Origin of the sequence: Ancylobacter moscoviensis (genome assembly GCF_007559435.1) — a bacterium.
Lineage (GTDB): Bacteria > Pseudomonadota > Alphaproteobacteria > Rhizobiales > Xanthobacteraceae > Ancylobacter > Ancylobacter moscoviensis.
In genome coordinates, this window is sequence record NZ_VMBP01000001.1 from 568,411 (window position 1) to 1,324,115 (window position 755,705).

The following is a 755,705-nucleotide window of genomic DNA, read 5'->3' on the forward strand; positions in this document are numbered from 1 at the left end:
GGACGGCGCCTCCGACACCCGGACATTGCGGGGGATGATGGTCTCGTAGACCTTCTCGCCCATGAACTGGCGCACATCCTCCACCACCTGGCTGGAGAGATTGTTGCGCGCGTCGAACATGGTCAGCACGACGCCGTGGATGGTAAGATCGGGATTGAGCGTCGAACGCACCTGCTCGACCGTCTTCAGAAGCTGGGACAAGCCTTCCAGCGCGAAGAACTCGCACTGCAGCGGCACCAGAATGGCGTTCGCCGCCGCCATGGCGTTGACCGTGATCAGGTTCAGCGAGGGCGGGCAGTCGATCAGCACATAGGTGTAGTCGATATCGTTCCGCTGGCGAATCGACATCCCCGACGGGGCGTTCAGCCGCCGGATAGCGTCGCGCAGTCGATAGGCGCGGTCGCGTTGCCCGGCCAACTCCAGCTCGACGCCGGAAAGGTCCATGGTGGAAGGCGCGATGTGCAGTCGCGGCACCGCCGTCTCGAGGATAGCGTCGCGGAACTCGACCTCGCCGGTCAGCACGTCATAGGTCGAGACGCGGCGGCTGCGCCGGTCGATGCCGAGCCCGGTCGAGGCGTTGCCCTGCGGATCGAGGTCGACGATCAGCACGGTCTCACCGATCGCCGCCAGCGCGGTGCCGAGATTGATCGCCGTCGTGGTCTTGCCGACGCCGCCCTTCTGGTTGGCGAGAGCGAGTACGCGCGGCATCGGGCGCGGCGCGTTCGGTGCGAGCGGAACCTCATCCGTCATGATGTCGATCCTGCTAAACGGGCGCGGAGCCCGGTGACGTCGATACCAGCGGCTCGGCCGCCCGGACGATCAGGACATGGCCTCCACGATCGGTCAGGCTGCCCTTGATCTGAGCCTTGAGTTTCCAAGATTTAGAGGCTTGGGTCAATTCGTTATCAACATCTTGTCCCTTGAGGAACAGTCCCGTTGCCCCCTGCGCAAGGAACGGCACCGCCAGCTCCAGCAATTTCGGCAATGGCGCAAGCGCGCGGGCGGAGACGATCTCCACGCCGGTGGCGATCTTCGGCGCCACCTGTTCGATACGAGCCGGCAGCACCGTCACCGGCAGTTCCGCGATGCGCGCCGCCTCGCGCAGGAAAGCCGCCTTGCGGCTGTCGCTCTCCACGAGGGTCACGTCCGCCTCCCGCCGCTCGGCCAGCGCCGCCGCGACCACGAGACCGGGAAAGCCCCCGCCGGAGCCGAGGTCGACCCAGCGGGTCGCCTCCCCCGCCAGCGGCACGAGCTGGAGCGAATCCGCGATATGGCGTGTCCAGACCTGCGGCAGCGTCGCCGGCGCGACGAGATTGATCGTCCGCTGCCATTTCTCCAGCAGCGCGACGATGGCATCGAGCCGCTGCTCTGTTTCACGTGAAACAGGCGTGAGTTGCAGCGCGCGGGCGCGGTCGGACGAATCGCTTTCGGTCATGAGCGCAGTATAGCGGCTCGGAACCTACCGCGCGCGGCGCGCATGCGCCGCCAGCAATGCCAGGGCGGCCGGGGTCATGCCATCGATGCGGCTCGCCTGGCCAATGGTACGGGGGCGAATCGATTCCAGCTTGGCCTTGATCTCGTTGGAGATTCCGGCAAGGCCGCGATAGTCCACCTCGGAAAGCTCGGCCGCCTCGTCCCGGCGGAAGGACGCGATGTCCGCCTCCTGCCGATGCAGGTAAACGGCATATTTCGCGTCGATCTCCACCTGCTCGCCGATGCGCGCCTCCTCCACCGACGCCTCCGGCCAGATCCGACAGATGTCGGCCCAGCCGACATGCGGATAGGACAGGAGATCGAAGGCGCTGCGGCGCTGGCCGTCCCGGTTCAGCGTCAGCCCATGCCGGTCGCCTTCCGCCGGCGTCAGCGACACCGAGCGGCTCCATTCGCGCACCCGCTCCAGCGCCTCCCGCTTCGCGGCGAAACGCGCGCGACGCTCCGTGCCGACGAGGCCGAGTGCCTCACCGCGATCGGTGAGCCGCTGGTCGGCATTGTCGGCCCGCAGCGACAGGCGGTACTCGGCACGCGAGGTGAACATGCGGTAGGGCTCGCTTACGCCGCGCGTCACCAGGTCGTCGATCATCACGCCGATATAGGCTTCCGCCCGGTCGAAGGTCACGCCCTCCATGCCGCCCGCCCGGCGGGCCGCATTGAGCCCGGCGACCAATCCCTGCGCCGCCGCCTCCTCATAGCCGGTGGTGCCGTTGATCTGCCCGGCCAGGAAAAGCCCCTTCGCCTTGCGGGTCTCCAGCGTCGGCTGCAGTTCGCGCGGATCGACGTGGTCATATTCGATGGCGTAGCCGGGCCGCAGCATCGCCACCCGCTCAAGGCCGGGAATGGTCGCGAGCAGAGCGAGCTGCGCGTCCTCCGGCAGCGAGGTGGAAATGCCGTTGGGGTAGACGGTCGGATCGTCCAGTCCCTCCGGCTCGAGGAAGATCTGGTGCCCTTCCCGCTCGCCGAAGCGGACGATCTTGTCCTCGATGGACGGGCAATAGCGCGGACCGACGCTACGGATGTTCCCGGAATACATCGCCGAGCGCTCGATGTTCGCCCGGATCACCGCATGGGTTTCCGGCGTGGTGCGGGTGATGCCGCACTGGACTTGCCGGTTGGTGATCGCCTCGGTCAGGGTCGAGAAGGGTTCCGGCGGCGTGTCCCCGTCCTGCATCTCCAGCCCCGCCCAGTCGATGGTCCGCCCGTCGAGGCGCGGCGGCGTGCCGGTCTTCAGTCGCCCGAGCGTCAGGCCGATGGCGGCGAGCGAACCCGACAGGCCGCGCGCCGGCTGTTCACCCATCCGCCCGGCCGGCATCTGCCGGTCGCCAATATGGATCAGCCCGTTGAGAAAGGTGCCGGTGGTGATGACGACGGCGCCGGCTGCGACCACCCGGCCATCCGCCAGGACCAGCCCCTGGACGCGGCCATCCGTCATCAGGAGACGATCCGCCTCCCCTTCCACGACCGAAAGGTTCGGCTGCGAATCGATCGCCCGCTGCATGGCGGCGGCATAGAGCTTGCGGTCGGCCTGCGCGCGCGGGCCGCGCACGGCCGGCCCCTTGCGGCGGTTGAGCACGCGGAACTGGATGCCGCCCTGGTCCGCCACCCGGCCCATCAGCCCGTCCAGCGCATCGATCTCGCGCACGAGGTGCCCCTTGCCCAGACCGCCTATGGCCGGGTTGCAGGACATGGCACCGATGGTGGCGAAGGCGTGCGTGACCAGCGCGGTGCGCGCGCTGAGCCGCGCGGCCGCCGCCGCCGCTTCCGTGCCCGCATGTCCGCCGCCGACAATGACGACGTCGAAGGAAAGATCGTGTTCGTTCATGGCTGCCCGATCCGCACCATATGGGCGCGCGTCCATTCGCCTGTTTCAAGCCCGCGAAAGATGGCGGCGTCAAGCCAAACGAACGAGGGCAAATATCGGGATTGGTGAACGGCGCTGATTCACGTGAAACATTTCGTTTACGAATCGGACCAGCATGCGCCGGTGTTTCACGTGAATCCCCGTCTCGACGGCCTCACTTACCGATGCAGAATTCGCGGAACACCACGTCGAGCAGATCCTCGACGCCGATGGCCCCGGTCATCCGCCCGAGCGCGCGTCCGGCGAGGCGCAGCTCCTCGGCCATTAACTCATCGTCGAGATGATCCCACCGGTCGAGAGCGAAGCCGAGCCGGCCCGCCGCTTCCGCCGCGCTGGCGCGGTGACGCTCGCGGATCAGTGCCGGGTGCTCGCTGCCGCGTGCGCGCTCGGCGACGAAAGCCCCGACCGCCTCGGTCAGCGCATCGAGGCCGGTGCCGAACTTCGCCGATACCGAAAAGCTCTGCCCGGCCCAGCCGGACCCCATCGGCGCGGCGGCGCTCGGCGCGTCGAGCTTGTTGGCGACCAGCCACAGCTCCGCGCCTTCCGCCTCGATCTCCGGTCGCTCCACCGGCGGCGGTCCACCCGCCGCATCGTGCACCCACAGGACGAGGTCCGCCTCGGCGATCCGGGCACGGGCACGGCGGATGCCCTCGGCTTCCACCTTGCCCTCCGCCATGCGCAGCCCGGCCGTGTCGACGAGCGTCACCTTGTGTCCGCCGAGATCGAGCGCGACCTCCAGCACGTCACGGGTGGTGCCGGGCTCATCGGAGACGATGGCGACGTCACGTGCGGCGAGTGCGTTGAGCAGCGACGACTTGCCGGCATTAGGCACCCCGGCGATGGCGACCAACGCGCCCTCGCGCACCATCGCCCCACGACGGTCGGCAAGCGCCGCTTGCAGCTCCGCGAGCAGCGCCGTCACTTCCGGCCGGGCGAGCGCACGTGCCTCCGCCGGTACGTCGTCCTCCTCGGCGAAATCGATGCCTGCCTCGATCAGCGCCATCGCCCGGATGAGCCGCCGCCGCCACTCCTCCACCCGCTGGCCGAGATGGCCAAAGGCATGGGCGAAGGCGAGCCGGCGCTGCCCCTCCGTCTCGGCGGCGATGAGATCGGCGAGGCCTTCGGCCTGCGTCAGGTCCATCCGCCCGTTGAGGAAGGCGCGGCGGGTGAACTCGCCGGGTTCGGCGGGGCGCAGGCCCGGCAGGGCGAACAGTGCCGCCAGCACGGCCGTGACAACGGCGCGGCCGCCATGGATCTGCAACTCTGCCATGTCCTCGCCGGTGGCGCTGCGCGGGCCGGGAAACCAGAGCACCAGCCCCTCGTCCAGCAACTCGCCATCCCCCGGATTGCGCAACCTGGCCAGCGCCGCCCGGCGCGGCTCGGGCAGACGGCCCGCCAGCGCCCGCACGGCCGGCCCCGCCGCCGGCCCGGAAATGCGGATGACCGCGACCGCGCCGCCGCTTCCCGAGGAGACCGCCGCGATGGTGCCGCCGCCCGACGTCACCGTGCCAATTCCGCTTCCCTCCTGCACACTCACCCGCTACGCCCTATCTCTTGAGACGGCCCCGAAAAACCACGCCTCGCGCCGCTCCAACAGCACCGCCCACAGCAAGACCCTGTCATAAGCCGGAGAGACGCCTTGCCCAACCACCTCGCCGACGCCGCCAGCCCTTATCTGCTCCAGCACAAGGACAATCCCGTCGACTGGTGGCAGTGGCAGCCCGAGGCGTTCGCGGAGGCGCGCCGCACCGGCCGGCCCGTCCTGCTCTCCGTCGGCTACGCCGCCTGCCACTGGTGCCACGTCATGGCGCATGAGAGCTTCGAGGACGAAGCCACGGCCGCGGTGATGAACGAGCTGTTCGTCAACATCAAGGTCGATCGCGAGGAGCGACCCGAGGTCGACCAGATCTACATGTCGGCGCTCCAGCAGCTCGGCGTGCAGGGCGGCTGGCCGATGACCATGTTCCTCGATGCCGAGGGTGCTCCCTTCTGGGGCGGCACCTACTTCCCCAGGGAAGCGAAATACGGCCAGCCCGCCTTCGTGGACGTGCTGCGGACGATGGCCAATGCCTATGCCTCCGGCGATCCGCGCATCGCGCAGAACCGTACCGCCCTGCTGGAGCGGCTGCGCCAGAAGGCGCGTCCCGCCGGCCAGGTGGTGATCGGCCCCGCCGAGCTCGACGAAGCGGCGGGCCGCATTCTCGGCATCATGGATCCCGAGCATGGCGGGCTGCAGGGCTCGCCGAAATTCCCCAACACGCCCTTCCTCGATCTGCTCTGGCGCGCCTGGGAACGCACCGGCCGGCAGCGCTTCCGCGACGCCGCGCTGCACGCGCTCGACGGCATGAGCGAAGGCGGCATCTACGACCATATCGGCGGCGGCTATGCCCGCTACTCCGTCGACGACCACTGGCTGGTGCCGCATTTCGAGAAGATGCTCTACGACAATGCGCAGATCCTGGAGTTGCTCGGCCTCGCCTATTCCGAGACGCTCGCCGACCTCTTCCGCGCCCGCGCCGAGGAAACGGTCGGCTGGCTCCGGCGCGAGATGATGACCGAAGGCGGCGCCTTCGCCGCCAGCCTCGATGCCGATTCCGAAGGCCATGAGGGCCGCTATTACGTCTGGACGCTCAAGCAGGTGCTCGACGCGCTCGGCGCGGAAGATGCCGAGTTCTTCGCCCGCCACTACGACATCGCGCCCTTCGGCAATTGGGAGGGCGTTTCGATCCCGAATCGATTGAAGGAGGTCGACCGCTCCGGTGGCGACGAGGCCCGGCTCGCTTTGCTGCGCGACAAGCTGCTGGCGGTGCGTACGACGCGCGTGCCGCCCGGACGCGACGACAAGGTACTGGCAGACTGGAACGGGCTGATGATCGCCGCCCTCGCCGGCACCGCACCCCGCTTCGGTCGCCCGGAATGGATCGAGCTGGCCGCCGGTGCCTTCCATTTCATCGCCGAATCGATGGTGAAGGACGGGCGTCTCGGCCATAGCTGGCGGGAGGGACGGCTGGTCTTTCCCGGCCTCTCCTCCGATTATGCGGCAATGATCGGTGCCGCCCTCGCCCTGCATCAGGCGACCGGAGACGCCGCCTATCTCGACCGCGCCGTCGCCTGGCAGGCCGAACTCGAGGCCCATCACGCCGCCGAGGATGGCGGCTATTACCTCACCGCGGACGATGCCGAAGGGCTGATCCTGCGCCCCGACGCCACCGCCGACGATGCCGTCACCAATCCGAACGCGCTGATCGCCCGCAATCTCGTGCGCCTAGCGACGCTGACCGGCGAGGAACGCTACCGCGAGCGCGCCGACCGGCTGTTCGCCGGCCTGCTGCCGCGTGCCGCCCCCCATCTCTACAGCCATGCCGGCCTGCTCAACGCCCTCGACAGCCGGTTGCGCGCACCGGAGATCGTCGTTGTCGGCCAAGGCGAGACGGCCGTGTCCCTGCTCGACACCGCCCGCCGGTTGCCGCGCGCCGATCTTGTCATCCAGCACGTCACCGACGACGCCGCACTTCCGGCCGGGCATCCCGCGCGGGAAAAGATGGAGGCGATCGACGGCGATGCCGCCTTCGTCTGCGCCGGCTCCGTCTGTTCGCTGCCGGTTACGGAAGCCAATCGGCTGGCCGAAGCCGTGCGGTCGGCGGGTCCATCAATCGGCTGAGAGGAGTGCGACCGGACCTCGCCCCTCCTCCGGGGGTAAATCGGCGATCTGGGGACAGGGCTGTGGATAAGTTGTGGGCATTTTTCGCCGGATGCCCGCGATTCCTCAGAAATCGCTGCTGACGGTCATTCAGCCTTTTCCGATGGATGGATCGGACAGACGGTCAAATCGCCGTCCTGAGTCATTTCTGAAGGCTATCGTTTCGCCTACGAAACAGCCTCATTCATTGCAATGAGGCATCTAGTAGTAGTTCGCCTTGCGAAAATGCCGCCTCTACCGGGCGCGGCCTATTCCTTCCGGCCGAAACGGATATTCGCGAACATCAGCGGGACCACCAGCATCAGCGCCCCGGCAAGGTCGGCCTGGAAGATGTAGGCAAGGCCCAGTTCCTCCCGCACCGCCGGTCCGATCACCGGGTCGGCGAAGTCGGCGACGAGGCCAGAGATGAACAGCGCGGCCGGGAGCCAGACGGTGAGCGGCAGCCACCAGCGCCGGCAGGCCATGACCCAGCTCAGCGCGGCAATGCCGATCACGAAGATCCACAATTCGGCGGAAGGGGGTTCACGCTCGGCGATGCCGGCAGCCGCCGGCATCGTGGAAAGCAGAGCCACGGGAGCCCCGAGCACGGGGGTGACAACGAAGAGCCGGAAGAAACGTCCCGCCTTCATGCCGCCTCCCGTCGCGATGGCTCAGGTGTTCATGGAATCGAAGAAGTCGCCGTTCGTCTTCGTCTGGCGCAGCTTGTCGACCAGGAATTCGATGGCATCGACCGTGCCCATCGGATTCAGGATGCGCCGGAGCACATACATCTTCTTCAGAACATCGGCCGGCACAAGCAGTTCTTCCTTGCGGGTGCCCGAACGGGTGATGTCGATCGCCGGGAAGACGCGCTTGTCGGAAACCTTGCGGTCGAGGATGACCTCGGAGTTACCGGTGCCCTTGAACTCTTCGAAGATCACTTCGTCCATGCGCGAGCCGGTCTCGATGAGCGCGGTCGCGATGATCGTCAGCGAGCCGCCTTCCTCGATGTTGCGCGCCGCGCCGAAGAAGCGCTTGGGACGCTGCAGCGCATTGGCGTCGACACCGCCGGTCAGCACCTTGCCCGAGGACGGCACAACGGTGTTGTAGGCGCGGCCGAGGCGGGTGATCGAATCGAGCAGGATGACGACGTCGCGCTTGTGCTCGACGAGGCGCTTGGCCTTCTCGATCACCATCTCGGCGACCTGCACGTGGCGCTGGGCCGGCTCGTCGAAGGTGGAGGAAACCACCTCGCCCTTCACCGAGCGCTGCATGTCGGTGACTTCCTCCGGCCGCTCGTCGATGAGCAGCACGATGAGGTAGCACTCGGGATGGTTGGTGGTGATGGACTGCGCGATGTTCTGCAGCAGCACCGTCTTGCCGGTGCGCGGCGGCGCCACGATCAGGCCGCGCTGGCCCTTGCCGATCGGCGCCACGATGTCGATGACGCGAGCGGAAAAATCCTTGCGCGTCGGGTCTTCGATTTCCAGCTTCAGCCGCTCGTCGGGATAGAGCGGGGTCAGGTTGTCGAAGTTGATCTTGTGCCGGATCTTGTCCGGATCCTCGAAATTGATCGTGTTGACCTTGAGGAGGGCGAAGTAGCGCTCGCCGTCCTTCGGCGAGCGGATCTGTCCTTCGACCGTGTCTCCGGTCCGCAGCCCGAAGCGGCGGATCTGGCTGGGCGAGACATAGATGTCGTCGGGCCCGGGCAGATAATTGGCATCCGGCGAGCGCAGGAAGCCGAAGCCGTCGGAGAGGATCTCGACCACGCCCTCGCCGATGATGTCGGTCTCGCGGGCCGCGAGCTGCTTGAGAATGGCGAACATCAGCTCCTGCTTGCGCAGCGTGCTGGCGTTCTCGACCTCAAGTTCCTCGGCGAACACCAGAAGTTCGGCGGGATTCTTGGACTTGAGGTCCTGGAGCTTCATTTCCCCCATGGGAAAAGGCCTCGATATCGATATTGGAGAGACCCGGCCAAGCGATAGAACCCGCCGGGACTGCAAAAGGGTGGGAAACGCTGGTCTGCGGACCTGGCCGAGAAGATCGGCCTCTTGTCCGAACACACCGGGCGGCATCGGGGAAGATGCCCGCCAAAGCGGAGCGTCAGCCAGCTTCGTGGAAGTAGCGGCAACATAGGCAAAGCCACGATTCGGCGCAAGCCTGCCGCACGAAGCTTTGACGCGATCAAAACGGCTTTACGATGACGAGGATCACGATGCCGATCATCAGCAGCGTCGGAACCTCGTTGATGAAGCGATAGAAACGCGGCGGACGGGTGTTCCGGTCCTCGGCGAAATCGCGCACCCGCTCGGCCAGAAAGCCGTGGAAACCGCTCATGCCGAGCACCAGCGCGAATTTGGCGAGGAACCAGCCGGAAAAATACCAGCCGCCGTCCCAGGCGAGATAGAGCCCGGCGAGCCACGCCACCCCCATGGCGGGGTTCATGATCGCCTTCAGCAGGCGCCGCTCCATCACCTTGAAGGTCTCGGACTGCGGCGAGCCGGCGGGCGCGTCGCAATGATAGACCATCAGCCGCGGCAGATAGAGCAGGCCCGCCATCCACGAGATGACGGCGATGACGTGCAGCGCCTTGATCCACTCATAGAGCATGGCGAGCCGCCTTCCTCAGCTCCCCCGCACCCGCGCGATCATGCGTTCCACATGGGCGATGGGCGTCTCCGGCCGGATGCCGTGACCGAGATTGAAGATATGCGCCGCGCCGTGGAAATCCTCCATCAGCGCATCGATGGCACCGTCGAGCGCCTTGCCGCCGGCGATCAGCGCCAGCGGATCGAGATTGCCCTGCAACGCGCATTTGCCACCGAGCGCATAGCGGGTGGCGCGGCGGTCCGCCGTCCAGTCCAGCCCGACGCCATTCACCCCCGTCGCCTGCACCAGCTCGGTGAGGCCCGAGAGCGTCGCACCCTTGGGAAAGGCGATGATCCGCGCGCCCGGCACTTCGGCCCGCACCGCCGCCACGATCCGCCGGATCGGATCGATGGTCCAGCGGCGGAAAGCCTCCGGATCGAGCACGCCCGCCCAGCTGTCGAAGATCTGCACCGCATCGGCACCGGCCCGGAACTGACCGATCAGATAGCGCGCGGAGGTCTCGACCAGCCGGTCGATCAGCGCCGCGAAGAAGGGGGGATCGATGAACGAGACCAGCCGCGCCGGCGCCTGGTCGGGCGTGCCGCGTCCGGCGACCATATAGGTCGCCACCGTCCACGGGGCCCCGCAGAAGCCGAGCAGCGCCATCTCGCGCGGCAGCTCGGCGCGGATACGGGCGACCGCCTCGAACACCCGGTCGATCTTGCCGGGGTCGAGTTCCTCGCGCAGCGCGGCGAGCTCAGCCGCGTTGGTCACAGGCACGAGGCGCGGTCCCTCGCCGGCCTCGAAGGTGAGCGAACAGCCCAAAGCATGCGGCACGACGAGAATGTCGGAGAACAGGATCGCCGCGTCGAAGCCGAAGCGGCGGATCGGCTGGAGCGTCACCTCGACGGCATGATCGGGCGTGTAGCAGAGGGAGAGGAAGTCGCCCGCCTTCTCGCGCACCGCCCGGTATTCCGGGAGGTAGCGTCCCGCCTGGCGCATCATCCAGATCGGCGTGCGCTTCGGCACATGGCCGTCGAGCGCCTGCAGCATGATGGGCAGGCCCATCCCGTTGTCCCCCGGCTCTTTCATACTTCTTTAATCTCTTTTGAAGGAGAGTCGTCTTTGTTTAGGTGAGGGCATTAGACGGGTTCCTCGCCCATCACAACCGACCCCCAGCTTGATCGCTGCGGGACGGCGCGTGCGCGTTCCGAAATCGCTTCGGTGTCAGGAAGTTAGGGCAGGCGCGGCGGATTATCCACGCAGTTCGCCAAAGGCCCGGCGATTTCACGCACAGGCCCATGCCCTGTGGAGGAAACGGGTCGCTTTCCCCAGCCCGGACTTGCTAACGTCGCTGGGGCATGGCTTGTTCCATCCTCATGCACAGCCCTGTGGATGACCGGCGTGACTGATGCCGCCCGCCCGTCGGAAAGCTATTACCACCTTCATCTCGTGTCGGATTCGACCGGCGAGACGCTGATCAGCGTCGGCCGTGCCGCGGCGGCGCAGTACAATGTGAAGCCGATCGAGCACATCTATCCGCTGGTGCGCACACACAAGCAGCTCGACAAGGTCATCCAGGCCATCGACGAATATCCCGGCATCGTGCTGTACACGCTGACCGAGCCGGAGCTGCGCAACCGCCTGAAGACCTATTGCCAGGAAAACGGCGTGCCGGTCCTTTCCGTGCTGGCGCCGGTGGTGCGGCTGTTCCAGGCTTATCTCGGCGGCGTGCCAGAGCCGCGCGTCGGCGGCCAGCATCAGCTCGACGGCGATTATTTCCGCCGTATCGACGCGATGAACTTCACCGTCATGCACGATGACGGCCAGCATGTGGACGGGCTGGAGGGAGCGGATGTCGTGCTGCTCGGCATTTCCCGCTCGTCCAAGACGCCGACCAGCATCTATCTCGCCAATCGCGGCATCAAGACCGGCAACATCCCGCTGGTGCCCGGGTTGCCGGTGCCGCCCGGTCTGTCGGAGCTGAAGCGTCCGCTGATCGTCGGCTTGCTGGCGAGCGCCGAGCGCGTGGTGGAGATCCGCCGCAACCGGCTTCTCGGGCTCAACGCGGCGCAGTCGGTGGATGCTTATACGGACCGCCAGTCGGTGGCGGAGGAGATCGCCTTTTCCCGCCGTCTCTGCGCCAAGAATGGCTGGCCGATGATCGACGTCACGCGTCGGTCCATCGAGGAGACGGCGGCCGCCATCATCGGTCTGTTGCAGGAACACCGGCGCAAGCTTTCCGAGAGTTCAGGTGCCTGATTCGTCGCGACAGAACGGCCTTTGGCGAGGTTCCGAGCCGCTCGTCCTCGCTTCGAAGAGCGTCGCCCGCCGGGCTTTGCTCGAAGCGGCACGTCTGCCTTTCGAGGCGGTCGGGGTCGATGTGGACGAGCGCACGCTGGAATCGGAGGCGGCGGGCAGGGGCCTTGGCCCGGCGCAGATCGCCAGCGTGCTGGCCCGTGCCAAGGCGCTGGCCGGCAGCGCGGCGCATCCGGGCCGTCTGGTCATCGGCGCCGACCAGACGCTGGCGCTCGGGGATGAAGCCTTCCACAAGCCAGCCGACATGGCGGCGGCGCGGATGCAGATCGCCCGCCTTGCCGGGCGGACCCATGCCCTGCACTCGGCGATCGCCGTCACCCATGATGGCACGGTGTTGTTCGAGACGGTCGAATCCGCCCATCTCGCCATGCGGCCGCTCGACGGGGCATCGCTCGACGCCTATCTCGCGGCGGCCGGGCCGGCGGTGCTCTCCAGCGTCGGCGGCTATCAGCTCGAAGGGCTGGGCATCCATCTGTTCGAACGTGTGGAAGGCGATCACTCGGTGATACTGGGAATGCCGCTGCTGCCGCTTCTCGCCTTTCTGCGCCGTCAGGGAGTCCTGTTGTGACCCGCCATGCTGCCGTTATCGGCCACCCGGTCGCCCATTCCCGCTCGCCGCTGATCCATGGCTACTGGCTGAAGCAGCACGGGATCGACGGCGATTACGGGCTGCGCGACGTGCCGCCGGAGCGGATCGAGGCCTTTCTCGCCGATTTCGCCGGCAGCGGCCTCGTCGGAGCCAATGTCACCGTCCCGCACAAGGAAGCCGCCTTCCGGGCGGCCGTGGAGCGCGATCCGGTGGCGGAGGCGCTCGGCGCGGTCAACACGCTTTGGCTCGAGGATGGCCGGCTCTGCGGCGCCAATACCGACGTTCACGGCTTCCTCGCCAATCTCGACGCGGCTGAGCCGGAATGGGCGCGTGCGTTGGGGGAGGCGGTGGTGCTGGGGGCCGGCGGGGCTTCCCGCGCGGTCGTCTACGGACTTCTCAGTCGCGGCATCGACCGGGTCGTGGTGGCGAACCGCACACGCGCCCGCGCCGAGGCATTGCGCGATCAGTTCGGGCCGCGCGTGCTGCCGGTGGACTGGCGTGACCTTGCCAGCCGTCTCGATGGTTGCCGCCTTCTGGTCAACACCACCTCGCTCGGCATGAAGGGCCAGCCGCCGCTCGACATCGACCTGTCCGCGCTGTCGCCGGACGCGCTGGTGACGGACATCGTCTATGTGCCGCTGGAAACGCCCCTGTTGAAGGTGGCGAAGGCGCGGGGTCTTGCCACGGTCGACGGGCTCGGCATGCTGCTGCATCAGGCGGTGCCCGGCTTCGAGCGCTGGTTCGGCGTGCGCCCGGAGGTCACGCCGGAACTGCGGGCGCTCGCCATCGCTGATCTTGCCGCCAAGGGCCAGCTGACGTGACCGGATCCACGCCCTTTCGCCTCGGCCTCACCGGCTCGATCGGCATGGGCAAGTCGACCACCGCCGGCATCTTCCGGGAATTCGGCGTGCCAGTGCACGATGCGGATGCCGCCGTGCACGCGCTCTATGGCGCCGAGGGCGTCGTGCCGGTCGAGGCGGCCTTTCCCGGCGTCACGGTCGCCGGGCGGATCGACCGGGCCTTGCTCGGCGCGCGGGTGCTCGACGACGATACGGCGATGAAGAGGCTGGAATCCATCGTCCACCCGCTGGTGCGCGCCCGCGAGGCGGCCTTTCTCACGCAGGCGGCCGCGATGGGCGAGCCGGTGGCCGTGCTCGATATCCCCCTGCTGTTCGAAAGCGGCGCGCAGGGCCGGGTCGATGCGGTGGTCGTCGTCACCGCGCCGGAATCTGTGCAGCGCGCGCGGGTTCTCGCCCGTCCGGGCATGACGGAGGAGAAATTCGCGGCGATTCTCTCCCGGCAGCTTCCCGATTCGGAGAAGCGGCGCCGCGCCGATTATGTGATCGACACCGGCCACGGACTGGATCATGCCCGCGCTGCGGTCGCGGCCCTGCTGGCGGGGCTGCGCGAACGCCTCGCCGGAGCCGATGGCGCCGGGACGAATGCGCAAGGAGACGACGATGCGTGAGATCGTGCTCGATACCGAGACCACCGGCCTCAACCCGCTCACCGGCGACCGGCTGGTGGAGATCGGCTGCGTGGAGATTCTCAACCGCATCCCGACCGGGCAGGTCTACCACGTCTACCTCAATCCCGAGCGCGACATGCCGGTGGAGGCGTTCAACGTCCACGGCCTGTCGGCGGAGTTTCTGTCCGACAAGCCGCTCTTCACCCAGGTGGTGGACGACTTCCTCGCCTTCATCGGCAATGACCCGCTAATCATCCACAACGCGGCCTTCGATATCGGCTTCATCAATGCCGAGCTTGGCAAGGCCGGCCGGGCCGCCATCACCTTCGACCGGGTGGTGGACACGCTGAGCCTCGCCCGGCGGCGGCATCCCGGTGCGTCGAATCGTCTCGACGACCTGATGGCGCGCTACGGCATCGACGGCTCGCGCCGCACCAAGCACGGGGCGCTGCTCGATTCCGAGCTTCTGGCGGAAGTCTATGCCGAGCTGTGCGGGGGCAAGCAGACCACGCTCAGCCTCGCCGTCGCGGAGGTTGCCGGCAGCCTGGGCGACCGCCAGTCGTCAGCGCCGCTCCAGCGGCCGCGCCCTCTCGCTCCGCGCGTCCACCCCGAGGAAACCGCCGCGCACGAGGCGTTCGTCGCCACGCTCGGCGACGCCGCGATCTGGAAAGAATATACGGCCGAAAGCTGAGCTTCCGGCCGCGCGGGTCGTCGACAGGCCGGTGTGGCGTCAGGAAGCCAACACGTTGTTCGGCTGCTGCTGCGCCATGCGCTGGCGATAGAGCGTCACGAAGTCCACCGGATCGATCATCAGCGGCGGGAAGCCGCCGTTGCGCACGGTGTCGGCGACGATCTGGCGCGCGAACGGGAACAGCATGCGCGGGCATTCGATCAGGATGAACGGGTGGATCGTCTCCTGCGCCACGTTCTGGGCGCGGAAGATGCCGGCATAGACCAGCTCCAGCGCGAACAGGGTCTTGCCGCCGAGCTCGGCCTTGGCCTCGACCTTCAGCTCGACCTCGTATTCGCCGCCCTCGCGCACGGGGCGCGCGTTGACGTTGATCTGGATGCCGATCTGCGGCTGGCCCTTCACGACCAGCGATTCCGGCGCGCCCGGATTCTCGAAGGACAGGTCCTTGGTGTACTGGGTCAGCACCTGCAGCGTCGGCATCGAGGCGGCGTTTTCGGTTTCGGCCATTAGAATCTCCGTGGGGTCCGCCGGACAGGCCCCCGCAGGGCGCCGGCGCATGGTGCCGCTGGGTCGGTTCGTCCGCCGCAGACGGTCTTCGCAATGGGCCGGTGTCGCTAACACGGTTGCTCGCACGTCACAAGCAGTACCGCCCTGTGCGGGCCTTCCGGTCCCGGAGGGAGGGAGCGTTCAGCCATGGCATGGCGCAGGCCGGCGGCTTGTTCTACTCTTCGGTGACGACGATCCGGCGCGCGCCGTTCCGCCCGAAGTGATGACCCTGGGGCATGGATGGGGTGGCGAAATCGCCCAGACGTCGTAAATAGGTCTGAAGGACGTCCGGCCCGTCGCCGCTTGGAACGGATCGCAGGCGCCCCAGATTCAGAAATCACCCCAGCGCCGGAAAGGTGGGTCCGGCGACGGTACAACAACGGCGAACTGCGACGTGTTCGATATTTATACGATCATCTTCCTGGCCCTCGCCGTGTTCATCTTCATACGGCTGCGCAGCGTGCTGGGACAGCGTACGGGGCGGGAGCGGCCGCCTTACGATCCCTATTCGCGCCGCGACGCCGCCAAGGCACCGGCCGGTCCGTCCGACAAGGTGGTGAACTTCCCCGGCACCGCCGAGAAGCCGCCCGTGCCGGAAACCGTCGATGCGACCGAGGCCGAGACCGAGGAACCGGCGCCCGCGCGCTGGGCCGGCGTCGCCGAAGTCGGCTCGGCCGTGGCCAACGGCCTCGACGCCATCGCCGCGCAGGAGCGCGGCTTCGACGTCCAGCACTTCCTCACCGGCGCGCGCTCCGCCTATGAGATGATCGTCGTCGCCTTCGCCAATGGCGACCGCGCGACGCTGAAGGAGCTGCTGGCGCGCGACGTGTTCGACGGCTTCTCCGCCGCCATCGCCGAGCGCGAGCAGCGCGGCGAGACGATGCAGACGCAGTTCGTCGGCATCAACAAGGTCGAGATCATCGAGGCCGGCGCCAAGGGGCGCACCGCGCAGATCACGCTGCGCTTCCTCTCGCAGCTCATCTCCGTCACCCGCGACAAGAACGGCGCGGTGATCGACGGCGATCCCGAGCAGGTGGCTGATGTCACCGATGTCTGGACCTTCTCCCGCGAGCTCGGCACCCGCGACCCGAACTGGAAGCTGGTCGCCACCGAAGCGGCTTCGTGAGAAGATGACGGGGTGCGTGTCCATCTCGTCATCCTCGCCGCGTCCGGCTTTCTGACCGGCGCCCTGCCGCCCGTTCTGCCGGGGACCGTCGGCGTGCGGCCTGTCCTCGCCGCGTCTTCCACGCCGGAACCGCTCTTTCCGCAGGCGGCGCTGGAGCCCATCGGCTTCGACGCGCTGCCCGGCTGGGCGGGCGATGACCATGCAAGCGCTTTCGCCACCTTCCGCAAGAGCTGCGCCCGCATCGCTTCCAAGCCGGACGCTGTCACCCCCGCCCGGTCGGTCTTCACCGCCCTGCGCAAGGTCTGCGCACAGGCGGCGCGCCTGCCCGGAAAGGTGAACGACAAGGGTGCCAAAGCCTTCTTCGAGAAGGAATTCCGCCCCTTCCGCATCAGTCCCGTCGACCAGCCCGACGGTTTCCTCACCGGCTATTACGAGCCGGAGGTGGAAGGCTCGCTCACCCCTTCGGCCGAATTCGCCACCCCGCTCTATCGCCGCCCGCCGGATCTCGTCATCGAGGCGCCACCCAAGGACGGCCCGCCCGCCAACAAGGGCAAGGCGTTCCGCCGCGTGGACGGCCAGCTTGTGCCCTATCACGACCGTGCCGCCATCGAGGACGGCGCGCTGAAAGGGCAGGGACTGGAGGTCGCCTGGATCCGTGATCCGGCGGATGCCTTCTTCGCCCATATCCAGGGCTCGGTGCGGGTTCGGCTGCCGGATGGCCACGTGCTGCGCCTGAACTATGACGGCCATAACGGCCAGGCCTATACGCCGGTCGGGCGCATCCTCATCGACCGCGGGCTGGTGGCGCGCGAGAAGATGTCGATGGACGCGATCCGCGCCTATATCGCCGCCCATCCCGAGGAGGGGCGCGAACTGATGCGGCAGAACCGCTCCTATGTCTTCTTCCGCGTCGCCCACGAGCTGAAGGGCGACGACGGCGCGGTGGGCGCGCAGGGGCAGCCGCTGGCCGCCGGCCGTTCCATCGCGGTCGACAAGAACATCCATGTCTACGGCACGCCCTTCTACATCGACGCGGCGCTGCCGACCGGCAGGTACGGCGCCGTCGAGCCTTTCGAGCGGCTGATGATCGCGCAGGATACCGGGTCGGCCATCGTCGGGCCGGCGCGCGCCGACATCTTCTTCGGCGCCGGCAAGGAGCCCGGTGCGGTGGCCGGCCGCATCCAGCATCCCGGCCGCTTCGTCATCCTGCTGCCGCGCGCGCTCGATCCGGCGCGGCGCCGCGTGCCGTTGCCGCCCGCCCGGCCGCCGGTTCCCGCCGTCGCGGAAACGCCGTGATGACCGGCGACGGAACCGGGCGCCCGCGGCGCCGGCGTCCCCTCCAGCCGGAGGAGAAGGCGCTGTGGGAGCATGTGACGCGCTCCATCCAGCCCATGCGCCCGCTCGCCCGGACGGCGCCCGTCGAAACGCCGCTGGAGGATGCTCCCGCTGCGGAGACGGCGAACCGCAAGGCGGTGAAACCCGCCCGCGCGGGTTTTCTCCCACCGCCCCCGCCCCCCAAGCCGCCCGGCCCGCCGCCGCTGGCGCCGCTGGAACCGAAGCAGCGCCGCCGCCTGTCGCGCGGGGCGGAGGTCGATGCGCGGCTCGACCTGCACGGCATGACCCAGGCGGCGGCCCACGGCCGGCTGATTGCCTTCCTGCGCGGGGCGCAGGGCTCCGGTCATTCGCTGGTGCTCGTCATCACCGGCAAGGGCGACGGGGCGCCGTTCCTCGCCGGCGAGGGCGGGCGTGGCGTGCTGCGCCGGCTGGTGCCGCAATGGCTCGCCGCGCCGGAGCTGCGTGCCGTGGTGGTCGGTTTCGAGACCGCCGCGCGCGGGCATGGCGGGGAGGGCGCGCTCTATGTGCGGGTGCGGCGCGTGCGCGGAGGCCTGCCATGACGCCCTTCGGCCGCCGCATGCGCGAGATGCGCGCCGAGCGCGGCGTGACGCTGTCGCAGATGGCCGAGCAGATCGGCGTCTCCGCCGCCTATCTCTCGGCGCTGGAGCACGGCAAGCGCGGCCAGCCGACCTTCATGATGCTCCAGCGCATCATGGCCTATTTCAACGTCATCTGGGACGAGGCGGAAGCGCTGCGCGCGCTCGCGGAGATGTCCGATCCGCGCGTCGTGGTCGACACCTCCGGCCTCGCGCCGGAGGCGACGGAGCTGGCGAACCTGCTGGCCCGCGAGATCGCCACCCTGCCGCCGGAAGCGGTGGCGGAGCTGCTCGGCCGGCTCAAGATCCTCAGCCGGCCCGGGTGAGCCGGCCCCGGTTTCACGTGAAACCGGGGAACTCGTTTCGTATCCGATTCAAAGGATGTAGCGGCTCAGATCGGTATTGCCGGCGAGGTCCGCGACACGCTCGCGCACATAGGCCCCGTCCACCACAATCGTGTCGCCGGCGCGGTCCGGCGCGGTGAAGGACAGTTCGTCCAGCACCCGCTCGATCACCGTCTGCAGGCGCCGCGCCCCGATGTTCTCGACGCTGGCGTTCACCTGCACGGCGACGTCGGCGATCGCTTCCACCGCGTCCTCGGTGATGGTGAGCGTGACGCCTTCCGTGCCCATCAGCGCCACCGACTGCTTCACCAGGCTCGCCTCGGTCTCGGTGAGGATGCGCTTGAAGTCCTCGCGGCTCAGCGCCTCCAGCTCGACGCGGATCGGCAGGCGGCCCTGCAATTCGGGCAGCAGGTCCGAGGGCTTGGAGACGTGGAAGGCGCCGGAGGCGATGAACAGGATGTGGTCGGTCTTCACCGGCCCGTGCTTGGTCGAGACCGTCGTGCCCTCGATCAGCGGCAGCAGGTCGCGCTGCACGCCCTCGCGCGAGACGTCGGCTCCGCCCCGGCGCTCGGAGCCGGCGATCTTGTCGATCTCGTCGAGGAAGACGATACCGTTCTCCTCCACCGCGCGGATCGCGTCCTGCACGATGGCGTCCTGGTCGATCAGCTTGTCGGCTTCTTCCGACAGGAGAAGCGGGTGAGCATCGCGCACCGTCACCCGGCGCGGCTTGGTGCGCCCGCCAAAGGCCTTGCCGAACATGTCGCCAAGGGAGATCGCGCCCATCTGGGCTCCCGGCATGCCGGGAATCTCGAACATCGGCATGCCCTGATTGCCGGCGGAGACCTCGACCTCGATCTCCTTGTCGTCCATCAGCCCATCGCGCAGCTTCTTGCGGAAGCTCTCGCGGGTGCCGGGCGAGGCGGTGGTGCCGACCAGCGCGTCGAGCACCCGTTCCTCGGCGGCGAGATGCGCCTTGGCCTCCACGCCCTTGCGCTTGGCCTCGCGCACGAGGCCGATGCCGACCTCGACGAGATCGCGCACGATCTGCTCGACGTCGCGCCCGACATAGCCGACCTCGGTGAACTTGGTGGCTTCCACCTTCAGGAAGGGGGCCCCGGCGAGCTTGGCGAGGCGGCGGGAGATCTCGGTCTTGCCGACGCCGGTCGGGCCGATCATCAGGATGTTCTTCGGCAGCACCTCCTCGCGCAGCTGGCCCTCCAGCTGCTGGCGCCGCCAGCGGTTGCGCAGGGCGATGGCCACCGCGCGCTTGGCGTTGTGCTGGCCGACGATGTAGCGGTCGAGCTCGGAGACGATTTCGCGGGGCGAGAAGCTGGTCATCGGGCGTCTTTCGAAAGGAACGGAAAGGCAGAGGGCGCGCGCGCCTCTCAGCCGATGGTTTCGACCACCACGTTCTGGTTGGTGTAGATGCAGATGTCGGCCGCGATGCCGAGGCTCTTGCGCACGATCGCCTCGGCGTCCTGCCCGCTGTCGGCCAGCGCGCGGGCGGCCGCCAGCGCGTAGCCGCCGCCTGAGCCGATGGCCGCGATGCCATTCTCCGGCTCCAGCACGTCGCCGGTGCCGGTGAGCACGAGCGTGATGTTCTTGTCGGCGACGATCATCATCGCTTCCAGCCGGCGCAGATAGCGGTCGGTGCGCCAGTCCTTGGCGAGCTCCACGGCGGCGCGCTGAAGCTGGCCCGGATACTGCTCCAGCTTGGCCTCCAGCCGCTCGAACAGGGTGAAGGCGTCGGCGGTGGCGCCGGCGAAGCCGCCGATCACGTCGCCCTTGCCCAGCCGCCGCACCTTGCGGGCGTTGGACTTCATCACCGTGTTGCCGAGCGTCACCTGCCCGTCGCCGCCGATGGCGACGCGCCCGCCGGAGCGGACGGAGACGATGGTGGTGCCGTAGATCGTGTCGGGGGAATGGGTCATGCAGGGCTCTGCTGTGGAAGGCTCCGAGAGCCCTTACTTAAGGCCTCGAAGCGTCAGCGCAACTCGGCGGCAGCTTGGTCCTGCAGCTCCGTGCCCGTCGCAGGCTCCGCCAGCTTCAGCCCCGGCAGGATGCCGGCGAGCACGATGACGCCGCCGACGATGAGGAAGACATCGGCCGGCAGGAAGACCAGAAGGCCGGTGAGCAGTCCCGCCAGGAATACCGAGAGCGCCACTCCGGCATTGGCGATGCCCAGCGCCCAGCCGCGCTCGGTCTCGTCCACCGCCGAGGAGACGGCGGCGAGCAGGGTGATGAAGGCGAGGATGTTGCTGGCGGTCGACAGGAAGGCCACCGCCACCTGTCCCCAGGCCGGCAGCGGCAGGCCGCTGACGATCAGGAAGGCGCCGCACAGGGCGAGGCCGAGGAGCGCGGTCGGCTTGTCGCTGCCGAGCCACGCCCGCACATACCGGAAGCCGATGGCCGAGGAGAAGGCGCAGCCGAGCCCCATCACCATGGAGAACAGGCCGAGATCGGCGGTGGTGAAGCCGTAGGAACGCTGCATCTCGATGAGGATGAAGGTGTAGTAGATCAGGAAGCCGAACTGGAACAGGAAGAAGGACGCCGCCGGCACGATGATCGCCGGCCGGTCACTGACGCGGGCCAGCAGCCGGAAGGGCTGCTTCCAGTCGAGGCTGAAGGCGCGGCGCGCCTCGTCGCTGGCGAAATGGGCGGAGCGCAGCAGCACGAGGGTGAGCAGGCACAGCGCCAGCGCGAGGCCGAGCGGCAGGCGGAAATCCCAGTGGCCGAGCACCCCGCCGATGGCCGGGCCCGCCACCATGCCGAGCGTATTGACCAGCACGACCTGCGCCATGGCGGCGCTGCGCCGGTCCTCGGGCGCCGCGTCGACGACCGAGGCCTGCGCGATCGGCGCGGTTCCCGCCATCAGCCCGGAGGACAGCCGGCCGAGGAAGAATAGCCAGAGATGGCCCACTTCCAGCGCCAGCCACATCAGCCCGTAGCTCGCCGCCAGCCCCGCCATGCAGATCATCAGCGTGCGCCGCCGCCCCACCGCGTCGGAGAGGTCGCCGAGCAGCGAGGCGCCGAAGAACATGCCGATCGGGAACAGCGAGAAGGCCAGCGAGAGCAGCGTGTCGCGCGTCGAAGGCGCGTAGCCAGCGACGATCGTCCCGTTCTCGAACAGGGCGACGATCAGCGGATACATCAGCCCGAAGGAGAAGATGTCGATGAAGACGGCGAGGAACAGTGGGGCGCGGGCACGCAGCGTGGCGAGGTCCATCGGGCACTCCGGGGCGATGACCGGGACGGGTGGCGGGAATGGGCGGGATGGCGGCCATGATGACGGCGTTTCGCCAGCCGCGCCAGCCTCTTGTCGGGCACGGCGCGGCGCGTATGGCATCGCAACACTATAGCTGCTAAGACGCCGGCTCTCCGGGAGCCCCATCATGCGCACCGCCAGCATCGCCCGCGCCACCAAGGAAACGCAGATCCGCCTCTCCGTCGATCTCGACGGCACGGGAAAGGCGACGATCGCGACCGGGGTTGGCTTCTTCGACCACATGCTGGACCTGCTGGCGCGCCATTCGCGCATCGACATGGAGATCGAGGCCAAGGGCGACCTGCACATCGACTTCCACCACACGGTGGAGGATGTCGGCATCGCGCTCGGCCAGGCGGTGAAGGCGGCGCTCGGCGACATGCGCGGCGTCACCCGCTACGCCAGCCTGCACCTGCCGATGGACGAGACGCTGACCCGCGTCGCGCTCGACATTTCCGGCCGGCCCTTCCTCGTCTTCCGCACCGAGTTCCCGGCGCCGAAGATCGGCGAGTTCGATACCGAGCTGGTGCGCGAGTTCTTCCAGGCCTTCGCCGTCAATGCCGGCCTGACGCTGCACGTCGAGACTCTGTACGGCGTGAACGCGCACCATATAGCGGAGAGCTGCTTCAAGGGCCTCGCCCGCGCCCTGCGTGCGGCGGTGGCCATCGATCCGGCGGCGGCGGGCGAGATCCCCTCCACCAAGGGCAGCCTCGGTGGCTGATCTCAGTGGTTGAGAGCGAACGGCTGAGGAACATGGCGGTCTGGACAGTCTTCGAGCCCGAGGCGGCGGACGAGGCGCGCGCGACCCATCACTGGGCGGAGGGCCTGGTCTTCGTGCCCGAGCGCATCTCGTGGAGCGCGCTCCTGCTGGCGCCGCTGGTGCTGCTGCGCCACCGGCTGTGGCTGGCGCTCGTCGTCTATCTGCTCGTGCAGGGCGCGCTGCTCGTCGCCATGCGCCTGCTCGGCCTCGATAGCAATGCCGGCATCCTGCTTCTGGTGGCGAATGTCGCGGTGGCGGTGATGCTGCCGGGCCTGCGCCATGCCCGCCTCGCCGCGCGCGGCTTCGAGGAGGCCGGCACCGTCGTGGCGCCGAAGCTGGAAGCCGCCGAGCAGCGCTATCTCGACGCCCGCCTCGGCGGCGCGTCGCTCGTCCCGCTCGCCCGGCCGCGCCTCGACGCGCCGGCCGGCGAATGGGGCGCGTCTTCCGTTCCCCCGCCGGCCCGCCCGGTGGAATCCGCCGTGCTCGGCCTGTTTCCGGAGGCCCGTCGATGATGCCGCCCGCGCCCGTCGCCCTGATCGACTACGGTTCCGGCAACCTGCATTCGGCGGGCAAGGCGCTGGAGCGCGCCGCCCGCGAGAGCGGCACCGACCGTACCGTGGTGGTCACCGCCGATCCCGACATCGTGCGCCGTGCCGACCGCATCGTGCTGCCGGGCGTCGGCGCCTATGCCGATTGCCGCCGCGGGCTCGATGCCGTGCCCGGCATGGTGGAGGCGCTCACCGAGGCGGTGATCACGGGCGGACGCCCGTTCCTCGGCATCTGCGTCGGCCTGCAGCTCATGGCCTCGCGCGGTCTGGAGCACGGCGTCACCGAGGGGCTGGGCTGGATCGAGGGCGACGTCACCCGGATCGTGCCGGGCGACCCCTCCCTGAAGATTCCGCACATGGGGTGGAATTCGCTCACCGTCGCCCGTCCGCATCCGCTTCTGGAAGGCATTCCGACGGGCGAGGGCGGGCTCGATGCCTATTTCGTCCATTCCTATCACCTGAGCGCCGCGCATCCGGGCGAGGTGATCGCGACGAGCGAGTATGGCGGCAAGATCACCGCCATGGTCGGCCGCGACAACATCGCCGGCACGCAGTTCCATCCCGAGAAGAGCCAGCGCCTCGGCCTCGCTCTCCTCGCCAATTTCCTCAAGTGGACGCCGTGATCCTTTTTCCCGCCATCGATCTCAAGGAAGGCAAGTGCGTGCGCCTGCAGCAGGGCGACATGGCGCGCGCCACCGTCTTCAATCATGACCCCGCCCAGCAGGCCGCGCAGTTCGAAAGCCAGGGCTTCCGCTACCTGCACATCGTCGATCTCGACGGCGCCTTCGCCGGCAAGCCGGTCAACGCCCATGCGGTCGAGCGCATTCTGGAAGCCGTCGGCATGCCGGTGCAGCTCGGCGGCGGCATCCGCGATCTCGCGGGCGTCGAGGCGTGGCTGGCGAAGGGCATTACCCGCGTCATCCTCGGCACGGCGGCGGTGCGCGACCCGGCCTTCGTGAAGGAGGCGGCTCGCCGCTTCCCCGGCCGCGTGGCGGTGGGCATCGACGCGCGCGACGGCCGCGTCGCGGTGGAGGGCTGGGCGGAGACCTCGGACCTTGAGGCCGCCGAGCTCGCCCGCCGTTTCGAGGATGCCGGCGTCGCCGCCATCATCTACACCGACATCGCCCGCGACGGCCTGCTGAAGGGTCTCAACCTCGACGCCACCATTGCGCTGGCCGACGCCGTCTCCATCCCGGTCATCGCCTCGGGCGGGCTCGCCTCGCTCGACGACGTGCGAGCTCTGCTGGAGCCGCGCGCCGCCAAGCTCGAAGGCGCCATCACCGGCCGTGCCCTCTATGATGGGCGGCTCGACCCGCATGCCGCGCTGGCGCTGGTGGCGGGTTTGCCGGCATGAGTGAGGATTCCATGCTCAAGGTCCGCGTCATCCCCTGCCTCGACGTAAAGGACGGCCGCGTCGTCAAGGGCGTGAAGTTCGTCGACCTGCGCGATGCCGGCGATCCCGTCGAGGCGGCGAAGGCCTATGACGCGGCGGGTGCCGACGAGCTGTGCTTCCTCGACATCACCGCCAGCGTCGAGGCCCGCAGCACGCTCATCGACGTGGTCAGCCGCACCGCCGAGCAGTGCTTCATGCCGCTCACGGTCGGCGGCGGCGTGCGCACGGTGGAGGACATCCGCGCCTTGCTGAACGCCGGCGCCGACAAGGTGTCGATCAACACGGCGGCGGTGAACCGGCGTGAATTCGTACGCGAGGCGGCGGAAAAGTTCGGCGAGCAGTGCATCGTCGTCGCCATCGACGCCAAGAAGGTCTCCGCCGAGGGTGAGCCCGACCGCTGGGAGATCTTCACCCATGGCGGGCGCAACCGTACCGGCATCGATGCCATCGAATACGCGAGGGAAGTCGTCGCGCTCGGCGCCGGCGAGATCCTGCTCACCTCCATGGACCGCGACGGCACCGGGGAGGGCTTCGACCTCAAGCTCACCCGCGCCATCTCCGATGCCGTGACCGTGCCGGTGATCGCCTCGGGCGGCGTCGGCACGCTCGACCATCTGGTGGACGGCATCCGGGCCGGCGGCGCGTCGGCGGTGCTGGCCGCCTCCATCTTCCATTTCGGCACCTTCACCATCGGCGCCGCCAAGCAGCGCCTCGCCGAGGCCGGGCTTCCCGTCCGCTTCGGCGGCGGTGATTTCTAGAAGGAGGCCACCATGGCCGAGGACACGGCGCGCGTCACTCTCGACGACCTTGCCGCCATCGTCGCCCGCCGCGCCTCCGGCGAGGGCGAGGCTTCCTATACGCGCACCCTCATCGCCAGGGGCGTCGCCAAATGCGCCCAGAAGCTGGGCGAGGAAGCGGTCGAGACGGCGCTGGCCGCCGTCGGGACCGATACGAAAGCCGTCGTATCGGAGACCGCCGATCTTCTCTACCATCTCGTCGTGCTGCTTCAGGCGCGCGGCGTTCCCCTGGAAGACGTCTATGCGGAACTGGGCCGCCGGACGAACCGGTCCGGCCTCGAGGAGAAGGCTTCCCGCCCGAAGGGCTGAGGAAGTGAGGATCGCGGCGGCCGGTAACCTGCGGCCTCGCGGTGTTCCTTGTCGTCACCTTGTGGTATACGGTCGACCAACGCTTGGCGTCTTCAATGTCCAGGCGAGCCGGGAAACGCTGCCATGGATCTGAAGCTCGACGATGCGGGGCTGTCACCCTTCCGCAATTTCAGCCGTGCCGAATGGGCGGCGCTGCGCGCGGACACGCCCCAGCCCCTGCAACCGGAGGAGATCCAGCGTCTCCAGGGCCTGAACGACCGCCTGTCGCTGCCCGAGATCGAGGAAATCTACCTGCCGCTGTCGCGCCTGCTGTCGATCTATGTCGGCGCGACGCAGAAGCTGTTCCGGCAGATGCAGAAATTCCTCGGTCCCGAGCAGAACGGCAAGATGCCCTACATCATCGGCGTCGCCGGCTCGGTGGCGGTGGGCAAGTCCACCACCTCGCGCGTGCTGGAGGCGCTGCTGGCGCGCTGGCCGAACACGCCCAAGGTGGCGCTGGTGACGACGGACGGTTTCCTGCTGCCCAACGCCGTGCTGGAGCAGGAGGGGCTGATGGGGCGCAAGGGCTTCCCGGAAAGCTACGACCTGCCGGCGCTGCTGCATTTCCTCACCGACATCAAGGCCGGACGGCGGCCGGTGCGCGCGCCGATCTACAGCCACTTCAACTACGACGTGACGCCCAATGCCTCGGTGGAGGTCGACCAGCCGGACATCCTCATCGTCGAGGGGCTGAACGTTCTGCAGACCAGCCGTCCGCCAAAGGACGGCAAGGGCATCCCCTTCGTCTCCGACTTCTTCGACTTCAAGATCTATATCGACGCCGACGAGACGATCCTGGAGCGCTGGTACGTGGAGCGCTTCATGCGCCTGCGCGAGACGGCGTTCCGTGACCCCAAGGCCTATTTCCACCGCTATGCCAGCCTGTCCGGGACGGAGGCCGACGCCACCGCCCGCTCCATCTGGCGGTCCATCAACCTCGTGAACCTGCGCGAGAATATCCTGCCCACCCGCCAGCGCGCCGATCTCATCCTGCGCAAGGGCGGCGACCATGAGGTCGAGGCGGTCGCGCTGCGCAAGCTCTAGGCGCCGCCAATGGCCCCGTCCCCGGTGGAGATCGTGCCCGGCTGCTTCTACTGGCCCGGCTGGTTCGACCGCGGCGAGCAGGAGGCGCTGGCCGAGGATCTGCGGCAGGTACTGGCGCAGGCGCCGCTGTTCACGCCGCGCATGCCGAGGACCGGCAAGCCCTTCTCGGTGCGCATGTCGAATTGCGGGCCGCTGGGCTGGGTGTCGGACGAGACCGGCTACCGCTACCAGCCGACCCATCCCGAGACCGGGGCGCCCTGGCCGCCCATGCCCGCGCGCCTGCTGGCGGCATGGCGGGCGCTGGCCGGCTCGCCATGGGCGCCGGAGGCCTGCCTGATCAACTGGTACGCGCCGGGCGCGCGCATGGGTCTGCATCAGGACCGCGACGAGGAGGAGTTCGGCGCCCCGGTGCTGTCGCTCTCGCTGGGCGACACGGCGCTGTTCCGCGTCGGCGGCACGTCGCGCAAGGATCCCACGCGCTCCATCCGCCTCGCCTCCGGCGACGCGCTGCTGCTGTCGGGCCCGGCGCGGCTGGCCTTTCACGGCATCGACCGCATCCTGCCGGATACGTCGACCTTGCTGAAGCAGCCCGGCCGCATCAATCTGACGTTACGACGGGTGCATCGTGGCGAGGCGTGCGAAATTCCGCCTTGTTGAGCCCGCAGAAACGGCGAAGTTCGAGCTATCGATTCTGAAGGATTGCGCATGCGCCTTGTTGTCCCCATTGCCGCCGCCGCTTTTTCCCTTCTGGCCTGCTGCCTCCCTGCCGCCGCGGCCAACGCGCAGGCCGTCTTTCCCAATCAGGGATCGATCGGTCTCGTGCCGCCGGAGGGCATGAGCGAGATACCCGGCGTGCCGGGCTTCCAGGATCGCGCGGCCAAGGCCTCGATCCTCGTGCTGGAAATGCCGAAGCGGGCTTTCGCCGAGATCACCAGCGACGTCGCCGCGAAGGAGCTGCAGAAGCAGGGCGTGACGGTGGAGGAACGCCGTGACGTGGAGCTTCCCGACGGCATCAAGGCGGTGCTGCTCAAGGGCTACCAGGCGGTCGGCAGCGAGGCGCTGAAGAAGTGGATTCTCATCGCCGGGGGCAAGGAGCAGACCGGCATGGTGACGGTCCAGTTTCCCGAGCCGACATCGGCCCGCTACAGCGACGAAACGATCGAATCGTCGCTGCGCTCGGTCGTGTTCCGCGCGCCGCCAAGCACCGAGGAGCTGCTGGCACGCCTGCCCTTCACCCTCGGCGACCTCTCCGGCTATCGCGTGCTGAAGGTGCTCGGCAACAGCGCCGTGCTGCTGACCAAGGATGACGGCAAGAAGGCGGACGGCAAGGCCGGTGACGGCGAGCCCGACATGGCCGGCAACGCGTTCTTCATCGTCGCCGCAGGTCCGGGCGACATCCGCGAGGAGGAGCGCGAGAGCGTCGCCAAGCGGGCCATCTCCAGCGTGCCGGGCGTGAAGGAGCTGCGCGTCGAGCGCGGCGGCCCACTGCGCATTGGCGGCCAGGCCGGCTTCGAGCTGGTCGGCAAGGGCCTCGACATGAAGACCGACAAGCCGCTGAAGGTCGCCCAGTGGCTGCGCTTCGGCCGCACCAGCTATCTGCGCATGGTCGGCGTCGCGCCCGAGGAGAATTTCGACGCCGATTTCACCGCCATGCGCGGCCTGCGCGACAGCATCGAGATGCGCTGAGGCTCCTCCGCTTCGCAAACGAAAAGGCCGGGCGGTTTCCCGCCCGGCGCTTGTCGTCACGATCTGGGATGGCGCCGATCAGCCCTCGGCGGCGGGGGTCTCGACCGGCGCGGCCTTGGGGCCGCCCTTGGAGACGCCGACCAGTGCCGGGCGCAGCACGCGCTCGCCGATCTTATAGCCGGGCTGGATGACCTGCACGACCGTGCCGGAAGGCACCTCGGCGTTCGGCACCTCGAACATCGCCTGGTGCAGGTTCGGATCGAACTTGGCGCCCTCCGCCTCGATGCGGGCGACGCCGTGCTTGCCCAGCGTCTGCGTCAGCGCGCGCGAGGTCAGCTCGATGCCGTCGAGCAGCGTCTTCAGCGTGCCCTCGGCCTTTTCGCGCGCCTCGGCGTCGATGACCCCGAGCGCCCGCTCGAAATCGTCGGCGACCGTGAGCACGTCGCGGGCGAAGCCGGTGATGCCGTAGACCTTGGCATCGGCGACCTCGCGCTCGGCGCGACGGCGCACATTGTCGGCCTCGGCGAAGGCGCGCAGGAACTTGTCCTTGAGCGTGGCGACCTCGGCCTCCAGCCGCTCCTTCTCGGCGGCGAGCTGGCTGGCGAGGTCTTCGGGCGCTGCCGTAGTCTCCGCCGTTTCGGGAGTCGGCGCCGCCACGTCGGGCCGGTCAGCGTCGGGCTGGTCAGCCGGGTTGCGGTTGTCGTCGCTCATAAGCACCTCGTCGGGAGAATGGATTTGCCGGCGGAGCGTCGTTCCGCGGACGCCCGCCATATCGGGTCGGGGACAGGAAAAATCAAGCCGCGTCAATTCCCGGGCCGGCCAGCACGCGGCTGACGACACGGGCGGTGAAGTCGACCATCGGCACGATCCGGGCATAGTTCAGCCGCGTCGGCCCGATGACCCCGAGCACGCCGACCACCCGCCCCTGCCCGTCGCGATAGGGCGCGACGATGGTGGACGAGCCGGACAGCGAGAACAGCTTGTTCTCCGAGCCGATGAAGATGCGCAGCCCCTGCGCGCCCTCGGCGCGGCCCAGCAGGTCGACCACCTCCTGCTTGGCTTCGAGGTCGTCGAACAGCAGCCGCACCCGCTCCAGATCCTCGATCGCCCGGAGGTCGTGGAGCAGCCGCGTCTGGCCGCGCACGATGAGTCGCCGCTCCGCCGTGTCGCCGCCGGACCAGCTTGCGAGGCCGGTCTCCACCACCCGCGCGGTCAGCTCGTCGAGCTCGGCGCGGCGGGCAGTGAGTGTGCGCTCCACCTCGCCGCGCAGCTCGGCCAGCGTGCGCCCGCGCGTCAGCGAGGCGAGAAAGTTCGTCGCCTCCACCAGCGCCGAGACCGGCAGGCCGACCGGCAGCGGCACGAGGCGGTTCTCCACCTCCCCGTCCTCGGAGACGAGGATCAGCAGCGCCCGCGTCGCGTCGAGCGGCACGAATTCGATGTGCTTGAGCCGTACATCCGTCTTGCCGGTGGTGACGACGCCGGCGCCGCGCGACAGGCCGGAAAGCAGGTTCGAGGCTTCCGCCAGCACGCCATCCACGGTCTGGGCGCGGGCGGCGGCGCGCACCTGCGTCTCGATGGAGTTGCGCTCATCCTCGGAGACGTCGCCGATCTCCAGCAGCGCGTCGACGAAGAAGCGCAGTCCGCGCTCGGTCGGCAGCCGGCCGGCGCTGGTGTGAGGAGCGTAGATCAGCCCGGCCGCCTCGAGGTCCGCCATCACGTTGCGCACGGAGGCGGGCGAGAGCGTCATCGGGATGAGGCGGGAGATGTTGCGCGAGCCCGCCGGCTCGCCCGTGGCGAGATAGGTCTCGACGATCTGGCGGAAAATCTCGCGCGAGCGTTCGTCGAGCCGGGCGAGCTGCGGCGCGGCAGCGGACAGCAGAGGTTCGATGGGCATTGCGAGCCTGTGGTTCCGGTCGGTCGATCCCGTTGGTCGTGTCCTATTATCTCGGTAATCGGGCGGTGGGTTCAAGCGCTCTGGTCCGGCGCCGTCCCCGGTCATTGCACCGGCGCGGCCGCGCCCTTACAAGGGCCGGCCAGAGGGGTCCCGCCGACCCGCGTTTCAGGAGACCGCCCGCATGCGCCCTTCCCGCCGCCTTCCCGACGAGATGCGCTCCGTCAGCTTCGAGCGCGGCGTGCTGCGTCATGCCGAGGGCTCCTGCCTGGTGAAGTTCGGCGAAACCCATGTGCTGGTGGCTGCGACGCTGGAAGAGCGCCTGCCGCCGTGGCTCAAGGGCCAGGGCCGCGGCTGGGTGACGGCGGAATACGGCATGCTGCCGCGCGCCACCCATGAGCGCACCCGCCGTGAGGTGACGACCGGCAAGCCGTCCGGCCGCACCCAGGAGATCCAGCGCCTCATCGGCCGCTCGCTGCGCGCGGTGGTGGACCTCGAAAAGCTCGGCGAGCGTCAGATCACCGTCGATTGCGACGTCATCCAGGCTGATGGCGGCACCCGCACCGCCTCCGTCACCGGCGCGTGGATCGCGCTGCATGACTGCCTGAGCTGGATGAAGTCGCGCGGCATGATCCCAGCCGTTCCGCTGCGCGACCATCTGGCCGCCGTTTCCTGCGGCATCATCGACGGCGAGCCGCGCCTCGATCTCGACTACGCCGAGGATTCGGAGGCGCATACGGACGTGAATTTCGTGATGACCGGCTCCGGCGGCTTCGTCGAGGTGCAGGGAACCGCGGAGAAGACGCCCTTCACCGAGGACGAGTTCAACGCCATGCTGGGCCTCGCCCGCAAGGGCATCACCAAGCTGGTCGATCTGCAGAAGCTGGCCGTATCATGAGCAGCGAGCCGCATCGGCGCCTCGAAGGACGCATCGTCATCGCCACGCATAATCCGGGCAAGCTGGAGGAAATGCGAGGCCTGCTGGCGCCCTACGGAGTCGATGCCGTCTCGGCCGGCGAGCTCGGCCTGCCCGAGCCCGATGAGACCGGCCTCACCTTCGCCGAGAACGCCCGCATCAAGGCGGTCGCCGCCGCCAGGGCGTCCGGCCTGCCGGCCTTCGCCGATGATTCCGGCCTGTGCGTGGACGCGCTCGGCGGCGCGCCGGGGCTCTACACCGCCCGCTGGGCGGGGCCGGAGAAGGACTTCATGGCGGCGATGACCCGCGTGGAAGAGGAGCTGCGCGAAGCCGGGGCGGAGCTGCCGGACCTGCGCCGCGCCTATTTCATTTCCGCTCTCTGCCTCGCCTGGCCCGACGGCCATGTGGAGGATTTCGAAGGCGTGGTGAACGGCACGCTGGTGTGGCCGCCGCGCGGGCCGGCCGGCTTCGGCTACGACCCGATGTTCCAGCCGGACGGCCAGCCTGAAGACAATCCGCGCACCTTCGGCGAGATGACGGGCGCCGAGAAGCACGGCCTGCCGCCGCTCGGCCGGGGCCTCTCGCACCGCGCCCGCGCCTTCATCGCGCTGGCGCAGGCCGCCTTCGGGGCGACGTTTGACTGAGGTGGCGCCGCGCCCGGCGCCGCCGCCGGTCGATCCCGGCTTCGGCGTCTATGTGCACTGGCCCTTCTGCAAGGCCAAGTGCCCCTATTGCGACTTCAACTCCCATGTCCGCCATTCCCCGCCCGACCAGGCGCGCTTCGTCGCCGCCTTCCGGGCCGAGATCGCCCATACGCGCCAGCGCATCGGCCAGCGGCGCACCCAGAGCGTGTTCTTCGGCGGCGGCACTCCCTCGCTGATGGATCCGGCCACGGTCGGGGCGATCCTCGAGGCCATCGACACCGCCTGGCCGCTCGACGCGCGTGCGGAGGTGACGCTGGAGGCGAACCCGACCAGCGTGGAGGCCGGGCGTTTCCGAGGCTACCGCGCGGCGGGGGTCAACCGCGTCTCGCTGGGGGTTCAGGCGCTGGACGACGCCGCACTGAAGGCGCTCGGGCGCATGCACACGGCACAGGAAGCGCTGGGCGCGGTGGCGGTGGCGCGCGCCGCCTTCGAACGTGTGTCCTTCGACCTCATCTATGCCCGCCCCGACCAGAAGCCGGAGGACTGGGCGGCCGAGCTGAAGCGCGCCATCGACGAGGGCTGCGAGCACCTCTCGCTCTACCAGCTCACCATCGAGGACGGCACGCCCTTCGCCGCGCTGCACCGGGCCGGCCGGCTCATCGTGCCCGACGGCGATGCCGCCCGCGCCCTGTGGGACGTGACGCAGGAGACCACGCTGGCCGCCGGCCTTCCCGCCTACGAGATCTCGAACCACGCCCGGCCGGGGGCGGAAAGCCGCCACAACCTGCTCTACTGGCGCTACGGCGAATATGCCGGCGTCGGCCCCGGCGCCCATGGCCGGCTCGACACGCCCGAGGGCCGGGTCGCCACCTCCACCGAGCGCGGTCCGGAGGAATGGGTGGCGCGGGTCGAGCAGGCGGGCCACGGCGTCATCGTCGACGAGCGGCTCTCGCGCGCCGAACAGGCCGACGAATATCTGCTGATGGGGCTGCGGCTGACGGAGGGTATCGACCGCGCGCGCTTCGCGCGGCTGGCCGGTCGCGACCTCGATGCTACGCATTTTGCTACCCTCCTGGCGGAAGGCCTGATCGAGGAACTGCCCGGCGAGCGCCTGCGCGCGACGGCCATCGGCCTGCCCGTGCTCGACGCCATCGTCGCCGATCTGGCGGCGTAGCGGCGCCGGCCGCCTTCAGGTCGCCTGCGCGAAGCTGCGCGGGGCCGGGCTGACGATCCGCGTCGAACCAGCGGCAATCTGCATCACCGCCAGGCCGCGCTGGTTGGTACCGTCGGCCCGGAAGCGGAAGATCCCGTCGACGCCGCTGAAGCCCGACGGATTCTGGATCGCCGCGTCCGTGATGCCGTTCTCGCCATAGCTGTTGACCAGCGCCGCCATCAGCGACACCGCATCATGGGCGAGGGCGGCGGTGCGCACGGGCTCGCGACCGTAGCGCGCGCGGTAGCGCCAGGCAAACGCGCGGAAACCGGCCGGATCGGGCGCGGCGAAGATGCCGCCATTGAGCGAGGGCGCGGCGAAGAGCTTCGGATCGTCCCACAGGCCGGTGCCGATGAGCTGCTTGCCGGTCAGGTTCACCCCCGCCGCCGCCAGCGCCTGGAGCACCTGAGGCACCGCGTCGGCGGCATCCGGCAGGAACACCGCGTCGGCCTGCACGGCGGAACCGGCAACGCGCCGCGCGGCTTCCGCGTACTGGCCGGGCGCGTAGCGCTCCAGCCCGACGATGCGCCCGCCGACGACCGGCACGGTCTCGCGGAAGGCGGCCTCGACCACCGAGCCGTAGGCGTTGTCCGGCACCAGCCCGACGAAGGAGCGCCGCCCGATGGAGGCGGCGTAGCGGACGCCGCGCTCGACGTCGGTCTGCGGCAGGAAGCTGAGCAGGTAGACGCCCTGCGTGGCGACATTGGTGTCGGTGGAGAAGCCGACCAGCGGCACGCCGCGCTGCCGGGCGACCTGCCCGGCGGCGGCGACGGAATGGGCGAAGAGCGGGCCGATGATGGCGCGCGCGCCCTCGTCCAGCGCCTGCTGGGCGGCCGTCTGCGCGCCCGGGCCGGTGCCGCCGTCATCCTTGACGATCAGCCGCAGCCGGGCGCCGGCGAATTCCGACAGCGCCAGATCCGCCGCGTTCTGCAACGCCTGCGCCACCGTCGCGGCGTTGCCGCTGGCACCGAGCGGCAGGATCAGGCCGATGGGCGTGCCGGTGCCGGGCGCGGTATTGCCGCCGGGCGGCAGGGCCGGGGCGGGAAGCGAGGATTGCGGTGGCGCGACATCAGGGCCCGAGGAGCAGGCGGCGAGCGCCGCCGCGCCGGCCATCACCAGGAAGCCGCGCCGGGTGGCGTTGCGCGCCCGCACGCCCGCTAGCCGTCGTTCTTCGTCGATCGGCCGGGGGAAGTCGTCTTCGCTCATCGTGCTGTATCGCTCATCGCGCCCGGCGTTCGGAGAAAATCGCACGCCCGCCAGCACGACGGGCACCATCGTCCTTTGTAGGACAGAGGGCCTCGCCCTGTCACCGTGCGGGGCGGTCACGATGGATGAATGGCCGACATATCCACGTGTTCACGGAAAGTGTTGGCCGTCGGAAGGCGGGCCTTGTCCCGCACACGGCGCATGACGCGGGAGATGGCGGTCTCTACAATGCCGTCATCATGAATGCCTCCCCTGAGTCTTCCCGCCCCCGCCTCTTCCGCATCGCCGGCCACAGCCTCCCCGCCGCGCGGCCCGAGAGCGGGCTCCACATCGTCGCCACGCCCATCGGCAATCTGGGTGACGTTACGTTGCGGGCGCTGGAAACGCTGGCGGGAGCGGATGTCATCGCCTGCGAGGATACCCGTATCACCCGGCGCCTGCTGGATCGTTACGGTATCGAAACGCCGCTCGTCGCCTATCACGATCACAATGCCGAGCAGACGCGCCCGCGCCTTCTCGCCCGGCTGGCGGAGGGGGCCGTGGTGGCGCAGGTCTCGGACGCCGGCACGCCGCTGGTGTCCGATCCCGGCTACAAGCTGGTCGAGGCGGCATTGGAAGCCGGGTACCGGGTGATTCCTGTCCCCGGCGCGTCGGCGAGCCTTGCCGCGCTGGTGGCGGCGGGGTTGCCGACCGACCGTTTCTTCTTCGAGGGTTTCCTGCCGGCAAAGAGCGGCGCACGGCGCACGCGCATCAGCGAATTGAAGACCTTACCCTCGACGCTGGTCGTCTATGAGAGCGGCCCGCGCCTGCCCGAAAGCCTCGCCGATCTGGCGTCCGGCCTCGGCGCCCGGCCGGCGGCGGTGTGCCGCGAGCTCACCAAGACCTTCGAGGAGGTGCGGCGCGGCCCGCTCGATGCCCTCGCCGCTCACTATGCCGAGGCCGGGCCGCCCAAGGGGGAGATCGTGCTCGTCATCGGACCGCCGCTGGCGGCCGAGTCGAGCGCGGCGGATCTCGATGCCGCGCTGCGCACGGCACTCGCCAGCCTGTCGGTGAAGGACGCGGCGGCAGCGGTGGCGACCGCGACCGGCCTGCCGCGCCGCGCCGTCTATGCCCGCGCGCTCGCCCTGCAGGCCGGCGATGAGTGACACCGGCGAGAAGCGCCGCGCGGCCTTCACGCGCGGGCTCGATGCCGAAGCGGCGGCGGCGGCGCTGTTCGAGGCCGAGGGCTTCACCATTCTGGCGCGCCGCGTGCGCACCCCGCGTGGCGAGATCGACCTCATTGCGCGCCGCGACGGATTGCTGGTGTTCATCGAGGTGAAGGCGCGCACCAGCCTCTATTCCGCCGCCGAATCGATCCTGCCGCGCCAGCGCCGGCGCATCGCCGGAGCGGCGGAGATCTTCCTCGCCCGCAATCCCGAATTCGCCGGGCTCGACATGCGGCTCGACGTGGTGCTGGTCACGCCCAATGCGGCGCCGGTGCACCTGCCCGGCGCCTTCGAGGCGGAATAGCCCGGAACGGCCTCACGTCGACACCGCTCGGTAGCGTCCGGTGCGCGAAGGCGCTACATCAGGCGCAACGCCTCCGGCGCCTCTGTCGCCGGCTTGCATTCCCCGACAGGCATCCCGCCGATACGGAATTTCCCATGAGCCTCAACGTCGCCGTCCAGATGGACCCGATCGACCGCATCAACATTGCGGGCGATTCCACCTTCGCGCTGCTGCTGGAAGCGCAGGCGCGCGGGCACGCGCTCTCCTATTACACCACCGACCGCCTCGCCATGCGCGACGGCGAGCTGTTCGGCACCGTGCAGCCGCTGGAGGTGCGCGACGTGCGGGGCGACCATTTCACGCTCGGCGAGCCTCGCCGCGTGCGGCTCGACAGCTTCGACGTCATCCTGATGCGTCAGGATCCGCCTTTCGACATGCAGTATGTGACGGCCACGCATCTGCTCGAACGGATCCACCCGAAGACGCTGGTGGTGAACGATCCCGCCCATGTGCGCAACGCGCCGGAAAAGATCTTCGTCACCGAGTTCCCGGACCTGATGCCGCCGACGCTGATCACCCGTGACCTCGAGGAGATCAAGGCGTTCCGCGACGAGTTCGGCGACATCGTGGTCAAGCCGCTCTACGGCAATGGCGGCGCGGCGGTTTTCCGGCTGACGCGGGAGGACCTGAACTTCGGTTCGCTCTACGACCTCTTCGCCACCACCTTCCGCGAGCCCTGGGTGGTGCAGCGCTTCCTGCCGGAGGTGAAGCACGGCGACAAGCGCATCATCCTGGTCGATGGCGAGTTCGCCGGGGCGGTCAACCGGGTGCCGAGCGAGGGCGACCTGCGCTCCAACATGGTGCGCGGCGGCGCGGCGAAGGAGACCGATCTGACGGCGCGCGAGCGCGAGATCTGCGAACGGCTCGGCCCCTCGCTGCGCGAAAAGGGTCTGCTCTTCACCGGCATCGACGTGATCGACGGCAACCTGACCGAGATCAACGTCACCTCGCCCACCGGCATCCGCGCCATCCGCCGCCTCGGCGGCCCGGACATCGCGGCGCTGATCTGGGATGTGATCGAGAAGAAGCGTCGCGGCTGAAGGCTCGTTCCGGCTTCAAAACGAAAACGGCACCGCCTCGTCCCCGAAGCGGTGCCGTTACTTTCGTCGGCGTGCTCGCCGCACGGCTCAGTGGAGGCTGAGCGTCACCAGCTCGTTCTGCGCCGCGCTCGCCAGGGCCGCCTCGCGGCTGTCGGTGAGCATGATCGGCGTGCCGTCGGCGGCATGGAGAGTGAAGAGCGTCAGCCCCGGCGCGAGGTGCGCCTGCGGGAAGAGCCCGGCAGCATCCTCGGACCGGATGGTGCGCACATAGGCGATATGCCCGCCGCCCAGATTGGCGAAGGCTTCCGGCGAGAGCGCACCGGCCAGGGCGGAACCCGCCGCGCCGGGATCGAGGTGAAATTCGTTGGTCATGGTCCGCGACTCCTTTCGTAGCTGTCGAGACCGGCTTCGGGCTCCCTCATTCGTCCGTCGCAATAGCGATACGCCGGACGATGCGTTCCGGTTCCGGCCGGACCAGGTCGACCGAGAGAAGTCCGTTCTTCAGATCGGCACCCAGAACCCGCATGCCATCGGCCAGCACGAAGGTGCGCTGGAACTGGCGTGCGGCGATGCCACGGTGAAGATAGACCCGCTCGGGCTCCTCGGCCTGGCGGCCGCGGATGACGAGCTCCTTTTCCTCCACCGTCACCTCGAGCTGCTCGCGGGTGAAACCGGCGACAGCCAGGGTGATGCGGAGCCTTTCCGGCTGGTCCGGAGGCACCACCCGCTCCACATTGTAGGGCGGATAGCCATCCGAACCTTTCATGACGCGGTCGAGCGCTCGCTCGACCTCGTCAAAGCCGAGCAGGAAGGGGCTCGACAGCGAGGGAATGCGCGACATGCTCCCAAAGTCCTCGTCTAGAAGCGACTTTGCGTGTGTGGGACCCCAAGAGAGGCATCCCGTTCCGCTGGGATATGGGCAAGCGGCAGGGGCGACGCAAGACATCGCCGCGCGGGGCCGCTGAAAAAGGCGCGCGCGACGGAACGGCCGGCGAGATTCGGCAGCGTGGTGGGAAAGGGCTCAGGCGGCGTGGCGTTCGCCGTTCACCCCGAAATGGTCGAGATAGCGCGGGTTGATGCGCTCGACCGGCAGCACGATCAGCACGTCGGTGGTGCCGAACTGGCGGTCGACCACCGCGCCGCGGCCGATCTGCGCGCCGAGCCGCAGATAGCCCTTGATCAACGGCGGCAGCTCGTTGAGCGCGGCCTTGGCGTCCAGTCCCTCGACCGGCAGCCGGTCCATCGCCGCGGCGTGGCGCGGCAGCGCGTCGGCCGACCACTCCGGGTCGACCGGGGCGAAATGGTGCAGGAAGGCGAGCGGGCGCGCGAGGCTATCGGGATCGGTGCCTTCCAGGCTGGCGCAGCCGAACATCACGTCGATGCCGTGCCGGCGCACATAGGCCCAGATGCCGTGCCAGAGCAGCTCCACCGTGCGCTTGTTGCGGTAGGAGGAAAGGACGCAGGAGCGGCCGAGCTCCAGGAAGCGCCGGTGCGGGTGGCGTGCCAGCAGCGGCGCGATGTCGAATTCGCCGGCCGTGTAGAAGCCGCCATGGCGGGCGGCGATCTCCTGCCGCAGCAGGCGATAGGTGCCGACGACGCGCGGCACGCGCTTGCCGCGCACCATGCGGCAGGAATCATGGTCGAGCACGAGGAGATGGTCGCAGAAGCCGTCGAAGGCGTCGAAGTCGCGCCGGGCAAGGCGCATGGCGGCGGCCGGGACGGCCGACATCTCCTCGTAGAACACCTCGTAGCGCAGGCGCTGGGCGCGCCGCACATCCGCCGCCGTCACCGCGAGGCGCACCTCCAGCGGCCCGATCCGCCCGAGCGTCTGCGGCCCCCGATCGCTCCGGCTCTCGCGGTGGCGCAGGCCGGAATAGGAACGCAGCGCCGGCATGAAGCGGGAGGGCGCAAATGCGGTGGGCAGGAAAGGGAGCGGCCCGGACTCCGAGGCGCGAGACCCCGGGGTCAGCGATTTGAGCAGGGCGGGAGCGAGGAAACGGGGCTTGAGCAGGGCGCGCAAGGCGGGATGGCCACCGGCAGGGCGTGCCTCGACATTCGCGTCGGCCAGCATCTCGGTCATGGAAAGGCCCCCAAACCTTTGATCCACTATAGCGGCTTCGGATTGGAATCACATCTGTAGGACGCCTATGTGACAGTGCGTCCCGGCCGGGTCTTGCCGGAAAGCAGCGCCTCGACGCGGGAGCACCGGCCGCCCATCAGCCGTAGAGCGAGGGGTGCTTTCGGGGAAAACGTCGGCTCGTGCGGTGGCTTTGCGGCGTCCCCGTCGATCCCGTTTCAAGGCCCGTCTCGGCCATTCCATGTCCGTGGGAAAGCGCGCCGCTGTCCCGGTGGCGCACCCCCCGAGAAGTATCCACCGTCAGGCGGCCGCGGCAGCCCGGTCGGCGGCGGCGCGGTAGGCCAGGGCCTCGGCGAGATGCGTGCGGCCGACCGATTCGGCGCCGGCGAGATCGGCCAGCGTGCGCGCCACCCTCAGCACCCGGTGATAGCCGCGGGCGGAGAGCCGCATGAGCCGCGCGGCGTCGGCGAGCAGCGCCGTGCCGGCTTCGTCCGGCGCGGCGATCGCTTCCAGGATCGGGCCGCTCGCCTCGGCATTGGTGAAGAGGTCCGCCCGGCCCAGCGCCAGATAGCGTTCGCGTTGCAGGCGTCGCGCTTCGGCGACGCGGGCGGCGACCTTCGCGCTCGGCTCGGCAGGCCCCGGCCGCACGAGGTCGATCGCCGCGACGGCCGGCACGTCGAGATGCAGGTCGATCCGGTCGAGGAACGGCCCGGAGAGGCGGGCCTGGTACTCGCTGGCGCAGCGCGGCCCGCGCCGGCAGGTGTGGCCGGGTTCGCCGGCCCGGCCACAGCGGCAGGGATTCATCGCCGCGACGAGCTGGAAACGGGCGGGATAGGCGATGCGGTGATTGGCGCGGGCGATCACCGCATCGCCGGTTTCCAGCGGCTGCCGGAGCGAATCCAGCACCGCCGGCTGGAATTCCGGCAGCTCGTCGAGGAAGAGCACGCCGTTATGGGCGAGCGACACCTCGCCGGGCCGGGCCCGCATGCCGCCGCCGACCATCGCCGCCATACTGGCCGAATGATGCGGGGCGCGGAAGGGGCGCCGGCTGGTGAGCGCCCCGCCCTGCAGCGTGCCGGCGACCGAGGCGATCATCGACACGTCCAGCAGCTCCGCCGGCGAGAGCGGCGGCAGCAGCGACGGCAGGCGCTGCGCCAGCATTGACTTGCCGGCGCCCGGAGGCCCGCAGAGCAGAAGATTGTGCCGGCCGGCGGCGGCGATCTCCAGCGCCCGCTTGGCGACCTCCTGTCCCTTCACCTCGGCGAGATCGGGCAGCGTTCCGCCACCATGCTCGAGCCGGGGCTCCGGCCGGCCGAGCATCTGCCGTCCAGCGAAGTGATTGACGATCTGGATCAGCGAGAGCGGCGCGAGAACCGCCATGTCCGGGCTCGCCCAGGCGGCTTCCGGGCCGCAAGCGGCGGGGCAGATGAGCCCGTGGCCGCGCGCATTGGCGCCCATGGCCGCCGGCAGCACCCCGGCGACCGGGGCCAGCCGCCCGTCGAGCGCGAGTTCGCCCACCACGGTGAAACCGTCCAGCGCGTCGGAGGGCAGCGCCCCGATGGCGGCCATCAGGCCGAGCGCGATGGGCAGGTCGTAATGGCTGCCTTCCTTCGGCAGGTCGGCGGGCGCGAGATTGACGGTGATGCGCTTGGCGGGCAGCGCGAGCCCAGAGGCGATGAGCGCGGCGCGGACCCGCTCCTTGGCCTCGGTGACGGCCTTGTCGGCCAGGCCGACCAGATTGAAGGCCGGCAGCCCGGGGCTTACCTGCACCTGAACGTCAACGGGGCGCGCCTCGACGCCCTCGAACGCCACCGTCGCCACGCGCTGGACCATGCCGCGCCCCCGTTTCGCCCCGGCGAGATCCGCTTCCGCCACGAGGAACGTAGCGGACTACCGCCATACGTCAAGAACATTTGAAGAACAAATTCGGGGCATGCCGCAGCGGCAGCCTCATTTCCACATGTGCGACTCAGCGGCTCATTGACGATAGAAGAATTCTATCAAGGCACGGAACACCTGAATTGATTTCGGTTTCGCCGCGTATGATCCTTTCCTTTGGAAAATTCTAAAAGAAGGCCCGGGAGAAAATGCCGCATTACGAACCCTGGAGCGACGAGCGCGCCCGCGCGGTGATCGAGGAGTTCTCTCACCTCGAAGGCCCGCTCATGCCGATGCTCCATGCGGTGCAGGAAACCTTCGGCCATGTGCCGGACGCGGTCGTGCCGATGCTGGCCGAGATGCTGAACATCTCCCGCGCCGAAGTGCATGGCGTCGTGACCTTCTATCATGATTTCCGCCACGAGCCGGCCGGCCACCACGTGCTGAAGCTGTGCCGCGCCGAGGCGTGCCAGGCGGCGGGCGGCGATGCGCTGGCCGATCACGCCGAGCACCGGCTGGGCTGCAAGCTCGGCGAGACGACGGCCGATGGCCGCGTCACCGTGGAGCCGATCTACTGCCTCGGCCTGTGCGCGACCGCGCCGTCCGCCATGCTGGACGGCAAGATCGTGGCCCGGCTCAACGAGCGTCGCCTCGACGCGCTGATCGCGGAGGCGCAGTCGTGACCATTCGTATCTACGTTCCCAAGGACGCCTGTGCCATCGCCTGCGGTGCTGATGAGGTGGTGGAGGCCATCGAGGCCGCCGCCCGCAAGCGCCAGCAGCCGGTCGAGATCGTGCGCAACGGCTCGCGCGGCATGCTGTGGCTGGAGCCGCTGGTGGAGGTCGTGACCGCCGAGGGGCGGATCGGCTACGGCCCGGTCGAGGCCGGGGATGTCGAGGGTTTGTTCGAGGCCGGTTTCCTCACCGGCGGCGCGCACGGCCTGCGCATCGGCAAGCCGGAGGAGCATCCCTTCCTCGCCAAGCAGACGCGCCTCACCTTCGCGCGCTGCGGCATCATCGATCCGGCCTCCTATACCGATTACCGCGCCCATGGCGGCTATCGCGGGCTGGAGCGCGCGCTGCAGCTCGGCCCGGCGGAGATCATCGAGGAAGTCAAGAAGTCCGGCCTGCGCGGCCGCGGCGGCGCCGGCTTCCCGACCGCCATCAAGTGGAAGACGGTGGCCGACGCCAAGGCGGAACGGAAGTACATCGTCTGCAATGCCGACGAGGGCGATAGCGGCACCTTCGCCGATCGCATGATCATGGAAGGCGACCCCTTCGAGCTGATCGAGGGCATGACCATCGCCGGCATCGCGGTGGGCGCCACCAAGGGCTTCGTCTACACCCGCTCGGAATATCCCCACGCCATCTGGGCGATGGAGAAGGCGATCGAGGTGGCGCGGGCGCACGGCATGCTCGGCGTCAACATCGCCGGCTCGCAGTACAGCTTCGACATGGAAGTGCGCATGGGCGCGGGCGCCTATGTGTGCGGCGAGGAGACGGCGCTGCTCGATAGTCTCGAGGGCAAGCGCGGCACGGTGCGCGCCAAGCCGCCGCTGCCGGCCCACAAGGGCCTGTTCCAGAAGCCGACCGTCATCAACAACGTGCTCTCGCTGACCGCCGTGCCGCATATCCTGGCCGATGGCGGCGAGTTCTACGCCAATTTCGGCATGGGGCGCTCGCGCGGCACCATGCCGATCCAGATCGCCGGCAATGTGAAGTTCGGCGGCCTGTTCGAGACCGCCTTCGGCATCACGCTCGGCGAGCTGATCAACGACATCGGCGGCGGCACCGCCTCGGGCCGTCCGGTCAAGGCGGCGCAGGTGGGCGGCCCGCTCGGCGCCTATGTGCCGACCTGGCAGTTCGACCTGCCCTTCGACTACGAGTCCTTCGCGGCGAAGGACGCGCTGATCGGCCATGGCGGCATCGTGGTGTTCGACGAGAGCGCCGACATGGCCAAGATGGCGCGTTTCGCCATGGAGTTCTGCTCGGTCGAGAGCTGCGGCAAGTGCACGCCCTGCCGCATCGGCTCGACGCGCGGCGTCGAATTGATGGACCGGATCATGGCCGGCGAGCGCCGCGAGGCCAATCTCGCGACGCTGACCGACCTTTGCCAGACCATGAAGCTTGGATCGCTCTGCGCCCTTGGCGGGTTTACCCCCTATCCGGTGCTGAGCGCGATGAACCATTTCCCCGAGGATTTCGGTGCCCCGCCGCACCGCCTCGAAGCCGCTGAATGAGGAGGACGCTACGCATGTCCCTCGTCCATGAGATCGACTACGGAACGCCCGCCCCGAAGACCGACGCGCTGGTGACGCTCACCATTGACGGCATGGAAGTGACGGTGCCCGAGGGTACCTCCATCATGCGCGCGGCGATGGAGATGGGGACGCAGATCCCCAAGCTCTGCGCCACCGACAGCCTGGAGGCGTTCGGTTCCTGCCGCCTCTGCCTGATCGAGATCGAGGGCCGCAACGGCACGCCCGCCTCCTGCACCACGCCGGTGGCGCCGGGCATCAAGGTCCACACCCAGACCCCGCGCCTGGCGCAGCTGCGCAAGGGCGTGATGGAGCTCTACATCTCCGACCACCCGCTGGACTGCCTGACCTGCGCGGCGAACGGCGACTGCGAGCTGCAGGACATGGCCGGCGCGGTCGGCCTGCGCGAGGTGCGCTACGGCATGGAGGGCGCGAACCATTTCGCCCCCACCTCCGAGTTCGTGTTGCCGAAGGACGAGTCGAACCCCTATTTCACTTATGACCCGGCCAAGTGCATCGTCTGCAATCGCTGCGTGCGCGCCTGCGAGGAAGTGCAGGGCACCTTCGCTCTGACGATTTCCGGCCGCGGCTTCGATTCCCGCGTGTCGCCCGGCCAGTCGGAAGCCTTCCTGACCTCCGAATGCGTCTCCTGCGGCGCCTGCGTGCAGGCCTGCCCGACGGCGACGCTGTCCGAGAAGCGCCTCATCGAGATCGGCACGCCCGAGCACTCGGTGGTCACCACCTGCGCCTATTGCGGCGTCGGCTGCACCTTCAAGGCGGAGATGCGCGGCCAGGAAGTGGTGCGCATGGTGCCGTGGAAGGACGGCAAGGCCAATCGCGGCCATAGCTGCGTGAAGGGCCGCTTCGCCTGGGGTTACGCCACCCATCAGGACCGCATCACCAAGCCGATGATCCGCGCCAAGGTCACCGACCCGTGGCGGGAGGTGTCGTGGGAGGAGGCGATCGCCCACACCGCTTCCGAGCTGAAGCGCATCCAGGATGCCTATGGCCGCAAGGCGGTGGGCGGCATCACCTCCTCGCGCTGCACCAACGAGGAAGCCTATCTCGTCCAGAAGATCATCCGCGCCGGCTTCGGCACCAACAATGTCGACACCTGCGCGCGCGTCTGCCACTCGCCGACCGGCTACGGCCTGAACCAGGCCTTCGGCACCTCGGCCGGCACGCAGGACTTCGACTCGGTCGAGGATTCCGACGTCATCCTCGTCATCGGCGCCAACCCGACCGACGGGCACCCGGTGTTCGGCTCGCGCATGAAGAAGCGGCTGCGCCAGGGTGCCAGGCTGATCGTCATCGATCCCCGCCGCATCGACCTCGTGCGTTCGCCTCATATCAAGGCGGACTTCCACCTGCCGCTGCAGCCGGGCACCAACGTCGCCGTCGTCACCGCGCTGGCGCATGTCGTCGTCACCGAGGGTCTGGTGAACGAGGACTATGTCCGCCAGTTCTGCGACTGGGACGAGTTCCAGGACTGGGCGGAGTTCGTGGCCGACAAGCGCCACTCGCCCGAGGAAGTCGAGAAGCTCTCCGGCGTGCCGGCCGAGCTGATCCGCGGCGCTGCCCGGCTCTATGCCACCGGCGGCAACGCGGCCATCTATTACGGCCTCGGCGTCACCGAGCACAGCCAAGGCTCCACCACCGTCATGGCCATCGCCAACCTCGCCATGGCGACCGGCAATATCGGCCGTCGCGGCGTCGGTGTGAACCCGCTGCGCGGCCAGAACAACGTGCAGGGCTCCTGCGACATGGGCTCGTTCCCGCACGAGCTGCCGGGCTACCGCCACATCTCCGACGACGCCACCCGCGCGACGTTCGAGGCCATGTGGGGTCGCCCGCTCGATCCCGAGCCCGGCCTGCGCATCCCGAACATGCTGGACGCGGCCGTCGACGGCACCTTCAAGGCGATCTACATCCAGGGCGAGGACATCCTCCAGTCCGACCCGGACACCAAGCATGTCGCCTCGGGTCTCGCGGCGATGGAGCTGGTCATCGTGCAGGACCTGTTCCTGAACGAGACCGCCAACTACGCCCATGTCTTCCTGCCGGGCTGCACCTTCCTCGAGAAGGACGGCACCTTCACCAATGCCGAGCGCCGCATCCAGCTCGTGCGCAAGGTGATGGCGCCGAAGAACGGCTATGGCGACTGGGAAGTCACCCAGATGCTGGCGCAGGCCATCGGCCTCGACTGGAACTACACCCACCCCTCGCAGATCATGGACGAGATCGCCGCGCTGACCCCGACCTTCGCCGGCGTGTCGTTCAAGAAGCTCGACGAGATGGGCTCGGTGCAGTGGCCGTGCAACGACGCCAACCCCGAGGGCATGCCGATCATGCACATCGGCGGCTTCGCGCGCGGCAAGGGTAAGTTCGTCGTCACCGAATACGTGCCGACCGACGAGCGCTCCGGCGCCCGCTTCCCGCTGCTGCTCACCACCGGCCGCATCCTCAGCCACTACAATGTCGGTGCGCAGACCCGCCGCACCGAGAACGTGGCCTGGCATCCGGAGGACGTGCTGGAGATCCACCCGCACGACGCCGAGCAGCGCGGCGTGCGGGACGGCGACTGGGTGCGCATCGACAGCCGGGCGGGCTCCACGACGCTGCGCGCGGAGATCACCGACCGCGTGGCGCCGGGCGTCGTCTACACCACCTTCCACCACCCGGGCACGCAGGCGAACGTCGTGACCACCGACTTCTCCGACTGGGCGACCAACTGCCCGGAGTTCAAGGTCACGGCGGTGCAGATCGCCCGCTCGAACGGCCCGTCCGAGTGGCAGGAGGACTATGACGACTTCGCCCGCCAGAGCCGTCGCATCGCCGTCGCGGCGGAGTGAGCGGAGGGCCCGATGATCCCGCCGGTCGTCCGTGTCGCGCGCCTTGCCGTCGTTTCTTCGGGAGCGAAGGCGGGCGAGCGGGCGATCCCCGAGGAGACGCCCGTCGCCATCGTCCATAACGGCTCCACCTATGCCGTGATGATGGCGACCCCTAGCGACCTCGAGGATTTCGGCTACGGCTTCAGCCTCACCGAGGGCGTCATTGGCGATCTCGCCGATGTCGAATCCATCGAGACGCTGGAGTTCGAGGAAGGCGTCGAGATCCGCCTCTGGCTCAACCAAGAGCGTGCCGGCGAGCAGGTGGCGCGCCGCCGCCAGATCGCAGGGCCCACGGGCTGCGGCCTGTGCGGGGTGGAAAGCCTGGAACTTGCCGTCAAGCCGGCGCGGGCCGTGGGCGAGGGGCGGAGCTTCACGGCGGCGGACATCTCCCGCGCGGTGGCGTCGCTGCCGCCCGCCCAACTGCTCAACCATGAAACCCGCGCGGTGCACGCCGCCGCCTTCTGGGAGCCGGAGGCCGGGCTGGTGGCGGTGCGCGAGGATGTCGGGCGCCACAACGCGCTCGACAAGCTGGTCGGCCATCTCGTCCGGCAAGGCCGCGCGGCGGCATCGGGCATCGTGCTGCTGACCAGCCGCGTGTCGATCGAGATGGTGCAGAAGACCGCCATGCTCGGCGCGCAGGTGCTGGTCGCGGTTTCCGCGCCGACCGCTCTCGCCGTCCGCACGGCAGAGGCCGCCGGCATCACGCTGGTGGCCATCGCCCGTGACGACGGCTTCGAAGTGTTTACCCACCCCCATCGCATCGTGCTTGGCGGGGCAGAACAGGAGCGTATCGCCCATGTCGGCTAATACGATGGAGCGCCTTGTCTACATGGCGAACCAGATCGGCAAGTTCTTCGAGCCGCAGGGCCACGAGAAGTCCGTGAAGGGCGTCGCCAAGCACATCAAGGATTTCTGGGATCCGCGCATGCGCGCGCGCATGGAAGATCACATCGCGGCGGGCGGCGAGGGCCTGACGCCGGCGGTGTTCGAGGCGCTGAAGACCCTGCCGCCCGTGAGCCGCGATACCATTCCGGCTCCGCACCCGACCCTGAACCCGCCGGGGCCGACCGCTCACCATCACTGAGCGTCCCCCTTTCTGACTGCCGCAAAGCCGGCGCGTGGCAAGCGCGCCGGCTTTGTCGTGTCCGGCAGGCGCCGCGGCGAGCCGGCCATCTGCCGCTAGGTCATGTGCGTCATCGCCTTTCCCCGACGGGAAAATTCTTCCGAAATGCCCGGCTCCGGCGTGATTCGTCGCGAATCGACCACGCTTCCGCCATGCGTGAGCGGCATCCGATCCTGTAGCTTGAGGTCGGGCGGTACCAGCCGAGGTCGGGGACAGATGCAGAGCGACGGACACGCATTGCTGCTCGGGGCGCTGGTCTTCCTCGCCACGGCCGTCGTCGCCGTGCCCATCGCGCGGCGGCTCGGTCTGTCGCCGATCGTCGGCTACATCCTCGCAGGGGTGGCCATCGGACCTTCCGGCATCGGCATCTTCCACGATCCCGAGCGCATCATCACCGTGGCCGAGATCGGCGTGGTGCTGCTGCTCTTCATCATCGGTCTGGAGCTCCAGTTCTCCCGCCTGCTGGCGCTGCGCCGCGCCATCTTCGGCCTCGGCACGGCGCAACTCATCTTCAGCGGCGCCGCCATCGCCGTGCTGACGCATTATGCCGGCAACGGCTTCGACTGGCGCGCCTCGCTGGTGGCGGGCCTTGCGCTGGCGCTCTCGGCCACCTCCATCGCGCTGCAGCTGCTGGAGGAGAAGCGCGGGCTCTCCCAGCCTTACGGCCAGCGGGCCTTCGGCGTGCTGCTGTTCCAGGACATGGCGGTGGTGCCGCTGCTTGCCTTCCTGCCGCTGCTCGCCCGAGGCACCCATGAGGAGAGCACCTTCGCCGAATCGGCGCTGCATGTCGCCATCATCGTCGGCGCGCTCATCCTGATCATCGCCATCGGGCGCTACATGCTCACGCCCTTCTTCCGCATCCTCGCGCGCTCGGGCGCGCGCGAGGTGATGACGGCCGCCGCCCTGCTCGTCGTGCTGGGGGCGGGCACGCTGATGGCGGCGACGGGCATGTCGATGGCGCTCGGCGCCTTCCTCGCCGGCGTCATGCTGTCGGAATCGAACTTCCGCCATGAGCTGGAAGCCAATATTGACGCCTTTCGCGGCCTGCTGATCGCGCTGTTCTTCATGGGCGTCGGCATGTCCATGAATCTCGGCGTGGTGCTCGCCAACGCGCCGCTGCTGATCGCCGGCACGCTGCTGGTGACGGTGGTGAAGGCGGTTTCCGTGTGGGCGGTGTTCCGTGTCTCCGACGGCACGCGGGCGGACGCCGTGCGCTCCGCTTCGGTGCTTACCCCGGCCGGCGAGTTCTCCTTCGTGCTCTTTCCGCTCGCCCTCGGGCTGGGACTGATCAATGCCCGCCAGAGCGATATGCTGGCGGCCTGCGCGGCCATGACCATGCTCCTCGGCCCGCCGGTGGCGCTGATTGGCGAACGCCTCGCCCGCCGGCTGGAGCGACGCCCCGCCGATCCGCCCAAGGAGGATTTCTCCGATGCCCATGGCTCGGTGCTGGTGGTCGGTTTCGGCCGCTTCGGCCAGATCGCTTCGCAGTGCCTGCTGGCGCAGGGGCTGGAAGTCACCATCATCGACAACGATGTCGAGATGATCCAGAGCGCCGGCCGCTTCGGCTTCCGCATCTATTACGGCGACGGCACGCGGCTCGACGTGCTGCGCGCCGCCGGCGCGGAGCGGGCGCAGGTCGTCGCCATCTGTGTCGACCGGCGCGACACCGCCGACCGCATCGTGGCGATCATGCAGGCCAACATGCCCGGCGTGCGCCTGCATGTGCGCGCCTATGACCGCAACCATTCGGTGGCGCTGCGGACGCAAGGCGTCGACTACGAGATCCGCGAGACCTTCGAATCCGCGCTCAGCTTCGGCGAGGCGACGCTACGCGCCAACGGCATCGACGCCGCGACTGCGCAGGCGACGGTGACGGATGTGCGCCAGCGCGATCTCGAGCGGCTCAGCCGCCAGCTCGCCGAGGGCGAGGATCGCGGGCCGATCCCGATCGAGCCGGAGCCGCTGGTGCCGCCGGAGCGCAGCGCCCGTCCGCTCAATCCCGAGGCGGAGGACGTGCTCAAGCACGAGACCGAGTTCTCGTCCTGAGTATGTAGCGGGTAATTCGCCGGCAAATTATCCGGCGCGGGGAAGCACGAACTGCTCGATCGCGTGGGCGACGCCGTTCTCGTCATTGCTCACTGAGACGAAGTCGGCTTGCTCCTTCACCTCCGCCGCGGCGTTGCCCATGGCGATGCGCAGGCCGGCGACGGCGAACATCGGCAGGTCGTTGGCCATGTCGCCGATGACCGCCACCTCGTCCATCGGCACGCCGAAATGCCGGGCGAAGGCGCGCGCCGCATAGCCCTTGTCGGTGCCGGGGGGCGTGAGGTCGAGATATTTGGCCTGCGAACGCCGCGCCGTCGCGCCCGCGCCGACCAGCGCCTGCAGCTCCGGCTCGCTTTCCGCCAGCATGTCGAAATCGGTCGAGGAGAAGACCAGCTTGCCGGCGCGGGCGATGTGGTCGCCGAACTCCGCCACCACGGTGGGCTGGAACGCCACGGTGCGGATCTCGCTGGCGACATAGGCGTTGCCGGGGTCGGTGATGAACCATTCGTCGTCGGCGAACACCCAGACATAGGCGCCGCGCGGCGCCATCATCTCGATGCCCTTGCGGGCGGCTTCCGCCGCCACGAAGTGCTGCTCCACCGGCGTGAAGTCGCCACGCTGGATGGAGCCGCCGTTGAAGCCGCCGAACAGGTCGAGCTTCAACGCCTCGACCAGGATCCTCATGCCGCGCGGCGGGCGGGCGGAGACGGCGGCGAAGGCGACGCCGGCCTCGCGCAGGCGCCGCACGGCTTCGACCGTGGTAGGAGTGACCTGCTTTTCCTTGTTCACCAGCGTGCCGTCGACGTCCGACACCATGAGCCGGATGCGGCCCGAGGGCGTGTGCTTCGCGGCGGGCGAGGCGTCGGTTGCGGTCATCGGCGTTCCCTTTCGAGCGGCAGCCACTGGAAGCCATCCTGCGCCAGCATCACGTCGGCCATGGCCGGGCCGTTGGAGCCGGCGGAATAGAACTGCACCTCGTCCTCGCCTCCCGACACCGCCTCGATGATCGGCTCGACGGCCTCCCATCCGGCCTCGATGGTATCGGCGCGCTGGAACAGCGTCGGGTCGCCGCACAGGCAGTCATAGATCAGCGTCTCATAGCCGGTGCTTGGGGCCGCCTTGAAGTAGTCGGCGTATTTGAAGTCCATCTCCACCTCGGAGAGCTTGACCTTGCGGCCCGGCACCTTGGCGGCGAAGCGCAGCGAGACCCCCTCGTCGGGCTGGACGTGGATCACCATCAGATTGGGCTTGAGCGCGGTGGGCAGGTGGCGGAACAGCACGCCCGGCGCCCGCTTGAACTGGATGGCGATCTCGGTGCGCCGCACCGCCAGCGCCTTGCCGGTGCGGACATAGAAGGGCACGCCGTTCCAGCGCCACGAGTCGACGAAGCACTTGAGCGCCACATAGGTCTCGGTGCGGCTTTCGGGATCGACGTCCTTCTCCGCCCGATAGTCCCGCACCGCCTGTCCGTTGACGAAGCCGGCGCGGTACTGGCCGCGCACCGCCGCGCCGATGGCATCGTTCGGGCGCATATGGCGGATCGCCTCGATCACCTTGGTCTTTTCGGTGCGTACGGCGTCGGCGTCGAAGGAGTTCGGCGGCTCCATCGCGGTCATGGCGAGGAGCTGGAACATGTGGTTCGGCACCATGTCGCGCAGCGCGCCGGTGGCGTCGTAGAAGCGCCCGCGCTGCTCCACCGTCACCGTCTCGGCGGCGGTGATCTGCACGTGGTCGATATATTCCTTGCTCCAGATCGGCTCGAAGATGCCGTTGCCGAAGCGCAGCGCCATCATGTTCTGGACCGTTTCCTTGCCGAGGAAATGGTCGATCCGGTAGATCTGCCGCTCGTCGGCGACGGCGAGCAGGCGCCGGTTCAGCGCCCGCGCCGAGGGAAGATCGGTGCCGAAGGGCTTCTCCACCACGACATGGCGGAAGGTCTCCGGCTCCTCCTTCAGCAGGCCGGCGGCACCGAGCTGTTCGGAGATGGTGGCAAAGAAGCGCGGCGCGACGGCGAGGTAGAAGACGGCGTTGCCGGTCTGCTGCCGGCGCCGCTCCAGCCGCTCGCGGATGCGCCCGTAGGTAGCGGGATCCTCGAAGTCGCCGGCGACATAGCCGATGCGGCTGATGAGCCACTTCCAAGTCTCGCCCTCGGTGTCGAGATGACCCGGCAGGTTCGCCACCTCGTCGGTGAGATAGGCGCGGTAGTCCTCCTCGCTCTGCTCCACGCGGTCGACGCCGACGATGGCGAAGTCGTCGACCAGCACGCCCTCATTGGCGAGGTTGTAGAGCGAGGGGAGCAGCAGGCGCTTGGTGAGGTCGCCGGAGGCGCCGAAGATGAAGAAGGTCGAGGCCGGCGCCGGCGCCGTGTCCGGCGCCAGCACCTTCTGGCCGAGAACGACGGTCTCGCTTCCCATGAACGCGCCCGCCGCTCACTTGCCGTTCTTGAATTCGGTATGGCCGCCGAACTGGAAGCGCATGGCGGAAAGCAGCTTCTCGCTGAAGGTGTGGTCCTGGCGCGAGCGGAAGCGGGTATAGAGCGCCGCCGAGAGCACCTCGGCCGATACCGCCTCCTCGATCGCCGCCATCACCGTCCAGCGGCCCTCGCCGGAATCGGCGACCTCGCCGGGATAGTCGCCGAGCGTCTCGTCCTTGGCGAGCGCGATCGAGGTGAGGTCCAGCAGCCAGGAGGAGACGACGCTGCCGCGCCGCCACACCTCGGCGATGTCCGCCATGTCGAGCGTGAAGCGCTCGTTCGCCGGCAGCGCCTCGGACTTCTTGTTCTTGAGGATGTCGAAGCCTTCCGCGTAGGCCTGCATCAGGCCGTACTCGATGCCGTTATGGACCATCTTCACGAAATGGCCCGAGCCAGCCGGCCCGCAATGCATGTAGCCCTGCTCGACCCGCAGATCGCGCCCCTCGCGGCTGGGGGTGAGCGGAATGTCGCCGCGTCCGGGAGCGAGAGCGGCGAAGATCGGGTCGAGCCGGTCGACCGCTTCCTTCACGCCGCCGATCATCATGCAGTAGCCGCGCTCCAGGCCCCAGACGCCGCCGGAGGTGCCGACGTCGATGTAATGGATGCCCTTGGGCTCCAGCTCGGCGGCGCGGCGGATGTCATCCTTGTAGAAGCTGTTGCCGCCGTCGATGATCGCGTCGCCCGGCGACAGAAGTCCGGCGAGCGTGGCGATGGTGCCCTCGGTCGGTCCGCCGGCGGGCAGCATCACCCAGACGGCGCGGGGGGCGTCGAGCTTGGCGACAAGGTCGGCCAGGTCGCCCGCAGGGCGGCTGCCCTCGGCGCCCAGCTCCTTCACGGCGGCTTCGTTGCGGTCCCAGACCACGCAGTCGTGGCCAGCTTTGGTGAGCCGGCGCGCGATGTTTCCGCCCATACGGCCGAGGCCGACGATTCCAAGCTGCATTGATTCTCCTCCCGAGCGCGCGCCAGCCGCCTGCGGAGATGCCGCATCTCCGCGCCGGCGCCGTCACATCCACGTCGAACGTTTAGCGCAAGCCTATGCCGGGCATACGACAATTGGAAAGGGGCGGACGCGCATGACGAGCCGATCGTCTGTTCCGCGAGTGCCGGCGGGCACGGTCTCGATCGGCTGGCGGCGGTTCGACGCCGCGGAAGGTCACGCGAATATGAGACCGCGCCGCGAGGGCGGCGAATCGGCAGGTGCGTCGACCATCGGGGGGAGATTTGGTGGAGCCAGGCGGAATCGAACCGCCGACCTCTTGAATGCCATTCAAGCGCTCTCCCAACTGAGCTATGGCCCCACCGGGGGCGCCGGATGCGCGGGGCGCCGGAGCGCCTCGCCTTGGGTTTTCACCCGGCTGTCGCTCCGGTGCGAGCCGGAGCGGAACGGTCGTAAAGCACATGGCGGAGCGGACTGCAAGCCTCGACTTCACGTCGGGTGCGCCGTCCCCAGCGCTTTTTCAGCTTTCCTCGTCGTCCTCGAGGCCGTCGCCGATCAGATCGGACACGTCGTCGTCGCCATCCTCATCTTCTTCAAGGAAAGCGTCCTCGTCGTCGTCGTCGCTGGCGACGTCCTCGTCGATCTCCAGATCGTCGTCGACGGCGGCCGACTTGGCGTTGCCGGCGGTGGCCTCCTCGTCGGCATCCTCCAGCGAGACCAGTTCGACCTCGGTGTTCTCCTCGACCTCGGGGTCGGCCTCGACGGCGCGCGGCGCCTCGGCGCGGCCGCGCGTGACAGGAGCGGTGATCGGCACGATCTGCCCGGTATAGGGCGAGATCACCGGATCCTTGTTCAGGTCGTAGAACTTCCGCCCGGTGACGGGGCAGATGCGCTTGGTGCCTAATTCAGGTTTCACCACGGTTTCAAACCTCGGGTGGTGATGGAAAGGGTGCTCCCATTGAACTGCTCGCGATGCGGAGTCAAGCCGCATCTTGAAGGCCCGTGGCGGCGATAACGCCCTCGTGCTACGACGGGCGCCCGTCGCGGGCGCGGGAGCCCGGCTCTCCCGCCGGCGCGCGATAACCGTTCCGCAGGATCCGCGCGGCCGCGGTCCCAAAGACAAGGCTTGAGTGATGAGCAGCACCGGACATGACGCCAATCCCGTTCCCGCCCTCGCCCGCCGTTCCGCGGCGCTGAAGGGCCGGGTGCGCGTGCCGGGCGACAAGTCGGTTTCCCATCGCTCGCTCATCTTCGGCGCGCTCACCGTCGGCGAGACCCGCATTTCCGGCCTGCTGGAAGGCGAGGACGTGCTCAACACCGCCAAGGCCTGCGCCGCGCTCGGCGCCACGGTGGAGCGGCTCGGCGAGGGCGAATGGCGCGTCGAGGGCGTCGGCGTCGGCGGGCTGCGCCAGCCGGAAGGCGTGCTCGACTTCGGCAATGCCGGCACCGGCTCGCGGCTGATGATGGGCGTGGTGGCGGGCAACCCGATCACCGCTACCTTCGACGGCGACGCCAGCCTGCGCCGGCGGCCGATGCGCCGCATCCTCGATCCGCTGGAGAAGATGGGCGTGCAGGTGGTGGACGCCGCCGAGGGCGGGCGCCTGCCGCTGACGCTGAAGGGCCCGAAGGACCTGGTGCCGATCACCTATGAGAGTCCGGTCGCCTCGGCGCAGATCAAGTCCGCCGTGCTGCTCGCCGGCCTCGGCGCGCCGGGCGAAACGACGGTGATCGAGAAGGAGGCGAGCCGCGACCATACCGAGCGGATGCTGACCCATTTCGGCGCGCAGGTGACGGTGGAGCCCTATGGCGCGCATGGCCGCAAGGTCACGCTGAAGGGCCGGCCGGAGCTCAAGCCGGCTCCGATCCGTGTGCCGGCCGACCCGTCCTCCGCCGCTTTCCCGCTGGTGGCGGCGCTGATCGTGCCGGGCTCGGACGTGGTCATCGAAGGGGTGATGACCAACCCGCTGCGGACCGGATTGTTCATCACGCTCAAGGAGATGGGCGCCGACATCGTCTTCGAGAACGAGCGCGTCGAGGGCGGCGAGAGCGTCGCCGACATCCGTGTGCGGGCCTCTACGCTGAAGGGCGTGGATGTGCCGGCCGAGCGCGCGCCGTCGATGATCGACGAATATCCGGTGCTTGCCGTTGCCGCCTCTTTTGCCGTCGGCAAGACGCGCATGAACGGTCTTTCCGAATTGCGGGTCAAGGAATCCGATCGCCTGGCCGCCGTCGCCGATGGCCTCTCGGCCGCCGGCGTCAGCTATTCGATCGAGGGCGACGACCTGATCGTCGAGGGCACCGGCTCCGTTCCCGGCGGCGGCGCGGTGGCCACGCATATGGACCACCGCATCGCCATGAGCTTCCTGGTGATGGGCCTCGCCGCCGACAACCCCTTGAAAGTGGACGATATTTCCTTCATCGCCACCAGCTTTCCGAGCTTCCTGCCGCAGATGCGCGGGCTCGGCGCGGTGATCGAGGACGAGGCCGTGGCGGCATGATCATCGCGATCGACGGGCCGGCCGCCTCGGGCAAGGGCACCATCGCGCGCCGGCTCGCCGCGCATTACGGCCTGCCGCATCTCGACACCGGCCTGCTCTACCGGGCAGTCGGTGCCAAGGCCTTGGAAAACAACGTCGATTTCGACGACACGGCGGCGCTGGCGGGGATCGCGGCGGCGCTCGACCTCGCCGCGCTCGACGCCGAGGCGCTGAAGGCCGGCCCGGTGGGGGAAGCGGCCTCGAAGGTGGCGGCGGTGCCGGAGGTGCGCGCCAAGCTGTTGAAGCTGCAGCAGGATTTCGCCCACCAGCCGGGCGGCGCGGTGCTCGACGGGCGCGATATCGGCACCGTCATCGCCCCCGATGCCGAGGTGAAGCTCTTCGTCACCGCCACGCCGGAAGCCCGCGCCGAGCGGCGCTTCAACGAGCTGCTGAAGCGCGGCGAAGAGGTGACGCCGGCCGCCGTGCTGGAGGATATCCGCCGGCGCGACGCGCGCGATTCCGGCCGCTCCAGCGCCCCGCTGGTGCAGGCGCCGGACGCGCAAGTGCTTGATAATACAGGGCTCGACGTCGAGGGAAGCTGGCAGGCGGCACTGGCGCTGGCCGAGCGGGCCCGCGCCGCGGCGGGGCTGTGAGGGCGAACGCGGCAGCGGGGCGGCAGGTGGCGATGGCGGCAGGTAGCAAGAGTAGCGGGACGGGTAGCAAAATCCGTAGCAAAGAGGGTAGCAAGCGGCGTGAAAAGAGTAGCATCCGCCCTGCTACCGGTAGCACCCGTAGCGGGGGTAGCACCCCCGGCGATGTGACCGGCGGCGCGGCCGGCGAGGGGCCGGATTCGCGCCTCGCGCGCGGCATGGTGCGGCTCTCGCAGATCACCGGCCGCTCCGGCGAGGAGGTGATGGCCGCGCTCGGCGAGGTCGCCCCGGATTTCGCCCGCTACATCTTCGAGTTCGGCTATGGCGACGTCTATTCCCGCCCGGGGCTCGATCTGCGCACCCGCATGCTCGCCACCGTGGCCGGCCTCGTGGCGCTGGGCCATGCCGAGCGCGAGCTGACCGTGCATATCGGCTCGGCGCTGAATGTCGGGGCGACGCGGGAGGAGGTGGTGGAGGTCATCATGCAGATGGCGCTCTATGCCGGCTTCCCGGCGGCGCTCGACGCGCTGCTGATCGCCAAGAAGGTGTTCGCCGCGCGCGATGCGGCCCCGCCCGCCGCTCCGCCCCCCGCCGCCCCGCCCGCGCCATGACGCGGCGGCTGCTGGTCATCGGCATCGGCGCGGGGGCGCCGGGCCATCTCACGCTGCAGGCGATCGAGGCGATCAACCGCGCCGAGGTGTTCTTTGTCTTCGACAAGGGCGAGGCGTCGTCCGAGCTGGTGGAGGCGCGCGAGGCGATCCTCGCCGCGCACCGGCGCGCGCCCTGGCGGCTGGCCTGGACGCAGAGCCCCAAGCGCCGGGCCGAGGCGCGCGTGCACCTCGACGGCCGGGACGCCGCCGCGCCCGGTCCGGCGGCGGAATACCGCGCCGGCGTCGCGCACTGGCACGCGGAACGCGCCGCCCGCCTCGCCGCGCGGATCGAGGCGGAGCTGCCCGAGAACGGGGTGGGCGCGATGCTCGTGTGGGGCGATCCCGCGCTCTACGATTCCACCCTGCGCATCCTCGCCGGCGTGCGCGCCGTGCTGGCGCTGGACGTGGAGGTGATCCCCGGCCTTTCCGCCGTGCAGGCGCTGACCAGTGCGCACGGGCTGGTGCTGAACGAGGTGGGGGAGAAGGTGACCTTCACCACCGGGCGGCGCGTGCTGAAGGATTTTTCGCACGAGGGCACCCTGGTCGTCATGCTCGATGACGGCACGGGGCTGGAGGCGCTGATCGCCCGCGAAGCGGAGGAAACCGCCGCCGGCGCCCCGCCGCTCGCCATCTGGTGGGGCGCCTATCTCGGCATGAAGGACGAGCTTCTGATGTCGGGCCCGCTCGCGGAAGTGGGGCCGGAAATCCTGCGCCGCCGCGCCGAAGCCCGTGAGAAGCGCGGGTGGATCATGGATGTGTGGCTGGTGAGGGGGGCTTTGGCGCCGGCTGTCACGGGCGCATAATCGCCCGGCGCGTTGGCCGACCTCGAAGAGGGAATCATGCCCGACCTCGCATTGCCGGCTTTATCTGTTCAGGCTTCCGGTCGCGCCGGACCGGAACCCACCTCCACCCATCCCGAAGAAATGAAAGCCGTCTACGACGTGCGGGTCGGGAAATGGGTGACGCTGCAGGGCAGCGCGCGGATCACGCCGGCGGGGGCGGTGTGCACGGGAATCGCCGTTGCGGCGATCCTGCTCGCCACCGCCGCGCTGGTGCGTGCGGCGCGGCGCTGAGTTCCCTCACCCCTCCCCCGCAAAGGCCAGAAACGCCTCGACCTTCGCCGGGGTGTGGCGGCGGGTGCGGTGGTAGGCGTAGAGCGGGAAGCGCTCGTCGGACCAGTCGGGCAGGACCTGCACGAGGCGGCCGCTTTCCAGCCAGGGCGCCAGGCCGAGCGCGAAGCTCTGGAACAGGCCCTGCCCGGCCTCGCAGGCGGCGAGCGCCGTCGAGGGATCGTCCGTCACCAGCCGGCCGCGCACCTCCACCTGCACGATCTCGGTCCCGCGATGGAACTCCCAGGCGAAGGGTCGGCCTGATTGCGGATCGCGGAATAGCAACGCCTCGTGGCGGGCCACCTCGTCCGGCGTGCGCGGGGCGCCGTGGCGGGCGAGATAGGACGGCGCGGCGCAGGTGACGATGCGCGTCTCCAGGATCTTGCGCACCGCCAGCTTGCCCGGCGCCGGCGGGCCGAAGCGCAGGGCGAGATCGACGCCGCCGGCCATCATCTCCTCGCGGTGATTGCTCGCCATCAGCTCGACGAACAGCTCGGGATGGCGTGCGGTGAGCTCCGGCAGGCGCGGGGCCAGCACCACGCGGGCGAACCACGGATCGGCGCTCAGCCGCAGCCGCCCGCGCACCGCCGCCCGCGCGCCGGCCACCTCCTCCGCCGCCTCCTCGATGCCGGCGAGCAGCGGCGCCACCTCGGCATGGAAGCGCCGGCCCTCCTCGGTGAGGGTGACGGCGCGCGGCGTGCGGTGGAAGAGCCGCGCGCCGACCTGCCGCTCCAGCCGCGCGATCGCCCGGCTGACGCCCGAGGGGGTGAGGCGCACGCTCTCGGCGGCGCGGTTGAAGGTGCCGCTCTCCACCACCGCCATCATCACGCCGATGCCGGAGAGAAGCCGCGCGTCGAAGGCCATGATGACTCCTGATCATTTTTATCAGGATAAGGATGCGCTGGAAGCATCATACCGGCAAGACCAGCATGGGCCATCGCAACACCGGCGCGACGCCGGGGGGGCTCCGCAAGGAGCGCCTCACGAGGAGCGCCGCAGGAGAGAGAGCCATGACCGAGCATCCGACGACCGATCATCTCACGACCAGTATTTCGACGACCGGAAATCCCGGGGCGGGCACGCCCGCGACCCAACTCCTCGCGCCGCAGCCTCTTGCGCCCGCGGCCCCCGCCCTCACCCTTGCCGGCGCCCGCATCGTGGTGCTGGGCGGCAGCTCCGGCATCGGCCTGAAGGTGGCCGAGGGCGCGGCGGCGGAGGGGGCGCGCGTCGTCGTCGTCTCCTCCAACGGCGCCCGGGTGCGCGCGGCGGTGGAGACGCTGCCGGCGGGCAGCGAGGGCCGCACGGCCGACCTTTCCGAGGAGGCGGCGGTGGCCGGCCTGTTCGCCGGGCTCGGCGCCTTCGACCATCTCGTCTACACCGCCGGCGAGGCGCTTTCGCTCAGCCCGCTGGACGGGCTCGACATCGCGCAAGCCCGGCGCTTCTTCGGCCTGCGCTACTGGGGGGCGCTGACGGCGGCCAAGCATGCGCGGGCGCATCTGTGGCCGGGCGGGTCGATTGTCTTCACCTCCGGCACGGCGAGCGCGCGGCCGAAGGCCGGCTGGGCGGTGCCCGCCAGCATCTGCGGCGCCATGGAGGGGCTGACGCGGGCGCTGGCCTTCGAGCTGGCGCCGCGGCGGGTGCGGGTCAACGCCGTCGCGCCGGGGGTGGTGCGCACGCCGCTGTGGCGGGGCATGTCGCCGCAAGAGCAGGAGGCGCTGTTCGCCGGCGAGGCGGCGCGGCTGCCGGTCGGGCGGGTGGCGGGGCCGGAGGAGATCGCGCTCGGCTATCTCTACCTGATGCGCCAGCCCTATGTGACCGGCCAGACGCTGACCGTCGACGGCGGCGAGGCGCTCGCCTGAGCCGGACGGCCGCCCCGGCGACATCGCCGCCCGCAATATCGTTGCCCGCCCTATTCCGCCGCCAGCGTGATGACGTTGGAGGGGGAGCCGTGGGCGGCGCGGTTGTGCCGGCAGAAGGCGATGAACTCCTCCGCCGGCAGCGCCCGCGCGAACAGCCAGCCCTGCGCGAACTCCACCTTGTGGCGGCGCAGATAGGCGGCCTGGGCGTGGGTCTCCACCCCCTCGGCGACGATGCGCAGCTTCAGCGCCCGCGCCATGGCGATGATGTGGTCGGTGACGTGCCGGGTCGGCGCCTCGGTGCCGATGACGTCGATGAAGGACTTGTCGATCTTCAGCGCGTCGACCGGCAGGCGCTCGAGATATTTCAGGCCGGAATAGCCGGTGCCGAAATCGTCGATCGCCGTCATGTGGCCGCGCCGGTGCAGCTCGGCGAGGGTGGCGCGGGCGCGCTCGATGTCGACGAAGCTGCGCTCGGTCGCCTCCAGCCAGATCTGCTGCGGCTCGATGCCGGTGCCGGCGAGCCGGCGCTCCAGCACCGGCAGGATGCGCCCGGAATTGAGGTCGGCGGCGCACAGGTTGATGGCGATGTGCATGAGCCGGTCGCGGCGCAGCAGGTCGCCGAGATCGGCGACGATGCCCTCGATCACCCGGTCGGTGAGGGGATGGATGAGGCCGGTGTCCTCCGCCAGCGGGATGAACAGGTCGGGCCGGATGATCTGCCCGTCCGGCCGCCGCCAGCGCACCAGCGCCTCGGCGCCGACGCAGCGGCCGGTGGCGAGCTCGACGATCGGCTGGTAATGGGCGATGAACTCGCGGTTGCGCACCGCCTGCGCCAGTTCCCCGCGCGGCGACAGCCGCCGGCGCGACAGCCAGACGGCGAGCCCCGCCACCAGGGCGGCGAGAAACAGCGCGATCGGCGCCAGCGCGTATTTCGCCGCGTCGAGATGGTCGAGGAAGCTCTGGCGCGGCCGGGTGGCGACGACGCTCCAGCCATTCGCCTCGCGCCGCACGACGAGGTGGTCCTCGTCGGCCGGGGCGGCCGCCGGGCGCAGATAGGCCGGCGCCGTCTGTACCGGCGTGCCGCCGGGCGCGAAGATCTCGATCCGGGTCTGCGGATGGCCGAGCGGGGCGGCGAAGCGGGTCTGGTCGACCATCGCGGTGTGGCCGCGCAGGCCGAGCACCATCATCAGCCGGCGCGGGTTGAAGTCGGAGGAGAAGTTCACCCCGAGCCGGATGCCGCCCGGCATCGACACCTCCGCCGGCGGGTGCGTGAAGGGTGTTTCGGCGAGGCCCCAGACGTTGCACTGCACGGTGCCGCCGCCGACATAGCTGAGATTGTCGGTGGCGAGCGAATTGACCGTGAGGTCGCGCAGGCGCCGGATGTGGCGCGGCGAGCAGGGCTCGAAATCGGTGGAGGCGATGGACTGGAGCGTGCGCTCGGCGTCGGCGTAGATATCCAGCGTGTTGCCGAGGACCCGATCGGCGGTGCGCCCGAGGCGCTCCTCGTCGGCCGCCGTCGCCATCCGCCACGACAGGACGAGCGTCGCCGCGAGCGGCACGGCGGTGCCGATCACGGCCAGAAGCGCGGCGATGCCTATGACACGCCAGTGACGCACGCAGGGGGTCTCCCTTCGCGGCGTACCGTTCCCGGCGGGCCCGGCAACGCCTTGGACGAGTCGCGGGACGGCGCCCGAGACGCCCTCCCGTCGGCCTAACGCACGTTGATGGGAAACGTTACCACAACTGTGGGAGGAACACTCCCCCCGATACCGGCGGGGCGCACACGCGTGCGCGCCTGTCTCCGAGCGCTGCCCCGAGCGCTGCCCCGAGCCTTGCCATCCTTGAGTTCCTGGGTTATGGCAACGCCGTCCGGGCGCCCTATATGATGGGCGGACGACGGGTGGGCCGGCGATGCGGGATGCGCGTCGCCGCGAGCGTGGAGGCAAGCCCGCCCTCGCCGTGCATCGGCGCCGGTGCCGCAGGGTTACGCCGCAGGCCTCTCAGAGGCCGCGTGCCGGCGTTCCACAAGCGGCCCGACGACACCGTGGCGTATCGTCCGTTCCGCCTTGCAGAACAAGGCGCTGGCGGGAAGGGCGGCCGGTGCCGGATTCCAGATGATTTTCGACCGTTCCGGCGCGATGGCCCGGTTCGGATCATGTACCGCGTTTCCCCGGTCCCGCCGCGTCGAGGCACTGCCCCGCCGCGCGGAGCCGGGTTTCACGTTCCCGACGTCGCGGCCAATGCGCCGGGCTTCGCGAGAGGTTGCACCGGGAAGAGCCAGGTCCCGGTGCCCGCGACGGATGGAACGATCCCCAACCCCGTGCCGGCGCATTGGCGACCAGGAGCATAAATGTCCGCTACTCAATCCCTCAGCGCCGCGCGTGACGATTTCGCCGCGATGCTCGAAGAGAGCTTCAATCAGGCCGAGCCCGCCGAGGGCACGGTGGTCAAGGGCACGGTCGTCGCGATCGAGAAGGACCTCGCGATCATCGACATCGGCCTGAAGACCGAGGGCCGCGTGGCCCTGCGCGAATTCGCCGGTCCCGGCCGCGACCAGACCATCACGGTCGGCGACGAGGTCGAGGTCTATCTCGAGCGCGTCGAGAATGCGCTCGGCGAAGCCGTCCTGTCGCGCGACAAGGCCCGCCGCGAAGAGAGCTGGGTCCGCCTCGAGAAGGCGTTCAACGCCCAGGAGAAGGTCACCGGCGTGATCTTCAACCAGGTGAAGGGCGGCTTCACCGTCGACCTCGACGGCGCCGTGGCCTTCCTGCCGCGCAGCCAGGTCGACATCCGCCCGATCCGCGACGTCGCCCCGCTGATGCACAACCCGCAGCCGTTCCAGATCCTCAAGATGGACCGTCGCCGCGGCAACATCGTGGTCTCGCGCCGCACGGTTCTCGAAGAGACCCGCGCCGAGCAGCGTCACGAGCTGGTGCAGAACCTCGAAGAGGGTCAGGTCATCGACGGCGTGGTCAAGAACATCACCGACTACGGTGCGTTCGTCGACCTCGGCGGCATTGACGGCCTGCTGCACGTCACCGACATCGCCTGGCGCCGCGTGAACCACCCGACCGAGGTGCTGAACATCGGCCAGACGGTCAAGGTGAAGATCATCAAGATCAACCACGAGACCCACCGCATCTCGCTCGGCATGAAGCAGCTGCTCGGCGATCCGTGGGAGGGCATCGAGGCCAAGTACCCGGTCAACGCCCGCTTCAAGGGCCGCGTGACCAACATCACCGACTACGGCGCGTTCGTCGAGCTGGAGCCGGGGATCGAGGGCCTGATCCACGTCTCCGAGATGAGCTGGACCAAGAAGAACGTCCACCCCGGCAAGATCGTCGCCACTTCGCAGGAAGTGGAAGTCGCGATCCTCGAGGTGGATCCGGTCAAGCGCCGCATCTCGCTGGGCCTCAAGCAGACCCTGCAGAACCCGTGGGAAGCCTTCGCCGAGAAGTATCCGGCCGGCTCGACCGTCGAGGGCGAGGTCAAGAACAAGACCGAGTTCGGTCTGTTCCTGGGTCTCGACGGCGACGTCGACGGCATGGTCCACCTCTCGGACCTCGACTGGAACCGTCCGGGCGAGCAGGTCATCGACGAGTTCAAGAAGGGCGACGTGATCAAGGCGGTCGTTCTCGACGTGGACGTCGAGAAGGAGCGCATCTCGCTCGGCGTGAAGCAGCTCGGCGGCGACCCCTTCCAGGATTCGGGCGAGCTCAAGAAGGGCTCGATCGTGACCTGCGAAGTGATCGACGTGAAGGAAGGCGGCGTCGACGTGAAGATCGCCGGCACCGACATGACCACCTTCGTCAAGCGCTCGGAACTGGCCCGCGACCGCGGCGACCAGCGCCCGGACCGCTTCGCGGTCGGCGAGAAGTTCGACGCCCGCGTCACCCTGTTCGACCGCAAGGCGCGCAAGGTGCAGGTCTCGATCAAGGCGCTCGAGATCGCCGAGGAGAAGGAAGCCGTGGCGCAGTTCGGCTCGCAGGATTCGGGCGCTTCGCTCGGCGACATCCTCGGCGCCGCCCTGAAGAAGGCTTCCGAGAAGGCCGAGTGAGGGTTTCCACCCTCACCGCCTGACCGGTGAACAAGACGACGGCCGGCGTGGCGACACGCCGGCCGTTTTTGTTTCGCCCATCGTCTCCGACCTCTCGGATCTTGCCTCCGGCGAGCCCAAGGGCAGGGCCCGCGCAGCCGAAGGCTGATCCAGGATGACGAGGTAGGGGACGAGCGACGGGAAAGAAGCCAGACGCCGTCATCCCCGGGCCGGGCCCGGGGATCCACGCCTCCGCTGCTGGCGGCGATCCTCGCCGATTTCGGCGACCGCGTGCTGCCGATGGATGCGGCGGTGGCGCTGCGGCTCACGCAGCTTGCGGAGGCGGCGCGCCCGCAGGTGGTCGAGCTGGCCGACCTGATCATCGCCGCGACCGCCTCGGTCCATGGGCTCACGGTGCTGACGCGCAACATCCGCCCTTTCACGCCGACCGGCGTCGATGCGCGTGACCCGCCGGCCACGCTGCCGGACGACGTTGGTCCCTGAGCCGCGCCCTGTTTGAAGCCGTCATGCGGCTCCGGTAGCATCACGCCTCCCGCCCCGCCCCCAGGAGGCTTTCCATGCTCCCCATCCCTGCCCTCGACCGCCGGCGCCTTCGGGCCTTCGGGGAGTGATGAGCATGCCGGGCACGTTCGGCCGTTTCATCGTGCGTCTCGTGCTGCTCAGCCGCTGGGCGATGGTGCCGTTGTTCATCGGCCTTGCGCTCGGGCTCGTGTTGCTCGTCGTCGCCTTCGCCATGCGGCTGTGGAGCTTCGCCCTCCAGCTCACCGCGATGAGCGAGACGGCGGTGATCATGGAGCTGCTGACGCTGCTCGACCTCGTGCTGGTCGGCGGGCTGATGGTGATCGTGATCCAGTCCGGCTACGAGAATTTCGTCGAGCGGATCGACCGGCGGCAGGCGCCGGAATCGCCGGCCTGGATGACGCGGATCAGCTTCGCCGGGCTGAAGCTCAAGCTGTTCGCCTCGCTGATGGCGATCTCCGCCATCACCCTGCTCAAGGCGCTGATGCGGCTGGAGACTGATGTGAGCGAGACGCAGGTGCGCTGGCTGATGGCGGCGAGCGTGCTGTTCCTCGCCGCCTATGCGGTGCTCGCCTTCACCGACCGCTTCGCCCGCACCGGCGAGGACGATTAGAGCGTTTCAGGGTTTAGCGGAAACGCTCGAAATCTCCGAGCTGGCGTCTTTTCTTCACGCGAGCCGGTGCCCGCTTCGCTCGAAAATACTCTAGCCCTCCCGCGGCGCGACCACCCGCGCGGGATTGCCGACGACGGTGGCGCCGGCGGGGACGTCGCGCGTCACCACCGCGCCGGCGCCGACCAGCGCGTCGTCGCCGATGGTCACGCCCGGCAGGATGATCGCCTTGCCGCCGATCCAGACATTGCGGCCGATATGGACGGGCCGGCCATATTCCAGGCCCGAGCGGCGGACCTCCGGGTCGCGCGGGTGGTCGGCGGTGTAGATGTGCACGCCGGGGCCGATCTCGGTGCCGTCGCCGATGGTGACGCGCGCCACGTCGAGCACCACGCAGTCGAAATTCAGGAAGACGCCGCTGCCGAGGTGGATGTTGAAGCCGTAGTCGCAGTGGAAGGGCGGGCGGATGCCGGTGCGCTCGCCCGCTGAGCCCAGCCCCTCGCGCACCAGCACCCGGCGCTCGTCGCGCGAGAGGGTGAGCGAGGCGTTGAAGCGGGCGAGCCAGGCGAAATTGGCGGCCTGCGCGGCCTGGATCTCCGGGTCGCCGGGCCGGTAAAGCTCGCCGGCCAGCATCTTCTGCATCTCGGTGCGGGAGGAGGAAGGGGTGTCGGGCAAGGCAGGCCTCGTCGAGGATGTCGCGGGGGCATTCTGCATCGGTCAAGCCGGATGGACCAAGCCGGATGGGTCAAGCCGGGCGGCGGCGCAAAACACGTTGGGTTTCGGGCTTGATAGGTGCGGCGGGTCTCCGGCTCTCGTCATCCGGGACGGCCGAAGACGGATCCGGGATGACGGCTTGAGACAGAGGAACGTCAGGCCGGGCTTGGCCCGGCCATCGACGCCCTGGCGAGGGGCGAGGGGAAGTCCTGGATGCCCGGCGCAGGGCCGGGCCTGACGGCGCTCATGCGGGATGCGCCGGCTCGTCCCGCCGTCGCGACCTCAGCCCAGCTCGGCCCAGCCCTTCAGCTCGCGGCGGATCACCGTCTCCAGCACCGCCATGCCGTCCGGCGTGTCGTTCAGGCATTCGATGAAGTGGAACTTCTCGCCGCCATTGTGGTGGAAGATCTCGGCGTTCTCGCCGCCGATCTCCTCCAGCGTCTCCAGGCAGTCGGCGACGAAGCCGGGGGTGATGACGGCGAGCCGCTTCACGCCGGATTTCGCCAGCGCCTCCACCGTCTTGTCGGTGTAGGGCTGCAGCCATTCCGCCTTGCCGAAGCGCGACTGGAAGGTGAGCCTGAGCTTCTCCTCCGGCCAGCCCAGCTTTTCGCGCAGCAGGCGCACGGTCTTGTAGCAGTAGCAGTGATAGGGGTCGCCCTTCTCGAAATATTCCTTCGGAATGCCGTGGAAGGAGGCGAGCATCAGTTCCGGCTCCCAGTCGAGCTTGCCGAGTTCCGAGGTAATGGAATTGGCGAGCGCCTCGATATAGGCGGGCTCGTCCGGCCAGTGCGGGGCGACGCGCAGCACCGGCTGCCAGCGCATCTTCTTCAGTGCGTCGAAGGCGGCGTCGCACACCGTGGCGGAGGTGGCGGCAGCGTATTGCGGATAGAGCGGCACCAGAAGGATACGCTCGCAGCCCTGTGCCTGCAGCGCCTCGATGCGCGAGGCGACGGACGGGTTGCCGTAGCGCATCGCCCAGTCGAAGACGAGGCGCCCGTCGAGCGGGCCGAGGCTGGCCGAGAGCTTTTCCGACTGCGCGCGGGTGATGGTGCGCAGCGGCCCCTCGTTCCGCTCCTTGTTCCAGATGGTCGCGTAGTCCTTGCCCTTGGCCTGCGGCCGGCGGGAGAGGATGACGACATTGAGCAGGAACCACCACAGCGCGCGGTTGACCTCGATCACCCGGCGGTCGGAGAGGAATTCCTTGAGGTAGCGCCGCATCGACCAGTAGTCGGTGCCGTCCGGCGTGCCGAGATTGACGATGAGCACGCCGATCTTGCCGAAGGCGACGGGCGGATGGCCGGCCGGCAGGCCGCCATCGGGGCCGGGGGTGAGCGCCACGGACGCCTCGTTGACCACAACGGTCTTGTTCATCGGCATACCTCGCCTGACGGAAACCCAACACGCAGCGCGAGCTTATAGGCGGAAGGAGGTGGGTTTCCAACGGTCCCGGCAATTACGCTTTGGGGCCACATCCCGTTAGGAGCAGTGGAACGCGTTACGAAATATTTCGGATCTAGCCCTATTCGGTCTATCTAGGGCGCGGGCGGATGTTTCCTGGAAGGGGACCGTCGGCGAGGAACGGCGCGCCAGCATAGCACGTGAGCCGTTTTGGAACTGACCATTGCGTCTGTGGTATCAGGATGCGACAGGAATCGGTCAGATCTGGTCTGCGGCTCTCAGAATTGTGCACTGTTGGCAGTGGCACGACGTTTGTGGCAGCGAGGACTGGTCTGATATGGCGAAAAAAAGCAGTTTGTCTGGCACATGAAGATATTCAAGAAGGTTGGATCTCGGCGGCACCGGGGTGGAAGCGAGCAGGTTGTCGAGATTGGGCGCCGAATTTTCGACGCGGGCTGGTACGCAAAACAAAACCCGCATCGGATCGAGGGTGATCCGTTCAAGCATTATTTGAAGTTCGGCGATCGCGAAGGGCTCGATCCTTCTCCCTTTTTTTAACCACGTGGTATCGCGAGCAGAATCCCGATGTTGCCGGCGCTGCCGTTAACGCGCTGATCCATTACATCGAGTCGGGTGCCTCAGAGGGGCGCCAGCCGCACCCGCTCTTCGATACGCAGTTCTACGAAGCGCGTTACGTGGATGTGCGCGTCTCGCGGGTAAATCCGCTGCAGCACTACATCGAGAATGGCGCCGCCGAACTGCGCTGGCCGAATGCGCGCTTCGATCCCGAATTCTACATCAAGCAGAATCCCGAGGCGCGCGGCAATCCGCTGCTCCATTATATCGAACAGGGGAGCCGCTACGATCTGCCGACCATACGCGATGATTTCCGCAAGGCCGGGCATCGCGATGCGATTGGGGCGATCGTCGCGCGCACACTGCCGAACGATATCAATCCCAGCGTTCGCATCCCTTTCAGCGGCCGTCATGACATCGCCTTCGATAAGGTTGCTGTCATCGCGCATGTTTTCTATCCGGATGTTCTCGATGGAATGCTGGGCTACATCTCCAATATTCCGCAACCGATGGGGCTGTTCGTTTCAACGGACACTGCGGAGAAGCGCGAACTGATTCTGGAGACTATCGCGAAATTCGACCTGTTCGACGAAGTCGATGTTCGGATCCTACCTAACCGTGGTCGCGACATTGCTCCGAAGTTGATCGGTTTCCGGGATGTCTATGAGCGCTATCCTGCCTTCCTGCATTTGCATTCCAAGAAATCCCCCCATGCTGGCGATGTCTATGCAGGGTGGCGCGATCACCTGCTCGAGGGGCTGATCGGGACCCGCGAAATTGCGCTGTCTAATCTATCGTTGCTTTCCGAAACGCATGTCGGAGCGGTTTATCGGGAGCATGCCAACTTCATCAAGCCGGTCATCAACTGGGGTTACGATTTCGACCTCGCGAAAGATCTGCTGAAACGCGTTGGCGTCCGGCTAGATGCGGCTCACATCCTCGAATTCCCGTCCGGGTCGATGTTCTGGGCACGCTCGGAAGCGATACGTCCACTGCTCGATCTCGGGCTGGACTGGGACGACTTTCCCCCTGAAGAGGGACAGATAGACGGCACTTCGGCTCACGCCATCGAGCGTTGCATGCTCTATTTCGTTGAGGCTGCGGGTTTCCAGTGGCGCCGGACGACGCTTGCAGCGACGGGCAAGCCGGTAGCCGCACGGCGTTTCCGCTCGCTATTGTCGTCGAACGATGATCTGGTGCCGCTTGCCCAGACATCGATACCTGAAACACTGCGCCTGATGGCGGTGAAGACGGAGAGCAAAGCCCGACGCTTGAATCTTCTCGTTCCGACCCTGCGGCCAGAGCATATTTTCGGTGGAATATCGACGGCGTTGAAAGTCTTCCTCGAGCTTGGTGCGGCCGGCGACGTCGATCTACGCATTCTGGTGACAGAGACGTCCGTCGAGGGCGAACTGCCGATATCCCTACGGGCCTTTGACGTGCAGAAGCTTGGCATGGAAACCGGCGGGCACCAGGTCGTTGTGGACTGCTCGGACCGCCTTTACGCTGAACTGGAATTGAGTGAACAGGACGTCTTCGTAGCAACGGCGTGGTGGACAGCGGCGAACGCGTTTCGCCTACTCGAAAAGCAAAAAGAATTCTTCGAATCCGCTCGCAAAGTCATCTATCTTATTCAAGACTACGAATCGAATTTCTACGGCTGGTCGGGTCGTTTCGCACTCGCGGAAGCCACATATCAATATGGCTATGACACGGTGGCGGTCTTCAATTCGGAAGAGCTCGCCAATTTCTTTTCGCAACGATACAGCTTTTCATCGAGCTACATGCTTCCCTATTCACCGAACGAGAAAATTGCGGCGGCCCTGGCACCAGTGCCGCGCGAGCCTATCATCCTCTTCTATTCACGCCCGTCTGCGACGCGCAATTGCTTTGAGATAGGTCTTGATGGTATCGCGCTCTGGGCCCGCCGTAACCCGACCATTGCGGCAGACTGGAAGCTTTATTGCATCGGCGAGAGATTTCCGGAGCAATTGCTGCCTCGGCTGCCGGAGGCCCTGATCACCGGCAAGATGCCGCTGGAAGAGTATGCCGGTCTGCTCAGCCGGGCCTCGGTCGGAGTATCGCTGATGCTCTCACCACATCCGAGCTATCCCCCGCTAGAAATGGCCTTCGCCGGGGTACGGACGATCACCAACGGCTACGAGTGCAAGGACCTGACGCAGCGTAGCAGCCTGATCTCGAGCCTTGACGTGGTGACCGCTGAACATTTGGCGGATGAGCTCGAACGCGTGGTCGGAAAGGCCCTGTCCGATCTGAACAAGGTCACGGCGATCCGCACGCCCATCGCCGATCTTTCATCGAGCGCACCGCGTTACGCAGCGCGTGATGTGCTGGAGGCCGCTTTTTCATGAGAGGCTGCCGAGGCGCGCCGCCGCGCCTCACCGCACCAGGATGTTGCGGAACTGCCAGGGATCGCTCGTGTCGATGTCCTCGGGGAACAGGCCGGGGCGGCCGTCGAGGGGGGTCCAGTCGGTGTAGTAGCCCTTCACCTTGCCGAGATAGGGCTTCTGGATCGCCAGGCAGCGGCGGTAGTCCATCTCGTCGGTCTCGACGATGCCCGCCTCCGGGTTCTCCAGCGCCCACACCATGCCCGCGAGCACGGCGGAGGTGACCTGAAGGCCGGTCGCGTTCTGGTAGGGCGCGAGCTTGCGGGTTTCCTCGATGGTGAGCTGCGAGCCGTACCAGTAGGCGTTCTTCTCGTGGCCGAAGAGCAGCACGCCCAGCTCGTCGCGCCCGTCGACCACCTCGTGCTCGTCGAGGATGGCCCAGTCGCCGGAGAACTTGCCCTCATTGCCGAAGGTCTCGTGCCAGGACAGCAGCGCGTCGTTGCAGGGGTGGTAGGCGTAGTGGCAGGTCGGGCGGTAGGCGACCTGCGCGCCGTTGCGCACCGTGTAGTAGTCGGCGATCGAGATCGACTCGTTGTGGGTGACAAGGAAGCCGTGCTGCGGCCCGAGGCTCGGGCACCAGGTGCGCACCTTCGTCGCCGCGCCGGCCTGCATCAGGTAGATCGCCGCGCCGGAACCGAAATTATGGGTGTGGCCGTTGGCGGGCATCCACTTCTCATGGGTACCCCAGCCGAGCTCGGCCGGCTGGAGGCCTTCGGAGACGAAGCCCTCGACCGACCAGGTGTTGACGAATTTGCCGAAGGGGCGCGGGTCGCGGGCGCGCTGGGTGTCGCGCTCGGCGATGTGGATGCCCTTGACGCCGACGCGGCTCATCAGCGCCGCCCAGTCCTCGCGGCTGGCGGGCTCGTCGAAGGCGAGGCCGATGTCGCGGGCGAGGTCGACCAGCGCCTGCTTCACGAACCAGGACACCATGCCGGGATTGGCGCCGCAGGTGGAGACGGCGGTCGGCCCGCCGGGATTGCGGCGCTTGGCCTCCAGCAGCGTCTCGCGCAGCGCGTAGTTGGAGCGGCTGGCCGCCGTGGCGTCCTTGTCGAAATAGAAGCCGAGCCAGGGCTCGATCACCGTGTCGATGTAGAGCGCACCGCATTCGCGGGCGAGCGTCATGATGTCGACCGAGCCGGTGTCCACCGACAGGTTCACGACGAAGCCGCGGCCGCCGGTGGTGAGCAGCGGGGTGAGCACCTCGCGGTAGTTTTCCCGGGTGATTGCCAGCTGCAGGAAGCGGATGCCGCGCTCATCGAGCAGGGCGCGGTTGTCGTCCACCGGATCGATGACGGTCAGGCGATCCTTGTCGAAATCGAGATGCCGCTCCAGCAGGGGCAGGGTACCGCGCCCGATCGACCCGAAGCCGATCATCACAATGGGACCGTCGATTTTTCCGTAGACCGGCCAAACTGACATTCTCGGGGGGACTCCTTTGGTTCCGAGGGACAGGAAAGTGCGGGGGCACCATGGGATGCCGCAGCGTGCCGCGTCAATGGTGACGGGCACGTGACGGGGCGTGGGCGGGTTGCAGGGGTAATGCGGGTGGGGAAGGCGGGTCGGCCGGCTATGGCTCCGAATGCCGACGCTCCCGCGGAAGCGACGTCATGGCCGGGCTTGTCCCGGCCATCCACGCCTTCCTTTCACCCGCAAAGTCGTGGATGCCCGGCCCAAGGCCGGGCATGACGGTCTGCGAACGGGACGCGCCCGTCCGGGATGACGACAAGAGGAACGCAGCCCTACGCGTCGCTCGCCAGCACGTGGTTGCGCACCAGCGGGTAGACCTGGCCCTTCCAGCGGCGGCCCGAGAACACGCCGTAATGGCCGACGCCGGCCTGCAGGTGGTGGCGGCGCAGATGCGGGCGCAGCGAGGAGCAGATGTCCTGCGCGGCGACGGTCTGGCCCACGGCGCAGATGTCGTCGCGCTCGCCCTCCACGGTGAGCAGCGCGGTGCGGCGGATGGCGCGGAAATCGATCCTTTCGCCGCGATAGGTGAGCACGCCGCGCGGCAGCTCGTGCTCCTGGAACACCTTGGCGATGGTCTCCAGATAGAACTCGGCGGCGAGGTCGAGCACGGCGAAATACTCGTCGTAGAAGGTCTTGGCGGTGTGCGCCTTCTCGTGCTCGCCCATGGCGAGGTTCTCGAACAGCTCGACATGCGCCTTCACGTGGCGGTCGAGGTTCATCGCCATGAAGGCGCCGACCTGCACGAAGCCGGGATAGACCCGGCGGCCCGCACCGGCAAAGCCCGGCGGCACGGTGGCGATGAGGTTCTTCTCGAACCAGTCGAGCGGCTTGGAGGTGGCGAGCTCGTTGACCTTGGTCGGGTTGATGCGGGTGTCGACCGGCCCGGCCATCAGCGTCATGGAGCGCGGCTGGGCCGGGTCGTCCTGCTGGGCCATCACCGCCGCCGCGGCGAGCACCTGCACGCAGGGCTGGCAGACGGCGAGCAGGTGCCCGCCCTCGCCCATCGCCTGCGTGAAGCGGATGACGTGCTCGACATAGTCGTCGAAGCCGAAGCCGCCGGCGGCGAGCGGCACGTCGCGCGCATTGTGCCAGTCGGTGACGTAGACGTCGTTCTCCGGCAGCAGGGTCTTCACCGTGTCCTGCAGCAGCGTGGCGAAATGGCCGGACAGCGGGGCGACGACGAGGATGCGCGGCTGCGGCTGGTCGATGTCCTTGGCGAAATGCAGCAGCGAGCCGAAGGGCAGCGCCAGCGCCACCTCCTCGCGCACCTCGACCTCGCGGTTGCCGACCGTGACGCGCTCGATGCCGAAGGCGGGGCGGTGGTGGCTGAGGCCGGCGCGCTCGATCATCTCGAAGGCGGCGGAGAGATTGCGCAGCACGGCGCTGTCGCCGAAGCCGCCCATGGCGGTGCTGAGGACCCGCCGGGAGAGGCGCGCCGCCACGCGGACGGGATCGAACAGATCGGTCTGGGCCTGATAGGCGGCGTAGATCATCGGCGGCGGGTCTTGTGGCAGGAGGTGGGGCGGCCGGTGAGGCAGCGGGTGATGCGGTTCGCGCGGCGCGGGCCGGGCGGGAGGATTAAGGGCCCGCCCCGGGGAGAGGACAGGTTAGCGGGCGCGGGCGGTGCGGGCGATACGACGAAGGACGCGCCGCGGGGCGCATCTAGGGTGGAATCGTAAGGGGTGAACGGCGCGCTTGCCAAGAGCGGGGCTTTCAGGCGGTTCCGCCGCGCCGCTTCCGGGCGGCTTCGCCCGGTCCGCCGGGGCGTCCCGGCGGGCGCCGGATCGGGAATGGCACGAATAGTGTTTGCCCTGCGGCAACCGATCATCATCGCCCACCCGACACAGGACGCACGCCCATGGCCGCCGCCCCGACCTCCAAATCCCGCTCCGCGCCCCGCGCCAAGCCCGGATCGCGAGCGAAGACCGGGGCCGAGGGACCCGCTGCCAAAGAGCCGGTTGCCAAGGCGCCCGTCACCAAGGCAGGCGTTGCCAAAGCAGGCGTTGCCAAGGCAGGTGTCGTCAAGAAATCGGCCGTCCCGTCGAAAACCGCCACGGCAACACCCTCCGCGCCCGCCCCGGCGAAGGCGGGAAAGCCGTCCGCGCCGAAGGGCGCGAAACCGGCGGACAAGCCGAAGACCGGACCGGCGGCCGCTGTGGCGACGGCCACGCTGACGATCAGTAGCAAGAACTATTCCTCATGGTCGCTGCGCGGCTTCCTGCTGTGCCGGCTGGCCGGGCTCGACATCGCCGAGGCGCGGGTCTCGGCCGAGGATCCCTCGATCCGCGCCGAGCTGCTGCTGCAATCCTCCTCCTTCCTCGTGCCGCGTCTCGACCATGACGGCCTGCGCATCTGGGACACGCTGGCCATCGGCGAGTACCTGCATGAATTGAAGCCAGAGGCCAGGCTTCTGCCCACGGATCGCGCAGCGCGGGCGCATTGCCGCTCCATCGCCGGCGAGATGCATTCGGGCTTCGCCAATCTGCGCTCGGCGCTGCCGATGAACATCAAGGCGCGCCATCCCGGCTTCAAGGTGTGGACCGGCGCGCAGGGCGACATACTGCGCATCGTCACCATCTGGACCGGCTGCCTGAAGGCCTATGGCGGGCCGTATCTGTTCGGCGCGGCGCCGACGCTGGCGGACGCGATGTACGCGCCGGTGTGCTCGCGCTTCACCACCTATGACGTGCCGCTCGACCCGGCGAGCCGGGCCTATTGCAGGACCATCCTGGCGCTGCCGGCGATGAAGGAATGGACCGCCGCCGCGCTGGCCGAGCCGGACGAGCTGGAGGAGCTCGACGTCGAGTTCTGAGGAGGAGGCGGTTCCCCGAGACGTGGATGGCCGGGACAGGCCCGGCCATGACGTCGTTTGGGCGGTGGCGGTTGTGACGGGAATACCGTCATGCCCGGCCTTGGGCCGGGCATCCATGACTTTGTTCGGAACCGGGAAACGATCTAGCGCAGTATTTCCTCATAGAGATCGCGCCATTCGGCATTGCCCGCGTGAATGAGCCGTACTTTCCAGGCACGGGGCCAGTGCTTGATGTTCTTCTCGCGCTGGATGGCGGCGGTAATGTCGTCATGGCGTTCGAAATAGACGAGGGATTTCAGCCCGTGCCGCCGGGTGAAGCCGTCGACATTGCCCTCCCGATGCTCCCAGACGCGGCGGGGAAGATCGGAAGTCACGCCGACATAAAGGGTGCCGTTCGGCCGGTTGGTCAGGATGTAGACGAAGCCACCCTTCATGTCGCCAGCATGGCAATCGTAGATGGCCGGGACAAGCCCGGCCATGACGTCGTTCAGATGGGGGAGGTACGCATTCGCCGGTGCTAGTGCGCCTCGTCCCAATTCGAAGCCGCGCGGGCGTCGACCTTCAGCGGCACCTCGAGAGCGACGGCCGGGAACGGCGCCAGCTCCATCACCTCGCGCACCACCGGGATGGTGGCGCCGACCTCGTCGTCCGGGACCTCGAAGATCAGCTCGTCATGCACCTGCAGCAGCATGCGGGCGGAGAGCCCCGCCTTCTCCAGCGCCGGTTCCATGCGCGCCATGGCGCGGCGGATGATGTCCGCCGCCGAGCCCTGCAGGCGGGCGTTGATCGCCGCGCGCTCGTTGAAGGCGCGGATGGAGGGGTTCTTGGCGGATATGTCGGGGTAGTGGCAGCGCCGGCCGAACAGCGTCTCCACATAGCCGTGCTCGCGCGCGAAGTTGCGGGTCTCGTCCATATAGGCGCGGATGCCGGGGAAGCGCTCGAAATAGCGCTTGATGTAGGCGCCGGCCTCCTCTCGCGGGATGGAGAGCTGGTTGGCGAGCCCGAAGGCCGAGATGCCGTAGATGATGCCGAAATTGATCGCCTTGGCGCGCCGGCGCACCTCGCCGGGCATGCCCTCGATCGGCACGCCGAACATCTCGGACGCCGTCATCGCGTGGATGTCGAGCCCGTCCTGGAAGGCCTGCCGCAGCGAGGGGGTGTCGGCGATCTCGGCGAGCAGGCGCAGCTCGATCTGCGAATAGTCGGCTGAGATCAGCTTGTGGCCCGGCGCGGCGATGAAGGCCTGGCGGATCTTGCGGCCTTCCTCGGTGCGCACCGGGATGTTCTGCAGGTTCGGCTCGGAGGAGGAGAGCCGGCCCGTCGTGGTGGCGGCGAGCGCGAAGGAGGTGTGCACGCGCCCGGTCTCGGGGTGCACATAGCCCGGCAGCGCGTCGGTATAGGTGGATTTGAGCTTCTGCAGCTGGCGCCAGTCGAGGATGCGGCGCGGCAGCTCATGGCCCTGCTCGGCCAGTTCCTCCAGCACGTCGGCGCCGGTGGACCAGGCGCCGGTCGGGGTCTTGCGGCCGCCGGGGATCTGCATCTTGCCGAACAGGATGTCGCCGAGCTGCTTGGGCGAGCCGGGGTTGAAGGTCTCCCCCGCCATCTCGGAGATCTCGGCCTCCAGCCGGCCCATCCCTTGAGCGAACTCGCCGGACAGGCGCGAGAGCATCTGCCGGTCGATCGTGATGCCGCGCGCTTCCATCCGCGCGAGCACGGTGACGAGCGGGCGCTCCAGCGTCTCGTAGACCGTGGCCTTGCCCTCGGCGGCGAGGCGGGGCTTGAGCACCTGCCACAGGCGCAGCGTGACGTCGGCGTCCTCGGCAGCGTAGTCGCTCGCCTTGTCGATGGGCGCGCGGTCGAAGCGGATCTGTCCCTTGCCCTTGCCGCAGATCTCCTCGTACTTGATCGGCGTGTGGCCGAGCCAGCGCATGGAGAGCGGGTCCATGCCATGCGGCGAGGCGCCGGCGTCGAGCACATAGGAGACCAGCATCGTGTCGTCATAGGCGACGAGCTCGATGCCGAGGCGCTTCAGGATCAGCCAGTCATATTTGAGGTTCTGGCCGATCTTGAGCACGCCGGGGTGCTCCATCAGCGGCTTGATGGCGGCGATGGCGTCGTCGAGCGGGATCTGGTTCGGCAGCAGGCCTTCGCTGAACAGGCCCTCGTCGCCGCCCTTGTGGGCGAGCGGGACGTAGCAGGCCTCGTTCGGCGCGGTGGCCAGCGAGAAGCCGACGATCTCCGCCTGCATCGGGTCGAGGCCGGTGGTCTCGGTGTCGACCGCGATGAGCCCGAGCTCGAAGGCGCGGGCGACCCATTCGCGGAGCCGCTCCAGCGTGGTGACGGTCTCGTATTTCGAGCGGTCGACCGGCGTGGTCGCCGCCTCCTTGATGCGGGCGGCGGAAAGCGCCTGCGGCGTGAAGCCTTCGCCGAGGGCCGCGGCCGCCTCGGTCGGGATGGCCGGTTCCTTCGTCTCCGGGTCGAGCCCGGCGGCGAGCAGCGCGGTCTCCGCCCCGCCCGCGCGGAGGCCAGGGTCGGGCTCGATGGCGCCGGCGTCGATCTCGTAGGCCTCGGCGACGCGGCGGGTCAGCGTGGTGAACTCCATCGCCTTGAGGAAGGCGATGAGGCGCTTGCCCTCCGGCTCGACCACGGCGATGTCGTCGAGCGGCACGTCGAGCGGCACGTCGCGCTTGAGCGTCACCAGCTCGCGCGACAGCCGGGCCTGATCGGCGAACTCGATGAGGTTCTCGCGCCGCTTGGTCTGCTTGATCTCGCCGGCGCGGGCGAGCAGCGTGTCGAGGTCGCCATATTCGGCGAGCAGCTGGGCGGCGGTCTTGATGCCGATGCCCGGCACGCCCGGCACGTTGTCGACCGAATCGCCGGCGAGCGACTGCACGTCGACCACCTTCTCGGGGCCGACGCCGAACTTCTCGACCACCTCCCCGGCGCCGATGGCGCGGTCCTTCATCGGGTCGTACATGCGCACGCGCGCATCGACGAGCTGCATCAGGTCCTTGTCGGAGGAGATGATGGTGACGAGCGCGCCCTTGGCCTTGGCGAGTTCGGCATAGGTCGCCATCAGGTCGTCGGCCTCGTACTTGTCCTGCTCGACGCAGGCGAGGTCGAAGGCGCGGGTGGCCTCGCGGATGAGCGGGAACTGCGGGCGCAGGTCCTCCGGCAGGTCCGGGCGCTGGGCCTTGTAGAGCGGGTAGATGTCCTTGCGGAAGGTCTGCTCGGACTTGTCGAACACGACCGCCAGATGCGTCGGCTTCGGCTCGAAGCCCTGCGCCCGCACCAGCTTCCACAGCATGTTGCAGAACCCCGCCACGGCGCCGACCGGGAGCTTGTCCGAGGTGCGGGTCAGCGGCGGCAGCGCGTGATAGGCGCGGAAGATATAGGCGGAACCGTCGATCAGGACGACGTGGTCGCCGGCTTCGACGGGATCCTGGCGGGGGTCTTGCTCGGGCATTCGGGGCTCCGTTGGGAGCGGGCAAGCCCACCCCAATTCTCGATTGCCTGAGCTGTGCTCAGGCGGGCGCACGATGCCCGAAGCCCACCGGCCGGGCAACCATCCCGGCCCTCTTCCGAGCACCGTCATGCCCGGCCTTGTCCCGGGCATCCACGACTTCATGCCCGGAGCGACGGAAGTCGTGGATGGCCGGGCCAAGCCCGGCCATGACCGTGTTCGTGGGTGGCCCAGGCGCGGCGAGGATGACGCCGCGCCTTCCCGGCGCTACAGAGCGCGCAGGAAGTGAACCATGCCCCGCTACAAGCTCACCATCGAATATGACGGCACGCCCTTCGTCGGCTGGCAGATCCAGGCCGAGGGAGCGAGCGTGCAGGGCGTGCTGGCCGAGGCGGTGAAGCGCTTCGCCGGCGAGGCGGCGGCGGTGCACGGGGCCGGGCGCACCGATGCCGGCGTGCACGCCACGGGGCAGGTCGCGCATGTCGAGCTCACACGCGACTGGCGGCCGGACACGGTGCGCGACGCCATGAACGCGCATCTGCGCCCGCATCCCGTCGCGGTGCTGGCCGCCGAGCGTGCGGCGGACGATTTCCACGCCCGCTTTTCGGCCGTCGGCCGGCGCTATGTCTACCGCATCATCGCCCGCCGGCCGGACCTCGCGCTGGAGCGCGACCGGGCGTGGCGGGTGCTGCGCCCGCTCGACGCGCAAGCGATGGCGCAGGGCGCTGCGCGCCTCGTCGGCCGGCACGACTTCACCACCTTCCGGGCGGTGGGCTGCCAGGCCGCCTCGCCGGTGAAGACGCTCGACCGGCTGGAGGTGGAGACGGTGCCCGTCGAGGGGCCGGGCATGGAGGTGCGGGTGCACGCGGCGGCGCGCTCCTTCCTGCACCATCAGGTGCGCTCCATGGTCGGCACGCTGGTGAAGGTCGGCGAGGGTGCCTGGACGCCGGACGACGTCACCGCCGCTTTGGAGGCGAAGGACCGCACGCGCTGCGGCCCGATGGCGCCGGCGGCGGGGCTCTATCTGGCGGAAGTGACGTATTGAGGCGCGCCGGCCTGAGGTCGGCGCCGCGCCTCAGAGCTTCGGCAGGGCTTCCATGAAGCGCACCGGCGCGCCCTGCGCGGGCGTGAGCAACTCGCCTTCCCACATGACGCGGGCGCCGCGCAGCAGCGTGCCGACCGGCCAGCCCGTCACCTCGACGCCGTCATAGGGGGTCCAGCCGGGCTTGGAGGCGATCCAGCCGTTGCGGATGGTCTCGCGGCGCTTGAGGTCGACGACGGTGAAGTCCGCGTCGTAGCCGACGGCGATCCGGCCCTTGGTGGCGATGTTGAAGATGCGGGCCGGACCGGCGCTCGACAGGTCAACAAAGCGCTCCAGCGTCAGGCGGCCGGCATTCACATGGTCGAGCATGGTGGGCACCAGCGTCTGCACGCCGGTCATGCCCGAGGGGCTCGCCGGATAGGGCTTGGCCTTCTCCTCCAGCGTGTGCGGGGCATGGTCGGAGCCGAGCACGTCGACGACACCCTCCGCGAGGCCGTGCCAGAGCGCGGCGCGGTGGCGCGCCTCGCGCACCGGCGGGTTCATCTGCACCAGTGAGCCGAGCCTGGCGTACCAGCTCGCATCCATGGTGAGGTGGTGCGGCGTGACCTCGACGGTGGCGACGTCCTTGTGGGCGCGCAGGAACTCGATCTCCTCCTGCGAGGTGACGTGCAGCACGTGCACGCGCTTGCCCTCCTCGCGGGCGAGGTTGACGAGGCGGGTGGTGGCGGTGAGCGCCGCGATCTCGTCGCGCCAGACCGGATGCGAGGAGGCGTCGCCCTCCACGCGCAGATGCTTGCGCTCGTCGAGGCGCGGCTCGTGCTCGCAATGGAAGGCGGCGCGGCGGCGGATCACCTTGAGGATGGCGCGCACGCCGGGATCGTCGGCCACCAGCAGCGAGCCGGTGGAGGAGCCGATGAACACCTTGATGCCGGCGGCGCCGGGCAGCATCTCCAGCTCCGGCAGATCCTTCACATTGTCATGGGTGCCGCCGACGAAGAAGGCGAAGTCGCAGTGCATGCGGCCGGTGGCGCGGGCGATCTTGTCTTCCAGCGCGCTCGCCGAGGTGGTGAGCGGGTTGGTGTTCGGCATCTCGAACACGGCGGTGACGCCGCCCATGACCGCCGCGCGGGACCCCGATTCGAGGTCCTCCTTGTGCTCCATGCCGGGCTCGCGGAAATGCACCTGGGTGTCGATGACGCCGGGCAGGAGGTGCAGGCCGGTGCAGTCCACCGTCTCGTCGGCCCGGTCGGGCGAGAAGGAGCCGATGCCGGCGATGCGGCCGGCGCGGATGCCGACGTCGCGCGCGCCGATGCCGTCCTGGTTCACCACCGTGCCGCCCTTGAGCAGGAGATCGAAGGTCTCGGTCATGATGATGTCCTCGCCGGTGATGGAACGCGGGTGGTGAGCGCGCGCACGCTCTTACGCCATATCCCGCGCCAGCGGAACGCCCGTGGCGCCGGGGCCGGGCGTTCGTCGGGCGCGGGTCAGGTGAGCCCCGGGAACAGGGCGCGCAGGCTCGCCACCAGCATTTCCATGGCGATCGCCGCCAGCACCATGCCCATCAGCCGCTTGGTGACGGTCATCACCGTGGGCGAGAGCACCCGGCCGATGAAGGGGCCGGCGATCAGCGTCGTGCCGAGCAAGGCGAGGAAGGCGAGGATGCCGATGGCCAGCGCGGCGTAGTCGCCGGTGTGCTGCGCGGTGTCGGCATAGACGATGAGGGCGGAGATGGTGCCCGGCCCCATCAGGATGGGGATGCCGAGCGGATAGAAGGCGACGTTGCTGGCGCTGGCGAAGGTCGCCTTCTCCGCCCCCGAGCCACCATGGGTGGCGCTGTCCTCGCCGTGCAGCATGGACAGGGCGATGAGCAGCACGATGAGCCCGCCGGCGAGGCGGAAATGGTTCACGTCGAGGCCGAAGAAGCCGAGGATCGCCTGCCCCGCCACCGCCGAGACGAAGCAGCCCACCGCCACCGTGGCGAGCACGAGGATGGCGGTGCGGCGCTGCTCGCCCTCGCTCATGCCGGAGGTGAGCGACAGGAAGATCGGCAGGTTGGCGATCGGGTTCATGATCGCGAACAGGGCGGCGAAGACCTTGGCGGCGAAGGCGAAATCCATCGGTGCTGCTCTCTCCCTCCGGCAGGGCGGGCCGTGCCTTTGTCCAGTCGGGCGTGGCGGATGCCGGTCCTTGTAGCAGGAACCGCGCACCTGCGTCCGCCCTCGTCATGCCTTCGAGGACGCGGGACGGCGGTGCCGGAGGGCGCGCCGGCGCATGCCCGCTCCGCCCGCCGCGCTCTTGTGCGGGCCGCGCGGGCGTGGCAATCCGCCTGCATGCAAGCCGATGTCCAGATCCCCTCCGTCCCGCCCATCGTCGCGTCCTTCGCCGATCTCGCGCCGCGCTACGACCTCGTGCTGTGCGATGTCTGGGGCGTGCTGCACAACGGCGTCGTCGGCTCGCAGCCGGCCGCCGACGCGCTGAAGCGGGCGCGGGACGCCGGCACGACGGTGATCCTCGTCTCCAACGCGCCGCGCCCGGCCGAAGGGGTGGCGCGCATCCTCGACGGCTTCCGCATCCCGCGCGACGCCTATGACGCCATCGTCACCTCCGGCATGGTGACCAACGCGCTGCTCGGAGCCCGGCCGGGCGTGAAGATGTGGCATCTCGGCCCGGAGCGCGACCTCGGCATCTATGACGGGCTCGACCTCACCCAGACCTCCTTCGAGGCGGCGGAGCTGATCGTCTGCACCGGCCTGTTCGACGACACGGTGGAGACGCCGGAGGACTACGCGGCGACGCTGAAGGCGGCGCGGGGGCGCAACCTGCCCTTCATCTGCGCCAATCCCGACATCGTGGTGGAGCGCGGCGGCGACCTGATCTGGTGCGCTGGGGCGATCGCCGAGGCCTATGCGGAGCTCGGCGGCGACGTGGTGTTCTGCGGCAAGCCGCACCGGCCGATCTACGAGACCGCCTTCGCCACCGCCTCGAAGCTGCGCGGCGAGCCGGTCGACCCAGCCCGCGCCATCGCCATCGGCGACGCGCTGCGCACCGACCTCGCCGGGGCGCTGGGCTTCGGCATCGACTGCCTGTTCGTCGCCGCCGGCATCCATGCCGGGGAGCTGGGCCTCGAGAACGGCTCGCAGGTCGACCCCGGGGCGCTGGCGCGCCTGCTGGCCGACGGCCCCGGCCGGCCGGCGGCGGTGACCACCCGCCTCGTCTGGTGAGGGGCTTCCGGCGGACCCTTCCCGACGTGCTCTTTCTCGGCGTGCTTGCGGGAAACCCCGATTGACGGCGGCGCGGGCCGGCGCCACTTATCGCGCGTGCCGCGCCGCCGGCATGCCGACCCCTCCGCCGTGCCCTTTCCGCGTCCGGTGACATGACCCACGCTGCCGCTTCCCCGCACCCCTTCATCGTCCTGCGCGACGGGCAGGTCCTGCCCCCCGGCCTTGCCGCGCCCGTCGTCGCCATCGGCAATTTCGACGGCGTGCATCGCGGCCATCGCGCGGTGATCGGCACCGCCGTGGACCAGGCGCGCTCGCTCGGGCGGCCGGCGCTGGCGGTGACCTTCGAGCCGCATCCGCGCGCCTTCTTCCGGCCGGAGGAGCCGATCTTCCGGCTGACCCCCGAGCCGATGAAGCTGAAGCGCCTCGCCGAGACCGGCCTCGACGGCGCGGTGGTGCTGACCTTCGACGCCGGGCTCGCCGCCAAGGACGCGGAGAGCTTCGTCGCCGACATACTGGTCGGCCGGCTCGGCGTCTCCATGGTGGTGGCGGGCTACGACTTCCATTTCGGCAAGGGGCGCGGCGGCTCGCCGATCTTCCTGCGCGAGGCGGGGCGGCGGCACGGCTTCGCCGTCGAGATCGTCGCGCCGCTGCTCGACGAGGGGGCGCAGGTTTCCTCCAGCGTCATCCGCGCCGCGCTGGCGCAGGGCCGCGTCGAGCAGGCCGCCCACATGCTCGGCGCGCCGTGGGAGGTGGAGGCCGAGGTGATCCACGGCGACAAGCGCGGGCGCGAGCTCGGCTATCCCACCGCCAACATGCGGCTCGACCCGGCGGTGACGCTGGCCCACGGCATCTACGCGGTGACGGTGGAGATCGACGGCGTGCGCCACAAGGGCGTGGCGAGCTTCGGCCGCCGCCCGACCTTCGACGACGGCGCGCCGCGGCTGGAGACCTTCATCTTCGATTTCAGGGGCGACCTCTACGGGCGGGTGCTGCCCGTCGCCTTCCACGCCTATCTGCGCCCCGAGCTGAAGTTCGACAGCATCGACGCGCTGATCGCGCAGATGAACGAGGACAGCGCGCGGGCGCGGGCGGCGCTGGACTGAGCGCCGCGCCAGCTCCCTGAGCCGACGCATTTTTCTTTACGCCGGCGGCCGCCTCGCTCGAAAGCGCGCTAGAGCTCCGCGCTGCCCGGCAGCTCCGCCGCCAGCGCGTCGAGCGCGAGGCGCACCTTCACCGGCAGATGCGGGCTCGCCGGCCACAGCGCGTGGGTGGAGAAGACGAGGCGCGGCAGGTCCGCCAGCAGCGGCACCAGCGTGCCGGCATGCACGCGGTCGCGGATGAGCCAGCAGGGCAGCCAGGCGAGCCCGTGGCCGGCCTCGGCCGCCTCCGCGATGGATTCGAGATCGTCGAAGCGCAGCCGGCTCGGCGGCGTCGCCTCCACCGGCCCGCCGGGCAGCGGGAAGGTCCACGCCTTCACCCGCCCGTCCCGCGCATAGGTGATGGCGTGATGGCGGGACAGGTCCGCCAGCCCCGCCGGCGCGCCGTGGACGGCGAGATAGGCGGGCGCCGCGCACACCGTCATGCGCTGCAGGCCGACCGTGCGGGTCATCAGCCCGCTCCCGTCGCCGATGGCGCCGTTGCGGATGGCGAGGTCGTAGCCGTCGTCCACCACGTCCACCAGCCGGTCCGACAGGGCCATGTCGATCTCCAGCCGCGGGTGGCGGGCGGCGAGCCGCGCCAGCACCGGGGCGACGCAGCGCCGGCCGAACAGCAGCGGCATGGCGACCCGCAGCCGGCCGACGGCCTCGCGCCGGCCGGATTCCAGCGTCGAGCGGCCGGCGCGCAGCTCGTCCAGCGCCCGCACGCAGCGCTCGTAATAGACCTGCCCGTCGGCGGTGAGGCTCTGGCGGCGGGTGGAGCGGTGGAACAGGCGGACGGCGAGGCGCGATTCCAGCCGCGCCACCGTCTTGGCGACCGCCGAGCGCGTCAGCCCCATGCGCTCGGCGGCGGCGGAGAAGCTGCCCGTCTCCACCGAGGCCACGAAAACGTCGATGCCGGCGAGAACGTCGCTCATGTCGATTGATGCTCAAAATTCGCCAATGATGGGAAAACCTATCGCAACCGGAGCCTTATGCTCAACGATAACGTCCGTCCGACATCGATTTTGGTCAAGGAGCGAATGATGACGGACAGGATGCGACGCTGGCAGATCGACGATTACGGCCGGGCGGCGCTGGCGCTGAAGGAGGTGCCGGTGCCGCGCCCCGGCGCCGGCGAGGTGCTGGTGAAGGTGGAGGCGGTCTCGCTCAACTATCGCGACACGCTGGTGATCGCGAACGGCCTCGGCGCGCCGCTCGACTTCCCCTTCACGCCGGGCTCGGACCTCGCCGGCACGGTGGTGGCGGCGGGCGAGGGCAGCCGCCGTTTCGCCGAGGGCGAGCGGGTGATCTCCACCTTCTTCCCCGGCTGGATCGACGGGCTGCCCAGGGGGGATTCCGCGACCCTGCCCTATCAGGCACTCGGCGGCGCTTATCCCGGCATGCTGGCGGATTATGTCGCGCTGCCGGAGGAATGGCTGGTGCGCGCGCCGCGGACGCTGGCGCCCGAGGAGGCCAGCACCCTGCCCTGCGCGGGCCTCACCGCCTGGTTCGGCCTCGTCGAGCGCGGGGGCCTGAAGGCGGGCGAGACGGTGCTGGTGGAAGGGACGGGCGGCGTCGCCCTGTTCGGCCTCGCCATCGCCCGGGCGCATGGCGCCCGCACGATCGTCGTCTCCGGCAGCGCCGGCAAGCTGGAGCGGGCGAAGGCGCTCGGCGCCGACATCGGCATCGACCGCACGGCCGGCGACTGGGTGGAGGCGGTGCGCGCGGCGACCGGGGGCTATGGCGCCGACCATGTCCTGGCGCTCGCCGGCGGGCCGGCGCTCGGCCGGGCGGTGGAGGTGGCGGCGATCGGCGGGCGCATCGCCCAGATCGGCATCATCGAGGGATTCGATGCCGCCCTGCCGCTCGGCCCGCTCATGCTCAAGCAGCTCACCCTCAACGGCATCGGCGTCGGCCATCGCCGGGCGCTCGAGGATCTGGTGCGGGCGGTGGACACGGCCGGGCTGAAGCCGGTGATCGACGCCCGCTACCGGCTGGAGGAGCTGCCGGCGGCGCTCGACCATCTCGAACGCGGCGCCTTCGGCAAGATCGTGGTCACGCCGGGCTGAGGGCCGGAGCCCGCGAACGGCCTTCGCGCCCTTGCACCGCCCCGGCGCTGCGCTTAAACCGTGCGGCGAGTGTAAGGAGCGCGTGATGACGAGCCGCAACAGCGATGGTCGCAGCGAGAACGAGGCCGCCGGCGAGAGCGCGGCCCGCGATTATTCGTCGACCCTGTTCCTGCCGCAGACGGATTTCCCGATGCGCGCCGGCCTGCCCCAGCGCGAGCCGGAGCTGCTGGCGCGCTGGGAGCGCATCGACCTCTACGGCCAGCAGCGCAAGGAAGGCGAGGGGCGCCCGCGCTTCGTGCTGCATGACGGCCCGCCCTACGCCAACGGCAACATCCATATCGGCCACGCGCTGAACAAGATCCTGAAAGACGTGGTGGTGCGCTCGCAGGGCGCGCTCGGCCACGATTCGAACTACGTGCCGGGCTGGGACTGCCACGGCCTGCCGATCGAGTGGAAGATCGAGGAGCAGTACCGCGCCAAGGGCAAGAACAAGGACGAGGTGCCGGTCGTCGAGTTCCGCCAGGAATGCCGTGCCTTCGCCGAGGGGTGGATCGACGTCCAGCGCGCCGAGTTCAAGCGGCTCGGCGTCGAGGGCGACTGGTCTCACCCCTATGTGACCATGAGCTACGACGCGGAAGCGCAGATCGCCCGCGAGATCGTGAAGTTCGCCGGCAACGGCCTGCTCTATCGCGGCTCCAAGCCGGTGATGTGGTCGGTGGTGGAGCGCACCGCGCTCGCCGAGGCGGAGGTCGAGTACCACGATCACACCTCGACCACGATCTATGTGAAGTTCCCGGTCACCGGCTATCGCGAGAGCGACGCCACCGCCGGCGGCCTGCCCAAGGGGCTGAAGCCGGCGAGCGAGGCGGACGACATCCACCTGTTCCCCTCCTATGAGGGCGCCAGCGTGGTGATCTGGACGACCACGCCCTGGACCATCCCCGGCAACCGCGCCGTCGCCTTCTCCAAGGACGTCACCTATGCCGTCTACGAGGTGACGGAGGCGCCGGCCGACAACTGGGCCAAGGTCGGCGAGCATTTCATCCTCGCCGACAAGCTCGCCGGGGAGGTGTTCAAGGCCGCCCGCGTCACCGGCTGGGAACGCCGCAAGGAGGTGGACCCGACCCATCTCGTCTGCGCCCACCCGCTGGCCGGCGTCGAGGGCACGAAGGGCTATTTCGACTTCCCCGTGCCGGTGGTGGCGGGGGACTTCGTCACCGACGAGACCGGCACCGGCTTCGTGCACATCGCCCCCGGCCACGGCGCCGACGACTTCAACCTCTACATCGCCGAGAGGCTCGGCGAGGTGCCGCATACCGTTGGCCCGGACGGGCGCTATTACGACCACGTGCCGCTGTTCGCCGGCCATCGGGTGATGGACGACAAGGGCAAGGACGGCGACGCCAACGACGCGGTGATCAAGGCGCTGGCGGCCGCCGACAAGCTGATCGCGCGCGGCCGGCTGAAGCACCAGTACCCGCATTCCTGGCGCTCCAAGGCGCCGGTGATCTTCCGCAACACGCCGCAATGGTTCATCGCGATGGACAAGGACATCGCGGCGGCGGACGGCTCCTCGACGAAGGGCGACACGCTGCGGGCGCGCGCGCTCGGCGGCATCGCCGGCGTCGACTGGGTGCCGGCCTCCGGCGAGAACCGCATCACCGGCATGATCGAGAACCGCCCGGACTGGGTGGTCTCGCGCCAGCGCGCCTGGGGCGTGCCGATCGCCGTCTTCGTGAAGGACAGGGGCGACGGCACGGTCGAGATCCTGCGCGACGAACAGGTCAACAGGCGCATCGCCGACGCCTTCGCGGCGGAAGGGGCCGACGCCTGGTACAAGGAAGGCGCCGCCCGGCGCTTCCTCGGCAACGATTACGACGCCAATGAGTGGACCAAGGTCGACGACATCCTCGACGTCTGGTTCGACAGCGGCTCCACCCATGCCTTCACGCTGGAAGTGCGCGCGGACCTGAAGGTGAACCGCGCCTTCACCGGCGGGCCGGACCGGGTGATGTACCTCGAAGGCTCGGACCAGCATCGCGGCTGGTTCCATTCCTCCCTGCTGGAGAGCTGCGGCACGCGCGGGCGCCCGCCCTACGACGTGGTGCTGACCCATGGCTTCGTGCTCGACGAGCAGGGCCGCAAGATGTCGAAGTCGGTCGGCAACGTGGTCGCCCCGCAGGAGGTGATCAAGTCGTCGGGCGCCGACATATTGCGCCTGTGGGTGTGCGCTTCCGACTATTCCGACGACCTGCGCATCGGGCCGGAGATCCTCAAGACCACGGTCGAGACCTACCGCAAGCTGCGCAACACGCTGCGCTGGCTGCTGGGCTCGCTGCACCACTACCGCGAGGCCGAGCGCATCGCCTATGCCGACATGCCGGCGCTGGAGCGCATGGTGCTGCACCGCCTCGTCGAGCTCGACGCGACGGTGCGCGAGGCCTATGCGGCCTTCGACTTCAAGCGCGTCAACGCGGCGCTGACCGCCTTCATGACCAGCGAGCTGTCGGCGTTCTATTTCGATGTGCGCAAGGACGCGCTGTACTGCGACCCGATCTCCTCGGTGACGCGCCGGGCCTGCCTGACCGTGCTGGACGAGGTGTTCAACCGGCTGGTGGTCTGGCTGGCGCCGATCCTGCCCTTCACGGCGGAAGAGACCTGGCTGTCGCGCTTCCCCTCCGAGACCGGCTCGGTGCATCTCGTCACCTTCCCCGAGACGCCGGCCAAGTGGCGCGACGACACGCTCGCCGATGAATGGCGCAAGATCCGCCTCGTGCGGCGCGTGGTGCTGGGGGCGCTGGAAGTGGAGCGCGCGGCCAAGCGCATCGGCTCCAGCCTGGAGGCGGCGCCGGTGATCCATGTCACCGACCCCAACCTGTTCGCGGCGGTGAGCGCGGTCGACCTCGCGGAGGTGTGCATCACCTCCGACGCGCATCTGGTGCCGGACGAGGGGCCATCGGGCGCCTTCCGCCTGCCGGACGTGCCTGGCGTCGCGGTGGTGGCGGCGAAGGCGGTGGGCGAGAAATGCGCCCGTTCGTGGAAGATCTCGCCGCTGGTGGGCACCGATCCCGAGTTCCCGGACGTGACGCCGCGCGACGCCATGGCGCTGCGCGAGCTGGCCGCCGCGCGGCGGGCGGCGGAATGATGCGGCGCGGGTGAAAGCGCGACGATGAAGCTCCGCCTCGCCGGTCCGCTGACGCTCTATGGCGGCCTGTTCGCCCTCGCCGCACTGGCGATCGACCAGGGAACCAAGCTCGCCGTGCTCCACGGCGTCGATTTCGGCGAGACCGGCAAGGTCACCCTCACGCCGTTCCTCGACATCGTCTACGCCTGGAACACCGGCATCAGCTACGGGCTGTTCGCGCAGGGCGTGGACGGCTGGTGGCTGCTGGGCGGGCTGAAGATCGTCGCGGCGGTGGTGTTCTGGTTCTGGCTGGCGCGGGTCGACCGCCGGCTGGAGGCGGCCGCGCTCGGGCTGCTGATCGGCGGCGCGCTCGGCAACGCCATCGACCGCGTGGCCTATGGCGCGGTGTTCGACTTCGTGTCGCTACACGCCTTCGGCTATTACTGGTATGTGTTCAACCTGTCCGACGTGGCCATTGTTGCCGGTGTCGGGCTGCTTTTGTATGATTCATTTTTCGGGGACGCCGCAAAATAGCCGCCCTGGAATGACATCGGAGCTTCCGCACGCTTGAGCGGGGCCCGTCGGCGCGGCCTTCACGCCGCCCACGGACGATCCGCAGGAGACGACCGGATGATGAGACGACACCTTGCGACCCGCACCCGGCTGCTGGCCGGAACCGCGCTGTTCGGTGCCCTTCTGGCCGGGGCGCCGGCCTACGCCCAGGAAGACTCGGACCTTAACCTGACCGGCAAGCTCCTCACCGCGATCGGCCTCGTGGCGCCGCCGCCGCCGGATATCGACTATCGCGAGCGCGCGCCGCTGGTGGTGCCGCCGTCCGGCGACGCGCTGCCGCCGCCGCGCGATGCCGGCGCCATGGCGCAGAACCCGGCCTGGCCCAAGGACCATGACACGGTGGCGCGGCAGAAGGCCATCGCCGCCGAGCCGGTGATGCGCGACGAGACCGACACCGCCCACCGCGCGCTTTCGCCCTCGCAGCTCGAGCGCGGCGCCAAGATCGGCGGGGCGAGCGGCAGCGGCTTCGCCAACCGCCGCAAGAACGACGACAACCGGCTCTCGCTCAACCAACTCGAATTCTTCGGCTGGACGAAGAAGGAAGAGAAGATGGAGTTCGAGGGCGAGCCGGACCGCGAGCTGCTGACCCAGCCGCCGGTGGGCTACCAGACGCCCGCGCCGGGCGCCGCCTATGGCGTGGTCGCCGACCGGCCGGAAGAGAAGCAGTGGAGCCTGCCGAGCTGGTTCGACCGCACGCAGTCGAACAAATAGGTCCCGGCGGAACATTCGGGTTCCGGCAGAGACCCCTGCCGCACTTCTGCCGCGTCTCACTTCGCGGTGATCGGGCGTCGCCACGCTTCGCATGAGCGGCGCCCCGTCGCTACATTGCGCCTGCGATCCCCGCCCCGCGCCGCCCTTCCCGGCGGCACGCCAGATGGCGCCTTCCGGGACGGACGCCGAAACGGATGCCGCTGTGACTGGAAGAATCATGCCCGCACTCATGCTGATCGCCGGCGCTGCCGCCGGCGCCGCCGGACTTGCCGCCGCCGCGCCCCGCGCCGAGGCGGCGGAGGTTTCCGAGTTCACCCTCGACAACGGCATGCAGGTGGTGGTGGTGCCCGATCACCGGGCGCCGGTGGTCACCCACATGGTGTGGTACCGGGTCGGCTCGGCCGACGAGCAGCCCGGCAAGTCCGGCATCGCCCATTTCCTCGAGCACCTGATGTTCAAGGGCACGGCCACGCACCCCGCCGGCGAGTTCTCGCAGGTGGTGTCCAAGCTCGGCGGCCAGGAGAACGCCTTCACCTCGCAGGACTACACCGCCTATTTCCAGCGTGTCGCCAAGCAGCATCTGGGCACGGTGATGGGCTTCGAGGCCGACCGCATGACCGGCCTCGTGCTGACCGACGAGGTGGTGCTGCCCGAGCGCGACGTGGTGCTGGAAGAGCGCCGCATGCGCACCGACAACGACCCCAGCGCGCAGCTCTCCGAAGCCGCGCAGGCGGCGATGTATGTGAACCACCCCTACGGCCACCCGATCATCGGCTGGGAAGACGAGATCAAGCAGCTCAACCGCGAGGACGCGCTCGCCTTCTACCAGCGCTTCTATACGCCGAACAACGCGATCCTCGTGGTTGCCGGCGACGTGGAGCCGGACGAGGTGAAGAAGCTCGCCGAGGAGACCTACGGCAAGGTGAAGCCGCGCGCCGAGATCGCCGAGCGCGAGCGCCCGCGCGAGCCGGCGTCGCGCGCCGAGCGCCGCCTCGTGCTGGCGGACGGCCGGGTCGGCCAGCCGGCGCTGTCGCGCAATTATCTCGTGCCGGCCTTCCGCAACGACAAGCAGGAAAGCGTGGCGCTCGACGTGCTCTCGCAGGTGCTTGGCGGCGCGACCGGGCGTCTCTACCGCTCGCTGGTGGTGGAGAAGGGCCTCGCCGCCAGCGCGGGCGCCTGGTACCAGTCGACGGCGCTCGACGACACGCGCTTCGGCATCGCCGTCACCCCGCGCCCGGAGGTGACGATGGAGGTGCTGGAGAAGGCGCTCGACGAGACCCTCGCCGCGCTCGCCAAGGACGGCCCCGATGCCGGCGAGCTGGAACGCGCCAAGACCCGGCTCGTCGCCGATGCGGTCTACGCGCAGGACAACCAGGCGACACTGGCGCGCATCTACGGTGCCGCGCTTGCCACCGGCTCGACCGCCGAGGACGTGAAGGACTGGCCCGATCAGGTCAAGCGCGTCACCGCCGAGGAGGTGCGCGACGCCGCCCGCCGCTGGCTGGTGCCGGCGCGCGCGGTGACCAGCCAGCTCCTGCCGGCCGGTCCGGCTTCGGGCCCGACGCCGGCCGCGGTCGCTCCGCCCGCCGAAAGCGGCCATGCCCGCCCGGAGGACCGTTCGTGAGCGGCCCGTCGGCCGGCCGGGCGCCGCGCGGCGGACGCCCCGGCCTTCTCCGCTCCTTCCTTTCCCTCGCCGCCGCGGCCACGATCATGACCCTCGCTCTCGCGCCCACTTCCCCCGCCCAGTCCGAGACCACGCGCATCCAGCGGGTCATCAGCCCCGGCGGCATCGAGGCCTGGCTGGTGCACGACACGACGCTGCCGCTGGTGGCGGTGGAGGTCGCCTTCCTCGGCGGCGCCGCGCAGGATCCCGCCGACAAGCCCGGCGTCGCCAATCTCGCCGCCTCGCTGCTCGACGAGGGCGCCGGCGACCTCGATTCCCGCGCCTTCCAGGACCGGATGGCGGAAAAGGCGATCGAACTGCGCTTCGACGCCTCGCGCGACATGACGGGCGGCTCGCTGCGCACGTTGTCGGAGAATGTCGACGAGGCGTTCGAGCTGATGCGGCTGGCGGTGACCGCGCCGCGCTTCGACGACGAGGCGGTGGAGCGCATCCGCCAGGGCCAGCTCGCCATGCTGCGCCGGCGGCTGAACGATCCCTCGACGCTGGCGAGCCTCGGCTGGTCGGCCCGCGCCTTCCCCAACCATCCCTATGGCCGCCCGGTCTCCGGCACGCTGGAGAGCGTGCCCGCCATCGGCCGCGACGAGCTGAAGGACTATGTCCGCCGCACCGTGGCGCGCGACAACCTGAAGATCGCGGTGGTCGGCGACATCACGCCGGAGAAGCTGGGCCCGGCGCTCGACCACATGTTCGGCGCGCTGCCCGCCAAGGCCGAGCTGACCCCGGTGCCGGACGCGGTGCCGCAGGGGCTCGGCACCGAGGTGGTGAAGGAACTCGACGTGCCGCAGACCTCCATCGTCTTCGGCGGCATCGGGCTGAAGCGCGACGATCCGGACTTCATCCCGGCCTTCGTGCTCAACCACATGCTCGGCGGCTCGGCCTTCTCCTCGCGCCTGTTCAAGGAAGTGCGCGAGAAGCGCGGCCTCGCCTATTCCGTCTACAGCCATCTCGCCCCGCTCGACCACGCGGCGCTGATCCTCGGCGGCACGGCGACCAAGAACGACCGCGCCGGCGAGTCGATCGAGCTGATCCGCTCGGAATACCGCAAGCTGCTGACCGACGGGCCGACCGAGGCCGAGCTGGAGGACGCCAAGAGCTACCTGATCGGCTCCTTCGCGCTGCGCTTCGACAGCTCCGCCAAGGTCGCCTCCCAGCTCCTGCAGATCCAGATCGACGATCTCGGCATCGACTATATCGACAAGCGCAACGAGCTGGTCGGGGCGGTGACGCTGGACGACATCAAGCGCGTGGCCGCGCGGCTGAACGAGAACCCGGCGCTGCTGTTCAGCCTTGTGGGCAAGCCGGCGGGCCTCGTCCCGAACAAGGGGGGCTGAGACCCGCCTTGCGCCCGTTGTGCGGCTCCCGCCTTGCGCAGGACCGCCGTCACGGGCCATTCTCTGCCGCCCGTCGCCTGCTATAAGGGCGGCGGGACGTGACAGTTCGAAAGATCGGCCGCCGGCGCCTTGGGGAAATGACGCGCCGCGGCCCATCCAGCCGGTGCGGCGGGGAGTATGCGTATGGGTATCAGGGACGAGCGGAACGGAACCGACGGGGAAGCCGGGCGGCGCGCCGAGAGGCGGGGCGGGCCGGGCAGAACCCTCCTTCTCCTTCCCGCGCTCGCCCTGCTGCTTGCGGGCTGTGCCGGCAACGGCGTTGGCGGCGGCGACGGCAATGAGGGCCCGATGGGCTCGGGCAATTCCGGCGGCCAGGGCCTGTTCGGCTCGACCATGCAGACCACGACGGTGGCGCGGAGCCCGTCCGGCGGGAACACAAGCGGCGCCGGCACGGCGGCGGTGACGCCGGGCGATGCCGATGCGTCCGAGTTCACCTGCCCGCCGGTGCAGGTGCGCGGCGGCGCGGCGGCCTGGCAGGTGACCGACCCGCAGGACGGAGCGGTACGCTACCAGGCGACGCTCGGCCAGTTCTCCCGCGAATGCCGCTTCACCGCGCCCGACATGACCATGCGCGTGGGCATCCAGGGCCGCGTCCTGCTCGGTGCGAAGGGCGGACCGGGCAAGGTCAACGTGCCGATCCGCGTCGCCATCGTGGAGGAGGGCCCGACGCCCAAGTCGGTGTGGACCCAGTTCTATTCGGTGCCGGTCGAGATCGGTCCGGGCGTGCTGCAGGTCGATTTCAGCCTCGTGGCCGATCCGAGCTTCCCGCGGCCGACGCCGGCGCTGTCCGAGCGCTACGTCGTCTATGTCGGCTTCGATCCGCAGGGCGCCAACGAGAAGCCGCAGCGCCAGCGCCCGCCGGCGCAGGCCCGCCCGCGCACCCAGTCTCAGCCGCAGGCCCAGCAGCAGCCCCGCCAGCCGACGCGCCAGACGCAGACGGCACCCGCCGCCGCTCCGGTGCAGACGACGGCCCCGGCTGTGCAGGCCGCGCCCGCCGCTCCGGTGCGGACCGTGGCGCCGGCTCCGGCGTCGAACGATGGTGACACGCAGTGGATCGGCGCCCCGGCGCCCTCCACCGGCACCTTCTCGCAGTAAGGATCTGGAAGAAGCGGGACGAGGCGTCTCACGCCTCGTCGGACGGCTTCTCGATCACGGCGCCGGGATGGATCCGGCCGGCGGCCGGCCGCTCGCCATGGCCGATGTCCGAATGGCCCTTGCGGATGCGGCGGACCACCATCCAGATCAGCAGCGCCACGAAGGGCACCGCAATGGCGGTGACGATGCCGACGTCGTAGTGCAGGCCGATGGCCTCGGCCCGCGCGTGCAGCCCCTCCAGCGTGTAGTGCAGCAGGCTGATCACGTAATAGGAGATGGCGGCGACCGACAGGCCCTCGACCGTCTGCTGCAGGCGCAGCTGCATGCGCGCACGGGCGTTCATCGAGCGCAGGAGGTCGCGGTTCTGCTGCTCCAGCTCGACGTCGACGCGCGTGCGCAACAGGTTGGCGGCGCTGGTGAGCTTGACCGACAGATTGGCCTGGCGCTGCTCGATGGCCTGGCAGGTGCGCATCGCCGGCTGCAGGCGGCGGGTGAGGAACTGCTGCCAGGTCGGATAGCCCGAGATCTGCCGCTCGCCGATGGTGGTGAGGCGCAGGTCGACGATTTCCTGATAGGCGCGGGTGGCGCCGAAGCGGAACAGCGAGGCGGCGGCGTCGGCTTCGAGCTGCGCGGCCAGCGAGGTCAGCGCGTCGAGCAGCTTGTTGTTGGCGGCCAACCCCTCGCTGCGGCGCATCTCCTCGGTGAGCGCGCCGAGCTCGTTCTCGATATGGGCGACGGTCGGCGCGAGGCGCTGGGCCTCCGGCAGGCCGAGCAGGGCGAGGGTGCGGTAGGTCTCGACCTCCAGCACGCGCTGGACGAGCGCGCCGGCGGCGTCCGCCGTCATCCCGCGGTCGCGCACGAGGATGCGCACGAAGCCGGAGGGGTCCGGCTGGAAGTCGGTGGCGATCTCGGCGAAGCCGTCCTCGACGTCCGAGCGGGCGAGGCTGGTGCGGTCGAACAGCCGGTCGAGCGGCAGCGCGTCGGCGGTGTCGGTGACGAGGTGCAGGTCGACGGCGACCAGCAGCGGGCCGGGCTGCGGCAGCTGGGTGAGCACGTCGGCGAGGCTGGCGGCGGAGGGCTGGAACGGCAGGCCGCCCTCGATCACGTCCTCCGCCGGCAGTTCCCAGGTGTAGGTGGTGAATTCGGCGTGGCGCTCCCAGCGCAGCACGGCGCCACCGAAGGCGACGCGATGCTGCTTGGCGTCGCGCGACGGCTCGGGCTGGCCGCGCGCCAAGCACAGGGCGGCGAAAGCGGCGCGGTCGGCGAGCGCCTGGGCACGGTCCACGAGGAAGGCGACGTGGAGGATGCGGGCCGGCGTGGAAATCGCCACGAAGGGGCGGGCATGCAGTTCCGCCAGCACCGGCGCGCGTAGCGGGTGATCGTAGAAGGCCTTGCCGGCCGGGGCCGTCTGTCTTGCCGTCACGGGGTCGCTCCCCTCATGGCCGCCCGGAAAGACCGGGGCGGCGGAACCGCGCGCCGCCCAGTGGGTTGCACGCTGGTGGAGCGCTGGCAAGAGGCATCTGGACGCGGGTGCAGCGCACACCAAGGACGCGGCGGTGGGCCTTCTCCCGCCAGCTTCCGCGGCGTGAGTGTTGCGGATTGGCATCAGCCTTTTGGCAAAGAGGAGACGGGGCGGGCTCCGCCATAAGACGGCCCAGAAACCATTTGCAAGGGCCGGGGGGCCAGCGCATGAAGTTCGTAGTTGTTTCGGGATTTGTGACAATGAGATTCTCGCGAGCCTGGGCCTTTTGCCTCGCCATTGCCGCCATCCTCGCCGTTTCCCTTTCCGTTCCGGCCGAAGCGCAGTCGCGCCAGCAGCAACAGCCGCAGCTGCGCGTCTATCTCCTGCGCGGTCTCGCCAACATCTTCTCGCTGGGCATGGACGACCTTGCCGCCAAGCTCAACGCGCGCGGCATCCGCGCGAGCGTGCACCCCTATGGCGACTGGCAGGCGCTCGCCAGCCAGGCGGTCGCGCAGGCGGGCACCGGCAAGCGCCGCGCGCCGGTGATCATCATCGGCCATTCGCTGGGCGCCGACGCCGCCGTCTACATGGGCAACAAGGTGAGCGGGGCCGGCGTGCCGGTTCCGCTGGTCGTGACCTTCGATCCCGTCAACCCGAACACCGCCTCGGCCCGCATCGGCAAGGTGGTGAACTATTATCAGGCCGGCGGCTCCGGCAAGCCGGTGTCCGGCCCGCGGGTCGAGAACATCGACCTCACCAATTCCGGCTCGCTCAGCCATTTCAACATCGACAAGGCGGCCGACCTGCACCAGCGCGTCATCGCGATGATCCAGCGTCCGCAGCGCCCGGTGGCGCGCCGCAAGCCGAAGCCGGCGGCGACGCAGAACGTGGCGGCGCCCGCTCCGGCGGCGAGCCCGGTTTCGGCGCCGGCCGCCACCCCGGCGGCGACGCCGGCCAGCGTGCCCGCCACGCCGGCTTCCGGCTCGTCGACCTCCAGCTCGACCGCGGGAGCCGAGACGGCGGCCGCGGCCAGCGCCACGTCGGCCGGTACCGGCACCTCCAACTGACGCCTTTTCCGGCCGTCGCGGCCGGGACGAAAAAACGGCGCGGCGCCGCATCGGCCCGCGCCGTCGTCATTTCTGGCGTCGCTCGCGAGGGGGCAGCCCTCGCTTGGCGGTGCCGTCAGGCCGGGACCACGGAGAAGACGACGAAGGTGTGCAGCTCGCCATCCTCGTCGCGCAGCGAGACATATTCGCCGGGCGCGAAGGCGTGGTCGCCGAAGCGATAGCCGGTCTCGTCGTCGTCGCTGGCGTTCTGCTCGTAGTCGAACACCCAGCTCGCACCCGAGACGCCGCCGGCGCGGCGCACCAGATAGCCACTCTCCGGCGTGTCATTGCCCCAGAAGCGGGTGACGGTGCAGGCCTCGCGCACGTCCTTCCAGGCCTCGGCGTCGATATGGCCGCTCGCGTCCAGCGGCGCGACGAATTCGTAGCCGTGGCGGGCACTGCCGTCCGGGAAGTCCTTCGAGCGGGCCAGATGCAGGCGGATGCGCTGAAGCTCCCGCGTCTCGGCCCTGGTATCGGTGGCGGCGGCGTCGGTCATGCGCGTCTCCTTATCTGTTGCTTGGGCCGGGACCTGCGTCCGGTCGGCCATCTGCGAAAGCCCTACGACCTAGAGGTGCGCGCTTCCTTGATCCGGCGCAAGGGGCGGCGGATGACCCGCGCGAAGCGCTGCGGGCGAAACGGGAATTCGCCCTTGGTCTAGTTTTTTTACCATAGGAAGGTTAGACGCTTTTCCCTAGAATAGGTCGAAACCAGAAACGTCGCCGTTCAAGGGAGAAGCGCCATGTCGGGCCTCGTCATGCCGGAGCCGAAGGCCGATGTCCTGGCCCGCCGCTCGCAGATCATCGCCGACCTGCGCGCCATCGTGCCGGGTGAGGGCGTGATCGACACCGAGACCGAGATGCGCCCCTTCGAGAGCGACGGGGTGACGGCCTATCGCCAGCTTCCCCTCGCCGTGGTGCTGCCCTCGACCACCGAGCAGGTGTCGAAGGTTCTCGCCTACGCGCATGCGAACGGCATTCCCGTGGTGCCGCGCGGGGCGGGCACCTCGCTGTCGGGCGGCGCCCTGCCGCTCGCCGACGGCATCCTGCTCGGCATGGGCAAGTTCAACCGCATTCTCGACATCGACTTCGCCAACCGCAGCGTGGTCGCCCAGCCGGGCGTGACCAATCTCGGCATCACCACGGCGGTGGCGCATGAGGGCTTCTATTACGCGCCCGACCCCTCCTCGCAGATCGCCTGCACCATCGGCGGCAATGTCGGCGAGAACTCCGGCGGCGTGCACTGCCTGAAATACGGCCTGACCACCAACAACGTGCTCGGCGTCGAAATGGTGCTGATCACCGGCGAGATCATCCGCGTCGGCGGCAAGCATCTCGATTCCGGCGGGCTCGACCTGCTCGGCCTCATCGTCGGCTCGGAAGGGCTGCTGGGCGTCGTCACCGAAGTCACCGTGCGCATCCTCAAGAAGCCGGAGACGGCGCGCGCCGTGCTGCTCGGCTTCCCGTCCTCCGAGGCGGCGGGGGCGTGCGTGGCCGCCATCATCGCCGCCGGCATCATCCCCGGCGGCATGGAGATGATGGACCGGATGATGGTCCACGCCGCCGAGGCCTTCCTCGGCGCCGGCTATCCGCTGGATGTCGAGGCGCTCCTGATCGTCGAGCTGGACGGGCCGGAGGCGGAGGTGAACCACCTCATCGACCGCGTCGCCGAGATCGGCAACGGGCTCGGCTGCATGACGCTGCGCGCCTCCACCAGCGAGGAGGAGCGCGTCGCCTTCTGGGCCGGGCGCAAGGCCGCCTTCCCGGCGGTGGGCCGCATTTCGCCGGACTATCTGTGCATGGACGGCACCATTCCGCGCAAGGCGCTGCCGGAGGTGCTGAACCGCATGGAGCAGATGTCGGAGAAATACGGCCTGCGCTGCGGCAACGTCTTCCACGCCGGCGACGGCAACCTGCACCCGCTGATCTGCTACGACGCCAACAAGCCGGGCGAGCTGGAGAAGGCGGAAGCCTTCGGCGCCGACATCCTGCTGCTCTGCGTCGAGGTGGGCGGGGTGCTGACCGGCGAGCACGGCGTCGGCGTCGAGAAGCGCGACCTGATGCCCTCGATGTTCGACGAGACCGATCTCGCGCACCAGCAGCGGCTGAAATGCGCCTTCGATCCGGACGCGCTGCTCAACCCCGGCAAGGTGTTCCCGGTGCTGCACCGCTGCGCCGAACTGGGGCGCATGCACGTCTCCGGCGGCAAGCTGCCCTTCCCGGACATTCCGCGGTTCTGAGGCGAGGTTTCGAGCGTCTGCCCATGGCCACCCTCCTCGTCCGAAACGCCACGGTGCTCGTCACCATGGACGGCGCGCGCCGCGAGATCGCGGGCGGCGGGCTGTTCGCGCGCGACGGCGTGATCGAGGCGGTCGGGCCGGGCGACAGCCTGCCGGCCAGCGCCGACCGGGTGATGGACCTTGCCGGCCATGTGGTGCTGCCGGGCCTGGTCAACGCCCACCATCATCTCGACCAGACGCTGACGCGCAACCTGCCGGCGGCGCAGAACGTCAACCTGTTCCGCTGGCTGAAGGCGCATTACCGGCTCTGGGCGGCGCGCACGCCGGAGGCCTCGCGCACCGCCACGCTCGTCGGCCTCGCCGAACTCGCCCTGTCCGGCTGCACCACCTGCTTCGACCACGCCTATGTCTTTCGCAACGGCTGCCGGGTCGACGACCAGATCGGCGCGGCGCGCGAGATCGGCCTGCGCTTCATGGTCTCGCGCGGGTCGATGTCGCTGGGCGAGAGCAAGGGCGGGCTGCCGCCGGACGACTGCGTGGAGGACGAGGACGACATCCTCGCCGACAGCGAGCGGGTCATCAGCGCCTATCACGACGCCGCGCCGGGGGCGATGACGCGGATCGCGCTGGCGCCCTGCTCGCCCTTCTCGGTGACGCCGGAGCTGATGCGCGAGAGCGCCGCGCTGGCGCGGGCGAAGGGGGTGCGCCTGCATACCCATCTCGCCGAGACCGTCGACGAGGAGCGCTACACGCTGGAGCGCTTCGGCCGGCGGCCCGTCGCCTATATGGAGGAGCTGGGCTGGCTGGGCGAGGATGTGTGGTTCGCCCACGCGGTGCATGTGAACGCCCATGAGATCGGCTGCTTCGCCGATGCCGGGGTCGGCGTGTGCCACTGCCCCTCCTCCAATATGCGGCTCGCCTCCGGCATCGCGCCGGTGAAGGCCTATCGGCGCGCCGGCGTGAAGGTCGGGCTCGGCGTGGACGGCTCGGCCTCCAATGACGGCAACAACCTGCTGGGCGAGGCGCGGCAGGCCATGCTGCTGGCGCGGCTGCAGATCGCGCTGCGCCCGCCGGAAGGGCCGGACACCACGCTCTCCACGTCCGACCCCGCGCGCGACCATGAATGGATGAGCGCCCGCGAGGCGCTGGAACTGGCGACGCTGGGCGGGGCGGCGGTGCTGGGGCGCTCCGACATCGGCTCGCTGGAGCCGGGCAAATGCGCCGACTTCTTCGCCCTGCGGCTCGACGACGTCGCCTTTGCCGGCGGCCTCGCCGATCCCGTCGCCGCCGCGCTGTTCTGCACGCCGGGCCGCGCCGCCTTCACCGTGGTGCACGGGCGCCCGGTGGTGGAGCACGGCGACATCGTCACCATCGATCTGCCGGCGGTCGTCGCCGAGCACAACAAGCATGCCGCGCGGCTCGCCGCGCTCTCGGGAGGTGCCTGAAATGAGCGAGAGGCTGTGTCCGCGCGACGAGGCCGATGTGGTCGAGGCCGTGCGCTGGGCCGTTTCCAACGAGCGCACGCTGGATGTGGCGGGCTCCGGCTCCAAGGCGGCGCTCGGCCGGCACATCCAGACCGACGTCACGCTGGAGCTGAAGGGCCTCTCGGGCGTCACGCTCTACGAGCCGGAGGAACTGGTGCTGAGCGCCCGCGCCGGCACGCCGGTGGCGCAGATCGAGGCGCTGGTCGCCGACGCCAAGCAGATGATGGCCTTCGAGCCGATGGATTTCGGCCCGCTGCTGGGCCTGCCGGCGGGCGGCGGCACGCTGGGCGGGCTGATGGCCTGCAACCTCGCCGGCCCCCGCCGGCCGAGCGCCGGCGCGGCGCGCGACCATGCGCTGGGCATCCGGGCCGTCTCCGGCCGGGGCGAGGCGTTCAAGGCGGGCGGGCGCGTGGTGAAGAACGTCACCGGCTACGACCTGCCGCGCGGCCTTGCCGGCTCCTACGGCACCTTCGCCGCCTTCACCGAATTGACCATCAAGGTGCTGCCGCGCCCCGAGACGGTGGAGACGCTGCTGGTGCTCGGCCTCGATGACGCCGCCGCGGCGAGCGTGATGAGCGGGGCGGTCGGCTCCTATTACGACGTCTCCGGCGCCGCCCATGTGCCGGCCGACGTCGCCGCGCGCATTCCCGTGGTGGCGGGCGCGGGGCGCAGCGTCACGGCGCTGCGGCTGGAGGGCGTGAAGCCCTCGATCCTGCACCGGCGCGGCAAGCTGGAAGAGATGCTGCGCGCGCGCGGCGCCCTGTCCTTCCTCGACGCGGACGGCTCGCACGCCTTCTGGCGCGCCATGCGCGACGTCCTGCCCTTCGCGCTCGCCGAGGGCGGCAATGTCGATACGGCGAAGGCGGTGTGGCGCGTCTCGGTGGCGCCCATGGCCGGCGCGTCCATCGGCGCGGCGCTGCGCGAGGCGGGGGCGATGAGCTTCTACGACTGGACCGGCGGCCTGGTCTGGATCGAGATGGCCGATGCCGAGCCGCATACGCGGCGCGTGCGCGAGGCGGTGGCGCAGGCGGGCGGCGGCCACGCGACGCTGATCCGTGCCTCCGCCCCGGTCCGCGCGGCCGAGGAGGTGTTCCAGCCGCTCGACGCCATCACCGGCGCGCTGGTGAAGCGGATGAAGAGCGGTTTCGATCCCGGGCGGGTGCTGAGCCCCGGGCGCATGTACGCGGGAGTATAGGCGATGCAGACGAATTTCTCCCTGGCGCAGCTCGCCGACCCGCAGACCGCCCGCTCCGAACAGGTGCTGCGCGCGTGCGTGCATTGCGGCTTCTGCACCGCCACCTGTCCGACCTATGTGCTGCTGGGCGACGAGCTCGACAGCCCGCGCGGGCGCATCTACCTGATCAAGGACATGCTGGAGAACGACCGGCCGGCCACCGCCGAGGTGGCCAAGCATGTTGACCGCTGCCTCTCCTGCCTCTCCTGCATGAGCACCTGCCCCTCGGGCGTGCACTACATGCACCTGATCGACCATGCGCGCGATCACGTCGAGAAGACCTATCACCGCCCGCTGATGGACAAGCTGACCCGCGCGCTGCTGGCGCGGGTGCTGCCGAGCCGGCGGCTGTTCCGCCTCGCCATCAGCGGCGCGATGCTCGCCCGCCCCTTCGCCGGCCTGTTCGACGCCGTGCCGGGGCTGAAGCCGATCGCCGCCATGCTGCGCCTCGCGCCCGCCCGCCCGGCGTCGCGCTCGGCCAGCGAGGATGTGCGCCGCTTCGCGCCGCAGGGCGTCCGCCGCGCCCGCGTCGCCCTGCTCGACGGCTGCGCCCAGCCGGTGCTGCGGCCGGAGATCGACGAGGCGGCGATCCGGCTGATGACCCGCATGGGGGTGGAGATCGTGCGCCCCGCGGGCGGGGGCTGCTGCGGCTCGCTCACCCACCACATGGGCAAGGAGGACCTCGCGCTGGCCAATGCCCGCGCCAATGTCGACGCCTGGTGGCGCGAGATCGAGGGCGAAGGGCTGGACGCCATCATCGTCACCACCTCCGGCTGCGGCACGACGATCAAGGATTACGGCCACATGCTGCGCACCGACCCGGCCTATGCCGAGCGGGCGGCGAAGGTGTCGGCGCTGGCCAAGGACGTCAGCGAATTCCTCTCCGAGCACGAGCTGCCCACGCCGGTGATCCCGGCGGGCATCCGCGTCGCCTATCACTCGGCCTGCTCGCTCCAGCACGGCCAGAAGGTGCGCGTGGCGCCGAAGGCGCTGCTCGCCAAGGCCGGCTTCACCGTGCTGGAGCCGGCGGAAGGGCACCTGTGCTGCGGCTCGGCCGGCACCTACAACATCCTGCAGCCGGAGATCGCCGCGAAGCTGCGCGAGCGCAAGGTCGCCAATATCGAGCGGACGCTGCCGCAGATCGTCGCCGCCGGCAATATCGGCTGCATGACGCAGATCGGCGGCGGCACCGCCCTGCCGGTGGTGCACACGGTGGAGCTGCTGGACTGGGCGACCGGCGGGCCGCGGCCGGCGCAGATCGACGCGCTGCGGATCGCCGCCTGACGCGGCAACCGGACCGAAAGGCCGACTGACGGGCAGGGCGGGCGCGGCTATCATTGCCGCGCCGCGCCTCCTCGCGGGGCCTCGCCCAGGGATCTGCCTCATGTCGCGTCCGCGCCTTCTCGTCCTGTCGCTCGGCGGCACCATCACCATGACCGCCTCCGCCGCCGGCGGCATCACCCCGACGCTGGGCGCGGCCGATCTGGTGGCGGCGGTGCCGGGGCTGGAGGCGGTGGCCGAGATCGAGGCGCGCTCGCCGCTGAAGGTCGGCAGCGTCTCGCTGACGCCCGAGAACATCGCCGAGGTGGCGCAGGACATCCGCACCGCCTTCGACGCGGGCTTCGACGGGGCCGTGGTCATACAGGGCACCGATACGATCGAGGAGACCGCCTTCATCCTCGACCTGCTGGTGCGCGACGAGCGCCCGGTGGTGGTGACCGGCGCCATGCGCGGGGCGCAGCAGCCGGGCGCCGACGGGCCGGCGAACCTTCTCTCCGCCGCCCTCGTCGCCGCCAACGACGCCGCGCGGGGGCTGGGCACGCTCGTGGTGCTGAACGACGAGATCCATGCGGCGCGCTTCGCGCGCAAGGCGCATACCGCGCTTGCCTCCGCCTTCATCTCCGATACGGGCGGCCCGCTGGGGCTGGTGGCGGAAGGGCAGGCGCGGATCCTCGCCCGCGTGGCGCCTTCCCCCATGCCGGCCCTCGCTGCCGCGCCGGGCGGGCTGCCGGCGGTTGCACTGATCAAGATCGCCATGGGCGATGACGGACGGCTGCTGCGGGCGGTGCCCGATCTCGGCTTCGCCGGCCTTGTCATCGAGGGCGCGGGGGCGGGGCATGTGCCCGGCGCCATCGCCGGGGCGGTCGGCGAGGTCGCGGCGCGGCTGCCGGTGCTGCTGGCGAGCCGCACGCTGGCCGGGCCGGCGTTCGAGCGTACCTACGGCTATCCTGGCTCGGAGATCGACCTGATCGGGCGCGGCGTCATCCCGGCGGGGCTGCTGAACGGCCTGAAGGCGCGGCTGCTGCTCGCCTTCGCGCTGCGTGCGGGATGGGAGCCGGAGACGATCCGCGCCGCCATCGCCGCCTATGGCTGAGCCCGCGCGGCTCAGGAACTGCCGATGAAGATGCCGGTGGCGAGCACCAGGATGCCGCCCAGCACCACCTGCACGATGGCCGAGGTGAACGGCGTCTCCATGTAGTGGGTGCGGATATAGGCAATGGCGGCGAGCTCGAAGGCGACCACCACGCCGGCGACCGCCGTGGCGGTCCAGAAATCCGGGATCAGATAGGGCAGGGTGTGGCCGAGGCCGCCCAGCGTGGTCATCACGCCGCAGGCGATGCCGCGCGGCCACGGGCTGCCGCGGCCGGTGATCGCGCCGTCGTCCGACAGGCCCTCGGTGAGGCCCATGGAGATGCCCGCCCCGATCGAGGCGGCGAGGCCGACCAGGAAGGCGGCCCAGCTGTCCTGCGTGGCGAAGGCAGCGGCGAAGATCGGCGCCAGCGTCGAGATCGAGCCGTCGATGAGGCCGGCGAGGCCGGGCTGGACGATCTGCAGCACGAAGATGCGGTGGGCGGTGGCTTCCTCCGATTCCTTCTCGCCGCTGGTCTCGATCCGCCCGCCGAGCTCCTGCGCCAGCGTCTCGTGCGCGCTTTCCGCCTCGGCGAGGTCGGCGAGCAGCCGGCGCGTATCGGCGTCGCGGGCGCGCTCGGCGGCCTTCACGTAGAACTGCTGCGCCTCGTACTCCATCATCTCCGCCTGCCGGCGCACCGCGTCGATGCGCAGCGTTTCCAGCAGCCAGAGCGGGTTGCGCTTGAGGAAGCCCTTCACGTCCTGCCGGGTGATGTAGGGCAGCTCGCCACCAAACTTGCGGCGGTAGAGCTCGTGCAGCGCGTGGCGGTGGCCGTGCTCCTCCTCCGCCATGCGCTCGAACATCGCCGCCGTCGCGGGGTAGTCGGCCTTCAGCCGCGCGGCGTATTGGAGGTAGATGCGCGCATCCTCCTCCTCGTTGGAGATGGCGAGGCCGAGAATCTCGGCCTCGGTGAGGTCGTCGAAGCGCTTCATCGAGGATGTCCGGAATTCAGATTAGAACTAATCTAATCTGATGCCCCGAAGCTGTCGATCCGCTGACAGTCACGGCCGCCATGCGTGCGGCGAATGGCGCGGCGTCGCCCGGCGCAAATGAAACGGGGCGCCCGAAGGCGCCCCGTCGACAATCCTGGGAGGATGCGGCCGATCACTCGGCGGCGCCGGCCTCGGGCTCGTCGCCCTTGCCCTTGGCCTCGAGGTCCTCGCCGGTCTCCTGGTCGACGACCTTCATCGACAGGCGGGTCTTGCCGCGCTCGTCGAAGCCGAGCAGCTTCACCTTCACCTTGTCGCCTTCCTTGACGACGTCGGAGGGCTTGGCCACGCGCTCCTTGGCGAGCTGCGAGACGTGCACGAGGCCGTCCTTGGCGCCGAAGAAGTTCACGAAGGCGCCGAAGTCCACGACCTTGACAACCGTGCCCTCGTAGATGTGGCCGACTTCCGGCTCGGAAGCGATGGACTTGATCCAGTTCAGCGCCGCCTTGATCGACTCGCCCGAGGCGGAGGCGACCTTCACGGTGCCGTCGTCCTCGATGTTGATCTTGGCGCCGGTCTTCTCGACGATCTCGCGGATCACCTTGCCGCCCGAACCGATCACTTCGCGGATCTTGTCGACCGGGATCTGGATCACCTCGATGCGCGGGGCGTGCTCGCCGAGCTCGCTGCGGGCGCCGGTGAGCGCCTTGGCCATCTCGCCGAGAATGTGCGCGCGGCCATCCTTCGCCTGGCCGAGGGCGACCTTCATGATCTCCTCGGTGATGCCGGCGATCTTGATGTCCATCTGCAGGGCGGTGACGCCCTTGTCGGTGCCGGCGACCTTGAAGTCCATGTCGCCGAGGTGGTCCTCGTCGCCGAGGATGTCGGAGAGCACGGCGAACTTCTCACCCTCGAGGATGAGGCCCATGGCGATGCCGGCCACCGGGCGGCGCATCGGCACGCCGGCGTCCATCAAAGCGAGCGAGGTGCCGCAGACGGTCGCCATGGAGGAGGAGCCGTTCGACTCCAGGATCTCCGAGACGGCGCGCAGCGTGTAGGGGAACTCGTGCGCGGGCGGCAGGATCGGGCGGATGGCGCGCCAGGCGAGCTTGCCGTGGCCGATCTCGCGACGGCCGGGGGAGCCCATGCGGCCGGTCTCGCCGACCGAGAAGGGAGGGAAGTTGTAGTGCAGCAGGAAGCGCTCCTTGTAGGTGCCTTCCAGGCTGTCGATGAACTGCTCGTCCTCGCCGGTGCCGAGGGTGGCGACCACGAGGGCCTGCGTCTCGCCGCGGGTGAACAGCGCCGAGCCGTGGGCGCGCGGCAGCACGCCGACCTCGGAGACGATCGGACGGACGGTCTTGGTGTCGCGGCCGTCGATGCGCACGCCGTCGTCGAGGATGGTCCAGCGGACGATCTTGGCTTCGAGCTCCTTGAGCACCTCGCTCAGGGTCTGGCCCTCGGGAACCGCCTGGCCTTCCGCCGCCAGGGCGGCGTAGTGCGCCTTGGCCTTGGCCTTGGCGGCGTCGACCGCGGCGTAGCGGTCCTGCTTGCGGGCGATCTTGTAGGCGGCGCGCAGGTCGGCCTCGATCAGGCCGCGCAGCTCGGCCTCAAGCGCCGAATGGTCGGGAGCGGCGAACTCGCGCGGCTCCTTGGCGGCCTTCTCCGCGAGGCGGATGATGGCGTCGATCACCGGCTGGAAGTGGCGGTGGCCGAACATGACCGCGCCGAGCATCACTTCCTCGGACAGTTCCTTGGCCTCGGACTCGACCATCAGCACGGCGTCGGCGGTGCCGGCGACCACGAGGTCGAGCGCCGATTCCTTCACTTCGTCGACGGTCGGGTTCAGCACGTACTCATTGTCGATGAAGCCGACGCGGGCGCCGCCGATCGGGCCCATGAAGGGCACGCCGGAGAGCGTGAGGGCGGCGGAGGCGGCGACCATGGAGACGACGTCGGGATCGTTCTCGAGGTCGTGCGACAGCACGGTGATGACGACCTGGGTGTCGTTCTTGTAGCCCTCGGCGAAGAGCGGGCGGATCGGGCGGTCGATCAGGCGGGAGACCAGCGTCTCCTTCTCGCTCGGACGGCCCTCGCGCTTGAAGTAGCCGCCGGGGATGCGGCCGGCCGCGTAGGCCTTTTCCTGGTAGTTGACGGTGAGCGGGAAGAAGTCCTGCCCGGGCTTCGGCGCCTTGGCGGAAACGGCGGTGGCGAGCACGGTGGTGTCGCCATAGGTCGCGAGCACGGCGCCGTCGGCCTGACGCGCCATGCGGCCGGTCTCGAGGACGAGCGTGCGCCCGCCCCAATCGAGTTCCTCGCGGTGAATATCGAACATGTCTGTCTCTGGCTTTCCGAAGCGGGAGCCATGGGCAAGACGGCGAGAGGCTCGGATGCGTCCCATCGGGACGGATGTTCAAGCCTCCGGCGATCCTGCCATGGCGCGCCGCTTCTCATCGGTCGCGGCGAGCCCCATGCCCGCCGCCTTGCGGATGTCGGCACCGCGGACCATCCGCCGGCGCCGTCTTTCAAAGAGCGCGAGGCCCGCACGGTCGCCGTGCGAGCCTCGCGGGATGCGTCAGCGGCGGATGCCCAGCCGCTCGATCAGGGACTTGTAGCGCCCTTCCTCGGTCTTCTTGAGATAGTCGAGGAGGCCGCGGCGCTGGGACACCAGCTTGAGAAGGCCGCGACGGGAATGGTTGTCCTTGCCGTGGCTCTTGAAATGCTGGGTGAGGTTCACGATGCGCTCGGTGAGGATCGCGACCTGCACTTCCGCCGAACCGGTGTCGCCCGGCTTGGTGGCGTATTCCTTGATGAGCACCTGCTTGCGCTCGGCAGTGATCGACATCGGTAAGTCCTTTCGTCATGACGTCGGTGGATGGCGGCGCGTCCGGGTCGGGCCTGTCGAGGCCGTCGGGAGAGCGCTTCGCCGGTTCCGCAGTTCGGCCGGGCCGGGATGTCGTCCAGCGCGGTCAAATAGCTGCGGGTCGCGCGGACACAGGTCCGCAACGCGGCCGCAACATACACGAAAACGCCAGTCTGGCTAGCGGCACGTGCGCGGGCCCGGCCGGGGCGCGGGGGCGGAAGAGCCGTCGGCGGCCGGGACGTGCTCGGCCCTGACGGCTTCTCCCGGCCCGAGGCGACCGGCGGCCAACTCACTTGCCCGAATGGAAGATCCGCTTCGGGTGGATTTCACCGGCCTCCGCCTCGCCGAGCGCGACCAGCCGGCCGCCGGCGGTGATGGCGACGGGGCCTTCCAGGATCGGCGCGTCGCGGCCGCGCAGGATGATCGGCTGGCCATGGGCGAGGCGGGAGGCCTCGGCCGGCGAGACGCGCAGCGCGGGCAGGCTGTCGAGCCCGATCTCGACCGGGCGCAGCGCCTGCATGGGAGCGGCGTCGTCCATCGCCTCGGACATCTCGCGCAGCCGCGCCAGCGGGATCAGCTCCTCCTCGGCGAAGGTGCCGACGCGGGTCCGGCGCAGGGCCGAGATATGCCCGCGGGTGCCGAGCGCGCGGCCGAAATCGCGAGCCAGCGAGCGCACATAGGTGCCCTTGCCGCACTCGGCCTCGAAGACCGCGTGGTCGGCGTCGGGCTGCTCGATCAGCTCCAGCGAATGGATGACGACGGTGCGGGCGGCGAGCTGCACCTCCACGCCGTCGCGGGCGAGGTCATAGGCGCGCTCGCCGTTGATCTTGAGCGCCGAGAAGGCGGGCGGGACCTGCTCGATCTCGCCGCGGAAATCCTCCAGTACGGCGAGGATCGCCTCGCGCGCCGGGCGCAGCTCGGAGGTGACGACCGCCTGCCCCTCGCTGTCGTCGGTGTCGGTCTCGATGCCCCAGCGCACGGTGAAGCGGTAGACCTTGCGCCCGTCCATGACGAAGGGGACGGTCTTGGTGGCCTCGCCCAGTGCGATCGGCAGGCAGCCGGAGGCGAGCGGGTCGAGCGTGCCGGCATGGCCGGCCTTCTTGGCCGAGAACAGCCATTTGACCGCGCCGACCGCCTGGGTCGAGGTCATGCCGACCGGCTTGTCGAGCAGCACCCAGCCGTCAATGTCGCGCTTGGGGCGGCGCTTCTTCGGCGCCTCGGCGGCGGGGACCGCATCGGATGGCGCGGCGTCGGTCTGCGCGGCGTGGAATTGCGTGGCGAGCGGGGCGTTCATTCCTCGTCCTCTTGCCTGTCGTTGTCGTCCTGTCCGTCGAGATCGCGCTGCACCTGCGGCGAGCGCAGCAGCGCGTCGATGCGCGCGCCTTCCTCGAAGGAGGTGTCGATGCGGAAGCGCAGCTCGGGGACGAACTTCAGCTCGACCCGGCGGCCGATCTCGCCGCGCAGCGGCTTGGCGTTGGTCGCCAGCGCGTCGATGGCCGCCTTCGGGTCCTTGCCGCCGAGCGGCATGACGTAGCAGGTGGCGATCTTCAGGTCGGGGCTCATGCGCACTTCGGGGACGGTGATGATCACCCGCGAGAGCGCCGGATCGGGCAGGTCGCCCCGCGCGAGAATCTCGGCGAGGGCGTGGCGCACCAGTTCGCCCACGCGCAACTGGCGCTGGCTCGGGCCGGAACCCGAGCTCGCTTTGTTCTTCATGATGCACAAACCTTCAGGGCCTCCGCCCGCGAACCGCAGGCGGGGAAGCCGGCTTCGACCGGAGCGCGCGGGCTTGGACCGCTCGCCCCCGTGGATGTTCTGCGCCGAGGGCGCGGCCGCTCCCCGCGTGCGGGAAGCGGCGAAGGGAGGCTGTCATCAGAGCGTGCGCTGCACGACCTCGACGCGGTAGCACTCGATGACGTCGCCGGCGCGCATGTCCTGGTAGTTCTCGAAGGACATGCCGCATTCCTGGCCGGCCTGCACCACGTTGACCGCATCCTTGAAGCGGTTGAGCGTGGCGAGCTTGCCCTCGTGGATCACGACGTTGTCGCGGATCAGGCGGACATGCTGGCCGCGCTCGACGGTGCCGTCGGTGACGAGGCAGCCGGCCACCTTGCCCACCTTGGAGACCGCGAAGATCTCCTTGATGAGAGCGTTGCCGAGCATGGTCTCGCGGTTGACCGGGGCGAGCAGGCCGCCCATCGCCGCCTTCACGTCGTCCACGAGGTCGTAGATGATGTTGTAGTAGCGGATTTCGATGCCGGCACGCTCGGCCGCGTCGCGCGCTTCCTTGTTGGCGCGCACGTTGAACGCGATGATCGCCGCGCCGGCCGTCTCGGCCAGCGTCACGTCGCTCTCGTTCACGCCGCCCGCGCCGGAGTGGATGATGCGGGCCTGCACCTCGTCGGTGCCGAGCTTCTCCAGCGAGGAGATGATCGCCTCGACCGAGCCGGACACGTCGCCCTTGATGATGAGCGGGAATTCCTTCCGGCCGGCCGTCTTGGCCTGGCTCATCATCTGTTCCAGCGAACCGCGGACGGTGGCGGAGCGGGCCGCCGCCTTCTCGCGCTTCTGGCGCTGGCGGTAGTCGGTGATCTCGCGGGCGCGGGCTTCGCTCTCGACCACGGCGAGGCGGTCGCCCGCCTCGGGGGTGCCGTTGAAGCCGAGCACCTCGACCGGGAAGGACGGCCCGGCGGCGGCGACGTTGGCGCCCTTGTCGTCGATCAGCGCGCGCACGCGGCCGAGCTCGGCGCCGGCCACCACGATGTCGCCGACCCGCAGCGTGCCGCGCTGCACGAGCACGGTGGCGACGGGACCGCGGCCGCGGTCGAGCTTGGCCTCGATGACGGTGCCTTCCGCGTCGCGGTTGGGGTTCGCCTTGAGGTCGAGCACTTCCGCCTGCAGGCTGATCGCCTCCAGCAGCTTGTCGAGATTGGTCTGGGCCTTGGCCGAGACCTCGACTTCGAGCGTGTCGCCGCCGAGGCTTTCGACCTGCACCTCGTGCTGGAGCAGCTCGGTGCGCACGCGCTCGGGCTTGGCGTCGGGCTTGTCGATCTTGTTGATCGCCACGATGAGCGGCACCTTGGCCGCGCGGGCGTGATTGATGGCCTCGACCGTCTGCGGCATCACGCCGTCATCGGCCGCCACCACCAGCACCACGATGTCCGTCACCTTGGCGCCGCGGGCGCGCATCGCCGTGAAGGCGGCGTGGCCGGGCGTGTCGATGAAGGTGATCTTGCCGCCGAGCGGCGAGGTCACCTGATAGGCGCCGATGTGCTGGGTGATGCCGCCGGCTTCGCCGGAGACCACGTTGGCCTTGCGGATGGCGTCGAGCAGCGAGGTCTTGCCGTGGTCGACATGGCCCATGATGGTCACGACCGGCGGACGCGGCTCCAGATCCTCGGCGGTGTCGACCGTATCGAACAGGCCTTCCTCGACGTCGGATTCGGCGACGCGGCGCACGGTGTGGCCGAGTTCCTCGGCGATGAGCTGGGCGGTGTCGGCGTCGATCACGTCGGTGATCTTCACCATCTGGCCCTGCTTCATCAGCAGGCGAATGACGTCCACCGCGCGCTCGGCCATGCGGTTGGCGAGCTCCTGGATGGAGATCGTCTCCGGGACCGTGACCTCGCGGGCGATCTTTTCCTTCGCCTCCACCTGACGGTGGCCGCTCATGCGCTGGGTGCGGCGACGGAACGAGGCGACCGAACGCTGGCGCTCGTCTTCGCTGGACTGGGCGGTGACGACGGTCAGGCGGCCGCGGCTCTTCTCGGCGCCGGCCGGCGTACGGGTCGGCTTGGGCGGCGTCACGGGGCGCGCGGGCGCGCCGCCGGGACCGCGGCGGACGGGACGACGATCGTCGTCCTCGCCGTCCATGGTCTGGGTGCGCGGGGTGGCAACACGCGGCGCGCCGACTTCCGGACGCGGCGCGGCGGCCGGGTTGGAGGGCTGGGCGGCGCGGGGCGCGGGAGCGCTCGCGGAGGGAGCGGCGGCCGGGGCCGGGGCATCCTCGCCGAAGCGCTTGCGCGCCTCCTGCTCGGACTTGCGCTTGGCCTCCTCCTCGAAGGCGCGGCGGGCCTCTTCCTCGCGCTTGCGGGCCTCGGCGGCCTCGCGCTCGACCTTCTCGCGCGCCTCGCGCTCGGCGCGGCGGCGGGCCTCTTCCTCGGCGATGCGGCGTTCCTCGACCTCACGGATGCGGGCATCCTGCAGGGCGGCGGCGCGGGCGCGCGCCTCCTCCTCGGTCAGGGTGCGCAGCACCACGCCGCCGGGACGGTTGCCCTGCGGGGCCGGGCGCGGACCGGAGGTGTTGGCGCCCGGCGCGGGCTGCGTGCGCAGCGGCGGGCGGCCGGAGGGCTGGGTCTGTGCGGGGCGCGGCGCCTGCTGGCCGGCCGGAGCGGATGCCGGCGGCGAGGCGGGCGCGGCGGCCGGCGCATCGGGCTTCTCGCCCGGGCCGAGCACACGGCGCTTCACCTTCTCCACCACGACGGACTTGGACCGTCCGTGGCTGAAGCTCTGGCGGACGACGCCCTGCTCGACAGGTCGCTTGAGCGTGAGGGTGGTCTTGCCGCCCTGTCCAACGCCCATCGTCTTCTCGCCGGGGTTCTTCGTATCGGTCATTCGGTATCCGTTCCTGTACCTCCCCGCCTCATCGCGGGAAGGTGCCACTTCCGTCCGCCAGCCTGCTTATTCCGCACGCCAGCCTTCGAGCTTTTTCATACGCGCGAGGAACCCCGCGCTCGTCGGATGCGCGAGCAGCGCAGCATGTACCACATTTGCCCGCCCAAGCGCCAAGTCCAATTGCACGCCGAACAGACCATCGACGCGGGCGATCTCGCGACCGGCCGCCTCGCCGATGCGCCGCGCCAGCGCGTCGAGCTTGGCCACCCCGTCCGGAGCGGCGTCGCCCGCATGCACGAGCACGGCAACCTTCCCGCCCTGCAACGCCTCGATGACCTTGGCGTTGCCGGCCACGACCTGCCCCGCCTTGTTGGCCAGGGCGAGCGCGCCGAGCGCATCCTTCTCCAGGAGCTGCCCGACCAGCTCGGGCAGCGCCGGATCGGCGCGGCCCTTGCCGCGGAACGCGCGCCCGAAGGCCTTCTTCTTCAGCGCCTCGGCAAGCACCGAGCGCTTCGCGGTCACCCAGGCGCCCCGTCCGGGGAGCCGGGCATGGAGGTCCGGCACCACGCTGCCGTCCGGCGCCACCACGAAACGCAGCAGCTCGTCGACCGGCTTCACCGTCCGGCTGGCGATGCACTGCCGCGCGACCGCGTGGCGGGCATCGGGAAGCCCCGCATCGGTGAGCCCGGCGTCGGTCTCGTCGGCCCCATCGGCGCCGGCGGGCGCCGCCGCGGTGAGTGCCGTCTCGTCCTGCACCGGTCCCAGCTCCTCGTCACCTCTCCGCTTGCGAGGCCAGGGCCGTTCAGCCCTGCGCCTCGTCGGCGGGAGTCTCTTCCGCCTCGGCCTCGGCGGGGCCGGCGAGTTCTTCCTCGCTGATCCAGCCGGCCTTCACGCGGGCCTGCATGATCAGCGCCTCGGCGTCCTCGCGGGACACGTCGAAACCGTCCAGCGCGCCGGAGACGCGGATGACCTCGCCGTCCTTGCGCTCGGTCCAGCCGGTGAGGTCGTCGGTCGCGCAGCCGGCGAGGTCCTCGACCGTCTTGATGTCGTGCTCGCCGAACGCCACCAGCATGGGCGAGGTGACGCCCGGCACGTCGCGCAGCGCGTCCTCGACGCCGAGCTCCTTGCGGCGGGCGTCGAGATCGGCCTCGACCTGGGCCAGATGCGCCAGAGCGCGGTTCTGCAGCTCCTGCGCCGTGTCCTCGTCGAAGCCCTCGATGCTCGCGAGCTCGTTGAGCGGCACATAGGCGATTTCCTCGACCGAGGCGAAGCCTTCGGAGGCGAGGAGCTGGCCCATCATCTCGTCGAGGTCGAGAGCCTCGGCGAACATCTTGGTGCGTTCGGCGAATTCCTTCTGCCGCCGCTCGCTTTCCTCGGCCTCGGTCATGATATCGATGTCCCAGCCGGTGAGCTGGGAGGCGAGGCGCACGTTCTGGCCGCGGCGGCCGATCGCCAGGCTTAGTTGGGCATCCGGCACCACGACTTCAATACGCTCGCGATCCTCGTCGAGCACGACCTTGACGACTTCCGCCGGGGCCAGCGCGTTGACGATGAAGGTGGCGACGTCCTGCGACCACGGAATGATGTCGATCTTCTCGCCCTGCAGCTCGTTCACCACGGCCTGCACGCGCGAGCCGCGCATGCCGACGCAGGCGCCGACCGGGTCGACCGAGGAATCGCGCGAGGTCACGGCGATCTTGGCGCGCGAGCCGGGGTCGCGGGCGACCGCCTTGATCTCGACGATGCCGTCATAGATTTCCGGCACTTCCTGCGCGAACAGCTTCGCCATGAACTGGGGATGGGTGCGCGAGAGGAAGATCTGCGGGCCGCGCTGCTCGCGGCGCACGTCATAGACATAGGCGCGGATGCGGTCGCCGGTCTTGAAGACCTCGCGCGGCAGCAGCTCGTCGCGGCGCAGCGAGGCTTCGCCGCGGCCGAGGTCGACGACCACGTTGCCGTATTCCACGCGCTTGACCGCGCCGTTGACGATCTCGCCGATGCGGTCCTTGTACTCCTCGTACTGACGGTCGCGCTCGGCCTCGCGCACCTTCTGCACGATGACCTGCTTGGCGGACTGGGCGGCGATGCGGCCGAAATCAAAGGGCGGCAGCGTGTCGGCGATGGAATCGCCGACCTGCGCGGCCGGGTTCAGCCGGCGGGCGCCGACGAGGTCGATCTCGACGGCCGGGTTCTCGACCTGGTCCACCACCAGTAGGTGGCGGGCGAGGCGCAGCTCGCCGGTGCGCGGGTTGATCTCGGCATGGATGTCGGTCTCGGCGCCGTAGCGCGAGCGCGCCGCCTTGGCGATCGCATCTTCCATGGCGGCGATGACAATGCTCCGGTCGATCGATTTCTCGCGCGCGACCGCATCGGCGATCTGCAGCAGTTCGAGCCGGTTTGCGCTGACGACAGCCATCAGAGCGTCTCCTTAAAACGTGGATTTACGTTTGGCGTTGGACTTCTTGACCGGCTTGGCGGCGCCCTTCGGCTTGCCCCGGATCGGCATCTTCTTGGGCGGCACGCGGCGGACGGCGCCGCCTTCTTCCGCGCCGCCGGCCTCGTCTTCGTCAAAGGCGACGTCGCCGAGATCGGCGGTATCGATGTCGTCCTCGTCGATCCCCGCGCCCTCGCGCAGAGCCTTGTCGCGGCGCAGGGCCTCGCGGATCAGCGCGTCGGTCATCACGAGGCGGGCCTCGCCGATATCGGCGATGGGCAGGGCGACGGTGTCGGGTGTCTCGGCCGGTGCGTCGGGCAGGCGGACGAGAGCTTCCTCGGCCCGCGTGCCGACGAGGATGCCGCGAAAGCGCTTGCGCCCGTCCACCGGCACGGCCATCTCGACCTTCACGTCATGGCCGGCCCAGCGCTCGAAATCGGTGACGCGCACCAGCGGCCGGTCGATGCCGGGCGACGACATTTCGAGATTGTAGGCGCCGGAGATCGGGTCCTCGACGTCGAGCACCGGCGAGATGGCGCGGCTCGCCGCCTCGCATTCGTCGATGCCGAAGGTGCCGTCGGGGCGCTCGGCCATGATCTGCAGGGTCGGCGGGCTGCCGCCGGCGATCTTCACCCGCACGAGGCGGAAGCCGAGGCCGCCCAGCACCGGGCCAACGATGGCGGCGACGCGGGCGGCCGGGCCCGCCTCGGTCACGAGGCGCGGCTCGTCGAGGCGGCCCGTCTCGAGCTCCGACTTGGGCAGATCGTTCGTTTCGCTGGCGTGGGCTTCGTGTTCGCTCATCGTCCTCGCCGGACCGTCACGCGGTCCGCAATGCAAAAAGAGCGGGCTCCGGCGGCGGAACCCACTCTCAACCGACCAGAAGTCGTTTGTGAGATCGTTGAATGCGCCGCTTATACAGCCAAACCGCCTTCCGGTGCAAGCGAGGGCGCGGGAGGCCCCTCCCGGCGCCCGGTCCGGGCCATTCGTTCGCGGCGGCTTGCTTGCAGGCGGGTCGGCGCCGTCGCATAAGCGCGTCATGTCCGCCGCCCCGCCCAACGCCTCGCCCGCGCACCTGTTCCCGACGCTTGCGCTCGCCGAGCGGGCGCCCGCCAAGGTGAACCTGACCCTGCGCGTGCTCGGCCGGCGGGCGGACGGCTATCACGAATTGTCGAGCCTTGTCGCCTTCGCCGGCACCGGCGACCGGCTCGCGCTGCTGCCGGGGAACGATCTCGCGCTTCACCTCGACGGGCCGGGCGCCGGGGCGCTGGCCGCCGACCCCGACAATCTGGTGCTGCGCGCGGCGCGGGCGCTGGCGGAATGGGTGCCGGGGCTGCGGCTCGGCCGTTTCACCCTTCTCAAGCGGCTGCCGGTGGCGGCGGGGATCGGCGGCGGCTCGGCGGACGCGGCCGCCGCGCTGCGGCTGCTGGCGCGGGCGAACGGGATCGCGGCCGACGATCCGCGCCTGGCCGGGGCGGCGCTCGCCACCGGCTCGGATGTGCCGGCCTGCCTCTATGGGCGCTCCTGCCTGATGGAAGGACGCGGTGAGAGCCTGACGCCGGTCGCCCTGCCGCGCTTCGGCGCGGTGCTGGTCAATCCGGGCGTGCCGGTGTCGACCGCCGATATCTTCCGGGCGCTGGCCATTCCGCCGGGAACCCGCCATGGCGTCACTTCGCCCTTTCCCGCCGGCGCGCCGCGCGGCGCGCTCCTGGACTGGCTGCGCGCCGAGCCGAACGACCTCGAAGCCCCGGCCCGGACCCTCGTTCCGGTGCTCGACGAGGTGGAGGCGGCGCTGCGGGCGACCCCGGGCGCGGAACTCGTGCGTATGTCCGGCTCGGGCGCGACCATGTTCGCGCTCTACGAAAATTGCCGCGTCGCCGCCGGCGCCGCGCGCATCGTCGCTGGCGCCCATCCTGCATGGTGGGTGAAGTCTACCGTGCTGGGATAGGGAGCGAGATGAGCACTGCCTTTTTCTTCGCCGTCGCGGCGTTCTTCGAGATCGCCGGATGCTTCGCCTTCTGGGCGGTGGTGCGCAACGGCGCGAGCGCGCTGTGGCTGGCGCCGGGGGCTCTCAGCCTCGTTGCCTTCGGGGCGGTGCTGACGCAGGTGGACGCGGCCGCGGCGGGGCGAGCCTTCGCCGCCTATGGCGGCGTCTACGTCGCCGCCTCGCTGGTATGGCTGTGGGCGGTGGAGGGCTTTCGTCCCGACCGCTGGGACCTGATGGGCGGGGTGGTGTGCCTTGCCGGCGCGGCCATCGTGGTGTTCGGGCCGCGCGGCTGAGGCGCGCCGGCGCAAAGCCTCACCGCACGCGCGAAATGCAGAAGTCCACCACGTCGATCAGCGCCGCCCTGGCCGGGCCGGCGGGGAAGCCGGCGATGGCCTGCTTGGCGGCCTCGCCATAGGCGCGGGCGCGTTCCACCGTCTCGGCCAGCGCGCCGTGCCGGTCGAGCAGGGCCATGGCGCGCTCGAGGTCGCCCTCGCCGATCGCACCATCCTCGAGGCAGCGGCGCCAGAAGGCCCGCTCCTCCTCGTCGCCGCGCCGGACCGCCAGCACGATGGGCAGGGTGATCTTCCCCTCGCGGAAATCATCGCCGACATTCTTGCCCAGCGCCGCTTTCGAGCCGCCATAGTCGAGCGCGTCGTCGACGAGCTGGAAGGCGATGCCGAGATTCATGCCATAGGCGCGGCAGGCGGCCTGCTCGGCCTCCGGCCGGCCGGCGAGCACCGGCCCGACCTCGCAGGCGGCGGCGAACAGCTCGGCGGTCTTGCCGCGGATGACCGCGAGATAGGCGTCCTCGTCGGTGGCGATGTTCTTGGCGGCGGCGAGCTGGGCGACCTCGCCCTCGGCGATCACCACGGCGGCGGTCGACAGGATGTCCAGCGCCCGCATGTTGCCGACCTCGATCATCATGCGGAACGCCTGGCCGAGCAGGAAGTCGCCGACCAGCACGCTGGCCTCGTTGCCCCACAGCATGCGGGCGGCGAGCTTGCCCCGGCGCATCTCGCTGTCGTCGACGACGTCGTCGTGCAGCAGCGTCGCCGTGTGCATGAACTCGACCGAGGCGGCGAGCTTCACCGCGCCGTCGCCTTCATAGGCGGTGAGCGCGGCGGTGGCGAGGGTGAGCATGGGCCGCAGCCGCTTGCCGCCGGAGGAGATGAGATGCTGCGCGACCTCCGGAATCATCGTCACGTCGGAGCCCGTGCGCGACAGGATCAGCGCGTTGACGCGCTCCATGTCGGCGCGGACGAGCGTGACGATGCCCTCGATGGAGGGCTCGGCGGCGACATCGGCGGCGGGATCGAAAGGCAAAGCAACGGCCACGAGATACGTTCCGGTTGACGAAGCGCGAGCACCATATTGAGCCCCCGGCGGCGACGGCAAGTGCCGAGGCGCATGCCGGGCCCCGACCGGGGGCGCCTCCCGCAATAGCGCAATCGCGGCGTGGGGGAAACGCACCGGAGCGTGCCGGACCTGCGCTTTTGTGCCGATCGTGCCATCATGACCCCATGCGCGAACTCCTCCGCACCAATGACGTCGTGTTGATCTCCGCCGTCGAGGCCCTGCTCGACAGCGCCGGGATCGACCATCTTGTGCTCGACCAGCACATGAGCGTGCTGGAAGGCTCGATCGGCCTGCTGCCGCGCCGGCTGCTGGTCGAGGACGCTCTGTTCGTGCGCGCCCGCGCCCTGCTGAACGAGGCGGGCTTCGGCGCCGCGCTCGTCACCGAATGAGGAGCGCGGGCGTGGAGACGCACGAGGTGCCGGTCTCCGAAGGCGCGGCGGTCGATATTCCTCCCGATGAGGCGCTGACCGACGACGCCTTCCTCGGCGGCCGGCTGTGCCTGCTGCAGCCGCCGCGCGGCCACCGCGCCGGGCACGACGCCATGCTGCTGGCGGCGAGCGCCCCCGCCGACGCCCGCCGCGCCGTCGATCTCGGCGCCGGGGTGGGGGCGGCCGGCCTCGCCTTCGCCGTGCGGGCGGACAAGGCCGAGGTGACGCTGGTCGAGATCGATCCGCCGACCGCCGCCCTGGCCGCGCGCAACGCGGCGCGCCAGCAGCCGGACATCGCGGTGCGGGTGAAGGTGGTGGTGGCCGACATCGCCCGTCTGGGGCGCCCGTCCGGTCCCGAGCGGCCGGCGGCGGGAAGCGCCGACCTGGTGCTGATGAACCCGCCCTTCAACGATCCCGCCCGCCATCGTGCCTCGCCGCATGCCGGGCGGGCGCTGGCGCACAGCGTGGCCGATGCCGATGCCGAGACGTGGCTGCGCGCCGCCGAGCGGCTGCTGGAGGCGGGCGGGCGGCTGGCGCTGATCCACCGGCCGGAAGCCATCGAGGCATTGCTGGCAGCCATGAAGGGGCGTTTCGGTGCCGTGACGATCCGCCCGGTGCATCCGTTGCCGGACGCTCCGGCGAACCGCGTGCTGATCGGCGCCGTCAAGGGGCGGCGCACCCCGCCGGCGCTGCTGCCGGGCCTCGTGCTGTCCGACGGCGCCGGCCGCCCGAGCGAGACGGCCGAGCGCCTGCTGCGGCGTGGCGAGGCGATCTGACGCCGGGGTGATCGCCTTCAGCGCGGGATGCGCTTGAGTGGCCCCGTACCGCACCCTATTTTCAGCCCATGGCAAACTCATCCTTCCTCGCCGGTCTCCGCCGCCGCTTCGATCCCGTCCTGCCCGCCGCCCTGCGTGGGGATACGCCGGTCGTGCCGGTGGTGCGGCTCGTCGGCGCCATCGGCATGTCCACGCCGTTCCGCCCCGGCATCACCTTCGCCAACACCGCCAAGGCGCTGGAGCGCGCTTTCGCGGTGAAGGGCGCCAGGGCGGTGGCGCTGGTGATCAACTCGCCCGGCGGCGCGCCGGCGCAGTCGCACCTCGTCTACAAGCGTATCCGCGCGCTGGCGGAGGAGAAGAAGCTTCCGGTCATCGCCTTCGTGGAGGATGTCGCGGCCTCGGGCGGCTACATGCTTGCCTGCGCCGCCGACGAGATCGTCGCCGACGTCTTCTCGATCGTCGGCTCCATCGGCGTGGTGAGCGCCGGCTTCGGCTTTCCCCGCGCGCTGGAGAAGCTCGGCATCGACCGGCGCGTCTACACCGCCGGCGAGCGCAAGGTGATGCTCGACCCGTTCCAGCCGGAGAAGCCGGAGGATGTGGAGCGGCTGAAGGCGCTGCAGCAGGAGATCCATGCCGCCTTCGCCTCGCTGGTGAAGGAGCGGCGCGGCGACGTGCTGGATGCGGACGAGACGGCGCTGTTCTCCGGCGAATTCTGGTCGGCGCCGCAGGCGCAGGGCCTCGGCCTCGTCGATTCGATCGGCGACCTGCGCGCCTTCCTGCGCGCCCGGTACGGCGACAAGGTGCTGACCCCGCTGATCGAGACCCGGCCCGGCCTGTTCGGCCGCCGCTCGCCCGGGGTGATGGGGATCGGCGGCGACGCGGGAGCCGGGCTTGGTTCCGGCATCGGCGCGGGCGCGGCGGAAACCCTCATTTCCGCCGCAGAGGAACGCGCATTATGGAGCCGCTTCGGGCTCTGAGCGCCCGTTCCGCGAGGCTTCCAACACCCGAGACCATTCGGACACCCGACATGCCGCCCGTCTTCGTGCTTGCCCTCGGCGCCCTCGGCGCCGCCGCCCTGGTGAGGATACTGGCCCGCGAGTCCCGCCGCGTGAACGCTGAGCTCGACGCGCAGCGCCGCGTCGAGGAGGCGACGCAGGGCGACCGCCGCGGCACGCTGCGCCGCGATCCGGCGTCCGGCGAGTACCGGCCGAGCGATTCCTGAACGGGACGCCCGTTCCACACGGCGTCGCGGCTCGAACCGTTCCAAGCTGACGGTCGGGCCCATCATTACCGCGAATTCACTTTGTGCACCGCAGGTCCGGCCTTATCCCCTTGAAGGGGAAGGCTGATGGGACACGACGATGCTGCAGAGGGCGGATAGCGACTGGACGATGGAAGGCAAGGCGGGTTCCCCGGCACGTCGTCGGCGCTGGCCGCTCGTGCTCGCCGTCGCGCTGCTCGCCGCGGGCGCCGCCTACTACACCTATGGCGGGAACACGCAGGAGGCGGCGCCGGTCCTCCAGACCGCCCGGGTCGAGACCGGCGACATCGAGACCAGCGTCACCGCCATCGCCAAGATGCAGCCCAAGACCTATGTCGATGTCGGCACGCAGGTCTCCGGCCAGCTGCGCACCATCCGCCCCGATGTCGGCGACGTCGTGAAGAAGGACGACCTGCTCGCCGAGATCGATCCCACCGTCTACCAGACCCGCGTCGCCGGCGACCGCGCCAGCCTCGACAATCTGCGCGCCCAGCTTGCGCAGGCCGAGGCGCAGCTCACCCTCGACAGGCTGCGCAACGAGCGGGCCCAGCAGCTCCTGAAGAACCAGTCCGGCAGCAAGGATGCCGCCGACGCGGCGGAGGCGACCGAGCGCATCAGCGAGGCCAAGATCGACGCGCTGAAGGCGCAGATCGCCCAGACGCAGGCAACGCTGGAGGGCGACCTCGCCAATCTCGGCTACACCAAGATCTACGCGCCGATCGACGGCACGGTGGTGTCGATCACCGCCCGCGAGGGCGGCACGCTGAACGCCAACCAGTCGGCGCCCATCGTGCTGCGCATCGCCGACCTGCAGACCATGACCGTCACCGCGCAGGTGGCGGAGGGCGACATTCCGAAGATCACGGTGGGCACGCCGGCCTATTTCTCCACCCTCGGCCTGCCGGACCGGCGCTGGCGCGGGCAGGTGCGGCAGATCGAGCCGACGCCGACCATCGTCAACGACGTGGTGCTCTACAACGTGCTGATCGACGTGCCGAACGAGGACCTGACGCTGATGACCGACATGACGGCGCAGGTCTTCTTCCGCCTCGGCGAAGCCAAGGGCGTGCCGCTGGTGCCGACGCCGGCGGTGCGCACCGCGCGCGACGGCACACAAAGTGTGCGCGTGGTCACCGACAAGGGGCCGCAGGACCGGGTCATCAAGACCGGCCTGTCGAACCGCAGCGTGACGCAGGTGATCGAGGGACTTCAGCCCGGCGACACCGTCATCATCGGTTCGGGTGCGCCGGCCGCCGGGCCGCGTCCCGGCACGGACCGGCCCCGCATGCCCCCGCGCCTCGGCTGAGGCGGGCCGATGAGCGAGGTCGCCCCGCGCATCGACGAGGCCGTCCCGGCTGCGGCGCATGCCGCCCCCGGCGCCGGCACGCGCCCGATCATCGAACTCGTCGATGTCAGCCGCATCTACCCCAACGGCGAGACCGTGGTGCGCGCGCTGGACCGGGTGTCGCTCGCCATACATCCCGGCGAGTTCGTCGCCATCATGGGCCAGTCGGGCTCGGGCAAGTCGACGCTGATGAACATCGTCGGCTGCCTCGACCGCGCCTCCTCCGGCACCTACCGGGTGGACGGAGTGGACGTCGCCGATCTCGACGCCGACGCGCTGGCCGAGCTGCGCTGCTCGACCTTCGGCTTCGTGTTCCAGCGCTACAACCTGCTGCCGAGTCTCACCGCCGCCGAGAATGTCGAGATTCCCGCCATCTATGCCGGCACCCCGAAGGAGGAGCGGGTCGAGCGCGCCCATCTCCTGCTCGCCCAGCTCGGGCTCGGGGAGCGCAGCGAGCATCGCCCCAGCCAGCTTTCCGGCGGCCAGCAGCAGCGCGTCTCGATCTCGCGCGCGCTGATGAACGCCGCGCCGGTGATCCTCGCCGACGAGCCGACCGGCGCGCTCGACACGCGCTCGGGCGAGGACGTCCTGGCGCTGCTCTCCGAGCTGAACGCCGAGGGGCACACGGTCATCCTGATCACCCACGATCCGGACGTGGCGGCGCATGCCCGGCGCATCGTGCGCTTCCAGGACGGGCGCATCGTCGCCGACGAGCGGCACGAGAGCGAGCCCGCCCGCGCGCCGATGCCGGCCTCCGGCCCCGCCCGGCGCGGCGGGCTGGCGCGCTTCCTGCCCGATCTGGCGGAGGCGGTGCGCATGGCCTTCGCCTCGATGCACGCCAACATCTTCCGCACCGCGCTGACGCTGCTCGGCATCGTCATCGGCGTCGCCTCGGTCATCACCATGCTGGCGGTGGGCGACGGCGGCAAGCAGAGCGTGCTGGAGCGCATCTCGCAGATCGGCACCAACCTCCTGATCGTGCGGCCCGGCGCCGCCGGCATCCGCTCCTCCGGCGACAACGCCACGCTGCTGCCGGAGGACGCCGACGCGCTCGCCGCCATACCGGGCGTGAGCGCCATCGCGCCGGAACGCTCCGGCCGCTACACGATGCGCTACGGTTCGGAGGACTATTTCACCTCGGTCAGCGGCACGACGCCGGACTATCTCGCCGCCCGTGACTGGCAGATCGCGCGGGGCGTGATGTTCACCAACGCCGATGTGCGGGCCTATGCGCCGGTGGTGGTGCTGGGCCAGACCGTGGCGCGCAACCTGTTCGGCGAGGACGACCCGATCGGCCGGCACGTGCTGGTGAAGAACGTGCCCTACGAGGTGATCGGCGTGCTCTCGCCGCGCGGCGCCAACGCCTTCGGGCAGGATCAGGACGACATGGCGCTGGTGCCGCTGTCGACGGGCTTCGTGCGGGTGTTCGGGCGGCAGTTCCTCAATTCCATCACCGTGAAGGTGGCGGATGCCGGCGACATCCCGAAGGTCGAGAGCGCCATCACCCGCATCATTGCCGAGCGGCACCAGGCCGAGGACTTCCAGGTGCGCAACACCGCGCAGTTCCTGGAGACGGCGATGGAGACGCAGAACACGCTCACGCTGGTTCTGGGCTGCGTCGCCGCCATCTCGCTGCTGGTGGCCGGCATCGGGGTGATGAACATCATGCTGGTGAGCGTGACCGAGCGCACGCGCGAGATCGGCATCCGCATGGCGACCGGCGCGCGCATGAGCAACATCATGCTGCAGTTCAACACCGAGGCGCTGGTGGTGTGCTCGGTCGGCGGGGCGGTCGGCGTCGGACTGGGCCTCGCCGCGGCGCTGGGGCTGGAGGCGATGGGCGTCACCATCGTGCTGTCGCTGATGCCGCCGCTGGTGGCCTTCGGCTGCGCCTTCCTCACCGGCCTCGTCTTCGGCTACTTGCCGGCGCGCAAGGCGGCGGGGCTCGATCCGGTGGTGGCACTGGCCTACGAATAGGCCTCCGCCGCCGCGTGCCACTTTGGCCCCGTTGTCCCCGGGGGCAAGCCCGGCCATGGCGACTCGCGGCAGGCAGCCCCTTGCCCCTCGCGGCCCGAACGTTTAGGCGGAACGCCGGGATGGCGGCCGGTTGGGAATGCCGCATGACGAGGGTTGGCGCATGAACGTACTTCTGCTCGGCTCGGGTGGCCGCGAGCACGCGCTCGCCTGGAAGCTGGCGCAGAGCCCGCTGATGGGCGCCTTCTTCGCGCTGCCGGGCAATCCGGGCATCGCCGAATACGCCAACTGCTTCGGCAGCATCCCGCTGGAGGACCACGACGCCATCGTCGCCATCTGCCAGGCCGAAAAGATCGACCTCGTGGTCGTCGGCCCCGAGGCGCCGCTGGTGGACGGCATCGCCGACCGGCTGATCGCCGAGGGCATCGCGGTCTTCGGCCCGCGCCGGGTGGCGGCGCAGCTCGAGGGCTCCAAGCTCTTCACCAAGGAGCTGTGCAAGGCCCACGACATCCCCACCGCCGCCTTCGGCCGCTTCACCGAGGCGGACGCCGCCCGCGCCTTCGTGCAGCGGCACGGCGCGCCCATCGTGCTCAAGGCGGACGGGCTGATGGCCGGCAAGGGCGTCATCGTGGCGATGACGCTGGAGGAGGCGCTCGCCGGCATCGACGAGGTGTTCGCCATGGGCGGGGCGGGGACGGAGATCCTGATCGAGGAATTCCTCGAAGGCGAGGAGGTCTCGTTCTTCTGCCTCGTCGACGGCGAGACGGTGCTGCCCTTCGGCTCCGCGCAGGACCACAAGCGCGCCTTCGACGGCGACCAGGGCCCGAACACCGGCGGCATGGGCGCCTATTCGCCCGCCCCGGTCTTCACCGCCGAGATGGAGCGGCGCACCCTGCACGAGATCGTCAAGCCGACCGCGCGGGCGCTCGCCGACGCGGCCAGCCCCTATCGCGGCGTGTTGTTCGCCGGGCTGATGATCACCGCTGAGGGGCCCAAGCTGATCGAGTACAACGTCCGTTTCGGCGATCCCGAGTGCCAGGTGCTGATGATGCGCATGGAGGGCGACCTGCTGCCGCTGCTGCATGCCGTCGCCACCGGGCAGCTGGAAGACCAGCCGGTGCCGCTGAAGCCCGACGCCGCCATCTCCGTCGTGATGGCGACGAAGGGCTATCCCGGCGCCTACGAGAAGGGCTCGCGCATCGGCGGGCTGGAGGCGGCCGAGACCATTCCCGGCGTGAAGGTGTTCCATGCCGGCACCAGCCGGGCGGGCGACGCCATCGTCGCCGCCGGTGGGCGCGTGCTCAACGTCACGGCGGTGGGCGGCAATGTCGCCGAGGCGCGCGAGCGCGCCTATGACGCCATCGCCCGCATCGACTGGCCGGAGGGCTTCTGCCGCCGCGACATCGCCTGGCGGGCTCTGGGCGAGTAGCCGCAGGGCCTTCCCGGAGGTCTCTCAGTACCGATTTATCCGGCTTTTTCGTGCGCCGCGCACTGGCGGTGGCAGCGTCGTACGCCCATTATCAAACAAATGCCGTGCTGATGCGGCATCGGGCGAAGCCATGGACGATTCCACCACAGGACGGCGGCGCGGCGCGCCTGCGCCGCACGATGACGCCCCGCCGCCCACCGTGGCCGCGCCGCCGGAACCGGCGCCGCATGTCGCGCATCATCCCAGCCTCGCCGTCGCGCTGGGCTCGGGGGGCGCGCGCGGCCTGTCGCACATCCTCGTGCTGGAAGCGCTGGACGATCTCGGCCTGCGGCCGACCGCCATGGCGGGGGCCTCCATCGGCGCGATGTTCGCGGCGGTCTATGCGGCGGGCATGCCGGCGCGCGACATCCGCCATCTCGTCACCCACACGCTGCGCAATCGCGGCGAGGTGATGCGCCGCCTGCTGGCCGCCCGCGTCGGGCGCATCAAGGACCTTTTCGGCGGGCTGGGAAACCCGGTGCTGGTCGACGCCGAGCGGCTGATCGAGGGTTTCCTGCCGGAGGCGGTGCCGCAGACCTTCGAGGAACTGTCGATCCCGCTGCAGGTGGTGGCGACCGATTACTGGGAGCGCTGCGAGCGGACCTTCGAGCGCGGGCCGATCCGCCCGGCGGTGGCGGCCTCGCTCGCCATACCCGGGCTGATCCGCGCCGTGCAGCATGGCGGGCACACGCTGGTCGATGGCGGCGCGGTGAACCCGCTGCCCTTCGACCTGCTGCGGACCCGGGCCGATATCGTCATCGCGGTCGACATCACCGGCGGCCATGGCGGCGAGGCGCGCGGTGTCCCGGCGCCCTTCGACGCCATGTTCGCGACGTTGCAGATCATGGCGAGCTCGATCGTCGGCGAGAAGCTGAAGGCGGGCGCGCCGGACATATTGATCCGGCCGAACGTGAATGATTTCCGGGTGCTCGACTTCTTCCGCGCCGCCGCCATCCTGAAGGCGGCCGAGCCGGTGAAGGACGAGGTGAAGCGCCGGCTGGAGGTCGTGCTCGGCTGAATCCTGTCCGCTAGAGCCGTCCCGGCCAGCGGCGCTCGGCGAAGAACTCGCGGAGCAGCTCGGCCGATTCGCGCTCGCCGAGACCGCCATAGGTCTCCGGCTTGTGGTGGCAGGTCGGCTGGGCGAAGAAGCGCACGCCGCTCTCGATCGCGCCGCCCTTGGGGTCGGACGCGCCGTAATAGACCCGCCGGAGCCGGGCGAAGGAGATGGCGCCGGCGCACATGGTGCAGGGCTCCAGCGTGACGTAGAGGTCGCATTCGGCCAGCCGGTCGTTGCCGAGCACCGAGGCGGCGGCGCGGATCACCATCATTTCCGCATGGGCGGTGGGATCGGCGAGCTCGCGCATGCGGTTGCCCTCGGCGGCGAGCGCGGTGCCGTTCCGCACCAGCACCGCGCCGACCGGCACCTCGCCGCGCCCCCCGGCCTTGGCCGCTTCCGCCAGCGCCAGCAGCATGAAGTCGGTGCGCGCCCGCGCGGCCCCGGAACCGGCTCCATCGCCCGAATTGTTCGTCGTCAAAGCCCTACTCGCCAAAAGCTCGCTTCATCCCGCAGGACATGCTAGAGCCGGATCCGATCAGGTTGAAACAACCTGACCGGTAAATCCGTCTCCATCTCCATGATAACGAGACCGTTTTGCCGATCAGATCGCACATGCAATCTGATCGGAACGGGCTCTCGTACCGCCGCCTCGAGACCAGATCGAATCCCCATGCCGAAAAACCCGCCGCCCCGCAAGGACCACAACCGCGTTCCGCGCGCCCCCCGCACCCTGGCGCCGGCCGAGCCGCGCGAGGCCGAGCGCGTCGCCAAGGTCATCGCCCGCGCCGGGCTCGGCTCGCGCCGCGAGATCGAGGAATGGATCCTCGCCGGCCGCGTGGCGGTCAATGGCGAGATCCTGGAAAGCCCCGCCCGCACCGTGACGGGCGAGGACAAGATCACCGTGGATGGCGCGCCGCTGCCCGACAAGGAGCGCACGCGGCTGTTCCTCTACCACAAGCCCAAGGGCGTGGTGACGACCAATTACGACCCCGAGGGACGGCCGACGCTGTTCGAGATCCTGCCCGGCGGCCTGCCGCGCCTGGTCTCCGTCGGCCGGCTCGACCTCAACACCGAGGGGCTGATCCTGCTCACCAATGACGGTGGCCTCTCGCGCGTGCTGGAGCTGCCGGAAACCGGTTGGCTGCGTCGCTACCGGGTGCGCGCCAAGGGCGACATCACCCAGGACAAGCTCGACGCGCTGATCGCCGGCGTGACGGTGGACGGCGTGCATTACGGGCCGATCGAGGCGAAGCTCGACCGCGTGCAGGGCGCCAATTCCTGGCTGACGCTGGCGCTGCGCGAGGGCAAGAACCGCGAGGTGCGCAACGTCCTCGGCTCGCTCGGGCTCGACGTGAACCGGCTGATCCGCCTCTCCTACGGCCCGTTCCAGCTCGGCGAGCTGCCGCAGGGCGAGGTGGAGGAAGTGCGCACCCGCGTGCTGGCCGACCAGCTCGGCGAGGCGCTGGCCGCTGCCGCCGGAGCCGATTTCGAAGGCCCGCTCTTCAACCATGGCGAGGACGAGGCGCCCCGGCGCGCCGCCAAGGCCCGTTATGCCGCGGCGGAAGGCGCCGAGGACCGCCACCGCCGCCGGCCGATCGACGCCGAGCCGGGCGAGGGCCGGGAAGTGACGGCCGGCATCGTCGCCGACCGCAAGGGCCGCAAGGTGCTGGTGCAACGCGTGCGCTCGACCGAGACCGAGCCGGAGGAGGAGCGCCCGGCGCGCCGTCCGCGTCGTGACGACGAGCGCCCGCGCCGCGCCGAGGAGCGGGGCGGCGAGCGCACCTTCCGTCGCCGGCCCGAGCGCCCCTTCGGGGACGAGGGCGGGCGCGAGGAGCGTGGCCATGAGGAGCGTCCCTATGAGGAGCGTTCCCGACCGGCCCGCGCCGCGACCAGCCGGGACCGCAAGGTCGGCGGCCCGCGCCCCGCGCGCCCGCGCGGCGAGCGCGACGGCGATGCGGGCGAGCGTCCGTTCCGCAGCCGCAGCGAGCGCCCGACCTATCCGCGCGAGGAGCGCGAGGGCGGCGGCGAGCGCCCCTTCCGGGTACGCGACGACCGGGCGGAGCGTCCCGAGCGTCCTTTCCGCGAGCGTCCGCGCCGCGAGGAAGGAGAGGGCGATTTCCGTCCCCGCGCCGAGCGTCCCTTCCGCGAACGGGGCCCGCGTCCCGAGGGCGATCGCGCCCCGCGGCGCGAGCGGCCCGAGGGCGGGCGCACCTTCCGCGGTGAGGGCAGTGACCGGCCCTATAGCGGCCGGGTGAAGTCCGAGCAGTCGCGTTTCCGCTCCCCGCGTTCCGACGAGGGCGGGCGCGAGGAGCGTGGCCCGCGCCGTGAACGCCCCGAGGGCGAGCGCAATTTCCGCCCGCGTCGCGAGGGCGAGGAGCGACCCTTCCGCGCCCGTCCCGACCGGGCGGAGCGTCCGGAGCGTCCGTTCGGCGAGCGACCGCGCCGCGAGCGGGCGGATGGCGATTTTCGTCCCCGCGTCGAGCGTGCCGAGCGTCCGTTCCGCGAGCGGGGTCCGCGTCCGGAAGGCGATCGCGGCCCACGTCGCGAGCGTCCCGAGGGCGACCGTCCCTTCCGTTCGCGCGAGGATCGCCCGCGCGAGGACCGTCCGCGTGAGGACCGTCCGCGTGAGGATCGTCCGCGTGAGGATCGCGCGCCGCGTGGCGAGCGGCCGGAAGGCGGACGGCGTTTCGATCGGCCCGAAGGCCGGTCGTTCGGTCAGAAGTCCTTCGGTAGCGAGGCGGGCGAGCGGCCGCGTCGTCCCGGCGGGCCGGGCAAGAGCTTCGACAACAAGAGTTTCGGCAACAAGAGCTTTGGCGACCGGCCGGGCGGCGAGCGCCCCGCGCGCGGGAGCAAGCCCGGCGGATTCAAGTCCGGCGGCAAGTTCGGCGACAAGCCGGGCGGTCGTCCGGGTGGCCGGCCGACCGGCGGAAAGCCGGGGAGCAAGCCCGGCGGGCGTCCGCCTCGCGCTCCGCGCGGCTGAGGACGCCTGAGCGATGCGCATCGTCGGCGGGCGCTTCAAGGGGCGGGCGCTGCGCGGCCCGTCCTCCAACGCCACGCGGCCGACCTCCGACCGGCTGCGCGAGGCGTTGTTCAACGTGCTCGCCCATGCCTATGACGACGCGGCGGACGGCGCGCGGGTGCTCGATCTGTTCGCCGGCACCGGCGCGCTGGGGCTGGAGGCGCTCTCGCGCGGGGCGACGTTCGCGGTCTTCGTGGACGAGGCGCCGGAGCCGCGCGGCCTGATCCGCGCCAATGTCGAGACGCTGGGTGTGGGCGGCATCACCCGCATCTTCCGCCGCGACGCGACGAAGCTCGGCGCGGCGCTGGCGAGCGATGCGTTCGACCTCGTCTTCTGCGACCCGCCCTATGGCCGCGGCCTCGCCGAAAAGGCGCTCGCCAGCGCGCGCGAGGGCAACTGGCTGGCGCCGGGAGCTCTGGTCATCGTCGAGGAGGCGACCGAGGCGGCCTTCCAGCCGCCGGACGGCTTCGAGGAACTGGAGCGCCGGCGCTACGACGGGAGCGAGGCGATTTTCCTACGGGCGCCGTGACCTCCGCCCCGGACAGGCCGCGCCTGTGCCGGGCGGGGATGCCTCACCCGACCTCCTCGACCGCCGCGAGGATGCGCTCGATGTCTTCCGGGCGGGAGAGGCGGTGATCGCCATCCTTCACCAGGGTGAGCACCACATCGTCCTCGGCGAGGCAGGTGACGAGGCGCAACGCGTGCTGCCACGGCACATCGGGATCCGCGACGCCCTGCAGGATGCGCACCCGGCAGCCCACCGCGAAGGGCGCGCCGAGCACGAGGTTGCTGCGCCCGTCCTCGATCAGCGCGCGGGTGATCGGCTGGCCGGGGCCGTATTGCGAGGGGCGCACCCATTTGCCGGCGTGCAGGATGGTGGCGCGCACGTCGTCCGGCATCGCCTTCCACATCAGCTCTTCGGTGAAGTCCGGTGCCGGGGCGATCAGCACCAGCGCGGCGAGCCGGCCGGCTTCGCCGCGCGCCGCCAGCGCCCGGGCGAGGAGCAGCGCGATCCAGCCGCCCATGGAGGAGCCGACGATGATCTGCGGGCCGCTGGTCTCGCGGTCGAAGACCGCCAGCGCGTCCTCGGCCCAGCGCGAGATGGTTCCCTCCTCGAAGTCGCCTTCCGATTCGCCATGACCGGAATAGTCGAAGCGCACGACCTGCCGACCGGTGCGCGCCCCCCATTCGGCGAGCGCTTCCGCCTTGGTGCCGCGCATGTCGGAGAGAAAGCCGCCGCACCAGACCACGCCGGGCTTCCCGGCGGTCGATATCCCCGGCGTCACCCGCACCGCGATCCGGCGTGCATCGGTGCCGACGGGGATGAAGCGTGGGGCGGTCTCGGGGGTCTCGGTCATGCTGGGCGGGTCCTCGTCATCGCTCGCGCGCCTTGCGATTCGGGCCCGGCGCGCCATCTTGGCTTACAGGCAGGTGCCACGCGCGAACAGCGCGAAAGGGATGCTGCCGGCGGAACGAATGCGGCCCATCGGGCGATTGCATCGTTTCCGTGTCGTCACGCCGTTGACTTCTGACGGGTTTGTCACGATCTTCTGCGACCGTTTTTACGCGCGCGCAAGACGAGCCGGCCGGCACCCTTACGAGTCGCGGTGAAACGCATTTTCTGAAATGGCAGAGGAGAGAACCGCCATTCGCCGCCCCATGAGACCCGTCGCGCCGGAGAAGGAAGGCCCGCGCGTCAACGAAGACATCCGCATCCGCGAGGTGCAGCTCATCGACCAGGATGGGCAGAATCTCGGTGTCGTGCCCACGCGCGATGCCATTCTGCGCGCGCAGGAAGCGGGCCTCGATCTCGTCGAGATCGCCCCCAATTCCGTGCCGCCGGTCTGCAAGATCCTCGATTATGGCCGCTTCAAGTACCAGAACCAGAAGAAGGCCAACGAGGCGCGCAAGAAGCAGCACATCGTCGAGATCAAGGAAATCAAGCTGCGGCCCGGCATCGACACGCACGATTACGACGTGAAGATGAAGTCGATCCATCGCTTCTTCCAGGAAGGCGACAAGGTGAAGATCACCCTGCGCTTCCGTGGCCGCGAGATGGCGCATCAGGAGCTCGGCTACAAGCTTCTGAACAAGGTCAAGGAAGAGCTGGCGCCCGTGGCCAAGGTCGAGGCCGAGCCCTCGCTCGAAGGCCGCCAGATGATCATGGTGCTGGCACCGCGCTGAGCGGCGGCCGCGCCTCTTCCGGCGCCACAGTTTGCGCGTTATCCCGGACGGCCCTCAGGGCCGGTCCGGGATCGCTCTTTTTCCAGCGAATCCGCATGCGGTCTCCACTCCCCGGCGGGACGACGGCGCGCGCCGGCTAGTCCGGCAGGCTGCCGTTCTCGGCCAACACGGCTCCCGCGAGATAGAGTGAGCCGGCGATGAGCACGCGCGGCGCCGGGCCGACCGGATAGGCGGCGAGCCCGTCCAGCGCGGCGGTGACGCTCGGCGCCGTCGAGGCGTCCATGCCGTGGGCACGCGCGGCGGCGGCCACGGCTTCCGGCGGCTGCGCCTTGTGCTCGCCGGGAATCGGCACGGCGATCAGCTCGCGCGCCAGCCCGGCGAAGGGCGCGAGGAAGGCGCCCGAATCCTTCGTCCCGAGCATGCCGACGATCAGCACCAGCGGCCGCGGCACGCGGTCCTCGATGTCCGCCAGTGCGGCGGCGAGCGCCTGGCCGCCGGCGGCGTTGTGGCCGCCGTCGAGCCAGATGTCGACGCCCTCCGGCGCGTGCTGGGTGAGCGGCCCCGGGCCGAGCCGCTGCAGGCGTGCCGGCCACTGGGCCGAGCGCATGCCCTCTTCGTAGGCGGCGGTCGGGATGCCGAGATCGGCGATGCGCAGCGCTTCCACCGCGAGGCCGGCATTGCCGATCTGGTGCGGGCCGACGAGGCGCGGGCGCGGCAGGTCCAGAAGTCCGGCCTCGTCCTCAACGACCAGTCGCCCGCCTTCCTCATGCGCCTGATACTGCTCGCCCATGATGGACAGCGGCACGCCAAGCCGGGCCGCCTGCCGCTCGATGACGGCGAGCGCCTCGCGAGGCTGGTGGCCGAGCACGGCCGCCACGCCGCGCTTCAGGATGCCCGCCTTCTCCGCCGCGATGGCGGCGACGGTCTCGCCGAGGAAGTCCACATGGTCGATGGAGACCGGCGTGATGACCGAGACGAGAGGCTTCTCGACGACGTTGGTGGCGTCGAGCCGGCCGCCGAGGCCGACCTCCAGGAGCAGCACGTCGGCGGGAACCTCGGAGAACAGCAGCAGCGCCGCCGCGGTGGTGATCTCGAAGAAGGTGATGGGCTCGCCGCCGTTCGCGGTCTCGGCACGCGCCAGCGCCTCGGTGAGGCGGGCGTCGTCGACAATGGTGCCGGCGAGCCGGATGCGTTCGTTGAAGCGCACGAGATGCGGCGAGGTGTAGACGTGCACCCGCTTGCCGGCGGCTTCCAGCACGGCGCGCATGAAGGCGACGGTGGAGCCCTTGCCGTTGGTGCCGGCGACATGGATCACCGGCGGCAGCCGGCGCTCGGGATGGCCGAGCCGCTCCAGAAGCCGCCACATGCGGTCCAGCGACAGGTCGATCAGCTTCGGGTGGAGGGCGAGCAGGCGGTCGAAGATGTCCTCGACCGGCCGCCGGCGCCCTTCCTCAGGGTCGGGACCGGCAGCGGGCAGGGAAGGCATGGGAGACCTCAGGCGCTCGCGGGCGCAGGTGGCGGCAGCGCGGCGGCGTCGCCCGCCGTGGCCGCGTCGGTGGAGGCCCTGACGGCTTCCGTCGCCGCCGGGGCACGCATCAGCAGGCGGCACAGCCGGCCAAGCGTGGCGCGCATGTCATGGCGGTGCACGACGAGGTCGATCATGCCGTGGTCGCGCAGATATTCGGCGCGCTGGAAGCCTTCGGGCAGCTTCTCACGGATGGTCTGCTCGATGACGCGCGGCCCGGCGAAGCCGATCAGCGCGCCCGGCTCGGCGATCTGGATGTCGCCCAGCATGGCGTAGGAGGCGGTGACGCCGCCGGTGGTCGGGTTGGTCAGCACCACGATGTAGGGCAGGCGCGCTTCGCGCAGTTCCTGGATGGCACAGGTGGTGCGCGGCATCTGCATGAGCGAGAGGATGCCTTCCTGCATGCGTGCACCGCCCGACGAGGCGAACATGATGAAGGGGGTGCCGCGCGAGGCGGCGGTCTCGAGGCCGGTGACGATGGCCTCGCCGGCCGCCATGCCGAGCGAGCCGCCCATGAAGCCGAAATCCTGCACCGCGACAGTGACGGGGAGGTTCTCCAGCTTGCCGAAGCCGACCTTCAGCGCGTCCTGGGCGCCCGTCTTGGCACGGGCGTCCTTGAGGCGGTCGACATAGCGCTTCTCGTCACGGAACTTCAGCGGGTCGGCCGGCACCTGCGGCAGGGCGACGTCGTACCACTTGCCACCGTCGAAGATCGAGCGCAGGCGCGCCGTCGGATCCATGCGCATGTGGTAGCCGGAGCCGGGAATGACGAAGAGGTTCGCCTCCAGGTCCTTGTGGAACACCATCTGCCCGGTCTCGGGGCACTTCACCCAGAGATTTTCCGGCACTTCCCGGCGGTTCAGGAACGAGCTGAGCTTCGGGCGGACGACGTTCGAGATCCAGTTCAACGGCTTGGCTCCAGAAAGCTTGGCTCCAGACGGCGATGGCGGCTGGCCACGCGCCGGCCATCATCTAATGCGCGAGCGGGGCGATGAAAAGGCAGGAGCGCGATTCGTCGCGCTCCGCGCTGACCGCGCCGTGCCGCTATTCCGCCGCCTGACGGCGGACGCCGCGCACCGCTTCGGAAAGCTGGCTGACGAGGCGGGTGACGGCGGGGACCGTCGCCGGTGTCGCCCGGTCCTCGGCATCGAGGGTGGCGCGCAGCGCGTCGATCAGCGCGGAGCCGACCACGACGCCGTCCGCGCCGGCGGCGATGGCGGCGGCCTGCTCGGGCGTCTTCACGCCGAAGCCGACCGCGACCGGCAGCGCGGTGTGGCGCTTGATGCGCGACACCGCCTGTCCGACGAGGTTCGGATCGGGCGTCGCCGAGCCGGTGATGCCGGTGATGGAGACGTAGTAGACGAAGCCCGCCGTGTTCGCGAGCACCGCCGGCAGGCGCTTGTCGTCGGTGGTCGGCGTGGCGAGGCGGATGAAGTCGAGCCCGGCCAGCAGGGCCGGCAGGCACAGCTCGTTGTCCTCTTCGGGCGGCAGGTCGACGACGATGAGGCCGTCGACGCCGGCGCTCTTCGCGTCGACGAGGAAGCGGTCCACCCCGTAGATGTAGATCGGGTTGTAGTAGCCCATCAGGACGATCGGCGTGGCGGCATCGCCCTGGCGGAAGGCGCGGACCATGTCCAGCGTCTTCCTCAGCGTCTGGCCGGCCTTGAGCGCGCGCAGCCCCGCGGCCTGGATCGCCGGGCCGTCGGCCATCGGGTCGGTGAAGGGCACGCCGAGCTCGATCACGTCGGCGCCCGCGGCCGGCAGGGCCTTCAGCAGCGCCAGCGAGGTCTCGAAATCGGGATCGCCGGCGGTGATGAAGGTCACCAGCGCCGCGCGCCCCTCGGTGGCGCAGGCGGCGAAGCGGGTTTCGATGCGGGTGCTCATATGCGGGTCCCCAGAATCTCGGCCACCTGCGGAATGTCCTTGTCGCCGCGGCCGGACAGGTTGACCACCATCAGGTGATCCTGCGGGAAGGTCGGCGCGAGCTCGGCGACCTTAGCCAGCGCGTGGGCCGGCTCCAGCGCCGGGATGATGCCTTCGAGCTTCGCCACCAGCTGGAAGGCTTCGAGCGCTTCCGCGTCGGTGGCGGAGATGTAGGTGGCGCGGCCGATGTCGTGCAGCCACGAATGCTCCGGCCCGATGCCGGGATAGTCGAGCCCGGCGGAGATGGAGTGCGCCTCGGCGATCTGGCCGTCATCGTCCATCAGGAGATAGGTCCGGTTGCCGTGCAGCACGCCCGGCCGGCCGCCGGTGAGCGAGGCGGCATGCTCGCCGGTCGGTATGCCGTGGCCGGCGGCCTCGACGCCGTAGATCTTCACGCTGGGATCGTCGAGGAAGGGATGGAACAGGCCCATGGCGTTGGAGCCACCGCCGATGCAGGCGACGAGGCTGTCCGGCAGGCGGCCCTCCGCCTCCAGCATCTGCGTGCGGGTCTCGACGCCGATCACGCTCTGGAAGTCGCGGACCATGGCCGGGTAGGGGTGCGGGCCGGCGACCGTGCCGATGCAGTAGAAGGTGTCGTGCACGTTGGTCACCCAGTCGCGCAGCGCCTCGTTCATGGCGTCCTTGAGCGTCCTGGCGCCGGACTGCACCGGCACCACGGTGGCGCCGAGCATCTTCATGCGGAACACGTTGGGCGCCTGGCGGGCGACGTCGACGGCGCCCATGTAGACGACGCATTCCAGCCCGTAGCGCGCGCACAGCGTGGCGGTGGCGACGCCGTGCTGGCCGGCGCCGGTCTCGGCGATGATCCGCTTCTTGCCCATGCGGCGGGCGAGCAGGATCTGGCCGAGCACGTTGTTCACCTTGTGCGAGCCGGTGTGGTTCAGCTCCTCGCGCTTGAAATAGATCTTCGCGCCCAGCTTTTCGCCATTCTTGCCGGGCCCCGCGCCCTCGCGCAGGTGCTCCGTCAGCCGCTCGGCGAAATAGAGCGGGCTCGGCCGGCCGACATAGTGCTTCAGGCCGGCGTCCATTTCCGCCTTGTAGGCCGGGTCGGCCTTGGCCTCGTTATAGGCCGCCTCCAGATCGAGGATCAGCGGCATGAGCGTTTCGGCAACGAAACGACCGCCGAATATGCCGAAATGCCCGTTCTCGTCGGGGCCGGTGCGGAAGGAATTGGGAGCGTTCACGAGGGGCTCGTCTCTCTGGCGGATGATGTGTGCGCCGGCTTGTCGCCGGTCGGATGCTCGGACTCCGTCGCATCGGCCGCCCGCGCGGCACGCAGGAAGGCGGCGATGCGCGCGGGGTCCTTGATGCCGGGGGCGCGCTCGACCCCGGAGGATACGTCGATGCCGGGCGGGCGGACCCGCCGCACGGCCTCGCCGACATTGTCGGGATCGAGGCCGCCTGACAGCATGAAGGGGCGCGTCAGGTCAAGGCCGGCGAGGAGGTTCCAGTCGAAGGGCACGCCGTTGCCACCGGGCAGGAGCGCGCCTTTCGGCGGCTTGGCGTCGAGCAGCAGCCGGTCGGCGACGTCGGCATAGGCGGAGAGTCGGGCGAGGTCGGCGGCGGTGGCGATGCCGATGGCCTTCATCACTGGCAGGCCGAACCGCGCGCGGACGGCGGCGACGCGCTCCGGGCTTTCCTTGCCGTGCAGCTGGAGCATGTCGGGACGAGCGGCGTCGACGATGGCGGCGAGCGTGGCGTCATCCGCGTCGACGGTCAAAGCGACGATCCCTGCGCGCCCGCGCGCGCGCGCCGCGAGCGCGGGCGCGGTGGCGAGATCGACATGGCGCGGGCTGGGGGCGAAGAACACCATGCCCACCATGTCGGCCCCCGCGCCGAGCGCCGCATCCAGCGTCTCGGGGGTGCTGAGCCCGCAGATTTTGATCTCAAGCGACAAGGCCGTCTCCTCGAACAGAGCCAACTAGCACGGAACGGTCCGCAGAGGCGAGTAGCGGCGCTGCGGGGCCGCGGGCCGGGCGGGCCCCGCGGCGGCGATCCGTGCGGCCCGGTAGGCGCTATCCCGTCACCTATTCGTGGAATGCGTGCGGCAACGGATGAATTTACCCCTTCCGTGACGACATTTCGCATGCTACTCACATTCATCTGTGAAATTATAGATTTCACGTCAGATTTGCGAATATGGCATGGCGGCGCCGACAGGCGCGCCGTGCCGCCACCCTGGAGAGTGTTTCATGCGCTTCTCGCGCCGCCTTTTCCTCGCCGCCGCCCTGGCGCCGTTCCTCGTCTCGGCCGCCGTGCCCGGCGCGCGCGCCGAGGAGCCGAACCAGATCCTCAACGCGTCCTACGACATCGCCCGCGAACTGTTCGAGGCGGTGAACAAGACGTTCGAGCCGGCCGAGAAGGCCAAGACCGGCAAGGAGATCAAGGTCAACCAGAGCCACGCCGGCACGTCCAAGCAGGCGCGCTCGATCGTCGAGGGCCTCGAGGCCGACGTCGTGACCTTCAACCAGATCACCGACATCCAGTTCCTGGTCGACAAGGGCTTCGTCGCCAAGGACTGGCAGACCCGGCTGCCCAACGCCTCCTCGCCCTGGTACTCGTTCCCGGCCTTCCTCGTGCGCGAGGGCAACCCGAAGAACGTGAAGAACTGGGACGATCTCGTCCGCGATGACGTGAAGCTGGTCTTCCCGAACCCGAAGACCTCCGGCAATGCCCGCTACACCTACCTCGCCGCCTATGCCTTCGCGCTGGAGAAGTTCAACGGCGATGCGGCCAAGGCCGACGCCTTCGCCAAGAAGCTGCTCTCCAACGTCGTGGTGTTCGACACCGGCGGGCGCGGCGCCACCACCTCCTTCGTGGAGCGCGAGCAGGGCGACGTGCTGATCACCTTCGAGGCCGAGGTCATCAGCGTGAAGGACGCCTACAAGGACAAGAAATTCGAGGTCGTGGTGCCGCCGGTGAGCCTGCTCGCCGAGTTCCCCGTCGCGGTGGTCGACAAGGTGGTCGACAAGCGCGGCTCGCGCCAGATCGCCACCGACTACCTGACCTTCCTCTATTCGCCGGAAGGCCAGAAGGTCGCGGCCGAGGCCAACAACCGCGTCGTCGATCCCAAGGTCTCCGAGGAGTTCAAGGCCAAGTTCGCCCCCGTCCGCCTCGTGAAGGTCGAGGACGTGTTCGGCGGCTGGGCCAACGCCCAGAAGACCCACTTCGCCTCGGGCGGCAAGCTGGACGAACTGTTCGTCGCGCCGTGAGGCCGACGGTAGCCATCATCCCGGCCGCTCCTCTGGATCGACGTCATGCCCGGCCTTGGGCCGGGCATGCATGACTTCACCGCGCAAAGACGTGGATGGCCGGGCCAAGCCCGGCCATGACGGTCGGAACAGGCGAACCGTCGTCCGCTCTGGACATATCGGACATATTGCGCCATGGCCGGGTACCCCCGGCCATTTGCCTTTGCAGGAGCCGTCCGTTGAACCGAGTCATACCGGGCTTTCCCCTCTCGCTCGGCATCACCCTGTTCTATCTCAGCCTGATCGTGCTGCTGCCGCTCGGCGCCCTCATGTGGCAGGCGGTGGACGTCGGCTGGGAGCGCTATCTCGCCATCATGAGCGGGGCGCGCACGCTGGCCGCCTTCCGCGTCACGCTGTCGACCGCCGCGCTCGCCACCCTGTTCAACGCCGTCTACGGACTGGCGCTGGCCTGGGTGCTGGTGCGCTACGAGTTTCCCGGCAAGCGGCTGCTGGACGCGCTGGTGGACGTGCCCTTCGCCCTGCCCACCGCCGTGGCCGGCCTCGCGCTGTCGGCGCTGTTCGTGAAGAACGGCTGGTTCGGCGCCCCGCTCGCCGCCATCGGCATCGATGTCGCCTACACGCCGCTCGGCATCGCCATCGCCATGGCCTTCACCTCCATCCCCTTCGTCGTGCGCACGGTGCAGCCGGTGCTGGAGGACCTTGCCACCGATGTGGAGGAGGCCGCGGCGACGCTCGGCGCCTCGGACCTGCGCATCTTCGCGCGCATCATCTTCCCGGCGATCTTCCCGGCCTTCCTGACCGGCGCGGCGATCGGCTTCGCGCGCTCGCTGGGCGAGTTCGGTGCCATCATCTTCATCGCCGGCAACCTGCCGCTGAAGACCGAGGTGGTCTCGCTGCTGACCTTCATCCGCATCGAGGAATATGACTACCCCGCCGCCGCCGCCATCGCGGCGACGCTGCTGGCGCTGGCCTTCACCATGCTGTTCATCGTCAACATGATCCAGCTCTGGCAGCAGCGGCGCATCGGGACGGGGGATTGAGCATGGCGCGCGAACCGCTTCTCCCGCCGAAAGCCCACCCGGCCCGGCGCATCCGCGTCGGCGACGGGCCGCTGGCCCGCACGCTGCTGATCGGCGGCGTGCTGCTGGTGACGCTGCTGGTGCTGGTGGCGCCGCTGGTGGCGATCTTCACCGAGGCGTTCCGGCAGGGCGCGGCGGCCTACGCTGCCGCCTTCGCCGCGCCGGACACGCGCTACGCCATCGGCCTGACCGTCTTCACCGCGCTGATCGTGGTGCCGATCAACATCGCCTTCGGCATCGCCGCAGCCTGGTGCATCGCCAAGTTCCGCTTCCCCGGCCGCAACCTGCTGGTAGCGCTGGTGGAGCTGCCCTTCTCCATCTCGCCGATCATCGCCGGCGTCGCCTATCTCTTCGTCTACGGCGCGCAGGGCCTGCTCGGGCCGTGGCTGGCCGAGCACGACATCAAGATCATGTTCGCGGTGCCGGCGATCATTCTGGCGAGCCTGTTCGTCACCGCACCCTTCGTGGCGCGCGAACTGATCCCGCTGATGATCGCGCAGGGCTCGGAGGAGGAGGAGGCGGCGGTGACGCTGGGGGCCGGCGGCTGGCGCATCCTGCGCCTCGTCACCCTGCCGAATGTGCGCTTCGCCCTGCTCTACGGCGCGGCGTTGTGCAATGCGCGGGTGATGGGCGAGTTCGGTGCGGTGTCGGTGGTCTCCGGCAACATACGCGGCCAGACCAACACGCTGCCGCTGCAGATCGAGCTGCTCTACCAGGACAACAACGCCGTCGCCGCCTTCGCGGTGGCGACCATCCTGACCGGCGTGGCGCTGGTCACCCTGATCGCCAAGGCGATCATCGAGCGGCTGGATGCGGCGCGGGTGAAGACGCAGGGCCGCCCGGGGCATTGAGAAGAATCGCAAGAGCGCGATCGCTCTGCTTCCTCTCCCCAACGGGAAGAGGAATGGTTCGAGGTCACGCGCTCCTCAGCGCCTTCCACACCAGCTCGGCGGCGGCGAGGTCCTCGATGGCGGTGCCCACCGACTTGAAGAGGGTGATCTCCGCGTCCGAGTCGCGGCCCTTCGCCGTGCCGGCGGCGAGCTCGAACAGGTCGCCCTGAATGCCCTCCGGCGCCAACACGCCGCTGGCGAGTGGCACGACGATGTCGCCCGCCTCCTTGCCGGCGCCGGCGCGCGTGTCGACATAGACCCGCGCCCGGCGGATCGCCTCGTCGTCCGCCTCGCGCATGGAGGGGGTGAAGCCGCCGACGAGGTCGACGTGCTGGCCGGGCGCGAGATAGCGGCCCTCGACCAGCGGCTGCGGCGAGAGCGTGGCGGAAGAGACGATGTCGGCGCCGGCGATGGCGTTTCCACGGTCCGCCTCGGCGCGGGCGTCGAAGCCTTCCGCGCGCAGCGTCTCGGCCAGCGCCTCGGCCTTGGCGAGGGTGCGGTTCCAGACGGTGATCTCGCGGATCGGCCGCACGCTGGCATGGGCACGCGCGAGATAGGGCGCCAGCGCCCCGGCGCCGATGATGGCGAGGCGGCTGGCATCCGCGCGCGCCAGATAGCGCGCCGCGAGAGCGGAGGCGCAGGCGGTGCGCCAGACGGTGAGGGCGCGGCCGTCCATCACCGCGAGCGGCTCGCCCGTGGCGCCGGAATTCAGGATGTAGAGGCCGGTGACGCTCTCGATGCCGCGCGCGCCGTTGCCGGGGAACACCGTGACCAGCTTGGTGCCGAGCACATCGTCCTCGGTGCCGTCGGCGGTCCAGGCGGGCATGAGCAGCAGCGTCGCCTCTCCATCCGGCCGGGGAAGCGCGTGGTGATGGCGCACCGGCACCGTGATGCGCCGGCGGAACGCCGCTTCCAGCGCGTCGATCAGGGCGGGAAAGGTGAGCAGACCGGCGATCTCGCCGGCCGAGACAAAACGCAGGTCGCTCATGTCAGGCGGCGCGCTGGTCGGAAAGGGCCGGCCGCGCAGTGGGCGCGGTCGCGGCGGCGCGCAGGGCTTCCGCCTCGGCATGGGCGTGACGCGCCTCGCGCGCGGAGTGGCGGGCGAGGCGACGGTAGCGTCCCTGGCCGAACCACATGGCCACGCCGCCGAGCACCACGCCGAGGATCATCGCGCCGGAGACCACGAGGAACAGCGGCGCGTCGAGTGCCCAGCCCGCCGCTCCGGCGAACGGGTCCAGCACCAGTTCCACCGGATGGCGATTAGCCACGGCGAGCATGACGAGGCCCACCGAAACCGGCAGGACGATGAGGATCAGCAGCAGGCGACGCAGCAGCACGATCAATCCCTCGAGCGGCTCATTCCAGATCGACGCCGTCGTTCAGGCGCTCTCGCATTTCCTTGCCCGTCTTGAAATAGGGCACGGCCTTGCCGTCGACCGCCACATGCGCCCCGGTGCGCGGATTGCGGCCGGTGCGGGCTGGACGCGACTTGACCGAGAAGGCGCCGAAGCCGCGCAGTTCCACCCGGTCGCCACGCCCCAGCGCCGCGACGATCTCATCGAGAATCGCATTCACGATGTTCTCGACATCGCGCTGATAAAGATGCGGATTGGCTTCCGCAATCCGCTGTACCAGTTCAGACTTGATCATCGACGCCCCGCCCCCCTTTTCGTTCGGCTCGTCGGAAACTGCAAAAAGGTCATATTTTGGAAGCCCTTGGCCCCGCTAGCCTCCGCGAGGGTGCCAGAGGGCCAGAAGACCGTCAAGGCGGGCCTGCGTCGCGGCCTCGCCGGCGGCGCCGATCACGAGCCTTGCCAGATCATCGAGCCCGATCAAGGACATGATCCGGATCGACAGGCCGTGCAGCCAGCCGAATTCGTCGCCCGCACGCCCGGTATGCCAATCGCGCACGGGCAGATCTTTCGACACGTCGCGCTCGCGGGCCAGCCAGTCGCGGGCGGTGCGCTCGTCGCCGATCTCGTCGACGAGGCGCAACGGCAGCGCCTGATGGCCGGTGAAGACGCGCCCATCCGAGGCCTCCGCGAGCTTGTCGCCGGTGATCAGGCGCCGCTCGGAGACGAGGCCCTTGAACCAGTCATAGCTGTCCGCGACCAGCGAGCGCACCGCGGCGCGGGCGTCCTCGGTAGGCGGGTCGAACATGTTCGGCGCGGCCTTGAGCGGGCTCGACTTGATCTCCTCATAGGAGATGCCGACCGTCTTCATCAGCTCGGCGAAGTTGGGGAACTGGAAGATCACGCCGATCGAGCCGACCAGCGCGTTGCGCGGCGCGATGATGTGGTCGGCGCCGAGCGCGGCGATATAGGCGCCCGAGGCCGCCATGCCGTCGACCACGGCGACGATGGGCTTCTTCTCGGCGAGGCGGCGCAGCCCGTCATAGAGGGCGGCCGAGCCGACCACCGTGCCACCGGGGCTGTCGATTGAGAGGATCACCGCCCGCGCGCCGGAGCGCCCGATGGATTCGAGCAGCTCCAGCCGCTCGCGCTCGTTGCGGATGATGCCGCCGATGGTGACGCGCGCCACGTGCGGCGAGGAGCGCGGCAGCAGCGCGCCGTCGCTCCACCAGGCGAAGGCGGCGGGCCCACCCACGAGCACGACCAGCAGGGCGAGGACGCGCCAGAAGGCGAGCTTGCGCCGCAGCCGGCGGCGCGCAAGCACCTCGTCGACGTCCAGAGCGCTGGCGGCCATTCCGATCTCCCGTTTCGCAACAAGGGGTAGCCGCCGGGGGCGACAGGCGCAAGGGAGGCGAGGTTGTGGGCGGGAATGGAAGGGGTGGCGTGGCTAGCCGTCGTGTCTTTCCAGGAAGTCCTCGACCGACAGGGCGCGGAAGTCCTCCAGCGCGGCCCGCAGGCGCGCATGGTCCCAGTCCCACCAGCCGAGCGCCCGCAGGCGTTCGCCGATGGCAGGCGCGAAGCGCGGCCTTATCGGGCGCGCCGGCACCCCGGCGACGATCGTGTAGGCCGGCACGTCCTTCGTCACCACGGCGCCGGCCGCCACCACCGCCCCGTCGCCGATGCTCCGGCCGGGCAGCACGATGGCGCCGTGGCCGATCCACACGTCGTGGCCGATGGTGACGCCATGCGAGCGGCGCCAGGCGAAGAACGACGTCTCGTCCTGCGCGTCGTCGAAATAGGCGGAGGCGCGGTAGGTGAAGTGCGACTGGCTGGCGCGCTCCATCGGGTGGTTGCCCGGGTTGATGCGGGTCATCGCGGCGATGGAGGTGAACTTGCCGATGCGCGCATAGGCGATGTCGGAATCGTTGACCACGTAGGAATAGTCGCCGAGCTCGACCTCATGGAGCTTCGTGCGCGCCCCGACCTCGGTGTAGCGCCCGAGCGTCGCCTCTGTCACCTCGGCGGTGGGATCGACGGTCGGGGTGGGGCCGAGCCTCGTCATCGCTCAGCTCCCGAAGGGGAAGCGGGCGACGAGCCGGAACGGCCCGGCCTCCTGCCGGTAGAGCGCGATCTCGCGCACGATGAGCGGGCCGTCGGCGCCGCTCATGGCGAAATGCTCGGCGAGCTCGGCTTCGGCGAGCGTGCGCTCGTCATCGTCGAGCGAGCCCGTGAGCGTCATGTGGAAGCGGAAGTCTTCCAGCACATAGGGATAGCCCCAGCGCGCCAGATAGTCCTGCTGGCGCGGCGTGAGCGGCGCGCGCAGGCGCTTCTCCCGCTCGGTCTCGCTCATCGGCGCGCGGAAATCGTCGAAGGCGGCGACCGCGCCGGCCGCCAGCCGGTCCAGCGCCGCGCTCGGTACGGCGAGGCGCAGGGCGAGGAAACGGCCGATGGTGTTGAGCGTCACCCCGGCGCAGGCGAATCCCGCCCGGTCCTTGGCGAAGCGGGCACACACCGCGCGCAGCTCCGTCTCGGTGCGGCCGGCGGCGAGGCGGAAGGGGGCCTTCAGCGTGCCGTGGAAGCCATAGCGGCGCGGCTCGGCGGTGATCTCGTGCCAGCGCGTGGCGTCGAAGCGCTTGAGTTCGGGAAGCGGGGGAGCCTCGCCCGTCTCCGCGTCATAGCCGAGGACGGCGGAGCCGAAACGCCAGAGCGGGCTCTGCGCGGGCGGCGCGAAATAGATCGCGTAGCGGGGCTCGGCCGGCTTCGTGGCCGCCGCAGTGGCGGTGCCCGGGGACATGGCGGCGGACATCAGAAGACGCGCCGGCCGGCGAGGAGCACCTCGCCCACCACCGGCGTGTCCTCGGCGAGGCGGAAGGAGACGAGGTCGGCGCGCAGCCCCTCGGCCAGCCGGCCGCGATCGTCGAGGCCGGCGAGCCGGGCCGGGGCGGCAGTGACCAGGGCGAGCGCCGCGGGGATGGAGAGGCCCGCCGTGCGGGTCAGGGCGAGGGCGGCCTGCAGCAGGCTCGCCGGCACATAGTCCGAGGCGAGCGCGTCGAGCAGCCCTTCTGCCGCGAGGTCCCGCATGGACACGCCGCCCGAATGCGAGCCGCCGCGCACCACGTTGGGGGCGCCGCCGATGGTGGCGAGGTTCGATTGCCGCGCCGCGCGGGCGGCTTCGAGGGTGGTGGGGAACTCGGAGATGGTGCAGCCGGCCTCCACCGCCTCGCGCACATGGTCGGGCGTCGTGTCGTCATGGCTCGCCAGCACGATGCCGGAGGAGGAGAACAGCGCGACCATCTTGTCGTAATTGCCGGCCACGGCGCCCCTGGCGCGTTCGATGCGGTCGGCGACCTCGGCGTCGATGTCCGCCCCGCCCTTGCCGATGCCGGTGAGATAGACCTTCAGGTGCTCGACATTGCGCCACTGGCGTGTGCCGGGGGTGTGGTCCATCAGCGAGGCGAGGGCGAGGTTCGGGCGGCCCAGCGCCGCGTCCACCAGTTCCGGCAGGGTCCGGTCGGTCAGCTCGCAGCGCAGGTGGATACGGTGGTCGACGCGGAACAGGCCGCGCGTCGTGCCTTCTTCCACCGCGTCGAGCATCACCTCGTAGAGCGCGCGGCGATCCGCCTTGGCCTGGTCGAAGCCGCCGGCGCAGATGGCGTCGTAGACGGTGGTGACGCCCGAGGCGGCCATCTGCCCGTCATGCGCCAGCGCGGCGGCGCGCGCGTCCGGCCAGATGACCTTGGGACGCGGGATGAAATGACCTTCCAGCGCGTCGGTGTGCAGGTCGATCAGGCCGGGCGCGAGATAGGCGCCCTCGCAATCGACCGCGCCAGGAACGTGCGAGCGCCCCTCGTCGATGGCGCGGATCCGGCCGCTCTCGTGAACGAGCGTGCCGTCGATCACGCGGTCTTCGAGGATGAGCCGGGCATTGGTGAGAATCGCTTCCATGGCCGCGCGTCTCGCATGTTGATGTGACCTTTCCGTGAAGGTCCTCCGTGACGTTCGGGCCCCTGCGTCACACGCGGCGCCGATCTGCCGTCACACGCCGCGTGCACCGCCGTCCGAGCGCGGGTCGTGTGCGCCTTCCAGCCCCGCGCGGCCCGGATGCAGGATCACCGCGCCCGCATGGCCCATCATGTCGGAGAACGGTTCGGCGAGGATCTCGACATCGTGGCCAGCGCCGGCGAGCTGTTCGGCGAGGCCGCCGTCGAAGGCGCCTTCCACGCGCAGGTTCACCGTGTCCGAGCCCCAGGTGCGCCCCAGCACCCAGCGCGGCCGGGCAATCGCCTCGCCGAGCGGCACGCCGAACATGGCGTAGCGGCTCATCACCGCCGCGTTGGTCTGCGGCTGGCCCTCGCCGCCCATGGTGCCGAAGGCGATGAAGCGCCCGTCGGGCAGCAGCGCCATGCCGGGGTTGAGCGTGTGGAACGGGCGGCGGCCGGGTTGCAGCGGGTTCCTGGCGCGCGGGTCGAGCGAGAAAGAGGTGCCGCGATTCTGCATCAGCACGCCCGTCGACGGCAGCACCAGCCCCGAGCCGAACTCCCAGTAGATCGACTGGATGTAGGAGACGCAGACGCCGCTTTTGTCGGCCGCGCCGAGCCAGACCGTGTCGCCGCGCGCCGCCTTGTGCGGCCAGGGCAGGGCGCGGCGCGGATCGATGGCCGCGGCCTCGCGGGCGAGGGCGGCCGGGGTGAGGAAGGCGGTGGGATCGTGGGTGAGGTGGTCGAAATCCGTGACCACGCGGTCGCGCACCAGAAAGGCGCGCTTGGTCGCCTCGATCAGCCCGTGAATGTGGGCGAAGCCTTCCGGCTGGGCCACGCCGAGCCGGTCGAAGAGGGAGAGGATCATCAGCGTCGCCAGGCCCTGGGTGGGCGGCGGCGAGGACCACAGCTCCATATTGGCGAGCTTCACCCGCAGGGGATCGCGCGTCACCGCGCGGTAGGATTCGAGATCGGCGCGCGTCACCGGGCTGCCGGCCCGCTCCAGGTCGGTGGCGATCTCGCGGCCGACATCGCCGCGATAGAAATCCTCGAGGCCGGCGCCGGACAGATGCTCCAGCGTATCGGCGAGGCGCTCGTTGCGCTTCACCGTGCCGACAGCCGGCGCCGTGCCGTCGGGTTCCAGGAAGATGTCCCGGAAGCCGGGCACGTCCGCCAGCTCCGCGCGCTTCTCCACGGTCAGGCGATGCTGCGAGCCGGACACCGGGACGCCCGCCCTGGCATGGCCGATGGCGGGCTCCAGCAGCCGGCGGACCGGCATCCTGCCGCCGAAGGCACGGGCGGCCTCGTGCGCCAGCATCCAGCCGCCGACCTGTCCCGGCAGGGTGAGCGCGGCGAGCGGGCCGCGCGCGGGGATCGCGTCGAAGCCCCGGTCGCGGTAGAAGGGAACGGTCGCCTTCGCGCCGGCGAAGCCCGCCGCCTCGATGTAGCTGACGCGCCCGGCCGGGTCGCGGATGAGCCAGAAGCCGTCGCCGCCCATATGCGTCATGTGCGGGTAGACCACGGCGATGGCCGCCGCCGCCGCGAGCGCCGCCTCGACCGCGTTGCCGCCTTCCTCCAGCACGGCGCGCCCGGCTTCGGTCGCCAGCCAATGGGGGGTTGCGACCATGCCGGAGCCGGCACGCGCGCTCTCATGAACGAAACCGTGAACCACCGTCGAACTCCGCCTGACGCCGGGCAACTTGACCCGCGCGGCCGGGCATAGCAGTTTGCGCCCCGCCAAATAAGACGGAAGAAAGAGATGACCACGGGCCGACGCATTCGCTGGGACCATGTCAGCACGGTGGTGAGCGCCGCCATCCTGCTGGGCGCCGAGCTCATTGGCGCCGGCCTCGCCGCCGGCTGGGCCATCGCCGCCCTGTTCGACGCGAACTGGGTGTGGGAGCTGATCTTCGAGGGCGCCTTCGGCCTGCTCGCCGTCTACGGCATCTATCGCTTCGTGGTGAAGGCGAAGTCGGTCGAGCCTTTCGTCGAGGGCTGAGCGCGCCGAATCGGCGCCGCCGCCGGCGCTTTCGTTGCCGTCATCATGGCCGGGTTCGCCCGGCCATTTTCACGTGGCGGGTGGATCACCCGAATTTCAACGCCGGCGCCGCTCCGGCGGGCCGTGGCCATGCAAACCGAAGCGCGGCAAGGCCCGTTAGTCGGCTTGACTTTCGCAGGCCGGAAATGCCGCATTTTCGCGCCCGCCGATTTTGCGGGCGCATACGAAAAATCCCGCAAAAGCCGCTTGCATATGACGGCGGAAATCCATACATCGCGTCTCGCCCAATTTCGCACGTGCCTGTGGTCGCGTGCCGATCGGCGGAAGTCCGGACAAGAGGCCGGAAAATCGCCAAGAAGATCGGTAGCCGGAGGCGAAACCGGCGCACTCCGCTCTCAGCGGGGAACGTGACTTGAAGCAACGACGTAGCGGGCTTTTTTGGTCTCGGTCGGCCCTCCAAAGGTCGGCGACACTGAAGAGGCACTACTTCTTGCCGGGCGTGCGGTAGGGGTCACCCTCACCAAGCGAAGGCATCGAACGGACGCGGCGCTCTCCACATGCGCTCGGCGAACGATTTCGTGCCACGGCTCCATTCCATCCGGCCAATCGGCAACAACCGTGCGGTCGGCGAACGGATGCGCATTCTCGCCACGGGCGCGGCACACTGCTGCCGCGGGCGGGTGTTCGCATCTCCATGGGTCGAAGCTTTCGGGTCGATGGGGGATATGCCATGACCGACCGTATCCGCGAATTCCTGCGCAACCGACGTGAGGATGGTCCCTGCGTCGTGGTCGATCTCGACGTCGTGCGCGCCAATTATGCCGCCTTTGCCCGGGCGCTGCCGGACACCCGCGTCTTCTACGCGGTGAAGGCCAACCCGGACGCGGCGATCCTCAATGCGCTGGCCGAGATGGGCTCGTGCTTCGATTGCGCCTCGGTCGCCGAGATCATGATGGTGCTCGCCACCGGCGCGGGCGCCGAGCGCATCTCCTTCGGCAACACCATCAAGAAGGAGCGCGATGTGGCGCGCGCCTTCGAGCTGGGCGTGCGCCTGTTCGCCGTCGACAGCGCGGAAGAGGTCGAGAAGATCGCTCGCGTCGCCGCCGGCGCGAAGGTGTTCTGCCGCATCCTGTGCGACGGCGCAGGCGCCGAATGGCCGCTCTCGCGCAAGTTCGGCTGCGAGCCGGAGATGGCGGTCGACGTGCTCGATCACGCGTATCGGCTGGGTCTGGAGCCGTACGGCGTCTCCTTCCACGTCGGCTCGCAGCAGAAGAATGTCGAGGCCTGGGATTCGGCGCTGGCTTCCGCGTCGGCGATCTTCCACGCCTGCGCGGAGCGCGGCTTCACCCTGTCGCTGGTCAATCTGGGCGGCGGCTTCCCGGCCAAGTACCTGCAGGACGTGCCGGCCGCCGAGGCCTATGGCGAGGCGATCTTCCGCGCCCTGTCCCGTCACTTCGGCAATGCCATCCCGCAGACCATCATCGAGCCGGGTCGCGGCATGGTTGGCGCGGCCGGCCTGATCGAGGCCGAGGTCGTGCTGATCTCGAAGAAGTCCGAGGACGATCCGGTGCGCTGGGTCTATCTCGACATCGGCAAGTTCGGCGGTCTCGCCGAAACGATGGACGAGGCGATCCGCTACCCCATCCGCACGCCGCGCGATGGCGACGCGGTGGAGCCCTGCGTGCTGGCCGGCCCGACCTGCGATTCGGCCGACGTGCTCTACGAGAAGACCCCGGTGCTGCTGCCGGTGTCGCTCGCCATCGGCGACAAGGTGCTCATCGAAGCGACCGGCGCCTACACCACCACCTATTCGGCGGTGGCGTTCAACGGTTTCGACCCGCTCCGGTCCTACGTGATCTGAGCGGGCCGGCCCGGCTTTCGCCCGTCAGACTGAACCGACGTTCCCTGTTCCTCTTTTTCCCGGCCGCGCCGGGTTTTTGAGGCTGCCAATGCTCGCCACCACCGCCCCCGTCATCTCGCTCGAGACCGACGCCGACATCGCCCAGCGCGAGGCTCTGCTCGACCTCGCCTTCGGCCGCGCCGCGCGCCTCGCCAAGACGTCCGAACGTCTGCGCGAAGGCCGCCGGCCGGCCGACGGGCTCGCCTTCGCCGCGCACGGCCCGGACGGGCGCGTGGTCGCAACCCTGCGCCTGTGGCACGTCGCGGCCGGTCCCGGCCGCCCGGCGCTGCTGCTCGGGCCGCTGGCGGTCCACCCCTGGTTCCGCGATCGCGGGCTCGGCGGCGCGATGATGACGACGGCGATCTGCGAGGCGACCCGGCTCGGCCACGGCGCCATCCTGCTCGTCGGCGACGCGCCCTACTATGCCCGCTTTGGTTTTGACACCGCGCTGACCGGGGGGCTGTGGCTGCCCGGCTCCTTCGACCGCAGCCGCTTCCTCGGGCTGGAGCTGGTCCCCGGCGCCCTCAAGGGCGCGCGCGGCCTCGTCAGCCCGACCGGCGCGCTGGTCGACCTGCCGAGCCTCGGCGAACTGGTGGCGCAGGCGGAGCCGGAGATGAAGCGCTCGGCGTGAGCGCTTCGTCCGATCATCTGTTCCGTTGAAACGACGTCATGGCCGGGCTTGTCCCGGCCATCCATGTCTTTGGCGGTCGTTGAAGGCGTGGATCCCCGGGTCGAGCCCGGGGATGACGTTGCTAAGTGTGCGGCCGCCTCAGCCCACGCTCAATTCCACGGGAATATTCCCGCGCGTCGCCTTGGAGTAGGGGCACATCTGGTGTGCCGCCTCCAGCACCTCCTTGGTCTCCTGCGCGGTGAGCGCCGGCGCCTTGAGCGAGATCTTCGCGGCGAGGCTGTAGCCGCTGTCGCCCTTGACCAGCGACACCGCGATGGTGACGGCGGCGCCGGTGACGTCGATCTTCTTCTGATGGGCGACCGCCTCGACGGCGGAACCGAAGCACGCCGCATAGCCGGTGGCGAACAGATGCTCGGGCGTCGTCTTGCCGGGGTCGAGCACGCCGTTCTTCGGCATGCCGAGATCGACGGAAACCGAGCCGTCGCTGGTCTGCGAATGGCCGTTGCGGCCGCCGATCGCGGTGGCGGTGCCGGTGAAGAGGACGGTATCGGTCATGATGTTCTCCTGGGAAGAAACGGGGCGCTCCTAACATGGTGCGACGGCCGTGGCGGGCAACCGGCGAAGCGGCCCGCCGTTGCGCAAGCGCATGCCGTTCTTCATGTTCCCGTTTCGTTTCTTTTCCCTTGCCCCGGATCGCCGCAGGGCTTACCTCTCGCTTCGACCTGCCCGGTGCTGCCGGGCCTTCTCCCGTTCAGGAGCGCGCCCATGCCGATCGCGATCCTTGAGGAACGCGCCGTCGTCCGCATCGCCGGTGCCGACGCGGCGCATTTCCTCGACAACCTGCTCACCTCCCGCACGCCCGCGCTGGGCGCGGCGCGCTACGCCGCGCTGCTCTCGCCGCAGGGCAAGATCGTTGCCGACATGATCGTGCTGGCGACCGAAGGCGGCTTCCGCCTGGACACGCCGCGCGCCGTCGTCGCCGATCTCCTCAAGCGGCTGCAGCTCTACCGGCTACGGGCGAAGGTGGAGATCGGCGTGCTCGACGACCTCACCGTCGCGGTGGCCTGGGGCGGGGCGAGCCCGCTGGTCGACACGCTCGCCTATGACGATCCGCGCCTGCCGGCGCTGGGCCGGCGCTTCCTGCTGCCGGCGGCCGAGGCGGCGCAGATCAACATGGTGCCGGAAGCGCAATGGCACGCCCATCGCATCGCCATTGGCGTGCCGGAAGGCGGGCAGGATTTCCTCTATGGCGATGCCTTCCCGCACGAGGCGGACATGGACCAGCTCGGCGGCATCGATTTCGACAAGGGCTGCTATGTCGGCCAGGAGATCGTCAGCCGCATGCAGCATCGTGGTACGGCGCGCACGCGTATCATCCCCTTCGCCTTGTGCGGTCCCGCGCCGGCGGAAGGCACGCCGGTCACCGCCGGCGGCAAGAGCATCGGCCGCATCGGTTCCGGCGTGAACGGGCGCGCTCTGGCGCTCGTCCGTCTCGACCGGCTGGAGGACGCGCGCGCCGGCGGACATGTGGTCGAGGCGGAGGGTGCCGCCCTGGTGCCGGAGCGCCCCGACTGGATGCGCTTCCCCATTCCCGGCACGGAGAGCGTGGCGTGAGGGAGAAGCGGGCGCGATGAAGGTGCACGAGCACGCCGACGGCATCACGCGCTGCGCGTGGTGCGGCACCGACCCGCTCTACGTCGCCTATCACGACACCGAGTGGGGCGTGCCCGAATATGACGACCGTGCACTGTTCGAGAAGCTCATCCTCGATGGCTTCCAGGCCGGGCTCGCCTGGATCACCATCCTGCGCAAGCGCGAGGGATTCCGTGCCGCCTTCGACGGCTTCCGGCCGGAGATCGTCGCTCGTTACGGATCCGAAAAGATCGAGGCGCTGATGCAGGACGCCGGCATCGTGCGCAACCGCGCCAAGATCGAATCGACCGTGCGGTCGGCGCAGGTCTGGCTCGACATCATGGAGCGCGGGCCCGGCTTCTCGAAGCTGCTCTGGGACATCAACGGCCGGGTGCTGGACAATCGCCGCCGGCCGGGCGAGGCCGCTCCCGTTACCTCGCCGGTGGCGGTGGCGATGTCGAAAGAGCTGAAGGCGCGCGGCTTCAACTTCGTCGGGCCGACCATCGTCTACGCGTTCATGCAGGCCGTGGGCATGGTGGACGACCATGCCGTCACCTGCCACCGCCATGGCAAGAGGTCATGAGGGCCGCGTCATGAGCTTTGGAGCCCGGCCGGAGCGCGCCTGGCAGCGCATGCTGTCCGGGCGGCGGCTCGACCTCATCAACCCTTCGCCGCTCGACGTCGAGATCGAGGACATCGCCCATGGCCTCGCGCGCGTGGCGCGCTGGAACGGCCAGACCGAGGGGGTGCACATCTTCTCCGTCGCCCAGCATTCCGTGCTGGTGGAGCTGATCGGCCGCCGGCAGGCCGCCGCGCGCGGCGTCGACCTGGACCATCGCTGGCGGCTCGCCTTGCTGCTGCACGACGCGCCGGAATATGTGGTCGGCGACATGATCAGCCCGTTCAAGGCGGTGATCGGCGGCGACTACAAGGCGGTGGAGACGCGGCTGCTGGCGGCGGTGAGCCTGCGCTTCGGCCTGCCGGCCAATTGGCCGGCGAGCCTCGTCAAGCTGGTCAAGGCGGCCGATCGCGCCAGCGCCTTCCTGGAGGCGACGCGCCTCGCCGGTTTCGAACTTGCCGAGGCGAAGCGCTTCTTCGGCGCGCCATTCCCGCTCGACATGGCGGCGGAGCGTGAATATCTCACCCCCTGGAGCGCCGCCGAGGCGAAGGCGCGGTTCCTCGCCCGCTTCCGGGAGCTGGCCGTCGAACCGACGCCGGCCCCCGTCGCGGCGTCTGCCGCCGGAGAAACGCCATGATCCATGTCTGTCCGCTTTCCCGTCTCTCGGAGACCGTCGAGCGCACCGGGGCGGCCCATGTGCTGAGCGTGATCAACCTTGGCACGCCGGTCGAGCTGCCGGCGCGCGTGGTGCGCGACAATCATCTCTTCGTCGGTTTCAACGACATCGTCGCCCCGCAGGAGGGGCTGATCCACCCGGCGGCCGAGCATGTGGAGGCGATCCTCGGCTTTGCCCGCCGCTGGCCGCGCTCGGCGCCGCTGGTGGTGCACTGCTTCGCCGGAATCAGCCGGTCGACTGCCTCGGCCTACATCGCCGCCTGCGCGCTCAACCCGGGGCGGGACGAGGGCGAGATCGCCCGGGCGCTGCGCGCCGCCTCGCCCATCGCCACGCCGAATGCCTTGCTGGTGGCACTGGCCGACGAGGCGCTCGGCCGGCAGGGGCGTATGAGCGCCGCCGTCGCCGCCATCGGTCGCGGCTGCGAGGCGATGGAGAACGAGCCCTTCGAGCTCGTGCTGGAATAGAAGCGGATAACGCCGCCGGCTTGCGCCGGGCGCCCGCCGGGCCGCCATCGCTTTCCTTAGAGGGGAGAATGCATCCCGGATGGCCGGCAGCCATCCGGGAGAAAAACCTTCGTCGCGCCGGGCCTCAGGCCACCGGGGTGGCACGGGCCGGCAGCACGACCACGCGGGTGCCCACGGGGGCACGGCGGTAGAGGTCGATGATGTCCTGGTTGATGAAGCGCACGCAGCCGGACGACACCTGCGTACCGATGGTCCACGGCTCAGTGGTGCCGTGCAGGCGGTAGAGCGTGTCCTGCCCGTTCTTGTAGAGATAGAGCGCGCGCGGCCCCAGAGGGTTGGTTTCGCCGCCGGCCATGCCGCCGGCATAGGGGCCGTAGCGCTCCGGCTCGCGGGCAATCATGTTCGGGGTCGGCGTCCAGCGCGGCCAGGACGCCTTGCGGCCGATGACGCCCTCGCCGCGGAAGTTGAAGCCCTCTTCCTTGCCGACGCCGACGCCGTAGCGCAGAGCCCGACCGTTCGCCATCACCAGATAGGCGAAGCGCTCGTTCGGATCGACCACGATGGTGCCCGGCTGGTAGCGGGTCTGGTACGCCACCTCCTGCCGCAGGAAGCGCGGATCGATCTTGCTGACGTCGACCGCCGGCACCGGGAACGGCTCGTCGGTGATGGCACCGTACATGCTCAGATATTGCGGATCGATCGCCGCCGGGAGGATGCGGGTGTTCTGGGTCGAGGAGCAGCCGGCGAGGGCGACGGGAGCGGCGAGCAGGAAGAGGCGACGATTGAGGGGCATGGAGCGTACGCACTGGTGAGAAGGGACAGTGACCCTCCCCTATAGGATTTCCGCGACGAATTTGGGTTCGCACGGCTTCACGGAGACGTTAGCCGGCATATTCGCTCCCGGATGTTGCAGATTCGCCTCACTCGCGGGCCACCCCGGCTTCCGGCCGGCACGGTGCCGCAGCGGCACGGTTGACGGCTGGTGCTTCTTCCATCAGTTTTCCTGATACTCATCCTGAAAATAATTCGTTTCTCCCCGCCGGGTTGGGGCGGCTAATTTCACCTCCCGCTCCCGGTAATTCGACGCAGTTCGCGAGGCTCCATGACCGCCGCCAACGATACGCCCCGCCCCAGCCTCGCGGCGCGCGCTCCTTTGCTGGTCGTGCTGTGCGGCTGCATGATCGCCATGCTCAGCTTCGGGCCGCGCGCCTCCTCCGGCATCTTCCTGCTGCCGATGACCAGCGAGTTCGGCTGGGGGCGCGACACGTTCGGTCTCGCCATCGCCATCCAGAACCTGCTCTGGGGCGTGGGCACGCCCTTCGCCGGAGCGATCGCCGACCGCTTCGGCGTGACACGGGTGCTGTGGGCCGGGGCGGTGCTCTATGCCGCCGGGCTGATGCTCATGGCCTATTCCGCGACGCCGGGCCTGCTGCACCTGTCGGCCGGCGTGATGGTCGGCTTCGGCCTGTCGGGCTGCTCGTTCAACATCGTGCTCGCCGCCTTCGGCAAGATGCTGCCGGAGCGCTGGCGGCCGCTTTCCTTCGGCGCCGGCACGGCGGCTGGTTCCTTCGGCCAGTTCCTGTTCCCGCCGCTGGCCGCCGGGCTGAACACCACCATCGGCTGGCAGGAGACGCTCCTCGTCTTCGGCTTCGCCATGCTGCTGATCATGCCGTTTTCGATCGCGCTCGCCAGCGCGCCTCCTGCGCCGAAGACGCAGGAGCGCCAGCAGTCGATCGGCGAGGCGCTCAGCGAGGCCTTGCGTCACCGCAGCTACGTGTTGCTGGTGCTGGGCTTCTTCACCTGCGGCTTCCAGCTCGCCTTCGTCACCACGCATCTGCCGGCCTATCTGATCGACCGCGGGCTTTCCATCCAGGTCGGCGGTTGGACGCTGGCGGCGATCGGCCTCGCCAACATGGTCGGCTCGCTGGGCTCGGGCTGGCTGTCCAGCCGCATGCCGCGACGTTACCTGCTGGCGGCGATCTACTTCGCGCGCGGCATCGCCATCGCCGTCTTCGTGCTGCTGCCGGCCTCGCCGGTCACCGCACTGGGCTTCGGCGTGGTGCTCGGCCTGCTGTGGCTCTCCACCGTGCCGCCGACCTCCGGGCTGGTGATGCTGATGTTCGGCACGCGCTACCTCGCCATGCTGTACGGCTTCGCCTTCTTCAGCCACCAGGTCGGCGGCTTCCTCGGCGTGTGGCTCGGCGGCCTGTTCTACGAGCAGATGGGCTCCTACGATTTCGTCTGGTGGCTGTCGGTGGCACTCAGCTTCGCTTCCGCCGTGATCAATCTGCCGATCGTGGAGCGGCCCGTCGCGCGCGAGCCTCAGCCGGCGGGCGCGTGACGCCGCCGCGGCGTTTGCACGACATTAACCATCGTCCTTCACCATAGGTGGCGTAGTGCCGGAAGCGTTGCCCCGGCGCCACAGTATGCGCCTCGTGTGTCCCGGCGAGAGGGGCTGATTCGCTGCGTTGCCTTGACAAGGCAGGGCTTTCGCAGCGCATCGTAGCCCCATCCCGAGCGATGGAACCTTCCATGCGTAACCGTTCCTCCCTTCTGGCCGCGTTTCTCGTCGCCCCCGTCCTGGCGCCGGCGCTGGCGTCGGCCGATACGCTGACGCCGCAGCAGGCGCAGCGTTTCGTGATGGGACGCACCTTCTCCTACACCTGCTACGAAGGTACGGCGGGCGCCGGCCGCATCATGCCGGACGGCTCGGTCGCCGGCACGATCCAGATGCGCGGCAAGGGTAATGCCCGCTATGTCACCCTGCCGGCCGGCACCATCCAGGTCCGCAACGAGTCGGTCTGCGCCAAGCTGAAGGGCATGGCGTTCCAGCCCTGCTTCGAGCTGGAGAAGACCAGCGCGGTCAGCTTCCGCGGGAATCTCGCCGGTGCGAACCGCCTGTGGTGCGAGTTCAAGCGCGGGGGCAGCGGGCGCACCCGCCTTGCCGAGCGGGCTTCCGGCAAGCGCACCGCCGGCCGCGCGCCGACCGCCGAGGTGGAGCGCAAGACCGCCGAGGCCGAAGCGCCGCGCTAAAAGCCGGGCCTTCCCGGCTTTCACCGACGCGACATGCAAAAGGCGGGTCCCTCACGGGAGCCCGCCTTTCTCATCGATCGAAGGACCGAGATCCTTGCGCGGCGGTGGTCAGCCGCCGCCGCCCGGCTTCTGGGGATCCTGCGTCTTGTCCACTGCCGCCTTCTGCGGCTCGGCGGCGGCCGGCGCCACTTCGGTCTTCTTCACTTCGTCCTTCTGCGCCTTGACGCGCTCCGCCTCGTCGAGACCGACGGCGATCTTGCGCTCGATGTCGGCGAGTTCGTCCGGCTCCGGCTTGAGATCGCGCGCGTGGTTCCACTTGAAGCGGGCTTCGAGCTTGCGGCCGACTTTCCAGTAGGCGTCGCCGAGGTGGTCGTTGATTACCGCCTCGTTCGGCTTGAGCTCCACCGCGCGCTCCAGCTCGCGTACCGCCTCGTCGTAATGGCCGGTGCGGTAATAGGCCCAGCCGAGGCTGTCGATGAAGAAGCCGTCGTCGGGACGCAACGCCACCGCCTTGCGGATCATCTCGGTGCCCTGGTCCAGGTTCACGCCCTGGTCGATCCAGCTGTAGCCGAGATAGTTCAGCACGTGCGGCTGGTCGGGCTTCAGCTCCAGCGCCTTCTTGAGATCGGCTTCCGACTTCTCCCACTGCTTGGTGCGCTCGAAGGCGGTGCCGCGGAAGTAGTAGAGCATCCAGTTATTGCCGGTCGGCGCCTGCAGCTGGTCGATGGCCTTGGTGTAGACCTCGGCCGCCTCGGGAAATTTCTCGTTCGAGCGCAGCACGTCGCCGAGCGCCATCAGCGCCCGCATGTCCTTGGGATTGGCCGCCACCACCTTGTCCAGGGCGGTGCGCGCGTCGTCGAACTTGCCGGCGGCGTCGAGATTGAGGGCGCGCTGCACCTCGGCATTGACCTTGAAGGGCGAGCTGGCCGGTACCTGCTGGTAGAGCGCGATGGCGTCCTCGTGCCGCTTCATCGATTCGAAGAGGTCGGCGAGGGTGATGTCGATCAGCGGATGCGACGGATCGAGCCAGCGGCCGAGCTGGAGATAGACGAGGGCGAGGTCCTCGCCGCCCTGACGGCCCAGCGCTGAGCCGAGACCGTACAGCACCTCCGCGGCGCCGGCGGCCGGCGTGGTGATGAGCGCCGGCAGGGTGCGTCCCGCCTCGAGCTGCTCCAGCGAGCGGGCGACCAGCGGGTCGTTCGGCACCAGCTTGTCGAAGGCCTCGTAGGTCTCGATGGCGAGCTTCTTGTTGCCGTTGCGCGAGGCCCAGCGGCCATAGGCGTCGACCACGCGCAGGGTGCGCGGATCGACCTTCAGCGCGGCCTCGAGACGCTGGCCGGCTTCCTTCTTGACGCCGGCGGCGTCGAGGATCAGGCCGGCATGCAGGTCCTTGAAGGCGGCATACCATTCCGGGCCCTGCAGCGCGTCGATGGCGGCGACGCCGGCGCGGGCATTGCCGGAGCCGAACTGGCTCCACGCGCCCAGCAGCGTCGAGTTGAGCTCGGCGATGGCGCCCTGGCCGGCGCGGCGCAGATTGCTGCGGGCGGTAACGTACTGCTTGGTCTTGATCGCGCGCACGCCCAGCACGAGACGCGCCAGCGTGTGCTCGGGGTCGATGCGGACGATGCGCTGGGCGAGGTCGACGGCCTCGTCGATCGAGCCTTCGGCGAGCTGGGTGAGGAAGGCGCGTTCCAGCAACTCGCCATTGCGCGGGAAGATGCGCACGAGCTCACGATAATAGGCGGAGGCGGCGGCCGTATCGCGCTCGGAAATGGCCAGGCGGGCGGCGAGATAATTGCCGGCCGGGGCCGAACGGGCGATGAAATCCGCCGGGGGCGCATCCGCGAGCGCCGGCGAGCCGGCGCCGAGCGACGTGGCGCCCAGAGCGGCAAGCGCGGCGAGGATGGCCGCTCCCGGCCGCAGCGACAAACGTCGGAACGTCAAGTGTGAACCTCCTGCGGCAAGCCGCACAGCGTCATGCGCGCGGCTGCGGCCCCTCTTTGGCAGATTGGTCCTTTTTAGCCGCGCCTGCAATAACGAGAGGCTAATGCGGACCGGGCCCCGCAGGGCCCGGAATCACATTTTCAGACCCGTCGGCCAAGAATAAGGCCGACAAGCGCGGCGCCGGCCGCAATCGCCAGCACGGTGGAGACATCGGGCTCAGCCTTGCCGGACGGGGCCGGCCCGGGCGCCGCGGCGCCGGGTGCGGCGGCGGGCGAAGCCGGCGGCGGCGCGGCCGAGAGTCCCAGTCCCGCGCCATAGGAAGGACGCGCCGGCGGCCGGCGCGTGCGCAGCAGCGCGACGAGCACGAAGATCAGTCCCACGATCAGCATGAAGCCGGCGACGATGAGGGCGGCGGTGGCCGGATCATAGCGTTCGGCCAGCAGGACGAAGCCCGCGACCAGGAAGGCGAAGAACGCGGCGACGAGCAGGACGCCGCCGATCACGAAGAGGGCCGCCGTGATGGCGGTCCGGCGCACGGCGACCCGCGCGGCTTGGCGCACTTCCGCGCCGGCGATGGCCAGCAGGAGGCGGAGCATCAACGGCTCCGCGACAGCAGGCCGAAGAGGAAGCCGACGCCCAGAGCGGTGAGCACCGCGCCATAGGGGTTGCGCTCGATGACGGCGCCGACATCGCCGGTGATCGCCTGCGCCCGCTCCTTGGCATCCTCATAGGCGGTGAGGCCCTCATCGACCAATCCGGCGGCGGCGGCCTCGGCGCGGGCCTTGCCGGCGCGCACGCGGCTGGCGACGGCATCGGCGGCGGCCTCGCCCTCGGTCCGGGCGATGGCCGCGAGCGTCTCGGTGAGCTTCGCGACGTCGGACCTCAGCGTGGCGAGGTCGGCGGACAGCTTGGCGAAGTCTTCCTGCGCGTTCGGTTGGGCCATGACGGTCTCCTGAATGCCGGTCGTGATGATTACGAGCGTCAACGCGGACGCCGTTACCCGGTTCCGCATCATCCTAGGCGGTAATCAGAGGCGCCGGAACTCGTAATATCCCGGGCGCCGCCCCTCGCGCAGCGCTTTCGCCTCGTAACGGGTGCCCGGCCAGCCTTCCCACGGCAGGCGCCAGTCGTCGGCGCGCGCCGCCGTCCACTCGAAGCGCGGATCGGCGAGGAAATGGCGCAGCGTCCAGCCGGCATAGTGCTCGATGTCGGTGGCGAAGCGGAAATGCCCGCCGGGCCGCAGCAGCCGGGCGATGCGGTCGATGTTGTCGGCCCGCACGAAGCGCCGCTTCCAGTGGCGGCGCTTGGGCCACGGATCGGGATAGAGCAGGTCGATCCGGTCCAGCGAGGCGTCCGGCAGCCGGTCGAGCAGCGGCACCACGTCGTCGCCGTGCAGGCGCACATTGGCGAGGCCGAGCTCGGCGACGGCGGTGGTCGCCTTGGCGATGCCGTTCAGGAACGCCTCGGCGCCGATATAGCCGATATCGGGATGACGCCGGGCTTCCGAGACGAGGTGTTCGCCGCCGCCGAAGCCGATCTCCAGCCGCACCACCCGCACGTCGTGCGGGAACAGCGCGGCGAGTGGCCGCCCGGCGACATGTTCGGGATCGATGGCGAGCTGGGGCAGGTCCTGCGCCAGATGGGCGGCCTGCGCCGTGCGCAGCTTCTTGCCCTTGCGGCGGCCGTAGAAGGCAGCCTCGCGCGGGCCGGGCGCCGGCGTCTCGCCTCCGGGGGCATCCTTGTCGGTGGTCATGCGGCTACTCGAAAAGCGAACGGGGCGGACCGATGTCCGCCCCGCTTAATGCTGCCGGCGCGGGCGCGCAACGCCCCGTGCGCAACGGCGAGGAATCAGCCGACCGCCGCCTTGATGGCGTCGGCGAGGTCGGTGCGCTCCCAGGAGAAGCCGCCATCGGCTTCCGGCGCGCGGCCGAAATGGCCGTAGGCCGAGGTGCGCGCATAGATCGGCTTGTTGAGGCCGAGATGCTCGCGGATGCCGCGCGGACGCAGGTTCATCACCTCGCGCAGCGCCTTCTCCAGCTTGGCTTCCTCGACCTGCCCGGTGCCGTGCAGATCGACATAGATCGCCAGCGGGTCGGACACGCCGATGGCATAGGCGAGCTGAATGGTGGCCCGGTCGGCGAGGCCGGCGGCGACCACGTTCTTGGCGAGGTAGCGCGCGGCATAGGCAGCCGAGCGGTCGACCTTGGTCGGATCCTTGCCGGAGAAGGCACCGCCGCCATGCGGGGCCGCGCCGCCATAGGTGTCGACGATGATCTTGCGCCCGGTGAGGCCGCAATCGCCATCCGGGCCGCCGATGACGAACTTGCCGGTCGGGTTGACGTGCCAGATGGTGGAAGGCGTGACCCAGCCTTCCGGCAGCGCCTTGCGGATATAGGGCTCGACGATGTTGCGCACGTCGTGTGACGACAGGTCGGCATCGAGGTGCTGCGTGGACAGCACGATCTGCGTCACCTCGACCGGTTTGCCACTGTCGTAGCGCACCGTCACCTGGCTCTTGGCGTCCGGGCCGAGCACGGTGCTCTCGCCGGAGTGGCGGGCGTCGGCCAGCAGCTTGAGGATCTTGTGCGCGTAGTAGATCGGCGCGGGCATCAGCTCGGGCGTCTCGCGGCAGGCATAGCCGAACATGATGCCCTGGTCGCCGGCGCCTTCATCCTTGTTGCCCGCCGAATCGACGCCCTGGGCGATGTCGGCCGACTGAGCGTGCAGCAGCACCTCGATGTCGGCATTCTCCCAGTGGAAGCCTTCCTGCTCGTAGCCGATGTCCTTGATCGCGAGCCGGGCGATATGGGTGATGAAGTCCTTGGTGATCTGCGCTGGGCCGCGCGTCTCACCGGCGATCACCACGCGGTTGGTGGTAGCCAGCGTCTCGGCGGCGACACGCAGGTGGCTGGGATCCCAGCCGAATTCCGGGCCATATTTGAAGAAGGCGTCGACGATCTCGTCGGAGATACGGTCGCAGACCTTGTCCGGATGGCCTTCGGAAACGGATTCGCTGGTGAACAGATAGGCTTGGCGGGACACGCGTCGGCTCCTCGATATCTCGGCCGGCGCACAGGACGGCGTCCGGCGCCGCATCTTTCGCAAGCGCGGTCGGGCGGGTCAAGGATAGAACAGCGGAATCGTTCGGAAAAAAGAACGCCCCCGGCGGGGCCGTGCCTTGCGTGCCGCCACGGAACCGGCCGCGGAAGGCGGCCTTCATCTCGTTGAGCCGAAAGGACTTCCGTCCTAGTTCGCCGGAGCCTCCTCCGCGAGCGCCTCGACGAGATCGACGATGCGGCGGCGGACCTTGCTGTCGGAGATCTTCAGAAAGGCGCGGGTGAGCGCCAGCCCTTCGGTGGTGGCCAGGAAATCCGAGACATAGGCGGGGGAGGCATCTTCCGCGAAACCGGTGGCGGTACCGCTCACATTGGGAGCGCCCTCGAAGAAGAACGCCACCGGAACCCCGAGCACGTTGGAAATATTCTGGAGCCGACTGGCGCCGATGCGGTTCGTGCCCTTCTCGTATTTCTGGATCTGTTGAAAAGTAATGCCGAGGTTTTCGCCCAGTTTCTCCTGACTCATGCCAATCATCATACGCCGCATGCGCACCCGGCTACCCACATGCTTATCGATTGGATTAGGAGATTTCTTGGTCATCGGCTTCCCCGACTGCAAACAAAAAAATACCTCCCTCCCCCGATCTGGCGGAGAGAAGCAATGCCCAGGCCCGGGCGCCAGTCTAGGCAAAGCTGATTGGACCGTCGATCAATCTAGGCTTGTATATCTCGCTGGCGCAGCATGAGCACCAGCAATAGGCCGGTTAGCAGCGAGATGAGCGGTATCCAACTGCTATAAGTAGCATAAATTGTCGCGGGAAGGGCTTGGGGAAGGCCCCCGTCGAGGACGCCGCGTACACCCAGAGGTAGTAATCCGGTGATTCGCCCGACCGGGTCGACGATGGCGGAAATGCCATTGTTCGTAACCCGGATCAGCGGAAGACCTTGCTCGATTGCCCGGAGCTGAGCCTGTTCGAAATGCTGGTAGGGGCCGGGGGTAATGCCGAACCAGGCGTCGTTCGAGGCGTTGAGCAGGAAGCCCGGCCGCTGCCCCGGCGCGGCCGCCGGCGGCATCACCTCGTCGGGAAAGATCGCCTCGTAGCAGATGAGCGGAACCGACGCCGGCAGGCCGGGAATGGCCAGCAGTTCGCGCTCGCGCGCCGCCGCGAAGCCGCCGCGCACCCGGGTCAGCTGCTGCAGGCCGATCGATTCGAGCGTTTCCTGAAACGGCAGATATTCGCCGAAAGGAACGAGATGCATCTTGTCGGCGTGGGCGAGCACGGCGCCATTGGTATCGATCACCCGCAAGCTGTTGAACACGTCCGGGCGCTCGCGGCCCGGCACCGGCTCGAAGCGCGCGGCGCCGGTGACGAGCGTGGTACCCTCGGGCAGCATCGCCGCGATGCGCTCGACCGCCTCGGGCTCGCGCTCGAGAAAGAAGGGAAAGGCCGATTCCGGCCAGAAAAGGTGCGTCACGCCCTGAAGTCCGCCGGCGCTCTCGCTGGTGGAGACATAGAGGTCCATCACCGTGCGGCGGGCGTCGTAGCGGAATTTCTGGTCCTGCGGCAGGTCTGGCTGCATGAGCCGCAGCCGGACGTCCGGCACGGTATCCACCTCGGTGGTGGCAAGGCGCCATTGGCCGCCGGCCCAGACGAGGCCGAGCACCGCGACCGACAGGGCCAGCGGCGCATAGCGGTCACGGGGAGAGGCCTGCGGGCGGAAGCGGGCGTCGAACAGGGCTGCGGGGCTCGCCAGGGCGGCAAGGGCGAGAAGGCAAAGCCCCATCATCCCAACGGCGGAGGCGGCTTGGGCGAAGCGTAGATCGGTAGCAAGCGCGTAGCCGAAATTGTTCCAGGGGAAGCCGGTGAGCAGAATCCCGCGCAGCCACTCGGCGGCGGTGAGGGCCACCGCGAAGGCGAGGACGCGCCCCGGCCCCGGCATCCAGAGGAGACGGGCGAGCGCGCAGCCGAGCCCCGTATAGAGCGCAAGATAAGCCGGCAGGCCGATTACCGCGAACGGCATCAGCCACAGGAAGGCGTCGGCCTGCACGAGAAACGCCTCGCCGATCCACCACAGGCCGGCGACGAAATAGCCGAGGCCGAACAGCCAGCCGGCGAGAAAGGCGGCGCGCAGGGCGCGTCCCAGCGGCTGATCGACCGTAGCATCGATCAGGAAGACGAGTAGCGGAAGGGTGAGCGCGAGGACCGGCCACAGCCCGAAGGGTGGCATGGCGAGCGCCGAGCCCGCCCCGGCCAGCAGCGCGACGAGGGCGCGCCACCGGGCCGGCACGGCGCGCAGCCGCTCCAGCGTCATGGACCCGCCTCCCGCCGAGGCATCGGGCGGGCAGCCCTCAGGCGGCATCGGAGCTCCGCGTGCTGGCGGGCCGGGCGCCGTTCTGCGGCTGCTCGGCCGGCGGCGGCAGGCTGCCGCGCGCGGGAGGCTCCGCCGCGTCGCGCTCGTCGGCGTCCTTCCCGGAGCCGGCCGCGTCGCGCCCGCCGGTCGAGATGCGCAGCCGCTTCACGCGGCGCGGATCGGCATCGAGCACCTCGATCTCGAAATTGTCGGGGCCGAGCACGATCTCGCCGCGCACCGGCACGCGGCCGGCGAGGGTGACCAGCAGGCCGCCGAGCGTGTCGACTTCCTCCGCCTCCTCGCCGAGGGCGAAGGCCGGATCGATCATCTCGGCGACGTCCTCGAGGCTGGCGCGGGCATCGGCGATGAAGCTGCCGTCCGGCTGGCGGATGATGGCCGGGGTCTCGTCCTCGTCGTGCTCGTCCTCGATGTCGCCGACGATCTCCTCGACCAGATCCTCCATCGAGACGATGCCGTCCGTGCCGCCATATTCGTCGACCACCAGGGCGAGGTGGATGCGGCTCGCCTGCATGCTCGCCAGCAGCTCGATGGAGGGCATCGAGGGCGGCACGAACAGGAGGCGGCGGATCAGCTTGGCGGCGCTGAGCGGGGTGCCGAGATCGATGGCCTTGAGATTGAAGGCCGGCAGCGACTTGCCGCCCTGTCCGCCGGTGGCGGGGGCGCTCTCCGCCGGCGTCCCGGCGCCGCCATCCGCGCCGCGCGTCCCGCCAGGACCGGCGGCCCGCGCGGCGCCGGGGCGCGGGGTCATGGCGCGCTGGGTGAGATAGGTGACGAGATCGCGGATGTGGACCATGCCGACGGGATCGTCGAGCGTGTCGTCATAGACGACGAGGCGCGAATGGCCGGCATCGGCGAAGACGGTGAGCAGCTCGCCGAGCGAAATGTCCTTCTGCACGGCGATGATGTCCGCGCGGGGGACCATCAGGTCGCCGATGCGCAGCTCGCGCAGTTCGAGGATGCTCTTGAGCATCGTCCGCTCGGTGGCGGTCAGGTCGGTTCCGGCCTCGACGCTGCTGGAGGACAGCACCTCGGCGAGGTCGCTGCGCAGGGAGCCGGAAGAGCGCCAGCCGCCGAGCAGGTGGCGCAGACGGTCGAGTATGCCGGCGCGGGGCTCCGAGGAGCGGGCGTCGGCCGTGCTTCGCTGCCCGGCGCTCGCCGGGCTGCTACTCGACGAGCTGCTACTCGAGGAGTTGCTACTTGGGCCCTCGCTGCTCGACTTGGGGGAGGAGGGGCTGGAAACGGGGTCGGACATTGATCTCAGTCGGGTTGATGAACGGGTTCGGTTTCGGAATAGGGGTCTGGCACGCCCAGACCGGCAAGGACGCGACGCTCCATCGCCTCCATCTCCTCGGCCTCATCCGCGACCTCGTGGTCGTAGCCGAGCAGATGCAGGGTACCATGGACGGCGAGATGCGCGAGATGGTCGGCGAAGGATTTGCCCTCCGCCTCGGCCTCGCGCCGGAGCGTCTCGAAGGCGATGGCGATGTCCCCGAGATGGGGATCGCCGCCGGCGCGCGCCATCTCCGGGGTCGGAAAGGACAGCACGTTGGTCGCGGTGTCCTTGCCGCGCCAGTCGCGGTTCAGCGTGCGGATGCTCGCGTCGTCGGTGAGCTTCACCGCGATCTCGGCGCCGTCGACGTCGAGCTCGTACTCGCTCGACGCGCCCTCGACGGCGGCGGCGACCGCCCGGGCGACGAGGTCGGCCGCGCCGGGGAGGACCGACCAGGCGTCGGTCTCGACCAGCACGTCGACCTCGATGGGACTGCCGTCGCTCATCGCGGCGGCGCCCCGGGCTCGCCGGAACGGGCGGAGGCCGCCTTCGCGTCATAGGCGGCGACGATGCGGCCGACCAGCTCGTGGCGCACCACGTCGGCGGCGTGGAAGTGGCAGACCTCGACGCCCTCGACATTGCCGAGGAGCGAGACGGCCTCGGCAAGGCCCGACGTCTGGCCGGGCGGCAGGTCGATCTGGCTCGGGTCGCCGGTGATGATCATGTGCGAGTTCTCGCCCAGGCGGGTGAGGAACATCTTCATCTGCATCGAGGTGGTGTTCTGCGCCTCGTCGAGGATGACGCAGGCGTTGGCCAGCGTGCGCCCGCGCATGAAGGCGAGCGGCGCGATCTCGATCTCGCCGGAGGTCATGGCCCGTTCCACAAAGCTGCGGTCCATCAGGTCGTGCAGCGCGTCGTAGATGGGGCGCAGATAGGGATCGACCTTCTCCTTCATGTCGCCGGGCAGGAAGCCGAGGCGCTCGCCCGCTTCCACCGCCGGGCGGGAGAGGATGAGCCGGTCCACCACGCGCCGCTCCAGCAGGTGCACGGCATAGGCGACTGCCAGCCAGGTCTTGCCGGTGCCGGCGGGTCCGACGCCGAACACCAGCGTCTGGCGCTTCAAGGCGCGGATATAGGCGTCCTGCGCGGCGGTGCGGGCGCGCACCGGGCGGCGGCGGAGCTGGATCTCGTCGAAGCTCTGCTTCTTGGTCGCCGGATCGAACTCGAACAGGAAGCCCTGCGCGGCGGCCTCGCGTAGCACGCCCTCGACATCGCCCGGAATGAGCTCGCCGCCCTTCTTCAGCCGGGCGTAGAGCGTCTCCAGCACATGGCGCGCCTGCTCGCAGGCCTCGCGCGGGCCTTCCAGCGTGACATGGTTGCCGCGCTGCTCGGCCACGATCTCGAGCCGGCGCTCGATCAAGGCGAGGTTCTGGCCGTAATGGCCGAAGAGCAGGCTGGCGAGGCGGTTGTCGTCGAAGGCGAGCACGATCTGGCTCGTCGCGTCCTCGGGCGACTCGATCCAGCGGGGGGATGTCTGCGTCGATCCGGCGGGCGTGCCCGCACGGGCGGCAACCAAGGCACGTTCCGTATCCGATCCAGATCGACGCACGCTCACGCCTCCAGCTTCTCGCTCTGCCCGATGAAACGCGTTTCCCCGATCGGGCGCCCGGCGAAGAACTCGCCGCCGAGTATGTCACCCGAAAGACTCTTGGTGCTGACCTCGCGAACCTCAACCCGCGCGAGTGTGCCGATCGCCTCGCGCGGCGCCTCGACGACCACCGACTGCAGATAGGGCGAACGACCGATGAGCTGGCCCGGGAAGCGTCCGGGCTTTTCAAGAAGGATGTCGAAACGCCGGCCGCGGCAGGCTTCGTCGAACGCCGCCTTCTGCCGGTCGAGCAGGGCCTGGAGCGCGTAGATGCGCGCGGACTTCACATCCTCGGGAAGCTGCCCCTCCATGCCGGCGGCCGGCGTGCCGGGGCGCGGCGAGTACTTGAACGAGAAGGCCGAGGCGAAGCCGACTCGTCCGACGAGATCCATGGTGTCGGCGAAGTCCTCGTCGCTCTCCCCGGGGAAGCCGACGATGAAGTCGGAGGAGAAGGCGATGTCGGGACGCGCCTCGCGCACGCGGGCGACGATCTCGAAGAACAGCTCGCGGTCGTGCTTGCGGTTCATCGCCGCGAGGATGCGGTTCGAGCCGGACTGCACCGGCAGGTGCAGATAGGGCATGAGCGCGGGCATGTCGCGATGGGCGGCGATCAGCTCCTCGTCCATGTCGCGCGGGTGGCTGGTGGTGTAGCGCACGCGGGCGATGCCGGGCACGTCGGCGACCCGGCGCACCAGCTCGGCGAGGTTGGCCGGGCGGCCGGCGGCATCGAGGCCGTGATAGGCGTTGACGTTCTGGCCGATCAGCGTGATCTCGCGCACCCCGCCGTCGGCGAGGCGGATCACCTCGTCGAGGATCTTGGCCAGCGGGCGCGACACCTCGGCGCCGCGCGTATAGGGCACGACGCAGAAGGTGCAGAACTTGTCGCAGCCTTCCTGCACGGTGACGAAGGCGGTGGGGCCGCGCTTGCCGATCGCCTCGCGCGTCGGCGGGGCGAGGAAGTCGAACTTGTCCTCGACCGGGAACTCGGTCTCCACCAGCTTGGCGCGCGCCCCGGCCTTGCCGCTGCGCCGGGCCTCGGCTTCGGCGAGGAGTTCGGGCAGCTTGTGGTAGCTCTGCGGGCCGACCACGAGATCGACCGCGCGGGCGCGCTTGATGATCTCCGCGCCTTCCGCCTGCGCCACGCAGCCGGCGACCGCCACCATCTGCTGGCGACCGGCCTCCTCCTGCGCCTTGCGCAGCCGGCCGAGCTCCGAATAGACCTTCTCGGCGGCCTTCTCGCGGATGTGGCAGGTGTTGAGGATGACGAGATCGGCGTCGTCCGGGCTGTCGGTCTCGACATAGCCCTCCCTGGCCAGCGTGTCCGTCATGCGCTGGGCGTCATAGACGTTCATCTGGCAGCCGAAGGAGCGGACGTAAAGCTTGCGCTGTTCACTCATTGCGTGTCGATCGACCCGTGCCGTCCGGCGCTGAGGCGCGGAACGGCGCATTCCGTTGGAAACCCGAAGGTGCGGCGGGCACACCCTCGCCGGGCGTCCTCGTCAATCGCCGCTCGCTCCCAGCTCGATATCGCGCAGGTCGAGATCGTGTACGTCTCCACGGATGACACCCAGACCCCTTGTGTAGCGGGATTCCCGGAAAAAGGGAATGCGCCGGCAAGGGCCGGGACCGCATGAAGGCGTGATCTTCCGCCGGAATTTCGAGGGGGTCGCCTCAGGCGGAACGGCCGGTCAGCGCGCCCGCCAGCATGACGCGCGTCGCGCGCTCGGCCCGCAGCGTCGCCGCCTTGCGGTCGCCGGCCGGCAGCGGCTCGCCGAAATGCAGCTCGACGTCGACCGCGCCGCGCCGGAGCACCTCCATCAGATGGGGAGCGAGATCCATGTCGCCGTACCAGGCGAGCCTCGGCCGGCGGGCCCGCCCGAGCGAGACGCCGCCTTGCCCGATATAGGCGATGGCGAGCGGCTGGATGGTGGCGCCGGCGCCTTCCGCCCCCATCCCCTGCCGGGCGGCGCCGATCAGCGCCGAGCGGAAGGGCAGCACGCGGTTGCCGTCGCTCGACGTGCCCTCGGCGAACAGCACCACCGGGTCGCCGCCGCCCATGCGCTCCGCCATCTCGCCGGCGACCCTGGCCGTCGCGCTGCGCGCGGAGCGGTCGACGAAGACGGTGCGCTGGAGCTTCGCCAGCAGGCCGATGCCGGGCCAGCCGGCGACCTCGCTCTTGGCCACGAAGCACAGCGGCAGGCGCGAGCCGAGCACCGGGATGTCCAGCCAGGACACATGGTTGGAGACGATGAGCAGCGGCCGCGCCGGGGAGGGTACGCCGACCACCCTCACCCGCACGCCGACGAGCGCCAGCACGATGCGGTGGTAGAGCACGGGAAGGCTGCGCCGGGTCGGCAGCTTCAGCACCACCGAGAGCCACTGGAGGGGAATCCCGACGAGCGTGACCAGCAGGACCGGCACGATCACCAGCCACGCCCGCACGGTTCAGTCCTTCTGGGATTTCGGCTTGTCGAGCGGCACGCCGTAGAGCTCCAGCCGGTGGCCGACCAGCCGGTAGCCGAGCTTGCGGGCGATCTCTTCCTGCAGCTGCTCGATCTCCTCGGAGCGGAACTCCACCACCAGGCCGGTGCGCAGGTCGATGAGGTGGTCGTGGTGCTCGTCCGGCACCGGCTCGTAGCGGGAGCGGCCGTCGCGGAAATCGTGGCGCTCGATGATGCCGGCGTCCTCGAACAGCTTCACCGTGCGGTAGACGGTGGAGATGGAGATGCGGTCGTCCACCGCCGAGGCGCGCCGGTGGAGCTCCTCGACGTCGGGATGATCCTGCGCGTCGGCGATGATGCGGGCGATCACGCGCCGCTGGTCGGTCATGCGCAGGCCCAGCGTGACGCAGGCTTCCTCGATCGCGGTGAGCTTGTCGTTCATCCCTAGGCCCGTCTCGACTCTTCCACGCCTTATGGCGCAGCGGCCCGTGCGAGGGCAATGGTTTCCGTCAGGCGATATCCCGACGCATGGTCAGCGCGGCGACCGGCTCGCCGGCCGCGCCGCGATAATAACCCGCGCGGCGCCCGATTTCACGAAAGCCGGTACGGGCATAGAGGCGCAGCGCCGGAGCGTTGCCCTCCTCCACCTCCAGGAACACGATCTGGAAGCCTTCCGCCGCCAGCGTGCCGAAGGCCGCCTCCACCAGACGGCGGGCGATGCCTTCGCCGCGCCGTCCGGGCTCGACGGCGACGGACAGGATCTCGATCTCCGGCGAGACGCCGCTGAGCAGGATGAAGCCGACCGGCGCGCCGCAGGGACCATTCGTTCCCACCAGCGCGCGGCTCAGCCGGTTGGCGAGCAGCCGCTCGAACTCGGCGGCGTCCCAGCCGATGCGGAAGCTCTGGCCGTGCAGGTGGGCGAGCGCCTCCGCGTCCGCCGGCCGGGCCGGGCGCAGCGCGACCTCGCGCGGCCCGAAGGCGCGGCGGCCGAGCCGGGTCAGCAGGCCGGTCATCGCCGGGCGATCCGGGCGGCGGTCTGCGGCTTGGCGTCGGCCTCGCGCAGATAGAGCGGGCGGGGTTCGGAGCGGGCGGGATCGGCGACGCTGGCGAGGCGGGCGAGCCAGACGGGATCGGGCGTCGAGGTGCCGAACACCGCCACCGGCGGGAGGGCGCCGGAAGGCCAGGCCTCGGCGATGAGCTGGGCGCCGGAACCGACGAGGCGCACCGGCCCGTTGGCGACCGAGCGCACGGCATCCTTCACCGCCATGGCGCGCGGGCTGACCAGCACGCGGCCCGAGGGGCCGATCACCTGCAGATAGACATTGCCGTGGCGGGCATCGATGGCGGCGGCCACCGGGACGTTGTCGTCCTCCGCCAGCAGGGGGGCGGCGAGCACGGCGAGGGTGGGAAGGCCGATCACCGGCTTGCCGGTGGCGAGGCCGAAGCCGCGCGCCGCCGCGATGCCCACGCGCAGCCCGGTGAAGCTGCCCGGGCCGACGGTGACGGCGAAGGCGTCGAGATCGGCGATCTCCAGCCCGGCCTCGTCGAGCACCTTCTCGACGATCGGGATCAGCGCCTCGGCATGGCCGCGGGCCATGGGTTCGCGCACGACGGCGCGCGTCGTGTCGGTATCGGTGTCGTGAAGCGCCGCCGAACAGGCCTCAAGCGCAGTGTCGATGGCGAGAATCAGCATGGTACGCCCCGGTCCGCGCGCTCACCATGCGCATGCGCGCGGTAGAAGGAAAGAGCACGGCCGGGCGGCGCCGCGAAGCCGACCGGCCGGTTCGACGATCAGAGCCGCAGAATCGGCCGGCAATCAGACCGGGCGCACTTCCACCACATCGGGCACGAAATGGCGCAGCAGGTTCTCGATGCCGTTCTTCAGCGTCGCGGTGGAGGACGGGCAGCCCGAGCAGGAGCCCTTCATGGCGAGGAAGACCACGCCGTCCTTGTAGCCGCGGAAGGTGATGTCGCCGCCGTCATTGGCCACGGCCGGGCGCACGCGCGTGTCGATCAGCTCGCGGATCGTGTCGACCACGCCGGCATCCTTCTCCTCGAAGAAGGCGTCGTCGGCGGTGTGCTCATGGTCTTCCGGCAGGATCGGCTGGCCGGAGACGAAATGCTCCATGATGGCGCCGAGGATGGCGGGCTTGAGATGCGCCCACTCGCCCTTTTCCTTGGTGACGGTCACGAAGTCCGAGCCGAAGAACACGCCGGTGACGCCGGGCACCTCGAAGAGGCGGACGGCGAGCGGCGAGCGCGCGGCCTCGCCGGCGTCTCGTGCCTCGAAGGTGCCATGGCCGAGCACGGTGCGGCCGGGCAGGAACTTGAGGGTGGCGGGGTTCGGGGTGGCTTCGGTCTGGATGAACATGGGTCTCTCCTTGCCAACCGGGTTCAAGGCCACGGCGACGGGGGAATTTAGAATTTAGATAGTCTCTCGCGCGCCTGAGGGGAAGGGTGGTTCATGAGGCCGCCAGCCCCTGTCACGCCGTCATGGCCGGGCAAGCCCGGGGATCCACGTCTTCTCCTTCCGCCAGGCCGGCTCCCAAGTCGGTTTGCAAGTCGTGGATGGCCGGGTCGAGCCCGGCCATGACGAGCCTCTGAACGGGAGGGTTCGGAAAGGAATCGGCTCCTCACGCCAACCGGTGCCCGCTTCGCTCGAAAATGCTCTAGAGCCAGTCCAGCGCCGGGCCCACCGGGACGATCCGGTTCGGGTTGAGCGCCTTGATCGAATAATAGCCGCGCTTGATGTGGTTGACGTTCACCGTCCCGCGCACGCCCGGCAGGGCGAGGAAACGGACGAGATAGGCGGACAGGGCGGGATAGTCGGCGAGGCGGCGTAGATTGCACTTGAAGAGGCCGTTATAGGCCGCGTCGAAGCGCACCAGCGTGACGAAGAGCCGGATGTCGGCCTCCGTCACCGCCTCGCCCAGCAGGAACGGACCGCCGGCGGCAAGCCGCGCCTCCAGCTCGTCCAGCATGCCGAAGACATCCGCGAAGGCTTCCTCATAGGCGAGCTGGGTGGTGGCGAAGCCGGCGCGGTAGACGCCGTTGTTGAGCCGCGGATAGATCGCCGCGTTCAGCGCGTCGATCGCCTCGCGCAGGGCTTCCGGGTAGAGATCGACGGCGTTCCGGGCGAGGGCGCCGAAGCCCGCGTTGAACATGCGCAATATGTCGGCGGACTCGTTGTTGACGATGGTGCCGCGCTCCCTGTCCCACAGCACCGGCACGGTGGCGCGGCCGGTGAAGTGGGGTTCGGCGCGGGTGTAGATCTCGTGCAGGTAGGTGGCGCCGTTCAGCGTGTCGCGGTTCGCGCCGGGATAGTCGCCGAAGCGCCAGCCCTCGTCGGACAGGGCGGGTTCGACGACCGAGACGGAGATCGCCTCCTCGAGCCCCTTGAGCTTGCGGGCGATGAGCGTGCGCGAGGCCCATGGGCAGATCAGCGCGACATAGAGGTGGTAGCGCCCGGCCTCGGCCCTGAAGCCGCCTTCGCCGGTCGGGCCGGGGGAGCCGTCGACCGTCACCCAGCTGCGGAAGCTGGAGACCTGCCGCACGAAGCCGCCCTTGGCGTCGGTGGCCTGCACCGGCTGCCAGTTCTCGACCCACTTGCCGTCCACGAGCATGCGTCTCTCCTCAGGCCAGCGCGTCGATCTCGGTATCCGAGAGCGAGCCGGGCACGATGGTCACGGGGATGGACAGGCCCGCCCAGGTGCCCTTGGCCAGCGAGCTGATGAGCGGCCCCGGCCCCTCATTGCCGGTGCCGGCGGCAAGCACCAGGATGGCGATGTCCTCGTCCGCCTCGATCAGCTTCAGGATCTCGTCGGCGATGGTGCCTTCGCGGATGAGGCGCTCGGGCTCGATGCCGGCGATGCCCTTGGCGCGGGAGGCGAGCAGGTCCTGCCGCGCCTGCGCCTTGTCCGTCGCCTCGGCGCGCATCAGCTCGGCGACGCCGAGCCACTGGCTCTGCACGTCGGCGAGTTCCAGCACGCTCAGCATGACCACGTCGCCACCCGTGCGGGCGGCGCGGCGCGCGGCGTAGTAGAGCGCGCGGTCGCATTCCGGCGTGTCGTCGGCCACGACGAGGAACTTGCGGCGGTGGCCGGGTTCATGGCTCTGGCGCCTGCGCGGCATGATGGCTCCCGGAATCGCAGCATGACCTGCCTTCTAGCATAGCCGCGCCGCGACGGCCGGCTGCGCCCGCCTTCTTCCCTACCGATATCACGAATGCGGGAAGCCTTTTTCACGAAAGAAATTCGAATTAATTTACTCCTGATCGGCCAAGCTTCCCCTGTTCCGCGCCTGACCGGCATGGACCGACCGGCATGGAGCAGGAGGAGTTCGAGAGGATCGCGACAGCGAATGGCGGCGGGCGTTCTCCCGGCTTCCAAGCCCGGGCAGGAGCGCGCCGCCGGGAGGAAGCCATGGTTCAGTCGATTTCCGAACCGTCGAGCCCTATCCAGGACGTCTTCGCGCATGAGGTGGTGCGCTCCGGGCTCGACCGCGTGCTGCGTACCATACGCCGCTATCTCGGCATGGACGTCGCCTTCATTTCGCATTTCCGCATCCATGACCGGGTGTTCGAGCATGTCGACGCCGACGGCCCGGCGCCGATCGCGCCCCGGCAGACACTCTCGCTGGAGGAGGGGTACTGCCTGAAGGTGGTATGCGGCGAGCTGCCGGAATGCATTCCCGACACCGCCGAGGTGCCGGCGGCGATGTGCATCCCCGCCACCACCGCCATTCCCATCGGCGCGCATCTGAGCGTGCCGATCCGGCTGGAAAACGGCGAGGTCTACGGCACGCTATGCTGCTTCAGCTATATGAGCGACCGCAGCCTCGGCGAGCGCGAGATGCAGATGATGCGTGCTTTCGCCGAGGTTCTGGCCGGGCGCATCGACGAGGCGGCGGCGGCCGAGAAGCTCAAGCAGCGCGAATCCTCCCGGCTGCGCCTCGCCATGGCGGCGGGCACGCCGCGCATGGTGTTCCAGCCGATCCATGTGCTCTCCGACCGCAGCGTCGCCGGTGTCGAGTGCCTCGCCCGCTTCGACCTGGAGCCCAGGCGCGGGCCGGACAAGTGGTTCGAGGCGGCGAGGCAGGTCGGCATGGGCGAGGAGCTGGAACTGCGTGCCATCCTCAACGCGCTGCCGGCGCTGGGACGGCTGGAGCCCCCCGCGTTTGTCGGCCTCAACACCTCGCCCGAGCTGATCCTGTCGGGGCGGCTCTCCCCGGCGCTGGAGGGGCTGGATCTGTCGCGCGTCGTGCTGGAGATCACCGAGCACGCTACCGTCGCCGACTATGGCGCGCTCGCGCAGGCGCTCGGGCCGATGCGCGAGCAGGGGCTGCGGCTGGCCGTGGACGATGCCGGCGCCGGCTTCGCCAGCATGCGCCACATCCTCAATCTGCAGCCCAACATCATCAAGCTCGACATGAGCCTCACGCGCGACATCGACACGGACGGCGCCCGTCGTGCGCTGGCCAAGGGGCTGATCTCCTTCGCCCATGAGATCGGGTCGTCGATCACCGCCGAGGGCGTGGAGACGGAAGGCGAGTTCGAGATGCTGCGCCGGCTCGGCGTCGACCGGGGGCAGGGCTATTGCCTCAGCCGCCCGATGCCGATCGAGGAGGTGCTGCGCGCGGCGGTCGCCTGAGCGGGGTCAGCGCACGAAGCCGACGATGTCCTTGACGTGGCTCATGGTGGCGTCCGCCAGCACGCGGGCGCGGGCGGCGCCGTCGCGCAGGATGTCGTCGATATGGCCGGGCTCGGCCACCAGGCGCTTCATCTCGCCGCCGATCGGCCCGAGCTTCGCCACCGCGAGGTCGACCAGCGCCGCCTTGAAGGTGGAGAACTGGCCGCCGCCGAACTCGGCGAGCACCTTGTCCTTCGACACCTCGCCCAGCGCCGCATAGATGCCGACGAGGTTCTCCGCCTCCGGCCGGCCCTTCAGCCCCTCGGCCTCGGAGGGCAGCGGCTCGGGGTCGGTCTTGGCCTTGCGGATCTTCGAGGCGACGGTGTCGGCGTCGTCGGTGAGGTTGATGCGCGAAAGGTCCGAGGGATCGGACTTCGACATCTTCTTGGCGCCGTCGCGCAGGCTCATCACCCGCGCCGCCGGGCCGCCGATCAGCGGCTCGGGCAGCGGGAAGAAGACCTCGCCCAGGCCCTTGGCGGCGATGGACGGGCCGAAGTCGTTGTTGAACTTCTGCGCGATGTCGCGGGTCAGCTCCAGATGCTGCTTCTGGTCCTCGCCTACCGGCACGTGGGTGGCGCGGTAGAGCAGGATGTCGGCCGCCATCAGGCTGGGATAGGCGTAGAGGCCGACCGAGGCGTTCTCGCGGTCCTTGCCGGCCTTCTCCTTGAACTGGGTCATGCGGTTGAGCCAGCCGAGGCGGGCGACGCAGTTGAACACCCAGGCGAGCTCCGCATGGCCGGAGACCTGGCTCTGGTTGAAGACGATGTGGCGCTTGGGGTCGATGCCGGCGGCGATGAAGGCGGCGGTGACCTCGCGGATCTGCTTCTTCAGCTCGACCGGATCCTGCCAGACGGTGATGGCGTGCATGTCGACGACGCAATAGAGGCAGTCATAGCTGTCCTGCAGCGCCACGAAGCGCTGGATCGCGCCGAGATAATTGCCGAGATGCAGGTTTCCGGTCGGCTGGACGCCGGAGAACACGAGCTGCTTGAAATCCATGTCGGGACGTTCCTGATCTGCGCCCTGTCGTCTGCGTCTTCCGCGGGCCCGGCACGCATGTGTCGTGCGCGCCTCGCGCGGGTGGCGCTATGGCACGCATGCCGGTGAGGGGCAAGCCCATGTGGGGGCCACGTGAAGCCGAGCCCACGCGCGTGGCGCTCCGTGCTATTTGCGCCACCCCGCGCGCAGGGCGGCGGTCTCGATGCCGCCGAGCGCCCGCGCCGCGCCGGCATAGACGCCGACGCCGAGCGCGACCAGCCCGCCGAGCGCGGCCGCCGCGCTCATCCCGCCGGAGGCCAGCGCGCTCTCGGCGGCGTGGCCCGCCAGCGCGACGGCGAGGGCCATGGCGAACGCGGCGAGGACCAGCCCGCGCAGGCGCCGGCGGCTGGACGCCGGGACGGGGATCAGCCCGCGCCGGCCGAGCCCGACGCCGAGCCCGGCGAGCGCGACGAGGCTGGAGGCGAGCACGCCGAGCGCCGGCCCCGCCATGCCCAGCGGGCCGACAGCGAGGAAGCCGACGACGGCGCCGACCGGCAGCGCCGCCAGGCTGGCGAGGGCAACGAGGCGGGAGAGCCCGCTGGCGAAGGCGACGGTGACGAGGATCTTCTCCAGCGCCTGTACCGGCAAGGTGAGGGCGAGCAGCGCCAGCGCGGCGGCGGTGAGCTCGCTCGCCTGCGGATCGAAGGCGCCGCGCTGGAACAGCACGACGACGATGGGGTGGGCCAGCACGGCGAGGCCCAGCGCCGCCGGCAGCGAGAGCGCCAGCGCCGCCTCCATGCCGTTCGCGCCGATCGTCCCCCGCTCGCGGGAGGCCAGCGCCGGCAGGAGCACCGCGCCGGCGCTGGCGCCGACGAGGCCGAGGGGCAGCTCGACGAGGCGGGTGGCGTAGAACAGCGCCGCCACGCCGCCGGCGATGCTTGAGGCGGCGGCGGCGGCGATGAGGAAGCGCAGCTGCGGCAGCGCGGCGGCGAGCAGCGGCGCGGCGGCGCCCGCGAGCATCGGCAGCGCCGCCTTCAGCTCGGCGCGCGTCACCGCGAGGCGGAAGAAGCCGCGCGGCACGGCGAGGAGGTTCAGCAGGAACTGCGTCAGCGCCCCCGCCACCGCGCCCGCCGCCAGCCAGGCGAGCGCCACCTCCACGCTCATGCCGTGCGCGCCGGAGAGATAGAGCAGCGCCAGCAGCACGAGCACCGCGACATTGGCGGCGGCCGGGGCGAAGGCCGGGCGGGCGAAGCGCCCCGCCGCGTTGGCGAAGGCGGCGAGCACCCCGGCGAGCAGGGCGAGCGGGATCGCGGCGATGGCGAGCCGGCCGGCAAGCACCGCGCCCCGCGCCCGCTCGCCGTCATCGGCGAAGCCGGGCGCCAGCAGCGCGACCACCTGCGGCATCAGCAGATAGAGCAGGGCGGCGAGCCCCAGCGCGGCCAGCGCGAAGACGAGCAGCGCCGCGCCGGCGAGCCGGGCACGGGCGGCGGGGTCGGGCTCGCCCGCCAGCCGCGGCAGCAGGGCGGCGTTGAGCGCGCCCTCGCCGAGCAGGCGCCGGGCGATCTGCGGCAGAGCGAGGCCGGCGACCGAGGCGTCCGCCACCACCCCGGTGCCGAACAGTGCCGCGACGCCGGCATCACGCGCGAAGCCGAGCACCCGCGAGGCGAGGGTGAGGAGCGCGACGGTGGAGGCGTGGCGGATGAGGGCCATCGGCTAGCAATAGTCAGACGGCAGGAGAAGGGAAAGCCGCCACGCGGCGGCGCGCGCAAGCGTTGCGGGGGAGCCCCCCGTCTGCTACCGCGAAACCGCCCGCCTCTTGTGAACGAACCATCCAGGGAAAGTCCGTCCATGACCGACCAGCAGCTCGACGTGATCGGCTTCGGCAACGCCATCGTCGACGTCCTCGCCCGTGCCGAGCCCGCCTTCCTCGACCGGCACGGCATGCGCAAGGGCGGCATGACCCTGATCGACGAGGAGCGCGCCGAGACGGTCTACGGCGCGATGGGGCCGGGCGTGGAAATCTCCGGCGGCTCGGCCGCCAACACCGTGGTTGGCGTCGCCGCGCTTGGTGGCCGCGCCGGCTTCGTCGGCAAGGTGCGCGACGACGAGCTCGGCGGCATCTTCGCCCATGACATCCGCGCCGCCGGCGTCGCCTATGCGACCCCCGCCGCTACCACCGGCCCGACCACGGCGCGCTGCCTCATCCTGGTGACGCCGGACGGCGAGCGCACCATGAACACCTATCTCGGCGCGGCGCAGGACCTCTCCCCCGCCGATGTGGACGAGAACCTCGTCGCTTCCGCCGCCGTCACCTATCTCGAAGGCTATCTGTGGGATCCGCCGGCGGCGAAGGATGCCTTCCTCAAGGCGGCCGGCATCGCCCACCGGGCGGGGCGCACCGTGTCGCTGACCCTCTCGGACGCCTTCTGCGTCGGGCGCTACCGGAGCGAGTTCCTCACCCTGATGCGCGAGGGCACGGTCGATCTCGTCTTCGCCAACGAGGCGGAGCTGATGTCGCTCTACGAGACCGATTTCGACGCCGCGCTCGCGCGGCTGCGCGGCGACGTGAAGCGCGCGGTCGTCACCCGCAGCGAGAAGGGCGCGCTGGCGGTGACGGCGGACGAGACCGCCGCGGTCCCGGCCTTCCCCGTGGCGAAGGTGGTGGACACGACCGGCGCGGGCGACCTGTTCGCCGCCGGCTACCTGCACGGCTTCGCCAAAGGCTTTCCGGCCGAGGATTGCCTGAAGCTCGGCGCGCTGTGCGCCTCCGAGATCATCGGCCATATCGGCGCCCGGCCCGAGCGCAAGCTGAAGGAGTTCGCGCAGGAGAACGGGCTCCGGGTCTGAGCCGCGCCGCGCGGATAAAAGAACAGGCCGGCGAGGGGGCGCCGGCCTGCGGAAGTTGAGCGGCGGACCTTTGGAACCTGCCGCTCCGGTTGGGCGGCGAGATCAGATGTCCTCGCCGCTGTCGAACCAGCCGCCGCCGCCGAAGAAGCCGCCATCATCGGCGGCGGAGATGTCTTCCGCGCCGGTGTCCTGCGTGCCGTCATCCTGCGCGCCGGTGTCGGGCTCGGCTGCGGCGGGCTCGGCCGGCGCTTCCGCCGCCTTGGCCTCGCTGCCGCCGAACATGCCGGCGATGGCGTTGCCGAGCAGCACGCCGCCCGCCACGCCCATCGCGGTCTGCGCCGCGCCGGCCAAGAAACCGCCGCCGCCGCCGAAGCCGCCCGGGCGCCCGAAGGCGCCGGGCTGCACGCCGGGAGCTGCCTGACCGGGGCCGCCGGCCGGCGCTCCCGACCGCCACGCCGGCGGCGCGTCGGCGGGAATGCCGGGATTGCCGCCATAAGGCGCGGCGGGGCGGCCCACCGACGGCACCGGGCTGCGCCGGGCCGGCGGCTGCTGGCCGGAGCCGAACAGGCTGCCGAACAGGCCGCCGCCGGAGGCGGGGCGGGCCTCCTGCGCCTGTTGCGCCTGCGCTTCCAGCTCCTGGATGCGGGCCTGCGCCTGCTGCAGTGCGTAGTCCTGCATCACGATGGTCTGCGCCATCAGATAGGGCGCGCCGGGCTGCTGGGCGATGCGCTGGGCGATGAAGCCCTCGGCTTCCGCGTCGCGCGGGCCGGTCTGGCGCTCGACCTCGCCGAGCTTGGCGAACAGGCCATCAATGGCCTGACGGTCCTGATCGTTCATGTCGGTCTCCTCCGTTCAACCGTTCCGGCCGCCTACTCCCGCTCGCCGGTGAAGTTGAGCAGCAGCTGGAAGATGTTGACGAAATTCAGATAGAGCGAGAACGCGCCGAAGACGGCGAGCTTCTGCTGCGATTCGGCGTCGAAATTGTCGGCGTACTGCTCCTTGATCGACTGGGTGTCCCACGCGGTCAGGCCGACGAAGACCAGGATGCCGACCACGGACACGATGAACTGCAGCATGGTCGAGCCGAGGAAGATGTTGACCAGGCTGGCGATCACCACGCCGATCAGGCCCATGATGAGGAAGGAGCCGAACTGCGAGAGGTCGCGCTTCGTCGTGTAGCCATAGAGGCTGGTGGCGCCGAACATCGCCGCCGCGATGAAGAAGGTGCGGGCGATCGAGGTGCCGGTGAAGACGAGGAAGATGGAGGCCATGGAAAGCCCCATCACGCCGCAGAAGGCCCAGAACATGGTCTGCGCGGTGCTGCCCGACATCGACTGGATGCGGAACGAGAAGAACAGCACGAAGGCGAGCGGCGCCAGCATCACCACCCACTTCAGCGGGGTGGAGAAGATCGGCACGTAGAGCGCCGGCGTGGTGCCGACGACGAAGGCGACGACGCCCGTCAGGACGAGGCCGAGCGCCATGTAGTTGTAGACGCGCAGCATGTGCCGGCGCAGGCCCTCGTCGAAGACGGCCTGGTCGACGGGCGCGGTGCGCGACCACTGGAAGCCGGGATTCGGCATGCTCATGTCAGTCTCCTGTGAGAAGCAAGTGGGTCAGTAGAGCGAGCGGACAAGCCGTGCGGCCGCCCGGTCGAGATCGCGCGTGCCGGCCTGCGGGCCGCTGCGGGCGACGAGGGCGTAGGCCACCTCGCCCACCTGCCAGTAGGCGGCGGTAAGATCGTCCTTCGGCACGGTGGTGGCGGGCACGACATCGAAGCCGCCCGGCCGCACCGCGAAGAGCGACACCGTGCCGAGGTCCCCGGTGCGCACCGCCATCTCGACGCTGGGGCCGAAGGCGGAGGGGAAGACCTGCACGTCCTCCACCTTCCAGTCGTCCGGCAGCGCCGGCATGACGATGGCGGTGGCGGCGCGGATCTCGGCGGGGTCGTAATGGCTGGCGCCGGGCTGCGAGGGCATGGCGGCGCGCACCAGGGCCGTCTGGTGGGCGCGCAGCGCGTCCTCGACATAGGCCGGCGGCAGGCCGGAGGCGACGACGCGGCTGACGCCGAGATGGCCGAACTGGGCGTTGGCGAACCAGCCGGCGCCGACGAGCAGCGCCACCATGGCGGCGGCGCGCAGCCCGCGGAACCAGCGCTCGCGCGACAGCGCGCCCTCCAGCCGCCGGGCGGCTTCCGCCGTGGCCAGCCGGGCGCTTCCCGCCGAGGCGCGGCGGGGCGGCTCGGCGAGGGCGAGGCGCAGCTCGTCGCGGATGCGCAGATCCGCCATCACCCGCGACGCGGCCGCCGGATGGGCGCTGAGATGGGCCTCGACGTCGATGCGCCGCGCGACCGCGAGCTGGTCGTCGACATAGGCCTGCAGGTCGTCGTCGGAGACGGGGTCAACGGGTCGGGTCATCCGCACCTCCAACAATGCGCAAACGGGTGGGAGCCGCCGCTTCCGCGCCATCCTCGATAGCACGCAGCGTGGCGCGGGCGCGCGACAGGCGCGACATCAGCGTGCCCTGCGGGATGCCCAGCGTGGCTGCGGCCTCGGCATAGCCGAGCCCCTCGATGGCCACGAGGTGCAGCGCCGCGCGCTGTTCCTCCGGCAGGGCCATGAAGGCGTCGCGCACCTGGGCGAGGCGCAGGTGATGCTCCTGCGCGGGCGCGCTGACGGTTTCGGCGAGCGCCTGGCTTTCCGCCTCGCGCCGCGCCTCGGCGGTGCGCGAGCGGCGGCGGTCGACGAAGACGTTGTGCAGCACCGAGAGCAGCCAGCCGCGCAGGCCCTTGCCGCCAGCGCCGCGTTCCGTCTCGAAGCTGCCCCGCCGCTCATAGGCGCGCACCAGCGCGTCATGGACGAGGTCCTCGGCGTCGGTGTCGTCCCGCGTCAGCGCGCGCGCGTAGCGGCGCATGACGGGGAGCTGCCCCATCACATCGAACCTCGACGCCCTGCCGGACTGGCCGCTGGCCTGATCGCGCCTCATGACCCGTATACGGAGCCGCCCGGCTTCCTATTCCCGCCGCCGCGAAAAAATCCGCGAGGCACGGTCGGCGGAACAGGAGGCGGGCCCGTCCGTTCTCCCTTTCATCATCAGCTTACCGATGGTGCAGGAGCTTTTCGGCCGGGCCATGACGATATTTCGCGATCCCACGATCGGTCGCCATCACCCGCCGGGCCTCTGCCCGACGATGCCTGCAACAGCCGGCCGTGCGGGGAGCGGCTTCGTCGGCGGCTGCGCCCGTCGCGCCGCCTTTGACGTGGCAGGTACGGCATCCTCCATCGTCCGGAACGGCCGGTGCCGGCCGGAGAAGGGGGAGATCCCGTCCGGCACCGGCCGACGCGCGCCTTACTCGGCGGCGTGCGGGTTCACCCGCGCCTCCGCCAGCCTGGGCAGCTTGGCGTCGGCGCTCATCTCTTCATCGAGGTTCTTCAGCGGCCGAACGGATGGAAAACCGGCGGGGGCGGCGAACGTTCCCGAAACACATTCATGCCCTTCGCTGCGGGTACGGCTTCACGTGCCTGCCGCTCACATTGACGGCTGTATGGGCGCGCTCGGCGGCAGGTCGATCGGCGTCGGAGCCGGCTCGTCCTGAGGCTCGTCGACGTCCGGCGTGATGCTCGGGTCGGGATCCGGCGGCGTGACCGGATCGTCGATCTCCGGGATGCGGCGATCGGGCGGCGGCTCGCGGGGCGGCGGCTGCTGAGGTTCGCGGCCGGCTGCCACGCTGTCGCCTGCCACGCCGTTGCCTGCAACGCTGCCGCCCGGCCGGGGCGGCGGTGGTGCGGGCGGCGGATCGCTCACGTCAGGAGGCACCGGATCGCGCACGCCCGGCACGTCGGGATCGCGGATGGGCGGCTGCACCGGATCGCGGATCGGCGCGGGATCGGGCACCGGATTGACGTCGGGCGCCGGATTGACGTCGGGTATGGGAGGCACGCCGGGCGCGGGTGCGTCGGGCCTCTCGGGGGTCGACGGGTGCGGGGTCATGGAAAGCTCCTCCCGTTCGGGCGGCATCGGAATCAACGTCCCCTCCTCCGGTGGGTTCCGACCCCGACTTCAGACGGCCCCTTGCCCGACGGAGCGGGGCGCTATAAGCGGCTGCAGGGCACGGGCGAATGGAACGGTTTCCCGCATGCAGGACGGTTCGCACAGCATCGTTTCAAACGGCGTTCTGACATCCCTCGCGGCACAGGCGGCGGAGCTGACGCAATGGCGCCGCGTGCTGCACGCCATGCCCGAGACCGCCTTCGAGGAGCGCCGCACCTCGGCCTTCGTGGCGGAAAAGCTGGAGAGCTTCGGTCTTGCCGTGCACCGTGGCCTCGCCGGCACCGGCTTGGTGGCGACGCTGAAGGGGCGCGGGGGCGAGGGGCCCGCCATCGGGCTGCGCGCCGACATGGACGCGCTCGACATCCACGAGGCGACCAACCTTCCCTGGCGCTCGGATACGCCCGGCAAGATGCACGCCTGCGGGCATGACGGGCACATGACCATGCTGCTCGGCGCCGCGCGGCACCTCAGCCGGAACCCCGATTTCGCCGGCACCGTGCATTTCATCTTCCAGCCCGCCGAGGAGAACGAGGGCGGGGGCAAGGTGATGGTGGAGCGGGGGCTGTTCGACCTGTTCCCGATGCAGGCGGTCTATGGCCTGCACAATTGGCCCAACGCGCCCTTCGGCACCTTCCTCGGTCGGCCGGGGCCGATGTTCGCGGCCTTCGACATCTTCGAGGTGAAGGTGATCGGGCGCGGCGCGCATGCCGCCATGCCCCAGCGCGGCATCGACCCGGTGCTCGCGGCCTCGCTGATCGTCGCCCAGCTCCAGTCCGTCGTCGCCCGCTCGGTGAGCCCGCAGGAGGCGGCGGTGGTCACCGTCACCCAGATCCATGGCGGCGACACCTGGAACGTGATCCCGGACGAGGTGGTGCTGCGCGGCACGGCGCGCACCTTCACCGCGCAGGTGCGCGACCTCGTGGAGGAGCGCTTCCGCGCCATCGTCGAGGGCGTCTGCGCGGCGCAGGGCGCGCGGGCCGAGATCCGCTACGAGCGGCGCTACCCGGCGCTGGTCAACCACGGTGCGGAATTCGACGCGGCGCTGGCGGCGGCGCGCGCCACGGCCGGCGACCGGGTGATCGCCGATTTCGAGCCGATCATGGCGGCGGAGGACTTCGCCTATATGCTGGAGGCGGTGCCGGGCGCCTATCTCTGCCTCGCCAGCGGTCCCGGCCCGAACCTGCACAACGCCCAGTACGACTTCAACGACGAGCTGCTGCCCGTCGGCGCCAGCTACTGGGTCAATCTGGTCCATTCCCTGCTGCCGGTGGCCGATCCGGCGCCCTGAACCCAAGAGTCCCATAAAGTGACTGCCGCCGCTCCCGCTGCTCCGCTGCCGCCGCCGGGCGGACGCAGCCTGTTCATCACCGGGCTCGGCGTCGGGCAGGTGTGCTCCTGGGGCACGCTCTATTACAGCTTCCCGCAGATCGCGCAGGCGATGAGCGTCGATCTCGGCTGGTCGAAGGCCGAGCTCTACGGCGCCGCCACGCTGGGACTCGCGCTGGCGGGGCTCGTCGCCTATCCGGTCGGCGCGGCCATCGACCGCGGGCACGGCCGGGCGATCATGGCCGGCGGCTCGCTGCTGGCGGGGCTGCTCTTCCTGCTGTGGGCGCAGGTCGATGGCAAGGCGCTGTTCTATCTCGCGGTGGCCGGCATCGGCGCCATGCAGGCGGCGACGCTCTACGATCCCGCCTTCGCCGTCATCGCCCGCCGCGCCGGCCCCCTGCACGCCCGCGCCGGCATCACCGCGCTGACGCTGTGGGGCGGCTTCGCCTCGACCGTGTTCATCCCGCTGATCCAGCTCCTGCTCGACACGGTCGGCTGGCGCCACACGCTCATCGTGCTCGGCGCGATCAACATCCTGGTCTGCGCGAGCGTGAACGTCCTCACCATCGATGCCTCCCGCGATGCCGTCGCGCCGCGTAGCGCAGGCCGTGCCATGACGCCCGGCCGCTCGGTCATCGCGGGCGTGATCCGCCAGCCGGTGTTCTGGGCCCTCGCGATCGCCTTCACCGCCTATGCGGCGATGTTCTCCGGCTTCACCTTCCACGCCTATCCGCTGCTGGTGGAGCGCGGCTTCGACACCGCGACCGTGGTGAGCGCGCTGGCGCTGATCGGGCCGGCGCAGGTGGCCGGACGGATCGCCGTCTCGGTGCTGGCGCCGCGCGCGCCGGTGCGCGTGGTCGGCTCGGTCATCGTCGCGGTGTTCCCGCTCGCCTTCCTGGCGCTGGAGCTGATGCCGCCGGCCTTCGTCTTTGTGGCGCTGTTCGGGCTCGCCTTCGGCTCGGTCAACGGCATCATGACCATCGTGCGCGGGCTGGTCGTGCCGGAGCTGCTGACCCGCCGGGCCTATGGCGCGGTGAACGGCGCGCTGGCGATGCCGGCGACGGTCTCGCGCGCCCTGGCGCCGGCCGGCATGGCGGCGCTGTGGACGGCGGCCGGCTCCTACGACGCCGTGCTCATGGCGGTGATCGCCGTCGCCCTCGTGATGGCCGTCGGCTTCTGGGCGGCCGCCCTGATGGCGAAGCCCTTCGAGGAAGCGGTCGAGGAATAGGGCTCAGAAGCCCGCCAGCTCGGCGGCGCCGTCATAGATCAGCTTGAGCGAGAGCAGGAACAGGGCCGCCACGATCAGCCGGTAGAACAGCGTTTCCGGCAGGCGCCGCGTCAGCCATACGCCGGCGAAGGTCGCGGCGATCGCCACCGGCAGCAGCAGGGCGGTGATCTTCAGATTGGCGGGGTTGAGCTGGCCGAGCGCCCAGTAGGGCACCAGCTTGATCGCGTTGATGGCGGCGAAGGCGATGGTGGTGGTGCCGGCATAGACCATCTTCGGCAGCTTCTGCGGCACCACATACATCTGGTAGGGCGGCGCGCCGGCATGGCTGACGAAGCTGGTGAAGCCCGACACCGCGCCCCAGAAGACGCCGCGCGGCACGTCCGCCGGACGCGCGGCCCGGCGCGCGCCGCCGAGCCAGTGCAGGGCGCAGAACAGCAGGCCGATGCCGCCGACGATCAGCATCACCATCGCGTCGGTGACGATGGAGGCGGTGGCCCAGCCGATGCCGATGCCGAGCGCGGCGGCGGGGATGAGGATGGCGAGGTTGCGCCCGGAGAATTCGCGCCGGTAGGCCCAGACCCCGAACATGTCGCTGACCACATAGACCGGCAGCAGCAGGCCGGCGGCCATCACCGGCGACATGAACAGCGCCATGGTCGGCACGGCGAGGCTGCCGATCATCGGCACGCCGCCCTTGCTCATGCCGACGAAGAACGCCGCCATGCCGGCGGCGAGCGCGAAGCCGAGGTCGGGAGCGATCATGGAAGGGGCACGCGGAAGGTCGGGCGAGGAGGGCGGGCGCCCTCCTCTGTCGGGCCGCTTCTATCAGGCCGCCTGCGCGCCTTCCAGCCGCTTGGCGACGAGCCCGCGCAGGGTGCGCAGATCCTTGACGAAGAGGCGGATGCCTTCGGAGAGCTTCTCCGTCGCCATCTGGTCCTCGTTGAGGGCGAAGCGGAACGCCTTCTCGTCGAGGTCGAGCTTCGCCGGGGCGCCGGCGGTGTTCGCCGGGTCGAGCTTGCGCTCCAGCGCGCCCTCGTCGGCGGCGAGCTGGTCGAGCAGCGCCGGGCCGATGGTGAGCCGGTCGCAGCCCGCCAGCGCCTCGATCTCGCCGGTGTTGCGGAAGGAGGCGCCCATGACGACGGTGCTGATGCCGTGCTTCTTGTAGTAGGCGTAGATCTGCCGCACCGAGAGCACGCCGGGGTCGGTCTCGGCGGTGAACGGGCCTTCGCCCGCCTTCACGTGCCAGTCGAGGATGCGGCCGACGAAGGGCGAGATCAGGAAGGCGCCGGCATCCGCCGCCGCCGCCGCCTGCGCCAGCGAGAATAGCAGGGTAAGGTTGCAGTCGATGCCTTCCTTCTGCAGCACCTCGGCGGCGCGGATGCCCTCCCAGGTCGAGGCGACCTTGATGAGGATGCGCTCGCGTCCGACGCCGCGCGCCTCATAGGCCTCGATGAAGGAGCGGGCCTTGTGCAGCGTCGCCGCCGTGTCGAAGGACAGGTCGGCGTCGACCTCGGTGGAGACCCGGCCCGGCACGATGTGCGAGAGCTCGGCACCGAAGTTCAGCGCCAGCCGGTCGCAGGTGGCGGCGACCACCGCCTCGCGCGCGCCGCCCTGCCGGCGGCCCCAGTCGATCGCCTCGTCGACGAGCGCCGCATAGGCGGGCATCTCGGCCGCCTTGAGCAGCAGCGTCGGGTTGGTGGTGCAGTCCTGCGGCTTGAGACGACGCACCGTCTCGATGTCGCCGGTGTCGGCGACGACGACGGTCATGGCACGCAGTTGGTCGAGCTTGGAGGGCATGGTGCTGTCTCTCTTCTCGCGGCGGCGGACCTTCAGGAGGTCCCCGCCGCGGTGCGGATCGATGGTCGGCCCCGTTGGATCACATTTGGACCGCGTTCTTCAAGGGTGCCACGCCTCATGACGGGCATGTGACGCCGGCGGGCAATGACGCTTGTCGGCTTCCGCGGCCGGGCGTACATCTTGCGTTCGGCATGCGGTACGCAAGCGTCGAGACCTCCGATGGACGATATTCACTACCGCGAATACAAGATCCTGCTGCGTCCGGAACGGTTCTTCGATCCGCACCAGTTCGAGGTCTACTGGCACAAGCTGTGCCTGATCGCGCCCGAGTTCAAGGTCGCCGCCACCACCAACAAGGACGGCTTCAAGCGGCAGGTCCGCGAGGTGCTGTTCTACGACACGCCGGATTACGCGCTCTACCGCAACGCCTTCATCCTGCGGAAGCGCACCTTCTACACCGATGGCTGGCCGGACCACGAGCACGAGCTGACGCTGAAGTTCCGCCACCCGGAGCTCAACGCCGCCGCCGAGGTCGACGTCACCCCGCGCCTGAGCGGGCGGGCCGACATCAAGTTCAAGGAAGAACTGCTGCCGCTGAAGGACAGCCTCGGCGGCATGCGCTCGCTCTACTCGCATAATTGCGTGCTGATGACGCCCGGCCTCGTGCTCGACGAGGGGCTGGGGCGCATCACCCAGGTGTTCCCCGAACTCGCCGACCACTGCCCGGCCGACAAGGCGTCGACGATCTCGCTGGTCAACAACCTGCCCGTCGAAGAGGTGCAGGTGAATGTCGGCTCGTTCGATTTCGGCCACGGCCTCATCGCCAAGGCGACCATCTCGGTCTGGCGCGACCGCACGACCGAGACCTCGATCATCGGCGAATTCGCCTTCCAGGCGAAGTTCGATCGCTACGACGATCTCCACATCAAGGCCCGCGCCCGTTCGGAAGAGTTCTTCAAGGCGGCGCAGACCCGCGCGCCGGAATGGGTGAAGCTCGGCGCCACCAAGACGGCGCTGGTCTATAATTTCGGCAAGCAGCTCGTGGCCAGCCACGAAGGCTGAGCCGCCTCTCGCGGATTCCTCTGGCGTCATTCTCGGACCGGCCTTCCCATGAGCACCCCAGCGCCGCCCGGTCCGGGTCCCGCCGCTTCCGGCACCTCGACGGCCTCCTATGCGGTCCCCCGCGATGTGCTGCTGTGGGAAATCTTCCTCACTTTCCTGTTCATCGGCGCGGTGAGCTTCGGCGGCGGCGTGGTGGCCTATCTGCGCGCCGAGCTGGTGCTGAAGAAGCGCTGGCTCGACGAGGAGCATTTCCTCTCGGCCCTCGGCATCGCGCAGGCGCTGCCCGGGCTCAACGCCACCAATATGAGCATCATCGTCGGCGACCGGCTGCGCGGGGTGGCCGGCGCGATCATCGCCTTCCTCGGCATGACCCTGCCGGGCGGCACCATGGTGCTGGTGCTCGGCGTGCTCTACGCCTCCAACGCGCACAACCCCTATGTCAACGCGACGCTGATCGGCGTCGGCGCGGCGGCGGTGGGCATGCTCTCGGCGGTGACGCTGCAGATCGGCCGCAAGCAGCTCGGCAGCCTGATCGACATCACGATCATCGCGGTGACGGTGCTGATGGTGAGCGTCCTGCACATCTCGCTGCTCTGGGTGCTGCTCACCGTGGGACCGGCCGCCGTGCTGATCTATCGGCCCCGCAGGCAGGACGGCGCCACCGGCCCGGAGCCGTCGGCATGAACGAGAACCTGTCCGTCCTCGGGGTCTTCGCGCTGCTCTCGGTGCTGGCGGTCGGCGGCGGCGCGGCCGTGCTGCCGGAGACCAAGGCACTGGTGGTGGAGAGCCACCACTGGCTGACCGACGACCAGTTCCGCGACATTTACGGCCTCGGGCAGGTGGTGCCGGGTCCGAACATGCTGATGGTGATCGTCATCGGCTATCACGTGACCGGCTATATCGGGGCGCTGCTCGCCTTTCTCGGCTTCTTCGTGCCGGCGGGCCTCATCTCGTGGGGCGCCTCGCGTGTGTGGGACCATTTCGAGGGCTCGCCCTGGCGGCGTTCGCTGCAGCGGGGCATGGCGCCCATGGTGGTGGGCCTGATGGCGGCGGGCACCATCTCCATCGCCCGCACGGCGATCGACGGCGCGCTGACCATCGCCATCGCCATCGCGGTGTTCGCCGGCGTCTATTTCGTGAAGCGGGTCAATCCGGCGCTGCTGGTGCTCGGCGGCGGGCTCGTGGGGCTCGCTTTCCTGAGCTGAGCGGCCGGTATTGCGCTGGCGCAGGAAGGGACCCGTGCTATCCTTCCCACGTTCGGTCACAACATCAGGGAGTGCGCCATGCGCAGCCTATCCGTGACGTTCGTTTCCTCCCGCCTTCGCAACATGATGCTCGGCGCCGTCCTGGCGCTGGGAACGATGCTCGCTACCGGTTCCGGCGGCACGGCGCAGGCCGGCGTCGCCATGCCGGCGCTGGGTTCGCCGGCGCTTTCCCTCCAGCAGGACGTGCCCCCGCTCGCGGAGAACGTGCGCTGGGTCTGCGGACCATGGCGCTGCGTCTGGCGCCCGAACTGGCGCTACTGGTACGTGCCGCCCTACGCCCGCGCCTGGGGGCCGCCCGTGCGACCCACATGCTACTGGAGCCGGCCCTGGGGCGGCGGCTGGGTCCATGTCTGCCCGTGAATCGGCTATTCCCGGGGCTGCGTGGCTTCGCGCCGCATGACCGGCGCCGCATGAGCGGTGTGCCGGTCTCATGGTGGAGAGGGCGCCCGACGGCGCCCTTTTCATGTCCGATCCGTTCCTAACCCACGGTCTCGCATGTCGTCTGCCGCTGCTTCCTCGTCCCGGTTCCGGCCGGTCCTCTTCGCCACCTTCGCGACGATGGTCGCCGGATTCGTCGACGCGGTCGGCTATGCCCATCTCGGCGGGCTGTTCCTGTCCTTCATGAGCGGCAACAGCACGCGCCTCGGCATCCAGATCGCCGGCGGCGAATGGCACCTCGTGCTGCTGACGACCGGCGTGATCGCGGGTTTCGTCCTCGGCGCCGTCGTCGGCACGCTGGTGGCCGATGCCGCCGGCGAATGGAAGCTCGTCGCCGTGCTCGGCACGGAGGTCGCGCTGTTCGCCTTCGCGGTGGGCCTGACCGGAGCCGATGCGGGGCGGCTGTCGCTGCTGCCGGTGGCGGTGGCGATGGGCATGCAGAACAGCGTGCACCAGATCATCGCCGGCGCCGATATCGGCAAGAGCTTCGTCACCGGCGCGCTGTTCTCCTGCGGGCAGGCGCTGGCACGCAGCCTCGGCGGCCGGGCGCGCCCTTCCGAAGTCCTCGCCTATGCCGGCTCCTGGGCGTCCTTCGTCGCGGGGGCGTGCATCGGTGCGCTGTTGCTGACGGCGGCGGGCCTGATTCCGGCGATGGCCGGCGCGTGCCTGCTGCTGGCCGGGCTGACGGCGACCGCCTTCCTCTTCCACGGCCATCTCGGCCCGGCGATCGCCCGGCAGGGCGGGGACTGATTCCCGCCACGCCGGATCTCGTTTGAGTTTCAGGCGCTTACTTGAGATTCAGGAGGGCGCGGGCCTTGGCGACCTGCGCCTTGCAGGCGGCCTCGTCGCCATTGGCGTCGGCCTGACGGGCGAGGTCGAGCGTCTGCTGAACCACTTCCGGTCGGGTTCCGTCGCCGAGCGCGGCTTCGCTCTGCGCGATCGATTCCGGGGTCGGTTCGTGGCTGAGCAGGGCGCCGGCACTCTCCGGCGCGCTCGGCCCGGCGGCGGCGAGGGCGTCGAGGAGCTTGTCGAGCGCGGCCTGCGTCTGTGTCACCGTCTCGGCGCAGGGGCCGGCGAGGGCGGCCGGCATGGCGCCGAAAAGCAGCGCGGCGGCGAGGGGCAGCATAAACGGCTTCATCGAACGGACTCTCGAAATGTGGATGGCGGATTGGCGCCATCTCCCGCGTAGGACCAATCTAGCACCTGCCGCGCCGCATGGGAGTAAGGGCTTGGCCGAATGGCACGGGCAATCCGGTGGGATCTCCCGGGATCAGTCCCGGGCGATCAGCTCGCGCTCGCCCCGATGCACGGTGAGGCCCCCGAGCGAGCTTCCTGCGGCACGGCGGCGATAGACGCTCGGCCGGCGGTGCTTCAGCGGCCCCCGGCGCGGGCGGCGCGCCTTGATCTCGGCCACGGTGAGGCGTCCGATCCGGGCATAGGCCGGCCGGCGCGTGCCGTCGGCCTCGGTGACCAGCATCGGCAGGCCGAGCGTCTCGCTCCAGCCGCGCCATTCCGCCACCACGTCGTCGATATGCGGCGCGCTGTAGAGCGTGACCGACAGGGCGGGGTCGGCATGCACCAGCACGATGGCGACGCCCTCGTCGTCGCCTTCCGGATCGAGCAGGGCCACCGCCAGCCCCTCGTAATCGGCGAGCGGCCGGTCGAGCTTCATCGGCACGCCGGCGACCCGTCGGCGCAGCACCACCCGGTCGAGGCCGAGCTCGATCAGGCGCACGCCCCTGTCGGCGCCCGGATCGAGCGACTGGAACACGAGCGGCCACGCCTCCGGCGCCGCGGGGCGCTCCAGCGCGACATAGGGACAGGTCGCCACCGGAGGCCAGGCCTCCGCCATCTGTGCTTTCGCCATCTGTTGACGCATCTCGCAACTCCCCGCCGATTTTCTGGCTCTGCGGCCTCGGTCGTGAAGGCACCTTAGTCGCCGGGTCTCCCGTATCGGCTTAAGGGACATGGTTGATCGTTTCTTGGCGGCCGGGAATGGCTCCTATGCTTGATGAAAGCTTGTTGGAAACGGTTGGAATGCCGATATCCCGTTTGCAATCATTCCCCCTCGCGCCTAATCCCCGATGATGGACGACACGCCGACCGCACACGCGCTCACCCCCGGCCCCGATCCTCTTGCCGACCCCGCCATCGCGGCGCGGCATCTGGCGGATGCGGTCGTGGCCGCCGGGGCGGTGGCGGTGGCGATGTTCCGCACCGGCGTGAAGTCCTGGTCCAAGCACAATGATTCCCCGGTCACCGAGGCCGATCTCGCGGTCGACGTGATGCTGCGCGAGCGGCTGAGCCTCATCGGCCCGGAATATGGCTGGCTTTCCGAGGAGACGGTGGACGAGCCCACCCGCCTGTCGCGCCGGCGGGTGTGGATCGTCGATCCCATCGACGGTACCCGCGCCTACATGGCCGGGCGCCCCGACTGGTGCGTCGAGGCCGCTCTGGTGGAGGACGGCCGGCCCATCGCCGGCGCGCTGTTCGCCCCGGTGACGGAGGAACTGTTCGTCGCCGTGCGCGGCGGCGGCGCGACGCGCAACGGCCGCCCGATCCGCGTGTCCGAGATGCCGGAAATGGCCGGCGCGGTCGTCGACGGCCCCGCGCCCTGGCTCAACCATATCGACAGCCGCGGGACGCTGCGCCGGGTCGATCGCATCCGCTCGCTGGCGCTGCGCCTCGCCCGCGTGGCGACCGGAGAGCTGGATGCGGCACTGGCGTCGCCCAACGGAAACGACTGGGACCTTGCCGCAGCGGACCTTTTAGTGCACGAAGCAGGCGGACGGCTGACCACGCTCGACGGCCGCCCGCTCACCTACAACGCGCCGGTGCCGCGGCATGGAGCGCTGGTTTCCGCCGGCAGCCTGCTGTACCCGACCCTCATGGTCGCGGCGCGCTGACGGAGCACCCGAGCGCAGGACGCAAGCGGCATGACCGAGACCCATTCCAGCCCCCAGCTTCTGCACCTCGTCTTCGGCGGCGAGCTGGAGGATATCAATGGCCTGACCTTCAAGGATCTGGGCGCGCTCGACATCGTCGGCATCTACCCGAACTATGCCAGCGCCCACGCCGCCTGGAAGGCGAAGGCGCAGCAGACCGTGGACAACGCGCATATGCGCTATTTCGTCGTGCACCTGCATCGCCTGCTGGACCCGGAAGCCAGCACCAAAACCAGCTGACCTCCGGCCTTTTCGCATGTGGCGTAGACTGCGCACCTCACCGACGGTTCGCACCGTGCTCGGACGCGGCATGGCGTCCTATCTGCGTTTCGTCTGGCGCACGCAGCGCGTGGTGATGGAACCGGCCAATCTCTACGAGCTGGCCGACGCGCAGCTGCCGATGATCCTGACCTTCTGGCACGGGCAGCACTTCCTCACGCCGTTCCTGGTCAAGCCGTACCACCGCGCGCGGGTGATGATCTCGCGCAGCGCCGATGCCGACGTGAACGCCATCGCCGCCGAGGCGCTCGGCATCGGCACGGTGCGCGGCTCCGGCGCGCAGGGCCGTGACTTCCGCACCAAGGGCGGTTTCAACGCCACGCTCGAGATGATCCGCCATCTCGGCGAGGGCACGAATGTCGCGATGACGGCCGACGTGCCGAAGATCTCGCGGGTCGCCGGCCTCGGCGTCGTCACCATCGCCAAGCATTCCGGCCGCCCGATCTATCCGGTGGCGATCGCCACCTCCCGCCGCGTGCTCGCCCGCAGCTGGGACCGCGCGGCGATCCACCTGCCCTTCGGCCGCGCCGCGGTTGTGGCCGGCGACGGCGTGCGGGTCGCGGCCGATGCCGGGCCGGAAGAGCTGGAAGCGGCGCGCCACGAGGTGCAGCGCCAGCTCGAGGTGGCGACCGCGCGGGCCGAAGAGCTGGTCGGCCGTCCGCCATCCGCCCGCGCCGCGGCCGCTTCCGCAGCGGCAGGAGCGATGCCGTCGGCCGAACGGCGCAACGGCTAAGGCGGGCGATGGCCAAGGCGCGCACCACCTTCCTCATCCGCCTCTATCGCGCGGCGACCTGGCTGGCGACGCCCTTCATCGGGCTGCTGCTGGCGCGCCGGGTGAAGCGCGGCAAGGAAGATCCCGCCCGGTTGCGTGAGCGCTATGGCCGGGCGAGCGCGGCCCGCCCGCGCGGCCCGCTGGTCTGGCTGCACGGCGCCAGCGTCGGCGAGATGATCGCGGTTCTGCCGCTGGTCGACCGGTTGCGCGCGCGGGGATTTCAGGTGCTGTTCACCTCCGGCACGCTGACCTCGGCGCGGCTCGCCCGCACGCGCCTGCCGCCGGACGTGCCGCACCAGTTCGTGCCGCTCGATTCGCCGCTGTTCCTGCGCCGCTTCCTCAGGCACTGGCGGCCGGACCTCGTGCTGCTGGTGGAATCCGAGCTCTGGCCGAACCTCATCGTCGAGGTGAATGCGCGCGGCACGCCGCTGGTGCTGGTCAATGCGCGCATGTCGCCCAAATCCTTCGCGAGCTGGCAGCGCATCGGCGGCAGCGTCGCCGCGCTGCTGTCGCGGGTGGACCTGTGCCTCGCCCAGGGGCCGGACGATGGCGAGCGGCTGAAGCAGCTCGGCGCGCCGCGCGTCGCCGTCACCGGCAACCTGAAGTTCGACGCACCGCCGCCGCCGGTGGACCTCGCCGCCTTCGACGCGCTGCGCACCGCTTCCGCCGGGCGCGAAGTGTTCGTCGCCGCCTCGACCCATCCGGGCGAGGAGGAGATCATCATCGAGGCGCACCAGCGGCTCGCCAAGGAACTGCCGGACCTCCTCACCATCATCGCGCCGCGCCATCCCGAACGCGGCCGCGCGGTGGTGGAGCTGGCGACGGAGGCGAGCTGCCCGGCGGTGCTGCGCAGCGACGGCTACCTCCCGGACAGGGGCACCAGCCTCTACATCGCCGACACGATCGGCGAGCTCGGCCTGTTCTACCGGCTCGGCCCGGTCGCGCTGCTCGGCGGCTCGCTGGTGCGCAAGGGCGGGCAGAATCCGATCGAGCCGATCAAGCTCGACACCGCCATCCTGCATGGCCCGCACGTCACCAATTTCAGCGAGATCTATTCCCGCCTCGACGCGGAGGGGGGCGCGCTGGCGGTGACGGATGCGCGCTCGCTGGCCGCCAATGCCTTCATGCTCCTTGCCGACACCGCCTCCCGCCAGCGCATGATCGCGGCCGGGCAGGCGACGATCGAGAGTTTCGGTGGCGCGCTCGACCGTACCCTTGCGGCCATCGATCCCTATCTTGTGCAGATAAGGCTCGAGAGGCACTGACCGCGATGGAAGCGCCGGATTTCTGGTGGCGACGGGAGCGCAGCACGATGGCGAAGCTGCTGTCGCCGCTGGGTGCGCTGATCGGCGCGGCCACGCTGGCGCGCATGCGCCGGCCTGGCACCGAGGTCGGGCTGCCGGTCATCTGCGTCGGCAATCCCACGGTCGGCGGCGCCGGCAAGACGCCGACGGTGATCGAGATCGCCCGCCGGCTCACCATGCGCGGGCTCAAGCCGGCCGTGCTCTCGCGCGGCTATGGCGGGCGGCTCAAGGGGCCGATCCGGGTCGATCCGCTGCTGCACAGCGCCGACGATGTGGGCGACGAGCCGCTGCTGCACGCCCGCGCCGTGCCGACCTTCGTCGCCCGCGACCGGCAGGCGGGGGCGCAGGCGGCCGCGCAGGCCGGCGCCGACGTCCTGATCATGGATGACGGCTTCCAGAGCCCCGGCCTCGCCAAGGCGCTGTCCATCCTCGTGGTCGATGCCGGGGTCGGCGTCGGCAACGGCCTGTGCCTGCCGGCCGGGCCGCTGCGCGCGCCGCTGGCGCCGCAGCTCGAACAGGCGCAGGCGCTTCTGGTCATCGGCGAGGGTGCGCCGGGCGAGCGCGTGGCGCGCGACGGCTACGCCGCCGGCACCGTGGTGCTGCGCGGCCGCCTCGCCCCGGAGGCGCAGGCGGTGGCGCGGTTGTTCGGCAAGCGGGTGCTGGCCTATGCCGGCATCGGCCGGCCGGCGAAATTCTTCGAGACGCTGCGCGCGCTCGGCGTGCTGCCGGCGATGACGCGCGCCTTCCCGGACCATCACGTCTACACGGCGGCGGAGGTGGAGGAACTGCGGGCGCTGGCGGAGGAGAACGACCTCCTGCTCGTCACCACCGAGAAGGATGCGATGCGGCTCGCCGGCAGCGAGATCGGCCAGCATCTGCTCGACGTATCGGACGTGCTGCCGGTGCGCATGGCGCTGGAGCCGCAGAGCGCCAAGGCGCTGGAGCGCATGCTCGCCGGGCTTGGCGGCTGAGGCTCAGCGCGGGCGGACGCGCTCCGGGTGGAGCCGCGCCAGCACCGCCTGCGGGGTCGCATAGGCTTCCTGGAGATCGACATTCCAGTAGCGCAACTCGTCGAGCGGAATCGGCTCGCCGGTCACCGCGCAGCGCACGAAGGTGCCCGGACGCACGACGCGGAAGTCGCCGTCGAGATAGCGGACCTCGGCTTCACCCGAGGCGGAGAAACGTTCGAAGCGGTTCATGGTCCCGCTCATCCTGCTTGATCGGTTGGTTGGACAATAAAGACCCGTACCCGCTCCCGGCAAGCCCGCACAAGGGCGATAGGAACGGCGGCGCGGTCAGTTGCCGAATAAGGTGGGTTGGGCATCCTCGTCCGGCAAGGGAGAGGAGCCCCGCGAGGAACCGCGCGCCCTTGGGGGCTTGCGGCCTGCGCGCGGCGGCGAGGAGGGGGCGTCGGGGCCGCTGCCTGTCGTCAGCACGGCGACGCGGCCGTCGCGGAATTCGATCTCCAGCGCGTCGCCGGCACCGAGGCCCGCCGCTTCGTGCACGGGTTCGCCGTCGGCGTTGCGCACCAGCGCGTAGCCGCGCGCGAGCACGCCCTTATAGGAGAGGGCCTGCATGAGCTGCTCGACGGAGCGCAGCCGGCGCCGTCGTTCGTCCTGCGCCCGGCGCAGGCACGGGGCGAGGCGGGCGTGCAAGCCGTTCACCCGCTCGCGGGCACGGTCGATCCGTTCGCGATGGGCGCTGGCATTGGCCCGCAGCGCGCTGGAGAGCCGCCCGGCGAACAGCTCGTAGCGCTCGCGCCGACGCTCCACCAGCACGGTGAGGCGCTGCGGCGCGAGGCGACCCTCGGCGCGGGTGAGCGCCAGCCGGTGCGCCGCCGCATTGGCCTTCAGCGCGCGCGGCAGGCGCTGGCCGGCGATGTCGACCTGCTGGCGGGGCACCGCGAGCAGCGTGTCGGCGCTCGGCAGCAGGCGCGCCAGCGACCTGAGGTCGACGGTGCGTCGGTCGAGACCGCGCGCGAAGCTGGCCCGCAGCCGGGCGTGCAGCCCCGCCACCTCGGCGATCAGATCGGCGCGGACCGGCACCGCCATCTCGGCGGCGGCGGTGGGGGTGGGCGCGCGCACATCGGCGGCGAAGTCGATCAGCGTCACGTCGGTCTCGTGGCCGACGGCGGAGATGAGCGGGATCCCGCTTTCCGCCGCGGCCCGCACGACGCTTTCCTCGGAGAAGCCGAGCAGGTCTTCCAGCGAGCCGCCGCCGCGCGCGACGATCAGCACGTCCGGGCGCGGGATCGGCCCGCCGGGCGGGAGGTCGTTGAAGCCGCGTATGGCCGCGGTGACCTCCGCCCCGCAGGTGTCGCCCTGCACGCGCACCGGCCAGACCAGCACGTGGCGCGGGAAACGGTCGGACAGGCGGTGGAGGATGTCGCGGATCACCGCGCCGGTGGGCGAGGTGACGACGCCGATGACGCGCGGCAGGAAGGGCGGGCGGCGCTTGCGCTCGCCCGCGAACAGGCCCTCGGCGGCGAGCCGGCGCTTCCTCTCCTCCAGCATCGCCATGATCGCGCCGGCGCCGGCGAACTCGAGCTGCTCGATGACGATCTGGTAGGAGGACTTGCCGGGAAAGGTGGTGATGCGCCCGATGGCGACCACTTCCAGCCCTTCCTCGGGCCGCACCTTCAGCCGCGAGAACACGCCCTTCCACACCACGGCGTCGAGGCGGGCATTCTGGTCCTTCAGGCTGAAATAGGCATGGCCCGACGAGTGCGGGCCGCGATAGCCGGAAATCTCGCCGCGTACCCTGACATGGCCGAAGGCATCCTCCACCGTGCGCTTCAGCGCGCCGGAGAGTTCCGAGACGGTCCAGTCGGGGGCGTTGGAAGTCGGCGATTCGCCGCTCAGGTCGCTCATGCGCGATACTTAGTCGGTTTTGGCGAGGGCGGGAACCGAGGGACGGGCCCCTGACACGCCACCTTGATCGAATGCCTTGCGCAGCCTAGGTTGCGCCGCCTTTCCCAAGCCAACCGCCGGCCATTTCCGATGATCGATCCCGCCCTGCCGCCCCATATGCGCCCCGACAAGTCGTTCCAGGGGCTCATCCTCGCGCTCCATGCCTTCTGGGCGGACAAGGGCTGCGTCGTGCTCCAGCCCTACGACATGGAGGTCGGCGCCGGCACCTTCCATCCGGCGACCACGCTGCGGGCTCTCGGGCCGCTGTCGTGGAAGGCGGCCTATGTGCAGCCCTCGCGCCGCCCGAAGGACGGGCGCTACGGCGAGAACCCGAACCGGCTGCAGCACTACTACCAGTATCAGGTGATCCTGAAGCCCTCGCCGGCCAACCTGCAGGATCTCTATCTCGCCTCGCTGGAGGCCATCGGCATCGATCTGCGCCTCCACGACGTGCGCTTCGTCGAGGACGACTGGGAGAGCCCGACGCTCGGCGCCTGGGGGCTGGGCTGGGAGTGCTGGTGCGACGGCATGGAAGTCTCGCAGTTCACCTATTTCCAGCAGGTGGCCGGCTTCGAATGCGCGCCGGTCTCCGGCGAGCTGACCTATGGCCTCGAGCGCCTCGCCATGTATGTGCAGGGGGTCGAGAACGTCTACGACCTCAACTTCAACGGCCGCGACGGGGCCGAGAAGGTCACCTATGGCGACGTGTTTCTGCAGGCCGAGCAGGAATATTCCCGGCACAATTTCGAGCACGCGGACACGCAGATGCTGTTCGATCAGTTCCGCATGGCCGAGAGCGCCGCGGCGAAGTACCTCGAAGCCGGCTGGAGCGACGACCGCAAGCGCCACCTGATGGCGCAGCCCGCCTATGACCAGTGCATCAAGGCGAGCCACGTCTTCAACCTGCTCGACGCGCGCGGCGTGATCTCCGTCACCGAGCGCCAGAGCTACATCCTGCGTGTGCGCGAGCTTGCCAAGGCCTGCGGCGCGGCGTGGCTCGCCACGGCCGCCGGAGGCACCCCGGCGACCTGAGCGCCGGCCGCCTGAGCGCGGCGCCCTCCCTTCGCGTGGTGCCGCATGCTAGAGCGGCCCCGCACCCGATGATCCCCGAACCAATCGACGTGGCCATGCCCGATCTTCTGCTCGAACTGTTCTGCGAAGAAATTCCCGCCCGCATGCAGGCCGGGGCCGCGGAGAATCTGAGGAAGCTCGTCACCGACGCGCTGGTCGATCGGGGGCTCGTCTATGAGGGCGCCAAGGCCTTCGTCACCCCGCGCCGGCTGGCGCTGGCGGTACATGGCCTGCCGGCCCACCAGCCGGACACCCACGAGGAGCGCAAGGGGCCGCGCGTCGGCGCGCCGGAGGCGGCGATCCAGGGCTTCCTCAAGGCGGCGGGCCTCGATACCATCGAGCAGGCGACCATCGAGAGCGACCCGAAGAAGGGCGAATTCTACGTCGCGCGCATCCACAAGCACGGCCGCACCACGCCGGAGGTGATCGCCGAGATCGTCCCGGAGATCATCCGCGCTTTCCCCTGGCCGAAGTCGATGCGCTGGGGCTCCGGCACGCTGCGCTGGGTCCGCCCGCTGCAATCCATCCTCTGCACCTTCGGGCCGGAGACCGAGGAGCCGGAGGTGGTCCGCTTCGAGGTCGACGGGCTGAAATCCGGCGACACCACGCGCGGTCACCGCTTCCTCTCGTCGGGCGAGATCCGGGTGCGCCGGCTGGACGACTGGATGACCAAGCTGGAAGCGGCCTTCGTCGTCGCCGACCGCGACCGCCGCAAGGACATCATCCTCGCCGACGCCAAGGACCTCGCCCTCGCGCAGGGGCTGGAGCTGGTCGAGGACGAGGGGCTGCTCGACGAGATCGCCGGTCTCGTGGAATGGCCGGTGGTGCTGATGGGCTCGTTCGACGCGGGCTTTCTCGATGTGCCGGACGAGGTGATCCGCGCCACCATCCGCATCAACCAGAAATGCTTCGTGCTGAAGGACCCGAAGACCGGGCGCCTCGCCAACCGCTTCATCCTCGTCTCGAACCTCAAGGCGAGCGACGGCGGCAAGGCCATCGTCGCCGGCAATGAGCGCGTCATCCGCGCGCGCCTGTCGGACGCCAAGTTCTTCTGGGACACCGACCGCAGGACCAACGCCACCGTGCCGCTGGCCGAGCGCCTCGCGAAGTTCGGCAACGTCACCTTCCACGAGAAGCTCGGCTCGCAGTTCGAGCGCATCGAACGCATCGCCGCGCTGGCCAAGGCGCTGGCGCCGCTCGTGGGTGCCTCTCCCGGGCTGGCCGAGCAGGCGGCGCTCTACGCCAAGAGCGACCTGCGCACGGAAGTCGTCGGCGAGTTCCCCGAGGTGCAGGGCCTGATGGGCAAGTACTACGCCCGCCTCGAGGGGCTGCCGGAGGAGATCGCCCTCGCGGCCGAGGAACACTACAAGCCGCAGGGTCCGGGTGACCGCGTGCCCGCCGCGCCGGTCTCCGTCGCCGTGGCGCTGGCCGACAAGCTCGACACGCTCACCGGCTTCTGGTCCATCGACGAGAAGCCGACCGGCTCGAAGGACCCCTACGCGCTGCGCCGGGCGGCGCTGGGCGTGGTGCGCATCGTGCTCGACAACGGTCTCCGGCTGAAGCTGTCGGAATTCGTCGAGCCCGACCTCCTCGCCTTCTTCGCCGACCGCCTCAAGGTGCATCTGCGCGAGCAGGGCGCCCGCCACGACCTCGTGGACGCGGTGTTCGCGCTTCCCGACCAGGACGACCTCCTGCTGGTCGTGAAGCGGGTCGAGGCGCTCGGGCGCTTCCTCAGCTCGGATGACGGCCGCAACCTGCTCGCCGGCGCCAAGCGCGCGGCGAACATCCTGCGCATCGAGGAGAAGAAGGACGGCGTCTCCTATGATGGCGGCGTTGATCTGGTGCTGCTGCACGAGCCGGAGGAACGCGCTCTCGCCGAGGCGATCGCCGCGCTCGGCCCGAAGATCGAGACGGCGCTGGCGGCGGAGGATTTCGAGGGCGCGATGGCGCTGATGGCGGGCCTGCGCGCGCCGGTCGACGCCTTCTTCGAGAAGGTGACGGTGAACGCCGAGGACAAGGCGCTGCGCGCCAACCGGCTGCGCCTGCTCGCCGATATCCGCACGGCGACCCGCACCATCGCGGACTTCGACCGCATCGAGGGCTGAGCCCTTTCCGTCCCGGCTGTGGCGGCGGTACCATGAAGCTGTGCGGCGGATCGGCGCGGGAACCATTCCCCGGCCGGTCTGCTTAGGGCACTGCCGCTTCGTGGAGTGACAAGATGGACATGAACATCATCGCGATCCAGCCGGTCGTCGCGCTGATCGCCGGCATCCTCATCCTGGTGATGCCGCGCCTGCTCAACTACATCGTCGCGATCTACCTGATCTTCATCGGCGTCATGGGCCTGCTCGGCCGCGGCGGCATGCCGATGTAGCGGGCCCCGGTCGCCACAGGCAGGCGGATGCCCGGGACGCGCCCGGGCATCGTCTCGGCAGCAGGAGGACTATGCGTCGGTGGAGCCGCGCAGCGCATCGACGCTCCACGGGCCGGGGCCGGAAAAGGTGAGGTAGAAGAAGACGAAGCAGTACAGCGCCGCCAGCTCGCCGCCATTGAGGATCGGGAAGAAGCTCTGCGGTGCGTGGACCAGGAAATAGGCCACTGCCGTCATGCCGGACAGGATGAAGGCGGTCGCGCGGGAGAACAGCCCGATCAGCAGCAGCAGGCCGCCGACCAGCTCGATGATGCCGGCGATCCCCGGCGGGGTGGTCAGGTCCACGCCGGTCATCTGCGTGGCCGGGAAGCCGAGGATCTTCGTCGTGCCGTGCTGGAGCACCAGCAGGGCGGCGGCGATGCGCAGAAGGCTCAAGGCGTGGGGCGCCAGTCGGTTCAGTGTGCCAATCATGGAAAGTCCCTGGGCTGTAAGTGGGTTGCCGGCGGCAGGAGCCTGCCTGAACCGCCCGGCGGCGGCAATCGGCCGCCTTCCCCTACTATCGGTGCAGGGCACAAAGTTTATGATGCACTGCGAATGATGGATTGAAGGAAAGACCTCAAGACGCTAGATCATCTTCCGGGAAAAGGCGCGGAGTAAATGTCGTAATCCGGCCCAACCCTTTGTCGGTGCGTAATATTCAGCCATGGCTGAATTTCCATCACGGCGATGAGGCCGTCCCGGCTTCATCCCCAACGGGGCTTCCGAAATGACGAAATGGGTCTACACCTTCGGCGACGGCACTGCGGAAGGTGCGGCGGACATGCGCAACCTTCTCGGCGGCAAGGGCGCGAACCTCGCTGAAATGTCCAATCTCGGGCTCCCGGTCCCGCCGGGCTTTACCATCTCCACCGAGGTTTGCACCTATTACTATTCCCATGGCAATGCCTACCCGGATGAGTTGAAGGCGCAGGTCGACGCTGCGCTTCGCCATGTCGGCGCGCTCGCCGGCCGTACCTTCGGCGACCCCGCCAACCCGCTGCTCGTCTCGGTGCGTTCCGGCGCCCGGGCCTCGATGCCGGGCATGATGGACACCGTGCTCAATCTCGGCCTGAACGACGTCACCGTCGAGGCGCTCGCCGCGTCCTCCGGCGACGCCCGCTTCGCCTATGACAGCTATCGCCGCTTCATCCAGATGTACTCGAACGTGGTGCTGGACTTCCCGCATCATCACTTCGAGGAGGTGCTGGACGGCTACAAGGCCGACCACGGCCTCAACCTCGACACCGATCTCTCCGCCGACGACTGGAAGGAGATCGTCAAACGCTACAAGGCGCTGGTCGAGCACGAGCTCGGCCGCCCCTTCCCGCAGGACCCGCACGACCAGCTCTGGGGCGCCATCGGCGCGGTGTTCGGCTCGTGGATGAACCAGCGCGCCATCGTCTATCGCCGGCTGCACACGATCCCCGAGAGCTGGGGCACGGCGGTGAACGTGCAGGCCATGGTGTTCGGCAATATGGGCGAGACCTCCGCCACCGGCGTCGCCTTCACCCGCAACCCGTCCACCGGCGAGAACGCGCTCTATGGCGAGTTCCTGATCAACGCCCAGGGCGAGGACGTGGTGGCGGGTATCCGCACGCCGCAGAACATCACCGAGGCCGCGCGCATCGAGGCCGGCTCCGACAAGCCGTCCATGGAAAAGGCGCTGCCGGAGGTGTTCACGGAGTTCCAGCGCACCGCGAACGTGCTGGAAGCGCATTACCGCGACATGCAGGACCTCGAATTCACCGTCGAGCGCGGCAAGCTGTGGATGCTGCAGACCCGCTCGGGCAAGCGCACCGCCAAGGCCTCGCTGCGCATCGCGGTGGAGCTCGCCAATGACGGCGTGATCACCCGCGAGGAGGCGATCGCCCGCGTCGACCCGGCGGCGCTCGACCAGCTCCTGCACCCGATGCTCGACCCCAAGGCCGAGAAGAAGGTGATCGGCACCGGGCTTCCGGCCTCGCCCGGCGCGGCGTCCGGCGAGATCGTGTTCTCGGCCGACGACGCCGAGCTGCTGAAGTCGCAGGGCCGCAAGGTCATCCTCGTGCGCATTGAGACCTCGCCGGAGGACATCCACGGCATGCATGCCGCGCAGGGCATCCTCACCACGCGCGGCGGCATGACCTCGCACGCGGCGGTGGTCGCGCGCGGCATGGGCAAGCCCTGCGTCTGCGGCGCCGGCACGATCCGCGTCGATTATGCGGCGGGCACGCTGACCTCGGGCGGGGTGACGCTGAAGAAGGGCGACATCCTCACCATCGACGGCGCCACCGGGCAGGTGATCGCCGGCGCGGTGCCGACCCTCCAGCCGGAACTGTCGGGCGAGTTCGCCACGCTGATGGGCTGGGCGGACGGCGTGCGCCGCCTCAAGGTGCGCGCCAATGCGGAGACTCCGCTCGATGCCCGCACCGCCAAGAACTTCGGCGCCGAGGGCATCGGTCTGTCGCGCACCGAGCACATGTTCTTCGACGGCGACCGCATCCGTTCCGTGCGCGAAATGATCCTCGCGGACGACGAGAAGGGCCGCCGCGCGGCGCTGGCCAAGCTGCTCGCCGCCCAGCGCGCGGACTTCCAGGAGCTGTTCGAGATCATGGACGGCCTGCCCGTCACGATCCGCCTGCTTGATCCGCCGCTGCACGAATTCCTGCCGCACACCGACGCGGAGATCGCGGAAGTGGCCGAGGGCCTTGGCGTCAGCGCCGCCAAGCTCGCGGCGCGCAAGCGCGAGTTCGACGAGTTCAACCCGATGCTCGGCTTCCGCGGCTGCCGTCTCGCCATCGCCTTCCCGGAGATCGCCGAGATGCAGGCGCGCGCCATCTTCGAGGCGGCCGTCGCCGCCGAGAAGACCACCGGCAAGCCGGTGGTGCCGGAGGTGATGGTGCCGCTGATCACCGGCAAGAAGGAGTTCGACCTCATCAAGGCCGACATCGACGCGGTGGCGAAGAAGGTCGAGGCCGAGACCGGCGCCAAGCTGAACTATCAGGTCGGCACCATGATCGAGCTGCCGCGCGCGGCGCTGAAGGCCGGCGAGATCGCCGAGACGGCGGAGTTCTTCTCCTACGGCACCAACGATCTCACCCAGACGACCTACGGCATCTCGCGCGACGACGCCGGCACCTTCCTCGGCACCTACATCGCCAAGGGCATCTTCGAGGTGGATCCGTTCGTCTCGATCGACACCGATGGCGTCGGCGAGCTGGTGAAGATCGCCACTGAGCGTGGCCGGGCGGTGCGCCCGAAGCTCAAGCTCGGCATCTGCGGCGAGCATGGCGGCGACCCGGCTTCCGTCGCCTTCTGCGAGGAAGTGGGCCTCGACTACGTGTCCTGCTCGCCCTTCCGCGTGCCGATCGCCCGCCTCGCGGCGGCGCAGGCCGCGCTCAGGACGCAGGTGGCAAGCCAAGCGTGAATAAATGGGGCGGCCATAGGCCGCCCCATTCGCTTTAGAGGTCAGGCGTACTGGATCAAAATCCAGTAAACTGCCTTCCCCTTATAGGGAGGGAAGATATTGCCCTTGGCGATGGGAGCCGTCGTCGTCTCCCAAAGGTCATCAACCTTCCAGACACCGCTGGCAGGGCACTTCTCTCCGGTCTTGTGCTTAAGCATAGGTCACCTGTGAATCACTGTTGACTTCACGGTCGGACCTTGACGTTCGAATCGTGCCGGACCCATAGTCCGATTGTCCATTGGCGAACGCCGCCCACGATCCGACCAGGATGATGTGGGCTCGGACGCGGGGCCGTTCGGAGGTACCAGCTCCGGACGGCCCTTTTTCGTCCTAGGGCGAGCTAATTCGAGTCGTTCATCCACGTCAAGGCGTAGTCAAACGAAGCATCCCCCCATACTACTACTTGTAGGCTGTGGATATCGTGGATAACGGGGATTAGCTGATCTTCTCGCTATACTGTTGCCTGTCCCTCGTTGCGACCTCCAGCGCCTTGCGTGGGGTCGTCTCGTTGGAAGGACGGGCCGACTACGACACTTACCGCTTCCTTGTGCTCTCATAGACCTCGGCGCGCTCGCGCCTGCCGACAGCGACGACGACCACGGTGATGCGTTCATCCTCGACGCGGTAGATGAGGCGATAGCCCGCCGAGCGTAGCTTGATTTTGTAATGGTCCTTGAGCCCGCGCAGGGCGTCCGCCTCGACACGCGGATGCGTCAGCCGCTCGGCCAGCTTCTTCTTGAACTGCTCGCGCAGCGTGGCGCCGAGCTTGTCCCATTCCTTGCGGGCGGAGGGCAGGAACTCCAGCCCGTAGGTCATAGCTCTTCAAGGCGGACCGGCACGCCCTTCTCGCCGGCGCGGGTCTTGGCGATCTCGACGAGCGCCTGGTCGTCGAGCGCGTCGATGATCGCCTCATAGGTCTCGGCCGGCACCATATAGGCCATGACCCGGTTGTGATTGAGGATCGCGACCGCGCTTCCGCGCGCACCGTCGACGATGGCGGTCGGGTTTTTCTTCAGGTCGGAGACGCTGACGGCCATCTCGGCCTCGATGCGCTGCATGGCTCGGCTCATGGCATGTCCAATATTCAGTACTATTTTCCGTACTGAATATAGCTCATTCCGGTGCGGGTGCCAGCGTCTCTACCCGCCCCGCGCCGCCGCCTTCAGCCGGTACAGCGCGTCGAGCGCCTCGCGCGGGGTCATCTCGTCGGGATCGAGGCCGTTCAGCGCGCTTTTCACCGCCTCCGCCGCCGGGTCGGCCTTGGCGGCGGGTTCCGGTGGTGGGGCGCGGTTGAGGGCGGCGAAGAGCGGCAAATCGTCGAGGATGCGCTGGGCGGGCGCCGCGCGGTCGGCGCTTTCCAGCTCGGTCAGCACGGCGCGGGCGCGCTCCACCACTGCCGGCGGCAGGCCGGCGAGCTTGGCGACCTGGATGCCGTAGGAACGGTCCGCCGCCCCCGGCACCACCTCGTGCAGGAAGATCACCTCGCCTTCCCACTCCTTCACCTTCACCGTCGCGTTGACGAGGCGGCCGAGGCGCTGGGAGAGGGCGGTCAGCTCGTGGAAATGGGTGGCGAACAGGCCGCGGCAGCGGTTCACCTCGTGCAGGTGCTCGAGGCTCGCCCAGGCGATGGAGAGGCCGTCGAAGGTCGCGGTGCCGCGTCCGATCTCGTCGAGGATGACGAGCGAGCGCTCCGTCGCCTGGTTGAGGATGGCGGCGGTCTCGACCATCTCGACCATGAAGGTCGAGCGGCCGCGCGCGAGGTCGTCCGCTGCGCCCACCCGCGAGAAGAGGCGGTCGACGACACCGATCCGGGCGGCCCGCGCCGGCACGAAGGCGCCGGCCTGGGCGAGGATGGCGATCAGCGCGTTCTGGCGCAGGAAGGTCGACTTGCCCGCCATGTTGGGGCCGGTGACCAGCCAGATGCGCCCCGACTTCGCATTTTCCGGCGGGGACAATTCGCAGTCATTGGCCACGAAGGGTCCGCCGTCGCGTCGCAGCGCCTGCTCGACCACGGGGTGGCGCCCGCCCTCGATGAGGAAGTCGAGCCCGTCATGCACGTCCGGGCGCACATGCGCTTCGTCCACGGCGAGCTTGGCGAGACCGGCGGTGACGTCGATCACGGCGAGCGCCTCGGCGCAGGCGCGGATGGCTTCCGAATGAGTGAGCACGGCGGCGGCGAGCTCGTCGAAGATGCGCTGCTCCAGGGCGAGCGCGCGCTCGCCGGCGCTGGCGATCTTGGCTTCCAGCTCGGCGAGCTCCGTGGAGGTGAAGCGCATCGCGCCCGCCATGGTCTGCCGGTGCACGAAGACGACATCGAAGGGCGGCTCGCGCAGCCGGTCGGCGTTCTGCTGGCTGACTTCGACGTAATAGCCGAGCACGGCATTGTGCCGGATCTTCAGCGCGCGGACGCCGGTCTCCTCGACATAGCGTCGCTCCAGCGCCGCGACCACGCGCCGGCTCTCGTCGCGCATGGCGCGCGTCGCGTCGAGCTCGTCGGAATAGCCGGGCCGGGTGAAGCCGCCGTCGCGGCGGTTGAGCGGCAATTCGTCGTCCAGCGCGGCGGCGAGCGTGGCTGCCAAGGTCGGGTCGACACCGCCGAGCACCTCCGCCGCCTGCGCCAGTTCCTCGGGCGCGGGCGAGGCGGCGATGAGGGCGGCGATCGCGGCGCCCTCGGTCAGGCCGCGGCCGATGGCGGCGAGGTCGCGCGGGCCGGAACGGCCGAGCGCGACGCGCGAGAGGGCGCGGGCGAGGTCCGGCGCACCGGCGAGGCGCTCGCGCAGCTGCGCGCGTAGCGCCGTCTCGTCGACGAGGTGCTCCACCGCGTCGAGCCGTCCGGCGATGCGGGCGGCGTCCGTCAGCGGCTCGGCGAGGCGCCGGGCGAGCAGGCGCGCGCCGGCCGAGGTGACGGTGCGGTCGACCGAGGCGCACAGGCTCCCTGCCCGGTCGCCGGTGGTGGTGCGCAGGATTTCGAGGTTCGCCCGCGTCGCCGGGTCGATCACCATCGCATCGGCGGAGGATTCGCGCTGCGGCCGGCTCAAAGGCGGGCGGGCGCCGAGCTGGGTGCGCTCGATATAGGCGACGACGCCGGCAGCGGCGGTCAGCTCGGCGCGCGAGAAGGTGCCGAAGGAATCGAGCGTTGCTACCTGGAAGAAGCCGGCGATGCGTCGCTCGGCGGTCGAACCGTCGAAGCTCTCCTTCGGCAGCGGCGTCACGGCCGGCAGGGCGCGCCAGAGTGGCCGGAAGGCCGGCTCGTCATAGATCGCGTCGGCGACCAGCAACTCGGCCGGCTCGATGCGGGCGAGGTCGGCGGCGAGCCGCGCTGCATCCGTCTCGGCCACGCGGAAGGAACCGGTCGAGATATCGGCGAAGGCGAGGGCATAGACGTAACCGTCCTCGCCTTCCCCGCCCCGCACGCGGGCGAGGCTGGCCAGCACGTTCTCGCGCCGCGCGTCGAGCAGGGCGTCCTCGGTCAGCGTGCCGGGGGTGACGAGGCGGATGACGTCGCGCTTCACCACGCTCTTGGGGCCGCGCTTCTTGGCCTCGGCGGGATCCTCGACCTGCTCGCAGACCGCCACGCGGTGGCCCGCCGCGATGAGCTTGTTGAGATATTCCTCGGCGCGCTCCACCGGCACGCCGCACATCGGGATGTCCTCGCCCTGATGCTTGCCGCGCTTGGTGAGCACGATGCCGAGCGTACGGGACGCCGCCTCGGCGTCGTCGAAGAACAGCTCGTAGAAATCGCCCATCCGGTAGAACAGCAGGCTGCCGGGATTGGCGGTCTTGATCTCGATGTATTGCGCCATCATCGGGGTGACGCGCTCGGCGTCGCCGGCCGCCTTGGCTGCGGCGCGCGCGATGGTGGCCTCGCCGGGCTCGGTCTTGTTCACTGACGCATCCATGTGGGCGACGCTGGCAAGGCGGCGGCTGGGTTTCAAGCGTTGAGGCCGGTTATCCCCTCACTGTTTTGCCATGGCGCCGTTCTTTGCCGCCCGGACGGGCCATCCAGAGGGAAAGCGTCAAAGCTCGATACCGCGCAGCGCCTCGGGATCCATCAGCCCCATCAGCCGGCCGGCGGCGGCGCGGGCGAAGCGCAGGGTGAGTGCCTTGCGGGTGGCGCCCGGCATGGGATGATGGGGCGCCTCGCGGATCAGCCCGGCGCCGAACGGGTCGGCGACGATGATGCCGGTGTCCTCGGGCAGGATGTCGAGCGGGAAATCCGGGCCGACGGCGAAGAACAGCCGGTCGCAATGGAGCCGGTAATCGGTCCACTTGTGGTCGGTGCGGAAATCGATCACCGACGACTTGATCTCCACCACCCACACCTCGCCGCGCAGGTCGATGGCGGCGATGTCGGCGCGCCGCCCGGAGGCGAGCGAGAATTCCGGCACGCCGACCAGCCCGCGTGCTGCCAGATAGCGCATCGCCCCGCGCTGGATGGCGCGTGCGGTCTCCGACTGGCGGCCGTCGGGGGGCAGGACGAGGGCGGGTTCGCTCATGCGCGTACTCTATCCGTTCTCCTCACGGAGAGGGAAGTGGCATCGCGAAAAGCGAGGGCGACGAGGTTATCCGCGGCGGGGGTCGGCGGGAGCGGACTCGATGGCCGGCGCGTCCTCGCCCCGCGAGAACGGCGGCAGCTCGGCGCCCGCGAGCCGGGGCGCGGGGGCGGGCGGAGGCGTGCCGGCATTGAGTCGCCGCACCACGGCGAAGGCGCTGAACAGCGCGGCCACGCCGAAGGCGACGGAGCCGAGCGCCTGCCCGGCGATGACCCCTTCCGCGCCGTAGAAGCGTCCGCCGAGCCAGACGAAGGGAATGGTGCCCAGCGTCGCCCGTCCCCAGTTGAACAGGGTGGAGAGCAGCGGCGCGCCGAGATTGTTGAAGGCGGCGTTGGCGACGAACAGCGCGCCGAAGAACACATAGCTGCCCGCCGCGTAGAGGCAGAAGAATTCCACCAGCCCGACGCCCTCCGGCGACAGGCCGAAGACACTGGCGATCGGCCCGCGCGCCAGCGCTATGACCAGCCAGACCAGCAGCACATAGGCCAGCGTCAGCTTGAGGCTGTCACGGATCGCCTGCCTCACCCGGTCGTAGCGCAGCGCGCCGACATTCTGGCCGATCACCGGGCCGATGGCGCCGGTGAGCGCGAAGAGCGGCCCGAAGGCGACCGGGATCAGCCGGCCGATCACCGCCCAGGCGGCCACCGCCGCGTCGCCATGCGGGGCGAGGGCATAGGTGACGTAGGCGTTGCCGACCGGGGTGGCGATGTTGGTGAGGATCGCCGGAACGGCGATGGCCGAGAGCGGCCCGAGATCCTGCAGGAGGCTGGCAAGGCTCGGCCGCTCGGCGAGGCGGTGGACCCGCACCACGGCATGCAGGCCGTAGGCGGCCATGACCACGCGCGCCAGCACCGAGGCGATGGCCGCGCCTTCCACGCCGAGGCCGAGCACCAGGATCAGCAACGGATCGAGCGCGGCGGTGGCGAGGCCGCCCGACAGCGTCACCCACATGGAGCGGCGCGCGTCGCCGATGCCGCGTAGCGTGCCGGAGGCGGCCATGCCGATGCCGAGCAACGGGGTCGAGGGCAGCACGATGAGCAGGAAGTCGCGCGCCATCTCCAGCGTGCGTCCGCTGGCCCCGAGCAGCGCCAGCATGGGCGTGAGCACGGGCAGCATCACCGCCGCCATCACCGCCGTCGCCAGCGCCATGTAGATGAAGGAGGAGGTGGAGAGCCGCCGGCCGGCCTCCATCCGCGCGCTGCCGACCGCCCGCGAGACCAGCGCCGAGCCCGCGATCATCACCCCGATGCCGACCGAGGTGGTGAAGAACATCACCGTGCCGGCATAGCCGATGGCGGCCGCCAACTCCTCCTCGCCGAGGAGCGAGATGTAGAAGAGGTTGAGCAGGTCGACGACGAACACCGCCACCAGGCCGACCGAGCCGGCCGCCGTCATCACCGCGACGTGGCGCAGCGTGGAGCCTTCGACGAAGCGGGCCTCGATGGGGCGGGCGGAAGCGGAACGCGGGTTCATGCGGGAGCATATGGCACGTCGGCGTGCGCCCGGACAGGAGGTGCGGCGCAAGTCGGCCCTTGCACCGCTGCCCGCCATGGCGCGGACATGACCAGGAGATAGGGCGATGCGGCGATTGAGAAGCGTCATCGAAATCGGCTAGAAGGGCTCGCCCCAACCGGCCGCTACCGCGGCCCCGTCCGGTTTCCTGCCCGCGCGAACGGATCTGCCATGTCCGCTGAGATTATCGACGATCACACCAAGGCTCGCGTGCTGGTGCAGGCGCTGCCGCACATGCAGCGCTACGACGATGCCGTCATCGTGGTGAAGTATGGCGGTCATGCCATGGGCGACGAGCAGGTGGCGCGCGATTTCGCGCAGGATATCGTCCTGCTCGAGCAATCCGGCGTGAACCCGGTGGTGGTGCATGGCGGCGGTCCGCAGATCGGCGCCATGCTGGCCAAGCTCGGCATCAAGTCCGAATTCGCCGCCGGCCTGCGCATCACCGACAAGGCCACCGTCGAGATCGTTGAGATGGTGCTGGCGGGCTCGATCAACAAATCGCTCGTCGGCTTCATCAACGAGGCCGGCGGCAAGGCGCTCGGCCTGTCCGGCAAGGACGGCAACATGGTCGTCGCCTCCAAGGTGACGCGCAGCGTCCGCGACCCGGATTCCAACATCGAGCAGGTGATCGATCTCGGCTTCGTCGGCGAGCCGGAGAAGGTGGACACGACCGTGCTCGACCAGATCCTCGGCCGCGAGCTGATCCCGGTGCTGGCGCCGGTCGCCACCGGCGAGGGCGGCGGCACGTTCAACGTCAACGCCGACACCTTCGCCGGCGCCATCGCCGGCGCGCTCGGCGCCAAGCGCCTGTTGCTGCTCACCGACGTGCCGGGCGTGCTCGACCGCGACAAGCAGCTCATCAAGGAGCTGACCATCGCGCAGGCGCGGGCGCTGATCGCGGACGGCACCATCTCCGGCGGCATGATCCCGAAGGTGGAGACCTGCATCTACGCGCTGGAGCAGGGTGTGGAGGGCGTCGTCATCCTCGACGGCAAGGTTCCGCATGCCGTGCTGCTGGAGCTGCTGACCGACCACGGCGCCGGCACGCTGATCCGGCCCTGAGGCGCACCATGTCCGACGGAAACCGCGTGATCGAGCCCGCTCCGGTCGATTTCTCGCATGTCGACACCTGGGTCTTCGATCTCGACAACACGCTCTATCCGCCGGGCCTCGATCTGTGGCGGCAGATCGACATGCGCATGCGCAGCTACATCGCCGACTATCTCGGCCTGTCGCTCGACGACGCCTTCGCGCTGCAGAAGGACTATTACCGTCGCTACGGCACCTCGCTGCGCGGGCTGATGATCGAGCACGGCATGGACCCGGACCCGTTCCTCGCCAATGCCCATGCCATCGACCTGACCTCGCTCGATCCGGCGCCGGAGCTGGGCGCGGCGCTGGGCGCGCTGCCCGGCCGCAAGCTGGTCTACACCAATGGCTCGCGCGGTCATGCCGAGCAGGTGCTGGCCAAGCTCGGCATCTCCGACCGCTTCGCCGACGTGCACGACATCGTGGCGGCGGAGTTCCATCCCAAGCCGCAGGAGACCGCCTATCGCGGCTTCCTCGCCCGGCACGACGTCGATCCCGGCCGCGCGGCGATGTTCGAGGACCTCGCGCGCAACCTCGAAGTCCCCCGCCAGCTCGGCATGCGCACCGTGCTGGTGGTGCCGCCGGGCCTCGCCGTGAGCCCGGCCGACCGCGAGGCGTGGGAGCACGAGGGTCGCGACGGCGATCATATCGACGTGGTGACGGACGACCTCACCGGCTTCCTGAACAGTCTCAGGGTCGGTTCCTAGGTTCGACGTCATGCCCGGGCTTGTCCCGGGCATCCACGCCTTGTTCTCTCCGATGAAGACATGGATGGCCGGGACAAGCCCGGCCATGACGGTGCATGGGCGCGACGCGTTCAACAACGCCGTTGACAGAAGCCGCCCGCAACCGGACAAGACGCGCCGGACAGCGGGAGAGTGACATGTCGAGCCAGCTTCAGAGCACCATCGAGAACGCCTTCGAGAACCGTGCCGAGGTCAATTTCGAGACCGGCGGCGAGATTCGCCATGCGGTGAACGAGGCCCTCGCGCTGCTCGATGCCGGCAAGGCCCGCGTCGCCGAGCCGGATGCGTCCGGCAACTGGGTCGTCAACCAGTGGCTCAAGAAGGCGGTGCTGCTGTCCTTCCGTCTCAACGACATGACCGCCATTCCCGGCGCGCCGGGGGGTGCCCACTGGTGGGACAAGGTGCCTTCCAAGTTCGAGGGCTGGGGTGATGCCGAGTTCCGCGCCGCCGGTTTCCGCGCCGTGCCGGGCGCGATCGTGCGCCGCTCGGCCTATGTCGCGCCGAATGTCGTGCTGATGCCCTCCTTCGTCAATCTCGGTGCCCGCGTCGATTCCGGCAGCATGGTCGACACCTGGGCGACGGTCGGCTCCTGCGCGCAGATCGGCAAGAACGTTCACCTGTCGGGCGGCGTCGGCATCGGCGGCGTGCTGGAGCCGCTGCAGGCCGGCCCGGTGATCATCGAGGACGACTGCTTCATCGGCGCCCGTTCCGAGGTCGTCGAGGGCGTCATCGTCCGCAAGGGCTCGGTGCTTTCCATGGGCGTGTTCATCTCCGCCACGACCAAGATCGTCGACCGCGCGACCGGCGAGGTGTTCGTCGGCGAGGTCCCGGCCTATTCAGTGGTGGTGCCCGGCGCGCTGCCCGGCAAGCCGCTGCCGAACGGGCAGCCCGGTCCCTCGCTCTACTGCGCGGTGATCGTGAAGCGCGTGGACGAGCAGACCCGCTCCAAGACCTCGATCAACGATCTGCTCAGGGACTGATCCGATGATGGCGGCGAAGGCGGACCCGGTCGATATTCTCAGGACGCTGATCCGCTGTCCTTCGGTCACGCCGGAGGAGGGCGGGGCGCTGGCCTGTCTGGAAGCCCTGCTCGGCGCCGCCGGCTTCGTCGTCCATCGGGTGAAGCTCACCGGCCCCGACACGCCGGACGTGGAGAACCTCTACGCCCGTTTCGGCACCAAGGGGCCGAACCTGTGCTTCGCCGGCCATACCGACGTGGTGCCGCCGGGCGATCTGACCCATTGGCGCTTTCCACCCTTCGAGGGCGCCATTCATGGCGGGTTGATCTATGGCCGCGGCGCGGTGGACATGAAGGGCGGCGTCGCCGCCTTCATCGCCGCCGGCCTCGACTTCGCCAATGCCCACGGCAAGGCCGGCGACGGCGCCCTGCCGGGCTCGATCTCCTTCCTCATCACCGGCGACGAGGAAGGTCCCGCCATCAACGGCACGGAGAAGCTGCTGCGCTGGCTCGCCGACCGCGACGAGCGCATCGACCATTGCGTGCTGGGCGAGCCATCGAGCCGCGCCGTGCTTGGCGACATGGTGAAGATCGGCCGTCGCGGCTCGCTTTCCGGCACCCTGACGGTGCATGGCAAGCAGGGCCACGTCGGCTATCCGCATCTCGCCGAGAACCCGATCTCCGGCATGGTGAAGCTGCTGGCGGCGCTCACCGCCGAGCCGCTGGATTCCGGCACCGCGCATTTCCAGGCGTCGAATCTGGAGGTCGTCTCGGTCGACGTCGGCAATCCGGCCTTCAACGTCATTCCGGCCGAGGCGCGGGCCCGCTTCAACATCCGCTTCAACGATCTGTGGACGCCGGCCACGCTCTCGGCGGAGATCGAGCGGCGCCTGAACGCGGCGGCGGGCAACGGCGTGCGTTTCAGCCTCGCCTTCGAGGCGCGTTCCTCCGACAGCTTTCTCACCGCGCCCGGCGAGTTCGTCGATCTGGTGACGCAGTCCATCACCGCGACCACCGGTCGAACGCCCGAGCTGTCCACCACCGGCGGCACCTCCGACGCCCGCTTCATCAAGGATTACTGCCCGGTGGTCGAATTCGGCCTCGTCGGCACCACCATGCATGCGGTGGACGAATCGACGCCCGTCGACGAGGTCGAGGCGCTCACCCGCGTCTATGCCGGCATCATCGAGCGCTATTTCGCCGCCTTCGGCCGCTGAGCTACTTGCTCCGCAGCGCCGGCGCGAGGGGATCCACGCGGGCCGAGCCCGAGATGCCGGTCGCATAGGCGTCGCTCTGGACGCCACCGGTGATCTTCACGCAGGTGGACGTGCCGGCGACGCGGGCGAAGCCCGGGCCATGGCTGGCGCAGATCGGGTCCGGCCTGGCGTCGGCACTCGCGCCCGGAGCCGGCGTGCCGGTCTGCGCACGGGCCGGGAGGCCGGCGGCCAGTGCGGTCGCGAGCGTGGCGGCAAGGGTCGCCCCAAGGAGCGCCTGCCGCCTGCCGGTGCGCGACATCGTCTTCCGCATCCTTGCCTCCCGCGTTCCGCATCGCTCGCCGATGCCGGAAAAATCTCCGTTCCGATTGCGGCCCCAATCGGGCGCTGTCAACGGGCGGTGCGGACGAAATCCGTTAGGATGGCGCCGATTCGTCCCCGCCCTTCTTCGGAGGCACGCCCATGTCGCACGCCATGTCGCACGCCGCATCGACGGTGGTCCGGCCGGTTCTCGCGGCGAGCACCGCCGTCTTCCGCGACGGACAGGTACTGCTGGCGCGCCGTGGCCAGAAGCCTTCACCCGGCTTGTGGAGCCTGCCGGGCGGCCGGGTGGAGCCGGGGGAGACGCTCGCCGCCGCCGCCGCGCGCGAGGTGATGGAGGAGGTCGGCGTCTCCTGCGAGATCCTCGGCGTCGCCGGAGCGCTGGACGTCATCCAGCACGATCCGGCCGGGGCGCTGGCGGCGCATTTCGTGGTGGTCGGCCACGCGGCACGCTGGGTGTCCGGCGAGCCGGCAACCGGCCCGGAGGCCGCGGAGGTCGGCTGGTTCGATCCGCAGATGCTGCCGGACGCCACGACGCCCGGTCTTCAGGGCATCGTCGATGCGGCATGGCTCGTCGCGCTTGCCGCCGAGGGGCCGGAGGCGTTGTGACCGGGGCCTTGACGCCCGCGCCCACGCGGCGCACCACAGCGGCCATGACGCCTGCGATCACGACACCCGCCGCCATGAGGCCCCCCGTCATCCGTAAACGGGTGTCCGTCCTCGTGCTGATGCTCGGCCTCGTCATGGGCGGGCCGCTGCCGGGCCTGGTGGCGCCGGCGGCCGCGCAGACGACGCAAGGCGGCGCGCCGCCCTATGAGGGGGATCTCCTGCGCCTCGCCGAGATCCTCGGCGCGCTGCATTATCTTCGTCCCCTGTGCGGTGCGGCGGAAGCCACGCGCTGGCGCGACGAGATGCAGGGGCTGGTCGACGTGGAAGCGCCCTCCGGCGACCGGCGCGGCCAGCTCATCGCCGCCTTCAACAATGGCTATGAGAGTTACCGGCAGGTCTACCGGAGCTGTACGCCTTCCGCCGAACTGGCGAGCCAGCGTTATCTGGAGACCGGCGCCAAGCTTTCGCGGGACATCGCGGCGCGCTACGGCAGCAACTGAGCGGGCGGCTTTGCTGCCACAGTCCTTTATGATTGTGCCGCCCTGTCGCATTTTTGCCGCGGCATATTAACCGTCCTTCAATTCTTGGGGGGAACGGCCCGCGCAACGTGCTAGGGTGCCTTCGGAGCGTGTCGCTCGCACGCGGAGGATCCGTCTTGTCCCAGCTTCCGGAAACGCACGACATCGATGGCAAGGCCGATCAGGCCCATGAGGATGAGCGCCACGCGGCGCTTGCCTATCTCGATGAGGCGTGGAACGAGGCGGTCTATGACGGCCTCGACGAGGACTGCCTCGCGCAGGCGGCGCTGTTCACCGCCATTCGCTCGATGGTCGCCACCTATGGCGAGGAAGCCGCCGCGAGCTTCGCCGAGCGCCTCGCCGGGCGCATCAGGGCTGGTGAATACACGGTGCCGTTCAACCGGCAGTGAGGCCCTCGCGATAGGGCGTCAGCCCCGCTCCAGCGCGAAGCTGTCGAGCCCGCCGATATCGGTTTCGATCCGGCTCCAGCCGCATCTCGCATGATAGGTCGCGTTCGTCGCGTCCGCGCCGGGATCGTTTGCGATCAGCCCTAACGACAAAAAGCGCAGCGACCTCCGTCACTGCGCCTTGCGTCATGTCGATGGCCCCGCGCCGTTGCGCGGACGGGCCCGAAGGCCCGAACCGGCCTCAGCGGCCAGCCGGCTTCGGCTTGGACGGCAGAAGACCCTCGCGCTGGGCGCGCTTGCGAGCCAGCTTGCGGGCGCGACGGATGGCCTCGGCCTCCTCGCGGGCGCGCTTCTCGGACGGCTTCTCGTAGTGACCGCGCAGCTTCATCTCGCGGAAAATGCCTTCGCGCTGCATCTTCTTCTTCAGCGCCTTCAGAGCCTGATCGACGTTGTTGTCCCGAACGAGAACCTGCACGTGTCTTCCTCTTCGTGCTTCGCTTTCGCGTATACGTTGAATTCCGGCGATCGGCGCGGGCGTCTCACGAGGCTCGCGGGGCGGCGGGCAGCCGATCAAGGTGTGCGCACATAGCAGGACTCCTCCGGCTTGTCCACAGCCCGCCGCGATTCACCCGTCCCCGAGGAAGCCCGGTTGCTGGCCCTGCTATCGCTTCCGGCTTCGCCGGGTTCCCTACTGCCCGCCGGTCAGGCGCCGTGGATGGCGATGACCTCGGCCACGGCAGCCTTGGTGCGGAAGGACAGCGCCTGCTGGTATTCCGGCGAATGGTAGCAGGCGAGGGCGGTCGCATAGTCCTTGAAGGCGACGAGCACGTTGCGCGAGCGCGCGGTGCCGTGCACCGCCTCGTGCTGTCCGCCGCGCACCAGGAACCAGCCCTGATACTTCTCGATAGCGGCGGCATCGGCCGCCACATAGGACTTGTAGGTCTCGAGGTCGTGCACGTCGATGCGCATCACCCAATAGGCCGTGCCGGGGCCTTCGGCCGGGCCGGAGATGACGCTCGCGGCCGGCTGGGCGCCCTCATAACCCTCGATCACCAGATGTTCGCCTTCCGAGGAGGCGACGCGGTGGGTGTAGGCTGCCCGATATTCCGGCGAATTGTAGCAGGCGAGAGCGGTGGCGTAGTCCTTGAACTCGACCACGACGTTGCGCGAGCGCGCCACGCCTTCCAGATCGGCGAACTCACCGCCGCGCACGAGGAAGCGCCCGCCAAAGGACGCGATCGCCGGCTCGGCGCCTTGCAGATACGGCTTGTAGCCGTCGGCATCGGTCACATCGAGACGGCTGATCCAGTAGCCCTTGGCCATTGTGCTTCTCTCCTTGCGGTGTTCGGGAAAAGGCAGGTTCAGGCGACCGCGCGGGCGATCTCGGCCTGGACCGCCCGGGCACTCGCGCCGGGGTCGGGCGAGGCGACGATCGGCCGGCCGACCACCAGATAGTCGGCCCCGGCGCGGATCGCGGCGAAGGGCGTGGCGACGCGCTTCTGGTCGCCGGTGGCGGCGCCGTCGGGCCGTACGCCGGGGGTGACGATCACGCCCTTGGCCCCCAGCGCGGTGCGCACGGAGGCGGCGTCCGTCGGTGCGCAGACGATGCCGTCGACGCCGATCTCGCGCGCCTGCGCGACGCGGGAGGCAACGGTGGCGGCGACGCCGCCCGCATAGCCGGCCTCGGCGAGGTCGGCCTCGTCATAGGAGGTCAGCACGGTGACGGCGAGGATGCGCAGCGGGCTGGCGCCCTTGCCTTCCATGGCCGCGCGCATGGTCTGCGGATAGGCGTGCACGGTGGCGAAGCTGGCGCCGAGCGCCGCGAGGCTGGCGACGCCGCGCGCCACCGTGTTGCCGATGTCGTGCAGCTTGAAGTCGATGAACACCTTCTTGCCGTCGGCGACCAGCTCGCGCGCGAGGCCGAGGCCGCCGGCAAAACCCAGCTCATAGCCGATCTTGTAGAAGGTCGCCGCGTCGCCGATGCGGGCGATGATGCTTTCCGCCGTGCTGACCGACGGCAGGTCGAGGGCAATGATGAGCCGGTCTCGCGGATCGGGAAAGGTCGCGCTCATGGCAGATGTCTCCGCGGCTCAGGCGCGCAGACCCGCCCGCAGCGCCGCCTGCTCGATAAGCGTTGACATCACCGCGCGCAACCTTTCCTGCGCGCGGGCGTCCTTCAGATCGCCGCTTTCGGCGAAGGCGCCCGCCGCGCCGGCGACCATCACCTGCTCCGCCAGCACGAGGCAGCCGAGGCCGAGCGCCAGCGTCTGGCGCAGCATCATCGAGGCGCGATAGCCGCCGAGGCCGCCCGGAGAGGAGGAGCCGATGGCGTAGACGGGCCCCTTGAAGGCGTCGCCTTCGCCGCCCTGCACGCGGCTTGCCCAATCGATGGCGTTCTTGAGCAGCGGCGGCAGGCCGGCATTGTATTCGGGGGTCGCGATGAACACGCCATCGGCCTGCGCGAGCTGGTCGCGCAACTGCTTCGCCGCCGCCGGCACACCCTGCGCGGCTTCCAGGTCGCCGTCATAGATCGGCATCGGATAGTCGGCGAGGGAAAGCAGGACCGGCTCGCATTCCATCAGCGCCAGTTCCTTCGCCGCGAGGGCGGCAAGGCTGGCCGAGAAGGAACCGGTGCGGATCGAACCGGCAAAGACGACGATACGCGGAGCGCGCATGGGAGTTCCTTCCGACGGCGTTGGGAGGCGATGGCCGGGCGGGCCGCGTCAGCCGGCGGCGGCGCTCAGCTCGCGGGCCGGTGCGTGAGCCTCGTGTGCACGATAGACCCAAACCCGCGCCGGCGGGAGGTTGGCCCACACGCGCGGGCTCACATGCGCCTCGAAGCGCGCCGGCGTCAGCGGCACGGGCGAGACCACGGCATAGGTGAACTGGATGAAGGGCGCGCGCGGCCGCATCAGCCCGAAGGCCTGCTCGAGCAGGTCGAAACGCTCCGGCGCCGGCCGGGTGAACAGCGGCAGGCTGGAGACCACCGCCACGGCCGGCTTGTCGAGGCCGCCGTCCAGCGTGCTCGTCATGTCGTAGGCATCGCCGCGAATGACGGTCACGCCGGGGAAGCGCATGCGCAGCAGCGAGCAGAATTCGGGATTGTATTCGATCAACGTCAGGCGCTCGGGCGCCACGCCCCGCTTGATGAGCGCCGCCGTCACCGGCCCGGTGCCCGGACCGAGCTCGATCACCGGACCGTCCTCGCGCGGGTCGACATAGTTCGCCATGGTGCGGGCGAGGGCCCGGCCCGACGGCGAGACGGCCCCGGTTCGAAGCGGATTCTGCAGCCAGGACTGGAGGAAGCGAACCTCGTCGGGACGCTTTTTCGACGTCGAACAGGCGGAGCGATGCAGCATGCGACTTCTATTCCGGTGAGCAGTTGCGGGGCCGCGGTCGGACACAGGCAGGCGTGACGGTAATGAGTCGATGGCAACACTAGAGAGCTTGGCGCTCCGTGTTAAGGCCCCCGGATGACGCAGTGATTACGTTCGCACGGGCTTAATCGGCGTCGCCGGCAAAAAAGTCCTTCACCTTGGCAAAGAAGCCACTCGATTCGGGGTGCGTGTCCTTCGAGCATTCGGTGTCGAATTCGGCCAGCAATTCACGCTGACGTCGCGTCAGGTTCTGCGGCGTCTCGACGACGACCTGCACATACATGTCGCCGCGGTTGCGGGTACGCAGAACCGGCATTCCCTTACCGCTGAGGCGGAAGCGCTTGCCCGACTGCGTGCCTTCCGGAATCTTCACCTTGGTGGTCTCGCCGTCGATGGTCGGCACCTCGCAGGCGCCGCCGAGCGCGGCGGTGACCATCGAGATCGGCGCGCGGCAGAACAGGTCCGCCCCGTCGCGCTGGAAGAAGTCGTGCGGCGCGATGGACAGGAAGATGTAGAGGTCGCCCGGCGGCCCGCCGCGCACGCCGGCCTCGCCCTCATTGCCGAGGCGGATGCGCGTGCCGTCCTCGACGCCGGCCGGGATGGCGACCTGAAGCGTGCGCTCCTTGGTGGTGCGTCCCGCGCCCGCGCAGGCCGGGCAGGGATCCTCGATCACCTGGCCGCGTCCCTGGCAGGAGGGGCAGGTGCGCTCCAGAGTGAAGAAGCCCTGCGCCTGGCGGATGCGCCCGCTCCCCGAGCAGGTGCGGCAGGTGGTCGGCTGGGTGCCGGGCTTGGCGCCGGTGCCCGAGCAGGTCTCGCAGGTGATGGAGGTGGGCAGGCGGATGGTGGCGTCCTTGCCGGAGAACGCCTCCTCCAGCGTGATTTCCATGTTGTAGCGCAGGTCCGCCCCGCGCTCGCGGCCGCCACTGCGGCCACCGCCGCGCCGTCCGCCGCCGCCGGCCATGCCGAACAGGTCGTCGAAGATGTCGGAGAAGGTCGAGGCGAAGTCCGCGCCGAAGCCGGGCCCGCCCGGTCCGCCGCCCATGCCGCCGTCGAAGGCCGCGTGGCCGAAGCGGTCATAGGCGGCCCGCTTCTGCGGGTCCTTCAGGCAGTCATAGGCCTCGCTGATTTCCTTGAAGCGGACCTCGGCCTCGTCATTGCCGGGGTTCTTGTCCGGATGCCACTTCATGGCGAGCTTGCGGTACGAACTCTTCAGTTCGCCGTCATTGCAGGTCCGGGTGACTTCGAGGATTTCGTAATAGTCGCGTTTGGACATGGGTCGATATGCCGTCGCTTCCTTTGCCGCCGCGATCTGCCGCCACCGGCAGGCGGGCGGCGGCACGGGTCAGAACCGGCACGCAGGAAAGCTGCCGGAAAACGCACCCGCCCTGTTCGCACCGGCGGGAGCTTCCGTCGCGCCTTGGCGCGAAACACACGGCAGATCGCGCTGCCGTACAGAAATCCGCCCCCGGAACGGATTCCGGGGGCGGGATTGTCGCGGACCGGTCAGGCCGACTTCTTCTTGTCGTCGTCGACCTCGGTGAACTCGGCGTCCACCACGTCGTCCTTCGGCGCGGCACCGGCGTCGCCCTCGCCGCCCTGCTGGGAGGCGTACATCGCCTCGCCGAGCTTGAGGGAGGCCTGCGCCAGAGCGTTGGTCTTGGCGGCGATCGCCTCGGCGTCGTCACCCTCGATGGCGGTCTTGAGCTCGGCGAGAGCGGTCTCGATCGCGCCCTTCTCGGCCGCGCCGACCTTGTCGCCATGCTCGGCGAGCGCCTTCTCGGTCGAATGCACCAGCGCCTCGGCGTGGTTCTTCGCCTCGACGACGGCCCGGCGCTTCTTGTCTTCCTCGGCGTGCGCCTCGGCGTCCTTCACCATCTTGTCGATGTCGCTGTCGGAGAGGCCACCGGAAGCCTGGATGCGGATCTGCTGCTCCTTGCCGGTGCCCTTGTCCTTGGCCGACACGTTGACGAGGCCGTTGGCGTCGATGTCGAAGGCGACCTCGATCTGCGGCACGCCGCGCGGCGCCGGGGGAATGCCGACGAGATCGAACTGGCCGAGGATCTTGTTGTCCGCGGCCATCTCGCGCTCGCCCTGGAAGACGCGGATCGTCACCGCGGTCTGGCCGTCCTCGGCGGTCGAGAAGGTCTGGCTCTTCTTCGTCGGGATGGTGGTGTTGCGGTCGATCAGGCGCGTGAACACGCCGCCCAGCGTCTCGATGCCGAGCGAGAGCGGGGTCACGTCGAGCAGCAGCACGTCCTTGACGTCGCCCTGGAGCACGCCCGCCTGGATCGCGGCGCCGATGGCGACCACCTCATCCGGGTTGACGCCCTTGTGGGGCTCCTTGCCGAAGAACTGCTTCACCACTTCCTGGACCTTGGGCATGCGGGTCATGCCGCCGACGAGGACGACCTCGTCGATCTGCCCGGCCGAGAGGCCCGCATCCTTGAGCGCCTTCTTGCAGGGCTCGACGGTGCGCTGGATCAGGTCGTCCACCAGCGCCTCGAACTTGGCGCGGGTGAGCTTCATGGTGAGGTGCTTCGGGCCCGAGGCATCCGCCGTGATGAAGGGCAGGTTGATCTCGGTCTGCGTCGCGGAGGACAGCTCGATCTTGGCCTTCTCGGCGGCCTCCTTCAGCCGCTGGAGGGCGAGCTTGTCGTTGCGCAGGTCGATGCCCTGCTCCTTCTTGAACTCGTCGGCGAGATAGCTGACGAGCCGCATGTCGAAGTCTTCGCCGCCGAGGAAGGTGTCGCCATTGGTGGACTTCACCTCGAACACGCCGTCGCCGATCTCCAGCACCGACACGTCGAAGGTGCCGCCGCCGAGGTCGTAGACCGCGATGGTGCCGGCCGACTTCTTGTCGAGGCCGTAGGCGAGCGCGGCCGCGGTCGGCTCGTTGATGATGCGCAGCACTTCGAGGCCGGCGATGCGGCCGGCATCCTTGGTGGCCTGGCGCTGGGCGTCGTTGAAGTAGGCGGGGACGGTGATGACGGCCTGCGTCACCTTCGAGCCCAGATACGACTCCGCGGTCTCCTTCATCTTCTGCAGCGTGAAGGCGGAGATCTGCGAGGGCGAATATTTCTTGCCGTCCGCCTCGACCCAGGCATCGCCATTGTCGGCGCGCACGATCTGGTAGGGGACAAGCTTCTTGTCCTTCTCGACCATCGGGTCGTCATAGCGGCGGCCGATGAGGCGCTTCACCGCGAAGAAGGTGCGCTCGGGATTGGTGACCGCCTGGCGCTTGGCCGGCTGGCCGACGAGGCGTTCGCCATCCTCGGTGAAGGCGACGATGGAGGGCGTGGTGCGCGCGCCTTCCGCGTTCTCGATCACCTTGGGGCTGCTGCCTTCCATGACGGCGACGCAGCTATTGGTCGTACCGAGGTCGATGCCGATGACTTTAGACATATTGTTTCTCCTTCCGGCAGGCCGGCCGGACCTTCTCGAAGCGTCCACCGAGAAATGATGGGGTCTTGCCCCGCCATTCCCCCGAACCGGCCCCCAAACAATAGGGTACGGCGCTCAGCGCACCGTTCGAGGCCGATATAGGGGGCTGCCGTTTCCGCCGCAAGAAGGTGCACGCGCCTAAAAGCGGCGTCGCGCGCGGCGCGGCTCTTACGAAGCGTCCGTGACGCCTGCCCGGGGTGTCAGGCGGCGGTTGCCAGACCCGGCTGGAAACGGGTGGCCAGCGCCTGCAGAACCGGGATCTGGTCCTTCAGCTCGCGCCAGTGGGCCTGGTTGAGTTCCAGAATGGCGACGGCGCCGGGTTCGGGCCGCACGGCCTGGATGACCGCGTCCCAGTCGATCGAGCCCCAGCCAATCGGCAGGTGCAGGTCGCCCTCGCCAAAGGCGACCGCCTCGGCCGGATGGTAGATCCAGATGTCGCCGGGGCGGCCCTCATTCGGGCGGCCGAAGGAATCGTGCAGGTGGAAATGCGCCACATGCGGCGCCAGCGCCGCCATTTCGGCGATGGGGTCGAGCCGTGCATCCGTACAGCGAATGTAGGCGTGGCTGACGTCGAGCGTCGCCTTCACCGAGGGATGGTCGATCGCCGCGAGCTCGCCGGCGAGCTTGGACGGGGTGGCCGTCTCGCGGGCATGGATGAAGCGGAAGATGTTCTCGACGCACAGCGTCACGCCGAGCGAGGCGGCGTGGTCCCCGGCGCGGGCGAGGGCGTCGCGCTGGCGCGAATAGGCGACCTCGATGTCGTCTTCCGGATGGCGGACAAAACCGGTGTGCACCACCAGGTGGCGGGCGCCGATGGCCGCGGCGATCTCGATGTTCGCCGCCAGCACCTTCTCGTGGCGCGGCAGGCGGTCCGGCAGGTCCATCAGGTTGATAGCGAGCGCGCCGTGCGCGGTGTAGCCGAGCTCCCGGCCGGCGAGGGCGCGCTGGAGGTCCTTGAGCCGCGTGTCGAGGACCCGTCCCTCGACGATGAGGTGCCACGCATAGATCGGCAGCTCCACCACATCGACACCCAGCGCCTCCGCCTCGTCGAGCCCGATACCGACATCGTCGAATTCGGGGCTGCCTTCCTTGATCGAGTAGCCGGAGGCGCGGACGGCGGGTGCGGGGATGTGAAGCTGCATCGTGCGTATCTTCCCTTGGGTAAGAGGGGCGGGAGGACAGAAGCGCCCGCGAAGCACCGGGCCGCTTCTTAGGCCGGTTTTATGGCACACGCGTTACAGTTCGACCGAATCTCCAATAGAAACGGGCGGTTAGCAGGTATGCTCCGGCGGCGTGCCGGTCACATTCGCGGCGTGATCCAGCCGGCGACGGCGCCGACCGAATCGCGCACGATGCCGATGCGCCCGACCCCCGGCACCTCGAAGACGGGCCGCAGAACGGTGCCGCCAGCGCTCTCCACCGCGCCCACCCGGGCATCGACGTCGTCGACCGCGATGTAGGAGAACCAGTGGTCGGGGATGCCGTCGAATTCCGGCCCTGCGAGCACGAAGATGCCTCCCACGCGCGTATCGCCCATCTTGATGATGCAGTACGCGCTGCCGTCCTCGATCGGCATCGGCTCGTAGCTCCAGCCCAGCGTGGTCGCGTAGAACGCCTTGGCCGCCTCGATATTCCGGGTATTGAGTTCGTTCCAGACGAAGATCCCGTGGGCCGGCTGATTGTCCATGGCGCGTCCCCTCGTTAACGAGTTGGTTACGATAGCGCGAAATTCCGCCCGCATGGCGGTGCCTGGCGGCTGCGTCACCTGCCATGTTCACGCCGCTATGGCTTGCGATGTGGCGTGAACCCTTCTAGACCGATCTTCAGGCGCCGCCGGGCGGCGCGCCGCAAACTCTCCCGGACAATGCAGCTCTATCACCATCCCTTCTGCGCCCATTCGCGCCTCGTCCGTCTCGCCCTCGGCGAGATGGGGATCGAGCCCGAGCTGATCGAGGAACGGGTCTGGGAACGCCGACCCGACTTCCTGATGCTCGATCCCGCCGGCGCCACCCCGGTGCTGGTCGACGATGACGGTCTCGTCGTTCCGGGGGCCGACACGATCACCGAATATCTCGACGAGATGGCTGGCGCGGCGCTGGGCGACCGGCGGCTGCTTCCGGTGGACAGCGCGGCGCGGGTCGAGGTCCGCCGGCTTGCCGCCTGGTTCAACCACAAGTTCTTCGCCGAGGTCTCCGAGCCGCTGGTCCGCGAGAAGGTCTACAAGCGCTACATGCCGCGCGAGCTCGGCGGCGGGCCGCCGGACATGGCGACCATCCGCGCCGCGCGCGCCAATATCCGCTATCATCTGCAGTATATCGGCTGGTTGCTGAAGGCGCGGAACTGGCTCGCCGGCGACCGCATGTCCTATGCGGACCTCGCCGCGGCGGCGCATATTTCCAGCGTCGACTATCTGGGCGACGTGCCGTGGGAAGAGGATGAGGGAGCGAAGATCTGGTACGCGCGCATCAAGTCGCGTCCGGCCTTCCGGCCGCTGCTCGCGCTGACGATGGCGGGCATGCCGCCGGCGCCGTGCTACGCGGATCTCGATTTCTGACGCCTCGATCTCCGTCCCCGGAGGCCGCCAAGGCTCTGCTTTTCGCGCTTGCCCGCGACGAAGGCTTCGACGCGATGGGCATTGCGCGTGCCGATGCCATCCCCCATGCCGGTCCGCGCCTTCGTCAATGGATCGCCGACGGCGCCCATGGCGACATGGACTGGATGCCCGAGACCGCCGAACGCCGCGCCGCGCCGGACGGGCTGTGGCCGGAGGTCGCCTCCATCCTCATGCTCGGGCTCAATTACGGACCCGATGAGGATCCACGGGCGGTGCTCGCCCAGCGCACGCGCGGCGCCATCTCGGTCTATGCGCGCGGCGACGATTATCACGAGCTGATCAAGGGTAAGCTCAAGCGCATCGCCTCGCGCTTCGTGCCGCGCGCGGGCGGGCCGGAGCGCGTGCAGGTCAAGGTGTTCGTCGATACCGCGCCGCTGATGGAGAAGCCGCTGGCGGCGGCGGCGGGGCTCGGCTGGCAGGGCAAGCACACCAATCTCGTCTCGCGCGAGAAGGGAGCGTGGCTCTTCCTCGGCGCCATCGCCACCGATCTCGCCTTGCCGCCGGACGCACCCGAAAGCGACCATTGCGGTTCCTGCCGCGCCTGCCTCGACGCCTGTCCGACCGACGCCTTCCCGGCTCCCTACCGGATCGACGCCCGGCGCTGCGTTTCCTACCTCACCATCGAGCATCGCGGGCCGATCCCGCATGAATTGCGGCCGCTGATCGGCAATCGCATCTATGGCTGCGACGATTGCCTCGCCGCCTGCCCGTGGAACAAGTTCGCGGCGCTCGGCCACGAGGCCCGGCTCGCGGCGCGCGACGAGAATCGCGCCCCCGCGCTCGCCGATCTCGCTCGGCTCGACGACGCGGCCTTCCGCGCGCGCTTCACCAAGAGCCCGATCAAGCGCACGGGGCGCCCGCGCTTCCTGCGCAACGTGCTGATCGCCATCGGCAATTCGGGAGATGCCGCGCTGGCGCCGGAGGCCGAGCGGCTGCTGGCGGACGCGCATCCGCTGGTGCGCGGCGCGGCCGTGTGGGCGCTGTCGCGGCTGCTGGCGCCGGCCGCCTTCGCACGGTTGCGCGCCGCCCATGACGGCGAGACCGATCCGGATGTGAGGGAGGAATGGCTGCACGCCATTCCGGTGTCGTGAGGGCGTAACGGTGAAGACGCTGCTCTGTCTTGGCTACGGTTATTGCGCCCGGCGCTTCGTCGCCTTGCACGGGGCCGCCTTCGGGCGCCGCATCGGCACCAGCCGCGACGGGTCGCCCTGCACCGGTATGGAGATGGTCCGGTTCGAGGGCATGCCCTCGCCGGCGCTGATCGACGCCGTGCGATCGGCTGACATCGTGCTTGCCTCCGCGGCGCCGGGCGACGACGGCGACCCGTTTCTCGGTCCGCTCGGAGCCGCGCTGGAGCAGTCCGGGCGCAAGGGCGCGCTGGTCTATCTCTCGACCATCGGGGTTTATGGCGATTCCGGTGGGGCCTGGATCGACGAGGAGGCGCCGCTGCGGGCGACCGCACCGCGGGCGCGCCGGCGCATCGATGCCGAGGCGCAATGGCGTGCCACCGGGCGCGCGGCCGGACGACCGGCAGCTATCCTGCGGTTGGGCGGCATTTACGGGCCGGGGCGCAACGCGCTGCTCGACGTCGCCGCCGGTACGGCCCGCTGCATCGAACGCGACGGGCAGATGTTCAATCGCATCCATGTCGACGACATCGCCGCCACGATCCTCGCCGCCGCGGCGCAGGGTTTCGATGGTGTTGTGAATGTCGTCGACGACGAGCCCTCGGCATCCTGCGCGCCGGTGCGTTTTGCGGCCGAACTGCTGGGGGCGCCGGCTCCCGAGGCCGAACCGTTCGAGAGGGCGGCGACCCACATGTCGGCGATGGCGCAGTCGTTCTGGGCGGATAATCGCCGGGTGCGCAATGCCCGCCTGCACGCGCTCATCGGCGGCGTGCTGCTCTACCCGACCTATCGGGAGGGATTGGCGGCGCTTTTCGGCGCGGCTTCCGCGGAAACGGCTGGGCGCTGAGCATCCGGGAGCTCTGCCGGCAGGGTGGCCTCCACGACATCCGTGCTGCGCCGCCGGCGGGCGAAAGCGCTGAGGAACGAATCGACCGCGTGGTTGACGACCCGCTCGATGCTCGCCGCATCCGGCTGGGTCTCGTCGCCGAAGATCATCGGCATGACCAGCATGGCGTGACAGCCGATCATGAACTGCCAGGCGGCCAGCTCGACGTCGTTGATGGCCAGTTCGCCCCGCGCATCCTTGATGCTGAGCCATTCCGTCAGCCGGCTGACCCCGGCCTCCTGGCCGGCCTGCACATAGGCGCGGCCGATCTCCGGCAGTTTCTCGGCGACGCCGATGACCATGCGGACGGTGCGGATATGGCCGGGTTCGAGCATCGCCCGGATGTAGGAATGCCCCGTCGCGGTGAGCGCCTCGCGCACGTCGGCATCCGGATCGAGGTCGAAGCAGGCTTCCGCCGTTCTCTTGCACTCCTCGGTCACCAGCGCGGCGAACAGCTCCTCCTTCGAGGCGAAATAGACGTAGAGCGTGCCCTTGGAGACGCCAGCCACGCGGGCGATCTCGCCCATGCTGGCGCCGTCGAAGCCGCTGGAGAGAAAGACCTCGCGGGCGCCCCGCAGAATCTGCCACCGCTTTTCCTTGACGTGGCCGGAAGACGCCAGGGGGAGCGGTTCCGGCCGCGCGCACCAATTGCCCGGAGCGCGCGGCGCCGGCTGCTGGCGAGCAACGTTCGGAAACGAAGACATGCTGGGATCCCAAGTCCGTGTGGAAGCTAGTGATTTCAGATTGTGTCTACAGTCTGGATCATGCGGTCCGCTCTGGCAATGGCACCCTCCGCCGGAGCTGTCGGAAAATTTTGACCGAACCGTTCGGTTTTTATTGATTGGTTCCATGGAAATCGATATTCATCCAACTCCACCGACCGCCCGAGTTCGAAGGAACCCGCAAGCCTTTGAACAGCCATCGGCAGTTGGTAGAGGGAGGAGGGTTAATCCGCCCCCCAATCCTCCTCCCTCGTCTTTCCTTTCCGATTGCACGTCGAATTCGGTGCATCCGGGCCGGTCGCGGCCGGCGGCCGGGAGTCTGCGCTTGGCGTTCCCGCCTCGCCAGAGTATTGCTGCGGTGCCGGAGCCTCCGGCGGTCCCAGCGCGAACCCGGCCATGCCACCTTCCATCGCGTCACTTCTGTCCGTGACTTGTCGCCCCGCGGCACATCTCGCCTTTGACCGGAACCCGGATGGTTCCATCTGCCGGGCTGTCGCCGTCCTTCGCGGGTGCGGCGGGACGCATCATGGCTGAGCATCGCGTCGCCGGCCGCCGCGCCGTGCCCTTTGCCGCCGAGATCGCCGCGCTCGGCGTCGTCTTCGGCGATATCGGCACCAGCCCTCTCTACGCCTTCAAGCAGGGCCTGCTCGCCGTCGGCGGGCTCGGCGTGACCGACACGGACGTGCTGGGGCTGCTCTCGCTCATCACCTGGGCGATCATTCTCTCCGTTACCCTCAAATACGTCATGCTGGTGCTGCGGGCCGACAATGATGGCGAAGGCGGTATTCTCGCGCTCGTCACCCTGCTCGATCTGCACCGCTCGGCCACGCGCCGCCGCCTCTTCCTGCTGGTGGCGGGCCTCGTCGGCGCGGCCATGCTGATCGGCGACGGCGTGCTCACCCCGGCGATCTCCGTGCTGTCCGCGATCGAGGGCCTGGAGGTGATCGCGCCGGCGCTCGACCACTGGATCGTGGCGGTCACGGTGCTGGTCATCCTGGTCGTCTTCATTTCCCAGCGCGCCGGCACGGATCGCATCGGGGCGCTCTACGGGCCGGTGATGCTGGTCTGGTTCATCTCGCTCGGCGCGCTCGGCGTGCACGGCATCGTGCAGGCACCGGAGGTGCTGGCGGCGCTCGATCCACGCCACGGCCTGTTCCTGCTGGTCGATCATCCGCTGCTGGCCGGCGCCATACTGGGCGCGGCCTTCCTTGCCATCACCGGCGGCGAGGCCCTCTATGCCGACCTCGGGCATTTCGGCCGCCCGGTCATCACCCGCGCCTGGCTCTTCGTGGCCATGCCGGCGCTGCTGCTGAACTATTACGGCCAGGGCGCGAATGTGCTGGTCCACCGGGAATCGGTGCGCAATCCGTTCTACGACCTGTCGCCGGACGCCTTCGAGGTGCCGCTGCTGATCCTCGCCACCTGCGCCACGGTCATCGCCTCGCAGGCCATCATCACAGGCGTGTTCTCGCTGGCCAAGCAGGCCATCGAGCTCGGCTACCTGCCGCCGATGCGCATCCGCTACACCAGCGAGCGCAACGAGCAGCATATCTATGTCGGCCGGTTGAACTGGATCATGATGGTCGCCTGCGCGGCGATCGTGGTTTCCTTCGGCTCCTCCGACCGCCTTGCCTCGGCCTACGGTATCGCCGTGGCGATGGCGATGGTGGCGACCACCATCCTGTTCGTCGCCTATGTGCGGCGCAGCTGGAACTGGCCGTTGCCGGCGCTGATCGGGCTTGCCGGCGGCCTCGCGGTCATCGACCTCTCCTTCGCCACCGCCAATCTCACCAAGCTGCACGACGGCGGCTGGCTGCCGGTGGCCATCGCCAGCATGGTGCTGGTGGTGATGGTGTCGTGGCGGCGCGGGCTCGAGGGGCTGGGCATCCAGCAGCGCCGCTTCACCGAGCCGCTGGAGGATTTCGTCGCCCGAGGCCGCCCGCCGAACTGCGCCATCAGCCCGCGCACCGCGATCTTCCTGTCGCGCGGCGGTGCCGTCACGCCGGTGGCCCTGGGCCGCCTGTCCGAACTCCTGAACATCCAGTTCGACAAGGCCGTGATCGTCTCGGTGTGGATCGCCTCGCGTCCGCGCGTGGCGGTGGACGAGCGGGTACGCGTGCTGCCGCTCGATGCCACCCATATCCGCGTCGACGTGCGCTTCGGCTACATGCAGCAGATCGACGTGCCCGCGGTGCTCGGCCCGGCGCTCTACGCCCAGGGCGTCGATCCCGACGAGGCGGTCTATGTAATCGGCCATGAGCGTGTGATGCCACCCGACGACATACGCGGCGTGCGCGACGTGCTCGCCCATGTCTTCGCCTTCCTCGCGCGCAACGCCGAACGCTCGGTCGACCGCTTCGGCCTGCCGCGTCCGCGCACCATCGAGATCGGCTATCCGGTAAGGCTGTAGACGCCCGGCTCATCACGCCCGCGCGAGCGTGCTGGAACGGCCTTGCCCTCGCCTCTATCTGGCGGAACAAGCCGGGCGTCGCCGTCCGCATGCCGGTGCCGCACGAGCGAGGTGCGGCAATGCGCCGATCATGGCCGGAATGTGTTCCGAAAGCCGTTCGGGTCTGCTAGGGCTGCACGGACGGGTGCGACAGGAGGACGGGTGTGCGATGAGTGGACTGAAGCTGCTTCCCGGCTGGCTGCGCGAGCGCATCGGCTGGCACACGCTCGGTCTCATCGCCAGCCTCGTCATCATCGGCGTCGCGGTCACCGTCCTCTACGAGATGCTGCGCAACATCCGGCCCGCCGAGGTTCTGGATGCGCTGACCGATACGGACCCGTGGCGCATCGCGCTTGCCGCGCTGTTCGTCGCCGGCGCCTATTTCACCCTCACTTTCTATGACTGGTTCGCGCTGCGGACCATCGGCAAGCCGCATGTGCCCTATCGGGTGGCGGCGCTGGCCTCCTTCACCTCCTATTCCATCGGCCACAATATCGGCTTCTCCGCCTTCACCGGCGGCACGGTGCGCTACCGGATCTATTCGGCGCACGGGCTGGGCGCGGTGGATGTCGCCAAGCTCTGCTTCATCACCGGCCTCACCTTCTGGCTCGGCAACATCGCCATTCTGGGCCTCGGCATCTCGGTCGAGCCTTGGGCGGCGAGCGCGGTCGACCAGCTGCCGCCCTGGGTGAACCGGCTGATCGGCCTCGCGCTGCTGGCCAGTCTCGCGGCCTATGTCGTGTGGGTGGGCATCAAGCCGCGCCGGATCGGGGTCGGCGAGGGGCACTGGACCGTCACGCTGCCGGGCTCGAAGCTGACGCTGCTGCAGATCGTCATCGGCATCATCGACCTGTCCTTCTGCGCGGCGGCGATGTACGTGCTGATGCCCGAGCAGCCCTTCATCGATCCGATCGCGCTCGGCGTGGTGTTCATCTCCGCGACGCTGCTCGGCTTTGCCAGCCACGCGCCGGGCGGGCTCGGCGTGTTCGATGCCGCCATGCTCGTGGCGTTGCCGCAGTTCGAGACCGAACCGCTGCTGGGTGCCCTGCTGCTCCTGCGCCTGCTCTATTACGTGACGCCCTTTGCGCTGGCGCTGATCATCATGGGCGCGCGGGAACTCCTGCTCAGCCGCCGCCGCCTTGCCGCCCGGAAGGGCATCTCTCCCGAGCCGCTCGCGGCCCTTCCGGTGATCGAGCCGGAGCCGGCGGAGGCCGACGTGCCGGCTGAGGATACCGAGCGCCGCCGCGCTGCCGGCTAACGGAGGCTAGCGTCCGAGGCTGGGCAGCAGGCTCTTCATCCCGGGCGGCAGCTTTGTGGTGCGCACGCCCTTGGGCAGCTCGAAACGCCCGGGATCCTGCGGCACGCGCTCCAGTTCGGTGACTTCGAAGAGCACGACCTTCTTGCCCTCCATGGTCGTCTCGTTCCGCAACACGATGCCGTCGGCGGTGATGCAGCTGTCCACCGGGGCCTTCAGCGCCTTGCTTTCGATACGCCAGAGATCGCACGTCTCGCCGGCGACCTGGTCGGTGCCGGTCCGCGTGCCGTTGCGGGCCTCGCTGGAGAAGGGGTGGCCGGGTGGCAGCGCCATCTCGATGGCAACGCCCTCCATGCCGGGCAGGTTGACCATCACCAGCATGCTGCTGGTGTCGAGATTGACCAGGCTGGTCATGAGGCCGGGTACGTTGGCGTTGGAAATGTCGAGGCGCAGGCGCCTGCCGTGGTGGGCCACCTGCATTTCCACGCCCTGCGGCGCCTTCGCCTTCGCCCGGTAGTCCGTAGCCGGCAGCGGCAGAGGCTCCGCACCGGCAACGCCGATATCAATCGACATCCCGACGCCGAGCATCCACGCGGCAACGTTCAAGCTGCGCATTCTTCTTGCCCACCTTATCAGGCCGGAACCGCGATCCGCATCGCGCCCCGGCCTCCGCGTTCAGGCGGACGGTCGTTCGAGGAACTCACGCCCGTCGAGCACGATGGCCGGATCGGGAACGCCGACCAGCCTGTCGTCTCTGCCCTCATACGGAATTTGGGCGAGTATTTGACGTATGACACCGAGTCGCGCCCTCATTTTGTCGTTGGCGCGGACGACGGACCAAGGGACCGGCGCGTGCGTGGCGCCGATCATCGCGTCGCGCGCGGCCGAAATGGCATCCCAGCGGGCCGGCGCGGCCAGGTCGACCGGTGACAGCTTCCAGCGCTTGAGCGGGTCGATGTGGCGCTCGTACAGGCGCTTGAGCTGCATTTCGCGGCCGATGTCGAGCCAGATCTTGAACAGCCGGATGCCGTCGTCGATCAGCATCTTCTCGAAGGTGGGCACCTGCTCCAGGAAATGCGCGGTTTCCTGTGGCGTGCAGAAGCCCATCACCGGCTCGATGACGGCCCGGTTGTACCAGGACCGGTCGAAGATCGCGATCTCGCCACGCGGCGGCAGGTGCGCCACATAACGTTGGAAGTACCACTGCCCGGCTTCGACGCTGCTCGGCTTGTCGAGCGCCACGATGCGTACGAAACGCGGATTGAGATGCTGGGTGAAGCGGAGGATCGTGCCGCCCTTGCCGGCGGCATCGCGCCCTTCGAACACGATCGCCACCCGCTCGTGGGTCGATTTCACCCATTCCTGCAGCTTGAGCAGCTCGATCTGCAGTCCGTGCAGTTCCTTCTCGTAGACCTTGCGCTTGGGCCGGTCGCTATAGGGATAGCCGCCGCTGCGATAGGCGCGGGCGGCAATGAGAGGGGAAAGCTCCGGAGCATCCACGGCGAAGGAGGCGATGGCCTTCGCCAGCTGTTCCTCGGTGCGGCCCGCCTTTGCCGAGATGGGTTTGCCGGGCGCAGGCTTGACGGCGGCCTGCCCGGCTCTGTCCACCTTTGCGGAACGGGATTTCTTTTCCGATTTCGCGCCGGACGTGGTGTCCGATTTGGCGGCTGATTTCGCGACGGCCTTCGCGACCGCCTTCGCTTGGGATTTCGTTGCCGCCTTGGCCGGCTTCTTCGTCATATGGAAGCCTCTCAACTGTAACATAAGGAAAGACGTGCCGCCTTTCCTCGATTCGCGTGCCCAAGCCCGGAACCCATTTCCGGGCCTTTTGCACGCGGCGCGGAGGCAGCATATCCAATGAAACGCTTCGCGGGAAACGTTCGGCAGGAAACGTTGGCCATGGCCCTGGGTGATGCAAGCCGTCTGGCGGAGGATACGTTGCGCGAGCGCCTCGTCGGCGCGCGCTGGATTCTCGGCGCCGCCGCGTTGGGCCTTGGGGGCGCGGCGTGGGCCGACGCGATCGAGCCGGGCACGGCCTTCGTGATCGGCGCGCTCATTGCCGGCGCCGCGGTACTTCCGGCGCGCAGGCGTCCCGTCGCCGCCGCCCTTGCGCGCTTTGCCGGCGAGCCGAAGGCGCCCCCGCGCGCCGACGAGCGGCTGCCCGCGCTCGTGCGCGCCTTGCCGGAGGCTGCCCTGCTGCTCGACGCGCGCGGTACGGTCGTTGCCGCCAATGCCGCTGCGGTCGGGCTGCTGGCCAGCGTGCGGGTGGGCGATCCGGTCTCCTTCGCCGTGCGCGTGCCGGAGGTGTTGGAGGCGATCCGCGCCGCCACCGCCGACGGCGTCGCCCGCCGGATCGAGTTTGCGGAGCGCGTGCCGATCGACCGCCTGCTGCGCGCCGACATCGTGCCGATCCGGCCGGGGCTGCTGCGCGACGGCGCCCCTACCGAGGCGGTGCTGCTCGGCTTCATCGACCTGACGCCGCAGAGGCGCGTCGAGCAGATGCGGGTGGACTTCATCGCCAATGCCAGCCACGAGCTGCGCACCCCGCTTGCCTCGCTCTCCGGCTTCATCGAGACCTTGCAGGGCCCGGCGCGCAACGATGCCAATGCCCGCGAGCGCTTCCTGAAGATCATGGGAGAGCAGGCGCGGCGCATGTCGCGCCTTATCGACGACCTGCTCTCATTGTCGCGGATCGAGCTCAACGCCCATTTGCGGCCGGAGACGGAGGTCGATCTCGTCTCCGTCATCAGTCATGTGCGCGACGCGCTCGGCCCCATTGGGCGTGAACGCGATGTCGAGGTCGCCTTCGATCATCCGCCGGCCCCGGTCAATGTGCGCGGCGACCGGGACGAGTTGATCCGCGTCTTCGAGAATCTGGTGGAGAACGCGCTGAAATATGGCGGTGCGGGCGGACGGGTGGAGGTCGGCATCGTGCGCGAGGGGCCGGATGTCGTCGTCTCCGTGCGGGACTACGGCCCGGGCATCGCCCCCGAGCATGTGCCGCGTCTGACGGAACGCTTCTATCGCGTCGACACCGCCCATTCGCGCGAGCAGGGTGGCACGGGTCTCGGTCTTGCCATCGTCAAGCACATCGTGGCCCGCCATCGTGGTAAGCTCGGCATCGAGAGTGTGCCGGGCGAAGGTTCGACATTCTCGGTAAGACTTTCCGCCGCCTCGTCGGCAGGTCAAAAACAGATGACAGATCAATAGCTTGATCTGTCATCAAGGCGTCATCGCCGGGTCATAGAACCTTGGTGCCCGGGCGTTAAGAGTCCCGTGTGAACCCTTCGCCCGCCGGCCAATCGCGCATCCGGGTGCGTCTTCCGCGATGCAGCCGGTCTCCCGACCTAAGGAGAAGACCCTTGAAATTCACCCGTATTCTCGGCGCTGCGGCGCTGTCGTTCGGCGCCGTCTTTTCGGGCGCCGCCTTCGCGGCCGACATCAATGGCGCTGGCGCCTCCTTCCCGGCCCCGGTCTATCAGGCCTGGGCTGCCGCTTATAAGGAGAAGACCGGTACCGGCCTGAACTATCAGTCCATCGGTTCCGGCGGCGGTCAGAACCAGATCGTCAACCGCACGGTCGATTTCGGCGCCTCCGACGCGCCGATGAAGGACGACAAGCTCGAGGCCGCCACGCTGCTGCAGTTCCCGACCGTGATCGGTTCGGTGGTCGCCATCGTCAACCTCGACGGCATCGAAGGCCTGGTGCTCGACGGCGCGGTGCTCGCCGACATCTACCAGGGCAAGATCACCAAGTGGAACGACGCGAAGATCGAGGCGCTGAACAAGGGCAAGAAGCTGCCCGACCTCGCCATCGTCCCGGTCTACCGTTCGGACAGCTCCGGCACTTCCTTCGTGTTCACCTCCTACCTCGCCGCCACGAGCGAGGACTGGAAGTCCAATGTCGGCGCCGCCACCTCGGTGCAGTGGCCGACCGGCGCGGGCGCCAAGGGCAATGAAGGCATTGCCGGCACCGTGAAGAACACCAAGGGCGCCATCGGCTACGTCGAGTTCATCTACGCCGCGGCCAACAAGCTCGCCACCACCGACCTCGTGAACAAGGCCGGCAAGGTCGTGAAGCCCGAGACCAAGGCTTTCGTCGAGGCCGCGGCCGCCGCCGACTGGAAGGGCGCGAAGAACTTCGCCGCCTCGATGATCAACACCCCCGGTGAAGGCGCCTGGCCGATCACCTCCGCGACCTACATCCTGCTGCCGAAGAACCCGACCAATGCCGCCCAGTCGGCCGAGGCCATCAAGTTCTTCGACTGGGCCTTCGGCGCGGAAGGCGACGCCATCGCCGAGAAGCTGCACTACATCGCGCTGCCGGACTCGGTCGTCGAGGAAGTCCGCAAGGCCTGGGCGAGCGAAGTGAAGGCCGACGGCAAGGCCGTCTGGACCAACTGATCGCCGACGGAAAAAGGGAGGGGCGGCTGCCGACACGGCCGCCCCTTCTCGTCCGAACGTCCGACGAGTAGTCTGGCGCCCGCGCCAGCGACGCCCGCGATCCCATATGTGCCCTGCCGCCCCGGCGGCCGCTTGCGCGGCCCGGGAGCTGCCTGAAGGACCCTTTAGATGGACGCCACTCTCAGCGGAACGCAGGCGGCACGGAGCCTCGCAACCGCTCACAAGCCGACCGGCCGCGTCAGCGATCCCATTTTCGTCGGGCTCCTGTGGGGCTGCGGCATCTTCGTGCTGCTGCTGCTCGGCCTGATCATCGCCATGCTCTTCGAGGGCGGACTGCCGGCCCTGCGCGAGTTCGGCATCAGCTTCCTCTGGTCCACCGCCTGGAACCCGGTCACCGAGCGCTTCGGCGCCGGCGTCATGGTGTTCGGCACCCTGTTCAGCGCCATCATCGCCGTGATCGTGGCGCTGCCGCTGTCCTTCGGCATCGCCTTCTTCCTGACCGAGATCGCGCCCGGCCCCTTCCGCCGCCCGGTCGGCGTCGCGATCCAGCTCCTCGCCGCCGTTCCCTCCATCATCTACGGCATGTGGGGCTTCTTCATCGTCGTGCCGCTGATCGCCACCTATGTGCAGCCGCCGCTGATCGAATGGCTTGGGCCGATCCCGCTGATCGGCGCGCTGTTCCAGGGCCCGCCGCTGGGCGCCGGCATGCTCACCGCCGGCCTGATCCTCGCGCTGATGATCCTGCCCTTCATCACTGCGATGTTCGTCGAGGTGCTGGAATCGGTGCCGCCCATGCTGAAGGAATCCGCTTACGGCGTCGGCGCGACCACCTATGAGGTCTACCGCAACGTCTCGGTTCCCTACGGGCGTACCGCCATGGTCGGTGCCATCATGCTGGGCCTCGGCCGCGCGCTGGGCGAGACCATGGCCGTGACCTTCGTCATCGGCAACGCCACGCGCATGTCGGCCTCGCTCTTCGCGCCGGGCGCTACCATCGCCTCGACCATCGCCAACGAGTTCCCCGAAGCCTCGATCGGCTCGCTGAAGCTCCAGGCGCTGCTGCAGCTCGGCTTCATCCTGTTCGTGATTTCCTTCATCGTGCTGGCGCTGTCGCGTCTGCTCGTCCGGTCCCGGCTCAAGGGCTGAGCGGAGGTTTTTGAAAAATGGCATCGCTCGCCCGTCGCCGCGCCACCGACTACGCCGTCAAGGCCATCTCCACCGGCTTTGCCGCGCTCTCGCTGGTGTTTCTCGCCTGGATCCTCTGGACGCTGCTCTCGCGCGGCCTTCCCGCGCTCGGCCCGCACGTCTTCACCAAGATCACCGCGCCGCCCGGCGCGGGGGGCGGTCTTCTCAACGCCATCGTCGGCTCGCTGATCCAGATCGGCGTGGCGCTCGTGATCGGCACGCCGATCGGCCTGATGTGCGGCACCTTCCTCTCTGAGAACGGACGCGGCACGCATGTCGGCAATGCGGTGCGCTTCGTCAATGACGTGCTGCTTTCCGCGCCGTCCATCCTCATCGGCCTGTTCGTCTACCAGCTCCTCGTCGTCCCCTTCGGCGGCTTCTCGGGCTGGGCGGGTTCGATCGCGCTGGCCATCCTCGTCATCCCGGTGGTGGTGCGCACCACCGAGGACATGCTGAACCTCGTTCCGATCGGCCTGCGCGAGGCGGCCTTCGCGCTCGGCGCGCCGCAGTGGAAGGTCGTCACCTTCGTGACCTGGCGCGCGGCCCGCGCCGGCATCGTCACCGGCATCCTGCTGGCGCTCGCCCGCGCCGCCGGCGAGACAGCGCCGCTGCTCTTCACCTCGCTCGGCAACAATGGCTGGTCGATCAGCCTCAACGCGCCGATGGCGAGCCTGCCGATCGCCATCTACCAGTACGCCGCCAGTCCCTTCGAGGACTGGGTCGCCCTCGCCTGGGCGGGCGCCCTCATCATCACCGTCGGGGTTCTGACCCTGAACATCCTTTCCCGCCTCGTCCTGGCGAAGATGAAGTGAGACGGACCATGAACTTCGCACCTGAAACGTCGATCGACATCGCCTCCGCCGTGAACCGCGCCACCGCGCCGTCGGCGGAGCCCAAGCTCAAGGTCGAGAAGCTGAATTTCTACTACGGCGACAACCACGCGCTGAAGAACATCAACTTCGACATTCCCGAGAAGCGCGTCACCGCGATGATCGGTCCCTCGGGCTGCGGCAAATCCACACTGCTGCGCATCTTCAACCGCATGTACCAGCTCTATCCGGGGCAGCGCGCGGAAGGAAAGATCCTGCTCGACGGCGCCGATCTGCTCGGCAAGCAGCTGGATTCCACCGTGGTGCGCTCGCGCATCGGCATGGTGTTCCAGAAGCCGACGCCGTTCCCGATGTCGATCTACGACAACATCGCCTTCGGCGTGAAGCTGCACGAGAGCCTCGGCAAGGCGGCGATGGACGAGCGCGTCGAATGGTGCCTGCGCAAGGCGGCGATCTGGGAGGAGACCAAGGACCGTCTCCACACCTCGGCGCTCGGCATGTCCGGTGGCCAGCAGCAGCGCCTGTGCATCGCTCGCACCATCGCGGTGCGCCCGGAAGTGATCCTGCTCGATGAGCCGACCTCGGCGCTCGACCCGATCTCGACCTCGAAGATCGAGGACCTGATCGACGAGCTGAAGCAGGAATTCACCATCGTCATCGTGACGCACAACATGCAGCAGGCGGCGCGCTGCGCCGACATCACCTCGTTCTTCTATCTCGGCGAGCTGATCGAAGTCGGCCCGTCCAACGAGATCTTCACCAATCCGCGCGAGGCCCGGACCCGCGACTACATCACCGGCCGCTTCGGCTGAGCCGGCGACGAGAGAGGCTGATCCCATGACCGAACATATCGTCTCGTCGTTCGACACCGACCTCAAGGAAATCGGCCGCAGCGTGGTCGAGATGGGCGGACAGGCCGAGCGCCTGGTCGCCGATTCCGTGGAAGCGCTGGTCAAGCGTGACACCGAACTCGCCCAGAAGGTGATCGTGCTCGACGGCCCGGTCGACCTGTTGCAGCGGGAGATCGAGGAGAAGGCGGTTCTCACCATCGCCCGTCGCCAGCCGCTGGCCAGCGACCTGCGCGAGATCGTCGCCGCCATGCGCATCGCCAACGATCTGGAGCGGATCGGCGATCTCGCCAAGAACACCGCCAAGCGCGTCCTGGCGCTCACCGGCGAGTTCCACCCGCAGAAGCTGGTGCGCGGCGTCGAGCACATGTCCAACATCGTGCTCGAGCAGCTCAAGGTGGTGCTGGATTCCTATGCCAGCCGCGACGACGCGAAGGCGCTGGAAGTCTGGCAGCGCGATGGCGAGGTCGACATCCTCTACACCTCGCTGTTCCGGGAGCTTCTCACCTACATGATGGAAGACCCGCGCAACATCTCGCTGTGCACGCACCTGCTGTTCTGCGCCAAGAACATCGAGCGGATCGGCGACCACGCGACCAACATCGCCGAGACCGTGCACTACCTCGCCACCGGTCAGCTCCTTACCGAGGAACGCCCGAAGCAGGACACCAGCAGCCTGACCAGCGTGGCGTTCCCGGCCTGAGGCCATCGGCGCCCTGCGAACGATCGGGAACGCGACCATGCCGACCAATATTCTGATCGTGGAGGATGAGGAGCCCCTCACCCTCCTCCTGCGCTACAACCTCGAATCCGAGGGCTACTCGGTGGAGAGCGTCGGCCGTGGCGACGAGGCGGAGACCCGGCTGCGCGAGAGCGTGCCGGATCTCCTGATCCTCGACTGGATGCTGCCCGGCCTTTCCGGCATCGAGCTGTGCCGGCGCCTGCGCGCGCGCTCGGAGACCGAGCGCATGCCCATCCTCATGCTCACCGCCCGCGGCGAGGAGACCGAGCGCGTGCGCGGCCTCGCCACTGGCGCGGACGATTATGTGGTGAAGCCCTTCTCGGTGCCCGAGCTGGTGGCGCGCGTGCGTGCTCTGCTGCGGCGGGCAAAGCCAGAGCACATCTCGACGTTGCTGCGCGCCGGCGACATCGAGCTCGACCGCGAGACGAAACGTGTCCACAGGGCAGGACGCGAGCTGCATCTCGGTCCGACCGAGTTCCGTCTGCTGGAATTCCTCATGCAGTCGCCGGGACGGGTCTACTCGCGCGAGCAATTGCTCGACGGCGTCTGGGGGCAGGACGTCTATATCGACGAGCGCACGGTGGACGTGCATGTCGGGCGCCTGCGCAAGGCGCTGAACCGCCCGCGCCAGCCCGATCCGATCCGCACCGTGCGCGGCTCCGGCTATTCCTTCAACGAGATGTTTGCCCGCGCGCATTGAGGTGCGGGCCGCGCCCCTTCTCAGGCGGCGGATGTGCGCCGGAACTGCTGTTCGATCTCCAGCAGCCGCTGCTTGCGCCACAGCCCGCCGCCATAGCCGGTCAGCGAGCCGTCGGCCCCGATCACGCGGTGGCAGGGTATGATGAGCGCCAGCTGGTTTGCGCCATTGGCCCGCGCGACGGCGCGGATGGCCGCGGGCTGCCCGATCCGGCGCGCGATCTCGGAGTAGCTCACCGTCACGCCGGGAGGGATCCGTCGCAGCTCGCTCCAGACCGCCTTGGTGAAGGCGCTTCCGTCGAGCGCGAGAGCGGTACGGAACTCGGCGGAGGTTCCGGCGAAGAAGGCATCCAGCTCGGCGCGGATCTGCTCCGTCGGCGCATAGGTTCCTATGCCGAGGTCGCCCTTGGCGCGCTGGCGCAGCCGGCCGATCTCGGTGGAGAGTGCCTTGCGCTCGACGAACTCCAGAAGATGCAGATGCGAGGCGCTGGAGATCGCGATCATGTCGCCGAGCGGCGTGCGGATCCAGTCGGCCAGCAGCGTTCCTCGGCCGGAAATCTCGGCCGGCGCGCACCCCATCAGCCGGGCGAAGGCGGCGCGGAAGGCGCTGGGGGATTCAAAGCCGGCTTGCTGCTGGGCCTCGATCACCCTGCCGCCCTCCGCCAGCGTCTCGAATCCCTCGCGCAGGCGCCGGTGTCGCGCCATTTCGAGGAAGGTCATGCCGAACTGCCGTTTGAAGGCACGGCGGACCGTCGACAGATCGAAGCCCATCCGCTCCAGATGCCCCTCGCTCCAGCGTCGCTCCGGCCGCGCGTCGAGGGCATCGAGCAGGGTGCCGATCATCGGATCGGCGGAGGCGGCGGGCTGCAGCGGATGGCAGCGCTTGCAGGGGCGGAAGCCGGCCTCGATGCACTCGCCGATCGTCGAGACGAAGGTGCAGTTCTCGGGGCGCGGCTTGCGCGCCGGACAGGTCATCCGGCAGAAAATGCCGGTGGTGGCCACGCACACATAGGCCCGCCCGTCATACCCTTCGTCACGGTCGAGAAGGGCGCGGTAGAGCGTGGCAGGATCGGGCAGGTCGAACAGCATGGCCCAGACCTAGCACGGCCATCAGATCACGCCGCCGCAAATCGGGCGTTTATTCTCGCCGTGCGTCCCGACGGCTGTCTCAACCCTGCCGATTGTGGCCTCTCCTCGGCCAGTTGTGCGTGAGCACGAAGTCGGCGATGCGCGGGGCGATCTCGGCGCGGAAGCGCGAGCCGTTGAATACACCGTAATGGCCGACGGTGGGCTGGAGATAGTGCACCCTCATGTCGTCGGGCAGGTTCGTGCAGAGTCGCTGGGCGGCCTGCGTCTGCCCGACGCCGGAAATGTCGTCGTTCTCGCCCTCGACGGTGAGCAGCGCCACGTTGCGGATCTTCGAGAGATCGACCCTCTCGCCGCGATGGGTCAGCGTGCCGCGCGGCAGGGCGTGGTCGATGAACACCGACTGCAACGTCTGGAGGTAGTACTCCGCCGGCAAATCCATGACGGAGAGATACTCGTCGTAGAATTCGCGGTGCTTGGCGGCGGAGTCGCCGTCGCCTTTCACCAGGTGGCCGAACATCTCGGCATGCGCCTGGAGATGACGCTCAAGGTTCATCGACACGAAGCCATGCAGTTGCAGGAAGCCGGGGTAGACCTGCCGCATCACGCCGGGGTGGGGCCATGGAACGGTAGTGATGACGTTGCGGCGGAACCAGTCGATGCCGCGATCCTTGGCGAAATGGTTCACCGCCGTGGGGCTTTCGCGGGTGTCGATGGGGCCGCCCATCAGCACCATGGAGGCCGGCACGTTCGGGTCTTCCATGGCTTCCATGCGCGCCACGGCAGCGAGCACGGGCACAGCCGGCTGACACACCGCAAGCGCATGCACGCCGCCGCCGAGATGGCGGAACATCTCGATCACGTAGTCGATGTAATCGTCGAGATCGAAGCGGCCGGCGGCGGACGGCACGTCGCGCGCGTCCTCCCAGTCGGTGATGTAGATGTCATGGGTTGGCAGCAGCGTTTGTACCGTGCCGCGCAGTAGCGTCGCGTAGTGGCCAGAGAGTGGCGCGACGATCAGCATACGGGGCTGCGGGCGGCGCGGTTGCTGGGGAAAGTCGCGCTTGAAGTGCAGTAGCCGACAGAAGGGGCGCTCCCACACGGTCTCGACCTCGACCGGCACATGGGTAGCGCCGACGACCGTCTCGGTGATGCCCCAGTCCGGCTTGCCGTAGCGCCGCGTCGCGCGCTCGAACAGTTCGCACGCCGCCGACATCGACTTTCCGAAGCCGGTATGGGCGAGCGGGTTGGCCGGGTTGCGATAGTAGAGCCGCCCCGCATCCGCCATGACCCGCAACGGGTCGAGGGCGGCGTGGCCCATCTCGAACATCCAGTAGAGCGGCTTGGACAACGCCGACGTCGTCTCGATCGTCGCCGCCGGCGTCTGTGCCGCTTCCGCCGCGTCCGGGACATCTCCGAATACGCCGATCGCCATGGCATGCCTCCTTCGCAGGGCCCGTCTCCGGTCGATTTTCTCGGGACGGCTTTCTTGTGCGTTGCAACATAAATAGGCTCTTTGACGGCAACGTCAACGAAGCCGCCGCTCTCGCCCTCTGGCGGCATCTGCGGCTATAGAGGTCGCTCGGGCGCCGGCAGGGCGTCGCGGACGGGGCAAATCCATGTCGCTCTCGCTCGACCATCCGATCGGCGAACGCTTTTTCGGGCTGCGGCTCGACACGCTGATCCGCTTGCGCTGGCTTGCTATTTCCGGCCAGACCCTCGCCATCGTCTTCGTGGAATGGGTGCTCGGCTTCTCGCTGCCCATCGGCGCCTGCCTTGCCGTGGTGGCGCTCTCCGCCTGGCTGAATCTCGCCCTGCGCCTGCGCAATCCCGGTGCGCGGCGGCTGTCGGACGCCGAGGCGGCATGGCTGCTGGCCTATGACATTCTCCAGCTCGCCGCGCTTCTGTTCCTCACCGGCGGCCTCGCCAACCCCTTCGCGCTGCTCTTCCTTGCGCCCGTGCTGATTTCGGCGACCGCGCTGTCGCCGCGCACCACCGTGCTGCTCGGCGTGCTCGCGGCGGTCTGCGCCGCGCTGGTGGGGCTGTGGCAGATGCCGCTGCCCTGGGCCGGCAGCGGGCACCTCGTCGGTGCCGCGCCGCTGCTGCCGCCGCTCTATCTCGTCGCCAACTGGCTGGCGCTGGCCATCGCCATCGCCTTCATGGGCGTGCATGCCTGGCGGGTGGCGGAAGAAACGCGCGAACTTTCCGAGGCGCTGGCCGCCACCGAGCTGGTGCTGGCGCGCGAGCAGCACCTCTCGGCGCTGGACGGCCTCGCCGCCGCGGCGGCCCATGAGCTCGGCACGCCCCTTGCCACCATCACCGTGGTGGCGAAGGAACTCGCGCGCTCGCTGCCGCCCGACAATCCGGTGAGCGACGACGTCCGTCTGGTGAGCGAACAGGCCGAGCGCTGCCGGGCCATCCTGCGCACGCTCACCAGCCTCGGCGCCGGCGACGCGCCCTTCGACCGCATGCCGATCTCGCACATCCTGGAGGATGTCGTCGCCCCGCACCGGAACTTCGGCATTACCATCGCGGTGACGCTGCCGGCGCGGGCGGCGGAAGGAAGCGACGAGCCGATCATCGCCCGCAATCCCGGCCTGCTCTACGGCCTCGGCAACATCGTCGAGAACGCGGTCGATTTCGCCGAGAGCCGGGTGAACATCGTCGCCAACTGGACCGGCGAAGACGTGACCATCACCATCACGGATGACGGCCCCGGCTTCCCGCCCGAGCTGATCGACAGCATCGGCGCTCCCTATGTGACGAGCCGCGGCCGCCATCGCTGGCGGCGCGATGTCGAACCGGAGAGCGAGGAAGGGCAGCAGGGGCTCGGTCTGGGCGTGTTCATCGCCAAGACGCTGCTGGAACGGTCCGGCGCCGAGCTGGCCTTCGTCAACCGCCCGCCGCCCGCTCACGGGGCGTCGGTGAGCGTGCGCTGGCTGCGGCGGCTGATCGACATCTCCGGCGAGCGCGACGTCGTGGAAGAGGACACCACGAAGGCGTGATGACGCCGCCCTGTGACAATTTTGCTCTCGCGGCCTCACGCGTATAAACTTGCCGAAAAGTCGAATAAGCGGGCGCGTCGTCCGGGAGTGGCACTGGCTGCGATCGACCGGCGACCGGCATCTGGGAAGGCTCGAAATGCTCGATATCACCTCGGACCCGCAGGACCGCACGCTCCTGATCGTCGATGACGACCGGCCTTTCCTGCAGCGCCTCGCCCGCGCCATGGAAACACGTGGTTTCACCGTGACCACGGCGGAGACGGTTGCCGACGGGCTCGCCAGCGTGGAGGGCAGCGCGCCCGCCTTCGCGGTGGTCGACATGCGGCTCGGCGACGGCAACGGCCTCGATGTCATCTCGGCGCTGAAGCGCCGCCGCCCCGAGGCGCGCGGCATCATCCTCACCGGCTACGGCAATATCGCCACGGCGGTGAACGCGGTGAAGATGGGGGCGGTCGATTATCTGGCGAAGCCCGCCGATGCCGACGACATCTGCGCCGCCCTGAACGCGCAGGGCGACTACAAGCCCCAGCTTCCGGAAAACCCGATGTCGGCCGACCGGGTGCGCTGGGAGCATATCCAGCGCGTCTACGAGCTGTGCGGGCGCAACGTGTCGGAAACCGCCCGCCGCCTGTCCATGCATCGCCGCACGCTCCAGCGTATCCTCGCCAAGCGCGCGCCGCGCTGAGGGAGCCGCGCGCCTGTCAGTGGAGGCGCCGCAACCTGCGGAGCGGAATAGGGAAAAGTCCGGTAGGCGGGAGAGCATCGCGCCTTTAGGTTGGAGCCTCACGCAACGTCAGACGAGCGCCCCGGACCGATGACCGTCGATGCCGTTTCGCAAAACGTTCCGCCCGCCACCGTCACCGACCCCGCCGATCCCGCCGCCCGTTCCGACTGGCACGCCCTGCCTCACGAGGAGGTGGCGGGCCGGCTCGGTGTCACCGCCACCGGCCTGAGCGCCGGCGAGGCGCAGCTCCGCCTGGAGCGGCACGGGCCCAATGCGTTGCCCGAGACGCCCGGCCGGCATCCGCTCCTGCGCTTCCTCGCGCAGTTCAACAGCGCGCTGATTTATTTCCTGCTGGCCGGCGCGACCGCCGCCCTCATCCTCGGCCATGGCGTCGATGCGGGCGTGATCATCGCCGTCGTGCTCATCAACGCCCTTGTCGGCTTCGTGCAGGAAGGCAAGGCCGAACAGGCGCTGCGCGCCATACGCAACATGATCTCGCCGCACGCCAATGTGCTGCGCGACAGCCGGCGCATCAGCGTGGAGGCACGCGATCTGGTGCCGGGGGACATCGTGCTGCTGGAGGCCGGCGACCGCGTGCCTGCGGATACGCGGCTCATCCGCGCGCGCGGCATGCTGATCGACGAGGCCATTCTCACTGGCGAGTCGGTGGCGGCGGCCAAGCGCGAGGAGCCCGCCCCGGCGGAGGCGGCGCTCGGCGACCGTCATTCCATGGCGTTCTCGGGCACCACGGTGGCGGCCGGGCAGGGGGCGGGGATCGTCGTTTCCACCGGACCGCACACCCAGATCGGCCGCATCGGCCGGCTCATCGCCGAAGTGGAGCCGCTGGCCACCCCGTTGCTGCGCCAGGTCGATGCCTTCGCCCGCCGCTTCACCTGGACGGCGATCATCGGCGCGCTCGTGCTGTTCCTGTTCGCCGTGGCGGCGCGCGACTATGGCTGGACCGACGCCTTGATGGCCGTGGTGGCGCTGGCCGTCGGCGTGGTGCCGGAAGGACTGCCGGCGGTCATCACCATCACGCTGGCCATCGGCGTGCGGCGCATGGCGCGGCGCAACGCCGTCATCCGCCGGCTGCCGGCGGTGGAAACGCTCGGCGCGACCTCGGTCATCTGCTCGGACAAGACCGGCACGCTGACCCGCAACGAGATGACGGCCCGCCGGCTGATCGTCGCCATGCCCACCGGCCCGGCCGCGATCGAGGTGTCGGGCACCGGATACTCGCCCGAGGGCGAGCTGAGCTGGCCGCAGCCCGGCACGCCGTCCGAAACGGCGCAGGACCTGCTGCGCTGCGGGCTGCTGTGCAACGACGCGCATCTCCACAACGAAGCCGGCGTGTGGCGGGTCGAGGGCGACCCGATGGAAGGGGCGCTGGTGTCGCTCGCGGTCAAGGCGGGGCTGAGCCCGGCGCTGGAGCGCGGCGCCTGGGCGCGGCGGGACGAGATCCCCTTCGACGCGGCCTATCGCTTCATGGCGAGCCTGCATCAGGGGCCGCAGGGAGAAGCGGTCATCTTCGTGAAGGGCGCGCCGGAAGAGGTGCTCGCCCTTTGCCCGGCCCCCGGCGAGGGCTGGAACGACGCCATCGCGCAGGCGGCGGCCGAGGGCGAGCGGGTGCTCGGCTTCGCCATGAAGCGGCTCGCGGAGGCGCCGGCGCGGCTCGGCTTCGACGATGTGCGGGAAGGTTTCGTCTTTCTCGGCCTCGTCGGCTTCATCGATCCGCCGCGCCCCGAGGCGGTGGCGGCCATCGCCGAGTGCCGCACCGCCGGCATCGGCGTGAAGATGATCACCGGCGACCACGGCGCCACCGCCGGCGCCATTGCCCGCCAGCTCGGCCTCGCCGAGGAGCCGGTCGTCGTCACCGGCGCCGAGGTCGACGCGGCCTCCGACGAGGACCTCGTCGGCATCGCCGCCCGCACCTCGGTGTTCGCCCGCACCAGCCCGGAGAACAAGCTGCGCATCGTGCGGGCGCTGCAGTCCACCGGCGCGGTGGTGGCGATGACCGGCGACGGGGTGAACGACGCGCCCTCGCTCAAGCAGGCCGATGTCGGCATCGCCATGGGCCGCAAGGGCACGGAGGCGGCCAAGCAGGCCGCCGAGGTGGTGCTGCTCGACGACAATTTCGCCTCCATCGTCGCGGCGGTGAAGGAGGGGCGCACCGTCTACGACAACATCCGCAAGATGATCGCCTGGACGCTGCCGACCAATGGCGGCGAGGTGCTGGCCGTCATCGCCGCCATCATCGTCGGCAGCATCATGCCGATGTCGCCGGCCCAGATCCTCTGGATCAACCTCATCCTCACCGTCACCCTCGGCCTCGCGCTGGCCTTCGAGCCGACCGAGCCGGGCATCATGGACCGCCCGCCGCGCGCGGCCGGGGCGGCGCTGCTGTCCCGCTTCATGCTGTGGCGGGTGATCTTCGTCTCCGTGCTGTTCATGCTGGCGGCCTTCGCCATGTTCGCGCTGTCCATGGGGCGCGGGCAGGGGGTGGAGATGGCGCGCACCATCGTGGTCAACACCATCGTGGTGATGGAGATCTTCTACCTGTTCAACGTGCGCTTCCTGCACATGAGTTCCATCACCTGGCGGGGCGCGCTGGGCACCCCGGCGGTGCTGCTGGCGCTGGCGGCGGTGGTCGCGGGGCAGTTCGCCTTCACCTACCTGCCGGTGATGCAGGAGATCTTCGACACCCGCCCCGTCGCCTTCCTCGACGGCGTGATGATCGTCGGCGTCGGCGTGCTGCTGATGATCGTGCTGGAGGTGGAGAAGGCGCTGCTCCGGCGCCTCGGCGTGTTTTCCGCCGAGGAGATGTGAGGGGGCGTCCGGGCGTGATAAAGCGCGTGTCGGGCCAAGGAGAAACGTGACATGCCTGACACCGCGATGCTGCAGCGCCTGCGCGATACGCTCGGCGAGGCGGGGGTGCTGACCGATCCGGAGCGGCTGGCGCCCTATCTCGTCGACCATCGCGATCTGGTGCGGGGCAAGGCGCCGGCGGTGCTGCGGCCGTCCTCCGTCGCGCAGGTGCAGGCGATCATGCGCCTTGCCGCCGAATACCGGGTCGGCATCGTGCCGCAGGCCGGCAACACCAGCTACTGCGCGGGCGCCACGCCGGACGCCTCCGGCGGGCAGTTCGTGCTGAGCCTCGAGCGGCTGGACAAGGTGCGCGCGGTCGATCCGCTCGATGCCGCCATCTCGGTCGATTCCGGCGTCATCCTCCAGCGTGCGCAGGAAGCGGCGGCGGCCGCGGGCCTGTATCTGCCGCTCAGCCTCGGTTCGGAGGGCTCCTGCCGGATCGGCGGCGTCATCGGCACCAATGCCGGCGGGCTCTCGGTGCTGCGCTACGGGATGACGCGCGACCTCGTCCTCGGGCTGGAGGTCGTGCTGGCGGACGGCACGCTGGTTTCCGACATGAAGAAGCTGCGCAAGAACAACACCGGTTACGACATCCGGCAGAACTTCATCGGCGCGGAAGGCACGCTCGGGGTCGTCACCGGGGCCGTGCTCAAGCTCATTCCCGTCCCGCACCGGCGGGCCACCGCCTGGGTGGAGCTGACGGCCGGGGCGCCGCTGCCCGAGATGCTGGCGCTGGTGCGGCGCGAGAGCAGCGATCTCGTCTCTTCCTTCGAGTTCATCACGGCGCGCTCGCTGGCGCTGGTCTCCGGCGCCGACGGCCGGCTGAAGAGCGGCAGCGGCGGCGTCATCCTCGTCGAGCTCTCCTCCTCCTCGCAGCACCTGCCGATCGAGGAACTGCTGGAAGGCGTGATGGGCGAGGTGGTGGAGGCGGGCTGGGCGGAGGACGTCATCATCGCCCAGACCGAAGCGCAGCGCGCCGATATGTGGCGCATCCGCGAGACCATTCCCGAGGGCGAGAAGCACTTCGGCGGTTCGGTGAAGCACGACATCTCGGTGCCGCTTGGCCGCACGGTGGACTTCCTCGCCGCCGGCGGCGCGGCGGTCGCCGCCTATGACCCGGCGCTCGAGCTGTCGGTCTACGGCCATGTCGGCGACGGCAATTTGCACTACAACGTGCTCGTTCCGCCGGGCGAGGACCGGCTCGCCTTCACCGACCGGATCGGCCGCGAACTGGCGCCGGCGCTCTACGACATCGCCATCGGCATGGGCGGCACCTTCAGCGCCGAGCACGGGGTCGGCCGCCTGAAGCGCGGCCTGCTCCAGCACTATGCCGATCCCGGCCGCTACCGGGTGCTGCGCGGCATCAAGGGCCTGTTCGATCCGCATGGCGTGATGAACCCCGGCGCCATGGTCGACCCGGCCGAGGGCCTGATCGCCGACTGAGCCGGGCCCTCGCCCGGTTTCGCCAAGCGATTGGCGGGACTGCCTATTTCATGGGCGTGGCGGCCAGAATTTGGAGTTGCGGGGCCGGCGGGGGCGGACGATCCTGCCGCAACACCAGATGGCGCGTGGCCGGCACTCCTTCCCCGCTTCCTCTGCCCGGATGCGAGGTTCCCCCATGAGCGAATTCGATACGGTCATCCGCGGCGGCACTGTCGTCACCGCTGCCGACACGGTGCGCGCCGATGTCGGCATCCGCGACGGGCGCATCGTGGCGGTGGCGCAGACGCTGACCGGCGGAAGCAGGCAGATCGACGCTTCCGGTCTGCTGGTCATGCCGGGCGGCATCGACAGCCATGTCCATCTCGCCCAGCCGTCCGGCGAGGCCGTGATGGCCGACGGGTTCGAGAGCGGGACGCGCTCGGCCATCGCCGGGGGCAACACCACCGTCATCCCTTTCGCCCTGCAGCCGCGCGGTGCGAGCCTGCGCCAGAGCGTGATGGACTATCATCGCGAGGCCGAGGGGCGGGCCTATTGCGACTATGGCTTCCATCTCATCATCTCCGACCCCACCGCCAGCGTGCTGGGGCAGGAGCTGCCGGCGCTGGTGGAGGATGGCTACACCTCCTTCAAGGTCTTCATGACCTATGACGACCTGGTGCTGAACGACCGCGAGCTGCTCGAGGTGTTCGACTGCGCGCGCGGCTGCGGCGCGCTCGTCATGGTTCACTGCGAAGGCTACGACGCCATCCGCTTCATGACCGAGAAGCTGGAGCGCGCCGGCAGGACGGCGCCTTTCTTTCACGGCGCGTCGCGGCCGCAATCGGTGGAGCGCGAGGCGACGCACCGGGCCATCAGCCATGCGGAGCTGACCGACGTGCCGATCATGATCGTGCACGTCTCCGGCCGCGAGCCGATGGAGCAGATCCGCTGGGCACAGCACAAGGGCCTGCGCGTCTATGGCGAAACCTGCCCGCAATATGTGGCGCTCACCGAGGAGGACATGAAGGGCCTCAACATGGATGAGAGCGGCGGAAAATATGTCTGCTCGCCGCCGCCACGGGGCCCGGCGGACTGGGAGGCGATCTGGGAAGGCATTCGCACCGGGGTGTTCCAGACCTTCTCCTCCGACCATTGCCCGTTCCGCTACGCGAGCGAGACGGGCAAGCTGAACCCGAAGGGGCGGACCTCCTTCCGCTGGGTGCCGAACGGGATCCCCGGCGTGGAGACGCGGCTGCCCATCCTGTTCTCCAAGGGGGTCGTCGAAGGGCGCATCACGCTCAACCAGTTCGTGGCGCTGACATCCACGAACCATGCGAGGATGTACGGGCTCTATCCGCGCAAGGGCTCGGTGGCGCCCGGCTTCGACGCCGATCTGGTGCTGTGGGACCCGAACCGGCGCGAGACGATCCGCCAGAGCCTGCTGCATCACGGCGCCGACTACACGCCCTATGAGGGGCTGGCCGTGACCGGCTGGCCGGTGATGACGCTGCTGCGCGGCAAGGTGGTGGCGGAAGAAGGCAGGATTCTCGGCGCGCCCGGCGATGGCGGCTTCCTCAGGCGCGAGCGTTCGCCCTACGCCCTGCCGGCGGGAGCCGCCGCGCCCCGCCCGCTGAATGGGGCGATGCCGGCTGGAGCTTGAGAACCGCAATGATCCGAGCGAAGGGGGAGGGCGCCCCGGAAGTCCCGCCATTGCCGGTTTCCACGCCGCTTTTCCGCCCTTACGGCGATGTCGTCCGCCTCGGTGACGCCGCGCCGAGGCCGGTCAATGCGGGCACGGCACGGCGGCATGACGTCGCCGATTTCGGCTCGGACGAGCGGCGGGGCAGCCGGCTGATCGTCTCGGTCTTCGAGGCCGAACCGCAGCGCCTGCCGCGCGCGGTCCGCCTGCTGGAGCGCCATCCCTGTTCCCGGCAGGCCATCATCCCTCTGGGAGAGGCGGCCTTCGCCTTTCTCGCCGCCCTTTCAGGTTTGGACGAGCGGCCGGACATGGCGACGCTGCAGGCGTTCCACTGCCCGCCGGGCAGTGGCGTCATCTACGGCCGGGGCGTCTGGCACAGCCCGATCATCGGCCTGCATCGCACCGGGCTCTTCCTCGTCCAGTCCTGGCAGGACGGCACGGCGACGGATTGCGAGGAGGTCGCCATTCCCGCCCACATCGTCACCGTCGTGTGAGATGGAGTTCCGATGCGGCCTCGCAGGTCACTGTGCTGCGGTCACTGCGCGGCGGTGGCGAGCGTGTCGAGATGCTCGATGCGGGCCGCGAGCGCCGGGCTGAGGCCGCTGGTGGCCTTGGCCGGCGGCCGGCTGAAGGTGCCGGCGGCGGCCTTGCGCGGGGCCAGCGTCACCAGCGCCTCCGCCATCTTCACCGCGGCGACGATCGGATCGACCAGCGGCACGGGAACCTGCGCGCGCAGGCGCGGCGCCAGCCCCGCCAGCGGCGCGCCGCCGAGGATGACGACATCCGCGCCATCCAGCTCGACGGCCTCGCGGGCCAGCTCCGCGATGGCCTGTTCCTTCTCGGCCTGCACATTCTCGATAGCCGAGAAGGCGAGGCTGCGGGCCCGGATGCCGGCGCAGCGCGCGCCGAGCCGATAGGTGTCCACCGTGTCGAGATACCAGTTGGCCATCGTCGTGGTGAAGGTGACGATGCCGAATTTCTGGCCGAGGGTGCAGGCGGTCAGCATCGCCGCCTCGGCCATGCCGATTACCGGCAGGTCGAACAGCTCGCGCGCCGGCAGCAGGCCGGGATCGCCGAAGGCGGCGAGGATCGCGGCATCATAGTCCCGGTGATGATCGGCCAGCATTTCCAGCGTGATCGCGCCGCCGAGCTGCGCTTCCGCCCGCGAGGCGATGTAGGGCACGCCGCGCGGGGCCGTCAGCCCGACCAGCTCCGTGCCGTCCGCGACAGCGGGACGTGCGGCGGCGAGCAGCATCTGCGTCACCGCCTCGGTGGTATTGGGATTGAGCACCAGAATGCGCAAGATGGCCCCCTCAGGCGGCGTCGCCGGCGACGGCGCTTGCGGCGAGCAGCGCCAGAACACCCGTTCCCGTATGCATGACATGGGCGGCGAGAAGCCGCCCGGCGGTTTCCGGTTCGCGCGCTTCCAGCGCGGCGAGGATGTCCCTGTGCTCCTGGATGGATTCCACCCAGCGCGCGTGCCGGCCCAGCGCGAAATAGCGCGCGCGCTCGGCGCGGGCGAACAGCCAGCGGTGCATCTCCACCAGCGTGGCGTTGCGGGCGCCGGCGAGGATGGCGCTGTGAATGGCCTGGTTGACCGCGAAATAGGCGGCGAGGTCGCCCTCGCCGTAGTAGCGCTCCATGGTCTCCTGCATCTGCCGCAGGGATGAGAGCTCCGTCGCCGTCAGCCGGAGGGCGGCGTATTCGGCGGCGATCCGCTCGACATTGCCCAGTGCTTCGAACAGATCGGTGACGTGGCTCGCATCCATGGGCGCGACGCGGGCGCTGCGGTTGGGGCGCAGTTCCACCAGTCCCTGCGCGGCGAGCATCTTGACCGCCTCGCGCAGCGGCGTGCGGGAAATGCCGAGAACCTCGCAAAGCTCGGCTTCTACTATCGGGGCGCCGCCTGGAAGCTTGCCGGTGACGATCATGCTGCGCAATTGACGCGCGGCGCGCTCGTGCAGGCCGGCGCGCGGAAGGCGTTCCGTGCCGGCGGCGTCCGCGGGCCGGGGCTTGCGCGGGCGCCCTCTTTTTCTCGGGATGTCCGACTGTTCCGTCACCGCTCGATCCTACCATGCCCGCCGGCTGCGGATAGCGGCTCAGGCGCTGCAATTATAATCACATTATGCCTTTATCATAGCCTATTAGAGTAAATTGTATTCAACATACAAAAAATTGTTGCGTGGCCTTCGGGGGCGGCTTTTACTTCCCTCCCGCGAACCGCTGGAAGGTTTTGAAAGAGGGTGCTCGTGTCGGGGCGCTTCGGGATTTGTCTTGCCGGGGCGCTGTCGGATGAATGGGGAGCCGGCATTTCCGGTCGTGCCGTCGGTCGTGTCGGGTGACGGTGCAGATCAAGTAGGCCGGTGGTCATTGGCATATTTTTTAGTCAAACGGCAGAATTCGTGACGTTTATTTGCGCTTTCTAGGCCGTATTTGCCGAGTATAGTTGCGGCTGTTTTCGCCGCACCGTTGGTGTAGCGCAGGGCGAAAATGCTCTTTCGGGTTGGCGTGCCCATCATCGTGATCCCGTCCGCGGATCCCGCTGTTGCGGCACCAGGCCGTGACGGCTGATCCGGCGGTTCGACAACGATCGGGCCGGCAGGATGGGGTCGTATCGGTTCTCAAGATCCGGAGGGGATCATGTGTGATCGTGACGGCACCTTCTTTCGTAATTTCTCGCGCCGCAGCTTCCTGAAATCGTCCGTGGCCGGCGCTGCGGCGACCATCGCGCTGCCGGCATCGCTCGCCGGCCTTCTGGCGCCGAGCGCGGCGCGCGCCGCCAACACCACCATCAAGGCGACGCACGGCTCCGGCTTCTGCAACATGGGCATCTTCCTCGCCAAGGAGCGGGAACTGACCAAGGCGGACGGCGTCGACCTGGAATTCGTGGTCACCCCGTCCAACACCGAGATCACCACCATGTTCGGCGCCGGGCTCGTCGATATGTCGATGATCCCCTATTCGAACTTCCTGACGCTCTACGATGCCGGCGCGCCGGTGAAGATCGTCGCCGGCGGCGGCGTCGAGGGCTGCATCATCGTCGCCAAGGAAGGCATCACCTCAGCGGCGGATCTGAAGGGCAAGACCTTCGGTACCTTCCAGGCCGATACGCTGGAAGTTCTTCCCTATGATTACCTGAAGAAGGCCGGGCTTTCCTTCAAGGACGTCGAGATCAAGTATCTCGACACCTCCCCGGAGCTGGCCCAGGCCTTCATGGCGGGCGCCATCGACGCGATCTGCCACATCGAGCCCTACGCCTCGCAATGCGTGCTCGGCCGCAAGGGGGCGACGGTCCTCTCCAACGGCACGGACGTCTACGGCAAGGGCTATTCGGACTGCGTGCTGGCCGTGCGCACGCCGCTGCTCGAGAGCAACCCGGCGGCGGTGAAGGCGGTCATCAAGGCGCTGTTCGTCGCCCAGTCGCAGGCCGAGGCGGACAAGGGCGCCGCGCTCAAGGACACGGTCGGCAAGTACTACAAGACCAGCATGGAGGCGGCCATCGACGCGTCCAGCAAGCAGCCGATCGTCGTCGACCAGCGCAGCCAGACGCAGTTCATCATCGACCGCGGCAATTCCATGAAGGAGCTCGGCTACGTCAAGAAGCTGCCCGACCAGGGCGCCTTCGACTGGAGCCTGATGGAGGCCGTGATCGCCGAGAACAAGGCGCTCTATGACGGGCTGAAGCTCAAGTCCGTCTGACGCATCGCCGCCGCCCGACCGTGCCGTGCGCGGCCGGGCGGCCGTCTGCCTGCAACCTCGGAAGGACGCCATGACGATGAGCGCAGATGCCGGCCGCACCGGCCTCGGCGAGGCCGCGCCCGCCCGCGGGGGAGCGCCGCTCGATCCGCCCGGATTCTCGCTGTCGCCGGCCTGGCGCCGGCGCCTTTCCACCCTCGTCTGGGGCGTGGTCTCGGTCGGCCTGTTCGCCGGCATCTGGGAGGGGCTGTGGGCGCTCGGCTATGCCGATCCGCTGCTGCTGCCGCCCCCGCATCTCTTCCTCGCCGACATTCCCGGCACGCTGCAGTTCTTCGACCGTTCCAACCGCGTCGGCTCGGTGGCGACGGGAGGCGGGGTGGGGGCGCTGCTCATCACCATGGCCTGGACGACGATGCGGGTGGTCGTCGGTCTGGCGCTCGGCTTCGCCTGCGGCGTCGCGGTGGGCGCGACGATCCACTACGTGAAGTTCCTGCGCAACCTGCTGCTGCCGACCATCCTGCTGCTGGCGCCGATCTCGCCGGTGGCCTGGCTGCCGGTGGCGATCTTCGTCTTCGGCATCGGCGACGTGCCGGCGATCTTCCTCGTCTTCATCACGGTGTTCTTCGCCATCGTGCTCTCGACCGGCGCGCAGATCGAAAGCGTGCCGAAGAACTACATCCATGTCGCCCGCATCATGGGGGCGAGCCAGCGCCAGACCTTCTGGAAGGTCATCCTCCCGGCGATCCTGCCGAGCCTGTTCATGACGCTGCGGCTGAACCTGTTCGCGGCCTGGATGGTGGTGCTGATCGCCGAGACGGTCGGCGTCGGCACGGGCCTCGGCCAGATCACCTCCATGGCGCGCTCGACCTTCAACGCCAAGCTGGTCTTCTTCACCATGGCGATCATCGGCCTGCTCGGCTTCCTCTCGGACTTCGCGCTGCGCCAGGTCCAGCGCCGGATGCTCTGGTGGATCGCCCCGAACCAGGGAGGCGCGCGATGACCCGCCCCGCCGTTTCGATCCAGTCGGTCTCCAAGCGCTGGACGCCGGAAGGCCGCGCGCCCGTGCAGGCCCTGAGCGACCTCACCTTCGACGTCGCGCCGGGCGAGTTCATCGTCCTGCTCGGCCCTTCGGGCTGCGGCAAGTCCACCCTGCTCTACATGATCGCGGGGCTGGAGGAGGTCTCCGGCGGACGCATCGCCTGCGACGGCGAGCCCGTCACCGAGCCTTCCGCCGAACGGGGCCTCATCTTTCAGGAAGCCTCGCTCTTTCCGTGGCTGACCATCGCCGACAACGTCGCCTTCGGGCTTTCCGTTCAGCATGTCCAGCCGGTCCGCCGGCGGGAGATCGCGGTGGAGATGCTCAAGCGCGTCGGCCTGGGCGACATGCTGGACAAGAAGCCCGACGAGCTTTCCGGCGGCATGCGCCAGCGCGCCGCCTGCGCCCGGGCGCTGGCCATGCGGCCGAAGGTGCTGATGATGGACGAGCCCTTCGCGGCGCTCGACGTGCAGACGCGGGCGCGCATGCAGGACTTTCTGCTGCAGATCTGGCGCGACAGCGGGGCCTCGATCCTGCTCGTCACCCATTCGATCGACGAGGCGATCTCGCTGGCCGACCGCGTGGTGGTGTTCACCGCCCGTCCCGGCCGGGTGAAGACCATCGTGCCGATCGACCTGCCGCGCCCGCGGGAAAGCCGCGATCCGCGCTACCACGCCTATCGCGACATGTTCGCCGAGCTGCTCGCGGACGAGGTGGACCGCGCCTTCGCCGAACAGGAAGCGGTGTAGCCCGCCATGAACCGCGTGCTCACCGTCGCTGCCGTGCCCATCGGGCCGGCCGGCCGCGATCCCGCGCCGCAATGGCGGGAGGCGGAGGCCGGCATCGCCGCCGCCGCCCGTGCCGGCGCGATGCTTGCCGTTCTGCCCGAGCTGTTCGCCCATCCCTATGTAGCCGGCGAAGCACCGGAGGCATGGGCCGATCTGGCGGAAGCGGAGGACGGGCCCACGGTCTCGCGGATGCGCGATGTCGCGACGACGCACGGCATCGCCGTGCTGTTCGGGCTGGCGCTCCGCCATGACGAGGGGCTGCCCTGCAACGCGGCGCTGCTTGCCCATGCGGACGGGCGGATCGAACGGGCCGCCGTCAAGGTCCACCTGCCGCCCGCGGGCATGGGCGAGCGTTTCGGCGAGGCGGATCACTTCGCGCCCGGTCCGCCGGAGATCGGCTCGGTAGCGATCGGCGCGCTGCGGGTGGCGGCGCTCGTCTGCTACGACCGCCGCTTTCCCGAATGCTGGCGCGCTGCCGCCGCCTCGGGCGCCGATCTGGTCGCGGTTCTCGTGGGTGGGCCGGCGCCGGGCGACCCGGAGGGGCTTTTCGCCGCCGAGCTTCGGGCGAGCGCCCGCGCCAACGCCGTCTATGCGTTGGCGGCGTCGCGCTACGGCACCGAGACGGTCTCCGGCCGCCCGGTGAACCATGACGGCGAGACCCTCGCCTTCGGCCCGGACGGGGATTTCATCGCCGGCCTGCCGCAAGGCGACGCCCGGCCCCTCCTTCTCTCCATCGACCCGGAGCGCATCGCCCGCGCCCGGCAGACCAATGCCACGGCACGGCGCCTGCGCCTGCCCTTACAGTCCAAGGAAGCATCATGGCTGAACTGATCGTCCAGGCCCGCTGGGTCGTCACCGGCATCAAGGATCGCTCTACGCCGATCGTCATCGAGGACGGCGCGGTGCTGTCGCGTGACGGCGTGATCGTCGCGACGGGCGCGCTGGAGGAGATGCAGAAGCTCGCCCCGACGGCCGAGACCCGCAAGTACCCCGACCATGCCATGCTGCCGGGCTTCGTCAACAGCCATCACCATGTCGGCATGACGCCCCTCCAGCTCGGCTCGCCCGACCATGCGCTGGAGCTGTGGTTCGCCAGCCGCCTGCCGGCGCGGCGACTCGACCTGACGCTCGACACGCTCTACTCCGCCTTCGAGATGATCGCTTCCGGCATCACCACGGTGCAGCACATCCATGGCTGGATGCCGGGCGGCTATGAGGCGATCCACGGCGCGGCGAGCAAGGTGCTGGGCGCCTATCGCGCGCTCGGCATGCGCGCCTCCTACTGCTACGCGGTGCGCGAGCAGAACCGCCTCGTCTACGAGGCCGACGAGGATTTCTGCGCCCGGCTGCCGGCGGAGCTCGGCGAGAAGCTCGCCCGGCACCTGAAGGCGCAGGCCATGCCCTTCGACGATTTCCTCAAGCTGTTCGACCAGCTCACGGCCGAGAACGCCGGCCAGAGCCTCACCCGCATCCAGCTGGCGCCGGCGAACCTGCACTGGTGCACGGATGAGGGGCTTCAGGCGCTCGACGCCAAGGCGAAGGCCGCCGGCGTGCCGATGCACATGCATCTGCTGGAGACGATCTACCAGAAGGAATATGCCCGCCGCCGCACCGGCAAGACGGCGCTGCGCCATCTCCACGATCTCGGGGTGCTCGGCCCGCACATGACGCTCGGCCACGGCGTGTGGCTGAACGAGGAGGATATCGATATCGTCGCCGACACCGGCACCTGCATCTGCCACAACTGCTCCTCCAACTTCCGCCTGCGCTCGGGCCTCGCCCCGCTCAACAGGTGGGAGGCGAAGGGCATCAATGTCGGCATGGGGCTCGACGAGGCGGGCATCAACGACGACCGCGACATGCTCTCCGAGCTGCGCCTCGCGCTGCGCGTACATCGCGTGCCGGGCATGGAGGACGCGGACGTGCCGACCTGCCCGCAGGTGGTGAAGATGGCGACCGAGGCGGGCGCCATGACCACCGCCTTCGGCGCCTCCATCGGCCGGCTTGACGAGGGGCGGTTCTTCGACGCGGCGCTGATCAACTGGACCAAGGCGACCTATCCCTTCCAGGATCCTGATATCCCGATGCTCGACGCGCTGGTGCAGCGCGCCAAGACCGGGGCGGTCGACGCCGTCTTCATCAATGGCGAGGTCGTCTACGAGGACGGGCGCTTCACCAAGGTGGATCGCGACGCGGTGCTGGCGGAGATCGCCGATACGCTCGCCACGCCGCGCAGCGCCGACGAAGTTGCCCGTCGGGAACTCGGCCTCGCCGTGTTCCCCCATGTGAAGAAGTTCTACGAGGGCTATCTGCCCGAGGCCGAACCGACCCCCTTCTACGCGAATTCGGCCAGGATTTAACCTTCGAAGAGCCGGCGCGGGCGTGGTCCTGCGCCGGCCTCATCCGCATCGCTCAGAGGGCGAACGGCCCGCCCCAAGGACGCAGCGCCGACGGGTCGCGTCCTGCGAGGGCAAGGCACTTCCATAGCGTCACCGCGATGGAATCGAGCACGGGAACGCCCAGTTCGCGTTCCAGCACCGGGGCGATGGCCGCGCCCTTCACATTGGTGCAGACGATCGCCACGGCCTCGCAGCCCTCCTCGGCCACCTGCCGCGCCATCGCGCTGACCGTTTCCTCACCGACCTCCGCGAAGGAGAAATTGTCCTGCAGGCCGAGATGGCGCTCGGTCGCGCAATCGAAGCCGGCCGCCTGCCAGTTGGCGCGGATGCGCTGCTGCACGTCCGCCAGATAGGGTGTGACGAGGCCGATGCGGCGGAAGCCGTGCGTCTCGAACAGCTCCCGGAAGGCGAGCACGGCGGTGCAGGCGGGAATGCCGGTGCGTTCCGTGATGGCGGCGCACAGGGCCTCGTCGCGCTCGAAGCCGAGCCAGGCGGCGGAGGTGCCGTTCCAGCCGATGACATCGACGCGGGCATCGGCCAGCAGCTCGGCGGCCGGCAGGATGGCGGAAAAATCGAACTGGTTCAGCGCACCTTCCGACAGCGCGATCTCGGTGACGCGGAAGCGGGAGAAATGAGCGGAGATACCGGGAGTGCCGGCAAGCATGCGCGCCGTGAGCGGCTCGAGCGCCGTGTTCGATGAGGGCGTGAGCATGCCCAGGCGTGTATATGCGGCGGGTGGAAGGGAAGACACGGGGAGGACCTCGAGGAAGGACGGCATGGGGGCATGAGGCCGCCGTGAACAGGCGACACTTAGCCGGCCTCGTAATCGATGCAATCGACGTGCCGCCCGCGCGAGGCGCGTGCCCGGAATCGATGCCGGGGAGAGGCTCTGCGGCTTCTTCAGGAGAGAATGGCGCCCGCCATCCGGGGCATGATTCCGCTCGACCGGCCTTCCCCGATGCCGGCGACGGCAGGCTGCTCTTCGGGGAAGAGTTCCGCCAACCATCCCTCGAAGATGTCGTCCGCGAGCTGGCGGGCTCGTTCGGCCTCGGCCCGCCCATCCCGGCGCAGGCGCTTGAGATCGATGCCGGCGGCGTTCAGTTCCACCGCGTGGCCGACATACCATTCCTCGAGACCGCGGGCGTCGGCCTCGATGTGAAACTGCAGCGCCAGCCCGGCCGTGCCATGGGAGAAGGCCTGGTTCGCATATTGCGCATTGAAGGCGAGGCGGCGCGCACCGGGCGGCAGGTCGAAGCTGTCGCCGTGCCAGTGCAGCACCTTCGCGCCCGGCCGGTCGAGCGGGGCCAGCGGCGAACGAAGACCGTCCGGCGTGAGCGAGACCTCGCCCCAGCCGATCTCCTTCACATGCCCGGCGAAGACGCGTCCGCCGAGCGCCGCGGCCATGAGCTGGGCGCCGAGGCAGATCCCCAGCACCGGCTTGCCGCGCGCGAGGCGGCGCTCGATCAGGTGCATCTCGCTGGAGAGGAAGCGGTAGGTCGTCATGTCCGCGACGCCGATCGGGCCGCCGAGCACGATGACGAGATCGGCGTCGCGGATGGAGCGGTGGGAAAGCTGGTCGGTGCTGGCTTCGCAATAGGCGATGTCCCATCCGCGCGCGTCGAGCGTGCGGGCGAGCGTGCCCAGATCCTCGAAGGCGACATGGCGGATCGCGACGACGGAGCGCCGCCGTTCGGGCCGGTATCTTCCGCTCATCCGCATGGTCGCCTCATCGCTATATTCAAACATATATAGCGACGAATATAGCTGCGGGTGCAAGTCCGATCTGTCGCCGTTTCAGCCGGTGCGGACCGGGAGGCTTCCCCGGGCGGCCAGCGATTCCCTGGGCGTGTTTGCCTGCAGCGCGTCCAGATGCGGCCGGACGGCAGCGGCGGCGAGCTGCTCGATCTCGCGGTAGCGGGCGATCAGCTCCTCGCCGAAGGGCGTCAGCCGCGCGCCGCCGCCATGCCTGCCGCCGGCCTGCGAGGTGACGACCGGCTGATCGAAGATGCGGCCGAGTTCGTCCACCAGATCCCAGGCCCGCTTGTAGGACATGTCCATCGCCCGGCCCGCGGCTGAGATCGAGCCGGTGCGGGCGATGGCTTCCAGCAGGGCGATCTTGCCGGGCCCGACGCGGCCGTCCGGATCGAGGTCAATGCGGATCGACAGCGAGGCCATGGTCCCGTGTGGCGTTGACGGGGCGCGGCGGTCGCGGCCCGTGGAGTGTGCCCGCCAGCAAGCCTTCTGAAGGCGGCGAGGTCAAATCCGGTCTCACGGTTTGCCACCAATCCTCGATTTCAGCCGCATCCGGCCGGGCGAACGTCGCGAGATCGCCAGCGAACCGGACCCAGCCGGCCGTGTAGATCGGCGCGACGGCGGTGAGGATGGGGATGCCACGCTCGATGGCACGTCCGAAGGCGTCGACGAGGCCGCTGCGCGTCGATTCCAGCTTGCCGAACTTGGCGAGCACCAGAACGTCGCAGCCATCGGCCAGCGCATTGGTCACGGCCTGACAGGCGGTGGCCACACCGTCGCCGTCGAGGTGGCAGGAATCCGAATGACGCCCGAGGTCCTGGGCGATCGGGTAGCGCCGGCCGCTGCGCAGATCCTGCAGCGCATGGCCGGCACATCCGGGGCCGTCGGTCGCGTCGGTGACTTCCACAAGTCCGGCGATCCGACAGCCGTCTACGTGGCGTCGGGCGGCGAAGGTCGCGAGCGCAGCCTGGATGACGGCGCGCGGCCCCCCTTGCAAGGCGAGGATCAGGCTCATGCGGCAGCCCCTTCGCGCCGGCGCTCAGTTATATCAACGAAAATATAGCTAAATACCGGACCCGGTCTCAACCGGCACCCCGCGCTTTCCGCTGCTGCTTTAATGCAGCACGAAGACGGGGCGGCTGAAGTGAGGGTCAACCTTGAGCTGGTTGACGACGGTGAAACCGCCGGCGAGGCGGCTGATCGTCTGCTCGATGCCGATCTGCGTGCAGCGCGAGCGGACCCGGCCGGTGAGCATGATGATGCGCTTTTCCGGCGAGAGGCGGATATCGACGTCGGCGCTTTCGCCGTCATGCTCGATCGCCTCGATGAGACGCCGGTGGAGTTCCTTTTCCTGCATCGCATCCTCCTGTCGGAGTTGGGATCGGCATGACCCATGTCCGCACGACAGGGTCAGGCACGGTCGCATCAAGCAAATGACAGGTTGTGCTCGCGCGCATTGATCTGCCGCAAGTAGTGACGGCGCGGGGGGCGAGAGAATCCGGGGTCGTTTCGCGCAGGGCCGCGCGGAAGACAACGCCTTACTCGGCTCGGGCGCTCTCAGAAGGTGGCGGCAACCATCAGCAGCACCTCATGCGCCTTCTGCGAGGCGACGGGCAAGCCGTTGCCGGTCGGGCGATAGTCGTCCGCCCGATAGAGGTTGTAATCATATTGCAGGGTGACGGCGAGGGGAGCGACCGGCGTCCAGGTCAGGTTGGCGCCGACATTGACGTTGGTCACCCCGCTGGCGCCATAGGCGGCGCGGGCCACGGGATCGTCGATGTCGAAGCGGCCCATGCCGCCGAAGAATGCGGAGTTCCACCGGTCGTTCCAGTTGTGCAGATACTGGGTGACGGCGCTCCAGCCGCGCACTTTCGACAGGCCGCCGTCGGCGCGGACGAAGGCGTCCGGCGCCGAGAAGTCGCCGCTTGCATCGATGAGGCCGAGATAGGACACCGCGCCGTCCGCGTAGGCGGCCTGGAGATAGAGCGTGTCGCCTTTGGCGATGACAGGCAGGTTGAACATCACGCCGCCCTGCACGGCATAACCCCAGTCGTCCGTCGTGCGGCCGAGGCCGGCCTGCGTGCTCGCCGCGCCGATCTGGTGCAGCGCGCCGGATAGCAGGAAGGAGCCCCAATCGCCGCTCTGGCCGAAGGTGGCCACGATCTCCGGCAGGCGTGCCGTCGCGCCGTACGCTTCCTCCGGGTCGGCGGATGCGGGGCTGGCGGGCAGCAGGCCGGCGTCGCGCGCGGAAGAATCCTCCAGCGAGACCTGCGCCGCGAAGCCGTTGCCGAGCTTCCATGTGTAGCCGACGAGGCCGATCTGCGTCTCGTCGCCGATGGTGGCGGGGTCGGTGCCGAGCACATCGGCATTGGCGTAGAAGTCGAAGAAGGACTGCAGGTAGCCGAAGGTGAAGCCGGCGAAGTCGATGTGCATGTCCCACGGCTGGAAGTCGGCGCCCGCCGGCCCGTCCGACCAGGGATCGGCGGAGCGCCAGATCATCCGTGCCTCCATATGCGAGCGCAGCGGGCCGTAATCGGTGGCGGTGCGTGCGTCGACCTGCAGGCCGAAGGTCGAAACCCAGTAGGTCCGGTCGTTCTGGCGCGGGTAGTCCGTGTAGCTGTTGTAATAGCTCTCGGTCCAGAGATAGCCGCCGATGCGCAGGCAGGTATCGGTGCCGGGGACGTAGTAGAAGCCCGGGCCTTCCGCCTGGCACTGCCGGGCGGCGGTACGGGACGGGGAAGACGGGGGATCGGCGGCGAAGGCCGCCGGGGGCAGCATGCCCAGCGCGGCGGCCAGCCCGATTCCCGCAATTCTCATCCGTATCCCCCTGCCGGACATCCGCCGCCCGGCCACGCAAATCACCCGGGGATACTACCGGGGCGGCCGGGCGAACGGAACGCCGGAGGATGTCAGCGGATCAGCGGTTGGTAGTGATGCGGCAGGCGCATCGTCACCAGATCCTTGCGCCGCACCACGTTGGTCGGGTAGCGGCTGTCGAGGTTCGAGGTGTCGATGTCGCAGGCGATGACGCCTTCGCCCTCGCCGAGAATGGCCTCGCGGCGGGGGAACTCGAAGGTGTCCGGCCCGAAGACACCGCTCTTGCCGCTATAGCCGGCTGCCGGATCGAGCACGTTGGCGAAGGCGAGGTGCACGTTGTTCTCGCCGGCACGGGCGCGCATCAGATGCCAGTGATGCGGATCGGCGCCGGTCGGAATCGGGTAGTTCTGCGCCACCGCGCTGCCCGCATGCGAATTTATTAGCCGGCTGCGCAGCGCGGCGGGGGCGAGGATCAGGTCGCAGCCGCGCAGCGCGAGCACGCGGCCAGATTCGGGAAAAGCGGCGTCATGGCCGATCAGCAGGCCGATCCGGCCGAATTTGGTGTCGAAAACACCCCATTCGTCGCCCGGTTGCGCCCAGTTGTGATCGGTCGCGTCGAGGTGGGTCTTGCGGTAGCGGCCGATGACGCCCTGCGGGCCGACCAGCACCGCGCTGTTGTAGAGCGTGCCTGCGTCATCCTCGGCGAGGCCGGCGGCGATGTGGAGGTCGTGCCGGGCGGCGATGGCGACGAGCTTCGCCACGGCGGCGCCGTCGGGCGGCACCGCGCCCGGCGCGTCGAGGCCGGTGACGGCGCGCTCGGGGAATACGACGAGCTCCGCGCCCTCCTCGCGCGCGGCCTTCACCGCGAGCTCCTCGATGCGGGCGAGGTTCGCCTCCACGTCGCCGCCCGGCGCGAACTGCGCGACGGCGATGCGCGAACGGCGGCCCGGCGGCAGCGGGCGGTGGCCGTAGAGGGTGAAGAAGTCGAGCGGGTTCCACAGATAGGTGTTGGTCGGCAGCTCCATGTAGAGCTCCGGCCGGCGCTGCTCGAACACCTTCTCGCCGAGCACGCGGCGGGCGCGGGCGCGTTCGAGGTCGAGCTCGGCATAGGCGACGCCGTCGCCCGCGTCGATCACCGCCTCGATGGCGCCGTCCGGCCCGATGACGCAGCTGCCGCCGGAGAACTGCACGGTGCGCTCCAGCCCCCAGCGGTTGGCCTCGATGAGGTAGCAGCTGTTCTCGACGGCACGGGTGATCCAGTAGGGGGCCGGGGTGCGCTCGGCCAGCCAGTTGGAGATGTGGCAGATGATGTCGGCGCCGGCCAGCCCGACAAGGCGGGCGGTCTCGACGAAGTGGATGTCCATGCACACCAGCATGGCGATGCGGCCGATGGGCGTCTCGAACACCTGATGGCCGAGATCGCCCGGCGCCGACCATTTCGGCTCGGCGATGTAGGGGTGCGTCTTGCGGTGAGTGCCGACGACGCCCTCGGGGCCGACCAGCACGCCGACATTGTAATAGAGGTTGGTCGTGGGATCGACCTCGGGCATGCCGACGACGATGTAGCAATCATGCGCGCGCGCCACGTCGGCGAAGCGGTCGGTGGTGGGGCCGGGGATCGGCTCGACGAAGGGCGCGACCTCGGCGCGGTCGACCCAGCAATAGCCGGTGGTGCCCATTTCCGGCGTCACGATGAGCTTCGCGCCGGCCTCCGCGGCCTCGGTGACCATCTCGATCAGGCGCGTGATGTTGCGCTCCTTCTCGAACATGGTGGGCTCGAACTGGACGGTGGCGACCTTGAGCGGCTTCGTCATCGGCTCTCTCCGGACGGAAGGGGGCGTTCGGCGCCCGCACGGTCAGGCGGTCGCGCCGGGAATGGGTGTCGGGCGGTCTTCGGGGCGAGGCCCGCCGGGCGTCCCCCTCCCCGGCGGGGAGAGGGAGCTGGGGCCCCGGAGGTCAGCCCAGATAGGACTTCAGGATCGAGGCGCCCATCGTGTATTTGGGATCCACCATGTTGCCGAGGCGCACGCGCCCGCACTGGGTCAGCAGCATGTAGGCCTCCACCTCGTCGAAGCCGTAATCGGCCGCCATCCAGCGGATGAGGTCGCGATAGGCCATGCGGGTGGCGTCCTCCATCGGGCGGGTCGAGCCGATGGACATGATGAAGTCCTTGGTCTCGAGGCGGGGCGTGTGGACGCTCCAGCCCTTGATGAGGTCGATCTGGATCGTCGTGACGGTGGGATGCTCCAGCGCCACGCCGCACAGCTCGCCATCGCCCTGGGTGGCGTGGCAGTCGCCGAGATAGAGCAGGCCGCCCTTGGTGTTCACCGGCAGGTAGATGACGGCGCCGACGCCGACGTCCGGCAGGTCCATGTTGCCGCCGTAATAGTCGGGCTGCAGCGAGGTGATCGCCTCGATCTCCGGCGAGGTGCCGATGGTGCCGATGAACGGCACATAGGGAAGGGTCAGCTTGTCGCTCCACTTCGTGCCGGTCTCGGCGTCGACGTGCAGCTTCTTCACCTTGATCGGCAGCGGCGCGTTGAGCATCGCCGTGTCCTTGGTCGGCACGAGACCGCCGAACTCCGGCATGATCAGCGTGGTGCCGCGCGGCTGCGGGCCGCGGGGGACGATGGACTTGATGTAGACGGCGAGCGTGTCGCCCTTCTCGGCGCCGTTGACGAAGATCGGGCCGTTCTGCGGGTTGAGATAGGGGAAGTTCAGGATCTCGAGCGGGTTGTCCGTCTCGTGCTTGATCTTGCCCTCGAAGGCGTCGTGCGTCTCGGCGGCCACCACCGCGCCGGGATCCACCTTCAGCACGGGATCGACATAGGGGCCGTAGACGTAGTGGTACGTGCCCTGCTCCGCCTCGGTGATGGTGTGGGAGGCGCCCGCCTGGCCCTTGGCGAGGCCTTTGCGAGCCATGATGGAGTTCTCGAGCCAGGACATGATGTTCTCCTTGAAGCTGGCTATCCCGAAACAGGCTGTCTCGATCAGACGGCGAGGTGGCGCCGCATCGCTTCGCCGTCGGCGAGCTGTTCGCGTTCGAGCTCGGCGACGATGCGGCCCTTGTCCATGACGTAGCAGCGCTGGGCCATCGCCCGGATCATGTCGATGTTCTGCTCGACGAGGACGATGGTGACGCCGGTGTCCTTGTTGAGCTGCACCATGATGCGGGCGATGTCCTGCACGATGTTGGGCTGGATGCCCTCGGAGGGTTCGTCGAGCAGGATCAGCGACGGATTGGCGACCAGTACGCGGCCGATGGCGAGCTGCTGCTGCTGGCCGCCCGACATGGTGCCGGCGCGCTGCGACCAGCGTTCCTCCAGAATCGGGAAATAGCCCAGTACCCGCCGGCGGTCCGCCTCGGTGACGCCGCCCGCCCGCATGCCGCCGACGGCGATGTTCTCGCCGACGGTGAGGCGCGGGAAGACGTCGCGGCCCTGCGGCACGTAACCGATGCCGAGCCGGGCCCGGCGATGGGGGGAGATGTGCTCGACCGGCTTGTCGCGGTAGACGATGGAGCCGTCCATGGCCGGGACGAGGCCGATGAGGCTTTTCATCAACGTGGACTTGCCGACACCGTTGCGCCCGATCACCGCGACGATCTCGCCCTCGCGGACCTCGAGGTCGAGGCCCTGCAGGACAGGCTTGCCGCCGTAGCCGGCCCGCAGGCCGAGGGTGGAGAGCATGATTTCCTTACGCATGGAGGCCCCCCGGCTGCTGATGGGCGGTGGCATGGGCCGTCGTCTGCCCGAGATAGATCGCGGCGACTTCCTCGTCGGCGACGATGTCGTCGATCGAGCCCTGGGCGAACACCTTGCCCAGATGCAGCACCGTCACCTTGTCGGCGACCTGCCGCACGAAGGCCATGTCGTGCTCGACGGCGAGCACCGTCATGCCGTCGGCGTTCAGGCGCTTGATCATCTCGCCGGTGGCATGGGTCTCTTCCGGCGACATGCCGGCGGTCGGCTCGTCGAGCAGCAGGAGGCGCGGCTTGAGGCTGATCGCCATGCCGATCTCCAGCCACTGCTTCTGGCCGTGGCTGAGATTGCCGGCGAGGCGCCGCGCATCGCCGGAGAGGTTCAGGAAGGCGAGCAGCCGGTCGATCTCCTCCGCCAGCGTGGCCGGCTCGTAATGGTGCTGCATCGCGATTTCGAGGTTCTGCCGCACGCTCAGCGCCTTGAAGATGCCCGGCACCTGGAACTTCACGCTCATGCCCCGGCGGATGCGCTGGAAGGACTTGAACGCGGTGATGTCCTCGCCGCCGAACAGGATCGAGCCGCTGCTCGGCAGGTGCTCGCCGAGGATCAGGCGGAACAGGGTCGACTTGCCGGCGCCGTTCGGGCCGATGAGGCAGTGCACCTCGCCGGTTTCCAGCACCAGATCGACATTGTTGGTGACGTGCAGGCCGCCGAAGCGCTTGTTGAGGGCACGGGTTTCGAGGAGCGGCATCAGGCGTCTCCCGGCTGGCGCTTGGCGAAGGGGCGGGCGACGAGCCTGGCGAGCGCGAAGATCAGGCCGCTCGGCGCGAGCAGCACGGTGACCACCAGCATGGCGCCCATCACCACCAGCGCGTACTGGCTGCCGTGGATGGTCAGTGCCTGGAACACGGCGAGCACGGTGACGGTGCCGATCAGCGTCGTCGTGAGGTCCGAGCGGCCGCCGACCGCCACCCACACGATGGGCAGCGCCGCGGCGGTCATGCCCATGCTGGAGGGCGTGATGTACTGGCCCCAGCTCGTGTAGAGCACGCCCGACAGGCCGGCCAGCGCCGCGCCGATGACGAAGGTGCCGAGCTGGTACTTGCGGATGTCGTAGCCGAGCATCTCGGCACGCTCGGGATTCTCGCGGATGGCGACGAGAATGTTGCCGAAGGACGAGTTCACCAGGATGCGCAGGCCGAGATAGACTACGACCAGCAGCCCGAGCACGACATAGTAGAGCTGGACGTCCGGGAACAGCACGATGTCGCCGCCGGGCCAGGGAAGGGTGAGCGGCGGCATGTTGCTCATGCCGTTGAAGCCGTTGAGGCGGGCGGCGCCGATGCGCCATTCCGGGCCGGCGGTCTGGGCCATGAAGCGCTCCAGCACCAGCGTCACCGACAGGGTGACGATGCCGAGGAACACGCCGGAGATGCGGCCGAAGAACAGGAAGTAGCCGAGCAGCGCCGCGAACAGCGCCGCGATCGCCACCGCGAAGACCAGCGCCACCAGGGTGAAGCCGTAAGCGGCGCCGAAATTGATGGTGAGGATGCCGTAGCTGTAGCCGGCGATGCCGAAGAAGGCCGTCTGCCCGAAGCTGAGCGAGCCGCCATAGCCCCAGATGAGGCACAGGCCGAGCGCCATGAAGATCCAGGTGAAGAAGTAGACGGTGTTGCCGACCGTGTAGCCGTCCGAGAACAGCGGATAGGCGCAGGCGCCGGCCAGCACGACGAGGAAGCCGACCCAGAAGGCCGGGCCTCGGCCCAGCGTCTGCGGGCCTTCCAGGCGGCGGAAGAAGCGGGAGAGCGCGTTCATTGGTGTCCTTCTCGTGTCCTGTCAGGCGCGCTCGCGCAGGAGGAAGCCGGAGATGCCGCGCGGCAGGACGCGGATGACGATGATGACGGCGATGAGCAGGCCGATCTGTCCGGCGAGCTGGCCGTACCAGGAGGTCATGGTCGCCTTGACCACGGCGAGCAACGCCGCCGCCGGGGCGGTTCCCAGGAACACGTCGGCGCCGCCGACGACCACCGTCACGAAGGCTTCCATGATGAAGGTGGTACCCATGGTCGGCACCAGCGTCATGGTCGGGGCGTAGAGGCCGCCGGCGAGGCCCGCCAGACCCGCGCCGAGGGCGAAGGTCAGGCTGTAGACAAGGCGGGTGTCGACGCCGAGCGCGGCCGCCATGTGCGGCACCTGGATGGTGGCGCGGGCCATGACGCCGAAGCGTGTCCAGTTGAACAGGGCGTAGAGCGCCGCCAGCACGAGCACGGCCATGCCAAACAGGACGAGGCGGTAGACGGAATAGGAATAGTCGCCGACCTGGAAGCTGCCGAAGGGCGTGCCGACGCCCGCCATGGTCGAGCCGAGCAGGATCAGCGTGCCCTGCGTGCCGATGAGGCTGAGGCCCCAGGTGGCGACGATGGTGTCGAGGGGCCGGTCGTACAGATGCCGGATGACGAGGATCTCCACCAGCGCGCCCACCGCCGCCGAGACCAGCGCGCCGATGACGACGGCGACCGGCAGCGGAATGCCGGCATGGACGGCGGAGACGGTGACATAGGCACCGCACATGATGAATTCGCCGTGGGCGAGGTTGATCACGCCCATCATCCCGAAGATGACGGCGAGCCCGCAGGCGGACAGCACCAGGAAGGCGAAGGCGTCGCCGAACTGGTAGAGGGCGGAGAAGGCGAGAGTTCCGACATCCATCGGCGAGCGGCCCTATGCTAGAAGGAAAAGGTTGCCCCGGCACTGAGGGGGTCGGCCGGGGCAACGCACGGGACGGCCGCGTCGGCGGCAGCCCGTGAAGCGGTCGAAGCGCGATCGGCGGACCGATCGCCGCGCCGGAGACCGCCGGTCAGGCTTTCCGACCGGCGGGTTGTTCCGGCTGCCGGCTCAGGGCTTCGGCGGCGGGTTCGAGGGCGTGTACTGCGCGCTCGGGTCGCTCTTGGTCAGGTCGCAGCCGGCCTCGCCCAGCCAGTAGGGCTTGATGTCCTGCCACACCTTCGGGAAGGAGATGGAGTGATCCTCGCTCACCTTCGCGAGATAGATGGTGTGGGACATGTGCTGGCTCTTCGGGTCGATGCAGACCTTGCCCTCGGGGGCGTCCATGCACACGTCGCCCTTGGCGATCTCCTTGCGCAGCGCCTCGCGGTCGGTCGTCCCGGCCCGCTCCACCATCTGCTTGTAGAGGTAGACGGCGAGGTAGGAGTTCTCCATCTCCTGGTTGATATAGGGCTCGTTCGGGTACTTGGCCTTGAACTTGGCGACGAACGCCTTCGATTCCGGCGAGTCGATCTCTTCGATGTAGTTGGTGGTGACGTACATGTCCTTCAGGGATGGCGGCTTGAAGCGCTTGTGCTCGTAGCCCTGGCCGACATTCACCGAGGAGGCCATCGGCAGGCCGACATTGGCGGCGGCGGCCTGCTCGTAATAGGAGGCCTGCGCCGTGCCGACGAGCAGCGTCACCACGAAGTCGGGCTTGGCCTTCTGGATGTTCTGGATGTTCTGCGAGAACTGCGACACGCCGAGCGGGATGAAATCCTCGCCGACCATCTCGCCGCCGTTCTCCTTGACGATGTTGCGCACCCACTCGGCCGAGATCTGGCCGAAATTGTAGTCGGCGGCGAGCGTGTAGACCTTCTTGCCGTACTTCTCCATCATCCACGGGATGAGGGTGGAGAACTGCTGCTCGGGCACCGCGCCGGTGACGATCATGTTGGCGTCGCAGACGCCGCCTTCATACTGGTTGTTGTAGAAGGCCAGGCCGTTGAACTGGTTCACGATCGGCCGGTAGGCCTCGCGCGAGGCCGAGGAGAAGCCCGCGAACACGGCGTCCACCTTGTCGCGCTGGAGCACGCGGCGCATGAACTCCTGATAGCGCGTGTTGTCGGACTGGGTGTCGTAGATCACGAGTTCCAGCGGGCGGCCGGCGATGCCGCCGGCCTTGTTGATCTCGTCGGCGGCGAGCTGGATGGCGTTCACCTTGCCGTTGGTCACGGCGGCGAAGTCGCCGGACTGGTCTTCGAGCACGCCGAGCTTGATCGGGTCGGCGGCGAGAGCAGGGGTGAAGCTGTGGGCGGCGCCGAGCAAAAGCGTCCCCGTGAGGGCCGCGGCACGCAGCCCCCGCATGGTCTTCCCAGTCATTTTCTTCTCCTGTGAAAGGTTATCGTCTTTCCGAGCTGCGCTCCGCGAGGAGCGGTCGCATCGGTGGGTCGAGGGCTTCCGCCCTCGTCTTCATGAAAGCCTCGCAGTAGTCTTCGAGAGTCAGCCGCGAGCGCATGCTTTCGCGACGGAGCCACTCATAGGCTTCGTCGTCATCGACGCCCGTGTCCTTCATGCGGGCGATGATGGCCTTCACCACCGCGCGGCGGCCACGCCGGCGGCGATCCATGTCGTCGAGCCGCGACCGGAGGTCGCCGCGCAACAGGAACTGGTTGATGCCGAGGAACAGCGCGGTGTAGACGGCGGCACCCTGCACGGGCTTGCGCAGGAACGCCGTCGCGCCGAGGTTGACGAGGTGCTTGAGCCGGCTCGGCGCCTCGACGCCGACGAGGCCGATCACCGGCACCGGCGGCTGGCGGGAGCCGGCATCGATGTCGAGGGCGACGGGATTGTCGAGATCGCCGTCGACGAACAGGATGTCGCGCTCCGCCTGCAGGGCGCCGAGATCGATGTCGGCGCGCCCGTCGACGAGCGCGGGAAAGGTCGCGCTCACGCCCAGCTTGCCGAGGGTGGTGTGCAGCGCTTCGACGGCCGTGAGATTGGACGTGACGATATAGGCCCGGCCGCCGTTGAAGTTCTGGAGCAGTCGAGGAGCCATCACTTTACCACTCTCAGTGAAGAGTTGCGGGCAGCGACCGCATAGCGCGGCGACGACTGGACGAGATAAGGGTCCGGACGGACCGGGCCGGGCGCCTCGACGATCAGCTCGAAGCGCGAGGCAGCGTTTGAAATCCCGATTCGCGGCGTCAGATGGGCGTGCAGCGTCTGCGGGTCGATGTGCACCTCGCCCTGCGGGGCGAGGAGATGCTGGCGCGTGGCGGCTTCCTTCACCGCCTCGACGTCGTCCGTGCCGGCCTCGGCGAGCGCGAGGACGAGCAGCTTCATCGCGATGTAGGAGGCTTCCGCGTCGGCGGAGGTGGAGGGGCCCTCGGGGAAGGCCGCGCGATAGGCACGGGTGAAAGCCTCGTTGGTCGGCGAGGCGAGGGAGGAGAAATAGACGCTGCAGCTCAGGTGCCCGTCGACCGCATCCGTGCCGATCTCTTCCAGCTCCGGTTCGGACAGCGTGCAGCTCGCCACCGGGATGACGCGCGGCTGGTCGATGCCGCGGGCATTGCAGGCGGCGCGGAAGGCGCGGAAGAAGGCGTAGTTGCTGGTGCCGATGAGGTTATTGAAGACGAAGCTCGGCCGGGCTTCGAGGATTGCCTCGACGACCTGGTCGATCTCGGTGTCGCCGACCGGCACGTAGCGCTCGGCGAGGACCCGTGCCCCGCGCGCGGTCATCGCCTCACGGAAGATGCGGGTGTTCTCCCAGGCCCAGATGTAATTGGAGCCGATGCAGAAGGCGCTCGACCCGACATGGGCCAGCATGTGGTCGACGAGCGGCAGGACGTGCTGGTTCGGCGAGGCGCCGGTGTAGATGACGTTGTTGGAGCTCTCGAAGCCCTCATAATGCGAGGGGTACCAGAGCAGCGCGTCGTGCTTCTCGAAGCAGGGGATGACCTCCTTGCGGCTGGAGGAGGTGTAGCAGCCGACCACGTGCCGCACGCCCGACTGCAGCAGGTCGCGGCTGAGCGCGGCGTAGCTGGCGAGGTCGCCGCCCGGATTGACCACGACGGGTTCGACGGAGATGCCGGGCGCGACCTGTTCGGCAACCGCCAGCAGCGCCCCGTTCAGCATGGAACGGGCGACGACGCTGTAGGGTCCGGTGGTCGAGAACATGACCCCTATGCGGTAGTGCTTCGACACCCTGCGCTCCGACCAAAACAAAAAACGCCCGCCGGCCTTTCGACCGTGGGCGTCGTTGCCACCAACCCGCAATGCCGATCGGCACCGTCGTTGGAAATGTTCACCGAAATTGCCGCGACATTGGGCATCCTTGCCCGCCGCTCGTTTCTTAGGCTCGCGTGAAGCCGCGCCTTTGTCAAGCGCTTTTCCTGTCCGTCACAGGCGGGTGAATAACTCGGCCCCGGCCGGCTGTCACCTGTCCGTCGCAAGGGTTCGGAGGGTGGTGACGGGGTGTGTCCCTGGTGAGGGTTTCACCCGGAGCGCCGGCAGCGGATCCTTCCGGTAAGATATGGACGCACGATGTGAACGAAACGGCGTCTTCGCACTTGATAGAGCACAGGCGGACCCGCCGGGAGGAAGTTGCCGGAGGCAACGATGCCATTCCCTAGCGTATCACATCGGGGTGTTGTCGCCCGCACGGGTTGTCGTGGCGTATTTCAGGCTTGCGGGCCGGATGGGAACGGCTCGCGAGGCCAGGATTCAAAGTCGTCCCTTAGGAACCATCAAGACGTCGATAGCTGGAGTCTGCCGGTTGATCCGCATCAATCCTGTCGATGTCGGATCATGAAACAATGAAGACAATAAAATCGGGAGGTTAACATGAAGGCACGTGACGTGATGACGTCGCCGGTGATCACGGCGAAATCCACCGACCTCGTGGTGCACGTGGCGCGGCAACTGCTCGACAACCGTATCAGCGCCGTACCGATCGTGGACGATGGCGGAGAGGTGGTGGGCATCGTCAGCGAGGGCGACCTGCTGCGCCGCGCCGAGGCGGGGACCGAGCGGCGGCGCTCCTGGTGGCTGGAGGCGCTGCTCGACGACAGCACGCTCGCCGCGGAATATGTGAAGGCGCATGGGCGCACCGCCACCGACGTGATGCGCCGGCCGGTGGTGACGGCCAAGCCCGACACGCCGCTCGACGAGATCGCCTCCCTGATGGAGGAGCACCGCATCAAGCGCATCCCCATCGTCGAAGGCGGCAAGCTGGTCGGCATCGTCAGCCGCTCCAACCTCATTCAGGCGGTGGCGCGCCGGAGCATGGGACTGGAGATCCCGCTTTCCGACAGCGCCATCCGCGAGCAGGTGATGACCCGGCTGCGCGAGCAGCCCTGGGCCAATACGTGGCGTCTGAACGTCACCGTGGATGACGGCGTGGTGAACCTCTGGGGCATCGCCAATGCGGATGCCGAGAGGCGGGCGCTGCGCGTCGTCGCCGAGACGACGCCGGGCGTGCGGGCGGTGAACGATCACCTGATCCGGGAACCGATGGGCGGTTGGGCATGATGGCTCGGGCCGCGGGGGCGCTCGTCCCCGTGGCGCCCATGCAAGGAGACGCACCATGTTCGCCCATATCCTCATCCCCACCGACGGCTCGCCGCTGTCGAACACCGCCGTGCAATCGGCCATGGCTCTGGCGCGCGACGCCGGCGCCAAGGTGACGGTGTTCACGGCGGTGGAGCCGTTCCGCCTCCTCACCTGGTCCTCGTCGCAGATCGAAGCCACCCGGGCCGACTATGAACGGCAGGCGCATGCGACGGCGGGCGAGTTCCTCTCCGCCGCCGAGCAGATCGCCCGGCAGTTCGGCGTGCCCTGCGACGTGGTGCAGGTGGAGAGCGACGACCCCTGGCGCGCCATCGTCGAGACCGCCGATGCCCGCGACTGCGACCTGATCGCCATGGCCTCGCACGGCCGGCGCGGCGTCGCGGCGCTGGTGCTGGGCAGCGTGACGCAGAAGGTGCTGACGCATTCGACGGTGCCGGTCCTCGTCTATCGCTGACGCCCGGCGCGGGAGGCCGCGATGGTGTTCGCCGACCGAAGCGATGCCGGGCGCCGGCTGGCGGCCGCGCTCCTGCCCTACCGGACGAAGCGCCCGGTGGTGCTCGCCCTGCCGCGTGGCGGCGTGCCGGTGGCGGCGGAGGTGGCGCGGGCGCTGGCGGCCCCGCTCGACCTCGTTCTCGTGCGCAAGATCGGCCTGCCCTGGCAGCCGGAGCTCGCCATCGGTGCGGTGGTCGACGGCGCCGAGCCGGTGATCGTGCGCAACGAGGAGATCATCGCGCATGAGGGCGTGGGCGAGGCGGAGTTCCAGCGCGTCTGCCGTCGGGAACTGGCGGAGATCGAGCGCCGCCGGGCTCGTTATCTCGGGGCCCGCGAGCGGGCGGAAATCGCCGGGCGGGTGGTGATCATCGTCGATGACGGCATCGCCACCGGCGCCACGGTGAAGGCGGCGCTGCGGGCGATCCGCCGGCGCGGGCCGGCGCAGCTGGTGTTGGCCGTTCCGGTCGCCCCGCCCGAGGCGGTGGCCGAGCTGCGGCCGGAGGTCGACGATCTCGTCTGCCTGGAGATGCCGGAGCGTTTCGGCGCGCTCGGGCATTTCTATCGGGATTTCGGCCAGCTCGGCGACGAGGAGGTGATCGCGACGCTGGCGCGCTTTCCCGTCCGTCCGCCGTCGCCCGCCTGAAGGGCGGCGCGGGGCGCGGTGGTTTTCATCTGGCCGTCGGCGGCGGGGCGGGTAAAGATCGTCGCCGTTCGGGCGATCGGCGAGGATGCCGGCGGCCCTTGCGGTCGCGGGGATGGGATGGCCGATTTCAACTGCCTGTACAGCCATGGCTTCCTGCGCGTCGCCTCCTGCGTGCCGAGCGGACGCGTCGCCGATCCGGCCTTTGCCGCCCGCGCGCATCTGGAGCTGGCGGCGCAGGGGCATGCGCGCGATGTCGGGGTGATGCTGTTCCCGGAGCTGGGGCTGTCCTCCTACGCCATCGACGACCTGCTGCTGCAGGACGCGCTGCTCGACCGGGTGGAGGCGGCGGTGGGCGATCTCGTCGCGGCCTCGCACGATCTCTATCCGGTGCTCGTCGTCGGCGCGCCGCTGCGCCGTGAGGGACAGCTCTTCAACACCGCCCTCGTCATCCATCGCGGCGCGCTGCTGGGAGCGGTGCCGAAGAGCTACCTGCCCAATTACCGCGAATTCTACGAGCGGCGGCACTTCGTCCCCGGACTCGGCCAGCGCGGCGGGACGATCAGGGTCGCCGGGCAGGAGGTGCCGTTCGGGACCGACCTGCTCTTCCGCTCGCGGGGCAGCGTGCCCTTCACCTTCCATGTGGAGGTCTGCGAGGACATCTGGGTGCCGCTGCCGCCCTCCACGCGGGCGGCGTTGGCGGGGGCGGAACTGCTGCTCAACCTCTCGGCGAGCAACATCACCATCGGCAAGGCGCGTCACCGCCGTCTGCTCTGCGCCAGCCATTCGGCGCGATGCATAGCCGCCTATGCATACTCCGCCGCGGGGCCGGGGGAATCGACGACCGACCTCGCCTGGGACGGTCAGGCAGCGATCTTCGAGAATGGCGACGCGCTCGGCGAGAGCGAACGCTTCCCGGCCGGGCCGACCCTCGTCGCCGCCGATATCGACCTCGAACGCTTGCGTCAGGAGCGCATGCGCACCAACACGTTCGGCGACTGCGTGCGGGAAGAGGGGACGGGCGGTTTCCGCACCGTCGGCTTCGTCCTCGACCGGCCAGCGGCGGCGGTTCCGCTGGAGCGGGTGATCGAGCGCTTCCCCTATGTGCCGGCGGACGCCTCGCGCCTCGCCGAGGAGTGCTACGAGGCCTACAACATCCAGGTTCAGGGGCTGGCGCAGCGGCTTGCGGCGACGGGCGTCCGGCACGCGGTGATCGGCGTTTCCGGCGGGCTCGATTCCACCCAGGCGCTGATCGTCGCGACGCGGGCGATGGATCGCCTCGGCCGGCCGCGTTCGGATGTGCTGGCCTACACGCTGCCCGGCTTCGCCACCTCCGATGCCACGCGCGCGAATGCGCAGGCGCTGATCGCCGCGCTCGGCGTGACCGGGGGCGAGATCGACATCCGGCCGGCGGCGCGGCAGATGCTGGCGGATCTCGGCCATCCCTTCGCCAGGGGCGAGCCGGTCTACGACGTGACCTTCGAGAACGTGCAGGCGGGCCTGCGCACGGACTACCTGTTCCGGCTCGCCAACCGGGCCGGCGGGCTGGTGGTGGGCACCGGCGACCTCTCCGAGCTGGGGCTCGGCTGGTGCACCTATGGCGTCGGCGATCACATGTCGCATTACAATGTGAACGCCTCCGTGCCGAAGACGCTGATCCAGCACCTGATCCGCTTCGTCGCCGCCTCCGGAGACGTCTCGCCGGAGACGGCGGGGGTACTCGACGCGGTGCTGGCCACCGAGATCTCGCCCGAGCTGGTGCCGGCCGAAGCGGGAGCGGCGATCCAGTCGACGCAGCAGGTGGTCGGTCCCTATGCGCTGCAGGACTTCAACCTGTTCTACCTGACGCGCTACGGCTTCCGCCCCTCGCGCATCGCCTACCTCGCCGAGCGGGCCTGGGGCGATGTGGAGCGCGGGCGCTGGCCGACGAACATCCCGCCGGAGGATCGGCGGGCCTATTCCCGCGCCGAAATCCGCCACTGGCTGCGGGTGTTCCTGACGCGCTTCTTCGCCAACCAGTTCAAGCGCTCGGCGCTGCCCAACGGCCCGAAGATCACCGCCGGCGGCTCCCTGTCGCCGCGCGGCGACTGGCGGGCGCCGTCCGATGCGGGGGCGCAGCTCTGGCTCGAGGAACTCGACGCGGTCTTGCCGCCGGAGACGTAAACCGGTTCAGGCGCGGGCGACGATCCAGTCGGCGATGCGCGGCCATAGCTCGGCATGCGCCTGCCGGCCCGCGAGCACGGCCAGGTGCTGCAGCCCGACGCCGACTTCCGCGGGATGGGTGAGCACCTGCGTGTCGGCGTCGCCCATGCGGGCGAAGAACGGTTCGACGCTGGCGCGTGGGCCGATCTCGTCCGCCTCGTTGACCACGGCGAGAACGGGGAGCGCGAGGTCCGCCGGCCCGAGCGTGCGCCCGCCGAGGGTGAATGCGCCCCGGCGGAAACGGTCCTCCCGGTACAGTTCTTCGACGAGTTCATGGACCAGCCGGCCGGGCAGGGCCACCTCGTCCAGCGCCCAGCGCTCGACATGGATGTGGATGTCGAGCGCGGCCGGATCGCCGAGACAGAGGGCTCCGTCCATCCAGCGCGCCCAGAGGAAGGTGCCGGGTGAGAGCAGGGCGCAGGACTGGGAGAGCTGCGAGCCCGCTATGGCGTCGTCGCTCGGGGGGCGGCGCTCCTGCGCGACCACCATGTCGCGGAACGGGCTGGAACCCGGCTCGAAGCTCAGCGGCGCGCCGAGCAGCACGAGGCCGCGCGCGAGGCCCGGTTGTGCCGCGCAGGCGAGGGCGGCGAGCGTGCCGCCGAGCGAATGGCCGAGCAGGAAGGGAGCGGCGCCCATGCGGGTCGCGATCGCCTCGCGCGCGGTTGCAATGGCCCGAACATAGGCTTCGATGCCGGCGCTGCCGTCGCCATCCGCTGGCGGAAGCCATTCCAGCAGATGGACCCCGAACTTCCGGTCGAGGCAGAAGCGCACCGTGCTGACGGCCGGCGTCAGGTCCCAGATGTAGGGACGCTTGATCGGCGCCGGCACCATGAACAGGGCGGGGCCGGCCGTCTCGCCGGGATAATGCCGCAACCGCCAGTGCGGGCCGGAGGCCACCACCTCGAACGCGCATTCATGCGTGCCGAAGCCGAACAGGTCGAGCGTGCGTGCCTGCATGCCGCGCCACTGGTCCATGGCCGAGAGCTGGGTCGCGCGCAGCCCGGCGAAGAAGCGCGGATCGACCGGCGATGATGATGGGGGGCGGGGCATCAGAGCGGCACCCAGCGTTCGCCGTCCTTGACGTAGGAGCGCTTCACCGCGGCCCAGGCGATGCGGTGGGCGCGCTCCTCGCGGTCGGGTTCGCCCGCATGCGTGCCAAAGGCGTGGTTGAAGGCCTCACGATAGATGTCCTGAGCGTGGGCAGGCAGATGCGCGCGGACCGGCGGTGGCAGGTCGGCATTGGTCGCGTAAGGCATGGTGGACCTCCGCAATAGGTCTCGGCTGAGCTGTCGGCGGCACCTCTCGGGCGGCGTCCCGGTATCGTGCCGGGCTTCGCGCTCGCGAGCGTTGATGCAGGTCAGCGCGGCTCCGCTCGCAGAACCGGCGACAGGCTCAGCACGGGATCATGCCAGAAGGCGCGCCGGTCGGCGAGGAATCGTGCGGCGATCTCGTTGCCGCGCCGCACGGCCGCCACCGCCGGCGCGCCGCGCAGCAGGCCGTCGATGAGGCCGGCGGCAAAGACATCGCCCGCGCCGGTGGTATCCGTGGGGCGAGTGAGAGGCGCGACCGGCACGCCCGAGCGCCCGGCGTCGTCGCAGACCTCGACCGGCCGGGCGCCGTCCGTCAGCACCAGCGCCGACAGGGCCGGGCTGCCGATCTGGCGCGCCTGCCGCAAAGCGCCCTCGCCTGAAGGGAAGGCGTGGTCGGAGGCGGAGGCGACCAGTATCTCGGCCGGCCGGTGCTCGCCGGCCTCCAGCGGCACCTGTGCGACGACGCGCGTGCGCCCCGCCAGCTCCGCCAGCAGGCCCGGCTCCGCCCGGCGGACGTTCACATAGGCCATGTCCACCGTCGCCGGCGGCAGCGCGGTGAGGCGGCGGGCTTCGGTGGTTGCCGGCGCGAGGATGGTCCGTTCGCCGGAAGGGTCGATGAAGATCTCCAGCGGGATGGTCGGCGCCTCGGTGAGGCGCACATGCCGTACGTCGAAGCGGAGCCGCGACAACGCTTCGAGGCAGGCGCGGCCGGCATCGTCGGTCGAGAGCGTGGTGACGAGGGTCACGTGATGCCCCAGCGCCAGCAGCGTGGCGCCGGTGCCGAAGCCTCCGCCGCCGATGCGCAGCTCCGTGCCGCCATGAGTGACGCGTCCGCCGGCGGCAAGCGGGCCGGCGAGCCGCCAGAGGCGATCGACATTGATGCTGCCGGCGACGAGGACGTGCGCCATCAGGCCGCTCGGGAGTCGGTCGACGGAAGGGGCGTCACAGCCGGCCTTCCTCGAACTCCCCGCAGGAATAGCCGAGCAGCGACAGCCCCTCCTCGAGGAAATCGCCGAGCAGCGGCATGCCGAGGAGATAGCTTGCGGTGCGGGCGTTGTGGGCCTGTGTCGCCTCCTCGCGCACGCTGTCCCAGTCGCTCGCGTCGTAATCGTCGCGGCCGAGCCAGGCGAGGGTGACGAGGTCGATCTGCTCGTCCTCGCTCAGCGCGTCGATGAAGCCGGTCAGCTCCTCGACGACGGGATCGTCGCCGTGATCCTCCAGCACCTCGATGTCGTCGTCATCGGACGGGTTGGAGGCCGGATCGGGTTCGGTCACCTCGTCCTTGGCGTCGAACTCCTTCGCCTTGACGATGATGAAGCAGACCTTCTCCGGAGAGATGGTGAGCGGGGAATCGTCGTTGCCGTCGTCCTGCGTCGATTTCGCCTGCATGCTCCGTCTCCTGCTCCGGGAGGCTCTTTCATAGAGCTGAAGGACGATTGCCAAAGGCCGGCCATGAGGCAAGTCAATCCTCGGCCGGATCCCCCGCCCCGGTCCTCCGCTCCCGCAATCCGCCGTGCGGACTGGCAACGGATGGTCGGCGGAGGTTGTTCCGCGATCGTCGGCTATGGGCGGTGGCGAGGATCGCCAATCGCGGCGGCCGGCAGGCAGGCGATGCCGAGCTCGTCGAAGCGGGCGCGCGCGGCCTGCGCCGAGCCGTCGACGTCGATGCTGCGGCAGGCATCCTCGATCACCACGGTCTCGAAACCCACCCGCCGGGCATCCTCGGCCGAGTAGCGGACGCAGAAATCGAAGGCGAGGCCGGCGAGGAAGACGCGGCGCATGCCGCGCTCGCGCAGGTAGCTGGCGAGGCCAGTGGGGGTGCGCCGGTCGTTTTCGTAGAAGGCGGAATAGGAATCGATGGAGGGATGATAGCCCTTGCGCAGCACGAGCTGGGCATGGGGGATGTCGAGATCGTCGCGGAAGGCGGCGCCGCGCGTGCCCTGCACGCAATGGTCCGGCCAGAGGATCTGCGCGCCGTACTCGACGTCGATGGTCTCGAACGGCCGGGCGTCGGGATGGGAGGACGCGAAGGAGAGGTGGCCCGGCGGGTGCCAGTCCTGCGTGAGCACGACATGCGCAAAGCGGGCGGCGAGCCGGTTGATCACCGGCACGACCTCGTCTCCCCGGGGCACGGCGAGCCGGCCGCCGGGGCAGAAATCGTTCTGGATGTCGACCACCAGCAGCACGTCGCCGCTGCCGGGAATGAGTCCTTGGGTCACGACAGCGCCCTCGTTCCACCTGAGAGGCCGGCGCCGCAGGGCGGGCCGAGTCATCGCGCGAGCGTTGTGGAGAGGTTGAGCGCTGCAATCAAGAGGGGCAAGCGGCTGGAGGGCCGCTTGCATGCAAATGGAGCTTCGACCTTAGGCGTAGCGGGCGAGCGAGAGGTCGGCCGCCTCGATGTCGGGCTTGCGGCCGCTGACCAGATCGGCGAGCACGCGGCCCGAGCCGCAGGACATGGTCCAGCCCAGCGTGCCGTGGCCGGCATTGAGGAAGAGGTTGGGGTAGCGCGTGGGGCCGATGACCGGCGTGCCATCCGGCGTCATCGGGCGCAGGCCGCACCAGAAGGTCGCCCGGCTCTGGTCGCCGGCGCCGCCGAACAGGTCCTCGGCCGAGTGCTCCAGCGTCGCGCGCCGCGCCGGCGGCAGGTCGAGGTTGAAGCCGGCGATTTCCGCCATGCCACCGATGCGGATGCGGTCTCCCAGCCGGGTGATGGCGACCTTGTAGGTCTCGTCCATCACGGTGGAGACCGGGGCGCGGGCGGCGTCGACGATCGGCACGGTGAGCGAGTAGCCCTTCACCGGATAGACCGGCAGGTCGAGGCCGAGCGGCTGCACCAGAGCGGGAGCGTAGCTGCCGAGGGCGAGGACGTAGAGATCGGCGCCGACCTCGCCCGTCGCCGTTTCGACGCCGGTGAGCCGGCCATCCGCGACCTTCAGCCGGCGGATATCGACGCCGTAGCGGAAGGTGACCCCCAGCCCCTCGCAGAGCTTGGCCAGCGCGTTGGTGAACTTGAAGCAGTCGCCGGTCTCGTCGTCCGGCAGGCGCAGGCCGCCGACGATCTTTGAGGCCGCGGGAGCGAGACCGGGCTCGGCGGCGACGCAGCCGGCGCGGTCGAGCACCTCGAAGGGCACGCCGTCGGCCTTGAGCACCTCGATGTCCTTGCCGATGCCGTCGAGCTGTTTCTGGGTGCGGAACACCTGCAGCGTGCCCTGCATGCGCTCGTCATAGGCAATGCCGGTCTCCGCCCGCAGCGCCATCAGGCAATCGCGGCTGTATTCGGCGATCCGCACCATACGGCCCTTGTTCAGCGCGTAGCGGGCGGCGGTGCAGTTGCCGAGCATCGCCAGCATCCAGCGCCAGGTCGCGAGGTCCGCCATCGGACGGATGACCAGCGGGGCGTGCTTCATGAACAGCCATTTGACCGCCTTCACCGGGATGCCGGGCGCGGCCCAGGGCGAGGCATAGCCGGGCGAGACCTCGCCGGCATTGGCGAAGCTGGTCTCCAGCGCCGGGCCGGTCTGGCGGTCCAGCACCGTCACCTCGTGTCCCGCCTTGGCGAGGTAATAGGCGGAGGTGACGCCGATGACGCCGGCTCCGAGAACAACGATCTTCATGATGGCCTCTGGCTGGTTCTTTGGTGCGGCTCAGCGGTAGACGCGGTGGTAGCGCGTCCCGAGGCCGGTGAGGATTTCGTAGGAGATGGTGCCGGCATCGGCCGCGAGGGCCTCCAGCGTCTGGTGCGGACCGATCAGCTCGACGAGGCTGCCGCCCCGAAGCGTGCCCGGCGGCAGGGCGGTGACATCGAGCGTCAGGCTGTCCATGGAGACGCGCCCGGCGATGGGCAGGCGCACGTCGCCCAGATAGGCGGAGCCGCGATCGCTCAACGAACGGGGCAGGCCGTCGGCATAGCCGGCCGCGATGGTGGCGAGGCGCGTCTCGCCGGCGGTGACATGGGTGGCGCCATAGCCGACTCGCGCGCCGGCGGGGACGGTACGGGTCTGGATCACCCGCACGTCGAGGCGCACCACCGGCGTCATCGGGTTGGCGGTTCCGCCAGTCGGGGCGCCGCCATACAGCGCGATGCCCGGACGCGCGAGCGCGCCGTGATAGTCGTTGCCGAGGAAGATGCCGCCGGAATTGGCGAAGCTCAGCGCGACGCCGGGGAAGGCGGCCGCCACGCGCTGCATGGCGGCGAGCTGGTCGGCGTTCTGCGCGTTGTCGGGCTCGTCGGCGCAGGCGAGATGGCTCATGAGGTAAAGCACGCGCACGCCGGCGAGGCGCGCCGGATCGGCGGCGAGGGCTTCCGCCTCCTCCGGCGACAGGCCGAACCGCGACATGCCGGTATCGAACTGCAGCAGCGCGGGAAGTTCGGCGCCCCGCGCGCGGGCGAGGCGCGACCAATCGTCGATCTGGTCGAGGCTGTTCAGCACCGGGACGACGCCGGCCTCCGCGCAGGTGCGCTCGGCGCCGGGCTGAAGGCCGCTGAGCACATAAAGGCGGGCGTCCGCGCCAAGGGCGGGCTTCAGCGCCAGCGCTTCGGAAAGCTGGACGACGAAGAAATCGCGGCAGCCAGCGGCATAGAGGGCCGGGGCCACGCGAAGGGCGCCGAGACCGTAGGCGTCGGCCTTGACCACACCGGCGACCCGGGCGGGAGCGGCGCGCTGCTGCAAGGCGCGGTAATTGGCGACGAGCGCGCCGAGATCGATGGTCAGGATACCCGGCGCCGTGTCGGTCGCCTGCCGTTCCGAAATCTCGCCGAACATCCGTCCGTCCCCGTCCTGCCGACATCCCGGCCGGCGTCGCCAGCCGACGCCCCTTGCCGAACGGAGGGAGATTGTAGTGCAAGGATCGCGCAAAGGGCGGTCGATACGTGCATGTTTGTTTCAACGAATACTTTTCTATGCAAGGATCGACGATCTTTTCGTTGAATCCGTCAGAGGCTCCCGTGAGCGCGCTCGACGCCATCGATCGCAACATCCTGCGCCTGCTGCGCCTCGACGCGCGCATGCCGACGGCGAAGATCGCCGAGGAGGTGGGGCTTTCCGCCTCGACCTGCCTGCGTCGCATCAGGCTGATGGAGCACAGCGGCGTCATCCGCGGCTACACGGCGCTGGTCGACCATTCCGCGCGCGACGCCGCGATGGCGGTGATCATCAACATCACGCTGGAGCGCCAGACCGAGGATTATCTCACGCGCTTCGAGGCGGCGGTGCGCCGGCATCCGGAGATTCAGGAGTGCTACCTGATGACCGGCGGCGCGGACTACCTGCTGCGGGTCGAGGTGGAGAATGCCGCCGAGTTCGAGCGCATCCACACCGACATCCTGTCGACGCTGCCGGGAGTGTTGCGCATCCATTCCAGCTTTTCGATCCGCAACGTGCTGGCGACGCGCCGGCGGCCGAAATAGGCGGGAAGCTCGAGGGGCGAGTTGAGCGCGCCTCAGGAGAAGAGCGGCAGGATGTTCTCCAGCCGGTCGATCTCCAGATCGACGCTGTCGAAGCCGCCGCCGCTCGGCGTGTAGCCGACGACGTAGAGACTCGCCGCCCGCGCCGACAGCGCGCCCGAGCGGCTGTCCTCGATCGCCGCGACCTCCTGCGGGGGCAGCCCGAGCCGCGCGCAGGCGCACCGGTAAGGCTCGGGATCGGGCTTGCCGTTCGTCACGTCGTCGAGGCTAAGCGAGAAGGCGAGGGCGTCGGCGATGCCGAGGGCGTCGATATTGGCGTCCACGACGCTGCGGCTGGAATTGGAGACGCAGACCTGCGGCACGCCGAGCCTCGCCAGCGCGCGGATGGTGGCCACGGCGCCGGGAAGCGCGATCAGGCTGTTGCGATGGGCCACATAGTGGTCGTTGATGCGCGCCAGCCACTCGGCCTGCGCCACATCCGCCGGCAGGCGCGGCGCGATCTGCTTCCATACATTGCCCATATGGATGCCGCGAAACGCCTGGTCGGGCAGGTCGGAGATGTCCGAGCCCAGCGCCCGGCAGGCCGCGACGAGCGCGCGGTGGTGCAGGGGCTCGCTGTCGATCAGCGTACCGTCAATGTCCCACGCGACCGCGCGCAGCCGGCGAGCGCTCACGCGGCGTCCCTTCCGGCAAGGCGACGGTAGAGATCCCGATAGCGTGCATAGCCGGCGGCGTAGGCCTGTGCATGGGCAGGGTTCGGCTCCAGCGTCTCGTCCTGCTGGACGAAGCGGGAGATGCCCGCCCAGTCCGCCGCGCCGATGCCGACCGCCGCTGTCCAGGCCGCGCCGAGCGAGGATCCGGGATGTCCCTTCAGGCGATGGACGGGCTGCTGGAGCACATCGGCGATGATCTGCATCCACACGCGCGAGTTCGAGCCGCCGTCGGAGACCATGACGCGGGCGGCGGCATGCCCCATGTCGCGGAGCACTTCGACATGGTGGGCGCAGGCGTAGGCGTAGCCTTCCAGCAGCGCCCGCCACACATGGCCGATATCGTGCGAGAGGGTGAGCCCGTCCACAACGCCCCGCGCGGCGGGATCGTGGATCGGGGTCTTCTCGCCGAGGAAATAGGGCAGGACGGTCAGCCCTTCCGCGCCGGCGGGGCGGGCGTCGGCGAGGCGGTCGAGATGCTGGTGCAGGCTCAACCCGGCGCGCTCGGCGGCCGCCGCCTCGCCGCCGGCGAAGTTGCGCACGAACCAGTTGAGTCCCGAGCCGCCGGTCGACATGCACCCGTTGGGCATGAACAGGCCGGGGATGAGGTGATAGTCGAGATAGAGGCGCGGATCGGGCTTCACCTGATCGGTGGCGACGAGGATGTCGATGGCGCCGCCGAATTTGAGCAGGATGTCGCCGCGCCGGGTGACGCCGGCGCCGAGCGCCGAGGCGATCATGTCCGCCGCGCCGCCGATGACCGGCGTGCCGGGGGCGAGGCCGGTTTCGACCGCGCCTTCCGCCGAGACGCGTCCCATCACCTCATGCGAGGCGGTCTTGCGCGGGATGGCACCGCGCGGGATACGCGCCCAGGCGACGAGGTCGTCGTCGATCTCGTGGCTCGCCACGTCGACGAAACCGGCCTCCAGCGCCCAGTTCTGCTCCACCGCCCGCGCGCCGGTGAGGCGCCAGTTCACATAATCATAGGAGCCGAACACGGTGGCGATGCGCGCGAAGACGTCCGGCTCGTGTCGGGCGATCCAGCGCAGCTTGGCGGTGACGAGCTGCTGATTGATGCCGTTGCCGGCCCTGGCGATGAAGGCGGCCTCGTCGCGCTCGTCGCGCAGCTCGGCGACTTCCGCTCCGCAGCGCCCGTCGCTCTGCTGGATGGAGGGGCGAAGGAGCCCGCCCTGCGCATCCAGCAGCACGACCGCCGGCAGCATGCCGGTGACACCCACGGCGGCGATCTCGGCCGGGTCGATCCCGGCCGTGTCGATCAGCTCACGGGTGATGGCGCATACATTCGCCCACCATTCCGCGGGATCCTCCTCCGCCCAGCCGGCATGCTTCGAGGTCAGCGTGACCGGCCGCGAGACCACGCCCAGTATCTCCCCCGGAAGCCGGAGAAGCAGGCCGATGGTCGAGGTCGTGCCGATGTCGAGGCCGAGAACGCAGCTCATGAAGCAACCGGAAGGGAGGAGGGAGGGATCAGCGGATGGCGTTCACGACGTCCATGAAGCGGGACACGCGCCCCGCCTCGACCGGGTTCCAGGTGTTGCCGTCGACCTTGAAATGGGTGCCGATGACGACGCCGGAGGCGACGGAGAAGATGTCGCGGATGTTGTCGATGTTCACGCCCGTATTGGCGAAGATCGGCACGTCCTTGACGGTTTCGGCCACCTTCTTGAGGTGCGACTGGTCGGCCGGTTGGCCGGTGAGCGGGCCGGAGACGAGGATGGCGTCGGCGAGCGAGGAGAAGACGGCGCTCTTGGCGCGCAGCTCGATCGGGCGCTGGTCCAGCGAATGGGCGAACTCGGCGTTGATGTTGAAGAGCAGCTTCATATCGTCGCGGCGCAGGTCGTGGCGCAGGCGCGCCGCCTCGGCGGCGTTCGGCTCCCACAGGCCCATGTCGGAGGCGAACAGGCCGGTGAAGATCTCGCGCACGAAGGACGCGCCGGTGACCGCGCCGATGGAGACGCTGGCGACCGGATCCCAGAGATAGTTGACGCCGAACGGCACCTTCAGGCTCGGCTTGACCGCCTGGACGATGGCGGACATGGCGGCGATCGCGGCGGGCGAACCCTTGAAGACGTAGGGACGGTCGTTCTCGTTGCCGAACATGATGGCGTCGACGCCGCCGGCCTGCAGCTTCTCGACATCGGCCAGCACGCCCTCGATCAGCTTGTCGAGGCCACCGTCTGCGTCATAGAGCGGGGCGCCGGGAAGGGCCCCGATATGGGCCATGGCGATGACGACCTTCTTCTTGGCGCCGAAACACTCGAATACCATTCCAACTACTCCTTGGGGGACGGGACGCGCGCGGGGCGCATCAATCTGCGGGGGCCGGCGGCGCGATGCGCAGGTCGACGCGCGCGGCAGCGAGCGCGGCGGCGATGCGCGGGGGCGGTTCGGCATCGGTGACGAGGATGTTGATGTCGGCGAGGGCGCCGACCTGCACCAGCGACATGCGCTGGAACTTCGCGGAATCGCACAGCAGGATGCGCAGGCCCGACCGGCGCAGATAGACGCGCTTCATGTCGGTGTCCTCGAAGGAATAATCGAAGAAGCCGTCGGCGGTGACGCCCGAGGTGCCGAGCACGGCGACGTCGAACCACAGCTTCTCGAACTGGGCGATGGCGGTGGGGCCCCACACCGACATCTCCTCCGCCCGCACGCGCCCGCCGGCCACGTAGACCTCGGGCGCGCCGCCGTCGAGAAGGGCCGAGACGCGCAGGCTGTTGGTGAAGATCTTCAGGTGCCCGACATCGCGCAGATGGCCGGCCATGAGATAGGTGGTGGTGCCCACGTCGATGGCGGCGGTGCGGTAGCCGGCGACGAGGCTGGCGGCATAGGCGGCGATGGCGCTCTTGGCCTCGCTGCCGCGGCGCAGGCGCGCGTCGAAGCGCGGCTCCTCGCTGTCCATGGCGACGCTGGCCGGGGTCTCGGCGAGCACGGCGCCGCCATGCACGCGCACCAGCCGGCCCTCGCGCTCGAGCTCCAGCAGGTCGCGGCGGATCGTCATGTCCGACACCCCGAGCTCGGCGGCGATGGTGGTGACGCTGATCGAGCCGGAAAGCGCGAGCTGATCGAGAATGCGGGCGTGGCGCACATGCGAGAGCATGCGCTGGCGGTCCTCGCCAGCCGCGAGTTCGGCAACGGATTTGTCCTGGAAAGACACGTCGTCGGCCATCATTGCACCCTGCCTCGTTGCGATCCGTCGGAGATGAACGGATTCGCCGCGCGTCGGCCACTCCTCTCTAGCGCATCAATCGAACAAGATCAAACATCAGATTGTTCTTGATGTGCGATGATGTTCGGATAAAGTGCGCGTCGAACATAAGGAGCCGACCATGATCCCCACGACCGCCCCGACGCCTGTCTATCCCGAACTTTCCGGCCGGCTGGCCTTCGTGACGGGGGCGGCGACGGGGATCGGGCGGGCCATCGCCACGGCCCTGGCGCGCCAGGGCGTGCGGGTCGCGATCGGCGATATCAATCTCGCGGCGGCCGAGGACGCGGCGGTGGCGATTGGCGGCGGCGCCGTGGCGGTCCAGGTGGATGTACGCCAGCGGGCTTCGGTCGAGGCGGGGTTCGCCCGTGTGCTCGATCTGCTCGGCGGTTGCGACCTGCTGGTCGCCAATGCCGGCGTCTCGACCATGCAGGCGGCGCTGGAACTGACCGACGAGGAGTGGGACTTCAACTTCGACGTCAACACGCGCGGCGTGTTCCTCACCAACCAGATCGTGGCCCGGCATTTCGTGGCGAAGGGCAAGGGCTGCATCGTCAACACCGCCTCGCTCGCCGCCAAGGTCGGCGCGCCGCTGCTGGCGCATTACTCGGCGTCCAAGTTCGCCGTCCTCGGCTGGACGCAGGCGCTGGCCCGCGAGCTTGCCTCCAAGGGAATCCGCGTCAATGCCGTCTGCCCGGGTTTCGTGGCGACCGGCATGCAATCGCGCGAGGTGCAGTGGGAAGCGACGCTGCGCGGCGTGACCCCGCAGCGGGTGGTCGACGACTACATCGCCCAGACCCCGCTCGGCCGGCTGGAGCAGCCGGAGGACGTCGCCGACGTGGTGGTCTTCCTGTGTTCGGAGCAGGCCCGCTTCATGACCGGGCAGGGCGTCAACGTCACCGGCGGCGTCTACACGACCTGAGGTCGGGCGTGCTGTGCGAATGTGATCGGTTGCAGAACTGATCCGTTCGAATTAGTGCTTGCGATGTTCGTTTTTGTTCCACTACTATCCGCGAACTGCCGGTGCCCCGGCCTGGGAAAACCCTCCGGTGCTTCCCGCGCGACGGGGTGGTTCCCGTTCCGGGCAGAGGATTGCTGATGTCGTCGATCGAGCTCGATCATGTCTCCAAGCTCTACGCCAACGGCGCCTATGGCGTGCGTGACGTGGATCTTTCCATCGGAGAAGGCGAGTTCGTGATCTTCCTCGGCCCCTCGGGCTGCGGGAAGTCGACCACGCTGCGCATGATCGCCGGGCTGGAGGGCATCTCCTCGGGCGATCTGCGCATCGGCGGGCGGAGCGTGAACAACGTGCCCCCGCGCGACCGCAACATCGCCGTCGTGTTCCAGTCCTACGCGCTCTACCCGCACATGAGCGTGCGCGACAATATGGGCTTCGGTCTCAAGATGCGCGGCGTGGGCAAAGCCGTCATCGACGAGAAGATCCGCGAGGCGGCGGGCCTGCTCGGCCTCACCCCCTATCTCGACCGCAAGCCGGCGGCGCTCTCGGGCGGCCAGCGCCAGCGCGTGGCGCTCGGCCGCGCCATCGTGCGCGATCCCGTCGCCTTCCTTCTCGACGAACCGCTGTCCAATCTTGACGCGCAGCTGCGCGCGGAGATGCGGCTCGAGCTCGTGAAGCTGCACCGCCGGCTCGGCCGCACCATCGTCCACGTCACCCACGACCAGGTGGAGGCGATGACCATGGGCGACCGCATCTGCATCATGCGCGAGGGCAGCATGATCCAGGTCGGCAAGCCGCTGGAGGTCTACGCCAACCCGGTCGACACCTTCGTCGCCCGCTTCCTCGCCACGCCGCCGATGAACCTGATCCCCGCCCGGCTGGAAGGCCGGGGCGACGGGCTCGCCGTCATCGGCGACGGCCTCGACGTGCCGGTGCCGGACATGCACCGGACCGCCTATGCGCCGGTGGCCGGGCGCGAGGTGATCTTCGGGCTGCGTCCCGAGGACCTGCACGAGACGCCCCAGCCCGGCTGCGCGCGCATCGACGTCACCGTGGTGGCGATGGAGGCGCTCGGCGTTGAGAACATCCTCGTCGGCCAGATCGGCGGCGCGGGCGGAAAGCCGGTGGAGATCGCCGCCCGGCTCTCACGTCATTTCACGGCGCCGGTGGGGGCGAGCGTTCCGCTCTACCTCGATGCGCGGCCCATGCATCTGTTCGACCCGGAGACGACGCGGGCCTTTCCGCGTCCCGCCCTCCGCATCGTCAAATCCTGATCGAAGCGGAGGGGAGGCCATGCGGCGCGTCGCACTTCATCTCGGGTTGCTTCTGACCTGCGCCGTCATCCTCCTGCCCATCCTCTGGGTGGTCCGCACCAGCTTCCTGCCGGAGCCGCTGTCCTATTCGCCGGAGCTGATGCCGGCGGCGACGCTCGACAATTACGTCGCGCTGTTCACCTCGACCCGCTACGGCCAGTCCTACCTCAACAGCCTGATCGTCGCCCTCGGCTCGGTCGTGGTCGCGCTGCCCTTCGCGGCGATGACCGGCTATGCCTTCGCCCGCTTCAAGACCGGCGGGCGGACCGGGCGCTTCGCGGTGCTGGCGACGCAGATGCTGCCGCCGGTGGCGATCGTGCTGCCTGCCTTCGCGCTGCTGCGCACCGTCGGGCTCACCAATTCGCTGACCGGCCTGATCATCGTCTACGCGGCGGTGAACCTGCCCTTCCTCATCTGGATCCTGATGGGCTTCTTCGAGGGCATTCCGGTCGATCTCGAATGGGCGGCGCAGACGGATGGGGCGACCGCCTGGGGCGCCTTCTGGCGGATCGTGCTGCCGGTCTCGCTGCCGGGCATCGCGGCGGCCGGCGTGCTCGGCTTCATCCTGACCTGGAACGAGTTCCTGTTCGCGCTGGTGCTCAGCGGTCCGCAGACCGCCACCGTGCCGGTGGCGCTCGCCTCGCTTCAGACCTCGAACGGCGTGCAGATCGCTAAGGTCTCCGCCGGGGTGGTGCTCGCCGTGCTGCCGCTGGTGATCGCCTCCCGCTTCATCCAGCGCTTCATCGTCCAGGGCCTGACTTTCGGCAGCGTGAAGTGACGTCGATTGCGCCGCGCCCGGCCGGGCGCGCGCCAACAAGCGGGCGAAACAGTGCCCGTACCAGAGGAACAGGAGAACCAGATGCAGTTGAAGTGTAGCCTCAAGGCCGCCCTGCTCGGCGCCACCCTGCTGGCGGCGGCCGGTTCGGCGCACGCCCAGAACGTCACGCTGCGCGCCCTCATGGAGGACGTGCCGGAGACGCAGATCATCGAGAAGCTGCTGCCGGAATTCGAGAAGGAAACCGGCATCAAGATCGAGTTCGAGAAGATCGGCTATGGCGACATGCACGACAAGCTGGTGGCCCAGCTCGTCTCGCCGGAGAGCTACTACAATGTGCTGGAGGTCGATTTCCTGTGGGCCGGCGAGTTCCCCACCGCCGGCTGGCTGGAGGATCTGAACCCCTATATCGCCAAGTCCGGTTTCGACCTGAAGCCGTTCATCCCGTCCATGCTGGAACTGCTCGGCCAGACGAAGGACGCGACGCCGATCCTGCCCATGTACAACTACTCCATGGGCCTGATCTACCGGGCCGACCTGCTCGATGACGCCAAGGTCAAGGCCGACTACAAGGCCAAGACCGGCAAGGAACTCGCCCTGCCGAAGACGCTCGCCGAGTATGTGGAGCTCTCCAAGTTCTTCAAGGCCGGCGGCAATGTCGTCGGCGCCGCTATGCAGGCGCAGCGCGGCGATCCGAACGCCATGGAGTTCTCCAACTACCTGTTCTCCTCCGGCGGCGCCTATCTCGACGCCGGCCGCAAGGTGGTGCTGAACAGCCCGGAAGGGCTGACCGCGCTCAAGCTCTACGCCGACAACGTGCAGAACGGCGCCCAGCAGGGCGCGCTGTCGGCCACGCTCGACGACACGATGCGCCTGATGTGCGCGGGCAAGGCGTTCAGCATGGTCACCTACTGGTGGATGCTGCCGCAGCTCGACAACAAGGAGAAGTGCCCGGAAGTCGCCGGCAAGCTGGCGCTGTCGGTCATGCCCGGCGGCCATGGCGAGAGCGGCGGCTGGGGTTGGGGCATTCCGAAGAACACCTCCGACGAATCCAAGGCCGCGGCCTGGAAGTTCATCGAGTGGGTGCAGGGCAAGAAGGTCTCGATCGCCCGCGCGCTGGAAGGCCATGCGCCGGTGCGCTCGGACGTGTTCGAGGATGAGGCGGTGCTGAAGAAGTACCCCTTCTACAAGACCGGCCTCGACATCGTCGCCTCCGGCAAGTCCTTCCCGATCTTCGCCTATTCGGCGCAGTACGAGGACGTGCTGGGCGCCCAGCTCTCGCTGGCGGCCGGCGGCCAGGCCAAGCCCGAGGACGCGCTGAAGGCGGCGGCCGACGGCCTGACCCAGCTTCTCGCCAAATGATCGCGCTCTTCACCGACTGATCGCCTTGGCGGGCGCTTCCCCCGAAGTGCCTGCCGTCCGGCGCGCCGACCACCCCCTCGGTTCGGCGCGCCGGCTTTTCTGACCCCGACGAGACGGAAAGACGAGCATGCGCGTTCCGGCATTTGCGGATCGGGATTGGCGGACCGGCTGGGCCTTCGCCGCGCCGGGGCTGCTGACGCTCGCCGTCGTCATGGGCTTCCCGCTGGTCTATGCGGCGCTCATCTCGCTTTCCTCGCTGACGCTGCTCAAGCCGATGCTCCAGCCCTTCGTCGGGCTGAAGAACTTCGCCACCGTCATGGCCGATCCGCTGTTCTGGAGCGCGCTGTGGCTGACTATCAAATATTCTCTCGTCACCGTCCTCGGCGAGTTCGTCGTCGGGCTGGGCATCGCGCTGATGCTCAACCGCACGGTGACGATGAAGCCGGTCTATTTCGCGGTGCTGACCATCCCGATGGCGATGTCGCCGGTCAGCGTGGCGCTGATCTGGCGCATGCTGCTGCAGCCCAATCTCGGCATCGCCAACCAGGTGATGGAGAGCCTCGGCCTGCCGCGCATCGACTGGCTGGGCAATGCGGACCTCGCCCTGTGGACGATGGCGGCCATCGACATCTGGCAGCAGACGTCCTTCGTGGTGCTGATCCTCGCCGCCGGCCTCGCCTCGCTGCCGCGCGACCCCTACGAGGCCGCGGAGGTGGACGGCGCCACGCCGCTCCAGCAATTCTGGTACATCACCCTGCCGATGCTGCGGCCGGTGGCGGCGATCGCCGTCATCATCCAGCTCATCAACGAGTTCCGCACCTACGACCTGCCCTACATCCTCACCAAGGGCGGGCCGGGCAACGCGACCGAGGTGCTGAGCTTCTTCGCCTATCGCCGGGCCTTCCTCGGCCTCTCGCTCAACGAGGGCGCGGCCGCCGCCTTCGTGCTGCTGCTCATCGTGCTGGGCCTCACCATCCTGTTCTTCGCCACGCTGGAGCGGCGGCGCTAGCGCGGCCCGCGCTCACGGCTTCGCCCTTGTTACAGTTTCGCCCTTGTGCTGCGCGGCGTCGCCAGCAGCAGGCTGGTCTCGCTGCCGGTGATGCCGGGGATGAGGCGGATTCGCCGGAGCACGTGGTCGAAATCCGTCAGCGTCGAGGTGGAGAGTTCGACGACGAGGTCCCAGCGGCCGTTCGTCGTGTGAACGCTCGATATCTCCGGGAAGCCGCCGAGCGCCTGGATGACGCGGTCGGCCGAATGGCCTTCCACCTCCACCATCATGATGCCCCGCACCGGCAGCTCCACAGCGTCGGCGCGCAGGATGACCGTGTAGCCGATGATGGTGCCGGAGCGTTCCAGACGCTCCATGCGCGCGCGCACCGTCGCCCGCGAGACGCCGAGATCCAGCGCGATGTCCGACAGGCTGCGCCGTCCGTCGTGGCGCAGCAGGGTGATCAGTCTCTGGTCGAGATCGTCCACTGACGTTTTGTCCGAAGTGTCCGCCGTTTTGGCAAGAAGACCTATCATATCCGGCAATTTGGCCTGTTCAAACTGCCAGCGTCGTGTGCCGAAATGGTGGCGACACCAGATTCGATCTCCGGATCGCGTATTCGACGGGACATGATGACCGAACCCAGGAACACCCGCTGCACGCTGATCGGCGCCCCCATCCAGGTCGGGGCTGGGCATCTGGGCTGCGAGATGGGGCCGAGCGCGCTGCGCACCGCGGGGCTGCATACTGCGCTTGAGGAACTGGGCTACCGCGTCAGCGACCTCGGCAACGTCGTTCCCACCGACATTCCCGACCTTCGCCATCCCAACGGCGCGGTGCACCACCTCGCCGACATGGCGGCGTGGACGGCGCTGCTGGCCGAGGTGGCGTACCGCGAAAGCGAAGGCGCGATGCCGATCTTCCTCGGCGGCGATCACGCCCTTTCGGCCGGCACGGTGGCGGGCGTGGCGCGCCGGGCGGAGGAGGCGGGACGTCCGCTCTTCGTGCTGTGGCTCGACGCGCACACCGATTTCCATACGCTGGAGACCACGCAGAGCGGCAATCTGCACGGCGTGCCGATGGCCTATTTCACCGGCCGTGAGGGTTTCGAGGGCTATCTGCCGCCGCTGGCGGCGCCGGTCGATCCCGCCCGCGTCTGCATGATCGGCATACGCAGCGTCGATCCCGCCGAGCGCGAGGCGCTGGCCCGCACGGCGATCACCGTCCACGACATGCGCATGATCGACGAGCACGGCGTCGGCGTGCTGCTGCGCTCCTTCCTGGAGAAGGTGGCGGCCGAGGACGGAATGCTGCATGTCAGCCTCGACGTCGACTTCCTCGACCCGGACATCGCGCCGGGCGTCGGCACGACGGTGCCGGGCGGCGCCACCTTCCGCGAGGCTCATCTGGTCATGGAGATGCTGCACGACAGCGGCCTCGTCACCAGCCTCGATCTCGTGGAGCTCAACCCCTTCCTCGACGAGCGCGGCCGTACCGCGCGGCTGCTGGTGGACCTGACCGGCAGCCTGATGGGCCGCCGCGTTCTCGACCGCCCGACAAGGAGCTTCTGATGGTTCGCGCGCCCCACCTGAACATCGTGCCGTTCGTCAGCGTCGACCACATGATGAAGCTGGTGCTTCGGATCGGCGTTGAGACGTTCCTGAAGGAGCTGGCGGGCTATGTCGAGGAGGACTTCCGCCGCTGGGAGGTCTTCGACAAGACCCCCCGCGTCGCCGCGCATTCGGCGGAGGGCGTGATCGAGCTGATGCCGACCAGCGACGGGCAGCTCTACGGTTTCAAATACGTCAACGGCCACCCGAAGAACATGCGGGAGGGGCTGCAGACGGTGGTGGCGTTCGGCGCGCTCTCGGATGCGGGCAACGGCTACCCGATGCTGCTGACCGAGATGACGCTGCTCACCGCGCTGCGCACCGCCGCGACCTCCTCGCTCGCCGCCCGCTATCTCGCGCCGAAGGGCGCGCGCTGCATGGCGATCATCGGCAATGGCGCGCAGAGCGAGTTCCAGGCGATGGCCTTCAAGGCCCTGCTCGGCATCGACCGGCTGCGGCTCTACGATCTTGATCCTGCGGCCACCGCCAAATGCGCGCGCAATCTCGCCGGCCAGGGCTTCGCCATCGAGACCTGCCGCTCGCCCGAGGAGGCGGTGGAAGGGGCGCAGATCATCACCACCGTCACCGCCGACAAGCAGTTCGCCACCATCCTCACCGACAACATGGTCGGGCCGGGCGTGCACATCAACGCGGTGGGCGGCGATTGCCCGGGCAAGACCGAGCTGCACCCGGACATATTGCGGCGCTCCGACATCTTCGTCGAATACCCGCCGCAGACGCGCATCGAGGGCGAAATCCAGCAATTGCCGCCGGACTACCCGGTCAACGAGCTCTGGGAAGTCATCGCCGGCAAGCGGGAGGGGCGTCGCGACGCGCGCCAGATCACGCTGTTCGACAGCGTGGGCTTCGCCACCGAGGACTTCTCCGCGCTGCGCTATGTGCGCGACAAGATCGCCGGGACGGGCCTCTACGAGGAGCTCGACCTGCTGGCGGACCCGGACGATCCGCGCGATCTCTTCGGCATGCTGCTGAGGTGCCAGAAGGCGGTGGCGTAGGCCCGCCCCGCCACCGCTCTGCCGACATCCTGCCGAGTTCCGGTCGATCCGCCTGTGTGCGCCTCGTTCACGCCTCTCCAATCCGGCGCATGGCAGCGCTATCATGTCCGGGTGAGGCTGTGAGGATTCGTGCATGCGCAGGAGACGGAACGGGGGGCGCCCGACCATCGCGGATGTCGCCAAGCGCGCGGGGGTGAGTTCGATCACCGTCTCGCGGGCCCTGCGCGACCCCGAGCGGGTATCGCCGCAGCTGCGCCAGCAGATCGAGGAGGCGGTGCGCGCGCTCGACTATGTGCCGGACCAGCACGCCCGCGCGCTCGCCTCGGCCCGCACCGACGTCGTCGGCGTCATCATCCCGTCGCTGACCAACAACGTGTTCGCCGATGTGCTGCGCGGCATCTATGACGGCCTCGCGCAGACGAGCCATCAGGTGCAGCTCGGCAATAGCCGCTATTCCCCGATCGAGGAGGAGCGCCTGCTCGCCACCTTCCTCAGCCAGCGGCCGGCGGCCCTCATCGTCGCCGGTATCGACCAGACCGCGCGGAGCCGCGAGCTTCTGGAGAATGCCGGCTGCCCGGTCGTCCAGATCATGGAGCTGGACGAGGGTCCGGTGGACATGATGGTAGGCTTCTCGCACCGGGCGGCCGGCCATCTGGTCACCAGCCATCTGGTGGAGGCCGGCTACCGGCGCATCGGCTTCCTCGGCGCGCGCATGGACCCGCGCACCCAGCGCCGTCTGGAGGGCTACCGCGCGGCACTGATGGAAGCCGGCCTCTACGATCCCGACCGCGTCACCGCTACCCCGACCCCTTCCAGCGTGACGCTCGGCCGCGACCTGCTGCGCGACCTGCTCGCCCGCATGCCGGACACCGACGCGGTGTTCTGCATCAATGACGACCTGGCGCTCGGCGCTCTGTTCGAATGCCAGAGCGCCGCGCTCGCCGTGCCGGATACCATCGGCATCGCCGGCTTCAACGATCTGGAGATGATGGCGGCCGCCTGGCCGGCGCTGACCAGCGTGCGCACGCCGCGCTACGAGATCGGCAGCCGGGCGGTGCAGATGGCGCGCGCCGCCATCGCCGGCCGGCGCCCGGCCGAGCGCGTCGTCGATGTCGGCGTCGAGCTGCAGGTGCGCGCCAGCACGATGCGTCGAGGAAGCGCGCAGGTGCCGTCGCAGAAGGCGCCGGTCCGCGCCATCTGAGCGATCCGGCCGGAGCGGCGTTCTTTACAAGCCGATTTGATAGCGCTAACATTTTTCGACTTCATAACAAGAACAGTGAATCTGCCGCTCCTTGGTCCGGACAAATCTGGGCTGGAATCAAGGGGATGATCGGGAGGAAGACGGGTGTCTGTTAGCGCTGTCCTATCGGTGCGCGCGCGGCCATGAGCGGCGCGGCGTCCACTATTGCCCCCATCACTTCCCCTATCGTCGTGGTGATGGGCGTGTGCGGCAGCGGCAAGTCCAGCATCGGCCGGGCGCTGGCCGGTCGTCACGGCTGGTCGTTCCTCGAAGGCGACGACCTGCATCCGCCCGGCAATGTCGAGCGCATGTCGCAGGGCCAGCCCCTGACGGATGACGACCGCCACGACTGGCTCGCCGCCATCGGCGAGCGGATCGCGGAAGCGGATCACGCCGGTGCCGGGCTCGTCGTCGCCTGCTCGGCGCTGAAGCGCAGCTATCGCGACCAGCTCTCCGCCGTCAGCCCGCGGGTGATGTTCCTGCACCTTTCCGGCGACCGCGCGCTGATCGAGGCGCGCATGGCGGCGCGTGCCGGCCATTTCATGCCGCTCAGCCTCATCGACAGCCAGTTCGCGACGCTGGAGCCCCCGCAGCCCGACGAGCGCGCCGTGACCCTGCCCATCGACATGGAGCCGGGGGCGCTCCTGGACGAGGCCGAGGATCGGCTCGACCGGCTCCAGCTCCAGGAGAGTGCCCGATGAAACGTATCGCGAACGGCCTCCAGACCGCCATCGAATGGCTGATCGGGGCCATGCTCCTCGTGATGGTGGTGCTGGTCTTCGCCAATGCCGCCGGGCGCTATCTCTTCGGCACGGGCGTCGCCGCCTCGGAAGAGATCGCCCGCCTCGCCTTCGTCTGGCTCATCTTCCTCGGCGCCATTCTCGCGGTGCGCGAGCGCACCCATGTCGGCGTCGACATGCTGGTGCAGCGCCTGCCGCGCGCCGCGCAGAAGGCCTGCCTCGTCATCTGCAACCTTCTCATCCTCTATGCCCTCTGGCTCTTCGCACAGGGCAGCTGGCAGCAGGTGATCGTCGGCCTCAACAGCCGCATGCCGGTCACCGACATTTCGCTGGCCGCGTTCGCCGCCGCCGGGCTCGTCACCTCGGTGGCCATGGCGGCGCTGTTCCTGGCGGATCTGGTCCGGCTGTTCAGCGGCCGGATGGCCGACGCCGAGCTCGTGCAGGTGCGCGAGACGGCGGATGCCGAGGAAATCAGGGAATTCGAGCGCGAATTCGCCGCCGGCGGCAGCACGGCTCACTCGGGGAAGGCGCCATGACCATCGCCCTGTTTCTCGGCTCGCTGCTGGGCCTGATGGCCATCGGCATGCCGATCGCCTTCGCGCTGATGCTGACCGGCGTCGCGCTGATGTACCAGCTCGACTTCTTCGACGCGCAGCTGCTCGCCCAGAACATGCTGGGCGGGGCCGACAATTTCCCGCTCATGGCGGTGCCGTTCTTCCTGCTGGCCGGCGAGCTGATGAACGCCGGCGGCCTGTCGAAGCGTATCGTGGCGCTCGCCGTCACCCTGTTCGGCCACATCCGGGGCGGGCTCGGCTATGTGGCCATCGGTACCTCGGTAGTGCTGGCGAGCCTGTCGGGCTCGGCCATCGCGGATACCGCGGCCATCGCCGCGCTGCTCATCCCGATGATGCGCAACAACGGCTACAACCTCGAACGTTCCTCGGGCCTCATCGCCGCGGGCGGTATCATCGCGCCGATCATTCCGCCGAGCATGTCCTTCATCATCTACGGCGTCGCCACCAACATCTCGATCACCAAGCTGTTCATGGCCGGCATCGTGCCGGGCCTTCTGATGGGCGTGACGCTGGTGCTGATCTGGATGCGGGTGGCGCGCCGGGAAGACGTGCCGGTGCAGCCGCGCCAGCCCTGGTCTGTCCGCTTCAAGGCGGCGGTGGACGGTATCTGGGCGCTGGTCATGCCGGTGATCATCATCGGCGGCATGCGGTTCGGCCTGTTCACGCCGACCGAGGCGGCGGTGGTCGCCGCCGTCTATGCGCTTATTGTCGGCTTGTTCGTCTACCGCGAGATCTCCCTCCGCGACCTGCCGCTGCTGTTCGTTTCCGCCGCCAAGACGACGGCGGTGGTGATGTTCCTCGTCGCGGCGGCGATGGTCACGGCCTACATGATCACGCTGGCGGAGCTGCCGGGGCAGGTGATCTCCCTGCTCGAGCCGATGCTCGACCATCCCAAATGGCTGATGGCCGCCATCGTCGTGCTGCTGACCCTCGTCGGCACCGCGATGGACCTCACCCCGACCATCCTGATCCTCGGCCCGGTGCTGGTGCCGCTCATCACCAAGGCCGGCATCGACCCGGTCTATTTCGGGGTGATGTTCGTCATGGTCGGCGCGGTCGGGCTGCTCACCCCGCCGGTCGGCACGGTGCTCAACGTCGTGTGCGGCGTCGGCCGGGTGAGCATGGAAGGCATCATTCGCGGCGTCTGGCCCTATGTCGTCGCCTATACGGCGCTGATCGGGCTCTTCGTCGTGTTCCCGGAGATCATCACCGTGCCGGCGGGCTGGCTGCACTGACAGCGGCCGCGCCGGCCAATATCGACGCCAAGGAGGAAACACGCATGAAGAAATGGCTGCTTACCGCCGCCGCGGCGGCACTCACCCTGTCGTTCGGCGCCCACGCCTACGCGCAGAACATCCAGCCCCGGCTGATCCGCTTCGGCTACGGCCTCAATGAGGACAGCAATCAGGGCCGCGCCGCCCGCTTCTTCGCCGAGGAGGTCGCCAAACGCTCCGGCGGTAAGCTGAAGGTGCGCACCTTCGGCGCCGCCACGCTCGGCCCCGACCCGCAGATGCAGAACGCGCTCATTGGCGGGGCGCAGGAGATGATGGTCGGCTCCACCGCGACGCTCGTCGGTACGGTGAAGGAGTTCGCCATCTGGGACGTGCCCTTCATGTTCGCCAACGAGAAGGAAGCCGACGCGGTGCTCGACGGCCCGGTCGGGCAGAAGCTGCTCGACAAGCTGCAGGAGAAGGGCCTCGTCGGCCTCGTCTATTGGGAGAACGGCTTCCGCAACCTGACCAACAGCCGGCACAAGATCGAGAAGGCCGAGGACCTGCAGGGCGTGAAGCTGCGGGTGATGCAGAACCCCGTCTTCATCGACACCTTCAAGGCCGCCGGCGCCAACGCCGTGCCGCTCGCCTTCGCCGAGCTGTTCACCGCGCTGGAGACCAAGGCGGTGGACGGGCAGGAGAACCCGTACACCACCATCGTCTCGTCGAAGTTCTACGAGGTTCAGAAGTACCTCACCGTCACCAACCACGTGTACAGCCCGTGGATCATGACGGCGAGCAAGGTGTGGTGGGACAAGCTCTCGCCGGACGAGCAGAAGATCCTCATCGACGCGGCCGTCGCCTCGCGCGACTTCGAGCGCGCCGACACCCGCGCCGAGGCCGCGAAGGCGCTCGACCAGCTCAAGGCCGATGGCATGGACGTCACCGTCATGCCGCCGGAAGAGGTCGCCAAGCTGCGCGAGAAGGCGGCGCCGGTGACCAAGACCGTGATCGACAGCGTCGGCCAGCCGCTCTGGGACGAGGTGCAGGCCGAAATCCGCAAGACGCGCGGGACGAACTGACGCCATCCGTCGTCGTGAAGATGCAGGCGCGGCAACCTGACGGGTGCCGCGCCTGTTGCTTGCGCCCCGGCCTTGCGTGCTATCCACGGCGACGGCCCTGTCCGTCGGGCCCGGGGAGACGCGCATGAAGGCGAGCGGGACAGCGATATTCCCAAGCATGGCCCTCGTCCTGGCGCTTGCCTCGGCGGTGATGGCCCCGACATCCGCCGTGGCGAATGATGATGTGCTCCGGCGCACCGCCGATCCCGCCCAGCAGGTGCTGCAGACCGTCGATTACGCCAACACCCGCTATTCCCGCCTCGACCGGATCAACGCCGGCAATGTCGGCCAGCTCCAGGTGGCCTGGACCTTCTCGACCGGCGTGCTGCGCGGCCACGAGGGCAGCCCGCTGGTCGTCGACGGCGTGATGTATGTCCATACGCCCTTTCCCAACGTGGTCTACGCGCTCGATCTCGACAATGACGGGCGCATCCTGTGGAAATACGAGCCGCAGCAGGACCGCGACGTCGCCGCCATCATGTGCTGCGATCTGGTCTATCGCGGCCTCGCCTATGCGCAGGGGCTGGTGTTCCTGCATCAGGCCGATACGACCCTCGTCGCGCTCGACGCGAAGACCGGCGCGGTGCGCTGGAAGGTGGCGAACGGCGATCCCAGGAAGGGCGAGACCAACACCGCCACGGTGATGCCGGTGAAGGACAAGCTGATCGTCGGCATCGCCGGCGCCGAGTTCGGTGCGCGCGGCCATATCAGCGCCTACAACATCGCCGACGGCACGCTGGCCTGGCGTGCCTATTCCACCGGCCCGGACGCCGAGATACTGCTCGATCCGCAGAAGACCACCGAACTCGGCAAGCCGGTCGGCCCGGATTCCTCGCTGAAGAGCTGGGAGGGCGACCAGTGGAAGATCGGCGGCGGCGCGCCGTGGGGGTGGTTCGCCTATGATCCGGCGCTGAACCTCGTCTATTACGGCAGCGCCAACCCCGGCACCTGGAACCCTTCCCAGCGCCCGGGCGACAACAAATGGGCGATGACCATCTTCGCCCGCGACGCCGACACCGGGGTGGCGCGCTGGGTCTACCAGATGACGCCGCACGACCAGTGGGACTATGACGGCGTGAACGAGATGATCCTGACCGATCAGCCCGTCGACGGCCGCATGCGCAGGCTGCTCACCCATTTCGACCGCAACGGCTTCGCCTACACGCTCGATCGCGCGACCGGCGAACTGCTGGTGGCGGAGAAGTTCGAGCCCGGCGTGAACTGGGCGACCGGCGTCGACATGGACGAGACAAGCCCGACCTATGGGCGGCCGATCCTCGATCCAAAATACGGCACGGAGGCCGAGGGCGAGGATGTGACCTATAGCGGCATCTGCCCCGCCGCCATCGGCGCGAAGAACCAGCAGCCGGCGGCCTTCTCGCCGCAAACCGGCCTGTTCTACGTGCCGGGCAGCGCGCTGTGCATGGACTACGAGCCGTTCCATGTCGATTACGCCGCCGGCCAACCCTATGTCGGCGCGACGCTCACCATGTATCCGGCGCCCGGAGGCGAGGGGCGGACCGGGCGGTTCATTGCCTGGGACAATGTGAAGGGGCGTGTCGTCTGGCAGGTGCCGGAGCGCTTCTCGGTCTGGTCCGGCGCCCTCGCCACGGCGGGCGGCGTGGTGTTCTACGGCACGCTGGAAGGCTATCTGAAGGCCGTCGATGCCCGGACCGGGAAAGAGCTCTACCGCTTCCGGACGCCCTCCGGCATCGTCGGCAACGTCATGACCTACGAGCATCGCGGCAGGCAGTACGTCGCCGTGCTGTCGGGCGTCGGCGGCTGGGCCGGCATCGGGCTTGCCGCCGGTCTCGCCGATCCCAATGCCGGCTCGGGCGCGAAGGACGCCTATGCCGCGCTCGGCAGCTACACCGCGCTGGGCGGCCAGCTCACCGTCTTCGCGCTTCCGGGCGGACGGTAGCGCTTCAAGGTGTCGGCGGGCGGCGGGCCGTCACCCGCCGACGAGTTCGCCGTCGCTGTCGCCGAGATGGCGGTATTGCGGATCCAGCATCGCAAGCACGGGAAGCGTCGCCGCGCCGCGCGCCACCGCATCGGCGCCGAGATCGGCCCGCATGAGGCGGGGAAGCTGTCGGTTGGTGAGCGAGATGGAGTCGTAGAGCGGCTCCACCCGCTCGATGAGCGCCTCGATCAGCCATGCCGGCGCATCGCCGCCGAACATGATGGTTTGCGGATCGAACAGGTTCTCCAGCGTGTTGATGCCGCTCCGCAGCGGTTCGGTCGCTTCGGAGAGCCATGCCGTCACCAGCGGGTGGCTGGCGGAGAGTTCGTTCTCGATCCGGTGCATGTCGTGCATCTCGACGCCGCACTCGCCGAGATAGCGCGTCAGCGAATCCACCGAGACGTAGGTCTCCAGGCATCCATGCTTGCCGCAGATGCAGCTATGCCCTCCGGGCACCGCGATGGTGTGGCCGAGCTCGCCGGCATTGCCGTTGGCGCCGCCGAAGGCCGAGCCGTTCGTCATGATGCCGGAGCCGAGGCCGTTGCCGAGATAGAGATAGACGAAGTGCCGGAGCTTGCGCGCCGCCGTGCCGAAGCGCCACTCGGCCGTTACCGCGCATTGCCCGTCATTGGCCAGTGCCACCGGGAGCCCCGTTGCCTCTCGCAGGGCCTGACGCAGGATCAGCCCGTCCCAGCCTGGCAGGCGCGGCGGGCTCATGCTGGGCACGCCGAAGGGACCGGGCGTGGCGAGGCCGATGCCGAGAAAGCGGCTGGTGTCGATGCCGGCCTGCTCAAGAAGGGCAGGCACTTGGCCGGCGAGGTCCTGCGCCACGCGGCCGGCATCGACGCTGCTGAGCGGTCGCGCCTCGCGATGGCGCACCTCGCCGCCCAGATTCATGACCACGGCGGCGGCGCGGCCGAAATCGACGTGGAAGCCGATGGTGTAGGCACCGTCAGGATGGATGGCGACGGGCTTCGGCGGCTTGCCGACGCGCCGCTCTCCCGACTTCTCCTCCCGCACGAAGCCGAGCGCGAGGAGTTCGTCCACCAGATCCGACGTCGCCTGCTTCGACAGGCCGGTGGTCTCGGAGATGGCGATGCGCGGCAGCGGCCCGTGGATGCGGATCGCTTCGAAGACGACCCACTGATTGACGAGCTTCGACTTCACCGCATTGGTCGCGCGCAGCATGTCGGCCTTTCGGAAATTAATAAGTCATCTTGACGGATTAATTATTGACAGGGAACGGGTGACCCCACACTCTGCGCGGCAAGGCGTAGTTCAAAAGCCAGAAGGGGTCCATCCATGTCCATCCAGATGTCGCGCCGCGGCATGCTCCAGGCCGCCGCGGCGGCCGGTGCCGCTGCCGCTTTGCCGTTCGGCCTTTCCTCCCATGCCGCCGCTGAGGAAGCGCTCACCGTCTTCGGCCCGCTGCCGCCCGACCCGGCGCCGCCGGGCGCGGCCAAGTTCTCGGAAGCGGCGTTCGAGGCGTGGAAGAAGGCGCACGGCGCCTCGGTGACCTACGACCTTCTGGCCTGGCCGCAGCTGCACGACCGCATGGCGACCGCCTTCGCGTCCGGATCGGCGCCGTGGGACGTGATCTACATGTGCGGCTGGGTGCCGGAATTCGTCTCGTTCCTGACGCCTTTCGCCGACGAACTGCCCAAGTCCCTCGTCGACGACCTGCCCGCCTCGAGTTTCGAGACCGTGACCTGGCAGGGCAAGCGCTACGGAGCGATATTCACCCTCTCCCTGCTGACCCTCTTCTACAACAAGGAGCACCTCGCCGAGGTCGGCTTCAACGAAGCGCCGAAGAACTGGGACGAGTTCAAGCGGGCGACCAAGGAGCTCACGCGCAACGGCCGCTTCGGCTTTGTCGCGAACTACGGCGATCCCGCCGGCATCGGCGGTACGGCGAGCTACTGGATGGCGTTCCTCCAGCAGGCCGGCGGCAAGATGTATGGCGAGGACGGCATGCCCGTCTTCAAGAGTGACGCCGGCGTCGCCGCCCTGCAGATGATGATGGACCTGATGGCCGCCGGTACCGATCCCGGCTCGATCTCCTATGCCAGCATCAACGACTCCACCAACGTGCTGCTCGCGGGCCGCGCCTCGATGATGATGAACTGGCCCTTCATGTGGAACGCGGCGCAGGATCCGGCGCAGTCGCAGATCGTCGGCAAGCTCGCCAGCGCCATCCTGCCGGCGGGTCCGGCCGGCAGTGCCTCGATTGATGGCACCGACGCATGGACGGTCAGCAAGGCCAGCAAGAATCCGGCTCTCGCCCGCCAGCTCGTTGAATTCTACCTCGATGCCGAGGTGCAGAAGCGCCAGGCGCTGGACACGGGCTGGCTGCCGATCCGCCTTTCCGTGCTTGCGGACCCGGAGGTGCAGCAGAAGCTGCCCAATGCCGCCGTGGTGCTGGAACAGGCGAAACACCCCTACAACAGCTTCGTCACGCCCGACTTCAACCAGGTGACCCAGGCCGTCGGCACGGAAGTGCAGAAGGCGCTGCAGGGCCAGAAGACGGCGGCTCAGGCCATCGCCGACGCATCCGACCTCGTCACCGCGATCGTGAAGCGCCGCGGCTGATCGGTCCGATGGCGTCCCAGGCCACCTTTGAACAGCGCCGGCGGTCCGCCGGCCTGTTCCTCGTCGCGCCGGCGATCGTCGTCCTTCTGGCGATCCTCGGCTATCCCATCCTGGAATCCATGATGCTGGCCCTGCAAAGGGTCCAGCTCAACGCCGGCGAGATCCAGCGCAGCTTCATCGGGCTCGGCAATTTCCAGCGGCTGCTGGCGGACGAGACCTTTCGCCATGCGGCGCTCAACACGCTCTATTTCTCCGTCGCCGAGGTGGTGCTGGTCGTCGTGCTGGGCTTCGGCGTCGCCCTCCTGCTCAACCATCCGCTCGGCCGGCCGGGCTTCTTCCGCATCCTGCTGGTCGTGCCATGGGCTATCGCGCCGGTGGCGAACGCCGTGCTGTGGAAATGGATCCTCAACGCCAATTATGGCGTGCTGAACGGCATCCTGCAGTCGCTGGGGCTGATCGACTATTATCAGGTGTGGCTCGGCTCGCCGTTCTCGGCGCTGAACTTCCTGCTGCTGGTCGACGTCTGGAAGTCCGTGCCCTTCGTCGCCCTGCTGCTGCTGGCCGGGCTCCAGCGCGTGCCCTCCATCCTCTACCGTGCCGCCTATATGGACGGCGCCAGCCGTCTCCAGGCCTTCCGGCATGTCACCCTTCCCTCGATGCGCGGCGCCGTCGCCATCGCGGTGGTGCTCCAGACCATCTGGTCGCTGCGCGTGTTCGATCTGGTCTTCGTGCTGACGCGCGGCGGGCCGGCGGACGCCACGGTGCTGCTGAACTTCCTGGCCTACCGGGTCACGTTCAACTTCCTCGACATCGGCTACGGCGCGGCCATCGCCAACGTCATCTTCGTCCTGACGCTGCTGCTGGCGATCCTCTACATCCGGCTGGTCCGGCCGGCGGAAGGAGCCGCGCGATGAGCTATGCCCTCTATCGCCGCGGCGGGCCGGGGTTGCGGCTGGTCACCATCGTCGGGCTGGTCCTGTTCGTCGTCTGGTCGGCGGCTCCCGTGGTGTGGCTGATCCTGTCCAGCCTGCTTCAGCAGAAGGCGCTGATCGCCCGGCCGCCGGACCTGTCGCCGGCGAACCTGACGCTCGACAATTTCGTCACCGTCGTCGCCTCGGCGGCGGCGCTCGGGCGGGGCATCCTGAACTCGCTGATCGTGGCGCTGTTCTCGACCGCGGTGGCGCTCGCCCTCGGCGCGCCAGCCGCCTATGCACTGGCGCGGCTGTCGGTGCCGCGTGCCAATGCCATCGCCTTCCTCGTGCTGGCGACGCAGATGCTGCCGAGCATCGCCATCGCCATTCCGCTGTTTCTCGTCATCAGCCGCATAGGCCTGATCGACAACGTGTTCTCGCTCGGCGTGGTCTATCTCTCCTTCAACCTGCCGATCGTGATCTGGATCCTGCGCGGTTTCTTCCTCGGCATTCCCGCTGGGCTGGAGAAGGCGGCCGCGATCGACGGCGCGGGGGTGCTGCGCACCTTCTGGCACATCGTGCTGCCCATCTCGATCCCGCCGCTCGGTGCCGCCGCCGTCTTCGCCTTCGTCGAGGCGTGGAACGAGTTCTTCTTCGCCCTGATCCTCACGCGCCAGTCGGCGCAGACCGTTCCCCTGGTGATCGCCGCCTTCGCCGGCCAGTACCAGACCGTGTTCGGCCAGATGATGGCGGCTGCCCTCATCAGCGTCGTGCCGGTGATCGTGCTGGCCGTCGTGTTCCGCGACTGGATCGTTCGCGGCTTCGCCGACGGGATGATGAAAGGATGACATCCGTGCCGCCACGCCTTCCGCCGGCCATCGAACTGCGCCGCGTCGCCAAGTCCTTCGGCACCGTGCAGGTCTGCCGGGATGTCGATCTGGCGATCGAGACGGGCGAGTTCGTCACCTTGCTGGGCCCTTCGGGCTGCGGCAAGACGACGACGCTCAACATGGTCGCCGGCCTCGAAGACAGCACCAGCGGGGACATCCTGCTGGCCGGGCGCCGGGTCAACGAGCTCTCCCCCGTCGAGCGCGACGTCGCCATGGTGTTCCAGAACTACGCGCTCTATCCGCACATGACGGTGGCCGAGAACATCGGCTTCACCCTGCGCATGCGCGGCATGAAGCGCGCCGAGATCGCCGCGCGCGTGACGGCCATCGCCGCCTCGCTCGAACTCTCCCACGTGCTCGAACGCCTGCCGGCGCAGCTTTCCGGCGGCCAGCAGCAACGCGTGGCCATCGGCCGGGCTCTGGTGCGCGAGCCGCGCATCTTCCTGTTCGACGAACCGTTCTCCAACCTCGACGCGGCGCTACGCGTGAAGATGCGTGCCGAGGTGAAGCAGCTTCACCAGCGCCTCGGCGTGACCTCGCTGTTCGTGACCCACGACCAGGAAGAGGCGATGTCGATCTCCGACCGCATCGCCGTGATGAATCGCGGCCGGGTGGAGCAGTTCGGCACCCCAGAGGAAATCTACGCCCGCCCGGCGACCCGCTACGTCGCCTCCTTCATCGGCAATCCGCAGATCGAGCTGATGCCGGGGACGGTCGAGGCGGCGGATGGCCGGCCCGCGGTCCGGCTGGGCGCGCAGGTCCTGCCGTTGCCCGGCGACGGGCGCTTCCGGCCGGGGCAGAAGGTCGAGATCGGCATCCGGCCGGAGCATGTGCGGCTGGGAGCGGGGAACCTTTCCGCTTCGGTTCGCCTCGTGCAGCCGGTCGGTCCGCTGAGTCATGTCGTCCTCGACTGGGACGGGGGCTCGCTCACCGCCACCTTGCCCGGCTTCAGCCGGCTTCAGCCCGGCGAGCGCGTGAGCGCCGCCATCTCACCCGACGACATGCTGGTCTTCGATCAGGAAACCGGCCTGCGGCTTTAGTCCGCGGCGGCCGCCGGGCCGCTGCGCCAACTTGAAAAGGTGCGTCATGAATAAGCCCGTTCTGCCGAACTCCGTGGAGGCACGGGACATCGCCTACCATCTTCATTCGCAGACCAACCCGACGCTCATGGAGGAGCGCGGCCCGCTCGTGGTGGCGCGCGGCGAGGGCGTGCGCATCTACGACGAAGCCGGCAAGTCCTATATCGACGCGATGGCCGGGCTCTGGTGCGCCTCTCTCGGCTTCTCCAACGAGCGCCTCGCGGCGGCGGCGGGCCGGCAATATGCCCAGCTCGGCTTCTACCACACCTTCTTCCAACGGACGATGGAAGGGGTGGCGACGCTGGCGGAGAAGCTGGTCGAGCTCACCGGCATGGAAGGCGGCAAGGCCTATTTCGCCACCTCGGGCTCGGAAGCCAACGAGACCATGGTGAAGCTCGCCTGGGTCTACCACACGGTTCGCGGCAAGCCGACGAAGCGCAAGGTGATCGCGCGCGACCGGGCCTTCCACGGCTCGACCATCGCCGCCGCCTCCATGTGTGGGCTCGGCTTCATGCACCGGGAGTTCGGACTGCCGCTGCCGGGCTTCCTGCACACGATCTGCCCCGATCCCTATCGCGGCATGCTGGAGGGAGAGGACGAGGCGGCCTTTGTCGAGCGTCTCGCCGCCGAGCTGGAGAAGCTGATCCTGCGTGAGGGCCCCGATTCCATCGCCGCCTTCATCGCCGAGCCGATCAATGCCGGCGGCGGCATCATCCTGCCGCCGAAGGGTTATTTCGCGCGCATCCAGCAGGTGCTGAAGAAGTACGACATCCTGTTCCTCGACGACGAGATCGTCTGCGGTTTCGGCCGCACCGGCAACTGGTTCGGCAAGGAGACGGTGGAGGCCAGCCCGGACATGATGGCGCTCGCCAAGGGTCTATCGTCCTCCTACTTCCCGATCTCCGCCGTCGTCGTGGCGCCGGCGATCTACGAGGCGGTGAAGGAATTCAACAAGGCCGGCGGTAATTTCGGCCACGGCTTCACCAATTCCGGTCATCCCGTCGGCGTGGCGGTCGCGCTGGAGGCCATCAAGATCTACGAGGAGATGGGCATCGTCGAACACGTGCGCACGATGGGCGCGCGCCTGCGCGGCCATTTCGAGCGCATCGGTGCCGCCTCGCCGATCGTCGGGCAGGTGCGCGGCGCGGGCCTGATGCTCGGCATCGAGCTGGTGGCGGATAAGCAGAGCCGCGCGCCGCTCGATCCTCACCTCCAAGCGGGGCCGGCCTTCGACCAGATCGCCTATGAAAACGGCCTCATCGCCCGCTGCATGGGCGACGTGCTGGGCTTCTCGCCGCCGCTGATCGTCAACGAGGCGGAGGTCGACGAGATCGCCGAGCGCTGCGAGGCGAGCCTCAAGCAGCTCGAACGCAAGCTCGGCGTCGCCTGACGCGTGTCATGCCGGGGCGCTCGCCACCCGCGCGGCGACGTCCCGGAACGACGGAGGGGGCACACGGCGGCTTGCCGCGTGCCCCTTTTCCGCTTGCGGTGGCGATCCGCTACACTTCCGGTGGGACGCGATCGCGGACGTCCGTCTTCGAATAGCCGTTCCCAAAGCGCGCGCGCCGGTGCAGGTATGCGCGGGGTCCGTCGTCGCCCGGGGAATGTCGGTTCATGGATGTCAGCGAGCTTTACGAGACGAGCGACGCCGTCGCTCTGGCCGATCATGTGCGGCGCGGGGAGGTGCATCCGGCGGAGCTGCTGGACGAGGCGCTGCGGCGCGTCGAGGCCCTCAATCCACGGCTGAACGCCGTGGTGATGATGCGCGAGGGCGTAGCCCGCCGCATGATCGAGGAAGGGCTGCCGGACGGCCCGCTCAAGGGTGTGCCCTTCCTGCTCAAGGATCTCGGCGCCGAGGCCATCGATTTTCCGGGCAATAACGGCTCGCGGCTCTTCGCCGAGACGCGATACGGCAAGGATTCGTCGATCTATGCGCGCCTGCGCGCCGCCGGGCTCGTCACCTTCGGGCGGACCACCTCGCCGGAAGGCGGCGTCGGGCCGACGACGGAAGCGGCCGTCTATGGCGGGCCGACGCGCAACCCGTGGAATCTGGAGCATACGCCGGGCGGCTCCTCGGGTGGTGCCGCCGCGGCGGTCGCCGCCGGCATCGTGCCGGTCGCCCACGGTTCGGATGGCGGCGGCTCCGTGCGCATTCCCGCCTCGAGCTGCGGTCTGTTCGGCTTCAAGGCCACGCGCGCCCGACTGCCGGACGGGCCCTATGTCGGCGAAGGCTGGGCCGGCATGGCGATCGACGGCTTCCTCACCCGGACGGTGCGCGACACGGCGGTACTGCTCGACGCGACGCAAGGTCCCGATCTCGGCGCGCCCTATGTGGCGCCGCCGCTGGAGGCCTCGTTCGGCGCGGCCCTCGCTCCCAGCGACCGCCGCCTGCGCGTTGCCTTCGTCACCACGACGCTGACGGGCGAGGCGATCCATCCCGAGTGCCGGAGCGCCGTGGAGGCGACCGCCCGGCTGCTGGAAGGCATGGGACACATCGTCGAGGAAAGGCTGCCGCGCGCGGACACCTCCGGCATGATGGCGGCGTGGACGAAGATCGTCGGCTGCGGCACGGCGCTCTCGGTGGAAAGCGCCGTGCGCCGCCGCGGCCGGCCGCTGGCGGACGACGAGATCGAAAGCGTCGCCCGGACCGCCATCGCCTATGCGCGGAGCATCAGCGGCGCCGACTATCTCGAAGCCATCAACAAGGTGCACGCCTATGGGCGGGAGATGGCGGCGTTCTTCGAGGAATGCGACGTGCTTCTGACGGCGACGCTGGCGGAGCCCCCGGCCAGGCTCGGCCGCTTCAACCATGTCGGCAAGGACTATGTCGATTACCGCATGGGGCCGGGCATGGTGTTCGCCTATTCGCCCTTCACCGCCGCTTTCAACGCTTCCGGCCAGCCGGCCGCCTCGCTGCCGCTGCATTGGACGGCGGACGGGCTGCCGGTCGGCGTTCACCTCGCCGCCGCCTATGGCCGCGACGAGCTGCTGCTCGGCCTGTGCGCGCGCCTGGAGGAGGCGGCGCCGTGGTTCCAGCGCCGCCCGCCGGTGAGCATGCCCCGCTGAGCGGGAGTGCAAGGTGTCCTAGGCGGCGCCGCGCTCATAGGTGAGCTGGCCGCCGCAGATCGTGGCGGCCACCTTCATGGCGTCGATCTCGCCCGGCTCCCGGGCCTCGATGTCGCCGGCGAGGATGACGACATCCGCCAGCGCGCCGCGTCGGAGCACGCCCTTGCGATCCTCGGTGAACTCGGTGAACGCACCGTCACGGGTGAAGCCGGCAATGGAATCGACGAGGTTCTGGCGCTCGTCGGGCGCGCCGTCGAACACCGGGCCGCGCATCATGGCGGTGCGGATGCCTAGCAGCGGGTCGAGCGGCGCCACCGGCCAGTCGCTGGCGAAGACCAGCCGCGCCCCGGTGTCGCGGATGGTCTGCCAGGGGTAGGCGAGCCGCATCCGCTCGCGCCCGACCATGGAGAGGATCGGCTCGGGCGGGTAGTAACCACCCGGCGCATGGGTCGGCTGCATCGAGGCGATCACCCCGAGCGCGGCGAAGCGGCCGAGATCGGCCGGCGCCAGCACCTCGATATGCTCGATGCGGTGGCGGCTGTCGCGGCGGCCATTGGCGCGCTGCGCCGCCTCGTAGCCGTTGAGCGTGCGGTTGACGGCGGCATCGCCGATGGCGTGGACGGCGATCTGGAAGCCCAGGCGGTCGATCTGCGTGCAGATGGCGTCGAACTCCTCCGGCTCGAAATAGGAGAAGCCGCGCACGCCTGGCGCCGTGTCGTAGTCCTCGAACATGTGGGCCGTGGTCGATTCGACCACCCCGTCCATGAAGATCTTCACGAAGTCGGCCCTCAGCCGGTCGGAGTTCCAGCGCCGGCGCATCTCCACCGCCTTCTCCAGCTCCGACAGGGCCATGCCCGGCGTGAAGCGGAACGGCACCCGGCCGCGCACGATCAATTCGCCCGCCCGCTCGATTTCGCCGAGCAGTTCGAGCTGGTAGAAATTGCCGTCCATGTTGTGGAAGCTGGTGATGCCCAGCGAGGCACAATAGGCGAGCCCCTGCTTGATGATCGCCGTGTCGATGGCGCGCTGGGCGGCGGTGGGTGCGGTCTTCGGCTCGTGGCCGGCGAGGCCCAGCATCTCGCGTCCGCCGGTCGGGGTCAGGGCGGAGACCGGCGCCATCGCCTCGAATTCGCGCAGCTCGCCGGTGGCGAGGCCATCCTCGCCCATGACGATCTCGTTGCCCGGAGGCACGTCCCGGCCGCGCAGGATGCCGGCGGCCCGAAGCGCGGCCGTGTTCGCCCACATGGTGTGGTGATCGCTGGCGAACAGCGCCAGCGGCCGGTCGGGCAGAACGCGGTCGAGGAGCTGGCGGGTGATCGGCTCGTCATCGCCGAACATCGAATAGGCCGCCTGCTCGGCGATCAGCACCGTCGAAGCGTCCGAGGCGGCGCGCGCGCGGATCGCCGCGGCGATGCGGTCGAAGCCGGTGAAGCCGGCGAGCGACAGGCTGTCGAGCTGCGCACCACCGGTGAAGAGATGGATGTGGCTGTCGATGAAGCCGGGCAGGACGGAGGCGCCGCCGGCGTCGATGCGGCGGCTCGCCGAGGGGGCGGCCTCCGCCACCTCGGTACGGCTGCCGACTGCCAGAACGGTGCCGTCCTTCAAGGCGATCGCCTCGGCGAAAGGACGCTCCGGATCCATCGTGAGGATGCGGGCGTTCTCGATGAGAAGGTCGGCACTCGGCATGACGGCTCCTAAAATTTGGACTGTCCCAAAATTTGATCACATTCTTACCGAGGCGCCTTGTCGGAAGCTAACCCGTCACCTAGGCTGATCCAAATAATAATGCGAAGCACGGGACTTCCCCGTGTCTTCCAGAGGATGAAGACAGATCGGACGGGTGCATGATGCCGGAGCCTGCCGCGGCACAGGATAAGCGCGTCGCCATCGAGGCAAGGGGTATCGTCAAGCAGTTCGGGGAAGGAGCAGGCGCGCTACGCGCGCTCGACGACGTTTCGGTCGCCATCCGCGAGAACGAGTTCTTCACGCTGCTCGGGCCGTCCGGCTGCGGCAAGACCACCCTGCTGCGCATGATCGCCGGGTTCGAATTCCCCACCGAGGGAGCGATCCTGCTCTACGGCGAGGACATCGCCGGCCTGCCGCCCTTCAAGCGGCCCATCAACACCGTGTTCCAGAGCTACGCGCTCTTTCCCCATCTGACCGTCTGGGAGAACGTCGCCTTCGGCCTCGAAATGCTGGGGCGGCCCAGGGCGGAGATCGCCGCGCGCGTCGCCGAGATGCTCAGGCTGGTGCGTCTGGAGGAGCTGGCGCGGCGGCGCACCGACCAGATCTCCGGAGGCCAGGCCCAGCGTGTCGCGCTCGCCCGGGCGCTGGCGCCCGCACCCAAGGTCCTGCTGCTCGACGAACCGCTCTCCGCGCTCGACTACAAGCTGCGCAAGGAGATGCAGATCGAGCTGAAGCGGATGCAGAGCGAGACCGGCATCACCTTCGTCTTCGTCACGCACGACCAGGAGGAAGCGCTCACCATGTCGGACCGCATCGCGGTGATGTCGAGGGGCCGGGTGCTGCAGATCGGCACCCCCTGGGACATCTACGACAAGCCGGCAGACCGCTTCGTCGCCGACTTCATCGGCGAGACGAATTTCATTACCGCCTCCGTGCTGGGCGTCGAGCAGGGCGTCGCGACGGTGCGGCTTAGCTCGGGCGCCGAGATCCCGGCCACCATCGCCGAGGGGCTGGTCCCGAAAAGCGAGGCCACCATCGTCGTGCGGCCGGAGCACGCGCGAGCGGTGCCGGCCGGCGGGCAGCTCACCGGCATCGTGGAGAACGTGGTCTATTTCGGCACCGACACGCATATCCACATCAAGCTCGCGGGCGGCGAGCTCTTCATGGTGCGCCAGCAGAACAGCCGGACGCAGTCCTGCGGCTTCGAGGTCGGCGACCGCGCCGGGATCGAGATCGCCCCGGACGCGGCGCAGATCCTGAGGGACTGACCATGGCGAGCGCCGGGGAGACGGCCAGGCAGGCGGAGCGGAAGCAGATACGCGGGCGCTGGCTGCTGTCGGCGCCGGCACTCGTCATCATCTTCGTCGCGGCCATCGGCCCGCTGTTCGTGATGCTCGCCTATTCCTTCATGGTGAAGGGCGACTATGGCGACGTGAAGCCGGGTCAGTATTCGCTGGACGGCTGGTTCTCGGTCTTCTTCCAGCGCGACATCTTCGACGACACGGTGACGTTCGCCGACGCGCATCTGTCGATCATCTGGCGCTCGCTCCGGCTGTCCGTGATCACCACCCTCGCGACGCTCGTGCTGGGGTTCCCCACTGCCTACTTCATCGCGACGAGGCCCCGCCACACGCGCGAGGTCTGGGTCTTCCTCGTCACCATCCCGTTCTGGACCAACCTGCTCATCCGCGCCTTCGCGATGCAGCAGGTCATCCGCAACGAGGGCATCCTCAACTCGCTGCTGCGCGCCACCGGCATCATCGATCAGCCCCTGCAGATCATGTACACCGACTGGGCCATCCTGTTCGGCATGGTCTATGTCTATCTGCCGCTGATGGTACTGCCGCTCTATGCCAGCATGGAGAAGCTGGATTTCCGGCTCGTCGAGGCAGGCTACGATCTCTATGCGAGCCGCCTTGCCGTGCTCCGGCGCATCATCATCCCGCTGGTGAAGCCGGGCATCGTCGCGGGCTCGATCCTCGTCTTCATTCCCTCGCTCGGCGCCTATGTCATTCCGCGCGTGCTCGGCGGCGGCAAGAACCTGATGCTCGGCAACCTCATCGAGCTGCAGTTCGGCGCCGGTCGCAACTGGCCGCTGGGAGCGGCGCTCTCCATCGCGCTGATGGCGATCGTGATGGTTGCGCTGCTGTTCTACGTGCGCAACGCGGCGCGTTCGGGGGCGCAGCATGGCTAGCCGGCCGCATTTCGACATCCGCCGCCAGCCGGGCTTCGTCGCCATCGCGCTGTTCACCTTCGCGGTGCTCTATCTGCCAATCGCCACGCTGGTCGCCTATGCCTTCAACGCCAGCGATTCCGTCACCGTCTGGGGCGGGCTGTCCCTGCGCTGGTTCGTCGAGGCGTCGCGCAACGCAGCGGTGCAGGACGCGGCATGGCGTTCCTTCGTCATCGCCACCAGCGCGGCCACGGTGGCCACCATCGCCGCGACCATGGCGGCCATCGCCACGACCCGCACGCCTCCCTATCGGGGGCTGGGCTTCAAATACGCCTTCATCAACCAGCCCCTGATGGTGCCCGAGATCGTCACCGCGGTGGCGCTGCTGATCGTGTTCTCGCGCATCAAGGTGTGGACCGGCTATTCCGGCCTCGGCTACCTGATCCTCGCCCATACGGCGTTCTGCATCCCCTTCGCCTACCTGCCGATCCGGGCGCGGCTTGAGAGCATGGACTCGTCGCTGGAGCGCGCCGCCGCCGATCTCTACGCCACGCCCTGGAGGGCCTTCCGCCGGGTGACGCTGCCGCTGCTGCGCCCCGGCATCATCGCCGGCTTCATGCTGGCCTTCGTCATCTCGCTCGACGACGTGGTGATTACCGAATTCGTCAAATCCGGCGGGCAGGACACGCTGCCCACCTACATGTTGGGGCAGATCCGCCGCGAGGTGACGCCGGAGGTCAACGCCATCGCGACCGCGTTCCTCGCGCTTTCGGTGCTGCTCGTGACCGTGTTCTTCGTCATCAACCGCAAGAAGGCCTGAGCCAATCATCAACGGAGTGGGACCATGCACTGGAAGACCGCGGCCGCCGGAGCGGCCATCGCCCTCATGGGCTTCGTCGGCAGCGCCGCGGCGGAAGGCGCGCTCAACATCTACAACTGGGGCGACTACACGAATCCCGAGCTGATCAAGAAGTTCGAGGACAAGTACAAGGTCAAGGTCACCGTCACCGACTACGATTCCAACGACACCGCGCTCGCCAAGGTGCGTGCCGGCGGGCACGGCTTCGACATCGTGGTGCCCTCGGCCAACTACATGCCGATCTGGATCAAGGAGGGCCTGCTGCTGGAAGCGCAGCCCGACCAGATGGAGAACTTCAAGAACGTCGACGAGCGCTGGGTGAACGTACCGTGGGACCCGGGCCGCCGCTATTCGGTGCCGTGGCAGTGGGGCGTGAGCGGCATCGGCGTCAACAAGAAGGTCTTTGGTGGCGACATCAACACCTCGGCGATCTTCCTCGACCCGCCCAAGGAGCTGGTCGGCAAGATCAATGTCGAGCCGGAGATGAACGACGTCCTGTTCGCCACCATCAAATATTTCGGCGGCGACTGGTGCACCGCGGACCGGGAGGTGCTGAAGAAGGTGCGCGACAAGCTGCTCGAGGCCAAGCCGAAATGGCTCGCCATGGATTATTCCGTCACCGAGAAGCTGCCCTCCGGCGACTATGCCGGCGTCTATTACTGGAACGGCGCGATCATGCGCGCGCGGCTGAAGAATCCGGACATCGCCTTCGGCTATCCGAAGGAGGGCTATCCGGTCTTCATGGACAGCGTGACCATCCTCAAGGACGCGAAGAACGTCGAGAACGCCAAGCTGTTCATGAACTTCATCATGGAACCCGAGAACGCGGCGCTGATCTCGGCCTTCGCGAAATACGCCAACGGCGTCAAGGGCTCGGACCAGTTCCTGCCGGCGGAGATGAAGGGCGCTCCCGAGCTGGTGGTGCCGGCGCAGTATGAGAAGGCCGGCGAGTTCCTCGTCGCCTGCCCGCCGGACGTCGCCGAGCTCTATACCCGCATCTGGACCGACGTGAACAAGTGAGGTGTCGGGAGGCCGGAGGCTATCTTCCGGTCTCCCAATACCGTGTCGCCTGCCGGTGGAGGTTAGCGCTCCTGCCGGCATTCGGAGGGCGTCATTCCCCATGCCCGCCGCATCACCATGCCCATATGGCTATGGCTGGTGAAGCCGACCGCGCTGGCGACGACGTTGAGCGGCGTGTCGGTATTCACGATGAGGTCCCGCGCCTGCACGAGCCGGGATGAGATCACGTACTGGTAGGGCGACTGGCCGGTGGTCTGCCGGAAGGCCCGCGAGAAATGGCTGGGCGACAGGTTCGCGATCGCGGCGAGCTCCTCGAGCGTCAGCGTGCGGCCGATATGAGCCTGTATGAACTCGTTCACCTTCGACCACGCGGCGTAGGTCAGTCCGGCGCTCCGTATGCGTGGGGGCGCCTTCGACAGGGATGAGTAGTTGCGCAGCAGATGTGTTGCGAACAGCGTGACCAGCGCGTCGAGGGTCTCCTCGCAGCCCAGCTCGAAATTCTCCACCTCGCGGCGTATGCGCAGCGCCATCATGTGGGCCATGTCGTCCACGAAGCCGAGGCGCGGAGGGCGAAGCTCGAAGCTGTCCTTGTCGAATTCGAGGCCGGCGAGACGCGCGAGGCGGCTGGAATCGGCCGCGACCAGCACGTTCTGCTTCTCGGTCTTCCAGCGCGCGAAGATGTCGCTGTCGGCGGGAATGATCTCCAGAGAGCCGACGGGGGCGAAGCCGGTGATCTTCCGGTCGCTGTTGAGGGCGATCTGGCGCCCGGGCTGGGGCGTCAGCAGGACCAGCGCCATATGCGCCGGCGCGGTGAACCGGATGGCGTTCGGCCCCGTGTGGGTGCGCGTCGCCGCCCCGCCGTCATGCTCGAATTTCGGACCCCATTCGTCGGGTATGCCGCCGAGAATCCGCTGAGGCCTGTGGACGGAGGGGGAGGCGGACGGAGCGGGCGGGGACGACGAGGGGAGTGTCGGCGGCACGGCAGCGCCCTTCTGGAATGACGGCGCCGGTGCGCCGATCGGCGGGTGAACGGGAATCGGTCTTGCAAGATATAAAATTCGTATCAAATTAGTACTAATTTATCAGTATCGATTTGAGCGCGGTCCTCGGCACGGCCGGCAACGGTTCCGGCGCCGGGACCGTTGCCGGTTCCAGGTGGCATGCCGTACCGGCGCCGCGTCACCATGCGCCGCGCCATGGAGCCGGGCCGCACGGAAGCATCCGGCATCGATTTCGAAGAAAAAGGCGTTCAGAACCCGAAGCTGTATTTGCCAGTTTTCAGAAACGCTGCCATGCAGTCGGGGTTGCCGGTCGCCATCGTCGGCGCCGGTCCCGACGTTCCGAGTGCATGATGCTCAAGCTGGCCTTCCTGCTGATCGGCTCCAAGGCCTTCAAGTCGAGATGGTATGTCCTGAGCATGCTCGGCGGCGCGCTCATTCTGGCCGCCGCCTACCTGTCCCTCTACGCCACCGACAGCGTGCTCCTGACGGTCGGGCAGGCCATCGGTTTCTTCTTCGTCGCGAACGGCGCGGCGGGCCTGTCCGCCTTTCTGGTGCAGGACCGGAGGAACCGGCGCTATTTCCCGCTGATCCGTGCCGTCGGCCTCATCGTCATCGGCGCGCTCATCCTCGACTGGCCGATCGATACGCACATCGCGCTCGGCGTCCTGTTCGCCATCGCCTTCGCGGTCGATGGGACGGTGCGTCTGGCCACCGCGCTTGTGGTGCGCTTTCCCGGCTGGCGCGCGATGGCGTTGTGCGGCGCCGCCGAGACCGTCATCGCCGTCCTGATCTTCGCCGAGTGGCCGCTGCCGCATAACCGGAGCGTCGCCTTCTGCATCAGCCTTCTCGTCGCCCTGACCGGGTGGCTGCTGGTGCGCGTCGGCTTCATGTTCCGCACGCTCGAGAGCGAGGTTGCGATCCTCAACCTGCCGATCTTCACCGGGCGCGGCTGGTACGACAATGCGCCCGTGCTGGTCGAGACCGGCGAGGAGGTCGCCGCCGAGCACCCGATGATCGTGCATGTCTGGACCCCGGTCGGCTCCGCCAGCGAGCCGGAGCGCCGGCTGCTGGTCGACCGCTACATCGCCGCGGTCGACGGCAGCGGCGTGATCTCGACCGGTCATTCGGCGCTGGAGATGCCGCCCGATCTCTATATCAGCCACTATCCGGCGACCGAGCTGGAGCGGTCGGGCCGCGATTTCATCGCCGCGCTGCGCGGCACCGTCGAGAACGACCTCAAGGGTCGTTTCCAGCCGTCCTACGCCTATGAATCCGACTGGTGGTGCCCGGCCGACGCACATGTCGAGTTCCGCAACTTCAACCCGATGCGCCTGCGCAGCTTCTGGGTCGGCTACCGGCAGGACGACACCTATAACCTGACCAACCGCAATTGCTCCGTCGTGGTCGCCCATGCGCTGGACGCCGCGCTCGAAGGCTCGCTCACGACCCGCTTTCCATGGCTGCGCCTCATCGGCCTGCTGGGCAATCCGGATATCTGGGTGGCATCGATGATCCGCACCCGCGCCCACTCCGCGACATGGACGCCGGGGTTGGTGTTGGACTACGCAAATGCCCTGGCGCGGGTCGTCGAAAAGCGCGAAGTCGCATGGAGCCGGCGCTTCAGCGGCTTTGTACGGCGGCTGCGCGCCGGCGCGACCGGAAAAGACGAGGCTGCCGCGTGAGCGAGATTGCATCCCAGACCCCTGTCGCCAACCTCTATTCGCGCGGCGCCGTCATCGCCACCGCGACCATGTTCGGCCTCACCTACAGCCTGAGCGCGGCGTTGATCGCGTTCAGCCTGGCCGAGCGCGGCCTGAGCGAGGTGGTCATCGGCGCCAATGCCGCGATGCATGCCGTCGGGGTGCTCTTCGCCGCCGTGCTGCTGCCGCGCATCATCGCCGTCTTCGGCATTCGCCGCCTCGTCATACTGGCGCTGGTGATCGCCTCGGCGGTGCTGGCCAGCTTCCCCGCCATGCCGGTCATCTGGCTGTGGTTCCTGCTCCGCCTCGTCCTCGGCATGGCCTCGGAAGTGCTCTTCGTCCTGTCCGAGGCCTGGACCAACAGCCTCAGCACGGAGGCCACGCGCGCGCGCTCCATGGCGGCCTATACGGCGGCGCTCTCGGTGGGGTTTGCGCTCGGCCCGATGATCCTGTCGGTGATCGGCACCTCCGGCTTCACCCCCTATCTTGCCGGCGCCGCGGTCGCGCTGGCGGCGGCGGCCTTCGTCGCCTCGCCCAAGGTCGAGGCCCCGGTCTTCGACGAGCCGGCGGCCGGCAGCCCGGTCCGCTTCATGCGCATGGCGCCGGTCGCCATCGCCGCCACCGTGCTCAACGCCGCGATCGAGACGGCGGGCCTGTCCTTCCTCGCGATCTACGCCGTCCATCTCGGCTGGCCGGAGGCCGAGGCGACCCGCCTGATGTCGTGCATGATGATCGGTGCGATCCTGCTGCAACTGCCCATCGGCTGGCTTGGCGACAAGATGGACCGCATAAAGCTGGTCGCCGCGCTGGCCCTGCTGGCGGCGCTCGGCGCGCTGGTCTGGCCGCTGGCTCTGCAGAACGAGGTGCTGACCTATGCCCTGCTTTTCCTCTGGGGCGGGGCCTTTGTCGGTGTCTACACGCTCATGCTGACCATCGTGGGCAGTCGCTTCCAAGGAGCGGAGCTGATCGGCATCTACGCGGCGATGGGCCTGATGTGGGGGCTCGGCGCGTTGTTGGGGCCGCTCGCGGCCGGCGCGGCGATGGAGGTGTCGCGGCACGGCCTCGCCTTCTTCGCGGCCGCCATCTGCGGCGCCTTCGGTCTGTTCGCCATGATACGGGGCCGACATACCGGCTGAGGACGTGCCGGTGAATCCCTGGCGCGCGGCGGTGCCGTGCACCGAAGCCGTGCAAGGCGGGAAAACCGGAGCATACCGACGCGGAGTCCCTCGGCCCGTCATCTCCCGCAGGGTAAGGAGAGAGGCTCAGGCTCGCAGCCTTCCTTCAGAGACCGTGCATCGATGTCTTCGCTTCCCGACTTCATCCTTCAGCGGGCAGACCTCCCCCGGGAGGAGATCGAATGGCTTCTTGGCCAGGCCAAACCGCGAACCTTGCCGCGCGGTGGCGTCTTCTGCGCCATGGGGCAGGCAGATCACGAAATCGGATTCCTGGAAGAGGGGATCCTGCAGGTCTTCGCTCTGTCGCCCGAAGGGCGGAAGATTCTCCTCGATTTCGTCTTCGCGGGCAGTGTTGCCCTGGCGCTGGACAGCGCGACCAGGGGCATTCCCTCCGAGGTGGTGTTCGAGGCCGTTACACCATGCATTGTCACGGTAATGCCCTATCACCTGCGGCATGTGGCCGTGGAGCGTCATCCCGGCTGGGAGCGCCTGGCAACGCGGATGACGGAGGAGGTGTTCGCGCGAAAGCAGCAGCGCCACATGTCGCTTCGTTCGAAATCCGCCCGGCAGCGCTACGCGGAACTCGCCCTCGAACTCCCGGCCGAATGGCGACAAATCCCCCAGCATCTGATCGCCGCATATCTCAATATAACGCCGCAATATCTTTCCAACCTGCGACGCGGGCACGGGAAGGGGAGGGGGCCGATCAGGAAAGCCTAGCTGGCGGACGGAGCGCGGGCATCCGCTTGAGCGGGCATGAGAATGAGAAACAGCGCACGGATGATGGGCGGAAGGTGAGCAGGTCGGAAGGAACGACGTGCCCACGTGGCAGAACAGCGCCGCTCCATGCGCAACGGCGCACCGGAGGCTGGCGCTGTTCGTGAGATGTCATTCGCGGGTGTCGCGGAACTCCACGAGGCTGGCAGTCAGCGTTCTTCTTCCTCGAAGAGCCAGAGCGAGCGCGTCGCCAGCGGCGACTGGGCATCGACAACCATGCCGAGGAATGCCGGCATCCGATGCTTCTGCTCGTCGCTGAGCGCGGCGACGAGTGGGCGTGTGGCGGTGACGAAGTTTCTCAGGTCCTGACCACGGGCGACCTCAGCTTCTCCGATCCGATCGAGCGCGACGAGGAAATCGGCGGGCGCCTCCGCTTCCGAACGCATCTTCCCGCGCGCCATCGAATCCGCGGCGATCTTGCGGATCGAGGCTTCTACCGGCAACCACAGTTTTTCCTGCTCCGGCGTCAGCTCGAGCACGGTCCTGAGGGCCGCGAGCCGTGCATTGAGGACCGCCTTTGCATCGGCGTCGGTGTAGATCTCGATGATGCGGGTCTCCGCAGGAGCAGCCGGCGTATTCTGCGCCTGGGCGGGAGACGCTGCGACAAGCAGCCAGCCGGAAATCGCCGCGCAGATGAAGGACGTGACGTTGTACATGTTTGTTCTCCGCGATGAATGGGGGCTGTTCACTGCCAGCTCCCATCGGGCAGGCGGCCGTGGAAGGGCGTATTGCGGCAATGCCCCCAGGGCCCCCGCCAATAACCCGGAGGACAGCCGTTCCAGGCACCGCCGCCGCCGTAGTCGCCGAAATAGCCATCCGGATATGGCCCGAAACCGAAACGGTGACACGCGCCGCCGGGTCCCCGATACCAGCCCGGCCCGCAGCCATCGGCCACCGGAATGACATGCGCCCGCGACGTCGGGAGCGGAGAGGCGGGCAACGGCAGAGCTGTTGCCGAGAGCGCAGAGGCGGCCAGAAATCCAATGGTCGCTGCAGATTTCAGTAGAATACCCACCATTCGATAATCCCTTGCGTCGTCTGGATCATTCACATTTCGCCATGCCGGCGGTGCGTTGACGCGGCCGGAGGTCGCCTCCAGAGCAAGGCGAGCCGGGCGGCACCGACAGTGGCGCTGAGAGCCTGTTCCTCTGCACGTCGTGCTTCCGAAGTGTGAGAAAAAGGGACCATGGAACAGGCATTGCGAGGCGTGTTTCATGCAACTGCGTGTCCGGCGCTGTCATCACCAGAAATAGTGATGTGAGCCATCGGGGTGAGCTTGATGGAGACTGTCGATTGATGAGGGGATGATGACCCTCATCAGCGGTGCAGCTCCCGGCGCCCGTCTTTATTCGAGGGGGAGACGAATGGATTCGCAGGAAGCAGGGCCATGATGCTTCCGATCCGGTTCTCGAAGGCGCGCAGATTTGGAGCGCCCGACTTCGACAGAATGGATCGAATCTGCGAGCGGATCGTGTCGAGCCCGACTTGGCGCAGGCGCGCGACATCCTCGGCAGTGGTTCCGCCTGCGAGATCGCTGGCGACCTTCGCTTCCGCCGGCGTGAAGTTGAACAGGGTCCGCAGGAGTTCCGGGCAAGGCTTGGGAAGTGCCGCAAACGGCTTGAAGATCAGGAGCGCGGCATTCCGGAAGCGCCCGCCCATCAGCGGATCGGCCAATCCGTCCGCTATCGACGAGATGAGGCAAATGCTTCGGGGGCTATACAGCAGATGGAACCGGCCGGGATGCGCGCAAGTCGTGTCGGCGGGCCCTTCAGCCGTCGCGTCCGCAACCAATCGGCGCAGTTCCGACGTATCAGCCCGGCTTCCCAATGACAGGTAGGTTCCTCCGCCGCGGCCGCGCCGGGTCATCGCGAAGCCCGCGCACGGCCGGGATATATGGACCTGGCTGGTTTCGCTGGCATAGAGGACCCGCAACCTCGGATCCACGACGACGATGCACAGGCCGAGCACGCCCACGGCGTTTTGCGTGATGGCGGCAATGGCGGGACCCTGCGTGAGAAAGGCGGTGTCAGGGAGCGCCGCGGCCGCTCCGGTGCCCGACCAATCATCCCTTTCAAGCCCGAGTTCATCGCCATTCGCTGCATACGGGCCTGTCTCACGGCGTAGGCGTCCTTCGTGCATTGCGGCTATCGTTCCGGTGATCGGGCTCATGGGAGCCAACCCCGGAACTCTCGACGCCGTCATTCAACTACATGAAGTTCGGAAGAGAGCTTCGAGGATGGGGATGGAGCTCGGTGGCGGATTCTGTGCGGGCGGCGATCAGGAGGGGCATGACGGAAGAGGGGCAATGACGAGGCGTGGCGTCGTGAGCCATGTCCGTGTCACCACTTCTGGGGATGCCCGGTTCCCGATCGCAGGCGACCATCATTCGGCGCGGTCGGAGGAAGCCTTTGCTATCTCTCGTCGCGGAGATTGGGTGGCCCTTGATAGGAGAGGATGCGGTCATTGCCTCGTTTGCTGGAGACCGACGAGCTGGATTTCCTCGCCACCGGCGCCTGGATTCTCGGCACGGGCGGCGGCGGCTCGCCTTACGCATCCCATCTGGGTGTCCGGCGGTTTTACGACGAGGGTGGTCGCATCACGCTGATCGACCCTGACGAACTCGCGGAGGACGATCTGGTCGCGGTGGTGTCCACCATGGGCGCGCCCCTTGTCTTCCAGGAGCGCATGACCGACGCCGCCTTCGCCGTAAAGCCGGTGCGGGCCATGGAGGACTATCTCGGCCGATCGTTCCGCGCGGTCATGACCGTCGAGGTGGGCGGCTGCAACGCCTTTCAGCCCCTGCTGGTCGCAGCGGCCAGCGGCCTGCCCGTGGTCGACGCCGATGCCATGGGGCGAGCTTATCCGGAAGCGCAAATGCAGAGCTTTTCCATCGCCGGCCTGAAAATGTATCCCCACGCCGTTTCAGATGTGCGCGACAACGACGTCATCATCGCCCGCGCGTCGGGATGGCACGAGATGGAGCGGGTGCGACGGAAGGTCTGCACTGAGTTCGGATCGGTCGCGACCACCTGCCAGGCACCCCGAACCGGTGCCGAGATCAAGCGTTTCGCCGTCTTGCGTACCCTTTCCCAGGCGATCTCGCTGGGCAAGGAGGTGCATCGCGCGCGGGGCGCCCATGAGGACCCGGTGGAGGCCACCATTCGTGCCGCGTCCGGGAAGCGCCTGTTCGCCGGCAAGGTCATCGACGTGCAGCGCCAGACGACCGAGGGCTTCCTGCGCGGCACGCTCCAGCTCGACGGCATGGAAGGCGATGCGGGCGCGCGCTTCGACGTCGCCTTCCAGAACGAATTCACCATCGCCTGGCGCGACGGGGCGGTCACCGCGACCACGCCGGACCTCATCTGCGTGCTCGACAGCATATCGGGCGAGGCGATCGGCACCGAGAGCCTGCGCTTCGGCCAGCGCGTCACCGTCGTCGCCCTGCCCTCTCCTGCCATCCACCGCTCGCCGGAGGGCCTCGCCCATGTCGGGCCGCGCGCCTTCGGCTACGACGTCGATTTCAGAAGCGTCTTCGAGGCGACGCAGGGGGGCCGGGCATGAGCCGCATCGGGATCGACGTCGGCGGCACCAATACCGACGCCGTGCTGGTCGAGGGCGGCAAGGTGCTCGCGGCGGTGAAGAGCCCGACCACCGCCGACGTCTCGGATGGCGTGCGGCAGGCGCTCGCCGATCTGCTGGCCGCCGCCGGACCGATCCCGGCTGCCGGCCGGATCGAGGCGGTGATGATCGGCACCACCCATTTCACCAATGCGGTCATCGAGCGCCGCTCGCTTGACAGGGTGGCGGCTCTCAGGATCGGCCTGCCGGCCAATGCCGGGCTGCCCCCCTTCATCGGCTGGCCCGAGGATCTTGCCCCGGTGGCGCGCGGGCGGGTGCATATGGTGCAAGGCGGCCATGAATATGACGGTCGCCGCCTGGTGCCGCTCGATCGCAAGGCCGTGCGCGACGAGGCCCGCCGCATCGCCGACAGCGGGCTGCGATCGGTGGCGATCACCAGCTGCTTCTCGCCGCTGACCGACGAATGCGAGCGGGAGGCCGCCGATATCATCCTGGAGGAGGTTCCGAAGGCGCGCATCACGCTCTCGAGCGCCATCGGCCGCATCGGCCTGCTGGAGCGCGAGAACGCAGCCCTGCTCAACGCCGCCCTGCAAAGCCTCGCGCGCCGCACGACGGAGGCCTTCGTCGCGGCGCTCCGCGACAGTGGCATCGCCGCGCCGCTTTTCATGACGCAGAACGACGGCACCATTGTGCAAAGCGCCGTGGCGGAACGCGAGCCCGTCTATTGCTTCGCGTCCGGCCCGACCAACTCCATGCGCGGGGCCGCGTTCCTCTCGGGCATCGAGCGGGCCTTGGTGGTCGATGTCGGCGGCACGACCAGCGATGTCGGTGCGATCGAGCGCGGCTTCCCCCGACAGGCCAACGCAGCGGTGGAAATCGGCGGTGTGCGCACCCTCTTCCGCATGCCGGACCTCACCTCGATCGGCCTCGGCGGCGGCACCGAGATCACCGACGGGGGACGCCGGATCGGGCCGGGCAGCGTCGGCTTTCGCTTGCCGCAAAAGGCGCTCATCTTCGGCGGCGACACGCTGACCGCCACCGACATCGCGGTCGCGGCAGGCCGGCTCGACCTCGGCGACCGGGTCCGGCTTGCCGGGCTGTCGCCCGCGCTCGTCGCCGCCAGCCTCGAGCGTATGGAGCACATGATCACCGAGGCGGTCGACCGCATGCGTACCGACGCGACACCCTTGCCGCTGCTTGCCGTTGGCGGCGGCAGCTTCCTCGTGCCGGACCGGATGGAAGGCATTTCCGATGTGGTGCGCGTCGAGCATCACGCGGTGGCCAACGCCGTCGGCGCGGCGATCGCCCAGGTCAGCGGCGAGGTCGACCGCATCTTCACCGGCATCGATCGCGAGGCGGCACTTGAGGCCGCACGCTCCGAGGCGGCGCGGCGGGCACTCGATGCCGGCGCCGAGGAGGCTGGATTGCAGACGCTGGAGGTGGAGGATATTCCGATCGCCTATCTGCCGGGCAATGCCCGCCGCGTGCGGGTCCGCGTCATCGGCGAAATTCGCTCCGCAGGTGTGGCGGTGCCGGCGTGATCTGAGGCCAAAATGGCGTCCACAGAAGCCTGATCATCGGCATCATGGCGGCCGGAAGCGATGGCCGGACCGGCACTACGGGATCAGCGGGGGCACCTTTTCGCTCATTGTCTACGGCGCTTCCCATCCTTCTGCCGGATCCGCTCCCCGATAACCGTAGCCGATCCTGTAGTAGAAGCGCCCGGCCGGCGTGCCGTGCTTGTCGATCCTCTTTTCCCGCGGCTCGCTCAGGACGGCGAAGTGCTGGTCGAGAACGGGGACGTCGATGTGCCGGCGCTTGACGGAAATCATGATCGCGGGCCGCCCGCGCAGCGCTTCCGGGCGATGCCAGTACCCGTACATGAGATCCGGCAGGCCCACGATGCCGCGCCCGACCGAGTTTCCCGTCCGGCGATCGTCACCACTGCCGTAGAACGCGAGCTGGCTCGCGATGTTGTAGGTGTCCAGGCCGATCATCAGCGGCTCCTGGCCGGTCTCCTGCCGCACCTCCTGCGCCAGGCCGGCGGCCTCGCGGCCGAATTCACGCCATGCGACCGGCAGGGTAGGCAGGCCCACGACATAGCCGATCCCCGGGACGCCCGATGCCAGGTAGTTCAGGGCAAGCCCGTAGAAGACGAGTGCGATGGCTATCGCGGATCCCGAGAGCCGGTGCGCGGCGCGTTTGAAACCGGCCCCATTCTCCACGATGGAAAGGATTGCGGCCGAAACCGCGGGCACCGCGGCGAGCCAGAGTGGGCCCGTCCAGTTGAGCTTCACGTCGCGCACGAGACTGAAGGCGACGAAGACGGAGAGCGGTATCAGCGTGAAAATGAGGATGAAGCGCGCCACCCGCCGCCTTCCTTCGTCCCCGGTTGCGCCCAGATGCTCGCAATGCGCCCACAGGACGCCTAGCACCGCGACCAGCCCCAGCGGAGTGAGCAAGATCACCGCATAGGCGCCGAGCAAGGGAAGCGAGAAGCGAAACGCCGCCTCGATGCGTCGTGCGCCCTGAAAGGCAAAGGACGCGAAGCCGTTCTCGGTGTTCCAGTAGATGACGGGAGAGAAGATGAGCAGCGCCAGCATGGCGGCGACATAGGGGTCGGGCCGCTTCAGCCATTTGCGCGCCTGCACATCGGTCAGCATGAACAGCCCCATGGCCGGCACCAGCAGGACAATGGTGTATTTCGAGAGCATCCCGAGCCCAAGGCCGACGCCGACACCCCACCATGCGTGGCGCCGGCCGCCGATCATTGCGCGGGCAAGGAAATAGAGCGTCCCGGCCCAGGCCGCGGCCAGCGGCGCATCGGGGGTCATCAGCAGCCCGGTGGTGAAGAAGAAGGGCAACACGGCCACGAGCAGCAGGCTGACGAAGGCCGCCGATCTGCCGAACAACTGCCGGGCAAGGCCGAAACTGAAGAAGGCGGTTGCGAACCAGCCGAGCCAGGCGGCGAAGCGCACGCCGAACTCATTGTCGCCGAACAGGCAGGTGGTCGCCCAGATCAGCCACGCCACCATCGGCGGATGGTCGAGATAGCCGATGTCGAGGTGCTGGGCGTAGTTCCAGTAGTAAGCCTCCTGCGGCAACAGGTCGACTAGGCCAAGGAAGAGCAGGCGCAGCGTGCTCGCATATACGACCACACCGATTGCCGCGACACGCCAACGGACCGTGTGGGAAACGCGCGCATCGGCGGACGGAAATACGAAGAAGGCCAGGCCGAGATAGCTGACGATGGCCGCCGCGCCTATGGCACACACGATGGCGGCCTGCGGCGCCAGGTCGAGCATTCCGACCCCGGCTTCGAGAACGCCACTGCGAATGCCGAGGGCCAGAAGACATACCAAGATGAAACGGCCATACGGCCGTGGTGCCCGCTCCTTGCCATGCATCGTCTCCGCCGCGAACGCCCAGCGCGCATTGAAGTAATAGTTCCAGGCCGTGGCGACGCAGAAGCTCGCAAGGTGCGCGGTGTTCATCGCGGCACTGAGAGCGATAAGCACTTGGAACAACAGAAGGTCGACACAGGCGCCGCTGAAGCCGACCGCGGCGAACCGCACCGCGTTGCCGGGAGATATCCGCCCCCCGGCCAGAACGAGCAGGCGGTGCAGATAGGCCACCAGTTCCGCCGAACCGAGCTTGGATTCGCCATGCACCCGGTCGGTGAAGATGATCGGGATCTCGCTCACCCTCACGGAGGGGGTGCTGCCGGCGATGATTTCCAGCGCGATCTTGAAGCCGGCGGCCTGCGCATCGACCGCCAGCAGCCGCTCGCGACGCACGGCGAAGAAACCCGACATGGGGTCTTTGACATCGGTCAGGGGCCAGGCGAGCGCGGCACCGAGCCGCGACAGGATCAGCCGCCAAAGCGGCCATCCCGAGATCCCCCCGCCCGCCACGAAGCGGCTTCCCAGAACCATGTCGCTCGATCCGTCGAGCACGGGCTGGATGATGGCCGGCAGGCGATCCGGCGGATGGCTGAGATCGGCATCCATGACCACCACGACCTCGGCTCGCGCGAGCGCCGCCGCTTGAAGGACATCCCCAGCGAGACCGCGCCTTCCGTCGCAAGGAACAAGGCGCACATCCGCCCGCTCCTCCCATGCCCGGACCCGCTCGATCGTACCGTCAGTGGAGCCGCCGTCGGCGACGAGCACCTCGAAGTCGAGACTATCGCCACATTGCCGGAAAATGGCGGTGAGCAAATCATCGATATTTCCGACCTCGTTCAAGGTCGGGACGACGACCGAGACGAGCATGGGGCTCGGCAAGTCGCAAAGTCGGGTCGTCCGTTCCAGCGCATGCCGGACGGGCTCTGTCTGTGATAGCGACAACATCGGATCTATCGTTCGGCTTGAGTTGCGTGAGCTGCCGAAGGACCGAGATCGGTCCGGTCCGCATCAGCCGTGGCGGCACGCGCGCGCTCCCGCTCGTGGAGGGTGCCCACGAGCCAGAACGTGTTTTCCGATCTCGAAAAACATCGGGGAGACGCGCTAGCGTGCCGATTGCCTGGCGCCGCTGTCCGTCCATTCAGGGGGCAGGCCCAGTTGGCTTCCGACGACGCCGGCCAGGCCGGGATAGCGCCCGTAGCGTTCGCATTCGGCGTGCTTGGGAGGCAGGCCCATCGCCGAGTTGATCTTCTGCCAGGACGGCAGGTCGATGCCCGATTTGCCGAAAGGGCTCTCGCCCTTGACGAGCAGTTCGCCGAAATCCTCGCCGAAGGCGTCCGCCAGCTCGTAGACATCGCTCGCCTTGGAAGCTCTCGGCGAGTTGAAGAAGGCGTTCGCCCCTCGCGCCCAGAGCATGGAGGCCTCCTGCTCTCCCAAGGGATTGGTGGCTTCAGCCTCCATCGAGAGGTTGCCCATCCCGATCGGAATGCGCGGCGTCGGGACTGGAACGGCCATGTCCACGAAGTTCATCCCGATCGACGCAGCCGCGGAAATGCCTGCGGCGACCTCGTCCGTCTCCGTCGCCTGCGTAACGCTCGCCCGCACGGTCAGATCAGCAGGCTCATCCAGCCTGACCAGTTTGAAGCGATCGCTGAGACTGACACACAGCCCGCGATTGACCGCGTTGGCGACGAGTTCTCTCTGCTGGTGCGTCAGCTTGGGTGCGATCGTGGACGGGAACGAGGTGGGCACGATCTTGACCGTCTTGGCGGCGAGTACCTGCTCTTTCCGGACCTTCAGGCGCGATTTGGTGATCAGCCCGTCCGAGGGAGCCATGGCGTCATAGGACGACAGTCCGACGCCCTGCACCAGCGGCGCGGGGGCGCAGGCGGCGAGAAGACCCGCCACGGCCGCCAGGCCGCCATAGCCGATGCTACGAAGCGGCCGCATCGGACGCCCCCCGCCCATATGGGGTATGCGGCTTGGGCGCCGGCCCGGTCGGCCCGAACGTCGACACAGCCGAATGAGCGCCGCCGCGCTGGAGAAATCCGAAGACGTGTCGGAAGCTGAACGATGTCAGTGTTGCGGCGATCGCAACAAGGCCGACGGGGTGCCCGGGAGCGTCCCAATAATTGGGAAGGATGCGGCTGCTCGCATAGGATATCCGCATCAAGAGAAAGTCGAAAATTCGTACGTGAGAGCGAATATCTCGCCACTCTTTGGCAGGCATATCGCTTATCTCAGAAAGAACGCGCATTCAGCGCCTCCCGGGATTGATCAGTGCCCATTAGTATTGCACTGAGGTATCAATAGCCGGGGTTGTGGATTAAAATCTGGCCTTGAATGTCTGAATACGTCTGCGCGACTTATTTTGATGTCGAAACATGTCTGGCAGCGTTTTGGGTCGATGTTGACATATAAAAGCCCTCACTGATCCGCTACGGCAGCGTGTCTTCACATTGGAAAACACTGACTGTTCACCGAACATGAGCACGCAGGCGCCGCAAATTCTCGTTGCCGACGACGACAGCGAAATCCGCAAGCTGCTCGCCCGGTACATGCGCGAGCAAGGTTTCCGCGTTCTGCTCGCGTCGAGCTGTATGGAGGTCAACGAGAAGATCGTACTCCATCAACTGGATCTCATCATTCTCGACGTGATGCTGCCGGATGGGTCGGGACTGGACCTCTGCCGCGATCTGCGAGCCGCGCGATCGAACATACCGATCATATTGCTGACCGCGCTGCAGGAGGATGTCGATCGCATCATCGGGCTTGAAATCGGTGCCGACGACTACCTCGGCAAGCCCTTCAATCCCCGCGAGCTCGCCGCCCGAGTCCGGGCCGTCCTGCGGCGGGGCGTCAACGCCCGTCCCGAACCCCGCCCGACGGGCCTCTACCAGTTCGAGGACTACGTCGTCGATCCGTCCCTGCGCTCGGTGAGAGACCCCCAGGGCAGGACGATTACGCTGACAGGCGCCGAATTCGACCTGCTGATCATCTTTCTGGATCGCCCGGGGCGCGTGCTTTCCCGCGAGCAGCTGCTCGACCTTGCAGGCCGCAGCGGCGCCGACGTCCTCGACCGGTCGATCGACGTTCTGGTCAGCCGGCTGCGGCGCAAACTGTCGAACGACAGCGCCCCCCAGCTCTTCAAGGCGATCCGTAACGGCGGGTATCAGTTCGCCGCCAGGGTCAGCACCGTCGACGGCCGGCCATGAGGACGCTTCGCGCCAAGTTCGCCCTGCTGCTGGTGGCTTCCATCGTCGCGGTGGTCGCGCTGATCACGCTCGCGGTGATCTACGTCTTCGCGACCCCGAAGGATCTCGAAGTCGACCTCCTTGCCAAGCAGTTCATCACCATGGAGCGGCTTGCGAGGCAGGGTCCGGACGTCAAGGGCCTGTCGTCGGCTCCCGCCGCGGGCGCCCTCGACGGCGAGCAAACAGAGCTTCTGCGTGCGGCGACCGAGCGGCTTGGCACGCGGATCGAGCTCCTGGTGACGCACAGGGCGGACGATTTCCGCATTCGCACCGTCTCTCTGCCGGCCGGGCAGGACCGGTGGGTCTTCGTGGATATCGATCCACCCTCCGATCCCGAAGTCCTGGTGTGGTTGGCCCTGATGAGCCTCGGCGTCGGATCGGTCGCGGTAAAGGCGGCCAACCGCATGAGCAGGCCGCTGGCGCTTCTCGAAAGCGCCGTGGAAGCCGTCAACGCGGACGGAACGCTTCCCGCGCTCACCGAACAGGGCCCCGCGGAGGTGCGCGCGACCGCGGCGGCGATCAACGCCCTTTCCGCCCGCCTGAAACAGGCCATCGAGAGCCGGATGCGCCTGGTCGCCGCGGCCGGCCATGATCTTCGCACGCCCCTGACGCGCATGAGGTTGCGCGCGGAGTTCGTCCCCGGCGACGAGGAGCGGGCCCTGTGGCTGAAGGATATCGATGAGCTGCAGCTGATCGCGCACAGCGCCATCCAGCTCGTGCATGAGGAGACGACGAAGACGCCGGCCGAGACATTGCGCCTGGATGAGCTGGTCGGCAGCATCGTGGCGGAACTGCGGGAGCAGAACTTCGACATCGAAATGGCCGGGGCCTGCGAGGTGTACGTCAAGGCCAGCCGCCTGACCCTGAGTCGCGCCTTGCGGAACCTTTGCATCAATGCCGCAACCCATGGCGTGCGGGGCAAGGTGACCGTCACGGGAGGCGCGACGGCACGGATCACGATTGCCGATCAGGGGCCGGGGATCGCTCCCGATATGCTGGATCAGGTGTTCGAGCCCTTCTTCCGCGCCGACCGGACGCGCAGCCAGAACATTCCCGGCGCCGGGCTGGGCCTCACGATCTCCCGGGAGATCATCCGCAAGGCCGGCGGCGACATCACCATCGCCAATGGCCCGGCAGGGGGGCTGGTCCAGACGGTCGAACTGCCCGCGTTCACCACGTCGCGGCATGATTAGGTCTGGTGCCTTGACCGTTTTGTCGGGTTGGGTTCCGCCGCGCAGAGGGCGACGAGCTCCTGGCCGAGTTCGGCATTTCCTCCCTTACTCCTTCGGGTAATGGCCTGTCCCGGCGGTCGTATCGCATCATCCCCATACTGGGGTGCAGTATGGGTCGGCATGTTGCGGCATGGCGCGCAGCGCGTGAATTGTCTGGTGCCACCGAACTGAGAGCAGGTTGTTTGCTTGGGGCTGGAATGGAGAAAATCGCAGCGATTCGTGGACGGGAAGGAAGAACCTGTATCGCTGCTTGCCGTTTACGCCTGAGCCGTGGCGCGGGTTAAGTGGAAGCAATCGGCACGCGAGGCGGCATGCAGCACGGCATCCATTTCATCTCCGGCCTGCCGCGGGCGGGCTCGACGTTGCTGGCCGGCATTCTGCGCCAGAATCCGGGCGTCCATGCCGCCATGAGCAGTCCGGTCGCCGCGCTGTTCACCGCTCTGCTCCGGCAGATGAGCCAGGAGAACGAGTTCGCCCTGTTCATCACGGAGGCGCAACGCGAGGCCATCCTCGCCGGCCTGTTCGAGAGCTATTACCGGGACATCCAGGCGTCAAAGCTGGTGTTCGACACCAATCGCCTGTGGTGCAGCAAGCTGCCGGCCCTTTCGGCGCTGTTCCCGGACGCGAAGGTGATCGCCTGCGTGCGCGACATACACTGGGTGCTCGACAGCCTCGAGCGGCTGGTCCGGCGCAACAAGTTCGAGCCGTCCAAGATCTTCAGCTTCGAGCCCGGCGGCACGGTCTACAATCGGGTGGACGGGCTGCTCGGTATGAACGGCATGGTCGGCTTCGCCTATAACGCGCTCAAGGAAGCCTATTTCGGCGAGCAGGCCGACCGGCTCATGCTGCTGACCTACGAGACGCTGACGCGTGAGCCGGCCAGGGCGATGGCGGCGGTCTACGACTTCGTCGGCCAGCCGCCATTCGCCCATGACTTCGACCGCGTCGACTACGCGGAGGAGGAGCTGGACGCGCGGCTCGGCACGCCGGGCCTGCATCGCGTCGCCGCCAAGGTGCAGCATGTCGAGCGGCAGACCATCCTGCCGCCCGACCTGGTCCGCCGCGTCGAGAACGACGCCTTCTGGAGCGACACCAAGCGCAATCTGCGCGGCGTGCGGGTGGTATAGCGGTGGCGCCGCGCCCTAGGTCCCTCCTGGATCGGTCGGGCGCTCCGATCGCCCCCGCGCAGGGGCGAATTGACACTGCCGTTCGTCAGGCAGGGTTTCTGAAATTCTCGCGCGATCCTTCCGGCCGCGCGCGCCGGCTGAGGCGGGCGCTCATCGGCACGACGGCGCTGGTTGCCGTCGCTTTGGTGGGGACTCTCCTCCTCGTGCCGGCGACGCCGGTCTTTGCCGATGGCGGCAGTGGCGGCGCCAGCAGCGACGGAAACCCCGGCGCTCCCGGGGGCGCCGACAGCGTGACAGGCGCCGGTGGCAACGGCTCCACCTACGCCAATAACGGCTATGGCGGCGCCGGCGGTGGCGGCGGTGGTGCCGGCGTGAGCGGCGGCTATGGCGGCTACGGCAGCTATGATGCCACCGACGGCAGTCCCGGCACTGGCGGCCTTCCGGGTGCCGCCGCCGGCGGCAACGGCGGCAATGGCGGCGACGGCAGCGGCGGGGCCGGCGGCGGCGGTGGCGGCGGCGGTGCGCACGGCTTTTACGGCAGCGTTCTGTCGGGCGGCGATGCGACCGGCGGTAATGGCGGCAATGGCGGCGAGGGCAGCGGCGCTGTCTTTTATCACAAAGGTGGCGGTGGCGGTGGTGGCGCCGGTGGCTTCGGCGCGGTCGTCACCGGTTCGGGTTACCTCGGCCAGATCGGCGGCGACATCACCGGCGGCAATGGCGGCACCGGCGGTTACGGCGCGGGGGTCACTTCCGGCTACGGCGGCGGGGGCGGCACCGGCGGTATCGGCCTCGTGCTCACCGGGGCCAGCCAGGTCGGGATCGGCGCCTCCTCGACCATTACCGGCGGCACCGGCGGTTCCGGCGGCATGGCCAACACGGGTACCAGCGCCGGCAGCGGAAGCGGCGGGGCGGGCGTCTACTCGTCTGCCGGCGCCACGCTCACCAATGGCGGTTCCATCAGCGGTGGCACCGGCGGCGCCGGCACCTATGGCGGCAATGGAGGCAATGGCGGAAGCGGTGGCGGCGGCGGCGCCGGCGTCTGGCTCTCCAGCACCGGAGCCGCGCTGACCAATAACCTCGCGATCACCGGCGGCGCCGGCGGCACCGGAGGCAACGCCGGCGGCGGCGGCATCGGTCGCCAGGGCCTCATCGGTACGCCGGGCGGCGCCGGCGGCAGTGGCGGCGGCGGCGTCCTGCTCTCCGGCACCGGCATCACTCTGACCAATAGCGGCACGATCACCGGCGGCGGCGGCGGTACCGGCGGCACCGGCGGGAGCGATGCCAACGACGGCGGCAGCGGCGGCAGCGGCGGTGCCGGCGGCATCGGCGTCTCGCTCTCCGGCACTGGCGCCAGCCTGGGCAACAGCGGTTCCATCAACGGTGGCGCCGGCGCTGGCGGGGGCAGCGGCGGCTACGGCGTCCACGATGGCGGCACGGGCGGCAGCGGCGGCGGCGGCGGGATCGGCGTCGTGCTCTCCGGCACCGGCGCCACCCTGACCAATAGCGGCTCCATTACCGGCGGTGCCGGCGCCCTCGGCGGGGGCGGCGGCCAGGGCGCCTATGGGTATGCCGGTAGCGGCGGCCCCGGCAGCGGCGGCGCCGGCGTCTCGCTCGCCAATGGCGCCACGCTGACCAATTACGGCACGATCAACGGCGGCGGAGGCGACGTCGTCGGTGGCACCGGCGTGTCGGTGAATAGCGGCATCGTGATCAACGGCGGCACGATCAGCGGCGGCACGAGCGCGGTTCTCCCCGGCTACCACGCCGACGCCATCACTTTCACAGGCGCTAACAACCGGCTGGAACTGCGTGCGGGCTCCGACATCCAGGGCGATGTGAACGCCAATGGCGGAACCGACGACACGCTGGCGCTGGGCGGGACGGCCAATGGCACCTTCGCTGTCGGCTTGATCGGTGCGACCCAGCAATATCAGGGCTTCGAGAATTTCGAGAAGACAGGGACCAGCACCTGGACGCTGACGGGCACGACGGCCTCCGTCACCTCCTGGACGATCAGCCAGGGAACGCTGTCGATCTCCTCCGACGCCAATCTCGGCGCCGCTTCCGGCGGGCTGAGCTTCAGCGGCGGCGTGCTGGAGAACAGCTCCGATTTCGCCACGGCGCGCGCCATCACCCTGCAAGCCGGCGGCGGCACGCTGCAGACCGATGCCGACCTGACGGTGAGCGGCGTCATCTCCGGTGCCGGCGCGCTCACCAAGGCGGGCAGCGGCACCCTGACGCTCACCGGCACCAACAGCTACACCGGCGGGACGACCATCGGGGCGGGCACGTTGCAGATCGGCGACGGCGGCACCTCGGGCTGGATCCTCGGCGATGTCGTCAACAACGGCGTGCTCGCCTTCGACCTGTCCAATACGCTCACATTCGCCAGCGTCGTCTCCGGCAGCGGCTCTTTGCAGCAGAACGGTACCGGCACCACCATCCTCACCGGCGCCAACAGCTACACCGGCGGGACGACCATCGGGGCGGGCACGTTGCAGATCGGCGACGGCGGCACGTCGGGCTCGATCGTCGGCGATGTCGTCAATAACGGCGTGCTGGCCATCGACCTGTCCGATACGCTCACCCTAGCCGGCGCCATCTCCGGCAGCGGTTCCCTGCAGCAGAATGGCACTGGCACCACCGTCCTCACCGGCGCCAGCATCTATACCGGCGCGACGAGCGTCAATGCCGGCGCGCTGGTGGTGAACGGCTCGCTCGGCGCGGGCGCGGTGAGCGTCGCCAGTGGCGCCACGCTGACCGGTGCCGGCAGCATCGGCGGCACGGTGACCGTGCAGAATGGCGGCACCCTCGCCGGGGCGAGCGGGTCGACGCTGGGCATGGGTGCGCTGGCGCTCAACGCGACCTCGAACGTCGATGTGGTGCTCGGCGCGCCGAGCGGCACCCTGTTCGACGTCGCCGGCAACGTGACGCTCGACGGCACGCTCGACATCACCGGCGGCCCCGGCCTTGGCACCGGCGTGTACCACCTGATCGAGTATGGCGGCACCCTCACCGACGACGGGCTGACGATCACAAGCCAGCCGCCGGGCTTCATGACTTCGGTCAATACCGCCACCGCCCAGCAGGTGAACCTCACGGTCTACGCCGATCCTACCAAAACGCAGTTCTGGCAGGGAGGCTCGACCCCGGTCGGGGGCAGCGGCATCTGGACCGCGACCGACACCAACTGGCTGAACGCCGACGGCAGCATGTCGACGCTCTGGGGCGGGGTGCAGGGGATTTTCCACGGCACGCCCGGCACGGTGACGGTGGAGGGCACGCAGGCTTTCGAGAGCCTCGAATTCGTGGTCGACGGCTACGCGCTGGTCGCCGGCAGCGGCGGCGCCCTGGCGCCGACCGGCATGGCGCATCTGTGGGCCGAAGGCGCAGGCACGACCGCGACCCTTGCCACCCCGATCATGGGTACGGGCGGCATCGTCAAGATCGGGGCCGGCACCATCGTGCTCACGGCGGACAACAGCTACACCGGCGGTACGGCGATGAAGGCCGGCACGCTGTCGGTGTCGGCCGACGCCAATCTCGGCGCGGCGACCGGCGGCCTCGCCTTCGACGGCGGCACGCTGGAGAACACGTCGGCCTTCGCGACGGGGCGCGCCATCACGTTGAACGGCGGCGGCACCTTGCGCACCACCGCCGATCTCACCGCCTCCGGCGTCATCTCGGGTGCCGGCGCGCTCACCAAGACAGGCGCCGGGACGCTCACGCTCACGGGTACCAACACCTATGGCGGCGGCACGACCATCGGCACGGGGGTGCTGCAGATCGGTGATGGCGGCACCTCGGGCTCGATCGTTGGCGATGTCGTCAATAACGGCGTGCTCGCCTTCGACCGCTCGGACGACATCACCTTCTCCGGGGCCATCTCTGGCAGCGGTGCCCTGGAGCAGAACGGCACGGGCACGACTATCCTCACCGGCACCAGTACCTACACCGGCAGCACGAGTGTCAACGGCGGTACGTTCAACGTGGCCGGCTCGATCGGCGCTGGCCCGGTCAGCGTCGCCAGTGGCGCCACGCTAACCGGCTCCGGCAGCATCGGCGGCGCGGTGACCGTGCAGAACGGCGGCACCCTCGCCGGCACGAACGGATCGACGTTGGGCATGGGCGCGCTGGCGCTCAACGTGACCTCGAACGTCGATGTGATGCTCGGCGCGCCGAGCGGCACCCTGTTCGACGTCGCCGGCAACGTGACGCTCGACGGCACGCTCAACCTCTCCGGCGCGACCGGCTTCGGCACGGGCGTGTATCACCTGATCGAGTACGGCGGCAGCCTCACCGACAACGGGCTGGCGCTCGGCAGCCAGCCGCTCGATTTCACGACCGCGATCAACACCGCCACCGCGCAGCAGGTGAACCTCACGGTCTACGCCGATCCCACCAGGACGCAGTTCTGGCAGGGCGGCTCGACCCCGGTCGGGGGCAGCGGCACCTGGACCGCGACCGACACCAACTGGCTGAACGCCGACGGCAGCATGTCGACGCTCTGGGGCGGGGTGCAGGGGATTTTCCACGGTACGCCCGGCACCGTGACGGTCGAGGGCACGCAGGCCTTCGAGAGCCTCGAATTCGTCGTCGACGGCTACAAGCTGGTCACCGGCAGCGGCGGCGCGCTGGCTCCGACAGGCATGGCGCATTTGTGGGCCGAAGGCACAGGCACGACCGCGACCCTCGCCACCCCGATCGTCGGCGCGGGCGGCATCGTCAAGATCGGGGCCGGCACCATCGTGCTCGCGGCGGACAACACCTATGCCGGCGGCACCACCATCCACGCCGGCACGCTGCAGATCGGCAATGGGGGCATGTCGGGCTGGATTCTCGGCGATGCCCTGAACCATGGCGTGCTTGCCTTCAACCGCTCGGACGACGTCACCTTCGCCGGCGTTGTCTCCGGCACCGGCGCGCTCGCCAAGGCCGGCGCCGGGACCCTCACCCTCACGGGCGCCAACAGCTACACGGGCGGCACGACCATCAACGCGGGCACGTTGCAGCTTGGCGACGGTGGCACCTCGGGCTGGATCCTCGGTGATGTGCTGAACAATGGCGCGCTCGCCTTCGACCGCTCGGACGATGTCACCTTCTCTGGCACCATCTCCGGCACCGGCGCGCTGCAGCAGAACGGCACCGGCGCCACCGTTCTCACCGGCACCAGCACCTACACCGGCAGCACGACCGTCAGCAGCGGCGCGCTGATCGTGAACGGCTCGATCGCCGCATCGAGCCTGCTCACGGTGGATTCCGGCACCCTTGTCGGCGGCACCGGCACGCTGCCCGCGACCACGATCAACGGCGGCACGCTGGCGCCCGGCAACTCGATCGGCACGATCAACGTGCAGGGCAACCTCGCGCTTTCGACCGGGACGACCCAGCAGATCGAGGTCTCCGCCACCGCTGCCGACCGCACCAATGTCAGCGGCACGGCGACGCTCGGCGGCACCGTGCAGGTGGCGGCGACGCCCGATGATTACGGGCCCCACACCAGCTACGTCATCCTTCACGCCGATGGCGGCGTGAGCGGCGCCGAGACGCTGTCGACGACGGTAAGCTCCGTGTTCCTCGATCCGACGCTCAGCTTCGATGCCAACAACGTTTTCCTGAATCTCACGCAGCTGCCGTTCAGTTCGGTGGCGTGGACGCCGAACCAGCGCGCGGTCGCCGATGCGCTGCAGGTGAGCGGCACCCACAGCGCGCTTGGCGCCGCGGTGTTCAATCAGGCCACCGGCGCGGGTGCCCGGCAAGCCTACGATGCGCTGTCGGGCGAGGTGCATGCGAGTGCGGCGGGCGTTATGCTCGACGAGTCGCGTTACCTGCGCGACGCGGTGCTTGGGCGGGCACGGCAGGCTTACGGCAACGTTCCCGACCCGCTGGCGGCGCTCGGGCCCGCGGTGTCGCAAAATTTCGCCGCGCTCGATGATGCAGTCTCGCGGCTGGCGGGCAAGGCACCGTCCCGGACCCCCGACGAGCCGGTGTCCGCGGCCTGGGCGCAGGCGATCGGCGCTTGGGGACGGCTGGACGGCGACGGCAACGCCGCCACCCTCGACAGCCGCGTCGGCGGCTTCGTCAGCGGCTTCGACGTCACCTTCGCCAATAGCTGGCGGCTCGGTCTTGCCGCCGGCTACACGCAGTCCTCACTGGATGTGGATGCCCGCAACTCCTCGGCCTCCATCGACAACATCCACCTCGCGCTCTATGGCGGCACCCAGCAGGGCCCGTGGGGCCTGCGCGGGGGCGCCGCCTATACGTGGCATCAGCTCGACACTTCGCGCGCAGTCACCTTCCCGGGCTTCGCCGAGCTCGTGGCCGCCGATTACGACGCCGCCACCGCGCAGCTGTTCGGCGAGGTGGGCTACACTATCGCGCTCGGCAGCGCCGCGCTCGAGCCGTTCGCCGGCGTGGCCTATGTCAACCTCCAGACCGGCGGCTTCACCGAGACGGGCGGCGTCGCGGCGCTTGGTGCCCCCGATCAATCCCTGGATGCGACCTTCACCACGCTCGGCCTGCGCGGCTCCGCCCTGCTCGGCGTGACGAATGGTGTGGCACTGACCGCGCGCGGCATGCTCGGCTGGCGGCACGCTTTCGGCGACGTGACGCCGGAGCTGACGTTTGCCTTGAGCGGCGACATTCCGTTCAGCATTGCCGGCGTGCCGATCGCGCGCGACGCGGCGGTAGTGGAGGCGGGCCTCGATATCGCTGTCGGAACCGATGCCAGGCTTGGCATCGCCTATTCCGGTCAGCTCGCCGGCAATGCCGAAGATCACGGGATACGTGGTAACTTCGTCCTGAAATTCTGAAAGCAGGATGGCTCGGCGAAACGCGGAACGCGAAATCGCTCGCGGTTTCCGCGATCGCTCCGCTCGCATAGGACCGATCGGCTGGTGAGTACCGGTCAGTCCGGAAGGGGAATGTGCTCATCCCGGTCGTCGACCGGGAGATCGAAGCGCCCCTTGCCCCAGTTCTGCGCGCGCCATTCGGCCTTCGCCTCCTCGATGCGCTCCCTTGAGGACGCGACGAAGTTCCACCAGATGTAGCGGGAACCCGGTAGGGTCGCGCCACCGAGGATCATCAGCCGCGCGCCTTTGTCGCCGGCGGCGACCGTGATCCTGTCGCCGGGGCGGAAGACCATCATCCGGCCAGCCTCGAAATCCTGGCCGGCGATCGAGATCGAGCCTTCGAGGATGTAGATGCCCCGGTCCTCGTGATCATCGGGCATCGGCAGCCGGCTTCCCGCGTCGAGCGTCACGTCGGCGTAGAAGGTCTGCGAGTACATCGTCGCGGGGGCCTTCTCGCCATAGGCGTTTCCGAGGATGAGCCGGACCGAGACGCCGCGATCCTCGATCACCGGCAGCGCTTCCTTGCCATGATGCTCGAACAGCGGCGCCATGTCCTCGTGGCGCTCGGGCAGTGCCAGCCAGGTCTGAATGCCGAACAGGCTGTTCGGACCGCTTCGGGCGGCCGCCGACGTGCGCTCGGAATGGGTCACGCCGCGCCCGGCGACCATCCAGTTCAGTTCGCCCGGGCGGATGATCTGATCCGCCCCGGTGCTGTCCCGGTGATGGAAGTCGCCGCGATAGAGATAGGTGACGGTGCCGAGGCCGATATGCGGGTGCGGCCGGACGTCGACGCCCTGCCCGGTCAGGAACTCGGCCGGTCCGGCCTGATCGAAGAAGATGAACGGCCCGACCATCTGCCGCTTCGGCGCCGGCAGGGCGCGCCGGACCTCGAAGCCGCCGAGATCGCGCGAGCGTGGAACGATGAGCGTTTCGATCGCGTCGAGGCCGACCTCATCGGGACGGCCTGGTTCGATCGCCGGATTCCAACTCATGTGCCGTATCCTCTCCTGGGCTTCCCGGAGGCTTCGCCCCTGCCGATGCGAGTGTGCAGGCTGGCGAACGAGGCTATGCCCGGCTAGTCCCGTGATGCGTCAAGCCGTGTCGCGGTAAGTGGAACATGCGGGTGGCGGCGTCGAGATCGGCGGCCCGTCGCGGAGCGACGTCGAGGGCAGGTCCTCGATAGGGCTTTGCCCCGCTCGCGCTCTCAACGGTCGAGACCCCAAACGTCCGAATTTCGTGCGAAGTACTCGATCAGCATCTCCGTGAGCACCCGCACTTTCCGCGTGGGATGCTGACCCGGCGGGCGGACGACATACACAGCCCCCGGAGGCACCGGATAGCGTGTCATGATCGGGACCAGCGCGCCGGAGGCCACATATTTATAGGTGATGCAGTCGGGGAGCCAGGCGATGCCGAGACCTGCCGCCGCCGCCGCGGCAAGCGCCGTGGCGCTGTCGGCCTTGAACCTACCCTGCGGCTGGACCATGACGGTCCTGTCGCCATCCATGAACTGCCAGGCTTCCGTTCCCTGCATGAGAGCCTGATGGGCGGCGAGTTCGTCCAGTGTCTCGGGCGACCCGTGCGCTTCGATGTAATCCGGGCTTGCGACGAGCTTTCCATGGATCGGCCCGACGCGCTTGGCGATCAGGTCCGAGTCCTGAAGGTAGGCGCCCCGGATCGCGCAATCGAACCCGTCCGCGATGAGATCGACGAAGCGGTCGCTATAGGAGGTGTGGATGTGAAGCTGCGGGTGCTGGCGCGCCATTTCCGCCAGCACGGGGGCGAAGTGCGTCGGGCCGAAGGTGAGCGGCATGGCGACCCTGAGGCGGCCACGCAGCTCTCCGGCGGGGAGGATCGCTTCCCTGGCGGTGTCGATCTCGGCGCTGGCCCGCGCGGCATGATCTCTGAACGTGATCCCCGCTTCCGTGAGCGCGGCGCCCCGGGTCGTTCGCGCAAGAAGCTGCACGCCAAGCTCCGCTTCGATCCGGAAAAGCCGCCGGCTGACGATCGACTTGGAGATGCCGAGCCGGCGCGCGGCGGCCGATACGCCCCCGGCATCGGCCACGGCGACGAAGGTCTGCAGATCCTCGATGTCCAATTCGGCGTTCCTCGTTTCGCGACACAGCGTGCCGGACCATGGAGCTACCCTATCATCTGACGGAACGGCAAGTTGCGCCCGGCAAACGTCGCCCGCTGGCGCATGCCTCCCGCAAAACCAATGCCGCTCAAACCGGCAGCAAAGGACGCAGCAATGACTTTTCGTAACGGCCTTGCTTCGCTTCTTCGTCCCGAAGACTCGGTCCTCGTTTTGATCGACCACCAGCCCTACCAGCTCGCGAACCTGAACAGTCACGAGCCGCAGATGGTGATCAACAATACGGCGGCCCTTGCGAAGACCGCCAAGGCCTTCGGCGTCCCCACCATCCTGACCTCGGTGATCGCCGAGCGGGGCGGGCTCCTCTTCCCGCAGATCACCGACGTGTTTCCGGGCCAGGAGGTGATCGACCGGACGCTCATCAACACCTGGCAGGACCCGAAGGTGGTGGATGTGGTCAAGGCGACCGGACGCAAGCAGCTGATCATCGCGGGCCTGTGGACCGAAGTGTGCGTGGCGATGCCGGCGATCCAGGCTCTCGGCGAGGGCTGGGATGTGACGGTGGTCACCGATGCCTCCGGGGGTATTTCGGTCGAATCCCATGAGGTCGCCATCCAGCGCATGATCGCCGCCGGCGCCAACGTGATGACGTGGATGGCTGTGGCCGGCGAATGGCAGCGCGACTGGGCCCGTCTCGACACCGCCGTGAAGCTGACCGAGGTGCTCGTGCAGCACGGGGGCGGCAGCGGCATTGCTTACCTGTGGGAGCAGCAGCTGCTCCACACGCCGGTGCCGAGCGCCGCGGGCTGATACGGGGGTGGCGGGGACCTCATACGAGTCGCAATCGATCCGTATGCAGAGCCTCGCCACCCTCGCCTCGGGGGGAAGCGTTGCGATGGCGGCGACGAACGCAATCTGCGCCGACGCCGGGCCCGGCCGAGCCGGCGGCCGGTGAAGCGTTCCGCCGGAACGGTTCGATCTGGCCTGCCGTAACGGACCCGCTCATGTGCGGCGACGGTGCGTGATCCCACCACCGTCAGCCTCGGCGTTCCGCAGGTGGGCGCGAAGAGGGGGGCCCCGAAGAGGCGGTTCCATCCCGGCCGGGTTCCGCCGTCACCACGCTGGTCGCCGGCATACTGTCGAAAAGGGGCTGGAGGCTGTTCTGCTGCCTCGCCATTGGTCCCCGGCCACGGCTCCAGTCGGCGGCGCGCTCAAGCCATTCAGCAGATCGCGCACGGCTTGACGGATGCCCCATTGCTGTCGCGGGTTGCCGGCCGTCCGACCACGCAAAAGCTGCCAGCCCGCCTCCGATCCCACATGCCGCTTGGGTTGAGATCATCAACAGACCAGAAGCGCAGGCGCCCAGGGGGGGCGCTTTGGCGCGACGAGCGGAAGCGTCACCGAGAGACGGAAGCGCTTGGCAACGAGGAGAGCGCACAACCAAGCGGCGGCTATGGCGGCTCAGAATCTCTGGTTGGCCGAATCTGCATAGCGAGAATTGCGACGGCATGCACTGTCTCCAAGCGAGCTGAGTTCGAGAGCCTAGGCTGGTTAATGGAAGCGGTGTGGACGGTAGGCATTCGCACGCCTTGTCTTGCAAAGCTTACGGTCGATCATTCTATGATCCTTGCCGGTCAGTATATTTCTGACATGCCAAGTACGGCACGAAAGCAAGCAAAGCTGATGACTATCGTGACATTCGCGCTGCGACCGCGACGAGGACAATGGAATGCGACTTACTTGGCTGATTGCTGCCGTGATGGCGGGGTTTGCGGGCCCCGCCTTCGCCGATGAGGCCACCGGAACAACGAAGGCCGCGCATGAAGCGCTGCTCAACTACCTGCCCTTCCAGGACCAGGTCGATTTCCAGAACGCGACGCGCGGCCAGATCGCAACCCTTGAAGCAGAACAGATCACGGCGCCGGACGGTACCGTGATCTATGACATGGCGCAGTTCGACTTCCTGAAGGGCGAGGCGCCCCATACCGCCAATCCGAGCCTGTGGCGGCAGAGCAAACTCAACGCCATCCACGGATTGTTCGAGGTCGTGAAGGGGGGGATCTACCAGGTCCGCGGCTTTGATCTCGCGGTGATGACCTTCATCCGCGGCGACAAGGGTTGGATCGTCATCGACCCGCTCACCGCGAGCGAGACCGCGGCGGCCGGCTTCAAGCTCCTGCGGGAGAAGGTGGAAGACCTGCCCGTCACCGCAGTCATCTTCACGCACAGCCATGTCGACCATTTTGGTGGCGTGAAGGGGATTGTCACGGAAAAGGAAATCGCAGAGCGCAAGATCCCGGTGATCGCGCCGGTCGGTTTCTTCGAAGAGGCGGTCAGCGAGAACCTCATTGCCGGCAACACGATGAGCCGGCGCGCCAGCTATATGTACGGCAATCTGCTGGAGAAAGGGCCGACCGGCTCACTCGGCTCCGGACTTGGCCCGACTACGGCGGCCGGTACCGTGACGATAGTCGAGCCCACCGTCACCGTCTCCGAAACGCCGACCGAGATGGCGGTCGACGGTATCGACATGGTCTTCCTGAACACGCCGGGTGCCGAGGCCCCCGCTGAGTTCATGTTCTACATCCCGAAATTCAGGACGATGATGCAGGCGGAGGAAATCAACCACACGATGCATAATCTCTACACGCTGCGGGGTGCGAAGGTGCGCAATGGCGACAAGTTCGCCAAGTACATCAACGACACGATCAACCGGTTCGGCGGCGAGGTGGAGATCAGCATCGGCAGCCACAACTGGCCGACCTGGGGCAATGTCGCGGTCAACGAATTCTGGAAGGGCCAGCGCGACACCTATCGCTACCTGCATGACGAGACGCTGCGCCTCGCCAACAAGGGCGAGACCATGGTCGAGATCGCCGAACAGGTCCAATTGCCGGACGGGCTTGCGAAGAGCTTCGCCAATCGGGGCTATTACGGGACGGCGAACCACAATGCAAAGGCGCAGTACCAGCTCTATTTCGGCTGGTTCTCCGGCAATCCGTCGCAGCTCCACGAACTGCCCCCCGTCGAGCAGGGCAAGAAGTTCGTCGAATACGCCGGCGGCGCCGATGCAATCATCGCCAAGGCGAAGACCGATTACGAGGCCGGAAATTACCGCTGGGTGGCGACCGCGCTGAACCATGTGGTCTTCGCCGATCCCGACAACAAGGACGCCCGCGAGCTTCTCGCCAAGGCGCTCACCCAGATGGGGTATCAGGCCGAGAGCGGGCCCTGGCGCAACTTCTACCTGTCGGGCGCCAAGGAACTGCGCGACGGAGTCGTCCGCGCGGCAACGCCGGACGCGGCCTCGCCGGATATCGTGCGGGCGCTACCGCTGGAGATCTATCTCGATTACCTCGCCGTCCGCCTCAACCATCCCAAGGCAGCAGGAAATGACATCTATCTGAACTTCATCCTGCCGGATGTGCAGCAGGAGTTCACCCTCTCCGTGACGAACGGCGTGATGAACTACACGATCGGCCGCCAGGACCAGCAGGCGGACGCGACCGTCACGCTGAATCGTTCGCTGCTGGACGACATCAATCTGCGGCAAGCAAATCTGGCCGATGCCATCTCGGCAGGTCAGGTTACGATCGACGGCAACCAGCAGAAGGTAGCCGACTTCGTCAGCCTGCTCGACACGTTCGACTTCTGGTTCAACATCGTCACGCCATGAGCGCGTCTCGGGCGCGGGAACACGGGTACAGAGCTCACCCCCTCACGGGTGGGCTCCGCTTCGGGCGTTGTTCGGATGCGGGGTAATGCGGCCCCCGTCAGCGGATGTCGGCTGCGTGGCAACCGGAGGTCCATTGGCGCCAGACGACACGAAGGGTGCCGGCGCACAGCGAAGGTGCCGCCTTGTGGCGGCATTCTCCGCCCGGGAACTTGGCCTTGGCTTCAACGTGGACGATGACAATGGGCTTCGCGCTTGACTTCTGGGATTACACCGCGCTTGCCAGCCTCGGCATTATCGGGATGTCATTTCTACTCATCGTCATCTTCATTCTCGGTCTCCCGGGGCGGATTGCGATCGCGAGAAACCATCCCGAGGCCGACGCGGTCTACACGATGGGCTGGCTCGGTTTTCTTGGTGTCCTGCCCTGGATTCAGGCCCTCATCTGGGCATTCAAGCCGACGGATGTGGTTGATCTGCGTTATACGCCTCGTCAGGTCAAGAAAGAGACCGAGGAAATGATTTCGCGACTCAAGGGAAAGACGCCGCTTGCCTTTGCCGACAAGAGAAGTAGTGACGAAAACGGTGCATCGTGACGAGGTGATATCGCCATGATGATCGGCATGCTCGTTCTCGCCATCGCTACGCTCCTGTTCTGGGTGATCTTCTTCAAGCTGAAGTTGTTGCGCCTGACGCCCGGCTGGATTTTCGGCTTCAGCGTCTTCTTCCTGCATCTGGCGCTGATCTTCGTGATCGGGCTGCGGTTCGTCACGCCCTATTCGACCAGCGCGACAATCATCCAGCACACGATCCAACTGATCCCGCGCCTGTCGGAACCGACCTTGATCACCGAGGTGCTGGTCGAGGACAACATGCCGGTCAGGAAAGGTGATCCGCTTTTCAAGTTCGATCGCACGATCTACGAGGCGAGGGTCAATCAGCTCAAGGCCCAGCTCGCCGCTGCCCAGCAGAACGTGAAGGTGCTCGGCACCAACATCAAGACGGCCGAAAATCAGGTGGTGGAGGCCGAGGCTGCGCTCGCCTATTCCACGAACCAGATGGACGACTACAACATCCTCATTCAGAAAGGGGTCGGGCGGCTCGAACAGGCGATCAAGTGGCGCGATACGGTGAAGGGCGACACGGCGCGTCTTCATGCCGCCCAGGCCGAGCTTCAGGTGGCCCGCCTGCAGTATGAGTCAAGTATCGATGGTGTCCACACGTCGGTCGCAAACCTTGAGGCGGACCTTCAGCAGGCGCAGTTCTATCTTGACAATACGGTTCTGAACGCCCCGGAGGACGGGCGTGTCATCAATTTGCAGGTGCGCCCCGGAATGGTGTCCGGCATTCTGCGCATCGGCGGCATTGCCGTTCTCATAGCCGAGGATAACCGGTATCTGCTGGCGACATATTTTCAGGAGAACCTGAAGTATGTGGCGCCTGGCCAATATGCCGAAGTGGCTTTCGACCTGTATCCCGGCCAGATCTTCAAGGGACGTGTCGACAGCATCTGGAAGGCGAACGGGCAGGGCCAGCTTTTGCCGACGGCCGAAATCCCGCGTTTCGAGCCCGTGGATCCCAGTCTTCCCCAAGGGCAGTATGCGGTGAAGATTCTGCTGGATGATCGCGATCAATCCAAGTTTCCCATCGGGGCGCAGGGGTCGGTGGCGATCTACGTGAATGGCGACCGGGGAGCCTGGGCGGCCCTGCGCAAAGTGGCGATCCGCATGCACACATGGCTGGCGTGGCTTTATCCGCTCAATATCTGAGAGCCGGCTCAGGACATTGGTAGTTGTAGCCCGCTGGACACTTCGTCGTGGCTTCGGGGGCGGGTGGGAGCGGCGCCGGCCCACAAGGATACTCGAAAATGATTGATTTCGCCGGTTTCTCTCTGCTGGGAATATTGTTCGCCAGTCTCATAGCATTTGCTCTTGCCATCGAGTTCGGCCGTTACCTCGGCCGTAGAGCCAGAAGCGCTGGCGGCGAGCACGTGTCCACCCTCGAGGGGGCGGTGCTTGGCCTTTTGGCGCTTATGATCGGCTTTACCTTCGCGATGTCGCTGTCTCGACACGAAGCCCGGCGTGAGGCGGTCCTGTCCGAGGCGAATTCCATCGTCTCTGCGGCGATGCTCGCCCGCCTTCTGCCGGAACCACGGAACATCGAGGCCTTGACGCTGCTCAGTGACTATACCGGCATCCGCCTCAGCCTGAAGGCGCAATTCCTGACGCCGGATTCGCTGCGCGCAGCGGTCGAGCGTTCCAACGTCATTCAGGAAAAGCTGTGGCGGCTCGGCATAGGTTTGGCCGATACCGACAATGCCATGGTGCCGACCGGCCTGTTCATTCAATCCCTCGGGCAGGTCTTCGACAACCAGACCAGTCGAGTGGCTGCCTTGCGGAGCCATGTGCCGGATATCGTACTGTTCGGGCTCTACGGAATCGCCGTCACCGCCATTGGTCTGCTCGGATACGGAAGTGGTGTGAGGCCGTATCAGCCGCGATTGCCGGCTTATCTCGTGGGCTCGTTGATCGCCCTCGTCATGCTGTTGATCCATGATCTCGACAGGCCTGGCAGCGGCTTTATCCATGTCAGCCAGCTTCCGATGGAGGAGGCGGCTGAGGCCATCGCAGAGCAGTTGGGGCGTCCGCGGTGATCGTCGTATCGATTTCGACGTGATGCGGATGTTCCGAGCCGTCGCGCCATTGGTCCACTAAGCCTGCCGGTTGGGTCGCGCTGCAAAGCGATTTGCGTTGCAGGTGGCGCTGCGCCGGAGGCCGTTCGCTAATCCTCTGGAATCTCGCGGCCATCGACACGTCCGGGGCCGACTGCGACCTGTGATATGGGCTCGCCAGCGCGGCAGTCGCGATTGCCGCGCTGGCGAGCTGGAAGTGGGGAGTTGGCGGTGCATTGCGGGCTGTTCGCTGGGTGGAAGCGGTCGCTGACGGTGTGGATGTCGGGGTGGGAGACGCACGGACTGTGCATTTTTCCCACGAAGACCTGCCTCGCGGGTGCATTGATGCTCCTGTGGCTAATGCCGATGCCGGCCTCCGCCCAGGACATGCTGTCCGGCCCGGGATTCAAGCCGTGGACCGGCGACCTCCACGGAATGGAGAAGCGGCGGCTCATCCGCATACTCGTGCCCTACAGCAAGACGATCTACTTCATCGACCGAGGCCGGCAATTCGGGACGGCGGTCGAATTCGGGCAGGCGCTGGAGAGCTACATCAATCGCAGCCGCAGGAAGGAGATCGAACGGGTGCGGGTCGCCTTCGTCCCGACGGCACGCGATCAGCTTATCCCCGCGCTGCTTGATGGACGAGGCGACATCATCGCCGCCAATCTTACCATCACGTCCGAACGCCAAAAGCTCGTCGACTTCACCCAGCCGCTGGCGACCGGCGTCAGCGAGATCCTGGTGACGGGGCCATCGGCCACCGTTCCCGGCTCGCTCAACGACCTTGCCGGCATGGCGATTCCGCTCCGGCGGAGCAGCAGTTATTTCATGCATTTGACGGCGCTGAACGACGAGCGCAGACGCCAGGGAACGGAGGAGATCGGCGTCGAGGCTATCGATGAGAATCTCGAGGACGAAGATCTGCTCGAAATGGTGAATAGTGGACTGCTGCCGTGGACAATTGTTGATCGTCACAAGGCCGAGATATGGACGGCGGTGTTCGGCAACATCACGCTGCAGAAGGATATTGCGATTGCGCGGGACCAGAAGATCGCCTGGGCCATACGCAAGGGCAGCCCCGAGCTCACCTCATTACTCGACGCTTTCGTTGCCGTTCATCGAGTGGGCACGACATTCGGCAACGTGCTGAAGAAGCGATACTATCAGAACGATAGGATGGTGCGCGCCGCCAATGACCGGGCCGAACTCGAAAAATTCGACGGGCTCGTCGCTCTCTTCACCCAGTATGGCAGGAGCTACGCCTTCGACGAATTGCTGCTGGCGGCGCAAGGTTATCAGGAGTCGCAGCTCGATCAGAGCCGCCGCAGCCCGCGCGGCGCGGTCGGCATCATGCAGTTGCTGCCCTCGACGGCGGCGGACAAGGCGGTCGCCGTCAGCGGGATCGACAAGAGCGCCGAGCGCAACATCGAAGCGGGCGCCAAATATCTCAACCATTTGCAGATGCATTATCTCGACGAACCCGGCCTGACTCCGATCAACCGCATGCTGTTCGCCATCGCCGCCTACAATGCGGGCCCCGGCAATCTGCGGAAGTTCCGGCGCGAGGCTGGCAGGATGGGTCTCGACGAGCATATCTGGTTCGGCAATGTCGAGCACGGCGCCGCCAAGGTCGTCGGCCGCGAGACCGTCCAGTATGTCAGCAACATCTACAAATATTACGTCTCGTACAAATTGTACTTTGACCGGAAGATGAAGGTTCCGCCGGCCACGACCGAGGTGGCGCCCACGGCCGAATAGCGCTCTATGTCGCTACCTTCGATGCCCAAAGCGATCGGTTTCGGCGTGAAATGGCGGAGGAGGGAGACTTCTGCGAACCTGTCTCCCTGCAAATTCCCTGTTCGGAGAGAAAACCGGGACACTAGATCGTCGCTTTTGCGCGTCCTTGTCGGGTCACAGGAAGAGATTTCTGTTTGCAAGAAATAAGTTCGCGCTTCAGGCGTCGTCCTAGCGGTGGGATCCTAGGCAGGATCGCAGTGCGTTTTGGTGGGAACAGATTGTCACTTGCCGGGACGGCATTCCCGACAGCAGTTGGGAATGTACACCCAGGTGGCCCAGAGGCGACGTTCGCCGGTCGCTGGGTGCGCCACGGTAGGCATCGAGTGGCCTTTGCCTCGCTCCGCGTGCGCTTATACGTCGGGGTGACGTGAAAGGATGGTGGCCGACCAGCAGCAGTGGCTTGGCGGATAAACGTCTGACGTTGTCAGTCTTCGGCTTTCCTACGACCGCGTAAATAGGCGTCGATCCCGTTCCGTCGATAGAAGGTGTCGTACTCCGATCGAAGATCTTCATAGAAGGTGCGCAGCTGGTCGGTCGTCAGATGTAATCTGAAGCAAGCGCCCTCTTCGCTGTAACCGTCCGAATGGATGAACGTGCCGGTATCGACGAAAACGAGAATCTCGATCGGCTGGGCGGCACTTTCCAGGACGAAATCTGGCGGCATGGAGAAGGCCGCGAGTCGGAAAAGTGCCGGACTTTCCGGCAGTTATCGCGGCATGCCGGAAGTAAAAAATATAATAATATCAATTGCTTAACTGGCTGGCGGAGGGAGCGGGATTCGAACCCGCGATACGGTTCCCCGTATACACACTTTCCAGGCGTGCGCCTTCAACCACTCGGCCACCCCTCCGTCCGCGGGCGCGGTGGCCCGTCGGTCCTCGACGAAGCGTCCGGGCGGGCCGGCGCCGATCCGTCGAAGAGGCGCGGAATATAGCGAAGCATGCCACGCTGGCAAGCCGTCCCGCGGCGGATTTGCGCAGGATGGGGAAAGCCCGCCGCCGGCCGGCCGATCCACCCTCCCTGGAGAGCGCCCGGTCGCATGGGAGCCGCCGGTGCGGCGCCTCAGTTCAGCGGCGCTCCGGTCGAGGTGATGGAGCAGGTCGCCGCGTCGGCCTTGGGCCCGAGGAGATGCACCTGGTCCTGTCCCTTGGCACCCGCGACGATGTTGTAGAGGGTCGTGCTCGCCGAGCCGACGGGTTCGCCCTTTAGCGTAAACGCGCAGCTGACGGCGACTGAGCCCACGGTGGCCGACGTATTGTTCACCACCGAGACGCCCATCACCGTCCCGACATCGTTGGTGAAGATGTCGCCCTGTTCGAGCTTGAGGCCGGAATCGGCGGCCGCGGCCGATCCGGCCAAGAGAGCCAGCGCTCCCACCGCAAGCCGATGGAAGGCTCGCATTCCCGTCGCATACATGATCACGCCCCGGCATGGCCCGCGGCGGCGTTCGGGCCGTCTTCTGGCTGCAGGTTCACCGCGCGCCGCAGCGTAGAGGAAGCGGGACAAAAGTCGAGATGAGCCGACGCCGCCACCATGCAAGCCATGGGAGTCGAGTGTGGGGCGGTGAAAGATGACGGTGAGGTTCGCGGCGGGATGCGCGGGGAGGAGCGGGCGCGCAGCGGGTAAACGTGTCGGGAGATCGCCAGTCGTGGCGCGCTGTCGACTGCATAGTCCCACCGCGAAGTTGTCACGGGTGCTGATGTCCGGTGCAGCAAGCCATGAGACGTGCATCCACGGCCGTGTCATGGGCGTGGAACAACTTTGCATAAAATGAACTATACATGTCATTTCAGGTAAATAATCGTGGCTAGACAATGGTTTCGTCGAATGTATAGTCCGCCCTGCAGGATCGTGTGTCAGGGGGAAGCGGAATGAATCCGGGCGTGTGTCTCGCCGGGCGGCGGCGTGCTGGTATCGGTCTGCTCGGTGCCGGCATGGCGGCTCTGCTGCTTGCGGCCTGCTCGGAAGAGAACAAGTACGTCGCGCCCCCGCCGCCCAAGGTCACGGTCGTCGCGCCGCTTCAGCAGGCGGTGACGCGCTACCTCCAATTCACCGGCAACACCGCTTCCATCAACTCGGTCGATCTGGTCGCCCGCGTCGAAGGCTTCCTGATGTCGATCGACTACAAGGACGGCGCGGTGGTGAAGAAGGGCGACCGCCTGTTCCTGATCCAGCAGGACACCTATCAGGCCAATCTCGATCAGGCGAAAGCGCAACTCGCCTCCGCCGAGGCGCAGCTGACCAACAACCAGGCCGAATATCAGCGCCAGAAAACGCTGGGCCAGCAGGACTTCTCCTCGCAGGCCACCGTCGACAAGGCGCGCGCGGCGATGGAGCAGGCGCAGGCCTCGGTCGACGCGGCGAAGGCCAATATCGAGATCGCCACCATCAATCTCGGCTACACCACGGTGATCGCGCCGTTCGACGGCATCGTCACCCGCCACCTCGCCGATGTCGGCCAGCTCGTCGGCCACAGCGAGCCGACCAAGCTCGCGACCATCGTGCAGATGGACCCGATCTACACCTACTTCAACCTGAACGAGAACCAGGTCCTGCGCATCAAGCAGGCGCTCGCCGCGCGGGGCCGGACCATCGAGCAGGTCAAGGAGGTCGAGATCGACATCGGTCTCCAGAACGAAGGCAACGACTATCCGCACAAGGGCCGGCTGGACTACGTCTCGCCGGAGCTCGACCCCTCGACCGGCACGCTGCTGGTGCGCGGCCTGTTCGAGAACAAGGACCTGTCGCTGCTGCCCGGCCTGTTCGTGCGGGTGCGCGTGCCCGTGCAGGACATTCCCGACGCCCTGCTGGTCGAGGACACTGCCGTGGGCGCGGCGCAGCAGGGCAAGTACGTGCTCGTCGTCAACAAGGACAACGTGGTCGAGCAGAAGGTCGTCACCGCCGGCCAGCAGGTCGGGCAGTACCGCGTGATCGAATCCGGCCTCGCCGCCGGCGACCGGGTGGTGATCGGCGGCATCCAGCGCGCGACGCCGGGATCGAAGGTCGACCCGGTCGAGGCGCCGCCTCTGGCGCCTCCGCCCGCGGCCGGCACCGAACCGGCGAAAACCGAACCGGCCGCCCAGCCCGCGCCGGCGAGCAAGACCGGCAACTGAGGCTGGCAACCGACTTTCGCGACCCCTGAACCGGACCGCTCGAACCGAAGGCCCGCAGCATGATCTCCCGCTTCTTCATCGAACGGCCGGTTCTCGCCAACGTGCTGGCGCTGGTCTTCGTGCTGATCGGCGGCGTGGCGCTGATCAAGCTGCCGGTGGCGCAGTATCCCAACGTGGTGCCGCCGACCGTTCAGGTGACGACGCTCTATCCCGGCGCCAGCGCGCGCACGCTGATCGATACGGTCGCGCTGCCCATCGAGCAGCAGGTCAACGGCGTCGAAGGCATGCTCTACATGCAGTCGACGAGCGCCAGCGACGGTACCTACACGCTGACCATCACCTTCGCCATCGGCACCGATCCGGACTTCGCCCAGGTGCTGGTGCAGAACCGCGTCGCCATCGCCATGGCCTCGCTGCCGCAGGCCGTCCAGGTGCAGGGCGTCACCACGCAGAAGAAGTCGACGGCCATCCTCCAGTTCGTGACCCTGTACTCGCCGGACGAGCGCTACGACAGCCTGTTCCTCGCCAATTACGGCGTCATCAACCTGCAGGACGAGATCGCCCGCCTCGACGGCGTCGGCAACGTCAACATCTTCGGCGCCGGCCAGTACGCCATGCGCGTCTGGCTCGATCCCGATGAGCTGCAGGCCCGCCAGCTCACCCCCGACGACGTGATCAACGCCATCCAGCAGCAGAGCCAGGAGGTCGCCTCGGGCGTGGTCGGCATGCCGCCGGTGCCGAAGGGACAGAACTTCCAGTTCACGCTGCTGATGGACGGCCGCCTCAACGACGCGGCCGACTACGAGAACATCATCGTCAAGGTCTCGAACGCCGATGGCGGGCGCATCACCCGCCTGCGGGACGTGGCGCGGGTGGAGCTCGGCGCGCAGACCTACAGCCAGACCTTTACCTTCAACGGCAAGGCCGCCGCGGCGCTCGGCATCTACCAGCTGCCGGAGGCCAATTCGCTGGCGGTGGCGACCGCCGTGCGCGAGAAGATGGCCCAGCTCGCCAAGGACTTCCCGCCCGGCCTCGCCTACCAGATCCCGTTCGACACCACGGTCTTCGTCAACGCCTCGGTCAACGAGGTCTACAAGACGCTGTTCGAGGCGGGCATCCTGGTGCTCATCGTCATCCTGGTCTTCCTGCAGGACTGGCGGGCGACGCTGGTGCCGGCGACCACCGTCCCGGTAACGATCATCGGCACCTTCGCCGCAATGGCGGCGATGGGCTTCACGGTGAACCTGTCCACCCTGTTCGCCATCGTGCTCGCCATCGGCATCGTGGTCGACGATGCCATCGTCATCGTCGAGGGCGTCGCGCGCCATATCGAGAAGGGCCTGCCCGGCCGCCTCGCCGCCGAGAAGGCGATGGACGAGCTGTTAGGCCCGATCATCGGCATCACGCTGGTGCTGATGTCGGTGTTCCTGCCGGCGGCCTTCATGCCGGGCCTCACCGGCCAGCTCTACCAGCAGTTCGCGCTGGTCATCGCCGCCACCGCGCTGATCTCCGCCGTCAACGCCATGACGCTGAAGCCGACGCAGTGCGCGCTCTGGCTGCGCCCGCCGGTGCCGCCGGAGAAGCGCAATTTCTTCTACCGCGGCTTCAATGCGGTCTATGACCGGGCCGAGCATTGGTATGCCGGTCTCATCCGCCGCATGGTGCATGTGAGCTACCTCACGGTCGCGGTCGCCCTGGTGCTGATCGGCGTGGCGATCTGGGGGCTGACGCGCGTGCCCACCGGCTTCCTGCCGACCGAGGACCAGGGCTACGTGCTGATCGGCGCGCAGCTTCCCGACGCCGCCTCGCTCCAGCGCACCAACGAGGTGATGCAGCAGATCTCCGACATCGCCTCCAAGACGCCCGGCGTGGAGAACGTGATCGCCATTTCCGGCGTGTCGGTGCTGGACAACAACGCCACCCTGCCGAATGGCGGCGTCGCCTATGTCATGCTCAAGGACTGGGACGTGCGCGACAAGGCCGGCGAGGGGCTGCTGGAGATCTATACCTCGCTGAACAAGGCGCTCGAGCAGGTCGACGGCGCCGTCACCTTCGTGCTGGTGCCGCCGGCGATTCAGGGCATCGGCAATGCCAGCGGCTTCACCATGATGGTCCAGTCGAAGAACGGCAGCTTCGACTTTGCCGAGCTGCAGAGCCTGACCCAGTCGGTGGTCAGGAACGCGTCGAGCCAGTCGTCGCTGCAGCACCTGAGCACGTCGTTCCGGGCCAACGTGCCCCAGCTCTTCCTCAAGATCGACCGCATCAAGGCGGAAACGCTGGGCGTCACCGTCGGCCAGGTCTTCGCGACCGTGCAGGGCTATGTTGGGTCGAGCTACGTGACCCAGTTCAACCAGTTCGGTCAGACCTTCCAGGCCTATATCCAGGCCGAGGCCGACTACCGCCGCACGCCCGAGGAGATCCTCAACCTGAAGATCCGCACGCCCAGCGGCGACATGGTGCCGCTCGGCACGCTGGCGCAGGTGGAGCCGGCGTTCGGCCCGCCGCTGATCACGCTCTACAATCTCTACCCGGCCTCGACGGTGCTCGGCGCGCCGGCGACCGGATTCAGCTCCGGGCAGGCGCTCGACATCATGGCGCAGGTCGCCGACGATACGCTTCCGCCGGGCACCGGCTTCGAATGGAGCGCCATGTCCTACCAGGAGGCGGTGGTCGGCAACGAGGTCTACTACGTGTTCGGCCTCGCCATCCTGCTGGTCTATTTCGTGCTGGCCGGCCAGTACGAGAGCTGGATCCTGCCGCTCTCCGTGCTGCTCGCCGTGCCGCTGGCGCTGCTCGGCACGGTTGGCGCGCTCACCGGGCTCGGCATCTCCAACAATCTCTACACGCAGATCGGCCTGATCCTGCTCATCGCCCTGTCGGCGAAGAACGCCATCCTCATCGTCGAATTCGCCCGCGAGAAGCGGGCGGAGGGCATGGAGATCATGGAGGCGGCGGTGGAAGCCGCCCGGCTGCGTTTCCGGCCGATCCTGATGACCTCCTTCGCCTTCATCCTGGGCGTGCTGCCGCTGGTGCTCGCCACCGGCGCCGGCGCCAATTCGCGCAAGTCCATCGGCATCGCCGTGTTCAGCGGCATGCTGGCCTCGACCTGCCTCGCGGTGCTGTTCGTGCCGTCCTTCTACGCCGTCCTGCAGCGCTTCGAGGAATGGCGCGCCGGGCGCAAGGGCGCTCCCGCCCAGCCCGCGCCGGCGGCGGGCGAGGAAGCCTCGCCCTCGGCGACCTGACGCCGGATCCGCGCCATGCCGGCCCGTGTCGCCTCAATTTGCGGCAGCGGGCTGATGCTTCCGTGGGCTGCTCCCGCGGGCCGTGGCCGTCGCCTGCATGGCCGCCGCTGGCGGTGCCATGACACAGGGCAATCCGGCCCCGCGCCGTTTGCATTACCGATGCGGCACGATTCGTGCGTTCAGCCTAGTTGTTCCGCTTCGCGCGGCCCGACTAGGATCGGTGTCGCGCGGGTCGATGTTCCGTCTGTCAGTTGGTGCCTATGACAATCTTCGCCAGCCTGCATCACGTCACGGCCTACAAGTATGACCGTCCGGTCTCGCTCGGGCCCCAGATCATCAGGCTGCGCCCGGCGCCGCATTGCCGGACCCCGGTGAAGAGCTACGCGCTCAAGGTCACGCCCTCCAACCATTTCGTGAACTGGCAGCAGGACCCGTTCGGCAACTGGATGGCGCGCTTCGTCTTCCCGGAGAAGGCGACCGAGTTCCGCGTCGAGGTGGACCTCATCGCCGACATGACGGTCTACAACCCGTTCGACTTCTTCGTCGAGGAATATGCCGAGAAGCTGCCTTTCGCCTACACGCCCGAGCTCGCCAAGGAGCTGATCCCCTATCTGGAGCAGGAGGAGGGCGGTCCGCTCATCGACGCCTTCGTCGAGGAGGTGCGCCCGTCCGAAGGCGCGCCGACCGTCGACTACCTCGTCGCGCTCAACCAGAAGCTCCAGCAGCGGGTCGGCTACCTCATCCGCTTGGAGCCGGGCGTGCAGAAGCCGGACGAGACGCTGTCGCTCGCCGCCGGCTCCTGCCGCGATTCCGGCTGGCTCTTGGTGCAGGTCCTGCGCCGGCTCGGCCTCGCCGCCCGCTTCGTCTCGGGCTACCTCATCCAGCTCAAGCCCGACGTGAAGGCGCTCGACGGCCCGACCGGCACCGAGGTCGACTTCACCGACCTGCACGCCTGGTGCGAGGTCTATCTGCCCGGCGCCGGCTGGATCGGCCTCGACCCGACCTCCGGCTTGCTCTGCGGCGAGAGCCATTTGCCGCTCTGTGCCACGCCGAACTACCTCTCTGCCGCCCCGATCACCGGCGGCTTCACGGCGGAGGAGGGCACCAGGACCGAGTTCGAATTCGACATGAAGGTGACGCGCGTCGCCGAGAAGCCGCGGGTGACGCTGCCCTTCTCCGACGAGGCGTGGGCGGCGCTCGACGCGCTCGGCGACAAGGTCGACGCCGATCTCGCGGCGCAGGATGTGCGCCTCACCATGGGCGGCGAGCCGACCTTCATCTCCATCGATGACTATCAGGGCGCGGAGTGGAACACGTCGGCCGTCGGCCCGACCAAGCGCATGCGCGCCGACGACCTGATCCGCCGCCTGCGCAAGCGCTTCGCACCCGGCGGCATGATGCATTACGGCCAGGGCAAGTGGTATCCGGGCGAAAGCCTGCCGCGCTGGACCTTCTCGCTCTACTGGCGAAAGGACGGCAAGCCGATCTGGCGCGATCCCGACCTGATCGCCGCCGAGAACCTTGCCGGCGCCACCACCGAGGATTCGCGCGTCTTCACCGAGAACCTCGCCGACCGGCTGGGCGTCGGCGCGAGCTATGCCGTGCCCGCCTATGAGGACCCGGCGCACTGGATTCTCAAGGAAAGCGAGCTGCCGGAGAACGTCGATCCGTTCGATTCCAAGCTCGAGGATGCCGAGGCGCGCAGCCGCATCGCCCATGTCTTCGAGCGCGGCCTCGGCCGCCCGAGCGGCTATATCCTGCCGGTGCAGCGCTGGCAGTCGCGCGCGACCCGCGGCTGGGTCAGCGAGAAGTGGCGCTTCCGGCGCGGCAAGCTGTTCCTGGTGCCGGGCGATTCGCCGGTCGGCTTTCGCCTGCCGCTGGCAGCCCTGCCCTGGGTGCCGCCGGCTGCCTATCCTTACGTGAATCCGGCCGATCCGATGGTCGTGTCAGGCGAGCTGCCGGATGCCGAGACGCTGCACCAGCTCTACCAGCGCACCTCTTTCGACAACGAGAACCAGCAGGAACAGGTCGACCAGGTGCTCACCGGCACCGGCTCGGTGCGCACCGCGCTCGCCATCGAGCCGCGCGGCGGGCGGCTGTGCGTGTTCATGCCGCCGACCGAGCGGCTGGAGGATTATCTGGAGCTGCTCGCCGCCATCGAGGTGACGGCGGCGGAACTGAAGCTGCCGGTGCACATCGAGGGCTACACCCCGCCGGTCGATCCGCGCCTCAACGTCATCCGCGTGGCGCCCGATCCGGGCGTTATCGAGGTGAACGTCCATCCGGCCTCCAACTGGAAGACCTGCGTCGAGATCACCCGCGACCTCTACGAGGAAGCGCGGCTGTCGCGCCTCGGCACCGAGAAGTTCATGATCGACGGGCGCCACACCGGCACCGGCGGCGGCAACCATGTGGTGATCGGCGGCGCCACCCCGGCCGACAGCCCCTTCCTGCGCCGGCCGGACCTGCTCAAGAGCCTCGTCACCTACTGGCAGCGCCACCCGTCGCTGTCCTACCTGTTCTCCGGCCTGTTCATCGGCCCGACCAGCCAGGCGCCGCGCGTCGACGAGGCGCGGCACGACAGCCTCTACGAGCTGGAGATCGCCATGGCCAACGTGCCGGCGCCAGGGCAGGGGATGGCGCCGCCGCCCTGGCTGGTCGACCGGCTGTTCCGCAATCTACTCACCGACGTCACCGGCAACACGCACCGCTCCGAGATCTGCATCGACAAGCTGTTCTCGCCGGACGGGCCGACCGGCCGCCTCGGCCTCGTCGAGTTCCGCTCCTTCGAGATGCCGCCGGACTGGCGGATGAGCCTTGCGCAACAGTTGCTACTGCGCGCCCTCGTCGCCCGCTTCTGGCGAGAGCCGCAGGACGGGCCGCTCGCCCGCTGGGGCACGGCGCTGGCCGACCGTTTCATGCTGCCCCACTTCGTCTGGGCCGACTTCATGGACGTGCTGCACGATCTCGGCGCCGCCGGCTATCGCTTCGACCCGATGTGGTTCGAGGCGCAGCGCGAGTTCCGCTTCCCCTATTTCGGGCAGGTGGAGCATGGCGGGGTGACGCTGGAACTGCGCCAGGCGCTGGAACCGTGGCATGTGCTGGGTGAGGAAGGGGCGGTCGGCGGCACGGTGCGCTTCGTCGATTCCTCCGTCGAGCGCCTGCAGGTGCGGGTGGAAGGGCTGAACCCCATCCGTCATGTCGTGGCCTGCAACGGCCGGCGCCTGCCGCTGCTGCCGACCGGGCGTTTCGGCGAGCACGTGGCAGGCGTGCGCTTCAAGGCATGGCAGCCGGCCTCGGGCCTGCACCCGACCATACCGGTGCACGCGCCGCTCACCTTCGACATCGTCGACCTGTGGTCGAACCGTTCGCTGGGCGGCTGCGTTTACCATGTCGCCCATCCGGGCGGCCGTAACTACGAAACTTTCCCGGTGAATTCCTACGAAGCGCAGGCCCGGCGTCTGGCGCGCTTCCAGGATTACGGCCACACTCCCGGCTACCTGTTCGTGCCCCCGGAGGAGGCGTCCGCCGAATTCCCGGCCACGCTCGACCTGCGGCGTCCGGCGAGGGTCTGACCCGCCGGAGCGTAGCCGTGCGCATGCGTCGCGGGCAGGCCGGTTGCGTTCGCCATCCCCGGCGGCGCAGAGAGGGAGCCATGGCCGGTCGCAGTGAGCCGCAGGCCCGCACGCGCCGCTTCGAGGAAGAGGCGGTCGAGGCGCTGCTGGCGGGATATCAGCCCTTGCCGGGCGTCCACGATGAGCTCGTGGACGCGGAGGGGCGTCCGCGCGCGCATTGGACCTCCTTGCTGGCGGCGCTGGCGGAGATGGGCGTCGACGAGGTGAACCGGCGCTTTCAGGCGGCCGACCGTCATCTCTACCGCTCCGGCGTGTTCTACCGCGTCTATGACGATCCGAACGGTGGCGAGCGGCCTTGGCCGATCGCGCATCTGCCGCTCGTCATCGACGAGGCCGAGTGGCGCGCGCTGGAGCGCGGCCTGATCCAGCGCGCGCAGATGCTGGAAGCCGTTCTGGCCGATCTCTACGGCGAAGCCAATCTCGTGCGCTCCGGCGCGCTGCCGGCGGCGGCGGTCGCCGGCAATCCGGACTTCCTGCGCCCCATGGTCGGTGTGGACCCGCATGGCGGCAGCTTCCTAAAGATTTATGCTGCCGACATCGGTCGCGGCCCGGACGGGCGCTGGTGGGTGCTCTCCGATCGCACGCAGTCGCCTTCCGGCGCCGGCTACGCGCTGGAGAACCGCATCGCCATCGCCCGCGCGCTGCCGGACCTCGCCCGTTCGCTCAACGTCATGCGCCTGGCCGGCTATTTCCAGGCCATGCGTGCCGGCCTGACGAGGCTCGACCGCTCGGGCGAGGGGCGGGTGGGGCTGCTCACCCCCGGTCCGCTCAACGAAACCTATTTCGAGCACGCCTATCTCGCCCGCTATCTCGGCTTCGTGCTGCTGGAGGGTGACGACCTGACGGTGCGCGACAATGTCGTCTATGTGCGCACCGTGGCGGGGTTGAAGCGGGTGGACGTGCTGCTGCGCCGCCTCGACGCCGACTATGCCGATCCGCTGGAGCTCAATCCGGGCTCGCATCTCGGCGTGCCCGGACTCATGCAGGCGATCCGCGCGGGCAGCGTCGCGGTGGTGAACGCCATCGGCGCGGGCGTCGTCGAGGCGCCGGCCATGATGGGCTTCCTGCCCCGGATCGGCGCGCAGGTGCTCGGCGAGAGCCCGATCCTGCCGAACGTCGCCACCTGGTGGTGCGGCCAGCCGGCCGAGCGCGAGCGGGTTCTCGACGGGCTCGACGATCTCGTGATCGCTCCGGCCTTCCAGCGCACTTTGCCGGGGTTGCTGGACGAGGGGCCGGTGATTGGCGCCGACCTCGATCCGGCCCGGCGGGCGGCGATCCGGCATGCCATCCGCACGCGCGGCGTCGATATCGTCGGCCAGGAGACGGTACGACTGTCGACCATGCCGGTCTGGCGCAACGGCAGGCTGGAGCCGCGGCCCTTCATCCTGCGCATCTTCGTGGCGGCCACCGAATCCGGCTGGACCGTCATGCCCGGCGGTTTCTGCCGCGTGTCCGACAGTCTCGACGCGCGCGCCGTGACCATGCAGAGCGGCGGCCGCTCGGCCGATGTCTGGGTGCTGGACGGGGCGCCGGTGGAGCAGACCACGCTGCTGCCGGCCGCCGGCCGCGTGGAGGTCAAGCGCCAGACCGGCCCGCTGCCGAGCCGCGCGGCGGACAACTTCTTCTGGCTCGGGCGCTATGTGGAGCGCGCCGAGAGCACGCTGCGCCTCTTGCGCACGCTGGCCGGGCGTCTCTCCTCGACCGCCGAAGGCGGCGGCGCCTCGGTGCCCAAGCTGCTCGATCTGCTGCAGTCCTGGGGCGCAGCGCCGGACGACGTCACCCGGGCCAAGCCCGTGCGCCACGTCCTCGCCGCCCTGTCGCGTCGCGACCTGCCGGGCGCGCTGCCGAATCTCATCGAGGCCGCCCGCCAGACCGCCTCGGTCATTCGCGACCGCCTGTCGCCGGATGCGTGGCGTACCCTTGCCGATCTGGCGCTGATGATGGCCGAGCCGGTCCCTGCCGCCAGCGCCGAGCCCGACGCCTATGAGCGCACGGACCGGGCGCTGCGTTCGCTCGCTGCCTTCTCCGGCTTCGCGTCCGAGAACATGAACCGCCTGTCCGGCTGGCGCTTCCTCGATCTCGGCCGGCGTATCGAGCGCGCCATCGCCACCTGCCGCGTCACGCGCGCCCTCGTCGGCGATACGCCGACCGCCGGCACGCTCGACGTGCTGCTGGAGCTCTGCGACAGCCAGATCACCTACCGCTCGCGCTACGTCATGGTGGAGAGCCGCGCGCCGGTGCTCGACCTCGTGCTGCTCGATCCGGTGAATCCGCGCTCGCTGGCCTTCCAGATCGACGCCATCGTCGGGCATCTCGATGTGCTCCCCGGCCATTTCGGCGACGAGCCGCCACCTGTGGAGGAGCGTCTCGCCGCCCGCCTTGCCGCCTCGATGAAGGCCTTCAGCGCCGCCGAATTCGACGACGCGCGGCTGCGCGAGGTCGAGGCCGAGCTGATGGAATTGTCGAACGACGTGGCCGAGCACTACTTCATTCATCGGCAGCCGGTGGAGACGCCGTGGGACCTGCTGGCATGAGGTACGACATTCACCAGACCACGGCCTATTCCTACGCCTGGCCGGTGCCGGTGGCGCGGCATGTCGTGCGTATGGTGCCGGTGGACCGCCCGAACCAGCGCGTCCTCTCCAGTCACTTCACCGTCGAGCCCGAGCCGGTGGAGTGGACGGAAACATCTGACTTCTTCGGCAACCGGGTGGTGCACATCCGCATCGAGACGCCGCACACCAGCTTCACGGTCCATACGGGTGCACGGGTGGAGGTGGAGCCGCCGCCGGCCGTCGACGCCGCCTCGGGCCCGAGCTGGGAGGAGGTGCGCGAGGCCACCGACGCCAGCCCGGACCTGTCGCCCCGCTCGCCCGTGCACCAGATCTGCCCGAGTCCCGCCGTGCCGCTGAGTGAGCCCATCACCCGTTGGGCGGGCGAGAGCTTCCCGCCCGGCCGGCCGATGCTTGCCGGCGCCATCGACCTGATGAATCGCCTCCATGGCGAGTTCACCTACGACCCCCGCGCCACCGACGTCTCCACCCCGCCGCTGGAGGCGTTCCATATGCGGCGGGGGGTCTGCCAGGACTTCGCGCATATCATGATCGCCGGGCTGCGCGGGCTCGGTCTGCCGGCGGCCTATGTGTCCGGCTTCCTGCGCACCAAGCCGCCGCCGGGACAGGAGCGGCTTCAGGGGGCCGACGCCACCCATGCCTGGGTGGCGGTGTGGTGCGGCGAGGAGATCGGCTGGCAGGGGCTCGACCCCACCAACGCGCTCATCGTCGCGACCGATCATGTCGTGCTGGCGGTCGGGCGCGACTACACCGACGTGGCGCCCATCGGCGGCGTGGTGCTGGGCTCCGGCCGGCAGAAGCTCGACGTCGCCGTCGACGTCATTCCCATTCCTCCCGAGCCGCTCCCCGTGGAGGGGCCGGCGTAAGCGGGACCGCGACAGGACGGGGGACGCGAGCTAGACATGTCGCTGCGCGCCCCGCGCGAATCGCCCCGACAGCCCAGCGAGCCGGACATGACCGACGCTGCCCGCCCCGATGCCCGACGGCCCGACGCACGGGACGAGGATGACGGCTTCCTCGCCAGCCTCGCCGTCTATCTGCGGCCGCGCGTGCTTATCGTCATCCTGCTGGGCTTCTCCTCCGGCCTGCCGCTGGCGCTCTCGGGCGCCACGCTGACCATCTGGATGGCCGAGGCCAAGGTGAACCTCACCACCATCGGCCTCTTCGCGCTGGTCGGCGTGCCCTATAATTTCAAGTTCGTCTGGGCGCCGCTGGTCGATGCGCTCGACGTGCCGCTGCTCGGGCGCTGGCTGGGACGGCGGCGCGGCTGGCTGGTGTTCACCCAGTTGCTGCTGGCCGTGGCCATCGTCTGGCTTGGCTTCCAGGACCCGGTACTGTCCCCTTGGCACGTGGCGCTCGGCGCCTTCCTTGTCGCCTGCGCGTCCGCCACGCAGGACATCGTGGTCGATGCCTTCCGCGTCGAGAGCCTGGACACCCGCGAGCAGGCGGCCGGCATGGCCGGCTATGTCGCCGCCTACCGCGTCGGCATGCTCGCCTCGGGCGCCGGCGTGGTGCTGCTGGTCGCGTGGTTCGAGGTGCTCGGCGTGCCGCGCGCGGATGTGTGGGGCTGGGGCTACCTCGCCGCCGCGCTGATGGTCGGCGTTGGTCTCTTCGCCTCCCTGATTGCGAAGGAGCCGGCGGGCGAGCCGGTCATCAAGCACGAAGAGAACGTCTTCAAGCGCATCGGCGAGACGGCGGTGGGAGCCTTCGGCGAGTTCCTCTCCCGGCCCAGCGCCGTCGCCATCCTGCTGTTCGTGGTGCTGTTCAAGTTCTGCGACGCCTTCGCCGGGGTGCTCACCGGCGCCTTCGTCATCGACATCGGCTTCGACAAGGCAGCCTATGCGGGCATCGTGAAGGGGGTTGGCTTCGCGGCGGCGCTCATCGGCGGCTTCGCCGGGGGCCTCATCGCCCGCGCTTTGCCGCTGTCCACCAGCCTGTGGATCGCCGGCATCCTGCAGATGGCCTCCAACCTCGTCTTCTCCTGGCAGGCCTGGATGGGCGTCGATCTCGGCGCGCTGACGCTGACCATCATCATCGAGAACTTCACCGGCGCCATCGGCACGGTGATCTTCGTCGCCTACATCTCGGCGCTGTGCGGCGACCGCGCCCACACCGCCACCCAATACGCGCTGCTCACCGCGCTCGCCGCGGTGGGGCGCACCTTCCTCGCCTCTTCCGCCGGCTTCGTGGCGCAGGAGACCGGGTGGATGCTGTTCTTCGCCGTCACCGCGCTCGCCGCGTTGCCGGGCCTCGCCATCCTCGCCTATCTCCAGGCGCGGGGGCATTTCCGCCAGCTCGAGGCGCAGGGCGGGCCCTGACGCGCGGGGCTCGTTAAGCCGCTGTTAACCGAGACGATCCGAACTGTCCCGTGAGCCCGCATCCGCGCTCCGCCGACGGCGGCGGAGTCAGCCTCGGGCTCGGCGTCTTCTTCCGGCCAATGCCATTCCCATCGGAGCCTGCCGTGACCGCTTCATCCAGCCGCCTGCGCATCGCGGTCCTCTATGGCGGGCGCTCCGCCGAGCACGACGTCTCGGTGATGTCGGGCACCAACGTCATGCAGGCGCTGGACCCCGGGAAGTACGACGCCGTTCCCGTCTTCATCACCCGCGACGGACGCTGGCTTGCCAGCCGCTTCGAGGGCGGCGTTCTGGAGACGCCGGAGAGCGGCACGGAACTCTGCCTGCTGCCGGGCGGCAAGGGGCGCCTCGTCGCGCTGCCGGCTGGCAGCGTGCCGCATGAGCTGCCCGCCATCGACCTCCTCTTCCCCGTGCTGCACGGCCTGCCCGGCGAGGACGGCTCGGTGCAGGGCCTGGCCGATGTGGCGGGGGTGGCGCTGGTCGGCTGCGATATTCTCGGCTCGGCCACCGCGCTCGACAAGGACATCGCCAAGCGGCTCTATCTCGAGGCCGGTCTGGCGACTGCCCGCGCCGTCACCATCCGGCAGGGAGCGGAGCCGAGCTTCGCCGACGTGGCCGGCACGCTCGGCCTGCCGGTGTTCATCAAGCCGGCGCGGCAGGGCTCCTCCGTCGGGGTGAGCAAGGTGAACTCCGAGGAGGAATATGCGGCGGCGCTCGCCGAAGGCTTCCGCTACGACCGCAAGCTCGTCGCCGAGGAGTTCATCCGCGGCCGCGAGATCGAGCTGAGCGTGCTAGAGCAGCCCGATGGCGAGCTGTTCGTCTCGCGCCCCGGCGAGATTCGCCCGGCGCAGAGCCACGGCTTCTACAGCTACGACGCCAAATACATCGACGCCGACGGCGCGGCGATCATCGTGCCGGCGCAGCTTCCCGCCGAGGTCGAGGCCAAGCTGCAGGCGATGGCGGCCGATGCCTTCCGCGCGCTCGGCTGCGACGGCATGGCGCGCGCCGATTTCTTCGTGACCGAGGACATGCGCATCCTCGTCAACGAGCTCAACACCATCCCGGGCTTCACCAATATCAGCATGTATCCCAAGGCGATGGCGGCGAGCGGGGTGAGCTATCCCGAGCTCATCGACCGGCTGGTCGCGCACGGGCTGGCGCGGGCGGCGCGGTAGGGCTTTCGCCCGCGATGCCTGCCTACAGCGACGTCCGGGCCTTGATCGCCGCCGCCAGCGTGCCCTCGTCGAGATAATCGAGCTCGCCGCCCACCGGCACGCCATGGGCGAGGCGCGTCACCTTCACGTTCGCGTCGCGCAGCAGCTCGGTGATGTAGTGGGCGGTGGTCTGGCCGTCGACCGTGGCCCCGAGGGCCAGCAGCACTTCCTTGACTGCGCCGCCATGGGCGCGTTCGACCAGTGATTTCAGGTTGAGATCATCCGGCCCCACGCCGTCGAGCGGGGAGAGCGTGCCGCCGAGCACGTGGTAGCGCGCGTTCAGGGCTCCGGCGCGCTCCAGCGCCCAGAGATCGGACACATCCGCCACCACGACGAGAAGCGTGGGATCACGCGTGTCGTCCGTGCAGATGGAGCACGGGTCGCGCACGTCGATGTTGCCGCAGACGCGGCAGGTCGAGATCTTGCCGAGCACATCCTCGAAGGCGCTGGCCAGCGGGCTCATGAGCTGCTCGCGCTTCTTGATGAGGTGCAGGGCGGCACGCCGCGCCGAGCGCGGGCCGAGCCCCGGCACGCGGGCGAGAAGCTGGATCAGGCGTTCGATCTCGGGGCCGGCGACAGCGCGGGGCATGGCATCCTCATGGCCGGGGTTGCGACCGGCCGACACCGTTCGTCTAGCGCAGGCCGGCGCCACCCGCCAAGCTCTGGTGCGTCGCGAAGCACGATCCGGGTCACATCGGCGAAGGTCGTTCCGGTTTTGCTCGACACCCGGAAGGGGCGTTGCTAACCCGGAACGAACGGTCTGTCCGCCGCTGGGGGAGCTCGATGCCGACGACGAAAGCCGCCGCCGTGCCTGTCGCCATCTGTCTGGCGGTCCTGATGCTGATGGCCTGCGGCGCGCCGGCGCAGGCGGCGGAAGGGCTGGGGCTGGAGGGGGCAAGCCTGCCGCTGCGTTGGGGAATCCCCTTCGTCGGGATGCTGCTTTCCATCGCCGTCATCCCGCTTCTGGCGGGCCATTTCTGGCACCATCACTACGGCAAGGTGGCACTGTTCTGGGCGCTCGCCTTCCTCGTGCCCTTCGTCGCCTCCTTCGGTGCCGGCCTCGCGGTCTACGAGGTCGGGCATGCGGCGCTGCTGGAATACATCCCCTTCATCATCCTGCTGTTCTCGCTGTTCACCATTTCCGGCGGAATCCTGCTCACCGGCAATCTGAAGGGCAGCCCGGCGGTCAATACGAGCCTGCTCGCCATCGGCACCGTGCTCGCCAGCATCATCGGCACGACGGGCGCCTCCATGGTGCTGATCCGCCCGCTGCTGCGGGCCAATGACGAGCGGCGCCACAACGTTCACACCGTGGTGTTCTTCATCTTCCTGGTGTCGAACATCGGCGGTTCGCTGACCCCGCTCGGCGACCCGCCGCTGTTCCTCGGCTTCCTCAAAGGGGTCGACTTCTTCTGGACGATGCAGCACCTCTTCCACGACACCGCGCTGATCGCGGTGCTGCTGCTCGCCGTCTTCTATTTGCTCGATCGCTATTTCTACGCGCGCGAGGAGGGCCTTCCGCGCAAGGCCGATCCCACGCCGGAGACCGAGCGGCTCGGCCTGCGCGGGCTGCGCAACCTGCCGCTGCTTGCCGGTGTCATCGGCGCCATCCTCATGAGCGCGCTGTGGCAACCCGGCATCGAGTTCGACATTCTCGGCACCCATGTGCCGCTGCCCTCGATCATGCGCGACGTCGCCCTGCTGGGGCTGGCCGCTATCTCGATCTGGATCACGCCCGCCTTCATCCGCGAGCGCAACGGCTTCGACTGGGAGCCGATCCGCGAGGTGGCCAAGCTCTTCGCCGCCATCTTCCTCACCATCATCCCGGTGATCGCCATACTGAAGGCCGGCGCGAACGGCGCGCTCGCCCCCTTGGTGACGCTGGTGACGGACGAGGCGGGCGGGCCGGTGAACGCCGGCTATTTCTGGATGACCGGCCTGCTCTCCGGCTTCCTCGACAACGCGCCGACCTATCTCGTCTTCTTCAACCTCGCCGGCGGCGACGCGCAGGAGCTGATGACGAAATACGCGGTGACGCTGGAGGCGATCTCGGCCGGCGCCGTGTTCATGGGGGCGCTGACCTATATCGGCAACGCGCCCAACTTCATGGTGCTCGCCATCGCCAAGAGCCGTGGCGTGCCCATGCCGAGCTTCTTCGGCTATATGGCGTGGTCGGGCCTCTTCCTGCTGCCCTGCTTCGCGCTGCTGACCTGGCTCTATTTCCTTTAGCCGAGCGGCCGCGCGCCGGACGGGCTGAAGGTGCGGCGGAACCAGCGGTCGAGCATGGCCTTCTCGAAGCGCAGCGGCTCGGTCGAGCGCCGGGCCACCGGGTCGGCGAGGTAGTTCATCGCGCGCAGCGTATCCTCGCCGCGCGCGACGACGCGCCCGCCCTTGCGCAGGGTGTAGGCGAGCTTCATCGACGGCCAGGTGCCCTGCCGCATCACGCGCAGCTCGCCCGTGCGCGACCGCAGCGGGTCGACCTTGCCGGCGAGATCGAGATCGAGCACGGCGATGTCGAGTTCATAGCCCGCCGGCAGGCGTTCGCCGGCGAGGCGCCTGATGATGCGCTCCAGCCCGTCGAGGGTCAGTCGCTGCTGGACGGGACCCCAGGACAGGTTGCCGTCCCGGTAGGTCTGCGGCGCGACGAAGGTGACCGTCGTCGCCGCCTGCGCGGCGGCGGGCAGCACAAGCGCCGCTCCGAACATCAGGGTGGCACTCAGGATACGGGGCCGGACAGAACGGTTTCCGGTTCGGCGCATGGCCGCCTCCGTGATGCGGGAGGCTGGAGTGTCGCCTTATTCCGCCGCGATGGCCATCCCCGGCTGGGCGCCGCGCACCTCGTCGTCGACGGCCTTCTCGAAGCGGGCGAAGTTGGACGTGAACATGCCGACCAGCCGACGCGCGGCCATCGAGTAGTCGATGCGCGTCGGCCAGTTGCGGGCGGGCTCGAGCAGGCGTGTCTCCACGCCCTCGACCGCGACCGGCACCGCGAAGCCGAAATTCGCGTCGGTGCGATACTCGACGCCGTCGAGCTCACCGCCCAGAGCGGCCGCGAGCAGGCGGCGCGTTGTCTCCAGCGGGATGCGCTGGCCGACGCCGGCGCGGCCGCCGATCCAGCCGGTGTTCACCAGCCAGCAATGGACCTCGTTGCGGGCGATGAGGTCGCGCAGCATGTTGCCGTAGACCGAGGGGTGGCGCGGCATGAAGGGGGCGCCGAAGCAGGCGGAGAAGGTCGCTTTGGGTTCGCTTACCCCGGCCTCGGTACCGGCCACCTTGGCCGTGTAGCCGGAGAGGAAATGGTACATGGCCTGCGCCGGCGTCAGCTTGGCGATGGGCGGCAGGACGCCGAAGGCGTCGCAGGTCAGCATGACGACGTTCTTCGGGGGGCCCCCCCGGCCATCCTCGCGCGCGTTGGCGATGAAGTCGAGCGGATAGGCGGCGCGGGCGTTCTCGGCGAGCGAGGCGTCGTCGAAGTCGGGCACGCGGCTATCGTTGTCGAGGACGACGTTCTCCAGCACCGTGCCGAAGCGCTGGCTGGCGGCGTAAATCGCCGGTTCGGCCTCGGCCGACAGGCGGATGGTCTTGGCGTAGCAGCCGCCTTCGAAGTTGAAGATGCCCTCGGCGCTCCAGCCATGCTCGTCGTCGCCGATCAGGGCCCGCGCCGGGTCGGCGGAGAGCGTCGTCTTGCCGGTGCCGGAAAGGCCGAAGAACAGCGCGGCGTCGCCCTCGGCGCCGACATTGGCGGAACAGTGCATCGGCAGCACGCCGCGTTCGGGCAGCACGTAGTTGAGATAGCTGAACACCGACTTCTTCATCTCGCCCGCATAGAGCGTGCCGCCGATCAGCACGAGGCCGTTGGTGAAGTCGCAGGCGATGACGGTCGGCGAGCGCACGCCGTGACGTTCCGGATCGGCCCGGAAGCCGGGGACGCACAGCACGGTGAGCCGGGGTAGGAAGCCGGCGAGGTCGGCGGTATCCGGCCGGCGCAGCATGTTGCGGATGAACAGGGCGTGCCAGGCATGCTCGGTCAGCACGCGCACGCCGATGCGGTGCGCGGGGTCGGCGCCGGCGTGCAGATCCTGCGCGAAAAGCGTGCGCCCGCCCGCATGGGTGAGGAAATCGGCCTTGAGGGTCTCGAAATTCTCACGGGACAGCGCATTGGCATTGTCCCACCAGATGCTTTCCTCGGTCGCTTCCTCGCGGACGATGTAGCGGTCGTCCGGGCTGCGGCCGGTATGCGGGGCGGTGGTGGCCACGAGGGCGCCGGTATTGGAAAGCCGGGCTTCACCGCGGGCGATGGAACGCTCGCACAGAGCGGCCTCGCCGAGATTCCAGAACACCCGTCCGGTCCCGTCGAGCCCGATGGTCTCGACGCCGTGATCCTCGTTGCGTGTGCCGGTTTGATTCAAGGTCGGCTCCTCCCCTGACGCATGACAAAGATGCGACACCATGGGAGGGCAGTCGGGCCTTTTGGCTGAAATTCCGCGCCGATTCTGTGGCCAAACCGGGTCGAAGCGGTGGTTGTCCCCGTCTTCGGTACCTTTAGACCGCCGCCGCCCGCGCCTGGTTGGCGAGCTCGACGAGCACCGCGCGCATGTCCCGCGCCGTGGTCACGCGGCGGTCGAAATCAAGGCGGCGCACCCCGATGCCGTCCATCAGGTCGCAGCCTTCCGGGTCGAGGCCGACCATCTGCCAGTGGCCGGGGCCGGTGCCCAGCAGGTGCATGGCGTAGAGCTGCACCGCGTCGCCATGGTCGGCGTTCATGTGCGCGACCGCGCCTTCCTCCGCCGCGAGCACCTCGCCCGCGTCGCCGGTCGGGGTGCGCAGGGCGTCCCCCTCGATATCGACGATGCGCCCGAAGCCGGCGACCAGATGCGCGCTGTCGATCTCGATCCGGTAGAAGGCGAAGTCGCTGAAGCCGGCGAAGCCCGCCGCGTCCGGGTGGCGGGCGAGGAAGCGGCGGCGGGCGGTGGCGATCGCGGCGTCGTCCGACAGGCGGGCGATGCGTCCGCGCAGGCCGGCCCGCGCGCCCTGCAGCTCGTCGCCGTGACGGCGCTCGTCCACCAGCAGCGAGACCCGCGCATCCCGGGAGAGGTTGCACGTATGGCGGGCAAGGCCGGAGAGCAGCAATAGCGGCGCGCCGTCGGGAAGCGTGGCCAGCTGCACCAGCGAGGCGTAGGGCCCACCATCCTCGTCGAGCGTGGCGAGCGCGCCCGTCTGGCTCTCGCGGACGAGGCGCTTCACCGTGCGCGCGGCGTCGAAATCACTGTTCTGCTGGGGTATGGGCGACATGAAGCGATCCTCCGCGCGGGCCTGTGACAGGTGAGCGCGCCGGGCCGCAACGTCAAGCATTCGGTGGAGCGTTTGCCGGCTGGATTGGCTATGTGCCTTGAATCGCGCTATTTTCGGTTGAATCGATTTGCGTGTCACATTATGGCCACGCCGGCGCGGTTCACCGCCCCGTGTACCGCCGCCGAACAGGAAAGTGCGCAGATGCCGACCATCGCTCTCGTCGACGACGATCGCAACATCCTCACCTCCGTGTCCATCGCGCTGGAATCCGAAGGCTACCGGATCCAGACCTACACGGACGGCGCGACGGCGCTGGACGGCTTCAAGACCAACCCACCTGACCTCGCCATCTTCGACATCAAGATGCCGCGCATGGACGGCATGGAGCTGCTGCGCCGCCTGCGCCAGAAGAGCGATATGCCGGTCATCTTCCTCACCTCCAAGGACGACGAGATCGACGAGCTGTTCGGCCTGAAGATGGGCGCGGACGACTTCATCAAGAAACCGTTCTCCCAGCGCCTGCTGGTTGAGCGGGTGAAGGCGGTGCTGCGCCGCGTCGCGCCGAAGGACGGCGCCCTGCCGCGCGAGACCGACAGCGCCAAGGTACTGGAGCGCGGCCTGCTGCGGATGGATCCCGAGCGCCACACCTGCACCTGGAAGGGCGAGAACGTCACCCTGACCGTCACCGAGTTCCTGATCCTGCAGGCACTCGCCACCCGTCCGGGCGTGGTGAAGAGCCGCAACGCGCTGATGGACGCGGCCTATGATGATCAGGTCTATGTCGACGACCGTACCATCGACAGCCACATCAAGCGGCTGCGCAAGAAGTTCAAGGTGGTGGACGACAATTTCGAGATGATCGAGACGCTCTATGGCGTCGGCTACCGCTTCAAGGAGTAGCGGCTCTTTGCTCGATCCCGAATCCACCCGGACCGCGACCGACGAGAGGGACGTCGAGGAAACCGGGGAGACGGTCGAAACCTCCGATGCCGGGCGGGGCAGGGGGATGCTCGCCGCGTTGCGGCGGGCGCGGAACTTCGTTGCCTTCAAGAGCTTCTCCAGTCTCACCCGCCGTATCGTCCTGCTCAACCTCGCCGGCATGTGCGTGCTGGTGTCGGGTATTCTCTACCTCTCGGAATTCCGCGCCGGGCTGATCGACGCGCGCGTGCAGAGCCTCCTGGTGCAGGGCGAGATCATCGCCGGCGCCATTGCCGCCTCCGCGCAGGTCGAGACCAACGCCATCACCATCGATCCCGAGCGCCTGCTCGAGCTGCAGGCGGGAGAGAGCTACGGCCCGGGCGAGGAAGGCTTCGCGCCGCTGGAATTCCCCATCAATCCCGAGCGCGTCGCGCCGGTGCTGAAGCGCCTGATCGAGCCGACCGGGACGCGCGCGCGCATCTACGACCGCGACGGGGGGCTGCTGCTCGATTCCCGTTCCCTCTACTCGCGCGGCGAGATTCTGCGCTTCGACATGCCGGCGCCCAACACGCCCAAGCCGAACTGGATGGAGCGCGGCTGGAACAGCGTGAAGATGTGGTTCGAGCGTGGCGACCTGCCGCTCTACAAGGAGCTCGGGCCCAGCAACGGCAAGGGCTATCCCGAGGTGACGGAGGCGCTGCTGGGACAGAAGGCCAGCGCGGTGCAGGTGAATGATCGCGGCCAGATCATCGTTTCGGTGGCGGTGCCGGTACAGCGCTTCCGCGCCATTCTCGGCGCGCTGCTGCTCTCCACCCAGGGCGGCGAGATCGACGAGGCGGTGGCGGCCGAGCGGCTGGTCATCGTGCGCGTCTTCCTCGTCGCCATGGCGGTGATGGTGGTGCTCTCGCTGCTGCTCGCCGGCACCATCGCCGGCCCGGTGCGCAAGCTCGCCGATGCGGCCGAGCGCGTTCGGCGCCGCACGCGCTCTCGCGTCGAGATCCCGGATTTCACCAGCCGCTCGGACGAGATCGGCCATCTCTCCGGCGCGCTGCGCGACATGACCGATGCGCTCTATTCGCGCATCGAGGCGATCGAGAGCTTCGCCGCCGATGTCTCGCATGAGCTGAAGAACCCGCTCACCTCGCTGCGCTCGGCGGTGGAGACGCTGCCGCTGGCCAAGACCGACAATTCGCGCGGCCGCCTGATGGAAGTCATCCAGCACGACGTGAAGCGGCTGGACCGACTGATCACCGATATCTCCGACGCCAGCCGTCTCGACGCCGAGCTGCAGCGGCAGGAAGCCGAGCCGGTCGATCTGGTGCGCCTGCTGAACACCGTCGCCGGCGTGCACAACGACGTGGTGCGCGGCGACGAGGTGAGCGTGAAGCTCGCCTTCGAGCACGCGCCGGGGACGAATGGCGAATTCATCATCCCCGGCCACGATTCCCGCCTCGGCCAGGTCATCAACAATCTGATCGACAATGCGCGCTCCTTTTCCGCCAAGGGCGGCGAGGTGCGCGTCACCTGCCGGCGGACGAAGGACGCGGTCGAGGTCATCGTCGACGATGACGGTCCAGGCATCCCGCCGCACGCGCTCGCGCGGATCTTCGAGCGCTTCTACACCGACCGTCCGGAGGAGCAGGGCTTCGGCCAGAATTCCGGCCTCGGCCTGTCGATCTCGCGGCAGATCGTCGAGGCGCATGGCGGGCGCATCTGGGCGGAGAACCGGCCGGCTGAAGGCGCCCCCAAGGAAGGCGCCCCCAAGAAGGCGAAGGCGGGCAAGGCCAAGGCAAAGGCGACCGATGGCGAGGTAGATACGCCGCGGGCCCGGCCGGCGAAGCCGGGTGGCGCCCGCTTCATCGTCCGTCTGCCGGCGAGCTGACGCGATGGCGGCCGATGCGCAGGGCAATACGCCACCGGCAACGGTCCACGGCTCCTGCGTCCGGGTCGGCACGCGCGGCGTGCTGATCCGGGGAGCGTCGGGCAGCGGCAAGTCGCATCTCGCCTTCGCGCTGATCCTCGCCGGCCGCAGCGGTGTGACGGAGCCTGCCGAGCTGGTGGCGGACGACCGCGTGGTGCTGGCGCGTCGCGGGGGGCAGCTTTTCGCCACCGCGCCGCACAATCTCGCGGGGCTGATCGAGATCCGCGGGGCCGGTCTACGCCGGCTTCCCTTCGCCGCGGAGACGGCCGTCGACCTCGTCGTCGATCTCGGCGCCTCCGATGCCGCGCGTCTGCCGGAGCCGGCCGCGTTGCGCACGGTGATCGAGGGGGTGGAAATGGCGCGCCTGCCGGCTTTCGAGCCGGGCGACGTATTGCAGCAGGTGCTGGCGCTGCTGGTCACCGGGGCGGCGGCGGAGTGAGCCGCAAGGTGCGGGAGCGCGCCGCCGCCGGAGCGCCGGCGCCGATTTTCCGCAGCGGCACTTGCCATTCATGTGCGGTGCAACGATGATGTGCGCCCCGCGAAGGGAGTGGCGGAACTCGATACCTCGGGTGCCCCAGGCAAGAACAATGCGGTCGCGCCGTGGGGCGCGCGGCGGAGCAGCATGATAGGTCTCGTACTCGTAACGCATGGACGCCTCGCCAGCGAATTTCGCGCTGCGCTCGAACATGTGATGGGTCCGCAGTCGCAGCTCGAGACGATCACCATCGGTCCTGACGACGACATCGAGCAGCGCCGCAAGGACATCGTCGATGCGGTCGGCGCCGTGAACAGCGGCAACGGCGTGGTGATCCTGACCGACATGTTCGGCGGCACGCCCTCCAACCTCGCCATCTCGGTGATGACCTCGCCGGACATCGAGGTGGTGGCGGGCATCAACCTGCCGATGCTGGTCAAGCTCGCCACCGTGCGCGGCGAGGTGCCGATGGCCGACGCGGTCGCGCAGGCCCAGGAGGCCGGGCGCAAATACATCAACATCGCCAGCCGCGTGCTGGCCGGGAAGTGACCGTGACGACGACCGCCATCCAGCGCGAGCTCGCCATCATCAACAAGCGGGGACTGCATGCCCGCGCCTCCGCCAAATTCGTCCAGACGGTCGAGCGCTTCGCGGCGGATGTGCGCGTCACGCGCGCGGGCGAGACGGTGGGCGGCACCTCCATCATGGGCCTGATGATGCTCGCCGCTGCGCCGGGCACGACCATTCTCGTCGAGGCCAGCGGTCCCGACGCGCAAGCGGCGGTGGACGCGCTGGACGCGCTGGTCTCCGACCGTTTCGGCGAGGGCGAGTAAAGCTTCGCTCCGCACCGGCGGCATTCGCGGTCGCCGTCATATAAAGACATCTTTATATCGTTATTGTTTTCGCGGGGCTGGGCTGCTATCACCCGGCCAGCTCAACCGCGCCCAATCCGCGCGCCAATCGCGTCAGGCAGAAGGGAAGCCGCACATGGCCGTCGCCAGCGAATACATCGTCAAGGACATCAGCCTCGCCGGTTTCGGCCGCAAGGAGATCGAGCTCGCCGAGACCGAGATGCCGGGCCTGATGGCCATCCGTGCCGAATACGGCCCGTCGCAGCCGCTCAAGGGCGCGCGCATCGCCGGCTCGCTGCACATGACGATCCAGACCGCGGTGCTGATCGAGACGCTGAAGGCTCTCGGCGCCGATGTGCGCTGGGTGTCGTGCAACATCTTCTCGACCCAGGACCACGCCGCCGCCGCCATCGCCGCCGCCGGCACGCCGGTCTTCGCCTTTAAGGGCGAGACGCTGACCGAATACTGGGACTTCACCGCCAAGCTGTTCGACTGGCACGGCGCGAAGGAAGGTGAACTTCTGGTCCCCAACATGATCCTCGACGATGGCGGCGACGCCACCATGCTGGTGCATCACGGCCTGCGCGCCGAGAATGGCGACACGGCGTTCCTCGACAAGGCCGAGTCCGAGGAAGAGGTGATCTTCTTCGCCCTGATCAAGAAGCTGCTGGCCGAGAAGCCGAAGGGCTGGTTCGCCGAGGTCGCCAAGTCGATCAAGGGCGTCTCGGAAGAGACCACCACGGGCGTGCACCGCCTCTACAAGCTCGCCGAGCAGGGCAAGCTGCTGTTCCCGGCGATCAACGTGAACGACAGCGTCACCAAGTCGAAGTTCGACAACCTCTATGGCTGCCGTGAATCGCTGGTCGACGCCATCCGCCGCGGCACCGACGTGATGCTGGCCGGCAAGGTCGCCTTCGTCGCCGGCTTCGGCGATGTCGGCAAGGGCTCGGCCGCCTCGCTGCGCCAGGCCGGCGCGCGCGTCATCGTCTCGGAAGTCGATCCGATCTGCGCCCTGCAGGCGTCGATGGAAGGCTACGAGGTCACCACGATCGAGAACGCCTTCGACCGCGCCGACATCTATGTCACCGCCACCGGCAACCGCGACATCATCACCGTCGACCACATGCGGCAGATGAAGGACCGGGCGATCGTCTGCAACATCGGCCACTTCGACAACGAGATTCAGGTCGCCGGCCTGAAGAACTTCAAGTGGACCAACATCAAGCCGCAGGTGGACGAGATCGAGTTCCCCTCGGGCAACCGCATCATCCTGCTGTCGGAAGGCCGCCTGGTGAACCTCGGCAACGCCATGGGCCACCCCTCCTTCGTGATGTCGTCCTCCTTCTCCAACCAGACGCTGGCCCAGATCGAGCTGTGGGCCAACCCCGGCAAGTACGAGAAGCAGGTCTACACGCTGCCGAAGTTCCTCGACGAGAAGGTCGCGGCGCTGCACCTCGAGAAGCTCGGCGTGAAGCTGACCACGCTGCGCCCCGAGCAGGCCGACTATATCGGCGTGCCGGTCGAGGGCCCGTTCAAGCCGGACCATTACCGCTACTGAGCGGGACGGGCGCTCCGGCGCCGTTCCTACGGATCAACGCGAAGGCCGGGCTCGTCCCGGCCTTCGTCGTTCAGAGGCGGCGAGCCGAAGCGATCCGTAGGCCCGGCGCCTAGAGTTCCTTCTGCACCAGCACCAGATCGAGCCGCTGGCCGAACTTGATGCCGATGCCCGGCATGTGGCCGGTCTCGACGAAGCCGAGCGCGGCGTGCAGCGCCAGCGAGGCGGCGTTGCCGCCGGTGATGCCGCCGATCATCACCTTCTTGCCGATGGCGCGCGCGGGGTCGAACAGGCTCTCCACGAGCCGCCGGCCGATGCCGCGCCCGCGCGCGGCTTCGGCGACATAGACCGAATGCTCGACGCTGATGCGGAAGCCGTCGAAGGGACGGAAATCGCCGAAGCTGGCATAGCCCAGCACCTCGCCATTCTCCTCGGCGACGATCACCGGATAGGACTTGTCCCGCCGGTCGCGCAGCCAGGCGAGACGGTTGGCGAGATCGGTCGGCGTATCGTTCCAGATCGCCGTCGAGTTCAGCACCGCGTGATTGTAGATGGCGAGGATGCCGGGCAGGTCGGCTTCCACGGCGTCGCGTAGCATCATGATGCCGAGCCTATGCGCAATGGGAGGGAAATTCCACGCCTGCCGTTGGCGCCGGCTCTCCTCGTCCCCATATCGAATGTCCGTGGGGCGACCGCTCTTGGAGGAAAGACCTTAAGGATGAGCTCGACCGATCCGTTCGATCGAATGCGTTTCACCGTCAAGCGGGTGAGCTGGTGGCAGGTGGCGATCGTCATCGCCGTGGCCCTCGCGGTCGGCACCGCGCTGGCCCTGGTGGCGGCCAGCGTGTTCCTCGTGGTCTTTCCCATCGTCGTCATCGCCGGCCTCGCCTATCGCCTGTTCGGCGGTCGCAAGCCGAACGGCGCCGCCGGCGGCCCGACCATCATCGAGGCCGAATACCGCGTGCTCTCGCCGGAAGAGGCCGCCCGCGCCGATGCCCGGCGCGAGGACGAGGAACGCTGGGATTCGGACCGGCGACTGCGCTGAGGCCCGGCCGCTTCCTCGTTCACTTCTCGACGAAGGCTTTCTCGATCACGAAGTCGCCCGGCTCCGTGGTCGAGCCCTCCTCGAAGCCGCGATCCTTGAGGATGACGCGCATGTCGTCGAGCAGCTGCGGGCTGCCGCACAGCATGACGCGGTCGTCTTCCTTGTCGAGCGGCGGCAGGCCGAGTTCCTCGAACAGCTTGCCCGAGGTGATCAGGTCGGTGATGCGGCCCTGGTTGCGGTAGGGCTCGCGTGTCACCGTGGGGTAGTAGATCAGCTTCTCCCGCACCAGCTCGCCGAAATACTCGTTCTCCGGCAGTTCGCGGGTGATGAAGTCCTGATAGGCGAGCTCCGCCACGGTGCGCACGCCATGGACGAGGATGACCTTCTCGTAGGTCTCGTAGGTCTCCGGGTCCTTGATGAGGCTCATGAAGGGCGCGAGGCCCGTGCCGGTGGAGAGCAGGTAGAGCCGGCGGCCGGGCACCAGATAGTCGACCAGCAGCGTCCCGGTCGGCTTGCGGCCGACGATCACCTCGTCGCCGACCTTGAGGTGCTGCAGGCGCGAGGTGAGCGGGCCATTCTGGACCTTGATGGAGAAGAACTCCAGCGTCTCCTCGTAATTGGCGCTGGCGATCGAATAGGCGCGCAACAGCGGCTTGCCGTCGACGGGGAGGCCGATCATCACGAACTGTCCGTTCTTGAAGCGCAGAGCCGGATCGCGCGTCGTGGTGAAGGTGAACAGGTTGTCCGTCCAGTGGTGCACGGACAAAACGCGCTCGTGATGCAGGTTGCTCATTTACAAACCGTCTAAGTGAAAACTTCCGCAACCCGGAAGTCCGTTGTGATTATCTGGATCGGGTTTACTGCGCAACCGCGCCGCTGTCGAGGCGCCGGGCACTCGAAATTCCCGCGCCACCGCGGCAGGATAGCGCGCCACGGCAGGAAAGTGCCTCATGTTCAGCCACATCATACTCGGCGCCCGCGATCTGGCGCGGCTCACCGCCTTCTACGACGCCGTGCTGGCGCCCCTCGGCCTCCTCCGGGTCGATGCGGAGGATGACGGCGGCCCGCCCGGTTCCATGTGGGTCATGCCGGGGGGCGCCTGGCCGCAGTTCTACGTGCAGCTGCCCTTCAACGGGCTGCCGGCCACCTGGGGCAACGGCACGCAGGTCAGCTTCGCCGCCCCCTCGCCGGCGGCGGTGGACGCGGCCTGGCGCGCGCTCGTGGAGCATGGCGGCACCGACGAGGGGGCACCGGGCCTCAGGCCCAACTATGCCGCCGACTATTACGGCGCTTACGGCCGCGACCCCGAGGGCAACAAGCTCTGCTTCGTGCATCTGGCGGAGCTGGAGAACCTGACCGTCCGCGCCGGCGGCTGAGACGGCTCAGCGCCCGGCGGAGGCCGCCCGGCGGAGGTCGCTGTTGCGCTTGGCCTCGTACATCATCGCATCCGCGCGCTTCACCACCCCTTCCAGCCGCTCGCCGGGCGTGCTGGTCGCCATGCCGATCGAGAGGCTGAGCGTCGAGGCGGAATAGAACTGGTTGTTGAGGGTCACCAGTTCCTCGATGCCTTGCATCACCGCGAGCCCGCCATCCTCGTCGACGCCGGGAAGCAGCACGGCGAACTCGTCGCCGCCGATGCGGGCGGCACAGTTCGGATGGTCGATCGCCTTCGCCAGCACCTCGCCGGCCCGGCGCAGCAGCGTGTCGCCGGCGGCGTGGCCGAGCTGGTCGTTGACCTGCTTGAGGTCGTTCAGATCGATCATGATGACCGTCACCGGGAACGGGCCCCGGCGTTCCAGCCGGTTCATCTCGTCCACGTAGAAGGAGCGGTTGTAGAGCTTGGTGAGCACGTCGTGCTTGCCGAGATATTCGAGATAGGCCTCGGCCTTCTTGCGCGCGGTGATGTCGGTCAGCGCCACCTGCACCAGCGACCAGTCGTGCTCGTGGCCCGGCAGCACCGAGAACTGCAGGTGCACATGCAGCATGTCGCCGCCGAGCGTGTAGTTCACCACCTCGCGCGTGTGGAACAGCTTGCCGTTCCAGAGGTCGATGAGCTGCTCGCGGAAATGGCGTTGCATGTCCTCGCGGAAGATCCCGGCGGCGTTGAGGATCAGCTCCTTCTTGCTGGTCGCCCCGAACATCTCCAGCGTGTGCCGGTTGACGTCGATGATGCGGATCTCGCTGATGCAGCGCTGCACGAATTCCGGGTGCACGTCGGTGAACACCCGGAAGTCCTCGATGCCGCGCAGGCGCACGTCGTCCATCAACTGCTTGATGGTGGAGAAGTCCTCGACCCACAGCGAGACCGGCGAGTGCTGGAACAGGCCCTGGGCGTATTCCTCCGCACGCGCCGCCTGCCGGCGCGCCGTCTCTCGCTCCGTCACGTCCTCGGCCGAGAGCAGCACGCGCTCCAGCGTCTCCTCATGGCCGGGCTGCACGATGCCCTTGAGCTGGATGTCGAGCCGCTGGCCGGTCAGCGTGTAATTGACGGCCTGGCTGGCGAAGCTGGTGTAGCCGTCCCAGAGCTGCGCCAGCTCCTCGATATGGGTCTTCAGCATGTCGCCACGGAACACCTTGTCGAGATTTCCGACGAGGTGGTCGAGGTCGTTGGCTTCGAACAGGGACAGGGTGCGCCGGTTGACCTTCAGCACCTTGATGCGACTGGAGCACTCCGCGACAAGCTCCGGCCGCCCGCGCAGATGATCGCGCAACGAGGTGACGCCGTCGGCGCGCCATTGCTCGAACAGCGCCTTCACGGCGCTGAAATCCTCCAGCCAGAGCGAGATCGGAGCCAGCTCGAACATTTCGGCGTTCTCGTCGACGACCGACGGCACGACCACCTCGTCCTGGCGCTCGGGTATGCCCGGCTTAATCGGCTTCATGGTGGAGTGCACCGACTCTGCTCATGGATAGATACGCAGCTGCAGGAGGATAAAGGCGGCACAAGGGGCGGAAGTTGGGCAGCTTTGACGCACCTACGGTAGAATAATGCCGTTCAATCCAATCTCCGGTATAGGTTACGGGAGATTCGCGAGGCCGGCAAACTGCACCATCGGCGTCAGATCCGGCAATCCGCCTCGGCATGCCGGGGCATGGGGCCGCGCGGGGCCCGGACGACGGCCGACGTGGACGCGCCCAAGGCGGGGTGTATTCTCCGTAGAGCATATGCTCCTCTCTCCCGGCGCCCGCAGCGGCGCTCGCCGTTCCGGTGTGTCCATGAGCGATATTGTCTGTATCTCCCCGATCGACGGTTCCGAACTCGTCCGCCGCCCGGCCGCTGCCGATGCGGCCGTGGCGCAGGCGGTGGCGGTGGCGCGCGCGGCCCAGCGCGAGTGGCGCAAAGTGCCCATCGCCGAGCGTTCCGCCCATGTGCTGCGCTTCCTCGACGCGATGCTGGCGATGAACCAGGAGATCGTGCCGGAGCTCGCCCAGCAGATGGGGCGTCCGGTCCGCTATGGCGGCGAGTTTCGCGGCTTCGAGGAGCGGGTGCGCTATGTCGCCGGGATGGCGGAGGACGCGCTCGCGCCAGTGGTGCCGCATGACGAGCGCGCCGGCTTCCGCCGCTACATCAAGCGCGATCCGCTCGGCCTCGTGCTGGTCGTGGCGCCGTGGAACTACCCCTATCTCACGGCGGTGAACACCATCGCGCCGGCGCTGATCGCCGGCAACGCCGTGTTGCTCAAGCATGCCGCCCAGACCATCCTCGTCGGCGAGCGCTTCCAGATGGCGATGGACCATGCCGGCCTGCCGAACGGGCTGTTCGCCAATCTCGTCCTCACCCACGACCAGACCTCGCGGCTGATCGGCTCGGGGGCGGTGGACTTCGTCAACTTCACCGGCTCGGTGGAAGGTGGACGGGCCATCGAGCGCGCGGCGGCGGGCACCTTCACTCCGCTGGGGCTGGAACTGGGCGGCAAGGATCCCGCCTATGTGCGCGCCGACGCCGATCTCGACTTCGCGGTGGAGAACCTCGTCGACGGCGCTTTCTACAATTCCGGCCAGTGCTGCTGCGGCGTCGAGCGGATCTACGTGCATGAGAGCCTCTATGACCGCTTCGTCGACGGCTTCGTGGAGCTGACCGGGCGCTATGTGCTGGGCAATCCGCTCGACGAGGCGACGACGCTCGGGCCGATGGCGCAGGGCCGCTTCGCCGATCTCATCCGCCGGCAGACGGCGCAGGCGCTTGCCAGGGGCGCGACCGCGCATATCGACCCCGCCGCCTTCCCGGCCAATCGCGAGGGAACGCCCTACCTCGCCCCGCAGGTGCTCACCGGCGTCGACCATTCCATGTCGGTGATGACCGAGGAGAGCTTCGGGCCGGTCGTCGGCATCATGAAGGTAAAGGACGACGCCGAGGCGCTGGCGCTGATGAACGACAGCGTCTACGGGCTGACCGCCTCGATCTGGACCGCCGATCTCGACACGGCTGAGGAACTGGGCAACGAGATCGAGACCGGCACGGTCTTCATGAACCGTTGCGACTATCTCGATCCCGGCCTCGCCTGGACCGGCGTGAAGGATACCGGGCGCGGCGCCTCGCTCTCGCGCATCGGCTTCGAGATGCTTACGCGGCCGAAGTCCTTCCATCTGCGCTACGGCTGAGATCGCCGTAGCGGCGGGCGGCCTCGATGGCGAGGCCGGTGCCGACCGAGCCGAAGGTGTCGCCGTCCACCACCCGCGCCTGCGGGAGCGTGGCGAGGATCGCCGCCCGCACATGGGCGAGGCGCGTCGAGCCGCCGGTGAGGAACAGCGCATCGATGTCGCCGGCCGTCAGTCCGGCCTGTTCGAGGCAGAGGGCCACGCGCGCGGCGATGCGTCCGGCGAGCACATGGGTGTGCGTCACCAGCTCCTCCGGCGTGATGCCGACCGAAAGCCCGGCCTCCAGCCAGCCGAGGGCGACATCCGCGCGCGAAACGTCGGCGAGGGCGATCTTGGCCGCCTCGGCCTCCATCGCCAGCGTGTGGCCGCGCTGCTCCTCGATCACCCGGATCAACCGCTCGACCAGTTCCGGCCTCGCGGCCTCGCGGCGGACCTCGTGCAGCTCGCGCACCGTCTTCGAGGAATAGAGCCGGTTGATGCTGGACCAGGTGGCCAGCTCGTGGAAATAGCCGCTCGGCACGTCCCGGCCGGGACGCTTCATCGGGCTGCGGAAGCCCAGCAGCGGCATCAGCGTGCCGAGGCTGAGATGACGGTCGAAATCCGTGCCGCCGATTCGTACGCCGTCATTGGCGAGGATGTCGCCAGCGCGGTCGGCGCGCGCCCGGCGTGCCGGGCCGAGGCGGACGATGGAGAAGTCCGAGGTGCCGCCGCCGATGTCGGCGATCAGTGCGATCTCCTCGCCGCGTACCTGCCGCTCGTAGTCCAGCGCGGCGGCGATGGGCTCGAACTGGGTCGAGACCGCGCGGAAGCCGATGTCGGCGGCGATGGTGCGCAGCGTTTCCTCGGCCTTGCGGTTGGCCGCCGCGTCGTCGTCGACGAAGAAGACCGGACGGCCCAGCACGACGCTGTCGAGCGCCTCGCCCGCGCTGGCCTCGGCGCGCGCCTTCACGGTGCGCAGATAGTCGGCGATGACGTCGCGAAAGCCGATGGCGCGCCGGCCGATCTGGGTCTTTTCCTCGATCAGCGCGCTGCCGAGCACCGCCTTGAGGCTGCGCATCAGACGTCCGTCCTCGCCGCCGACATAGCGCGCCATGGCGGCGCGGCCGATGGTGAGCTGGCCCTGCCGGTCGTAGAACACGGCGCTGGGCACCGTGACCTTGCCGTCCTCCAGCGCCGCCAGTTCGGGCGCCTCGTGGCGCCAGAAGGCGAGGGTGGTGTTGGACGTACCGAAATCGAGGCCGCAGAACGCCATGGCGAAGCTCCCACAAAAGGGCGCCTTGTTAATGGGTTCGGCCCGCCGCATCAATCCGCATCGTGGTGACGACGCTGTGTTGACGCCGCGCGCGCAAGGCGCCACAGCTGGTATCTCAGCAGGGAGGAGTGACACCGTGACGATGCACAACTGGACGATGAAGCATTCGATTGCCGTTGTGGTGATCACGCTGCTGGCGGTCGGCGCCTTCCTGTTCAGCTGGACCTGACAGGCGATGCGGCCGGCGGGTTTCTGGCCAATGTCACACTCGGCTCCTATCTGAGGGGTAGGGGCCCCACGCGGGCCCCTCATGAAGACGTCCCCGGGAGGAGTGTCGCCCGCCGTGCTGTCACATCCGCCGACCGACAAGAGCGCCGAGCCCGATCAGGCCGGTCCGCTGGACGACACGCTGCGGCTGTCGGAGGTGCTCACCCGCATCGCCGGGGACACGACGCGCGACCGTATCGCGGTCGGCGATCTGCTGAAGGCGATGCAGGAGCGGGCTTTCGGCCCGCTGATGCTGGTCTTCGCGCTGCCCAACGTCCTGCCGACCCCGCCCGGCACGTCCTCCGTGCTCGGGGCGCCGCTGGTGTTCCTGGCGGCGCAGCTGGCGCTGGGCCGGCGCCCCTGGCTGCCTCCGATCATCGCCCGCCGCTCGATCGCGCGGAAGGACTTCGCCGCCTTCGTCGCCAAGGCAACGCCCTGGCTCGCCAAGGCGGAGCGGCTGCTGCGCCCGCGCCTCGGCGGGCTGGCACATCCGCCGGCCGAATACGTCGTCGGGCTGATGTGCTTCGTGCTGGCGGTCGTGCTGGTGCTGCCGATTCCGCTCGGCAACATGCTGCCCGCGCTCGCCATCTGCATCCTGGCGCTGGGCATTCTGGAGCGCGACGGGGTGTGGATCCTCGTCGGCATGGCGCTTGCCATCGCCTCGCTCGGCGTGGTGTCCGGCGTGGTGTGGGCCTTCGTGAAGGCGGGGCTGTTCCTGCTCAGGAGCCTGCTGGGCTAGCCATGCAGGCGCGCCCGATCAGGCAAGGGCGCGGGCGTTCTCCAGCGCGCGCGTGAGCATGTCGAGGCATTCCTGCGCCTGCTCCTGGCCGCTGACGTCGCCGCGCAGCCGCTGGGCGAGGTCGCGCAGGTCCCGGATGGCGACATCCACGGCGGTGAAGATGTCGATATCGTACTCGAACTCCGACTCGGGTTCGGCAACGCGCACAGGAAACGGTATTACATTACTCATACGGCTCAGGACTCGGGTTCGGCGAATCGCCTCGGGCAATGTCCAGAACGATGCCCGGAATTGGTTAACGCGATCCTCCCGCTGCCGTCTGCGCTGCCGGTGGCGGCGTGTGCCGGGGCGCAAGGACACAAGGTCGCAAGGGCCACCCGCAAACACTCCGTTCCGGTAAAGCTTGTAGAAGGAAGGCTGCGAAAAGCGCTCTCGAATTGAATGCATTCAATATACAGTCAATTTGTTATTGTATTGACATTGAATGCTTTCATTCCTACTTATTGATTGCATCGCGCGGGCGGCTTCCGTTCTGGCGCGTGCAGGAGGTTCTCGCCATGCTTGCCCGCAGCCCGTCCGATCCGGCCGCGTCCTCGTCCTATCCGAAGCTGTCGCCCTTCGAGTGCGGCATGCGGGCCTGTTGCCCGCGCTGCGGCCAGGGCAAGCTGTTCAAGGGCTTCCTGACGCTGGCGCCGCGCTGCGAGGTGTGCGGCCTCGATTATTCCTTCGCCGATCCGGCCGATGGTCCAGCCTTCTTCGTCATCTGCTTCGGATGCGTGCCGTCGGTGATATTCGGCCTCTGGATCGAGGTCGCCTTCCAGGCGCCCTACTGGGTGCACCTCGTCACCACGCTGCCGGTGATGCTGCTCACCTGCGTGCCGCCATTGCGGCCGCTCAAGGGGTGGCTGGTCGCGAGCCAGTATTACCACAAGGCGGAGGAGGGACGGCTCGTCACCTCCAGCGATCCGGCGCCCGCGCCGGGCTCACCCCCGCAGGGCTGACGCTTCCGTTTCCTGCGGCGCACCGGTTTCGTGGAAGCGGGCCGCTCTTATGCCGGCGGCGAGCAGGTCCTCGCCGCATGCCGTCGATGCCAGATAGTCCAGTTCGCGCTCTCGCGGTTCCAGCAGCGGATCGAGCCGGCGCAGCTCTTCGTCGACGATGCCGGGATGGCAGTGCACGAGGATGCGCGTTCCCGGACCCGCGAGAGCGGCGCGGAAGACCTCGCGATAGGGCGGCTCGGGCGTGAAGTCGTAAAGCCCGCGAAAGCTGTCGTTGACGGCGAAGCCGGCGCGGATGGCGGCCGTTCCCGCCCCGGCGGCGAGACGGCCGATGATCGCCGCCTTGCGCCAGCCGATCCGGCGCCGCCGCGCCCAGGCGAACGGCTCGGTGCAGTTGCGCAGCCAGGGCAGGCGACCCGCATAGCGCGCCGACAGTTCCTCCGTGACGATCTCGCATATGCCGGGCAGCGCATGGGCGTGCTGGTGGCCGTCGAGGAAATCCGGCGGCCCGTCCCATATGTCCTCGAAAGCGTCGAGCTGGGCGCGCAGCTCGTCGCGTATCGCCGCGAGCGGCAGGGCGCGCGCGAAGGCGCGCAGGATGAGAGGGCCGATCTCCGGCAGCTTGCCGTCCCGCGCGAGGCCTCGCGCCGGCGACAGGGGGCTCTGGCCGGTGAGCGTGAAGTGTAGCCCGATATCGGCGGGATGCGTGCGCACGAGCGCCCGGAGCCCTTCCGCCCGATGCCGCCAGGACGGCAATCCGGTCATCGCGCCCGTCGCCGAGAGCCGGCCGCGCTCGATCAGGGTTTCGATCGCGTCGCACACGCCCATGCTGAGGCCATAGTCGTCGGCGCAGATTACTACCGCTTTCAGGTTGTCGTTCATCTGTACTGGGCAGCCAAACAAAAATCACAATCACAGAATATGTGATCATGGGCTTCAGGAAAGCCGAAAACTGTCGCGGAAATTTGGCAGCGGCCGGAAGTTCCGGCGAGCACAAAGTAAAACCGGCCCAACATCATGACGATCTCTTCCCTAAGGTCGCCCCGGCTGATTTCGGTTGTCGTCCCCGTCTATAACGAGGCGCGGTGCCTCGAAGCGCTGCACGCGCGCCTCTGTGCTGTGCTCGACAGCTATCCCGACATGCAGCGGGAGTTCATCTTCGTCGACGACGGCAGCCGCGATGGCAGCTTCGACCTGCTGGCCGAGCTCGGCCGCCGCGATCCGGCGGTGAAGGCGCTGCGCTTCGCCCGCAATTTCGGCAAGGAATCGGCCATGGCCGCCGGCCTGCGCGCCGCGGTGGGCGATATCGTCGTGCTGATGGATTCCGATCTCCAGCATCCCCCGGAGGTCATCCCGCAGATGATCGAGCGGTGGGAAGGCGGCGCCCAGATGGTGATCGCGGTGCGTCGCTCGCGCCGCACCGATCCGTTGGGAAGGCGGCTGTTCACGCGCGGCTTCTACCATTTCTTCCACGCCCTCTGCGAAGTCGAGATCCCCGAAGGTGCCGGCGATTTCCGCCTGTTCGACCGCCGTGTGGTGGACGCGATCAATGCCCTTCCCGAGCGTAACCGCTTCATGAAGGGTATCACCAGCTGGGTCGGTTTCCGCCAGGAGGAGGTCGAGTTCGAGGTGGCCGAGCGCGCCGGCGGGGTCTCCTCCTTCTCGACGCTGCGCCTGCTGCGCTACGCGATCGACGGGCTGTCCTCCTTCTCCATGGTGCCGCTGCGCGTCTGGTCGCTGATCGGGGTGGCGCTGGCGGGGATTTCCGGCCTCTACGGCCTCTACCTCATCGGCGAGGTGCTGGTGTTCGGCGTGCGCACCCCCGGCTTCCCCACCATCATGGTCAGCATGCTGTTCGTCTCCGGCGTCCAGCTCATCAGCCTTGGGGTGATCGGCGAATATGTCGGGCGCATCTTCACCGAGGTGAAGGCGCGCCCGCTCTATCTCGTCGCCGACGAGATCGGTTTCGCGCGCCCTGTCACGCTTCCCTCCGCTCATGCCGGCAATCATCGGCATGCCCACTCGCTCGTGCCGGACGGTCCTTCCTCGTGAGTCTCGATAGTTCCGATTTTCCCGCGCCGGCCGGATCGGCCTGGCCGGTCTCCGTCGTCGCGCGCGGCTGGCGCTCCGTCGCTCTCACGCGGGTGGCGAGCCTGGCCCTCTTCGCGGCGGTCGCGGTGTGGATCGTCCTCGCCTTCCGCGATTCCGGCATCAGCAATGACGAGCCGGTGCAGCATACCTATGGCCAGCTGCTCATCGCCTGGTATGCGAGCGGCTTCACCGACGACCGGGCCTTCCACTACATCAACCTCTATCTCTATGGCGGCCTGTTCGACCTGATCGCCGCCGGCCTCGAGCCCTATGTGCCGCTGCCGCTCTACGAGTGGCGCCATCTTCTCTCGGCGGGCTTCGGCTTCGCCGGGCTGATCGGCGCATGGCGGCTGGCGAGGCTGCTCGGCGGCGAGAAGGCCGGCATCGCCGCCGCGCTGCTGCTCGCCTTCACCGGCATGTATGGCGGGGCGATGTTCACCCACACCAAGGACGTGCCCTTCGCGGCGGCGATGGTGTGGAGCCTCTACTTCATCACCGCCTGCGCCGTGCAGCTGCCGGCGCCGCCGCGCTGGCGGAGCGTGCTCGGGCTCGGGGTTTCCATCGGCTGCGCCTTCGGCCTGCGCGTCGGCGGCGTGTTCGCGGTGCTTTACCTGCTGCTGACGCTCGGTACGGCGACGCTGCTGCTGCGCGACATCCGCCTGCCGCTGCGCGTGCTGCCGCGGCTCGTCGTGGCGGGGCTCGTCGCGCTCGCGGTCATGGCGGCGAGCTGGCCGTGGTCGATGCTTCCGCCCACCAACCTGTTCAAGGCCATGGGGGCGTTCAACAACTTCGCCTTCGATCTCACCACGCTGTTCAACGGCAAGGCGGTGCCGATCGATCAGATCCCGCCGACCTACATGTCGGAATATCTGCTCATCAAGCTGCCGGAGGTGACGCTTCTCGGCCTCGCCGCCGCCCTGGCGATGGCGCTGGTCGCGCTGGTGCGGCTCGTCCGTGAGCACCGCGCGTCGCGCACGGCCTTCGTCCATCCCCGCCGCATCCTCGGCTATCTGCCGCTGCTGTTTGCGGTCGCCGTGCCGGTCGTCTTCACGCTGCTCGACGATCCGCCGCTCTATAACGGCATCCGCCATTTCCTCTTCGTCCTGCCGCCGGTGACGATCCTGGCCGTTCTCGGCCTGCAGGCGGCGTGGCGCGCGCTGTGGCGGCGCTCGCGCGTGGTCGGGGGTGGCTTCGCGGCGGCGGCGCTGGCGCTCTTCCTCGTCAACGCGGCCGGTTTCCTGCGGCTGCACCCCTACGAATATGTAGGCTACAACCAGCTCGTCGGCGGCACGGCCGGCGCCTGGGGGCGCTTCGAAGGCGACTACTGGTCGACGAGCCTGCGCGAGGCGGCGCTGGCCTTGCGGCAGGGCCTCGAACGGGATGGGCGTTCCGGCCGGCACTACAAGGTTTCGGTCTGCGCGGAGGACGTTCAGGCCTCCACCTATCTCGGACCGAACTTCGACATGGTCGAGGAATGGGACGACGCGGACTTCCTGCTGACCTCCCGCAACATCGGCTGCGATGCGGCGCCCGGCCTGCCTTATGCGACGGTGAGCCGGATGGGCGTTCCGCTGGCCTCGGTGATGGACATGCGCATGCACCGCGCCCCGGTTGAAGTGCCCCTGCCGCCCGGCAGTGACGGGCTCGATCTCAACGCGCCGGCGGTGTCGCTGAAGGATGCGGGGCCGCTGGTCGCCAAGGCGAAGCCCTGAGGAGCGGAACGGCATGGAAAGCCTGGCGCAGCAGGGCGGAGGGGAGCGACGGGCCGGGCGCCTGCCGGCGGCCCTGCTTGCGCGGCTGCGCCATATCCTGCTGTTCGCCGCGCTCGGCGCCCTCGGTACGCTCGCCCATTACGCGGTGCTGATCGGGCTGGTGCAGGGCGGCGTCGCGGGGCCGGTGGCCGGCTCCACCGCCGGCTTCCTCGTCGGCGCGCTGGTGAACTACCAGCTCAACCGCCGCATCGTCTTCCGCTCGCACAAGCCGCACCCCGAGGCGCTGGCGAAGTTCTTCGTCATCGCCGGCATCGGGCTGGTGCTGAACGCTCTGCTCATGGCGCTGGCCACGGCGACGCTGGGCGCGCCCTATCTGCTCGCCCAGATCGCCGTGACCGGCCTGCTGGTGCTCTGGCACTATGGCGGCAATGCCCTGTGGACCTTCCGCGAGGCGCGCCACCCCGTTTCCTGAAGGAGCGGCACGGCCGGCTTGACTCTCGGCCCGGAAAGAGTCGTTCTATAGAACAAAACATGAACAATCTTGAGCGCGCTCATCATGGATACGGTCCGCGATATCGCCGCGCTGAGGCAGATGCTCGCCAGGCTTGAGGCGGAGCGCTTGCCCGGCGCGGCCTCCGTCTTCTCTCTCGGCGCCGCCGGGCCGGAAGGTGGGGGCGTCCGGCTGGCGCGGGGCGCGTTGCACGAGGTGCAGGCCGCCCATGGCGCGGATCTGCCGGCCGCCACCGGCTTCGTCCTCGCGCTCGCCCTGCGGGCCGGTGGCGCGGATGTCCGCCGGCCGATCCTCTGGGTGCGGCAGGACTTCGCGGAGGCCGAGCTTGGCCGTCTCGACGCGCCCGGCCTCGCTTCGCTCGGGCTCGATCCCTCGCGGCTCATCCTGGTGCGGGCGCCGGACGCGGCCGAGGTGTTGCGCGCGGCGGGCGACGCGGTGCGCTGCCCCGGCCTCGGGGCGCTGGTCATCGAGCCCTGGGGCGAGCCGAAGACGCTCGATCTCACCGCGACGCGGCGCCTGTCGCTGCGCGCGGCATCCTCCGGCGTCACCAGCTTTCTCCTCCACGCCGCTGCGCGACCCGCCCCGACGGCGGTGGCGACGCGCTGGCGGGTGGCGCCGGCGGCCTCCGGGCCCGGCGCGCCGGAGGAGGCCGATGCACTGGGCAGCCCGGCTTTCACGGCCACCTTGCTGCGCCATCGCGGCGGCGAGGGTGGACGGCCGGTCGAGGGCGGCACCTGGAATCTGGAGTGGGACCATGAGGCATGTTCCTTCCGCGATCTCGCCCCGCTACCTCGCGCTGTGGTTCCCGTTCCTGCCGGCCGACCGGCTGGAACGGCTGCGGCGCGGCAAGGGAATGCCGGCGCGGAACGCGGCGAGATCGTCGCGCTTCGCCGCGCCGGCTGACGGCTCGGCGGCCGGGGGCACGCCGGCGGAGCACCCGCTGGCGCCGCCGCCGCTCGTCTTCGTCGAGAAGGCGCAGAATGCGCTGCGCCTCGCCGCCGTCGACCGCGCCGCGCATCGGCGCGGCCTCGCGCCCGGCCTGACGCTGGCGGACGCCCGTGCCCGCATTCCCGATCTCGCGGTGATCGATCACGACCCGGCGGCCGACGCGGCCTTCCTCGAGGAGGTCGCGGACGATTGCGATCGCTGGACGCCGCTCGTCGCGCTCGACGGAGGCGACGGGCTGGTCCTCGACATCACCGGCTGCGCGCATCTGTTCGGCGGCGAGGCGGCGATGCGCCAGCGGCTGCTGGCCCATCTCGCGCGCCACGGCCTCGGCGCCTGCGCCGTCGTCGCCGGCACGCCGGATGCCGCCCGGGCCCTCGCCCGCTCCGGCGGGGGCCGCGTACGGGAAGGCATCGTCGCGCCGGGCGGCGAGGCGGCGGCCGTCGCCGTTCTGCCCATCGCCCGGCTCGGTGTGGGAGAGGAGGTGGTGACGGGCCTCTCCCGCGCCGGCCTCAAGACCATTGGCGACCTCGCCGCCCGCCCCGGCACGCCGCTCGCCGCCCGCTTCGGCGAGGATCTGCTGGTGCGGCTCGACCGGGCGCTGGGCCGCGAGGATGTGCGTATCGTGCCGCGTCGTCCTTTGCCCGCCTGCATCGCCGAGCGGCGCTTCGCCGAGCCGATCGCCCGCGTCGAGGATATCGAGGCGACGCTCGGCCTGCTGGTGGACGATCTCGCCCTGATGCTGGAGGCGCGGGGCGAGGGCGGACGGGCCTTCGAGGCGTCCTTCTTCCGGGCGGACGGCGCGGTACGGCGCCTGAAGGTCGAGACCGCGCGCCCCTCGCGCGACGCGCGGTCGTTGCGCCGGCTGTACCGCGAACGGATCGAGACGCTGGCCGATCCCATCGACCCCGGCTTCGGCTTCGATCTCGTGCGTCTCGCGGTGCTGCGCGCCGAGCCGCTGACCCCTGCGCAGGTCAGCCTCGACGGGCGCGCCGTGGAGGAAGAGGAGGTGGCGGCACTCATCGACCGGCTCGCCGTGCGGCTCGGGCGCGAGCGGGTGCTGCGCTTCCTCCAGCGCGACACCCATGACCCCGACCGCGCCAGCGCGCTGGTCCCGGCCGCCGCTCTCGCGGGCCCGCCTCTTCCCCCGATGCCGGAGATGCTGCCGCGACCGCTGACCCTGTTCGATCCGCCCCAGCCCATCGAGGCGTTGGCCGAGGTGCCGGACGGCCCGCCCCTGCGCTTCCGCTGGCGGCGCGTGGTGCACGAGGTCGCCCGCGCCGAGGGGCCGGAGCGCATCGCGCCCGAATGGTGGCGCCGGCCGGAGGGGACCCCGACGCGGGATTATTTCCGCGTGGAGAATCGCGAAGGGCGACGCTTCTGGCTGTTTCGCGCCGGCCTTTACGACCGCGAGCCGGGGACGCCGCGCTGGTTCCTGCACGGCCTGTTTCCATGAGGAGGCCAACTGATGCTCTCGAAGCGCCGGTTCCAGGCTTCATCATGGCCGGGCTTGACCCGGCCATCCCTGCCTTCGTCACGGTGCGACCGATCCGGGCCGTGGATCCCCGGGTCAAGCCCGGGGATGACGGCGTGAGGTGGAGGAGCCGCCTATGAGCACGCCCTTCTTCGCGGAGATGGTGGCCGCCTCCAACTTCTCCTTCCTGCGGGGTGCGTCCAAGGCAGAGTGTCTGGTGCTGCGGGCGCTGCTGCTCGGCCATGCCGGCATCGGCATTGCCGACCGCAACACCGTGGCCGGCGTGGTGCGCGCCTATGCGGCGCTGAAGGATATCGGCGCACGTTTTGCCAGCTTCTGGGCGGTGCCGAAGCAGGAGAGAAAGACGCCGAAAGAGGGTGAGGAGGACGAGGCCACCCGTCTCCTGCGCGAGTGGGCCGAGGCGGCGGCCGATGCCGGCCGTGGCCCGGAGCTGCCACCCTTCACCCTCGTGGTCGGCGCGCGCCTCGCCTTTGCCGACGGCACGCCGGACATCGTGGCCCATGCGCAGGACCGCGCGGGCTGGGGGCGGCTCTGCCGCCTGCTCACCGCCGGCAATCTGCGCGGCGCCAAGGGCGAGTGCATCCTGAGGCTCGACGATCTTCTCGCCGATGCCGGCGGTCTTTCGCTCATCCTCATCCCGCCAGATGAATTGCCGGCTAAAAATATAATTGAGCTGAATGATGTTCTGACGCGGCTGCACGAGGCGGCGCCCGGCTCGCTCTGGCTCGGCGCCACCATGCGGCGCCGGGGGGACGACCGCCGCCGCCTCGCCTCCCTGAAGGCGCTGGCCGGAAAGGCCGGCGTGCCGCTGCTCGCCACCAATGACGTGCTCTACCATCATCCGGACGAACGGGATCTTCAGGACGTGCTCACCTGCATCCGCGAGGGCGTCACCATCGAGACGGCGGGGCGCCTGCTGGAAGCCAATGCCGAACGGCACCTGAAGGCCCCGGAGGAGATGGTCCGCCTGTTCCGCGATGCGCCGGAGGCGGTGGAGGAGACGGCGGCCTATCTCGCCCGCATCGATTTCTCGCTGGGCGAGCTGAAATACGAATATCCCGAGGAGCCGGTGCCGCCCGGCTACACGCCGCAGCGCCGGCTGGAGGAGCTGACCTGGCAGCGCGCGGCCATCCGCTATCCGGAGGGTGTCCCCGACAAGGTGGCGAGCCAGCTCAGGACCGAGCTCGCCCTTATCGACGAGCTGGGCTACGCCTCCTATTTCCTCACCATCCGCGACATCGTCGATTTCGCCGAACGCAACCGCATCCTCTGTCAGGGCCGCGGCTCGGCGGCCAATTCCGCGGTCTGCTACGTGCTCGGCATCACCGCCGTCGACCCCGCGACCAGCAATCTGCTGTTCTCACGCTTCATCGCCCGTGAACGCAACGAGCCGCCTGATATCGACGTCGATTTCGAGCATGAGCGGCGCGAGGAGGTGATCCAGTACGTCTATGAACGCTATGGCCGGCATCGCGCCGGCATCGTGGCGACGGTGATCTCCTATCGCCCGCGCAGCGCCTTCCGCGACGTCGGCAAGGTGCTCGGCCTCACCGAGGACGTCACATCCCGCCTCGCCGGCACGGTATGGGGAAGCTGGGGCAGCGAGATCAAGGATAGCCAGACGCGCGAGGCGGGGCTCGATCCCGCCAACCCCACGGTCGCGCGGGCGGTGGGCTTCGCGGCGCGCCTGCTCGGCTTTCCGCGCCATCTCTCCCAGCATGTCGGCGGCTTCGTGCTGACCCAGAACCGGCTCGACGAGACCGTGCCCATCGGCAATGCGGCGATGAAGGACCGCACCTTCATCGAATGGGACAAGGACGACATCGACACGCTCGGCCTGCTCAAGGTCGACGTGCTGGCACTCGGCATGCTCACCTGCATCCGCAAGTCGCTCGACCTGATGGAGGAGCACGAGGGAATCGACTGGGGGCTCGCCGAAATCCCGAAGGAGCAGGGCGATGTCTACGACATGCTCTGCCGCGGCGATTCCATCGGCGTGTTCCAGGTGGAGAGCCGGGCGCAGATGAACATGCTGCCGCGCCTGAGGCCGCGCGAGCTTTACGACCTCGTTATCCAGGTGGCCATCGTCCGTCCCGGCCCGATCCAGGGCAACATGGTGCATCCCTATCTGCGCCGGCGCGAGGGCCGCGAGCCCGTCTCCTATCCCTCGCCGAAGCCGCCCTACGATCCCGACGAACTGAAAGGCGTGCTCAAGCGTACCCTCGGCGTGCCGCTGTTCCAGGAACAGGCGATGCAGCTCGCCATGACGGCGGCGGAGTTTTCCGATGTGGAGGCCAACCAGCTCCGCCGCGCCATGGCGACCTTCCGCCACCTCGGCACCATCGGCCAGTTCCGCGACAAGCTGGTCAACGGCATGGCGGCGCGCGGCTATGAGCGCGCCTTCGCCGAACGCTGCTTCGAGCAGATCAAGGGCTTCGGCGAATACGGCTTCCCGGAGAGCCATGCCGCCTCCTTCGCCAAGCTGGTCTACATCTCCGCCTTCATCAAATGCCGCTATCCCGCGGTCTTCGCGGCGGCGCTGCTGAACTCCCAGCCCATGGGCTTCTACGCTCCGGCGCAGATCGTGCGCGACGCGCGCGAGCATGGCGTCGAGGTGCGCGGCGCCGACGTCAACTACAGCGGCCACGACAACACGCTGGAGCGCGATGCGCCCGGCGTGCCGCTCGCCCTGCGCCTTGGCTTCCGGCAGATCGACGGCTTCAGCGCGGACTGGTCGGAGCGGCTCGCCGCGGCGCGGGCCGGCGGCTTCTTCGCCGATATCGAGACCCTCGCCCGCCGCTCCCGCCTGCCGGTGGCGGCCTTGCGCAAGCTGGCGGATGCCGATGCCTTCCGCTCGATGGGGCTCGACCGGCGCGCGGCGGCATGGGCGGTGCGGCGGTTGCCGAACGACGAGCCGCTGCCGCTCTTCGCGGCGGCGGATGCGCGCGAGCTTGGAGAGGATACCGATGCGGCGCTGCCGCTCATGCCGCTGCCCGAGCAGATCGCGGTCGATTACCAGACGACGCGGCTGTCGCTGAAGGGCCATCCCATGGGCATGCTGCGGGCGGTCTTCGCCGCCGAGGGCATCGCCTCGAGCGCCGATGTCGCGAGATTGCGCGACGGGGCCTATGTGCGCACGGCCGGCGTGGTGCTGGTGCGCCAGCGGCCGGGCAAGGGCAACGCCATCTTCATGACGCTGGAGGACGAGGCCGGGATCGTCAACGTGCTGCTGTGGACCCGCCAGTTCGAGCGCTACCGGGCGCAGGTGATGGGCGCGCGTCTCGTCGTGGTGGAGGGGCGGGTGCAGAAGAGCAGGGAAGGCATCGTGCATGTGATGGGCGAGCGGGTGCATGACCGCACGTCCGAGCTTTCCCGCCTGTTCGACGGGTCGGCCCGTCATCTTTCCCCGTCGCACGAGCCGGCCCCGGACGGGCGCGAGAGGCCGCCGGCCGAGGGCCATATGCTGGCGGGCCGCCGATCCGGCCATGGCCATCCGCGGCAGGTGCGGATCCTGCCGAAGTCCCGCGACTTTCACTGAGGAGCGACGGCGGGCCGTCGGCCTGTCGCGGGCGGACGGATTGATGCTAGACCGGCGTGGAAAGGCGCCCCGGATGGCGCCCACGCCAGAAAACGACGAGGAGACTTCCATGGCCGGCCGGTTCGACGATTGGGAGAAGGACGACAAGGGCCATCTGAAGGTATGGCCGATGCTGGCTTTCACCACCGCCCTGTTCGGTACCGAGAAGGTGGGCCTGCGCATCGAGATCGGCACCGAGCAGCCGAAGCCGGGCGAGCCGGTGCCCGCGCTTCAGCTCGTGCTCGATCCCGCCCAGGTGCGCCAGCTCGCCGAAGCGCTGGCCGAAGCGGAGGCGCGGCTCGCCGACGCCCGCTTCACCACGCACGCCACTCCCGGCCGGGGCTGACCTTGGCGGTTCCGGACAGCAAGCAGGCCCTGCTGGCGGAGCTCGCGCGTAGCTACGCCGCGCTGGAGAAGGAACTGGCGACGGTGCCGCCCGAGCTCTTCGGGGAGAAGACGCTGGAGGGGCATGCCAAGGGCGAGGTCATGAGCGCGCATGACCTCGTGGCCTATCTCATCGGCTGGAACGAGCTGGTGCTCAAATGGCATGCCCGGCGCGAGGCCGGCGAGGAGCCGGATTTCCCCGACACCGGCTTCGGGTGGAACGAGCTCGGCCGGCTCGCCGCCAGGTTCTACCGGGACTATGAAATGCTCGCCGTGCCGGAGCTTCTGGCGCGCCTGTCCGAGGCGAAGGCGCGGATCGTGCGGCTGGTCGAGCGCCAGGACGCCGCCGCCCTCTACGGCGCGCCCTGGTATAGGCGGTACACGATGGGCCGGATGATCCAGCTCAACACGTCCTCGCCCTATATCAATGCGCGCGGACGCCTGCGGAAATGGAAGAAGGCGAGGGGCCTCGCCTGAACGCGCGCGCAGATCGCGTCTTTGCCAGAGACGAGGTCTTCACGCCGCCAGGAACTGCGCGTCCGCCTGATCGAGGCGGCGGCGGATCTGGGTGACGAGGAGCTGGTCGTCCGGCGCGCAGTTCTCGTAGGTCAGCCGCTCGCCGGCCTTGATCGGCTTCAGCACCCGCGCCCTCTCGGCGATGCCGAGCGGCAGGGCGAAGCTGTCGCGCGCGTCGCGCCATCCCATGGTGTAGCCGCGATAATCGTATTCGCCGATCTTGCCGAGCACGTCGCCGGGCTTCAGGTCGCGCTTGGCGACCGCCGTGCACTCGGCCACCGGATGGTCCAGCACCTCCATGTCGGGCGTGCCGTGCAGCACGGCCCGCACCGCCGAGAGCGGCACTTCCAGGCTGGTGAGGTGATAGGGGCGGATCAGCGCGAAACAGGGGCCGGGGCCGACCTTGAGGTCGGTCATGCGCTCCATCACCCGCGGATGGCGCGGCTTGACGATGCAGAACACGCCCGGCGCCACGCCCTTGCCGAGGGTGAAGTCCACCACGCCCGAGCGCGAGAGGATGCCGCCATCCTCCTTGGTGCAGAGCACCTGCGCCAGCACGTCCCGGTCGGCGTGCGGCCCGTGCATGCCCGGCACGTCCGGCACGAGGCCGGTGGCGTTGGCGAGCGCGGTCATCTCCACCATGGTCTTGGAGCCGTCGACGAACTCGACCAGCATGCGCGGGTTCATGTTGCGCGCCTTCGCCTCCTCGGCGAATTCGTCGGGCACGGCGTCCGGCTTGAAGGCGTTGTTCTTCGCCTTGCCGGCGCAGACGATCTCGAAGCCGAGGGACTGGGCGAAGCCGATCAGCTCGACCGTGGCGGCCGGCTCGTCGCCGGCGGCGCCGGTCAGCACCACGCCGGCCTTGCGCGCTTCCTGCTTGAGGAAGCGGCCGATGGTGATGTCGGCCTCGACGCTGAGCAGCACCACATGCTTGCCGTTGTGGATCGCTTCCAGCGATACCAGCGTGCCGATGTTCGGGCTGCCGGTGGCGTCGATCACCACGTCGATATGCCCGGCGGCGCACATGGCGCGGTAATCGTCGGTGATGACGAACTGTCCGGCCTCGATGGCGCGGTCGATCTGGCTGCTGGAGGCGGCGGAGATGATGTCCTCGCGCCGGTGGCCGGCCATCAGCGCGGCGTCGATGGCGACCTGCGCGTTGAGCTCGGTGACGGCGCCGATGCGCACGCCCGGCATCAGCGCGGCCTGCACGATGAGGTCGGTGCCCATCTGGCCGGCGCCGGCGAGCCCGATCGTCACCGGCCCGTGCTTCGCGGTCCACTCTTCCAGTTCGGCGGCGATACCCGTCCGCACGATCCCGCTTGCACCGAGCATACGCTCAACCCTTCCTTGAAGCCCTCGCGCCCGCGCGTCCCGGCGCAGGTGTCATCCTGTCTTCGGTACTCGACATTTGTTCCAAGGCAAATAGCGCCGCGCCGATCCGTCCCGTCCTTCCGCCGTCAATAGACGGCGCCGACCGCTTCCAGAACGGCGGCGGCGGTGATCTCGTCGGTGATGAAGACGGTCGGGCGCAGCATGCGCAGCGCGGCGACCACGGCCTTGCTCTTGCCCGGTCCGCCGGAGGTGAGGATGCGCTCGGGCGTGGCCTGCAGCGTCTCGATCGGGATCGACATGACGCGGGTGTTGATCGGGTGGTCGACCGGCCGTCCCTCGCTGTCGATGAAATTGTAGACCACGTCGCCCACCGCGCCGGCGGCGATGAGCGAGGCCCAGTCGGCATCGGAGAAGAAGCCGAAGCGCAGCGAGGTGCTCTCCTCGTCCATCGCGCCGACGCTGAGCACCACGGCATCCATCTCGCGGGCGAGATTGTAGACCGTGCCGAGGCCGCAGCGCTCGATCAGCGCCTTCTTGGTCTCGATGCTGTCGACGATGGCCGGGGCGGCGATCAGGTGGCAGTCGGCCTGGAACAGGCGGGAGAGCTGCCAGGCGAATTCCGACGGATTGTACTGCTTGGCCTTGGTGATGCCGCCCAGCAGCGAGATGACGGAGAGGTTGGAGACCGTCTTCTCGTCGATGAAGCCCAGCGCCCGCATAAGCGTGCGGCCCCAGCCGAAGCCGATCTTCATGTCGGAGCGGATGAAGTCGGAGATGAACTGCCCGGTCGCCGCGCCGATGGCGCTGGTGGGATCGGCGAGCGGCCCGGAAAGCGGGGTCACCACCGCCTCGCGCAGGCCGAAGGCCTTCTGCAGGCCCATCTCCAGCCGCGGCAGCTCGGCGATCTCGCGGCTGAGGGAGATCTTCACCTCGTTGAGCTGGCGGGCGTCGGCGAGCAGGCGGACCACGGTCACGCGGCCGATGTCCAGCGCCTCGGCGATGGCGCTCTGCGTCATCCCCTCGACATAGTACATCCAGGCCGCGCGCAGCCGCAGCCGCGCTGAGCGCCGGCCCGTCGGGCTCAGATCGGCGAGCGATTCCGGCTCGCTCAGGCCGTTCGGCCTGGTCGTGGCGGCTCCTCCCGACATCGCTACCTCAACCCCCCGCGAATGACGCGCTCGCGCTGCTATAGAGGAGCAGGCGTCATCTTCAAATAGCGCGGCGGTCCGCTGACCACCTGCGCGAGCGTCCACAATGCCCCCGAAGCTTACGCAAAAACCCGCTTGTCGTCGCGTCATGCCGGGGGCACGCTGGAAAGCCTAGACACTTTCGGTCCCGGCATGTCCAGCACAGACGACACATTGAAGCTCGAGGATTTTCTCTGCTTCGCGGTCTATTCGGCCAACCACGCCTTCAATCGCGTCTACAAGCCGATGCTGGACCGGCTGGGGCTGACCTATCCGCAATATGTGGCCATGGTGACGCTCTGGGCCGAGGACGGGCTGACCGTCGGCCAGATCGGCGACCGGGTGCTGCTGGAGACCAACACCCTCACTCCGCTGCTCAAGCGGCTGGAAAGCGCCGGGCTGGTGCGCCGGGTGCGCGACGCCGCCGACGAGCGGCAGGTGCGCATCCACCTGACCGAGAAGGGCCGGGCGCTGCGCCATGAGGCGGAGCGCATTCCCCGCGAGATGGGAATGTGCCTCGAGCGCGACCCCGCCGCGCTCGGCGCCCTCACCGACGAGCTGACGCGCGTGCGCGACAAGCTGCTCTCGCGCCTCAAGCCGTAGCCGGACTGGCTTCCGCCACCTCTTCCTGCAGGCCGATCTGCCCTTCGATGAGGCGGCGGTGGCGGCCGATCTCGCCCGCGAGGAAATCGAGGAAGGCGCGCACGCGCGGCGAATGGCGCAGGTCCGGGTGGGTCAGCAGCCACAGATCGGCCGCGTAGTCGTCGTCCGGCGTGCCGAGGCGTACCAGCGACGGACGGGCGTCGCCGATCAGGCAGGGCAGGTGGCCGATGCCGATGCCGGCTTCCACCGCCTCCGCGAGGCCGAGCACCGAGTTGATCTTGTAGGCGACCCGCTCGGGCGACACGTTCTCCTGCACGAACTTCACCGCCTTCAGCGCGCCGAGGCTGTCGCCGAGCGATACCCAGTTCCGGCTGTCGAGCTGTTCCGGCGAGATGCTGCCCGGCTCGGGGAAATCGGCGGCGCGCCCGTAGAGCGCCCAGGCGATGCGCGCGACACGCCGGCCGACGAGGTTCTCCGGCGGATGATCGGTGGCGCGCACCGCCACGTCGGCATCGCGCTTGGACAGGTTCAGCGCCTGGTTGCTCAGCACGATGTCGAGCCGCACCTCGGGGTAGCGCTGGCGGAACGTCGCGAGCATCGGCATCAGCAGATGGATGAGCAGCGAATCCGGCGTGGTCACGCGCAGCTCGCCCGACGGCGCGGGCTCGCGGCCGGCGAGCTTGCGGCCGACGGCGGTGATCTCCTCGTCGAGCCGGTTGGCCAGGGCGACCATCTCCTCGCCGGCGGGCGTGAGCGCATAGCCGGTGCGGTGGCGCTCGAACAGCAGCGTGCCGAGCTGTTCCTCGATCTGCTTGAGCCGGCGGAACACCGTGGAGTGGTTCACCCCCATCGCCGCCGCCGCCGCCGGCAGCCCCTTGGCGTCCGCCACCGCCTTGATCAGGCGGAAATCGTCCCAGGCGAGATTCTTGAAAGGCTCGGCCATGCTGCTCCCCCGAGTCGATGCGGCTCTTAAGTCATTGCAAGACAAATCGATTTCTCTCGCATTGACGCCGGGGACGATAACAGCAGAAGTGCCATTGCGTCAACGCAATCGAAGATGCATGGCATTGCGCCGCTGCCGGGCTATTTCTTGTCCCAAGAGAGCGCGAGGTCGCGCTCGGACGAGGGCAAGATCATGAACCGCAATGGCATCCATCATGTGACGGCGATCGCGGGCAACGCACGCCGCAACGTCGAGTTCTACACCCGGACGCTTGGTCTGCGACTGGTCAAGAAGACCGTCAATTTCGACGATCCCGGCACCTATCACTTCTATTACGGCGATGAGGCCGGCTCTCCCGGTACCATCCTCACCTTTTTCCCGTGGGACCATGTGGCGCCCGGCCGGCTCGGCATCGGCGAGGCCCAGGAGACCGCGTTCCGCGTGCCGGAAGGCTCGATCGGCTACTGGACGCAGCGCTTCGTCGAGAAGGGCGTGTCGCACAGCGCGCCGGTGAAGCGCTTCGGCGAGACCGTGCTGGCCTTCAAGGACCCGCACGGCATGCGCCTTTCGCTGGTCGGGGTGTCCGGCATCGAGAACGCGCCGGCCTGGATCGGCACGGACGTTCCCGCCGAGCACGCCATTCGCGGCTTCCACTCCGTGAACCTGCTGCTGGCCGAGGCGGCGCCCACCGGCGCCATCCTCACCGACATCTTCGGGTTCCGCGAGATCGGCCGCGAGGGTTCGCTGGTGCGCTTCAAGGCCGAGGGCACGGAGATCGGCGGCATCGTCGACGTCCACGAGGCCGGTGGTTTCCTGCCCGCCCGCATGGGCGGCGGGTCGGTGCACCACATCGCCTTCCGCGCGGCGGACGATGCCGGGCAGGAGGAGATGGTGAGGAAGCTGGTGGAGAACCACGGCATCCGCACAACGGAGCAGAAGGACCGCAACTACTTCCGGTCCGTCTACTTCCGCGAGCCCGGCCACGTGCTGTTCGAGATCGCCACCGACATCCCCGGCTTCGCCGCGGACGAGGCGCCGGCCAAGCTCGGCGAGGCGCTGAAGCTGCCGGACTTCCTGGAGAAGCGGCGCAGCCAGATCGAAGCCGTGCTGCCGGAGATCGCCTGACCACCCCGACCATGGCGCCGCCCCGCGCGGGCGGCGCCTCCCCTTTCCAGACAAGGAGGCCGTCATGACCGACACCGCGCTTTCCTTCGTGCATCGCTTCGAGCCCGCCACCGATGCGGGCGCCCCGCCGCTGCTCCTGCTCCACGGCACCGGCGGCGACGAGAACGACCTGATCCAACTCGGCCGCATGCTCTCGCCGGGCTCCGCTTTGCTGTCGCCGCGCGGCAAGGTGCTGGAAGGCGGTGCGCCGCGCTTCTTTCGCCGCCTGCGCGAAGGCGTGTTCGACGAGGAAGACGTGCGTTTCCGCGCCGCCGAGCTCGCGAACTTCGTCACCGAAGCCCGCAAGGTGTATGATCTGGCGGCGCCGGTGGCGGTCGGCTTCTCCAACGGCGCCAACATCGCCGCGGCGATGCTGCTGACGCGGCCGGAGGTGCTGGCCGGCGCCGTTCTTCTGCGCGCCATGGTACCGCTCGCCGCGCCGCCGGCGGCGGATCTCAAGGGGCGCGGCGTGCTGCTGCTTTCCGGCGGGATGGACCCCATCGTGCCGGAGGAGAATGCCGAACGTCTCGCGGCGCAGCTTCGCGCGGCGGGGGCCCGGCTCGACCACCGGACCCTGCCGGTCGGTCACGGTCTGTCGCAGGCCGATATCGGCCTTGCCCGGCAGTGGCTTGCCGCGCCGCAGCCGGTCGCCGCGTGACGTTTCGCCGGTGAGGAACCTTCCGGCGCATTGCCGTCACGATGCTGGTGCATCACTATGGCACCGTGGCGCGATGCCGCCGTGCAGTGGAGGACGAGAATGCGTTGGGAGGATTTCCGGCGGAGCGACAACGTCGAGGATCGACGTGGCCAGAGTGGCGGCTTCGGCGGTGGAATCGGCGGCGGCCCGCGCATTGGCCGGCGCGGTGGCCTCGGCATTGGCGGCCTCATCGTGGTCGGCCTGATCGCCTGGGCGACCGGCATCAACCCGGCCCTGCTGATCGGCGGTGCGGAAATCCTGATGGGCGACAAGAGCGGCAGTTCCACCCAGAGCGAGCAGGCCGCGCCCTCCGGCAAGACCGGCGCGCCGCAGGACGAGCTGGGCAAGTTCGCCGCCGTGGTGCTCGCCCAGACCGAGGATGTGTGGAAGCCGCTGTTCCAGGCGCAGGGCGCGACCTATAAGGAGCCGGGCATGGTGCTGTTCTCCGGCGCCACGCGTTCGGCCTGCGGCATGGCGGATTCCGCCGTCGGGCCGTTCTATTGCCCGCGCGACCAGAAGGTCTATCTCGACCTGTCCTTCTTCGACGAACTGAAGCGCCGCTTCCGCGCGCCCGGCGATTTCGCCGCCGCCTACGTCATCGCGCATGAGGTGGGTCATCACGTCGAGAACCAGATCGGCCTGCTGCCCAAGGTGCAGGAACGCCAGCGCCAGGTCTCGCAGGCCGAGGCCAACGCGCTGTCCGTGCGCGTCGAGCTGATGGCCGATTGCCTCGCCGGTGTATGGGCGCATCACGCCAATGCACAGTGGCGTATCCTCGAGGATGGCGACATCGAGGAGGCGATGAACGCGGCTACCGCCATCGGCGATGACCGGCTGCAGAAGCAGTCGCAGGGCTATGTGGTGCCCGACAGCTTCACTCATGGCACTTCCGCCCAGCGCGTGAAGTGGTTCCGCGAGGGGCTCGACAACGGCTCCATGCAGCGCTGCAACACCTTCCAGGGCAGCATCTGAGCCCTGTCCGGGCGAGACGAAAGACGCACCGCGACGCAGGAGCGCGCGCCATGAGCAGCGAGGCCGAAAAGCCTTTCGTGCCGCTTTCCATCGCGGTGCTGACCATTTCCGACACCCGCACCTTCGCCGACGACCGTTCCGGCAACACGCTGGTCGAGCGGGTGGAGGCGGCGGGCCATCGACTCGCCGACCGCGCCATCGTGCCGGACGACGTGGAGACCATCCGCGCGCAGGTCGCCGGCTGGATCGCCGATGCGGGGGTGGACGTGGTCATCACCACCGGCGGCACCGGCTTCACCGGCCGCGACGTGACGCCGGAGGCGGTGGAGCCGCTGTTCGAGAAGCGCATGGAGGGCTTCTCGACCGTCTTCCACATGATCTCGTTCCAGAAGATCGGCACCTCGACGCTGCAGAGCCGCGCCACGGCGGGCGTCGCCAACGCGACCTATATCTTCTGCCTGCCGGGCTCGCCCGGTGCCTGCCGCGACGGCTGGGACGGCATCCTCGTCCACCAGCTCGATATCCGCCACAAGCCGTGCAATTTCGTCGAGATCCTGCCCCGGCTCGACGAGCACCTGAAGCGCAGCAAGCTGCGCGCGCCGGCCGGCGCCGCCGGCTGAGCCGGTTTTTCGCCCGGCCTCGGCCTTCAGTTCTCCGGCAGCAGCATCTGCGAGCGCAGCAGCACCAGCCGGCCGCGTCCGATCCGCGCCGTCAGGCGCTTCATGGAATGCGGGCCGGGCGCGTGGCCGCCGAGCGCCTCGTAGAAGCGGCGGTGGATCAGCAGCCCCTGCTCGGAACGCGGGCGGCCGGTGAGCGCATGGCGCAGCATGGCTGCCGCCTCCTTCACGCGCGGGGACACGCCGAAGCCGTCCAGCGCCAGCCGGAAGGTCGCCGCCCGCCGGTCGGTGGCGCCGATCCGCTCGACCTGATCGGTGAAGGTGCGCACCTCGCGGGTCCAGCCCTCCTGCAGCAGGCCCCTCGGCTCCAGGAACAGCAGCCAGGGCGCACGCGCCGCCGCCGCGCCCTGCTGCATCCGCGTCCCCGGATCGGCCGGGCCGCTCAGATATTCGCAGCCCGCCGCGTCGGCGATCTCCGCCACTTCGGGCGAAGCGCCGGAATCGACGAGCAGCACCTCGCGCACGATGCCGGCGGCCGCGCCCGGCACGAGCGCCGCCAGGGTCGGGATCAGCCGCTTGGAGGTCTCATCTGTGGGTATGACGACCGAGATCACGCGCTCAGCCACCCCTTGACGATCTTGGCTGGAAAAGGCCCGCGGGCCCGACGGATGAAGCGTTTTCCTGCCTAGCCCACCCATTCGCGCACGTACAGGCCGGCTGTCGCAATTCTGCCAATGTTCTTGATATGTTCTCATTATTGGGCTAGAGAACACGCCATGGAACGCCGCGCTCATCCTTCCCGCCTCGAACCGCCGCCGCCCCGGCATCTGGGACGGCTGGTCGAGGAGCGGCGCGCCCGGCAGGCGGAGGAGCGCCGATCGGCGGAGCGGGACGTCTCCGCCCTGTCGGAGATGGACGCGGTGGCGCCGCCGCCCGTCCCCGATTGGATGGTCGACGGCGAGCGCCGGCGCGGGCGCGGCGCGCTCTCCAACGCGGCCGGGCGTTTCGAGCCGCAGGCGCGCGAGGCCTTCGACGATGGCTGGCAGAGCCTCGACGACCTGCCGCCCTTCCGCACCAGCGTGACGGTGGAGAAGCCGCGCACCATCATCAACCGCAACGATTCGCCCGATGTGGGCTTCGACCGCTCGATCAATCCCTATCGCGGCTGCGAGCACGGCTGCGTCTACTGCTTCGCGCGCCCCACCCATGCCTATCAGGGGCTTTCCGCCGGGCTCGACTTCGAGACCAAGCTGTTCGCCAAGCCGGACGCGCCCGAACTGCTGGCGAAGGAGCTATCGAAGCCGGGCTACGAGCCGCGCACCATCGCGCTCGGCATCAACACCGACGCCTATCAGCCGATCGAGCGGGAATGGCGGCTGACCCGCCGCATCCTGGAGGTGCTGAGCGATTTCGGCCATCCGGTAGGCATCGTCACCAAGTCGGCGCTGGTGCTGCGCGATCTCGACATCCTCGCGCCCATGGCCGAGCGCGGGCTGGCGAAGGTGGCGCTCTCCGTCACCTCGCTCGATCCCAAGCTGGCGCGCATCATGGAGCCGCGCGCCGCCACTCCGCCGCGCCGGCTCGATACGATCCGCCGCCTCAGCGAGGCCGGCGTGCCGACCGCCGTTCTGGTGGCGCCGGTCATCCCCGCCGTGACCGACGCGGAGATGGAGCGTATCCTCGATGCGGCGGTGGCGGCGGGCGCCTCGGAGGCGGGCTACGTCATGCTGCGCGTGCCGCTGGAGATCCGCGACCTGTTCCGGGAATGGCTGCTGGCGCATTTCCCCGACCGTTACCGCCACGTGCTCTCCCTGCTGAAGGAACTGCACGGCGGGCGCGAGTATGACTCCACCTTCGGCCAGCGCATGACCGGGTCGGGTCCCTATGCCTGGACCATGGCGCGGCGCTTCGAGATCGCGGTGGAACGGCTCGGGCTGAACCGCCGCCACACGCGGCTCACCACGCGCCATTTCAGCCGCCCGCCGCGGAAGGGCGAGCAATTGTCGCTGTTCGGGGAAGAGGCATGAGTGCCGCTGCGGCCGGGCGGCCGAGGGAGGTTTCGATGGAGACGGAGCTGTCGATGGAGAAGGAGACGGGCGACGTTTCGCCCCGCAGGCGTGCCATGGCGCCGCTGCGCCTGTCGCTGATCACGCTCGGCGTCGCCGATCTCGACCGCGCCGTCGCCTTCTACGAGGCGCTCGGCCTCGAACGGCGGGTGAAGGAGGCCAAGGGCGCCGCCTTCTTCGATGCCGGCGGCGTGGTGCTCTCGCTCTATCCGCGCCATGAACTCGCCGCCGATGCCGGGGTGCTTCCCGGCCGCGCCGGGCAGTTCGGCGGGATCGCGCTCGCCTGCAACCGGACGAGCCGGGCGGAGGTCGACACCACGCTGATCCGCGCCGTGGCGGCGGGCGGCCGGGCGCTGCGGCCGGCGCAGCCGACCTTCTGGGGCGGCTATTCCGGCTATGTCGCCGATCCCGACGGCCACCCCTGGGAGATCGCCCACAATCCCGGCTTTCCCTTCGATGCCGGGGGCCGCATCGTCCTGCCCGAATGAGCGGGGCGGGCCGGACGCGCGGGCCCGCATTCGCCGGTTCTGCGGTGGCGGCGCGTGGGCCGGTGGACATGAAAATGCCCGGCCGAAGCCGGGCATCATGTCGTCGATGGCCGCCGCGCGGCCGGCCGGCGGCTTTGCCCGCGCCGGGCGGGACGACGAGGTCGCGCCGGCCCGGACCGAAGCCCGCACTCAGTTGGCGCCGAGCAGCGGCGCCAGTTCCTTGTCGAGGTCTTCCGGGCTGATGGCGCCGGAGAACTTCTTGCCGTTGATGAAGAAGGTCGGCGTGGAATCGATGCCGAACTCCGTGGCGGCGCGCTTGGCGCTCTCGTCGATCTCGCCGCCCAGCTTGGTGTCGCTCAGGCAGGCGTTGAACTGTTCCTCGGTCATGCCGCTCTGCTTGGCGATGCCGAGCAGCGCCTGCGCCGGATTGTTGGTGAAGGCCCAGCTCTTCTGCGTCTCGAACAGCGTGTCGGTCATCGGGTAGTATTTGCCCTCGCCGGCGCAGCGCGCCAGCATGAAGGCGGCCTTGGCCACGATGTCGAGCGGGAATTCGCGCAGGATGAAGCGGACCTTGCCGGTGTCGATGTATTTCTCCTTCAGCACCGGATAGGTCGTCTCGTGGAAATGCGCGCAGTGGCCGCAGGTCATCGAGGCATATTCGACGATGGTGACGGGGGCGTCGGCCTTGCCCTGCACCTGGTCCGGCAGCGGGCCGGCTTCCATCAGCTTGGCGACGTCGATCGTCTGCGCCTCGGCGCGGCCGATGAAGTCGAGACCGGCGAGGCTGCCGGGGCCGGCAAGGGCGACGAGCGCCGCCGTGGTGAGGGCAACGGTGCCGATACCTTCGAGGAAGCGACGGCGGTCGATCATGGTCGGTCTCCAGGGGACGGCCGGACACGCGCGCCGGCTTCGAACGGTGTAGCGCCTACAGGCAGCGCGCGAACATGGCAACGGTGGGGCGGAGGACGCAGCGTCACCGCTGCGTGATGCTTCCGCTTGGTCTTTCCGGCACTCTCAACCCCGGCGGGGCCGAACCGGGCGCCGCGCGTCGCGGACGACGAGCGCGCCGAGCCGGGCGAGCGCGGCGGCGAGTGCGGGATCCTCGAAGGCACCCGCCTGGCGCGCCATCCGCTGCTCGATCTCGCCGCGGGCCGCCGCGTCCGGCTCGACGAACACCCGGCGGACGGGCGGGCGGGGAACCGGCCCCTGCCGCAGCGCCAGCCGGCCGATGCAGCGCCAGCCGAAATAGCGGTTCACCCGCTCGATCACCACCGGCGCATCATGCTGCAGCTCGATGGCGAAGCCGCCCTCGACCCGCACATGCAGTACGCCGGGGTCCTGGCTCTCGGGTCGCGAGGGCCAGGCGAGCCGGATCGGCACGGCGCGCGCGGCCAGCGCTTCGCCCACGATGTCCGCCCAGCGGGTGACGATCTCCACCGAGGCGAGGCCGCGCTGGCGGCAGCTCTCGGCGATGGTCGTCTCGATCAGGTCGGCGAGCGGGCGCGGGGCGAAGGGACGGGCCATGAAGGTCTCGACAGCGATAGCATCTTGCCCGGGGCGGCCGATGCGGCCACCTTGCGGGCACGTTTTCGAGGATCGCATGCCCGCCGCCGCCAATCCAGCCATTCGCGTTCCGCCGGCCGCCGCCCGTCCGGCGCCGGCGGCTCTGCTCGCCTGGTACGACCGCCACCGCCGTCGTCTGCCCTGGCGCGCGGCGCCGGGCCGGCGGCAGGAGCCCTACCGGGTTTTCCTCTCCGAGATCATGCTGCAGCAGACCACGGTGGTGACGGTCGCGCCCTATTACGAGGCCTTCCTGGCGCGCTGGCCGAGCGTCGCGGCGCTCGCCGAGGCGCCGCTGGAGGAGGTGCTCTCCGCCTGGGCCGGGCTCGGCTATTACGCCCGCGCCCGCAACCTGCACGCCTGCGCCCGGGCGGTCGTGGCACGGCACGGAGGCGTCTTTCCCGATACGGAGGAGGCGCTGCTCGATCTGCCCGGCATCGGCCCCTACACGGCCGCCGCCATCGCCTCCATCGCCTATGAGCGCCGGGCGGCGCCGGTGGACGGCAATTGGGAGCGGGTGGTGGCGCGCCTCTTCGCGGTCGACGAGCCGCTGCCGCGGGCGAAGGCGAAGCTGCGGGCGCTGGCGCTCACCTTGCTGCCGGATGCGCGCCACGGCGATTTCGCGCAGGCGATGATGGATCTCGGCGCCACCATCTGCACGCCGCGCAAGCCCGCCTGCGCGCTGTGCCCGTGGACGGAGGCCTGCGTGGCGCGGGCGGAGGGCGCGCCCGAGCGCTACCCGGTGAAGGTAGCCAAGGCGGCGAAGCCGGCGCGGCGTGGCGTCGCCTTTCTCGCCGTCCGGGCGGACGGCGCGGTTCTCGTGCGTTCGCGGCCGCCGAAGGGACTGCTCGGCGGCATGAGCGAGGTGCCCTCGACGCCGTGGGAGCCGGGCGGTGTCGCCAATCCCGCCGGCCACGCGCCGCTGAAGGCGCCGTGGCGGGCGCTCAACGCGCCGGTAACCCACGTCTTCAGCCATTTCGCACTGGAGCTCGACGTGTGGCGGGCCGATCTCGCCGCCGGCACCACGGCCCCGGCCGGCCATCGCTGGGTGCGGCCGGAAGGGTTCGACGCCGAGGCCTTTCCCAGCGTGATGCGCAAGGTGCTGGCGAAGCTGTAGCGGGCGTTACTCGGCGGCGATGGCCATTTCCGAGCGCATCACCGCGCGCAGCGAATCGATCGGCTTGAGGCCCTCACGGGTCTCGATGTGCCAGTAGGTCCAGCCGTTGCAGGCCTCCAGCCCCTGCGCGATGGCGCCGGCGCGGTGGATGGAGCCGATCTGGCCGAGGCCCGGCGCGGTTTCCAGCGAGAGCGTGCCGTCGGCCCGCACCATGGCGCGCACCCGCGCCTTGGCGTCGGTCAGCATGGTGCCGGGCGCGACGAGGCCACGGTCCAGAAGGGTGTTGAAGGCGACGCGTGGCGCCTCGCGGGCGGTCGGCGCCAAAGCGAGGGCGGCCTCGGGCAGCGGCTCCACCGCGTCGATGCGCGCCTGCGCGGCGTCCGCATAGGCCGGGTCGCGCTCGATGCCGACGAAATGCCGGCCGAGCCGCTTGGCGACCGCCGCGGTCGTGCCGGAGCCGAGGAAGGGATCGAGCACCACGTCGCCGGGCTTCGAGGCGGAGAGGATCACCCGCGCCAGCAGCGCCTCGGGCTTCTGCGTCGGGTGCACCTTGTGGCCGGCCTCGTCCTTCAGCCGCTCATGGCCCGAGCAGATGGGGAACAGCCAGTCGGAGCGCATCTGCACGTCCTCATTGGCCGCCTTGAGCGCCTCGTAGTTGAAGGTGTAGCCCCGCGCCCCCGGCTCGCGCGCCGCCCAGATCATCGTCTCATGGGCATTGGTGAAGCGGCGGCCGCGGAAGTTCGGCATCGGGTTGGTCTTGCGCCAGACGATGTCGTTGAGGATCCAGAAATCGAGATCCTGCAGCATCGCGCCGACGCGGAAGATGTTGTGATAGGAGCCGATGACCCACAGCGTGCCGGTGGGCTTCAGCACCCGGCGCACCGCCAGCAGCCAGGCGCGGGTGAAGGCGTCATAGGCCTCGAAGCTCTCGAACTTGTCCCAGGCATCGTCGACCGCGTCGACGCGGCTGTCGTCGGGGCGCTTCAGTTCGCCCTGGAGCTGGAGATTATAGGGCGGGTCGGCGAACACCATGTCGACCGAGCGCGCCGGCAGCTTCGACAGCTCGGCCACGCAGTCGCCGCGCAGAATGCTGTCGACGGGAAGATTCGCGGAGGAAAGACCGGAGGCGGTATCGCGGGAACGCACGACGCCGATTCGGGACGCCCGGCGGGCCTCCCCGTTACGAACCACCTTCATGGACGGCTACCTTACTCGTACAGGACGCAACGGAACTCGTTTCCACAATGTCCTTCGGGCAGGGTAAAGACGGGGTAAAAGGTATCGCGTGAAGGAGCCGAATGTGGTCGAAGCGCCGGCTCAGCCGCCATCCCCTCCATCGCCGCCGATGGTGCCGCGCTGGCATGGCGACGGGCTCCCCGCCCGCTCGATCCGCTTCGCCCTCACGGTGATGGCGCCGATCACGGCGGGGATGCTGGTCGGGGTCGATATCTGGCTGATCTACGCCATGGTAACCTGTATCCTCGCCTTCACGCTCGATACCGGCGGGCCGGCGCTGCACCGCCTCGGCTGGATGGCGGGGGCGGGGCTCGTCGTGCTCGCGGGCACCGGCATCGGCACGCTGGCCGCCGGCCACACGCCGCTGATCGTCATCGCCTTCGCGTTGGTCGGCGGGTTCTACGCGCTGGTGGAGAGCATCCATCCGAGCGCGGCCGCGGCGGCCCGCTTCATGTGCCTGACGCTGGCGGTGGGAGCGCTCTACGCGCCGTTGCAGCCCGGCGACGTGCCGGTCGTCGCCGCCTTCGTGCTCTATGCCTGGGCGGTGTCGATGGCGTGGGATGCCGTCACCGGCACCTGGCGCCCCTCCACGGCGCCGGCTCCGGCGATGGTCTATGCGCGCATCCGGGCTACCCAGCGCGAGCGCTGGGTTTTCGCCACGGCGGTCGCCATCGCGGTGCCGCTCGCCTTCCTCACCAGCCTCGCCCTCGGCCTGCACCGGCCCTACTGGGCGCTGATCGCCATCGTGCTGGTGCTGCGGGCGGACGCGCTGTCGAGCCGCCGCATGATGGAACAGACGCTGGGCGGCACGCTGCTGGGCGTGGTGGCGGCGCTGGCCTTTGGCTACGCGCTGCCCTTCCACGCGGCGCTGCTGGTCGGCATGGCGCTCGCCGCGCTCATCCGCTGGCCGGCGCAGCAGCTGCACGGCGCGCTCGGCATGGCGGCGCTCACCGCCTTCATCATCCTGCTGTTGGAGCTGGTCGCCGGCAGCGTCGGCGGCGCGTCGCACGACATTCTCGAGCGGCTGGTCGACGTGATGGTCGGCTGCGTCTTCGCCGTGGTGGCGCTGCTGCTCGACCGGCTGGGGCAGGCGCTGCTGCGCCGTCTGTACCCGCGCCGCCCCTGACGTCGGCCGGCTTCAGGGCACGGTCCAGAGGATCGGGAGCAGCCCCTGCGCCTGGGCAAGCTCGATGCCCTCGGCAAGGGGGATGGAGGCGAGGAAGACGCAGGCGTCGACGAAGGTGCGCACCACCAGCTGCGGGCGGATCTCCAGCGTATCGACATTGCGCCACAGGCGGGGGTTCGGCAGGAAGCGCGGCACCCGCGCCTTGTAGACGACATAGGCGTCGCCGAAGACCTCGGTGAGGAAGCGCTCTTCCTTGCGCACCACGAGAGTGAAGACGATCACGGTGATGAACATCGCCGCCAGCGCGGCGGTGATGCTGCCGAACTGCGCGCCGGCGCCGGCCGCGCCGATGAAGGAGAAGAAATAGAGCGGGTTGCGGCACATCGAATAGGGGCCGACATCGACCAGCGTGGCCTTCTTGCGCCCGCCAATATAGAGCGAGCACCAGGTGCGGCCGATGATGGCCACGATCATCAGCACCCGGCCGGTATGCTCGATGATCTCGTGCACGCTGAGGTCGTCGCCATCCGGCCAGACCGAATGACCGAACAGCAGCACGCCCACCGCGATGGTGCCGAGGGCATAGAGCCAGAGCTTGCGGACATTCTGCACGGCGGCGATGTCGAAGCTGGGCGTCGCGGGCGGCGTGCGCGGCATATCGGTCATGGAAGGCGGTTCCCGCGGGAGATGAGCCGTCTCATCAACCCGCCCGTCGCGGCTTTTTTCGGGCAGCCCTCACGTCATCGGGCCATTCTTCCAGCGGTTTGTGCGACAAGCCTCAGAGTTGGGCCGGCGCGGGGGCGGGCAGGCGCCGGTCGCGCAGGGCGAGGCCGGCGAGCACGAGGGCGAAGCCGACGGCGTGATAGGCGTGCAGCGTCTCGCCGATCAGCCCCACCGCGAAGGCCGCGCCGAACACCGGCATGAGCTGTAGGAACTGTCCCGAGCGGGTCGGCCCCAGCGTGCCGACGCCGCGCGCCCACAGCACGAAGCCGAGCGTGGGCAGGCTGCCGACATAGAGCACCAGCGGCGCCATGCTGCCGGCCCGTCCGGCGCCCGCGCCGAGGGTGGCGATTTCCCACAGCGCCACCGGCGCCAGCGCCACGAGGCCGAAGGGAATGCTCACCGTCAGCGCGGCGGCCGGTGAGAGGCCGGAGGGAAAGCGCTTGAGCAGCACGGCATAGAGCGCGAAGGCGGCGATGCCGCAGAACAGCAGGACGTCGCCGCCGTTGAGGTCGAGGCGGGCCAGCGTGCCGAGATCGCCGCGCAGCACGATCAGCCCGACGCCGGCGGTGGAGACGGCGAGCGCCAGGCGCGAGCGGGCGCTGGTACGCTCCCGCAGCAGCAGCCAGCCGAACAGCCCGACGAGGATGGGCGCCGCCGCGCCGATGATCGAGCCGTTGACCAGGCTGGTATGGGCGAGCCCGGCATAGATCAGCACGGTGAAGACCGCGATGTTGAGCACGCCGCAGGCCAGCCAGAACGGCCAGCGGCGCATCACCTCGTCGCGACGGGCGAGGATCTCGCGGCCGGTGAAGGGCAGCAGCAGCGCCAGCGCCAGCAGCCAGCGCGCCGCCGAGAAGGTGGCGGGAGGCAGCACGTCGGCGGCGAGGCGCCCGGCAAGGAAGTTGCCGGACCACAGCAGCGCAGCGCCGGCCAGCGCGAGTGCGGCGAGATTGGCGGGGGTGGAGAGGGCGACCGGGCGCAGGCTGCCGGCCGTGCGGGAAACCAGCGGAGTCAACGTGTCTGCCACGAATGCCATGACGCGCCTCCTGACGTTCCGGGAGCGAAGCGGGGGATCGAAGGACCGATATAGGTCAGTGTAGTTGACCTAGTTCGGCATGTCCTTGCTTTCTCGGGGGCGGTCGGCGGGGCGCTCCGGCAGATTCTGCCGCTCAGAGGCGCTTTTTCGGGCGACCGGTATCGCCGCCTATCTTTTCGGCAGTCGAATCGGGCGCGGCGGGCAGGGCGCGCAGGTGGTCGAGCGGCAGGCGGCCGCTCTCCTTCACCCGCTTGAGCGCCAGCGAGGAACGCACGCCGCGCACGCCCGGCAGGCCCATCAATATGTCATGGGCGAAATGGGCGAAGCCGTCGAGGTCCTCGCAGACCACATGCAGCAGGTAGTCGCTGTCGCCGGTGACGCTGTAGCAGGCGATGACCTGCGGCAGCGCCAGCACCGCCGCCTCGAACTCGCGCGCGGCCTCCTCCACCTGCCGTTCCAGATGCACCTGGATGAAGGCGAGAACGCCGAGGCCGAGCCGGCCGGCGTCCAGCCGCGCCTGATAGGAGGCGATCAACCCCTCCTCCTCCAGCCGCCGGGTGCGGCGCAGGCAGGGCGAGGGGGAGAGGCCGATGCGTTCGGAAAGCTCGGCATTGGTGAGGCGTCCGTCCTCCTGCAGCTCCCGCAGGATGCGCAGATCGAACATGTCGAGCGTCGGGGTACGCATGTTCTGTCTCCAGGGAACGGATTCACGGCAGGATCGGGCCGATACGGCCAATGTGGCGGCAGAAGACGCGCGACGGCAATTGGCCTTTCGGTCACCTCGGTGGCACCGGTGTAGCGTGGGGAAGCCGCAACATCTCGTGGATCGGGGGCGGCCGACCACTTGAACTTGTGGTTGTCCGGCGGCACGCTAGGGGCATGAAATTCACCCGGCTGCGTCTCACCGGCTTCAAGACCTTCGTCGAGCCGACGGAAATGCTGATCGAGCCCGGCCTCACCGGCGTCGTGGGCCCGAATGGCTGCGGCAAGTCGAACCTCGTCGAGGCGATGCGCTGGGTGATGGGCGAGAGCTCCTACAAGGCGATGCGCGCCGAGGGCATGGACGACGTCATCTTCGGCGGCTCCACCACCCGTCCGGCCCGCAACACCGCTGAGGTCGTGCTCACGGTCGACAATGTCGACCGCTCCGCGCCAGCCGTGTTCAACGACGCCGACCTCCTGGAGATTTCCCGCCGCATCGAGCGCGAGGCCGGCTCCTCCTATCGTATCAACGGGCGCGAGGTGCGCGCGCGCGACGTGCAGATCCTGTTCGCCGACGCCTCCTCCGGCTCGCGCTCGCCCTCCATGGTGCGGCAGGGCCAGATCGGCGAGATCGTCGGCGCCAAGCCGATCGCCCGCCGCCGCCTGCTGGAGGAGGCGGCCGGCGTCGCCGGTCTCCACGCCCGCCGGCACGAGGCGGAGATGCGGCTGCGCGCCGCCGAGACCAATCTCACGCGCCTGGAGGACGTGATCGGCCAGATCACCGGCCAGCTCGACGCGCTGCGCCGCCAGTCGCGGCAGGCCTCGCGCTACCGCGTGCTGTCGGGCGATATCCGCAAGGCCGAGGCGGCCCTGCTCTGGTTGCGCTGGATGGAGGCGACGGGCGGCCTGAGCGAGGCGAGCCGGGCGCTCGACCTCGCCGTGCGCGAGGTCGCCGCCCGCACCACGGCGCAGGGCGAGGCGGCGCGTGCGGCGGCGGTGGCGGCGCACGGCCTGCCGGCGCTGCGCGAGGCGGATGCTTCGGCCGCGGCGGCGCTGCAGCGCCTGACGCTGGCACGCGGCGAGCTCGACCGCGAGGAGGCCCGCGCCGGTGCCCGGCGGGACGAGCTCGACCGCCGGCTGGCGCAACTCGGTGGCGACATGGAGCGCGAGCGCGCCCTCGCCGCCGATGCCGGCCAGATGCTCGCCCGCCTTGCCGAGGAGGCCGAGGAGCTGGCGATTGCGCAGGAGCAGGCCGCCGAGCTCGAGGACGAGGCCCTCGCCGCCCGCGAGGAAGCCGCCGCGCGGCTTTCCGAATCCGAGCGCGACTTCGCCGAGGCGACCGCCGCAAATGCCGAGCGTGCTGCCCGCCGCGGGGCGCTGGAGCGCGCGCTGCGCGAGGCCGGCGAGCGCCTGACGCGGCTGGAGCGCGAGGCCGGGACGCTGGCCGCCCAGCAGCGCCAGCTGGAGGCGAATGTCGGCGCCGCCCGGCTCGACGAGCGGCGCGACGCAGCGGAAGCCGCGCAGGACGCCTTTGCCGGCGCCGAGATGGCGGCGCATGAGGCGGAGGAGGCTCACATCGCCGCGCGCGCGGCGCTGGATCATGCCCGCCGCCCGCTCGCCGAGGCGGAGCGCGCCGCGCAGCGTCTCGACACCGAGGCGCGCACTCTCGCCAAGCTGCTCGACGTCGGCACGCCGCGCCAGTGGCCGCCGGTGCTCGACGCGATACGGGTGGCGCGCGGCTATGAGACGGCGCTCGGCGCGGCGCTGGGCGACGATCTCGACGTGCCCGCCGACATCGCCGCGCCGGTGCACTGGTCCGCTACCGATGCGACGGGCGACGCCCCGCTGCCGCCCGGCGCCGAGGCGCTGGCCAACCATGTCGAGGCCCCGGCGGTGCTGGCGCGGCGCCTCGCGCAGATCGGCGTGGTGGAACGTGTGGACGGCCCGCGTCTGGCGCCCGGTCTCAAGCCCGGCCAGCGGCTCGTCTCGCGCGAGGGCGACCTGTGGCGCTGGGACGGGCTGGTGGCCGCCGCCGATGCGCCGACCGCCGCCGCCCGCCGCCTCGCCGAGCGCAACCGGCTGGCCGACATCGAGGCGGAACTTCACGAGGCCCGCGCCGAGGTGGCGCGTCACCGTGCCGCGCTGGAGGTGGCGGAGAGCGCGCTGCGCGCCGCCGGGGCCCGCGAGAACGCCGCCCGCGAGGCGCGCCGCGCCGCGCTGCGGGCGATGGAGACCGCGCGTGACGATCTCGCCCGTGCCGAGCGTGCCGCCGCCGAGGAAGCCGCGCGTCTGGCCGCTCTCGGTGCCAATCTCGCCCGGCTTCAGGACGAGCGCGAGAATGCCGCCATCGCGCTGGAGGAAGCCCGTGCCGCCGTCGAGGCGCAGCCGCCCGCCGCCGAGGGCGAGGCGCGGCTGGCCGAGATCCGCGCCCGCGTCGCGCAGGATCGCGCGGTGCTGGCGGAAACCCGCGCCCGCGCCGAGGCGCTGGTGCGCGAGCGCGAGCAGCGCGCCCGCCGCCTCTCCGCCATCGCTTCCGAGCGCGCCTCGTGGGAGGCCCGTGCCGGCGGCACCGGCGAGCGCGTGGCCGCGCTGGAGGCGCGCGTCGCCGAGGCCGCCGCCGAGCGCGAGGAACTGGAGGATGCGCCGGCGCGTTTCGCCGCCCGCCGCCGCGCCCTGCTCGACGAGACCTCCAGGGCGGAGGCCGCCCGACGCGAGGCCGCCGACCGGCTGGCGGGCGCCGAGGCCGGGCAGGCCGAATCCGACAAGGCCGCGCGTGCCGCGCTCGACGCCCTCGCTTCCGCCCGCGAGGAGAGCGCCCGCGCCGAGGCCCGGGTGGAAGCCGCCCGCCAGCGCCGCGAGGATCTGGTGCGGGAGGTCGGCGAGGTGCTCGACGGGCCGCCGGAAAGCGCCCGGGAGATCGCCGGCTTCACCGAGGATTCGCAGCTTCCGATGCTCGCCGAGCTGGAGGGGGAACTCGTCCGCCTCAAGGCCGACCGCGAGCGGCTCGGCGCGGTGAATCTGCGCGCCGAGGAGGAGCTGGTGGAGATCGAGACCCAGCAGCAGGGCCTCGCCGCCGAGCGCGACGATCTCACCGAGGCGATCAAGCGCCTGCGTCAGGGCATCTACAGCCTCAACCGCGAGGCGCGCGAGCGCCTGCAGGCGAGCTTCAACGTGGTGGACGGCCATTTCCGCCAGCTCTTCACCACCCTGTTCGGCGGCGGCGAGGCGCAGCTCGTGCTGACCGATTCGGACGACCCGCTGGAGGCCGGCCTCGACATCGTCGCCAAGCCGCCGGGCAAGAAGCCGCAGTCGCTGTCCCTGCTTTCGGGCGGCGAGCAGGCGCTGACCGCCATGGCGCTGATCTTCGCCGTGTTCCTCACCAATCCCGCGCCGATCTGCGTGCTCGACGAGGTGGACGCTCCGCTCGACGACGCCAATGTCGAGCGTTTCTGCAACCTGCTGGACGAGATGCGGCGCCTCACCGAGACGCGCTTCGTCACCATCACCCACAACCCGATCACCATGAGCCGGATGAACCGCCTGTTCGGCGTGACCATGGCCGAGCGCGGGGTGTCGAAGCTGGTCTCGGTCGACCTCGCCACCGCCGAGAGCTGGCGCGAGGCGAGCTGAGAGGGCGAGGGCGTCCGCGTGGCGGGCCCGCGCGGTCTTCCGGTGCGGCCTCCCGCCACGTCCTTCCCGGGCATTCGCCGTATTTGACGCGGACCGCGGCCATGCCAGAACCGCAAGGACGGCTTCCCCTGGTGCGAAAGCGCGTCCGGAGCCCTGCGACAGAGCGTCCACCCGTCCGAATTTGCATGTCATTACAATGACTTAAAAGATGTGTTCACATCCTTGACACCCCATGGAGCGAACACTATGGTGCGCCCGGCTTCGGGGTGGGGAAATCCTTCTCCGGTCAGGCTTGAGCGTGGATCATGGGCGACCGAGACAAGACGGACGGCCAGGGTGACTCGGGTAGGCCGGATCTCTCCGACGCCGAACTCACCGGCCGGCTGCGCGGGCTGGGCAGTGCCCTCGACAAGGTGCACGCCGAGCGCAAGGTCGAAGAGGCGAGGTCCGCGGTGCCGGACCGGACCTCGGCGTCGGCGGGCATGACGCTGGCTTTCCGGCTGGGGAGCGAGTTCGTCGCCGGAGTTCTGGTCGGGGCCGGCCTCGGCTGGGGTTTCGACTACCTCGTCGGCACGTCGCCGTGGGGAATGATCGTGTTTCTGCTGCTCGGCTTCGGGGCGAGCGTGATGAACATGATGCGCGCCGCCGGGGAAACCGGCCGCAAGACGCCGCCGAAGGGCGGGGCGTAAGGGGTTTGTCGGCGCCGGCCTCGCGGCGGGTGTCGAAGCAGATGGGCAGTGCCGCCATAGGCGGCGCACGAGATGGGGACGGGCGCTTCACGGCGCCGCGTGTTGAGGGCAGCGACCGGCGATGGCCAGCGGCAGCGTGATCGATCCGATCCATCAGTTCCAGATCATCAAGATCGTGGATCTGGGGAAGCCCGGCGGCATCGAGCTCGCCTTCACCAATTCCGCCGCCTTCATGTTCGGCATCGTGGCGCTGGTGTTCTTCTTCCTCACCTTCGCCACGCGCGGCCGCACCCTGGTGCCCGGCCGCCTTCAGTCGCTGGCGGAGATCTCCTACGAGTTCGTCGCCTCGACGGTGCGCTCGACCGCCGGCAACGAGGGAATGAAGTTCTTCCCGCTGGTGTTCTCGCTGTTCATCTTCGTGCTGGTGGCCAACTTCGTCGGCATGGTTCCCTATGCCTTCACCGTCACCAGCCACATCATCGTCACCGCCGCGCTGGCGCTGGTGGTGATCGGCACCGTGATCATCTACGGCTTCGCCCGCCACGGCACCCATTTCCTGCACCTCTTCGTGCCGTCGGGTGTGCCGGCCTTCCTGCTTCCCTTCATGGTCGTGATCGAGGTCATCTCCTTCCTCTCGCGGCCCATCAGCCTCTCGCTGCGTCTGTTCGCCAACATGCTGGCCGGCCACATCGCCATGAAGGTGTTCGCCGGCTTCATCGTGATGATGACCGCGACCGGCGTCGCCGGGTGGTTCGGCGCGGTGCTGCCGCTCGCCATGGTGATCGCGCTCACCGCGCTCGAATTCCTGGTCGCCGCCCTGCAGGCCTACGTCTTCGCGGTGCTGACCTGCATCTATCTCAACGACGCTCTGCATCCGGGTCACTGATCGGCGCGTCGCGGGACCTCATCCAGCCATCAACCAATCTTGCGAATTCAATAGGAGAAGATCATGGAAGCGGAAGCCGCCAAGTTCCTCGGCGCCGGTCTCGCCTGCCTCGGCATGGGTCTCGCCGGCATCGGCGTCGGTAACATCTTCGGCAACTTCCTCTCGGGCGCCCTGCGCAACCCGTCGGCCGCCGACGGCCAGTTCGCCCGCGCCTTCATCGGCGCGGCGCTCGCGGAAGGTCTGGGCATCTTCTCGCTCGTCGTCGCGCTCGTTCTGCTCTTCGTGGTCTGACGCCTTGAACGGCTTCGGGCGCGCCTTCCCGGCGCGCCCGTTGTCGCGTTGAACCGACGTCCGCATCGATCGAGGAAGCCTGAACCATGCCCGAGACCCAGGGTCCGGCCGGTATCATCGTCATCGCCCAGGCGGAAACGCCGGCGGCGCCCGGCACCCTGCCGGCCGTAAGCGGTGTGGAGATCGCAGTGCCGCCAGCGGAAGCTCATGGCGGGGGCTTCCCGCCCTTCGACGCGCATACTTTCCCCTCGCAGCTCATCTGGCTGGCGATCGCCTTCGGCGCTCTCTACCTGCTGATGAGCCGCGTCGCGCTGCCGCGCATCGCCAACATCCTCGAGGAGCGTCACGACCGCGTGGCCGACGATCTCGAGGAGGCCGCCAAGCTCAAGGCGGAGAGCGAGGCCGCCGCGCAGGCCTATGAGCAGGCGCTCGGCAGCGCCCGCAACAAGGCACATGGCATCGCCACCGAGACGCGCGACAAGCTCGCCGCGGAGAGCGACGCCGGCCGCAAGTCGCTGGAGGCGGAACTCGCCGCCAAGCTCGCGGCCGCCGAGGCGCAGATCGCCTCGACCAAGAACGCCGCCATGGCCAATGTCCGCGGCATCGCGGTCGACACGGCCAGCGCCATCGTCGATACGCTGATCGGCGCCGCGCCGGCCGCCAAGTCGGTCGAAGAGGCGGTCGACACCGCCATCAAGGGCTGAGGAGCGCACCATGGGTAGCGATACTTTCTGGGTCGCCGTCGCCTTCGTCATCTTCATCGGGATTCTCGCCAAGTACGGCGCGTTCTCCGGCATCACCGCCAAGCTCGACGCCCGCGGCGAGCGCATCCGGCAGGAGCTGGAAGAGGCCCGCAAGCTGAAGGAAGAGGCGCAGAAGCTCGTCGCCGAGTACAAGCGCCGCCAGCGCGAGGCCGAGGCCGAGGCCGAGGCGATCATCACCACCGCCAAGGCGGAAGCCGAGCGTCTCGCCTCCGAGAGCAAGGCCAAGCTGGAGGACATGATCGCCCGCCGCACCAAGATGGCCGAGCAGAAGATCGCCCAGGCCGAGGCGCAGGCGCTCGCGGATGTGAAGGCCGCCGCCGCCGATGCGGCCGTGAAGGCCTCCGAGGCGCTGCTCGCCGCCCAGGTCATCGGCGACACCGCCGACCGGGTACTGAGTTCGGCGGTCGCCGAGGTGAAGTCGAAGCTCAACTGAGCCTCGTCCGGCAGACACGAATTACGGAATGCCCGGCCTCGCGCCGGGCATTCTCGTTTCGGGGTATGGGAAGTCGCGGGTGGCAGGCTCGGCCCGCCCACCCGCGACGTCGCCGGGCCGGTCCTGAAGAGAAGACGCGGATGTCCGGAACAGGTCCGGGCATGACGTTCCCTGAGCGATGCCGGGCTCCCTCTCTCCGCGCGGAGAGGGCTGGGGTGAGGGGGCTTCTATGGCTCCCCGATCGCGTCGCTCCTCACCCGCCACAACGCGGCGACCTCTGCCCAACGGGGAAAGGTGAAGTTGGCGTCATCCCGGCCCCTCGGGTCTTGCCTCCGGCAAGCCCAGGGGCAGGCTCCGCGTAGCGGAGAGCCGGGATCGCTCTCCATTCTGCCCGCGATCCCGGATCGATTCTCGGCCGTCCGGGATGACGGTATGAAGGGAAGACGGCTTGATCGGGGAACAACGTCATGGCCGGGCTTGACCCGGCCATCCACGACTTTGCTGGGGGTGGTCTGCGAGGAAGAAGACGTGGATGCCCGGAACCACGTCCGGGCATGACGTTCCTTCGAGGGACGCTGCGGCGAGGAAATCCTCAGCTCGTCCAGCGGCGCGGGCGGTAGAAGGTGTGCTCGCCGATGCGGTCGAGCTTGCGCATCTCGCGGATCCAGTTCGGCCGCACTGAGCGCGCGTGATAGTGCGTCGCGCGGCCCACCTTCTCGTCCCACACCAGCCCGTCCAGCATATCGGCGGCGATTTCCTGCGCCTGCTTCCACAGGCTGGGCTCGGTCACCACGTCGCGGATGTTGTCGCAGGCGAAGGTGAACTGGCAGGCGAAGCGGCGATTGGCGTTCTGGTAGACGGCGCGGCAGATGTCGGAGGGGTAGTAGCCGGAGAAGACGCGGTTCATCACCACCTGCGCCACCGCGACCTGCCCGCGCTTCGGTTCGCCGCGGCTTTCGAAATAGACGGCTTCGGCGAGGCATTTCTCCGCCCGGTCGCGCCGCTTGCCGGAAAGGCCGAGCCGGTCCGCCGGGCTGGGTCCGCGTGCGAGGCGGGGGGCGTCCTCGTCCCCCGGCTCGGCATCCGACTTGGCCGCCGTGGTGGTGCCGCTCTCGCCCGGAAGGGGCGCTCGCTCGCCGGGTGCCCGGTGCAGGAAGGGCTGCGGCGGCAGCGCCGCCTGATCGAGCCCGAAGATGAAGACGTTCTGGCGGTAGAGCGGCAGAGCGGGGTCGAGCTTGTAAGAGGAGCGTCCGGCCGGCTCGCCGTCCTCGCCCAGCGCGGCCAGCGCGCCGTCGCCCGGTACGGATATATCGGTCTCGCCGGCGCCGAGCCCGATGGCCGGGCCGTTGTCCTCGAGCTGGGTGGGATCGCCTGTGGGATCGCCGGCCGGCACGGAATAGAGGCCGTGTGCCTCGATGGCGGCGATGTCGGCGCCCGCCTCGTCGTCGGCATCCTCATAGGGGTCGCTACCCGCACCGGCAAAGACGTCCGTCGCGCCGGTGCCGGCGCCGGTCGTCGCCGTTCCGGTGGCGCCCGTCGCCGGGCTGGCGGTGCCGCTGCCGGCAAGGCTCGCGGGGGTGGGATCGCCCGCGCCGGCCAGCGGATCGGCCTCCAGCCGCTCGTCGGCGTCGAGGGCGAGACGGTCGGCCTTGGTGTCGCGGTTGATGTCGATGGCGAGGCTGGCCGCCGGAGGGGTGGGGATGGCCGAGCCGGAGAGCAGGGCGGAAGCCGACGGCCAGGCGAAGGTCGAGGCCTTCAGCGTGTGGAGCGGTCCGCCGAGAATGGAGATGCGCGCGCGCTCGGTGACGTCCGGCTGGCGCGCCATGCGGCCGAGAATGTCCTGGAAGCCGATGGAGGTGCTGCCGCCCGCCAGCAGGAGCAGCAGGAGCCCGCCTTTCGTCCCCCAGCTTCGAACACGCGTGGAGATCTGCATGTCGACCCGACGCCTACGCAACAACGACACAAACGTTTGGCTGCGGAGTGACCTGTCGGTGACAGGCAAGACCTCGCGCGCCCCAGCTCTATGGTTGTCGCGTATTAACCTTGCCCGAGCGTTAATGACCTACCGTCAGAGCGAGGAAAAACGCAGCGCGACGCCCTTTTACTTGACCGGGCGGCCGGCCGGAGGTGGTCAGCGGGGTGCGGCTGCGCGACGCAGGCGGTCGGCGATGGCCTCGCCGAGCCCGTGGCGCGGCAGCGGCACCACCGCGATGGCGGCGGCTCCCGCCCGGTCGAGATCGCGCAGATGGGCGAAGAGATTGGCGGCGGCCTCGACCAGATCGCCCGACGGGCTGAGGTCGCGATAGGCCACGGCCTGCTCGAAGCCCGGCGGATGCGCGCCGGCGAAGGTGAGCAGGGCCTCGCCGGGCTTCACCTCCCGCGCGCCGAGCCGCACGGGGGCGGCGGGAGCGTAATGCGAGGCGAGCATGCCCGGCGCCAGCGGCGCGGTCTCGCTGCCAGGCCCTTCCGGGGAGCGGATGGCGGGGCTCGCCAGCGGGGCGCCCAGCGCCGCCTCGATCGCCTCGCGCGGCAGGCCGCCGGGGCGCAGCATCACCGGCACGTCGCCGGTGCAGTCGAGGATGGTCGATTCCACCCCGACCGGGCAGGGCCCGGCATCGAGGATGAGGTCGATGCGCCCGTCGAGATCGGTCCGCACATGCGCGGCGCTGGTGGGGGAGACATGGCCGGAGCGGTTGGCGCTCGGCGCGGCAATGGGGCGACCGGCCGCCCGCAGCACCGCCTGCGCCACCTCATGGGCGGGCACGCGGATGGCGACGCTGGCGAGGCCGGCGCGGGCGAGCGCGCAGGTCGCGCCCTCGAAGGCCGGCACGACCAGCGTCAGCGGGCCCGGCCAGAAGCGGGCGGCCAGCAGCTCGGCCGCCGGGGTGAGAACGCCGACGCGGCGCGCCGCCTCGACATCCGGCACATGGGCGATCAGCGGGTTGAAGCTGGGCCGGCCCTTGGCGGCGTAGAGGCTGGCGACGGCGCGCGGGTCGGTGGCGTCGCAGGCGAGGCCGTAGACGGTCTCGGTGGGCAGCGCCACCAGCCCGCCGTCGGCCAACACGCGCGCGGCCTCGGCGGTGCCGGCGGGGTCCGCCGCCAGCATCCTTGTGGTGCGCGTCATGGTCTCGGCCGGATGGCTCACTTGCTTCTCCCGATCAGGCGCGTTCGGATAGGATGTCCGGCCCGGCGGGTCAACGGCGCGGGCGGGCGGGTGGCCAGCTCGGGAAAACGCCGGTGCCGCGCGCCCCCGCGCTGGCCCCCGGCTGCGGGGTGGCATATCGTCCACCAACGACTAATTAAAAACGAACGACGGAAAGACCTAGGGAACGCCATGACCACGCTGCTGATCGCGCATGACGCCTGCCTCGAACACCTCACGCCCGCCGGCCATCCCGAGCGGCCGGACCGGGTGCGGGTGCTCAACCGCGTCTTCGAGGGCGAGGCCTTCGCCACCCTCGCCCGCGAGCAGGCGCCGCTCGGCGAGCGCGAGGATATCGTGCGCGTGCATCCCGAGGATTTCGTCGCAGCGCTGGAAGAGGCGATGCCGAATGAGGGGCTGGTACGCATCGACGGCGACACGGTGTTGTCGCCCGGCACCGGCGAGGCGATCTGGCGCGGCGTCGGCGGCTCGGTGCTCGGCGTCGACGAGGTGCTGACCGGCAAGGTCGACAACGCCTTCGTCTCCATGCGCCCGCCGGGGCACCATGCCGAGACCCGCACGCCGATGGGCTTCTGCCTGTTCAACAACGTCGCCATCGCGGCCCGCCACGCGCAGAAGGTGCACGGCATCGGGCGCGTCGCCATCGTCGATTTCGACGTGCATCACGGCAACGGCACGCAGGAGATCTTCTGGTCGGACCCGAGCGTGCTCTACGCCTCGACGCACCAGATGCCGCTCTTTCCCGGCACTGGCTCGGTCGGCGAGCGCGGCACCACCGACAACGTCGTCAACGCGCCGCTGCGCTCGGGCGATGCCGGCGAGCATTTCCGCGAGGCGTTCGAGAGCCGCATCCTGCCGCGCCTCAACGCCTTCGGGCCGGAACTGCTGATCATCTCCGCCGGCTTCGACGCGCATGCGCGCGACCCGCTCGCCAACATCAACCTGCTGGAAGACGATTTCACCTGGGTCACGCGCAAGCTGATGGACGTCGCCGACAAGCATTGCGGCGGCAGGATCGTCTCGGTGCTGGAAGGCGGCTACGACCTCGAAGGGCTGGCGCGCTCCGCCTCCGCCCATGTCATGGCGTTGATGCGCGGCTGACGCCGCTCATGGCGCTGATGCGCGGCTGAGGGGTGAGACGGCGCGCTCCAGCCTGTATAAGGGGCGCGACTCATGGGAGAACGCGATGACCGATGTGGCCGACGTGAACGCGCTGAGCTTCGAGAAGGCGCTGGCCGAGCTTGAAGCCATCGTCGCCAAGCTCGAGGGCGGCAATGTCCCGCTGGAGGAGTCGATCTCGCTCTACGCCCGCGGCGAGGCGCTGAAGGCGCGCTGCGACGCGCTGCTGAAGGACGCCGAGGCGCGGGTGGAGAAGATCACCCTCGGCGCCGACGGCCGCCCGGCCGGCACCCAGCCGCTCGACGGCGAATAGCCGCCTGCGCCGCCACGCCCGCTCATGACGCCCTGCTCATGACGGTTCGCGCATGACGATACGCCTGCGCGCCCACCATCTGCTCTGCCTGCTGACCTTCATAGGCAAGGGCTACACACCCGCCTTCACCGCCAATTACCGGCGCATCGTCGCGCGGCTGAATGCCGGCGAGGCGGCGGAGCTGGTGGAGGGGCCGGACGACATCTGCGCCCCGATGCTGGGCGAGCCCGGCCACCACTGCCGCAACGCCAGTGTCCGCGAGCGAGACATGCAGGCATTGGCCGATGTCGCGGCGCTGCTCGGCCGGCCGCTGGCGTCGGGCGAGAGCTTCACGCTCGATCCCGTCCGCGTGGCGGCGCTGCGCGCGGCCTTCGCCGCCGGGGTGATCCGCACGGCCTGTCAGGGGTGCCAGTGGTCGGGCCTGTGCACGGATATCGCGGCCGGCGGGTTCACCGGCGTGCGTCTGTGCGGATGATGTCGGCCCGCCTTAGTACACGCCGGGTATGAGGCGGGCGGTGCGGGCGCTGTAGGCGCGGTATTCCTCGCCGAAGGTGTCGAGCATCATCTTCTCCTCCCGCCCGACGCGGAAGGCATAGAGGATGCCGAAGCCGACGAAGCCGGCCGGGCCGGCGATCCAGTTGGGGATCAGGATGAGCTGCGCCAGCGCCCACAGGAAGAAGGCCGAGTACATCGGGTGGCGCACATGGCGGTACACGCCCTCGGTGATCAGCTTGTGCTTGTCCTTGATCTCCAGCGTCACCGACCAGTTCTTGCCGAGGTCCTTGTGGGTGCGGCGGAACAGCCAGAGCGCGGCGGCGAAGGTGAGGGTGCCGAGGGCGAACTGCACCACCGAATAGGGGTAGTTCGCGAAGTCGAACAGCTTCGAGGTCGCCCAGAACAGCGGCACGATGCCGAGGCCGAGCGTCGAGCAGGAGAGCAGCACCAGCTCGCGCACGCGGTCGCGCACGTCGACGACGCGCTCGCGCTTCACCTTGCGCTCGAACGGGATGCGGATGACGTACCAGCCGACGGTGCCCACGGCCCAGACGATCTTGGCGGCGACGAGAAGGTTCATGAAGCGTCCGTGGGTTGCTCGACCGGGGGTTCGGGCACGAGGGAGCCGTCCGGCGCGAAGCGGACCATGGGCCCTTCCGGCCGCGAGGTGATCTCGGCGAAGGGCAGCGGGCCGAGGATGAACATGAAGTAGTCGTAGGGAGCCCGCCGCTCATTGGCGAGCAGGAACTGGTAGTGCAGGCGCATCGCCTTCCAGCGCAGCCGGTGCAGCTTCTCCGGCGACAGCATCTCCTTGAGATTGGCGTTGCGTAGCTGCGGCTCGCGCGGCTCCGGCGCCTCGAAGGCGGTGGGCTGGAGCGTGACCGGGTGGAACTTGTAGAAATTGATGCTGTCGTGCCGCGCCTGGTACTCCGCCCAGCGCAGCTCGGGCAGCGCGGAGATGCGCTCGGCCTGCCGGCGCACCTTGGCGCCCCGCGCGTGCAAGGCGAGCTTGGGAATGGTCGCGCCGCAGGTCAGCAGGCCGATGCGCGTGCGTCCGGCGGCGAAAGCGGGATCGCGGTCGAGCGCCCGGTCGAGCACGCCGAGGATCAGCGTCGCGCCGAGGCTGTGGCCGACGAGCAGGATCTCGTCATGCGCGCCGGAGCGGGCCTCTTCCAGCAGCACCTCGGCGAAGCGGTCGAGCCGCGCGTCGAGCTCGGGCGTGTCGTCGTGCAGGTAATCCCGCGCGAGGTCCCAGTCGTCGAGCGCCTGATGGAGGCGCCAGTCGCGCCCGGGCCGGTGGAACAGCCCGAAGAAGACGCCGACGCCGACCGCGAGGCCGAGCGCCCAGGCGAGGACCGACGGCAGGATATGCCCCGCCGCCCAGCCGGCCCCCCAGCCGGCGAGCCCCCCCGCGACCGCGAACAGCCCGACGATGACATAGGGAAAGAAGAAGAACAGGCCGTAGCGCGGGCTGGCGCGGAAATAGCCGCGCGCCGCGCCGCCGCGCAGGAAATCCCACAGCCCGCCGAAACCCTGCCACAGCCGCACCGGGTCGGGCCGCTCGTCGAGCTCGACCACGATGTCCTCCCAGCGCAGCAGGCGATAGTCGGTGTGGGTCGCCCAGTTGGCGCCGAGGCTGTCGACCTCCCAGCGGGCATAGGGCTGGCGGTCGTCGTCGAGGCGGCCCGTCACCTTCGTGCCGACGGACCAGAGATCGCCGAACAGCTTGGCCTGATAGGCGAAGCGGGCGTGGTGGTAGTTCATGTCGGTCGGGTCGTGACCGGGAAAGAACATCACCAGCCGCCGCCAGGCCGGCCCGGCGGCCGTGCGGTTTTCCTCTTGGCTTTCCTCGGTCACGATGGTCGGCGCCAGATTCATGCTGGCGTTTCTAATGGAAGCCGCGCCGGGAGGCCAATCCTCGTGCAGGCGGGGGCGCGGGTCTCCACATTCTGTTGCGCCGGGCATCACATTGGCGCGCGGGGAACGGGCTTTCGTTGCACCGCCTGCGACCTTTGTGTATGCCGTTGAACTTCGCCCCGGGCACGATCGTTGCACAGGAGCAGGGTGCACCTGATCGCGTTGCGCATGATCGTCGCTTCCGGCGAATGAGTTTTCGGAGCCGTTCTTGACCCGCCCCTCGACGCCGCTACTCGACACGATCCGCGAGCCTGCCGATCTGCGTCGGTTGCCCGAGGACCAGCTTCCCCAGCTCGCCGCGGAATTGCGCGAGGAGATGATCGACGCGGTGTCCGTCACCGGCGGCCATCTCGGCGCCGGGCTCGGCGTGGTCGAGCTGACCGTGGCCCTGCACCATGTCTTCGATACGCCGAACGACCGGCTGATCTGGGACGTCGGGCACCAGTGCTACCCGCACAAGATTCTCACCGGCCGGCGCGAGCGCATCCGCACGCTGCGCCAGGGCGGCGGGCTGTCCGGCTTCACCAACCGCGCCGAGAGCGCGTACGACCCCTTCGGCGCCGGCCACTCCTCCACCTCCATCTCGGCCGGGCTCGGCATGGCGGTGGCGCGCGACCTCGCCGGCACCCAGCGCAACGTGGTCTGCGTCATCGGCGACGGCGCCATGTCCGCCGGCATGGCCTATGAGGCGATGAACAATGCCGGGGCGATGGATTCCCGCCTCATCGTCATCCTCAACGACAACGACATGTCGATCGCCCCGCCGGTGGGCGCCATGTCGGCCTATCTCGCCCGGCTGATCTCCGGCCCGACCTACCGCACGCTGCGCGAGAGCGCCAAGCAGCTCACCCGCGCCTTGCCGCGCTTCCTCGGCAAGAAGGCGGCGCAGGCGGAGGAGTTCGCGCGCGGCTTCTGGACCGGCGGCACGCTGTTCGAGGAGCTCGGCTTCTACTATGTCGGGCCGATCGACGGGCACAATCTCGACCACCTGCTGCCCGTGCTGCGCAATGTGCGCGACGCGCCGACCGGCCCGGTGCTGGTGCATGTCGTCACCCAGAAGGGCAAGGGCTATCCGCCGGCGGAAGCCTCGGCCGACAAATATCACGGCGTGCAGCGCTTCGACGTCGCCACCGGCACGCAGAAGAAGGCCGCCTCCAACGCGCCGAGCTACACCAGCGTCTTCGCCGAGAGCCTGATCGACGAGGCGCGGCGGGACGAGCGCATCGTCGCCATCAACGCCGCCATGCCGGCGGGCACCGGGCTCGACCTGTTCGGTCAGGTCTTCCCCGCGCGCACCTTTGACGTCGGCATCGCCGAGCAGCACGCCGTGACCTTCGCGGCGGGCCTCGCAACGGAAGGCTTCAAGCCGTTCTGCGCGATCTACTCGACCTTCCTGCAGCGCGCCTACGACCAGATCGTCCATGACGTGGCGATCCAGCGCCTGCCGGTGCGCTTCGCCATCGACCGCGCGGGACTGGTGGGCGCGGACGGCGCCACCCATGTCGGCGCCTTCGACGTGCCGATGCTCGCCACATTGCCGGGCATGGTGGTGATGGCCGCCGCCGACGAGGCCGAGCTGGTGCACATGGTGGCGACCGCCGCCGCCTATGACGAGGGCCCCATCGCCTTCCGCTATCCGCGCGGCGAGGGCGTCGGCGTCGAACGGCCCGAGCGCGGCGTGCCGCTGGAGATCGGGCGCGGGCGCATCGTGCGCGAGGGTTCGAAGATCGCGCTGCTGTCGCTCGGCACCCGGCTCGCCCCCTGCCTTGTCGCCGCCGAGCAGCTGGCCGGCTTCGGCCTGTCGACCACGGTCGCCGATGCGCGCTTCGCCAAACCGATCGACCGCGAGCTGGTGCTGCGGCTGGCGCGCGAGCACGAGGTGCTGGTGGTGGTCGAGGAAGGCGCGGTCGGCGGCTTCGGCAGCCATGTGCTGACGCTGCTCGCCGAGGCCGGCGCGCTCGACCGGGGGCTGAAGGTGCGCGTGCTGGCGCTGCCCGACCGCTTCATCGAGCAGGACGCGCCGTCCGCCCAGCTGAGCGAGGCGGGCCTCGACGTCGAGGGCATCGTACGCGGGGTGTTCGGCGCGCTGGGGCGCGAGGAAGACGCCGCTCTCGCCCTGCGCCGCGGCTGAGCCGCCGGACGCGGCGATGAAGGCCGACCGTTCGAAATCCGCGGCGGGGCCGTCCGGCGCCCGCGAGCGCCCCGCCCGCGAGCGTGCCGACCGCGTGCTGGTCGAGCGCGGGCTGTTCGACAGCCGCGCGCGGGCGCAGGCCGCCATCGCCGCCGGTCTGGTGACGGCGGACGGGCGACGGGTCGCCAAGCCCTCCGAGACGATTTCCACCGAGGCGGTGATCGAGGCGCGCGAAGCCTATGAATGGGTCTCCCGCGCCGGCCTCAAGCTGGAAGCCGCGCTCGACGCGGCGGGTCTTTCCGTGGCCGGGCTGGAGGCGCTCGACGTGGGGTCGTCCACCGGCGGCTTCACGCAGGTGCTGCTGGCGCGCGGCGCTGCGCGGGTGCATGCGGTCGATGTCGGGCGCGACCAGCTCCATGCGCGGCTGCGCGCCGATCCGCGCGTCGTCTCGCGCGAGGCGACGGACATCCGCGACGTTGCGCCCGGCGAGGTGCCGCCGGCCGGCATCGTCACCATCGACGTGTCCTTCATCTCGCTGGATCAGGTGCTGCCGGCCGCGCTCGCCCATGCGGCGCCGGGCGCGCATCTGGTGGCGCTGGTGAAGCCGCAGTTCGAGGTCGGCCGCGACCGGCTCTCAAAGGGGGGCATCGTGAAGGACGCCGCCGCGCGGGAAGAGGCGGCCGGGCGCGTCGCGGGGCTGCTCGCAGCACGGGGCTGGCGGGTGACGCACCGGCTCGTCTCGCCCATTCTCGGCGGCGACGGCAATGAGGAGAGCCTGATCGTGGCGACGCGGGCGGAGTAGGGCCGCCCGCGTCGTATTCGCCGTCGCTCCCGCGCCGCTCAGGCGGCGTGGCGCGTGTGGCCGCTGGCGACTAGCGCGCCGGCGACCTTCTCCGAGACGTAGCCGAAGGCGCCGCCGACGATCATCGACAGGATGATGGTCACCAGCGGATTGCCGACGCTCGCGGCGGTGAGGCTGGCCAGCCCGTCGGTGGCCAGCAGCGCGTAGCCGGCCGTGGCGGCGAAGCCGTAGACCAGCGCCGGAATGGCGGCGAAGGCCGGTATGTTGGCGAGCAGGATCATCACCAGCACGCCGACGCCGACGCAGATGCCGGCCCAGAGCGGCAGGCCGAGGCTTTCGCCGAGGCCGCCGCGACTGACCGCGAGCAGCGTCAGCCATGCCATGACGGCGCCGGCGATGTTGGCCATGACGGTGGCCTTCAGTCCGGCTTCCTTGCCGCCGCAGTGGAAGAAGCAGGCCCAGGCGATGAACGCGGCCCAGATCTGCAGGCCCCCGGCCAGAGGGCCGAGGAAGAGCCAGGTGGCGACGCCCCCCAGGACGCCGACACTGATTGCAAGTGCCGAGATAAGCGACATCCATTTCCCCTTTGCGTGTGCTGCGCAACTTATTATTATGTGCGCTTGCTAAGTAAATGAGGCTGACTATTTTAAGAATCGGAATCAGCCGCGGGAACGATACAGCAATTCGATGTGGGAATCAGGTTTCCTTCAGAAGGTAGATGAATTGAACGGAAGAAATATTTCGACAATACATAATATTGCATGGCGCATGGCAGGAGCGTGCCGCCGATGAGCGCGACGCTGCTCACCATCGACCATCTCGGCCATCGCGGCGACGGCATTGCCGAGACGCCGCAGGGGCCGGTCTATGTGCCGCTGACGCTGGCCGGCGAAGTGGTGGAGGCCGAGCGCCAGAACGACCGTGGGCGGCTCGTGGAGGTGGTGACGCCGAGCCCGGAGCGGATCGAGCCGGTCTGCCGGCATTTCGGCGTCTGCGGCGGCTGCGCGCTTCAGCACTGGGCCGCCGCGCCCTATCAGGTCTGGAAGCGCGAGCTGGTCGTGGACGCGCTTGCGCGCGTCGGGCTCGCGCCGCCGGTCGCTCCGCTCGTGCCCGCCCATGGCGAGGGGCGGCGGCGCGCGGTGTTCCATGCGCGCGGCACCGGCGGCAATGCGCCGAAGGGGCGCGACCTGCTCGCCGTGGGCTATGCGGGGCGCCGCAGCCACGCCATCGTCGCCATCGACGCCTGCCCGATCCTCGCGCCCGGCCTCGACGGCGCGCTCAAGGCGTCCTGGGCGGTGGCGCAGGTGCTGGCGCCGCTCGCCAAGCCGCTCGACATTCAGGTGACGGCGACCGAGACCGGCCTCGACATGGACGTGCGCGGCAGCGGTCCCCTGAAGCCGGACCGCATCGCCGCGCTGGCCGAGGTCGCCGGCCAGCACCGTCTCGCCCGACTCACCCGGCACGGCGAACTGGTGCTGCAGCGCGAGCCGCCGCTCGTCACCATGGGCCGCGCCCGCGTCGTGCTGCCGCCGGGCTCCTTCCTGCAGGCGACGGCGGCGGGTGAGGCGGCCCTGGCGGCGCTGGTGACGGAGGCGCTGTCCGGCGCCGGCCGGATCGCCGACCTGTTCTCGGGCGTCGGCACCTTCGGGCTGCGCCTCGCCGAGCGGGCGCGGGTCGCGGCTTACGAATCCTCCGCTCCCGCGGTCGAAGCGCTCCTCAAGGCGACGCGCGGCGTGGCCGGGCTGAAGCCGGTGACGGCGGAGGTGCGCGACCTGTTCCGCCGCCCGCTGCTGGCGCAGGAGATGAAGGGCCTCGACGCGGCGGTGTTCGATCCGCCGCGGCAGGGCGCGGAGGCGCAGGCGCGCCAGCTCGCCGCCAGCGCCGTGCCGCTGGTGGTCGGCGTCTCCTGCGATCCCGTCACCTTCGCCCGCGACGCCGCGATCCTGACCGAGGGCGGCTACCGGCTGGAGCATGTGACGCCGGTCGACCAGTTCCTCTATTCCGCCCATGTGGAGCTGGTCGGTGTGTTCCGGCGCTAGGGTTCAGTTCCCCCAGCGCTCCATCCACATGCGCTCGCCGACCGCGCAGGAGACGCGGGCGGCGTCGGCGGCGCGGTGGACGAGCTGCGGTTTGGGCGGCACCACGCCGGCGATCTCCAGCACCAGCTTGGTCTTGATGGCGTCGGCGAATTCATGTGGGCCGCGCACCGGGATGACGAAGGCGCCGGGGCCGCCGATCACGCAGTCCTCGTAATAGATGTCGAGCTGGTCGATATCGAGCATCGAGCCCGCCGCTTCCTTCAGCATCAAGGGCAGGCCGTTGATGGTGATGCCGCGCCCGACCACGTCGTCGCGGGTGGCGTCGACCAGCGGACCCTGGTTGTTGGTGCCGTCGCCGGAAATGTCGATGACGCGGCGCAGGCCCCTGATCGCGTTGTGCTCGATCAGCCCAGCGCTGAACTCCATCGCCCCGGAGATCGAGGTGCGATAGACGCGGCGCAGCGGCGCGCCGCCGATCGCCCGGGCGAAGGCTTCCGCGTCCTTCGGGCCGCTGATGAAGGTCCAGTCGACCACCAGCTTCTGCTCCTCGACGCCCGCCCATTCGACATAGGCGATGGCGACGCGGCCATTGGGGCCGAGCTTCAGCGCGTTGAGGAACTCGGGGGAGGTGACGGCCTTCATGTAGCCCTCGCGCTGGAGCGCGAGCTCGTCGAGGTCCATCGAGTAGGAAACGTCGACCGCCAGCACCAGCTCGACGTCGACCTGATCGTCGGCCCAGGCACGTCCACCCGCCGGCACCGCCAACAGCAACGCGGCCAGCGCCAGCCACACACGCACACACGACATCGCGACCTCCGTCGGTGACGGGACCTCGAGTCCTTATCGATCAGGTGAAAATCACCTGATCGATAAGGAGGTGCTCTCGGTTCAAAGATCCGAAGCATGCTTGGCGAAGCATGCTCTCGACGTGTCAGAGACGCGTCACATTCATGGTGACACGGCCGGCGGGGGGCCTGAAGTCGAAATTGCGGGCAGGTGCGCCCACGCAATGCCATTCGCGTGAGCGGATTTCCTCAAGGGAAGGGGCTGGGAAGATGCCGGCAAGGGGGCCGGCAAGGTGCCGGATCAGACGTCCAGCGTCTCGGTGCCGGTGATCTCGATGCCGAAGCCGGCGACGCCGACATAGGTGCGCGCGCGGGAGGCGAGCAGGCGGATCGAGGAGATGCCGAGGTCGCGCAGGATCTGCGCGCCGAGGCCGACCTCGCGCCAGTTCTGGTCGCGCAGCTTGGCGCTCTCGATCTTCTCCTCGTCGCCGACGGTGGAGGCCGGAACGCCCGTGGTGCCGTCGCGCAGATAGACCAGCACGCCGCGCCCTTCCGCCTTGATGCGCTCCAGCGAGGCGCGGATCGCCTTGCCGCCGGTGAACACGTCGGCGATCGGGTCGGCGCGGTGCAGGCGCACCAGCACGTCGCGCCCGTCGCCGATCTTCCCGTGCACCAGCGCGATGTGGTTCACCGGCTCGAAGGGCGTGACATAGGAGATGCCGTGCATCTCGCCGACCACGGTGGGGGCGGCGAATTCGGCGGTGCGGCTGACCAGCTTCTCGCGCAGCTGGCGGTAGGCGATGAGGTCGGCCACCGAGATGCGGGTGAGCTTGTGGGTGCTCGCGAACTCGGCGACCCGCGGGCCGCGCATCACCGTGCCGTCGTCGTTGACAAGCTCGCAGATGACGCCGACCGGCTCCATGTTGGCGAGCTTGCAGAGGTCGACGGCCGCCTCGGTGTGGCCCGAGCGCATGAGCACGCCGCCTTCCTTGGCGATCAGCGGGAAGATGTGGCCGGGGCGGACGAAATCGGCGGCGCCGGCATTGGGATTGGCGAGCGCCCGCACGGTGGCGGTGCGGTCCTCGGCCGAGATGCCGGTGGTGGTGCCGTGGCGATAGTCCACCGAGATGGTGAAGGCGGTCGAATGCGGGGCGTCGTTGTCCGTCACCATCGGGTTGAGCCGCAGCCGCTTGGCGTGCTCGGCACTGAGCGGGGTGCAGACGATGCCGGAGGTGTGGCGCACGATGAAGGCGAGCTTCTCGGGCGTCGCGTGGCTGGCGGCGAGGATGAGGTCGCCCTCGTTCTCGCGGTCGTCGTCGTCGGTGACGACCAGCATCTCGCCGCGGGCGAAGGCTTCGATGGCCTCTTCGACGCGGGCCTGCAGATTGTCGCTCATGAATGCCACCTCCACGCTATCGAGCCCGAGAAAGTCGTTCGGCGTCACCGCGCCGCCGGTGGCGGCCGCGATGCGCGCGCCCGCTTCCCGGGAGACCCAGGCCGTTTCGTCCTTGCACAGCGCGGTGATGCTGGCGGGCGACAGGCCGGCGGCGCGCGCGAAGGCGCTGCGCGTCGTGCCGGTCGTGGCGAGCCAGTCCGCGAGTTTCATGACGGGACGATAGGACGAGGTTTATTCAGTGGCAATGAAATTCGTCGCGCATTTCAGCAATACTGAAAATGCGACGGGGGCTCAGCGCGGGAACGGCCATGCCGGCGGGGTGCCGACCTGCCCGCGATGGCGCAGGAAATGGTCCGCCAGCACGCAGGCGACCATGGCCTCGCCCACCGGCACGGCGCGGATGCCCACGCACGGGTCGTGCCGGCCCTTGGTGACGATCTCCGCGTCCTCGCCGTGGCGCGTCACCGTGCGGCGGGGCGTGAGGATGGAGGAGGTCGGCTTCACCGCGAAGCGCGCCACCACCGGCTGGCCGGTGGAGATGCCCCCGAGGATGCCGCCGGCATGGTTGGCGAGGAAGACGGGGCGGCCGTCATTGCCCATGCGCATCTCGTCGGCGTTGTCCTCGCCGGTCAGCGTGGCGCTGGCGAAGCCTTCGCCGATCTCCACGCCCTTCACCGCGTTGATGCTCATCAGCGCGCTCGCGAGGTCGGCGTCGAGCTTGCCGTAGATCGGCGCGCCGAGGCCCGGCGGCACGCCCTCGGCCACCACCTCGACGACCGCGCCGACCGAGGAGCCCGCCTTGCGGATGCCGTCGAGATAGTCGGCCATGCGCGCGGCCGCCTTCGCGTCCGGGCAGAAGAACGGGTTGCGGCCGATCTCGGCGTCGTCCCAGTTCGCCCGGTCGATGCCGATCTCGCCCATCTGCACCAGCGCGCCGGTGATGATGACGCCGGGCAGCACCCGGGCGGCGATGGCGCCGGCGGCGACGCGCACCGCGGTCTCGCGCGCCGAGGAGCGCCCGCCGCCGCGATGATCGCGCAGGCCGTACTTCACGTCATAGGCATAGTCCGCATGGCCGGGGCGGTAGCTTTCGGAGATCGCCGAATAGTCCTTGGAGCGCTGGTCGACATTCTCGATCAGCAGGGCGATCGGCGTGCCGGTGGAGACGAGCGTGCCGTCCTCCTCCGCCAGCGTGCCGGAGAGGATCTTCACCTCGTCCGGCTCGCGCCGCTGGGTGGTGAAGCGCGACTGGCCGGGACGCCGCCGGTCGAGCGCCGCCTGCACGTCTTCCAGCCGGAAGCGCAGGCCGGGCGGGCAGCCGTCGATCACGCCGCCGATGGCCGGGCCGTGGCTCTCGCCGAAGGTCGTCACCCGGAAAAGATGGCCGAAAGTATTGAAGGACATCGCAGCTCGCCGGCGGAAGGGACGGGTTTCCGGCGCTTCTAGGCGCCTGCGCGACGGGCGTCAAACCGGGGCCCGGTCACGGCGCGCGAGGGGCAATGTGGAGAATGGCGGCATCCGTGCTACATAATACCGGACAAGAGGATATTCCCCCGTCACCCATGCCCCTGTTTGAAATCGCTGTCGTTATCCTGCTCGTGCTGATCAACGGCGTTCTCGCCATGGCCGAGCTCTCCGTCGTTTCCGCCCGTCCCGCCCGTCTGCGCGCCATGGCCGACAACGGCTCGCGCGGCGCCCGAATCGCGCTGGGGCTCGCCGCCGATCCCGGCCGCTTCCTGTCCACCGTGCAGATCGGCATCACGCTGATCGGCATCCTCGCCGGCGCCTTCTCCGGCGCCACGCTCGGCGAGATGCTGGGCCAGTGGCTGCAGGGGCGCGGCGTGGCGCCGGGCCTCGCGGGCGGCCTCGGCTATTCCATCGTGGTGGCGGCGATCACCTATGTCTCGCTGATCATTGGCGAGCTGATCCCCAAGCGCCTGGCGCTGCAGAGCCCGGAGAGGCTGGCGAGCCTCGTCGCGCCGGGCATGATGCTGCTCTCGCGCATCGCCGCGCCGGCCGTGTGGCTGCTCGACATCTCCTCGCGCGTCGTGCTGCGCCTGCTCGGCGAGCACGGCAAGGGCGACGAGAACAACGTCACCGACGAGGAGATCCGCGCCATCGTCGCCGAGGCGGAGACCGCCGGCGTGATCGACCCGGACGAGCGCCGGATGATCGCCGGCGTCATGCGCCTCGCCGACCGTCCGGTGCGCGCGGTGATGACGCCGCGCACCGATGTCGACTGGATCGACCTCACCGACGATCCCGACGAGGTGCGCCGGACCATCCGCGAGACCGGCCACACCCGCATGCCGGCCTGCGAGGGCACGCCGGAGGAGAGCGTCGGCGTCATCGACATCCGCGACCTGCTGGAAGCCTATCTCGACGGCGAGACGCCGGACCCCCGCCGCTTCGTGAAGCCGGCGGCGGTGCTGGTGGAGACCGCCGGCGCGCTCGACGCGATGAAGGTGCTGCGCCACGCGGAGTCGCCGCTGGCACTGGTGGTCGACGAATATGGCTCGATGGTCGGCATCCTCACCCCGGCCGACCTGCTCGACGCCATCGCCGGCTCGGTGGTGCTCGACGAGGCGGGACACGCCAAGCCCGACATGGTGGAGCGTACCGACGGCAGCTATCTGGTCGCCGGCTCGACGCCGATCGACGAGCTGGCGGACGCGCTCGGCATCCGCATCCCGCACGATGCCGGCTTCCACACCGCGGCGGGCTTCGTGCTGCACGAGCTGAAGGCGCTGCCGGAGGAGGGCGCCGTCTTCGAGGCCCTGGGCTGGCGCTTCGAAGTGGTCGACATGGATGGAAGGCGCGTGGACAAGCTGCTGGTCTCGCGCGCCGTGGTCCCGAGGCGCCGCGCGCCCCTCATGGGCTGATCAGCGCAGCGCCGCCTCGGTGGCGGTGATCGGGTTGGCGGCCGGCACGCTGCCATAGCGCGTGCCGACGCCGACCACGACCGTGACGATGGCGACCGCGAGGGCGGCGGCGATGAGGCCGTATTCGAGGCCGGTGCCGTGCGAGCGGCGGGCAACGGCAGCGCGGCGCCGCGACGCCAGCTCCCGGCCGACCAGTTCCCGTTCCACCATCTCTCTCATGGCCATATCTCTGCTTGGTATCATCCGCAGGACATCTGTCTGATGACAGATTTTATTATGCGGACACCTTGCGCCGCAGACCTTGCCTGCACGTTAAAGCAGAGGCGAGGCGCGGGAACTCTTGGCCTGTGGTTAATGTTTGCCGCCGCAAGATGGTTAATACTTTGCGGCCGGCGGCGCTCGGATCCGTTCAGCCGCGCGGCTTGGCCCGGCGCGTCGGCGCGGCGCTGGCGGGGTCTTCCGGCCAGGGATGCTTGGGGTAGCGCCCGCGCATGTCGGCGCGCACGTCCCGCCACGAACCGCTCCAGAAGGACGGCAGGTCGCGGGTGAGCTGGATCGGCCGGTGCGCCGGCGAGAGCAGCGCGAGCACCAGCGGCACGCGCCCGCCGGCGATGGCGGGGTGGGTGGTGAGGCCGAACAGCTCCTGCACCCGCACGCTCAGGGTCGGCCCGCCCTCGGCGGCGTAGTCGATGGGCAGGCGCGAGCCGGTCGGCACCTCGAAATGGCTCGGCGCCTCCTGTTCCATGCGCCGTGTCAGCTCCCACGGCAGAAGGCCGCCGAGCGCGCGGCCGAGCACGTCGGCATTGATCTGGCCGAGCGCGGTCAGCCCGTCGAGCTGCGGTGCCAGCCACTCTTCGACCGTTTCCGCGAGCGTGGCCCATGCCAGGTCCGGCCAGATGTCCGGCGCGCTGGCGTGCAGGAAGCGGGCGCGGTCGAGCCATTGCCGCTGCGCATCGGACCAGGCGAGCCGCTCCAGCCCGCGCGCGGCGGCGGCGCGGGCGAGCGCGCGGGCCGTCTCCGGCCCCGGCTTCAGCGCGGCGGTGCGTTCGGCGAGGACGAGGCTGCCGAGCCGGCGCACATGGCGTGCGCGCAGGGCGCCGGAGGCGGCGTCGAAGCCGGTCTCCACCCCTTCGGTGATCGCCTCGCCGAACTCCGCCTCGATCTCGGCCTCGGTCAGTTCGGCGGCGAGCAGGATGCGCGCCTCGTCCGCCGTGCCGGTAAGCTCGGCGACGGCGAGGAAACGCGCGCGGGCGAGCGCCGAGGTGGGATCGAGCGCCGCCCCGCGCCCGTTCGCCAGCACGAAGCGGCGCCCGTCGCCGCGCCCGCGCGCGATGCGGTCGGGGAAGGCCAGCGCCAGCAGTACGGCGGGGGAGGGCGGCGGTCCGGCGGTCGTCCGGTCGTCCGCCGCCAGCCGCTCGGCCTCGCGCGCCCAGCGCTCCGCCAGCCTTTGGGCCTCCTCGGCGCGGCGGGAGCGGTCGCGGGCGAGGTCCGCCAGCCGGTGGGCGAGGTCGGGCGCGTCGCCGCCGAGCCCGCGCTCGGAGACGATGGCGGCGATCAGCGCGGCTTGCTCTCCCGCCCCACGCCTGGCGCCCTCGATCACCATGCGGGCGAGGCGCGGCTCCAGCGGCAGGCGGGCCATGGCGCGGCCCGGCGCCGTCACCTGCCCGTCCGCGTCCAGCGCGCCGAGGGCGGCGAGCAGCGCTTTCGCCTCCTTCACCGCCGGCTCGGGCGGCGGGTCGAGGAAGGCGAGCGAAGAGGGGTCGCGCACGCCCCACATGGCGAGGTCGAGCACGAGCCGCGTCAGGTCGGCGGCGAGCATCTCGGGCACGGCGAAGGCGGGCAGGCTCGCCGTCTCCGGCTCGTTCCACAGACGGATGCAGATTCCCGGCTCCTTGCGCCCGGCGCGGCCGCGCCGCTGGTCGGCCGCCGCGCGCGATACCCGCACCGTCTCCAGCCGCGTCAGCCCGACGCCGGGCTCGAAGCGCGGCACGCGGGCGAGGCCGCTGTCGACGACGAGACGCACGCCCTCGATGGTCAGGCTGGTCTCGGCGATGGAGGTGGCGAGCACCACCTTGCGCCGTCCGGCCGGAGCGGGGGAGATGGCGCGGTCCTGCTCGCGCGGGTCCAGCGCGCCATAGAGCGGGTCGATGTCGACGACGGGATCGGTGATCGCCTCGCGCAGCGCCCGCTCGGTGCGGCGGATCTCGGCGGCGCCGGGCAGGAAGGCGAGGATGGAACCCTTCTCCGCCGCCAGCGCCCGCCGGATCGCCTCGGCCATCTGCCGCTCGATCGGGCTGCGCGGATCGCGGCCGGCATAGCGGGTCTCGACCGGAAAGGCGCGCCCGAGGCTCTCGATCACCGGCGCCTCGCCCAGCAGCCTGGCCACGCGGGCGCCGTCGAGGGTGGCGGACATGACGAGAAGCCGCAGGTCCTCGCGCAGCGCGCCCTGCGCGTCGAGCGCCAGCGCAAGGCCGAGATCGGCGTCGAGGCTGCGCTCGTGAAACTCGTCGAACAGCACCGCGGCGACGCCGGAAAGCTCGGGGTCGTCGAGCATCATGCGGGTGAAGATGCCCTCGGTGATCACCTCGATCCGCGTGTTGCGCCCGACCTTCGAGCCGAAGCGGGCGCGGTAGCCGACCGTGCCGCCGGCGCTCTCGCCCAGCGTCGCCGCCATGCGCTCGGCGGCGGCGCGCGCGGCGATGCGGCGCGGCTCCAGCACGAGGATGCGCCGGCCCCCGACCCATGGCGCGTCGAGCAGCGCCAGCGGCACGCGGGTCGTCTTTCCCGCTCCGGGCGGGGCGACCAGCACGGCGCGCGTGCCGGCGCGCAGCGCGGCGGTGAGCGCCGGCAGGGCGTCGTCGATAGGCAAGGGCGCCGCAAAGGGCGTGGCGAAGGGCGCGGGCATCGGGCGATGGCTATACAGCCGGTTGCCGATGGCGGGAACAACCCCGAGGGCGCCGCATAGACGACGTCAACCTGAGAGGCCCGGCCAAAGGCCGCCGGCGGCACCCCGGGATGACCTGCATCGTAGCGGGAGAACGCTCGCGGATATTGCCGACGGCGATTCCGGGAAGACGATCGAATTCCCGTGCGACGTCATCCCCGGCCTCGAGCCGGGGATCCACGCCTGTCTTCCGCGCCGAAGCCGTGGATGGCCGGGTCGAGCCCGGCCATGATGGTATGTTGCGGGATGATCTGGCGGAGGGTGTCCCCGCTCAGAAGATCTTGTCGAGCACCCGGCCGAGCTTGTCGACCACCTCGCCGATCTGGCTCTCGTTGATGATCAGCGGCGGGCTGACGGCGAAGGTGTCGCCGGCGGTGCGCACCATGATGCCTTCCTCGTGGAAGGCGCGCTCCATGCCCTCATAGGCGCGCCGGCCGACGCCGTCCTCGCGCGACTCGAAGTCCACCGCGCCGACGAGGCCGACGGTGCGGATGTCGAGCACGCCCTTCTTGGCGCGCAGCGTGTGGAAGGCGTCCGCCCAGATCGGCTCGATCTCCCGCACGCGCTCGAACAGCCCTTCCTCGCGGTAGAGGTCGAGCGTGGCGAGCGAGGCGGCGCAGGCGAGAGGATGCGCCGAATAGGTGTAGCCATGGAACAGGTCGATGACCGGATCGTCGCTCTTCACGAAGGTGTCGTAGATGTGCTTGCGCACCAGCACGCCGCCCATCGGCACCGCGCCGGAGGTCACGCCCTTGGCGAAGGTGATCATATCAGGCACCACGCCGTAGCGCTCGGCGGCGAAGGCATAGCCGAGGCGCCCGAAGCCGGTGATCACCTCGTCGAAGATCAAGAGGATGCCGTACTTGTCGCAGATCTCGCGCAGCCGCTTGAGATAGCCCTTCGGCGCGGGAATGGCGCCGGTGGAGCCGGACATCGGCTCGACGATGACGGCGGCGAGGGTGGAGGCGTCGTGCAGGGTGACGAGACCCTCCAGCGCCTCGGCGCGCTCGGCGCCCCATTCCGGCTCGCCCTTCGAGAAGGCCTGCTTCTCGCGGTTATAGGTGTGCGGCAGGTGGTCGATGCCCGGCAGCAGCGAGCCGAACAGCTTGCGGTTGGGCGACATGCCGCCGACCGAGATGCCGCCGAAGCCGACGCCGTGATAGCCGCGCTCGCGGCCGATGAGGCGGGTGCGCGTCGCGTTGCCGCGGGTGGCGTGGTAGGCGAGCGCGATCTTCAGCGCGGTGTCGCCCGCTTCCGAGCCGGAATTGCACAGGAACACGTGGTCGAGGTCGCCCGGCGCCAGCGCGGCGATGCGGGCGGAGACGGCGAAGGCCTTGGGGTGGCCGTACTGGAAGGGCGGGGCGAAATCCATCTCCGCCGCCTGCTTCTGAATGGCCTCGACGATCGGGTCGCGGTTGTGGCCGGCATTGGCGCACCACAGGCCGGCGGTGGCGTCGAGGATCGGCCGGCCTTCCGGCGTGTAGTAGTGCATGTCCTTCGAACGCGACACCAGGCGCGGTCGCGCCTTGAACGCCCGGTTGGGCGTGAAGGGCATGAAGAAGGCCTCGAGGTCGTTCGGGTTGGCTCCGGCAGTGGAGTCGACATCGTAAGCGACAGACATGGACAGCTCCGGCTGGAAGGGCGGGAAGGAAACCGCGCTTTTTTAGTCATGTATAATGGGTGGGCAGCGCGCGCTCACGAGAAATAATGATGATGTGATCAGCTTCCTTTCTGCCGCGCCAGCCTTCGGCTTGACCCCGGTACCCCATCGCGGCCATCAACTCGCCGCAAGGCATGGTAGAGTCACCTTGCGTCAAGCGTTCCCACCCTAGGGGTGTCGCCGCCGGTCCGCTCGCGGATCGGCCTTGAGAGTAGGACTGCGCGGTGCCCGAGAGCACGATAGCTGAGACGGCCGACGCCGGCCTGGAGGCGGAGGCCGGGCCGGCCGGCGTCGCCGCCGAGGCGGTACGGCAGGCGCTCGCGCATGTGCTCGAATCGGAGGAGCTGCGCTCCTCGCCGCAGCTCTCCAACATCCTGCGCTTCGTCGTGGAGGCCACGCTCGACGGCCGGAGCGAGGCCATCAAGGGCTACACCATCGCCGTCGAGGCGCTGGGGCGCGACGCGTCCTTCGATCCGCAGGCCGATCCCATCGTCCGGGTCGAGGCGACGCGGCTGCGCCGGGCGCTGGAGCGCTATTACGCGGGGGCCGGCGCGGGCGACGAGATCGAGATCGTGGTGCCGCGCGGCAGCTATGTGCCGCAATTCCTGCGGCGGGGCGCCGCCGCCTCGGTGCCGGGTGCCGAGCAGGGGCCGGAGGCGGATGCCGCCATTGCGGACGAGCCGCCTGCCGCGATTCCCGCCGGCGGGCCGGCTTCTCCCGCCCGCCGGCCCCCGCCCGTTGCCGTCGCGCGGCACGGGGCGGGATGGCGCGCGGCGGTGCTCGGCCTCGCCGTGCTTGCGGTGCTGGTCGTTCTGGCCGGGCTGGCGATCGAGGGCGGCGATCCGGTGGGATGGCGCGCCCTGCTGTCGGGCGCCGCCTGGCAGCCGATCCAGCGGGCGAACCGCCTGGGCATTCCGATGATCGAGGTCCGCGATTTCGATTCGACCGGCGGCATCCCGCTGCCGCCGAGCGAGCTGGCGAGCAGCGCCGGCGCCGTGAGCAGCGGCGATTTCACCGCCCAGGCCATCGAGGTGCGGGTGCGCGACGCGCTGGCCCGCTTCGACCTGCTCGACGTGCTGGCGAGCCCCGATGCCCGTCCGGCGCTCAGATGCAGCGCCGAGGGCACCTCGCCCCATTCCGTCTTCGCGCTGGGCGGGCTGGTGGAGAACCATGACGACGGCAGCATCTCGGTGCTGCTGCGCCTGTCCGACCTGTGCGACGGCACCATCGTCTGGTCGCGCGAGTTCGACAGCCTGCGGCGCGGCGGGGATGCCAGCGCCTCCGAGGTCGCGCTGGTGCGCGACATCATGGCCGCCATCGCCGAGCCTTACGGCATCATCCAGAGCCGCGCCCGCGCCCGCGTCACCGCCGCCGGCGGGCCGGAAGCCGCCGGGCCCTATGGCTGCGTGCTGACCGCCTATTCCTACTGGCGCTCCTACGTGCCGGCCGAGCACGACGCGGCGCGCGCCTGCCTCGAAAAGGCGGTGGCGGCGGACAGCACCTTCGCGCTCGGCTATGCGCTGCTCGCCGAGCTCTATCTCGACGAGGTGCGGGCCGGCGCGAATCCGCAGCCCGGTCCGCCGGCGCTCGCCCGCGCGCTCACCGCCGCCGAGCAGGCGGTGGAGCTCGCGCCGACCAGCGCCTATGCGCGGCGGGTGCTGATGGACGTGCATTTCTTCCGCGGCGAGCGCGCCGCCACCATCGCGGCCGGCGAGGCGGCGCTGGAGCTCAACCCCTATGACGTCGACGTGCTGGCCGATTTCGGCGGCCGGCTGGTGGCGCTGGGCGAGATCGCGCGCGGCGAGGCGATGCTGGCCAAGGCCGCGCAGGCGGCGCCGGGCATGCCGCCCTGGGTGGACTATCACCGCGTCGTCGCCGCCTATCTGAAGGGCGACGGTCCGGCGGCGGCGGCCGCCGCCGACCAGCTCATGGGCGAGGGCTACGCGCCGGGCCTGCTGGCCCGCGCGCTGGCGAGCCATCTCGTCGGCGAGGACGAGGCGGCGCGCGCGGATGTGCGCAAGCTCGTCGCCCTCGCGCCGGCCTGGGTGAGCGAGCCGGACGTGATGATCCGCCATTTCTTCCCCGATCCCGCCATCGCCCGGAAGGTGCGCGCCGATCTGGCCGCCGTGGGCCTGCCGCTGCGCAATTCGGCCGCCGCGGCCAACTGATCCGGCGCCGCCGGCTCCTCGCGCGGGGGCACCGCACAAAGGTCGCGTGGCGTCCCACCCGCGAACCGGCTATAGCGCGTGTCGGTCCCTTTCCCGCCCCTCCATCCGGATCGCTCCCATGTCGAACAGCTTCGATTCGGACAGCTTCGATCTCGCCATCGTCGGTGCGGGCGTCGTCGGCCTCGGCCACGCCATCGCGGCGCGCCGGCGCGGGCTGAAGACGGTGGTGATCGACCGCGACGCCCGCGCTAACGGCGCCTCGGTGCGCAATTTCGGCTTCGTCACCGTCACCGGCCAGCAGCGGGGCGAATGCTGGCGCCGGGCCATGCGCTCGCGCGACATCTGGGCCGAGGTGGCCCCGCAGGCCGGCATCGAGGTGGTGCATCGCGGCCTCATGGTCGCCGTGCGCCGGCCGGAAGCGCTGCCGGTTCTGGAAGCCTTCCGGGCGACGGAGATGGGCGAGGGCTGCGAACTGCTCACCCCGGATCAGGCCCGCGGCCGGCTGCCGGCGCTGGAAGGCATGCTCTCCGGCGCGCTGTGGAGCCCGCACGACATGCGGGTGGAATCGCGCGAGGCGATCCCGAAGCTCGCCGCCTGGCTGGCCGCGCAGGGCGTCGCCTTCCGCCGCGAGACGGCGGTGACCGCCATCGAGCCCGGCAAGGTCGTCACCTCTGGCGGCACGATTTCCGCCGCGCGCATCGTGGCGGCGCCGGGCGACGACTTCCACACCCTGTTCGAGGACCGTTTCGCCTCCTACGGCCTCACCCGCTGCAAGCTGCACATGCTGCGCGTCACCGACCCGAAGGTCGGGCGGCTGCCGGGCTCGGTGATGACCGATCTCTCGCTCGGCCGTTATCTCGGCTATGCCGAGCTGCCCGAGGCCGAGCCGCTGAAGCGCCTCCTCGAAGCCGAGCAGGCCGAACACCTGAAGCACGGCGTCCATCTCATCGTGGTGCAGTCGGCGGACGGCTCGCTGGTGGTGGGCGACAGCCACCACTACGCCGCGACGCCCGATCCCTTCGCGCCCGATTTCGTGGACGAGCTGATCCTGGACGAATACGCCGCCCTGTTCGGCCGCCGGCCGGAGCAGGTGGTCGAGCGCTGGACCGGCACCTATGCCTCCGCCTCCGACCGGCTCGCCTTCATCGACCGGCCGCACGCCACCATCCGACTGGTCGTGGTGACGAGCGGCACCGGCGCCTCCACCGGCTTCGCCCTGGCCGAGGAGGCGGTGGCGGAGCTGTTCGACTGAATTCGACGAAGAACCACGTCATCCCCGGCCTTGTGCCGGGGATCCACGACTTTGACCGGGAGCCAGGCCGCGAAGGCGTGGATGGCCGGGACAAGCCCGGCCATGACGACGCTTGGTGTGGTGGCCTCGCACGTAAGCAATGGGGAAGACGGATGCTCAAGGCGCTCATTCTCGACTGGGCCGGCACGGCGGTCGATTTCGGTTCGCGCGCGCCGATGGGCGCCTTCGTCGAGGCCTTCGCGCAGGTGGGCGTGACGATCTCCATCGACGAGGCGCGCGGGCCGATGGGCCTGCCCAAGCGCGACCATGTGGCGGCGCTTCTCTACAGCCCGCCGGTCGCCGCGCGCTGGCAGGCGGCCCATGGCGCCGCGCCGACGGAAGCGGATGTCGACCGCGTGCTCGCCATCTTCGAGCCCCTGAACGTCGAGGTGATCCCGCGCCACGCGGACCTCATCCCCGGCCTTCTCGACGTCGTCGCCGAGGCGCGCCGGCGCGGCATGAGGATCGGCTCCACCACGGGCTATACCCGCCCGATCATGGACAAGCTGATGCCGCTCGCGGCGAGCGCCGGCTACGCCCCGGACAACGTGGTCTGCGCCGGCGACCTCGCCGCCGGGCGGCCTTCGCCCCTCATGATGTACCGCACCTTCGCCGATATCGGGGTGTGGCCGCCCTCGGCCTGCGTGAAGCTGGATGACACCGAGCCCGGCATCGCCGAGGGGCTGGCGGCCGGCACCTGGACGGTGGGCCTCGCCCTGTCGGGCAACGCGGCCGGCCTGTCCAAGACCGAGCTCGACCACCTGCCGCCCGACGAGCGCGCCGCGCTGCGCAAGCGCGCCTCGGACCGTCTCCAGGCGGCCGGCGCGCATTTCGTCATCGACACGGTGGCGGACCTGCTCCCGGTGCTGGACGCCATCGAGGCCCGGCTCGCGGCGGGGCTGCGGCCCTGAGGCATCGCGCCCCGCCAGTTGCCGCGCCGTCCCCCATCCTCTAAACCCGCGCCATCATTCGTGAAGGACGGCGCCTCACCATGGCCAAGGACAAGCCCAGCAAGCTCAAGGCGCGCATGCCGCGCGGTTTCGCCGATCGCGGCCCGGCGGAGCTCGCCGCGACGCGGTCCATGCTGGAGACCATCCGCAAGGTCTATGAGCTCTACGGCTTCGAGGCGCTGGAGACGCCGTTCATCGAGTACACCGACGCGCTCGGCAAGTTCCTGCCCGATCAGGACCGGCCGAACGAGGGCGTGTTCTCCTTCCAGGACGACGACGAGCAGTGGCTGTCGCTGCGCTACGACCTGACCGCTCCGCTCGCCCGCCACGTGGCGGAGAATTTCGACCGGCTGCCCAAGCCCTTCCGCTCCTACCGGGCCGGCTGGGTGTTCCGCAACGAGAAGCCCGGCCCCGGCCGCTTCCGCCAGTTCATGCAGTTCGACGCCGACACGGTGGGCGCCCCCACCGTCGCCGCCGACGCCGAGATCTGCATGATGATGGCCGACACGCTGGAGGCGCTGGGCATCGCGCGCGGCGACTATGTGATCAAGGTCAACAACCGCAAGGTGCTCGACGGCGTGATGGAGGCCATCGGCCTCGGCGGCGAGGAGAATGCCGGCCGCCGGCTGACCGTGCTGCGCGCCATCGACAAGTTCGACAAGGTCGGCATCGCCGGCGTGCGCGACCTGCTGGGCGAGGGGCGCTGGGAGAACCCGGCGGCCAAGAGCGGCGACTTCACCAAGGGCGCGGGGCTCGACGAGCGGCAGGCGCGCATCGTGCTCGCCACGCTCGACGGCAATGGCGGCGTCTCCGCCACCGGCGAGGGCGTGCAGGTGGAGATCGCCGGGGATGTCGGCGCGGCGGCGGCGCTGGTCTCCAGCGATTCCTTCCGCCAGGGCATGGACGAGCTCGCCGAGATCGCTCGGCTGGTGAAGGCCGCCGGCTATGAGGGCCGGGTGAAGGTCGACCCCTCCGTCGTGCGCGGCCTCGAATACTACACCGGCCCGGTCTTCGAGGCCGAGCTGACCTTCGAGGTGAAGGACGAGAAGGGCCGCCCGGTGCGCTTCGGCTCGGTCGGCGGCGGCGGGCGCTATGACGGGCTCGTCGGCCGTTTCCGTGGCGAGGCGGTGCCGGCCACGGGCTTTTCCATCGGCGTCTCGCGCCTCGCCTCCGCTCTGTCCTATCTCAAGAGCGCGGAGCAGCCGGAGTTCGGCCCGGTGGTGGTCGTCGTCATGGATCGCGACGAGGCCGCCCATTACATGGGCCTCGTCGCGCAGCTCCGGTCGGCGGGCATCCGCTCCGAGATGTATCTCGGCAACCCGAAGAATCTCGGCAACCAGTTCAAATATGCCGACCGCCGCAACAGCCCCTGCGTCGTCATCCAGGGCTCGGACGAGCGGGCGGCGGGCGAGGTGCAGATCAAGGATCTGATCGAGGGCGCCAAGGCCGCCGCCGCCATCACCGACAACGCCGAATGGCGCGAGAGCCGGCCGGCGCAGTTCTCCTGCCGCGAGGCCGAGCTGGTCGCCAAGGTCCGCGAGGTGCTGGATCACCACGGCGTGCCGCACGGGGCGGCGCTCGGCTGAAGGAGCCCGGCTCCCTCCCGTTCCGGTGAGCCTTTATCGCCCGATTTATCCGCACCCCCCGCGACCTGCGCGATAATCGCGTCACCTTGTCCCGAGGAGGGGGCGCAACCGGAGCGGCCGGCTCGCGCGGGACAGGGGGCGGTGGCCGTGCGGGGGGATCTAACGCCTCTCTGCGCATGGCGGCCCAAGCCGTGCGTTCCCGGCCCGCCGTCCGCGGGTCACTGGGGCGGCGCGCGCCGGTTCGCCGGCGGGCGGATGCCCCGCAGCGGAGGATAGCAACGGTACGTCCTCCGGGGGCCGCAGGGAGCAAGCCTCAAACACCGCGTGCGGGGCGCCGGCGGCGGCGCGTCGGTTGGTTGACCAAAAGCTTGCACCACTTTTCTCAACGGTGCAGGCGACCGCCGGAGCGTTGGCACCGGCGCCCCGCACGCCCCTTCCTGCAAGGGGCGGACGACCCGTCCCTCCGTCGCCGCCGGGCGCCGGAGTTTTTCGTGCTGCCCGCGCGGGACGCCGGGCGCCCGGCCGGGCCGTCCGTGACGGAAACCATGTCATCTCCCGCGCATGGACCCGGCGGGTCCCCTTTGCTAGAAGCGCGCAGCGTTTCCAGCGCTCCCGAAATAGCAGACCGGACCCGACGCATGCCCGCCGCCCCCAGCCACGCCGAGGAACTGCTCGCGCTCTATGCGCGTGCCGGCTTCGCGCGCGTCGAGCCGCCGGTGCTTCAGCCCGCCGATGCCTTCCTCGACCTTTCCGGCGAGGAGATGCGGCGCACCATGTTCATCACCACCGATCCGGACGGGCGCGAGCTGTGCCTGCGGCCGGACCTCACCCTGCCGGTCTGCCGGCACTACATCGCCGACGGCGCCGCCCAGCCGCGCGATTTCGCCTATCTCGGCCCGGTGTTCCGCTCCGACGTCGCGGAGGGCGAGGTGCAGCAGGCGGGCGTCGAATCCTTCGGCCGGCCGGACCGCGAGGCGGCGGACGCCGAGCTGCTGGCGCTGGGGCTGGAGACGGCGGCGCTGTGGGGCGTGGTCGATCCGACCATCCGCCTGGGCGATGCCGGGCTGTTCGCCACCCTGCTCGACGCGCTCGACCTGCCGCCCGGCTGGCGGCGGCGGCTGATCAAGGATTTCGCCCGCTCCGGCAATCTCGGCGCCGATCTCGCGACGCTGAAGCAGCACCCGGCCGAGGGCGGCGTCACCGCCCATGCCGGCGTGCTCTCGGCGCTCGCCGGCTCCGACCCGGCGGCGGCCCGCGCGCTGGTGACGGACCTGCTCTCCATCGCCGGCATCTCGACGGTGGGCGGACGCAGCGTCTCCGAGATCGCCGAACGCTTCCTCGAACAGGCGGCCCCCGGTGACGCCGAAGGGCTGTCGGCCGAGAAGATCGCGGTCATGGAGCGCTACCTCGCCGTCCGGGGCAACCCGGACGTGGCCGCCGCGGCGCTGCGGGCGCTGGCCGACGAGGCGCGCCTCGACCTCAACGCCGCCCTCGACGCCTTCGAGAGCCGGACCAATTTCATCGCCGCGCAGGGCATCGAGGTGGAGCGCCTGTCCTTCGCCACCGCCTTCGGCCGTCCGCTCGACTATTACAGCGGCATGGTGTTCGAGCTGCACGAGAACGGCGCGGGAGAAGGCGGGCTTTCCGCGCCGCTGGTGGCCGGCGGGCGCTATGACGGGCTGCTGGCGCGGCTTGGCGCGGCCGAGCCGATCCCGGCGGTCGGCTTCGCCGTCTGGCTCGCCCGGCTCGATGCGGTGGAGGCCCGCCTATGACCAGCAACGGCTCGCCCCTCATCGTCGCCGTGCCCTCCAAGGGCCGGCTGCAGGAAAACGCCACCGCCTTCTTCGCCCGCGCCGGCATGGCGATGACGCAGTCGCGCGGCGTGCGCGACTATCGCGGCACGCTGTCGGGCGTGGAGGGGGTGGAGGTCGCCTATCTCTCCGCCTCCGAGATCGCCAGCCAGCTCGCCTCCGGCGCGGTGCATCTCGGCGTCACCGGCGAGGATCTGGTGCGGGAGAACATCTCCGACGCCGACACCAAGGTGCTGCTGGTCGAGGGGCTGGGCTTCGGCCACGCCAATGTCGTGGTGGCGGTGCCGCAGGCATGGATCGACGTGCGCACCATGCGCGACCTCGACGACGTGGCGACGCATTTCCACGCCACGCGCGGCCGGCGCGTGCGGGTGGCGACCAAGTATCTGAACCTCACCCGCGCCTTCTTCGCCCGCCACGGCATCGTCGACTACCGCATCGTGGAAAGTCTCGGCGCCACCGAGGGCACCCCGGCGGCCGGCACGGCGGAGCTGATCGTCGACATCACCACCACCGGCTCGACGCTCGCCGCCAACGCGCTGAAGGTGATCGACGACGGCGTCATCCTGCGCTCGGAGGCGAACCTCGTCGCCTCGCTCCACGCCGACTGGAGCGCCGAGGCGAAGGCGTCCGCCCGCGCCCTGCTCGACCGGGTGACGGCAGCCAAGCGCGCGGCGACGATGCGCGAGGTGAAGACGCGCTTTCCCGCCTGCGACAGCGCGGTCGTCGCCGAGGCGGTGCGCCGCTTCCGCGCCGTGGCGCCCTTCGGCGCGCCGACCTCCTCGGGCATGGTCACGCTGCACTGCCCGCCGGACACGCTGCACGGGCTGGCGGTCTTCCTGCGCGAGCAGGGCGCGGCGACGGTTTCCGTCGGTCCGCTGGACTACGTGTTCGCGGCCGAGAACCCGCTCTACGAGAAGCTGGAAGCGAAGATCGGGTAGGACTTCGCCGCCTTTCGCCACGTCATGCCCGGACTTGATCCGGGGATGACGGTGAATGGGGTTTAGCCCCGCGCCGCCTGCGCCTCGTCCCCGACCTCCGCCGCGAACACTGCCGCCTCGCCCATGGCGTGGCCGAACAGGATCAGGCAGGGGCCGACGGCCTTCCCCGCCGCCGACTTATCCGCCACCGCCGTATCGAGCTTATCCTTGAGCGTCGAGACGGTGGCGACCACCCGGAACTCTTCGGGCCGGGTGGCGGAGAAGACGGCGAGGGCAGGCACATGAGGATCCAGGCCGGCGGCCATCGCTCTTTCCGCCAGTTCGCCCCAGGTGCGCTGGGGCATGTAGACCACGGTGGTGGCGGCGGGATCGGCCAGCGCCTGCCAGTCGAGGTCGCGCGGCAGCTTGCCGTCGCGGGCATGCGCGGTGATGAACTGCAGCCGCCGGGCATGGTCGCGATGGGTCAGCGAGACGGCGAGCCGGCTGGCGGCGCCCTGCGCGGCGCTGATGCCCGGCACCACCTCGACCGGGATTCCGGCGGCGCGGGCGGCGGAGATCTCCTCGCCGGCACGGCCGAACACCATCGGGTCGCCGCCCTTCAGCCGCACCACGCGCTTGCCCTGCTTCGCCAGCGACACCATCAGCGCGTTGATGTCGTCCTGCTTGCAGGAAGGCTTGTAGCCGGTCTTGCCGACCAGCATCTTTTTCGCCTCGCGGCGGGCGACGTCCAGCACCGCCGGGGCGACGAGATCGTCATAGAGCACCACGTCCGCCGACTGCAGCACGCGCACCGCTTTCAGGGTGAGCAGTTCCGGATCGCCCGGCCCGGCGCCGACCAGCGCCACCGAGCCGCGCGGCGCCTCCACGCGCTCGGCCTCGGCGCGGGCGAGCAGGTCCTCGCGCAATTCCGGCGACGGCCCGGCCTCCGGGGTCTCCAGCGCGGCCTCGGTGAAGCGTTCCCAGAAGCGGCGGCGGCCCTGATGGGACAGGGCGAGCGCGGCGACCGCCGGGCGCCAGCCGCGCGCGGCCTCGGCCCAGCGCCGGAAGCCCTGCGGGATCACCGCCTCGATCTTGGCCCGCACCGCCTGGCCGAACACCGGCGCGGCGCCGTCGGTCGAGATGCCGACGACCAGCGGCGAGCGGTTGACGATGGCGCCGAAGGCAAAGTCGCAGAAGGCCGGCTTGTCGACGACATTGACCGGCACGCCCCGGTCGCGGGCGGCCCGCGCGAAGCGCTCGCCCTCCGCATCGTCCTCGATGGCGCCGATGGCGAGCGCGGCGCCGGCGAGATCGTCCGGCGTCCAGCCGCGGGCGACCAGCCGGATCGGCCCGGCCGGCGGCGCGGCGGCGAGGGCGGCGAGGTCCTCGCAGGGCTCGGGGGCGAACACCACCACCTCGGCGCCGGCGGCGGAGAGCAGCTCCGCTTTCCACGCCGCCGCTTCGGACCCGCCCGCCAGCGCGACGCGCCGGCCCTGCAGGGCGAAGAACACCGGCAGCCGGGCGAGCGCGGACATGCGCGCGCCGGTGGTTCGGGCGCGGCGCTCGGCGGGGCTGGGGGCGGATTCGTCCTCGGTCATGCGTCCCATCGGCGGTGACAAGATGGTCGGCTTATTACACGTACTCCGCGTTTATTGAAGTCAATACCGGATATCAGGTGGAAATATGTCAGTGGCTCTTTTCCGACAGCCTGTCGGTCCAGGCCAGCACGATGCCGGAGATGACGAAGACGATGTGGATGATGACCAGCCAGGTCAGCTCCTTCTCGTCCACCCCGCGGTCGAGATTCATGAACGCCTTGAGCAGGGCGATGGCGGAGATGGCGACGATGGAGGCCAGCAGCTTCTGCTTGAGGCCGGAGAAGTCGACCTTGGTCATCCATTCCGGCCAGTCGGCATGGCCCTCGGCGTCGATCTTGGAGACGAAGTTCTCGTAGCCGGAGAAGATGACGATGATGACGAGGCTGCCGGTGAAGGTGAGGTCGACCAGCGCGAGGATGCCGAGGATGGTGTCGCTCTCGTCGAAGGCGCTGGCGTGGCTGACGAAGTGCCACAGCTCGATGCCGAACTTGTACAGCAGCACCATCAGCGCGATGACGAGGCCGAGATAGAACGGCGCCATCAGCCAGCGGCTGAGAAAGATGAAGCGTTCGATGAACTTTTCCATGCGCCGGGACGGCTCCTCTCGCTGATGCGAGATGGGTGCCATGGCGTGGGGGCGGTGGGCAAGAGGGAAGAGGGAAGAGGGGCAACCCGCGCGCCGTCATGCCCGGCCTTGGGCCGGGCATTCACGACTTGGCTGCCGCAGGTCGGAAAAGTCGGAAAAGAAGGAAGACGTGGATGGCCGGGACAAGCCCGGCCATGACGTCGTGTTTGTCAGGCGGCGGGAGACGTTACGCCGCCACGCCCGTGCCGATGGGGCAGGAGACGCCGGTGCCGCCGAGGCCGCAATAGCCGTTCGGGTTCTTGGCGAGGTACTGCTGGTGGTAGTCCTCGGCGAAGTAGAAGGTCGGCGCGTCGACGATCTCGGTGGTGATCGCCGGGAAGCCCTTGGCCTTCAGCACGGCCTCATAGGCGGCCTTGCTGGCCTCGGCGGCGGTGCGCTGGGCGGGCGAGGTCGGGTAGATGCCGGAGCGATAGGTCGTGCCGACATCGTTGCCCTGCCGCATGCCCTGCGTCGGGTCGTGGCTTTCCCAGAACAGCTTCAGCAGTTGCTCGTAGGAGACCTTGGCGGGGTCGTAGACCACCAGCACCGCTTCGGCATGGCCGGTGAGGCCGGTGCAGGTCTCCTCATAGGTCGGGTTCGGCGTGATGCCGTTGATGTAGCCGACGGCCGTGACCCAGACGCCGGGCGTCTGCCAGAACTTGCGCTCCGCGCCCCAGAAGCAGCCGAGCCCGAAGATCGCGGTCCCGAAGCCCTGCGGATAGGGGCCCTTGAGCGGGTTCTTCGAGAGGAAGTGGCGTTCGGCGGTGGGCAGCGCGGTGGGACGGCCGGGCAGGGCCTGCTCCGGCGTGGGCAGGTCGAGACTCTTCTTGAAGAAGAACATGGGGAACATCCCTCGTTTGGTTGACCCCAATGTAGGCATTGCGGGCCGGTCTTTCGAGGGGCGCGCCCGTTCACGCCGTCGCGTTCGGGCCGGTCAGGCTGCTGCCCGCCGCCAATTACACCGCCCTGGGGCGGCCGATGAGCATGAGCAGCAGGCCGAGCACGCCCGCCACCACGAAGAGAGGGGCGCCGAGCACCGGCACGACGAGCGTTTCCCAGACACCCGCCGACACCCGCGTCTCCACGAAGGACTGGAAGCGCGTCAGCGAGTCCGGGCTGGTGGCGAGCCAGGTGACGCCGAGCGGCGTGGTGACGATCTCCGAGGAGGCGATGGAGCGCACCCCGTCCAGCACCAGCGCGACGAAGGCGCCGGCGAGAATCCAAAGACCCACGAAGCGGAAGAGGAAACGGATCATGCGCCGGCCTTGTCCCCGGGGCGCCGGAACACGGCGCCACTGTCCCCTCTTAGACGCCATCGCCGAGGCGCCGCAAGGCCGTATCCGGTCCGCGCGCCCTCCGGTGCCCGCCGCCGGGCGCGGAAGGCAGGATCGCCGGAGGCGTGCCGCCGCGTCATTCAGCCGCCGCCTCGCGTGTCCGTGAAGACCCTTAGCCTTGATTTGAATCAAGGTTGCGGCGCCCGCGCGGCGCAAAAGCTCGGCCCGAATATGGAGTCGTTCCAGATCACCCGATCGGAACCTGGAGGGTCGCATGAGCCAGCTAAACAGCTCCGACGGGCAAGAGGTCAGCGGTTCGGGCGCCACCGAGCCGGGCGTCGATCAGTCGGGCCGCAAGAAGATGACGTTCGGCGAGGGCGGCCTTGCCATCGTCTTCGCCATCCTCGCGCTGTCGTGCATCACGATCGCGGCCAAGGCGCAGGATACGGCTTATGCCTTCCACGCCTATCTCTCGGCCTTCGCCAGCATCGCGGCGGTGTTCGTCATCCTGAACCGCTATGTCGACCGTCCGGCGGCGCTGCCGCCGCTCGAGATCGACGGCAAGCCGAACTACAATTTCGGCCCGGTGAAGTTCGCCACCATCGCGGCGGTGTTCTGGGGCATCGCCGGCTTCACGATCGGCGTGATCATCGCCTTCCAGCTCGCCTTCCCGGCGCTCAACTTCGACCTGCCCTGGACGGCGTTCGGCCGGCTGCGCCCGCTGCACACTTCGGCGGTGATCTTCGCCTTCGGCGGCAACGTGCTGATCGGCACCTCGTTCTACGTGGTGCAGCGCACCTCGCGCGCCCGGCTCGCCGGCTATCTGGCGCCATGGTTCGTGGTGCTGGGCTACAACTTCTTCATCGTCATCGCCGGCACGGGCTATCTGCTGGGCATCACCCAGTCGAAGGAATATGCCGAGCCCGAATGGTACGCCGACCTGTGGCTGACCGTCGTGTGGGTGGCCTACCTGCTCGTGTTCCTGGCTACCATCTGGCGCCGCCGGGAGCCGCACATCTACGTGGCGAACTGGTTCTACCTGGCGTTCATCGTCACCATCGCCATGCTGCACCTCGGCAACAACGCCAGCATCCCGGTGTCGGTGTTCTCGCCCAAGTCCTACATCGTCTGGTCGGGCGTGCAGGACGCGATGGTGCAGTGGTGGTACGGCCACAACGCGGTGGGCTTCTTCCTCACCGCCGGCTTCCTCGCCATCATGTACTACTTCATCCCCAAGCGGGCGGACCGGCCGGTCTATTCCTACCGGCTCTCCATCGTCCACTTCTGGGCGCTGATCTTCATCTACATCTGGGCCGGTCCCCACCACCTGCACTACACGGCGCTGCCGGACTGGGCGCAGACGCTGGGCATGACCTTCTCGATCATCCTGTGGATGCCGAGCTGGGGCGGCATGATCAACGGCCTGATGACGCTCTCCGGCGCCTGGGACAAGCTGCGCACCGACCCCGTGCTGCGCATGATGGTGGTGTCGGTCGCCTTCTACGGCATGTCGACCTTCGAAGGCCCGATGATGTCGGTGAAGGCGGTGAACTCGCTGTCCCACTACACCGACTGGACCATCGGCCACGTGCATTCCGGTGCGCTGGGCTGGGTCGCCTACATCTCCTTCGGCGCCGTCTACTGCCTGGTGCCGTGGCTGTGGAACAAGAAGCAGCTCTACTCGCTCAAGCTGGTGAACTGGCACTTCTGGATCTCCACCATCGGCATCGTCTTCTACATCTCGGCGATGTGGGTGGCGGGCATCCTGCAGGGCCTGATGTGGCGGGCCTACACCTCGCTCGGTTTCCTCGAATACTCCTTCATCGAGACCGTCGAGGCGATGCACCCCTTCTACATCATCCGCGCGGTGGGCGGCGTGCTGTTCCTGATCGGCGCCCTGCTGATGGCCTTCAACATCTACATGACCATCCGCGAGCCTGAGACGGCTGAGGCCGATACCGGCGTGCGGGCCAATCCTTCCCTCGTGCCGGCTGAGTGAGGACCAACACCATGGCTGAGGCAGCCGCACCCAAGAAGTCGATCTGGGCCAAGCACGCCTTCCTCGAGAAGAACTCGATCTGGCTGCTGATCGGCATCCTGATCGTGGTCGCGATCGGCGGCCTCGTCGAGATCGTGCCGCTCTTCTACCTGAAGAGCACCATCGAGAAGGTCTCCGGCGTGCGTCCCTGGACGCCGCTGGAGCTGGCCGGGCGCAACATCTACATCCGCGAGGGCTGCTACAACTGCCACTCGCAGATGATCCGCCCGCTCCGCGACGAGGTCGAGCGCTACGGCCACTACTCGCTGGCGGCCGAGAGCATGTACGACCGGCCGTTCCAGTGGGGCTCCAAGCGCACCGGGCCGGATCTCGCCCGCGTCGGCAACAAATATTCCGACGAGTGGCAGCGCCAGCATCTCGCCGATCCGCGCTCGGTGGTGCCGGGCTCGATCATGCCCGGCTATCCTTTCCTGGCGCAGACCCGGCTGAAGGCCGACCACATCGGCGAGGATCTCAAGGTCAACGCCGTGCTCGGCGTGCCCTACACCGAGGAGATGATCGCCGGCGCGCTCACCGACCTACGCCTGCAGGCGACGCCCGACGGCGACGTGGCCGAATTGCAGAAGCGCTATCCGGGCGCGCAGGTACGCGACTTCGACGGCAATCCGCGGGAGCTGACCGAGGCCGACGCCCTGATCGCCTATCTGCAGGCGCTCGGCACGATGGTCGACTTCAAGCTCTACGACGACAAGGCAAACATCCGCTGAGGAGGCCGGGATGAACGAGACCTATCGCGCCCTCGCCGAGTTCGCCCAGACCTGGGGGCTTCTGTACTTCGTCGGCATCTTCCTCTGCGTCGTCGCCTACGCGCTGTCTCCCAGGCGCAAGAAGCAGTTCGAGGAAGCCGCCCGCATGCCTTTGCGCGAGGACTGATCATGGCCGACATTCACAAGAACGAGGTGGACGCGGTCAGCGGCGTCTCGACGACCGGCCACGAGTGGGACGGCATTCGCGAGCTGAACAACCCGCTGCCGCGCTGGTGGCTCTGGACCTTCTACGCCTGCATCGTCTGGGCGGTCCTGTACTGGATCGCCTATCCGGCTTGGCCGCTGGTGAGCAGCTACACCTACGGCGTGCTCGGCTGGAAGTCGCGCGACGCGGTGCAGGTGCAGCTTGCCGACCTGCGCGCCCAGCGCGCGGTGTTCGCCGACAAGCTGGCGGCGGCCTCGCTGACGGAGATCGAGAGCAATCCCGAGCTGCTGTCCTTCGCCCGCGCCCAGGGCCGCGCCGCCTTCGGCGACAACTGCGCGCCCTGCCACGGCTCGGGCGCGGCCGGCTCGCCGGGCTATCCGAACCTGAACGACGACGACTGGTTGTGGGGCGGCTCGCTGGAGCAGATCCAGCAGACCATCCTGCACGGCATCCGCTCGACCGATCCGGACGCGCATGTCGGCGACATGATGGCCTTCGGGCGCGACGGCATCCTCCCGCGGCCGGAGGTCGTGGCGGTGGCCGACTATGTCCGCTCGCTCTCGAACCTGCCGGTGCCGCAGGGCGTGACGCCGGACCTCGCCAAGGGCAAGGAGGTCTTCGACGCCAACTGCGCCGCCTGCCACGGGCCGGACGGCAAGGGGAACCCGGAGCTCGGCGCCCCCAACCTGACGGACGGCATCTGGCTCTACGGTTCGGGCCGCGACAACGTGATCGCGTCCATCACCAACGGTCGCGCCGGCATCATGCCGGCCTGGGCCGGACGCCTCGACCCGACGACGGTCAAGGCGCTCACCGTCTACGTACATTCGCTCGGGGGCGGCAGGTAGCGGGTGCGCGGGGCGGTTGAGGCTATGCGGCGGGGCGTCCCAGCGACGTCCCGCCGCATAAGCATTTTTCCGCCCGGCAAGCCCCGGATGAACGCTTCCGGCCGCCGGGTTTAGAAAACCTACAGGCAGGCGTCGGCAGGCGAGACGTCGGGGACGGACATGAACGTGGCGACCAAGGTGCAGAAGCTCGAAGCCGACGGGGGCGTCGACGACGCCCCGCTCTACGAAGCCCGGCGCAAGATCTACCCGATCGCCGTGCACGGCACGTTCCGGCGCATCAAGTGGGCGCTGCTCGTCATCACGCTGGGCATCTACTACCTGCTGCCCTTCGTGCGCTGGGACCGCGGGCCGAACGCGCCGTCGCAGGCTGTGCTCGTCGACCTCGCCAACGGCCGGTTCTACTTCTTCTTCATCGAGATCTGGCCGCAGGAAATCTACTACGTCACCGGCCTGCTCATCCTCGCCGCGCTGGTCCTGTTCCTGATGAACGCGGTCGCCGGGCGCCTGTGGTGTGGCTATCTCTGCCCGCAGACCGTGTGGACGGACCTCTTCCAGGCGATTGAGCGCATGGTCGAGGGCGATCCGCGCGAGCGCCGCGAGAAGCAGAAGAACGCCTCGAAGGCGCAGCGGGCGTTCGAGGCCGCCTCCAAGCACTTCCTCTGGCTGATGGTGGCGTGGTGGACCGGCGGCGCCTGGGTGCTCTACTTCGCCGACGCGCCCACCCTGGTCTGGCAGCTCTTCACCGGCACCGCGCCGCTGGTCGCCTATGCGTGGATCGGCATCCTCACCTTCACCACCTATGTGCTCGCCGGCCACATGCGCGAGCAGGTGTGCACCTATATGTGCCCGTGGCCGCGCATCCAGGCCGCGCTGACCGACGAATACGCCTTCAACGTCACCTATCGCTACGACCGGGGCGAGCCGCGCAACTCCTTCAAGAAGGCCGAGGCGCTTAAGCTGCAGGGCCTGCCCGCCGGCGACTGCGTGGATTGCCGCCAGTGTGTCGCCGCCTGCCCGACCGGGGTCGATATCCGGCTCGGCAGCCAGCTCGACTGCATCCAGTGCGGCCTGTGCATCGACGCCTGCGACACGGTGATGAAGAAGGTCGGCCGCCCGGCCGGCCTGATCGCCTACGACACCGAGATGAACGTCCAGCGCCGGCAGAAGGGCCTGCCGCCGGTGCGCAAGCTGTTCCGCGCCCGCACCGTGCTCTACACCGCGCTGATCGCCGTGGTCGGCGGCATCATGGTGGCGGCGCTGGCGACGCGCGGCTCGGAAGGCGTGTCCGTGATCCACGACCGCAACCCGCTCTTCGTCCAGCTTTCCGACGGCTCGATCCGCAACGCCTACACGCTGCGCATCGTCAACAAGCAGCCGATGCCGCGCCGCTTCGCCATCTCGGTCGAGGGCGTGCCGGAGGCCCGGCTGGAGATTGCCGGCGGCATCGCCGAGACCGAGAATGGCCAGCCGGTGGTCGAGGTCGGCCCCGACCAGACCTACGAGCTGCGCGCCCTCGTCTCCACCCACGCCAGGCTGCCGGCCAACGCGTCGCTCGACGTCACCTTCCACATCGCCGATGTGGCCGGCGGCGAGACCAGCTCGGCTCCCGACCATTTCAAGGGCCCCTGAGGCCCCTCCGGAGGAAGACCCATGGCATCGCGCGCGACTTCCCCCGATGGCAGCGGACGGCCTCTCACGGGCCGTACCGTGCTGATCTTCTTCATCGCCTTCTTCGGCGTGGTGTTCGGCGCCAACTTCCTGCTGGTGCGCGCCGCCGTGACCAGCTTCGGCGGGGTGGAAACCGAGAGCGCCTATAAGGCCGGTCTCGCCTTCCGGCAGGAAAGCGAGGCCGCGGCCGCGCAGGACGCCCGCAACTGGAAGGTCGAGGCGCATGTCGAGCCGGGCCGGCTCGACGTCGCCGCACGCGACGCGCAGGGGCGCCCGCTCGCCGATGTCGCGCTCACCGCCGTCCTCCAACACCCGACCGATCGGCGGCTCGACGTGACGCTCGATCCGGTGCCGGTGAGCGCCGGCCTGTGGCGGGCGAGCGACGAGGTGACGGCGGGCCAGTGGGAACTGGTGATCGAGTTCAGCCGCGACGGCGAGCGCCTGTTCCGCTCCACCAACCGCGTCATCGTCCGCTAGGAACGCGCGAGATGGGCGCGCAGGTCATCTCCTTCCCCGCCGCCGGGCGATCGGTTCCGTCAGGCGGAGCCGTGCCGCAGGCGGCGCCCGGGCCGGACGACGCCAGGGATTCCGCCCCGGATTACTCGCTGTTCCTGCGCCATGATCCGGGCGGACAGGCGGAAATGGCCTTCGCCGTCGAGGGCATCGACTGCGCCGCCTGCATCGACGAGATCGAGGATGCCGCCGAGGCGCTGCCCGGCGTCGCGCGGGCGCGGCTGAACTACACGACGCACCGCCTGACCGTCGGCTGGGACGCCGATGCCGAACCGCGCCCCGACGTGGTGCTGCAGGCGCTGGCGAAGACCGGCTACCGCGCCTATCCCTTCGAGGCCGACCGGCTCGAGGAGATCGAGAACCGGACCTCGCGCCACCTGCTGCGCTGCCTCGCCGTGGCCGGCTTCGCCATGATGAACATCATGCTGCTGTCGGTGTCGGTGTGGTCGGGCAACGTCACCGACATCACGCCGGAGACGCGCGACCTCTTCCACTGGCTCTCGGCGCTGATCGCGCTGCCGGCCGCCGCCTATGCCGGCCAGCCCTTCTTTCAGAGCGCCCTGCGGGCGCTGAGATCGCGCTCGCTCAACATGGACGTGCCGATCTCGCTCGGCGTGCTGCTGGCGCTCGGCGTGTCGGTGTTCGAGACGCTGCATCACGGCGAGCACGCCTATTTCGACTCGGCGGTGATGCTGCTCTTCTTCCTGCTCACCGGCCGCTATCTCGACCACGCCATGCGCCGCAAGACGCGGGCGGAGGCCGGCAATCTCGCCGCGTTGAAGGCGATGACCGCTAATCGCGTCGAGCCGGACGGGCGGTTGGTCACCGTGCCCGCCGCCGCCGTGAAGCCCGGCGACGAGGTGATGCTGCGCGCTGGCGAACGCGCGCCGGTCGACGGCGTGGTGATCTCCGGCACCGCCTCGGTCGACGACAGCCTGGTGACCGGCGAGACGCTGCCGCGTGCGGTGGCCGCCGGCGAGACCGTGCACGCCGGCAGCCTGATCCATGACGGCGTGCTGCGCCTGCGGACCACGGCGGTGGGCGAGGACACCTTCCTCGACGAGATCGAGCGGCTGCTCGACAAGGCCTCGACGGCGCGCGGTCGCTACATCCGCCTTGCCGACCGCGCGGCGCGGCTCTACGCGCCGATGGTGCACACCACCGCGCTGCTGTCGCTCGTCGGCTGGCTGCTCGTCGGCGCCTCGGTGCATCAGGCGGTGCTCATCGCCGTGGCGGTGCTCATCATCACCTGCCCCTGTGCGCTGGCGCTGGCCGTGCCGGCGGTGCAGGTGGTGGCCGCCGGCACGCTGATGCGCAACGGCGTGCTGATCAATTCCGGTGACACCTTCGAGCGGCTGGCCGAGATCGACACCGTCGCCTTCGACAAGACCGGCACGCTCACCCTTCCCGAGCCGCGTCTGGCGGATGAAGCCGCGGTGCCCCCGGCGCTGCTGGCCGCTGCCGCCCGGCTCGCGCTCGCCAGCACCCATCCGCTGGCGCGGGCGATCGCCGCCGCCCATCCCGGCGCCGTGCCGCCGGAGGATGCCCGCGAGGTGTCCGGGGCGGGTGTCGAGGCGCAGATCGACGGCGTGGCGGCCCGGCTGGGCAGTCCCTCCTTCTGCGGCTGCGAGAATCTTGCCGCCGCCGCGGCGGCCGAGGCGCCCGACGCCTCCTTCGTGGCCGTGCGGCTGGGCGATCGATGCGCGGTGCTGAAGGTGCGGCAGGCGCTGCGGCCGGACGCGCGGGCGGTGATCGACGAGCTGCGGCGCGCCGGCAAGCAGGTCGTGCTGCTCTCGGGCGACCGCCGCGCGGCGGTAGCGCCGGTGGCAGCCGCGCTCGGCATCGCCGACTGGTGGGCCGAGGCGCGTCCCGGCGACAAGATCGCGGTGCTGGAAAGCCTCGCCGCCAAGCGCCGGCGCGTGCTGATGGTCGGTGACGGCATCAACGACGCGCCCTCGCTCGCCGCCGCCCATGTCTCGCTGTCGCCGATCACCGCAGCGGACGTGACCCGCGCCCATGCCGATGCGGTGTTCCTCGGCGAGAAGCTGGGCCCGGTCGCCACCGCGCTCCACGTAGCCGCCAAGGCGCGCCACCTGATGCGGCAGAACCTGTTGATCGCCGTGGTCTACAATCTCATCGCCGTGCCGCTGGCCATCGCCGGCTATGTGACGCCGCTGGTCGCGGCCCTCGCCATGTCCGGCTCGTCTGTTATCGTCACGGTCAACGCGCTGCGGGCGCGCAGCGGCGCGACGTCCGCCGGCGCACGCGCCGCGTCCGCCGCCGCCGTCAGCAGCGCCCCGCTCGGGGCTGGGGAGGTGGCATGAGCGTGCTTCTCTATCTCGTGCCGGCGGCGCTGAGCCTCGGCTTCCTCGGCCTCGCCGCCTTCCTGTGGTCGCTGCGCGCCGGCCAGTATGACGATCTGGAAGGCGCCGCCGTCCGCGTGCTTGCCGACGACGATCTGCGCGAGGACGATGCCTCCGGGTCCCCGCGCGGCAGAGGCGCGCGGGGATGAGCGGGGCCGACCTCCTCGCCGTCGAGAGCGAGGCCGCGCGGGCCGGGCGGCTCGGCTGCGCCTGCCCGGAAGATGCGCCGCGCGCGCTGCGCCGCTCGCTCGGTTCCGGCCGCCTCGCCGCCGGCTTCGCGCTGGTGGTGCTGGCGCAGGCGCTGACGCTCGGGGCGCTGCCGCTGGCCGGCGCCATGCTGGCGCCGCTGGAAAGCGCCGGTTCCCTCCCGCTCGCTTCCCTGCCGCTCGCCGCCTTCCTGCTCGGCGCGGCGCTCGCCAGCCTGCCGGCGAGTTTCCTGCTCGACACTTTCGGCCGTCGCGCCGGCTTCGCGCTCGGGGCGAGCCTCGGCGTCGCCGGCGGGCTGCTCGCGGCCTATGCGATGATGCTCGCGGCCTTCCCGATGCTGGTGCTCGGGGCGCTCTGGCTCGGTGCCGCGCAGGGCTTCGGCATGTTCTACCGCCACGCGGCGGCCTTCGGCGCGGGGAGCGATGGGCGGGGCGCTGCCGTGGCGCGGCTCATCGGCGCCGGTGCGCTGGCCGGCCTCATCGGCCCGCTGCTGGCCGGGACGGCGGAGGAGCTGTTCCTGCCCTACACCTTCGCCGGCACGCTGGTGCTGGCGGCCCTCGCCCAGCTCGGCGCGCTGGCCTTCGCGGTGGCGTTGCCGGAAGCGCGCTTCTCCCATGCCGAGCTGACCGTCGAGGCGATGCAGGCCGCGCCGGTTTCCACGCCGCTGGCCTGGCGGGCTCTGGTCCTGCCGACCCTGCTCGGCGCGCTCGCCTGGGGCGCCATGACCAGCGCCATGGCCGGCGCGCCCCTGTCGCTGGCCGGCTGCGGGGTCGGCGTGCCGCTGATCTCCGGCGTCGTCGCCTGGCACGTGGTGGCGATGTACGCCCCGGCGCTGGCTGGCGGTGCCCTGGCGCGCAGGATCGGCGCGACGCCGCTGGCGGCCGGCGCGCTGCTCCTGTGCGTCGGCGCGGCGGTCGTGGCGGCACAGGCTAGCGAGGCGGGCCTGATCGCGGCCGCCTTCCTCGCGGTGGGCGCCGGCTGGTCGCTGGCCACTCTCGGCGCGACGCTGATGCTGCATGCCGCCGGCACGCCCTCGCGCCTCCAGCTCGCCGCGCATGACGGCCTGCTGCTGACGGCGGCGCTCGTCGGGACCTTCGTCTGACGCGCCCGCCCGCTTCCTCCTGAACGCGCCGATTCCCGGCATGTCCGCGCGCGCCGGCTCGCTTGCTTGACCGGCCGCCGCATTTATGTAAGTGATCGTTCACTGACAAAAACGAATCGGGAGGATCGGCGATGTTCACGCGGCTCATGACGGCCCGGCGTTTCGCTCCGCTGTTCTGGTGCCAGTTCTTCGCCGCGTTCAACGACAACTTCGTGAAGAACGCGATGGCGCTGCTGATCCTCTATGGCATCGCCCATGTGAATGGCGGTGCGCTGGTGACGCTGGCGGGTGGGGTGTTCATCCTGCCCTTCTTCCTGTTTTCGAGCCTCGGGGGCCAGCTCGCCGACCGTTACGACAAGTCGCGGATCGCCCGGCGGGTGAAGTTCGCCGAGATCTGGATCGTGCTGGTCGCCAGCGCCGGCTTCGTGATGCAGTCGATCCCCGTCCTGTTCGTCGGTCTGTTCCTGATGGGCACGCTCAGCGCGCTGTTCGGGCCGGTGAAGTACGGCATCCTGCCGGATCACCTCGCCGAGGACGAGCTCGTCGCCGGCAACGCGCTGATCGAGACCGCCACCTTCGCCGCCATCCTCGGCGGCACGGTCGGCGGCGCGCTCGCCATCACCCATACCGGCGACTGGGCGGTCGCCGGCTTCACCTTCGTGCTGGCGGTGATCGCCTGGCTGTCGGCCCGCGCCATCCCGCGCACCCTGCCGGGCGACCCGAATCTGAAGATCGACCGCAACATCTGGCGCAGCACGATGACGCTGCTGGCCGAGCTCAGGTCCGAACCGCCGATCTGGCGCGGCGCGCTGATCGTCTCCTGGTTCTGGCTCGTCGGCGCCGTCGTGCTGTCGCTGCTGCCGACGCTGGTGAAGGAGAGTGTCGGCGGGCTGGAAAGCGTGGTGACGCTGTTCCTCGTGCTCTTCACCATCGGCGTCGCCATCGGCTCGACACTCGCCGCCCGGCTGTCGGAAGGGCGCATCATGCTCGCCATCGTGCCGGCTGCCGGCTTGCTGATGGGCGTCTTCGCCTTCTACGTCGCAGGGCTGATGGGCTCGCTGACGCCGGGCGCCGCGCCGGTCGGCTGGTACGAATTCCTCACCTCGGGGCCGGGCATCCACGCCGCCATCGGGCTCATCGGCCTCGCCGCGTCCGGCGGCGCCTTCGTGGTCCCGACCTTCGCCTATATCCAGGCCGAGGCCGGCGAGGACCGCCGTGCCCGGGTGATCGCCGGCAACAACGTGCTCAACGCCGCTTTCATGGTGGCAGGCGCGGTGGTGGTGGCGGGCCTGCAGATCGCCGGCCTCGGCGCCCCCGCGCTGATCGCCATCATCGGCGGCGCCAGCCTCGTCGTCGCGGTGATGGTGGGGCGCGCCTTCCAGGGGCAGGTGCTGCGCGACCTCATCAAGCTGGTGTTCCGGGTGCTGTTCCGCGTCGAGGTGACGGGGGCCGAGCATCTCAAGGCCGCCGGCCCCGGCTCGGTGATCGCCATCAACCATGTGAGCTTCCTCGACGCGCCGCTGATCATGGCGCTGCTCGACAACGATCCCGTCTTCGCGGTCGATCGCGGCATCGCCGAGCGCTGGTGGGTGAAGCCTTTCCTCAAGCTGGTGCGGGCCTTTCCGCTTGACCCGACCAAGCCGCTGGCGACGCGCGACCTCATCCGCCTCGTCCAGCAGGGCGAGCAGCTGGTCATCTTCCCGGAAGGGCGGATCACCGTCACCGGCTCGATCATGAAGATCTATGACGGCTCGGCCCTCGTCGCCGACAAGGCGGATGCATCCGTTGTACCGGTGCGCATCGAGGGGCTGGAGCAGACCTATTTCTCGCGGCTGGACAGTCACCAGACCCGCAAGCGGCTGTTCCCCAAGGTGCGAGTCACCATCCTCCCGCCGCGCAAGCTCAAGGTCGATCCCGAGCTGTTCGGCCGCAAGCGCCGGCGCATGGCCGGCGCGGCGCTCTACGACGTGATGAGCGACCTCGTCTTCGAGACCAGCCACACCCGCATGAGCGTCTATCAGGCGGTGGAGGAGGCGGCGGTGCGCCTCGGCAAGGGGCGCATCGTGGTCGAGGACCCGCTCGGCACGGTGCTCACCTATCGCAAGCTGCTGCTCGGCGCGAAGATCCTCGGCGCCAAGCTGGCGGCGCAGACCCAGCCGGGCGAGAAGGTCGGCGTGCTGCTGCCCAACGCCGCCGGCCTCGCCGTGGTGCTCATGGCCCTGGCCCGCCATGGCCGCGTGCCGGTGATGCTGAACTACACCGCCGGCGCCACCAATCTCGTCGCCGCCTGCACCGCGGCCGAGGTGAAGCTCGTCGTCGCCTCGCGCGCCTTCATCGAGAAGGCGCGGCTCGAAGCGGACGTCGCCGAGCTGGAGAAGCATGTCCGCGTGCTGATGAGCGAGGAGATCCGGGCCAGCGTCACCACCGCCGACAAGCTCGCGGCCATGCTGCCCTCGCGCTCGCCCAGGCCCGCCGATCCCGACAGCCCGGCCTTCATCCTCTTCACCTCGGGCTCGGAGGGGTCGCCGAAGGGCGTCGTGCTCTCCCACCGCAACGTGCTGACCAACGTCGCGCAGGTGGCGGCGCGGATCGACTTCTCGCCCGCCGACATCATGTTCAACGTGCTGCCGGTGTTCCATTCCTTCGGGCTCACCGGCGGGCTGATGCTGCCGCTGGTCTCGGGGCTGAAGTGCTACCTCTACCCTTCGCCGCTGCACTACCGGATCATCCCGGAGCTGGTCTACGCCACCAACGCCACCGCCATCGTCGGCACCGACACCTTCCTCATGGGCTATGCCCGCACCGCGAACCCCTATGACTTCCGCTCGTTGCGCTTCGTTGTGGCGGGGGCGGAGCCGGTCAAGGCCGAGACGCGGCGCGTCTGGATGGAAAAGTTCGGCCACCGCATCCTCGAAGGCTACGGCGTCACCGAATGCTCGCCCGTGCTGGCGGTGAACACGCCGATGTTCAACCGCGTCGGCACGGTGGGCCGGCTGCTGCCGGGCATCAACCACCATCTGGAGGCCATGCCCGGCATCGAGGATGGCGGCCGGCTGCAGGTGCGCGGGCCGAACGTGATGCTCGGCTATCTGCGCGCCGAGGCGCCCGGCGTGATCGAGCCGCCGGAACATGGCTGGTACGACACCGGCGACATCGTCGCCATTGATGAGGAAGGCTTCGTCGCCATTCGCGGGCGGGTGAAGCGCTTCGCCAAGATCGCCGGCGAGATGATCTCGCTTGCCGCCGTCGACGCCATGGTGGCGGCGCTCCGTCCCGATGCCGAGCATGTGGCGGTCGCGGTGCCGGACGCCCGGCGCGGTGAGCGCATCATCCTGATGACCACCGCCCCGGATCTCACCCGCGCGGCCTTGCAGGCGCATGGCCGCGAGCGCGGTGTGAGCGAGCTGATGATCCCCGCCGAGATCCTGCCCATGGACGAACTGCCGCTGCTCGGCAGCGGCAAGGTGGACTTTACCAAGGCCCGCGTCATCGCGCTGGAGACCATCGCCGCGCGCGGCGCCAGGGCGGCGGGAGAAAACGTGTGAACGCGCCGCGGCGCACCCCTTCGCGCGGCGGCGTCCGCCGGGGGCGCGACGGTGCCGACACCCGGGCCCGCATCGAGGCGGTGGCGCTGGAGCTGTTCGCCGGCAAGGGCGTGGCGGGCACCTCGGTGCGCGACATCGCCCAGGGGGTGGGGGTGAGCGAGGGGGCGCTCTACCGCCACTTCGCCTCCAAAGAGGAACTGGCGCGCGAATTGTTCCTTACCCGTTACGCGGCGCTGGCGGCGGAGATCTGCGCCATCGACGACCGCGAGCCGGACCTCGCCTCCCGGCTCGCCGCCGTGGTCGCGCGCGCCTGCGAGCTGTTCGACACCGAGCCGGCGCTGTTCGCCTATCTGCTCATCCACCAGCACGAGCATCTGGGCTCGGTGCCGGAGGGGCCGGAGGAAAACGTGGTGGAGGCGGTGGCGCGGCTGATGCGCCGGGCCGGCGTGCCGGCCGCCCGCGCCGGCCTCGTCGGCGCCATGGCGCTGGGTTGCGTCGTGCAGCCGGCGGTGTTCGCGCTCTATGGGCGGATCGAGGGGCCGCTGTCGGCGCAGGCCGACGCCATCGCCCGCGCCGTCACGGCCATCGTGGAAGGGGCGGGAAAACCCTGAGCGCTGTCATGCCCGGCCTTGTGCCGGGCATCCACGACTTTTCTCACGCCGTCATCCCGGACGGTCCGCAGGACCGATCCGGGATCGTGTGCCGATTGGAGAGCGATCCCGGCTCTGCGGCTTCGTCTTCGGCCGGGATGACGGTCTATGAGGAAGGCGTCGTCGCCCTCAGAACAGTTTCATGCCGGGCGGAATGGGCAGGCCGGCGGTCAGGGCCTGCGTCTTTTCCTGCACGAGACGCTCGCCCTTGGCGCGTGCCTCGGCATGGGCGGCGACCACGAGGTCTTCGAGGATCTCCGCCTCGTCCGGGTTGAGCAGGCTCGGGTCGATATGGATGGCCTTCAGCGCGCCCTTGGCGGTGAGACGCACCGTGACCATGCCGCCGCCGGCCGCACCGTCGACCTCGACGGAGTCCAGCTCGGCCTGGAGCTGCTCCATCTTGGACTGCATCTCCTTCACCTTGGACATGATGCCGAGAAGGTCTTTCATCCGGAACTCCTTGTCAGAACTCGATCTCGTCGTCCGGCCCCGGCCCGTCGTCGCGGGCGGCCATCAGATCGGAATCGCTTACGAAATCGGTGCCCTGCTCGTCCACCGCCTGCGTGCGTACGTCGACGATGGAGGCACCGGGGAAGCGCGCCAGCGCGGCGGCGACGAGCGGGTCGGCGCGCACGCCGGTCATCATCGCGTCGCGGGCGGATTTCGCCTGCTCGGCGAGTGTCGGCTCGCCCTCCTCGCGCGAGAGCGCGACCAGCCAGCGCCGGCCGGTCCATTCGGAGAGCTTGGACTGCAGTTCCTGGATCAGGTTCGGCGAACCACCCGGCGCTAGCGCCAGTTCCAGCCGGCCATCCTCGAAGGCGACGAGCCGGACATGGTTCTCCAGCGAGAACTTCGTCTTCAGGTCGCGCCTGGCCGCGGCCAGCGCCACCACTTCGTCGAAAGTGCCGAGCTGCGTGCCCGGCGCGGTTTCGGGCGAGGCGGCGGGGGCAGGGCGGGGCATGCCGCGCGCGGCGACCGAGAGGTGGCTCGCCACACTGGGGGCGGAAGAGGGCGCGGGTGTGGGGGCGCTGAAGGCGCGGGGCGCCATTGCCGCCATCGCCGACCCGCCGCCGCCAATGCCGCTCCCCGCGACGCCGCCTCCTGTGGGTCCGCCGGAACCATTGCCGCCCGCCGGCGGCCGGCTGGCCGGCTCGTCCGCTGCGCCCTCGCGCAGTCGGCGCAGCGCCTCGTCCGGGGTCGGCAGATCGCTGGCATAGGCGAGGCGCACCAGCACCATCTCCGCCGCCTGCATGGGCTTGGCCGCCTGCTGCACCTCGGCGAGGCCCTTGGTCAGCATCTGCCACGCCCGTGAGAGCACCCGCATGGACAGCGCCTTGGCGAAGTCGCGCCCGCGCGTGCGCTCCGCCTCGACCAGGGCGGGGTCGTCGCCGGTCTCCGGCAGGATCTTCAGCTTGGTGACGAGATGGGTGAACTCGGCGAGGTCGGTGATGACGACCGCCGGGTCGGCGCCGGAATCGTACTGCTCGCGCAACTCGGTCAGCGCCTGGGCGATGTCGCCCTTCATGATCTGCTCGAACAGGTCGATCACCCGCCCGCGATCCGCCAGCCCCAGCAGCGCCCGCACCTGCTCGCCATGCACGGTGTTGCCGGAGGTCTGTCCGCCCGCATGGGCGATCGCCTGGTCGAGCAGCGAGAGCGCGTCGCGCACCGAGCCCTCGGCGGCGCGCGCCACGAGGCTCAGCGCCTCGGTGTCGATGCCCACGCCCTCGGCGTCGCAGATGCCGCGCAGGTGCCGCGCCAGCGTGCCGGCCTCGACGCGGCGCAGGTCGAAGCGCTGGGTGCGCGAGAGCACCGTCACCGGCACCTTGCGGATCTCTGTGGTGGCGAAGATGAACTTCACATGCTCGGGCGGCTCCTCGAGCGTCTTCAGCAGGCCGTTGAAGGCCGCCGTCGAGAGCATGTGCACTTCGTCGATGATGAAGACCTTGTAGCGCGCCAGCACCGGCTTGTAGCGCGCCGCCTCGATGATCTCGCGGATATCGCCGATGCCGGTGTTGGAGGCGGCGTCCATCTCCTGCACGTCGACGTGCCGGCTCTCGATGATGTCGCGGCAGTGGCGGCCGAGCACGGGCATGTCGAGCGTCGGCGCGCCGCCGCCCGCCGGGCCGTCGGCCGGCTCGTAGTTGAGCGCGCGGGCGAGGATGCGGGCGGTGGTGGTCTTTCCCACGCCGCGCACGCCGGTGAGGATGTAGGCCTGCGCGATGCGGCCGGACGCGAAGGCGTTCTTCAGCGTGCGGACCATCGCCTCCTGGCCGATCAGGTCGGCGAAGGTCTGCGGACGGTACTTGCGCGCCAGCACGCGGTAGGGCGTGGCGGGGGAGGACGACGGCGCGGCCGCGGCGACGGGCGTGTCGAACCCCAGGCCCGGGCCATCGTCGGGCATCAGGCCGGTGGTCTCGTCGGACATGTCGGGCGTGTCGGCGCTCATCGTCCCTCGCTCATGGCCCCTTCATATCATCGCCGGTGGCCCATGGGGCAACCGCCGCGGCGCGCGGATGGGGAAAAATCGGGGAAGGGCGCATCGTCGCGGCCGCGCCCGCGCGAAGCGGGAGCACGATTGGCCGTCGATGCGGGGCAATGAGGTGGGAGGCTGGACAGAGACCCGAGACCGGGCTCGTTGGGGCTGCTTCCTTCCGGATCTGACCCGGTTGGCGAGTGGCTCGTCCACCGCCAACCTCCCGCCGCCTATATCGGGCAGATGGGCGGGCGATGCAAGGGGGCCCCGATCTCCCGCATCCGGGGCCGGTCACCGCCCCGCCAGCCCCTCGATCAGCCGGTAGACCGCCTTCACCCGCTCCGCGTTGGGGTAGTTGCGGTTGGCCAGCACGACGATGCCGAGCTTCGACGCCGGCAGCATCACCACATAGGCGCCGAAGCCGTTGGTCGAGCCGGTCTTATTGATCAGCACGTCGGTCTGCGGCGCCAGCGGCGGGGCGAGCCGGGTGAAGGGCTGCGGCTTCAGCGCCATGTCCATCGAATTGCCGGCGAGCAGGCGGTCGAGGCCGACCGGCCAGGGATACTGCTCCCAGATCATGTCCTGCACGTAGGAGGCGGTCTCGAAATAGCCGGTGCGGGTGCGGGCGAGCGCGCGCGCGACCTGCGGCGGCAGCTCGAAGGCGCCGAGATGGGCGTCGAGGAAGCGCAGCATGTCGCGGGCGGTGGACTTCACCCCGTAGGCTTCCGGCTCCAGCAGCGTCGGCGTCACCCGCGCCGGGCGGTTCGCCTTGGTGTAGCCCATGGCGTAGCGCGGCATGGCCGCCGGCGGCACGTTGACGAAGGTGCTCGTCAACCCCAGCAGGGGGAAGAGTTCGTCCTGCGCGGCGGTGGAGAAGCGGGTGCCGAGTGCGCGCGCCGTCGCCAGGCCGAGCACGCCGATGCTGACATTGGAATAGGAACGGCGCGTCTCCGGCGCCGCCGCCGGGCGCCAGGCGGCCAGCCAGTCGAGCAGCGCCGCCTCGCTGGCGATGCCGGGCGGCAGCTGCAGCGGCAGGCCGCCGGTGGCGTGGGTGGCGAGGTCGATGGCGGTGAGGGCGCCGAAGGGCGTGTCCTTCAGCCGGGGCAGATAGGTCGAGACCGGGGCGTCGAGCACCATCTCGCCGCGCTCGGCGGCCAGCGCCGCGAGGGCGACGTTGAAGGTCTTGCTGACCGAGCCGAGTTCGAACAGCGTGTCGCCGTCCACCGGCGCGCCGCCCTTCCGCGCCGTCTGTCCGAGGGCGTAGATCGCGTGCTGGCCGTTCCGCGTGACGCCGACGACGAGGCCGGGAATGTCGTTGGCCCTGGCGAGCGGGCGGAAGATGCCGTCGGCGAGGCGCCGGAAATCGGCGTCTTCCTGCGCCGCTGCCGGCGTGGCGAGCGCGATCAGGGCGAGGAGCATCGGCAGGGCGCGGCGGGAGACGTGCATCACCAGGGTCCGTTGAGTGCAGGGCCGTTGAGTGCGACGGACCTAGCGGGCGAATTTGGCCACCGTTGGGAGGCTGGCCGATTTCTTCCCTTTTTCCCCATCCCAGTCGACGCGCCTCAAATATTTAGCCGGCAAATTTGTCGGTAGCCCGGATCAGCTGGTCCAGTATCCCCGGCTCGGAATAGGCGTGCCCGGCGCCCTCGATCAGGTGGAACTCGGCATCCGACCACGCCTTGTGCAGTTCCCAGGCGTAGCGTGCCGGGCAGGGCATGTCGTAGCGCCCGTGGACGATCACCCCCGGAATGCCCGTCAGCCGGTGGGCGTCGTCGAGCAGCTGGCGTTCCCGCAGCCAGGCGTCGTGGACGAAGAAGTGGTTCTCGATGCGCGCGAAGGCCAGCGCGTAGTGCCCGTCGCGGAAGGGGGTGGTGAAGGCGGGGTCGGGCAGCAGCGTGATGGTCTCGCCCTCCCAGATCGCCCACGCCTTGGCGGCCTCCAGCTTCACCGCCTCGTCCGGGCCGGTGAGCAGGGCGCGGTAGGCGCGGATCGGATCGGCCCGCTCGGCCTCGCTCTTCAAGGGCGCGAGGAAGCGTTCCCACTTGTCGGGGAACATCTGCGAGACGCCGAAGCGGTAGTACCAGTCGAGCTCGGCGCGGGTGAGCGTGTAGACGCCGCGCAGGATCAGCTCGCTGACCCGTTCGGGGTGCGTCTGCGCATAGGCGAGCGCCAGCGTCGAGCCCCAGGAGCCGCCGAACACCTGCCACCGCGCGAAGCCGAATGTCTCGCGCAGGCGCTCGATATCGGCGACGAGGTGCCAGGTCGTGTTGTTCTCCAGCTCTGCATAGGGCGTGGAGCGCCCGCAGCCGCGCTGGTCGAACAGGATCACGTCGTAGCGGGCGGGGTCGAACAGGCGGCGCTGCCCCGGCGAGATGCCGCCGCCTGGCCCGCCATGCAGGAACACCGCCGGCTTGGCACCCCGGGTGCCGACGCGCTCCCAGTAGATGGAATGGCCGTCGCCGACATCCAGCATGCCGGTCTCGAAGGGCTCGATGGGCGGATAGAAGCTGCGCAGTTCGCTCATGTCGGCGGGCCATATGTCCGGGGAAGGAAGGCGGAGGGCGGTGGGGCGACGGGCGGCGGGCCGGTCCGGGGATCACTTGACCCCCATGAAGGTGAACGGCGCCGCGTCCGTGAATTTGGCGGTGGCGTCGCCGTCATAGGTGATGTCCTGCCGCGGGCCGAGCTCCAGCTTCTTCACCTTGCCGGTCTCGGCCGAGAAGTCGATCGAGCCGAGGCTCACCCAGAACACGTTGGGCGTCACCGCCGATTCGAAAAAGTAGAGCTTGCGCCGGTGGTCGACTACCGAGCGCCAGCGGGTCGAGGAGACGTAGGGCTGCTCGGGCGTGTTGAGGCCGTAGGGCACCGAGACGTTGCGGATGACGCTGAACACGCTGGCGAGGGCGAGGTTGGGGTCCTTCTCCTTCGGGATGGCGTTCACGTAGAAGGAGGCGCGGGTGAAGCGGTCGGCGGCCCGGTTGGTGCCGGGCAGCATGATCAGCCCGCCGATCTGCTCCCAGTAGCTGGAGAGCGCGAGCTGCTGGTCGTAGCTCGGCGAGTTGGTCATCACCTGATACTGCCGGCCGTGGTGGATGATCTGCCGGCCGCCGATATATTCGATCACCGCGCTGTCGCCGGTCGGGTCGGAAATCGCCATGTGCAGCGTGGCGAGGCGCGAGCCGTCCGGCAGGTCGGCGGAGACGACGGTGAAAGGCTCCGTCTCCAGCACCGCCACCGCCTCGGCCACGGTGGCGAAATTGTCCAGCACGTATTGCGCCCACAGCGAGATGGCGAGGCCGGGCTTGCTGCCGTCGAAGGGCGGGTATTCGGATTCGGTGAGCCAGAGCACGTTGGCGGCGAGGCCGGCCTCGTTCACCCCGTCCACCGTCGCCACGTCGAAGCCGGAGGCGACGACGCTGCCATGCTTCGCCGTCCAGCGGATCGAGTTCGGCCCGGCCTTGCCCTCGCGCGCGATGCCGCGCGGCAGGATCCACAGATTGGTCGGGATGTCCGTCGTCCAGTCCATGGAGCGGGCGGTCATGACGTTGCCCTCCGGCCCGAGATAGACGAGGCGGGTGCAGGCGAGCGCCGGGGCGGGACCGGCGGCGAGAAGGCCGGCGAGCGCGAGGGCGATCAGGCGCCCGGACAGGCGTTCTGCCACGCGGGCGGGGCGACGGATGAAGCGGTGCGGCATCGGCTTGGCTCCGGATGGGTCATGCGCCGCATGGCGACGCGCACATAGGACGGCGCGCGAACGCGTCGCTGCGGGCGGGGAGGGCCCCGGCGCTACGAGACCCGTGCGCCGCGCAGGCTCGGCAGGAACCAGGCGAGCAGGCCGAAGGCCGGCAGGAAGGCGCAGACCTGGTAGATCGTATCGATGCCGTAACGGTCGGCGAACAGGCCGAGCGCCGCCGCCGCCAGCCCTCCGAGGCCGAAGACCAGCCCGTAGAAGAAGCCGCCGATCAGCCCGATGCGGTTCGGCATCAGCTCGATCGCGTAGATGAGGATGGCGGCGAAGGCGCTCGACATGATCAGGTTGATGATCACCGTCAGCACGCCGGTCCAGACGAGGCCGACATGGGGCAGCATCAGGGTGAAGGGCAGGGCGCCGAGGATCGAGAACCAGATGATCTTGTTGCGGCCGATGCGGTCGCCCAGCATGCCGCCGAACAGCACGCCCGCCGCCGAGGAGACGAGGAAGAGGAACAGCATCACCTGCGAGGTCTGCACCGACACCTCGAAGCGCTCGATGAGGTAGAAGGTGTAGAAGGAGGTGAAGCTCGCCGTATAGGCGGTCTTCGAGCACAGCAGCGCGATCAGGATCGCCAGCGGGAAGGCGACCTGCCGCAGGCCGGGCGCCGGCGTCTCCTCGCTCGCATGGCTGGCCTTGCGGGCCGGCGTCGAGAGGGCATGGTGCCCGGCGGTCCAGCCGAGCAGCGGCATGGCGAGGAGCGCGGCGGCCGAGAACCAGGCGAGGCTCGCCTGCCCGTTCGGCACGATGATGAAGGCGGCGAGCAGCGGGCCGATGGCGCCACCGGCCTGCCCGCCGACCTGGAACAGGCCCTGCGCGAAGCCGTGCCGGCCGCCGGAGGCCTTGCGGGCCATGCGCGTGGCTTCCGGGTGGAAGATCGACGAGCCGATGCCCACGCAGGCCGCCGCGAGCAGCAGCAGTGCATAGCTGCCGGCATAGGCGAGCCCGACCAGCCCCACCAGCGTGAAGCCCATGCCGGCGACGGTGGAATAGGGCAGCGGGTAGCGGTCGGTGTACAGGCCGATCAGCGGCTGCAGCAGCGAGGCGGAGATCTGGAAGGTCAGGGTGATGATGCCGATCTGGCCGAAATCCAGCGCATAGGCGGTCTTGATGATCGGATAGACCGCCGGGATCAGCGACTGGATCATGTCGTTGAGGAAATGCGCCGCGCTGAGCGCGACCAGCACGGGCATGGCGGCACGGCGCACGGCGTCGGCCGGGACATTCACGGTCATGACACTTCGCTTCGAATTCGCGGCCGAGCCATGACCGCCCGGCGCCCTGCCTTTCAGTAGAACAAAGCGGCGCGCGGAACAAATGCGGCGGTCTGCCCCGCCGCTTCGCCATGGCGGGCGGCGAGCCGGGCGGCTATAGCTGGGCCGCGCCCGCAGTTCGGCCGGGCAGTGCGAGCGGCACGGGAGCCCGACCGCGACGATGAGCGACGCCAGCTTTTCCCTCGATCCGCGCCTCGAAGCCGATACCTTCCCGGTGCTCGACCTGCCGCTCGCCACCGTGCGGCTGATGGACGATTCCCGCTTTCCCTGGCTGATCCTGGTACCGCGCCGGCCCGGCCTCGCCGAGCTCATCGAGCTGGAGGGCGACGACCGCGCGGCGCTGACCGCCGAGATCGATCAGGCAAGCCGGGCGCTGAAGACGCTGACCGGCTGCGACAAGCTCAACGTCGCCGCGCTCGGCAACATGGTGCGCCAGCTCCACATCCACGTCATCGCCCGCTTCGAGGGCGATGTGGCCTGGCCCGGCCCGGTCTGGGGCGTTGGCGAGCGCCGGACCTATGCGTCGCCGCAGGCCATGCTGCTGGTGGCGCGGCTGCGCGCGGCGCTGGGCGGTGCATGATGGAAGCGGCGCTGCTGGGGGAATGGCCCCATCTCGGCTATGTCGGCTCGCGGCTCGACCGCGGCAGCCTTCGGCGCGGCGAGGTCGCGGCCCTGCTCGCCGATCCGCGCGCCCGTGCCTGCCTCGTCGCCGGCGAGAGCATCGTGCTGAAGCGCCGGCCGGGCATGGCGGACGGGCCCGGCGCCTTCGAGGCGCTGTTCGCGCTTGAGGAGGCGGCGGCCCTCGGCGGCCGCACCGGCGAGGCCTGCCTGCTGGGGCTCGACGGCGCGGTGCCGCATTTCGTGCTGCCGCTGCACGCGGCGGCGCTCGCGGTGCTGGCGGAGCGGCCGGACCTCTTCGTCATCGACCTGCGCTCCATCGCCGTGCAGGAGCTGGTGAGCGCGGAGGAGATCGGCCAGCTCGCCACCGCCAAGGCGATGACCGCCTGGCACGCCCGGCGCAGCTTCTGCTCCAATTGCGGCGAGCGCCTCGTCGTCGCCGAGGCCGGCTGGCGGCGCGAATGCCCGAGCTGCGGCGCGCAGCATTTCCCGCGCACCGACCCGGTGGTGATCATGCTTACCGTTGACGGCGACGAATGCCTGCTCGGCCGCTCCGCCCGTTTCGCGCCGGGCATGTGGTCGTGCCTCGCCGGCTTCGTCGAGCCCGGCGAGACCTTCGAGCAGGCGGTGCGGCGCGAGACCATGGAGGAAGCCGGCATCCACACCGGCGCGGTGCGCTATCTCGCCTGCCAGCCCTGGCCGTTCCCGATGTCGGTGATGATCGGCATGCACGCGCAGGCCCTGTCGCGCGACATCACCATCGATCCGAACGAGCTGGAAGGGGCGCGCTGGTTCCACCGCGACGAGGTGGCCCTGCTGCTCGCCCGCACCCATCCCGAGGGCCTCACCGCGCCCCCGCGCATGGCGATCGCGCATCACCTGATAAGGGCGTTCGTGGAAGGGCGCGACCCGCCGCGGGGGTGAAGGCAGGTAGACGACGTCATGCCCGGGCTTGGCCTGGGCATCCACGACTTGGGACCGGGTGCAGGCGGGAAGGACGTGGATGGGCGGGACAAGCCCGGCCATGACGGCGTTTTGGCGGGGAGGGCGTTCCGGCCTCAGTCCCGCGTCCACGGGCGGAAATGCTTGGACAGCTTCAGCCCCTGCGCCTGATAGTTGGAGCCCAGCCCCTCGCCATAGAGCGTCGTCGGGTGCTCCAGCATCCGCTCATAGACGAGGCGGCCGACGATCTGGCCGTCCTCGAGGATGAACGGCACCTCGCGCGAGCGCACCTCCAGCACGGCGCGGGCGCCTCGTCCTCCCGCCGCGTCATGGCCGAAGCCGGGGTCGAAGAAGCCGGCATAGTGCACGCGGAATTCGCCCACCAGCGGATCGAAGGGCACCATCTCCGCCGCGTGGCTGGGCGGCACGTGCACGGCCTCCTTGGAGGCGAGGATGTAGAAGGCGTCGGGATCGAGCACCAGCTCGCGCCGGCCGCGCGTGACCAGCGGCTCCCAATAGTCCTCGACCTCGCAGGCGGCGCGGCGGTCGACGTCGATCAGGCCGGTATGGCGCTTGGCGCGGAAGCCGAGCAGCCCGCCGAAGCCCTCGCCGGAGAGATCGACGCTCACCGCGATGCCGCCGCCGGCGATGTCCGCCGCCGGCGCGTCGACCAGCTTCTGCGCGCGGTTCAGTGCCCCCAGCGCCGCCTCGTCGAGCCGGGCGTCGCCGCGCCGGAAACGGATCTGCGACAGGCGCGAGCCGCGCCGTACGAGGATCGGGAAGGTGCGCGGGCTGATTTCGAGATAGAGCTTGCCCTCATAGCCGGCGGGCACGATGTCGAAGGCGCGCGAGCGGTCGGCGATGACGCGGGTGAACACGTCGAGCCGCCCGGTGGAGCTTTTCGGGTTGGCCGAGGCGGCGATGTCGCCCGGCAGCGCCAGCGCTTCCTCCAGTTCGACGAGATAGACGCAGCCTGTCTCCAGCACCTCGCCGTCGGTCAGGTCCAGCCGGTGCAGGGCCAGCCGTTCCAGCCGGTCCGCCACGGTCTCCGCCGGGCCGGGCAGGAAGCTCGCCCGGATGCGCCAGGCGGTGGGGCCGAGCCGCAGGTCGAGGCTCGCCGGCTGTACCTGGTCGGTGTCGAAGGGGCGCGCGGTCAGGATGGCGCGGCGCTCGGCCAGCGCCTGAATCGCATGGCCGGGCAGGATGCCCTCGCCGGTCAGACCCGAATCCGCCACGCTCGTCGCTCCGCTGATGATCGCTTTCCCAGTCGCACCGTTCGCTTTACCGGACGCGCCCCTTGACGCCAAGTCCGGCACGGGAGTAAGCCCGGCTTCCGAACGTGGTCATTTGAGCCGGCCGGCTTGCCGCCACGCTAAACAAGGTTGCTAAAAAGGCCGGGGCCGCGCAGCACTGCGCGTGAGCGACCCCGGTAAGGCATATGATACCGGAGCCGCCGATGACCGAGAACGTGAAGCTTTCCCCCGCCGAGATCGCCCAGCTGCGGCCCGACACCCGCCTCGTGCAGGGCGGCATCCTGCGCTCGCCCTTCGGCGAGACGGCGGAGGCGCTCTATCTGACGCAGGGCTATGTCTACGACACCGCCGAGCAGGCGGAGGCCCGCTTCAAGGGCGACGATCCCGGCTTCATCTACACCCGCTATTCCAACCCCACGGCGGCGATGTTCGAGACCCGCCTCGCGCTGCTGGAAGGCGCCGAGGTGGCCCGTGCCACGGCCTCCGGCATGGCGGCGGTCACGGCGGCGCTGCTCTGCCAGCTCAAGGCCGGCGACCACGTGGTGGCGGCCCGCGCGCTGTTCGGTTCCTGCCGCTATGTGGTGGAGGAATTGCTGCCGCGCTTCGGCATCGCCTCGACGCTGGTCGACGGCACCGACCTCGCGGCGTGGAAGGCGGCGGTGCGGCCGGAAACCCGGGTGTTCTTCCTGGAGAGCCCGACCAACCCGACGCTGGAGCTGGTGGACATCGCGGCGGTGGCGGAGATCTCCAAGGCGGCCGGCGCCTGCCTCGTCGTCGACAACGTGTTCGCCACGCCGATGCTGCAGAGCCCGCTGGCGTTGGGCGCCGACGTGGTGGTCTACTCCGCCACCAAGCACATTGACGGGCAGGGCCGGTGCCTGGCCGGTGTGGTGCTGTGCTCGGAGAAGTTCCTCACCGACCATCTCCAGACCTTCCTGCGCCAGACCGGCCCCTCGGTCTCACCCTTCAACGCCTGGGTGATGCTCAAGGGGCTGGAGACGCTGCCGCTGCGCGTCGAGCGCGCGCAGGCAAGCGCCGGCACCCTCGCCGACCGGCTCGCCGCGCTGCCCGGCGTCTCCAAGGTCATCTATCCCTGGCGCGCCGACCATCCCCAGCACGCGCTGGCCAGGCGCCAGATGCGGGGCGGCGGCACGCTCGTCACCTTCGAGGTCGCCGGCGGCAAGGCCGGCGCCTTCCGCTTCCTCAACGAGCTGAAGGTGGTGCGCATCTCCAACAATCTCGGCGACGCCAAGAGCCTGATCACCCATCCCGCGACCACGACGCACCAGCGCTTCACTCCCGAGGCACGGGCGGAGATGGGCATTTCCGACGGCATGGTGCGCCTCTCGGTCGGCCTGGAGCATGTCGACGACCTGACCGACGACGTCGTCCGCGCGTTGAAGGCGGTGTGAGGCAGGAAACCCCGGAGTAACCCCCCCTGCCCCTCGCTCCGGCGGAGGGCCGGGGCCCCTCCGCTGCCCGCTCGCCTGACGTCTGGCAGCTGTCCCCAGAAGGATCGCCGCAAAACGTCCTCGTGATACCTCCGGCCTTGCCCTGAGGGGGTGAAAGCCCTTCATTAGCAGCGGGGACGAAGCGGGAGGCGACAGGAGGCAGGCGCATGTACCGGGCGACGACGAGGGGCGTGCAGGTGACGGTGACACCGCGCTTCGCGCCGGAGCGCTCGGACCCGGAGCGCGGCCAGTATTTCTGGGCCTACACCATCGAGATCGTGAATCTCGGCGCCGATACGGTGCAGCTCAAGTCCCGCCACTGGATCATCACCGATGCGCTCGGCCGGGTGCAGGAGGTGCGCGGTGCCGGCGTCGTCGGCGAGCAGCCGGTGCTGCCGCCGGGGGCGCATTTCGAGTACACCAGCGGGGTGCCGCTGCCGACCTCCACCGGCATCATGGAAGGCAGCTACAACTTCACCACCCGCGGCGGCGATGCCTTCGACGCCGAGGTGCCGGCCTTCTCTCTGGACATGCCGGGCGAGACGCGCACCCTGAACTAGCGGGCGACGGCTCCCGCTTCCGGCCGTCCGGCGAAGCAGCTATGGTGGACCGAGCCTCCGGGCGCCCCTGAAGTCATGCCACCGAGCGTCCCGCCGTGCTGAACGGTTCCTGCATCCCGTGATCGACCTGCGCCCGATCGCTGCCATTCTCGGCGTGCTGCTCGCCGTCCTCGGCACGACCATGATGATTCCGGCGCTGGTCGACCTGATCGCCGGCCAGCGCGACGTCGTCATCTACGCCGCCGCCGCCGTCATCACCGCCTTCGTCGGGCTGTCGCTCTGGCTCGCCGGCCGGTCGGGCGAGGTGGAGCGGCTGGACCTGCGGCAGGCTTTCGTGCTGACCACGGCGAGCTGGGTGGTGCTGTCCGGCTTCGCCGCCATCCCCTTCATGTGGACGGAGACCGACCTCTCCTTCACCGATGCCTATTTCGAGGCGATGTCGGGGCTCACCACCACCGGGGCGACGGTGATCGCCGGCCTCGACAACCGGCCGCCGGGCATCCTGATGTGGCGCGCCTTCCTGCACTGGTACGGCGGCATCGGCATCATCGTCATGGCCATCGCGCTGCTGCCGATGATGCAGATCGGCGGCATGCAGCTCTTTCGCGCCGAGTCCTCGGACAAGCAGGAGAAGATGCTGCCGCGCGCGGCGCAGATGGCCAAGGGCATCCTCGGCACCTACCTCGTGCTCACCTTCGCCTGCGCCGTCGCCTATGCCTTCCTCGGCATGAGCGTGTTCGACGCCATCACCCACGCCATGTCGACCATCTCGACGGGCGGCTTTTCCACCCACGACGCCTCGATCGGCTACTTCAAGAGCCCGGCCATCGAGTATGCGGCGATCTTCTTCATGCTCGCCGGCTCGCTGCCCTTCGTGCTCTATGTGCGCGTGCTGGCGGGCGATTTCAGCCGCCTGCTGGCCAATGCCGAGGTGCGGCTGTTCTTCTCGCTGGTGGTGCTGTTCAGCCTGGTGTCGATGGTGGAGCAGGTGCGCGGCGGCATCGCCCAGGGCGAGACGGCGCTGCGGCAGGCGCTGTTCAACGTGGTGTCGATCATGTCCACCACCGGCTTCGTGGCGGCGGACTTCACCCATTGGGGCCCGCCGACCGACGCGCTTTACTTCATCCTGCTGTTCCTCGGCGCCTGCACCGGCTCGACGGCGGGCGGCATGAAGACCTTCCGCATCGCCATCCTCGGCTCGGCACTGGCGCAGCACCTCAAGCGGGTGATCTATCCGAACGGCGTGTTCCCGGTGCTCTACGGGGGCAAGCCGATCGGCGACGACGTGGTGGCCTCGGTGCTCTCCTTCGCCTTCCTCTATCTGGCGAGCTTCATGGCGATCGGCATCGTCCTCAACTCGCTCGGCTTCGACATGGTGACGGCCTTCTCCGCCTCCATCACGGCGGTGGCGAATGTCGGCCCGGGGCTGGGGACGGTGGTCGGGCCGGCGCAGAATTTCGCCAGCCTGCCCGAGCAGGTCGTCTGGCTGCTGTCCTTCGGCATGCTGATGGGCCGCCTGGAGCTGTTCACCGTCCTCGTGCTGTTCCTGCCGAGCTTCTGGCGCCGCTGACGGCCCCTCGCACCGACGGAAAAGAGCTCTGGATTCAACGATCTGGCGCATTCTCCAGTTGGGCGACGCGGCAGAAGCCTCTATGCTGGGCGCCTGAGCGAAACGGGGACCCATCATGCTGGCCGGACGAACGACGACCGAGGAACTGCTTGCCTATCTGGTCGCCTTCGACACCACGAGCCGCAACTCCAACCTCGAGCTGATCGCCTTCGTGCGCGACTATCTCGCCGCCTTCGGCATCGAGAGCGTTGTGGTGCCCAGCGAGGCCGGCGACAAGGCGAGCCTGTTCGCCACCATCGGCCCTTCCGGCGTCGGCGGCGTCTGCCTGTCCGGCCATTCGGACGTGGTGCCGGTGGACGGCCAGCCCTGGACCTCCGATCCCTTCACCCTGACGCCGAAGGACGACCGGCTCTATGGGCGCGGCTCCTGCGACATGAAGGGCTTCATCGCCGCCTGCCTCGCCATGGTGCCGGACATGGCGGCCGGCCGGCTCTCCACCCCCATCCACCTGCTGGTCTCCTATGACGAGGAGGTCGGCTGCACCGGCGTGGTGCCGGCGGTGCGCCGGCTGGGGGTCGATCTTCCCTTGCCCCGCGCCTGCATCGTCGGCGAGCCGACCTCGATGCGGGTGGTGGACGCCCACAAGTCCGGCATCGCCTATGTGACGACGGTGACCGGCCGCGAGGCGCATTCCTCCATGCCGCAGCTCGGCGCCAACGCCATCTTCGCCGCCGCCGAGCTGGTCGGCGAGCTCGACCGCTACCGCGCCGAGCTGGTCGCCGCCGGCGATCCCTCGGGCCGCTTCGACCCGCCGAATACCACGGTGCAGGTTACGGTCATCCAGGGCGGCACCGCCGGCAACATCGTGCCGCGCGACTGCGCGATCCGCTGGAACGTGCGCGGCCTGCCGGGCTTCGACGAGGACGCGCTGCTCGACCGCTTCGAGCGCTTCGGCCGCGAGGTGGTGCTGCCGAAGCTGCGGGAGACCGCGCCGGAGGCCGCCATCACCACCGACTTCATCTACAAGGTGCCGCCGCTGGCGCCGCAGACCGGCTCGGAGGCCGAGCTGCTGGCGCTGCGCCTCGCCGGGCAGAACCGCACCTACACGGTCGCCTACGGCACCGAGGGCGGGCACTTCCAGGCGCAGGGCATTCCCACCATCGTCTGCGGGCCCGGCTCGATCGACCAGGCGCACAAGCCGGACGAGTTCATCGAGGTGGCGCAGTTGCGGGCCTGCGAGCGCTTCCTCAAGGGCCTGATCGCCGAGTGCGCGGGGTAGGGCCGACGGCCACCGGCAGAACGCCGTCATGCCCGGACCTGATCCGGGCATCCACGCCTTGGACGCAGGCGGAAAGACGCGGGCGGCAGGGACGAGGCCGGCCATCCACGTCGTGCAAAATGGCGTCGCGTAAGACGACGTCGCGCGAGCGGAGGGGCGCTTACGCCCCGGCTTCCGCCTCGGGCTCGTCCCCGCCCACGATCTCCTCGGCCTTGAAGTCGTAGGTGCGCCCGCAGAACTCGCAGGTCACCGAGACCTTGCCGTCCTCCACGAGGCTCTCGCGCTCCTCGCGGGAGAAGCTGCCGAGCACGCCCACCACCCGCTCGCGCGAGCAGGAGCATTTGGCGACGACGCTCTCGGCGTCGAAGACGCGCACGCCGCGCTCGTGGAACAGGCGGAACAGCAGCCGCTCGCTCGACAGGTCGGCGTCGACCAGCTCGATGTCCTCCAGCGTGCCGATCAGCGACTGCGTCTCCACCCAGGCGTCGTCCTCGACCGCCTCGGGAATCTCGGTGCCCTCCGGGGCGTCGCCCGGATGCAGGTCGGCCGGGCGCACGCGCCCGCCCTCGGTCGGCAGGAACTGCACCATCAGCCCGCCGGCGCGCCAGCTCGAGGCGGCGCCGCCCGGGCGCACCTCCTCGGCGACGGCGAGCCGCACGCGGGTGGGGATCTGCTCGGACTGGGCGAAATACTGGTGCGCGGCCGCCTCCAGCCCCTCGCCCTCCAGAGCCACCACGCCCTGATAGCGGTTGACGCTCAGGCCCTGGTCGATGGTCATGGCGAGATGGCCGTGCCCGAGCAGCGCGCCGCTGTCGAAGCCGGCGCCGGCCGCCAGCCCCTTCTGCATCTCGGCCAGCTTGTCGGCGTCGAAGCGGGCATAGGCGCGCACGTCCTGCGGGGCGGAGAAGTCCACCACCAGCAGGTCGACCGGCCCGTCCGTGCGAGTCTGCAGGATGAAGCGGCCGCTGATCTTCAGGGTCGAGCCCAGAAGCACGGTCAGCGCCACCGCCTCGCCGAGCAGGCGCTTCACCGGCGCGGGGTAGTCGTGGTGGGCCAGCACCGCGTCGAGGCTCGTGCCGAGGCGCACGAGGCGCCCGCGCACGTCGAGCGCATCGACGTGGAAGGGGGTGACGCGGTCGTCCACCGCATGCGTGGCGGGCGAGCGGCTCTGGGTTTCTGTCTGTGATGTCATGTCGGCTCCGTCCGCCCATATAGGAGCGCGTTGGGAACTCTGCGAGGGGCCAGGCCTCCCCCGCCGCCGTCATCGGCGGCAGGGCGTTGCTGCAGTACGCGGCCGCCGCGCGTGGGCCGCGGGACGCGGCGCCGCCGGCTCTCCGCCCGTTTCGCCGCGTCCCGGAAGGAGCCGCGCTCCGGGGTGGAGCGCGGGGTCGGGCTACGCCGCCGCGCCTTCCAGGCACCAGGCGAGGATGCCCTTCTGGGCATGCAGGCGGTTCTCCGCCTCGTCGAACACCACCGACTGGGGCCCGTCCATCACCTCGTCGGTGACTTCCTCGCCGCGATGCGCGGGCAGGCAGTGCATGAAGATGGCGTCGGGCGCGGCCCGGCGCATCAGCGCGCCGTTGACCTGGTAGGGGCGCAGCAGGTTGTGCCGGCGCTCATATTCGGCGTCGCCCATCGACACCCAGGTATCGGTGACCACGCAGTCGGCGCCGTCCACCGCGGCCTCGGCGTCGTGGCCGAACGTCACCCGGGCGCTGTTCTGGTGCGCCCAGTTGATCAGCGCCGGGCGCGGCGACAGTTCGGGCGGGGTGGCGATGTTGAGCGCGAAGTCGAAGCGCTGGGCCGCGTGGACCCAGGAGGCGAGCACGTTGTTGGCGTCGCCCGTCCAGGCGACGGTGCGGCCCTGGATCGGCCCCTTGTGCTCCTCGAAGGTCATCACGTCCGCCATGATCTGGCAGGGATGGGAGTTGCGCGTCAGGCCGTTGATCACCGGCACGGTGGCGTGCTCGGCCAGCTCGGCCAGGGCGTCGTGGTCGAGGATGCGGATCATGATCGCGTCCACGTAGCGCGAGAGCACGCGGGCGGTGTCGGCGATGGTCTCGCCGCGCCCGAGCTGCATTTCCGCGCCGGTGAGCATGATCGTCTCGCCGCCGAGCTGGCGCATGGCGACGTCGAAGGAGATGCGCGTGCGGGTGGAGGGCTGGTCGAACACCATGGCCAGCACCTTGCCGGCGAAGGGCTTTTCGACCGCCACCGCGTGGCGTCGGCTCTTCAGGTCCTTCGACAGCTCCATCAGCGCGCGCAGCTCGTCGGCCGGCAGCAGGTCGAGGTCGAGGAAATGCTTCACGGCGGCGCTCGCCGCCCCGTTGTTCGCGTTCATGCCGCCGCTCCCTTCACGGCATCGGCCTTCAGGCCCTGTTCCAGCTTCGTGCAGGCGGCGTCGAGCCTGTCGAACGCCGCGTCGATCTCCGCTTCCCCGATGGTGAGCGGGGGCAGGAGCCGGACCACGTTCTCCGACGCCGCCGGGGCGAGCATGTGCTCCTCGCGCATGGCGGCGATGAGGTCGGTGTTCGGCACCACGGTGCGCAGGCCGATGAGGAGGCCCTCGCCGCGCACCTCGGCGATCACCGCCGGATGGCGGTCCTTCAGCTCGGCGAGCCTCTGGCGCAGCCGCGTGGTGGCGGCCAGCACGCCGTCGAGGAAGCCGTCGGCCAGCACCACGTCGAGCACGGCGTTGGCGACGCTCATGGCGAGCGGGTTGCCGCCATAGGTGGAGCCGTGCGTGCCGGCGGTCATGCCCTTGGCCGCCTCTTCGGTGGCGAGGCAGGCGCCGACCGGAAAGCCGCCGCCGATGCCCTTGGCGACCGCCATGATGTCCGGCGTGATGCCGGCCCATTCATGGGCGAAGAACTTGCCGGTGCGCCCGACGCCGCACTGCACCTCGTCGAGGATGAGCAGCAGGCCCTTCTCGTCGCAGAGCTGGCGCAGCGCGCGCAAGAAGGCCCACGGTGCCGTGCGCACGCCGCCCTCGCCCTGCACGGGCTCGATCAGGATGGCGCCGGTCTCCGGGCCGATGGCGGCCTTCACCGCCTCGAGGTCGCCGAACGGTACCTGGTCGAAGCCCGGCATGGCCGGGCCGAAGCCTTCCAGATATTTCGGGTTGCCGCCGGCGGCGATGGTCGCCAGCGTGCGGCCGTGGAAGGCGCCCTCGAAGGTGATGATGCGGTAGCGCTCGGGATGGCCGCTCACCGAATGGTACTTGCGCGCCATCTTGATGGCGCACTCCAGCGCTTCCGCACCCGAATTGGTGAAGAACATCGTGTCGGCGAAGGTCGCCTCGACGAGGCGCGCGGCAAGGCGCTCGCCACCCTCGATGCGGAAGATGTTGGACAGGTGCCAGAGCTTGCCGGCCTGCTCGGTCAGGGCGGCGACGAGATGAGGATGGGCGTGGCCCAGCACGTTGACCGCGATGCCGGCGGTGAAGTCGAGATATCGCTGGCCGTCCTTCGTGAACAGCCAGGCCCCTTCGCCCCGCTCGAAAACGAGGTCGACACGATTATAGGTCGGCAGGATGGGGGTGATCACGTCGCCCCTCCCTCTCTCAACTTCGACGCGCCGCGCGGGCTGCGCCGGGTCCAAAAACGAAACGTGCCGCCCTTGCGGGGGCGGCACCCGATGCTGTGGATTTTATAGAATGAGGGCTTGCGGTCAATATTGCCGAGCCCGGCGGCGGGCGATTTGCCGCCGGGCTCGCGGGCCGCTCGCGGCCCCTTATTCCTGTTCCGCCTCGAAGATCCAGAGTTCCAGCGTCGGCTGGGGCTGGCCGGCCTGGTCGGTCATGCCGAGGAAGGCCGGGATGCGGCGCTGTTGCTCGACGTTCAGCGCGGCGACCAGCGGCCTGGCGGCGGCGACGATGGTCTTCAGGTCCTGCGCCCGCGAGGCTTCCGCGTCGGCGAGGCGTTCGAGCACGTCGAGGAAGCTTCCGGCGGCCGTCGCCTTGACGCGCGCGGCGGCGCGCTCGCCCGCGTCCTTCGACGCCTGCCGCAACGCGGCTTCCAGCGGAGTCCAGAGCTTCTCCTGCTCGGGGGTGAGGCGGATCACCGTCTTCAGCGCCAGCAGGCGGGCGTCGAGCGCCGCCTGGGCGTCCTCGTCGCTGTAGAGGTCGACCAGCGGCGGGGGCGCGTCGGCGACCGGCGGCGCGGCGGGCGCCTGGGCATGCGCGGCGGTGGAGAGGGCGAGCACGGTCGCGAGCGTCGCCAGAGAGATCGGACGTATCATGGGGATGTCTCCGTTAGCGCGAGCGATCAGGGCTGGTAGCCGCCGCCGGGCAGCGGGCCGTGATAGGGGGTGTCGCGGCAATTGCCCCACGGCCCGCGCCAGAAGCCGGCCGGGCAGCCATTGCCCAGATAGACCGGCGCCCCGGCCGGGGCGGCGAAGCCGCCGCCGGGCAGGGGGCCGACATAGGGCGTGTCGCGACAGCCGCCCCACGGCCCGCGCCAGGCGCCGAAGCCGCAGCCCTGGGCGACGGGCGTCGCCAGCGAGCCGGCTTCCGGCAGCGCCGGGGCGAGGGGAGCGGCCGAGGCCGGAAGGGACAGAAACGCGCCGCCGAGAACGGCGAGCAGCGCGCAGGCGAGGGGACGCCCGGCCCGTGCGGGGCGGGTGGCGGAGTGCGGCGTCATGGGCTTCTCCGGGGTGGACTGAAAGGAAGCGGCGCCATGGAGACATGCGGCTCCGGAGGCGACAATTCCCCGAAGGGGTAGGCCCGTTCCGGCTCCGTTCCATCCCCTCCACGCCCGGACCGCCCCGGAGGCGCGGGTGCAAGCCGTTGATCCGACTCAGCTTGGAGTCGCACTGTTGCAGCGGGGACTCTAGCTGGGGAAAACGATCGTTTCGGACGTGAACCTACTCGCGGCGAGTCTGCGCATATTGTAGCCTCCCCCCAGTCAGATACGACATCTCGTGCGGCGGCATTCCCTAGTGGCGTTTGCGACGTGTAACCCGGTCGGGTGTTCCAGGCCGGAGGGGTGAGGGATTCCGTCTCTCGGTCGGCAGCGCGAAGGAGGTACAGCGATGAACTGGACGGACGAGCGCGTCGAGCTGCTCAAGAAACTCTGGTCGGACGGGCTCTCGGCGAGCCAGATCGCGGCCGAGCTCGGCGGCGTCACCCGCAATGCCGTCATCGGCAAGGTCCACCGGCTCGGCCTGTCGGGCCGCGCCAAGGCGGTTGCCTCGGCGGCGCCGCGCGCCCGCAAGCCGCGTCCGGCGGCCGCCGCCAGCATGCGCCCGGTGGTGCACGGCAACACGGCGCTGGCGCCGGTGATCCGCCCGGTCATCGAGCCGGAGCCGGAGGAGCTTCCGGATCCGATCGCCAACGTGATCCCGATGGCCGAGCGCTGCACCATTCTCGACCTCACCGAGTTCACCTGCCGCTGGCCGGTCGGCGAGCCCGGCAAGGCCGACTTCTTCTACTGCGGCAGCCGCACCAAGACCGGCCTGCCCTATTGCGCCTATCATTCCCGCATCGCCTACCAGCCGGTGCAGGACCGCAACCGCCGCCGCGTCGCGCGCTGAGCGCCCGCGTGCCGGATGGCCGTGCCCGCGGACACGGATCCGCGCGGTTACGGCGCATGACGATGGTGGCTCCGGGACGCCCGGCGCCATAATTGGGACCAACTTTACCGGCCCGGTCGTCCCATGCTCTTCCGCGCCTCCCAGCCCTCGCGACGCCAGACGCCCGCCGATGCCGAGCCCGGCCATTTCTGGCTGCGCCTGAGCGCGGAGGAGGTTCTCGTCCAGCTCCGCCGCAATCCGCGTGCCCGCCGCTACACGCTGCGGGTGCGGGCGGCCTCGCGCGACGTCGTGCTCACCATCCCGGCGCGCGGCACGCTGCGCGAGGCGTTCGACTTCGCGCGGCGCCACGCCGGCTGGGTGGAGACGCGGCTCGCCCGCCTGCCGGAGGTGGTGGCCTTCACGCCCGGCGCAGTGATCCCGCTGCGCGGCGTGCCGCACCGCATCGTCCACCGTTCCGGCATGCGCGGCACGGTGTGGACCGGGGCGGAGGAGGGCGAGCCGGCGCTCTATGTCGCCGGCGATCCGGCGCATGTGGCGCGCCGCGTCGGCGATTATCTGCGGCGCGAGGCGCGCAAGGACATCGTCGCGGCGGCGCACCGCCACGCCCAGGCGCTCGGCGTCTCCATCGCCCGCGTCACCCTGCGCGACACGGCGAGCCGCTGGGGCTCGTGCTCGGGCACCGGGGCGCTGTCCTTTTCCTGGCGACTGATCCTCGCCCCGCCGGAGGTGCTGGACTATCTCGCCGCGCACGAGGTCGCGCACCGGCGCGAGATGAACCACGGCCCGCGCTTCTGGGCGACGGTGGACCGGCTGTTCCCCGCGCGCGACGCCGCCGAACTCTGGCTGAAGAAGCACGGCCCGGCGCTGCACCGCTACGGGGCGGAGTAGGAGCTTGCTCCCCCTCCCAATGGGAGGGAATGCAGAGGAAGGCCGCGCTGTTGGCTGTCGTCATGGCCGGGCTTGTCCCGGCCATCCACGTCTCTGGACCGGGGGAAGTCGTGGATGCCCGGCCAAGCCCGGGCATGACGGTGTTCCATTCTCGGCTGCCATCCCCGCGGAAAGCCGCAGGCCGATCCGGATCGTCGCCCGACCGCTGCGCGGTCGACCCCTCTCCCACGGGAGAGGCGAAGCGGGAGCCGCTCACCCCCGCCCGAACAGCTTGTCGAGCAGCCAGTTGTCGAGGCCGGGGCGTGGCGCCGCCGGGGCGGCCTGCGGGCCGCCGGTGACGACCGGGTCCTCCGGCACGTCGCCGGGCGGCAGCGCGCCGGGCCCGCCGGGCTGCTCCAGGCCGGCGCCGGGCAGCGCGATGATCGGCATGTCCTTGTGCGCGGCCTTCATCACCTGGCTCCAGATCTCCACCGGCAGCCCGGAGCCGCCGGCCTTCTTGGTCGGCGAAGAATCGTCGTTGCCGAGCCAGACGCTGGTGATGAAGCGGCCGGTGTAGCCGACGAACCAGGCGTCGCGGTAATCCTGGCTGGTGCCGGTCTTGCCCGCCGCCGGCCAGCCCGGCAGGTCGGCGCGGCGCGCCGTGCCGGTGACCAGCGTCTCGCGCAGCATGCGGTTGATCATCGCCACGTGCGGGGGCGCCATCACCATGCCGCGGCTCGGCTGCGCGTAGGAGAACAGCACCTTGCCGCCCTTGTCGCGCACCCGCTCGATGACATGCGGGGTGATGCCGACGCCGCCATTGGCGAAGGGCGCGTAGGCGCTCGCCATCTCCAGCACCGAGACTTCCGAGGTGCCGAGCGCAATGGAGGCGTTGGGCTCCAGCTTCGAGCCGATGCCCAGCCGGTGGGCGGTCTTCACCACCTCGTCGGGGCCGACCTCCAGCGCGAGGCGCACCGCCACCGTGTTCAGCGAAAGCGCGAGAGCGGTCTTCAGGTCCACCGCGCCGCGATACTCGCGGGAGAAGTTCTCCGGCTTCCATCCCTTGATCTGCAGCGGGGCGTCCTCGCGCACCGTCTCCGGGGTGAGGCCGCGCTCCATGGCGGTGAGGTAGACGAAGGGCTTGAAGGCCGAGCCCGGCTGGCGTCGCGCCGTCACCGCGCGGTTGTACTGGCTCTCCTCATAGGAGCGCCCGCCGACCAGCGCGCGCACGCCGCCGTCGGTGTCCATCAGCACGATGGCGCCCTGCTCGACGCCGAGCTTCTTGCCGCTCTTGGCCAGCGCGTCCTTCAGCGCCTTGTCGGCGGCGGCCTGCAGCGCCGGGTCGACGGTGGTCTGGACGACGAGATCCTGCTCGATCGGCCCGACCATGGACTTGATCTGCTCCATCACCCAGTCGGCGACGTAGCCGAAGGAATCCGGTCCCTGCGCCTTGGCCAGCGTCGCCGGCCGGGCGAGCGCGGTCTGGCGCATCTCGGGGGTGATGAAGCCGGCCTCCTGCATGGCCGCCAGCACCACCTCGGCGCGCGCCTGCGCCCCTTCGAGGTTGCGGGTGGGGGCGAGCGAGGAGGGCGACTTGACGAGGCCGGCCAGCATCGCCGCTTCCGAGAGCGTCACCTGCCGGGCCGACTTGCCGAAATAGCGCTGCGCCGCGGCCTCGACGCCATAGGCGCCGGCGCCGAAATAGACGCGGTTCATGTAGAGTTCGAGGATTTCGTTCTTGGAGTATTTCGTCTCCAGCCAGATCGAGAGGATGAGCTCCTGCACCTTGCGCGAGAGCGTGCGCTCCTGCGTCAGGAACAGGTTCTTGGCGAGCTGCTGGGTCAGCGTCGAGCCGCCCTCGCGCAGCCGGCCCGAGGTGAGGTTGACGAAGACCGCGCGCACCAGGCCCATCGGGTCGAGCCCGAAATGCGCGTAGAAGCGCCGGTCCTCGATGGCCACGAAAGCCTGTGGCAGATAGGGCGGCAGCGCCCGCAGCGGCACGTTGGTGCCGCCCATCTCGCCGCGCGTGGCGATGGTCTTGCCGTCGGCGCCCTGGATGATGACGGTGGGTGGGCGCTCGGGAATGGCGAGGTTCTGGATCGGGGGAAGCTGGCTCGCCTCGTAGACGATCAGGCCGATGAGCCCGATGACGGCCCATATGCCGAGCACGATGCCCCAGTAGATGACGAGCCCGAGGCCGCCGCGCTTCGAGGACCGGCGGCGCTTGCCGCCGGAACCGCCGCCCGAGGAGCCCCCGCGCGCGGCGCCCGAGGAACCGTTGCCCGAGGAACCGCCACCCTTGCCGCTGCCGCTTCCCTTGCGTCGCTCCGGCTTGCCGGAGGCCCGCTCGCGGGCGAGTGGAGCGGTGGCGAGGGTCGGGCGGTCGTCGGCGCTCAGGCGCAGGTCGCCCCTACCGCCGGGTGCATCCAGCACCGGCTCGCGCCGCTCCCTCTCGCCTCGCCGTCCAAACATGAAAACCCCGCCCCGCAGGGCACCCCGTAACAACCGGTAAACGAACCCTAAATCGCGTCGTTTAAGGGGGCGTTAAAAGGCCTTTGTGTGTCGCGCGAGCAATTTCAACGCTCTAGCGCCAAAACGTTCCCGGCGTTCCCGGGCGCGTTCCCCGATTTGTTCAGGGGTTGTTCTTGGTGCGGGCCGCCGCCACACGGCGGTGAGCCTCTAGCGTGCCGCGGTCATAAATCCGCGCTGTCGTCCGGGTGTCGGAGTGCCCAGCCGCCTTGGCGGCGTCTTCCAGCAGCACGCCGCTCGCGCGAGCGTCGGTGATGCCGCCGGCGCGGATGTCCCGGCACCACATGCTCGCCGGCCAGCCGGCTTTCGTGGCGATCGTCCGGAACGTGCGCTGGAAGTCGCGTTGGGGGTAGGGGTGCCCCTTCGGGTGCCGGATCAACGGGCCGCTGCGGTCTTCCTGTGGTATGCGCGCAATCTCTTGCATCACCATGGGGCAGAGCTTCAGATCGCATTCGATGGTAATGCCGGTGGTCCGGCTGGTCTTGCCCGGCTGCCAGCGCAGGATCATGGAATCCGACACATTCGACCACTGCGGGCCGACCCATTTCGCGCGCCCGCGTATGACCGTCGACGGCTCCGGATCGGAGAGGGGCAACCAATGGCCGGCGACATCCCACAGGCGCTGCATCGTTTCGAACTGCAGCGCGACCGCCAAGGCTATTGCCGGGTGCCCTTCGGCGTGCGCGGCCCCGCGCAGGGCGACGATGTGCGCCGCGGCGGGAGCGCTGCGGCGGGGCGCCGGCTTTTCGAACTGCATCACGCCGATGATTTCCCGTAGATCGGGACAGCCACGGTGTCGGCACATGATGCCGAAGCCGAGCGCGGACTTCAGGATGGCGATGCAGGTGTTCGCCTTGGCGAGTTTGCCGCCGGTCGACCAAGCATCGAACCAGCGCCGGGCGTCGCGGCCATCGCAATCGGTGATGCGCCGTGCCCCGATCGTCTCGATGATGAGGCGGGAATAGTGCAGATAGGGAATGCGCGTCGATGCCTTGAGCCGGAAGAACGGGCTTTCCGGGTCGCTGATGTAGATGTCGACCAGCGAGCCTATGGTGCCGTCGAAGCGCAGTGCTGGCCGGTTGTCCGGCTGGGCTGCGAATTCCCGCATCTGTGACGTCAGCGCTCGGCAACGATCGCTGATGCCAATCATGAAGTGTGGGTCGGTGGCATCGTAGTGGATGGGCACGGATTTAGGGGTGAACCCCTTGCGCACCATCTCGGTCGGGGCGATCCAATAGGCTGCCGGTGGCCCGGCCTTGCGACGACGCCATTTCAGGCCTGGCGTCGGGAGCCTTCGTTCAGACATGACCAGTTCTCCTCGCCGTCCGGAACGGACGGGACCGCCACGTTAACAAGTCCGGCGCGGCGGTCGAGATAGGCCTTGACCGCCGGCCAGTAGCGGCCGCCGAAGAGCGGATCGACCGTCGGGAGGCCCTTGCGTTCCAGAAGGGCCGCGAGGCCTCGCCATTCCCCGGCGCGGTTCGGCCCCAGCAATTCGCGGGCTATCTCCGCCTCGGATGGATAGAGGGGCATTTCACGGACGGCGCGCTTCATGGCGCCCGCGCCATGCTGATAAGCAGGCTCGCAGCCGCGACGAAGCCGAACATGGCGAGGGACACCCAAAGCAGGCGACGCCGGCCAGCGTATGCGAACTGGGCGCGCTGCACGCTCTCGACGGCCGCCTGCATGGCTTCCTCTGGCGTGGACCAGACGTGGCCGCCCTCGGCGGTGATCATCAAGTTTTCCTGCAGGTCGAAATCCTCGACCAGATGGCCGTCGGCGTCCCGCCATTCGAGATGCACCTCGCCAATGCCGAGTTCGCCGGGGATGCGCAGGCGCAGGGTGCGAGGGTCCGACGACCACAGGTGCACCTCCTTGCGGCGGGCTTCGGCATAGCCGATCTCCCACGCGGTGCCTGGGTCCATATGGTGACCCCGGAAGGGCGAGATGTTCGCCACCACGACATCGGCCTCGTCTATCATGTCGCGGCAGCGGCGCTTGATCTCTCCGGCGCTGAACAGCGCCCCGCCGTCGAGCGGATAGATGCCCTCGGCGCCGAGGCGCGCGGCGGCTTCCTTCAGTCGTCTGCCTTCTGCGAGCGCGTCGGGGCGGAAGACTTCGGGGCCGGCGAGGTAGAGACGCGGACGCTTGGTGCATTGAGAGGCGGGCATCAGGCGCTCCTTGCGTCCAGCACGATGCGGGAAAGGGCCGCGATGATATCCGGCTCCAGGACCTTTGCCGCTCGCAAAGCGACCGAGGCGCTGTACAGCTGGGAGGCGACGAGAAGCGGATTGATGTCGCGCTCCTCCCACCAGCCTTCCTCACCATGCCTGTGCTGCGCGTCCGAGCTCACGGTGTGGAACCAGGCGCAGAGCGGGACTGCCCATTTATCGTCCGGCTTGATGCCGGTTCCGGTGACGGACTTGCCATAGAGGGCGCTTGCATACCGGATGTGTGCCGCCTCGCCGGCGGGAGCTCGACCGCTCACCAGGCACGGCAATTGGCGTATCAGCTTCAGATGCGCAGGATCCTCCATTCGACCGCGCGGCGGCCGGGACTTCCGCTCGTTTTTCGCGCGCGGACCTTTGAGCCTAGGGCGGATTCCGGTGTCTATGCGCCATGCCATGGTCAGCGTCCGAACTTCGATATCCAGTAGTTTTCCTTCCGACGCTGATCGCTCGTGATCGGGCGGAGACGCGGCTTGAACGCATCGGACGGGGTCGGGAAGAGGCTGCCGTCAGGTTGCCGGTTGGCGATGGAGAGCAGGACGTCGCCAGCGCACGGCCATCCCAACGGTGGCCAGTCAGCAAGATTGCGGCCTCGAAGCCGATACTCGATTTCCTCGATGGCAGGAGGAGCGGGTAGGGCGCGCTGTAGTGCGTCTGGAGTGTAGCACCACCAGGAAACCTTCGAGGTCAGACCGCCCATCAGCCAGTCGCGATATGCCTCGGCGAGCATGGCAAGGCGATGCTGACGATCGTCCACCCATTGACGCCCGCGCAACACCAGATCGACGTAGTGATGATCGGTCCAGAACGGAGGACGCCATCTGGTCGCCCGATCAACGCGGACCGCGCCAGCCGGCACAAGCGTTCGCTCGCCCGACTTGCCCAGCTGCACCCTGCGCGGAAGACGCCTCGCTTCACCGACCATCGCGAGCCATCATTCACCGTCCTGATCAATGATTTGCTGGGAGGGGTCCGCGTCATCCGGGTTCAGGAAGAGCCAGTAATGCTCGCGGACTGCGCGTCGGACCACGTCAGGCGAAGTGTTGAACGTGGTCGCGGCCTCGGCAACTGATACGTCGCGGCCCTGCTGCATGAATTGCCAGACGGAGATGGCATTACCGAAGTCAATGAGCGAAACGCCCGTCTCGCCGTCGTCGACGAACAGTTCTTCGGTCCAAGGGGAAATCGCCGGCGTACTCACTCTGCGGCCTCCATGCCGGCGCAGATCGCTTCGCCTTTGCGGACGCCGTCGCATTGTCGGCTCCTTCTGCCTCCGCACGAAAGCGCTCCAGAGCAGCGGACGCGGCCGCCCGCTGTGCCGGTGTCGTCGCCGTCGCAAGAGCGTTCTGCAGTTCCTGCTCGCGCCGCACGGCCTCGGCCTGCGGGATCAGGTTCCCGTAAGCATCGGTCATGGACCGAATCTGATTGGTGATGCCTTGAAGCGCGGCCTCCTGCGCCGCGCCATCGCCGACACCGGCGGCAAGCGCCTCCCGCAGTTTGGCCTGCTCCTTCTGCAAGGTCAGGACCTGCTCGATGCGAGGATCTCGCGATCCGAGAATGGCGCGCGCTTCCTGATCGAGGACGTTTCGGGCGGTTCTGACGCCCTGTGCCTCGATAAGCGCGCGGTCAGCGTAGAGCTTCGACAGCTCGGTATTCAGCTCGCGCTGTCGCTTGAGTACCTCGTCGTAGGAGTACCCATACTGCCCGCTTCGGGCCTGCACACCTTCCAGATCGCGCAATTGACCTTCGGCCGTCGCAATCCGTTCGTCGAGGGAAGGCCCGGAAAGCAACGCATCGACGCCCCTACCCATGGCAGCGTAGGCATCGGATGCCATGTTGCGGACCGACAGCCATGCCCGCCCTAACAGCGTCAGATTCTCCGCCGCCGGCGGGAGCGTCTGTGTCAGCCGCTGAAGCAGGACAGCCGCCGCCTCGTGGGTACGGTTACTGGTCGCAAGGTCGCGGATATAACGAAGCGTCGTTCCGTCGAGAAACAGCAGCTTCTTGTTGAGATCCTCCGCACCCTTGGCCGGGTCAGCGAAGGCCGCCGCGATCTCGGCCGATGCCGCCGATAGTTCTTGCTGCGTGACCGCCGCATACTGCTTGGTGGCACCGACAAGCCCCTCATAGAAATCGACGCCGACTTTTCCTGTCGAGGTAAGCGCTGCCACGATCTCCCGCGCTTCGCCGACGGTCGCGTCCGTAGCATCAGCAGCGGCAAGGGCGATTTCATTCAGCTCGTCGACCGTCGCGGCGGTTGCCCGCCCCCGGCCCTGCAGAGCAGCCTGCAACTGCTTCTCGCCGGCGAGCCAGCTGCCATAAGAGGCGACGGCCGCAACGCCGATTGCAGCAACGGCGGTCACGGCCGCGCCCGCCGGCGTGACGAGCCCGGCGATAGAGCCGCCGAGGGCCTTGAGACCGCCGACGACGCCACCCTGCTGACCGGCGAGGATCTGGTAGATCTGGCCCAGCTGCGACGCCACGATCTGCATGGGCGGGGCGCCCATCGCCATCATCGTGAAAACGTCGTTCAGTTGATAGGACAGGTTCGCAAGATCGTGGCCGGCGAGCCGCACCCGGCCTGTCGCCTCCTGCACGCCGCGCATGGCGACAACCTGTTCAGCGAACACGGTCTTCGTGCGGGCAACGGCGTCGGCACGCTGCACCTCGGTGAGGATGCCGACCTTGGCCGCCTGATTGATCTCCTCGAGCGTCTGCCGGTACTGCCGCTGAAGCGCCGTCAGCGGCACATATTTCTCCCGCAGCCGCTGGATCTCGTCGCCGACCGCCGCAATGTCGGCGGCGCGCGCCGTCGAACCGAAATCATCCCGCACGCCGAGGCGCTGATTGATCGAGGTCTGTGCGTTCGCCGCCCGTGAGCGCGCGAGATCATCCTCCGCCTTCCGCGCGGCTACCAGCGTCGCCACATAGTGCTCGTACTCGCGGGCGAAGGCGGCGATGTCCGCCGCCCGGGCCTCCGTGCCGAAGTCGTCGCGCACCCCAAGGCGTTCGTTGATCGATGTCTGAGCGCTCGCCGCCCGTGTCCTGGCGAGATCCTGCTCGGCATTCTTCGCCGCGACCAGCTTGGCGATGTAACGGTCATACTCCTGCGCAAAGGCGGCGATGTCCGCCGCCCGGGCCTCCGTGCCGAAATCATCCCGCACGCCGAGCAGCGTAGCGTAGCGCTGCTGCGCTGCCGCGGCCTCCTCGATGGCGCGGGTTTCCTGCTGCACGCGCCGGGTGGCTTCCGCCTGCGCCTGGCTGACCACGCCCAGCTTGGCGTGCATCAGGTCGAGCGTGCGGCTGTAGTCCTCTGCGGTGAGCCGCCCCGTCTGCTTCGCCCTATCGAGACGCTGATGCTCCCGCGCGAGCGTCTGGAGCGTGCGGAACTCCTCGTCATACTTCCGACGGATCGTATCGGCGGCGCGGCCGGCATCGAGCTGTCGCTTGGTCACCGTGTCGGTGACGGTTGCCATGGTCGCCCCGGTGCGCGCGACATTGCCCTGCGCGCTCGACACCGCATTGAGATCCGCGGCGGCCTTGTCGGCACCACGGCTCTCATACTGCGTGACGACGCGCCGGATCTGCTCGACGGTGATGGCCATCGATGCCTCGTGGTCAGGAAGATGAAGAGGTGCGGGAATTCACGGCATCGTTCAGGGCCGCGCCCATGGCGGCGATCAGGCCCTGAAACCGTTCGAAACGGTCGACGTCGTCGATGCCGTAGCGCTCGGCATAGCGGTCCACCGAGGCGAAGGGGATGACGCCATGCGGCCCGCTGGAGCGGGACGAAGAGAGGGCCCAGAAGGCCCGCCACTCGAATTCAAGTACGAGGCGGCCGGCATCGTGCATCGCGGGGAGTTCGTCTTCTCGAAGGACGCGGTGGGCAATGCCGGCGTCGCTAACCTCGACGCCCTCCACCGTGGCCTCAAGGGGTACGCGGATGGCGGGAGCGTGGGGATGATGTCCGCGCTTCGCGGGATGCGAAGCGGCCTCAATGACAATGTTGTCGCTCCTCAGGTCAACGTGCAGGTGAACACCCTGCCGGGCGAGACCGCAGAGGTGACGCAGAGGCCCCGGTCGGATGGCGGCGTCGATATCCAGGTGCAGGTGCGCAAGATGGTGGAATCGGTCGTCGAAGAGCAGATTTCCGGCCGGGGCCGCATCGCCCGCTCTTTCGAGCGGGCCTACGGAGTGCGGAGGCAGACCGTCTGATGGCTTACGTCAATTGGCCGGCGGACGTGCCTCACAGGCCGGAACGCGGAAACTGGAACGTCAAGCGAGGCCGCGAGGCGCTCGCGACAGAGATGGAGGGCGGCGATACCCGTCAGCGCCGCAGGCCCGGGGACGATGTCGCATCCATGCAATGGGGCGTGGCCTTAACGCGACCCAGATGGCGGCGTTCGAAGCGTTTATCGCCACGGTCGGAGAGGGCGCCGCACGCTTCCTCATGCCCGTTTCGCTTGACGGCCAGAGCTACACGACACGCGTGATCCAGATCGTCGGCGGCGCCGGTGGCATCAGCTACAGTTCGATCGGCGCCGAGACGCTGGTTTCGTTTTCCGCGCTCGTCTTTCCCGCCAGCATGACGCCGCCCTGACATGCCCAATCCCTGGAACGCAGCATGGGAGGAGGCGGAGGCCTCCTGCCGAACCGACATCGTCGTCTATGACACGCTGGAGCTTCAGCACCCGGCCATTCAGGACGAGGAAGGCGACGCCAAACCGGCCCGCATCGTCAATGACGTCCTGGAGCGGACCTTTGGGGTCGAGGCCGGCGCGCTGTTCAACCCGGGTGCGCCCGCGGTGTTCTTTCCGTCGGCCTTCGGCGCGGCCTTCCCGGAATACGCCGAGGGTCAAATCCCCCAGTGCGAGATCACGATCGACAACGTCGCGCGCGAGCTCACCGCCTACCTCGAGGCGGCCGTTGGCTACAGCGCCGACCTGAAGGCAATCTTCCGGCAGTACAGCAGCGAGGACACGTCCGAACCGATCTATGGGCCTGTCGAGTTCATCATCCGTTCGGTGCGGGTCTCCGGCACGACGATCCGCGGCACGGCCCGGGTGTCGAACCTCGCCGACAAGAAGTTCCCGACGCGGGTCTACACCCGCAAGCGCTTCCCCGGCCTGGTGCGCTAGGCGCCGGCCATCCTTCAACATGATGGAGACTGCGATGCTCTCGCGCCGTACGATGCTGCGCACCCTTGGGCTTGGTGCGCCGGCTGCTGCAGCTGCGGCTGTGCTGCCAGACGTTCCGCTATACAGGGCGGACGCCGAGCAAATGGAACGTTCGCAGCGCCTCGTTACGGCCAGCTACATCGACGCCATTGAGGCTGAGATGGGAGACATCACGGCCGGCCGGATGATCGTCAGCGGCGTGAACAAGCCGATCGACGAAATCTCCTCGCTCGACGGAAGTCTGACCATCAGTTTCAAATCCGGCGCCTTCGACATCAGGGCCTGACCATGCCGCACGCGATCCTCATTCACGGCGAGCGTGTCCGCACCTTCGACACGCGCGAGGAATGCATCGCCGTCGCTCTCAAGCAGTGCTGGGGGCGCCTCGACGACGCCGGCACGTTCGTCCCTTCGCCTGGTACGGAGATCGTGCCCGTCGACCCGCCGGCCGGTACGGACCCGGAATGATCGACCGTTCCGCCTACCTCACGTCTCTGATCGGGCGGCCGTGGTCACGCGGGTACTCCTGCTGGCATCTGGCCGTCGAGGTCCAGCAGGCGCTTTTCGGTCGCAATCTGCCTGACGTGAGGCTGCCGGATCAGCCGTCCTGGCGATGGATGATCGATACCATCGAGGCGCACCCGGAGCGCCAGAAATGGCGCGAGACGGCAGCCGCGCAGGTCGTGGGACTGATCACGGCACCGGATGGTGCGCTGGTCGCCATGGCGCGCGCCGACCGCGTCGCTCATATCGGTGTCTGGCTCGCACCGGAGCGCCTGGTGCTCCACTGCGACGAGACGTTCGGCGTGCTGGCGGAATCCGTCGCCACGCTGCGCGCTTCAGGCTGGGGCCGCGTCCGCTTCTTCGAGCCTGCCACGGACTGAACCCATGACCGCTGTGACCGCTCTCCCGGTGCTGCACATCGCGCTGCCGGGGATCGAGCTTGCGCGCGCGATGTCCCGGCCGCGCGAGACCATTGCCAGCTTCCTTCGGCGGGTCGGCTGGAGCACCACGCTCGTGCCGACCATCTGCGTCGTTGATGGCGCGCCGGTGCTGCGCGCGGCGTGGCGCAAGACCCGGATCCGGAGGGGGATGGCGGTCGAGTTCCGGTCGATGCCGCAGGGCGGCTCGATGAGCGGGAGCTCTATCGCCGGCCTGCTCGGCGTCATTGCGCTCTCTGCCCTGGCGCCCTGGGCCACCGGCGTGCTTGCAAGTGCGCTCAGCATCACCAGCGCCATTGGCAAGGGGCTGCTGGGGGCCGCTATCCTCGCCGGCGGGAGCTTTCTCCTGTCCATGCTTCCCCGTGTCCAGTCGGGAGGCTCGCAGGACGAGGCGACGCCGATCTATTCGTGGTCGCGGCAGACCAACTCGGCCAAGCCGCTCCAGCCGGTGCCCTCTGCCTACGGCCGCACCAAGCGCATGCTCGATTATGCCGCGGTCCCCTGGTCGAGCTTTGAGGGCGGCAATCAGTTTCTCCACGTCCTGCTGTCCGAGGGCGAGGGCAAGTTCTCGCGTGAGCAGATCCTGATCGACGACACCGTGCTCTGGAACAGCACGACGGGCATCAACCCTAACTTCAGCGGCGTCACCATCGACTTCTACGATCCTGGTCAGGAGATCACGGCGTTCCCGATCAACGTCGAGACATCCACCGAGGTCGATGGGCAGGAACTGGCCTATCCGGCGTGGACCGGCGGATTCGTGGTCAACAGCGCCGGCTCGACAGCAACCCGCCTCGTCGTCGACATCGTCATGCCGAGCTGCGGCAAGACCAACGATGAGGGCATCCTGACACCTCATGCCGTTGCCGTGATGTCGGAGTACCGGCCGGTCGACAATACCGGCAACCCGACGGGCGACGGATCGTGGTCGACACTCGCCTTCGGTGGCGGCGCGTTCTGTTCGAAATCTCCGGTGCGCTTCAGCCTGACCGGGGACGTTCCGCCGGGACGTTATGCCGTGCGGGCGCGCCGCACGACGCCCTCGTCGACTGATGGTACCGTTCAGGACGACCTGACTTGGGCCGGCCTTCGCGCCTTCATCACCGGGCCGAAGGCGTTCCCCGTCTCCACCATCGCGATCCGGGCGAGGGCGACGGATCAGTTTTCCGGCGATGCGGCTAGCCAGCTTTCCGTGGTCGAGACCCGCATCCTGCCGGTATGGGATGGCGCCGCGTGGGTGGATCTGCCGACCCGCTCGCCGGCCTGGGCCGCACTCGATATCGCGACCAATGCCGACTATGGCGGGCGCCTGCCTCTTACGCGCGTGGACTTTCAGGCCTTCGTCGACCTCGCGGCGCTGAGCGCCAGCCGGGGCGACACCTTCGACTACGATTTCACGTCGACGCAGCCGGTCACGGACGCCCTGGATATCGCTCTCGCCACTTGCCGCACCAAGCACAAATGGCTCGGGGGCGCCCTTTCGTTGGTGCGCGACCAGTGGTCCTCGATCCCCTCGATGATGCTGACGGATAGCGAGATCGTCCGTGGCTCCATGGAGATCGAGTACCTGATGAAGCCGACCGAGGCTTCGCAGTGCGTCGTGCTCGAATACATCGACGAGAGTACGTGGAGCATCGAGGAGGCGGTTGCTCCGCGCGATGCCACCGAGGAGCAGATCGCCGATGCCACGCGGCTCCAACTGCCCGGCATCGGCAATCGCACGCAGGCGCAGCGCGAGGCGGAGTTCCTTCTCCGGCAGAACCTCTTCCGCCGACGGACGGTGACGCTGGAGACCGAACACGATGGCCGCATGCTGTCGCTCGGCTCCGCCGTTCTCCTGCAATCCAACCTTCCTCAGCAATGGGGACAGTCCGGCAAGGTAGTCCGCAATGTAGGGCTCGGGCTGTTTCTGGATCGGCCGGCGACGTGGTCGGGCGGGCAACACTGGATTTCGCTTCGGGACGCACGCGGTCGGGAGTTCGGCCCGATCAAGTGCAGTATGGGACTGAACGCCAGCATTGCCGTGCTGGACAGCGTCGATCTGGCAGCCGTCGAGGTCGCGCAGGGGCTGGATCTCGCTGACGTGCTGGTGCCCAGCCCGGGCGGCGCGCTGCCGAGTTATGCGCTGGGTCTCGGGACGACCTGGCGGCAGCGCTGCGTCGTCTCCCGGGGCTCGCCGTCCGGTGACCGCGTCCAGCTGGAATTCTTCGTCGACGACGTGCGCGTCCATGATGAGGATCACACGGCGCCGCCTCCGCTGCCGGACGGATCGGCTCTGAGCAACCAGGCGCAGCTCGTCGTCGCCGGCCTGAGCGCCCGCTTCATCGCCAATGAAATCCCACGGCGCGTCGAGGCAACGTGGTTCCCAGCCGTGGGCGCGATCTCCTATCTCGCCCGGGTATCCTATGACGGCGGCGAGAGCTGGGTACCGCTGCCGGAAACCCGCGATCCGACGCTATCGGCTGTGGTTGACCCCTATGCGCTGCGTCTCTCGGTAGCGGCCGTGTCTGCGAGCGGGAAGAGGGGGCAGTGGACTTACATCGACCTCGCCCAGCCCTCCATCAGCAACGACAACGTGCGGGTGATGGTCGATAATTTCGAGGTCGGCCTGCACCAGTACGTCGTCCGCCACAACAGCGATGCGCTCAGCCGGGTCGAGGCTATCGAGGAGTGGATGGCCGAGCTCGTCGTCGAGCAGGACGCCCAGAACTACAGCGACAAGCAGCGCTGGGATTTCGAGCTTCGGTCGAGCGCCGAGCGTGTGACCGCCTCCTATACGCAGGCGATCACCGTGGCGACGGGACCGGGCTCGGCGCTGGCGCAGTCGATCACCAATCTGCAGGCGCAGGTGGACGACTTCGAGACCAATCTGTCCGTCCGCTGGGTAACGGCGGCCTCGCTGCCCTCCGGCGCCATGGCGGCCTATGAGATCGTCGCCAAGGCCAGCAGCGCGGTAAACACGTCGCGGGCGGCAGTGCTGGTCGCTGCCTACGCCGACGGCGCCGGCGGGGCCTATTCGGTCTTCGAGGCCGAAGCGGACCTCTTCGTGCTGACGCGGCGCGTGAACGGCCAGAGGGTCACGCCGTTCGTCGTCAATGCGACCGGCATCTTCGTCAGCGGAAACATGTATCTCGACGGCTCGATCACGGCCGCGAAGCTCAACATCGGCACGCTCTCGGCGATCACCGGCAATATGGGGACGCTGACTGCCGGGCGGATTCTTAGCCCAGACGGGAAGATCGACTTCAACCTCAACGACGGCTATCTGGATTTCTGGTCCTGATGGCCTCTCATTTTTCCATCTTTCGCGATCCTAGCGGGCTCGTTCGCTTCCGCTCCTGCCTGCCCCCGTACAATCCGAAAGATCTGAATCTCGACGCGCGTCTCGTTACCTTCGACAGCACATGGACCAGCTCCATGCGGCTGCTCACCAACGACGTGGTTCCGGGCTCCTCGCTCTCCACGCGGACGCTGACCTACACCGGTTTCGGCACGACGCCCGGCGACGGCACGCGCACGGTGCGGGTGCTACCGCTGGCGGGCGCCAACGGCCCCGGCCGGCCGACGCTCGCCTGGATGCGGAACAATGGCGGCACGCTGACCTATCATGCCGCCAATGCCGATGTGTCGACGCCCGGCACCACGATGAACTACGCCCGCGGCTATGGCGTCTGCGGCGTCACGCTGGTGGACAACGAGATCCAGTTCTCGCCGTCGCGGGCGAGCATGGACTACGCCTACTTCGTGTTCGGGGTGAGCCCGACGTCGGCGGAGGCCGGCGGAAGCAATGGCGGACGGAGTGGTCTGCATCCGCTTTACGGGCGAGGACTCTTCTTCTCGCGGCCCGGCTTCAACCATCTGACCTGTACGCTCGACGACATGATGCTGTCGACGCGCCGCAACCACTTCCAGATCGAGGAGACGGGGGCAGCGTTCCCCCAAACCTATGGCGGGGGCGGGACGACCTTCGGCACCAGCAAGGTGAACGGCGATCCGTTCCCGATCCTGCTGGGTGGCGCTACGCTACGCAATTGCGGGATCGTGACGCTGAAGAAGTCCTATCCGCATTATCCGCCGGTGATCGCCTATTCGATGGGGACGGGGCACCAGCAGGCGCCCAGCATCTTCTGGTTGTCGGCCAACCAATTGCTCATCGCCGGCATGCCGGATGGCACGACGGGCATCCGCTATGCCGTCGTCGCCAGCGACCCGGCCTATCAGCCCGGCATCGACACATCGAGCGTGTCCCGCATCCGCTTCTGGCGCGGTCAAGAAGCCTTGGTCTCCAAGCACAACATCAGTTGGTTCAATGCCGGGGCTAACGATTTCCTGTTCCGGTCGAGCCGCATCTCGCCGCGCTTCGCCGACTTCGGGTCGATCCTCACCGGCGGCATCTCCGGGATGTACGGTCTGCCGGCGGGCGGCATCCCGCCGGACGGCGCCGGATCGCCCTTCGGCTTCTTCCTCGTGCAAGACCAAGGTCAATGGTGGTGCGGGGCCGGCTTCGTGCACATGCAGGACGTCGTGACCGCCACAGGCACCTACTACAACACGCGGTTCCGCGCCGCGATCGTCGACCGCACCCGGTACTGGTGGTTCCGCGACGCCGCGTGGACCGGAAGCATGTTCGGCTGGCTGGCCGCCATGAACCTCAGCGACTTCTAGGACACCCCACATGGCTGATTATTACAACACCGGCACGGTGAGCGTGGCGGCGGATGGCATCACCGTGACCGGCGCCGGCACCTTCTGGGAGCCGATCATCCGCGATGGCGACACGATGGAGGTTGCGGGACAGCGGGTGACCGTCGGCGTGGTGGTGGGCAATACCGCCCTCGTGCTGGCCTCGCCGGTTGCCGGCGCCCCGATCAGCGGCGCCGCCTATGCGATCCGCTTCGACGCGCCGACGCGCTTCAAGAACGTCACCCTGCTCTCGCAGGTGCGCTCGATGCTCGACCAGATCGGGATATTCGAGAAGGCCCGCCCGAACTACGAGGTCCAGTCGCTCGGCACCAACGCGCCGCCTGGCGCGCCGGTGACCGGCGATCTCTACGTCGTCGGCACCGCGCCGACCGGGGCATGGGCGGGGCAGGCGAACAACTTGGCGCAATGGACCGGCTCGGCCTGGCTGATCACCGCCCCGCAGCGGGGCACGACGGTGGTGAGCGTCGCGACTGGCAAGACCTATATCTGGTCGGGAGGCGCGTGGGGTGTCTATGTGCCGCCGTCCCCCTTTATTGAGGGGCTGATGGACGACGCCGATGCTGCTGCTGCGCGTGCCACGCTGGGGGCTTGGGAGGATCGAGGTTACGTGCCGGTGCAGCAGGGCACCGGCATAGATCAGAGCGGCAACCTCATAAAAATCGGCCTCAAAACCGGGAACAAGATCGGGATAACTGTCGATACCACCAATTTCGGCAATCTAGCCCGTGAAGGCGCAGCAGAGTTCACCGGCACCCCCACCGCTCCCACTGCTGCCGCAGCTACCAATACGACGCAGATCGCCACCACAGCCTTTGTTTGGGCGTGGGCAAATGCCAGCGTGCGAGAATCTAGCACCGGGATGCTGAAAGGGCCCGGCTTCCGGGACACCGGAAGTGGATATGGTGGTCACCTTAGACTTCAAATGTCCAATAAGCTGAGCTTTCATTGGAACAATGGCTTTTACTACAACGTCGACGACAATTCGTGGGTGCTGATCAATTCGTCGCCGTCTGACGGAAATCTGAAGAAGGACGTTTCCGACCTCCACGGTGCGCTCGCTAAGGTGCGGGCTCTTGAGCCGAAGGAATTCGAGTTTGTCGCCGACCTTCCGATTGCACACACGCTAGGCCGCCATCCTGGTCTGATCGCCCAGAACGTGCAGACGGTGCTTCCTTCGGCGATCGAGGAATCCACCTTGCCGGAGAGCGAGGACAGCTACCTTCGATATGCGCAGGATGCCGACAAGCAGCTTATCGCCCTGCTCATCGGAGCGGTGAAGGAACTCGCGGCGCGCGTCGAGCAGCTTGAGGGCGCGTGACGGCGGCGCGGCCATCGAGGCTGTGCCGCCTCGGCGCCAAGCAGGCGATCGATCTTGCGGAAGATGAAGCCGCCGCACGGGCTGCGGCCGAGGTGGTGTGGCCGGGGTGAGAGACTGGCCGGGCCAACGGGCGGGTCAACCTGGCCCGCTTCTCTGCTCCAACGGGATTGCGGGGGAGGATCTCTGTCCCGCTGGCGCGTCGACGGGCATCGACGTGAAGCGAACGCCATATCATCCTGATGGTTCCCATCGGCGGGAAGCGCAGGAGCGCTGACGGGCCGGATGGCGGCGCGGCCATCAATGCCGTGTCGCCTCACTTCATCCAGACCGCCCACCACGGGGCATAACAGCCAAGCGGGGGCAGGAACTTCGAATGCTGCGGTTTCGATTGGCAATCAGCCCGACCGGACACGCTGTATCCCCGTGACACCATGCAGGCAGACACAGCGTCATATGGGTCTCCGGGCTGCCACGCCACCTGTTGCGCGCAACCGAATACGTCGCCTTCGCGCATCTGGTCGTAGATCAGTAAACCGGTGAAGAAGGCATAGAAGGCTGCGACGATGAGGATCGGCGCACACAGCACGACGACGATGATTGTCTTGAGGGTCACCCCGTCGCCTTTCATCGCAGAGTTACGTTGGGTTCGGCTGAACCCTACCTCGCAACCGTCGGCATGGCCATGGGAGGCACAAGCGGAGCTGACGGGCCGGGTGGCGGTGCATGGCGGGCTGCCACCCGGCCCGTCCCATCCGCCGCAGTGCCACAGGAACGGCGGATAGCCTCAAGAATTGCTTTGACGGGCCGGACGGTCCAGCCCCCGCAACCGCTTTCCGCCCGGCCCGGCCCCGGCGCGGTGCTGGCGGGCATGCGCCGAGACCGGCGCATCATACCCACGACGTACGACACGCGATTGAACGTGCCCGACCCATCCGCCGCCGCCCTCTGAGGCGGCTTTTTTATTGCCCGCAGATCTGGAGACTGCCATGACCGCGTCGAGCTTCGACGAGGCGCTCAAGCGCGTGCTCGTGCATGAGGGTGGCTACGCGAACCACCCTGCCGACCCCGGCGGCGCGACCAACAGGGGGGTAACCCAGCGCGTCTATGACGGCTGGCGCCGGCGCAAGGGACAGAAAACCCGCAGCGTGCGCAGCATCACCGCCACCGAGGTCGCGGCGATCTACCGCCAGCAATATTGGGACGCGGTGCGCGCCGACGACATGCCGCCGGGCGTCGACTATGTGGTCTTCGACGGTGCGGTGAATTCCGGCCCCGCGCAGGCGGTGAAGTGGCTGCAGCGCGCCCTCGGCGTCGTCGCGGATGGCACGGTCGGTGCGGTGACGCTGGCGGCGCTGGAGAAGCATCCCGACCACGACGCCCTGATCGCCGACATGATGTCCCGCCGCCTCGCCATGCTGAAGGGGCTTCGGACGTGGAAGACCTTCGGCAAGGGCTGGTCCAGCCGCGTGGCGAACGTGCTCGCGCATGGGCAGGCGGCGGCGATGGGCAGCGTCGGCCCCGATCCGGTGTGGACGAAGCAAGGCGCGGCGCGCGCCCCCGTCGACGACATCGCCAAGCCGGCGGTGCCGATCGGCGGTTCGGCCGGCGCCGTGGCTGGCGGCGGCGGTGTCGCCATCCTGATCGACGAGGCCAAGAAGGCGGTCGAGCCGCTTGTCGGCGACGGGGGCTGGATCGACACAGTCTTCGCCGGCCTCGTCACCGCCGGCCTCGTCGTCGCGGTCGGTGGCGTAGCCTATGGCATCTGGGCGTCGCGCCGCAACAAATCGGTGGCGGCGATCCTCGGTGGCGAGGCGCGGGCCGACCTGCGCGAGCTCGCCGGAGCCGCGGCATGAGCTGGCTGCTCGGCCTGATCCTCGACCACACGCCGTGGTGGCTGTGGCTCGCCGTCGGTCTCGGCATCCTCGCCGCCACCTATCAGGTCTGGCGGCCTTTCTGGTTGCTGCTGCCGTCTCCCATCAAGACCGCCCTGGCCGCGCTCGTCGCGGCCGGGCTCGCCTATCTCGCCGGCCGCAACAAGGGCGCGGCCGGCGCCCTCCAGCGCGCGCAGGAACAGGAGCAGGCCCGTGCCGACGATATTCGTGAGAAAGGCGCTCGCGCTCGCGAGCGCGCTGACCGTGACGCTGTTTCTGGGCGGCTGCGCGACGACGACGGCTGGAAGCGGCGCGACGGGTAGGGCGGCCTGCGACGTGTTCCGGCCGATCACCTGGTCGGGAGCCGACACCGATCCGACAATCCGGCAAGTGAAGGGGCACAACGCGGTCGGCCGCGCGGTGTGCGGGTGGCACTGATGGCGGACCTCCCTCCCGAGCCCGCGCTGATGGGGCTGAAGTTTGCGCATCTCGCCGCCGGCTTTATCGGCGGGCTCGCCCGATCGCTCACTCGCCCCGGCGGCTCGCTCGCGCGGCATGTCGGCACCGCGATGGTCGGCACGGCCGTCGCCGGCTACGGCACGCCGGTGGGGGCCGTCTTCGCCGCCCGCTGGCTGGCCGATCCGGGCCTCTCCGTGGCCTCCATCGAGGGGATCGTGGGTTTCGTGCTCGGCCTGACCGGGATGTCGCTATGCGAGGCGGCCATACGCTGGGTGAAGATCTGGCGCGACGGCCCGCCGCCGAGCTTCAAACCGCCCTCGACATGAGCGGCTTGAGCAGCGATGAGCGCGACCGGATAGCGCGCCTCGGCGGGGTGCTGCTGCCCTCCGCCGATGGCGTACACGCCGTGCTCGATCTCAAGACGGGCATGCTGCTCGTCAACGAGCGGCACCATCACGCGCACGGCCAGATCGAGGATGTGGAGCGATGGGCAGCGACGCTCATCGCCGCCTGCTGGGAGGCGCGGAGAGCGGCGGCCGCGCGCGTATCTGACGTTCCTCGCGGAATGCCGGGATAGACCGCAGGGCGAAGCTCGCCAACTGCTCTTCCCCCTCGATGCCCTGCTGCGAGCCTTCGAGGATCGCTGATGCGAGGAGGGTCCTCAGACCTTCTTTCACGGAAAGCTGTTCGCCGGCACGCCGGCAGGCTCGCTCAAGCGCCTGGTCGAGGACCTCGACGGCTTCGGGCTCGTAACCATCGTTCACCATAGCCGCACCTCCTCGTTGCCGGCCGACTATAGGCCGGATCGGAGGGTGACGGGTGTGGCGGGGTACCAGCCTAAACACATTCGCGCGTGCCGCGCGGATAGCGCCGGGGCTTCATCCCGGCATCTGCGGCGAGGCCCTTCCCCGGCCGCTCGTCGACATTCACGACTTGCCCCGCTCTCCCTTATCCGGGAGGGCGGGGCTTTTTTCGTTGTCGCTACGCCTGCGCTTATCGTGCCGTATTCCGACTGCGCGATGCCGCCGACCGTAATATCTCGTCGAAGAGTTGAGGGTCGTATTGCTTAAGGAGTCCCGTCTTCGGAGGTCGTGGCGGGTTCTGTAGATCGGAAACCTTCCGGAATGTGACAATGTCGTCCATCCCTCTGACGAGATCTGATGTTCCGTCGCAGTCAAACACATGGACGGGAATATTATTTATTTCAAAATCGAGAATGCATGTCGATAATGTCGTGATTCCGTATGACGAATGTGCAATTATGTCTTCAGTAGAGTGAATTCCGTCAAAATATATATCCTTATGCATTCCGTATAATAGGCAATTCCGAGGGCGGCGTGTTATGATGATGCTTGCATATCTTTCGTCGTTATTCTCAGCTGGATGTGGGCACCATATAAATAATTCATCGTTTCTTGCTTCAATATGTTCTATTATGGTTCTAAAAAGCTGTCTCCGGTCTTCGCTTGAATATAGATACCAGTTCGTGTTCGTTATGATGACGTTGTATTTTGGTATTACAAGGTCGCGCCGTCGCGTACTGTCGGGCATGTATCTAGGGTAGCCGATTCCATCGGCTCCGTTCCAGCAGACGTGGGTGTCGGCAAAGGAGGGGATTATGTCCCCAATTCCGTTGCTGCTGGATGCGATATCTATAATTCGAGTGGTGTCGACCATATTGCGTCCCGGCTGGAACAGGCCGTGAGGGACGTCAACGATGGGTATTCGTAGGTTCTGCGCTCTTTCAATAAGTCCGTGTATTTCCGGTGGCAGCGAGCGGTGTCGAAATGAGAAACTCGTCACGATGCGTGAGAAGCGCTCAAGTATAGTTTCAACATCTAAGGCATGACGGATAAAATGAAGTTTCGGAAATTCGGCGGATATCACCTCAAGGTCATCTGTATCGAAATACACATAGCTGTCAAATGAGGACTGAAGCGCCATCTGCGTGACGATATTCAGTTGACCGATTCCATATGGCATATATAAAACGCAGAAGTCATCTTTTGTCGATGCTGCGGTAAATGCACGGATAGGCGCAGGCTTCATAGGGAGTATTCCTCCATCGCCGTCTGGAAGGCACGAAGCCCAAGCCTCGTGCTCATGGCCGGCTCATTTTTCAGAGTCTGCAGGGTATTGATCCAATCTTGTCCCGATGAGCAGAGCCAGCCATTTACCCCGTGCTGAATAGTCCGCTGGAACTCTTCCACAGGGCTGGCGATGACAGGCACCCCCTGACTTGCCGCCTCGATGAATTTTATATTCGACTTGGCATCGTTGAATTCGGTCGCCTCTAGAGGGACAAGAAGGGCGTCGTGTTTCGACAGCTCGGTGAGCATGTCGCCAAATGACAGCATTCCAATTTGTCGCGTTTCTCGGCAGTAAGGCTGAAATGCGCGAAGCATTGCGGATGTCGTGCCAAGAAATGTTAATTCAACAGTATTGATATTTGATTGTACGAATTTAAGAAGTGGGCCGGATACGACAGAAAAATCGCGAACATGGGTGGCAGTGCCTGATGCATATATAAGACGAATGGTCTCGCTATTGTGTTTTGACCTAATTTCGCTCTCGTTGGCGAAGAGGCGACGGGGCAGCTTGTTCTCCCGAAGCGAGACGGGGAGGCCGTAAGTGTCGAGATATGATTTTAACGTCGGTGTCGAGCAGGTAATGTAGTCGGCCCAGGCGAGGGCTGCGCTGTCTTTCTCCAGCTGCCGTTTTGTGTGGTCGAACCCGCGAACGCCGGAGCGAACCGAGCCTTTTGACATGCTGTACTCTGGAAACAAGATGTCGTCGTAATCGGCCCCCACTGGTATCCCGATGTTCCGGCAGAGGGTCATAAGGTAGCGAGTGCGGGGGGTGATGTCCGGTCTCAGGAATGAGGCTGTTTCGCAGCTGAAGAGGGCCAGCAGCGTGTCTTCGAAGCTGTCTTCCGCAGACAGGGCAACGGCTTCCACGTTGGCATCTGCATGAAATTGGCAGCGGTATTGAAATGAGGCGTTGCTCCGCTTGCCGCCGAAGATATGCGCTAGTCGAAGATAATTGGTATCTGGAGAATAATTTTTAGCAGAAGAAATGATAAGCGCGTCGGGGATAGAGCCTTCTTTGTAGCCATGCTTTATAAAATGATATAGCGGACAAATATTCGTAGAGGCAACGTCAGGACGTATGTCATAATACTCGACTTCGTTGAGAAGGCAATGACGTATGTAGTTCGTTGAAAGGTGCGATTTTAAGTTGTGTAATTGTTGTAAAAATTTGGATGACCATTCTTTAGTCGGGTGCGTTGGGTGTTTGTAGAGGCGGCCTTCGTCTCGTCCATAAAGGGCGAAGTGCTCCAAAGGATTCATTCCGCTATCGGCAACGTCTTTGTGCAGTGCAAGATAAGCCTGTGGATCAAAGTCGTCCGGTATCATCGAGTGAAAGGGGCGATGCTTGGCGTCGCTTTCATGAGGCGTGTCGGCTTGATCCATCATGTTGTTCTCTTCGTCACACCTCATCAGAGCTGTCCCAGCAAGCCCTGCATGCGCGTTTATCGATAGTTACAGTGTTATTATGATAATGTGAATTTGTGGAGCGGGTGTCTAGTCGCGAATTTCGTCACTGCTTCCGTGGGGGGGCGGTGATCGACGGCTGACGAAGAGGCGATGTTTCTTCTGGCCGGACGTTCCGCGACGAACGTTGACATTGCCGCCGGAGCGGCTGGCACGTCACCGAGTGGGACGCCTTCTGGGCGCTCGACCTCGACCGGCTGAAGACGCTGCTGCGCCGCCCGATCGTGGTTGACCTGCGCAACATCTATCCCCCAGCCGACCTCATCGGCCGCGGCTTCAAATATGTCGGCGTGGGATATCGTTGAGAGGCGTCTGCGAATTTGGGAATTCGTAACTCCAACACAATGAGCGCGCGATACCCCAGTCGACGGAAGTGTTGTTTCCGACTTGTCGTGCCGCCAGTGCCGTGCTCCGAGGCCGCAAGAGGCTCGACCGGCCGCTCGTCGGCATTCACGACTTGCCCCGCTCTCCCTTATCCGGGAGGGCGGGGCCTTCTTGTTTTCGGACCGCATGAAACCGCTGGCGTTCGGCTGCGTTATGTTGCCCATGAACTATGTGCGGATGGACACGGTGCATGTCTGGCAGCGCGACGCGACGCGGCGTTCCCTCCGCGACGTCGCCAGCGCGGCGACCTTCCTGCTGATGAATTGGCCCCGGGCGTTCATGGACACCGATGCGCATCGTGCCGCGCAACTTGCTGCCCTTTATGCTCTGGACGGCCATATCGCAGCGGTATCCTTCCGCGCTGCCTTCATCGCAGCGGCGGAGGAGGCGGGTGTCCTGGTGGAAGAGGTTCTGTCAGACCGCGCGTAAGCCACCCTTGCCAGGCATCCCGCTTGATGTTCCCTTACGGAAAACGAAAACACGTCAGGAGGGAACACCATGGCCTTTGAAGTCGTTGCAGCGCTCGTGTGTATCGCCATCGTGCTAATCATGTTTCTCGTCGCCTTGCCAGGCAAGGATCGAAAGGTCCGAGGCTTTCTCGCCAGCGAGGCGCGGCAGGCCATCTTTACGCTGGTCCTGCTCACCTTCATTTTCGCCGGGACATTCCTGACGATAGACGCGATGAGCTTGCTGTTCTGAGGCTTGGAGGTGCCGGCCGTCAGCGCTGGCCAAGCGGCGACGGGCGGATCGCCTTTATGATCTTCTCCACGTCGCTGTAGCCGGCGTGGACCAAAACGCCGCCCTCGGCCGGGAAAATATCCGCAGTGAAAGATATGCGCACGGCTTCGACCTGCTTCTTCAGCAGGTCGGCATCGCCTGGTAGGAAAGCTGTGTGGCCGGTCCAGAAGCGCTCGCCATCTGGCATCGGCTCGGGCGCGGGCCGAAGCTTGCCATCGGGCCTGATGAATTTCCGGATGACGATCTCGTAGGACTGCATGGCGCGCCATGTGCGCGATTCCCGGAGGTAAGTCCATTGGGCGTCAGGGCTCGTGCCGCAACCTAGCAATGAGGGCGCGAGTCCCCCGTCGACGGAAGTGTTCTCCCTGGCTTCCCATACAGCCAGCCTTGTCCAAAGGCATCGTTGCGCAATTGCAGGATGTAGGCTGCCTGCTCCTCGGTCTCTACGCCCTCGACAATCAGATCGAGCCCGAGCCTGTCGGAAATCGCGCAGATGTTTTCGACGATGGCTGAGCAAACGGCTTCCTTCCCGATGGCCTGCGTGAACATCTTGTCCATCTTGATGCCGCTGATCGGAAGGCTGGCGAGGTAAGCCAGGTTGGAATAGCCGGTGCCGAAGTCGTCTATGAAGAAGCGATGGCCGCTCCGCTGGAAGGCCTTCATCGCTTCGACCAGCTTTTCGCGCCTGGCCGTAGAGCGCTCGGTGATCTCAAGTACGATTTGATCCGGGTTCAGTCCGTTGCGCGCGATCTCGTCGTTCAGATAAGGAACGAGTGCTGCATCAAGAACGTCCAGCACGGAAAGGTTGATCGACAGATCGAAATCACGCCGAGCCAACAGCTCGTCGCGCATGTCGGCCAGCGCTCGCCGGATGACGAGACGGGCGACCTCACAGACGAGGCCGGCATCTTCCGCGGCCTTGATGAATACCTCCGGGGAGATCGGCTCGCCAGCCTCATCAGACAGGCGTGCAAGGGCCTCCACGCCCACGACATGCTTGTCCCTCATTCGCACGATAGGCTGGTAGACGACCGACAAACTTCCGTCGGCAAGGGCCCGCTTTACCTGTTGCGACAGGGACAGTCGCCTGCGGCGATACCAGAGCGCGGCCCATCCAAATGCTCCCCCTGACAGTGCGCCCATGCCTGTCGCCGCGAGCAGCGGGACGATTGGCTGTCCCAGGAGGTCGGCATTTGAAGCGCCCGCGACAACACAGATGTCCAGGTCGTTCGAGCAGCGCGAAAGGATACGCTGGGGCGACAGATGAAACCATTCAGTCTGTGTGGCGTCTCCCTCCGCAAGAGGCTTCGTGTCGCCAAACCTGCGATAGACATGTTGCCCGTCACGCGTGAGAACGAGGGCGCTCAGGTCTGAGGCCGGTCGTTCGTATATTTGAAAGGCAATCGGCGCCGTAAAGACAATGGCGGTGTCGCGGACGACCATGTCCACCTTGATGCCGTAGCCGCCGATATCTTCCGCATTTGCCCAAAGAAAGTCGCCGTCTCTTTGCTCTCGATTTGGAGGGGGGAGGGGCTGGGCAGCGGGTAGGATGCCCCACAGAGCGGTGCACAGAATACGGCCATCCTCGACGCGGCCGACGTCACGCAAATGTTCCGTTCGAAAGGCCAGGAACCGCAGACGCTCAAGGTCGCTTTCGGTGCAGATCGATTGTGTCGAATGCGCTATTTTCCCTAGCGTATCGCGGCTTTCCTGAGCAACGTTGACAGAATATGTAAGAAGTGTTGACGTATATTCGCTGAGGCGGGCGTCGGCAGTGGAAATCATGACGAACTGGCCAATGAGAAGGCTTCCCAAAATACCGACGCTGACCGCCGCAATTATGAATACCCAATCTCTCGTTTGTCCCATACTTGATCTGGCCTGAAACAGAGGGAACGGTATTGGATTAAACGTTCTGGGAAGGTGGACGTCCAGCCCCTATGGCCGGCATGTCTCCAATCCTGTCGAGGCAGTCGGTAATTCTCTCGCCCTGGCTGGCCGTCGGCCAGACTATCGAATCCGCTCACCTGAAATCGGGTGTTTCCTGTGAAAGAAAGTCAGTCATCTGGTGCGCAGCGAGCGTTCCTTACCGCGTCGGACCTTCACCAGATGCTGGATGCCATGCCCATTCCACTCTCTTGGGCGACCATCCCCTCGGGAGAAATCGTCTTCTGCAACCGCGCCTTTGTTCGATACTTCGGCTACAGCGCCAGCGAGTTGTCGACCGTCGATAACTGGATAGATTCCTTCTACATCTACGAATCCGAACGCGCCGTGGCTCGCTCGAGCTGGAAGGAACGCTGGCTTGCGGCCAGCTCCGGTGTCGATGAGATCGATGACATCGAGCTTCACATTCGTTGCTCCGACGGGAAGGTCGTGACCGCGCTCCACCGCGGAATCATTCTGCACGAGCTCGGCATCGGCATTGCGATTTTCGAGGACATCACGGCGCGCAAGATCGCGGAGGAGCGAGCGCGGCATATTGCGCTCGAGGACGCGCTGACCGGATTGCGGAATCGGCGAGCGTTACAGGCGCAATGGGACACAGAGCATCTCGTTTCAGATGACGCTGCGCGTTCCCGGGCAGCATTGCTCCTGCTCGACATCGACGGTTTCAAGCAGATCAATGATCGCTACGGTCACAATGTCGGCGATGAAGTGCTTGTGGGCTTTGCCGATCGCCTGAGAGAAGGCGTCCGGAACGACTGTATCTATCGCTATGGCGGCGACGAATTCGTCATTTACGCGTCCAAGCTGAAGGATGCCGAGATCTTCGTCTCCTCCGTGTGCGAGCGTATCCTGTCGCTGATGCGGCCTCCCATTCAGTCGACCAGCGGTCCGATAGACGTGCGCTGCACGATCGGCGCGAGCGTCTTTCCCGAGAATGCCACCGAACTGAAGGGGCTCATCGAGAGGGCGGATGAAGCACTCTATCGGCGGAAGAGGATAAGGAAGGGAACGTGGGGCCTGTACGGCCAGGATTAGTCCTCTGGGAGCAGATGCTTAAGGTGGCCACACCCGGTCCGTCCTCTCAGTTATGCTGCCGAGCCCCGGCCGCCTGAGACTTGACGGGCTGATCGAGAGGTTTCCTGACCAGCCCAGCCAACGTTCTTTTATGCCGCGAGGGCGACACGTCGCGCTGGCTCAAGCGGTCAGATGTTGCCGATCATCTCGTAGCAATTGCCGACAGGCCGGATCATCTCAATGTCCGTCAGGCGGCGAAGGCTTTGCAAGATCGCCCTTTCCTTGAAGCCAGCCTGTTCGGCGATGCGATACAGCTCGATGTCGGTCTCGACGCCCACCTTGGACAGATGATCGAGAATGCACGCGACGACGAGCGCCTGCTCACCTTCGTAATCCGACATGTCGATCCCCACCACACCGAGGTTGATAGATAAACGACCGGCACAACCGTGGCGTAGGTGATCGCACGTAGCCGGGCTGACACGGTCGGGCGCGACCGAAATCGCGCAACTCGCGGCCGGCCCTAAGGCCACTCACCAGCAGTCCAATCTCGCATATCGCTCGGGCGTGATCCTCGATTTTGTTCATGGGACAACGTAGCAAGGTCGGCGGACCCGCCGCTTCCTTTTTGCGGAGAGAGGGGGCCATGCCGAACGAACTGGATGGGCTGCACAGCGTTGAATCGCGAGCCCGCAACCGGAATTTTCGTCGGAGATAGGTTGCGGCGCGCGCGATCACTCAACGAGAGCTTGCGAACGGAGTGGGGCGATCTAAAATCCCTTTCATGTCGGTCGCACCCGCCGTGAACCAGCGTGAAAATGAACCTCATGAGTGGGGAGCACCGCTCTATGCCGTCGCACTCGGCATAGCTGTGTGTTCCTGGGCGCTTCTCGGCATCGTTACGCGGCCGGCCGGGCAGCTCGCGGCATTCTGGCCTGCCAATGCTCTGCTGCTGGGCCTGCTCGTCAGGTATCCCGCCTTCGCGACATGGCAGGGTTGGTGCGCGGCAATTCCCGGCTATCTCGTGGCGGATCTTCTCACCGGGGGCAGTTTTCTGCTGACCCTCTACCTGACTGGAGCAAATCTGGCCGGCGTCGCGACCGGCTACATCCTGTTTCAGCGGGTGTCAGAGCAGGACCGTCGGCTAACACGACCGTTCTCCGTGCTCTACCTCATCGTGATCGTCGTGTTGGCCTCAGCGATGGCCGGTTTCGTTGGCGCACTGATCGACCCGATCGTTTTCGGGAGATCCGCGCTGGGCGGGTGGGCATTCTGGTTCGTCACGGAGATGGTGAACTATGTTGCGTTCCTGCCGCTCATGCTGACGCTGCCCTTGGATTTCAAATGGAACGGGGGCGGCGTACGGAAAGCCCGTTTGCGGCCGATCTTTACGATCCAAAGAGCCGCCAGACTGTTGCCGGGCACCGCGGTTCTACTCTCAGCAATTGCCTCCCTGCTCCTGCCAGGCCCCGGCTCCGTCGCCTTTCCGGTTCCGGCTTTGCTTTGGTGTGCCGTCACCTACGGCCTGTTCGCCAATGCGGTGCTCGCCTTCCTCTTCTGCGCATGGACACTGCTGGCGATTTCGACCGGCTATCTGCATGTCGCCGTGGACATCGGCAGCCGCGAAGATCTGCTTTCCCTCCGCGCAGGTGTCACGCTCGTAGCCTTGGCTCCGCTGGTCGTCGCGACCGTGATGGCATCGCGCAATGAACTGGTCGCTCGACTCCAGAGGCTCGCAACTCATGACTATCTCACGGGTCTGCTGAACCGGACTGGATTTTACACCCATGTGCAGGACACCCTGCCGCGGCTCGCCCGGAGCAAACTCCCGGTCGCGATCCTGATGATCGATATCGATCACTTCAAGATGATAAACGATCGGCACAGCCACGCCGCCGGAGATCTCGTACTGGCGGCGGTCGCCCAAGCCATGAGGTCAAGCGTGCGGACAGGCGATGCCTTGGGACGGCTCGGTGGGGAGGAGTTCTGTGTTTTCCTTGAAGATGTAGCGGACGGGTCGCCGGAGGCCATGGCCGCCCGCATTTGCGACACAGTCTCGGCCACGCGGGTGACGCTCCCAGACGGAACCGAAATCGCCACGACCGTAAGCGTTGGAGTCGCCCTCGCCAACGAAGCTCCGACGGATATTTCGGGGCTGGTCGCGGGTGCAGACATCGCGCTCTACAGGGCGAAGGATCAAGGCCGGAACCGTTATGAGGTCTTGAACTTCAATTGATCTCCGGGATGGCCCGTCAGCAACCCACCCAATGGGAAGCCGAGATGGACTAAGCGCTCGCCGCCTAAGACGGTGATCCGCGCGCGACATCAAGGTGCTGCTGATCTCGCTGGATAGGGCGTGGCACGAGGCGAGCTGGGGCTATGTGCCCGGTCGCCCCTCGAGGCGGGTGCGGCGGCATGCTTTCCTACGCGGCGCTGTGGGTTACGCGGCGGCGGCTTTATCGCCGGCTCCGATGGTTCTGACACGAGCAAGGCAGAAGCCTTCGGTCAATTGCGCAGTGGTGCGAAGGAGGCCGCCAGCGAAACGAGCTCCGCCTGGCGATGCACGCCGGTCTTCTCGAAAATGTGCAGCATGTGGGTGCGAACGGTGCTGACGCCGAGGTCCAGATGCCGGGCTGTTTCCTGAACCGTGCGTCCGGTCAGGATCTGCTCGAGCACGCGGGTTTCTCCCGCCGTCAAGGAAAAGAGGGATGAAAGGATCGCCGCGGAGCTTTCCATGCCGAGATGACGAGGCGAGAAGATCAGGGCGAAGGTTTCTTCCTGCGTCAGCGGCAGGATGTGGACGCTGCGCAGCTCACCCTCCGTGGCGGCAAGAGGAATGCCGAAAGGAGCAGCTTGGGTCGCAGCGCCTTGTTGCGAGACCTTGGCAACGGCGCCTTCCAATGCGCGCTGGACGCCCGGCTGGAGAACTTGCAGGCGCCCGGCCAGGCAGGCGAGGCCTGCCTTCGCGGCGAACATCCGCTCGGCCGCTCTGTTCGCAAACAGGACGCGAAGATCACGTGCGGCAAGGACGATGGGAATGCGCAGCGCGTTGAGCACCACTTCCATGTTCTGTGCCGCGATCTTCTGCATATCGAGGACACGGCTCACTGTGACCGCCCTTTGCAGGTGCGGCACCAGCAGGCGCATGACTTCTGTTTCCCGTGGGCCGATCAACCCGACATCGCGATGGCGATTGAACCCGATGGTCCCGACGGCCTGCGTGTCGCGGCTGACGCCGACCGCGATGGCATCGACGAAGCCCTGGGGCCGGTTGAACTGCAGGTGGAACGGGTCGTCGGAGTACTCGTCGATGGCACGGGGATTGATTTTGGACAGGACCGCCGGTTCGTCCAGCGGTAGCGCTTGAATGGTCGCCTCGCCTCCCCAAAGGTTCACGAGCCCATCGGAGTAATGATCAAGCCGGCTGATCCATTCCGGTTCGAAACCGGTGGCGGCGGCCAGCATGGGCTGACTATCAGCCAGACGGATCAAGCTGACGACACCGGTGCGCAGGTCGAGTTCCCGGCAAATCTCGTCCAGAGCTCGCGGCCAAAGGCCGGGGTCGAGAGCGCAATCATAGATGCTTCCGATCAAGGCGGACAATCTATCGTTGGTTATGAATGACATCCTGCCTTTTCCGCATCCCGCTTCGTATCCACCAAATGGTGGAGGCATCAGGTTAGGGGCATCTTATGATCAGCGTCTATCGGATCACCCATTCGCGTTCAGGAATTTCGATAGGCTTCTCATGAGAGTTTCACTTTTCGCGCTGGCCGTTGCCGCCGTTCTTGCGAGCTCTGCGCCGGCCGCTTCTGCCGCCGATCATCCCCTGATCGGCCGCTACCAGGGCAGCGAGCAGGTCGGCGACAAGACGACGGAATATGACGAGACCTACATGATCACCGGGCCCGTGGTTGCCTCGCCCCGCGATGTGAAGGGGCCGGGCTGGAGCCTGCTGGAAGGGCGTATCCGCTATCTCTATTACAAGCTTCCCTCGGGGATTAGCGCGCTCGCCATGCGCCGCAACTTCGTGGACAGCATGAAGGAGAAAGGGGTGACGGTTCAGTTCGATTGCGCCGTTGCCAAGGGGGACTGCTTCGTCAATGGCGAGCCGGAGCCCGGCGTCTCGCTCGCGTTGCTGCTGGACACACCCGTCAACATGCCTCCCATCGAGGGCCGGGTGGTGCGCAACGTCGTCAAGGACGACAAGGCCCGCTACATCTATGGGTTCAAGGACGAGGCGGAGGGCCGCACGCACATCGCCATGGCGCTCTCCGGCGGCACCGAGCTGCCGGGCTACATCATTATCAAGGTGGTGGAGGGGGCGGAGATGCCGACCAACCAGATTGTGGTGGTAGAGGCGGACACCTTGCGCAAGGAGCTAACGGACAAGGGGCTCGTCAATCTCTACGGTATCACCTTCGACTTCGACAAGGCAGAGATCCGGCCGGAGTCGTCGGCTCAGCTCGAACAGATCGCGAGCCTGCTGAAAGCCGATTCCTCACTCGCCCTCGATGTTGTGGGGCATACCGACGATCAGGGCGGGGCCGATTACAATCTGGACCTGTCGAGGCGACGCGCCCAGGCCGTTACGCAGGCCTTGTCGGGGCGCTACGGCGTGGCTTCTGCGCGGCTGACGCCCATCGGAAAGGGCGCGCAACAGCCCGTCACCAGCAATGCGACAGAAGAGGGCCGGGCCAAGAACCGACGCGTGGAACTCGTCCGCCGATGAGGCTGGGCGGCGTCCATCAGGCAGGAGGGGCGGCAGAGGTAAGGCGGGCGTTCTCGCCAGCAAGAGGAACGTCCGCCTTATTCTTCAATGACTCGCGCGACAGGGGGCGTTAAGCGGAGATTTTGTGGCGGGCAACGCCGGGCGATGTCGATCATGGTCGCGACGGCGGGCGCGGGTACGACGCGGGCGGGCCGGAAGCCCTTCAGGAGGCGGCGGAGGGATCGTCCCACGCGGGGGCCCATTCCGGGTCGAATATTCGCCCCCGTGGCGCCGCGAGCGCGCCGAGCGCGGCCATTTCCGCCGCGCTCAACGCGAAGTCCATGACGGAGATGTTCTCGGCGATGCGGGCCGGATCACGCGAGCGGGGAATGGCGACGACACCCTGCTGGACATGCCAGCGGAGCATGATCTGCGCCGGGCTGCGGCCATGCGCGCGGGCCATCGCGGTCACCACCGGGTTTTCGAGCAGTTGCCCGCTTCCGATCGGTGCATAGGCGACGAAGGCCATGTCCTCCCGGCGGCAGCGCGCGATCAGCGCCGACTGGTCGAGACGTGGGTGATATTCGCACTGCTGCGCCAGCAGCCCGCCTTCCGCGAGGGCGATGGCCTGCTCCAGGAGGGGCAGGGGAAAGTTGGAGACGCCGATGTTGCGGGTAAGGCCCATGCGTTGCGCCTCGCGAAGCGCGCCGATGGTCTCGGCAAGCGGCACGGCGGGATTGGGCCAGTGAATGAGCAGCAGGTCGACCGGCCCGACGCCCAGCCGTTCGACGCTGGCCTGCGCCGAGCGCAGCAGCGCCGGCGCGGCCAGCTCCGTGTGCCAGACCTTCGTCGTCAGGAAGTAGCTGTCGCGTCCGAGCCCGGTGCCGCGCAGCGCGGCGCCCAGGCCGGCCTCGTTCTCGTAGCGCGGCGCGGTATCGAAATGGCGATATCCCGCCTCCGCCGCCGCATGCACGGCCCGTGTGAGCGCCTCGCCCTGGAGCTGCCAGGTTCCGAGCCCGATCTGCGGAATCCGGACACCCTTCGCGAGGATGGAGGCACAGTCATGGGACGACACGGCGATCTCCGATCCGTCGTTCCGGCTCAGGCGAGCCCCCCGACATGGAAGGTCTTCGTTTCCAGATATTCCTCGATGCCTTCCTGCCCGCCCTCCCGGCCGAGGCCCGAGGCCTTGACGCCGCCGAAGGGCGAAACCTCGTGCGAGACGAGGCCGGTGTTGAGCCCGACCAGACCGAATTCCAGCGCCTCGCCGACGCGGAAGCCCCGCGCCAGATCGCGCGTGTAGAAATACGCCGCCAGACCATAGGGCGTCGCATTGGCGATCGCGAGGGCCTCCTCCTCGGTCTCGAAGCGGAAGATCGGCGCCACCGGACCGAACGTCTCCTCCGAGGCGAGCTGCATGTCGGTGGTCGCCCCGGTCAGCACGAGCGGATCGGCATAGTTCGGGTCGAGCTCCCGGGCGGGTGTCGCGCGCCGCGCGCCCTTCGCCTGCGCGTCCTCGACGTGCCGGCGGATCTTGGCGATGGCGGCCGCGTTGATCATCGGGCCGATATCGACGCCCGGCTGCATGCCGGGCCCGACCTTGAGCGCGCTCACCCGTGCCGCGAGCTTCCCGACGAAGGCGTCGTGGATGCCGGCCTGCACGAGAATGCGGTTGGCGCAGACGCAGGTCTGGCCGCCATTGCGGAACTTCGACGCCATGGCGCCCTCGACCGCGGCGTCGAGATCGGCGTCGTCGAACACGATGAACGGCGCATTGCCGCCGAGCTCCAGCGACAGCCGCTTCAGGGTCGGCGCGCACTGCTCCATCAGCAGGGCGCCGACGCGCGTCGAGCCGGTGAAGGAAAGCTTGCGCACCGTCGGGCTCGCCGTCAGGGCGGCGCCGATGTTCTCGGGCCGGCCCGTCACGATGTTGACGACGCCGGCGGGAATTCCCGCGCGTTCGGCCAGCACCCCCAGCGCCAGCGCCGAATAGGGCGTCAGGTCGGAAGGCTTGATCACCATCGTGCATCCGGCCGCGAGCCCCGGCGCCACCTTGCGGGTGATCATCGCGTTCGGGAAGTTCCACGGCGTGATGATGGCACAGACGCCGATCGCCTCCTTCATCGCGAGGATCCGCTTGCCGGGGACCGGCGAGGGGATGAGTGTGCCGTCGATGCGCCGCGCCTGCTCCGCGAACCATCGGACGAAGCTCGCGCCATAGCGGATTTCCCCGCGCGCTTCCGCCAGCGGCTTGCCCTGCTCGGCGGTGAGGATCCGCGCCAGATCCTCTTCGTGGGCGAGGATCAGCTCGTACCATTTCATGAGCAGGTCAGCCCGCTCGGCGTGGGTGCGGGCCTTCCAGGGCTTGAGGGCCCTGGCGGCGGCCGCGATCGCCGCTTCCGTCTCGGCGGCGGTGCAGTCCGGCATGTGGCCGAGCACGTTGCCGCTTGCCGGATCGTGCACCGGCATGTCGGCACGGGATATCCACGCGCCGCCGATCAGGGCGGCTTCACGAAAAAGGTTCGTGTCTTCGAGCTGCATCCGGGTCTCCATCGCCCCGCGGACGGCTGCGGTGTCCGCAGCCCGCGCCCGCAACGAGCACATTTGAATGACGTTCCACGTCGGCCGCGTCCGATGAGGGGCCGTTCGATCCCGCTAGAGATCGATCAGCACGGATTTCGTGCGCCGGTTGGCGAGATAGGCCTCGCGCCCGAGATCCTTGCCGAGGCCCGAGGCCTTCCAGCCGCCCGTGGGCAGGATATGGTCCCGCGAGCGGCCGTAGCGGTTCACCCAGACGGCGCCCGCCTCGATCTTCCGCACCAGGCGCATGGCGCGCGACAGGTCGCGGGTGAACAGGCCGGAGCACAGGCCGTAGGTCGGATGCCGGGAAAGGTCGAGGGCTTCCTCCTCCGTGTCGAACGCCTGCAGGGTGAGGACCGGGCCGAAAATCTCCTCAGCCAGCGCCACCGAGCCGCGCTCGACCCCGGCAAGGATGGTCGGCTGGTAGAAGCTGCCCTCCCGCTCGATCCGCCCGCCGCCGCACAGCACCTCGGCGCCGGCCAGACGTGCGCCGTCGACGATGCTGTCGATGCGCTGGAGCTGCTTTTCCGAGATGATCGGCGAATAGGTCGTCGCCTCGTCCCATGTCGGGCCGGGCGTGATGTCCTTCATCTTCTGCGCGATGCGCTCCGCCAGTTCGTCGGCGACCTCGCGGGCGACGATGACGCGCGAGCCGGCGACGCAGCCCTGGCCCGCATTGCCCAGAATGCCCCGCGTGATGCAGCGGGCGGCGAGGTCGAGATCGGCGTCGGCGAAGACGAGCTGGGGCGACTTGCCGCCCAGTTCGAGGGTCAGCGGCTTGATGCCGGTGCGGGCGATGTTCTCCATGATCGCGCCGCCCGCCCGCGTCGAGCCGGTGAACGATATCTTGCCGATCTCCGGATGGGCGACGAGAGCGGCCCCGGTCGTCGGGCCGTCGCCGAGGACGACGTTGACCAGCCCCGCCGGCAGGCCGGCGCGCACGGAAAGCTCGGCGAGATGGAGCGTCGAGAAGGGCGTCATCTCGGAGGGCTTCAGGACCACGGCATTGCCTGCCGCCAGCGCCGGGCCGAGCTTCCAGCCGGCCAGCGCGAGCGGCACGTTCCAGGCGGTGATGGCGCCGACCACCCCGTAGGGCTCGGAGGCGATGAAGCCCATCTGCGTGTCGGCGGTCGGCACCAGGTCGCCGCACTCCTTGTCGGCGAACTCGGCGAAGAAGCGGATCTGCTCGGCGGCGATCATCACGTCGCCGGTCACCGCTTCGGCGATCGGACGCGGCGAGGCGACGGCCTCGATCCGCGCCAGCGTCTCCGCCTCGGCCTCGATCAGGTCGGCCCAGGCATGAAGCGCCCGCACCCGCTCGCGCGGGCGCACCGAAGCCCAGCCCGAGCCGGCCAGCGCCGCCTTGGCCGCCTGCACCGCGCGATCGACGGTCCCGACGTCGGCGGTCGGGATGTCGGCCAGCGTGCGGCCGTCCGAGGGGGCCCGCACCTCGATCGCCGGCGTCCCCTCGACATAGGAGCCGCCGATGAAATGCCCGGCCGGCAGGGCGAGTGTTCGCGGATCGAACGAAAGCGACATGGCAGTTCCTTTCCCGATGCGGCGCGACGGGCGCCGGCCATCGATCATCCTTTCTGGCGAAGATCCGACACCGTGAGCTCCGGCATGCGCGCCGGCACGGCATCAGCCTTCATGAAGAAGCGCGCCGATCGGTGTCGGCCGGACGGGCGCCTGCCCGCGAAACCGGCCGACGGCGTCGGGCGAGCACCCGGCCTGCGCCGCGACGAGATCGGCTCCGGCCAGTTGGCAATAGCGTCCCTGGCATCGCCCCATCCCGAGGCGCGAGAGCGACTTCACCCGGTTGGCCTCGCCGCCGCCGAGCGCCACGCTGGCGCGCACCATGCCGGCGGTCACGTTCTCGCACCGGCAGACGATGGTGTCGTCCGGCAGGCCGCGGGTCATCGCCGCCGGCCACGGAAAGGCGCGCGACACGCCTCTGGCGAAGCGCTCGAGCCGGGCCAGTTCCCGCAGTCCGGCGTCGACCGCAGGGGCCTGCCGTCCGAGATCGGCGAGGCATGCCGCCGCCGCGAGGCGTCCGGCGGTCTCCGCGCCGTCGGCGCCGAGCAGGCGCACGCCGTCGCCGGCCAGATAGATCCCGTTTCCGGCTCGGCCGAGCCGGTCGGCCTGCGGCAGCCATTGGTGCCACTGCCGATCATAGGAAAAGGCGCAACCGGTCAGATCGGCGAGATGCGTTTCCGCCCTCAGATGCCAGCCCATGCCCACCATGTCGCATTCGGTGCGGTTCTCCCGGCCGCCGGAATCGCGCCAGCGCACGGCGACCGGCCCGTCCGGATCGGTCTCGATCCGCTCCAGCACGACGCCCGCACGATAGCGGGTGCCGAGCCGCGCCCGCAGGACCAGCCCGCGCAGCATGACCGCCGGCCGCGCGGCGAGCCCCGGCAAACCTTTCATTTGCTGGTGCCAGGGCGAGGTGTCCAGCACGGCGGCCACCTGCGCACCCGCCTTCAGGAGTTGCGCGCCGACGAGAGTCAGCAGCGGTCCGGTTCCCATGAGGACGATCCGCCGCCCGAGGGCCACGCCCTGCGCCTTGAGAGCGATCTGCGCCGCGCCGAGGCTGTAGACGCCGGCGCTTTGCCAGCCGGGCACCGGGGCGACGCGGTCGGAGGCCCCGGTGGCGAGGATCAGCCGGTCATATCCGATCGCCTGCACGCCGTTCTCGGCGAGCACGTGCAGCTGGCCATCGCGCACGGCGACGACCGAGCGGCGCGGGTGATGGGTCAGCAGGCCGTCCGCGGCCATCCGGTCGAAGAGGGCGTGCAGCGCACGCGCTTTCGCCGCTTCCGACCCGTAGAGCTGTTCGGGGCTGCGGGTGAAGCCCTCGGGCGGGCGACGATAGATCTGCCCGCCGGCCCGTGCGCCCTCGTCGATGATGACGGGATGAAGCCCGGCTCCGACCAGCGTCTCGGCCGCCCTCATGCCGGCGGGGCCGGCTCCCACGATCACGACCTTCGGTCGCGATGCCTCGCGCGCGGCGGTCACGGCCAGTCCTCCGGCGGCAGGGTGCGCAGGCGCATGCCCTCGGCGATGGGCATGGAGCAGGCCCGCAGGCGCGGCCCCTCTTCCTGCCAGACCCAGCAATCCTGGCATGCCCCCATCAGGCAGAAGCCGGCGCGCGGTTCGGGGCCGAATTCGGACACCCTCACCGCCCGTGCCGAGGCCAGGACGGCGGTCAGCACCGTGTCGCCCTCGAGCGCATGGCACGGCACCCCGTCCAGCGAGAAGCGCACCGGGGGCCGGTCGCGCTCCGCCAGACGGACGATGCGGCCGTCGCTGATCATTCCGCGGCCTCGCGCGTCCGGTCGGGACGCGGCAGTTCCGGGAAGCGCTCGCACACGGCCTCGAAGGCGTTCTGCACGCCCTCCGGCCCGGATCGTCCCTCCATCCGGCGGAAGATCTCCGTCTTGGTGAAGAACCGCCAGTGGATCGGCAGGCCGTCGAGAATGGCGTTGAGCCGGTCATAGGCCGCCGGCGTCCATTGGGCTTCGTAGCCCTCGCGCTCCGGTCCGAAGTCGAAATGGCCGGTCGCCGGCTGCTGGCGCGCCCGTAGCCAGGCCGTGGCCTGTTCGTCGACCTCTCCCTCGCGGATGGCGACGCCGTAGTCGCGTTCCGCCGCGGCCAAAGAGACGTAGCCGCGCCGCACGTCCTGCGCGACCCGCCAGGGCTCGCGTTCGCAGGGATTGCCGCGCCCGCCGCCGCCGGCCGAGCGGATTTCCAGCACGTCGCCGGGCTGCAGGACGGCGGTGTCGATGTTGCCCAGCCGCCGCTCGCGCTCGGTTCCCGGATTCACCACCATGTCCGACAGTCCCGCCGCCTTGCCGCCGAGCACGCCCCACGGGCGGAAGAAGCTGCGGTCGCGGTTGCGGGCGGTGATCTTCGAATCCGGCGCGAAGACGCGGAACGCCATTTCGGTCGCCAGCCCGCCGCGCCACCGGCCGGCGCCGCCGCTGTCCTGCGCGAGGCCGTATCTCACGAATTCGACCGGGGTCTCGGTCTCGGTGATCTCGATGGGGGTGTTCTTGAGATAGGCGGCATCCGCGCCCGACCCGTTGGTGCCGTCGCGATGGGGCATGCCCCCGCCGCCGCCCACGACCGGATTCACCGCCGCGATGATGGTGCGGCTGGTGCGCTCGTCCGTGGTCATGACGTTGACGATGCAGTTGTTGCCGGCCGGCGCCGCCGGCAGGCGCTCGGGCACCGCCTGCGAGAAGGCGCCGAAGATCACCGAGCGCAGCCGCGCACAGGTCAGGGAGCGCATGCCGACCGCCGCCGGGTGCACCGGGTTCAGCACGGAGCCGCGCGGCGTGATGCAGGTGAAGGGGCGTGTAAGGCCGGTGTTGAGCAGGATCTTGGGGTTGAGCGTGTAGAGCACGTAGTAGACGCCCACCAGCAGCATGGTGTGGCGCGGATCTCCGCCCGAGGGCACGTTGAGCGAGGAGCCGAGCTGCGGGTCGGAGCCGGTGAAGTCCAGCACCGCCTCGTCGCCCTTGATCGTCAGCCGGAGCTTCAGCCGGCACGGGTTGGCCTCGACCGAGTCCTCGTCGGCATAGTCGGCGAATTCCCATGTGCCGTCGGGCATGGAGCGCAGCACGTCGCGCGCCTGCGCCTCCGCATGGTCCATGAGGGCGGAAACGCCCTCCAGGAAGGCGGCCTTGCCGAATTTCCGCACCATGGCCTGGATCTTCCGCTCGCCGGTGTTGAGCGCGCCGACCAGGGCCTTGATGTCGCCGATGTTGAGGTCCGGCTTGCGGACATTGGTGCTCATGATCCGCAGGATCTGCTCGTCGAAGACGCCTTCCTTCACGAGCTTCATCGGCGGAAAGCGGATGCCTTCCTGATGGATCTCGGTGAGCGCCCGGCTGAGCGAGGCCGGCACCGCGCCGCCCATGTCGGTGTTGTGGATGTGCCCGCCCGTCCAGGCGACGATCTCGCCGTCGACGAAGACCGGCTTCCACAGATGGGTGTCGGGCGCGTGGGTGGCGACGTGGCCGGAATAGGGGTCGTTGGTGAAGGCCACGTCCCCGGGCCGGTAGTCGCCGACCATGGCGATGCCCCGCGCATAGGAGAGGCCGGGATACCAGGTCGCGCCGAGTTCCATCGGGACGGCGAAGGTGGCCCCCGAATGGTCCATCAGCATGACCGTGAAGTCCTGCGTCTCCTTGACGAAGGCCGAGTGCGCGGTGCGGTGCAGCGTGTGGGCCATGTTCTCGGCCGCCGCGCGGGCATGGTTCGCCAGAACCTGCAGGTTTGTCCGGTCAAACACGACATCACTCCGGGAAGGTCAGCAGAAGATTGAGATGGCGATCCACGCGCGCCTGCATGCCGGCGGGAATGGCGAAGGTCGTGTCTTCCTGCACGACCACGGCCGGCCCGTGGAAGCCGCTGCCCGGACGAAGGTCCTGCCGGTCGTAGAGGTCGATCGTCTCGACGTCCCTGCCCGTGTAGACGGGGAGGCGGCGCGCCGGCGTGGCGGGCGCGTCGGTCTCCTCGACCTGCGGAAAGGACAACGCCGGCCCCGCGCCGACGGCGGACAGGCGGACGTTCACGAGCTCGATCTCGCCGTCGGGATCGTGGAAGTCGTAGATGCGCTCATGCGTCTCGTGGAAGGCCCGCTCGATGGCCGCGATATCGCCGCCGGCGAGCCATGCGGGCATCAGGGGCACCTCGATCTCGTAGCTCTGGCCGGCATAGCGCATGTCGCAGGACGGGCGCAGGTCGGCCGCGCCGGCGTGGCCCTGCGCCGCGAGCCACTCGCGGCCCTCCCGCGCCAGCGCCTCGAACGCCTCGCCTATGCCCGGCAGGGACGCCTTCGACAATGGCGTGAAGACGGTGCGGATGAAGTCGCCCCGGAGATCCGCCACCAGCCCGCCGAGCGCGGACACCACGCCGGGCCGGCGCGGCGCCATCACCCGCTTCATGCCGAGTTCGCGGGCCAGGAAGGCGCCGAGCATCGGTCCGCCGCCGCCGAACGGCATCAGCGTGAAGTCGCGCAGGTCCACGCCCGAGCGCGAGGCGAGCTTCTCCACCTCGACGAACATCTCGGAGACGGCGATGTCGAGGATGGCCTGCGCCGTCTGCTCGACCGGCCGGCCGAGCTTCGCCGCCAGCTCGCCCACCGCCCGGCGGGCGAGGTCGACCTCGATGCGCAGCTGGCCATAGGCCATGTCGCTGTGGCCGAGCCAGCCGCAGACCACCATCGCATCCGTCACCGTCGCGCGCTCGCCGCCGCGGCCGTAGCAGGCCGGCCCCGGCGTGGAGCCGGCCGATTCCGGTCCCACCCGCAGCACGCCCTGCGCGTCGACGCTGGCGATCGAGCCTCCGCCGATGCCGATGGAGCTCACCGACACCGAGGGGATGTAGAGCGGGAACTCGCCGATCAGCTCGCCGGTGCCGAACTGGGCCTCGCCGTCGATGATCAGCGCGAAATCGGCCGACGTCCCCCCGATGTCGAGGGTCAGGATCTTGTCCTCTCCGGCCTGGCGCGCCAGCCACGAAGCACCGATGACCCCCGAGGCGGTCCCCGACAGGAGCATGTTCACGCAGGCGCGCTTGCCCTCGGCGGCGTTCATCAGCCCGCCGTTCGACTTGGTCAGCATGGCGCGCGCCGGCACGCCGCGGCTCTTCAGCCTCTCCTCCAGCGCGGTCAGGTAGCCGGAGACGCGCGGATGGACATAGCCGTTGAGGATGGCCGTCGAGGTGCGCTCATATTCGCGGATGACCGGCCAGACCTCCGCCGAGGAGAAGACGAACAGGCCGGGCGCGAGACGGGCGATCTCCGCCTTCACGGCGGCTTCCTGGGCCGCGTTGCGCCAGGAGTGGAGCAGGGACACGATCACCCCTTCCGCGCCCTTGGCCCTGGCGGCCGCCACGGCCCGCGCCACCGCCTCCATGTCGGGGGAGCGGGATTCGCTGCCGTCGGCCCGCAGGCGCGCCGGAATGCCGAAGATCATGTCGCGCGGGATCAGCGGGTCGGGGCGCGAGCAGAAGAGCGAGTACATGTCCGGCATGCGCAGCCGCGCCAGCTCGATCACATCCTCGAAGCCGGCATTGGTGAAGAGCGCCAGCGGCACTCCCTTGCGCTGGATGATCGTGTTGATGCCGACCGTCGTGCCGTGCACGAAGCGCGTCACCTGCGCGGGATCGACGCCCTCGCGTTCGGCGAGCAGGGTGATGCCGGTCATCAGCTCCGCTCCCGGATCGTCCGGGGTGGTCAGCACCTTGAGCGAGGCCACGCGCCCGGAGCGCGCGTCGAGCGCGCAGAAATCGATGAATGTGCCACCGATGTCGACGCCGATCTTCCAGTCGGCCTCGTGTTGCTCATGCGCCTTGCGAGCGATGGCACCGTCCATGACGCTTCCCTTCCTGTCTGTTGACCGGAAGCTGGCATGGCCGCACGGGCCGGGTCCAAGATGCATAAGGAGCAAGAACATAAGTCATGCTTATGCTCCCGCGTCGCACTCCCCCAGGACGGTGGAACATGTCGTCCGGATATGGTCGCGCATGATCTCGTCGGCCCGCGACAGCGCCCGGGCGCGGGAGGTGAGCAGCGCCACCGGGAATTCCGGGCTGGCCGCCAGCGGGCGGACGACGAGCCCGGCAAACTGCGCCCAGGGCAGGAGCGCGTCCACCAGCGCGACGCCGAGCCCGGCCTGGACGAAGCCCACCGCTGAGATCGAGACGTCGATCTCCAGCGTCGGCGAGAAGGTGACGCCCTGGGCGCGGGCGGCGTGGGCGAGTTCGTCCGCCGGGCGGGTGTTGCCGCGATAGGAGATCAGGTCCTCCCCGGCGAGGTCCGCCAGCGTCAGTTCGTCCTTGTCGCGTAGCCGGTGTCCCGCCGGCAGCAGGCAGACGAAGCCGACGCGGCCGATCACCTCGGCCTCGATATCGGGCGGCGGGCGGTCGTCCATCGCCACGCCGAGGCTGGCGTCGCCGGCCCGCAGCATGTCGATGATCGAGGCGATCGGCGCGATGTGGGAGCGCAGCAATATGTTGGGGTGCTGCGCCCGGAACTCGGTGAAGGCACGCGGCAGCACCGCCATGGCGGGCGGCGGGGAGGCCGCGACCCGCACCAGCCCCGCCCGGCCGAGGCGCAGGTCCGCCGTCTTGCGGCGCAGGCCTTCCAGCCCGACCGACAGCCGCTCGGCATCCGGGAATATCTCCAGCGCCTCGGGCGTCGGGCGCAGGCGGCCCTTGACGCGCTCGAACAGCGTGAAGCCGAGTTCGTCCTCGGTGTGCAGGACGATCTGGCTCAGCGCCGGCTGGGAAATGTTCAGCATCCGCGCCGCGGCGGTCACCGTACCCGCGCGCATGACCGCGATGAACACCTCGAGCTGCCGCGCCCGCATTGCCACTCCATAGGTACAGCTTATGGTTTCGATCCAAACCTATCTTTGACGCAGTGCAGCGCGGCGAACAAGATCGCAGCGGTCGAAGATGGTTTGTGCCCGGAAGAAGCCGCCATGGATGTGATCGTGCTCGGCGGCGGCCTGATGGGGACGGCGTCCGCCTATTTCCTCGCCCGCCGCGGCGCGCGCGTCACGCTCGTCGAGCGTCACCGCGTGGGCACCGGCGCGACCGTCGCCTCCTTCGGCAACATCCGGCGCACCGGCCGTCATCTCTCGCAGCTTCCGCTGGCCCATCGCTCGCGCGAGCGGTGGGCGGAGGCCGAGGCGCTGCTGGGGCGGGATGTGGAATTCCGCGCCACCGGCCATATCCGCCTGATCTTCGACGAGGGCAGCCTTGCCGATATGCGGGCCTATGCCGAGGCGGCGAGGCCCTGGGGGTTCGATCTGGAAGAGCTCGGCCCGTCGGACATCCGCGCCCGCTTTCCCGGCCTGGGGCCGGAGGCGATCGCGGCCTCCTTCTCGCCGCGCGACGGCAGCGCCAATCCCCGGCTGGTGGCGCCCGCCTTCGCCGACGCCGCGCGCCGGCTCGGTGTGAATATCGTCGAGGAGGCCCGCGTCGACCGCATCGGTTTCACCGGCTCGGGCTTCCGGGTGGAGAGTTCGAAGGGCGTGTTCGCCGCCGAATGCCTGCTCAACACGGCCGGGGCCTGGGGCGCCCGCGTCGCCGCCCTCTTCGGCGAGACGGTCCCGATCGAGGCGCGCGGTCCGCAGATGGGCGTGACCGAGCCGCTGCCGCACCGGATTTCGCCGGTCGTGGGCATCTGGACGCGCAGCAAGGCCTATGGCGCCTATCTCCGTCAGGTCGAGCGCGGCAACGTCGTCTTCGGTGGGGCGGCGGAACGCGTGCCGGTGGACCTCGATCCGGGCCACGCGGTTGCCGATCCCGCCCGGCTGCCCGAACAGCTGCGCGCCGTCGTGCGGCTGGTGCCGGCGCTGGCGCAGGTGGCGGTCATCCGCACCTGGTCGGGCTGCGAGGGCTATGTTCGCGACATGCTGCCGGTCATGGGGGGCTCGGCGACGACGCCCGGCCTGTTCCACGCCTTCGGCTTCTGCGGGCACGGCTTCCAGCTCGGCCCCGGCGTGGGCGACGCCATGGCCGAGCTCATCGTGACGGGCCGCTGCGAGACGCCGCTCGACGATTTCCGGATCGATCGCCCCAGCCTCGCGGCCTGAGGGGCCGGGGCACGTCAGCCCAGCGCCTGGGAGGCCAGCGCATAGATGCTGAAACCGTCCGGCGCGGCCGGAGGCAGGCCTTTCCGCATCGCCGTTCCGCCACCGGCCGGCGACAATCCCAGCGTTTCCAGCTGCGGGCCGAGCCGGGCGCCGCACGGCGTATCGATCCGCAGGAGCTGCCCTTCCGATTGCCGGGCGGCGGCGGCGATCAGGCTCCCGGCCGTGCTTTCGTCCCGCGCGATGAGTGGTCCGAGGACCCGGCCGCGGCCGAAGTCGCGCAGCACGGCAAAGCCGCCCTCGGCCAGCAGCACGGTGCCGCGATCCGCGAGGCACCGCATGAGCGCCGAGCGGTCCATGCCGGTCGCCCGGCGGTCGATGGCGGCAATCGCGTCGGTGGCGCCGGGTTCGGCCACGCGGACGCTGCCGACCGTCCCGGTCGGGGAGCGGACGAGGCCCTGATACTGGACGATGGCGCCCGTCGGCCGGAACCCGAGCCGCTCATAAAGCGGCCTGCCGTCGGCGGTCGCGACCAGCGAGACGGAGCGGTTCCCGGCGAGGTCGGCGAGCGCCGCCATCACCTGCCGGCCGATCCCTCTCCCGCGAAGGGATTTGCCGACGAGGACCATGCTGAACCGGGCATGCTCCCCGTAGAGCGTGCACAGTCCGGTTGCCGCGACCCGGTCGCCATCGAGAACCGCCACGCCTTGCGACACGGCCGCCACCAGCGCCCAGTCGTCGAGGCGATGAGGCCAGCCGGCCTCCTGCGAGAGGCGCAGTGCGCCTTCCAGATGGCCCGGGGCGAAGGCGACGAGCGGCGGCTCGGCGGCGCTCACCGCAGCCCTTCCCCGCGCGCCACCTTCCGCGCCAGCGCGACGACGAGGGCCCGCGCGGCATGGAGTTCGTCCCGCGTCAGAAACTCCTCCGGCTTGTGCGCGCGGGAGATGTCGCCCGGTCCGCAGATGATCGCCGGGACGCCGGCCTGCTGGAACAGCCCGGCCTCGGTGCCGTAGCTCACCGCGCCCAGCGGCGTCTTGCCGGTCAGCCCGGTCATCAGGTGGGCAAGGGCATGGTCGGCGGGCAGCGACAGCGCGGGATAAGCCGACAGCACCTCGATTTCGGCGCCCTCTCCGGCGGCCGCGCGGACCGGCTGGAGCAGCGCCACCGGATCGACGCCGGCGATGGCGCGGGCCTCGATCTCGATCTCCGCGCGGTCGGGAATGATGTTGATGGCCTGTCCGCCCCGCACGACGCCCGCCTGCACCGTCGAATAAGGCGGGGCGAAACGCGGATCGCAGGCACCCTCGCGCAGCGCGGCTTCCGTGCGGACCACCGCCTCCAGCACCGGCAGCAGCTTGTGGACCGCGTTGCTTCCGAGGTCCGGGCGCGAGCTGTGGCCCGACCGGCCCCGGGTCACGACCCGGATGGCGGCCTTGCCCTTGTGGCACAGGACGGGCGTGAGATTGCTCGGCTCGCCCACGACGCATCCGAGCGGGGGCGCGCACAGATCCGGCAGGCGCGCCAGCAGATGCGGCACGCCCCGGCACCCGGCTTCCTCGTCATAGGACAAGGCCAGATGGATCGGCGCTGGCAGGTCCATCGCCACCAGATCGGGAACGGCCGAGAGCACGGCGGCGACGAAGCCCTTCATGTCGCAGGTGCCGCGCCCGATCAGGCGCCCTTCCCGGTCGCGCATCGCGAACGGATCGTCGAGCCATTGCGGCTCCTCGGCGGGGACGACATCGAGGTGCCCCGAGAGGATGAGCCCCGGCACGCCGGCCGGGCCGATCGTGGCGAAGAGGTTGCTGCGGTCGCCTTCCGGGCCGGGCAGCACCCGCGCCTCCACGCCATGGCCGGCCAGATAGTCCCGGACGAAGCCGATGATGGCGCCGTTGGGCCGTCCGGCCACGGAGGGGAACGACACGAGGCGGGCAAGCATCGGCTCGGGCAACATGGGACGTCTTTCACAAGCCGGCGGTGCCGGCGCGCCGGCTCGTCCGGCGGCCCGGCGCAGGCGCGGCGGGATCGGGATGGATGCCGAAGGCCGCCTCAGGCCTGCGGGACATGCGAGCGCAGCACCCGCGCCAGGAAATCGCGGGTGCGTTCCAGGCGGGGCCGTACGAGCACATCGTCGGCCGAACCATATTCCACGATCCGGCCCTGATCCATGAAGGCCACCTTGTCCGCGACCTCCCGCGCGAACCCCATCTCGTGGGTCACCACGATCATGGTCTGCCCCTCGCGGGCAAGGTCGCGCATCACTTCCAGCACCTCGCTGACCAGCTCGGGGTCGAGCGCGGAGGTCGGTTCGTCGAACAGCAGGAGCTTCGGGCGCACCGCGAGAGCCCGCGCGATGGCGACGCGCTGCTTCTGGCCGCCCGAGAGCTCGCCGGGATAGGCCCGCGCCTTGCCGGCGAGGCCCACGCGGTCGAGCAGCGCGTGGGCATGGGCCTCGGCGCTCGCCCGGCTCTCCTTCTTCACATGGATCGGCGCTTCGGTGATGTTCTCCAGCACCGTCATGTGCGGGAACAGGTTGAAGTGCTGGAACACCATGGCGGTGTCCTCGCGCGAGCGGGCCGCCTCGCGGCCGGTCAGCTCGTGCAGCTGGCCGTTCCTGCGCGCGTAGCCGACCAGATGCCCGTTGACCTCGATCGTGCCGGTATTGATCTTCTCGAGGTGGTTGATGCAGCGGATGAGCGTGCTCTTGCCGGCGCCCGAGGGGCCGATCAGGCAGCACACCTCGCCGGTCGCCACGCTGAGATCGATGTCGCTCAGCACTTCGACCTCGCCAAAGCGCTTGCACACGCTCTGGATCTGCACCATCGGCGTCGCGGTCATTTGCCTGCTCCCCTGCGAAACAGGGCGGAAGAGAGCGGCGCCATGAGCAGGCTCATCCCGTCCTGCGCGCGCCGCGAATGGCCCCGCCCGTAGCGGCGCTCCAGATATTGCTGCACGAGGGAGAGAAGCGTCGCCGCCACGAGGTACCAGATCGTCGCCACGATGAGCAGCGGAATGGTCTGGAACGTGCGCCCGTAGATGCCCTGCACCGAGTAGAGCAGATCCGAAAAGGCGAGGATGCTGACCAGCGACGTCGCCTTCAGCATGCCGATCACCTCGTTGCCGGTGGGCGGCACGATGACCCGCAGCGCCTGCGGCAGGATGATCCGCCTGAGCGTGTGGGCCGGCGACATGCCCAGCGACTGCGCCGCCTCGCGCTGGCCGGCGTCGACCGAGAGCAGGCCGGAGCGCACGATCTCCGCCATGTAGGCGCCTTCGTTGAGCCCGAGCCCGAGAAGGGCCGCGACGAGGGGAGTGATCACCTCGTTGGTCGACAGCGACACCAGCGGCGGCAGGAAGGGGAGGCCGATGTCGATGGTCGGATAGAGCGCGGCGAGGTTGTACCAGAAGATGAGCTGGACCATCAGCGGCGCGCCGCGGAACAGCCAGATATAGCCGGCGGCCACCACCGAGAGGATCGGGTTGCTCGACTGGCGCATGAGCGCGGCGACGATGCCCAGCACGATGCCGATGAACATCGAGGCCGCGGTCAGCGCGAGCGTCCAGCCGAGCCCGGCGAGGACGGTCCGGTAGGTGAGGTACTGCCAGACGACGTCCCACTGGTAGCCGGGGTTGGTGGCGACCGAATAGGCGAAGCTGGCGAACAGGACGAAGATGATCGTTGCCGCGATCCACCGGCCGGGGTAGCGGGCCGGAACGATGACCTCCGTCTTCCGGTCCTTCTCCTGCTCCTCGCGTGCCCTCGTCCCGTCCATCACATCCGTCACCTCACTGCGCCTCCAGCGCTTCGTCGACCGCGGCGTTCCAGATGTCCAGGGCTTCCTGCACCTCGTCGGCGGAGATCACCAGCGGCGGGATCATGCGCACGATGTGGCCGTAGGGACCGCAGACGAGAATGATCATGTTCCGATCGAGGGCGGCCTTCAGCACCGCCTTGGCGAGGTGCGGGGCCGGGGCGCCGTCCGGCGTGACGAATTCGCTGGCCTGCATGAGGCCGAGACCGCGCACGTCGCCGATCGCCTTGTGCCGCGCCGCGGTGGCTTCGAGCCCGGCCCGGAGCTGCGCGCCGCGCTGGGCGGCGTTCTCGATCAGCCCCTCTTCCGCGATCACGTCCAGCGTCGCCAGGGCCGCCGCGCAGGCGACGACGTTGCCGCTGAAGGTGCCTCCCTGCGAGCCGGGCAGGGCGGCCGCCATGATCTCCTCCCGCGCGGCGATGCCCGACAGGGGGAAGCCGCTGGCAATCCCCTTGGCGAAGACCACGATGTCCGGCTGCATGTCGAAATGCTCGCCCGCCCAGAAGCGGCCGGTGCGCCCCACGCCGGCCTGCACCTCGTCGGCGATCAGCACGATGCCGTGCTTGTCGGCGCGCTCGCGCAGCGCCGCGAAGAAGGCCCGTGAGCCCGGCTGGTAGCCCGCCTCGCCCTGCACCGGCTCGACGATGATGGCGGCGGTGTCGGCGGGCGCGGTCAGGGTCGCGAAGATGTGGTCGAGCTCGCGGATGCAGAAGCGCTCGGCGGTCTCCTGGTCCCAGCCGTAGCGGAAGGGCGTGGGGAAGGGCGCGACCACGACGCCGGGCGGCAGCGCGCCGGACTGCGCGGAGCGAAACCGCGCGCCGGAGGTCGTCAGCGCGGCGGAGCCGAAGGTGCGGCCGTGGAAGGAGCCCTGGAACACGATGATGTTCTGCCGGCGGGTGTAGTTGCGGGCGAGCCGGACGGCGGATTCCACCGCCTCGGCGCCGGAATTGGCGAAGAAGAAGGCGTTCAGCCCGTCGGGCATCAGCCCGCCCAGCCGGTCGATCAGATCGAGCATGGGCTGGTGCATCACGACGCCGTACTGGCCGTGGATGAGCCGCCCGACCTGCCGCTGCGCCGCTTCGACCACGCGCGGATGGCAATGTCCCGTGGAGGTGACGCCGATACCGGAGGTGAAGTCGAGATAGGCATTGCCGTCCTTGTCGAACAGCCGGCAGCCGAGGGCCCGGTCGACGACGAGGGGCGTTGCCTGCATCAGGGCCGGCGAGAGGTGCGGGCGATAGGCGTTCGCCGGGGCCTGGAGGTTCGGGGACTGCGCCATAAGGGACATGTGATCTGCCTTCGCAACGTAGAGTGCCGGCCGCGCGTGCCCCCGTTTCCGGTCAGTTCCGGGGGGCCGATAACGTGCCTGGTGGATTCGACCGCCAGCCCGAAGGCCTTTTCGCCTCCGGGCTGGAGCGGATGTTCGCTCGATGAGATGGCCGAACTCAGCCCTCGGAGCCCTGGTTCTTCATCGGCTCGCTGATGGCGCCGGATTCCAGGCCCCACTTCTTGAGGATCTGGCTGTAGGCGCCCGACTTCATCACCACGCCCATGGCGTCGAAGAGCGGCTGGTAGAGCGGCGAGTCCTTGGGGACGGCGATCCCGTAATAGGGGCGATCATTGTAGACGGTCAGGCCGACATTCTTGATCGCATCGCCGATCTGGTTGGCCGAATAGCCATTGGTGGCGGAATCGCCGGAGACCGAGTCGATCCGGCCGGACGTCAGCGCGAGCACGGCGGCGTTCTGGGTCGGGAAGGCACTGACCTTCACCGCCGCCTTGCCGGCCTCGACGCACTTCTTGCTGGTGTCCTCGGCCTGCGTTTCCGAGGAGGTGCCCTTCAGCGCGCCGACGGCGGTGCCGCAGACGTCCTCGAAGGCGGCGGGCTCCTTCGCGCCAGCGCGCACGAGGAACGACGTGCCGCCGCGGAAGTAGTCGACGAAGTCCACGGTCTTCTGGCGGCTGATATAGTCGCCCATGGAGGACATGCCGACATCGAACCGGCCCGCCTGGAGGCCGGGCATGATGTTCGAGAATTCGGTCTGGTTGTTCTTGAGCGTCACGCCGAGAACCTTGCTCAGGGCGGCGGCGAGATCGATGTCCGCGCCGACGAGCTTGTTGTTCTCATCGAGAAATTCGAAAGGAGGGTAATCGGCCGCCGTCGCGGCATTGATGACACCGGCCTTGCGGATCTTTTCAGGCAGGGCCTTGTAGATTTCTTCGCTCTTCGTCAGAACAACCTCATCGGCCCTGACGCTAGAAAAAGTCCCGGCGCTCAGCAGCACCGCCAACGATAACCCAACGGTACAAAGCCGTCGCGCCGACAATTTCATTGGAATCCCTCTGGTTTATTTTGGATATCCTCCGGGAAACGCAAGCATCGCCATTCCCGATGGATAACTGCCGAAAAGGATTTCACGGCTCCCGCGACCGGTCCAATAATGATTCGGGCGCAGCCCAGAGCGTGAGCTTATGGGCGATAAGCCATTTGGCCGGCCCTGTCGCGCCGGCGGCGGACATCGGCTCCCGCCCGGCGGGCCGTGCCGGGTCGGGCAGATCGGCACCGGCCCGGCGCGCGCTCCAGGCGGCAAGGAGCGCGCGAGAGGGGCGCCGAACCGCAGGTTTCGTGGCGGCTGGATGTCGCTTCGCTACGCCGCGTTGGCCTCGTCGTCGGCGTCGAGCACCTGCAGAAGGGCGCGGCGGATGGCGGAGTGGCGGGCGGCGCCCATGATCTTCGCGCCCATCAGGTCGGTGACGTAGAACACGTCGACCGCCCGCTCGCCGAAGGTGGCGATATGGGCGGAGGCGATGTTGAGGTTGAGGCGCGAGAGCGTCTGCGTCAGCCCGTAGAGCAGGCCCGGCCGGTCGAGGCCGGAGACCTCCACCACCGTGTGCCGGTTGGACCACGAGTTGTTGAGCGTCACCTCCGGCTCCACCGTGAAGGCGCGCGGGCGCTTGGGAATGCGCTTGGCGACGATCTCCGGCAGCCGGATCTCGCCCACCAGCGACTTCTGGATCGCGGCGGCGATGCGGTCGGCGCGGCGCATCTCGTCCTCGTCCTGCTCGAAGGCGCGGGTCAGCGAGATGGTGTCGAGCGCGCGTCCGTCCGTGGTGGTGCTGATCTGCGCGTCGACGATGTGGGCGCCCGCGCTGGCGCAGGCACCGGCGATGACGGCGAGCAGCTTGGGGTGGTCGGGGGCGAACACCGTCAGCTCGGTGACGCCGCGCCGGGCGTCGGTGTGCGCGCTGGTGGCGAGCGCCTTTCCGTCCGCCTCCGCCGCCAGGATGAAGCGGGCATGGGCGAGCTGGTGCGCGCGGTCGGTCTGCAGCCAGTAGGTCGGGTAGTGGCGGGCGACATAGGTGTCGAGCGCCTCGCTGTCCCATTCCGGCAGGGCGGCGCGGAACTCGGCCTGCGCGCGGGCGACGCGCTGGTTGCGGTTGCTCTCCGAGAAGCCGCCGGTGATCACCGGCTCGGTCTCGTGGTAGAGCGTGCGCAGCAGCTGGGACTTCCAGTTGTTCCACACCCCCGGGCCCACCGCGCGGATATCCGCCGTGGTGAGGATGAGCAGCAGCTTCATCCGCTCCAGGTTCTGCACCACCGCGGCGAAGTTCTCGATCGTCTTGCGGTCGGAGAGGTCGCGCGACTGGGCGATGGTCGACATGGTGAGGTGCTGTTCGATCAGCCAGGCCACCGTGTCGGTATCGACCGCGCTGAGGCCGAAGCGCGGGCACAGCTTGCGGGCGACGCGGGCGCCGGCGATCGAATGATCCTCCGGCCGGCCCTTGGCGATGTCGTGTAGGAACACTGCCACATAGAGCAGCGTGCGGTTCTTGATCTGCGGCATCAGCTCGTTGGCGAGGCCGTATTCCGGCCGGTCGCCGCGCTCGATCCGCGACAGCACGCCGATGGCGCGGATCAGGTGCTCGTCCACCGTGTACGAATGGTACATGTTGAACTGCATCATCGCGACGATGCGGCCGAATTCGGGGATGAAGCGGCCGAGCACGCCGGTCTCGTTCATCCGCCGCAGCACGATCTCCGGGCTTTCCTTCGAGCACAGGATCTCGAGGAACAGCCGGTTCGCCTCCGGGTTCTCGCGCACGTTCTGGTCGATCAGCTTGAGCGAGCGTGTGGCGAGGCGCATCGCGTCCGGGTGGAAGGCGAGGCCGTGCTTGCCGGCGAGGTGGAAGACGCGGATCAGGTTCACCGGGTCGCGGCCGAAGGCGCTGGAATCGGCGACGTTGATGCGGTCGTTGTCGACGATGAAGTCGGCGCTCTCCTTCAGCGTGCGCCGGCCCGAGCGGCGCAGCCGGGCGATCATGCGGTCGAGCCGCGGCACCGGCTTATCGTGCCGCTCCTCCAGCGCCGCCGAGACGATGGCGGTGAGGTCGCCGACGTCCTTGGCCACGAGGAAATAGTGCTTCATGAAGCGCTCGACGTCCTTCAGGCCGGGATGGGCGACATAGCCCAGCCTCTCGGCCATCTCGCGCTGGAGGTCGAAGGAGAGCCGCTCCTCGGCCTTGCCGGTCAGGAAGTGCAGGTGGCAGCGCACCGACCAGAGGAAATCCTCGCAGCGGCGGAAGATCTTGGCTTCCTCGGGCGTGAACACGCCCTTGGCCACGAGGTCGCGCGTCTCGTGCACGCGGTAGACATATTTGGCGATCCAGAACAGCGTGTGCAGGTCGCGCAGGCCGCCCTTGCCGTCCTTCACGTTCGGCTCGACCACGTAGCGCGACTGGCCGGCGCGCTTGAGCCGTTCCTCGCGCTCGGCGAGCTTGGCGGCGACGAACTCCACCGCCGTGCCCTGCACCACGTCCTTGTCGAAGCGGCTGGCGAGCTCGTCGAACAGCGTCTTCTCGCCAAGCAACAGCCGCGCTTCCAGCAGCGCGGTGCGGATGGTCATGTCGGCGCGCGCCTGGCGGATGCACTCGTCGACCGAGCGCGTGGCGTGGCCGACCTTCAGCCCCATGTCCCAGAGCACGTAGAGGATGGCCTCGGCGACGCTCTCGCCCCAGGCGGTCTGCTTGTAGGGCAGCAGGAACAGGATGTCGGTGTCCGAGCCCGGCGCCATCAGCCCGCGCCCGTAGCCGCCGACCGCGACGATGGCCATGCGCTCGGCGGTGGAGGGGTTGTCGGAGGGGTAGAGATGGGTGATCACCAGCTCGTGGACCAGCGAGATGATCTCGTCCTGCAGGCGGGAGAGCCGCTCGGCGCAGCGCCGGCCGGAGCCTTCCTCCATCAGCCAGCGCTCGGCGGTCTTGTGCCCCTGCTGGTAGGCGAGCTTGAGCCGCCGGGCCATCTGCCCGCGCATCTCCACCTCGCGTCCAGACTTGCCGTCGTCGAGCACCTGCCGGGCGAGGGCGCTGAGCTCCACCCGCATGGCGTCGATGTCGAAGAGTTCCTTGAAGGGATGGTCGGTGCGGCGGCGGGATTCGGTCATGTCACGGTCCGGCTGATCGGACATCCGCTTTAGCCGATCCGGCAGGCGCCGTCATCGTGCGCCGTCATCGTGCGCCGCCGCGCGAAGGACGCCGGATCGCGAAAGCGGGCTCTGAAACGCCGCATGCCCGGCGCGGGGCCGGGCATGTTCCGTTTCCGCGAAGCCCGCGAAAGGCTTCCGCCGCGCCTCAGTTCGTGCGGGCGCCGGCGTCGGAGGTCTCCTGGCGCACCTGTTCAAGCGTCTTGAACTCCGGCGCGGTGTTGAGCTCCTCCTTGGTGAGGGCCACCACGATCTTCTGGCCGCTGTCGGTGGTGGTCGGGGCCAGCGAGTCGAAGGACACCGCCACCGGCTTGGCGCCGATGCCGAGGAACCCGCCGACGTCGATCACCGCCGCAATGATGCGGCCGTCGCGCTCCACCACCACGTCGCGGATCGAGCCGAGCTTCTCGTCGGTCGAGGTCACGACGTCGGCGCCGATCAGGTCGGAGCCGAGCTGCTGCCCGGATTCCTGCGTGGCGACGAATTTGGGCGTCGCCGGCACCACGGTCGGGCTGGCCTGGGTGGTGTCGCCGGGCATCGCGTCCGGTGCGGCGCTCGGGGTGTCGGTGGACGGGCTGTTGGGCATTTCAGCCGGCGGCGCCTGCGGCGTGCCAGCATCCGGCATGACCGGGCTGGCGGCCGGCGGGGTGGTGGTTTCCGGCGACGGGCTCTGGGCCTGCGCCATCGAGGTGAAGGTCGCGGGGGCGATCATCAGGGCCGCCGCGGCGGTCAGGGTCGCAAACGTTCTGGTCATCGTCTTCTCCCTTTACGAATGTCACGGGTGTGATGTCGTGGTGAAGCGATCAGGCCGATCGTCTGCGTAGTAAACGTCAATATACCGATTTCGTTCCGTCGCTTTCGACGTTCGGAGCGCTGGTTGTTCCCGCGGTGCGAGGCGACGGTAGTCAGTTGATCCGATCGATGATCGAGGCGTCGGCCATGCAGACCGTCAGTTCTTCCGTCGCGAGGTTGGATTTCGTCACGCCGATCGCCGACAGGCAGCCCTTCGGGGTGCGCATCACCCGGGCGGGCACCGCGGGACGGGTCTCGGAGGCGCTTTCGATCACCGGCGCCTTCGCGGCCGGCGGGCTGGAAGGGCTCTGGGCGGAGGTGCCCGGAGTGGACGTGCCCGCGGGGGCGATGTCGAGGCGCGGGCCCTTGGCGGCGCGGTTGACCACGGGGGCGGCCGCGAAATTGCGCTGGAGGCTGCCTTCGATCGCCACCGGCTGGGGCGAGAGGCGGGAGACCGCGCCGGCCCCGAGCGCGCCGGCGGTGAGCGGCACCATCAGGGCGATGCCCGTCGCCGCGCCGAGAATATAGGCCGAGCCCTTGAAGGCGGCATTGCCGAAACCAGCCATGACGTTCCCCTTTCGTCGTTCCCTTTCGCCGTGTCCTGCCCATCGATGCCCGCGAAAGGCCAATAGATGCGGGAAAAAGGCCTTGGCCCGCCGGAGAGACAGCGCATGCCGCCTCCGCCGCCGGACATCTTCCGCGCGCGCATGTTCCTTCGAAAAAGGACGGTCCGGCACGGCGTGCCGGCGTCTTATGGTTAACGCTTCGGGAGGTTACGGGTTCCCGTCCGGGTTTTTCCGCGCGCGATCACGTTTTCGCGCGCGGCAGGATGCCGGATGAGCCCGGGAGCGGACCTGCGCGCCTATCGCTCGGCGGTCAGGTGGTGCTCGGGAACGCTGACATTGCAGATCAGGCCGCCGGGGGCGAATTCCAGCTGCACCTCGCCGTCGAGGGCGCGCGCCAGGTTGCGCTCGATCACCAGCGAGCCGAAGCCGCGTCCCGTCGGCGTGGTGACGGGCGGGCCGCCCCTCTCGCGCCAGGAGAGCTCGAAGCCGCCGCCGGCCTCCGCCATCCGCCGCGCCCAGATGATGTCGACATGCCCGGTCGGCACCGACAGCGCGCCGTATTTGGCGGCGTTGGTGGAGAGCTCGTGCAGGGCGAGGCCGATGTTCTGCGCCGCCTCGGGCTTGAGGAAGATGTTCGGCCCCTTGATGGTGACCTGGCTGTTCTCGCGGTCGATGTGATGGCCGAGCTGCGAGCGCACCATGTCGTTCAGCGAGGCGCCGTGCCAGCTCTCCTGCACCAGCAGGTCGTGCGAGCGCGAGAGCGCCTGCAGGCGGGCGCTGAAGATCTCGACGAACTCGTCGATCGAGCCGGCATGGCGCGCGGTCTGGCGGGCCATGGCCTGGATGACGGCGAGCAGGTTCTTCGAGCGGTGCGTCAGCTCCCGCATCAGCAGGCGCAGATGCTGCTCGTTCTCCTTGCGCTCGGTCACGTCCACCGCCGCGCCGGTCAGCCCGACGATGGTGCCGGCGAGGTCGCGCAGCGGCTCCACATGGATGTCGTACCAGCGCTTGCTGCCGTTCTCCTCCATCTCCGTCTCGCCCTTGCGGGCGGCGGCGGCGGCGAAGCAGTCGCGCTTGAGCAGGTTCAGCGGGCGGGCGCGGGCCTCGCCCAGCAGCTCGGTATCGGTCGAGCCCAGCACCTGGTCGACCGGCGCGCCGAACAGCGGCTTGCTGACCGAGGTGTAGCGCAGCGCCCGGTCCTGGGTGAAGATCGCCACGTTGGAGCCGCGCAGCGCCATCTCGTAGCGTTGCAGCGCGGTGGCCAGTTCGAGCGTCAGGCGGCGCTGCTCGCTGGCGACATGGCCGGGCGAGGGCAGGCTCGCCAGCGCCCTGAAATTGGTCCACAGCGCGACGGCGCCGATGGCGTTGAGGGTGGCGATGCCGATACGCACGGCGCTTCGCAGCCACGGCATCCCGCTGCCGTCGAACATGACGAGCAGCGATAGCAGGCCGAACATCAGCACCTGCGCGATGAGCAGCGACGCCAGCAGCCGGGAGCGGCCGGAGAGATTCTGGCGCACGTGCAGCAGGCGCAGCAGTCCCACCGCGATGGCGAAGGAGGAGAGGACCGTTACCCAGCGCGCGGCGTTGTCGAGGTTGTCGAAGGGAAGGAACGGCATCGCGGACGCCATCACACGGGGCTCAGGCGGTGGCGCGCTGCTCCCGTGGGCGCGCCCGTCGCTCGAAGAACAGCGCCTGGCTGATCACGGCGGCGACGGTGGAGGGCTGGAAGGGCTTCGCGATGAGGAAGGCCGGCTCCGGCCGCACGCCGGTGAGGAAGCGCTCGGGATAGGCGGTGATGAAGATCACCGGCACCTCGACCTGCGCGATCAGGTCGTTCACCGCGTCGAGGCCGGAGGAGCCGTCGGCGAGCTGGATGTCGGCGAGGATCAGGCCGGGTGCCTTGCGCCGCGCCAGCTCCACCGCCTCGGTGCGGGTGCGCGCGATGCCGGTCACGCGGTGGCCGAGGCTTTCCACCAGCCCCTCGAGGTCGAGGGCGATGAAGGGCTCGTCCTCGATGATGAGGACGTCGGTGGCGATCTCTTCCGCCAGTTCGCGGCCGGCATCCTCGACCAGATTGCGCAGGGTCGGCACATCGATATCGAGCACGGCGGCGGCATCCTCCTCGTTGAAGCCTTCGAGCGAGACGAGCAGGAAGGCCTGCCGCACGACGGGGGTGATATGGCTCAGGCGCCGCTCGCCCTGCACCGGGGCGGGCGCCTGTTCGGTCTCCGCGTTGAGCGTCACCGAATCCCACAGCCGGGTGAGAAGGCGGTAGAGCGCGACGCGCGGATCGATGTCGGGAGCGAGGGTGCCGGGGTCGGCGATGAGGGTTTCGAGAAGGGCCGTGACATAGGCGTCGCCCGCGGCCTGGCTGCCGCTGAGCGCGCGCGCATAGCGGCGCAGGAACGGCAGGTGCTGCGCGACCAGTTGAGAAGTGCTCACTCGCGTCTCCCCGATGCTGCAAAGGTGAAGCGCTCGTTAACGCGCCATGAAGCTTCGGGTTCCACTATGGAATGAAAACCGGGGAATTGCGCTCCGGTTCTGGAACCGTCCTGCCGCTGGCCCGTTATGGATGGGCATGAAGCGACGGAGCCGTCCTCCCTCTTGACGTATTCGGGGGCTCAATGTCGGGAAAGAAGACTATGAACGACGATCAGTCCGAGGGCCAGCCCGCGAACATGGATACCCTCATGCCCGAAGCGGGGCGGGGTTCCGGCGGCGCTCTCGGGGGCGATATCCAGGCGAAGATCGGCCAGCACCTGCGCGCCATGTATGACGACGTGGTGCGCCAGGGCGTGCCGGATCGGTTCATGGATCTGTTGGCGCAGCTGGACCGGCCCAAGGCGGGCACTTCCGACGAGAGCGGAGGCGCGCGGTGAGCCAGGTCGACCCGGCGCTGCGCGACGAGATCATCGCCGCGATACCCAATCTGCGGGCCTTCGCCATCTCGCTCAGCGGCAGCGTCGATCGCGCCGACGATCTGGTGCAGGAGACGCTGCTGCGGGCCTTCGCCAATATTGCGAGCTTCCGGCCCGGCACCAACCTGCCGGCCTGGCTGTTCACCATCCTGCGCAACCTGTTCCGCTCGGAATACCGCAAGCGGCGGCGGGAGGTGCCGGATTCGGACGGCGCCTTCGCCGCCACGCTGACCAGCAATCCCGACCAGACCACGCATCTGGATTTCGAGGATTTCCGCGCCGCGCTCGAAAAGCTGCCGCCCGACCAGCGCGAGGCGCTGGTTCTGGTGGGGGCGTCCGGCTTCTCCTATGAGGAGGCCGCCGACATCTGCCAGTGCGCCGTCGGCACCATCAAGAGCCGCGTCAACCGCGCCCGCAAGCGCCTGGGCGAATTGCTGGCCATCGAGGATGGCGAGGATTTCGGTCCCGACCGGACCACCCGCGCCGCGCTCGCCGCCGAGCGCGCCTGAGGCCGGCGCGCCTTCCCCCGCCATCCCTCCCGAAACCGGTGTCTGAAAGCGGGAACGCCCCCGGGCGTGCCGGGGGCGTCCCTTTGATCGCCGCCATGCGGCGAGGTCCGGGTTCAGGGAACCCGGCCGGAGCGGCCGCGCAGCAAGCCGACGACGGCCGATACGACAAACAGGATGATGGCGACCACGAAGATGATCTTGGCGATCTCGATGGCGGTGCCGGCGATGCCGCCGAAACCCAGCACCGCGGCGATCAGCGCGATCACGAGGAAGGTGAGCGCCCAGCCGAGCATGAATGCCTCCACTGCTACGGTGCGGCGCGCCGGAGCGCGCCCGCGTCGCCGGAACAACCACCGAGCCGGCAGAGGGTTCCCGCCCGGCGCGTGGAGACGCCGGCGCGCGGCTACATCCGCTCCGACAGCGCCGGCGCGATCGCCCGGGCCTCGGCCAGCAGCGCGGTGACGATGGGCGTCATCGGCTCGCGGTCGAGCACCACGAGGCCCATCTGGTGCTCCACCTCCGGCCCCTCGATCGGGATCGAGCGGATGCTGGCGGGAAAGGCGAACACGTCGGCCAGCGTGTTGGCGACGACGCTGGCCCATTTGCCGGTGCGCACATGCGAGAGCAGCGCGATGGTGGAGTTGGCCTCCAGCATCGGCGTGATGCTGTGGCCGGCCTCGGCGAGCTGCTTGTCGACGATGCGGCGGTTCTGCATGTCGGGGGTGAGCAGGCACAGCGGCACCCGCCCGACCTCCTGCCACGTCACCTTGGCGCGGTTGCCCAGCGGGGCGTCGGCGGAGGTGAGGAAGCGGTAGCCCTCCTTGTAGAGCGGCACCGTCTTCACCCGGCCGAGCGGGTCGTTGTCGAGATAGGTGACGCCGGCGTCGGCCTCGAGGTTCTCGATGAGCCGCAGCACCTCGTTGGAGCTCGCCGAGATCAGCGTGAAGCGCACGTCGCCGTGCTTCTCGTGGAAGGGCGTCGTCAGCTCGGAAAGCATCGGCATGGCGGTGGGGATGGCGGCGATGCGCAGATGGCCGCTGAGGCCCTTGCGCATGCCGGCGATCTCCTGGCGCATGGCGCGCACGTCGCCGATCACCCGGCGCGCCCATTGCAGCGCCCGCTCGCCCTCCGGCGTGAAGCCGATGAAGCGCGAGCCGCGCTCGACGAGGCGCACGCCGAGCTGCTCCTCGAGCTGCTTCAGGCCGGCGGAAAGGGTGGGCTGGGTGACGCCGCAGGCTTCCGCCGCGCGGCCGAAATGACGCTCCTTGGCGAGCGCGAGCAGAAGTTCGAAACGGTCGATCACGCGGGACGCTTCCTGATGCGAGCACGATAGAAAGATTCTATCAGACTATCAGAGCGCGCCGCGCCTGCGAATTGGAGCGATGAAAATCAGCCGGCGCTATTCCGCCGCGCCGCGCAGGCCGAGCAGGGGCAGCGTGTCCGGCAGATCTGGCTCGCCGGCCGGTATCGCCTCGCCCTCGAATTCGAGCTGCTCGATGCGTGCCCCGCGCTTGGCGATCTTGTCGGCGGAGGTCAGCGCCTGCGCCACGTCCTCGTTCACCTGCCCGAAATGCTTCTGCAGGTTGCCGACCCGGTCGCGCAGCCGCACGACATCGGCGACCAGCCTGCCGCATTCGGCGCGGATGAGGTCCGCCTGCTCGCGCATGCGCGCATCCTTGCAGATCGCCTGCACCACCTGCACGGCGAGCATCAGCAGCGAGGGCGAGACGATCACCACGCGGGCGCGGAACGCCTGCTGGATCACCTCGTCGAAATGCTCGTGCAACTCGGCATAGACCGATTCCGACGGCACGAACATCAACGCGATGTCCTGCGTCTCGCCGCTGACGAGATAGCGCTCGGCGATGTCCTTCACATGCTTGCCGACATCGCCCTTCAGCCGCGTCTGGGCCTGCCGGCGGGCCTCCTCCGTCTGCGCCTCGCGGAAGGCGGTCACCGCTTCCAGCGGGAACTTCGAATCGACGAGCAGCGGGCGCTTGTCGCCGGGCAGGAAGATCGCGCAGTCGGCGCGCCGCCCGTTGGCCAGCGTGTGCTGGAAGGCGAAGCTGTCGCGCGGCAGGCCGTCGGCGATGATCGCCTGCAGCCGTCCCTCGCCGAAGGCGCCGCGCGCCTGCTTGTTGGAGAGCGTCTCGCGCAGGCTCATCACCTGCCCGGACAGTTCCCCGAGCGAGAGCCGCGCCTGATCGACCAGCGCGAGGCGCTCGTTCAGCTTGGCGAGGTTCTCATGCGTCGCCTCGGCCGAGCGCGCCAGGCTCTCGCCCATGCGGTGGGTGGTGGCGTCGAGCCGTTCGGCGACGGCGCGGGCCAGCTCGCCCTGCCGCTGGGCCAGCACCTCGGCCATGGACTGCACGCGGCCGATGGTTTCCGCCTGCGTCCGGGCGAGCGCGGTGAGCTGTTCCTCCAGCTCGTCGGCGCGGCGGGCCTGCTCGTCGGCCTCGGCGGCGTTCTGCCGGGCGCTGCGCGAGACCGCGCGCAGCACGGCGACGAGCAGCAGGAAACCGAGCACCCCCGCGCCGGCGAGCACCTGCGCCAGCGTCACCGGGTGCGTGCCGAGGACGAACAGAACCTGATCCATCGCGCCCTTCTAGCAGATTCGGCCGGCCGCGCGAACGGAGAGTGAACATCGGCGCGTCCCGCCGCAGCCCCTCCGTTGACCGCGGGCGGACCAGCGCTTATCTGAACGGCATGTCGATACGCCCTCTCGTTATCCTTCCCGATTCCCGCCTGCGGCTGATTTCCGATCCCGTGGTGCGGGTCGATGCGCGCGTGCGCGCCATCGTCGAGGACATGTTCGAGACCATGTATGACGCGCCGGGCGTCGGCCTGGCCGCGATCCAGGTCGGCGTGCCCGAGCGCATCGTCACCATCGATGTCGGCCCGCGCGAGGCCGAGGACCGGGAGGAGGGCGACGAGCGCGAGGTCGAGAAGCGTCCGCTGGCGCTGATCAACCCGGAGGTCGTCTCCGCCTCGGAGGAGCTTTCGGTCTACGCGGAAGGCTGCCTGTCGATCCCGGAATATTATGCGGACGTGGAGCGTCCCGCCCGCGTGCGGGTGCGCTACATGGACCTCAACGGCGAGACGCAGGAGATCGACGCCGACGGGCTGCTCGCCACCTGCGTGCAGCACGAGATCGACCATCTCAACGGCGTGCTGTTCATCGACCACATCTCCAAGCTCAAGCGCGACCGGGTGATGACCAAGTTCACCAAGCTCGCCAAGAAGGAGCGCGACGGGGTCTGATCCCGCCGCCGGCCGCCTCCTTCCGCACCGACCGGGAGTCCTCATGCGCATCGTCTTCATGGGCACGCCCGATTTCGCGGTGCCGACGCTGGTCGAGATCGTCGGCAGCGGCCACGAAGTGGTCGCCGCCTATACGCGCGCTCCCGCGCAGGCGGGCCGGCGCGGGCTGGAGCTGGTGCCCTCGCCGGTGCACCGCGCGGCCGAACGGCTCGGCATTCCCGTTTTCACCCCCGCGACGCTGAAGGGCGAGGAGGCGGTCGACGCCTTCGCCGCGCTTGAGGCGGATGCCGCCGTGGTGGTGGCCTATGGGCGCATCCTGCCGCAGGCCATCCTCGATCTGCCGAAGCTCGGCTGCCTCAATTTGCACGCCTCGCTGCTGCCGCGCTGGCGCGGCGCCGCGCCGATCCAGCGCGCCATCATGGCCGGCGACGCGGAGACCGGCGTCGCGGTGATGAAGATGGAGGCCGGGCTCGACACCGGCCCGGTCGGCCTCGTCGAGCGCGTGCCCATCGGCGCGGACATGACCGCCGGCGAGCTGCACGACCGGCTGATGGTGGTGGGCGGGGATCTGATGGCGCGGGCGCTCGCGGCGCTGGAGCGCGGCGGCCTGTCCTTCACCCCGCAGCCGCAGGCGGGCGTCACCTACGCCGCCAAGATCGAGAAGGGCGAGACCCGCATCGACTGGGCGCAGCCGGCGAAGGCGGTGCACGACCATATTCGCGGCCTCTCGCCGTTCCCCGGCGCGTGGTTCGAACTCGCCGGCACCCGCGTGAAGGTGCTGCGCTCGACGCGGGCGGAGGGCGCCGGCCGGCCGGGCGAATTGCTGGACGACCGGCTCACCGTCGCCTGCGCGTCGGGCGCGGTGCGGCTGGTGGAGGTGCAGAAGGCGGGCAGCCGGGCGATGGCGGCGCCGGATTTCCTGCGCGGCAGCGATCTCGAAAAGGGCACGGTGCTGGAATGAACGCGACGCCGACGAGCACCATCCGCGCCCTGGCGCCGGCGGACCACGCGCTCTGGCTGCCGCTCTGGCAGGCCTATCTCGCCTTCTACGAGGCGGAACTGCCGGACGCGGTGAGCGAGACCACCTGGCGGCGCCTGATCGACCCCGCCGAGCCGGTGCACGGCGCCCTCGCCCTCGACGCGCAGGGGCGGGCGGTGGGGCTGGCCCACTGGCTCTTCCACCGCTCGACCTGGGCGGTCGGCGACGTGTGCTACCTCAACGACCTGTTCGTCGATGCCAGCCAGCGCGGCCAGGGCCTCGGCCGCCGGCTGATCGAGCACGTCCACGCGGCCGCCGCCGCGCAGGGGGCGCCCAAGGTCTACTGGCTGACCCACGAGACCAACGCCACCGCGCAGCGTCTCTACAACGCCGTCGCCGAGCGCACCGGCTTCATCCAGTACCGCAAGCCGACCGGCCGCTGAGGCGCCGGAAGCGAGGGCCTCGCGAAGGAAGCGGGGCCTCGGGGCGAAGCCGGGGAAGAGGCGAAGGCCCTGTCCCCCCTCGCGCCGTCATGGCCGGGCTTGACCCGGCCATCCACGTCTTTCCCGTCACCGACGTCATGAATCCCCGGGCCAAGCCCGGGGATGACACTGTCATGCGGGAGTGCGCCGCCGGGCTTCTGGAGCCTGCCGCTCACTTCCCCGGCTGGGCGACGATGCGCAGATAGGGCTTCAGCGTCTTCCAGCCCTGCGGGAACTTCTCCTTCGCGGCCTCGTCGCTGACCGAGGGGACGATGATCACGTCGTCGCCGTCCTTCCAGTTCGCCGGCGTGGCGACGGCGTGCGTGGCGGTGAGCTGGAGCGAGTCGATCACCCGCAGGATCTCGTCGAAATTGCGCCCGGCGCTCGCGGGATAGGTGAGGGAGAGCTTCAGCTTCTTGTCCGGCCCGACGACGAACACCGAGCGCACCGTCAGCGTGTCGGAGGCGTTGGGGTGGATCATGTCGTAGAGGTCGGAGACCTTGCGCTCGGGGTCGGCGATGAGCGGGAAGTTCGGCGCGTAGCCCTGCGTCTCGGCGATGTCGTCCGACCATTTGGCATGCGCGTCGAGCGGGTCGACGGACAGGCCGATCACCTTCACGTTGCGGCGGTCGAACTCCGGCTTCAGCCGCGCGACCTGCCCCAGCTCGGTGGTGCAGACCGGCGTGAAGTTCTTCGGGTGGGAGAACAGCACGCCCCATGAATCCCCCAGCCACTCATGGAAGCGGATGGGGCCTTCGGTGGTCTCGGCGTCGAAATCGGGGACGACATCCCCAAGGCGGATGGTCATGGCAGTCTCCAGACGGAATAAAACTCTACTGTTTTTGTATTATACTTCGCGCTAGCGCGATAGGAAGCGCAATTCCACGCATGTGCGGTAATATCGGAACCGGAGGCGGCCGGCGACGTTTACGCTGTCGGACGCCATTGCGCCGGTCGGGCCCCTCCCGCCGGCGTGCCCACGGGTCGCGGGGGCGGGTGCCGCGACAGATCTGGAGAGGAAGTCATGCGTAAGATCGTTGCCATTTCCGTCGTCGCGCTCAGCCTCGCGGCCTGCACCACCACGCAGCAGCGTACGGCCGGCGGCGCGCTCATCGGCGGCGGCACGGGCGCGGTCATCGGCGGCATCGCCGGCGGCGGCCGGGGAGCGGCGATCGGTGCGGCGGTCGGCGCCGGCACGGGCGCGGTGATCGGCGCGGCGACCTCGCCGGGCGACTGCTACGCCCGCGACTATTACGGCCGCATGGTGCCGGTGCGCTGCTGACGCGCCGGAGAACGGGAACGGGCGGCCCCGTCGTGGGCCGTCCGCGCATCATCCGGGGCTGGCGGCTCCACAGGCGTCACTGGCTCGCCCACAGCACGCGGGCGATCCAGGCGATCTCGCCCTCCTGCAGCAGCCGGTCGGGATGTTCGGAGTTGAGCGAGCGCAGCTCCACCGTCCGGGCGGTGCGGCGCTTCAGCTCCTTGGCCAGCACCTCCCCCTCGCGGGTCTTCACCACCACACGGTCGCCGCGCCGCACCGGCGCGGCCGGCGAGACCACCACCACGTCGCCGTCGCGGTAGAGCGGCAGCATGGAATCGCCGGCGATCTCCAGCGCATAGGCGTGCTCGTCGCCGACATTGGGGAAGACGATCTCGTCCCACGAGCCGCCGACCGGAAAGCCCGCATCGTCGAAATAGCCGCCGCCGCCCGCCTGCGCGAAGCCGATCAGCGGGATGGAGCGCCGCGCCGTGCCGGTGCCGTCGATCAGCGCCATGAAATCGTCGAGGCCGGTGCCGGTGGCGGCGAGGATCTTGGCGATGCTCTCGGTGGAGGGCCAGCGCGCCCGCCCGTCCGGCGCCTCGCGCTTGGAGCGGTTGAAGGTGGTGGCGTCGAGACCGGCGCGCTTGGCGAGCGCGGAGACGCTCAGGCCGTGCTGCTCGGCCAGCCGGTCGACGGCCCGCCAGATCTGGGCATGGGTCAGCATGGGGCGCCTGAAAAGCGGATTTTTGTCGGAAACATAGGAATTATACCCTAATCCGATCGAAGTCCAGCCGCGATCGGGGCCCCGGCCCGCGGCGGCCGCCCTCCATCTCCACAGCTCTTCCGCTGTCCCTGCCCACACCCCCTTGTGGTCATCTGGACAGCGCGGCGGCGGTGCCTAGGATGGCCGCCCGTCGAACAGGGGGCGCGAATGCCGGAGCACGAGGAGAGGCAGGACGAGGTCGAGGCGCTGCTGATGCGGGCCGCGCGGCACGCCGCCGCCTACCGCACCGCGCCGCCCGCGCCGCAGTCCGCCTCAACCTATGCCGAGGCGGTCCGCGCCTTCGACGGCGTGCTGCCGGAGGAGGGCGAGGGCGGCCCCGGCGTGATCGAGGATCTGGTGCGCCGCGCCGGCCCCGGCCTTCACGCCACCACCGGCCCGCGCTTCTTCGGCTGGGTCATCGGCGGCTCGCATCCGGTCGGCCTCGCCGCCGACTGGCTCACCGCCGCCTGGGGGCAGAACACCGCGAACCACGTGGCGGCCCCCGCCGCCGCGGCGTCGGAGACGGTCGCCGCCCGCTGGCTGCTCGACGTGCTGCGGCTGCCGCCGGAATCCTCCGTCGGCTTCGTCACCGGCGCGACCATGGCGAGCTTCGTCGGCCTGGCGGCGGCGCGCGGCGCGGTGCTGCGCCGCGTCGGCTGGGACGTCGAGGCGAAGGGCCTGTTCGGCGCTCCGCCGGTGCGCGTGGTCATCGGCGACGAGGCCCATGCCAGTGTGTTCTCCGCCCTGCAATATCTCGGCTTCGGCGCGGCGAGCCTGCTGCGCGTGGCGACCGATGCGCAGGGCGTCATGCGCCCCGAGGCCTTCGACGCGGCCCTGTCCTCCGATGCCGCCGGCGACGGTCCGCTGATCGTCGTCACCCAGGCCGGCCAGATCAACACCGGCGCCTTCGATCCGCACGCCCACATCGTCGGGCGCGCCCATGCGCGCGGCGCCTGGGTGCATGTGGATGGCGCCTTCGGCCTGTGGGCGCGCGCCTGTCCCTCCCGCGCCGGGCTGGCGGACGGCGTGGAACGCGCCGATTCCTGGGCGACGGACGGCCACAAATGGCTGCAGACGCCCTTCGACTGCGGCTACGCCATCGTGCGCGACGCCGAGGCGCACCGCCGGGCCATGACCATCGCGGCGAGCTACCTGCCGCCGGCGGGCGGCACCGAGCGCGATCCCTCCCATTACGTGCCGGAGCTCTCGCGCCGCGCGCGCGGCTTCGCCACCTGGGCCTTGCTGCGCCATTTCGGCCGCGCCGGCATCGCCGCGATGGTCGAGCGCCATTGCGCGCAGGCGCGGCTGCTGGCGGAGTTGCTCGAGCCCGAGCCCGGCATCGCCGTGCTCAACGAGGTGGTGCTCAACCAGGTGCTGGTGCGCTTCGGCGCGGACAGGCCGGAGGAGGAGGGCGACGCGCTCACCCTCGCCGCCATTGCCGCCGTCCAGGCGGACGGCACCTGCTTCGCCGGCGGGGCGAAATGGCGGGGCCGCTGGGCGATGCGGGTCTCCATCATCGGCTACGCGACGGGAGAGGACGACATCCGTGCCTCGGCGGAAGCGATCCGGCGCTGCTGGCGCTCCGTCGCCTGCGCCGCTGTGGGCCGCTAGCGCCTTGTCCCTTCGGACGGTTTCCTCCGGACGGAAAGGGCTCTAAGACACGCCGGCTGTCGGGGGATACGGGCGCGTGCGGGCGCGGCCGGGCGCAGAGGGGGCGACATGACGACGGGAGAGACGGGCCTCATCTACAAGATCGCGCCGCGCGCGCTCTGGCAGGCGGCGGAAGCCGCCGGCCGCTTCGCGGGCGCGCCGGTCGACGTGCAGGACGGCTTCATCCACTTCTCCACGAGCGCCCAGGTCGCCGAGACCGCCGCGAAGCATTTCGCCGGGCAGGACGACCTGCTGCTGGTCGCCATCCGCACCGCGCGCCTCGATCCCGCGCGGCTGCGCTGGGAGCCCTCGCGCGGCGGCGCGCTGTTCCCCCATCTCTACGGCCCGCTCGCCCTCGATGCGGTGGCGTGGGTGCGCCCGCTGCCGCTGGCGCCGGACGGGCGGCATCTCTTCCCGGCGCTGGAGGACTGAAGGCGATGAGCACGCTTCTCGATCTCGCCTTGCCGGTCGCCCGCCTGCTCGACCCGGAGACCGCCCACGGCCTCGCCATCCGCGCGCTGTCCGCGCTGCCCGCGCGCCCCGTGCCGGTGGACGACCCGCGCCTCGCGGTGGAGGCGTTCGGCATGCGCTTTCCCAATCCGGTGGGGCTGGCGGCGGGCTTCGACAAGGAGGCCGAGGTGCCCGACGCCATGCTCGGCGCCGGCTTCGGCTTCGTCGAGGTCGGCACCATCACCCCGCGCCCGCAGCCGGGCAATGCGCGCCCGCGCAATTTCCGCCTCGCCGAGGACCGGGGGGTGATCAACCGCTACGGCTTCAACAGCGGCGGCCATGCGCCGGCCGCCGCGCGCCTCGCCGGCCGCAAGGGCCATGGCCGTCCGTGCGCCGGCATCGTCGGCGTCAATGTCGGGGCCAACAAGGATTCGGTCGATCGCGCGGCGGATTATGTCGCCGGCATCTCCGCCTTCGCCGGCCTCGCCTGCTACTTCACCGCCAACGTCTCCTCGCCCAATACGCCAGGGCTGCGCGACCTGCAGGAGGAGCACGCGCTCGACGACCTGCTGGCGCGGGTGATGGAGGCGCGCGACCGCGTCGCCCCGCAGGTGCCGCTGCTCCTGAAGATCGCGCCCGATCTCGCGCTGGCCCATCTCGACGGCGTGGTGGAAGTGGCGCGCCGGCGCCGCATCGACGGGCTGATCGTCTCCAACACCACCATCGCCCGCCCGGCCACGCTGCGCTCGCCTTTCAAGGCGGAGACCGGCGGGCTTTCCGGCCGCCCGCTGTTCCCGCTGTCCACCCGCATGCTGGCCGAGGTCTATGTGCGCGCCGAGGGCGCCTTCCCGCTGGTCGGGGTCGGCGGCATCGACAGCCCCGAGACGGCGATCGCCAAGCTGGAAGCCGGCGCGAGCCTGATCCAGCTCTATTCGGCGCTGGTCTATGAGGGGCTGGGGCTGGTGCCGCGCATCAAGCAGGGGCTGCTGGACCGCCTCGCCGGGGAAGGCGTGGCGCTGCCCGCGCTCACCGGGCGGCGCGCGCGCGATCTGGTCGCCTCGCCGTTCCCCGCCTAGAGCCTTTTCGAGCGAAGCGGGCACCGGTTCGCGTGAAGAAATGCGACAACTCAAAAATCCAGAGCGTTTCAATGGTTCCGCTAAACCATGAAACGCTCCGGCGCCTTCATGGCGCGTGCGGGGCGGTGAAGGGCTTTTAGCCCATGCAGGCGTTTTCCGTCGCGCTGTAGCCGGCCGGTCGCGGCGCGCTCTTCTGCGGCGGGCCCCGGCCGAGGGCGCCGTCCGAGCGCGCCCGCAGATAGATGAAGATGGCCTCGACATAGCACATCACGTTCGGGTTCACCCCGAAGGCCGGCATCACCAGTTCCTGGCTCGTGTTCACCGTTTTCTTGCCGTTGGTCACGGTGTCGAGGAACCGGTCGTAGCTCAGCGTCTGCAAGGCATCGACGAGCGAGGGGGCGAAGCTCGAGCCGAGCCCGTCCGGGCCGTGGCACTGCATGCAGTTCGCGGTGTAGCGGAGGTAGCCGACCGAGGTGTACCAGTCGACGGTGCCGTCCTTGTCGATCTTGTAGGTCGGGTTGCCCTGCCGGTCGCTGTACTCGCCGCCGGAGGAGCTGGCGGGTGCCGGATCGCCCGATCCGTCCGCCCCCACCGGCGACGGCGCGAATGGCAGAAGCGCGAGAAGAAGCGCGACAAGAAGCGTGGCGTTGGCCCCGTTGCGCATGGTCATGGCGTTCCCCGGCGCTCCGGCTTCTCGTTCCATGGCGTCGTGGCGGGCCGGAGCACGGGCGATCCTCCCGCCGGAGGCCGGGCCGGTCAAGCCGCCGCCCGGCATGGCCGGGACGCCGACCCGGCGCCTTCAGGCGAAGGTGCGCCGTTCCAGCGCCGGCAGCCGCAGCGCCAGGAACAGGCCGCGCCCGGCCATGAAGATGAGATAGGCGAGCCACAGCCCGGTATTGCCGAGCGGCAGGGTCAGCCACCAGGCGAGGAAGAACAGCGCCACCGCCGGGAACATCAGGTTGCGCATGTCGCGCGCCCAGGTGGAGCCGGCATAGATGCCGTCATAGGCGAAGGCGGCGACGCCGAGCAGCGGCGTCAGCGCCGCGAGCGGCAGGAACTCCCGGCCGACCCGGCGCACGTCCTCGTTGGCGGAAAGCAGGTCGATGACGCCGCCGCCGCCGGCCATCAGGAGCAGCGTCGCCGGCGCGGCGAAGCCGAAGCCCCAGAACAGCACCATGCGCACGGCGCGGCGGAAGCCGGGCCCGTCCTTGGCGCCCACGCTCTGGCCGCAGATCTGCTCGGCGGCGGTGGCGAAGCCGTCGAGGAAGAAGGCCGTCACCATCACGATGTTGTAGAGCACGGCGTTGGCGGCCAGCGTCGCGTCGTCCTGGCGGGCGCCCTGCGCGGTGAAGAACAGCAGCACGCTCATGATCAGCGCCGTGCGGATCATGATGTCGCTGTTCACCGCCACCGTCTCGATCAGCCGCGCCCGGTCGAGCACGGCGCGCCAGGGCATCCGCCAGTCGCGCCCGATGAGGCGCGCGGCGGCGCCGAGGCCGAACAGCGTGCCGACCGCCTCCGCCAGCACGTTGGCCGCCGCCGCGCCGGCGATGCCGAAATCCCAGTGCAGCACCAGCAGCACCGTAGCGGCGGCGTTCACCGCGGCGATGAGGATCTGCAGGCCGAGGCCGATATCGGTGCGGGCGATGCCGACCAGCCAGCCGAGAATGGCGAAGTTGCCGATGGCGAAGGGGGCGGAGAGGATGCGCACCGAGAAATAGAGCGCCGCCGCCACGTGCACCTCCTCGCTGGCGCCCATCGCCAGGAAGGCGAGGGAGGAGAGCGGGGCGTGCACGAGGATCAGCACCAGCCCGATGGCGGCGGCGATCAGCAGCGCGCGCACCAGCACGGCGCGCAGCTCCATCGTCTCGCGCCGGCCGAGCGCCTGCGCTGTCAGCCCGGCCGTGCCCATGCGGATCGAGCCGAAGATCCAGAACACGAAGTCGAACAGCAGCGCCCCGACCGCCACCGCGCCGAGCAGCGCCGCGTCGCCCAGCCGGCCGATGGCGCCGGTGGCGACGAGGCCGAGCAACGGCGTCGTCATCTGCGCCAGCGTCGCCGGCAGCGCGATGGTCAGGAAGCGCCGGGAGGAGACCTCGACCCGGCCGGCGTGCAGGCTCACGGCATCAGCGTCCGCGCCCGGCGACGCGGGTGATCAGCCAGAGCGGGATGACGATGACGGCGCCCAGCAGGAAATAGCGCCACAGCCGCTCCACCGTGTCGAAGCCGAAATTGAACAGGTGCCGGACCAGGCTCTCCAGGCTCGACAGGATGTTCAGCGGGTCGAGCCCAAGCGCGGAGAGGATGACGCCGACCACCACCGACAGCAGCACGAGGCGGACCAGCACCCAGAAGGGCGAACCGCCCATCCAGCGGGCGACGTTGTTGTCGGACATGAATCACGCTCCTCCGATGGGCGATTTCGCCTTCCCTAGCACGCCCGAAGGCCGGCGGGGAGCGTGGCCTTCCTCCCCGATCATCCGCTCCAGCGTCGCCAGCCGGTCGGCCTCGCCCGGCGGCTTGTCCCAGCGCAGGCGGGCGATGCGGGGGAAGCGCATGGCGAGGCCCGAGCGGTGACGGGTGGAGCGCGCCAGCCCCTCGAACGCCACCTCCAGCACCAGCCCCTCGGCGGCCGTATGCACCACCTCGCGCACCGGCCCGAAGCGGTTGACGGTGTGGCGGCGCACGAAGCGGTCGATCTCCATCAGCTCGGCGTCGGTGAAGCCGAAATAGGCCTTGCCCACCGGCACCAGCTCGCCCTCGCCGGAGCGCTCGCCGGTCCACACCCCGAACGTGTAGTCCGAGTAGTAGGAAGAGCGCTTGCCGTGCCCGCGCTGGGCGTACATCAGCACGGCGTCGACGCTGTGCGGGTCGCGCTTCCACTTCCACCACGGTCCCTTGGGCCGGCCGGGCAGGTAGAAGCTGTCGGCGCGCTTGAGCATCACCCCTTCCACCGCCTCGGCGTCGGCGCCGGCGCCGTGGGAGGCCGGGTCGGCCCGCGCCTGCGCGAGCTCGTCCCACGTCGCGAACGGCACCAGCGGCGAGAGGTCGATCCGCCCGTCGCGCGGATGGGCGGCGACCAGCGCCTCCAGCCGCGCCCGTCGCGCGTCGAAGGGCAGGTCGCGCAGGTCCTCGCCCGCCGCCGCCAGCAGGTCGTAGGCGCGGATATGGGCGGGGAATTCCGTGAGCAGCTTCGGCGAGACCACCTTCCGGTTCAGCCGCTGCTGCAGCACGTTGAAGGACTGCACCCGCCCCTCGCGCAGGATCAGCAATTCGCCGTCCACCGCGCCGTCGAAGGCGAGCGCGCCGGCAAGGTCCGGGAAGGCGGTGGAGACGTCCTCGCCGGTGCGGCTGTAGAGCCGCGTCACGTGCCGCCCGTCGGCGCCGGCCGCCCGCACCGCCTGCACGCGAATTCCGTCCCATTTCCATTCGGCGCGGAAATCGGCGGGGTCGAGGCTCCCGAAATCCCCGTCCTCCACCGGATGGGAGAGCATCACCGGGCGGAACGGCGCGGGGTCGTCGGTCTGCGGGCGCGCGCCGCGCCCTTCCGCCCAGGCGAACAGCGCCTCATAGGGCGGCTTCAGCCCCGGCCACACCAGCTCGATCTCGTCCGGCGTGCGCTCCCCCAGCGCCGCCACCGCCGTCTTGGCGAGGCGGGCGGAGACGCCGATGCGCAGCCCGCCGGTGATCAGCTTCAGGAGCGCCCAGCGGCCGGTCTCGTCGAGCCGGTCGAGCAGGCTCGCGAGCACCGCCGGCAGCTCGGCGCGGCCCATATGGGCGAGGGCGTGCACGATGGCGGATAGGGGGACGTCCTCTTCACCTCTCCCCACGGGGAGAGGGTTGGGTGAGGGGGCGCCCGGCGTCGGCATCGCCCGTGGCGGCGCCGGCCACATCAGCGCCACCGTCTCCGAGAGGTCGCCGACATAGTCATAGGACAGCGCGAACAGCACCAGGTCGGTGCGTTCGGAAATGAGCTGGCGGATCAGCCCCGGCTTGGCGTTGCGGAAGGAGAGCGCGCCGGTGAGCGCCGCCAGCGCCCAGCCGCGCTCGGGGTCGGGCGTATGGGCGAAATAATCGGCGATGAACGCGATCTTGCCGTTGCGGCGCGGCTCGTAGGCGAGCCGGTCGAGCAGCGCGGCGAAGCGGTTCACGGCTGCGCCTCCGGGCTTTCCGGGGCGGGCGTGTCAGGGGCGGCCGTGTCCGCGGCGGCGGTCGTCTCCGCCTCCTCCTCGCCATAGCCCACCATGTGCAGCGGGCGCGCCCTCAGCCCGGCGAGCCCCGCCCAGTGCACCAGCGCGTCCTCCTGGCCGTGCGTCACCCACAGCTCCTCGCAGCCGGTGGCGAGGATCGAGGCCTGAAGGTCGTCCCAGTCGGCATGGTCGGAGATGATCAGCGGCAGCTCCACGCCGTTCTGCCGGGCGCGGGCGCGGATGCGCATCCAGCCCGAGGCGAAGGCGGTGACGGGATCGGGGAAGCGGCGCGACCAGAGATCGGTCATCGCGCCGGGCGGGCAGATGACCACCGCGCCCGCCAGCTCCGCCGGCGCCGCGTCGCGGGCGAGGCGGACCGCGCCGAGCGCGATGCCCTCGGAGCGGTAATAGTCGGTCAGCCGCTCCATCGCGCCGTGGATCAGGATGGGGCGCTCGTGCCCGGCGGCGCGCAGGAGCGCCATCACCCGCTGCGCCTTGCCCAGCGCATAGGCGCCGACGAGATGCGCCCGCTCGGGAAACAGCGCCAGCGAGGCGGTCAGCTTCGCCGTCTCCTGTGCCGGATCGGGATGGCGGAACACCGGCAGGCCGAAGGTCGCCTCGGAAATGAAGACGTGGCAGGGCACCGGCTCGAACGGTTCGGCCGTCGGGTCGGCTCCCGGCTTGTAGTCGCCGGAGGCGACGATGGTGCAGCCCTGCCGGTCCAGCGCGATCTGCGCCGAGCCGAGGATATGCCCGGCCGGGTGGAAGGTGACGCCGACCCCGTTCACCTCCAGCCGCTCGCCATAGGCGGCCGCCTGCGTCGTCCCCGCGAAGCCCTCGCCGTAGCGGATCGCCATGATGTCGAGCGTCCGGCGCGTCGCCATCACCGCGCCGTGGCCGGCGCGCGCATGGTCGGAATGGCCATGGGTGATGAGCGCGCGGGCCACGGGCCGCGTCGGGTCGATGAAGAAGTCGCCGGCGGGCGAGTAAAGTCCCTGTGGCGTGGAATGGAGAAGCTCTTCCGGGCGCATCGCGGAAGATATATAGGGCGGCGCGCCCGATTTCCGCGAGACGCCTCGCGGAGGCCCATCGTCAGAGAACCACCCGCATGAGTGCAGGCAGGCTCATCCGTTCGTCCGGCGACCCGCTTGTCGATCGCCGGATCGACTGGGCGCGCGCGCTGATGCAGGAGGGAAACGCGGCGGACGCCGCCGAGCTTCTGGCCGAAGCGGTGGCCCGCGCCGGCCATTACGCCCCCGGCTGGTTCCTGCTCGGCGAGGCGCGGGAAGCGGCGGGCGACGCCGCGCAGGCGCGCGAGGCCTTCGGACAGGCGCTCGCCCTCGATCCCGGGGACACGTTCGGCGCGGCGCTGCGCCTCGCCCGGCTCGAAGGCGAGGTGGCGAGCATGAGCGAGGCCTATGTGCGCGTCCTGTTCGACCAGTATGCGGACCGTTTCGACGTCGCCCTCGCCCGGCTGGACTATCGCGGCCCGGAGCTGATCGACCGCGCGCTGGAGGCCGCCTGCGCCGCGTTGGAGCGGCCCTATGCCTTCGCCCGCGGGCTCGATCTCGGCTGCGGCACGGGGCTGGTCGGGGCGCGGCTGGTCGAGCGCATCGGCTTCATGGAGGGCGTCGACATCTCGCCCAACATGGTCGCCCACGCCCGGCGCCGGAAGATCTACGACGCGCTGGCCGTGGGCGAGATGGTGGCCTTCCTGAAGGAGCGGCCGGCGCGCGAGGCCGATCTCATCTTCGCGGGCGACGCCTTCTGCTATCTCGACGGGCTGGGCCCGGTGCTGGCGGAAGCGCGCCGCGTGCTGGAGCCGGGCGGGCTGCTCGCCTTCACCACCGAGACGCATGGCGGGGAGGGCGTCCTGCTGCGCGACACGCTGCGCTTCGCCCATGCGGAAGCCTATGTCCGCGCCGCGCTCGCCGAGGCCGGTCTGGCCCTGCGGCTTCTCACCGACGAATGGGTGCGCAAGGAAAAGGGCGAGCCGGTGCCGGGGCTGGTGGTGGTGGGGATGCGCGAAAGCTGACCGCTTGGCCGCCAAATGGGCGGACCCACCCGGCCCATCCCCGCCGTCATGGCCGGGCTCGGCCCGATCCTCCCCGTTCTCTCACCGTCATGGCCGGGCTTGTCCCGGCCATCCACGCCTTCCTGCCCGCGCCCCGGCCCAAGTCGTGGATGCCCGGGCCAAGCCCGGGCATGACGGCGCTTTTTGTCCCAAAGCATCCCCGTCATGCTGAGGCGCCGGTCGTCAGTCCGGCCTCGACGCACGCAGGCCGGCAAAGGCGCCCGACATGCGGCCCTCGGCCCTCTCCACCTTCCCGCCGTCATGGCCGGGACAAGCCCGGGCATGGCGGCGCAAGGGCTGAAACCCTGCTGTCCCTCCAAACTCTCCCCCGCCCGCGGGGGAGGTGGTCCGCGAAGCGGGTCGGAGGGGTGGCATCCGCGCGCGCCCCCTCGCATTTCCGCGCGCAGGCATTAGCTTCTCGCCGTGCCGATCATGGACAGCGTACCCGACGACCTCCTCCCCGAGCCCTTCCGCCGCTGGTTCGCCGGCCGGGGATGGGCGCCGCGCGCCCATCAGCTCGCGCTGCTGGCGAAGGCGCGGGCCGGGCGCTCCACCCTGCTGATCGCGCCCACCGGCGCGGGCAAGACGCTGGCCGGCTTCCTGCCGACCCTCGTCGAGCTCGCCGGGCGCCCGAAGCCGCGCAACAGCGCCCGGCCGCCGGGCCTGCACACGCTCTACATCTCGCCGCTGAAGGCGCTGGCGGTCGACGTGGCGCGCAATCTGGAGCGGCCGGCGGCGGAGATGGCGCTGCCCATCCGCATCGAGACCCGCACCGGCGACACGCCCGCCGCGCGCCGTCAGCGCCAGCGGCGCGACCCGCCGGACATCCTGCTCACCACGCCCGAGCAGATCGCCCTGCTGCTCGCCTCGGCGGACGCCGAGCACCTGTTCGCCGACCTCAAGCGCATCGTGCTGGACGAGCTGCACGCGCTCGCCGGCTCCAAGCGCGGCGACCTGCTCGCGCTCGGGCTCGCCCGGCTGCGGCGCCTCGCGCCCGCTGCGCAGACGGTCGGTCTGTCGGCGACCGTGGCCGATCCCGACACGCTGCGCCGCTGGCTGGTGCCGCAGGACGGGAAGGGCGCGATGGGCGATATGGTGGTCGCCGAGGCGGGGGCGGCGCCCGACCTTTCCATGCTGGAAAGCGTCGCCCACGTGCCCTGGGCGGGGCACACGGCGCGCCATGCCCTCGCGGAGATCTACGGGCTGATCGCGGCCAACACGACGACGCTCGTCTTCGTGAACACCCGCATGCAGGCCGAGCTGCTGTTCCAGGAGCTGTGGCGCATCAACGACGCCAACCTGCCCATCGCGCTGCATCACGGTTCGCTCGACGTCGCCCAGCGCCGCAAGGTCGAGGCGGCGATGGGCGAGGGGCGGCTGAAGGGCGTGGTGTGCACCTCCTCGCTGGATCTGGGCATCGACTGGGGCGCGGTCGATCTGGTGATCAACGTGGGCGCGCCAAAGGGCTCCTCGCGCCTGATGCAGCGCATCGGCCGCGCCAATCACCGGCTGGACGAGCCCTCGCGCGCCGTGCTCGTGCCGGCCAACCGCTTCGAGGTTCTGGAATGCCGGGCGGCGCTGGAGGCGGTGCGGGCGGGGGCGCAGGACGGCGCGGTGATCCGCACCGGCGCGCTCGACGTGCTGGCCCAGCACGTGCTCGGCATGGCCTGCGCCGCGCCCTTCGCGGCGGACGAGCTGTTCGCGGAAGTGACCTCCTCCGAGCCCTATGCCGACCTCTCCCGCGCCGATTTCGACGACGTGATCGATTTCGTCGCCACCGGCGGCTACGCGCTGCGCGCCTATGAGCGCTTCGCCCGCATCCGCCGGATGAAGGACGGCCGCTGGCGCGTGGCCAACCCGCAGGTGGCGCAGCAGTACCGGCTGAACGTCGGCACCATCGTCGAGGCGACCATGCTGAAGGTGCGCCTCGCCGGCGCGAAATCCCGCTATGGCGGGCGGGTGCTCGGCGAGGTGGAGGAGTATTTCGCCGAGCAGCTCAGCCCCGGCGACACTTTCGTCTTCGCCGGCGAGGTGCTGGAATTCCTCACCATCGTCGAGAACGAGGTGCGCGCCGCCCGCACCAGCGCCACCGAGCCGAAGGTGCCCTCCTACGAGGGCGGCAAGTTCCCGCTCTCCACCTTCCTCGCCGCCGGCGTGCGCGCGCTGCTGGCGACGCCCGCCCGCTGGCCCGCCTTGCCGGGACAGGTGCACGAATGGCTCGACCTGCAGCGGCGCCGCTCGCGCCTGCCGGGCCGCGAGGACCTGCTGGTCGAGACCTTCCCGCGCGGCGGGCGGCATTATCTGGTGGCGTACCCCTTCGAGGGACGCCTCGCCCACCGCACGCTCGGCATGCTGCTGACCCGCCGCCTCGACCGCGCCGGCCTCCACCCGCTCGGCTTCATGGCCAACGACTACGCCCTCGCCATCTACGGCCTTTCCGACCTCTCGGCGGCGGTCGGCGGCGGGCGGCTCTCCCTCGACGGCCTGTTCGACGCCGACATGCTGGGCGACGACCTCGAGGCCTGGCTCGCCGAGACCTCGCTGATGAAGCGCACCTTCCGCCAGTGCGCGGTCATCGCCGGGCTGATCGAGCGCCGCTTCCCCGGCAAGGAGAAGAACTCCCGCCAGGTGACGATGTCGACCGATCTCGTCTATGACGTGCTGCGCCGCCACGAGCCCGGCCACCTGCTGCTGCGCGCCGCCCGCGCCGATGCGGCGACGGGGCTGCTGGACATTCGCCGCCTCTCCGACATGCTCACCCGCATCCGGGGGCGAATCGACCACGTCGCCCTGCCGCGCGTCTCCCCGCTCGCCGTGCCGGTGATGCTGGAGATCGGGCGCGAGATGGTGGCGGGCGCGGCGAACGAGGCGCTGCTCGCCGAGGCCGAGGACGAGCTGATCCGGGAGGCGATGAATGGCGCGGCCTGACGGGGCACCGGCGGACCAGACACCGGCGGAGGGCGACGCGGCGCGGGTTCCCGCCCAGGATTCCGCCGACGACGGCATCCTGCTCGCCGGCGTGCACCTGCTGCTCGATCCCGCCGGCGCCCTCTACTGGCCGGAGGAGCGCCTGCTGGTCGTCGCCGACCTGCATCTGGAGAAGGGCTCGGCCTTCGCCGCCCGCGGCGTGCCGCTGCCGCCCTATGATTCCCGCGCCACGCTCGCCTTGCTGGAGCGCATCGCCGCCCGCTGGCAGCCGCGCGCCATCGTCGCGCTGGGCGACAGCTTCCACGACCGCGGCGCCGCCGCACGGCTGGGCAGCGACGAGCGCGCCAGCCTCGCCGCGCTGGGGCGCGGGCGCGAGATGATCTGGATCGCCGGCAATCACGATCCCGATCCCGCCCCCGAGCTCGGCGGCAACCATCTCGATTTGCTGCGCCTCGGGCCGCTGACGCTGCGCCACGAGCCGGCGCCCGGCTTCGTGCGGGGCGAGATCGTCGGGCATTTCCATCCGGTGGCGCGCCTCGTGCAGCGCGGGCGCAGCCTGCGGCGCCGCTGCTTCGCCACCGACGGGTCGCGGCTCGTCATGCCGGCGCTGGGCGCCTATGCGGGCGGGCTGAACATTCGCGACGCCGCGCTGGCCGGGCTGTTCGTGCGCGATTACGCCGCCCATCTCGTCGGCGCCGCCCGCACCTACCGCATCGCCCATCACGCCTGCCTGCCAGATCGCGCGGGCTGAAAAAGCCCAAGGGAACCACGTCATGCCCGGTCCCGGACCGGGCACCCACGAGTTCTCCCGGTCCAAAGACGTGGAGGACCGGGACAGGCCCGGCCATGACGTCGTTCGGGTGGATGGGCGTCGAGGTTCAGCGCGAGGCGACCTCCGCGCGAGGCCGTCTCCGCGCGCGGCCATCTCCGCGCGCGGCCGTCTCAGCGCGAGGCGGTCTTGCGCGGCATGCCGTCGTTCCAGCCGGTGGCCGAGCTGTCATTGGCCAGCGCGTCGACCACCTGCGGCGTCCAGCCCTCCACCTCCTGCCGGACCGCCGCGAGCGTGCGCGGGTCGAGCCGGTCGCCGATCTCGTCGCGCTTGGCGGCGGCCTCGCCGTCGCCGCGGGCGGCGGCGAGCGCGAACCAGCGCCAGGCCTCGGGCGGGTTCATCGCCACGCCGAAGCCGCGGGCGTAGAGCACGGCGAGATTGTACTGGCTGTCGCGCACCCCGTGCTCGGCGGCGCGGGTGAACCAGGCGGCGGCGTTGCGGTAGTCCGGCGGGTTGTCGACGCCGGAGGCCAGCAGCACGCCGAGATTGTGCATGGCCGAGACGTTGCCGGCGTCGGCCGCCTGCACATAGAGCTGGCGCGCCTTGGCGACGTCGCGCGGCACGCCGTCCATGCCCTTCTCGTAGATCATGCCGAGCCGGTAGGTCGCGGGCACCGAGCCGTTGGCCGAGGCGTAGGCGTACCATTCGGCGGCGCGGGCGGCGCTGGGCGCCACGCCTTCGCCGTCCATGAAGCGCCGGGCGATCTCGAAGGCCGCGCCGGGGTCGCCGCCCAGCGCGGCGGCGCGCAGCGCCTGACTGGCGATGCCGCCGGGCAGCTCGGTCGGCAGCGACATGCTGGAAGGGCCGATCGGCGCCACCGGGGCGGCGGGCCCGACGGGAGCGCCCTGCGGGTTGGCCGGCAGCCCGGCCGGCGGCTGGGGACGTGGCGCGGCCTTGCCGATCGAGCCGGTGACATCGTCCGGCGTCGGTGCCGGGCGGGCCGCCGGAGGCAGCGTCGCGGTGGCCGAGGAGGTCGGCGCGAAGGCGCGCAGCTGGCCGTCGCGCAGCTGCGTCAGCAGGTGCCAGGAGCCATAGGCCAGCGCCGAGCCGCACAGGCCGATCAGCAGCATGGCGCGGATGCGCGCCAGCCAGCGGGTGGGCTGGCGGCGATGGCGGTCGGCGATATGGCTGCGCAGTTCCGGCGGAATGGTGCCGGCCGGCTGGGCGGCGCGTCGGGCCTGGGCGATGAAGGCGGCGCGGCTGGGCGCGCCCGTCGCCGCGCCGGTCGCCGCCGCCGGGGCCTCGCCCGGCACGATGCCGCGCGCGGCGGCCTGTGCGTCGAGGTCGACCGGGCGGAAGTCGAACTCGTCCTCCAGTGCGCGGGCGAGCAGCGAGGCTTCGTCGCGGCGGTGGTCGAGCGCGGCCGGCTCGTCCGAATGCGGCGTGTCGGCGGTTTCGATGTCGGCGGTGTCGGTGGTCTCGATCTCGGCGGACGGGACCGAGGCCGGCGCCCCCGCCGCGACCGGACCGGCGCCGAGCGCGGCCGCCGCCCCGGCGGAACGGTTCAGTTCCTCCAGCGCGGCCCGCATGAGCTGGGGCTCGAAAGGCTTGGGGATCGAGGCCGGCGGCGGCGTGAAGCTGGCCTCGACCACGGGCTCGGCCGGAGACGTCGCCACGGCCTCGGCGGCCGGGGCGGGCGCCGCCGATACGGCCGGCATCGCGGCCACCGGAGCAGCGGCAACCGGGGCCGTCTGGGCAGAAGCGGTCGGGGCAGAAGCCGTCGGAGCCTTCGCCTCGACGGCGGCGATCTCGCGCCGGATCCGCGCGCCGCCGTTCGGGTTGCCGCCATTGCCCGGCGGACGGGGGTGCGAGCCCGCGAGGAAGGTGGCGCGGGTCTCTTCCATCTGGATGAAGAGGTCGTTGACGCCGCGCTCGATGCTGGAGAGCTGGCCGGCGATCTCGGCGCCGGCGACCGCCTTCTCGATCCTCTGGGTGAGCTCGCCGATCTGCCGGCTGAGATCGTCGAGGCGCGGCCCGTTGTCGGGGATGGAAATCGGGCGCTCGATCCGTTCGATGCGCTCGGACAGGCCCTTGATCATCGTCTCTATGCCGGCCGGCAGTTCGCGGCGGGCGCTGGCGAGGCTGGTCTGGATGGCGTCGAGCCGGCCGACGAGGTCGTCGAGCGGGATGACCGGCGCCGGCTGGTTGCCGATCTTGTCGGCCAGCGTGTCGAGGCGCCGCTCCAGCGAGCCGACCGCCGTGCGGAAGGCGCGGTCCTCGTTGGCGGCCATGTCGGAGACCTTGGTCGCCAGCATGGACACCTGCTCGGCGAGCAGGCGCACCGAATCCGAGGAGAGGGTGCGGGCCAGCAATTCGCGGATCTCGCCGGCCTGCGCCTGAAGGCGGGCAACGGTGGCGCCGTCCACCATCTTGGCGTTGACGATGTCGAGCTTGCGCTCCAGCGCGTCGATGCGCCCGAGCAGCAGCGCCGGGTGTTCGGGCAGCTTCAGCCCGCCGATCATGTCGCGCAGGGCGACCAGCGTGCTGCGCAGGTCCTCGTCGCGCGAGCCGGAGCGCTCCACCCGGTCGGCAAGCTGCTGCACCACGCGCTGCAATTCGTCGACCGCGCGGCGCGGGGCCAGCGTGGCGAGCGACTGGCGCATGCCGCCGAGCTCGCCCTGCAGCACCGAGAGCGCGTCGCCGACGGCCGTCTGCACGGCCGCCGAGGACATGGCCGGTGCCGCCGGTGCGAGAGTCGGTGTGGGCGTCGATGCGGCGCGGGGCGGGAAGCCGCCGGCGGCGAAGGGATCGCGGACGAAGCGCTCGCTGATCGCGTCGCGGGGCGCGCTCTCCCGGCGGGCGGGCGCCGGGCGCGGCTCGCGGGCGGGATTTTCGCGGCCAAGGTTTTCGCGGCCAAGATTTTCGCGACTAACGCTCTCGCGGCCAACGCTCTCGCCGGAGTAGGGCCCGCGTGAAACCGGCTCGCGGGAATAGGGCTCGCGCGGGGCCGGCGCTTCGGCGGTCCGGCGGCGGGGGGCGCTGTCGAGTTCGTTCTGGCGCGCGGCGATCTCGGCCACGGCGGCCTCGATGGCGTTCGCCGTGACCGGGCCGCTCGGCGGCGCCGTCCGGGGCGTCTCCGTGCGCGGCGGGATGAGGTGCATGGACGCCAGCCGCTGGTCGATCTCGTGGATCGCCTCCTGGAGCCGCTGGTCGGCATAGGCGGAGCCGGTCGAAGCCGGGCGCGCGGGAGGCGCCGCGACCGGCGCGGGCTCTTCCGGCGCGTAGGCGCTCGCCTCCATCGGCGCGCAGGCGCCTGCCGCCATGGCGGGGCGGGTCATCCCGGCATGGGCCGTCCCGGCGTTCGCCGCGCCGGCATGCGGCGCATAGGGCGCGTCGGCGTAGCCCGTCGCGGCGTGAGCCGCGTGCGCATCGTCGGTGTTGGAAGGCAGCGTATCGGGATGGACCATGTTTCCGAGCCGGCCGACCTCGCTGGTCAGCTGCTCGATCCGGCGCTGCAATTCGGCGACGCCGCCCGCCGCCTCGGCGGGAGCGGCGGTTCCGGCGGCGGTGGTTCCGAGGAGCTGTCCCCGCAGCCACTGGTCGAGCGGCATGCCCGCGCGCTCGGCGGCTTCGCTCATGGCTTTCCAGGCTTCGGGGGCGATTTGCCCGGCCGTCGAAGGGGCCCCTTGCCTCACCTTTTTCTCCGTCGCGTCCGGCGCCATGAGCGGCGGGAATCGCCGCGGCGGCTCTGGCGGCTGCCGGACGCAACTGTTTCGAAACTTGGTAAATGGCGCGTTAATGATACCGCCGATTAACCATGCCGGCGCGGGAACGTGACGCGAAGGCCGACGCGGGCTCGCGATCGCGCGGCATGACCGGTCGGCGGCCGCCCCGCGCGGACGGGATACGGCAGACGGGATACGGCAGGCGGACCGGCGTGCCGCCGGGGAGATCCGCGCCGGTATCCAAGTATGTCGTGCACGACTCTTCCATCGCTGCTCCGGCGCGATGCTACGGCCCCTGCTACTCAACGCTACGCATTTCGCTACCCTGCCGGCTACGCCCGGCCGGAGTTGCGCATTCCGCGATTAGTGACGCAAAATCAACGACTTGATTTCGCGTTTAACAGTAAGTTGCCCTAACGTAGGGTGTGACTTTCTCCCCTTGCGGCAACCGGTCTGCGAAAGTTGCGACAACACCCCTGACGTGTTGCCATTTCCCAGCCGGAGTTGCCGACATGGATTTCACCTCCTTCGAGGCCGAACGTACGGCCGATGCTCACTCTTCCCGTTCCGGGGAGAGCGCCTTCTTCACCATCGGCGACCTCGCCCGCGAGTTCGGCGTGACGCTGCGCGCCCTGCGTTTCTACGAGGATAAGGGCCTCCTCGCCCCCCGCCGCGAGGGTCTGACCCGTCTCTACAGCGCCGCCGAGCGCGACCGGCTTGCTATCATCCTGAAAGGCAAAAAACTCGGCTTCACCCTCGCGGAGATCAAGGCGATGGTGGCGTTGCGCGAGGGTAGCGCCGTGCCGGCTGGCGGTCTCGCGCTGACCAGGGAGAAGTGCGCCGAGCAGCTTGCCCTGCTCGAGCAGCAGAAGGTTGAGATCGAGGAAGCCATCGGCGAGTTGCGCCATATGGTTGCCGCCTTCGCTGCCCGCCCGGCGGCCTGACCCTCGTCAGAATTACTCTTCTCTCCAAGATCCTCCAGGACCAAGGTTGGCGGCGCCCTTCGTGGGCGCCGTCGGCATTTTGCGGGGACATTGGCGCATCAATAAAGGCGCGATCCGGTTTCACAGAGCCGGAAAGGGCACTAGCGTACGGGCCGTGGTCGGATCGCCCTGTAGATTCGGCACTCTGGATACGCGTGCGAAGTGGCCCTCATGTCTCGTTCCATCGACTACTATTTCTCCATCGTCAGCCCCTGGGCCTTCATCGGCCACGCTCCCTTTCTCGATGTGGCGCGGCGCCACGGCGCACGGGTCAATTTCCGTCCCGTGTTTCTCGGTGAGCTCTTTGCCGATACGGGCGGCCTGCCTCTCCCTCGCCGCCACCCGGCCCGCCAGCGCTACCGGCTGGTGGAGTTGAAGCGCTGGCGCGAGGCGCGGGGGATCGATTTCCATGTGAGCCCCGCGCACTGGCCGTTGGATGCCAAGCATGGCGACCGGCTCGTCATCGCCGCACAGATCGCCGGTCACGACGCGGCGCCGCTCATCGCGCGTCTGATCTCGGGCGTCTGGCAGCGCGAGGAGAATATGGCCGACCCCGCGACGCTGGCGGAGGTGCTGGCGGAACTCGGCCTGCCGGCGGAGCTGCTGGAAATGGCTGCCGCTGACCGGACTGCCGTCATCTACCAGGCGAACCACGACGCGGCGGTGGAGGCCGACGTGTTCGGCTCACCAGCCTATGTTCTCGACGGCGAGGTGTTCTGGGGGCAGGATCGGATCGACCTGCTCGACCGCGCGTTATCGAGCGGGCGCGCGCCGTTCACGCCGTGAGCCGGCGCGTCGCGTGAGGGGAGGGCCGGATATGCGGCTAATCACCATCGGAACCGGGGCAGCGCTGGTGCTGGCCCTGGCGGGTTTCCATGCGGCTCTGGCGCAGGCACCGTCGGCGACAGGCGAGAGCACGCGCTTCACCATGCAGCCCGTCGAGGGCGGGCTGATCAAGCTCGACACGACGAATGGCGCCATGTCGTTCTGCTCGATGAAATCCGGCGCCTGGGTCTGCGAGGCCGTTCCGGAGGACCGTGCAGCGCTGGAGGGCGAGATCGCCCGGCTGCAGGCACGCCTTGCCGAGTTGGAAAAGGGACGCGCCGGCGCGGGCACGGGTGGCGTGCCGGACATCATGGCGCCGCCGGAGCCTGCCCGTCCGGGCGAGCCTCCTTCCGCAAAGCCTGTGCCGCCGGCCGATGATCCCGAGCTGTCCGAGGACGCGCGCAAGCGTCTCGATCAGGCGATGGACATGGCGGAGCACGTGTTCCGCCGCTTCTTCGAGATGGTCGACCGCCTGCGCGGCGTGGCCCCGCAACAGCAGGGCCAGAGCCTTTAGTTCGTCCTAGCAGGCCGAGATGAAGGCATGCGTGCGGGCGAGCGCCTGGTCGGCCAGGCTGCCGGGGAAGCCGATGAAGACATGGCAGCCGCCGGGATAGACGGCGAGTTCCGCCGGGTTGCCGGCGGCGAGCCAGCGCGGCGCCATGAACAGCGTGTCGTCCAGAAGCGCGTCGCGTGTGCCGATGGTAAAGAGCGCCGGCGGCAGGCCCCTCAGGTCGGCGTGCAGCGGTGAGATGTCCGGGATGGCGATGTCGCCTCCCTCGCGCAGATAGTGGCCGACGAAGACGTTGATGTCGCGCGTGTTGAGCACGAGTGGCTCGTCGCCCCATTGCCGGGCGCTGGGCGTCAGGCCGAGATCGTAGCACCCGGCGTTGAGGTTGGCGGCGCGGAAGGGGGTTAGGTCGTGCCGGTCGCGTAGTCGCAACAGGGTAGCGACCGAGAGATTCGCACCGGCGGATTCGCCGCCGATGGCAAAGCGATCGGTGCCGAAACGCGCCGGCCCCTCGCGCAGAAGCCACAGGGCGGCGGCTTCGCAGTCGTCGGGCGCGGCGGGATAGGGCACCTCCGGGGCCAGCCGGTAGTCGACCGAGACCACGGCGAAGCCGGTGCGCTCGACGAAGCGGTGGTTGAGCCCGTCATTCTCGCGCGCCGAGCCGAGGCACCAGCCGCCGCCATGAATGTGCAGATAGACGCCGCGCGCCGGCTCCGGCGGGGTGAGGATGCGCAGCGGCACCGGACCGTGCGGCCCATCGATCTCGATCACCTCGGCATAGGGGCTCTCGGGCGACAGCGGGAAGGGACCCTTGCCCTCCAGACGCAGCTTGCGCAGCATCGCCATGGGAAACACCCAGCGATCCGGCACCGCGCCGAGCGCCTTGACGATGGCGGCGTTCACCGCCCGCGTGTCCGGGGCGACGGCGGCAGGATCGAACAGGGCGGGGTCGACGACGAGCGCAGAGGAGGACCGGGACGGGCGGTCGGGCAGCGGAGAAGACATGAGGCGGGGACGCTCCGGCGATAGCGTTGGGGAGGGCCTGTCATCAGGGGCTGATCCGTCCTATCCAAACCCAGCCGGGTCCGTTCGTCCAGCGCTGACCCGAGGGCAAGGAGGCGTCCATGGCGAAGATCCGGCAGGGCGAGGTGCGGGAAAGCGCGGTAACGCGGCGCTTTTCGACGGTGCTCGCGGTCGATACGGACGGGTGCGGATTTATCGAGATCACGCGGGCGGTGGCGGCGTTTCTCGAAAGCGTGGGCGCGCGGGAGGGAGACGTGTCGGTGTTCTGCCGCCATACCTCGGCCTCGCTCACCATCCAGGAAAACGCCGATCCGGACGTGCGGATCGACCTGCTCACGGCGCTCGACCGGCTGGCGCCGGAGCAGGCCGGCTGGGTGCACGATCTCGAAGGGCCGGACGATATGCCCGCCCATATCAAATCGGTGCTGACCGGCGTCAGCCTGGCCGTGCCGGTGAGCGAGGGACGCATGGCGCTCGGCACCTGGCAGGGGCTCTATCTCGTCGAGCATCGCGCCCGCCCGCACCGGCGTGAATTGGTTGTAGCCTTTGTCGGCGAGGCCCACTAAAGGTCGTTGTGGTTACCTTGCGAAGGGGTCGTGCCGGACAAGGCCGCCATGCGGCTTGCGGCGACGGTTTCGGCGCACCATGATCGCGGCGCGGACTTGCGGCGAGCGCATGTCCGCGTGGGGAGAGGGCCGCTGCGCGTGGATACGACGACGAGTTTCCGTTTGGTGATCGCGGACGACCATCCGCTTTTCAGGGGTGCGCTGCGCGAGGCGATGTCGCGCCAGTTTCCGGCGGCGGAACTATTCGAGGCCGGCGGCTTCGAGGAGCTTCAGGCGCTGCTGGAACGCGAGAGCGATCTCGACCTCATCCTGCTCGACCTGACCATGCCGGGCGTGCGCGGCTTCTCGGGGCTCATGTATCTGCGCGCGCAATATCCCGGTATCCCGGTGGTGGTCGTCTCCGCCAATGAGGAGGCGGGCGTCATCCGCAACTGCATGGAATTCGGCGCCTCCGGCTTCATCCCCAAGACCAGCGCGGTCGAGACCATGCGCGAGGCGATCGCCGCCGTGCTGGAAGGGCGCACCTGGACGCCGCCCGATGTCGACCTGTCCGGCGGCTCCGACAAGGAGACGCAGGCCCTCGTCGCCCGCCTCGCCACGCTGACCCCGCAGCAGGTGCGGGTGCTGATGATGCTGTCCGAGGGGCTGCTGAACAAGCAGATCGCGTATGAGCTCGGGGTTTCCGAGGCGACCGTGAAGGCGCATGTCTCGGCCATCCTTCAGAAGCTCGGCGTGGAAAGCCGCACCCAAGCGGTGATCGCCGCCTCGAAGATCGAGGGCGGCACCTGGGCACAGGCGGCGGGGTGATTTCCCTTAGTATCCTCATCACCGGGTCAGGCCCGGGGATGAGGACGTGTCCGGTGGGCCGGCTTGTCTATGATCGACAGCGATCCCGGATCGACTCTGCCGGCCGTCATTCCCGGGCTTGGCCCGGGAAGCCACGTCTTGCTTGCTGATCCAAAGGCGTGGGTGGCCGGGCCAAGCCCAGTCATGACGCCGTTCTTGTGGTGAGCCTCGTCTACTCCGCCGCCGCGCGGGTGGCGCGGTACTGGGCGAGCAAGGCGCGCAGGGCGGCCGGTCGCACCGGCTTGTTGAGCACGGCCATCTCCGTGGCGCGGGCGCCGTCGCGCACGCGCTTCGAGCGGTCGGCGGTGATCAGCACCGCCGGCAGCGACTGGCCGAGCTTCCAGCGCAGCTGCTTGGCGGCATCGATGCCGTCGCCCTTGTCGAGGTGGTAGTCGATCAGCAGCACGTCCGGCACGGCGCGGCGCTCGCGCAGCACGGCGAGGGCCTCGCTGATACCTGGCGCCTTGATCACATGGCAGCCCCAGCCCGAGACCAGCGTCTCCATGCCGTCGAGGATCGCCGGATCGTTGTCGATGCACAGCACGTTGAGGCCCTGAAGCGTCGCCACCGGCGCGGCCGGGCGGGGCGAGGGCTCCTCCATGGCGGGCATCGGCGGGGCGGAGGGCACCTCGATGGTGAACACGCTGCCTCTGCCGGGGATGGAGGTGAGCGAGATCGGATGGTCGAGCACGCGCGCGATGCGCTCCACGATGGAGAGGCCGAGCCCCAGTCCGCGGGCGGCCTTGGCGCCCTCGTCGAGCCGCTGGAACTCCTTGAAGATGAGCTTCTGCTTGCCCGACGGCACGCCGACGCCGGTATCGAGCACCTGCACGCGCAGCCGGCCGTGGTGGTGGCGCACGCCGATCAGCACGCGGCCGCGCGGCGTGTACTTGATGGCGTTGGAGACGAGATTCTGCAGCAGGCGGCGCAGCAGCCGGCGATCCGAGCGAACCGCCGCCGTGCTCGGCACGAAGGTCAGGCGCAATCCCTTTTCCTTCGCCATCGGCGCGAATTCGAGCTCGAGCTGGCGGAAGATCTCGTCGAGCCGCAACGGTGCGATGTCCGGCTTGAGCGCCCCGGCGTCGAGCCGCGAGATGTCGAGCAGGGCGCCGAGAATCTCCTCCACCGCCTCCAGGGAGGCATCGACATTGCGCGCCAGCCGGGTTTCCTCGCCGGCCTCGGCCCGCTCGACGAGGCTCGTGGCGTAGAGCCGCGCCGCGTTGAGCGGCTGCAGGATGTCGTGGCTGGCGGCGGCGAGGAAGCGGGTCTTGGAGATGTTGGCCTCGTCCGCCTCGGACTTCGCCTGGGCGAGCTGCGTGTTGAGCTTCTCCAGCGCCTTGGTGCGCTCGCGCACGCGCCGCTCCAGCGTCTCGTTGGCGCGCTCCAGCGCTTCGGCGGCCTCCACCGTCGGGGTGATGTCGGTGAAAGTCACCACCACCCCGCCATCGGGCATGGTGTTGACGCGCACTTCCATGACCACGCCCCGGGGGGCGAGGCGCTCCTGGAAGGCGACGTTGCGGCGGGCGTAGCGGGAGAGCTTTTCGCGTACGATCTCCTCGACCGGTCCCGGGCCGAACTGGCCGTTGGCGGCGTTGAAGCGGATGATCTGGTCGATGCCGACGCCGATGCGCAGGATTTCCGGCGGCAGGTCCAGCATCTCGCCGAACTGGCGGTTCCAGGTGACGAGCCTGAGGTCGCGGTCGAACACCGCGATACCCTGGCGGACATGGTCGAGCGCGGTCTGCAGGATCTCGCGGTTGTACTGGATGGCGGCCGAGGCATCGTCCAGCAGCTTGAGCGCCGCCTTGGTCGAGACGGTGCGCTTGCGCAGCATTAGCGACAGCACGAGGCGGGAGGAGGCCGCGCCGATGGCCGAGGCGAGCAGGTGCTCGGCGTAGCGGATGAGCTGGAAATCGGCCTCGCGGTTCGGCTCCAGCGAGACGCCGCGCATCGCCGAGACGCTCTCGAAGGAGGCGCGGGTGCGATCTTCGCCGAGATAGCGCGAGACGGTGGCGATGAGCTCGCCGACGGTGACGGGCGAGCGCCAGAGGCGGAAGCTCGGCGCCGAGGGGGCGTGCTCGCTCTGCACGAAGACGCTGGCCTGCAGCCGCTCGATCGGCGTCGGCTGGCGCATCAGCGAGACGGCGAAGAACACCAGCACATTGACGCTGAGGCTCCACAGAACGCCATGCACGAGCGGGTTGGCCTGCACCCCGAACAGCGCCTGCGGGCGCAGCATGGCGAGATCGAACGGGCCCCGCTCGAGCAGGGTGGTGGCGAACAGCCCGGCATCGACGAGATTGGGCAGCATCAGCGTGTAGGCCCACAGCGCGATGCCCGCGGCGATGCCGGCCAATGCGCCGCGCGCGGTGCCGCGCCGCCAGACCAGCCCGATCAGCAGGGCGGGGCCGAACTGGGCGACGGCGGCGAAGGAGAGCAGGCCGATCTGGGCAAGCTGCGCCTCGCCGGTGACGCGGTAGTAGAGATAGGCCAGCAGCAGGATGGCGACGATGGCGATGCGGCGCACCGTCAGCAGCCGGTGGCCCATGTCGACGGCGTCGGGCTGAGCGCTGGCGCGGCCCGCCTCCTCGGCCTCGCGCAGGCGCCGGCCGCGCACCATCAGCGGCATGAAGATGTCGTTCGACACCATCACCGCCAGCGCGACCGTCTCGACGATGACCATCGCGGTCGCCGCCGACAGGCCGCCGACGAAGGCGACGAGCGCCATGGCGTGTGCGCCGACCGAAAGCGGTAGGGTGACGACGTACATGTCGCCGTCGATGAAACCCGGCGGGAAGGCGACGAGGCCGGCGACCGCGATGGGGATGACGAAGATGTTGATGAGGACGAGGTAGAGCGGGAACAGCCAGCTCGCCTTGCGGATCTCCTGTTCGGAGGTGTTCTCCACCACCGCGACATGGAACTGGCGCGGCAGCAGCAGGATGGCGAGGGCCGACAGCAGCGTCATCGCGGCCCAGCTGCCGACCGAGGAGCCTTCCGTCAGCGTCGGCAGCACGCCCTTTGCCGCGGCCTGCTCGAACAGGTCGAAAGGCCCGGAGAACATGCCGAAGACGACGAACAGGCCGACCATCAGGAAGCTGACCAGCTTGACGATGGATTCGGTCGCCACCGCCAGCATCAGCCCTTCCTGGTGCTCGGTTGCGTCGATGTGGCGGGTGCCGAACAGCACGGCGAAGACCGCCATCGCCACGGCGATGGTCAGCGCGAGGTCGCCGACCATCGGGTAATGCAGCCCGAGCCCCTCGAAGTCGCCGAGCATGGCGAGCAGGGACGCCGAGACGGCCTTGAGCTGCAGGGCGATGTAGGGCAGCGAGCCGACGATGGCGACGCACGCCACAAGCGCCGCCACGCCCTGGCTCTTGCCGTAGCGAGCGGCGACGAAATCGGCGATCGAGGTGATGTTCTGCGCCTTGGCGAGACGCACGATGCGCAGCAGGAACGGCGTGCCGAGCGCGAAGACGAGGATCGGCCCGACATAGATGGTGAGGAAGTTCACGCCCTGCGTGGTGGCGAGGCCGACCGAGCCGAAGAACGTCCAGGAGGTGCAGTAGACGGCGAGCGACAGGGCGTAGATGTAGGGGCGGCCCTCACGTCCCCGGCGCGGGAGGCGCCGGTCGCCAAAGCTCGCCACGGCAAAGAGGAAGCCGATATAGACGAGCGCGACGACGATGATAGTCCATGCCTGAAGCATGCGTCTCCGGGCCTGTTGCTCCGCCTGCCAGCGCAGGGCCCTCGCGGGAAGGCCCCTAGGGCATCCCTTTATGCGCCGCGCCGGCGCGGATCGGCAAGCGGCGCGCAAGATGAGCGCCGTTCGCCGAACGGCAAGGGTTGCCGCTTCGCGCGGAGCGTATCAAAGTGAGCGAACGGGCTGGTGAATCGGGGGACCGACGTGGGGAAGATGCTGACGGAATTCCGCGAATTTGCGGTGAAGGGAAATGTGGTCGATCTCGCCATCGGCGTGATCATCGGCGCCGCCTTCGGGCGGATCGTCGAATCGATCGTCTCCGACCTGTTCATGCCGATCGTCGGTGCCATCCTCGGTGGCCTCGATTTCTCGAACTACTTCGTCGGCCTGTCGTCCAACGTCACGGCAACCAGCCTTGCCGCCGCGCGCGAGCAGGGCGCGGTGCTCGCCTACGGCAACTTCCTCACCATCGTCATCAACTTCCTCATCATCGCCTGGATCCTGTTCATGGTGGTGAAGGGAATCAACCGGTTGCGCCGCAACGCGGCGAGCGAGCCGCCGGCGCCGGCGGCCCCAACCAAGGAGGAGGTCCTCCTTACGGAAATTCGCGATATTCTCGCCAAAAAGGCGTGAACCGGCCTGAAATAGCCGGGAGTGCCGTGCTGTGTGTGCAGTGCGGCAAAGAGGGCTGGGACAGGGGCGCAAAACCGGTTAGAAGCCTTTCAATCTAACCGAGCGTATATCCATGGTTGCCTTCACACGCCTTTCGATCCCCGATGTCGTCCTCATCCAGCCGGTACGGCACGGCGATGATCGGGGCTATTTCTGCGAGACCTACAAGAAGTCCGCCTTCGACGATTTCGGCATCGACCTCACCTTCGTGCAGGACAACGAATCGCTCTCGCGCGAGGTGGGCGTCGTGCGCGGCCTGCACTTCCAGGCGCCGCCGATGGCACAGGCGAAACTGGTGCGCGCGGTGCGCGGCGCGATCTTCGATGTCGCGGTCGATATCCGCAAGGGATCGCCGAGCTACGGGAAGTGGGTCGGTGCGACGCTGACGGCGGAAAAGGGCGAGCAATTGTTCGTACCGCACGGTTTCGCGCACGGCTTCTGCACGTTGGAGCCCGATACCATCGTCGCCTATAAGGTGGACGCGCCCTATTCCCGCCCGCACGATGCCGGAATCCTGTGGGACGACCCGGATATCGGCATCGACTGGCCGGTGGGCGCGGACAGGGTGGTCCTGTCGGACAAGGACCGCCAGGCGCCACGGCTGCGTGACTACGCGACGCCCTTCGTCCTGTAATTTTCCTGCGGAACAAGAGCCTACATGACAAGCATCGTCTCCAGCACAACCCCCGGTGTGGCCCAGCGCGTCCTCGTCACCGGAGGTGCCGGTTTCATCGGCTCGGCCGTCGTGCGCCGCCTGGTGCGCCAGGGCCGTCAGGTGCTGACCTATGACAAGCTCACCTATGCTGGGAACCTTGCCTCCCTGGGCGAGGTACACAATCTGCCGGGGCACAGCTTCCTTCAGGCCGACGTTTGCGACGGGCAGGCCTTCCGTGCGGCCCTGCACGAGTTCCGCCCCGACCTCGTCATGCATCTCGCCGCCGAATCGCATGTCGACCGCTCGATCGACGGGCCGGGCGACTTCATCCGCACCAATATTGTCGGCACCTACACGCTGCTCGACGAATCGCTGCGCTACTGGCGTTCCCTCGACGGTGCCGCGCAGAAGCGCTTCCGCTTCCACCACATCTCGACCGACGAGGTGTACGGTACGCTCGGAGACGAGGGGCTGTTCCGCGAGGACACGCCCTACCAGCCGAATTCGCCCTATTCGGCGTCGAAGGCTTCCTCCGACCATCTCGTGCGGGCCTGGTTCCATACCTATGGCCTGCCGGTGGTGATGTCGAACTGCTCGAACAATTATGGGCCGTACCACTTCCCGGAAAAGCTGATCCCGCTGACCATCCTCAACGCGCTCGACGGCGCGCCGCTGCCGATCTACGGCAAGGGCGAGAACGTGCGCGACTGGCTGTATGTCGATGACCATGCCGCCGCGCTGGACCTGATCGCCACGCGCGGGCGGCTCGGCGAGAGCTACAATGTCGGCGGCAACAACGAGCGGCGGAACGTCGATGTGGTGCGCACCATTTGCACCATCATGGACCGCATCGTTCCCGACGTCCGGATCGGTTCGCGCGAGAAGCTCATCACCTTCGTCACCGACCGTCCCGGCCATGACGCGCGCTATGCCATCGACGCGACGAAGCTGAAGACCGAGCTCGGCTGGGTGCCGGACGAGACCTTCGAGAGCGGCATCGAGAAGACCGTGCGCTGGTATCTCGACAATACCGCCTGGTGGGAGCCGCTGAAGGCGCGCTACGACCGCCAGCGCATCGGGCTTTCCAAATGACGCGGGTGCTGCTGCTGGGGGCCGGTGGGCAGGTCGGGCGCGAGATCGCCGGGCTTGCGGCCGGGCGCGTCGCCGAGCTGGTGGCGCTGGACCATGCCGGGCTCGACATCACCGACGCGGCGGCGATCGACGTCGCGCTGACGGCGCACCGGCCGGACATCGTGATCAACGCTGCCGCTTATACGGCCGTCGACAAGGCGGAGAGCGAGCCGGAGAAGGCGCATCTGCTCAACGCCACGGCACCGGGGCTGGTGGCCGCCGCCTGCGCGCGGCACGGTGCCGGGCTGATCCACATCTCCACCGACTATGTGTTCGACGGCACCAAGGCGGGCGCCTATGTGGAGAGCGATCCCGTGGCGCCGCTGGGCGTCTACGGCGTCTCCAAGGAGGCCGGCGAGCGGGCGGTGCGCGCGGGCGTGGAGCGCCACCTCATCGTGCGTACCTCCTGGGTCTATGGCGTTCACGGCGCGAACTTCCTCAAGACCATGCTGCGGCTCGCGGGCGAGCGCGACAGGCTGACCATCGTCGCCGACCAGAGGGGCTGCCCGACCGCTACGCAGGACATTGCCGAGGGACTGCTTGCCGCCGCCCGGGCTTTGGCCGGCGGCGACATGGCGCCGGGCACCTATCACCTCGCCGGCACCGGCGCGACGACGTGGTTCGACTTCGCCCGCGCCATCATCGAGCGCGGCGCGGTTCATACCGGCCGCCGGCCCGAGGTGGTGCCGATCACGACAGCCGATTATCCCACGCCGGCCCGTCGACCCGCCAATTCCGAACTCGCCAGCGACCGGCTCGCCCATGCCATCGGCTTCCGCGCCGCACCCTGGCAGCAGCGCGCTGCCGAGGTCGTGGACCAGCTTCTCGCCTCTCCGGCGTCCTAGATCGAGATCCGACATGAAGGGCATCATCCTCGCCGGGGGCTCCGGCACCCGGCTTCACCCGATCACGCTGGCGGTCTCCAAGCAGCTGCTGCCGGTCTACGACAAGCCGATGATCTACTACCCGCTCTCCACGCTGATGATGGCGGGGATCCGGGACATACTGATCATCACCACGCCGCACGACAGCGCGCTGTTCCGGCACCTGCTGGGCGACGGATCGCCCTTCGGCATTTCCCTGAGCTACGCCGTGCAGGACAGCCCGCGCGGGCTCGCCGACGCCTTCATCGTCGGGCGCGACTTCATCGGTGACGAGCGTGTGGCGCTGGTGCTGGGCGACAATCTCTTCTTCGGCCACGGCCTGCCGGAGCTGCTGAAGGAAGCGGTGGCGCGCGAGACCGGCGCCACCGTGTTCGGCTATCCCGTGCACGACCCCGAGCGCTACGGCGTCGCCGAGATGGGCCCGGACGGGCGGGTGATCTCGCTGGAGGAGAAGCCGCTCAAGCCGAAGTCCAACCTCGCGGTGACGGGGCTCTATTTCTACGACAACCGGGTCGTGGAGATCGCCGCCGCGCTGAAGCCGTCGCCGCGCGGCGAGATCGAGATCACCGACGTGAACCGCGCCTATCTGGAGCGGGGCGAGCTCAACGTCTCGATGATGGGCCGCGGCTTCGCCTGGCTCGACACCGGCACGCCGGACTCGCTGATCGAGGCGGCGCAGTTCGTCCAGGTCATCCAGACCCGCCAGGGCCTGCGCATCGCCGCCCCGGAGGAAATCGCCTTCCGCGCCGGCTTCATCGACGCCGCCCAACTGCGCAAGCTGGGCGAGGCGCGGAAGAAGTCGGACTACGGGAAGTACCTCGTCCGGCTCGCGGACGAGGTGGGGGCCTGATCCTGCCGTAGTATCCCGCCGGAGTAGGCGGACTACGCCGGGCGGAGTGTTTCGTCCTTTGCGGATCCCAGCATGGCGCTCAGGAACCAGAGCGCGATGGCAATCCCGATCAGGGACGGCCAGGCGCGCAGCGCGCGACGTGTGGCCAGCCGGGTGATCCTTGCCATCTTTCCTTCGGTCGCGCTCTTCCCGAAGTGCTCGGGAGGAGTGCCGGGGGGAAGCACCTCGCGTGGGAGGACGGATCGGATGGTTGGGTCGGCAAGGAGCTGGCCCAAGCGGATGTAGTTTGGGTAAGGAATTTCAAGGAATGGCTTGTCCAGGTCGGCGAGGTTACCGGCAGCCAGATAGGTTCGCACATTCTGCATCTGGCGTTCGCTCTGGGTGGCCTTCGTTTCGAGGTCGCTCCTGACGCTCCCTTCGGCCGAATAGATCAGTCCGATGGAGACGAGGGCGAACCAAGCGGCCGACAGTATTTTCGCGAGCCATGCATTCACCGTCGGGCGGGTGGCTAGCCAGAACAGTGCCGCCACGTTCAGGGGCATGAGAATGATCACGAGGTCGAGGTAACGAGGCGCCGTGGCGGCCGCGGCCCGTCCATAGGCCAGTGACACCATTTGCAGCAGCCCCCACCCTGCCACCGCTATTACGAGCCATTGAAAGCTCGACATGCTGGCTGGGCGGCGCAGGCTATAGAGGCAAAAAACGATAAGGGGAGAATGCAGCAGCAGGCCGGGTCCATAGGCGGGCAGCTTATCGAACACGCCAACGATCTTCAGGGGAGCGAAGAGAAGCGGATATAGGGCGCCAAAGAACTGTTCGAATGACTGCGCCTTGAGCGATGCGTGATGTTCGACAACGCGTATGTTGGCGAGCATCGCGACCACTAATGCCACCAGAATGACGACGCCGATTCCTTCTCGCAACGTTCTGCGGCGCGCGCCCACGATGATCTGCAAGGCGCAGATGGATGCAGCAGCAAGGGCCGCGAACACACCTGAGGCCAGGGAGAAATAGGCACCGGCGCAGGCCGCTACTCCCAGCCACCAAGGGAGCGAGAGTGCCGCGTCTTTCGAGAAGATCATCAAGGCGAGGAAGGAGAGGATCAGCAGGAAATAGAACTGCGACTGGAAACCGGCGAGCGTGTTCTCCCAACCGAACGGGATGGAAAACAGCAGACCCGACGCGATGGCCAGCGGAAGCCGAAGGCCGGGTTCAAGCGCGCGCCCCAGCGCCCAGGTGAAAAGCACGGCGAAGGCCGCGTGCAAAAGGGCGTTGACGGTCATCTGGAGGATCGGATTCCATTCGCCCGCGAGTTCAAGCAGACCGAGCGCGAACAGGCGGGTGAGAAGAATGCGATGCTCATTGTGGGAGTCAATCAGGGTGCGCCAATGTAAGCCTCCCTCAATATATGGTTTGTATAGAAGCGCGCCTTCCGCGTCCCACTGATCCCAGAAAGGAACGATGCTTCCGTATTTCGAGACGACAAGAAACTTTGTACCGGCGACGAACAGAAACAAGCCGAGTAATGCGAAACGCCATGACGCGACCTTTATGTCTGTCGGGCTGGAGCCGTCATGGATGTTTGTCATAGCTGCAATACCTTCGGTCTGAACGTGAAAAGCTTATGTCCGTAATAGCTGGTGAATACCGGGCTGATGACGCCGATCGTGTGGGCGACGAGGTCGGGGTGCCAAGCGAAGCCTATCAGCGGGAAGAGCCAGTTCGCGAGGCCGACGCTGATCAGCCAGACCTGCGCAAGCGCCACCATATTAACCAGCGCGAAGCGCATATATTCATGGTGTACGGCTTGGCCCGAGCGCTCGAAGACGAAGAGGCGGGCGAGGATGTAGGCCGTCGTCATGCCGAAGAGATAGGCCACCACCACCGCGATCTCGAAGCTCATATAGAGCGACAGCAGCACCCGTGAGCCGATATTGACGCCAGCGGCGATGCCTCCAGTGACGATAAACCGGATGAAAGGGTTGCGAGTGAGCGAAGTCAGCATCGTAGCCTCGGGATCTCCGGGTGTGATGCAGGTCGCCGCCTCGCGACCGGGAAGGCGCTGATCGGCCGGCGGCCGGGTGGCTGATCAATTGGCGACATCATGTGCCATTCGCCGTCCAAGGCGCACGCTTTCGGCGATGCCGCGATCCTCGGGATAGTAGTAGCAGGTGTCCGCGATCTGAAGGCCGGCGATTGCCGTGCGGACCGGCGGGATCTTGTCGTAGAAGTTCGGCTCGCACACCGGCTGCGCATGACGCAGGCGGCCGACCTTGGCGTCCAGCAGGTCGTCGTCGGTGATCGCCGGATTGATCTTCCTGATGTAGCCGAAAGCCTCGCGGATGAAGGCGTCGTCATCCCACGCCCATTTCGGCTGCGTCACCGGCATGTAGTAGGGCACGTAGACGACCGTCTGCGGCGTGGGGCGCAGGTTGGAGAACTCGATGATGCCGGGGATCTCGATCTCCGGCTCCACGATGTTCACCCAGAAATGCGGCGTCACCGACTTCTTCAGCTTGAACAGCAGGCAGACCACGCCGATGTTCTTGATCGCGTCGTAGCGGGCCTTGTCGGTGTCCGAGAGGGCGGGAACCAGCCGGCTGATCAGCGGGGTCGGCACGGTGCAGATCACGGCGTCGGCAGGAAATTCGCGCCCGCCGGCGCGGACGCCGGTCACACGTCCGTCCGTCACCAGCACCTCCTGTGCCGGCGTGCCGAGATGGAGCCGCCCGCCGGCCGCCGCGAATCCGTCCACGAGCGCGTCGACCAGCGTCTGCGAGCCGCCGTCGATATAGCCGAGCTGTTCCCGGAAGATGTTCTTGCGCGACGTGCCGATGCGGCGCACCCGGGTGGCGATCCAGGAGGCGGAGACGTGGTCGGCATATTCGTAGAACTTCAGCTCCTGCAGCCGCTTCCAGAGCTTGTTGTAGACGGTCTTGCCCGAGCCGGCCTCGATCCACTGGCGGGAGGTGAGAGGCTCGATCTTGCGGAAGTTCCGCGCCCGCGTGGCGAGGAACATTTGCAGGCCCGTGCGGAACTTGTCGATCAGCCCGAGGTGGGGAAAGGTCAGCAGGGAGATCGGATCGCCCCATTTATGCAGGCTGCCGCCGATGCGATACGCCATCGAGGTGTCGCGCCAGCGCATCCTGTCGCCGATGCCGAGCTCCCGCATCAGCTCGAATGTCGGCGCGTCCGACTTGCAGACGAAATGGTAGAAGCGCTCGATCGACAGGCCGGAGAAGTCGAAATGCGCGGCCATGCCGCCGGCCTGGCTGTCGGCCTCGACGAGGTCAACGCTGTGGCCGAGCCGAGCTGCCTGCCACGCGGCTGCGAGCCCCATGGCGCCGGCGCCGATCACCACGACGCGCATCTTGCCGGTCTCTCCCTGGCCTGCCATGCGGCGCTTCCTTCTAGAATTCGAGAACGATCCGGCCATAGGCCGGGTCGAGGAAGGTTTCCTCCAGCGCCTGCCGGAGCGGCGTGCGGGTCACGCCGAAGGTGCCCGGCCAGTCAGCGACGGGAAACACTTCCGGAATGACCAGTGCCTCGAGCTGGCTGGTCGTGAAGGGCGGCTTGGCGTTGAAGCGTGCATAGAGCCAGAGCAGCCCCCAGAACACATGGTAGGGGATATGCACCAGCCGGGCGCGGGGCTTCACGATGTCATGGATCGTCGCGATCAGCTCGCCATAGGCGATCTTGTCGTGGCCGGAAATGTCGTGGACGCCGGTGGCGCGCGTGTCGAGGCTGGCGGCGATCACCGAGACGAAGTCGCCGACATAGAGCGGCTGGCGCGGATAATTCCCGTCGCCCGGAATGGGGAAGACCGGCGTGCGGTCCATGAAGCGGCGCAGCCAGCCCAGATGCTTGCGGTCGAACCACCCGAACATGAGTGTGGGACGCAGCACGACATGGGGAATGCCGCTTTCGACGAAGAGCTGCTCCTGCGCGGTCTTGGAGCGGGTGTAGAAGTCATCCGCGAGCGAATTCACCACCGACGAGGAGATGCCGACGAAATAGCCGATGCCGTGCCGGCGCATGGCGTCGAGGATCACTTCCGTGGCGCGCACATTGTTGGCCGTGAACTCGTCTTCGACCAGGCCGCCGATCTGCGCCTGATTGATCACCACGGCATCCGCACCCGCGAGGCTGTCGGTCCACGGGCCGGGTTGCGAGACGTCGGCCTCGATGATGGTGACATCCGGATGCACCTTCCGGAACAGCGCGACATTGGCCGCGTGCTTGTCGATGCCGACGAGTTCGATGTCCGGGCGGCCTTTCAGGCGGGCGACGAGGTTCTGGCCGACGAGGCCGGCGGCCCCGGTGACGACGATCTTTCGGGCGGTCATAGGTTCATCTTGTTGAAGATGGCGGACGGGATCAGTCTGACGATCAGCATGACGAGGCGCCAGCGGGCGGGCGCATACTGGACAGGGCCGCCCTTGTCTGCCGCACGGCGAACGATCACGGCGACCTGCTCGGCCGTCGCCCAGAGCGGGCCGCCCTTTTTCATGCCGGCGGTCATCGGGGTGTCGGTCGGGCCGGGCTTGACGACGACCGCCCGCGGCCCCTTGCCGGCGAAACGGTGGGCGATGCCCTCGATCAGCGCGGCGATGCCGGCCTTGGCGGCGCCGTAGACATAATTGGCCCGGCGTCCGCGATCGCCGGCCACCGAGCCGAGGACGACCAGCGAGCCGCTGCCGCGGCGCTCGAAATCCTCCGCCACGGCGAGCGACCACTGGGCCGGCGAGGTGAAGTTCGCCGCCATGATGCTCTCGGCCGCAGCCGAATCCTGTTCGGCGGTCGGCTGGTCGCCCAGCACGCCATAGGCGATGAGCACATGATCGAACGCGCCGTGCGTGGCGAGAAGACCCAGCCAGGCCTGCCGGGCGTCGTCGCGGACGAAATCAATCTGCGCGATATCGACGGCGGAGGCGCCGCGCAGCCGGAGATCGGCGGCGATCGCCTGCAGCCGTGCCGCGTTGCGCCCGGCCAGCACGAGCCGCGCGCCTTCGGCCGCGTACAGCCGGGCCGTGACTTCGGCGATGCCGGAGGTGGCTCCCAGAATGAGCACACGGAGGGGGGAGTGGGACATATCCGCTTCTATCCGTTCAGCTCTGCATCCGTCGCCAGAAGGAAGACGAGATGCCGGGATCGACATGTTGCGCGAACCGCTCCGCTGCCGGATAGCCGGCATGGAACAGATCCGGCGGAAGGCGTCCGTCCTTGGCCGGATAGAGACGTCCCTTCGCCTCGCGGACGATGGCGTCCAGTCGCGACAATAGGGCGAGTGTTTCAGGCCCACGGTTCGGAAAATCAAGGGCGAGCGTCGTGCCTTCCCGCGGAAAGGACAGGAGGCCGGGCGAGGCGACAGCGCCGAAGGTCTTCAACACCGCGAGGAAGGAGCCCGTTCCGGCGCGGGCGATCGTCCGCAGCATCTCGCGTGTCGCCTCCGGAGCGGCCTCGGGAGGCACCAGGCTCTGGTACTGGTACATGCCCCTGCGCCCATAGAGCCGGTTCCAGTTCCGGATGGCGTCGAGCGGATAGAAATAGGGATCGTAGGAGACGACGCGGCGCCCCGCCTTGGCCGCCCCAGCATAATGGTAAAGCCGGTTGAAGGCGGCGATCGAGTAGCGGTTGAGGGCGATTTCCGGAAAGTCGAACGGGATGGACGGCCCCTGGCGGCCGGCTACCTCGAGAGGTCCCTCCGCCGCGTGGTCGGCGAGGGTCAACAGGCCACGGCCGAGATCGTCGCCGCTGGCGAGACAGTCGATCCAGGCGACGGAATAGGCATGCGCGGCATCGCTGTCCCGCGCGAGGCGGAAGAACTCGCCGAGATTGGCAAAGGGGATGGTTTCGGTCGCCATGTGCGAGCTCGAGATCGGCTGCAACTCGACCGTCACCGTGGCGATGACGCCGGTAAGGCCGAGACCGCCGATCGTCGCGGCGAAAAGGCCGCTTTCGTCCTCCGGCGTCAGCTCGCGGTGCGAGCCGTCCGAACGCAGGAGAGTGAGCGCGCGGACCCATCGTCCGAAGGTGCCGGCGCCATGATGGTTCTTGCCGTGGACGTCGTTGGCCACGGCCCCGCCCAGCGTCACGAACTTGGTGCCCGGCGTGACCGGCAGGAAGAAGCCACGCGGAATGGCGCAAGCGAGGACCTGCGCGAGCGAGACGCCGGCTTCCGCCGTCAGGAGGCGCGTGGCCGGATCGAAAGCGATGAACCGGTCGAGCGCGGAGACGTCGATGAGGGCGCCGTCCGCGTTCAGGCAGCTGTCGCCATAGGACCGCCGCAGGCCGCCCGCCAGCACCTTGCCTGTCGAGGCGGCACCGGCGTGAAGCAGAGCGGGCAGCTCGTCGAGAAAGGCCGGCCGCGCAAGATCGTGCCGTGCGCGGAGCACGCGCCCCCACGAGACCAGCTGGTCGGTGTCGACGAAGCCGGTCACAGCGCGATCAGGAAGAAAAGGGCGACGAAGACGGCGAGGCCGCGGCTCGGCCAGTCGCGCAGGGCGAAGCTGACGGGGTCGTCGAGCATCTTGCCGCGATGGGTCAGCAGCCAGATGCGACCGAGCCAGATCGCCACCATCAGCGCGATGGCCCAGAGATATTGGGGCCGGCTGTAGCCGACGATGCGGAACGCCTCCTCGACCATGTACAGCACGAGGATGATGAGCGAGCCGAGGCCGGCGCCGATACCGAAGGCAAGCGTAAGCGGCCAGTCGTCGACTTCGTAGCCACGTGCCTTGAGCACGCCGCCCTTGAACTGGCGGGCCTGCACGATCTCCGTATGCCGCTTGGCCGTGGCGAGGGAGAAGAAGAAGAACATCGAGAAGGTCAGCAGCCAGATCGGCGCGGAGACGCCGAGCAGCGCGATCCCCATGACCAGCCGCAGCGTGAAAAGCGCCGCAATGATGAAGGTGTCGAGCAGCGGAATCCGCTTCAGCCCGAAGGAATAGGCGAGCGTGATGGCGAGATAGGCCACGAGCGTTGCCGCGAAGGCCGGGCTCAGCAGGGTTGCCGCAAGCAGAACCAGCGGAATGAGCACGATGGGAACGACCATCGCGTGCATCAACGGAATCGCTCCACTGGCGATGGGGCGAAAGCGCTTGGTCGGGTGCCGTCGGTCCGCGTCGAGATCGGCGAGATCGTTGATGAGATAGCTTGACGACGTCATCAGCAGCAGGAGGCAGAAGCCGGCCAGCGTCTGCAGGATGAGTCCGACATTCCCCCAGTCGTGCCCCAGGATCAGGGGTACGAACATCAGGACGTTCTTCGACCAGTGATGCACGCGCAGGGCACGCGGCCATGTGCGCAGCGGGCTCGGCCGCTCCGCGTGCGGGCGGAACTCGGCGATGACCGGCTTGCCGAGCTTGCGCGCCCGGCGTGCGACCTGCGCGCTCGCGCCGGCGAGGACGATGCCGTCGGCCAGCGCCCAGACGGACAGGTCCGCTGCATGGTCGCCGGCATAGATGAAACCGTCCGGGAAGCGCTGGGCAAGAAGCCGCGCTTTCGCGTCGCCCTTCAGATTGATGCCGTCATGGGTGGCGATCACCTCGTCGAAGATGCCGAGGTGATCGGCGACGCTTTGCGCGATGCGCCGGTCGGCCGCCGTGCAGAGCACGATATGGCTGCCGCGCTCCGCCTCGTCATGGAGAAAGCCGAGAATGTCCGCACAGGTGTGCAGGTTCTCCGGATCGAGCACGATATGGTCGGCACAGAACGCCTTGAAGGCCGCCTTTCCTTGGAAAAGGGCCAAGGCGAGCTGCGGCAGGAGCTTGGGCTTGCGGAAGACGAAACGCGCCAGCTGTTCGTGCAGGGAGTCGGACTTGATCAGCGTGTGGTCGAGGTCGACCACGATCACCCTGCGCGAAGCAACGGTGCTTGCCGCGACGGTGCTCATCCGCCTCTCCCTAAAATACCGCTCCGAAGACTGACAGCCTTCCGCGCGCGGGGGTCATATCGCTAGCGACTCTCAACCCGGACGACCTTTTCCTCGGGCGTGTTCATTGCCCAGGGCCTCAAGCGTCTCGGCGGAAAGGCCAGTCTGAGTTCAGCGGTATAATTGGTGAAGTTGGGGTTGTGGAAGGGGTCGTTGACGAGAAGTTCGCCCCACCGCCGACGCATGTAGCGGGCCTCGCCGTTGAAGCGCTCGACCTTGTCGGGGGCGCTGTCGGGGCCGCGCGATACCGATTCGTAATGATGGAGCTCGGCGAAGGGGGTCCAGACGACGCGGTAGCCGGCCTCCCGTACGCGCAGGCAGAAGTCCACGTCGTTGAAGGCCACCTTCAGGTTGACCTCGTCGAGGCCGCCGAGCGCTTCGTAGATCTCGCGCCGGACGGCAAGGCAGGCGCCGGTCACGGCGCTGACGTCGCGGGTCAGGGCGAGTTGGCCGAAATAGCCAACCTCCTGCCGTGTCTCGAAATGACCGACATGGCCGGCAATGCCGTCGCCGCCGTCGAAGGTGCCCATGCCGAGCCGGACGCCGGCATGCTGGACACGGTTGTCGGCATAGAGCAGCTTCGCTCCGGCTATGCCGATATCCGGCCGCATGACGAGGCCGACGAGCTCGCCGAGCCAGTGCGGTCCGATGACGTCGATATCGTTGTTGAGCAGCAGCAGCACGTCGCCCCTGGCCTCGCGGGCCGCGGCATTGTTGAGGGCGGAGTAGTTGAACTCGCCCTCCACGCGCAGCACCCGGATGCGCGCATCCTTCTTGAGTTCCTCGAAGAGCGCGAAGCTCTCCGGCTCGACGCTGCCATTGTCGATGATCAGGATCTCGACATGGGGATAGTCGGTGCGGTCGAGGATTCCATCGACGCACTGGCGCACGAGACCGGCGCGGTCCCGTGTGGGGATGAGGATGCTCACCAGCGGCGCTGGCGTAGGGATCGCCCACGTCACCCGGTGCCAGACCGGCACGGCCGGATTGACCGCGACGACGGCGCGGGTACCGGTCTCGTCGAGCCGTTCCTGGATCGCCGCGCGGGCGGCCACGATGCAGCGTTCGAGCTGTTCCTGCGAGAAGGAGCTGCCGTTCGGACTCTGGCGCCAGTGATACAGGATGGCGGGTATGTGGCGGATCTGCTCCGGCGCGCAGCGATGGACGATGCGCAGGGCCAGGTCGTAGTCCTGGCTACCCTCCAGGCCAAGCCGGAAGCCGCCGACCGCGATCACGCTGTCCCGCCGGTAGACGCCGAGGTGGTTGATGACGTTCTGGCCGAGGAGCTGCTCGTAGCTGTAGTCGGGCTTGAAGTAGGGGTCGTAGCGTTCGCCCTTCTCGTCGATCTTGTCCTCGTCGGAGTAGACGATTTCGGCATCGGGATGGGCGTTCAGCTCGACGGCGACCTCGTAGAGGGCGTGCTCGGCCAGAAGGTCGTCATGATCCAGAAGGGCGACGAACGCACCGCTCGCCAGTTCCAGGGCGCTGTTGCTGGCGGCGGAGATATGGCCGTTGCTCTTGCGCTGGACCCATTTGACGCGCGGATCGCCGGCCGCGAGTTCGGCCAGCAGGGCGGCGACATGCGGCTCGGGCGAGGCGTCGTCGGCGATGCACAGTTCCCAGTTCGGATAGAGCTGCGCCTTCACCGATTCGACCATCTCACGCAGGACGGTGGCCGGGGTGTTGTAGGTCGGCACGATCACCGAGATGAGAGGCTGATAGGGCAGCTGCGCGAGATGCGCCCGGATCGCCTCCCGATCCGCCGCCGACAGCGTGTCGTGCCGCTTCACCCATTTGCCATAGGAACGAGACGAGGGAGCGATGCTCCGCCTCTGCTCCTCCGCGAGAGCGGCCGTCCGGGAGCTGAAGGCCGACGGGAACATCCGCCGGACATAGCCTCGTGGCCTTCCGTTCGTGTGGAACAGGACCCGCAAGGTCATTCGACGTATCAGTCGGCCCCCCCGGCTCAACATGGCTTTCCCGCGACGATGGAGGGCGGCCATTCTTCGAGACTGACGTCCCCGAATGTGCCCGTCCGCTTACGCAACTCGCTCTATTTCCGTAACGCGTCCACCCCAGCGTTTCTGCTGGGTTTCCGGACGTTTCCCGCCCGTCCCGACGCGTTCGGCGCTCACTTAATAATCGAGCAAAATGCCATCATTTTGTTGATACGATGTCGGCATGGGGTGGCTCAAGCGCCGATGGTGAAGGCAGAACGAAGGGGAGTGAGCCGGGGCCGAAAGCTGCCATGGCGTATTATCGAACCGTTCAAGTTCGAGAGCGATGCCCATTGAACGGCCAGGCTCCTGATGGCATGTCCGACCATCGTATTGAACTTCGGAACGGCTTTTCTCAACGCTGATGGATAGGGAATATCTTTGTTTCAGGTGGCGAATAGAACGATTTATCGTTCGCCGGAGGCATCAATAGTGGATTTGGCGTGGAGCGGTGGGGCATCTGCTCATAATTTACGATGAAACTCCTGCAAATTCCGGAGAGATCTGCATGGGTCGATCCGGTATGGGGGGCGCGGGCGCACGCATGAGATTTGTGGATATTTTCCGCCCGAGAGTGCCAGCGTCGGAATCAAGCCCGATCCATGATCTCCTGTCATGGTTTCGTCACGCCTTTTGATGCTTTCGGGGTGATTCTCCCTGCTATGCTGCCCTCCCAGCAACAACCCGCTTCGCGCTCATGTCCGGTACTTCCGCCTCCTTGCCCCAGCCGCCGTCCCTGCTCGATCACATCCGGCCGCAGGCCCTCTCTTTGCCGGAAAGCGGCATCGTCGAGGTGATGAATTATGGCCGCCAGCGTGAAGGGATGATTCCGCTTTGGGCGGGCGAGGGCGACCTGCCCACCCCTTCCTTCATCAGCGAGGCGGCCACCCGGTCGCTCGCCGCGGGCGAGACGTTCTATACGTGGCAGCGGGGCATTCCCGAGCTGCGCGCCGCCATTGCCCGCTACATGAGCCGGCTCTACGGCCAGGCGGAGGATCCTGAACGGTTCTTCGTCACCGGCTCGGGCATGCAGGCGATCCAGATCGCGCTGGCGCTCACGCTTTCGGCCGGCGAGGAGATCCTGATCCCTTCGCCGTCCTGGCCGAACGCGGCGGCGGCAGCGGAGGTGATCGGTGCACGACCCGTCTATGTGCCGTTCTCCTTCGACGAGGTGCGGGGCTTCTGGCTCGATCTCGACCGGCTGGAGAGCGCGGTCACGCCGCGTACGCGGGTGATCTTCATCAATACGCCCGCCAACCCCACCGGCTTCGTCGCCTCGCATGAAGCCCTGCGCGGCGTGCTCGACATTGCCCGCCGGCATGGCCTCTGGATCGTCGCCGACGAAATCTATGGTCGCTTCTACTATGAGGCCGGCGAAGCGGGGCGCGCACCGTCCTTCCACGATGTGATGGAGCCGGAGGACCGCATTCTCTTCGTCCAGACCTTCTCCAAGAACTGGGCGATGACCGGCTGGCGCCTCGGCTGGATCGAGGCGGATCCTTCGCTTGGAGCGGTGCTGGAGAATCTGATCCAGTACTCCACCTCGGGCGTCGCCGCCTTCATCCAGAGGGCCGGCGTTGCCGCGCTGGAGCGCGGCGAGAGCTTCGTCGCCCATCAGATCGAGCGCGCGCGGCGCGGACGCGACATCGTGGCCGCCGGTCTCGCGACCTCCAACCGGGTGCACTTCGCGCCGCCGCCGGGCGCCTTCTACATGTTCTTCGGCGTCGAGGGCGAAAGCGATACCCGCGCCCTCGCCCTCAAGCTGGTGGACGAGGCGGCCATCGGCCTGGCGCCCGGCACCGCCTTCGGTCCGGGTGGCGAGAGCTACATCCGGCTCTGCTTCGCGCGCGGCGAGGGACAGATCGGCGAGGCGACGGATCGGCTGGTGCGCTGGCTGCAGAGGTGACGAAGGGGAATGTGCCCGGAGGTAACTTGCGGGCGCACGGTCCACGGCGCACACTGGAAAAATGCAAGATTTCAGTGCCCCTTCCGAGTCGCTTCCGCCGCCGACTGTGTCGGAGGCGCGTCTGCTGTCGGTGCTCGATACCGCGGCGGACGGCATCATCGTCATCGACGAGCACGCGCGCATCCTGATCTTCAACAAGGCCTGCGAGAAGATGTTCGGCATCCAGGCCGCCGAGGCGGTCGGGCAGAACGTCAAGATCGTCATGCCGACGGAATATGCCGACCAGCACGACCAGTATGTCGGCAGCTATATTCGTACCGGCGTGAAGAAGATCATCGGCATCGGCCGCGAAGTGCGTGGCCGGCACGCCGACGGTACCATCTTTCCGCTCGAACTTTCTGTCGGCGAGGCGGCCACGCCGGACGGGCGCCAGTTCATCGGCATCCTGCGCGATCTGCGGCCGCGCAAGGAAAGCGAGCAGCGGCTTGCCGATCTCCAGAGCGAACTCGTGCACCTGGCGCGCGTCTCGGCCATCGACGAGATGGGCGCGGCCATCGCTCACGAACTGAACCAGCCGCTGACCGCCCTGATGCTCTACCTCCAGGCCATACGCCGCGCCCACAGCCGGGGCGTCGACATCGTCAAGGTGGTCGGCGAAATCCTGGACAAGGCGGCGGGCGAGGCGGAGCGGGCTGGCCACATCATCCAGCGCATGCGCCAGTTCGTCGAAAAGCGCGAGCCGGAACGGCACGTGCGTGAACTGGACCCGCTGATCGACGAAGCGATCGACCTGACGCTGCTGGGCCAGCGCCACCGCATCCGCATCGAGCGCAAGCAGGCGTCGGACCTGCCGCCGGTGTCGGTGGATCCGGTGCAGATCCAGCAGATCGTCGTCAATCTGGTGCGCAACGCCATCGAGGCGGCGGCCGGCGCCACCGACCCCGCCATCCATATCCGCACACGGATGGCGGAGGACAGCGTCGTGCTGGAGGTGCAGGACAACGGTCCGGGCATCATGCCGGAGGCATTACCGAAGCTGTTCGAAGCTTTTGCTAGTTCAAAACGTCGCGGCATGGGTCTCGGCCTTGCGATTTCACGGACGATCGCCCAGAACCACGGAGGGGATCTCGTGGTCGATCCGGGCGGCAATGGCAGGGGCGCGTGTTTCTCGCTGATCCTGCCGGCATCGTCCGAGCCGATCGAGGTTGGGTGAAGGAGCGTGGCATGGCGCAGTTGGGAGAGATCTTCATCGTCGACGACGATGCGGCGGTGCGTGACGCGCTTTCACTGGTCCTGAGTCTCGAGGGCTATCATGTCCGCGGGTTCTCCGACGGGGCGGCGTTCCTTTCCGTGGCCCGCAGCCACGTGCCGTCCTGCGTCGTGCTCGACGTGCACATGCCCGGCCGCTCCGGCCTCGACATCCTGAAAGAGCTGGAAGCCGATCGCTATCCCGCGCCGATCTTCATCATTTCGGGGCAGGGCGACATCCCGATGGCGGTGGATGCGATCCGCCATGGGGCGCTCGACTTCATCGAGAAGCCGTTCGATGCCGACACGGTGGTGGAGCGGGTGCGCGAAGCCATCGAGGCGCACGGCCGCCGCGGCATGGCGGAGCCGAACGACCTGCTGACCGCGCATTTCCCGGGCCATGAGCTGCTCACCCCGCGCGAGCGCGAGGTGCTGGTGCAGATCGCCTCCGGCGCCTCCAACAAGGAGGCCGGCCGCAAGCTGGGGATCAGCCCGCGCACCATCGAGGTTCACCGCGCCCGGATCATGGAAAAGCTCGGTGCCAAGAACGCCGCCGATCTGGTGCGGATCGTGCTCAAGGACATGCGCGCCTGAAGGCAAAGGCGCTCTTGCGCCTGCCCCTCCGGCGCACCTCTCCTACGCATCCCTACGAATTGCTGACCCGACCGCTCTTTCCCACTGTCTTCGACAAATGCGGGAGAGAGTCTTTGCGGGTTCATGTCGTTGAGGATGATGCCGGGGTGAGCGATTCCCTCGCCCTCATCCTCAGTAATATCGGTCATAAGGTGATCTCCTATCCCGACGCCGAAAGCCTGTTCAAGGTGGCGCCGCCGGATGCCCGTGACGCGGTGATCGTCGATCTCAGCCTGCCCGGCATCCCCGGCGCGCAGCTCGTGCGCTGGCTGCTGAATCTTGCCGCGCCGCCGCGCGTGGTGGTGATCACCGGGCAATCGCAGAGCTTCATCGATCATCAGCTGCGCGGCCTCAGCCCGGCCCGGCTGGTGCGCAAGCCGCTCGACGTCGAGGCGCTGACCCAGGCATTGCCGGTCGAATAGCCGGGGATCGCTCTTCGACCGAAGGCCGATGGAAGCGGCTATCGGGAGCGTCGTGAGTGGGATCGTTGCCGGTTCCCGGCAGGCGCGATCGGGCGCCGCTTCCGGAAAGTCACTTACGCAGCCCACCGAACTGTGCCGCCTTCCGTCCCGCTCTAACGTCATGTCGCAATCAGGTGGAGCGAACAGATGCGACAGATCATCGAAGAACGCACCGGCAGTCCGACACGCCAGCCGGCCTTCGTGGAGCCGCACTGCTCGAATCTGCGGGTGGCCGCCCACGTCACCGTGCTGCATGAGGGCGATCCGGCCCGGCGCATCATGGAGGTTGTCGAGGGTGCGGTGATGCTGACCAAGCTCCTGCCCGACGGGCGCCGCCAAGTTGTCGAGCTTCTCGGTCCGGGCGATGTGTTCGGCCTCGCCCATGACGATGCCTATGCCTGTTCTGCCGAGACGCTGACGCCCGCCACGATCACGACCCATGAGCGGAGCGCGCTGGAACGCGATCCTATGCTGGCCAGCCGCCTGCTGCGCCACTTCGAGGCCCAGCTCTGCGTGATGCACTCCCACGCCCTGGTGCTTGGCCGCATGTCGGCGCTGGAACGGGTCGCCTTCTTCCTGCTCCGCCTCATGCCGGAAGGCATGGTGGGTGGTGGCACGCTGCATCTTTCCATGACGCGGCAGGAGATCGCCGATTTCCTCGGCCTGACGCTGGAGACGGTGAGCCGCGCCTTTTCCGAGCTCAAGCGGCGCGGCCTCGTCGCCCTGCAGCGCGCCGACGAGGTGCGGATTCAGGATCGCGGTAGCATGCGCCGTCTCGCCGGCGCCCTCTGAGCCTTTTCGCCGACGCGACATCGTCGGTCTTTGACGCCCCAAGCCCCTTCCAGGGCTTTGCCTCGGCGCTCCGCCTCTTGCGGGGCGCCTTTTTTATTGCCGCCGCCAGAGCGGGGATCAAACCGCCGCCGAATGACGCGCGGCGCTGGCTTGCAGCCGATGGTCGAGCGCGGCGGCAGCGAGACGGACGAAGGGGCGGCCGACCGAGGTCATGGCGATGTGGCGCCCCTCGATGGTCAGCAGCCCGTCCGCGGCCAGATCGGCCAGGCGCGGCGCCGCTTCCGCGAGGGTCGGCGCGTCGAGGTCGACCTCGAGATCGCACATCAGCCGCTCGATGAGTGCACCGCGCGTAAGGTCGTCCGCCGTGAAGGCGACGCCGCGCACGGCAGCGAATCGACCGGCATCGATGGCGCGCATATAGGAAGCGACGTCCGGCGCGTTCTGGGTGAAGCCCTGCGGAAAGCGGCTGATGGCCGAGGCGCCAAGTCCGATCAGCACGTCGGCGCGATCGGCGGTGTAGCCTTGGAAGTTGCGCTTGAGCTGGTGCTCGGCGGCGGCACGGGCCAGCGGATCTTCGGGGCGCGCGAAATGGTCGAGGCCGATGGCGACGTAGCCATCGGCCAGCAGCACGGCACGCGCCGCTTCCGACTGCTCCAGCCGCTCGGCCGGACCGGGCAGGGCCTTCTCGTCGATCCGCTTCTGATTCGGCCGCATCCACGGCACATGGGCGTAGCCGAACAGGGCGAGCCGTTCCGGCGCCAGCAGCGTCGCCAGCCGCGCCGTGCGGCGTACGTCGCGCTCGCTCTGGTAGGGCAGGCCGTACATGAGGTCGAGATTGATCGAGGCGATGCCGGCCTCGCGCAGCAGGCGCACCGCCCGTTCCACCGTGCCGAAGGGCTGCACCCGCCCGATGGCGCTCTGCACATGGGCGCTGAAATCCTGCACGCCGAGGCTCACGCGGTCGACGCCCATGGCGGCGAGGGCGTCGGCGACCCCGGCGTCGGTCTCGCGCGGATCGAGCTCGAAGGCATATTCGGCGAGGTGGTCGAGGTTGAACGCCTCGGCGATGAAGGCACCGATGCGCTTCAGCGCCTCGGGTCCGAGAAGGCTCGGTGTCCCGCCGCCCCAGGCGATATGGGTGACGGCGCGCCGGCCGACGCGGGCGGCGACCGCCGCGATCTCGCGTTCCAGCCGCGCCGCGTAGGCGGCTACGGGCTCGGCCCGGCGTGTCGCCTTGGTGGTGCAGCCGCAATAGAAGCAGAGCGCCGGGCAGAACGGGACATGCAGATAGAGCGAGAGCGTCGCGTCCTCGGGCAGGTCGGCAAGCCATGCGGCGTGCTGGTCCGATCCGATGTCCGCCGTGAAATGCGGCGCGGTCGGATAGGAGGTGTAGCGCGGGACGGCCCGCTCTGCGTGGATGAGGGTTGCACTATGCATGCAGATTGTTTGACCGAAGGCGGCATTCGTCGCATTGATCCGGCGCAAACTCGGGACATCGCCGCGTCGTTCGCGCGCCGGTGATGCACCGTTTCAAGCGCTGAACGTCGCCGGTCCCGCCTGATGCCGCTACCTCCCTTCCTGACGAAGCTCGATTTCTCGCCGCGGCGCCTCGCCTGGTACGGCGCGACGCTGGTGCTCGCCTTTGCCGGCGGCGGGGTTTTCGCCTGGCTGGGCATGCCCGCCGGCTGGCTGTCGGGTGCCCTGGTGGCGACGGCCGTCGCGGCGCTGCTCGGCGCGCCAGTGGGCGTGGAGAAGACCACGCGCCTGTGCATCTACATCATTCTCGGCACCTCGATGGGTTCCTCCATCACGCCGGACACGCTGAAGGGCATCACCACCTGGCCGGTGACCATGTCGGTGCTGGTCGCCTCCGTGCCGGTGATGATGGTGGCGGTCATCGCCTATCTCGAGAAGGTGGCTGGCTGGGACCGGCGCAGCGCCTTCTTCGCGGCCGCGCCGGGGGCGCTCTCCACCGTGCTGATCATGGCGGAAAGCTCCGGCGCCGATACGCGGCGGGTGGTATTCGGCCAGTCGCTGCGGCTCTTCGTGCTGGTGGCGCTGCTGCCGGCGGCGATGGGCGGGCTCGGCCACCAGCCGGCGGGCACGCTGCCGATCAACCCGGTGGTGCCGGATCTGACGAGCTTCTTCCTCTCGCTCGGCGTCGGCATCGTGAGCGGCCTGCTCGCCGAACGCATGCGCTTTCCCGGAGGGGCGATGGTCGGTTCGATGCTGGCGAGCGGCGTCGTGCATGGGGCCGGCTTGATCGAGGGACGGCTGCCCGATCTCTTCCTCATCGTCGGCTTCGTGGTGCTGGGCGCCAATACCGGCAGCCGCTTCGCCGGAACGCGGCTGGAGACGCTGCGCCGTTTCTTCGTCGATTCGCTGGTGGCGCTGCTGATCGCGACAGGAGTCGCGCTTGCCTTCGCGGTGCTCGGCTCCTGGCTCGCCGACGAGCCGTTGCCGAAGGTGCTGTTGGCTTATGTGCCTGGCGCGCTGGAGGCGATGACCATCATGGCCTTCGTGCTGGGTATCGATCCGGCCTTCGTGGCCGCGCACCATCTGACGCGCTTCCTTGGCCTCGCCCTGCTGATTCCGGTGCTGGCGCGCGTCTTCTTCGGCCGGGCGGAAATTCCGTCCGAGAATGTCGAGCTAGACAAGACCGAGCCGAAGGACTGAGCCGGCCGGGCCGGCGGCGGATTATTCCGCCGCTTCGGCGCGCTCCGCGAAGGGCAGCCCGAGCCGGGTCCAGACATCCGTCAGAGCGCGCGCCAGATGGGCGACGAGCGCGTCGTCGTGGAACGGGCCGGGGGTGATGCGCAGCCGCTCCGTGCCGCGCGGCACGGTGGGGTAGTTGATCGGCTGGATGTAGATGCCGTGCTCGGACAGCAGCAGGTCGCTCGCCGCCTTGCAGGCCTTCGCGTCGCCCACCATCACCGGCACGATGTGGGTGTCGGTGACGATCTGCGGCAGGCCGGCGAGATCGAGCGCCCGCTTGACCTCGGCGACCTGCGCCTGCTGGCGGGCGCGCTCGGCGCCGGAATTCTTGAGATGGCGCACCGAGGCGGCGGCGGCGGCGGCGATTGCCGGCGGCAGGGCCGTGGTGAAGATGAAGCCCGGCGCGTAGGAGCGCACCGCATCCATGACCGCCCGCTTGCCGGTGATGTAGCCGCCGACCACGCCGAACGCCTTGCCGAGGGTGCCCTCGATCACGTCGACCCGGGCCATGACCCCGTCACGCTCGGCGACGCCGGCGCCGCGCGGGCCGTACATGCCGACCGCGTGCACTTCGTCGAGATAGGTCATCGCGCCGTATTCGTCGGCGAGGTCGCAGATCGCGCCGATCGGCGAGACGTCGCCGTCCATCGAGTAGATGCTCTCGAAGACGATCAGCTTCGGCCGGTCGCCGGCCGCACGCAGCAGTTCCTCGAGATGGGCGAGGTCGTTGTGGCGGAAGACCTGCTTGTCGCGTCCGGCCTGGCGCACGCCCTCGATCATCGAGTTGTGGTTCAGCGCATCGGACAGGATCAGGCAGTCGGGGATGAGCTTGGCCAGTGTCGAGATGCCGGTCTGGTTCGATACGTAGCCGGACGTGAAGACGAGCGCCGCTTCCTTGCCGTGCAGGTCGGCGAGCTCATCCTCCAGCTCGACGATGGCGTGGCTGTTGCCCGAAATGTTGCGCGTGCCGCCGGCGCCCGCGCCGGCCTGCCGGGCAGTGGCGCACATGGCTTCCACCACGGTCTCGTGGCATCCCATGCCGAGATAGTCGTTGGAGCACCAGATGACGATGTCGCGCTCGCCCTGCGGCGAGTGCCAGACGGCGTGTGGGAAGCGCGCGGTATCGCGTTCGATCTCGGCGAAGGTGCGGTAGCGACGCTCCTGCTTGAGAGTGTCGACGGCATCCTGGAAGAAACGTGCGTAGTCCATGGCGCATCCCAACTCGGCCGCCGCCCGCGACGGGGCGGGGCGCTTGGTGGGCAACATGAACTTTGGAGCGGTTCCGATCAACCCGGCAAAGCCCGGACGCGGCGATCGGGCGCGCCTATTGAAAAGGGCGCTGCGTCACGTCTGCGCGAGCGTGCGCACCTCGGCGAGCGTCATCGGCACCGTCGCGCGGCCGTCGAAATAGACGAAGCGCAGCCGTCTCCGGCGCGACACCATATGGGCGGGGAGCGGGTCGTGCCGGAAGCCGCCGCCGCCCAGATGCGGCATGACCGCGCCGACGTCGGTCACCTCGTCCGCCTCCACCCGCAGGAGGCTGACGCGAACGCCCTCGACAGTCACGGCATCGAAGGGCACATGGGCGAGGCGCAGGAAGCTCGTGGGATCGCTGGCCGAGGAGAAGCCTTCGACGAAGGCCTTCTCGACGAGGTCGAGATCCGGCTCGACATGCGCATGGTCGCTCTCCTCCGGCGGCTCGGGCAGATGCGGGGTCTGCCACTGCGCGGTCGGGCGCGGGGCGTGGAGGTGATTGTGCCCCCCGTGGGGATGGCCGTGCGAATGCGCATGCAGGTGCCCGCCGGCGCCGTGGTCGTGGTGATCGTGGCCGCGATGCATGGTTCTCTCCCCTTGCTCGCCCTTCCCAAGAGGCGGACTCAGAAGCTCACCGGCTTGTCGATGATGTGCTTGTGGCTGCCGAGCTTGCCATGCGCCACCATCGAGCCGAGCGCCTCGACCACGACCCGCAGGCCGAACAGGGCTGTGATGTCCGAGGTGTCGTAGGGCGGCGAGACCTCCACCACCTCCAGCCCGCACAGGCCCTCGGCGGCGACGAGGCCGAGGATCTTCAGCGCCTCGCGCGGCAGGAAGCCGCCGGGCTCCGGCCAGCCGGTGCCGGGGACGAAGCCGCAGTCGATGCTGTCGACGTCGAAGGAGATGTAGACCGCGTCGGCATCCTTCCAGGCGAGTTCGAGGGCGATCTCGGCCGTCTTCTCCAGCCCGATCTTCTCGATGTCGTCGATGGTCAGCACGTTGGTGCCGCGCTTGCGCGCCTCCTGCACGCCGTAGCGCGGAACCTGCCAGCCGCCGATGCCGAGCTGTACGAGGTTCTTCGGCGAGACGTTCGGCAGGTTCGTCGCCCAGTACCAGGGCGTGGTGTGCATGCGCTCGTCGAGATCCTTTTCCTGGATGTCGATGTGGCGGTCGAAATGGATGATGCCGATGCGCTTGGAGGTGCACTCGGCGATGCCGCGCACGCAGGGAAAGCCGATGGAATGGTCGCCGCCGAGCATGATCGGCAGCGCGCCGGAGGAGAAGACGTGGCTGACGCCCTTCGAGATCTGGTCGAAGCTCTTCTCGAGGTTGGCGGGAATGGTGAACACGTCGCCCGCGTCGCACAGCGTCATCTGCTCGCGCAGGTCGACGCCGAGCTCGTAATTATAGGGCGTGTAGAGCGCCGAGATGCGGCGGATGCCCTGCGGCCCGAAGCGGGTGCCGGGGCGGTAGGTGGTACCGCTGTCGAAGGGGATGCCGAGCACGGCGGCATCGTACTTGCCGACATCGCGCACATTCTCGACATAGGGCGCCTTGAGGAAGGTGTTGATGCCGGCGAAATGGGGCAGCTCGCCGCGCGCGAAGGTCGGGATCGACTTGTCGGTGATCGAGTCGGCGCCGGGCAGGCCCATGTCGAGCGCCCATTGCTGCTCCTTGCGCCAGCCGGCCTCGGAGAGGCCCTCCTCGGCCTCCAGCGCCTTCCAGCCCTGCATCCCCTTGATCTCGAAATTGGGGTGGTGGCGGCGCAGGCGCGCGGGGACGGGCCGCAGGCCCGCCATGTGAGTGGAACGCTGGGGAGAGTGGCGCATCATGGAATCTCCATTCCGCCGAAGGACCTGAACGCGGCCTTCGCGGGGAGACCCGGGCGGATGGCCGGAGGGTCTGCGCCGCGAATGCCGTCGCGCGAACCTCCCGGGCTTTTGTCCCGCCGTGGACCCGGCGCCTGTCGGCAGCGCCGGGCTGCCCCTCTCGGACCAGCCGCGCCGGTGACACGTGGTCATCGGCGCCGGAACCCTAGGGACATTTGTACTAAGCGTAGAGCCACCTGCCGCCGGCCGGAAGCCCGGATAAGCGGCAGATGCCTAGTCCCGGCGCCGAAAACTTCGGCGCCGCCGGATTGATCACATGGCGCCGGCCAGCAGGCCGAGACCGGCGACAGCGACGACGACGCCCAGCCCCTGCACGAGGCGCGGCGCCCGGGCCTCGCCCGCCTTGCCGAGGGCGAGGCCGGCACCGATGCCGACCATGTGCAGCAGCGCGGTGGCGAGCATGAAGCCGACGGCATAGGCGGCGCCTGAGGCGCTCTCCGGCATCTCCGCGCCATGGGCGTGGCCGTGGAACAGCGCGAAGAAGCCGACCAGCGCCATCGCCGCGCCGAGCGGCCAGTTGCGGTAGCCGAGCGCGACGACGAGGCCGAGCACGATGATCGAGCCGACGATGCCGAACTCGACGAACGGAACGTCGATGCCGGCCATGCCGAGCCCGCCGCCAACCGCCATCAATCCGACGAAGCTCGCGGGAACCGCCCAGAGCGCGCGGCCGCCGAGCGAGGCGGCGAAGATGCCGACGGCCACCATGGCCAGGACGTGATCGAGGCCGCCGACCGGATGCATGAAGCCCTGGGCGAAGCCGTAGCTGTCGCCATGGCCGGGATGAGCGAAGGCAAGGCTCGGGCTGAGCGCGAGGAGGGCGGCGATGGCGCCGCGGGTGGCGTGACGGCGGACGCTGGACGGGACGAAGTTGGACATGACGATCCCTCGTGGAAAAGGCAGGCCGCCTTCGGGTACCCCCCGGTGCGTACGTCTGCGTAGGATGATTTGGCACGGCGAGCATAGGCCAAGGGGAGCGACCCGGTGAATCCGCTTCGCGCCCCGGTCATAGCCCATGCAGCGGCCATGCCAAGGCGGCTACTTGGTGCCGAAGATGCGGTCGCCGGCGTCGCCGATGCCGGGAACGATATAGCCGTGGTCGTTGAGATGACTGTCGACCGCGGCGGCGAAGATCGGCACGTCGGGATGGGCTTCGTACATCGCCTGCACGCCTTCCGGCGCGGCGAGGAGACAGACGAACTTGATGGACTGGCAGCCCGCGGCCTTGATTTCCGACACGGCGGCGACCGCCGAATTGCCGGTGGCCAGCATCGGGTCGAGCACGATCGCGGTCCGGCTGGAAATGTCGCGCGGCAGCTTGAGATAGTACTCCACCGCCGCCAGCGAGACCGGATCGCGGTAGAGGCCGACATGGCCGACACGCGCCGCCGGCAGGATTTCCAGCATGCCCTCCAATATGCCGCCGCCGGCGCGCAGCACCGAGACGAGGCAGAGCTTCTTTCCGGCCACGACCGGCGCCTGCATCGTCGCCAGCGGCGTCTCGATCTCGATCAGCTCGGTCGGCATGTCGCGCGTCACCTCATAGGCGAGCAGCATGCTGATCTCGCGCAGCAGCAGCCGAAACTCGTTGGCCGGTGTGCGCGAGCGGCGCATCAGGGTGAGCTTGTGCTGGATCATCGGGTGATCGACGACGGTCACGTTCGGCGGCAGGGGCGCCCCGGTGAGGACGTTCGACGCAGGGGTGGGAGCGTTCATGACGGGGCAACTCGCTCGGACTGGGTGACGCATTTATGGCAGATGCCATCGTCTTCCTCGACGGGAGGATAGCGTGAAACGCGATACAAGAAACGGACCAGTTCGTCTGATTTTTTGATGGCCCGCCGCCGGCCCCTCTTGCGGAGCGTGGGAATTCGCGCTCACATTGATTGCTTCCAGTAAGCCGGCGAGGGGGCCGGCCGGAGAAGCGAGCCAGTCATGTCCGTCAATGCCAATGCAGGCGGTCGTTCCCGCAATCACATCGTCCTCACCTCGCACGGTGCGCCGACCGGCGTCGCCGGCACCGCCCCGACGCTGAACTGGGGCGCGCCGGACCCGGCGCTGCGCGGCCCGGTGGTGGCGACCCTCACCGATCCCACGCACCGCAACGCCATCGGCGCCCATGCCGGCGGCTATTCGGTCTATCGCGCGCTGGCCATCGCCGCGGGCGCGCTGCCGGCCGACTTCAAGGCCGATCTCACCAATACCGCGCCGTCCGACGCGATCGGCCCCCATCCGCAATGGGCCGACCCGGCGAAGATCGTCTCCCTCGATCCCTATGGACACATGACGGGCGAAGCCTTCGGGGAGGCGCTCGCTGCCGGGCTCGACGTGCGCCCGACCATCGCCGTCACGCGCGCCCATATCGACATGCCGGAGATCCGCGAGGTGATCAAAGCCGGGCGCCTGAAGATCGACGGCGACATCATCGGACCCAAGGGGGACGTGCGCGTCACCAAGGCGGCGATCGAGCCGGTCTGGTACCTGCCGGGCATCGCCGAACGGTTCGGCGTCCCGGAAGGCGCGCTGCGCCGCGCCCTGTTCGAGCATACGGGCGGCATGTTCCCGGAACTGGTGACGCGCGGCGACCTCAAGGTCTTCCTGCCGCCCATCGGCGGCATGACGCTCTACATGTTCGGCGATCCCGCCAAGATCGGCGACGGCGTCACCCCGCTCGCCTGCCGGGTGCATGACGAGTGCAACGGCTCCGACGTGTTCTCCTCCGACATCTGCACCTGCCGGCCCTATCTCGCCCACGGCATCGAGATCTGCGTGGAGATGGCGCAGAAGGGCGGCATCGGCCTGGTGATCTACAACCGCAAGGAAGGCCGCGCGCTCGGCGAGGTGACGAAGTTCCTCGTCTACAACGCCCGCAAGCGGCAGGAGGGCGGCGACCGGCCGGACGCCTATTTCAAGCGGACGGAATGCGTCGCCGGCGTGCAGGACATGCGCTTCCAGGAGCTGATGCCGGACGTGTTCCACTGGCTCGGCATCTCGAAGATCGACCGCTTCGCCTCGATGAGCGACATGAAGTTCAACGCGCTGGCGCGAGCGGGCATCGAGGTGGTAGAGCGCGTGCCGATTCCCGACGAGCTGATCCCCCCGGATGCCCGCGTCGAGATGGAGGCGAAGGTCTCCGCCGGCTATTACGGCGCCGGCTTCCAGAGCCAGTACGACGCTACGCAGGGACGGGCGCTGGAGGAGTAGCGGCCGGCGCCGCCCGTATTCACCACGTCATGGCCGGGCTTGGCCCGGCCATCCACGTCTTTCCTGAACAAGGCGTGGATCCCCGGGCCAAAGCCCGGGGATGACGGATGGTCTCTTCCAAAAGGAAGAGCCGGTTGCAAAGAGGATGCTCCTCGCATGACCCCGCCCGAACTCGCCGCCCTGCGCTCGCCCGCCGCCGTCCGTGCCCGCAGTCATCAGGTGCTGGATTACGTGCGGGCCGGGCACTCGCCGCACTTCACCGTGGACGAGTCGGCGCTGGACGGCATCGCCGACTATGTCGCCGAGGTCACGCGGCTGGCCTATCCGACGCTCGACATCCCCTATCACAGCCGCTGGCGGCATTTCGATGCCGGCGGCGTCGACCGTTGGGCGGCACTGGAGACGACGCTCGAAGGGGTGGACAGGGCCGAGCGCTCCCGCATCATGATCGACCTTGCCGTGGTCAGCGTGCTGCTCGATGCCGGGGCCGGCGATGCCTGGCGCTATCACGAGGCGCAGACCGGCCTGACGCTGGGCCGCTCGGAAGGCCTTGCCGTGGCGAGCCTGCGCATGTTCGAAGCCGGGGGCTTCTCCTCCGATCCGGCGCGCCCGCTGCGCGCCGGCGCGCCGGCGCTGATCGCGCTCGACGCCGGGACGCTCGGCCGCCATTTCCAGGTCTCGGACGACAATCCGCTGGTCGGACTGGCGGGGCGGGCGGCGCTCCTCAACCGGCTGGGCCATGCGCTTGCCGCCCGGCCGGACCTGTTCGGCGACGCGGCGCTGCGGCCGGGCGGGCTCTATGACGCGCTGGTCCCTCAGGCGAAGGTCGGCCGCCTGCCGGCGGCGCTGATCCTCGGCGCGCTGCTCGATGGGCTCTCCGCGATCTGGCCTTCCGGGCTGCAGGTGGAGGGCGTGGCGCTGGGCGATGTCGGGCGGCATCCGGCGGTGCGGGTCGACGATCTCTCCGACCAGCTCGTGCCGTTCCACAAGCTGTCGCAATGGCTTACCTATTCGCTGCTGGAGCCGTTCGAGGCGGCCGGGCTCGTCGTGACCGAGCTCGACGCGCTGACGGCGCTGCCGGAATACCGCAATGGCGGCCTGCTGATCGATCTCGGCGCCATCGTGCCGCGCCAGCCCATCGACCCCGCGCAGAAGCAGCCGGTCGCCTCCGAGCTGGTGGTCGAATGGCGCGCGCTTACCGTGGCGCTGATGGATCTGCTCGCCGACCGGGTGCGCGAGCGGCTGGGGCTCGATGCCTCGCAATTCCCGCTCGCCAAGATGCTGCAGGGCGGCACCTGGACGGCGGGCCGGCGCATCGCCGCCGAGCGTCGCCCGCCGGCCGGTCCGCCGCCGCTCGCCATCGACGCGGATGGGACGGTGTTCTGACGGCTGGACGATAAAAATGGCCGGGCCTCGCGACGAGCCCGGCCATGGGGAAGGCGGCTCAGGTCCGGCTCAGTCGAGCTGCGCGCCGGAGGCCTTCACGATCGGCGCCCATTTGGCGAGTTCCTTTTTCACATGCTCGGCCAGCTCTTCCGGCGTCGAGCCGACGGGCGTGGCGCTGAAGTCGGCGAGGCGCGACTGCACCTTCGGGTCGGTCAGTGCCTTGTTGGCGGCGGCGTTCAGCTTGGCGACCACTTCCGGCGGCGTGCCGGCGGGGGCGAAGACGGCGTTCCACGTATAGGTCTCGTAGCCGGGGATGGCCTCGGCGATGGCCGGAACGTCGGGGAAGGAAGCTGCGCGCTTGGCGGTGGTCACGCCCAGGGCCCGGAGCTTGCCGCTCTTGATATGGCCCGAGGAGGAGGGGAGGTTGTCGAACATGATCGGCACCTGCCCGGACATCACGTCGATGAGGGCCGGGCCCGCGCCCTGATAGGGAATGTGCTGCATGTCGACGCCGGCCATGCTCTTGAACAGCTCGCCGGACAGGTGCAGCGGCGTGCCGTTGCCGGAGGAGGCATAGGCGTATTTGCCCGGGTCCTTCTTGAGGAGGGCGATCAGCTCCTCGGTCGTCTTGGCGGGGAAGTCGGGGTGCACCACCAGCACGTTGGGCACGATGGCGAGCAGCGAGACCGGCGCGAAGCTGGTGACCGGATCGTAGGGCATCTTCTTGTAGAGAGCCGGGTTCAGCGCGTGGGTGGCGACCGTGCCCATGAGGATGGTGTAGCCGTCCGGCGTGGCCTTGGCGACCTGCGCGGCGCCGAGATTGCCGCCCGCGCCGCCCTTGTTCTCGACGACGACCGGCTGGCCGAGCTCGGTGGTCATGCGCTCGGCGATCAGCCGTCCGACCAGGTCGGTCGAGCCGCCGGCGGCGAAGGGGATGACGAGGGTGACCGGCCGGGTCGGGAAATCCTGCGCCGCGGCGGGAGCGAGGGCGAGGACGGATGTGACGGCGGCGGCGAACAGAGTGCGGAACATCAGGCAACCTCCCTTGTGATGCGCGTCCGGGGCGATGCGCTTGCTTTTCATGGCGTGCCGTCCGGCACGCGGGGCCTCTGCGGGCCCCTGACGCCTGACCGCAAAGTGAGGCATCGCGCGGCCGGGCTCAATCCTCCATTGGTCGCCGGGTGAGGGATCCGTGGCGCGGTCGCTCAAATTGTATGTAATTTCGCAATGGATTGTATCCGATCGATGCAGGTTGCCTATTTGATGGGCGGTGCGCCGCGCGGCTGACGGAGGCGGATGGCGTGGCGAGCGGCGCACGGCGGTCGCCACGGCACTTTTTCCGGAATGGACCAACTGGCATATCGCTTGCGTTCTTCCCCTACCGTTGCGGAGCAGCAGGGGAGCCGTGCCGACGACATGACAAAGGGCGCCGATATCGAGCTCATCCATGTCACCAAGCGCTACGGCGCGGCGCTGGCAGTCGACGCCGTCTCGCTGAAGATACCGGCCGGAACCTATTGCTGCCTGCTGGGGCCGTCCGGCTGCGGCAAGACCACCACGCTGCGCATGATCGCCGGTCATGAGAGCATCTCCGAGGGCGACATCCGCCTCGGGCCGACCGTCGTCTCGGACCTGCCGCCGGCCCGGCGCGGCACGGCGATGATGTTCCAGAGCTACGCGCTGTTTCCTCATCTCGACGTCGTCGACAACGTCGCTTTCTCGCTGAAGATGAAGGGCGTGGACAAGCCGACGCGCCGCGCGAAGGCGCTCGATATGCTGAAGCTGGTCCACATGGATCATCTCGCCGAGCGCCGGCCGGCGCAGCTCTCCGGCGGCCAGCAGCAGCGCGTGGCGCTGGCCCGCGCGCTGATCACCGATCCGCAGGCCCTGCTGCTCGACGAGCCGCTCTCCGCCCTCGACCCCTTCCTCAAGATCAAGGTGCGGCAGGAGCTGAAGCGCCTGCAGCTCCAGCTCGGTATCTCCTTCATCCACGTCACCCACAGCCAGGAGGAGGCGATGGCGCTCTCCGACCTCGTGGTGGTGATGAATGGCGGGCGGATCGAGCAGGCGGCGACGCCGCGCGAGGTCTTCAACCGGCCCGCCACCGCCTTCGTCGCCCGCTTCATGGGCGACCACAACGTCCTGTCCGGCCGGGTGACGGCAGTCGGCGCGGAGGAAGTGACCTTCGAGGTGCCCGGCGGCGCGTCGTTCAAGGCTCCCGGCGCGCCGGGGCTGGAGCCGGGGGCGCCGGTGGAGATCGCGGTGCGCACCGACCGGGTGCGGCTGGCGGAGGGCGCGGCGCCGGGCTGCGGGCTCACCGGCCTCGTGCAGAACATCGAGTATCACGGCCAGAAGGTTCAGGTCGCCCTTGCCGCGCCGGGAGTGGACGAGTTCTCGGTGCAGGTGCCGGAAACCGCCTTCTTCGAGGCGCCGCTCGCGGTGGGCGATGCGGTCCCGCTCGCCTGGACGCCGCAGGACGTCCACATCCTCGACGCCTCGCCTTCGGCCTGATCCCACTGTCCGCAAACAACAGCCGACCAACGCTCGGGAGACAGACATGAGCCAGAAGACCACGGACCGCACCGGCACCCGCGCTGCCAAGGGCGCCGATGGGATGACCCGCCGCAACGTGCTGAAGGGCGTCGCCGCGCTCGGCGGTCTCGCCGCCGGCTCGGGCGCCGTCACCGGCTTTCCCACCATCTGGGCGCAGAACCCGATCACGCTGCGCCAGTTCGGCACCGGCGTGTCGAACCTCAACGCCATCGCCGAGAAGTGTAAGGCGGACCTCGGCATCACGCTGCAGATGACGGCGCTCGATTCCGATGCGGTCTCCCAGCGCGTGGTGACGCAGGCGAACAGCTTCGACATCGCCGACATCGAATACTGGATCTGCAAGAAGGTGTTCGCCGCGGGCACGCTGCAGCCGATGGACGTGAAGAAGATCAAGTACTACGACGACATCGTGCCGATCTTCACCACCGGCAAGCTCACCCCGGAATCGAAGATCGCCCAGGGTACCGCGCCGAACACGGTCGGCTTCGTGGAAGGGCCGGACTCCAAGAAGTTCGCCCCCACGCCCACCCAGTGGATGACGCTGATCCCGACCATCTACAACGCCGACACGCTGGGCATCCGCCCCGATCTCGTCGGCCGCCCGATCAAGAACTGGAAGGACATTCTCGATCCCGCCTTCAAGGGCAAGACCTCGATCCTGAACATTCCGTCCATCGGCATCATGGACGCAGCGATGATCTGCGAGAGCGCCGGCATCATCAAATACGGCGACAAGGGCAACATGACCAAGGCGGAGATCGACACCACCATCGATTTCCTCATCAAGACCAAGAAGGACGGCCAGTTCCGCGCCTTCTGGAAGACCTTCGACGAGAGCGTGAACCTGATGGCCTCGGGCGAGGTGGTGATCCAGTCCATGTGGTCGCCCGCCGTGGCGGCGGTGCGCTCCAAGGGCATCCCCTGCGTCTACCAGCCGCTGGAGGAAGGCTACCGCGCCTGGGGCGGCGGCCTCGGCCTCGCCAAGCACCTCAAGGGTGCCCAGCTCGACGCGGCCTATGAGTACATCAACTGGTATCTCTCCGGCTGGGTCGGCGCTTACCTCAACCGCCAGGGCTACTACTCCGCCGTGCTCTCCACCGCCGAGAAGAACATGACGCCGGACGAGTGGGCGTTCTGGATGCTCGGCCAGCCGGCCAAGGCCGACATCCTCTCGCCGGAGGGCAAGGTGATGTACACGGCCGGTGCGGTGCGCGACGGCGGGTCCTTCCAGGACCGCATGGGCGCGGTCGCCTGCTGGAACTCGGTGATGGACGAGGACCGCTACATGGTCCGCCGCTGGAACGAGTTCATCGCCGCGTGAGGCAAGAACGCCGTCATGGCCGGGCTTGGCCCGGCCATCCTCGCCTTGGTTGAGAGGGCGGACGGCAGAAAGACCTGGATCCCCGGGCCAAGCCCGGGGATGACGACGCTAGCAGGAATTCAGTCGCTACATATTCCCGGTGACGGCACGGCCCATGACCCTCTCGCGCATAGCACCCTACCTGCAGGCGACGCCGCTCACCGCCATCCTCGCGGCGTTCCTCGTGCTGCCGATCGCCACCATCGTGATGGTGAGCTTCTGGGACTATGATTCCATCCAGATCTTCCCGGCCTTCGTCTTCACCAATTACGAGGAGACGATCAGCTCGCCGGTGACCTGGAACACCTATCTCAACACGCTCAAATACACCGTCATCGTCTGGGCGGTGACGCTCGTCATCGGCTTCTGGGTCGCCTACTACCTCGCCTTCCACATTCGCTCGGCGACGGCGCAGATGGTGCTGTTCCTCGTCTGCACCATCCCGTTCCTGACCTCGAACATCATCCGCATGATCTCGTGGATCCCGTTCCTCGGGCGCAACGGGCTGCTGAACCAGACGCTGATGACCATGGGCGTCATCGACCAGCCGCTGGAGTTCCTGCTGTTCTCGGATTTCGCGGTGGTGCTGGCCATGGTGCATCTCTACACGCTGTTCATGGTCACCCCGATCTTCAACACGCTGATGCGCATCGACCGGGCGCTGATCGAGGCCGCGCGCGACGCCGGGGCGAATGCCTGGCAGATCCTCACCAACGTCATCATCCCGCTGGCCAAGCCCGGCATCGCCATCGGCTCGATCTTCGTCGTCACGCTGGTGATGGGGGACTTCATCACCGTGCGCTTCATGTCCGGCGGCCAGTCGGCCTCGGTCGGGCTGATGATGGCGAACCAGATCGCGCTGCTGCAGTACCCGGCGGCGGCGGCGAACGCGGTGATCCTGCTGATCCTCGTGCTGCTGCTGGTCGGCGGCATCCTGCGCATCGTCAACATCCGCAGAGAACTCTAAGTATTCTGGAGCTGTGAGCGATGAACTCCGAAAAACGCGGCCCCGGCTTCTACGTGCTCACCGCCTTCTTCGTGCTGTTCGTGCTGTTCCTTTACGGACCGCTGACGACGATCTTCATCCTGTCCTTCCAGGGTCCGAATGGCGGGCTCACCTTCCCGATGAACGGGACGTCGCTGCGCTGGTTCCAGAACCTGCTGTTCGAGCAGCAGGCGGTCGGCGATTTCGGCGGCGCCTTCTCGCGCTCGCTGGTGCTCGGGCTCATGACCATGCTGACCACCGTGGTGGTCTCGCTGCTGGCCGGCCTCGCCTTCCGCCGCCGCTTCGTCGGCTCGGGTCCGCTCTTCTACCTCACCATCGCCAGCCTGATCGTGCCCTCGATCCTGATCTCGCTCGGCATCGGCCTCGCCTTCAACGTGTTCGGGCTGGAGCCGGCCTGGTACTCCTCGGCCTTCGGCGCGCATCTCACCTGGACTCTGCCTTTCGGCCTCCTGATCATGTTCGCCGTCTTCAACCGCTTCAACCCGGCCTATGAGGAGGCGGCGCGCGATCTCGGCGCGAGTCCGTGGCAGACCTTCGCCCATGTGGTGCTGCCGATCATCCTGCCGAGCCTGATCGGCGTCGGCCTGTTCGGCTTCACGCTGTCCTATGACGAGTTCGCCCGCACGCTGATGACCTCGGGCAGCTTCAACACGCTGCCGCTGGAGATCTACGGGATGACGACCAACGTCACGACACCGGTGCTCTATGCGCTCGGCACGGTGACGACGGTGTTCTCCATGGCGGTCATCCTGGTCGCGCTCGCCACCATCGCCGTGCTGCGCAAGAGACGCGCCCGCCGCATCGCCGGATAACGGCGCGCGCCGCCTGTTCCGTTGCGGAAAGTCCCGATACGCCAAGCTGTTGGGTGCCGGAAAGGCGGCGGTATCGGTAGGGAACCGGATGGCCCATGGCCGGTTGATGTCCAAAATATGTCGTGTGCCGGCAGGCCCGGCGAGAGGCGGCGTGGGACGTCACGGGAGAACGCCATGAACATCAGCACCACGGATCGCACGATCTGCGACCTTCTCAAGGAAGTCGCGCGCGACGACCGCAAGCACGCGCTGACCATCAAGCTGCGCAGCGGCGACACGATCACCGCCTATGGCCCGATCGAGGTCGCCGACCGCTTCATGCTCTGCCGGCTGCACGACAACAATTACGAGGGCAACCAGATCATCGCGATCGACACGATCGAGATGATCCGCTGAGCGGGAGGCGGGCGCGTCGCGTGAGAGCGGCGCCCGCGCTGCAGGCCCGGAGCCGTTTCAGCCCTTCACGTCCGTGTCCGGACGGTCGGTGCCGCGCGCAGTTTCTTCGTGCCACTTCCCGGCCTTGTCCTCGAATTCGATCGGCGTCGTGTCGCCGGGCGCCTTCTGCTCGCGCGCGGCGCGCTCGGCAGCCTGCCGCGCGGCATCGTGCGACGGGAAGGTTTCCGAGAACACGTCGCCGACCTTGTACGCCCAGCCGCCGTCGTGCTCGACGATCCGGTAGGTGACATGAGCCATTTCGATTCCTCCCGCTCGCGGTATGTCCGACCAGCGATATGGGCCCGGCCATCGGCGGTCGCCAGTGCAGGACCGGAAGGAAGCCGTGCGATTGCGATGCACCGGGCGTGTCGGGGCGAACGGGAACCGTCGGTCGGCGGAAGTGTAGGGAAAGCTGGTGCTGCGAGAGAGGATTGAACTCTCGACCTCTCCCTTACCAAGGGAGTGCTCTACCACTGAGCTACCGCAGCGCTGGCCGGTCGACGGAGCGGCCCGTCGAGGCGCCGGGACGTTTGCCACAGCCCGCCGGCCGGCGCAAGCGTCGGGCGTGTAATTCCCGCGAGGCTGTGCATGCCTTTCCCTCCACCCCGGCTTTCCGCGGCGCGTGCCGCTGTTCCGAGGGCATCGTCGGCGCGGGGCTCTTCCGTCCGTTCCGCGCGCGCATTATGGCTTGGAGGGACGATCACAGGAGAGCGGGATGAGCGGCCCCGATGATGCCGTGCGCGCCGAGCGCCTCGCGGCGGCGCTGCGGGAAAATCTCAAGCGGCGCAAGCAGCAGGCGCGGGGCCGGCAGGCCGGTCCGGCCGGGACGGAGGCCGAAGCGGGCGCCGCCGCCGCCCCGGAGCCCGGCGCGGCCGACAAGGACGGCGGGGAGCGCTGAAGGACGGCGAATTGTCCCGCCCCGCGACATGCTCTAGACCAATAGGCAAACAAAGGGCGGTGGCGCCACGAATCGGCCCCATCGCTTCGTCATTGCCGCCGCTTCGAGCGCCGGCCGCGTTCCCGATCCCCTCCGCACCCGCGTGGGGCCGGACGCGGGCCGTGCGCGCCGCTCCCGGCTGGAAGGAGAAGTGAACCTTGGACCGTATCCGCATCGTCGGCGGCAATCCGCTCAACGGGTCGATCCCGATTTCCGGCGCCAAGAACGCCGCCCTGCCGCTGATGATCGCGGGTCTGCTGACCGACGAGAAGCTGGTGCTGGAGAACGTGCCGCGCCTCGCCGACGTGTCGCAGCTCCAGCGCATCCTCGGCAATCACGGCATCGACATCACCGTCAACGGCAAGCGGCGCGGCGACGATGCCTATGCCGGCCAGACGCTGGAGATCGACGCGCGCGTCATCGTCGACACCACCGCGCCCTATGACCTCGTCTCCAAGATGCGCGCGAGCTTCTGGGTCATCGCCCCGCTGCTGGCGCGCATGGGCGAGGCCAAGGTGTCGCTGCCCGGCGGCTGCGCCATCGGCACGCGCCCGGTGGACTTCCACCTCGACGCGCTGCGCGCGCTCGGCGCGGAGATCGAGATCGACGGCGGCTATGTGCTCGCCCGCGCCCCGAAGGGGCTGAAGGGCGCGCGGATCGACTTCCCGAAGGTTTCGGTCGGCGCCACCCACACGGCGATCATGGCGGCGAGCCTCGCCGACGGCGAGACGATCATCGAGAACGCGGCGCGCGAGCCGGAGATCGTCGACCTCGCGGACTGCATCAACGCCATGGGCGGGCGCATCGAGGGCCACGGCACCTCGACCGTGCGCATCACCGGCGTGCCGCGCCTGAAGGGCGCGCGCCACTGCGTGCTGCCGGACCGCATCGAGACCGGCACCTACGCCATGGCGGTGGCGATGACCGGCGGCGACGTCCTGCTCTCCGGCGCGCGGGCGGACCTGCTCGATTCGGCCCTCGACACGCTGCGCGAGGCCGGCGCGGAGATCACGGTTTCCAACCAGGGCCTGCGCGTGAAGCGCAACGGCGCGGGGATCGCGCCGGTCGAGGTGACGACGGCGCCGTTCCCCGGCTTCCCGACTGACCTGCAGGCGCAGCTCATGGCACTCACCACGCGGGCGCGCGGCACCTCGAAGATCACCGAGACCATCTTCGAGAATCGCTTCATGCACGTGCAGGAGCTGGCCCGCCTCGGCGCCAACATCCATCTCGACGGCGAGACCGCGACCATCGAGGGCGTGGAGAAGCTGAAGGGCGCGCCGGTGATGGCCACCGACCTGCGCGCCTCGGTGTCGCTGGTGATCGGTGCGCTCGCCGCCGAAGGCGAGAGCATGATCCATCGCGTCTATCACCTCGATCGCGGCTTCGAGCGGCTGGAGGAGAAGCTCTCCGCCTGCGGCGCCGAGATCGAGCGCATCGCCGGCTGAGGGCCGTCTACGCACTCTACCGAGGGTCGCTCCCGGTCCCCTTGCCGTGCACGCGCATCGACGCCATCTGGGCGGCAGACGGCGTTGCACGGATGTTCCGCCGGGTAGGGCGCGGCGCCGGTAGGTTGGGCGCCGGCGGGGTATGCTTGCGGAGATGAGGACATGGCCGGGCTGAAGCTGATTGCGCTGGACGGTGAGGATCTGGCGGTGCTTTCGGTGCACCTCCAGGATGCGATCGTCGGGATCGCGGACATGACCTACCTGCCGAAGGAGCGGCGTTTCGTGCTGCTCGCCAACCGCTTCGACTGGGAGAAGGCGATCCAGGCCGAGGCGATGGCGGATATCGAGGAGCCGGCCGACGGAGTGCCGGTGGCCTTGGCGGCCACGCATACCGCGCCGAATGCCGCGCCCTGCGTGCGGCGCCGGGCCGGGCTGCGTTTCGAGCGGGTGCTCGGGGCGCGCGTGCGCGGCATCGACCTCACGAAGAAGCAGGGCGTGCTGAACCTGCTGGCGCTGACCTTCGAGGAGACGGACGCCCCTTCCGGCACCGTCACCTTCCTGTTTTCGGGCGGCGCCGAGGTCCAGCTCGACGTCGAGTGCATGGAAGCCGGGCTCGAGGATCTGGGGCCCGCCTGGGACGCCAAGGGCACGCCCTGCCACGACTGAGAACGGCGCGCCCGCCTGCGTGCCCTCTTGTGTTCCGCGAGCCCGGTTGCGATAGGACAGGCGACCGATCGCCCGCATGGCCGGGCGTGACGTGAATCCGCGCCCGCAAGCCTGCGCGCGAACCGTTCCGCAGGCTTCCGACCCGCAGGCTTCCCGACCCGCAGGACCCGACATGCCGCTCCGCCTCGATACACGCTCCCCTGATTTCTCCGAGCGCTTCCGCGCCTTTCTCGGCACCAAGCGGGAGGTCTCGCAGGATGTGGCGCAGGCGGTGGCCCGCATCGTCGAGGATGTGCGCACGCGCGGCGACGCGGCGCTGGTCGAGCTGTCCCGCCAGTTCGACCGTGTCGATCTCGGCGCGCTGGGCATCCGGGTCTCGCAGGAGGAGATCGGCGCGGCGGTAAAGGCCGCCGATCCGGCGACGCTGGAAGCTCTGCGCTTCGCGCACCAGCGCATCCGCTCCCATCACGAGCGTCAGCTTCCCGCGAGCGGGCGCTATGTCGATGCCGCCGGCGTCGAGCTGGGGCATCGCTGGACGCCGGTGGATGCGGTGGGGCTTTACGTTCCCGGCGGCACGGCGGCCTATCCGTCCTCCGTGCTGATGAACGCCGTGCCGGCCAAGGTGGCGGGGGTGAAGCGCCTCGCCATGGTGGTGCCGGCGCCCGACGGCAAGCTCAACCCGCTGGTGCTCGCTGCCGCCGATCTCGCCGGCGTCGACGAGGTGTACCGCGTCGGCGGGGCGCAGGCCGTGGCCGCTCTCGCCTACGGCACGCAGACCATCGCGCCGGTGGCCAAGATCGTCGGCCCCGGCAACGCCTATGTGGCGGCCGCCAAGCGGCATGTCTTCGGCACGGTCGGCATCGACATGGTGGCGGGGCCTTCCGAGGTGCTGGTGATCGCCGATGGCGAGCAGAACCCGGACTGGATCGCCGCCGACCTGCTCGCGCAGGCTGAGCATGACACGGCCGCCCAGTCGATCCTGATGACCGACGATGCCGCGCTGGCCGAGGCGGTGATCGCCGCGGTGGAGCGGCAGCTCGCCACCCTGCCACGCCGCGACATCGCGGCGAGGAGCTGGGACGAATTCGGCGCCGTCATCACGCTCGCCAGCCTCGACGAGGCGCCGGCGCTCTCCGACCGCATCGCGCCCGAGCATCTGGAGATCATGGCGGCGGACGCCGAGGCGCTGGTGGAGCGTATCCACCATGCCGGGGCGATCTTCATCGGCGCCCATACGCCGGAGGCCATCGGCGACTATGTCGGCGGCTCCAACCACGTGCTGCCGACGGCGCGTTCGGCGCGCTTCTCCTCGGGCCTGGGCGTGCTCGACTTCCTGAAGCGCACCTCGATCCTCAAATGCGGGCCGGAGCAGCTGCGTGCGCTCGGGCCGGCGGCCATCGCGCTGGGCGAGGCGGAAGGGCTCGGCGCCCATGCCCGCTCGGTGGCGATCCGGCTCAATCTCTGACGGGCGCGCGATGGGGCAGGCCGATCCGCACGTCGATCCGCACGCCGATTCCCGCCGCCTGGTGGCGGTGACGCTGGACAGCCATTCCATTGGCCGCTCCAGCAGCGATGTGGAGCATGAGCGCGCCGTCGCCATCTACGATCTGCTGGAAGAGAACAGCTTCACGCCGCTGGGCGACGGCGAGCCCGGCCCCTACTGCCTCGCCATCTCGCTGGTCGACGGCCGGCTGGTGCTCGACATCACCCGCAGGGACGGCGTCCCCGTGGTGCAGCACCATCTCTCGCTGAGCCCGCTGCGCCGGGTGGTGCGCGACTATTTCCTGGTCTGCGAGAGCTATTACTCCGCGATCCGCACCGCGACGCCGTCGCAGATCGAGGCGATCGACATGGGCCGGCGGGGCCTGCACAACGAGGGCTCGGAGCTGCTGCGCGAGCGGCTGAAGGACAAGATCACCCTCGATTTCGGCACGGCCCGGCGCCTGTTCACGCTGGTCTGCGCTCTGCACTGGAAAGGCTGAGCGTGTCGGCGGCCGGCGTCGACGGGGTAGCGGCCGGTCCGGCGCCGGTCCGGCGCAGGGAGAGGCCGCAATCCGTGCTGTTCATGTGCGGGCAGAACAGCGTGCGCTCGCCCATGGCGGCGGTGCTGGCGCGGCATCTGTTCGGCCGCTCGCTTTATGTCGGCTCGGCCGGTGTCATGAAGGGGGAGATCGATCCTTTCGTCACCGCGGCCATCGACGAGATCGGCCTCGACCTCACCCGCCACCGGCCGCAGACGCTGGAGGAGCTGGAGGAGAACGAGGGGCTCGCCTTCGATCTCGTCATCACCCTGTCCCCCGACGCCCATCACCGGGCGCTGGAGCTTACCCGCACCAACGCCATTGATGTCGAATACTGGCCGACCCCCGATCCGACCCTGGCGAGCGGCAATCGCGAGCAGCGCCTCGACGCCTACCGCGCCGTGCGCGACGAGCTGGAGAACCGCATCCGCCTGCGCTTCCGCCAGCCCTGAGGACGGTGTGCGCAGCAAGGGCGTTCTTTTTTTACCGGACATGGACTAGCTTGCCGGCCGATTGAACCGTCGGAGTTGCCGGCGGAAGAGGAGTTGATGCGTGAGCGCCCGCCCGAAACTGGTGCTGGCCTCGGGTTCACCGCGCCGGCTGGCGCTGCTCGCCCAGGCCGGAATCGAACCCGACGCCCTGTTGCCGGCCGATATCGACGAGACCCCCGAGCGCGGCGAGCTGCCGCGCCGGCTCGCGCTGCGCCTCGCGCAGGAGAAGCTGACCGCGGCCGATGGCCGGCGCAAGGCCGGCGGTGAGCATGAGGGCGCCTATCTGCTGGCCGCCGACACGGTGGTGGCGGTCGGCCGGCGCATCCTGCCCAAGCCGGATCTGGCCGAGGAGGCGGCGGACTGCCTGCGCCTGCTCTCGGGCCGCGCGCACCGCGTCTATACCGGTCTCGCGCTGATGACGCCGAAGGGCGGCGTGCGCACGCGCCTCGTGGAGACGCGGGTGCGCTTCAAGCGCCTGTCGCGCGAGGAGATGGACGCCTATGTCGCCGCGCGCGAGTGGCAGGGCAAGGCGGGCGGCTATGCCATTCAGGGGCTGGCCGGAGTATTCGTGGTGAAGCTGGTCGGCTCCTACACCAATGTGGTGGGCCTGCCTCTGGCCGAGACCGTGGCGCTGCTCGCCGGCGAGCGCTTCCCGGTCCATCAGCGCTGGGGCAATCCCGAGTGAGGGGAGGGCAGGCATGAGCGCCGACAAGCCGGCCCGCAACAAGATCGTCCCGCCATGCCCGATCTGCGGCAAGCCGGCGGTGGAGCAGTACAAGCCCTTCTGCTCCAGCCGCTGCGCCGATGTCGACCTGCACCGCTGGCTCACCGGCGCCTATGCGATCCCGGTGACGGAAGACGACGACGAGGATGGCGAGGAGCCCTCGCTCGCCCCGAAGCCGCCGGAAGGGCGCTGAGATCCGGCCCCGGCGGCGGAATGGCGGGTATTGGGGAAAGACGGATTTTCCCGAGGGCGGGATATGGACAGGGCGCGGTCGAGACTCTATAACCCGCCCGCTCCGCACGGCCTTGAGGCCGCTGCCGGCTACGCCCAGGTAGCTCAGTTGGTAGAGCATGCGACTGAAAATCGCAGTGTCGGCGGTTCGACTCCGTCCCTGGGCACCATTTCCCTGATCTTTTGTCTTTCCGCGCCTCTGGTGCTTTCGAGGGCATGAACTGCCTGAACGGCGCCATGCTGATAGCCGACGGCATTCAGGGCGCGACCGTCTCGAAGATCAGCGCCCAGTTGTCGAGGCGCCGGGTCTGGCCCATCGCGTCGACATAGGAACCTTGCTCGCCGTCGCTGTCGCGCAGATTGCCGCGCGGGCCTTCCAGGCGTCCGGTCCTCTCGGGATCGCCGGGGCGGCCGAAGGCGTAGGTCAGGCGGCTTCCGCTCGGCGGGGGCTCGGCGAAGGAGATGACGATGCCGTCGGGCGCCGTGATCCTCACGCCGGTGATGGCGTCGGGGCGTAGCTCGCCGTTCGGGTCCCACAGGTCGAAACCCATATGGGGCGCCGCCGCGACGCGGCCGGTGTCGAAGGCGAGCGGGCCGCGGGGCACGGCGAAGCGCAGGCGAACCTCGCGGCCGTTCCAGTCCGCCGCGGCGAGATCGAGGGCGAGCGGGGGCACGGGGGCGCCGGTCTCGCGCGCATGGACCAGCCGGGCGAGGGCGCGGCCGTAATATTTGCCGATCTCCTGATAGGTGAGGTTGGTCGCGTGCACATCGTCGCGGAAATCGCCGATGTAGAGCGGCAGCACGCAGAAAATGGACGGGTTTTTCCGCGCGGCCTCGCGCAGGGCGAGGGCGATCTCCGGCCGCCGGGGCGTCTCCGGGCGGCCGCGGGCGAGATAGGCGAGGTGGCTGGCCGGCTGGTAGGTCAGCAGCGGCGGCTGCCAGTCCTGGCCCGAGAGGCGCGCCGCGTCGGCGGCGATCGCCGCCGCGAGCTGCTTCAGCCGGGCGACATAGGTCTCGCGGGGCGTGCCGTAGAGCTGGTCGGTCTCGCCGTGCGACCAGAGGGTGGCGAGATAGCGATAGCCGCGGCCCTCGGCGCGGGCGAGCGTGTCTCCCGCGCCGATGAGCTGGAGCAGCCCGTCATAATTGGCCTTTCCGGGCAGCAGCGCGGCGAGGCGGGCCCCGGCCCGGCCGGCGCTCGATCCGAGCAGGGCGACGTCGAGGCGGTCGGGCTCGATGCCGCGCAGGGCGGCCAGCGTGCGCACGAACATGTCGGCGGCGGCGGCGATGCCGGTCTCGCCGCGGCTGCGGTCGTCCGTCTCGACCAGCGGGACCAGCGCGTCGAGACGCGCGGGCCCCTGGAGCGGCCGCCGGATGCCCTCGGCGAACATGAGGCTGCCGAAGCTCGGCCGGGTCGTCACGGCCGGGGTGCCGAGCACGCCGACCGAGAGGCTCTGGCCATAGCCCATGATCTGCCAGATCGGCCGCGTGTCGTCCGCGAGGGCGCTCCGGCCGGATGCAGCGACCCAGAAGAGGACGAGCACCGCCGCCGGCAGCCACCCGGCCCGGCGTCTCGTCGCGGGCACGGTCCGGGCGCGGATCAGTGCGAGGCGGCCGCGTGCGCGGGGGCCAGGCCCTGGGCGGCGCGGCGCTGGGCGACGCGCTCGCGAATGCGCGCCTGCTTGCGCTGCAGGCGGCGCTCCTCGCGCTTGGCCTCGGCGATCGACGCCGCGCTCACCTCGTCGCCGGCCTCGCCCTTCTTCCGCGTCGCCACGGCGGAATGGCCGAGCGTGCCGATGAGCTTGTCGAGGCGCTGGGCCTTGCGCAGCGAGGACTGGAGGTCCGCCTTGGGCAGCGAAGGATCGCAGAAATAATGCTCGAAGATCTTCATGTTGAAGTCGAGCACGTGGCGATAGACGTGGCGCCGGTCTTCCGTCCACTGATGGCTGAAGGCGTACATGACGATGTCGTAGCTCGGGAAGTAGAACAGCCGCTCGTCGGACGCTCCCGCTTCCTGGATGAACTCGTCGATGGCCGAGCGGATCGTTGCCTTGGAGACGGCGTTGGCCGAAAGGCAATTGACCGGCCGGAAGGTGGCGGTGAGCGGGATCGGCGAGACGGTGAAGACGATCGTCGCTTCCGGCCGGAAACGCCGGATCAACTCATGGATGGCCCTGATGTTGGTCAGGGTCTCGGCGTGCGTCGCCACGCGGAACTTGTGGCGCGAGGGATCGTAGCGGTCCTTCGGAATGGCGCGCCAGAACACCTCGCCGGTCGGCTCATCGTACCAGATCTCGCTGAGGCCCAGGGTGATGACGAACACCTCGGCGGTGTCGAACAGTTCCCGGGTGTCGGCCCGCGCCGCCTCGCTGTAGCCGAACTCCTCGGCGCTGTAGCCGTGCCACAGGTCGAGCGCCGGGGTCTTGTTGAGCCACGCCCATTCGAACTGCTGGCGGATGGCGTAGGTATGGACCATGCCGTCGCCCATCTTCGTCACGTAAGCCTTGTTGTCCTTCTTGGTCAGGACATTGAAGCCGCGATCATGAAGATGATTGCTGATATTGGCGGCGAAGCAGGAACCGAAGGCGACGATCGGCGTCGATTTCGTCACAAATCCGGTCTTGGGCATCCAGCCATGAACCAGATACTGGTCGATGACATAGTTTTTCTCAAGAGATCCGTCGTTGGGGTAAAAGTTCGTCGTCGAGCCGCGGAAAAAAGACCCGCTGGTCTTACGTTCCACTCCGTCCTGCATAATGGTAATCGTGCCCATGCCATCCCCCTGAGGAACGAGATTGGAAGCTTTTGACAGACTGCTTCAATATTCGTAGCGGCCGCCAAGTCGCCACGTCAAGATTTTTGCTAAAAATTGCCTCATTGTTTTATTTGCCGTCTTATATGTTCTGACTTCGAATTAATTTCGAAATTATACTACTGGGGTTGTTTCTGCAGATACCTCCATCGTCCCCTGAACCGCCCCTCTTTTTCAAGGTATTATATTAAGGTAGGGCGATTTCGGTGGGGGCGATACCGGAAGCGCTGCCCTATCAGGGGCGGAAGTCGCGCCGGGGCGGCCGGAAGGCCGGTCGCCGGATCTCGTCAGGGAATCGCGTCGCGCGAGGTCATGGCGCCGACGACGAAGGCGAGGTTGGCCGCGCCGATGAGCGCGGCGGCATGGGCATCCGCCTGCGCCTGCCGGGCGTCGAGCAGCCCGCTGTCGGCCGCCGTCGCGGCGGTCACCGTGCCGACGCCGTTCCGGTAGGCTTCGAGCGCGGCGTCGTAGGTGGTCGAGGCGGCGGCGGTCAGGGCGCTTGCCGCCTTGTAGGATTCGAGCGCGGTGCGCAGCGCGTTGCTCGCGGCGACGATCTCCGTGACCGCCAGCGTCTGCGTGCGCTGGAAGGTGCTTTGCGCGGCGTCCGTGCGGGCCTGGGCCTGCTTGAGCTGGGCGGCGCGCAGGCCGGCATCGTAGAGCGGCACCGTCGCGCCGATCAGCACGCCCGAGCCCGTCGCCTGCTGACCGATATTGGGCAGGCCGTTGGCGTTGAAGCTGCCCTGGCCGGTGGCCACCCCGCCGGCGACGAAGACCTTGGGCATGAACTCGGCTTCCGCCGCCTTGATGCCGGCTTGGCTCGCCAGCAGCGCCGAATAGCTGGCCGCCACGTCCGGCCGCTGGGCGAGGGCGAGCTTGATCATGGAATCGATCGGCACGTTGGTGGCGGCGGGCAGGCGCTGGTTGCCCGCATCCTCGACATGGAGGCGCAGCGTGGCGTTGACGCCCATGGCGGCGATCAGCGCCTGATAGGCGTCGCGCTCCTGCCCTTCGGCCTGCACGCGCCGCAGCTCGGACTGCGCGACCTGCTGGCGGGCCTGCGCCACCTCCACCGTGGTCGCGAGGCCCCTCGAGAGCCGGTCCTCGGCGGCGGCGCGGATCGCCGTGCTGTTGCGCAGCGTCTGCCGGGCGATGCGCGTGCGCGTTACCGCGGCGCCATAGGTGTAGTAGGAGCGCGTGACGTCGAAGATCAGCCGCTGATGCTCGCCGTTGAACAGCACGTTGGCGGCGATGGCGCCCTGTTTCGCCGCGTCGGCCACCGCGGCGCGCTGGCCGAAGTCGAACACCAGCCATTGCAGGGCGATGGAGGGAGAGACGCCCTCGGCGGTCGTGTCGAAGTAGCGCTGCGTGCCGACCGGCACCCGCACCGGCGTCTCGGCGGTCTGCCGGCCGCCGATGACGTTGGCGGTGATCAGCGGCAGATAGGTCGCCTCCACCATGCCGACCGCCAGCGCCGCCTCCCGCGCCCGCTGCCAGGAGGCACGGGTGACCGGGTTGTTGCGCTGGGCGATGTCGATCAGTTCGGGCAGGCGATAGGGGCGGTCGGCATCGATGTCCGGCGTCTGCGGCATCATCGCCAGCTCGGGATTGGCCGGCACCCGGAAGTCGGGCGCGCCGCGGGGCGTCGTGGGCGCGGCCGCCGGGGACGGCTCCCCCTGCGCGCTCCAGATGCCGTTCTCCTTGCCGTTCGGCGCCCAGGGCGTGTCGGCGCTCGGCGAGGCCATGTGCACGGCGTTGGGGGCGCAGGCCCCGAGCGCGAGCGACAGGCCGAGGAGAAGGACGGGCAGGAGCGGCCGCATCAGCTCATCACCGCCCGTTGCAGCCGGTCGAGGCGGCGGCCGATCGTGCCGGGGGCGTCCGTCTGCGGGACGCCGGCATCGCCGGTGCCGCCGTCGATCCGGGCGGCGAGGGAGGCAAGGCGCGCGGCGGCACCGGGCAGCGCCTCGCGGCTGAGATAGATGTCGCGGCCGAGCGCGGCGATCTCTTCGCCCGCCGCCCGCAGCTTGGCGGTGGTCTCCGGCGTCGGGCGGATGGCGCGCGGCTCGAAGGGCAGCAGCGCCAGCGCCTCCTCGGCCTTGCCGACCTCGTTCTCGACCAGCGCCGCGTCGGGAACGGCGCCGGCCCGGCGTTCCGGCGCCAGGGCGGCGAGGCGGGAGAGCCCGTCGAGCGCCGCCTTCAGATGCGCGCGGGCTGCCTTCTCGATCGGCATTGGCCAGAGGTGGGTGAAGATGAGGTAGACCACGACATTGCCGAGCAGGATGCCGACGATGCGATCCCATCCGGAATCGAGACTTGTGCCGGGGCTGAAGCCCTGGATCACCGTCAGCAGGAAGGCGAGGCCGATCTGGACCCCGCCATAGGCGATGCGTTCGGGTCCGGTGGACACCCAGGCGGCGATCAGCATGCAGACGAAGACCAGCGCCATCAGCCCGCCGACGCTTTCGAGCTGCGGTATGACGAACAGCACCGATCCCATGCCGAGGGTCGCGCCGATCAGGCAGCCGACGATGCGCAGGCCGAGCTTGTGTACGGTCTCGCCGGTCGTGCCCAGCGCCGCGACGTAACAGGTGATCATCGCGGTGTGGATGCCTTGCCAGTCGAGGCCGGTATAGATCAGGTAGCAGATCATCGCCGCCGCCGTGGTCTTCAGGGCGAAGCGCTGATAGTCCGGGTTGGTAAGGGCGTCGGGAAAGAAGAAGGGGGGCTTGGGCGCGGCCACCACCTCCGGCTCCGGCGCGCCGGCCAGCACGGCGAGCGCCGCGATGAGTTCGCGCTCGGCCGGGTTTGCCGGCTCCATGGTGGGCATGGCAGGCATGTGCCCTGCTTCCAGCGCCGCAGCGGCGGCGCGGATGGCGTCGACCAGAGCCATGCGTCGGGCCGGTGGGGTATCTTCCGGCAGCGCCGAGGCGGCGAGCATCAGACGGTAGCCGGCGCGGACGTCGCTGGCGACCTGCTGGGCCGGGTTGCGCGGCACCAGATTGAGGACCCTCACCGAGGCCGCCTGCTGCAGCAGGGCGCCGTTGTCCGCGCGCATCAGCTCGGCGAGCTCGGCGTGGCGGGCCGGTGCGCCGGAGGAGATGGCGTCGGCGGCGGTGGCGAGCCGCCGCAGCAGCGTGCCCTTCAGCAGCCGCACGGGCGACAGGCCGACGGCGAGGTTGAACACCACCATCCAGGCCATCGGCATCGCGACCATGTACCAGGCGTAGCGCAGCGCGATGCTGACCGCATCGCCGAGCGGGGCCATGTAGACCAGCGAGAGCACGAAGGCGATGACGAGGCCGACGATCCCGCCCATCTCGCCGAGCTGGCTCGCCGCGCCGATGTAGAGAAAGACGAAGGAGGCCAGCGCCATGGCGAGCATCAGCACCAGCGGCGAGACGATCACCAGATTGATCACCCAGATCATCAGCGCCACGACGATGGTCACGACCACGATCAGCCCGATGCCGGTGCCGATATTGATCACGGCGTCGGGCTTGGACAGGAAGATGACCAGGTAGCAGCTGATCGCCGCCTCGAAGGTGCCGTACATCATCGCCGTGCCGACGACGAGCGCGCAGAGCAGGGCGATGCGCCAGGTCAGCGCCGCCCGGAACGGAAAGGGCGCGAGGTCGACGCGGAGCTGGGCCAATAGCGGGGGCTTCTTGTGCTCCGCGACGTCCGGCGCGATGACCTCGGCCATCAGCAGCGCTCGCCGTGGTGGACGATCGCCACCGCCGATCCGCCCATGCGCATCAGGCCCTCCGGCGGATCGATCAGGCGGATGCGTACCGGGAAGCGCTGCTCGATCCGCACCCAGTTGAGCGACTTCGGCACATAGGGCAGGCCGCGCGGCACGCTCAGCATGTCGGTGGAGATGACACCCCAGCCGATGCCCTCGACCGTGCCGGCGATGGCCACGGACCGATCGGCAAGGGCAAAGACGCGGGCGCAGTCCCCCACCGCGATTGCCGGCAGCTCGGTCTCGCGGAAGGAGGCGCTGGCGTACCAGTGGCTCGTGTCGATGAGGGTGAAGATCGATTGTCCCGGCGCCACGATCTCGCCGGTCGTGATGGAGAGGCCGACCACCCGCCCGTCATGGGGGGCACGGACCTCCGTGTTGGCGAGGCTGCGCTCGGCGATGGCGAGGGCCGCGCGCCGCGCCTCCACCAGCGCTTCGGACGCGTCGATGGTGCTGACGAGGCTGTCCGCCGCCTCGGCCTGCTTCAGCGCCTGGGCGAGACTGGTGCGGGCATCGTCGCGGGCGGTACGGGCATCGTCCACCTGCTGCGCGGTCACGTAGCCCTTGGGCAGCAGCGGCGTGAGGCGGGCGAGCGTCTGCTCGGCCAAAGCGAGATTGGTGCGCGCGCGGGTGATCTGCTGGCCGGCGATGGCGGCGTTGGACTGCTCGGCGGCGATGGTGCGCTTCTGCGCGTCGCGGGTCGCCTCGGCGATCCGGAGATCCGCGCGGGCCTGGTCGGCGGCGAGGCGATAGGGCTCGGCATCGATGGCGAAGAGCAGGTCGCCCTTGGCCACCTTCTGGTTCTCCGCAACCGTGAGGGTGACGATCCGCCCGGGCACGGTCGAGGCGATGTTGACGATGCTGGCCGTGAGGACCGCGTCCTCGGACAGCGGATTGTTTTCGGCGCGGGTGAAGTAGAACCAGCCGGCGGCGATGGCGCCGACGATGATCAGCGCCGCGACGGTGGAGCCCGCGAGGCTCCGGCGATGGGAATAGGCGGAGGGCGCCATGTATCAGCGCCCGTAGGCAGTGAGCGCGACGATGAAGCCGATGGCCGCGGCGAGGCAGGTATAGACCAGCAGGCGCCAGGGCAGCACGTCGTCGATGCCGAGCCGGACGAACAGGCCGCGCACGGCGACGGCCCCGACCACGCCGATGCTCGTGCAGACCAGCCAGGAGGGAAAATAGGCGCCGAACAACGGCAGGGACGGGCTGGCCGGCTCCGCGCAGCCGCCAAGAGAGAACGCGGCGAGACCGATCCATCCGGTTGCGCGAAGGCGGGCCGGATTGCCTCCTCGCGGGCGTCGCCGTCGCATTCCGATGTCCCCCACCTGTCCCCGGAAGCCACAGTTACCAGCGCCCGACGGCCGATCCAACCCCGGCGGCGCCTCCTTCCCCGGAAGCGATGCGCCCCGTGCATGGCGGCGGGCCTCAGCCCTTGACGCCGCTGTAGCAGCCGCGTCCCACCGCGCAGAGCCTGCCGGCCGCATCGTAGACGTCGACATCGGCGAGGCCGACCGTGCGGCCCGCCTTGCGCACCTTCGCCACCGCCTTCAGCTCGGCGCCGCGCGCGGGACGCAGATAGTCGACGCGGAAGTTGATGGTCGGCACCACGCCGCCGACGCCGATCGCGATGGCGAAGTCGCCGGCCGTGTCGATCAGCGAGGCGATGGGGCCGCCATGGAACATGTCGTCGTCGCCCGCCCGGAGGAATTCCGGGCGGGAGGGCATGGTGACGACGACCTCGCCGGCCTCCACGTCGATGGAGACGACCTTGAGGCCGGAGAATTTGATGAAGGGGGAGCTGTCGATCGCGTCGTTCAGCAGCTTTTCGGGAGAGGGAGCAGAGCTCATCGGGGATTTTCCGTCGAATGGGATGTGAAGGCGCGTCACGCGACGCGCAGGACCGCCTTGCCGAAGACCTTGCGGTCGATCAGTTCCTGCAGCGAGACCGGCAGTTCCTCCAGCGGACGGACGGAGGAGATCTGCGGCTTCAGCCGGCCCTGCGCCACCAGGTCCAGCAGATCGACGAGATCGCCGCGGGACCAGCAGTTGGAGCCGACGATGCTGATCTCGAACGACCAGATGAAGCGGATGTCGGTCTTGGGGTCATAGCCGTTGGTGGCGCCGCAGGTGAGCACGCGCCCGCCGCGGCGGACGCAGCGCAGGGCGCGCGGCCAGTCGTCGCCGCCGACGAAGTTCACCACCACATCCGCGCCGCCGCCCTCGTCGAAGACGCGCGGCTTGCCCCAGAGCGCCTGCGTCGCCTTCACGAAGTCGGCTTCCGAGGTATTGATGACGTGATCGACGCCGATGGCGCGCAGCTGCTTGGCCTTGGTGGCGGATGAGGTGGCGGCGGCGACCTCCGCTCCCGCCAGCTTGGCGAGCTGCACGCTGCACACGCCGACGCCGCCGGTGGCGCCGAGCACCAGCACCTTCTCGCCCGCCGCGATCTTCCCGCGCTCGCGGATCATCCGGTAGGCGGTGCCGTAGGCGATGGGCAGCGCGGCGGCGTCCTCGAAGGACACCGCGTCCGGCAGCGGCACCAGATTGATCGCCGGCACGGCGACGAACTCGCAGGCGCCGCCCCGTACCGTCTCGCCGAAGACGCCGGTATTGCCGACCAGCGGATCGACCAGCACGCGGGTGCCGATCGGAATGCCCGCGATGGCGCTGTCCGGCCCGTAGGCGACGACCTCGCCGGCGATGTCGCCGCCCGGGATCATCGGCAGCGGGGTGTTGATGCCCGGAATCCGGGCGAGGATCATCGGGTCGAAGCCGTTGAGCGCCACGGCGCGCACGCGCACCAGCGCCTGCCCCTGGGCGGGCTCGGGGCGCGGCAGGTCCGCGACCTTCAGGTTCGAGACGGGACCGTGTTCTTCGAAGATGACGGCTTTCATGCGTCGTGTTTCCCAAGCTCGGGCTCTGTTCATCGGCCCTTCGATGGCAGGAAGACCGGCCGGAGCGCGCGAGGGCGCCGGCCGGCGGTCGTGGAGCGGCGCTCAGGCGGCGCCGAGATAGGCCTTGCGGACCTGCGGGTCGGAGGCGAGGTCGGAGGCGGTGCCGGAAACCGCCACCCGCCCGTGCTGGAGCACATAGGCGCGGTCGGCCAGCTCCAGCGCCATGCGCGCGTTCTGCTCCACCAGCAGGATGGTGATGCCCTGCGCCTTCCAGCCCTGAAGCACCTCGTAGACCTGGTCGACGAAGCGCGGCGACAGGCCCATGGAGGGCTCGTCGATGCACACGAGGGTCGGACGGCGCAGCCAGGCGCGGGCCAGCGCCAGCATCTGCTGCTCGCCGCCGGACATGGTGCCGGCGAGCTGTGAGCGGCGCTCCTTGAGGCGCGGAAACGCCTCGTAGACCCGTTCGAGGTCGCCGGCGATCTCGCGCGCCTCGTGCCGGCGCGGATAGGCGCCGAGCAGCAGGTTCTCGTAGACCGACATTTCCGGGAAGACGCGCCGGCCCTCGGGGACGCTGGCGACGCCGCGGGCGATGATGGCGTCGGGGCGCTGCCCGTTCACGGGGGCGCCGTCGAGCGTGATCGTGCCCCTGGAGGGGCGGACCAGCCCGAGCACCGACTTGATCGTGGTGGACTTGCCCGAAGCGTTGCCGCCGAGCACCGCCACCACTTCCCGCGCGCCGACCGTCAGGCTGACGCCGAACAGGGCCTGCACCGCGCCGTAATGGACGTCGATGCCGTCGACGACGATGCGGGGATCGGTTTCAGCCATGGTGCGCGTCCTGGAAATTGGCGCCCGACCGGGCGCGGCCGAGATAGGCCTCGACGACTTCCGGGTGGTCGAGGGCGTGGTCGGGCTTGTCCTCGATCAGCACGCGGCCCTGATTGAGCACCACCACCCGGTCGGCGATCCGCCGGACCATGGAGAGTTTGTGCTCGATCACCAGGATGCCCATGTCCGGGTGGGTCCGGCGCAGGTCGAGGATGAGGTGGGTGAGTTCCTCGGTCTCGGTCGGGTTCATGCCCGCGCTCGGCTCGTCGAGCAGCAGGTAGCGCGGCTCGGCCGCCAGCAGGCGGGCGATCTCGAGCCGGCGGCGATTGGCGTAGGAGAGGCCGAGGGCGGGTTGGTCCCGGCGCGGCCAGAGCCGGTCGCCGAACAGCTTCAGCGCGGCCTCCGCCGCCGCCTCCTGCGCCGCCACGCGCCGCCGCCAGAAGGGCAGGCCGAGCAGGGCGCCGGCGCTTTCCGTCACCGGATCGATCAGCCGGCCGGAGCGGGTCTCGATGAGCCCCGCCTGCACCCCGACGAGCACGCTGTCCCAGACCGTGAGCGCCGGGAAGACGCGCGAGGTCTGGAAGCTGCGTCCGACGCCGAGCCGCGCGATGCGGTCCGGCGGCAGGTGGTCGGTGCGTACCCCGTCGACATGGATCGTGCCGCTGTCGGCCCGGTCCACGCCGCTGATGAGCTGGATCAGCGTCGACTTGCCGGCGCCGTTGGGGCCGACGATGGCGACGGTCTCGCCGCGGGCCAGCTTCAGGCTCGCGCCGTCGACGGCCTTGAGGCCGCCGAACACACGCGAGACGTTATCGACGACGATGGCTTCGCCGGTCATCAGCGTGCTCCCAGCAGGCCCTGCGGCCGCACGCGCAGCGCGACGAGCAGCAGCAGGCCGTAGACGATCATCCGCCACTCCGCGAAGCCGCGCAGGAACTCCGGCAGGATGGCGAGGGCGAAGCCGGCCAGGGCGGCGCCGGTGAGATTGCCGAGCCCGCCCAGCACCGCCATGGTGAGGACGAGGATCGAGGTCTCGACCGTGAAGCTCTCCGGGCTGACGACCTGCTGGACATAGGCGAACAGCCCGCCGGCGAGGCCCGCCAGGGCGCCGGAGACGGCGAAGGCCAGCAGGATGTAGCGCCGCACCGGCAGGCCGGCCGCCAGCGCGGCGAGCCGGTCCTCGCGGATCGCCCGCCAGACCCGCCCGATGGGCGAGGAGACGTAGCGCTCGGCGATCACCAGGGCGACGGCGGCGAAGCCGAGCACCAGCCAGTATTTCTGCTCCGTCGTGGCGAAGCGCAGGCCGCCGAGCAGTTCCAGCACGGGGTGCGGGATGTTGAGGATGCCCATCGGGCCGCGCGTCACCGACACCCAGTTGAGGAAGACGAGGAAGCCGATCTGGCCGATGGCGAGCGTGCCCAGCGCCGCCGTGTGGCCGGTGAGCTTGAGCAGCGGTATGGCGGCGACGACCGCGACGAGGGCGGTGAGGCCGATGGCGATGGCGAGCGTCGCATCCGCCGGCAGCCCGTAGGGTCGGGCGAACACGCCGACCGCATAGGCGCCGACGCCGAAGAAGGCCGCCTGCCCGATGGACAGGATGCCGACCGAGCCGGACACGAGGCTGGTGCTCGCGGAGAGCAGGGCGAAGATGAAGCCGTAGATCAGCGCCTGCAGCACATAGGTGCTGGAGACGACGAGCGGGACCAGCGCGAAGGCCGCGCCGACCGCGAGGAAGCCCCAGGGCGGCAGGTAATAGGCCCGCAGCGCCGATTGCTGGCTGGAGGAGGAGGCGAGCAGGCTCGTCGTCGGCATCGCGCCGGCCGCCGCGCCCGCACCGCCCAGCGCGTCCAGCCGCCCGCCGCCGAGCAGGCCGTTCGGGCGCACCAGCAGCATCAGCAGGAGCAGGGTGAAGGCGATGGCGTCGCGATAGCTGTCCCCGACATAGGCGCTCGCCAGCGTTTCGCCGATGCCGAGCAGCAGGCCGCCGACCACCGCGCCGGGGATGCTGGCGAGACCGCCGAGCAGCGCGGCGGCGAAGCCCTTCAGCCCGAAGGGGATGCCCATCTGCGGGAAGACGCTCTGGAAATACAGCGCGACGAGGATGCCGCTCAGCGCCCCGAGCGCGCCGGCGAGGCCGAAGGCGATCTGGCGCATCACGTCGGTGCGGATGCCGAGCTGCGCGGCGGCCGAGGCGTCCTGTGCCGTGGCGCGCAGGGCCCGGCCCGTCCAGGTGAAGGAGACGAACAGCGTCAGCGCCACCGTGGCCGCCGCGCCGAAGCCGAAGATCACGAGGTCGGTGACGGTGATGTAGGCGTTGCCGATGAAGAAGGTCGTGCTGGAGATCGAGGCCGGGAAGGGCTGGCTCTCCGGCGACCAGACGATCTCCGCCGACTGGTCGATGATGGTGCTGATCGCCAGCGTCGAGAGGAACGGCGCCACATAGGGCGCGCCGATCAGCGGCCGCAGGGCGATGCGCTCCAGCAGCAGGCCGAGGATCGCGACGATGACGACGGAGACGGCGGCCGCCGGCACCAGGGGCAGCCCGAACCACGCGATGGCGGAATAGGCGATGAAGGCGCCCAGCATGAACAGCGCGCCCTGCGCGAAGTTGATGATGTTGGCGACGCCGAAGACCAGGCTGAAGCCGAGGGCGATCAGCGCATAGACCTGGCCGATGGCCAGACCGTTGAGGATCTGGCTGAGAAACAGCTCCATGGGAGGGATAGCCTTGAGTGGGCACGAATTGAAGGGCGCGAAAGGAAAGAACGCCGCCCTCCATCTTCCGGAGGGCGGCGTCCGCGTCGGAATGGCCGTCAGTAGAGGACGTAGGCGCCGTTCTTGATGATGATGAAGGTGCTCTTCTTGTTCACCTCGCGCTCGTCATCGTACTTGGTGGTCCCGGTCAGGCCCTCATAGGCGGGCGCCGAGGCGATGGCGTCGCGCACGTTCTCGCCGGTCAGCGGCTTGCCGGACTGCAGCACCGTACGGATGGCGTTCACGCCGACCGCGATCGAGTCGTAGGCGAGGGCCGAGTACTGGTCAGGAAGGCGGTTGTACTTCGCCTTGTAGGCGTCGACATAGGCCTTCACCCTGGGGTCGTCGGCGAAGAACGAGGTGTAGAGCAGGATGCCCTCGGCGTCCTTGCCGGCAAGCTCGAGGAACTTGGGGTTGCTCAGCGGGTCGGGCGAGCCGATGGGCGTGGTCACGCCCGCCTGGCGCAGCTGCTGTACGAAGGCGGAGGCTTCCTGATAGTGCACGGGCAGGAAGATCACGTCGGGGTTCAGCGCCTTGATCTTGCTGACCAGCGGGCGGAAGTCGCGCGCGTTCGGTGCGATCGGCTCGATCAGCACGACCTCGCCGCCGCGCTGCTCGATGGCGGCCTTGGTGAGGTTGGCGGTGGTCTGGCCCCAGTCGTCCTGGAAGAACGGGATGGCGATCTTCTTGCCCTTCAGCTTGTCCACTACCAGCTCGGCGTGGAGCGGGGCGAGCTTGTCCTGCCGGGTGTTCTGGCGGAACTGGTAGGGGCTGAACTTCGGGAAGTCCGGGTGCGAGGATGACGGGCTGACCTGCGGGATCTTCGCTTCCGTCAGGATCGGCGCCGCCGCGAGCGAGGCGGTGGTCGAGAAGGAGCCGACGGCGAAGACGAGGCCCGGCGTGTTGGCGAACTTCTGGGCGATGCTCGCGGCCTCCTTAGGGGAGTTGCGGTCGTCCTCGTAGATGACCTCGATCTTGCGGCCCTCGATGCCTCCGGCGGCGTTCACCTGCTCCTCGAAGAGCTGCACCGATTCGCGGAAACGCTCGCCGAAATTGGCCAGATTGCCGGTCAGCGGGGCGAAGAAGCCGATCTTGATCGGGTCGGCCGCCTGCGCCGGCACGCCGGTGGTGGCGAGGCCGAGGACAAGGGCGATGCCGGCGGTCGCGCGGCGGAATGTCATTTCAAACTCCGTAGTCTACTAAGTCTGTAGACATTATTTTACAGCGCATTATTCTGTCAATCGACGCCGTGGTGCATCGCAGCATCATTTCCGCTCGCACCGGCTCCACGGCCCAGAAACGTAAGAAATCGGGATAAGACAGCGATGGCGAACAACCTCTCCGATGTGCTCTTCGGCGGCAGGGAGGGCGATCTGGCACTCGTCGAATCGACGCAGGCCGGGGTGCGCAGCTTCACCTATGGCGAGCTCAACGACCGCGTGAACGCGCTCGGCCGCGGCTTTCGCTCACGGTTCGGCGGAAAGCCCTTCCGCGTGGCCGTGCTCGCGCGCAACAGCGCCGACTATGTGGTGATCTATTTCGCCGCCATGCGCGCCGGCGGCGTCGTGGTGCCGTTCAACTGGCGGGCCAGCGACGAGGCGATCGACTTCCTGCTGCGCGACGCGGCCATCGACCTGATCCTCACCGACGACGAGGCGCGCCACGGACGGCGGCCGAACGCCGTCCGGATCGGCAGCGCCGCCTGGGAGGCGCTGCACGATGCGGGGCCGCTCGATCCGGCGCCGGTCGGCGAGGACGACATCGCGCAGATCCTCTACACCTCGGGCTCGACCGGCACGCCCAAGGGCGTCCCGCTTTCGCATGCGGGGCAGTACTGGGCGGTGGAGGAGGGGGCGAAGCTCGTCGCCGATCCCGCATCCTATCGCGTGCTTGTCGCGGCCCCGCTGTTCCACATGAACGCGCTCTTCAACATCAAGCGCACCTTCCACACCGGCGGCAGCGTGGTCGTGCTGCCCGGCTTCACGCCGGCGGGATTCGCCCGCGCGGTGGACACGTTCCGCTGCGACTGGGTCTCCGGCGTGCCAACGATGATCGCCATGCTCGCCCGCCATCTCGGCGACGAGGTGCCGCGTGCCTTCGCCCGCGTGCGCTTCCTCTTCATCGGCTCGGCGCCCTATGGCGACAATCTGGTCGCCAGCGCCCGTCGCCTGTTTCCCAATGCCGAGATCGCCAATTTCTACGGCACCACCGAGGCCGGGCCGACGGTCTATGGCCGCCATCCCGACGGCCGGCCGACGCCGGCCCTGTCCTGCGGTTATCCGCTCATCGCGGAGAATGTGCGCCTCGTCGCGGCCGATGGCTCGCTGGTGACCGGGGAGGGCGAGGGCACGCTCCACATGCGCACCCCCGCCACCATGACGGGCTATCTCAACCGCCCGGAGACGAGCGCCGCTGTTCTCAAGGAGGGCTGGTACGACAGCCGCGACATCATCCGGCAGGATGCCGACGGGTTCCATTATTTCATCGGCCGCGCCGACGACATGTTCATCTCCGGCGGGCACAACATCTATCCCGCCGAGGTCGAGCGGGTGCTGGAGCAGCATCCCTCCATCGAGCAGGCCATCGTCGTGCCGGTGCCGGACGAGCTGAAGCACGAGGTGCCGGCGGCCTTCGTCGTCGCCCGCGGCGGCGCGCCGGTCGACGCGGCGGCGGTGAAGGCGTGGTTCATCGAGCAGGCCGATCCCTATCTCCACCCGCGCCACATCTTCGTCGTGCCGGAGATCCCGCTCGCCCAGACCAACAAGGTTGACCGTTCGCGGCTGAAGGCGGAGGCTGCCGCCCGCGCCGGTCGCCAGCAGGCAACGGCGGCGTGAGGTTGGGATGACGACCCTTTCCATTCTTGAGCGGCGCCGGATCGAGGCGGAGATCGTCAAGCCGATCTACGAGGAACTCGTCGCCCGCTTCGGCGCCGACGAGGCCAGGGCGGTGATCGGCAAGGCGGTGCGGGAGAACTCCGTCCGGCAGGCGGCCTCGTTTCGCGCCGAGCTGGGGGAGCATTCCGGTCTCGAGGGTTTCTATTCGACCCTGCACCTGTGGACCATGAACGGGGCGCTGGAGATCGAGGTGACCGAGCAGTCCGCCACGGCGCTCGACTACAAGGTCCATCGCTGCCGCTACGCCGAAATGTACCGGGAGATGGGGCTGGCCGAGATCGGCCATCTGCTCTCGTGCCAGCGCGACGCGGTGTTCTGCAAGGGCATCGATCCGCGCATCGAGCTGGAGCGTACGCAGACGATCATGGAAGGCGCGGGCCACTGCGACTTCCGCTACCGGCTGGCCGAGCCCGCGGCCACGGCGGCCGACTGATCGCAGGAAGGGAGCGGGCGGCGCGTCGCGGCTGTCCGTCGCCTTTTCCCGCGCGGGCGTTACTTGATCGCCCAATGGTGCAGGCATTCCTCGCACATCTCGCCGTTCTCGCCGTGCGGGCACGTATGGACATACGGGTCCGCCAGCCAGTGCCATATGCGCGAGATGATCTTCAGCATCAACGTACTTTGTCATGGTGGAAATCTATTGTTCGACCATGAGTGGATATATTGATTAGACTATGGTGATATCGTTTCCCGGTTTTGTAATCGTATTTCCGAATATTACTGGCGGGCGTTGGCGAGGGCGGCCACCGGGTCCAGCAGGGAGGCGCGGCGGGCCGGCAGGAAGCCGAAGGCGATGCCAATGAGGCTGGAGCAGACGAAGGCGAGGACGATCGAGTTCGTCGAGTAGACCAGCGCGAAGTTCGAGCCCAGCCAGTCGAAGACGATCCCGAAGGCGAGTGCCAGCGCGATGCCGATCGCCCCTCCGAACAGGCACACCATCACCGCCTCGGTGAGGAATTGCTGGAGGATGTTGTTCCGGCGCGCGCCGACCGCCATGCGCACGCCGATCTCGCCGATGCGCTCGGACACCGACACCAGCATGATGTTCATCACCCCGATGCCGCCGACCACCAGCGAGATGACGGCGATCGCGGCGATCAGCGCCGTCATGGTCTGCGTGGTGCTGGTGATGGTGCGGCGGATGTCGTCGGTGTTGATGATGAAGAAGTCCTTGGTGCCGTGGCGCTGCGTCAGGAAGCGCGTCACCGCCTGCTCGGCATAGGCGCTGTCGATGCCGTCGCGGATCTTCAGCGTGATCGAACGCAGCGAGGTCGAGCCGAGCATGCGCGTCTGCACCGTCGTGTAGGGCAGATAGAGCGAGAGATTCTGGCTGGACCCGAAGCCGCCCTGCTGGGTGCCGGCGACACCGACCACCCGCGCCGGCACCGCGCCGACGAAGATCACCGCGCCGAGCGGATCGGCGCCCTGTTCGTCGAACAGCGCCTTGCGGGTGTTCTCGTCGATCACGACGTCGAGCGCGCGCGTTTCCACGCTCTCCGCGTCGAACAGGCGTCCGGCGGAGAGCTTCGTGCCCTTGGCGGCGAAGTAGCGGTCGCTCACCCCGTTCACCAGCGCGCTCGCCTCCTTGGCGCCGAAGCGCACCGTGCTCTGGGTGGAGACGGTGGGGGTCGCGGCCTCGACATAGGGCTGGCGGGCGAGCTCGTCGGCGTCCGCCGCCACCAGCGTGGTGATGCGGCCCGAGCGCGTATCGCCGAAATCCTTGCCGGCGAAGATCTCCAGCGTGTTGGTGCCGAGCCCGCTGATATTGGCGAGCACCTTCTGCCGCGAGCCTTCCCCGAGCGCCACCACGCAGACCACGGAGGCGATGCCGATGACGATGCCGAGCATGGTGAGCGCCGTGCGCAGGCGATGCGCGTTCATCGAGCGCAGCGCCATGCGGAAGGCTTCCTGGAACTGGCCGAACGCGCCGCGCCACGAGGCGCCATTGCTGGAAGAGACGCTCCGGCCGGCAGCGGCCCTTGGCGTGCCGCCCGTCGCCGGGGGCTCGGCCCGGCGGTCGGCGACGATGGCGCCGTCGCTGATCTCGATGATGCGCTCGGCGCGCGCCGCGACGTTCATGTCGTGGGTGACGATGATCACCGTCCGCCCCTCGGCATGCAGCTCGCCGAGAATGCGCAGTACCTCCTCGCCGCTCTGCCGGTCGAGCGCGCCGGTCGGCTCGTCGGCGAGGATCACGTCGGCGTCGTTCATCAGTGCGCGCGCGATGGAGACGCGCTGCTGCTGGCCGCCGGAAAGCTGCCCCGGCCGGTGGCCGAGGCGCGGCGCCATGCCGAGCCGGCCGAGCAGGGCGGCGGCGCGGGCCTGCCGCTCGGCGGCGGGGTGGCCGGCATAGATGGCGGGCATCTCGACATTGCCGAGCGCGGTCAGCTCCGCCAGCAGGTTGTAGCGCTGGAAGACGAAGCCGAAATGCTCCCGCCGCAGCGCCGCCAGCTCGTCCGCGGCGAGGCGGGAGGTGTCGCGCCCGGCGATGCGGTAGGAGCCGCCGCTCGGCCGGTCGAGGCAGCCGAGGATGTTCATCAGGGTCGACTTGCCGGAGCCGGACGCGCCGACGATGGCCACCATCTCGCCGGCCTCGATGGTGAGGTCGATGCCCCTGAGCACGCTCACCGTCTCCTCGCCGGAGAGGTAGTTCCGCGTCACGCCCTCCAGCGCGATGAGCGGGGTGCCGGCCCTGTCCTCGCGGGTGTCTTTGCGGGCGTCCTCGCGGGCCACGGTCAAAGCCCCATCGGCGGCGGGCCGGGCATGCCGGAGCGGGACGGCGAGACGCTCGCCGTGTCGCCCGTCACCACCCGTTCTCCTTCCCGCAGGCCGGAGCGCACTTCGGCGACGGTCTTGTCGTTGAGGCCGATATCGACCGCGCGGCTCTCGAGCCTTCCGTTCGCGTCCAGCACCTGCACCTCGTAGCGGCCGGCGGCGTCGCGCGCCCCGAGGGCCATGGCGGGAATGGTCAGCACGTCATTCGCCTCGCCGACGAGGATGTGCACCTCGGCGGTCATGTAGGTGCGCAGCCGGCCCTCGGGGTTCGGCACGTTGAGGATGCCGTTGTAGTAGATGGCGGAACTGCTGCTGGTCGTGCTCGACGCGCTGCTCGCGCTCGTCGTGGAGGACGAGAAGCTGTCGTCGCTCTTGACCGATTCCGGCGCCGGCTCGATCGCCGCCAGCGTGGTCTCGTAGCGGCGTGTGCCGTCGCCGAGGATGGTGAAATAGGCGCGCTGGCCGGGCGAGGTGCGCACCACGTCGGCCTCGGAGATCTCCGCCCGCACCGTCATCGTGTCGAGCTGGCCGAGCACCACGATGGTCGGCGCGGACTGCGTGGCGTTCACCGTCTGGCCTTCCTGGCTGACGATGGCGAGCACCGTTCCCTCGCTCGGGGCGGTGATGCGGGTGTAGCCGAGATTCGATGTCGCGTTCTCCACCGCGACCTCCGCCTCGACGATCTGCGCCTTGAGCTGCTCGATCTGCGCCTGCGTCACCTTCACATCCGCCTCGGCGGCCTCGAAGTCGGCCTGCGAGACGACCTTCTGGGACACCATCGAGGTGCGCCGTTCGAGGATGAGCCTGTCGCGATGGAGCAGGGCCTGCTTCTCCGCGAGCTGCGCGCGCACATTGTCGAGCGCGGCGCGGGCGGTGCGCAGCGCGTTCTCCTGCGGCACGGAATCGATCTCGGCGAGCAGGTCCCCCGCCGCGACCGTCTGGCCGAGGGAGACGGCGACGCGGGTGATGCGCCCGGACGCCTGCGCGCCGACGGCGACGAGCTTCGCCGGTTTCAGCGTCCCGCTGGCGAGCACCGCTTCCTCCACGTCGCCGCGCGCCACCGGCGCCGTCACCAGCGTGGAGGTCGCGTCCTTCGTCCACTGGCTGCGCGCGCCATAGATGCCGGCCAGCAGCAGGAGGGCCACTGCCGGCAGCAGCCACCTGAACAGCCTGCCCTTGATCATGCTCACACTCGTTTCGCCCAGTCCCGTTTTCACCCGGTCCCGTTCGCGGGTGGCCGGTTCGACGTGGGGGCAGAACTAGTCGGCTGGGATTGCTCGTATGTTTCGCGCTATGCTGAAAAAGCGGGAGATTTGTTGCGCAACATTGCCAGGGCGCCGGTGGAAACCCTCGTTCGCAAAATTCCCCGGCAGGGGGTGCGCGTCGTGGCTATAGGAGCCTCATGAACGACATGCGCAGCCCCGATGCCGCGAGCGGCACCCACATACTTGTCGTCGACGACGATCAGCAGATCCGCAAGCTCCTCGGCCGCTACCTCGCCGAGCAGAACTTCCGCGTCTCCCTCGCCGCCACCGGCCGCGAGGCGGAGCGGCGGCTCGCGGAGGGCGACATCGAGCTGGTCGTGCTCGACCTGATGCTGCCGGACGTCTCCGGTCTCGATCTGTGCCGCGCGATCCGCACGCGCTCCAGCGTGCCGATCATCGTGCTCACCGCCCTCAAGGAGGATGTCGACCGCATCATCGGGCTGGAGATCGGCGCCGACGACTATCTCGGCAAGCCGTTCAACCCGCGCGAGCTGGTGGCGCGCATCCGCGCCGTGCTGCGCCGGCTGGCACCGCGCGACGCTCCCGTCGCCCAGCCGGCCGCGCAGATGCGCTTCGCCGGTTTCCTCGCCGATCCCGCGAGCCGCCAGCTCTGGGACCATGACGGGGAGGAGATCGTGCTGACCGGCGCGGAGTTCGACCTGCTGCTGGCGCTGCTGGAAAGGCCGGGCCGCATGCTGTCGCGCGAGCAGTTGCTCGACATCACCCACGGGCGGGCGACGGGCGGCTTCGACCGCTCCGTCGACGTGCTGATCAGCCGCCTGCGCCGCAAGCTGGGCGACGCCGGAACGTTCCAGATCATCAAGACCCTGCGCAATGGCGGCTACCAGATGGCGGCGCGGGTGGAGCCGGTCTCCGGCCCGGAGACGCCGGCACCGTGAACACGATCCGCACCAAGCTCACCGCGCTGCTGGTCGCTTCCGTCCTGGGCGTGCTGGTCATCGCCACGGGCCTCTCCTTCCTGATGCTCTCGCCGCCCGACTTCGCCAAGGCCGAGGACGCGACGGCGGTGCAGCTCGAACTGCTCATCGATCTCGCCGAGCGCAACCACGAGGCGCTGGTGGGCAACCCCAACGGCCGGATCGCCGATGCGCCGGCGGGCGGGGCGCTCTTCGGGCCCGCCACCGACGGCATCAACGCCGCCCTGGAGCGCCGCGGGCGCACCCAGCGCGTGGTCGTGACCGACGGACCGGACGCGCCGTGGCCGGTCGTCTCCGCCCGGCTTTCCGACGGGCACTGGCTCATCATGCCGCTGGCGCTGCCGAGGCCCGGTCCGGGCGGCGAATGGGCGCTCGTGGGCTGGCTGGTGCTGGTGGCGCTCGGCGTCACCCTCGTCATGGTGTTCGCCGTGCGGCGCCTCACCGAGCCGCTGGCATTGCTCCAGCGCACCGCCGCCGCCATCGACCCCAACGGCGCGCTGCGGCTTCTTCCCGAGAAGGGGCCGCGCGAGGTGCGGGCGGCGGCGCGCGCCATCAACCTGCTCTCCACCCGCCTCGGCCAGGCGATGGAGAGTCGCATGCGCCTCGTCGCGGCGGCGGGGCACGACCTGCGCACGCCGATGACGCGGATGCGCCTGCGCGCCGAATTCCTGCCGGAGGACGAGCGCAGCGCCTTCATCGAGGATCTCGATGAACTCGACCGCATCGCCGACAGCGCCATCCGGCTGGTGCGGGAGGAGGTGGAGGACGGCGAGGGCGAGCCCATCCGGCTCGACCGGCTGGTCGCTGACACCGTCGTCGAGCTGCAGGCCATCGGCTACGCGGTGGAGCTGGAGGATGTGGCGGCGGTGACGATACGCGGCCGTCCGCAGGCGCTGCGCCGCGCGCTGCGCAACCTCCTGATCAACGCGGCGACGCATGGCCGCCAGGGTACGGTCCGGGTTGCCGGCGGGGAGGGCCGGGCGCGCGTGGAAATCGAGGACAGCGGGCCCGGCATCCCCGAGAACCTGCTGCCGCGCGTGTTCGAGCCGTTCTTCCGGGTCGATCCCGCCCGCGGCGCGCCGACGCCGGGCGCGGGGCTGGGCCTCGCCATCGCGGAGCAGATCATCACCCGCAACGGCGGCACGCTCAGCCTGCAGAACATGGAGCGGGGCGACGCGGTTCTCGGCCTGCGGCAGGTGCTGGAATTCCCGGCGGAACCCGCCGATACGCGCGACGAGCCGGACGCCGGGGCTCTCTGAGCGTGCCGGTCTAGGGCGCTGTCAGCCGCCGCACCGCGTCGCGCCAGCCGGCCAGCTTGGCGTTGCGGGTCTCCGCCGGCATCGAGGGATCGAAGCGGCGGTCGAGACGCCAGGAATCGGCGAAGCGGCCGGGCGCCGGCATGATGCCGGCATGGTAGCCGGCGAGATAGGCGGCGCCGAGCGCGGTCGTCTCGCGGATCACCGGCCGGTCGACCGGCGCGGCGATCAGGTCCGCCAGACGCTGCATGGCGAAGTTCGAGGCGGCCATGCCGCCGTCCACGCGCAGCACGGGGGTGCCGTGCGCGATGCCGGAGCTCGCCCAGTCGGTGTTCATCGCGTCGATCAGATCGGCGGTCTGGTAGCAGACGCTCTCCAGCGCGGCGAGGGCGAACTCGGCCGGGCCGGTATTGCGGGTCAGCCCGAACATCGCCCCGCGCACATCAGGGTTCCAGTGCGGCGCGCCGAGGCCGACGAAGGCAGGCACGAGATAGACCTGCTGGGCCGGATCGGCGGCCTCGGCCAGCGGCTCGGTGTGCGCGGAATTGGCGATGATGCCGAGCCCGTCGCGCAGCCACTGCACCGCCGCCCCGGCGACGAAGATCGAGCCTTCCAGCGCATAGGTGCGCTTGCCGCCGAGCTGGTAGGCGATGGTGGTCAGCAGCCGGTTCCGCGAGCGGACGGCGGTGGTCCCGGTGTTGAGCAGGGCGAAGCAGCCCGTGCCGTAGGTCGACTTGATCATGCCGGGCTGGAAGCAGGCCTGGCCGACCGTGGCGGCCTGCTGGTCGCCGGCGATGCCGCCGATGGAAATGGTGCCGCCGAACAGCTCCGGCCGCGTCGCGCCGAAATCGGCGGCGCAGTCGCGCACCTCCGGCAGCAGCGAGCGCGGCACGCGCAGCAGCGCCAGCAGGTCGTCGTCCCAGGTGCCGGTGTGGATGTTGAACAGCAGGGTGCGCGCGGCGTTGGTGGCGTCGGTGGCGTGCACCTTGCCGCCGGTGAGCTTCCACAGCAGCCAGCTGTCGACCGTGCCGAAGGCGAGCTCGCCGCGCTCGGCGCGGGCCCGCGCGCCCGGCACCTCGTCGAGGATCCAGCCGATCTTGGTGCCGGAGAAATACGGGTCGAGGATCAGCCCGGTGCGCTCGGTGACCAGCGGCTCATGGCCCTCGGCGCGCAGGCGGGCGCACAGGTCGGCGGTGCGCCGGTCCTGCCAGACGATGGCGCGATGGATGGCGGCGCCCGTCTTGCGGTCCCAGACGACGGTGGTTTCGCGCTGGTTGGTGATGCCGATGGCGGCGATGTCGGAAGCCTGCGCGCCGGCCTGGTCGAGCACCGCGTGGCAGGTGACGAGCGTGGACCGCCAGAGGTCCTCGGCTTCGTGCTCGACCCAGCCGGAGGCGGGGAAATGCTGCGGAAACTCCTGCTGCGCCTGCGCGGCGACGGAGGTGTCCGGACGGAACAGGATCGCGCGGGAGGACGTCGTGCCCTGGTCGATCGCGAGGAGGTAGGTCGTCACGTTGCACTCCGCAAAAGGCGTCATCCCGGAAAGGTGCCGGATACCTGTCCGCAATGCTCGTCCGTGGCAAGCGGCCCCTGCCGGCCGGGCCCATGCTGGCCGGGCCTATGCCGGGCGGAAGAAGATCGTCCCGGACGGCGCGTGCGCGCCCGGGACGAGGTGCCGGGGCGGAGTCCCCAAACCCCGGAGTGGGGAAGCGAGGTGTCGGCGGCCGGCGGGCGGGTGGGCCCGCCGGCCGCTTCAGCTATGTGCCCTGGAAGAGGGCGTCAGTTGGACGCCTTCTTCGGCGGGGTCGCGGGCCAGCTCTTGATCAGGGCGTCGTAGTCGACCGTCTCGCCCTGTGGCTTCTCGTTGGCGAGCTTGGGCTGCGGCGCGAGGTTGCCCTCCTTCTTGGCGAGGTCGACCCAGTACTCCATCGGGTGCTTGGCGTTCAGCTTCGGGCCGCATTCGCCCTGCACGCCCGAGCGTTCCAGGCGCTCCATGACGGAGTCCTGCGCGGCGGCGAGCGCGTCCATGGCGGCCTGCGGCGTCTTCGCGCCGGAGGAGGCGTCACCGATATTCTGCCACCACAGCTGGGCGAGCTTGGGGTAGTCCGGCACGTTCACGCCGGTCGGCGACCACTGCACGCGGGCCGGCGAGCGGTAGAACTCGATCAGGCCGCCGAGCTGGGGCGCGCGCTCGGTGAAGCTCTTGTCCCAGATGTCGCTCTCGCGGATGAAGGTGAGGCCGACATGGCTCTTCTTCAGCGAGACGGTCTTGGAGGTGACGAACTGGGCGTAGAGCCAGGCCGCCTTGCGGCGGTCGACCGGGGTCGACTTCAGCAGCGTCCAGGAACCCACGTCCTGGTAGCCGAGCTTCATGCCGTCCTTCCAGTAGGCGCCCTTCGGCGAAGGCGCCATGCGCCACTTCGGCGTGCCGTCGGCGTTCATCACCGGCAGGCCGGGCTTCACCATGTCGGCGGTGAAGGCGGTGTACCAGAACATCTGCTGGGCGATGTTGCCCTGCGCGGGAACCGGGCCGGCCTCCGAGAAGGTCATGCCGAGCGCCTGCTGCGGCGTGTATTTCTTCAGCCACTCGATGTACTTGGTGATCGAATAGACCGCCGCCGGGCCGTTGGTGTCGCCGCCGCGCTCGACCGAGGAGCCGACCGGGCGGCAGCCTTCCATGCGGATGCCCCATTCGTCGACCGGCTTGCCGTTCGGCAGGCCGCGGTCGCCGTTGCCGGCCATGGAGAGCCACGCATCGGTGAAGCGCCAGCCGAGCGAGGGGTCCTTCTTGCCGTAGTCCATGTTGCCATAGACCTTGACGCCGTTGACCTCCTTCACGTCGTTGGTGAAGAACTCGGCGATGTCCTCATAGGCGGACCAGTTCACCGGCACGCCCAGCTCGTAGCCGTACTTGGCCTTGAACTTGGCCTTGATGTCGGGGTTGGTGAACCAGTCGTAGCGGAACCAGTAGAGGTTCGCGAACTGCTGGTCGGGAAGCTGGTAGACCTTCCCGTCCGGCGCGGTGGTGAAGGAGATGCCGATGAAGTCGGCGAGGTCGAGCGTCGGCGACGTGACGTCCTTGCCCTCGGCCGCCATCCAGTCGGTGAGCGGCACCACCTGCTTGTAGCGGAAATGCGTGCCGATGAGGTCGGAATCGTTCACCCACGCATCGTAGATGTTCTTGCCCGACTGCATCTGAGTCTGGATCTTCTCCACCACGTCGCCCTCCTGGATGAGGTCGTGGGTGAGCTTGATCCCGGTGATCTCCGAGAACGCCTTGGCGAGGACCTTGGCCTCGTATTCATGCGTGGTGATGGTCTCGGAGACGACGTTGATCTCCATGCCCTTGAAGGGTTCGGCAGCCTTGATGAACCACTCCATCTCCTTCAGCTGCTCGTCCTTGGAGAGCGTCGAGGGCTGGAACTCGCTGTCGATCCACTTCTTGGCGGCGGCCTCGTCCGCGCGCGCCGGCGCGGCGAAGGCGATCAGCGCCGCGGCGCTGGCGGCCAGCAGAAGCCGGCCACGGCTCGGTGACTGCAACATGGGTCTTTCCTCCCGTTTCTTCCCAGAGTCCCGCGGCTTGCTGCCGCTTAGGCAAGTTCACACGAGGCGGAACACCGCCAGTGCGTAGACAAGGCAGAGCGCGAGCGCCCAGCCGAGTTCGGGTCCCACCAGGCCGAGCCAGGCGAGATTGATGAAGGCGCTGCCCAGCAGCGTGATGAACAGCCGGTCGCCGCGCGTGGTCGGGATGCCGAGCACGCCGACGCGGGCGCGTTCCGGCCGCCACACCGCCAGCAGCGTGAAGGTGAGCAGCAGCCCGATGATGACGGCGAAGAACAGCCCGGTCTGCCAGGTCCAGGCCATCCAGGCGGTGTTCTCGGCGAGGCGGGTGGTGACGTCGTCCATCGCGGCCTCCTCCTCACACCCGCCCGAGGGCGAAGCCCTTGGCGATGTAGTTGCGCACGAACCAGATCACCAGCGCGCCGGGGATGATGGTCAGCACGCCGGCCGCCGCCAGCAGGCCCCAGTCCATGCCGGCCGCCGAGACGGTGCGGGTCATCGTCACCGCGATCGGCTTGGCGTTGGTGGCCGTCAGGGTGCGCGCCAGCAAGAGCTCGACCCAGGAGAACATGAAGCAGAAGAAGGCGGCGACGCCGATGCCGGAAGCGATCAGCGGCATGAAGATCTTCACGAAGAAGCGCGGGAAGGAATAGCCGTCGATCGCCGCCGTCTCGTCGATCTCGCGCGGCACGCCGGACATGAAGCCTTCCAGGATCCACACCGCCAGCGGCACGTTGAACAGGCAGTGCGCCAGCGCCACGGCCCAGGGCGTGTCGAACAGGCCGATGGCCGAGTAGAGGTTGAAGAAGGGCAGGGCGAACACCGCCGGCGGCGCCATGCGGTTCGACAGCAGCCAGAAGAACAGGTGCTTCTCGCCGACGAAGCGATAGCGCGAGAAGGCGTAGGCCGCCGGCAGCGCCAGCGCGATCGAGATGATGGTGTTCAGCACCACATAGGTGAGCGAGTTGATGTAGCCCGAATACCAGCTCGAGTCGGTGAAGATCTTGATGTAGTGCTCGAAGGTCAGATCCCGCGGCCACAGCGTGACGCCGGAATTGATCTCGAAATTGGTCTTCAGGCTCATGTTTACGAGCCAGTAGATCGGCATGATCAGGAAGAGCAGGTACAGCGCCATGATGAAGGCGCCGCCGCGCGTGTTCGGGTTCATCGCCGATCTCCGATGCCGATTGCGTCGAGCCTGAAATTCAGTCCGCCGTCATGGCCGGGCTTGTCCCGGCCATCCACGCCTTCCTGGCCGGCGGCGAACCCGGTCATGGATCCCCGGGTCAAGCCCGGGGATGACGGTCGATGGAATCGCGGCGGCGAGGAGATGCTCATGCCGCGCCCCCCTGGTCGGGCCGCTCGGTGCCGGTATTGGTCATCACCGTGTAGAAGACCCAGCACAGGGCGAGCACGATGAGATTATAGACCAGCGACATCGCCGCCGCCTTGCCGAGATCGAACTGGCCGAGGGCGAGCTTCACGAGGTCGATGGAAAGGAAGGTCGTGGCGTTGCCGGGGCCGCCGCCGGTCAGCACGAAGGGCTCGGTGTAGATCATGAAGCTGTCCATGAAGCGTAGCAGCACCGCGATCAGCAGCACGCGCTTCATCTTCGGCAGCTGGATGGTGGTGAAGATCGCCCAGCGCGAGGCACCGTCGATGCGCGCCGCCTGGTAATAGGCGTCGGGGATCGACTTGAGGCCGGCATAGCACAGCAGCGCCACCAGGCTGGTCCAGTGCCACACGTCCATCACCACGATGGTGATCCACGCGGCGATGGGATCGCCCGTGTAGTTGTAGGGAATGCCGAGCGCGTTCAGCCCCCAGCCGACGAGGCCGATATCGGCGCGCGCGAAGACCTGCCAGATGGTGCCGACGACGTTCCACGGGATCAGCAGCGGCAGCGCCATGATCACCAGCGTGGCGGCGACCTTCCAGCCCTCGCGCGGCATGGACAGCGCGACGAGGATGCCGAGCGGCACCTCGATGGCGAGGATGATCGCGGAGAACAGCAGGTTGCGCCACAGCGCGTCGAAGAAGCGCCCGCCGAGCTCGGTCGAGGGGTCGAGCAGTTCCTGGAACCAGCCCAGCCCGTTCCAGAAGAACTGGTTGTTGCCGAAGGTGTCCTGCACCGAATAGTTCACCACCGTCATGATCGGCAGGATGGCCGAGAAGGCGACGATGAGGAAAACCGGCGCGACCAGCAGCCAGGCGCGGTTGTTGAGCGGCTTTTCCATCACGCCCCTCCCTCGCGGTTTGCCGTTTCCCCTTCGACGAGGACGCCGCCGGCATAGATGTGGACGTGCCGGGGATCGAGCCGCAGGCCGGCCGTGTCGCCGTCGAGCGCCAGCGCGTCCGGCACCATGGCGGCGGCCGGGTGGCCGGCGATCTCGATGCGGGCGATGCGGGCGCGGCCGATGTCGTCGATGCGCCGCACCTTCACCGGCAGTCCGGTGCCGGCGCCCGCCAGCGTGGCGAATTCCGGCCGCACGCCGAGTTCGATCCGCTCGCCCGCCGGCAGGGAGGGGTAGGCGCGCACCAGCTCGATGGCGACGTCGCCGATATGCGCCGTGCGGCCCTCGACCCTCGCCGGCAGCACGTTCATGCCCGGCGAGCCGATGAAATGGCCGACGAAGGTGTGCGCCGGGCGCTCGAACAGCTCCTCCGGTGTGCCCGTCTGCACCACCGCGCCGTCATGCATGACGACGACCGTGTCGGCGAAGGTCAGCGCCTCGGTCTGGTCGTGGGTGACGTAGATCATGGTGAGGTCGAGCGCGCGGTGCAGCTCCTTCAGCGTGGAGCGCAGCTGCCATTTCAGGTGTGGGTCGATGACGGTCAGCGGCTCGTCGAACAGGATGGCGTTGACGTCCGAGCGCACGAGGCCGCGCCCGAGCGAGATCTTCTGCTTGGCGTCGGCGGTGAGGTTGGAGGCCTTGCGGTCGAGCACCGCCGACAGGTCGAGCCGATGGGCGATCTCCTCGACGCGCCGGGCGATGGCCTCGCGCGGCAGGTGCCGGTTCTTCAGCGGGAAGGCGAGGTTCTCGCGCACGCTCATCGTGTCGTAGACGACCGGGAACTGGAACACCTGCGCGATGTTGCGGGCCTCGGTCGGCAGGTGGGTCACGTCGCGGTCGTTGAACAGGATGCGGCCCTTGGTCGGGATGACGAGGCCGGAGATGATGTTGAGCAGGGTGGTCTTGCCGCAGCCGGAGGGGCCGAGCAGCGCGTAGGCGCCACCCTGCCGCCAGACGTGGTTGATCTCCTTCAGCGCGTAGTCCTGCGGGCCGCGCGGGTCGGGCCGGTAGGCGTGGGCGAGGCCGTCGAGGGTGATGCTGGCCATTGTCCGCTCCTCCTCAGGCCGCCGCGTCGAACGCGCGCCCGGCCCGCTGGCCGTCGGCGTCGAACAACAGGATGTGGCGGGGATCGATCATCACCTCGACCGCGGCGCCCGGCTCCAGCCGTCGCACGCCGGAGACCAGCGCGGTGAGGCGTTCCTCGCCCATGTCCATGTGCAGGAAGCTCTCCGAACCCGTGACCTCCGTCACCGCGACGGACGCGCCGAGGCGGATGAGCCCGTCATGCGCCGGAACCTCCTCGGCGAGCGGTATCTCGCCCACCCCGAGATGATGCGCCCGCACGCCCATGGTGTAGGCGCCGTCCGGCACGCTGGCGAAGATGCCGGTGGCCGGCAGCACCGTGCCGCCCTTCAGCAGAACCGTGTGGCTCGACTTGGTGATGCGCAGCGCGTTGAGCGGAGGGTCGGAGAAGACCTTCGCCGTGGCGAGATCGGCCGGGCGGCGATAGACCTGCGCCGTCGGGCCGAACTGCGTCAGCGCGCCTTCCATCAGCGTCGCGGTATTGCCGCCGAGCAGCAGCGCCTCGGTCGGCTCGGTCGTGGCGTAGACGAAGACGGCGCCGGTGGAGGCGAAGATGCGCGGCAGCTCCTCGCGCAGTTCCTCGCGCAGCTTGTAGTCGAGATTGGCCAGCGGCTCGTCGAGCAGCACGAGGTCGGCGCGCTTCACCAGCGCGCGGGCGATGGCGGTGCGCTGCTGCTGGCCGCCGGAAAGCGCCAGCGGCGTGCGCTGGAGATAGGGGTCGAGCTTCAGCAGCCTGGCGGCCTCGGTCACGCGCGCCTCGATCTCCGTCCGCGACAGGCCCTGCACGCGCAGGGGAGAGGCGATGTTCTCGTAGACCGTCAGCGCGGGGTAGTTGATGAACTGCTGGTAGACCATGGCGACGCTGCGCTTCTTCACCGTCACGCCGGTGACGTCGCGCCCATCGACGAGGATGCGCCCGGAGGTCGGCGCGTCGAGGCCGGCCATCAGCCGCATCAGGCTGGTCTTGCCGGCCAGCGTGGCGCCGAGCAGCACGTTCAGGCTGCCGCGCTCCAGCCGCAGCGAGACATCGCGGATATAGGGCACGCCGGCGACGGAGCGGCTGACATGGTCGAGTTCGAGGCTCATCGGGCGCCTCCCTGCGCGGCGGCGGGCGGGGAGGGCAGGCGGCTCGCCTCGCGCATGAAGGCGTCGAGCGCGGCGGTTTGCTCGGGCGTGAAGCGCAGGCCGAGCTTGGAGCGGCGCCAGAGCACGTCCTCGGCGGTGCGCGCCCATTCCTCGCGCATGAGGTAGCCCACTTCCGCCTCGGTGAGGTCGGCGCCGAACACCCGGCCGAGATCGGCGGCGGCGCGCGCGCCGTCGAGAATGCGCATCGCCCGCGTGCCGTAGGCGACCACGAGGCGGCGGGCGAGCCGCTCGTCGAGCCAGGGATGGGCGCGCAGCAGCTGCGCGACGACGCGCGGCTGGTCGGCCACCCCGAAGTCGCCGCCCGGCAGCGGCGCGGTGCCGGTCCAGGAGGCCTTGGCGGCGGCCGGCAGATAAGGCGCGAGCTTCTGCATCGCGTGTTCGGCAAGGCGCCGATAGGTGGTGATCTTGCCGCCGAAGACCGAGAGCGCCGGCACGCGCCCGTCGGCGTCGTCGAGTTCCAGCACGTAGTCGCGCGTGGCTTCCTGCGCCTTGGAGGCCCCGTCGTCATAGAGCGGGCGCACGCCGGAATAGGTCCACACCACCTGCTCCGGCGTCACCGGCGCCTTGAAGTACTCGCTGGCCGCCGCGCAGAGATAGGCGATCTCCTCCGGGCTCGCGACCGGCTTCGAGGGCGTGCTGCCGAAGTCGCGGTCGGTGGTGCCGATCAGCGTGAAGTCGTGCTCGTAGGGGATGGCGAAGATGATGCGCCCGTCGGCGTTCTGGAAGATGTAGGCACGGTCGTGCTCGTAGAGCCGGGGCACCACGATGTGGCTGCCCTGCACGAGGCGGACATTGGCGGGCGAGTTGGCGCTCACCACATGCGCCAGCACCTCGTGCACCCACGGGCCGGCGGCGTTGACCAGCGCGCGGGCGTGCACGGCGTGGCGGACGCCGTCCTCCTCGACCTCGAGGCGCCAGAACTCCGGCTCGCGCCGGGCCGAGACGACGCGCGCGCCGCGCCGGATGTCGGCGCCGCGCTCGGCGGCGTCGAGGGCGTTCAGCACGACGAGGCGGCTGTCCTCGACCCAGCAGTCGGAATATTCGAAGGCGCGGCGGAAATCGTCGCGCAGCGGCCGTCCGGCGGGATCGCGCGCGAGATCGAGCGTGCGCGTCGCCGGCAGCAGCTTGCGCCCGCCCAGATGGTCGTAGAGGAACAGGCCGAGGCGCAGCAGCCAGGCCGGCCGCAGCCCGGCATGGTGCGGCAGGACGAAGCGCAGCGGGCGGATGATGTGCGGGGCGATCGACCACAGCACCTCGCGCTCGGCGAGCGCCTCGTGCACGAGGCGGAACTCGTACTGCTCGAGATAGCGCAGGCCGCCATGGATCAGCTTGGTCGAGGCGGAGGAGGTGGCGCCGGCGAAATCGCCCTGCTCGAACAGGACGACCGAGACGCCGCGCCCCGCCGCGTCACGTGCGATGCCGCAGCCGTTCACGCCCCCGCCGATGATCGCGAGGTCGTAGGTCTCGTCCAGCGTACGAGCGTCCAATTGGCGTCTCCCACGATGCGCTTCCGTTACATCGGAGTGCTTTCGTTTTTATCTTCATATGGACGCTATACGAAACTCATATTGGCCGCAACGGCGATAAATTCGAAAGACTCGAACCTTCGTTTAGGTGCGATGCAGCATCTGCGCACCATAGGGAAGCTTTCGGCTCCCACGCCGTTCGCGAGGGTCCGCCGGCTCGGGCCGTCCGTGCGCTCAGGCCTGGCCGGGATCGCCGCAGATGGTCCGCTTCAGCAGCGCCTCCAGCCAGTCGGCGAAGGCCTGCAGCCGGCGCGAGAGATGCTGCCGGTGCGAATAGAGCAGGGTCATCGGCATGGGCGCCGCGCGGTGGTCGGGCATCACCTCGACGAGTTCGCCGGCGGCCAGATGCGCGCGCACGTCATAGGCGGGGATCTGGATCAGCCCGAGCCCCGCGAGGCAGCAGGCGATGTAGGCCTCCGCCCCGTTCACGGTCACGCGGCCGCGCACCGGCTTCTCCCGCGCGGTGCCGTTCTCGACCCACTCCCAGTTCTCGACGCGCCCGGTCGAGGGAGAGGCGTAATTCACCGCCCAGTGTCCGGCCAGCTCGTCGGGCGACTGGGGGATGCCGTGGCGGGCAAGATAGGCCGGGCTCGCCACGTTGATCAGCGGCAGGCTGCCGATCGAGCGGGCGATCAGCCCGGAATCGCTCAGCGGCCCGACCCGCAGCACACAGTCGATGCCGTCCTCGACGAGATTGACGGCACGGTCGGTGACGCCCAGTTCGATGTCGATCTGCGGATAGCGGTCGAGGAAATCCGGCAGCGCCGGCGCGATGACGAGGCGGCCGATCCGCCCGGGCACGTCGACCCGCAGCCGGCCGGTCAGCTGCGTGGCCGACTGGCGGAACAGCCCCTCGACCTCCTCGACGTCGGCGACCAGCGGCAGGCAGCGCTCATAGAACGAGACGCCGTCCTGCGTCGGGGAGACCTTGCGGGTGGTGCGGTGGAGAAGGCGGGCGCCGACCCGTGTCTCCAGCTCCAGCACCGCCGCCGATACCGAGGAGCGTGGCAGGCCGAGCGTGTCGGCGGCGCGCGTGAAGCTGGAGCATTCGACCACGCGCGCGAAGATGCGGAACAGGTCGATCCGGTCCACGGCGCTTTCAACTCCGATTGTGCGCGTATTCTGACAAATGAAGCCAGAGGCAACGTATTTTTCGCGCAACACTAAGAGATAAATTGCCATCGCGAAAGGAGCGGCGGCATCGAGCGGCCGCACTCCAAGGAGGCTGACGAAATGACCGATCATTCCATCAAGGGAAAAACCGTTCTCATCGCCGGCGGCGCCAAGAATCTCGGCGGGCTTGTCGCCCGCGATTTCGCCGCGCAGGGCGCCAAGGCCATCGTGATCCATTACAACACCGCGGCCACCAAGGCGGAAGCCGACGCCACCGTCGCCGCCGTCAAGGCCGCGGGCGCCGAGGCCGTGGCGCTGCAGGCGAACCTGATCGCCGCCGGCGCGGTGGAGAAGCTCTTCGCCGATACCGTCGCCGCCGTGGGGCGCCCGGACATCGCCATCAACACCGTCGGCAAGGTGCTGAAGAAGCCGATGGTCGAGATTTCCGAGGCCGAATATGACGAGATGACCGCGGTCAACTCGAAGGTGGCGTTCTTCTTCCTCAAGGAAGCTGGCAAGCACCTGAACGACAACGGCAAGATCGTGACGGTCGTCACCTCGCTGCTCGGTGCCTACACGCCTTTCTACGCCGCCTATGCCGGCACCAAGGCGCCGGTGGAGCACTTCACCCGCGCCGCTTCCAAGGAGTTCGGCGACCGCGGCATCTCGGTGACGGCGATCGGCCCTGGCCCGATGGACACCGGCTTCTTCTACCCGGCCGAAGGCGCGGATGCGGTCGCCTATCACAAGACCGCCGCGGCGCTGTCCAAGTACTCCAAGACCGGCCTCACCGACATCGAGGACATCGTGCCGTGGATCCGCATGCTGGCCTCCGAGGGCTGGTGGATGACCGGCCAGACCATCCTCGTGAACGGCGGCTACACCACGAAGTGAGGCCTGCGCCCCGGCAATCGCGAGACTGCCGGGGCGTTTCTCTTCGCGTCAGCATGAAGGGAGGTCGGCGTGACCAATCCGTTCCAGTCCATTCTCGACGCTCAGCGCGAACATTTCCTGACCGACGCCACCAAGGGCTACGACTGGCGCATCGATCAGCTCGACCGCATGGAGCGGATGCTTGCCGACAACAGGGAGGCGCTCTGCGCGGCGCTTCATGAGGATTTCGGAAAGCCTCCCTTCGAGCAGCTGTTCGAGATCACCGTGCCGATGGGCGTGATCCGTTATTACCGCGAGAACCTGAAGGCGCTGATGGCGCCGGAGACGGTGAAGATTCCGGACGGCCTCGAAGCGACCGGCAATCGCGGCGTCATCTACAAGGAACCCTACGGCGTCACGCTGGTGATCGGCCCCTTCAACGCGCCGATCCTCCTGCTGCTCGATCCGGCCATCGCCGCGCTCGCCGCCGGCAACACGGTGGTCCTCAAGCCCGCCAACACCACGCCCCGCACCGCGGCGCTGCTGGCCGATCTCGTGCCGCGCTATTTCGCGCCGGAGAACGTCGCCATCGTCACCGGCGGGCGCGAGCAGATATCGGCGCTGCTGGAACTGCCGTTCGACTTCATCTTCTTCACCGGCTCCTCGGCCGTGGGCAAGGTGGTGATGCGCGCCGCGGCCGAGCACCTGACGCCGGTCCTGCTGGAACTCGGCGGCCAGAATCCGACCATCGTCGATGCCACCGCCAATCTCGACGTTGCCGCCGACCGCATCGCGTGGGGGCACAACGCCATCTCCGGCCAATGGTGCATCGCGCCGGGCTATGTCTGCGTGCATGAGAGCGTCGCGGATGCCTTCATCGCCAGGCTCAAGGCCTCGATCGTGAAGATGTATGGCGAGGATCCGAGCCGGAGCCCGGATTTCGCGCGGATGATCAGCACGCATGACGCGGAGCGGGTCGCGTCCTACATCCTGCCGGAAAAGGTGGTGCATGGCGGGCGCTTCGATGTCGAGGCGCGCTATGTCGAGCCGACCGTCCTCTACCCCTCCGACTGGAACGATCCGGCGCTGCAGCAGGAGGTGTTCGGCCCCGTGCTGCCGGTGATGGCCTATGGCGACCTGACCGCGCTGCTGAAGGTGATCAAGCGCAAGCCGAAGCCGCTGGCGGCCTACATCTTCAGCAAGGACCGGCAGACCATCGACCATGTGCTCGCCAGCCTGTCCTTCGGTGGCGGCTGCGTGAACCAGACCAACCTGCATTGCTGGATCGACAGCCTGCCTTTCGGCGGGGTCGGCAACAGCGGCATGGGGAAATACTACGGCAAGGCCGGCTTCGACGCGCTCAGCAACACCAAGGCCATGCTGATCGGCAATCCGGACGTCGAGCTCGACGTGTTCCCGCCCTATGCCGGCAAGGACATCGCGAAGAACCTCAGCGTGTTTTCCTGAAGATAAGGGGTGCGGGATCATGCACATGGCGATGGTCATCGGCGGCGGGATCGTCCTGCTCGGCCTGTTTCTGCTGTTCGGCAGGCTGTGGGGCGGCGCCACGCCCGATCTGGCGCTCGCCGCCAAGGCCTTCGTCCCGGTCTGGCTGGTCATCGCGCTGGTGAACATGTGGGTCGGCGTCACGAAGGCCGGCTATTCCATGCGCGACGAACTGCCGATCCTGCTCATCGTCTTTATCGTGCCGGCCGTGCTCGCCGGCATCGCCGTCTGGCGGTTCGCCCGATAGACGGCTGCGAACGTCCCGCGCGGTGAGGGAAGCCCCATGTCCGAACAGATGACTGAACACCCGCTCCTTCGCCGGCGCGACGGCCATCATGCCCGCGTGACCTATGAGGAGCTGTTCTTCGATCTCGTCTACGTCTTCGCGGTCACCCAGCTCAGCGCCAAGCTGCTGCACGGCCTGTCGCTCACCGGCGTGATCGAGACGCTGATCCTGTGGTTCGCCGTCTGGCTCGGCTGGCAGTACACCTGCTGGGTCACCAACTGGTTCGATCCCGAAACGCCGCGCATCCGTTCCCTGATCTTCGCGGTGATGCTGGCCGGTCTCGGCATGGCGGCGGCCATTCCGGGCGCCTTCGGCGAGCGGGCGCTGGTCTTCGTGCTCGCCTATGTGGCGATCCAGGTCGGCCGCACCGCCTATATCGTCTGGGAACTGGGCGCGGATCATCCGCTCTCGGCCAATTACCGGCGCATGCTCGTCTGGCTGCTGATCGCCGCCGTCTTCTGGTTCGCGGGCGTCTTCGCCGAGGGATGGGCGCGGATCGGCCTGTGGGCCATCGCGGTGGGGTGCGAGTACATCTCGCCGATGTTCGGCTTCGCGCTGCCGGGGTTCGGCCGCTCGAAGACCAGCGACTGGACCATCGAGGGCGGACACCTCGCCGAGCGCTGCCAGCTCTTCGTCATCGTCGCGCTGGGCGAGACGCTGCTCGCCACCGGCGTGACCCTGTCCCACGCCGAGAGCTGGGACGTCACCGTCCTGTCGGCGGTGCTCGCCACCTTCTTCGGCACGCTGGCCATGTGGTGGCTGTATTTCGGCACGTCCAGCAAGGAGGCCACCGACACCATCACCCATTCCGACGATCCCGGCCGGATCGGCGCCTATTTCCACTACGTTCACGCCATTCTGGTCGCCGGCATCATCGCCACCGCCGTCGGCAACGATCTGGTGATGGCGCATCCGCACGACCCGCTGAAGCTCGCCTATGCGCTGGTTCTCTCGGCCGGGCCGGGGATCTATCTGCTCGGCAGCGCGACCTACAAGAAGGTGGTCTACGGCGTGGTACCGGTCTCCCATATCGTCGGCGCCGTGGTGCTGGCGGCCTTCATTCCGCTGGCCTACACGGTCGACCTGCTCACCATGGGCTGGCTCACCACCCTCGTCATGATGGTCGTCGGGCTCTGGGAAGGGCGCCTCAGGCGCCGTCGGCAGGAGGCCGCCCCGCGGCACGCGGCGCCCTGAAGGCCGCGCCGACGAATATGTGGGCCGGCGTCACGAAGGCCGGCTATACGGTGGCGCAGGAATTGCCGATCCTGCCCGTGGTCTTCGCCGTGCCCGCCATCCTCGTGGCGGTGCCGGCGTGGCAGGGCCGATCCGAGGCGCCGACCGGAGAGACTGACCGATGACGATCGAAGCCGCATCCCAAGCCGCGTCTCACGCCGCCGAGGCCGCCTCCCATGGCGGCTTCAATCTCGTTCCCATCGTCGTGCTGCTCGGCGCGGCGGTCATCGCGGTGCCGCTGTTCAAGCGGCTGGGCCTCGGCTCGGTGCTCGGCTATCTCGCCGCGGGCCTCGCCATCGGTCCGTTCGGCCTCGGCCTGTTCTCCGATCCGCAATCGATCCTGCATGTCGCCGAGCTCGGCGTGGTGATGTTCCTGTTCATCATCGGACTGGAGATGCAGCCCTCGCGGCTCTGGTCGATGCGCGGTGAGATCTTCGGCCTCGGGCTGCTGCAGGTCGCGGTCTGCATCGGGCTGCTGACCTGCGTCGGGCAGGCGCTCGGCTATCCCGTGCCGCAGAGCTTCGTCGCCGGCACCGGCTTCGTGCTGACCTCGACCGCCATCGTCATGCAGATGCTGGAGGAGCGCCGCGCGCTCGGCCTGCCCAAGGGCCGGCGCATCGTCGCGATCCTGCTGCTGGAAGACCTCGCCATCGTTCCCCTGCTGGCCCTCGTCGCCTTCCTCGCGCCCGGCGGCGAGGACGCGACGCTTGCCGACCGGCTGACCGGCGTCGCCATCGGGCTGGCCTCGATCACCGGCCTGGTCCTCGCCGGCCGCTATCTGCTCGATCCGCTGTTCCGCCTGCTCGGCAAGGCCAAGGCGCGCGAGGTGATGACGGCGGCGGCGCTGTTCGTCGTGCTCGGCGCGGCGCTCGCCATGCAGCTCGGCGGGCTGTCCATGGCGATGGGCGCCTTCCTCGCCGGCGTCCTGCTGTCGGAATCCACCTTCCGCCACCAGCTCGAGGCCGACGTCGAGCCGTTCCGCGGCATCCTGCTCGGCCTGTTCTTCCTCGGCGTCGGCATGTCGCTGGACCTCTCGGTGATCGCCGCCAACTGGCGGCTGATCGCGCTGGCCGTCGTCGCCTACATGGTGCTGAAGATGCTCGGCATCTACGCGGTCGCCCGCCTGTTCCGGGCCTCGTCGCGCGAGGCGGTGGAGCGCGCGGTGCTGATGGCGCAGGGCGGCGAGTTCGCCTTCGTCCTCTACGCCGCCGCCACCGCGGTCGGCATCATCGACGCCGAGGCGAACGCCATCCTGACCGCCACCATCATCGTCTCCATGGCGCTCACCCCGCTCATGATCATCCTGCATGACCGGCTGATGCCCAGGCCCGCGCCGTCCATGGAAGGCGTCGAGGCGGCGGAGAACCTCTCCGCCAGCATCCTGCTGATCGGCTTCGGCCGCTTCGGCCAGATCGTCAGCCAGCCGCTGCTGGGCAACAGCTGCTCGATCTCCATCATCGAGACCGACACGGACGCCATCCGCAACGCGCAGGATTTCGGCTTCAAGGTCTATTACGGCGACGGCGCGCGCCTCGACATTCTCCACGCGGCCGGCGCGGGGGAGGCGCGTCTCGTCGTCATCGCCGTCAACGATCGCGAGGCGAGCCTGAAGATCGCCGAGCTCATCAAGGCGGAGTTCCCGCTGGTGCCGGTGCTCGCGCGCTCCTTCGACCGCGAGCACGCGATCGAGCTCATCAATGCCGGCGTCGAGTGGCAGATCCGCGAAACCTTCGAATCCGCGCTGGCCCTCGGGGAGAAGGCGCTGGAACTCCTCAACGTCGACGAGGAGGAGCGCGAGCGCGTGGTCGAGGACATCCGCCGGCGCGACAGCGACCGGCTCGCCATCGAGATCACCGACGGCATCTATGCCGGCCGCGAGCTGATCCACGGCAACGCGCCGGTCAAGGGAACGCCGGCGGGGCCCGGAGCCGCGTCATGATCGCCCGCCGCCGCATCGAGGTCCGGGCCTCCGATGACGGGGTTTCCGCCGTCATCGGCTTCTGGAGCGAGGCCGGCACGCGCGGCCAGTGGTTCGACCAGGACCCCGCCTTCGACGCCGCGTTCCGCCAGCGCTTCCTCGACCTGCACATGGAGGTCGCGGCGCGGCGGCACGACGGCTGGGCGGAGACCGCCGAGGGCGCGCTCGCGCTGCTGGTCCTCACCGACCAGTTCCCCCGCAATGCCTTCCGCGGCACGGCGCATATGTACGCGACCGATCCGCTGGCGCGCCTCCATGCGCGGCAGGCGGTGGAGGCGGGACACATGGAGCGCGTGGAGCCGGCGCTGCGGCTGTTCTTCTGCCTGCCCTTCGCCCATTCGGAGGATATCGCCGACCAGGACATCTCGGTCGCGCTGAACGCGCGGCTCGGCCCGACCTGGCTCGAACACGCCGAAGGCCACCGCGACATCATCCGCCGCTTCGGGCGCTTCCCCCACCGCAACCCGATGCTGGGGCGCGCCACGACGCCCGAGGAGAAGCGTTTCCTCGAGACCGGCGGCTTCCGGGGCTAGCGCCCCCTCATCCTCGCGCCGCGCCGCCGGCGCGTCATCCTTCCCCCGTTCCCACTTCCCGCGCTTCCCGCGGCTGAAACTGGAAAAGGCAGCCCATGTCGGCATCGGACCTGAAAGTCGAAACCCGGATCGGTGTGAAGCGCAAGCCGCGTCGCATCCTGTCCATCGTTTCCAACACGACCCAGCTCAAGGGTTTCCCCGTCGGCTTCTTCGCCGAGGAGATGACGCGCGCCTTCCTCGCCTTCATCGAGGCGGGGCACCGGGTGGACCTCGCTTCGCCCAAAGGCGGGGAGGTGATGTTCGACACCCACAGCGACCCGCGGACCCCCGGCGGCGCCTATGCGGACGATCTGATCAGCCTCGGCTTCGCGCACCACGCGACGTTCGGTCCGATGCTCAGGAATACCCTGCCCATCAGCGCGGTGACGGTGGACGACTACGACGCGGTCTGGGTCGCGGGCGGCGGCGGCCCGCTTCTGACGTTCAAGGACGACGAGGCATTGCACGCGCTGATCGCGTCCTTCTACGAGAAGGGAAAGGTCGTCGCGCTGATCTGCCATGGCTCCGGGCTTCTGCTGTGGACCCGCCTGTCCAACGGCAAGCTGCTGGCCGAGGGCAAGAAGTGGACGGGCTTCACCGATGCCGAGGAAGAGGAGGTCAACACCGCCTTCGGCATGAAGCTGAACGAGTACACCATCGAAAGCGAGGCTGCCGGCATCGAGGGCACCACCTTCCTCTGCCGGGAGGCGAACGCGCCTTTCGCCATCCGTGACGGCCGCCTGATCACCGGCCAGCAGCAGTACAGCAGCGCGATCACCGCGGAACTGGTGCTGGAAGCTCTCGACGAGTAGCGGGCGCGCCGGCCGCGTGCCATATCGCCGGCGGTGGCCTGTCGCTCAGGCCGCTTTCCCGTCTTTCGGCGTTGTCCGATACTGACGGGGGACGATCGGTGGCGCGTCGCGGGTAAGGTCATGGATATCGATCTGGCGTTCCGACTGGTGCTGGCGCTCGCCATCGGCGTCGTCGTCGGCGTCGAGCGCGGCTGGCGCGAGCGGACCGCCGCGCCGGGCAGCCGCACGGCGGGCGTGCGCACCTATGCGCTTGCCGGCCTGCTCGGGGGCGTTTTCGCGGCGCTGGCGCTCGCCTTGCAGACGCCGCTGCTGGTCGGCGTCGGCTTCGTCGGCTTCATCGTCGTCTTCGCCTGGTTCAAGCGTGCCGAGGCCCGCGAGGACGAGGACTACAGCGTCACCGGCACGGTCGCCGCCATGCTGGTGTTCGCCCTCGGCGCGCTGGCGGTGGCGGGGGACCGGCAGCTGGCCGGCGCGGGCGGCATTGTGGTCGCCGTCGTTCTGGCCAGCCGCGACTACGCCCACAAGCTCCTTGAGCGCATCACCTGGGTCGAGCTGCGCTCGGCGCTGCTGCTGCTGGGCATGAGCGGGGTGGTGCTGCCGCTGCTGCCGGACGAGGCCATGGGGCCCTATGACAGCATCAATCCGCGCAGCATCTGGCTGTTCAGCGTCTTCGTCGCCACCCTGTCCTATGCCGGCTATGTCGCCATGCGCCTGCTGGGGCCGGCGCGCGGCCTGCTCGTCACCGGCGTGACCGGTGGCCTCGTCTCCTCGACCGCCATCACCACCGCCTTCGCCCGCCGCGCCGCGCAGGGCGAGCCGGATGCGGCGCTGGCCGCCGGCGCCGCTGCCGCCGGTGCGACCTCGCTGCTGCGGGTTCTCGTGGTGGTCCTGGCCGTCAAGCCGGCGCTCGGCGTCGCGGTTGCGGCGCCGATCGTCGCCGCCGCCGCCGTCTTTCTGGTGACGGCCTGGCTGATGGCACGCCGCTTCGAGCAGTCGGCGGGCGAGACCGTTCTGGGCAATCCCTTCGAACTCGTCCCCGTCGTCGGCTTCGCGCTGCTGCTGATGCTGGTCGGCCTGCTGGCCGGCTGGATGACCGCGCGCTTCGGCAGCGCCGGCCTGTCCTGGCTGGCGCTGATCTCCGGTCTGGTCGATGTCGATGCGGTGGTGCTGTCCAGCGCCCGGCTGGCCGGAGAGGGCGTCGAGATGGCGGCCGCCGCCCGGGCGGTGCTGCTGGCGCTGCTGTCCAACGCGCTGGCCCGCGCGGCCTATGCCGTCGGTCTCGGCAGCCGGGGATACGCGACGCGGCTGGGGGGCGTGACGCTGGGAGCCTGCGCGGCCGGCGCGGCGGCGATGGTCTTCGTCTGAGCCGCGCCGCCGCGCTTTTCCGTCCTACGCAATCACCGGTTCCCGCTTGCGGCCGATGGATCGTCCCGCCTCCGGCGGAACGTCCAGCCGGGCATGCGCATCCACGATCGGCCGCAGCCGTGCGAGCACGGTGCCCGGCGCCGGCGCGGCGCGGCCGGCCTTCGTGTCCACATGCAGCAGCATCTGCTCGGCGGTCGCCACTTCGCGCGCCGGGGCGCCGGCGAAGAGCCGGTGGAACACATGGATGCGCTTCTCGTCGGCGGCGACGATCTGGCAGGTCGAGCGCAGTTCCTCGCCGAGCTTGGCTTCGTCGAGGTGCCGGATATGCGTTTCCACCGTGTAGTAGCTGTGCCCGGCCTCGACATAGGCGAGGTCGACGCCGATGAGCCGCAGCAGCGCATCCGTGGTGTCGCCGAACACCTGGAGATAACGGTGCTCGGTCATGTGCCCGTTATAGTCGATCCAGGCCGGCGACACGCGCGTCTCGACCAGCGCGAGCGGCGCGGAGAGGTCGGGGGTCTCCGGGGGAGACGCCTGCGCCAGCAGCCGCTGCTCGAAGTCGGCGAGCAGCTTGCCCGCTCCCCAGCCTTCGCCGCCGCGCCCGGCCTTCAGCGCCTGCACGATGCCGACGAGGTTCTCGTCGCGGATGCGCTCCAACTCGCGGATGGAGAGCCCCGCCGCCTGCGCGTCCGACTGCGCGCCGATCTTCTCCACCAGCGCATCGTCGAGGTCGACCACGTCGGTCAGCTTGGTCCACGGCCATTTGAGGCACGGTCCGAACTGGGCGAGGAAATGGCGCATGCCGGCCTCGCCGCCGGCGATGCGGTAGGTCTGGAACAGGCCCATCTGCGCCCAACGCAGGCCGAAGGAATAGCGGATCACGTCGTCGAGCGTCTCGACGTCGCAGATGTCGTCCTTGATCAGCCACAGCGCCTCGCGCCACAGCGCCTCCAGCAGCCGGTCGCCGACGAAGGCCTCGATCTCGCGGGCGATGACGACGCCCTTCATGCCGATGGCATCGAGCACCGCTTTCGCCCGCTCGATGGTGGCGGGCGCCGTCGCCGTGCCGCCGACGATCTCGACCAGCGGCAGCAGGTAGACCGGGTTGTAGGGATGGGCGACGAACAGCCGCTCGGGATGGGTCAGTTCCGCCTGGAGATCGGACGGCAGCAGTCCCGAGGTGGAGGAGCCGATCAGCGCGTCGGCCGGCGCGGCGGCATCGATCTCGCCGAGCACGCGGCGCTTGAGGTCGAGCCGCTCGGGCACGCTCTCCTGTATCCACTCGGCATCCGTCACCGCCTCGCGGAGGCTGGCGCAGAAGGTGAGCCGGCCGCGCGGCAGCAGCGGGGCGTTGGTCAGCAGCCCGTAGGCGCGCTCGGCATTTGCAAGCACTTCGCCGACGATGCGCTGCGCTTCCGGGTGCGGGTCGAACACCTTCACGTCGATGCCGGCGAGCAGGAAGCGGGCGATCCAGCCGCCGCCGATGACGCCGCCGCCGATGCAGGCGGCGCGGGAGAGGGGGGCAAGGCTCGTCATGGGTCCGGCTCCTCAGCGCTTCACCAGCTTCAGCTTCTCGCGGACCTCGGCCGGGCCGATGATGCGCGCGCCCATATTCGTCACCACGGTCGCCGCCTTCTCGACAAGCTGCGCGTTGGTCGCGAGCTGGCCCTTGCCGGCATAGAGGTTGTCCTCCAGCCCGACGCGCACATTGCCGCCGGCCAGCACCGCCGCCGCGGGATAGGCCAGCGCGTTGCGGCCGATGGAGAAGGCGGAGAAGGTCCAGCCCGCCGGCACGTTGTTCACCATCGCCAGATACGTATTCAGGTCGTCCGGCGCGCCCCACGGAATGCCCATGCAGAGCTGGATCAGCACCGGATCCTCGATCAGCCCTTCCTCGGCCAGCTGCCTGGCGAACCAGAGGTGCCCGGTGTCGAACGCCTCGATCTCCGGCCGCACCCCCAGCGCCGTCATTTGCCGCGCCATCTCGCGCAGCATGGAGGGGGTGTTGGTCATGACATAGTCGCCGAGGCTGAAGTTCATCGTGCCGCAGTCGAGCGTGCAGATCTCCGGCAGGCAGGCGGCGACATGGGCGACGCGTTCGGTGGCGCCGGCCATGTCGGTGCCGGCCGCGTTGACCGGGAAGGGCGCCTCGACGCTGCCGAAGACGAGGTCGCCGCCCATCCCGGCGGTGAGGTTCAGCACCACGTCGATCTCGGCGGCGCGGATGCGGTCGGTCACCTCGCGGTAGAGATCGAGCCGGCGCGAGGCGGCGCCGGTCTCGGGATCGCGCACATGGCAATGCACCACCGCGGCCCCCGCCTTCGCCGCGTCGATGGCGCTCTCGGCGATCTGCTTCGGCGTCACCGGCACGTGCGGCGAGCGTCCCGTCGTGTCGCCGGCGCCGGTCACGGCGCAGGTGATGAAGACATCGCGATTCATCGACAAGGGCATGGAGGCCTCCTAGCTGGACGGCAGGAGCTTGACGTGAACGCGCGGTCGTGACGCAACTATTTGCGTAACCCATTTCGCATTCTACGAAGCGATCGGTGCGCGATGATCTTCGCCCATTCGGACGAGCCGCTGGACGTCACCCTGCTGCTGTTCTCCGGCCTGTCGCTGCTGTCGCTGGCGGCGACGCTCGATCCGCTGCGCGGTGCCAACCGGGTGCTCGGGCGCGCCGCCTATCGCTGGAAGCTCACTTCCATCGACGGGCAGATGCCGGTGGCGAGCTGCGGCCTGCCCATTCCGGTCGACGGCGCCTTCGACGCCGCCGCACCGCAGGACGCGCTGATCGTCATCGCCGCCTTCGACGCGCTGCGCCACGCGACGCCCGGCATCCTCAAGGCACTGCGGGCCGGCGCCAAGCGCTCGGCGGTCGTCGGCGGCATCGAGTCCGGGTCCTGGCTCATGGGCTTCGCCGGGCTGCTCGACGGGCGCCGCGCCACCACGCACTGGGAGGATCTGGAGGATTTCGCCGCCCGCTTCCCGCATGCGGACGTGCAGCCGGACCGCTTCGTGGTCGACGAGCCGGTGTTCACCACCGGCGGGGCGACGCCGGCGCTCGACTGCATGCTGTCGCTGATCCGCTCGCGCAACGGCTATTCCGCCGCGCTCGACGTCGCCAGCCTCTATATCTACGAGGAGGTCCGCACCGGCTCGGACGTGCAGCCCATCGTCTCGCTCGGGCGCATCCGCCAGCATGAGCCGCGCGTCGCCGAGGCGATCCGCATCATGGAGACGCATATCGACCAGCCGCTGACGATCGCCGCGATCGCGCGCCGGGTGGGCGTGTCGACGCGCGGGCTGGAGACGCTGTTCCTGCGCACGGTCGACGTGTCGCCCGGCGCCTATTACGTCGCGCTGCGGCTCAACGCGGCGCGGCGTCTGGTGCTGGACACCAATCTGCCCATCGCCGACATCGCCGAGCGAACGGGCTTCTCCGCCATCGCCTCGCTGTCGCGGGCCTATCGGCGCCAGTTCGGCATGCCGCCCTCGGCGGCGCGCCGCGGGCGGAGGTGAGAGTCCGGCTCTGATGGCCGTTGAGATCGGCGCTTCCCGTCCTTCCGTCATCCCCGGGCCTGTCCCGGGGATTCACGACGTGCCGGGTGCCGGGCCATACCGAAGACGTGGATGGCCGGGCCAGGCCCGGCCATGACGAACTTCCAGGCCCGCAGTCCGCGCTACAGCCCCAGCCCGCTCTTCGCGGCGGCGAGGCCCGGCTTGCCGTCGAAGGTGGTCACGCCGTCCAGCCATTTCTCGACCGCCGCCGGGTTCTCCTTCATCCACGCCTTCGCCGCCGCCTCGGGCTGCATGCCCTTGTCGAGGATGTCGCTCATCAGGCGGTCCTCGGTGGCCACGTCGAAGGTCAGGTTGGTGAGCAGCCGGCCGACATTCGGGCATTCCTTGGTGTAGCCCGGCCGCACCAGCGTGACGACGCTGGCGCCGCCGTCATTGGGCCCGAACACGTCGTTGCCGTCCTTCAGATAGGCCATTGGCACGTTGACGTTCATCGGGTGCGGCTGCCAGCCGAAGAAGACCACCGGCTCGTTCTGGCGGATCTTCTGCGAGACCTGCGCCAGCATGGCCTGCTCGCTCGACTCGACGAGCGTGAAGCCGCCGAGGCCGAAGGTGTTGTCGGCGATCATCTTGGAGATGGTGCTGTTGGCGCTGCTGCCGGCTTCGATGCCGTAGAGCTTGCCGCCGAGCTGGTCCTTGAACTTGGCGATGTCGGCATAGGTCTTCAGGCCGGCATCGTAGGCGGCCTTGGAGGTGGCGAAGCCGATGCGGGCATCCTTGAGGTTGGTGGCGACGACCTCGACCTTGCCGGCCTTGACCAGCGGCACCTGCGTCGGTTCCTGCAACGGCATCCAGTTGCCGAGGAAGATGTCGCGGTCGCCGTTCTCGAGCGCCTTGAAGGTGATGGCGACCGAGAGGATGGCGACGTCCGGCTTGTAGCCCAGGCTGGTGAGGAGCTGGCTGGCCATCGCCGTCGTGGCGGTGATGTCCGTCCAGCCGACGTCCGAGAAGCGCGGCTTGGCGCAGGAGGCCGGGTCCTTGGCGAAGGCCGCCGACGACAGGAGCGTCGCGGAGAGCGTGAGGCAGGCAACGAGACTACGCGAAATCATTGCTGTTCCCTCGTGTTGGCGATCATGCCGCTCATGTCGGCACCGCACCGAGAGCCTATTCCCCGCGCGACGTGCTGCTTGATCGAATTCGAAGCTGTGATGACAGAATACGTAGCGGCGGTAGCGAGGTGGCGCGCGCCGTGCCGGGCCGCCGCCTTTGTCATATCGCACGCCCGGCGTTCACCCCCGCCCCGCCATGCACCCGGCGGGAGGAAGGGGGAAGAAAGCCGCCCGCGGCGCGGCGGCGGGTCCCTGAAATCCAGCGCCGGGGCCAAAGGCAGGATGGCACCGAAGGAAACGGAGCGGCGCGCCGTCCGCCCGGCTCCGTTCCATGCGCATGCCGTGCCTGCGCGACGCGCATGGAATATCTCGCGTGCGATAGTATAAAAGAATTCCAATCTGGAGTTCCGAGGCGCAGGGATTCGTGCCGTGACACTCAAATCCGTGCTTGCCGCTATCATCGTCGTGGGCGCCGTCGTTCTGGCGGGCTTTGGATACTACGCTTACTACCCGTCATTACCTAACGTAAGCGCGGCCGAGCGGCCGACATTTGACGCGGCCACGGTCGAGAAGGGGCGGATTCTCGCGGCGGCCGGCTACTGCGCGACCTGCCACACGGCGCAGGGCGGCCAGCCTTATGCCGGCAACTACGCCATCGAGACCGCCTTTGGCACCATCTACGCCTCCAACATCACGCCGGACCCGGAAACGGGCATCGGCGGATGGTCGCCGGCCGCCTTCCGCCGCGCCATGCAGCAGGGCGTGAACCGCGAGGGTGCGCATCTCTTCCCGGCCTTCCCCTTCGATCATTTCACCAAGATGAGCGATGAGGACGTCGACGCGATCTATGCCTATCTGATGGCGAAGGTCGCGCCGGTGAGCGAGCGCACGAAGGAGAACGCGCTGCCCTTCCCGCTGAACCAGCGGATCCTGCAGGCCGGCTGGAAGCTGCTCTTCGTGAACTTCGGGCGCTACCAGCCCGATCCTTCGAAGTCCGACGAGTGGAACCGCGGCGCCTATCTGGTCGAGGGCGTGACCCATTGCGGCGCCTGCCACACGCCGCGCAACGTGCTTGGCGCGGAAGAGAAGGGCCAGCCCTTCGCCGGCGCGGCCATCGACCGCTGGATCGCCCCGGCGCTGACGGCGGCCAACCCGTCCGCCGTGCCGTGGACGGCGTCCGAATTCGCCCGCTATCTGGAAACGGGGGCGGGCATCTATCACGGCATCGCCGCCGGCCCGATGGGTCCGGTCGTGCATGCCGGCCTGCGCGAGCTGCCGGCCAGCGACCTCGCGGCTATCGGCCTCTATCTCGGCGACAAGGTCGGCGCGCCCGATACCGGTCCGGCGGAAAATCCCGCCGTCGTGGCCAGCCTGAAGGCCGGGCGCCCCGATCCGACCTACCGCAAGGATCTCGGCGAGCGGCTTTACGCGACGGCCTGCGCGGCCTGCCACTACAACGCCTCGCAGATCGTCGAGGGACGGCCGGAGCTGGCGATCAACTCCTCCACCCGGCTCGCCGATCCGACGAACCTGATCCACGTCATTCTCGACGGTGTGGACGCGAAGGACGGCACCGGCGGCGTGGTGATGCCGGCCTTCCGCCACGCGCTTTCCGATACCGATATCGCCGCCATCGCCGCCTATCTGCGCGAGAAGCGCGCCAATCTCGCGCCCTGGCCGGACCTTCCGGCCCAGGTCGCGCGAATCCGGGCCGAGGGTGCGGGGCACTGATGAGGAAATCAGCATGATCGAGTTCACGATCAACGGCCGCGCCGTCAGCGTCGATGTCGAGCCCGACACGCCGCTGCTCTGGGTCATCCGCGACGAGATCGCGCTGACCGGCACGAAGTATGGCTGCGGCATCGGCCTTTGCGGAGCCTGCACCGTCCATGTCGGCGGCCGGGCGACCCGCTCCTGCATCACCCCGGTGAGCGATGTCGCCGGGGTGGAGATCACCACCATCGAGGGGCTGGACCCGAAGGGCGAGCATCCGGTCCAGCAGGCATGGCGGCATCTGCGCGTGCCGCAATGCGGCTACTGCCAGTCCGGCCAGATCATGCAGGCCGCCGCCTTCCTGAAGGACATTCCCAATCCCACCGACGACGACATCGACGCGGTGATGACCGGCAATCTCTGCCGCTGCATGACCTATAACCGCATCCGCGCCGCCGTGCGCGAGGCCGCCGCCACGCTGCGGGGGGAGGCGACCAATGGCTGACGAATCCGCCTTCCGCACGCGCTTCCGCGGCGCCCGCAGCGGCGAGGGCCTGAGCCGTCGCGGCTTCCTCGTCACCATGTGCGCCGCCGGCGCCGTCTTCGGCTTCCCGCGCGCCGGCTTCGCGGCGATGGACCCGGCCGTGCCGGACGGGGTGCCCGTCGAGGCGGTGGGCGCGCGCTACGAGCCGGCGATCTGGTACTGGATCGACCAGCGCGGCAAGGTGAACGTCAACATCATCCGCGCCGAGATGGGCCAGCATGTCGGCACCGCCATCGCCCGCATCCTCGCCGACGAGCTCGGCGCGAAATGGGACGATGTGAGCATCGAGCACGTCGATTCCGCCGCCAAATGGGGCCTCATGGTCACCGGCGGCAGCTGGTCGGTCTGGCAGAGCTGGCCGGTCTATCGTCAGGCGGGCGCGGCGGGTCGCGTCGCGCTGGCGCAGAAGGCGGCGGAGCTGTGGGGCGTGGACGCCGCGAGCCTCACCGTCGCGGACGGCGTCGTCACCGGCGCGGGGCGTTCCGCGAGCTTCGGCGAGCTGGTGGCGCAGGGCATCACCCGCAGCTTCACCGAGGCGGAGCTGAAGGCGCTGCCCCTGAAGCCCCATTCCGAGCTGACGCTGGTCGGTAAGGACGTGACGGCGCTCGATATCGCCGGCAAGACGACCGGGCAGGCGATCTTCGGCATCGACGCCAGGGTCGAGGGCATGGTGCACGGCGCGCCGCTCCTGCCGCCGACCCGCTACGGCTCGGAAATCATCCGCATCGACGACAGCGCGGCCAAGGCGGTGAAGGGCTATCGGCAGACGCTCAAGCTCGACGATCCCTCCGGCACGGTGCCCGGCTGGGCGATGGTCATCGCCGACAGCTACTGGGCCGCCCACAAGGCGGCGCGTCTCGTCAAGGTCGAGTGGAAGGCGAGCGATGCCGCCAGGGTCGGCGAGGCCGACATCCAGGCGCGCAGCCGGGAGCTGATCGCCGATGCGAGCAAGGGCGCGCTGCTCGATACGGGCGACACCGACGTCGATCCCGTCTTCGCCAGGGCGGCCGATACGCTGGAGGCGGAGTACACGACTGCTACCGTGTTGCACTTCCAGCTCGAACCCGTGAACGCGCTCGCTTTCCGCAATGCCGAGGGGGTGTGGGAGCTACACACTGGCAACCAGTGGCAATCCCTAGCCCTCCCCTGGCTCCAGAAGGCGCTTGGCGTCGATGAGAACGGCGTCGTGATGTGCAGCTATATGCTCGGCGGCGGCTTCGGGCGGCGTCTCAACGGCGACTACGCCGTGCCGGCGGCGCTCGCCTCGAAGGCATTGGGCGGGATTCCGGTGAAGGTCGTCGCCACGCGGCCGGACGATGCGAAATTCGACAGCCCCCGCTCGCCCTCCGTGCAGCGGCTACGCATGGCCTTCGATACCGGCAAGAACGTCATCGCCATGGATACGGCGGTCGCATCGGGCTGGCCGACCAAGGTCATGCTACCGGCCTTCATGCCCAAAGGCGTGAACGGCGAGCCCTACGATCCCTTCGCCAGCGACGGTGCCGACCATTGGTATTCGGTCGGCGCGCAGCGGGCGCGCGCCATCTCCAACGATCTGGCGGAGAGCACCTTCCGCCCCGGCTGGCTGCGCTCGGTGTCGCCGGGCTGGATCAACTGGGCGGTCGAAAGCTTCATGCACGAGGCCGCGGTGAAGGTCGGGCAGGATCCGGTCCGGTTCCGCCTCGACCATCTGAAGGCCGAGGGACGCAACGCCGGCACGGCGCCGGATTCGGTCGGCGGCGCCTCGCGCCAGGCGCATGTGCTCTCGCGCGTGGCGGAGCTGTCTGGTTACGGCAAGGCCACGCTGCCCGCCGACACCGCCATCGGCATAGCGACGACCTATGGGCAGGCGCGTACCATGCCAACCTGGGTCGGCGGCGCGGCGCAGGTGCACGTGAACCGGCAGACCGGCTTCGTCGACGTGCAGAAGATCTGGCTCGTGGTCGACTGCGGGACGGTAGTCGATCCCGATGGCGCTCATGCGCAGTGCGAGGGTGCGGCGCTCTGGGGGCTCTCCATGGCGCTGTTCGAGGGCACCGAGTTCGAGAACGGTCTGGTACGCGACCGCAACCTCGACAGCTATACGCCGCTGCGCATGATCGACACGCCGGAAGTCGTGGTCGAGTTCGTCGAGAGCGCCGAGGTGCCGGTGGGGCTGGGCGAGCCGGGTACCACCGTGGTGGCGCCGGCCATCGGCAACGCGATCTTCGAGGCGGTCGGGGTGCGCCTGCGCCATCTGCCGATCACGCCGGAAGCTGTGCTGGCGGCGCTGAAGGCCGGCTGACGTGGCTCTCAGAGGCGCCAGCCGCGGCTCTTGCCGACGGCGGCTGCGAAGCGCGCATGGTCGTCCGGTGAGACGGAGCGATCCGGCTCGAAGCACCGAACTTCCCCGCGCGCACGGGTGACGTCCGCTCCGCACAGCTCGGCGAGACCGAGCGACGTCATCTCGTGCAGTCCGGGTACGAGCACGGAGCGCCCGCTTGCCGCTGCGAGGAAGCTGACGAAATAGGCGCTCTGCGACAGGCCACCGTCGATGGAGATGGTCGCGATCGTTCCGACTTCTGTCGCTGCCGCCTCGATCAGTCCCACCGTCAGCATGGCAATGCCTTCCAGAGCGGCGCGTATCATGTCGCGACGGTCGGTCGCCGCCTGCATGCCGATAAACAGCGGCGCCGCCGAGCGGTCCCAGTAGGGAGCGGCCAGCCCGGACAGTGCCGGCACGAAGACAAGCCCGCGGCTCAGCGCGGAAGGCCCCTCGAAACCGTCGAGCTCGTGCGTTTCCGCGTAAAGCCCGATCTGCCGCAGCCATTCGAGTGCCGCACCGGCATCGTAGACGCCGCCTTCGAGGGCAAATACCGTCTCTGCATCCCGCCGGCGCCAGGCGACCGTCGGCAGCAAGCCGGAGCCAAGGGGGCGGCCAGTGCCGGTGACGGCGAGGAGGAAGGCGCCGGTGCCGAAAGTGATCTTGGTGTCGCCCGGCGCTCGGCAGCCATGGCCGTAGAGCGCCGCCTGCTGGTCGACGATGGAGACCTTCACCGGCACGCCGTCTATGGCGCCGAAGCCGGCATTGACGGGACGGATCGGCGGCAGCGCCTCCATGGGTACGCCGTGGAGAGCACAGAGTTCTCCGCTCCATGTCAGCGTTGCGAAGTCGAGTAATCCGGTGCGGGACGCTGTCGCGATGTCGGTGGCAAAGGTGTTGCACAGCCGGTCGAGGAAGAAGGCGTCGGTGGTGCCGAGCCGCAGCCGTCCGGCCGCCCGCGCCGCCGCCACGGCGGGGACGTTTTGCAGCAGCCATGCGAGTTTGCTGGCGGAAAAATAGGGATCGAGCGGCAGGCCGCTGATGGCCTGCGAGCGGGCCTGCGCCTCCGATCCGAGCGCCACCAGCATGGTAGCAGTACGGGCATCCTGCCAGACGATGACCGGGGAGAGGGGCACGCCGGTTTCCGCATCCCAGGCGAGGCAGCTTTCGCCCTGATTGGCGATAGCGATGGCGTCGACCGGCCCGGCAGCCGCCAGCACCGTGCGGATGTTGGCGAGCAGTTCCTCGGGATCGTGCTCGACGCGGCCCGGCGCGGGAAAATGCTGCGCGTGGCGGAGGCTGGCGACGAGCTGCGCCTCACCCCCGCTCTCGACGACGAGGCAGCGGGTCGAGGTCGTTCCCTGATCGATGGCCGCGACGCGCATCATGCGGTTTCCCGGAAGCGGAAATGGACCGTGCCGGCCTCGACGGCAGCCGGCGGGAGCGGAACGAGAATGCGCCGTTCCGGCATCCATGTGCGCTCGGCCGCCCAGACCTCCCGCCCGTCGAGTTCGAGCGAGAGGCGCCCGCGCGCGCGCCGCAGCATGCGGAGCTGGAAGTCGCGGAAAGCCGGCGTTGCGTTGGCGTCGCGGCGCAGCAGGCTGGGCACCACGAGCTTCACGGGCGCATCGAAGGTCACGGGTATCGGCGCGCCGGCATCCGCGTCGCGCGCGAGGTCCTCCGCGATGGCCCGGCCCACCGCGCGGCCCTCGCGGAACGCCCATCCCCCGGTCTCGACGGCGCGCAGCAGGTTGCCGCTGGCGAAAATCCTCGGGTCGAGGCTGCGTCCGTCCTGATCGATGGCAGGTCCGGTACTGCCCGCGTCGACGCCGATGTCGGACTGGCGGAACAGTGCCGATTCCGGCATGAAGCGGCCGGTGAGCAGCACGCCGTCGCAGGCGATGTCCTGAACCGTGCCGTCCCGCAGCCGCAGCGTGACATTCTCCACCCGCGAGGTGCCGCGAATGTCCACCAGCTCGGCGCCGCGATGGAAGGGAATGCCCGCCAGCGCCGGGAACCAGGAGAACGGCTGGCCGGCGAGCGGGTGCGGGCCGGGCTCCACCATCGCGACGGGCCGCGCGCCATGGGTCAGGCAGGTGAGGATGGCGGAGAGGCTCACCAGCTCCGAACCGACGATCACCGGCCGACGGAAGGGCATCAGCCCATGAAAGGCGACGTAGGATTGCAGCGTGCCGGTGGTGACGATGCCGATCGGGCGGTCGCCCGAGATCAGCCGCGCCGAACGCGGCGTTTCGCGGGCGCCGGTCGCGATCAGGATCCGGCGCGCCGAAAGCGTCTCGATCCCGCGCGGGGAGGTGACGTCGAGCCGCCCGTCTTCGTGCCGCCCGTCTTCGAACCGCACCACCGAATGGCGGGTGCGCACGTCGACCCCCGCGCGCGCGGCCTCCGCTTCGAGGCGGCGGCCATAGGCGGCGCCGAGATAGACGCGGCCGAACTCGCGCATGCCGAAGGGCGAGTGGGCGCAATGGCGCGTCGCGCCGCCCAGCTCCGGCTCGCGGTCCAGCAGGACCACATGCCCGACGCCGCGCGCGCGCAGCTCGATGGCGGCGGCGACGCCCGACGGGCCGCCGCCGACGATGATGACATCCGCCATCGCGTCGCTCATGCCTCGTCCCCGTCATCGGCGGCGAGCGGCGTCGACAGGCGGCCCCGGGTCATCTCGGCGAGGCGCGCATTGCAGTAGAAGCCCTGGCAACGGCCCATGCCGGCGCGGGTGCGCCGCCGCAGCCCGCCGAAATCGCCCGGCGGCACGGCGCTCTCGAAGGCGGCCTCGATCTCGCGCTTGGTCACCAGCTCGCAATGGCAGACGATCTCGCCATGCTCCGGCCGCTGCCAGTCGCGCTCCCGCGTCTCGGCGAGATTGGGCAGCGTGACCTCCGGTGCGGGGCCGGGCGCGGTGAATGCGTGGCCGAAGCCGGCATGCAGCCGCTCGGCGTGCTGCGCCAGCCCGAGCGCGGCGGAAAGGCCCGTCGAGCGGATGCCGCCGAGCGTGATGGCGCGCCGCGCCGGCCGCGAGAAGACGCGATAGGCCTTGCTCTCCGTCGCCGGCCGCAGCCCCGCATAGACGGCGGTCACCGGCATGCCCGCCAGCGCCGGCACGATCTCCGCGCCGCGCTTCAGCAGGGCCTCCAGCTCCGAGGTCTCCACCGTGGTGCGGGTGCGGTCCTGCTGCTCCTCCGCGGTGGGGCCCACCAGCACATTGCCGAAGGCGGTCGGGCAGACGACGACGCCCTTGGTGATCTCGGTCGGCACCGGCAGGACGATGCGCGGGACGTGAGCGAAGGCAGCCTTGTCGAGCACGACGAACTGGCCCTTGCGCGGCCGGATCTCGAACTCCGGCGCGAAGCCGAGGCGCTGGTCGACGACATCGCCATACAAGCCGGCGGCGTTGACGACGGCGTGCGCGCGCACCTCGCCGGCCGTGGTCGCCAGCGTCCACTCGCCGTCGAAGGTGCCGGCGAGGATTTCCGCCTCGCGCAGCAGCCTGGCGCCCAGCGCCACGGCCTGGGTGAGATAGGCGAGCGGTGCCGACCAGGGGTCGATGACATGCTCGCCGGCCACCTCGATGGCCGCCACCAGCCGCTCCGACAGGCCCGGCATGGTGGCGCGCGCCTGCGCGCCGGAGAGCGCGCGCAGCTCCGCGATGCCGTTCTCCCGGCCCTGCGCCAGTATCGCGTCGAGCTTGCGGGCCTCCGCCTCGTTCCACGCGCAGACCAGCGCGCCGGTCGTCACCAGCGGCAGGCTCAGGCTGTCGCGGATGGCGAGATATTCCGCGCGCCCGGCCTTGATGAGCTCAAGCTCCAGGCTGCCCTGCGGCGCGTCGAAGCCGGTGTGCAGGATGGCGCTGTTCGCCTTGGAGGCGCCCGAGAGGATATCGCTGCCCTTCTCGATCACGATCACCTTCGCGCCCGCCAGCGCGAAGCGGCGCGCGACCGCGCAGCCGACCACTCCGGCGCCGATGACGGCGATGTCGAAGGTCTCGTCGAGGGATGGGGCGTGTGTGCGGAGCATGGCGCTCCCTTCCTGTCGGCACCACGCGACCGGCAGCCGGTCGCGTCACATCATGCGTGCCCGGCACGCTGCCGGGCCGTCGGCGGTCCCGCCCGGAGGCGAGACCGCCATCGTCGGTTGCGGCTCAGCGATAGGGGTAGCCGGCCTTCTCCATTGTCTCGGCGTACTTCTTGAACGCGGCGACGACCTTGCCCGCGCGCGGGCTGGAGGAGGCGACCTCGTCCCAGAAGCCCTTCGAGTCGTTGACGACCTGGGCCCATTCGGCCGGCGGCAGCGAGGTGAGCTCCATCTTCTGGCCCTCCACGCGCAGCTTGGCCTCGCCGCCCCAGTACCAGACGTCGCGATAGTAGTGCGACTGGTCGATGGTGATGAGGAACAGCTCCTTCAGGTGCGGCGGCACCTTCTTCCAGCTCTCGGAATTGGCGAAATAGCTGCCGAACCAGGCGCCGGTGACGGAGTTGGCGAGCGCGTAGTTGCACACATCCGCCCAGCCGACCTCATAGGCCTCGGTGAAGCCGCACCAGGCCACGCCGTCGAGTTCGCCGGTCTGCAGGGCCACTTCGACGTTGTCCCACGGGATCGTCACCGGCACGAGGCCGTATTTCGACAGGAACTTGCCGGCCGTCGGCACGCCGAAGACGCGCAGGCCGTTCATGTCGGCGAGGCTCTTGATCGGCTTGTTGACGGTGAAGATGTGCAGGGGATCCCAGGCGCCGGTGGACAGCCAGGTGACGTTGGGCACCTCGGCATAGGCCTCTTCCCAGATCTCCTTCAGCCCGTAGTAGCGGAACAGCGCCGGCACATCGAGGCTGTAGCGGGTGGCGAAAGGGAAGTAGCCGCCGAACACGGCGATATCGACCGGCGAGGCCATGGTCGCCTCGTCCGACTGCACCGCGTCGAGCGTGCCGGACTGCAGCGCGCGGAACAGGTCCGAGGTCGGCACGAGCTGGTCGGCGTAATAGAGCTCGATCACCATCTCGCCATTCGCCGCCGCGTTGAAGGCGTCGATCTGCGGCTTGATCACGTGGGCGCCGAGCGGCGCGCCGGAATAGGTCTGCAGGCGCCACTTGATCGGCCCGGTCTGGGCGATGACGGCGGGAGCGGCGAGCGTCGTGCTGGCCAGCGCGGCGCCGGTGCCGAGCGCCGCCTTGCCGAGGAAGTTGCGGCGGCTGGCGAGGATCTGGTCGGCGGCGGGATCCGGCTTCTTCACGCCGGCCTTCTTGCTGTCGTCGGTCATGCGTTGCTCCTCTGGTTCTTGGGAAGTCGTCTTCTTGGGAAGTCGTCGGCAACGGGGAGGCTCAGCCCTTGACCTTCATGTGCTCGGGCAGCCAGAGCGCGATCTGCGGGAAGACCATCAGGATGATGATGGTGAGCAGCATGATCGCGGCGAAGGGCCAGATCGACCGGTAGATGTCGATCAGCGAGATCTCCTTCGGCGCCAGCGAGCGCATGAGGAACAGGTTGTAGCCGAAGGGCGGGGTTATGTAGGCGATCTGGCAGGTGATCGTGTAGAGGATGCCGTACCAGATGAGCTGGTTGTCGAAGCCGAGGTCGAGCGCCTTCACCAGCGGGATGTAGAGTGGGGCGACGATGACCAGCATCGCCGTGTCGTCGAGGAACATGCCCATCACGATGAAGCTGAGCTGCATCATGATGATGATGGTCCAGGGATTGAGGTCCCACTGCTTGACGAACAGGAACTCGATCGCCTTCACCGCGCCGAGGCCGTCGAACACCGTGCCGAAGGCGAGGGCGGCGAGGATCAGCCACATGAACATGCAGGACACGTTCAGCGTCTTCAGCGAGGTGTCGCGGATCACCCGCCAGTTGAAGTGTCCCTTGTAGATGGCCGCCAGCGTCGCCGCCGTGGCGCCGACCGCCGAGCTTTCGACGAGGCTGGTGACGCCGAACACGAACAGCCCGGTCATGAAGAAGAAGATGGCGAAGGGAATGACGCCCGCCCGCGCCAGCGCCAGCTTCTCGCGAAGCGGCATGTTCAGCTCCTCGTCGGTGAGCTGGGGCGCCAGCTTCGAGTTCAGCTTCACCCTGACATAGATGTAGATGATGAACAGCGCGGCCATGAGCAGGCCGGGACCGACGCCGGCGAACCACAGCTTGGAGACCGGCTGGCGGGCGATCATGCCGTAGAGCACCAGCACGACCGAGGGCGGGATGAGGATGCCGAGCGACGAGCCGCCCTGTACCACGCCCGAGATCAGCACCTTGTCGTAGCCGCGGCGGATCATCTCCGGCAGCGCGATGGTGGCGCCGATCGCCATGCCGGCGACCGACAGGCCGTTCATCGCGGAGATGATGACCATCAGGAAGATGGTGCCGATGGCGAGGCCGCCGGTGAACCTGCCGAACCAGACGTGCAGGGCTCTGTAGAGGTCCTCCGCTATCCCGGACTCGGCCAGGATGTAGCCCATGTAGATGAACATGGGCAGCGTCAGCATGGCGTACCAGTTGAACAGCTTGAAGACCTGGTTGAACGGCAGGTCGATCGCGCCGGGCCCGTAGAGCAGCAGCGCGGCGGCGGAGGCGACGAAGCCGATGCCGGCGAAAACGAGCTGTCCGCTGATGAGCGCCAGAACCATCGACGCGAACATCAGCAGCGCGATCATCTCGTAGGTCATCAGAGCTTCTCCCCACGCAGGGTGGCGATGTGCTTGAAGACGAGCGAGAAGGCCTGCAGCAGCATCAGAACGAGGCATACCGTCAGCAGCGCCTTGATCGGGATCACCGAGGGATTCCAGATCGAGAAGCGCCGCTCATTGGTGGCGATGGCGTATTGAAGGCTCGAGATCGAGCCGATCAGCATGACCGCGAGGTAGAAGATCAGGCACCAGACGGTGACGAGGTCGATCTTCGCCTTTCCGCGCTCCGAGAGGGTCGCGTACCACAGGTCCATGCGCACGTGCTCGCCGTTGCGCAGCGTGAACGGCCCGCCCATGAAATAGTAGGCGGCAAGGGTGAACTGGGTGAGCTCGACCGCCCAGTGCACCGGCATCTTGATCAGGTTGCGGGTGATGGCGTCGAAGATCAGCACGCCGCCCATCAGGAAGATGAGCGAGGCGGCGAGATAGCCGACGTAATCCGAAATCCGGTCGATCAGGCGCACATAGCCGGCGATCAGCCGCCATGCGCCTCCTTCCCTGCGCTGTCCTTCATCGACGCTCACGTCGTCCGCGTTCACGCTGTCGCTCCGTTGCTTGCCGGTCGGGATCCCGCGGGAGGTACAGAAGTACGGCGCAGGAAGCAGGCGTCGTCTCGAACGGACGCTGCTCGCGCCCGCCCGGAACGAAGCCGGTCGAAGAAGGGCCGCGGACTTGCCGCAGCCGGCCGGTCAGGCGGTCAGCTTTCGGAAATCGGTCATCTGCAATCCCCTCGTGCTGCGGCTTGCACCATTGTTGTGCTTGCTCGCTTTTTTCGCATCTGCAAGCACTGTACCGGTTTCCGTGGAGATGGGAAGACCGAATTTCGGAGTTTATGACCGTTTTGTGCCGTGTTCGGTCGTAATAGCCGACAAGCGGGCAGTGTTCGCCGCGATAGATTGACCGTTTGGTCATATTGTGGCTTGCTGGGGTGTGATCTCCGGGCGAGGCGGGCATGGTGGCGCCGCATTGACCGAGTTCGCGGGACGACTTACCGAATTCCCTATGAAACCCTTCCGGGCGGTCGCGGAGCAGCCGATGCGACGTGGCCGGTCACAGCGAGAAGAAAAATCCGTGTCGTTCCCTTCGCGCGCTTCCACCCCGCAGGCGCACGCCGGCCGTCCGTCGAGCGCCCGCCACGCGGAAATCGTGGCGCTGCTTGCCCGTACGGGAGAGATGACGGTCGAGGCGCTGGCCGAGCAACTCGACGTGTCACGCGAGACGGTGCGGCGCGATCTGGCCCGGCTCGACGCCGGCGGCCTCCTCCGGCGCTTCCATGGCGGTGCCCGCGCCATCACCCTTCCCGGCGCCCAGATGGACAAGGAGTGGCCGTTCGCCCAGCGCATGGCGCAGAACGCCGCCGGCAAGCAGCGCATTGCCGCCGCGGCGAGCGCCCTGTTCCAGCCGGAGGATTCGCTCTTCATCGATACCGGCAGCACCACCGTCGCCTTCGCCGAGGCGCTGGCCGCCCGTCAGTCGCTGGTGGTGATCACCAATGCCCCGCGCATCGCCGCGACCATGGCGACGGGCCACAGCCACAAGGTCTTCCTCATCGGCGGTGCCTACGGTGTCGACGCGGGTGAAAGCCTAGGCCCGCTGGCGCTGGAGCAGATCGGCAAGTTCCGCGCGCGGCATGTCGTGCTGACCATCGGCGCGATCGACACGGCCTGCATCATGGATTTCGACCTCCAGGAAGCCGAGGTCGCCAAGGCGATGATCGAGCGGGCGGACCAGGTGACCGTCCTTGCCGATCACACCAAATTCGACCGGCGGGCGGTCTTCGAGGTGGCGCCGCTGGCGCGCATCGACACGCTGGTGACGGATGTGCCGCCTTCGGAGCCGATGACACGCGCCATCGATGCCGCCGGCATCCACCTCATCGTCGCCGGTTCCTGAATCGGCCCGGACAGCGGGCGGCCGTCCTAGAGCCACTCCGCCATCGGCTCGACGGCATAGCCCGCGGCGTCGAGCCGGCGCTTGACCGCCCGCGCCATCGCCACCGCGTCGGCCGTGTCGCCGTGGACGCAGACCGTGTCCGCCCGCACCGGAATGCGCGTGCCGTCGATCGCCAGCACCTCGCCGCTCTCCAGAATGCCCAGGATGCGTTCGGCCGCTGCTTCGGCATCGTGCAGCACCGCGCCCGGCAGCTTGCGGGAGGCGAGGTTGCCGTTGGCGGCATAGGCCCGGTCGGCATAGATCTCGCGCGCGAGCCTCAGCCCGGCCTCCTCGCCGGCCTTCTCGGTCGGCAGGCCGGGCATCACCACGAAGATGTAGTTCGGATCGACCGCCTTGATCGCCCGCGCCACGGCGCGCGCCAGATCGATGTCCTCGTTCGCCATGTTGCCGAGCGAACCGTGCGTCTTCACATGGCCGAGCCTCATGCCCTGCGCGTGCGCCAGAGCCTGCAGCGCGCCGATCTGATAGATCAGCTGCTTCTCGATCTCGGCCGGGCTCTGCCCGAGGATCGGCCGCCGGCCGAAGCCCCACAGGTCCATGAAGCTGGGATGCGCGCCGCAGCCGACGCCGCGTGCCTTCGCGTTCTCCAGGGTCTGCGCCATCACCAGCGGGTCGCCGGCGTGGAAGCCGCAGGCGATGTTGGCGGAGGTGACGATCTCCAGCATCGCCGGGTCGTCGCCGAGCGAATAGACGCCGAAGCCTTCGCCCATGTCGCAGTTGAGATCGATGGTCTTCATGGGGAATGCTCCGGTCACGGGTCGAGCGGCGCGAGCGCCGAGCAGACGCCGCTGACAAGGTTGTGCGCCAGCAGGCGCTCGCTGGAAAGCTGCGTCCCCGGCAGGGGCGTCTCGGTCATCCGCGCGAAGAGGGCGAGAAGCCGCTCCTCATGCGCCCGCGCCACCTGTTCCGCCTCGTCCGCCGTCACGGCGGAGAAGCGCAGCACGTCGCCCGGCCGCGCCTGCCCGAGGCGCCAGAGATCCGCGCCGATGACGGTGGCGATCTTCGGATAGCCGCCCGTCGTCTGGCGGTCGGCGAGCAGCACCAGCGGACGGCCATTGCCCGGCACCTGGATGGAGCCGTTCATGATGCCGTCGGAGACGATGTTGAAGCCGTCCGCGTGCTCGATGGCGGGGCCGTCGAGCTGGGCGCCCATGCGGTCGGCCTTCTCCGTCACGCGATAGCCGGAGGACAGGAAGGTGGCGAGGCCGGCGGGAGTGAAATGGTCGTCCTGCGGGCCGGGCACGACGCGGATCGGCCCCGTTTCCGCCGGCCTGTCCTCCGGTGCCAGCGTGAGCAGCGGGGCGGCCGGCGCCTCCTGGAGCGGCAGCCGGTCGCCTGCGCGCAGCGCGCGCCCCTCGAACCCGCCGATGGCCGAGCGCGAATGGGTCGACAGGCTGCCGAGGGTCGGCGCGACGGCGAAGCCGCCGGCAATGGCGAGATAGGCCCGCATGCCCGTGCGCGCGGCGCCGATCTCGATCCGGTCGCCGGGCGCGAGGGCGTAGGCCCGCCAGCCTTCGGCCGGACGGCCATTGATGGAGAGCGGCATGTCGGCGCCGGCCAGCGCCAGCCGCGCCGATCCTTCCTCCACCGTCGCGGAGAGGCCGAGCATGGTCAGCTCGATCGCCGCCATGTCGCGGGGATTGCCGACGAGGCGGTTGGCCAGCTGCAGGGAGAGGCTGTCCATGGCACCCGAGGCGGAGATGCCGAAGCGCTGATAGCCGAAGCGGCCGAAGTCCTGAAGGCTGGAGAACAGGCCCGGCCGCTCGATGACGAGGTGGGCGCCCATCACGACGCCTCCCACTGTGCGACGATCTCGCCAGCCTCGGCCGCGCGGCACAGCGCGCCATAATCGGCGGGCGCGACCGGCGCGAAGCGGATGGTGTCGCCGGCGGCGAAGAGGAAGGGACGCCCGGTTCGCCGGGGATCGTAGGAGCGCACCGGCGTCTGGCCGAGCAGGTGCCAGCCGCTGGGAATTTCGAGCGGCGGCGAGACCGCCGTCTGTCTGCCGCCGATGGAGATGCTGCGCGGCGGCGTCTTCAGCCGCGGCTCGCTCCGGCGGCTGGTGTGGATCGCCTCCGGCAGGCCGCCCAGATAGGCGAAGCCCGGCGCGAAGCCGATCATGTAGACGCGATAGGCCGCGCCGGCGTGCAGGTCGATCACCTCCTGCGTCGTCAGTCCGTGCAGGCGCGCCACATGGTCGAGATCGATGCCGTGTTCGCCGCCATAGATCACCGGGACGCGCCAGCAACCCTTGTGCTCGCCCGCGCCGGCCTGCGGCGGCCACAGCGCCAGCACCTCGTCGCGCAGCGCGCGGCGCGACAGCACCAGCGGGTCGAACAGCACGAGCAGGGAGCGATAGGTCGGCACGACCTCGCGCAGGCCGGGCAGGGCGCTCGCGTCGAGCGCATCGGCGAGCGCGATCACCTGCCGGTTCACGCCCTCGTCGATGGCGTCGCCGAATTCGACAACAAGGCCGCCGTCACCGGCATCGAGAAGGCGGGGGGCGTCGGCGGGGGCGATCGGCATGCACGTTCTTCCGTCACTCGGCACAGGATGAGCGCGTCCATTTCCAGATATGTGCCAGATCGACATAGACCACGACCGTGCCGCCGGAGCTACCGCCCGGAAAGCCAGCGGCGGCAGGCGTTGCTGGCCGGAATCGCTCCGCGCCCGGTTTCCCGTGCCCCGGCCGGCCAGGGCCGCCTCCAGCGCTTCCGCCGCCATATTCGCCTAGGAATTGAGCAGTCGCTGACTAAAAATGCCGCTTGAATTCCATGGGTATACCAAACAACATCAAGCAGTTAAGTGAAATGTGCCGCCGTGAGCCATTCCTGAAAGTGGCTGCAGGCGGGAAGATCGGGTGCGCGAGAGCAGCGATGGATTACCACCTCGACGAGTCCTTCGTCCTGCCGGCCGGCTTCGGCAAGGCGGTGCGGCTGAAGGCGGGCCAGCGGCTCAAGCTGACCAATCCCCGCGGCACGCAGGCGGTGGATTTCTGGGCCTTCAGCCAGCGGGACATCTTCGAGTTCACCTCGATGGACAATTTCCGCTCCTTCCACAGCACCGTCTATGTCACGAAGGACACGCCGCTGGTCAGCACGCGGCGCCGGCCGCTGGTGTCGATCGTCGAGGACACGTCCTCGGGCCGGCACGACACGCTGCTGTGCGCCTGCAATGCCGACATCTACCGCCAGCTCGGCGTCGAGGGCTATCACCGCTCCTGCGCCGACAACATGCATGAGGGGCTCGGCGAACTCGGCATCACGCTGCCCTTCACGCCGGCGCCGGCCAATTTCTTCATGTGCGTCGATGTCCGCGCGGACGGCTCGCTCGACCGGCTGCTGCCGGCCTCGAAGCCCGGCGCGCATGTGCTGCTGCAGGCCGAGGACGACATCGTCATGGCCTTCTCCTGCTGCCCGCAGGACATCACGCCGATCAATGGCGAGGCGCGCACGCCGCATGACTGCCTGATCGACATCTTCTCGCCCGCGACCGGGCGCGCCTGATGGAGGCCGCCCCGCTCGTCCGCATCCGCGACCTGAAAAAGAGCTTCGGCGCCCATCCGGTGCTGAAGGGCGTGTCGCTCGACGTGCATGCGGGCGAGGTGGTGTCGATCATCGGCGCCTCCGGCTCGGGCAAGAGCACCTTCCTGCGCTGCATCAACGTGCTGGAGATGCCCAGCGGCGGGACGATGGATTTCGAGGGCTTCCACTTCGACTATGAGGAGGGCGCCCGCCGCGCCCCCACCGCCGGGCAGCTGCGCGAGTTGCGCGCCCGCATCGGCATGGTGTTCCAGAGCTACAATCTGTGGCCGCACATGAGCGTGCTGGAAAACGTCATCGAGGCGCCGATCCGCGTGAAGGGCGAGGCGCCCGCCGACGCGGTCGCCAAGGCCGAGGAACTGCTCGCCCGCATCGGCCTCGCCGAGAAGCGCCATGCCTATCCTTCCAGGCTCTCCGGCGGACAGCAGCAGCGCGTCGCCATCGTGCGCGCCCTCGCCATGCAGCCGCGCCTGATGCTGTTCGACGAGGTGACCTCGGCGCTCGATCCCGAACTGGTCGGCGAGGTGCTCTCGCTGATGGCGAGCCTCGCGGGCGAAGGCATGACCATGCTGCTGGTGACGCACGAGATCGGCTTCGCCCGCGAGGTCTCGAACCGGGTGCTGTTCTTCGACCAGGGAGTGATCGCCGAGGACGGTCCGCCGGGCGAGGTGCTGCGCCAGCCGAGGAGCGAGCGGCTGAAGCAGTTCCTGCGCCGCGTGCTGCACGAGGACGCCTACGGCGCCGAGGCCGGCGCGGGAGGCGCGGCATGATCGCGGATCGCATCGCTTCGTGGTGGGAAGGCTTCGCACCCTATGTCCCGGGCTTCGCGCAGGCCAGCTGGCTGGTCATCGTGCTGTCGCTGCTGGCCATCCTGGTGAGCTGGGGCTGCGGGCTGCTGGCGGCGCTGGGCAAGGTCTCGCGCTTCGCCGCGCTCCGGCAGGCGAGCCATTTCTACATCTGGTTCGTTCGCGGCACGCCGACGCTGATCCAGATCTTCATCATCTATTTCGGCCTGCCGCAGCTCGGCCTGCGGCTCTCGCCCTTCGTCGCCGGCGTCGTCGCGCTCGGCATCAATGGCGGGGCCTATGTCGCCGAGATCGTGCGGGCGGGTCTTTCCGCCATTCCGAAGGGCCAGACGGAATCGGCCCAGGCACTCGGCATGGGGCGCTGGCAGATGATGAGCCGCATCATCCTGCCGCAGGTCTTCCGCGTGATCCTGCCGCCCGTGACCAACGAGGCGATCACGATGGTGAAGAACACCTCGCTGCTCTCCACCATCACGGTCGTCGAGCTGACGCTTTATTCACAGACCATCATCGCCACCACCTTCCGCCCCTTTGAATTCTACATCGCGACGGCCCTGATCTACCTGCTGATGACCACGCTCATCTCGCAGGCGGCGGGCCGCCTTGAGCGGCACTACGCCCGCTCCTTGTGAAAGGCCCTTGAAGATGAGCGTCCTGCCTGTCGATTCGCTCGAAACGCCGCGCTTCTGCGGGGTGCCGACCTTCATGCGCCTGCCGCAGGCGACGACGCTCGAGGGGCTGGACGCCGCCATCATCGGCCTGCCGTCGGATTCCGGCGCGCCGTTCCGCACCGGGGCGCGCTTCGCGCCCAACGCGGTACGGGCGATGTCGATCATGCTGCGCCCGATCAACCCGTACCGGAACATCAACGTCTTCGAGCGGCTGGCCTGCGCCGATGCCGGCGACGCGGCGGTGGTGCCGGGCTACGAGATCGAATCGCTGGAGCGGCTGGAGGCGGCCGTGCACGCCGTCGTCGATGCCGGGGTGACGCCGTTCGGCATCGGCGGCGATCATTCGGTGACGCTGGCGGGGCTGCGGGCGGTCGCCGCCAGGCACGGGCCGCTGGCGCTGATCCAGTTCGATTCCCACAGCGATACCTGGGACAAGTATTTCGCCGGCAAGCGCTACAGCGCCGGCACCCCGTTCCGGCGCGCGGTCGAGGAGGGGATCGTCGATCCCGCCCGCTCGATCCAGATCGGCATGCGCGGTTCGCTGTTCAAGGCGGACGATGTGAGCCAGTCGCTGGATCTCGGCTACGAGGTCGTCACCACCGACGACATGTTCGAGATGGGCATCCCGGCGCTTGCCGCCCGCATCGCCGCGCGCACGGCGGGTGCGCCGGCCTATCTCACCTTCGACCTCGACTTCATCGACCCGGCCTTCGCCCCGGCGGTTCAGACGCCCGAGGCCGGCGGCCCCAGCACCCGCGAGGCGCTCGACCTGCTGCGCCGCATCGAGGGGATCAACCTCGTCGGCGCGGATGTGGTGGAGCTCTGCCCGCCCTACGACCAGCCGGCCCAGACCACGGCGCTCGTCGCGGCGACGGTGATGGCCGAACTGCTGGCGCTGCGCGCGGCCATGAAATCCTGAACGGGAGCGCGATGCGCTCTCCTTCACGAGCGGACCGGAGCCGCCGCGGCGGCCCGTTGACGACCAGAGGACAGCAGACGACAGAGGGACAAAACATGCGTCTGAAACTTCTTCCCGTGCTCGCCGCCGCTCTCGTCGGCGGTCTCATCGCCGGTGGCGTCGCCGCGCCGGCAGGTGCGCAGGAACTGGAGCTGATCAAGCCCGGCACGCTGCTCATCGCCACCGAAGGAACCTATCCGCCCTTTTCCATGCGCGCCCCGAACGGCGAACTGGACGGGCTCGAGATCCGTGTCGGCAAGGAGATCGCGCGCCGGCTGAACCTCGCCTACGAGCCGGTCATCATCAAGTGGGAGGCGCTGCTCGTCGGTCTCGCCGCCGACCAGTACGATTTCGCCTCCGATGCGATGGACATCACGGCCGAGCGCCAGAAGCAGGTGATGTTCGCCGATGGCTGGCTGGAGTCGGGCGGGCGCATCGTCACCAAGAAGGATTCGCCGATCAAGACGCCCGCCGACATCAAGGGCAAGACGGTCGGCGTGCTGGTCTCCTCCACCTGGCAGAAGCTGGCCGAGGAGCGCGGCGCCACCGCCAAGGCCTACAAGGCCGAATCGGACGCCATCCAGGATCTGGTGAACGGCAATATCGATGCGGTGATCACCGATTCCATCGCCGCCGCCTATGCCATCGAGGCCTCGAAGCTGCCGCTGGTGCTGGTCGACGAGTATCTCAGCCACGTTCAGAAGGGCTTTCCCTTCAAGAAGGGCAAGCCGAACCTCGTCAAGGCGGTGAACAAGGCGCTGGCGGACATGATCGCCGACGGCACCTATGCCAAGCTCACCACCCCCTTGATCGGCTATTCGCCCGCACCGAAGGACCCGATCAAGACGCAGTTCTGATCCTCCTCCCGTGCCGCGCCCGGCCGACCCCCACATGCGGCCGGGCGCCCCTTCGCAGAGTTTTGGTCGCAGAGTCCCGCATGCCCATTTCCGCCCGCCCCAAGCCCGTCGCCGGCCCGCGCGAGGAGCGCGAGGAGAGCCTCGGCCAGACGGCCTACAACGAACTGCTCGACCGGCTGATCAAGCGGGAGATCGCCGTCGGCTCGGTGCTGCAGGAACGTCGCATCGCCGAGGCGCTCGACATGTCGCGCACCCCGGTGCGCGATGCGCTGAACCGGCTGGAAAGCGAGGGTTTCATCACCCGCCAGCCCGGCGGCGTGCTGGTGGTCAAGGAGTTCTCCACCCGTGAGCTGATCGAGACGCTGCATGTGCGCCAGATCCTCGAAATGGAGGGCGTGCGTCTCGCCGCCGGCCGCATCCCCCTCGCCGAACTCGACGCGGTGGAGGCCGATATCCGTTCACTGCTCGAGGATCCCGACCGTTCCGCCGGAAAGGACTGGGAGGTCGACAGCCGCCTTCACGGCCTGATCGCGAGCCACAGCGGCAACGCGGTGCTGGCCAAGCACATCCAGGACCTGCGCCTGAAGACGCACATGTTCAACATGGACCGCGTGCCCGAGCGCTTCGAGATCGGCCACCGCGAACATCTCGCCATCATCGATGCCCTGCGCCGCGAGGACCGCGAGGCCGCGCGCGCCGGCATCCAGACCCACATCGAAAACGTCAAGCTGAGCATCATCGAAAAGCTCCGCGCCATCTGAGGAGGGCCCCATGGCGGCCGAAAAGATCAACGAACGGACGCGGGGCGTCTACATCATCTCCCCCACGCCCTTCACGGAGACGGGCGAGATCGATTTCGCCAGCACGGATTCGCTGATCGACTTCTACCTGGAGGCCGGCGTTACCGGCATCACCATCCTCGGCGTGCTGGGCGAGGCGCCCAAGCTCGCCCCGACGGAAGCGCGGGCGTTCCTCGAACACGTCATGAAGCGTGTCGATGGCCGCCGGCCGATCGTCGTCGGCGCCAGCAATCCGGGCACCGACAATCTCGTGCGCTTCGCCCGCGAGGCCATGGACCTCGGCGCCGCCGGCCTGATGATCGCGCCCCAGCCGGGGCTGAAGACCGACGACCAGGTCTTCGGCTACTGGGCCGAGGTGCTCACCCGGCTCGGGCCGGACGTGCCGGTCTGCTACCAGGACTATCCGCAGACGACCAACACGGTCTCTTCCGTCGCGGTGCTGCACCGGCTGATCGACGCCTTCCCGAACTTCGTCATGCTGAAGCACGAGGAAGCCTCCGGCCTGCCGAAGATCACGAGAATGCGCGAGCGCTCGGACAAGGGCGAGGGCCGGCGCGTCTCCATCCTCGTCGGCAATGGCGGCCTCTATCTGCCGCAGGAGCTGCGGCGCGGCGTCGACGGCGCGATGACCGGCTTCGCCTATCCCGAGATGCTGGTCGAGGTGTGCGCGAAGTTCCACGCCGGCGACGTCGAGGGGGCCGAGGACCTGTTCGACATCTACCTTCCGATCCTGCGTCACGAGCAGCAGATGGGCTTCGGCCTCGCCGTGCGTAAGGATGTGCTGCGCCGGCGCGGCATCATCGCCTGCTCCAACACCCGCCATCCCGGCCCGAAGCTGACCGCGCGCGACCATCAGGAACTCGACGAGCTGATGGCCCGGCTCGGCGCCAAGCTGCACGGCAGGTGAGCCATGGATCTGGAGATCGGGGGACGCACCGCGCTGGTGCTGGGCGCGAGCCGCGGACTGGGCCTTGCCGTCGCGCAGGCCCTCGCCGCCGAAGGCGCGCGGGTCATTCTTGCCGGACGCAGCGCGAGCACGCTGGAGGCGGCGGCCGCCGGCATCACCGCCGCCGGCGGCGCGGCGGAGATCCTGCCGCTCGACCTGGCGGACCGCGCCGGCGTGCGCGCGGCGCTCGCCGGGCTGGAGACGCGGCCGGTCGACATCCTCGTCAATAATTCCGGCGGCCCGCCGCCCGGTCCGGTTTCCGCCGTCGCGCCGGAAACCTGGAGCGCGCAGTTCGAAACCATGGTGGGCGCCATCTTCCTCATCACCTCGCGGCTCCTGCCCGGCATGCGCGCGCGCGGTTTCGGACGGATCGTCAACATCGTCTCCTCCGGCGTGGCCCAGCCGATCCCCAATCTCGGCATCTCGAACGCGCTGCGTGCCTCCATCGTCGGCTGGGCGAAGACCCTTGCCGCCGAGGTGGCGGCGGAGGGCGTGACCGTGAACTGCGTGCTGCCCGGGCGCATCCACACGCAGCGCGTGGACGAGCTGGACGCCGCCGCCGCCGCGCGCAGCGGGCAGAGTGTCGAGGCCGTCGCGGCCGCCTCGCGCGCCGCCATCCCCGCCGGGCGCTACGGCACGCCACGGGAATTCGCCGACGCGGTCGCCTTCCTCGCCAGCGCGCGGGCCGGCTACGTCACCGGCGCGCAACTGCGTGTCGACGGCGGCGCCATTCGCGGCATCTGACCGATCCACTGCCGGGGGCTGCTCATGGCGTCGCTCTGCCTCATCCTCCAGCGCATCCACGAGGCCGGCCCCGACCTGATGCGGGGCGCCGGCCACGAGGTGCGGCTGGCCGGCTCGCTGGAGCGCGCGGCGCTCCTGGCGGAGATCGCCGGGGCGCGCGCGGTGCTGACCCGCGACGCGCTCGTCGATGCCGCCCTGATGGACGCGGCGCCGGGGCTGCGCGTCATCGGCGTGCACGGCACCGGCGTGGACAATGTGGACCTGGCGGCGGCGACGGCGCGCGGCATCCCGGTCGTCAACACGCCGGGGGCCAATGCGCGCTCGGTCGCCGAACATGCGCTGGCGCTCGTCTTCCACCTCGCCAAGCAGATCGGGCCGGGCGAACGGGCGGTGCGGACGGGCGATGCGAGCTTCAAATACCGCTCCGCGCTGACGGAGCTGGAAGGCGCCACCTTCGGCGTCGTCGGCTTCGGCGCTATCGGACGGGAGACGGCGCGGCTAGCTCGGGCGCTCGGCATGGAGCCGCTGGTCTGGACGCGCCGCGCTCACGATCCCGCCGTCGCCGCCGCCGGCCTCGCGCACGAGCCGGACCTCGGCCGCCTGCTGGCCCGGGCCGATATCGTCTCGCTGCATCTGCCGGGCGGGCCGCAGACCCGCCACCTGATCGGCCGGGCCGAGATCGCCCGGATGAAGCCGACGGCCTTCCTCGTCAACACGGCGCGCGGCGCGGTGATCGACGAGGAGGCGCTGGCCGAGGCGCTGCGCGGGAAGCGGATCGGCGGGGCGGGCCTCGACGTCTTCGCCCAGGAGCCGCTGCCGCTCTCCTCGCCTCTCGTCGGCCACGAAAATGTGGTGCTGACCCCGCATGTCGCGGGATCGACCGAGGCGGCGTTGCGGCGGACGGCGACCGCGCTGGCGCGGCAGGTGGTCGAGGTGCTCGACGGCCGGCGGCCGGACCATCTCGTCAATACGGACGTGGCCCCGCGCCTCTGGCCGGAGGGCGCGTCATGAGCGCGCTGCCGGCCGCCGCGATCGCCCTTGCCGGGCGACTGTTCGAGGAACTGCGTCTCCACACCACGGACGAGCCGGGCATCACCCGCGCGGCCTATGGCGAAGGCGAGGAATTCGCCCATGCCCTCGTCCGGCGGGCCGGGCTGGAACTCGGCCTTCACGAGGCGGTGGACGCGGCCGGCAATCTCTATCTCACCCTGCCGGGCGAGGATCCCGCGCTGCCGGGCTGGATCATCGGTTCGCATATCGACAGCGTGCCGCATGGCGGCAATTTCGACGGCGCCGCCGGCGTGCTGGCGGGCCTCGCGGTCGTCGCCGCGCTGCGCGAGGAAGGGCGCCGGCTCGCGCGCGATCTCACCGTCATGGTGATCCGCGCCGAGGAAAGCACCTGGTTCCCGGTTTCCTATCTCGGCAGCCGCGCGGCGTTCGGCCTCCTGCCGGCGGAGGCGCTGGAGACCCGGCGGGCCGATACCGGCCGGACGCTGCGCGAGCACATGGAGGCGCTCGGCTTCGATGCCGAGGCGGTGGCGCGGGGCGAGGCGCATCTCGATCCGGCCCGCATCCACGGTTTCGTCGAGCTGCATATCGAGCAAGGCCCGGTGCTGGAACGTGAGGACGCCGCGCTGGGGCTCGTCACCGGCATCGCCGGCTCGTTCCGCTACCGCAAGGCTCGCTGCCTCGGCAGCTACGGCCATTCCGGCGCGGTGCCACGCGCCTACCGGCAGGACGCGGTGGTCGCCTTCGCCGATCTCGTCGCCGCGCTGGAAACCACATGGGACGGGCTGGAACGCGAAGGCGCGCGGGCCACCATTACCTTCGGCGAGGTCGGGACCGATCCGGCGCAGCACGCCTTCAGCAAGGTGCCGGGCGAGATCGGCTTCTGCCTCGACGTGCGCGGCGAGAGCCCGGCCGTGCTGGAGCGCATCCATGGCGAGCTGATGGCCCGAGCGGCGGTGATCGAGCAGCGGCGTGGCGTGCACTTCGATTTCGGCGAGAAGACCGGCAGCACGCCCGCGATCCTCGACGCCTCCCTGCGCGCCCGGTTCGCGGCATCCGCCGCGCGCGAGGGCGTGCGTGCCGTGGAGATGCCGAGCGGCGCGGGTCATGACACGTCGGTCTTCGCCAATCGCGGCGTGCCCTCGGTCCTCCTCTTCGTACGCAACCAGAACGGCAGCCACAACCCGCAGGAGGACATGCGCCTCGCCGATTTCGCCGAGGCCGTGCGTGTCATCCGGCGGGCGATCGCCGGCTGATCCCGACGGGCCGAACAAATACTGCGCAGGCCGGGGCGGCGGATATTGCGGGTTCGTTGCCTAGACTATGAGAATTCTTTCCGATCCCGGCGGCATTCCGATGGCAGAGTGATTATTCGCTGGGCGGTGCGCGCATCATTTGATCTGTCAAAAGCCGGCGCGAGCGTTCATGAATCCTCGGGGAAAGTGCGGGCTGGAGGTTCGGCGTTGTGATTGGCGGAGCGTGGCGCGTCGGTCTTTTGTATTCGACGACGGGGGTGACGGCGAATATCGAACAGACCCAGCTGAATGCGGCCCTGCTCGCCATTGAAGAGATCAACGCCGCCGGCGGCGTCCTCGGGCGTCCCGTCGAGCCGCTGCACGTCGATGGCGGCTCCAATCCGCGTCGCTTCCGCGACATCGCCGCCCGCATGCTGGGGCTGGAGGGCGTCCGCCTGCTGTTCGGCTGCTACATGTCGAGCGTGCGCAAGGCGGTGCTACCGCTGATCGACGGCTATCGCGGGGTGCTGTTCTACCCCACCTTCTACGAGGGCTTCGAATATTCGCCGCAGGCCATCTTCACCGGCGCGGTGCCCAACCAGAACGCCTTCCAGCTGGCGAAATACGTGCTGACCAAGCACGGGCAGCGCGTGTTCTTCATCGCCTCGAACTACAGCTACCCCTACGAATCCAACCGCATCATGGCCGACTTCGTCACGCAGGTGCGGGGCAAGGTCGTCGATGAGGTTTACATCGCCCTCAATGCCGGCCCGGAGGAAATCTCCCGCGCCATCAAGCGCATCAGGAAGCACAGCCCGGACGTGATCTTCTCCACCATCGTCGGGCAGGCGACGGCGCCTTTCTACGAGGCCTATCGCGAGGCGGGCCTCGATCCGGCCACCATGCCCATCGCCAGCGTCGCGACGTCGGAAGCTGACATCGCCGAGATGGCGCCGGGCGTCGCTGAGGGGCATATTGCGGCGGCCACCTTCTTCGACACGCTGGCGACCCCCGCCGCGCGGGCCTTCGTGGCGGCCTATCGCGCCCGCTTCGGCGAGAATGCGCCGGTGCCTTCCGCAGCGGAGGCCGCCTATTTCCAGATGCATCTGGCCGCCCGCGCCCTAGCGCGCGCCGGCACGGACGAGCCGCAGCGGATCATCGCCGAGATCAAGGCGATCGAGTTCGACGCGCCGCAGGGGCGGGTGCGGGTCGATGCGGAGAACCATCACACCTATCTGTGGCCGCGCGTGGCGCGGCTCGACGCCAAGGGGCGCTTCCAGATCATCTGGAACCCCGGCGTGCGCGTGAAGCCCGATCCCTATTGCATCGCGCAGAGCCTCGACGACTGGTCGGCGGATTTCGTCGAGCAGGCGGAACCCTTCTGAGGGGGATGCCATGTCGATCCAGATCCTGCGCGACATCAGGGGGCTGCGGGTTCAGGTCATCCACGCCAACGACGTGGAAGGCCAGCAGCTCGTCGATCATCTCAAGCGCATCGGCTGCGTCGTGGAGACCACCTGGCCGCCGCCATCCGCCTATGCGGAGAATGCCGATCTGGTGCTGCTCTCGGTCGACCAGGAGGATCGCGACACGCTGCACAAGCTCACACGCTCGCATTCGGAGCGGGCACCGACGGTCATCGCCATCGTCGGCTACGAGAATCCCTCGACGCTCGCCCTCGTGCTCGAAAGCGGCGCGCTGGCGGTGGTGGAGCGCCCGATCAAGCCGTTCGGCCTGCTGACCCAGATCACGCTGGCGCGCAGCCTCTGGCTGGAGCGCAAGGAGCAGGCCCGCCGCATCCGCAAGCTGGAGCGCAAGGTCACCAGCATGCAGCAGATCCAGAAGGCCAAGGCGATCCTCATGGGCAGCCACGGCATTTCCGAGGACGAGGCCTACCAGTCGATCCGCCGGCAGGCCATGGCGAAGCGGATCTCGATGGAAGAGATGGCGGTCGCCATTATTAATGCGAGCGAGCTCTTGAATTTCCGTCCCGATAGTGTTTAGCTTCGCTCGTCGTACGAAGTAGTGCTTACTTCGTCGGCGGAGCTGGATGGTCGAGGCTGACCGTCCGGAGAGGCGATGTAGCCCGACAAACCCGTATTCGCGGATTTGGCGGGCTTTTTATTTGCGCGGGACAAGGGCGTCCCGCCTTTGTCCCCGACATATGAGGCGCCGCCGTGAGCCGTTGGCTCCGGGAAGGCATTCCGTCGACCCGATTATTGGGTCGATAGGCCCCGCGTCCTCCTGTCGGCCTCACTCTGCCTGACTGCATTACCGCTTTCGCCACTTTTGGCTGCCTGTTCTTGAAAACTCCCGGAAAACGCGCGTCGGCCGGCATGGCCGCGCCACAGGAGACTTGCGCATGCCGTACGGATACGCCGGTACCCCGCGAAACATCGTCGGCATTGCTTTCGTTCACGTTCGGAGCGTGCCGGAGCCCCCGTCTGCGTTCGCCGGAATACACGTCGTCGAGCTTTCCTCGCAGTGAGCTGTGCGTGCCATGCTGATGATCGAACGTGTTCTCGGAAGCCGGCTCGAACCGGCCTTCCATGAGCGGATTCACCGTCTGGAGCACAGCGGCGGGGTGGATGTCGTCACCGTCTCCACCGTCGACATGCCCCGGCGCCGGCTGCGTCTCGTCTCGGCCAGGGGCGAGGACCTCGCCATCGCGCTGCCGCGCGACCAGAAGCTGTTCGACGGCGCCGTGCTGCTGCTCGACGAGGATCGCGCCATCGTCGTGCGTGCCGAGGTGGAGCGCTGGCTGAGCTTCCAACCGCGCTCCATCGCCGAGGGCGTGGAGCTCGGCTACCACGCCGGCAATCTGCACTGGCGCATTCGGTTTGCCGGCGAAAGACTTCTGGTCGCGCTCGAGGGGCCGATCGAGGGCTATTACGCGCGCATCGACGCGCTGCCGGGCGTCGCCTCCATTCCCCGCATCGTGGTGACCGGGGAGATGGCGGCATGATCGAGCGCCTTCTCGCCATCTGGCAGGCCGATACCGCCTTCCCCAGCGGCGGCTTCGCCTTTTCCAACGGGCTGGAGGGGCTCGCCGCCCTGTCCGGTCCGATGGGTGAGGGCGAACTTGAGGGTGTCGCGGCCGCCGCGCTGCGCCATCGCTGGGCGAGCGCGGATCGCGTCGCGCTGGTGCGGGCCTATGGGGCGGAAGACGATCTCGACGCGGTGGAGGCTGTCGACCGCGAGGTCGAGGCGACGACGCTGGCCGAGCCTTTCCGCACCGGCTCGCGCCGCAACGGCGCCGGGCTCGTCGCCGCCCATGCGCGCATCGGCACGCCCGGCGCGGAGGATCTGCTGGCCCGCATCCGGCAGGGCCGGGCGCTCGGCCATCTGCCCGTGGTGCAGGGCGTCGTCTGGCGGGGAGCGGGGCTCGACCTGCCGGGCGCGGTGCTGGCCTCCGGCTATGTCGCGCTCACCGGCTTCGCCACGGCCGCGGTGCGGCTCGGCCTCGTCGGCGCCGTCACCGCGCAGGCCATGCTGCGCCGGCTGCTGCCCGTCCTCGCCGCGCTGGCCGACACGCCCGTTCCCGCCCGCATCGGAAGCTTCTCCCCGCGCCTCGACATCGCCGCTTTGCGCCATGCGCGCGGCGAGGTCCGTCTGTTCTCCAATTGAGTTCCTGAACCACCATGCTGCTGACGCCGACCGAACTCGAACGCCTGACGATCTTTTCGGCCGCGGAGCTCGCCCGCAAGCGCCGCGCGCGCGGCTGCAGGCTCAACCATCCCGAGGCGGTGGCGCTCATTACCGACGAGATCCTGGAAGGCGCGCGCGACGGCCGCTCCGTCGCCGAGCTGATCGGCTACGGCGCGACCATCCTCACCACCACGGACGTCATGCCGGGCGTGGCGGCGATGATCGACATCCTGCAGGTGGAGGGCGTCTTTCCGGACGGCACCAAGCTGGTGACGGTGCACGAACCCATCCGCCCGGCGGAGGGCGCGGCGGAGGAGACCGTACGCCCCGGCGAGAGCCTGCCGCTCGACGGCGAGATCGAGCTGAACGCCGGCCGGCCGAAGGTCACGCTGGAGGCGGTGAACACCGGCGACCGGCCGATCCAGATCGGCTCGCATTTCCACTTCTTCGAGGTCAACCGCGCCATGGCGTTCGACCGCGCGGCCGCCTTCGGCATGCGGCTGGACATTCCCGCCGGCACCGCCATGCGCTTCGAGCCCGGCCAGTCCAAGCCGGTCACGCTCGTCCCCTTCGGCGGCAGGCGTTTCCTCGGCGGCCTCAACGGCCTGTCGGACGGCGACACCACCACGCCGGAAGCCCGCGACGCCGCGCTCGCACGGGCGCGCGCGGCCGGCTTCCGCGGCGCGTGAGGGAGGGAGAGATGGCGATCGTCAGACGTCGCGACTACGCCGCCCTTTACGGACCCACGGTCGGCGACGGGGTGCGCCTCGGCGACACCTCGCTGGTCGCGGTGGTGGAGAAAGATCATGCCGTCTATGGCGACGAATGCCTGCACGGCGGCGGCAAGACGCTGCGCGACGGCATGGGCCTCGCCGCCGGCATCACCAACGCGGAGGGGGCGCTCGACTTCCTGCTCTGCAACGTCACGCTGATCGACGCCGTGCTCGGCGTGGTAAAGGGCGATCTCGGCATCAAGGACGGGTGCATCGTCGGCGTCGGCAAGGCCGGCAATCCCGCGGTGATGGACGGGGTCGATCCGCGCCTCGTCGTCGGCGCCGGCACCACGGTGCGCGATTGCGAGGGCCTGATCGCCACCGCCGGCGGCATCGACGTGCACGTGCATTTCGACAGCGCCGGCCTCGTCGAGCACGCGCTGGCGAGCGGCATCACCACCATGCTGGGCGGCTCGCTCGGGCCGATCACCGTGGGCATCGATTCCGGCGGGCCGTTCAACACCGGCAAGATGCTGCAGGCTTCTGAAGCCTGGCCGATGAATTTCGGCTTCCTCGGGCGCGGCAACAGCCACATTCCCGGCTCGCTGAAGGAGCAGCTGGAAACCGGCTGCCTCGGCCTCAAGATCCATGAGGACTGGGGCGCCATGCCGGCGACCATCGACGCCTGCCTGCGCTCGGCGGACGATCTGGACTATCAGGTCCAGCTCCACACCGACACGCTGAACGAGAGCGGTTTCCTGGAAGACACGCTGGCCGCCATCGGCGGGCGCACCATCCACATGTACCACACGGAGGGCGCGGGCGGCGGCCACGCGCCGGACATCATCCGCGTGGCGGGCGTGGCGCATTGCCTGCCCTCGTCGACGAACCCGACCAACCCCTACACGGTCAACACGTTCGACGAGCACCTCGACATGACGATGACCTGCCATCATCTCAACCCGGCGCTGCCGGAGGATGTGGCCTTCGCGGAAAGCCGCATCCGCGCGCAGACCATTGCCGCCGAGGATATCCTCCACGACATCGGCGCCATCTCGATGCTCGGCTCGGACAGCCAGGGCATGGGCCGCATCCACGAGGTGATCTGCCGGACCTGGCAGCTCGCTTCCAAGATGAAGGACCAGCGCGGCGCCCTGCCGGAGGAGAAGCCGGGCTTCGGCGACAATGAGCGCATCCGGCGTTACATCGCCAAGTACACCATCAACGCGGCGCGGACCTTTGGCATCGCCGAGCATGTCGGCTCGCTGGAGGACGGCAAGATCGCCGACATCGTGGTCTGGCGCCCCGCCTTCTTCGGCATCAAGCCGGAACTCGTCATCAAGGGCGGCTTCATCGCCTGGGGCGCGATGGGCGACAGCGCCGCCTCGCTGATGACCTGCGAGCCGGTTCTGCTGCGCCCGCAATGGGGCGCCTTCGGCCTCGCCGCGCCGGCGCTCTCGGCCTGCTTCGTCCACCCGCTCGCCATCGCCCGCGGGCTCGGCGAGGAACTCGGCCTGTCGAAGCGGCTGCTGCCCGCCAGCGGCACGCGCGGCCTGCGCAAGGCCGACATGCTGCACAACGATGCCTGCCCGAACATCCGCGTCGACCCGCAGACCTTCGACGTGTTCGTCGACGGCGAGCTCGCCACCTGCGAGCCCGCCCATACGCTGCCCCTCGCGCAACGCTACATGCTGCGGTGACACGGATGCTGGAGAGACCACAGGGACAGAAGAGCGGCCGTCTGGCCTCGGCGGCGCGGATCGGCATTGGCGGCCCGGTCGGCTCGGGCAAGACGGCGCTGATCGAGCGGCTGATCCCCGAGCTTCAGGCGCGCGACGTCGATTTCGCCGTCGTGACCAACGATCTGGTGACGCGCGAGGACGCCGAACGCCTGCGCCGTTCCGGCCTCATCGATCCCGAGCGCGTCTCGGCGGTGGAGGCGGGCGCCTGCCCGCACACCGTCATCCGCGAGGACCCCACGCTCAACATGGCGGCAGGCGACGATCTTGAGGTCCGCTTTCCGGGCCTCGAACTGGTGATCTTCGAATCCGGCGGCGACAACCTCGCCTCCACCTTCTCGCTCGATCTCGTCGACTGGTGGATGTTCGTCATCGACGTGGCCGGCGGCGACGACATCCCCCGCAAGAAGGGGCCGGGCGTCCTCAAATGCGATCTGCTGATCGTCAACAAGGTCGATCTCGCGCCGCATGTCGGGGTCGATCTGCCGGGAATGCTGGAAGAGGCGCAGAGGGCGCGGGGCGAGCGCCCGGTGGTCGCCATCAATGCCCGGTCGGGCGAGGGCGTGGACACGGTGGCCGACATGATCTGTCGCGCCGTGCTGTTCCGGCCATGAAGCCCGTGGCCTATTCCGGGGGAGTGGGCCTTCAGGCGGCCGGCCGGCGGCGCGCGGCCGAACTCGTCTTCGCGCGCGGGGGCGGGCGCTCGGCGCTGGTGCGGCAGATCACGCCCTATCCGTTCCACGTCACGCGCCCCTTCGCGCTCGATGTCGAACGGCCGGACCTCGCGACGCTCTATCTGCAATCGGCGTCCGGCGGCCTCTATCGCGACGATGATCTGAGCCTCGAGGTCACACTGAAGCCGGGCGCGCTCGCCCATGTGACGAGCCAGGCCGCCACCGTGGTGCACGACACGGGCGGGCAGCCGGCGCGGCAGCAGATGCGGGTCTCGGTCGGGCCGGGCGCCTTCGCGGCGCTCACGCTCGATCCGCTGATCCTGTTTCCCGGCGCGGAGTTCATCGGGCGGACCGACATCCACCTTGCCGAGGGGGCGCTGGCGATCCTCGCCGACGGCGTTTCCTGGCACGACTTCTCGGGCCTGGGCCGGCCGTTCGGACGGCTGTCGACGGAAACGTGCGTCTTCGATGCCGGCGGCAACCTCCTCCTCGCCGACCGGGGGAGCGTCGACGGCACGGATGTCGTCGGTCCCGCGTCGATCCTCGGGCCGGAGGCGGGGGCTGTCGGCTCGGTGCTGCTGCTCGGCCCACCCGGGCGTCTGCCGAACGTGGCCGCGATCGAGGAGGCGATCGACGGGGCCGGCTGCTTCGGAGCCGCCGGCGCGGCGCCGAACGGCGCGGGCATCGCGGTGCGTCTCATCGCGCCGAATGGCGGGCGGATCGTCCGCGCGGCGGAGGCGCTTTTCACCCTCAGTGTCGGGAGGATGCTCGGCTTCGCGCCCGCTCATCGCCGGAAGTAGCTGCGTCGACGGACGGGCCGTGTCTTCGGCGCCGGAATTGATGACGTGAGACTGATTAAAGAGGCGCCACCCTCTGACATTCAAACTATAAATAAGGAATATAGTCTTATATCAGGTTATTTGTACAAAAATATAAATGATGATTTATCAATCAATATGCATATGTATTGATCAATACGTAATGACGACTCGGAATCTGTCTAAAATAGTGCATCACTGTGAAGAAATATTGTTGACATACAGGAATAGCCGCACGTAACGTTTCATCGTGGCGAACGGCACTCCGAGCGAATGGCCTGGGGCCGGCAGATAGCCGCGCTTTCACAGCTTCAATACTTCCAAGGGATCGCAACGATGGATTTCACGCGTCGGAAGTTGCTTAAGACCGCCGGCCTCGCCTCGGGCGCGCTGCTGGCTCCTCACATCTGGGTACCGAGCGAAGCGCGGGCCGCGGCGCTCAAGAAGGGCGAGCCGCTCAAGGTCGGCGTCCTGTTCTCGCTCACCGGCGCGCTGGCCGTGCCGGAGGAGGATTCCACCCTCGTCCTCCAATACGCCTTCGACGAGATCAACAAGGCGGGCGGCGTCGGCGGCGTGCCGGTCGAGCCGGTGATCGTCGACGCCAAGTCGGACTTCAACGTCTATTCCGAGAAGACCAAGGAACTCATCCTGCGCGACAAGGTGATCGCGATCTTCGGCTGCTACACCTCGGCCAGCCGCAAGGCGATCCTGCCGACGATCATGCAGCGCGACCACCTGCTGTACTACCCGACCTGCTACGAGGGCGCGGAGTGCACGCAGAACACCATCTGCACCGGGCCGCTGGCCAACCAGCACTCGAAGGACCTCATCCCCTTCATGGTGCAGAACTTCGGCAAGAAGGTCTTCTTCGTCGGCTCCAACTATGTGTGGCCGAAGGAGTCGAACAAGAACGCCAAGATCTGGCTGGAGCAGGCGGGCGGCGAGCTGCTCGGCGAGGAGTACATCCCCCTCGGCAGCTCCGAGTTCGGCCCGGTGCTGAACAAGATCCGCGACGCCAAGCCGAACTTCATCTTCTCGACGGTGGTCGGCGCCTCCGACATCGCCTTCCACAAGCAGTTCAAGCAGGAAGGTTTCAAGGTCGATCAGATGCCGATCGCCTCGCTCACCACGGGCGAGATCGAGACCCGGGCCATGGGCGCCGAGTTCGGCGCCGGCCATTTCCTCTCCGCGCCGTATTTCCAGACGCTGGACAATCCGACCAACCAGAAGTTCGTCGAGGGCTTCCTCAAGAGCCCCTACGGCAAGAACGGCACGACCCACTACAACATGGAGGAGACCTATCTCTCCGCCTATGTGTTCAAGTCGGGTTTCGAGAAGGCGGCCGCAGCCGTCGGCTTCGAGAACGTCACCCCGCGCGCCATCCGCGACCATTCCGGCGGCATCCGGGTCGAGGACGCGGTCTCGCCGGAAGGGCTGATCTGGATCGACGACCAGAACTTCAACACCTGGCTGAAGCCGAAGATCGGCCAGTGCCAGGCGGACGGCACCTTCAAGATCGTGAAGGCGGCGGACGCGCAGGTCGCCCCGGACCCCTACTCGATCTACCCGGATATCGGCGTCTGCACCAAGGACGGCCTCAAGGCCCCCGACGGGAAGATCCGCAAGAACGTGATCTGACGACGATGCTCGGCTCCGCCGGCACGTTCCGGCGGAGCCGAGCGGCAAGGCGATAAAGCGCCGCCGGTCCTTCCCACGAAAGGGGAGGGGCTGGCGGAAACAGGCGGCATGGCCGCGACGAAGGGCTGGCGATGGATTTCGGATCGATCCTGAACGCACTCATTCTCGGCGTCAGCATTGCGAGCATCTGGCTCATCGCCGCGCTCGGGCTGACCATCATTTACGGGGCCGCCGGCGTCATCAACATGGCGCATGGCGAGCTGATCATGCTGGGCGCCTACAGCTCCTACATGCTGCAATACTACCTCGGCGTCCCGTATCTGCTCTGCATCCCCGCCTCCTTCGTCATCGTCGCCCTGGTCGGGCTGATCCTCGAGCGCGGGCTGATCCAGTACCTCTACAACCGTCCGCTCGACACGCTGCTGGCCACCTACGGCGTCTCGCTCGTGCTGATGCAGGGCGTACGGCTGATCTTCGGTTCCGACCCGAAATATCTCGCCGTGCCGGAGATCTTCTCCTCCAACCTCTCCCTCGGCTTCCTCTCCATCTCGACCTTCCGCGTCATCGTGCTCCTCGTCACGGCGCTGCTGGTGCTGGCGCTCTGGCTGCTGTTCTACAAGACGCGCTTCGGCGTGCAGGTGCGCGCGGTGATGCAGAACAAGGAGATGGCGGCCTCCTTCGGCATCAATTCCAGCCGTGTCTACATGCTCACCTTCGCGCTCGGCGCCGGCCTCGCCGGGGTGGCGGGCTCGCTGTTCGGGGTGCTGAACATCGTGCTGCCGACCATGGGCGCGAGCTATGTGGTGCAGGCCTTCCTGATGGTGGTGGTGGGCGGCGGCTCGCTCGCCGGCAGCGTCGTCGCCAGCGGCGTGACCGGCGAGATGCAGTCGGTGTTCGCCTTCTTCACCAACGACACCTTCGCCCGCTTCCTCATCTTCGTGCTGATCGTCGTCTTCCTGCGGTTCCGCCCGCAGGGCCTCTTCGCCAAGGCGGGGACGCGGCGATGAAGGCGAGGCGAGCGACCATCCTGCGGCACGGGGCACGCTGAGGCGATCATGGGAAATCTCTACCACAACAAGACGGCGCAATGGCTTGCCTACGCGGCCTTCTTCGCCGTGCTCGCCATCGTCCCGATGCGCATCGACGACGACTTCCTGCTGAACCAGCTCGCCACCTACGGCGTCTACGGCATGCTCGCCCTGTCGATCAGCCTGTGCTGGGGCTTCGGCGGCATCCTCAATCTCGGCCAGGGCATCGCCTTCGGGCTGGGCGCCTACGGCATGGCGATGACCATGCAGATGCAGACCCAGACGGAATCGAACCCGATCCCGCCGCTCATGCTGAACAACGGCCTCGACTACCTGCCGATGCTGTGGTGGCCCTTCGCCAATACCGGCCTCGGCATCGTCTGCGCCATCGCCGTCCCCACGCTGTTCTGCGCGATTTTCGGCACCATCATGTTCCGCGCCCGGGTGTCCGGTCCGTTCTTCGCGATCATGACGCTGGCCATGCTTTCGGCCTTCTACACCATTATCCTCGACCGGCAGGCCTATACGGGCGGCGTCAACGGCATCACCCCGCCGTCGCCGCTCCAGTTCGCCGGCGTCGAGGTCGACCCTTACAGCCCGCTCGCCTACTGGACGGTGTTCTTCGCGCTCATGATCGCCACCGTCCTCGCCAAGCTGATCACCCAGAGCTCCTTCGGGCTGGTGACGCAGGCGATCCGCGACGATGCCGAGCGCGTGCGTTTCCTCGGCTACAGCGTGGCGGGCTACGAGACGATGATCTACACCATCGCCGGCCTCATCGCCGCCGTCGCCGGCTGCCTGTGGGTCATGCTGGTGCAATATGTGTCGCCGGCTCAGCTCGATGTCGGCTTCAGCCTCTCCATGGTCATCTGGGCGGCGATCGGCGGACGGCTGTCGCTGGTCGGGGCCATCGTCGGCGCCTTCGTCATCCAGGGTGCGCAGAGCTATCTCGGCGACACCTTCCTCTCCACTTGGCTGCTTATCCTCGGCGGCTTCTTCATCGTCATCGTGCGCTTCCTGCCGAACGGCCTGGCGAGCCTGCTGGAGGCCGCCCTCGGCCTGTTCGCGACGCGAAAGCCGAAATCGTCGGCGGAATCGAACGGCGCCGAGCCGGTTCCTGCGGAGTGAGGGCGATGGCGGGACTTCTGGAAATCCACAACCTTTCCAAGAGCTTCGATACCATCAAGGTGATCGACGATTTCAGCCTCGAAGTGGTCGAGGGCACGTTGTGCTGCCTTGTCGGGCCGAATGGCGCCGGCAAGACGACGACGATGGATCTCATTACCGGCCGCATCAAGCCGAGCTCCGGCAAGGTCGTCTTCGCCGGTCAGGACATCACCGCCCAGCCCGAGCACGTCATCGCCCGCGCCGGCATCGGGCGCAAGTTCCAGGTGCCGGCGGTGCTGCGCGATCTCACCGTGCGGCAGAACCTGACGGTAGCCTTTAGCCGGCAGACGAATCCGTTCTGGAATCTCTTCCGCTTCCGCTCGCCAGGGCTGGAGCGAAAGCTCGACGAGATCGCCACGCTGGCCGGACTCACCGATCGCCTCGGCGAGAGGGCGGGCATCCTCTCGCATGGCGAGACGCAGTGGTTGGAGATCGGCATGGTGCTGATGCAGGAGCCGCGCCTCATGCTGATGGACGAGCCCATCGCCGGCATGACCGAGAGCGAGATCGAGAAGACCGCGGCGATCTTCAAGGAGCTGCGCAAGACCACGACCCTCATCGTCGTCGAGCATGACATGGGCTTCGTGCGCGAGATCGCCGACGTCGTCACGGTCATGCACATGGGCTCGCTGCTGGCGCAGGGCACCATCCAGGACATCGAAGCCGATCCGCGCGTGCGCGACGTCTATCTCGGCGAGCAGGAGGCCGCCTGACCATGCTGCTCACCTTCGACAACGTCTCCTCCTATTACGGCGCCACCCGCATCCTGCGGGATTTCTCCTTCGACATGGAGAAGGGCCAGTGCCTGTGCGTGCTCGGCCGCAACGGCGTCGGCAAGACCACGCTGATGCGCACCATCATGGGGCTGACCGACCGCTCCACCGGCGCGATCCGCATCAATGGCGAGGCGATCGAGGCCAAGGCACCCTATCAGCGCGCCGGCTACGGCATCGGCTACGTGCCGCAGGGGCGCGGCATCCTCGCGGATTTCACCGTGCGCGAGAACATCCTGCTCGGCACCTTCGCCCGCAAGGACAAGGCGTCGGAAATCCCGGAGATCTGCCTGCGCATCTTCCCCTATCTGCGCGACAATCTGGAGCGCCGCGCCGGCCTGCTGTCGGGCGGGCAGAAGCAGCAGCTCGCCATCGCGCGCGCGCTCGCGGTCGGGCCGCAGGTGCTTCTGCTCGACGAGCCGACCGAGGGCATCCAGCCCAACATCGTGCACGAGATCGGCGAGATTCTGCGGATGCTCAACAAGGAACTCGGCATCAGCCTCATCCTGACCGAGCAGCACATCAAGGTTGCCCGCAAGCTCGGGGATGCATTCCTGATGGTCGATAACGGCCGCGTCGTCGCGCGTGGGGCGATTTCCGAGATGACGGATGCTCTCGTCGAAAAGCACATGACGATCTGACAGTCGTTTGAGTTTCTTCTGCGGAAAATTTTATTCCAATATATTGACGTAAAGAACTGTCCTGTGTAGATTTTGAATTGTAAAAATCTTGGTGGCCAGGCGCCATGACTGAAGATTTCCGGCCTTTCTATTTAGGCCGCGTGCTTTCTTGCGCCCCGGAGCAGGGGTGCCTCTCCCCAAAATCAGCGAGGCCGTCATGATCCCTATTCCGAAGAAGGGAACGCCCGAGCGCGAGGCGCTCATCCGTGAGCATCGGGAATGCGTCGACTCCATGAAGGGGGTCGCCGGCTTCTCCGTGCTGAAATGCGAGACCCCCGGCGACACCACCATCGTCACCGGCGGCGTGCACGAGAATCCGGTGCTGCGCCGCGTGCTGCTGCGCATGCGCGGGGAATCGCCGAAGGGCAAACTCGTCGTCATCTGCACCAAGGTGGACGCGGAATGGCGCATCGGCCGCCTGTCCGGCATCCGCGGCGTGCCGCCGGAGTTCGTCAACGACAAGGTCTATACGGACGAGCAGGAGATCCAGCACGACATCTTCCTGATGCGCCTGGAGGAGATGCCGGAGACCGCCGGCATGCCCGAGCACTTCGCCGAAGGCTGGAAGCGCCGCGACGACAACTGGCCGGTGACCTGAGCCGCCATCCGTCGTCGCGATGAGGGGCGGCGCGCCCCTCATCTTCCATCGAGATCGAACCCCGCCGTGTCTTCGGGCGAAGACGCGAATGGCGAAGCCTTGTCCTGAGCAGATCCTGCCGGGCCAAGTCTTGAGGACTGGAGAACACTATGTGCGCCATGAGGCTGACCGGCTACGCTGAGAAATTCAGCGTCCACCCCGGCGACAAGATCAAGTTCTACGTCAATTGCGACGGCCCCGCCGAGTTCAAGGCGGAAGTCGTGCAGATGATCAACGGCGACACCAACCCGCGCGGGCCCGGCTTCATCGAGAAGCCCATCGCCGCCGCGTGCAACGGCACCTACAAGGGCCGCAAGCAGATCATCCATGGCGGTTCCTACGGTTATGCCGCGGACGCGCCGCAGTTCCATGTCGAGAGCTTCACGCTCCAGTGCTGGGTCTGGCCGACCACGCCCAAGACCCACCCGCGCTACTGGAAGCACGGTGCGCAGGGGCTCGTGACCAAGTGGTCGCAGGGCAAGGGCTACGGCCTCTTCCTCAACGAGGAGGGGCAAGTCGAGCTGCGCATCAACGGGCACAAGATCACCACCGGCGTGCCGATCCGCGACCATGCCTGGCACTTCGTCGCGGCGAGCTTCGATGCCGCCACCGGCGAGGTGGTGCTCTATCACGAGCCGCAGATCGTCTATGCGCTCGATCCGGTCATCGAGCCGGTGAAGACCGTCATCAAGACCAAGGTCGAGCACAGCGCGGCGCCGGTCGCGCTGGCCGCCTATGTCGACAGGATGGACGACAGCCCGCTGGCGAAGTCGTCGCTGCCGGCCGGCGTCTGGTTCACCGGCAAGTACAACGGCAAGATCGACAGCCCGCGCATCTGCAACAAGGCGCTGTCGCGCTTCGAGATCGAGCAGATGAAGGCCGGCGCCCAGCCGGGCCTCACCGAGCGCCGCAACTCGGGTCCCACCGGCGCGCTGTCCGAGACCATCGTCGCCGCCTGGGATTTCTGGGACGGCATCGACACCATCGTGGCCAAGGACAACGGTCCCTATCGCTTCGACGCGCAGCTGGTGAACTGCCCGACGCGCGCCATGACTGGCTACAACTGGGCCGGCGAGAACTTCGACTGGAAATACGCCAAGAAGGAATATGGCGCGATCCACTTCCACGACGATGACGTCGACAATGCCCGCTGGGAGGCCGATGTCGAGTGGAGCGTGCCGGAAGAGGGCATCAAGAGCCGCTTCTATGCGCTCAAGCTGACCACCTCCGAGGGCGACGAAGACTACATCCCGTTCTGGGTGGTGCCGCGTATCGGCAAGGAGCAGTCGAAGATCGCGGTCATGGTGCCGACCATCAGCTACATGGCCTATGCCAACGAGCATGTGGCCTGCAATGCCGGCGGCGCCGAACTTTTCGTCTACCGCGTGCCGATCATGCAGCAGCAGAACATGTTCCTGGCCGAGCACCGGGAATATGGCGGCTCGATCTACGACACCCACACGGACGGCTCGGGCATCTGCCTGTCCTCGCGCCTGCGGCCCATCCTGTCGATCCGGCCGAAATACGACCACTTCCTCGCCCAGGCGCCGTGGCAGTACCCGGCCGATCTCCACCTCGTCTACTGGCTGGAGACGATGGGCTACGAGTACGACGTCTTCACCGACGAGGACGTCACCTATGACGGCCTTGCCCGGCTGGAGAACTACAACGTCATCATCACCGGCTCGCACCCCGAGCATAATTCGGGCCCGCAGCTCGACGCGCTGCACAACTACACCCAGCGCGGCGGCCGCCTGATGTATATGGGCGCCGACGCCTGGTACTGGGTGCATTCCTACCACCCGGCCTATGACGGCATCGGCCGCGGCGTCATCACCGAGATGCGCCGCTGCGAATCCGGCATCCGCACCTGGCGCGCCGATCCCGGCGAGTACTACCACCAGGGAACGGGCGAGCTCGGCGGTATGTGGCGCTTCCGCGGCCGCTACCTGCATTCGGTCGCCGGCGTCGGCATGTCGTCCGAGGGCTTCGACATCTCGAGCTACTTCAGCCGCACGCCGGACAGTCTCGACCCGCGCGTCTCCTGGGCCTTCGAGGGCATCAGCTATGACGAGCCACTCGGCAATTTCGGCCTCGTCGGCGGCGGCGCGGCGGGCCTCGAGCTCGACATCGTCGACACCATGCTGGGCTCGCCCCCGCACACCCTCGCGGTGGCGACCTCGGCCGGCCGGCATACGGAGGCCTATCTCCTCGTCATGGAGGATTTCGGCTTCAACCAGCAGGGCCTCGACGGCACCGTGCATCCGCGGGTGCGTGCCGACATCGCCTATCACGAGACGCCGAACGGCGGCGCCGCCTTTTCCTTCTCGTCGATCGCCTTCTGCGGCTCGCTGCCGTGGAACAACTGCCAGAACAACATCTCCACCCTGGTGAAGAACGTTCTGGATCGCTTCTCGGCGGACGGTCCCCTCCCGCCCCCGCCGGCGGATGCGATCAGGCACCGCGGACGCGCGGATTACGAGTCCCCCGCTCTCGCGCAGCGCGGCTGACGCATCCGGCCCCGATGTGCGCGCCGTGCCCGGCATGGCGCGCACATCTCCTCGCGAACCGCATGTCAGGATCAGGAGGCGTCGACGATGCTCAATCGACCGGATCTCGGCTATTTCGACGATGGCAGCGATCTCGCGAGCCCCGGCTTCTTCGCCGGCGCGCTCGGCGAGGCCGGACAGGCGCGCGTGCTGCCGCCGGCCGCCTATGGCTCGCTCGCCTTCTCCAATCTGGAGGACGAGGCGATCTGGACGCGGGACTGGGTGAGCATCGGCACCGTCGATTCCATTCCCGGAACGGGCGATCTCCTGCCCTTCACCGTGGGCACGCACGGCATCCATGTGCAGCGCATGGCGGAAGGCTTCCGTGCCCGCTTCAACAAGGCGCAGCACGGCGGCTGCCGGCTGGTGCCGCTGCAGTGCCAGACCGGCGCCAAGACGCGCTGCTCCTTCACCTCCTGCGGCCACAGCCGCGACCGGGCGGCGATCCCGGCGGGCGAACTCGGCAGCGACACGCCGGAGATGCACCAGTATCTCGGGCTCCGGCCGGAGCGCCTGCTCGGCGCGCATGTGCGCGTCTGGGGGCCGCTGATCCTCGTCAATCTCGACATGTTCCCGGCCGGGCCGGAGGCGAGCCTCTACGCGCTCGATCACGCGGCCTGCTTCTTCCCGTCCCGGCGCACCGTGCGCTCCGCCGAGCGCTGGCTGGAGTTCGCCGCCAACTGGAAGCTGGTGGCGCAGAGCCTGACCGCCGGCGTGCCGGTCGACGAGGATGAGGCCGGGCTCTGGCAGCTTTCCGAGAGCGTGCTGGACGATGGCACCGTTGCCCGTACCGCGCTGGTCTTTCCCAATCTCGTGCTCCTGTCCGCCGGCAGCGAGACCTGCGTCGTGGTGCTCCAGCCCACCGCGCTGGGCCGCACGCTGTGCCGCGTCAGCGTCTATGGCGAGGCGGAGGGCACGTCGCCCGACCTCGACCGCTGGTGCGGCCAGATCGCCCCGCGTGCCGAGCGCGCGGTCGCCGACCACGCCAATTTCTCGCGCTGGGGCGCCAGCCACCGGCCGGAAACCCTCGGCCTCGCGCCGCCGCTGCAGACCGTGCCGCAGGGCCTGTGGCTCCAGCGGCAGGTGGCCGCGCGCATTGCCCGCCTGCCGAGCGAGGCCATCGACCAGCCCATCTACCAGAACCCGGGGAGCTGACGCCGTGTTGTCCCATCGTGTCGAGCCCGATCGCGCCTCGCCCCTCGCCGCGGCGATCGACGCCTACAATGCAGGGGAGTTCGAGACCGCCTTCCGCCGCTTCACCCGCCTTGCCGACGACGGAGACGCCGAGGCCGCCACCTGGCTCGGCGCCCTCTATGCGCATGGCGAGGGAGTCGAGGCGTCCCTCGCCAAGGCCTTCGAGCACTATCTGGTCGGGGCCGAGGCCGGCATGCCGATGGCGCAGACCAATGTCGGCGCCATGCTGGTCATGGGGCAGGGCGTCGGGCGCGACATCGCCGAGGGCGCCAGATGGCTCGCCCGCTCCGCCGAGCAGGGCGATCTCTACGCCCAGTACAACCTCGCGACCCTCTACGCGAAGGGCGAGGGCATCGAACGCGACGACGCGGCGGCGGCGGGCTGGTATCGCCGCGCGGCGGAAGCCGGCCATTACCCCTCACAGGCGCGCCTCGGCTACATCTATGCGAACGGCGTGGGCGTCGAGAAGGATCTGGTCCAGGCCTATCTCTGGCTCTCGCTCGCCGCCCAGCACGGCATCGGCGCCGCGCTCTCCGCGCTGGAAGCCATCGTCACCCAGATGTCGGCGCCCGAGAAGAACCGGGCCGCCGCCGAGGTCGAGCGCTGGCGCGGCCGGACCCGCGAGGTCTCACGCCATGCCCGCCTGATGCCGATTCCGGGGTGAACACCATGATGCTCAGCGTCCAGCAGATCAAGTATGAGCTGCTCCTCTACATCAAGGAGTTCGGCGGCCGTGCGCAGGACTGGCGGATCGGCGTCGCCGAGGACGCGCCGCAGGCCCTGTTCGGCGAGAACGGCGTCGACGAGGCGGCGGACATCTGGTGCTGGAAGCCGGCGCTGACGCCGGCTGCCGCCCGCGCCGTCTACCGCTACATGACCGAGCAGTTCCATGTGCCACCGGCCCCGTCGAGCGGGCAGGGGCGCTGCGTGTTCCTGTTCGCCAAGGGCAAGCAGGCGGTCGCGGAGCCGGCGCCGGGCGGCTGAGCCGTCCCCGGTCATGCGTCTCCGGTCAGGCGGGCGCGGACAGCGCCCTGAGCTCGGCGACCAGCTTCGCCGGCAGGGTCACGCCTTCCCGGTTGCGCTCGCGCGCCGCGTAGCGCCGTTCCGAGGGCAGCCGCACGCCCGGCTGCTGTCTGGCAAGAGCGAACAGCTCGTCCGCATCCGCCAGTCGTGACGCCAGGCTTTCGGCCCCGAAGACCGCCGGGTCGATGGCGATGAACAACTCGCCGCCCAGCGGCGGGCCGCCGTCGCCGTTCTCCACCGCCATGGACTGCCGGCTGGTGAGGTCGCCGATCAGCGGGCCGGCGATCAGTTCCACCATCATCGACAGGGCCGATCCCTTGTGCCCGCCGAAGGGCAGCAGCGCGCCGGCGAGGGCCTGCGCCGGATCGGTGGTCGGCGCGCCGTCCGGCCCGACGGCCCATCCCGGCGGGATCGGCTCGCCGGCGCGGCGCTTCAGCTCGATCTCGCCGCGCGCCGCCGCGCTGGTGGCGAAGTCGAAGAGGAAGGGGCGTCCTTCGGGGCCGGGCCAGCCGAAGGCGATGGGGTTGGTGCCGAGCAGCGGCTGGGTGCCGCCGGCCGGCGCGACGCAGCTCTGGCCGATGGTGAAGCACCAGGCCGCCAGCCCCGCCTCGGCCGCCGGTTCGATATCCGCCCACAGGGCCGAGAAATGATAGCAGTCGCGGATCGCCAGAGCGGCGATGCCGTAGGTCTTCGCCGCCTCGATCAGCGCCGGCACGCCGGTCTCGATGGCGAGCGGGGCGAAGGTACGATGAGCGTCGACCCGCAGCACCACCGGCGTGACGCGGGTGAGGGTCGGTAGCGCGTGGCGCTCCGCCTTGCCGCTGCGCACCGAGCCGACATAGCCGATCAGCCGGTAGAGGCCGTGCGAGTGGCACTCGTCGACCTGCGCCCGCGTGATCGAACGCGCGATGGCCTGCGCATGTGCCGCGCCGAGCCCGGCGCCGGTCAGCGTATCGGCGCACAGCCTATGCACCTCGCCGAGGGTCAGGCGCACCGTGTCCGCGGCGGCGCCGGTCATGGGGCGTCCTCGCGGGCGCCGCGCTCCAGCGCGCGCAGCAGGTCGTCATGCACCGTGCCGATGTGCTCCTCGAGGAAGGCGCAGGCCTTGGCGATCTCGCCCGCGCGGCTGAGCGTCACCAGCTCGGCATGCTCGTCCACGGCGCGCTGCATGCCGACGATGCCGGTTCCCGCCGTGTCGCTGAGCTGCACGCGCGTGTAGCGGTCGCTCGATTGCAGCAGCGACTGCACGATGGTCAGCGAGCGTGGCTGGCCGGCGCGCCCGTACAGCGCCATGTGGAAGTCGGCGTTGAGCTGCCCCCAGCGGCTCAGATCCTGCGCGGCGGTGGCCGCCACCATCTGCCGGTTCATCTCGTCGAGCCGCGCGAAGTCCGCCTCCGCGAGCGCGGGAATGGAGCGGGCGAGCAGCCGGGGCTCCAGCAGGCGGCGCAGGCCGAACACGTCGTTGATCTCGTCGAGCGAGAGCTCGGAAACGATGGCGCCCTTCTGCGGCACGATCCGCACCAGCCCCTCGGCGTCGAGCTGGAACAGCGCCTCGCGGATGGGGATGCGGCTCACCTTGAAGGTCGCGGCGAGCGCGTCTTGCCGGAGCTGCGCGCCGGCCGGATAGGTGCCGTCGAGGATCGCCTTCCGCAGCTGGTCGAGGATGGCGGCCGAAAGGGTGCGGTGCTTGAGGAGCGGGGTCATTCTGCGCGTTTCGGCCCTGCAAAAATCACGTCGGGCATATTGACGGATATAATTTATAAAATCTACGATCACGAAAAAGACAGAGGGAAAAGCGTGATCATGTCGCAAGCCGACGGCCTCCCCGCCGGTGGCGGGCCCCTCCATGCGCTCACCACCGTTTCCGAGGCGCTCCTGTGGGTGGAGCGGCTCGCCATCAGTGCGCTGATGGCGCTCCTCACCGGCCTCATCCTGCTCAACGTCGTCACGCGCTACGGCGGCATCCCGCTCTATTGGGTGGACGAGTCCGCCATCTTCACCACGGTGTGGCTCACCTTCATCGGCGCCTCCGCCATGTCGCGGCTGCGGCTCGATTTCTCCATGACGCTGCTGACCGAGCACCTCTCCCGCGGGGCGGCGAAAGCCGTGGGCGTGCTGGCAACGCTGTGCGTGCTCGGCTTCGGCCTCGCGCTCGCGGCGATGTGCTGGGTGTGGATGGACCCCGTCGGCATCGCGAGCGCCGGTTTCGACGGGAAGGAATATGGCGGGGCGACCTTCAACTTCCTCTACACCGAGCGCACGCAGACGCTGAACTGGCCGAGCTGGGTGGTCTATCTGGTGCTGCCTATCTTCGCGGTGGCGCTCACCGTCCATAGCGCCGCCAACCTCGCGGAGGACCTCGGTCTCTCCGGCCGGCCCGACCGCAGCGGCTTCGGCCTCGGCAGCGCCGAGGAGGTCGCCTGATGATCACCAGCGCCGCCTTTGTCCTTACGCTGCTGATCGGGGTGCCCATCGGCATCGCCATCTGCCTCACCGGTGTCGTGTTCATCGCCGCCAGCGGCAATCCGGTGCTCTACCAGAGCTTTCCGCTGCAGATGTTCGGCAGCGTCGACAATTACGGCCTGATCGCCATTCCGCTGTTCATCCTGATCGGCGAGATCATGAATGGCGGGGGCATCACCCGGCGCATCATCGACATGACGATGGCCTTCATCGGCGCGATGCGCGGCGGCCTCGCCTATGTGAACCTGCTGGCGAACATGTTCGTCTCGTCCATCCTCGGCTCGGCCACCGCGCAGGTGGCGATCATGGCGCAGCTCATGGTCCCGGAGATGGAGGCGAAGGGCTACGACAAGACCTTCGCCGCCGGCCTCACCGCCTATGCCGGCATGCTTGGCCCAATCATCCCGCCCTCGATCATGTTCGTCATGTATTCGGTGCTGGCGCAGGTGCCGGTGGGCGACATGCTGATCGCCGGCCTCGTCCCCGGCTTCGTGCTCACGGCGCTGTTCTGCATCGTCATCGCGCTGATGGGGCTGCGCTACAACTATCCGCGCGGCGAGGCGGCCAGCCTCTCGCAGCGTGTGAAGACCGTGCTCGCCTGCGCGCCGACGCTGCTCATTCCCATCGTCATCGTCGGTTCCATCCTCACCGGCCTCGCCAACCCGACCGAGTCCGCCGCCGTCGGCGCGCTGGCCTCGATCCTGATCGGCCGGTACTGGACGGGAGAGCTGCGCTTCGCCCAGCTGCCGCGCATGTTCCTGCGCGCCGGCGTCTATTCCGGCATCGTGCTGTTCCTGGTCGCGGCGGCGGGCGTGCTGTCCTGGGTGCTGGTGTTCGCCAAGATCCCGCAGGAAGTCGCGCTGTGGATCCAGTCCATCGCCAGCGGGCCGATCAGCTTCATGCTGCTGGTCAACGTCATCCTGCTCGTCATCGGCACGGTGATCGACGGCGCGCCGGGGCTGATCATGACGGTGCCGATCCTGCTGCCGATCGCCACCGAGGTCTACAACATCGACCCCGTGCAGTTCGGCGTGGTGGCGGTGGTCAACCTCGTGCTCGGCTTCCTGTCGCCGCCCGTCGGGCTCTGCTTCTTCGTCGCCGCGGCCGTCACTGGGGCCAAGCCGGGCAAGATGTTCATCGTCACCCTGCCGTTCTTCATCGCGTCCTGCGTGCTGCTGGTGCTGCTCTCGATCTTTCCGGTGCTGTCCACCGCACTGGTCCGCTGAACCTCCGCCAACAAGAACCTTCCGTGCCAGAGGAGAAAAACCGATGCTCTCACGCCGTTCCCTGCTCACGGCCGCGGCGGCCGGTGCCGTCCTGCCGCTCGCCGCTCCCGGAGTGCTCCGCGCCCAGACGCGCGACCTGCGCCTCGGCCTGATCACCCCGCCCGGCCACCCCTGGAACAACGCCGCCCTCAAGGTGGGCGAGGTTCTGAAGGAGAAGACCGCCGGCAAGCTGACCATGACCGTCTTCCATGCCGGCCAGCTCGGCAATGAAGGCGCGATGATGCAGCAGCTGCAGACCGGCGCGCTCGACCTGGCCTTCCTGCAGGCGGCGGAGGTCGGCAACCGGGTGCCGAACGTCGCGGCCATCCTCGCGCCCTATGTCGTGCGCTCCACCGAGGCGGCGGCGAAGCTGGTGCGCCAGCCCATCGCCATGCAGATGCTGGACCCGCTGCCGAAGGAGACCGGCACGCTCGGCCTCGGCTGGGGCATCACCTCGATCCGCGCGGTGTTCTCGGCCAAGCAGATCGACGGCCTCGCCGGGCTGAAGGGTATGAAGCTGCGCATCAACACGACGCCGGCCTTCCGCGACTTCTACCAGTTGCTCGGCGCCGCCCCCACGCCGATCCCGACTCCGCAGGTGTTCGACGCCATGGCTAACGGCCAGGTGGACGGGCTGGAGGCGGACCTCGACTTCTCCTGGAACCAGCGCTTCGACAAGGTGTCGAAGGTGATGATGCGCATGGACGCGGTGTTCATGCCGATGATTGCGCTGGCCTCCGGCCGCGCCTGGCAGTCGCTCCCCGAGGAGGACCGCAAGCTGATCGCCGAGGCGACCAAGGCGGCGCTCGACGTGCAGGTCGACGAGACGGTGGCGAACGCGCCGAAGATCATCAAGGACTTCGAGGGCACCGGCATCAAGATGGTGGTGCCGCCGGCGGCGGACTCGGCGCCGATCATCGCCGAGTATGACAAGATCTGGGTGCCCAAGGCGCCCATCCTGCCGGAGCTGCGCAAGGTCGGCGCGACGCTCGGCTGAGCGCTGTCTCATCCCTGAAGATGCGAGAGGCGCCCGTCGGGCGCCTCTTTCATGTGGGAGGTCTCAATCCTGCTTCCACACCGGCCAGGTGTCGGAGAGTCGGTAGCCGGTCGGCCAGGGATCCTCCGGGTCGAGCATGAGCTGGGCGGTGTGCGTCACCCAGGCGCGGCCCATGATGGAGGGGAAGATCGCCGGGCGGCCGCCGACCGTGGTCTCGCCCTCGATCCGGCACTCGAAGCGGGAATCGATGATGGAACGGCCGATGAAGGTCTCGCCCACCTTCAGCCGGCTCTTGGCGTGCAGCACCGCCATGCGCGCCGAACAGCCGGTGCCGGTGGGCGAACGGTCGATCTTGCCGGGGCGGATGGCGACCGCGTTGGCGCCCGACTTCACGCCGTTCTCCTCGATCACCGGCGCGGCGAACTGGCAGAAGGAAATGTGGTTCCAGTCGGCATTCTCGGGGTGCAGGAAGCCGAGCTGGCGGTTGGCCGCCTTGACGATCTTCATGCCGGTCTCGGCAAGGTCCTTCGCCTCGTCCGGGCGGATGGAAAAGCCGAGCGCATGGGCGTCGACGATGCAGAAGCTGTCGCCGCCATAGGCGGTGTCGACGGTCAGCGTGCCGAGGCCCTCCACTTCCAGCTTGGCGTCGAGCTTGTCGGCGAAGGAGGGGTGGTTGCGCACCTTGATGCGTTCGGCCTTGCCGTTCCGGCAATAGGCGGTGGCCTCGATCAGCCCGCCCGGGGCCTCCAGCACCATATGCGTCTCGGGCTCGACCATCGGCACGATGCCGGTGTCGAGCAGCACGGTGGAGACGCAGATGGAGTTGGAGCCGGACATGGGCGGGGTGTCCTCCGGCTCCATGATGATCCAGGCGGCGACGGCGCGCGGGTCCTTCGGCGGCACCAGTAGGTTCACATGACGGAAGACGCCCCCGCGCGGCTCCTGAAGGACGAAGTTGCGCAGCGTGTTGTCGCTCGCGATGAAGCGCGACTGCGCCCACACCGTCTCGCCCGGGGGCGGGGCGACCCCACCGACGATGACGTCGCCGACCTCGCCCTCGGCGTGGCAGCCGACGACATGGATGACCTTGGATGAGCGCATGGGGGCCTCCGGTGGGTTCTATCCGCCGTCTGGTCGTCATGGCCGGGCTTGACCCGACCATCCACGTCTTCTGCTGCGGAGGAAGAAAGGCGTGGATCCCCGGGCCAAGCCCGGGGATGACGTCGTTAGGTGTTCAGCCGATCACCACCACCGGGTTACCCAGCACGTCGAAGATCGGCTCGATGCCCAGCCCCGGCGCGTCCGAGGCGGTCATGAAGCCGTTGACGCGCTTGGGCGCGCCCGTGGCGATGTCCACCGTGCCGTAGCTGTTGAAGTCGGTCGCCGAGAAGGCGAACTCCTCCGGCGTCGAGCGGGCGAGATGGGCGATGGTGGCGGTGACGATGTCGCCGCCCCACGTGTCCTCGATGGTCATCGGCGTGCCGGAGGCGACGCAGATGTCGCGCATCAGCCGCGCCTTGGTCAGACCGCCGACCTTGGAGATCTTCAGGTTGATGATGTCCATCGCGTCGTCGGCCAGCGCGCGCTGGAGGCTCGCCACGCCGTCGATCACCTCGTCGAGGACGAAGGGGCGCGCGGTGCGCCGGCGCACCGAGACGCATTCCTCATAGGTGGGGCAGGGCTGCTCGATATAGACGTCGAGATCGGCGACGCTGGCGGCGATGCGCGCGGCTTCCGCCCGCGTCCAGCCCGTATTGGCGTCGGCGACAAGGATGTCACCTGCGTCCAGAATGTTGCGGGTGGCGCGGATGCGGTCGATGTCCTGATCTGCGTCGCCGCCGACCTTGAGCTGGAACTTGGTGTAGCCCTCGGCCTTATAGCCGGCGATCTTCTTCGCCATCACCTCGGGCGCCTCCTGCGAGATGGCGCGGTAGAGAGCGACCTTCTCCTGTGCGGCGCCGCCGAGCAGCTTGTAGACCGGCAGGCCCGAGACCTTGCCGAGGATGTCCCAGCAGGCGATGTCGATCGGCGCTTTCACGTAAGGATGGCCGCGCAGCACCGAATCCATGTGGCGGTTGAGGACGTTGAGGTCGGTCGGGTCGAGGCCGATGACCTTGGGGCCGATTTCCTCGAGGCCCGCGCGCACGCCATGCGCATAGGCGGGCAGATAGGCCGAGCCGAGCGGGCAGCATTCGGCATAGCCGGTGATGCCGGCATCGGTCTCCACCGCGACGACGGTGGAATCGAACACCTCGATGAAATTGCCGTTCGACCAGTTGTAGCGGCCTTCCCTGAGCGGCAGGCCGACCTTCCACGCCTTGATGCCGGTGATCTTCATGTGCGTCACATCCGTTGTCTCGACGTCATCCCGGGCTCGTCCCGGGGGTGACGTCTTTCGAGGCCAATTCGTGGATGGCCGGAACAAGTCCGGCCATGACGAAAGAAGGATTCACACCACCACGAAGCCGTGCGCGAAGGGGTCGCGGTCGTCGATGAAGATGGTGTTGTAGCCGGTCATGCGCGCCCAGCCGCCGATGGAGGGGATGATCGCGTCGCGATCTCCCACCTTCACCGCCGCTTCGACGCGGCCCTTGAACAGCGAGCCGATGATGCTCTCGTGCACGAAGTCGTCGCCGACCTTGAGCTTGCCGAGGGCGGCGAGCTGCGCCATGCGCGAGGAGGTGCCGGTGCCGCAGGGCGAGCGGTCGATGGCCTTGTCGCCGTAGAACACGGCGTTGCGCGCATGCGCCTCCGGGTGCTGCGCCACGCCCGTCCAGAGGATGTGCGACAGGCCGCGGATTTCCGGTTTCTCCGGATGCACGAACTCGTATTTCGCGTTCAGCGCCTTGCGCAGCGCCGGGCTCATACCGACCAGTTCGCCGGCGGTGAAGTCCGCCATGTCGCGGAACCGCTCCTGCGGCTCGACGATGGCGTAGAAATTGCCGCCATAGGCGACGTCCACCGTCACCTCGCCGAGGCCCGGGCATTCGGCGGTGAGGCCGCGCGCATAGAGGAAGGCGGGCACGTTGGTGATGCGCACCTCCTCCACATACTGGCCTTCCTGCCGGTACTCGGCCTTCACCACGCCGGCCGGCGTGTCGAGCATCAGCACGCCCGGCGTCTTCGGCGTCACGAGCCCGTGCTCGATGGCCATGGTCACCGTGCCGATGGTGCCGTGGCCGCACATGGGCAGGCAGCCGGAGGTCTCGATGAACAGGATGGCGACGTCGCAGTCCGGCCGGGTCGGCGGATAGAGGATCGAGCCCGACATCATGTCGTGGCCGCGCGGCTCGAACATGAGGCCGGTGCGGATCCAGTCGTACTCTTTGAGGAAATGGGCGCGCTTCTCGATCATGTTCGCGCCCTGGAGGTTCGGCCCGCCGCCGGCCACCAGCCGCACGGGGTTGCCGCAGGTGTGGCCGTCTATGCAGAAGAAGCTGTGTCGCGCCATGGGATGAACTCGTCAGAAGCGGTCGGGGCGGAAGGGATCGAGCGGAATGGAGGGCGTGCGGCCGGCCGCGAGGTCGGCCACCAGCCGGCCGGTGGCGGCGCTCTGGGTCAGGCCGAGATGGCCGTGGCCGAAAGCGTAGAACACGCGGGGGGAGGCGCTGGAGGTGCCGATGACCGGCAGCGAATCCGGCAGCGAGGGACGGTAGCCCATCCACTGCTCGCCGCCCTCTGTCCGCAGCCCCGGCAGGAAGGCGGCGGCCTTGGTCAGCATGGCCTCGGAGCGCTTGAAGTTCGGCGGCAGCTTGAGCCCGCCGAGCTCCACCGCGCCGCCGACGCGGATGCCGGTGGAGAGCGGCGTGACGACGAAGCCGTGGCCGCCGAAGGTGAGCTGGCGGTTGAGCGCGAAGGCGCCGGGCGGCAGCGTGGTGTTGTAGCCGCGCTCGGTCTCCAGCGGGATGGCGTCGCCGAGAGCGGCGGCGAGCGGGCGCGACCAGGCGCCGCCGGCCAGGACGACACGGTCGGCCTCCAGCGTCTCGCCGCCAGCAAGGCGCAGGCGCACGCCGCCCTCACACGGCTCGATGGCGGCGACCTCGCCATGGGTCAGCGCCGCGCCGCGCGCCATCACCGCGCGGAACAGAGCGAGGGCGAAATGATAGGGATCGTCCACCGTCTGCCAGTGCGGGGTGAAGGTGCCGGCGACGAAGCGGGGCGACAGGCCGGGCTGCAGCTCGGCGAGCCGCGCGCCGCGCACATGCTCGAAGACGATGCCTTCGCGGGCGCGCGCGTCCCAGCCGGGCTGGGAGGCGGCGAGTTCGGCCTCGCTCTCATAGAGCTGGAGATTGCCGTCGCGGCGCACATGGCCGCCGAGGTCGGCCTCCGCGACCATCGCCTCCATGGCGCGGGCCGCGAGGCGCATCAGGTTGCCCTGGGCCTCGATGGAGTGGCGGTAGCGGTCGGGCAGGCTGGCGCGCCAGAAGCGCAGGAGCCAGGGCGCGATGCGCGGCAGGTAGGAGGGCGGGATGGCGAGCGGCCCGAGCGGGTCGAGCAGCCATTTCGGCGCCTTGCGCAGGATGCCGGGCGAGGCCAGCGGCAGGATGTCGGTGAAGGCGAAGGCTCCGGCATTGCCGAAGCTGGCGCCTTCCGCCACGCCGCCCCGCTCGACGAGCCGGACGCGGTGGCCCCCGGTGGCGAGATGGACGGCGGTGGCGAGCCCGACGATGCCCGCGCCGATGACGACGGTTTCATCCCGGGCGATCTGGTCGGTCATGTTGTCCTGCTCAGGCGGGAAGGCAGCCCTTGCGGGCGGGATCGCGGCCGGTCGCCTGTCGGTTGAAGGGGCGGCCTGTCATGCGTGTCTCCGGAGCCGTGGCTCCGGAGACGGGGGTGTCGGCAAAGAGATCGGCTCACGCCGCCTTGGCGAGGGCCGGGCGGGTGGCGAGGGCCTCGCGCACGATCGTCTCGACCTTGGCGCGCTGCTCGCCTTCCAGCGGCAGGCGGGGCGCGCGCACGCGCTCGGTGGTGCCGGTGACCAGCGCCTCGACCAGCTTCAGGTTCTGGACGAGGTAGGTCGACACGTCGAGGTCGAGCAGCGGGCGGAACCAGCGGTAGATCGCCAGCGCCTCATCGTAGCGCTTGGCCTTCATCAGCTGGTAGATCGCGACCGTCTCGTGCGGGAAGGCGACCACGAGGCCGGCGACCCAGCCGACCGCGCCGACCGCCAGCGCCTCATAGGCGAGGTTGTCGACGCCGGTGAACACGTCGTAGCGGTCGCCCAGCGCGTTGACGATCTCGATCGCGCGGCGGATGTCGTCCGAGGACTCCTTGATCGCGACGAAGCGCTTGTCCTTGGCGAGCTCGGCCATGATCTCGACCGTCACGTCGACCCGGTAGGCGATGCGGTTGGAATAGATCATCACCGGCAGGTCGGCGGCCTCGGCGACGGCGCTCAGCGTCGCCACCGTCTCCTTCGGGTTGGTGTGGTAGACGAGGCTCGGCACCACCATCAGCCCGTCGGCGCCGGTCTGCGCGGCGCGTTTGGCGAGCGCGGCGCTGTCGCGGGTGGCGGCGTCGGCGATGGTCATCAGCACCGGCTTCTTGCCGGCGACGGCCTTGGCGGTCTTCAGGACGGCGAGGCGCTCGTCATGCGAGAGCATCGGACCTTCGCCCAGCGAGCCGTTGACGATGATGCCATCGACGCCGGCCTCGATCTGGAAGGCGAAGCAGCGCTCCATCTCCTTGTGATCGAGGGTGTCGTCCTCGTTGAACTTGGCGGTAACGGCGGGAAAGACGCCCTGCCACATGGGAAATGCTCCTTCGGTCTCTCGAAAAATCGATCGGGTATCACAGAACGGATTTGAGGAACGCCACGGTTTCCGGCTGCTGTGGATTGCCGATCACCTGGGCGGGCGGGCCGATCTCGTGGATCCGGCCCTTGTGGAAGAAGGCCACGCGGTTCGACACCTCGCGGGCGAAGGCGATCTCGTGGGTGACGCAGATCATGGTCATGCCCTCGGCGGAGAGCAGGCGCATGGTGTCGAGCACTTCGCCCACGAGCTGAGGGTCCAGAGCGGACGTCACCTCGTCGAAAAGCATGTAGTCTGGCGACATGGCAAGCGCGCGGGCGATGGCCATGCGCTGCTGCTGGCCGCCGGACAGGCGGGAGGGGTAGACGTTCAGCTTCTCGGCGAGGCCGACATGGCTGAGCTTCTCGACCGCGATGGCCTCGGCCTCGGCCTTCGACTTGCCGAGCACCTTGCGCGGGGCGAGCATCACGTTCTCCAGCACCGTCAGATGGGGGAAGGCGTTCCACTGCTGGAAGACGATGCCGATCTTGCGGCGGAGCTTGTTGAGGTCGGTGCCGCGGGCGTGCACGTCGGTGCCGTCCACGAGGATGCGGCCAGAATTGATCGGCTCCAGCCCGTTGATGCACATCAGCAGGGTCGACTTGCCCGAGCCGGAGCCTCCGATGACGGAGACCACCTCGCCCTTCTCGACGGTCATGGTGACGCCCTTGACCACTTCGAGAGAGCCGAAGGATTTGTGAACGTCCTGAATCTCGATCGACATGGTCTTTCTCAGTCGTTTTCGCGCCAGCGCTTCTCCAGCCGCGCCCCGAGGCGGGCGATGGGGAAGCTCATCAGGAAATAGATCAGGCCGGCGATGGAGAGCACGAAGAGCGGCTCCTGGATACGGGTGACGATCACCTGCGAGGAGCGCAGCAATTCGACGACGCCGATCCACCAGACCATGGCGGTGTCCTTCATCACGCCGAGGGTGAGGCCGATCCAGCTCGGCAGCGCCACCCGCAGCGCGATGGGGAAGACGATCTCAGTCAGGTCCTGCCGGTAGCTCAGTCCCAGCGAGCGGGCGGCGCGGCGCGTCGTCGCCGGTACGGCGAGGAAGCCCGAGCGCACGATCTCCGTGCAGTAGGCCGACATGTACAGCGCCAGCACCACGCAGCCCACCGTGAACGGGCTCCAGTGGATGCCCACGATGGTCTTGAAGGAATTGGCGAGCACCAGCTGGATCAGCAGCGGGATCGACCGGAACACGTCGAGCACCGCGCCGAGCGGAGCGTTGACCCACCAGGGCGCGACCGCGCGGACGACGCCGAAGGCGACGCCGAGCAGCGTACCGCCAAGGACCGCCCAGCCGGTGAGCGCGAGGGTGACGCCCGCGCCCTTCAGCATGAACCAGAGGTCGTTGAGCGAGAAGGTCGTCTCGAAGAGGGAGGAGAACATCGCGGCGCCTCCCTCAGTAGCGGAACAGGCGCCACGCCATGAGGCGGGCGGAGACGGTGACGAGCTTGGCGAGCAGGTAGTAGATGACCGCCGCCAGGGCGAAATATTCGAAGGTGCGGAACGAGCGCACGTTGAGTTCCTGCGTCACGCCGGTGAGATCGTTGTTGAGGCCGACGATGACGCCGAGCGAGGTCATCAGGATGGCCCAGACCATCTGGTTGGTGAGCGGATAGAACACGATACGGAACATCTGCGGCAGCACGATCAGGCGGAAGGCCTGCACCTGTCCCATGCCGAGCGAGCGGGCGGCGCGGACCTGGGTCTGCGGCACGGCGCGCAGGCCGCCGCGGAAGGTCTCGGCGAGGTAGCCGGCATTGTTGAAGGTGATGCCGGCCAGCAGCGCGACGAAGCTGTCGAGATGGATGCCGAGCGAGCCGAGGCCGAAATAGGCCATGTAGATCTGGAACAGCGAGGGCGTGTTGCGCGCCAGCTCCACCCAGGTCGCGGCGAGGGCGCGCAGCGAGCGGTAGGAAGAGCCGCTCGCCACCGCCAGCAGCACCGCGAAGAACACGCCGAGCAGCATGGAGAGCACGGCGATCTCCAGCGTCACCAGCGCGCCCGCCAGCATCTCCGGCAGGGCCCTGAACGCGGGCAGCCAATGAAAGGTGTAGTTCATCGCTTTCGCTTGCTCAGCGTGACCCGAGGCCGCCACCCGCACGCCCGGCCCGATGCCGGGCATGCGCGGTCGCGATCATGAGGAGGCCGGTGCGTGGCCGGGGACAAGCCCGGCCGCGACGTCCGGCGACGGGAGCGTCTGCCGGCTCAGCGATAGACGCCGGGCACGGTCAGGTCCGGCGCGGTGCCGAGCCCGACCCACTTGTCGTAGAGCTCCTTGTAGCGGCCGGTGCGCACCTGCTGGTTGACGAACAGGTTCAGGTAGTTGAGCAGGCCCTGCTCGTTGCGCAGCGCGATCAGCGCGACGTAGTCGATGTCGTAGGGCGCGTCGCCGCCCATCATCAGGCCCTTGTACTTGCCTTCCTTCACGATCGCAGCGGCGACGGTGGAGGTGACGACGGTGGCGTCGATCTGGCCCTGGGCAAGGGCGAGGAACACGTCGGCCTGGGTCTGGTAGCCGCGGAAGGAGCCGGTGCCCCACGTCTTCACGTCCTTCTCAAGCGCGATGGCCTCGAAGGTGCCGGAGACCGAGCCGGTCTTCTTGCCCTTGAGGTCGGCGTAATCCTTGATGCCGAGGCCGTCCTTGGTCAGCACGACCATCTTGAAGGCGAAGTAGGGGATGGTGAAGCCGGCGGTCTTGGCGCGCTCCAGCGTGTCGGAGGTGGAGGCGACGCCGACGTCGACGCGGCCGGAGACGAGAGCGGGAATGCGGTCGGGGAACGGGGTCTCGACGATCTCGGCCTTCACGCCCAGCACCTTGGCGAGGTCGTTGCAGTAGTCGACGTCGAAGCCGATCGGCTCGTTGTTGGCATCGCGCGACCCCATGGGCGGGAAGTCGAGCACCACCGCGCAGCGCAGCGTGCCGGAAGCAATGATGTCGTCGAGCTTGTCCGCCTGCGCGGGCATGGCGGCGGCGAGCGTCAGCGCCGCGGCCGCCAGAATGCCGATTCCCTTAGCCATTACGGCTCTCCTCTGAAGGACATGTGTTTGCTGTTAGTGGCCGTCGGCGCCGCTGTTTCAGGTGCCGGCCGGCGACGGGAAAGAGCTTCCAATTTTTGGATCCAAGTTGCAATATCCTTTTTGCAGTATCTGTGCGAAATTCTTCGGCATGCCTGCCGCCTGTGCTGCGCGCACTGGCGTTGCGGGCGCCGAGACGGCAGGGTGCTACGCCATTAGTCGATGCCGAATCGGTGCGAGCCGGTCGGCGGGTCAGCCGGAAGGGGAGTGCGGTGAAGGTTAGGGCAACGGACATCGCGCAGATGGCGTCCGCCTCCGACGTCATCTTCGACGCGCTGCGCGAGGCGATCGCCAAGGGCGACATTTCCGAAGGCCAGACCCTGCGGCAGGACCACATTGCCCGCATGTTCAACGTGAGCCGCATCCCGGTGCGCGAGGCGCTGACCCGGCTGGAAGAGCAGGGGCTGGTCTCGACCCAGCGCTATCGCGGCGCGGTGGTCACTACCCTGTCCACCGAGGAGATCCGCGAGATCTTCGAGTTCCGTGCGCTGCTGGAGCCGGAAGTGCTGCGCTATTCGGTGGAGCGCATCACCGAGGAGGGACTGGAGAACGCCAAGCGCTTCGCCAACGCCTTCTCGACGGAGAGCGATTCCTCGCACTGGGGCGAATTGAACCGGCGCTTCCACTACAGCCTCTACGAACCCTCCGGGCGGCCCTATTACCTCCAGACCATCAGCGCCGCGCTCGACCGCGTGGACCGCTACCTGCGTGCCCAGCTCGTGCTGACCGACGGCATGGCGCGCGCCCGGCGCGAGCATCAGGGCATTCTGGAGGCCTGCATCCGGCGCGACGCCGACGAGGCGGCGCGGCTCACCCGCGAGCACATTCTCGGCGCCAGCGTCTCGCTGATCGGCTTCCTCGAGCGCACCCGCGCGGAGAATGAGGCCGACAAGACGCGCGCGTGATATGCCGGCCCTTCACGAACCGGACGCGTCCACGAACCGGGCAGGCCCGCCATGACCGATGACCGAACGAGCCCTTCCCCCGCGCAGGCGCTGGCCGGGATACGGGTGCTGGACCTCTCCCGCGTGCTCGCCGGCCCCTGGGCGACCCAGATGCTGGGCGACCTCGGCGCCGACATCATCAAGATCGAGAAGCCCGGCGCCGGCGACGATACGCGCGGCTGGGGGCCGCCCTGGCTGGCGGACGGCGAGGGGCGGGAGACGCGCGAGAGCGCCTATTTCCTCGCCGCCAACCGCAACAAGCGCTCCGTGACCATCGACATGGCCAAGCCCGAGGGGCAGGCGCTGATCCGCCGGCTGGCGCAGACCAGCGACGTGCTGGTGGAGAACTTCAAGGTCGGCGGGCTGAAGCGCTACGGGCTCGACCATGACAGCCTCGCCGCGCTGAACCCGCGCCTCGTCTACTGCTCGATCACCGGTTTCGGGCAGGACGGGCCGGAGGCGGGCCGGGCCGGCTACGACTTCATGATCCAGGGCATGTCCGGCCTGATGTCGGTGACCGGCAGCCCGGAGAGCGAGCCGCAGAAGATCGGCGTGGCGCTGGTCGACGTGCTCACCGGCCTGCACGCCGCCATCGCGGTGCTGGCGGCGCTCCAGCAGCGGCAGCGGACCGGGCGGGGCCAATATGTCGACCTCGCCCTGTTCGACGTCGCCATGGCGAGCCTCGCCAATCAGGCGCTGAACTTCCTCGTCGGCGGCACGGCGCCGCGCCGGCTGGGCAACGCCCATCCCAACATCGTGCCCTATCAGGCGTTCGAGACGGCGGACGGCCATCTCATCCTCGCGGTCGGCAACGACGCGCAGTTCGCCCGCTTCTGCCGGATCGCCGATCTGCCGGAGGTGGCGGGGGATGCGCGCTTCCTCGCCAATGCCGGCCGGGTCGCCCATCGCGAGGTGCTGATCCCGCTGGTGGCGGCCGCCCTGAGGCGCCAGACCACGGGCGAATGGCTGGCCATGCTGGATACGGCGGGCATCCCGGCGGGGCCGATCAACACCATCGCGCAGGCCTTCGCCGAGCCGCAGGCGCTCGCGCGCGGGCTGGCGCTGAACCTTCCCCATGTGCTGGGCGGGGTGGCTCCCGGCGTACGCAGCCCGCTGCGGCTGAGCGATTCCCCGCTCGACGCACCGCTGGCGCCGCCGACGCTCGGCCAGCACACGGATGCGGTCCTGGCGCAGGTGCTCGGCCTGTCCGCCGAAGAGCGCGCCCGGCTGCGGAGCGCGGGCGTTCTCTAGAGCGTTTCATGGCTTAGCGTAAGCACTGAAACGTTCTAGACCTTTGAGTTGTCGTGTTTTCTTCACGCGAACCGGTGCCCGCTTCGCTCGAAAATGCTCTAGCGGCCGGCGGCGACGAACGCCTCGATCCGCGCCCGGTTCAGCGCGAACCATTGCAGGGCGATCAGCACGAAGCCATTGGCGAAGGGGTAGGGGAAGGGTGCGGCGAGGCTCGCCAGCGCGTCCTCCACCGGCACCAGGAACGGATGCGTCAGCTCGGTCTCGCCCGGCTCGCCGGCGACGGCGGGGACCTGCGTGGAATCGACGAGGCCGACATAGATGGTGGCGTATTCGTCGGTGACGCCCGGCGTCGGCAGGAAGCGCACCGCCGGCAGGAGCGCGCGCGGGGCGACGCCGATCTCCTCGCGGCATTCGCGGCGCGCGGCGGCCTCGGTTTCCTCGCCGGGATCGACGAGGCCGGCGGCGATCTCGATCAGCTCGCCGACCCCTGTCGCCAGCTGCGCGCCGAGGCGGAACTGGCGGATCAGCACGAAGCAGGCGGCGTCGGGATCATAGGCGAGGACGCCGACCACCGGGCCGACCCGAAGGATGTCGCGCCGCTGGCGCAGCGGCGTGCCGCGCGCGCCGTCCAGCGTCGCCACCATGCGGTGATAGGGACGGAAGCCGGCGCCCACCTCTTCGGGCGGCGTCAGGGCGACGTCGATGGAGCGGTCGGCGAGCACGCCGATTTTCGCTCGTTCTGTCATGGGGAGACCTGCCTCTAGGCGCCGTTGCCTGCCACGGCTGCCGTCTCCATGTTGAAGGCGGCGGCGAACAGCGCCCGCGTATAGTCGGTCTGCGGCGCGGCGAATAGTTCGGCGGCCGGGCCTTCCTCCACCACCACGCCGCCCTTCATCACCATCACCCGCGAGGCGAGCGCGGCGACGACGCGCAGGTCGTGGCTGATGAACAGATAGGTGAGGCTGCGCTTGTTCTGCAGGTCGCGCAACAGGTCGACGATCTGGGCCTGGACGATCATGTCCAGCGCACTGGTCGGCTCGTCCAGCACCACGAAGGAAGGCTCCAGCACGATGGCGCGGGCGATAGCCACGCGCTGGCGCTGGCCGCCGGAGAATTCGTGGGGGTAGCGATGCCGGCTCTCCGGCTCCAGCCCGACATCCTGCAGCGCCGCGATCACGCGCGCATCGCGCTCCTCGGCGGAGAGCCTGGGCTGATGCACCCTCAGCCCCTCGCCGACGATGTCGGCGATCGACATGCGGGGCGAGAGCGAGCCGAACGGATCCTGGAAGACCACCTGCATCTCGCGCCGATGGCTGCGCATCTGCTTGAAGCCGAGCGTGTCGATCGGCTTGCCCATGAAGACGATGGGGCCGTCGCTGGAGATGAGACGCAGCAGGGCGAGGCCGAGCGTAGTCTTGCCGGAGCCGCTCTCGCCGACGACGCCCAGCGTCTCGCCGCGCCGGATCTCCACCGAGATGCCGTCCACCGCCTTGATGTGGCCGACCGTCTTGCGCATCACGCCGGCCTTGATCGGGAACCAGACCTTGAGATTCTTCGCCTCCAGCACCACCGGCGCCTCCGGGTGCGGCGGGGCGGGGTTGCCGCGCGGCTGGGCGGCGATAAGCGCGCGCGTATAGGGATGGGTCGGGTTGGCGAAGATGTCCGCCACCGGCCCCGCCTCGACGATGCGGCCGTGGTTCATCACGCAGACATGGTCGGCGATCTTGCGCACGATGCCGAGGTCGTGGGTGATGAACAGCATCGCCATGCCGAGCCGGCGCTGGAGGTCCTTCAGCAGCTTGAGGATCTGCGCCTGCACGGTGACGTCGAGCGCGGTGGTCGGCTCGTCGGCGATCAGCAGTTGCGGCTCGTTGGCGAGCGCCATGGCGATCATCACGCGCTGGCGCTGGCCGCCGGAGAGCTGGTGCGGGTAGGAGCCGAGCCGCGTCTCCGGCTCGGGGATGCCGACCTCGGTGAGCAGCTCGATCACCCGCGTCCGCGCCGCAGCCCCGCGCATGCCGCGGTGCAGGAACAGGATCTCGGCGATCTGCTGCTCCACCGTGTGCAGCGGATTGAGCGAGGTCATCGGCTCCTGGAACACCATGGTGATGTCGTTGCCGCGCACTTGCCGGATGTCCTGTTCCGGCATGGCGAGCAGGTCCGCGCCCTTGAACAGGATGCGCCCCGAGGGGTGGCTGGCGGCGGGATATTGCAGGAGCTTGAGGATGGAGAGGGCGGTCACCGACTTGCCGGAGCCGCTCTCGCCGACCAGCGCGACCGTCTCGCCGCGCCGGAGGTCGAACGACACGTGGTCCACCGCGAGCGTGGTCCGGGCCCCCTGCGTGAAGGCGACCGACAGGTCGTGGACGGAGAGAAGGGGCTGCGTCTTGCTCATTGGAAGGTCTTCCTCGGGTCGAAGGCGTCGCGCACGGCTTCGCCGATGAAGATGAGCAGGCTCAGCATGAAGGCCACCGTGAAGAAGCCGGTCAGGCCGAGCCACGGGGCCTGCACGTTCGCCTTGCCCTGCGCCAGCAACTCGCCGAGCGAGGGTGAGCCGGGCGGCAGGCCGAAGCCGAGGAAGTCGAGCGCGGTGAGCGTCATCACCGAGGAGGAAACGATGAAGGGCAGCATGGTGAGCGTCGCCACCATCGCGTTGGGCAGCATGTGCCGCCACATGATGACGCCGTTCGACACGCCCAGCGCCCGCGCCGCCTGCACATATTCGAAGTTGCGCGCGCGCAGGAATTCCGCACGCACCAGCCCGACCAGCGACACCCAGGAGAACAGCAGCAGGATGCCGAGCAGCACCCAGAAGCCGGGCGCCAGGATGGAGGAGATGATGAGCAGCAGATACAGCGCCGGGATCGAGGTCCAGATCTCGATGAAGCGCTGGAAAATGAGGTCGGTCCAGCCGCCGAAATAGCCCTGCACCGCGCCCGCCGCCACGCCGACGATGGAGGAGATGACGGTCAGCACGAGGCCGAACAGCACCGAGAGGCGGAAGCCGTAGATGAGGCGGGCGAGCACGTCGCGGCCCTGATCGTCCGTGCCGAGCCAGTTCCATTCCAGCGCGTCGCAGCCGCCGGTGCGGCCGAGCTTGGCGACCACCGGCGCGCACTGCGCCTCGGTCAGCATCCAGGTCGGCGGGGAGGGGGCGGGGGTCGGCAGGTCGAGATTATGAGTGGAGTAGGAGTAGCGGATCGGCGGCCAGATCATCCAGCCACCGCTCGAAGCGATCAGCTTCTGGAGGTAGGGATCGCGGTAGTCCGCTTCCGTCTCGAAGTCGCCGCCGAAAGTCGTCTCGGGATAGGAGACGAGGCCGGGGAAATAGTAGCCGCCGTCATATTCCACCAGGAAGGGCTTGTCGTTGGCGATGAACTCGGCGCCGAGGCTCAGCACGAACAGGACCGAGAAGATCCAGAAGCTCCACCAGCCGCGCCGGTTGCGGCGGAAATTGGCGAGGCGGCGCTGGTTGAGCGGCGACAGGCGCGAGCGGCGCGCGGTCTCCGGAGCCGGCGCGGCGGCCGGGGTGCCGGTGGGCGCGGCCGGGGGCAGGGTGGTATTCGCGGCGTCCATGCTCAGACGTCCCGCGTCTCGAAGTCGATGCGCGGATCGACCCAGGTGTAGGTGAGGTCGGAGATGAGGTTCACCACCAGCCCGACGAGGGAGAAGATGTAGAGATTGGCGAACACCACGGGGTAGTCGCGGTTGAGCACGCTCTCGAAGCCGAGCAGGCCGAGCCCGTCGAGCGAGAAGATGGTCTCGATCAGCAGCGAGCCGGAGAAGAAGGCGGCGACGAAGGCGCCGGGGAAGCCGGCGATGATGATCAGCATGGCGTTGCGGAAGACGTGGCGGTAGAGCACCGCCCGCTCCGACAGCCCCTTCATCCGCGCGGTGACGACGTATTGCTTGCGGATCTCGTCGAGGAAGGAGTTCTTGGTCAGCAGCGCCATGGTGGCGAAGGCGCCGAGCACCATGGAGGTGATCGGCAGCGCGAGATGCCAGAAATAATCGAGGATCTTCGCGCCCAGCGAGAGCTGGTCCCAATTGTCGGAGGTGAGCCCGCGCAACGGGAACCAGGAGAAGAACGACCCGCCGGCGAACAGGATGATCAAGAGGATGGCGAAGAGGAAGCTCGGTATGGCGTAGCCGACGATGATCACCGCCGAGGTCCACACGTCGAAGCGCGAGCCGTCGCGCACGGCCTTGGCGATGCCGAGCGGGATGGAGATGGCGTAGGTGATCAGCGTCATCCAAAGGCCGAGCGAGATCGAGACCGGCATCTTCTCCTTGATGAGATCGATCACCGAGATGTCGCGGAAATAGGAGCGCCCGAAGTCGAAGCGGGCATAGTTCCAGATCATCAGGGCGAAGCGCTCATAGGCGGGCTTGTCGAAGCCGAACTGCTTCTCCAGCTCCTTGATGAAGGCGGGGTCGAGACCCTGTGCGCCGCGATATTTCGACGAGACCGGATCGCCCGTCGGCGCGCCCTGCGACATGCCGCCGAAATCACCGCCGCCGCCGGAGATGCGCGCCGTGGCGGAGGAGCCCTCGCCGGTCAGTTCGGCGATCACCCGTTCGACCGGGCCACCGGGCGCGAACTGCACCACCACGAAGGAAACCAGCATGATGCCGATGACGGTCGGCACCATCAACGCGAGGCGTCGGACGATATAGGCGAGCATGCGATCGAGGTTCCTTCGCCGGGCGTCACCGGACTGTTGCGCACAGGGTGGAGGGCGGGCGCTACCGCGTCAACTTAACGTCCGTTCATGCGGGGTTGTTCGGAGAAAGCCGTCATCCCGGCCGCAGAACTCCCTCTCCCCGTCGGGGAGAGGGGTGAGGTGAGGGGCCTTCGACGCTCCGCAGCCTTGTCGCCTTTCACCGACCCGCTTCGCGGGCCACTTCTCCCCGGTGGGGAGAGGGAAGAACAGCGGGCGCTCACCCTGCCGATCTCCCGCGCGCCGACCAGATCTCGGGGATGGCGCGGGCGAAGGTCGGGCGCGGCACGGAGGGCCAGGCGAACTCGTCCCAGAAGGCGATGCGGAACTCGGCCGAATACCATTGCGGGACCCAGTAGCGCCCCGCCCGCAGCCGGCGGTCCAGCACCCGGCAGGCCGTGCGCAGCTCCGCGCGCGTCGGCGCGGCGATCACCTTCTCGATCAGCAGGTCGACCACCGGGTCGGAGATGCCGGACAGGTTGTTGGAGCCCGCCGTCTTCGCCGCCGTCGCCCCGAAATAGTTGCGCAGCGATTCCCCCGGCACCGTGGAGACCGAGAAGCGCCGCACCGTGGCGTCGAAGTCGAAATCGTTGAGCCGGCGCTGGTATTGCGGGGAATCGACGAGGCGGAAATGGGCCTCGATGCCGAGCAGCTTGAGGTTCTTGATGAAGGGCGCGGTGTGGCGCTCCAGCCCGTTCTCGTCGTCGAGGAACTCCACCGTGAAGGTCTTGCCCTCGGCATTGATCAGCCGGCCGTCCCTGATGCCCCAGCCGGCCTCCTTCAGGAGCTGCGCGCCCTTGCGCAGCAGGGCGCGATCCTGACCCGAGCCGTCCGAGACCGGCGGGGTCCACGGCACGCCCTTCAGCACGGCGGCATCCCCGGAGCTGATGCGCTCGCCCAGCGCGTCGATGAGCGCGCTTTCCTCGGGGCCGGCGGGGCCTTCCGCCTTCAGGTCCGAATTCTCGAAGAACGACGTCGTGCGCCGGTAGGCGTCGAACATCAGGTTCTTGTTGGTCCACTCGAAGTCGAAGGCATAGGACAGCGCCTCACGCACGCGCGGATCGGAAAACTGCGGCCGGCGGGTGTTGAGGAACCAGCCCTGCGCGCCGGATGGCGTGCGGTCGGGCAGGATCTCCTGCTTCACCCGTCCATCCTTCAGCGCCGGGAAATTGTAGCCGGTCGCCCAGGTGCGGGAGGTGAATTCCTGCCGGAACAGATAAGCCCGCGCCTTGAAGGCCTCGAAGCCGACCTCGCGGTCGCGGAAATACTCGTAGCGCACCACGTCGAAATTGTTCGCGCCGGCATTCACCGGCAGCCCGGCGGCCCAGTGGTCCTTGACGCGCTCATATTCGATGAAGCGGCCCGGTTCGAAGCGCCCGACCTTGTAGGGGCCGGAGCCGAGCGGCGGCTCCAGGGTGCTCTCGTCGAACGGCCGGGCGCTGTAATAGGCCTTGGAGAAGATCGGCAGCGAGGCGGCGAAGAGCGGCACGTCGCGCGCCCGCGACGGGGCGAAGCGCACCACCGCGATCTCCTCGCCCTCCGCTTCCGCGCCCTCCATGTCGCGCAGGTTCTGCCCGATGATCGGGTGCCCCTTCGCCTTCAGCAGGTTCAGCGAGAAGGCGACGTCCTCGGCGGTGAGCTTCGAGCCGTCGTGGAAGCGCGCCTCGGGGCGCAAGCGGAAGCGGTAGACGGTGCCGTCCGGCGAGATCGCCACGCTCCTGGCCACGAGGCCGTAGATGGCGTCCGGCTCGTCGAAGGCGCGCACCATCAGCGTGTCGAAGACGAGGTCGATGCCCTGCGCGCCGTCGCCCTTGAGAATGAAGCCGTTCAGCGAGTTGAAGGTCTGGAAGGACTGGTTGAAGGCGGCGGTCGGGCCGACCTGCGAGAAGGTGCCGCCCTTGGCGGCGTTCGGGTCGACATAGTCGAAATGGGTGAAGTCGGCGGGATACTTCAGGTCGCCGAAGGCCGAGAGCCCGTGGCGTTCGGCCGTTGCGGGCGTCGACGGGGCCGCCTGGGCGAGGGCGCGGCGCGGCGCGGCGAAAGCCGCACCCGCGCCGGCCGTGAGGACGAGCATCTGACGGCGGCTGAAACCGTCTTTCGCCGCGCTCACTGCGTGCCCCCGGTCTGCGCCGCCTTCTGCGCGTCCCACCACCAGATGTCGGGGAAGCCGAAGGAATATTGCGGCAGCTTCTCGGGATGGCTGAAGCGGTTCCAGCGGGCGGTGCGCGTGTTCGGGTAGTTCCAGGTCGGGATCACGTAGTCATGCGCCAGCAGCACGCGGTCGAGCGCCCGGGTGGCGGCGACCAATTCGTCGCGGCTGGTGGCGTAGATCACCTTCTCGATCAGCGCGTCGATGCCCGCGTCCTTGATGCCGGCATAATTGCCCGAACCCTCGCGGTCGGCCGCCGCCGTGCTCCAGAAATCGCGCTGCTCGTTGCCCGGCGAGAGCGACTGGCCCCAGCCGGTGATGATCATGTCGAAGTCGCGTGCGCGCAGGCGGTTGATGTATTGCGAGACGTCGACCTGGCGGATGTTCACCGTGATGCCCAGCCGCTCCAGCGTCGGCTTGTAGAACAGCGCCACGCGCTCGAAGGCCGGGTTGGCGAGCAGGATCTCGATGGTCAGCGGCTCGCCCTGCGCGTTGACCAGCTTGCCGCCCTTCACCTCGTAGCCCGCCTCGCGCAGCAGCTTCGCCGCCTCGCGCAGATTGGCGCGGCGCACCTCCTCGCCGCCATCCGGCGGGTTCTGGTAGGGCTGGGTGAAGACGCTCGCCGGCACCTTGTCCTTCACGCTTTCCAGAATCTCCAGCTCCAGCCCCTGCGGCAGGCCGGAGGAGGCAAGCTCGGTGTTCTGGAAGAAGCTGGCGGTGCGCTTGTACTGGCCGAAGAACAGCGTGCGGTTCATGCCGTCGAAATCGAGCGCGTAGTTCAGCGCCCGGCGCACGCGCTGGTCCTGGAACTTCGTGCGCCGCAGGTTGGGGATGAAGGCCTGCATGGAGCCGGAGGCGCGGTCGGGGAATTCCTCGAGGATCACCTTGCCGGCCTTGACCGCCGGGAAGTTGTAGGCGGTCGCCCAGTCCTTGGCGGAGGTCTCGACCCGGAAGTCGTACTGGTCGCCCTTGAAGGCCTCGAGCTCGACCGTGCCGTCGCGGAAATACTCGTAGCGCTGCTCGGCGAAATTGTTGGTGCCGATGTTCACCGGCAGGTCCTTGCCCCAATAATCCGGCACGCGCTCGAAGGAGATCGCGCGGCCGGGGGTGACCTGCTTCACCTTGTAGGGGCCGGAGCCGAGCGGCACTTCCAGCATGCCCTGGCTGATGTCGCGCGGCTTGCCGTTGGCGTTCGTGCCGGTCCACCAGTGCTTGGGCATCACCCGGATCTGGCCGACGATCTGCGGCAGTTCGCGGTTGCCGGCCTGGTCGAAGGTGAACGTCACCTCGCGCTCGCCGGTCACCTCGGCCTTCTTCACATGGCTGTAGTAATAGGCCTGGCGCGGGTTGTTCTTGGTGAGCTGCTCGAACGACCAGACGACGTCCTCCGCCGTCACCGGCTGTCCGTCGTGCCACTTTGCCTCGGGGCGCAGGCGGTAGGAGACCGAGGAATAGTCCGCCGGATAGCTCACCGCCTCCGCCAGCAGGCCGTATTCCGTGGCCACCTCGTCGAAGGCCGACGCCATCAGCGTGTCGTAGATGAGCTGGAGCCCGCCGGCCGGCGTGCCGCGCGGCACGATGTCGTTGAGCGAATCGAAGGTCCCGTCGACGGAGAGCCGCAGCAGGCCGGTCTTCGGCGCGTCCGGGTTCACATAGTCGAAGTGCTTGAAGCCCGCGGGGTATTTCGGCTGCCCCATGAGCGACAGGCCGTGCCGCCACTCGGGCGTTCCTGCGGCGGCCGGGGTGCCGCTTTCCTGCGCCGTCGCCGGTCCCATCAGCAGCCCCAGCCCGAGAAGGGCGGTGCCGAGCGCCAAACGCGCCCGCGTCAGGGGAGGCCGCGTGGCGCGGCTGCCGGGCGCGAAGATGTCGGAGCGGCGGGGCGAGGCTTGCATGCACTGATCCTTTTCGAACGTCGAATACGCGACGCGCATCCGTGCCACATTACCGGACGCGCGCAGCTTCGCGACGATTATGAACGGCCAGGTTCCGAAAAGAATAAGGCCGGGGCGCGAAGCGCCACCGGCCTGACGTGATCGTGAAAGCGCGCGCCGGAGCGCGGCCGTGTCACGGATTGGCGGGAGCCGCCGGAGCGGGCTCGCCGGCCGGGGCAGGCGCGGCTTCCGGGGCGGCCGGCTTGGCATCGGCCGGGGCGGGCGCCTCGCCGGCCGCGGGCAGCGGCTGCGGGCTGTGGGAGAGCGTGTTGAGATAGACCAGCAGGTCGGCGCGGTCCGTCTCCTTCGCGATGCCCGCGAAGCCCATGGCGGTGCCGGGGACGGCAGCCTTGGGGTTCTTGATGAAGTCGTTCAGCGTTTCAAAGGACCAGTCGCCACCATGCCCCTTCAGGGCGGCGGAATAGGCGAAGCCCTCCGCGCTCGCGACGGGACGGCCGACGATGCCGTAGAGGTCCGGGCCGACCTTGGCGCCGGCGCCCTCGACGAAGTTGTGGCAGGCCGCGCACTTCTTGGCCTGGGCGGCGCCGCGCTCGCTGCTGGCCGCGCCGAGGAGCTGGGCGATCGGCACATCGGCCGGAGCGGCGGCCTGGGCCGCGCCGGAGGACGCTTCCTGCACCGCGATCTCGAAGCCGGGCTTTTCCGGTGGGGGGTTGTAAAACAGCATGTCGGAGAACACGCTCAGGCCCAGCGTGAAGGTCGCCACGCTCAGCACCGCACCTGCAATCTTGTTCAGCTCGAAGCTGTCCATCGAAATATTCGCTCCCTCACCCGGCGTGGCAGCCGTCCGGCCGGCCGCCGACACCCCGCGCGCAATCTATCAGCCGCCCATATCGACCGCCAATGGCGCGCGGAACTAATCATTTTGACGGTTGGCGTGCAACCCGTATAAGCGCGCCGCGGTGCTACGTTTCGCCACCCGCCCGGCGGATGGCGGGCGGCGTTCATGACGATGGCAAGGCTTTGAAATGTCTTCCCCGGACGTGTTCCAGGACACTCTTATACTTATCCCGGCCCGCATGGCTTCCACCCGGCTTCCGGGCAAGCCGCTCGCCGATCTCGGTGGCCGGCCGATGATCGTCGAGGTGGCGCGGCGTTCCGCCGCGGCGGATGTGGGCCGCGTGGTGGTCGCGACCGACGACGAGGGCGTGTGCGCGGCGGTGGAAAAGGCGGGATTCGAGGTCGTCATGACCCGTGCCGACCACACCACAGGATCGGACCGAATCTTCGAGGCGCTGGGCCATATCGATCCCGCGCGTCGCGCCAGCCGCATCATCAATGTGCAGGGCGACCTGCCGACGCTCGACCCGGCGCTCATCTGCGCCGCTATCGACCTGCTGGACGATCCGGCGGTGGACATCGGCACGCTGGCGGCCGAGATCACGGTCGCGGCCGAACGCACCAATCCGAATGTGGTGAAGGCGGTCGGCAGCCCGCTGTCGCCGGACCGGCAGCGCGCGCTCTACTTCACCCGCGCCACCGCGCCCTATGGCGAGGGGCCGCTGTTCCACCACATTGGCCTCTATGCCTATCGCCGCGCGGCGCTGGAGCGCTTCGTCGCGCTGCCCCCGTCGCCGCTCGAGCAGCGCGAGAAGCTGGAACAGCTGCGGGCGCTGGAGGCCGGCATGCGGATCGACGTCGCCATCGTCGATACCGTGCCGCTCGGCGTCGACACGCCGGAAGATCTGGAAAGGGCGCGCGAAATCCTCGCGCGCGAATCGAACCCGTCGAGGAAGCCGTCATGACCACCCGCCGCACCATCGTCTTCCAGGGCGAGCCGGGCGCGAATTCCCACATCGCCTGCCGGGAGGTCTATCCCGACTACGAGGCCGTGCCGTGCCCGACCTTCGAGGACGCGTTCGCGGCCCTGCAGAACGGCGAGGCCGATCTCGGCATGATCCCGATCGAGAACTCGGTCGCCGGGCGCGTGGCGGACATCCACCACCTGATGCCGACCTCCGGCCTCACCATCGTCGGCGAGTTCTTCCTGCCGCTGTCGCACCAGCTCATGGCGGTGAAGGGCGCGAGCCTCGCCACGGTGAAGAGCGTGACCAGCCACGTCATGGCGCTCGGCCAGTGCCGCAACATCATCCGCAAGCTCGGCCTGAAGTCCGTCGTCGGCGCGGATACGGCCGGCGCAGCGCGGCTGGTGGCGGAGGCCGGCGATCCGACGCAGGCGGCCATCGCCTCGCGTCTCGCGGCGGAGATCTACGGCCTCGACATCATCGCCGAGAACATCGAGGACGAGGCGCACAACACCACGCGCTTCATCATCCTCGCCAAGGACGGGGAATGGGCGGCCTCCGGCAACGGCCCGACCGTCACCACCTTCGTGTTCCGCGTGCGCAACGTGCCGGCGGCGCTCTACAAGGCGCTGGGCGGCTTCGCCACCAACGGCGTGAACATGGCGAAGCTGGAGTCCTACCAGCTCGACGGCGAGTTCTTCGCCACGCAGTTCTACGCCGATGTCGACGGCCATCCCGACGACCGCTCGCTGAAGCTGGCGCTGGAGGAACTGGCCTTCTTCTCCAAGGAGCTGCGCATCCTCGGCGTCTACCCGGCGCATCCGTACCGGATCGCGCTGCGGGCCTAGCTTCCCGGGCGAGCGGCCCCGCGTCCGGCCCGAATGTGAATGCCCGGCACGAGGCCGGGCATGTCGTTCGTCGGGAGGTGAGGGCGGCGGTCAGTCGCCGCGTCTACTCCGCCGCGTCTACTCCGCCGCGACGTCGCCGCCGGCGGCGCGTTCCTCGGCATCCTCGATGGTCTTCAGCGCGTCCGGGTGGGGCATCGAGATGATGTTGTAGCCGGAATCGACGAAGTGCACCTCGCCGGTCACGCCGGAGGAGAGGTCGGAGAGCAGGTAGAGCGCGGCGCCGCCGACCTCGTCGATGGTGACGGTGCGGCGCAGCGGGGCGTTGCGCTTCTGGTAGTTGAACATCAGCCGCGCATCGGCGATGCCCGCGCCCGCCAGCGTGCGGATCGGGCCGGCGGAGATGGCGTTCACGCGCACCCCCTGCGGGCCGTAATCGGCGGCGAGGTAGCGCACGCTCGCCTCCAGCGCCGCCTTGGCGACGCCCATCACGTTGTAGTTCGGCATCACGCGAGTGGAGCCGCCATAGGTCAGCGTGATCAGCGAGCCGCCCTCGGGCATCAGCGTCGCCGCCCGTTTGGCGAGCTCGGTGAAGGAGAAGCACGAGATTACCATGGTGCGCGTGAAATTGGCGCGCGTGGTGTCGGCGTAGCGGCCCTTCAGCTCGTTCTTGTCGGAGAAGCCGATGGCGTGGACGAGGAAATCGATGCCGCCCCACTTCTCCTTCAGCGCCGCGAACACGGCGTCGACCGAATCGAGGTCCTCCACGTCGCAGGCGAGCATGGTGTCGCTGCCGAGGCTTTCGGCCAGCGGCTTCACGCGGCGCCCCAGCGCCTCGCCCTGATAGGTGAAGGCGAGTTCTGCGCCCTGCGCCGCCAGCGTCTTGGCGATGCCCCAGGCGATGGAGTGGTCGTTCGCGACACCCATGATCAGGCCGCGTTTTCCCTGCATCAGGCTCATGCTCGATGTTCCTTCCGCTCGGGTCCGATCACGCGGCTTCCGGGTGCTGCAGCACCAGCACCGCATTGGCGCCGCCGAAGCCGAAACCGTTGGAAAGCACGCGGGAGAGCTTCGCGTTGTCGATGCGCTCGCGCACGATCGGCATGTCGGCGAAGGCCGGATCCAGTTCCTCGATATGGGCGCTCGCCGAGATGAAGCCGTTCTGCATCATCAGGATCGAGTAGATCGCCTCGTGCACGCCGGTTGCGCCCTGCGAATGGCCGGTGAGCGACTTGGTGGCCGAGATCGGCGGCGCCTTGTCGCCGAACACGGCACGGATCGCCTCGATCTCCTTGAGATCGCCGATCGGCGTCGAGGTGGCGTGCGGGTTGATGTAGTCGATGCCGCCCTTCACGTCCCTCAGGGCCAGCTTCATGGCACGGGCCGCGCCCTCGCCGGAGGGGGCGACCATGTCGGCGCCGTCCGAGGTCGAGCCGTAGCCGATGATCTCGGCATAGATGCGCGCGCCGCGCGCCTTGGCGTGCTCCAGCTCTTCGAGCACCAGCACGCCGGCGCCGCCGGAGATGACGAAGCCGTCGCGGTTCTTGTCATAGGGACGGGAGGCGACCGCCGGGGTGTCGTTATAGTCGGAGGACATCGCCCCCATGGCGTCAAACAGGCAGGAGAGCGTCCAGTCCAGGTCCTCGCAGCCGCCGGCGAAGACGATGTCCTGCTTGCCCCACTGGATCTGCTCGGTGGCGCTGCCGATGCAGATGTTGGTGGTGGCGCAGGCGGCGGAGATCGAGTGGTTGATGCCCTTGATCTTGAACCAGGTCGACAGCGTCGCCGAGGCGGTGGAGCCCATGGCCTTCGGCACAGCGAAGGGGCCGACGCGCTTGGGGCTGCCGTTCTTGCGGGTGATGTCGGCGGCCTCGACGATGGTGCGGGTCGAGGAGCCGCCCGAGCCCATGATGATGCCGGTGCGTTCGTTGGAGACCTCGTTCTCCTCGAGGCCGGAGTCGCGGATCGCCTGCTCCATGGCGACGTGGTTCCACGCCGTGCCGCCACCGTGGAAGCGCATCGCGCGCCGGTCGACGATCTCGCTGGCGTCGAGCTGCGGGGCGCCGTGCACCTGGCTGCGGAAACCGAGCTCGGCATATTGCTCGGCGCGGCGGATGCCGCTCTTGCCCTCGCGCAGGGAGGCCAGAACCTCCTGCGTGGAGTTGCCGATGGACGAGACGATGCCCATTCCGGTTACGACAACGCGGCGCATAGGCTTCCTTTCCTTAAAAACAGGCGAGGGGACGCCGCGTGCGGCGCCCGGTCGATTCCGGCGCTCAGGCCTGGAAGAGGCCGACCTTCAGGTCGTTCGCCCGGTAGATCACTTCGCCGTCCGCTTCCACCCAGCCGTCGGCGATGCCGAGCACCAGCTTGGAGCGCATGACGCGCTTGAAGTCGATACCGTAGACCACCTTCTTGACGGTGGGCAGGACCTGTCCGGAGAACTTGATCTCGCCCGCGCCGAGCGCCCGCCCGCGCCCGGGAGCGCCGAGCCAGCCGAGATGGAAGCCGACCAGCTGCCACAGGGCGTCGAGGCCGAGGCAGCCCGGCATCACCGGGTCGCCGAGGAAGTGGCAGGCGAAGAACCAAAGGTCCGGCTTGATGTCGAGTTCGGCGCGCACATGGCCCTTGCCATTGGGGCCGCCGTCCTCGGAGATTTCGGTGATGCGGTCGAACATGAGCATCGGCGGCGCCGGAAGCTGCGCGTTGCCCGGCCCGAACAGTTCCCCGCGCCCGCACGCGAGCAGCTCCTCGTAGCTGAAGCTCGTCTGCCGCTCGACCATCGTATCGGTGTTACCCACGCTTGCTACTTTCTTTGCCTTGAGCGGTCGTGCCGCCTAACCTTGTCCCGCGCGGCCCCGCCGCCGATCCCTTTCGACGGACGTTACGGGCTTGCCCCCCAACGGACCACCGATCGCAGGGCGCTTCCTATCACAGCGTCCGGCGCACTCAAAGCCGCCGCGCCTGCCCCTGCGACACTCAAAATGTCACGGGCGTGACGGCGCCCGGGCCCCGCCGGGGGCGGGCCCCGCGCCGGCCTCACATTGGAACAATTACGATTATCGGTCGCGATATTGCCCCGGCGCTTGCCGTGCAGATATAATGCCAGATGAAAAACGCAACGTAGGCGAGGCTCCGGTTGCGGGGCCGGCAGCGGTGCATAACTTATGTGGAACGGCGGCGCGTGAGCCCGGAAGGGGTGCGCAAGGCCGGTTCACCTTGGTCTGGAATACGAGATGAGCGAAGGCTTTCGCCCCCATAACGTAGCCATTTCCCGCGTGGTGGTCGAGGACGACGAACCGGTTCTTCCGGTCGCTCGCCTGCGCGACAGCGCGGGTACGAGCCGCACCGGCTGCCCGTTCCACGACGTGCGTCACATGCTGCGCGACGTCGGCCTGCGTCCCACCCGCCAGCGCCTCGCGCTCGGCTGGCTGCTCTTCGCCAAGGGCGACCGTCACGTCTCGGCGGAAATCCTGCACGAGGAAGCCATCAAGGCGCGCTTCCCGGTCTCGCTCGCCACCGTCTACAACACGCTGCACCAGTTCACCGAGGTCGGGCTGCTGCGCGAGCTCGCGGTGGACGGCTCGAAGACCTATTTCGACACCAATCCGTCGGATCACCACCACTTCTTCCTCGAAGGCGAGAACAACCTCGTCGACATCCCCAGCACTTCGGTCGAGGTCGAGCGCATTCCCGAGCCGCCGGAAGGCTACGAGGTGGCGCGCGTCGACGTGGTGGTGCGGCTGCGCCCCAAGCGCCGTTCCTGACACGCGGCCCGCTACGGGCTTCGACGAGACATCGCGAGATTGAAAAAGGCCGGTCCTGCGACCGGCCTTTTTCATGTTCTCCGAGCTTGGGAGGCTCGATGGAGCGGGCCGCGCCTCACTCCACCTTTTCGCCGGGATAGACGCCCCACAGGCGTTCCTGCTCGACGAAACCCTCGAAGTCCTTGTCGAAGAAGTGGCACCATTTGCCGTCGCACTGCTCGACGCGGCCGAGTACGCCGGGCTCCAGCTTCGCCTTGACCGACGAGGAGGTCGACGGCTCGGAATGCAGCGGAGCGGGCTCGCCGCCCTTCCACGGGCTCACCAGCGCGGTGCGGCGGCTGGACAGCATGGAATGGTAGACCCAGCCTTCCGCCCCTTCCGAATCGCGGATGCGGCGCCAGGTCTCGAATTCGGCGGTGATCTCGACCGGCAGGCCGGCGCGGGTGAACACCCAGGCCACGCCATGGTCGCGCGTGGGGCCGGAGCGGACATTCACCTTGTCGGCCTTCAGGCTCACGAAGCGGGGCACCGGCAGGCCGCTCGTGCGGCCCACGGGCCCGGTCGATTCGGCCGGAGCCGACTGCTGGGCGCTCGCCGGCATGCCCGGCGACAGACCCGCCGCGAGCAACCCGAACGCCAGAACACACATCATTTCCCGCAGCTTCGACCTGTCCCGAAGCCAGTCCTTACGCATCACCTTGATCACCCATTCGCCCCACCGGGAGCGGCGCCAGCCAGCGGTCCTGTGCTGCGGCGCAATCCTTGAGACACGCCCTGCACCGGAAATCGGTGCATTTTTGTGTTTCGCGGACCCGTCTGCTAATGAACGCCTCGCCCGGTTGGCGCGAGTGTGGAACCCGTAGCGTTAACGGGAGCTTGATTGCGCCGGGGATTCGCACGGGGAGCAACATGGCCCGCAAAAAACCGCTGGTCGTCGTGACACGCAAGCTGCCCGACAAGATCGAAACCCGCATGCGCGAACTGTTCGACGCCCGTCTGAACGTCGACGACGTTCCGATGACGCAGGCGCAGCTCGCCGAGGCGATGGCGACCGCGGACGTGCTGGTGCCCGCCATCTGCGACCGCATCGACAGCGCCGTCATCGAGGCCGCCGGGCCGAGCCTCAAGCTGATCGCCAATTTCGGCAACGGCGTCGACCATATCGACGTCGCCGCCGCCAATGCGCGGGGCATCGCCATCACCAATACGCCGGGCGTCCTCACCGAGGACACGGCCGACATGACGATGGCGCTGATCCTCGCCGTGCCCCGCCGCCTGACCGAGGGTGCGGCGCTGATCACCAGCGACGACGGCACCTGGCCCGGCTGGTCGCCGATGTGGATGCTCGGCCACCGCATCTGGGGCAAGCGGCTCGGCATCATCGGCATGGGGCGCATCGGCCAGGCGGTCGCCCGCCGCGCCCGCGCCTTCGGCCTGCAGATCCACTATCACAACCGCCGGCCGCTCCCCGCCCATATTGAGGAGGAGCTGGAGGCGACCTATTGGGACAGCCTCGACCAGATGCTGGCCCGCATGGACATCCTCTCCATCAATTGCCCGCACACGCCCGCAACCTTCCACCTGCTCTCGGCCCGCCGGCTCAAGCTGGTCCGGCCGGACGCCTACATCGTCAACACCGCGCGCGGCGAGGTGATCGACGAGCACGCGCTGATCCGCATGATCGAGAACGGCGAACTCGCCGGTGCCGGGCTCGACGTGTTCGAGCGCGAGCCGGCGGTGAGCCCGAAGCTGCTGAAGCTCGCCCGCGCCGGCAAGGTCGTCCTGCTGCCGCATATGGGCTCGGCCACGGTGGAAGCGCGCATCGACACCGGCGAGAAGGTGATCGTGAACATCAAGGCGTTCATGGATGGCCACCGCCCGCCGGACCGCGTGCTGCCGGCGATGCTGTGAGGCGCGCGCTCCCGCGCCGCTCACCGCTGGTGTCGTGACAGGTCCTTGATCGTCGGATGGGTTCCCGTCAGCGGATTGTCCGGGTCCCAGCCATAGGCCAGCGTTTCGAAGCGCATCGACTTGGCGTCGATCATCAGCAGCCGCCCCACCAGCCCGTCGCCGAAGCCAGTGACGGCGCGGATCGCCTCCAGCGCCACCAGTGAGCCGGCGATCCCGGCCAGCGCGCCGAGAATGCCGGCCTCGGCGCAGGTCGGCACCGTGCCAGCGGGCGGGGGCTCGGGAAACAGGCAGCGATAGGTCGGGTTGGGCGTGCCGTTCGCCGCCTTCTCATGCGGGCGCAGCGTCGTCACCGTGGCGTCGAAGCGCCCGAGCGCCGCCGTCACCAGCGGAATGCCCGCCAGCGCGCACGCATCGGAGACCAGATAGCGGGTGGAGAAATTGTCCGAACCGTCGATCACCACGTCGACGCCGGACACCAGCTCCAGCGCGTTGTCGGCGGTGATCCGGGCGTTGATCCCCTCGAAGGCGACATGCGGGTTGAGCGCCGCGACGAAGGCGCCCGCGCTCTCGGTCTTCGGCTGGCCGATCGCCGCCGTCGTGTGGATCACCTGCCGCTGCAGATTCGACAGCGACACGGTGTCGTCGTCGATCACCACGAGCCGCCCCACGCCGGCAGCGGCGAGATAGAGCAGGGCAGGGGCGCCGAGCCCGCCGGCGCCGACCACCAGCATGCTCGCCTTCTTCAGCTTCTGCTGGCCCGGCCCGCCGATCTCGCTGAGCACCAGATGGCGCGCATAGCGCTCCACCTCGTCGGAGGAGAACAGGGGAGCGCGCGCGGGGGCAGGGGCATGATCGGTCATGATGCGGCTATATAGCAACGATGCCGGCGCCTGCCAGCGCTGCACGCGCGGGCGTGTGTGCGACCGGCCATGGGCAGGCGGGCGAATCGCCGCTATCTGGTTGGCATGAGCCACGCAACCGATGCCCCCGCCACCGTGATCGACACCGGCACGACCGACGCCCTGTTCGCCGCCGCCCGCATTCATGGCGAGACGCTGACCCGCCGGCGCCTCGTGCTCTATGCCGGCGCCAACTACCCCTCCGCTACCGTGCGCGCGGCCTGCGCGCCGGGCCTCGGCGCCATGCCCTCCATGGGGCCGAGCTTCGACAAGGAGCAGCCGGGCACCGAGCTGGTCTCGCAGTTCGAGGTGGCGGCGAGGCGGGAGGCCTGCGCGCTCTTCGGGGCCACCTGGGCGGAGCCGCGCCTGCCCAGCGCGACCTTGTGCAACCTCGCCGTCTTCCACGCCTTCGCGCGCCCCCGCGACCTGATGCTCGCGCCCGACAAGGCGCATGGCGGGCATCTCAGCCAGCGCGACGGCGGCACGCCCGCGCTGGCCGGGCTTTCCTGCGAGGCGCTGCCCTTCGACGGGGAGGGGCTCTGTCTCGACGCGGCCGGCGCCGCGCGGATGGTGGAAGCGCGCCGCCCGCGCCTCGTCATGCTCGGCCGCAGCGTGATGGTGCGGCCGGACGATATCGCGCCGGTCGTCGCGGCCGCCCGGTCGGCGGGGGCGACGACGGTGTTCGACGCCTCCCACGTCGCCGGGCTGATCGCCGGGGGCATCTATCCCAACCCGCTGGAGGCCGGCGTCGACGTCATGGTGACATCGACCTACAAGACCATTCCGGGCCTGCCGCACGGGCTGATCCTCGGGCGCGACCCGGCGCAGGGGGAGACGCTTGCAAGCCTGCTCGATGCGCGCTTTCTCGCCAATTACAATCCGGCCCTGCTGCCGCCGTTGCTGCGTGTCCTGCAAGAGGTGGGGGCACATGGCGCCGCTTATGCCGATGCGGTCGTCGCCAACACCGCAGCCCTCGCTCGGGCCTGCCGGGCACGCGGCTTGCCGGTGATCGCGCCGGAGAGCGGGTTCACGCACCAGATGCTGATCCCGATCGGTGCGGCGGAGGATCCCCGTGCGCTGATCGAGGCGCTGGCGCGGCACGGCGTCATCGTGGGAATCTGCCCGGACATCACCCGTGAGGGGCGGTCCGCATTGCGCGTCGGCAGCCAGTTCCTCGCCACGCTCGGCCTGCGTGCCGACCGGATGGACGGGGTGGCGGACATCCTCACCGGTCTCCTGGCCGGCGCCGACGGAGTCGCCTTGCGGACGGAGGCGGCGGAAGACGGCACGCGCGCTCGCATCGAGGCCCTTCTCTCTGGTCTTCACGCGAGTTGAGAGGATCGTCCTCCGCCCGGTTGCCGGAGGCCGGCCGTTCGACTATGAAGACGCAGCACCGGCGTCTCTTGCGCGCCGCAGGCACCCGTAGCTCAGCTGGATAGAGCGTTGCCCTCCGAAGGCAAAGGTCGCACGTTCGAATCGTGCCGGGTGCGCCATTTTCGCCAATAAAATCAACGAATTAGCTTATTGCGTGCGCGTTACAGGTGTTGGCGGCATCTGCCCACGGAAGCGTCGCGTCGCGTTTCCTGCGCGACGGAAAAGGAGCGTCGGACGCATTTCTGCGGGATTCGAGGACGCTCCTGAGCCATTCTTGGCGAAAGCATTTCGGCTTGAGACACAGCTAACCCATCGAGCGTTGCTCACGTGGGCAATGCTCATCGTTATTGGCGCGGGCTAATTTTGGCAGGTGGACAGCAGGCCTTCTTGTCCGCAGGTGACCCATAGCGGCCCCTCCGTCAGGCGGAGGCGAACGTCCGCTGTGCGCCCCGATTGCGGTCATTGATCGCGTCGCAGCGGTGCGCCAAAAGCAGCCGTTCGGCTTAGCGACGATCTCGCCGCAGCTTGGTGGAATTGCTGGCGGCATGCTTCATCAGAGCTCTATTCAGACTCTGAACTCGCTCTATTATCGCTCAATGGGAATGGGATTCTTTCGATTCTGCTGGGCGTGCGTGAAGCGTGCTTTCGCTGGCTGGTTTAAGCGCGTCGAGGGCTTGGCAAGTTCGGTATCGCTCCTCATTGGCGTCGGACTCCTCTTCTGGCATCCGCCGGCGTCAATCGAGAAGGCTGTGTCCTCGGTGCCGAACATCCTGTTCCTCGGTCTGTTTCCAGCGGTCATCTTGATCCGGCTGATCCAAGCCCCTTATTGGCTGCTGCGAGACGAGCGTGCGGCGCGCGCGGCGATCGAGAAGCTGAGACAGCCGGCGCTGCGGCTGGCGCTGCCCGAACCGCCGGTGATCCAGTCGATCAGCCTGAAAGGAACGACGTCAGAATCACTGAGCGGCAAGCGCCAGACCGTAATCACAGGATGGGAGATGGATGTCGTCGCGCTTCACTGCACCAATTATGGCGAGACGGCCGCGCGCGGATGCCGCGCGCGCCTGCTGGAGATGATTAGGACAACACCTGAGGGCGACAGCGAGCTTCGTATCGTCGGCACCCTCGAGCTTCCATGGAGCAAGGAGGATCCGGAGGGCAGCCTTAGCATCGACATCGCGCCCGCCGAGCAGCAATGCATCTGGATCGGCGGAGTGCGTTCCGGAGGCCAGACCTGGCTGTTCCGCGACCGGAAGCGATTGCCGATCGAGTATCAGCAGCTGCTCGGAGAGGTAGGAACCTATCGGTTGCTGATCCAGCTCGATGGCGACAACATTCCGCCACAGCAGATCCAGCTCGAGATCGTCGCGGGCTCGGGCCTGGAGCAGGTGGGTGGTGGCATCCTTCGCGGATCCGCCGAGGTCCGGCTGTTGGCGCAAGGCGCGCCGCGGATCGAGGAATAGGCACCGGCTATGCGTCTCGATGTTCGGCTACGCCCCACCCGGTTCGTCTATCTCGCTGCGCCTGATGACATGGAGGCGGTCCAACGTGTCTTCGAGACGAACACCTGCCTCTGGGGCGGCAAGTATAATCCGATCGTGCCGATGCTCTCCTCCGTGCCCGAATGGTGGGACCGGCATGGCAACCACGAAACCGCCGAGCAGATCGTCAACGGCTATCTCGATTATTTCGAGCCGGACATGCTCGTCGAGACGAGGCCGGGCCAGGCTGCTGCGCTGGGATTCCACAAAGACCGCGTTATCGCAATCGACGATATGCAGCCGAAATTCGGGCGCCTCGATACGGCCTATATCAGCGCCTGCGGGCTGCAGATGTTCTCGCTCTATCGCGATCTCTATCGCTCCGAGTTCCAGTTCAGCCGCCGCGAGCCCGAAAAGATTGTCCGAGTCCTCGGCAAGGCCCCCGACCTGGAGGCCTTGGCGGCCTGCATCTTCGGCGCATTCCCAGCCAAGGGCATGCTGCACGAGCTTGAGGGAGTCTTCGACCAAGTCTTCACACCCGAGGTGCTTCGGCTCAGCCCGTCCAACGCCGGCGAGATCTTCGAGAACAACTGGCTCAACCCGCTCCACCTCACGCATTCGAAGCTGGAAGTGCAATATTCGAGGCACACCGACCCGCGCCTGTTCGTCCTCAACGGAACGAGCCCCGCCGACCTGATCGACTATTGGAACCTACGCGCCAGCGTCGCTCCGGTCGTTCCCATCCCCTTGCAACTGGTCAAGGAGCTGTCGAGCTTCGCGCGAAAGTTCGTGACCGATAATTTTCGTCCGATCCCCGGCAACCAGTTTGGCACGAAGATACGGCCGACCGTCATGTTCGGGCGCTCGATCTCCGAGGATTCGATCGAGGCGATCTTCGAGGAGCATTTGCGGGTCGAGGTGGAGGGTGCGAACTGCGTCCAGCCCTGGTATCCCCCGATCTGGCGGACCGAGCCGGAGAGCATGGTCAGCCCCACGCGGCCCGTCATCACGGCGAAGGAAGCGACGCGTGACGCGCCGGTGACCGGAGACAGGCCGGGCATTCGCTTCGACGGCCTCGAGCCCGACTTCGATGCGCCGCTGGGTGGGCGAGCCCGGTGGGTGAATGTGGTTCGCATAGACGGAAATTGGTGGGACAACTATTTCGCCACGGTCTATCCTGACGACTATCGCGATCCGAAGACCCCGATATTCGGCGGCGGCCGCGGGGACGTTCTGCCGACGAGCGAGGGATATGTCGTCCTCGCTGATTATTCGACCCAGCGGCATTATTGGGCGCTCGAAAGCCATCCATCCGCGATCGCAAGTTGGCTGGCTGAGCGAGGAATCAAGACGACGCTTTCCGGATCCGGTCGGGCAACACAGCAGATCATCGAGACCCTTGGGGGATTTCCCTGGGTGTCGGCTCTCGCCAGCGAGGCGGTGGTGAAGCTCCTGAACGACATCAGCCGAAGGCCCGTCAATAAGAGCATGGAGCACCATCAGTTCCGCAACCGCATCAAGGAGGCGACGAAGGACAAGCTCTGGAACCGCGGCGCCTTCAAGGTGCTGGTCGAGAAGAACGCGGTCGAGCTCGGGCTCGAGGTGCGCTGCGAGAAATGCGGAAGCTGGAGCTGGTATTCGCTCGCGGAGCTGGACACCGAACTGAAATGCCATCTTTGCCTCAAGCGCTATGGGTTCCCCGCGATCAATCCGACCGACCGCGACCGGGCAAGTTGGGCATACCGGCTGATCGGTCCTTTCGCGCAGCCCAACTATGCCCAGGGCGGATACGCAGCCGCGCTCTCGATACGTTTCTTCGCTGACGTGCTGAGCGGCGTGACGGAATCACGCATCACCTGGTGCGCCGGTCAGGAAATGACCCTGTCCAGCATGCAAACGGTCGAGGCCGATTTCATCCTCTGGTACCGGCGCCAGGAACTGCTCGGCTCACCCCATTCGACGCAGCTCGTCTTCGGAGAGGCGAAAAGCTTCGGAAAGGACGCCTTTACTGCCGAGGACGTTTTCCGGATGAAACAGCTGGCGATAGCGTTCCCCGGTGCCGCACTGGTGTTCGCGACGATGCGGCAGCCCTCGGACCTCACCCGGGAGGAGATAGCCCGGCTGAGCGAGCTGGCGCGATGGGGCCGGCATTACGAGGACGCGCGGTCGGAAGCCCGGGCATTGGTCATCATCCTCACCGGAATCGAACTGTTCACCGATCACAATCTTTCGCACAACTGGAGAGCGCTCGGCGGCCGTCATGCTGAAATTATCGCGCCAGCCTATGTACGTCCGGATAATCTACGGGAACTCGCCGACATAACCCAGCAGCTTTATCTTGGATTGGAGTCACGTCACGATGAGATGCTGCGGAAATTCGAACGAAAATCAATATAATTGACCATGCTATAGCTCAATTTCCGCTTTGAGGATGTTGAACGGCACATAAGCTACCGAATTGATTTCGGCATAGGCTGCCTGTCGGCAACGCGCCGCCATTTCAGCCGCTAGAACGTATTTATCAAACTCCCAAAAGCGGACAGGCATACTCGGATCGCAGGTGCAAAAGAGCACATCTGCTCCCTCGTGCCGTTAGGTTTCGACCGCTTCTTCGGCGGCTGGGTAAAACACCTCCGGAATTCTCGGCATGCCCGGACGTTGGAGGTAGGACGCGTAACGCTGCTGGACTCGTGTGACGAAAGGCGGAAGCAGGCGCCCGACGCGAGTCATGTCCTTCATCTTCCGAAGTTCCTTGACGGTCATGTCCTTGAATTTCACGGTGTAAGTCTTGCCGTCCATCATCGCGAAGACGACGGCTTCCGTGTCCTTTTCGTTCGATATCAGACCGAATTGACGGCTGATCTCCGGATTTTCCACCGGCTTTACCTGCAGCAAGTACAACTCCATGCTGTCGCTGCCGCGTAGACAATCGCATTCCGCCCGGATGTTCATCCAATATGTCCGCTTGTCCTCACTCACGACGCGCTCGAAGATGTCGCCGGGGGCGTAGATGCCATCCTTGAGCTTGCTTGCACGTAGGAACCTTTCTCCTTCCAGAACACCGTTCATGGATTTGATATAGTCCGCGTGGTTCTTGGCCCTCTCTTGATCCACCGTTTCCATGAATGGCTTTAACTCCAGCACAAGCAAGTCCATGCGAGACTCGACGAGTCGGTTGAGCAGCTTGTTCATTTCCACTTCCGGCGGGATGTCGTCGGCACCGAAAGTCTGCCAGAGTAGGACAGGCCAGTAGGGCGTCCGGTTGTGCAGGTCGATGAAAAGGTCGTTGGCCGCCCTGATGTAGTTCCGTTCCCACGTCTTGAGCGTCAGCACCGATGGCGTCGCCTTGCCCCAGTCCTCTAGGATCTCGTAGACCTTGTCCGCCACATCCACCTTCCGTTTGACGAGGATGTGGGACTCCTGCACGCTCTTGTGGAGTTCGGCGTCGGCAGAAAGCTCATCAATTACTATCTCTGGGTTCTCGTTCGTGAAGATTACCACGGGCGCATGCCGGCTCTTCCGCAAACGCTTCAGGAACTCGATGTTGTCGGCGACCATCTGCTTATCGAGCATCTCGGGAAGCCTGACCTCCGCTTCCAGAGGTCTCCCATTCTCGTCATTGGCGAGGTTCCAGTCCATTATGAAGAACGAAACGCGGGCGAAATGTTCTAGGTCGTAGTCTGGGGGTGGAAGCTTCGCGAGTTCAATCGCGTGGCCACCGCTGGCGCGGATGCTCGCCAGAATCTTGTCGATAGCCTCACCGGTGCCGATACCGTTGTCGATCACCACGGCCACTCCCTTGAAAAGGTGGGGGACGGTCATGACTGCTCCTTGACGAACGAAATCACCAGATTGGCTCCCTTGAGTAAGGCTTGTTCCTTGGACGCCACATCGATCGAGTATTCGTGGCGGTCTAGGTCACGAACTCATAAAGCGGTAGCGGGTTTAGGCGTTGCGTGATTCAAGGCTCTGGGAGGAGCCTGATGAGCG

697 protein-coding genes, 5 tRNA genes, 1 other RNA gene and 2 riboswitches (1 of these 705 running past the window's edge) are annotated in these 755,705 nt (G+C 68.8%); of the genes, 372 read left to right on the forward strand and 331 right to left on the reverse strand.

The features are described 5' to 3' along the window. The 4 genes from FO470_RS02605 to mnmE all read right to left on the reverse strand — a co-directional run. On the reverse strand, positions 1 to 750 hold the 5' portion of the coding sequence (locus FO470_RS02605) for a ParA family protein (protein ID WP_272482961.1). It extends 117 nt beyond the left edge of the window; only the first 750 of its 867 coding nucleotides appear in the window; it begins with the start codon at positions 748 to 750; its stop codon lies beyond the left edge, outside the window. A gap of 13 nt (positions 751 to 763) precedes the next feature. Continuing rightward, entirely contained in the window at positions 764 to 1,435 is a 672-nt protein-coding gene (gene rsmG / locus FO470_RS02610) for a 16S rRNA (guanine(527)-N(7))-methyltransferase RsmG (RefSeq protein ID WP_144341355.1), read from the reverse strand. A 24-nt stretch (positions 1,436 to 1,459) separates the two neighbouring features. Beyond that, complete coding sequence (mnmG, locus tag FO470_RS02615) at positions 1,460 to 3,316, reverse strand: tRNA uridine-5-carboxymethylaminomethyl(34) synthesis enzyme MnmG (RefSeq protein ID WP_144341356.1); 1,857 nt, start codon at positions 3,314 to 3,316, stop codon at positions 1,460 to 1,462. A 193-nt stretch (positions 3,317 to 3,509) separates the two neighbouring features. Further along, positions 3,510 to 4,859 (reverse strand): tRNA uridine-5-carboxymethylaminomethyl(34) synthesis GTPase MnmE, encoded by a 1,350-nt coding sequence (gene mnmE, locus FO470_RS02620; RefSeq protein WP_210244893.1) that lies wholly within the window; start codon positions 4,857 to 4,859, stop codon positions 3,510 to 3,512. 135 nt (positions 4,860 to 4,994) lie between these two features. On the opposite strand from mnmE, the gene FO470_RS02625 reads away from it, so the two are divergent. After that, complete coding sequence (locus FO470_RS02625; RefSeq protein ID WP_144341358.1) at positions 4,995 to 7,016, forward strand: thioredoxin domain-containing protein; 2,022 nt, start codon at positions 4,995 to 4,997, stop codon at positions 7,014 to 7,016. Between the two features lie 287 nt (positions 7,017 to 7,303). Here FO470_RS02625 and FO470_RS02630 read toward each other — a convergent pair whose 3' ends face one another. The 4 genes from FO470_RS02630 to hemE all read right to left on the reverse strand — a co-directional run bounded on the left by FO470_RS02630 (position 7,304) and on the right by hemE (position 10,691). Beyond that, entirely contained in the window at positions 7,304 to 7,684 is a 381-nt protein-coding gene (locus FO470_RS02630; protein WP_246659451.1) for a hypothetical protein, read from the reverse strand. Positions 7,685 to 7,705: 21 nt separating this feature from the next. Then, positions 7,706 to 8,971, reverse strand: a complete 1,266-nt coding sequence (rho, locus tag FO470_RS02635; protein ID WP_013168580.1) for a transcription termination factor Rho — start codon at positions 8,969 to 8,971, stop codon at positions 7,706 to 7,708. Between the two features lie 247 nt (positions 8,972 to 9,218). Next, positions 9,219 to 9,644: a protoporphyrinogen oxidase HemJ gene (hemJ, locus tag FO470_RS02640; RefSeq protein WP_144341359.1), complete on the reverse strand. Its 426-nt coding sequence runs from the start codon at positions 9,642 to 9,644 to the stop codon at positions 9,219 to 9,221. Positions 9,645 to 9,659: 15 nt separating this feature from the next. After that, a complete protein-coding gene (gene hemE / locus FO470_RS02645) occupies positions 9,660 to 10,691 on the reverse strand; it encodes a uroporphyrinogen decarboxylase (RefSeq protein WP_246659452.1) in 1,032 nt (343 codons plus the stop codon). A gap of 327 nt (positions 10,692 to 11,018) precedes the next feature. Here hemE and FO470_RS02650 point away from each other — a divergent pair, with 327 nt between their 5' ends. From FO470_RS02650 to dnaQ, 5 genes are read left to right on the forward strand one after another with little or no spacing between them, the layout of a single operon-like run. After that, positions 11,019 to 11,885: a pyruvate, water dikinase regulatory protein gene (locus tag FO470_RS02650; RefSeq protein ID WP_144341361.1), complete on the forward strand. Its 867-nt coding sequence runs from the start codon at positions 11,019 to 11,021 to the stop codon at positions 11,883 to 11,885. Next, positions 11,878 to 12,510: a Maf family protein gene (locus FO470_RS02655; protein WP_144341362.1), complete on the forward strand. Its 633-nt coding sequence runs from the start codon at positions 11,878 to 11,880 to the stop codon at positions 12,508 to 12,510. The genes FO470_RS02650 and FO470_RS02655 overlap by 8 nt, the downstream gene beginning before the upstream one ends. Continuing rightward, the gene (locus FO470_RS02660; RefSeq protein WP_144341363.1) at positions 12,507 to 13,352 is read left to right on the forward strand and encodes a shikimate dehydrogenase; all 846 of its coding nucleotides are present in this window, start codon (positions 12,507 to 12,509) and stop codon (positions 13,350 to 13,352) included. The genes FO470_RS02655 and FO470_RS02660 overlap by 4 nt, the downstream gene beginning before the upstream one ends. Then, complete coding sequence (gene coaE, locus FO470_RS02665; protein ID WP_144341364.1) at positions 13,349 to 13,999, forward strand: dephospho-CoA kinase; 651 nt, start codon at positions 13,349 to 13,351, stop codon at positions 13,997 to 13,999. Before FO470_RS02660 ends, coaE begins: the two co-directional genes overlap by 4 nt. Beyond that, positions 13,992 to 14,690 (forward strand): DNA polymerase III subunit epsilon, encoded by a 699-nt coding sequence (gene dnaQ, locus FO470_RS02670; protein ID WP_144341365.1) that lies wholly within the window; start codon positions 13,992 to 13,994, stop codon positions 14,688 to 14,690. Before coaE ends, dnaQ begins: the two co-directional genes overlap by 8 nt. A gap of 39 nt (positions 14,691 to 14,729) precedes the next feature. Here the strand turns inward: dnaQ and secB are convergent, their stop codons facing one another. Continuing rightward, positions 14,730 to 15,197: a protein-export chaperone SecB gene (gene secB / locus FO470_RS02675; protein ID WP_144341366.1), complete on the reverse strand. Its 468-nt coding sequence runs from the start codon at positions 15,195 to 15,197 to the stop codon at positions 14,730 to 14,732. A gap of 433 nt (positions 15,198 to 15,630) precedes the next feature. Between secB and FO470_RS02680 the strand changes: the two genes are divergently transcribed. Genes FO470_RS02680 through FO470_RS02695 form a run of 4 tightly spaced genes read left to right on the forward strand, consistent with a single transcriptional unit; the run spans position 15,631 to position 18,619 of the window. Further along, positions 15,631 to 16,362 carry a Tim44/TimA family putative adaptor protein gene (locus tag FO470_RS02680; protein ID WP_144341367.1) on the forward strand — a complete coding sequence of 244 codons (732 nt, stop codon included), beginning with the start codon at positions 15,631 to 15,633 and terminating at the stop codon, positions 16,360 to 16,362. Between the two features lie 12 nt (positions 16,363 to 16,374). Beyond that, complete coding sequence (gene mltA / locus FO470_RS02685; protein ID WP_144341368.1) at positions 16,375 to 17,658, forward strand: murein transglycosylase A; 1,284 nt, start codon at positions 16,375 to 16,377, stop codon at positions 17,656 to 17,658. Then, positions 17,658 to 18,257, forward strand: coding sequence for a Smr/MutS family protein (locus FO470_RS02690; RefSeq protein ID WP_144341369.1), 600 nt, complete (start codon positions 17,658 to 17,660; stop codon positions 18,255 to 18,257). Before mltA ends, FO470_RS02690 begins: the two co-directional genes overlap by 1 nt. Then, positions 18,254 to 18,619 carry a helix-turn-helix domain-containing protein gene (locus FO470_RS02695; protein ID WP_144341370.1) on the forward strand — a complete coding sequence of 122 codons (366 nt, stop codon included), beginning with the start codon at positions 18,254 to 18,256 and terminating at the stop codon, positions 18,617 to 18,619. Before FO470_RS02690 ends, FO470_RS02695 begins: the two co-directional genes overlap by 4 nt. Positions 18,620 to 18,667: 48 nt before the next feature. On the opposite strand, the gene hslU is transcribed toward FO470_RS02695, so the two are convergent. Genes hslU through FO470_RS02710 form a run of 3 tightly spaced genes read right to left on the reverse strand, consistent with a single transcriptional unit; the run spans position 18,668 to position 21,863 of the window. Further along, positions 18,668 to 19,975 carry an ATP-dependent protease ATPase subunit HslU gene (gene hslU, locus FO470_RS02700; RefSeq protein WP_144341371.1) on the reverse strand — a complete coding sequence of 436 codons (1,308 nt, stop codon included), beginning with the start codon at positions 19,973 to 19,975 and terminating at the stop codon, positions 18,668 to 18,670. Between the two features lie 47 nt (positions 19,976 to 20,022). Continuing rightward, positions 20,023 to 20,568: an ATP-dependent protease subunit HslV gene (gene hslV / locus FO470_RS02705; protein ID WP_144341372.1), complete on the reverse strand. Its 546-nt coding sequence runs from the start codon at positions 20,566 to 20,568 to the stop codon at positions 20,023 to 20,025. Positions 20,569 to 20,621: 53 nt separating this feature from the next. Beyond that, the gene (locus tag FO470_RS02710) at positions 20,622 to 21,863 is read right to left on the reverse strand and encodes an MFS transporter (RefSeq protein WP_144341373.1); all 1,242 of its coding nucleotides are present in this window, start codon (positions 21,861 to 21,863) and stop codon (positions 20,622 to 20,624) included. 166 nt (positions 21,864 to 22,029) lie between these two features. Between FO470_RS02710 and hisB the strand changes: the two genes are divergently transcribed. From hisB to FO470_RS02755, 9 genes are all read left to right on the forward strand, one after another. Further along, positions 22,030 to 22,623, forward strand: coding sequence for an imidazoleglycerol-phosphate dehydratase HisB (gene hisB, locus FO470_RS02715; RefSeq protein ID WP_144341374.1), 594 nt, complete (start codon positions 22,030 to 22,032; stop codon positions 22,621 to 22,623). 32 nt (positions 22,624 to 22,655) lie between these two features. Continuing rightward, positions 22,656 to 23,174, forward strand: coding sequence for a DUF2628 domain-containing protein (locus FO470_RS02720; RefSeq protein ID WP_144341375.1), 519 nt, complete (start codon positions 22,656 to 22,658; stop codon positions 23,172 to 23,174). Next, positions 23,174 to 23,833, forward strand: a complete 660-nt coding sequence (hisH, locus tag FO470_RS02725) for an imidazole glycerol phosphate synthase subunit HisH (protein ID WP_418655038.1) — start codon at positions 23,174 to 23,176, stop codon at positions 23,831 to 23,833. Before FO470_RS02720 ends, hisH begins: the two co-directional genes overlap by 1 nt. Next, positions 23,830 to 24,564 (forward strand): 1-(5-phosphoribosyl)-5-[(5-phosphoribosylamino)methylideneamino]imidazole-4-carboxamide isomerase, encoded by a 735-nt coding sequence (hisA, locus tag FO470_RS02730; protein WP_144341377.1) that lies wholly within the window; start codon positions 23,830 to 23,832, stop codon positions 24,562 to 24,564. Before hisH ends, hisA begins: the two co-directional genes overlap by 4 nt. Before the next feature lie 11 nt (positions 24,565 to 24,575). After that, the gene (gene hisF / locus FO470_RS02735) at positions 24,576 to 25,361 is read left to right on the forward strand and encodes an imidazole glycerol phosphate synthase subunit HisF (protein WP_144342028.1); all 786 of its coding nucleotides are present in this window, start codon (positions 24,576 to 24,578) and stop codon (positions 25,359 to 25,361) included. A 12-nt stretch (positions 25,362 to 25,373) separates the two neighbouring features. Beyond that, complete coding sequence (locus tag FO470_RS02740) at positions 25,374 to 25,709, forward strand: phosphoribosyl-ATP diphosphatase (protein ID WP_144341378.1); 336 nt, start codon at positions 25,374 to 25,376, stop codon at positions 25,707 to 25,709. A 123-nt stretch (positions 25,710 to 25,832) separates the two neighbouring features. Then, a complete protein-coding gene (gene coaA, locus FO470_RS02745) occupies positions 25,833 to 26,792 on the forward strand; it encodes a type I pantothenate kinase (RefSeq protein WP_144341379.1) in 960 nt (319 codons plus the stop codon). 9 nt (positions 26,793 to 26,801) lie between these two features. Beyond that, complete coding sequence (locus FO470_RS02750; RefSeq protein ID WP_144341380.1) at positions 26,802 to 27,449, forward strand: alpha-ketoglutarate-dependent dioxygenase AlkB family protein; 648 nt, start codon at positions 26,802 to 26,804, stop codon at positions 27,447 to 27,449. A gap of 48 nt (positions 27,450 to 27,497) precedes the next feature. Continuing rightward, the gene (locus tag FO470_RS02755) at positions 27,498 to 28,478 is read left to right on the forward strand and encodes a hypothetical protein (RefSeq protein ID WP_144341381.1); all 981 of its coding nucleotides are present in this window, start codon (positions 27,498 to 27,500) and stop codon (positions 28,476 to 28,478) included. A 78-nt stretch (positions 28,479 to 28,556) separates the two neighbouring features. Here the strand turns inward: FO470_RS02755 and grpE are convergent, their stop codons facing one another. Together grpE and hrcA are read right to left on the reverse strand one after the other, a co-directional pair. Further along, positions 28,557 to 29,189, reverse strand: a complete 633-nt coding sequence (gene grpE, locus FO470_RS02760) for a nucleotide exchange factor GrpE (RefSeq protein WP_144341382.1) — start codon at positions 29,187 to 29,189, stop codon at positions 28,557 to 28,559. 82 nt (positions 29,190 to 29,271) lie between these two features. Next, a complete protein-coding gene (gene hrcA / locus FO470_RS02765) occupies positions 29,272 to 30,372 on the reverse strand; it encodes a heat-inducible transcriptional repressor HrcA (protein WP_144341383.1) in 1,101 nt (366 codons plus the stop codon). 181 nt (positions 30,373 to 30,553) lie between these two features. Between hrcA and rph the strand changes: the two genes are divergently transcribed. The 3 genes from rph to hemW are packed head-to-tail and all read left to right on the forward strand — an operon-like array spanning position 30,554 to position 33,103. After that, positions 30,554 to 31,267, forward strand: coding sequence for a ribonuclease PH (rph, locus tag FO470_RS02770; protein WP_144341384.1), 714 nt, complete (start codon positions 30,554 to 30,556; stop codon positions 31,265 to 31,267). Beyond that, positions 31,264 to 31,929, forward strand: a complete 666-nt coding sequence (locus FO470_RS02775; protein WP_144341385.1) for a non-canonical purine NTP pyrophosphatase — start codon at positions 31,264 to 31,266, stop codon at positions 31,927 to 31,929. The genes rph and FO470_RS02775 overlap by 4 nt, the downstream gene beginning before the upstream one ends. A gap of 1 nt (position 31,930) precedes the next feature. Beyond that, a complete protein-coding gene (gene hemW / locus FO470_RS02780; protein WP_144341386.1) occupies positions 31,931 to 33,103 on the forward strand; it encodes a radical SAM family heme chaperone HemW in 1,173 nt (390 codons plus the stop codon). A 15-nt stretch (positions 33,104 to 33,118) separates the two neighbouring features. On the opposite strand, the gene FO470_RS02785 is transcribed toward hemW, so the two are convergent. After that, positions 33,119 to 34,348 carry a penicillin-binding protein activator gene (locus tag FO470_RS02785; RefSeq protein ID WP_144341387.1) on the reverse strand — a complete coding sequence of 410 codons (1,230 nt, stop codon included), beginning with the start codon at positions 34,346 to 34,348 and terminating at the stop codon, positions 33,119 to 33,121. A 239-nt stretch (positions 34,349 to 34,587) separates the two neighbouring features. Here FO470_RS02785 and rsmI point away from each other — a divergent pair, with 239 nt between their 5' ends. The 3 genes from rsmI to gshB all read left to right on the forward strand — a co-directional run bounded on the left by rsmI (position 34,588) and on the right by gshB (position 36,936). Beyond that, positions 34,588 to 35,493 carry a 16S rRNA (cytidine(1402)-2'-O)-methyltransferase gene (gene rsmI, locus FO470_RS02790; protein ID WP_144341388.1) on the forward strand — a complete coding sequence of 302 codons (906 nt, stop codon included), beginning with the start codon at positions 34,588 to 34,590 and terminating at the stop codon, positions 35,491 to 35,493. Then, the gene (locus tag FO470_RS02795; protein ID WP_186291809.1) at positions 35,486 to 35,857 is read left to right on the forward strand and encodes a YraN family protein; all 372 of its coding nucleotides are present in this window, start codon (positions 35,486 to 35,488) and stop codon (positions 35,855 to 35,857) included. Before rsmI ends, FO470_RS02795 begins: the two co-directional genes overlap by 8 nt. Positions 35,858 to 35,991: 134 nt before the next feature. After that, positions 35,992 to 36,936, forward strand: a complete 945-nt coding sequence (gene gshB / locus FO470_RS02800) for a glutathione synthase (protein ID WP_144341390.1) — start codon at positions 35,992 to 35,994, stop codon at positions 36,934 to 36,936. 87 nt (positions 36,937 to 37,023) lie between these two features. Here the strand turns inward: gshB and FO470_RS02805 are convergent, their stop codons facing one another. The 4 genes from FO470_RS02805 to FO470_RS02820 all read right to left on the reverse strand — a co-directional run bounded on the left by FO470_RS02805 (position 37,024) and on the right by FO470_RS02820 (position 40,846). Further along, positions 37,024 to 37,308 carry a BQ00720 family protein gene (locus tag FO470_RS02805; RefSeq protein ID WP_144341391.1) on the reverse strand — a complete coding sequence of 95 codons (285 nt, stop codon included), beginning with the start codon at positions 37,306 to 37,308 and terminating at the stop codon, positions 37,024 to 37,026. Between the two features lie 46 nt (positions 37,309 to 37,354). Beyond that, positions 37,355 to 37,777 (reverse strand): Hsp20 family protein, encoded by a 423-nt coding sequence (locus tag FO470_RS02810; RefSeq protein ID WP_144341392.1) that lies wholly within the window; start codon positions 37,775 to 37,777, stop codon positions 37,355 to 37,357. Between the two features lie 180 nt (positions 37,778 to 37,957). Continuing rightward, a complete protein-coding gene (gene olsB, locus FO470_RS02815) occupies positions 37,958 to 39,016 on the reverse strand; it encodes a l-ornithine N(alpha)-acyltransferase (protein ID WP_144341393.1) in 1,059 nt (352 codons plus the stop codon). A 297-nt stretch (positions 39,017 to 39,313) separates the two neighbouring features. Then, on the reverse strand, positions 39,314 to 40,846 hold the full coding sequence (locus tag FO470_RS02820; RefSeq protein WP_144341394.1) for a YifB family Mg chelatase-like AAA ATPase: 1,533 nt from the start codon (positions 40,844 to 40,846) through the stop codon (positions 39,314 to 39,316). A 254-nt stretch (positions 40,847 to 41,100) separates the two neighbouring features. Here FO470_RS02820 and FO470_RS02825 point away from each other — a divergent pair, with 254 nt between their 5' ends. The 6 genes from FO470_RS02825 to FO470_RS02850 all read left to right on the forward strand — a co-directional run bounded on the left by FO470_RS02825 (position 41,101) and on the right by FO470_RS02850 (position 49,208). Beyond that, positions 41,101 to 41,574: a formate dehydrogenase subunit gamma gene (locus FO470_RS02825; protein WP_144341395.1), complete on the forward strand. Its 474-nt coding sequence runs from the start codon at positions 41,101 to 41,103 to the stop codon at positions 41,572 to 41,574. Further along, a complete protein-coding gene (locus tag FO470_RS02830) occupies positions 41,571 to 43,130 on the forward strand; it encodes a formate dehydrogenase beta subunit (RefSeq protein ID WP_144341396.1) in 1,560 nt (519 codons plus the stop codon). Before FO470_RS02825 ends, FO470_RS02830 begins: the two co-directional genes overlap by 4 nt. Positions 43,131 to 43,144: 14 nt before the next feature. Next, on the forward strand, positions 43,145 to 46,000 hold the full coding sequence (gene fdhF, locus FO470_RS02835; protein ID WP_144341397.1) for a formate dehydrogenase subunit alpha: 2,856 nt from the start codon (positions 43,145 to 43,147) through the stop codon (positions 45,998 to 46,000). A 12-nt stretch (positions 46,001 to 46,012) separates the two neighbouring features. Beyond that, positions 46,013 to 46,846 carry a formate dehydrogenase accessory sulfurtransferase FdhD gene (gene fdhD, locus FO470_RS02840; RefSeq protein WP_144341398.1) on the forward strand — a complete coding sequence of 278 codons (834 nt, stop codon included), beginning with the start codon at positions 46,013 to 46,015 and terminating at the stop codon, positions 46,844 to 46,846. Further along, positions 46,836 to 47,123, forward strand: coding sequence for a formate dehydrogenase subunit delta (locus tag FO470_RS02845; RefSeq protein WP_186291810.1), 288 nt, complete (start codon positions 46,836 to 46,838; stop codon positions 47,121 to 47,123). The genes fdhD and FO470_RS02845 overlap by 11 nt, the downstream gene beginning before the upstream one ends. A 255-nt stretch (positions 47,124 to 47,378) precedes the next feature. Next, on the forward strand, positions 47,379 to 49,208 hold the full coding sequence (locus FO470_RS02850; RefSeq protein ID WP_144341399.1) for a monovalent cation:proton antiporter-2 (CPA2) family protein: 1,830 nt from the start codon (positions 47,379 to 47,381) through the stop codon (positions 49,206 to 49,208). Between the two features lie 27 nt (positions 49,209 to 49,235). Here FO470_RS02850 and FO470_RS02855 read toward each other — a convergent pair whose 3' ends face one another. The 5 genes from FO470_RS02855 to FO470_RS02875 all read right to left on the reverse strand — a co-directional run bounded on the left by FO470_RS02855 (position 49,236) and on the right by FO470_RS02875 (position 53,537). Next, positions 49,236 to 50,084: a Cof-type HAD-IIB family hydrolase gene (locus tag FO470_RS02855; protein WP_144341400.1), complete on the reverse strand. Its 849-nt coding sequence runs from the start codon at positions 50,082 to 50,084 to the stop codon at positions 49,236 to 49,238. Then, on the reverse strand, positions 50,081 to 51,622 hold the full coding sequence (gene zwf, locus FO470_RS02860) for a glucose-6-phosphate dehydrogenase (protein WP_144341401.1): 1,542 nt from the start codon (positions 51,620 to 51,622) through the stop codon (positions 50,081 to 50,083). Before zwf ends, FO470_RS02855 begins: the two co-directional genes overlap by 4 nt. Before the next feature lie 15 nt (positions 51,623 to 51,637). Beyond that, positions 51,638 to 52,621, reverse strand: coding sequence for a phosphogluconate dehydrogenase (NAD(+)-dependent, decarboxylating) (gene gnd / locus FO470_RS02865; protein ID WP_144341402.1), 984 nt, complete (start codon positions 52,619 to 52,621; stop codon positions 51,638 to 51,640). 282 nt (positions 52,622 to 52,903) lie between these two features. Then, positions 52,904 to 52,979, reverse strand: a tRNA-Ala gene (locus FO470_RS02870). A 159-nt stretch (positions 52,980 to 53,138) separates the two neighbouring features. Further along, positions 53,139 to 53,537, reverse strand: a complete 399-nt coding sequence (locus tag FO470_RS02875; protein WP_144341403.1) for a TIGR02300 family protein — start codon at positions 53,535 to 53,537, stop codon at positions 53,139 to 53,141. Positions 53,538 to 53,751: 214 nt separating this feature from the next. Between FO470_RS02875 and aroA the strand changes: the two genes are divergently transcribed. From aroA to FO470_RS02900, 5 genes are all read left to right on the forward strand, one after another. After that, a complete protein-coding gene (aroA, locus tag FO470_RS02880) occupies positions 53,752 to 55,116 on the forward strand; it encodes a 3-phosphoshikimate 1-carboxyvinyltransferase (RefSeq protein ID WP_144341404.1) in 1,365 nt (454 codons plus the stop codon). Continuing rightward, the gene (gene cmk / locus FO470_RS02885) at positions 55,113 to 55,748 is read left to right on the forward strand and encodes a (d)CMP kinase (protein ID WP_144341405.1); all 636 of its coding nucleotides are present in this window, start codon (positions 55,113 to 55,115) and stop codon (positions 55,746 to 55,748) included. The genes aroA and cmk overlap by 4 nt, the downstream gene beginning before the upstream one ends. A gap of 215 nt (positions 55,749 to 55,963) precedes the next feature. Continuing rightward, on the forward strand, positions 55,964 to 56,356 hold the full coding sequence (locus FO470_RS02890) for a carboxymuconolactone decarboxylase family protein (protein ID WP_144342030.1): 393 nt from the start codon (positions 55,964 to 55,966) through the stop codon (positions 56,354 to 56,356). Next, on the forward strand, positions 56,353 to 57,198 hold the full coding sequence (gene cobF, locus FO470_RS02895) for a precorrin-6A synthase (deacetylating) (protein WP_144341406.1): 846 nt from the start codon (positions 56,353 to 56,355) through the stop codon (positions 57,196 to 57,198). The genes FO470_RS02890 and cobF overlap by 4 nt, the downstream gene beginning before the upstream one ends. Before the next feature lie 36 nt (positions 57,199 to 57,234). Next, positions 57,235 to 57,468, forward strand: a complete 234-nt coding sequence (locus FO470_RS02900) for a hypothetical protein (RefSeq protein ID WP_144341407.1) — start codon at positions 57,235 to 57,237, stop codon at positions 57,466 to 57,468. Positions 57,469 to 57,474: 6 nt separating this feature from the next. On the opposite strand, the gene FO470_RS02905 is transcribed toward FO470_RS02900, so the two are convergent. Next, positions 57,475 to 58,368 (reverse strand): LysR family transcriptional regulator, encoded by an 894-nt coding sequence (locus tag FO470_RS02905; protein ID WP_144341408.1) that lies wholly within the window; start codon positions 58,366 to 58,368, stop codon positions 57,475 to 57,477. Between the two features lie 146 nt (positions 58,369 to 58,514). Here FO470_RS02905 and FO470_RS02910 point away from each other — a divergent pair, with 146 nt between their 5' ends. Further along, positions 58,515 to 59,363, forward strand: coding sequence for an SDR family oxidoreductase (locus FO470_RS02910; RefSeq protein WP_144341409.1), 849 nt, complete (start codon positions 58,515 to 58,517; stop codon positions 59,361 to 59,363). Between the two features lie 50 nt (positions 59,364 to 59,413). On the opposite strand, the gene FO470_RS02915 is transcribed toward FO470_RS02910, so the two are convergent. Then, positions 59,414 to 60,979 (reverse strand): EAL domain-containing protein, encoded by a 1,566-nt coding sequence (locus FO470_RS02915; RefSeq protein ID WP_144341410.1) that lies wholly within the window; start codon positions 60,977 to 60,979, stop codon positions 59,414 to 59,416. A 734-nt stretch (positions 60,980 to 61,713) separates the two neighbouring features. Here FO470_RS02915 and rpsA point away from each other — a divergent pair. The 3 genes from rpsA (at position 61,714) to FO470_RS02930 (ending at position 64,552) form a co-directional block, all read left to right on the forward strand. Beyond that, positions 61,714 to 63,420, forward strand: coding sequence for a 30S ribosomal protein S1 (rpsA, locus tag FO470_RS02920; protein WP_144341411.1), 1,707 nt, complete (start codon positions 61,714 to 61,716; stop codon positions 63,418 to 63,420). Positions 63,421 to 63,666: 246 nt separating this feature from the next. Next, positions 63,667 to 63,903 carry a PIN domain-containing protein gene (locus FO470_RS02925; protein WP_335880575.1) on the forward strand — a complete coding sequence of 79 codons (237 nt, stop codon included), beginning with the start codon at positions 63,667 to 63,669 and terminating at the stop codon, positions 63,901 to 63,903. A gap of 133 nt (positions 63,904 to 64,036) precedes the next feature. Continuing rightward, positions 64,037 to 64,552 carry a YqhA family protein gene (locus tag FO470_RS02930; RefSeq protein WP_144341412.1) on the forward strand — a complete coding sequence of 172 codons (516 nt, stop codon included), beginning with the start codon at positions 64,037 to 64,039 and terminating at the stop codon, positions 64,550 to 64,552. A gap of 90 nt (positions 64,553 to 64,642) precedes the next feature. On the opposite strand, the gene FO470_RS02935 is transcribed toward FO470_RS02930, so the two are convergent. Continuing rightward, positions 64,643 to 65,191, reverse strand: a complete 549-nt coding sequence (locus tag FO470_RS02935; RefSeq protein ID WP_246659487.1) for a sugar O-acetyltransferase — start codon at positions 65,189 to 65,191, stop codon at positions 64,643 to 64,645. A gap of 354 nt (positions 65,192 to 65,545) precedes the next feature. Continuing rightward, positions 65,546 to 66,634: a ferrochelatase gene (gene hemH / locus FO470_RS02940; protein ID WP_144341414.1), complete on the reverse strand. Its 1,089-nt coding sequence runs from the start codon at positions 66,632 to 66,634 to the stop codon at positions 65,546 to 65,548. A 722-nt stretch (positions 66,635 to 67,356) separates the two neighbouring features. On the opposite strand from hemH, the gene FO470_RS02945 reads away from it, so the two are divergent. Further along, positions 67,357 to 69,609: a rhamnosyltransferase WsaF family glycosyltransferase gene (locus FO470_RS02945; protein ID WP_186291812.1), complete on the forward strand. Its 2,253-nt coding sequence runs from the start codon at positions 67,357 to 67,359 to the stop codon at positions 69,607 to 69,609. 27 nt (positions 69,610 to 69,636) lie between these two features. Here the strand turns inward: FO470_RS02945 and FO470_RS02950 are convergent, their stop codons facing one another. The 3 genes from FO470_RS02950 to FO470_RS02960 form a co-directional block, all read right to left on the reverse strand. Then, positions 69,637 to 71,064 carry a homospermidine synthase gene (locus tag FO470_RS02950; protein ID WP_144341416.1) on the reverse strand — a complete coding sequence of 476 codons (1,428 nt, stop codon included), beginning with the start codon at positions 71,062 to 71,064 and terminating at the stop codon, positions 69,637 to 69,639. 320 nt (positions 71,065 to 71,384) lie between these two features. After that, on the reverse strand, positions 71,385 to 72,605 hold the full coding sequence (locus FO470_RS02955; protein WP_144341417.1) for a polyhydroxyalkanoate depolymerase: 1,221 nt from the start codon (positions 72,603 to 72,605) through the stop codon (positions 71,385 to 71,387). 334 nt (positions 72,606 to 72,939) lie between these two features. Continuing rightward, positions 72,940 to 73,299 (reverse strand): hypothetical protein, encoded by a 360-nt coding sequence (locus FO470_RS02960; protein WP_144341418.1) that lies wholly within the window; start codon positions 73,297 to 73,299, stop codon positions 72,940 to 72,942. Between FO470_RS02960 and FO470_RS02965 the strand changes: the two genes are divergently transcribed. Next, positions 73,268 to 73,924 carry a glutathione S-transferase gene (locus FO470_RS02965; RefSeq protein ID WP_144341419.1) on the forward strand — a complete coding sequence of 219 codons (657 nt, stop codon included), beginning with the start codon at positions 73,268 to 73,270 and terminating at the stop codon, positions 73,922 to 73,924. The genes FO470_RS02960 and FO470_RS02965 overlap by 32 nt on opposite strands. Positions 73,925 to 74,067: 143 nt before the next feature. Here the strand turns inward: FO470_RS02965 and FO470_RS02970 are convergent, their stop codons facing one another. Then, a complete protein-coding gene (locus FO470_RS02970; RefSeq protein ID WP_144341420.1) occupies positions 74,068 to 74,403 on the reverse strand; it encodes a GIY-YIG nuclease family protein in 336 nt (111 codons plus the stop codon). A 38-nt stretch (positions 74,404 to 74,441) separates the two neighbouring features. Next, on the reverse strand, positions 74,442 to 77,390 hold the full coding sequence (gene polA, locus FO470_RS02975) for a DNA polymerase I (protein WP_144341421.1): 2,949 nt from the start codon (positions 77,388 to 77,390) through the stop codon (positions 74,442 to 74,444). Positions 77,391 to 77,679: 289 nt separating this feature from the next. Here polA and truA point away from each other — a divergent pair, with 289 nt between their 5' ends. After that, positions 77,680 to 78,432, forward strand: a complete 753-nt coding sequence (gene truA, locus FO470_RS02980) for a tRNA pseudouridine(38-40) synthase TruA (protein WP_144341422.1) — start codon at positions 77,680 to 77,682, stop codon at positions 78,430 to 78,432. Positions 78,433 to 78,462: 30 nt separating this feature from the next. Here truA and FO470_RS02985 read toward each other — a convergent pair whose 3' ends face one another. Continuing rightward, positions 78,463 to 79,797 (reverse strand): dihydroorotase, encoded by a 1,335-nt coding sequence (locus FO470_RS02985; RefSeq protein WP_144341423.1) that lies wholly within the window; start codon positions 79,795 to 79,797, stop codon positions 78,463 to 78,465. Positions 79,798 to 79,913: 116 nt separating this feature from the next. Beyond that, positions 79,914 to 80,546 carry a MarC family protein gene (locus FO470_RS02990; RefSeq protein ID WP_144341424.1) on the reverse strand — a complete coding sequence of 211 codons (633 nt, stop codon included), beginning with the start codon at positions 80,544 to 80,546 and terminating at the stop codon, positions 79,914 to 79,916. 213 nt (positions 80,547 to 80,759) lie between these two features. On the opposite strand from FO470_RS02990, the gene FO470_RS02995 reads away from it, so the two are divergent. Continuing rightward, positions 80,760 to 81,650, forward strand: a complete 891-nt coding sequence (locus tag FO470_RS02995) for a TIGR01459 family HAD-type hydrolase (protein ID WP_144341425.1) — start codon at positions 80,760 to 80,762, stop codon at positions 81,648 to 81,650. 152 nt (positions 81,651 to 81,802) lie between these two features. Then, complete coding sequence (locus FO470_RS03000) at positions 81,803 to 82,753, forward strand: bifunctional riboflavin kinase/FAD synthetase (protein ID WP_144341426.1); 951 nt, start codon at positions 81,803 to 81,805, stop codon at positions 82,751 to 82,753. Between the two features lie 68 nt (positions 82,754 to 82,821). Here FO470_RS03000 and FO470_RS03005 read toward each other — a convergent pair whose 3' ends face one another. Continuing rightward, a complete protein-coding gene (locus FO470_RS03005; protein WP_144341427.1) occupies positions 82,822 to 83,724 on the reverse strand; it encodes a LysR family transcriptional regulator in 903 nt (300 codons plus the stop codon). Between the two features lie 108 nt (positions 83,725 to 83,832). Between FO470_RS03005 and FO470_RS03010 the strand changes: the two genes are divergently transcribed. The 7 genes from FO470_RS03010 to FO470_RS03040 all read left to right on the forward strand — a co-directional run bounded on the left by FO470_RS03010 (position 83,833) and on the right by FO470_RS03040 (position 93,436). Then, complete coding sequence (locus FO470_RS03010; protein ID WP_144341428.1) at positions 83,833 to 84,858, forward strand: zinc-dependent alcohol dehydrogenase family protein; 1,026 nt, start codon at positions 83,833 to 83,835, stop codon at positions 84,856 to 84,858. 85 nt (positions 84,859 to 84,943) lie between these two features. Next, positions 84,944 to 88,003 carry an isoleucine--tRNA ligase gene (gene ileS / locus FO470_RS03015; RefSeq protein ID WP_144341429.1) on the forward strand — a complete coding sequence of 1,020 codons (3,060 nt, stop codon included), beginning with the start codon at positions 84,944 to 84,946 and terminating at the stop codon, positions 88,001 to 88,003. Positions 88,004 to 88,027: 24 nt separating this feature from the next. Further along, a complete protein-coding gene (gene lspA, locus FO470_RS03020) occupies positions 88,028 to 88,516 on the forward strand; it encodes a signal peptidase II (RefSeq protein WP_144341430.1) in 489 nt (162 codons plus the stop codon). A gap of 96 nt (positions 88,517 to 88,612) precedes the next feature. Further along, entirely contained in the window at positions 88,613 to 89,266 is a 654-nt protein-coding gene (locus FO470_RS03025) for a hypothetical protein (protein ID WP_186291813.1), read from the forward strand. 217 nt (positions 89,267 to 89,483) lie between these two features. Continuing rightward, positions 89,484 to 90,890: a M16 family metallopeptidase gene (locus tag FO470_RS03030; protein ID WP_144341431.1), complete on the forward strand. Its 1,407-nt coding sequence runs from the start codon at positions 89,484 to 89,486 to the stop codon at positions 90,888 to 90,890. Positions 90,891 to 90,976: 86 nt separating this feature from the next. Then, on the forward strand, positions 90,977 to 92,281 hold the full coding sequence (locus tag FO470_RS03035; RefSeq protein WP_418655039.1) for a M16 family metallopeptidase: 1,305 nt from the start codon (positions 90,977 to 90,979) through the stop codon (positions 92,279 to 92,281). 183 nt (positions 92,282 to 92,464) lie between these two features. Then, entirely contained in the window at positions 92,465 to 93,436 is a 972-nt protein-coding gene (locus FO470_RS03040; RefSeq protein WP_144341433.1) for a hypothetical protein, read from the forward strand. A gap of 28 nt (positions 93,437 to 93,464) precedes the next feature. Here the strand turns inward: FO470_RS03040 and FO470_RS03045 are convergent, their stop codons facing one another. Further along, a complete protein-coding gene (locus FO470_RS03045) occupies positions 93,465 to 94,859 on the reverse strand; it encodes a DUF3422 family protein (protein WP_246659453.1) in 1,395 nt (464 codons plus the stop codon). 299 nt (positions 94,860 to 95,158) lie between these two features. Between FO470_RS03045 and FO470_RS03050 the strand changes: the two genes are divergently transcribed. After that, positions 95,159 to 95,965 carry a hypothetical protein gene (locus FO470_RS03050; protein WP_144341434.1) on the forward strand — a complete coding sequence of 269 codons (807 nt, stop codon included), beginning with the start codon at positions 95,159 to 95,161 and terminating at the stop codon, positions 95,963 to 95,965. Between the two features lie 115 nt (positions 95,966 to 96,080). Here the strand turns inward: FO470_RS03050 and FO470_RS03055 are convergent, their stop codons facing one another. Beyond that, positions 96,081 to 96,500: a hypothetical protein gene (locus FO470_RS03055; protein ID WP_144341435.1), complete on the reverse strand. Its 420-nt coding sequence runs from the start codon at positions 96,498 to 96,500 to the stop codon at positions 96,081 to 96,083. Positions 96,501 to 96,743: 243 nt separating this feature from the next. Here FO470_RS03055 and FO470_RS03060 point away from each other — a divergent pair, with 243 nt between their 5' ends. The 5 genes from FO470_RS03060 (at position 96,744) to FO470_RS03080 (ending at position 103,332) form a co-directional block, all read left to right on the forward strand. After that, positions 96,744 to 98,240, forward strand: a complete 1,497-nt coding sequence (locus tag FO470_RS03060; RefSeq protein WP_144341436.1) for an FAD-linked oxidase C-terminal domain-containing protein — start codon at positions 96,744 to 96,746, stop codon at positions 98,238 to 98,240. Between the two features lie 23 nt (positions 98,241 to 98,263). Beyond that, positions 98,264 to 99,685 (forward strand): 8-oxoguanine deaminase, encoded by a 1,422-nt coding sequence (locus FO470_RS03065; protein ID WP_144341437.1) that lies wholly within the window; start codon positions 98,264 to 98,266, stop codon positions 99,683 to 99,685. A 1-nt stretch (position 99,686) separates the two neighbouring features. Further along, entirely contained in the window at positions 99,687 to 100,919 is a 1,233-nt protein-coding gene (locus FO470_RS03070; RefSeq protein ID WP_186291814.1) for an FAD-binding protein, read from the forward strand. Positions 100,920 to 100,922: 3 nt separating this feature from the next. Beyond that, positions 100,923 to 102,242 carry a glycolate oxidase subunit GlcF gene (gene glcF / locus FO470_RS03075; RefSeq protein WP_144341439.1) on the forward strand — a complete coding sequence of 440 codons (1,320 nt, stop codon included), beginning with the start codon at positions 100,923 to 100,925 and terminating at the stop codon, positions 102,240 to 102,242. A gap of 100 nt (positions 102,243 to 102,342) precedes the next feature. Then, the gene (locus tag FO470_RS03080; protein WP_144341440.1) at positions 102,343 to 103,332 is read left to right on the forward strand and encodes an asparaginase; all 990 of its coding nucleotides are present in this window, start codon (positions 102,343 to 102,345) and stop codon (positions 103,330 to 103,332) included. Positions 103,333 to 103,343: 11 nt separating this feature from the next. Here FO470_RS03080 and mbfA read toward each other — a convergent pair whose 3' ends face one another. The 9 genes from mbfA to rimP form a co-directional block, all read right to left on the reverse strand. Further along, a complete protein-coding gene (gene mbfA / locus FO470_RS03085) occupies positions 103,344 to 104,300 on the reverse strand; it encodes an iron exporter MbfA (RefSeq protein WP_144341441.1) in 957 nt (318 codons plus the stop codon). Positions 104,301 to 104,472: 172 nt separating this feature from the next. Further along, a complete protein-coding gene (gene pnp / locus FO470_RS03090; RefSeq protein WP_144341442.1) occupies positions 104,473 to 106,629 on the reverse strand; it encodes a polyribonucleotide nucleotidyltransferase in 2,157 nt (718 codons plus the stop codon). Between the two features lie 240 nt (positions 106,630 to 106,869). Further along, entirely contained in the window at positions 106,870 to 107,139 is a 270-nt protein-coding gene (gene rpsO / locus FO470_RS03095) for a 30S ribosomal protein S15 (protein ID WP_144341443.1), read from the reverse strand. A gap of 307 nt (positions 107,140 to 107,446) precedes the next feature. Then, complete coding sequence (gene truB / locus FO470_RS03100; RefSeq protein ID WP_144341444.1) at positions 107,447 to 108,451, reverse strand: tRNA pseudouridine(55) synthase TruB; 1,005 nt, start codon at positions 108,449 to 108,451, stop codon at positions 107,447 to 107,449. Continuing rightward, the gene (gene rbfA / locus FO470_RS03105; protein ID WP_144341445.1) at positions 108,448 to 108,873 is read right to left on the reverse strand and encodes a 30S ribosome-binding factor RbfA; all 426 of its coding nucleotides are present in this window, start codon (positions 108,871 to 108,873) and stop codon (positions 108,448 to 108,450) included. The genes truB and rbfA overlap by 4 nt, the downstream gene beginning before the upstream one ends. A 156-nt stretch (positions 108,874 to 109,029) precedes the next feature. Beyond that, the gene (infB, locus tag FO470_RS03110; RefSeq protein WP_144341446.1) at positions 109,030 to 111,771 is read right to left on the reverse strand and encodes a translation initiation factor IF-2; all 2,742 of its coding nucleotides are present in this window, start codon (positions 111,769 to 111,771) and stop codon (positions 109,030 to 109,032) included. Positions 111,772 to 111,837: 66 nt separating this feature from the next. Next, positions 111,838 to 112,527: an RNA-binding protein gene (locus tag FO470_RS03115; RefSeq protein ID WP_244616831.1), complete on the reverse strand. Its 690-nt coding sequence runs from the start codon at positions 112,525 to 112,527 to the stop codon at positions 111,838 to 111,840. A 46-nt stretch (positions 112,528 to 112,573) separates the two neighbouring features. Further along, positions 112,574 to 114,187: a transcription termination factor NusA gene (nusA, locus tag FO470_RS03120; RefSeq protein WP_144341448.1), complete on the reverse strand. Its 1,614-nt coding sequence runs from the start codon at positions 114,185 to 114,187 to the stop codon at positions 112,574 to 112,576. Positions 114,188 to 114,199: 12 nt separating this feature from the next. Then, positions 114,200 to 115,006, reverse strand: coding sequence for a ribosome maturation factor RimP (gene rimP / locus FO470_RS03125; protein ID WP_144341449.1), 807 nt, complete (start codon positions 115,004 to 115,006; stop codon positions 114,200 to 114,202). A gap of 235 nt (positions 115,007 to 115,241) precedes the next feature. Here rimP and FO470_RS03130 point away from each other — a divergent pair, with 235 nt between their 5' ends. Both FO470_RS03130 and FO470_RS03135 read left to right on the forward strand, forming a co-directional pair. Next, positions 115,242 to 116,150, forward strand: coding sequence for a 4-(cytidine 5'-diphospho)-2-C-methyl-D-erythritol kinase (locus FO470_RS03130; protein ID WP_144341450.1), 909 nt, complete (start codon positions 115,242 to 115,244; stop codon positions 116,148 to 116,150). A gap of 8 nt (positions 116,151 to 116,158) precedes the next feature. Next, positions 116,159 to 116,482: a YnfA family protein gene (locus tag FO470_RS03135; RefSeq protein WP_144341451.1), complete on the forward strand. Its 324-nt coding sequence runs from the start codon at positions 116,159 to 116,161 to the stop codon at positions 116,480 to 116,482. Positions 116,483 to 116,501: 19 nt separating this feature from the next. Here FO470_RS03135 and FO470_RS03140 read toward each other — a convergent pair whose 3' ends face one another. Next, positions 116,502 to 117,524, reverse strand: coding sequence for a polyprenyl synthetase family protein (locus FO470_RS03140; protein WP_186291815.1), 1,023 nt, complete (start codon positions 117,522 to 117,524; stop codon positions 116,502 to 116,504). Between the two features lie 185 nt (positions 117,525 to 117,709). Between FO470_RS03140 and FO470_RS03145 the strand changes: the two genes are divergently transcribed. From FO470_RS03145 to FO470_RS03180, 8 genes are all read left to right on the forward strand, one after another. Then, a complete protein-coding gene (locus FO470_RS03145; RefSeq protein ID WP_144341452.1) occupies positions 117,710 to 117,934 on the forward strand; it encodes a putative signal transducing protein in 225 nt (74 codons plus the stop codon). An 11-nt stretch (positions 117,935 to 117,945) separates the two neighbouring features. Next, positions 117,946 to 118,749: a tRNA1(Val) (adenine(37)-N6)-methyltransferase gene (locus FO470_RS03150; RefSeq protein ID WP_246659454.1), complete on the forward strand. Its 804-nt coding sequence runs from the start codon at positions 117,946 to 117,948 to the stop codon at positions 118,747 to 118,749. A gap of 68 nt (positions 118,750 to 118,817) precedes the next feature. Further along, positions 118,818 to 119,726 (forward strand): S49 family peptidase, encoded by a 909-nt coding sequence (locus FO470_RS03155; protein WP_144341454.1) that lies wholly within the window; start codon positions 118,818 to 118,820, stop codon positions 119,724 to 119,726. Positions 119,727 to 119,776: 50 nt separating this feature from the next. After that, positions 119,777 to 119,971 (forward strand): hypothetical protein, encoded by a 195-nt coding sequence (locus FO470_RS03160; RefSeq protein WP_144341455.1) that lies wholly within the window; start codon positions 119,777 to 119,779, stop codon positions 119,969 to 119,971. A 139-nt stretch (positions 119,972 to 120,110) separates the two neighbouring features. Further along, positions 120,111 to 121,316, forward strand: a complete 1,206-nt coding sequence (locus tag FO470_RS03165; protein WP_144341456.1) for an efflux RND transporter periplasmic adaptor subunit — start codon at positions 120,111 to 120,113, stop codon at positions 121,314 to 121,316. Positions 121,317 to 121,325: 9 nt separating this feature from the next. Further along, complete coding sequence (locus tag FO470_RS03170) at positions 121,326 to 123,332, forward strand: MacB family efflux pump subunit (protein WP_144341457.1); 2,007 nt, start codon at positions 121,326 to 121,328, stop codon at positions 123,330 to 123,332. A gap of 160 nt (positions 123,333 to 123,492) precedes the next feature. Beyond that, positions 123,493 to 124,758 carry a phosphoribosylamine--glycine ligase gene (purD, locus tag FO470_RS03175; RefSeq protein ID WP_144341458.1) on the forward strand — a complete coding sequence of 422 codons (1,266 nt, stop codon included), beginning with the start codon at positions 123,493 to 123,495 and terminating at the stop codon, positions 124,756 to 124,758. A 130-nt stretch (positions 124,759 to 124,888) separates the two neighbouring features. Continuing rightward, positions 124,889 to 125,815, forward strand: a complete 927-nt coding sequence (locus FO470_RS03180) for a patatin-like phospholipase family protein (protein WP_144341459.1) — start codon at positions 124,889 to 124,891, stop codon at positions 125,813 to 125,815. A gap of 10 nt (positions 125,816 to 125,825) precedes the next feature. Here the strand turns inward: FO470_RS03180 and FO470_RS03185 are convergent, their stop codons facing one another. After that, entirely contained in the window at positions 125,826 to 126,269 is a 444-nt protein-coding gene (locus FO470_RS03185) for a nucleoside deaminase (protein WP_144342034.1), read from the reverse strand. Positions 126,270 to 126,524: 255 nt separating this feature from the next. On the opposite strand from FO470_RS03185, the gene FO470_RS03190 reads away from it, so the two are divergent. Further along, the gene (locus FO470_RS03190) at positions 126,525 to 128,834 is read left to right on the forward strand and encodes a pseudouridine synthase (protein WP_144341460.1); all 2,310 of its coding nucleotides are present in this window, start codon (positions 126,525 to 126,527) and stop codon (positions 128,832 to 128,834) included. Between the two features lie 13 nt (positions 128,835 to 128,847). Then, complete coding sequence (rsmD, locus tag FO470_RS03195) at positions 128,848 to 129,402, forward strand: 16S rRNA (guanine(966)-N(2))-methyltransferase RsmD (RefSeq protein WP_144341461.1); 555 nt, start codon at positions 128,848 to 128,850, stop codon at positions 129,400 to 129,402. A gap of 43 nt (positions 129,403 to 129,445) precedes the next feature. On the opposite strand, the gene FO470_RS03200 is transcribed toward rsmD, so the two are convergent. Continuing rightward, positions 129,446 to 130,231, reverse strand: coding sequence for an alpha/beta hydrolase (locus tag FO470_RS03200; protein WP_144341462.1), 786 nt, complete (start codon positions 130,229 to 130,231; stop codon positions 129,446 to 129,448). Positions 130,232 to 130,532: 301 nt separating this feature from the next. Between FO470_RS03200 and infC the strand changes: the two genes are divergently transcribed. Further along, positions 130,533 to 131,057: a translation initiation factor IF-3 gene (gene infC / locus FO470_RS03205; protein ID WP_144341463.1), complete on the forward strand. Its 525-nt coding sequence runs from the start codon at positions 130,533 to 130,535 to the stop codon at positions 131,055 to 131,057. Positions 131,058 to 131,193: 136 nt separating this feature from the next. On the opposite strand, the gene FO470_RS03210 is transcribed toward infC, so the two are convergent. The 5 genes from FO470_RS03210 to FO470_RS03230 all read right to left on the reverse strand — a co-directional run bounded on the left by FO470_RS03210 (position 131,194) and on the right by FO470_RS03230 (position 136,423). Beyond that, positions 131,194 to 132,543, reverse strand: a complete 1,350-nt coding sequence (locus FO470_RS03210; RefSeq protein WP_144341464.1) for a bifunctional folylpolyglutamate synthase/dihydrofolate synthase — start codon at positions 132,541 to 132,543, stop codon at positions 131,194 to 131,196. Positions 132,544 to 132,551: 8 nt separating this feature from the next. Then, the gene (accD, locus tag FO470_RS03215) at positions 132,552 to 133,490 is read right to left on the reverse strand and encodes an acetyl-CoA carboxylase, carboxyltransferase subunit beta (RefSeq protein WP_144341465.1); all 939 of its coding nucleotides are present in this window, start codon (positions 133,488 to 133,490) and stop codon (positions 132,552 to 132,554) included. Between the two features lie 136 nt (positions 133,491 to 133,626). Continuing rightward, the gene (trpA, locus tag FO470_RS03220) at positions 133,627 to 134,466 is read right to left on the reverse strand and encodes a tryptophan synthase subunit alpha (RefSeq protein ID WP_144341466.1); all 840 of its coding nucleotides are present in this window, start codon (positions 134,464 to 134,466) and stop codon (positions 133,627 to 133,629) included. Further along, positions 134,463 to 135,710, reverse strand: coding sequence for a tryptophan synthase subunit beta (gene trpB, locus FO470_RS03225; RefSeq protein WP_144341467.1), 1,248 nt, complete (start codon positions 135,708 to 135,710; stop codon positions 134,463 to 134,465). The genes trpA and trpB overlap by 4 nt, the downstream gene beginning before the upstream one ends. Then, complete coding sequence (locus FO470_RS03230; RefSeq protein WP_144341468.1) at positions 135,707 to 136,423, reverse strand: phosphoribosylanthranilate isomerase; 717 nt, start codon at positions 136,421 to 136,423, stop codon at positions 135,707 to 135,709. The genes trpB and FO470_RS03230 overlap by 4 nt, the downstream gene beginning before the upstream one ends. Positions 136,424 to 136,718: 295 nt before the next feature. Between FO470_RS03230 and cysP the strand changes: the two genes are divergently transcribed. The 3 genes from cysP to cysW all read left to right on the forward strand — a co-directional run bounded on the left by cysP (position 136,719) and on the right by cysW (position 139,668). Continuing rightward, positions 136,719 to 137,738 (forward strand): thiosulfate ABC transporter substrate-binding protein CysP, encoded by a 1,020-nt coding sequence (cysP, locus tag FO470_RS03235; RefSeq protein WP_144341469.1) that lies wholly within the window; start codon positions 136,719 to 136,721, stop codon positions 137,736 to 137,738. A 218-nt stretch (positions 137,739 to 137,956) separates the two neighbouring features. Continuing rightward, complete coding sequence (gene cysT / locus FO470_RS03240) at positions 137,957 to 138,778, forward strand: sulfate ABC transporter permease subunit CysT (protein ID WP_144341470.1); 822 nt, start codon at positions 137,957 to 137,959, stop codon at positions 138,776 to 138,778. Between the two features lie 2 nt (positions 138,779 to 138,780). Further along, on the forward strand, positions 138,781 to 139,668 hold the full coding sequence (gene cysW, locus FO470_RS03245; protein WP_144341471.1) for a sulfate ABC transporter permease subunit CysW: 888 nt from the start codon (positions 138,781 to 138,783) through the stop codon (positions 139,666 to 139,668). 64 nt (positions 139,669 to 139,732) lie between these two features. Here cysW and lhpI read toward each other — a convergent pair whose 3' ends face one another. The 8 genes from lhpI to FO470_RS03285 all read right to left on the reverse strand — a co-directional run bounded on the left by lhpI (position 139,733) and on the right by FO470_RS03285 (position 146,663). Beyond that, a complete protein-coding gene (gene lhpI, locus FO470_RS03250; protein WP_144341472.1) occupies positions 139,733 to 140,695 on the reverse strand; it encodes a bifunctional Delta(1)-pyrroline-2-carboxylate/Delta(1)-piperideine-2-carboxylate reductase in 963 nt (320 codons plus the stop codon). Position 140,696: 1 nt separating this feature from the next. Beyond that, positions 140,697 to 141,044: a LapA family protein gene (locus FO470_RS03255; RefSeq protein WP_246659455.1), complete on the reverse strand. Its 348-nt coding sequence runs from the start codon at positions 141,042 to 141,044 to the stop codon at positions 140,697 to 140,699. Positions 141,045 to 141,063: 19 nt separating this feature from the next. Continuing rightward, positions 141,064 to 141,357, reverse strand: coding sequence for an integration host factor subunit beta (gene ihfB / locus FO470_RS03260; RefSeq protein WP_144341473.1), 294 nt, complete (start codon positions 141,355 to 141,357; stop codon positions 141,064 to 141,066). A 75-nt stretch (positions 141,358 to 141,432) separates the two neighbouring features. Then, positions 141,433 to 142,413, reverse strand: coding sequence for a signal peptide peptidase SppA (gene sppA / locus FO470_RS03265; RefSeq protein WP_144341474.1), 981 nt, complete (start codon positions 142,411 to 142,413; stop codon positions 141,433 to 141,435). A 93-nt stretch (positions 142,414 to 142,506) separates the two neighbouring features. Next, a complete protein-coding gene (locus FO470_RS03270) occupies positions 142,507 to 143,121 on the reverse strand; it encodes a DapH/DapD/GlmU-related protein (protein WP_144341475.1) in 615 nt (204 codons plus the stop codon). A 3-nt stretch (positions 143,122 to 143,124) separates the two neighbouring features. Beyond that, positions 143,125 to 143,853, reverse strand: a complete 729-nt coding sequence (locus FO470_RS03275) for a DUF1045 domain-containing protein (RefSeq protein ID WP_244616834.1) — start codon at positions 143,851 to 143,853, stop codon at positions 143,125 to 143,127. Between the two features lie 11 nt (positions 143,854 to 143,864). Next, entirely contained in the window at positions 143,865 to 145,004 is a 1,140-nt protein-coding gene (locus tag FO470_RS03280; protein ID WP_144341477.1) for an alpha-D-ribose 1-methylphosphonate 5-triphosphate diphosphatase, read from the reverse strand. 90 nt (positions 145,005 to 145,094) lie between these two features. Then, entirely contained in the window at positions 145,095 to 146,663 is a 1,569-nt protein-coding gene (locus tag FO470_RS03285; RefSeq protein WP_186291857.1) for a gamma-glutamyltransferase family protein, read from the reverse strand. A 132-nt stretch (positions 146,664 to 146,795) separates the two neighbouring features. Between FO470_RS03285 and FO470_RS03290 the strand changes: the two genes are divergently transcribed. The 3 genes from FO470_RS03290 to FO470_RS03300 all read left to right on the forward strand — a co-directional run bounded on the left by FO470_RS03290 (position 146,796) and on the right by FO470_RS03300 (position 149,566). Next, complete coding sequence (locus tag FO470_RS03290) at positions 146,796 to 147,035, forward strand: hypothetical protein (protein WP_144341479.1); 240 nt, start codon at positions 146,796 to 146,798, stop codon at positions 147,033 to 147,035. Positions 147,036 to 147,765: 730 nt separating this feature from the next. Beyond that, on the forward strand, positions 147,766 to 148,896 hold the full coding sequence (locus tag FO470_RS03295; RefSeq protein ID WP_144341480.1) for a type III PLP-dependent enzyme: 1,131 nt from the start codon (positions 147,766 to 147,768) through the stop codon (positions 148,894 to 148,896). An 88-nt stretch (positions 148,897 to 148,984) separates the two neighbouring features. Beyond that, positions 148,985 to 149,566 (forward strand): GNAT family N-acetyltransferase, encoded by a 582-nt coding sequence (locus FO470_RS03300; protein WP_144341481.1) that lies wholly within the window; start codon positions 148,985 to 148,987, stop codon positions 149,564 to 149,566. 138 nt (positions 149,567 to 149,704) lie between these two features. Here the strand turns inward: FO470_RS03300 and FO470_RS03305 are convergent, their stop codons facing one another. Further along, complete coding sequence (locus FO470_RS03305; protein ID WP_144341482.1) at positions 149,705 to 150,121, reverse strand: Ohr family peroxiredoxin; 417 nt, start codon at positions 150,119 to 150,121, stop codon at positions 149,705 to 149,707. A gap of 210 nt (positions 150,122 to 150,331) precedes the next feature. Here FO470_RS03305 and ygfZ point away from each other — a divergent pair, with 210 nt between their 5' ends. From ygfZ to FO470_RS03325, 4 genes are read left to right on the forward strand one after another with little or no spacing between them, the layout of a single operon-like run. Then, the gene (ygfZ, locus tag FO470_RS03310) at positions 150,332 to 151,180 is read left to right on the forward strand and encodes a CAF17-like 4Fe-4S cluster assembly/insertion protein YgfZ (RefSeq protein WP_144341483.1); all 849 of its coding nucleotides are present in this window, start codon (positions 150,332 to 150,334) and stop codon (positions 151,178 to 151,180) included. Positions 151,181 to 151,196: 16 nt separating this feature from the next. Next, a complete protein-coding gene (locus FO470_RS03315; protein ID WP_144341484.1) occupies positions 151,197 to 151,781 on the forward strand; it encodes a DNA-3-methyladenine glycosylase I in 585 nt (194 codons plus the stop codon). Between the two features lie 10 nt (positions 151,782 to 151,791). Continuing rightward, on the forward strand, positions 151,792 to 152,454 hold the full coding sequence (locus FO470_RS03320; RefSeq protein WP_186291816.1) for a YfbR-like 5'-deoxynucleotidase: 663 nt from the start codon (positions 151,792 to 151,794) through the stop codon (positions 152,452 to 152,454). Next, complete coding sequence (locus tag FO470_RS03325) at positions 152,451 to 152,957, forward strand: tyrosine phosphatase family protein (protein WP_144341486.1); 507 nt, start codon at positions 152,451 to 152,453, stop codon at positions 152,955 to 152,957. Before FO470_RS03320 ends, FO470_RS03325 begins: the two co-directional genes overlap by 4 nt. Positions 152,958 to 153,081: 124 nt before the next feature. Here FO470_RS03325 and FO470_RS03330 read toward each other — a convergent pair whose 3' ends face one another. Further along, a complete protein-coding gene (locus FO470_RS03330; RefSeq protein WP_144341487.1) occupies positions 153,082 to 153,750 on the reverse strand; it encodes a L,D-transpeptidase in 669 nt (222 codons plus the stop codon). Positions 153,751 to 154,059: 309 nt separating this feature from the next. Here FO470_RS03330 and FO470_RS03335 point away from each other — a divergent pair, with 309 nt between their 5' ends. Together FO470_RS03335 and FO470_RS03340 are read left to right on the forward strand one after the other, a co-directional pair. Further along, a complete protein-coding gene (locus FO470_RS03335) occupies positions 154,060 to 155,298 on the forward strand; it encodes an MFS transporter (RefSeq protein WP_144341488.1) in 1,239 nt (412 codons plus the stop codon). A 191-nt stretch (positions 155,299 to 155,489) separates the two neighbouring features. Continuing rightward, on the forward strand, positions 155,490 to 155,990 hold the full coding sequence (locus FO470_RS03340) for a hypothetical protein (RefSeq protein WP_246659456.1): 501 nt from the start codon (positions 155,490 to 155,492) through the stop codon (positions 155,988 to 155,990). A gap of 108 nt (positions 155,991 to 156,098) precedes the next feature. On the opposite strand, the gene FO470_RS03345 is transcribed toward FO470_RS03340, so the two are convergent. The 18 genes from FO470_RS03345 to FO470_RS03430 all read right to left on the reverse strand — a co-directional run bounded on the left by FO470_RS03345 (position 156,099) and on the right by FO470_RS03430 (position 172,853). Beyond that, the gene (locus FO470_RS03345) at positions 156,099 to 157,919 is read right to left on the reverse strand and encodes a tetratricopeptide repeat protein (protein WP_418655040.1); all 1,821 of its coding nucleotides are present in this window, start codon (positions 157,917 to 157,919) and stop codon (positions 156,099 to 156,101) included. 155 nt (positions 157,920 to 158,074) lie between these two features. Beyond that, positions 158,075 to 158,530, reverse strand: a complete 456-nt coding sequence (locus FO470_RS03350) for a phage holin family protein (RefSeq protein ID WP_144341490.1) — start codon at positions 158,528 to 158,530, stop codon at positions 158,075 to 158,077. Continuing rightward, positions 158,530 to 158,877: a hypothetical protein gene (locus FO470_RS03355; RefSeq protein ID WP_144341491.1), complete on the reverse strand. Its 348-nt coding sequence runs from the start codon at positions 158,875 to 158,877 to the stop codon at positions 158,530 to 158,532. The genes FO470_RS03350 and FO470_RS03355 overlap by 1 nt, the downstream gene beginning before the upstream one ends. Positions 158,878 to 158,961: 84 nt before the next feature. Further along, positions 158,962 to 159,687, reverse strand: coding sequence for a tRNA (guanosine(46)-N7)-methyltransferase TrmB (trmB, locus tag FO470_RS03360; RefSeq protein WP_144341492.1), 726 nt, complete (start codon positions 159,685 to 159,687; stop codon positions 158,962 to 158,964). 95 nt (positions 159,688 to 159,782) lie between these two features. After that, entirely contained in the window at positions 159,783 to 160,976 is a 1,194-nt protein-coding gene (metK, locus tag FO470_RS03365) for a methionine adenosyltransferase (RefSeq protein ID WP_144341493.1), read from the reverse strand. 204 nt (positions 160,977 to 161,180) lie between these two features. Then, complete coding sequence (locus tag FO470_RS03370) at positions 161,181 to 161,591, reverse strand: helix-turn-helix domain-containing protein (RefSeq protein WP_144341494.1); 411 nt, start codon at positions 161,589 to 161,591, stop codon at positions 161,181 to 161,183. 113 nt (positions 161,592 to 161,704) lie between these two features. Continuing rightward, on the reverse strand, positions 161,705 to 163,303 hold the full coding sequence (gene lnt / locus FO470_RS03375; RefSeq protein ID WP_144341495.1) for an apolipoprotein N-acyltransferase: 1,599 nt from the start codon (positions 163,301 to 163,303) through the stop codon (positions 161,705 to 161,707). Between the two features lie 37 nt (positions 163,304 to 163,340). After that, complete coding sequence (locus tag FO470_RS03380) at positions 163,341 to 164,615, reverse strand: hemolysin family protein (RefSeq protein ID WP_144341496.1); 1,275 nt, start codon at positions 164,613 to 164,615, stop codon at positions 163,341 to 163,343. 5 nt (positions 164,616 to 164,620) lie between these two features. After that, positions 164,621 to 165,139: an rRNA maturation RNase YbeY gene (ybeY, locus tag FO470_RS03385; RefSeq protein ID WP_144341497.1), complete on the reverse strand. Its 519-nt coding sequence runs from the start codon at positions 165,137 to 165,139 to the stop codon at positions 164,621 to 164,623. Beyond that, positions 165,136 to 166,152 carry a PhoH family protein gene (locus tag FO470_RS03390; protein ID WP_144342037.1) on the reverse strand — a complete coding sequence of 339 codons (1,017 nt, stop codon included), beginning with the start codon at positions 166,150 to 166,152 and terminating at the stop codon, positions 165,136 to 165,138. The genes ybeY and FO470_RS03390 overlap by 4 nt, the downstream gene beginning before the upstream one ends. 92 nt (positions 166,153 to 166,244) lie before the next feature. Further along, positions 166,245 to 167,678 (reverse strand): tRNA (N6-isopentenyl adenosine(37)-C2)-methylthiotransferase MiaB, encoded by a 1,434-nt coding sequence (gene miaB / locus FO470_RS03395; protein ID WP_144341498.1) that lies wholly within the window; start codon positions 167,676 to 167,678, stop codon positions 166,245 to 166,247. A 274-nt stretch (positions 167,679 to 167,952) separates the two neighbouring features. Then, on the reverse strand, positions 167,953 to 168,723 hold the full coding sequence (gene olsA / locus FO470_RS03400; RefSeq protein ID WP_144341499.1) for a lyso-ornithine lipid O-acyltransferase: 771 nt from the start codon (positions 168,721 to 168,723) through the stop codon (positions 167,953 to 167,955). Positions 168,724 to 168,726: 3 nt separating this feature from the next. Next, positions 168,727 to 169,164 (reverse strand): Fur family transcriptional regulator, encoded by a 438-nt coding sequence (locus tag FO470_RS03405; RefSeq protein WP_144341500.1) that lies wholly within the window; start codon positions 169,162 to 169,164, stop codon positions 168,727 to 168,729. A gap of 67 nt (positions 169,165 to 169,231) precedes the next feature. After that, positions 169,232 to 169,735 (reverse strand): GNAT family N-acetyltransferase, encoded by a 504-nt coding sequence (locus FO470_RS03410; protein WP_144341501.1) that lies wholly within the window; start codon positions 169,733 to 169,735, stop codon positions 169,232 to 169,234. Continuing rightward, positions 169,732 to 170,415 (reverse strand): tRNA (adenosine(37)-N6)-threonylcarbamoyltransferase complex dimerization subunit type 1 TsaB, encoded by a 684-nt coding sequence (tsaB, locus tag FO470_RS03415; RefSeq protein ID WP_144341502.1) that lies wholly within the window; start codon positions 170,413 to 170,415, stop codon positions 169,732 to 169,734. Before tsaB ends, FO470_RS03410 begins: the two co-directional genes overlap by 4 nt. 123 nt (positions 170,416 to 170,538) lie before the next feature. Beyond that, the gene (locus tag FO470_RS03420; protein WP_144341503.1) at positions 170,539 to 171,093 is read right to left on the reverse strand and encodes a NifU family protein; all 555 of its coding nucleotides are present in this window, start codon (positions 171,091 to 171,093) and stop codon (positions 170,539 to 170,541) included. Positions 171,094 to 171,391: 298 nt separating this feature from the next. Continuing rightward, positions 171,392 to 172,345: a glutathione S-transferase family protein gene (locus FO470_RS03425; RefSeq protein ID WP_144341504.1), complete on the reverse strand. Its 954-nt coding sequence runs from the start codon at positions 172,343 to 172,345 to the stop codon at positions 171,392 to 171,394. 10 nt (positions 172,346 to 172,355) lie between these two features. Next, positions 172,356 to 172,853 (reverse strand): universal stress protein, encoded by a 498-nt coding sequence (locus FO470_RS03430; protein ID WP_144341505.1) that lies wholly within the window; start codon positions 172,851 to 172,853, stop codon positions 172,356 to 172,358. A gap of 290 nt (positions 172,854 to 173,143) precedes the next feature. Here FO470_RS03430 and FO470_RS03435 point away from each other — a divergent pair, with 290 nt between their 5' ends. Beyond that, positions 173,144 to 174,370 carry a sensor domain-containing phosphodiesterase gene (locus tag FO470_RS03435; protein ID WP_144341506.1) on the forward strand — a complete coding sequence of 409 codons (1,227 nt, stop codon included), beginning with the start codon at positions 173,144 to 173,146 and terminating at the stop codon, positions 174,368 to 174,370. Positions 174,371 to 174,376: 6 nt separating this feature from the next. Here the strand turns inward: FO470_RS03435 and trpS are convergent, their stop codons facing one another. Together trpS and FO470_RS03445 are read right to left on the reverse strand one after the other, a co-directional pair. Further along, complete coding sequence (gene trpS / locus FO470_RS03440; protein WP_144341507.1) at positions 174,377 to 175,408, reverse strand: tryptophan--tRNA ligase; 1,032 nt, start codon at positions 175,406 to 175,408, stop codon at positions 174,377 to 174,379. Between the two features lie 165 nt (positions 175,409 to 175,573). After that, on the reverse strand, positions 175,574 to 177,097 hold the full coding sequence (locus FO470_RS03445; protein ID WP_144341508.1) for a lipid II flippase MurJ: 1,524 nt from the start codon (positions 177,095 to 177,097) through the stop codon (positions 175,574 to 175,576). 138 nt (positions 177,098 to 177,235) lie between these two features. Here FO470_RS03445 and FO470_RS03450 point away from each other — a divergent pair, with 138 nt between their 5' ends. After that, positions 177,236 to 178,234, forward strand: coding sequence for an adenosine kinase (locus FO470_RS03450; protein ID WP_144341509.1), 999 nt, complete (start codon positions 177,236 to 177,238; stop codon positions 178,232 to 178,234). Positions 178,235 to 178,336: 102 nt separating this feature from the next. On the opposite strand, the gene FO470_RS03455 is transcribed toward FO470_RS03450, so the two are convergent. The 5 genes from FO470_RS03455 to FO470_RS03475 all read right to left on the reverse strand — a co-directional run bounded on the left by FO470_RS03455 (position 178,337) and on the right by FO470_RS03475 (position 182,224). Then, entirely contained in the window at positions 178,337 to 179,071 is a 735-nt protein-coding gene (locus FO470_RS03455) for a DUF2076 domain-containing protein (RefSeq protein WP_144341510.1), read from the reverse strand. A 32-nt stretch (positions 179,072 to 179,103) separates the two neighbouring features. Continuing rightward, complete coding sequence (locus tag FO470_RS03460; protein ID WP_144341511.1) at positions 179,104 to 179,823, reverse strand: Bax inhibitor-1/YccA family protein; 720 nt, start codon at positions 179,821 to 179,823, stop codon at positions 179,104 to 179,106. Positions 179,824 to 179,850: 27 nt separating this feature from the next. Further along, a complete protein-coding gene (locus FO470_RS03465) occupies positions 179,851 to 180,651 on the reverse strand; it encodes an anti-sigma factor family protein (protein WP_144341512.1) in 801 nt (266 codons plus the stop codon). Then, positions 180,635 to 181,219, reverse strand: a complete 585-nt coding sequence (locus FO470_RS03470) for a sigma-70 family RNA polymerase sigma factor (RefSeq protein WP_144341513.1) — start codon at positions 181,217 to 181,219, stop codon at positions 180,635 to 180,637. Before FO470_RS03470 ends, FO470_RS03465 begins: the two co-directional genes overlap by 17 nt. Before the next feature lie 543 nt (positions 181,220 to 181,762). Beyond that, the gene (locus FO470_RS03475) at positions 181,763 to 182,224 is read right to left on the reverse strand and encodes a hypothetical protein (protein WP_144341514.1); all 462 of its coding nucleotides are present in this window, start codon (positions 182,222 to 182,224) and stop codon (positions 181,763 to 181,765) included. 145 nt (positions 182,225 to 182,369) lie between these two features. Here FO470_RS03475 and FO470_RS03480 point away from each other — a divergent pair, with 145 nt between their 5' ends. Continuing rightward, the gene (locus FO470_RS03480) at positions 182,370 to 183,572 is read left to right on the forward strand and encodes a M20 aminoacylase family protein (protein WP_144341515.1); all 1,203 of its coding nucleotides are present in this window, start codon (positions 182,370 to 182,372) and stop codon (positions 183,570 to 183,572) included. 18 nt (positions 183,573 to 183,590) lie between these two features. Beyond that, a complete protein-coding gene (locus tag FO470_RS03485; protein WP_144341516.1) occupies positions 183,591 to 184,838 on the forward strand; it encodes an MFS transporter in 1,248 nt (415 codons plus the stop codon). 3 nt (positions 184,839 to 184,841) lie between these two features. Here FO470_RS03485 and FO470_RS03490 read toward each other — a convergent pair whose 3' ends face one another. Beyond that, complete coding sequence (locus FO470_RS03490; protein WP_144341517.1) at positions 184,842 to 185,600, reverse strand: sulfite exporter TauE/SafE family protein; 759 nt, start codon at positions 185,598 to 185,600, stop codon at positions 184,842 to 184,844. A 63-nt stretch (positions 185,601 to 185,663) separates the two neighbouring features. Continuing rightward, complete coding sequence (tal, locus tag FO470_RS03495) at positions 185,664 to 186,635, reverse strand: transaldolase (protein WP_144341518.1); 972 nt, start codon at positions 186,633 to 186,635, stop codon at positions 185,664 to 185,666. A 219-nt stretch (positions 186,636 to 186,854) separates the two neighbouring features. Here tal and FO470_RS03500 point away from each other — a divergent pair, with 219 nt between their 5' ends. The 5 genes from FO470_RS03500 to FO470_RS03520 all read left to right on the forward strand — a co-directional run bounded on the left by FO470_RS03500 (position 186,855) and on the right by FO470_RS03520 (position 190,150). Then, complete coding sequence (locus FO470_RS03500; RefSeq protein ID WP_144341519.1) at positions 186,855 to 187,697, forward strand: hypothetical protein; 843 nt, start codon at positions 186,855 to 186,857, stop codon at positions 187,695 to 187,697. 48 nt (positions 187,698 to 187,745) lie between these two features. Further along, complete coding sequence (locus tag FO470_RS03505; RefSeq protein WP_144341520.1) at positions 187,746 to 188,381, forward strand: chromate transporter; 636 nt, start codon at positions 187,746 to 187,748, stop codon at positions 188,379 to 188,381. Further along, positions 188,378 to 188,902, forward strand: coding sequence for a chromate transporter (locus FO470_RS03510; protein WP_144341521.1), 525 nt, complete (start codon positions 188,378 to 188,380; stop codon positions 188,900 to 188,902). Before FO470_RS03505 ends, FO470_RS03510 begins: the two co-directional genes overlap by 4 nt. 78 nt (positions 188,903 to 188,980) lie before the next feature. Next, a complete protein-coding gene (locus FO470_RS03515; RefSeq protein ID WP_144341522.1) occupies positions 188,981 to 189,322 on the forward strand; it encodes a hypothetical protein in 342 nt (113 codons plus the stop codon). 135 nt (positions 189,323 to 189,457) lie between these two features. Next, the gene (locus FO470_RS03520; protein ID WP_144341523.1) at positions 189,458 to 190,150 is read left to right on the forward strand and encodes a YoaK family protein; all 693 of its coding nucleotides are present in this window, start codon (positions 189,458 to 189,460) and stop codon (positions 190,148 to 190,150) included. Between the two features lie 37 nt (positions 190,151 to 190,187). On the opposite strand, the gene FO470_RS03525 is transcribed toward FO470_RS03520, so the two are convergent. Beyond that, entirely contained in the window at positions 190,188 to 190,526 is a 339-nt protein-coding gene (locus FO470_RS03525) for a hypothetical protein (protein WP_144341524.1), read from the reverse strand. A 144-nt stretch (positions 190,527 to 190,670) separates the two neighbouring features. Next, positions 190,671 to 191,267, reverse strand: a complete 597-nt coding sequence (locus FO470_RS03530; protein WP_186291817.1) for a DUF6101 family protein — start codon at positions 191,265 to 191,267, stop codon at positions 190,671 to 190,673. Positions 191,268 to 191,484: 217 nt separating this feature from the next. Here FO470_RS03530 and FO470_RS03535 point away from each other — a divergent pair, with 217 nt between their 5' ends. The 5 genes from FO470_RS03535 to lpxK are packed head-to-tail and all read left to right on the forward strand — an operon-like array spanning position 191,485 to position 195,671. After that, positions 191,485 to 192,306, forward strand: a complete 822-nt coding sequence (locus tag FO470_RS03535; protein WP_144341525.1) for a 3'(2'),5'-bisphosphate nucleotidase CysQ — start codon at positions 191,485 to 191,487, stop codon at positions 192,304 to 192,306. A gap of 30 nt (positions 192,307 to 192,336) precedes the next feature. After that, positions 192,337 to 192,585, forward strand: coding sequence for a DUF4170 domain-containing protein (locus FO470_RS03540; protein ID WP_144341526.1), 249 nt, complete (start codon positions 192,337 to 192,339; stop codon positions 192,583 to 192,585). A 16-nt stretch (positions 192,586 to 192,601) separates the two neighbouring features. Next, on the forward strand, positions 192,602 to 193,357 hold the full coding sequence (locus FO470_RS03545; protein WP_418655031.1) for a lysophospholipid acyltransferase family protein: 756 nt from the start codon (positions 192,602 to 192,604) through the stop codon (positions 193,355 to 193,357). A gap of 8 nt (positions 193,358 to 193,365) precedes the next feature. Beyond that, on the forward strand, positions 193,366 to 194,661 hold the full coding sequence (locus FO470_RS03550; protein WP_144341527.1) for a 3-deoxy-D-manno-octulosonic acid transferase: 1,296 nt from the start codon (positions 193,366 to 193,368) through the stop codon (positions 194,659 to 194,661). 5 nt (positions 194,662 to 194,666) lie between these two features. Then, complete coding sequence (gene lpxK / locus FO470_RS03555) at positions 194,667 to 195,671, forward strand: tetraacyldisaccharide 4'-kinase (RefSeq protein ID WP_186291818.1); 1,005 nt, start codon at positions 194,667 to 194,669, stop codon at positions 195,669 to 195,671. Positions 195,672 to 195,674: 3 nt separating this feature from the next. Here the strand turns inward: lpxK and FO470_RS03560 are convergent, their stop codons facing one another. Next, positions 195,675 to 195,899: a DUF2093 domain-containing protein gene (locus FO470_RS03560; RefSeq protein WP_144341528.1), complete on the reverse strand. Its 225-nt coding sequence runs from the start codon at positions 195,897 to 195,899 to the stop codon at positions 195,675 to 195,677. Positions 195,900 to 195,995: 96 nt separating this feature from the next. Beyond that, the gene (gene xseA, locus FO470_RS03565; RefSeq protein WP_144341529.1) at positions 195,996 to 197,570 is read right to left on the reverse strand and encodes an exodeoxyribonuclease VII large subunit; all 1,575 of its coding nucleotides are present in this window, start codon (positions 197,568 to 197,570) and stop codon (positions 195,996 to 195,998) included. Positions 197,571 to 197,699: 129 nt separating this feature from the next. Here xseA and FO470_RS03570 point away from each other — a divergent pair, with 129 nt between their 5' ends. The 3 genes from FO470_RS03570 to FO470_RS03580 all read left to right on the forward strand — a co-directional run bounded on the left by FO470_RS03570 (position 197,700) and on the right by FO470_RS03580 (position 201,054). After that, positions 197,700 to 198,641 carry a glycine--tRNA ligase subunit alpha gene (locus FO470_RS03570; protein WP_144341530.1) on the forward strand — a complete coding sequence of 314 codons (942 nt, stop codon included), beginning with the start codon at positions 197,700 to 197,702 and terminating at the stop codon, positions 198,639 to 198,641. Positions 198,642 to 198,736: 95 nt separating this feature from the next. Continuing rightward, positions 198,737 to 200,785 carry a glycine--tRNA ligase subunit beta gene (gene glyS / locus FO470_RS03575; protein ID WP_144341531.1) on the forward strand — a complete coding sequence of 683 codons (2,049 nt, stop codon included), beginning with the start codon at positions 198,737 to 198,739 and terminating at the stop codon, positions 200,783 to 200,785. Between the two features lie 113 nt (positions 200,786 to 200,898). Next, a complete protein-coding gene (locus FO470_RS03580) occupies positions 200,899 to 201,054 on the forward strand; it encodes a DUF3096 domain-containing protein (protein ID WP_144341532.1) in 156 nt (51 codons plus the stop codon). A 69-nt stretch (positions 201,055 to 201,123) separates the two neighbouring features. On the opposite strand, the gene FO470_RS03585 is transcribed toward FO470_RS03580, so the two are convergent. After that, positions 201,124 to 201,522 (reverse strand): DoxX family protein, encoded by a 399-nt coding sequence (locus FO470_RS03585; RefSeq protein ID WP_144341533.1) that lies wholly within the window; start codon positions 201,520 to 201,522, stop codon positions 201,124 to 201,126. Between the two features lie 295 nt (positions 201,523 to 201,817). Between FO470_RS03585 and ppdK the strand changes: the two genes are divergently transcribed. Continuing rightward, positions 201,818 to 204,496 carry a pyruvate, phosphate dikinase gene (ppdK, locus tag FO470_RS03590; RefSeq protein WP_144341534.1) on the forward strand — a complete coding sequence of 893 codons (2,679 nt, stop codon included), beginning with the start codon at positions 201,818 to 201,820 and terminating at the stop codon, positions 204,494 to 204,496. 573 nt (positions 204,497 to 205,069) lie between these two features. Here ppdK and FO470_RS03595 read toward each other — a convergent pair. The 5 genes from FO470_RS03595 to FO470_RS03615 all read right to left on the reverse strand — a co-directional run bounded on the left by FO470_RS03595 (position 205,070) and on the right by FO470_RS03615 (position 210,561). Further along, positions 205,070 to 205,351 carry a type II toxin-antitoxin system RelE family toxin gene (locus FO470_RS03595; protein ID WP_144341535.1) on the reverse strand — a complete coding sequence of 94 codons (282 nt, stop codon included), beginning with the start codon at positions 205,349 to 205,351 and terminating at the stop codon, positions 205,070 to 205,072. After that, positions 205,348 to 205,605, reverse strand: coding sequence for a type II toxin-antitoxin system Phd/YefM family antitoxin (locus FO470_RS03600; protein ID WP_246659460.1), 258 nt, complete (start codon positions 205,603 to 205,605; stop codon positions 205,348 to 205,350). Before FO470_RS03600 ends, FO470_RS03595 begins: the two co-directional genes overlap by 4 nt. 69 nt (positions 205,606 to 205,674) lie before the next feature. Continuing rightward, on the reverse strand, positions 205,675 to 208,434 hold the full coding sequence (gene mutS, locus FO470_RS03605) for a DNA mismatch repair protein MutS (RefSeq protein ID WP_144342041.1): 2,760 nt from the start codon (positions 208,432 to 208,434) through the stop codon (positions 205,675 to 205,677). A gap of 117 nt (positions 208,435 to 208,551) precedes the next feature. Beyond that, positions 208,552 to 209,031 carry an MmcB family DNA repair protein gene (locus tag FO470_RS03610; RefSeq protein ID WP_144341536.1) on the reverse strand — a complete coding sequence of 160 codons (480 nt, stop codon included), beginning with the start codon at positions 209,029 to 209,031 and terminating at the stop codon, positions 208,552 to 208,554. Positions 209,032 to 209,097: 66 nt separating this feature from the next. After that, entirely contained in the window at positions 209,098 to 210,561 is a 1,464-nt protein-coding gene (locus tag FO470_RS03615) for an MATE family efflux transporter (protein ID WP_144341537.1), read from the reverse strand. Between the two features lie 210 nt (positions 210,562 to 210,771). Here FO470_RS03615 and argB point away from each other — a divergent pair, with 210 nt between their 5' ends. The 4 genes from argB (at position 210,772) to dapE (ending at position 214,613) form a co-directional block, all read left to right on the forward strand. Then, positions 210,772 to 211,665, forward strand: a complete 894-nt coding sequence (gene argB, locus FO470_RS03620) for an acetylglutamate kinase (RefSeq protein ID WP_144341538.1) — start codon at positions 210,772 to 210,774, stop codon at positions 211,663 to 211,665. A gap of 8 nt (positions 211,666 to 211,673) precedes the next feature. Beyond that, the gene (locus FO470_RS03625; protein WP_144341539.1) at positions 211,674 to 212,399 is read left to right on the forward strand and encodes a pyrimidine 5'-nucleotidase; all 726 of its coding nucleotides are present in this window, start codon (positions 211,674 to 211,676) and stop codon (positions 212,397 to 212,399) included. Between the two features lie 176 nt (positions 212,400 to 212,575). Beyond that, positions 212,576 to 213,418, forward strand: a complete 843-nt coding sequence (dapD, locus tag FO470_RS03630) for a 2,3,4,5-tetrahydropyridine-2,6-dicarboxylate N-succinyltransferase (protein ID WP_144341540.1) — start codon at positions 212,576 to 212,578, stop codon at positions 213,416 to 213,418. A gap of 7 nt (positions 213,419 to 213,425) precedes the next feature. After that, entirely contained in the window at positions 213,426 to 214,613 is a 1,188-nt protein-coding gene (gene dapE, locus FO470_RS03635) for a succinyl-diaminopimelate desuccinylase (RefSeq protein WP_186291858.1), read from the forward strand. A 1-nt stretch (position 214,614) separates the two neighbouring features. On the opposite strand, the gene FO470_RS03640 is transcribed toward dapE, so the two are convergent. Continuing rightward, positions 214,615 to 214,923, reverse strand: a complete 309-nt coding sequence (locus FO470_RS03640) for a hypothetical protein (protein ID WP_144341542.1) — start codon at positions 214,921 to 214,923, stop codon at positions 214,615 to 214,617. Positions 214,924 to 215,072: 149 nt separating this feature from the next. Here FO470_RS03640 and FO470_RS03645 point away from each other — a divergent pair, with 149 nt between their 5' ends. The 3 genes from FO470_RS03645 to FO470_RS03655 all read left to right on the forward strand — a co-directional run bounded on the left by FO470_RS03645 (position 215,073) and on the right by FO470_RS03655 (position 216,468). Then, positions 215,073 to 215,540 carry an NUDIX hydrolase gene (locus tag FO470_RS03645; protein WP_246659461.1) on the forward strand — a complete coding sequence of 156 codons (468 nt, stop codon included), beginning with the start codon at positions 215,073 to 215,075 and terminating at the stop codon, positions 215,538 to 215,540. Positions 215,541 to 215,614: 74 nt separating this feature from the next. Beyond that, positions 215,615 to 216,040, forward strand: coding sequence for a TIGR02301 family protein (locus tag FO470_RS03650; protein WP_418655032.1), 426 nt, complete (start codon positions 215,615 to 215,617; stop codon positions 216,038 to 216,040). 155 nt (positions 216,041 to 216,195) lie between these two features. Continuing rightward, positions 216,196 to 216,468, forward strand: coding sequence for a hypothetical protein (locus FO470_RS03655; RefSeq protein WP_144341543.1), 273 nt, complete (start codon positions 216,196 to 216,198; stop codon positions 216,466 to 216,468). Positions 216,469 to 216,706: 238 nt separating this feature from the next. Here the strand turns inward: FO470_RS03655 and rpsU are convergent, their stop codons facing one another. The 9 genes from rpsU to FO470_RS03700 form a co-directional block, all read right to left on the reverse strand. Then, entirely contained in the window at positions 216,707 to 216,940 is a 234-nt protein-coding gene (gene rpsU / locus FO470_RS03660; RefSeq protein ID WP_144341544.1) for a 30S ribosomal protein S21, read from the reverse strand. A 227-nt stretch (positions 216,941 to 217,167) separates the two neighbouring features. Continuing rightward, positions 217,168 to 217,788 carry a DUF1330 domain-containing protein gene (locus tag FO470_RS19840; protein ID WP_144341545.1) on the reverse strand — a complete coding sequence of 207 codons (621 nt, stop codon included), beginning with the start codon at positions 217,786 to 217,788 and terminating at the stop codon, positions 217,168 to 217,170. Positions 217,789 to 217,826: 38 nt separating this feature from the next. Further along, complete coding sequence (gene pyrF, locus FO470_RS03670; RefSeq protein WP_144341546.1) at positions 217,827 to 218,537, reverse strand: orotidine-5'-phosphate decarboxylase; 711 nt, start codon at positions 218,535 to 218,537, stop codon at positions 217,827 to 217,829. An 18-nt stretch (positions 218,538 to 218,555) separates the two neighbouring features. Then, entirely contained in the window at positions 218,556 to 219,140 is a 585-nt protein-coding gene (locus tag FO470_RS03675; RefSeq protein ID WP_144341547.1) for an NADPH-dependent FMN reductase, read from the reverse strand. A gap of 48 nt (positions 219,141 to 219,188) precedes the next feature. Continuing rightward, positions 219,189 to 219,824 carry a class I SAM-dependent methyltransferase gene (locus tag FO470_RS03680; protein WP_144341548.1) on the reverse strand — a complete coding sequence of 212 codons (636 nt, stop codon included), beginning with the start codon at positions 219,822 to 219,824 and terminating at the stop codon, positions 219,189 to 219,191. 142 nt (positions 219,825 to 219,966) lie between these two features. Then, the gene (dnaJ, locus tag FO470_RS03685) at positions 219,967 to 221,115 is read right to left on the reverse strand and encodes a molecular chaperone DnaJ (RefSeq protein WP_144341549.1); all 1,149 of its coding nucleotides are present in this window, start codon (positions 221,113 to 221,115) and stop codon (positions 219,967 to 219,969) included. 230 nt (positions 221,116 to 221,345) lie between these two features. Then, entirely contained in the window at positions 221,346 to 223,244 is a 1,899-nt protein-coding gene (gene dnaK / locus FO470_RS03690) for a molecular chaperone DnaK (RefSeq protein WP_144341550.1), read from the reverse strand. A gap of 239 nt (positions 223,245 to 223,483) precedes the next feature. Then, entirely contained in the window at positions 223,484 to 224,425 is a 942-nt protein-coding gene (locus FO470_RS03695) for a sugar phosphate isomerase/epimerase family protein (protein WP_144341551.1), read from the reverse strand. A gap of 158 nt (positions 224,426 to 224,583) precedes the next feature. Next, a complete protein-coding gene (locus FO470_RS03700; protein WP_144341552.1) occupies positions 224,584 to 224,970 on the reverse strand; it encodes a VOC family protein in 387 nt (128 codons plus the stop codon). Positions 224,971 to 225,147: 177 nt separating this feature from the next. On the opposite strand from FO470_RS03700, the gene FO470_RS03705 reads away from it, so the two are divergent. From FO470_RS03705 to FO470_RS03715, 3 genes are read left to right on the forward strand one after another with little or no spacing between them, the layout of a single operon-like run. Next, a complete protein-coding gene (locus FO470_RS03705; RefSeq protein ID WP_144341553.1) occupies positions 225,148 to 225,837 on the forward strand; it encodes a glutathione S-transferase family protein in 690 nt (229 codons plus the stop codon). Then, positions 225,813 to 226,988, forward strand: coding sequence for a tRNA epoxyqueuosine(34) reductase QueG (gene queG, locus FO470_RS03710; protein ID WP_144341554.1), 1,176 nt, complete (start codon positions 225,813 to 225,815; stop codon positions 226,986 to 226,988). The genes FO470_RS03705 and queG overlap by 25 nt, the downstream gene beginning before the upstream one ends. Positions 226,989 to 226,998: 10 nt before the next feature. After that, positions 226,999 to 227,871 (forward strand): NAD-dependent epimerase/dehydratase family protein, encoded by an 873-nt coding sequence (locus tag FO470_RS03715; RefSeq protein ID WP_144341555.1) that lies wholly within the window; start codon positions 226,999 to 227,001, stop codon positions 227,869 to 227,871. Here the strand turns inward: FO470_RS03715 and FO470_RS03720 are convergent. Then, entirely contained in the window at positions 227,811 to 228,614 is an 804-nt protein-coding gene (locus FO470_RS03720; RefSeq protein WP_144341556.1) for a TetR/AcrR family transcriptional regulator, read from the reverse strand. The two genes, FO470_RS03715 and FO470_RS03720, sit on opposite strands and share 61 nt — an antisense overlap. A gap of 544 nt (positions 228,615 to 229,158) precedes the next feature. Here FO470_RS03720 and FO470_RS03725 point away from each other — a divergent pair. Both FO470_RS03725 and FO470_RS03730 read left to right on the forward strand, forming a co-directional pair. Further along, complete coding sequence (locus tag FO470_RS03725; protein WP_186291819.1) at positions 229,159 to 231,042, forward strand: potassium transporter Kup; 1,884 nt, start codon at positions 229,159 to 229,161, stop codon at positions 231,040 to 231,042. A gap of 208 nt (positions 231,043 to 231,250) precedes the next feature. Continuing rightward, entirely contained in the window at positions 231,251 to 232,339 is a 1,089-nt protein-coding gene (locus FO470_RS03730; protein WP_144341557.1) for a putative bifunctional lysylphosphatidylglycerol flippase/synthetase, read from the forward strand. Between the two features lie 6 nt (positions 232,340 to 232,345). Here FO470_RS03730 and FO470_RS03735 read toward each other — a convergent pair whose 3' ends face one another. Both FO470_RS03735 and ppk2 read right to left on the reverse strand, forming a co-directional pair. Further along, the gene (locus FO470_RS03735) at positions 232,346 to 232,951 is read right to left on the reverse strand and encodes a hypothetical protein (RefSeq protein WP_144341558.1); all 606 of its coding nucleotides are present in this window, start codon (positions 232,949 to 232,951) and stop codon (positions 232,346 to 232,348) included. 60 nt (positions 232,952 to 233,011) lie between these two features. Next, entirely contained in the window at positions 233,012 to 234,076 is a 1,065-nt protein-coding gene (ppk2, locus tag FO470_RS03740; RefSeq protein ID WP_186291820.1) for a polyphosphate kinase 2, read from the reverse strand. 159 nt (positions 234,077 to 234,235) lie between these two features. Here ppk2 and FO470_RS03745 point away from each other — a divergent pair, with 159 nt between their 5' ends. From FO470_RS03745 to phoB, 7 genes are all read left to right on the forward strand, one after another. Further along, complete coding sequence (locus tag FO470_RS03745) at positions 234,236 to 235,546, forward strand: ATP-binding protein (protein ID WP_144341559.1); 1,311 nt, start codon at positions 234,236 to 234,238, stop codon at positions 235,544 to 235,546. A gap of 152 nt (positions 235,547 to 235,698) precedes the next feature. After that, complete coding sequence (gene pstS, locus FO470_RS03750; protein WP_144341560.1) at positions 235,699 to 236,739, forward strand: phosphate ABC transporter substrate-binding protein PstS; 1,041 nt, start codon at positions 235,699 to 235,701, stop codon at positions 236,737 to 236,739. Between the two features lie 168 nt (positions 236,740 to 236,907). Next, positions 236,908 to 237,885 (forward strand): phosphate ABC transporter permease subunit PstC, encoded by a 978-nt coding sequence (gene pstC, locus FO470_RS03755; protein ID WP_144341561.1) that lies wholly within the window; start codon positions 236,908 to 236,910, stop codon positions 237,883 to 237,885. 17 nt (positions 237,886 to 237,902) lie between these two features. Next, the gene (gene pstA, locus FO470_RS03760) at positions 237,903 to 238,736 is read left to right on the forward strand and encodes a phosphate ABC transporter permease PstA (protein ID WP_144341562.1); all 834 of its coding nucleotides are present in this window, start codon (positions 237,903 to 237,905) and stop codon (positions 238,734 to 238,736) included. Positions 238,737 to 238,744: 8 nt separating this feature from the next. After that, the gene (pstB, locus tag FO470_RS03765; RefSeq protein WP_144341563.1) at positions 238,745 to 239,566 is read left to right on the forward strand and encodes a phosphate ABC transporter ATP-binding protein PstB; all 822 of its coding nucleotides are present in this window, start codon (positions 238,745 to 238,747) and stop codon (positions 239,564 to 239,566) included. Between the two features lie 25 nt (positions 239,567 to 239,591). Further along, positions 239,592 to 240,305: a phosphate signaling complex protein PhoU gene (gene phoU, locus FO470_RS03770; RefSeq protein ID WP_144341564.1), complete on the forward strand. Its 714-nt coding sequence runs from the start codon at positions 239,592 to 239,594 to the stop codon at positions 240,303 to 240,305. A 37-nt stretch (positions 240,306 to 240,342) separates the two neighbouring features. Then, entirely contained in the window at positions 240,343 to 241,044 is a 702-nt protein-coding gene (phoB, locus tag FO470_RS03775; RefSeq protein ID WP_144341565.1) for a phosphate regulon transcriptional regulator PhoB, read from the forward strand. A 20-nt stretch (positions 241,045 to 241,064) separates the two neighbouring features. On the opposite strand, the gene FO470_RS03780 is transcribed toward phoB, so the two are convergent. Together FO470_RS03780 and FO470_RS03785 are read right to left on the reverse strand one after the other, a co-directional pair. Continuing rightward, complete coding sequence (locus FO470_RS03780) at positions 241,065 to 242,129, reverse strand: bifunctional transcriptional activator/DNA repair enzyme AdaA (RefSeq protein WP_144341566.1); 1,065 nt, start codon at positions 242,127 to 242,129, stop codon at positions 241,065 to 241,067. A 79-nt stretch (positions 242,130 to 242,208) separates the two neighbouring features. After that, positions 242,209 to 243,561, reverse strand: a complete 1,353-nt coding sequence (locus FO470_RS03785) for a polyhydroxyalkanoate depolymerase (protein WP_144341567.1) — start codon at positions 243,559 to 243,561, stop codon at positions 242,209 to 242,211. Between the two features lie 184 nt (positions 243,562 to 243,745). Between FO470_RS03785 and FO470_RS03790 the strand changes: the two genes are divergently transcribed. The 6 genes from FO470_RS03790 to FO470_RS03815 all read left to right on the forward strand — a co-directional run bounded on the left by FO470_RS03790 (position 243,746) and on the right by FO470_RS03815 (position 252,335). Further along, positions 243,746 to 245,131 (forward strand): ActS/PrrB/RegB family redox-sensitive histidine kinase, encoded by a 1,386-nt coding sequence (locus FO470_RS03790; protein ID WP_144341568.1) that lies wholly within the window; start codon positions 243,746 to 243,748, stop codon positions 245,129 to 245,131. Positions 245,132 to 245,267: 136 nt separating this feature from the next. Further along, entirely contained in the window at positions 245,268 to 245,816 is a 549-nt protein-coding gene (locus tag FO470_RS03795) for an ActR/PrrA/RegA family redox response regulator transcription factor (protein ID WP_144341569.1), read from the forward strand. Between the two features lie 129 nt (positions 245,817 to 245,945). Next, positions 245,946 to 248,681: an HAD-IC family P-type ATPase gene (locus FO470_RS03800; protein ID WP_144341570.1), complete on the forward strand. Its 2,736-nt coding sequence runs from the start codon at positions 245,946 to 245,948 to the stop codon at positions 248,679 to 248,681. A 51-nt stretch (positions 248,682 to 248,732) separates the two neighbouring features. Further along, on the forward strand, positions 248,733 to 250,163 hold the full coding sequence (locus FO470_RS03805; protein ID WP_144341571.1) for an FAD-binding oxidoreductase: 1,431 nt from the start codon (positions 248,733 to 248,735) through the stop codon (positions 250,161 to 250,163). Between the two features lie 175 nt (positions 250,164 to 250,338). After that, positions 250,339 to 251,802: a dihydropyrimidinase gene (gene hydA / locus FO470_RS03810; protein WP_144341572.1), complete on the forward strand. Its 1,464-nt coding sequence runs from the start codon at positions 250,339 to 250,341 to the stop codon at positions 251,800 to 251,802. An 8-nt stretch (positions 251,803 to 251,810) separates the two neighbouring features. Beyond that, a complete protein-coding gene (locus FO470_RS03815) occupies positions 251,811 to 252,335 on the forward strand; it encodes an ureidoglycolate lyase (protein ID WP_144341573.1) in 525 nt (174 codons plus the stop codon). Between the two features lie 41 nt (positions 252,336 to 252,376). Here the strand turns inward: FO470_RS03815 and FO470_RS03820 are convergent, their stop codons facing one another. Further along, the gene (locus tag FO470_RS03820) at positions 252,377 to 253,144 is read right to left on the reverse strand and encodes an aspartate/glutamate racemase family protein (protein ID WP_144341574.1); all 768 of its coding nucleotides are present in this window, start codon (positions 253,142 to 253,144) and stop codon (positions 252,377 to 252,379) included. A 10-nt stretch (positions 253,145 to 253,154) separates the two neighbouring features. After that, positions 253,155 to 253,901 (reverse strand): GntR family transcriptional regulator, encoded by a 747-nt coding sequence (locus FO470_RS03825; protein WP_144341575.1) that lies wholly within the window; start codon positions 253,899 to 253,901, stop codon positions 253,155 to 253,157. 580 nt (positions 253,902 to 254,481) lie between these two features. On the opposite strand from FO470_RS03825, the gene FO470_RS03830 reads away from it, so the two are divergent. The 5 genes from FO470_RS03830 to FO470_RS03850 all read left to right on the forward strand — a co-directional run bounded on the left by FO470_RS03830 (position 254,482) and on the right by FO470_RS03850 (position 259,721). Further along, the gene (locus FO470_RS03830) at positions 254,482 to 255,540 is read left to right on the forward strand and encodes an ABC transporter substrate-binding protein (protein WP_144341576.1); all 1,059 of its coding nucleotides are present in this window, start codon (positions 254,482 to 254,484) and stop codon (positions 255,538 to 255,540) included. A gap of 70 nt (positions 255,541 to 255,610) precedes the next feature. Next, positions 255,611 to 256,537: an ABC transporter permease gene (locus FO470_RS03835; RefSeq protein ID WP_144341577.1), complete on the forward strand. Its 927-nt coding sequence runs from the start codon at positions 255,611 to 255,613 to the stop codon at positions 256,535 to 256,537. Continuing rightward, the gene (locus FO470_RS03840) at positions 256,534 to 257,322 is read left to right on the forward strand and encodes an ABC transporter ATP-binding protein (protein ID WP_013169042.1); all 789 of its coding nucleotides are present in this window, start codon (positions 256,534 to 256,536) and stop codon (positions 257,320 to 257,322) included. Before FO470_RS03835 ends, FO470_RS03840 begins: the two co-directional genes overlap by 4 nt. A 6-nt stretch (positions 257,323 to 257,328) precedes the next feature. After that, the gene (locus tag FO470_RS03845) at positions 257,329 to 258,192 is read left to right on the forward strand and encodes a carbon-nitrogen hydrolase family protein (protein WP_144341578.1); all 864 of its coding nucleotides are present in this window, start codon (positions 257,329 to 257,331) and stop codon (positions 258,190 to 258,192) included. Beyond that, entirely contained in the window at positions 258,180 to 259,721 is a 1,542-nt protein-coding gene (locus FO470_RS03850) for an amidohydrolase family protein (RefSeq protein WP_144341579.1), read from the forward strand. Before FO470_RS03845 ends, FO470_RS03850 begins: the two co-directional genes overlap by 13 nt. 52 nt (positions 259,722 to 259,773) lie before the next feature. On the opposite strand, the gene FO470_RS03855 is transcribed toward FO470_RS03850, so the two are convergent. The 15 genes from FO470_RS03855 to FO470_RS03925 form a co-directional block, all read right to left on the reverse strand. Next, the gene (locus FO470_RS03855; RefSeq protein ID WP_246659462.1) at positions 259,774 to 260,472 is read right to left on the reverse strand and encodes a maleate cis-trans isomerase family protein; all 699 of its coding nucleotides are present in this window, start codon (positions 260,470 to 260,472) and stop codon (positions 259,774 to 259,776) included. 188 nt (positions 260,473 to 260,660) lie between these two features. Beyond that, complete coding sequence (locus tag FO470_RS03860) at positions 260,661 to 261,473, reverse strand: glutamine amidotransferase (RefSeq protein ID WP_144341581.1); 813 nt, start codon at positions 261,471 to 261,473, stop codon at positions 260,661 to 260,663. A gap of 81 nt (positions 261,474 to 261,554) precedes the next feature. Continuing rightward, on the reverse strand, positions 261,555 to 261,935 hold the full coding sequence (locus FO470_RS03865; protein ID WP_144341582.1) for a winged helix-turn-helix domain-containing protein: 381 nt from the start codon (positions 261,933 to 261,935) through the stop codon (positions 261,555 to 261,557). Then, a complete protein-coding gene (locus FO470_RS03870; protein ID WP_144341583.1) occupies positions 261,910 to 262,527 on the reverse strand; it encodes a DUF2478 domain-containing protein in 618 nt (205 codons plus the stop codon). Before FO470_RS03870 ends, FO470_RS03865 begins: the two co-directional genes overlap by 26 nt. 99 nt (positions 262,528 to 262,626) lie before the next feature. Continuing rightward, a complete protein-coding gene (locus FO470_RS03875; RefSeq protein ID WP_144341584.1) occupies positions 262,627 to 262,869 on the reverse strand; it encodes a BON domain-containing protein in 243 nt (80 codons plus the stop codon). A 200-nt stretch (positions 262,870 to 263,069) separates the two neighbouring features. Continuing rightward, entirely contained in the window at positions 263,070 to 264,329 is a 1,260-nt protein-coding gene (locus FO470_RS03880) for a porin (protein ID WP_144341585.1), read from the reverse strand. A gap of 92 nt (positions 264,330 to 264,421) precedes the next feature. Further along, positions 264,422 to 266,143 (reverse strand): nitrilase-related carbon-nitrogen hydrolase, encoded by a 1,722-nt coding sequence (locus FO470_RS03885; protein ID WP_144341586.1) that lies wholly within the window; start codon positions 266,141 to 266,143, stop codon positions 264,422 to 264,424. A gap of 142 nt (positions 266,144 to 266,285) precedes the next feature. Next, complete coding sequence (locus tag FO470_RS03890; RefSeq protein WP_144341587.1) at positions 266,286 to 267,275, reverse strand: acetamidase/formamidase family protein; 990 nt, start codon at positions 267,273 to 267,275, stop codon at positions 266,286 to 266,288. 44 nt (positions 267,276 to 267,319) lie between these two features. After that, positions 267,320 to 268,033, reverse strand: a complete 714-nt coding sequence (locus FO470_RS03895; RefSeq protein ID WP_144341588.1) for an ABC transporter ATP-binding protein — start codon at positions 268,031 to 268,033, stop codon at positions 267,320 to 267,322. After that, positions 268,026 to 268,781, reverse strand: a complete 756-nt coding sequence (locus FO470_RS03900) for an ABC transporter ATP-binding protein (RefSeq protein ID WP_144341589.1) — start codon at positions 268,779 to 268,781, stop codon at positions 268,026 to 268,028. Before FO470_RS03900 ends, FO470_RS03895 begins: the two co-directional genes overlap by 8 nt. Continuing rightward, on the reverse strand, positions 268,781 to 269,845 hold the full coding sequence (locus FO470_RS03905; protein ID WP_144341590.1) for a branched-chain amino acid ABC transporter permease: 1,065 nt from the start codon (positions 269,843 to 269,845) through the stop codon (positions 268,781 to 268,783). The genes FO470_RS03900 and FO470_RS03905 overlap by 1 nt, the downstream gene beginning before the upstream one ends. Positions 269,846 to 269,866: 21 nt before the next feature. Then, positions 269,867 to 270,739, reverse strand: coding sequence for an ABC transporter permease subunit (locus FO470_RS03910; protein WP_144341591.1), 873 nt, complete (start codon positions 270,737 to 270,739; stop codon positions 269,867 to 269,869). Positions 270,740 to 270,925: 186 nt separating this feature from the next. Next, the gene (locus tag FO470_RS03915) at positions 270,926 to 272,176 is read right to left on the reverse strand and encodes an urea ABC transporter substrate-binding protein (protein ID WP_144341592.1); all 1,251 of its coding nucleotides are present in this window, start codon (positions 272,174 to 272,176) and stop codon (positions 270,926 to 270,928) included. Between the two features lie 19 nt (positions 272,177 to 272,195). After that, positions 272,196 to 272,852: an ANTAR domain-containing response regulator gene (locus FO470_RS03920; protein WP_144341593.1), complete on the reverse strand. Its 657-nt coding sequence runs from the start codon at positions 272,850 to 272,852 to the stop codon at positions 272,196 to 272,198. Then, complete coding sequence (locus tag FO470_RS03925; RefSeq protein ID WP_272482962.1) at positions 272,852 to 274,000, reverse strand: transporter substrate-binding domain-containing protein; 1,149 nt, start codon at positions 273,998 to 274,000, stop codon at positions 272,852 to 272,854. The genes FO470_RS03920 and FO470_RS03925 overlap by 1 nt, the downstream gene beginning before the upstream one ends. A 639-nt stretch (positions 274,001 to 274,639) precedes the next feature. Here FO470_RS03925 and FO470_RS03930 point away from each other — a divergent pair. The 4 genes from FO470_RS03930 (at position 274,640) to FO470_RS03945 (ending at position 278,660) form a co-directional block, all read left to right on the forward strand. Beyond that, the gene (locus FO470_RS03930) at positions 274,640 to 275,326 is read left to right on the forward strand and encodes a CBS domain-containing protein (protein WP_144341594.1); all 687 of its coding nucleotides are present in this window, start codon (positions 274,640 to 274,642) and stop codon (positions 275,324 to 275,326) included. Between the two features lie 55 nt (positions 275,327 to 275,381). Next, the gene (locus FO470_RS03935) at positions 275,382 to 275,819 is read left to right on the forward strand and encodes a universal stress protein (protein WP_144341595.1); all 438 of its coding nucleotides are present in this window, start codon (positions 275,382 to 275,384) and stop codon (positions 275,817 to 275,819) included. A gap of 21 nt (positions 275,820 to 275,840) precedes the next feature. Then, entirely contained in the window at positions 275,841 to 276,500 is a 660-nt protein-coding gene (locus tag FO470_RS03940) for a phosphoribosyltransferase (protein WP_144341596.1), read from the forward strand. 117 nt (positions 276,501 to 276,617) lie between these two features. Next, positions 276,618 to 278,660: an NAD(+) synthase gene (locus FO470_RS03945; RefSeq protein ID WP_144341597.1), complete on the forward strand. Its 2,043-nt coding sequence runs from the start codon at positions 276,618 to 276,620 to the stop codon at positions 278,658 to 278,660. A 6-nt stretch (positions 278,661 to 278,666) separates the two neighbouring features. Here the strand turns inward: FO470_RS03945 and FO470_RS03950 are convergent, their stop codons facing one another. From FO470_RS03950 to alr, 7 genes are all read right to left on the reverse strand, one after another. Next, positions 278,667 to 279,749, reverse strand: coding sequence for an alpha/beta hydrolase (locus FO470_RS03950; RefSeq protein WP_144341598.1), 1,083 nt, complete (start codon positions 279,747 to 279,749; stop codon positions 278,667 to 278,669). Further along, the gene (locus FO470_RS03955) at positions 279,749 to 279,955 is read right to left on the reverse strand and encodes a ChaB family protein (RefSeq protein ID WP_144341599.1); all 207 of its coding nucleotides are present in this window, start codon (positions 279,953 to 279,955) and stop codon (positions 279,749 to 279,751) included. The genes FO470_RS03950 and FO470_RS03955 overlap by 1 nt, the downstream gene beginning before the upstream one ends. A gap of 101 nt (positions 279,956 to 280,056) precedes the next feature. Continuing rightward, entirely contained in the window at positions 280,057 to 280,917 is an 861-nt protein-coding gene (locus FO470_RS03960) for a PfkB family carbohydrate kinase (protein ID WP_144341600.1), read from the reverse strand. Between the two features lie 34 nt (positions 280,918 to 280,951). Next, complete coding sequence (locus FO470_RS03965; protein ID WP_144341601.1) at positions 280,952 to 281,398, reverse strand: DUF3775 domain-containing protein; 447 nt, start codon at positions 281,396 to 281,398, stop codon at positions 280,952 to 280,954. Positions 281,399 to 281,571: 173 nt separating this feature from the next. Continuing rightward, entirely contained in the window at positions 281,572 to 282,228 is a 657-nt protein-coding gene (gene pncA / locus FO470_RS03970; protein ID WP_246659463.1) for a bifunctional nicotinamidase/pyrazinamidase, read from the reverse strand. Between the two features lie 141 nt (positions 282,229 to 282,369). Next, the gene (locus FO470_RS03975; RefSeq protein ID WP_144341603.1) at positions 282,370 to 283,623 is read right to left on the reverse strand and encodes a D-amino acid dehydrogenase; all 1,254 of its coding nucleotides are present in this window, start codon (positions 283,621 to 283,623) and stop codon (positions 282,370 to 282,372) included. Positions 283,624 to 283,653: 30 nt separating this feature from the next. After that, positions 283,654 to 284,772 carry an alanine racemase gene (alr, locus tag FO470_RS03980; RefSeq protein ID WP_144341604.1) on the reverse strand — a complete coding sequence of 373 codons (1,119 nt, stop codon included), beginning with the start codon at positions 284,770 to 284,772 and terminating at the stop codon, positions 283,654 to 283,656. Positions 284,773 to 284,954: 182 nt separating this feature from the next. Here alr and FO470_RS03985 point away from each other — a divergent pair, with 182 nt between their 5' ends. Further along, complete coding sequence (locus FO470_RS03985) at positions 284,955 to 285,416, forward strand: Lrp/AsnC family transcriptional regulator (protein WP_144341605.1); 462 nt, start codon at positions 284,955 to 284,957, stop codon at positions 285,414 to 285,416. 32 nt (positions 285,417 to 285,448) lie between these two features. On the opposite strand, the gene FO470_RS03990 is transcribed toward FO470_RS03985, so the two are convergent. The 4 genes from FO470_RS03990 to FO470_RS04005 are packed head-to-tail and all read right to left on the reverse strand — an operon-like array spanning position 285,449 to position 289,313. Further along, on the reverse strand, positions 285,449 to 286,087 hold the full coding sequence (locus FO470_RS03990; RefSeq protein WP_144341606.1) for an HAD family hydrolase: 639 nt from the start codon (positions 286,085 to 286,087) through the stop codon (positions 285,449 to 285,451). Beyond that, positions 286,084 to 287,583 (reverse strand): FGGY-family carbohydrate kinase, encoded by a 1,500-nt coding sequence (locus tag FO470_RS03995; RefSeq protein ID WP_144341607.1) that lies wholly within the window; start codon positions 287,581 to 287,583, stop codon positions 286,084 to 286,086. Before FO470_RS03995 ends, FO470_RS03990 begins: the two co-directional genes overlap by 4 nt. Positions 287,584 to 287,611: 28 nt before the next feature. Then, positions 287,612 to 288,412: a BtpA/SgcQ family protein gene (locus FO470_RS04000; protein ID WP_144341608.1), complete on the reverse strand. Its 801-nt coding sequence runs from the start codon at positions 288,410 to 288,412 to the stop codon at positions 287,612 to 287,614. Positions 288,413 to 288,452: 40 nt separating this feature from the next. Further along, entirely contained in the window at positions 288,453 to 289,313 is an 861-nt protein-coding gene (locus FO470_RS04005; RefSeq protein WP_144342047.1) for a DeoR/GlpR family DNA-binding transcription regulator, read from the reverse strand. A gap of 160 nt (positions 289,314 to 289,473) precedes the next feature. On the opposite strand from FO470_RS04005, the gene FO470_RS04010 reads away from it, so the two are divergent. From FO470_RS04010 to FO470_RS04030, 5 genes are all read left to right on the forward strand, one after another. Next, positions 289,474 to 290,274: an SDR family NAD(P)-dependent oxidoreductase gene (locus FO470_RS04010; RefSeq protein ID WP_186291821.1), complete on the forward strand. Its 801-nt coding sequence runs from the start codon at positions 289,474 to 289,476 to the stop codon at positions 290,272 to 290,274. Positions 290,275 to 290,450: 176 nt separating this feature from the next. After that, positions 290,451 to 291,584: an ABC transporter ATP-binding protein gene (locus FO470_RS04015; protein ID WP_144341609.1), complete on the forward strand. Its 1,134-nt coding sequence runs from the start codon at positions 290,451 to 290,453 to the stop codon at positions 291,582 to 291,584. Between the two features lie 19 nt (positions 291,585 to 291,603). Further along, entirely contained in the window at positions 291,604 to 292,401 is a 798-nt protein-coding gene (locus tag FO470_RS04020) for a carbohydrate ABC transporter permease (protein WP_144341610.1), read from the forward strand. Between the two features lie 81 nt (positions 292,402 to 292,482). Further along, positions 292,483 to 293,760: an extracellular solute-binding protein gene (locus tag FO470_RS04025; protein ID WP_144341611.1), complete on the forward strand. Its 1,278-nt coding sequence runs from the start codon at positions 292,483 to 292,485 to the stop codon at positions 293,758 to 293,760. 127 nt (positions 293,761 to 293,887) lie between these two features. After that, entirely contained in the window at positions 293,888 to 294,769 is an 882-nt protein-coding gene (locus tag FO470_RS04030) for a carbohydrate ABC transporter permease (protein ID WP_144341612.1), read from the forward strand. Between the two features lie 29 nt (positions 294,770 to 294,798). Here the strand turns inward: FO470_RS04030 and FO470_RS04035 are convergent, their stop codons facing one another. Next, positions 294,799 to 295,236, reverse strand: a complete 438-nt coding sequence (locus FO470_RS04035) for an Lrp/AsnC family transcriptional regulator (protein WP_144341613.1) — start codon at positions 295,234 to 295,236, stop codon at positions 294,799 to 294,801. A 144-nt stretch (positions 295,237 to 295,380) separates the two neighbouring features. Here FO470_RS04035 and rocF point away from each other — a divergent pair, with 144 nt between their 5' ends. The 8 genes from rocF (at position 295,381) to FO470_RS04075 (ending at position 304,182) form a co-directional block, all read left to right on the forward strand. Next, entirely contained in the window at positions 295,381 to 296,319 is a 939-nt protein-coding gene (rocF, locus tag FO470_RS04040; protein WP_144342049.1) for an arginase, read from the forward strand. Further along, the gene (locus FO470_RS04045) at positions 296,319 to 297,374 is read left to right on the forward strand and encodes an ornithine cyclodeaminase (protein WP_144341614.1); all 1,056 of its coding nucleotides are present in this window, start codon (positions 296,319 to 296,321) and stop codon (positions 297,372 to 297,374) included. The genes rocF and FO470_RS04045 overlap by 1 nt, the downstream gene beginning before the upstream one ends. A gap of 133 nt (positions 297,375 to 297,507) precedes the next feature. Beyond that, positions 297,508 to 298,575, forward strand: coding sequence for an HTH-type transcriptional regulator GntR (gene gntR / locus FO470_RS04050; protein ID WP_144341615.1), 1,068 nt, complete (start codon positions 297,508 to 297,510; stop codon positions 298,573 to 298,575). Between the two features lie 182 nt (positions 298,576 to 298,757). Continuing rightward, entirely contained in the window at positions 298,758 to 299,315 is a 558-nt protein-coding gene (locus tag FO470_RS04055) for a gluconokinase (RefSeq protein ID WP_144341616.1), read from the forward strand. Beyond that, a complete protein-coding gene (locus tag FO470_RS04060) occupies positions 299,312 to 299,890 on the forward strand; it encodes a TRAP transporter small permease (RefSeq protein ID WP_210244895.1) in 579 nt (192 codons plus the stop codon). The genes FO470_RS04055 and FO470_RS04060 overlap by 4 nt, the downstream gene beginning before the upstream one ends. Then, the gene (locus FO470_RS04065; protein WP_144341617.1) at positions 299,887 to 301,164 is read left to right on the forward strand and encodes a TRAP transporter large permease; all 1,278 of its coding nucleotides are present in this window, start codon (positions 299,887 to 299,889) and stop codon (positions 301,162 to 301,164) included. The genes FO470_RS04060 and FO470_RS04065 overlap by 4 nt, the downstream gene beginning before the upstream one ends. Positions 301,165 to 301,208: 44 nt before the next feature. After that, positions 301,209 to 302,222, forward strand: a complete 1,014-nt coding sequence (locus FO470_RS04070) for a TRAP transporter substrate-binding protein (RefSeq protein ID WP_144341618.1) — start codon at positions 301,209 to 301,211, stop codon at positions 302,220 to 302,222. Between the two features lie 157 nt (positions 302,223 to 302,379). Further along, positions 302,380 to 304,182 (forward strand): methanol/ethanol family PQQ-dependent dehydrogenase, encoded by a 1,803-nt coding sequence (locus tag FO470_RS04075; protein ID WP_144341619.1) that lies wholly within the window; start codon positions 302,380 to 302,382, stop codon positions 304,180 to 304,182. A gap of 30 nt (positions 304,183 to 304,212) precedes the next feature. On the opposite strand, the gene FO470_RS04080 is transcribed toward FO470_RS04075, so the two are convergent. Next, positions 304,213 to 305,409: an ROK family transcriptional regulator gene (locus FO470_RS04080; RefSeq protein WP_144341620.1), complete on the reverse strand. Its 1,197-nt coding sequence runs from the start codon at positions 305,407 to 305,409 to the stop codon at positions 304,213 to 304,215. A gap of 114 nt (positions 305,410 to 305,523) precedes the next feature. On the opposite strand from FO470_RS04080, the gene FO470_RS04085 reads away from it, so the two are divergent. From FO470_RS04085 to FO470_RS04110, 6 genes are all read left to right on the forward strand, one after another. After that, complete coding sequence (locus FO470_RS04085) at positions 305,524 to 306,810, forward strand: extracellular solute-binding protein (RefSeq protein ID WP_144341621.1); 1,287 nt, start codon at positions 305,524 to 305,526, stop codon at positions 306,808 to 306,810. An 8-nt stretch (positions 306,811 to 306,818) separates the two neighbouring features. Next, entirely contained in the window at positions 306,819 to 307,724 is a 906-nt protein-coding gene (locus FO470_RS04090; protein WP_144341622.1) for a carbohydrate ABC transporter permease, read from the forward strand. Continuing rightward, entirely contained in the window at positions 307,721 to 308,569 is an 849-nt protein-coding gene (locus FO470_RS04095) for a carbohydrate ABC transporter permease (RefSeq protein WP_144341623.1), read from the forward strand. Before FO470_RS04090 ends, FO470_RS04095 begins: the two co-directional genes overlap by 4 nt. Positions 308,570 to 308,574: 5 nt before the next feature. Beyond that, positions 308,575 to 309,651 (forward strand): ABC transporter ATP-binding protein, encoded by a 1,077-nt coding sequence (locus tag FO470_RS04100; RefSeq protein WP_272482963.1) that lies wholly within the window; start codon positions 308,575 to 308,577, stop codon positions 309,649 to 309,651. A 46-nt stretch (positions 309,652 to 309,697) separates the two neighbouring features. Continuing rightward, positions 309,698 to 311,080: an aminotransferase gene (locus FO470_RS04105; protein ID WP_144341624.1), complete on the forward strand. Its 1,383-nt coding sequence runs from the start codon at positions 309,698 to 309,700 to the stop codon at positions 311,078 to 311,080. 224 nt (positions 311,081 to 311,304) lie between these two features. Continuing rightward, complete coding sequence (locus FO470_RS04110; RefSeq protein WP_144341625.1) at positions 311,305 to 312,756, forward strand: amidase; 1,452 nt, start codon at positions 311,305 to 311,307, stop codon at positions 312,754 to 312,756. An 18-nt stretch (positions 312,757 to 312,774) separates the two neighbouring features. Here the strand turns inward: FO470_RS04110 and FO470_RS04115 are convergent, their stop codons facing one another. Beyond that, positions 312,775 to 314,442, reverse strand: a complete 1,668-nt coding sequence (locus FO470_RS04115) for an amidohydrolase (RefSeq protein WP_144341626.1) — start codon at positions 314,440 to 314,442, stop codon at positions 312,775 to 312,777. A gap of 161 nt (positions 314,443 to 314,603) precedes the next feature. Here FO470_RS04115 and FO470_RS04120 point away from each other — a divergent pair, with 161 nt between their 5' ends. Genes FO470_RS04120 through FO470_RS04135 form a run of 4 tightly spaced genes read left to right on the forward strand, consistent with a single transcriptional unit; the run spans position 314,604 to position 318,494 of the window. Then, entirely contained in the window at positions 314,604 to 315,710 is a 1,107-nt protein-coding gene (locus tag FO470_RS04120; protein WP_144342052.1) for an ABC transporter ATP-binding protein, read from the forward strand. A gap of 2 nt (positions 315,711 to 315,712) precedes the next feature. After that, on the forward strand, positions 315,713 to 316,636 hold the full coding sequence (locus FO470_RS04125; RefSeq protein ID WP_144341627.1) for an ABC transporter permease: 924 nt from the start codon (positions 315,713 to 315,715) through the stop codon (positions 316,634 to 316,636). Then, entirely contained in the window at positions 316,629 to 317,435 is an 807-nt protein-coding gene (locus tag FO470_RS04130) for an ABC transporter permease (protein WP_144341628.1), read from the forward strand. The genes FO470_RS04125 and FO470_RS04130 overlap by 8 nt, the downstream gene beginning before the upstream one ends. A gap of 24 nt (positions 317,436 to 317,459) precedes the next feature. Beyond that, positions 317,460 to 318,494, forward strand: coding sequence for an extracellular solute-binding protein (locus tag FO470_RS04135; protein ID WP_144341629.1), 1,035 nt, complete (start codon positions 317,460 to 317,462; stop codon positions 318,492 to 318,494). Between the two features lie 62 nt (positions 318,495 to 318,556). Here FO470_RS04135 and FO470_RS04140 read toward each other — a convergent pair whose 3' ends face one another. After that, positions 318,557 to 319,474, reverse strand: a complete 918-nt coding sequence (locus FO470_RS04140; protein WP_144341630.1) for a helix-turn-helix domain-containing protein — start codon at positions 319,472 to 319,474, stop codon at positions 318,557 to 318,559. A gap of 204 nt (positions 319,475 to 319,678) precedes the next feature. On the opposite strand from FO470_RS04140, the gene FO470_RS19465 reads away from it, so the two are divergent. From FO470_RS19465 to FO470_RS04155, 4 genes are all read left to right on the forward strand, one after another. Further along, positions 319,679 to 319,846 carry a hypothetical protein gene (locus FO470_RS19465; protein WP_186291823.1) on the forward strand — a complete coding sequence of 56 codons (168 nt, stop codon included), beginning with the start codon at positions 319,679 to 319,681 and terminating at the stop codon, positions 319,844 to 319,846. Continuing rightward, entirely contained in the window at positions 319,843 to 321,177 is a 1,335-nt protein-coding gene (locus tag FO470_RS04145) for an HdeD family acid-resistance protein (protein ID WP_246659464.1), read from the forward strand. The genes FO470_RS19465 and FO470_RS04145 overlap by 4 nt, the downstream gene beginning before the upstream one ends. A gap of 68 nt (positions 321,178 to 321,245) precedes the next feature. After that, positions 321,246 to 322,331 carry an MFS transporter gene (locus FO470_RS04150; protein WP_246659490.1) on the forward strand — a complete coding sequence of 362 codons (1,086 nt, stop codon included), beginning with the start codon at positions 321,246 to 321,248 and terminating at the stop codon, positions 322,329 to 322,331. Positions 322,332 to 322,493: 162 nt separating this feature from the next. Further along, on the forward strand, positions 322,494 to 323,090 hold the full coding sequence (locus tag FO470_RS04155) for a Crp/Fnr family transcriptional regulator (RefSeq protein ID WP_144341632.1): 597 nt from the start codon (positions 322,494 to 322,496) through the stop codon (positions 323,088 to 323,090). Between the two features lie 206 nt (positions 323,091 to 323,296). On the opposite strand, the gene FO470_RS04160 is transcribed toward FO470_RS04155, so the two are convergent. The 3 genes from FO470_RS04160 to FO470_RS04170 form a co-directional block, all read right to left on the reverse strand. Continuing rightward, positions 323,297 to 323,803: a Spy/CpxP family protein refolding chaperone gene (locus tag FO470_RS04160; protein ID WP_144341633.1), complete on the reverse strand. Its 507-nt coding sequence runs from the start codon at positions 323,801 to 323,803 to the stop codon at positions 323,297 to 323,299. 29 nt (positions 323,804 to 323,832) lie between these two features. Further along, positions 323,833 to 324,165 (reverse strand): GCG_CRPN prefix-to-repeats domain-containing protein, encoded by a 333-nt coding sequence (locus tag FO470_RS19845; RefSeq protein ID WP_418655033.1) that lies wholly within the window; start codon positions 324,163 to 324,165, stop codon positions 323,833 to 323,835. 299 nt (positions 324,166 to 324,464) lie between these two features. Beyond that, on the reverse strand, positions 324,465 to 325,316 hold the full coding sequence (locus tag FO470_RS04170; RefSeq protein WP_144341634.1) for a helix-turn-helix transcriptional regulator: 852 nt from the start codon (positions 325,314 to 325,316) through the stop codon (positions 324,465 to 324,467). 285 nt (positions 325,317 to 325,601) lie between these two features. On the opposite strand from FO470_RS04170, the gene FO470_RS04175 reads away from it, so the two are divergent. Next, positions 325,602 to 326,708 (forward strand): DUF917 domain-containing protein, encoded by a 1,107-nt coding sequence (locus FO470_RS04175; RefSeq protein WP_144341635.1) that lies wholly within the window; start codon positions 325,602 to 325,604, stop codon positions 326,706 to 326,708. Further along, on the forward strand, positions 326,705 to 328,267 hold the full coding sequence (locus tag FO470_RS04180) for a hydantoinase/oxoprolinase N-terminal domain-containing protein (protein WP_144341636.1): 1,563 nt from the start codon (positions 326,705 to 326,707) through the stop codon (positions 328,265 to 328,267). Before FO470_RS04175 ends, FO470_RS04180 begins: the two co-directional genes overlap by 4 nt. Before the next feature lie 111 nt (positions 328,268 to 328,378). Here FO470_RS04180 and FO470_RS04185 read toward each other — a convergent pair whose 3' ends face one another. Continuing rightward, positions 328,379 to 331,000, reverse strand: a complete 2,622-nt coding sequence (locus tag FO470_RS04185) for a glycosyltransferase family 39 protein (RefSeq protein ID WP_186291824.1) — start codon at positions 330,998 to 331,000, stop codon at positions 328,379 to 328,381. Between the two features lie 234 nt (positions 331,001 to 331,234). Continuing rightward, positions 331,235 to 332,080, reverse strand: coding sequence for a DUF3313 domain-containing protein (locus tag FO470_RS04190; protein WP_144341638.1), 846 nt, complete (start codon positions 332,078 to 332,080; stop codon positions 331,235 to 331,237). A gap of 536 nt (positions 332,081 to 332,616) precedes the next feature. Here FO470_RS04190 and FO470_RS04195 point away from each other — a divergent pair. The 4 genes from FO470_RS04195 to FO470_RS19470 all read left to right on the forward strand — a co-directional run bounded on the left by FO470_RS04195 (position 332,617) and on the right by FO470_RS19470 (position 342,555). Continuing rightward, positions 332,617 to 333,345, forward strand: a complete 729-nt coding sequence (locus FO470_RS04195) for a response regulator (RefSeq protein WP_144341639.1) — start codon at positions 332,617 to 332,619, stop codon at positions 333,343 to 333,345. Further along, on the forward strand, positions 333,342 to 334,577 hold the full coding sequence (locus tag FO470_RS04200) for an ATP-binding protein (RefSeq protein WP_144341640.1): 1,236 nt from the start codon (positions 333,342 to 333,344) through the stop codon (positions 334,575 to 334,577). Before FO470_RS04195 ends, FO470_RS04200 begins: the two co-directional genes overlap by 4 nt. Positions 334,578 to 334,927: 350 nt before the next feature. Continuing rightward, positions 334,928 to 335,743 carry a sulfotransferase family protein gene (locus tag FO470_RS04205; protein ID WP_144341641.1) on the forward strand — a complete coding sequence of 272 codons (816 nt, stop codon included), beginning with the start codon at positions 334,928 to 334,930 and terminating at the stop codon, positions 335,741 to 335,743. A gap of 185 nt (positions 335,744 to 335,928) precedes the next feature. After that, a complete protein-coding gene (locus FO470_RS19470; protein WP_186291825.1) occupies positions 335,929 to 342,555 on the forward strand; it encodes an autotransporter domain-containing protein in 6,627 nt (2,208 codons plus the stop codon). A 95-nt stretch (positions 342,556 to 342,650) separates the two neighbouring features. Here the strand turns inward: FO470_RS19470 and FO470_RS04250 are convergent, their stop codons facing one another. Beyond that, the gene (locus tag FO470_RS04250) at positions 342,651 to 343,586 is read right to left on the reverse strand and encodes a pirin family protein (protein ID WP_144341642.1); all 936 of its coding nucleotides are present in this window, start codon (positions 343,584 to 343,586) and stop codon (positions 342,651 to 342,653) included. A 212-nt stretch (positions 343,587 to 343,798) separates the two neighbouring features. Further along, entirely contained in the window at positions 343,799 to 344,692 is an 894-nt protein-coding gene (locus FO470_RS04255; RefSeq protein WP_144341643.1) for a LysR family transcriptional regulator, read from the reverse strand. Positions 344,693 to 344,845: 153 nt separating this feature from the next. On the opposite strand from FO470_RS04255, the gene FO470_RS04260 reads away from it, so the two are divergent. The 6 genes from FO470_RS04260 (at position 344,846) to FO470_RS04285 (ending at position 352,794) form a co-directional block, all read left to right on the forward strand. After that, positions 344,846 to 345,499: a hydrolase gene (locus FO470_RS04260; RefSeq protein ID WP_144341644.1), complete on the forward strand. Its 654-nt coding sequence runs from the start codon at positions 344,846 to 344,848 to the stop codon at positions 345,497 to 345,499. Between the two features lie 919 nt (positions 345,500 to 346,418). Beyond that, complete coding sequence (locus tag FO470_RS04265; protein WP_144341645.1) at positions 346,419 to 348,365, forward strand: alkyl/aryl-sulfatase; 1,947 nt, start codon at positions 346,419 to 346,421, stop codon at positions 348,363 to 348,365. Between the two features lie 239 nt (positions 348,366 to 348,604). Then, positions 348,605 to 348,958: a DUF3302 domain-containing protein gene (locus FO470_RS04270; RefSeq protein WP_144341646.1), complete on the forward strand. Its 354-nt coding sequence runs from the start codon at positions 348,605 to 348,607 to the stop codon at positions 348,956 to 348,958. Positions 348,959 to 348,973: 15 nt separating this feature from the next. Further along, positions 348,974 to 350,131 (forward strand): HlyD family secretion protein, encoded by a 1,158-nt coding sequence (locus FO470_RS04275; protein WP_144341647.1) that lies wholly within the window; start codon positions 348,974 to 348,976, stop codon positions 350,129 to 350,131. Between the two features lie 98 nt (positions 350,132 to 350,229). Beyond that, positions 350,230 to 351,015 carry a bestrophin-like domain gene (locus tag FO470_RS04280; protein ID WP_144341648.1) on the forward strand — a complete coding sequence of 262 codons (786 nt, stop codon included), beginning with the start codon at positions 350,230 to 350,232 and terminating at the stop codon, positions 351,013 to 351,015. A gap of 363 nt (positions 351,016 to 351,378) precedes the next feature. Next, positions 351,379 to 352,794 (forward strand): MltF family protein, encoded by a 1,416-nt coding sequence (locus tag FO470_RS04285; RefSeq protein WP_246659465.1) that lies wholly within the window; start codon positions 351,379 to 351,381, stop codon positions 352,792 to 352,794. A 463-nt stretch (positions 352,795 to 353,257) separates the two neighbouring features. Here the strand turns inward: FO470_RS04285 and FO470_RS04290 are convergent, their stop codons facing one another. The 3 genes from FO470_RS04290 to FO470_RS04300 all read right to left on the reverse strand — a co-directional run bounded on the left by FO470_RS04290 (position 353,258) and on the right by FO470_RS04300 (position 354,192). Then, positions 353,258 to 353,497 (reverse strand): hypothetical protein, encoded by a 240-nt coding sequence (locus FO470_RS04290; protein ID WP_144341649.1) that lies wholly within the window; start codon positions 353,495 to 353,497, stop codon positions 353,258 to 353,260. Positions 353,498 to 353,593: 96 nt separating this feature from the next. Continuing rightward, positions 353,594 to 353,683: transfer RNA gene (locus tag FO470_RS04295), tRNA-Ser, on the reverse strand. 212 nt (positions 353,684 to 353,895) lie between these two features. Beyond that, positions 353,896 to 354,192, reverse strand: coding sequence for a hypothetical protein (locus FO470_RS04300; RefSeq protein ID WP_244616854.1), 297 nt, complete (start codon positions 354,190 to 354,192; stop codon positions 353,896 to 353,898). Positions 354,193 to 354,767: 575 nt separating this feature from the next. Here FO470_RS04300 and FO470_RS04305 point away from each other — a divergent pair. The 7 genes from FO470_RS04305 to FO470_RS04335 all read left to right on the forward strand — a co-directional run bounded on the left by FO470_RS04305 (position 354,768) and on the right by FO470_RS04335 (position 368,928). After that, entirely contained in the window at positions 354,768 to 355,946 is a 1,179-nt protein-coding gene (locus FO470_RS04305) for an efflux RND transporter periplasmic adaptor subunit (protein ID WP_144341651.1), read from the forward strand. Positions 355,947 to 356,005: 59 nt separating this feature from the next. Further along, positions 356,006 to 359,188 carry an efflux RND transporter permease subunit gene (locus FO470_RS04310; RefSeq protein WP_144341652.1) on the forward strand — a complete coding sequence of 1,061 codons (3,183 nt, stop codon included), beginning with the start codon at positions 356,006 to 356,008 and terminating at the stop codon, positions 359,186 to 359,188. 260 nt (positions 359,189 to 359,448) lie between these two features. Next, positions 359,449 to 362,763 (forward strand): transglutaminase family protein, encoded by a 3,315-nt coding sequence (locus FO470_RS04315; RefSeq protein WP_144341653.1) that lies wholly within the window; start codon positions 359,449 to 359,451, stop codon positions 362,761 to 362,763. An 80-nt stretch (positions 362,764 to 362,843) separates the two neighbouring features. Next, entirely contained in the window at positions 362,844 to 365,357 is a 2,514-nt protein-coding gene (locus FO470_RS04320; protein WP_144341654.1) for a circularly permuted type 2 ATP-grasp protein, read from the forward strand. Continuing rightward, complete coding sequence (locus tag FO470_RS04325; protein WP_144341655.1) at positions 365,354 to 366,262, forward strand: transglutaminase family protein; 909 nt, start codon at positions 365,354 to 365,356, stop codon at positions 366,260 to 366,262. The genes FO470_RS04320 and FO470_RS04325 overlap by 4 nt, the downstream gene beginning before the upstream one ends. Positions 366,263 to 366,349: 87 nt before the next feature. After that, entirely contained in the window at positions 366,350 to 367,714 is a 1,365-nt protein-coding gene (locus FO470_RS04330) for an AmpG family muropeptide MFS transporter (RefSeq protein ID WP_144341656.1), read from the forward strand. A gap of 143 nt (positions 367,715 to 367,857) precedes the next feature. After that, entirely contained in the window at positions 367,858 to 368,928 is a 1,071-nt protein-coding gene (locus FO470_RS04335; RefSeq protein WP_144341657.1) for a D-alanine--D-alanine ligase family protein, read from the forward strand. Between the two features lie 22 nt (positions 368,929 to 368,950). Here FO470_RS04335 and recR read toward each other — a convergent pair whose 3' ends face one another. Beyond that, positions 368,951 to 369,556: a recombination mediator RecR gene (recR, locus tag FO470_RS04340; protein ID WP_144341658.1), complete on the reverse strand. Its 606-nt coding sequence runs from the start codon at positions 369,554 to 369,556 to the stop codon at positions 368,951 to 368,953. Positions 369,557 to 369,750: 194 nt separating this feature from the next. Between recR and FO470_RS04345 the strand changes: the two genes are divergently transcribed. Beyond that, positions 369,751 to 371,196 carry a sodium:proton antiporter gene (locus FO470_RS04345; RefSeq protein WP_186291826.1) on the forward strand — a complete coding sequence of 482 codons (1,446 nt, stop codon included), beginning with the start codon at positions 369,751 to 369,753 and terminating at the stop codon, positions 371,194 to 371,196. Here the strand turns inward: FO470_RS04345 and FO470_RS04350 are convergent. The 3 genes from FO470_RS04350 to FO470_RS04360 form a co-directional block, all read right to left on the reverse strand. Next, the gene (locus FO470_RS04350) at positions 371,193 to 371,726 is read right to left on the reverse strand and encodes a DUF3016 domain-containing protein (protein WP_144341659.1); all 534 of its coding nucleotides are present in this window, start codon (positions 371,724 to 371,726) and stop codon (positions 371,193 to 371,195) included. The genes FO470_RS04345 and FO470_RS04350 overlap by 4 nt on opposite strands. Before the next feature lie 36 nt (positions 371,727 to 371,762). Beyond that, positions 371,763 to 373,376: a phosphoenolpyruvate carboxykinase gene (locus FO470_RS04355; protein WP_144341660.1), complete on the reverse strand. Its 1,614-nt coding sequence runs from the start codon at positions 373,374 to 373,376 to the stop codon at positions 371,763 to 371,765. Positions 373,377 to 373,509: 133 nt separating this feature from the next. Continuing rightward, on the reverse strand, positions 373,510 to 374,259 hold the full coding sequence (locus FO470_RS04360) for a HugZ family pyridoxamine 5'-phosphate oxidase (protein ID WP_144341661.1): 750 nt from the start codon (positions 374,257 to 374,259) through the stop codon (positions 373,510 to 373,512). Between the two features lie 201 nt (positions 374,260 to 374,460). Here FO470_RS04360 and FO470_RS04365 point away from each other — a divergent pair, with 201 nt between their 5' ends. The 6 genes from FO470_RS04365 to ahcY all read left to right on the forward strand — a co-directional run bounded on the left by FO470_RS04365 (position 374,461) and on the right by ahcY (position 379,982). Then, complete coding sequence (locus FO470_RS04365) at positions 374,461 to 375,159, forward strand: response regulator transcription factor (protein WP_144341662.1); 699 nt, start codon at positions 374,461 to 374,463, stop codon at positions 375,157 to 375,159. Between the two features lie 106 nt (positions 375,160 to 375,265). Next, positions 375,266 to 377,059, forward strand: coding sequence for a sensor histidine kinase (locus FO470_RS04370; RefSeq protein ID WP_210244908.1), 1,794 nt, complete (start codon positions 375,266 to 375,268; stop codon positions 377,057 to 377,059). 4 nt (positions 377,060 to 377,063) lie between these two features. Then, positions 377,064 to 377,537 (forward strand): HPr kinase/phosphorylase, encoded by a 474-nt coding sequence (locus FO470_RS04375; protein WP_144341664.1) that lies wholly within the window; start codon positions 377,064 to 377,066, stop codon positions 377,535 to 377,537. Between the two features lie 183 nt (positions 377,538 to 377,720). Next, complete coding sequence (locus tag FO470_RS04380; protein ID WP_144341665.1) at positions 377,721 to 378,122, forward strand: PTS sugar transporter subunit IIA; 402 nt, start codon at positions 377,721 to 377,723, stop codon at positions 378,120 to 378,122. After that, positions 378,119 to 378,406, forward strand: a complete 288-nt coding sequence (locus FO470_RS04385; RefSeq protein WP_144341666.1) for an HPr family phosphocarrier protein — start codon at positions 378,119 to 378,121, stop codon at positions 378,404 to 378,406. The genes FO470_RS04380 and FO470_RS04385 overlap by 4 nt, the downstream gene beginning before the upstream one ends. Positions 378,407 to 378,560: 154 nt before the next feature. Next, the gene (ahcY, locus tag FO470_RS04390) at positions 378,561 to 379,982 is read left to right on the forward strand and encodes an adenosylhomocysteinase (protein WP_144341667.1); all 1,422 of its coding nucleotides are present in this window, start codon (positions 378,561 to 378,563) and stop codon (positions 379,980 to 379,982) included. Positions 379,983 to 380,091: 109 nt separating this feature from the next. Here the strand turns inward: ahcY and FO470_RS04395 are convergent, their stop codons facing one another. Next, complete coding sequence (locus tag FO470_RS04395; protein ID WP_186291828.1) at positions 380,092 to 380,580, reverse strand: GNAT family N-acetyltransferase; 489 nt, start codon at positions 380,578 to 380,580, stop codon at positions 380,092 to 380,094. 117 nt (positions 380,581 to 380,697) lie between these two features. Here FO470_RS04395 and FO470_RS04400 point away from each other — a divergent pair, with 117 nt between their 5' ends. Continuing rightward, the gene (locus FO470_RS04400; RefSeq protein ID WP_144341668.1) at positions 380,698 to 381,024 is read left to right on the forward strand and encodes a hypothetical protein; all 327 of its coding nucleotides are present in this window, start codon (positions 380,698 to 380,700) and stop codon (positions 381,022 to 381,024) included. Positions 381,025 to 381,043: 19 nt separating this feature from the next. On the opposite strand, the gene FO470_RS04405 is transcribed toward FO470_RS04400, so the two are convergent. Next, the gene (locus FO470_RS04405; RefSeq protein WP_144341669.1) at positions 381,044 to 381,817 is read right to left on the reverse strand and encodes a ferredoxin--NADP reductase; all 774 of its coding nucleotides are present in this window, start codon (positions 381,815 to 381,817) and stop codon (positions 381,044 to 381,046) included. Between the two features lie 157 nt (positions 381,818 to 381,974). On the opposite strand from FO470_RS04405, the gene FO470_RS04410 reads away from it, so the two are divergent. Next, positions 381,975 to 382,400 (forward strand): VOC family protein, encoded by a 426-nt coding sequence (locus FO470_RS04410; RefSeq protein WP_144341670.1) that lies wholly within the window; start codon positions 381,975 to 381,977, stop codon positions 382,398 to 382,400. A 6-nt stretch (positions 382,401 to 382,406) separates the two neighbouring features. Here FO470_RS04410 and FO470_RS04415 read toward each other — a convergent pair whose 3' ends face one another. Next, a complete protein-coding gene (locus FO470_RS04415; RefSeq protein WP_144341671.1) occupies positions 382,407 to 383,906 on the reverse strand; it encodes a sensor domain-containing diguanylate cyclase in 1,500 nt (499 codons plus the stop codon). 334 nt (positions 383,907 to 384,240) lie between these two features. On the opposite strand from FO470_RS04415, the gene FO470_RS04420 reads away from it, so the two are divergent. Next, positions 384,241 to 385,626: an aldehyde dehydrogenase family protein gene (locus FO470_RS04420; protein WP_144341672.1), complete on the forward strand. Its 1,386-nt coding sequence runs from the start codon at positions 384,241 to 384,243 to the stop codon at positions 385,624 to 385,626. On the opposite strand, the gene FO470_RS04425 is transcribed toward FO470_RS04420, so the two are convergent. Next, the gene (locus FO470_RS04425; RefSeq protein WP_144341673.1) at positions 385,589 to 386,875 is read right to left on the reverse strand and encodes an Hsp70 family protein; all 1,287 of its coding nucleotides are present in this window, start codon (positions 386,873 to 386,875) and stop codon (positions 385,589 to 385,591) included. The two genes, FO470_RS04420 and FO470_RS04425, sit on opposite strands and share 38 nt — an antisense overlap. On the opposite strand from FO470_RS04425, the gene FO470_RS04430 reads away from it, so the two are divergent. After that, positions 386,874 to 387,104 carry a hypothetical protein gene (locus FO470_RS04430; RefSeq protein ID WP_144341674.1) on the forward strand — a complete coding sequence of 77 codons (231 nt, stop codon included), beginning with the start codon at positions 386,874 to 386,876 and terminating at the stop codon, positions 387,102 to 387,104. The two genes, FO470_RS04425 and FO470_RS04430, sit on opposite strands and share 2 nt — an antisense overlap. A 114-nt stretch (positions 387,105 to 387,218) precedes the next feature. Then, positions 387,219 to 387,881, forward strand: coding sequence for an exopolysaccharide biosynthesis protein (locus FO470_RS04435; protein WP_144341675.1), 663 nt, complete (start codon positions 387,219 to 387,221; stop codon positions 387,879 to 387,881). 18 nt (positions 387,882 to 387,899) lie between these two features. On the opposite strand, the gene FO470_RS04440 is transcribed toward FO470_RS04435, so the two are convergent. Next, complete coding sequence (locus FO470_RS04440; RefSeq protein WP_244616855.1) at positions 387,900 to 388,088, reverse strand: hypothetical protein; 189 nt, start codon at positions 388,086 to 388,088, stop codon at positions 387,900 to 387,902. Positions 388,089 to 388,438: 350 nt separating this feature from the next. On the opposite strand from FO470_RS04440, the gene FO470_RS04445 reads away from it, so the two are divergent. After that, positions 388,439 to 388,882, forward strand: a complete 444-nt coding sequence (locus tag FO470_RS04445) for a DUF983 domain-containing protein (protein WP_144341677.1) — start codon at positions 388,439 to 388,441, stop codon at positions 388,880 to 388,882. On the opposite strand, the gene FO470_RS04450 is transcribed toward FO470_RS04445, so the two are convergent. Beyond that, positions 388,865 to 389,761: a ChbG/HpnK family deacetylase gene (locus tag FO470_RS04450; RefSeq protein ID WP_144341678.1), complete on the reverse strand. Its 897-nt coding sequence runs from the start codon at positions 389,759 to 389,761 to the stop codon at positions 388,865 to 388,867. The two genes, FO470_RS04445 and FO470_RS04450, sit on opposite strands and share 18 nt — an antisense overlap. A gap of 135 nt (positions 389,762 to 389,896) precedes the next feature. On the opposite strand from FO470_RS04450, the gene FO470_RS04455 reads away from it, so the two are divergent. The 8 genes from FO470_RS04455 to FO470_RS04495 all read left to right on the forward strand — a co-directional run bounded on the left by FO470_RS04455 (position 389,897) and on the right by FO470_RS04495 (position 400,071). Further along, positions 389,897 to 390,931 (forward strand): glycosyltransferase family 2 protein, encoded by a 1,035-nt coding sequence (locus FO470_RS04455; protein WP_144341679.1) that lies wholly within the window; start codon positions 389,897 to 389,899, stop codon positions 390,929 to 390,931. After that, complete coding sequence (locus FO470_RS04460) at positions 390,928 to 392,682, forward strand: glycosyltransferase family 39 protein (protein WP_144341680.1); 1,755 nt, start codon at positions 390,928 to 390,930, stop codon at positions 392,680 to 392,682. Before FO470_RS04455 ends, FO470_RS04460 begins: the two co-directional genes overlap by 4 nt. A gap of 13 nt (positions 392,683 to 392,695) precedes the next feature. Further along, positions 392,696 to 393,154: a GtrA family protein gene (locus FO470_RS04465; protein WP_144341681.1), complete on the forward strand. Its 459-nt coding sequence runs from the start codon at positions 392,696 to 392,698 to the stop codon at positions 393,152 to 393,154. 69 nt (positions 393,155 to 393,223) lie between these two features. Then, on the forward strand, positions 393,224 to 394,096 hold the full coding sequence (locus FO470_RS04470) for an ImuA family protein (protein WP_246659466.1): 873 nt from the start codon (positions 393,224 to 393,226) through the stop codon (positions 394,094 to 394,096). Continuing rightward, positions 394,047 to 395,594: a Y-family DNA polymerase gene (locus FO470_RS04475; protein WP_246659493.1), complete on the forward strand. Its 1,548-nt coding sequence runs from the start codon at positions 394,047 to 394,049 to the stop codon at positions 395,592 to 395,594. Before FO470_RS04470 ends, FO470_RS04475 begins: the two co-directional genes overlap by 50 nt. A 154-nt stretch (positions 395,595 to 395,748) precedes the next feature. After that, positions 395,749 to 399,171: an error-prone DNA polymerase gene (locus FO470_RS04485; RefSeq protein ID WP_144341682.1), complete on the forward strand. Its 3,423-nt coding sequence runs from the start codon at positions 395,749 to 395,751 to the stop codon at positions 399,169 to 399,171. A 109-nt stretch (positions 399,172 to 399,280) separates the two neighbouring features. Beyond that, the gene (locus tag FO470_RS04490) at positions 399,281 to 399,556 is read left to right on the forward strand and encodes a hypothetical protein (RefSeq protein WP_144341683.1); all 276 of its coding nucleotides are present in this window, start codon (positions 399,281 to 399,283) and stop codon (positions 399,554 to 399,556) included. Positions 399,557 to 399,558: 2 nt separating this feature from the next. After that, the gene (locus FO470_RS04495) at positions 399,559 to 400,071 is read left to right on the forward strand and encodes a ClbS/DfsB family four-helix bundle protein (protein WP_144341684.1); all 513 of its coding nucleotides are present in this window, start codon (positions 399,559 to 399,561) and stop codon (positions 400,069 to 400,071) included. Positions 400,072 to 400,110: 39 nt separating this feature from the next. Here FO470_RS04495 and FO470_RS04500 read toward each other — a convergent pair whose 3' ends face one another. Next, the gene (locus FO470_RS04500) at positions 400,111 to 401,445 is read right to left on the reverse strand and encodes an NAD(P)H-dependent oxidoreductase (protein ID WP_144341685.1); all 1,335 of its coding nucleotides are present in this window, start codon (positions 401,443 to 401,445) and stop codon (positions 400,111 to 400,113) included. A gap of 125 nt (positions 401,446 to 401,570) precedes the next feature. Beyond that, on the reverse strand, positions 401,571 to 402,593 hold the full coding sequence (locus tag FO470_RS04505) for a sugar-binding transcriptional regulator (RefSeq protein ID WP_144341686.1): 1,023 nt from the start codon (positions 402,591 to 402,593) through the stop codon (positions 401,571 to 401,573). A gap of 192 nt (positions 402,594 to 402,785) precedes the next feature. Between FO470_RS04505 and FO470_RS04510 the strand changes: the two genes are divergently transcribed. Beyond that, positions 402,786 to 403,235, forward strand: a complete 450-nt coding sequence (locus FO470_RS04510) for a MarR family winged helix-turn-helix transcriptional regulator (RefSeq protein WP_186291829.1) — start codon at positions 402,786 to 402,788, stop codon at positions 403,233 to 403,235. On the opposite strand, the gene FO470_RS04515 is transcribed toward FO470_RS04510, so the two are convergent. Next, entirely contained in the window at positions 403,225 to 404,178 is a 954-nt protein-coding gene (locus FO470_RS04515; RefSeq protein WP_144341688.1) for a LysR family transcriptional regulator, read from the reverse strand. The two genes, FO470_RS04510 and FO470_RS04515, sit on opposite strands and share 11 nt — an antisense overlap. Before the next feature lie 192 nt (positions 404,179 to 404,370). On the opposite strand from FO470_RS04515, the gene FO470_RS04520 reads away from it, so the two are divergent. The 4 genes from FO470_RS04520 to moaB all read left to right on the forward strand — a co-directional run bounded on the left by FO470_RS04520 (position 404,371) and on the right by moaB (position 407,631). Continuing rightward, on the forward strand, positions 404,371 to 405,303 hold the full coding sequence (locus tag FO470_RS04520; protein WP_144341689.1) for a ring-cleaving dioxygenase: 933 nt from the start codon (positions 404,371 to 404,373) through the stop codon (positions 405,301 to 405,303). A gap of 64 nt (positions 405,304 to 405,367) precedes the next feature. After that, positions 405,368 to 406,000 carry an alpha/beta hydrolase gene (locus FO470_RS04525; RefSeq protein WP_144341690.1) on the forward strand — a complete coding sequence of 211 codons (633 nt, stop codon included), beginning with the start codon at positions 405,368 to 405,370 and terminating at the stop codon, positions 405,998 to 406,000. A gap of 99 nt (positions 406,001 to 406,099) precedes the next feature. Beyond that, positions 406,100 to 407,011, forward strand: a complete 912-nt coding sequence (ypfJ, locus tag FO470_RS04530) for a KPN_02809 family neutral zinc metallopeptidase (RefSeq protein WP_144341691.1) — start codon at positions 406,100 to 406,102, stop codon at positions 407,009 to 407,011. A gap of 50 nt (positions 407,012 to 407,061) precedes the next feature. Continuing rightward, positions 407,062 to 407,631 carry a molybdenum cofactor biosynthesis protein B gene (moaB, locus tag FO470_RS04535; protein WP_144341692.1) on the forward strand — a complete coding sequence of 190 codons (570 nt, stop codon included), beginning with the start codon at positions 407,062 to 407,064 and terminating at the stop codon, positions 407,629 to 407,631. A gap of 26 nt (positions 407,632 to 407,657) precedes the next feature. Here the strand turns inward: moaB and FO470_RS04540 are convergent, their stop codons facing one another. Further along, positions 407,658 to 408,254, reverse strand: a complete 597-nt coding sequence (locus FO470_RS04540) for a glycosyltransferase family protein (protein ID WP_246659467.1) — start codon at positions 408,252 to 408,254, stop codon at positions 407,658 to 407,660. A gap of 285 nt (positions 408,255 to 408,539) precedes the next feature. Here FO470_RS04540 and FO470_RS04545 point away from each other — a divergent pair, with 285 nt between their 5' ends. Then, complete coding sequence (locus FO470_RS04545; protein ID WP_186291860.1) at positions 408,540 to 409,655, forward strand: PA0069 family radical SAM protein; 1,116 nt, start codon at positions 408,540 to 408,542, stop codon at positions 409,653 to 409,655. Between the two features lie 35 nt (positions 409,656 to 409,690). Further along, a complete protein-coding gene (locus FO470_RS04550) occupies positions 409,691 to 410,182 on the forward strand; it encodes a VOC family protein (protein ID WP_335880557.1) in 492 nt (163 codons plus the stop codon). A 189-nt stretch (positions 410,183 to 410,371) separates the two neighbouring features. Here the strand turns inward: FO470_RS04550 and FO470_RS04555 are convergent, their stop codons facing one another. Together FO470_RS04555 and FO470_RS04560 are read right to left on the reverse strand one after the other, a co-directional pair. Beyond that, entirely contained in the window at positions 410,372 to 411,052 is a 681-nt protein-coding gene (locus FO470_RS04555) for a DsbA family protein (protein ID WP_144341693.1), read from the reverse strand. A gap of 144 nt (positions 411,053 to 411,196) precedes the next feature. Then, complete coding sequence (locus tag FO470_RS04560; protein WP_144341694.1) at positions 411,197 to 411,706, reverse strand: DUF721 domain-containing protein; 510 nt, start codon at positions 411,704 to 411,706, stop codon at positions 411,197 to 411,199. A gap of 76 nt (positions 411,707 to 411,782) precedes the next feature. Here FO470_RS04560 and mutY point away from each other — a divergent pair, with 76 nt between their 5' ends. Next, on the forward strand, positions 411,783 to 412,859 hold the full coding sequence (mutY, locus tag FO470_RS04565; protein WP_144341695.1) for an A/G-specific adenine glycosylase: 1,077 nt from the start codon (positions 411,783 to 411,785) through the stop codon (positions 412,857 to 412,859). A 6-nt stretch (positions 412,860 to 412,865) separates the two neighbouring features. Here the strand turns inward: mutY and FO470_RS04570 are convergent, their stop codons facing one another. Then, positions 412,866 to 414,056 carry a site-specific DNA-methyltransferase gene (locus FO470_RS04570; protein ID WP_144341696.1) on the reverse strand — a complete coding sequence of 397 codons (1,191 nt, stop codon included), beginning with the start codon at positions 414,054 to 414,056 and terminating at the stop codon, positions 412,866 to 412,868. An 88-nt stretch (positions 414,057 to 414,144) separates the two neighbouring features. Between FO470_RS04570 and FO470_RS04575 the strand changes: the two genes are divergently transcribed. Next, positions 414,145 to 415,221, forward strand: coding sequence for an FUSC family protein (locus tag FO470_RS04575; protein ID WP_246659468.1), 1,077 nt, complete (start codon positions 414,145 to 414,147; stop codon positions 415,219 to 415,221). Between the two features lie 12 nt (positions 415,222 to 415,233). Here FO470_RS04575 and FO470_RS04580 read toward each other — a convergent pair whose 3' ends face one another. The 3 genes from FO470_RS04580 to FO470_RS04590 form a co-directional block, all read right to left on the reverse strand. Then, entirely contained in the window at positions 415,234 to 415,887 is a 654-nt protein-coding gene (locus tag FO470_RS04580) for a methyltransferase family protein (RefSeq protein ID WP_144341697.1), read from the reverse strand. A gap of 112 nt (positions 415,888 to 415,999) precedes the next feature. Continuing rightward, positions 416,000 to 416,980, reverse strand: coding sequence for a DMT family transporter (locus FO470_RS04585; protein WP_144341698.1), 981 nt, complete (start codon positions 416,978 to 416,980; stop codon positions 416,000 to 416,002). A 133-nt stretch (positions 416,981 to 417,113) separates the two neighbouring features. Continuing rightward, positions 417,114 to 417,665: an Lrp/AsnC family transcriptional regulator gene (locus FO470_RS04590; RefSeq protein WP_144341699.1), complete on the reverse strand. Its 552-nt coding sequence runs from the start codon at positions 417,663 to 417,665 to the stop codon at positions 417,114 to 417,116. A 194-nt stretch (positions 417,666 to 417,859) separates the two neighbouring features. Here FO470_RS04590 and smc point away from each other — a divergent pair, with 194 nt between their 5' ends. From smc to FO470_RS04620, 6 genes are all read left to right on the forward strand, one after another. After that, a complete protein-coding gene (smc, locus tag FO470_RS04595; RefSeq protein WP_144341700.1) occupies positions 417,860 to 421,312 on the forward strand; it encodes a chromosome segregation protein SMC in 3,453 nt (1,150 codons plus the stop codon). 305 nt (positions 421,313 to 421,617) lie between these two features. Continuing rightward, on the forward strand, positions 421,618 to 422,001 hold the full coding sequence (locus tag FO470_RS04600; RefSeq protein ID WP_186291830.1) for an AtpZ/AtpI family protein: 384 nt from the start codon (positions 421,618 to 421,620) through the stop codon (positions 421,999 to 422,001). A gap of 136 nt (positions 422,002 to 422,137) precedes the next feature. After that, the gene (locus FO470_RS04605) at positions 422,138 to 422,887 is read left to right on the forward strand and encodes a F0F1 ATP synthase subunit A (protein ID WP_186291862.1); all 750 of its coding nucleotides are present in this window, start codon (positions 422,138 to 422,140) and stop codon (positions 422,885 to 422,887) included. A gap of 63 nt (positions 422,888 to 422,950) precedes the next feature. After that, the gene (locus tag FO470_RS04610) at positions 422,951 to 423,178 is read left to right on the forward strand and encodes a F0F1 ATP synthase subunit C (protein ID WP_029350478.1); all 228 of its coding nucleotides are present in this window, start codon (positions 422,951 to 422,953) and stop codon (positions 423,176 to 423,178) included. A gap of 86 nt (positions 423,179 to 423,264) precedes the next feature. Beyond that, positions 423,265 to 423,882, forward strand: a complete 618-nt coding sequence (locus FO470_RS04615; protein ID WP_144341703.1) for a F0F1 ATP synthase subunit B — start codon at positions 423,265 to 423,267, stop codon at positions 423,880 to 423,882. 10 nt (positions 423,883 to 423,892) lie between these two features. Beyond that, positions 423,893 to 424,375 carry a F0F1 ATP synthase subunit B family protein gene (locus tag FO470_RS04620; protein WP_144341704.1) on the forward strand — a complete coding sequence of 161 codons (483 nt, stop codon included), beginning with the start codon at positions 423,893 to 423,895 and terminating at the stop codon, positions 424,373 to 424,375. Positions 424,376 to 424,967: 592 nt separating this feature from the next. On the opposite strand, the gene FO470_RS04625 is transcribed toward FO470_RS04620, so the two are convergent. Then, positions 424,968 to 426,308, reverse strand: coding sequence for a cell wall hydrolase (locus FO470_RS04625; protein WP_144341705.1), 1,341 nt, complete (start codon positions 426,306 to 426,308; stop codon positions 424,968 to 424,970). A 198-nt stretch (positions 426,309 to 426,506) separates the two neighbouring features. Beyond that, a complete protein-coding gene (locus FO470_RS04630; protein WP_418655041.1) occupies positions 426,507 to 427,499 on the reverse strand; it encodes an L-threonylcarbamoyladenylate synthase in 993 nt (330 codons plus the stop codon). A gap of 210 nt (positions 427,500 to 427,709) precedes the next feature. Here FO470_RS04630 and FO470_RS04635 point away from each other — a divergent pair, with 210 nt between their 5' ends. The 3 genes from FO470_RS04635 (at position 427,710) to FO470_RS04645 (ending at position 429,445) form a co-directional block, all read left to right on the forward strand. Then, entirely contained in the window at positions 427,710 to 428,639 is a 930-nt protein-coding gene (locus tag FO470_RS04635) for a histone deacetylase family protein (RefSeq protein WP_144341706.1), read from the forward strand. A gap of 85 nt (positions 428,640 to 428,724) precedes the next feature. Beyond that, on the forward strand, positions 428,725 to 428,970 hold the full coding sequence (locus tag FO470_RS04640; RefSeq protein WP_144341707.1) for an exodeoxyribonuclease VII small subunit: 246 nt from the start codon (positions 428,725 to 428,727) through the stop codon (positions 428,968 to 428,970). Positions 428,971 to 429,022: 52 nt separating this feature from the next. Then, the gene (locus FO470_RS04645; RefSeq protein ID WP_144341708.1) at positions 429,023 to 429,445 is read left to right on the forward strand and encodes a DUF1284 domain-containing protein; all 423 of its coding nucleotides are present in this window, start codon (positions 429,023 to 429,025) and stop codon (positions 429,443 to 429,445) included. Positions 429,446 to 429,457: 12 nt separating this feature from the next. Here the strand turns inward: FO470_RS04645 and FO470_RS04650 are convergent, their stop codons facing one another. Then, positions 429,458 to 430,045, reverse strand: coding sequence for a protein-S-isoprenylcysteine O-methyltransferase (locus tag FO470_RS04650; RefSeq protein ID WP_144341709.1), 588 nt, complete (start codon positions 430,043 to 430,045; stop codon positions 429,458 to 429,460). After that, positions 430,042 to 431,343 (reverse strand): RBBP9/YdeN family alpha/beta hydrolase, encoded by a 1,302-nt coding sequence (locus FO470_RS04655; protein ID WP_144341710.1) that lies wholly within the window; start codon positions 431,341 to 431,343, stop codon positions 430,042 to 430,044. The genes FO470_RS04650 and FO470_RS04655 overlap by 4 nt, the downstream gene beginning before the upstream one ends. Before the next feature lie 247 nt (positions 431,344 to 431,590). On the opposite strand from FO470_RS04655, the gene dxs reads away from it, so the two are divergent. Together dxs and FO470_RS04665 are read left to right on the forward strand one after the other, a co-directional pair. Next, on the forward strand, positions 431,591 to 433,513 hold the full coding sequence (gene dxs / locus FO470_RS04660; RefSeq protein ID WP_144341711.1) for a 1-deoxy-D-xylulose-5-phosphate synthase: 1,923 nt from the start codon (positions 431,591 to 431,593) through the stop codon (positions 433,511 to 433,513). Between the two features lie 16 nt (positions 433,514 to 433,529). Next, a complete protein-coding gene (locus FO470_RS04665; protein ID WP_144341712.1) occupies positions 433,530 to 434,315 on the forward strand; it encodes a TlyA family RNA methyltransferase in 786 nt (261 codons plus the stop codon). A 38-nt stretch (positions 434,316 to 434,353) separates the two neighbouring features. Here the strand turns inward: FO470_RS04665 and FO470_RS04670 are convergent, their stop codons facing one another. Continuing rightward, positions 434,354 to 434,890: a DUF1097 domain-containing protein gene (locus FO470_RS04670; protein ID WP_144341713.1), complete on the reverse strand. Its 537-nt coding sequence runs from the start codon at positions 434,888 to 434,890 to the stop codon at positions 434,354 to 434,356. Positions 434,891 to 435,103: 213 nt separating this feature from the next. Between FO470_RS04670 and FO470_RS04675 the strand changes: the two genes are divergently transcribed. Further along, positions 435,104 to 436,354: a class I SAM-dependent RNA methyltransferase gene (locus FO470_RS04675; protein ID WP_144341714.1), complete on the forward strand. Its 1,251-nt coding sequence runs from the start codon at positions 435,104 to 435,106 to the stop codon at positions 436,352 to 436,354. Positions 436,355 to 436,357: 3 nt separating this feature from the next. Here the strand turns inward: FO470_RS04675 and FO470_RS04680 are convergent, their stop codons facing one another. The 3 genes from FO470_RS04680 to aroC form a co-directional block, all read right to left on the reverse strand. Beyond that, complete coding sequence (locus tag FO470_RS04680) at positions 436,358 to 437,161, reverse strand: DUF1194 domain-containing protein (protein WP_144341715.1); 804 nt, start codon at positions 437,159 to 437,161, stop codon at positions 436,358 to 436,360. Between the two features lie 279 nt (positions 437,162 to 437,440). Beyond that, on the reverse strand, positions 437,441 to 438,745 hold the full coding sequence (gene ribB, locus FO470_RS04685; protein ID WP_144341716.1) for a 3,4-dihydroxy-2-butanone-4-phosphate synthase: 1,305 nt from the start codon (positions 438,743 to 438,745) through the stop codon (positions 437,441 to 437,443). Between the two features lie 81 nt (positions 438,746 to 438,826). Beyond that, positions 438,827 to 439,939, reverse strand: coding sequence for a chorismate synthase (gene aroC, locus FO470_RS04690; protein ID WP_144341717.1), 1,113 nt, complete (start codon positions 439,937 to 439,939; stop codon positions 438,827 to 438,829). A 158-nt stretch (positions 439,940 to 440,097) separates the two neighbouring features. Here aroC and FO470_RS04695 point away from each other — a divergent pair, with 158 nt between their 5' ends. Then, positions 440,098 to 441,417 carry a hemolysin family protein gene (locus FO470_RS04695; RefSeq protein WP_144341718.1) on the forward strand — a complete coding sequence of 440 codons (1,320 nt, stop codon included), beginning with the start codon at positions 440,098 to 440,100 and terminating at the stop codon, positions 441,415 to 441,417. On the opposite strand, the gene FO470_RS04700 is transcribed toward FO470_RS04695, so the two are convergent. From FO470_RS04700 to aptA, 3 genes are all read right to left on the reverse strand, one after another. Continuing rightward, positions 441,418 to 441,636, reverse strand: coding sequence for a hypothetical protein (locus tag FO470_RS04700; RefSeq protein ID WP_144341719.1), 219 nt, complete (start codon positions 441,634 to 441,636; stop codon positions 441,418 to 441,420). Positions 441,637 to 441,826: 190 nt separating this feature from the next. After that, positions 441,827 to 444,322, reverse strand: coding sequence for an ATP-dependent helicase HrpB (gene hrpB / locus FO470_RS04705; protein WP_144341720.1), 2,496 nt, complete (start codon positions 444,320 to 444,322; stop codon positions 441,827 to 441,829). Between the two features lie 310 nt (positions 444,323 to 444,632). Continuing rightward, positions 444,633 to 445,982 (reverse strand): omega-aminotransferase AptA, encoded by a 1,350-nt coding sequence (gene aptA / locus FO470_RS04710; protein WP_144341721.1) that lies wholly within the window; start codon positions 445,980 to 445,982, stop codon positions 444,633 to 444,635. A gap of 263 nt (positions 445,983 to 446,245) precedes the next feature. Between aptA and FO470_RS04715 the strand changes: the two genes are divergently transcribed. From FO470_RS04715 to hisG, 6 genes are all read left to right on the forward strand, one after another. After that, entirely contained in the window at positions 446,246 to 448,189 is a 1,944-nt protein-coding gene (locus FO470_RS04715; protein ID WP_246659469.1) for a hypothetical protein, read from the forward strand. Positions 448,190 to 448,307: 118 nt separating this feature from the next. Next, a complete protein-coding gene (locus FO470_RS04720; RefSeq protein WP_144341722.1) occupies positions 448,308 to 449,441 on the forward strand; it encodes a TIGR03364 family FAD-dependent oxidoreductase in 1,134 nt (377 codons plus the stop codon). A gap of 152 nt (positions 449,442 to 449,593) precedes the next feature. Then, positions 449,594 to 450,391 (forward strand): phosphonoacetaldehyde hydrolase, encoded by a 798-nt coding sequence (phnX, locus tag FO470_RS04725; protein ID WP_144341723.1) that lies wholly within the window; start codon positions 449,594 to 449,596, stop codon positions 450,389 to 450,391. A gap of 80 nt (positions 450,392 to 450,471) precedes the next feature. Further along, entirely contained in the window at positions 450,472 to 452,016 is a 1,545-nt protein-coding gene (gene hisS, locus FO470_RS04730; RefSeq protein WP_144341724.1) for a histidine--tRNA ligase, read from the forward strand. 638 nt (positions 452,017 to 452,654) lie between these two features. Beyond that, complete coding sequence (locus tag FO470_RS04735; protein ID WP_144341725.1) at positions 452,655 to 453,788, forward strand: ATP phosphoribosyltransferase regulatory subunit; 1,134 nt, start codon at positions 452,655 to 452,657, stop codon at positions 453,786 to 453,788. Continuing rightward, positions 453,785 to 454,768, forward strand: coding sequence for an ATP phosphoribosyltransferase (gene hisG / locus FO470_RS04740; protein WP_144341726.1), 984 nt, complete (start codon positions 453,785 to 453,787; stop codon positions 454,766 to 454,768). Before FO470_RS04735 ends, hisG begins: the two co-directional genes overlap by 4 nt. 62 nt (positions 454,769 to 454,830) lie before the next feature. Here the strand turns inward: hisG and cysG are convergent, their stop codons facing one another. From cysG to FO470_RS04760, 4 genes are all read right to left on the reverse strand, one after another. Beyond that, a complete protein-coding gene (gene cysG, locus FO470_RS04745) occupies positions 454,831 to 456,345 on the reverse strand; it encodes a siroheme synthase CysG (RefSeq protein ID WP_144341727.1) in 1,515 nt (504 codons plus the stop codon). Positions 456,346 to 456,433: 88 nt separating this feature from the next. Then, on the reverse strand, positions 456,434 to 456,931 hold the full coding sequence (locus FO470_RS04750) for a TIGR00645 family protein (RefSeq protein ID WP_144341728.1): 498 nt from the start codon (positions 456,929 to 456,931) through the stop codon (positions 456,434 to 456,436). A 226-nt stretch (positions 456,932 to 457,157) separates the two neighbouring features. After that, entirely contained in the window at positions 457,158 to 457,811 is a 654-nt protein-coding gene (gene msrA / locus FO470_RS04755; protein WP_144341729.1) for a peptide-methionine (S)-S-oxide reductase MsrA, read from the reverse strand. Positions 457,812 to 457,926: 115 nt separating this feature from the next. Next, positions 457,927 to 458,226: a hypothetical protein gene (locus tag FO470_RS04760; RefSeq protein ID WP_144341730.1), complete on the reverse strand. Its 300-nt coding sequence runs from the start codon at positions 458,224 to 458,226 to the stop codon at positions 457,927 to 457,929. 379 nt (positions 458,227 to 458,605) lie between these two features. Here FO470_RS04760 and ccoN point away from each other — a divergent pair, with 379 nt between their 5' ends. The 11 genes from ccoN to FO470_RS04815 all read left to right on the forward strand — a co-directional run bounded on the left by ccoN (position 458,606) and on the right by FO470_RS04815 (position 472,072). Continuing rightward, a complete protein-coding gene (ccoN, locus tag FO470_RS04765) occupies positions 458,606 to 460,243 on the forward strand; it encodes a cytochrome-c oxidase, cbb3-type subunit I (protein ID WP_144342067.1) in 1,638 nt (545 codons plus the stop codon). An 11-nt stretch (positions 460,244 to 460,254) separates the two neighbouring features. Further along, a complete protein-coding gene (ccoO, locus tag FO470_RS04770) occupies positions 460,255 to 461,010 on the forward strand; it encodes a cytochrome-c oxidase, cbb3-type subunit II (RefSeq protein ID WP_144341731.1) in 756 nt (251 codons plus the stop codon). A gap of 10 nt (positions 461,011 to 461,020) precedes the next feature. After that, positions 461,021 to 461,176 (forward strand): cbb3-type cytochrome c oxidase subunit 3, encoded by a 156-nt coding sequence (locus FO470_RS04775; RefSeq protein ID WP_144341732.1) that lies wholly within the window; start codon positions 461,021 to 461,023, stop codon positions 461,174 to 461,176. A gap of 2 nt (positions 461,177 to 461,178) precedes the next feature. Next, positions 461,179 to 462,063 carry a cytochrome-c oxidase, cbb3-type subunit III gene (ccoP, locus tag FO470_RS04780; RefSeq protein ID WP_144341733.1) on the forward strand — a complete coding sequence of 295 codons (885 nt, stop codon included), beginning with the start codon at positions 461,179 to 461,181 and terminating at the stop codon, positions 462,061 to 462,063. 159 nt (positions 462,064 to 462,222) lie between these two features. Beyond that, positions 462,223 to 463,692, forward strand: coding sequence for a cytochrome c oxidase accessory protein CcoG (gene ccoG, locus FO470_RS04785; protein ID WP_144341734.1), 1,470 nt, complete (start codon positions 462,223 to 462,225; stop codon positions 463,690 to 463,692). Between the two features lie 21 nt (positions 463,693 to 463,713). Then, positions 463,714 to 464,208: a FixH family protein gene (locus tag FO470_RS04790; protein WP_144341735.1), complete on the forward strand. Its 495-nt coding sequence runs from the start codon at positions 463,714 to 463,716 to the stop codon at positions 464,206 to 464,208. An 11-nt stretch (positions 464,209 to 464,219) separates the two neighbouring features. Beyond that, positions 464,220 to 466,568 (forward strand): heavy metal translocating P-type ATPase, encoded by a 2,349-nt coding sequence (locus FO470_RS04795; protein WP_144341736.1) that lies wholly within the window; start codon positions 464,220 to 464,222, stop codon positions 466,566 to 466,568. After that, complete coding sequence (ccoS, locus tag FO470_RS04800) at positions 466,565 to 466,756, forward strand: cbb3-type cytochrome oxidase assembly protein CcoS (RefSeq protein ID WP_144341737.1); 192 nt, start codon at positions 466,565 to 466,567, stop codon at positions 466,754 to 466,756. The genes FO470_RS04795 and ccoS overlap by 4 nt, the downstream gene beginning before the upstream one ends. Continuing rightward, a complete protein-coding gene (locus FO470_RS04805) occupies positions 466,753 to 467,916 on the forward strand; it encodes an MFS transporter (RefSeq protein WP_144341738.1) in 1,164 nt (387 codons plus the stop codon). Before ccoS ends, FO470_RS04805 begins: the two co-directional genes overlap by 4 nt. Before the next feature lie 131 nt (positions 467,917 to 468,047). Further along, positions 468,048 to 471,461, forward strand: a complete 3,414-nt coding sequence (locus tag FO470_RS04810) for an acyl-[ACP]--phospholipid O-acyltransferase (RefSeq protein WP_144341739.1) — start codon at positions 468,048 to 468,050, stop codon at positions 471,459 to 471,461. Continuing rightward, positions 471,458 to 472,072 (forward strand): TetR/AcrR family transcriptional regulator, encoded by a 615-nt coding sequence (locus FO470_RS04815; RefSeq protein WP_144341740.1) that lies wholly within the window; start codon positions 471,458 to 471,460, stop codon positions 472,070 to 472,072. Before FO470_RS04810 ends, FO470_RS04815 begins: the two co-directional genes overlap by 4 nt. Before the next feature lie 168 nt (positions 472,073 to 472,240). Here the strand turns inward: FO470_RS04815 and FO470_RS04820 are convergent, their stop codons facing one another. The 7 genes from FO470_RS04820 to FO470_RS04850 all read right to left on the reverse strand — a co-directional run bounded on the left by FO470_RS04820 (position 472,241) and on the right by FO470_RS04850 (position 479,573). Further along, a complete protein-coding gene (locus FO470_RS04820; protein WP_144341741.1) occupies positions 472,241 to 472,561 on the reverse strand; it encodes a YbaB/EbfC family nucleoid-associated protein in 321 nt (106 codons plus the stop codon). Between the two features lie 13 nt (positions 472,562 to 472,574). After that, positions 472,575 to 474,560 (reverse strand): DNA polymerase III subunit gamma/tau, encoded by a 1,986-nt coding sequence (locus tag FO470_RS04825; RefSeq protein ID WP_144341742.1) that lies wholly within the window; start codon positions 474,558 to 474,560, stop codon positions 472,575 to 472,577. A 153-nt stretch (positions 474,561 to 474,713) separates the two neighbouring features. Next, positions 474,714 to 474,812, reverse strand: an RNA gene (gene ffs, locus FO470_RS04830) — signal recognition particle sRNA small type. A 66-nt stretch (positions 474,813 to 474,878) separates the two neighbouring features. Beyond that, positions 474,879 to 476,033 carry a class C beta-lactamase gene (gene ampC / locus FO470_RS04835; protein ID WP_246659470.1) on the reverse strand — a complete coding sequence of 385 codons (1,155 nt, stop codon included), beginning with the start codon at positions 476,031 to 476,033 and terminating at the stop codon, positions 474,879 to 474,881. Between the two features lie 124 nt (positions 476,034 to 476,157). Further along, positions 476,158 to 477,111: a prolyl aminopeptidase gene (gene pip, locus FO470_RS04840; protein ID WP_144341744.1), complete on the reverse strand. Its 954-nt coding sequence runs from the start codon at positions 477,109 to 477,111 to the stop codon at positions 476,158 to 476,160. A 72-nt stretch (positions 477,112 to 477,183) separates the two neighbouring features. Continuing rightward, complete coding sequence (locus FO470_RS04845) at positions 477,184 to 478,281, reverse strand: linear amide C-N hydrolase (protein ID WP_144341745.1); 1,098 nt, start codon at positions 478,279 to 478,281, stop codon at positions 477,184 to 477,186. Positions 478,282 to 478,373: 92 nt separating this feature from the next. Further along, positions 478,374 to 479,573, reverse strand: coding sequence for an MFS transporter (locus FO470_RS04850; RefSeq protein ID WP_144341746.1), 1,200 nt, complete (start codon positions 479,571 to 479,573; stop codon positions 478,374 to 478,376). A gap of 199 nt (positions 479,574 to 479,772) precedes the next feature. Between FO470_RS04850 and FO470_RS04855 the strand changes: the two genes are divergently transcribed. Together FO470_RS04855 and nudC are read left to right on the forward strand one after the other, a co-directional pair. Beyond that, positions 479,773 to 480,192: an HIT domain-containing protein gene (locus tag FO470_RS04855; protein ID WP_144341747.1), complete on the forward strand. Its 420-nt coding sequence runs from the start codon at positions 479,773 to 479,775 to the stop codon at positions 480,190 to 480,192. Then, positions 480,189 to 481,154: an NAD(+) diphosphatase gene (gene nudC, locus FO470_RS04860; protein WP_144341748.1), complete on the forward strand. Its 966-nt coding sequence runs from the start codon at positions 480,189 to 480,191 to the stop codon at positions 481,152 to 481,154. The genes FO470_RS04855 and nudC overlap by 4 nt, the downstream gene beginning before the upstream one ends. Positions 481,155 to 481,288: 134 nt before the next feature. On the opposite strand, the gene FO470_RS04865 is transcribed toward nudC, so the two are convergent. Further along, positions 481,289 to 482,407, reverse strand: coding sequence for a 2'-deoxycytidine 5'-triphosphate deaminase (locus FO470_RS04865; protein ID WP_418655034.1), 1,119 nt, complete (start codon positions 482,405 to 482,407; stop codon positions 481,289 to 481,291). A gap of 94 nt (positions 482,408 to 482,501) precedes the next feature. Next, positions 482,502 to 482,582, forward strand: a riboswitch (SAM riboswitch). A gap of 46 nt (positions 482,583 to 482,628) precedes the next feature. Between FO470_RS04865 and FO470_RS04870 the strand changes: the two genes are divergently transcribed. The 4 genes from FO470_RS04870 to argE (FO470_RS04885) all read left to right on the forward strand — a co-directional run bounded on the left by FO470_RS04870 (position 482,629) and on the right by argE (FO470_RS04885) (position 487,285). Continuing rightward, a complete protein-coding gene (locus tag FO470_RS04870) occupies positions 482,629 to 483,837 on the forward strand; it encodes an O-succinylhomoserine sulfhydrylase (RefSeq protein WP_144341749.1) in 1,209 nt (402 codons plus the stop codon). Between the two features lie 206 nt (positions 483,838 to 484,043). Next, positions 484,044 to 484,436, forward strand: coding sequence for a Co2+/Mg2+ efflux protein ApaG (gene apaG, locus FO470_RS04875; protein WP_144341750.1), 393 nt, complete (start codon positions 484,044 to 484,046; stop codon positions 484,434 to 484,436). Positions 484,437 to 484,554: 118 nt separating this feature from the next. After that, complete coding sequence (locus tag FO470_RS04880; RefSeq protein ID WP_144341751.1) at positions 484,555 to 486,006, forward strand: TrkH family potassium uptake protein; 1,452 nt, start codon at positions 484,555 to 484,557, stop codon at positions 486,004 to 486,006. A gap of 115 nt (positions 486,007 to 486,121) precedes the next feature. Beyond that, positions 486,122 to 487,285 carry an acetylornithine deacetylase gene (argE, locus tag FO470_RS04885; protein WP_144341752.1) on the forward strand — a complete coding sequence of 388 codons (1,164 nt, stop codon included), beginning with the start codon at positions 486,122 to 486,124 and terminating at the stop codon, positions 487,283 to 487,285. Between the two features lie 160 nt (positions 487,286 to 487,445). On the opposite strand, the gene FO470_RS04890 is transcribed toward argE (FO470_RS04885), so the two are convergent. The 5 genes from FO470_RS04890 to FO470_RS04910 all read right to left on the reverse strand — a co-directional run bounded on the left by FO470_RS04890 (position 487,446) and on the right by FO470_RS04910 (position 491,925). Beyond that, a complete protein-coding gene (locus tag FO470_RS04890) occupies positions 487,446 to 488,477 on the reverse strand; it encodes an Hsp33 family molecular chaperone (protein WP_144341753.1) in 1,032 nt (343 codons plus the stop codon). 201 nt (positions 488,478 to 488,678) lie between these two features. Beyond that, a complete protein-coding gene (argF, locus tag FO470_RS04895) occupies positions 488,679 to 489,626 on the reverse strand; it encodes an ornithine carbamoyltransferase (RefSeq protein ID WP_144341754.1) in 948 nt (315 codons plus the stop codon). Beyond that, complete coding sequence (locus tag FO470_RS04900; RefSeq protein ID WP_144341755.1) at positions 489,623 to 490,831, reverse strand: aspartate aminotransferase family protein; 1,209 nt, start codon at positions 490,829 to 490,831, stop codon at positions 489,623 to 489,625. Before FO470_RS04900 ends, argF begins: the two co-directional genes overlap by 4 nt. A 186-nt stretch (positions 490,832 to 491,017) precedes the next feature. Next, positions 491,018 to 491,524, reverse strand: a complete 507-nt coding sequence (locus FO470_RS04905) for a Spy/CpxP family protein refolding chaperone (RefSeq protein ID WP_144341756.1) — start codon at positions 491,522 to 491,524, stop codon at positions 491,018 to 491,020. A gap of 26 nt (positions 491,525 to 491,550) precedes the next feature. After that, on the reverse strand, positions 491,551 to 491,925 hold the full coding sequence (locus FO470_RS04910; RefSeq protein ID WP_244616862.1) for a GCG_CRPN prefix-to-repeats domain-containing protein: 375 nt from the start codon (positions 491,923 to 491,925) through the stop codon (positions 491,551 to 491,553). A 391-nt stretch (positions 491,926 to 492,316) separates the two neighbouring features. Here FO470_RS04910 and FO470_RS04915 point away from each other — a divergent pair, with 391 nt between their 5' ends. Further along, the gene (locus FO470_RS04915; RefSeq protein WP_144341757.1) at positions 492,317 to 492,817 is read left to right on the forward strand and encodes a GcrA family cell cycle regulator; all 501 of its coding nucleotides are present in this window, start codon (positions 492,317 to 492,319) and stop codon (positions 492,815 to 492,817) included. A 123-nt stretch (positions 492,818 to 492,940) separates the two neighbouring features. Further along, entirely contained in the window at positions 492,941 to 493,705 is a 765-nt protein-coding gene (locus FO470_RS04920; protein WP_144341758.1) for a M48 family metallopeptidase, read from the forward strand. Positions 493,706 to 493,957: 252 nt separating this feature from the next. Here the strand turns inward: FO470_RS04920 and FO470_RS04925 are convergent, their stop codons facing one another. The 9 genes from FO470_RS04925 to FO470_RS19475 all read right to left on the reverse strand — a co-directional run bounded on the left by FO470_RS04925 (position 493,958) and on the right by FO470_RS19475 (position 502,362). Next, positions 493,958 to 496,156, reverse strand: a complete 2,199-nt coding sequence (locus FO470_RS04925; RefSeq protein WP_186291831.1) for a transglycosylase domain-containing protein — start codon at positions 496,154 to 496,156, stop codon at positions 493,958 to 493,960. A 160-nt stretch (positions 496,157 to 496,316) separates the two neighbouring features. Continuing rightward, on the reverse strand, positions 496,317 to 497,519 hold the full coding sequence (locus tag FO470_RS04930; protein WP_144341760.1) for a site-specific integrase: 1,203 nt from the start codon (positions 497,517 to 497,519) through the stop codon (positions 496,317 to 496,319). Continuing rightward, positions 497,486 to 497,767: a hypothetical protein gene (locus FO470_RS04935; RefSeq protein ID WP_144341761.1), complete on the reverse strand. Its 282-nt coding sequence runs from the start codon at positions 497,765 to 497,767 to the stop codon at positions 497,486 to 497,488. Before FO470_RS04935 ends, FO470_RS04930 begins: the two co-directional genes overlap by 34 nt. Next, a complete protein-coding gene (locus FO470_RS04940) occupies positions 497,764 to 498,384 on the reverse strand; it encodes a nucleoside 2-deoxyribosyltransferase (protein WP_144341762.1) in 621 nt (206 codons plus the stop codon). Before FO470_RS04940 ends, FO470_RS04935 begins: the two co-directional genes overlap by 4 nt. After that, positions 498,384 to 498,749, reverse strand: coding sequence for a hypothetical protein (locus tag FO470_RS04945; RefSeq protein ID WP_246659471.1), 366 nt, complete (start codon positions 498,747 to 498,749; stop codon positions 498,384 to 498,386). The genes FO470_RS04940 and FO470_RS04945 overlap by 1 nt, the downstream gene beginning before the upstream one ends. 92 nt (positions 498,750 to 498,841) lie before the next feature. Beyond that, positions 498,842 to 499,366, reverse strand: coding sequence for a DUF4326 domain-containing protein (locus FO470_RS04950; RefSeq protein ID WP_144341764.1), 525 nt, complete (start codon positions 499,364 to 499,366; stop codon positions 498,842 to 498,844). Positions 499,367 to 499,375: 9 nt separating this feature from the next. Continuing rightward, positions 499,376 to 499,642 carry a hypothetical protein gene (locus FO470_RS04955; RefSeq protein WP_144341765.1) on the reverse strand — a complete coding sequence of 89 codons (267 nt, stop codon included), beginning with the start codon at positions 499,640 to 499,642 and terminating at the stop codon, positions 499,376 to 499,378. Continuing rightward, positions 499,566 to 502,046: a phage tail length tape measure family protein gene (locus tag FO470_RS04960; RefSeq protein ID WP_246659472.1), complete on the reverse strand. Its 2,481-nt coding sequence runs from the start codon at positions 502,044 to 502,046 to the stop codon at positions 499,566 to 499,568. Before FO470_RS04960 ends, FO470_RS04955 begins: the two co-directional genes overlap by 77 nt. Positions 502,047 to 502,059: 13 nt before the next feature. Continuing rightward, positions 502,060 to 502,362: a phage tail assembly chaperone gene (locus tag FO470_RS19475; protein WP_186291832.1), complete on the reverse strand. Its 303-nt coding sequence runs from the start codon at positions 502,360 to 502,362 to the stop codon at positions 502,060 to 502,062. A gap of 39 nt (positions 502,363 to 502,401) precedes the next feature. On the opposite strand from FO470_RS19475, the gene FO470_RS19480 reads away from it, so the two are divergent. The 9 genes from FO470_RS19480 to FO470_RS05005 all read left to right on the forward strand — a co-directional run bounded on the left by FO470_RS19480 (position 502,402) and on the right by FO470_RS05005 (position 510,581). Then, positions 502,402 to 502,656, forward strand: coding sequence for a hypothetical protein (locus FO470_RS19480; RefSeq protein ID WP_186291833.1), 255 nt, complete (start codon positions 502,402 to 502,404; stop codon positions 502,654 to 502,656). Positions 502,657 to 502,834: 178 nt separating this feature from the next. Then, positions 502,835 to 503,041: a hypothetical protein gene (locus FO470_RS04970; RefSeq protein ID WP_144341767.1), complete on the forward strand. Its 207-nt coding sequence runs from the start codon at positions 502,835 to 502,837 to the stop codon at positions 503,039 to 503,041. Between the two features lies 1 nt (position 503,042). After that, positions 503,043 to 503,579, forward strand: coding sequence for a DUF1833 family protein (locus tag FO470_RS04975; RefSeq protein WP_144341768.1), 537 nt, complete (start codon positions 503,043 to 503,045; stop codon positions 503,577 to 503,579). Positions 503,580 to 503,613: 34 nt separating this feature from the next. Further along, positions 503,614 to 503,904 (forward strand): hypothetical protein, encoded by a 291-nt coding sequence (locus FO470_RS04980; protein ID WP_144341769.1) that lies wholly within the window; start codon positions 503,614 to 503,616, stop codon positions 503,902 to 503,904. A 2-nt stretch (positions 503,905 to 503,906) separates the two neighbouring features. Further along, complete coding sequence (locus FO470_RS04985; protein WP_144341770.1) at positions 503,907 to 504,086, forward strand: hypothetical protein; 180 nt, start codon at positions 503,907 to 503,909, stop codon at positions 504,084 to 504,086. Continuing rightward, entirely contained in the window at positions 504,083 to 504,502 is a 420-nt protein-coding gene (locus FO470_RS04990) for a hypothetical protein (protein WP_144341771.1), read from the forward strand. The genes FO470_RS04985 and FO470_RS04990 overlap by 4 nt, the downstream gene beginning before the upstream one ends. Before the next feature lie 4 nt (positions 504,503 to 504,506). After that, on the forward strand, positions 504,507 to 507,842 hold the full coding sequence (locus FO470_RS04995) for a host specificity factor TipJ family phage tail protein (RefSeq protein ID WP_144341772.1): 3,336 nt from the start codon (positions 504,507 to 504,509) through the stop codon (positions 507,840 to 507,842). A 134-nt stretch (positions 507,843 to 507,976) separates the two neighbouring features. Beyond that, positions 507,977 to 509,224 (forward strand): hypothetical protein, encoded by a 1,248-nt coding sequence (locus FO470_RS05000; protein WP_144341773.1) that lies wholly within the window; start codon positions 507,977 to 507,979, stop codon positions 509,222 to 509,224. A gap of 10 nt (positions 509,225 to 509,234) precedes the next feature. Next, positions 509,235 to 510,581: a DUF2793 domain-containing protein gene (locus FO470_RS05005; RefSeq protein ID WP_144341774.1), complete on the forward strand. Its 1,347-nt coding sequence runs from the start codon at positions 509,235 to 509,237 to the stop codon at positions 510,579 to 510,581. Positions 510,582 to 510,894: 313 nt separating this feature from the next. Here the strand turns inward: FO470_RS05005 and FO470_RS05010 are convergent, their stop codons facing one another. After that, complete coding sequence (locus tag FO470_RS05010) at positions 510,895 to 511,194, reverse strand: hypothetical protein (RefSeq protein ID WP_144341775.1); 300 nt, start codon at positions 511,192 to 511,194, stop codon at positions 510,895 to 510,897. A 373-nt stretch (positions 511,195 to 511,567) separates the two neighbouring features. Between FO470_RS05010 and FO470_RS05015 the strand changes: the two genes are divergently transcribed. From FO470_RS05015 to FO470_RS05030, 4 genes are all read left to right on the forward strand, one after another. Next, a complete protein-coding gene (locus FO470_RS05015; protein WP_144341776.1) occupies positions 511,568 to 512,434 on the forward strand; it encodes a glycoside hydrolase family 108 protein in 867 nt (288 codons plus the stop codon). After that, positions 512,431 to 512,775: an AtpZ/AtpI family protein gene (locus FO470_RS05020; protein ID WP_246659474.1), complete on the forward strand. Its 345-nt coding sequence runs from the start codon at positions 512,431 to 512,433 to the stop codon at positions 512,773 to 512,775. The genes FO470_RS05015 and FO470_RS05020 overlap by 4 nt, the downstream gene beginning before the upstream one ends. 114 nt (positions 512,776 to 512,889) lie before the next feature. Then, positions 512,890 to 513,237, forward strand: coding sequence for a hypothetical protein (locus FO470_RS05025; protein WP_144341777.1), 348 nt, complete (start codon positions 512,890 to 512,892; stop codon positions 513,235 to 513,237). Between the two features lie 5 nt (positions 513,238 to 513,242). Next, a complete protein-coding gene (locus tag FO470_RS05030) occupies positions 513,243 to 513,488 on the forward strand; it encodes a hypothetical protein (protein ID WP_144341778.1) in 246 nt (81 codons plus the stop codon). A gap of 416 nt (positions 513,489 to 513,904) precedes the next feature. On the opposite strand, the gene FO470_RS05035 is transcribed toward FO470_RS05030, so the two are convergent. Continuing rightward, positions 513,905 to 514,960 carry a hypothetical protein gene (locus FO470_RS05035; protein WP_144341779.1) on the reverse strand — a complete coding sequence of 352 codons (1,056 nt, stop codon included), beginning with the start codon at positions 514,958 to 514,960 and terminating at the stop codon, positions 513,905 to 513,907. Beyond that, positions 514,957 to 516,387, reverse strand: coding sequence for a glycosyltransferase (locus FO470_RS05040; RefSeq protein ID WP_186291834.1), 1,431 nt, complete (start codon positions 516,385 to 516,387; stop codon positions 514,957 to 514,959). The genes FO470_RS05035 and FO470_RS05040 overlap by 4 nt, the downstream gene beginning before the upstream one ends. A gap of 573 nt (positions 516,388 to 516,960) precedes the next feature. Here FO470_RS05040 and FO470_RS05050 point away from each other — a divergent pair. Together FO470_RS05050 and FO470_RS05055 are read left to right on the forward strand one after the other, a co-directional pair. Then, positions 516,961 to 517,278, forward strand: a complete 318-nt coding sequence (locus FO470_RS05050; RefSeq protein WP_144341781.1) for a DUF982 domain-containing protein — start codon at positions 516,961 to 516,963, stop codon at positions 517,276 to 517,278. A gap of 69 nt (positions 517,279 to 517,347) precedes the next feature. Beyond that, positions 517,348 to 517,548 carry a hypothetical protein gene (locus FO470_RS05055; RefSeq protein WP_144341782.1) on the forward strand — a complete coding sequence of 67 codons (201 nt, stop codon included), beginning with the start codon at positions 517,348 to 517,350 and terminating at the stop codon, positions 517,546 to 517,548. A 19-nt stretch (positions 517,549 to 517,567) separates the two neighbouring features. On the opposite strand, the gene FO470_RS05060 is transcribed toward FO470_RS05055, so the two are convergent. After that, positions 517,568 to 517,846: a hypothetical protein gene (locus FO470_RS05060; RefSeq protein ID WP_144341783.1), complete on the reverse strand. Its 279-nt coding sequence runs from the start codon at positions 517,844 to 517,846 to the stop codon at positions 517,568 to 517,570. A gap of 62 nt (positions 517,847 to 517,908) precedes the next feature. Then, positions 517,909 to 519,372: an EAL domain-containing protein gene (locus FO470_RS05065; protein WP_186291835.1), complete on the reverse strand. Its 1,464-nt coding sequence runs from the start codon at positions 519,370 to 519,372 to the stop codon at positions 517,909 to 517,911. A gap of 324 nt (positions 519,373 to 519,696) precedes the next feature. On the opposite strand from FO470_RS05065, the gene FO470_RS05070 reads away from it, so the two are divergent. Then, a complete protein-coding gene (locus tag FO470_RS05070; protein ID WP_144341785.1) occupies positions 519,697 to 520,572 on the forward strand; it encodes a sensor domain-containing diguanylate cyclase in 876 nt (291 codons plus the stop codon). A 167-nt stretch (positions 520,573 to 520,739) separates the two neighbouring features. On the opposite strand, the gene FO470_RS05075 is transcribed toward FO470_RS05070, so the two are convergent. After that, positions 520,740 to 520,952 (reverse strand): hypothetical protein, encoded by a 213-nt coding sequence (locus FO470_RS05075; protein WP_144341786.1) that lies wholly within the window; start codon positions 520,950 to 520,952, stop codon positions 520,740 to 520,742. A 383-nt stretch (positions 520,953 to 521,335) separates the two neighbouring features. Here FO470_RS05075 and FO470_RS05080 point away from each other — a divergent pair, with 383 nt between their 5' ends. After that, entirely contained in the window at positions 521,336 to 522,787 is a 1,452-nt protein-coding gene (locus FO470_RS05080) for a GGDEF domain-containing protein (protein WP_144341787.1), read from the forward strand. A 269-nt stretch (positions 522,788 to 523,056) separates the two neighbouring features. Here the strand turns inward: FO470_RS05080 and FO470_RS05085 are convergent, their stop codons facing one another. Continuing rightward, on the reverse strand, positions 523,057 to 524,178 hold the full coding sequence (locus FO470_RS05085; protein WP_186291836.1) for a helix-turn-helix transcriptional regulator: 1,122 nt from the start codon (positions 524,176 to 524,178) through the stop codon (positions 523,057 to 523,059). A gap of 121 nt (positions 524,179 to 524,299) precedes the next feature. On the opposite strand from FO470_RS05085, the gene FO470_RS05090 reads away from it, so the two are divergent. Continuing rightward, a complete protein-coding gene (locus FO470_RS05090; RefSeq protein ID WP_186291837.1) occupies positions 524,300 to 525,283 on the forward strand; it encodes an OmpA family protein in 984 nt (327 codons plus the stop codon). A 202-nt stretch (positions 525,284 to 525,485) separates the two neighbouring features. On the opposite strand, the gene FO470_RS05095 is transcribed toward FO470_RS05090, so the two are convergent. The 8 genes from FO470_RS05095 to FO470_RS05130 form a co-directional block, all read right to left on the reverse strand. After that, positions 525,486 to 526,337, reverse strand: a complete 852-nt coding sequence (locus tag FO470_RS05095) for an aldo/keto reductase (protein ID WP_144341790.1) — start codon at positions 526,335 to 526,337, stop codon at positions 525,486 to 525,488. A 26-nt stretch (positions 526,338 to 526,363) separates the two neighbouring features. Continuing rightward, the gene (locus tag FO470_RS05100) at positions 526,364 to 527,803 is read right to left on the reverse strand and encodes an NAD-dependent succinate-semialdehyde dehydrogenase (protein ID WP_144341791.1); all 1,440 of its coding nucleotides are present in this window, start codon (positions 527,801 to 527,803) and stop codon (positions 526,364 to 526,366) included. Positions 527,804 to 527,917: 114 nt separating this feature from the next. Further along, complete coding sequence (locus tag FO470_RS05105) at positions 527,918 to 529,381, reverse strand: aldehyde dehydrogenase family protein (protein WP_144341792.1); 1,464 nt, start codon at positions 529,379 to 529,381, stop codon at positions 527,918 to 527,920. Between the two features lie 102 nt (positions 529,382 to 529,483). After that, positions 529,484 to 530,860 (reverse strand): FAD/NAD(P)-dependent oxidoreductase, encoded by a 1,377-nt coding sequence (locus FO470_RS05110; RefSeq protein ID WP_272482964.1) that lies wholly within the window; start codon positions 530,858 to 530,860, stop codon positions 529,484 to 529,486. Continuing rightward, entirely contained in the window at positions 530,857 to 531,159 is a 303-nt protein-coding gene (locus tag FO470_RS05115; protein WP_144341794.1) for a (2Fe-2S)-binding protein, read from the reverse strand. The genes FO470_RS05110 and FO470_RS05115 overlap by 4 nt, the downstream gene beginning before the upstream one ends. Beyond that, positions 531,156 to 533,141, reverse strand: a complete 1,986-nt coding sequence (locus FO470_RS05120; RefSeq protein WP_144341795.1) for a hydantoinase B/oxoprolinase family protein — start codon at positions 533,139 to 533,141, stop codon at positions 531,156 to 531,158. Before FO470_RS05120 ends, FO470_RS05115 begins: the two co-directional genes overlap by 4 nt. A gap of 4 nt (positions 533,142 to 533,145) precedes the next feature. Then, positions 533,146 to 535,227: a hydantoinase/oxoprolinase family protein gene (locus FO470_RS05125; RefSeq protein WP_144341796.1), complete on the reverse strand. Its 2,082-nt coding sequence runs from the start codon at positions 535,225 to 535,227 to the stop codon at positions 533,146 to 533,148. Between the two features lie 90 nt (positions 535,228 to 535,317). Then, complete coding sequence (locus tag FO470_RS05130; protein ID WP_144341797.1) at positions 535,318 to 536,223, reverse strand: LysR family transcriptional regulator; 906 nt, start codon at positions 536,221 to 536,223, stop codon at positions 535,318 to 535,320. Between the two features lie 114 nt (positions 536,224 to 536,337). Here FO470_RS05130 and FO470_RS05135 point away from each other — a divergent pair, with 114 nt between their 5' ends. Next, positions 536,338 to 537,456 carry an NAD(P)/FAD-dependent oxidoreductase gene (locus FO470_RS05135; protein WP_144341798.1) on the forward strand — a complete coding sequence of 373 codons (1,119 nt, stop codon included), beginning with the start codon at positions 536,338 to 536,340 and terminating at the stop codon, positions 537,454 to 537,456. 14 nt (positions 537,457 to 537,470) lie between these two features. Here FO470_RS05135 and FO470_RS19485 read toward each other — a convergent pair whose 3' ends face one another. The 11 genes from FO470_RS19485 to FO470_RS05190 form a co-directional block, all read right to left on the reverse strand. Continuing rightward, entirely contained in the window at positions 537,471 to 538,289 is an 819-nt protein-coding gene (locus FO470_RS19485) for a GNAT family N-acetyltransferase (protein WP_186291838.1), read from the reverse strand. Then, entirely contained in the window at positions 538,286 to 539,407 is a 1,122-nt protein-coding gene (gene argE / locus FO470_RS05145; protein WP_144341800.1) for an acetylornithine deacetylase, read from the reverse strand. Before argE (FO470_RS05145) ends, FO470_RS19485 begins: the two co-directional genes overlap by 4 nt. 95 nt (positions 539,408 to 539,502) lie before the next feature. After that, positions 539,503 to 540,291: an amino acid ABC transporter ATP-binding protein gene (locus FO470_RS05150; RefSeq protein ID WP_272482965.1), complete on the reverse strand. Its 789-nt coding sequence runs from the start codon at positions 540,289 to 540,291 to the stop codon at positions 539,503 to 539,505. Continuing rightward, a complete protein-coding gene (locus FO470_RS05155) occupies positions 540,288 to 541,226 on the reverse strand; it encodes an amino acid ABC transporter permease (RefSeq protein WP_144341801.1) in 939 nt (312 codons plus the stop codon). The genes FO470_RS05150 and FO470_RS05155 overlap by 4 nt, the downstream gene beginning before the upstream one ends. 13 nt (positions 541,227 to 541,239) lie before the next feature. Then, positions 541,240 to 542,553, reverse strand: coding sequence for an aspartate aminotransferase family protein (locus FO470_RS05160; RefSeq protein WP_210244897.1), 1,314 nt, complete (start codon positions 542,551 to 542,553; stop codon positions 541,240 to 541,242). A 157-nt stretch (positions 542,554 to 542,710) separates the two neighbouring features. Beyond that, positions 542,711 to 543,550: an ABC transporter substrate-binding protein gene (locus FO470_RS05165; protein ID WP_159601419.1), complete on the reverse strand. Its 840-nt coding sequence runs from the start codon at positions 543,548 to 543,550 to the stop codon at positions 542,711 to 542,713. 363 nt (positions 543,551 to 543,913) lie between these two features. After that, positions 543,914 to 546,706 (reverse strand): [protein-PII] uridylyltransferase, encoded by a 2,793-nt coding sequence (locus FO470_RS05170; RefSeq protein ID WP_144341803.1) that lies wholly within the window; start codon positions 546,704 to 546,706, stop codon positions 543,914 to 543,916. A 187-nt stretch (positions 546,707 to 546,893) separates the two neighbouring features. Then, positions 546,894 to 547,499, reverse strand: coding sequence for a PRC-barrel domain-containing protein (locus FO470_RS05175; RefSeq protein WP_144341804.1), 606 nt, complete (start codon positions 547,497 to 547,499; stop codon positions 546,894 to 546,896). 151 nt (positions 547,500 to 547,650) lie between these two features. Beyond that, positions 547,651 to 548,103, reverse strand: a complete 453-nt coding sequence (locus FO470_RS05180; protein ID WP_144341805.1) for a hypothetical protein — start codon at positions 548,101 to 548,103, stop codon at positions 547,651 to 547,653. Positions 548,104 to 548,399: 296 nt separating this feature from the next. Then, positions 548,400 to 549,734 (reverse strand): sensor histidine kinase, encoded by a 1,335-nt coding sequence (locus FO470_RS05185; RefSeq protein ID WP_246659475.1) that lies wholly within the window; start codon positions 549,732 to 549,734, stop codon positions 548,400 to 548,402. Positions 549,735 to 549,744: 10 nt separating this feature from the next. Continuing rightward, on the reverse strand, positions 549,745 to 550,548 hold the full coding sequence (locus FO470_RS05190; protein WP_144341807.1) for a response regulator: 804 nt from the start codon (positions 550,546 to 550,548) through the stop codon (positions 549,745 to 549,747). A 236-nt stretch (positions 550,549 to 550,784) separates the two neighbouring features. Between FO470_RS05190 and FO470_RS05195 the strand changes: the two genes are divergently transcribed. Both FO470_RS05195 and FO470_RS05200 read left to right on the forward strand, forming a co-directional pair. Beyond that, the gene (locus FO470_RS05195) at positions 550,785 to 550,985 is read left to right on the forward strand and encodes a NepR family anti-sigma factor (RefSeq protein WP_244616961.1); all 201 of its coding nucleotides are present in this window, start codon (positions 550,785 to 550,787) and stop codon (positions 550,983 to 550,985) included. Continuing rightward, complete coding sequence (locus FO470_RS05200; RefSeq protein ID WP_186291839.1) at positions 550,982 to 551,533, forward strand: sigma-70 family RNA polymerase sigma factor; 552 nt, start codon at positions 550,982 to 550,984, stop codon at positions 551,531 to 551,533. The genes FO470_RS05195 and FO470_RS05200 overlap by 4 nt, the downstream gene beginning before the upstream one ends. Before the next feature lie 113 nt (positions 551,534 to 551,646). Here FO470_RS05200 and FO470_RS05205 read toward each other — a convergent pair whose 3' ends face one another. The 3 genes from FO470_RS05205 to FO470_RS05215 all read right to left on the reverse strand — a co-directional run bounded on the left by FO470_RS05205 (position 551,647) and on the right by FO470_RS05215 (position 554,129). Beyond that, positions 551,647 to 551,826 carry a DUF1328 domain-containing protein gene (locus FO470_RS05205; RefSeq protein ID WP_144341809.1) on the reverse strand — a complete coding sequence of 60 codons (180 nt, stop codon included), beginning with the start codon at positions 551,824 to 551,826 and terminating at the stop codon, positions 551,647 to 551,649. Between the two features lie 110 nt (positions 551,827 to 551,936). After that, positions 551,937 to 552,836: a LysR family transcriptional regulator gene (locus FO470_RS05210; protein WP_144341810.1), complete on the reverse strand. Its 900-nt coding sequence runs from the start codon at positions 552,834 to 552,836 to the stop codon at positions 551,937 to 551,939. Between the two features lie 96 nt (positions 552,837 to 552,932). Next, positions 552,933 to 554,129, reverse strand: a complete 1,197-nt coding sequence (locus tag FO470_RS05215) for a DNA recombination protein RmuC (RefSeq protein WP_144341811.1) — start codon at positions 554,127 to 554,129, stop codon at positions 552,933 to 552,935. Between the two features lie 110 nt (positions 554,130 to 554,239). Between FO470_RS05215 and def the strand changes: the two genes are divergently transcribed. From def to FO470_RS05230, 3 genes are read left to right on the forward strand one after another with little or no spacing between them, the layout of a single operon-like run. Continuing rightward, positions 554,240 to 554,794, forward strand: a complete 555-nt coding sequence (gene def, locus FO470_RS05220; RefSeq protein WP_144341812.1) for a peptide deformylase — start codon at positions 554,240 to 554,242, stop codon at positions 554,792 to 554,794. A gap of 43 nt (positions 554,795 to 554,837) precedes the next feature. After that, the gene (gene fmt / locus FO470_RS05225; protein ID WP_144341813.1) at positions 554,838 to 555,755 is read left to right on the forward strand and encodes a methionyl-tRNA formyltransferase; all 918 of its coding nucleotides are present in this window, start codon (positions 554,838 to 554,840) and stop codon (positions 555,753 to 555,755) included. Next, positions 555,752 to 556,216, forward strand: a complete 465-nt coding sequence (locus FO470_RS05230) for a GNAT family N-acetyltransferase (protein WP_144341814.1) — start codon at positions 555,752 to 555,754, stop codon at positions 556,214 to 556,216. The genes fmt and FO470_RS05230 overlap by 4 nt, the downstream gene beginning before the upstream one ends. Positions 556,217 to 556,427: 211 nt before the next feature. On the opposite strand, the gene FO470_RS05235 is transcribed toward FO470_RS05230, so the two are convergent. Next, positions 556,428 to 557,063: a peroxiredoxin gene (locus FO470_RS05235; protein ID WP_144341815.1), complete on the reverse strand. Its 636-nt coding sequence runs from the start codon at positions 557,061 to 557,063 to the stop codon at positions 556,428 to 556,430. Positions 557,064 to 557,279: 216 nt separating this feature from the next. On the opposite strand from FO470_RS05235, the gene FO470_RS05240 reads away from it, so the two are divergent. Next, positions 557,280 to 557,537: a YMGG-like glycine zipper-containing protein gene (locus FO470_RS05240; RefSeq protein WP_144341816.1), complete on the forward strand. Its 258-nt coding sequence runs from the start codon at positions 557,280 to 557,282 to the stop codon at positions 557,535 to 557,537. Between the two features lie 76 nt (positions 557,538 to 557,613). Here FO470_RS05240 and FO470_RS05245 read toward each other — a convergent pair whose 3' ends face one another. Then, positions 557,614 to 558,240 (reverse strand): S24 family peptidase, encoded by a 627-nt coding sequence (locus FO470_RS05245; RefSeq protein WP_144341817.1) that lies wholly within the window; start codon positions 558,238 to 558,240, stop codon positions 557,614 to 557,616. Positions 558,241 to 558,447: 207 nt separating this feature from the next. Here FO470_RS05245 and FO470_RS05250 point away from each other — a divergent pair, with 207 nt between their 5' ends. The 3 genes from FO470_RS05250 (at position 558,448) to FO470_RS05260 (ending at position 561,455) form a co-directional block, all read left to right on the forward strand. Next, positions 558,448 to 559,890 (forward strand): pyridoxal phosphate-dependent decarboxylase family protein, encoded by a 1,443-nt coding sequence (locus FO470_RS05250; RefSeq protein WP_144341818.1) that lies wholly within the window; start codon positions 558,448 to 558,450, stop codon positions 559,888 to 559,890. 108 nt (positions 559,891 to 559,998) lie between these two features. Further along, a complete protein-coding gene (locus FO470_RS05255; RefSeq protein ID WP_144341819.1) occupies positions 559,999 to 560,361 on the forward strand; it encodes a DUF952 domain-containing protein in 363 nt (120 codons plus the stop codon). 5 nt (positions 560,362 to 560,366) lie between these two features. Further along, entirely contained in the window at positions 560,367 to 561,455 is a 1,089-nt protein-coding gene (locus tag FO470_RS05260) for a quinone-dependent dihydroorotate dehydrogenase (RefSeq protein ID WP_144341820.1), read from the forward strand. 136 nt (positions 561,456 to 561,591) lie between these two features. Here FO470_RS05260 and FO470_RS05265 read toward each other — a convergent pair whose 3' ends face one another. The 5 genes from FO470_RS05265 to FO470_RS05285 all read right to left on the reverse strand — a co-directional run bounded on the left by FO470_RS05265 (position 561,592) and on the right by FO470_RS05285 (position 566,676). Beyond that, positions 561,592 to 562,125 (reverse strand): c-type cytochrome, methanol metabolism-related, encoded by a 534-nt coding sequence (locus tag FO470_RS05265; protein ID WP_418655035.1) that lies wholly within the window; start codon positions 562,123 to 562,125, stop codon positions 561,592 to 561,594. Positions 562,126 to 562,254: 129 nt separating this feature from the next. Continuing rightward, positions 562,255 to 563,571: an MATE family efflux transporter gene (locus FO470_RS05270; RefSeq protein WP_144342076.1), complete on the reverse strand. Its 1,317-nt coding sequence runs from the start codon at positions 563,569 to 563,571 to the stop codon at positions 562,255 to 562,257. 10 nt (positions 563,572 to 563,581) lie between these two features. Next, complete coding sequence (locus tag FO470_RS05275) at positions 563,582 to 563,851, reverse strand: DUF6460 domain-containing protein (protein WP_144341821.1); 270 nt, start codon at positions 563,849 to 563,851, stop codon at positions 563,582 to 563,584. A 3-nt stretch (positions 563,852 to 563,854) separates the two neighbouring features. Further along, on the reverse strand, positions 563,855 to 565,606 hold the full coding sequence (locus FO470_RS05280; RefSeq protein ID WP_144341822.1) for a cisplatin damage response ATP-dependent DNA ligase: 1,752 nt from the start codon (positions 565,604 to 565,606) through the stop codon (positions 563,855 to 563,857). Further along, positions 565,603 to 566,676, reverse strand: a complete 1,074-nt coding sequence (locus FO470_RS05285) for a ligase-associated DNA damage response exonuclease (protein ID WP_144341823.1) — start codon at positions 566,674 to 566,676, stop codon at positions 565,603 to 565,605. Before FO470_RS05285 ends, FO470_RS05280 begins: the two co-directional genes overlap by 4 nt. Before the next feature lie 77 nt (positions 566,677 to 566,753). Between FO470_RS05285 and FO470_RS05290 the strand changes: the two genes are divergently transcribed. The 3 genes from FO470_RS05290 to pdeM all read left to right on the forward strand — a co-directional run bounded on the left by FO470_RS05290 (position 566,754) and on the right by pdeM (position 571,398). Beyond that, positions 566,754 to 567,680 (forward strand): methyltransferase, encoded by a 927-nt coding sequence (locus tag FO470_RS05290; protein ID WP_144341824.1) that lies wholly within the window; start codon positions 566,754 to 566,756, stop codon positions 567,678 to 567,680. Positions 567,681 to 568,151: 471 nt separating this feature from the next. After that, positions 568,152 to 570,647, forward strand: coding sequence for a ligase-associated DNA damage response DEXH box helicase (locus FO470_RS05295; RefSeq protein ID WP_186291840.1), 2,496 nt, complete (start codon positions 568,152 to 568,154; stop codon positions 570,645 to 570,647). After that, complete coding sequence (pdeM, locus tag FO470_RS05300) at positions 570,634 to 571,398, forward strand: ligase-associated DNA damage response endonuclease PdeM (RefSeq protein ID WP_144341826.1); 765 nt, start codon at positions 570,634 to 570,636, stop codon at positions 571,396 to 571,398. The genes FO470_RS05295 and pdeM overlap by 14 nt, the downstream gene beginning before the upstream one ends. 191 nt (positions 571,399 to 571,589) lie before the next feature. Here the strand turns inward: pdeM and FO470_RS05305 are convergent, their stop codons facing one another. Then, entirely contained in the window at positions 571,590 to 575,054 is a 3,465-nt protein-coding gene (locus FO470_RS05305) for an SEL1-like repeat protein (RefSeq protein ID WP_144341827.1), read from the reverse strand. Between the two features lie 599 nt (positions 575,055 to 575,653). Between FO470_RS05305 and FO470_RS05310 the strand changes: the two genes are divergently transcribed. The 3 genes from FO470_RS05310 (at position 575,654) to FO470_RS05320 (ending at position 577,463) form a co-directional block, all read left to right on the forward strand. Then, a complete protein-coding gene (locus tag FO470_RS05310) occupies positions 575,654 to 576,085 on the forward strand; it encodes a MerR family transcriptional regulator (RefSeq protein WP_144341828.1) in 432 nt (143 codons plus the stop codon). A gap of 210 nt (positions 576,086 to 576,295) precedes the next feature. Continuing rightward, positions 576,296 to 576,910 (forward strand): 2-hydroxychromene-2-carboxylate isomerase, encoded by a 615-nt coding sequence (locus FO470_RS05315; RefSeq protein ID WP_144341829.1) that lies wholly within the window; start codon positions 576,296 to 576,298, stop codon positions 576,908 to 576,910. Between the two features lie 31 nt (positions 576,911 to 576,941). Continuing rightward, positions 576,942 to 577,463, forward strand: coding sequence for a hypothetical protein (locus tag FO470_RS05320; protein ID WP_144341830.1), 522 nt, complete (start codon positions 576,942 to 576,944; stop codon positions 577,461 to 577,463). Between the two features lie 6 nt (positions 577,464 to 577,469). Here FO470_RS05320 and FO470_RS05325 read toward each other — a convergent pair whose 3' ends face one another. Continuing rightward, complete coding sequence (locus FO470_RS05325; RefSeq protein WP_144341831.1) at positions 577,470 to 578,462, reverse strand: alpha/beta hydrolase; 993 nt, start codon at positions 578,460 to 578,462, stop codon at positions 577,470 to 577,472. Positions 578,463 to 578,581: 119 nt separating this feature from the next. On the opposite strand from FO470_RS05325, the gene FO470_RS05330 reads away from it, so the two are divergent. Together FO470_RS05330 and FO470_RS05335 are read left to right on the forward strand one after the other, a co-directional pair. Then, on the forward strand, positions 578,582 to 579,046 hold the full coding sequence (locus tag FO470_RS05330) for a secondary thiamine-phosphate synthase enzyme YjbQ (RefSeq protein WP_144341832.1): 465 nt from the start codon (positions 578,582 to 578,584) through the stop codon (positions 579,044 to 579,046). 138 nt (positions 579,047 to 579,184) lie between these two features. Next, a complete protein-coding gene (locus FO470_RS05335) occupies positions 579,185 to 579,853 on the forward strand; it encodes a response regulator transcription factor (RefSeq protein ID WP_144341833.1) in 669 nt (222 codons plus the stop codon). A 211-nt stretch (positions 579,854 to 580,064) separates the two neighbouring features. On the opposite strand, the gene FO470_RS05340 is transcribed toward FO470_RS05335, so the two are convergent. Continuing rightward, a complete protein-coding gene (locus FO470_RS05340) occupies positions 580,065 to 583,604 on the reverse strand; it encodes a PAS domain-containing hybrid sensor histidine kinase/response regulator (RefSeq protein ID WP_144341834.1) in 3,540 nt (1,179 codons plus the stop codon). A gap of 207 nt (positions 583,605 to 583,811) precedes the next feature. Between FO470_RS05340 and mscL the strand changes: the two genes are divergently transcribed. From mscL to rfbA, 5 genes are all read left to right on the forward strand, one after another. Then, positions 583,812 to 584,231 (forward strand): large conductance mechanosensitive channel protein MscL, encoded by a 420-nt coding sequence (gene mscL / locus FO470_RS05345; protein ID WP_144341835.1) that lies wholly within the window; start codon positions 583,812 to 583,814, stop codon positions 584,229 to 584,231. A 112-nt stretch (positions 584,232 to 584,343) separates the two neighbouring features. After that, a complete protein-coding gene (gene rfbC / locus FO470_RS05350; RefSeq protein WP_144341836.1) occupies positions 584,344 to 584,904 on the forward strand; it encodes a dTDP-4-dehydrorhamnose 3,5-epimerase in 561 nt (186 codons plus the stop codon). Positions 584,905 to 584,928: 24 nt separating this feature from the next. Further along, positions 584,929 to 586,017, forward strand: a complete 1,089-nt coding sequence (rfbB, locus tag FO470_RS05355; protein ID WP_144341837.1) for a dTDP-glucose 4,6-dehydratase — start codon at positions 584,929 to 584,931, stop codon at positions 586,015 to 586,017. Next, the gene (gene rfbD, locus FO470_RS05360; RefSeq protein WP_144341838.1) at positions 586,014 to 586,901 is read left to right on the forward strand and encodes a dTDP-4-dehydrorhamnose reductase; all 888 of its coding nucleotides are present in this window, start codon (positions 586,014 to 586,016) and stop codon (positions 586,899 to 586,901) included. The genes rfbB and rfbD overlap by 4 nt, the downstream gene beginning before the upstream one ends. Before the next feature lie 13 nt (positions 586,902 to 586,914). Next, the gene (rfbA, locus tag FO470_RS05365) at positions 586,915 to 587,790 is read left to right on the forward strand and encodes a glucose-1-phosphate thymidylyltransferase RfbA (protein ID WP_144341839.1); all 876 of its coding nucleotides are present in this window, start codon (positions 586,915 to 586,917) and stop codon (positions 587,788 to 587,790) included. A 32-nt stretch (positions 587,791 to 587,822) separates the two neighbouring features. On the opposite strand, the gene FO470_RS05370 is transcribed toward rfbA, so the two are convergent. The 8 genes from FO470_RS05370 to FO470_RS05405 all read right to left on the reverse strand — a co-directional run bounded on the left by FO470_RS05370 (position 587,823) and on the right by FO470_RS05405 (position 597,513). Then, on the reverse strand, positions 587,823 to 589,379 hold the full coding sequence (locus FO470_RS05370; protein ID WP_144341840.1) for a hypothetical protein: 1,557 nt from the start codon (positions 589,377 to 589,379) through the stop codon (positions 587,823 to 587,825). After that, a complete protein-coding gene (locus tag FO470_RS05375) occupies positions 589,376 to 589,795 on the reverse strand; it encodes a GtrA family protein (RefSeq protein ID WP_144341841.1) in 420 nt (139 codons plus the stop codon). The genes FO470_RS05370 and FO470_RS05375 overlap by 4 nt, the downstream gene beginning before the upstream one ends. 84 nt (positions 589,796 to 589,879) lie before the next feature. Then, the gene (locus FO470_RS05380; RefSeq protein WP_210244898.1) at positions 589,880 to 591,187 is read right to left on the reverse strand and encodes an NAD(P)/FAD-dependent oxidoreductase; all 1,308 of its coding nucleotides are present in this window, start codon (positions 591,185 to 591,187) and stop codon (positions 589,880 to 589,882) included. A 13-nt stretch (positions 591,188 to 591,200) separates the two neighbouring features. After that, on the reverse strand, positions 591,201 to 592,136 hold the full coding sequence (locus FO470_RS05385) for an NAD-dependent epimerase/dehydratase family protein (protein ID WP_144341842.1): 936 nt from the start codon (positions 592,134 to 592,136) through the stop codon (positions 591,201 to 591,203). Continuing rightward, entirely contained in the window at positions 592,133 to 592,948 is an 816-nt protein-coding gene (locus FO470_RS05390) for an SDR family NAD(P)-dependent oxidoreductase (protein ID WP_246659476.1), read from the reverse strand. The genes FO470_RS05385 and FO470_RS05390 overlap by 4 nt, the downstream gene beginning before the upstream one ends. Then, a complete protein-coding gene (locus FO470_RS05395) occupies positions 592,899 to 594,230 on the reverse strand; it encodes an FAD-binding oxidoreductase (protein WP_144341844.1) in 1,332 nt (443 codons plus the stop codon). The genes FO470_RS05390 and FO470_RS05395 overlap by 50 nt, the downstream gene beginning before the upstream one ends. Beyond that, positions 594,227 to 595,684 carry a UbiA family prenyltransferase gene (locus FO470_RS05400; protein WP_144341845.1) on the reverse strand — a complete coding sequence of 486 codons (1,458 nt, stop codon included), beginning with the start codon at positions 595,682 to 595,684 and terminating at the stop codon, positions 594,227 to 594,229. The genes FO470_RS05395 and FO470_RS05400 overlap by 4 nt, the downstream gene beginning before the upstream one ends. A 62-nt stretch (positions 595,685 to 595,746) precedes the next feature. After that, a complete protein-coding gene (locus FO470_RS05405) occupies positions 595,747 to 597,513 on the reverse strand; it encodes a glycosyltransferase family 2 protein (protein WP_186291841.1) in 1,767 nt (588 codons plus the stop codon). Positions 597,514 to 598,417: 904 nt separating this feature from the next. On the opposite strand from FO470_RS05405, the gene FO470_RS05410 reads away from it, so the two are divergent. The 5 genes from FO470_RS05410 (at position 598,418) to FO470_RS05430 (ending at position 602,760) form a co-directional block, all read left to right on the forward strand. Beyond that, positions 598,418 to 599,626: a pyridoxal phosphate-dependent aminotransferase gene (locus FO470_RS05410; RefSeq protein ID WP_144341847.1), complete on the forward strand. Its 1,209-nt coding sequence runs from the start codon at positions 598,418 to 598,420 to the stop codon at positions 599,624 to 599,626. Between the two features lie 61 nt (positions 599,627 to 599,687). Further along, a complete protein-coding gene (locus tag FO470_RS05415) occupies positions 599,688 to 600,839 on the forward strand; it encodes a two-component system sensor histidine kinase NtrB (RefSeq protein WP_144341848.1) in 1,152 nt (383 codons plus the stop codon). A gap of 11 nt (positions 600,840 to 600,850) precedes the next feature. Next, the gene (locus tag FO470_RS05420; RefSeq protein WP_144341849.1) at positions 600,851 to 601,468 is read left to right on the forward strand and encodes a response regulator transcription factor; all 618 of its coding nucleotides are present in this window, start codon (positions 600,851 to 600,853) and stop codon (positions 601,466 to 601,468) included. Between the two features lie 113 nt (positions 601,469 to 601,581). Continuing rightward, positions 601,582 to 601,929: a response regulator gene (locus tag FO470_RS05425; protein ID WP_144341850.1), complete on the forward strand. Its 348-nt coding sequence runs from the start codon at positions 601,582 to 601,584 to the stop codon at positions 601,927 to 601,929. 186 nt (positions 601,930 to 602,115) lie between these two features. Then, positions 602,116 to 602,760: a Crp/Fnr family transcriptional regulator gene (locus tag FO470_RS05430; RefSeq protein ID WP_144341851.1), complete on the forward strand. Its 645-nt coding sequence runs from the start codon at positions 602,116 to 602,118 to the stop codon at positions 602,758 to 602,760. A gap of 117 nt (positions 602,761 to 602,877) precedes the next feature. Here the strand turns inward: FO470_RS05430 and hemN are convergent, their stop codons facing one another. Beyond that, positions 602,878 to 604,197, reverse strand: coding sequence for an oxygen-independent coproporphyrinogen III oxidase (hemN, locus tag FO470_RS05435; protein WP_144341852.1), 1,320 nt, complete (start codon positions 604,195 to 604,197; stop codon positions 602,878 to 602,880). Positions 604,198 to 604,320: 123 nt separating this feature from the next. Here hemN and FO470_RS05440 point away from each other — a divergent pair, with 123 nt between their 5' ends. After that, positions 604,321 to 605,436 (forward strand): AbrB family transcriptional regulator, encoded by a 1,116-nt coding sequence (locus FO470_RS05440; RefSeq protein ID WP_144341853.1) that lies wholly within the window; start codon positions 604,321 to 604,323, stop codon positions 605,434 to 605,436. Between the two features lie 21 nt (positions 605,437 to 605,457). On the opposite strand, the gene hemA is transcribed toward FO470_RS05440, so the two are convergent. The 5 genes from hemA to upp all read right to left on the reverse strand — a co-directional run bounded on the left by hemA (position 605,458) and on the right by upp (position 610,334). After that, positions 605,458 to 606,684 carry a 5-aminolevulinate synthase gene (gene hemA / locus FO470_RS05445; RefSeq protein WP_144341854.1) on the reverse strand — a complete coding sequence of 409 codons (1,227 nt, stop codon included), beginning with the start codon at positions 606,682 to 606,684 and terminating at the stop codon, positions 605,458 to 605,460. Between the two features lie 135 nt (positions 606,685 to 606,819). Then, positions 606,820 to 607,314, reverse strand: coding sequence for a hypothetical protein (locus FO470_RS05450; protein ID WP_144341855.1), 495 nt, complete (start codon positions 607,312 to 607,314; stop codon positions 606,820 to 606,822). 38 nt (positions 607,315 to 607,352) lie between these two features. Beyond that, positions 607,353 to 608,558 carry an agmatinase family protein gene (locus FO470_RS05455; RefSeq protein WP_144342078.1) on the reverse strand — a complete coding sequence of 402 codons (1,206 nt, stop codon included), beginning with the start codon at positions 608,556 to 608,558 and terminating at the stop codon, positions 607,353 to 607,355. Positions 608,559 to 608,656: 98 nt separating this feature from the next. Beyond that, a riboswitch (guanidine-I (ykkC/yxkD leader) is annotated at positions 608,657 to 608,778 on the reverse strand. Positions 608,779 to 608,870: 92 nt separating this feature from the next. Further along, the gene (locus tag FO470_RS05460; protein ID WP_144341856.1) at positions 608,871 to 609,497 is read right to left on the reverse strand and encodes a HupE/UreJ family protein; all 627 of its coding nucleotides are present in this window, start codon (positions 609,495 to 609,497) and stop codon (positions 608,871 to 608,873) included. A gap of 159 nt (positions 609,498 to 609,656) precedes the next feature. After that, positions 609,657 to 610,334 carry a uracil phosphoribosyltransferase gene (gene upp / locus FO470_RS05465; protein ID WP_144341857.1) on the reverse strand — a complete coding sequence of 226 codons (678 nt, stop codon included), beginning with the start codon at positions 610,332 to 610,334 and terminating at the stop codon, positions 609,657 to 609,659. Between the two features lie 219 nt (positions 610,335 to 610,553). Between upp and FO470_RS05470 the strand changes: the two genes are divergently transcribed. Together FO470_RS05470 and FO470_RS05475 are read left to right on the forward strand one after the other, a co-directional pair. Next, positions 610,554 to 611,822, forward strand: a complete 1,269-nt coding sequence (locus tag FO470_RS05470) for a GTP cyclohydrolase II (protein ID WP_144341858.1) — start codon at positions 610,554 to 610,556, stop codon at positions 611,820 to 611,822. 156 nt (positions 611,823 to 611,978) lie between these two features. Beyond that, entirely contained in the window at positions 611,979 to 613,208 is a 1,230-nt protein-coding gene (locus FO470_RS05475) for a URC4/urg3 family protein (RefSeq protein ID WP_144341859.1), read from the forward strand. Between the two features lie 69 nt (positions 613,209 to 613,277). Here the strand turns inward: FO470_RS05475 and FO470_RS05480 are convergent, their stop codons facing one another. Beyond that, positions 613,278 to 614,240, reverse strand: a complete 963-nt coding sequence (locus FO470_RS05480; protein WP_144341860.1) for a Bug family tripartite tricarboxylate transporter substrate binding protein — start codon at positions 614,238 to 614,240, stop codon at positions 613,278 to 613,280. Positions 614,241 to 614,624: 384 nt separating this feature from the next. Here FO470_RS05480 and FO470_RS05485 point away from each other — a divergent pair, with 384 nt between their 5' ends. From FO470_RS05485 to FO470_RS05505, 5 genes are all read left to right on the forward strand, one after another. Continuing rightward, on the forward strand, positions 614,625 to 615,719 hold the full coding sequence (locus FO470_RS05485; RefSeq protein ID WP_144341861.1) for an ABC transporter ATP-binding protein: 1,095 nt from the start codon (positions 614,625 to 614,627) through the stop codon (positions 615,717 to 615,719). A gap of 46 nt (positions 615,720 to 615,765) precedes the next feature. Continuing rightward, the gene (locus FO470_RS05490; protein ID WP_144341862.1) at positions 615,766 to 617,082 is read left to right on the forward strand and encodes an ABC transporter substrate-binding protein; all 1,317 of its coding nucleotides are present in this window, start codon (positions 615,766 to 615,768) and stop codon (positions 617,080 to 617,082) included. Between the two features lie 154 nt (positions 617,083 to 617,236). Further along, the gene (locus FO470_RS05495; protein ID WP_144341863.1) at positions 617,237 to 618,088 is read left to right on the forward strand and encodes an ABC transporter permease; all 852 of its coding nucleotides are present in this window, start codon (positions 617,237 to 617,239) and stop codon (positions 618,086 to 618,088) included. A 20-nt stretch (positions 618,089 to 618,108) separates the two neighbouring features. Continuing rightward, positions 618,109 to 618,939 carry an ABC transporter permease gene (locus FO470_RS05500; RefSeq protein ID WP_144341864.1) on the forward strand — a complete coding sequence of 277 codons (831 nt, stop codon included), beginning with the start codon at positions 618,109 to 618,111 and terminating at the stop codon, positions 618,937 to 618,939. 174 nt (positions 618,940 to 619,113) lie between these two features. After that, on the forward strand, positions 619,114 to 619,335 hold the full coding sequence (locus FO470_RS05505) for a hypothetical protein (RefSeq protein ID WP_144341865.1): 222 nt from the start codon (positions 619,114 to 619,116) through the stop codon (positions 619,333 to 619,335). 57 nt (positions 619,336 to 619,392) lie between these two features. On the opposite strand, the gene FO470_RS05510 is transcribed toward FO470_RS05505, so the two are convergent. Together FO470_RS05510 and FO470_RS05515 are read right to left on the reverse strand one after the other, a co-directional pair. Then, positions 619,393 to 619,632, reverse strand: coding sequence for a DUF2188 domain-containing protein (locus FO470_RS05510; protein ID WP_144341866.1), 240 nt, complete (start codon positions 619,630 to 619,632; stop codon positions 619,393 to 619,395). Positions 619,633 to 619,787: 155 nt separating this feature from the next. Further along, positions 619,788 to 619,862, reverse strand: a tRNA-Thr gene (locus tag FO470_RS05515). A gap of 227 nt (positions 619,863 to 620,089) precedes the next feature. On the opposite strand from FO470_RS05515, the gene FO470_RS05520 reads away from it, so the two are divergent. From FO470_RS05520 to FO470_RS05560, 9 genes are all read left to right on the forward strand, one after another. Next, on the forward strand, positions 620,090 to 620,272 hold the full coding sequence (locus FO470_RS05520; protein WP_144341867.1) for a hypothetical protein: 183 nt from the start codon (positions 620,090 to 620,092) through the stop codon (positions 620,270 to 620,272). 197 nt (positions 620,273 to 620,469) lie between these two features. Next, entirely contained in the window at positions 620,470 to 621,759 is a 1,290-nt protein-coding gene (gene murA, locus FO470_RS05525) for a UDP-N-acetylglucosamine 1-carboxyvinyltransferase (protein ID WP_144341868.1), read from the forward strand. A 162-nt stretch (positions 621,760 to 621,921) separates the two neighbouring features. Beyond that, the gene (locus tag FO470_RS05530) at positions 621,922 to 622,425 is read left to right on the forward strand and encodes a DUF2948 family protein (protein ID WP_144341869.1); all 504 of its coding nucleotides are present in this window, start codon (positions 621,922 to 621,924) and stop codon (positions 622,423 to 622,425) included. A 172-nt stretch (positions 622,426 to 622,597) separates the two neighbouring features. Beyond that, positions 622,598 to 623,890 carry a histidinol dehydrogenase gene (gene hisD / locus FO470_RS05535; protein ID WP_144341870.1) on the forward strand — a complete coding sequence of 431 codons (1,293 nt, stop codon included), beginning with the start codon at positions 622,598 to 622,600 and terminating at the stop codon, positions 623,888 to 623,890. Between the two features lie 10 nt (positions 623,891 to 623,900). After that, positions 623,901 to 624,407 carry a UPF0262 family protein gene (locus FO470_RS05540; RefSeq protein WP_144341871.1) on the forward strand — a complete coding sequence of 169 codons (507 nt, stop codon included), beginning with the start codon at positions 623,901 to 623,903 and terminating at the stop codon, positions 624,405 to 624,407. 83 nt (positions 624,408 to 624,490) lie between these two features. Then, positions 624,491 to 624,898, forward strand: a complete 408-nt coding sequence (locus FO470_RS05545) for an arsenate-mycothiol transferase ArsC (protein ID WP_186291865.1) — start codon at positions 624,491 to 624,493, stop codon at positions 624,896 to 624,898. 100 nt (positions 624,899 to 624,998) lie between these two features. Beyond that, a complete protein-coding gene (locus FO470_RS05550; RefSeq protein WP_144341873.1) occupies positions 624,999 to 625,622 on the forward strand; it encodes a Maf-like protein in 624 nt (207 codons plus the stop codon). Positions 625,623 to 625,635: 13 nt separating this feature from the next. Beyond that, positions 625,636 to 625,854, forward strand: a complete 219-nt coding sequence (gene yacG / locus FO470_RS05555; protein WP_144341874.1) for a DNA gyrase inhibitor YacG — start codon at positions 625,636 to 625,638, stop codon at positions 625,852 to 625,854. A 132-nt stretch (positions 625,855 to 625,986) separates the two neighbouring features. Then, positions 625,987 to 626,062, forward strand: a tRNA-Phe gene (locus tag FO470_RS05560). A gap of 87 nt (positions 626,063 to 626,149) precedes the next feature. On the opposite strand, the gene FO470_RS05565 is transcribed toward FO470_RS05560, so the two are convergent. From FO470_RS05565 to FO470_RS05620, 12 genes are all read right to left on the reverse strand, one after another. Continuing rightward, a complete protein-coding gene (locus FO470_RS05565) occupies positions 626,150 to 627,475 on the reverse strand; it encodes a hypothetical protein (protein ID WP_144341875.1) in 1,326 nt (441 codons plus the stop codon). A gap of 14 nt (positions 627,476 to 627,489) precedes the next feature. Continuing rightward, positions 627,490 to 628,500 carry a GSCFA domain-containing protein gene (locus FO470_RS05570; protein ID WP_244616471.1) on the reverse strand — a complete coding sequence of 337 codons (1,011 nt, stop codon included), beginning with the start codon at positions 628,498 to 628,500 and terminating at the stop codon, positions 627,490 to 627,492. 488 nt (positions 628,501 to 628,988) lie between these two features. Continuing rightward, on the reverse strand, positions 628,989 to 630,518 hold the full coding sequence (locus FO470_RS05575) for a TolC family protein (RefSeq protein ID WP_144341877.1): 1,530 nt from the start codon (positions 630,516 to 630,518) through the stop codon (positions 628,989 to 628,991). Next, positions 630,518 to 632,401 carry an FUSC family protein gene (locus FO470_RS05580; RefSeq protein WP_144341878.1) on the reverse strand — a complete coding sequence of 628 codons (1,884 nt, stop codon included), beginning with the start codon at positions 632,399 to 632,401 and terminating at the stop codon, positions 630,518 to 630,520. The genes FO470_RS05575 and FO470_RS05580 overlap by 1 nt, the downstream gene beginning before the upstream one ends. Continuing rightward, on the reverse strand, positions 632,401 to 633,450 hold the full coding sequence (gene mdtN / locus FO470_RS05585) for a multidrug transporter subunit MdtN (RefSeq protein ID WP_144341879.1): 1,050 nt from the start codon (positions 633,448 to 633,450) through the stop codon (positions 632,401 to 632,403). The genes FO470_RS05580 and mdtN overlap by 1 nt, the downstream gene beginning before the upstream one ends. 3 nt (positions 633,451 to 633,453) lie before the next feature. After that, positions 633,454 to 633,756, reverse strand: a complete 303-nt coding sequence (locus FO470_RS05590) for a YtcA family lipoprotein (protein ID WP_144341880.1) — start codon at positions 633,754 to 633,756, stop codon at positions 633,454 to 633,456. Between the two features lie 115 nt (positions 633,757 to 633,871). Then, positions 633,872 to 634,294 carry a PaaI family thioesterase gene (locus FO470_RS05595; RefSeq protein WP_144341881.1) on the reverse strand — a complete coding sequence of 141 codons (423 nt, stop codon included), beginning with the start codon at positions 634,292 to 634,294 and terminating at the stop codon, positions 633,872 to 633,874. A 35-nt stretch (positions 634,295 to 634,329) separates the two neighbouring features. Continuing rightward, positions 634,330 to 635,340 (reverse strand): zinc-binding dehydrogenase, encoded by a 1,011-nt coding sequence (locus FO470_RS05600; protein WP_144341882.1) that lies wholly within the window; start codon positions 635,338 to 635,340, stop codon positions 634,330 to 634,332. Between the two features lie 102 nt (positions 635,341 to 635,442). Continuing rightward, the gene (locus tag FO470_RS05605) at positions 635,443 to 636,171 is read right to left on the reverse strand and encodes an ABC transporter ATP-binding protein (RefSeq protein ID WP_144341883.1); all 729 of its coding nucleotides are present in this window, start codon (positions 636,169 to 636,171) and stop codon (positions 635,443 to 635,445) included. Continuing rightward, positions 636,164 to 637,009: an ABC transporter ATP-binding protein gene (locus FO470_RS05610; protein ID WP_144341884.1), complete on the reverse strand. Its 846-nt coding sequence runs from the start codon at positions 637,007 to 637,009 to the stop codon at positions 636,164 to 636,166. Before FO470_RS05610 ends, FO470_RS05605 begins: the two co-directional genes overlap by 8 nt. Further along, positions 637,009 to 638,886 (reverse strand): ABC transporter permease, encoded by a 1,878-nt coding sequence (locus FO470_RS05615; protein WP_144341885.1) that lies wholly within the window; start codon positions 638,884 to 638,886, stop codon positions 637,009 to 637,011. Before FO470_RS05615 ends, FO470_RS05610 begins: the two co-directional genes overlap by 1 nt. A gap of 98 nt (positions 638,887 to 638,984) precedes the next feature. Then, positions 638,985 to 640,106 (reverse strand): ABC transporter substrate-binding protein, encoded by a 1,122-nt coding sequence (locus FO470_RS05620; RefSeq protein ID WP_144341886.1) that lies wholly within the window; start codon positions 640,104 to 640,106, stop codon positions 638,985 to 638,987. 144 nt (positions 640,107 to 640,250) lie between these two features. On the opposite strand from FO470_RS05620, the gene FO470_RS05625 reads away from it, so the two are divergent. Then, entirely contained in the window at positions 640,251 to 641,759 is a 1,509-nt protein-coding gene (locus tag FO470_RS05625) for a class I adenylate-forming enzyme family protein (protein ID WP_144341887.1), read from the forward strand. A 7-nt stretch (positions 641,760 to 641,766) separates the two neighbouring features. After that, complete coding sequence (locus tag FO470_RS05630; protein WP_144341888.1) at positions 641,767 to 642,252, forward strand: L-2-amino-thiazoline-4-carboxylic acid hydrolase; 486 nt, start codon at positions 641,767 to 641,769, stop codon at positions 642,250 to 642,252. Positions 642,253 to 642,536: 284 nt separating this feature from the next. Here FO470_RS05630 and FO470_RS05635 read toward each other — a convergent pair whose 3' ends face one another. Further along, on the reverse strand, positions 642,537 to 644,552 hold the full coding sequence (locus tag FO470_RS05635) for a MacB family efflux pump subunit (RefSeq protein ID WP_144341889.1): 2,016 nt from the start codon (positions 644,550 to 644,552) through the stop codon (positions 642,537 to 642,539). Positions 644,553 to 644,554: 2 nt separating this feature from the next. Further along, the gene (locus tag FO470_RS05640; protein ID WP_186291843.1) at positions 644,555 to 645,778 is read right to left on the reverse strand and encodes an efflux RND transporter periplasmic adaptor subunit; all 1,224 of its coding nucleotides are present in this window, start codon (positions 645,776 to 645,778) and stop codon (positions 644,555 to 644,557) included. 218 nt (positions 645,779 to 645,996) lie between these two features. On the opposite strand from FO470_RS05640, the gene FO470_RS05645 reads away from it, so the two are divergent. Together FO470_RS05645 and FO470_RS05650 are read left to right on the forward strand one after the other, a co-directional pair. Then, the gene (locus FO470_RS05645) at positions 645,997 to 646,758 is read left to right on the forward strand and encodes a response regulator transcription factor (protein ID WP_246659477.1); all 762 of its coding nucleotides are present in this window, start codon (positions 645,997 to 645,999) and stop codon (positions 646,756 to 646,758) included. Then, a complete protein-coding gene (locus FO470_RS05650) occupies positions 646,755 to 648,056 on the forward strand; it encodes an ATP-binding protein (RefSeq protein WP_144341890.1) in 1,302 nt (433 codons plus the stop codon). Before FO470_RS05645 ends, FO470_RS05650 begins: the two co-directional genes overlap by 4 nt. Positions 648,057 to 648,066: 10 nt before the next feature. Here FO470_RS05650 and glpK read toward each other — a convergent pair whose 3' ends face one another. The 9 genes from glpK to FO470_RS05695 all read right to left on the reverse strand — a co-directional run bounded on the left by glpK (position 648,067) and on the right by FO470_RS05695 (position 658,755). Continuing rightward, a complete protein-coding gene (gene glpK / locus FO470_RS05655; RefSeq protein WP_246659478.1) occupies positions 648,067 to 649,566 on the reverse strand; it encodes a glycerol kinase GlpK in 1,500 nt (499 codons plus the stop codon). Positions 649,567 to 649,832: 266 nt separating this feature from the next. Then, positions 649,833 to 651,596, reverse strand: coding sequence for an ABC transporter substrate-binding protein (locus tag FO470_RS05660; protein ID WP_144341892.1), 1,764 nt, complete (start codon positions 651,594 to 651,596; stop codon positions 649,833 to 649,835). Between the two features lie 57 nt (positions 651,597 to 651,653). After that, positions 651,654 to 651,959 carry a DUF2160 domain-containing protein gene (locus FO470_RS05665; protein ID WP_144341893.1) on the reverse strand — a complete coding sequence of 102 codons (306 nt, stop codon included), beginning with the start codon at positions 651,957 to 651,959 and terminating at the stop codon, positions 651,654 to 651,656. Between the two features lie 13 nt (positions 651,960 to 651,972). After that, a complete protein-coding gene (locus FO470_RS05670) occupies positions 651,973 to 652,782 on the reverse strand; it encodes a carbohydrate ABC transporter permease (RefSeq protein WP_144341894.1) in 810 nt (269 codons plus the stop codon). Between the two features lie 166 nt (positions 652,783 to 652,948). After that, a complete protein-coding gene (locus tag FO470_RS05675; protein ID WP_144341895.1) occupies positions 652,949 to 653,851 on the reverse strand; it encodes a carbohydrate ABC transporter permease in 903 nt (300 codons plus the stop codon). Beyond that, on the reverse strand, positions 653,851 to 654,954 hold the full coding sequence (locus tag FO470_RS05680; protein ID WP_144341896.1) for an ABC transporter ATP-binding protein: 1,104 nt from the start codon (positions 654,952 to 654,954) through the stop codon (positions 653,851 to 653,853). The genes FO470_RS05675 and FO470_RS05680 overlap by 1 nt, the downstream gene beginning before the upstream one ends. 13 nt (positions 654,955 to 654,967) lie before the next feature. Then, positions 654,968 to 656,077, reverse strand: a complete 1,110-nt coding sequence (locus tag FO470_RS05685; protein ID WP_144341897.1) for an ABC transporter ATP-binding protein — start codon at positions 656,075 to 656,077, stop codon at positions 654,968 to 654,970. Next, positions 656,074 to 657,624, reverse strand: coding sequence for a glycerol-3-phosphate dehydrogenase (gene glpD / locus FO470_RS05690; RefSeq protein WP_246659479.1), 1,551 nt, complete (start codon positions 657,622 to 657,624; stop codon positions 656,074 to 656,076). Before glpD ends, FO470_RS05685 begins: the two co-directional genes overlap by 4 nt. A gap of 213 nt (positions 657,625 to 657,837) precedes the next feature. Next, entirely contained in the window at positions 657,838 to 658,755 is a 918-nt protein-coding gene (locus FO470_RS05695; RefSeq protein WP_144341898.1) for a LysR family transcriptional regulator, read from the reverse strand. 141 nt (positions 658,756 to 658,896) lie between these two features. Between FO470_RS05695 and FO470_RS05700 the strand changes: the two genes are divergently transcribed. The 9 genes from FO470_RS05700 (at position 658,897) to FO470_RS05735 (ending at position 667,401) form a co-directional block, all read left to right on the forward strand. Further along, the gene (locus tag FO470_RS05700) at positions 658,897 to 659,670 is read left to right on the forward strand and encodes an SDR family oxidoreductase (protein ID WP_144341899.1); all 774 of its coding nucleotides are present in this window, start codon (positions 658,897 to 658,899) and stop codon (positions 659,668 to 659,670) included. 69 nt (positions 659,671 to 659,739) lie between these two features. Next, positions 659,740 to 661,116 carry an aldehyde dehydrogenase family protein gene (locus FO470_RS05705; protein ID WP_144341900.1) on the forward strand — a complete coding sequence of 459 codons (1,377 nt, stop codon included), beginning with the start codon at positions 659,740 to 659,742 and terminating at the stop codon, positions 661,114 to 661,116. Positions 661,117 to 661,141: 25 nt separating this feature from the next. Continuing rightward, a complete protein-coding gene (locus FO470_RS05710; protein ID WP_244616464.1) occupies positions 661,142 to 661,402 on the forward strand; it encodes a hypothetical protein in 261 nt (86 codons plus the stop codon). Between the two features lie 36 nt (positions 661,403 to 661,438). Next, entirely contained in the window at positions 661,439 to 662,635 is a 1,197-nt protein-coding gene (locus FO470_RS05715; protein ID WP_144341902.1) for a low temperature requirement protein A, read from the forward strand. A gap of 17 nt (positions 662,636 to 662,652) precedes the next feature. Then, positions 662,653 to 662,799: a hypothetical protein gene (locus tag FO470_RS19490; RefSeq protein WP_186291868.1), complete on the forward strand. Its 147-nt coding sequence runs from the start codon at positions 662,653 to 662,655 to the stop codon at positions 662,797 to 662,799. Beyond that, positions 662,796 to 664,613, forward strand: coding sequence for a monovalent cation:proton antiporter-2 (CPA2) family protein (locus FO470_RS05720; RefSeq protein ID WP_144341903.1), 1,818 nt, complete (start codon positions 662,796 to 662,798; stop codon positions 664,611 to 664,613). Before FO470_RS19490 ends, FO470_RS05720 begins: the two co-directional genes overlap by 4 nt. Further along, positions 664,610 to 665,185 (forward strand): DUF924 family protein, encoded by a 576-nt coding sequence (locus FO470_RS05725; RefSeq protein ID WP_144341904.1) that lies wholly within the window; start codon positions 664,610 to 664,612, stop codon positions 665,183 to 665,185. The genes FO470_RS05720 and FO470_RS05725 overlap by 4 nt, the downstream gene beginning before the upstream one ends. A gap of 95 nt (positions 665,186 to 665,280) precedes the next feature. Beyond that, on the forward strand, positions 665,281 to 666,036 hold the full coding sequence (locus FO470_RS05730) for a type 1 glutamine amidotransferase domain-containing protein (protein WP_144341905.1): 756 nt from the start codon (positions 665,281 to 665,283) through the stop codon (positions 666,034 to 666,036). A 120-nt stretch (positions 666,037 to 666,156) separates the two neighbouring features. After that, a complete protein-coding gene (locus tag FO470_RS05735; RefSeq protein WP_144341906.1) occupies positions 666,157 to 667,401 on the forward strand; it encodes an MgtC/SapB family protein in 1,245 nt (414 codons plus the stop codon). Positions 667,402 to 667,425: 24 nt separating this feature from the next. Here the strand turns inward: FO470_RS05735 and FO470_RS05740 are convergent, their stop codons facing one another. Together FO470_RS05740 and bcoG are read right to left on the reverse strand one after the other, a co-directional pair. Next, on the reverse strand, positions 667,426 to 668,937 hold the full coding sequence (locus FO470_RS05740) for a carnitine 3-dehydrogenase (RefSeq protein ID WP_144341907.1): 1,512 nt from the start codon (positions 668,935 to 668,937) through the stop codon (positions 667,426 to 667,428). A gap of 12 nt (positions 668,938 to 668,949) precedes the next feature. Further along, the gene (bcoG, locus tag FO470_RS05745) at positions 668,950 to 669,852 is read right to left on the reverse strand and encodes a 3-dehydrocarnitine:acetyl-CoA trimethylamine transferase BcoG (protein ID WP_144341908.1); all 903 of its coding nucleotides are present in this window, start codon (positions 669,850 to 669,852) and stop codon (positions 668,950 to 668,952) included. 102 nt (positions 669,853 to 669,954) lie between these two features. Between bcoG and FO470_RS05750 the strand changes: the two genes are divergently transcribed. Beyond that, positions 669,955 to 670,920 carry a GlxA family transcriptional regulator gene (locus FO470_RS05750; protein WP_144341909.1) on the forward strand — a complete coding sequence of 322 codons (966 nt, stop codon included), beginning with the start codon at positions 669,955 to 669,957 and terminating at the stop codon, positions 670,918 to 670,920. Positions 670,921 to 671,081: 161 nt separating this feature from the next. On the opposite strand, the gene choX is transcribed toward FO470_RS05750, so the two are convergent. Continuing rightward, positions 671,082 to 672,026: a choline ABC transporter substrate-binding protein gene (gene choX / locus FO470_RS05755; protein WP_144341910.1), complete on the reverse strand. Its 945-nt coding sequence runs from the start codon at positions 672,024 to 672,026 to the stop codon at positions 671,082 to 671,084. Positions 672,027 to 672,455: 429 nt separating this feature from the next. Between choX and FO470_RS05760 the strand changes: the two genes are divergently transcribed. Genes FO470_RS05760 through FO470_RS05770 form a run of 3 tightly spaced genes read left to right on the forward strand, consistent with a single transcriptional unit; the run spans position 672,456 to position 676,567 of the window. Continuing rightward, complete coding sequence (locus tag FO470_RS05760) at positions 672,456 to 673,757, forward strand: cytochrome c (protein ID WP_210244899.1); 1,302 nt, start codon at positions 672,456 to 672,458, stop codon at positions 673,755 to 673,757. Positions 673,758 to 673,770: 13 nt separating this feature from the next. After that, positions 673,771 to 674,244: a (2Fe-2S)-binding protein gene (locus FO470_RS05765; RefSeq protein WP_144341912.1), complete on the forward strand. Its 474-nt coding sequence runs from the start codon at positions 673,771 to 673,773 to the stop codon at positions 674,242 to 674,244. After that, a complete protein-coding gene (locus FO470_RS05770) occupies positions 674,237 to 676,567 on the forward strand; it encodes a xanthine dehydrogenase family protein molybdopterin-binding subunit (RefSeq protein ID WP_144341913.1) in 2,331 nt (776 codons plus the stop codon). The genes FO470_RS05765 and FO470_RS05770 overlap by 8 nt, the downstream gene beginning before the upstream one ends. Before the next feature lie 8 nt (positions 676,568 to 676,575). On the opposite strand, the gene FO470_RS05775 is transcribed toward FO470_RS05770, so the two are convergent. From FO470_RS05775 to FO470_RS05800, 6 genes are all read right to left on the reverse strand, one after another. Beyond that, positions 676,576 to 677,970: an FGGY family carbohydrate kinase gene (locus FO470_RS05775; RefSeq protein ID WP_144342082.1), complete on the reverse strand. Its 1,395-nt coding sequence runs from the start codon at positions 677,968 to 677,970 to the stop codon at positions 676,576 to 676,578. Further along, a complete protein-coding gene (locus FO470_RS05780; protein WP_144341914.1) occupies positions 677,970 to 679,211 on the reverse strand; it encodes an NAD(P)/FAD-dependent oxidoreductase in 1,242 nt (413 codons plus the stop codon). Before FO470_RS05780 ends, FO470_RS05775 begins: the two co-directional genes overlap by 1 nt. Beyond that, positions 679,208 to 680,617, reverse strand: coding sequence for an NAD(P)/FAD-dependent oxidoreductase (locus tag FO470_RS05785; RefSeq protein WP_144341915.1), 1,410 nt, complete (start codon positions 680,615 to 680,617; stop codon positions 679,208 to 679,210). The genes FO470_RS05780 and FO470_RS05785 overlap by 4 nt, the downstream gene beginning before the upstream one ends. A gap of 124 nt (positions 680,618 to 680,741) precedes the next feature. Continuing rightward, the gene (locus FO470_RS05790; protein ID WP_144341916.1) at positions 680,742 to 681,854 is read right to left on the reverse strand and encodes a type 2 periplasmic-binding domain-containing protein; all 1,113 of its coding nucleotides are present in this window, start codon (positions 681,852 to 681,854) and stop codon (positions 680,742 to 680,744) included. 61 nt (positions 681,855 to 681,915) lie between these two features. Continuing rightward, positions 681,916 to 683,253, reverse strand: coding sequence for a TRAP transporter large permease (locus tag FO470_RS05795; protein ID WP_144341917.1), 1,338 nt, complete (start codon positions 683,251 to 683,253; stop codon positions 681,916 to 681,918). After that, a complete protein-coding gene (locus FO470_RS05800; protein WP_244616462.1) occupies positions 683,253 to 683,813 on the reverse strand; it encodes a TRAP transporter small permease subunit in 561 nt (186 codons plus the stop codon). Before FO470_RS05800 ends, FO470_RS05795 begins: the two co-directional genes overlap by 1 nt. A 532-nt stretch (positions 683,814 to 684,345) precedes the next feature. Between FO470_RS05800 and FO470_RS05805 the strand changes: the two genes are divergently transcribed. Next, entirely contained in the window at positions 684,346 to 685,167 is an 822-nt protein-coding gene (locus FO470_RS05805) for a DeoR/GlpR family DNA-binding transcription regulator (RefSeq protein WP_272482966.1), read from the forward strand. 26 nt (positions 685,168 to 685,193) lie between these two features. Here FO470_RS05805 and FO470_RS05810 read toward each other — a convergent pair whose 3' ends face one another. The 3 genes from FO470_RS05810 to pxpB are packed head-to-tail and all read right to left on the reverse strand — an operon-like array spanning position 685,194 to position 687,753. Further along, positions 685,194 to 685,964: a LamB/YcsF family protein gene (locus FO470_RS05810; protein WP_144341919.1), complete on the reverse strand. Its 771-nt coding sequence runs from the start codon at positions 685,962 to 685,964 to the stop codon at positions 685,194 to 685,196. Between the two features lie 14 nt (positions 685,965 to 685,978). Further along, positions 685,979 to 687,013 carry a 5-oxoprolinase subunit C family protein gene (locus FO470_RS05815; protein WP_144341920.1) on the reverse strand — a complete coding sequence of 345 codons (1,035 nt, stop codon included), beginning with the start codon at positions 687,011 to 687,013 and terminating at the stop codon, positions 685,979 to 685,981. Continuing rightward, positions 687,013 to 687,753 (reverse strand): 5-oxoprolinase subunit PxpB, encoded by a 741-nt coding sequence (pxpB, locus tag FO470_RS05820; protein WP_144341921.1) that lies wholly within the window; start codon positions 687,751 to 687,753, stop codon positions 687,013 to 687,015. Before pxpB ends, FO470_RS05815 begins: the two co-directional genes overlap by 1 nt. Before the next feature lie 350 nt (positions 687,754 to 688,103). On the opposite strand from pxpB, the gene FO470_RS05825 reads away from it, so the two are divergent. The 28 genes from FO470_RS05825 to FO470_RS05960 all read left to right on the forward strand — a co-directional run bounded on the left by FO470_RS05825 (position 688,104) and on the right by FO470_RS05960 (position 715,036). Next, positions 688,104 to 688,733 carry a DUF1989 domain-containing protein gene (locus FO470_RS05825; protein ID WP_144341922.1) on the forward strand — a complete coding sequence of 210 codons (630 nt, stop codon included), beginning with the start codon at positions 688,104 to 688,106 and terminating at the stop codon, positions 688,731 to 688,733. Continuing rightward, positions 688,733 to 689,539, forward strand: a complete 807-nt coding sequence (locus FO470_RS05830; protein WP_144341923.1) for an amino acid ABC transporter ATP-binding protein — start codon at positions 688,733 to 688,735, stop codon at positions 689,537 to 689,539. The genes FO470_RS05825 and FO470_RS05830 overlap by 1 nt, the downstream gene beginning before the upstream one ends. Continuing rightward, positions 689,536 to 690,207: an amino acid ABC transporter permease gene (locus FO470_RS05835; protein ID WP_144341924.1), complete on the forward strand. Its 672-nt coding sequence runs from the start codon at positions 689,536 to 689,538 to the stop codon at positions 690,205 to 690,207. The genes FO470_RS05830 and FO470_RS05835 overlap by 4 nt, the downstream gene beginning before the upstream one ends. A 13-nt stretch (positions 690,208 to 690,220) precedes the next feature. Continuing rightward, a complete protein-coding gene (speB, locus tag FO470_RS05840) occupies positions 690,221 to 691,165 on the forward strand; it encodes an agmatinase (protein ID WP_144341925.1) in 945 nt (314 codons plus the stop codon). Between the two features lie 95 nt (positions 691,166 to 691,260). Continuing rightward, positions 691,261 to 692,061, forward strand: a complete 801-nt coding sequence (locus tag FO470_RS05845; protein ID WP_144341926.1) for a transporter substrate-binding domain-containing protein — start codon at positions 691,261 to 691,263, stop codon at positions 692,059 to 692,061. A gap of 80 nt (positions 692,062 to 692,141) precedes the next feature. Next, a complete protein-coding gene (locus FO470_RS05850; protein WP_144341927.1) occupies positions 692,142 to 692,822 on the forward strand; it encodes a GntR family transcriptional regulator in 681 nt (226 codons plus the stop codon). 10 nt (positions 692,823 to 692,832) lie between these two features. After that, entirely contained in the window at positions 692,833 to 693,768 is a 936-nt protein-coding gene (locus FO470_RS05855) for a dihydrodipicolinate synthase family protein (protein ID WP_144341928.1), read from the forward strand. Between the two features lie 3 nt (positions 693,769 to 693,771). Then, positions 693,772 to 694,551: an SDR family oxidoreductase gene (locus FO470_RS05860; protein WP_144341929.1), complete on the forward strand. Its 780-nt coding sequence runs from the start codon at positions 693,772 to 693,774 to the stop codon at positions 694,549 to 694,551. A gap of 24 nt (positions 694,552 to 694,575) precedes the next feature. Further along, positions 694,576 to 695,562 (forward strand): hydroxyacid dehydrogenase, encoded by a 987-nt coding sequence (locus tag FO470_RS05865; RefSeq protein WP_144341930.1) that lies wholly within the window; start codon positions 694,576 to 694,578, stop codon positions 695,560 to 695,562. Next, the gene (locus tag FO470_RS05870; RefSeq protein ID WP_144341931.1) at positions 695,559 to 696,815 is read left to right on the forward strand and encodes a Zn-dependent hydrolase; all 1,257 of its coding nucleotides are present in this window, start codon (positions 695,559 to 695,561) and stop codon (positions 696,813 to 696,815) included. The genes FO470_RS05865 and FO470_RS05870 overlap by 4 nt, the downstream gene beginning before the upstream one ends. A gap of 209 nt (positions 696,816 to 697,024) precedes the next feature. After that, complete coding sequence (locus tag FO470_RS05875) at positions 697,025 to 698,179, forward strand: transporter substrate-binding domain-containing protein (RefSeq protein WP_144341932.1); 1,155 nt, start codon at positions 697,025 to 697,027, stop codon at positions 698,177 to 698,179. A gap of 10 nt (positions 698,180 to 698,189) precedes the next feature. Beyond that, complete coding sequence (locus tag FO470_RS05880) at positions 698,190 to 698,798, forward strand: ANTAR domain-containing response regulator (protein WP_144341933.1); 609 nt, start codon at positions 698,190 to 698,192, stop codon at positions 698,796 to 698,798. Between the two features lie 496 nt (positions 698,799 to 699,294). Further along, positions 699,295 to 699,759 (forward strand): urease accessory protein UreE, encoded by a 465-nt coding sequence (gene ureE / locus FO470_RS05885; RefSeq protein WP_144341934.1) that lies wholly within the window; start codon positions 699,295 to 699,297, stop codon positions 699,757 to 699,759. Next, complete coding sequence (locus FO470_RS05890; RefSeq protein ID WP_144341935.1) at positions 699,756 to 700,421, forward strand: urease accessory protein UreF; 666 nt, start codon at positions 699,756 to 699,758, stop codon at positions 700,419 to 700,421. Before ureE ends, FO470_RS05890 begins: the two co-directional genes overlap by 4 nt. 14 nt (positions 700,422 to 700,435) lie before the next feature. Next, a complete protein-coding gene (locus FO470_RS05895) occupies positions 700,436 to 701,131 on the forward strand; it encodes an urease subunit gamma (RefSeq protein ID WP_144341936.1) in 696 nt (231 codons plus the stop codon). Positions 701,132 to 701,142: 11 nt separating this feature from the next. Next, on the forward strand, positions 701,143 to 702,855 hold the full coding sequence (gene ureC, locus FO470_RS05900) for an urease subunit alpha (protein WP_144341937.1): 1,713 nt from the start codon (positions 701,143 to 701,145) through the stop codon (positions 702,853 to 702,855). Between the two features lie 5 nt (positions 702,856 to 702,860). Continuing rightward, positions 702,861 to 703,508 (forward strand): urease accessory protein UreG, encoded by a 648-nt coding sequence (gene ureG, locus FO470_RS05905; RefSeq protein WP_144341938.1) that lies wholly within the window; start codon positions 702,861 to 702,863, stop codon positions 703,506 to 703,508. Continuing rightward, entirely contained in the window at positions 703,505 to 704,368 is an 864-nt protein-coding gene (locus tag FO470_RS05910; protein ID WP_144341939.1) for an urease accessory protein UreD, read from the forward strand. The genes ureG and FO470_RS05910 overlap by 4 nt, the downstream gene beginning before the upstream one ends. A gap of 354 nt (positions 704,369 to 704,722) precedes the next feature. Next, positions 704,723 to 706,024 (forward strand): transporter substrate-binding domain-containing protein, encoded by a 1,302-nt coding sequence (locus FO470_RS05915; RefSeq protein ID WP_144341940.1) that lies wholly within the window; start codon positions 704,723 to 704,725, stop codon positions 706,022 to 706,024. A 131-nt stretch (positions 706,025 to 706,155) separates the two neighbouring features. After that, positions 706,156 to 707,031, forward strand: a complete 876-nt coding sequence (gene urtB, locus FO470_RS05920) for an urea ABC transporter permease subunit UrtB (protein WP_144341941.1) — start codon at positions 706,156 to 706,158, stop codon at positions 707,029 to 707,031. 48 nt (positions 707,032 to 707,079) lie between these two features. After that, positions 707,080 to 708,180: an urea ABC transporter permease subunit UrtC gene (urtC, locus tag FO470_RS05925; protein ID WP_144341942.1), complete on the forward strand. Its 1,101-nt coding sequence runs from the start codon at positions 707,080 to 707,082 to the stop codon at positions 708,178 to 708,180. 5 nt (positions 708,181 to 708,185) lie between these two features. Continuing rightward, complete coding sequence (urtD, locus tag FO470_RS05930; protein ID WP_144341943.1) at positions 708,186 to 708,932, forward strand: urea ABC transporter ATP-binding protein UrtD; 747 nt, start codon at positions 708,186 to 708,188, stop codon at positions 708,930 to 708,932. Between the two features lie 2 nt (positions 708,933 to 708,934). Beyond that, on the forward strand, positions 708,935 to 709,633 hold the full coding sequence (urtE, locus tag FO470_RS05935; protein ID WP_144341944.1) for an urea ABC transporter ATP-binding subunit UrtE: 699 nt from the start codon (positions 708,935 to 708,937) through the stop codon (positions 709,631 to 709,633). Positions 709,634 to 709,829: 196 nt separating this feature from the next. After that, positions 709,830 to 710,270 (forward strand): N,N-dimethylformamidase alpha subunit family protein, encoded by a 441-nt coding sequence (locus tag FO470_RS05940; RefSeq protein WP_144341945.1) that lies wholly within the window; start codon positions 709,830 to 709,832, stop codon positions 710,268 to 710,270. A 149-nt stretch (positions 710,271 to 710,419) separates the two neighbouring features. After that, positions 710,420 to 712,819, forward strand: a complete 2,400-nt coding sequence (locus FO470_RS05945) for a N,N-dimethylformamidase beta subunit family domain-containing protein (protein WP_144341946.1) — start codon at positions 710,420 to 710,422, stop codon at positions 712,817 to 712,819. Between the two features lie 87 nt (positions 712,820 to 712,906). Then, positions 712,907 to 714,013 carry a Rieske (2Fe-2S) protein gene (locus FO470_RS05950; protein WP_144341947.1) on the forward strand — a complete coding sequence of 369 codons (1,107 nt, stop codon included), beginning with the start codon at positions 712,907 to 712,909 and terminating at the stop codon, positions 714,011 to 714,013. A gap of 4 nt (positions 714,014 to 714,017) precedes the next feature. Beyond that, positions 714,018 to 714,716: a tetratricopeptide repeat protein gene (locus FO470_RS05955; protein WP_144341948.1), complete on the forward strand. Its 699-nt coding sequence runs from the start codon at positions 714,018 to 714,020 to the stop codon at positions 714,714 to 714,716. A 5-nt stretch (positions 714,717 to 714,721) separates the two neighbouring features. Further along, positions 714,722 to 715,036: a hypothetical protein gene (locus FO470_RS05960; RefSeq protein ID WP_144341949.1), complete on the forward strand. Its 315-nt coding sequence runs from the start codon at positions 714,722 to 714,724 to the stop codon at positions 715,034 to 715,036. Between the two features lie 25 nt (positions 715,037 to 715,061). Here the strand turns inward: FO470_RS05960 and FO470_RS05965 are convergent, their stop codons facing one another. Next, complete coding sequence (locus tag FO470_RS05965; RefSeq protein ID WP_144341950.1) at positions 715,062 to 716,093, reverse strand: Ldh family oxidoreductase; 1,032 nt, start codon at positions 716,091 to 716,093, stop codon at positions 715,062 to 715,064. Then, the gene (locus FO470_RS05970) at positions 716,090 to 716,779 is read right to left on the reverse strand and encodes a GntR family transcriptional regulator (RefSeq protein ID WP_144341951.1); all 690 of its coding nucleotides are present in this window, start codon (positions 716,777 to 716,779) and stop codon (positions 716,090 to 716,092) included. Before FO470_RS05970 ends, FO470_RS05965 begins: the two co-directional genes overlap by 4 nt. Before the next feature lie 99 nt (positions 716,780 to 716,878). On the opposite strand from FO470_RS05970, the gene FO470_RS05975 reads away from it, so the two are divergent. The 3 genes from FO470_RS05975 to FO470_RS05985 are packed head-to-tail and all read left to right on the forward strand — an operon-like array spanning position 716,879 to position 719,800. Then, the gene (locus tag FO470_RS05975) at positions 716,879 to 717,499 is read left to right on the forward strand and encodes a TRAP transporter small permease (RefSeq protein ID WP_144341952.1); all 621 of its coding nucleotides are present in this window, start codon (positions 716,879 to 716,881) and stop codon (positions 717,497 to 717,499) included. Then, positions 717,499 to 718,764 carry a TRAP transporter large permease gene (locus tag FO470_RS05980; protein WP_144341953.1) on the forward strand — a complete coding sequence of 422 codons (1,266 nt, stop codon included), beginning with the start codon at positions 717,499 to 717,501 and terminating at the stop codon, positions 718,762 to 718,764. Before FO470_RS05975 ends, FO470_RS05980 begins: the two co-directional genes overlap by 1 nt. Positions 718,765 to 718,807: 43 nt before the next feature. Then, positions 718,808 to 719,800, forward strand: coding sequence for a TRAP transporter substrate-binding protein (locus FO470_RS05985; protein WP_144341954.1), 993 nt, complete (start codon positions 718,808 to 718,810; stop codon positions 719,798 to 719,800). 63 nt (positions 719,801 to 719,863) lie between these two features. On the opposite strand, the gene FO470_RS05990 is transcribed toward FO470_RS05985, so the two are convergent. The 9 genes from FO470_RS05990 to FO470_RS06030 form a co-directional block, all read right to left on the reverse strand. Beyond that, positions 719,864 to 720,901, reverse strand: coding sequence for a trans-3-hydroxy-L-proline dehydratase (locus FO470_RS05990; protein WP_144341955.1), 1,038 nt, complete (start codon positions 720,899 to 720,901; stop codon positions 719,864 to 719,866). Between the two features lie 133 nt (positions 720,902 to 721,034). After that, positions 721,035 to 722,138, reverse strand: a complete 1,104-nt coding sequence (locus tag FO470_RS05995) for a cis-3-hydroxy-L-proline dehydratase (protein ID WP_144341956.1) — start codon at positions 722,136 to 722,138, stop codon at positions 721,035 to 721,037. A gap of 111 nt (positions 722,139 to 722,249) precedes the next feature. Next, a complete protein-coding gene (locus tag FO470_RS06000; RefSeq protein ID WP_144341957.1) occupies positions 722,250 to 723,251 on the reverse strand; it encodes a 4-hydroxyproline epimerase in 1,002 nt (333 codons plus the stop codon). A 12-nt stretch (positions 723,252 to 723,263) separates the two neighbouring features. Beyond that, positions 723,264 to 724,517: an NAD(P)/FAD-dependent oxidoreductase gene (locus FO470_RS06005; RefSeq protein ID WP_144341958.1), complete on the reverse strand. Its 1,254-nt coding sequence runs from the start codon at positions 724,515 to 724,517 to the stop codon at positions 723,264 to 723,266. 136 nt (positions 724,518 to 724,653) lie between these two features. Beyond that, on the reverse strand, positions 724,654 to 725,550 hold the full coding sequence (locus FO470_RS06010) for a dihydrodipicolinate synthase family protein (protein WP_144341959.1): 897 nt from the start codon (positions 725,548 to 725,550) through the stop codon (positions 724,654 to 724,656). 40 nt (positions 725,551 to 725,590) lie between these two features. After that, entirely contained in the window at positions 725,591 to 726,316 is a 726-nt protein-coding gene (locus FO470_RS06015) for an amino acid ABC transporter ATP-binding protein (protein ID WP_144341960.1), read from the reverse strand. Between the two features lie 8 nt (positions 726,317 to 726,324). After that, a complete protein-coding gene (locus FO470_RS06020) occupies positions 726,325 to 726,990 on the reverse strand; it encodes an amino acid ABC transporter permease (protein WP_144341961.1) in 666 nt (221 codons plus the stop codon). Between the two features lie 13 nt (positions 726,991 to 727,003). After that, entirely contained in the window at positions 727,004 to 727,666 is a 663-nt protein-coding gene (locus FO470_RS06025) for an amino acid ABC transporter permease (RefSeq protein ID WP_144341962.1), read from the reverse strand. A 146-nt stretch (positions 727,667 to 727,812) separates the two neighbouring features. After that, the gene (locus tag FO470_RS06030; RefSeq protein ID WP_144341963.1) at positions 727,813 to 728,625 is read right to left on the reverse strand and encodes an ABC transporter substrate-binding protein; all 813 of its coding nucleotides are present in this window, start codon (positions 728,623 to 728,625) and stop codon (positions 727,813 to 727,815) included. A 299-nt stretch (positions 728,626 to 728,924) separates the two neighbouring features. Here FO470_RS06030 and FO470_RS06035 point away from each other — a divergent pair, with 299 nt between their 5' ends. Both FO470_RS06035 and FO470_RS06040 read left to right on the forward strand, forming a co-directional pair. Continuing rightward, the gene (locus FO470_RS06035; protein WP_144341964.1) at positions 728,925 to 729,587 is read left to right on the forward strand and encodes a GntR family transcriptional regulator; all 663 of its coding nucleotides are present in this window, start codon (positions 728,925 to 728,927) and stop codon (positions 729,585 to 729,587) included. A 51-nt stretch (positions 729,588 to 729,638) separates the two neighbouring features. Then, positions 729,639 to 730,877, forward strand: a complete 1,239-nt coding sequence (locus FO470_RS06040) for a CaiB/BaiF CoA transferase family protein (RefSeq protein WP_144341965.1) — start codon at positions 729,639 to 729,641, stop codon at positions 730,875 to 730,877. A gap of 98 nt (positions 730,878 to 730,975) precedes the next feature. On the opposite strand, the gene FO470_RS06045 is transcribed toward FO470_RS06040, so the two are convergent. From FO470_RS06045 to FO470_RS06075, 7 genes are all read right to left on the reverse strand, one after another. After that, positions 730,976 to 731,623, reverse strand: a complete 648-nt coding sequence (locus FO470_RS06045; protein WP_144341966.1) for an NUDIX domain-containing protein — start codon at positions 731,621 to 731,623, stop codon at positions 730,976 to 730,978. Between the two features lie 14 nt (positions 731,624 to 731,637). After that, a complete protein-coding gene (locus FO470_RS06050) occupies positions 731,638 to 733,272 on the reverse strand; it encodes an ABC transporter ATP-binding protein (protein ID WP_144341967.1) in 1,635 nt (544 codons plus the stop codon). Continuing rightward, positions 733,269 to 734,453: an ABC transporter permease gene (locus tag FO470_RS06055; RefSeq protein WP_144341968.1), complete on the reverse strand. Its 1,185-nt coding sequence runs from the start codon at positions 734,451 to 734,453 to the stop codon at positions 733,269 to 733,271. Before FO470_RS06055 ends, FO470_RS06050 begins: the two co-directional genes overlap by 4 nt. 2 nt (positions 734,454 to 734,455) lie before the next feature. Further along, positions 734,456 to 735,562: a microcin C ABC transporter permease YejB gene (locus FO470_RS06060; protein WP_144341969.1), complete on the reverse strand. Its 1,107-nt coding sequence runs from the start codon at positions 735,560 to 735,562 to the stop codon at positions 734,456 to 734,458. 256 nt (positions 735,563 to 735,818) lie between these two features. Next, positions 735,819 to 737,672 (reverse strand): extracellular solute-binding protein, encoded by a 1,854-nt coding sequence (locus FO470_RS06065; RefSeq protein WP_144342084.1) that lies wholly within the window; start codon positions 737,670 to 737,672, stop codon positions 735,819 to 735,821. 32 nt (positions 737,673 to 737,704) lie between these two features. Further along, on the reverse strand, positions 737,705 to 739,522 hold the full coding sequence (locus FO470_RS06070) for an extracellular solute-binding protein (RefSeq protein WP_186291866.1): 1,818 nt from the start codon (positions 739,520 to 739,522) through the stop codon (positions 737,705 to 737,707). 289 nt (positions 739,523 to 739,811) lie between these two features. Beyond that, positions 739,812 to 740,447, reverse strand: coding sequence for a c-type cytochrome (locus FO470_RS06075; RefSeq protein ID WP_144341971.1), 636 nt, complete (start codon positions 740,445 to 740,447; stop codon positions 739,812 to 739,814). Positions 740,448 to 740,664: 217 nt separating this feature from the next. Between FO470_RS06075 and FO470_RS06080 the strand changes: the two genes are divergently transcribed. Both FO470_RS06080 and FO470_RS06085 read left to right on the forward strand, forming a co-directional pair. Continuing rightward, entirely contained in the window at positions 740,665 to 741,441 is a 777-nt protein-coding gene (locus FO470_RS06080) for a 3-deoxy-manno-octulosonate cytidylyltransferase (RefSeq protein ID WP_144341972.1), read from the forward strand. Further along, positions 741,438 to 742,289, forward strand: coding sequence for a prephenate dehydratase (locus FO470_RS06085; protein ID WP_144341973.1), 852 nt, complete (start codon positions 741,438 to 741,440; stop codon positions 742,287 to 742,289). The genes FO470_RS06080 and FO470_RS06085 overlap by 4 nt, the downstream gene beginning before the upstream one ends. Positions 742,290 to 742,406: 117 nt before the next feature. Here the strand turns inward: FO470_RS06085 and fabI are convergent, their stop codons facing one another. From fabI to fabA, 3 genes are all read right to left on the reverse strand, one after another. Next, a complete protein-coding gene (gene fabI, locus FO470_RS06090; RefSeq protein ID WP_144341974.1) occupies positions 742,407 to 743,246 on the reverse strand; it encodes an enoyl-ACP reductase FabI in 840 nt (279 codons plus the stop codon). Between the two features lie 28 nt (positions 743,247 to 743,274). After that, entirely contained in the window at positions 743,275 to 744,498 is a 1,224-nt protein-coding gene (gene fabB, locus FO470_RS06095) for a beta-ketoacyl-ACP synthase I (protein WP_144341975.1), read from the reverse strand. A gap of 64 nt (positions 744,499 to 744,562) precedes the next feature. After that, positions 744,563 to 745,069, reverse strand: coding sequence for a 3-hydroxyacyl-[acyl-carrier-protein] dehydratase FabA (gene fabA, locus FO470_RS06100; RefSeq protein WP_144342085.1), 507 nt, complete (start codon positions 745,067 to 745,069; stop codon positions 744,563 to 744,565). A 453-nt stretch (positions 745,070 to 745,522) separates the two neighbouring features. Here fabA and irrA point away from each other — a divergent pair, with 453 nt between their 5' ends. After that, a complete protein-coding gene (gene irrA, locus FO470_RS06105) occupies positions 745,523 to 746,053 on the forward strand; it encodes an iron response transcriptional regulator IrrA (protein WP_144341976.1) in 531 nt (176 codons plus the stop codon). A gap of 115 nt (positions 746,054 to 746,168) precedes the next feature. Here irrA and FO470_RS06110 read toward each other — a convergent pair whose 3' ends face one another. Beyond that, positions 746,169 to 746,705, reverse strand: coding sequence for an SH3 domain-containing protein (locus tag FO470_RS06110; protein ID WP_186291845.1), 537 nt, complete (start codon positions 746,703 to 746,705; stop codon positions 746,169 to 746,171). Between the two features lie 257 nt (positions 746,706 to 746,962). Here FO470_RS06110 and FO470_RS06115 point away from each other — a divergent pair, with 257 nt between their 5' ends. Further along, entirely contained in the window at positions 746,963 to 747,964 is a 1,002-nt protein-coding gene (locus FO470_RS06115) for a 2-hydroxyacid dehydrogenase (protein ID WP_144341977.1), read from the forward strand. A 20-nt stretch (positions 747,965 to 747,984) separates the two neighbouring features. Here the strand turns inward: FO470_RS06115 and FO470_RS06120 are convergent, their stop codons facing one another. Then, positions 747,985 to 748,824 carry a HesA/MoeB/ThiF family protein gene (locus tag FO470_RS06120; RefSeq protein ID WP_210244900.1) on the reverse strand — a complete coding sequence of 280 codons (840 nt, stop codon included), beginning with the start codon at positions 748,822 to 748,824 and terminating at the stop codon, positions 747,985 to 747,987. A gap of 105 nt (positions 748,825 to 748,929) precedes the next feature. Between FO470_RS06120 and FO470_RS06125 the strand changes: the two genes are divergently transcribed. The 4 genes from FO470_RS06125 to FO470_RS06140 all read left to right on the forward strand — a co-directional run bounded on the left by FO470_RS06125 (position 748,930) and on the right by FO470_RS06140 (position 754,112). Then, on the forward strand, positions 748,930 to 750,198 hold the full coding sequence (locus FO470_RS06125) for a glycine hydroxymethyltransferase (RefSeq protein ID WP_144341978.1): 1,269 nt from the start codon (positions 748,930 to 748,932) through the stop codon (positions 750,196 to 750,198). A gap of 81 nt (positions 750,199 to 750,279) precedes the next feature. After that, positions 750,280 to 750,356 (forward strand) — tRNA-Arg (locus tag FO470_RS06130). 360 nt (positions 750,357 to 750,716) lie between these two features. Continuing rightward, positions 750,717 to 751,697: a hypothetical protein gene (locus FO470_RS06135; RefSeq protein WP_186291846.1), complete on the forward strand. Its 981-nt coding sequence runs from the start codon at positions 750,717 to 750,719 to the stop codon at positions 751,695 to 751,697. A gap of 9 nt (positions 751,698 to 751,706) precedes the next feature. Next, entirely contained in the window at positions 751,707 to 754,112 is a 2,406-nt protein-coding gene (locus FO470_RS06140; protein WP_144341980.1) for a hypothetical protein, read from the forward strand. A gap of 195 nt (positions 754,113 to 754,307) precedes the next feature. Here FO470_RS06140 and FO470_RS06145 read toward each other — a convergent pair whose 3' ends face one another. Beyond that, positions 754,308 to 755,537, reverse strand: coding sequence for a hypothetical protein (locus FO470_RS06145; protein ID WP_144341981.1), 1,230 nt, complete (start codon positions 755,535 to 755,537; stop codon positions 754,308 to 754,310). Positions 755,538 to 755,705: the final 168 nt, after the last annotated feature.

What these genes read in the sequence shown, in the direction of transcription:
- FO470_RS05795 (WP_144341917.1), bottom strand. Translation starts at nt 683,253, where the DNA reads ATGACCTACGAGATGATCGCGCTGCTGATGTTCGCGTCGATGGTTCTG.
- urtE (WP_144341944.1), top strand. Translation starts at nt 708,935, where the DNA reads ATGCTGCTCACCTTCGACAACGTCTCCTCCTATTACGGCGCCACCCGC.
- rocF (WP_144342049.1), top strand. Translation starts at nt 295,381, where the DNA reads ATGACCGAACCCAGGAACACCCGCTGCACGCTGATCGGCGCCCCCATC.
- FO470_RS03435 (WP_144341506.1), top strand. Translation starts at nt 173,144, where the DNA reads ATGGTTCAGTCGATTTCCGAACCGTCGAGCCCTATCCAGGACGTCTTC.
- FO470_RS03520 (WP_144341523.1), top strand. Translation starts at nt 189,458, where the DNA reads ATGTCGTCTGCCGCTGCTTCCTCGTCCCGGTTCCGGCCGGTCCTCTTC.
- FO470_RS04205 (WP_144341641.1), top strand. Translation starts at nt 334,928, where the DNA reads ATGCAGCACGGCATCCATTTCATCTCCGGCCTGCCGCGGGCGGGCTCG.
- FO470_RS03190 (WP_144341460.1), top strand. Translation starts at nt 126,525, where the DNA reads ATGCCGAAAAACCCGCCGCCCCGCAAGGACCACAACCGCGTTCCGCGC.
- FO470_RS06125 (WP_144341978.1), top strand. Translation starts at nt 748,930, where the DNA reads ATGAGCCACGCAACCGATGCCCCCGCCACCGTGATCGACACCGGCACG.
- FO470_RS05720 (WP_144341903.1), top strand. Translation starts at nt 662,796, where the DNA reads ATGACGATCGAAGCCGCATCCCAAGCCGCGTCTCACGCCGCCGAGGCC.
- hemN (WP_144341852.1), bottom strand. Translation starts at nt 604,197, where the DNA reads ATGCATAGTGCAACCCTCATCCACGCAGAGCGGGCCGTCCCGCGCTAC.
- FO470_RS02720 (WP_144341375.1), top strand. Translation starts at nt 22,656, where the DNA reads ATGGCGGTCTGGACAGTCTTCGAGCCCGAGGCGGCGGACGAGGCGCGC.
- FO470_RS05035 (WP_144341779.1), bottom strand. Translation starts at nt 514,960, where the DNA reads ATGAAGCCTGCGCCTATCCGTGCATTTACCGCAGCATCGACAAAAGAT.
- cysG (WP_144341727.1), bottom strand. Translation starts at nt 456,345, where the DNA reads ATGACCGAGGACGAATCCGCCCCCAGCCCCGCCGAGCGCCGCGCCCGA.
- FO470_RS03500 (WP_144341519.1), top strand. Translation starts at nt 186,855, where the DNA reads ATGGACGATATTCACTACCGCGAATACAAGATCCTGCTGCGTCCGGAA.
- FO470_RS02775 (WP_144341385.1), top strand. Translation starts at nt 31,264, where the DNA reads ATGAGCAGCGAGCCGCATCGGCGCCTCGAAGGACGCATCGTCATCGCC.
- FO470_RS03040 (WP_144341433.1), top strand. Translation starts at nt 92,465, where the DNA reads ATGGGTATCAGGGACGAGCGGAACGGAACCGACGGGGAAGCCGGGCGG.
- FO470_RS03595 (WP_144341535.1), bottom strand. Translation starts at nt 205,351, where the DNA reads ATGACCTACGGGCTGGAGTTCCTGCCCTCCGCCCGCAAGGAATGGGAC.
- FO470_RS05850 (WP_144341927.1), top strand. Translation starts at nt 692,142, where the DNA reads ATGCCCATTTCCGCCCGCCCCAAGCCCGTCGCCGGCCCGCGCGAGGAG.
- FO470_RS05870 (WP_144341931.1), top strand. Translation starts at nt 695,559, where the DNA reads ATGAGCGCGCTGCCGGCCGCCGCGATCGCCCTTGCCGGGCGACTGTTC.
- FO470_RS04405 (WP_144341669.1), bottom strand. Translation starts at nt 381,817, where the DNA reads ATGAGCAACCTGCATCACGAGCGCGTTTTGTCCGTGCACCACTGGACG.
- FO470_RS05960 (WP_144341949.1), top strand. Translation starts at nt 714,722, where the DNA reads ATGATGCTCAGCGTCCAGCAGATCAAGTATGAGCTGCTCCTCTACATC.
- FO470_RS03490 (WP_144341517.1), bottom strand. Translation starts at nt 185,600, where the DNA reads ATGATCGCTCCCGACCTCGGCTTCGCGCTCGCCGCCGGCATGGCGGCG.
- FO470_RS04975 (WP_144341768.1), top strand. Translation starts at nt 503,043, where the DNA reads ATGCCCAATCCCTGGAACGCAGCATGGGAGGAGGCGGAGGCCTCCTGC.
- FO470_RS03470 (WP_144341513.1), bottom strand. Translation starts at nt 181,219, where the DNA reads ATGAGGCGCGATCAGGCCAGCGGCCAGTCCGGCAGGGCGTCGAGGTTC.
- FO470_RS05860 (WP_144341929.1), top strand. Translation starts at nt 693,772, where the DNA reads ATGGATCTGGAGATCGGGGGACGCACCGCGCTGGTGCTGGGCGCGAGC.
- FO470_RS03530 (WP_186291817.1), bottom strand. Translation starts at nt 191,267, where the DNA reads ATGGCGAAAGCACAGATGGCGGAGGCCTGGCCTCCGGTGGCGACCTGT.
- FO470_RS06080 (WP_144341972.1), top strand. Translation starts at nt 740,665, where the DNA reads ATGTCTTCCCCGGACGTGTTCCAGGACACTCTTATACTTATCCCGGCC.
- ahcY (WP_144341667.1), top strand. Translation starts at nt 378,561, where the DNA reads ATGGCCGTCGCCAGCGAATACATCGTCAAGGACATCAGCCTCGCCGGT.
- FO470_RS05630 (WP_144341888.1), top strand. Translation starts at nt 641,767, where the DNA reads ATGACGACCCTTTCCATTCTTGAGCGGCGCCGGATCGAGGCGGAGATC.
- FO470_RS06050 (WP_144341967.1), bottom strand. Translation starts at nt 733,272, where the DNA reads ATGAGCAAGACGCAGCCCCTTCTCTCCGTCCACGACCTGTCGGTCGCC.
- rph (WP_144341384.1), top strand. Translation starts at nt 30,554, where the DNA reads ATGCGCCCTTCCCGCCGCCTTCCCGACGAGATGCGCTCCGTCAGCTTC.
- FO470_RS04400 (WP_144341668.1), top strand. Translation starts at nt 380,698, where the DNA reads ATGAGCTCGACCGATCCGTTCGATCGAATGCGTTTCACCGTCAAGCGG.
- aroA (WP_144341404.1), top strand. Translation starts at nt 53,752, where the DNA reads ATGAGCAGCACCGGACATGACGCCAATCCCGTTCCCGCCCTCGCCCGC.
- FO470_RS05090 (WP_186291837.1), top strand. Translation starts at nt 524,300, where the DNA reads ATGAGAGTTTCACTTTTCGCGCTGGCCGTTGCCGCCGTTCTTGCGAGC.
- phnX (WP_144341723.1), top strand. Translation starts at nt 449,594, where the DNA reads ATGCTCAAGGCGCTCATTCTCGACTGGGCCGGCACGGCGGTCGATTTC.
- FO470_RS04695 (WP_144341718.1), top strand. Translation starts at nt 440,098, where the DNA reads ATGCCCCTGTTTGAAATCGCTGTCGTTATCCTGCTCGTGCTGATCAAC.
- FO470_RS05485 (WP_144341861.1), top strand. Translation starts at nt 614,625, where the DNA reads ATGACAAAGGGCGCCGATATCGAGCTCATCCATGTCACCAAGCGCTAC.
- FO470_RS05040 (WP_186291834.1), bottom strand. Translation starts at nt 516,387, where the DNA reads ATGATGGATCAAGCCGACACGCCTCATGAAAGCGACGCCAAGCATCGC.
- FO470_RS05205 (WP_144341809.1), bottom strand. Translation starts at nt 551,826, where the DNA reads ATGCTCGGCTGGGCGCTCACCTTCCTCGTGATCGCGCTGATCGCCGCG.
- FO470_RS04890 (WP_144341753.1), bottom strand. Translation starts at nt 488,477, where the DNA reads ATGACATCACAGACAGAAACCCAGAGCCGCTCGCCCGCCACGCATGCG.
- lpxK (WP_186291818.1), top strand. Translation starts at nt 194,667, where the DNA reads ATGGAAGCGCCGGATTTCTGGTGGCGACGGGAGCGCAGCACGATGGCG.
- FO470_RS04490 (WP_144341683.1), top strand. Translation starts at nt 399,281, where the DNA reads ATGGCCGGCCGGTTCGACGATTGGGAGAAGGACGACAAGGGCCATCTG.
- FO470_RS06120 (WP_210244900.1), bottom strand. Translation starts at nt 748,824, where the DNA reads ATGACCGATCATGCCCCTGCCCCCGCGCGCGCTCCCCTGTTCTCCTCC.
- FO470_RS05595 (WP_144341881.1), bottom strand. Translation starts at nt 634,294, where the DNA reads ATGAGCTCTGCTCCCTCTCCCGAAAAGCTGCTGAACGACGCGATCGAC.
- gntR (WP_144341615.1), top strand. Translation starts at nt 297,508, where the DNA reads ATGCGCAGGAGACGGAACGGGGGGCGCCCGACCATCGCGGATGTCGCC.
- FO470_RS03835 (WP_144341577.1), top strand. Translation starts at nt 255,611, where the DNA reads ATGACGATGAGCGCAGATGCCGGCCGCACCGGCCTCGGCGAGGCCGCG.
- FO470_RS04175 (WP_144341635.1), top strand. Translation starts at nt 325,602, where the DNA reads ATGCGGTCATTGCCTCGTTTGCTGGAGACCGACGAGCTGGATTTCCTC.
- FO470_RS03430 (WP_144341505.1), bottom strand. Translation starts at nt 172,853, where the DNA reads ATGCCGCGCAGGCGCCAGAGCCATGAACCCGGCCACCGCCGCAAGTTC.
- FO470_RS04045 (WP_144341614.1), top strand. Translation starts at nt 296,319, where the DNA reads ATGGTTCGCGCGCCCCACCTGAACATCGTGCCGTTCGTCAGCGTCGAC.
- miaB (WP_144341498.1), bottom strand. Translation starts at nt 167,678, where the DNA reads ATGAGTGAACAGCGCAAGCTTTACGTCCGCTCCTTCGGCTGCCAGATG.
- FO470_RS05645 (WP_246659477.1), top strand. Translation starts at nt 645,997, where the DNA reads ATGAACGACATGCGCAGCCCCGATGCCGCGAGCGGCACCCACATACTT.
- coaA (WP_144341379.1), top strand. Translation starts at nt 25,833, where the DNA reads ATGGATCTGAAGCTCGACGATGCGGGGCTGTCACCCTTCCGCAATTTC.
- FO470_RS03815 (WP_144341573.1), top strand. Translation starts at nt 251,811, where the DNA reads ATGATCCGAGCGAAGGGGGAGGGCGCCCCGGAAGTCCCGCCATTGCCG.
- FO470_RS04370 (WP_210244908.1), top strand. Translation starts at nt 375,266, where the DNA reads ATGCTCGCCGCGTTGCGGCGGGCGCGGAACTTCGTTGCCTTCAAGAGC.
- ygfZ (WP_144341483.1), top strand. Translation starts at nt 150,332, where the DNA reads ATGCCGATCGCGATCCTTGAGGAACGCGCCGTCGTCCGCATCGCCGGT.
- FO470_RS04280 (WP_144341648.1), top strand. Translation starts at nt 350,230, where the DNA reads ATGATTGATTTCGCCGGTTTCTCTCTGCTGGGAATATTGTTCGCCAGT.
- FO470_RS04025 (WP_144341611.1), top strand. Translation starts at nt 292,483, where the DNA reads ATGCAGTTGAAGTGTAGCCTCAAGGCCGCCCTGCTCGGCGCCACCCTG.
- FO470_RS03615 (WP_144341537.1), bottom strand. Translation starts at nt 210,561, where the DNA reads ATGAACCCGCGTTCCGCTTCCGCCCGCCCCATCGAGGCCCGCTTCGTC.
- infC (WP_144341463.1), top strand. Translation starts at nt 130,533, where the DNA reads ATGAGACCCGTCGCGCCGGAGAAGGAAGGCCCGCGCGTCAACGAAGAC.
- FO470_RS05490 (WP_144341862.1), top strand. Translation starts at nt 615,766, where the DNA reads ATGAGCCAGAAGACCACGGACCGCACCGGCACCCGCGCTGCCAAGGGC.
- apaG (WP_144341750.1), top strand. Translation starts at nt 484,044, where the DNA reads ATGTACCGGGCGACGACGAGGGGCGTGCAGGTGACGGTGACACCGCGC.
- FO470_RS05065 (WP_186291835.1), bottom strand. Translation starts at nt 519,372, where the DNA reads ATGATTTCCACTGCCGACGCCCGCCTCAGCGAATATACGTCAACACTT.
- FO470_RS04670 (WP_144341713.1), bottom strand. Translation starts at nt 434,890, where the DNA reads ATGTCGCTTATCTCGGCACTTGCAATCAGTGTCGGCGTCCTGGGGGGC.
- FO470_RS03910 (WP_144341591.1), bottom strand. Translation starts at nt 270,739, where the DNA reads ATGGATGTCGGAACTCTCGCCTTCTCCGCCCTCTACCAGTTCGGCGAC.
- FO470_RS05060 (WP_144341783.1), bottom strand. Translation starts at nt 517,846, where the DNA reads ATGCAGTCCTACGAGATCGTCATCCGGAAATTCATCAGGCCCGATGGC.
- FO470_RS04845 (WP_144341745.1), bottom strand. Translation starts at nt 478,281, where the DNA reads ATGCCGCACCGCTTCATCCGTCGCCCCGCCCGCGTGGCAGAACGCCTG.
- FO470_RS03425 (WP_144341504.1), bottom strand. Translation starts at nt 172,345, where the DNA reads ATGCTCGTGGACGGCAAGTGGGTCGAGAACTGGCAGCCGGTGCAGGCC.
- glyS (WP_144341531.1), top strand. Translation starts at nt 198,737, where the DNA reads ATGCCCGATCTTCTGCTCGAACTGTTCTGCGAAGAAATTCCCGCCCGC.
- FO470_RS04395 (WP_186291828.1), bottom strand. Translation starts at nt 380,580, where the DNA reads ATGATGCTACGCGACGCCGTGGAAGCCGACCTGCCCGGCATCCTCGCC.
- FO470_RS03070 (WP_186291814.1), top strand. Translation starts at nt 99,687, where the DNA reads ATGAGCGAGAGGCTGTGTCCGCGCGACGAGGCCGATGTGGTCGAGGCC.
- FO470_RS03050 (WP_144341434.1), top strand. Translation starts at nt 95,159, where the DNA reads ATGAGATTCTCGCGAGCCTGGGCCTTTTGCCTCGCCATTGCCGCCATC.
- FO470_RS05085 (WP_186291836.1), bottom strand. Translation starts at nt 524,178, where the DNA reads ATGTCATTCATAACCAACGATAGATTGTCCGCCTTGATCGGAAGCATC.
- FO470_RS02930 (WP_144341412.1), top strand. Translation starts at nt 64,037, where the DNA reads ATGCCGGGCACGTTCGGCCGTTTCATCGTGCGTCTCGTGCTGCTCAGC.
- aroC (WP_144341717.1), bottom strand. Translation starts at nt 439,939, where the DNA reads ATGTCCTTCAATACTTTCGGCCATCTTTTCCGGGTGACGACCTTCGGC.
- ccoO (WP_144341731.1), top strand. Translation starts at nt 460,255, where the DNA reads ATGGCTGAGGCAGCCGCACCCAAGAAGTCGATCTGGGCCAAGCACGCC.
- FO470_RS03285 (WP_186291857.1), bottom strand. Translation starts at nt 146,663, where the DNA reads ATGGTCGCAACCCCCCATTGGCTGGCGACCGAAGCCGGGCGCGCCGTG.
- FO470_RS04850 (WP_144341746.1), bottom strand. Translation starts at nt 479,573, where the DNA reads ATGACCGTGAATGTCCCGGCCGACGCCGTGCGCCGTGCCGCCATGCCC.
- FO470_RS03850 (WP_144341579.1), top strand. Translation starts at nt 258,180, where the DNA reads ATGGCTGAACTGATCGTCCAGGCCCGCTGGGTCGTCACCGGCATCAAG.
- FO470_RS05325 (WP_144341831.1), bottom strand. Translation starts at nt 578,462, where the DNA reads ATGTCTTCTCCGCTGCCCGACCGCCCGTCCCGGTCCTCCTCTGCGCTC.
- FO470_RS03455 (WP_144341510.1), bottom strand. Translation starts at nt 179,071, where the DNA reads ATGAACGATCAGGACCGTCAGGCCATTGATGGCCTGTTCGCCAAGCTC.
- truA (WP_144341422.1), top strand. Translation starts at nt 77,680, where the DNA reads ATGCCCCGCTACAAGCTCACCATCGAATATGACGGCACGCCCTTCGTC.
- FO470_RS05160 (WP_210244897.1), bottom strand. Translation starts at nt 542,553, where the DNA reads ATGTCCCTTATGGCGCAGTCCCCGAACCTCCAGGCCCCGGCGAACGCC.
- FO470_RS05430 (WP_144341851.1), top strand. Translation starts at nt 602,116, where the DNA reads ATGCGACAGATCATCGAAGAACGCACCGGCAGTCCGACACGCCAGCCG.
- FO470_RS02970 (WP_144341420.1), bottom strand. Translation starts at nt 74,403, where the DNA reads ATGGCCGGGCTTGTCCCGGCCATCTACGATTGCCATGCTGGCGACATG.
- ribB (WP_144341716.1), bottom strand. Translation starts at nt 438,745, where the DNA reads ATGAAACTCGCGGACTGGCTCGCCACGACCGGCACGACGCGCAGCGCC.
- FO470_RS05260 (WP_144341820.1), top strand. Translation starts at nt 560,367, where the DNA reads ATGAGCACGCTTCTCGATCTCGCCTTGCCGGTCGCCCGCCTGCTCGAC.
- mbfA (WP_144341441.1), bottom strand. Translation starts at nt 104,300, where the DNA reads ATGAAGCGCTTCGACGACCTCACCGAGGCCGAGATTCTCGGCCTCGCC.
- FO470_RS05750 (WP_144341909.1), top strand. Translation starts at nt 669,955, where the DNA reads ATGATCTTCGCCCATTCGGACGAGCCGCTGGACGTCACCCTGCTGCTG.
- FO470_RS05975 (WP_144341952.1), top strand. Translation starts at nt 716,879, where the DNA reads ATGTCGCAAGCCGACGGCCTCCCCGCCGGTGGCGGGCCCCTCCATGCG.
- FO470_RS05320 (WP_144341830.1), top strand. Translation starts at nt 576,942, where the DNA reads ATGCGGCTAATCACCATCGGAACCGGGGCAGCGCTGGTGCTGGCCCTG.
- FO470_RS02650 (WP_144341361.1), top strand. Translation starts at nt 11,019, where the DNA reads ATGACCGGCGTGACTGATGCCGCCCGCCCGTCGGAAAGCTATTACCAC.
- FO470_RS05150 (WP_272482965.1), bottom strand. Translation starts at nt 540,291, where the DNA reads ATGACCGCGACGCCGATGGTGCAGATCCAGAGCGTGTGCAAGCGCTTT.
- FO470_RS03745 (WP_144341559.1), top strand. Translation starts at nt 234,236, where the DNA reads ATGGCCCTGGGTGATGCAAGCCGTCTGGCGGAGGATACGTTGCGCGAG.
- argB (WP_144341538.1), top strand. Translation starts at nt 210,772, where the DNA reads ATGTCCGCTGAGATTATCGACGATCACACCAAGGCTCGCGTGCTGGTG.
- FO470_RS04115 (WP_144341626.1), bottom strand. Translation starts at nt 314,442, where the DNA reads ATGCCGAGTGCCGACCTTCTCATCGAGAACGCCCGCATCCTCACGATG.
- FO470_RS03185 (WP_144342034.1), bottom strand. Translation starts at nt 126,269, where the DNA reads ATGCTGCTGGCGCTGGCGGAAGCGGCCAAGGCCGGGGGGCGCGGCGAG.
- irrA (WP_144341976.1), top strand. Translation starts at nt 745,523, where the DNA reads ATGAGCGAAGGCTTTCGCCCCCATAACGTAGCCATTTCCCGCGTGGTG.
- FO470_RS05470 (WP_144341858.1), top strand. Translation starts at nt 610,554, where the DNA reads ATGTCCGTCAATGCCAATGCAGGCGGTCGTTCCCGCAATCACATCGTC.
- FO470_RS03305 (WP_144341482.1), bottom strand. Translation starts at nt 150,121, where the DNA reads ATGACCGATACCGTCCTCTTCACCGGCACCGCCACCGCGATCGGCGGC.
- FO470_RS04910 (WP_244616862.1), bottom strand. Translation starts at nt 491,925, where the DNA reads ATGACGCCGCACTCCGCCACCCGCCCCGCACGGGCCGGGCGTCCCCTC.
- FO470_RS06065 (WP_144342084.1), bottom strand. Translation starts at nt 737,672, where the DNA reads ATGCTCGTCCTCACGGCCGGCGCGGGTGCGGCTTTCGCCGCGCCGCGC.
- FO470_RS03535 (WP_144341525.1), top strand. Translation starts at nt 191,485, where the DNA reads ATGATGGACGACACGCCGACCGCACACGCGCTCACCCCCGGCCCCGAT.
- rfbB (WP_144341837.1), top strand. Translation starts at nt 584,929, where the DNA reads ATGACAAGCATCGTCTCCAGCACAACCCCCGGTGTGGCCCAGCGCGTC.
- FO470_RS03165 (WP_144341456.1), top strand. Translation starts at nt 120,111, where the DNA reads ATGCTGCAGAGGGCGGATAGCGACTGGACGATGGAAGGCAAGGCGGGT.
- FO470_RS04275 (WP_144341647.1), top strand. Translation starts at nt 348,974, where the DNA reads ATGATGATCGGCATGCTCGTTCTCGCCATCGCTACGCTCCTGTTCTGG.
- FO470_RS03330 (WP_144341487.1), bottom strand. Translation starts at nt 153,750, where the DNA reads ATGCCCCTCAATCGTCGCCTCTTCCTGCTCGCCGCTCCCGTCGCCCTC.
- FO470_RS03905 (WP_144341590.1), bottom strand. Translation starts at nt 269,845, where the DNA reads ATGAACGCGCTCTCCCGCTTCTTCCGCCGCCTGGAAGGCCCGCAGACG.
- FO470_RS05390 (WP_246659476.1), bottom strand. Translation starts at nt 592,948, where the DNA reads ATGTCGATCCCGGCATCTCGTCTTCCTTCTGGCGACGGATGCAGAGCT.
- fmt (WP_144341813.1), top strand. Translation starts at nt 554,838, where the DNA reads ATGCGCATCGTCTTCATGGGCACGCCCGATTTCGCGGTGCCGACGCTG.
- FO470_RS02890 (WP_144342030.1), top strand. Translation starts at nt 55,964, where the DNA reads ATGGTGCGGCTCTCGCAGATCACCGGCCGCTCCGGCGAGGAGGTGATG.
- FO470_RS05640 (WP_186291843.1), bottom strand. Translation starts at nt 645,778, where the DNA reads ATGATCAAGGGCAGGCTGTTCAGGTGGCTGCTGCCGGCAGTGGCCCTC.
- FO470_RS06070 (WP_186291866.1), bottom strand. Translation starts at nt 739,522, where the DNA reads ATGGGACCGGCGACGGCGCAGGAAAGCGGCACCCCGGCCGCCGCAGGA.
- FO470_RS04315 (WP_144341653.1), top strand. Translation starts at nt 359,449, where the DNA reads ATGACAATCTTCGCCAGCCTGCATCACGTCACGGCCTACAAGTATGAC.
- FO470_RS04980 (WP_144341769.1), top strand. Translation starts at nt 503,614, where the DNA reads ATGCTCTCGCGCCGTACGATGCTGCGCACCCTTGGGCTTGGTGCGCCG.
- FO470_RS04200 (WP_144341640.1), top strand. Translation starts at nt 333,342, where the DNA reads ATGAGGACGCTTCGCGCCAAGTTCGCCCTGCTGCTGGTGGCTTCCATC.
- FO470_RS03735 (WP_144341558.1), bottom strand. Translation starts at nt 232,951, where the DNA reads ATGCGCAGCTTGAACGTTGCCGCGTGGATGCTCGGCGTCGGGATGTCG.
- FO470_RS04005 (WP_144342047.1), bottom strand. Translation starts at nt 289,313, where the DNA reads ATGGCCGACGACGTGTCTTTCCAGGACAAATCCGTTGCCGAACTCGCG.
- FO470_RS04135 (WP_144341629.1), top strand. Translation starts at nt 317,460, where the DNA reads ATGCACTGGAAGACCGCGGCCGCCGGAGCGGCCATCGCCCTCATGGGC.
- pstA (WP_144341562.1), top strand. Translation starts at nt 237,903, where the DNA reads ATGGCATCGCTCGCCCGTCGCCGCGCCACCGACTACGCCGTCAAGGCC.
- FO470_RS05195 (WP_244616961.1), top strand. Translation starts at nt 550,785, where the DNA reads ATGGATACCCTCATGCCCGAAGCGGGGCGGGGTTCCGGCGGCGCTCTC.
- FO470_RS03005 (WP_144341427.1), bottom strand. Translation starts at nt 83,724, where the DNA reads ATGAGCGACGTTCTCGCCGGCATCGACGTTTTCGTGGCCTCGGTGGAG.
- FO470_RS04250 (WP_144341642.1), bottom strand. Translation starts at nt 343,586, where the DNA reads ATGAGTTGGAATCCGGCGATCGAACCAGGCCGTCCCGATGAGGTCGGC.
- ileS (WP_144341429.1), top strand. Translation starts at nt 84,944, where the DNA reads ATGACGAGCCGCAACAGCGATGGTCGCAGCGAGAACGAGGCCGCCGGC.
- infB (WP_144341446.1), bottom strand. Translation starts at nt 111,771, where the DNA reads ATGACCGATACGAAGAACCCCGGCGAGAAGACGATGGGCGTTGGACAG.
- FO470_RS03510 (WP_144341521.1), top strand. Translation starts at nt 188,378, where the DNA reads ATGAACGAGAACCTGTCCGTCCTCGGGGTCTTCGCGCTGCTCTCGGTG.
- FO470_RS03790 (WP_144341568.1), top strand. Translation starts at nt 243,746, where the DNA reads ATGTCGCTCTCGCTCGACCATCCGATCGGCGAACGCTTTTTCGGGCTG.
- FO470_RS04990 (WP_144341771.1), top strand. Translation starts at nt 504,083, where the DNA reads ATGATCGACCGTTCCGCCTACCTCACGTCTCTGATCGGGCGGCCGTGG.
- FO470_RS03955 (WP_144341599.1), bottom strand. Translation starts at nt 279,955, where the DNA reads ATGCCTTACGCGACCAATGCCGACCTGCCACCGCCGGTCCGCGCGCAT.
- FO470_RS02910 (WP_144341409.1), top strand. Translation starts at nt 58,515, where the DNA reads ATGACCGAGCATCCGACGACCGATCATCTCACGACCAGTATTTCGACG.
- FO470_RS06115 (WP_144341977.1), top strand. Translation starts at nt 746,963, where the DNA reads ATGGCCCGCAAAAAACCGCTGGTCGTCGTGACACGCAAGCTGCCCGAC.
- FO470_RS02995 (WP_144341425.1), top strand. Translation starts at nt 80,760, where the DNA reads ATGCAAGCCGATGTCCAGATCCCCTCCGTCCCGCCCATCGTCGCGTCC.
- gnd (WP_144341402.1), bottom strand. Translation starts at nt 52,621, where the DNA reads ATGCAGCTTGGAATCGTCGGCCTCGGCCGTATGGGCGGAAACATCGCG.
- rfbD (WP_144341838.1), top strand. Translation starts at nt 586,014, where the DNA reads ATGACGCGGGTGCTGCTGCTGGGGGCCGGTGGGCAGGTCGGGCGCGAG.
- FO470_RS03405 (WP_144341500.1), bottom strand. Translation starts at nt 169,164, where the DNA reads ATGAACGACAAGCTCACCGCGATCGAGGAAGCCTGCGTCACGCTGGGC.
- FO470_RS05380 (WP_210244898.1), bottom strand. Translation starts at nt 591,187, where the DNA reads ATGGCAGGCCAGGGAGAGACCGGCAAGATGCGCGTCGTGGTGATCGGC.
- FO470_RS05945 (WP_144341946.1), top strand. Translation starts at nt 710,420, where the DNA reads ATGTGCGCCATGAGGCTGACCGGCTACGCTGAGAAATTCAGCGTCCAC.
- FO470_RS05665 (WP_144341893.1), bottom strand. Translation starts at nt 651,959, where the DNA reads ATGGACGACGTCACCACCCGCCTCGCCGAGAACACCGCCTGGATGGCC.
- FO470_RS04570 (WP_144341696.1), bottom strand. Translation starts at nt 414,056, where the DNA reads ATGAAGGTGGTTCGTAACGGGGAGGCCCGCCGGGCGTCCCGAATCGGC.
- FO470_RS05780 (WP_144341914.1), bottom strand. Translation starts at nt 679,211, where the DNA reads ATGAGCGACGCGATGGCGGATGTCATCATCGTCGGCGGCGGCCCGTCG.
- FO470_RS05520 (WP_144341867.1), top strand. Translation starts at nt 620,090, where the DNA reads ATGAGCGGCCCCGATGATGCCGTGCGCGCCGAGCGCCTCGCGGCGGCG.
- FO470_RS03730 (WP_144341557.1), top strand. Translation starts at nt 231,251, where the DNA reads ATGAGTGGACTGAAGCTGCTTCCCGGCTGGCTGCGCGAGCGCATCGGC.
- FO470_RS05675 (WP_144341895.1), bottom strand. Translation starts at nt 653,851, where the DNA reads ATGGAAAAGCCGCTCAACAACCGCGCCTGGCTGCTGGTCGCGCCGGTT.
- FO470_RS04515 (WP_144341688.1), bottom strand. Translation starts at nt 404,178, where the DNA reads ATGGCCGAGCCTTTCAAGAATCTCGCCTGGGACGATTTCCGCCTGATC.
- FO470_RS04790 (WP_144341735.1), top strand. Translation starts at nt 463,714, where the DNA reads ATGGCATCGCGCGCGACTTCCCCCGATGGCAGCGGACGGCCTCTCACG.
- FO470_RS05575 (WP_144341877.1), bottom strand. Translation starts at nt 630,518, where the DNA reads ATGCGGCCGCTCCTGCCCGTCCTTCTCCTCGGCCTGTCGCTCGCGCTC.
- FO470_RS02820 (WP_144341394.1), bottom strand. Translation starts at nt 40,846, where the DNA reads ATGGTCCAGCGCGTGGCGACGGTGGCGTTCGAGGGCGTCGAGGCGCGC.
- lspA (WP_144341430.1), top strand. Translation starts at nt 88,028, where the DNA reads ATGAAGCTCCGCCTCGCCGGTCCGCTGACGCTCTATGGCGGCCTGTTC.
- FO470_RS05180 (WP_144341805.1), bottom strand. Translation starts at nt 548,103, where the DNA reads ATGGCTGGTTTCGGCAATGCCGCCTTCAAGGGCTCGGCCTATATTCTC.
- FO470_RS05385 (WP_144341842.1), bottom strand. Translation starts at nt 592,136, where the DNA reads ATGACCGCCCGAAAGATCGTCGTCACCGGGGCCGCCGGCCTCGTCGGC.
- rbfA (WP_144341445.1), bottom strand. Translation starts at nt 108,873, where the DNA reads ATGAAGAACAAAGCGAGCTCGGGTTCCGGCCCGAGCCAGCGCCAGTTG.
- FO470_RS03640 (WP_144341542.1), bottom strand. Translation starts at nt 214,923, where the DNA reads ATGCGGAAGACGATGTCGCGCACCGGCAGGCGGCAGGCGCTCCTTGGG.
- smc (WP_144341700.1), top strand. Translation starts at nt 417,860, where the DNA reads ATGAAATTCACCCGGCTGCGTCTCACCGGCTTCAAGACCTTCGTCGAG.
- FO470_RS05420 (WP_144341849.1), top strand. Translation starts at nt 600,851, where the DNA reads ATGGCGCAGTTGGGAGAGATCTTCATCGTCGACGACGATGCGGCGGTG.
- FO470_RS06110 (WP_186291845.1), bottom strand. Translation starts at nt 746,705, where the DNA reads ATGATGTGTGTTCTGGCGTTCGGGTTGCTCGCGGCGGGTCTGTCGCCG.
- FO470_RS05215 (WP_144341811.1), bottom strand. Translation starts at nt 554,129, where the DNA reads ATGGATCAGGTTCTGTTCGTCCTCGGCACGCACCCGGTGACGCTGGCG.
- FO470_RS02785 (WP_144341387.1), bottom strand. Translation starts at nt 34,348, where the DNA reads ATGAGCGAAGACGACTTCCCCCGGCCGATCGACGAAGAACGACGGCTA.
- FO470_RS04915 (WP_144341757.1), top strand. Translation starts at nt 492,317, where the DNA reads ATGAACTGGACGGACGAGCGCGTCGAGCTGCTCAAGAAACTCTGGTCG.
- trmB (WP_144341492.1), bottom strand. Translation starts at nt 159,687, where the DNA reads ATGACCACCGACAAGGATGCCCCCGGAGGCGAGACGCCGGCGCCCGGC.
- cmk (WP_144341405.1), top strand. Translation starts at nt 55,113, where the DNA reads ATGATCATCGCGATCGACGGGCCGGCCGCCTCGGGCAAGGGCACCATC.
- FO470_RS05455 (WP_144342078.1), bottom strand. Translation starts at nt 608,558, where the DNA reads ATGCGCCACTCTCCCCAGCGTTCCACTCACATGGCGGGCCTGCGGCCC.
- FO470_RS19465 (WP_186291823.1), top strand. Translation starts at nt 319,679, where the DNA reads ATGCGCCGCGCCATGGAGCCGGGCCGCACGGAAGCATCCGGCATCGAT.
- mutY (WP_144341695.1), top strand. Translation starts at nt 411,783, where the DNA reads ATGCCCGCCGCCGCCAATCCAGCCATTCGCGTTCCGCCGGCCGCCGCC.
- FO470_RS05020 (WP_246659474.1), top strand. Translation starts at nt 512,431, where the DNA reads ATGAGCTGGCTGCTCGGCCTGATCCTCGACCACACGCCGTGGTGGCTG.
- FO470_RS03180 (WP_144341459.1), top strand. Translation starts at nt 124,889, where the DNA reads ATGGACGATTCCACCACAGGACGGCGGCGCGGCGCGCCTGCGCCGCAC.
- rpsA (WP_144341411.1), top strand. Translation starts at nt 61,714, where the DNA reads ATGTCCGCTACTCAATCCCTCAGCGCCGCGCGTGACGATTTCGCCGCG.
- FO470_RS05480 (WP_144341860.1), bottom strand. Translation starts at nt 614,240, where the DNA reads ATGTTCCGCACTCTGTTCGCCGCCGCCGTCACATCCGTCCTCGCCCTC.
- FO470_RS03350 (WP_144341490.1), bottom strand. Translation starts at nt 158,530, where the DNA reads ATGCTCCGCCTCCTGCTGGCCATCGCCGGCGCGGAAGTGCGCCAAGCC.
- FO470_RS06040 (WP_144341965.1), top strand. Translation starts at nt 729,639, where the DNA reads ATGACCGATGACCGAACGAGCCCTTCCCCCGCGCAGGCGCTGGCCGGG.
- hisS (WP_144341724.1), top strand. Translation starts at nt 450,472, where the DNA reads ATGGCCAAGGACAAGCCCAGCAAGCTCAAGGCGCGCATGCCGCGCGGT.
- FO470_RS03580 (WP_144341532.1), top strand. Translation starts at nt 200,899, where the DNA reads ATGGACATGAACATCATCGCGATCCAGCCGGTCGTCGCGCTGATCGCC.
- rho (WP_013168580.1), bottom strand. Translation starts at nt 8,971, where the DNA reads ATGGGGGAAATGAAGCTCCAGGACCTCAAGTCCAAGAATCCCGCCGAA.
- mutS (WP_144342041.1), bottom strand. Translation starts at nt 208,434, where the DNA reads ATGGATGCGTCAGTGAACAAGACCGAGCCCGGCGAGGCCACCATCGCG.
- FO470_RS04560 (WP_144341694.1), bottom strand. Translation starts at nt 411,706, where the DNA reads ATGGCCCGTCCCTTCGCCCCGCGCCCGCTCGCCGACCTGATCGAGACG.
- FO470_RS04675 (WP_144341714.1), top strand. Translation starts at nt 435,104, where the DNA reads ATGAGCGCGACGCTGCTCACCATCGACCATCTCGGCCATCGCGGCGAC.
- FO470_RS04655 (WP_144341710.1), bottom strand. Translation starts at nt 431,343, where the DNA reads ATGAATCTGGCGCCGACCATCGTGACCGAGGAAAGCCAAGAGGAAAAC.
- FO470_RS04445 (WP_144341677.1), top strand. Translation starts at nt 388,439, where the DNA reads ATGCTTGCCCGCAGCCCGTCCGATCCGGCCGCGTCCTCGTCCTATCCG.
- FO470_RS04020 (WP_144341610.1), top strand. Translation starts at nt 291,604, where the DNA reads ATGCGGCGCGTCGCACTTCATCTCGGGTTGCTTCTGACCTGCGCCGTC.
- ureC (WP_144341937.1), top strand. Translation starts at nt 701,143, where the DNA reads ATGGCGATCGTCAGACGTCGCGACTACGCCGCCCTTTACGGACCCACG.
- FO470_RS04030 (WP_144341612.1), top strand. Translation starts at nt 293,888, where the DNA reads ATGCGCGTTCCGGCATTTGCGGATCGGGATTGGCGGACCGGCTGGGCC.
- FO470_RS03550 (WP_144341527.1), top strand. Translation starts at nt 193,366, where the DNA reads ATGGCCAAGGCGCGCACCACCTTCCTCATCCGCCTCTATCGCGCGGCG.
- FO470_RS05625 (WP_144341887.1), top strand. Translation starts at nt 640,251, where the DNA reads ATGGCGAACAACCTCTCCGATGTGCTCTTCGGCGGCAGGGAGGGCGAT.
- glcF (WP_144341439.1), top strand. Translation starts at nt 100,923, where the DNA reads ATGCAGACGAATTTCTCCCTGGCGCAGCTCGCCGACCCGCAGACCGCC.
- secB (WP_144341366.1), bottom strand. Translation starts at nt 15,197, where the DNA reads ATGGCCGAAACCGAAAACGCCGCCTCGATGCCGACGCTGCAGGTGCTG.
- FO470_RS04600 (WP_186291830.1), top strand. Translation starts at nt 421,618, where the DNA reads ATGGGCGACCGAGACAAGACGGACGGCCAGGGTGACTCGGGTAGGCCG.
- FO470_RS05370 (WP_144341840.1), bottom strand. Translation starts at nt 589,379, where the DNA reads ATGACAAACATCCATGACGGCTCCAGCCCGACAGACATAAAGGTCGCG.
- dnaJ (WP_144341549.1), bottom strand. Translation starts at nt 221,115, where the DNA reads ATGTCCAAACGCGACTATTACGAAATCCTCGAAGTCACCCGGACCTGC.
- FO470_RS03830 (WP_144341576.1), top strand. Translation starts at nt 254,482, where the DNA reads ATGTGTGATCGTGACGGCACCTTCTTTCGTAATTTCTCGCGCCGCAGC.
- upp (WP_144341857.1), bottom strand. Translation starts at nt 610,334, where the DNA reads ATGAACGCTCCCACCCCTGCGTCGAACGTCCTCACCGGGGCGCCCCTG.
- lhpI (WP_144341472.1), bottom strand. Translation starts at nt 140,695, where the DNA reads ATGAGCGACCTGCGTTTTGTCTCGGCCGGCGAGATCGCCGGTCTGCTC.
- FO470_RS04285 (WP_246659465.1), top strand. Translation starts at nt 351,379, where the DNA reads ATGCTCCTGTGGCTAATGCCGATGCCGGCCTCCGCCCAGGACATGCTG.
- FO470_RS05880 (WP_144341933.1), top strand. Translation starts at nt 698,190, where the DNA reads ATGTCGATCCAGATCCTGCGCGACATCAGGGGGCTGCGGGTTCAGGTC.
- FO470_RS05785 (WP_144341915.1), bottom strand. Translation starts at nt 680,617, where the DNA reads ATGCTCCGCACACACGCCCCATCCCTCGACGAGACCTTCGACATCGCC.
- FO470_RS03155 (WP_144341454.1), top strand. Translation starts at nt 118,818, where the DNA reads ATGGCAAACTCATCCTTCCTCGCCGGTCTCCGCCGCCGCTTCGATCCC.
- FO470_RS03460 (WP_144341511.1), bottom strand. Translation starts at nt 179,823, where the DNA reads ATGAGCATGCCGAATCCCGGCTTCCAGTGGTCGCGCACCGCGCCCGTC.
- FO470_RS04120 (WP_144342052.1), top strand. Translation starts at nt 314,604, where the DNA reads ATGCCGGAGCCTGCCGCGGCACAGGATAAGCGCGTCGCCATCGAGGCA.
- FO470_RS02935 (WP_246659487.1), bottom strand. Translation starts at nt 65,191, where the DNA reads ATGCAGAAGATGCTGGCCGGCGAGCTTTACCGGCCCGGCGACCCGGAG.
- FO470_RS05790 (WP_144341916.1), bottom strand. Translation starts at nt 681,854, where the DNA reads ATGACCGACGACAGCAAGAAGGCCGGCGTGAAGAAGCCGGATCCCGCC.
- pyrF (WP_144341546.1), bottom strand. Translation starts at nt 218,537, where the DNA reads ATGAGCGCGACCTTTCCCGATCCGCGAGACCGGCTCATCATTGCCCTC.
- FO470_RS04925 (WP_186291831.1), bottom strand. Translation starts at nt 496,156, where the DNA reads ATGTTTGGACGGCGAGGCGAGAGGGAGCGGCGCGAGCCGGTGCTGGAT.
- hslV (WP_144341372.1), bottom strand. Translation starts at nt 20,568, where the DNA reads ATGACCCATTCCCCCGACACGATCTACGGCACCACCATCGTCTCCGTC.
- FO470_RS05540 (WP_144341871.1), top strand. Translation starts at nt 623,901, where the DNA reads ATGGGGCAGGCCGATCCGCACGTCGATCCGCACGCCGATTCCCGCCGC.
- FO470_RS06000 (WP_144341957.1), bottom strand. Translation starts at nt 723,251, where the DNA reads ATGGCGCGACACAGCTTCTTCTGCATAGACGGCCACACCTGCGGCAAC.
- tal (WP_144341518.1), bottom strand. Translation starts at nt 186,635, where the DNA reads ATGCCCTCCAAGCTCGACCAACTGCGTGCCATGACCGTCGTCGTCGCC.
- FO470_RS05255 (WP_144341819.1), top strand. Translation starts at nt 559,999, where the DNA reads ATGACGACGGGAGAGACGGGCCTCATCTACAAGATCGCGCCGCGCGCG.
- hslU (WP_144341371.1), bottom strand. Translation starts at nt 19,975, where the DNA reads ATGACCAGCTTCTCGCCCCGCGAAATCGTCTCCGAGCTCGACCGCTAC.
- FO470_RS04325 (WP_144341655.1), top strand. Translation starts at nt 365,354, where the DNA reads ATGAGGTACGACATTCACCAGACCACGGCCTATTCCTACGCCTGGCCG.
- FO470_RS05265 (WP_418655035.1), bottom strand. Translation starts at nt 562,125, where the DNA reads ATGACCATGCGCAACGGGGCCAACGCCACGCTTCTTGTCGCGCTTCTT.
- FO470_RS05825 (WP_144341922.1), top strand. Translation starts at nt 688,104, where the DNA reads ATGGATTACCACCTCGACGAGTCCTTCGTCCTGCCGGCCGGCTTCGGC.
- pxpB (WP_144341921.1), bottom strand. Translation starts at nt 687,753, where the DNA reads ATGCCGATCGCCCCCGCCGACGCCCCCCGCCTTCTCGATGCCGGTGAC.
- ccoP (WP_144341733.1), top strand. Translation starts at nt 461,179, where the DNA reads ATGGCCGACATTCACAAGAACGAGGTGGACGCGGTCAGCGGCGTCTCG.
- FO470_RS05735 (WP_144341906.1), top strand. Translation starts at nt 666,157, where the DNA reads ATGGATATCGATCTGGCGTTCCGACTGGTGCTGGCGCTCGCCATCGGC.
- FO470_RS03705 (WP_144341553.1), top strand. Translation starts at nt 225,148, where the DNA reads ATGCAGCTCTATCACCATCCCTTCTGCGCCCATTCGCGCCTCGTCCGT.
- FO470_RS05015 (WP_144341776.1), top strand. Translation starts at nt 511,568, where the DNA reads ATGACCGCGTCGAGCTTCGACGAGGCGCTCAAGCGCGTGCTCGTGCAT.
- FO470_RS03920 (WP_144341593.1), bottom strand. Translation starts at nt 272,852, where the DNA reads ATGGCTCCTCGACTGCTCCAGAACTTCAACGGCGGCCGGGCCTATATC.
- aptA (WP_144341721.1), bottom strand. Translation starts at nt 445,982, where the DNA reads ATGTCTGTCGCTTACGATGTCGACTCCACTGCCGGAGCCAACCCGAAC.
- FO470_RS05985 (WP_144341954.1), top strand. Translation starts at nt 718,808, where the DNA reads ATGCTCTCACGCCGTTCCCTGCTCACGGCCGCGGCGGCCGGTGCCGTC.
- FO470_RS04720 (WP_144341722.1), top strand. Translation starts at nt 448,308, where the DNA reads ATGTCGAACAGCTTCGATTCGGACAGCTTCGATCTCGCCATCGTCGGT.
- FO470_RS05940 (WP_144341945.1), top strand. Translation starts at nt 709,830, where the DNA reads ATGATCCCTATTCCGAAGAAGGGAACGCCCGAGCGCGAGGCGCTCATC.
- FO470_RS04180 (WP_144341636.1), top strand. Translation starts at nt 326,705, where the DNA reads ATGAGCCGCATCGGGATCGACGTCGGCGGCACCAATACCGACGCCGTG.
- FO470_RS04665 (WP_144341712.1), top strand. Translation starts at nt 433,530, where the DNA reads ATGAAGGCCGACCGTTCGAAATCCGCGGCGGGGCCGTCCGGCGCCCGC.
- FO470_RS04680 (WP_144341715.1), bottom strand. Translation starts at nt 437,161, where the DNA reads ATGTCGTGTGTGCGTGTGTGGCTGGCGCTGGCCGCGTTGCTGTTGGCG.
- hisF (WP_144342028.1), top strand. Translation starts at nt 24,576, where the DNA reads ATGCTCAAGGTCCGCGTCATCCCCTGCCTCGACGTAAAGGACGGCCGC.
- FO470_RS05495 (WP_144341863.1), top strand. Translation starts at nt 617,237, where the DNA reads ATGACCCTCTCGCGCATAGCACCCTACCTGCAGGCGACGCCGCTCACC.
- FO470_RS02900 (WP_144341407.1), top strand. Translation starts at nt 57,235, where the DNA reads ATGCCCGACCTCGCATTGCCGGCTTTATCTGTTCAGGCTTCCGGTCGC.
- cobF (WP_144341406.1), top strand. Translation starts at nt 56,353, where the DNA reads ATGACGCGGCGGCTGCTGGTCATCGGCATCGGCGCGGGGGCGCCGGGC.
- FO470_RS06045 (WP_144341966.1), bottom strand. Translation starts at nt 731,623, where the DNA reads ATGACAGAACGAGCGAAAATCGGCGTGCTCGCCGACCGCTCCATCGAC.
- FO470_RS05295 (WP_186291840.1), top strand. Translation starts at nt 568,152, where the DNA reads ATGGACAGCGTACCCGACGACCTCCTCCCCGAGCCCTTCCGCCGCTGG.
- FO470_RS04970 (WP_144341767.1), top strand. Translation starts at nt 502,835, where the DNA reads ATGGCGGCGTTCGAAGCGTTTATCGCCACGGTCGGAGAGGGCGCCGCA.
- FO470_RS03950 (WP_144341598.1), bottom strand. Translation starts at nt 279,749, where the DNA reads ATGCCCCGCCCCCCATCATCATCGCCGGTCGATCCGCGCTTCTTCGCC.
- hemH (WP_144341414.1), bottom strand. Translation starts at nt 66,634, where the DNA reads ATGAACAAGACCGTTGTGGTCAACGAGGCGTCCGTGGCGCTCACCCCC.
- FO470_RS05740 (WP_144341907.1), bottom strand. Translation starts at nt 668,937, where the DNA reads ATGACGAGCCTTGCCCCCCTCTCCCGCGCCGCCTGCATCGGCGGCGGC.
- FO470_RS05305 (WP_144341827.1), bottom strand. Translation starts at nt 575,054, where the DNA reads ATGAGCGAAGCCGCCGAGCGCGCGGGCATGCCGCTCGACCAGTGGCTG.
- FO470_RS03170 (WP_144341457.1), top strand. Translation starts at nt 121,326, where the DNA reads ATGAGCGAGGTCGCCCCGCGCATCGACGAGGCCGTCCCGGCTGCGGCG.
- FO470_RS03160 (WP_144341455.1), top strand. Translation starts at nt 119,777, where the DNA reads ATGCCGCCCGTCTTCGTGCTTGCCCTCGGCGCCCTCGGCGCCGCCGCC.
- FO470_RS02690 (WP_144341369.1), top strand. Translation starts at nt 17,658, where the DNA reads ATGACCGGCGACGGAACCGGGCGCCCGCGGCGCCGGCGTCCCCTCCAG.
- FO470_RS05315 (WP_144341829.1), top strand. Translation starts at nt 576,296, where the DNA reads ATGTCTCGTTCCATCGACTACTATTTCTCCATCGTCAGCCCCTGGGCC.
- FO470_RS02855 (WP_144341400.1), bottom strand. Translation starts at nt 50,084, where the DNA reads ATGACCGCAACCGACGCCTCGCCCGCCGCGAAGCACACGCCCTCGGGC.
- FO470_RS03300 (WP_144341481.1), top strand. Translation starts at nt 148,985, where the DNA reads ATGCTCGCCACCACCGCCCCCGTCATCTCGCTCGAGACCGACGCCGAC.
- FO470_RS03895 (WP_144341588.1), bottom strand. Translation starts at nt 268,033, where the DNA reads ATGCGTAAGGAAATCATGCTCTCCACCCTCGGCCTGCGGGCCGGCTAC.
- FO470_RS06035 (WP_144341964.1), top strand. Translation starts at nt 728,925, where the DNA reads ATGGCGTCCGCCTCCGACGTCATCTTCGACGCGCTGCGCGAGGCGATC.
- FO470_RS05680 (WP_144341896.1), bottom strand. Translation starts at nt 654,954, where the DNA reads ATGGCCAGCATCACCCTCGACGGCCTCGCCCACGCCTACCGGCCCGAC.
- tsaB (WP_144341502.1), bottom strand. Translation starts at nt 170,415, where the DNA reads ATGCTGATTCTCGCCATCGACACTGCGCTTGAGGCCTGTTCGGCGGCG.
- FO470_RS03960 (WP_144341600.1), bottom strand. Translation starts at nt 280,917, where the DNA reads ATGGCGCACGTCCTCGTCGCCGGCAGCATCAATGTCGATCGCCTCTGG.
- FO470_RS04425 (WP_144341673.1), bottom strand. Translation starts at nt 386,875, where the DNA reads ATGGCGTTCTGCGGCCTCGATTTCGGTACGTCCAACACCACCCTCGCC.
- FO470_RS05375 (WP_144341841.1), bottom strand. Translation starts at nt 589,795, where the DNA reads ATGCTGACTTCGCTCACTCGCAACCCTTTCATCCGGTTTATCGTCACT.
- FO470_RS05865 (WP_144341930.1), top strand. Translation starts at nt 694,576, where the DNA reads ATGGCGTCGCTCTGCCTCATCCTCCAGCGCATCCACGAGGCCGGCCCC.
- FO470_RS03515 (WP_144341522.1), top strand. Translation starts at nt 188,981, where the DNA reads ATGCGCAGCCTATCCGTGACGTTCGTTTCCTCCCGCCTTCGCAACATG.
- FO470_RS03450 (WP_144341509.1), top strand. Translation starts at nt 177,236, where the DNA reads ATGACCGACCAGCAGCTCGACGTGATCGGCTTCGGCAACGCCATCGTC.
- FO470_RS04545 (WP_186291860.1), top strand. Translation starts at nt 408,540, where the DNA reads ATGGACGCGGTGGCGCCGCCGCCCGTCCCCGATTGGATGGTCGACGGC.
- ypfJ (WP_144341691.1), top strand. Translation starts at nt 406,100, where the DNA reads ATGCGTTGGGAGGATTTCCGGCGGAGCGACAACGTCGAGGATCGACGT.
- FO470_RS03885 (WP_144341586.1), bottom strand. Translation starts at nt 266,143, where the DNA reads ATGACGAAGCCGCTCAAGGTCGCCACCGTCCAGTTCGAGCCCACCATG.
- FO470_RS03945 (WP_144341597.1), top strand. Translation starts at nt 276,618, where the DNA reads ATGGCCGATTTCAACTGCCTGTACAGCCATGGCTTCCTGCGCGTCGCC.
- FO470_RS04930 (WP_144341760.1), bottom strand. Translation starts at nt 497,519, where the DNA reads ATGTCTGAACGAAGGCTCCCGACGCCAGGCCTGAAATGGCGTCGTCGC.
- hemA (WP_144341854.1), bottom strand. Translation starts at nt 606,684, where the DNA reads ATGGACTACGCACGTTTCTTCCAGGATGCCGTCGACACTCTCAAGCAG.
- recR (WP_144341658.1), bottom strand. Translation starts at nt 369,556, where the DNA reads ATGCCCCGCGCTGTCGCCGGCCCCGAGATCGAACGCCTGATCCAGCTT.
- mnmG (WP_144341356.1), bottom strand. Translation starts at nt 3,316, where the DNA reads ATGAACGAACACGATCTTTCCTTCGACGTCGTCATTGTCGGCGGCGGA.
- FO470_RS04650 (WP_144341709.1), bottom strand. Translation starts at nt 430,045, where the DNA reads ATGAACCTTCTCGTCGCCGCCAAGATCGTCTGGGCCGTGGGCACCGTC.
- FO470_RS19840 (WP_144341545.1), bottom strand. Translation starts at nt 217,788, where the DNA reads ATGGCCAAGGGCTACTGGATCAGCCGTCTCGATGTGACCGATGCCGAC.
- fdhD (WP_144341398.1), top strand. Translation starts at nt 46,013, where the DNA reads ATGATCCCGCCGGTCGTCCGTGTCGCGCGCCTTGCCGTCGTTTCTTCG.
- FO470_RS03275 (WP_244616834.1), bottom strand. Translation starts at nt 143,853, where the DNA reads ATGTCCCCGGGCACCGCCACTGCGGCGGCCACGAAGCCGGCCGAGCCC.
- FO470_RS04590 (WP_144341699.1), bottom strand. Translation starts at nt 417,665, where the DNA reads ATGCGTACCCCGACGCTCGACATGTTCGATCTGCGCATCCTGCGGGAG.
- urtC (WP_144341942.1), top strand. Translation starts at nt 707,080, where the DNA reads ATGGGAAATCTCTACCACAACAAGACGGCGCAATGGCTTGCCTACGCG.
- dnaQ (WP_144341365.1), top strand. Translation starts at nt 13,992, where the DNA reads ATGCGTGAGATCGTGCTCGATACCGAGACCACCGGCCTCAACCCGCTC.
- FO470_RS04130 (WP_144341628.1), top strand. Translation starts at nt 316,629, where the DNA reads ATGGCTAGCCGGCCGCATTTCGACATCCGCCGCCAGCCGGGCTTCGTC.
- FO470_RS03645 (WP_246659461.1), top strand. Translation starts at nt 215,073, where the DNA reads ATGTCGCACGCCATGTCGCACGCCGCATCGACGGTGGTCCGGCCGGTT.
- FO470_RS06015 (WP_144341960.1), bottom strand. Translation starts at nt 726,316, where the DNA reads ATGTCGATCGAGATTCAGGACGTTCACAAATCCTTCGGCTCTCTCGAA.
- argE (WP_144341800.1), bottom strand. Translation starts at nt 539,407, where the DNA reads ATGTTGCCCGAGCCGATGCTTGCCCGCCTCGTGTCGTTCCCCTCCGTG.
- FO470_RS06025 (WP_144341962.1), bottom strand. Translation starts at nt 727,666, where the DNA reads ATGAACTACACCTTTCATTGGCTGCCCGCGTTCAGGGCCCTGCCGGAG.
- FO470_RS02740 (WP_144341378.1), top strand. Translation starts at nt 25,374, where the DNA reads ATGGCCGAGGACACGGCGCGCGTCACTCTCGACGACCTTGCCGCCATC.
- FO470_RS04585 (WP_144341698.1), bottom strand. Translation starts at nt 416,980, where the DNA reads ATGGCATTCGTGGCAGACACGTTGACTCCGCTGGTTTCCCGCACGGCC.
- FO470_RS05245 (WP_144341817.1), bottom strand. Translation starts at nt 558,240, where the DNA reads ATGCTGACCCATGCCCAGATCTGGCGGGCCGTCGACCGGCTGGCCGAG.
- trpS (WP_144341507.1), bottom strand. Translation starts at nt 175,408, where the DNA reads ATGGATTTCAAGCAGCTCGTGTTCTCCGGCGTCCAGCCGACCGGAAAC.
- FO470_RS04375 (WP_144341664.1), top strand. Translation starts at nt 377,064, where the DNA reads ATGGCGGCCGATGCGCAGGGCAATACGCCACCGGCAACGGTCCACGGC.
- FO470_RS03505 (WP_144341520.1), top strand. Translation starts at nt 187,746, where the DNA reads ATGAGCACCCCAGCGCCGCCCGGTCCGGGTCCCGCCGCTTCCGGCACC.
- FO470_RS04635 (WP_144341706.1), top strand. Translation starts at nt 427,710, where the DNA reads ATGACCACGCTGCTGATCGCGCATGACGCCTGCCTCGAACACCTCACG.
- lnt (WP_144341495.1), bottom strand. Translation starts at nt 163,303, where the DNA reads ATGACGCTGGAGCGGCTGCGCGCCGTGCCGGCCCGGTGGCGCGCCCTC.
- FO470_RS04360 (WP_144341661.1), bottom strand. Translation starts at nt 374,259, where the DNA reads ATGTCGCCCATACCCCAGCAGAACAGTGATTTCGACGCCGCGCGCACG.
- FO470_RS04410 (WP_144341670.1), top strand. Translation starts at nt 381,975, where the DNA reads ATGTTCAGCCACATCATACTCGGCGCCCGCGATCTGGCGCGGCTCACC.
- FO470_RS05275 (WP_144341821.1), bottom strand. Translation starts at nt 563,851, where the DNA reads ATGTCCGACAACAACGTCGCCCGCTGGATGGGCGGTTCGCCCTTCTGG.
- FO470_RS04795 (WP_144341736.1), top strand. Translation starts at nt 464,220, where the DNA reads ATGGGCGCGCAGGTCATCTCCTTCCCCGCCGCCGGGCGATCGGTTCCG.
- FO470_RS03010 (WP_144341428.1), top strand. Translation starts at nt 83,833, where the DNA reads ATGACGGACAGGATGCGACGCTGGCAGATCGACGATTACGGCCGGGCG.
- cysW (WP_144341471.1), top strand. Translation starts at nt 138,781, where the DNA reads ATGGCGCGCGAACCGCTTCTCCCGCCGAAAGCCCACCCGGCCCGGCGC.
- grpE (WP_144341382.1), bottom strand. Translation starts at nt 29,189, where the DNA reads ATGAGCGACGACAACCGCAACCCGGCTGACCAGCCCGACGCTGACCGG.
- FO470_RS05600 (WP_144341882.1), bottom strand. Translation starts at nt 635,340, where the DNA reads ATGAAAGCCGTCATCTTCGAAGAACACGGTCCCGTCTCGAACCTGAAG.
- hrcA (WP_144341383.1), bottom strand. Translation starts at nt 30,372, where the DNA reads ATGCCCATCGAACCTCTGCTGTCCGCTGCCGCGCCGCAGCTCGCCCGG.
- phoB (WP_144341565.1), top strand. Translation starts at nt 240,343, where the DNA reads ATGCCGACCAATATTCTGATCGTGGAGGATGAGGAGCCCCTCACCCTC.
- yacG (WP_144341874.1), top strand. Translation starts at nt 625,636, where the DNA reads ATGAGCGCCGACAAGCCGGCCCGCAACAAGATCGTCCCGCCATGCCCG.
- FO470_RS05410 (WP_144341847.1), top strand. Translation starts at nt 598,418, where the DNA reads ATGTCCGGTACTTCCGCCTCCTTGCCCCAGCCGCCGTCCCTGCTCGAT.
- argF (WP_144341754.1), bottom strand. Translation starts at nt 489,626, where the DNA reads ATGAACGCGAACAACGGGGCGGCGAGCGCCGCCGTGAAGCATTTCCTC.
- FO470_RS04855 (WP_144341747.1), top strand. Translation starts at nt 479,773, where the DNA reads ATGAGCGACGCCAGCTTTTCCCTCGATCCGCGCCTCGAAGCCGATACC.
- FO470_RS04750 (WP_144341728.1), bottom strand. Translation starts at nt 456,931, where the DNA reads ATGGAAAAGTTCATCGAACGCTTCATCTTTCTCAGCCGCTGGCTGATG.
- FO470_RS04290 (WP_144341649.1), bottom strand. Translation starts at nt 353,497, where the DNA reads ATGCCGCCAGATTTCGTCCTGGAAAGTGCCGCCCAGCCGATCGAGATT.
- FO470_RS03480 (WP_144341515.1), top strand. Translation starts at nt 182,370, where the DNA reads ATGCAGGACGGTTCGCACAGCATCGTTTCAAACGGCGTTCTGACATCC.
- FO470_RS05185 (WP_246659475.1), bottom strand. Translation starts at nt 549,734, where the DNA reads ATGGCGTCCGCGATGCCGTTCCTTCCCTTCGACAACCTCGACAACGCC.
- FO470_RS05670 (WP_144341894.1), bottom strand. Translation starts at nt 652,782, where the DNA reads ATGAACCCGAACACGCGCGGCGGCGCCTTCATCATGGCGCTGTACCTG.
- FO470_RS04265 (WP_144341645.1), top strand. Translation starts at nt 346,419, where the DNA reads ATGCGACTTACTTGGCTGATTGCTGCCGTGATGGCGGGGTTTGCGGGC.
- FO470_RS03965 (WP_144341601.1), bottom strand. Translation starts at nt 281,398, where the DNA reads ATGCAGGCGAAATCGACGCAGGACGACGGCAACGACGATTCCCCGCTC.
- FO470_RS05460 (WP_144341856.1), bottom strand. Translation starts at nt 609,497, where the DNA reads ATGTCCAACTTCGTCCCGTCCAGCGTCCGCCGTCACGCCACCCGCGGC.
- FO470_RS04870 (WP_144341749.1), top strand. Translation starts at nt 482,629, where the DNA reads ATGACCGAGAACGTGAAGCTTTCCCCCGCCGAGATCGCCCAGCTGCGG.
- FO470_RS06140 (WP_144341980.1), top strand. Translation starts at nt 751,707, where the DNA reads ATGCGTCTCGATGTTCGGCTACGCCCCACCCGGTTCGTCTATCTCGCT.
- FO470_RS04945 (WP_246659471.1), bottom strand. Translation starts at nt 498,749, where the DNA reads ATGGAGGATCCTGCGCATCTGAAGCTGATACGCCAATTGCCGTGCCTG.
- FO470_RS04185 (WP_186291824.1), bottom strand. Translation starts at nt 331,000, where the DNA reads ATGCTCGTCTCGGTCGTCGTCCCGACCTTGAACGAGGTCGGAAATATC.
- FO470_RS04820 (WP_144341741.1), bottom strand. Translation starts at nt 472,561, where the DNA reads ATGAAAGACCTTCTCGGCATCATGTCCAAGGTGAAGGAGATGCAGTCC.
- FO470_RS05855 (WP_144341928.1), top strand. Translation starts at nt 692,833, where the DNA reads ATGGCGGCCGAAAAGATCAACGAACGGACGCGGGGCGTCTACATCATC.
- FO470_RS04645 (WP_144341708.1), top strand. Translation starts at nt 429,023, where the DNA reads ATGACGATACGCCTGCGCGCCCACCATCTGCTCTGCCTGCTGACCTTC.
- hisD (WP_144341870.1), top strand. Translation starts at nt 622,598, where the DNA reads ATGCCGCTCCGCCTCGATACACGCTCCCCTGATTTCTCCGAGCGCTTC.
- FO470_RS02845 (WP_186291810.1), top strand. Translation starts at nt 46,836, where the DNA reads ATGTCGGCTAATACGATGGAGCGCCTTGTCTACATGGCGAACCAGATC.
- FO470_RS05055 (WP_144341782.1), top strand. Translation starts at nt 517,348, where the DNA reads ATGGCCTTTGAAGTCGTTGCAGCGCTCGTGTGTATCGCCATCGTGCTA.
- def (WP_144341812.1), top strand. Translation starts at nt 554,240, where the DNA reads ATGTCGATACGCCCTCTCGTTATCCTTCCCGATTCCCGCCTGCGGCTG.
- FO470_RS03135 (WP_144341451.1), top strand. Translation starts at nt 116,159, where the DNA reads ATGAGCACTGCCTTTTTCTTCGCCGTCGCGGCGTTCTTCGAGATCGCC.
- FO470_RS02630 (WP_246659451.1), bottom strand. Translation starts at nt 7,684, where the DNA reads ATGAAGGCGGGACGTTTCTTCCGGCTCTTCGTTGTCACCCCCGTGCTC.
- FO470_RS05135 (WP_144341798.1), top strand. Translation starts at nt 536,338, where the DNA reads ATGGATGTGATCGTGCTCGGCGGCGGCCTGATGGGGACGGCGTCCGCC.
- FO470_RS05965 (WP_144341950.1), bottom strand. Translation starts at nt 716,093, where the DNA reads ATGACCGGCGCCGCCGCGGACACGGTGCGCCTGACCCTCGGCGAGGTG.
- FO470_RS03995 (WP_144341607.1), bottom strand. Translation starts at nt 287,583, where the DNA reads ATGAGCTGCGTTCTCGGCCTCGACATCGGCACGACCTCGACCATCGGC.
- FO470_RS03695 (WP_144341551.1), bottom strand. Translation starts at nt 224,425, where the DNA reads ATGCAGCTTCACATCCCCGCACCCGCCGTCCGCGCCTCCGGCTACTCG.
- speB (WP_144341925.1), top strand. Translation starts at nt 690,221, where the DNA reads ATGAGCGTCCTGCCTGTCGATTCGCTCGAAACGCCGCGCTTCTGCGGG.
- FO470_RS04450 (WP_144341678.1), bottom strand. Translation starts at nt 389,761, where the DNA reads ATGAACGACAACCTGAAAGCGGTAGTAATCTGCGCCGACGACTATGGC.
- FO470_RS02950 (WP_144341416.1), bottom strand. Translation starts at nt 71,064, where the DNA reads ATGTCAGTTTGGCCGGTCTACGGAAAAATCGACGGTCCCATTGTGATG.
- FO470_RS03295 (WP_144341480.1), top strand. Translation starts at nt 147,766, where the DNA reads ATGACCGACCGTATCCGCGAATTCCTGCGCAACCGACGTGAGGATGGT.
- FO470_RS06145 (WP_144341981.1), bottom strand. Translation starts at nt 755,537, where the DNA reads ATGACCGTCCCCCACCTTTTCAAGGGAGTGGCCGTGGTGATCGACAAC.
- FO470_RS05980 (WP_144341953.1), top strand. Translation starts at nt 717,499, where the DNA reads ATGATCACCAGCGCCGCCTTTGTCCTTACGCTGCTGATCGGGGTGCCC.
- FO470_RS05895 (WP_144341936.1), top strand. Translation starts at nt 700,436, where the DNA reads ATGCTGCTGACGCCGACCGAACTCGAACGCCTGACGATCTTTTCGGCC.
- FO470_RS05915 (WP_144341940.1), top strand. Translation starts at nt 704,723, where the DNA reads ATGGATTTCACGCGTCGGAAGTTGCTTAAGACCGCCGGCCTCGCCTCG.
- FO470_RS19845 (WP_418655033.1), bottom strand. Translation starts at nt 324,165, where the DNA reads ATGGTGGGTATTCTACTGAAATCTGCAGCGACCATTGGATTTCTGGCC.
- FO470_RS04760 (WP_144341730.1), bottom strand. Translation starts at nt 458,226, where the DNA reads ATGATCCGTTTCCTCTTCCGCTTCGTGGGTCTTTGGATTCTCGCCGGC.
- FO470_RS03915 (WP_144341592.1), bottom strand. Translation starts at nt 272,176, where the DNA reads ATGACTGGGAAGACCATGCGGGGGCTGCGTGCCGCGGCCCTCACGGGG.
- FO470_RS04000 (WP_144341608.1), bottom strand. Translation starts at nt 288,412, where the DNA reads ATGGTATTCGAGTGTTTCGGCGCCAAGAAGAAGGTCGTCATCGCCATG.
- FO470_RS05845 (WP_144341926.1), top strand. Translation starts at nt 691,261, where the DNA reads ATGCGTCTGAAACTTCTTCCCGTGCTCGCCGCCGCTCTCGTCGGCGGT.
- FO470_RS03065 (WP_144341437.1), top strand. Translation starts at nt 98,264, where the DNA reads ATGGCCACCCTCCTCGTCCGAAACGCCACGGTGCTCGTCACCATGGAC.
- FO470_RS03145 (WP_144341452.1), top strand. Translation starts at nt 117,710, where the DNA reads ATGCGCGAACTCCTCCGCACCAATGACGTCGTGTTGATCTCCGCCGTC.
- pdeM (WP_144341826.1), top strand. Translation starts at nt 570,634, where the DNA reads ATGGCGCGGCCTGACGGGGCACCGGCGGACCAGACACCGGCGGAGGGC.
- FO470_RS03680 (WP_144341548.1), bottom strand. Translation starts at nt 219,824, where the DNA reads ATGCTGCATCGCTCCGCCTGTTCGACGTCGAAAAAGCGTCCCGACGAG.
- fabI (WP_144341974.1), bottom strand. Translation starts at nt 743,246, where the DNA reads ATGAGCCTGATGCAGGGAAAACGCGGCCTGATCATGGGTGTCGCGAAC.
- FO470_RS04775 (WP_144341732.1), top strand. Translation starts at nt 461,021, where the DNA reads ATGAACGAGACCTATCGCGCCCTCGCCGAGTTCGCCCAGACCTGGGGG.
- FO470_RS03725 (WP_186291819.1), top strand. Translation starts at nt 229,159, where the DNA reads ATGGCTGAGCATCGCGTCGCCGGCCGCCGCGCCGTGCCCTTTGCCGCC.
- FO470_RS04940 (WP_144341762.1), bottom strand. Translation starts at nt 498,384, where the DNA reads ATGCCCGCCTCTCAATGCACCAAGCGTCCGCGTCTCTACCTCGCCGGC.
- FO470_RS02750 (WP_144341380.1), top strand. Translation starts at nt 26,802, where the DNA reads ATGGCCCCGTCCCCGGTGGAGATCGTGCCCGGCTGCTTCTACTGGCCC.
- FO470_RS06030 (WP_144341963.1), bottom strand. Translation starts at nt 728,625, where the DNA reads ATGGCTAAGGGAATCGGCATTCTGGCGGCCGCGGCGCTGACGCTCGCC.
- FO470_RS05155 (WP_144341801.1), bottom strand. Translation starts at nt 541,226, where the DNA reads ATGGACGGGACGAGGGCACGCGAGGAGCAGGAGAAGGACCGGAAGACG.
- FO470_RS03315 (WP_144341484.1), top strand. Translation starts at nt 151,197, where the DNA reads ATGAAGGTGCACGAGCACGCCGACGGCATCACGCGCTGCGCGTGGTGC.
- FO470_RS03930 (WP_144341594.1), top strand. Translation starts at nt 274,640, where the DNA reads ATGAAGGCACGTGACGTGATGACGTCGCCGGTGATCACGGCGAAATCC.
- cysP (WP_144341469.1), top strand. Translation starts at nt 136,719, where the DNA reads ATGCGCTTCTCGCGCCGCCTTTTCCTCGCCGCCGCCCTGGCGCCGTTC.
- FO470_RS03935 (WP_144341595.1), top strand. Translation starts at nt 275,382, where the DNA reads ATGTTCGCCCATATCCTCATCCCCACCGACGGCTCGCCGCTGTCGAAC.
- FO470_RS03880 (WP_144341585.1), bottom strand. Translation starts at nt 264,329, where the DNA reads ATGAGAATTGCGGGAATCGGGCTGGCCGCCGCGCTGGGCATGCTGCCC.
- FO470_RS04810 (WP_144341739.1), top strand. Translation starts at nt 468,048, where the DNA reads ATGTTCACGCGGCTCATGACGGCCCGGCGTTTCGCTCCGCTGTTCTGG.
- FO470_RS03280 (WP_144341477.1), bottom strand. Translation starts at nt 145,004, where the DNA reads ATGGAAGCGATTCTCACCAATGCCCGGCTCATCCTCGAAGACCGCGTG.
- FO470_RS04455 (WP_144341679.1), top strand. Translation starts at nt 389,897, where the DNA reads ATGACGATCTCTTCCCTAAGGTCGCCCCGGCTGATTTCGGTTGTCGTC.
- rsmG (WP_144341355.1), bottom strand. Translation starts at nt 1,435, where the DNA reads ATGACCGAAAGCGATTCGTCCGACCGCGCCCGCGCGCTGCAACTCACG.
- FO470_RS05950 (WP_144341947.1), top strand. Translation starts at nt 712,907, where the DNA reads ATGCTCAATCGACCGGATCTCGGCTATTTCGACGATGGCAGCGATCTC.
- FO470_RS05660 (WP_144341892.1), bottom strand. Translation starts at nt 651,596, where the DNA reads ATGTTGCAGTCACCGAGCCGTGGCCGGCTTCTGCTGGCCGCCAGCGCC.
- FO470_RS04640 (WP_144341707.1), top strand. Translation starts at nt 428,725, where the DNA reads ATGACCGATGTGGCCGACGTGAACGCGCTGAGCTTCGAGAAGGCGCTG.
- FO470_RS04145 (WP_246659464.1), top strand. Translation starts at nt 319,843, where the DNA reads ATGATGCTCAAGCTGGCCTTCCTGCTGATCGGCTCCAAGGCCTTCAAG.
- FO470_RS02755 (WP_144341381.1), top strand. Translation starts at nt 27,498, where the DNA reads ATGCGCCTTGTTGTCCCCATTGCCGCCGCCGCTTTTTCCCTTCTGGCC.
- FO470_RS04310 (WP_144341652.1), top strand. Translation starts at nt 356,006, where the DNA reads ATGATCTCCCGCTTCTTCATCGAACGGCCGGTTCTCGCCAACGTGCTG.
- FO470_RS03780 (WP_144341566.1), bottom strand. Translation starts at nt 242,129, where the DNA reads ATGCTGTTCGACCTGCCCGATCCTGCCACGCTCTACCGCGCCCTTCTC.
- FO470_RS06005 (WP_144341958.1), bottom strand. Translation starts at nt 724,517, where the DNA reads ATGACCGACCAGATCGCCCGGGATGAAACCGTCGTCATCGGCGCGGGC.
- ccoN (WP_144342067.1), top strand. Translation starts at nt 458,606, where the DNA reads ATGACGTTCGGCGAGGGCGGCCTTGCCATCGTCTTCGCCATCCTCGCG.
- polA (WP_144341421.1), bottom strand. Translation starts at nt 77,390, where the DNA reads ATGCCCGAGCAAGACCCCCGCCAGGATCCCGTCGAAGCCGGCGACCAC.
- FO470_RS05130 (WP_144341797.1), bottom strand. Translation starts at nt 536,223, where the DNA reads ATGCGGGCGCGGCAGCTCGAGGTGTTCATCGCGGTCATGCGCGCGGGT.
- FO470_RS03600 (WP_246659460.1), bottom strand. Translation starts at nt 205,605, where the DNA reads ATGAGCCGAGCCATGCAGCGCATCGAGGCCGAGATGGCCGTCAGCGTC.
- ybeY (WP_144341497.1), bottom strand. Translation starts at nt 165,139, where the DNA reads ATGAGCGACGGCAGTCCCATCGAGGTCGACGTGCTGGTCGAGACCGAC.
- FO470_RS04320 (WP_144341654.1), top strand. Translation starts at nt 362,844, where the DNA reads ATGGCCGGTCGCAGTGAGCCGCAGGCCCGCACGCGCCGCTTCGAGGAA.
- FO470_RS05970 (WP_144341951.1), bottom strand. Translation starts at nt 716,779, where the DNA reads ATGACCCCGCTCCTCAAGCACCGCACCCTTTCGGCCGCCATCCTCGAC.
- FO470_RS04985 (WP_144341770.1), top strand. Translation starts at nt 503,907, where the DNA reads ATGCCGCACGCGATCCTCATTCACGGCGAGCGTGTCCGCACCTTCGAC.
- FO470_RS04170 (WP_144341634.1), bottom strand. Translation starts at nt 325,316, where the DNA reads ATGAGCCCGATCACCGGAACGATAGCCGCAATGCACGAAGGACGCCTA.
- FO470_RS05450 (WP_144341855.1), bottom strand. Translation starts at nt 607,314, where the DNA reads ATGCATCGCGGCCACGATCACCACGACCACGGCGCCGGCGGGCACCTG.
- FO470_RS02795 (WP_186291809.1), top strand. Translation starts at nt 35,486, where the DNA reads ATGAGTGACACCGGCGAGAAGCGCCGCGCGGCCTTCACGCGCGGGCTC.
- FO470_RS03270 (WP_144341475.1), bottom strand. Translation starts at nt 143,121, where the DNA reads ATGACGAGGCTCGGCCCCACCCCGACCGTCGATCCCACCGCCGAGGTG.
- FO470_RS03525 (WP_144341524.1), bottom strand. Translation starts at nt 190,526, where the DNA reads ATGCTGCCCCTCGCCGCCGCGCTGCTTTTCGGCGCCATGCCGGCCGCC.
- FO470_RS04080 (WP_144341620.1), bottom strand. Translation starts at nt 305,409, where the DNA reads ATGCTGCGCGCGACCAATGCGGTGAAGTCGAAGCTCGTCAATCAGTGG.
- nudC (WP_144341748.1), top strand. Translation starts at nt 480,189, where the DNA reads ATGATGGAAGCGGCGCTGCTGGGGGAATGGCCCCATCTCGGCTATGTC.
- phoU (WP_144341564.1), top strand. Translation starts at nt 239,592, where the DNA reads ATGACCGAACATATCGTCTCGTCGTTCGACACCGACCTCAAGGAAATC.
- FO470_RS04330 (WP_144341656.1), top strand. Translation starts at nt 366,350, where the DNA reads ATGACCGACGCTGCCCGCCCCGATGCCCGACGGCCCGACGCACGGGAC.
- pip (WP_144341744.1), bottom strand. Translation starts at nt 477,111, where the DNA reads ATGAGCGAACTGCGCAGCTTCTATCCGCCCATCGAGCCCTTCGAGACC.
- FO470_RS04620 (WP_144341704.1), top strand. Translation starts at nt 423,893, where the DNA reads ATGGGTAGCGATACTTTCTGGGTCGCCGTCGCCTTCGTCATCTTCATC.
- FO470_RS05125 (WP_144341796.1), bottom strand. Translation starts at nt 535,227, where the DNA reads ATGGACGGTGCCATCGCTCGCAAGGCGCATGAGCAACACGAGGCCGAC.
- FO470_RS02850 (WP_144341399.1), top strand. Translation starts at nt 47,379, where the DNA reads ATGCAGAGCGACGGACACGCATTGCTGCTCGGGGCGCTGGTCTTCCTC.
- FO470_RS03545 (WP_418655031.1), top strand. Translation starts at nt 192,602, where the DNA reads ATGTGGCGTAGACTGCGCACCTCACCGACGGTTCGCACCGTGCTCGGA.
- FO470_RS04345 (WP_186291826.1), top strand. Translation starts at nt 369,751, where the DNA reads ATGCCGACGACGAAAGCCGCCGCCGTGCCTGTCGCCATCTGTCTGGCG.
- FO470_RS05990 (WP_144341955.1), bottom strand. Translation starts at nt 720,901, where the DNA reads ATGCGCTCATCCAAGGTCATCCATGTCGTCGGCTGCCACGCCGAGGGC.
- FO470_RS05580 (WP_144341878.1), bottom strand. Translation starts at nt 632,401, where the DNA reads ATGGCCGAGGTCATCGCGCCGGACGTCGCGGAGCACAAGAAGCCCCCG.
- FO470_RS03720 (WP_144341556.1), bottom strand. Translation starts at nt 228,614, where the DNA reads ATGTCTTCGTTTCCGAACGTTGCTCGCCAGCAGCCGGCGCCGCGCGCT.
- ppdK (WP_144341534.1), top strand. Translation starts at nt 201,818, where the DNA reads ATGACGAAATGGGTCTACACCTTCGGCGACGGCACTGCGGAAGGTGCG.
- FO470_RS03890 (WP_144341587.1), bottom strand. Translation starts at nt 267,275, where the DNA reads ATGTCCTGGCTCGAGAACTCCATCATGGCTCGCAAAGGCCTCGCCAAG.
- FO470_RS03700 (WP_144341552.1), bottom strand. Translation starts at nt 224,970, where the DNA reads ATGGACAATCAGCCGGCCCACGGGATCTTCGTCTGGAACGAACTCAAT.
- FO470_RS04610 (WP_029350478.1), top strand. Translation starts at nt 422,951, where the DNA reads ATGGAAGCGGAAGCCGCCAAGTTCCTCGGCGCCGGTCTCGCCTGCCTC.
- FO470_RS05115 (WP_144341794.1), bottom strand. Translation starts at nt 531,159, where the DNA reads ATGATCAGCGACGGCCGCATCGTCCGTCTGGCGGAGCGCGACCGGCCC.
- FO470_RS04735 (WP_144341725.1), top strand. Translation starts at nt 452,655, where the DNA reads ATGCCCGCCGCCCCCAGCCACGCCGAGGAACTGCTCGCGCTCTATGCG.
- FO470_RS05545 (WP_186291865.1), top strand. Translation starts at nt 624,491, where the DNA reads ATGTGCGGGCAGAACAGCGTGCGCTCGCCCATGGCGGCGGTGCTGGCG.
- FO470_RS05890 (WP_144341935.1), top strand. Translation starts at nt 699,756, where the DNA reads ATGATCGAGCGCCTTCTCGCCATCTGGCAGGCCGATACCGCCTTCCCC.
- sppA (WP_144341474.1), bottom strand. Translation starts at nt 142,413, where the DNA reads ATGGCCGCCAGCGCTCTGGACGTCGACGAGGTGCTTGCGCGCCGCCGG.
- FO470_RS03320 (WP_186291816.1), top strand. Translation starts at nt 151,792, where the DNA reads ATGAGCTTTGGAGCCCGGCCGGAGCGCGCCTGGCAGCGCATGCTGTCC.
- FO470_RS05715 (WP_144341902.1), top strand. Translation starts at nt 661,439, where the DNA reads ATGTCCGAACAGATGACTGAACACCCGCTCCTTCGCCGGCGCGACGGC.
- FO470_RS04580 (WP_144341697.1), bottom strand. Translation starts at nt 415,887, where the DNA reads ATGACCGATATGCCGCGCACGCCGCCCGCGACGCCCAGCTTCGACATC.
- FO470_RS02905 (WP_144341408.1), bottom strand. Translation starts at nt 58,368, where the DNA reads ATGGCCTTCGACGCGCGGCTTCTCTCCGGCATCGGCGTGATGATGGCG.
- FO470_RS19480 (WP_186291833.1), top strand. Translation starts at nt 502,402, where the DNA reads ATGATGTCCGCGCTTCGCGGGATGCGAAGCGGCCTCAATGACAATGTT.
- FO470_RS03410 (WP_144341501.1), bottom strand. Translation starts at nt 169,735, where the DNA reads ATGACCGGCCTGCTGACCCGGCTCGGCCGCCGCGCCTTCGGGCCGCGC.
- FO470_RS03540 (WP_144341526.1), top strand. Translation starts at nt 192,337, where the DNA reads ATGACCGAGACCCATTCCAGCCCCCAGCTTCTGCACCTCGTCTTCGGC.
- FO470_RS04060 (WP_210244895.1), top strand. Translation starts at nt 299,312, where the DNA reads ATGAAACGTATCGCGAACGGCCTCCAGACCGCCATCGAATGGCTGATC.
- FO470_RS03055 (WP_144341435.1), bottom strand. Translation starts at nt 96,500, where the DNA reads ATGACCGACGCCGCCGCCACCGATACCAGGGCCGAGACGCGGGAGCTT.
- FO470_RS05330 (WP_144341832.1), top strand. Translation starts at nt 578,582, where the DNA reads ATGGCGAAGATCCGGCAGGGCGAGGTGCGGGAAAGCGCGGTAACGCGG.
- FO470_RS04415 (WP_144341671.1), bottom strand. Translation starts at nt 383,906, where the DNA reads ATGAAGCCGATTAAGCCGGGCATACCCGAGCGCCAGGACGAGGTGGTC.
- FO470_RS05440 (WP_144341853.1), top strand. Translation starts at nt 604,321, where the DNA reads ATGCCGCTACCTCCCTTCCTGACGAAGCTCGATTTCTCGCCGCGGCGC.
- FO470_RS04920 (WP_144341758.1), top strand. Translation starts at nt 492,941, where the DNA reads ATGCTCTTCCGCGCCTCCCAGCCCTCGCGACGCCAGACGCCCGCCGAT.
- fabB (WP_144341975.1), bottom strand. Translation starts at nt 744,498, where the DNA reads ATGCGCCGCGTTGTCGTAACCGGAATGGGCATCGTCTCGTCCATCGGC.
- FO470_RS05070 (WP_144341785.1), top strand. Translation starts at nt 519,697, where the DNA reads ATGCTGGATGCCATGCCCATTCCACTCTCTTGGGCGACCATCCCCTCG.
- FO470_RS04095 (WP_144341623.1), top strand. Translation starts at nt 307,721, where the DNA reads ATGAGCTATGCCCTCTATCGCCGCGGCGGGCCGGGGTTGCGGCTGGTC.
- pstB (WP_144341563.1), top strand. Translation starts at nt 238,745, where the DNA reads ATGAACTTCGCACCTGAAACGTCGATCGACATCGCCTCCGCCGTGAAC.
- FO470_RS05830 (WP_144341923.1), top strand. Translation starts at nt 688,733, where the DNA reads ATGGAGGCCGCCCCGCTCGTCCGCATCCGCGACCTGAAAAAGAGCTTC.
- FO470_RS03445 (WP_144341508.1), bottom strand. Translation starts at nt 177,097, where the DNA reads ATGGCCCTCATCCGCCACGCCTCCACCGTCGCGCTCCTCACCCTCGCC.
- FO470_RS05835 (WP_144341924.1), top strand. Translation starts at nt 689,536, where the DNA reads ATGATCGCGGATCGCATCGCTTCGTGGTGGGAAGGCTTCGCACCCTAT.
- FO470_RS04935 (WP_144341761.1), bottom strand. Translation starts at nt 497,767, where the DNA reads ATGAAGCGCGCCGTCCGTGAAATGCCCCTCTATCCATCCGAGGCGGAG.
- FO470_RS05290 (WP_144341824.1), top strand. Translation starts at nt 566,754, where the DNA reads ATGAGTGCAGGCAGGCTCATCCGTTCGTCCGGCGACCCGCTTGTCGAT.
- FO470_RS04010 (WP_186291821.1), top strand. Translation starts at nt 289,474, where the DNA reads ATGATCCCCACGACCGCCCCGACGCCTGTCTATCCCGAACTTTCCGGC.
- FO470_RS04505 (WP_144341686.1), bottom strand. Translation starts at nt 402,593, where the DNA reads ATGTCGGGAGGAGCCGCCACGACCAGGCCGAACGGCCTGAGCGAGCCG.
- FO470_RS03940 (WP_144341596.1), top strand. Translation starts at nt 275,841, where the DNA reads ATGGTGTTCGCCGACCGAAGCGATGCCGGGCGCCGGCTGGCGGCCGCG.
- FO470_RS03570 (WP_144341530.1), top strand. Translation starts at nt 197,700, where the DNA reads ATGATCGATCCCGCCCTGCCGCCCCATATGCGCCCCGACAAGTCGTTC.
- FO470_RS03650 (WP_418655032.1), top strand. Translation starts at nt 215,615, where the DNA reads ATGAGGCCCCCCGTCATCCGTAAACGGGTGTCCGTCCTCGTGCTGATG.
- ureG (WP_144341938.1), top strand. Translation starts at nt 702,861, where the DNA reads ATGCTGGAGAGACCACAGGGACAGAAGAGCGGCCGTCTGGCCTCGGCG.
- FO470_RS04125 (WP_144341627.1), top strand. Translation starts at nt 315,713, where the DNA reads ATGGCGAGCGCCGGGGAGACGGCCAGGCAGGCGGAGCGGAAGCAGATA.
- FO470_RS06085 (WP_144341973.1), top strand. Translation starts at nt 741,438, where the DNA reads ATGACCACCCGCCGCACCATCGTCTTCCAGGGCGAGCCGGGCGCGAAT.
- FO470_RS05910 (WP_144341939.1), top strand. Translation starts at nt 703,505, where the DNA reads ATGAAGCCCGTGGCCTATTCCGGGGGAGTGGGCCTTCAGGCGGCCGGC.
- hisB (WP_144341374.1), top strand. Translation starts at nt 22,030, where the DNA reads ATGCGCACCGCCAGCATCGCCCGCGCCACCAAGGAAACGCAGATCCGC.
- FO470_RS03900 (WP_144341589.1), bottom strand. Translation starts at nt 268,781, where the DNA reads ATGCCGCTCCTCGAAACCCGTGCCCTCAACAAGCGCTTCGGCGGCCTG.
- rsmI (WP_144341388.1), top strand. Translation starts at nt 34,588, where the DNA reads ATGAATGCCTCCCCTGAGTCTTCCCGCCCCCGCCTCTTCCGCATCGCC.
- FO470_RS04160 (WP_144341633.1), bottom strand. Translation starts at nt 323,803, where the DNA reads ATGTACAACGTCACGTCCTTCATCTGCGCGGCGATTTCCGGCTGGCTG.
- FO470_RS05415 (WP_144341848.1), top strand. Translation starts at nt 599,688, where the DNA reads ATGCAAGATTTCAGTGCCCCTTCCGAGTCGCTTCCGCCGCCGACTGTG.
- FO470_RS03865 (WP_144341582.1), bottom strand. Translation starts at nt 261,935, where the DNA reads ATGGCCTCGCTGTCGATCCGCATTGACCTCGATCCGGACGGCCGCGTC.
- FO470_RS05400 (WP_144341845.1), bottom strand. Translation starts at nt 595,684, where the DNA reads ATGAGCACCGTCGCGGCAAGCACCGTTGCTTCGCGCAGGGTGATCGTG.
- moaB (WP_144341692.1), top strand. Translation starts at nt 407,062, where the DNA reads ATGAGCAGCGAGGCCGAAAAGCCTTTCGTGCCGCTTTCCATCGCGGTG.
- FO470_RS03000 (WP_144341426.1), top strand. Translation starts at nt 81,803, where the DNA reads ATGACCCACGCTGCCGCTTCCCCGCACCCCTTCATCGTCCTGCGCGAC.
- dapE (WP_186291858.1), top strand. Translation starts at nt 213,426, where the DNA reads ATGGCGGCGAAGGCGGACCCGGTCGATATTCTCAGGACGCTGATCCGC.
- FO470_RS03585 (WP_144341533.1), bottom strand. Translation starts at nt 201,522, where the DNA reads ATGATTGGCACACTGAACCGACTGGCGCCCCACGCCTTGAGCCTTCTG.
- FO470_RS02825 (WP_144341395.1), top strand. Translation starts at nt 41,101, where the DNA reads ATGCCGCATTACGAACCCTGGAGCGACGAGCGCGCCCGCGCGGTGATC.
- FO470_RS06010 (WP_144341959.1), bottom strand. Translation starts at nt 725,550, where the DNA reads ATGTGGCAGGGCGTCTTTCCCGCCGTTACCGCCAAGTTCAACGAGGAC.
- FO470_RS05505 (WP_144341865.1), top strand. Translation starts at nt 619,114, where the DNA reads ATGAACATCAGCACCACGGATCGCACGATCTGCGACCTTCTCAAGGAA.
- fabA (WP_144342085.1), bottom strand. Translation starts at nt 745,069, where the DNA reads ATGGTCGAGCGGCAGACGAGCTTCAGCTACGAGGAGCTGCTCGCGTGC.
- FO470_RS04365 (WP_144341662.1), top strand. Translation starts at nt 374,461, where the DNA reads ATGCCGACCATCGCTCTCGTCGACGACGATCGCAACATCCTCACCTCC.
- FO470_RS05080 (WP_144341787.1), top strand. Translation starts at nt 521,336, where the DNA reads ATGTCGGTCGCACCCGCCGTGAACCAGCGTGAAAATGAACCTCATGAG.
- FO470_RS05105 (WP_144341792.1), bottom strand. Translation starts at nt 529,381, where the DNA reads ATGTCGCTTTCGTTCGATCCGCGAACACTCGCCCTGCCGGCCGGGCAT.
- hemJ (WP_144341359.1), bottom strand. Translation starts at nt 9,644, where the DNA reads ATGCTCTATGAGTGGATCAAGGCGCTGCACGTCATCGCCGTCATCTCG.
- FO470_RS04615 (WP_144341703.1), top strand. Translation starts at nt 423,265, where the DNA reads ATGCCCGAGACCCAGGGTCCGGCCGGTATCATCGTCATCGCCCAGGCG.
- FO470_RS05500 (WP_144341864.1), top strand. Translation starts at nt 618,109, where the DNA reads ATGAACTCCGAAAAACGCGGCCCCGGCTTCTACGTGCTCACCGCCTTC.
- FO470_RS04420 (WP_144341672.1), top strand. Translation starts at nt 384,241, where the DNA reads ATGAGCGATATTGTCTGTATCTCCCCGATCGACGGTTCCGAACTCGTC.
- hydA (WP_144341572.1), top strand. Translation starts at nt 250,339, where the DNA reads ATGAGCGAATTCGATACGGTCATCCGCGGCGGCACTGTCGTCACCGCT.
- FO470_RS04630 (WP_418655041.1), bottom strand. Translation starts at nt 427,499, where the DNA reads ATGACGCGCACCACAAGGATGCTGGCGGCGGACCCCGCCGGCACCGCC.
- msrA (WP_144341729.1), bottom strand. Translation starts at nt 457,811, where the DNA reads ATGTTCTTCTTCAAGAAGAGTCTCGACCTGCCCACGCCGGAGCAGGCC.
- FO470_RS04190 (WP_144341638.1), bottom strand. Translation starts at nt 332,080, where the DNA reads ATGCGGCCGCTTCGTAGCATCGGCTATGGCGGCCTGGCGGCCGTGGCG.
- FO470_RS04485 (WP_144341682.1), top strand. Translation starts at nt 395,749, where the DNA reads ATGAGCACGCCCTTCTTCGCGGAGATGGTGGCCGCCTCCAACTTCTCC.
- FO470_RS04350 (WP_144341659.1), bottom strand. Translation starts at nt 371,726, where the DNA reads ATGCGCCGAACCGGAAACCGTTCTGTCCGGCCCCGTATCCTGAGTGCC.
- FO470_RS03060 (WP_144341436.1), top strand. Translation starts at nt 96,744, where the DNA reads ATGTCGGGCCTCGTCATGCCGGAGCCGAAGGCCGATGTCCTGGCCCGC.
- pnp (WP_144341442.1), bottom strand. Translation starts at nt 106,629, where the DNA reads ATGTTCGATATTCACCGCGAGGAACTCGATTGGGGCGGGCGCACGCTC.
- FO470_RS04430 (WP_144341674.1), top strand. Translation starts at nt 386,874, where the DNA reads ATGGCGAAGCTCCCACAAAAGGGCGCCTTGTTAATGGGTTCGGCCCGC.
- ccoG (WP_144341734.1), top strand. Translation starts at nt 462,223, where the DNA reads ATGAACGTGGCGACCAAGGTGCAGAAGCTCGAAGCCGACGGGGGCGTC.
- FO470_RS04195 (WP_144341639.1), top strand. Translation starts at nt 332,617, where the DNA reads ATGAGCACGCAGGCGCCGCAAATTCTCGTTGCCGACGACGACAGCGAA.
- FO470_RS02955 (WP_144341417.1), bottom strand. Translation starts at nt 72,605, where the DNA reads ATGATCTACGCCGCCTATCAGGCCCAGACCGATCTGTTCGATCCCGTC.
- FO470_RS04380 (WP_144341665.1), top strand. Translation starts at nt 377,721, where the DNA reads ATGATAGGTCTCGTACTCGTAACGCATGGACGCCTCGCCAGCGAATTT.
- FO470_RS03210 (WP_144341464.1), bottom strand. Translation starts at nt 132,543, where the DNA reads ATGCCTTCCCTGCCCGCTGCCGGTCCCGACCCTGAGGAAGGGCGCCGG.
- ihfB (WP_144341473.1), bottom strand. Translation starts at nt 141,357, where the DNA reads ATGATCAAGTCTGAACTGGTACAGCGGATTGCGGAAGCCAATCCGCAT.
- FO470_RS05710 (WP_244616464.1), top strand. Translation starts at nt 661,142, where the DNA reads ATGGCGATGGTCATCGGCGGCGGGATCGTCCTGCTCGGCCTGTTTCTG.
- FO470_RS03855 (WP_246659462.1), bottom strand. Translation starts at nt 260,472, where the DNA reads ATGCTCACGCCCTCATCGAACACGGCGCTCGAGCCGCTCACGGCGCGC.
- FO470_RS04500 (WP_144341685.1), bottom strand. Translation starts at nt 401,445, where the DNA reads ATGCTCGGTGCAAGCGGGATCGTGCGGACGGGTATCGCCGCCGAACTG.
- FO470_RS05725 (WP_144341904.1), top strand. Translation starts at nt 664,610, where the DNA reads ATGATCGCCCGCCGCCGCATCGAGGTCCGGGCCTCCGATGACGGGGTT.
- rpsO (WP_144341443.1), bottom strand. Translation starts at nt 107,139, where the DNA reads ATGTCGATCACTGCCGAGCGCAAGCAGGTGCTCATCAAGGAATACGCC.
- rimP (WP_144341449.1), bottom strand. Translation starts at nt 115,006, where the DNA reads ATGAGCGAACACGAAGCCCACGCCAGCGAAACGAACGATCTGCCCAAG.
- choX (WP_144341910.1), bottom strand. Translation starts at nt 672,026, where the DNA reads ATGATTTCGCGTAGTCTCGTTGCCTGCCTCACGCTCTCCGCGACGCTC.
- FO470_RS05230 (WP_144341814.1), top strand. Translation starts at nt 555,752, where the DNA reads ATGAACGCGACGCCGACGAGCACCATCCGCGCCCTGGCGCCGGCGGAC.
- FO470_RS05285 (WP_144341823.1), bottom strand. Translation starts at nt 566,676, where the DNA reads ATGCGCCCGGAAGAGCTTCTCCATTCCACGCCACAGGGACTTTACTCG.
- FO470_RS05475 (WP_144341859.1), top strand. Translation starts at nt 611,979, where the DNA reads ATGACCCCGCCCGAACTCGCCGCCCTGCGCTCGCCCGCCGCCGTCCGT.
- FO470_RS03675 (WP_144341547.1), bottom strand. Translation starts at nt 219,140, where the DNA reads ATGCGCGCTCCGCGTATCGTCGTCTTTGCCGGTTCGATCCGCACCGGT.
- FO470_RS03625 (WP_144341539.1), top strand. Translation starts at nt 211,674, where the DNA reads ATGTCCGACGGAAACCGCGTGATCGAGCCCGCTCCGGTCGATTTCTCG.
- FO470_RS03340 (WP_246659456.1), top strand. Translation starts at nt 155,490, where the DNA reads ATGCGTAACCGTTCCTCCCTTCTGGCCGCGTTTCTCGTCGCCCCCGTC.
- FO470_RS06055 (WP_144341968.1), bottom strand. Translation starts at nt 734,453, where the DNA reads ATGGACGCCGCGAATACCACCCTGCCCCCGGCCGCGCCCACCGGCACC.
- FO470_RS03870 (WP_144341583.1), bottom strand. Translation starts at nt 262,527, where the DNA reads ATGAGCCTGATCCTCGCCTTGCAAGGGGGGCCGCGCGCCGTCATCCAG.
- FO470_RS05005 (WP_144341774.1), top strand. Translation starts at nt 509,235, where the DNA reads ATGGCTGATTATTACAACACCGGCACGGTGAGCGTGGCGGCGGATGGC.
- FO470_RS05775 (WP_144342082.1), bottom strand. Translation starts at nt 677,970, where the DNA reads ATGCGCGTCGCGGCCATCGATCAGGGAACGACCTCGACCCGCTGCCTC.
- olsB (WP_144341393.1), bottom strand. Translation starts at nt 39,016, where the DNA reads ATGACCGAGATGCTGGCCGACGCGAATGTCGAGGCACGCCCTGCCGGT.
- FO470_RS05615 (WP_144341885.1), bottom strand. Translation starts at nt 638,886, where the DNA reads ATGGAGCTGTTTCTCAGCCAGATCCTCAACGGTCTGGCCATCGGCCAG.
- ppk2 (WP_186291820.1), bottom strand. Translation starts at nt 234,076, where the DNA reads ATGACGAAGAAGCCGGCCAAGGCGGCAACGAAATCCCAAGCGAAGGCG.
- FO470_RS03200 (WP_144341462.1), bottom strand. Translation starts at nt 130,231, where the DNA reads ATGACCGAGACCCCCGAGACCGCCCCACGCTTCATCCCCGTCGGCACC.
- trpA (WP_144341466.1), bottom strand. Translation starts at nt 134,466, where the DNA reads ATGAGCACCCGCATCGAAACCCGCTTCGCCGCCTGCGCCACCGAGGGG.
- FO470_RS02985 (WP_144341423.1), bottom strand. Translation starts at nt 79,797, where the DNA reads ATGACCGAGACCTTCGATCTCCTGCTCAAGGGCGGCACGGTGGTGAAC.
- pstC (WP_144341561.1), top strand. Translation starts at nt 236,908, where the DNA reads ATGGACGCCACTCTCAGCGGAACGCAGGCGGCACGGAGCCTCGCAACC.
- FO470_RS04960 (WP_246659472.1), bottom strand. Translation starts at nt 502,046, where the DNA reads ATGGCCATCACCGTCGAGCAGATCCGGCGCGTCGTCACGCAGTATGAG.
- FO470_RS05610 (WP_144341884.1), bottom strand. Translation starts at nt 637,009, where the DNA reads ATGACCGGCGAAGCCATCGTCGTCGATAACGTCTCGCGTGTGTTCGGC.
- hemE (WP_246659452.1), bottom strand. Translation starts at nt 10,691, where the DNA reads ATGGGCCTGCCCATCATGCTGCAGGCGCTCGACGGCCATGTGCCGAAG.
- FO470_RS04520 (WP_144341689.1), top strand. Translation starts at nt 404,371, where the DNA reads ATGAACCGCAATGGCATCCATCATGTGACGGCGATCGCGGGCAACGCA.
- FO470_RS05620 (WP_144341886.1), bottom strand. Translation starts at nt 640,106, where the DNA reads ATGACATTCCGCCGCGCGACCGCCGGCATCGCCCTTGTCCTCGGCCTC.
- FO470_RS03860 (WP_144341581.1), bottom strand. Translation starts at nt 261,473, where the DNA reads ATGAGCGGAAGATACCGGCCCGAACGGCGGCGCTCCGTCGTCGCGATC.
- FO470_RS04995 (WP_144341772.1), top strand. Translation starts at nt 504,507, where the DNA reads ATGACCGCTGTGACCGCTCTCCCGGTGCTGCACATCGCGCTGCCGGGG.
- FO470_RS02810 (WP_144341392.1), bottom strand. Translation starts at nt 37,777, where the DNA reads ATGTCGCGCATTCCCTCGCTGTCGAGCCCCTTCCTGCTCGGCTTTGAC.
- zwf (WP_144341401.1), bottom strand. Translation starts at nt 51,622, where the DNA reads ATGGGAAGCGAGACCGTCGTTCTCGGCCAGAAGGTGCTGGCGCCGGAC.
- FO470_RS04825 (WP_144341742.1), bottom strand. Translation starts at nt 474,560, where the DNA reads ATGAGCGCCGACACGCCCGACATGTCCGACGAGACCACCGGCCTGATG.
- FO470_RS03475 (WP_144341514.1), bottom strand. Translation starts at nt 182,224, where the DNA reads ATGACCCCGCACCCGTCGACCCCCGAGAGGCCCGACGCACCCGCGCCC.
- dnaK (WP_144341550.1), bottom strand. Translation starts at nt 223,244, where the DNA reads ATGTCTAAAGTCATCGGCATCGACCTCGGTACGACCAATAGCTGCGTC.
- FO470_RS05310 (WP_144341828.1), top strand. Translation starts at nt 575,654, where the DNA reads ATGGATTTCACCTCCTTCGAGGCCGAACGTACGGCCGATGCTCACTCT.
- FO470_RS05100 (WP_144341791.1), bottom strand. Translation starts at nt 527,803, where the DNA reads ATGCAGCTCGAAGACACGAACCTTTTTCGTGAAGCCGCCCTGATCGGC.
- truB (WP_144341444.1), bottom strand. Translation starts at nt 108,451, where the DNA reads ATGAACGCCCCGCTCGCCACGCAATTCCACGCCGCGCAGACCGACGCC.
- dapD (WP_144341540.1), top strand. Translation starts at nt 212,576, where the DNA reads ATGTCGAGCCAGCTTCAGAGCACCATCGAGAACGCCTTCGAGAACCGT.
- mscL (WP_144341835.1), top strand. Translation starts at nt 583,812, where the DNA reads ATGCTGACGGAATTCCGCGAATTTGCGGTGAAGGGAAATGTGGTCGAT.
- FO470_RS03875 (WP_144341584.1), bottom strand. Translation starts at nt 262,869, where the DNA reads ATGCAGGAAAAGGAACTCCACCGGCGTCTCATCGAGGCGATCGAGCAT.
- hisH (WP_418655038.1), top strand. Translation starts at nt 23,174, where the DNA reads ATGCCGCCCGCGCCCGTCGCCCTGATCGACTACGGTTCCGGCAACCTG.
- FO470_RS05510 (WP_144341866.1), bottom strand. Translation starts at nt 619,632, where the DNA reads ATGGCTCATGTCACCTACCGGATCGTCGAGCACGACGGCGGCTGGGCG.
- FO470_RS05815 (WP_144341920.1), bottom strand. Translation starts at nt 687,013, where the DNA reads ATGGGCGCCCACCTCGTCATCGAGCGGCCGGGCCTGTTCTCCAGCCTT.
- FO470_RS06075 (WP_144341971.1), bottom strand. Translation starts at nt 740,447, where the DNA reads ATGGACAGCTTCGAGCTGAACAAGATTGCAGGTGCGGTGCTGAGCGTG.
- FO470_RS03290 (WP_144341479.1), top strand. Translation starts at nt 146,796, where the DNA reads ATGACCACGGGCCGACGCATTCGCTGGGACCATGTCAGCACGGTGGTG.
- gshB (WP_144341390.1), top strand. Translation starts at nt 35,992, where the DNA reads ATGAGCCTCAACGTCGCCGTCCAGATGGACCCGATCGACCGCATCAAC.
- FO470_RS03025 (WP_186291813.1), top strand. Translation starts at nt 88,613, where the DNA reads ATGATGAGACGACACCTTGCGACCCGCACCCGGCTGCTGGCCGGAACC.
- FO470_RS04110 (WP_144341625.1), top strand. Translation starts at nt 311,305, where the DNA reads ATGGATGTCAGCGAGCTTTACGAGACGAGCGACGCCGTCGCTCTGGCC.
- FO470_RS04090 (WP_144341622.1), top strand. Translation starts at nt 306,819, where the DNA reads ATGGCGTCCCAGGCCACCTTTGAACAGCGCCGGCGGTCCGCCGGCCTG.
- hisG (WP_144341726.1), top strand. Translation starts at nt 453,785, where the DNA reads ATGACCAGCAACGGCTCGCCCCTCATCGTCGCCGTGCCCTCCAAGGGC.
- FO470_RS03030 (WP_144341431.1), top strand. Translation starts at nt 89,484, where the DNA reads ATGCCCGCACTCATGCTGATCGCCGGCGCTGCCGCCGGCGCCGCCGGA.
- argE (WP_144341752.1), top strand. Translation starts at nt 486,122, where the DNA reads ATGCTGGCCGGACGAACGACGACCGAGGAACTGCTTGCCTATCTGGTC.
- FO470_RS03370 (WP_144341494.1), bottom strand. Translation starts at nt 161,591, where the DNA reads ATGACCAAGAAATCTCCTAATCCAATCGATAAGCATGTGGGTAGCCGG.
- FO470_RS03465 (WP_144341512.1), bottom strand. Translation starts at nt 180,651, where the DNA reads ATGACCCGACCCGTTGACCCCGTCTCCGACGACGACCTGCAGGCCTAT.
- rfbC (WP_144341836.1), top strand. Translation starts at nt 584,344, where the DNA reads ATGGTTGCCTTCACACGCCTTTCGATCCCCGATGTCGTCCTCATCCAG.
- FO470_RS03975 (WP_144341603.1), bottom strand. Translation starts at nt 283,623, where the DNA reads ATGAAGATCGTTGTTCTCGGAGCCGGCGTCATCGGCGTCACCTCCGCC.
- FO470_RS03035 (WP_418655039.1), top strand. Translation starts at nt 90,977, where the DNA reads ATGACCCTCGCTCTCGCGCCCACTTCCCCCGCCCAGTCCGAGACCACG.
- FO470_RS02695 (WP_144341370.1), top strand. Translation starts at nt 18,254, where the DNA reads ATGACGCCCTTCGGCCGCCGCATGCGCGAGATGCGCGCCGAGCGCGGC.
- fdhF (WP_144341397.1), top strand. Translation starts at nt 43,145, where the DNA reads ATGTCCCTCGTCCATGAGATCGACTACGGAACGCCCGCCCCGAAGACC.
- FO470_RS05765 (WP_144341912.1), top strand. Translation starts at nt 673,771, where the DNA reads ATGATCGAGTTCACGATCAACGGCCGCGCCGTCAGCGTCGATGTCGAG.
- FO470_RS04555 (WP_144341693.1), bottom strand. Translation starts at nt 411,052, where the DNA reads ATGATCGACCGCCGTCGCTTCCTCGAAGGTATCGGCACCGTTGCCCTC.
- FO470_RS05000 (WP_144341773.1), top strand. Translation starts at nt 507,977, where the DNA reads ATGCGGCTGCTCACCAACGACGTGGTTCCGGGCTCCTCGCTCTCCACG.
- FO470_RS06060 (WP_144341969.1), bottom strand. Translation starts at nt 735,562, where the DNA reads ATGCTCGCCTATATCGTCCGACGCCTCGCGTTGATGGTGCCGACCGTC.
- purD (WP_144341458.1), top strand. Translation starts at nt 123,493, where the DNA reads ATGAACGTACTTCTGCTCGGCTCGGGTGGCCGCGAGCACGCGCTCGCC.
- FO470_RS03080 (WP_144341440.1), top strand. Translation starts at nt 102,343, where the DNA reads ATGTCGCGTCCGCGCCTTCTCGTCCTGTCGCTCGGCGGCACCATCACC.
- FO470_RS04155 (WP_144341632.1), top strand. Translation starts at nt 322,494, where the DNA reads ATGTCTTCGCTTCCCGACTTCATCCTTCAGCGGGCAGACCTCCCCCGG.
- FO470_RS05685 (WP_144341897.1), bottom strand. Translation starts at nt 656,077, where the DNA reads ATGAGCCTCGAACTCGACCATGTCAGCCGCTCCGTCGCCGGCGTGCCC.
- urtD (WP_144341943.1), top strand. Translation starts at nt 708,186, where the DNA reads ATGGCGGGACTTCTGGAAATCCACAACCTTTCCAAGAGCTTCGATACC.
- hrpB (WP_144341720.1), bottom strand. Translation starts at nt 444,322, where the DNA reads ATGCCCGCGCCCTTCGCCACGCCCTTTGCGGCGCCCTTGCCTATCGAC.
- FO470_RS04550 (WP_335880557.1), top strand. Translation starts at nt 409,691, where the DNA reads ATGGAGACGGAGCTGTCGATGGAGAAGGAGACGGGCGACGTTTCGCCC.
- FO470_RS05235 (WP_144341815.1), bottom strand. Translation starts at nt 557,063, where the DNA reads ATGACCATCCGCCTTGGGGATGTCGTCCCCGATTTCGACGCCGAGACC.
- FO470_RS04700 (WP_144341719.1), bottom strand. Translation starts at nt 441,636, where the DNA reads ATGAGAGAGATGGTGGAACGGGAACTGGTCGGCCGGGAGCTGGCGTCG.
- FO470_RS03805 (WP_144341571.1), top strand. Translation starts at nt 248,733, where the DNA reads ATGCCTGACACCGCGATGCTGCAGCGCCTGCGCGATACGCTCGGCGAG.
- FO470_RS04085 (WP_144341621.1), top strand. Translation starts at nt 305,524, where the DNA reads ATGTCCATCCAGATGTCGCGCCGCGGCATGCTCCAGGCCGCCGCGGCG.
- ccoS (WP_144341737.1), top strand. Translation starts at nt 466,565, where the DNA reads ATGAGCGTGCTTCTCTATCTCGTGCCGGCGGCGCTGAGCCTCGGCTTC.
- FO470_RS04105 (WP_144341624.1), top strand. Translation starts at nt 309,698, where the DNA reads ATGAATAAGCCCGTTCTGCCGAACTCCGTGGAGGCACGGGACATCGCC.
- FO470_RS05605 (WP_144341883.1), bottom strand. Translation starts at nt 636,171, where the DNA reads ATGGCTGAAACCGATCCCCGCATCGTCGTCGACGGCATCGACGTCCAT.
- FO470_RS05075 (WP_144341786.1), bottom strand. Translation starts at nt 520,952, where the DNA reads ATGTCGGATTACGAAGGTGAGCAGGCGCTCGTCGTCGCGTGCATTCTC.
- FO470_RS03355 (WP_144341491.1), bottom strand. Translation starts at nt 158,877, where the DNA reads ATGGCCCAACCGAACGCGCAGGAAGACTTCGCCAAGCTGTCCGCCGAC.
- FO470_RS03325 (WP_144341486.1), top strand. Translation starts at nt 152,451, where the DNA reads ATGATCCATGTCTGTCCGCTTTCCCGTCTCTCGGAGACCGTCGAGCGC.
- rsmD (WP_144341461.1), top strand. Translation starts at nt 128,848, where the DNA reads ATGCGCATCGTCGGCGGGCGCTTCAAGGGGCGGGCGCTGCGCGGCCCG.
- FO470_RS05240 (WP_144341816.1), top strand. Translation starts at nt 557,280, where the DNA reads ATGCGTAAGATCGTTGCCATTTCCGTCGTCGCGCTCAGCCTCGCGGCC.
- bcoG (WP_144341908.1), bottom strand. Translation starts at nt 669,852, where the DNA reads ATGCCCTTGTCGATGAATCGCGATGTCTTCATCACCTGCGCCGTGACC.
- FO470_RS05530 (WP_144341869.1), top strand. Translation starts at nt 621,922, where the DNA reads ATGGCCGGGCTGAAGCTGATTGCGCTGGACGGTGAGGATCTGGCGGTG.
- urtB (WP_144341941.1), top strand. Translation starts at nt 706,156, where the DNA reads ATGGATTTCGGATCGATCCTGAACGCACTCATTCTCGGCGTCAGCATT.
- FO470_RS04075 (WP_144341619.1), top strand. Translation starts at nt 302,380, where the DNA reads ATGGCCCTCGTCCTGGCGCTTGCCTCGGCGGTGATGGCCCCGACATCC.
- FO470_RS04015 (WP_144341609.1), top strand. Translation starts at nt 290,451, where the DNA reads ATGTCGTCGATCGAGCTCGATCATGTCTCCAAGCTCTACGCCAACGGC.
- FO470_RS03335 (WP_144341488.1), top strand. Translation starts at nt 154,060, where the DNA reads ATGACCGCCGCCAACGATACGCCCCGCCCCAGCCTCGCGGCGCGCGCT.
- FO470_RS04150 (WP_246659490.1), top strand. Translation starts at nt 321,246, where the DNA reads ATGTTCGGCCTCACCTACAGCCTGAGCGCGGCGTTGATCGCGTTCAGC.
- FO470_RS04260 (WP_144341644.1), top strand. Translation starts at nt 344,846, where the DNA reads ATGACTTTTCGTAACGGCCTTGCTTCGCTTCTTCGTCCCGAAGACTCG.
- FO470_RS03785 (WP_144341567.1), bottom strand. Translation starts at nt 243,561, where the DNA reads ATGGCGATCGGCGTATTCGGAGATGTCCCGGACGCGGCGGAAGCGGCA.
- FO470_RS05730 (WP_144341905.1), top strand. Translation starts at nt 665,281, where the DNA reads ATGTCGGCATCGGACCTGAAAGTCGAAACCCGGATCGGTGTGAAGCGC.
- ureE (WP_144341934.1), top strand. Translation starts at nt 699,295, where the DNA reads ATGCTGATGATCGAACGTGTTCTCGGAAGCCGGCTCGAACCGGCCTTC.
- FO470_RS03130 (WP_144341450.1), top strand. Translation starts at nt 115,242, where the DNA reads ATGTCCGCCGCCCCGCCCAACGCCTCGCCCGCGCACCTGTTCCCGACG.
- FO470_RS04950 (WP_144341764.1), bottom strand. Translation starts at nt 499,366, where the DNA reads ATGGTCGGTGAAGCGAGGCGTCTTCCGCGCAGGGTGCAGCTGGGCAAG.
- FO470_RS05340 (WP_144341834.1), bottom strand. Translation starts at nt 583,604, where the DNA reads ATGCTTCAGGCATGGACTATCATCGTCGTCGCGCTCGTCTATATCGGC.
- FO470_RS05810 (WP_144341919.1), bottom strand. Translation starts at nt 685,964, where the DNA reads ATGAAGACCATCGATCTCAACTGCGACATGGGCGAAGGCTTCGGCGTC.
- FO470_RS04465 (WP_144341681.1), top strand. Translation starts at nt 392,696, where the DNA reads ATGGAAAGCCTGGCGCAGCAGGGCGGAGGGGAGCGACGGGCCGGGCGC.
- FO470_RS05250 (WP_144341818.1), top strand. Translation starts at nt 558,448, where the DNA reads ATGCCGGAGCACGAGGAGAGGCAGGACGAGGTCGAGGCGCTGCTGATG.
- FO470_RS04475 (WP_246659493.1), top strand. Translation starts at nt 394,047, where the DNA reads ATGCCGGCGCGGAACGCGGCGAGATCGTCGCGCTTCGCCGCGCCGGCT.
- FO470_RS03610 (WP_144341536.1), bottom strand. Translation starts at nt 209,031, where the DNA reads ATGAGCGAACCCGCCCTCGTCCTGCCCCCCGACGGCCGCCAGTCGGAG.
- FO470_RS05175 (WP_144341804.1), bottom strand. Translation starts at nt 547,499, where the DNA reads ATGACCAGAACGTTTGCGACCCTGACCGCCGCGGCGGCCCTGATGATC.
- FO470_RS05590 (WP_144341880.1), bottom strand. Translation starts at nt 633,756, where the DNA reads ATGCGACGGCGACGCCCGCGAGGAGGCAATCCGGCCCGCCTTCGCGCA.
- rfbA (WP_144341839.1), top strand. Translation starts at nt 586,915, where the DNA reads ATGAAGGGCATCATCCTCGCCGGGGGCTCCGGCACCCGGCTTCACCCG.
- FO470_RS03795 (WP_144341569.1), top strand. Translation starts at nt 245,268, where the DNA reads ATGCTCGATATCACCTCGGACCCGCAGGACCGCACGCTCCTGATCGTC.
- FO470_RS05025 (WP_144341777.1), top strand. Translation starts at nt 512,890, where the DNA reads ATGGCGGACCTCCCTCCCGAGCCCGCGCTGATGGGGCTGAAGTTTGCG.
- ampC (WP_246659470.1), bottom strand. Translation starts at nt 476,033, where the DNA reads ATGCACGTCTCCCGCCGCGCCCTGCCGATGCTCCTCGCCCTGATCGCG.
- FO470_RS02710 (WP_144341373.1), bottom strand. Translation starts at nt 21,863, where the DNA reads ATGGACCTCGCCACGCTGCGTGCCCGCGCCCCACTGTTCCTCGCCGTC.
- FO470_RS03380 (WP_144341496.1), bottom strand. Translation starts at nt 164,615, where the DNA reads ATGTCCGACCCCGTTTCCAGCCCCTCCTCCCCCAAGTCGAGCAGCGAG.
- FO470_RS04805 (WP_144341738.1), top strand. Translation starts at nt 466,753, where the DNA reads ATGAGCGGGGCCGACCTCCTCGCCGTCGAGAGCGAGGCCGCGCGGGCC.
- FO470_RS02805 (WP_144341391.1), bottom strand. Translation starts at nt 37,308, where the DNA reads ATGACCAACGAATTTCACCTCGATCCCGGCGCGGCGGGTTCCGCCCTG.
- alr (WP_144341604.1), bottom strand. Translation starts at nt 284,772, where the DNA reads ATGTTCGGCGAGATTTCGGAACGGCAGGCGACCGACACGGCGCCGGGT.
- FO470_RS05770 (WP_144341913.1), top strand. Translation starts at nt 674,237, where the DNA reads ATGGCTGACGAATCCGCCTTCCGCACGCGCTTCCGCGGCGCCCGCAGC.
- FO470_RS04270 (WP_144341646.1), top strand. Translation starts at nt 348,605, where the DNA reads ATGGGCTTCGCGCTTGACTTCTGGGATTACACCGCGCTTGCCAGCCTC.
- FO470_RS03845 (WP_144341578.1), top strand. Translation starts at nt 257,329, where the DNA reads ATGAACCGCGTGCTCACCGTCGCTGCCGTGCCCATCGGGCCGGCCGGC.
- FO470_RS02990 (WP_144341424.1), bottom strand. Translation starts at nt 80,546, where the DNA reads ATGGATTTCGCCTTCGCCGCCAAGGTCTTCGCCGCCCTGTTCGCGATC.
- FO470_RS05700 (WP_144341899.1), top strand. Translation starts at nt 658,897, where the DNA reads ATGACCGATCATTCCATCAAGGGAAAAACCGTTCTCATCGCCGGCGGC.
- FO470_RS04055 (WP_144341616.1), top strand. Translation starts at nt 298,758, where the DNA reads ATGAGCGGCGCGGCGTCCACTATTGCCCCCATCACTTCCCCTATCGTC.
- nusA (WP_144341448.1), bottom strand. Translation starts at nt 114,187, where the DNA reads ATGGCTGTCGTCAGCGCAAACCGGCTCGAACTGCTGCAGATCGCCGAT.
- FO470_RS04305 (WP_144341651.1), top strand. Translation starts at nt 354,768, where the DNA reads ATGGCGGCTCTGCTGCTTGCGGCCTGCTCGGAAGAGAACAAGTACGTC.
- FO470_RS05995 (WP_144341956.1), bottom strand. Translation starts at nt 722,138, where the DNA reads ATGAAGATCACCGGCATCAAGGCGTGGAAGGTCGGCCTGCCGCTCAGG.
- FO470_RS04905 (WP_144341756.1), bottom strand. Translation starts at nt 491,524, where the DNA reads ATGATACGTCCGATCTCTCTGGCGACGCTCGCGACCGTGCTCGCCCTC.
- FO470_RS04070 (WP_144341618.1), top strand. Translation starts at nt 301,209, where the DNA reads ATGAAGAAATGGCTGCTTACCGCCGCCGCGGCGGCACTCACCCTGTCG.
- xseA (WP_144341529.1), bottom strand. Translation starts at nt 197,570, where the DNA reads ATGAGCGACCTGAGCGGCGAATCGCCGACTTCCAACGCCCCCGACTGG.
- FO470_RS03560 (WP_144341528.1), bottom strand. Translation starts at nt 195,899, where the DNA reads ATGAACCGCTTCGAACGTTTCTCCGCCTCGGGTGAAGCCGAGGTCCGC.
- FO470_RS05170 (WP_144341803.1), bottom strand. Translation starts at nt 546,706, where the DNA reads ATGACCGAATCCCGCCGCCGCACCGACCATCCCTTCAAGGAACTCTTC.
- FO470_RS04065 (WP_144341617.1), top strand. Translation starts at nt 299,887, where the DNA reads ATGACCATCGCCCTGTTTCTCGGCTCGCTGCTGGGCCTGATGGCCATC.
- FO470_RS19490 (WP_186291868.1), top strand. Translation starts at nt 662,653, where the DNA reads ATGTGGGCCGGCGTCACGAAGGCCGGCTATACGGTGGCGCAGGAATTG.
- FO470_RS04510 (WP_186291829.1), top strand. Translation starts at nt 402,786, where the DNA reads ATGTCCAGCACAGACGACACATTGAAGCTCGAGGATTTTCTCTGCTTC.
- mdtN (WP_144341879.1), bottom strand. Translation starts at nt 633,450, where the DNA reads ATGGCGCCCTCCGCCTATTCCCATCGCCGGAGCCTCGCGGGCTCCACC.
- FO470_RS03800 (WP_144341570.1), top strand. Translation starts at nt 245,946, where the DNA reads ATGACCGTCGATGCCGTTTCGCAAAACGTTCCGCCCGCCACCGTCACC.
- FO470_RS03420 (WP_144341503.1), bottom strand. Translation starts at nt 171,093, where the DNA reads ATGTTCATCCAGACCGAAGCCACCCCGAACCCCGCCACCCTCAAGTTC.
- FO470_RS06020 (WP_144341961.1), bottom strand. Translation starts at nt 726,990, where the DNA reads ATGTTCTCCTCCCTCTTCGAGACGACCTTCTCGCTCAACGACCTCTGG.
- FO470_RS04625 (WP_144341705.1), bottom strand. Translation starts at nt 426,308, where the DNA reads ATGCAGATCTCCACGCGTGTTCGAAGCTGGGGGACGAAAGGCGGGCTC.
- FO470_RS04525 (WP_144341690.1), top strand. Translation starts at nt 405,368, where the DNA reads ATGACCGACACCGCGCTTTCCTTCGTGCATCGCTTCGAGCCCGCCACC.
- FO470_RS03840 (WP_013169042.1), top strand. Translation starts at nt 256,534, where the DNA reads ATGACCCGCCCCGCCGTTTCGATCCAGTCGGTCTCCAAGCGCTGGACG.